672 protein-coding genes, 6 tRNA genes, 2 pseudogenes and 1 CRISPR repeat array (1 of these 681 only partly in view) are annotated in these 922,746 nt (G+C 57.5%); of the genes and pseudogenes, 299 read left to right on the top strand and 381 right to left on the bottom strand.

Annotated elements, in window-relative coordinates; all coding sequences use genetic code 11:
• On the top strand, positions 1-765 hold the 3' portion of the coding sequence (locus L1A08_RS11990; protein ID WP_238756642.1) for a DUF1559 domain-containing protein. Its footprint begins 174 nt before the window's first position; 765 of the gene's 939 nt are visible here — the last part of the coding sequence; its start codon lies off the left edge, out of view; it ends in the stop codon at positions 763-765.
• 61 nt (positions 766-826) lie between these two features.
• Here L1A08_RS11990 and L1A08_RS11985 read toward each other — a convergent pair whose 3' ends face one another.
• Positions 827-1,099 (bottom strand): ferredoxin family protein, encoded by a 273-nt coding sequence (locus tag L1A08_RS11985; RefSeq protein WP_238756641.1) that lies wholly within the window; start codon positions 1,097-1,099, stop codon positions 827-829.
• Between the two features lie 103 nt (positions 1,100-1,202).
• Between L1A08_RS11985 and L1A08_RS11980 the strand changes: the two genes are divergently transcribed.
• Together L1A08_RS11980 and L1A08_RS11975 are read left to right on the top strand one after the other, a co-directional pair.
• Positions 1,203-2,672: a protein kinase domain-containing protein gene (locus tag L1A08_RS11980; protein ID WP_238756640.1), complete on the top strand. Its 1,470-nt coding sequence runs from the start codon at positions 1,203-1,205 to the stop codon at positions 2,670-2,672.
• A 244-nt stretch (positions 2,673-2,916) separates the two neighbouring features.
• Complete coding sequence (locus tag L1A08_RS11975) at positions 2,917-3,885, top strand: DUF1559 domain-containing protein (protein ID WP_238756639.1); 969 nt, start codon at positions 2,917-2,919, stop codon at positions 3,883-3,885.
• A gap of 66 nt (positions 3,886-3,951) precedes the next feature.
• Here L1A08_RS11975 and L1A08_RS11970 read toward each other — a convergent pair whose 3' ends face one another.
• From L1A08_RS11970 to L1A08_RS22980, 4 genes are all read right to left on the bottom strand, one after another.
• Complete coding sequence (locus L1A08_RS11970) at positions 3,952-5,847, bottom strand: glycosyltransferase family 39 protein (protein ID WP_238756638.1); 1,896 nt, start codon at positions 5,845-5,847, stop codon at positions 3,952-3,954.
• A gap of 85 nt (positions 5,848-5,932) precedes the next feature.
• On the bottom strand, positions 5,933-7,282 hold the full coding sequence (locus L1A08_RS11965; RefSeq protein WP_238756637.1) for an SLC13 family permease: 1,350 nt from the start codon (positions 7,280-7,282) through the stop codon (positions 5,933-5,935).
• A gap of 138 nt (positions 7,283-7,420) precedes the next feature.
• Positions 7,421-8,173 carry a hypothetical protein gene (locus L1A08_RS11960; RefSeq protein ID WP_238756636.1) on the bottom strand — a complete coding sequence of 251 codons (753 nt, stop codon included), beginning with the start codon at positions 8,171-8,173 and terminating at the stop codon, positions 7,421-7,423.
• A gap of 156 nt (positions 8,174-8,329) precedes the next feature.
• The gene (locus L1A08_RS22980) at positions 8,330-8,452 is read right to left on the bottom strand and encodes an Hsp20 family protein (protein ID WP_390896877.1); all 123 of its coding nucleotides are present in this window, start codon (positions 8,450-8,452) and stop codon (positions 8,330-8,332) included.
• Positions 8,453-8,774: 322 nt separating this feature from the next.
• Here L1A08_RS22980 and L1A08_RS11955 point away from each other — a divergent pair, with 322 nt between their 5' ends.
• The 6 genes from L1A08_RS11955 to L1A08_RS11930 all read left to right on the top strand — a co-directional run bounded on the left by L1A08_RS11955 (position 8,775) and on the right by L1A08_RS11930 (position 14,108).
• Positions 8,775-10,664, top strand: coding sequence for a PAS domain-containing sensor histidine kinase (locus tag L1A08_RS11955; RefSeq protein ID WP_238756635.1), 1,890 nt, complete (start codon positions 8,775-8,777; stop codon positions 10,662-10,664).
• An 18-nt stretch (positions 10,665-10,682) separates the two neighbouring features.
• Entirely contained in the window at positions 10,683-11,339 is a 657-nt protein-coding gene (locus L1A08_RS11950; protein WP_238756634.1) for a response regulator transcription factor, read from the top strand.
• A 231-nt stretch (positions 11,340-11,570) separates the two neighbouring features.
• Entirely contained in the window at positions 11,571-11,993 is a 423-nt protein-coding gene (locus L1A08_RS11945; RefSeq protein ID WP_238756633.1) for a hypothetical protein, read from the top strand.
• 58 nt (positions 11,994-12,051) lie between these two features.
• Positions 12,052-12,528 carry a hypothetical protein gene (locus tag L1A08_RS11940; RefSeq protein WP_238756632.1) on the top strand — a complete coding sequence of 159 codons (477 nt, stop codon included), beginning with the start codon at positions 12,052-12,054 and terminating at the stop codon, positions 12,526-12,528.
• A gap of 137 nt (positions 12,529-12,665) precedes the next feature.
• Entirely contained in the window at positions 12,666-13,544 is an 879-nt protein-coding gene (locus L1A08_RS11935; RefSeq protein WP_238756631.1) for a universal stress protein, read from the top strand.
• A gap of 183 nt (positions 13,545-13,727) precedes the next feature.
• Positions 13,728-14,108 carry a hypothetical protein gene (locus L1A08_RS11930; protein WP_238756630.1) on the top strand — a complete coding sequence of 127 codons (381 nt, stop codon included), beginning with the start codon at positions 13,728-13,730 and terminating at the stop codon, positions 14,106-14,108.
• Between the two features lie 26 nt (positions 14,109-14,134).
• Here L1A08_RS11930 and L1A08_RS11925 read toward each other — a convergent pair whose 3' ends face one another.
• A complete protein-coding gene (locus tag L1A08_RS11925) occupies positions 14,135-14,401 on the bottom strand; it encodes a hypothetical protein (RefSeq protein WP_238756629.1) in 267 nt (88 codons plus the stop codon).
• A 177-nt stretch (positions 14,402-14,578) separates the two neighbouring features.
• Here L1A08_RS11925 and L1A08_RS11920 point away from each other — a divergent pair, with 177 nt between their 5' ends.
• The 5 genes from L1A08_RS11920 (at position 14,579) to L1A08_RS11900 (ending at position 22,363) form a co-directional block, all read left to right on the top strand.
• The gene (locus tag L1A08_RS11920; protein ID WP_238756628.1) at positions 14,579-15,343 is read left to right on the top strand and encodes an ImuA family protein; all 765 of its coding nucleotides are present in this window, start codon (positions 14,579-14,581) and stop codon (positions 15,341-15,343) included.
• Positions 15,267-16,784 carry a Y-family DNA polymerase gene (locus L1A08_RS11915; protein WP_238756627.1) on the top strand — a complete coding sequence of 506 codons (1,518 nt, stop codon included), beginning with the start codon at positions 15,267-15,269 and terminating at the stop codon, positions 16,782-16,784. Before L1A08_RS11920 ends, L1A08_RS11915 begins: the two co-directional genes overlap by 77 nt.
• A 411-nt stretch (positions 16,785-17,195) precedes the next feature.
• Complete coding sequence (locus tag L1A08_RS11910; protein ID WP_238756626.1) at positions 17,196-20,375, top strand: error-prone DNA polymerase; 3,180 nt, start codon at positions 17,196-17,198, stop codon at positions 20,373-20,375.
• 36 nt (positions 20,376-20,411) lie between these two features.
• Complete coding sequence (locus L1A08_RS11905) at positions 20,412-21,044, top strand: SOS response-associated peptidase (protein WP_238756625.1); 633 nt, start codon at positions 20,412-20,414, stop codon at positions 21,042-21,044.
• Positions 21,045-21,091: 47 nt separating this feature from the next.
• Positions 21,092-22,363, top strand: a complete 1,272-nt coding sequence (locus L1A08_RS11900) for a sialidase family protein (protein WP_238756624.1) — start codon at positions 21,092-21,094, stop codon at positions 22,361-22,363.
• Positions 22,364-22,397: 34 nt separating this feature from the next.
• Here L1A08_RS11900 and L1A08_RS11895 read toward each other — a convergent pair whose 3' ends face one another.
• The 10 genes from L1A08_RS11895 to L1A08_RS11850 all read right to left on the bottom strand — a co-directional run bounded on the left by L1A08_RS11895 (position 22,398) and on the right by L1A08_RS11850 (position 34,535).
• The gene (locus tag L1A08_RS11895; RefSeq protein ID WP_238756623.1) at positions 22,398-23,267 is read right to left on the bottom strand and encodes a hypothetical protein; all 870 of its coding nucleotides are present in this window, start codon (positions 23,265-23,267) and stop codon (positions 22,398-22,400) included.
• A gap of 64 nt (positions 23,268-23,331) precedes the next feature.
• On the bottom strand, positions 23,332-24,006 hold the full coding sequence (locus tag L1A08_RS11890; RefSeq protein ID WP_238756622.1) for an FMN-binding negative transcriptional regulator: 675 nt from the start codon (positions 24,004-24,006) through the stop codon (positions 23,332-23,334).
• A 70-nt stretch (positions 24,007-24,076) separates the two neighbouring features.
• The gene (locus L1A08_RS11885; RefSeq protein WP_238756621.1) at positions 24,077-24,961 is read right to left on the bottom strand and encodes a sugar phosphate isomerase/epimerase family protein; all 885 of its coding nucleotides are present in this window, start codon (positions 24,959-24,961) and stop codon (positions 24,077-24,079) included.
• An 11-nt stretch (positions 24,962-24,972) separates the two neighbouring features.
• Positions 24,973-25,998 (bottom strand): zinc-binding dehydrogenase, encoded by a 1,026-nt coding sequence (locus L1A08_RS11880; protein WP_238756620.1) that lies wholly within the window; start codon positions 25,996-25,998, stop codon positions 24,973-24,975.
• Positions 25,995-26,708 (bottom strand): orotidine 5'-phosphate decarboxylase / HUMPS family protein, encoded by a 714-nt coding sequence (locus L1A08_RS11875; protein ID WP_238756619.1) that lies wholly within the window; start codon positions 26,706-26,708, stop codon positions 25,995-25,997. The genes L1A08_RS11880 and L1A08_RS11875 overlap by 4 nt, the downstream gene beginning before the upstream one ends.
• A 128-nt stretch (positions 26,709-26,836) precedes the next feature.
• Positions 26,837-28,903, bottom strand: a complete 2,067-nt coding sequence (locus L1A08_RS11870) for an FAD-dependent oxidoreductase (protein ID WP_238756618.1) — start codon at positions 28,901-28,903, stop codon at positions 26,837-26,839.
• Between the two features lie 13 nt (positions 28,904-28,916).
• Positions 28,917-31,178, bottom strand: coding sequence for an exo-alpha-sialidase (locus tag L1A08_RS11865; RefSeq protein WP_238756617.1), 2,262 nt, complete (start codon positions 31,176-31,178; stop codon positions 28,917-28,919).
• A gap of 123 nt (positions 31,179-31,301) precedes the next feature.
• Positions 31,302-32,294 (bottom strand): DUF1559 domain-containing protein, encoded by a 993-nt coding sequence (locus L1A08_RS11860; protein WP_238756616.1) that lies wholly within the window; start codon positions 32,292-32,294, stop codon positions 31,302-31,304.
• A 203-nt stretch (positions 32,295-32,497) separates the two neighbouring features.
• Positions 32,498-33,154, bottom strand: coding sequence for a potassium channel family protein (locus tag L1A08_RS11855; RefSeq protein WP_238756615.1), 657 nt, complete (start codon positions 33,152-33,154; stop codon positions 32,498-32,500).
• Positions 33,155-33,188: 34 nt separating this feature from the next.
• Complete coding sequence (locus L1A08_RS11850) at positions 33,189-34,535, bottom strand: TrkH family potassium uptake protein (RefSeq protein ID WP_238756614.1); 1,347 nt, start codon at positions 34,533-34,535, stop codon at positions 33,189-33,191.
• 531 nt (positions 34,536-35,066) lie between these two features.
• Between L1A08_RS11850 and L1A08_RS11845 the strand changes: the two genes are divergently transcribed.
• The 19 genes from L1A08_RS11845 (at position 35,067) to L1A08_RS11755 (ending at position 57,690) form a co-directional block, all read left to right on the top strand.
• Positions 35,067-35,321 (top strand): acyl carrier protein, encoded by a 255-nt coding sequence (locus tag L1A08_RS11845; protein ID WP_238756613.1) that lies wholly within the window; start codon positions 35,067-35,069, stop codon positions 35,319-35,321.
• A 2-nt stretch (positions 35,322-35,323) separates the two neighbouring features.
• On the top strand, positions 35,324-36,511 hold the full coding sequence (locus L1A08_RS11840; protein WP_238756612.1) for an FAD-dependent oxidoreductase: 1,188 nt from the start codon (positions 35,324-35,326) through the stop codon (positions 36,509-36,511).
• Positions 36,498-37,940, top strand: a complete 1,443-nt coding sequence (locus L1A08_RS11835; RefSeq protein WP_238756611.1) for a class I adenylate-forming enzyme family protein — start codon at positions 36,498-36,500, stop codon at positions 37,938-37,940. Before L1A08_RS11840 ends, L1A08_RS11835 begins: the two co-directional genes overlap by 14 nt.
• Positions 37,941-38,045: 105 nt before the next feature.
• Positions 38,046-39,356: a condensation domain-containing protein gene (locus tag L1A08_RS11830; protein ID WP_238756610.1), complete on the top strand. Its 1,311-nt coding sequence runs from the start codon at positions 38,046-38,048 to the stop codon at positions 39,354-39,356.
• A gap of 117 nt (positions 39,357-39,473) precedes the next feature.
• Positions 39,474-41,144, top strand: a complete 1,671-nt coding sequence (locus L1A08_RS11825) for an HTTM domain-containing protein (RefSeq protein WP_238756609.1) — start codon at positions 39,474-39,476, stop codon at positions 41,142-41,144.
• A 121-nt stretch (positions 41,145-41,265) separates the two neighbouring features.
• Positions 41,266-42,771, top strand: a complete 1,506-nt coding sequence (locus L1A08_RS11820; protein WP_238756608.1) for a hypothetical protein — start codon at positions 41,266-41,268, stop codon at positions 42,769-42,771.
• Positions 42,772-42,898: 127 nt separating this feature from the next.
• Positions 42,899-44,239 carry a hypothetical protein gene (locus L1A08_RS11815; protein WP_238756607.1) on the top strand — a complete coding sequence of 447 codons (1,341 nt, stop codon included), beginning with the start codon at positions 42,899-42,901 and terminating at the stop codon, positions 44,237-44,239.
• Between the two features lie 13 nt (positions 44,240-44,252).
• The gene (locus L1A08_RS11810) at positions 44,253-45,221 is read left to right on the top strand and encodes an amidohydrolase family protein (protein ID WP_238756606.1); all 969 of its coding nucleotides are present in this window, start codon (positions 44,253-44,255) and stop codon (positions 45,219-45,221) included.
• A 40-nt stretch (positions 45,222-45,261) separates the two neighbouring features.
• Positions 45,262-46,455, top strand: a complete 1,194-nt coding sequence (gene dinB / locus L1A08_RS11805) for a DNA polymerase IV (RefSeq protein ID WP_238756605.1) — start codon at positions 45,262-45,264, stop codon at positions 46,453-46,455.
• Positions 46,456-46,541: 86 nt separating this feature from the next.
• Positions 46,542-48,200 (top strand): alpha/beta hydrolase fold domain-containing protein, encoded by a 1,659-nt coding sequence (locus L1A08_RS11800; protein WP_238756604.1) that lies wholly within the window; start codon positions 46,542-46,544, stop codon positions 48,198-48,200.
• Between the two features lie 41 nt (positions 48,201-48,241).
• Positions 48,242-49,630, top strand: a complete 1,389-nt coding sequence (locus L1A08_RS11795; protein WP_238756603.1) for a sulfatase-like hydrolase/transferase — start codon at positions 48,242-48,244, stop codon at positions 49,628-49,630.
• Positions 49,631-49,658: 28 nt separating this feature from the next.
• Positions 49,659-50,552 carry an aldo/keto reductase gene (locus tag L1A08_RS11790; protein WP_238756602.1) on the top strand — a complete coding sequence of 298 codons (894 nt, stop codon included), beginning with the start codon at positions 49,659-49,661 and terminating at the stop codon, positions 50,550-50,552.
• A gap of 244 nt (positions 50,553-50,796) precedes the next feature.
• Positions 50,797-51,480 carry a (2Fe-2S)-binding protein gene (locus L1A08_RS11785; RefSeq protein ID WP_238756601.1) on the top strand — a complete coding sequence of 228 codons (684 nt, stop codon included), beginning with the start codon at positions 50,797-50,799 and terminating at the stop codon, positions 51,478-51,480.
• A gap of 29 nt (positions 51,481-51,509) precedes the next feature.
• The gene (locus L1A08_RS11780; protein ID WP_238756600.1) at positions 51,510-52,571 is read left to right on the top strand and encodes an FAD binding domain-containing protein; all 1,062 of its coding nucleotides are present in this window, start codon (positions 51,510-51,512) and stop codon (positions 52,569-52,571) included.
• Positions 52,572-52,598: 27 nt separating this feature from the next.
• Positions 52,599-54,842: a xanthine dehydrogenase family protein molybdopterin-binding subunit gene (locus L1A08_RS11775; RefSeq protein ID WP_238756599.1), complete on the top strand. Its 2,244-nt coding sequence runs from the start codon at positions 52,599-52,601 to the stop codon at positions 54,840-54,842.
• Between the two features lie 16 nt (positions 54,843-54,858).
• Positions 54,859-56,046 carry an XdhC family protein gene (locus L1A08_RS11770; protein ID WP_238756598.1) on the top strand — a complete coding sequence of 396 codons (1,188 nt, stop codon included), beginning with the start codon at positions 54,859-54,861 and terminating at the stop codon, positions 56,044-56,046.
• On the top strand, positions 56,043-56,669 hold the full coding sequence (locus tag L1A08_RS11765; RefSeq protein WP_238756597.1) for a nucleotidyltransferase family protein: 627 nt from the start codon (positions 56,043-56,045) through the stop codon (positions 56,667-56,669). The genes L1A08_RS11770 and L1A08_RS11765 overlap by 4 nt, the downstream gene beginning before the upstream one ends.
• A gap of 4 nt (positions 56,670-56,673) precedes the next feature.
• Positions 56,674-57,123 carry a YaiI/YqxD family protein gene (locus tag L1A08_RS11760; protein ID WP_238756596.1) on the top strand — a complete coding sequence of 150 codons (450 nt, stop codon included), beginning with the start codon at positions 56,674-56,676 and terminating at the stop codon, positions 57,121-57,123.
• A gap of 87 nt (positions 57,124-57,210) precedes the next feature.
• Positions 57,211-57,690 (top strand): MgtC/SapB family protein, encoded by a 480-nt coding sequence (locus L1A08_RS11755; RefSeq protein ID WP_238756595.1) that lies wholly within the window; start codon positions 57,211-57,213, stop codon positions 57,688-57,690.
• Positions 57,691-57,695: 5 nt separating this feature from the next.
• Here the strand turns inward: L1A08_RS11755 and ggt are convergent, their stop codons facing one another.
• Complete coding sequence (gene ggt / locus L1A08_RS11750) at positions 57,696-59,462, bottom strand: gamma-glutamyltransferase (RefSeq protein WP_238756594.1); 1,767 nt, start codon at positions 59,460-59,462, stop codon at positions 57,696-57,698.
• Between the two features lie 309 nt (positions 59,463-59,771).
• Between ggt and L1A08_RS11745 the strand changes: the two genes are divergently transcribed.
• Positions 59,772-63,314 carry a PVC-type heme-binding CxxCH protein gene (locus L1A08_RS11745; protein ID WP_238756593.1) on the top strand — a complete coding sequence of 1,181 codons (3,543 nt, stop codon included), beginning with the start codon at positions 59,772-59,774 and terminating at the stop codon, positions 63,312-63,314.
• A gap of 112 nt (positions 63,315-63,426) precedes the next feature.
• On the opposite strand, the gene L1A08_RS11740 is transcribed toward L1A08_RS11745, so the two are convergent.
• On the bottom strand, positions 63,427-67,191 hold the full coding sequence (locus tag L1A08_RS11740) for an ATP-binding protein (RefSeq protein WP_238756592.1): 3,765 nt from the start codon (positions 67,189-67,191) through the stop codon (positions 63,427-63,429).
• Complete coding sequence (locus L1A08_RS11735) at positions 67,191-71,531, bottom strand: PAS domain S-box protein (protein ID WP_238756591.1); 4,341 nt, start codon at positions 71,529-71,531, stop codon at positions 67,191-67,193. Before L1A08_RS11735 ends, L1A08_RS11740 begins: the two co-directional genes overlap by 1 nt.
• 323 nt (positions 71,532-71,854) lie before the next feature.
• Between L1A08_RS11735 and L1A08_RS11730 the strand changes: the two genes are divergently transcribed.
• The 7 genes from L1A08_RS11730 to L1A08_RS11700 all read left to right on the top strand — a co-directional run bounded on the left by L1A08_RS11730 (position 71,855) and on the right by L1A08_RS11700 (position 81,028).
• Positions 71,855-72,907 (top strand): BPSS1187 family protein, encoded by a 1,053-nt coding sequence (locus L1A08_RS11730; protein ID WP_238756590.1) that lies wholly within the window; start codon positions 71,855-71,857, stop codon positions 72,905-72,907.
• The gene (locus L1A08_RS11725) at positions 72,904-73,803 is read left to right on the top strand and encodes a hypothetical protein (RefSeq protein WP_238756589.1); all 900 of its coding nucleotides are present in this window, start codon (positions 72,904-72,906) and stop codon (positions 73,801-73,803) included. The genes L1A08_RS11730 and L1A08_RS11725 overlap by 4 nt, the downstream gene beginning before the upstream one ends.
• Before the next feature lie 26 nt (positions 73,804-73,829).
• Entirely contained in the window at positions 73,830-75,062 is a 1,233-nt protein-coding gene (locus L1A08_RS11720; RefSeq protein ID WP_238756588.1) for an alpha/beta hydrolase family protein, read from the top strand.
• 115 nt (positions 75,063-75,177) lie between these two features.
• A complete protein-coding gene (locus tag L1A08_RS11715; protein WP_238756587.1) occupies positions 75,178-77,016 on the top strand; it encodes a family 16 glycoside hydrolase in 1,839 nt (612 codons plus the stop codon).
• A 110-nt stretch (positions 77,017-77,126) separates the two neighbouring features.
• Positions 77,127-78,518: a hypothetical protein gene (locus tag L1A08_RS11710; RefSeq protein ID WP_238756586.1), complete on the top strand. Its 1,392-nt coding sequence runs from the start codon at positions 77,127-77,129 to the stop codon at positions 78,516-78,518.
• Positions 78,519-78,666: 148 nt separating this feature from the next.
• Positions 78,667-79,797 (top strand): M20 family metallopeptidase, encoded by a 1,131-nt coding sequence (locus L1A08_RS11705; protein WP_238756585.1) that lies wholly within the window; start codon positions 78,667-78,669, stop codon positions 79,795-79,797.
• A gap of 28 nt (positions 79,798-79,825) precedes the next feature.
• Positions 79,826-81,028 carry a Gfo/Idh/MocA family protein gene (locus L1A08_RS11700; RefSeq protein WP_238756584.1) on the top strand — a complete coding sequence of 401 codons (1,203 nt, stop codon included), beginning with the start codon at positions 79,826-79,828 and terminating at the stop codon, positions 81,026-81,028.
• Between the two features lie 113 nt (positions 81,029-81,141).
• On the opposite strand, the gene L1A08_RS11695 is transcribed toward L1A08_RS11700, so the two are convergent.
• The 4 genes from L1A08_RS11695 to L1A08_RS11680 are packed head-to-tail and all read right to left on the bottom strand — an operon-like array spanning position 81,142 to position 88,840.
• The gene (locus tag L1A08_RS11695; protein WP_238756583.1) at positions 81,142-82,821 is read right to left on the bottom strand and encodes a SulP family inorganic anion transporter; all 1,680 of its coding nucleotides are present in this window, start codon (positions 82,819-82,821) and stop codon (positions 81,142-81,144) included.
• A gap of 42 nt (positions 82,822-82,863) precedes the next feature.
• Positions 82,864-84,321 (bottom strand): proton-conducting transporter transmembrane domain-containing protein, encoded by a 1,458-nt coding sequence (locus L1A08_RS11690; RefSeq protein WP_238756582.1) that lies wholly within the window; start codon positions 84,319-84,321, stop codon positions 82,864-82,866.
• On the bottom strand, positions 84,321-85,712 hold the full coding sequence (locus tag L1A08_RS11685) for a proton-conducting transporter transmembrane domain-containing protein (RefSeq protein ID WP_238756581.1): 1,392 nt from the start codon (positions 85,710-85,712) through the stop codon (positions 84,321-84,323). The genes L1A08_RS11690 and L1A08_RS11685 overlap by 1 nt, the downstream gene beginning before the upstream one ends.
• Positions 85,709-88,840: a DUF2309 domain-containing protein gene (locus L1A08_RS11680; RefSeq protein WP_238756580.1), complete on the bottom strand. Its 3,132-nt coding sequence runs from the start codon at positions 88,838-88,840 to the stop codon at positions 85,709-85,711. The genes L1A08_RS11685 and L1A08_RS11680 overlap by 4 nt, the downstream gene beginning before the upstream one ends.
• 399 nt (positions 88,841-89,239) lie before the next feature.
• On the opposite strand from L1A08_RS11680, the gene L1A08_RS11675 reads away from it, so the two are divergent.
• Complete coding sequence (locus tag L1A08_RS11675; protein ID WP_238756579.1) at positions 89,240-90,613, top strand: two-component system sensor histidine kinase NtrB; 1,374 nt, start codon at positions 89,240-89,242, stop codon at positions 90,611-90,613.
• Entirely contained in the window at positions 90,610-91,968 is a 1,359-nt protein-coding gene (locus L1A08_RS11670) for a sigma-54-dependent transcriptional regulator (protein WP_238756578.1), read from the top strand. Before L1A08_RS11675 ends, L1A08_RS11670 begins: the two co-directional genes overlap by 4 nt.
• A gap of 33 nt (positions 91,969-92,001) precedes the next feature.
• On the opposite strand, the gene L1A08_RS11665 is transcribed toward L1A08_RS11670, so the two are convergent.
• Positions 92,002-93,657 carry a sodium:solute symporter family protein gene (locus tag L1A08_RS11665; protein ID WP_238756577.1) on the bottom strand — a complete coding sequence of 552 codons (1,656 nt, stop codon included), beginning with the start codon at positions 93,655-93,657 and terminating at the stop codon, positions 92,002-92,004.
• Complete coding sequence (locus L1A08_RS11660; protein WP_238756576.1) at positions 93,658-94,017, bottom strand: hypothetical protein; 360 nt, start codon at positions 94,015-94,017, stop codon at positions 93,658-93,660.
• 202 nt (positions 94,018-94,219) lie between these two features.
• On the opposite strand from L1A08_RS11660, the gene L1A08_RS11655 reads away from it, so the two are divergent.
• The 5 genes from L1A08_RS11655 to L1A08_RS11635 all read left to right on the top strand — a co-directional run bounded on the left by L1A08_RS11655 (position 94,220) and on the right by L1A08_RS11635 (position 99,692).
• On the top strand, positions 94,220-95,299 hold the full coding sequence (locus tag L1A08_RS11655; protein WP_238756575.1) for a glycosyltransferase: 1,080 nt from the start codon (positions 94,220-94,222) through the stop codon (positions 95,297-95,299).
• 194 nt (positions 95,300-95,493) lie between these two features.
• Positions 95,494-96,285 carry an SDR family oxidoreductase gene (locus tag L1A08_RS11650; protein ID WP_238756574.1) on the top strand — a complete coding sequence of 264 codons (792 nt, stop codon included), beginning with the start codon at positions 95,494-95,496 and terminating at the stop codon, positions 96,283-96,285.
• A 60-nt stretch (positions 96,286-96,345) separates the two neighbouring features.
• The gene (locus L1A08_RS11645) at positions 96,346-97,869 is read left to right on the top strand and encodes an FAD-dependent oxidoreductase (RefSeq protein WP_238756573.1); all 1,524 of its coding nucleotides are present in this window, start codon (positions 96,346-96,348) and stop codon (positions 97,867-97,869) included.
• Between the two features lie 333 nt (positions 97,870-98,202).
• Complete coding sequence (locus L1A08_RS11640; protein WP_238756572.1) at positions 98,203-98,691, top strand: YciE/YciF ferroxidase family protein; 489 nt, start codon at positions 98,203-98,205, stop codon at positions 98,689-98,691.
• Positions 98,692-98,801: 110 nt separating this feature from the next.
• Positions 98,802-99,692: an SDR family oxidoreductase gene (locus L1A08_RS11635; protein WP_238756571.1), complete on the top strand. Its 891-nt coding sequence runs from the start codon at positions 98,802-98,804 to the stop codon at positions 99,690-99,692.
• Between the two features lie 13 nt (positions 99,693-99,705).
• Here the strand turns inward: L1A08_RS11635 and L1A08_RS11630 are convergent, their stop codons facing one another.
• Entirely contained in the window at positions 99,706-100,605 is a 900-nt protein-coding gene (locus L1A08_RS11630) for a CHAD domain-containing protein (RefSeq protein ID WP_238756570.1), read from the bottom strand.
• 98 nt (positions 100,606-100,703) lie between these two features.
• The gene (locus L1A08_RS11625; protein ID WP_238756569.1) at positions 100,704-102,191 is read right to left on the bottom strand and encodes an arylsulfatase; all 1,488 of its coding nucleotides are present in this window, start codon (positions 102,189-102,191) and stop codon (positions 100,704-100,706) included.
• 274 nt (positions 102,192-102,465) lie between these two features.
• Between L1A08_RS11625 and L1A08_RS11620 the strand changes: the two genes are divergently transcribed.
• Positions 102,466-103,104, top strand: coding sequence for an ANTAR domain-containing response regulator (locus L1A08_RS11620; RefSeq protein ID WP_238756568.1), 639 nt, complete (start codon positions 102,466-102,468; stop codon positions 103,102-103,104).
• An 11-nt stretch (positions 103,105-103,115) separates the two neighbouring features.
• On the opposite strand, the gene L1A08_RS11615 is transcribed toward L1A08_RS11620, so the two are convergent.
• The 4 genes from L1A08_RS11615 to L1A08_RS11600 are packed head-to-tail and all read right to left on the bottom strand — an operon-like array spanning position 103,116 to position 108,030.
• A complete protein-coding gene (locus L1A08_RS11615; RefSeq protein WP_238756567.1) occupies positions 103,116-104,732 on the bottom strand; it encodes a hybrid sensor histidine kinase/response regulator in 1,617 nt (538 codons plus the stop codon).
• Positions 104,725-105,168, bottom strand: coding sequence for a response regulator (locus L1A08_RS11610; protein ID WP_238756566.1), 444 nt, complete (start codon positions 105,166-105,168; stop codon positions 104,725-104,727). Before L1A08_RS11610 ends, L1A08_RS11615 begins: the two co-directional genes overlap by 8 nt.
• Entirely contained in the window at positions 105,165-107,405 is a 2,241-nt protein-coding gene (locus L1A08_RS11605) for an ATP-binding protein (protein ID WP_238756565.1), read from the bottom strand. Before L1A08_RS11605 ends, L1A08_RS11610 begins: the two co-directional genes overlap by 4 nt.
• A complete protein-coding gene (locus tag L1A08_RS11600; RefSeq protein ID WP_238756564.1) occupies positions 107,398-108,030 on the bottom strand; it encodes a biliverdin-producing heme oxygenase in 633 nt (210 codons plus the stop codon). The genes L1A08_RS11605 and L1A08_RS11600 overlap by 8 nt, the downstream gene beginning before the upstream one ends.
• Positions 108,031-108,437: 407 nt before the next feature.
• Between L1A08_RS11600 and L1A08_RS11595 the strand changes: the two genes are divergently transcribed.
• Together L1A08_RS11595 and L1A08_RS11590 are read left to right on the top strand one after the other, a co-directional pair.
• Positions 108,438-112,085 (top strand): family 16 glycoside hydrolase, encoded by a 3,648-nt coding sequence (locus L1A08_RS11595; RefSeq protein WP_238756563.1) that lies wholly within the window; start codon positions 108,438-108,440, stop codon positions 112,083-112,085.
• A gap of 44 nt (positions 112,086-112,129) precedes the next feature.
• Complete coding sequence (locus L1A08_RS11590) at positions 112,130-113,611, top strand: DUF7133 domain-containing protein (protein ID WP_238756562.1); 1,482 nt, start codon at positions 112,130-112,132, stop codon at positions 113,609-113,611.
• A gap of 11 nt (positions 113,612-113,622) precedes the next feature.
• Here the strand turns inward: L1A08_RS11590 and L1A08_RS11585 are convergent, their stop codons facing one another.
• The 7 genes from L1A08_RS11585 to L1A08_RS11555 all read right to left on the bottom strand — a co-directional run bounded on the left by L1A08_RS11585 (position 113,623) and on the right by L1A08_RS11555 (position 118,636).
• Positions 113,623-114,813: an AI-2E family transporter gene (locus L1A08_RS11585; protein WP_238756561.1), complete on the bottom strand. Its 1,191-nt coding sequence runs from the start codon at positions 114,811-114,813 to the stop codon at positions 113,623-113,625.
• A gap of 32 nt (positions 114,814-114,845) precedes the next feature.
• Complete coding sequence (locus L1A08_RS11580; protein WP_238756560.1) at positions 114,846-115,040, bottom strand: hypothetical protein; 195 nt, start codon at positions 115,038-115,040, stop codon at positions 114,846-114,848.
• The gene (locus L1A08_RS11575; RefSeq protein WP_238756559.1) at positions 115,037-115,525 is read right to left on the bottom strand and encodes a phage holin family protein; all 489 of its coding nucleotides are present in this window, start codon (positions 115,523-115,525) and stop codon (positions 115,037-115,039) included. Before L1A08_RS11575 ends, L1A08_RS11580 begins: the two co-directional genes overlap by 4 nt.
• A gap of 199 nt (positions 115,526-115,724) precedes the next feature.
• Entirely contained in the window at positions 115,725-116,168 is a 444-nt protein-coding gene (locus tag L1A08_RS11570; protein ID WP_238756558.1) for a hypothetical protein, read from the bottom strand.
• A 76-nt stretch (positions 116,169-116,244) separates the two neighbouring features.
• Positions 116,245-116,541, bottom strand: a complete 297-nt coding sequence (locus L1A08_RS11565; RefSeq protein ID WP_238756557.1) for a hypothetical protein — start codon at positions 116,539-116,541, stop codon at positions 116,245-116,247.
• A 51-nt stretch (positions 116,542-116,592) separates the two neighbouring features.
• Positions 116,593-117,048 (bottom strand): CsbD family protein, encoded by a 456-nt coding sequence (locus L1A08_RS11560; protein WP_238756556.1) that lies wholly within the window; start codon positions 117,046-117,048, stop codon positions 116,593-116,595.
• Between the two features lie 169 nt (positions 117,049-117,217).
• Positions 117,218-118,636 carry a mechanosensitive ion channel family protein gene (locus L1A08_RS11555; protein ID WP_238756555.1) on the bottom strand — a complete coding sequence of 473 codons (1,419 nt, stop codon included), beginning with the start codon at positions 118,634-118,636 and terminating at the stop codon, positions 117,218-117,220.
• Between the two features lie 240 nt (positions 118,637-118,876).
• On the opposite strand from L1A08_RS11555, the gene L1A08_RS11550 reads away from it, so the two are divergent.
• The 7 genes from L1A08_RS11550 (at position 118,877) to pgi (ending at position 128,660) form a co-directional block, all read left to right on the top strand.
• Positions 118,877-119,353 (top strand): MarR family winged helix-turn-helix transcriptional regulator, encoded by a 477-nt coding sequence (locus L1A08_RS11550; RefSeq protein ID WP_238756554.1) that lies wholly within the window; start codon positions 118,877-118,879, stop codon positions 119,351-119,353.
• A gap of 67 nt (positions 119,354-119,420) precedes the next feature.
• Complete coding sequence (locus tag L1A08_RS11545) at positions 119,421-120,167, top strand: SDR family oxidoreductase (protein ID WP_238756553.1); 747 nt, start codon at positions 119,421-119,423, stop codon at positions 120,165-120,167.
• A gap of 31 nt (positions 120,168-120,198) precedes the next feature.
• Positions 120,199-120,897, top strand: coding sequence for a pirin family protein (locus L1A08_RS11540; RefSeq protein WP_238756552.1), 699 nt, complete (start codon positions 120,199-120,201; stop codon positions 120,895-120,897).
• Positions 120,898-120,968: 71 nt separating this feature from the next.
• On the top strand, positions 120,969-122,072 hold the full coding sequence (locus L1A08_RS11535) for an alkene reductase (RefSeq protein WP_238756551.1): 1,104 nt from the start codon (positions 120,969-120,971) through the stop codon (positions 122,070-122,072).
• Positions 122,073-122,318: 246 nt separating this feature from the next.
• Positions 122,319-123,527 (top strand): efflux RND transporter periplasmic adaptor subunit, encoded by a 1,209-nt coding sequence (locus tag L1A08_RS11530; RefSeq protein ID WP_238756550.1) that lies wholly within the window; start codon positions 122,319-122,321, stop codon positions 123,525-123,527.
• 87 nt (positions 123,528-123,614) lie between these two features.
• Positions 123,615-126,854: an efflux RND transporter permease subunit gene (locus tag L1A08_RS11525; protein WP_238756549.1), complete on the top strand. Its 3,240-nt coding sequence runs from the start codon at positions 123,615-123,617 to the stop codon at positions 126,852-126,854.
• A 162-nt stretch (positions 126,855-127,016) separates the two neighbouring features.
• Positions 127,017-128,660 (top strand): glucose-6-phosphate isomerase, encoded by a 1,644-nt coding sequence (pgi, locus tag L1A08_RS11520; RefSeq protein WP_238756548.1) that lies wholly within the window; start codon positions 127,017-127,019, stop codon positions 128,658-128,660.
• Between the two features lie 57 nt (positions 128,661-128,717).
• On the opposite strand, the gene hisD is transcribed toward pgi, so the two are convergent.
• On the bottom strand, positions 128,718-130,094 hold the full coding sequence (gene hisD, locus L1A08_RS11515; protein ID WP_238756547.1) for a histidinol dehydrogenase: 1,377 nt from the start codon (positions 130,092-130,094) through the stop codon (positions 128,718-128,720).
• Positions 130,095-130,298: 204 nt separating this feature from the next.
• Between hisD and L1A08_RS11510 the strand changes: the two genes are divergently transcribed.
• Positions 130,299-131,363: a threonine aldolase family protein gene (locus L1A08_RS11510; RefSeq protein ID WP_238756546.1), complete on the top strand. Its 1,065-nt coding sequence runs from the start codon at positions 130,299-130,301 to the stop codon at positions 131,361-131,363.
• Here the strand turns inward: L1A08_RS11510 and L1A08_RS11505 are convergent.
• The 3 genes from L1A08_RS11505 to L1A08_RS11495 form a co-directional block, all read right to left on the bottom strand.
• Positions 131,332-131,844 (bottom strand): CinA family protein, encoded by a 513-nt coding sequence (locus tag L1A08_RS11505; protein WP_238756545.1) that lies wholly within the window; start codon positions 131,842-131,844, stop codon positions 131,332-131,334. The genes L1A08_RS11510 and L1A08_RS11505 overlap by 32 nt on opposite strands.
• A gap of 81 nt (positions 131,845-131,925) precedes the next feature.
• Positions 131,926-133,113, bottom strand: a complete 1,188-nt coding sequence (locus L1A08_RS11500; RefSeq protein WP_238756544.1) for an aldose 1-epimerase family protein — start codon at positions 133,111-133,113, stop codon at positions 131,926-131,928.
• A gap of 127 nt (positions 133,114-133,240) precedes the next feature.
• Complete coding sequence (locus L1A08_RS11495; protein WP_238756543.1) at positions 133,241-134,788, bottom strand: efflux RND transporter periplasmic adaptor subunit; 1,548 nt, start codon at positions 134,786-134,788, stop codon at positions 133,241-133,243.
• A gap of 344 nt (positions 134,789-135,132) precedes the next feature.
• Here L1A08_RS11495 and mutS point away from each other — a divergent pair, with 344 nt between their 5' ends.
• The 6 genes from mutS to L1A08_RS11470 all read left to right on the top strand — a co-directional run bounded on the left by mutS (position 135,133) and on the right by L1A08_RS11470 (position 142,576).
• Complete coding sequence (gene mutS / locus L1A08_RS11490; RefSeq protein WP_238756542.1) at positions 135,133-137,874, top strand: DNA mismatch repair protein MutS; 2,742 nt, start codon at positions 135,133-135,135, stop codon at positions 137,872-137,874.
• Positions 137,875-138,603: 729 nt separating this feature from the next.
• Positions 138,604-140,085, top strand: a complete 1,482-nt coding sequence (locus L1A08_RS11485; RefSeq protein ID WP_238756541.1) for a DEAD/DEAH box helicase — start codon at positions 138,604-138,606, stop codon at positions 140,083-140,085.
• A 192-nt stretch (positions 140,086-140,277) separates the two neighbouring features.
• Positions 140,278-140,403 (top strand): hypothetical protein, encoded by a 126-nt coding sequence (locus tag L1A08_RS22730; protein WP_261362823.1) that lies wholly within the window; start codon positions 140,278-140,280, stop codon positions 140,401-140,403.
• A 117-nt stretch (positions 140,404-140,520) separates the two neighbouring features.
• Positions 140,521-140,718: a cold-shock protein gene (locus L1A08_RS11480; protein ID WP_238756540.1), complete on the top strand. Its 198-nt coding sequence runs from the start codon at positions 140,521-140,523 to the stop codon at positions 140,716-140,718.
• A gap of 169 nt (positions 140,719-140,887) precedes the next feature.
• A complete protein-coding gene (locus L1A08_RS11475) occupies positions 140,888-141,391 on the top strand; it encodes a MarR family winged helix-turn-helix transcriptional regulator (protein WP_238756539.1) in 504 nt (167 codons plus the stop codon).
• A gap of 132 nt (positions 141,392-141,523) precedes the next feature.
• On the top strand, positions 141,524-142,576 hold the full coding sequence (locus tag L1A08_RS11470) for a sulfite exporter TauE/SafE family protein (protein WP_238756538.1): 1,053 nt from the start codon (positions 141,524-141,526) through the stop codon (positions 142,574-142,576).
• A gap of 115 nt (positions 142,577-142,691) precedes the next feature.
• Here L1A08_RS11470 and L1A08_RS11465 read toward each other — a convergent pair whose 3' ends face one another.
• From L1A08_RS11465 to L1A08_RS11455, 3 genes are all read right to left on the bottom strand, one after another.
• Positions 142,692-142,910 carry a hypothetical protein gene (locus L1A08_RS11465; RefSeq protein ID WP_238756537.1) on the bottom strand — a complete coding sequence of 73 codons (219 nt, stop codon included), beginning with the start codon at positions 142,908-142,910 and terminating at the stop codon, positions 142,692-142,694.
• Positions 142,911-143,024: 114 nt separating this feature from the next.
• Positions 143,025-143,216, bottom strand: a complete 192-nt coding sequence (locus L1A08_RS11460) for a YqaE/Pmp3 family membrane protein (protein WP_238756536.1) — start codon at positions 143,214-143,216, stop codon at positions 143,025-143,027.
• Between the two features lie 82 nt (positions 143,217-143,298).
• The gene (locus L1A08_RS11455; protein WP_238756535.1) at positions 143,299-143,463 is read right to left on the bottom strand and encodes a DUF1328 domain-containing protein; all 165 of its coding nucleotides are present in this window, start codon (positions 143,461-143,463) and stop codon (positions 143,299-143,301) included.
• A 467-nt stretch (positions 143,464-143,930) separates the two neighbouring features.
• Between L1A08_RS11455 and L1A08_RS11450 the strand changes: the two genes are divergently transcribed.
• Positions 143,931-146,084, top strand: a complete 2,154-nt coding sequence (locus L1A08_RS11450; RefSeq protein ID WP_238756534.1) for an FG-GAP-like repeat-containing protein — start codon at positions 143,931-143,933, stop codon at positions 146,082-146,084.
• A 39-nt stretch (positions 146,085-146,123) separates the two neighbouring features.
• Positions 146,124-146,435 carry a SelT/SelW/SelH family protein gene (locus L1A08_RS11445; RefSeq protein ID WP_238756533.1) on the top strand — a complete coding sequence of 104 codons (312 nt, stop codon included), beginning with the start codon at positions 146,124-146,126 and terminating at the stop codon, positions 146,433-146,435.
• A 97-nt stretch (positions 146,436-146,532) separates the two neighbouring features.
• Here the strand turns inward: L1A08_RS11445 and gatA are convergent, their stop codons facing one another.
• Positions 146,533-147,975, bottom strand: coding sequence for an Asp-tRNA(Asn)/Glu-tRNA(Gln) amidotransferase subunit GatA (gene gatA / locus L1A08_RS11440; RefSeq protein WP_238756532.1), 1,443 nt, complete (start codon positions 147,973-147,975; stop codon positions 146,533-146,535).
• 235 nt (positions 147,976-148,210) lie between these two features.
• The gene (locus L1A08_RS11435; protein WP_238756531.1) at positions 148,211-148,732 is read right to left on the bottom strand and encodes a hypothetical protein; all 522 of its coding nucleotides are present in this window, start codon (positions 148,730-148,732) and stop codon (positions 148,211-148,213) included.
• 403 nt (positions 148,733-149,135) lie between these two features.
• Between L1A08_RS11435 and L1A08_RS11430 the strand changes: the two genes are divergently transcribed.
• The 4 genes from L1A08_RS11430 (at position 149,136) to wrbA (ending at position 153,343) form a co-directional block, all read left to right on the top strand.
• Positions 149,136-149,441, top strand: coding sequence for a hypothetical protein (locus tag L1A08_RS11430; protein WP_238756530.1), 306 nt, complete (start codon positions 149,136-149,138; stop codon positions 149,439-149,441).
• A 368-nt stretch (positions 149,442-149,809) separates the two neighbouring features.
• Positions 149,810-152,137, top strand: coding sequence for an alkaline phosphatase D family protein (locus tag L1A08_RS11425; protein ID WP_238756529.1), 2,328 nt, complete (start codon positions 149,810-149,812; stop codon positions 152,135-152,137).
• A 180-nt stretch (positions 152,138-152,317) separates the two neighbouring features.
• Positions 152,318-152,653, top strand: coding sequence for a carboxypeptidase-like regulatory domain-containing protein (locus L1A08_RS11420; RefSeq protein WP_238756528.1), 336 nt, complete (start codon positions 152,318-152,320; stop codon positions 152,651-152,653).
• A 78-nt stretch (positions 152,654-152,731) separates the two neighbouring features.
• A complete protein-coding gene (gene wrbA, locus L1A08_RS11415) occupies positions 152,732-153,343 on the top strand; it encodes an NAD(P)H:quinone oxidoreductase (RefSeq protein WP_238756527.1) in 612 nt (203 codons plus the stop codon).
• On the opposite strand, the gene L1A08_RS11410 is transcribed toward wrbA, so the two are convergent.
• Positions 153,336-153,662, bottom strand: coding sequence for a PGPGW domain-containing protein (locus L1A08_RS11410; RefSeq protein ID WP_238756526.1), 327 nt, complete (start codon positions 153,660-153,662; stop codon positions 153,336-153,338). The genes wrbA and L1A08_RS11410 overlap by 8 nt on opposite strands.
• 194 nt (positions 153,663-153,856) lie before the next feature.
• On the bottom strand, positions 153,857-154,324 hold the full coding sequence (locus tag L1A08_RS11405; protein ID WP_238756525.1) for a PA2169 family four-helix-bundle protein: 468 nt from the start codon (positions 154,322-154,324) through the stop codon (positions 153,857-153,859).
• Between the two features lie 538 nt (positions 154,325-154,862).
• Here L1A08_RS11405 and L1A08_RS11400 point away from each other — a divergent pair.
• The 3 genes from L1A08_RS11400 (at position 154,863) to L1A08_RS11390 (ending at position 160,431) form a co-directional block, all read left to right on the top strand.
• Complete coding sequence (locus L1A08_RS11400) at positions 154,863-155,444, top strand: exopolysaccharide biosynthesis protein (protein ID WP_238756524.1); 582 nt, start codon at positions 154,863-154,865, stop codon at positions 155,442-155,444.
• A gap of 262 nt (positions 155,445-155,706) precedes the next feature.
• Positions 155,707-157,179, top strand: coding sequence for a sigma-54-dependent transcriptional regulator (locus L1A08_RS11395; RefSeq protein ID WP_238756523.1), 1,473 nt, complete (start codon positions 155,707-155,709; stop codon positions 157,177-157,179).
• A 393-nt stretch (positions 157,180-157,572) separates the two neighbouring features.
• A complete protein-coding gene (locus L1A08_RS11390) occupies positions 157,573-160,431 on the top strand; it encodes a response regulator (protein WP_261362822.1) in 2,859 nt (952 codons plus the stop codon).
• Between the two features lie 22 nt (positions 160,432-160,453).
• Here L1A08_RS11390 and L1A08_RS11385 read toward each other — a convergent pair whose 3' ends face one another.
• Positions 160,454-161,059, bottom strand: a complete 606-nt coding sequence (locus L1A08_RS11385) for an RNA polymerase sigma factor (RefSeq protein ID WP_238756521.1) — start codon at positions 161,057-161,059, stop codon at positions 160,454-160,456.
• A gap of 329 nt (positions 161,060-161,388) precedes the next feature.
• Here L1A08_RS11385 and L1A08_RS11380 point away from each other — a divergent pair, with 329 nt between their 5' ends.
• Positions 161,389-161,736 carry a hypothetical protein gene (locus tag L1A08_RS11380; RefSeq protein ID WP_238756520.1) on the top strand — a complete coding sequence of 116 codons (348 nt, stop codon included), beginning with the start codon at positions 161,389-161,391 and terminating at the stop codon, positions 161,734-161,736.
• Between the two features lie 176 nt (positions 161,737-161,912).
• Here the strand turns inward: L1A08_RS11380 and L1A08_RS11375 are convergent, their stop codons facing one another.
• The 10 genes from L1A08_RS11375 to L1A08_RS11330 all read right to left on the bottom strand — a co-directional run bounded on the left by L1A08_RS11375 (position 161,913) and on the right by L1A08_RS11330 (position 178,853).
• On the bottom strand, positions 161,913-164,720 hold the full coding sequence (locus L1A08_RS11375) for a TlpA family protein disulfide reductase (protein ID WP_238756519.1): 2,808 nt from the start codon (positions 164,718-164,720) through the stop codon (positions 161,913-161,915).
• Between the two features lie 5 nt (positions 164,721-164,725).
• Entirely contained in the window at positions 164,726-165,787 is a 1,062-nt protein-coding gene (locus L1A08_RS11370; protein WP_238756518.1) for a squalene--hopene cyclase, read from the bottom strand.
• 11 nt (positions 165,788-165,798) lie between these two features.
• On the bottom strand, positions 165,799-166,587 hold the full coding sequence (locus tag L1A08_RS11365) for a hypothetical protein (protein WP_238756517.1): 789 nt from the start codon (positions 166,585-166,587) through the stop codon (positions 165,799-165,801).
• Complete coding sequence (locus tag L1A08_RS11360; protein ID WP_238756516.1) at positions 166,584-167,366, bottom strand: hypothetical protein; 783 nt, start codon at positions 167,364-167,366, stop codon at positions 166,584-166,586. Before L1A08_RS11360 ends, L1A08_RS11365 begins: the two co-directional genes overlap by 4 nt.
• A gap of 32 nt (positions 167,367-167,398) precedes the next feature.
• Positions 167,399-170,650, bottom strand: coding sequence for a hypothetical protein (locus tag L1A08_RS11355; RefSeq protein WP_238756515.1), 3,252 nt, complete (start codon positions 170,648-170,650; stop codon positions 167,399-167,401).
• Positions 170,651-170,696: 46 nt separating this feature from the next.
• On the bottom strand, positions 170,697-172,892 hold the full coding sequence (locus L1A08_RS11350; RefSeq protein WP_238756514.1) for a hypothetical protein: 2,196 nt from the start codon (positions 172,890-172,892) through the stop codon (positions 170,697-170,699).
• Entirely contained in the window at positions 172,889-174,895 is a 2,007-nt protein-coding gene (locus L1A08_RS11345; protein ID WP_238756513.1) for a BatA domain-containing protein, read from the bottom strand. Before L1A08_RS11345 ends, L1A08_RS11350 begins: the two co-directional genes overlap by 4 nt.
• The gene (locus L1A08_RS11340; protein ID WP_238756512.1) at positions 174,892-175,803 is read right to left on the bottom strand and encodes a DUF58 domain-containing protein; all 912 of its coding nucleotides are present in this window, start codon (positions 175,801-175,803) and stop codon (positions 174,892-174,894) included. The genes L1A08_RS11345 and L1A08_RS11340 overlap by 4 nt, the downstream gene beginning before the upstream one ends.
• Before the next feature lie 46 nt (positions 175,804-175,849).
• A complete protein-coding gene (locus tag L1A08_RS11335) occupies positions 175,850-177,607 on the bottom strand; it encodes a hypothetical protein (protein ID WP_238756511.1) in 1,758 nt (585 codons plus the stop codon).
• Positions 177,608-177,839: 232 nt separating this feature from the next.
• On the bottom strand, positions 177,840-178,853 hold the full coding sequence (locus L1A08_RS11330) for an AAA family ATPase (RefSeq protein WP_238756510.1): 1,014 nt from the start codon (positions 178,851-178,853) through the stop codon (positions 177,840-177,842).
• A gap of 305 nt (positions 178,854-179,158) precedes the next feature.
• On the opposite strand from L1A08_RS11330, the gene L1A08_RS11325 reads away from it, so the two are divergent.
• Positions 179,159-179,734 carry a sugar O-acetyltransferase gene (locus L1A08_RS11325; protein ID WP_390896864.1) on the top strand — a complete coding sequence of 192 codons (576 nt, stop codon included), beginning with the start codon at positions 179,159-179,161 and terminating at the stop codon, positions 179,732-179,734.
• Between the two features lies 1 nt (position 179,735).
• Here L1A08_RS11325 and L1A08_RS11320 read toward each other — a convergent pair whose 3' ends face one another.
• On the bottom strand, positions 179,736-181,241 hold the full coding sequence (locus L1A08_RS11320; protein ID WP_238756508.1) for a sulfatase: 1,506 nt from the start codon (positions 181,239-181,241) through the stop codon (positions 179,736-179,738).
• A 302-nt stretch (positions 181,242-181,543) separates the two neighbouring features.
• Between L1A08_RS11320 and modA the strand changes: the two genes are divergently transcribed.
• The 4 genes from modA (at position 181,544) to L1A08_RS11300 (ending at position 184,260) form a co-directional block, all read left to right on the top strand.
• Complete coding sequence (gene modA, locus L1A08_RS11315) at positions 181,544-182,266, top strand: molybdate ABC transporter substrate-binding protein (RefSeq protein WP_238756507.1); 723 nt, start codon at positions 181,544-181,546, stop codon at positions 182,264-182,266.
• Positions 182,267-182,304: 38 nt separating this feature from the next.
• Positions 182,305-183,000, top strand: a complete 696-nt coding sequence (modB, locus tag L1A08_RS11310) for a molybdate ABC transporter permease subunit (protein WP_238756506.1) — start codon at positions 182,305-182,307, stop codon at positions 182,998-183,000.
• Positions 182,997-183,650 (top strand): ATP-binding cassette domain-containing protein, encoded by a 654-nt coding sequence (locus L1A08_RS11305; protein ID WP_238756505.1) that lies wholly within the window; start codon positions 182,997-182,999, stop codon positions 183,648-183,650. Before modB ends, L1A08_RS11305 begins: the two co-directional genes overlap by 4 nt.
• A gap of 61 nt (positions 183,651-183,711) precedes the next feature.
• On the top strand, positions 183,712-184,260 hold the full coding sequence (locus tag L1A08_RS11300) for a DinB family protein (protein WP_238756504.1): 549 nt from the start codon (positions 183,712-183,714) through the stop codon (positions 184,258-184,260).
• A gap of 63 nt (positions 184,261-184,323) precedes the next feature.
• On the opposite strand, the gene L1A08_RS11295 is transcribed toward L1A08_RS11300, so the two are convergent.
• A complete protein-coding gene (locus tag L1A08_RS11295; protein ID WP_238756503.1) occupies positions 184,324-185,787 on the bottom strand; it encodes a hypothetical protein in 1,464 nt (487 codons plus the stop codon).
• A 282-nt stretch (positions 185,788-186,069) separates the two neighbouring features.
• Here L1A08_RS11295 and L1A08_RS11290 point away from each other — a divergent pair, with 282 nt between their 5' ends.
• Complete coding sequence (locus tag L1A08_RS11290) at positions 186,070-186,708, top strand: LysE family translocator (RefSeq protein ID WP_238756502.1); 639 nt, start codon at positions 186,070-186,072, stop codon at positions 186,706-186,708.
• A 105-nt stretch (positions 186,709-186,813) separates the two neighbouring features.
• On the opposite strand, the gene L1A08_RS11285 is transcribed toward L1A08_RS11290, so the two are convergent.
• Positions 186,814-187,584 (bottom strand): hypothetical protein, encoded by a 771-nt coding sequence (locus L1A08_RS11285; protein ID WP_390896876.1) that lies wholly within the window; start codon positions 187,582-187,584, stop codon positions 186,814-186,816.
• A 61-nt stretch (positions 187,585-187,645) separates the two neighbouring features.
• Positions 187,646-189,043, bottom strand: coding sequence for an alkaline phosphatase D family protein (locus tag L1A08_RS11280; protein WP_238756500.1), 1,398 nt, complete (start codon positions 189,041-189,043; stop codon positions 187,646-187,648).
• Between the two features lie 408 nt (positions 189,044-189,451).
• On the opposite strand from L1A08_RS11280, the gene L1A08_RS11275 reads away from it, so the two are divergent.
• Complete coding sequence (locus L1A08_RS11275; RefSeq protein ID WP_238756499.1) at positions 189,452-190,042, top strand: hypothetical protein; 591 nt, start codon at positions 189,452-189,454, stop codon at positions 190,040-190,042.
• Between the two features lie 5 nt (positions 190,043-190,047).
• Here L1A08_RS11275 and L1A08_RS11270 read toward each other — a convergent pair whose 3' ends face one another.
• Positions 190,048-193,023, bottom strand: coding sequence for a PVC-type heme-binding CxxCH protein (locus tag L1A08_RS11270; protein ID WP_238756498.1), 2,976 nt, complete (start codon positions 193,021-193,023; stop codon positions 190,048-190,050).
• 501 nt (positions 193,024-193,524) lie between these two features.
• Between L1A08_RS11270 and L1A08_RS11265 the strand changes: the two genes are divergently transcribed.
• Both L1A08_RS11265 and L1A08_RS11260 read left to right on the top strand, forming a co-directional pair.
• Positions 193,525-196,293 (top strand): PSD1 and planctomycete cytochrome C domain-containing protein, encoded by a 2,769-nt coding sequence (locus L1A08_RS11265; protein WP_238756497.1) that lies wholly within the window; start codon positions 193,525-193,527, stop codon positions 196,291-196,293.
• Between the two features lie 26 nt (positions 196,294-196,319).
• On the top strand, positions 196,320-197,729 hold the full coding sequence (locus tag L1A08_RS11260; protein ID WP_238756496.1) for a DUF1501 domain-containing protein: 1,410 nt from the start codon (positions 196,320-196,322) through the stop codon (positions 197,727-197,729).
• A 12-nt stretch (positions 197,730-197,741) separates the two neighbouring features.
• Here L1A08_RS11260 and L1A08_RS11255 read toward each other — a convergent pair whose 3' ends face one another.
• The 4 genes from L1A08_RS11255 to L1A08_RS11240 all read right to left on the bottom strand — a co-directional run bounded on the left by L1A08_RS11255 (position 197,742) and on the right by L1A08_RS11240 (position 204,650).
• A complete protein-coding gene (locus L1A08_RS11255) occupies positions 197,742-199,925 on the bottom strand; it encodes a sulfatase-like hydrolase/transferase (RefSeq protein WP_238756495.1) in 2,184 nt (727 codons plus the stop codon).
• A 66-nt stretch (positions 199,926-199,991) separates the two neighbouring features.
• Complete coding sequence (locus L1A08_RS11250; protein ID WP_238756494.1) at positions 199,992-201,479, bottom strand: sulfatase family protein; 1,488 nt, start codon at positions 201,477-201,479, stop codon at positions 199,992-199,994.
• A 74-nt stretch (positions 201,480-201,553) separates the two neighbouring features.
• Positions 201,554-203,347 carry an arylsulfatase gene (locus L1A08_RS11245; protein WP_238756493.1) on the bottom strand — a complete coding sequence of 598 codons (1,794 nt, stop codon included), beginning with the start codon at positions 203,345-203,347 and terminating at the stop codon, positions 201,554-201,556.
• 139 nt (positions 203,348-203,486) lie between these two features.
• Positions 203,487-204,650, bottom strand: a complete 1,164-nt coding sequence (locus tag L1A08_RS11240) for an aspartyl protease family protein (RefSeq protein WP_238756492.1) — start codon at positions 204,648-204,650, stop codon at positions 203,487-203,489.
• Positions 204,651-204,960: 310 nt separating this feature from the next.
• Here L1A08_RS11240 and L1A08_RS11235 point away from each other — a divergent pair, with 310 nt between their 5' ends.
• The 3 genes from L1A08_RS11235 (at position 204,961) to L1A08_RS11225 (ending at position 208,501) form a co-directional block, all read left to right on the top strand.
• On the top strand, positions 204,961-205,884 hold the full coding sequence (locus tag L1A08_RS11235; RefSeq protein ID WP_238756491.1) for a YybH family protein: 924 nt from the start codon (positions 204,961-204,963) through the stop codon (positions 205,882-205,884).
• A gap of 368 nt (positions 205,885-206,252) precedes the next feature.
• Entirely contained in the window at positions 206,253-207,485 is a 1,233-nt protein-coding gene (locus L1A08_RS11230) for a proline-rich domain-containing protein (RefSeq protein ID WP_238756490.1), read from the top strand.
• Positions 207,482-208,501, top strand: a complete 1,020-nt coding sequence (locus tag L1A08_RS11225; protein ID WP_238756489.1) for an HAD family hydrolase — start codon at positions 207,482-207,484, stop codon at positions 208,499-208,501. The genes L1A08_RS11230 and L1A08_RS11225 overlap by 4 nt, the downstream gene beginning before the upstream one ends.
• Positions 208,502-208,513: 12 nt before the next feature.
• Here L1A08_RS11225 and L1A08_RS11220 read toward each other — a convergent pair whose 3' ends face one another.
• Positions 208,514-209,821: a carbohydrate porin gene (locus L1A08_RS11220; RefSeq protein ID WP_238756488.1), complete on the bottom strand. Its 1,308-nt coding sequence runs from the start codon at positions 209,819-209,821 to the stop codon at positions 208,514-208,516.
• 177 nt (positions 209,822-209,998) lie between these two features.
• Positions 209,999-211,627, bottom strand: a complete 1,629-nt coding sequence (locus L1A08_RS11215) for a DUF1254 domain-containing protein (RefSeq protein WP_238756487.1) — start codon at positions 211,625-211,627, stop codon at positions 209,999-210,001.
• A 322-nt stretch (positions 211,628-211,949) separates the two neighbouring features.
• On the opposite strand from L1A08_RS11215, the gene L1A08_RS11210 reads away from it, so the two are divergent.
• A complete protein-coding gene (locus tag L1A08_RS11210; protein WP_238756486.1) occupies positions 211,950-213,275 on the top strand; it encodes a right-handed parallel beta-helix repeat-containing protein in 1,326 nt (441 codons plus the stop codon).
• Between the two features lie 69 nt (positions 213,276-213,344).
• Here L1A08_RS11210 and L1A08_RS11205 read toward each other — a convergent pair whose 3' ends face one another.
• The 3 genes from L1A08_RS11205 to L1A08_RS11195 form a co-directional block, all read right to left on the bottom strand.
• Positions 213,345-214,913, bottom strand: a complete 1,569-nt coding sequence (locus L1A08_RS11205; protein WP_238756485.1) for a BPL-N domain-containing protein — start codon at positions 214,911-214,913, stop codon at positions 213,345-213,347.
• A gap of 11 nt (positions 214,914-214,924) precedes the next feature.
• Complete coding sequence (locus L1A08_RS11200) at positions 214,925-215,353, bottom strand: VOC family protein (protein WP_238756484.1); 429 nt, start codon at positions 215,351-215,353, stop codon at positions 214,925-214,927.
• A 343-nt stretch (positions 215,354-215,696) separates the two neighbouring features.
• Positions 215,697-215,903 carry a hypothetical protein gene (locus tag L1A08_RS11195; RefSeq protein ID WP_238756483.1) on the bottom strand — a complete coding sequence of 69 codons (207 nt, stop codon included), beginning with the start codon at positions 215,901-215,903 and terminating at the stop codon, positions 215,697-215,699.
• Positions 215,904-216,293: 390 nt separating this feature from the next.
• On the opposite strand from L1A08_RS11195, the gene L1A08_RS11190 reads away from it, so the two are divergent.
• The 4 genes from L1A08_RS11190 (at position 216,294) to L1A08_RS11175 (ending at position 223,399) form a co-directional block, all read left to right on the top strand.
• Positions 216,294-217,703, top strand: coding sequence for an efflux RND transporter periplasmic adaptor subunit (locus L1A08_RS11190; protein ID WP_238756482.1), 1,410 nt, complete (start codon positions 216,294-216,296; stop codon positions 217,701-217,703).
• A 10-nt stretch (positions 217,704-217,713) separates the two neighbouring features.
• A complete protein-coding gene (locus tag L1A08_RS11185) occupies positions 217,714-221,157 on the top strand; it encodes an efflux RND transporter permease subunit (RefSeq protein WP_390896875.1) in 3,444 nt (1,147 codons plus the stop codon).
• A gap of 85 nt (positions 221,158-221,242) precedes the next feature.
• The gene (locus L1A08_RS11180) at positions 221,243-222,130 is read left to right on the top strand and encodes a hypothetical protein (protein WP_238756480.1); all 888 of its coding nucleotides are present in this window, start codon (positions 221,243-221,245) and stop codon (positions 222,128-222,130) included.
• 642 nt (positions 222,131-222,772) lie between these two features.
• On the top strand, positions 222,773-223,399 hold the full coding sequence (locus L1A08_RS11175) for a hypothetical protein (RefSeq protein WP_238756479.1): 627 nt from the start codon (positions 222,773-222,775) through the stop codon (positions 223,397-223,399).
• 51 nt (positions 223,400-223,450) lie between these two features.
• Here L1A08_RS11175 and L1A08_RS11170 read toward each other — a convergent pair whose 3' ends face one another.
• Positions 223,451-223,645, bottom strand: coding sequence for a hypothetical protein (locus L1A08_RS11170; protein WP_238756478.1), 195 nt, complete (start codon positions 223,643-223,645; stop codon positions 223,451-223,453).
• 416 nt (positions 223,646-224,061) lie between these two features.
• Here L1A08_RS11170 and L1A08_RS11165 point away from each other — a divergent pair, with 416 nt between their 5' ends.
• Entirely contained in the window at positions 224,062-225,588 is a 1,527-nt protein-coding gene (locus L1A08_RS11165) for a tyrosine-type recombinase/integrase (protein WP_238756477.1), read from the top strand.
• A gap of 438 nt (positions 225,589-226,026) precedes the next feature.
• Here the strand turns inward: L1A08_RS11165 and L1A08_RS11160 are convergent, their stop codons facing one another.
• The 12 genes from L1A08_RS11160 to L1A08_RS11105 form a co-directional block, all read right to left on the bottom strand.
• Positions 226,027-227,445, bottom strand: a complete 1,419-nt coding sequence (locus tag L1A08_RS11160) for a Gfo/Idh/MocA family protein (RefSeq protein WP_238756476.1) — start codon at positions 227,443-227,445, stop codon at positions 226,027-226,029.
• Positions 227,442-228,527, bottom strand: coding sequence for a sugar phosphate isomerase/epimerase family protein (locus L1A08_RS11155; RefSeq protein ID WP_238756475.1), 1,086 nt, complete (start codon positions 228,525-228,527; stop codon positions 227,442-227,444). The genes L1A08_RS11160 and L1A08_RS11155 overlap by 4 nt, the downstream gene beginning before the upstream one ends.
• Positions 228,528-228,581: 54 nt before the next feature.
• A complete protein-coding gene (locus tag L1A08_RS11150) occupies positions 228,582-229,361 on the bottom strand; it encodes an SDR family NAD(P)-dependent oxidoreductase (RefSeq protein ID WP_238756474.1) in 780 nt (259 codons plus the stop codon).
• 84 nt (positions 229,362-229,445) lie between these two features.
• On the bottom strand, positions 229,446-230,783 hold the full coding sequence (locus L1A08_RS11145) for a hypothetical protein (protein ID WP_238756473.1): 1,338 nt from the start codon (positions 230,781-230,783) through the stop codon (positions 229,446-229,448).
• A 103-nt stretch (positions 230,784-230,886) separates the two neighbouring features.
• Positions 230,887-232,302 (bottom strand): right-handed parallel beta-helix repeat-containing protein, encoded by a 1,416-nt coding sequence (locus L1A08_RS11140; RefSeq protein ID WP_238756472.1) that lies wholly within the window; start codon positions 232,300-232,302, stop codon positions 230,887-230,889.
• Positions 232,299-233,597 carry a DUF1552 domain-containing protein gene (locus tag L1A08_RS11135; RefSeq protein ID WP_238756471.1) on the bottom strand — a complete coding sequence of 433 codons (1,299 nt, stop codon included), beginning with the start codon at positions 233,595-233,597 and terminating at the stop codon, positions 232,299-232,301. The genes L1A08_RS11140 and L1A08_RS11135 overlap by 4 nt, the downstream gene beginning before the upstream one ends.
• 71 nt (positions 233,598-233,668) lie before the next feature.
• The gene (locus L1A08_RS11130) at positions 233,669-236,221 is read right to left on the bottom strand and encodes a DUF1592 domain-containing protein (protein ID WP_238756470.1); all 2,553 of its coding nucleotides are present in this window, start codon (positions 236,219-236,221) and stop codon (positions 233,669-233,671) included.
• Positions 236,222-236,307: 86 nt separating this feature from the next.
• Positions 236,308-237,597 carry a DUF1552 domain-containing protein gene (locus tag L1A08_RS11125; protein ID WP_238756469.1) on the bottom strand — a complete coding sequence of 430 codons (1,290 nt, stop codon included), beginning with the start codon at positions 237,595-237,597 and terminating at the stop codon, positions 236,308-236,310.
• 103 nt (positions 237,598-237,700) lie between these two features.
• Positions 237,701-240,262: a DUF1588 domain-containing protein gene (locus L1A08_RS11120; protein WP_238756468.1), complete on the bottom strand. Its 2,562-nt coding sequence runs from the start codon at positions 240,260-240,262 to the stop codon at positions 237,701-237,703.
• A gap of 164 nt (positions 240,263-240,426) precedes the next feature.
• Entirely contained in the window at positions 240,427-241,545 is a 1,119-nt protein-coding gene (locus L1A08_RS11115; RefSeq protein ID WP_238756467.1) for an SMP-30/gluconolactonase/LRE family protein, read from the bottom strand.
• Complete coding sequence (locus L1A08_RS11110; RefSeq protein WP_238756466.1) at positions 241,542-242,807, bottom strand: FecR family protein; 1,266 nt, start codon at positions 242,805-242,807, stop codon at positions 241,542-241,544. Before L1A08_RS11110 ends, L1A08_RS11115 begins: the two co-directional genes overlap by 4 nt.
• Before the next feature lie 455 nt (positions 242,808-243,262).
• Positions 243,263-243,814 (bottom strand): RNA polymerase sigma factor, encoded by a 552-nt coding sequence (locus L1A08_RS11105; RefSeq protein WP_238756465.1) that lies wholly within the window; start codon positions 243,812-243,814, stop codon positions 243,263-243,265.
• Between the two features lie 834 nt (positions 243,815-244,648).
• On the opposite strand from L1A08_RS11105, the gene L1A08_RS11100 reads away from it, so the two are divergent.
• Positions 244,649-248,842, top strand: coding sequence for a trypsin-like serine protease (locus L1A08_RS11100; RefSeq protein WP_238756464.1), 4,194 nt, complete (start codon positions 244,649-244,651; stop codon positions 248,840-248,842).
• A 236-nt stretch (positions 248,843-249,078) separates the two neighbouring features.
• Here L1A08_RS11100 and L1A08_RS11095 read toward each other — a convergent pair whose 3' ends face one another.
• The 3 genes from L1A08_RS11095 to L1A08_RS11085 all read right to left on the bottom strand — a co-directional run bounded on the left by L1A08_RS11095 (position 249,079) and on the right by L1A08_RS11085 (position 251,263).
• Complete coding sequence (locus L1A08_RS11095) at positions 249,079-249,648, bottom strand: hypothetical protein (protein ID WP_238756463.1); 570 nt, start codon at positions 249,646-249,648, stop codon at positions 249,079-249,081.
• A gap of 466 nt (positions 249,649-250,114) precedes the next feature.
• On the bottom strand, positions 250,115-250,621 hold the full coding sequence (locus L1A08_RS11090; RefSeq protein ID WP_238756462.1) for a hypothetical protein: 507 nt from the start codon (positions 250,619-250,621) through the stop codon (positions 250,115-250,117).
• 174 nt (positions 250,622-250,795) lie between these two features.
• Positions 250,796-251,263 (bottom strand): hypothetical protein, encoded by a 468-nt coding sequence (locus tag L1A08_RS11085; protein ID WP_238756461.1) that lies wholly within the window; start codon positions 251,261-251,263, stop codon positions 250,796-250,798.
• Between the two features lie 274 nt (positions 251,264-251,537).
• Between L1A08_RS11085 and L1A08_RS11080 the strand changes: the two genes are divergently transcribed.
• A complete protein-coding gene (locus tag L1A08_RS11080; protein ID WP_238756460.1) occupies positions 251,538-252,179 on the top strand; it encodes a terminase gpA endonuclease subunit in 642 nt (213 codons plus the stop codon).
• A 473-nt stretch (positions 252,180-252,652) separates the two neighbouring features.
• Complete coding sequence (locus L1A08_RS11075; protein WP_238756459.1) at positions 252,653-253,117, top strand: hypothetical protein; 465 nt, start codon at positions 252,653-252,655, stop codon at positions 253,115-253,117.
• A gap of 51 nt (positions 253,118-253,168) precedes the next feature.
• On the opposite strand, the gene L1A08_RS11070 is transcribed toward L1A08_RS11075, so the two are convergent.
• The 6 genes from L1A08_RS11070 to L1A08_RS11045 all read right to left on the bottom strand — a co-directional run bounded on the left by L1A08_RS11070 (position 253,169) and on the right by L1A08_RS11045 (position 262,225).
• On the bottom strand, positions 253,169-256,042 hold the full coding sequence (locus tag L1A08_RS11070; protein ID WP_238756458.1) for a PSD1 and planctomycete cytochrome C domain-containing protein: 2,874 nt from the start codon (positions 256,040-256,042) through the stop codon (positions 253,169-253,171).
• A gap of 25 nt (positions 256,043-256,067) precedes the next feature.
• The gene (locus L1A08_RS11065) at positions 256,068-257,501 is read right to left on the bottom strand and encodes a DUF1501 domain-containing protein (RefSeq protein WP_238756457.1); all 1,434 of its coding nucleotides are present in this window, start codon (positions 257,499-257,501) and stop codon (positions 256,068-256,070) included.
• On the bottom strand, positions 257,498-258,886 hold the full coding sequence (locus L1A08_RS11060) for a Spy/CpxP family protein refolding chaperone (protein ID WP_238756456.1): 1,389 nt from the start codon (positions 258,884-258,886) through the stop codon (positions 257,498-257,500). Before L1A08_RS11060 ends, L1A08_RS11065 begins: the two co-directional genes overlap by 4 nt.
• A 332-nt stretch (positions 258,887-259,218) precedes the next feature.
• On the bottom strand, positions 259,219-260,217 hold the full coding sequence (locus tag L1A08_RS11055) for an esterase/lipase family protein (RefSeq protein WP_261362820.1): 999 nt from the start codon (positions 260,215-260,217) through the stop codon (positions 259,219-259,221).
• 180 nt (positions 260,218-260,397) lie between these two features.
• A complete protein-coding gene (locus L1A08_RS11050) occupies positions 260,398-261,144 on the bottom strand; it encodes a DUF6268 family outer membrane beta-barrel protein (protein ID WP_238756454.1) in 747 nt (248 codons plus the stop codon).
• Between the two features lie 202 nt (positions 261,145-261,346).
• Positions 261,347-262,225 (bottom strand): cytochrome P450, encoded by an 879-nt coding sequence (locus L1A08_RS11045; protein ID WP_261362850.1) that lies wholly within the window; start codon positions 262,223-262,225, stop codon positions 261,347-261,349.
• Between L1A08_RS11045 and L1A08_RS11040 the strand changes: the two genes are divergently transcribed.
• Entirely contained in the window at positions 262,175-262,375 is a 201-nt protein-coding gene (locus L1A08_RS11040) for a hypothetical protein (protein WP_238756452.1), read from the top strand. The genes L1A08_RS11045 and L1A08_RS11040 overlap by 51 nt on opposite strands.
• A 261-nt stretch (positions 262,376-262,636) precedes the next feature.
• On the opposite strand, the gene L1A08_RS11035 is transcribed toward L1A08_RS11040, so the two are convergent.
• From L1A08_RS11035 to L1A08_RS11010, 7 genes are all read right to left on the bottom strand, one after another.
• Entirely contained in the window at positions 262,637-262,936 is a 300-nt protein-coding gene (locus L1A08_RS11035) for a hypothetical protein (RefSeq protein WP_238756451.1), read from the bottom strand.
• A 201-nt stretch (positions 262,937-263,137) separates the two neighbouring features.
• The gene (locus L1A08_RS11030) at positions 263,138-263,530 is read right to left on the bottom strand and encodes a SpoIIAA family protein (protein ID WP_238756450.1); all 393 of its coding nucleotides are present in this window, start codon (positions 263,528-263,530) and stop codon (positions 263,138-263,140) included.
• Positions 263,531-263,661: 131 nt separating this feature from the next.
• Entirely contained in the window at positions 263,662-263,856 is a 195-nt protein-coding gene (locus tag L1A08_RS22975; protein WP_390896862.1) for a carbon storage regulator, read from the bottom strand.
• 24 nt (positions 263,857-263,880) lie between these two features.
• Positions 263,881-267,108, bottom strand: coding sequence for an efflux RND transporter permease subunit (locus L1A08_RS11025; RefSeq protein WP_238756449.1), 3,228 nt, complete (start codon positions 267,106-267,108; stop codon positions 263,881-263,883).
• The gene (locus tag L1A08_RS11020; protein ID WP_238756448.1) at positions 267,105-268,259 is read right to left on the bottom strand and encodes an efflux RND transporter periplasmic adaptor subunit; all 1,155 of its coding nucleotides are present in this window, start codon (positions 268,257-268,259) and stop codon (positions 267,105-267,107) included. The genes L1A08_RS11025 and L1A08_RS11020 overlap by 4 nt, the downstream gene beginning before the upstream one ends.
• Positions 268,260-268,626: 367 nt before the next feature.
• Positions 268,627-269,262 carry a TetR/AcrR family transcriptional regulator gene (locus tag L1A08_RS11015; RefSeq protein WP_238756447.1) on the bottom strand — a complete coding sequence of 212 codons (636 nt, stop codon included), beginning with the start codon at positions 269,260-269,262 and terminating at the stop codon, positions 268,627-268,629.
• Between the two features lie 568 nt (positions 269,263-269,830).
• Positions 269,831-271,537 (bottom strand): efflux transporter outer membrane subunit, encoded by a 1,707-nt coding sequence (locus tag L1A08_RS11010; protein WP_238756446.1) that lies wholly within the window; start codon positions 271,535-271,537, stop codon positions 269,831-269,833.
• A gap of 382 nt (positions 271,538-271,919) precedes the next feature.
• Between L1A08_RS11010 and L1A08_RS11005 the strand changes: the two genes are divergently transcribed.
• Both L1A08_RS11005 and L1A08_RS11000 read left to right on the top strand, forming a co-directional pair.
• Positions 271,920-273,167, top strand: coding sequence for an efflux RND transporter periplasmic adaptor subunit (locus L1A08_RS11005; protein WP_238756445.1), 1,248 nt, complete (start codon positions 271,920-271,922; stop codon positions 273,165-273,167).
• A gap of 32 nt (positions 273,168-273,199) precedes the next feature.
• Positions 273,200-274,432, top strand: a complete 1,233-nt coding sequence (locus tag L1A08_RS11000) for an ABC transporter permease (protein WP_238756444.1) — start codon at positions 273,200-273,202, stop codon at positions 274,430-274,432.
• On the opposite strand, the gene L1A08_RS10995 is transcribed toward L1A08_RS11000, so the two are convergent.
• From L1A08_RS10995 to L1A08_RS10935, 13 genes are all read right to left on the bottom strand, one after another.
• Positions 274,418-276,397, bottom strand: a complete 1,980-nt coding sequence (locus tag L1A08_RS10995; RefSeq protein ID WP_238756443.1) for a TolC family protein — start codon at positions 276,395-276,397, stop codon at positions 274,418-274,420. The two genes, L1A08_RS11000 and L1A08_RS10995, sit on opposite strands and share 15 nt — an antisense overlap.
• Before the next feature lie 53 nt (positions 276,398-276,450).
• Positions 276,451-277,197 carry an ABC transporter ATP-binding protein gene (locus L1A08_RS10990; RefSeq protein WP_238756442.1) on the bottom strand — a complete coding sequence of 249 codons (747 nt, stop codon included), beginning with the start codon at positions 277,195-277,197 and terminating at the stop codon, positions 276,451-276,453.
• A 589-nt stretch (positions 277,198-277,786) separates the two neighbouring features.
• A complete protein-coding gene (locus L1A08_RS10985) occupies positions 277,787-278,485 on the bottom strand; it encodes a ThiF family adenylyltransferase (RefSeq protein ID WP_238756441.1) in 699 nt (232 codons plus the stop codon).
• Positions 278,472-279,128, bottom strand: a complete 657-nt coding sequence (locus tag L1A08_RS10980; protein WP_238756440.1) for a hypothetical protein — start codon at positions 279,126-279,128, stop codon at positions 278,472-278,474. The genes L1A08_RS10985 and L1A08_RS10980 overlap by 14 nt, the downstream gene beginning before the upstream one ends.
• Positions 279,082-280,095: a hypothetical protein gene (locus L1A08_RS10975; RefSeq protein WP_238756439.1), complete on the bottom strand. Its 1,014-nt coding sequence runs from the start codon at positions 280,093-280,095 to the stop codon at positions 279,082-279,084. Before L1A08_RS10975 ends, L1A08_RS10980 begins: the two co-directional genes overlap by 47 nt.
• Positions 280,096-280,170: 75 nt before the next feature.
• Entirely contained in the window at positions 280,171-280,404 is a 234-nt protein-coding gene (locus L1A08_RS10970) for a MoaD/ThiS family protein (RefSeq protein ID WP_238756438.1), read from the bottom strand.
• A 168-nt stretch (positions 280,405-280,572) separates the two neighbouring features.
• Positions 280,573-280,782: a hypothetical protein gene (locus L1A08_RS10965; protein WP_238756437.1), complete on the bottom strand. Its 210-nt coding sequence runs from the start codon at positions 280,780-280,782 to the stop codon at positions 280,573-280,575.
• A gap of 96 nt (positions 280,783-280,878) precedes the next feature.
• Positions 280,879-281,763: a hypothetical protein gene (locus L1A08_RS10960; RefSeq protein ID WP_238756436.1), complete on the bottom strand. Its 885-nt coding sequence runs from the start codon at positions 281,761-281,763 to the stop codon at positions 280,879-280,881.
• Positions 281,760-282,068 carry a hypothetical protein gene (locus tag L1A08_RS10955; RefSeq protein WP_238756435.1) on the bottom strand — a complete coding sequence of 103 codons (309 nt, stop codon included), beginning with the start codon at positions 282,066-282,068 and terminating at the stop codon, positions 281,760-281,762. Before L1A08_RS10955 ends, L1A08_RS10960 begins: the two co-directional genes overlap by 4 nt.
• A 10-nt stretch (positions 282,069-282,078) precedes the next feature.
• Positions 282,079-283,551, bottom strand: a complete 1,473-nt coding sequence (locus L1A08_RS10950) for an AAA family ATPase (protein ID WP_238756434.1) — start codon at positions 283,549-283,551, stop codon at positions 282,079-282,081.
• Positions 283,552-283,641: 90 nt separating this feature from the next.
• The gene (locus tag L1A08_RS10945) at positions 283,642-283,821 is read right to left on the bottom strand and encodes a hypothetical protein (protein ID WP_238756433.1); all 180 of its coding nucleotides are present in this window, start codon (positions 283,819-283,821) and stop codon (positions 283,642-283,644) included.
• Positions 283,822-283,905: 84 nt separating this feature from the next.
• Positions 283,906-285,849, bottom strand: coding sequence for a recombinase family protein (locus L1A08_RS10940; RefSeq protein WP_238756432.1), 1,944 nt, complete (start codon positions 285,847-285,849; stop codon positions 283,906-283,908).
• Between the two features lie 267 nt (positions 285,850-286,116).
• Positions 286,117-287,118, bottom strand: a complete 1,002-nt coding sequence (locus tag L1A08_RS10935; RefSeq protein WP_238756431.1) for a hypothetical protein — start codon at positions 287,116-287,118, stop codon at positions 286,117-286,119.
• A 396-nt stretch (positions 287,119-287,514) separates the two neighbouring features.
• On the opposite strand from L1A08_RS10935, the pseudogene L1A08_RS23125 reads away from it, so the two are divergent.
• The 7 genes and pseudogenes from L1A08_RS23125 to cas2 form a co-directional block, all read left to right on the top strand.
• Positions 287,515-287,968: pseudogene (locus L1A08_RS23125) on the top strand (transposase); the annotation flags it as partial.
• A 264-nt stretch (positions 287,969-288,232) separates the two neighbouring features.
• On the top strand, positions 288,233-290,776 hold the full coding sequence (gene cas3g / locus L1A08_RS10930; RefSeq protein ID WP_238756430.1) for a type I-G CRISPR-associated helicase/endonuclease Cas3g: 2,544 nt from the start codon (positions 288,233-288,235) through the stop codon (positions 290,774-290,776).
• Complete coding sequence (gene cas8g1, locus L1A08_RS10925) at positions 290,773-292,965, top strand: type I-G CRISPR-associated protein Cas8g1/Csx17 (RefSeq protein WP_238756429.1); 2,193 nt, start codon at positions 290,773-290,775, stop codon at positions 292,963-292,965. The genes cas3g and cas8g1 overlap by 4 nt, the downstream gene beginning before the upstream one ends.
• Positions 292,966-293,003: 38 nt before the next feature.
• Positions 293,004-293,963, top strand: a complete 960-nt coding sequence (gene cas7g, locus L1A08_RS10920; RefSeq protein WP_238756428.1) for a type I-G CRISPR-associated RAMP protein Csb1/Cas7g — start codon at positions 293,004-293,006, stop codon at positions 293,961-293,963.
• Between the two features lie 2 nt (positions 293,964-293,965).
• Positions 293,966-295,633 carry a type I-G CRISPR-associated protein Csb2 gene (gene csb2 / locus L1A08_RS10915; RefSeq protein ID WP_238756427.1) on the top strand — a complete coding sequence of 556 codons (1,668 nt, stop codon included), beginning with the start codon at positions 293,966-293,968 and terminating at the stop codon, positions 295,631-295,633.
• 160 nt (positions 295,634-295,793) lie between these two features.
• Positions 295,794-297,593: a CRISPR-associated endonuclease Cas4g/Cas1g gene (gene cas4g/cas1g / locus L1A08_RS10910; protein ID WP_238756426.1), complete on the top strand. Its 1,800-nt coding sequence runs from the start codon at positions 295,794-295,796 to the stop codon at positions 297,591-297,593.
• A 26-nt stretch (positions 297,594-297,619) separates the two neighbouring features.
• Complete coding sequence (gene cas2, locus L1A08_RS10905; protein ID WP_238756425.1) at positions 297,620-297,913, top strand: CRISPR-associated endonuclease Cas2; 294 nt, start codon at positions 297,620-297,622, stop codon at positions 297,911-297,913.
• A gap of 237 nt (positions 297,914-298,150) precedes the next feature.
• A CRISPR array of direct repeats spans positions 298,151-302,179; the repeat unit is 36 nt; unit sequence GTCATCCGGTCTAACCATGACCGGCCCCATTGAAGC.
• A 230-nt stretch (positions 302,180-302,409) separates the two neighbouring features.
• Here the strand turns inward: cas2 and L1A08_RS10900 are convergent.
• The 4 genes from L1A08_RS10900 to L1A08_RS10885 all read right to left on the bottom strand — a co-directional run bounded on the left by L1A08_RS10900 (position 302,410) and on the right by L1A08_RS10885 (position 305,221).
• Positions 302,410-302,483, bottom strand: a tRNA-Pro gene (locus tag L1A08_RS10900).
• A 115-nt stretch (positions 302,484-302,598) separates the two neighbouring features.
• Positions 302,599-303,495, bottom strand: coding sequence for an ABC transporter six-transmembrane domain-containing protein (locus tag L1A08_RS10895; protein WP_238756424.1), 897 nt, complete (start codon positions 303,493-303,495; stop codon positions 302,599-302,601).
• 13 nt (positions 303,496-303,508) lie between these two features.
• Positions 303,509-304,315: a hypothetical protein gene (locus tag L1A08_RS10890; protein ID WP_238756423.1), complete on the bottom strand. Its 807-nt coding sequence runs from the start codon at positions 304,313-304,315 to the stop codon at positions 303,509-303,511.
• A 63-nt stretch (positions 304,316-304,378) separates the two neighbouring features.
• A complete protein-coding gene (locus L1A08_RS10885; RefSeq protein ID WP_238756422.1) occupies positions 304,379-305,221 on the bottom strand; it encodes a multinuclear nonheme iron-dependent oxidase in 843 nt (280 codons plus the stop codon).
• A gap of 657 nt (positions 305,222-305,878) precedes the next feature.
• Here L1A08_RS10885 and egtB point away from each other — a divergent pair.
• From egtB to L1A08_RS10850, 7 genes are all read left to right on the top strand, one after another.
• Positions 305,879-307,267, top strand: a complete 1,389-nt coding sequence (gene egtB, locus L1A08_RS10880) for an ergothioneine biosynthesis protein EgtB (protein ID WP_238756421.1) — start codon at positions 305,879-305,881, stop codon at positions 307,265-307,267.
• A 45-nt stretch (positions 307,268-307,312) separates the two neighbouring features.
• Positions 307,313-308,275: an L-histidine N(alpha)-methyltransferase gene (gene egtD / locus L1A08_RS10875; RefSeq protein WP_238756420.1), complete on the top strand. Its 963-nt coding sequence runs from the start codon at positions 307,313-307,315 to the stop codon at positions 308,273-308,275.
• On the top strand, positions 308,272-309,327 hold the full coding sequence (locus L1A08_RS10870) for a ligase-associated DNA damage response exonuclease (RefSeq protein WP_238756419.1): 1,056 nt from the start codon (positions 308,272-308,274) through the stop codon (positions 309,325-309,327). The genes egtD and L1A08_RS10870 overlap by 4 nt, the downstream gene beginning before the upstream one ends.
• 79 nt (positions 309,328-309,406) lie before the next feature.
• On the top strand, positions 309,407-311,032 hold the full coding sequence (locus L1A08_RS10865; RefSeq protein WP_238756418.1) for an ATP-dependent DNA ligase: 1,626 nt from the start codon (positions 309,407-309,409) through the stop codon (positions 311,030-311,032).
• Positions 311,032-313,536, top strand: coding sequence for a ligase-associated DNA damage response DEXH box helicase (locus L1A08_RS10860; RefSeq protein ID WP_238756417.1), 2,505 nt, complete (start codon positions 311,032-311,034; stop codon positions 313,534-313,536). Before L1A08_RS10865 ends, L1A08_RS10860 begins: the two co-directional genes overlap by 1 nt.
• 21 nt (positions 313,537-313,557) lie before the next feature.
• A complete protein-coding gene (pdeM, locus tag L1A08_RS10855) occupies positions 313,558-314,226 on the top strand; it encodes a ligase-associated DNA damage response endonuclease PdeM (protein ID WP_238756416.1) in 669 nt (222 codons plus the stop codon).
• Positions 314,227-314,249: 23 nt separating this feature from the next.
• Complete coding sequence (locus L1A08_RS10850; RefSeq protein ID WP_238756415.1) at positions 314,250-315,233, top strand: alpha/beta hydrolase family protein; 984 nt, start codon at positions 314,250-314,252, stop codon at positions 315,231-315,233.
• Positions 315,234-315,299: 66 nt separating this feature from the next.
• Here the strand turns inward: L1A08_RS10850 and uvrB are convergent, their stop codons facing one another.
• From uvrB to L1A08_RS10795, 11 genes are all read right to left on the bottom strand, one after another.
• Entirely contained in the window at positions 315,300-317,381 is a 2,082-nt protein-coding gene (gene uvrB / locus L1A08_RS10845; protein WP_238756414.1) for an excinuclease ABC subunit UvrB, read from the bottom strand.
• Between the two features lie 181 nt (positions 317,382-317,562).
• Positions 317,563-318,594, bottom strand: coding sequence for a S1C family serine protease (locus L1A08_RS10840; protein ID WP_238756413.1), 1,032 nt, complete (start codon positions 318,592-318,594; stop codon positions 317,563-317,565).
• A 31-nt stretch (positions 318,595-318,625) separates the two neighbouring features.
• Positions 318,626-320,404, bottom strand: a complete 1,779-nt coding sequence (locus L1A08_RS10835; protein WP_238756412.1) for a S1C family serine protease — start codon at positions 320,402-320,404, stop codon at positions 318,626-318,628.
• Positions 320,385-321,590, bottom strand: coding sequence for an NPCBM/NEW2 domain-containing protein (locus L1A08_RS10830; RefSeq protein ID WP_238756411.1), 1,206 nt, complete (start codon positions 321,588-321,590; stop codon positions 320,385-320,387). The genes L1A08_RS10835 and L1A08_RS10830 overlap by 20 nt, the downstream gene beginning before the upstream one ends.
• 17 nt (positions 321,591-321,607) lie before the next feature.
• The gene (locus tag L1A08_RS10825; protein ID WP_238756410.1) at positions 321,608-322,669 is read right to left on the bottom strand and encodes a hypothetical protein; all 1,062 of its coding nucleotides are present in this window, start codon (positions 322,667-322,669) and stop codon (positions 321,608-321,610) included.
• Entirely contained in the window at positions 322,666-324,453 is a 1,788-nt protein-coding gene (locus L1A08_RS10820; protein ID WP_238756409.1) for a hypothetical protein, read from the bottom strand. The genes L1A08_RS10825 and L1A08_RS10820 overlap by 4 nt, the downstream gene beginning before the upstream one ends.
• Positions 324,454-324,510: 57 nt before the next feature.
• Positions 324,511-326,901 carry a hypothetical protein gene (locus L1A08_RS10815; protein WP_238756408.1) on the bottom strand — a complete coding sequence of 797 codons (2,391 nt, stop codon included), beginning with the start codon at positions 326,899-326,901 and terminating at the stop codon, positions 324,511-324,513.
• A 5-nt stretch (positions 326,902-326,906) separates the two neighbouring features.
• Entirely contained in the window at positions 326,907-329,312 is a 2,406-nt protein-coding gene (locus L1A08_RS10810) for a hypothetical protein (protein ID WP_238756407.1), read from the bottom strand.
• Positions 329,309-331,735 carry a BatA domain-containing protein gene (locus L1A08_RS10805; RefSeq protein ID WP_238756406.1) on the bottom strand — a complete coding sequence of 809 codons (2,427 nt, stop codon included), beginning with the start codon at positions 331,733-331,735 and terminating at the stop codon, positions 329,309-329,311. The genes L1A08_RS10810 and L1A08_RS10805 overlap by 4 nt, the downstream gene beginning before the upstream one ends.
• A 71-nt stretch (positions 331,736-331,806) precedes the next feature.
• Positions 331,807-332,712: a DUF58 domain-containing protein gene (locus L1A08_RS10800; protein WP_238756405.1), complete on the bottom strand. Its 906-nt coding sequence runs from the start codon at positions 332,710-332,712 to the stop codon at positions 331,807-331,809.
• On the bottom strand, positions 332,678-333,724 hold the full coding sequence (locus L1A08_RS10795) for an AAA family ATPase (RefSeq protein WP_238756404.1): 1,047 nt from the start codon (positions 333,722-333,724) through the stop codon (positions 332,678-332,680). The genes L1A08_RS10800 and L1A08_RS10795 overlap by 35 nt, the downstream gene beginning before the upstream one ends.
• Positions 333,725-334,048: 324 nt before the next feature.
• Here L1A08_RS10795 and L1A08_RS10790 point away from each other — a divergent pair, with 324 nt between their 5' ends.
• The 4 genes from L1A08_RS10790 (at position 334,049) to L1A08_RS10775 (ending at position 336,814) form a co-directional block, all read left to right on the top strand.
• On the top strand, positions 334,049-334,777 hold the full coding sequence (locus L1A08_RS10790) for a DUF480 domain-containing protein (RefSeq protein ID WP_238756403.1): 729 nt from the start codon (positions 334,049-334,051) through the stop codon (positions 334,775-334,777).
• Between the two features lie 230 nt (positions 334,778-335,007).
• Positions 335,008-335,382, top strand: coding sequence for a ribosome hibernation-promoting factor, HPF/YfiA family (gene hpf / locus L1A08_RS10785; protein WP_238756402.1), 375 nt, complete (start codon positions 335,008-335,010; stop codon positions 335,380-335,382).
• A 216-nt stretch (positions 335,383-335,598) separates the two neighbouring features.
• The gene (locus tag L1A08_RS10780; RefSeq protein ID WP_238756401.1) at positions 335,599-336,069 is read left to right on the top strand and encodes a PTS sugar transporter subunit IIA; all 471 of its coding nucleotides are present in this window, start codon (positions 335,599-335,601) and stop codon (positions 336,067-336,069) included.
• A gap of 424 nt (positions 336,070-336,493) precedes the next feature.
• Entirely contained in the window at positions 336,494-336,814 is a 321-nt protein-coding gene (locus tag L1A08_RS10775; RefSeq protein ID WP_315860580.1) for an HPr family phosphocarrier protein, read from the top strand.
• 94 nt (positions 336,815-336,908) lie between these two features.
• On the opposite strand, the gene L1A08_RS10770 is transcribed toward L1A08_RS10775, so the two are convergent.
• Positions 336,909-338,309, bottom strand: a complete 1,401-nt coding sequence (locus L1A08_RS10770; RefSeq protein WP_238756399.1) for an FAD-binding oxidoreductase — start codon at positions 338,307-338,309, stop codon at positions 336,909-336,911.
• Between the two features lie 458 nt (positions 338,310-338,767).
• Between L1A08_RS10770 and L1A08_RS10765 the strand changes: the two genes are divergently transcribed.
• The 3 genes from L1A08_RS10765 to L1A08_RS10755 are packed head-to-tail and all read left to right on the top strand — an operon-like array spanning position 338,768 to position 340,929.
• A complete protein-coding gene (locus L1A08_RS10765) occupies positions 338,768-339,544 on the top strand; it encodes an enoyl-CoA hydratase (protein ID WP_238756398.1) in 777 nt (258 codons plus the stop codon).
• 19 nt (positions 339,545-339,563) lie between these two features.
• Positions 339,564-340,469 carry a phosphate acyltransferase gene (locus tag L1A08_RS10760; protein WP_238756397.1) on the top strand — a complete coding sequence of 302 codons (906 nt, stop codon included), beginning with the start codon at positions 339,564-339,566 and terminating at the stop codon, positions 340,467-340,469.
• Positions 340,470-340,500: 31 nt separating this feature from the next.
• A complete protein-coding gene (locus tag L1A08_RS10755; RefSeq protein ID WP_238756396.1) occupies positions 340,501-340,929 on the top strand; it encodes an HIT domain-containing protein in 429 nt (142 codons plus the stop codon).
• On the opposite strand, the gene L1A08_RS10750 is transcribed toward L1A08_RS10755, so the two are convergent.
• The 4 genes from L1A08_RS10750 to L1A08_RS10735 form a co-directional block, all read right to left on the bottom strand.
• Positions 340,926-343,424, bottom strand: a complete 2,499-nt coding sequence (locus L1A08_RS10750; protein ID WP_238756395.1) for a hypothetical protein — start codon at positions 343,422-343,424, stop codon at positions 340,926-340,928. The two genes, L1A08_RS10755 and L1A08_RS10750, sit on opposite strands and share 4 nt — an antisense overlap.
• Positions 343,414-346,947, bottom strand: a complete 3,534-nt coding sequence (locus tag L1A08_RS10745; RefSeq protein ID WP_238756394.1) for an outer membrane protein assembly factor BamB family protein — start codon at positions 346,945-346,947, stop codon at positions 343,414-343,416. The genes L1A08_RS10750 and L1A08_RS10745 overlap by 11 nt, the downstream gene beginning before the upstream one ends.
• 76 nt (positions 346,948-347,023) lie before the next feature.
• Positions 347,024-347,740 (bottom strand): biopolymer transporter ExbD, encoded by a 717-nt coding sequence (locus L1A08_RS10740; protein WP_238756393.1) that lies wholly within the window; start codon positions 347,738-347,740, stop codon positions 347,024-347,026.
• A 45-nt stretch (positions 347,741-347,785) separates the two neighbouring features.
• Positions 347,786-348,244, bottom strand: a complete 459-nt coding sequence (locus L1A08_RS10735; protein ID WP_261362818.1) for an ExbD/TolR family protein — start codon at positions 348,242-348,244, stop codon at positions 347,786-347,788.
• Between the two features lie 197 nt (positions 348,245-348,441).
• On the opposite strand from L1A08_RS10735, the gene L1A08_RS10730 reads away from it, so the two are divergent.
• Positions 348,442-349,050, top strand: a complete 609-nt coding sequence (locus tag L1A08_RS10730; protein ID WP_238756391.1) for a superoxide dismutase — start codon at positions 348,442-348,444, stop codon at positions 349,048-349,050.
• 263 nt (positions 349,051-349,313) lie between these two features.
• Here the strand turns inward: L1A08_RS10730 and L1A08_RS10725 are convergent, their stop codons facing one another.
• From L1A08_RS10725 to L1A08_RS10700, 6 genes are all read right to left on the bottom strand, one after another.
• Positions 349,314-350,318: a ribose-phosphate diphosphokinase gene (locus L1A08_RS10725; protein WP_238756390.1), complete on the bottom strand. Its 1,005-nt coding sequence runs from the start codon at positions 350,316-350,318 to the stop codon at positions 349,314-349,316.
• 204 nt (positions 350,319-350,522) lie between these two features.
• Positions 350,523-352,331: an ArnT family glycosyltransferase gene (locus L1A08_RS10720; RefSeq protein WP_238756389.1), complete on the bottom strand. Its 1,809-nt coding sequence runs from the start codon at positions 352,329-352,331 to the stop codon at positions 350,523-350,525.
• A 117-nt stretch (positions 352,332-352,448) separates the two neighbouring features.
• Positions 352,449-353,972 carry a signal peptidase II gene (lspA, locus tag L1A08_RS10715; protein WP_238756388.1) on the bottom strand — a complete coding sequence of 508 codons (1,524 nt, stop codon included), beginning with the start codon at positions 353,970-353,972 and terminating at the stop codon, positions 352,449-352,451.
• Complete coding sequence (locus L1A08_RS10710; protein ID WP_238756387.1) at positions 353,972-354,898, bottom strand: vWA domain-containing protein; 927 nt, start codon at positions 354,896-354,898, stop codon at positions 353,972-353,974. Before L1A08_RS10710 ends, lspA begins: the two co-directional genes overlap by 1 nt.
• A gap of 641 nt (positions 354,899-355,539) precedes the next feature.
• Positions 355,540-356,094, bottom strand: a complete 555-nt coding sequence (locus tag L1A08_RS10705) for a peptidylprolyl isomerase (RefSeq protein WP_238756386.1) — start codon at positions 356,092-356,094, stop codon at positions 355,540-355,542.
• A 233-nt stretch (positions 356,095-356,327) separates the two neighbouring features.
• Positions 356,328-357,512, bottom strand: a complete 1,185-nt coding sequence (locus L1A08_RS10700) for a GNAT family N-acetyltransferase (protein WP_238756385.1) — start codon at positions 357,510-357,512, stop codon at positions 356,328-356,330.
• A 273-nt stretch (positions 357,513-357,785) separates the two neighbouring features.
• On the opposite strand from L1A08_RS10700, the gene L1A08_RS10695 reads away from it, so the two are divergent.
• The 4 genes from L1A08_RS10695 (at position 357,786) to mraY (ending at position 362,552) form a co-directional block, all read left to right on the top strand.
• Positions 357,786-358,619, top strand: coding sequence for a formylmethanofuran dehydrogenase subunit C (locus tag L1A08_RS10695; protein ID WP_238756384.1), 834 nt, complete (start codon positions 357,786-357,788; stop codon positions 358,617-358,619).
• A gap of 26 nt (positions 358,620-358,645) precedes the next feature.
• Positions 358,646-360,343 carry a fatty acid CoA ligase family protein gene (locus L1A08_RS10690; protein ID WP_238756383.1) on the top strand — a complete coding sequence of 566 codons (1,698 nt, stop codon included), beginning with the start codon at positions 358,646-358,648 and terminating at the stop codon, positions 360,341-360,343.
• The gene (locus tag L1A08_RS10685) at positions 360,340-361,350 is read left to right on the top strand and encodes an NAD-dependent epimerase/dehydratase family protein (protein WP_238756382.1); all 1,011 of its coding nucleotides are present in this window, start codon (positions 360,340-360,342) and stop codon (positions 361,348-361,350) included. Before L1A08_RS10690 ends, L1A08_RS10685 begins: the two co-directional genes overlap by 4 nt.
• Positions 361,351-361,448: 98 nt before the next feature.
• On the top strand, positions 361,449-362,552 hold the full coding sequence (mraY, locus tag L1A08_RS10680) for a phospho-N-acetylmuramoyl-pentapeptide-transferase (RefSeq protein ID WP_238756381.1): 1,104 nt from the start codon (positions 361,449-361,451) through the stop codon (positions 362,550-362,552).
• A 73-nt stretch (positions 362,553-362,625) separates the two neighbouring features.
• Here mraY and L1A08_RS10675 read toward each other — a convergent pair whose 3' ends face one another.
• From L1A08_RS10675 to L1A08_RS10665, 3 genes are all read right to left on the bottom strand, one after another.
• Positions 362,626-363,087: a hypothetical protein gene (locus L1A08_RS10675; RefSeq protein ID WP_238756380.1), complete on the bottom strand. Its 462-nt coding sequence runs from the start codon at positions 363,085-363,087 to the stop codon at positions 362,626-362,628.
• A gap of 44 nt (positions 363,088-363,131) precedes the next feature.
• Positions 363,132-364,994, bottom strand: a complete 1,863-nt coding sequence (locus L1A08_RS10670) for a polyprenyl synthetase family protein (protein WP_238756379.1) — start codon at positions 364,992-364,994, stop codon at positions 363,132-363,134.
• 357 nt (positions 364,995-365,351) lie between these two features.
• Complete coding sequence (locus tag L1A08_RS10665; RefSeq protein ID WP_238756378.1) at positions 365,352-365,546, bottom strand: hypothetical protein; 195 nt, start codon at positions 365,544-365,546, stop codon at positions 365,352-365,354.
• On the opposite strand from L1A08_RS10665, the gene L1A08_RS10660 reads away from it, so the two are divergent.
• Positions 365,532-366,074, top strand: coding sequence for a response regulator transcription factor (locus L1A08_RS10660; RefSeq protein ID WP_238756377.1), 543 nt, complete (start codon positions 365,532-365,534; stop codon positions 366,072-366,074). The genes L1A08_RS10665 and L1A08_RS10660 overlap by 15 nt on opposite strands.
• Before the next feature lie 26 nt (positions 366,075-366,100).
• Positions 366,101-367,462, top strand: coding sequence for a c-type cytochrome (locus L1A08_RS10655; protein WP_238756376.1), 1,362 nt, complete (start codon positions 366,101-366,103; stop codon positions 367,460-367,462).
• A gap of 22 nt (positions 367,463-367,484) precedes the next feature.
• Here L1A08_RS10655 and L1A08_RS10650 read toward each other — a convergent pair whose 3' ends face one another.
• Positions 367,485-367,913: a hypothetical protein gene (locus L1A08_RS10650; protein WP_238756375.1), complete on the bottom strand. Its 429-nt coding sequence runs from the start codon at positions 367,911-367,913 to the stop codon at positions 367,485-367,487.
• Between the two features lie 163 nt (positions 367,914-368,076).
• Between L1A08_RS10650 and L1A08_RS10645 the strand changes: the two genes are divergently transcribed.
• The 7 genes from L1A08_RS10645 to L1A08_RS10615 all read left to right on the top strand — a co-directional run bounded on the left by L1A08_RS10645 (position 368,077) and on the right by L1A08_RS10615 (position 379,025).
• Positions 368,077-368,150 (top strand) — tRNA-Arg (locus L1A08_RS10645).
• 265 nt (positions 368,151-368,415) lie between these two features.
• Positions 368,416-369,834 (top strand): efflux RND transporter periplasmic adaptor subunit, encoded by a 1,419-nt coding sequence (locus L1A08_RS10640; protein WP_238756374.1) that lies wholly within the window; start codon positions 368,416-368,418, stop codon positions 369,832-369,834.
• Positions 369,834-372,992, top strand: coding sequence for an efflux RND transporter permease subunit (locus tag L1A08_RS10635; RefSeq protein ID WP_238756373.1), 3,159 nt, complete (start codon positions 369,834-369,836; stop codon positions 372,990-372,992). The genes L1A08_RS10640 and L1A08_RS10635 overlap by 1 nt, the downstream gene beginning before the upstream one ends.
• A gap of 81 nt (positions 372,993-373,073) precedes the next feature.
• Complete coding sequence (locus L1A08_RS10630) at positions 373,074-376,208, top strand: WD40 repeat domain-containing serine/threonine-protein kinase (RefSeq protein WP_238756372.1); 3,135 nt, start codon at positions 373,074-373,076, stop codon at positions 376,206-376,208.
• Between the two features lie 249 nt (positions 376,209-376,457).
• A complete protein-coding gene (locus tag L1A08_RS10625) occupies positions 376,458-376,964 on the top strand; it encodes a hypothetical protein (protein ID WP_238756371.1) in 507 nt (168 codons plus the stop codon).
• Positions 376,965-376,990: 26 nt separating this feature from the next.
• Positions 376,991-377,170, top strand: a complete 180-nt coding sequence (locus L1A08_RS10620; protein ID WP_238756370.1) for a twin-arginine translocation signal domain-containing protein — start codon at positions 376,991-376,993, stop codon at positions 377,168-377,170.
• Between the two features lie 61 nt (positions 377,171-377,231).
• Positions 377,232-379,025 carry a glycosyltransferase family protein gene (locus L1A08_RS10615; protein WP_238756369.1) on the top strand — a complete coding sequence of 598 codons (1,794 nt, stop codon included), beginning with the start codon at positions 377,232-377,234 and terminating at the stop codon, positions 379,023-379,025.
• Between the two features lie 9 nt (positions 379,026-379,034).
• Here the strand turns inward: L1A08_RS10615 and L1A08_RS10610 are convergent, their stop codons facing one another.
• Entirely contained in the window at positions 379,035-380,894 is a 1,860-nt protein-coding gene (locus L1A08_RS10610; protein WP_238756368.1) for a TolC family protein, read from the bottom strand.
• A gap of 250 nt (positions 380,895-381,144) precedes the next feature.
• On the opposite strand from L1A08_RS10610, the gene L1A08_RS10605 reads away from it, so the two are divergent.
• Together L1A08_RS10605 and L1A08_RS10600 are read left to right on the top strand one after the other, a co-directional pair.
• Positions 381,145-382,479, top strand: a complete 1,335-nt coding sequence (locus tag L1A08_RS10605) for an efflux RND transporter periplasmic adaptor subunit (RefSeq protein ID WP_238756367.1) — start codon at positions 381,145-381,147, stop codon at positions 382,477-382,479.
• A gap of 72 nt (positions 382,480-382,551) precedes the next feature.
• Positions 382,552-385,692 carry an efflux RND transporter permease subunit gene (locus tag L1A08_RS10600; protein ID WP_238756366.1) on the top strand — a complete coding sequence of 1,047 codons (3,141 nt, stop codon included), beginning with the start codon at positions 382,552-382,554 and terminating at the stop codon, positions 385,690-385,692.
• 53 nt (positions 385,693-385,745) lie between these two features.
• Here L1A08_RS10600 and L1A08_RS10595 read toward each other — a convergent pair whose 3' ends face one another.
• The 8 genes from L1A08_RS10595 to L1A08_RS10560 all read right to left on the bottom strand — a co-directional run bounded on the left by L1A08_RS10595 (position 385,746) and on the right by L1A08_RS10560 (position 398,680).
• Positions 385,746-386,774, bottom strand: a complete 1,029-nt coding sequence (locus L1A08_RS10595; protein WP_238756365.1) for an NAD-dependent epimerase/dehydratase family protein — start codon at positions 386,772-386,774, stop codon at positions 385,746-385,748.
• Positions 386,775-386,798: 24 nt separating this feature from the next.
• The gene (locus tag L1A08_RS10590) at positions 386,799-387,902 is read right to left on the bottom strand and encodes a dihydrodipicolinate synthase family protein (protein WP_238756364.1); all 1,104 of its coding nucleotides are present in this window, start codon (positions 387,900-387,902) and stop codon (positions 386,799-386,801) included.
• Between the two features lie 137 nt (positions 387,903-388,039).
• A complete protein-coding gene (locus L1A08_RS10585) occupies positions 388,040-389,302 on the bottom strand; it encodes a hybrid sensor histidine kinase/response regulator (RefSeq protein ID WP_238756363.1) in 1,263 nt (420 codons plus the stop codon).
• On the bottom strand, positions 389,295-389,876 hold the full coding sequence (locus L1A08_RS10580; protein WP_238756362.1) for a chemotaxis protein CheB: 582 nt from the start codon (positions 389,874-389,876) through the stop codon (positions 389,295-389,297). The genes L1A08_RS10585 and L1A08_RS10580 overlap by 8 nt, the downstream gene beginning before the upstream one ends.
• Positions 389,873-390,700, bottom strand: coding sequence for a CheR family methyltransferase (locus L1A08_RS10575; protein WP_238756361.1), 828 nt, complete (start codon positions 390,698-390,700; stop codon positions 389,873-389,875). Before L1A08_RS10575 ends, L1A08_RS10580 begins: the two co-directional genes overlap by 4 nt.
• Positions 390,697-393,669, bottom strand: coding sequence for a response regulator (locus tag L1A08_RS10570; protein WP_390896874.1), 2,973 nt, complete (start codon positions 393,667-393,669; stop codon positions 390,697-390,699). The genes L1A08_RS10575 and L1A08_RS10570 overlap by 4 nt, the downstream gene beginning before the upstream one ends.
• 514 nt (positions 393,670-394,183) lie before the next feature.
• On the bottom strand, positions 394,184-397,168 hold the full coding sequence (locus L1A08_RS10565) for a PVC-type heme-binding CxxCH protein (protein WP_238756359.1): 2,985 nt from the start codon (positions 397,166-397,168) through the stop codon (positions 394,184-394,186).
• 333 nt (positions 397,169-397,501) lie between these two features.
• A complete protein-coding gene (locus L1A08_RS10560; protein WP_238756358.1) occupies positions 397,502-398,680 on the bottom strand; it encodes an AraC family transcriptional regulator in 1,179 nt (392 codons plus the stop codon).
• A 162-nt stretch (positions 398,681-398,842) separates the two neighbouring features.
• On the opposite strand from L1A08_RS10560, the gene L1A08_RS10555 reads away from it, so the two are divergent.
• The 3 genes from L1A08_RS10555 to L1A08_RS10545 all read left to right on the top strand — a co-directional run bounded on the left by L1A08_RS10555 (position 398,843) and on the right by L1A08_RS10545 (position 407,003).
• Complete coding sequence (locus L1A08_RS10555; protein ID WP_238756357.1) at positions 398,843-399,961, top strand: Gfo/Idh/MocA family protein; 1,119 nt, start codon at positions 398,843-398,845, stop codon at positions 399,959-399,961.
• Positions 399,962-400,145: 184 nt separating this feature from the next.
• Positions 400,146-404,534 carry a PVC-type heme-binding CxxCH protein gene (locus L1A08_RS10550; RefSeq protein ID WP_238756356.1) on the top strand — a complete coding sequence of 1,463 codons (4,389 nt, stop codon included), beginning with the start codon at positions 400,146-400,148 and terminating at the stop codon, positions 404,532-404,534.
• Positions 404,535-404,645: 111 nt separating this feature from the next.
• Complete coding sequence (locus L1A08_RS10545) at positions 404,646-407,003, top strand: glycoside hydrolase family 2 protein (protein ID WP_238756355.1); 2,358 nt, start codon at positions 404,646-404,648, stop codon at positions 407,001-407,003.
• Positions 407,004-407,007: 4 nt separating this feature from the next.
• Here L1A08_RS10545 and L1A08_RS10540 read toward each other — a convergent pair whose 3' ends face one another.
• The 4 genes from L1A08_RS10540 to L1A08_RS10525 all read right to left on the bottom strand — a co-directional run bounded on the left by L1A08_RS10540 (position 407,008) and on the right by L1A08_RS10525 (position 413,507).
• Positions 407,008-408,144 carry a hypothetical protein gene (locus tag L1A08_RS10540; RefSeq protein WP_238756354.1) on the bottom strand — a complete coding sequence of 379 codons (1,137 nt, stop codon included), beginning with the start codon at positions 408,142-408,144 and terminating at the stop codon, positions 407,008-407,010.
• Positions 408,145-408,158: 14 nt separating this feature from the next.
• The gene (locus L1A08_RS10535; RefSeq protein ID WP_238756353.1) at positions 408,159-410,033 is read right to left on the bottom strand and encodes a hypothetical protein; all 1,875 of its coding nucleotides are present in this window, start codon (positions 410,031-410,033) and stop codon (positions 408,159-408,161) included.
• Positions 410,034-410,096: 63 nt separating this feature from the next.
• Positions 410,097-411,422 carry a MotA/TolQ/ExbB proton channel family protein gene (locus tag L1A08_RS10530; RefSeq protein WP_238756352.1) on the bottom strand — a complete coding sequence of 442 codons (1,326 nt, stop codon included), beginning with the start codon at positions 411,420-411,422 and terminating at the stop codon, positions 410,097-410,099.
• 210 nt (positions 411,423-411,632) lie between these two features.
• Positions 411,633-413,507 (bottom strand): alkaline phosphatase D family protein, encoded by a 1,875-nt coding sequence (locus L1A08_RS10525; protein WP_238756351.1) that lies wholly within the window; start codon positions 413,505-413,507, stop codon positions 411,633-411,635.
• 245 nt (positions 413,508-413,752) lie between these two features.
• Here L1A08_RS10525 and L1A08_RS10520 point away from each other — a divergent pair, with 245 nt between their 5' ends.
• A complete protein-coding gene (locus L1A08_RS10520) occupies positions 413,753-417,787 on the top strand; it encodes a serine/threonine-protein kinase (RefSeq protein WP_238756350.1) in 4,035 nt (1,344 codons plus the stop codon).
• A gap of 155 nt (positions 417,788-417,942) precedes the next feature.
• Here L1A08_RS10520 and L1A08_RS10515 read toward each other — a convergent pair whose 3' ends face one another.
• From L1A08_RS10515 to L1A08_RS10495, 5 genes are all read right to left on the bottom strand, one after another.
• Positions 417,943-418,494: a TlpA family protein disulfide reductase gene (locus L1A08_RS10515; protein WP_238756349.1), complete on the bottom strand. Its 552-nt coding sequence runs from the start codon at positions 418,492-418,494 to the stop codon at positions 417,943-417,945.
• Positions 418,487-419,248 (bottom strand): class I SAM-dependent methyltransferase, encoded by a 762-nt coding sequence (locus L1A08_RS10510; RefSeq protein WP_238756348.1) that lies wholly within the window; start codon positions 419,246-419,248, stop codon positions 418,487-418,489. Before L1A08_RS10510 ends, L1A08_RS10515 begins: the two co-directional genes overlap by 8 nt.
• A 23-nt stretch (positions 419,249-419,271) precedes the next feature.
• Positions 419,272-421,113 carry a tRNA uridine-5-carboxymethylaminomethyl(34) synthesis enzyme MnmG gene (gene mnmG / locus L1A08_RS10505; protein ID WP_238756347.1) on the bottom strand — a complete coding sequence of 614 codons (1,842 nt, stop codon included), beginning with the start codon at positions 421,111-421,113 and terminating at the stop codon, positions 419,272-419,274.
• A 93-nt stretch (positions 421,114-421,206) separates the two neighbouring features.
• Positions 421,207-422,214, bottom strand: coding sequence for a ThuA domain-containing protein (locus tag L1A08_RS10500; RefSeq protein WP_238756346.1), 1,008 nt, complete (start codon positions 422,212-422,214; stop codon positions 421,207-421,209).
• A 107-nt stretch (positions 422,215-422,321) separates the two neighbouring features.
• Complete coding sequence (locus tag L1A08_RS10495; protein ID WP_238756345.1) at positions 422,322-422,612, bottom strand: hypothetical protein; 291 nt, start codon at positions 422,610-422,612, stop codon at positions 422,322-422,324.
• Between the two features lie 203 nt (positions 422,613-422,815).
• Between L1A08_RS10495 and L1A08_RS10490 the strand changes: the two genes are divergently transcribed.
• The 4 genes from L1A08_RS10490 to L1A08_RS10475 all read left to right on the top strand — a co-directional run bounded on the left by L1A08_RS10490 (position 422,816) and on the right by L1A08_RS10475 (position 428,012).
• The gene (locus L1A08_RS10490; protein ID WP_238756344.1) at positions 422,816-423,991 is read left to right on the top strand and encodes an LLM class flavin-dependent oxidoreductase; all 1,176 of its coding nucleotides are present in this window, start codon (positions 422,816-422,818) and stop codon (positions 423,989-423,991) included.
• A gap of 72 nt (positions 423,992-424,063) precedes the next feature.
• On the top strand, positions 424,064-424,849 hold the full coding sequence (locus tag L1A08_RS10485; RefSeq protein WP_238756343.1) for an alpha/beta fold hydrolase: 786 nt from the start codon (positions 424,064-424,066) through the stop codon (positions 424,847-424,849).
• Between the two features lie 230 nt (positions 424,850-425,079).
• The gene (locus L1A08_RS10480) at positions 425,080-426,594 is read left to right on the top strand and encodes a UDP-N-acetylmuramoyl-L-alanyl-D-glutamate--2,6-diaminopimelate ligase (protein WP_238756342.1); all 1,515 of its coding nucleotides are present in this window, start codon (positions 425,080-425,082) and stop codon (positions 426,592-426,594) included.
• Positions 426,595-426,617: 23 nt separating this feature from the next.
• Complete coding sequence (locus L1A08_RS10475; protein WP_238756341.1) at positions 426,618-428,012, top strand: UDP-N-acetylmuramoyl-tripeptide--D-alanyl-D-alanine ligase; 1,395 nt, start codon at positions 426,618-426,620, stop codon at positions 428,010-428,012.
• Positions 428,013-428,018: 6 nt separating this feature from the next.
• On the opposite strand, the gene L1A08_RS10470 is transcribed toward L1A08_RS10475, so the two are convergent.
• Positions 428,019-428,339: a hypothetical protein gene (locus L1A08_RS10470; RefSeq protein WP_238756340.1), complete on the bottom strand. Its 321-nt coding sequence runs from the start codon at positions 428,337-428,339 to the stop codon at positions 428,019-428,021.
• 128 nt (positions 428,340-428,467) lie between these two features.
• A complete protein-coding gene (locus L1A08_RS10465) occupies positions 428,468-429,418 on the bottom strand; it encodes a 6-phosphogluconolactonase (RefSeq protein WP_390896859.1) in 951 nt (316 codons plus the stop codon).
• Positions 429,419-429,690: 272 nt separating this feature from the next.
• Between L1A08_RS10465 and L1A08_RS10460 the strand changes: the two genes are divergently transcribed.
• A complete protein-coding gene (locus L1A08_RS10460) occupies positions 429,691-430,662 on the top strand; it encodes a hypothetical protein (protein WP_238756338.1) in 972 nt (323 codons plus the stop codon).
• Positions 430,663-430,868: 206 nt separating this feature from the next.
• Here the strand turns inward: L1A08_RS10460 and L1A08_RS10455 are convergent, their stop codons facing one another.
• Entirely contained in the window at positions 430,869-433,418 is a 2,550-nt protein-coding gene (locus L1A08_RS10455) for an ATP-dependent Clp protease ATP-binding subunit (protein WP_238756337.1), read from the bottom strand.
• Positions 433,419-433,799: 381 nt separating this feature from the next.
• Here L1A08_RS10455 and L1A08_RS10450 point away from each other — a divergent pair, with 381 nt between their 5' ends.
• On the top strand, positions 433,800-434,543 hold the full coding sequence (locus L1A08_RS10450; RefSeq protein WP_238756336.1) for a sulfite exporter TauE/SafE family protein: 744 nt from the start codon (positions 433,800-433,802) through the stop codon (positions 434,541-434,543).
• 62 nt (positions 434,544-434,605) lie between these two features.
• On the opposite strand, the gene L1A08_RS10445 is transcribed toward L1A08_RS10450, so the two are convergent.
• Positions 434,606-435,973 (bottom strand): trypsin-like serine peptidase, encoded by a 1,368-nt coding sequence (locus tag L1A08_RS10445; RefSeq protein ID WP_238756335.1) that lies wholly within the window; start codon positions 435,971-435,973, stop codon positions 434,606-434,608.
• Positions 435,974-436,564: 591 nt separating this feature from the next.
• On the opposite strand from L1A08_RS10445, the gene L1A08_RS10440 reads away from it, so the two are divergent.
• The 5 genes from L1A08_RS10440 to L1A08_RS10420 all read left to right on the top strand — a co-directional run bounded on the left by L1A08_RS10440 (position 436,565) and on the right by L1A08_RS10420 (position 443,371).
• Positions 436,565-437,260: a PDZ domain-containing protein gene (locus L1A08_RS10440; RefSeq protein ID WP_238756334.1), complete on the top strand. Its 696-nt coding sequence runs from the start codon at positions 436,565-436,567 to the stop codon at positions 437,258-437,260.
• Positions 437,261-437,505: 245 nt separating this feature from the next.
• Entirely contained in the window at positions 437,506-437,994 is a 489-nt protein-coding gene (gene rpiB, locus L1A08_RS10435; RefSeq protein ID WP_261362817.1) for a ribose 5-phosphate isomerase B, read from the top strand.
• Positions 437,995-438,026: 32 nt separating this feature from the next.
• Positions 438,027-439,016 carry an aldo/keto reductase gene (locus L1A08_RS10430; RefSeq protein WP_238756332.1) on the top strand — a complete coding sequence of 330 codons (990 nt, stop codon included), beginning with the start codon at positions 438,027-438,029 and terminating at the stop codon, positions 439,014-439,016.
• 186 nt (positions 439,017-439,202) lie between these two features.
• A complete protein-coding gene (locus tag L1A08_RS10425) occupies positions 439,203-441,179 on the top strand; it encodes an HlyD family efflux transporter periplasmic adaptor subunit (RefSeq protein WP_238756331.1) in 1,977 nt (658 codons plus the stop codon).
• A 329-nt stretch (positions 441,180-441,508) separates the two neighbouring features.
• Positions 441,509-443,371, top strand: coding sequence for a HEAT repeat domain-containing protein (locus tag L1A08_RS10420; RefSeq protein WP_238756330.1), 1,863 nt, complete (start codon positions 441,509-441,511; stop codon positions 443,369-443,371).
• 140 nt (positions 443,372-443,511) lie between these two features.
• Here the strand turns inward: L1A08_RS10420 and L1A08_RS10415 are convergent, their stop codons facing one another.
• From L1A08_RS10415 to L1A08_RS10375, 9 genes are all read right to left on the bottom strand, one after another.
• The gene (locus L1A08_RS10415; protein ID WP_238756329.1) at positions 443,512-444,306 is read right to left on the bottom strand and encodes a ferritin-like domain-containing protein; all 795 of its coding nucleotides are present in this window, start codon (positions 444,304-444,306) and stop codon (positions 443,512-443,514) included.
• A 31-nt stretch (positions 444,307-444,337) separates the two neighbouring features.
• Positions 444,338-445,507, bottom strand: coding sequence for an ABC transporter permease (locus L1A08_RS10410; RefSeq protein WP_238756328.1), 1,170 nt, complete (start codon positions 445,505-445,507; stop codon positions 444,338-444,340).
• A 34-nt stretch (positions 445,508-445,541) separates the two neighbouring features.
• Positions 445,542-446,906 carry a DUF1552 domain-containing protein gene (locus L1A08_RS10405; RefSeq protein ID WP_238756327.1) on the bottom strand — a complete coding sequence of 455 codons (1,365 nt, stop codon included), beginning with the start codon at positions 446,904-446,906 and terminating at the stop codon, positions 445,542-445,544.
• An 11-nt stretch (positions 446,907-446,917) separates the two neighbouring features.
• The gene (locus L1A08_RS10400) at positions 446,918-449,368 is read right to left on the bottom strand and encodes a DUF1592 domain-containing protein (RefSeq protein ID WP_238756326.1); all 2,451 of its coding nucleotides are present in this window, start codon (positions 449,366-449,368) and stop codon (positions 446,918-446,920) included.
• A gap of 551 nt (positions 449,369-449,919) precedes the next feature.
• The gene (locus L1A08_RS10395; protein ID WP_238756325.1) at positions 449,920-451,767 is read right to left on the bottom strand and encodes a hypothetical protein; all 1,848 of its coding nucleotides are present in this window, start codon (positions 451,765-451,767) and stop codon (positions 449,920-449,922) included.
• Between the two features lie 218 nt (positions 451,768-451,985).
• Positions 451,986-452,474 carry a CBS domain-containing protein gene (locus L1A08_RS10390; RefSeq protein WP_238756324.1) on the bottom strand — a complete coding sequence of 163 codons (489 nt, stop codon included), beginning with the start codon at positions 452,472-452,474 and terminating at the stop codon, positions 451,986-451,988.
• Between the two features lie 226 nt (positions 452,475-452,700).
• Positions 452,701-453,987 (bottom strand): lactate racemase domain-containing protein, encoded by a 1,287-nt coding sequence (locus L1A08_RS10385; protein ID WP_238756323.1) that lies wholly within the window; start codon positions 453,985-453,987, stop codon positions 452,701-452,703.
• A gap of 120 nt (positions 453,988-454,107) precedes the next feature.
• Positions 454,108-455,190 carry a GTPase gene (locus L1A08_RS10380; RefSeq protein WP_238756322.1) on the bottom strand — a complete coding sequence of 361 codons (1,083 nt, stop codon included), beginning with the start codon at positions 455,188-455,190 and terminating at the stop codon, positions 454,108-454,110.
• Positions 455,191-455,207: 17 nt separating this feature from the next.
• Positions 455,208-456,824, bottom strand: a complete 1,617-nt coding sequence (locus L1A08_RS10375; RefSeq protein ID WP_238756321.1) for a formylglycine-generating enzyme family protein — start codon at positions 456,822-456,824, stop codon at positions 455,208-455,210.
• 663 nt (positions 456,825-457,487) lie between these two features.
• Between L1A08_RS10375 and carB the strand changes: the two genes are divergently transcribed.
• A complete protein-coding gene (gene carB, locus L1A08_RS10370; protein ID WP_238756320.1) occupies positions 457,488-460,748 on the top strand; it encodes a carbamoyl-phosphate synthase large subunit in 3,261 nt (1,086 codons plus the stop codon).
• 34 nt (positions 460,749-460,782) lie between these two features.
• On the opposite strand, the gene L1A08_RS10365 is transcribed toward carB, so the two are convergent.
• The 4 genes from L1A08_RS10365 to L1A08_RS10350 all read right to left on the bottom strand — a co-directional run bounded on the left by L1A08_RS10365 (position 460,783) and on the right by L1A08_RS10350 (position 466,283).
• On the bottom strand, positions 460,783-461,748 hold the full coding sequence (locus tag L1A08_RS10365; RefSeq protein WP_238756319.1) for an ATP-binding response regulator: 966 nt from the start codon (positions 461,746-461,748) through the stop codon (positions 460,783-460,785).
• A gap of 285 nt (positions 461,749-462,033) precedes the next feature.
• The gene (locus L1A08_RS10360; protein ID WP_238756318.1) at positions 462,034-463,524 is read right to left on the bottom strand and encodes a Gfo/Idh/MocA family protein; all 1,491 of its coding nucleotides are present in this window, start codon (positions 463,522-463,524) and stop codon (positions 462,034-462,036) included.
• Between the two features lie 337 nt (positions 463,525-463,861).
• Positions 463,862-464,950 (bottom strand): DUF1559 domain-containing protein, encoded by a 1,089-nt coding sequence (locus tag L1A08_RS10355; protein ID WP_238756317.1) that lies wholly within the window; start codon positions 464,948-464,950, stop codon positions 463,862-463,864.
• Between the two features lie 313 nt (positions 464,951-465,263).
• A complete protein-coding gene (locus L1A08_RS10350) occupies positions 465,264-466,283 on the bottom strand; it encodes a DUF1559 domain-containing protein (protein ID WP_238756316.1) in 1,020 nt (339 codons plus the stop codon).
• A gap of 308 nt (positions 466,284-466,591) precedes the next feature.
• Here L1A08_RS10350 and L1A08_RS10345 point away from each other — a divergent pair, with 308 nt between their 5' ends.
• Positions 466,592-468,082, top strand: a complete 1,491-nt coding sequence (locus tag L1A08_RS10345; RefSeq protein WP_238756315.1) for a hypothetical protein — start codon at positions 466,592-466,594, stop codon at positions 468,080-468,082.
• A 64-nt stretch (positions 468,083-468,146) separates the two neighbouring features.
• Here the strand turns inward: L1A08_RS10345 and dapB are convergent, their stop codons facing one another.
• From dapB to L1A08_RS10330, 3 genes are all read right to left on the bottom strand, one after another.
• The gene (gene dapB, locus L1A08_RS10340) at positions 468,147-468,953 is read right to left on the bottom strand and encodes a 4-hydroxy-tetrahydrodipicolinate reductase (protein ID WP_238756314.1); all 807 of its coding nucleotides are present in this window, start codon (positions 468,951-468,953) and stop codon (positions 468,147-468,149) included.
• 117 nt (positions 468,954-469,070) lie between these two features.
• Positions 469,071-470,261: a M24 family metallopeptidase gene (locus tag L1A08_RS10335; protein WP_238756313.1), complete on the bottom strand. Its 1,191-nt coding sequence runs from the start codon at positions 470,259-470,261 to the stop codon at positions 469,071-469,073.
• 203 nt (positions 470,262-470,464) lie between these two features.
• On the bottom strand, positions 470,465-471,757 hold the full coding sequence (locus L1A08_RS10330) for a hypothetical protein (protein WP_238756310.1): 1,293 nt from the start codon (positions 471,755-471,757) through the stop codon (positions 470,465-470,467).
• Between the two features lie 229 nt (positions 471,758-471,986).
• Here L1A08_RS10330 and L1A08_RS10325 point away from each other — a divergent pair.
• A tRNA-Phe gene (locus tag L1A08_RS10325) sits at positions 471,987-472,059 on the top strand.
• Between the two features lie 115 nt (positions 472,060-472,174).
• On the opposite strand, the gene L1A08_RS10320 is transcribed toward L1A08_RS10325, so the two are convergent.
• The 6 genes from L1A08_RS10320 to queG all read right to left on the bottom strand — a co-directional run bounded on the left by L1A08_RS10320 (position 472,175) and on the right by queG (position 478,716).
• Positions 472,175-472,342 carry a hypothetical protein gene (locus L1A08_RS10320; RefSeq protein ID WP_238756309.1) on the bottom strand — a complete coding sequence of 56 codons (168 nt, stop codon included), beginning with the start codon at positions 472,340-472,342 and terminating at the stop codon, positions 472,175-472,177.
• Positions 472,343-472,443: 101 nt separating this feature from the next.
• Positions 472,444-472,998, bottom strand: coding sequence for a hypothetical protein (locus L1A08_RS10315; protein WP_238756308.1), 555 nt, complete (start codon positions 472,996-472,998; stop codon positions 472,444-472,446).
• A gap of 41 nt (positions 472,999-473,039) precedes the next feature.
• Complete coding sequence (locus L1A08_RS10310) at positions 473,040-474,887, bottom strand: M20/M25/M40 family metallo-hydrolase (RefSeq protein ID WP_238756307.1); 1,848 nt, start codon at positions 474,885-474,887, stop codon at positions 473,040-473,042.
• Positions 474,888-474,937: 50 nt separating this feature from the next.
• Positions 474,938-476,611, bottom strand: coding sequence for a hypothetical protein (locus L1A08_RS10305; RefSeq protein WP_238756305.1), 1,674 nt, complete (start codon positions 476,609-476,611; stop codon positions 474,938-474,940).
• Positions 476,612-476,664: 53 nt separating this feature from the next.
• A complete protein-coding gene (locus tag L1A08_RS10300; RefSeq protein WP_238756303.1) occupies positions 476,665-477,423 on the bottom strand; it encodes a glycosyltransferase family 2 protein in 759 nt (252 codons plus the stop codon).
• Positions 477,424-477,546: 123 nt separating this feature from the next.
• Positions 477,547-478,716 (bottom strand): tRNA epoxyqueuosine(34) reductase QueG, encoded by a 1,170-nt coding sequence (gene queG / locus L1A08_RS10295; protein ID WP_238756301.1) that lies wholly within the window; start codon positions 478,714-478,716, stop codon positions 477,547-477,549.
• A gap of 194 nt (positions 478,717-478,910) precedes the next feature.
• Between queG and L1A08_RS10290 the strand changes: the two genes are divergently transcribed.
• The 5 genes from L1A08_RS10290 (at position 478,911) to L1A08_RS10270 (ending at position 483,999) form a co-directional block, all read left to right on the top strand.
• Positions 478,911-479,756: a menaquinone biosynthesis family protein gene (locus L1A08_RS10290; protein WP_238756299.1), complete on the top strand. Its 846-nt coding sequence runs from the start codon at positions 478,911-478,913 to the stop codon at positions 479,754-479,756.
• 152 nt (positions 479,757-479,908) lie between these two features.
• On the top strand, positions 479,909-480,703 hold the full coding sequence (locus L1A08_RS10285; protein WP_238756298.1) for an SDR family oxidoreductase: 795 nt from the start codon (positions 479,909-479,911) through the stop codon (positions 480,701-480,703).
• 52 nt (positions 480,704-480,755) lie between these two features.
• Complete coding sequence (gene nadB / locus L1A08_RS10280; protein WP_238756296.1) at positions 480,756-482,411, top strand: L-aspartate oxidase; 1,656 nt, start codon at positions 480,756-480,758, stop codon at positions 482,409-482,411.
• 15 nt (positions 482,412-482,426) lie between these two features.
• On the top strand, positions 482,427-483,206 hold the full coding sequence (locus tag L1A08_RS10275) for an SDR family NAD(P)-dependent oxidoreductase (RefSeq protein WP_238756295.1): 780 nt from the start codon (positions 482,427-482,429) through the stop codon (positions 483,204-483,206).
• 361 nt (positions 483,207-483,567) lie between these two features.
• On the top strand, positions 483,568-483,999 hold the full coding sequence (locus tag L1A08_RS10270; RefSeq protein WP_238756294.1) for a hypothetical protein: 432 nt from the start codon (positions 483,568-483,570) through the stop codon (positions 483,997-483,999).
• Positions 484,000-484,020: 21 nt separating this feature from the next.
• Here the strand turns inward: L1A08_RS10270 and L1A08_RS10265 are convergent, their stop codons facing one another.
• From L1A08_RS10265 to L1A08_RS10190, 16 genes are all read right to left on the bottom strand, one after another.
• On the bottom strand, positions 484,021-485,397 hold the full coding sequence (locus L1A08_RS10265) for a TIGR01777 family oxidoreductase (protein ID WP_238756293.1): 1,377 nt from the start codon (positions 485,395-485,397) through the stop codon (positions 484,021-484,023).
• Between the two features lie 26 nt (positions 485,398-485,423).
• Positions 485,424-486,191, bottom strand: a complete 768-nt coding sequence (locus L1A08_RS10260; RefSeq protein ID WP_238756291.1) for an SGNH/GDSL hydrolase family protein — start codon at positions 486,189-486,191, stop codon at positions 485,424-485,426.
• A gap of 254 nt (positions 486,192-486,445) precedes the next feature.
• On the bottom strand, positions 486,446-487,582 hold the full coding sequence (locus tag L1A08_RS10255) for a serine hydrolase domain-containing protein (protein ID WP_238756290.1): 1,137 nt from the start codon (positions 487,580-487,582) through the stop codon (positions 486,446-486,448).
• 42 nt (positions 487,583-487,624) lie between these two features.
• A complete protein-coding gene (locus L1A08_RS10250) occupies positions 487,625-487,957 on the bottom strand; it encodes an STAS domain-containing protein (RefSeq protein ID WP_238756288.1) in 333 nt (110 codons plus the stop codon).
• Positions 487,958-488,120: 163 nt separating this feature from the next.
• A complete protein-coding gene (locus L1A08_RS10245) occupies positions 488,121-491,108 on the bottom strand; it encodes a valine--tRNA ligase (protein ID WP_238756287.1) in 2,988 nt (995 codons plus the stop codon).
• A 156-nt stretch (positions 491,109-491,264) separates the two neighbouring features.
• A complete protein-coding gene (gene cimA / locus L1A08_RS10240; RefSeq protein ID WP_238756283.1) occupies positions 491,265-492,842 on the bottom strand; it encodes a citramalate synthase in 1,578 nt (525 codons plus the stop codon).
• Between the two features lie 233 nt (positions 492,843-493,075).
• Entirely contained in the window at positions 493,076-494,806 is a 1,731-nt protein-coding gene (locus L1A08_RS10235; RefSeq protein ID WP_238756281.1) for a DUF4340 domain-containing protein, read from the bottom strand.
• Positions 494,807-494,880: 74 nt separating this feature from the next.
• A complete protein-coding gene (locus tag L1A08_RS10230) occupies positions 494,881-497,625 on the bottom strand; it encodes a Gldg family protein (protein ID WP_238756280.1) in 2,745 nt (914 codons plus the stop codon).
• Between the two features lie 77 nt (positions 497,626-497,702).
• Positions 497,703-498,407, bottom strand: a complete 705-nt coding sequence (locus L1A08_RS10225; RefSeq protein ID WP_238756279.1) for an ABC transporter ATP-binding protein — start codon at positions 498,405-498,407, stop codon at positions 497,703-497,705.
• Between the two features lie 392 nt (positions 498,408-498,799).
• Positions 498,800-500,215: a cytochrome c gene (locus tag L1A08_RS10220; protein WP_238756277.1), complete on the bottom strand. Its 1,416-nt coding sequence runs from the start codon at positions 500,213-500,215 to the stop codon at positions 498,800-498,802.
• Between the two features lie 114 nt (positions 500,216-500,329).
• Positions 500,330-501,607, bottom strand: a complete 1,278-nt coding sequence (locus tag L1A08_RS10215; RefSeq protein ID WP_238756276.1) for a dihydroorotase — start codon at positions 501,605-501,607, stop codon at positions 500,330-500,332.
• A gap of 135 nt (positions 501,608-501,742) precedes the next feature.
• Complete coding sequence (locus tag L1A08_RS10210; RefSeq protein ID WP_238756275.1) at positions 501,743-502,744, bottom strand: aspartate carbamoyltransferase catalytic subunit; 1,002 nt, start codon at positions 502,742-502,744, stop codon at positions 501,743-501,745.
• Between the two features lie 107 nt (positions 502,745-502,851).
• The gene (locus L1A08_RS10205; protein WP_238756274.1) at positions 502,852-503,574 is read right to left on the bottom strand and encodes an alpha/beta hydrolase; all 723 of its coding nucleotides are present in this window, start codon (positions 503,572-503,574) and stop codon (positions 502,852-502,854) included.
• A gap of 81 nt (positions 503,575-503,655) precedes the next feature.
• Positions 503,656-505,323: an ABC1 kinase family protein gene (locus L1A08_RS10200; protein ID WP_238756273.1), complete on the bottom strand. Its 1,668-nt coding sequence runs from the start codon at positions 505,321-505,323 to the stop codon at positions 503,656-503,658.
• Positions 505,324-505,373: 50 nt separating this feature from the next.
• On the bottom strand, positions 505,374-506,309 hold the full coding sequence (gene ribF, locus L1A08_RS10195; RefSeq protein ID WP_238756272.1) for a riboflavin biosynthesis protein RibF: 936 nt from the start codon (positions 506,307-506,309) through the stop codon (positions 505,374-505,376).
• Between the two features lie 234 nt (positions 506,310-506,543).
• Positions 506,544-507,638 carry a CPBP family intramembrane glutamic endopeptidase gene (locus L1A08_RS10190; protein WP_238756271.1) on the bottom strand — a complete coding sequence of 365 codons (1,095 nt, stop codon included), beginning with the start codon at positions 507,636-507,638 and terminating at the stop codon, positions 506,544-506,546.
• A 285-nt stretch (positions 507,639-507,923) separates the two neighbouring features.
• Between L1A08_RS10190 and L1A08_RS10185 the strand changes: the two genes are divergently transcribed.
• The gene (locus tag L1A08_RS10185) at positions 507,924-508,652 is read left to right on the top strand and encodes an endonuclease/exonuclease/phosphatase family protein (protein WP_238756269.1); all 729 of its coding nucleotides are present in this window, start codon (positions 507,924-507,926) and stop codon (positions 508,650-508,652) included.
• Between the two features lie 538 nt (positions 508,653-509,190).
• Here the strand turns inward: L1A08_RS10185 and L1A08_RS10180 are convergent.
• Complete coding sequence (locus L1A08_RS10180; protein WP_238756268.1) at positions 509,191-510,447, bottom strand: sulfate adenylyltransferase; 1,257 nt, start codon at positions 510,445-510,447, stop codon at positions 509,191-509,193.
• Positions 510,448-510,592: 145 nt separating this feature from the next.
• A complete protein-coding gene (locus L1A08_RS10175) occupies positions 510,593-511,642 on the bottom strand; it encodes an Ldh family oxidoreductase (RefSeq protein WP_238756267.1) in 1,050 nt (349 codons plus the stop codon).
• 410 nt (positions 511,643-512,052) lie between these two features.
• Between L1A08_RS10175 and L1A08_RS10170 the strand changes: the two genes are divergently transcribed.
• The 4 genes from L1A08_RS10170 (at position 512,053) to L1A08_RS10155 (ending at position 517,099) form a co-directional block, all read left to right on the top strand.
• Positions 512,053-513,174 (top strand): glycosyltransferase family 4 protein, encoded by a 1,122-nt coding sequence (locus L1A08_RS10170; protein WP_238756266.1) that lies wholly within the window; start codon positions 512,053-512,055, stop codon positions 513,172-513,174.
• 49 nt (positions 513,175-513,223) lie between these two features.
• On the top strand, positions 513,224-515,389 hold the full coding sequence (locus tag L1A08_RS10165; protein WP_238756265.1) for an amylo-alpha-1,6-glucosidase: 2,166 nt from the start codon (positions 513,224-513,226) through the stop codon (positions 515,387-515,389).
• 271 nt (positions 515,390-515,660) lie between these two features.
• Complete coding sequence (locus L1A08_RS10160) at positions 515,661-515,861, top strand: hypothetical protein (RefSeq protein WP_238756263.1); 201 nt, start codon at positions 515,661-515,663, stop codon at positions 515,859-515,861.
• Between the two features lie 437 nt (positions 515,862-516,298).
• A complete protein-coding gene (locus L1A08_RS10155; RefSeq protein ID WP_238756262.1) occupies positions 516,299-517,099 on the top strand; it encodes a sialate O-acetylesterase in 801 nt (266 codons plus the stop codon).
• 114 nt (positions 517,100-517,213) lie between these two features.
• Here the strand turns inward: L1A08_RS10155 and L1A08_RS10150 are convergent, their stop codons facing one another.
• Both L1A08_RS10150 and L1A08_RS10145 read right to left on the bottom strand, forming a co-directional pair.
• Positions 517,214-518,773 carry a DUF4332 domain-containing protein gene (locus tag L1A08_RS10150; RefSeq protein WP_238756261.1) on the bottom strand — a complete coding sequence of 520 codons (1,560 nt, stop codon included), beginning with the start codon at positions 518,771-518,773 and terminating at the stop codon, positions 517,214-517,216.
• A gap of 140 nt (positions 518,774-518,913) precedes the next feature.
• Positions 518,914-518,984, bottom strand: a tRNA-Gly gene (locus L1A08_RS10145).
• Positions 518,985-519,153: 169 nt separating this feature from the next.
• Between L1A08_RS10145 and L1A08_RS10140 the strand changes: the two genes are divergently transcribed.
• A complete protein-coding gene (locus tag L1A08_RS10140) occupies positions 519,154-519,834 on the top strand; it encodes a hypothetical protein (RefSeq protein ID WP_238756259.1) in 681 nt (226 codons plus the stop codon).
• Between the two features lie 85 nt (positions 519,835-519,919).
• On the opposite strand, the gene L1A08_RS10135 is transcribed toward L1A08_RS10140, so the two are convergent.
• Complete coding sequence (locus tag L1A08_RS10135; RefSeq protein WP_238756258.1) at positions 519,920-520,462, bottom strand: peroxiredoxin; 543 nt, start codon at positions 520,460-520,462, stop codon at positions 519,920-519,922.
• Positions 520,463-520,889: 427 nt separating this feature from the next.
• Here L1A08_RS10135 and L1A08_RS10130 point away from each other — a divergent pair, with 427 nt between their 5' ends.
• Together L1A08_RS10130 and L1A08_RS10125 are read left to right on the top strand one after the other, a co-directional pair.
• Positions 520,890-521,780, top strand: a complete 891-nt coding sequence (locus L1A08_RS10130) for a patatin-like phospholipase family protein (RefSeq protein ID WP_238756257.1) — start codon at positions 520,890-520,892, stop codon at positions 521,778-521,780.
• A gap of 85 nt (positions 521,781-521,865) precedes the next feature.
• Positions 521,866-523,233 (top strand): sulfatase family protein, encoded by a 1,368-nt coding sequence (locus L1A08_RS10125; RefSeq protein ID WP_238756256.1) that lies wholly within the window; start codon positions 521,866-521,868, stop codon positions 523,231-523,233.
• Positions 523,234-523,283: 50 nt separating this feature from the next.
• Here L1A08_RS10125 and L1A08_RS10120 read toward each other — a convergent pair whose 3' ends face one another.
• The 4 genes from L1A08_RS10120 to L1A08_RS10105 all read right to left on the bottom strand — a co-directional run bounded on the left by L1A08_RS10120 (position 523,284) and on the right by L1A08_RS10105 (position 527,985).
• A complete protein-coding gene (locus L1A08_RS10120; protein WP_238756255.1) occupies positions 523,284-525,287 on the bottom strand; it encodes a hypothetical protein in 2,004 nt (667 codons plus the stop codon).
• Between the two features lie 49 nt (positions 525,288-525,336).
• Complete coding sequence (fhcD, locus tag L1A08_RS10115) at positions 525,337-526,266, bottom strand: formylmethanofuran--tetrahydromethanopterin N-formyltransferase (protein WP_238756253.1); 930 nt, start codon at positions 526,264-526,266, stop codon at positions 525,337-525,339.
• A gap of 29 nt (positions 526,267-526,295) precedes the next feature.
• The gene (locus L1A08_RS10110; RefSeq protein WP_238756252.1) at positions 526,296-526,967 is read right to left on the bottom strand and encodes a response regulator transcription factor; all 672 of its coding nucleotides are present in this window, start codon (positions 526,965-526,967) and stop codon (positions 526,296-526,298) included.
• Positions 526,968-527,523: 556 nt separating this feature from the next.
• Positions 527,524-527,985, bottom strand: coding sequence for a RidA family protein (locus L1A08_RS10105; protein WP_238756250.1), 462 nt, complete (start codon positions 527,983-527,985; stop codon positions 527,524-527,526).
• Positions 527,986-528,203: 218 nt separating this feature from the next.
• Between L1A08_RS10105 and L1A08_RS10100 the strand changes: the two genes are divergently transcribed.
• On the top strand, positions 528,204-529,730 hold the full coding sequence (locus L1A08_RS10100) for a PQQ-binding-like beta-propeller repeat protein (protein ID WP_238756248.1): 1,527 nt from the start codon (positions 528,204-528,206) through the stop codon (positions 529,728-529,730).
• 101 nt (positions 529,731-529,831) lie between these two features.
• Here the strand turns inward: L1A08_RS10100 and rnr are convergent, their stop codons facing one another.
• Together rnr and L1A08_RS10090 are read right to left on the bottom strand one after the other, a co-directional pair.
• Complete coding sequence (gene rnr, locus L1A08_RS10095; RefSeq protein ID WP_238756247.1) at positions 529,832-532,084, bottom strand: ribonuclease R; 2,253 nt, start codon at positions 532,082-532,084, stop codon at positions 529,832-529,834.
• A gap of 80 nt (positions 532,085-532,164) precedes the next feature.
• Entirely contained in the window at positions 532,165-533,136 is a 972-nt protein-coding gene (locus tag L1A08_RS10090; protein WP_238756245.1) for a 3'-5' exoribonuclease YhaM family protein, read from the bottom strand.
• Positions 533,137-533,389: 253 nt separating this feature from the next.
• Between L1A08_RS10090 and L1A08_RS10085 the strand changes: the two genes are divergently transcribed.
• The 6 genes from L1A08_RS10085 (at position 533,390) to L1A08_RS10060 (ending at position 540,948) form a co-directional block, all read left to right on the top strand.
• Positions 533,390-535,126, top strand: coding sequence for a proline--tRNA ligase (locus tag L1A08_RS10085; protein WP_238756243.1), 1,737 nt, complete (start codon positions 533,390-533,392; stop codon positions 535,124-535,126).
• 32 nt (positions 535,127-535,158) lie between these two features.
• The gene (locus tag L1A08_RS10080; RefSeq protein ID WP_238756242.1) at positions 535,159-535,974 is read left to right on the top strand and encodes a hypothetical protein; all 816 of its coding nucleotides are present in this window, start codon (positions 535,159-535,161) and stop codon (positions 535,972-535,974) included.
• Positions 535,967-537,661 carry a J domain-containing protein gene (locus tag L1A08_RS10075; RefSeq protein WP_238756240.1) on the top strand — a complete coding sequence of 565 codons (1,695 nt, stop codon included), beginning with the start codon at positions 535,967-535,969 and terminating at the stop codon, positions 537,659-537,661. The genes L1A08_RS10080 and L1A08_RS10075 overlap by 8 nt, the downstream gene beginning before the upstream one ends.
• 204 nt (positions 537,662-537,865) lie before the next feature.
• A complete protein-coding gene (locus L1A08_RS10070; protein ID WP_238756239.1) occupies positions 537,866-538,891 on the top strand; it encodes a sugar phosphate isomerase/epimerase family protein in 1,026 nt (341 codons plus the stop codon).
• 220 nt (positions 538,892-539,111) lie between these two features.
• Positions 539,112-540,251: a Gfo/Idh/MocA family protein gene (locus L1A08_RS10065; RefSeq protein ID WP_238756238.1), complete on the top strand. Its 1,140-nt coding sequence runs from the start codon at positions 539,112-539,114 to the stop codon at positions 540,249-540,251.
• A 208-nt stretch (positions 540,252-540,459) separates the two neighbouring features.
• Positions 540,460-540,948: a GreA/GreB family elongation factor gene (locus L1A08_RS10060; protein WP_238756237.1), complete on the top strand. Its 489-nt coding sequence runs from the start codon at positions 540,460-540,462 to the stop codon at positions 540,946-540,948.
• A 148-nt stretch (positions 540,949-541,096) separates the two neighbouring features.
• Here L1A08_RS10060 and L1A08_RS10055 read toward each other — a convergent pair whose 3' ends face one another.
• From L1A08_RS10055 to L1A08_RS10030, 6 genes are all read right to left on the bottom strand, one after another.
• Entirely contained in the window at positions 541,097-541,408 is a 312-nt protein-coding gene (locus L1A08_RS10055; RefSeq protein WP_238756235.1) for a hypothetical protein, read from the bottom strand.
• Positions 541,409-541,918: 510 nt separating this feature from the next.
• A complete protein-coding gene (locus L1A08_RS10050) occupies positions 541,919-543,940 on the bottom strand; it encodes a sigma 54-interacting transcriptional regulator (RefSeq protein ID WP_238756233.1) in 2,022 nt (673 codons plus the stop codon).
• Between the two features lie 263 nt (positions 543,941-544,203).
• Complete coding sequence (locus L1A08_RS10045) at positions 544,204-544,767, bottom strand: cyclic nucleotide-binding domain-containing protein (protein WP_238756231.1); 564 nt, start codon at positions 544,765-544,767, stop codon at positions 544,204-544,206.
• Between the two features lie 136 nt (positions 544,768-544,903).
• Positions 544,904-546,133 carry a Glu/Leu/Phe/Val family dehydrogenase gene (locus L1A08_RS10040; protein ID WP_238756230.1) on the bottom strand — a complete coding sequence of 410 codons (1,230 nt, stop codon included), beginning with the start codon at positions 546,131-546,133 and terminating at the stop codon, positions 544,904-544,906.
• A gap of 174 nt (positions 546,134-546,307) precedes the next feature.
• On the bottom strand, positions 546,308-547,420 hold the full coding sequence (locus L1A08_RS10035; RefSeq protein ID WP_238756228.1) for a hypothetical protein: 1,113 nt from the start codon (positions 547,418-547,420) through the stop codon (positions 546,308-546,310).
• A 150-nt stretch (positions 547,421-547,570) separates the two neighbouring features.
• Positions 547,571-548,740 carry a XylR family transcriptional regulator gene (locus L1A08_RS10030; RefSeq protein ID WP_238756226.1) on the bottom strand — a complete coding sequence of 390 codons (1,170 nt, stop codon included), beginning with the start codon at positions 548,738-548,740 and terminating at the stop codon, positions 547,571-547,573.
• A gap of 202 nt (positions 548,741-548,942) precedes the next feature.
• Here L1A08_RS10030 and L1A08_RS10025 point away from each other — a divergent pair, with 202 nt between their 5' ends.
• From L1A08_RS10025 to L1A08_RS09995, 7 genes are all read left to right on the top strand, one after another.
• Positions 548,943-549,452, top strand: coding sequence for a TIGR03546 family protein (locus L1A08_RS10025; protein WP_238756225.1), 510 nt, complete (start codon positions 548,943-548,945; stop codon positions 549,450-549,452).
• A 40-nt stretch (positions 549,453-549,492) separates the two neighbouring features.
• Positions 549,493-551,448, top strand: coding sequence for a hypothetical protein (locus tag L1A08_RS10020; protein WP_238756224.1), 1,956 nt, complete (start codon positions 549,493-549,495; stop codon positions 551,446-551,448).
• A 15-nt stretch (positions 551,449-551,463) separates the two neighbouring features.
• On the top strand, positions 551,464-552,234 hold the full coding sequence (locus L1A08_RS10015) for a LamG domain-containing protein (protein WP_238756223.1): 771 nt from the start codon (positions 551,464-551,466) through the stop codon (positions 552,232-552,234).
• Positions 552,235-552,274: 40 nt separating this feature from the next.
• On the top strand, positions 552,275-553,324 hold the full coding sequence (rfbB, locus tag L1A08_RS10010; protein ID WP_238756221.1) for a dTDP-glucose 4,6-dehydratase: 1,050 nt from the start codon (positions 552,275-552,277) through the stop codon (positions 553,322-553,324).
• Positions 553,325-553,533: 209 nt separating this feature from the next.
• Entirely contained in the window at positions 553,534-554,853 is a 1,320-nt protein-coding gene (locus L1A08_RS10005) for a UDP-glucose dehydrogenase family protein (RefSeq protein WP_238756220.1), read from the top strand.
• Positions 554,854-554,983: 130 nt separating this feature from the next.
• Positions 554,984-556,106 (top strand): peptide chain release factor 2 gene (gene prfB, locus L1A08_RS10000; protein ID WP_238756218.1). Its coding sequence is split into 2 segments (ribosomal slippage): positions 554,984-555,052 and positions 555,054-556,106, totalling 1,122 coding nucleotides; the frame shifts between segments, so codons are not numbered across the junction.
• A 42-nt stretch (positions 556,107-556,148) separates the two neighbouring features.
• The gene (locus L1A08_RS09995) at positions 556,149-557,438 is read left to right on the top strand and encodes a 3-keto-disaccharide hydrolase (protein ID WP_238756216.1); all 1,290 of its coding nucleotides are present in this window, start codon (positions 556,149-556,151) and stop codon (positions 557,436-557,438) included.
• 39 nt (positions 557,439-557,477) lie between these two features.
• Here L1A08_RS09995 and L1A08_RS09990 read toward each other — a convergent pair whose 3' ends face one another.
• The 3 genes from L1A08_RS09990 to L1A08_RS09980 form a co-directional block, all read right to left on the bottom strand.
• Positions 557,478-558,647: a M20/M25/M40 family metallo-hydrolase gene (locus L1A08_RS09990; RefSeq protein WP_238756215.1), complete on the bottom strand. Its 1,170-nt coding sequence runs from the start codon at positions 558,645-558,647 to the stop codon at positions 557,478-557,480.
• Positions 558,648-558,777: 130 nt separating this feature from the next.
• Positions 558,778-559,158 (bottom strand): MerR family DNA-binding protein, encoded by a 381-nt coding sequence (locus L1A08_RS09985; protein WP_238756214.1) that lies wholly within the window; start codon positions 559,156-559,158, stop codon positions 558,778-558,780.
• A gap of 342 nt (positions 559,159-559,500) precedes the next feature.
• Positions 559,501-560,637, bottom strand: a complete 1,137-nt coding sequence (locus L1A08_RS09980; RefSeq protein WP_238756213.1) for a UDP-N-acetylglucosamine--N-acetylmuramyl-(pentapeptide) pyrophosphoryl-undecaprenol N-acetylglucosamine transferase — start codon at positions 560,635-560,637, stop codon at positions 559,501-559,503.
• A 217-nt stretch (positions 560,638-560,854) separates the two neighbouring features.
• Here L1A08_RS09980 and tyrS point away from each other — a divergent pair, with 217 nt between their 5' ends.
• The 7 genes from tyrS (at position 560,855) to L1A08_RS09945 (ending at position 568,009) form a co-directional block, all read left to right on the top strand.
• On the top strand, positions 560,855-562,072 hold the full coding sequence (tyrS, locus tag L1A08_RS09975; RefSeq protein WP_238756211.1) for a tyrosine--tRNA ligase: 1,218 nt from the start codon (positions 560,855-560,857) through the stop codon (positions 562,070-562,072).
• A gap of 63 nt (positions 562,073-562,135) precedes the next feature.
• On the top strand, positions 562,136-563,209 hold the full coding sequence (locus L1A08_RS09970; RefSeq protein ID WP_238756209.1) for a Gfo/Idh/MocA family protein: 1,074 nt from the start codon (positions 562,136-562,138) through the stop codon (positions 563,207-563,209).
• Positions 563,210-563,313: 104 nt separating this feature from the next.
• The gene (locus L1A08_RS09965; RefSeq protein WP_238756207.1) at positions 563,314-564,273 is read left to right on the top strand and encodes a lysophospholipid acyltransferase family protein; all 960 of its coding nucleotides are present in this window, start codon (positions 563,314-563,316) and stop codon (positions 564,271-564,273) included.
• 39 nt (positions 564,274-564,312) lie between these two features.
• Positions 564,313-564,624, top strand: a complete 312-nt coding sequence (locus tag L1A08_RS09960; protein WP_238756206.1) for a Rieske (2Fe-2S) protein — start codon at positions 564,313-564,315, stop codon at positions 564,622-564,624.
• Positions 564,625-565,086: 462 nt separating this feature from the next.
• Complete coding sequence (locus L1A08_RS09955; protein ID WP_238756205.1) at positions 565,087-565,668, top strand: hypothetical protein; 582 nt, start codon at positions 565,087-565,089, stop codon at positions 565,666-565,668.
• 202 nt (positions 565,669-565,870) lie between these two features.
• Positions 565,871-566,881 carry a tetratricopeptide repeat protein gene (locus L1A08_RS09950; protein ID WP_238756203.1) on the top strand — a complete coding sequence of 337 codons (1,011 nt, stop codon included), beginning with the start codon at positions 565,871-565,873 and terminating at the stop codon, positions 566,879-566,881.
• Positions 566,882-567,031: 150 nt separating this feature from the next.
• Positions 567,032-568,009 (top strand): L-threonylcarbamoyladenylate synthase, encoded by a 978-nt coding sequence (locus L1A08_RS09945; protein ID WP_238756202.1) that lies wholly within the window; start codon positions 567,032-567,034, stop codon positions 568,007-568,009.
• 10 nt (positions 568,010-568,019) lie between these two features.
• On the opposite strand, the gene L1A08_RS09940 is transcribed toward L1A08_RS09945, so the two are convergent.
• Positions 568,020-569,639, bottom strand: coding sequence for a hypothetical protein (locus L1A08_RS09940; protein ID WP_238756200.1), 1,620 nt, complete (start codon positions 569,637-569,639; stop codon positions 568,020-568,022).
• A gap of 179 nt (positions 569,640-569,818) precedes the next feature.
• On the opposite strand from L1A08_RS09940, the gene L1A08_RS09935 reads away from it, so the two are divergent.
• Positions 569,819-570,706, top strand: a complete 888-nt coding sequence (locus L1A08_RS09935) for a prephenate dehydrogenase (RefSeq protein WP_238756198.1) — start codon at positions 569,819-569,821, stop codon at positions 570,704-570,706.
• 16 nt (positions 570,707-570,722) lie between these two features.
• On the opposite strand, the gene L1A08_RS09930 is transcribed toward L1A08_RS09935, so the two are convergent.
• On the bottom strand, positions 570,723-570,884 hold the full coding sequence (locus L1A08_RS09930; RefSeq protein WP_238756197.1) for a hypothetical protein: 162 nt from the start codon (positions 570,882-570,884) through the stop codon (positions 570,723-570,725).
• A 57-nt stretch (positions 570,885-570,941) separates the two neighbouring features.
• Positions 570,942-572,534 (bottom strand): sodium-dependent transporter, encoded by a 1,593-nt coding sequence (locus L1A08_RS09925; RefSeq protein ID WP_238756195.1) that lies wholly within the window; start codon positions 572,532-572,534, stop codon positions 570,942-570,944.
• Between the two features lie 241 nt (positions 572,535-572,775).
• On the opposite strand from L1A08_RS09925, the gene L1A08_RS09920 reads away from it, so the two are divergent.
• The 9 genes from L1A08_RS09920 (at position 572,776) to L1A08_RS09880 (ending at position 588,658) form a co-directional block, all read left to right on the top strand.
• Positions 572,776-573,414, top strand: coding sequence for a helix-turn-helix transcriptional regulator (locus tag L1A08_RS09920; RefSeq protein WP_238756193.1), 639 nt, complete (start codon positions 572,776-572,778; stop codon positions 573,412-573,414).
• A 60-nt stretch (positions 573,415-573,474) separates the two neighbouring features.
• Complete coding sequence (gene sufC / locus L1A08_RS09915) at positions 573,475-574,287, top strand: Fe-S cluster assembly ATPase SufC (RefSeq protein ID WP_238756191.1); 813 nt, start codon at positions 573,475-573,477, stop codon at positions 574,285-574,287.
• Between the two features lie 107 nt (positions 574,288-574,394).
• Positions 574,395-575,810, top strand: coding sequence for a Fe-S cluster assembly protein SufB (gene sufB / locus L1A08_RS09910; protein WP_315860576.1), 1,416 nt, complete (start codon positions 574,395-574,397; stop codon positions 575,808-575,810).
• A gap of 266 nt (positions 575,811-576,076) precedes the next feature.
• Positions 576,077-577,408, top strand: a complete 1,332-nt coding sequence (gene sufD, locus L1A08_RS09905; protein WP_238756189.1) for a Fe-S cluster assembly protein SufD — start codon at positions 576,077-576,079, stop codon at positions 577,406-577,408.
• 93 nt (positions 577,409-577,501) lie between these two features.
• Positions 577,502-578,248 (top strand): iron-sulfur cluster assembly protein, encoded by a 747-nt coding sequence (locus L1A08_RS09900; protein WP_238756188.1) that lies wholly within the window; start codon positions 577,502-577,504, stop codon positions 578,246-578,248.
• A gap of 190 nt (positions 578,249-578,438) precedes the next feature.
• The gene (locus L1A08_RS09895; protein ID WP_238756185.1) at positions 578,439-580,928 is read left to right on the top strand and encodes a BatA domain-containing protein; all 2,490 of its coding nucleotides are present in this window, start codon (positions 578,439-578,441) and stop codon (positions 580,926-580,928) included.
• 15 nt (positions 580,929-580,943) lie between these two features.
• Positions 580,944-583,253, top strand: a complete 2,310-nt coding sequence (locus L1A08_RS09890) for a glutamine amidotransferase (RefSeq protein ID WP_238756184.1) — start codon at positions 580,944-580,946, stop codon at positions 583,251-583,253.
• Positions 583,254-583,510: 257 nt separating this feature from the next.
• Positions 583,511-587,329, top strand: coding sequence for a hypothetical protein (locus L1A08_RS09885; RefSeq protein ID WP_238756183.1), 3,819 nt, complete (start codon positions 583,511-583,513; stop codon positions 587,327-587,329).
• Between the two features lie 114 nt (positions 587,330-587,443).
• Entirely contained in the window at positions 587,444-588,658 is a 1,215-nt protein-coding gene (locus L1A08_RS09880) for a DUF6268 family outer membrane beta-barrel protein (protein WP_238756182.1), read from the top strand.
• Positions 588,659-588,662: 4 nt separating this feature from the next.
• Here the strand turns inward: L1A08_RS09880 and L1A08_RS09875 are convergent, their stop codons facing one another.
• Positions 588,663-589,943 (bottom strand): CCA tRNA nucleotidyltransferase, encoded by a 1,281-nt coding sequence (locus L1A08_RS09875; protein ID WP_238756181.1) that lies wholly within the window; start codon positions 589,941-589,943, stop codon positions 588,663-588,665.
• A 37-nt stretch (positions 589,944-589,980) separates the two neighbouring features.
• Between L1A08_RS09875 and L1A08_RS09870 the strand changes: the two genes are divergently transcribed.
• Positions 589,981-591,054, top strand: a complete 1,074-nt coding sequence (locus L1A08_RS09870; RefSeq protein ID WP_261362814.1) for a serine hydrolase domain-containing protein — start codon at positions 589,981-589,983, stop codon at positions 591,052-591,054.
• On the opposite strand, the gene L1A08_RS09865 is transcribed toward L1A08_RS09870, so the two are convergent.
• A complete protein-coding gene (locus L1A08_RS09865; RefSeq protein WP_238756179.1) occupies positions 591,051-593,825 on the bottom strand; it encodes a serine/threonine-protein kinase in 2,775 nt (924 codons plus the stop codon). The two genes, L1A08_RS09870 and L1A08_RS09865, sit on opposite strands and share 4 nt — an antisense overlap.
• Positions 593,826-594,323: 498 nt before the next feature.
• On the opposite strand from L1A08_RS09865, the gene L1A08_RS09860 reads away from it, so the two are divergent.
• The 10 genes from L1A08_RS09860 (at position 594,324) to L1A08_RS09815 (ending at position 609,770) form a co-directional block, all read left to right on the top strand.
• Positions 594,324-595,031: a TIGR04282 family arsenosugar biosynthesis glycosyltransferase gene (locus L1A08_RS09860; RefSeq protein WP_238756178.1), complete on the top strand. Its 708-nt coding sequence runs from the start codon at positions 594,324-594,326 to the stop codon at positions 595,029-595,031.
• 88 nt (positions 595,032-595,119) lie between these two features.
• Positions 595,120-595,566: a response regulator gene (locus L1A08_RS09855; RefSeq protein ID WP_390896873.1), complete on the top strand. Its 447-nt coding sequence runs from the start codon at positions 595,120-595,122 to the stop codon at positions 595,564-595,566.
• 91 nt (positions 595,567-595,657) lie between these two features.
• A complete protein-coding gene (dtd, locus tag L1A08_RS09850; RefSeq protein ID WP_238756174.1) occupies positions 595,658-596,107 on the top strand; it encodes a D-aminoacyl-tRNA deacylase in 450 nt (149 codons plus the stop codon).
• Positions 596,107-597,210 (top strand): methyltransferase, encoded by a 1,104-nt coding sequence (locus L1A08_RS09845; protein WP_238756173.1) that lies wholly within the window; start codon positions 596,107-596,109, stop codon positions 597,208-597,210. Before dtd ends, L1A08_RS09845 begins: the two co-directional genes overlap by 1 nt.
• A 358-nt stretch (positions 597,211-597,568) precedes the next feature.
• The gene (locus L1A08_RS09840) at positions 597,569-598,906 is read left to right on the top strand and encodes a DUF1501 domain-containing protein (RefSeq protein ID WP_390896856.1); all 1,338 of its coding nucleotides are present in this window, start codon (positions 597,569-597,571) and stop codon (positions 598,904-598,906) included.
• Positions 598,907-599,116: 210 nt separating this feature from the next.
• A complete protein-coding gene (locus L1A08_RS09835; protein WP_238756171.1) occupies positions 599,117-601,549 on the top strand; it encodes a peptidase in 2,433 nt (810 codons plus the stop codon).
• Between the two features lie 72 nt (positions 601,550-601,621).
• Positions 601,622-604,072: a DUF1549 and DUF1553 domain-containing protein gene (locus L1A08_RS09830; RefSeq protein ID WP_238756170.1), complete on the top strand. Its 2,451-nt coding sequence runs from the start codon at positions 601,622-601,624 to the stop codon at positions 604,070-604,072.
• 269 nt (positions 604,073-604,341) lie between these two features.
• Positions 604,342-606,615: a c-type cytochrome domain-containing protein gene (locus tag L1A08_RS09825; protein WP_238756169.1), complete on the top strand. Its 2,274-nt coding sequence runs from the start codon at positions 604,342-604,344 to the stop codon at positions 606,613-606,615.
• A 136-nt stretch (positions 606,616-606,751) separates the two neighbouring features.
• A complete protein-coding gene (locus L1A08_RS09820; protein WP_238756167.1) occupies positions 606,752-607,315 on the top strand; it encodes a glutathione peroxidase in 564 nt (187 codons plus the stop codon).
• 139 nt (positions 607,316-607,454) lie between these two features.
• The gene (locus L1A08_RS09815; protein WP_238756166.1) at positions 607,455-609,770 is read left to right on the top strand and encodes a transglutaminase family protein; all 2,316 of its coding nucleotides are present in this window, start codon (positions 607,455-607,457) and stop codon (positions 609,768-609,770) included.
• A 130-nt stretch (positions 609,771-609,900) separates the two neighbouring features.
• On the opposite strand, the gene L1A08_RS22970 is transcribed toward L1A08_RS09815, so the two are convergent.
• From L1A08_RS22970 to L1A08_RS09805, 3 genes are all read right to left on the bottom strand, one after another.
• Complete coding sequence (locus L1A08_RS22970; RefSeq protein ID WP_390896855.1) at positions 609,901-610,011, bottom strand: FmdB family zinc ribbon protein; 111 nt, start codon at positions 610,009-610,011, stop codon at positions 609,901-609,903.
• A 126-nt stretch (positions 610,012-610,137) separates the two neighbouring features.
• Positions 610,138-610,755 carry a hypothetical protein gene (locus tag L1A08_RS09810; RefSeq protein WP_238756165.1) on the bottom strand — a complete coding sequence of 206 codons (618 nt, stop codon included), beginning with the start codon at positions 610,753-610,755 and terminating at the stop codon, positions 610,138-610,140.
• A 44-nt stretch (positions 610,756-610,799) separates the two neighbouring features.
• Entirely contained in the window at positions 610,800-611,441 is a 642-nt protein-coding gene (locus L1A08_RS09805; RefSeq protein ID WP_238756164.1) for an RNA polymerase sigma factor, read from the bottom strand.
• 183 nt (positions 611,442-611,624) lie between these two features.
• Here L1A08_RS09805 and L1A08_RS09800 point away from each other — a divergent pair.
• The 3 genes from L1A08_RS09800 (at position 611,625) to L1A08_RS09790 (ending at position 614,789) form a co-directional block, all read left to right on the top strand.
• A tRNA-Leu gene (locus L1A08_RS09800) sits at positions 611,625-611,710 on the top strand.
• Between the two features lie 181 nt (positions 611,711-611,891).
• The gene (locus L1A08_RS09795; protein ID WP_238756163.1) at positions 611,892-613,349 is read left to right on the top strand and encodes a sulfatase; all 1,458 of its coding nucleotides are present in this window, start codon (positions 611,892-611,894) and stop codon (positions 613,347-613,349) included.
• A gap of 24 nt (positions 613,350-613,373) precedes the next feature.
• The gene (locus L1A08_RS09790) at positions 613,374-614,789 is read left to right on the top strand and encodes a sulfatase-like hydrolase/transferase (RefSeq protein WP_238756162.1); all 1,416 of its coding nucleotides are present in this window, start codon (positions 613,374-613,376) and stop codon (positions 614,787-614,789) included.
• On the opposite strand, the gene L1A08_RS09785 is transcribed toward L1A08_RS09790, so the two are convergent.
• Positions 614,790-615,560: a hypothetical protein gene (locus L1A08_RS09785; RefSeq protein WP_238756160.1), complete on the bottom strand. Its 771-nt coding sequence runs from the start codon at positions 615,558-615,560 to the stop codon at positions 614,790-614,792.
• A 617-nt stretch (positions 615,561-616,177) separates the two neighbouring features.
• Here L1A08_RS09785 and L1A08_RS09780 point away from each other — a divergent pair.
• Complete coding sequence (locus L1A08_RS09780) at positions 616,178-617,020, top strand: hypothetical protein (RefSeq protein WP_238756159.1); 843 nt, start codon at positions 616,178-616,180, stop codon at positions 617,018-617,020.
• Between the two features lie 89 nt (positions 617,021-617,109).
• On the opposite strand, the gene L1A08_RS09775 is transcribed toward L1A08_RS09780, so the two are convergent.
• Entirely contained in the window at positions 617,110-618,081 is a 972-nt protein-coding gene (locus L1A08_RS09775; RefSeq protein ID WP_238756157.1) for an alpha/beta hydrolase fold domain-containing protein, read from the bottom strand.
• Between the two features lie 243 nt (positions 618,082-618,324).
• A complete protein-coding gene (recA, locus tag L1A08_RS09770) occupies positions 618,325-619,419 on the bottom strand; it encodes a recombinase RecA (protein ID WP_238756155.1) in 1,095 nt (364 codons plus the stop codon).
• A 288-nt stretch (positions 619,420-619,707) separates the two neighbouring features.
• On the opposite strand from recA, the gene L1A08_RS09765 reads away from it, so the two are divergent.
• The 3 genes from L1A08_RS09765 to L1A08_RS09755 all read left to right on the top strand — a co-directional run bounded on the left by L1A08_RS09765 (position 619,708) and on the right by L1A08_RS09755 (position 621,780).
• Complete coding sequence (locus tag L1A08_RS09765; RefSeq protein ID WP_238756154.1) at positions 619,708-620,088, top strand: GlsB/YeaQ/YmgE family stress response membrane protein; 381 nt, start codon at positions 619,708-619,710, stop codon at positions 620,086-620,088.
• Positions 620,089-620,361: 273 nt separating this feature from the next.
• Positions 620,362-621,219, top strand: a complete 858-nt coding sequence (locus tag L1A08_RS09760; RefSeq protein WP_238756153.1) for a PRC-barrel domain-containing protein — start codon at positions 620,362-620,364, stop codon at positions 621,217-621,219.
• A 24-nt stretch (positions 621,220-621,243) separates the two neighbouring features.
• The gene (locus L1A08_RS09755) at positions 621,244-621,780 is read left to right on the top strand and encodes an acyltransferase family protein (protein WP_238756152.1); all 537 of its coding nucleotides are present in this window, start codon (positions 621,244-621,246) and stop codon (positions 621,778-621,780) included.
• Positions 621,781-621,796: 16 nt separating this feature from the next.
• Here L1A08_RS09755 and L1A08_RS09750 read toward each other — a convergent pair whose 3' ends face one another.
• From L1A08_RS09750 to L1A08_RS09740, 3 genes are all read right to left on the bottom strand, one after another.
• Complete coding sequence (locus L1A08_RS09750; protein WP_238756151.1) at positions 621,797-624,514, bottom strand: MGH1-like glycoside hydrolase domain-containing protein; 2,718 nt, start codon at positions 624,512-624,514, stop codon at positions 621,797-621,799.
• Between the two features lie 184 nt (positions 624,515-624,698).
• The gene (locus L1A08_RS09745; protein WP_238756150.1) at positions 624,699-626,579 is read right to left on the bottom strand and encodes a pyrroloquinoline quinone-dependent dehydrogenase; all 1,881 of its coding nucleotides are present in this window, start codon (positions 626,577-626,579) and stop codon (positions 624,699-624,701) included.
• Between the two features lies 1 nt (position 626,580).
• Positions 626,581-628,011 (bottom strand): sulfatase family protein, encoded by a 1,431-nt coding sequence (locus tag L1A08_RS09740; protein ID WP_238756149.1) that lies wholly within the window; start codon positions 628,009-628,011, stop codon positions 626,581-626,583.
• Between the two features lie 116 nt (positions 628,012-628,127).
• Between L1A08_RS09740 and L1A08_RS09735 the strand changes: the two genes are divergently transcribed.
• From L1A08_RS09735 to L1A08_RS09715, 5 genes are all read left to right on the top strand, one after another.
• Positions 628,128-628,454: a hypothetical protein gene (locus L1A08_RS09735; RefSeq protein WP_238756148.1), complete on the top strand. Its 327-nt coding sequence runs from the start codon at positions 628,128-628,130 to the stop codon at positions 628,452-628,454.
• The gene (locus tag L1A08_RS09730; RefSeq protein ID WP_238756147.1) at positions 628,451-629,812 is read left to right on the top strand and encodes an outer membrane protein assembly factor BamB family protein; all 1,362 of its coding nucleotides are present in this window, start codon (positions 628,451-628,453) and stop codon (positions 629,810-629,812) included. Before L1A08_RS09735 ends, L1A08_RS09730 begins: the two co-directional genes overlap by 4 nt.
• Positions 629,809-630,096 (top strand): putative signal transducing protein, encoded by a 288-nt coding sequence (locus tag L1A08_RS09725; protein WP_238756146.1) that lies wholly within the window; start codon positions 629,809-629,811, stop codon positions 630,094-630,096. Before L1A08_RS09730 ends, L1A08_RS09725 begins: the two co-directional genes overlap by 4 nt.
• Before the next feature lie 91 nt (positions 630,097-630,187).
• On the top strand, positions 630,188-630,799 hold the full coding sequence (locus L1A08_RS09720) for a thioredoxin family protein (RefSeq protein WP_238756145.1): 612 nt from the start codon (positions 630,188-630,190) through the stop codon (positions 630,797-630,799).
• A gap of 28 nt (positions 630,800-630,827) precedes the next feature.
• Positions 630,828-631,148 (top strand): hypothetical protein, encoded by a 321-nt coding sequence (locus L1A08_RS09715; protein ID WP_238756144.1) that lies wholly within the window; start codon positions 630,828-630,830, stop codon positions 631,146-631,148.
• Between the two features lie 86 nt (positions 631,149-631,234).
• Here L1A08_RS09715 and L1A08_RS09710 read toward each other — a convergent pair whose 3' ends face one another.
• The 3 genes from L1A08_RS09710 to L1A08_RS09700 all read right to left on the bottom strand — a co-directional run bounded on the left by L1A08_RS09710 (position 631,235) and on the right by L1A08_RS09700 (position 637,301).
• Positions 631,235-632,611 carry a Gfo/Idh/MocA family protein gene (locus L1A08_RS09710; RefSeq protein ID WP_238756143.1) on the bottom strand — a complete coding sequence of 459 codons (1,377 nt, stop codon included), beginning with the start codon at positions 632,609-632,611 and terminating at the stop codon, positions 631,235-631,237.
• A 158-nt stretch (positions 632,612-632,769) separates the two neighbouring features.
• A complete protein-coding gene (locus L1A08_RS09705) occupies positions 632,770-634,194 on the bottom strand; it encodes a DUF1501 domain-containing protein (RefSeq protein ID WP_238756142.1) in 1,425 nt (474 codons plus the stop codon).
• Positions 634,195-634,235: 41 nt separating this feature from the next.
• Positions 634,236-637,301, bottom strand: coding sequence for a PSD1 and planctomycete cytochrome C domain-containing protein (locus L1A08_RS09700; protein ID WP_238756141.1), 3,066 nt, complete (start codon positions 637,299-637,301; stop codon positions 634,236-634,238).
• A 275-nt stretch (positions 637,302-637,576) separates the two neighbouring features.
• On the opposite strand from L1A08_RS09700, the gene L1A08_RS09695 reads away from it, so the two are divergent.
• Positions 637,577-638,056 carry a hypothetical protein gene (locus L1A08_RS09695; RefSeq protein ID WP_238756140.1) on the top strand — a complete coding sequence of 160 codons (480 nt, stop codon included), beginning with the start codon at positions 637,577-637,579 and terminating at the stop codon, positions 638,054-638,056.
• 4 nt (positions 638,057-638,060) lie between these two features.
• On the opposite strand, the gene L1A08_RS09690 is transcribed toward L1A08_RS09695, so the two are convergent.
• Positions 638,061-638,456, bottom strand: coding sequence for a hypothetical protein (locus L1A08_RS09690; RefSeq protein ID WP_238756139.1), 396 nt, complete (start codon positions 638,454-638,456; stop codon positions 638,061-638,063).
• 332 nt (positions 638,457-638,788) lie between these two features.
• On the opposite strand from L1A08_RS09690, the gene L1A08_RS09685 reads away from it, so the two are divergent.
• The 8 genes from L1A08_RS09685 to L1A08_RS09650 all read left to right on the top strand — a co-directional run bounded on the left by L1A08_RS09685 (position 638,789) and on the right by L1A08_RS09650 (position 652,982).
• Entirely contained in the window at positions 638,789-640,183 is a 1,395-nt protein-coding gene (locus tag L1A08_RS09685) for a bifunctional folylpolyglutamate synthase/dihydrofolate synthase (RefSeq protein WP_238756138.1), read from the top strand.
• A gap of 3 nt (positions 640,184-640,186) precedes the next feature.
• Entirely contained in the window at positions 640,187-641,101 is a 915-nt protein-coding gene (gene truB, locus L1A08_RS09680) for a tRNA pseudouridine(55) synthase TruB (RefSeq protein ID WP_238756137.1), read from the top strand.
• A 162-nt stretch (positions 641,102-641,263) separates the two neighbouring features.
• The gene (locus L1A08_RS09675; RefSeq protein WP_238756136.1) at positions 641,264-642,697 is read left to right on the top strand and encodes a circularly permuted type 2 ATP-grasp protein; all 1,434 of its coding nucleotides are present in this window, start codon (positions 641,264-641,266) and stop codon (positions 642,695-642,697) included.
• A 36-nt stretch (positions 642,698-642,733) separates the two neighbouring features.
• Complete coding sequence (locus L1A08_RS09670; RefSeq protein WP_238756135.1) at positions 642,734-643,723, top strand: alpha-E domain-containing protein; 990 nt, start codon at positions 642,734-642,736, stop codon at positions 643,721-643,723.
• Between the two features lie 85 nt (positions 643,724-643,808).
• The gene (locus L1A08_RS09665; protein ID WP_261362839.1) at positions 643,809-647,171 is read left to right on the top strand and encodes a transglutaminase family protein; all 3,363 of its coding nucleotides are present in this window, start codon (positions 643,809-643,811) and stop codon (positions 647,169-647,171) included.
• Positions 647,172-647,290: 119 nt separating this feature from the next.
• Entirely contained in the window at positions 647,291-649,813 is a 2,523-nt protein-coding gene (locus L1A08_RS09660; RefSeq protein WP_238756133.1) for a circularly permuted type 2 ATP-grasp protein, read from the top strand.
• Between the two features lie 23 nt (positions 649,814-649,836).
• The gene (locus L1A08_RS09655) at positions 649,837-650,745 is read left to right on the top strand and encodes a transglutaminase family protein (RefSeq protein WP_238756132.1); all 909 of its coding nucleotides are present in this window, start codon (positions 649,837-649,839) and stop codon (positions 650,743-650,745) included.
• 89 nt (positions 650,746-650,834) lie between these two features.
• Complete coding sequence (locus L1A08_RS09650) at positions 650,835-652,982, top strand: SGNH/GDSL hydrolase family protein (RefSeq protein ID WP_238756131.1); 2,148 nt, start codon at positions 650,835-650,837, stop codon at positions 652,980-652,982.
• Positions 652,983-653,033: 51 nt separating this feature from the next.
• Here L1A08_RS09650 and L1A08_RS09645 read toward each other — a convergent pair whose 3' ends face one another.
• The 7 genes from L1A08_RS09645 to L1A08_RS09615 all read right to left on the bottom strand — a co-directional run bounded on the left by L1A08_RS09645 (position 653,034) and on the right by L1A08_RS09615 (position 660,777).
• Positions 653,034-653,966, bottom strand: coding sequence for an alpha/beta hydrolase (locus L1A08_RS09645; RefSeq protein ID WP_238756130.1), 933 nt, complete (start codon positions 653,964-653,966; stop codon positions 653,034-653,036).
• Between the two features lie 30 nt (positions 653,967-653,996).
• Positions 653,997-655,331 (bottom strand): ArnT family glycosyltransferase, encoded by a 1,335-nt coding sequence (locus L1A08_RS09640; protein ID WP_238756129.1) that lies wholly within the window; start codon positions 655,329-655,331, stop codon positions 653,997-653,999.
• 25 nt (positions 655,332-655,356) lie between these two features.
• Positions 655,357-656,562 carry a cofactor-independent phosphoglycerate mutase gene (locus L1A08_RS09635; RefSeq protein ID WP_238756128.1) on the bottom strand — a complete coding sequence of 402 codons (1,206 nt, stop codon included), beginning with the start codon at positions 656,560-656,562 and terminating at the stop codon, positions 655,357-655,359.
• Between the two features lie 155 nt (positions 656,563-656,717).
• Positions 656,718-658,937: a pilus assembly protein TadG-related protein gene (locus L1A08_RS09630; protein ID WP_238756127.1), complete on the bottom strand. Its 2,220-nt coding sequence runs from the start codon at positions 658,935-658,937 to the stop codon at positions 656,718-656,720.
• A 44-nt stretch (positions 658,938-658,981) separates the two neighbouring features.
• Positions 658,982-659,482 carry a TadE/TadG family type IV pilus assembly protein gene (locus tag L1A08_RS09625; protein ID WP_238756126.1) on the bottom strand — a complete coding sequence of 167 codons (501 nt, stop codon included), beginning with the start codon at positions 659,480-659,482 and terminating at the stop codon, positions 658,982-658,984.
• 40 nt (positions 659,483-659,522) lie between these two features.
• The gene (locus tag L1A08_RS09620; protein ID WP_238756125.1) at positions 659,523-660,002 is read right to left on the bottom strand and encodes a TadE/TadG family type IV pilus assembly protein; all 480 of its coding nucleotides are present in this window, start codon (positions 660,000-660,002) and stop codon (positions 659,523-659,525) included.
• Between the two features lie 253 nt (positions 660,003-660,255).
• Positions 660,256-660,777, bottom strand: coding sequence for a methylated-DNA--[protein]-cysteine S-methyltransferase (locus L1A08_RS09615; protein ID WP_238756124.1), 522 nt, complete (start codon positions 660,775-660,777; stop codon positions 660,256-660,258).
• Between the two features lie 180 nt (positions 660,778-660,957).
• Between L1A08_RS09615 and L1A08_RS09610 the strand changes: the two genes are divergently transcribed.
• Complete coding sequence (locus L1A08_RS09610; RefSeq protein ID WP_238756123.1) at positions 660,958-661,704, top strand: hypothetical protein; 747 nt, start codon at positions 660,958-660,960, stop codon at positions 661,702-661,704.
• Between the two features lie 16 nt (positions 661,705-661,720).
• Here L1A08_RS09610 and L1A08_RS09605 read toward each other — a convergent pair whose 3' ends face one another.
• Entirely contained in the window at positions 661,721-662,314 is a 594-nt protein-coding gene (locus L1A08_RS09605; RefSeq protein ID WP_238756122.1) for a LutC/YkgG family protein, read from the bottom strand.
• Between the two features lie 211 nt (positions 662,315-662,525).
• Between L1A08_RS09605 and L1A08_RS09600 the strand changes: the two genes are divergently transcribed.
• A complete protein-coding gene (locus L1A08_RS09600) occupies positions 662,526-663,245 on the top strand; it encodes an RraA family protein (protein WP_238756121.1) in 720 nt (239 codons plus the stop codon).
• 71 nt (positions 663,246-663,316) lie between these two features.
• Here L1A08_RS09600 and L1A08_RS09595 read toward each other — a convergent pair whose 3' ends face one another.
• Both L1A08_RS09595 and L1A08_RS09590 read right to left on the bottom strand, forming a co-directional pair.
• Entirely contained in the window at positions 663,317-664,258 is a 942-nt protein-coding gene (locus tag L1A08_RS09595; protein WP_238756120.1) for a hypothetical protein, read from the bottom strand.
• A complete protein-coding gene (locus tag L1A08_RS09590; RefSeq protein ID WP_238756119.1) occupies positions 664,255-664,812 on the bottom strand; it encodes an RNA polymerase sigma factor in 558 nt (185 codons plus the stop codon). Before L1A08_RS09590 ends, L1A08_RS09595 begins: the two co-directional genes overlap by 4 nt.
• A 482-nt stretch (positions 664,813-665,294) precedes the next feature.
• On the opposite strand from L1A08_RS09590, the gene L1A08_RS09585 reads away from it, so the two are divergent.
• Positions 665,295-667,280 carry a hypothetical protein gene (locus tag L1A08_RS09585; protein WP_238756118.1) on the top strand — a complete coding sequence of 662 codons (1,986 nt, stop codon included), beginning with the start codon at positions 665,295-665,297 and terminating at the stop codon, positions 667,278-667,280.
• A gap of 402 nt (positions 667,281-667,682) precedes the next feature.
• Here the strand turns inward: L1A08_RS09585 and L1A08_RS09580 are convergent, their stop codons facing one another.
• Positions 667,683-668,147 carry a hypothetical protein gene (locus L1A08_RS09580; protein WP_238756117.1) on the bottom strand — a complete coding sequence of 155 codons (465 nt, stop codon included), beginning with the start codon at positions 668,145-668,147 and terminating at the stop codon, positions 667,683-667,685.
• Between the two features lie 447 nt (positions 668,148-668,594).
• Between L1A08_RS09580 and L1A08_RS09575 the strand changes: the two genes are divergently transcribed.
• From L1A08_RS09575 to L1A08_RS09565, 3 genes are all read left to right on the top strand, one after another.
• On the top strand, positions 668,595-670,394 hold the full coding sequence (locus L1A08_RS09575; RefSeq protein WP_238756116.1) for a c-type cytochrome domain-containing protein: 1,800 nt from the start codon (positions 668,595-668,597) through the stop codon (positions 670,392-670,394).
• A 58-nt stretch (positions 670,395-670,452) separates the two neighbouring features.
• Positions 670,453-671,679 carry a hypothetical protein gene (locus L1A08_RS09570; RefSeq protein WP_238756115.1) on the top strand — a complete coding sequence of 409 codons (1,227 nt, stop codon included), beginning with the start codon at positions 670,453-670,455 and terminating at the stop codon, positions 671,677-671,679.
• Positions 671,680-671,782: 103 nt separating this feature from the next.
• Positions 671,783-673,030: a hypothetical protein gene (locus L1A08_RS09565; RefSeq protein WP_238756114.1), complete on the top strand. Its 1,248-nt coding sequence runs from the start codon at positions 671,783-671,785 to the stop codon at positions 673,028-673,030.
• 30 nt (positions 673,031-673,060) lie between these two features.
• Here the strand turns inward: L1A08_RS09565 and L1A08_RS09560 are convergent, their stop codons facing one another.
• Together L1A08_RS09560 and L1A08_RS09555 are read right to left on the bottom strand one after the other, a co-directional pair.
• Positions 673,061-676,591 (bottom strand): caspase family protein, encoded by a 3,531-nt coding sequence (locus tag L1A08_RS09560; RefSeq protein ID WP_238756113.1) that lies wholly within the window; start codon positions 676,589-676,591, stop codon positions 673,061-673,063.
• Positions 676,592-676,714: 123 nt separating this feature from the next.
• Complete coding sequence (locus L1A08_RS09555; protein ID WP_238756112.1) at positions 676,715-678,181, bottom strand: hypothetical protein; 1,467 nt, start codon at positions 678,179-678,181, stop codon at positions 676,715-676,717.
• Between the two features lie 346 nt (positions 678,182-678,527).
• Between L1A08_RS09555 and L1A08_RS09550 the strand changes: the two genes are divergently transcribed.
• Positions 678,528-681,317 (top strand): AAA family ATPase, encoded by a 2,790-nt coding sequence (locus L1A08_RS09550; protein ID WP_238756111.1) that lies wholly within the window; start codon positions 678,528-678,530, stop codon positions 681,315-681,317.
• A gap of 365 nt (positions 681,318-681,682) precedes the next feature.
• Here L1A08_RS09550 and L1A08_RS09545 read toward each other — a convergent pair whose 3' ends face one another.
• The 14 genes from L1A08_RS09545 to L1A08_RS09480 all read right to left on the bottom strand — a co-directional run bounded on the left by L1A08_RS09545 (position 681,683) and on the right by L1A08_RS09480 (position 698,952).
• Positions 681,683-682,027, bottom strand: coding sequence for a hypothetical protein (locus L1A08_RS09545; RefSeq protein ID WP_238756110.1), 345 nt, complete (start codon positions 682,025-682,027; stop codon positions 681,683-681,685).
• Entirely contained in the window at positions 682,000-682,284 is a 285-nt protein-coding gene (locus L1A08_RS09540; RefSeq protein WP_390896872.1) for a hypothetical protein, read from the bottom strand. The genes L1A08_RS09545 and L1A08_RS09540 overlap by 28 nt, the downstream gene beginning before the upstream one ends.
• Before the next feature lie 164 nt (positions 682,285-682,448).
• Positions 682,449-683,429, bottom strand: a complete 981-nt coding sequence (locus tag L1A08_RS09535) for an acetyl-CoA carboxylase carboxyltransferase subunit alpha (RefSeq protein ID WP_238756109.1) — start codon at positions 683,427-683,429, stop codon at positions 682,449-682,451.
• 64 nt (positions 683,430-683,493) lie between these two features.
• Entirely contained in the window at positions 683,494-684,843 is a 1,350-nt protein-coding gene (locus L1A08_RS09530) for a serine/threonine protein kinase (protein WP_238756108.1), read from the bottom strand.
• A 362-nt stretch (positions 684,844-685,205) separates the two neighbouring features.
• Complete coding sequence (locus L1A08_RS09525) at positions 685,206-686,024, bottom strand: SDR family NAD(P)-dependent oxidoreductase (protein WP_238756107.1); 819 nt, start codon at positions 686,022-686,024, stop codon at positions 685,206-685,208.
• Positions 686,025-686,165: 141 nt separating this feature from the next.
• A complete protein-coding gene (gene gcvT, locus L1A08_RS09520; RefSeq protein ID WP_238756106.1) occupies positions 686,166-687,269 on the bottom strand; it encodes a glycine cleavage system aminomethyltransferase GcvT in 1,104 nt (367 codons plus the stop codon).
• Positions 687,270-687,459: 190 nt separating this feature from the next.
• A complete protein-coding gene (locus L1A08_RS09515) occupies positions 687,460-688,209 on the bottom strand; it encodes a succinate dehydrogenase/fumarate reductase iron-sulfur subunit (RefSeq protein ID WP_238756105.1) in 750 nt (249 codons plus the stop codon).
• Between the two features lie 74 nt (positions 688,210-688,283).
• A complete protein-coding gene (locus tag L1A08_RS09510; protein ID WP_238756104.1) occupies positions 688,284-690,203 on the bottom strand; it encodes a fumarate reductase/succinate dehydrogenase flavoprotein subunit in 1,920 nt (639 codons plus the stop codon).
• A gap of 72 nt (positions 690,204-690,275) precedes the next feature.
• A complete protein-coding gene (locus L1A08_RS09505; RefSeq protein ID WP_238756103.1) occupies positions 690,276-691,067 on the bottom strand; it encodes a succinate dehydrogenase cytochrome b subunit in 792 nt (263 codons plus the stop codon).
• A gap of 182 nt (positions 691,068-691,249) precedes the next feature.
• Positions 691,250-691,996, bottom strand: coding sequence for a 3-keto-disaccharide hydrolase (locus L1A08_RS09500; RefSeq protein WP_238756102.1), 747 nt, complete (start codon positions 691,994-691,996; stop codon positions 691,250-691,252).
• Between the two features lie 50 nt (positions 691,997-692,046).
• Positions 692,047-692,949: a succinate--CoA ligase subunit alpha gene (sucD, locus tag L1A08_RS09495; protein WP_238756101.1), complete on the bottom strand. Its 903-nt coding sequence runs from the start codon at positions 692,947-692,949 to the stop codon at positions 692,047-692,049.
• A 47-nt stretch (positions 692,950-692,996) separates the two neighbouring features.
• Positions 692,997-694,607, bottom strand: coding sequence for a sulfatase family protein (locus tag L1A08_RS09490; protein WP_238756100.1), 1,611 nt, complete (start codon positions 694,605-694,607; stop codon positions 692,997-692,999).
• A 49-nt stretch (positions 694,608-694,656) separates the two neighbouring features.
• The gene (gene sucC / locus L1A08_RS09485; RefSeq protein WP_238756099.1) at positions 694,657-695,841 is read right to left on the bottom strand and encodes an ADP-forming succinate--CoA ligase subunit beta; all 1,185 of its coding nucleotides are present in this window, start codon (positions 695,839-695,841) and stop codon (positions 694,657-694,659) included.
• A gap of 237 nt (positions 695,842-696,078) precedes the next feature.
• Positions 696,079-698,952: an inverse autotransporter beta domain-containing protein gene (locus tag L1A08_RS09480; RefSeq protein WP_238756098.1), complete on the bottom strand. Its 2,874-nt coding sequence runs from the start codon at positions 698,950-698,952 to the stop codon at positions 696,079-696,081.
• Between the two features lie 666 nt (positions 698,953-699,618).
• Between L1A08_RS09480 and L1A08_RS09475 the strand changes: the two genes are divergently transcribed.
• Both L1A08_RS09475 and L1A08_RS09470 read left to right on the top strand, forming a co-directional pair.
• A complete protein-coding gene (locus tag L1A08_RS09475) occupies positions 699,619-701,496 on the top strand; it encodes a 2-oxoacid:acceptor oxidoreductase subunit alpha (protein WP_238756097.1) in 1,878 nt (625 codons plus the stop codon).
• 64 nt (positions 701,497-701,560) lie between these two features.
• Positions 701,561-702,586 carry a 2-oxoacid:ferredoxin oxidoreductase subunit beta gene (locus L1A08_RS09470; RefSeq protein WP_238756096.1) on the top strand — a complete coding sequence of 342 codons (1,026 nt, stop codon included), beginning with the start codon at positions 701,561-701,563 and terminating at the stop codon, positions 702,584-702,586.
• Positions 702,587-702,667: 81 nt separating this feature from the next.
• Here L1A08_RS09470 and L1A08_RS09465 read toward each other — a convergent pair whose 3' ends face one another.
• The 4 genes from L1A08_RS09465 to L1A08_RS09450 all read right to left on the bottom strand — a co-directional run bounded on the left by L1A08_RS09465 (position 702,668) and on the right by L1A08_RS09450 (position 705,375).
• Entirely contained in the window at positions 702,668-703,165 is a 498-nt protein-coding gene (locus L1A08_RS09465) for a HEAT repeat domain-containing protein (RefSeq protein ID WP_261362813.1), read from the bottom strand.
• A 157-nt stretch (positions 703,166-703,322) separates the two neighbouring features.
• Positions 703,323-703,613, bottom strand: a complete 291-nt coding sequence (locus L1A08_RS09460; RefSeq protein ID WP_238756095.1) for a YbeD family protein — start codon at positions 703,611-703,613, stop codon at positions 703,323-703,325.
• Between the two features lie 445 nt (positions 703,614-704,058).
• Positions 704,059-704,550, bottom strand: coding sequence for a hypothetical protein (locus L1A08_RS09455; protein ID WP_238756094.1), 492 nt, complete (start codon positions 704,548-704,550; stop codon positions 704,059-704,061).
• Between the two features lie 108 nt (positions 704,551-704,658).
• On the bottom strand, positions 704,659-705,375 hold the full coding sequence (locus L1A08_RS09450) for a YiiX/YebB-like N1pC/P60 family cysteine hydrolase (protein WP_238756093.1): 717 nt from the start codon (positions 705,373-705,375) through the stop codon (positions 704,659-704,661).
• 208 nt (positions 705,376-705,583) lie between these two features.
• On the opposite strand from L1A08_RS09450, the gene L1A08_RS09445 reads away from it, so the two are divergent.
• A complete protein-coding gene (locus L1A08_RS09445; protein WP_238756092.1) occupies positions 705,584-705,988 on the top strand; it encodes a bifunctional nuclease family protein in 405 nt (134 codons plus the stop codon).
• Here the strand turns inward: L1A08_RS09445 and L1A08_RS09440 are convergent, their stop codons facing one another.
• Together L1A08_RS09440 and ubiE are read right to left on the bottom strand one after the other, a co-directional pair.
• Positions 705,989-706,609, bottom strand: coding sequence for a UbiX family flavin prenyltransferase (locus L1A08_RS09440; RefSeq protein WP_238756091.1), 621 nt, complete (start codon positions 706,607-706,609; stop codon positions 705,989-705,991).
• A 14-nt stretch (positions 706,610-706,623) separates the two neighbouring features.
• A complete protein-coding gene (gene ubiE / locus L1A08_RS09435) occupies positions 706,624-707,421 on the bottom strand; it encodes a bifunctional demethylmenaquinone methyltransferase/2-methoxy-6-polyprenyl-1,4-benzoquinol methylase UbiE (RefSeq protein WP_238756090.1) in 798 nt (265 codons plus the stop codon).
• A gap of 72 nt (positions 707,422-707,493) precedes the next feature.
• On the opposite strand from ubiE, the gene L1A08_RS09430 reads away from it, so the two are divergent.
• Positions 707,494-708,471: a bile acid:sodium symporter family protein gene (locus L1A08_RS09430; RefSeq protein WP_238756089.1), complete on the top strand. Its 978-nt coding sequence runs from the start codon at positions 707,494-707,496 to the stop codon at positions 708,469-708,471.
• Here the strand turns inward: L1A08_RS09430 and cmk are convergent.
• Positions 708,461-709,132, bottom strand: coding sequence for a (d)CMP kinase (gene cmk, locus L1A08_RS09425; RefSeq protein ID WP_238756088.1), 672 nt, complete (start codon positions 709,130-709,132; stop codon positions 708,461-708,463). The two genes, L1A08_RS09430 and cmk, sit on opposite strands and share 11 nt — an antisense overlap.
• Positions 709,133-709,140: 8 nt before the next feature.
• Positions 709,141-712,023, bottom strand: coding sequence for a glycoside hydrolase family 38 N-terminal domain-containing protein (locus L1A08_RS09420; protein ID WP_238756087.1), 2,883 nt, complete (start codon positions 712,021-712,023; stop codon positions 709,141-709,143).
• Between the two features lie 552 nt (positions 712,024-712,575).
• Between L1A08_RS09420 and L1A08_RS09415 the strand changes: the two genes are divergently transcribed.
• Positions 712,576-713,385 carry a uroporphyrinogen-III synthase gene (locus tag L1A08_RS09415; protein WP_238756086.1) on the top strand — a complete coding sequence of 270 codons (810 nt, stop codon included), beginning with the start codon at positions 712,576-712,578 and terminating at the stop codon, positions 713,383-713,385.
• A gap of 24 nt (positions 713,386-713,409) precedes the next feature.
• On the opposite strand, the gene L1A08_RS09410 is transcribed toward L1A08_RS09415, so the two are convergent.
• The 5 genes from L1A08_RS09410 to tsaE form a co-directional block, all read right to left on the bottom strand.
• Entirely contained in the window at positions 713,410-713,919 is a 510-nt protein-coding gene (locus L1A08_RS09410; RefSeq protein ID WP_238756085.1) for a SixA phosphatase family protein, read from the bottom strand.
• Between the two features lie 24 nt (positions 713,920-713,943).
• Positions 713,944-714,921 carry an aldo/keto reductase gene (locus L1A08_RS09405; RefSeq protein ID WP_238756084.1) on the bottom strand — a complete coding sequence of 326 codons (978 nt, stop codon included), beginning with the start codon at positions 714,919-714,921 and terminating at the stop codon, positions 713,944-713,946.
• 36 nt (positions 714,922-714,957) lie between these two features.
• The gene (asnB, locus tag L1A08_RS09400) at positions 714,958-716,895 is read right to left on the bottom strand and encodes an asparagine synthase (glutamine-hydrolyzing) (RefSeq protein ID WP_238756083.1); all 1,938 of its coding nucleotides are present in this window, start codon (positions 716,893-716,895) and stop codon (positions 714,958-714,960) included.
• A 98-nt stretch (positions 716,896-716,993) separates the two neighbouring features.
• Complete coding sequence (locus tag L1A08_RS09395) at positions 716,994-718,283, bottom strand: beta-ketoacyl-[acyl-carrier-protein] synthase family protein (RefSeq protein ID WP_238756082.1); 1,290 nt, start codon at positions 718,281-718,283, stop codon at positions 716,994-716,996.
• A 605-nt stretch (positions 718,284-718,888) separates the two neighbouring features.
• Positions 718,889-719,380, bottom strand: coding sequence for a tRNA (adenosine(37)-N6)-threonylcarbamoyltransferase complex ATPase subunit type 1 TsaE (gene tsaE, locus L1A08_RS09390; RefSeq protein ID WP_238756081.1), 492 nt, complete (start codon positions 719,378-719,380; stop codon positions 718,889-718,891).
• A gap of 222 nt (positions 719,381-719,602) precedes the next feature.
• Between tsaE and L1A08_RS09385 the strand changes: the two genes are divergently transcribed.
• Together L1A08_RS09385 and L1A08_RS09380 are read left to right on the top strand one after the other, a co-directional pair.
• Entirely contained in the window at positions 719,603-719,854 is a 252-nt protein-coding gene (locus L1A08_RS09385) for a DUF485 domain-containing protein (RefSeq protein ID WP_238756080.1), read from the top strand.
• Complete coding sequence (locus L1A08_RS09380; RefSeq protein ID WP_238756079.1) at positions 719,851-721,794, top strand: sodium/solute symporter; 1,944 nt, start codon at positions 719,851-719,853, stop codon at positions 721,792-721,794. The genes L1A08_RS09385 and L1A08_RS09380 overlap by 4 nt, the downstream gene beginning before the upstream one ends.
• A 114-nt stretch (positions 721,795-721,908) precedes the next feature.
• On the opposite strand, the gene L1A08_RS09375 is transcribed toward L1A08_RS09380, so the two are convergent.
• Both L1A08_RS09375 and L1A08_RS09370 read right to left on the bottom strand, forming a co-directional pair.
• Positions 721,909-722,265 (bottom strand): hypothetical protein, encoded by a 357-nt coding sequence (locus L1A08_RS09375; protein ID WP_238756078.1) that lies wholly within the window; start codon positions 722,263-722,265, stop codon positions 721,909-721,911.
• Positions 722,262-722,471: a hypothetical protein gene (locus L1A08_RS09370; RefSeq protein ID WP_238756077.1), complete on the bottom strand. Its 210-nt coding sequence runs from the start codon at positions 722,469-722,471 to the stop codon at positions 722,262-722,264. The genes L1A08_RS09375 and L1A08_RS09370 overlap by 4 nt, the downstream gene beginning before the upstream one ends.
• Before the next feature lie 368 nt (positions 722,472-722,839).
• On the opposite strand from L1A08_RS09370, the gene L1A08_RS09365 reads away from it, so the two are divergent.
• Complete coding sequence (locus tag L1A08_RS09365) at positions 722,840-723,325, top strand: hypothetical protein (RefSeq protein ID WP_238756076.1); 486 nt, start codon at positions 722,840-722,842, stop codon at positions 723,323-723,325.
• A gap of 167 nt (positions 723,326-723,492) precedes the next feature.
• Here the strand turns inward: L1A08_RS09365 and L1A08_RS09360 are convergent, their stop codons facing one another.
• Positions 723,493-725,127, bottom strand: a complete 1,635-nt coding sequence (locus L1A08_RS09360) for a formylmethanofuran dehydrogenase subunit A (RefSeq protein ID WP_238756075.1) — start codon at positions 725,125-725,127, stop codon at positions 723,493-723,495.
• A 43-nt stretch (positions 725,128-725,170) separates the two neighbouring features.
• Positions 725,171-725,956, bottom strand: coding sequence for a hypothetical protein (locus L1A08_RS09355; protein ID WP_238756074.1), 786 nt, complete (start codon positions 725,954-725,956; stop codon positions 725,171-725,173).
• Between the two features lie 160 nt (positions 725,957-726,116).
• Here L1A08_RS09355 and L1A08_RS09350 point away from each other — a divergent pair, with 160 nt between their 5' ends.
• Positions 726,117-727,337, top strand: a complete 1,221-nt coding sequence (locus L1A08_RS09350; protein ID WP_238756073.1) for a protein-L-isoaspartate(D-aspartate) O-methyltransferase — start codon at positions 726,117-726,119, stop codon at positions 727,335-727,337.
• 10 nt (positions 727,338-727,347) lie between these two features.
• Here L1A08_RS09350 and L1A08_RS09345 read toward each other — a convergent pair whose 3' ends face one another.
• The 3 genes from L1A08_RS09345 to L1A08_RS09335 form a co-directional block, all read right to left on the bottom strand.
• The gene (locus L1A08_RS09345; protein WP_238756072.1) at positions 727,348-728,232 is read right to left on the bottom strand and encodes a hypothetical protein; all 885 of its coding nucleotides are present in this window, start codon (positions 728,230-728,232) and stop codon (positions 727,348-727,350) included.
• Positions 728,205-728,912, bottom strand: coding sequence for a DUF3299 domain-containing protein (locus L1A08_RS09340; protein WP_238756071.1), 708 nt, complete (start codon positions 728,910-728,912; stop codon positions 728,205-728,207). Before L1A08_RS09340 ends, L1A08_RS09345 begins: the two co-directional genes overlap by 28 nt.
• 308 nt (positions 728,913-729,220) lie before the next feature.
• On the bottom strand, positions 729,221-729,934 hold the full coding sequence (locus L1A08_RS09335; protein ID WP_238756070.1) for a metallophosphoesterase family protein: 714 nt from the start codon (positions 729,932-729,934) through the stop codon (positions 729,221-729,223).
• 127 nt (positions 729,935-730,061) lie between these two features.
• On the opposite strand from L1A08_RS09335, the gene L1A08_RS09330 reads away from it, so the two are divergent.
• Positions 730,062-731,525 carry a sulfatase gene (locus tag L1A08_RS09330; RefSeq protein ID WP_238756069.1) on the top strand — a complete coding sequence of 488 codons (1,464 nt, stop codon included), beginning with the start codon at positions 730,062-730,064 and terminating at the stop codon, positions 731,523-731,525.
• Between the two features lie 22 nt (positions 731,526-731,547).
• A complete protein-coding gene (locus tag L1A08_RS09325) occupies positions 731,548-732,105 on the top strand; it encodes an RNA 2'-phosphotransferase (protein WP_238756068.1) in 558 nt (185 codons plus the stop codon).
• 25 nt (positions 732,106-732,130) lie between these two features.
• Here L1A08_RS09325 and L1A08_RS09320 read toward each other — a convergent pair whose 3' ends face one another.
• From L1A08_RS09320 to L1A08_RS09305, 4 genes are all read right to left on the bottom strand, one after another.
• Positions 732,131-732,751, bottom strand: coding sequence for a phosphopantothenoylcysteine decarboxylase (locus L1A08_RS09320; RefSeq protein ID WP_238756067.1), 621 nt, complete (start codon positions 732,749-732,751; stop codon positions 732,131-732,133).
• Positions 732,751-733,266: an FxsA family protein gene (locus L1A08_RS09315; RefSeq protein WP_238756066.1), complete on the bottom strand. Its 516-nt coding sequence runs from the start codon at positions 733,264-733,266 to the stop codon at positions 732,751-732,753. The genes L1A08_RS09320 and L1A08_RS09315 overlap by 1 nt, the downstream gene beginning before the upstream one ends.
• A 39-nt stretch (positions 733,267-733,305) precedes the next feature.
• Positions 733,306-734,298 carry a CAF17-like 4Fe-4S cluster assembly/insertion protein YgfZ gene (gene ygfZ / locus L1A08_RS09310; RefSeq protein ID WP_238756065.1) on the bottom strand — a complete coding sequence of 331 codons (993 nt, stop codon included), beginning with the start codon at positions 734,296-734,298 and terminating at the stop codon, positions 733,306-733,308.
• 99 nt (positions 734,299-734,397) lie between these two features.
• Positions 734,398-736,902: an ATP-binding cassette domain-containing protein gene (locus L1A08_RS09305; protein WP_238756064.1), complete on the bottom strand. Its 2,505-nt coding sequence runs from the start codon at positions 736,900-736,902 to the stop codon at positions 734,398-734,400.
• 362 nt (positions 736,903-737,264) lie between these two features.
• Here L1A08_RS09305 and L1A08_RS09300 point away from each other — a divergent pair, with 362 nt between their 5' ends.
• The 4 genes from L1A08_RS09300 to L1A08_RS09285 are packed head-to-tail and all read left to right on the top strand — an operon-like array spanning position 737,265 to position 742,550.
• On the top strand, positions 737,265-739,397 hold the full coding sequence (locus tag L1A08_RS09300; RefSeq protein ID WP_238756063.1) for a tetratricopeptide repeat protein: 2,133 nt from the start codon (positions 737,265-737,267) through the stop codon (positions 739,395-739,397).
• Between the two features lie 5 nt (positions 739,398-739,402).
• Positions 739,403-740,524, top strand: a complete 1,122-nt coding sequence (gene ribD / locus L1A08_RS09295) for a bifunctional diaminohydroxyphosphoribosylaminopyrimidine deaminase/5-amino-6-(5-phosphoribosylamino)uracil reductase RibD (RefSeq protein ID WP_238756062.1) — start codon at positions 739,403-739,405, stop codon at positions 740,522-740,524.
• Positions 740,517-740,918, top strand: coding sequence for a DUF1294 domain-containing protein (locus L1A08_RS09290; protein WP_238756061.1), 402 nt, complete (start codon positions 740,517-740,519; stop codon positions 740,916-740,918). The genes ribD and L1A08_RS09290 overlap by 8 nt, the downstream gene beginning before the upstream one ends.
• 45 nt (positions 740,919-740,963) lie before the next feature.
• Positions 740,964-742,550, top strand: coding sequence for a sulfatase family protein (locus tag L1A08_RS09285; protein WP_238756060.1), 1,587 nt, complete (start codon positions 740,964-740,966; stop codon positions 742,548-742,550).
• A gap of 58 nt (positions 742,551-742,608) precedes the next feature.
• On the opposite strand, the gene L1A08_RS09280 is transcribed toward L1A08_RS09285, so the two are convergent.
• From L1A08_RS09280 to L1A08_RS09265, 4 genes are all read right to left on the bottom strand, one after another.
• The gene (locus L1A08_RS09280) at positions 742,609-742,890 is read right to left on the bottom strand and encodes a hypothetical protein (RefSeq protein ID WP_238756059.1); all 282 of its coding nucleotides are present in this window, start codon (positions 742,888-742,890) and stop codon (positions 742,609-742,611) included.
• A complete protein-coding gene (locus L1A08_RS09275; RefSeq protein ID WP_238756058.1) occupies positions 742,862-744,298 on the bottom strand; it encodes a YeiH family protein in 1,437 nt (478 codons plus the stop codon). Before L1A08_RS09275 ends, L1A08_RS09280 begins: the two co-directional genes overlap by 29 nt.
• 131 nt (positions 744,299-744,429) lie before the next feature.
• Positions 744,430-745,317, bottom strand: a complete 888-nt coding sequence (locus L1A08_RS09270; RefSeq protein ID WP_238756057.1) for an RAD55 family ATPase — start codon at positions 745,315-745,317, stop codon at positions 744,430-744,432.
• 136 nt (positions 745,318-745,453) lie between these two features.
• Positions 745,454-746,923 (bottom strand): FHA domain-containing serine/threonine-protein kinase, encoded by a 1,470-nt coding sequence (locus tag L1A08_RS09265; protein WP_238756056.1) that lies wholly within the window; start codon positions 746,921-746,923, stop codon positions 745,454-745,456.
• 675 nt (positions 746,924-747,598) lie between these two features.
• Here L1A08_RS09265 and L1A08_RS09260 point away from each other — a divergent pair.
• The 3 genes from L1A08_RS09260 (at position 747,599) to L1A08_RS09250 (ending at position 751,203) form a co-directional block, all read left to right on the top strand.
• Positions 747,599-749,131 (top strand): hypothetical protein, encoded by a 1,533-nt coding sequence (locus L1A08_RS09260; RefSeq protein ID WP_238756055.1) that lies wholly within the window; start codon positions 747,599-747,601, stop codon positions 749,129-749,131.
• 301 nt (positions 749,132-749,432) lie between these two features.
• Positions 749,433-750,026, top strand: coding sequence for a lysophospholipid acyltransferase family protein (locus tag L1A08_RS09255; RefSeq protein WP_238756054.1), 594 nt, complete (start codon positions 749,433-749,435; stop codon positions 750,024-750,026).
• Positions 750,027-750,078: 52 nt separating this feature from the next.
• Positions 750,079-751,203, top strand: a complete 1,125-nt coding sequence (locus L1A08_RS09250; RefSeq protein WP_238756053.1) for an aminotransferase class V-fold PLP-dependent enzyme — start codon at positions 750,079-750,081, stop codon at positions 751,201-751,203.
• A 77-nt stretch (positions 751,204-751,280) separates the two neighbouring features.
• On the opposite strand, the gene L1A08_RS09245 is transcribed toward L1A08_RS09250, so the two are convergent.
• Entirely contained in the window at positions 751,281-751,904 is a 624-nt protein-coding gene (locus L1A08_RS09245; protein ID WP_238756052.1) for a Maf family protein, read from the bottom strand.
• Positions 751,904-752,950 (bottom strand): sigma-54 interaction domain-containing protein, encoded by a 1,047-nt coding sequence (locus L1A08_RS09240; protein ID WP_238756051.1) that lies wholly within the window; start codon positions 752,948-752,950, stop codon positions 751,904-751,906. The genes L1A08_RS09245 and L1A08_RS09240 overlap by 1 nt, the downstream gene beginning before the upstream one ends.
• A gap of 433 nt (positions 752,951-753,383) precedes the next feature.
• On the opposite strand from L1A08_RS09240, the gene purD reads away from it, so the two are divergent.
• Both purD and L1A08_RS09230 read left to right on the top strand, forming a co-directional pair.
• Positions 753,384-754,763, top strand: coding sequence for a phosphoribosylamine--glycine ligase (purD, locus tag L1A08_RS09235; protein ID WP_238756050.1), 1,380 nt, complete (start codon positions 753,384-753,386; stop codon positions 754,761-754,763).
• Positions 754,764-754,831: 68 nt separating this feature from the next.
• Entirely contained in the window at positions 754,832-756,148 is a 1,317-nt protein-coding gene (locus L1A08_RS09230; protein ID WP_238756049.1) for a glycosyltransferase family 4 protein, read from the top strand.
• A 13-nt stretch (positions 756,149-756,161) separates the two neighbouring features.
• Here L1A08_RS09230 and L1A08_RS09225 read toward each other — a convergent pair whose 3' ends face one another.
• Both L1A08_RS09225 and L1A08_RS09220 read right to left on the bottom strand, forming a co-directional pair.
• The gene (locus tag L1A08_RS09225; RefSeq protein ID WP_238756048.1) at positions 756,162-757,499 is read right to left on the bottom strand and encodes a hypothetical protein; all 1,338 of its coding nucleotides are present in this window, start codon (positions 757,497-757,499) and stop codon (positions 756,162-756,164) included.
• A gap of 64 nt (positions 757,500-757,563) precedes the next feature.
• Positions 757,564-760,320, bottom strand: a complete 2,757-nt coding sequence (locus tag L1A08_RS09220; RefSeq protein WP_238756047.1) for a serine/threonine protein kinase — start codon at positions 760,318-760,320, stop codon at positions 757,564-757,566.
• A 443-nt stretch (positions 760,321-760,763) separates the two neighbouring features.
• Between L1A08_RS09220 and L1A08_RS09215 the strand changes: the two genes are divergently transcribed.
• Positions 760,764-761,150: a hypothetical protein gene (locus L1A08_RS09215; RefSeq protein ID WP_238756046.1), complete on the top strand. Its 387-nt coding sequence runs from the start codon at positions 760,764-760,766 to the stop codon at positions 761,148-761,150.
• Positions 761,151-761,228: 78 nt separating this feature from the next.
• Here L1A08_RS09215 and L1A08_RS09210 read toward each other — a convergent pair whose 3' ends face one another.
• Complete coding sequence (locus L1A08_RS09210) at positions 761,229-762,569, bottom strand: outer membrane protein assembly factor BamB family protein (protein WP_238756045.1); 1,341 nt, start codon at positions 762,567-762,569, stop codon at positions 761,229-761,231.
• Between the two features lie 195 nt (positions 762,570-762,764).
• On the opposite strand from L1A08_RS09210, the gene L1A08_RS09205 reads away from it, so the two are divergent.
• Positions 762,765-763,874, top strand: coding sequence for a twin-arginine translocation signal domain-containing protein (locus tag L1A08_RS09205; RefSeq protein WP_238756044.1), 1,110 nt, complete (start codon positions 762,765-762,767; stop codon positions 763,872-763,874).
• A 124-nt stretch (positions 763,875-763,998) separates the two neighbouring features.
• On the opposite strand, the gene L1A08_RS09200 is transcribed toward L1A08_RS09205, so the two are convergent.
• Both L1A08_RS09200 and L1A08_RS09195 read right to left on the bottom strand, forming a co-directional pair.
• Entirely contained in the window at positions 763,999-764,769 is a 771-nt protein-coding gene (locus L1A08_RS09200; protein ID WP_238756043.1) for a hypothetical protein, read from the bottom strand.
• A gap of 335 nt (positions 764,770-765,104) precedes the next feature.
• Complete coding sequence (locus tag L1A08_RS09195) at positions 765,105-766,535, bottom strand: serine/threonine protein kinase (RefSeq protein ID WP_238756042.1); 1,431 nt, start codon at positions 766,533-766,535, stop codon at positions 765,105-765,107.
• A 181-nt stretch (positions 766,536-766,716) separates the two neighbouring features.
• On the opposite strand from L1A08_RS09195, the gene L1A08_RS09190 reads away from it, so the two are divergent.
• Positions 766,717-767,604, top strand: a complete 888-nt coding sequence (locus tag L1A08_RS09190; protein WP_238756041.1) for a CPBP family intramembrane glutamic endopeptidase — start codon at positions 766,717-766,719, stop codon at positions 767,602-767,604.
• Positions 767,605-767,750: 146 nt separating this feature from the next.
• On the opposite strand, the gene clpX is transcribed toward L1A08_RS09190, so the two are convergent.
• A complete protein-coding gene (gene clpX / locus L1A08_RS09185) occupies positions 767,751-769,028 on the bottom strand; it encodes an ATP-dependent Clp protease ATP-binding subunit ClpX (protein ID WP_238756040.1) in 1,278 nt (425 codons plus the stop codon).
• Positions 769,029-769,308: 280 nt separating this feature from the next.
• A complete protein-coding gene (locus tag L1A08_RS09180; RefSeq protein WP_238756039.1) occupies positions 769,309-769,626 on the bottom strand; it encodes a hypothetical protein in 318 nt (105 codons plus the stop codon).
• A 304-nt stretch (positions 769,627-769,930) separates the two neighbouring features.
• Here L1A08_RS09180 and L1A08_RS09175 point away from each other — a divergent pair, with 304 nt between their 5' ends.
• The 7 genes from L1A08_RS09175 to L1A08_RS09145 all read left to right on the top strand — a co-directional run bounded on the left by L1A08_RS09175 (position 769,931) and on the right by L1A08_RS09145 (position 776,265).
• On the top strand, positions 769,931-770,413 hold the full coding sequence (locus L1A08_RS09175; RefSeq protein WP_238756038.1) for a hypothetical protein: 483 nt from the start codon (positions 769,931-769,933) through the stop codon (positions 770,411-770,413).
• A gap of 80 nt (positions 770,414-770,493) precedes the next feature.
• Positions 770,494-771,648, top strand: a complete 1,155-nt coding sequence (locus L1A08_RS09170; protein ID WP_238756037.1) for a glycosyltransferase — start codon at positions 770,494-770,496, stop codon at positions 771,646-771,648.
• Positions 771,649-771,732: 84 nt separating this feature from the next.
• Positions 771,733-773,601, top strand: a complete 1,869-nt coding sequence (locus L1A08_RS09165; RefSeq protein WP_238756036.1) for a sulfatase-like hydrolase/transferase — start codon at positions 771,733-771,735, stop codon at positions 773,599-773,601.
• A gap of 163 nt (positions 773,602-773,764) precedes the next feature.
• The gene (locus L1A08_RS09160) at positions 773,765-774,754 is read left to right on the top strand and encodes a malate dehydrogenase (protein ID WP_238756035.1); all 990 of its coding nucleotides are present in this window, start codon (positions 773,765-773,767) and stop codon (positions 774,752-774,754) included.
• 237 nt (positions 774,755-774,991) lie between these two features.
• Positions 774,992-775,264: a hypothetical protein gene (locus L1A08_RS09155; protein WP_238756034.1), complete on the top strand. Its 273-nt coding sequence runs from the start codon at positions 774,992-774,994 to the stop codon at positions 775,262-775,264.
• Positions 775,265-775,276: 12 nt separating this feature from the next.
• The gene (locus tag L1A08_RS09150; RefSeq protein ID WP_238756033.1) at positions 775,277-775,594 is read left to right on the top strand and encodes a VOC family protein; all 318 of its coding nucleotides are present in this window, start codon (positions 775,277-775,279) and stop codon (positions 775,592-775,594) included.
• Between the two features lie 53 nt (positions 775,595-775,647).
• A complete protein-coding gene (locus L1A08_RS09145; RefSeq protein ID WP_238756032.1) occupies positions 775,648-776,265 on the top strand; it encodes a hypothetical protein in 618 nt (205 codons plus the stop codon).
• 27 nt (positions 776,266-776,292) lie between these two features.
• Here the strand turns inward: L1A08_RS09145 and L1A08_RS09140 are convergent, their stop codons facing one another.
• The 4 genes from L1A08_RS09140 to kdsB all read right to left on the bottom strand — a co-directional run bounded on the left by L1A08_RS09140 (position 776,293) and on the right by kdsB (position 782,705).
• A complete protein-coding gene (locus tag L1A08_RS09140; RefSeq protein WP_238756031.1) occupies positions 776,293-777,621 on the bottom strand; it encodes an HD domain-containing protein in 1,329 nt (442 codons plus the stop codon).
• A 3-nt stretch (positions 777,622-777,624) separates the two neighbouring features.
• Positions 777,625-779,991, bottom strand: a complete 2,367-nt coding sequence (locus L1A08_RS09135; protein WP_238756030.1) for a DEAD/DEAH box helicase — start codon at positions 779,989-779,991, stop codon at positions 777,625-777,627.
• Between the two features lie 156 nt (positions 779,992-780,147).
• The gene (locus L1A08_RS09130) at positions 780,148-781,770 is read right to left on the bottom strand and encodes a CTP synthase (protein ID WP_238756029.1); all 1,623 of its coding nucleotides are present in this window, start codon (positions 781,768-781,770) and stop codon (positions 780,148-780,150) included.
• 167 nt (positions 781,771-781,937) lie between these two features.
• Positions 781,938-782,705 (bottom strand): 3-deoxy-manno-octulosonate cytidylyltransferase, encoded by a 768-nt coding sequence (gene kdsB / locus L1A08_RS09125; protein WP_238756028.1) that lies wholly within the window; start codon positions 782,703-782,705, stop codon positions 781,938-781,940.
• Between the two features lie 323 nt (positions 782,706-783,028).
• On the opposite strand from kdsB, the gene L1A08_RS09120 reads away from it, so the two are divergent.
• Positions 783,029-784,957: a family 16 glycoside hydrolase gene (locus L1A08_RS09120; protein WP_238756027.1), complete on the top strand. Its 1,929-nt coding sequence runs from the start codon at positions 783,029-783,031 to the stop codon at positions 784,955-784,957.
• Positions 784,958-785,077: 120 nt separating this feature from the next.
• On the opposite strand, the gene L1A08_RS09115 is transcribed toward L1A08_RS09120, so the two are convergent.
• Positions 785,078-785,161, bottom strand: a tRNA-Leu gene (locus tag L1A08_RS09115).
• A gap of 252 nt (positions 785,162-785,413) precedes the next feature.
• Here L1A08_RS09115 and L1A08_RS09110 point away from each other — a divergent pair.
• Together L1A08_RS09110 and L1A08_RS09105 are read left to right on the top strand one after the other, a co-directional pair.
• Positions 785,414-786,769: a Gfo/Idh/MocA family protein gene (locus tag L1A08_RS09110; protein WP_238756026.1), complete on the top strand. Its 1,356-nt coding sequence runs from the start codon at positions 785,414-785,416 to the stop codon at positions 786,767-786,769.
• Positions 786,770-786,875: 106 nt separating this feature from the next.
• Positions 786,876-787,238, top strand: a complete 363-nt coding sequence (locus L1A08_RS09105; protein ID WP_238756025.1) for a 4a-hydroxytetrahydrobiopterin dehydratase — start codon at positions 786,876-786,878, stop codon at positions 787,236-787,238.
• 109 nt (positions 787,239-787,347) lie between these two features.
• Here the strand turns inward: L1A08_RS09105 and L1A08_RS09100 are convergent, their stop codons facing one another.
• From L1A08_RS09100 to L1A08_RS09070, 7 genes are all read right to left on the bottom strand, one after another.
• Positions 787,348-788,070 (bottom strand): FHA domain-containing protein, encoded by a 723-nt coding sequence (locus L1A08_RS09100; RefSeq protein WP_238756024.1) that lies wholly within the window; start codon positions 788,068-788,070, stop codon positions 787,348-787,350.
• Positions 788,071-788,360: 290 nt separating this feature from the next.
• On the bottom strand, positions 788,361-789,377 hold the full coding sequence (locus tag L1A08_RS09095; protein WP_238756023.1) for an alpha/beta hydrolase: 1,017 nt from the start codon (positions 789,375-789,377) through the stop codon (positions 788,361-788,363).
• Positions 789,378-789,586: 209 nt separating this feature from the next.
• Positions 789,587-790,870: a beta-ketoacyl-ACP synthase II gene (fabF, locus tag L1A08_RS09090; RefSeq protein WP_238756022.1), complete on the bottom strand. Its 1,284-nt coding sequence runs from the start codon at positions 790,868-790,870 to the stop codon at positions 789,587-789,589.
• 146 nt (positions 790,871-791,016) lie between these two features.
• Positions 791,017-791,511, bottom strand: coding sequence for a 3-hydroxyacyl-ACP dehydratase FabZ family protein (locus L1A08_RS09085; protein ID WP_238756021.1), 495 nt, complete (start codon positions 791,509-791,511; stop codon positions 791,017-791,019).
• A gap of 230 nt (positions 791,512-791,741) precedes the next feature.
• The gene (locus L1A08_RS09080) at positions 791,742-792,131 is read right to left on the bottom strand and encodes an acyl carrier protein (protein WP_238756020.1); all 390 of its coding nucleotides are present in this window, start codon (positions 792,129-792,131) and stop codon (positions 791,742-791,744) included.
• A gap of 326 nt (positions 792,132-792,457) precedes the next feature.
• Positions 792,458-793,213: a 3-oxoacyl-[acyl-carrier-protein] reductase gene (gene fabG / locus L1A08_RS09075; RefSeq protein ID WP_238756019.1), complete on the bottom strand. Its 756-nt coding sequence runs from the start codon at positions 793,211-793,213 to the stop codon at positions 792,458-792,460.
• A gap of 222 nt (positions 793,214-793,435) precedes the next feature.
• Positions 793,436-793,936, bottom strand: coding sequence for a 3-hydroxyacyl-ACP dehydratase FabZ family protein (locus L1A08_RS09070; protein WP_238756018.1), 501 nt, complete (start codon positions 793,934-793,936; stop codon positions 793,436-793,438).
• Positions 793,937-794,174: 238 nt separating this feature from the next.
• On the opposite strand from L1A08_RS09070, the gene L1A08_RS09065 reads away from it, so the two are divergent.
• Entirely contained in the window at positions 794,175-795,395 is a 1,221-nt protein-coding gene (locus L1A08_RS09065; RefSeq protein WP_238756017.1) for a formylglycine-generating enzyme family protein, read from the top strand.
• 106 nt (positions 795,396-795,501) lie between these two features.
• On the opposite strand, the gene L1A08_RS09060 is transcribed toward L1A08_RS09065, so the two are convergent.
• The 4 genes from L1A08_RS09060 to sppA form a co-directional block, all read right to left on the bottom strand.
• Positions 795,502-796,344: an ABC transporter permease gene (locus L1A08_RS09060; protein WP_238756016.1), complete on the bottom strand. Its 843-nt coding sequence runs from the start codon at positions 796,342-796,344 to the stop codon at positions 795,502-795,504.
• An 8-nt stretch (positions 796,345-796,352) separates the two neighbouring features.
• The gene (purM, locus tag L1A08_RS09055; protein WP_238756015.1) at positions 796,353-797,402 is read right to left on the bottom strand and encodes a phosphoribosylformylglycinamidine cyclo-ligase; all 1,050 of its coding nucleotides are present in this window, start codon (positions 797,400-797,402) and stop codon (positions 796,353-796,355) included.
• Positions 797,403-797,665: 263 nt separating this feature from the next.
• Positions 797,666-798,589 carry a hydroxypyruvate isomerase family protein gene (locus L1A08_RS09050; RefSeq protein WP_238756014.1) on the bottom strand — a complete coding sequence of 308 codons (924 nt, stop codon included), beginning with the start codon at positions 798,587-798,589 and terminating at the stop codon, positions 797,666-797,668.
• Between the two features lie 34 nt (positions 798,590-798,623).
• Positions 798,624-799,667, bottom strand: a complete 1,044-nt coding sequence (sppA, locus tag L1A08_RS09045) for a signal peptide peptidase SppA (RefSeq protein WP_238756013.1) — start codon at positions 799,665-799,667, stop codon at positions 798,624-798,626.
• A gap of 284 nt (positions 799,668-799,951) precedes the next feature.
• Here sppA and L1A08_RS09040 point away from each other — a divergent pair, with 284 nt between their 5' ends.
• The 4 genes from L1A08_RS09040 to L1A08_RS09025 all read left to right on the top strand — a co-directional run bounded on the left by L1A08_RS09040 (position 799,952) and on the right by L1A08_RS09025 (position 802,868).
• Positions 799,952-800,278, top strand: coding sequence for a hypothetical protein (locus L1A08_RS09040; protein WP_238756012.1), 327 nt, complete (start codon positions 799,952-799,954; stop codon positions 800,276-800,278).
• Positions 800,279-800,544: 266 nt separating this feature from the next.
• A complete protein-coding gene (locus tag L1A08_RS09035) occupies positions 800,545-800,904 on the top strand; it encodes a hypothetical protein (protein ID WP_238756011.1) in 360 nt (119 codons plus the stop codon).
• A gap of 173 nt (positions 800,905-801,077) precedes the next feature.
• Positions 801,078-801,713, top strand: a complete 636-nt coding sequence (locus tag L1A08_RS09030) for an ECF-type sigma factor (RefSeq protein WP_238756010.1) — start codon at positions 801,078-801,080, stop codon at positions 801,711-801,713.
• Between the two features lie 117 nt (positions 801,714-801,830).
• Positions 801,831-802,868 carry a potassium channel family protein gene (locus L1A08_RS09025; protein WP_238756009.1) on the top strand — a complete coding sequence of 346 codons (1,038 nt, stop codon included), beginning with the start codon at positions 801,831-801,833 and terminating at the stop codon, positions 802,866-802,868.
• Positions 802,869-802,915: 47 nt separating this feature from the next.
• Here the strand turns inward: L1A08_RS09025 and L1A08_RS09020 are convergent, their stop codons facing one another.
• Entirely contained in the window at positions 802,916-803,335 is a 420-nt protein-coding gene (locus L1A08_RS09020) for a contact-dependent growth inhibition system immunity protein (RefSeq protein ID WP_238756008.1), read from the bottom strand.
• A 3-nt stretch (positions 803,336-803,338) separates the two neighbouring features.
• Positions 803,339-803,610: pseudogene (locus L1A08_RS09015) on the bottom strand (YjbQ family protein); the annotation flags it as partial.
• A 23-nt stretch (positions 803,611-803,633) separates the two neighbouring features.
• Here L1A08_RS09015 and L1A08_RS22965 point away from each other — a divergent pair.
• Complete coding sequence (locus L1A08_RS22965; RefSeq protein WP_390896853.1) at positions 803,634-803,942, top strand: recombinase family protein; 309 nt, start codon at positions 803,634-803,636, stop codon at positions 803,940-803,942.
• Here L1A08_RS22965 and L1A08_RS09010 read toward each other — a convergent pair.
• The 10 genes from L1A08_RS09010 to nadA form a co-directional block, all read right to left on the bottom strand.
• On the bottom strand, positions 803,865-804,554 hold the full coding sequence (locus L1A08_RS09010) for a hypothetical protein (RefSeq protein ID WP_238756006.1): 690 nt from the start codon (positions 804,552-804,554) through the stop codon (positions 803,865-803,867). The genes L1A08_RS22965 and L1A08_RS09010 overlap by 78 nt on opposite strands.
• Positions 804,555-804,707: 153 nt before the next feature.
• A complete protein-coding gene (locus tag L1A08_RS09005) occupies positions 804,708-805,142 on the bottom strand; it encodes a secondary thiamine-phosphate synthase enzyme YjbQ (RefSeq protein WP_238756005.1) in 435 nt (144 codons plus the stop codon).
• Positions 805,143-805,170: 28 nt separating this feature from the next.
• Positions 805,171-806,586 carry a tetratricopeptide repeat protein gene (locus L1A08_RS09000; protein WP_238756004.1) on the bottom strand — a complete coding sequence of 472 codons (1,416 nt, stop codon included), beginning with the start codon at positions 806,584-806,586 and terminating at the stop codon, positions 805,171-805,173.
• Positions 806,587-806,690: 104 nt separating this feature from the next.
• Complete coding sequence (locus L1A08_RS08995; protein WP_238756003.1) at positions 806,691-808,034, bottom strand: ATP-binding protein; 1,344 nt, start codon at positions 808,032-808,034, stop codon at positions 806,691-806,693.
• 360 nt (positions 808,035-808,394) lie between these two features.
• Entirely contained in the window at positions 808,395-808,859 is a 465-nt protein-coding gene (locus L1A08_RS08990) for an SMI1/KNR4 family protein (RefSeq protein ID WP_238756002.1), read from the bottom strand.
• A 41-nt stretch (positions 808,860-808,900) separates the two neighbouring features.
• Positions 808,901-809,242 (bottom strand): DMT family protein, encoded by a 342-nt coding sequence (locus L1A08_RS08985; protein WP_238756001.1) that lies wholly within the window; start codon positions 809,240-809,242, stop codon positions 808,901-808,903.
• A 185-nt stretch (positions 809,243-809,427) separates the two neighbouring features.
• Positions 809,428-810,699, bottom strand: a complete 1,272-nt coding sequence (gene lysA / locus L1A08_RS08980) for a diaminopimelate decarboxylase (RefSeq protein ID WP_390896871.1) — start codon at positions 810,697-810,699, stop codon at positions 809,428-809,430.
• A gap of 136 nt (positions 810,700-810,835) precedes the next feature.
• On the bottom strand, positions 810,836-811,597 hold the full coding sequence (locus L1A08_RS08975; protein WP_238755999.1) for an NIPSNAP family protein: 762 nt from the start codon (positions 811,595-811,597) through the stop codon (positions 810,836-810,838).
• A gap of 27 nt (positions 811,598-811,624) precedes the next feature.
• Positions 811,625-814,183: an MMPL family transporter gene (locus L1A08_RS08970; RefSeq protein ID WP_238755998.1), complete on the bottom strand. Its 2,559-nt coding sequence runs from the start codon at positions 814,181-814,183 to the stop codon at positions 811,625-811,627.
• Positions 814,184-814,392: 209 nt separating this feature from the next.
• A complete protein-coding gene (gene nadA / locus L1A08_RS08965) occupies positions 814,393-815,382 on the bottom strand; it encodes a quinolinate synthase NadA (protein ID WP_238755997.1) in 990 nt (329 codons plus the stop codon).
• Positions 815,383-815,550: 168 nt separating this feature from the next.
• On the opposite strand from nadA, the gene L1A08_RS08960 reads away from it, so the two are divergent.
• From L1A08_RS08960 to L1A08_RS08945, 4 genes are all read left to right on the top strand, one after another.
• The gene (locus tag L1A08_RS08960; RefSeq protein WP_238755996.1) at positions 815,551-816,915 is read left to right on the top strand and encodes a sulfatase-like hydrolase/transferase; all 1,365 of its coding nucleotides are present in this window, start codon (positions 815,551-815,553) and stop codon (positions 816,913-816,915) included.
• Positions 816,916-817,005: 90 nt separating this feature from the next.
• Positions 817,006-817,182, top strand: coding sequence for a hypothetical protein (locus tag L1A08_RS08955; protein WP_238755995.1), 177 nt, complete (start codon positions 817,006-817,008; stop codon positions 817,180-817,182).
• A gap of 412 nt (positions 817,183-817,594) precedes the next feature.
• The gene (locus L1A08_RS08950) at positions 817,595-817,798 is read left to right on the top strand and encodes a CsbD family protein (RefSeq protein WP_238755994.1); all 204 of its coding nucleotides are present in this window, start codon (positions 817,595-817,597) and stop codon (positions 817,796-817,798) included.
• An 86-nt stretch (positions 817,799-817,884) separates the two neighbouring features.
• Entirely contained in the window at positions 817,885-818,184 is a 300-nt protein-coding gene (locus L1A08_RS08945) for a Rho termination factor N-terminal domain-containing protein (protein WP_238755993.1), read from the top strand.
• Positions 818,185-818,310: 126 nt separating this feature from the next.
• Here L1A08_RS08945 and L1A08_RS08940 read toward each other — a convergent pair whose 3' ends face one another.
• Positions 818,311-819,252: an NAD(P)-dependent alcohol dehydrogenase gene (locus L1A08_RS08940; RefSeq protein ID WP_238755992.1), complete on the bottom strand. Its 942-nt coding sequence runs from the start codon at positions 819,250-819,252 to the stop codon at positions 818,311-818,313.
• Between the two features lie 334 nt (positions 819,253-819,586).
• Here L1A08_RS08940 and L1A08_RS08935 point away from each other — a divergent pair, with 334 nt between their 5' ends.
• The 3 genes from L1A08_RS08935 to L1A08_RS08925 all read left to right on the top strand — a co-directional run bounded on the left by L1A08_RS08935 (position 819,587) and on the right by L1A08_RS08925 (position 825,194).
• Positions 819,587-822,694, top strand: coding sequence for a beta strand repeat-containing protein (locus tag L1A08_RS08935; RefSeq protein ID WP_238755991.1), 3,108 nt, complete (start codon positions 819,587-819,589; stop codon positions 822,692-822,694).
• A 172-nt stretch (positions 822,695-822,866) separates the two neighbouring features.
• Positions 822,867-823,619: a TVP38/TMEM64 family protein gene (locus L1A08_RS08930; protein WP_238755990.1), complete on the top strand. Its 753-nt coding sequence runs from the start codon at positions 822,867-822,869 to the stop codon at positions 823,617-823,619.
• 27 nt (positions 823,620-823,646) lie between these two features.
• On the top strand, positions 823,647-825,194 hold the full coding sequence (locus tag L1A08_RS08925; RefSeq protein ID WP_238755989.1) for a mercuric reductase: 1,548 nt from the start codon (positions 823,647-823,649) through the stop codon (positions 825,192-825,194).
• A gap of 97 nt (positions 825,195-825,291) precedes the next feature.
• Here the strand turns inward: L1A08_RS08925 and L1A08_RS08920 are convergent, their stop codons facing one another.
• The 14 genes from L1A08_RS08920 to L1A08_RS08855 form a co-directional block, all read right to left on the bottom strand.
• Complete coding sequence (locus L1A08_RS08920; protein ID WP_238755988.1) at positions 825,292-826,878, bottom strand: sulfatase-like hydrolase/transferase; 1,587 nt, start codon at positions 826,876-826,878, stop codon at positions 825,292-825,294.
• A 121-nt stretch (positions 826,879-826,999) separates the two neighbouring features.
• A complete protein-coding gene (locus tag L1A08_RS08915) occupies positions 827,000-827,191 on the bottom strand; it encodes a hypothetical protein (RefSeq protein WP_238755987.1) in 192 nt (63 codons plus the stop codon).
• Positions 827,192-827,321: 130 nt separating this feature from the next.
• Positions 827,322-832,088: a carboxypeptidase-like regulatory domain-containing protein gene (locus L1A08_RS08910; protein WP_238755986.1), complete on the bottom strand. Its 4,767-nt coding sequence runs from the start codon at positions 832,086-832,088 to the stop codon at positions 827,322-827,324.
• A 45-nt stretch (positions 832,089-832,133) separates the two neighbouring features.
• The gene (locus tag L1A08_RS08905; protein ID WP_238755985.1) at positions 832,134-835,172 is read right to left on the bottom strand and encodes a DUF1583 domain-containing protein; all 3,039 of its coding nucleotides are present in this window, start codon (positions 835,170-835,172) and stop codon (positions 832,134-832,136) included.
• Between the two features lie 41 nt (positions 835,173-835,213).
• The gene (locus tag L1A08_RS08900) at positions 835,214-836,401 is read right to left on the bottom strand and encodes a prenyltransferase/squalene oxidase repeat-containing protein (protein WP_238755984.1); all 1,188 of its coding nucleotides are present in this window, start codon (positions 836,399-836,401) and stop codon (positions 835,214-835,216) included.
• Positions 836,398-840,798 carry a hypothetical protein gene (locus L1A08_RS08895; RefSeq protein ID WP_238755983.1) on the bottom strand — a complete coding sequence of 1,467 codons (4,401 nt, stop codon included), beginning with the start codon at positions 840,796-840,798 and terminating at the stop codon, positions 836,398-836,400. The genes L1A08_RS08900 and L1A08_RS08895 overlap by 4 nt, the downstream gene beginning before the upstream one ends.
• Before the next feature lie 33 nt (positions 840,799-840,831).
• Positions 840,832-843,600: a hypothetical protein gene (locus L1A08_RS08890; protein ID WP_238755982.1), complete on the bottom strand. Its 2,769-nt coding sequence runs from the start codon at positions 843,598-843,600 to the stop codon at positions 840,832-840,834.
• A gap of 14 nt (positions 843,601-843,614) precedes the next feature.
• Positions 843,615-845,939: a BatA domain-containing protein gene (locus tag L1A08_RS08885; protein WP_238755981.1), complete on the bottom strand. Its 2,325-nt coding sequence runs from the start codon at positions 845,937-845,939 to the stop codon at positions 843,615-843,617.
• A gap of 9 nt (positions 845,940-845,948) precedes the next feature.
• Positions 845,949-846,911: a DUF58 domain-containing protein gene (locus L1A08_RS08880; RefSeq protein ID WP_238755980.1), complete on the bottom strand. Its 963-nt coding sequence runs from the start codon at positions 846,909-846,911 to the stop codon at positions 845,949-845,951.
• Positions 846,912-847,041: 130 nt separating this feature from the next.
• Positions 847,042-848,130, bottom strand: a complete 1,089-nt coding sequence (locus tag L1A08_RS08875; RefSeq protein WP_315860575.1) for an AAA family ATPase — start codon at positions 848,128-848,130, stop codon at positions 847,042-847,044.
• A gap of 34 nt (positions 848,131-848,164) precedes the next feature.
• Complete coding sequence (locus L1A08_RS08870; protein ID WP_238755979.1) at positions 848,165-849,712, bottom strand: hypothetical protein; 1,548 nt, start codon at positions 849,710-849,712, stop codon at positions 848,165-848,167.
• On the bottom strand, positions 849,709-851,046 hold the full coding sequence (locus L1A08_RS08865) for a DUF1501 domain-containing protein (RefSeq protein WP_238755978.1): 1,338 nt from the start codon (positions 851,044-851,046) through the stop codon (positions 849,709-849,711). Before L1A08_RS08865 ends, L1A08_RS08870 begins: the two co-directional genes overlap by 4 nt.
• 48 nt (positions 851,047-851,094) lie before the next feature.
• Entirely contained in the window at positions 851,095-853,725 is a 2,631-nt protein-coding gene (locus L1A08_RS08860; protein WP_238755977.1) for a DUF1549 and DUF1553 domain-containing protein, read from the bottom strand.
• A gap of 100 nt (positions 853,726-853,825) precedes the next feature.
• Positions 853,826-854,521 carry an RNA polymerase sigma factor gene (locus L1A08_RS08855; protein ID WP_238755976.1) on the bottom strand — a complete coding sequence of 232 codons (696 nt, stop codon included), beginning with the start codon at positions 854,519-854,521 and terminating at the stop codon, positions 853,826-853,828.
• A gap of 296 nt (positions 854,522-854,817) precedes the next feature.
• On the opposite strand from L1A08_RS08855, the gene L1A08_RS08850 reads away from it, so the two are divergent.
• Together L1A08_RS08850 and L1A08_RS08845 are read left to right on the top strand one after the other, a co-directional pair.
• Entirely contained in the window at positions 854,818-860,319 is a 5,502-nt protein-coding gene (locus L1A08_RS08850) for a DUF1583 domain-containing protein (protein ID WP_238755975.1), read from the top strand.
• Positions 860,320-860,456: 137 nt separating this feature from the next.
• Complete coding sequence (locus L1A08_RS08845; protein ID WP_238755974.1) at positions 860,457-861,692, top strand: bile acid:sodium symporter family protein; 1,236 nt, start codon at positions 860,457-860,459, stop codon at positions 861,690-861,692.
• Positions 861,693-861,800: 108 nt separating this feature from the next.
• On the opposite strand, the gene L1A08_RS08840 is transcribed toward L1A08_RS08845, so the two are convergent.
• From L1A08_RS08840 to L1A08_RS08830, 3 genes are all read right to left on the bottom strand, one after another.
• Positions 861,801-862,334, bottom strand: a complete 534-nt coding sequence (locus tag L1A08_RS08840) for a CDC27 family protein (RefSeq protein WP_238755973.1) — start codon at positions 862,332-862,334, stop codon at positions 861,801-861,803.
• Positions 862,335-862,507: 173 nt separating this feature from the next.
• The gene (locus tag L1A08_RS08835; RefSeq protein ID WP_238755972.1) at positions 862,508-862,873 is read right to left on the bottom strand and encodes a hypothetical protein; all 366 of its coding nucleotides are present in this window, start codon (positions 862,871-862,873) and stop codon (positions 862,508-862,510) included.
• 128 nt (positions 862,874-863,001) lie between these two features.
• On the bottom strand, positions 863,002-863,892 hold the full coding sequence (locus tag L1A08_RS08830; RefSeq protein ID WP_238755971.1) for a helix-turn-helix transcriptional regulator: 891 nt from the start codon (positions 863,890-863,892) through the stop codon (positions 863,002-863,004).
• 168 nt (positions 863,893-864,060) lie between these two features.
• Between L1A08_RS08830 and L1A08_RS08825 the strand changes: the two genes are divergently transcribed.
• The 5 genes from L1A08_RS08825 (at position 864,061) to L1A08_RS08805 (ending at position 870,144) form a co-directional block, all read left to right on the top strand.
• Positions 864,061-865,044: an aldo/keto reductase gene (locus L1A08_RS08825; protein ID WP_238755970.1), complete on the top strand. Its 984-nt coding sequence runs from the start codon at positions 864,061-864,063 to the stop codon at positions 865,042-865,044.
• Positions 865,041-866,066: a zinc-binding alcohol dehydrogenase family protein gene (locus tag L1A08_RS08820; RefSeq protein WP_238755969.1), complete on the top strand. Its 1,026-nt coding sequence runs from the start codon at positions 865,041-865,043 to the stop codon at positions 866,064-866,066. The genes L1A08_RS08825 and L1A08_RS08820 overlap by 4 nt, the downstream gene beginning before the upstream one ends.
• Positions 866,067-866,127: 61 nt before the next feature.
• On the top strand, positions 866,128-867,039 hold the full coding sequence (locus tag L1A08_RS08815; protein WP_238755968.1) for a family 16 glycosylhydrolase: 912 nt from the start codon (positions 866,128-866,130) through the stop codon (positions 867,037-867,039).
• A gap of 98 nt (positions 867,040-867,137) precedes the next feature.
• A complete protein-coding gene (locus tag L1A08_RS08810) occupies positions 867,138-868,412 on the top strand; it encodes a tagaturonate epimerase family protein (protein WP_238755967.1) in 1,275 nt (424 codons plus the stop codon).
• 58 nt (positions 868,413-868,470) lie between these two features.
• A complete protein-coding gene (locus L1A08_RS08805) occupies positions 868,471-870,144 on the top strand; it encodes a sulfatase family protein (RefSeq protein WP_238755966.1) in 1,674 nt (557 codons plus the stop codon).
• Between the two features lie 218 nt (positions 870,145-870,362).
• Here the strand turns inward: L1A08_RS08805 and L1A08_RS08800 are convergent, their stop codons facing one another.
• The 4 genes from L1A08_RS08800 to L1A08_RS08785 all read right to left on the bottom strand — a co-directional run bounded on the left by L1A08_RS08800 (position 870,363) and on the right by L1A08_RS08785 (position 877,006).
• A complete protein-coding gene (locus L1A08_RS08800; RefSeq protein ID WP_238755965.1) occupies positions 870,363-871,760 on the bottom strand; it encodes a DUF1501 domain-containing protein in 1,398 nt (465 codons plus the stop codon).
• Between the two features lie 126 nt (positions 871,761-871,886).
• The gene (locus L1A08_RS08795) at positions 871,887-874,757 is read right to left on the bottom strand and encodes a PSD1 and planctomycete cytochrome C domain-containing protein (RefSeq protein ID WP_238755964.1); all 2,871 of its coding nucleotides are present in this window, start codon (positions 874,755-874,757) and stop codon (positions 871,887-871,889) included.
• A gap of 90 nt (positions 874,758-874,847) precedes the next feature.
• Positions 874,848-876,473: a LamG-like jellyroll fold domain-containing protein gene (locus L1A08_RS08790; RefSeq protein WP_238755963.1), complete on the bottom strand. Its 1,626-nt coding sequence runs from the start codon at positions 876,471-876,473 to the stop codon at positions 874,848-874,850.
• The gene (locus L1A08_RS08785; RefSeq protein WP_238755962.1) at positions 876,473-877,006 is read right to left on the bottom strand and encodes a sigma-70 family RNA polymerase sigma factor; all 534 of its coding nucleotides are present in this window, start codon (positions 877,004-877,006) and stop codon (positions 876,473-876,475) included. The genes L1A08_RS08790 and L1A08_RS08785 overlap by 1 nt, the downstream gene beginning before the upstream one ends.
• A 469-nt stretch (positions 877,007-877,475) precedes the next feature.
• Here L1A08_RS08785 and L1A08_RS08780 point away from each other — a divergent pair, with 469 nt between their 5' ends.
• From L1A08_RS08780 to L1A08_RS08770, 3 genes are read left to right on the top strand one after another with little or no spacing between them, the layout of a single operon-like run.
• Complete coding sequence (locus L1A08_RS08780) at positions 877,476-878,432, top strand: response regulator (protein ID WP_238755961.1); 957 nt, start codon at positions 877,476-877,478, stop codon at positions 878,430-878,432.
• A gap of 47 nt (positions 878,433-878,479) precedes the next feature.
• Positions 878,480-879,769 (top strand): ABC transporter substrate-binding protein, encoded by a 1,290-nt coding sequence (locus L1A08_RS08775; RefSeq protein ID WP_238755960.1) that lies wholly within the window; start codon positions 878,480-878,482, stop codon positions 879,767-879,769.
• Between the two features lie 16 nt (positions 879,770-879,785).
• Positions 879,786-882,158: an ATP-binding protein gene (locus L1A08_RS08770; protein WP_238755959.1), complete on the top strand. Its 2,373-nt coding sequence runs from the start codon at positions 879,786-879,788 to the stop codon at positions 882,156-882,158.
• 204 nt (positions 882,159-882,362) lie between these two features.
• Here the strand turns inward: L1A08_RS08770 and L1A08_RS08765 are convergent, their stop codons facing one another.
• The 17 genes from L1A08_RS08765 to L1A08_RS08685 all read right to left on the bottom strand — a co-directional run bounded on the left by L1A08_RS08765 (position 882,363) and on the right by L1A08_RS08685 (position 905,198).
• Complete coding sequence (locus L1A08_RS08765) at positions 882,363-883,727, bottom strand: arylsulfatase (protein ID WP_238755958.1); 1,365 nt, start codon at positions 883,725-883,727, stop codon at positions 882,363-882,365.
• A gap of 40 nt (positions 883,728-883,767) precedes the next feature.
• Positions 883,768-885,216 carry a hypothetical protein gene (locus tag L1A08_RS08760; RefSeq protein ID WP_390896870.1) on the bottom strand — a complete coding sequence of 483 codons (1,449 nt, stop codon included), beginning with the start codon at positions 885,214-885,216 and terminating at the stop codon, positions 883,768-883,770.
• A 195-nt stretch (positions 885,217-885,411) separates the two neighbouring features.
• Entirely contained in the window at positions 885,412-886,047 is a 636-nt protein-coding gene (locus tag L1A08_RS08755) for a peroxiredoxin-like family protein (RefSeq protein WP_238756715.1), read from the bottom strand.
• Between the two features lie 189 nt (positions 886,048-886,236).
• On the bottom strand, positions 886,237-887,145 hold the full coding sequence (locus L1A08_RS08750) for a hypothetical protein (protein WP_238755956.1): 909 nt from the start codon (positions 887,143-887,145) through the stop codon (positions 886,237-886,239).
• A 13-nt stretch (positions 887,146-887,158) separates the two neighbouring features.
• Complete coding sequence (locus L1A08_RS08745; protein ID WP_238755955.1) at positions 887,159-887,980, bottom strand: hypothetical protein; 822 nt, start codon at positions 887,978-887,980, stop codon at positions 887,159-887,161.
• Entirely contained in the window at positions 887,980-888,822 is an 843-nt protein-coding gene (locus L1A08_RS08740) for a MotA/TolQ/ExbB proton channel family protein (RefSeq protein ID WP_238755954.1), read from the bottom strand. The genes L1A08_RS08745 and L1A08_RS08740 overlap by 1 nt, the downstream gene beginning before the upstream one ends.
• Before the next feature lie 45 nt (positions 888,823-888,867).
• Positions 888,868-890,241, bottom strand: coding sequence for a GYF domain-containing protein (locus L1A08_RS08735; RefSeq protein WP_238755953.1), 1,374 nt, complete (start codon positions 890,239-890,241; stop codon positions 888,868-888,870).
• 137 nt (positions 890,242-890,378) lie between these two features.
• Complete coding sequence (locus L1A08_RS08730) at positions 890,379-893,360, bottom strand: hypothetical protein (RefSeq protein WP_238755952.1); 2,982 nt, start codon at positions 893,358-893,360, stop codon at positions 890,379-890,381.
• 32 nt (positions 893,361-893,392) lie between these two features.
• Positions 893,393-895,984, bottom strand: a complete 2,592-nt coding sequence (locus L1A08_RS08725; RefSeq protein WP_238755951.1) for a GAP1-N2 domain-containing protein — start codon at positions 895,982-895,984, stop codon at positions 893,393-893,395.
• A gap of 31 nt (positions 895,985-896,015) precedes the next feature.
• Positions 896,016-897,314: a hypothetical protein gene (locus L1A08_RS08720; RefSeq protein WP_238755950.1), complete on the bottom strand. Its 1,299-nt coding sequence runs from the start codon at positions 897,312-897,314 to the stop codon at positions 896,016-896,018.
• A gap of 19 nt (positions 897,315-897,333) precedes the next feature.
• Positions 897,334-897,567, bottom strand: a complete 234-nt coding sequence (locus L1A08_RS08715) for a hypothetical protein (RefSeq protein ID WP_238755949.1) — start codon at positions 897,565-897,567, stop codon at positions 897,334-897,336.
• 356 nt (positions 897,568-897,923) lie between these two features.
• Complete coding sequence (locus tag L1A08_RS08710) at positions 897,924-898,517, bottom strand: hypothetical protein (protein ID WP_238755948.1); 594 nt, start codon at positions 898,515-898,517, stop codon at positions 897,924-897,926.
• A 60-nt stretch (positions 898,518-898,577) separates the two neighbouring features.
• A complete protein-coding gene (locus tag L1A08_RS08705; RefSeq protein WP_238755947.1) occupies positions 898,578-900,776 on the bottom strand; it encodes a tetratricopeptide repeat protein in 2,199 nt (732 codons plus the stop codon).
• 256 nt (positions 900,777-901,032) lie between these two features.
• Positions 901,033-902,628 (bottom strand): bifunctional metallophosphatase/5'-nucleotidase, encoded by a 1,596-nt coding sequence (locus L1A08_RS08700; RefSeq protein ID WP_238755946.1) that lies wholly within the window; start codon positions 902,626-902,628, stop codon positions 901,033-901,035.
• 9 nt (positions 902,629-902,637) lie between these two features.
• The gene (locus L1A08_RS08695) at positions 902,638-903,207 is read right to left on the bottom strand and encodes a DsrE family protein (protein ID WP_238755945.1); all 570 of its coding nucleotides are present in this window, start codon (positions 903,205-903,207) and stop codon (positions 902,638-902,640) included.
• 53 nt (positions 903,208-903,260) lie between these two features.
• A complete protein-coding gene (locus L1A08_RS08690) occupies positions 903,261-903,776 on the bottom strand; it encodes a DUF2243 domain-containing protein (RefSeq protein WP_238755944.1) in 516 nt (171 codons plus the stop codon).
• Between the two features lie 756 nt (positions 903,777-904,532).
• Positions 904,533-905,198: an ArsR/SmtB family transcription factor gene (locus L1A08_RS08685; RefSeq protein WP_238755943.1), complete on the bottom strand. Its 666-nt coding sequence runs from the start codon at positions 905,196-905,198 to the stop codon at positions 904,533-904,535.
• Between the two features lie 264 nt (positions 905,199-905,462).
• On the opposite strand from L1A08_RS08685, the gene L1A08_RS08680 reads away from it, so the two are divergent.
• From L1A08_RS08680 to L1A08_RS08660, 5 genes are all read left to right on the top strand, one after another.
• Positions 905,463-907,025, top strand: coding sequence for an MBL fold metallo-hydrolase (locus L1A08_RS08680; protein WP_238755942.1), 1,563 nt, complete (start codon positions 905,463-905,465; stop codon positions 907,023-907,025).
• 56 nt (positions 907,026-907,081) lie between these two features.
• Positions 907,082-908,800: a bifunctional metallophosphatase/5'-nucleotidase gene (locus L1A08_RS08675; RefSeq protein WP_238755941.1), complete on the top strand. Its 1,719-nt coding sequence runs from the start codon at positions 907,082-907,084 to the stop codon at positions 908,798-908,800.
• Entirely contained in the window at positions 908,793-909,341 is a 549-nt protein-coding gene (locus L1A08_RS08670; RefSeq protein WP_238755940.1) for a DsrE family protein, read from the top strand. Before L1A08_RS08675 ends, L1A08_RS08670 begins: the two co-directional genes overlap by 8 nt.
• Before the next feature lie 55 nt (positions 909,342-909,396).
• Positions 909,397-909,975, top strand: a complete 579-nt coding sequence (locus L1A08_RS08665; protein ID WP_238755939.1) for a thioredoxin family protein — start codon at positions 909,397-909,399, stop codon at positions 909,973-909,975.
• Between the two features lie 223 nt (positions 909,976-910,198).
• A complete protein-coding gene (locus L1A08_RS08660; protein WP_238755938.1) occupies positions 910,199-911,551 on the top strand; it encodes a dihydrolipoyl dehydrogenase family protein in 1,353 nt (450 codons plus the stop codon).
• Positions 911,552-912,014: 463 nt separating this feature from the next.
• On the opposite strand, the gene L1A08_RS08655 is transcribed toward L1A08_RS08660, so the two are convergent.
• From L1A08_RS08655 to L1A08_RS08630, 6 genes are all read right to left on the bottom strand, one after another.
• Positions 912,015-915,368, bottom strand: coding sequence for a DUF1592 domain-containing protein (locus tag L1A08_RS08655; RefSeq protein ID WP_238755937.1), 3,354 nt, complete (start codon positions 915,366-915,368; stop codon positions 912,015-912,017).
• A gap of 18 nt (positions 915,369-915,386) precedes the next feature.
• On the bottom strand, positions 915,387-917,687 hold the full coding sequence (locus L1A08_RS08650) for a DUF1592 domain-containing protein (RefSeq protein ID WP_238755936.1): 2,301 nt from the start codon (positions 917,685-917,687) through the stop codon (positions 915,387-915,389).
• The gene (locus L1A08_RS08645) at positions 917,684-918,907 is read right to left on the bottom strand and encodes a DUF1552 domain-containing protein (RefSeq protein ID WP_238755935.1); all 1,224 of its coding nucleotides are present in this window, start codon (positions 918,905-918,907) and stop codon (positions 917,684-917,686) included. The genes L1A08_RS08650 and L1A08_RS08645 overlap by 4 nt, the downstream gene beginning before the upstream one ends.
• A gap of 84 nt (positions 918,908-918,991) precedes the next feature.
• Entirely contained in the window at positions 918,992-920,278 is a 1,287-nt protein-coding gene (locus L1A08_RS08640) for a DUF1552 domain-containing protein (RefSeq protein ID WP_238755934.1), read from the bottom strand.
• Positions 920,279-920,313: 35 nt separating this feature from the next.
• Entirely contained in the window at positions 920,314-921,294 is a 981-nt protein-coding gene (locus L1A08_RS08635; RefSeq protein ID WP_238755933.1) for a hypothetical protein, read from the bottom strand.
• Positions 921,294-921,815, bottom strand: coding sequence for a sigma-70 family RNA polymerase sigma factor (locus tag L1A08_RS08630; protein ID WP_238755932.1), 522 nt, complete (start codon positions 921,813-921,815; stop codon positions 921,294-921,296). Before L1A08_RS08630 ends, L1A08_RS08635 begins: the two co-directional genes overlap by 1 nt.
• Positions 921,816-922,451: 636 nt before the next feature.
• On the opposite strand from L1A08_RS08630, the gene L1A08_RS08625 reads away from it, so the two are divergent.
• Positions 922,452-922,670, top strand: coding sequence for a hypothetical protein (locus tag L1A08_RS08625; protein WP_238755931.1), 219 nt, complete (start codon positions 922,452-922,454; stop codon positions 922,668-922,670).
• Positions 922,671-922,746 lie beyond the last annotated feature (76 nt).

The raw sequence follows: 922,746 nt of genomic DNA, 5'->3' as shown, positions 1-922,746 counted from the left end.
ACACACGGAGTCTTCCCAATCCTGTTTGGGCGATCAGGACTGACCGCACCGAACAGCTGTCCGAACCAGTGCGGCCTCTGGGGCTGGGGGGCGATGATTCTGCCTCAGCTCGAACAGCCGGCCGTCTACGACCAGTTGAAGGTCGGAGATGTCAAACTTCAGGACGCCGTCGCCGATGCGACCAGTCTTCAGACGATGCAGAACGGTTTCGCCGCGTATCGTTGTCCTTCCGATATCGCTCCGGCTGTCAACAGCGAGCGGGAAGTTCCTGATTCCAGTGGAGCCGGCGGCGGCTTCCAGCCGGTCGCGACTTCGAATTACGTCGCATCCAATAACAGTTACGATCTGGAACGGGACAACCCGAACGGATTGTTTGTTCCGGGACAGCTTTCCGCCAAGAGTTTCCGAGACATGCTCGATGGCACGAGTAATACGATCGCGATTGGCGAACGGGCCTGGAGACTGGAGCAGACCGATCTGAAGGCAGCCGTCGTGTTCGGCACGATGGACGATTCCGAAGCCAGCAGCGCCAATGGTCTGGTCTACATTTCCGCATGCGGACGCTATGGGATCAACACCACGACCACGAGCAGCGATCGTGGCTTCAGCAGCCAGCACCAGGGCGGTGCTCAGTTCCTTCTGGCCGATGGGGCCGTCCGCTTTATCAGCGAGAACATCGATCTGAACGCCACGACCTCGGCTACTGACAGCACCTTCGAACAACTGATCGACATCCAGGACAACCAGGTGATCGGCGAGTTCTAACAGCGAATGTTCGTGAAAGAAAGACAGCCCGAGGAGCCAGGCTCTTCGGGCTGATTTCGTTTCACTCGCAGAGCGGCTCTTTCTTTTCCGTGATCTGCGGAAGGTGCTGAGACATGGTTCGATTCAACTCGATGTAGTGTTCCCATTCGGCCGGGACATTCTGGTCGAGGTAAATGGCTTCAACGGGACATTCCGGGATGCAGGCATCACATTCGACGCATTCCTCGCCGATATAGAGCATGGTTTCCCCCTCATGAAACGCGTCGACCGGGCAGGCGACGACGCAGTCAGTGTACTTGCAGCCAGAACACGGTTTCGTAACAACCATCACCATCCTGAGTTCTCCTGAACTGGAAATGAAATCGGGTTGTCAGGTGAATGCAGGACTGGTTTACTGACCGGACACCGAAACCTGAGATATTCTCGAAATACGACGAATGCCCGATTTCGCCCTCGAATCCCTTTCAAATCGTGATCTGCTCGACGCATGGAAGTCCGGAAATGAGGCCGCGGCTGGGGTACTCGTCCGCCGGTATCACATTCGGCTGACCGCCCTGGTTCAGGCACGTCTGGGCAAGAGATTGGGACGTCGTCTCGACGCGGAAGATGTCGTCCTTTCGGCTTGGCGAAGTGCGTTCCTGGGATTTGATCGCGGAATGATTGCAGTTCCGCCGGATGACGATTTATGGCCGTTCCTGGCGACGGTCACGATGCGGAAACTTGCTCGACAGGCCAGTCGGCATTCGGCGGGCCGCAGAGATATGCGTAACGAGTCCGCTTTTGAACCGGGAAGGTTCGTGGAGGATGTGGCCTCGAAAGAGCCCGAGCCGCCGGCGTTGATAATGGCGACCGACCTGATGGCGTCGGCCCTGAGCGAATTTTCTTCCCAGGAACAACGCATTATCGAAGGGCTCTTCCAGGGAGAGAAGCAATCCGAACTGGCTCGGACGTTCGGTTATTCGGAACGAACGATTCGTCGATTGCTGACGCGGTTCCGGAAGAGTCTCGCAGGAAAGGATGCCGACGCTATTGTCGGAGTACCGGGACAACAGCCGGCAGTTCCGCCGAATGCCAGTAGCCCCGGTGAGTCGTGGCCATCTGAGCTCGTGGCCGTCGATTATACCGATCTGAAGCTTCATCAGCTGACGGGCCAGGGAAATTTTGGGAAGGTGTATATGGCAACCTGGCTGACGCAGGGCACTCCTGTCGCGGTCAAGTTCCTGCGGAAGAAGTTCTGGCGTAATCAGCAGTGCGTCGAAAGCCTGAAGAACGAAGTCACCCGCGTTCATTCGCTGCGGCATCCCGGATTCGTCCGGGTACACGGTTTCGGAGTTACGCCCCATGGAGGCACACTGATCGTTACCGATTGGATCGATGGTGAGAATCTTTTTCAGTGGAAAGCCAGTTCGCAGCCGTCACTCGGGGAGGTGGGGCGATGCGGCCTGAGAATCGCCGAAGCTCTCCGCGAAGTCCACGAAGCCGGTCTCATTCACGGCGATATCACACCCGGCAACGTGCTGATGCGGAAGGATGGTTCGCCGGTCCTTGTCGATTTTGGATTCGCAAGGGCAATTAGCGACGTGTCGGACCTGCGGCTGGGAGGGACACCCGGCTTTCTGGCGCCAGAGCAGGTCTCTTCGGCTTTTGGTCCGATCAGCCCGAAAACCGACGTTTACGGTTTCGGGAGTCTACTCTACTACCTTCTGACCGGCGGGCCTCCCAGCCAGGGTGGGTCGATCCCTGAGACTTTGCGGGAGGTCGTTTCCGATGCTTCGCCCGAGCTTTCAGCGATCCCTTCACCTCTTCAGGACCTGATTGGCCGATGCCTCCTGAAACCACAAACTGCACGTCCGGCCAGTATTCCTGAGGTGGCTGCCGAGCTTCAATCGAGGGGGCGACTGGGCTGAAGCGATGCCACGGCGTCCGCTCTTGCCTCTTCTTACGCGACGGATCACGGGCCTATGCGGCTGGAATTTCGCCGAGACGTATAAATATTTCCACACGCTCTATTTAAATCGCCGGCGAATTTCATAAAATTTGCAACCACCCCCGCCCTGATTTCCTTCCTGAGGTGTTTATTCGTCATTGCAGTACGTTCAGGGGAACGTATGCGCTGACGATTTCATCGTTTTCTTTCCCGGAGAGACTTTAATGTCGCATAGGAACCCGTCCCACTTTCGCCGAGCGTTCACGCTGATTGAATTGCTCGTCGTCATCGCGATCATTGCGATCCTTGTGGCGTTGCTGCTGCCCGCCGTGCAGCAGGCCCGAGAAGCTGCCCGCCGTTCGAGCTGTAAGAACAACCTGAAGCAGATTGGGCTGGCCATGCACAACTACCACGATACCCACACCGTGTTTCCTCCGGGCTGGGTCATTCCCAAGTGTCCGGGTGTTACAGACAGTGATCACCGCTTCATTCGGCACAGCCCGAGCTGGGGCTTCTATCTGCTGCCCCAACTGGAGCAGGCCGCCATCTACGACCTGGAAGACTTCCAGATGAACGGGGCATGCTCCGGAACTCCCGGACAGATCGGACTGCTGGATACGCCGACCGCGACGAATCGTTACAACTCCACTTTGCCGGCTTTCTCCTGTCCCAGTGACATCAAGCCGCGGACCGGAGCCAACAGCCTGGGAACGGCCAGCTACGTGGGCGTTCGCGGCAATGACGGCAACGACGGGCAAGACACGACCTTCGCTCGCATGAACGGCATGTTCTGGGCGAATTCGGACTGTCGGATGCGAGACATCACCGACGGAACCTCGAATACGTTGATGGTCGGCGAAGTCAGCTGGGAGCAGTATTATTCCTACGGCACCGGTAGCCAGGTGAAGCAGGGAGCCTGGTGGCCCGGCATTCATGAGCATAAGACGGATGATCTGGTTGCCAAATCGGTGAACGCGAACTTCAAGTTCAACGGCAGCAGCCCGAACATCAATAACAGCAACGACGGCTTCGGCAGCCTTCACGATGGCGGAGCGCAGTTCGTAATGGCCGATGGCTCGGTTCGCTTCATCAGCGAAAACATCGACAATGTCAACGCCGTCGGTACAACGCCGATGGGAACTTTCCAGCGTCTGGGCGTCCGCGATGACGGTCTTGTCGTCGGTGAGTTCTAAACTCGGTTACGGAATACGAAGTCTAAGAAAGAGCCGGCGGCAATCGTCGGCTCTTTCTTTTTGGTGTCACGGGATGCCATTCTCGCTGAGGGCGCCAGCGCACAAAGCCAGCCCCTGACGACACGTCTGGTGATGAGCGTCGAGTTCCAACCCCGTCACATAGGCCGATCGGGCAGCTTCAAGCAATTCTGTCCGCCGCGTATGGTCCAGAGTTCCCGCGAGCGCCTGATGAAATCGGGCATTCCCTAGATTCGCCCAGAGATCAGGATCGTCTGGAGTCAGGTTCAGAGCCTGCTGAAATGCATCCGCCGCGACCTCGAACCGTCCGGTCTTCCCGCGAATCACGCCAAGATACTGCCAGGCCATCACATTCCCCGCATCGAGTTCCAGAGCACGCTCGAGCCACTCGGCTGCGCGGAACCGCTGGCTGGCAGCCAGCCAGGCCTGACCGATGGCGAGAGCCTCTTCAGAGTCGGTTCCATCGAACGAGCGTGCTTCGAGGAGTCGTGCCTGCTGCTGCAACTCGGCTCGACGATTGAGTTCGCCGACAAACTGCTCTTCGATCGGGATGAAGCCTGCTTCGGAAAAGCCGGGCGGAGGCAAAAAACTGATTAGCGATATCGCAGCCGCCACAAATCCTCCGAACGCCCTCACGGGAACGCCGGCGGTCTCCTCGAACTCCTCCTTTCTTCCGGTCAAGATCCATGTCAGAGCTGAACCCGAGAGAAGGCAAAGAATGGGAATCATTCCGAGTCGGAAGCGGGCAAAGTTATACGTGAGCACGACCGACAAGACATGGACGGCGAGAATCCCCAGAATGATGAGCCACCTGGTGTCTCGCCAGGGAAGGAGAAACAGTCCGACAAAAGCGAGTCCTGCAATCCAGCCGAGCGTCGGCAGGAACTGAAAAGGGGGGACAACGGTGCGAGCCGCCGTGAAGAAATCGCTGTCGGGGACTTCGAAGTCGTTGAACAGGATCAGCACCTTGCGACTGACCAGAGACACGCTGCGCCCCGGATTCGTGAGGGCTTCTTTAATCGCGGTTCGCATCCAGTAGTCAGAGGACTGCAGGTGATCGACCGATTCACCGAACCGTCGCGACGCTTCCAGCCGGAAATCTTCATGCTCCAGAAAGGGATCCGGCCGCACGAAAGGCGGGTTCTGATAGTATCCGGTCGCGTGAGGGCCCCAACCCATATAGAACACCTCGCCACCACCGGAGGTGATCCAGACCAGTCGACCGCTCACGGCCAGATTATGCACTGTCGCGGGGAGCGTGGTGACAAGGCAGGCCGCGAGCATCACAGTCGCCGGGATCATTCGTTGCCACCGTGAACACGCCGAACAGGCAACCGCACCCGCGATCCCTGCCGGGAGGAGCAGCAGCACGTGATTCTCCCGGACCAAGCAGAGCAGGCCGATCAGACAGCCGACGACGGCAGGGGAGATTAGCGGTTTCCATCCCTTTGCAGGTTCTCGGACTTGATCAAGCTGTCGCAACACGATCAGACAGATCGAGACTGTCAGCCACGGAGAGATCCAGGACTTCATAACGAGCAACTCAAAGTAAATCAGCGGACCATACAGACCCGTGATCAATCCCGCCCCGATCCCCGTGGCTTCGCTTCGGAGTCGCCGGCCGATCCAGTACACGAGACAACTCGTGTGGACCCCGGCTGCCAGCTGGACAAACAGCACTGGCCAGTCCAGGTCGCCAAATATCGCGTAGATGGCTCCCAGCCAGTATGCATACAGCGGACCCTGTTCAAAGACACGTCCGAGAGAGAAGGCCCCGCCTGCGATGGCGAGTCCCCAGTCTTTATAGAACGCGTGATCGGCCCGGTAATACTCCCAGTACGGGGAGTCAAACCATTGCCAGAGCATCACCATGCGGACCAGCGTGGCCACAGACAGGACAAGCAGAAGTCCAGGGGAAAACTTACGGCGAGTCAATCGTATCATGCGGAAGTTTCGGGTGTCGGTCCGGTTCACTGTCTTGAAACGGGCTTGGCCGGGGTAGGGGCGAAGACAATATTTGTGCAAGCACTTAAAACAACCCCCAGAGTTTCCACCACCACCAGCCCGTGGTAAAGGCCAGAGTACAGCCTGCGATTGTAATGAGGGAACCGGCTTTCTGCAGATCGCTCAATCGGAGTTCTCCGCTGCTGAAGACCAAAGCATTCGGCGGCGTCGAAACGGGGAGCGGCATCGCCAGAGTGCAGGCGAACGCGATTCCGATCAGGATCGGACGCATCGGCTCCAGCGAGAGGGACGCGGCGACCGGAAGGATTAGATTCGCCGTGGCGGTATTGCTCATGACCGACGAGAGCAGACAGGCGGTGCAGCCGAAAAACACCATGGTTCCATAAACGGACAACTCCTCTGTTGGCAACCAGCTGACGAGAGTTCCCGCGAAGCCGCTTGTCGCCAGCACTTCACCGAGACACAGACCGCCTCCCATCAGGAGCAGGACGTCCCACGACAGATTCCTCAATTCAGCGACGCCAAGCAGGCCTGATCCAAAGAACAGCAGGACAGGAATCAGAGCAACAACACCGGACCGATACCCATGCCAGTCGGTTGTGAGCCATAAGAGAATTGTGGATGCGGTCACGGCGAGTACGAGAAGTGTCGGTCGATTCCATTTTATCTCGATCGGGTTGTGATTCGTTGGTTCGACCTGTCCTTTGACCTGGAACATCGTTGTCAGCACGCCCCAGCTGAATCCGATCATTCCGATGACGCCCGGGAAACCGATGAGCACCCAGACCCCGAAACTGGGGGCGGCGTTGATATCGCGAAGATACTGCAGTGCGATCGCATTCGGAGGGCTGCCAATGGGTGTCCCGAGTCCGCCGATGTTGGCCGAAAACGGAATGCCCAGAAGCAATGCGGTGCGGGCCGAGGCGCCCGTCGGCAACTGATGGACCAGCGGCAGCATCAACGTCAGCATCATCGCGGTGGCCGCAGTATTGCTCAACCACATCGAGAGAAACGCGGTCGTGGCCATCGAGACCAGCAGCAGTTTCCTTAGCGAGGAACCGCTCATTCTCATCAGGATCGCGGCGGCATAGAGATCGAGCGATTGCCGCTTGAGCCCAGCAGCGAGCACAAACCCGCCAAGGAACAACAGGATGACATCCGAGAAGAATGGTCCGGTAAAGACAGACGGCGGAACGGATCTTCCGACTGCATCGAGAGCGGGCTGCAGCCACGCGAGGCTCAGAAAGAGGACCAGCAGACTCGTCACGAAGAGCGGGACGGCTTCGGTCATCCACATCAGAGCCGCCATTAGCGTGATCGTAAAACCGATCTGCTGTTCCACGGGAAGCCCCAGCGGGCCAAATCCCCCGGCCGCCCCCCAGCCGAACACGGCGGCGGCGCAGATTCGCCCCACCAATCTCACACGTCCGACGGGCGATCTCTCGTGGTTCATTGTTGAAAGAATGCTCTGCTGGAGTCTGTTCCGTACGCGAGCAACGATAGCAGATTGCTTCGACGAGAGAAGCGCCGGCTCATCAGGGATCCCGCACCGCTAGAAGCTCGCCGTAGTAGACGTTTCCCGCGCGTGCGGATGGAGGATGCGTTTGTTCGCGTCGGGAGTCAGCCACACCCTGACCGGAAGAGGGTTTAAAGCGTTCTGGTCAGAAAGAATGCCCCAGGGCGTTCCACGCAGAATCGCGAGTATGAAAAGGAGATTGATCAGGCATTCATCATCATCCTGCCGGCTCGGGTGAACCTTCGAGGCATCATGGTTCTCCCCGTACGTCCCCCACATCTCGCGATCAGGCACAAAGCCGAGAAGCTCGACGCGATCGTTATGAATCGCGCTGAAGATACGATCCATCTCTGTGCATGGGAGGAAGTTGTGCATTCGGTCCATCCTGGACTCAAGATCGGCGTCATTGGGCATTTCGATGAACGGCATCAGCGGGGTCAAATGAAGATGCGGACCAATATAGATCAGTTCATGCCCGAGAGTCGGTATTCGGACCTGGCTCATTCCACGCGAGGTCAAAAAGCAAGCCAGCGTCGAGCTTCCGAGGTCGTCGAGAGTCGTCCCGTTCAGCAATTCCCGCGCGGGGGCAAGCAACTGCTTCGCACGGACGGCATCGGTCCACCACATTCTTACGGTACGCTCTGACTGGTCGAGCAGTTCCCGGAACCGCGAACGTGTCTGCGAGCGGTTCCCCAAACGCCCGGGACCGGGCAGATACACAGTGATCGCCGGGAGTTCGCAGACGGCGGCCAGGCGGCGGATGTCGGACAAACTGATTTCAGTAGACATGAGAGTGGCCTCTTCTGATATGTCCCGCTGAACGACTCAGGTAAACGACCAGGAAGAAAAGCAAAGGGCCCGGCCAGACCGAACTCGAGGATCTGAACCCGCAGGACAGACTCGGAACGGATTCCCCGCACGGAGCCGGGCCCTTTGTTTCCGATGTTACACCGACTCTCTTATGGAGAACTTGTAGGCCTTCGCCTCTTCGCATTTCGGAAGAATGACATGCAGCACCCCGTTCTTAAGCTCTGCGGCGATGGCATCCTGTTCGACATCCCAGGGAATATCGGAAGGAGCTTCGCCTGCAGCGTTCGAGCCGGTGATACAGCTCTTCCATATCCTCGTTCAGTGATCGGAACGGTGGTTTCAGAAACCCTCCGGCTTCCCCCAGAGTCTCTTGTGAGAGCAGCGTTGGACAGGATCACGCTCCTTAAGTTCGATGAAAACGGACACCGGCGAAGATCGCCCCGGCACGACCTGGAAGCTTTGGGGGCACTGCACAAATCAACGCCATCAGTCTCCATAACTCGATCGCCTGACAACATCCAGGATCCCAGATCCTTCCTGTAGCGAGTTTTACTACAGCCGGTTTTGGTAAGGCAGTATGATGCCTGACGCCTATAATCTGAGCGGACTTATTCTGCGCCCTGCTAATTTCGACTGGATCGCGATGACCGACCCCGCGGCGAATGCTGAGACTCTTCTTCAGCTGCTTTGCAGACTGATCGACGAAACGATCTCGACTCCCGAAGATCTCCTGAGGACTCTGGATGCAATCGAATTTGCTCTACTTGTGACGACGCCGCGTGGGGAGGAATGTCCGGTCATCTTTGCCAATCAGGCGGCTGCTGAACTAACAGGATATTCGGTCGAAGAGCTGCTGGACCGTGATCCACGATTTCTGCAAACGGACGACGGCAATCAGGGATCTCTGACGACGCTGCGAGCCGCAGTCGCAAGAGGAATTGACTGTCGCGTTGTTGTGCGGAACTATCGAAAAGATGGTAGTCTGTTCTGGAACGAGATCACTCTGATCCCGATTCGAGCGACGGATGGATCACTGAAGTACTTTGTCCAACTGCTCAAAGATGTTTCGAACTACGAGAAAGTTGAGACCGAAAAGCAGACCGTGGAGAACACGCTGCGATCGATTCTCAGTTCGTCGGCCGACGCCATCATTACAATTGATCAACGAGGCATCATTCAGGACGCCAACGCCGCGACGGAGGACATTTTCGGCTACTCCCTGCAGGAGTTACTTGGCCAGAACGTAAGCATCCTTATGCCCTCGCCCGACCGGGAGCAACACGACTCATATCTCAGACGTTACCTGGAAACGGGGGAAGCCCGGGTGATCGGAATCGGTCGTGAAGTAACGGCGCGTCATAAGACCGGAAGAACATTCCCGGCTGAGATTGCCATCGGCCAGGTCCCCGGCAAGAAACTCTTTACAGGCATCGTTCGAAACCTGACGGAGCGAAAGCAGAATGAAGAGGCCCTGCGTCGCGAGCATCAGTTGAATGAGAACATCATCGCAACGAGCCGGGGCGTGATCCTCATTCTGTCTCCGGACGGGACGATCGTGCAGTACAACTCATTTCTGGAAGAGCTCTCCGGATGGCCGCTGGAAGAGACGCGAGGAGAAGAGTGGGCCGATATTTTCCTGCCGGAGGCGGATCGCGAGCCTTTCCGGCGGCGGTTTTACGCAGCCATCAACGGCCAAACGGTTCAGTCATTCAGTCCTGTGCTTCTTACCCGTTCCGGAGAGCGACGGCTGGTTGAGTGGGAAGCCGTCCCCATGACATCTCGGACGGGCCAGATCGTTGCCCTGCTTTGCACTGGCCAGGATACGACCGAGCGGCAACGTCTTGAGCGAGAAGTTCTCGAAATTGCAGCCGAGGAACAACGACGGATTGGACAAGACCTGCACGATGTCGTCGGACAGGAACTGACCGGAATGGCGATGCTGGCCGAAACGTTGACGCTTGCTCTGCGCAAAGATGAAAATCGCCATATCAGAATTGCCGAGAAGATATCACGAGGCGTGAGCGAAGCCTTGACCAAAATCCGGCTTCTGAGCCGCGGCCTAAACCCGGTTGATATCGATACCCAGGGGCTCATGGCGGCGCTGGGGGCGACCGCTCGCCGGATCCGGGAGTTTCACGGGATTGACTGCGAATTTCAATGTCCGGAGACAGTTCCGATTCCGGACAACATCGTTGCGAATCAGCTGTACCGGATCGTCGAAGAGGCCACGACCAATGCCATTAAACATTCCGCGGCGTCCCGAATCATCATTCGACTCGAGCAATCGGACGATGCGATCGAACTGGCGGTCATCGACAATGGAGTTGGGATCCAGAACCCAAGGGACGGTGGGCTTGGGTTGCGAATCATGAACTATCGTGCCAATCGCATCGGTGGGATTCTGACAGTGGAGTCGGCTCCGGAGCAGGGAACATCAGTCACATGTCGGATCGCTTCAGGAAATCTTTAGAAGACGGGCGGGCACTTAATGTCGGGACATCCCCAAAAGATCGCGATCATTGATGACCATCCTGCCGTGCGGGACGGGTTGGCGACGAGGATCTCGCTGGAAGACGATCTGACTGTTTGCGGTGAAGCTGAAGATGTCGCCGATGGACTCGAGTTGATCCGTCGTACGGGACCGCAGGTGGCGGTGGTGGACATCTCTCTCAAATCGGGGAACGGTCTCGACCTGATTCGCCAGGCCCGCGCAGAGAACGAGTTCGTCCGCTTTCTGGTGTGGTCGATGTACGACGAGGATCTTTATGCCGACCGCGCTCTTCGGGCGGGGGCTATGGGGTACATCAACAAGCAGGCCGCTACGGACAGTATCGTGACCGCGATCCGGAGTGTACTTGACAACAAGATCTATCTTTCTTCTGAGATGTCGTCGACCCTGCTTCACCGGCTGGTCATGGGACAGTCCGGTCTTCAGAACCAGCCGGAGGACGCTCTGTCCGATCGCGAGCTTCAGGTCTATGAACAGATCGGCCTGGGACGGACGACTGTAGAAATCGCCGAGGCGCTGACTCTCAGCTCAAGCACAATTGAGACCTATCGAGCCCGTATTAAGCAGAAGCTCGATTGCCATTCGATGGCCGACCTGGCCCGCCGCGCTTCCCAGTGGGTGCTCGAACGCGGCTGAACCTGCCGACACCTGCTGACAAGCCGGACCAGGCTTCCCTTCCACGTGTGGCGAATTTCTCGACACGCCATCAGCAAGTTTCCAGACAGACTCCTCGGAGATTTATATTTACGATCGCTCCAGTCAGGAAACGGGTTTCCATCCTCTGTGCCCTCGCGAGCCTGCCCGCACAGTTCTCGCTATCTCATCCTGCTAGTGAGGCACGGCCGTACCACCTGAAAGGAGATACCGATGAAACCAAAGTCCCTTCAATCCGTACCGAATGACGTCTTCGATACAACCAGAATCGAGTCGGCGATTAAGGATCTTTCGACGTTCTGGAATGAAGTTCACGAGCTCGGCCGAGGACCGATGTTTGAGGAGTTCGGTCGACGCATCGACGAGTTGAGGCAGAGGCTGGTAGAACACTTCGTCTACACCGAACAGCGACTGGAGTCCCTGAGAGAACTCGGCGAGCCGATCGCCACCTCCGAATTTGATCAAATTCTACGGCAGCACGCGGAGTTCCTTGACCGTCTCGCGGTTGATGTCGAGCGACTCAGAGCCCAGGAAACGCCTTTCATGAACTGGGTGGATGTCGGGCGGGAGTTCGACCTCCTCGTGGAACGGCTCGATCAGATTGAACGCAACGACGAGACCGTGGTTGATCGATAAGTCATCGTTCTACTCTTCCTGAACACATTGCGTCCTTTTCAAGAAAGCGAACCCCTCGATGAAACAGACACGATTCGTGACACTGGTCGGGTGCACGGCCGCGGCCCTGTTCTTTTCTGCGTTTATCAGTCCCAGTTTGCGGGGAGAATCTGACGAGTCTAAACCCAAGTCGAATAAGGCTGAGACGAAACGACCCGTTGCAGATGCTCCCGGGGATCAACTTCTCCAGCACTTCATGCGGGAGAAACTCAAGGCCTCTACAGATATTCTGGAGGGACTGACAACCGAAGACTTCCGTCTCATCGGGAATGGAGCCAGTCGGCTTTATAAAATGAGCACAGTCGAGAAATGGAACTATTCCAACGATGCGATGTACCGTCAATTCAGTAGCGAATTTCAACGCGTGACCCACGACCTGATTAAGGCCTCCGATGATCGCTCTCTGGACCGGTCTGCTTTAAAATGGATCGACGTGACGATGAAGTGCATCGAATGCCACCGGTACGTTCGAGACACGCTCATTGTCGAAGATTAGAGCGGATCGATCTACCTGTCTCCGTGCATGAGCGAGTTTTCGCCTGATTGCATTTTATGCGAACGGAACCGTTGGTCCTTCAGGTACACTGATTCCATCAACTTCCAAGTCGCCGGCACCATGAAAGCAGGACACGTATGAAACTTCTGATTGGCATCGACGGTTCCGAGCATTCCCGGGCGAACGAAGACTTTCTGTTGGAAACACTCCGTGGCGAGGAGATGACGACCGAACTTGTCTCGGTTGTTCCCGTCCCCTCCGTGGCCGCTTATGGCTACGAAAACATGGATCTGCAGCAGAAGCTGACGGAATCGGCTCGGTATCAGGCTCGTGTCGACCTGGAGCAGGCGGTCGGGCGGTTCAAAGGTTCCGGCTGGCAGCCCTGGGAAGTTCTGTTAGAGGGGAATCCGGCGCACGAGATCGTCGCTCGAGCCAGTAAGGACAACGCGGATCTGATCGCGCTGGGAGCCCGCGGCTTCTCGGGATTCAAGAAGTTTCTTCTGGGAAGTGTTTCCTCGACCGTTGTTCGTCATTCTTCCTGTCCCGTGTTGCTCCATCGCCCCGCTGAATACACAACCCGCAGTCCGGAAACACTGCGGGTGATGCTGGCCTGCGATGGCTCCGAACCCTCGGATCGAGCGATTCAGTTTTTGAAAGAGATTCCCTGGCGTTGCAGGATTGAACTGCTCATCGTGCGTGTCATCCATCTGGTGGAAGCGTTCAATGTCGATGCTTTGCAGCACTCCAGCGCCGAGTGGAAACGGGAAGTGGAGCTTTGCCAGCAGTTTCTCGATGGAACGAAGGAAGTGCTCTCCGACGTTTCCGATTCGATTGAGACACAACTCCACCAGAGTGGAAACATCTCCGAAGAGATCCTGCAGGTCGCCGATCGCTGGAAACCGGAACTGATCGTCGTCGGCCATCAGGGACACGGGGCGATCAAACAGTTCCTGCTCGGTAGTGTCGCCTATCGAGTCGCCGGGCACGCCCCCTGCTCAGTACTTGTGGTCCGCTGATTATGAAGGAATCGTGATGCATCGGCTCGTCCCGGTCGATCGCTTCAGCACGTAGCTCCACGACGGGTCCCGTTCGCAGGGAGGAACCAACGTCCCGGGCTCAGCCGATCGGGGCCCGTGTAAGATTCCCGGCGTTGTGGCCGATTATCCGAACAGTCACAGTGGAGCAGAGGAGTCCGTCAGGTGAAATCATTCCAGCTTGATCCCGATTCCTTGGACGAGGTCGTCAAAGGATGGCCCGTTCTGGTTGTCGCGCTGCTTCTTGGTTCGGTCATCGCGTCGTTCACGCAGTTTCATCCGTGGGCTCGAATTCTGATTCCATCCGCTCTGGGGCTGGTTCTTGGAATCCGAATGATCCCACAACTCTGGCGGAACCATCCGACGGCTCGTCATATCTGGTTGCTCGCCATTGGCATGATTGCCTGTTTGGTCGAAGCCGTCCTCAACATCGCCTTTCCGCGTGGTCTCGACGGCGATTTCCACTTCGTGTGGTTGGTCATCGCGTTTGTTTCCCTTCTCGCTTTCGCAGTGGTGAATCGAAAGAACAGGGACGTCGTTCAATAGACGAAGATCATCACTCGGCCTTTCCGTTATACACGCCCATTTTTCCCGTCTCCGGCAAGTGCTTTTTCAACCGGAACTCCGGCGGACCTCACCGGTTTACAGGCCGATCTGAGCGAGTTGCCGACATACTCCCGGGAGAGAGGATGCTCGCTGGTGCGGTTGACGATCTCCCGCCCGAGTTCAACCACTCGGCCCAGCTTGCCCGGCGGCAGCGGCTTCTCACTCTTTTCAGAAGAGAAAACACTGCTGATCGGCAGCAACATGAACAGGGGAAGCAGAATGCCAATTCGCATGAGATCTCACTGTTTTTCAGGGCATTTTCGGGATGACGGAACTGTTTCAGTATCTCGCGAAACGTGCCGGAAGGCTGTGATCCGGGTCACATTTCCTCCAGAAAGTGCCGTTGACAACCGATGGATTGATGGACAAACTCAAATTATATCCGTTTGTCCATATTGGTATATTTCACGATGTCTGCCTCCACGTCCCGATCCTTGGTTCTCGAACAGTTGCGAGCGCAGCTGCACAAAACAGCCGGGCGAGATTTCGGCGGGCGATCGGAAGAAGAGGGAGCCCTTTCCCGGCTGCTGCCGGGGGGACGTTTCCCCGTTTGCGGGCTGGTCGAATGGCTGGCTGAACCGGGTTCTCTGGCCGGATCACTGGCCTTTGCGGCGAGTTCTGAAACTCTGCGGAGCGGCTGCCCGATTGTGGTGATCGATCCCGGAAACCGGTTCCATCCGCCGGCCATTCTCCGCCTTGGCTGGACGCTCGATCGGCTCCTGATTATCCGGCCGCGATCGACGCAGGAAGCTCTTTGGGCCGCCGAGCAGGCGTTGCGTTGTCCGGGAATCGGGGCGGTCTTCTGTTTGGGGCTCGATGTCTCCCGCTATCAGGCGAACACGGTTTATCGCCGGTTTCTACTGGCCGCCGAAACCGGGAAGACACTCGGCTTCCTGGTGCAGAACACGGCTCATGCAGCCGGATCACGCTGGGCCGACCTCCGATTGCGGATCGAGCCGTTGCCGACATCGGGACTGATGGAGAGACGACCGTTACGAATTCAACTTGAAGGAGGACGAGCACAGGGACGCGTGCAGAGCCTGGAAGGAAACCGGGAAATACGAGTGCACTTTGACGAACTGACAGGACGCCTGACCGATGACAAGACGCATCGCCTGCCTGTGGCTCCCCCGCTGGTCCATTCAATGTTACCGCCAGGACAAGCCCGAGCATAAACGAACTCCGCTGCTGTTCTTCGAGAAGCTGGCCCGCGTTGGCGAGGTGGTCGTTCAGACTTCCGCCGATCTTGCCCGGGAAGGCATCCGCACGGGCATGCCGCTCACCGATGCCAAACTTCGCTGGTCGCAGCCGGTGCAGATTCTCGAAGCCAGTCCGGCTCGCGATTACCACGCGCTCCGCCGACTGGCGATCGCCTGCCAGTGCTTCAGCCCCATTGTCGGCATTGAAGAAACACCTCCGCTCGACAGCCTGCTGTTCGATCTGACCGGCTGCATTCATCTGTATGGCAGCGAGCGAGAGTTCTGTCGCCAGCTAATCACGTTCCTCAACGATCGTGGACTCGCAGGCCGCATCGCCATTGCTGATACGGTTGGCATGGCGTGGGGCGTGGCTCATTACGGCGTCCATCGCTCGAACAGTTTTCAGATCGTCGATTCCCAGAAGTCCTCACCACGACTGCCGGTGGAAGCGCTGCGCCTTTCGGACGCTCTGTCCGCTCGACTGCGGGAGTTTGATCTGAAAGAGATCGACCAGATTCTCCGGCTGCCGCGAGAATCGTTGAAGCCCCGGTTTGGCGAGGAACTTCCTGCGCGACTCGAACAGTTCCAGGGTCACCGAACCGAAGTCCTCGTTCCGGAAGTGTTGCCCGAACCGGTCTGGACCGATGAAGTTCTCGAGTATCCGATCACCGAGAAGTATCTCATCGAGATTGTGCTGAAACGGGTGCTTCAGGATTTGCTGGCTCAACTGGAGAAGCAGCAGCACGGCCTGTTACGACTGCAGGTTCAGCTGTTTAACGGGAAGGAACCTGTACTCGAGTTGACTCTCGGCACAATCCGCCCCACACTGGCCGAGCAGGAGCTGTGGAACCTGATCGCTCTCAAGCTGGAGACCATGCAGCTGCGTGTCGAGATTGACCGCGTTGTGCTGCGAGCCGCGGAAACTGCATCGCTCCGCTTTCGTCGCCGCACGTTGTTCGAAGACGATTCGACGATCGAAACCCGCGAGTACGAAACACTCATCAACCGACTCACCACGCGTCTCGGCGATCAGGCGGTCTTGAAAGCGGAACTGGTCGAAGACGTCCAGCCCGAACGGAGCGTGAGTTTCACCCCGGCTCTGGAACCTCCGATGGCGGTGCGAAAGAACGAATCCCTCTTCTCCCGCCCGCTACGGCCGCTGTCACTGTTCTCCGAGCCGATCGCCATCCGGGTGAATTCCGTGATCCCGAACGGTCCGCCGTTGCGGTTCTGGTGGGATCAACAGGAACACATCGCCGAGATCACCTGGGGCCCCGAACGACTTGAAACCGGCTGGTGGCGGGACGATGCCATCCGCCGCGATTACTACCGCGTCGAAACCACGACCCACCAGCGATTCTGGCTCTTTCGAAGAAGGGAACAACGCGACTGGTACTTACACGGCTGCTTTGATTAATCCCCGCAGGACACGAAGGGATGGCACAGAGATTCATCTCTGTGTTGCGCAGCAACAGGAGGCTTGTCTTCACCGCTCTTCGTGAATTCACATTATGAATCATGCCAAAGGGGTAGCCCCGGTTGATTCAACCGGGGTGGCGAAGCCACAAGAGGTCCATCAACACGCCTTCAATTTGAATTGATCGTTGGAACCTCTTGCCGACTGCGTCGGCCCCGGTAGCGGAGCAACCGGGGCTACCCGGCAAAACTCTCGTTGCTGTAAGTCCCGCGCCCGCAACAAAGGCCGGCAATCACGTACCTGGACTGACTGAAAACAGATCGAAGACAAACCGCTTGTGACTTCGTCACTCAGAGATGAATCTCTGGGCCATCCTTATAAATACCTGACCTGCACCACTGATTGCCCCGAATGCCCGAACTCGCCTTTGAGAAAGCTCGACAGGTTCACCCCGAGATTCATGCTCAGCGGGCCGGATCGCGGGAAGACCGCGCGCTGCCGTTTGCCGAACTGCAGTGCAAGTCGAACTTCTCGTTTCTGGAGGGAGCCTCGCATCCGGATGAGCTGGTCGAACGAGCGGCCGAACTTGGCTACCGGGCGATGGCAATCACCGATCGCAACACGCTCGCCGGGGTTGTTCGGGCTCATGTGGCCGCGAAACAGGCCAGCCTCAAGCTGCTGATTGGAGCCGAGATTACTCCGGTCGATGCTCCGCCTGTTGTTCTGCTCTGCATGAACCGGAATGGTTACAGTCAGTTATGTCGGCTCATCACCCGCGGCCGCACCCGGGCAGAGAAGGGGAGTTGTGAACTTCGATTCCGGGACCTGACCGAGTTCTCCGCCGATCTGATTGCCTGTGTCCCGCTGCTGGCCCGGCCGACGGAGTCGACCGTCAACTGCAGTGTCGACGATCTGATCCGTTACCGGGAACTCTATGGGGATCGCTGTTACGGACTGGCCCATCGCCATCTGACCGATCGGGATGACTATCTGCTGGCCGAGCAGCTGCAGACCGCGAAAGCCGCCGGCGTTCTCCCCGCCGCTTCCAACGATGTTTACTATCACGTGCCCGGCCGTCGCGTCCTGCAGGATGTGCTGACCGCCACCCGCCATCGTTGTGCCGTCGCCGACCTCGGACTGCGGATGTTTCCCAACGCGGAACGATACCTCAAATCGCCACAGCAGATGCAGTCTCACTTCGGAAGTCATCCCGAGTTGATTCGTCGCACGGCTGCCATTGCCGATTGCTGCCAGTTCTCGCTCGATGAACTCCGTTACGAATATCCCGAAGAACTCTGCCCGCCCGGCCTCACGGTCTCGCAGTATCTGAACGAACTCACCTGGCAGGGAGCTGCGGAACGTTACCCGGACGGCATCCCGGACAACGTCCGACAACTCGTCGAGCATGAACTCGAATTGATCTCCGAGCTCCATTACGAAGCCTACTTCCTGACGGTGTACGATCTCGTCCGCTTCGCCCGCAGCCGAGACATTCTCTGTCAGGGGCGCGGGTCAGCCGCCAACTCCGCCGTCTGTTATTGCCTCGGCGTCACTTCGGTCGACCCGGCTCGCATCGATGTGCTGTTCGAACGCTTCATATCCAAAGAACGCGATGAAGCTCCCGATATCGACATCGACTTCGAGCACGAACGCCGCGAAGAAGTGCTGCAGTACATCTACGAGAAATACGGCCGCGAACGAGCCGGGATGACAGCCACGCTCATTACCTACCGTCTCAAATCGGCGATGCGGGATGTCGGCAAAGCGCTCGGACTCTCACTCGACAGCATCGATCGGCTCGCGAAGAACTTCGAACGGTACAACGAAGTGAATAAGGTCGGCCGGCGAATGGAGGAAGCGGGGCTGTCTCCGGACTCCGGTCTCGGCCAGCTGATACACCGGCTTGTCATCGACATCCTCGGCTTCCCCCGGCATCTGTCGCAGCACACGGGCGGCATGGTGATGACCAACAGTCCCCTCTGCGAGATCGTGCCAATCGAGAATGCTTCGATGCCTGGACGGACGGTCGTGGAATGGGACAAGGATGATCTCGACGCTCTCGGCATCCTCAAAGTCGACTGTCTGGCACTCGGCATGCTCACCGCCGTGCGAAAGTGCTTCGATCTTCTGGAACGGCATTATCAACGTCCGTTGACTCTGGCGACAGTGCCGGCGGAAGATCCGGCGACTTATGAAATGATGCAAAGAGCCGACACGATCGGCGTCTTTCAGATTGAAAGCCGGGCTCAGATGAGCATGCTTCCCCGGCTCAAGCCGAAAGAGTTCTACGATCTCGTCATCGAAGTTTCGCTGGTCCGCCCCGGGCCGATTCAGGGAGACATGGTCCATCCCTATTTACGACGACGGGATGGACTGGAAGCGGTCGAGTATCCCAGTGAAGAAGTGCGGCAGGTGCTGCATCGCACACTCGGCGTACCGATCTTTCAGGAACAGGCGATGAAACTCGCCGTGGTGGCGGCCGGCTTCACGCCGGGCGAAGCCGACCAATTGCGACGGGCCATGGGGGCCTGGCGAAAGTCGGGAGTGATGGATGCTTTTCATCAGAAGCTGAGTCAGGGAATGCAGGCTCGCGGTTACAGCGAAGAGTTTGCCGAGCGGCTCTTCAACCAGATTCGCGGCTTTGGCGAATACGGTTTCCCAGAATCGCATGCGGCCAGCTTCGCGCTGCTGGTTTATGTTTCTTCCTGGCTGAAGTGTCACTATCCCGATGTCTTTCTGGCAGCGATGCTCAACAGCCAGCCGCTCGGGTTCTATCAGCCGGCCACGCTTGTCCGGGATGCTCGCGAGCATGGCGTTGAAATTCGGCGAGTTGATGTCAACTCCAGCGACTGGGACTGCACACTGGAGCAGAAACCCAGCGCCAGACATCGATCGGTCCGGCTCGGTTTCCGCATGGTGAGTGGTCTGAAACAGAGCGAAGCCGAGAAGATTGTCGCGGCTCGGGGAGATCGGCCTTACCTCAGTATCGATGATGTCGCCAACCGGGCCGGCGTTTCTAACAGCGTGCTCTCCCGACTGGCCCGAGCCGACGCGTTTGGATCGCTCAAGTTGAGCCGCCGCGAAGCGCTGTGGGAATCGTTGCCGGAACGTTTCACGCAAACCCTGCTCGAATCGCAATCGAATGACGCTCTTCCGAAAGCATTGCCGGGAATGGCTCCGCTGGCGGAAGTGGTGCACGACTATCGTCACACCGGACTGACGCTCAAACGCCATCCGGTTTCATTCATTCGTTCGCGTTTGAAACAGATGAAAGCTCTTCCGGCCGCCGCTCTGGAAACGTACCCCGCTGATCGCAAAGTGAAAGTCGCCGGGTTGATCCTGTTGCGACAGCGACCGGGAACCGCCAAAGGGATTACCTTCATGACGCTGGAAGACGAAACCGGCATCACCAATCTCGTCGTGCATCCCAACACCTGGGAACGCTTCCGCGTCACGGCTCGCACGGCGACCGCGATGATGGTCCGTGGAATTCTCCAGCGGGAGTCGTCGGTCGTGCACGTGGTCGTCGATCGCATGTGGGATTTGTCGGAAGAATTCTCCCGCATCGGCAAGTCGCGAGACTTCAGCTGAATTGCGAAGACCGCGTCAATCGAGTTCAATAGTGGGATGTGCCATCGATACAACGTCAATGTCAGCCCGGCCATGCTCGCCGAGATCTTCGATGTCGTCCGCAATGAATGCCACGACGACTTCGATCAGGATCTCTACCCGCTCTCGATGGGACCGGTCGTTCGTCTCGATGCCGATGGCGAACGCGAACTTGTGCCGATGCAATGGGGCCTGCTTCCTCCATGGTGGAAGCCTTCCGCGAAGTCAAAGTCCCGCAAATCGTTCCAGCGGCAGTGCTTCAACGCCCGCTCCGAAACGGTGCACGAAAAGCCGACGTATCGAGCCGCTTTCAAGTCCCGCCGTTGTCTAATCCCCGTTCTTCGCTTCGATGAGAAAGAGCACTGGTTCGCCCAGCCGAGTGGAGAGCCATTCGCGTTCGCCGGACTGTGGGAACGCTGGCGTAACGACGAAGAAACGGTGGAGTCGTACACGTTCCTCACCACCGAACCAAACCCGCTGATCGCCAGTGTCGGGCACCACCGCATGCCGATCGTTCTAACCAGCTTTGAAGACCAGACCCGCTGGTTGAGTCCCGATGTCATCGACAGGGAACCGCTGGCAGGCCTGCTCCATCCGGCCGGACCGGACGTGCTTGTGGAATTCAACCAGAAGCGACGGACGCTGTTTTAAAGTCGATACACTTCATTCCCTTTCATGAATACGAGGAGAAGACGCCGATGCAGAATCGCTCTGAAACTTCTTTTGGTCGCGTCACTCGCCGCACATTCCTCGGCACATCGGTCGCCGGCACGGTTTCGCTCATCAATCCGCTCCCCAGCCGGGCAGGCGAACCATGCAGCCCCCGGGACATCAAAACGATTACCACTGGCCCGAAGGGCTATTGTGGCTGGCCGACTGTTACACGCCGAACCAATGGGGAGCTGATCGTTGTCTGGTCGGGAGACCGGGGCGGGCACGTCTGTCCGTTCGGGGCTGTGCAGATGATGCGATCAAACGACAATGGCGAAACCTGGACCTGGCCCCGAACAATTCTCGACGGAGCCATCGACGACCGGGATGCGGGCATTCTCGAAACGTCGCGCGGAACATTGCTTGTGACGACGTTCACTTCACTGGCTTACGAACCGCTGCTCAACGCGGAGCTGGAACGAATCTCCGAGAAGAAAAACAAAAAGAAGAACAAGACAAACGCTGAAGAGCAGGAACTGGAACAGGATGACGACGAGAAGGAGAAGAAAAAGGTCAAACCCTGGCCGAAAAAACGCCTGAAGCAGTGGATGGCCGCCCACAACCGCCTCTCGGATGAACAGCGACAGCAGGAACTGGGAGAATGGATGATCCGGTCGACCGATGGTGGGCTAACCTGGTCAGAGCGATATCCGACCATCGTCAACAGCCCGCACGGGCCCATCGAACTCTCGGACGGCCGATTGCTTTATGCAGGGAAAGAACTGTGGAACGGATCGAAAAGAATCGGCGTCTGCGTCTCTGAGGACGATGGCCTCTCCTGGTCCTGGCTGGCGGAGATTCCGACGCGCAGCGGCGATGATCCCGGAGCCTATCACGAATTGCATGCCGTCGAAGCGACTGATGGTCGAATCATTGTCCATATCCGCAACCACAACAAAGTCGACGCCAGTGCGACGCTTCAAAGCGAGTCCAGCGATGGTGGTCAAACCTGGTCGGAACCCAAAGCGATCGGCGTCTGGGGCTTCCCCTCGTTTCTCACGCGACTCCGAGACGGACGACTGCTCATGAGCTACGGCTATCGTCGAAAGCCGTACGGAAATCTCGCTCGCGTCAGCACCGATTGCGGTCATAGCTGGTGCGAACCGATCACGATTTCCGATGACGGACCAGGCGGCGATCTGGGATACCCCAGCACGGTCGAACTCGATGACGGCACACTGTTGACGGTCTGGTACGAAGGCATCGGCAACGGGCATCACGCCGTTTTGCGTCAGGCCCGCTGGACTCTCGACGCCTAAGTCGTCACCGTCTCAAACCGTTGAACGCAGGTGGTTATCGTGGCACCAGTCGCATGCCGAAGCCACGGTACAGCAGCTTGAGATCATCCTGCGCCCAAGCCTCTTCGCCGACGTCGGGGTCGACCATCAAGACATAGCCATCCTCTTTGAATTCTCGGAGGATGACGCTGTGCAGATCGCCCCGACGCCAGCCATAGTCGTCTTCGTAGACACTGGGGATCTCACCGAACTGCGGCAGACCGACGCTGAGAATGATCCAGCCGGGGGTGAGTGACTTGAGATCTTCGTAATCGCCGTGGAAGACTTCGACCCGCCAGGGAGTCCCTTCCGTTTTGAGTGCCAACCCCCGATAAAGCCCCTGCCATGCCGTTCCTTTTCTCGTCAGACACAGCTGAATCATCTCGGCTTCGGTTGCCGGGATCTCGTGCTGCAACAAAACCGTTGCGGCACAGGCCGGGGAACAGGTGACGTCGCTGGTCTGGAAACAGATCCCGTTGGTCACAGGGACATTTCGCGAGACAGGAACATCACCCCATAGCGGATGGAGCAGGCTGACGATCCCGAGCAGAAAGAAGACACCCGCGTTCACACTCCGCCGAGCAAGGGAACCAGGAATCGAGCGAAACGCGGTCCCCGCTCCCAGTCCGGCAAACAGGCTGAGCCAGTTCCCGTATAGAATCACGTTTCTGGTTTGCAGTACCTCGATTAACCACGGGGCGTCCTGGATCCAAAGAAACCAGATTGCCCCCATGATCAGCACCAGACTCAGGAAGAGGGGGCGTCCGCGACGCGTCAGTCGCCCGGCGATGAAGTAGCCAAGGCCGAAACAGACCAGCGACGCTACCAGCATGACCGCGAACGCGATCAGCAAGTCCGGCTGGCGAAGTGATTCAAGCCCCTGCATTGTGGTGTCCCGCGGGAAAAATGAGCGCGAAGTTTTCAGCCGAGAAGACAGACCGCACAGGGCGTCAATCGTCCGGATTGGCGTCGAGATGTTCTCTCGCGAACGTGGCCATCTCAGTAAGACCGGCCTGATCCAGTCCGGCAATCACACCGAGCTGATCCTCATCCGAGCGATTCTGGCCGAGTTTGAACTTCCCTTCAAGTCGAGTAACGGTCATTTCAAATCCGACGATCGCCTGCTTCAGCTGGTCGTCGAGATCCGGGGGGAGATCGTTCTGCCACGGCTGGTCGGCGTCGGCTTCGTATTTGATCGCCATTCGCCTCAGAAAGTCATCGAGCCACGCCGGCTCGGTTTGCAATGTGACCGTGCCGTAGGCATGGACGACGGCGTAGTTCCAGGTCGGCACAGCTGGCTTCGCCCCTGAATACCATCGCGGCGAAACATAGGTGTGCGGCCCGTGAAAAATCGCCAGCGATTCGCCGGACTGCTCGAGGCTTCTCCAGTGCGGATTCGCCTTCGCAAAATGCCCATGGAGTGTGCCGAACGGGCCTGCGGTCCGGTCAAGAAGCAGCGGAAGGTGAGTGGCAAAGGGCACACTGTCGACCGTCGTGATCAACGTCGCAAAACTGTACCGCTCAATGAACTCATGCAGCGTTTCAGAATCGTCGACCTCAAACGAGGAGGGGATATACACGTTGTCATCCAATTGAGCAGGAGGTTTGATGGGCCATACGTCCACACAAGGACACCGATTCCAGCCGCCCCGTTCGGACGGTTCGGCTGCGTGCCGACTGTTGCCCGCGGTGCGGTTATCCCCAGTGCTCGACTATCTTCTTCCGTAGAAACGAAACGCTCCGTTTCAGCTGGTCGATGCCGTCCACGCCGTCTTCGATGCTGATCCAGCCGTTGAAGCCCTTTCCGCGGAGTTCGTCGAAGATGGCATCGTAGTCATTGAGGCCCTGGCCGATTTCGCCGTGGCGGAGGCGTTTGGCGTAGCCGGCTGAGCCTCCTTCTTCGCGACGCAAATCTTCGATCGTGCCTTCAATCAGGTATCGATCGCTGGCGTGCATCGTCAGAACCCGATGTGAGACCCGCTTCAGCAGTTCGAGTGGATCTTCGCCCGCCAGGTAGGTGTTGCTGGGATCGTAGTTCACGCCGAAGTTCGGATGCTGAATCGCATCGACGAGCAGGCAGAAGACGTCCATCTTCTGGGCGAACTCGGGGTACTCCCAGAAATCGTCCTTGTAATGATTCTCGAGAATCAACGTCACGTTTCTCTCTTCGGCGTAGGGGAGGCAGGCCTCGATCGATGCCGCGGCTAGTGCGACGCCTTCGTTGATCGAAAGTTCCGGGCGTCGTTGTCCGCTGAGGACGCGGCAGTAGCTGCCGCCGAGGACGTGCGTCATATCGATCCATCGCTTCTGCTTCTCGATCTCCCGCTCACGAAATGAAGCGTCGGGATGAGTGAAGTCAGGCGAGCAGCACATCATGGGAATGGTCTTGCCGATCGCTTCAACCTGTTCGCGAAACTTCGGCCAGTTCGACTCGTCCTCCATTTCGAGGAAGCCGGCGTACCATTCGAGGCCATCGACATCAAGATCGGCGGCAAGGTCAATCCACTCCGAGACGGTCATCGTGCCCTCTTTACAGAGGGCCTGCATGTAGGCTTTGGGGAAGGCGGCAAGCTTGGGCATAAGGCAGGCAATCAGACAGGTTTGAGGACGGCTTTGACGACTTCGCCGTGATGCATTTTCTCGAAGGCTTCGTGCCATTCGGTAATCGGCCAGACGCCGCCGATAATCGGACGGACATCGAGCTGGCCGCTGGCGAGCAGGGCGATAACCCGTTCCCAGATCGGCCAGTTGTGACTGAAGCTCCCCTGCAGGGTGACATTTTTCTGCACCATGGGATCGAGATTGAAGTTCAACGGCTGTGGACCCCATCCGACTTTGCTGATCCACCCGGCCGGCCGCACGATGTCGATGGCGATCTTCAAGGTGGCACTGGCTCCGGCGGCATCGATCACCCCATCACAGCCCAGACCATCCCGTTCGCGGGCCCATTCGGTTGCATCGCCAATGATGACATCGCAACCGTACTGTCGGGCGATCTCTAGACGTTGGGCATCCTGTGGCAGTCCAACGACAGCCACCTGAGCACCGCACAACCGGGCCATCGCGGCACAGAGAATCCCGATTGTTCCTGGTCCGAGCACAACAACACGATCGCCAGGCTCGATGCTGGCGTTCTTCACCACGGCGTTGTAGGCCACACAACACGGCTCGGTGAGACAGGCCTGCTCGAACTGCAGATCGTCGGGCACGTGATGAAGAATTCGAGAGGGAACGCGGACGTACTTCGTCATGGCGCCGTTCACGCCGTACCCGAAGCCCTTTCGTGTCGGATCCAAGTTATACAGTCCGCGGCGGGTCATCGGATTGTCGGCACTGATAATGGCGGCTGTTTCGGAGACAACCCGGTCGCCCTCTTTCCAGCCGGCGACATTCGCTCCCGTCCTGACGATATGCCCGCCGAATTCGTGACCAAGCACGACGGGATAGTTGACTGGCCAGGAATGATCGGCGGTCCATTGGTGCAGATCGCTGCCGCAGACACCGACATTGGCGACCTCAAGAAGAACGTCTTCTGCACCGATCTCGGGGACATCGATCTCACGGATCTCGACGGAGCCCTTTTTGGGGGCATAATTCACAACGGCTGCTGATTTCATGAACGCGTCCTGACTTCCTGTTGATGAACCGCATCACAGATCAACTTGAGTGACTCTTCGAGATTCCCGTCTGCCGTCTTGAAGGCATCGGCATCGATGGTCAGCGGAGCTCCCAGAACCACAAGCGGAGCTCCGTACTCCGGGCAGGCAATCGCCTGTTCAAGGGAAAGCCCACCGACTGCCTGCACGGGAACAGACACCGCTTCAACAACCTTTTTCAGTTGATCGAGCGGACTGGGCATGCGATGTCCCGCTGCGGCGATGCCGCGTCTCTCATCGTAGCCGATGTGATGAATCACGTAATCGCAGCCGAGATCTTCGAGTTCCTTCGCCCCGGCAACCATGTCGGGACAGCCGAGGTTGTCGCCCATGACCTTTGCTCCAAAATCTCGGCCCGCCTGAACGACACACTTGATCGTTTCGGGGTGAGCCCGGGCCATCACGACGACATGCGTTGCGCCGGCTTTGGCCATCATTTCGGCTTCGAGATAACCACCGTCCATTGTTTTCAGGTCGGCGACGATGGGAACATCGGGAAACTCCTGCCGTAGAGCGCGAACTCCGTGCAGGCCTTCCGCGAGAATGAGAGGCGTACCCGCTTCGAGCCAGTCGACCCCGGCTCGCATGGCGAGATGAGCAGTCTCGATCGCTTCCTTGATATTCGTCAGGTCGAGTGAAATCTGAACGATCGGTCGGGTGATGTCTGTCATGAAAGATTGAGCCTGTGAAGCTTCAGGGAGGGCAAAATGCTCGAGGAATCAGTATACCTGACTGACTCGCGTTGTCGTGGATCGATGCGGCATAATCTGAACGCATACCCGGCGGGCAACACAAGCGATTACTTCCTGATCAGTTGAAACGCGTCCAGGATCACGAAGCCATCGGTCTGCGTGTTTGAAAGCGTGAGCGTCGTTTCCGACCCCGCCTCCAGAGTCACCGTCCCGATGGGGCGAAAGTGCTTACCGTCCGGCAGAGCCTGCGTCTGATCAACATTGAACTCAGTGGTGTTCGAACCACTCGTCACCGAAACCGGCACGGCAGTCGCCCGGGTCGGATGAGCGGAGTAAGCCATTCTCAGTTCGTATTCGCCCGCTTCTTCAGCGGTGAACTTGAACAAGGCAACCGACTGTCCATCAGCACGCTGGTCGTCGTGCACATACCCGCTGCCGATGTGCGGCTTGAAGTTGGTCGACCGCGCCCAACTCCCCTTCAGCGTGGCGTCCGCATCATCGAGAATGATGCCCGGAAGGGATTTCGGATCGATCGAAACAACCACTTCAGGCTCGGGCGGAAGCTCTGGGAGTTCGGGGAGTTCAAGCACCTGTCCCTGAGCAACCAGTCGGCTTCGCAGTTTGGGATACTCCAGCGACTGCACGGCTGAATCGAGTTTGGCTGCCATGGCTGCGGCGATTCCCGCGCTCTGGCCGAGAATCATCCAGGTTGGTTCAACACGCACAGAAGAAATCGCGACGTGCGTGCAGGACAACGCGACCGGCACGAGCAGGTTGTCGCATTCGTTCTGCCGGGGGAGAATCGAACGATACGGGATGTGATACGGATACCCGTTCCGTCGGCGGGGCATCCGCACCGGAAAGATCGTACCCTCATTGACGACGTAGCCGTCCTTCGTAGCAACGCGCTGGACATCGTGGGAATCGATCGGGAACGAAGAGACGACAATCGGATCATCCTTCTCGGGATTCCGGAGGATGTCGTTCTCAGTGAGCACGTACATGCCCTGCATCCGTCGTCCTTCACGGACATACAACTGCGGAGACCAGTGGTCGTACTCAGGAAACTCATCTTTGCAGAGGCCGAGCTCCGCCATCGCGTTTCGCAAATGCTCGGGAACAGCCGGGTCCGTAGTCAGGAAGTGATACATCTCCAGTGTGTACTGTTTGTGTTCTCCCCACATCTGCTGGCGTTCTTCCGCACTCGCTTCGCTCCAGCCGTTACAGCCTCCCACGAGCCCCATTGAAAACTGCTTTCCGATGCCGTTGTTGGCATCGAACTTGTTGCCGGGGAGCGGATAAAGATCCCACAACAGATGCGGTCGTTCTTCCCAGGCGAAGTAGCGGCGGACGACTTCGAAGCGAGCCGGGTCATAATTCTCCGGAGCAGGGAAGGGGACGCGATTCGCGGGATCCTTCGTCAGACAGAGCCGAAAGCTGTAGACCATCACACGATCATCACCCGCCTCAACCGGGCCGGCTTCCGTGGCGGTAATCAACGGGAGTGGATTCCCCTCGTCATCGAACCCATCGATCTGCATGCGGCCTTTGGGGAACTGACGCCCGGCCAGCGATTCGCCGTATTTCTCGCGGCCTTCACGTCCGATTGTCCAGCTGACTCCAGCCGCGGCCATCAGGTCGCCTTCGTAAGTCGCATCGATAAAGGTTTTTCCGCCGAAATGCCCCCGTTTGGTTTTCAGGGCCGTAATCGTGGCCCCGTCCTTCTCAACGGAATTCAAAACGCTCCCGGTCAGAACCTTCACGCCGGCTTCGTCGAGCATCTCCTTCGTGATCTTCGCCGCCACATGAGGCTCGTAGGTCCATTTCGAAGCATCTTTCACGCTGACATCGTAGGGCAGCTTGACCCCGCGCTGCCTGTAATCGGCTTCGATGCGGCGATGCCACTCGTCAAAGAGTCCCATGACCGTGCTGCGAACGGTCTGGTTGGAATCGCTGAAGCTCAGTCCGCCGGTATTCACGCCGCCGACATGGTCCGTCGGTTCGAGCAGGATGACCGAAGCTCCCTCACGGGCTGCGGCGATAGCTGCACAGAAACCACCAGGCGTCGAGCCATAGACGATCACATCGGCAGATTGAGCCGCCTGACCGGCTGCCTGCACGGCCGGTACGGACAACAAGGAAATCAACAGAAGAGTAACAATTCGGGTGAGCACGTTGAGGCCTTTCTTAATCGGCGATCATCATATCGAGGTCGTCCAGATCAACCTGAAGCACTTCCATTGTCTGCTTGGCTCCGGAGAAGGCGATCAGGAGTTGGCCATCGTGTTCGATCACGTGCGGATAGTCAATGTGCCGCTCTCCAACCAGGTAGAACAGGTCCGTGAAAACAACCCCGTCCCGACTGACGGCGAGCGTCAATGGATCACGCCGTTTCGGATTGGAGTTCGAGACGAGCACATAGTAATCGCGTGATGTGCGGAGTACGAAGAACTTGCTGGTCGCGTCGGGAAAGTTTGTTTTGACAATCGGCGACCACGTTCTGCCATTGTCTTCTGAGACCGTGCGCAACAGCCGTCCCGATCGACCATTATCCCGAATCAGCCCGACTATTGTTTGGCCGTCGGGTAACGTGTACCAGTACGGTTCTTCAGGCCGGCCTTTCGCGTTGTAGCTGGCCAGGGGGAAAATCTCCCACTGATTGAACGCCTCGTCTCCGCCAATCATCACCGAAACCTGCCGGACGTGGTCGCGCCGAGTCATCATAAATGGACCGGACGGGAGCCGCTTGGGCGGAAAATTGTTAAGCGTATCGTCGAGCACGGTGCCGTGTGGCTCCCAGGAACGGGAACGTTCATTCCAACGGAATGCTTCGAGGCTAAGTCCCTTCCCCGCGTATCCTGGAGCATCGAAATGACTCGCCAGAGCCAGCAGCTCGCCGTCTCGCACCCAGAATCCTCGGGCGATCCAGCCGAAGCCCTCAATCCGCGGAGGCCCGGACAGAGGAGCCGGTTCACTCCAGTTGATCCCATCCTGGCTCGTCGCAAACGAAACCCGATTATCAGCGAGGTCGTGCCCGGGGACGACATTCCGATGCTGCTCGGCGGTCAGTTTCTCGTTCCGTTTGCCGGGACCGTCGCTCCACATTGCCCAGTATCGACCGTTATGGTGCGTCAGATAAGCGTGTTGGTGCACCCAGTCGCCACCCCGATCGCGAACGTCACTGATCATCGCATGCTTCGACGGAACTTTTGGCAGCAATCGGTAATCGATCTTGTCGGGACCCGCTCCCGTTGTCTTCAGCTCCAGCATCTGTGAAGACCGAGGATCTGCCGAAGCAGTCTGTTGGACCTGCGGAAGTTTTGCCCCGTAATAGACACCCAGGTGCCGATTGTCGTCGAACGCAAAGTGCAGATACTCACCATCTTCGCTGACAAATCCATCCGGGTAATTCAATCGGCCTCGCGGTCCGTCGACAGATTCAGGCACGAGAACTCGCTGATAGGGCCAGGACTTCATGCCATCGAACGAAACCCACAACGCCAGTGGACTTCGATGTTTCGGGTTGGGATTGTGCAGCATCGCCACCGCGTCGCCTCCGAGGCCGTAGAGCGTCGCCTTCGATCCCGGGTTGGGGATGTCGGTCTTTGTGGCAAACTCCGGCCAGGTGCGGCCGCCATCGGTCGATTCCGCGTAGTAAAGCACTCCGCCGAGTTTGTCGGCCCGAATGATCATGGCAATCCGATTATTGCTGAGCTCAACGATGTTGTTCTCCGCCCAGCCGTGATAGTTCTCGTTGTCGGTCAACCGGATATCGCCATGTTCAGACCACGTCTTGCCGCCATCTTCACTGATGAGCACACCGTTACGGGGATCGGTCGGGGCGGAGAAACGCCGCTTTCCGGAGATCGATCGGGTCTCGGCGACCCGCAGGTAATGCTGAAACGGCAGCAGAATGCGACCATCGCTGGTGATGATGTGATTCCGGACAAACGTCCGATCATGCAGTCGGCCGGGGACTGGTTCGAGCTTACTCCAGGTGCGGCACGAGTCATCGCTGTGGGTCATCCACTCCTTCCAGTTGCCGAACGTTCCGTCGTGAGTCGCCACGAACATCGTGCAGCGTCCGTCCAGAACCATCAGTTCGGTCGGGATAAGGGCGGCGTTTTCATCTTTGCTCTTCACACCGAGATCAATCGGCTTCATCGCAGACCACGTTTCCCCTTCATCCTGACTGCGTGAGATAAAGATCCGATTCTGCGGCAGAGGCTCGGTGTTTCCTCCGCCGAGCATCACCATCACCCAAGAGCCATCGGGGACTTTGCGGAGCGTTGTATCGCAGGCGAGTTTATCGGGATGTTGTCCGTTAAAGATGATTGTCCGGCGGTCGTGCCTTGCATCTTTTTCGGGAGTCAATGGACCGGCCTCAACGGGGGAGAAGAGGACCTGTTGAGAGAGAAGAATAACCGTGGTGAACAGCAGCAATCGCATTGCAGACTTTCTCAGAGGGGACATCGAAGCAGAGCAGGTGAGGGCGATTGTAGCAGATGGGACTGCGCATAGAAAAAGGCCGGGAGGCGTGTCTTCTCCCGACCTTTTCCAACTCATTACCGATTAGAATTCGCCGAGGACCTCTTTGTCATTGCGATGGCGCAGACGACGGTAGGTTTCGAGAGCGATGTTCTCGGAGAGGAAACGAACCGCTCCATCCGCGAGGACCATCTGCAGACCGCCCTGATGGCAGCCCCAGGTTCCCCAGTCATCTCCCCACGGCTGGTTCGAGGTTCCGATGGCGTACGTGGCATTTCCGCCGCCATACGACTCAACATCGAACGGACGCAGCCCCGGATGCCAGCCAGCTGCCCCTGCGATATCTCGGGGCCCGATCCAGATTCCTCCCTGATAGTTACAGGTCTGGGTGCCACACGAGTTGGCGGTTGTCACATCGTTGTTGGTTCGTTCGAGACACATAATCGTGTTACTCGTTCCGTCTTTCACGCTGGCCATCCGCACACTCGAGTTCATGCAGAACATTGCTCCGGCGCGATCGATAGCCGCACGCGTTCCGGCATTGGCCAGGTAGTTATTGGTTCCGAAGTTCCCTTTCTCCGGATTCCGTCCCGTGCCGGCTTCCGTCGGACAGTTGTAGACCGACACAATCTGATTGGCCTCGGGAATCGGATCGTTCGCATTGCCGTCGTTGTTGGCATCCTGCCAGTGATGAGCGAAGTTATTCGTCGCCCCGCCGATGGCGTCGTAAAGAGCAGGCTCTTCGACATAAGGAAGGATGAGCGTACTCCATGCCAGACCATTCCGGTCTTCGCGGATCGTCGTCGGGCTGGAGCTGCCATCGTAGGTCAGGCCCGATGTGAAACCGCTGTTGTCGATGAAGCTGGGAGGGAAGACGAAGAAGGTATCGTGATAGTTGTGAAGGGCCAGTCCGATCTGCTTGAGATTGTTTTTGCAGGAACTGCGGCGAGCGGCTTCCCGGGCCTGTTGCACGGCTGGGAGAAGCAGAGCAACCAGAATGGCGATGATCGCGATCACCACCAGAAGCTCAATGAGTGTGAAACCGTCTTTTTGTCGTCGGAAGTGCAATGCAGGCATTGAGAAGCTCCTTGATCATCAGAACGAGACGAAAGCGAATGAAACATCAGCCGTTTGGAGAAGAGGTACGGCCCTGAGACATGCCTGAGTCTAGATATAAGCAGCCGGTGATGCAATGTTGCCTTTAGAGATTTGGCGGGGCACTGTGCGTCTGTTTCGGCATGAAAATCCGTTTCGGGAACCAGGTCACTCCAGTAGAGCCGCTATCGGGCTTTCGCCGCTCGCTCCAGAGATTCATCGTCTCCCGCGACCAGCAGGGTGTCCGAATCCTTGAGTTTTCGATCCGGGTCGGGAGACGGAACGATGTGATCTTCGAGAATGTCATGCAAAGCGACGACGGTGATATTGTAGTTCTGCCGCAGCTTCAACTCCCGAATCGTGCGGCCAAACCAGCTGTCTGGAACGCCCATTTCCTGGATACTGAATCCCGAGCCGAGACGGACATAGTTGAGCAGGGCGGAGCCGCTGATTCGCGTGGAAAGCGACAGCGCGGTGTCTTTCTCTGGAAAGATGGTATCCGTGACGCCGATTCGCTTCATGACGCGAGCATGTTCGTCGGAAATGACTTTGACATAGATGTCCTTGATCTTGAGATCAATCAGGGCCATCGTCGTTAACACGCTGGAGGCGATATCGTCGCCCGTGGAAACGATCGCCACATCGGCCTCGGACGCGCCGAGTCTTCGCAGCAGTTCGAGATCCGTCGAATCCCCCACGATCGCCTGCGAGATGTACGATGCGAGCCGGTCGACCACATCGCCATCCATATCCAGTCCAATCACGTCGTGACCGCTGTCTGTCAGCGTACGAGCCAGCGTGAATCCGAAGTTGCCCAGCCCCAGGATCACAAATCGTTTCATATTCCAGTTTCCTCAGACTCGTTCGATGTCTCGATCAACCAACGACCACATCTTCGTAGGCCATGCGGTATCTTCCCTGGCGGGACAGACGAACGATCAATGCCGCTGCGATCGCCAATGGTCCAGTTCGTCCCGCGAACATCAGCAGAATAATGACCCATTTGGAGGGAACAGAGAGATGGGGAGTGACGCCCATCGACAGTCCCACGGTATTGAACGCGCTGACGACTTCGAACAACCTCGCCAGAAAGTGTTGCTCCACGTGCAGCATGTCGCCGACCACCGACAACGCGAACGCACCTGCAATGATGACTGCCGTCCCGATAATGAACAGCCCGGTCGCGCGATGAATGGTTTCGTTAGGAATGGACCGATTGACGAAGGTCGCGGTTGGCTGCGACCGCAATCGCGACCAGGCCATGAGCCCGAGCAGGGCGAAGGTCGTCGTTTTCATTCCACCGGCTGTTGAACCTGGCGAGCCGCCGATCATCATCAGGATCATTGTCAGCAGATTGCTGCTGTCGGTGACGTCCGCGTAGTCAATCGTGTTAAATCCGGCAGTCCGAGGCGTTACGCTCATGAACAATGCGTTGAAGATTCTGTCGATCCTCCCCATGGAGCCGAGTACGCCTCGCCACTCAAACGCCATGAACAGAATCCAGCCGCCAAGGAGCAGAACAGACGAAGTCGCGAGCACAAGCCTGGTGTGTGTCGACAGCCGTTTTCTCCGGCCATCCCGCCTGAAGTAGATCTGGAGTTCCTCCATGGCGATAAACCCAAGACCACCGGCGATGATCAGCACGGAGATGATCAGGATCGTCAGCGGCGAGTTCTGATACTCCGTCAGCGAACTGGTGTTTGTCGAGAAGCCCGCATTACAGAACGCACTGACGGAATGGAAGATGGCCGGCCAGAAGGCCTTGATCAGTCCCATCCGAGGGGCCCACACCAGATAAAGCAGCAGAGCACCGAAAGCTTCGATATAGAATGTGAATCGAACGATATTCAGAATCAGCGTTCGCGCAGGAAGCTGGGGCATCATGTGCCGCTGTCCAATGGTGACCGATTCGGTCCGCAACGACGGCCGACCTCCCAGAGCGGTGATGATGACACTCGTCAGCACCAGCATGCCGAGTCCGCCAAGCTGGACCAGGGCGAGAAGAACCGCCTGGCCGGCAAAGGTGAAATGCGTCGCCGTATCGACCACGATCAGTCCGGTTACGCAGACCGCACTGGTCGATGTAAAGAGGGCATCGATCCAGTTCAGCGGCGTACCTCGATAGATTCCCGGGAGAAACCTCAGCGCGAGCGTACCAAGGAGAATGAGCGCCAGAAAACTGCCGACGAAGAGTTCAGCCGGCGTGAAGCCCCGACGTTGCATCCGTCGATGCAGTCTCGGGGTGTCCCACCTCACTTCCGCGGTTCTGGCCTGATTGGCGTCTCTCGCCCCGTTCTTCACGAATGACTCTGCTTCTGGTCGAATATCTGAGTGAACCGGCAGCAACCCAGCCGGCCCGGGCAATGGTCGCGGATCATAACTGCCTGACAGGCTCGGTGCACCGATGACCGTTCGCTCATCGCGTTAAAATCGGCCGCGACTCCGCCGAGGCTGCGGGACAAAACATGCACGCCAGTTCACACAGCCATTTCCCTCCGCCCCACGGCTGCCGGCTGTGTCGCATCTCGCGCTGGCGATGCAAGTTAGGAGTGCATCGCTGAAAAACGGCGGATTCGCAGCCTTCCGTTTGACTTCGGAGAAATTCCCGGTCAAAAAGTCGTGATTCTGGTCGCTCAGGGGTCGATACTGAATAGGAAGTGGGTCGTCCCTGCATTCTTTCCGTTCCATTCGGCATCACCAGTTTTCCTCAGCATCTCTATTGTGTTCCCGGTGATTGATGCTGGGATTGAATCTATGAGCATTGAATCCATTCAGCAACAGATTCGAGACTACATCGTCTCGACAGCCATCGACGACGGACAGGCCGATTCGTTGGAAAATGACGATGATCTGCTTCAGATTCTCGACTCCTTGCAGATCCTCCGGATGGTCATTGAATTCGAATCGATGTTCGGGGTGACGATCGACAACAGTGATCTGTCTCCCGAAACCATCGGCACGATTAACCGAATCGCCACCTTCATTCACGAGAAGAAAACGGGTCGCTAGACATGTCTTCACGTTCCGTATCCGTCGTTGTCTGCGGAGCAGGAGCCGCCGGCATGGCGGCTGCGATCGCCGCGGCTCGCGCCGGTGCCACCACCACCCTGGTGGAGTCGCAGAGATGCGTCGGCGGAACCGTGGCTCACGCGCTCATTCATACGCTGGGCGGCCTGTTTGATCCGGAAGGAAATCTGGTCAACCCCGGACTTCCCGCCGAGTTGATCAATCGCCTGGAATCTGCGGACAGTCGAGTACGCCGGCGACGAATCGGCCGATTGTGGGTCCTCAGCGTCGCCCCGGAGACCTACCAGCGTGTCGCCGAAGAATGGCTCAGGGAAACACCTCGACTGACGGTGCTGACCGGTTCCCGCCTCACCGATTCATCCTGGCAGGAACGCCGCGTTGAGCAAGTCGCGATCGTCACCCCGGAAGGGCAGCAGACGATTGATGCGGCAGCCCTCATCGACGCCACCGGTGGAGCCCACGTTGTCCGGAGCATCGCCCCTGACTCCCTCGACTGTAATCATCAGGCGGCAGCAGGGCTCGTCGTCCGGTTGGCGGGCGTGAAAGCCGGCGCTCTCGATTTCCCGAAAGGCGTGGGACTAGTTCGTTCCATCCGCACAGCGGCGGACGCCGGGGAGCTTCCGCCGCATTTTGCTCATACCTGGCTCGACTGCGGGGCTGATCCCGATGAAGTCTATATCAAGCTGTTCCTTCCGCAGCTCAAGGAGCGGCAGCCGTGCGATACCAGCCAGCTGGTGAAAACTATTTTCGAGTTCCTGCGTTCATTTCCCGGTTTCGAGAATGCCGTGATCGATCGCGTCGGCGTCCCCGGAATCCGGGATGGCGGACGGATTCGTGGAGACCATCAGCTGACCATCGAGTCCCTGGAGCAGGGCGAGACTTCGGCGGAAAGTTCAGAAATCGCCTGCTTCGGAAGCTGGCCGATTGAGTATTGGGATCCAGAGAACGGCGTGCAGATGCGAACGCTGTCGCCTCCTGTCTATCCGATCCCGCTCAGCGCGTTGCAGGTTCAGGGATGGGACAACCTCTGGGCCGTCGGCAAGTGCCTGTCAGCCGATCCGCTGGCCCAGTCCTCAGCCCGAGTCGTCGGCACCTGCTGGGCGATGGGAGAAGCGGTTGGCAACGCAGCTGCCAGAATCACCGCGGAGGAGGGCACCTGTGAACCTCGATGACCTCTTTCGCCAGACCGCCGCGGAACAGCCCGATTGTCCCGCTGTTCTGGGGCCTAAGGACGATCAGGCAATGACCTACGCCCAGCTCGATGCCGTGATCGACCGTCGAGCAGAAGAGCTTCGCCGTTCCGGTCTCGCGCCGGGAGAGTGCATCGGCCTGCATTGTCCGAGTGGACTCGATTATATCGTCTTGAACTATGCGATCTGGCGCTGTCGCGGCAGCGTCGTTTCAATTCCCATCGAGCTGGCCGATGTCGAAAAACAACGGATTGTTCGCGAGATCCATCTCGACGCTGTTCTCTCACAAACTCGTTCACACGGATTCTGTGAAGCCTTTGAGAATGGCCCCCTGCATTCTCTGAAAAACGGAGCCACGCTGATTCCGGTGGAAAGTCCCACCGAAGAGCCCGCAGGCTTTCGCACGATCAATGCCGCCTTCGTTCGCTTCACGTCCGGCACAACGGGAACGTCAAAAGGGGTCGTCCTCTCGCACGAAACGATCCGGGATCGGATCGCAGCCGCCAACGAGACGCTGCAGTTGGCTCCCGGCGATCGCGTCGTCTGGCTGCTCTCGATGTCGTACCACTTTGCCGTGTCCATCGTCAGCTATCTGACACACGGTGCGACCATCGTTCTCCCGGCGAACCTGTTTGCCGGTGCAATCTTTGAGAGCGTCCAGCGCCATCAGGGAACTTTCATTTACGGTTCTCCACTGCAGTATGCGTGGATGGTGGATAGCAGGGAGTCCGCCGATCTCAGTTCAATCCGGCTGGCCATCTGCACGACCAGCGCCCTCAAGGCGGAGTTAGGGCATCGCTTTCTCGATCGATTCGGGATCCCTCTCACGCAAGCCCTCGGCATTATTGAAGTGGGCCTCCCGTGCATCAATCTCGAGAACGCCCGCGAGTCCCCGGCTGCAGTCGGGAATGTCCTCTCCGCTTATCAACTTCAGTTGACGGACTCGGAGTTCGGAGAAGGTCTGTTCGAGATCCGCCTCAAGGGGCCCGGCTTTCTCGATGCCTATTATCATCCCTGGCGGACGCGGGATCAGATTCTCGACGACGGCTGGTTCGCTACTGGAGATATCTGCAGCGTCGATGATCAGGGTTGTCTCACGATCCATGGCCGCTCGAAGGATGTGATTAACATCTCCGGCATGAAGTTCTTTCCGCAGGAAGCCGAAGCTGTTCTATGTGAACATCCCGGAATCCGAGCCGCTCGCGTCTTTTCCCTTCAGGATGAACGCTGGGGCGAACGGGCTCAAGCCGAGGTCATCGCGGCAACCCCCGATGAGCCTCCCGAGATCAGGGAACTGATCGACTGGTGCCGATCCCGGCTCGCTCCCTTCAAGATCCCCAGTCAGATACAGTATGTGGCCTCCTTCCCGCGAACAGCCAGCGGAAAGATTCTGCATCGGAATGAAACCTGATTCCCCGATATCGATAATGACGTCCAAGTAGATTCCTCAAAACATCAGATGACGAGCCAGCAGCCCCGTCCCTTCCGACGAAGACTCAATGCGTTCGACCAGTGCATGTACAGCGCGCAGGACAACCTGCAGGCGCTGGGAAACCCTGGATTCGAGACCATTGCTCTGGTCTGGCTTGAGCGGCGACTCGATCCAACGCAGCTCCGCGAACAGGTCGCAGTGCTCACGACCCGTCATCCCGTGCTCAAATCACGACTCGTCCGCGACTGGAAGGGAACGATCTCCTGGCAGGACGATCCTGAACTTCAGGTCACCGTTCGTGAAGAGACACTGACCGAGGCGAGTGAAGAGGCGATCCAGCGGGCCGGTGAAACAATCCTCTCCCGACCGCGAGATCTGTTCCGGGAGCCCGGTTTATCCTTTCATCTGCTGCATCTTCCGGACGGCAGCGATGTCCTGATGATGCTGTTGAACCATTCGCTCGTCGACGAACGCTCCGCACGTCTGATATTGCAGGAGCTCAATCATCTGCTGACGGGCGATCCGCTTCCCGAGCCGGGGGAGCCACACGATCTGATCGAGTCGCATCGCCAGCGATTCTCCAGACGCATCCGCTGGACAGCCTTTAAGAAAGCACTGCCTGACTATATCCAGGACCGCTGGGCTAAACGGGCCAGGTGGCCTCGACAGATGCCGCGAACGCCTCAACGTCAGAAACTGCAGAACGTACAACTGCGATTGCTCAGCCGACGCCTGAACGAAGAGGAGTCGGCACTGCTTCTCGCCTACTCTCGGAAGGTGACGCGGTTCCCGTCGACGTCGATGACATTGCTCGGCGGCGTCTTCCAGGCGTTTGCCGATACGCTGCATTATCCTCACGCGGATGATCTGTTCCGCACTGGAGTTGGTGTCGAAGTCGGCCGTCAGACCGCAGACAACTTTCATCCTCAGAACGGCAGCTCTGTTCTGCGAGTTCATCTGAGCCGGAACGAAGTTCACAACCGCAAACGGCGTGTCGAACTGCTCGTCGAGCGTCTGCATGGAGTTCTCCGCGAGAAGCGGGATCTGGGGATCCTCGAATCGAATTCGATCTTCTACTGGTGTTATCCTCTCGTTCGACGGGTGACCAGTCAGATGATTCGCTGGGCGTTCTCGTTCTGGTACGCCTATTTCGCCGTGCCTCGGGACTACAGCGAAACGTTTGGCGGCGTTCCGGTGCGTATGGCCACTTATTACTGTGCGGCCTGGTCTCCGTCTGGACTAACGATGTTGATCACGCAGTTCCGCGACCAGTTGCAATTCCTCGTGACATATGTCGAGAACGTCGTCCCCGCAGCCGACGCCCAGGCATTTCTGGACCGAACGGTCGAAGAACTTCTCGCCGCGGCTCGTGAAGAGGCCGACGGCCCCGACTAACGCGATGCACGACAAAGTCAGGATTGCGTCGTGACCGAAGATGTCGGTAAATTTCGGCCCCGGTCGATTGGATTTTGACCGGCTTTTCCCGGCCCCCGCAGCGAGAGACCGAGCTCCTTGACCAGCAATCCAACGACACATCCGACTGATTCGAGCGCGTATTCGCCGCTGACCGTCTTCGCCGTTCTCTGGGCAACCGCGACGTTCCTGCATCTCATGTCGTTCCACTTCTGGGCCCGTACATGGCAGGGATGGGTGCTCGTCCTCTGCACGTCGCTCGTACTGCTCCGCCCGCGTTCACCGCAACGCTTCGGCTTTCTCATCGCGGCCTCTTTGCTGAACTTGTTCCGCAGTCTGCCGTTTGTTCCGAATCACATTCTGTTCGAGGGTATGATCAACCTGACGATCCTGACCGGCTTCCTCTGGGCGGCTGCGACGGCCGATCGGGAAACGCGAATGAAGATCTTTCACCTCGGGCGCCCTCGTCGAATCGCAGTCAACGTTCTCGCGTTGTGTGTTTATCTGGCTCTGGTGATCAGTGTTCGCCAGGAAGACTTCTGTGGATTCCTGACCGTCCTCATGATGCTGCTGTTCAGTCGTCCCGAACGATCACCGAAGCTTCCGTCTCAACTCTCCGAAGATGAGGCAACGCGGTTGTATCGCGGATTCGTCGGTGTGCTCCGCTGGGAGCTTGCTGTGATGTATTTCTGGGCTGTGATCCAGAAGCTGAACTCGGACTATGCGAATCCAGCCGTGAGTTGTGCGGTCCAGATGCAGCGGGAACTCGAACAACGACTCTGGCTCCCGGCGACCCCCGAAGTAATCGAGCCGTTGTTCATCTGGGGTTCACTCGCTCTGGAGTTAACAATCCCGCTCCTGCTTCTGGTGAGAAGGACGCGGCATGTCGGGTTCGTCGTCGCCTGCATCTTTCACATCTGGCTGTCGCTGCACCCATTCGCCGGAATCTACAGTTACAGCGCGCTCGTGCTGGCGATGCTCGTTACCTTTCTGTCGCCGCAGCAACTCCGAGCCGTGCAGACTTGCTGGCGGGCTCAACAGGAGTGGATTCGCGAACGTTTCCCGATTCCGCGCGATCCGGAATTCTTCGGAGGTTGTGTGATCACGGTGTTCTACATTCTCGGAATCACCTCGTCACTTCTCTACGCGAATCTGGGGGAAGACCGCTCGACGTTCGAGAAGGTCAATACACTCGGCCTGATTGCGTTTCTGGGATGGGCAGGCTGGCTTTGCCGTTCATACATCGCGGCCTGGGCGATTAACACGGAAGACGATCGACAGTCGGTTCGAGGACTCCGCTGGACTCCGGCGTGGATCGGAATCTGCCTGGTTCTGTTTAACGGCCTGAGTCCGTGGATCGGTTTGAAGACTCAGAACTCGTTCGCCATGTTCAGCAATCTGCGAACGGAGTTCGCTCCGAACCATCTGTTTCTGCAGCGAGCCCCATTGTTTGGCTACCAGAACGATATGGTTGAAGTGGTCGCATCCGAACCCGACATCCTCGCTCCGCCCGAACATCCGACAGGGATCGAACAGTTCGCCAACCCCGGTCGCATCCTCCCGTTCTTTGAAGTGCGACGATTGCTGAGCCGTATCGATGGCGATGTGACCGTAACAATTCGACGCCCCGATGAACTTGTGACGCTCTGGCGAAAGGGCGGCGAAGTGAGTGACGAATCGGCTTTCACACCGCCCTCGTTGCTGGAGCAGAAACTGCTCTGGTTCCGGCGTCACGATGAATGGTCCGGTCCGATGCCCTGCACGCACTGAGACGCGGCCTGCGGTCTCATGGTTCTTCGACAATTCCGAAGAATCTTTTTCAGGAACGGCTGGCGATGAGTAGAATGAACCATTCGCCTATTCTGCTCGCGCCGCTGTCAGGAGACGACCGATGACGACCCGACGTTCTTTTCTTCAGACCGCACTCGCCGCTGGAACCCTCGGAGATCTCGCGTTTCTATCCGGTCTCGCTCCCGTAAAAGCCGACGACTTGAAGCCACGGAAAGAGATGGTCCATCTGGCACCGGAGATCGAACCGGTCGTTCGGTTAATCGAAACGACGCCTCGGGAACGCCTGCTTGAAGTGATGGCCGAACGCATTCGAGGTGGACTCAGCTATCAGGAAGTCCTGGCCGCTCTGCAACTGGCGGGCGTGCGGAATGTCGAACCGCGTCCCTCGGTCGGGTTCAAGTTTCACACCGTGCTCGTCGTGAATTCAGCTCATCTGGCAAGCGTTGCCGGTCCGCCGGAGCATCGCTGGCTCCCGATCTTCTGGGCACTCGACTACTTCAAATCGGCGGCGGCCCGCGATGTGAGAGAGCGCGATGACTGGGTCATGCCTCCAATCGACGAAAACGCAATCCCGGCTGCTCATAAATCGCGTAGCGTCTTTACCGAAGCAATGGAGAACTGGGACGAATCGGCAGCCGATGCCGCAGTCGCCGGCCTGGCTCGAACGGCTGGTCTCAACGAGATCTACGAGATGCTCTTTCGGATTGGTGCCCGTGATTTCCGTTCGATCGGCCACAAAGCCATCTTCGTGGCCAACAGCTACCGCGCTCTGCAGGCGATCGGACATCGCCATGCCGAGCCGATTCTGCGTTCGCTGGCGTACGCGCTGCTGATGCATGACGGCGGCAATCCGCGTGATCGCGATGACGAAGCCGACCGCCCGTATCGCCGCAATGTCGAACTGGCTGAAAACATTCGCCCCCATTGGCGCGATGGTCAACTCGATCGTAAAGCGACTGAAGAGTTCATGCAGGCCCTGCGAACTGACGACAATAACACCACGTGCGATCTCGTTGTCGAGCAACTCAACGCCGGGGTCTCACCGCAGTCGATCTGGGATGCCATGCTTGTCGGTTCCGGCGAACTGTTGATGCGGCAGCCCGGAATCGTCGCTCTTCACGCGGCGACGACGTCGAATGCTCTTTACTACGCCTGGCAGACAAGTGCCGACGACCGCACTCAGCGGCTGATGCTGCTTCAGAATGCCGCCTTCCTGCCGATGTTCCGCGACGCGATGAATTCTCGCGGCCGCGTTGCCGATCTGACCATCGATTCATTGAACGACGAACGTTCCGAAGAAGAACGTTCTGTAGAGCAGCTGTTTCAGGATGTCGGACGCAATTCGACGCGGGCCGCAGCCGATACGTTCGCCTATCTGCAGCAGGAAGGCTCGCCACGCACTCTGATCGACACCGCGCGGCTGCTTGTGTTCCTCAAGGGGAACGATGCACACGACTACAAATTCAGCTCGGCGGTGCTGGAAGATTTTTACCATGTCTCTCCGGAATGGCGAAATCAGTATCTGGCCGCCAGCATGGTGAAACTGCAGAGTTCGACTGCTCCCGACAACGATCTGGTCCAGCGGACACGCGAAGCCTTCGCCTGAAACAGCTGGCCAACCTCCGCAACGCTTTCGCCCGACTCCGGCTCCGAATAGGATGTGAGTACGCTGGCAGATCGCCAGCGACCTGTCCGACTTCACCCCACCTGTCCCGAGCCGGAGCCGTTCCTGAATGCATCATTCTTCCTCAAGCACTCTCTCCAGGCGTTTCGTGCTGCAGATCGGCATGATCTTCTGCGCAACGCTTTTCTTCTTCGTTGATCACTCATCCGCCGAAACTCCAAAGGCGTTCGTCCTGCAGGAGCAGGGGGACCTTAAGTGGTACCGCGGCAATCTGCACACCCACTCTCACTGGAGTGATGGCGACGATTATCTCGGCAACATCGCTCTCTGGTACCGGGACAACGGCTATCACTTCCTGTCGTTCACCGATCACAACGTCCTGGCGCAGGGCGTTCGCTGGGTCGATGTTGAGAAGACCAAAGGCGGTCAGACGGCGTTCGACAAACTACTGAAGAACTTCCCTGACCAGATTGAAACCCGCGAGGAAGAGGGTGTCCTTCAGGTTCGGCTGCGAACGTTTGGAGAAGTTGAACGTCGTTTCAACAAGCCCGGTGAGTTCCTGCTAATCCAGGGGGAAGAGATCAGCGACAAGTACGATCGGTATCCGATTCACATGAACGCCAGCAATGTTGGCGAGCTGATCACACCTCGAGGCGGGGCGAGTGTTGCGGAAACCATTCAGAACAACGTCAATGCTGTAATGACTCAACGGGAGCGGACCGGGCAGTCGACGCTGATTCATCTGAACCATCCCAACTTTGGCTTCGCGGTCACGGCCGAAGACCTGATGCGGGTCGTCGGGGAGAAGTTCTTCGAGGTCTACAACGGACACCCCTCGGTTTACAACGCGGGGAACGACACGCATTCCTCGACCGAGCGAATGTGGGACATCATTCTCACTCGCCGCATCGACGAGTTCGAATTGCCGCTGATGTACGGCATCGCCGTCGATGACGGCCATAATTATCATCGCATCCCCAGTCGACAGGCTGAACCAGGACGCGGCTGGGTCGTCGTCCTGGCCGACGAACTCTCCGCAGAAACACTGGTCCAGGCCCTTGAAGCAGGAAAGTTCTACGCCTCAAGCGGCGTCGCTCTGAAACGAATCGCCGTCGACGGGAAACAAATGAACGTCGAAGTCGAACCCGTCGAAGGTGAAACCTATACGATCGAGTTCATTGGCACCCGACAGGGGTACGATCCGCGAAGCGAGCCGGTTGTTGACGAGAACGGCGAGCCGGTCCGCGCGACACGGCGTTACAGCGATGATATTGGACAGATCCTGCAGTCGTCGGAAGGTACCTCCGCCGCATACACCTTTCAGGGGGACGAAATCTACGTGCGGGCCCGGATCACCTCCAGCGCGGTTCATCCGAATCCTTCCGAAGTCGGTGACAAAAAGCAGGCATGGATCCAACCAGTTGTCGTCAATGGTTCAGACTCTGAGTAAAGGGAGAGACGGGATGAGTGAACTGCAGTGGACACGCCGGCACTGGATGATCGCCAGCGGACTCGGCATGGCAATGAGACCATGGACCCTCTCTGCGGGAGCGGAAGGAGCGTCTGGACTCGATATCATTGATTGTCACACACACTTCTACGACCCGTCGCGTCCGGAAGGGGTTCCCTGGCCCAGGAAGGACTCGTCACTCTACCGGACTGTGCTCCCCAAACATCTGCGCGCCCTGAAGATGCATCGCCCGGTCACCGGGACGGTCATCGTCGAAGCCAGTCCGCTGGTGGAAGACAACGCCTGGCTGCTCGACCTTGCGAAGAAAGAGCCATTTATCGTCGGAATTGTGGGGAATCTCGACCCGCTGTCTGAGGATTATGCAGCAAACGTCCAACGCTTCGCGGCCAATCCGCTGTTTCGGGGCATCCGGATCTCCGTGAAGACGCTGGGCACGTTGCTGGACACCGGGAATCTGACTCCATTGAAGCTGCTCGCCGATCACGATCTTTCGCTCGATGTCAACGGCGGACCCGATACCCCGGGAGCGATCGCTAAGCTGGCTCCGCTGATTCCTGAGCTGCGGATCGTCTTGAACCACATAGGCAACGTGAGAATCAATACGGATCCGCCGCCAGCGGAATGGAGCGACGCCATTCAGGCGGCAGCGCAGCATCCAAACGTCTTCACGAAGATTTCCGGTCTCGTCGAGGGAGCCGCCCGAGGAGGACAACCGGTTCCTCACGAGCTGAATTTCTATCGTCCCTATTTGGATATCGTCTGGGGTCGATTCGGAAACGATCGCGTCATCTTTGGCAGCAACTGGCCGGTCTCGGAACGCGCAGCGGATTACGAGACCCTGCAGCGGATCGTGATGGAGTACGCCACTGAGCAGGGACCGGAGGTCGTACAGAAGTTCTGTTCCAGGAACGCTGCCCGCGCTTACAAATGGGTGGAACGTCCGGGACGGCGGCCTTCATGACCAGCAAGAGCCATTCGGACCTGAATTCGACGGGGAATCGATGATTCTTCATGTCGACATGGACGCGTTCTACGCCTCCGTCGAGATCCGCGACAACCCGGAACTGGAGGGCAAACCGGTCGTCGTCGGTGGAACTCCGCAGGGTCGTGGGGTTGTCGCGGCGGCCAGCTACGCCGCTCGAGAGTACGGCGTCCACAGCGCGATGTCAGCCGCACGGGCAATCCGCCTCTGCCCGCAAGCGGTCTTCCTCAAGCCTCGGATCAGCTATTACGCCGAGATCTCGCATCAGATTCGTACAATTTTCTTCCGCTATACGCCAGTCGTGGAACCACTATCGCTCGATGAAGCCTTTCTGGATGTCTCCGGGAGTGAGCGTCTCTTTGGATCGGCCGTTGAGATCGCCCAGTCCATCAGGCAGGAGATTGCCGGGAGCCTGAATCTCGTGGCGTCCGTTGGTGTCGCTCCGAACAAGTTTCTCGCCAAGCTTGCCAGCGATCTTGAGAAGCCGAACGGCCTCGTAGTTGTTCCGAGTGATGCCGTGCAGGGGTTTCTCGATCCGCTTCCGGTCAAACGCATCTGGGGAGTTGGACGAGTCACCGAAAAAGTCTTTGATCGGATCGGCGTCAAAACAGTAGGTGACCTGAGACGTCTCGACAAAGATGTTCTCGAACGATACTTCGGCGACCACGGCCGGCATCTGTGGGAACTCGCTCGCGGAATCGATGATCGGAAGGTAGTACCGGATCGCGAAGCCAAATCGGTCTCTCATGAGACGACCTTTTCTGAGGATGTCCACGACCTCTCGCAACTGCGGGCCAGGGCGGCGGAACTGACTGATCAGGTCGCCCGGCGATTACGACGTGCCGACCGGAAAGGGCACACCGTAACAGTCAAGGTCCGCTTCTTTGATTTCCGCACCATCACCCGCAGCATCACGATGCCACAATCGACCAACCAGACTGCGGTTCTCTGGGACGCCGTGGGCGAAATCCTCTCGAGTCGGCTCCCCGAAAATCGACCTCCCGTGCGTCTGCTCGGAATCGGTGTCAGTGGATTCAACGACGCTAAGGCTGCTCAACTCCAGTTGTTCGCGTCCGAGCCCTCCACCTCTGAACTCGATCGGGCAGCCGATCAGATCCGGGCCCGCTTTGGCGGCGAGTCTCTGGGACGGGGCAGCAGTTTGCTGCATCGAAAGTACGATGATCATCGCCCCGGCCAGCTTCCTCCGGAGTGAATACCGGTCTCGTGGTGGGCAACGGCAACAGAATTCACTACGCTCGTTTCCACTGCTGATTCCGGTTCTGAGATGAAAGAGGTTCCATGTCGCCCGTTCCCATGATTCGCCTTCTCACCATCACATTCTTCTTGCTTCCCGCATTCGCCGGACCAAGTTCTTTGCTGGCCATCGAGTCCACTCCAGCACCGTTCGCCGGCACGATGGGAGAATGGCACGGCTTCACAAGTCATGAGTTCGAGATCGCCGGGAAACCAGTCCTCGTCGTCACGCCGGACAATCCGATCGAGGGTCGTCCCTGGGTTTGGCATGGCGAGTTCTTCGGGCACAAACCGGCTCCGGATGTCGAGCTGCTGAAACTCGGCTTCCACTGTGTCTACATGAAAATTCCTGACATGCTCGGCTCGCCCGAAGCCGTTGAGTACTGGAATCAGTGTTATCAGGAGTTGACCGACACCTACGGACTGGCCAGGAAGGTTGCGCTCGTTGGTCTGAGCCGAGGCGGGCTTTACTGCTACAACTGGGCCGCCGCAAACCCCGAGAAGGTTTCCTGTATTTACGGCGATGCTCCCGTTTGTGACTTTAAGAGCTGGCCGGGTGGACGCGGGAAAGGGCCCGGCAGCGAACGCGACTGGAAGCTCGTGCTGCAACGATACCGCTTCGCAAATGAAGCCGAAGCCCTCGCCTACCGCGGCAATCCGGTGGATCGCCTCAAACCACTGGCGGAGGCAGGCGTTCCGCTGCTGCACGTCTATGGCGATGCCGACGAGGTCGTCCCCTGGGACGAGAATACGGGACTTCTGGCCGAACGGTATCGGGAACTCGGCGGAGACATTCAGCTCATCACCAAACCAGGTGTGAAGCATCACCCCCACGGGCTTCACGATCCGACGCCGATCGTCGAATTCATCGCCTCGGCTGCTGGCATTGCGTATGGCACTCCGCGTAAGCCTCGCAAGGATCCCGTCGATCAGCGGGTCGCTCAGATCGAACCAACGAGCCGCGTTGTTTATAAGACTGTCGACGATCGCGAACTCTATCTGCACGTTCTCAATCCCGACGATCTTCAGGACGGCGAACAGCGGCCATGTTTCATTGTGATTCATGGGGGCGGCTGGACCGGGGGAGAACCGCGACGAATGTATCCATTCGCCGACCATTACCGCGATCAGGGACTCGTCGGAATCAGCGTTCAATATCGTCTGTTGAATGCGAAGAAAGGAGTGAACGTATTCGACTGCATCTCGGATACGAACGACGCGGTCCGCTTCGTTCGGTCTCATGCGGAGATGTTCAATATCGATCCGAACAAGATCATTGTGAGCGGAGGATCTGCCGGAGGGCACCTCGCCGCCGAGACCGCTCTCTACTCCGACTCATCTGATTCAGACATATCGACTGTTCCAGCTGCTCTCGTTCTATTGTTTCCGGTGATCGATACCTCCGAAGCGGGCTATGGCAATGCCAGGATCGGTTCTCGATGGCGGGAAGTCTCACCGGCGCACCAAGTCGATGGCAAAGTTCCACCGACGATCCTCTTCCACGGAACTGGAGACACGGTGACGCCATTCGCCGGAGCTGTCGCGTTCACGGAAGCTATGAAAAAGCAGGGCAATCGCTGCGAGCTTGTCGTCCATGAAGGGGGCCGCCATGGCTATCTCATGTTCGACGAAGCTCTGCTGAATGAAACCCTCCGTCAGAGCGACGAGTTCCTTTCTTCGCTGAATCTGTTGAACAATCAATAAGAGCTTCGCGGCTTCTGTCGCCCCAGATAAAGGATCGAATCATGCCGGCACTGAGAACAGTCGCCTTTTCTCTTCTTCTCGTCGTCTCCGGAACATTCGCTATTGCGGGGGAGCGGCCTAATGTGGTGATGCTGCTGTCCGATGATCTTGGGTTCCGCGACATCGGCTGCTACGACGGTCCTGTTGATACGCCGACACTTGATAGTCTGGCGGCTCGTGGCGTTCGCTTCACCGACTTCTACTCGGGGTGCGCCGTCTGTTCGCCATCTCGAGCAACGCTGCTGACAGGGCGACATCACATTCGAGCCGGGGTGTACAGCTGGATTCACGATCCGAGTCAGCAGTCGCATCTGCTCGAACGGGAGATCACTCTGGCAGAGATTCTGAAAGAACAGGGTTACGCCACCGCTCATGTTGGCAAATGGCACCTTGGTTTGCCGGGCCACGGGAAAGACAAACCGACACCAGATGCTCACGGCTTCGACTACTGGTTCGCCACCTGGAATAACGCGGAGCCGAGCCACCATAATCCGGTCAACTTCATTCGCAATGGCGAAGCCGTGGGCCCGCTTGAAGGCTATTCCTGCCAGCTTGTCGTCGACGAGGCGATCGATTGGCTCGACAGCCGATCTGATGATGAAGAGCCGTTCTTTCTGAACGTCTGGTTCCACGAACCCCACGCTCCCATCGCCGCGCCAGATGAAATCGTCGAACAGTACGGAAAGGTCAACGACAAGGCCGCGATCTATTCAGGAACCATCGAGAACACCGACCGCGCGGTCGCTCGACTGCTGAAGAAGCTCGCCGCCGTCGATTCACCGGAGAACACGCTCATCATCTACGCATCGGATAACGGCACCTATCGTCAGGACCGCACGGGCAATCTGAAAGGTCGCAAAGGGCAGAACTGGGAAGGCGGAATTCGCGTGCCCGGGATCTTCAGCTGGCCTGGCACCATTCGGCAGGATCGGGTTTCCCATGTCCCGGCCGGGATTGTCGATATTCTTCCGACGGTCTGCGGCTTGCTGGAAATCGATGCTCCCGGTGATCGCGCGATCGACGGCTCGGATCTGGCACCCGTCCTGAAAGGGAACGAAAAAGCGTTTACTCGACATCAGCCCCTGTTCTGGCATCTGCAGAAGTCCCGGCCGATTGTCGCCATGCGAGACGGCAACTATTCGCTTGTCGCTGATCCCAACTATGAGCTTTCGACCAGCAATATGTTTGAGGAAGCCTGGATCCCTCAGATCAAAAGCGGCAGCTACACCAACTTTCGACTGTACGATCTCGTGAAGGATCCTCAGCAGAAGCAGGACCTGGCGGCCAGTCGACCAGAGTTGACTGAGAAGCTCAGGAAGAAACTCCTGGAGATTAACGCAAGCATTATGGCCGACGGCCCCGATTGGCATCTGGAGAATCAGAGCGAGTAGACCATACTGAAGCCAGGAGATCAGAACAATGCGTAAACGCACACTGGGGCGAACCGGACTGCAGGTGACGCAGCTTGGCTACGGGAGCATGGGACTCCGCGGGCCACGAACGTGGGGCGTCCGTGTCGTCAGCGATGCGGAAGCCGATCGGTTTCTGAATGAAGTGCTCGACTCCGGGATCAATTTCATCGATACCGCTCCCGACTATGGGGTCGCTGAGGAGCGGATCGGACGGGCACTAAGCAAACGTCGCGACGAATTCTACCTGGCGACCAAATGTGGCTGCGATCCCGTTCAGCACGACGACCAACTTGAGATCCGTCACACGTGGACGGCTGAGGTGATCAAGAACAACCTTGAGCAGAGCCTGCGTAACCTGCAGACGGACCATATCGATCTCATGCAGTTTCACGGCGGCGACGCCCACACGCTGGTCGAGGCAGGGCTGGTCGATCTGCTCAGAGACTTCCAGCAACAGGGGAGAATCCGCTTCTTCGGCGTCTCGACTTCTCTCCCGGAGCTGCCGGCGCTGATCGAACTCGACGTCTTCGACACATTCCAGATTCCCTACTCGTGTCTGAACCGGGCTCATCACGATCTGATTACCCAGGCTGCCGCGACCGGGGCGGGGATCATTATTCGAGGAGGCATTGCCCACGGAGGCCCCGACGCCGAGATCCAGCGAGACAAGCTCAATGCGATTTGGAATACAGCTGGACTCGACGAACTCCTGACGGAGGGAATGAATCGAGCCGAACTGATTCTGCGCTATACCATTTCGCATCCGCATTGCGATACGACCATTGTCGGAACCTGCAACCCGGCACACCTCGCTGAGAATCAGCAGGCCGTCGAAAAAGGCCCGCTTCCGGAGTCGTTGTACAACGAGATCACGTCACGCGTGAAGCAGACGGGACAATAACGGCCTCACCAGTTCGCAGCTCCCGCTCGCGCACCAACTGGTCGTCTTCGCGGAATTCTCGCCAAACTGGTCTTTCCTGTCTCAATTGCTCGCTTAATATCGAGAGAGCCGCTCTTCTCTTCGAGCAGCTCGCTCGGAAGTGCAATCGTTGCGTCCGTCTCAGCGCAAAGCATTTCGGGCGGACAGTCCGTCATGTGACGACACATGGTTAAGCGGTCCACTCCAGCAGACAGCGAGGTCTCGGATGAATCATCACGCAGACAGCAACAATTCCGCCGGGCTTGGTCGTCGTCAATTTCTCAAAGGTGTAGGGACGCTCGCCGGTGCATCCTGCCTGCCCACAAATGCGACCGCCGCCGACGAGAACACTCCGCAGGAGAGAAACGTGCTCGAACATCCTCTCACGCTGACTCTGCGAATCAACGGCAGGGAACTCACTCGGGAAATCGATGCCCGCACAACACTGCTCGATCTCCTGCGGGAGAATCTTCAGCTGACCGGGACGAAAAAGGGGTGCGACCATGGTGCCTGTGGAGCCTGTACCGTTCACGTGAACGGAGACCGGGTGCTCTCCTGTCTGACGCTCGCCGCCACTCTTCAGGAAGCCGAGATTACCACGATCGAGGGCGTCTCGCAGAACGATCAATTGCATCCCCTTCAGGAAGCCTTTCTCCGCTGCGACGCCTACCAGTGCGGATATTGCACGCCTGGGCAGATCATGTCGGGCATTGCCTGCATCGGAGAAGGACATGCCGACAAGTCGGCCGAAGAGGCGCGGGAATGGATGAGTGGAAATCTCTGCCGCTGTTCAGCCTATCCCAACATCCTTGCGGCTGTCCGACAGACCGCCGGAGCGGAGCCTGAGTCCGATCCAGCGGCCACGGTCAAAGCACTCTCACTGGCCGAAGCCTCCTCACAGGGACGCTGATATCACTCACGCATTCAGGGGAGAGTTTTATGATCCCGTTCGAGTTCGCCAGTCCGAAAACGTTGTCTGAGGCGAGCAGAGAAGTCGATCACAAGTCGAACATGGCGCTTGCGGGAGGCACGACACTTCTCGACCTGATGAAGCTGAATGTTCTCACGCCCAACCGGGTTGTTTCGATCGCTCCAGTCCTTGGGAAAGAGGTCCGCCTGGAGCGGGACACCCTGACGATCGAAGCGGGCTGCACGATGGCGAAGCTCGCCGATCATGAAGCGATTCGGGACGCCTTTCCAGTGATCCGTCAGTCGTTAATTACCGCTGCCTCTCCGCAGATTCGCAACATGGCGACCATCGGCGGAAACCTGCTGCAGCGCACAAGATCAACCTACTTTCGACATCCCGATATGGCCCCGCCGGAGCAATCGTTCGAAGCGGAAACCGAAGAAAAGTTCTGGCACCGAGTCGATCTTTCGTCGGCAGCGGTCCTCGGCAACAACGGGCGTGTCGTCGGAACCTATCCCGGCGACTTTGCCAACACCGTGGTCGCCTTCGATGGCACGGTGCATTTGCAGGGACCGGACAACACTCGCACCGTGAAGGCCCGCGACTTCTACCGGAAGCCCAGCGAGAAAGAGATCCAGTACAGCGTCGACCTGAAGCCGGGCGAACTGATTGCGGCCATCTCCCTTCCGGTTACCCCGGCGCTGAAGCAGAGTTTGTACTTCAAGGTCCGCGAGCGCAGCAGTTATGCGTTTGCTCTGGCAAGCGTCGCCGCCGGGCTCGAGTTGGAAGGGGAGGGTGCGTCTGCCACGATCCGACATGCGCATGTCGCCTTCGGCGGATTGGGGTCGATTCCCTGGTACAGCAGCGCCGCTGTGCTGGCGCTTGAAGGCGAGCCGGCAACTGACGAGAACTTTGAAAAGGCCGCTCAGACGGCTCTGGCAGAAGCGGCCCCTCCACCGGGCAATGAATACCGCGTTCGTCTCGCTGAACGGAGCCTCGTCCGCAGCCTGCGGCGTCTGCGTGATGTCGGCCCCTATACCGATGCCGAGATCTGGGCCATGCAACACGGACGGGCAGTCAACCAGTCCTGAACTCGCCACTAGGAAACAGGATCAATCATGGCAACGACCACCTATTCAAAGCTCCCTCTTGAAGGAGCAGTGGGCAAGCCGATCGTACGGCGGAGCGGGCGAGCGAAAGTCACTGGTACCGCCCCCTTTACTGCGGAGAGAAATCTCCCCGGTCTGCTGCACGCCGTCGCGGTACCGAGCACGATCGCCCGCGGAAAGATTCGTTCGATCGATACGAGTTCAGCGGAGAAGATGACGGGCGTTCGGGTGGTCATCACGCCCGACAATGTTCCGGAGTTCAAACGCATCCCCACGTTCAACGAAGCGATGAAGGAATCGTGTCTGGCATCGCATGTCTATCCTGCAGCCGAACGGGAAGTCTTCTATGCGGGGCAGTTTGTCGCTGCTGTTGTGGCCGATACGTTCGAAGCCGCACGCGATGCCGCTCTGGCGGTGAAGATCGAATACGAACCAATGGAGCACGTTACCTCGATCGAGGAAGCTCCCGCCGATGAACGACCGAAATCGCTCTTCGGTGCTCCGCCTGTCATCGAGATTGGCGATGCGGTCTCGGCTTTCGATCTGGCGGAGGTGAAGGTTGATGTCAATTTCGATCTGGCGATGAACCACCACAATCCGATCGAACCTCACGCCGCACTGGCTCACTGGAGTCACGAAGGCGGGAAAGAACATCTCACGGTCTTCGAAACAACGCAGTCACTGTCGGTTAGCCAGAAGACTTACGAGAAGCTGTTCAGTCTGCAACCCGAGCAGGTGCGCGTAATCTGCGAGATGGTCGGCGGGGCATTCGGCTCGAAAGGTTCGATGTGGCCCCATTCCGTGCTCGCCTGCTTTTGTGCAAGAGTTGCCGGGGCGCCGGTCAAACTCGTCGTGACCCGCCAGCAACTGTTCGGCGGCACCGGACATCGGACGCCGATGAAACAGCGAGTCGCTCTCGGGGCGAATCGCGATGGAACGATCAAGGCGATTATTCATGAAGGAGTAGCGACCACGTCGGAGAAGGATTCCTATGCCGAAGCCTTCACGATGGCGACTCGCATGATGTATCAGACCGAATCGCTGCGGCTCGCACAGACTCAGTCGCGAATTCATACGCAGTCGCCGACATTCATGCGGGCTCCGGCGGAAACGCCCGGCATGTTCGCGCTGGAAGCGGCGATCGATGAACTCGCCTCAGAACTTGGCATCGATCCGATTGTACTTCGCGTTCGAAATGAACCGGAGAAAAGTCTCTATGAAGACAAGCCATTCAGTGGGCGGCATCTGGTGGAATGTCTCCAGAAGGGAGCCGAAGCATTTGGCTGGAACGAGCGTCCGAGGGAGCCGCGTAGTCAGCGGGACGGAGACTGGCTGATCGGGACGGGCGTCGCCTCGGCAACCTATCCGGCGATGTTCTTTCCGACTCAGGCGCGCGTCACACTTCGAGCTGGTGGGACCGCTCACATCGACTGCTGCTCCCAGGAACTCGGCACGGGAACGGTCACTACTCAATGCCAGCTGCTGGCGTCACAGCTGAGGATCTCGGCCAGCCGCGTCAGCATGAATCTTGGCGACACGTCTCTTCCGCCCGGCGGGATTTCTGGCGGCAGCGCCACCGCCGCCAGTGTGGGGGGAGCAGTCCGAGCCGCAGTCGATGCCTTAAGGAAGAAGCTGATCGAACTGGCACCGTCCGACAGCTCGCTGGCACAGGCTCGCGTTGAGGACGTCTCCTTCAAAGAGGGAATGGTCTCTGTCGCGTCCCAGTCGTGGCCACTCGAGGAGTTACTGTCCGGCAAGTTCAAAGACGAAATCGCCGCTGTCGGGCAGTTCAAAGCTGCAAAGGATTCCAAAACGTCGAACCATTCCTACGGAGCCCAGTTCGTGGAAGTCGCTGTTGATGAAGAGCTGGGGCTCGTCCGCGTTCGGCGGATGCTCGGCTGTTTCGCCTGTGGCACCATTCTGAATGCCAAAACAGGGCGGAGTCAGTTTCTGGGCGGAATGATCATGGGCGTTGGGCATGCACTTCATGAAAAGACGGTCTGGGACCATCGGCTCGGGAGAATCGCGAACGACAATATCGCCGAGTATCACGTTCCTGTGAACGCCGACATCCCCGATATGGAGATCATGTGGATCGACGAACCCGACTTCAACGCCTCGCCGGTCGGAGCGAAGGGGATTGGTGAGATTGGAATCACTGGTGTCGCAGCCGCGATCGCCAATGCGATTTATCATGCGACCGGCCGTCGGTACCGGGACCTGCCGATCACCCCCGAGAAAATCATCATCTGAACCGGATCCATCGACGATGCAGGAACTGTTACGAACAGCCCGCGAGGCTCTTGAGTTCGACGAAGAGTGCGTCCTCTGCACTGTCGTCCGCCTGGTCGGCAGTGGTTACGGACGACCGGGAGCCCGCCTGTTGCTCACGCAGTCTGGAGAACGCGTTGGCTATATCAGCGGAGGATGTCTGGAGAAAGATCTTTGTCGCCAGGCGTGGAGCCTCACCGAACGAGGGCCGCGGCTGATTGCCTACGACACCCGTTCGGGAACGATCCACCCGTCCCGATTCAACACTGGCTGCGAAGGAATTGTCTCCATTCTCTGCCAGAGGATTCGCAGTCTCGTCGATCCCGCGATTCGCATTCCCGCACTGCTGGATCACCACGACACTCCGGTTAAGCTGGCGACGATCTACCGCAGCAGTTCACCATATTTCCAGGCTGGTGACACGATCGCCGTTCTTCCGGATTCAGACATCATCACGGATCTCTCTTCCGTTCACTCGCCCGTGTTCCAGCAGGTATTGATCGAGCGGATTCTCGAAGCCGGGCAAACGCACTCCGTCGAGCTTCAAGATCAGGAGGGGAACGCAATTGAAGTCTTCATCGAGCTGTTGACGCCGCCACCTCATCTGGTGATTTGCGGAGCAGGGGATGATGTCATTCCCGTGGTCGAGTTTGCCCGTCGACTCGACTGGAAAGTGACAGTCCTCGGCCACCGCCCTGAACTGACGACGCCGGCCCGTTTCGAACGGGCACACGTACGGTGTGGACAAATCGCCGAGATGCTGGAAGAGATGACACTCGGTCCACGATGCTATCCACTACTAATGACTCACGACTTTGCCTGCGACGTTCAGCTGCTGCCAACGCTTCTGGAATCCGCGGCTCCATCCATTGGCATCCTTGGTCCGAAACGGCGTCTTGCCAGACTCGTGCAGGAACTTGCCGACAGTGGTCGAACAGTATCTCCGGAAGAAGCCGATCGTATCCGGGCTCCACTGGGGCTCGATCTGGGGGCGATCACGCCGGCCGAGATAGCCTGTTCAATTGTCGCAGAAATTATCGCACTCGAACGCGGACGGTCGGGAAGACCGCTGCACGACTCGCGCCATCCCATTCACGATGCTGCGCCTCATCAGAGCGAGACACAACCACCTTCCCGCTCGATGAGAACCGCATCGGTCTGTGCGCTCACTGGAATAGATTCGTGAATGCGGCGATCGTACTGGCCGCCGGCGGCTCAACCCGGATGGGACAACCGAAGCAACTGCTCGACTGGAACGGCCGCCCGTTACTTCGGCACACTATTAACGAATTGATTTCCGCCGGACTCGATCATGTGATTGTGGTTCTGGGAGCCCAGGCCGATGTGATTGAGAGCCAGGCCCTTGCCGACGCTCCGGCGATGGTTGAGATCGTGTACAATCCCGACTGGGAGACGGGGCAGGCTTCGAGTCTTTCGACGGGGATGCGAGCTGCGAATGCACGCGGGGAAGAGGTCCGACTGCTCCTGGTTGCTCTCTGTGACCAGCCTTTCGTGATCGCTTCCGACTACCGCAAATTGATCGATGCACTTTCTGCCGATGGTGCGTCCGCGGCGGCAACACGCTACGATTCAGGCGCTGGTGTCCCCGCGGCATTCACCCGACAGGCCTGCCTGGAACTGCTTCACGTTCAAGGGGACGTTGGAGCCCGTGGCTGGCTGCGAGCGCAGCCGTTTGAGCGTGTCGCTCTGGTCGATATTCCGACGGCCCTGCGTGACCTCGACAGTCCGCGGCAATACCAGCATGCCCTGGCAGATCTCTCACAGACTTCCAACGAACGGAACCGATGATTTCATGCGTATCTGGGTCGACGCCGACGCCTGTCCCCGCGACATCCGGGAGCTGCTGTTTCGCGCAGCCGTCCGCCGGAAGGTGCAGATCACACTCGTCGCCAACCAGCCGGTGCGAGTTCCGAAGTCGGAATTTATCGACACCGTTCAGGTCGGAGCAGGGGCCAACGTGGCCGATCAGCGCATCGTAGAACTGATGGCCCCGGAAGATCTCGTCGTGACCGCTGACATTCCGCTAGCCGCCGGGGTGGTCAAACAGGGCGGACAGGCTCTCGATCCCCGTGGGCAGATGTTCTCCGAGGCAAACATCGGAGAACGACTCGCGATGCGCGATCTGCTCGACGGGCTTCGCGGCAGCGGCGAGATCATGGGCGGCCCGGCTACTTTTTCCGACAAGGATCGGCAGACATTCGCCAACCAACTCGATCGGTGGCTGACTTCCCGCCAAAAGTAGGAATCGTCCCTGTTGATTGTGACGCAATCTCTGCTCGAATAGAGGGATCGGGAGCAGTGATCCCCTGACGATTCGGAGCAATTGACAATGGAACTGATCTGGAGTGATATCCTCATTCGACTGGGGGCGGCAATCTTCTGTGGAGGAATCGTCGGCTGGGAACGCGGGCGGCAGGAGAAAGCTGCTGGCTTGCGGACCCATATTCTCGTCTCTCTCGGTGCAGCTGCGTTCACGCTGATTGCGATTGAACTTCCTCGGTCGTACGCCGAAACGGAAAAGATCGAGATGGATCCGACCCGCATCGTTCAGGGAATCATCGGCGGAATCGGGTTCCTTGGAGCAGGAGCAATCTTCCGCACCCGTTCGACAATCCACGGACTGACGACGGCTTCCGGAATCTGGGTCATCGCCGCCGCTGGCGTCGCCAGTGGATTCGGCTTCTTCATGCTCGCGATCCCACTGGCCGTCATGATCGCGCTCATCAATGGATTCTTCGTTCTGTTCGATCCCAAGAAAGACTCGCCGGAAGAATCCGTCCCTCCACCAGAGTCACAACTGGATGGCTGACAGGTCTACGGGACTGTCTGCACCGTTTCCGCGCGGCGAGCCGCTCCCCCCCGTCGCCAGTCAGCGACGCCAGTCGCCATGTCCGTTTCGACATCGACTGAGATCGAATGCGCGGAGCCCTGCCTGTAATCGGCTGAGAGCCGCACATTGTGGCCGCGGCTTTCGAGTTCCTCGGCGATGTGTTTTACGTCGGCTTCGTCCAGTGATTCCAGCCGAATCACATCCGGATACCACTGGTGATGGAACCGCCAGCCATCCACCGCTTCCGGCAATGGGCGTTCGAAAGCCAGCGTCTGCACCAGAATCTCATAAACGGTATTGATGATCGTCCTGCCGCCCGGACTCCCGGTCACGAGTCGGACCTTCTCTCCCTGCTTGACAATCGTCGGCGACTGCGAGGAGAGCATCCTCTTCCCAGGAGCCATCTCATTCGGTTCCGTGCCGATCGTTCCTTCGGTGTTGGTGTATCCCGGATACCAGTTGAAGTCACCCATCTCGTTGTTGAGTAGAAAACCCGCTCCCGCGACCACGATGCGGGAGCCATACGATTCTTCCAACGTGTAGGTGTTGCTGACCGCCATGCCGTTCGCGTCGATGACCGAGAAGTGGGTCGTCTGCGGGCTTTCGTAAGGTCCCTCTGTGATGGCGATCTTGTCGGCGATCGATTTGCTCGACGTGGCGGTCTCTCGATCGATCGTCGAAGCCAGCTCGTGTGCACGTGCTCGCGAAAACTTGTTGTGGAGTTCCCTCGTCATGGGCAGATCTCCGAGATGGGCAGCCCGCTCGCGAAAGGCTCGCCGCATGACCTCACTGAGAAGATGGACTTGATCGGCGGTCCAGAACTCTTCTGACGTTGGAGTCAACTTGAGCGTTTCGACCATCTGCATTTCCAGTATGACGGTCAGGCCGCCGGAACTCGGAGGCGGGGCTCCGTAGATGGTGTAGCCCCTAAATCGACCACTGACTGCCGGTTTAATAAGAGCCTCGTAGGACTTGAGGTCTTCACGACTGATGAGCCCTTCGCTTCGTTTCATCTCCTGCAGCAATCGACTGGCGATGGCTCCTTCATAGAACGCGGATGCTCCCTGTTCGGCGATCAGTTCGAGTGTCGAAGCCAGATCCGGTTGCACGAGTCGGTCTCCGACGCGCCAGTGACGACCGTCCGGGTGACCGTAGACGCGGCGGAACTCGGCGAACTGAGGATCTGTTCGCACTCGTGCGCGGGTCAGGTACGAGTTGAGCGACCAGGCCAGAAACTCATCGACTTCAACCCCATCTCGCGCCAGCTGCACGGCAGGAATCACAAGCTGCTTCCACGGCAGTGTCCCATACCGTTCGTGAGCGGTGGCAAGTCCGGCGACCGTTCCGGGAACTCCCGCCATTCGAGCATGGTGGCGGTCGGTCCAGTTTACGAAGCTATTGGCGCTGACCGAGGCTGGGGCCGTTTCCCGATAGTCCACACAGACGACATCGTCCCCGGGCGGAGCGATCATCATGAAGCCTCCGCCTCCGAGATTACCGGCCTCTGGCCAGGTGACCGCGAGGACAAACGCCGTCGTCACCGCTGCATCGACTGCGTTTCCGCCTTGCGTCAGAATCTTGCACGCCGCGGCAGAGGCTTCGTCGGTTTCCGACACGACGATGCCGCTCCTACTTTCAACGACTTCAACCGACTGACGCGGCGGACGTGTGACTGGCTCTGCGGCTCCACTCCAGTGATTGCTTATTAGAATCGTGCAAGTAATCAGCTGGACGACGTATCTGAGCTTCATGGAAGTCGATCTCCTCATCAGGGATTCGCTGGAGAGAGGTATTCGTTCAGCATAACAGGTTTCTTTCGCGTGAGAGGGCGAGCCGTCGAGTTTATGAACTTGGTTCACTCCGCCCGGCTTTTTGGTTACTCTGAATGCGGAGTCAGTCCGCCTGCTGGCGCATCGAGCGACGGTGGCTCCGCCATGCAGTGAGACGATCTGAAGTCGACCCTCCGATCGTCCATTACTTCCCGCCGCGTCTGGTTCCAACACCAACGTGCCGCCTCCACAGAAAAGCCTTCAGCAACTTCCCTCAGGAGTGCATCGTCGATGATGAAGCGACTGTCTCTGTTCGCCAGCCTGCTCTTGTTCCTTGCAACCTCAACCAGCGCGGCTGACAAGCCAGATTCCTGGCGGATCCTCCAGGTCCCCGGAGCCTGGGAATCTCAGGATGAAGACCTCGAGTCCCATGATGGCTTCGCGTGGTACCGCTGCTATGTGAAGGTGCCGGAAAAATGGACACGATATTCTGAAGACATCGAAGATTTCAGCGGCTCGAAGAATCTGTACGCTCAGTCAGTCTCACTGCTTGTTCGCCATGTTGCCGATGTCCATGAGGTATTCGTTAACGGACAGTCGATCGGAACGACCGGCAGCTTTCCTCCCGACTACCGGAGTGGATACGAGGACTTCCAGCGCTGGAAGGTTCCGCCCGGAGTACTCAAGAACAATGCTTACAACGTCATCGCGTTTCGCGTTTACAATCATTCCGGAGAAGGGGGCTTTCGCGAAGAGGCTCCAGTTCTGATGGGCTACTTCACCGAGTGTACGCTGACGGGCGACTGGGAATTCCAACGTGGAGACGATCCGAGCTGGGCGATCGCTGCAGTGGACCAGAAGCCCGATGAAGCAGTCTACGAAGAATTTGTCATCTCCCGCTCTCAGTTGAATCGTCCCGAGAAACTGATTCGCGGTCGCAAGCTCACCCCCGCCGAATCAATGCAGAAAATGACGGTCTCTGAAGATCTCAAGCTCGATCAGGTGCTGACCGAACCAGAGATTGCTCAGCCCGTCGGAATGACTTTCGACGAACGGGGACGCCTCTGGGTGACGGAGTATCGGCAGTATCCGTTTCCAGCCGGCATCAAGATCATCAGCCGCGATCAGTACTACCGGGCCGTCTACGACAAACTCTCTCCTCCGCCACCGAATCACTTCAAGGGAATGGATCGAATTTCGGTTCACGAAGACACCGATGGCGACGGGACGTTTGACAGTCACAAAGCCGTCCTCGATGACCTTAATATCGCGGTTTCCGTTGCGCACGGCCGTGGAGGCTTCTGGGTCATGAACCCGCCTTACCTGATGTTCTATCCCGATGCCGATCTCGATGATGTCCCCGACGGCGATCCTGTTGTTCACGTCGAAGGCTTCGGTATGCAGGACACGCATTCCGTGCCGAATGCTCTGCGGTGGGGACCGGACGGCTGGCTCTATTTCGTACAGGGCAGTACTGTCTCGTCGAACCTCCGCACACCGGAAATGAAGCCGAACGAAGCGATCTACTGCGAAGCGAAAACCACGATTCGCTACCATCCCGAGACGAGACGCATTGAGCTCTTCACTGAGGGAGGCTACAACGCCTTCGGTTTCGATTTTGATGCGAAAGGGCGGCTCTTCTGCGGACAGAACGTCGGCAACGCCCGTGCCGTCCACAATGTGCAGGGAGCCTATTATCCCAAGGGGGGAGCGAAGTACGGTCCCGCTTCCAATCCCTATACCTTCGGCACGCTCGAGAAGATGGAGCATTCGCCAGAGACGCCCCGATTCAATCACACCGTGGTCCGCTATGAAGAAACCGGCATGCCGGATCGCTTTCTGGACAAACTGGTCTCAGTCGATCCGCTGCATCAGAACGCTTATCTGACCGAAATGACTTCTCACGGTTCGACGTTCCGCACGCGCGACGTCGAGGAGCCACTTCGCAGTACCGATCTTGGATTTCGACCGGTTGTGCTGCGAACCGGGCCTGATGGAGCGGTCTATATCGGCGACTTCTACGAGGAGTTCATCGCCCACGGTCAGCACTACCAGGGACAGGTCGATCCCGACACCGGCCGTGTTTATCGACTCCGCGCCGAAGAGGGCTATCAGTATCCCGTCTTCAACTTGAACGAGAAAACGACCGATGAGCTCGTTGACCTTCTGTCGCATCCCGCCAAGTGGTATCGGCAGACCGCATTGAGAATGATCGGAGACCGCAAGGATCCCAGTATCGTCCCACGACTCAAGAAGCTTATTCAGACCGGCGATTCGCAACTTGCCCTTGAAGCTCTCTGGGCTCTGAATCTGACTCAGGGGCTGAATGAAGCTGTTGCCCGGGACACGCTGGAACATCCCGATCCGTATGTGCGACTCTGGACGGTTCGACTACTCGGCGACGAAGGCAATCTGACAACCGAGCTCGCAAGCCGCCTGATCGATCTGGCGGAGAAAGAACCGAATGTCGAAGTGCGCAGTCAGCTCGCCTCCACAGCCAAGCGGCTGACGGGAGAACAGGCGATTCCAATTCTCGAAGCGCTTTATACGCACGACGAGGATGTCGACGACCCGCATGTCCCACTGTTGATCTGGTGGGGAATCGAACGATTCGCGGAGAGCCATCGGGCCGAGATCCTGCAAATGTTCGATGATCCACAGTTCGCACAGCAGCCGCTCGTAACCAGCTCGTTGCTTTCTCGATTGATGAAACGCTACGCTCTCGCCGGAGAACGAGCCGATCTGCAGGCATGTGTCACGTTGTTAAAGAAAACCGATGCCGAAGCTCCTCGTCAACAGTTGTTGAGCGGCTTTGAAGAAGCTTATCGCGGGCGTTCGCTGAGTAACATCCCGCGAGAACTCGCCGAAGAGCTGACGGCCTCTGGAGGCGGTTCGATCGTTCTGAGGATGCGGATGGGTGACGAGAAAGCCATGAACCAGGCGCTGTCCAGTCTGGCAGACCCAAGCTCCAAAGCCGACGAACTGAAAGACATTGTCGCAGTGATGGGAGAGTTGAGAGACCCCCGCGCTCTCGCCAGTCTGCTCTCGCTGATGCAGTCGACGTCCGATGAGAGTTTGCAGATTGGTCTGCTCTCGGCTCTGCGTAATTATGCAGACGATCGCATCGGTGAGATTGTACTTGCCCGCCTTTCTTCACTGGAACGCGAGCCGCGTCAGGTTGCGGAAACTCTGCTGGTCAGCCGAGCCGAGTGGAGCAGAGATCTTCTCGCGGCTGTTGATGCAGGAAAGATCGCCCCGGCGGATCTGCCGACTGATACTGTCCGTAAGATGCTGATTCACCAGGACTCCGAGATCGACCGGATCATCGGCAAGTACTGGCAACAGTTGCAGGATGCCTCCAGCGAACAGATCCAGCAGCAGATTGCTCATGTCGAACAGGTCTTGAGTGGTGAGCCAGGAGACCTCTATCGCGGGCGCGACGTGTACATGGAAACGTGTGCGAAGTGTCACGTTCTCTTCACCGACGGCAAACGAGTGGGGCCGGAACTGACCCAGTACAAGCGGGATGACCGCCTGCGAATGGTCATCAACGTCGTCAACCCCAGTGCCGAGATTCGGGAGGGGTACGAAAACTATCTGGTGCTCGACATCGATGGACGAGTCACGACCGGCTTCCTCGTCGATCAGGATGAACATGTCGTGGTTCTGCGGGGAGCCGATGGTCAGGACGTGACGATCGCGCGGGAAGACATCGAAGAGATGATTCGTCAGCCGAAATCACTGATGCCCGAAGGATTGCTCGACAAGCTGTCCGAGCAGCAGATTCGGGATCTGTTCGCCTATCTGCAGACCGGTCAGCCGCTGCCCAGGTGAAGCCGACTTCTAGAGCGAATCGCTCGACCGTACGTCCGCATAGAATCGAGTTCTCGCCTTAAACGACGGCAACTTATGCGGACGGAACGGCTACACCATTAAGTGAACTGCTCTAGTCTGATTCACGCTGCAGTTTGGCGTGATTCAGAATCATTTTCATCTGATCGAGAGAAGGGGGTTTGACGAGATGCTCGTCGAACCCCGCAGACTCTGATTTGCGCCGGTCCTCTTCCAGGCCGTAGCCAGTGAGGGCGACGAGGAGAATATGGTCGTTGGCCGGGTCTTCACGCAGTTTCCGGGCGACATCGTACCCATTCATTCCGGGAAGCCCGATGTCGAGCAGGATGATGTCGGGTTTGAATTCCGGCACTTTCTCCAGCACGGACGGACCGTCGTGAGCCGTCTCCACCTCATGGTCTCCGAGCTTGCCGAGCAGCTTGGATAACAGCCACGCGGCTCCGACATTATCGTCGACAGCCAAAATTCGTCTTGCTTCGCTCGTGTTGCCAGTATCGGGCATGTCGCTCTTCTGTTCCGGGCTGTCGATTCTGGGAAACTGCACCGTGAACGTGCTTCCCTGATTCGAACCTGCGCTTTCGACGGTGATGGTTCCTTCGTGCATTTCGACGAGCCGCTTTACAAGAGTCAGACCAATTCCCAGTCCTCCCTGCGAGCGGTCCAGAGAACGCGAAGACTGGGTGAATGCTTCAAAGATAGTCGGCATCAGTTCGGGATCAATACCAACGCCATTGTCTTTCACCGAGATGTAGACTTCTGCGTCAGTCGACCAGACGGAAACGCCGATTTGCCCCTCGGACTGAGTGTATTTACAGGCATTGTTGAGCAGATTCTCCAGAATCTGCACAATGCGGACGGGATCGGCATTCAGCCAGAGGGGTTCGTCCGAAATCTTCGTTGTCAGCTGCTGATTCTCACGATCAATCAACTGGCGAACCGCATCAATCGATTTTCTGACAACCTCCTGAATGCGGACCGGTTCCCGTCGCAGCTCGATCTTGTTCCGCATGATCCGGGAAACGTCGAGCAAATCGTCCACGAGCCGCACGAGGTGCTCCATCTGCTCCTGCATCAGCTGGATCATCTGCTCATTGCGGGGATCCCCTTCCACCGCGAGAAAGTCGAGCCCCGTGCGGATCGGCGCGAGAGGATTACGGAGTTCGTGGCCCAGCATCGCCAGAAAATCATCCTTACGACGCGCCGATTCGCGGAGTTCGGACTCAACTGCTTTCAAATCCGTAATGTCGATGATCGATCCGACGTAACCGAGAAATTTGCCTTCTGAGTTGAACCGCGGTGAAGCGGCATCAATCACCCAGCGATGCTCGCCATCATGTCGTTTGAGGCGATACTCAAGCCGGATCGGGTCACGCTCTTCCAGAGCGGCGGTGAACGAATGACGATTCGACTGACGATCCTCAGGATGAATGAGGGCGGTCCAGTCAACGGGGAGACCCTCTTCGGGAGACGATCCCGTGAACTCATACCAGAGTCGATTCAGATAGGTGCAATGTCCCTCATCGTCCCGAACCCAGATCATGACCGGCGCATGGTCGGCCATATTGCGAAAGCGGGCTTCGCTTTCGCGGATTGACTCGGCGGCTTCGCGTCGAATGTCGGCCAATGTCAGATGAGTCGAGATGCTGGCCAGCAGTTCGCGCGAGGCGAACGGTTTGGTCAGATAGTCATCTGCTCCCGCGCGAATCCCGGCAACACGGGCTTCTTCACCGGCTCGCGCTGACAGCAGCAGAATCGGAAGAACTTTCGTGCGCGGATCGTCCCGCAACGCCCGCAGAAGTTTGAATCCATCCATCTCCGGCAGCATGATGTCGGCGAGAATCAGATCGGGCGACTCCGAGACCGCCTTTTCCAGCGCTTCGCGACCATCATCGGCTATGATCAGCTCGTAGTCAGCCTGCAGCAACCGCGAGAGGTAACGTCGCATATCGACATTATCGTCGACGATCAGAATCCGAGGCAGCGTCCCCCTGTTGAGGTAAGGATCTTCCTCGGCTGGATCCTCGATCTCGTCTTCCGCGATCCAGCGAAGCGCCTCTTCGGCGAAGTGGTCCGATGATACCGACAGGGTCGCATCTTCGCCGCCTCCCTGAAGCCGGTCGGCTGGAAGATGCTCTTTACCGACCGGGAGGCGGACCGTAAACGTCGTCCCCTTTTCAGGCTCACTTTCGACTTCGATTGTCCCCTGATGCATGAGCACGAGTTCGTGCACCAGCGCCAGGCCGATCCCCGAACCTTCCTGAACTCGCCCGCGTGTCTCGTCGATGCGATGGAACCGCTGGAACAGGTGCGGAATTTCGTGCTCAGCGATGCCGCACCCGGTATCGCGAACAGCAAGCACGACGCTCTCCCGGTCTGCTTCGAGCACAACGTTGATTTCCCCGCGGGTTGTGAACTTGAACGCATTGGAGAGAAGATTGAGAACGATGGACTCCCACATCTTACGGTCGACATAGACCAGCTCGGCAAGGGGGGCGGTGTCCACGTTCAAATCAAGCCCGACCCGTTCGCAGGCTGATCGAAAGTTGCTCGCCAGATCGGACGTGAATTTGGCCAGGTCGGTCGGTTGGAATGTCGCCTGAACTCGACCTGCTTCCAGCCGAGAAAAGTCGAGTAAGGTATTGACGAGCTTGAGCATCCTCAAGGCATTGCGATGAGCCGTATCGAGTAACTGCGACTGCTCGGAGGTGAGTTGTTCTGACTGCATCTTCAGCACATCCTCCAGCGGACTGAGGAGCAGGGCGAGAGGCGTGCGGAACTCGTGGCTGATGTTGGAGAAGAATCGCGACTTCGCGATATCGAGATCGGCCAGTGACTTTGCTCGCTGTTTCTCCTCTTCATGAGCCTCCGCATTGGCAATCGCCATGCCGACATGCCGGCCGGTAAGCTGCAGAAATGTCTGATAGTTTCGATCAAACTCCAGATACGGACTGATTCCGGTCACAAGGAAACCCATCAGCCGGTTGTTGGACAACGGCATCACATACGCATTTTCTGGAGACTCCGGCCAGACGCCACAGCGGAGCGGACCGAATCGTTCGGAAAGATTTCCGACTTCGACAGGCTGCTCCGTTTCGAGCACTTCGACAAAAGGCCACGGAGTCTGATCGTGCTCCAGGTCGATGATCTGCGGACAGACCGCATCGTTTGGTAGAAGACCACAAGAGCCCGCAAGTCGCGCCCGCTTCTGATCATCCAGCAGGTAAAGCAGCACGAAGGGAAGATCGTGCGGATTGCGAGCCAGCGCTGTCGCGGCAAACCGGCTGGCGTCCTCCTGGGACTGGTTCTCAGTCCCGGTTCGTTCGGCCAGATGTCGCAGCGTCTGCAGCCGCCGGCCGGCCAGAACCCGCTGCGTGTCCTCCGTGCAGGCACAGAAGATCCCGCCGACATTCCCTTCGTCATCAATCAGTGGACTGTATGAGAACGTGAAGTAGGTTTCCTCACGAAACTGGTTCCGCTGCATCACGAGCAGCAGCTCTTCGTTCCATGTGGACCGGCGTTCGCTCATTACGAAGTCGGCCTGCGGACCGATAATCGACCAGATATCCGACCAGATATCGGGTGCAATGCCTCCCAGAGCGGCAGGGTGCCGTTCCCCGAGAATAGGAGCATAAGCATCGTTATACAAATTGAGCAGACGGTCTCCCCACCAGACGAACATCGGAAACCGGGAGGTCAGCATCAATTGCACAGCGTTCTTCAGACAGATCGGCCAGTCAGGAATCGGTCCCAGCGAGGTGGTCGCCCAATCCAGGCCGTTGATCCGTTCAGCCATCTCGCCGTCACCAGCGAAGTAGCAATCACTTTCAGGTTGTGTTCGATACGCAGACTGATCCGACATCACTTCGTCTCCGGCCTTCCTTCTGCAAGCACCTTCAACAAATCCGCGGGTTCGGCGGGTTTGACGAGATGATGGTCGAAGCCCGCATCCTGCGTTCTCCGTCGATCTTCATCCTGTCCCCATCCGGTGAGAGCGACGAGATGGATGTCATCCCCCCACTCCTGATTGCGGATCAAACGGGCTGCTTCATACCCGTTCATTCTTGGCATCCCGATATCCATCAGTATTACGTCGGGACGAAATTCACGTGCCGCATCGACACCCTCCCGGCCATCATTCGCGATACGGACTTCGTGCCCCAGCATCCTCACGATCATCGCCAGCAGGTCCGCGGCGGCTTTGTTGTCGTCGACCACGAGAATCTTCTGAAGAGTCGGACTGGGTGGCTCTTTTTCCTCCTCGGAAGATTGCTCCCCATTATAGTCAGGTCGCGGTGTTCCCAAGGGGAGACGGACACGAAATTGACTGCCCTGATTGAGGCCATCGCTCTGGACCTCGATCGTCCCGTCATGCATCTCCACAAGGGATTTCACGAGCGTCAGACCGATTCCGAGCCCCGTATAACCCTTTTCCATCGGACGGTCGATCTGGGCGAACATCTCGAAGATCTGATGCGTCATCTCGGAGGGAATCCCGATTCCGTTGTCGGCCACCGAAATCAGCACGTGCTCTTCGAGCTTCTCAATACTGAGGCGAATCGTGCCACCGTCAATTGTGTACTTCGCGGCGTTATTGAGCAGATTGGAAACGACCTGGGCCAACCGATGCGGATCGGCTTCGATTGTGATCGGCTCATCAGGAAGGATCACCTCCAGTTGATGCAGGTTGTCATCGATCAGCGGGCTTGATGCTTCAACGGCACTATTCACAACCTCATTCAGATTGACGCGACATTTCCGCAGCTCGAGTTTCCCCCGAGTAATCCGCGAGATATCCAGCAGATCATCGACTAGTACAATCAACTGGTGCGTCTGTCGCTCCATGACACTGCGAACCTCTTCGAGCGTCTCCGCATCGCCCTGGGTGTGCTTCATCACCTCGAGGCCCGTCCGAATCGGAGCCAGCGGATTCCGCAGTTCGTGAGCCAGTGTCGCCAGGAAATCGTCCTTTCGTCGATCGGCTTCCGACAACTTGGCGGCGATGCTGCGGAGCTCATCCTGAAGTTCCATCTGAGTCGTGACATCGGTATTGGTGCCCACCCAGCGAATGATCTGACCGTCCTCGTTTTTGATCGGCATGGCTCGGGAGAGAAACCAGCGGAACTTCCCGTCGCGGCCTTTCAACGGGAACGTATCTTCCCAGGGAGTTCCTGACTGACACGCGGCCTGAAACCGTTCGGTCACCTCTTCGACGAAGTCGGGATGATGAACCTTGTCCCATCCCCAGCCCTCCATCTCTTCCAGAGTCGTGCCGGTATACTCGAACCATCGTTGATTGTACCAATGGATGTAGCCGGTCTCATCGGCCATCCAGGCGAACTGCGAAATGCTGTCGGCCAGGTTGCGGAACCGCTCCATGCTGAGCTTGAGATCGTCCTCGGCTTTCTTCCGTTCGGTCGTGTCGAGCACGGTTCCAATCAGTCGACAGGCGACGCGACGGGAACCTTCCTCAGTAAAGAAAGCCTGTCCCTGGGCATCGATCCAGCGAATCGTTCCATCGGGCCAGACCGAACGATACTCCGCGGCGTACCGGCCATCTCCGTTGGGGTCCAGAGCCTCCTGGAGCTTTCGCTCTACCTGTTCCCGGTCGTCTGGATGCAGACGTTCGAAGAAGATGTCGATATTCACGTCCTCATCGATCGGCACTCCCAATGCACTCTTGCAGCGGTCGGACCATTCCAGTTCGCCGGTCAAAGGGCTGTAATCAAAGGTGCCAATATGTGTCGATTCAACAGCCAAACGGAGGCGTTCTTCGCTTTCCCGTAACCGATTCTCGGCTTCCTGCCGATCAGTCAGGTCGACCATGGAGCCGACCATTCGTAAGCCCTCGCCATCCCCGTTGCGGAGCACCTTGCCTCGATCGATGATGTATGCGTAGGTTCCATCGGATCGCTGGAAGCGATATTCGTCGACCCACTTTTCCTCATTGGATTGGATCACACTTTCCAGTCCGTCGACGACGCGGTCGCGGTCATCGGGATGAACCCGTTCGGCCCACCAGTCCAACGATGACTCCACGGTTTCATATCCGAAACGATTTTTAACGCTGTCATTCCACGTAATCTGGTGCTTCTTGAGATCCCAGTCCCAAATCACATCGTGGGAAGCGTCGCTGATCATACGATAGCGCCAGTCGCGATTAGCAATCTGCCGTTCGGCCTCCCGTCGATCGGTCATGTCCCGAAAAATCAACACGACGCCGATGATCGCTCCACTGTTGTCGCGAATTGGAGCGGCTCCATCATCAATCGGGAACTCCGAGCCCGATCTTGTGACGAGAATCGTGTGGTTCGATAAACCGACGATCTCTCCATTCCGTAAGACTTTCTCGACAGGGTTTTCAACGGGTTCCCGCGTTCCCTCGTGCAGAATGTTGAACACGTCCCGCAACGGTCGCCCCAGGGCCTCCTCCTTCGACCATTCTGTCAGACGAGCGGCAACCCGATTTAGAAAGGTGATTGCTCCGTTTTCATCGGTGGCAATGACGGCGTCGCCGATACTGGACAAAGTCACCTCGAACCATTCCTGCTGCTGTCTGAACTTCTCAGCAGCAATCCTGGACTCGGTAATATCGCGTGCGGCCAGATACACGCGAACGTCTTCGCTTTTCGCGTCCCGCTCCGCTCGGCCAAAGTATTCGACGTGCCGCGTGTTGCCCTCGCGAGTGATGATGCTGGTTTCGCTTCGGTGAACACCATGCTCGAGCCACTGCCCGATGCTCACCTCGACCGATTTGAGTTGGTCTTCGGGAACCAGAATCTGCCAGCCCCCCGCCGCATTCAGCTCATCAAGCGTGTAGCCGGTGACCCGTTGGAACCCGCTGGTCACCCATTCAATTTCGACCTGCCCATCGGGATGAATTCGTCCGATGCAGCCGTAGTCTGAGGCCAGTTCAGCCAGGGTCCGGTGCAGTTTCTCGTTGTTCCGTAAAGCTTCTTCCTGACGTTTTCGTTCCAGAAATTGTGAAAGACTCTCCGTTAACGGCGGAATGTTTTCCTTCACGGTGTGCGAAAGTGGGCGATTTGTGGACAGCGTCAGAACGCCGAGCCCCCGATCTTCGATGAACAGGGGATACCCGAGAAACGCAGCCGCATCCTGAGCGACCTGGTCGCCTGTTTCGGAAGAGGAGTCCGGAGCGTGCGAGAGAAACCGTGGGCTTCGTGATCGAGCAATCTTACCGATCAGTGACTCGCCGGGTGACAGTCGAAGCGACTCCGATCCCGAATCGCTTCCGAGACCAGCCCTGGCTGTCAGTTCCAGAAGCCCGGTCGCGAAATCAAAGCACCAGATGTCGACCTGCTGCACTTCCAGATGATCGACGATCAGCTGCGCACACTTCTGCAGCGCCTCCGGCAGTAACAACTCCTGAGCGAGCACGGCCCCGAGGCCACTTCGCAACTTGAGCAGACGCGCCTGCTCGGCGGCCGCTCGCTCGGCCTCTCTCTTCATCGTGATATCACGAAACACAAAGACCAGACCGATTTCGGAGTTCGTCCGATCCTTAATCGGCGCCACGGTATGCTGAATGGGCCGAGTCGTCTCATCGCGGGCGATCAACAACGTTCGCGCATGCAGCCCGGCGAACGAGTCGGTACTCTGGCCTTGCTCGGAAGAGGGGAGGGAACCTTCGCCGGTTGACTCATCGATGATCCGGAAAACTTCATCCAGCGGCTTTCCGGCTGCCTCTTCGAGTGTCCAACCGGTCAGTTCTTCAGCGTTCCGGTTCAGGAACGAAACCGCTCCCCTGGCGTCGGTCGCAATTACCGCGTCGGCGATACTGGCCAGAGTCACTGAAAGCCGTTCCTTATCCAGTGCCGCCAGATAGAAACGGAACCGCGTCCAGCAGATGATCGCGGTCGTCATCAGACTCAGCAGGATAAAGATCGTCAGTCGTCCCTGTTCCGCGGATGAAACCGAGAACAGCGGCCCTTCGGGCGTCAGAATGAACTGGAGTGCCGAAAAAGATCCGAGCACAATCGCCAGCAGACCCGGGCCAAACCCGCCGTAACATGCGGAGAGGACCACAGACAGGAAGAAGGTCGAGAAAACAACCTGAGTCGTCAGATAGCGATGTATCAGAACGCCGAGAATCGCGGCCAGAATACTGCTGACGAATGCAATGCCGTATCCAAATACTCGCGGACGACCACGTAGTTGGTTCCAAATCGCGACTGGGGACACGGCATATAACCTTAAGGAATCTTTCAGGGCCCTGGATTGTAGTCAGATCAAATCGATCGGGCCATTCAATTCGCCGGAATGTCAGGGCCTTCAACGATTTCGGGAAGAGCTTCCCTTTGTCGTCAAACTGATTATTTATCAGAACTGTGCGCCAACGGTTGTCAAGATGTTCTGCTGTCACTTCAATCAGCGAGGACTCCAGTCCACGCGCGTTCGATCCGTTTTCTGTCCCTCCCTTCTCAAGACTGGACAAACTCGAAACAATAAGCGAACACCGATTTGAGCGTTCCTTCAGTTGATCCCATAAACATAAGTTCCGAAGCATGCAAAAGTCAGTCCAATTCTTCTCATTCATTTTGTTCACGTTCCTGCTGGGGCCAGCGTTCCAGCTTATCGCCGAGGAGACAGCTCGCGATCCCCGCCCGCAGAAGTACAACCTCACGGCCCGCGCCAGCGAGATCGACTCTCGAGCCCGCGAGTACCCGAAACTGCGGTTCGTCTTCGATAATCAGGGGAAGCCTGCGGATCTCCAGCATGCAGCCGTCGATACCTCCGTCGCGTCTCGACGACAGCTTGTTATCTGGCTGATGGGCCACAACCAGGGACTGTTCGACCGGCTCAGCAGCTACGGCCTGCACGCCATTCAGGTGCATTACGCCAACGGCTGGTTCGGAACCATCCCGGCCGATGAACGGGACAGCGGAAAGGCTCTGGGAGATATTCGACTCGAAGCAGCAACGGGACAGGATCACAGTCCGCTGGTGGATATTGCTCAGCCGGACGGAATGATGGAGCGATCACTCCAGTTCGTGAAATGGCTGGCTCGCGAGAATCCTCAAGGGCAATGGAACCAGTTTCTGACGGATGATGAAGCGTCCCTCAAATGGGACCAGGTTATCATGTGCGGAATTTCTCACGGTTCCACCACCGCGGCCCGCTTCGCCAAACATCAAAGTGTGGCCCGTGTCGTGATGTTCTCAGGCCCCCGGGACCAATTCGAAAGCTGGCAGGCGTTTCCTTCGGCGACACCCGCCAATCGCTATTTTGGCTTTACCCATGTTCTCGATGGTGGATGGACCGGAGACCACTACTGCCGCTCCTGGGAACTGCTCGAACTTCATGAATTCGGCCCTCTCGTGGTCGTTGAGGATTCGAAGCCTCCCTACGGCCACTCACGCCGGCTGCTCTCAACCGTGGACGTCAACAACGATTCCCGACGGGCCCATTCGATGGTTGTACCGGGACGAAGTGCCGCGAAAACGGCCAGCGGCGACATGCTCCACGAGCCTGTCTGGCGATACCTGTTTACTTCTCCTGTCGATGAGACCGGCCCCGCCGTCCCGACGGATCCGGACTGCGAGAAAGATTTGAAGTGAGTGTTCGAGGGCTGATTCTCCTGCTGCTTGGATTCGCGACATCAGCCGCGACAGGGGACGAGTTGCGCCTTCCCCAAACGCAATCAGGGCCTCCGGCGGCCGGCAGACGAGTTGCCGTAGCGCTGGACGAGTATGACGACACAACCGTCCATCACATGCTCTATCTGCCGAACGACTGGACTGACGATGCTAATCGCAGCTGGCCCGTGATCGTGGAGTACACCGGGAATCACTTTCCTGCTGCTGGTTCGACCGGAGAGATGGAAGACGCCGCACTCGGCTTCGGGCTGACGAAGGGGCGATTCCTCTGGGTCACACTGCCGTTCGTCTCTCCCGACCGTCAGGCAAACGCACGCACGTGGTGGGGCGATATCGAGGCCACTGTTGACTACGCGAAACAGGTTGTACCGTCTGTCTGTGCAGAGTATCACGGGGATCCTGAGGCCGTATTCCTTTGCGGCTTCTCCCGGGGGGCAATCGCGGTGAACTTCATCGGATTGCACGATGAGGAGATCGCTCAACTCTGGACCGGCTTCATCACGCACGATCATTATGACGGTGTCCGTGGCTGGAAGAGCACCGATTGGGGCTGGCCGGTGGAACAGTATCAGGCAGCCGCAACGAAGCGCCTACAACGAATCGGCGATCGCCCGGTCCTGATTTGCCAGAATGGAGGCACCAGCCGGATTGCCAGCTTTCTGAACGGACGAATTCCGCTCACGAAGATCACCTTTCTCGATATCGATATGCGGTCAATCTTCCCAGAGATCCCCAACGATCTCGTGTGTCACCCACACAATGATCGCTGGCCGCTCGTCGAAAGTCCCTATCGGGACCAGGTCTCCAACTGGTTTGAAGAAACTCTTCGTCTTAGAGTCGACGCGACTTCCAATTGATTTCTCACTTTGTCGGCGGTTCAACAATGACTAAACCTCTCTTGTTCGTGCTATCTATCTTCGCGACCTGCCTGGCTGCTTCGTTAACAGCCTCAGCAGGAGACTTCGCCGAGCAACGACAGCGGGTGCTTGAACTGGGAGAGATCGGTGCCGTTCCGCAGGTTCATCCAGCAGAGGGCTTCGAAGGAACGGAACGTGTCCGAGCGATTTTCTATGACGCTCTTCCGTGGCAGGGGAAAGAAACCCGGGTCTTCGCCTGGCTCGGAATGCCTGAAGACACCTCGAAGAAAGTCCCGGGAATCGTCCTGGTCCACGGAGGTGGAGGGACCGCGTACCGGGAATGGGTTGAGAAATGGAACGCCCATGGCTTTGCGGCGATCAGCATTGACGTCGAAGGCCAGACGGATGTCCCCATGAATCCGGGACGCCGAGGTTCTCGCTGGGAACAGCACGAATGGCCGGGACCTCAGCGGCTCGGAATTTTCTCGGATGCCGACCAGCCGCTCGCCGATCAGTGGATCTATCACGCCGTCGCCGATGCTGTTCTCGCTCGGAATCTGCTGCAGTCCCTGCCGGAAGTCAATGGCGATCAAATTGGCCTGGCCGGCATTTCCTGGGGAGGAGTTGTGACGAGCACTGTAATCGGAATCGACTCCCGGTTCGCCTTCGCCATCCCCATCTACGGTTGCGGCCGTCTGTTTAACGCCGGAAACCACTGGGGAGCTGCACTGGGGCCCAATCAGCAGTACCGTCAGGTCTGGGATCCGATGGTTCGCATGGACCGCGTGAAGATGCCCGTTCTCTGGCTCTCCTGGCCGCTCGATAACCATTTCCCGCTCGACGCACAGGCTGCGTGCTATCGCTCAGCTCCCGGACCGCGGATGGTCTCGCTCATTCCAGGAATGGGCCACTCGCATCCGGCCGGATGGAATCCGCCGGACAGCTACGCGTTCGCGAAGGCCGTCGTGAAGGATGAAGCTCCGTGGATCCGGCAAACGGAGACCGCTCAGAATGGCAATCGCGTGACCGTCGGTTTTCAGACCTCCCGATCTCTGTCATCTGCCGTTCTCGTTTCCACGACAGACACCGGCTTCACCGGGAACCGGGAGTGGAAGCAGACACCGGCTCAGCTGAAGCAGTCTGGCCAGAACTGGACTGCGTCGGCTGAACTGCCTGACGGAACTTCGGGCTGGTTCATTAATGTAAAATCCGACGATCTCACCGCCAGCTCCGATTATGTAGAACCCACCTCGAACTGAATTCGCCTCAAGATTGTAAGACACCATGATGCGCTACCTCACTCTCTTTGCTTCTCTCGTATTTCTGACGTCCGAAATTTGTACAGCTGCGGAACCAGACCGGTCCGTAGAAGAGATGCGACGAATCGCGGACTACGCTCTGGAAACACCGGAGTTGAACACCTCGCCGTTGCCCGAGTACGACTACGATCAACTCGACTACGGCATGACGATCGGGATCGATCGCACTCCCGGAGGGCGTTTGTGGGCCTGTTGGGTTGCGGGCGGCGACAGCCCGGAAGCTTTCTTCGTCCTCGCCACGAGCGATGACAATGGCGAGACCTGGTCGAAGCCTCGGCTCGTGATTGATACTCATTCCGACAAACTGCCGATGGATCGCAGCACGCTGGTCGGCAATCTCTGGACCGATCCGCTCGGCCGCCTCTGGCTGATCTTCGATCAATCCATCGGCATGTTCGACGGACGAGCCGGCGTCTGGGCCACGATCTGTGAGAATCCCGATGCCGAAACGCCGGAATGGTCGGAACCGCGACGCATCTGGCACGGCGTCACGCTCAATAAGCCAACCGTGCTCTCCAACGGCGAATGGATGCTGCCAATCTCTCTCGATCAGCGGAACGGCTTCGGTCCCTTCAAAGACTGCTTCCGCGAACTTGATCCATTTCGCGGAGCCAATGTCTTCGTATCAAGCGATAAGGGAGAGACTTGGGAACGTCGCGGCTGCGTTCGTTTTCCGAACCCCGACTGGCACGAACACATGATCGTTGAACGGGAAGACGGCTCTCTCTGGATGCTGGCCCGAACCGCCAAAGGAATTATGCAGAGCGAATCGACAGATCTTGGCGCGACCTGGTCGGAGCCCACCGTGCCCTCCGGCATCGCTCAGCCGAACGCCCGTTTTCATGTCCGCCGTCTGGCTTCCGGACGTCTGCTCCTGATCAAACACGGGGACAAGATTGATTCCCATCAGGGTCGCGTCCAGCTCTCCGCCTGGCTTTCCGAAGACGATGGGCGCTCATGGGATGGGGGCCTCGTCATCGACGAGCGACGAGGCATCTCTTATCCCGACGGCTTCCAGGCTCCTGACGGAACCATCTACATCTCCTACGATCGTAACCGCGCCAAAGATGGAGAGATCCTGCTCGCTCGTTTCACGGAACAAGATATCCTCGCCGGAAAACTGACGTCGGAGGACTCAAAGCTGAAAATGCTGATCAGTCGGCCGCTGGCCGGGAAAAAGGCCGAAGCAACGACCTCAGCGCATTCGCTCTCCGACGAAGAGAAGAAGCTGGGGTTTGCCTATCTTTTCGATGGGAAGTCCTTCGATGGCTGGAGGCACGAGGGCAACTGGAAGATCGAAGACGGGGCGTTCTACCGTTATCGCAATGGCGGCTCTCTTTATTACGAAACCGCCACGGTCCCCGATGACTTCGAACTGCGTTTTGACTGGAAGGTCTCGAAGGGCTGCAACAGCGGCGTCTATTACCGCCCGGCTCAGGTTGAGTATCAGGTCCTCGATAATGTTCATAGTCCTTATGGAGAGAACCCACGACAGGCGGCGGCTTCGCTGTTCTTCTGCATGGCTCCTTCGAAGGATGCCACCCGTCCTTTCGGTGAGTGGAACACCGCCCGAATCGTTTGCAAAGGCTCTGTCATTCAGCACTGGCTCAACGGAGAGAAGGTTCTCGACTTCGACTACAACGATCCCCGCTGGGCCAAGTATGTGGAGCTTCTGCGAATTCGCGGCGGCGATTTGTCCGCTCGCGATGGGCAACTCTGGCTGCAGGACCACGGCCAGGATGTCTGGTTTCGGAACTTGAGATGGCGAACAGTTCCTCCGCAGGAGAAGGTCGCCGCTTCACCCGATTTCGAACCGATGCCCGTCCCGCCCGCTGCACTTGCTCAGGAACAGGACCGCGTCCGCAGAATGCTGGAGCAGGCAAGGCAGAAATGATCCGATGCGGAACTCAGCTTGCATGGTGCGAGAAGTCGCTAAACTGAAATGACTTGGCGGGACGGCGGAAGCCGTCCCCATGCATCGAAGTTCGAGGAGTGACCGCAGCCGTGACGAAAGACGCTGAAGAAGTCGGATTCATTGACACTTATGGCGAGCTCCCGCCGCTGTGGAATCGCCGGGTCGCATTCTTTGCCAATCTGCTCGGACTCTTCTACGGGAACGAGGCTCAGACAGATTCGCTGAGGAAAGAAGTCGGCGAGATCGATTCCTACAGTGGGCGGCTGGTATCGATTCTGAATCTCCTGTTTCAGCATCCGGACAACCTCCTGGTTCTCGAACGAGAAGCCGATCCGGTCCACTGCCGTTACCTCCGCGATGACCTCGGGCTCAAGCTGCCGCAGCTTCATGTTTTACGGCACAAAGACTACGTGGCGCTCGGAAAACAAATCGCGTCCGGCGAGAAGGGACCGCTTCCCTCGTTCCTGAAGCGAATCGGCGAGGGCGACAATCTCTGGATCGATGGTTACGTTACCGACGATACCCTGACGCACATCGCGAGGCATCTGAATTCCCCGACGATCTCCTCGACGGAGGCGAGTCGGGACGGAAACAACAAGCTGCTGCTCCATCAGTTTCTCATCCGCGAGGGACTTCCGGCGTTTGACACCGAACTGGCTGCCAGCGCGGCAGAAATTCCAGAGTGCACCCGCAAGCTGGCCAAACGGGGCTATCGGGCGGTCGTTCTTCGCTCCCAGATTGGAGCCTCCGGAATCGGCATGTTGCGGCTCCGCTCTCTGGATCAACCCGAGTTGTTTCCGGAAGTGCCGGACTACTTCTTTTATGAAGGCCCCTGTCTGGTCCAGGGCTGGCTCGAACCGGAAGTCCTCGGTGTCACTTCGGTTCACAGTCCGAGCACTCAGCTCTTCGTCAACGACACCGACGTTTACGCATACGATATGACGGAGCAGATTCTGAGCAATGACAGCATTCATCAGGGCAACGAATCGCCGCCGCAGTATTTCGATGAATTCCCGGGACTGAGGGAAGAGACAATGCGACAGGCCAGAGCCGCCGGCGGCTGGCTGCACAGCACGGGCTATCGAGGGACAGCGAGTATCGACTGGCTGGTCATTGAACGGGAAGGGCAGAAGGAGCCCGATGTTTATGTCTGCGAAATCAACGCGAGAGTCACCGGAGCGACTTACCCGTCTCTCCTCGCTCGGCACTTTCACCCTCAGGGAGCGTGGCTGCTGCGGAACCTGCGACTGAGGATTCCCATCTCATCGACCGAACTCCTGCAGATGTTTGAACGCCCCGGGCATCTGTTTCACCCCGGAAGAAAAGCGGGCATCATCCCACTCAATCTGAACTATGGCACTGATGATCTGGTCCACAAAGGACAGTTCCTCTGCATCGGACAGACAACCGAGGAATGCCATCGATTCCTGGAGTTGGCCGAGCAGGATCTGCCGGTCGAATGGACCGCCGACCGAGACTAGAATCGTGGACGTCACGACGGGAACCATCCCTTTCAAGAGATGCAGCGTTCCAGGTAGAGACTCATTTCCAAGCGGAGACACCGAGGAGCGATCCGCTCCCGTCGAGAGAGCCACAACACGACGAGCAACGACACAGAAGGCCCAGCTGATGATCGACGACGATGAATTGAAATCGAGGCTCACCGCGCTGACCCGAGACCTGATTCTGATCCCCTCCACGGAAAGCCGTCCGGAAGAGCGGGGACGTTGCTTCGACCTGCTGGCCCATCATCTCGACAGCCTGCCCAATGTCCGCATCGATTACTACGAGATCAACGACCATCGCTCGATGGTCGTCCGTCCCGACGGGATTCAATTTCCCGACATCCTCCTCTGCGGCCATCTCGATGTGATCGAACATTCCCAGCACAACTGTTACCGATCGAAGATCGAGAACGGTCGCATCTATGGGCCCGGCAGCGGCGACATGAAAGGTCAGATCGCCATTCTGACTGAATTACAGCGGTCCCTTCAGACCCGCCATCCCGGGATCTCGGTTGGACTGGCGATCACCTCCGATGAAGAGCGCGGCGGACTCGACGGGGTGCGGTATCTCTGCAAAACCGTTGGGCTCCGATGCGGCCAGGCAATAATTCCCGATGGGGGTTCGCTGAATGACATCACCATTGAAGAGAAAGGGGTCATTCATGGACGCGTGCGGCAATCCGGACACGAAGCTCATGGCGCCCGCCCCTGGCTCGGCGAGAATGCGGTTGAGAAACTGATGGTGCGACTCACACGGCTCAAGCTTCACTTTGCCCAATACTGGCCGACTGAGTCGATCGAAGAACAGGTCAACCACTGGTTCCCGACATGCTGCGTCACGATTATCGGCACTGAGAATACTACTCCGAACCGGATCCCCGATCAGGCTGAAGCGACAATCGATGTGCGATTCCCTCCGCCGCATTCGCTCGAAAGCATGACCGCCACAATTCGGGAACTACTCGGAGAGGATGTCGAGTTCGAACCACTGATGACGGCCGAACCGACGCATCTCGATCCAGACCCGCTCTTTTCGGAGATCACAACCGAACTGACCGGCAATCCCGTCCGGCACGTCAAAGCCTCCGGAGGGAGCGACAGCCGTTTCTTCAGAGACCATAATATTCCCGTCAATCTGTCCCGCCCGCTGGTCGGCAATCTGCATGCAATCGACGAATGGATTGATATCCAGTCGATGGTCACTTATTACCGCATCTGTGAACGCTACATCGAACGCAAACTCAATCCGACCTGACCTGACTTCGCACACAAGAGGACGCTCCATGTATCGACGTGAATTCTCGCTCTGTTCCCTCGGACTGCTGGCCGCAAATCCTCTCTGGGCTCAAGAGGCCGACACTCCGGAGCGGCAGAAGACGTGGACCGTCGGAGTCATTGGACATACAGGTCGGGGCAACTTCGGCCACGGGCTCGACGTCGTCTGGAAGGGGCTCCCCCAGGCCCGAATCATCGCCGTGGCTGATGGCGACCAGGCAGGGCTGGAGAAAGAACTCGGTCGCTTGAAGCTCGAAGCTTCCGCGGGTTACACCGACTACCGGGAAATGTTGCAGAACGCGAAGCCAGAGATCGTCGCCATCTGTCCCCGCCATGTCGATCAGCGGAAGGACATGATTCTCGCGGCCATTGAAGCCGGAGTTCGTGGACTTTACGTCGAGAAGCCATTCGTACGCACTCCTGCTGAGGCGGATGAAATTGTGCGGGCCTGTGAGGCGCGGAACGTGAAGCTCGCGGTCGCTCATCGAAACCGGTATCACCCGGTCCTGCAGGAGGTCGAACGCCTCATCGCGGATGGCCGGATCGGGCGACTGCTTGAAATCCGTGGTCGCGGCAAGGGCGATCGCCGAGGCGGAGCGGAGGACCTGTGGGTACTCGGCTCGCACGTGTTGAATCTGGCAACATACTTCGGCGGCTCCCCCGAGACCTGCTCAGCGGTGGTTCTTCAGGATGGTCGACGCGTGACCCGAGAAGATGTGCACGAGGGCGCGGAAGGAATCGGACCGCTGGCCGGAAACGAGATTCATGCGCGGTATCTGTTGAAGAATGGAGTCGTGGCCTACTTCGATTCCATCGCCAACGATCAGACGCGCAGCCAGGGATTCGGAATCCGATTGATCGGCAGTGATGGCGTAATCAGCCTGCAGTGCGACGCCTTGCCGCTGGCCCATTACATCGCCGGGAACCCATTCCAGCCCAGCGACTCTCCGGAACCATGGCGTCCGATCTCAACTGCGGGGGTAGACACCGAAGAACCGATTCCCGGTCTGCATAAACAGATCTACGATCACACGCTGGCTGCTCAGGATCTGATCAAAGCGATTGAAGAGGACCGTCAGCCACTCTGTAACTTTCAGGAAGCCGCCCTCACGATTGAGATGATCTGTGCCGTTTTCGAATCGCATGTGCAGGGCAGTCGAGCCGTTCCGTTTCCGCTTCAGGAAAGAGACCACCCTCTGCTCAAGCTGTAGTTCCACATAGCCGAGACATTCCCTCCCGCTGACAGGCCCGCCTTGTCAGCAGTCGAAATCCGATTACGCACTGCCGGTGCACAACGCACCGGACGCGCGAATGCTGGGGTTCCTCAGACCTTGTCGGCGTAGATCCGTTTGCGTGCCGCGTGGGCGTGCTGAGTGAACGGCCGATGGGACTCAAGCCCAAGCACGGTGAAGGTCAGTCCATACTGCTCGAAGTCATTCTCCAGGCCGTGCAACTTGTCCATCACGCTGTGATCCACCAGCCGGGTTTCCGAGAGATCGAGTTCGACATTCTTGCCGACGAGAAGTCCTTCGCGTTCGATCCGAATCTTCATCTGAATCCAGTTGCTGAACACGGCCGACTTACGGGCAACGATCCGCACCGTAGTGCCATCGTCTTCGACGACTTCGATCTCCGGTTTGAAGAACGATCGCAGTGGAACGCCATTCGCCATGTGAATGATGAACTTGGTGACGATGCCGATCGCGATGCCAATCAGCAGATCGGTCGCGAGTACGGCGACGAGCGTCGTCACGAAGATCACGAACTGCTCACGCCCGATCCGCATCACGTTCATGAACTCACGGGGATGAGCCAGGCGAAAGCCGGTGTAGATCAGCATGGCCGCCAGTGCCGCCATCGGAATCCGATGCAGCACCATCGGGATCAGCGCGACACAGACAAGCAGAAACATTCCGTGCCAGAAGTTGGCGAAGCGTGTCCGGGCTCCGTTATCAATATTCGCCCGGCTGCGGACAATCTCCGAAATCATCGGCAGTCCGCCCACCAGCGAAGCACACAGGTTTCCAGCTCCGACGGCGATCATATCCCGATCCATGTTCGACCGGCGTCTCCAGGGATCGATCAGATCGACCGCTTTGGCACTCAGCAGCGATTCCAGGCTGCCGATGATGAAGAACATCATGATCCACGACCAGGCCGTCGGCTGCGACAGCACGCTGAAGTCCGGTGTCGTGATCTGATCGAACATTCCGAAGACCCGATCCGGCATGGCCACCAGATACTGTTCGCCCAACTGGTATTGATGGTTCTGCAACGTGTAGGAATGCTCGTGCAGCAGATCGAATCCCATTCCCATCGGAATGGCTGCCAGCAGTACGATCAACGGAGCGGGGAGCATCTTGGCAAATGCGAAGCGACTTCCCGCCAGCGGCCAGATGAACATGATGAGTACGCTGACCAGACCAATCGCGGCGATCGCCGGGTTCGCCTCGCTCACGTACTTCGGCACCTCAAGCAACATCTCCAATGGCTCGCCTGAAGCGCTCACCCCGAGAGCGACCGGGATCTGCTTCGCAATGATGATCACACCAATCGCGGCCAGCATGCCGTGCACGGCTGAAATCGGGAAGAACTCGCCCAGAATACCAGCTCGCAAAAAGCCGAAAAGAATCTGCAGCACAGCGGCGACGACTCCAACCGCAAGCGCGGCCCGGAAGGCGGCCTGATCGGCTGCCGACCATCCGCCAATCATGCCGTCACCACCGAATGCCTCAATGCATCCGACCGCGATGACAATCAGCCCGGCAGCAGGACCTTTGATCGTCAGTTCGGAATCGCTGATAAAAATCGCAACCACCGATCCCACGATCGCGGTAAAGATCCCGGCAATGGGAGGAAAGCCACTCGCGACGGAAATTCCGAGGCACAACGGCAGAGCAATCAAGAAGACAAGAAACCCGGACAGAAAATCCTGCTTGAAGTAAGTAATGAAGCCGCTGGCGTTCCCTCGCGGAACTTCACGATTGATTGAAGAGTTGGACATGGAGATCTCGTGGAGTAGAAAGTGAGGTCGTGAGAATACGGGTTAACGATGCGAGTTCTGGTTTCGAGACTGTTGCTCGGCCTCGGAACCAGCGGATGTGTCTGGATCCGAGAGATTGCGGCGGTTCCGTTGCTGGGTCAGCTCTCGAGCTGCGTGATAACGCAAGGCGACTCCCGGATGCGGATACAGTCCCCCACCAAGAATCAGCAGCGTGAGAAGAAGGACAGCGACACGCTCGGCAGGGCGGGCATGCATGGGGATGTTGGTCGGCTGCTGGCGTCCTGTGAAGATTCGAAAGTAGGCCATCAGAACGACGATTCCGTTCAGAGCAGCCGCGAGGACGACCATGGTGCCGATCAGCGGATAAACATCGACCGCGCCTTCAATCAGCAGTTCCATTCCGACGAATCCGACCGTCGCTGGAAAGCCGATGGACGCCAGGCCGGTCAACAGAAAGAAGCCCGCGAGTGTCGGCATCTGACGATAGAGTCCATGGAACTCATCCAGGGAAACCCGACCGATTCTCGCTTCGATACATCGCAGCGTGATTCCAAATCCGGTGAGAGAAAGTCCGACCGAGAGCCATACACACAGCGCTCCGGTCAGCCCGATGGGCGTAACCAGTTCGAGCCCGGCCAGCACAAGCGACGACTGGCAGAGACACAGATAGCAGAACATCCGCCGCGCTTCCTGCTGAACCAGAGCCATTCCCGCAGCGTAAACGGCGGTCACAATCGAGAGGATGGCGATGCATTGCAAGGCCCATTCCGGAGCAATGGGAAGAACGAGCCGCATCATGGCGTACGCCCCAACCAATGGTGCGCAGAAGAGGATCGCGGTTCCAAATGCAGCTTTCTCATACAGGTCCGTCATCCACAAATGGAGCGGCACGATGCCAGCTCGTAACAGAGCAGACGCGGAAAGCAGGGCCCCGGGGACAAGCGCGAGCGGAGTTCCGGCTGGAGTCGCACTCAAGAGGATCCATCCCGTAAGCAGAAGTCCTGCAAACAAACTCATGTGGACAACATAAATGCGGGTGCATCGACCGCGCTGGTGCAACTCGAAGAATGGAGGGATGACCGACGCAACCAGCAAGACAACCAGCGTCCAGGACGCCCGGCAGCTGAAGATTGCCAGCAGCAGCGATTCGGCGACCAGACTCCACCCGAGAGAAAAGCGGGGAGCTTTGGTCTTCAAGGTCGACATCACAACCACCAGATGAATCAAAGCTCCGAGCGGTAGTAGAATCGCGCTCAGTTCATCGATGACGAATACTTCTCGCGGAAACAGGATGTTGAACAGGACGTGATCGTGAGCTTCGAACGACCCCAGTGTGAGAAAGTCGATAAACTCGCCACAGGCCAGAGCGAAGGTGATCGTACAGATGGCGACCGCAATCTTCAGGGCCGCCTCGACACGACGAACCCGGCTCAGACAGACCGCGCCAATCAACGGCACAACGATCGAAAGTTCCAGCCAGGGTAAATGCAGTTCTGACATCAGGCAGCTCTCCCCGCAGATTCCGCATGCCTGTCCGCATCATCCACTTCCGGGCCTGGTTCACTCGACATCCAGCCGGAAATCCGACGTTCCAGATGATCGAAGCCCAGAAAGACCGCTCGAAAAGGCCGGACAACCCATTCATCGAGAGCCACGTCCATGAACCCGCGGTCGAAACCGCAGCGATAACACCAGTGCTGGAACCTCTTGGGAAGCATCTGCACGACCGACAGGGTGTCCTGAACCGGCCGGGTGCCCACGGCGTTCTCAACCGAATCGTAATCACGCAGCAAACTGGGAGCCCGCAGCAACTGCAGCGTCCGCAGGCAGGCATGCCCGATAATGTGAATCAGAGCGAGATACTCAAGGCCGAGACCGATCTCGATGAAGATGATCCCGACTTGCGTCACAGAAGCACACGCGAGGGAGCCTTTAATATCACTCTGAACCCGTGACATGATTCCGCCAAAGCAGGCCGAGACCGCCCCCAGCGAGATGACCAGAATCTGCAGCACCAGCGATGCAGCGAGCAGCGGGCTTACCCGCAGCAGCAGGTATGCGCCAAGATGAACGGAGAGCGCCCCGTAGAAAATGGCGCTGGAAGGTGTTGGTCCTTCCATGGCTCTCGGCAGCCAGCCGGAAAACGGGAAGAGAGCTGACTTGCCGGCTGCGGCTATCAACAGAAGTGACCCCACCAGCAACGCCTGAGAGGGCGTGACCGCAGCGGTTCCCGCCGGCCAGATCCCGGAACTCATCAAACCGCCGAAGTCACCCTCTTCGGTCAAGTGATGCATGGTAATCGCGGCGATGAGAAAAGCGGCATCCGAGAGCCGGTAAATCGACCAGATTCGCTGCCCATTCCTGACGGGATTTTCTCGCTCCAGAAAGTACGCCACGAGAAGAGCCGAAGACAGCCCCACCATCTCCCAGCCAACAAACAACGTCTCAATGGTGGCGGCAAGCGATGAGATCACCATTCCGGCAAAGAAGATCGCATAGAACAGGAAGAATCGCGAGTAGCCTTCCTCCCGGTGCAGATACCGGCGGGTGAATGTTCCCACCACGCCACAAAGCACGCAGGAGAGGAGCAGAAAAGGAACGCTCAATCGATCGAACACGAACTTCAGATGAAAATGGAAGTCCTGTTCGGGAATCGTCACCCAGTTGCCGATCTCAACCGGTACATATCGTGTTCCCACGATGAGCATGAGAACCAGAATCGTCATGGCGGGAACAAGCGTCACCAGCACCGACAGCTGTGTCGTGCGGGAGATGAAACCTTCGTTCAGTCTGATACCCAGCAGAGCAGAAAGCCCCAGCAGAAAGAGCAACAGGACCGGACCGGCAACCGTCACGATTCCCAGGCCCTGGAAGACAGAATCGATCGTCATGCGTCACCTCCGGCGGTCACTGAGTAGGTACTGAGATGAGGCCGCACACTCGGAGTGGACTCCGTCACTGAAGCGAAGCCGAGGTGATCACGACGATTGAAATACCAGTCAATCGAGGACGCCACTTCAGGCAGTTCTTTCTCCTGGGGGAGGTAAGGTTCGAACCGTCCCTTCTCATACTTCTGAATTTCCGAAGTCTCCGCATCAAGAACCGCCAGATGCACCCACTCACCTTTGACGAGTCGAGCGATGACCGGATTGTTCTCAATGATCGAGAGCATCGATTGAGGAGTTGTCTCGATGACGAACAGAATCCGCATCGGCTCGTGAATCTCAACCATCTGTTGAGAGAGCCCTGGCCGGAGATCGCTGGCCGCTCCGGTCATAACACCGAGCATGGAGGCGACGTTATGTGGAAGCTTCGAGCCGCAGCCGTAACGTTCGACATCGACTGTGGAGAAGTAATATTCCAGACTGATTCCGGCACAGACCGGAATCGCCGCCGCGAGGATACGACTCAGGATCGATGCCTGTTCATCATCAATGCTCGGATCGTAGGACGTGAGAAAGGCCCGGCGATCAAGAAACAGTCCACGACTCCACTCGCGTCGCCCGACGATCACTAGAGCATTGGTGGCATGGTTGTACTCCGGTCTTGCCTGAGACAAATCTTCCGCCCTCTGCTCGACATGTTCGAGCGCTTCGCGGGGCGTCAGATCCGCGGGAGCCGATTCGAACCGTCTCGCGCGTTCGTGGGCATTTCTCGCACGAGCCTCATTGAGACTCGTCTCCATTCGACGGAAGAGAGCGCGGTGAGAGCGGGGCAGACGATCGAGGTCGTAATACTCGACACGATCATTGCAGGTATTGTGGTATCCGCCGAGGAAATAAACGTCGTCGGGAATAGCAATCCCCCGTTCAGCGACCAGTCGCCGGGCTCGTGGATCGTTCGCCATCATTGCGAAGGCCCGCGCGTTCGGCCCGCCGCGCCCGCCGCTGCAGGCTCCGCAGTTGTAAGCCGATTCGTGCGGATTATTAAGGCTGCTCGAACCATGGCCACAGAAGAAAACAATCTGCGACAGATTCTCGACCATTCCGAGATCTTCGAGCACCCGAACAACAATGGAAGCCATCTCATTCAGGGAATAGCCCAGTGCTTCGGGTGATTTGCCGGGCTCGCCGTCTGTCCGCTCAAGGTGAAGCTCCGTCGCAGGAGTCTTCACCCAGGTGTTCATCGATTCGCGGATCTGCGAGGTCAACAGCGGCGCCATGATGCGGGCGACCATCGGGACTGCGTGGACAGCTCCGAGGATGCCCGTAATCCATCCACCGACCAGAGTCCGAGATCCGGAGTTGACGTGATGTGCCAGCATGCCCAGGGTTCGACGCCGACCGGCGCGCCTTCTACTGGCATCGATCGTCGAAAACAGAGGCTCTTCACGAACATAGTGTTGCGGTTGAATCACGTTCGGGCAAAGAGGCCGGTAGTGAGCCTGTTCGGCTCCTCGATAATACATCGCGACGGCGAAGAACCCCGCCGCCGACGACGTCCTGCATTCCGGATCCACTTCTTCCAGATGACGCCGAAACGACTCCTCACGATCGTCTATGCAGAACACGGCGTGAAAGGCGGGGCTGCGATCGGTCGGGTGATTGAGCTCTCTTCGACGACGCGAATGCACGGCGATCGCATCGAGTGCCCTGTGTGCATATCGTCGCTCGTATCCCAACTGGAGAATTCGACGACGTTCAAGACTACTGAACTCGTCCAGCTCTTCAATCAAACACTTCCATTGCCGCTGCGACATTTGCAGCAGTTGGTCGAACGTCCAACCGCAAACCTGGGCAAGCTGAAAGACTGCATAGGCCCGCTGATCGATGCGGTGAGTCTGAGATCGCGAACCGTTCCGATGAACATGGGCGGCGAGATCGGCCAGATCACCGACTCCCGAACGCCCCCGCAACGCACAGGCGATGGAGTGACGTTCCAGCAGCAGTCGAACCGCAAGAAACTCCAGCAGCGTCCCAGGTGGAGGCGACTGGGACGACCACGGGGCATGCGACTCCAGTTGCCAGATCATTCCGGCCCATCCTCGCATCGAGAGTAGCGTCTGCAAGATAAACCGTTCGGTCTCCTCCAGCTCGACTCCGAGCGCGGACAGTGACGTGGCGATCGATTCGAGGGGATCGAAATCTCCTTTAAGAAGCGGCTCGAGATCCTCGCGAAGCATTCGCGTCCAGGAACGCCGAATCGGGACGCGTCGAGAAAGGAGTTGAGCGAATGCGAAGGCAAAGCCTTTTTGCCGATCAGGCAGCGACCACGACGCCAGGCCCCGGTCCAGATAGACCGAACAGAAGCGAATCAACAGATCGTTGACTCGCGATTCAGCAGCCTGACCAGCCACGCTGAAAATCTTCTCACGATAACTGCATGACTGCCGATCCCGCTTCGTAGGATCAGCGGCATGAACGCCCTGATGACAAACCCGCCACAACAGCTTCAACGCAAACGCCTCCTGCTCCGTGGAGTGCCACGAACCAGGATCATTCGAGCGATACTCACTCAACAACGTTCGCACGACAGCGGGAAGTTCGCTGATGTCACGCTGACTGATCCAATCGCAGGTGAGGGCGACAATCTGTTCGCGCCGCTGGGGCGAAACTTCTTCGTGGAATGATTTCAGCAGGTCTGATTCGGCCAGCAGCCAGCGAAGCTCGGCATCTGTCGCGGAATGCAGCGTCATCCGCAGCATGGCGAACCGAACCATGTAGCGGGTTCCGAACGAGGCGACCAAATCGTCGGCTCGATCGCCGAGGTCATCCATCAGAATCTGCCGCAGATCGTCGAGCAGAATGCGGCCTGATCGCAATTCGTCGCGGTAACGATGTTCCGAAAGATAAGGCTCTCCTCCGTAGACTTCATATCCTTTCCGAACGGCCTCGGCGAACGGCAGATCTTCCAGCGGATGGAGCGTATTGTGGTGGACAAAGACTGAGATCGGTCCCTGTGTCGGCAGGTAATGAACAGCGTGCTCGAATGCCTGCCGCAATTGCTCATGCGTCTCCTGACGACTGTCGGAGGATCTCTCGTCTTTCAACGGAAAGACCTGAGCATGAGTTTCGGACATCGGGAGCTTTCGGGAGGCGGACAGGTGGGAACGGTCGAGGCAGTGGCCTTAACAGGCAAGAGACATGCCAAAGCTTGCAGTGACCGGAAAACATCGTCGAGAATCGTCAATAGCCGCATGAAAGCCCGAGAAACGCCCTCATCTCTGCTCGATTTCCTCCAGCGACTGCCCGAAGCGATCAGTCTCGTTGTGCATTCCCCTGCAGACAGTCTGCAAGAACTTGCACGATGTGGACTTGTTGAAAGTTCCCGGTTCCGACTGTCGACGTGAATTGCCCGGAATTTCTCCGTCAGTACGGTTCCCCTGCAGCGATCCAATTGATGACAATGAAGTTGCCCGGCCGCTGCTCGATCGCCGGGGCATACTGTGCCTACGATCTCATTGCGGATTTCAGATTAGATGTTCGACGTTAAGGACGGTTCTCTTACCAACAACGCCCGGCTCTTCGCTCTCGGGCTCGTGCTGCTGAGCGTGTCTGCACTGGGGCTGACCGCCTGGATTCTCTGGGACGTGCAACAGGAACAGGAGATCGTCAGCCGGATCATTCAGCACCTGCCGGAAAGCGACCTCGAAGCCGCACGGGAGCTTTCCGGCGATCTCAAACTTCAAAGCCGCCTCTCGATCCTGCTCGTGCTCAACATTACCGGCACAGCAATTGCCTTTGCTCTGATGCTTCGCGGCTACCTAAGCAGCGAACGTTCTCTCCGTGACGTGAAGGTCCTGGCAACGGACATCCTGGCCAGTATGGATGCTGGAGTCATTACCACCGACTCGGCGGGCCGGATCACCAGCATTAATCCTCGCGGACGAGAATTGATCGGGATGGAGAATGGCACCTTGGGGCAGGCTCTCTCAGAGATCGCACCCGATCATGGGCTGTTGCATCTGATTTGTACGGAGGTGAATCAGGAACACAACTGTGTACGCGATCGCGATTACAACGTGAATAACCACGGTCATCGGAAGACGCTGCGAGCCGGTTGTACCCTGCTGAGGAACCAGCGAGACGAGGAGATCGGCACCGTGCTTCATGTTCGGGACGTGACTCAGAAAGCACTTCTTGAAGAACGATTGCGGCGTATGGAACGCTTCATCGGTCTCGGCTCGCTGGCTGCCGGTTTACATCATGAAATCAAAAACCCGCTCAGCGCACTTTCGCTGCACATTCAGCTTCTCAGCGAGCAACTCGCCACGCAGCAGACCGACCCCGAGATTCAGGAGTCCCTGGACGTTCTGCATACTGAAGTAAAGCGGATCAATGAAGTTCTCGACGGATTCAGAAACTATGCCGCGATGACCGCACTGGGACGGGCGCCGGTGGAAATCTGGGCGCTCATCGTGAAGCTGGTCCGACTCCTCCGTCCCCAGGCAAATTCTCAGGATGTGCAGATTGAACTCGATCTGGCGGTCGTCGATCCCCCCACGGTGCAGGCTGATTCCGTCCAGCTCGAACAGGTCCTGTTGAACCTTGCGCTCAACGGACTGGCGGCCATGCCGGAGGGAGGAACGCTGACATTCCGTCTGTCGCTGCAGGAGGACTTCGTGCGGATCGATGTGTCCGATACCGGCCACGGCGTTCCGACCGAGATCGCCCACGAGATCTTCGACCCGTATTTCACAACCCGACGAGAAGGAACCGGCATGGGGCTCGCCCTTTGTGATAAAATCGTTCGCCAGCACGGGGGGACGATCGAGTTTCATTCCCGCAATCTCAGTCCCGGACAGCCGGGCACCGAGTTCACAGTTCTGATTCCTCTGGATGGGAAGCTATGAAAGCCACCGATTTCGGCGTTCTGATCGTCGATGACGAACCGAATATCCGTTCCGGACTGGCCAAGGGGCTCGCCACGGAAGCGGATCTGCTCGATACGGCCGGTGATGCCGACGAAGCGCTCAGCAAGTTCGAACGTCAAAAGTTCGATCTCGTAATCGCCGACGTCCGACTCAACTCCAGTATGGACGGCATCCAGCTCGTCCGGAAGATTCTCTACTCTCGCCCTCAAACAGCCGTCATTGTCATCACCGCTCATGGAACCGTCGAAACCGCCGTCGAGGCGATGCGGGCGGGAGCCTTTGACTTCATCGGCAAACCTCTCGACCTGAATCTGGTTCGACAGCAGGTGCGCAAAGCGCGAGACCATTATCTGTTGCGGCTGGAAAATCAGCGACTGAGAAACCAACTGGCCAATGCGGGGGAGATCTCAAAGATCATCGGCAGTTGTGCGGCGATGCAGGACGTGTTCCGCCAGGTCCGACAGGTCGCCGCCACAGAAGCCACGGTAATGATCCAGGGGGAGAGCGGCACCGGCAAGGAACTCATCGCCCGCGCCCTTCACGATCTCAGCGATCGCAGCGACGGCCCGTTCATCGCCGTCAACCTCGGAGCCATGCCGGAAAGTTTGCTTGAGAGTGAGTTGTTCGGACACGAGAAAGGAGCCTTCACCGGCGCGATCCGGCAGAAGCCCGGTTGCTTTGAGCAGGCCCAGGGGGGCACGCTGTTTCTCGATGAAGTGACCGAGATGTCGTCGAAGAGTCAGGTTGATCTGTTGCGGGTGCTGGAATCGCGACTCTATTCACGAGTCGGCGGAGAAGGGATGCAGGAAACGGACGTTCGTATCATCTCGGCGACCAACAAGTCGGTTCAGGATCTGATCGACGATGGAACATTTCGCGAGGATCTCTATTATCGACTCAACGTGATTCCGATTCAGATTCCTTCCTTGCGACAGCGAAGAGAGGACATCCCGCTGCTGGTGGAGCACTTCCTCCGGCATTTCTGCGAGCGACACAATCGCCCCTCAAAACAGGTCGCCTCGGAAGCGATGCAATCACTTGCCGCCGCCCACTGGCCCGGAAACGTGCGACAGCTTCGCAATGTCATGGAGCGACTCGTGGTCACATTAACCGACGATGTTATCCACGCGAAGGATCTGCCGCAGGAGCTGTTCCCGCGAAACTCTCGAGCAGCGCCGCTGGTGACACTGGCGGAGTCCGTCGAGGAGTGCGAGCGAAACGCGATCATCAATGCGCTCGAAGCCTGCGAGTATCATCGGGAGAAGACGGCCAGGCGGCTCGGGGTCAGTGTACGGACACTCCATTACAAAATGGGTCGCTACAGCCTCCACTAGAGTGGAGTACCCCGCGGGATAACCGCGAATGCTTCACGCATTCATGTCGGTCGCGAACTCCAGCTTCCGCTCGGCAGGAACCGGCTTCGTGAACAGGCTCATGAGCACGAAGACGAGAAGATTGGGGATCAGCCCCCACGCCGAGGCATCCACGGGCAGCAGGGATTTCGCTGCCGCAATCGCGTTCAAGAGCGACTGGCTGCCGGGCACCCCCAGCGCGTTGACGAGGGGAGGAAACAGGCTCGTGAACGCCATTGCCCACAGCAGGCCGATGATCAAGCCGACGCACGCACCGGTCCTGGTCCCCCGGCGAATAAACAGGACATCGATCGTCATCGGAAGCAACTGGACGCTGAATGCGACCGCAAACAGCGCCAGTCCGACAATCATTTCCATGAAGCCGCTCAGAGAGCTTTCGGGTCGAGACCCGCCGATCACGACAACGAGGGCGAGGAATGTGGCCGCCAGAATGACCAGCCGTCCGACCCAGACGCGTTCCCGCTCCGTCGCCCGCGGACGTAGAAACTGATCGTAAACATCACGAGTAATCAGCGCGCTCAACGCGTGCAGATTGCTGTCTGCGGTGCTCATCGCCGCGGCCATAATTGCCACGATCAGAATTGAAGCGAGAAGATAGCCGAACTGATCGCCCAGCAGTTGGGGAAGCTGATCTCTCATCACCACCACCAGGATTTGATCGTAATTGCCGATCTCGGGGTGGGGACGGACTCCGGCTTCGTCGATCTGCAGCGGATAGAGCACTTGCCCGCCCAGTCCGACAAGCATAATGCCAAGTAGAAAGCAGCCCGTGAGCAGAACAATGAAGATCAACGCGCTCCGCATCAGCGTCTTGCGGTCTTTCGCGGAATAGAATCGCATCCACTGTGCCGGCTGGATTATCCCGCCGATGGGCATCAACAGGCAGACACTCATCAGTCTCGGCAAGGTCCAGAAGCCGGTGTTGCCCGGCAGTGTCAGCGACGAATCCGGCAACTGCGTCAGGGATCTGGCAAAACTGGTCCAGCCTCCCAGCACGGAAACCATCGCGATACCAGCCAGCATCATTCCGGACGTCAACAGCAGACACTGCAAGGCGTCGGTCCACGCCACACTCCGCATGCCTCCAACCATGATATAGACGGCCGTAATGCATGAAAGGACGATCGCTCCGATCTCAAAAGAATGCGCGGTCGTTGGAAAGAGGACGGCTGTCAACTCGCCGCCGGCTTTCAGCTGCATCATCACGTAAGGCATCGTGAACATAATGCCGACAAGCACGATCAGGAGTCTGAGCAGGACAGGAGAGCCATAATATCGGCAGAGCATGTCGGCCTGAGTGACATATCCGCGAGCCTGCCCCGCGGCGTGAATCCGCGTTCCGAGCAGATAGATGCAGAAGCCGGCCACCGGGACATTCAAACTGACCAGCGCGAAAACGACGCCTTCCCGATAAACCATGCCGGGCGCGCCGAGCAGAGCGAACGAACTGAAGAACGTCGCCATGATCGTGAGCGAAGAAATCAGCCACCCCTGTCCGCGTCCGGCGAGATAGTAATCCTCTTCACCGGACTTGCTTGTCCTGTAGCCAATCCAGCCGATGAGCAGCAGAACGAACAGATAACCGATGAGAACGACAACCGGAATCATTCCCATTTCCGACGATACGGTCGTCTGAAATGCAAGCGTCATTCAGTCCCCCTGCGATCCCCCGGCGGCGTCCTGCCAGATAAAGAGATAGGCCGCTAACGCAATCACCGCCATGACCAGATACCAGAAGATGCCCCAGGCGTAGAGCAGGGGAAGACCAAGGAACGTGGCGGGACGGTTAACAAGGAGCACCCCGGGGCCGATGCCCATCAAAATCGAGACGACGAATCCGATCGTGAGCGCGACAGATAACCTCGACGGCCTCCGGGAGCGCGGGTCGGTCATGGTGCCTGCCTGAATACGGTGCCTGTCTGAATACAAGATCACGAACGGAAAGTCATCGTACTTGGGGGGCCGTTCACCAGCAATCGACCGCCGGTCAAGGAAAAGCAGAGAACGCACGGCCTGATCGTTGGGCGAGCTTGCTGTTCGGTTCTCGGTCGGTCGCGACCTGCGAAGACACGCTCCAAGCGTCCTGCGGAGTATGGCATGGCGATTGCTCGACAATATGGATAGAAGGCATCTGCCAGATCGGCGCGGTTCAAGTGAAGCGTGCCTGGGCCTTGAAGCCCGGCGGAAAGTACGAAATCGTCTCGAGTTGGTCATGAATATCGGAGTGAACGGGCCCGTGGAACCCCTGGAAGGTTCAGAAGAGGTCGAGCATCTTGCCAGAGCGTACGCGATCGAGTTGAGCCATCGCGGACATCACGTTCTCTTCTTCGGCAACGAAGACATCTATGAAGTGGGGGGCGACCGCTTCGAACCGGTTGCAGCAACGACTTCAGAACAGGAAAGAGCGCTCGAAGAACTCCACATCGATCTGCTTCATACATTCGACACCGACTCCCGCGTGTTCTATCGGCAGGACGTCGCGGATTGTCCTGTCATCGTCACACTTGCTGAACCACCGGCTGACGTTACCTCTCTCGACGAATTGCGGCACAACCACGAAACCCGCTTCGTCGCAATCTCCGACCACTACGCTGATCTCTGGCATAACAAAGTAGGCGACGCTCGTGTCATCCATCCCGGCGTCGAAACAGATTTCTGGAAAAAAGACTTCCGCGCCCCCAGTCGACGAGCGTTTTGGAGCGGGGACATCACGCCGGAGAACAATCTCCATTATGCCATCGATGCCGCGTACGAAGCGGGAATGCCGATTGACATCGTAGGACCGATCGTCGACCAGGAATATTTCGACCATCACATCGCCCCTCGCCTCAAGACGCAGGATCAGTACCTGGGTGAATTGCTTGAGGATGAAGAGCGAGCTGTCCTGTCGCAGGCCCGGGTCTGCATTGTGACCACGCCGGAAGACCTGGCTGCGGAACTGGCCGTGGGGCGAGCGCTCGGTTGCGGAATTCCGGTCGCCGCTTATGACATGAACGGTCTTGGCGAGTTGGTGACCCGCGACGTTGGTCGCCTCGCCCGGGCCGACAGCACGAGAGACTTGGTTCGCGCGCTACGTGAATGCTTTCTCATCGACCGCGCCCGTTGCCGAAGCGCCGCTCTCACCCGTCTCTCACTGGCCCATATGGCCGTTGAATACGAGGAGATTTACGAAGAGATGCTCGGAGCTTCTCGAGACACGGAAAACTACCGCCGCTCGGAGTATTCCATTGCCGTGAACGGCAAAGGGAGCTCGAGTCGCTGGAAGCCGGAAACCGTCAAGATCGACGCCTGATCTGACAAACTACCAGAGAGCCCGTGGTCGCTGCCACGGGCTCTCTTTATGCGCAGACCACAATCTTTCCCAGCCCTGGGCCGTTAACGAAACACAGGCCGTCCAGGTCAGCAACAGTGGATTCTTCGCCCCGGCGCAGAAGTTGCTTCATCCTGAGCGAGAGGAAATTATTCTGCTTTCGTATGGGAGGGAAGATGCACGTTGAGCTTAATGATGAGGTCATGTGGGTCACCGGAGGTGGGGCGGGGATCGGACGCGCCATCGCTCTGGAAGCAGCTCGCTCAGGGGCCAGGGTCGCAGTCACTGATCTCGACGCGGATGCTCTCAGCGAGGTGGTTTACTCGATCCAGGAAGCAGGCGGGGAAGGGTTCGCAGTCGTGGGAGATGTGACCGTCCCGGAGCAGATGAAGGCGGCTGTCGACCAGATCGTCGAGAAGTGGGGCAAGCTCACTGCTGTCTGTGTGAATGCCGGCATCAATGGAACGTGGGCGCCAGTCGACGAGATCTGCGTCGAGGAATGGAAGAAAACAATCGACATCAATCTGACCGGCTCTTTCCTCACCGTTCATTACGCCGTCCCTCATCTCCGCAATGCGGGCGGAGGGAGCATTGCGATTCTCTCTTCGGTCAACGGAACGCGGGTCTTCAGCAACGAGGGGGCCTCGGCGTATGCATCCAGCAAGGCGGGACAACTTGCGCTGGGACAAATGCTGGCTCTGGAACTCGCCCCGTCCAGAATTCGTGTCAACGTGATCTGTCCCGGAGCATTCGACACCGGCATTCACGCGAAGACGGAGAAGCGTGATCTCGATGAAATCGAAACGCCGGTCGAATTTCCCGAAGGGAAGATCCCGCTGACGCACGGGGAGATGGGAAAACCGGAGCAGGTCGGCCAACTGGTCGTATTCCTGGCCAGTAAAGCAGCGGGCCACATCACAGGGTCTCCCGTTTGGATTGATGGAGCTGAATCGCTCCTTCAGGGATAAATTAATGGAAGGGGAGGAACAGCAAAAGCCGTTTTCGCTGCCTCCGTCAAATGGTCATTCATGTCTCTCCCGAGTCATCACTCATTCTGGGTCCGCGATCCCACGACCGGCTCTGCCGGGCTTACCCAGCGGTTCGATCGGCTGGCGGACGATCTTTATACCGAAGTGGCGATCGTGGGTGCGGGGATCACAGGCCTCTCCACGGCCATCGAACTTCTTGATCGCGGGTTTCAGGTTTCTGTCTTTGAAGCGTCTTTGATTGGCGCAGGAACGACCGGAGCAAGTACGGGACATCTTGATGCTCACCCGGAATACGGGCCGTCGAACCTTCTGAAAACGTTGAAACTTTCCGTGGCCCGGGAAGTGGTTCAGCTTCGGCTCCGCGCGATCGATCAGATTGAACAGAGAGCCGGATCGGGCTGCGACTTTCAGCGCGTGCCTGGCTGGCATTACGGCGAAACGATTCGAGACCGCGAACAGTTGCAGACCGATTGCGAGCTCTGCGGACAACTCGGGCTCGAAACCAGTTGGGAAGAGAACCTGCCGATTCGCCACGGAGCCTGCGGTTACCGCATCAAAGGCATGGCGAGAATTGACAGCTATGCCTATCTGCAGGATCTCGCCGAGAGGGTCGTGAAAGCGGGCGGACGAATTTTCGAGAACACTCACGTGACGATCGGGGGTGAGTTCGATCGTATCGCGCTCCGGGCAGGTCCCCATGCGATCTTCAGCGACGCCATCGTCTGTGCGGTACACAGCAACTACACCAACGTGCTGCGACTGGACCTCCAGCTTCCGGCGTATCAGTCCTACGCCCTGGTCGTTCGCGTGAAGGAGGATCAGCCGGACGGGCTGTTCTGGGATAACCGCTCCCCGTACTACTACATCAGAAGGGTCAACAGCAGCGACCCCCGACTGTTGATGGTCGGTGGTGCCGATCACCGCACTGGGACGAATCATCCGGAAGAAAGCAAAAACACGCTTAGAAAATATGTCTCCGATCGCTTTCGTGTCGAGGAGATTCTCGCGGAGTGGAGTGGCGAGTACTTTGATCCCGCCGACGGATTGCCATTCATCGGGCCGATTCCGCACCGGGATAAGATCTGGCTCGCAGCCGGATTTCGGGGAGCCGGCCTGACCTGGGGGACGGCGGCGGCCACTTTAATTGCTGCTCAAATCGCCGGAGAGAAATCTGACCTCGACAGCCATCTTATGCCGGGGCGGTCTGTTCTTGCTGGTCTTCCTCGCGTGGCATCCGAGCTGCTTCCGGCCCTCGCCAGTTACGCCCAGCGCATTCTTCCCGCTCCCCCTATCGATCGCTCATCGCTCGCTCCCGGCGAGGGAGCGGTCGGCCTTGTCGACGGACACCGTATGGCCATCTGTCGCGATCTCGATGGTTGCGAACACCGCCTCAGTCCCATCTGTTCGCATCTGGGAGGCGTAGTCCGCTGGAATCAGGCGGCTCAGACCTGGGACTGTCCCGTGCATGGAGGACGATACGCCGCCGACGGAACGAGGCTCTATGGCCCGCCGCCGCGCGATCTGACTTCGTTATCCCCGAAGACCACACCGCCGCCTGGATGACACCATCGGCTGTGAACGTCATCGTCGCCGGACGACAGCACGCCTTGCCGCTATCTATTCCATGCATTGATCGCAGCGAGCGCAGAACGATCGTTACCTGATCGTCCCGACGAGAATCTTGTCGCCGCCACGAACCGCCGATCGGTCCTCCTCACGGGCCCCAGAGGAGTTCTTTGGCCTGCAGAACTGTTCGAAAGGCTCTGGTATCCGCAGGGCGGTGGGAGAAGTCCTGTAACCGCGATCGGCGGAACCCCTTCGGCATAACTCTTGCAACATTCGGAACGAGTCGGGCAAGACCGCCCGCATTCCGACGAATCCTCAGGAGATACCGAGATGGCGATGAAGACACTGGAAGATGCATTCTATGATGAACTCCGAGATGTGCTCAGCGCAGAGAAACAGCTGACCAAAGCACTCTCCAAGATGGCGAAGAAGGCTTCCTCACAGGAATTGAAAAAAGCTTTTCAGGACCATTTGCAGCAGACCGAGAAACAGGTCGAGCGCGTCGAGAAAGCGTTCGAAGACACCGGGAAGTCTGCTCGGGCCAAGAAATGTGAAGCCATGGCCGGACTTCTGGAAGAGGCCGAGGATCTGATGAGCCACGACGCGGATCCCGAAGTCATGGATGCTCTGCTGATTGCAGCTGCCCAGAAGGTCGAACACTACGAAATCGCCACCTACGGAACGCTCTGTACCTGGGCGGAACTCCTCGGCTATCGCACAGCCAAGTCCGAGCTCGGGCAGAATCTCGATGAAGAGGAAACGACTGACAAGAATCTGACGCAGTTGAGCAAGAAGATTAATACCGCCGCCAACGCTTAACGGCGTCTCCCTGGACCAGCCTCTCTCGGATCCGACACATGGTCGTTCCCTGAGAGGCTGCTGTCTGCGCATTTCCAGCTTACGCTTGTCGAATCGGAAGGAGTAAAAGGATGGCGAACAAATCCAAATCACGAGGTGCTTCGGAAGGCGAACAGCGACCGGCTCAGTCACAGGCGCGACAGCCAGGACGTCAGCACAAGATGGAGCCGGAACCTGTCGTGGTCCGAGAGGATTACCAGGGTTCGAGCAAACTGAAAGGCAAGGTGGCGCTCATAACCGGAGGCGACAGCGGGATCGGCCGGAGTGCCGCAGTCATGTTCGCCCGGGAAGGAGCCGATGTCGCCATTGTCTATCTTGAAGAACAGCAGGACGCCGAGAAGACGGCGAAGATGATCGAACAGGAAGGCCAAAGCAGCTTACTGATCAAAGGTGATATCGGGGAAAAAGCCTTTTGCCAGAAAGCCGTTGAGGAGACCATCTCCAAATTCGGGCAACTGGACGTTCTCGTTAATAACGCCGCCGAACAGCACGAAGCCAAAGAAATCGACGCCATCAGTGAAGAGCAGCTCGTTCAGACGTTTCGCACCAACATCTTTTCGATGTTCTTCCTCACTCAGGCGGCACTACCTCATCTGCGAAAGCAGAAGGGGAGTACGATTATCAATACGACGTCCGTTACCGCGTACCGCGGCAGCCCCGGCTTGCTCGACTACTCCTCGACAAAAGGGGCGATCGTGGCGTTCACGCGATCTCTTTCCCAGAAGCTGGCAGCCGAAGGAATTCGCGTTAATGCGGTCGCACCGGGTCCAATCTGGACACCGCTCATTCCGGCTTCATTCGATGCGGAAAAGGTGAGCAAGTTCGGCGGCGATTCCCCTCTCGGTCGAGCCGGCCAACCTTCGGAAGTTGGAACCTGTTACGTCTTCCTGGCCTCTGACGACTCCTCGTACATGACCGGTCAGGTGTTGCATCCCAACGGCGGAGAAGTGATCAACGGCTGATGCGGGGAGAGAATCAGAGTTGCCAGACGTCCCAGTACCTGGACATACGATTGCAGAGTGCGCCGGGCTTCTCGGCAAAGAGCCGCCGCCCAACAAGAAAGCTCTTCTGCTGCAGCAGTTCACGCTGTTGATCCATCAATCCAAGAAACGCCTGGATGTCCCGTTCCTGTCCAAATGCCTCCGGACTCTCCACGACCTGAGCTCGTAAAACGGCCAGGTCGTGGTCGTCTCCGAGGTAGTCGCCGAGTCGATCGGCTTCGCCCGCTCTTGCTCGCAGTTCGGCCGGCCAGAGCGGAGTCAGGATCTGACAGTGGTAGCGATGATATTTCACGCGCTTCCGCCAGTTGTGAAAGTTTTCGTCGGCAGGCTCTTCCGCGACACCATCCATTTCTTTGCAGGCTCGGGAATAGGTCTTCTTCAAGCCGCCGCGAATTGCCGAGAAGCCTTCTTCTGACAGTCGCCACGACGGAATGCGATCGCGAGCCGCTTCGAGTCGAGCGGCCACTTCCTGGAAGCGAGCGTTTAGATCCACTCGCTCATCGAGCAGGGCCTTCCTCCGGTTGGTCAGCTCACGTCGGATCGAGCCAAACGCTTTCCGCTGGACCTGATCTTCAAACGTCTCCATGACCGCATCGTACGTGTCGAGCGCGGTTTTCGCATCACGGGCCTGCGACAACATGCGGGCCGCATCTCGAAACTCCCTGTTCTCCCGGCCATAGGCATCGCCGAGAGCAGGACGAACGAGCCTGATCACAGCCCGCAGCTTCTTACACCGCTTGCGGATCTGATGGACTTTTCGGGAGGTTTTCACCTCGGAATCGCTGAGGTCCCGGAGTGATTTCTCGATCTGTTCCCGCGCAATCCGCCGGAGGCCGGCTTCGACGCCTTCGTTCCGTTTCAGTCTGTACCCCACGAGTTCACCTCGGCACGTGTCAACACATGGATGTCGGCCGCATTTCATCTTCTGCCTGACGTTCCCGAGAGAACGCAGACAAATTCCAGTCGTTTCGATCAGTCGATCGGCTTGAGTGGGAATACTTCCGATGGGGTATGTTGTTCCTGCATCAGTTTCTTGAGCCGTTCAACAACCTTGGGATGCTGTTCGGCGACATTGTTCTGCTCGCCCGGGTCGCGAGCGAGGTGGTACAGTTCAATCTCGAGATTGCCTTTTCGCATGTTCTGGCGAACGGCTTTCCAGTCTCCCGCCCGAACCGACTGTTGGCCGCCGTAACTGGAGAACTCTCGATAAAGAAATGGCCGCGGCTCCTGGTCCTCGCCCAGCAACGTTGGAGCGAAACTGATTCCGTCAATCTCCTGCGGAGAATTCTCCGCGTGCCCTACGAGGTCGAGAATGGTCGGCATGATGTCTTCGAATCCGGCGACGCGGTTACTGACGGAACCGGCCTTGACGCGACCTGGCCAGCGAACGATGCACGGCACGCGAATTCCTCCCTCGTACAGCGAACCTTTCAGCCCTCGCAGTTCTCCGACACTATTGAAGAAATCGTAGTCGACCTCTTCTTTGAGATGCGTCGTCCCGTTGTCGGAAGAGAATATGACAACGGTGTCTTCGGTCAGTCCGAGTTCGTCCAGGGTCTTCAGCACGTTGCCGATGCTGCGATCCATGTATGTGATCATCGCAGCGTAGGCCGCCCGTGGTGTGAAGTGAGGCGTATAGCCGTAGCCGTTAGCGCGGGTGAAGGGGGGATCGTCCCAGTTGAGTTCCAGATACGACTCCAGTTCCTTATCCGGAACATGCAGTGCCACATGCGGAATGACGGTCGGGTAATAAAGAAAGAACGGCTCATCCTTGTTGTCGCGGACGAACTGGACAGCCTGTTCGTTGATTCGTTCCGGGGCGTAGTCATTCCCTTTGAAGACATCGTAGCTGCGGGGATCGGCTGGATCGGCTCCCTTGGGCAGACTGGCGTGCCCAGGAACAGGGGGATCGTTCTTCAGTGCGACATGCTGCTCATCGTTCCAGAGATACGACGGATAATAACTGTGAGCGTGCGACTGACAGTTGTACCCGAAGAAGCGATCGAACCCCTGAACCATTGGTCGTCCGGTCGACTCGGGCCCGCCCAATCCCCACTTGCCAAATGCTCCTGAAACGTAGCCCAGCTCTTCGAGAAGCTCGGCGATCGTGATCTCGGAGTCTGGAATCGGCCATTGCCCCTCCGGCGGAGTCGATCGGTTGTCCCGCACTGCGGCATGTCCCGGATGCTTACCCGTCATCAACACGCAGCGTGAGGGCGCACAGACTGCATTGCCCGAGTAAAACTGCGTGAATCGCATCCCATCAGCGGCCAGCTGATCGAGTTGAGGCGTACGGATGTGCTCTTGGCCGTAACTTCCAAGCTCCCGGTAACCGAGATCATCGGCCACGATGAGCACGATATTCGGAAGCCGCCCGTCTCTCGCAGTCGCCTGGCTCGAAATGAGCAGAGGAGAGAGGAACAGTAGAGCGGAAAGCATAAAGCCTGGGTGAAATCTCATACGTCAACAGCCCCTGTCACTGGATCAAAGTCGTCGAAGTTTACGTCGACCAGCTTACCATAAGCGCCGGCAGATCCGTAAGGGTGGGGAATGATTTCCGTCTGGAGACCTGCATCAGGCAGAATTGTTTGGATTCGCGTCTCAGTTGTGTTTCTTCATCACGAAATTCGTGGCATCCCACGGATAGCGCGGTTATAGTCATACGGTTATTTCCGCACATCGTCCGAATGTTTGATCGTACGTCTACAATCCTCAATCGAGTCCGTTTCCGTTCATGACTGACCTGGCTACCGACAGCGTGAGGATTTATTTCGCTCACGGCAATGAGATTGTCCGCCCCATTATCGAGCAAATGTTGCTTGCGCTGAACCATCGGGTCCCGGTGGTCACGGACTCCGGGCACGAGCTAATCGACTCTGTGAAGCGGAAACCGCCCGAGCTCCTGATCGCCAGCACGCATCTGTCCGATATGGACGGAATTGACGCGCTCATCGCCTGCGGAAAGAAGCATCCGATTCCGTCGATCATCATCTCTCCGACGGCAGAACTCGAGAAGGTTGAGCATGCGTTGCAGGATCATGTGATGGCCTACCTGACCGAGCCGGTCGAGCTGAACGACTTACGCCCCTCGATCTACCTGGTCCTGACCCGTTTTCGAGAGTTCGAAGAGCTGATGAAGGAGAATCGAGAACTCCGGGCCGCTCTCGATGCCCGCAAATGGATCGAGCGCGCCAAAGGCCAGTTGATGAAGCAACGGGAGATCGACGAAGACACGGCTTATCGCACGCTGCAACGGATGGCGAACGATTCGCGGAAAAAGCTTGTTGAAGTGGCCCGCATTATCGTCGAGGCTCAGGATCTGCTCAGTATCGACGGCGAGCAGAAGAACGGCAAATCCTTCGCCGAAGGATGACTCGCCGCTGGCTACTCATACTCCAGCGAAAGTCGACGGTTCTCGCTGAGCGTTGAAATCGTTTCGAGCAGAGTCGAGCGATCGATCGGCTTGGTAACAACCTCTCGAGCACCGGCCTCCAGCGCGATCTTACGGGTCCGGGACGAAGCATCCGCGGTCAGAACGATAACCGGAATCTGATCGTCCACAGCCAGAATCTCCTGCGTGGCCTGCAGGCCATTCACCCCCGGCATCTGGATGTCTGTGACGACCACAGAAACGGACTCGGCGTTTTTCTGAACGAAGTCCACGAGCTCTCTGCCGTTCTCGATGATCGTAATCCGCCCGCCCGCTGCTTCGATGATCCGCTTCATCAGAACCTGCGTTGATCGGACGTCTTCAGCAAGGACCACGTGACAGTTCTCAAGCGATGCCGGGGAGTTCCCCGCCAGGGAGATCACGTGTTCGGCCGATGAATCGTCCACGGAAGAAGCAACGACTAGAGGAACCGCAAGGGTGAACGTGCTGCCCTGGCCAACCTTGCTCTTCGCCGACACGGTTCCGCCCATCGCCTTGGCAAGTCGGCGGCTGATCGAAAGCCCCAGCCCGGTCCCGTTGCTTCGCTGTTTCTGGTCGCCGCCCGATTGTGCGAACGGCTCGAAAATCAAGTCGAGATCGTCCTCCGCGATTCCACAACCCGTGTCGACCACGCTGTAGACCAGGAATTCCTGATCATCGTGAACCTTGCGTTTAACTTCAAGAACCACTTCGCCGCCGGGACTGAACTTGATGGCGTTGCCGAGAAGATTCAGCAGAATCTGTCGCAAACGAATCGGATCGACCAGAATACGTTCCGGCAGTTCGGAGGCGGCATCCAGACGCAGCCGAACCTGGTTCTCGTTGGCACGAACACGCATCAGGTTGAACAGCTCGTTTAACAGCCCGGGGAGTTCGGTTGGAGAACGCTCGATCTGCAGCACACCGGCTTCCATCTTGGAGAGATCGAGTAGATCGTTGACGATCTCGACCAGATATTTCCCGTTGTCCCGAATCATCGTCAGCATGTTCCGCTGGTCATCGGTCGTTTCCGTATCCAGCAGCAGTTCGCACAAACCCAGGACAGCCGTCATCGGGGTGCGAATCTCGTGACTGATGTTGCCGATAAAAGCCGACTTCGCACGGCTGGCCGAAGCCGCTTTCCGCTCGCTGGCATGCAGCCGCTTGACCATCGCGTGTCGTTCAATCGCATTGTCGACGACCCGGAACAGCACCGATGGATAGATGGCACTCTTGGTCACGTAGTCCTGAGCCCCGGATCTCAACGCCACGCTGGCATCGTTGCTGCCATCGCTGCCCGTTAACACAATCACCGGATAGCGGGTCACGTGATCGCTTTTCCGCATTCTCAGCTGATTGAGAAGCTCGATGCCGTTCACTTTGGGCATGTGGATATCGACGATCACGCAGTCGATCGGCCAGTCCGTGCTCTCATGACATAACTTGAGTCCCTCTTCACCATTGCAGGCTTCGCGGAATTCATAACGTCGGTCAGATCCTCCCTGGATAAGCGCAGCACGGATACGGGCCCGATCCTCTGGAGAATCATCGATCAGCAGAATTCGCTGGACGTGGGGCTGCCCGTTACTCATGACGAGACCTCCGTGTCATCGGGCAGTGAATGACATCACTCAGCCAGTACGTCAGCACGGAAACCAGCATTCGTATCATCGTCTCCGTTTCGATGACCTTGGCATGAAAGGCATTCGCGCTGGCATCGTAACATTGGATGATCTCAGACGGACTCGAACTGGTTGTGAATACAACGGCTGGGACCGAGGCGTAGTGAGGCGACTTCTTCAGTCGCTCGAGTACGGAAAGGCCACTCGCTCCAGGCAACCGAAGATCGAGCATCGCCAGAGCAGGGGGGGCCAGCGTCTTCCGCTCGATCAGTTCCAGGAGCGGCTCTGCCCTGCGAAAGCGCAGCGTGCGTACTGGCTTGCCGTACCGCTGGCAGGCAAGACTCAGCACTTCAAAGTCTTCATCATTGTCCTCGAGAACGAGGAGTGATGCGATACCCTCGCTCATGACTTCTGTCCCAGTGTGAAGTAGAACGTTGTTCCCAGTTCGGTTGATTCGGCGACGATCGAGCCCCCGTGCCGCTCGACCATTCGGCGGACTATTGTCAATCCGGCTCCTGCCCCTCCACCATAGGCATCACGGTCGTGCAGCCGGCGAAAAATCTCGAAAATCTGTGTAGAAAACGCAGGATCGATTCCGATGCCGTTATCGTTCACATAAATCACGCTGGACGCAGGCTCGCAAACCGTGGCCAGCGGCGTTTCCGAGGCCGGAACCATTCCGATCTCGACCCGCTTGATTTCGCTCTCGTTGTACTTAATCGCATTGCTGGCAAGGTTTCCGAGAATCTCCCGCACACAGGCGAAATCTCCCGTCACAGGACCATCAGACTCCACACTGATTTCAACGTCTTCAGGCGGAAGTCCACCGAAGAGTACATCTTGCATCTGCTCGACCGTTTCGGCAAGCGCGAACTTTTCGATTCGGAGTTCCGCTCGGCCCGCCCGGGAAAATCGCAGCAGTCCGTTCAGGAGTTCTTCCATGCGGGAAGTCAGCCTTTTGACTCCCTGCAGGCCGCGAACGTAGTTCTCGTCGGTCAGGTTCTGAGCCTGTTCAAGCAGATATGCGAAATGATTGATGCCCCGCAGCGGTTCTTTCAAATCATGGGAAGCCGCATAGGCGAAGGCATCCAGATCGGCATTGAGCGCTCGCAATTCGTCGATCGCTTTTCGCAGCTGTTCGGCCTGTTCGACGAAGATCGTCTTCATGCCCGCCGCAAGGGTGGCCGCAACTTCCCGATCGGCCTGCGTCCACGGACGACTTTTGCCTTCAACCTTCTCTTGAAATGCTCCGAAGGATTTTCGGGGGGTCAGCCGACCGTCTTCTCGGGTTGCTGACTTGCTCGGATCGCCTCCCCAGGTGATGGTGGCGCTGTATGGAGGACGAAAGAACAGAAACACGCCCCCTTCACGCCGCCCGAGGCGAATCGCCAGCATCCCCGCACACCGATCCGCATAAGAAGCCGCAGCTGGCAGCCAGGCCGAAATCTGGTCGGTAAACGCGATCGCCTGATCGGGTCTCACGGCAAGCGCCTGATGCAGTTCCCGGATCGCTTCCTGGTTGGGGAGCTCTCCCCAGAAAAAGTTGTGGCTTCCCGATTGCCAGACCATGCCACAGGCGTCGAACAGACTGCACAGCCAGCCGGCCGATCGTTCCAGACCGCCCGTCACGTCGTTCGACTGTCCCATTGAAGACAGGTTCTCGGTGATGGCTCGATTCACTTCCACTTTCCGCTGCAACTGCTCCTGCTGCATCCGGCTCACAAGAAATGTCGACAGCAGAGCCCCTGCCAGCTCACACGCATCCCGCATCCCGGGGCTGACAGGTTTCGCCTGATTGTGATGGCAGGCGATCAGCCCCCAGAGTTTCTCTCCCTGCATCACCGAGATCGACATGCTCGCCCGCACGCCCATGTTCTTCAGGTACTCGACATGAATTGGCGAGATAGCTCGCAGTGTCGCGAACGACATATCGACCGGTTCGATCCCGCCTGCGGAAACCATGTCGACCGTGGGCGCTTCGACATCGGCGATCAATCGGATTCGATTCAGTTCGTACAGCCGTCGGGCTGGAGCTGGAATATCGCTCGCTGGATAATGCAGACCAAGAAACGCCTCCTGCTCGTCCTGTTTCGCTTCGGCGATGACACAACCGTGACCGTCTTCCAGAAACTGGTAGAGCATCACTCGATCAAAGCCGGTGAATTCCTGGATCGTCTGGACGACGCAGTCGTAGATCTCTTCCAGCGACTGACGCTCCATTTTCACAAACAGGCGACCGACCAGATCGGACGCTTGAACGTCCGATTCCGTTTCAGCTGTCAGCACTTCGACCAGACAGCGACCGCCGTAATGATGAGCCAGAACCGTCCGCGTCCCCGCAGGCAGTTCAACCGTCCTGCGATCTGCGTGCTTCCCCTCAGGCATCTCACGGGCCTGGGTGACGATATCTCCCAGGACGGGAAGCGTCTCGCGAAACGGATTCTCCAAAAGGTCGGCGACCGACAGCCCTGTCACGTCCTCACAGTTCGCACTCGCAGCGACAACACGTCCGCTTGAGATTTCGATCGCAATCAAGGCTCCCCGATTCTGAACGGCTCCGGGAGTATGAATCGGCTCCCGATCGCAATTGGTCAAATCGACCGACCGGTTAAGAGGGGATGACGGAAGGGAGGAATCACTCATCGGTGCCTGCACTTTCCAGGGTTTCGAGAGAATCGGAGAAGCCCGATTCGAAGGACCGGAACATCCCGACAGCGGCATGCACCGCGACCGCATCGTCAATCTGCAAGCCCTCGATCCAGCGGCGGAAAGCCTTCCAGTACTCCGCGGTCTGCTCACCGTAACCGACAAAAAAGCGACATCCGCTCGACGTTCCCAGACCGAGGCGTTCTTCCACCAATCCGGCCATTCGCGTCGCCCCCAGGGTCATCCCTTCAAGGGCGTAGGATTTTCCGGCGATCACCGCCAGAGCTTGTTCGGAGTTCTGAACCTCTTGATCCCCGCCCTCCGGAACGAAATCAGCAACGGCAACGTCTCGCGGAGCGACCTTGAGACAATGGAGGTCCTCCAGGAGCCAGGACGTTTTCTGCAGTCGGCGCGTCCACGACGGAGGAAGCTGATCGGCTCGCAGAACACGCTCTGAAAGCTGCGTGAGATGTTTCTCGACGGGGCCGACGACGCTCAGATAGCGCTGTAATCCATCGACGTACTCCTCAAGTCCACTGGTCAGTCGATCGGGATTGATCAGTTGATGGAGTCGCTGATGGGAGGAGTGAGTTTCGCCGCGAAATTGTTCCAGAAGCTGCATGCACGATCCTGATCTGACAGTGTTCCAAAGTCCAATTACATTCGCAGCTTCAAGAGAAGGCGAACATAATACACAATTAGCAGGGCCCGAGATTCCCAAGTGCCCTGAAACTGTTTCGACTAAGAGAACGAGCTGCCATAGGTCGCACTCACGTAGAAGGAAGCGGATCGTCGAGGTGACGGAGCACCTACGTCCGATTTGATTATTGTAGGTCCTGCAAAAGGTGACGCAAGGACCTGATTCCAGATTTGACCATCAGTAAACATGCCTTCGAACAATCGCCCCGGACACCCATCGGCCACGCCCGATCGATTGTGTTGTCTCATTTCCCCGATCCTGCTACCGTTCGCACAAGCAACGCCAGATTCGTTTTCGCCACTGAACCCCACACCAGTTCGAGTTGCCTTATGATGACTCCTCGTCTTTCCTTCCTACTGCTCCTGTCGATCGCCATCCTCAGCCAAGCCACCGGGTTGACCACCTCGACGACCTTCGCTGCTCCGGCGGATAAAGCGGCAACGACCTCCCTGAAAGAAGCTGGCGAGCAGCCCGACTTCCAGACGCAGGGCGAGTACGTGACCGAGGGACGAGGCGTACAGGTCATCGCTCTGGGAGATGGCGAATTCGAATGTGTTATCTACCCCGGCGGACTTCCCGGGGCCGGCTGGGACCGTTCCGAACCGACTCGTCTCGAAGCCAATTCCGACGATGTTCTCGATCTCGTCGATGGATACGAGAGGGTCGACCGTCAAAGTCCGACATTGAAGGCTGCTGCTCCCGAGAACGCCACGATTCTGTTTGATGGTCAAGCCGAGACACTGCAGAACCATTGGAAAGACTCAGCCAAAATGACCGAGGCCGGCCTGCTGCGGGAAGGGGCCTCGGGGACGACATCCTTCGAAGACTTCACGCTGCATCTTGAGTTTTTTCTCCCGTACACGCCGGAGGCACGCGGACAGGGCCGCGCCAACAGCGGCGTCTATCTGCAGGGCCGTTACGAAGTTCAAGTTCTCGATTCCTTCGGGCTGAAGGGCCGCAATAACGAATGCGGCGGCCTGTATTCACTCAAAGATCCCGATGTGAACATGTGCCTGCCGCCACTCAGCTGGCAGACGTACGACATCGATTTTATGGCCGCCCGCTACGGTGAAGATGGTCAGAAGACCGCCAACGCCCGGGTGACCGTTCGTCATAACGGCGTCGTGATCCACAACGATGTCGAACTGCCCGAACCATCCCCGGGAGCACCGAACAAGGAATCCGCGGAACCGGGCCCGCTGTTCTTGCAGAATCATGGAAACCCTGTTCGGTATCGCAATATCTGGGCGATCCCCCGTGATTTCTCCAGACTGGCGGCTCGTCCAATCATTCCGGGTTTTGAACGCTTCCATACCGGCCCGTCGGCTGACCTGGCAGCGGGTGGCCGACTGCTTCTGGGAGAACTCAATTGCGCCTCCTGCCACAAGCTTGAAAGCGATCTGCAGAAGTTTGTTTCGACGAAAGAAGCTCCGCGTCTCTCGACGGTGGGGCAACGTATTCAACCTGAGTATCTGCTCGACTTCCTCTCCGCTCCCCATGAGGTGAAGCCGGGGACGACTATGCCAGACCTGTTTGCCGGTCAGTCCGACGAACAACGCCGGAAGTCGGTCGAGCCGATCGTTCATTTTCTCGCTTCAACCGGAACACCACTGCATCAGCCTCCCAGCGTGAAGAATGCGGCCAAGGGAGCCAGACTGTTCCGCGAAATCGGCTGCGTCGCCTGTCATGCTCCTCATTCCAAAGACGTCAAAACACCAGCCGGCACAACTGTCCCGCTCGTCGGTCTGGAACGGAAATATTCCGTTCGGTCGCTGGCAGAGTTTCTGAAGGATCCTCATGCAGTTCGCCCCTCGGGACGAATGCCGAACTTCAAGCTCGCCGAGGACGAGCCGATTGAACTGGCCGAGTATCTCCTGCGGGATCGTGATCCGAACCTCTCCCGGCCTCACTGGAACTACAAGCTCTTCGCGGGCCGCTACAGCCAGCTCGCCGACATTCCGGTCAACTCTCCAACAGGGAACGGGGTTTCCGTCGGCCTGGACCTCTCCGTCGCCGGCACCAAGGATCGCTTCGCGATTCACTTCAGCGGATTTCTCAACATCGAGCAGGCCGGCGACTATCGCTTCTTCCTGGGGTCCGACGATGGAAGTCGACTGACGATTAATGATCGTGAGCTGATCACGTTCGACGGAATTCACGCCCATCAGCTGAAGTCCGCTTCGATGAGACTGGAACCGGGACTGCACCCGATTCTGGTCGAGTATTTCGAAGCTTCTGGTTTCGAGTCGCTGGAGTTGCTGATCGAAGGTCCGGGCATCGTTCGTGGCGATATTTCTGGCCTGGTGTCTCTCACAGACTCGCCCGAGCCGGAGAAGTCCGAAACGGACGAGAAAGGCTTCGTCTTTGATCCCGACCAGGTGGAAGAAGGAAAGCGCCTTTTCGCGTCCATCGGTTGTGCCTCATGTCATGAGATGAAGCTCGGAGACGATCGCATCGCCTCCACGCTCAAAGCCCCGGAACTGACCGCCGTTTCCATTCAGCAGGACACGTCCTGCCTCGCTCCGGAATCTGCTCCTCAGGTGCCGGATTACAATCTAAGTGACAAGCAGCGGACTGCTCTCCGCACTGCTCTCTCAACTGAAGTTGACCGCAGCGAAAGTGGTGACGCCGCACGACTGCATGCGTCGATGGTACGGTTCAACTGCTACGCCTGCCATTCGCGCAATGAAATTGGAGGTCCAGAGCAGAGTCGGAACCCGCTGTTCGTGTCGACAATTCCGGAAATGGGTGACGAAGGGCGCGTGCCACCTCCGCTCGATGGAGTGGCCGATAAGCTGAGCGAATCCTGGCTCAAGCACGTACTCAGCAATGGCGCCAAAGATCGCCCTTACATGAAAACACGCATGCCACAGTTTGGAGGCGAGGTCGCTGAACTCACGCCAGCATTCGTCAGGCTCGACGAGCAGACCTCGGCGACGATTCCTGAGTTGGAAGAATCGCTTCACCGTGCGAAAGCGACCGGCCGCGAACTTGTTGGCGGGAACTCTCTGTCGTGCATCAAATGTCACACGTTCGGGGACATCGAAGCCACAGGCATTCAGGCCATCGATCTCCTGACGATGACACGCCGGCTCCGCGAAGACTGGTTTTATCGCTATCTGCAGGATCCGGTCCGCTATCGACCGGGGACACGAATGCCGAATGTCTTCCCGGAAGGCGTCAGTGCCGACCGCAAGATTTACGACGGCGATCCCGGTCAGCAGATTGCCGCGATGTGGCATTATCTCCGCGATGGAAACACTGCGGCTGTTCCCTATGGACTGCTGCCGGATCCGATTGAACTGGTTGCGGAGCAGGAACCAGTCATTTACCGCAACTTCATTGAGCATGTCAGCCCCCGAGGTATCGCGGTTGGCTATCCGGAGAAGGCGAATGTCGCCTTTGATGCCAGCGATATGTCACTGCGGTTGATCTGGCATGGCCCGTTCATCGATGCCGGTAAGCATTGGCGCGGGCGAGGGCAGGGGAAACAACGTCCTCTCGGAGACCATGTTATTCGCCTGGAATCAACGACACCCCTGGCTCTGCTCGACAGCCGCGACTCCGTCTGGCCGACCGGCGATTCGAATGACGTCAACTTCCTTGGCTATTCACTGGATGAGAAACGGCGGCCGCGATTCCGTTACCGCATGGGTGAAACCCTGGTTGAAGATGCGATCGAACCGATTGTCCACGAGAAGCGAGAACCTGATCTCCGCCGCACGCTCACTGTTCAACGCGGCGAAGATCCGTCCGGCGATCTCTACTTCCGGGCCGGTCGCGGCCAGAAAATTGAAGCGATCGATGGCGGAGCCTATCGCGTCTGGTACTCCTCCGACAGCAACTATCGCGTCAAACTCAGTGCCGGAGCCGACGCTCACGTTTTCGTTCGCGGCAGCGAAGGACAGCAGGAACTGCTCCTTGTCCTGCCCACCGGTTCCAGCCAGCAACAGATTACCCAGACGATCGAATGGTAATTCGTCACTCGCATTGGATTACTCGATCCCTGAAAGCTCTCCCTATGATTCGATCTTTACTCGCCATCGTTGTCGCCACCGCCTCTATGTCTGGAGTGCTCTCTGCTCAGGAGCCTGCAACACCCACTGAAGCGGACTACTACGCGATCACCCGCTTTGAGGTTCCCGAAGGAGTCGTGCTCGAACCCGGCGCCTTTCAGCTGCTGCCAGACGGAAAGCTCGCCGTCTCATCGCGCCGGGGAGAGATCTGGATGGTCAGCGATCCATTCGCCGAACAGGTAAAAGCGGACCAGTTCACCCGCTACGCTCATGGATTGCATGAAGTGCTCGGCCTGGCTGAGAAGGACGGCTGGCTCTACGCGACACAACGTTGCGAACTGACGCGAATGAAAGACCAGAACAGAGACGGGCGGGCGGATGTTTTTGAGACCGTCAACGATGACTGGGGCATCAGCGGCGACTATCACGAGTACGCGTTCGGCTCGAAGTTCGACGCGGATGGAAACATCTGGATCACGCTCTGTCTGACCGGATCGTTCGGAAGCAACGTTGACTACCGCGGCTGGTGCGTTCGCATCACTCCCGAAGGGGATCTCGTTCCAACGTGCAGTGGAATTCGCTCGCCGGGTGGCATGGCGACTGATTCTCAAGGCAATATGTTCTACACGGATAATCAGGGACCGTGGAATGGGACCTGTTCGTTGAAGCATCTGATCCCCGGAAAGTTTATGGGGCATCCCGGGGGCAACAAGTGGTACGAACTCGCGGAGAACGCGATGGGAGCGGCACCTCAGGAGCCGGAATCAGGCAGCCGCTTCATGACCGAAGCCGGGAAGATCCCGGAGTATGAGCCTCCTGTTATTCTCTTCCCTTACAAGAAGATGGGCCAGTCGGCCAGCGGGATCACCTGTGACACCACGGACGGCAGGTTCGGACCATTCGCCGGTCAGTTGTTTGTAGCCGATCAGACGTTGAGCACCGTCATGCGATGCTACCTGGAAGAAGTGGATGGTCATCTGCAGGGGGCCTGCTTCAACTTCCGGTCAGGGTTCGGCTCGGGAAATGTTCCGATCGAGATGATGCCGAATGGATCGATGATGGTCGGCGGCACCAATCGCGGCTGGGGTTCTCGAGGGACGGCTCCGTTCGCTGTTGAACGACTCGACTGGACCGGCAAAGTTCCGTTCGAAATCCTCGAGATGAAGGCCACGCCCACCGGGTTCGAGCTGGTGTTCACCGAGCCGGTCGACACGAAGACCGCAGCCGATCCGTCCAGCTACGAGATGATTACCTACACCTATATCTACCAGGCCTCTTACGGCAGCCCGGAAGTTGACCACACGAAGCCGGTGATCGAATCGGCTGACGTTTCCGAGGATGGCCGGCGCGTCACGCTCAAGGTTGATGGTTTGCAGAAAGGCCACGTCCACGAACTTCTGCTTCCCGGGCTCCGCTCGGCGAAGGATCTTCCCCTGTTGCACCAGGAAGCCTATTACACTCTGAATCGGATCCCGTCCGTCGAGTAGTTGTCGTTGAGTCAATCTGTTCGGATCGCTCGTTCCATGTAGCGAAGCATGGGGACATACTCTGCGACGATATTGAGAATCGCCAGCAGCGGCACGGCCAGAAACACGCCGCCGATTCCCCAGATCCAGCCCCAGATCGCAATGAACAGAAAGACGATAAGCGGATTGAGGCTCATCGTCCGGCCCAGGATATACGGGGTGATGAATTGCCCCTCGATGGACGTCAGCATGAAGTAGGTGATCGGGATTAGGGCCGCGTATCCCAATGAATCGAACGTGATCACGGCGACGATGCCCACGATCGCGGTCCCCGCCCAGGCTCCCAGAAACGGGATGTAATTGAAGAAAGCCGCCATCACGCCGATCAGCAGCGGCTCCGGCATTCCCATCACCCACATCGCAGTGCCCGTTGCGACACCCAGGCCGAGGTTGATTACCGTGACCGACCACAGGTAGTTCGAAATCCCATGTTGTAAATCATCGATAATGCGAGTAAATCGATCTCGCGTTCGTTGCGAAGAGATCCCGAGAAGGGCATTTCGGATAATCAGGTCGCCGTGCGTCAACATGAAGAACAACGTCCCAAAGCAGATGATTAAACCGGCGGCAAGCCCTCCCGTGCTGTTGAGCACGGCCAGACCGGGGGCGAAACGCGGTTGTTGAATCTCGACGGGGACCGGCTCCTCCTCGGCTTCCTTTTCCCCGTCGCCCAGCTCTTCAAGTTGTTCCGAAGCGGTTTCGACGTTCTCAATCTGTTCAGTTAATCCCTGCATCTTCTGCTGAATGACCACCATGTGCGCGGGGAGATCCACGATGAACTCCCTCACCGGCGTCGCCAGATGAAACACGATGAGAATCGCAATTGCCGTGGGGAGGACCAGGCAGATCGCCGCGCTGATCGCAGCGGGGATCTGCATCCGGCGAAGCCGCAGCATTGCAGGGCGTAGCACCAGATAGAGAACAAGTGCGAGCGTGAGGGGCAGCGAGACTGCCTGGGTGTAGGAGAGAGTCCCCAGCACGAGAATAATTGTAATCAGGAACAGGCACACCGTGACCGCAGACGGCAGGCGCACGATTGAAGCCGGTACGATCGACTTTTCGTCGGTCGTACCGGCTTCAGTTGTTGGCGGAGAACTCTTAATCAGCGCGCCCTCGACGCTGTCCCATGTAGCCGTGGGCGCGACCTGATCGTACTGGTCCATCGAACACTCACTGACTAAGGGAGGGGAGCACCCTACCAGGGTTTAATTTTCCAGCCGACGAAGAACCCGATCCCAAAGCACCACAGGGCGGCCGCTTCCGGTTTCTCCCGGGCATACTCCTTCAGATAATTGACAATATCTTCAGCAGGCCGCAATCCCTCCGCCTGGTTCGAACTGGAACCGGTAGAGACATTTCCATACTGAGAGGAACTCACCTTGGTATTCATCGAGACGACCTTTCATATTGAAAACGGGACACCGACTCAGCAGTTTTGCTCGGAGTCACGGACCCGTCAGAAACCAGTGTTTTCTTGATCCAGTGCAGATTAGCTGTGAGTTCGTCCCGGGACCGGTGCAGAAGTCCGAGGGCTTTACGTGCGGACCGATAGCCGGTGAAGGCCATTACGGCTGCGACGACAGCTCCCAACAGCGCGACGACACACAGGCTCGCAGCGATGCTCCACTCCAGGGCACTCGCCAGGAACAGTGCCAGCCCGCCCATCAGAACAGGAGCTGTTCCCAGAAACAGACAGGCTCCGCCAATGATAAGTATCACGGGAACCCGGGATTCTTTTGCCCCTTCGGAGACGTCTACGCCAACCAGGCGAAGCTGAAGCTCCACCAGCTCGATGACATCGTGCACCAGCCACGCCATGTTTCGCTGAAGCCGGCCGCCGGGGTCCGAGGTAGTACGGCGATGTTGTGTTTTCATCTTCGTTTCACCAGGTATCCGATCAGCGCTCCCAGACCAGCAGAGGCTCCCAGAGCGACATAAGGATATGAAAGTACAATCTCCCGCAGACGCCGCTCCCAATTCTCTGAGGCACCGTCGGACTCCGTGATCCCTGCCGGATCGTAGGAGAAACCGGATCCCCAGGGGGATCGATTACGAGAGGACGATTTCGAACTGATCATGATCGAACTTCCCTTCTCGGATTAGGGGTTGAGGAAGTCGAGTCTTGAGGATTGTTCTCAAAAACCTTGGCCAGCTGCTGACCCGCGTAAACGACCCCCGCACGCATCAAAGCGCTTACTCCAAACAGAAGTGCCGACTTGATTGGACCGTTGGAGCTCGACTCTTCCTGCGGAGCAACAACCAGCCGTTCATGTCGCGCCATCTTTCGCAACGTCTTCTCATCCGGCCGAATGACCTCCCGCTTTTGCGGAACCAGGATATAACCGGCAACGCAAGCGGCAGCCATCATTCCCCAAGGGTAGTTCTGGAGGTAATACTTCCAGTCCATTAACGTCTGGGCGTCTTCGACAATTCGATTCACCTCGGGCTGGAGACGATTTCTCGCCATCGCCATTTGGGCTCGAATCGCATCCGCTGTTTGCGTTTGCGTGCTCGACATCATTGACCCTCATACTCTAAAGGCATCGCGCCCTGGGAGAACGACGCCCGGCCCCAACAGGACCGGGTGCGGCGCCCTAACGTCGCGACTTTGCGAAATACTTGCTGACGGCGTCCGGAACGGCAGCCTGCAGGGATTCGGACAGGTGATCGAACTGGTCGGAGAATTGATCGTACCGACTGCGATGACGCCGCCCCCCCGACATGGCCGCTCCAATCACAACTCCGCTGATAATTCCCAGCGTGAATGTGGCTAATGTCGCAGTCATGGGATTGTTAGAGATCACCTCATCGACGTTCTGAATCGCGCCGTGAAACTGCTCTTCAATTTGCCCGGTCGTCTGCTGCAGTCGATTCTTGTGTGCGGCAGTCATGGCTAATCCTTTTCTCAATCTGAGAAGACGTGAATGTTTCGGTCCAGTCGCTTACGAGCGACGGCCGCAGGTCAGTCCGACGATCACACCAGCCACAAGCCCCACACCGAAGGTGGTCAGCACCGATTCGAAGGGACGTTGACGGACGGTCTCTTCCACCTGGTGGTACCCGTCCTGCATGGCGTGCGATGCCTGCTCGTACTGCTGATTGAAATTCTCACTCGCCTGATTGGCGTACTCGCGTGCTCGATCCTGAACCTGGCCAGCGAGCTTCGATGCTTTCTGCTTCGTCTGCTCGTACTGACTGGAACTTTCAGCAACGCTTTCTTCAATGAAGTTCTCGATCTCGCTGCGAGACTGTCCAGTCTTCTGCTGGATCACGCCCACGAGCTGCTCAGCGTCTCCGTAGGCCTCGTTGAGCTCATCGTCGGTGAGTTGACCCCACCGTTCACGCAGACGACCTCGAATCTCATTCCAATGTCCTTCGAGTTCTTGTCGCGTCATCATCTTTGCTCTCCTGGATAGGGGTATGTACGAACTTCGTGGTAGGGGAAATCGCAAATGGCATGCCAAGACGTTTTGGAGCGATTTGAGCGGCGAATTCCGGTTTTCATGCGACTTTCTGAGCGGCTTTCAACCATCTCGCCGTCTGAGTGATCGGTCACAGGCCAACTGGTCAGATCAGCGTCGCCCCTCCTTCCGGCTTGTCGGCTTCGGCATGCTGACGGTCCAGATCGGCCTTCTCCTGCGCGAGATCATCTTCCGCGACTGAAACATCAACGTCGTCTTCCACGTGAAGGGCTTTCTCGCGATCCGATTCTTCGATCGCAGTCGTCGCCTGATCAGGCTCCCGGCGATGCAGCCGCATATCGATGCCCCGAGGGAAGATCACTTCCCGGGCTTCGTCCGGCATACTGATGCCTGCTTCGGTCAGTTCCGCGACGATCTGACGAAGCAGGGCCGAACGAACTTTCAGCAGACTGAACTCTCGGGTATCGATCCAGACATAGATCCGCAGATTCACCGTCGACGGTCCGAGAGAATCAACGAGGACCAGCGGAGCAGGATCGTCCTGCACAGCCGGGTGCCGCTTCAGTTGAGCCAGAATCGTATCCTGGGCTTTGACGATCGCATCGTCGTACCCGATGCCAATTACGAACTCATCACGCGTTTTGGGATTCGATGTGAAGTTGGTCAGCCGGCTCTTGTAGATCGTGGAGTTCGAGATGTAGACATGGTTTCCGTTGAACGTCTGCAGAACCGTACCACGGGTGGTTACGTTCCGGACGAAGCCAGTCACGTTGTCGACTTCAATCAGATCATCGATTCGAAACGGCCGCTGCAGACTGATGAGGATGCTGGCCAGAAAGTTCTCAGCGATGTCCCGAAACGCGAAGCCGAAGATAATACCGACCAGTCCGGTCCCGCCCAGAATCGTGGCGGCCAGTCGGGTGAGGCCGGAAATTCGCAGAACGAAATAAACGCCGATCACAAGAATCAGCCCCGCAGTGGCTCTGGCGGCGACGTCGCTCAACAGGCGACTGCGGAAGTTCCGCTCATATCGTGGTTTCGAGAACCGGTAGGCAAAGCCGACGGTGAAAACCGTCACCAGCAACAGGACCAGCGCGACGAGAATCAGCGGGAGGTTGATGATCGCTGTGCGCACCATCTCATACAATTCCGCACGAGCAGGCGAGAGATCCCAGAGCGGGTGAGCTTCCAGCTCCATGTGATTCACAACCGCGACGACATCCTCCGTCCGCCGGGCCAGTTGCGTTGCCCATTCCCGACGGGCCTCCGACTCCGCCAGCCCTTCGAAGAACACGACTCCGTCCTCAACGGTGACCTCGGCCTCCGTGAACCAGCCGGTCGCTTCGAGGATTCGCAGGAGCCGCTCAGAGATCGCCTCATCGGGCGCGGTATCGGCACTGTCGACCGTCACCTTCTCGGGTAACTCCTGCTCATCGGGGGTCTCTTCCGTCGGAACGGGCGTTGTGACCGGCTCGGCTTCCTGGGCGAGCAGCGGCGGAAGACCGTGGAAAGCCACAGCTGTAAGAATCAGGCACGCCGCGACACGACAGAGCAGGGCGGGCATAACGGGATATCCTTTCTGGGCAACCAGTTGCGAACGGGCCGGTAAGCGGGATTCCGATCAGAAACAGCAGTTTTCGAGCAGACCGTTGCATGCATTTCGTTAATATTTCCCTTATGATGTCCGCATTCTCTCGAAGTCCCAGAGAAAAAATCCCCGATTCCCAGCCAAAACCGATTGACGACTATTTAGTTTACACGTAAACTAAATGAGACTTAAGTATTTTGAGGTAGCAGACCGACCATGAATCCCAAGGGACTACAACAGGAATTGAAAAAGCGGCATCCGTTTAAGTCACGTGAACAGGAAGCCGTTCTAGGAATCATGCGGACCAGTGATCTGATCCAGAATCGGTTCGGACGCCTTTTCCGGGAATATGGTCTCACGGCTTCTCAATACAACGTGTTGCGAATCCTGCGGGGGGAAGGCGCTCCGCTGCCGTGTCTGGAAATTGCCTCTCGGATGATTCAGGTCGTTCCGGCCATTACCGGTTTGATCGATCGGCTCGAAAAGCACGGACTGGTCGAACGCAAGCGGTGCGACAAGGATCGACGGGTGATCTACATCGCCCTGACCGAAAAGGCTGAGTCGCTCCTTAAAGAGATGGATGATCCGGTCATGGACATGCATCGCGATGTCCTCGGTCATCTGTCGAAGTCGGAACTGACTGAGATCACTCGGCTGCTCGACAAGGCTCGTGCCGGACTGAAGGAGTTGTAAAGTCTCTCTTTTTTGCCCATTTAGTCGTCACATAAACTGTTCACGTTAATTGTTTCAGGAGAGCCCAATGCGGTTCGCGAATAAGGTCGTCGTTGTCACCGGTGCGACATCGGGAATTGGACGAGAAACAGCTCTCCGTTTCGCCGCCGAAGGGGCCAGGGTCGTCCTTGCCGGGCGCCGGGAGAAAGAGGGGCAAGAAGCGGTCACAGAGATTCAGGCAGCAGGAGGAACGGCATTGTTTGTACAGACTGATGTCGCCAGGGAGGGCGATGTCAGAGGACTCATCGAGCGGACGGTCTCCGAATACGGCCGGCTCGACATCGCCTTCAACAACGCCGGCGTCGAACACGCCGGACCTGTGACTGACGTGACTGTTGAGGACTATGAACGAGTCTTTGGCATCAATGTTCTCGGCGTTCTCCTCTGTCAGAAGTACGAAATCCCCGCCATGCTGCGATCGGGAGGAGGAGCAATCATTAACACGTCCAGTGTTCTCGGCCACATCGCCATGCCGGGAGCCGCACTCTATAACGCCAGCAAACATGCGGTCGAAGGGATCACCCGAACGACCGCTCTGGAGTACGCGGAGCAGGGGATCCGGGTCAACTCCGTCGCTCCCGCCGTAATTGGGACTGACATGATTGAGCGGTTCGCCGGCCCAAATGGTCGAGAAGAGATGAAGGGGCTGCATCCGATCGGACGCATTGGTCGCCCGGAAGAAGTGGCCGAAGCGGTACTCTATCTCGCCTCCGATTCCGCTTCGTTCACAACCGGAATCTCTCTGCCCGTCGATGGTGGATTTCTCGCTCGCTGACCCGATTCTGACCAGAACCAAGGAGACTTCGATGATCACTGTTCGCAAAGCCGCAGATCGTGGCCATGCCGATCATGGCTGGCTCGATACCTGGCACACATTTTCATTCTCGACTTATCAGGATCCGAAGCACATTCATTTTCGTTCGCTTCGCGTGATGAATGAAGACCGCGTCCAGCCGGGCAAAGGATTCGGAACCCATCCTCACGACAACATGGAGATTGTGACCTACGTGCTGGAAGGCGCGCTGGAACACCGTGACTCCATGGGAAACGGCGAGGTCCTGCGCCCCGGCGAGTTTCAACGCATGAGCGCCGGGACAGGGATCACTCACAGCGAGTTCAATCCTTCAGAGACGGAGCCGGTCCACCTGTATCAGATCTGGTTATTTCCCAAAGAGAAGAACATCGAACCAGGTTACGAACAGAAGCTGTATCCCGAAGATGAAATGACGGGTCAACTGCGCCTCGTCGCCGCCCCCGACGCTCGGGATGGTGCCCTCCGGATTGCGACTGATGCGCAGGTTTACCTGTCACGTCTTCAGTCTGGAACCACGGTGGATCATGCACTCGAGACGGGACGCCATGCTTGGCTGCAGGTTCTGCGTGGTGCCGTTGAACTCAACGAGACGCCACTATCGACGTCCGATGGAGCTGCCGTCAGCGACGAAACCCGACTGCAGATCCGAGCGACCGAAGACGCGGAGATCATGCTGTTTGATCTGGCGTAGCCCATCCCCATTTTTTTGAACAGAGTTCCTTTAACGCATCTGTTTTCACGAGAGACCCCCGGAGTAACGACATGTCAACATCACAGCTTTTCAGTCCTTTCGAACTCGGACAGCTCACCCTGGCCAATCGCGTCGTGATGGCTCCGCTCACACGCGGTCGAGCCGGCAAGGCACGAATCCCGAATAAACTGATGGCCGAGTACTACGCTCAACGAAGTTCAGCGGGTCTGATCATCTCGGAAGCGACGACGATTTCTGAGCAGGCTAATGGCTGGAACGAGTCGCCCGGCATCTACACCGATGAGATGACCAAAGCCTGGAAGACGATCACGACCGCCGTTCACAAGAATGGCGGACGAATCTTTCTCCAGCTCTGGCATATGGGACGGGCTTCGCACAGCAGCTTCCACAACGGGGAACTGCCTGTGGCTCCCTCGGCCATCAAAATTGAAGGCGACGGGCTCTACACGCCGAACGGAAAGCAGGATTACGAAGTCCCCCGTGCTCTGGAGACGAGCGAGATTCCCGGAATTGTCGAGGACTATCGGCGAGCGGCCGAACGCGCCCGGGAAGCCGGGTTTGACGGCGTCGAGATTCACGGTGCGAACGGCTATCTGATCGATCAGTTTCTGCAGTCAAAGACGAATCAGCGAACCGATCGTTACGGCGGCAGTGTCGAGAATCGCTACCGACTGCTCGGCGAAGTGGTGCACGCTGTGACGGGTGTCTGGCCGGCCGATCAGGTCGGTGTTCGACTTTCGCCGAACGGAGTCTTCAACGACATGGGATCGAACGACTACCGCGAGCAGTTCACATACGCCGCCCAGCAACTCGATCGTTACAGTTTAGCCTATCTGCATGTGCTCGACGGGCTGGCGTTCGGCTTTCACGAACTCGGCAATCCCATGACATTGTCCGAGTTTCGACGGGTCTTCCATGGAGCCCTTATTGGCAACTGCGGATATTCGCGGGAAGAAGCCGAGGAACGTCTACAGTCCGGAGAAGCTGATCTGATTGCCTTCGGGCGACCTTTCATCAGCAATCCAGATCTCGTTGAGCGATTCCAGAACGACTGGCCACTCGCGGAAGCGGCCGACATGTCCGTCTGGTATTCCCCAACCGGGGCAGCAGGATATACCGATTTCCCGACCTACCACGAGACAGTCGCCACGTAATCCTGAGTCCAACTCAGGACCGTGTTCAACGGACGCAGAGGCCGCCTCCGAAGTGATTCGGGGCGGCCTTTCAGCATATCTACTGAGCGACGCCGTGGGGCTTTCGGTCAGCCACGCAGTCGACGTGATAAACACTTCAAAACCGCAGTTCATTTAATAGACATCCGTCTCGGGGGTGGCTATTCTGATTTGATGCGACCCTACCTCCCCCCCTCCCGCCCATGCGGAACTCCTGCCGGCCGATTGATGGTCACCGCTCTCTTCTGTGTCACTGTTGCCGGTTGTGCGCAGTCCACTCCAGAGGACACGACGCAGCAGGTTCCTCCTCCCGCAATCATCGACGCCGAAACCCTCGTTGTCGAACAGGTCAACTGGCCGCGAATCATACGCAGTCAGGGCAGTCTGTATCCGGATGAAGAAGCCACCCTGGGTCTGAAGATTGAAGGTCGCGTCGTCGAAGTCCACGCCGATCTTGGTGATGTGGTCGAGGCGGGAACTTCACTCGTTACAGTTTATCAGGACGATTTCCAACTTCGTGTCGAGCAGGCCGAAGCGCAGCTGCGTCAAGCCCGTTCTGCGGTCGGGCTCTCTCCCGAAGCATCGCTGGATCAACTGGAACCATTGAATGCTCCGCCCGTCAAAGAACAGCGGGCACTCTGGGACGAAGCGACCGCGAATCTGCGGCGGGCCAAAGATCTCCTCGAACAGAACGCGCTCACCCGGGCGGAGTTTGATCAAATCGCTTCGGCGGAACGCGTGGCCGCTGCCCGTTACGACTCTGCTCTGAACAGTGTCCGGGAAAAGATCGCTTTCATCAGCGTGCAGCAGTCGACACTCGATCTGGCTCGCGAGAACCTTGCCAACACGGTTCTGAAAGCCCCGTTCACAGCCGTTGTTCAAAGAAGGCTCGTGGCTCCGGGAAGTTACGTGAAAGTCGGCGATCCGCTGCTGGTTCTCGTTCGCGTCGACAAACTCCGATATCGGGGCACGGTGCCCGAACGACTCTCGCAGATGGTTCAGATTCGTCAGCCGATCGAGCTTCAAATCGAATCGATTTCGGAGCCGCGAACAACCACGGTCAGTCGCATCAGTCCCTTGCTCGATCAGGCAAGCCGGGCGCTCACGTTCGAAGCAGTAATCGAGAACGATGACCGAGTTCTTCGCGCAGGCTTGTTCGCCGAGGCTGAACTGACGGTCGACTCCGACGCCGAAGCACTCGCGATCCCGGAAGCCTCTGTCGTCCAGTTCGCGGGAACGCAGAAAGTCTGGAAAGTCGTCAATGGTGAAGTCCGCGAACAGGAAATTCTCCTGGGTGATCGTCGCGAGGGGTACGTTCGCGTGCTGAGCGGCCTCAATCCGGGCGACGTGATTCTCAATAAAGCCACACAGGGACGAGTCGGTGTGCTCGCCTCAACGGATGATTCTTCCGAGGAGAGTCCCGCCCCTTCCTCCTGACCTGCTGAATCGAGTCACGCGGCGTGTCTCCAGCGTTCACGCGCCGCATCCCTCCCGGGCTGACTCTCCCACCTGAAGGACAACACTGTGTACTGGCTAGCCGAAGTCTGTGTGAAGCGGCCCGTCTTCGCTCTGATGCTGATCCTGGCATTGGTCGTGGCTGGCGTTGTGGCTTTTCCCCAGCTCGGGGTCGATCGCTTTCCGAACATGGATATGCCATCGATCTACGTGCGAACCAACTACGCCGGAGCCGCCGCCCAGGAGGTGGAATCGGAAGTCAGTTCGGTGATTGAAGACGCCGTCGCCACAGTCGCCGGAATCGACGAACTGCGGTCGATCTCGCGCGATGGCCGCTCCTTCGTGATTATCACCTTCTCACTCGACCGCGATGTCGACGCCGCGACTCAGGACGTCCGCGATGCCGTCTCTGGCGTCCTCAATCTGTTGCCGCCCAATATCGATCCGCCCGTCGTCCAGAAGCGCGATCTCGAATCATCCCCGATTATGACGCTGGCCGTTTCGGGACCTCGAACGGCCCGCGAACTGTTTTTGTTTGCGGATCGGTACGTGAAGAACGTGATCGAATCGTCCCAGGGTGTCGGGGAAGTCACCATTGCCGGGGCCGCAGACCGAGCGGTGCAGGTCAGTGTCGAAGCCGATCGTCTGGCCGCTTACAACCTGTCGATCCTGCAGGTGCGAGATGCCCTGGTTCGACAGAATACCGAAGTTCCCGGGGGCCGGCTCGATCAGGGGCATAAAGAGCGGGCCCTCCGCACCATGGGCCGCGTGGCCGACTCGGGCGACTTTCCTGATCTGGTGGTCGATACCGTTAATGGTTCTCCGATCCGCCTCAGCGATCTCGGCAGCGTGGTCGACGGAACCAAGGAAGTACGAACCGTGGCCCGTCTGAATGAAGAACCGGCGGTTGTGCTGCAGATTCAGCGACAGTCGGGAGAAAACACAGTCGCGGTGATCGAGGGAATCCAGAAAATGCTCCCCCGATGTCAGGCCCTTCTGCCAGACGATGTCCGCGTGAGCGTGATTCAGGATCAATCCCGCTACATCAAAGCAGCCCTGCACGAGATCGAGCAACATCTCATTTCCGGCAGTATTCTCGCCTGTATCACCGTGCTCATCTTCATGCGTTCGTGGCGTTCGACCATCATCGCCTCGGTGGCGATTCCAGCTTCGATCATCGCCTCGTTTGCATTCATGAAGTGGTTCGGCTTCACGTTGAACAATGTCACCATGCTGGCTCTGGTGCTAATGGTCGGTGTTGTGATCGATGATGCGATCGTCGTTCTGGAGAACGTCTTTCACTGCATCGAAGAGAAGGGGATGGACGCTCATCAGGCAGCGATTGTCGGAACCAAAGAGATTGGCCTGGCCGTGCTGGCAACGACGATTTCGCTCGTCATCGTCTTCCTTCCCGTCTCGTTTCTCTCCAGTGTCACCGGACGCCTGCTCTATCAGTTCGGCCTCACGGCGACGGTCGCCATTCTGATCTCGATGCTGGTCAGCTTCTCGCTCACTCCGATGATGTGCAGCAAGCTGCTCAAGCCGGGCATGACCAATCCCGACTCGCCCGCTGCTTCGCGAACCGGCCCCTATCGGTTTATTGAAGCGGGTTATCTCTGGCTGCTGCGACACGCGATGCGGTTTCGCTGGCTGGTTCTGCTCATCAGCGTCGGCGTAATCTACAGCAACGTGCCGCTCTACGGTCTGGTCAAGCAGGATTACATCCCGCTCAATGTCGATGAGTCCGAGTTTGAAGTGCGACTCGAAGCCGCTCAGGGGGCGACACTGACATCGATGAATGAGGTCGTCGAACGCAGCGAGAACGAACTGATGCAGATTGACGGAATCGAAACGATTCTCGTCACGGCCGGGTCTTCCGGTTTCGGAGAAGTGAACAGAGCCGAAATCTTCGTCCGGCTTGTCGACAGCGAGGAAAGGACCTTTTCGTTCGGACGATTCTTCAGTGGACTGTTTGCCGGGGATCCGGGAGCCGCTTTCCGAGGGAACTTTACCCAGCGTGACAAGATGTCCGAAGTCCGCGCTCGACTGAAGACCATTCCGGAGAGCCGGATTTCGGTACGAAACCTGACTTCACTCCGACAGGGCGCTCCGGTTGATATTGACTTCTCGATCACCGGCCCGGACATGGATCGGCTGCTCGAATTCAGCGAGAAACTGAAAGCAAAAGCACAGACAATCCCAGGTATTGTTGATGTCTACTCCACGCTGCAGATCGACAATCCGGAGCTGCTCGTACAAATCGATCGAGAACGGGCGGCGGCTCTCGGAATCGATGTGATGGAGATCGCCGATACGCTGCGGGTCGCGGTAGGCGGGGATGATCGCGTCTCCCGCTATCGAGACCGAACAGTCGACGATGCCTACGATGTCGAACTCCGACTCGTCGGCATCGATCGCGATGATGTCCAATCTGTTTCGCAGCTCTATGTGCGAGCCGATCCGGCTGCGGTCTCCGGCGGAACATCCGGCACGGCGGGCCCCGGGTCCCTGACGCGGATCGACAACGTCGTCGACTTCGAATTCAGCGAGGCTGCATCGCGAATCGACCGCCTGAACCGTCAACGCATGGTTGCCGTCCGGGCCAACATCGACAGCGGATACGCGTTAGGGGACCGCATCGACGCCATGAACGCAGCCGCTGAAGAGATCGGGATTCCCGACGGATTCGACACCATGGTCCTGGGAGGCGGACGCGAGCTTGAACGCACCCTCGAAGACTTCGGCTGGACGATGGTGCTTTCGATTGTCTTCATGTACATCGTGCTGGCGGCTCAGTATGAGAACCTGGTCCACCCGCTGGTCATTCTGCTTTCCCTCCCGCTCGCGGTCCCGTTCGGGCTGCTCAGTCTCCACTGGGGTGGAGAGACGTTGAACCTTTATTCGGCTCTGGGCATCCTCGTCCTCTTCGGCGTGGTGAAGAAAGCGGCCATTCTGCAGATCGACCATACCAATGCGCTTCGTTCACAGGGGCTGCCACGTCACGAAGCCATCATGCAGGCCAATCGCGATCGACTGCGACCGATTCTTATGACGACGATTTCGTTCGTCGCCGGTTTGATTCCGTTACTCATCGCGACCGGTCCCGGAGCCGAAGAACGCCGTTCGATCGCAGTCCTGGCCGTCGGCGGACAGACTCTGTCTCTGCTGCTGACCCTGCTCGCCATCCCCGTGCTCTATTCTTTCTTTGATGATCTCTCGGCGTTGTTTACCCGCCGCAAGGATCCCGTCCCGGCGACTCCGGTTCCGGAGCCTCAAACGCCCCCCGTTCGAGAACTCGAACCGGTTTAATACGTGGCGTCCCACGGTTCCGCAAGAAGGCTTCACGAACTCGGGCGAGAGTGTCGCAATTCCGGCTGGCGATCCGATATAGTTGGCTCTGACAGCGGGGCACGTGCTCGATTCCGCTGCTCATCGTGAACTGCATCAAGCCGTGAAAGAAAGACACCTGCTATGACAGCCTCGCCCCATCCCCAAGGTCTGACCGGACGCCCAGAATGGAAGGCTTTGGGCGACCACTACAACGCGATGAAATCGATGCATCTCCGCGACCTGTTCGCCGGCGATCCGAATCGAGCGAAGACGTTCAGCCTCTCCGCCTGCGACCTGTTTCTCGACTATTCGAAGAATCGGATCGTCGCTGAAACGATGCATCTGCTCTTCAGCCTCGCCAAAGCCGCCGACCTGAAGGCTCACACGGAAGCCATGTTCACCGGCGGGCGGATCAACATCACCGAAGACCGGGCCGTGCTGCACACCGCTCTCCGTTCTCCTCGTGGAACGGTCCTGGAAGTCGACGGGCACAACGTCATTCAGGATGTGCACGAAGTCCTCGACAAGATGGCGCGCTTCTGCGACCGCATCCACAGCGGAGACTGGAAAGGGCACACCGGCAAGCCGATCAAGAATGTCGTCAATATCGGTATCGGCGGCTCCGATCTTGGCCCGGTTATGGCCTACGAAGCGCTGAAGCATTACAGCAATCGAGGCATGACGTTCCGATTCGTTTCCAACGTCGATGCCACCGATTTCGCGGAAGCGACGTTCGATCTCAACCCGGAAGAAACCCTGTTCATCGTTGCGTCCAAGACATTCACGACGCAGGAGACGATGACCAACGCTCTTACCGCTCGGCAGTGGTTACTTGCGACACTGAATGATGAGGCGGCCGTCGCGAAGCACTTTGTTGCCGTTTCGACAAACGCCGAGAAGGTGCAGGAATTCGGCATCGACACGGCCAATATGTTCGGCTTCTGGGACTGGGTCGGCGGACGCTATTCGATGGATTCCGCGATCGGGCTATCTACCATGCTGGCGCTCGGCCCGGATCAGTTCCGCGACATGCTCAGCGGATTTCATGACATGGACGTGCACTTCCGGCACGCTCCGCTTGAAGAAAACATGCCAGTCATCATGGCTCTGCTCGGCATCTGGTACTCGAATTTCTTCAATGCTTCGACCATCGCGGTGTTGCCGTACGATCAGTATCTGAAGCGGTTCCCCGCCTATCTCCAGCAGTTGACGATGGAGAGCAACGGGAAGTCGGTCACGCTGACTGGAGCATCGGTCGATTACGACACGAGCCCGGTCTACTGGGGGGAACCGGGAACGAACGGGCAGCATTCGTTCTATCAGCTCATTCATCAGGGAACGCATCTCATTCCCTGCGATTTCATCGCCTTCTGCCGGTCGCTCAACCCGATCAACGACCATCACGACAAGCTGATGGCCAATGTCTTCGCCCAGAGCGAAGCCCTGGCATTCGGCAAGACATCCGAGGAAGTGGCCGCCGAAGGAACTCAGGCCAACCTGGTGCCGCATCGGACATTCCCCGGCAACCGGCCGTCGAATACGATTCTGGCCGAGAAGCTCACGCCGCGATTGCTCGGCACGCTGGTTTCCCTCTACGAACACATCGTCTTCGTGCAGGGCATCATCTACGAGATCAACTCCTTCGATCAGTGGGGCGTCGAACTCGGCAAGGTGCTAGCGAAGAGAATCGTTCCCGAACTGCAGTCGGGTTCGGAAGAGTTGAGCCACGACAGCTCGACCAACCAGTTGATCGAGCACTATCGAAAGTCTCACGGACGCAGTTAACCGCGTTCGCCTGAGCGATCTCAAAGGCCCGGCTGCGGAATCAGCGCCGGGCCTTTTTTAGTCCTGCAGCCGAATATCGACACTGTTTCGGTGAGCGGTCAGGCTTTCCTTGTCCGCCAGCAGACGGACATCATCTGCGTCGTGCTGCAGAGCGGCCTGATCGTAGGAAATGATCGACGACCGTTTCAGGAAATCGTTCGCACACAGTCCGTTGGCGAAGCGAGCCGTCCCCCCGGTGGGCAGCACGTGCGATGGCCCCGCGACATAATCGCCGAGCGCGACCGGGGTGTAATGCCCCAGGAAGATGGCCCCGGCGTTCTGCACCTGAGCCAGCATCTGCTCAGGATCGGCAGTCGAGATGTGCAGATGCTCCGTCGCCAGCCGATCGGTTGTTACCGCGGCCTGTTCGGCGGAGTCGGCCAGAATGAGAGCGCTGTAATCCTCGAGCGACTGCCGGGCGAGATCCCCGCGAGACAGAGTCGCCAGTTGCCGGGCAAGTTCCTGCTGCACCTGCTCGATAAGCGGCTGATGCCAGGTGATGAGGACGGCCGATCCCGGGCTGTGTTCGGCCTGCGAGATGAGATCGCTCGCGACAAAGCGGGGATCCGCAGTTTCGTCGGCCAGCACGATCACTTCACTCGGTCCGGCGATGCTGTCGATATCGACCTCGCCGAACACGAGCCGCTTGGCCAGTGCCACAAAGAGATTCCCGGGGCCGACAATCTTGTCGACCTGTTTCAGCCTGTCGACGCCATACGCCATCGCCGCAACCGCCTGTGCACCGCCCGCCCGGTAGACTTCCTTCACGCCCAGTTCATGGCAGGCTGCCAGCAGGTCGGTGTTATAACTGCCGAAATCAGTCGGCGGAGCAACGACGGCAATCTCTTCGACGCCAGCTGTTTGAGCCGGGACAGCTGTCATCAGCAAAGTCGAAGGATAAGCAGCCGCACCGCCGGGAACGCAGATTCCGACCCGCTTCATCGGCAGATAGCGCTGCCGCAACTCAACCCGCCCTTTATCAAACTCGCGGACAAGCTGAACATCCCGGCTAAGGATCGCCGACTGAAACTCACGAATATTATCCCGCACCCGCCGAACGGTTTTCAGATAAGTCGGGTCGGCTGCCTGATGGGCCTGCTCCAGTTCATCGGCTGAAACGCGAAACTCGTCCGGAGAAATCTCCTTGCGATCAAGTCGGGCGGTGTAGTTCAGAACGGCTTCGAGTCCCTGTTCCCGCACATCGGCACAGATTCGTTCGACCACCTGTTGCGGCGTAAGCGGTTCCCCGAACAGTTCAATGGTCCGCTGACGTCCAGCTGCTGAGACGACATTCCCCTGTGGGCTGAGCTTCTGCCGCAATTCCTCGAACAGCGTTTCAGCTTCAGGATCGGACAGGCGAATAACGGGAATCTGAACAGGGGTCTCGGCAGACACAGCAACACCTTTATGTGATGGGGAGGTCGATCCTCCACCGTTTCGGTTTCAGTTCTCAACCGGTCAGCAGACCGTTATGGTATCCTAACCAAAGCCCGCGTTTGAGCAATTCGACCGCGTCAATTTGCACATTCCCTCCGACAATCCAGACGCCGCGCCGGTTCGTCTGCAATTCTTCTTCAGGCCATCCTGAAAGGTGTGACCGTGTCCGCCAGTGGTTCGACCGATTCCGACTTCGTTGATCTTCGCAGCGATACCTACACCAAACCCTCCCTCGCCATGCGGCAGGCGATGTTCGAAGCCGAAGTAGGTGACGACATGGTCGGCGAAGACCCGACCGTCAATCGCCTCGAAGCGATGTGCTGCGAGCTGTTCGGCAAACCGGCAGCCGTCTTCTGCTGCTCGGCGACGCAGTCGAATCAGGCTGCTCTGTGGGCTCAGTGCCGATCGGGGGATGAGATCCTGATCGAGCAGTACGGGCATCTCGCCAACTACGAAGCCGGAGCCCCCGCGGTTCTGTCGGGCGTGAGCATTCAGCTGATCCCCGGCGACCAGGGAATGCTCGATGTGTCTCACCTTGAAGGTCGGGTTCGTCCTCGCGAGCAGCACTTCCCGCAAACGAAGGTCCTCTGCCTGGAGAACACGACCAATATCGGCGGCGGCCGGGCCTATCCGCTGGAACAGTTGCAGCGGGTAACAGACTGGGGTCGAGACCACGGATTGAGATGTCATCTCGACGGAGCCCGCATCTTTAATGCCTGCACGGCTCGTGGATATTCTCCGGCCGAGACCGCCTCGATGTTCGACACGATCAGCGTCTGTTTCTCCAAAGGGCTGGGCTGTCCGATGGGCTCGATTCTGGTCGGCGATGAAGAAACGATCGCCATGGCCCGTCGTGCGCGGAAGATCTTCGGCGGAGCTTTGCGGCAGGCGGGGATCGTTGCAGCAGCGGCCATTTACGCGCTCGATAACCACATCGACCAGTTGGCTGAAGATCATCGCAACGCTTATCGACTGGCCGAACGGCTCGAGCAGATTCCGGGCCTGCACATCAACCTTGCAGACGTGGAGACGAATATCGTTTTCTTCCGGGTCGATTCAACACTCGGCTCGGCCAAAGACTTTGCGGGACGTCTGCGTGAGCGGGGAGTTCGCATGTACGACATCGGCCCGGGGCGAATGCGAGCGGTGACCCATCGCGACGTCACCGTTGAAATGATCGACCGGGCCGCCGACGTTATTGAGCAAGTCGCTCGCGAATCATGTTAAAGATCATGCAGACCAGATCTTCAATGCGGCAGATGCGGAGCGGCATTTCCGTCGTGCAGTGAGGGTATTCGTTCGGCAGGACGATTCGATCCACGACGACAGGTTCGTTGCGGAGCCCGATCCCGATATAGACGACGCCGTCAAGTTCTTCTTCTGCGTTCGGTCCGAGATGTCCCGTCACTGAAGCGGCCAGATCGGCCTGCGGGGTCGATCGGAGAACGCCATCGACCATTTGCCGCGCTACGACCTCGCTGACAGGTCCCGGGGCAACCAGTACGTCCCGTTCCACTTCCAGCCAGCGCGCTTTGGTCTCGTTCTGATAGGTGACCGCCGAGCCGCAGAGATAGAGAGAAATCCCCGGAACGCGGCCAAGGGTAGAAGCAAGTAGCCCGCAGGTGCAGCTCTCCGCGAAAACGATCTTCTGTCCGGTCTTCTGCAAAGTCTCGGCGAGCGCGAAGGCCGCCTGCTGATGTTCATTCATAGATGGCTGACTCTCGATCCTCGAACAATCCCTTGAAGCTGCCGCTCCCGTTGCAGAGAAGCCGCAGGTCCTCGATCGATTTTACTGATCGCCGGAGATTCCTGGAACCAGTTCGGAGTCGAGTTGAAGGCGATTATCCCCTTGAAGGGTTTCGATTCGTGACAGGCGGTCAGCGACTTCTTCGTCCGAGGTCAGAATGGACAGCTTCATACTGGTCTTCCAGTCGCGTCCGGGAGGAAGTTTCACCACCCGGCCTTCACGTCGTTCCTGCGCCTTGAAATTCGGATAGTTCGTTCCTGGTTCAAGCCCTGTGCAGTAGCCGTCTGCCAGAGCCTGAGTGTTCTTCCAGATGGCCAGACAGGGCAGGGTGTCTGTTTCAAACTGCAGCGCGATCCCCCGTGACTTACGGGCGTCGGTCAGCGCGACCAGCGTCTTTCCGGAATCGTCGGCAATTGGGTCGCAGAAGTAGACCTGCTCGGCATATCCCGTTGTTGGTCCCAGGTACGTGGCGTACTTCTGAATTTCTTCCGTGGCCCGCGGGTCGCGCGGCGAGAGTCGCTTTAAGGGGGCATACCAGCGACTGCCGGCTTCGAGGATTGGAGTGCCAATATTGATGTGATAAAGCAGCTGCAACTCGGCATCGCGAGCAGCCCGATTGGTAACCTGATCGGTGATCGTGAGCGATTTCGAGCCGATGCCGATCCGGTACTCGACCGTCAATTCGAGATTCTGTCCGAAGAGCGTCGATTCGGTGACAACGCCCCGGATGACCAGCTCGGCTTTCCCGCCCTCGTTCACGTATTGTCCGGTTACGGTTCGGGCGGGAATGTTCGCAATGCGTCCGTGGAGAGTCAGGTCAGATTCGATGGGACTGGCGGCTTCCGGATCGATTCCCGGAGGGCCGTTCGACGTCAGCCCGCAGCGGCAAATCAGTTCGTTAAACCCTTCGAGCCACCCCAGCTTATTGCGGCTGTGCAGATTGACGAACGCCGGATGGACCGGCTGCCGGGCGGGGGCATCCCAGCCGACTCGCAGATCTTTGGCCTGAATCTTCCAGATCCCCATGCCGCGAGTCGGCAGAATCGAAACGACCATCGCGCCGTTGTCGACTTCGATCACTTCGACCCCCGAAGAAACGCCAGAACTCAGCGTCTTCTTGGTGATCGTCCACTTGGCATCCCCGGCCGCTTCCGCGACGTCTTTCTGAGAGATGACGCATTCACTGGGAGAACTGTTGCCACTCAGGGAAATCTTATCGGCTGCGGACATGGGCTCGCATTCAACTGCAAGAAAGGCAATAAAACACAGAACGAACAATCGCGACCTTGGAACCACGGAAAGCTCCTGCAGACAGTCGGCGGATACGGAGAACAGCGACAGCGCCGCTAGCGACAGTCTATTTGCCGGGAGCCTTCTTCAGAATCTCATCTCCAGGCTCGAGGCCGGAAGTCACTTCCCGCTTTCCATCCCGCTCCAAACCAAGTTCAACCGGCTGCTTTTGCGGTTCGTCGCCAGCCAGCCAGACGTAGGGCCCGCTGTTCTCAGAAAACTCATCCTGATGAACAAGGGCCGTTGGAATCAGAATCGCATCGGAAGCCTGCTTGATGCGGATTTTGACATCACACGTCATACCCGGCAGCAGCTGATCGGTCGAAACATCCCGCTGCAGTTCCAGTGTTGCCTTGATCTTGCCATCGCTGGCGGCCACCGGATCAATCTGATTTACTCGTGCATAACGAGGCTTGCCGACTTCCGCGTGGGCATTCACGATCGCCAGCTGCCCATTCTCTACTTCCGCAAGTTGCTTCTCCGTCAGATCAGCCAGTACGGACAGGGATTTGGGATCGACGATTGTCATCAGCACCGAGTTCGCACTGACGGTGCCGCCGGGGATCAGCTGTTTTTCTCGGGCAGCGACTTCCGAGAACTTCCCGTGGGCAGCTCGACCGTAATAGACGATGCCCGACTGCGGCGCCTGGATCGTCATTCCCCCCCGATCGGCTTCCATCTCCGCCAGTTGTTCTTTCTTTTCGGTCAAATCCTGCTGCAGCTTCTCGATCTCCAGTTCTTTCTGCTGCAGCATCAGCGGGAGCAGGGTGACAGCCTTGGCTTTGCTGATCGCCGACCGAGCCTGCGCGTCCTGCATCTGCTGCTTTTCACGAGGGATCAGCGTTTCCACCAGGCGATCACGTCGGAGCTCGGACTGTTCGACCGAGCGTTCGGCCTGTTCGACATCGCGCTGAGCTCGCTTCAGAACGATTTCCTCGGTCTGCTCGGTCAGATCGTCCGCTTCATACATCTGCTGCAGCTGGTCGAGTTCTTCCTGAGCGTATTCGAGCCGATACTGAGCGAACTTAAGAGCCAGCTCCGCTGACTTCAGATCTTCCTGCTCCTGCACCGTCAGGTAATACTCAAGATCGTCAGCTGCTTCTTTGGCGGAACGGGTCGACTGCTCCAGATCCATTGCCGTTGTCTCTTTGAGAAACCGCAACTCGTCAGCCGCCATTCGCAGAGCCAGGGTTGTTGTGACGATCGCTTTTCGAGCCTTCACGATCGCTTCGTCCAGATCTTCGGTTTCAAGAACGAGGACCGGGTCCCCTTCCATCACCGACGAACCATGCGGAGCCGCCGAAACAACCTTGAGTGTCGTCCAGGCTTTCGGCTGCAGAAGGATCTCTTCGTAGGAGGGACTGACAAACACGCCCGTTGTTGAAATGGTCGCCAGAAACTCCTCGGCCTCGACAGTGTGAGTCGGCGGCTCTGCTTTCTCAACGGCTTCCACCTCGATATCAACCGCTTCGTCGGCGACCACCTCTTCCTCGACAGGCTGAGCAAACACCGAAACGGGAGTAAACACCGGCAAGAGCAGGGCAGACAGTGCGATCAGTCCGACCGCCAGCGGGCGGTTCACGGCTGCAGCGAAGAGTTGAGGTGTCGTATACAAAGCGAGCTCCTTCGTGCGCTAGTTCGGCCTCGGTATGAGAAACGAGCCCTGTGGGATGAACTCTCTGGATCACGACAGAAACAATCAAGACGGATGTCTTCTGCCGTGCAGGCCTCGAAAGGCTGTACACCGCGAACGCAGCGAACAGCCCCTCGCACTTTAACGAACGCCGGGGGATCGTTCCAGAGACTGACAATGTCCTCGGGGACCTGATAAACTCTCGACCATATCGTGTCGGTCGGCGGTCCGATTGTCCTCAAAGACAATGTCCACACAGTCAGTCACCGAAGTCCCGGACCGTGCCGCCCCCGCTTTCGCGTTCTCTCCCTCCCTACGCAGGTTCTATGTCGGAATCAACCTCATCCACGACCAGTCAGAAATCGTCTGATCCCCAGGCAACTCCCAAGAGCTGGAAGAGCAAGACCCCTCCGCCCGGCGCCAAACTGACGCCGATGATGGAGCGTTACATCGAGGTGAAACACCAGTACCCCGACAGCCTGCTCCTGTTTCGCATGGGAGACTTCTACGAACTCTTTTACGAAGACGCCGAAATCGCCGCACGAGTACTGGGACTGACGTTGACCAGTCGCGACAAAGGCTCGGCTTCTCCGATCGCGATGGCGGGCTTTCCTTTCCATGCGCTCGACAATTATCTGCAGAAGCTGATTCGCGCAGGGCATCGTGCCGCCATCTGCGAACAGATGGAAGATCCGAAGCAGGCCAAAGGCCTTGTGAAACGCGAAGTCACACGAGTCGTCACACCCGGTACGCTCACCGAAGATGCACTGCTCGACCCTCGAACCGAAAACTTTCTGGCGGCGGTCCATGTCGACAAAAAACAGGTCGGGCTCGCCTGGATGGAACTCTCAACCGGCCGCTTCCAGGTCACTTCCTGCCCATTCGAACAACTCAGTGATGAACTCGCTCGATTGCGGCCTGCGGAACTGCTGCTTCAACAGGGGCTGGAAGAGAGCCCGGCCTTTGCCGATCTGGCCCGACTCTTCGACGATGCCGTGGTAACCGAGCGGGCCCCCTGGAGCTATGTGGCGGATACCTGCCTCGATCGGCTGAAACAGCACTTCGGCACCAACTCTCTGGAAGGGTTCGATGTTGAGGACGCCTCACCGGGCGTCACCGCGGCCGGAGTCTTGCTCGACTATGTGCAGGAAACGCAGAAGACACCGCTCGGACATATCAGCAGCCTGGAGAATTATCGCTCCACTCATACTGTTCACATCGATGAAGCGACGCGGCGCAGTCTCGAACTGACACAAACACTCCGCGGCGGCCACCGAGAAGGCTCCCTGCTGCATATCCTGGATGACACCGTCACGGCGATGGGCGCCCGCCTTCTGGGCGAATGGATTGCCAATCCGCTTCGCGACCTCGACACGATTACACAGCGGGGCGACGCCGTTCAGGAGCTGGTTGAAGACAGCACGCTTCTTCGCGAACTCCGGGAAGAACTTGACGGCACTTACGACCTGCAACGTCTGGCCGCCCGCGTGGCCACCGGGCGCTGCAATCCGCGCGATCTGGTCTGCCTGTCCCGCACACTAAAGCTTTTGCCGAGAACGAAAGCATTACTTACCGGGCGAAGTTCGGATCGGCTTCGTGATCTCGAAAGCCGGATTGATCTCTGTGAAGATATCCGAACGCTCATTGAACCATGTCTGGTCGACGATCCGCCGCTCAACCTGACTGATGGCGACCTGATTCGTCCCGGCTTTAACACACGGCTCGACGAACTCCGCGATCTTTCCCGAGGGGGTAAGGAGTGGATCGCCGCTTATCAGGCGAAAGAGATAGAACGCACCGGCATCAGCAATCTGAAGGTCGGATTCAACAAAGTCTTCGGCTACTACCTTGAAGTCACCGCCGCTCATCTGCAGAAAGTCCCGGACGACTACCATCGGAAGCAGACGCTGAAGAACCAGGAACGGTATATCACGCCGGAGCTGAAGGAACACGAGGAGAAAGTTCTCACCGCCGACCAGCAGTCACTGGCGCTGGAGACAGAGCTGTTTCATGAACTGCGGACCGAGGTCTGCCAGCATGTTTCGCGACTGCAGAAGATTGCCCAGATTCTGGCCGAGCTCGATGTCCTTGCCTGTTACGCTCACACGGCGGTTGAACACCGCTATTGCCGCCCGGAACTTTGCGAAGGAGCCACCCTCGATATACGGGACGGGCGACATCCGGTGCTCGACCAGCTGCTGCCCAGCGGTCAGTTCGTTCCGAACGATGTTCTGCTCGGTGACTCCGGCGAACAGCAGGAATGCGAGGAGGGCGACGAATCCGAGGAACGATCGCCCGATCGTGGCCACGTGCAGATCATCACCGGGCCAAACATGGCGGGGAAGAGCACGTATATCCGTCAGGCCGCTCTGTTGACGCTGATGGCTCAAACCGGCTCCTTCGTGCCCGCGGCGTCCGCTCGCATCGGGCTCGTGGATCGCATCTTTGCACGCGTCGGGGCCAGCGATGAACTCAGCAAGGGGCAGAGTACGTTCATGGTCGAGATGACGGAGACCGCTCGCATTCTGAATGCGGCCACGGATCAGTCACTGGTCATTCTGGACGAGATCGGTCGCGGAACGAGCACTTACGACGGCTTGTCCCTGGCCTGGGCGATCACAGAATATCTGCACGACATTACGAAAGCCCGAACTCTGTTCGCCACGCATTACCACGAGCTGACCGACCTGGTCGAAACGCTTCGCGGGGTGCGGAACTGGACCGTCGCGGTCCATGAATCGGAAGGGGACGTGATTTTCCTGCACAAGATCGTGCAGGGAGCCGCGGACAAGAGTTACGGCATCCATGTCGCCCGTCTCGCGGGTGTTCCGGGTGATGTGATTGTGCGTGCCAATCAGATTCTCGAAACACTCGAGTCCGATCGCCGTGATGATCAGGGGAAAGCAAATATCCCGCAGCGAAAAACCGATCGAGCAACGCAGCGTCAGTTAAATCTGTTCGAGCCGCCGCCACACCCGATTCTGGAGAAACTGAAATCGATGGACCTCGACAGCCTTACCCCCAAAGCGGCCCTCGATCGACTGTACGAGTTGCGTGGAGAACTCTGATATCTTCCACGGAGAGAGCGAAACCCATCGAAAAGCAGGAATTGCGAACGCTTCCCGGCAATTTATTGACACGTTTTATGGGGTTTCATCGGGGAGCGCGCTCGACCGGGGCGGGCACTTTTTCCCCATTTGCCTCAATCTCGGGAATTTTCCCGAAACAGACGTGGCTATTCTGGCCGCTGCCCGGTATAGTTCGTCGACGTCCGCACATCAGAAGTGATCGAGCGGACGAAATGGTCGGAAATAAGCGAGTAGCGTTTCCCGAATTGGAAGTGCTGTCCGACTCAACGGGTCTTTTTGCAGAGGTGGAGCCTCCTGTCGCCCGTTCCCCGTGTAGTCTTCTACTACACCCCACTGCTGCCAACCAACGGTTATTTGGACCGCTCTGGAAAGCCGCCCGCGTCTCCCGGAGACGCATCGAATTCTGCGACTTTCTTGTTTATCCAGAATTCTCATCGTGACGGATCTACGGATCGAGTGCGTTTTGGCGCAGTCGCAGTCCCGATCCTGATGAGCTGGAGTAGTCCAATCTGCCCCTGCTTCCAACCGTGCGTTCGCGTCGATACTGCGGGAACTAATCATCCCGTCTGTCCGCGTTGAAGCACTTCCCAAATCAACAGGGATGTATCCCTCGCCTGTCAGGCTCGATGCATTTTTTCGCGCTCACATTGCGCACCGTGCATTCAGCTGGCGGGGAAATTGTCCCCTCGCTTCCTCGAAGGAACACCATTGAATACTTTTGCTGAAATTGAGCTCATCGCCCCGGTCCAACGTGCACTGGCCAGCGAAAACTACGAAGTTCCCACTCCCATTCAGGCTCAGACAATCCCGCCCGCTCTCGCAGGTCACGACATTCTCGGCTGCGCACAGACGGGCACTGGAAAGACGGCCGCTTTTGCCCTTCCTATCCTGCACAAGCTGGGAAAGAAGGGACGCAAGCCGCTGCAGAATCGCCCGAACGTCCTGATCCTGGCTCCCACACGGGAGCTGGCCATTCAGATCGGCGAAAGCTGCTCGACGTACGGCAAGCACCTGCAGGTGCGGCACGCCTTGATTTATGGCGGCGTCAGTCAGTTCCACCAGGTCAAAGCCCTCAATCGGGGTGTCCACATCGTTGTGGCGACTCCTGGCCGTCTGCTCGACCTGATGAACCAGGGGCATATTGAACTGGATCGTCTCGAAATCCTCGTTCTGGACGAAGCCGATCGCATGCTCGATATGGGCTTCCTGCCAGACCTGAAGAAGATCTTCCGCGAATTGCCGGAACAGCGGCAATCGCTGTTCTTCTCGGCAACTCTGCCGCCAAAGATCACCGAACTCGCCGGCAGCCTGCTGCGGGATCCCGTCACCGTCAACGTGACACCCAAGTCGACCAGCGTCGACCGGATCGAGCAGCAGCTTATCTACGTCGACCGGAGCCGGAAGCAGTCGCTTCTCCGTACGATTCTCTCGGAATCGGGAAGCGAACGAGCCATCGTCTTCACCAAGACCAAACGTGGAGCCAACTCTCTGGCCGAGCAGTTGGCCAAGTCGGGTCTCAAGGCGACGGCGATTCACGGCAACAAATCACAGAATGCCCGCCAGCGTGCTCTCGACGCCTTCCGTCGAAAGCAGGTTAACGTTCTCGTCGCTACCGACGTGGCCGCTCGCGGAATCGATATCGACGGAATCACCCACGTCTTCAACTTCGACCTTCCAGTTGAGCCGGAAAGCTACGTTCACCGTATCGGACGGACCGGACGGGCAGGGGCCGACGGGATTGCGATTTCGTTCTGCAGCGGCAACGAGCGTCGTGAACTGCGTGCCATCGAACAGCTGATCGGACAAAAAGTCCCGGTTGCTCGCCACGAATCTCTTGGCGATGCTGCAGAGACTGGCTCCGGTGATCGTGACAACGATCGCTCCAGCAGTCGTCCTCGACGTCGCCCGGAAAACCGCGGTCCTTTCAAAGGACCACGCCGGCGTCCCGATGGAGCGAAGCCCTCTGGAGAGCGTGCCGAAAGAAAACAGGACGGAAAAGAGCGGTTCTCCCGCGACGATGCCGCCCCACGGCGAAGCAGCCGTCCTGCTCAACCGGGTAGCCCGCGTAAGGGTGGCTTTGCCGCTTCAGGCGGAGAAGGTGCTCGTGCCGAAGGCCACGGCCAGGGACAGCCGCGTCACAAGAAAAAGAAGAGCCGTTTCTCGAAGAAGCGGACCCCACAAACCACATAACCGGGAACACAGGGCCGGGCGGGTTGCGTCCAATCTGCCCTGGTTCTATCGTCTCGTAGCTCCGTCCTCCTATGACATCTGCCCGGCAGGGACCGGGCAAGTTGGTCCGCAGGACGGGTACAGTCTGGTTCCTTATTCAGGAGAGTTCTTATCGCAAAGAAACAGAATACGTTTGAAAAACGCCAACGCGAGATGGAAAAGAAGCACAAGGCTCAGGAGAAGCTCAAGCGACGCCTGAGACGTAAAAACTCGCCGTCCGAGATCATTCCGCCCGTCCCCGACGAGGCAGAACTCGACATCACCGACGACGAGACCTAATCACTGTCAATTTCCGCGCCGGCACTTCAGTCCGGGCGGTTGTTTAAGCAGTCCACTTCGCGTGATACGTTTCTAGCGATACAGACCGCACTATTTTTTGAGTTTGGGACCACCACAATGGCCGAAGGTACAATTAAACGCATTACGACAAAGGGATTTGGATTCATCGACAATGGATCCGGAGCCGACCTGTTCTTCCACAGCTCTTCACTGGAAGGCGTGTCCTTCGAGCAGCTGCGCGAAGGTCAGCCGGTCACGTACAATGTCGGACAGGGACCGAAGGGCCCCCGCGCCGAGAACGTTCGCTGCCAGTAATTGCAGCTGAGCCCGAAAGACTTTTGTCTTGCGGGCATTGAGTTTAAAAAGTCGCCTGAAGCCTCTTTCGGGCGACTTATTTTTTTGGATGGCCCGTTTCGCGGATTGAGAAACCCGGGAAGGCCGTCCGAACAACAATTGTCTTGACATTTCTCAGGCTGACGGCAAAATGACGCAACGGAAAACGGATGTGAAGCAGGAACCGGGGATCCCGGCATTCGATTCCACGGAACAGGAAACCTTCCTCAATCTCTGGCGGACGTACGACTGTCTCAAGGCGATTGAAGAACAACTGTTCGGGCAATTCAAGCTGACAGCCCAGCAATACAATGCTTTGCGATTGCTGCAGGCTGCCGCGCCGTCCCCGGTGCCCACCCTGGCGCTGGGACGCAAGCTGATTACCCGAGCGCCTGATATCACGCGGATGTTGGATCGCTTGGAGAAACGAGGCCTGATTCAGAGAACGAGGCGCGTCGAGAATCGTCGTGTGGTTGAAGTGGAGTTGACTGCCGAAGGGGGAGAACTGCTCACAGAGATGGCGGACGCCGTCCGCGAAATGCACGAGCGACAACTCTCTCACCTGACTGCAGCGCAGCAGGAGCAGTTCGTCGAATTGCTCCGACTCGCCCGCAAACCTCACGAAGATGCCAGCTGCGACTGGCTCGAGAACTAGAGCAGTCAACCTGAGTCTCCGTAGACATCGGGGAGAGCCCTCGCCTCAAGCCTCGAACGCGCCCTGCAGATCATCCGCACGACGTCGCCGACGTCTTCCAACGATTTCACTTGTTGAGCAGGGTTGATCGTCATGCGTTCCGCGACTGGCCGTTTTCCGTATCTGTGGCCATTTCTCGTCTGGCTGGGGATCTTCTACACCGCCTGGCTGACGCTTGTGATCGCTGGCGGATCTATCGACACGCTGCGTTCTCACTGGCCGATCGCAGTGGCGATGTCCTTCGGATCGTACATCGCCGGTTCAACTCCCATGGGCGGCGGAACCGTTGGCTTCCCGGTCCTGGTCCTTCTGTTCGACTTTCCTGGAAGCCTGGGACGAAACTTCGGGCTGGCCGTGCAGTCAATCGGCATGGTCTCGGCGAGCATCTACATTTTCTCCGCCGGCATCAAACTGAACTGGGGCATTCTGCGACCCGCCATGGTGGGATCGTTGATCGGAACTCCACTCGGTGCCTTGTTTGTCGCTCCCCATGTGCCGGACCTGTGGGTGAAGCTGCTCTTCGCTATCGTCTGGGCCAGCTTTGGAATCATGCATTTGGTTAAACTTCGCGAGTTGGTCGCCGCCGCAGGAATGAGCAGTCGCTGGCGAAGCTGGGAAAATGCGATTGGTCTGGCCGTCGGATTATCGGGCGGCGTAGTCGCCTCAATTACCGGCGTCGGTATCGACATGATGATCTACGCGATGCTCGTCCTGCTCTTCCGTGCCGATCTGAAGACCGCGATTCCCACCTCTGTCGTTTTGATGGCCTTCACGTCGGTGATCGGCATCGCCAGCAACGTCGGCCTGGCTCGGCTCATGCCGGGTTCTTTCGCGATTGCTCCGGAAGTCTTTGCCAACTGGCTCGCGGCCGCTCCCATCGTCGCCCTGGGAGCTCCCCTGGGCGCAGTCGTGGTCAATCTGATCTCCCGCACACCGACACTGGTACTCGTGTCAGTCCTCTGTATTGGACAGTTCGTCTGGACCATTGTGTCCGAAGAAGTCAGCGGGGGTACTCTCGTTGCGTCCGTTCTCGCCGTGCTCGGAATGAACGGAATCTTTCATCTCTTGTATGTCAGTGGCTCCGAGCAGCAACCCGAACCGGCCGGGGTGGCCCGGCCGACATTGGCGGAGCAGGGCGAAAGTTAAATAAAAAAAGCCGTCGCCTGGAATTTTCATTCCGGACGACGGCTTTCTATCAGGAGCAGGCCACTATCAGGCGAGGATCAGGATTTCAGGCCACAATGCTCCAGTACGCTTCAATTTAGCAATGAGTGTGAGCAGCATCGCAAGGCTCGATCAGGCCGGGTGCGGTCATGTGAGCAATGTCCAACAGGGCTCCGTACCGCTTTTCCATTTGTGTGATCAACCTGTCCCATTCGTGGCGACTGTCGTTCGACGCCTGAGCCGCCTTGGACCGAACGATTTCGAGCTGAGTTTCCAACAGGTGAAGCCTGTACGCGATGTTTGGTGCGGGACTCATTTCTCCCATCCTTTGTTTTGGCGAAGGGCTGCCATCCTCGTCCCTTCGGTTCTCTCAACTTATGTGTTTCCATAGCCCGTTCGGCTCACTCTCCCGATCCGAACGGCTCTCGCCCTACTTCTTGGCGATAATATATACGGCGTGAATGATACCTGGGATGTAACCCAGAATTGTCAGCAGGATGTTCAGCCAAAAGTGAAAGCCAAGGCCCACTTCGAAGAACACGCCGACTGGTGGCAGAAAAATTGCCAGCAGCAGTTTCACAAAATCGCCGGCGACGGAGTCGCGTGGTGTAGCAGTACTCATTGTCGTCTCCCTTCTCTCGTGCTTGATCTGACTTGTCGCTGACGCCCTCATTCCGCGAAGGCGTCAGCATGACTCCCCTGCGTTAAACAGCAGAGCGGCGTCCGATCAGCAGCGAAGCGATAAACATCACCAGAAAGACAACGAACAGAATTTTGGCGATACCAGCCGATGTACCGGCAACACCACCAAATCCCAGAGCAGCTGCAATCAAAGCAATAACCAGAAATGTCAGAGCCCAACTTAACATGACAATCTCCCTTAATCAGAGTTTACTAACGCTTGAGACAACCTCGCGTCTGAATAAGGGTTAATGCATGAGGCGTGCCAAACTCGCTTTTCTCGATTTTCCCGCGTTTTTTGGCGAGGTTCTCTAGAACTCTGATCGCTCATCGACCAGAGGCTGCCAGAAACCCGTTCTTCTCGAACGCTTGGACTCTACGAAACTGTCCTCCCAGGCCTTTTTCTGCAGCAATCGACGAGATGTCGCCTGAAAACACGAGAATGCAGGCTGCTTTAGGCGATAAGAACATTGAGTTCGGACTTGGATTGGGCAAAAATAGGAAAGCATCTCTGCAACCGCTTTGCCGAGTGAGAGCCGGGCCTTGGGCACTCACTGAAGACTGACCTTTTCGCACACTGGCCGATTCCCAATAATCCGGTCACCTCGGGCCGCTTCACTCGATGATTACCCTAATTTATTACGGACTTGCGCTTATGTCGTTCTTATGGACACTGACCGCTACGGTTGAGAATCTCCTTCACAACCAGTTGGCGCCGCGTCGTTCCTTTTCACGCCGCGTTTCGGTTCCGTACCGACAGATTTTCGATCTCCCTCAGGCGGAAACACTCGAAAGTCGCACGCTCTTGTCAGCGGTCGACCTGACCGCCCGTGAACAGCTGCTGCTTGAACTGATCAACCGTGCCCGTATGGATCCAGGCGCGGAAGCGACTCGCCATGGAATCGACCTGAATGCGAGCCTGGATCCGGGAACGATCGCTGATACGCCGAAGCAGCCGCTGGCTCCCCACCAGGCTTTGTTGGATGCAGCTCGCGCCCATTCCGATGACATGCTGGCTCGCGACTACTTCAATCACGAATCTCCTGAGGGCACAACGCCTGGCAGCCGTGCCACAGCCGCAGGGTATACCTCTTACAACATCGTTGGGGAAAACATCTCGTGGGGAGGTTCAACGGGAGCGATCGATGAGGATGCTCACGTCTACGAACGCCACAGGAAGCTGTTCCTGAGCTCGGGCCACCGCAAGAACATGCTAGATGACCGGCATCGGGAAGTTGGAACCGGCGTTCGTTATGGCCTCTATACGAGCCAGGGGACGACTTACAACGCGTCGATGGTGACCGAACTTTTCGGCGGCAAATTTAACACGAACAACTTCATCACCGGCGTCGTCTTCACCGATGCAACCAGCGGCGCCGACGACGACAACTTCTACACGATTGGCGAAGCCTTTGGCGGGGGAACAATTCGCGCCACCAACGTCGCTTCCGGAGCTGAGTTCTCCGACATGGTTGGGGCAGCCGGGGGATACACGCTGCAGGTTCCGGACGGAACTTACGAAGTCACCATGACCGGCCCGAATGGCGACGTCACTTACGTCGTGAGCAACGTGGTGGTGAATTCGGAGAACGTCAAAGTCGACTTCGAAACAACGACCGCGACCGTTCAGGAAGAAACACGTGATCCGACTCAGCTCGGCATCGCTGGTTTTACGAACGGCAACTGGTGGATGGCCGACACTGATGCCAACGGGGAGTACTCCAATCATGTCGCGACGAATGGTCCGGCCAGCTCGTTTCAAAAGGTTGTTCAGGGCGACTTCAATGGTGATAACATCGATGACGTTGCCGTCTGGCTTCACAACGGCGAATGGCAGGTTGGGATCAGCAACGGGCAGGGACAGCTGAACTTCTCCGCCTGGACCACCTGGACTCACGCCGCCATCAAAGAAGTCCATGTCGGCGACTTCAATGAAGACGGACGTGACGATATCGTCGGACTGTTCAAGAACGGAAATCGAGGCCGCTGGTGGGTCGCGACATCGACCGGTCAGCAGTTCCTGAACCGCCATTGGGGCGATTACGGCAACTACGACGGCATCAATACGGTCCTGGCCGGTAACTTTGACGGAGTCAAAGGCGATGACCTCGCCGTGGTCGCCAGCTCCGGCGTCGTCTGGATGGTCAAAACCAGCAACAGTCGGTTCCAGTACCTGAATTCGCATCGCTGGAACGTCTCGAACGGATTTGAGTTTGCTCAGGTCGGGAACTTCAATGGCGATACCCGTGACGACATCCTGGCTGTCTTCGGAACCGGAAGAGACCGCAGTATCTTTGTCGCCAAGTCGCTGGGGCCAGCCAACGGATTCTACAGCAGCAACTGGACGAACCTGACCGTGACGCAGTCGCTCGATGCCGTGGCCGTGGGTGATTTCGACGGCGATGGCCGCGACAACGTCGCGACTCTTTTGAACGGCACCAAGCTCTGGTATGGGCAGTCCGACGGACGCAGCTTCAGCATGCGATTTGGTCTCAACTGGAATCAGGTGGGGCAGGGGATGTCCGACCTTTCTGTCGGCGACAGCAATGGCGATGGTCTGGCCGATCTCATCGCGAGAGCTGACAACGGTTACTGGTATGCCGCTGAGTCGACGGGCTCCGCATTCTCGAATTACTCGATGGTTCGCTGGGCTCCGAATGCGAACTGGGAACACGTGATGATTGGAACATTCCGGTCGCCACCGGCTCCTCCGGCACTTGTTGATCGGACTGCCGCCGATTCCTTTTCGACCGACGACGAGACCGTCTTCGGAGACACAGCATTGCTCGACCTCTTACAGAACGTTTAATGCCATCACCGATCGCCTCGGTCCTCTGAAAGCCTGATCATGCCAGAAACCGGCGGCAACATTGTCACCATCACCTACTGCACGCAGTGTCGCTGGATGCTGCGTGCGGCGTGGATGGCTCAGGAACTGCTGACGACATTCGAGCAGGAACTTGCGGAAGTCGGTCTGCGTCCCGGCACGGGCGGTGTCTTCGAAGTCGTCGCGAACAGGACGACCATCTGGTCCCGGACAGCCGAGGGACGCTTTCCAGATATTAAAGAGCTGAAGCAGCGGGTCCGCGATCAGGTCGCTCCCGGCCGAAATCTTGGCCACACAGATACCCCCGCAGCTTCTGACAGAGACCACAGCTAGAGCATTTTCATGCTTCTCCTGCAGTCGCTTGGGCGCCAATCCCCTGCCAGGCTGAGTTTGCTCCTGCAAACATCCGCAGTCAAACTTTGAATTTGCTCTACAGACTCGGCTGAGCATCGTGCCAGGAGTGTTCCTGCTCGAACATGCGAGCTGCCCGGAGGAGCTTTTCTTCGCCCAGCTTCGGGCCGATCAGCTGCGTACCCAGCGGGAGTCCGTCGCTGGTGAATCCGCACGGGATCGAGAGAGCGGGTATGCCCGACAGATTGGCCCCGATCGTGAACATGTCGGCCATATACATCTGGAGAGGATCGTCGACGAATTCCCCTCGTCGAAAGGCGGGACCGGGAGTCACAGGTCCGATCAGCATGTCGACCTTCTCGAAGGCGTCCTGATAGTCTTTCTGAATAAGCCGCCGCACCTTCAGTGCCTTCAGGTAATAGGCATCGTAATAGCCCGACGAAAGAGCGTAGCAACCAAGCATGATGCGGCGTTTCACTTCGGGCCCGAAGCCTTCCGTTCTCGAGTTCGCATACAACTCCTGGAGGTTGCCGTAGGACTCGGCCCGATGGCCGTAGTGAATTCCGTCGTATCGAGACAGATTGCTTGATGCTTCCGACGGCGCGATGATGTAATAGGTGGCCACGCAGTATTGCGAATGTGGCAGGTGGATCGGGACAATCTCCGCCCCGAGTTTGCGATAGACATCCACGGAAGCGGTCACGGCCTGCTTCACGCTCTCATCGACGCCCTCTCCAAACCAGTCTTCCACGACCCCCAACTTCAGGTTATCCAGCGGTCGATCCAGGGTCGCCAGATAATCAGGGACCGGTTCGTCCAGAGAGGTCGAGTCGAGCGGATCGTAACCGGAAATTACCTGGAGCAGCGCGGCTGCGCCGTAAACATCGCGAGAGAAAGGCCCAATCTGATCGAGCGAACTGGCGAAAGCCACGAGGCCGTATCGCGAGACCCGGCCATAGGTCGGCTTCATTCCGACGACGCCACAAAAAGCGGCTGGCTGACGAATTGAACCGCCGGTATCACTCCCCAATGCGACAGGGGCAAGCCCCGCTGCGACAGCAGCAGCCGATCCCCCGGAGGAACCGCCAGGTACGCACTCGAGATTCCAGGGATTGTTCGTCCGGCCGAGAGCCGAATTCTCCGTCGACGAGCCCATGGCGAACTCGTCCATGTTCGTCTTCCCCAGCAGCACGGCTCCTGCCGCTTTGAGCTTTCGGATTACCGTGGCATCGTACGGCGAGTGATACTGCTGCAACATACGCGATGCACACGACGTGAAAGAATCGACGTCGCAGATATTGTCCTTGATGGCGACCGGAATTCCGGCGAGCGGTGACTCGGTCTCATCGGCTTCTGCGGCGGACTCGCGCACGCGATCCGCATCGAAATGCAGAAAGGCCCCGATACGGGAGTCGTTTGTCGAGATCTGCTCGGCGAAATGAGCCGCCAGATCGGTGCCAGTGAGAGAGTTCGACTGCAACTGTTCGACACACTGCCGGGTGGTACTCGGGACTGCGGACACGAACGTACTTTCCATCCAGTTCTGAAGCGAAATCTGATCAAATGCGTGGATCGTTCCTGGGCGAAATCGGGGAACAACCACGCGCTGCCGGTTGAGAGAAACTGAGTCTAGTTGTTTCACCAGCAATGTCGAGGCACCGCCCCGGCGGGATAATCCCCCTACGAAAAAGACCCGCTGCGAGGCAAAGCCCCGAGCGGGTCCATTGAGGAGGTCCCTCGATGTCTTCAATGACTGCTTACGGCTGCACCACCACGTAACGTTGGGCGTTACCGACCTGAACCGGCAGGTAATAAACGCCCTGAGCGGTCAGATAGCTGATGCCGTTCCGATCTTCGCTGACTGTGCCAGCCGGCAGACTTTCCACGATCGTGCCCGGAATGGGCTTCTGAACGGTGGTCTGGACCGGTTGCGATCCGCTGAACTGCTGTTGCGGAGGAGCGGCCTGCTGCGAGTAACCCAGGCTCGGCGCTGCCGGAGCCGGATGATAAGCCGGTGGTGGCGACATGTAATAGATGTCCCGGTGAACAACCGGCGGATGATCGTAAATGACGACCGGCGGCGGTGCATGATGGTGAATAACGTGGCGGCGTGGTGGCGGTGAGGCCAGCAGCCCGGCGACGGCTCCGACGGCGAAGCCAACGGCAGCGGAAGCACCGCATCCGCCATGGTGGTGACCGTGCCCGGCTTCCGCCGAGGGCACGAACAAAGCGAGCATGAGTCCAGCCGAAGCTACGGCCGAAGTAACACGAGTCTTCATTGGAATTCCTTTTCTCCCCGTTTGACAGACTGACACCCGTCAGTCCCCGCCGGTCAACGCATCCCCCTGATGCGCGGTGAGCCGATGGCTCGAAGCCGGCTTAGCGGGGTTGATACCAGATCCCGAAAAGTGAGGCGAGAGCAATTTCTCGTGACTGAAGTGAATTTCTGCACTGTCGGGGAAATCCCCAAAGAAAATCCACCACCCGGCCAAACCTCCAGAAGAATACGGAATCCCGACGATCCAGAGCGGGGAATAGAGGACTGCGACAGGGTGAAATACCGATGAAAAGAATAAAAATTTGACAATGCGTAGGGAATGCGGCAGAATGCAGAGACCTTTCCGTTGGACAACCCTGACGGAATGCACACCCACTTCTCAATTTCACCAAGGTGGACGTTGAATGAATTCTTACCAGCACGACGCTCCTTCTTCCGAATCCCACCCCGCTTCCTCTCGCCTGGCTGTTCTGTCTGTAACAACTCTCGGAGTGTTCGCCTTGACCTCCGCTCTGCTGATTATGCCGACTCTGGCTCTGAGCACAGCTGGTTTCTATCTCGGACTGGCGAGTCTCGTCGCTTTCATGGCAACGAGCATCTTTGCGGGTCGTATTCTTTCGGAACGTGCTGAACTGGCTCGACAGAAATGTCCGGTTCGGAATCCGGCTCAAGAACTGGCCAACCGTTACCAGGACCGCCACCACGGCTAGAATATCCCACTGAATTCAATTACGGAGTGCCTCTGCTCCGAAGCTACTGGAGCAGGGGGCATCTCTCGAACGGCAAATTGGCTCGACTTGAGTCGACCGCATGCTGAATGGCCCCGCTGGCCGCCCGCAGGATCCGCTTGCTTCCTGCCACACTCATTGCTCCGCTTACTTCCGTGAACCAATTGGACTGTGGCCTCCGCGTTCTCTTTCCGGGCGAAGATCCATCAACGATTGACCATATGCATCCGGATTGTTATCTAAAAGCAGCAGACCATCTCCGAATGAACAGCCTCAACGAAGGAGGCTGGGCCGCGCAAATTCTGTCGGGGCCGCGATCAGATCTTCCAGTCTACGAGCGACAAGAGCCTATGATTACCCACATTCCACGGCGCGTGGCACTGAAACTCATCACCGCTGGCTCCGGCATTCTGGGACTGCAGACGGCCCCTCGACCGGTCGCAGCGAGCGATGCGAAGGACCTCTCGCTGACTTCCGTGGGAAACTGGTCGAAAACTCCGGATCGGGTCTGGCTCGGTGAAGAGTTCTGGGCCAATCCCATGGAAGACTGGCGGATTACTGAGGGAGCAGCCGAGTGCCAGTCAGCCGCTGGGAATCGCAGCGTCCACCTGGTCACTCATCAGCTCACCGATTCCGACGCCTCATTCCGCATGCAGGTCGAAGTCACTCGGGTCGCTGCGGGCCCCAAGGATGGCGGAGCAGGATTCCGTATCGGCGTCAGCAGTGATCTCAACGAATATCGCAGCAACTGCTTCGCACCGGGAGGAATCACCGCCGGACTGACCAACAATGCGCTGGTTCTCGGAGGGAAGAGACAGGAGTTGACTAATCCCTCGGGCGACGGACCGATCACACTTGACGTCGCCGGCTCACCGGAGGGAAATCAATATTCGCTGACCCTGACCGCCCGGGCACACGAGAAAACGCTCGGTACAGTGACTCAGACGTTCCGGCGACAGGCGATTCTGGGAAACGTCGCTCTGGCACACAACTTCAATACCCCTCCGAACAAGCCGAACGGCAGTCGCTTCCGCTTTCGTGACTGGCAGGTCGGCGGCGGCGCATTTACCGTGACCGAAGATCACAAATTTGGACCGATCCTCTGGTCGATGTATTCGCTGAGTGATACCCGCAGCGACGAAGGATACGTTCTCAAGTTGAGCGGACTGACCGGCCCTCTCGGTCAACAGGATAACCAGACGCTGCAGTTGCAGGTTCAGCGGGACGGTCAGTGGGAAACACTCAAGGACGCTTCCCTGGATACCGACGCGTGGGTGGCGACGTTTCGCATTGCGAATTGGGACCAGACGACCGAAACGCCGTTTCGTCTTCTCTATCAACAGAAGTGGACCAACGGCGAGACGAACGACTACGAATGGACCGGTATCATTCAGGCGGAACCGGAGGGGCGTCCGCTCCGCTTCGGAGCACTAACCTGTCAGAATGATTACGCCTTCCCTTACGAGCCTGTTGCCGAGAGCCTGCGAAAGCTCGCTCCGGACATGCTCTACTTTTCAGGCGATCAGATTTACGAGAGCCACGGCGGCTTCGGCGTGGTTCGCGATCCCGCTGACCGGGCGATTCTGAATTACCTTCGCAAGTACTATCAGTTCGGCTGGTCCTTCCGCGAAGCGATGCGCGATCGTCCCACTCTCTGCCTTCCCGACGATCACGACGTTTTCCAGGGCAACCTCTGGGGCGAGGGCGGTAAAGCTATGAAGGATCTCGATGCCGGAACTTCATCCAAGGGCGGATATCGCGAACCAGTGCGAATGGTCAACGCCGTACACCGGACCTGCACCGCTCACCATCCCGACGCATTCGATCCGACTCCCGCCGAGCAGGGCATGAACGTCTATTATGGCGATCTGGTCTATGGCGGCGTGAGCTTCGCGATTATTGCCGATCGACAGTGGAAGAGCGGACCGGAACGGGTCGATACCGGAAGCGGACGAGCTGACCATGTCATGGACAGAGACTTCGATACCTCGAAGCTCGATCAGCCTGATCTCGTCCTCCTGGGAGAACGCCAGGAAGAGTTCCTGAAACAGTGGGCCGATGACTGGCGTGGCCACACCATCAAAGTCTTGTTGAGTCAAACCGTCTTCGCGGGAGTCGCCACTCATCACGGCGGGTACGATGGCTATTTGAAGGCAGACCTCGACTGCGGGGGCTGGCCCCAGACCAAGCGGGACGAAACCGTCGACATCCTTCGCAGATCAATGGCCCTGCATATCAACGGCGACCAGCATCTCACGACTGTCTGCCAGTACGGCGTCGAACGACAGCGGGACAGCAACTGGTCGTTCTGCACTCCGGCGATCGCCGCCGGTTATCCGCGCTGGTGGCGGCCCGATGAAATTGGCATGGACCATGAGAACCGACCGAAACATGGCCTCCCGAATACAGGCGAGTTCGAAGATGGACTCGGCAATCGCGTCTACGTGTATGCGGTCGGGAACCCTGAAGTCGGTACGAAAAAGAATCGATACGAAAAGGCCCACCAGAAAGGAAGCGGTCTGGGACTGGTAACGATCGATCCCGCCGCCAGGACCTACAAGCTGGAGTCGTTTCGCTTCTCGATCGATGTGACGGATGATGATCCATCGAATCAGTTCCCGGGCTGGCCACTGACGATCCAGCAGGCTGAGAATCGTGGAGAAAACAAACTCAGCTAGAGCCTCCTCTCTGAACGAGTAACCGTTCCGCCCGTGTCTTCACTTCCTATGCCCCCTTTCGAAAGTGCTCCCATGATTACGTATTCTCCGCTTCGCACTCGCTCTTCCATTCAACTCGCATTGGCAATGCTATGCAGCATCGTCCTGATCGGCTGTGGAGGGTCATCCTCCGGACCCGATTTGTCGTCAGTCTCAGGAACAGTGACGCTCGATGGCCAGCCGCTCGAAGGAGCAACGGTTACGTTTATCCCAGCCGAAGGTCGCAGCTCCACCGGGGTCACCGATGCCAGCGGCAACTATACGTTGAAGTACAGTGCCGATCGTGACGGAGCCGTACCCGGTCAGCATCAGGTGACTATCACGACGGAACGCGCACTGTCCGGTGGAGAAGGAGATCAGCCACTCGTGGAAGCGAGAGAAGAACTCTTGCCGCCCAAATACCACAGCGAAACCGAGCTGACCGCGGATGTCAGTTCCGGATCGGATACCGAGAACTTCGACCTGAAGACGGAATAGGCGGCTTGAAGCTCACAAGATCAGCGCAAACGAAAATGAACGTCCACTCGCAGAGACTTTGCCGATCGGGGAGTTCCCATGAAGATCTATGTCGTTTTCTATAGCACTTACGGCCATGTCTACCAGATGGCCCAAGCAGTGTCCGACGGGGCGAAGTCTGTCGAGGGATCGGAAGTCAGCCTTTTTCAGGTGGAGGAAACTCTCTCCGACGAAATCCTGGAGAAGATGGGGGCAGCTGAGGCGAAGAAAGCATTCGAGCACATTCCCTTGATTGCGCCCGCCCAGCTTGCCGAAGCAGACGCCATTATCTTCGGCACACCCACCCGATTCGGGAACATGGCGGCGCAGATGAGGGCGCTGCTGGACGCGACAGGTGGGCTGTGGAAGAAAGGGTCGCTCATTGGCAAGATTGGAAGCGTCTTCGCCTCCACGGGATCTCAGCATGGTGGGCAGGAAACGACGATCACCAGCTTCCACACCACGCTGTTGCACCACGGAATGGTCATCGTAGGGGTGCCGTATTCGTGTCCCGGACTCACGGTGATGTCCGAAATCACGGGCGGCACACCTTACGGAGCGACGACCATGGCAGATGCCGACGGCAGTCGGCAGCCTACTGAAAACGAGTTAAGTATTGCCCGTTTTCAGGGTGAGCACGTCGCGAAGCTGACCAGAAAACTGGTCAGCTGACGTTGACCGTATCTCGTTCGATCAAACGCTTTGTCCGTCGGGAGGTCTCTGCCGGGCTTTTGCTTTTCTGCTCAGAATCACGCTTCCGATTTCGGGCATTATCGACTTTCTCGCGTACGTATTTCTGAACGCGATTCCGCAGGTGGCGGGCCCAGACAAACTCGGTCCCCAGAATTGCCAGGCCCACTGCGATCATCACCAGCCCGGGACCGGGTGTGACCAGCATGATCCCGCCGAGCAGGATCACGATCCCGCCGGCGATTCCCACGGCGATTTGCCGGATCAGCTGCCAGCTGCTTGATTTCACTTGATTGGACATCGTTGACAATCCTTGGCGATGAATGACCCGCTGGTCGTGTCCGACGGTTCGTGTTGTCATTGTGTAAAGAAAGCCGCTCCGAGTGAACGAAGCGGCTTCTGCGAGCTCTCGCTCGCCCTTGGTTCTCGTTTATTTCTTCAGCCGTACGCGGACGATGCCGCTTAACTGCCCGGCTGGTTCTGGCAGGCCTGTGATTAGGACTTGAGTGAATCGCGAATGTCACGAACACTGTCGTGGATGCTCTTCACGTCTTCATACTGACGCAGCAGGACATCATTCATAGCCGTGCCCGGCTCGTCCTTCAAAGCATCCTCGTAGGCTTCCTTAATCTTGTCTTCCCCACGCTCAGCTTCCGCCATGATTGCGTAGGTGTCATTCGACGAGAACATCGCCCGAATGTCCATCCAGGTGCGATGCATCGAGGCGGCGTAAGAACCTTCACGTCGAGGCTCTTCGTTGTTTGCACAGACATAGTCCTGCAGTTCAGTCGCCTGACGCTGCCGCTCATTGGCGACCTGGCGGAGTTTCTCGCTGAGGATCGTGTCATCGACATTGTCGGCTGCTTCGTTGAAGCCCTTGGCACTATCGATATTGACCTGGATCAGATCCTGCAGCTTTTCGATGGTCGATTGTTTGAGATTCAGTTTGGTTTCCGTAGCCATTTTGAACACTTCCTTTCGAATAGTTCCGACAAGCCTGACCAACGGTCCGCTTGCCTCTGAGGTTTCGCCAGATGACTCCGATGTCAAACTCGGTTACCTTCTGTGAGTCATCTGCTCCGTGTCCTGCGATCCGTAAATAGTCGCAGTCACTGACCAGATTCCGAATCGTCCGTCGCGGACGGCAGTGAACTCAGCACCATGCTGTTTCACTCCTTCGGTCGATCAAGGCTTTCGTATTTCTCCACCGACCAGGGTCGGTAGTGAAGAGAAGGACACGGAATCGAAAGCCGTAGGCCAGGAATAACTTGAGGATTTCGCAAAGCGCGTGCCAATGTCGGCGGAGCCTTTGTGGGCTGTATATGAGGTCAAGCCCTCCACCATCTTTCGTCAGATTCGAGCCTTTCGAAGTCGGGCTGGTCGCCGAGCGACCACCACCGCATTGATTTGGCAGCCGAACTTCATCTGGCGCAGAATGTGCTCATCTAGTCGGCAGATTTACTGCCTGAGTTGATTACACCTCCAAGATCGGGCCTGCTTGATGTCTGACGTAGAAAACCTGGAAGACCTGCTCGACCGCCTCGTCGAGAAAACAGATGGCGAGACCATAACGCTCAGCGATCTTATGGGCACCGTGGAAAGCCGCTCATTCGGGCCTCTCCTGCTTTTGCCCTCGTTCATCGCGCTTTCGCCCTTGGGAGCGATTCCGGGCATGTCGGTCATTACAGGAACGATGATCATCCTGATCGCCAGTCAACTTCTGTTGAACAGAAAGCACCCCTGGCTCCCCTCACGCTTGATGTCGATCTCGTTCAAGCGCGAGAAGCTCAGCAACGGGACCGACAAGATCCGCCCTTGGGCGAAGTGGGTCGATCAGTGGCTGGCCAAGCGCTGGACCATGTTGACGAAGACCCCTTTCAGTCAAATCGTGGCCGGCCTGGCCATTCTTCTCGCGCTGACGTTTTATCCTCTCGCGCTGATCCCCTGGGGGGTCGCGATTCCCAGCGGAGCGATCGTCCTCTTCTCATTGGGACTGACGTCTCGCGACGGCTTATTCGTGTTCACGGGACTCGTGACCTCCTGCCTTGCGCTTTATGCGACCTATGAGTTCTGGCCATTCTAAGACCGCGTCCGGGATCAACGCCTCCGGCTCGCTGCGATTCCCTCGAAATCGGATGCGTGCTCAGGGTGGAAACTGTAGAATCGACTGGCGACATGAGTGACGAATCGGTTGCCGTTCCCGCCAGCAGCCGATCGCTAACGTTCCTCTCAGCTGGATCGAGAGGGCTGTCGCCGTAGACAGCACAGGCGGGAAATTGGGCCACACGGCTTGCCATCCAGTAAATCCTCACCAGCCGTGAGTTAGAAAGCGAACGAATTTAGCTATGCCTATTGTCTTGATCATCGACGATGACCGCGCAATTCGGCACATGGTTTCTCATTCCCTGCAGCGCATCGATTGCGAAGTGCATGAAGCCGAAGAGAGTCAACAGGGGCTCAATCTGGTTCTGGAGATGAAGCCAGACGTCATTCTCCTGGATATCATGCTTCCCAAGACATCGGGTCTCGAGGTCTTTCAGAGAATCCGCGAGATCGACCGGAAGACGCCCGTCATCTTCATCACGGCAGGAACCGACAGCGCCACGGCAATTCGTGCCATGCAACTCGGTGCCTTCGATTACGTAACCAAGCCTCTGGACCTGACGCAGCTCAATACGCTCGTTCAATCGGCAATTGAGTCGAAGCAGCTGATGAATATCCCCGTCGCGGTCGAAGCCATCTCGACCGCAGAGGTGCAGGGGGATCTGTTCGTCGGGTCGAGCACCCAGATGATGGAGGTCTTCAAGCAGGTCGGCCGGGTTGCGAAGCAGAACGTGACCGTCCTGATTCGCGGCGAAAGCGGATCGGGGAAGGAACTCGTTGCCCGTGCCATCTACCAGTACAGCAACCGATCAGAAGAGCCCTTCATGGCGGTCAACTGTGCCGCGATTCCCGATCAGCTTCTGGAAAGCGAATTGTTCGGACACGAGAAGGGGTCATTCACCGGAGCCGACAAGCGTCGCATCGGCAAGTTCGAGCAATGTAATGGCGGCACGCTGTTCCTGGATGAAATTGGCGACATGACACCGCTCGTGCAGGGCAAGGTGCTGCGATTGCTGCAGGAACAGAAGTTCGAACGAGTCGGGGGTAACGAAACGATTTCGACCGACGTCCGCATCGTCGCCGCGACCAATCGCGATCTGGAGCAAATGGTTAAAAATGGCGAGTACCGCGCCGACCTCTACTACCGCCTCAACGGGATTACGATCAATCTGCCTCCGTTGCAGGAACGGGGCGACGACATCGTCAAACTGATTGAATACTTCTTCTCCAAGGTTCGACTCGAACTGGACAAGCAGGAGGTCGTCGGGATTTCTCCGGACGCGCTGGCGGTTTACCAGGCCTACAACTGGCCGGGCAACGTTCGCGAATTACAGAGCGTGATCCGTCAGTCCCTGATCAATACGACCGGGACAGTCATCGTTCCTGACTCGATCCCGGCGGAAGTTCGACACGGAAGACGTTCCCAGGTATCGCCCCAGAAGAGCAAGGACGATTCCGGGATTGATATCGGCTCGTTCATTAATTCGCGACTGAAAGCCAACAGTACCGATCTGTATGCGGAAACGCTGGAGATCATGGAAAAACTGTTGCTGACACGGGTGCTTCAACATACCGGAGGCAATCAGACGCGAGCCTCGGAGATCCTGGGGATCACTCGGGGAAAAATACGGGACCGGATTCAGACTTTCGGAATCCGCTTCGACAGCAACGTGCTGGTGGAGGGGGAGAAGGATCAGGATGGAGATCAAGAGTAGAGTTCGCGAAATTGATCGCTGAGCGTTCAGCATGACGTGTCAGGAACCAGTGGGCGAGGTGTAACTGCGCCCATAGGTGACTGCCGAACAACCACGTATCTGGTTACCAGAAGACACCTTACAACGACACGATGTTTTTGAAGTCGGGGTGGCTCCCCGGCATGAAAGGTGCAGCTTTTGACCGCGATGGTGACATTCTGCGCGACTGCCTGTTAAGTGAATTCTCCCCCCTGTCTGTGGGCCCCTTATTCCTCTCCAGTGTAAGGTTCTGTGTTGCCGTCGTTCGACTCGCCACCAAATGCTGCGGGCCCCTGAAGTGCACATGACTTACTCCCTTGATGAAGACCGCCAAGATCTTCTGGATCCTCTCATGACTCCGGCATCTGTTGCGAAATGTTGAGCAATGCGAACCCTCCTGACAAGTCTTCAGGGTCGCGGGACTTAATCCGTTCCGCGGCTATCGGGATTTGCGCGGCCATTGTCGCTTTGATCTGCAAATTCTTTCTCGACTACGGCTTCGATCAAACGGAGACGCCCTTTCTGCTCTTCCCGGCTGGGATCATTGCCGCAGCCCGACTGGGGGGGTTGAAAGCCGGTGTAACGGCTCTCGCGACCAGTGCTCTGTTCATCCTTTATTTCTTCATGCCCTTTGAATTGAGCGTGGATCAGTTCTCACTCACTCCCTTCGCCAAGGTCGGGGTCTTCCTGTTCGAAGGCGGGCTGATCTGCAGTCTGATCGGAATGCTTCAGCGCGTTGAGCGGGTCGCGCTGACCAATGAAGCGAAAGCCAAGGTCGCCGAGCGTAATTCCCGCGAATATTACGAGCAGATCCTCTCAACGCAGCGAAAGCTGACCGCCTTGGAAACGACTTATCGCGACCTGATCGATTCCAACGTCATCGGAGTCATGCTGTGCCGGCTGCAGGGGCCGATCCTCGAAGCCAATGATGCCTTGCTCGACATTGTCGGCTACACGCGTGCCGAGCTCGACGAAGGGGCGTTGAACTGGAAAGATCTGACTCCCGAGGAGTACACCGAGCGAGATCGCCAGGCGGTCGATGAAGTCATCGAGAGCCGCCGTGTGACGCCGTATGAGAAGAAGGTGATCACGAAGTCGGGTGAGAAGAAGAACGTTCTTGTTGGAGCCGCAGCGACGACTCATGAAGACGTTGTCATCGCCTTCGTTCTCGATCGCAGCGAGAATGCCCGCTTCCAGGAAGAATTGAGGCACGCTCTCGACCTGGCGGAATCGGGGAACAAATCGAAGACCGAGTTCCTGGCCAATATCAGCCATGAACTACGGACTCCCCTGAATGCCATCATCGGCATGACCGATCTGGCACTCGATGAAGACATTTCGGACGTTATGCGGGACTATGTGCAGACGGCCCGGGAAGCGGCCCAGACGTTGACCTATCTGATCAACGACATCCTCGACTTTTCGCGGATGGAGACCGGGCATTTTGAACTCGACAACGCCGCTTTCAATCTGCCGCATTTGATCGACCAGACTCTGAAAACGCTCTCGCTGCGGGCCCACGAGAAAGGGCTCGAACTGATTTCGCACATCGCGCCCGACGTCCCCAAGTTTGTCATCGGAGACAAGAACCGGCTGCGACAGGTCGTCGTCAACATCGTGTCCAACGCCATCAAGTTCACCGAGCAGGGCGAAGTCTTCATCGATGTCACGGCCGAGATGAACGACGATGACGATGTCGCAGATGTTCTGATCAGTGTTATTGATACCGGAATCGGTATCTCGACCGAGGATCAGGATCGTATCTTCTCGCCCTTCACGCAGGTTGATGCCTCCCCTACTCGAAGTTACGTGGGCACCGGTCTCGGACTGGCCATCTGCAAAGAGATCACGCAGCAGATGCATGGTTCCATCACGGTGAGCAGTGAGTTCGGATCGGGGAGTCAGTTTGATGTTCGGGTCCCGTTGCCGCTCGGAACGGCCACGAGCACGCCACCAACGCGTTCGATCACCATTGACGATTTTCAGGGCGCTCGCGTTCTCATTGTTGATGACAACAAGACCAGTTTGCGGACACTGAAGTCCACGTTGCTCAACTGGCGAATGGAAGTGGATGTCGCTTCCTCAGCTTCTGAAGCCCTCTCGATTCTCAAGGACGCGAAGATCCAGGGACTCATCCCTCAATACCGCGTTCTGCTTGTCGATGGTCTGATGCCGGAAATCGATGGATTCGATCTCGTGGAAGCTGTTCATTCCGCAGGTCTGCAGCCTGACCTCACCCTGTTGATGCTCTCGTCGGCTGATCGGACGATGTTCGAAACCCGCTGCGAATCCCTGCCAATCGACGGATTCGTGGAAAAACCGGTCGGGCAATCGACGCTGATGGACACGCTGATCAAGCTTTTGAGCGGGCGTCCGCGCGACGTCATTCATCAAAAGAAGATCCATCGGACCGACACGCAGCCACTCCGCATCCTGGTGGCCGAAGACACCCCCGCCAACCAGAAGGTCGTGCAACAGATCCTGCTCAAACGAGGACATGAGGTCGTTTTGGCGAACAACGGCCGGGAAGCTCTCGACCTGTATTACACGGAGCAGTTCGACACGATTCTGATGGACATGCAAATGCCCACGATGGACGGTCTGCAGGCCACCAAGGCCATCAGGCAAAGTGAACGGGAATCCGGAGTCGCGAATCCGATTCCAATTGTCGCTCTCACCGCCCATACGATGAAAGGGGATCGCGAACGTTGCCTCGACGCCGGTGCTTCCGATTACCTGTCCAAGCCCGTCGATTCGGTGGCACTACTGCGAATGATTGAGACCCTCTCGCGCCCCCGAGGACGTCAGACTACGAAAGTACCTCACGTGACCGATCAGCCCCATCTGAACAATCAGCCGCAGAAGAAAGAGGAGTTCGCGGTTCCTCAGACATATCGTGAAGCATTGCGGCGCATGGGCGATGATCCCGGTCTGTTTTCTGACATGATCACTATGTTCTGCGAAGACTATCCAGAGCAGCTCGACGGATTGAAAGATGCGATCTCCCAGCAAGACTGGGAAACGGCTGGTCAGCGGGCCCATCGACTCAAGGGGCTGGTTTACAACTTCGGAACGTCCCTTCCACCCTGCGAAACGGTCCTCGCAATCGAAGAGAAGGTCAAAAACCAGGGCGGTCAGCTGCTGGATGCCCTGGTCTCGCGGTATGAAAACGAGCTACTTCTGCTCTGTAACGATTTGAAATCGATCCAGGCCAAGTTGCAGGCTGCTACCTGAGCCTGTCAGACCGCGACCGCCGCTACTTCTCCTCAAGCGATAAGATTGCCTCCCTCACGCGTTTCAGAATGCGAGAGCGAATCAGGTAGACGGTATTGGGCGTGACATCGAATTCCTCCGCGATGCTCCGGGCCGATTGACCATACGCCAGGTACTGCATCAGGATAATGAGATCGCGATCAGAGAACTCCGCTTTAATGAGTTCCATTGTCCTCGAAAAGCGACCGTGCCGGTCGACCTCTTCCTGCTGCCCCGAACAATTCCGATCCTGACGACGCGCCGCCGCAATCTTCAGCTCTTCCTGAAACTTGTTGCTGCTCCGAAAGAGATCCACAACTCGTGAGCGAAGCACGAGCCGCAGCCAGCGCCGAAATGATCCTCGTCGTGCCCGGTTGAACTGATTGATCCTACGGTGCAATGTCAGCAGAACCTCCTGAATGACGTTCTCTGCATCATCTTCAGAAAGCCCGGCTCGCCTGCAGTTTCTCATCAACCATGGTCGGTACTTCAGAATGAATTCCGTCCAGGCGTCATCACAGCCGGCCCCGAGCTCATTCAGAAGGGTCAAAGACGTGACGACACTGTCCCCTTCGGGCGGTAGAAAATCGCCTTGAGCTCGTTTAGTCATTGAGCGAGAACCGCTGAGCGGGAAGCATTACCACGAAGTATAGACCAACTTCACGAGACATCCCTGATACCCGATATCGAGGCGAGAGAGAAAGTGATCGGGCGCCACATTGAACAACCGCTCACGGAAACGGTTGTCCATACAGGTTTCTTGCCAAAGGTCAATAGAAAAAATGGAAATTTATGACAGACGAATTCGTTATTTGGAGAGAGGTACTGTCGCTACGGTCGTCTACAGGTTGATCCTGAAGTTTTTGCAAGAGCTATATACCTATGATCATGAAAACACCCACGATGTCGTCGCTCACTCCTATCCAGGGATATCGGAGCGTGCGATCTGTTAAGTTCCAGTTAAAGAACGAAGTGAATGTTCTTTCCTTTCTTCCGGTTTCTGAACATTCCAGCACCCCGCAGATGGAACTCATCGACTACTTCTCTCGTTTTGCCACCTATGCCGAACGTCCGTTCAGGATCGTCGTCGACCTGCAGCAGATTTCGCAGATGACAAGCCGGGAGATCGATGACCTGATGGCGATGGGACTGGTCTTTGTCGACTACGAAGGAACGGTTGTCTTCAGCGGGGTAGGAAGCGAACTCTCCGATCGTTTCCGCAGCCGAAACCTCTATCCACATTTCCTCTACGCTTCAAATGTGGATCAGGCGTTGAGCCTTTTTTAGAGCAGTCCCCCATTATCACGTCGCCATCGGGAGGAACTGTCGATCGAACAGCTCTATGAAAAGAGACGGGCGTCGACTTTACGCCCGTTCTTAAATGAAGCCTCGGAATAGTTCGATATTCCTGATAAAACCCGCTAGAGGCTCGATCGGCGTGAGCTCGCGAGATCCCGATCTTTTTAAGGAAGCGAGTCAGCCGGCTCTTTTAACAGGTCGCGAACAGCCCTCGCAGCCTCGTCGACAGTAGTTTGTCCACCTCCGATAAAATGACGATGGACAACTCCCTCACGATCGATGACGATCAACTGCGGGATCGATTGAATGCTATACCGGCGGGAAATGGCGCCATCCCGGTCCAAAGCGACAGTCATCGAGAGTTTGTGACGGTCCCGAACCTCGCGAATCTGCTCTGGCCGCTCTTCCAGATTGACCGAGATCAACCGAACCGATTTCCCCTCAAACTCTTTCATGGCTTTCTCGAGCAGCGGCATTGTCAGCATGCAGGGCCCACACCAGGTCGCCCAGAAATCGAGCAGGACGATCTGGTCGCGATTCTCCGAGAGGACAAACTCTCCGCCATCCAGCAGCGGCAGCTGGAAGTCGGGAGCCGGCTTATCGATCAGACTCGACGCCATGCCGGGGGCCGAGGCTCCTTGTCCATCTCCGGTCCCCTGAGTGTAAAGCGGCTCCACGGCCGGTTGAAGTTTCCAGTCGTGATACGGAAGGTCACCAGCAGCATCGACAACCGCCTCTCCCAGAAGGAGCTGATCGATCCGAGAGATCGGAACCCGACATTCGCCGAAAACTGAACTCGTGCCGACGATTTCTCCGTTCTCCACCCTGATGGGCACGAACGTGGAGCGATTATCCTTCGCCATTCGTGCCTGGATCTGGCCAGCGACGACCATTGTCGGCTCCGGGTTCTCTTCGCTGGTCGATTCACCTTCCCGCTCTCCGGTAACCGTCCCAATCGATCGCTCCGGATGCATCCAGATGATGTGCGAGACTCGGTCAGCGGGAATCTCGTGATCACTGAGCTGGATCTCGACAACCAGAGCGTCCTGATCGAGAGCATTGAGCCGACAGCGAAGAAAATCGCCACCTGACGAGCAGAGCAGGTGGGTCGGCGGCGAGGCTTTTTGATTTCGTGGCAGCGTCAGCAATCGCTCCCGGCGAGCCTTCTCAAGTTCGGGAACATCGGCCGTGCGGTCGAAAACAACCGCTCGCAGATGCTCGTGGCCGATCAAGCGTGTGTCGGTCATTTTGCTTGAGAAATGGACGCCTTGCGCACTGATCGATTCGATTTCGCACGGAATGACATCCCCGGTAATCAGATGAATATCGTGCGGCTGGGGATCCTCATTTTTTCGTTCCCGTCGGGCTCGTCCCCGGCCGAGATTCTCGAAAAAGAGCTGCCCAAACTTCTGCAGTGCATTCTGGTTCGGCTGTTCCACAGGAACCGCCTCCACGGTGACTTCGGGCTTGGGAGCGACCGGTTCGCGATAGACGATTCGACCGGAGAGGAGCGGCTTGAGTGCCGAGGAACTCGAACCGAGTTGTGGTTGCCATACAAGACAGCTTTCTTCGTCAGCGCCGGTCGAGTCGACCAGGCGCCCCTTCAGGGTTCCCGAACTGACATACAACGTAGCGACCGAGTCGTCTTTCGACTCGCGTTTCTCTGAAGCATGTCCGCTGGCATTAAACAATGTTCGTATGCCTGCCAGTGAAACACCGATCGGTTCCACAACGTCTGGAGACCGGACCGTGAGCGTCTGGTCAGAAACGGAAACGAGTTCTCCTGAAATCCGCGACTGATCGCTCATCAGGACTACGACCTGCCGCGGTTCTCGGTTTGATTCCCCCGCAAAGACAGCCCGCTTCAGCTCCGTGAGTTCAAAACTCAAGGTCTGATTGTTTTGTGTCTGCGTAACTGTTTCGGCGGAATGCTCGAAGGACTCGGCGGGACCGGCAACTGTCGTCCCATCGTTCAGATGGAACTGCCGAATTGCGCTCAACTGAGCGGCGGGAAGCACTCCATTCCAGTGGGAAACGGAGAGTTGTTCGAGTCTGACGGTTCCTTCGTCATTAAGAATCAGTCCCAGTCCGGTGGCGAGCTTGTCGGTGTGCTCGAGACGAATCGATTCCGGAATCTGCAAGACGGCCAGAGGTTTGCCGGTCCGTTCATAGAGATGAATCGCGCCTCCGGGCTGGTCGAGATAGGCAATCAGTCGCACGGTGTCCGATTGGGAGAGTGTTCCGACGGGTTTGAGTGCGGCGAACTTTTCCTGCTCGTAGATCAGGGCCAGCGAATTCCCAAAGGCCGTACACGACCAGCCGAACGGTGCCGTTCGTTTGTCCCGTGAATCAAACGCGATTACGAAAGAGAATTCTGCTCCTTCCTCCCGCGAGACAGCGAATTCGACCATTACTCGGTCGGGCAGTTCGAATTCGCCAATAATTCTTGATCCCGGTTCGCTGGTGACCAGTCGCATTCCATCGAAGATCCAGGGGCCTTCGACCGTTCGGAAATCGGAGACACCCGTCAGCCCCGAATAGAGCAGTTCCGCCTCGTCATCAATTCGATCGATCCGACGAATCGCGTTCTCAAGCAGGGTGAGAGAGCCAAACCGGGGTGATTCGAGCGTAAGTTGCCCCTGTTCCCACTTCGTGATCTCTCCCGCAATGACATCCCCACTGTGAAACTCGACACTGAAGACGCCCTTCATCTGCTCTCGCCTGGCCGGAGCCGGGAAGACCGCCGAGACGAAATGATCAACGGGGAAGTCGATGGGCGAAACGAATTCGTCGATACTCCAACGAATCGTGCCTGCGGTCTGACTCGGATTCAGTTGCCCATGAATCTGTGAGCCGTCCTGAAGCGTGAGCAACGCGGACTTCGTGGACTCAGCGGGCTCCTCAGCGCTGATCTGCGGAGCACATAAGACTGATCCAACGAGGAGCAGGCCGATAAGGAGGCGTTGCAACATGGTATTCAACGTTCGTAGATGGGAAGAAAGCGATAGTTAACGGCGAGAGCGAGCAGACTCAGTGGCGTCGAGGTTTCCTTGCCGTAGCTTCCCTCAAAGCTGCCATCCGGCTGCTGGACCGTCTGGAGCTGGCGGATCAGGTCACGGTTCCATTTCTGCCAGGCTTCAAAGTCTCCCTGGAACAGAGCCTGGGCCTGATAGTAACGCTGATATTCAACGCCACCGTGACCGGAACTGCCGCCGGCGAGCTTGTTGGTCAGATACTTGAGTGTCGACTCGTACTGCGGCAAATCTTTTCGCCGGGCAACGGCATACACCAGCGTCGCAATCGAGATTCGCGCCATGGATTCATCGAAGCCGCCGATTCCCCCGGAGTAGGCCACCTGCCCGGACGGTGCGGTCATACTCACGAAATAGGCAATCGCCCGGTCGACGGATTCGTCCGGCACTTCGATGCCAGCGTTTCGTGCAGCCAGCAGGCCCACCAGAACCGCCCCGGCCACGGACGTGTCGGCATCGGAGCCGCCGGGAGAATAACGCCAGGCTCCGTAGGAGTTCTTCTTCTGTGAAGTGATGGCGGAACGGACGGCAAGTTCCAGAGCCTGACCGATCGAACGCTGCGACGCACCTTCTCCAGCTGGCCACAAGTCCCTGTCGTCAACTGTTCCGTAAGCTTCAGAGAAAGCCAGCATCGCGAACCCATGGTGATACATGGAGTTGCCCATGTAACCGGTTCCGGAATCCTGTGCCGAAATCATACTTCTGAGCGCTCGACGGATATTCCCGGCATAGATGCCAAAGTTGGGATCTTCGCCGGAAGCCAGAAAACACATCAGCGCCATGCCAGTCGTTCCGGGCCCGGAATAGCCGCCGGACCAGTTTCCAGCTTCGGTTTGCGTCTCGACCAGATACTTCAGTCCCCGGTCATACATCTCCCGGACGTCGCGCGGCAGGGGATCGCCCGATCTCAACTCCGGGAGCTGGGCCATCGCCTGTCGCGAGGCCATCCCAACAGAGAGGGATAAAGCCAGCAGAACCAGATACGCGCGTTTGTTCGTCTTCGTCATGATCTTCTGCCTCAATCGAGGATTACGCCCTGTTGCCGAAGGAAGGGTTCGAGTCCCTTCATCTGATTTCGAATCGCCTCCACGATCTTCCATTCGTTGTCGAGAAAAATCGGGCGCAGCTCTTCATCCGGAATCTGTGACATCCGATAGAGGACCAGATACGCCCGGTACTGAGCGGTGACGCTGTAACCACGGGAGATGTCCTGCGCAAGGAGCACATCGGTGAGCTTTTTCCGTTGTTCGTCCGTCAGCGGCAGTCCGCAATCCAGCTGCGCGAGGACGATTTTGATGTCGGCCTGATACGCCCGGAGCTGCCGCTCAGCCGAGGCTTTCTCCCAGTTGTCGAGCTGATCCCCGAGCGTAAACTCCAGCGATTTGGCGAAGAGGGAATCCTCGCTGTGCAAACCACGGGTGAATTCGTTTCGATAGGGTTGAATCAGCTGCCAGTTCTCCTGCCACTCCTGTTGACTGATCGAGCCCAGCTTGCACGTTCGGAGCATGTTGTTGAATCGATTGAAGAACCGGGAAATATCGCCCTGGCCAGCCAGTTCCAGTTGAGTCCGCTGTTCTTCGGTGAGAGAACAGGCCTGGGCAATTCCACGAATGCGAGCCGCCAGTAACTGCTCGCAATGTTCACGGGCCTTCTCTTTGGAACGCTGGTTCTGAAAGACGTTCGAGATGAGCTGCGCTTCATCCATCTGCATCTGCTGAGCGGCAAAGACCTGCGCCGAAGCGGGAAACGCCAGGAGGACCAGACAGATCTGAGCAACGATCAGATGCGGAATCGACTGGAATGTCATGACTGATCCTCCTTCGATCCGTAGTCGTCAAGTTCTTCCAGTTCAACGCCATTACTGAACTGGTCGAGCCCGAGATCCGATTCCCAGCCGAAGTAGACACGCGGCTGTCGACCCTGTGATTGCCAGACCTTCTTCTGATTCTCGTCGAGGGCGGGAGCGATATCGTCCAGGGAAGGAAGCGGACAGTACTGCCCGTAGAGATAGACCTGCATGTTCTGCAGCCACGAGGGCTGGACTTTCTCTTTGAGGAGCGAGACGACCTGATCGTACTGGTCGCTTTCGAGCGCCACCATCCGGTCGACCTCCAGAGCCATGACTTCGGCCACGGCCTGCTTGCGAAACTCGTCACGGCTCTTCAGCTCTTTCTCGTATCGATCCGCCATCTCTGCAGGAAGAACGGCTCTGGCGGTGGTACGCAAAGGCGTAATCAGGCGATCCTGTATTCGTTTCTCATCCTTTTCAAGATGATGATGCTCATGCTCCTTCAGCCACTTGGCGAGCTCAGGCAGACGGGCTTCGCCGGCCGCACGGATCTTGCCGACATGCTCCAGATCTGGATTGCAGACCTTGCGGAGAAAATGAATCTCGACGGTCAGCACACGACGTAGTGCCAGAAAGAACTGTCGATGTTGAGCGGGAACGTCGTCGGGCAGTTCCTCCACCGCGTCCGCTGCCTGCATAGCAGGCAACGCCACGGCCTCCTGCTGAGCATCGGCAACGGCTGCGTTGACTGTCAGCAGCGTCAACAGCGCCACTGACGTACTCGTATATCGATTCACGTTAAACCTCTTCAAACGTGTTCGGGATTCGTTCAGTTCGACGGGGACGTCTCATCGATTCGCTGGAAATACTCATCCAGCCCCGAGCGGAATTCTTCGGGCAGGACAGGTCCAGCGTTCCCGGTGGCCTGATTCGTTCCCGTGTTCTCGCGAACTTCCTTTTCGTTGACGCCCGACCCGACCAGTGCGAGAGCCGTGTCGGAAGTGGTGCCGGTTCCTCCACCGCCGGGATTCGAGCCGCCGCCTCCGCCGCCGTTCGGATTAAAACGTTTAGACTGCAACAACAGCTCGATCGCCTCGGTCTCAGCCGCGATCGCCGACGACCCTGTATCGGGGCGAGCCAGAATCTGCGTTGCATCAACCATCACGCGGGAGACCGCATCGAGCAGCCGCAACTCTTTGGCGAAATCGCTCTCCGCATCCGGCAATTCGAGAATCCGCAGAACGACATCGTCGATCCGCTTCTGCAGCTCTTTTTGGGCTTTCGACAGCCGGCCGGCTTCTTCTTCATGTTCTTCGACAGAGACAGCTGTGCGAGCCTGTTCGGCGACTCGAGTCTGCTCACGCAGGTCGATTTCCCCCTCCAGGATCTGCAGAACTTCGAGCACGATCGAGGGAGGCAGGCTGCCTTTGGCTTTGCAGCCGGGACAGGCCCCGCATTTCGTCACTTCGACCAGATCCTCGGCCCAGCGATCCAGAGACTCGCTCCAGAATTCCGCCTGAGCAATTGACAGACCGCTCTCTTCGACCAGTTCATCACTCAGGTCGCGAAGTCCTTCCACGACCCTCTCTTCGCGCATCTGGTCAAGCACAACCTTGAACTGGTTGTAGCGGCTCCGCTCAAAATACGCCGCCATGTCGTCCATGATGTAAGAGACGTCTTTACTGCTCTCGACTTCCACCGTCGACAGACTTTTGAACTCTTCAACCTGGTCGACCTTTCGAATCTTCTCCACGCCGAACGCTTCGGACGCATGAGTCGCCAGGCGGCCTGCTACCTGTTCCTGTCGTCGCGAAGCCGCCTTCAGCCGCTTCACCAGCGTGCTGCCCTCGAGGTTGGCGAGGATCTCATTGAGTTCGTCCGCGATCTTCTCAAACTCCGCCAGCAGATCTTTCTGCTCCTGGACGGCTTCCTCCATTTGCTCGCCAGCGGGAGTCTCGGGCTTCTTGCCCTCTCCATTACCGGCCAGCATGGTGTTCGGCAGTGTCAACCGTGGACTCTTCGGCTTGGACTGGCCGGCTTCCCCTTTGCCGAGCTCGTTGCGAGTTGACTCGATATCGGTCAACTGAGGAACGACCGGGGGAGCTTCTCCTTTCTGTTCTTCGGACTTTTTCGAACCGGAACCGGCCATCTTCAACCGGTTTTGACCAGCAGAAGCCGTCGGCCTGGCAGGCTGCATCCCCGCGACCTGCGGTGCCTTGGCCGCATCGTTGAGCAAATCGGCGACCGAAGGCATCCGGTTTCCGGAGATATCCTTAAGCACCTGCATCATCTCGGCCCAGCGATCCAGATGGCCGACACCGATCTCTGGATTCCGCATCGCCTGCCGGAGGAGATCTTCTCCTCCTCCGATCAATTGTCCGAGACGTCGACCATTTGCGCGCTCGGCTGCGGCCTGGGCTTCAATTCGCCGCCGCACTTCGGAATCATCCAGTTGCCCCGGATCGAGACCACGCAGTTCCTTGTTCGTTTCGTGCAACTGCAATTCTCGGTCGCGAATATCGAGCGCCAGACGATGCCAGCGACTCAGCTGATCGGTGACCCAGATGGCATGTTGATCGGGATCCAGAATGAAGTAGATGCACGATGGCGAATAAACGCGTTCCCGGTTAGGTAGATAATCCTCGACGAACAGGCGGACCTCCACCGGCTGCGGAGCAATCCCGAACTGCTTGCCGGAGAAAGTGGCGACCAGTTCCAGCAACTCCGCTTCCGGATTGCCCGCTCCAATCAATTTCTCTCCCTCGGCTCGCTCGTTCAATGTCGGGTCGAGACCTTTCCACTCGATGCCGACTCGCCGCACACCGAAGTCATCGCGGGCTTTGACGTTGAACGTCAAGACCTCACTGTCGAGGAGAATTTTCTTCCGAGGCAGATTCTCACAGACGAGATTGGGGGCTTCGTCTTCCGTCGGCACAATCTCCAGTTGAAACGGCTGCAACCCGCTGAGTCCATACACATCTTTCCAGGCAAACTCGAGCGTCGTCGGATCGTTGACCGCCACACGCTCGGATCGTATCGTGCTTGCCGAATGTTGTGCCGGTCGACTGTTAATCGTCGCTTCCGCAAGATCTCGCGACACTACGGCCGAAAGGCGGGCGGCGCTTCCGCGGACGACGTTGACCGTTCCGCCTCGAATGTTCTTCTCAAGTGCCTTGCTTCGCTGCAGATACTCCGGAAGGATGAACGTCGCCGTCAGATCGACGAGTTCCGGCCGGAGCTTCGGCTCGATCTGCGTTGAGCTGTAGTAGTCTCCGATTGTCACATTCAAAGAGCCCGGAGCAATCTGTGCAGGCAACGGAAACTCGTAGCGCTGATCCTTCAGTGTCGACTTCACGGGATCAACCCCCGCCAGGCGGGCTTCTCCCTCTCCCGGTGACCACTCGGTGTTCTCTCTCAGAACCACAGGGATGGAGAACGGTTCTCCATGCGGCACCACGATCTGATCGGGAAGATCTTCCACAGCAGCGTAAGTGTATCGGGGAGTCGCCGACCAGGGAGCCAGATAACGTTTCCAGGCATTCCCGGCCGCGATTGTTGTCGCAGTCCAGAGACCGATGGCAACCAGCGCGAGCGAGATCGCGGCGACTGCGTGAATCCGGTGGCGGGGACGAGGAACAGCGTTCGAGAAGTCCTTCTGCTCGGCCTGGAGCGTGACCTGTCGGATGGCCGCTTTCACCAGAACGCGAGACCGGTTCTGTTCTTCATCGTCCTCAGCCAGTTCGATCACCCCGAGCAGCTGGTCGCCGATATCGGGATGCTTCTGCATCAGCAACCGGGCCAGCTGATCGAGTCTCCGACGCTGCCAGACCCAACGATTCAGGGTCCAGGGGATCATGGCACAGACCAGCATGGCCGCCGTGAAGATCAGCCCCCGAACCATCGCTGGCGTGTCGATGAATCGATCGAGCGCGAAGGTGAGCAGGTACCCCAGCAGTACGCCTGCGGTTGCTCCCGCGACCGCTTCGATGATCTTGATCGTCCAGACGCGGCGACGGAAGTCGATCAACTTCTCACGGAGCAATCCCGGAATTTCGAGCCGCTGATTGGGTGACGGATCCATGATTCCTCCTTACCGAAGGTATTCCCGTGTACGATAACTGAACATTCTACACCAGCCCGGTGGCCTTTCGCCAGACCCAGAAAATCCCGAGCAGCCCGATTACGAAGCCGGCAATGGCCGGATGACTCCACAGCTGTAGACGCCGAACCGAAAGCGGCGGCTGCGGCAAGGTGGAGAGAGACTGTACGATCCGCTCGACTTCATTCGGCCGAACCATGGCCGCGTCGGTCATTCGGGCGATCTCTTCCAGAACATCGGGACGAGCCGGCTTGCCGACTAACTCGAGCGCCTGCCCCTGGACGTAGATCTCTGTTTTCAAGGTCGTCGAGGTTTGACCGCACGCCAGCGTCACCTGATGTTCGCCCGCTTCAGCTGTCGTAAACTGGCCCCGAAAGACTCCCCACTCGGCTCCTTCGGCCTGCAGTCGTACCGTTTCGAGCTTTCCGGACGGCGCTTTGATTCGCGCGACTACATCGCCTTTCGAAAGTGGCTCGCCGGAATCACTCATCACATGAGCCGTCAGCGAGAGGGTGTTGCGGACTTCGGGCTGTTCCGGCGTGTAGAACAGTCGCATGTTCTCACCCTTGGCCATATTCCGCTGGTACGCCATCCAGCGAATCACCTGACCCCAGAATCGATAGTGGAACTGATCTTCCACTCCTTTCCGCCAGCGCCAGGCTCCGTCGGTTCCCATAAACAGAACCTTGCCCGCTCCGTATGTTCGAGTGACGAGCAATGGCAGACGCCCGTATTCGTTGGACATGTCTCCATGCACGGCCAACGTTTCGGTTCCCGCTTTCGCCCGCACGACTGCGGCGTACCATTGGAAGCCGGGAAGCGTTTCCCAGATCTGCAGATTCTCCTCGGAAGTGTCGGACAGTCGAGTAAGCAGACTGCGGCGGCCGGTCTCGGTCAACTCGAGCAACGATGGCGTCCGCGATCCCCAGCCCCCTTCCTGAACAGGATCGAGTTGGACCGGATAAAGCTCGCCCAGCGGTGAATCCATCAAAGTGGAATGTCTTCCCTGCCAGCCCGGCATGAGAATCAAGCCGCTGGCCTGCTTCTCAATCAGTCCCTTGATCATTTCGCATTGTTCAGTCGTCAACTGGTCGGGATCCACGCCGACATCGCCCAGAAAGACGACATCATAGGGAGCGATCTCCTCGATGCTGGCGGGGAACTGCTTGATATAGTCCGAGGACCCTCCACCCGGTTTGCTCAGTCCGGGATGAAACAACAGGCACGAAACATCGACGCCCGGATCGCGTGAAAGTGCATTTCGCAAATAACGATATTCCCACCGCGGGACGGATTCGACGATCAGAACCTTCAGCTTTTCCTCGCGGATTGAGATCGGAGCCGTGCGTGAGTTGTTATCGAGAATCAGTTCGTCGGTGTGCTGAGGAACTTCCAGCGTGACGGTGAAGTTCCCCTCACTGAGCGGGTTCCAGACGATGGCATCCGAAGTCTTTCCGGCCGGTGCGACACGAACGTCTTTCGTCAGAGTCTCCCCGGAAGACGTGGTCGCTTTGACTGTCGTCAGGTATTCACGCGGCAACGAGCTCTCAATGGTGAACGGAATCCGAACGCTCTTGCCGGCCACTCCGATCGTCGGCAAATCAACCGCCGTCAGCTCGATGTCCGGTAACCGGTTCGCGCTGCCGGTCGCGATTGTGTAAACCGGTATCTTCTGCAGTCGCAAACGAGACGCGGCTTCGATCGGCGGCTTCCCTGTGTTCCAGTCGCCATCGGAGACCAGCACAACTCCAAGCAGATTACGGACGCGGTCGCTCACATTGTGGAGCGGGTCGTACAGATTGGTGCCGCTGTCATCCGCGTTTGGCCCGATCGGCTCCACAACGATGTCGAATCGCTCGGCCAGTTTCTTCCAGGTTTCGGAATCGGTCAGGGGAGCGATCGCCTCGCTGCGCGACACGACACTGCGGGTCGCCTCGTGCATCGGAACATCTCGCGTCTCCATACTTCGTGAATCATCCCAGAGTACGGCAATGGCCGGCTTCGTTTCGGGACGAAACTCTTCCACCCATTCGGGCTGGTTAAAGAGCAGGGCGATCAAAATCACAATGACGACCCGCAATAATTCCTGCAGTCCATGCGTGACGGAATAGCCGCTGCGATGCCATGAATAGGTGCTGATGGCCATCACTGTCAGAACGATGGCCACGGACACGGCGACGCCGGTCGTTGTGGTCATGAATGTCAGCTGTTGAACGGAGTTCATGCCGCGGCCTCCTTGACGAAAGCCGGCGTCACATTCGCCTGAGACGGACGACGTCGCGGAATCGAAAGAGCCGCTTCGGCGATCAGGGCCAGCAGCATGAGGAACAGAAAGGTCGCCCAGATCTCGCGGAGCAGGGCGTTGTCCTCTCCGGTCTGCTCATCGACGCGGTCAAACTGCAGTCCCTGAAACAGCCCGGCGGTACGCTCGGAATCGACAATCAACGGTCGGTCTTCGTCCGAACTGCGATTAACGGCATAGAGGCGTTCGTTCTGCTCGTAGGCCCCCGCATGGAAACGAAAACGGGTCGAAACGGCTGCATCGTCACTCGCCAGTCGCTGCCAGTGCACAGACTGATCCGCATCGACTTCCCCCGCGACAACCTGTCGAGCAGCGGCCAACGACTCGGCTCCGTCTGCCAGTGCCCGTTGAATCATGGCGTACAAAACAATTCCGTTCCGCGCGAGAGTCGAATGATCGTCGGTCGCGCGTGTTCCACAGAAATAGACGTTTCTCCGCGGAGTGATCGCACAGCTGAGCAACGCATCTCCCGAATCCAACGTTGCGAGTTTTGACTGCTCTCCTTCAATGGTCCTGTAGCGAGTGATACTGAGCTCGTTCACCGGCAACGCTTCGCCGCTGCGAACATTCGCCAGCAGATCCTGATCCTGACGCCAGTTGACGGTTTGGAACCCGACCGGTTCCTCGTGCCAGTCGCCCCAGCCCAGTCCGGCGAATTCGTCCGCGCTGTTGCCCTCCGGCGGAAAGAAGATCACCCGGCCTCCTCGATCGACCACCGATTCCACCAGCGGGCGAAGCGAATCGTCCGGCAGTTCAGCCTGCCAGAGCAGAAGAGCGACCTGATCCCAGTCGGCCGTTTGAGCCTGTTGCGGCGTCATCACCCTGGCCGCGGACACGGTTTCGACATCCGGGGCGATCTCGGCTGCCAGCTGTAACGAGCGAACGCCCTTATCGTTCTCGGCGACGATCATCGTTTGTCGCGGCGGAGGTTCGTCGAACACAAAATAAAATTCGTTGTCGGCGCTGTTCGCGTCGGCTGGAATCTTCAATCGTCCCCATCCCCGTTTCTGCGGATCTCCAGCCAGCGGAATCGCGTAGTTGACCAGTTCCGTTTCGGTGCCCGTCAGTTCAACAGGAATCTCGGTGATTCCCCCGGCGACTTCGAGACGGACAGGCAGCGTCGTCTTCTCCGCTTCCGACTGCCGCACTACGAGGGAAATCAGCAGTTCCCGACCGGACATTGTCTCCCGCGTTTCGGCAGCCGTGAGGCGAATCGAGCGATTACCAGCCGCACCGTCGCCGTATGCCAGCAGATGGAAACGGGTGGGCGTCGGTGCTTCCAGAAAAGCCTCCCGCAACACCTTCCAGCGAGCACTTTCTGCGTCCCAGTCGTTTTGTCTCAGGTCCGAGCAGATCCAGATTTCCGTCTGGCTGGGACGATTGTCTCGCAGATACTCGTAGGCGGCTTGTAACATGCCAGGGATATCGGCCGATGCACTTGTGCTTTTCGTGGGTACAAGCGAATCGAGCATTTCCGGCGACTCGATCTCATGAGGCTGCAAAGTCGCACTGTCGATGACGATCCAGTGATTGGAATGGATCAACTTCAGCGACTGCATCAACTGCGTCCGGGCCGCGTCCAGTTTCGTCACGCCCGCCCGGTTTCCCTGCTGCTGCATGCTGGGCGAAGTATCGAGCAGAACAATCGTTGTATCGACGGTCCCGGGCGCGGCGAGCCGAAGCCAGCCACTCGCGAGTGGACGACTGATGGCAAACACCAGACCGGCAATGGCCAGAGTCCGCATGGCCAGAATGAGCCACTGCCGAATCCTGGCGTAGCCACGAGACATGGTGGTCGCGGCCAGCAGAAAGGTCATCGCCGCCCATTCGATCGTGCGGTAGCGACGCTGATTGATGAGATGAATGACGATGGGCAGCGCGATAATCGGCAGGGCCCAGAGCATGGCGGGTTGAAGGAAACTCATCGCGCCCCCTTCGTTCGCGCCCGGGTGGCGAGAAAGTTCTGCAGCACGAGTTCATAATCGCTATCGAGACGAACGCGGTGATAATCGACTTCGGAGCCGAGCACGACCGTCTTCATTTCTTCCAGGTACGCCTGAAGCGCCTTCTGATACCGATCGGCAATCTCATTCGGCTCGGCGAAAATCGACGTCCCGCCTTCCATATCGAGAAACCGCATTGGTCGCTGGAACTCAAAGCTCAGCTCCAGCGGGTCGAGGAGATGAAACACGACGACGTCGTGTTTGCGGAAGCGAAGATGATCAAAGGCCTCCCGGAGCTCCGAGGGCGACACGAAGAGATCGGAAAGAAGCACGACCAGCGCCCGCTGGGGAATCGTTTCGGCCAGTTCGTGCAGTCGTTCAACGAGCCGAGTATCCCCGGCCGCCTCAGCATGTTCGAGGATGTCGAAGATGCCCCGCAGATGCGACGGAGTTCTGCGTGGAGGAATCGTCCGCACGAGTTTATCGGAGATGCAGGTCAGCCCGACGGCGTCTCCCTGCCGAATGGCAATGTGAGCCAGACTTCCCGCGATTCGTCGGGCGTATTCGAGCCGCGTCACTCCGGTGGTACCGAAGTTCATCGAGCCGCTGGTGTCAAGAATGAGGCAGCAGCGAAGGTTCGTATCGGCTTCGAATTCCTTGACGTAATAGCGATCGGACCGTCCATAAGCCCGCCAGTCGAGACGACGCGGGTCGTCGCCAGGGACGTACTTGCGATACTCGGCGAATTCCACACTCGACCCGCGATGCGGGCTGGCGTGGATCCCTGACACGTTGCCCACCATCGCCCGACGCGAAAACAGCGGAATCGACGACAGGCGCGACAGCACCTGAGGATCGAGAAAGCTGCGTTGAGGTCCGCTGATCGACATCGCGTTCTCTGTTTCCGCTGGTGCTGGTAAGGAGGTTTGACCGGGATTACGAGTCCCGTGCCGTACTCATGATGATCCATTTCTGATCCGGAGAAATGGTGACGTTGTTGTATCGCAACGATCGGTCGATTCCGTGCAGGGGCTCGGTCGGTTCTTCACTGCCGAGCTTCCATTTGTAGAGCAGTCGCTGCTTTAGGTCAGGCGTCGCCATGTTCACAAGCACGTGCTCGCCGTCGGGGAACCAGGCCATATCGTTGTCAGGTGAACGGTCGGTCGTCATGTGCACTGTCAACTGATGCTCGCCCGTCATGGAAATGGTCGCGATGTCGACAATCTTCGAGTTCTGTTTGTAGGCCTTGAAGAGCAGTCGACTGCTGTCGGGAGACCACACCATGTTCCAGTAAATAAGCCGATATTCGTGGTCCGCCTTCGGCAGCACTTCGCGACTTTGCCGCGTTTCGACATCGTAAACCCAGATCGAACGGGAAGACTTCGTAAAGCAGATCGACCGACCATCCGGGGACCACTGCGCTCCCCAGCCGTCTCCGATATCGATGTCATCGGAACCGTCCCGGTTCCTGATACGAATGTTGGTGTCCCCATAGGTTGTGCAGGAGAAACGCTGGCCGTCCGGCGACCATGTCGGCATTAGTCCGTCGCAAAGATCTGTCTCATCCTCCCCGTCGATCGTGATACGAATGACCCGAGCATCCCGCAGTCCTGAGGGGGGATAGGCGTCGAACATGATGAACTGCCCGTCCGGCGAGACAGCAGGCGAGCCGCAGAATGGCAACGCTTCGCTTTCGTAAATCTGGCGAAAGTCCTTTCCATCCAGCGTCATCCGGTGGAGCGTCAGCGGGAGCCGGACCTCGTAGGCATACTCATCGGGCTTCAGTTCGAGATCGCCATTCGCATCGAGCCGATTGAAGTAGTAGCGGCAAAGCAACCGGCAGTCCGCCTGTTGCGGCGTATATTCGTCGAACGTGAGACGCTGATCCCGGTTCTTGTCCGTGACCGGACTCTCCCAGACCGCCATATAGTTCCCGATGAATGAGAGCCGAAACTCCCGCAGCGAGAGTTTGCCATCGCCATCGTCGTCAAACGCCGGAATTGCGAACGGGACGAGTTTCTGCCGCCACGACTCGGTAACCTTCTCCAGCTCGGACTCCGACAACAAACCGTCGAAATCGGTATCCCCCCGACGAAAGGTCAGGATTGGATCGTAGAACTCGACCCACTCGGGATGAGAGAACTCGGCCACCGAGATCTGACCGTCGCCATTCCGGTCTCCTTTTTGGAAATCGGGTTCGGCATTACTGCCGGAGCGGTGCTTCCGGAATTCCTCCAGAGTCACTCCGCCATTCTTGTCGGCATCGAAGATTTCAAACCGCGAGTAGACGAGCACTCGCCCGCTCGATTCCCGCAGAAGCGTGCCGTCTTCGGAGCGGATGCCCAGCTGAATCTCTACATAGCGTTTGGCTTCGTCCCATGTCAGCTTGTTGTCGCGATTCGCATCAGCGATCCGCATCTGAGAGGCGGTATCGCTCGAGCTCATTTCAGGAGAAAACGATTTGAGAAACCCAAAAACGAAGCCGTTGTTGAAGATCTCCCGTTCTGGTTCGTCCGCCCATCCTTCAAGAAGTTCATCCAGCGTTTCGAGCGCGACATCGAGCATGTCGTCAAAAGGATCGGGAACTGGCCCCCGTTCGGACGGATGCACCAGTCCCGGCAGGCACGAAAACTCATCCGGAGTCAGGTCGCCGCTTTCGTCGAAATCGAACAGACGAAAGTCGCGACGATGCATCTTCGCTTCGCCTGGTCGTTTTAGAAACTCTTCCTCTGAAACACGCTCGTCACGATTCGTGTCCGTCCTGGCGAATGCTTCTTTCAGCCGCGCGGGAGACTCTTCGCGCGTAACTGGCTGCGCACTCGCAGCGTTCAATAACATAGTCAGCACGCAAACGACTACGAATGCTCGCCCGGCGTCCCGCTGCTTCATCATGACGGTTCCTTACTTACAGCACGCAACCGGACAGTTACGCTTCAGACGATTCGGCCAGCAACCGCTGCACAATCTGACCGGCGTCAATCCCTTCACTTTGAGCAGCGAATGTCGTGATCATTCGGTGGATCAGAACGGGTCCGGCAACTGCGTGAATATCTTCCTGACGAACCATGTACTGGCCATGCAACGCCGCCCGCGTCTTCCCGCCCAGAATCAAATTCTGCACAGCTCGAGGCCCGGCTCCCCAGGCAACCAGCGGCTTGAGCCACTCCGAAGTGGATTCCCCATCGGGACGGGTCTTCCGGACCAGTCGGACGGCGAACTTGTAGATATGATCCGGCACCGGAATCCGCCGCACGAGCTTCTGGAAGTCGATAATGTCTTCGGCATGCAGCACGTGAGAAAGCTCCGGCAGCTCCTCGCCGGTCGTGCTGCTTGCAATACGGATCTCTTCTTCTTCGGAGGGGTAGTCGAGCCGAATCAGGAACATGAAACGGTCGAGCTGCGCCTCGGGCAGGGGATAAGTTCCTTCCTGTTCCACCGGGTTCTGGGTGGCCAGCACGAGAAACGGGCGTTCCAGATCGTAGCTGCGGCCGAGAACCGTCACCCGATACTCCTGCATCGCCTCCAGCATGGCGGCTTGCGTTTTCGGAGGGGCGCGATTGATCTCATCGGCCAGAACGATGTTCGCGAAGACCGGACCATAGACGAACTCAAACTCCCTGCGTCCGGTTTCGGTCTCCTGAAGAATATCGGTGCCGGTGATATCCATCGGCATCAGATCGGGCGTAAACTGAATCCGGTGAAACTTCAACGAGAGTGTCTCAGCAAGCTTACTGACCAGCAGCGTCTTGGCGAGTCCGGGGACCCCCATCAGCAAGCCGTGTCCTCGGGCGAACAGGCAAATCAGCAGCTGGTCGATCACGTCGGACTGACCGACGATCACTCGACCAAGTTCACTTACGAGACGGGTATGAACAGAGCGAAGCTCATCAATCCGTTGCACATCGTCGGCAGAGAGCTGCCCAGCAGAGTTGCCATGCATATGTCGTCACCAGAAAGAGGGGCGTTGGAAGAGCACATCCTACCGAGTGTTGATTTGAACATCAACGTTTACGATCTCCATCTTCGGTCGCGCAGACGGCTCCCTGTTACTCAGGACGCAATCGACCTGGGTGGCGCTCACGTAAATCCGCGATTTCGTATCGATTCTTCAGAAATCTCAACTACACTCCCGACAGGATTCAGTGAGACGCGTCGAGAGCTCCCGACTCGAGGAGAGTTTTCTCCCCGTATGCATCCCGATCTGCAGGCAGCCGATTCAGACGACAACGACAGGAGTCATCTCCAGTGGACTCGCAGCGAGAAAGAATGCTGGCCGGACATTTGTACGATCCGCTAGATCCCGAACTCGTTGAACTGCGGAGCATCGCCCGAGATCTTTTCCAGACCTTCAACAGCAGTCGCGCGAGCGAGACAATCGAACGTCGTGCCATCACGCGGCAGCTCTTCAGAACTGGCGGAGACACCGTCACTCTGGAGCCACCTTTTTACTGTGACTATGGCTGCCACATCCGGCTGGGTGAGCAGGTCTACTTCAACTTCAACTGTGTGATTCTCGACGTCTGTGAAGTTCACATCGGCGACCACACCTTCATCGGTCCGGGCGTGCAGATCTACACGGCGACTCACCCGTTGCAGGCTCATCTTCGGAGGACGCAGGAGTTTGGCAAGCCGATCACGATCGGTTCCGATGTCTGGATCGGCGGCGGCGCGATTGTCTGCCCCGGCGTCAGGATCGGGTCACGGTCCGTAATCGGAGCCGGGAGTGTCGTCACCCGCGACATTGCCGAAGACGTGCTCGCCGTCGGCAATCCCTGTCGCGTCGTCCGGGTTATTGATCAGGACAGCCGCCAGACGGACTGACTCAGTTTCGCGTTTTGCGGGGACCATTGTGATAGGGAGAATCGAGGGGAACCCCGCGATTCGGAGCCGGATTCTCTGGGAGAAACCCGGCCAGCTTCGACTTCACGTCCGACAGCCTGGCATCGTCGGCGCGGTTGTCGAACTCGTTCGGGTCGGAATCAAGGTCATAGAGTTCCTCGTAGCCGTCCGGATAATGAATTAGCCGATACCGTCCGTCGGTCACGGCGTGCGAAGGTTCCGTTTCCCCGTTGAACTGATAGGACGTCATCGCCGGTCGTTCGCGTCTGGCGGTCGGCTTGCGAAGCTGTGGCACCAGCGATAGTCCGTCGCACTGTTCGGGAATCGGAAGTTCGGCAAGTTCGCAAAGCGTCGGGTAAATATCCGTTAACGTCGCGGGGGCAGCCGTCCGTTCGCCGTCTTTACTCACACCAGGAGCGTGAATGAAGAGCGGCACATGCGTCGTCTGATCCCAGAGCGCGAACTTTTCCCAGTTGTCCTTTTCGCCGATATGGAAGCCGTGATCGGTCCAGAGGACGACAATCGTATTCTCGGCCAGCGGCGATTGCTCGAGGGCATCGAGAAGTCGCCCGAGTTGATGATCGACATAGCTGATGCTCGCCAGATAACCCTGCATCAGCGTTTTCCACTGCTCGTTATCCGTCACCCACTTATGCCAGTGAACCCGTTCATGCTCGTGAGCATCCTTGAGATCATCGGCCTGGTACTCGGGAAGCTGGATCTCGTCCAGCGGATGCTGATCGAACCAGCGCTGTGAGACCTCAAAGGGAATGTGCGGACGGAACAGTCCCACCGCCATGAAGAGAGGCTTGTCCTGGGGTTGATGAAGCTGCTCGGCCGCCCAGTCGACAATCAGATGATCGCCGTAACTGTCTTCCGGATCTTCCAGAACAGCTGCACCAAACAAATGGTTATTGAGCGGCCGCTTGCCGACGAATCCGGCATTCTGCGGCTTATCGAACTTCGGGCGCGGCCAGTCCGGTGAGATCGGATCGAGCGGATCGCCCCGATAGGCGTCCCAGGCGGAAGGATCATTCTGGGAGTCACCGGGAGTCCACTGCAGTGTATGGAAAATCTTTCCGCCGCCGATCGCTCGGTATCCGTGATCGCGGAAGTGCTGCGAGAGCACGACAGCGTTCTCCAGTTGCGGAGACTCATGTCGCCATCGCGGCCCATGGGCTCGGAACAGATTGCGATACAGCCCTGATGTCGTCGGGTGAACGCCGGTCATTACCGAGACACGCGACGGATGACACGCCGGGGCAGCGCAGTGAGCATTCTCAAAGGTCACCGACCGAGCCGCCAGTCGCTCGAAGTTCGGGGTCTTCACGCCGGGGTGATTATCAAGTGGCGAGATGTAATCATTGAGATCATCAATCGCAATAAACAGCACGTTCGGTTTCTCAGCAGCCCCCACCGGGGACCGCGAGAACAGGGGGAAGACGGCCAGAAAAACGAGGAAGACCGCGAGGCGAGTGCAAACAGGCATCAGTCGGATCCATTCAGAAAATACAACAGGGAGTGAGGTGATCTTCGACTGCTTACAGCCTAGCGATCCGTACATTGATGTACCAGCGGCCGGAACGGTCAGGCTCAGAGTCATTCTCGTGCGCCACCTGGGCACAGGCTTCAGACCCTGGGACGGAGAACTGACGCGGTGACGCTGGCGACTTACGAATTCTGACATATACTGCGCGAGCCATGACATTATTCAGCCCGAACTTCCGTCTGCTGTTTCTTTGCATCCTCTGTATTGCTGGGTGCGGGCACAGTTCTGCGCAGGAGGAACCCGTGCGGGTTCTTTCGGCTGCGAGCACTGCAGAGGCGATGAAGGCTGTCATTGCCAAATTCGGAGAGCAGTTTCCGAACGTCAGGGTCCGGCTGAGCACGGGACCGTCCAACGGTCTGGCACGTCAGATTCAGGCTGGAGCACCAGCCGGACTTTTTCTTTCCGCCAATACGGATTGGGCCGAAGCTCTGGATGGCAAAGGTCTGCTTCAGCAGCGAACCAACCTGCTGGCCAATCGACTTGTGCTCATCGTTCCGGAAGAGAACCCGGCGAATGTTGAGAGCCCGGCGGATCTCATCGGCCCCAACGTTCAGCGGGTCGCGATTGCCTGCGAGAACGTCCCCGCCGGGCTTTACGCTCGTCAGGCACTTGAGAAGCACGGACTCTACGAGACACTGGAGAGCGAGGATAAGATTGCGCGAGGCAGCGATGTTCGAGTTACGCTTGCGTATGTCGAACGTGGTGAAGCCGACGCGGCCATTGTCTACGCGACCGACGCCCGAATCGCTTCTCACGTCAAGGTCGTCATGATCTTCGCTCCGGAAGACTCCGATCCCATCCTGTATCCGCTGGTCCTGCTCGCGGAAGCGGATGAGAACACGAAGCAGTTCTTCAAGTATCTCCAGAGCCCTGAAGCCGCAGTCGTGTTCGAAGAACATGGATTCACCGCAGTTGCCGCTGCGAAGACAATCGCTTCCGATACTTCGAAACATCCCGGGGAATAGCTTCGGTCGAAGGCGACTCTGGTTAGAAGGACGGTACGGTGTCAGCAGGAGAATGGAATGCCATTCAACTCAGTCTGCTCGTCGCGGCGACAGCGATTCTGCTCAGCCTGCCATTCGGAATCGCCCTGGGCTGGCTGCTTGCAAGGAAACGCTTTCCCGGAAAGCTGTTGCTCGAAACGCTGATCAATCTTCCTCTTGTTCTGCCGCCGGTCATCACCGGCTATCTGCTGCTCGTCACCTTTGGTCGTCGGGGACTGATTGGCTCCCGGCTGGAAGACTGGTTCGGCGTGAGACTCGTCTTCGACTGGAAAGGAGCGGCCCTTGCCGGTGCGATCGTTTCCTTTCCTTTGATGGTGCGAGCGATCCGGATCGCCTTCGCAGCGGTTGACCGTCGGGTAGAACAGGCAGCCCGCACACTGGGAGCCGGATCGTTTGATGTCTTCTGGACAATTTCGCTTCCGCTGGCGTTTCATGGCGTAATCACCGGTTCGATTCTCGCATTCGCCCGCAGTCTGGGGGAGTTTGGGGCCACGATTATGATCGCCGGCAACATTCCGGGGGAAACCCAGACGATCCCGCTGTTCGTTTACAACCGTCTCGAATCGCCGGGCGGGTTTGAGCAGTCGTTTGGCATTATTTGTTTTTCGGTCTTAATCTCGGCAGGAGCGTTAATCGTTGGTGAGTGGCTTGATCGCCGCAGCGGAGATCCGCTGCTGCAGGAGCCACGGTCATGAGTTCGGCCCTTTCATTCAACTGCCGGTACAACTATTCCGGCGGATTCGAACTCGAAGCCGCCTTTGAGATGGGCGGCGGAGTAACGGCGTTGTTTGGTCCTTCGGGAAGCGGAAAGACGACAATTCTGTCTCTGATTGCCGGCTTGCTTCGGCCGACGGCCGGCTCGATTCGGATCGGAGACGAGCTGGTTGTCGATACAACGGCGAAGGTATCCGTCCCGGCGGAGCAGCGTCGCGTCGGTTTTCTTTTCCAGGATCATGCTTTGTTTCCTCATCTGCGGGTGAAGCGAAACATCGAGTACGGAGCCAAACGATGCGCGTCCGCTACGATCCCGCTGAAGAGACTGATTGAGACGCTGGAACTTCAGGACCTGCTTCAACGTTATCCCGGCTCGCTGAGCGGTGGCCAGCAACAGCGGGTCGCATTGGCGCGAGCCCTGGCGTCAGGACCAAGTGTCCTGCTACTCGATGAGCCCCTCACTTCTGTGGAAGCTCCATTAAGGGAGCGAATCTCCGGCTATCTCCAGCGCATCGTGAACGAGCACGAAATTCCGGTCCTGCTTGTCAGCCACAATCGCCCCTTCGTCGATCGGTTGGCCGACAGAGTCATTGAAATCCAGGACGGCCGGCTGATTCCCGCTGCAAACTGAACCGGATCCGTCGATACAATGTCCGCACTGACGAATGACCGTGACTCGGGGAGTCTGTATTTTGAGTTCTGTTCAACTGTTGCGACGACTGCACGAACATCGGATCTGGGTGAACCGCCGACTGCGGGAGGCCGTGCGTCCGCTGTCCAGAGATCAGTTGCGTCGATCGTTTCCGATGGGGCAGGGAACCGTCTGGCTGACGCTGACTCACCTCCTCGCAGCCGAGTACATCTGGCTGGAGGCCCTCGACGGTAACGATTCGCCCGTCATGCCCGGCGATCGGCCAGACCGCCGCCCCGGTAACCAGCAGGGCGAGGACGCTCTCCGTTCGCTGGATGAGCTGATCACAAGGTGGGAACAATTCGACGCACGATGGCTGGCCCTGTTCGAGCGGATGACAGACGGATCGCTGAGTGACACCGTTTCCAAGATCAGCACCAGTTCGGGATCGGGAAAACGACACACCACGTCAGCCGCCGATGTCCTGCTGCATGTCTGCACCCACGCTCAATACACCACCGCCCAGCTGGTTAACATGCTGCGGCAACTGGGGCAGACCGATTTGCCCGATGTGATGCTGATCACCATGGCGCGGGAAGAAAAACGATAATCGTCCAGCGAACATTGCGATCGGCGGTGCATCATGGCAGCGGACTTGCACTGAATCGTCCCGTCAGTTCTGGCCGCGGCGATCATTCAGACGCTCCTGCGTGATCACCTGCTCGACGAGTAAGTCGGGAGCCTTGACGAGAGTTCCGTCCGGAAGTCCGAGGTGGGGTGTCATTACAAGAAACATCGGCTTGCCGCCTTCGCGATTCGTATCCGCTACAAACAGATGGCGATCAGGATCCATTTCCGCGACCCGTTCCTGCTTCCACACGACCGGGCGGATCCCACGTCTCCATCGCAGTCCCCAGTAACCATCGGAGATCTCGATCGCTCCCCAAGGCGCGAGAAACTGCGACATTGTGTGGACGTCCGAAGGAATCTTCTCGGCTTCACCTCCGTTCAGCGGCCTGTACTCAATGGAGTAATCGCGAAACAGAAAGCTGTGCGTCGTCTGCCAGAAGTCGACGATCTGCACCGGTTCGAATTGCGATTCGGAACGATCGAGCATCGCATTGCTGAGGAACACGACTTCCAGTGCCAGCAGGGTGGCAAACAGACCACAGCCAGCCGCGAGGGCGATGCGGTCAATGAGCCCAGACGCCTGAATCTCCGGACGGGAACCGAAAGCCCAGAGTCCTCCGAAGATCAAGCCGCCAATGGCGCCAATAACGGCAGGCACAATAGCGATGGTCCAGTTGCCGCCCACCGGCCAGTAGAACTCGACCACGTAAATGACGCCGAGCAGCAGACCAAACAGCAGCATGATGAACGAGATCACAGCGACGACATGGTACGGTTGCATCCCTCGATTGGGACGTCCGTTCTTCAACGCAAACTCCCGATCGGGATCGAGACCGAGCAAACCGTAGATTCGCAGCGTTTTCTCGAACGGCCCGTCGGGGAGTCCAACAAGCGTAACATAGTCCCCTGGAGCGAAGGTCAACTCCAGTGCATCCTTGACCTCGGGTTGGCCCGCCGCATCAAAGTGCACGGAACTTGTCAGCGGTGGTTCCAGGGGAAGCGTGGCCCGCTGAATCTCCTGCGTCTCTGGATCGCGATATTCAACTTCGACCTGGATGAGGAACACATAGGGAATGTCTCCCCCCGAAATCCGTTCGATCTTCAGAATCCGTCCGGTGACCGGAATTCCATCGCGAACGTAGCGATACAGTCCGCGGCCGAACATGTACTTCAATGTCATGATCCCCGCCACGAGAAGCAATCCGGCTCCAAGCAGATCCAGATAGCCGAGCGGAAGTATGTAGAAGGACAGCTCGTGGATGAAAGACAGGCGTGCCAGCAGAAAGCAGTAGAATGCCGAGACGAGCACGGCGAGCAACGAATTTCGCCGTCGCGATGCATACGATCCCCATTTCAGAAAACGGGGAATCGATCGAGGCGGGCTCTCTTTAAACTCGGGCCCATGGTCGAACCCCTCGGGAGGATCAAAAGGTTGTGACCCCTCCAGCCCATCAACGAGTGACAGCTCGATCGCGTCGGCCGGCGCGACTGGATCTGACGAATCCATCTCGACCTCCAAAGGGGAGTGTTATACAAACGGAGAGGGGATGCCGGCATTGTGGGCTGCAACTGGTCTCGATTGCAAATCTCCGCCCGCTTCTCCTGTGTCTCGATCACCCTGAACGAGTGGGCGAACCCGAGTGAGTTCGGCTTGTCCTGCTACCGAATGTACGCACGAGAACCGGTCACTCGACCGTATGTTCGCGAAAGGACGGCGTCTCGCCGGAACCTCTGCATTGTACGCAAACGAAACCAGGAGCCTCTCCAGCTCCAACGACTGGAACGTCATATGCCGCCGCTCGAACTTTTCCCGTCCTTCCTGTTGGCCGCCCTGGCGTGCAATCTCGCTCCGGGGCCGGACCTGCTCGGGATTCTGAGTTATGGCATGTCCCGAGGCCGCCGGGCAGGGCAGGGGTTCGCCTTTGGCGTCGGGCTGGGGGTTCTGTTTCACACGGCTCTGGCGGTTCTGGGGCTCTCGGCTTTGATCGCCGCCTCCCCCATCGCGTTTCGTATCGTGCTCTATGCGGGAGCGTCCTATCTGATCTATCTGGGAGCTCGAGCGCTCTGCAGCCGAACGACGCTCGAAGAATTGGAGCAGACCCAATGCGACCTGCCGGGCGGTTTCTGGAAGTCCGCCGGACATGGGTTTCTGACCAATGCACTCAATCCGAAAGTCGCGATCTTCTTCCTCGCGTTCCTACCGCAATTCATCAACCCGGGTCGAGAGGTCTCCCAGCAACTGCTGGCACTTGGGCTCGTATTCTGGTCGATGACAAACGTCCTCTACATCACGTTCGGCTACTTCTCCGGAACCATCGGAGAATGGTTGAAGCAGCGGGCTTCAGTCGGTCAGTGGGTCGATCGGATCGCCGGCGCCCTGTTCGTCGGGCTTGGACTTCATCTCTTGCTGGTCGGACAGAAGCCGTAAGAGCAATTCGAGCATTTCCATGCTTCTTCTGCAGTCGCGGGGCGCCAATCCCCTGCATGCTGAGTTTGCTCCTGCGAACGCCTGCCGTCCAATTTTGAATTGGCTCTAGTTTGTTTTCCTCTTCTGCTCAGTTAACCCGTCGGTTTCGTCCGGAACGACAATTTTAACGCTCCCGGAGCAACCCTCGTCCTTGCGGCACTCTCCACCAGCAGAAAGCAGGCGGCCATCTGCAAGGCCTTCAATCCCGAGCGAACAGTTGTAACTGTGCCGCCCGAGCATTCTGAAGTCACCATCCGTAATGAGCAGCGTCGGCGGCGAGCCATAGCATCCAAACCACCATCGATCGTGAGCGAAGGTCGCCGTCTGAATCCCCAGGTGCGTATGACCACTCTCGATGACATGCTTCTTCACGAAGCGAAACTCGCTGTCGTACTCGTAGACGTAGTTGACTTCGACTCCGTCAGGCAATCCGCCGATGACAAAGAAGTGCCCCTCTCGAAAGCCCATGCCGCCGGCTCCGTGAAAGACTTCGGGAACCTCATGACGAGAGAGTTCCTCCAGTGACCTGGCGTCATAGACATACACCCAGGAATCGGCTCGTCCTTTCGGGTTGTTGAAGTCACCCAGATTGACCGCGACGTACAATTTGCCGTCATGATGACAGAGGTCGCCGTGATGGTTGACGACAGGGATCTTGCGCACGACCTTGCCATCGCGGTCCGTCTTCACCAGAGTCGTGGTAAAACTCCAGTAGATCGAATCCTCGTCGACACAGACTCCCTGAAGGTGATGCGGATAGCGGCCATCACAGACGACAGGGCCAGTCAGATCGGCAGCGCAGAGGCGGGTCGCCCCAAACGGAATGAGCGCGATCAGCAATAACTTGAATGCAGACTTCAAAGCGAAACTCCTGGTTCCGTTTTTTGACGAGCGGGGTCTATTCCTGAGCCGAGCGGGAGAATTCGTAAAGGCTTTCCCCCTCGTCGTCGTGAAAGGCGATCGTGAGCGCGGCGGGATCCGAGGCGTTGCCAATCGAGACATGCAGGAAGCCGCCGCTGGGCTTTTCGTAGTGAAACGGCTGACGGATCAGTCCGTCGGGGTCCGTGCTGTTCGCGGTTCCCGGATAGGATCCGGAAATCGCGTTCTCATCGTTGATCGCTCCGCACGAGAACTCATGCATGCCACTCGGGTGAATGCTGTGATACTGCCAATGACGATCGCCGCAGAACGTCATCACATGATCCTGAAGTTTATTCTTCTTGAGCCAGTCGAAGAACTCTCCCGCCTCATGACGAAAGCCGGCGAGGTTGGCGTGGTTGTCCTTCTTGTTTTTCGAGTCGGGACCGACCATCGGAGTCGGCGTGATGATCACCTTCCACGTGGCGTCACTTTCTTTCAGCGTCTTCTGCAGCCACTTCTTCTGTTCTGCTCCCCAGATCGTCTTCTCCGGACCGTCTTCCATTTTGTTGGGAGAGCGGTAATCGCGACCTTCCACAAACCAGAGCTGCAGATGCTTATGCACCCGATGAGTTCGATACGTGGGGGACTTTGAATCGTCAGCGGGATGAATCGGCATCTGTTCGCGGAAGATCTCGATGCCCGTATCCGTCAGCGGCAGGCGGCTGCCGGTGCGGTCCGCATCGTTGAAGCGGAAATCGTGGTCATCTTTCGACCAGTAAGCGGGAGTCCGGGCGAAAAAGGCGACCATTCGTGGAAACCGAAACTGCTCGTGCCATTTCTTCCGTAGTTCCGGCAACGTCTGAGCCGCAGTCTTCGCGAAATGGTCGTAGTAAACAATATCTCCGGTCCCGATAAAGAAGTCGGGCTTCAGGTCCAGCATCGCCTGATAAGCGGGATAACCAAGCCTGCGATCCTCATCGGGGGCGGCTCCACTCTTTCCGTTCTTCCCGTGCATGAAGAAGGCGTAGTTCTGACAACTCCCCATCGCAAACGACAGGTGGCCTTCGGCGTCACCGCCCGGCAATGTTTGAAACTCACGTCGCGGACCGGTTTTTGTATTCGACCGATCAGACCCGTAGATCAAACGGTAGTAGTAACGCGTTCCGGGGAGCAGATCTTGAATCTCGGCCCGCACAATAAAGTCCTGTTCCTGTCTCGCCTGGAGCCAGTCGGTCTTTCGTGCATTCTTGAACCCAGGAGTTGTGCTCCATTCAAAACGGGCGACTCCATCAGCTCCCGGAAGGTCACCTTCTGAATCGAGCTCCGGGCCTGGAAGCGCCGTCAGACGAGACTGCAGCAGGACGCTGGTCGTTGTCGGCTCGCCGACCATTTCGCCCTGGGCATGATAAATCTCGTCTGCAGATGCTGAGTTCATCCAGCAAGTCAGCAACAGGATGATTAACGCACTTCTCATCGAGTCAGACCCTCTCTGGGGAAACGTTACGTACTTCGCATCAAAGCAGTCGCACTGCTCCGCTGCGATCCAGGCAAGTTGTCTCCAGCATAGGTAAGCCGCCTCGATCTCTCCACCGTTCGGCCAGCGACTTCCGAGCGAAGGGCCGACGATTCCGACTCGGAACGGATTCCTTCACAAATCGGATCACTTGGAGAATTGAGACCCGTTCGGCAATGAATCTGCACGCACTCTGAGAGTAGCCGTCTTCCAGGAAGAGCGGTCCATTTTCATCTTTCGAGTAAGCCGAATGACAGGGGAGGAAAGGCGATCGTGTGGCAGTGGATTCAAGAAAATGCTCAATCACTCTCCGCCCTGGGGAGTATTACCATGGTTCTGATCTGGCTGCTCTATCTGCAGCTGTTTTATCTCCAGTTCCGACGACATCGGAAGCCGTGTCTGGTGATTCATCACGCGCAGGGGCACGATCCCTCGGACCTGTGCCTGCTGGTTAATATGAGCAGTGAACCGGTGCATGTGCAATGCGTCCTGGCGAAGATCCGTGACGACGATCGCACCATCACCCGCCCGGTGACCGAACTGGGTGAGGTCTCACCAACCACGAGCCAACTGGAATCCGCTTTACGACAGGGACCGATCCGTCCTGGAGACTACATGGTGCTGGGAACGCTGGAGCAGATTCTCAACCTGCAGCCTCTCATCGAGGAGCGGTTGCAGTCCGCTCATACCGATACTGACAGGCAGGTTCTCCCGACTCATGAAATCGAACTCTGCGTCGTGGCGGTTCATGGCCCGAGTGACCATCTCGTCGGAGCACGGCGACGATTCAAAGTTCATCGAGTCAAAAACGGGTGGGTGCTGCAGGCCTCTGAGGCGCAAACAGACCAGCTGGCATCGCACCGTCACATTCGGATCGTCAAGAACTGGCTGGACGAGTACTCCCAAAACACCATCTCATAAATGCCTCACTTTTCCGTCGCCTGTGGAATGGCAGCGGGTTGACTCTGCAGAAACTCGAACAGATCCCGGGCCTCCTGATCCTGTATCTTCTCGAGCAGACTGTCCGGCATGATTGAAACCGGTGAAATCTTCATCAGCTCGATCTTCTCTCGCGGGATCACCCGTTTGGCTCCCTGAGTGTCGGTGAGTTCGAGGATCTCATCGTTCTGACGCCCGATAATCCCGTTGAGAATCGAACCGTCGTCGAGAACGACAATAGCGTTCTCGAATCCCTCGCGAATCTCTGCCGACGGAGCCAGGATCGCCAGCAGCATCATGGCTCGATTCGACCGTTGATATGACGTCAAATCCGGGCCGAGTTTTCGCCCCTGTCCGTTCAACTGATGACAGGCCGCACAATGCTTCTCGTAGGCGAGCTTTCCGCGGTCAATATCTCCGCGACCGCCGACGGATAGTATACGCGTCCAACGATGCAGGTTTTCTTCCAGCTTCTGCGGATCGACGACCGTTGGCCACAACACGTGAATCCGCTGCAGGATCTCTGGATCGCCGTGCAGCTTCATTCGATTCACCGCCAGCACCGGCACCTGTTTCGACTCGATGCGGCCCGCATCCACGGCTTCCAGCAGCAACTCCGTCCAACTGGCTCGCGACACCAGCAGGTCCACTGCTGCCGACTTCACGCGGGAAGACAGCTCGCCATAACGTTTCAGCACAACTCGTCCAATGCGTGGATCCGCAAAAGCTCCCAGGGTGCTGATCACTTCGGCCTGAACGGAATCCGCGACCCCGTCCGCCGCGATCAGGGAGAGCAGGGGATCGACCATTTCTTCCGCTTTCACTTCCGAGATGACCTTCAACAACTCGGAACGTTCCCGACCCGACAACGTTTTCAATTGGTCGATCGTCTCTTCGGACGCACCTTCGAATCGCAATCGCAATCTCAACGGGAGTGGCACCTCCGCCCCCAGAGCCACGAGCGAGCCCTTAAGATCGCTGCTGACCTTCGGCGAAGCCAGTCCTGAGAACGCTTCGCCAAGAGCATCGAGAATCCCAAGCACTCGCTCTGCGGAATTCGTGTCGAGCAAGGTTGCAATGGCCGACCAGTGGGCAGCCGTCCCTTCACCCGCCCAACAGCGGACCAGTCGCGACTCGACAGTCTTCGTATACAACGTCGAACGATCCGCACCGACAGCCTGGAGATCCGCCTGAACCTGCTGCGGATCCTCCGGTCGGGATTGTTCGAAGGCCCACCAGACGAGCAGAGGGAGAAAAGGATCGTCCGCGAATTCGTCGCGGGTCAGCAGTTGTTGCACCACGGGCCAGGCGTGCTCGTCTGGAAGTCGTCGCACCGAGCAGGCGATCTCGGCGACGACGCGGGCGTCCTGTTCGATCCGCGCCTGCTTCGCAAGCGTTTTCACCACAGCTTCCGGTTGACTGCCTTGTTCGCAGAGAAACCGGACGGCCCAGCGTCGCAGCCAGGGGGAAGTTCGCTGCAGCGTCGCGAAGTCTTCTTCGATTGTCAGGGCCGAAAGTGCATGCAGTGCCCAGTAGGCATCGAGCGCGTACGGACTCTCACTCCCATAGAGTTCCCGCAGCTCGTCGCTCAACTCCAGTGGTTGTCGTTCACGGATCAATCGCAGTGCCGTCTGACGAACCGCTCGATTGGGAGACCTGAGCGCAGCAACCAGATCTTCGAAGCTCTGCGGATCGACGTTGACTGCTCCCTTTGCCTTCAACCGGTAGATCGCCCCGGTTTCCGGCTCGATAAACCCTTCGTGATTGCGGTAATGGTTCACCTGGCTGTCGGCCCAGTCGGCGACGTAGAGATTGCCATCGAACCCGAGTGTCAGATCGACAGGCCGGAACTGCGTCCCTTCCGACCACACGGGACGCGAGAGATCTCGCGTCTGAAAGGTGGAGCCCTGCTGTGTAAACGCCGAGAGCACGAGATTGTTGTGCAGGATATCGATCCCGACTAGTTGGCCACGAAACCGTTCCGGCAACGCTTCCGCTTCGTAGATCAGAAAGTGGTGGGTAAAACGTTCCACGTTGTGGTGTTGCATGCCCGGGAAGAATCCGAATGCCCGGCTATTGCTCAGATCGCCATGCTTCCCGAAGTTTTTCAGATAGTATGCCCCAGGCAAAAAATGGAATCCGCGGGTGTTGCCGCCATTGTGTCCGGAGTAGATATCGCCGTGAGCATCGATCTCGAGCCCAAACGAGTTCCCGCCGCCCTCCGCAAAGATTTCGAAAGCGTGCGTAACGGGATGATATCGCCAGACACATTGCCCGCTTCGTTCAACCGGGGTGGAGGACGTAGTCCAGAATGGCGACGTTATACTCAACGAGCAGGTGCTCCCGTTCACCCCGTACAACCAGCCGTCCGCGCCCCATTCGAGACTGTTGGCAATGGAATGCGTATCTTCCAGACCGAACCCCTGCAGATGAACAATGGGGGAACCGCTCGGCTGCAGTTGCCCTTTTTCGGTGGGATAAAACACCAGATACGGCGGGGTTAACACCCACACGCCGTCCCGATCGAACGCCACCGACGTCGCCAGGTTGAGTCCCTCCAGAAAGATTTCGTGGCGGTCATACTGGCCATTGGCGTTTGTATCGGTATGGACCGTGATGCGATCTGTCCCACGAAACGGGGAATCAGCAGCGTGAGGCGGCGGAGGAATCTGCTTGTCATATTCCACCCGCCAGTATTCGTCGCGATCGGTCACCTCGACGCCAGCGGGATCGGGGTATTGACGATACTCAACAACCCACATCCGGCCCCTTTCGTCGAACTTAACCTCCAGCGGCTGGGCAATCTCGGGATTGACGAGCAGCCGCTCGACATCCAGATCGTCCTCACAGAGGATGGGCTTCGCATCAGCCTGTTGAGTTTGCCGTTCTTCTGAGATCGCGGCACTGATGAGAGCCACAATCGAGACAAACGGAACGATCGTGGTCAGGAGAACTCGGATCATCGAATGCGGACTTTCAACGCGAGTGGACGTACGGGGCAGGAACCTGGGGAGGGCATTGCGAACAACCTGTTCTATGTGTTAGTCCAGAGACTCTCACCGGAAATGTCAATGGCCAGACGCCTCCCGCGGTGGCTGATCCCGCGGCCGGTTCGAATCATTTCCGGAAATTCAATTGTCACGGGACGCCGCTGGAAGGTATGTTACAGGGAGTGCTCACAGACTCGCGTCGCCCTGATCTGGAATCGGGGCGAACATAGAAACTCCTCTTGCTCTGCAGGAACGCGAGATGCCTGTTGCCGGAAACGTTTTATCGAGGACTTCGTTCAACCCCCGTTGTGGGGTGCGAAGAAGAACCCGCCCGGCCCGCTCCACATTCGCTGCTTGTTCCCCACTCGACTCGGCTCACGTGGCGGAACGTCGCTCCCACGCGGCTGGCCGTCCGTTCCAGTCACTCCGCCCGGCTTTCCATTACTGCCCTACCAGAACAGTCCCCCTGTTGCCATGTTACATTACTATCGCTTCCTGACGTCCGTCCTGTTCTTCTTTGCGGTCGCGCCGACGATCCACGCAACCGAACCGATCTCGGCGACCGATCTTGAGTTTTTCGAGAAACGGGTGCGACCGGTCCTGATTGAACACTGCTACGACTGCCACTCCGCCGAAGAGCGCAGCGGTGGACTGAGACTCGATTCCCGACATTCCGTCCTGAAGGGGGGAGACACGGGCCCCTCGATTGTGGCGGGGGAACCGGAGAAGAGCCTGCTCATCGAAGCGATTGAGTACAACAATCGCGATCTGCAGATGCCGCCCGAACAGAAGATGTCCGATTCCCAGATTGCGGACCTCAAAGAGTGGGTAAGACGCGGGGCTCCAGACCCTCGGATCGAAACGCCTGAGGACAGCCATGAACCACTGGCCGGGATGAGCATCGAAGATGGACGCGCGTTCTGGTCCTTTCAGCCGGTCGCGAATCCCTCCTTGCCGGCTGTCGAACATTCGGACTGGGTCGCGACTCCCATCGACCACTTCGTCCTGCGTTCGCTGGAGCGGAACGATCTGACGCCTGCGCCGAAAGCCGATCGAGAAACGCTGTTGCGACGGGTGACGTATGATCTCACCGGACTCCCGCCGACAATCGAAGAACTCGACGCGTTTCTGGCAGATACATCGGACGATGCGTTCGACAAGGTCGTCGAGCGGTTGCTCTCTTCGCCGCAATACGGAGTCCACTGGGGGCGACACTGGCTCGACGTCGCCCGCTACGCCGATTCCAACGGTCTCGACGAAAACCTCGCTTATGGACACGCCTGGCGATACCGCGACTATGTGATCAATTCGTTCAACAACGACAAGCCGTACGACCGGTTTGTTATCGAGCAGCTTGCCGGCGACCTTCTTCCGGACGCCACTGTCGAAACCCGCACAGCGACGGGCTTTCTCTCGCTTGGAGCCAAAGTACTGGCCGAGCCGGATCGCAACAAGCTCGATATGGACATCATCGACGAGCAGATCGACACGACCGGCAAGGCCTTCTGGGGATTGACACTCGGCTGCGTCCGCTGTCACGACCATAAGTTTGACCCGGTTAAACAGAGCGACTACTACGCGCTGGCCGCGATTTTCAAAAGCACCCAGACGCTGGCGGAATCGAAGACCGGAGCCATTCATCACTGGTACGAGCATTCGTTCGCCACCGAAGAAGACGAGAAAAAAGCCCAGGAGATCAGCGCCGAGATCAAGAAGCTGACCTCAGCGGCGAATGCCTATAAGAATGGCCTGGTGACCGAACTGCGGAATCGAACACGGGAACAGGCGGTCGAGTATCTCGCTGCTGCCGTGCTGGTCTCGCCGCAGATGTCGCTCGTCGACATGGCGAAGGTTGCTGAGCCGCGTGGACTCCATCCCCGCATCCTGCACCATTGCCGATTGCATCTGGAGTACCATCAGGATGATCCGTTCTTCCGTCCCTGGCACGATCTGGCGTCGAAGGGCGATTCCTCCGCGGTGCGTCAGCATTACGAGTCGCTGTTCGCTGAAATGCGACAGGCAACCGAGGCCGCAGAGGATAAAAAAGCTCCGCTGACCGAGGAACATCTCGAACAGGCACGGGTCGCCGTGAACGATAACTCGGGCTTCCTCGCACTCCCCGCCAAGCCGGAATACGTACTGACCGAGGATCAGATTGCCGAATACCATCGGCTGCTGGCTGTGGCCCGTGAGTTCGAAAGTCAGGCGTTTGACGAGCCAGCCGCGATGGGAGTCGCCGATGGCGAGGTGGTCCCGACGATCCCGATTCATATTCGGGGAAGCTATAAGAATCTTGGACAGCCGGTGGCCCGCGAAGTCCCGGAAGTCATGCGACTGAGCGACTCCCGCCCGATCTTCCCGGAGACCGGCAGCGGTCGCCTCGAACTGGCCATGTGGGCGACGAGCACCGAACATCCGTTGACAGCTCGCGTGATCGTAAACCGTATCTGGGGCTGGCATTTCGGGCAGCCGCTGGTGAAATCGACGGAAAACTTCGGCGTCCTCGGTGATCAGCCTTCGCATCCCGAACTGCTTGACTGGCTGGCGTGGAACTTCATGGATCGTGGCTGGTCGATCAAAGAGCTGCATCGAATGATCGTCCACTCCAGCGCCTACCAGATGTCCTACCATCATCCGGAGTTCGAGAAGTGCGCCGCTGTTGACCAGGAAAACAGGCTTCTCTGGCGGGCCCATCTCCGCCGGTTACCTGCCGAGTCGCTTCGCGACGCGATCCTGTCGATCTCTGATCGCCTCGACCCTACGCTGGGAGGAAAGACGGTGCCACTGCGGAACCGGCAATTCGTCTTCAACCACACCTCGGAGGATCACACGAAGTACGACAGCCTTAGGCGAGCCGTGTATCTTCCGGTGATCCGCAACAACCTGTACTCGCTCTTCGAGCAGTTCGATTTCCCCGATCCGACGATGCCAACCGGGCATCGCAATGTCACAACGATCGCACCGCAGGCGCTTCTGCTCATGAACTCCGCTCTCGTCCTCGATTCCGCGGAAGCTTTCGCCCAACGAGTCATCGAGAGCGCGACAGATCCCGAAGACCGGATCGAGTTTGCCTACCGCGTTGCCTACGGTCGAGAACCCTCGCCCGAGGAGTCGCGCTATGTCGCGGCGTTTCTCAACGATCAGTCAACTGGTGCAGAAACGTCTCCGGCAGCCGAACTTAAAGCCTGGTCCGTGGTCTGCCACGGGCTGATCGCCGCCAACGAGTTCATCTACCTCAAGTAATTCTCCCACTGCGAAGTACCGATCCCATGCACGACTGCGAACTCCACTCCCGTCGACACCTGATGAAATCGTCAGCCGCCGGCTTTGCATCGCTGGCGATGGCCGGCCTGCTCGCCGGTGAATCCCAGGCAGAATCATCCGGCCCGACCGCAGCAATACCGCCCCAGTTTCCGGCTCGAGCCCGCCGGATCATTTTCCTGTTCATGAAGGGGGGGCCGTCGCATGTCGACACGTTCGATCCCAAGCCGATGCTCGACCGCGATCACGGGAAACCACTGCCGTTCCCGCTGCCCGAAGTGACCTTCGCCAAGCAGGGAAATCTGCTGCGATCACCATGGAAGTTCCGGCAATACGGCGAGAGCGGACTGCCGGTGAGCGATCTGTTCCCGAACGTCGCCAAACGTATCGACGATCTGTGTGTACTACGCTCGCTGCACGGCACCAACCCCGCCCATGGCGGGGCACTGCTCAAGTTGCATACCGGCAGCGACCAGTTTGTCCGGCCGAGCTTTGGTTCATGGATTGTCTACGGCCTCGGCACCGAGAACGAAAACCTGCCGGCGTTTCTGACCATCTGCCCCACACTCGCTCACGGCGGCGTGAACAACTGGGGTTCCGCCTTTCTCCCTGCTCATTGCCAGGGAACCCCGCTCGGCAATGCGAGCCTGAGTTCGTCTCAGGTCGGAGTGAAGCATATCGCCAATCCACAACTGAGCAGCCGAGAACAGCGAAAGCAGCTCGATTTCATTCGTGGACTCAATCAGAATCATCTGGAGCGAACCGAATACGACACGGCTCTGGAAGGACGGTTGCACTCGTTCGAACTGGCCTATCGCATGCAGGCTTCCATGCCGGAGGCGCAGGATCTGTCGCAGGAATCGGATTCCATGCAGAAGCAGTACGGCCTCGACAACCCAGTGACTGCTGATTTCGGCCGGCAGTGTTTGATGGCTCGGCGGTTTCTCGAACGAGGCGTCCGCTTCGTGCAGGTGACACACAGTGACAGCGAAGTTCAGTGGGACCAGCACGGCAATCTGTATCAGGGCCACACCAAGAACGCAGCCGAGGTCGATCTGCCAATTGCCGGTCTGCTGCAAGACCTGAAATCACGCGGACTGCTCGAGGACACGCTCGTCCTCTGGGGCGGCGAGTTCGGTCGCACACCCACCGCTCAAGGGAACGACGGCCGCGATCACAACCCGCACGGCTTCACCATGTGGATGGCCGGCGGAGGAGTGAAGGGGGGCTATGCCTATGGAGCGACCGACGAATACGGCTACTACGCGGCCGAAAAGAAGATGCACATCCACGATCTCCATGCAACGATCCTGCACCTCCTCGGCATCGATCACGAACGCCTCACCTTCCGTTACGCCGGTCGGGACTTCCGCCTGACCGACGTGGAAGGAGTGGTGGCAAAGGATATTTTCGCCTGAAGCCTGGAAGTCTCAGTCATCCTGCCCGTAGACCGGTGGTTTCCAGTTCTTCGGCAGCCGTCCCTGCGGTTTCACACCGAGAGAGCCATCAGGGATCGGGGCATCCTCGGGAGAAAGAAGCGGCAAGTCATCCGGCAGGTGTTTGATGCGGAAGTCTTTAAACTGGATCTTCATCGCCGGACCAACATGCACCTGCACCGCGAGCACACCGTCGAGTGAGCGGCCGTCCTCGTCGAGGTCGACCAGGTCCGCCGTCTGATGCCCATCAATCCAGTGCTGATGGTGGTTCCCCTCGACCAGGACGCGATACTCATGCCATTCGTCGGGAGCGAATTCCTTCACTGGCATCTGCCCGACAATCCAGGAACGTCCTTCGGGATCGATAATCACCTTCTCGCCTGTGTGAGCCAGAATCCGTCGTCCGCGTTCTTCATACAGCATTCCGTTGTACTGCGGCACATTCGCGACAATATCACACTGATATCCGCTGACGATATCGAGATCGATCTCGGGCCGAGGGGCGCCGCGGTACTGCAGTCCGCTGTTTCCACCCGGCGTGACTTTCACCTTCACCCGCAAATCGAAATTGCGAATCGTGGCCTGTTTCCAGGTGATGAACCGGTTCATCTTGAGGGAACCATCTGTCGTGCCGGTCATCAGCCCGTCTTCGACGGACCAGTACTGGGGATCGCCTTCCCAGCCATTCAGGTTCTTTCCGTTGAACAGATTGACGAATCCGTCCTTGCCCGGCCTCACGGTCACGGCGGCTGCGGCGACCGGATGCGGATCGGTCGATTTCTGGAACTCGCCGTTCAGCGGAGACAACGGTCCGCCGAGCTCATCGACGGTTTTCGACGTTCGTTTCCGGAATTCCTCCAGCGTCGCCTGATGGTTGGTATCGCCGGCGAGATTGTGCAGTTCGTCGGGATCGTTCTTCAGGTCATAGAGAAATTCATGACCGTGATCGAAGTAACGGGCGTACTTGTAGCGATCGGTCCGAATTCCTTCCCAGGCGGGAATCCGGTTGCGGACCGCGAAGTGTTCGTGATAGCTCTCCTCCCGCCAGTCGGAAGGCTTCGTTCCTTCGACAACCGGCTTCAGGCTGGCGCCCTGATATTCTTTCGGGACATTCACCCCGGCCCAGTCGAGAAAAGTGCTGGGGAAGTCGAGGTTGAGCGCAATCGCTTCGGTGACCTTGCCGCGCTCTGATTCGGGAACGCGCGGGTCAGCGATGATCAGCGGCACGCGGATCGACTCTTCAAAGTGCGACCACTTGCCGGACAGTCCACGGTTGGCCATGTGGTAGCCGTTGTCGGCGGAGTAGACCACGATCGTATTGTCGGCCAGGCCGGCTTCCTCAAGAGCTTCGAGGAAGCGGCCGATGGCGTTGTCGATTCCGGTGACCATTCTCAGGTAGGCCCGCATGTTGGTCTCATACTTTTCAGGCGAATTCCAGCGCCAGAAGTACCGTTCGCGGGTGATGCTTGTTTGCAGGAAGTCCGGCAGTGCTTCGAACGTCGCCGGATTATCGAGGCGGGGACGGTACATCTCAATATCTTCGTACAGACCGTTTGCCGACTGTGGCCAGGCAAAGTGCAGACCAGGGCGTCGATCACCATCTTCAGCATGGCAGGCGTTAAACCACATGTTGACAGCAAAGGGCTGATCCTTCGGCTGATTCTTGATGAAGTCGATGCCTCGATCGACAATCAGGTCGGTCTCGTGACGCAGCGAGCCATCCGGCTGCCGCTTGTAGAACGGATTGCGGAAGATCGCTTCGTATTCGTCGAAATGTTCTTCCGGGCGATAGCCACGCGGCATCTTGGCGTGCCACTTCCCGAAGAACCCCGTCCGATAGCCATTCTTTCGCAAGAGATCGGAATAGAGCGTCTCGGCAACTTCGGGCTTGGTCGCTTCCGGATTGTCGGGCAGACCGTAAGTGCGTCCCGTGCGACCAGTCAGAATCGTTGTCCGGCTCACCCAACAGATCGGCTGACTGACAAACGAATTCTGAAACCGCGTCCCGCGAGCAGCGAGAGCATCGATATTCGGCGACTGCACGACGCCATTGCCGTAGCAGCCGAGAGTGCTCGTCGTCTGATCATCGGCGAAGAAGAAGACGATGTTCGGGCGCTCGGCTGCCTCAACCGGGGAGACCGAGAGACTTAACAGAACGAGAAAGAGCAGCTTTTTCATAGGATGGATCAATTACTTGAAGATAGTGTCAATGAGATCATTCGGATCGATCGAGGAGAATCCGGGTTAGTTGTCGTAATCGTCGCCGGAAACACTGTTCAGAACCGATGACTGCCAGTCGCGCAGCCTTTTTTGCAGGCGTTTCACGTCATCCGCACGCTTGTCGGCCAGATTGTTCTTCTCGGCTGGATCACTGGTGAGGTTGAAGAGTTCCACACGCGGCTTCCCGCCCTTTTCGTGGACGACCAGTTTCAGATCCCCGTCAATGATGGCTCGCGGCCCTTCGTAGTCGGCATCTGAGACGGGCGGATGTTTGAAGTTCACGAAATCGCGCGTCGGCTTGCCGTTCATGAACTTCACCAGCGGAGTCGTTCCTTCCTGCAGAGCCGGGTCGATCCACGGTTCCGTTTTCGCCTTCCGCACGTGAGACATTTCGAATTCCCAAAAGTAAAGCGGGTTGGTTCGCTCTTCGTTTCCGCCAATGATCGGATTGAGTTCGATCCCATCGAGCGGGCGATCCGGCAGCGACTGTCCGGTGATCGCACCGAGGGTCGGAAGCAGATCGCTTGTGCTGGCCCGAACGCTGGTTGTCTTCGGATCGAGGATTCGAGCCGGCCATTCCACGAGGCCGGGGACAAGAATGCCTCCCTCGTAAACCTGGCCTTTCACTCCCCGGTGCGGCTCGCCCAGCGCAGAGTCGCCGGAAGTTCCGTTGTCGCCGCAGTAGAACAGGACGGTGTTCTCGCGAAGGCCTTCTTCTTCGAGATGATCCCGCAGGAACCCGATCGCCCGGTCCATGGCCGTGATTTCCGCATACCGCTCGCGCAACACTTCGCCCTGCGGCCGGGTCGTTTGCTGTCCCGTCTCGTTGGAGGTCAGCTTCACTTTTTTCGTGTACTTGCCGGGAAGATCGTCGTACAAAGCGAGATCCTCCGCCAGTCCACTGTAGGGCTCATGTGGCGAGCCGAACCAGATCACGGTGAGCGACGGCTTCTTCTCCTTAGCCGATGCATCGATGAATCGAATCGCTTCCTTGATCAGGATGGCCGAGCTTTCGCCCTCGTAGACTGTGGGGGTGGCACCATTACGGGAGAGAGTCGGATTCATCTCGAAGAAGTTGTCATGGGAGACCCATTCATCGAATCCCATCGCTCCGGGATTGGTGGGAGAACCTTCTTTAACGGTGCCCACATGCCACTTGCCGAAGTGACCGCAGCGGTAGCCCGCTTTCTGCAGAAGATGAGCGATCGTGATCTCTTCGGGCCGGAGTGACCAGCCTGGAGCAAACGTTCCCATTCGATTCGGATGACGGCCCGTCAGAAAGCTGGCTCGTGTCGGCGAGCAACTCGGATGAGCGGCGTAAAAGCGGTCGAACTTCAGACCGGAACTGGCCATCTCGTCGAGTACCGGCGTCTTGACATAGGGATGTCCGTTATAGCCGGTTTCTTCCCAGCCGTGATCGTCCCCCATCATGAGAATGATATTGGGAAGCTCGGCGGCTTCGAGCGGCGCCGTGAATACGACAGCGAAGAACAATAGAAGCAGGATTCTCATAATGGCGATCTCTTTATTGCGGAGGGTCCGCGAAACAGTCAGACAGTCACATCGTCGATTCTGGCAGAGGTCATTCAGTCCAGCAGCGTCAGCGTGACACGGCGGACATCCATGACGTAATCGCCCGGGATCTCCAGAGCCCGCAGCACGAGTTCGCCTTCGCCCTTGTCGAGTTTCATCTCTCCCAGATGCAGTGTCCGGAACGGCTTCATCTGCGATTCCGCCGGCGGACGGGGCAGGGTGTCCTGATTCGTGTAGAGCGGCGGATCCCAGCCCGGCTCGACGCGTCCTTTCAGATTGTGATTGCCGCAGGAGAGTTCAATCTGCGAGCCGGCGTCGTCGACCGGACAGGTGTAATCAATTGTCACGTCGTAACGGCCAGCGGTATGCACATCGAGCAACCAGACCATGCGGCCTTCTTCGCTGGTCCAGTTCACGAAATAGGAACAGTTCGGAGCACTGCTGCTGCGTTCAACACCTCCTTCGGGGTCCCCATCCCGAGCCGGCAACATGGTGATTGGGAACTCGCGATAGCCGACGGTCAACGGGCGTGAATCGACTGCGTTCCGCTTCTTCTTTTCCCGATCCGCTCCGTCTCGATCCGCGTTGAGTACATTCATCTTCCAATCTTCGACCTCGGCTTTCAGTCGCTTCGCCGTTTGCTCGTGCTGCTTATTCACCGGCTGCGTCTGACCGGGATCGGCGACCATGTCATACAGGTTGCCTTGATGATCGAGGCGGAACTGCTGAGTGCGGGCACTGGTTCGCCCCGCCCAAGTTGAAAAGATCGTTCGATCTGACCATTTGGTCTGCTTGCCCATGAGCAGCGGACTGAGGTCACGTCCGTCAAGTGGCTTGTCTCCGATCCGTTCGATCCCGGCGAGACTCGTCAGCGTCGGCAGCAGGTCAATCGCCCCGGCGATCTGAGTCACCGTGGTGCCTGCAGGCAGTTTGTTCGACCAGCGGATGTAGCACGTCGAGCGAACACCTCCTTCGTCGGTGCTTCCCTTGCGGCCCTTCATGCCACCATTCCAGCGCCAGCTGTTGGGGCCGTTATCGGAGAAGTAAACCACGATCGTATTCTCAGCGACTCCCAGTTCCTCCAACCGGTTCAGCACGCGGCCAACGTTGTCGTCCTGATTCTTGACCATCGCCAGAGCACACCGGGTATGATCCGGTTCTTCCCGCTGGGGCTCGGTCGCGGTCTGTTCAATCGGCATGTCTTTGTACTCATTCCAGTACTCCTGTGGCACCGCCCAGGGGGAATGCGGCGTGGAGTACGGTACGTAACAGAAGAACGGCTGCGATTGATTTCGATTGATAAATTCGATCGCGCGATCGGTGCAGACGTCGGCAATGTACCCTTCCGTGCGAATCATCTTGCCGTTTTCTTCGAGAGGAGCATCGAAGTATTCGCCCCAGTGCCCGGCGGTATGGCCAAAGTACTCATCGAATCCTCGCCCACAGGGATGGTAGGGATACTGACTGCCGTTGTGCCATTTGCCGAAGGCGCCAGTCGCATAGCCTGCCTTATTAAAGGCATCAGCGACCGTCGCCTCATCGAGATTCAACCGCTCCTGACCAGTCGAGACGCCGCGAACACCACCACGCGGGTGGTATCGTCCGGTGAGAAACTCCGCTCGCGTCGGCGAGCAGACCGGGCAGACGAAATAGCGATCAAGCGTAACCCCCGCCTGGGCGATGGAATCGATATTCGGCGTTCTCGTCTGGTGGTTTCCGTTCTCGCTGTAGTCCCCCCAGCCGGCATCGTCGGCCAGAAAGACGACAACATTCGGCTTCGTCGTTTCGGCTTGAACCTGAGCGGCGAAGTGCAGTGAAAGGGTAACGATCAGAAGAATTCGTAGCATGGCAGGCAGATCTTGCTCGAGGATTGGTGTCAGAGATTCTCGATGAAGGTACGCGATCCCATCGGAACGCATCAGCGAATTCTAAAGTATGACGCGATCGGTTGCGACTGATCGATCCACTTCCGCTCACTCGGATGTCTCAGCGGAGCAGATCTTCCAGCTGCACCTGAACGTCGAGCAGTTCCCCGTCGCGTCTCACGGCAATAGCGAGCCGTGTTCCCGCCGGTCCAGAGAAGAACGTCGAAGGATTTCGTGGACCGGACTCATCTCGTCCACTGAAGTTAAAATCGTCGATCGACGCCAGAACATCGCCATTTCTCAGTCCGGCTTTCGCGGCGGGCGAACCGTCCAGTACGCGGCAACGTAATACCGATTCGTCATCCGGGTCGGGAATGAAAACCGCTCCCAGGCGATTGTGGTCGGGAATCGACGCGATGGGCTGTGTGAGCAGCATCTTCTCCTCCCGGCTGATGATGATCCGCAGATTCCGGAGTGCCCGAATTCCGATCATGGCGATGAACTCTTTCCCGGCCGCGTCGATCGCCATGTCTTCTTCGGATTCCGGGATCACACTGAGATCGACGTCGCGAAAGGTCAGATCTCCCAGCGAGAACTCTTCCGCCCATGAAAGCTCATAGGATTCGACATCGCCAACGAAATACTGAAACGTCTCCAGCGTTACACCAGCTTCAGGATGTTCTTCCCGCCATTGTCTCCACAGCTGTGGAGACAGCCTCAGCCCACAGCTGGTCCCCGTATCGACGAACACGCGACCCATCTCCTTGCCCTCATGGGTGACGGCAAAGAAGAGCTGCGAGTTCTCGGCTTCGAGTTGCCATCGCTGCCAACCTCGCTCGGGCAGGCGATTAAGCGTCAGCACACGGCGGTCGTAGCCATCAATCAGCACGTGAGCCGAGTTAACGTTTCGCCAGCTCAGAACGCCATCGAACGGAGCCTTTCGGGGACTCACCACCACACGAAGCGGGGTCGTCATCGTTTGGCCGAACATCGCAAACTCCACAGGAGCGGTCCGGCCGATCGGCACCCGGTAGTTCCCGAGCTGCTGCTCGCGTTGGGCGTCGATCTCAATCTTCAGTCGTTCGGCCGCACTGCTCAAGATTGCCGAGAACGAAGCACCGGTATCGTAGAGCAGGCGAACGGGCTGCTCGTTGATCCGGGCATTCACAAGGATGCGATCTCCTTCAAAGTAAGGAGCCGCTTCCTGGGCGTGAATCTCCATGGCGCTTAATTCCAGGCCCATCATGAGCAGCACGATCGAGAACCGTTGGCAGGAGCGCATCATATAACTCGGGTCCATAAAGCGAGGCCGGAAGAACGGCAGATCAATGTCGACTGACGCAGAGAATAATGAAGAACGAATGTCTTTCCTATGGGACTCCGATGAAGGCGTTGAACATTATCTCCATGGTGTCGAATCACAGATCTATTGTTGCGGAGCGAATTAAATCTTGGCAGGATGTCGAGACTTGCCGGTACGGAAGCACAGTGTCGGATGCGTTATGGGCCACTCGCATGAGGAATCGACAGGCAAGAAAGCAATGACTGATTCCCAGTTCTGCTCACCCCTCCTGTTCTGACGAGAAGGAACGACCATGCGAGTGCTCCGAGCTCTCTTTGCGTTTTGTCTACTCTCCTGTTTTACCACAATGGCGATCGCCGAGGAGAATGCGTCCGGCAGCCAGGACGTAATCCGGAAGCAGATCCAGTCCTATGTCGAGTACTTCAACCAGGGCGATACAGACAAGATCGCTCAACTCTGGGCGGAAGACGGAGTCTTCGCGAATCTCACGCTCGGCGGCTCGACGCAGGGCAGGACGCAGATTGTGGCCGAGCTAAGCAGCTTTCTTAGCACACAACCCGGAGCCCGACTGACCGGCTCGGTGGATGAGATCAAGCTTCTGGGAGAGACAGCGGCGAAAGTAACTGGAAGCACTCAGCTTGTGCTCGAAGACGGCACAGCCGAGACGAGCTCGTTCATTATTCTTTTCGTGCAAATTGATGATGAGTGGCTGATCGAATCGATCACCGAGACGAGTCAGCCGATCAAGTCCGCCCGCGAAGAGCTCGCCGAACTCGAATGGCTCATCGGGGATTGGAAGGATCAGACCGAGGGGGCGGATGTGGCGACGTCGTGTCGCTGGTCTCGCGGGGAGGTCTACCTGATCAGGACGTTTTCCGTCAGCCTGGGTGAGACAGTTTCAGAAGGGACCGAGATCATTGGCTGGGATCCCCAGGTTCGCCAGATCCGGTCCTGGTCGTTCTTCTCCGATGGATCGTTTGGTTCCGGCTTCTGGACGAAGAATGGCGATAAGTGGGTCGTGCAGTCAGTACACACTCTGGCCGAAGGAGATGTCGCCGACAGCCTGCGAGTGATCAGCGATATTGCTGAAGACTCAATGCGCGTTCAACTGGCGAGCCATTCCATCAACGGCGAACTTCAGCCGGCTCGCGAACCTGTCACGGTGACGCGCATCGCCAGTGAGACTGCAGCGGCGAATGAAGGAGGCCAGGAATGAAATGCATTGATTCAATGGCCCGACTGAGAACACTTTTCACAATCCTGTGTTGTGCGGCACTCGCGATCCCGCTTTACGCGGGATTTGGGGGACGTGGCGGCGGCGTGTCTCGCGGCGGGGGAGGGCGTCCCGGTGGTGGAGGCGGTGCATCGCGACCAACCTCCCGTCCGAATATCAGCGCCCCGAATATCTCACGACCTTCGTCACGTCCATCAGCACCGTCCCGTCCCACGGCGAGGCCCTCGACGCCATCACGCCCGAACATCAGTCCGCCCAGTGGCGGGTTCAAACCGTCCCTGCCGAACAGACCAGGTGGACAACGACCGAGTCTGCCCAGTGGGAATCGGCCGGATATCAGCATTCCGAATATGCCGTCATTCCCAAGCGGTGGCTCCCGTCCGCAAACTCGGCCGGGCAACGTGGGTCCCGGTGGCGGAGAGCGCCCCTCTCTTCCCGACGCAGGCAATCGCCCCTCACGTCCGGGGGGAGACAACCGTCCGTCGTTGCCCGGCGGCGGAAATCGTCCCGGCGGCACCCCCTCGTTCCCCGGGGGAGGGCGTCCTCAACCAGGCGATCTGGGTGACTTTCTCGGGATCGACAAACCGTTGCGGCCAGAAACTCAACCCGGCTTCCGTCCAGATAACCGACCGGTTAACCGCCCCGACAGCAGACCAGGCTCTCGGCCCGAGAACCGTCCCGCCGGCAATCGTCCCGGCTGGATCGACGGCTCCGGTTCGCACAATAACATCATCAATAACAAGCCGGGCTGGATCAACATCGATAACAGCACCAACATCAATATTCACAACCGCTGGACGAACGCGATCAACAATCAGGGGAATCGCGTGACGACGCTCCCGGCTGAACGCCGGCGCTACTGGGACAACTGGGGTGGAGGGGTCCGTCATCACTGGGATTACGGACGATACCACAACTGCTTCAATGATCGCTGGTGGTCCAACCATTATCACGGCGTCGCCGGCTGGCATTACTGCTCCCACTACAACAGATACCACTGGAGTTACTGGTGGCGTCGGCCGGCCTGGGGCAGCTTCGGAACCTGGTTTGTCTGGTGGAATGCAAATTCCAGTTCCTGGCAGCAGCCGGTCTACTATGACTACGGCAGTGGCGGGAACGTCTATTACGAAGGTGACACCGTTTATCTTGCCGGAGAGCCGATTTCTTCGGCGGATGACTTTGCCATGTCCGCCGGCGAACTGGCGACCGTCGCTCCCCCCGCGTCGGAACAGGAAGCCGATTCGGCGGAATGGATGCCGCTGGGAACGTTCGCGCTCTCCACAGGAGAGAACGACATCGATCCCAGTCGCGTGGTGCAATTGGCGGTCGATCGTCAGGGCATCATCAGCGGCACGCTTTACAACACCCAGTCCGACCAGACTCAAACCATTCAGGGTCAGGTCGATAAACAGACACAGCGCGTCGCGTTCCGTATGGGTGACAGCGACACCCTTGTCGCGGAAACCGGCCTCTATAACCTGACGCAGGATGAAGTTCCATTGCTCGTGCACTTCGGAACCGAACAGACGCAGACGTACCTGCTCGTCCGGTTGGATGAGCCCGCCGAAGGAGACGAACAATGAACAGAGACCACAATCGATTCTCCGAGGGGCGCAGCCTGAAGCTGCGGCTGGCTCTGTTACTGACCGTGTTCGCGGTCGGCCTGCAGAACTCTTCATTCGCAGAAGACCCGTTGCCATCGTGGAATGATGGTCCGGCGAAGACCTCGATTATCGACTTCGTGGAATGTGCCAAAAGTGACGGCTGCGAGAAGTACATAGCTCCGGAAGATCGAATTGCCGTTTTCGACAATGATGGCACTCTCTGGTCGGAACAGCCGGCCTACTTTCAGCTGCTCTTCGCGCTCGACCGAGTGCGGGAAATGGCGGCCGATCATCCCGAATGGAAGAACGAGGCGCCGTTCAAGGCAGTTCTGGACGGTGATCTCAAAGCGGTTGTCGAATCCGGCAAAGAAGGTCTGTTAAAGATCATCGCGACGACTCATGCGGGGATGACCACGGAGGAATTCGCCGCGACCGTTCACCAATGGATCGAGAACGCGAAACACCCCACGAAGAAGGTGCCTTACACAGAACTTATTTTCCAGCCAATGCTGGAGGTCCTCAATTATCTGCGAGCCAATGGCTTCAAGACCTACATCGTTTCCGGTGGCGGGGTCGAATTCATGCGGGTCTTCGCCGAGCGGGTTTACGGCGTCCCGCCGGAGCAGGTCATCGGCAGCAGCATCGTCACCGAGTTCCGGATTCGAGAGGGGATCCCGGTCATCGAGCGGAAAGCCGAGATCGACTTCATCGACGACAAAGAGGGCAAGCCGGTCGCCATTAACAAATTCATCGGTCGCCGCCCGGTCGCTGCCTTCGGGAACAGCGATGGCGATCTGCAGATGTTGCAATGGACAGCCGGTCGAACCGGTCCGTCGTTATGCGTTCTGGTTCACCATACCGACGCCACTCGCGAGTGGGCCTACGATAAGGATTCCCACATCGGACGACTCGACAAAGCGCTGACAGTCGCTCGAGACACCAAATGGAGCATTGTCGATATGAAACAGGACTGGAGGATCATCTACCCCGAGTGACCTGCACGTCATTCAGAAGGCGAGCAGGGCCCGCAGTCCGAACAGGTAGGCGGTATCGATCCCGTTTCGGGCCGGGTCGAGGATCTGCACATCCGGTGTGATCTGCAGGTAGTCGGTCGCCTGGATGCGGTAGTACATTTCGATCCCCTGGCCCTGCAGTCCGATGTTCAGAGCGTTCGCTGTGATCGGATTGAGCGCGTCACTGCTGCCAACCTGATACCAGCCAATCCCGAAGTAATCCTGTTCGCGTCCGTGAATCATCGCGTTCCCGCCGACGCCGAAACTCAGGAAGTATTCGACGAGGTTCGTGTCCTCATCGGCAATCCCCGCACGACCAAACACGCCCCAGCCACGGGCCTCTTCGGTGCAGCAGTCATCCTCATAAATCAGATACTGATCCGCATTCCAGTAGACCGACCACGAACCTGTCTGCTGAGGAATGCCGACTCGGGTGACACTCAAGCGGGGGTCGCCACCAAGATCGGTGTACTGGCGACTGCTCCAGGTGGCTCCCAGAACCTGATGTCCCGGCTTACCGCCGAAGTCTGTTGGCAGACGTGTTTCAGCAGCCAGCGTCGCGCCCTGATCGAACAGCTGCCCGAATCCGTCGGTCGAAGCCGTGTCGATGGTATTGAGCACACTGAAGTTGAAGATCGGCTCCTTGTCCTTCAAGTAGCTGAACGTGACTCCGAGAGTTGAATACGGCACCGTCCGGAACGCCACCGGGTTGACCACCATCGCCACGTTTGAGAACTGAGAGAGACCTCGGCCTGAAGCGAACGCGTTCTGGTCGGAGTCGAATGTATCCAGTTTGCCAAACGAAACCGCAAACTCTTCGCTCAGAAACTGAGTAAAGAGAACGTTGGTCAGTAGAAGATCGTCGGTGTCGCCGGGAAGGGAGGTTGAGATCGCCGAAGGCAGAATGACGCCATCAGGCGGTCCACCCCGCATCCCGAAGCGATGCTCGGCTCGCAACTTCAGGAACAGACCTTCCTGGCCTGCCAACTTGCCCAGGTCGAGATTGGCGATGTAATCGCCATGGCCGCCGTAGTCGAATTCCTGCCGCACGCCACCGGCCGCCGTGCCCTGATACATCTGATACAGATTGGCGTTGAACGTGATCCCCGATTCCGCCATCCGTTCCAGCAGACTCAGTTCCGAACAGCAGTCCTCGTCGATACAGGAATCACAGCAAAGTTCTTCCGCTGAACACAGGACGACTTCCGCATCGGCGTTCGTCAGCCAGGGCGAAAACTCACAGCTCGCCGCATGAGTTGCTACGGGGATGCCCAAACTGAGCAGGCAAGTGAATGACTTCAAGAGTCGTCTTCGCACCATGTTTCACGTCCTGTCGACTCGGGGCTGAACACACAATCCGTCTGTTCAGTCATATCGGAGCCATCCGCACGCTCAATGCGATCGATCTTCGAAGTTCCGCTTCGCGCGGATGTATCGGTTAGTTCGATCAAGAACTATGCGGCTAAGACGCAGACTTTCTTACCGTGTCTGCTCCACCGGTTCGATCTCGCTCGGTTGCCACGATTTGTCGAAGAACGCCGGTTTCGGGCTGTAGAAACGCAGAATCGTAAACCAGCCCCGCTTCGGATCCGTCTGAATCCAGTTGCCACGCTCGACCCCTTCAGGCTGTTCCGGACTGAAATAGACCGTGGTGCTGCCGTCTTCCGCGGCGACTGCGGCTGGCGAAGGAAAGCTCTGACTGCCAGCCCGCGGATATTTCTGGGGAGTCTGCAGCATCGAGCGGGTCTGATTATCGTAGAGCGTAAGTGACCAGAACGCCGCAGCCGGGATCCCTTTCGGAAGGGTGACCTGATACGTCTTTGCCCCATCAAAAGCTTTTCCGTCCCCATCGAGAAAGCTCATCAGATACTGAGATCCCACGCCGGGAATCCTCATGATCATTCCGGGAGAATCGAGCGTGTAGGCATAGTAGAACGCGGTCCGCGAATCGAGCGTTGTCGCTCCGGTGTTCGGGTAGGGTTTGAACATCCCGTTCTCATAAGCGGGCGGCGGAGTCTCAAAGAATGCTCCCCCCTCAAACAGCATATTGCCCCAATACGAGCCTTCGTAGTACGCCCACTCCGGCTTCAACGTCGGGAAATACCATTGCAGCGTGCGGCCGTAGGCCTGTCCCGCCGCGGCGGCGTCGGTCAGAATCTTCTTCATCCGGTCGTCCGGCTTGAATTCCGTGCCATGCTGGATTCCGATCGCCGACAGCTGCCCGGCGAGTTCTCTGTCGTAACTGGTTGCCGGTTCGTTCTGGACATTCTCGTTGATCATCTCGAAGAAACCGAAGTCGCTCGGCGGGATGGTATTGAAGGAACGTCCGGTGCCGTTGATGAACTTCGTTTCAGGAATCTTCGGTTCCCCGGCAAGTCGAACTTTCCCTTCAAGCGCCTCCGCGATCGGTGTGCCATAGCTTCCGGGAGCGTAGCGATAGATCTTCAGGTTGGCCTTGATGTTTTCGACGGCGGGCTTTGGATCGTTGCCGTTGTCGATGAAGGCCCGCAACGCATAAAGCACCGTATTCGTTCGCGAATGTGCGACGAAGTAGCCGCCCTGTGGGAGGGGACCGTCGTATTCAGGACCGACAATCAGATACTTGCCGCCGAGACCGCGATCAGGCCCGGGGCGGCCGATATCGATCACCCACTGGAACCACATATCATTGATCGCTCCCAATCCCCCCGAGGGCTGATTAATAACAACCGGTCCATTTGAAAGGTCGATCCATCCGAGATAGTAAATCGTGTCGGCGTTCGCAGTGAGGAAGAGCGAATTCGAATCCATCAGCTCTTCGAAGAGGATGATGTCGCCGCTTTCGGCTCCGACCTCTTGAAAGCCCTTCACGAGAGCGAGGGCAGAAGCTCCGCGAAAGCTGTTGTTGTAAACATCGAGCGCCCGCCCGAAATCAACAGCGTCGCGAACTGTCTGAGCCGTCTTCTCGCTCGGAACCCCTTTATCAAACTCGAGCTCCCCAATCCGGGTCTTGAGTTGTTCAGGAGCGGCAAGCGAGTCGACCGTCTCCTGAGAGACCTGCGCGAAAGCGACTGGTGACAGTGTCACGAACAACATATAAAAACAGGTCGCACGGGCAGCACATCTCATTCTGAACTCCTCTGACAATTCAGCCGTGGGTTGACGAAAGTATTTCTCAAAAGCGAGGGGCGAGCCCAGACATCAGAACGGAACCATGTTCGCCTGTCTACAATCATGCAGCGAGTCGCCGCAAGTTTTCATCATTCCTTCATATTGACCGATTGCGCGTTCTGGTGGCCAAAGTCGATTCCGGACAATGCCGATCTCCAATTGACGTCCTTTGCAGGAACGGAACAAACTGTGGGTTGAATGCGCACCAGCAGACGAACCAGTGAGGGGCCTTGCGGTAGCATCACACGAACGAACTTCACAGCTGGAAAGCCGTTGCTTAATGAAATCCACAACCGCTCTGATGCTTACACTCGTCGCCATCATCGCGCTGACAGGTCCGACATTCCCTTCAATGGCCCGTGCTGACGACAACGTCAATCAGTTCGCCGACCACACAGCGGCTCTGACGGCGGCACTGCAGAGCGGAAACCCAATCCGGCTCGACGGACTTCATCTCCGAGTCACACAGCCGATTGTTCTGGACTGGTCGCAGGTCGCGCTGGTCGACGTCGACGGGGGGCACCCGTCTCGCTCGTCAATCACCTTCGAAGGGGTCGCAGCGACGCACCTGCAGATGACCGGCATGCCCGTTTCGTTCAAGAACATCACCATTCATTGTTCAGGAACTGTTGAGGGTCCGTTCGCCGCCGTCCACCTGCGGCATTGCCACAACGCCCGACTTGAAAACGTCGTTATTCAGAATCCGGACAATTTCGGCATCTTGCTTTATGAATGCGACGGGGTCGAACTGAACCGGTGCCGGGTCGACAACTCAGAAGATCGTTATCAGGCGGACCAGGTGGGAACTGCCATTCAGTTGTCCGGTTGTTCTTCCACACGCGTGGTCGGCTGCCGGGCGCGGTTCTCCAATTTCACCTACAGCGTGATTGCCAAGGAATTCACCGACAACGCGGAGTCCTCTCCCGGCGAGCTGGTCATGCGGGACGTGAGCGAAACGGTCGGGAACGTCTTCCGTGACTGCACCGTCGACCGGTTCCGCGGCACGGCATTCAACGTCAACGGAGCGAACTTCACAGTGTTCGAGGGCTGCGTCGCCACGAATCAGCATCCCGGTTCGCCATTCGCGGCCTTTCAGGTCAAGCACCCGAACAATGGCCCGAGAACGAGCCACAACCGGTTTGAAAGTTGTTCGGCTCAGGATGTCTTCAGCGGCTTCTACGCCCAGGGCGGTTCGCGGAATTCGTTCAGTAGTTGCAGCACTCTCCGCACGCAGCGGTTCGGATTCAGGTTGAACTTTGCCGAAAACTGCCTCATCACAAATTGCATTGCCGACGAGTTCGCCATTCGCGACGAAGAAACGGTGAACGGCGGCTTTGTCATCCGCCAGTCGAACGGATGCATCATCGACAACTGCACCGCCACACCCCACACGGGCTGTCCCCCGACCACCGCACTCATTTCAATTGAACGCGACTCAAGCAACAATCTTATCGGCAACTTCTCAGCCTCTGGAAAGAGCCCCACGGGAATTCGCATCGACGCAAAGGCGCCGCGAAACCGCGTGTCGGAAGTGAGCCGCATCGGATTGGACACAGCCGCACAACCCGTCGTGGATGAATCCAAATCCACCATCTGGAGCCAATGAGGATCCGCCGCGACACGGCGTTCAGTCTCGATAATCCGACGGCTGAACCCTGCTTGAGAGCCGAGCGATCTAACGCGAATGCGGGAGCGAGAGCGATTGCTCAACACTCGTTCTGGCGACCGCTTTCACTGCAGTCGAGGCCATGGATTCAAGCCCTTCCGTGGCTTCCGGATGCGGACTGATGGAGATGACTTGCCCCTGACCGAAAGGGCCGCTCACGATTGCGGGGGTGTTAATCATCGTCCCCTCCTGTGGCGGATAAAGCACCTTCTCGGACCGAAAGAATGCCAGCACAGTGTACGGCTCCAGATCGGCAGAGTGCTTTGGCGAGACGATCGGCCCGTTGTGATACCGGACCTCGAGATGCTCGGGAAGATCCGAGAACAATCTCTGGCCTTCCTGGGTCAGCTGCATCTTCTGGGTGGTGGTTTGACCGCGGTACCACATCGATTTCGGGCCCCCCCCTTCGATAGTCCGTGTTCCGGTAAAGACCTGGGTGTCGATCAGATTGAGTGACCAGGAATAATGAGCCGAGCACAAGAATCCTCCCGCGCAGATCCCCACATAGCCACCGCCATCTCGCACGAACGATTGCACTGAGTCTGCGCCGTTGGGACCGATGGTCGCCGCCTGTCTGGACCCGCTGCCGCCGCCGAAAACGACGGCATCAATCTGAGACAACACATCCGGTCGGATCTCGTCGGCGCCCAGATGGACGACCGTGATCTCAGACGCTGCGTCGAATACATGCGTGAGATTGTCGACGCCTCGATCGGAAGCGCCGTCATCGTCGTAAAGAGCGACAAAGACGTGCCCGTCTCGCTCCGACGCCGGGGGAGTCAGGACATCAAAGCAGTCCTCGGTGATCATTCCCAACTGAGACAACGCGACGTTCATCATGACTCGATGTTGACGCGTTCTGACCGGCAACCGCTGATATTGATAAGTCGTCTCGAGAATCATGGCGTTTCGGCCGAGCACATCGATCACTGCACTCGCCAGTGACGTTTTCTTAGGGCCGCGATTTCGCAGTGTGAATCTCCGGTCAGGATCGACCACCGTGGAATTCGCGGCCATCTGCATTCGTTCAACCAGCGGACCAAAGCCCTGGGCTGGATCATAGATGATGCTTGAGCCGACCGATTTCGTCTTCCCGGGCCCTGGCTCGTGAGAGATATTGAACTCGTAACCTTCGTGCAGGTCGAAAAGCCAGTCCGGATTCTGCTCGACCACATAATCCCAGAGGACCTCGGCAATTTCACCGCGAGGTTCGTCAGCGATTTTCGGGCTCGGGAAATTGCGGTTTAAATCCTTCTGCTCGGGAGGCGCCTCGGGAAGATATCGAGTCTCCTGATCGAGTCCGAATCGATTGACACGCGGTATGACAATCAGCTTGCCGCAAACAATTGGCCAGTGGCGAATCTGCTCCGCTGCGCGAGCTCCGGCAGGTTCATTGCCGTGAACCCCGCCCGTGACAATCACAACCGGCCCCTCGACGCCCGTATCATGCACATAGACTGGCGTCTGCCACGGTTTGCCTTCTCCGAGGAGGAGCTGCAGTTTCTCCTGAGCAAAACAGCCGGTCGACACGCAGCACGACCAGGCGATGAAGACCAGCAGGGACATCGCATTCTTCATGATGGGCCGGTTCATTTCGCGAACAATTGTGCTTCGACATCGACGAACGCCTTGAATTCCCATGCGTTTCCACTCGGGTCTTCAAAGAACATCGTGTGCTGTTCGCCAGCCTGTCCCTCAAAGCGGACGTACGGTTCGATGATGAAATCGTCAACGAAGGTGCGAACACGGTCGGCCAGCTCCTTCCAATTGTCGACGTCGAGAATCACTCCGTAGTGAGGCACGGGCACGGCGTGCGAATCAACGGGATTGCAGTGGGTGACAACTTTTCCCTTCGACCCCAAAGCCGGGTTCAAGTGAGTGACTACCTGATGGCCGAACAGATCCCAGTCAATCCAGTGCGTATCGCTTCGCCCCTCCGCCAGTCCCATCTTGACGCCATAGAACTCGCGTGCCTCAGCAATGTCGCGAACGGGAATCGCGATGTGAAAGGGAGTCATCGTGTAAGCCTTTCGAGATCGGACGAACCGTTAGCCGTGGGACATCCACGATAACGGTATCCTATCGCATCGCCGGCAAGTGAACAAAGAGCAGGGCCCCTGGAGCTTCGAAGAACTTCTCACTTCCGCTTTCCTCCTCGGATCGCGTGGGCGCAGGTCACGAGCTTCAATTCGGTCTCCGTGATCAGCAGCGTTCCCCGTCTGAGGATGCGCGGGCTATTAGCGAAGATCAGGCCCAGAACAGGAAGTCCCATCTTGACCAGCGATCAGGCCGGCGCTATTCTTCCTAGCTGATGTGCTCACTGTTGTCGTCCGTTGAGAATTCATGCAAAGCTTCCTCTCACTATTCCTGATCCCTCTCCTGCTGGCGGCCCAGATCGTCGTGCCGGTTGAGCATTCCCATGCCGGAACAGGGGAGATCGAGCCGGGAAGTCACTCTCTGCGGCCGCATCGCCATTTGCATAATCACGGTCACGGCAGCCATTCTCATCATCACCACGAATCGCACGACTGTGATGAATGCCCGTCGGAAGAACCCAATTCGGATCATGATTCCGATGCGGTCTACTGCGATGATGTTCAGTTGGTAAGAGATTCGGCCGGAATCGATCTCGTCGGTTCAGTATTGATTCTCTGGACTCATTCTCCCGTCATGCTCGAAGCAGCTGCAACCGGCCGCTCGCATGTTTGCGGATTGCATTCTGCTCCGCCTCCGCGTGTGCTCTATCTGGAACTGCGCGCGATTCGCTGTTAATTCAGCTCGATCGGAGCCTGCTTAATCGCTCCGATTGTCTTTCCTGCTTTTACGGCCCCTGCATCATTTTCGTCTCGCGAAGTGCCACCCTGCGCGCTGATTCGTTCGAGCCGAAAGCAATTGCGGCCCGCCAATGAAATCCGCTGGTATCTGTATCTCCTATTACGCGCCCATAGAGGCTTTCCTATGAAATCATCTCGATTCACCGGCTCGATAGTCGGATTCCTCCTGATTGGTGCGGTTGCCGCAGGTGCTTTTTTTACCCGGGAGCAGTGGCTACCGCTGGTCCAGTCAGAAGCCGCTCCCATCGAAAGCGAAGTCGAGCCTTCTCCGGTCGAGGAACCAAAAGTCTTGAAGCTTTCCGCACAGGCCAGAAAGAACCTGAGCCTGATCGCAAAGCCGGTCGTCCCTCAGACATACTGGCGGAAGATTCAAGTCCCGGGAGAAGTTGTTGACCGCCCCGGACGGTCGGATCGCGGAGTGACGTCACCGGCGGTGGGAGTGATCTCGCAAGTCCACGCGTTTCCAGGAGAAACCGTTCGGCCCGGCGACAAATTGTTCACCGTTCAACTTTTCAGCGAGTACCTGCAGAACACTCAGAAAGAGCTGTTCAGCGCGTCCAAAGAAATTCAGCTTATCCAGGAGCAGCTCGATCGGCTGGGACCGTTGGCGGAATCTGGGGGAATCGCTGGAACGAAGATCATCGACCTCAACAACCAGCTCCGTCGACAGGAAGCGTTGATTCAATCGCATCGGCAGGATCTGCTGACGAGAGGATTGAGTCCCAGCCAGATCCAGAGCATCACCGAAGGAAAGTTCATTTCCACCGTTGAAGTGGTCGCGCCGCCGCCGTTCCAGGCATCGAAAGCGAGTTCGGAGATCCAGCAGACCGCTTTTCAGAGTGATTCCGGGAATCTATCGGGGATCGCCTACGAAGTGCAGGACCTGCGGGCCGAACTGGGGCAGCAGGTCCAGGCGGGTCAACTGCTGTCGACTCTTTCCGACCACAGTTCGCTTTATGTAGAAGGGCATGCGTTCAAGCGCGAAGCTCCCTATCTGGAGAACGCCGCTCAACTCGGCTGGAGCATCCACGTGGAGTTCGCGGAAGACGTGAAAGAACACTGGCCTCCGCTGCAGCAGGAATTTCAGATTCGCTACATCTCCAACGCGATTGATACCGAAAGTCGCACGTTTGATTTCTTCATCCCGCTCCAGAACCAGGCTCGGGCTTACCAGAAAGATGATGAAACCTTCGTGGTCTGGCGGTTTCGTCCCGGGCAGCGGGTCCGCCTGCATGTGCCGGTTGAAGAGTTAACGAACGTGATCGTTCTGCCCAGTGGAGCCGTCGTCCGGGAAGGTCCGGAAGCGTTTGTCTTTCAGCAGAATGGGAGTCTCTTCAATCGCATTCCGGTTCATGTCCTGCACGAGGACCGCGTGAACACGGTGATTGCCAACGACGGCAGCATCACGCCGGGACTGTTCTTCGCCCAGAGCAGTGCGGCTTCTCTCAATCGTATCCTGAAGTCTCAGGCCGCCAGTGGCATGCGTGCCGATGTCCACGTCCACGCCGATGGAACCGTTCACGCCGCTCACTGAGGAAACACACATGCTCAATGCGATTATTCGATTCTCACTGCACTATCGCATGCTGATTCTCGTCATCAGCATGGCCGTTCTCGTCTACGGCTCCTATCTGGCGACCCAGATGCCGATCGATGTCTTCCCCGACCTCGACAGGCCGCGAGTGATCATCATCACCGAATGTCCGGGACTCGCCACGGAAGAAGTTGAAACGCTGGTCACTCAGCCGATCGAGATCGCGCTGCTCGGTGCCAGCGGTGTTCAGGCCGTTCGCAGTCAGTCCACCGCAGGGCTGAATGTCATCTACATTGAGTTCGACTGGGAGACCAACATCCGAACCGCTCGGCAAACCGTACAGGAGCGGCTCGCCACCCTTGATGGAATCCTGCCCGAGGGAATCCTGCCTCAGATGACGCCACCGGCTTCGATCATGGGGCAGATTGTCGTCGCCGGGATCTATCGGCAGCAGGGTCCGAACGGCGGGGAACTTTACCCGATCACGGATTCCGATCTCATGGCGGAACGCGTTGATCCCGACCAGGAGATTAAACTCTGGCGGCCGAAGGTGAGAGAGGACGTTCAGACCTGGGAAGAGGTCGCAGTGGATTCAATCAGTTGGGACGTCGGAGTTCCCACGGATTCTGCAGCGGGTATCAACGACGTTGAACAGGCAACCGTTGTTGTCGACGGCAAGTCGCATCAGATCGACTTTCCCTCCGCAGAAGCTCGTCGTCTCTCGCTACGCACAATTTCCGACTGGGTCATTCGACCCCGAATTCTCAAAGTGACCGGGGTTGCCGAAGCGTTTATCCTCGGCGGCGACCGCAAACAGTATCAAGTCCGAATTGACCCAGCGGCGCTTCTGGAATACGGCATCACGCTGCAGGATGTCGAGCAGGCCCTGAAAGACAGCAACATTAACACCAGTGGCGGCTATGCCGTGACCGGGGAAACCGAACGCCCGATCCGTATTCTAGGACGCCTTGGACCTGAGCCATCTCGAGTTGTCGATGACCTGAGGCAGATTCCAATCAAGGTCAGTGACAAGCGAGCCATTCTGCTCAGTCAGGTCGCGAATGTGACCGAAGGAGCGGAGTTCAAGCGGGGCGATGGCAGCGTCAACGGGCGCCCCGGCGTTGTCTTTACGATCGTCAAACAGCCCCATGTCGATACACGCGGGTTGACCGATCGGCTCGAAGAAGCGTTCCAGCAGTCTGAAGATTCTCTCACGGCCGATATCGTCATCAATCCGGAACTGTTCCAGCTGCGCAATTTTATCGATCGCGGTATTTTCAACGTGGCGGAGGCGCTCGTCATCGGAGCGACGCTCGTCATTATCATTCTGTTTCTGTTCCTGCTGAACTTCCGGACGACCTTCATCACGCTGACGGCCATTCCTTTATCGCTGGTGATTACTACGCTCGTATTTCGAGCCATTGGATATCTATCCGGAACCGAGCTGTCGATCAACGTAATGACGCTCGGCGGGCTCGCCGTGGCGATGGGGGAACTCGTCGACGACGCCATTGTCGATGTCGAGAACATTTTCCGTCGACTGAAAGAGAACAACGCGCTGACTCAGCCTCGACCGGCGATTCAGGTCGTCTATGAAGCCAGTAAGGAAATTCGCAGCGCGATCGTTTTCGGCACCGCGGTGGTGATTCTCGTCTTCCTGCCGCTGTTCGCCCTCACCGGGGTGGAGGGTCGCCTTTTCACTCCGCTTGGGGTGGCCTACATCATCTCGATCCTGGCTTCATTGCTCGTTTCGCTGACGGTCACGCCCGTCCTGTCGTATTATCTGCTCCCTAAGTCTCCAGCCACTCATGCCGAAAAGGAGGGGATACTCCTGCGAGCCCTGAAATGGGCGGCGAGCTATCTGATTCGTTTGAGCATGGCGATCCCCGGCCCGCTGTTGCTCGCGACTTGGATTGTCGTTGCGATTGCCGGTTGGCAGATGTCACAACTGGGACGCAACTTCCTTCCCGACTTCGACGAGGGGAGCGTGCAGATCAATGTCACTCTTCCTCCCGGATCCTCGCTGGATGCATCGAACGCGTCCTCCGCACTGATCGATCAGAAACTGCGCGAGATGCAGAAGTCAGACAAGAATCCGGACGGTGCCATTTTGCACTTCGTGCGGAGAACGGGGCGAGCCGAGATGGATGAGCACGCCTCTCCCGTCAACGCGGGGGAGTACATCCTGAGCATGAATCCGGCCGCTCAACACGAGCGCGACGAGATCATCAAGGACCTCCTGGACGAACTGGGCGAAGAAGTACCAGGCGTCTCGATCGAAGTAGAGCAGCCGCTGGCTCACCTGATCAGCCACATGGTCTCGGGGGTCTACGCTCAAATTGCGATCAAGATTTTCGGTGACGACATCGATGTGCTGCAGCAACTGTCGGAAGAGGTGAGAGCGACCGTCCAGTCGATCGACGGGATTACTCCTCCTGTGATCGAGCCCATTCAGCAGACCGAAGAACTGCACATCCAGCTGAGAACCGACGATCTGGCATTCTACGGCGTGACACGAGCCTACGTGGCCAATGTATTGCAAACGGCCTTGCAGGGCGAAGTGGTTTCCCAGGTACTGGAAGGGCAACGGCGCTTCGACCTGCTGATCCGTCTGGAGGAAGATTATCGTACAGACTACGCCAATCTCGGCCGGCTGCGGATTGACTTGCCGGAGGAACGTGGTCAGATCGAATTGAGAGAAGTCGCCGAGATTGGGCCCGGGGCAGGTCCCAATGCCGTGAATCGAGAGAACGCCCGCCGACGTATGGTGATCCGCTGTAACACCCAGGATCGAGACCTGGCCAGTGCGGTTGCGGAGATCCAGCGACGTGTCGATCAGCGTGTTGAACTGCCTGAAGGTTACTTCATCGAATACGGCGGACAGTTTGAGAGTCAGCAGCGCGCGACGCGAACGATTGTCATTCTGGCCGGCGTTTCGGTCGTGGGAATGTTCGTGATTCTCCTGCTGCTCTTTCCTTCTGTTCGTGTCGTGCTACAGATCCTCAATGCTTTGCCGACAGCTTTCATTGGAGGCGTGCTGGCGCTGGTCATTACTCAACAGTCGTTGACCGTCGCCAGCCTCGTCGGATTTATTTCCCTTGGCGGAATCGCAGTGCGAAACGGCATCCTGCTGGTCACCCACTACTTCCATCTCATGAAAGAAGAAGGGGAGGACTTCACAAAAGACATGATCCTTCGCGGCAGCCTGGAGCGTCTGGCTCCAGTGCTGATGACCGCGCTCACTGCCGGAATTGGATTGCTGCCGCTGGTACTCGGCGGCAGAGAGCCAGGGCGGGAAATTCTTTATCCCGTCGCCACCGTGATTCTCGGCGGTCTGGTGACGTCCACCTTCTGCGAGTTCCTGATCCATCCCGGGTTGTTCTGGAAATTCAGCGGTCGGGATGCTCTGGCGCTCTCACAACGAGACGAAGAGGAAGAGGCCATCATCCACTAACTCAAAACGCTCATCGACCTCGACTCGAACCCATCGTCCGGTTCGTGAGAGGCGGGGTATCTTACCTTCAGAAAAGGTACTGAAAATGAAACTGATCACCTACACAACATCGTTGACATTGCTGCTCGGCACAATATGTTTCGTAGGCTGTGAAAAGCCGGCCACGAATCCCACGACCTCAAGCTCTGAAGAAGATCACGGCCATCCGCACGAGGAGGCAGAAGGCGGGCACAGTCACGGGGAAGGACCGCACGGCGGAACAGTCGCGGACTGGGGCGGGGGAACCTATCACGTGGAATTCACCGTCGATCATGACGAGAAGTCGGCTACGGTCTATGTGCTTGGGGAAGACCAGAAAACGCCGGTGCCGGTTGCCGCTGAGAGCGTTCTACTAAACATCAAGGATCCAGCGTTCCAGGTTACACTCGAACCGGCTCCATTGAATGGTGAGACGGACGGTAAAGCGTCTCGCTTCACGGGCAAACACGAGAGCCTCGGCATTGTGCGGGAATTTGCTGGCACGATCAGCGCCGAGGTCGAAGGAACTCCCTACGCCGGAAACTTCGCAGAAGAAGCCCACGGTCATGGGCACGGCCACTCCCACGGGGTCGACGACGCCCTTGTCTGGGAAGGTGAGCCTGAGACTCATGCCGGGATGACAATTCTGCTCGGTCATCACGGGCAACATCTGCACGCCGGTGAAGAAGTCGAACCCGCGGTCGCCATCACCCGTGACGGCCAGCCGGTTGCCGATGCGAAAGTCTTCAACGCCCTGATTAATGGGGAAGACAAGTCCGTGATCGCCGCTGAAGTCCCGACCGTTTACGAACCGGAGACCCCGGAAGAACCCGCCCACTACGCTCAAGGGGGACTGATGATTCCTGCTGGTGCCAAGAACGTCATGATTCGCTTTCGAATCGTCCCCGCCGGAGCGGAGCCGGTGACGTACGATGTTCCCATTGCCGTGGAATAGGACCGCCAGCACTAGATGCCAGGTCCCGCCACGAGACACTGACTACAGCTAACGCAGACTGTCTCCATTGTTCTACACGCACGTCCTGAACCGAGGTTGCGCGGTATCCGCAGTCCGGCCGACGGATTGAACCGTCAACCTGAGTAGCGCCAGGCAGGGACGGCCTATCACGCCGGAAAACGAGTGCCCCCGTGCCAACAGATTGATACGATGGAACTTACAGCATTTTGCTTCTGCAGGTTAAGAAATAGGTTTTCTGCCTACAGGTAATAGGTAAATACTCCCTGCGATGAACCCAGACCATGGCTTGTCGTTGAGAAATGACGTGAGGATCGCGTCGACGCGTTTTGCATGGCTGTGTTTCTCGAAACAATGCCTATTGTCGCAAGCATTCAGGCTCGATCGGCGAACTTGCTTAAGGGCCGTGGGGCGCGACATTCTGGCCGTGAAGATCGACGGGGCTATCATGGAGTGGCTCGCCAGATGGAACGTCGATTGTCGATCACGTACAGTCAGCGGACAATGAGGCAGAAACCGTCGGGTAACTGTCCCATGCACCGGAGCGGCGAAGGCTGACGGAATTGAAATGGACAATCTTGCGTCTCCGTCCGGCTCCGGCGGTCGTTATTTAGAAAAGACAAGATGGATCCTATGTCCATAAAACTCCAACTAGCATTCTCCTTCGTCCTGCTGTTGACTGCGGGAACTGTCCGTTGCGACGTCATCGCCGACGATGGACGATCTCTCAATCGTAGCGATGGGTTGCCCACCGGAGCCGATTCGCCGGAAGGCGCCGCTTGCGACATGATTCGTGCGCTGGTTCAGCGTGACTTTGAAATGTTTTCGGAATCACGCCCCGAAGGCGGTGGTGGCGGAGATACATCGAATGATATCGTCAACCATTACGTCTCATTCGTTAGAGACACCACGTTTCGCTATGATGGCAGCGTGGTGACTGCTCACGAGCTACTACAACATACACGTGTGACCATCCAGCAGGTTTCTTCAGCTGTCAAGATCGATTCTGATTTAATCAGGCCGTACTGGAACAAGGCGTTCGGTGCCCATAAACAACACAGCTATGTTGATGTCACCGTGTCCGACCAAGATGGCACTGAGTTTACGACACGCATGATTGTCGTCCGAACTCGAAAACAGAACCTCTGGAAAGCTTATCCAATCATACGCGCAATCGCGCCTCTTTATCAGAAGCTGGACAAACTTGTAACGGCGCATGATCGCCATACGGAGAGTCGGCCAGTCCGGTGAACTGGCGGTTCGGAACGCCGTAGACGGTGGCATCGTCGCAAATCATACTGCTCAGTCGGAATCACTTGCTCCCGTATCGTCTTTGGCACCAGCGGCCAGCTTGTTCGCTATCGCCACCAGTGCAAATGCAAGTACCAACGCAAGTGGGACGCTGAAATAGATCTGCAGACCCGATTTAGAGATCAGATAAGACGACAGCAGTCCAATGATTGCAAAAGCCGTAATGTTGTACTTGTGGAGCTTCATTGCCTGTTCCCTCGGTGTTGCATACCGGTGCTTCGGTCAGCTTAGTAGACCGAAGCTCAGATTTCAGCCGTGACAGACGATTTGAACCGAGCGAAGCTGAGTGCAGACAGTGTGACTTGCAGCAACGTTGGTCCGTCACCCTCTGGTAACTGGACGCCGGTTGAACTCTGTTTGACAGGCAACAAACGCTGTCATTCCAAGCAAAAAGCCCACCGCCGAAAACGGCGGTGGGCTTTGTCTAAAAGAGAGTCGGGATGACAGGATTTGAACCTGCGACTTCTTGACCCCCAGAACCCGCCCCGAATTCCTAAGTTACTATTTTTAATTGACTTACGTAGGCGCCGAGATACCATTTTCGTACCAAATGTCGACAAAAAGGTATCACCGAAGGTATCTCCGAATTGGGGGGAAATGGCATGCCGCGAAAATTCCAACTCACTTGGCAAGCCGGCTCAAACGGTCGAGATGGCCGTTGGAGGAAGAAATACAAAGGAAGGATCTACTATTTCAACAGCGGCCGCGGTAAGTACGATCAGGAGGCTTACAAGGCGGCAATCAAAGAATGGGAAGAGATCAAGTTTCGCGTTGACCGAGAGCAACCACGAAAGCACCTGCAAGATTTTGAACGGGCGATCGATGAGTGGGAGCAGGTTTTGGCCTGGTCCAATCGTCACGGCGATCAGCAGATGGCCGCTCGTGCGTACGAGAAACTTGATTCGCTTAAGACTCGCATCGCGGCTCCGGTCTTAAAGCCGCTCAAAAACGACGACTGGTTCGCTGATCAGTTCACGTTGCCGACAATTGAGATTGCAGACGATCAGTTACAACGGGCGAAGGACGACTTGGCTGCCGGGAACTTAAAATTCAAGTTCTCATCGCCGTTTCCATCTCAAGAACCAATCGACGTCGTTAACAGCTGGTACACCGATCCCTTACAAGTGAGCAAGGAAGTTTGGAGCGATCGACTCAAACAACAGCACAGGCGAACTGCCCTGGGCGACGACTCGCTTGAGTGTCAAAGTAATGCCTACTCCCGCCAAAAACAACAGCAGGCGGATTCAGGGCAACTGAGCGTTGGCCGTGCTTACTCAGTGCGTCTGCATCTTACTTACTTCCAGGACTGGGCCGGAAAAGATACTTCCGTGTCAGAAATTGACGGAAGTTTGCTGCTGAAGTACCAGAGCCATCTGCTCGACAACGTTTCCCAGAAAGGCTGGACGCGGACAACAGCGAATCATTATTTGAAAACCTTGAAGGCGTTCATGCGCTGGCTCTGGCAAACCGAGATAATCTCGACTCTACCGCGTGTGCTTGACGGTAAAGCTGGCCCATTGCGGATCAACGTCAATCCTCCAGCGGTCGTCGTATTCACTCTTGAAGAGATCTCAACTCTGCTCAACACTGCTACCGATCGGACGAAACTCTACATCCTTCTGATGCTCAATTGTGGGATGACACAGAAAGATATCTCGGATCTGCAGACGACTGAAGTGGACTGGATTGAAGGGCGGATTATTCGAAAGCGATCGAAGACTTCACAATTCGACAATGTCCCGAAAGTGAGTTATCTCCTGTGGAACGCAACGTTTCGGCTGCTGCAACAGGAACGATCGAAGAACGAAGAAGGGCGGGTACTCGTCAACGTGAATGGCGCACCGCTGTTGACCGAGACGCTGGAAGAGAACGGTAAACTCAAGAAGACCGACAACATCAAGAATGCGTTCGACCGACTCCGGAATCGCCTGGAGATTACCAAGCCCCTCAAGTCGTTTAAGAAAACCTCAGCAAGCCTGCTTCGGGACAGCGAACGGTTTCAAAGCTTGGAGGACTTGTTCCTTGGACACGCTCCCGAGAAACTTTCTGACAAGCATTACACGAAAGTCCCGACCAATCTGCTCGATACGGCCGTCTCATGGCTGGAAGAACAGTACGGACTTGTATGAACGACATTCTTCGCTTGTCGCCGCAAAAATCCCACTAGAAAAGGTACGAGCAGACCTTCGATGAAACGAATCCGCGCCGGCGACTCATGGCACTCCTGGCGATTGCACAATCAGCGGTAGATACCAGTCGTAGACGGACACAGGTCATCACACCAGCACGAGAAGGGTCGCAGATCGGAGTCTGAAAATGTGTATTCAAAGACACGATGCCCCGAGTCGCCAACGCATCCATGCGCGGCATCTTCGCATTCGGATGCCCGCTCATGAAATCCACGAGCTGAAATCATCCACCGCCATAAATAAACACATCCGGTTCGTCATCAGCCACAGCAGCGTCACCGTCAGACCAGGGCGATTGCCCGTGCCTGTGTGCGTCATGGTGACTACATGGTTTCATAGGTTTGCAAGAGAGCGTCCGGCACACGTCTTGCAAGAGTCTCAAGTGGGCAACTCGTATCCCTTGCAACGTGGGCGATCGAGCAGTTTGTTCGCTTCGTCATCGCCCGCGAAATGTTCATCTGCTGGATTCCACTGTAGCGGACGATTGAGTTCTCGGACGATGTTCGCAAGATGACACACGGTGGCACTGCGGTGGCCGACTTCCACTGGTGCATTAGGCGTCTTGCGAGATTTAATGCAGTCGGTCCAGTTTTGAAGATGTGGACGAGCTACGAAACCGCTACCGTTCCATCTTTCCGCTATTGCCGCATCGGGACCATCAGTAGTTAAGTCGGCGGGGTCGGTGACGAACTTGTTACGACTGATCTTCATTGTCCCGCGTTCACCGTAGAAAGTGGCCGTTGAAACGCCTGGCACGAAGTTCAACACAGTACCGCCGGAATACTTCATGGTAACGGGACGAAAACGACCAGCATCGCTGAATCTGCCTTGCGGTCGCGGTGTCTTATTACGCCACTTGTCTTTCCAGTCCCGTTCCAAAGCAGTTTCATCAATGGAGAGTACCTGTTCACCAATCGTGTCCGAGTTAAGCGGTGCGACCTCGGTCGGTCCGCTCTCATCCATCCCTAACGCGTACTGGATCATATCAATATTATGGGCGCCCCAGTTGGTCATCAGATGGCCCGAGTAATCTCGGAACAGATCCCAGCCACGCCATAACAAGTCACCGACCTTGAATTCATCCTTGACCCACAACTTGCGATTGTGGGAACGCGCGGGACAAGGGCCTAGAAACAGTCGCCAATCGAGACCATCGGAGACTGGTTCGGAGGGGAAGGCAGATACCGCGATCGGGCCTGGATAATTAGGACTGTCAACACGTTTGATTGTTCCGAGTCCGCCGTCACGAATAAATTCGCAGGCGAAGCGATTCATTTCCATCGTTCGCTGTTGGCTACCAACCTGTAGAACGCGCCCGGTCTTCTTCACCATGTCGGTCAACAAACGGCCTTCGCGAATCGTCAACGAAAGCGGCTTTTCCAGATAGACGTCCAGTCCTGCCTGCAGTGCGAGCATGGCAGCCTGCACGTGGTGGTGATCGGGGGTCGCAATAATGACGGCATCGAGGTGCTCCTGATCGAGCATGCGTCTGTAATCCCGATACGTCCTGCAATGTGTCGCGTCATTGTCGCGAAAGCCGCTGAGGACTTCGGCGAAGTCGTTCTTCGGTTGGAGTGTGTCAGCAATTCTTGAGTTCGCGCAGTCGCAGATGGCAGTGACACGTACCGACTGGGGAAGATTGCCGATTAAGTATTTCCCTCGAACTCCTGTCCCAATCACTCCAATGCGGATGCGATCCACCGGGCTGTCGCCTCGAATTAACGATGACCAACCCGATGCTGTCAGCGAGGCTGTTGTGCCGAGAAATGTACGTCGAGAGATTGCCGATTGATTCACAGCTGTAACTCCTCGCCCGCATACCGAATGCTGGCCTTCACGTTGGCATCTTCAAGGTCCACCTGCTTATTCAATGGCAACGTGCTGACCTGTTGAAGATGCCCGGATGAATGGTCTCGCACAAACCGCATCGTGCGGGCCAGATCGATGGCTTGCGAAGCGGGCATCGTCGAATAGTAGCCATCCGTCAGGCAGGGAACTTTGAGCGGGTCACGTGTAATCAATTCCAATGCGAAGCGAACACCGGGCTTCATCTCCCTGATTGTTGCCACCATTCTCTTCAGGTCGAAGCTGCCCTGACCGAGAGGGATGTCGCCCAGCAGAAACCCATCTGAGTAGGACCTGAGTGCCTGATCTTTCAGATGCACGGTGAAGGTGTATGGGGCGAGAGCTTCGATCGGTTCATAGGCTCCTTCGAGCAGTGCAAAGCTGTTCCCGGTATCAACACAGGCTCCGATGAATTCACTATCCAGATGCTTGAACAAAGCAATCCGCTCGTCGATCCGCTGATCTTTGTGGTTCTCGACCGCGAACGGGACCCGATGCTTCTCGACGACCGGCGCAGCCCGTTCGAGCATCTCTCGGCCACGTTTTTCAAACTCACGAAACTCCTCAAGTGTCTTGAATCGTTCGTATCGCCTGCCTGGAATAATGGTCGTTCTTGCCGCCTGAACCCCAACTTCTCGAGCCGTCCTTATTTCCGCCTCGAATCGTCCAAGGTCAGCCTCATCCTTCGGTGGCTTTACAATGGCATCGATGAATAGCCCATGCTGTCCAGCGAACTTCCTGAGTTCATCGACATCGCCAGGCTTCAGCACTCCAAGGTCCGCCTGCATGCCTCCCGCACCGAGCGAGTGACAATGCTTCAGAAAGTTCAGCGGGTTGAACAGATCGAAGTCCGGCTCTTGCTGACGCATCCAACTGCGACGGAGAGTGCAGTCGTAAATGACCAGCCCCATGCCGGTCCGCATGGCCGACTCGGCCGAAGCTCCTGCGTACGCCGACGTGACTGTTGCGCACGCGGCGATGGCTCCGAGTTGGCGGAGTGCTGCACGACGATTGATAAACAATTGATCGTTCATGGAGGAGGTCCGAGTGTGGTTCAATTTGTGACAGTGAGCTTGCGATTTATTCGCTCAGCGTGCGGTCCAGCCTCCGTCAACTGTCAACATGCTGCCGGTTACATAACTTGATGCCGGACTGGCGAGGAATATCGCGGCTCCTTGAATCTCATTGAGTTCACCCCATCGCTGCATTGCTGTTGCACCGACGATGAACTGTCTGGCTTCTTCGCTTTCGGAAATCGGCACATTCATGGAAGTCAGGAATGGTCCGGGGCAGATGGCGTTGACCGTGATTCTGTCCAGGGCGAGTTCCAGACCGAGTGCCCGGGTGAGGTTGACGACAGCGCCCTTGCTGGTCGCATAGGGTGTGCGATTTGCCAAGCCGACCAATCCCAATGTGCTGGCCATGTTAATGATGCGGCCGTAGTGACGCTTTTTCATGACGGGAATAACATGTTTCGCACACAGCCACATCGCATCCACGTTCACCTGCTGGACGTGTCGAAACTCGTCCAGAGACAACTCATCGATCGGCCCACGAATATTGATCCCGGCGCTATTAATCAACGTGTCGATCCGCCCGAACTCGGACTGAGCGTGCTGCACCATGCGTTTGACTTCGTCTTCCGATGTCACGTCGGCAGCAATCCCCAACGCTTTCACGGGATACTCCCCCGCGATCGTGCTGGCTGCCGCTTGAGCTTCTGCTTCATTGCGACTGACCAACAAGACGCTCGCGCCGGCAGACGCCAGTCCGGCGGCCATCGCTTGACCAAGCCCCTTCGAACCGCCTGTGACTATCGCCACATTGTCAGTTAATTCAAATTGCGAGAGGCCGGGCCAGCGTGCCATTAAATGCTCCGTATATGGTTACGTTGTTGTCAGTCAGATCAGGAATGTTCTTGCATGCAGGAATTTTGAGAGAGCCTCAACCGGTCACTTTCCTTGGTATTCGATCTTTATCCATTCGTTCCAACGCTGGACCACGTGTAGTCGATCCCGCAGCGGCTCACCGGTGGCGACATCGACCAAACCGGCGCGTCCGCCGGGATGCGGCGTTTCATAGAATCCGCACCAACCGAATCCGATGATCTGTGGATGCTCGACGCCCATCTGCATCATGCCGGCGTAGACCTTTTCAAACTCTGCCAGGTCACGAGCCTGATAAGTCGATTTCGGCACGCCGCCGCTGTAGATGCCCGCTCCCGTATCCGCCAGATGGATCGGGCCGTCCCAGACACGCGTCGCATCCTCCAGAACTTCATATGCGATCTGTGGTGGCCCCATGACATTGACCGACAAGACGTCAACGTAAGGCTTCATGACTCGGATCGCGTACTCTGGCAGCGGTTGAAGATGCAGTGTATTGCGGTCACCAAGGATCAGGTGACTGGGGTCGTAGCGGCGGATGGCGTCGCGATGGACTTTATACCAGCGCTCGCAGATACGCTGCATAAACGCTTCTCGATCCGCCAGGTGCTTTCGCTCGTTGACGTAGCCACGAAGAGGGTTTTCCAACGTTTCAATCTCGCTCCAAGAGTCGATTGGAATGCCGTAAACTGCGGACCAACGGTCGGTTGATCCATAGATTTGACGCATCAATGCAATCCAAGCCGTTCGACCAGCCATACCCGACTTTGTGATGTCATCGATCCACAAATCAAAGCTTTTCGCCTGCGGATGCCACGGCGGGTTCTGCGTGTAGTGGTAGCCGATCAGATTCCGATTGTTTTTTAAAGGCTTACAAACCGCGCGACAACGTTCCTCAATGCCCTGTTCAAACTCCTTCGAAAACACATCCGGCAGATTGCTTCCCGACATATATTGACGCGGGTACTCCAGGAAAATCGTGAAAGGGAAATCCAATTCGGCATATTGTTCAGCCGACCATTCGGGAGTTCGCTTGATGAGATTATGGTGTCCATGAGGCTTCGCAACGGTCGCCGGATCAATGGCCGTCGGACCAATCGATGGAGGCAGGTAGTTGAATCCCCAAAGGATATTTCGGTCTCTCAGGGACTTCCGCCAGTTCTCCACAGATCCATGCGTCTCGATCAGGTTCCAGGGCATTCCCGAACCATCACCATAATGATTGACGCCCCGCATATAGAACGGCTCGCCGCTCGGATTAAGCAGCTTCCACTCGCCATCGATTTGCTCGACACGAAAGAACTCCGCAGGCTCTTCCGCATCCAATTCAGAATGGTTCGTGATCATTACGAACAAGAGCAACGAAAGAAAAGGGACCATTTTTCTATCTGGCAATTGCGTCATGGAAACTTCGTATATATCTGGTGTCGTGATGCCTGCTTCTCTGAGGTGTTCTCATCGTCCGAACTTCGGTTGTCGCGTCTTACAATGGCTCTCGTTGTCGAGGTCATTCTTGCTCGACATCTTGCACAGTTCTGCCGGTCTCCCAACCGTTGACTGTCAGTTCTTCATGGACACCACACTGAAAGAAAAGGGGCGTTTCCAATCCGATCTGAGCATCGGTGGGAAGATTTTCGTAGCGATCTGTGTCTGAGACATTTTCCAGGCGATTATTCTGGATTGTGGCGCCGTAGCTTTCGTCGTTTCGCATGAGTGGTCGGGGCTGTCCTTTGCACTCAATGAAATTGTTTCGAATCGCAATGGTGGAGAAGTCGCAGTCAGGACTGAATCCGAACAGTCCTTCTTTGCGAGGTGTTGCGGTGGTTCGTGTCACAATGTGATTGTTTCGGACCACGAGCCTGTTGTAAGGCTCATTGATCCAGATCACACCACGTCCGGGGTTGCTGACGAGATTATTATGAAAGGAAGCCGGCCCCTTAGCCGGAGCCTTGCCGAAACCTGAGATGAGATTGCCAACATCCTGCTTCGTATCGAAGTCAAAGAGGTTGTGGTCAATCTCCACGCCGTTGCGGACAAACTCGATCGAATAGCTGTGCCGCATGTAGTTGTGATGGATATGAAACGTCCGGTTACTTTCGGGAACTGGTCCGCCGGCATGCTTCGGGATCGAGATTGTTCCATGGCAGATATTGTGATCGATCTCGACATCCTCATCGTTTTCGAACGGCATTTCGATCGAAAAGTTGACCTCGATTGTGTTGTGATGAATTCGAGACTGCTTCCCCTGCCGACACTTGATGCCGTAGAACTCGTTCTCCTTCTCCATTTGTGTGCGACGGAAACGGTTGTGGGCGATTTCGCTCTCCTTCATCCAAATCGCAAAGATTGCGCCGCCAGTGATCCCACCCTTTACACCTGGAGTACCGCCACGCTGCCAACGTCCACCGGCGTCGACGAAATCGCAGTCGTGAATCTTCGCTCTCTTCATTGCGAACGTTCGAATTCCGGACCAGAGGAAGTCTCGAATTCTCAAGTCGTGCAGATGCAAGTCTTCGTTCTCGAATCCGAACACAGCACCGTGCAATTGGGGTCCCTTTAGCGTCAGGTCAGAAATAGTCACCCCCGATGCCCTGTTGGCCAATCGAATCAGGTAGGCGTAGGTGTCCATTCCTTTGGTCGTCATCTCTGGATCAGGCAGCGTCTTTGTGGACGGCTTCCAGTCGTCCGCATGCGTGATGACTGTCTTGTCGGCTCCCGCCCCGCGTAGAGTCATGCCACTCTTTAGTTCCAACGGTTCCTGTAGCCGATAAATTCCAGCGGTGACCTCGACCGTATCGCCCTCTTGCCCATCGCGGATTGCCGCGACAAGTTCCTTGAGCGTTGCGACTTCCGCAGCGAACACATCAGAGGTCGCGAAAGCGACAAACAGGCCGGCAGCGATGAGGAATTTGAAACTGATCACGCGAACTCCAATCCACTCATGGTTCCGGTACTGCTCGCGAAGCGATCCGTCTCGATACCCAGCCGTTGCAGCATACTGACGAACAGGTTCGGCAACGGCTTATTGTGCTGACGATCGAAGCTCAAGTGTTGACCATGCCGGAAACCGCCGCCGGCCAGAATCATGGGCATGTTTTTGTTGTCGTGGCTGTTGGCGTTACCAAGATTGCTGCCGTAAAGCACCATTGTTCGATCCAGCAGTGTTTCATCTCCTTCTTGAACACTTTTGAGGACCTTCAGGAATTCGCCGAAGGTCTGCATCTGCGCCGCTTCAATGATTTTCAGCTGTTCAACTGAGTTTTTCCGTTGGCCGTGATGGGTCAGGCTGTGGTGTCCTTCGTTAACGCCCGGTAGGTTTACCTTGGGATTGGCGTTCTGATCGATGACCAACGTCACAATCCGAGTGGAATCCGTCTCCAGTGCCAGCTTGACCATTTGATGCATGAGTTCAGTTCTGACAATCAGCTCTGCTCGATCATCGACATCAACAGGGGGGGCGGAGTTGACCACCGGCTTGGGACGATACTCCCATTGCTCCTCTTTCACGAATCGCTGCTCCAATTCGCGAACACTTTGGAAGTACTGTTGAACTTTCTGGCGATCGTAGGCAGGCAACCCTTTCTCCAAACGTTTGGCTCTATCTGTCAAAACGTCGAGAACGCTGCGACCATCGCGCAGTCGCTGGACCTGGGCGTCAATCTCGGACTTACTGCCTTGAACAAACAGCCGTTTGAAGACTTCAGAAGGGCTCTGCTCGGCTGGAATTCGAACGCCGGAAGCAGTCCACGACAAGGTTGCGTTTTCCGCCCCCACATTTAATGCGAGGAACGGAAATCGGGTACGAATACCAACTCGCTCTGCAGCGTATTGGTCCAAAGAAATTGTATTTTTAAAGCCCCCGGCTGACGGGTGAGGGGCAGCCGTAAGATAGCTGACTTCCGCGTGATGCCCACCATCGACATCCGGATGGGAGACGCCGGAAAAGATGGTGAAGTCATTTCGGTAGTCGTCAATTAGGGACAAGTACTCGCTGGGCTGATAATTTTTCCCCGTCCCTTCAGGCCAGAAGTAATCGGGGATCATGCCCATGTTGGTGCAAATACAAACCATCCGTCGCGGCGTCTCCTTTTCCGGACTTCCGGCCGCCCGTACGGAGCGTGGCTGAAACGACTCCAGCAACGGTAAAGCGAGCGAAACGCCGGAAGCGCGGAGAAAACGTCGGCGAGAAAACTTCCAGTTGGGAGATTGGTGGCTCATATTGTTTGTTCCAATTTACTTGGGCGTGGACGACCGAACTGAAGCACGTGATCGCTCGAATCCCTGGCTCTCTATTTCATTTGGAAAGTATCGCTTTGCACGACATTGTGAACCAAGGTTCGCAAGCCGTAGTGCGAAGAGTGACTCTTCTTGACTATTTCTGCGATGACCGGGCGGTCGGCGAATTCGATCTCCGCCCCTGTGGCATAGACAAGCAGTCGACTGGCAAGATTGTGAGCAAGTTTGTTCTGCTGAAGCAGCAGGATTTCTCGCAAACCATGGATGTCATCAAACTGTCTTCCATTCGGGGCGACGCCATGAGATTCAACCAGTGGTCCCCAGCGATACCGGACAGGTTGGTCATCTTTAATCTTTCGCTTGACCGGGTCCCCTTCGCCGAGCGAACGGTAGCGACCGCGCCATCCGCCGATGACATCAAAGCTTTCCAGGGCAAATCCAGGAGGGTCAATGCTCCGATGGCAACCTGCACAGGCGGTGTCGCTGCGATGCTTCTCCAACTGGTCGCGGATTGTCGTCGCTCCCCGCAGATCAGGTTCAATCGCAGGGACATTTGCAGGGGGGAGCGGGACAGGCTCTCCATAGATTCGGTCCAGCACCCACGCTCCTCGGGTCACGGGTGATGTGGTCGTTCCGTTGGCCGTGACTTTCAGAATGCTGGCTTGCGTCCATAAACCACCACGAGGACTGTCTGTCGGGAGCGCAATCTGGCGAATCTGCACGCCTTCGACATTGGGAATGTCGTACAGTTCTGCCAGCCGACTGTTGATCATTGCGAAGTCGGAATCGATCAGATGCTGAACGCCGAGGTCGTCACGCAACATGGTCCGAAAGTAGGCATGGGTCTCTCTGACCATCGAGTCCAGTAAGAATTGATCAAATTCGGGATAGAGCACTTCATCCGGTTGGGTCGTGGTAATTTCGCGTAGGTCGAGCCACTGGCCGCAGAAATCTTCAACAAATCGCGATGACTTCGGATCGTCCAGCATCCGCTCGACCTGTTTTCGGAGAACATCCGATTGGTTGAGACGGCCCGATTCAGCCAATTGCAATAGTTCCTGATCAGGCATCGACTTCCAGAGGAAGTAGGAGAGGCGATCTGCGAGTGCGTAGTCATCGAGCCGACCGGGGTGTTCCTGAAAATAAAGAAAGTCGGGTGAGCACAACACCGATTGAAATCCGATCCGCATCGCCTCCTGGAAACTTTCCTTGTTGTCCAACTTGCTCTTCACGAGTCGGTAAACATCGTCGAGTTCCTCTTCTTGAACGGGACGGCGAAAGGCACGTCGAGCGAAATCGACAAGAAGCTTGCGTGCATCTGCGGCGGGCTCGTCTGGGATTACATGCAACAAGTCGACGTTGTTGAGCTTGGCCGGCTCATATTGGGCACGTTTGCCGACCCCATTGACGATGATGGGAACTGGTGGACGCTCAACTCCCGATTCCGGAGTCCACGGCTCCAGAGGGAAGTCGCCGAACATCCGTCGATGACTTTCCGGTGGCCATTGTGACTGCAACGGCCCTTCTACCTCCAGCCATTCGACAGCGACGCCCGGTGCCGTGTATTCGTCCAACTCACGCTGGCCCTTGTTGCGATCATCGAGTGTCTCGAACCAGATTTGGATTTGATCCCCCTGGCGCAGATAGGCTGTGAAGTCGTGAATGCTCGCTTCGTCCGAAGTGGAGCCGACATCAAACGTTCCCAATGGCCGTTTGGTGGTCCCCAAAACAGCGTGAAAGGTCACGGCATGTTTTCGATCCGCTGGCAACACCTTGCCGCGATCCCACAGAAAGCCGAACGTCTTCATGCGAAGACGGTAGTATCCGTCGATTGGAGGAGCAAACTTCGACCACCACCACGGAGCCTGAGCCGTGTTCGGCTGGCGCAGCAACCCCACCGCATTACCGATCGGCACTGCTTCCTTCCTTTTGTTCAAGACCTGGGAAAACCGGCCGTTGGTTTTGGCCTCGAGGAAAGTCCGCGTCGCCTCTGGGGGAGGCAACTTAACCATGGCCTCGTCGATTGCCGCATTCGAGGCTTGGAGATAGCGAGCAATTTGTACGTACGACAATTCGAGCGCGGATCCGACCGTGTCGAACCCGCTCGCCTCCCCGTCTGGAGGAAGCATTTCACGGACCTCTAATTCCGGCAGCGACAGAAGATCGCGCAGCGTGTGTTCATATTCGACTCGATTCATCCGTCGAAATTGTGTTCGACCGTGATTCTGCTGCGATGCTCGACTCGCCGCGACTAATGTTTGATCAAGCACTTGAACGAAAGATTCCCGCTGATCCGCACTTGGCTGTTCAGCATCCTCGGGCGGCATTTCACCCTTGACAATACGGTCGTAGATCAATTCCCAGTCTCGAAACCGATGCCGTTCGTCGAGTTCCACTTTCAGTTCATCGATACGGAAGTTCGCCTCGGCGAACTCCCCTTGATGACAATCCAGGCACGTCTCTGTAAGGAAGTCGTAAATGAGCGCACGCTGGACTGGATTGACTTCAAATACATCGGCTCTGCTCGTGGAATGAAGGCAGATCCATGAGAAGGATACGATTAAGCATTTCGCGTAAGTCGTAGCGTGACGCTTTAACTTCATCATTGGAGACTTCCATAGCAGCTGATCATGGGGTTCAGTGTCGAGAATCCCATAAGGGAATGACAAATCAAAAGTACTGAAGTCTTGAATCAAATAAACTCCAGTCCTCGCGCTGTTCCGGTGCTGCTGGCGAACTGTTCCGCTTCAATGTCCATTCGCTGCAGCATGCTGACGAACACGTTGGCCAGCGGCTCATTGTTCTTTCGATCGAAGGTCAGATGGGATCCATGCTTGAACCCGCCGCCAGCCAGCAACATCGGCAGGTTGGCGCCATCATGCCGGGCGGCATCGCCGATGTTGCTGCCATGAAGGACCATCGTGCTGTCCAGCAGCGTGCGACCATGCTCTTCGACGCCACGCAGTTCGGTTAGCAAGTCGGCCAGACACTTCATTTGAGCGCGTTCGATAATCGCCAGCTCATCGCCTTTCTGCGAAGCCTGGTGGGTTAAGCCGTGGTGAGGCGAGTCAACTCCGGGGAGATCGACTGTCGGGTTATGGGCTTCATTCACCAAAATGGTGATCACGCGAGTGGAATCGGTTTCGAGCGCCAGCCGAGCCATGTCGTAGAGCAATCGAGTCTTCGGAACCAAACCGCCCGGCGACGTATTGTCTTTGGGGACGGGAACATCGACCCTGGGCTTCGGAGTGTTCGTCCATGCCTCCTGAGCTTCGAGACGAGTTTCCAACTCCCTGAGCGACGAGAAGTATTGATCCAGACGCTGCCGATCCGCATTCCCGACGCCCCTCTTCAAACGGCTGATTTCGCCGGCGAATTCATCCATCAAGCTCTGACCGTTGCGCAAGCGCTGAACTTGCTGACGCACCTGTTCAGAGCTGCCTTGCACGAACAACGCTTTGTAAACCTCACTGGGGCGTTCAATGGCGGGAACTCGGACACCATCGGCTGTGTAAGACAACGATTCTGACCCCGGGCCGACTCGCAACGCCAGCGAGGGCCAACGGGTCTGAAACCCGATCTCATCGGCCATGTGCTGGTCCAGTGAAATCGTATTCTTGAATCCTGGCCGAGCGGGGTGGGTCGCGGCGGTCAGGAAACAGCGATCAGCAACGTGCTGCCCGCCGGTTCCCGGATGATGCAGCCCTGAAAAGACGGTAAAGTCATCCCGGAGTTCAGCAAGTTCGTTCAGGTATTCGCTGAGTTCATAATCGCGACCCGGCTGCTTGGGAAAAAATCGGTCGGACATAAACCCAAGGTCGACATTGATGGCGATCATTCGCCGCGGGAGTGATTTCGATTCCTGCCTGGCAAATGCAGGGCTCATGGCATCGAGCCACGGCAGCGCCAATGCCGCGCCCGCAGCCTTCAGAATCGTGCGGCGTGGGATGTGTTTGCCGGAAGCAAAGTAGACGGTCTTCATATTTTTTATCTCGTAATCAAGCAGTAGGGCTGTCGTGGCTCTTGTGAAAGAGCCCCTTTCTGATTCGATCAGGAGCTTTAAACGAGCTCCACTGCGGTGCGGGCTACTTGCTCATGAACAACGGGCTTTGAATCAATCCATGAATCATTGATCGCAATCCAAAGCCATCCGCTGCCGTCTGGTCAAGGATGGCTTCGATCTCTTCCCGGTCAGAGACGCCGATCGGAGCACCGGTGGCGTAGACCGTCAGGCGTTCTAAAAGATTGCGAGCAATCGCCCGTTCATCCTTCAAGACCAGGCGTCGAAAATCTTCGATGTTCGCAAATGGTTGACCTGTCAACTCACCGGCGCTGTCAACTGGCAACCCAAGCTTGTACTGAAGTGGCTTCGCCCGGCGATTAAGCCCCGCTACCAATTCGCCTTTATCCAGCGAATGGTAACGCTCGCGATAACGCCCCATCACGTCGAATGACTCGAGTGCAAAACCGGGTGGATCAATCTTCCGATGACATGCAGCGCACGACGCATCCTCACGGTGAGCGGCCATTAACTCGCGGATCGTGGTCGCGCCACTCAAGTCCGGCTCGACTGCCGCAACGGCTTCCGGAGGTGGCGGGGGAGGATCGCCCAACAGACGATCCATGACGTAGACACCTCGCACTACGGGCGATGTCGTTGTGCCATTCGCGCTGACCTTCAACAAGCTCGCCTGGGTAACAAGTCCACCACGCAAGGATTGGCTGGGGAGCCTGACCCGCTGAATCTCGCCCCCTTTCACCCCTTCAATTTCATAAAGTTCCGCGAGTGCACCGTTTGTGAAGACAATCTCAGAATCAAATACGCTGCGAGCCGGGAGATTGTCACGCAGCATCGCCAGGACAAAGGCGCGTGTTTCCTTAATCATCGACTCCATCAGCCAGGTCGAGAATCCGCTGTAAAGATTCTCATCAGGTTCCGTCGTCCCGATATTTCGCAGGTCAAGCCAATGATCGGTGAAGTGATGGACGAATTGCTCGGCACGGGAATCATCGATCATCCCGTCGACGATCTCATGAAATTCCTTCGCGGACGCTGCAGCGACGTTATTTCTTAACTCCGCGTCCGATGGTGAATTCCACAAGAACAGGGCCAGGCGATCCGCCAACCGATGGGGAGGCAAGGGCCCCGGTTCCATCGGCACCAAAACGAAATGCGGTGAACTCAGCACGGCAGCATAAGCAGAGAGGATCGCTTCTTGGAACGATGCCCCTTCTGATAATCGATGTCGAAACATCTGCAGGGGAATCGTGAGATCGGTTGGTGTGATCTCACGACGATAGGCGTCCGCCATGAATGAAGTAAGCAATCGATTGGCATCGGCTTCGGGAGCCTTTGAAATAACCTCATAGTCGCGGCCGGAATCATCCCGTTTCTCCAACGGTTGCATTTCTAGATCGCCAAACAAACGTCGATGACTCGCCGGCGGCCATAGATCAACGAATGGGCCTTCCATTTCGAATCCCTGAAAAGCTACAGCCGGAACATTGACCACGGGATACCGCAAGTTTGTTTTTTTGTCCTTAGGTTCAATCCTCCACAAGGGCAGCGACGCAGCACTCACACTGACGGTCTCACCAGCGTTCAACCAGACTTCGATCTCATGCACATCCGCTTGCGGGGTGACGTCCACATGCCCCAGCAATCGAGTATCGCTGTAAAACGCCACGACCTCCGTCCGGTCGTTTGTCTCCACTCTCCCGTGATTCGCCTGAAACGAAAATGCACCGACACGGATGCGATACCGCCCGTCTTGAGTGGCCTTGAAGTCGCCACCGATAGCGTTGGTGTCATGTCCCAAGACGCCGACCGCGTCGATGAACGGAGCCTCATCGAGAACGTAGCCAGGAGTCCTCGTCGAGAAGTCGCCGGGCCAGCTATCGAACGTGTCGTCAACCATGCGGCCCCGAATGGGCATCCCGCTGCCGCTCTTGAGGCTTCCGTAAAGGAACGGAGACTGTTTGCTGAGGATCAGTGTGGGCTGGCCGTTTGCATTGCCGTAACTCTGTTTGACGGTTTCACCTCTGATCTCTGATATCCAAACCTGCGATTTCTTCGTGGCTGGCTGGTTCCGCTGAGAGGCCATTGCAGCGCGAACGGCTTCGTCGGCAACTTCCAGGTAACGGTCGATCTGGATGTGCGAGAATGGCAAGTCAAAGGACGACTTGCCGAATCCATCTGACAGCCCATCGGGAGGCAGTTTCTCGCCCGCACTCAATCCAGGCAGATGGAGCAATTGCCTTAGCGCATTAATGTGCTCATCACGACTGAGACGCCGAACAGTGGCTCTTCCTTCGGCGGCGTATCGCTTCCGTTCCGCCTCGACCAATAGAGACCGGAGCACATCGACGAACAATTTGATTTCATCGGCTTCCGGCCGATCGTAATCTTCCGGTGGCATTTCTCCACGGCGAACACGATCCAAAGCTTTGGCCCACTCTCTGTGGAGACGGGCGTCGTCGAGTCGAAATCCCAGCGAATCCAGATTGAATCCGGATTCGGACTCTGGGCCGCTGTGGCAATCAAGGCAATGATTCTCAACGAATCTCGTAACGTTTGAGGGGACTTCGCCGCGCAACGGCGCTGCAGGAAGTCCTCCTGCGAGCAAAAGAGCAATCAAATATCTCACAAGTCAATCTCCTGTGCCGTACAGCCACTCCCTCTGCACGAATGAATCGTTGTACTTCCTACTTCACGGAATAGCAGTTCTGCTCGATTGGTTACCCCAAAAAGTGTCGATTCGTTCAACAGAGCGTGATCAATCCACCGCATGGCAACTCACCGACCGGAAATTCACCTGTCATTCGCAAATGCCTCCGTGTCTCCTCGTTGCTCAAGAAATCGGATCACCGGATATTCGGTCGCACCAACGTGTCCGCAAAACCCGGTAACCCCGAGGTTCGTGATCACAACCTGGCAGTTATTGTGCTTCGGAGCCCCCGCCGTCACGAACAGGTCAGAGTTATTCGGGCCACCGAATGTCAGATTCGTTGCCGGTACAACGCCCACGGGGATTTCCGCGATCAGTTTCCTCTCTTCGGGATCAATGACGCGAATCGTGCCCGTGCGAAAGTGAATGGAGTACAAATTGCCCCACGCGTCGAAGGTACAACCGTCGCCGCCGCCGTGCCCCCTGGGAAACTCAAAGACCGTCTCTGGCTTGCCGAGTGATCGGCTTTTGATGTCGATGCGGTATCGTTGAACATTGCTCCGAACCACATAAACAAACTTGCCAACCGGATCGACCTCCAATCCATTGCAGCCCTGTTCCGTGACCTGTTCGAGACACCCGCTATCTCCGGCTGTCAGTCGAAAGATGCCCGCTTTCGGAACGCTGAAGTAGACCTCGCCGTGAATTCCAACACTGAGATCGTTGCCAGCACCGATTTTCTTCCCGTCAGCCAGCAATGCGACACGACCATCCGGAAACATTCGCCGCAACCCAACGTGACCGACGATGAGGACAGAGCCGTCCGGAAGAAAGTGCGTGCCACCGCCACCGGGTTGACCGAGAACTTCGTGCAGTCGTCCCTCGTTATCAACTCGTGTTAGGGCCTGATTGCCCGAGAAGAAATAGCTGTCATCCGCCGGCCGATAGCTCGGCCCTTCGGGGAACCAGTCGAACTCAGCCATCGAGTGAAAATCGACGTGTTTCAACTTTTCAGCCGGGAAGTTCTCCGACGTTCGTGGCAGACTCACATTGTCCAATGAGAAACTACGTGCAGTGAAAATCTTCCGCAGTGACTTCTCGGCGTTCACGATCAAGGCCGATTCACCACTGGAAGTGATCGGCCGGACTTTGCGATTGAAGTCGCTTGATTTATCAGCAATAGGCAACTGCGAACCGAGACACAGGGCAAGTAAGAAGATCGTTGAGACAACTTCAGTCGATACGGAAATGAGGTTGCTCATTCCTGTTCCTCCCGCATCGGAGCGACACTGCGCCATGTCGGGCCGATCCGCAGTTCGTCGACGATGCGACCGAATTGCCCTGTCGAAGACAGCAGGACTCGATCGAGTCTGGCATCGGAGTCCACGTTTCGAGTGACAACGTGCCATGTCGCCGGCTCCGCATAATCTAGCGTCTCGTCTTCACCGTAAATGCGAAAGTACACTTCGTCCTCGCCTTTAACGCGCGACACGACTTTGCCAATCCACAGCGTGGTCTGTTCGGCGGGGAACTCCAGCGGACTATTGAACAGGTTGCTGCCGCTGGCCTGGATTCGAGGCCGGTACCCGGGACCGTGTCCGAAGCTCAAAGCGTCGCCAAAATAATCGACTGAAGAACGAAAGGTCAGACGCAAATGCTCAAAAGGTCGCTCACCTTTGGGACGTCGCTCGATCTCCCGAACCATCAGACTGAAATACGTCATACCATCGCGACTCAAGTCAATCGCCTGTTGTAACGGGCGCACATAGAAGACGTCTCCCGGTGGAAGCTTGAGCATTCCGAGACGCCCGCCTGGTACTGGCCAGGTAACGTTCATCTGACCATGGACAATTTCCAGTTCCGCGGGTGATGTGTCTCGATCTGGCGCTCGTCGCTCCTCAGGCAATCGTCGGCGCCACGGACCGTTCCATCCAATCCCGACGGTGCTCTGTTTGAGCGGCAACACTCCTGGTGAATAGTTGAATCCTTCATAGCCAGTCAACAAGTCCGCTCGCGACTTTGGATTGATTCGCGTGACGAAATCTTTAAATCGCGGCGAGTTCATCGGGATGGCTCTGGGACGATCGTGCCTGTCAATCGCGATCCCTTCGCCAGCTCGAAGTATCTTGGCCAGTTCTTCTTCAGCATTGATCCGACGATAGCTCACTTCACCTTCGAGCACATGAACTTGTGTTTCGCCGCCACGACCTACTTTGACAGCGAACTCGGTTCCCAGATCCACAACCTCACTCGTCGGCGTCATGAGGACAAATCCTTCCGCCCCCGACTCCGCTCGTATCACGACGTCGCCTTGCAGCAACTCAGCGCTGCCAGCCGAGCGAAGTACGAGTGACGTCTCTCCCGTCATCACCAGTTCCGCACCACCGTCAAAGCGAATCACGGCCACCCCTGACTGCAATTCGAGGGCTTCTGCTGCGAGTCGCTGACCTTCGACCGGCGAGTTCTCCGCCTTCCAGTCGCAATTGTCCTCGAGCAACACGGTTGCGATGTAGCGAATCGGCATCGCGGGGTCTCCGATCGACTCAGTGATCAGACCACCACCCGCAGGCTCGTCACCTCGTTTTGCAAAGAACCAAGTCATTCCACCAAGCAAAAGAAAAACAGCCACGGCGAGCGAAAAAATGGATCGCGATGAGGCAAAAACACTAGCCGCACGTACGTATGAGTTGCGTCCGGCCCCCGTGGCTAGCGCTGCGGGCTCACGTCGAATCTCCGAAATGACCCCGCCAACGAATTGCTGCCCATCGATCTCAACGCGTGATATCGCATCTTCGACGAATCGCCGGTCGTCAAAAGGCTGTAAGGCAAAACCGAGTAACCGGTGCTCTTCGTAAAGATCCGCCGCACTATGAAGCAATGCAGGATCAGCGGCCAGCATTTCCTGAAGGGAATCCAGTTCGTGCTCGGACGATTCACCTTCTAAGAATTGCGTCCACAGTACTTCAAACTTCTGAGACATCAGACGATCTCCTCAGCGAGTCGCTGCTTGATGCAGTCGTGCAACTTCTGTCGCAGAACGAACAGGTGCTTTTTGATCGCTCCGACGCTTCGCTTTGACCGCTGTGCGATTTCCGCGAGCGGAAGCTCGCTGGCGTATCGCCAGTCGAGAATCTCCCTTGATTTACCTTCAATCTGCTTCAGGCACTCACGCAGGTGCGTCAGCCGAGCAGGTTCCTCCGCAACCTCCTCCGCACGCCGCATCAATTCCTGATTCAGCGCGTGGGGAACGAAACGACTGTGGTAGTCCGCCTTGCGCTTCAACCGAGTGCATTCCGCCACCAGCTGATATCGCGCGATCGTGAACACCCAGGCACGGAAGTCCGTTCCGGATTCATATTCGTCAATGCGATTGAATGCGGCGACAAACGTCTTTTGAGCGACATCATCCGCATCACCGCCGGGCGGACACCGGGACACAATCCACGCGCGGACCGGTCGCTGACAAACGCGAATAATCTCTGCGAAAGCGTCCAGGTCTCCGTCCACAACGCGCTGAATATGCTTGTCCAAGCTGGATGATGATTCCATTTGCGGTCAAACCACTGAAATACCTGTAAAAACGGCAGTATGTCCCAGAGATAGCAGTTCGTCGCGATCGGTTACCTGCGGTTAAAAGAAAATACGTGGGACTCGACCGCCCTAACGTGAAGCAGGAAGGGATTATTGACATTCCGTTCCTACCGAATGACAAATCCGATTACCCATGTTAGCTTCCGCCCGTTTGGGCAGTCCCATCGCTCTTGCATTCTCTCTACTATGCAGTCTTTCCAGCACCTGCGTCACCGGGCCCGCCTTACATTTTAGCGGATATGTCACCACCAGATTGCGATCACGTCACGCAATGTCCACGTCCTTTACGACTTCAATGAGCCGGCCGACAGGCTCTTTCTCCGCTTCGATCTGCTCTCGTCCCGTGTGTTCCTGTCTGGCAGCGAATGCGTGGCGGTCGACGAACAAGAATCCGCTGACTACCGATCCACGCGGCAGCGGATTCGATCGGATTATCACCCGGGTGGACATCGGCGTCTTCAAGGGCCTTCTCGATCCAATGACCTCGTCCTTCGGCTTCTTCAACTTCAACGGCAACTGGTGGTTTATTGCTCCTGATCAAGTCTGTCTGTCTGTACTCACGGAAAACACGCGCCGTGTTAAGTTTGAACGTGATGCAGACGCAGGTTCAGGCGGATCGAAAACATTCTACTCGCGCTCGCTTTTCAACTGATCTTCTTGCCGGAAGGCATTCAAGACCGTCGCACCGATCGGTCAATTTGATTGTGATCTTGTTTGCGGTGTGCTAATGTCACCTTCAACTTGTGTGCAGTCTCGATCGGTAAAGGGCCTATCATGTCGATCAAGCGGCTTGTGTGCGGGGTATGGCTTCATAGTCGTCGACAGAACAGTCTGTCACGCCGCATCAGGCGATTGCATAAGACGACTTCGTGTCAACTGCTGGAACAACGCGTTCTCTTGTCCAGCATTTCTACTGAATTCGGCAGCATCGCGCCGATCGTGAATTTGGGCAATACGGCAAGCTATGTCGCCAATTTCTATCCTGCTGTAGGCCTCCTGAGAAACAGCAACGTGGAAGGCAGCCCAGGACATTGTACGGGTACACTGATTACCCCTCAGCACGTCCTTACGGCCGCACACTGCATTGATGCGGACAAAAATGGAAGAGTCTCCGCCGCGGAGATCGATCTGGCCGTATCTCGGCTTTATTTCACGACCTCCTACACGGCGAATGTCGTGGGGCCTTCTGCCCAGAACTTCAAAGTTTCCGCTGTGTTTGTGCATTCCGGGTATCTGACTCGCCGGGACAATGCCGGCCGCTTCATCGATATCGTTAACGATCTGGCGATTCTGAAGCTGGAACGTGTCGTGACTAACATCGTCCCGATCGAGCTCTACCGAAGTGCAGTTCCCGTAGACAGTGTCGCCCGCGTGATCGGCTTTGGCCAGACGGGGAATACGGCTCAGGGAGTTGCCGTCCCGAATGGAACAACCCGTCACCATGGAGCGGCGCGGATCGACACGGTGACATCTTACCATCCGACTCGCCCTCACTCAGCGACGTACTCTCATGCACTCGATGAACCGAACGAGAGCCAGACTCGGCCGGGGGATTCGGGATCCCCGCTACTGGTCTACACCAATGCGAGTGATGCGCCGCTTCTTGCTGGGGTTACTTCTTACGGCCAGTCAAAAAACCAGAACGAAGAATTCGTTGTGCAGAAAGGCCAACGGGGATGGGACGTGCGGGTCGATCTTTACCTCAATTGGATCGACGGAATTTTGGCTCAGAATCCTCCTCAGTCCAATGTCGAGATTCTCAGTCAGTCCAACATTACTGAGCCCCGGGGAACGAACACCCAGATTCGAATTCGGTACACCTCCCCGAATGGGCAGTTCACGAGCAACTTTCCAACGCCCATGATAGCGGCATTCGGGCCAAATAATTATCTCAACAGCAATCCGAATATCGGACTTGTCATTCGCTCTGCTGACGGCCGGACGCTGACGGTCGACTATGGATTTAATGGTCCGGGAAGCGTCTGGAATGCCAATAACAACGGCACTTACCGATTCGCTGTACTCAATAGCCAGCTACCAAGCGACTTCAGCAATCGGAGCGGGTACACGCAGTTGGGCACGTTCACTGTCAATGTTCCGCAGGATACCGCCGGGCCCACGGTTTCCGGCGGCCAATTTGATATCACCCGGGGAGGCAGTCCTGAAGAGAGTTTCATCCTCACCTACAGGGACAATTTCGCGATTGATGCCACGAGTCTCGGAAACAACGACGTTGTCATCGAACGCGTCGGCGGAGCAACATTCTCGGTCGCCGGTCGCCTGGCGGGAGATAATACTCGAACCGATTCGCCCACCGTCCGCGCGATTTACCATTTCACGCCACCGGGTGGGACCTGGGACTCATCCGATAACGGAACCTACCGCGTTGTGGTGCGAGGGAACTCCGTATTCGATACCTCTGGCCGTGCAGTAAGTCAGACGACCGTGGATACGTTCACCGTCAATATTCCGGCTGGCAGCCAGCACCCCTATGCCCGATTGGTAACCAGTCAAGTTACCGTTTCGACGCGTCCCATCGAATTCGACGTTGTCTATACCGGATACTCCAATATCGATATCGCGACGATCGCGGCCAATGGGCCTCCATTTGGCGCGATTCTCGTCGAGCCTCCGAATCTACTTTCCGAAGTTGCGGAATGGGTCTCGACGACGCCAAATACCAATGTCAGCAGCGTTACGGTCAGATATCGCGTCGATCTCCGGAAGACATGGACTGCTGCTGACAACGGGGCAGCTCTGAATTTGATGCTTTTCTCGGGGGCGATTCGGGATGTCAACGGTCGCGATGTTCCCGGGACACAATTAGGGACGATCAAGATCAATATCGGTGGAGGCAACGATACTGCACGCCCTACTGCTGCCGCTTCTGTGGCTGACGTGCGGTTGGCGGGTGGCGAACGTCATCTCTTTCATGTTGCTTATGAGGACAATGAAGCGATCGAATCGACGACGATTGGCTCCGAGAACCTAGTGATTGTTGGTCCCGGCAGAGAGACCTATTCGGTGACTCAGTCGGGGGTTAATTTCGGCCAGAATTTCGCTACAAAAGTCGCCGCGTATGGATTGGAAGCACCGGGCGGTACTTGGGGCGTCGAAGACAATGGAATGTATCAGCTGTTCCTGCTGGATGGGACCGTCAGTGACGTCAACGGCAATTTCGCGCAGGGGGCGACACTCGACCTAACTCCACAGGAAGCCTTGGCGACGTTTATGGTCGAGATCGATGAAACGCCGTTCACCAGCCCTCTCACGGCTACCGTTATTGCGCCAGATCTAATTTTTTCCGACCAGACGTTTTATCAGTTCCAAGTCCGCTATCGGTCCAGTGCGGGGATTAGCCCAGGCGTCTTCGGCGATGATGACATTATCGTCACGAACAACAATGGCTATCTTGAGTTTGCGAAGATGATTGCCGTGGCCGATGGAGGCTCCATCGCAACAACGAAGACGGTCACGTATCGTCTTCCCGCACCGGTGGAATTCTGGACTGCTGATCTGAATGGCAACTACGAAATTTTTATCGCGGGAGCAGAAGTTGCGACCGTACGAGATCTGGCTGGCAATTCTCTTCCTCCAGGAAGCGCTGGTGAGTTCCTGGTTCAGATTGATGGCGCGCCACTTGTCCCGGCATTAGTTTCGTTCACCGGCCTATACAACGGCAACTGGTGGATGTCATTTCCGACTGCTCCGCACGTGTTTCCGGACGCGGAATCGTCTAGAAGTCCCGCTGCTTCAGTTAAACTCAGCAAGGTGGGCGATTTCAATGGAGACGGGTTCGATGACCTCGCGGTGTGGCTCAACAATGGCCATTGGTATGTCGGCGTTTCGGACCGACGGGGACACTTCGATTTTGCTCTGTGGACCCACTGGCGACCCAACGATGTTAAAGAAATTCACGTCGGCGACTTCAACAACGATGGTAAGGATGATCTGATCGGTCTGTTCAAGAACGGCACCAGGGGACGCTGGTGGGCGGCACTTTCCGACGGTGGGCGTTTCAGCGCCGTCCATTGGGGCGACTATGGCAACTACGATGGAATTCATTCTGTACTGGTTTCCAACTTCGATGGCGTGAAGGGGGAAGACCTCGTGGTGGTGGCAACGTCTGGAACAGTCTGGATGGTCAAAACCAGCAACTTCCGATTTCAGTATCTCAATTCACACCGTTGGAGCGTTAATAGCGGATTCGAGTTCTTTCAATCTGGCGATTTCAACGGCGACGGACGAGCCGACATCCTTGCAGTCTTCGGAACCGGGAGCAGTCGATCGGTATTCGTGGCGAAGTCACTCGGCCCGGCAGTCGGCTTTACAAGTAGTCGCTGGTCAGATTGGACGGTTAACCAGACGCTGGATGGAGTCGTCGTCGGAGATTTCGATGGTGACGGCCGGGACGATGTTGGGGGAATATTCAATCGGACGAAGGTGTGGCAAGGGACATCCGATGGTCGCCGTTTTGCGATGAGTTTCTGGCTCAACTGGACGTTCGCAGCTAATGGTTTGCTCACGCTGGCAGTTGGCGAAAGCAACGGTGACAACCGGGCTGATTTGGTGGCGCGAGATCAGAATCACATATGGCACTCTGCTGAGTCAAGCGGTTCAAGTTTCGTGGATCGCGAACTGATCCAGTGGGGATCGGTGGAGTGGCAGGACGTGCATGTCGGTAAATTCGCCGGCCCACTCGCCGCTGCTCCGATCGTGGCGGGATCTGACGTTCAGAGCATGTTACCAGGGAGGGTCGAACAACATTCAGAGCGGCAGGTCAATCTGTCTCGGTGGACTAACGATTCAGAATCGACACGGTTTGGCTCGGTATCGATCGATCAATCTCACGGGGGCTCGGCAGCTGATATTCTCGATTCGCTCAAGGGGAATCAGCAAGTCTATGATTCCACCTCGTTTGAGGAGTTGATATCGGACGAGACCTTGGAAGCGTTGTTTGCGTTGTGACGGTCTGCCTCGCGTTTCCACTTCCGCGAGCAAGCCACGAAGGACTCAGGGAAAATCATGCTCCAACCATTCGAGAGGTTGTCAGGCATGTGACTCGGATGCACTAAGCTGCCCTCCGGCAATAGCTTCTCAACAACCCACCAAGCCGCGTCTGACAAAGCACATCGGACGCATCTCCGACCGGCATTTCTCGCTGATCCCCCGTCGGCAGACAGTTCTTCTCCGAATGCGGACGCTCATAGTTGTACCACGTCTGGAACTCCCGCCCGATCACGTTGAGCTGCCGCTCGTTGATCACCACAAACTGGTCGAGGCACTCGTGCTGGTAGATCTGGATCACCCGCTCGGCCGAACGCATTCAGATTCGGTGAGCGCGGAACGATTCGGTGCACGTGTTTGCCGGCATCCTTCAGTACCTCGTTGAACCCCTTCTGAAACTTCCGGTCGTTGTCCCGCATGATGATCCGCGTCTTCAATTCGACGTCCCTGGTGTGCAACAGGAAATCGTTGGCCTGCTTACTCATCCACGCCGCGTCGGGCTTCGCGGTGCAGGGCGAGAGCCAGATCCTTCTGGTTCCGACGTGGATAAACATCAACTGGAACAGATCCCGCATGCCCTTTAATGTCCAGCGTTGTTTCGTCACGAAGTCGCACTGCCAGAGCACGTCCGCGTGCCGCTGCAGGAACGCGTCCCACGAATCGGCATCCCGCCAGGGCTGGGGATCGTGACCGGCGCTCTTGATGATGTTCCTGATCGTGCTGCGGGAGATCTTGTAGTCGAGCCGTTTGAGGCGTCCTTCGAGCATCGTGTAGCCATCGCCCGGTCTCTTCGTAGATGCGGAGAACCAGCTGGCGGATGTCGGTTTCGGTTCTGGGGCGGCCGACGCTCCTCGCCGTCGACTTCCTGGTCCGGTTCTTCTCGGCCTCGCGCACCCAGTGCATGAAGGTCTCGTATCTGACGATTGAGATCAGCTTTTTGAGTTTGGGCCCGATGCGGCGACCCGCTCGCAGCAACTGCAGACGCTCGGACTTCGTCGTCCGGATGTGCTTCGGCAGGCGAGCCCCGAGGATCCTCTTTCTTCAGGTACTGGTCGAAGCGAATATGCGGCTGACGCAAGTAGGCCAAACGGCAAAGCTCCGATTAACATGGCACGTTGAAGACCTGTCATAGCCTCTGTATCGTGAAATGCCTAACGACCACGCTGACCGGGCGGCCACCAATCACGTTCCACTTGCTATCCACCGGATCAGCCGCACCGGTCCAGTGTCTGGTTATTTGGCGATTCGGTCTAGGCGCCGATTTACGTATTGGCCTGCAACGATACCGGACACAATGGCGTTGGGGTACGCCATGAAGCTGAGGAACAGGTGTTCCATGTACATGAACCCTTGAGGGGCTGAAAAGTGAATGAAGGAAATGATCACGAATGCGAATCCGCCACCTGTTAGGATCGCACCCAGAACGACGCCACGCCATCCCCTAGCGTTAAGAGTGTCGCGAATCTGACTGACGGTGTTGCTCATCACCGTGGATACAGCTAGACCGGCTGTAACAGATACGGTCGATGGAAGGAAGTAGTTGGCGCCGAAGTACGCGAGCTGGTCAACCAGCGTCACATTCTCGACCCATGCAGGAATCAGCTGTAGTGCAGCCGCGATTGCTACTGGAACGATGAGCGACACCGACAGTCCGATGGCCGCGCCTGTGACTAGCAATCGCTTGATGGACGGACCACCTGGATCGTGAACTACATCGCGACATGAAGATTGCGGCGACACGTGTGGATTCAGGCTCTTGGTCTCAGAACGGTCCAGCGACTTGCCTCACCAAATAACGTCAAAGGTAACCGGGTTGGCGGACCAACGGAGGTGACGTTGACACACCAAGAATTGTAAACGAAGGAGACGACGTTGAAAAACCGAAAGGCGAGCCAACTCCGGTTCACCGATTAGTTAGGCGTCCGGGATCAATTCGACAACGCACACATAGCCGTTGTCGCCGTCCGAGAAAGCAGTATGGATGCGAATTTCACCGGTCTCCTTGTCAACGCGGTAGTCGAGCACGTACGACTCGGTAGTTCCGTGCAGGCGTACTGTCCGAGGGCCGTCAACGCTGACAATTGTCTCAGCTAGATTCGACTTGATCTTCTCCGCAAGCGTCAAGAGGAACAATTGAGTCGTCTCTTCATCCGCATTGACCGAGAACGTTACTTTGTCCGAATCGGTCTCGATTGTTCCCCACGTCGCTTTTGGAACGTTCATTTGTTTGAGTGCGGCCTCTACTTCGAGACTTTCGGCAAGCGTTTTTGGAGGTCGCGGCGGGATCGCTGGTGGTGAAACGTTCTGTTGCAAATCGCAGCCCACGAGACTCAAGAGGACTACTGCGCCTGCAGTCGCGAATTGCCTGCGATATGGGATCATTGGAAACGCCTAACTTGTTTATAGGATGATCAGCGTATCACATGTAGGCTGCAATTTTGTCAGCCTAACGCGCGGAACGCCAATTGCCGTAACGCTCATGCTACTTTGTGGTTGCTACTTGTTCAACACTTTCGCTGCGAGCCGAATCCTGCTGGGCTGTCGTTATTGTCACGAATGGGGTGGCGTGGAACGTCAGCATCTGAGAAGCTGGCAGGAAGCGCTCTCGCAGGCCGAAGCCTGACGCAAGGGGGCTTATGCGTGTTCGAACTGCGGCATGCTCTGGACCGAGAACGATTGCCGCCAGGCTAACGTGGACAGTCAGTTGGTGCACGAGGGGCAGAGATCACGGCAGAGGGATCTGTCACCGGCGCCCCCAAAGAAACTGAAACACTCGGCTTCCGCTGGTCGCGGCGCCACGCAGATCTCGAGCCGTTGGGAGCAGTCGTCAAGCTCGCGCCGCTCCCGGTTGCGAGGCGTCGGCGAAGGCTATAGCGGCAACGACCTGCTCGACCACGGCGTCACGCTGCTGGAGGTCAACGCGGACCACTGGAAGAGCTGGGTGCATCAGCGATTAACGACGCCCTTGTCGCAACCCGGCGCCATGCGGTTGTTCCAGGCCGCGCCGCACGAACACCTGAGTCTGACCAAGCACCTGACCGCCGAGCGGAAGATCGAGGAGTTTGTGGCGGGGAAGGGGATGGTGACCCGCGGGGAGCGGATCCGCAAGAACAACCACTGGTTCGATGCGCTGTACAACGCATGTGCGGCCGGTCATGCCGTCGGCGTACGATTGTTCGAAGCCGAGCGGCTCAGGCCGCAGCCCCGGCGGAAGCTGAGCGAGGTCGGCGAGGAGAAGCGACGGAACCGCCAGTTTGTGGATCCGGAACGCTGGCAGGGGATTCGGAAGAGCAGGTGATGTTCAGCGAAGAAGTCAGTTGCTTTGCCGGGCAGGAAAGCGACGGGAGACGGGGGAGGAGATGCGGCGGCGGTAGACTTGCGGGGTGGACGGCTCGCACTCCGTAACGATAAGTAACAAAGCCGGTCGGTCTAATGTGATTTCCGGATTGAAAGTGGCCGTTTTCACCGCGTAGGGTTGAAATGCCGTACTTATCGGATGTCAGCGGAATTCCGTTGAATTAAGTGGGGTTAACTACATTCCGCTACACGTCAAATGTTACTCTTCATCGTCCTTGACCTGCATGCCCCTCGCTGACTTCTGTCAGGTCGCCTGCCTGCCACTATTCTCACGCAGGTGCGAAACGGCCTCAAGAAGGTCATTGAAAAGTATGCGGAATGCGACCGATCGAGGGATGTAAGAGTGGCAGCGTACGAGGCACATCCTGTAGCTCGATTCAAATAGGGGCGACTCGGAACAATGAGGATTCAGTAATGACTGCAGAGACGTCTCCTCCCACTTATTGTCACGTGCAGAAAGCCCCGTTGTGTTTGCCGATTTATGCCTTTGGTGTGGGGTTTCTTTGGGTGAGTTGGTTCGGCCCTGACGTCCCCCCAATTCCATGGTTGTTTCCGCCGATTGGCCTGATGGTATTGTTACTTGCCGGCTCATTCCACCATTTGACTGTCGTGGGTCAGGGCGACGAAATGCAGATTCGGTTTGGCCCCATCCCGATCTTTCACAGAACCGTGCAATACTCTGAAATCGCGAGCGTTGTCGTCGGTCGCACCACGTTGCTGGAGGGCTGGGGAATTCACAAGAATATCCGGGGCGCGTGGGTTTGGAATCTCTGGGGCCGGGACTGCGTCGTCGTTCATTTCAAGAGCGAGGGGGCTCTGAAGATCGGAACGGATGATGCCGGGAATCTGGCTGAATTCCTGAATGCAAAAATCCATTGATGGAGCCGAGGAACGAAACTTGACGAAGGCGTGCGGCCTCGTCCGAAGGAGCTAATCCACAAACATCAGTTCGTTGGACATCATCAGAACATGAACGAGACGCTCCCAGGGACGAAGCGGCCGCAAGCTCCTGTGGCTAACGGCGACAGACGCGGGATGTTCTGTTCCTTGTTGAGCCGCCAATTCTTCAGCGGCGAGGAATCGCGTCGCCAGTTCCATTTCCGCATCTGCAGGATCGCGTTGGAAGAGTTGCTGATAGACATATTGGATTCGCTGCTCCGTGTTTTCGAGCAGTTGAAAATCGGCTCGAGCCGCCAGACTGCACGCTTGCTGCATGACAAACGGATCATTGAAAAAGAACAATGCTTGTTGCGGAACGGTGGTTATATCGCGCTGGGATGTGGAAAGATCCGGTGTGGCGAAATCGAAGTTCTGATACAAGGGCATCAAATCGTTACGATCGATCACGCCGTAAACGGTACGCCGACGGGAATAGGAGGTCTTGTTCGCTGGTCCCTCATTCATCAGGGCAACGGGGCGACCGCCGAGAGTTCGGTCGAGTTTACCTGTCACCGCAATGAGTGTGTCTCGCATCGCTTCAAAGTCGAGCCGACGGCGATTCATTCTGGAAAGCAAACGATTCTCAGAGTCCTCCGGTGCGGAGTGATGGCGTTCATCACTTTGCTGCTGGTAGACGTTCGACAGCATTATCAATCGGTGCAGAGCCTTAACGGACCAGCCCTCCTCCGTAAAACGCCAGGCAAGATAATCCAGCAGTTCGGGATGACTTGGCAAGTCAGATCTTAAGCCGAAGTCATCGGGTGTGGTGACGAGTCCCCTCCCAAAATGATGGAGCCATATGCGGTTGACCATCACCCGAGCCGTGAGCGGATTTTCCCGACTTGCGATCGCTTGCGCCAATTCAAGTCGTCCACTCCCCTGGGTAAATGGCTTGGGATCGTCTTGCGATAGAATTGTCAGAAACTGTCGAGGAGCTTCGGCCCCCAATCGACTCGAATCCCCTCGAATAAAGATCCGGCTGTTCTGCGGATGCGGACGATCTACGAGCACCATCGCTCGCAAGGGAGCGCCCGGATGAGTGGCATCCAGCTGATCAACTTGCGCCTTAAGAGGTCCCAGCTGCATCAGTGATGAGGTCGTAAACAACCGGGTCATCATGTCAGCTGGCATGTTGCCGGGGCTGTCCTTGCCGTAGAACAGCTGGCGGAGCGCTTCCTGTTCGCGATCCGGCAGCGCAACGGAAGAATTGGAACTTGGATTGGTCCGGTCCTTGAGATCCTGCCATTGTTTGTCCGCATCCTGGAGCAGGTTGGCGTAACGACTGGCGACTTCTTCCAAGGACGTGGGCGGTTCATCGGCAAAGGCTTTGACGACGAACGAATTCAACGGAGCGGAAGCTGAATTACGGGCGATTTTCGCGGACAGTATCTCCGCCTGATCCGCGAACTCGGAAGCGGGCAAAGCCGCGAAGGCAAACCACGGGGCGAAGATCGGATCAGTTTTCGAGTCCATTGTTTCGAGCGCAGCCGCCCAGCGCTTCGCACCAGTCTGAAGGATTTTTCGATCGCTCAATCCGAATTCTCCTTCGATGAGCTCGGCGATCTTCTGTGGTTCCCGACTCAGCAGGAGGTACTGTGCAGTTAGATCACGGTGTTGTTTGAGAACTTCCGCCTGCTGCTTTTGAATAAACTCTTCCAGTTTGGCTTTGCGAGCCTGATGTTCCATCGAATACTTTGCAAACTCCGTCGGATCAGGATCGATGCCCAGCAGAGGTAACTCCCCAGGTACTGAAGTGCTGGCAAAGACACCATGCAGTCCATAGTAATCACGTGTCGGAATCGGGTCGTACTTATGATCGTGGCACCGAGCACAACTGACTGACAAGCCCATGGTACCACGCGTGACGACATCGATTCGGTCGTCGATCGTATCGTGATTGTCCATGAACTGACGACCACCGGTCAGAAATCCGAGGGCAGCGAGAGGTCGTTTGTCGTCGCCCAAATCGAGTTGGTCAGCCGCGATTTGCTGAATCAGAAATTCGTTGTAGGGCAAATCTTCGTTGAAGGCGCGGATTACATAATCGCGATAGGTAAACGCAAACGGGCTATCGCTCGTGGCGAACCTCGCGACGTCCAGCCAGTGCCTCCCCCACCGTTCCCCGTAATGTTCAGAACGGAGCAGGCGATCGACAACCGTTGCAAAAGCATCTGCCGATTCGTCGGCCTCGAATGCCGCGACTTCTTCAGGTGTCGGTGGCAGCCCAATCAAATCGTACGTTGCCCGTCGAATCAACGTTCGTTTGTCGGCAGGTGGCGCCGGTTCATGTCCGGCTTGCTCCAGCGTGGCAAGGACGAATGCGTCGACGGGCGTTTGCACCCAGCGACGTTGCCGTACCGTGGGCACGGCCTGCTCCTTCACCGGTTGAAAGGCCCAGTGGGTACGCGAACTTGTGGCAATCGGGTCTTCCTGAATGACTGTTTCAGGCAAAGGGGCTCCCATCGTTAGCCACGCTTCGATGTCCGCAATCTGAGTGTTCGTCAGTCTGTCGCCGTCTGGCGGCATACGCACACCTGCTTCATCGGAACGCACGACTTCCACGAGCAGGCTCTGATCCGGTGCTCCGGGCACGATGATCGCGCCTGAATCACTTCCGTTGCGAAGTCCCCCGACACTATCGAGCAGAAGCCCTCCGTTCGCTTTCTTGCTTTCCGAACTATGGCACTGATAGCATCGCTCTGCCATCAGCGGACGAATTCGGCGTTCAAAGAACTCGACGCCCTGAGCATCACTGTCAACCGGCGGATCGGCATAAACCATCGCCTGAGCAAACAGGTTCAGGCACAGAATTGTCGATAACGAGAACCCGCGCACGATTGGACCACTCAGCATGGACTGTTGCACCGAAGTTTCCTCATAGTATGCCTCATCAGGCAAGCAATTCGTTGACCACTTCGCCATACACATCAGTGAGGCGGAAATCACGGCTGGCATGGCGATAGGTTAACCGCGTGTGATCGAAGCCGAGCAAGTGAAGAATCGTGGCGTGAAGGTCGTGGACGTGCACTTTTTGATCAACAGCCTGGAAGCCGAACTCGTCGGTCGCCCCGTGGACATATCCGCCTTTAACGCCGCCGCCGGCCAACCAGGTTGTAAAACCATGGTGATTGTGATCGCGGCCGTTTCCATACAGATTATTGGGCAGTCCCATCGGGACCTCGACTGTGGGCGTGCGTCCGAATTCACCGCCCCAGATCACGAGCGTATCTTGCAGCATACCGCGCTGCTTGAGATCCTTCAGCAACGCACCAATGGCCTGATCACATTTCTTGGCCATCGCGCGATGACTTTGTTCCAGATTCTGGTGATGGTCCCAATCGCTGCCGACCCACGCCTGCACGAAGCGAACGCCCCGTTCCACAAGTCGCCGGGCGATCAGAATCTGTCGCGCCTCGCTGCCATCTCCGTACATGCGGTGGATCGATTCGGGTTCCTGGCTGATATCAAACGCGTCCGTGGCTTCCAATTGCATCCGCGACGCTAATTCAAAGGACTGAATGCGTGCGTCGATCTGCGGGTCCGCGTTTCGATCGCCGCGGTGAAATTCATTGAGTTCGCGCAGCAGCCCGAGTTGACGATTTTGCTCCAGGCTCGAAATCCGTTGATTGACCGTATTCTCGATCAGTTTCTCGATCTGAGTGTGCCGAGTATCAATGTACGTTCCTTGAAAGGCCCCCGGAAGGAACCCGGCACGCCAGTTCTGAGTTCCCCCGTTGCCTGGATATCCTCCCGGACGCATCGCGACAAACCCAGGAAGGTTTTGATTCTCACTTCCCAGACCGTAAGTTACCCATGATCCAAGACTCGGCCGAATGAGTCGCGAGTCTCCACAATTCATCAGCAGGATCGACGGGATATGGTTCGGGACGTCAGCCTGCATCGAACGGATCACGGCGACGTCGTCAATGCTTTCGCCGATGTGAGGGAAAATCTCACTGACTTCAATTCCACTCTGACCATAGCGTTGAAACTTGTAAGGTGACCGCATCACGGTCCCGGTCCGTCGTTCCGTGATGAGGTGGATACTCTCGGGAAGTGGCTGACCATGATACTTGTCGAGTGCTGGTTTAGGATCAAAGGTGTCGACATGCGACGGTCCGCCACTGAGGAACAGATGAATGACTCGTTTGGCCCTCCCGGGAAAGTGAGGTTGCCGTGGGGTCAAAGGGGAAACGGCATCGATCACAGCTGATTCGCTTCCACTGGCATCCTGAATCACACCGGACAGGGCCAGTGCACCGATGCCCATCCCGCTGCGACAGAGCAAATCCCGGCGGGTTATGAATCGATTCAATCCAGTCATTTTGAATCCTTATTGATGAGTTCTAGCACTCGATCGAGCTCTGCTTCGGCTTCAAAGACTCGTCCTGAATCCAGGAGCGGTCGGACGTTTTGTTCCATCGCCTCCGCAATGGATGAGGGATCGCGACCGCCTCGTGCCCACATCTGGGCTCCCGCCTGGACACGTTCCACCTTCGCGGAGATACGGTTTTTAAATTCCTGCTCAAGCTTAGTGACCGCAACGGGATTCTTCATCATTTCACGCAGCATGGCACGCTGTTCCGCTGTCAATAAGTTTTGGATCATGATTCCCTGAGCGACCTGAAGCAGCTTGGCCTCACGTTCAACATCCAACTGCCGATCAAACTGGGCGAGTACCGCCTTTTCGTCCAGGCGATCCTGTGAAGTCAAAGCCAAAAGTGCCGTCGACTCGCGTTCCCTCGCGGCCGTGAGTTCTTCCAGTCTCGCTCGAGTCGAATCGAGCTGAGCGAACAGAACTTCACGCTGTTTCGGTGTCAGCGAGATGCGATCACTGGCAAGCAAAACAAGCTTCTGGGGAATGAATGTCGAAAACGGGTCGTCCGACTGCTTTGGTTCCCCTGCAGTCGCAGGCCGTTCAGCTTGTGCGACAGGAGCGATACTCACGCCCAACATTGCCAGGATTTTATCTGCCGTCTTCTCGGCTTCGACGAAATTCATATCCGCCAGTTGCTCCCTCAATATCTGCATCATTGCATCCGACTCTTCCTTTCTGCCGGTTTTCTCACCCCAGCCTGGAAGAGCCTTCTGAATCGCATGAACTCTTGTCAGCGTTCGCTCTTCCGCAGATGCTTCATCGGCTGGCGTCGCAGCGGATGTGCTTTCGTCCATGCCCAACTGTTTGAGTAGATTATCCAACACCGCCTCTGCCTCGATGATCCTGCCTGATTGCATCAGAGGTTGAAACTTCTCATGCATGGTCTTGGCGATTTCCGCGGGATCGCGGCCATTGGCTGCCCATTTCTGAGTTCCGGCCTTTATGCGTTCGACTTTCGCGGTCAGGCGTTCGGTCGTTTCTTCCGATGAACTGGCTGCGGGCGACGTCGCTGATTTGTTTGCACCGTTCGGGCCGGCGGGTGGCGCGTTCACACCCATAATCTTCAGAATGGAATCCGCCGTCTTCTCAGCTTCTTCAAACTTCTTCGCTTTCATCTGCTCGCCCAGCTTTTGCATGAGTCCTGCCGCCTCTTTGTTGTCGGTTTTCTGAAGCCAGGCGGGGAACTCCTTTTGAATCTGTTGAATCTTGGGAGGCAAACTCTCAGCGAGCGTCGCGGAACTGGACTGCCCGCTGTTCTCTTGTCCGGCGGCAATTGAAGGACCCATCCAGAGAAGTGTGACCAGAAGCAGCAACCCAAAAAAACGAGTCATGACGGCAATTCTTTTTGGCTTAGTGGGAACGTGATCGAGAGCGATCTTACATAAGACACAACCTTCACCAGTGGATTTACTGGCGATTCATGCCTCTGGTTTCATGTTTCGCAGCGATTCCGTACGTTCCCCATACAAAGATCGCTCAGGTGATCCGTTCCCTACCGGTCTCGGCGAGCGAGAAGAATCAGAATTGTCTGTTCGGTGGGCAGGAATTGGCCGGCTGACTGGGACGACCGGAGAAGTGCTCCGACTCAGTTCGGTCGGGATGCGGTCACAATTGCGGCCAAACTGCGCTGTTGGGACTCTCCAGCACGCTGCTCCGATTGCTCTCAACGGGCGTTCGTCAAATCCGTCTGATGCAAATGCTGATGCAGAATCATGCGAACCTCTGCGGACGCCTGCGGCGTCTTGTGGATTTTGGTGTGACCTGCGGCGATGAACAGTTCGGAAGTGGTGCCTTCGATGCGGGCGCTCGTTAATTCGACCGTTCCATCCCCGTCGTGTCCGTTGGTACTATGGCCTATCCCGATAATGGAATGCGCTGCCACATCTGGGGAAGTCGTTATTCCCTGCAGAGCGATCATGATGGGATCATTCGGCTTGAGATGATCGAGGCTGGTGGGAATCGTCTGCGAACTCTGTCTGAGCAATCCGGAGTTGTTGCTCATCAACTTCTGATAGCGACTATGAACGGAATCTGGGAAGGCAATCAGGCTTCGTGCGAAACGTCCCATTGAGCGGTCAGCCCAGGTGGACCCACGATGCGGAGTCGCGAGGTAGACAGCGCGGCGAACAAACGGCAACGGTTCAAAGAACATCACGGCTTCGATCTCGCTTTTGGTTTCCTCATCCGCTGAGACATACTCAAACGGTTCTGCCGAAATCGCATCCCACAAACAGTTGTCACTGGACGAGACGAGCAATTTCGTCAGCAGTCCGCCCATGCTATGTCCGACCAGGACCATTTGCTGTAAAGCGGGATCGTGGCCATCGGGATCGAGCTTGCTGACAACTTCTCGGAGTTCCTGGCGAAGATCATTCGCCGATTCCAGAAACGAAGTGCCGGTCGAGTATTGAAAGACCCAGAATTGATAGCCTTCGGCGATCCGTTGATCAGAATACAGGGCGGTCGTCATTTCTTCCCACGTGCCAGGCGTAGACAGCAGACCGTGGATAAAGACGACTGGAATCTTTCCGGGCTCGTACGGCCGCAGGGGTACGAGACCATGCCCCGAACTCTCGGCTGGTCGACGAAATCCTGTCCACCCCCACGAAGCGTAGGCTGCGAGAGGATTTTCCAGTCGCGGTACACTCGCGGAATGCCGCATGGACTGGCATCCCGGTGCCAGGAATACCAGACTCAGTGCGATCAGCATGCTCAGGCGCTGCTGAGGAACCCCAAAGGGAATCCATGTGATGATCCAATGCAACATGAGACGTCAGTATTCGGGTCTGTTCACGAATTCGAGCGCGAAAGGCAAAATTGGTCGGGATCGTGGCGTTGAATGTTAGAAGGTAATCCCGGTCCGAAGCATCAAGCTATCGCCCGGTGAAAAGTCATAGTCATCAGACTCATACTCGATTTTGCGTCCGAAGACATACCCCATTTCAAATCGGGGATTCAAAGTTTCCTTCCCTTTACGTTCCCAGCCCAGCACGAGCCGAAAGTCACGAATCGTCAACTCGTCCTCCACCCCACCTCGATCAACGGCCCAGGTGCCGCCGCCAAACTCACCCGCTGCGTAGATCCAGTCGTCACCTTGTGTCCCGCGAGCCGCGATTCGACGAGCGACTCGTGGCCGAGGCGCGCCGATGTCAATCTGCCAATCCGGAGTTGGAGTCCAGATGACGCCCGCGGCTGGCAGGATCGGAATATCTTCCCGCCCCGTGGCTGCGACTCCCAATGTCCATTTTGTGGTCTCGGTGGTTTGCCAGATCAAACTTCCGAAGGCCACGAGCCGGAACGCGTCGGAGCCGCCGGCGTTCAGGTCACTCGCGTAACCAGGTGAGACACCCGCGACAAAAGTCATTCTCTCATTGATCGGTTTCATCCAGGAGAAGGTCAGCGAGGCATTGAATACTTCTGAGGGAAGAGGAACCCCCTCTGGTCCATCGAGGTATTGCACGTTCAAGCCCGGCGAAATACTGATGAAAGATTTCATATCCGGGCCAGGCATGGAAAAGCTCGTCGACAGACTGAGATCTGTCACGCCGAGTCCATCTTCTCCGCTTGCCCCGATCCAGGTTCCTCTCATGGAAATCTGCTGCGGTTTGAAGAGTGATTGCCAGCCGATTGCGGGAAGCTGCGCCGCCGGAGGGGCTTGTGCTTCGAAGTCGAGAGAATGTCCCGTCTGCGGACGCTGTTGGATTTCTTCTGAGCAGGCGACTTCACAACATGAAACCACAAGGCAAGTCTGAATAACCAACTGAGGGAATCTCTTGAACAACTCCAATAATTCAGGCCACATGAACTTGCTCCTTGATCAAAGGGTGGGCCACCTGATTCAGTCGGATCGGCATCTCCTTCATCGCCCGAGCTCCCGGCCGCTCGTACCATTGAAGGTGCTTCTCAGGGATCGCCAACTCCAGGTTGGGATATGTTGTTAATAGTTGTTCAAATGCAATTTCCGCTTCCACTCGGGCAAGCTTCAATCCCAGGCATACATGTGGTCCGGAACCAAAAGCGACATGCTTACGGGAATCTCGATCAATACGGAACTCTTCCGGCTCGGAAAACGCTTTCGGGTCAGAATTGGCAGCAGCGAGAAGAGGGACGATGACATCTCCCCGAAAGAATGGATGCCCACAGATTTCGATGTCGCGGGCCACGTACCGAGGTTTGGTCATCTGGATTGGAGTCGCTTGACGGAGGATTTCATCGACAGCGGGCCGAGATTTTGACCAGTCGGCCATGAGAGCGGTCTTCTGCTCAGGATGCTGTAACAGTGTCAGTAACCCCAAGCTCAGCAGATGCACTGTGGTTTCATGACCAGCGATGAGTAAAAGAAACACAGTCGCCAGCAGTTCGTCCTCACTCAACCGCTCGCCTTCCTGTTCGGCAGCTACGAGTGCCGAGATCATGTCCGGCTCCGGATGCTGACGACAGATCTCAAACCGTTCTTTCAGATATCCAGTGAGCTTGCGAACCCCGGGAAGGATCTTCAGAAGACCGAAGGTTCCTTCGATTGACGTAAAGCTGGAAGCCCAACGAGCAAACTTCTCTCGATCTTCCTCGGGTAGACCGAGCAATTCAGTGATCACGGCCAGTGGGAGAGGCCTCGCAAAATGCCTCAGAAAATCAATCTCCCCGGTCCGCTTGTCCGTCGCACTCGCCATGATCTCCAGCTGACGATGTGTCAGTTCTTCGATGCGAGGACGCAGGGCATCGATGCTTTGCCGCAGAAACGCGGACTCGACAAGCTTTCGCAGTCGACGGTGGTCAGGTTCATCCTTCGCCAGCATCGTGTTGGTCAGGCGTCTGAATGATCGAGGCATCCACCAGCTCATCCCCGCAAATTTCTTGCGGCCAGCGTTGCGAGGGTTAACAACGAAATACTCCTGGTCTCTCAGAACTGCCACCGTTGATTCATAATCGGTGGAAACCCAGACTCGGCCAACCATTGGTAGGCGGGCATAAACGAAGGGGCCGATCTTCCTTGCACGTTTTAACTCCGGATACGGATTTCGTTTGAAGGATTCAGAGCACAGGTCAAGGGGTGCTGTGGGCATTGGAGCTTCCTTTCTCTCTTAGGCGGAAAGGCGATCGGCCATGAGGGGATCGCAACTTACGGACGCGCGGGTCGCCGTAACGACCACATTCTCTGGGAGCTTGTTCCGCAGAGGTGAAATACTCAATGATTTCACCTGATGCATCGGAATGACGATCAACTCGTCGTCAACAATCAGAGCGATGCTTTGCTGGAATAGAAATTTCTCGATCTTGCTCGCGATCGAATAGTGTCGTTCGTTTTCGACAGGTGCCGGCAGATGAAAATTCTGCTCACGCCCATCGATGGTTTCAATACAGAGTGTCGTCTTTTGCTTCATCATGGCCTCCTTGCCTGATTGACTCGGTCATCGGATTTGGTCGTAACTGTTCACAGATTCTCTTGAGGTCCTTCGCTACCAGCTGAACGTGAAGTTCTTGACACTTGAAGAAACCGAATCGGAAGCCAGGACACGGCTGGCTCCGATTCGGCAAGTCGATGGGGACCAAACCGACTTGGATTCTGTTCGAGTGGATCGCATCTATTCGGCGGATGCTTGAGCATTTGTGTCTGCTGTCGCAAGCCACTCTCGGGCCTCGTCGATGTCCGAATTGGGGAAGCACTTCATCTTCATCTTAAACAGTGGATTCATCATGCTGGTCATTGTCGCGGCCCCTCTATGATCGGTGACGACGGCTGCGTGAGTGATTTGGCCAAGATGTTGATAGCTGAACTTGACGTCATCCCAGATCTTCGACATTGGAAATTTCGGAAGTTTGTCCGCCTGGATTCTCTTCAGAAGTCGGACCGATCCGTGCTCTTCGATACTCTTTCGGAGAAGATCCATGGCCGCTGCGAGTTCTTCAGCGGTCACTTCTCCGGCGATATCCATTTCGATGATATTTGTACTTGGAGAGGTCGTCGTCGTAATCATGTTTTTTCTACCTGATAAGAGAGCAGCGAGAGTGAAACCCTGACGCTCAGATATTCCGGAGATCTGAGCCAGGAAGAAACAACCAAGAACGGACTGGTCCGTCCGAGGGGCACGTCGAAGATTGCGAATGGCTAGCCTGGAGATCGGACAGGGAGAATCTCCAACCCGGCATCATTCCGAGAGCGAACTTCCATGCGTTCGACTCCGATCCTCCGCGGCGCCTCGATTCCAATCTCAATTCGGTTCCCGGCGGTTCTCGTCAGAGTCAGACGGATGTCGTCAGAAATCATGATCGAATCTCCTGGTTTCGTTGTCAGTACGAGCATGGCAAATTCCATTTCCTGGACGGACTAGATGGCTGAGATCTGTCCTGGCTCTTTGCGAGTCAACAGAATGAACAAAGGAGGAATGATCGCCAGCGATAGAACCGTTGAAGCCATCAAACCGTAAATCACAGCGCTACACAGCGGCTCCCACATCGGGTCACTCAGCATGAGCGGAATGAGGCCAATGATCGTTGTGATACTTGTGCTGAGAATGGGCCGCAGACGATCAGCGCCACCACGGGCGGCGGATTCTTTCACGCTCATTCCCTTTCGCAGGTGCTCGTTCATGGTCTCGACCATCACGATGGAATCGTTGACCACGATTCCAATCAGAGAAATGATTCCAATCATCGCGGTGAAGGAGAACGCCATGTCAGCAACATAGAAACCGGTAAAGGTTCCAATCAACGCCATCGGGATCGTCATCATGATGATAAACGGCTGCGTGAAGCTGCCGAACAGCAGCACGAGGAGACCGAAAACCATGAAGAGGGAGATAAACATCATCTGTCCAGCAGAGCCGAACGCCTCCGCAGCTTCCTCGGCCTCTCCTCCCATATGGTACCCGTACCCAGCCGGCCAGGTTTCAGAAAGCTTGTCGAGTTTCGGTGTGAGTTCATCCGTAACTTCCGAAGCAACCCTGCCTTGCACTTTGCTTGAAACGGTGATCGATCGCTGACCATCTTCCCTCGTTATAGAGAGCGGAGCCGGCTGGAGCACTGGTTCAACGACAGCCATCAGCGGAACAGTTTCCCCCGTCGGGCGATAAACTCGCATCGAAACGAGTTCATCCATGCGGGTCGGTCCACCCAGGTGACCGTTCCTGCTGGGCCAACTGGTTCCCATGCGGATATCGAGATCTTCATCGACACCATCGACGGCAAATCGACCGACCTCCTGAGAATCCATCGCATAACGAACCTGGCTCGCCAGCTGGTCATGCGTGATATCGTAGAAATCAAGCGCTTCGCGGCGTGGTAGTAATCGAATATCAAGGCGTTTGTTGCCAAGATTATCTCGTGCATCGATTGTACCTGGAATCTCCGAAATCTCCGACTGAACCTGTAACGACAGTTCCCGAAGCTTGTCCATGTCGTCGCCGACGATCTGCAGTTGAACAGGATCGCCAGATGTTGGTTGTCCGGTATCGGCAGCGAGACTCACGCTGGAACCGGGGAAATGACTCTCCACGGCCTCTTCGACTTCGGCGCGAAGATCATCTGTGTAACCGTACGCGGGTAAGTCCCTGAGTTCCCGAGCAACGAACGTGCAGGAAAAGCCCACAAAATAACTTCCGGAACTCGGCTGCAAAGCATCACCCAATGATGTTCTAGCCATCGGGCTCTTATTGCCCACCAGCTTGACGACGCTTTCGAGATAAGGCTTCTCACGCAGAATTTCACCAATCAGATCGGCACACTCCTGAGAACGATCGAGTGTAGTTCCGGCCGGAAGTTCCACAGTGACGCCCATGCTCAACCCATCTCTCGCTGAGTACATCAGCGTGGGCAATTGCAGGAACAGCATCGACGCACCTGCGAACAGAATAAGTGTGCCTAAGACCCATCCGAAAGCGATCCAGCGATTACATACCGTCGTCGCCAGGCTCCAACGGTAGAGCCGACGTGAGAGAGCCGAACTGATGCGGTCGACGAACGTCTTACGATCATCCTTCGCCTTTAGTCCGCCTAACAGGTATCGCGAGACTGGAATATCGATCAGGATTGCCACAATGAAGCTGATGACCAGGCAACTGATCATCGTCACTGGAAGAATACGGATGAATTTCCCCGATGTGCCTGTGATTGCTATCAGCGGGACCAGTGCCAGGATTGTCGTTCCCTGTCCCGCCAGAGCAGGAACCGCGAACCGTTTCACAGTATTGAGCGCGGCCTGACCGAAGGTCATATTCTCGACAAAGATTCCATCGTGCAGCCCTTCCATCATCAGAATAAAGACATCGACCAGCAGCCCGAGCGCAAGCACCATTCCGATCAAAACCATCTCGTTGAGCGTGTAACCCAGGAACCAGATCGTCCCCATCGCTCCCAGAAATGTCAGCGGAATCGACAAGCCGGCAATTAGCGCCTCGCGCCACGTTAGCATGAAAAACAACACCACAAAGACGCAAAGCATTGCCTGCCAGGCATTGTCAAAAACGCGCATCAGAGATTCCCAGATTTTCTCTGACTGGTCCGTCGTGATCCGATACTGTAACCCGTGCGGCCAGTCCGAGTCGCTCTGAAGTCGTTCCAGTTCGGCCCGGGCATTGGCAATGGCTTCGACAGTATCGGAACCGGGCGCTTTCGTCAGGGACATTTCAATGGAGCGCTGGTATGGTTCTCCACCCCAGCTCAAGAATGCTCGAGACGATTCGCGTTCCAGGTCGCGGCGGACATCGGCCAGTTCTTCCAGCCGGATGACCCGTCCGCCATCGATCCGCGTGATCGGAAGATGCTTCAGGTCTTCGAGATCACGAAATCGACCGAACAGCCGAAGTGTCGCGCCGAGTGCATCGCTTTCGATCTCGCCCCAGGGCATGTCCTTATTGGCGGCCTGAATCTGATCGCGAATCACCGTGGGCGGTATACCGAGAGCCGCCAGCCGATCTGAATAGAGTTGGATTCGAATGATCTCTTCGCGGAGTCCTCCGATGCGAACTTCATTCACGCCTTCCACACGTTGCATCGATTTTTCAAGATTAACTGCGGTGCGGCTCAGAACGGCTGCGTCGACATCTCCATAAAGCACGACACTCAAAATCGGCGCGTCATCAACAGATACCTGAGTGACCTGTGGCTTCTCAATTTCCCGTGGCAATTCCCCGAAGGCGTCGTCGACTTCCACGCGGAGCAGCTGCATGGATTCCGATAAATCGGCTTCGGCCTGAAACTCGACAGCGATAATCGAATAAGAATCGAAGGAGGAACTGCGGACGCGCTTCACACCCCGCATGGACATCACGGAGGTTTCAATTTTCTCGGTGACTTCCTGCTCAATCGATTCGGGATCTGCGCCCGGCCAGACTGTAGTAATCGTTGCCTGAGGAATTTCCAGATCAGGCATCGATTCTTTGACCAGAGAATCGTAGGCCATCAACCCCCAGGCAATGAACAGAACCAGCAGGAGCAGGCCGAACACGGGACGAAGAATAAAGAACTTCGCCAATGTGGAAGCATTTGCTTCGTCCGGCACATCGTGCTGTGCATGTTCGTTCGCAGAGAACTCATCGTCTATCTGTCTTTCACTCACCGGGTAATTCTCCCGATTGAGACAGCATGCTGGACGCGTTCCCGGGTTTCGATGACCCGGACGGGACTGCCATCAACGAGCCGGTGTCGGCCATCGATGGCCAGTCGTTCGCCTTCCTCGACCCCGGAGACGATCTCCAGACCGGCAAGCCCCTGGATGCCGGGAACAACTGCGCGACGGCGCGCGATGTTTCGTTCATCAATCACGAAGACATACGGACGATTCTCTTCATACAGAAACGCGTTGAACGGCGCGACGATTGCATCCGGCTTGTTTTGAATTTCGATCCAGCTCGTTACGAACATTCCGTCTCGCAACTGATCGGCTCCAAGCACCGTACGGATCTGCACCTGCACGGAACGTCCACCCGGGTTGACAGCCGGGTTGACCGAGAAGATTTCTCCCTGTGCTGTCCATAACAATTCCGTACGAGTCCCATCTGAGGGAGGAGTTCCCGAGACCGTTTGAATCATATCGGCTTCGGAACTTCCGCCGGTCATGATCAGCACGCGGAGTCCGGTTTCCAGGAGTCCCGAATCGAACGCCGGAATGTTGACGGTGATTTCAAATTCCGTGGGATCGATGACCACAATGGGCACTGTCTGCAAGGCTTCCGCTTCGCTTGTCGTCTTCACGTTGCTTTGCATGAAATAGTAACCCTCCTCAACGTTGAGGTAGGCAATGATTCCGTCAATCGGTGAGGTGATCTCAATCTCTTCCAGCGCCAGCGTCGCCTGTCGCAGGCGAGCTTCTGCTGCCGCAACGCTCGACTCGAGCGAGAGCAGCCTGGTCTGAGCGGCATCTCGCGCCGCTTCGGAATTCTTGACATTCGCCTCGGCTTCATCGTATTCCGCTCTTGATGTTGCCTTCTGGTCGAACAGTCGTTGAGTTCGCGCGAATTGAGACTGGGCAAGCTGGTACTGGGTCACCGACTGCTGAATTTCTGCTCGTGCGGCTTTAAGTTGCGCATTCGCTTCGGCGACTGCCGCTTTGGCGGAGTCGATCTCACTTTGAGATTGACGGTCATCAAGCCGAGCCAGGCTTTCACCCTTCTTGACGGTTGCTCCTTCGCGAAGATCCTTGCCGTCATCTCCAGGCCGGACATATGTGACGCGGCCGGCACGATCGAACGTCAGATATTCGCGTCTCACCGAACGAGCCGTTCCTTCCGCAAAAAGCCATGCTTGCATCGGCCGTTGAACAGCCGGTGTCACACTTACCGATTGGGGTGGGCGCTCTGGAATTTCAATGGCCTCAGCGGCAGTTTTCGCAGCCTGTCGTTCCTCGATAACTCGATAGAGACCCCAGCCAATACCAGCCAGAACCGTCAGGACCAGGATCGGTTTGACGACTCGACTCCAGAACACACTTGGCTTCGCAGTCATAAGTCAACTTCTGTTGAATTAATCGCTTCGCGGAAAGAGGCCGAAGCGCCTTTTGGATGGGATCTCAGCATCGGAACACGATGAGCACTAGCCGAACAATTCAAGAAAGATCGCGCTCGTAACCATCGCGAAGTCAGCGGACTTCGACACCTTTCAGAAAGATGTCCATGGCGTGTTCCATGCGCTCGAGCAGGCCGGTCGTATCACCTTCCAGGCAGCCGTTCACTACGGTTCCGAACATCAGGTCACCATAGGTATTCGTCAGCGCGTGAGCGTCCATGACTCGAAAGATGCGACCGTCAGCCACGGAGCCGAGAAACTCATCCATGCCGGCCCGCGTTTGCTGCTTATGAATGAGATGGGAAGGAAATACCGACGCCCGAAAAACGGCTCGTTCCTGCAGCATGATTTCGACAGCATCCGGGTTCTGTGCATAGAAGCCGGCAAACGCGAGTGCAATTTGACGGAGCAGTTGCCCCACGCCCTGGGTCTCAGCGAACTTCAGTGCAGTCTCATCATCGCCGATTGCCTCGCGAATGAACTGGCTCATCAATCGTTGGCAATAGCGAGCGGTTTCCAAGAACAATTCGTTCTTGGTATTGAAGTGCCGGTAAACTGTTCCCTTGCCAACACCAGCAGCGTCCGCAACGTGCTGAACGTCCGTTTCATGAAATCCATCGGAAGCGAACTTCTTGAATGCAGCCCGCAGGATTGCCTCCCGCTTTTGCTCCACATTCGTCGCTGTTTTCGATGTATTCTGTGCCGTCATCTGAGATTCCCTTTTATGAAACGGACTGGTCCGTCATTTTTCGGGAGAATAGGACGGACTCGTCGGTCCGTCAACGGCAATTCCCACAGAGATGTCTAAGCAATTTCCAAAGGACAACAGTTAAGTGGCGTATTCTGTGTCAGGGTACCAGGTTAGGGAGAAACTGAATGGGCAGGCTGGCCGATGATCTTCCTTGCGTCAATGACCTGACCGGGACGACATCGAAGCGGTCGGAATTCCAGGTTCCAGAAATCCGGCAGCGGTTTGGACTGGAAGCAACCTCCATCGGTCGCAAAGCAATGGCCGGTAATCCAGGGCCCTGGTTTACGGCAATAATCGTCACAGCCATGGAGCTTGACCGGACATTCTGGGTGCGGGGACGGTTTGCGACAGTAATTGTCGGGATGGGTTGGGACAATTACTTTGTAACAGTGATCGGAACATGCTGGGTTTTGTGCAGCGGAAATGTCGCAGGACATCGATATTCCGACGACACAATACGCGATCAAAGCAATGGAGAATTGTCTTAGGAACGTTCGCATGTGATCCACTTTTGGTTGGCTTGGGCTCAGTTCGTGTCGGTATCGACGGCAGGCACTGATTCGACCGGAAAAGGCTGAGGTTCCTCTGGCACGACAAGAGCGGGTGGAGCGAGCTCAACACCTGAATTCCAGTCGCGATCGATTTCGAGATCGATACGAGTCGGCTGATCGGGAAGTGAGAATTCAGGAAGTTGTGTGTTCCCGGGCGGACAGCTGCCGCGCGGGTCAGCCCGAAGACGAAGTTCCCAACCCCCACCCAGAGCGCGGTACAGCTGAATCAGACTGCGGCACACATTTCCTTGAACAACAGCCAACTGGTCCTGCAGAGAGACCAGGAATTGCTGAAGGGTAAACAGACGGTTGAAGTCGAACTCCCCTTCGTCGTAGTTCACTGTCGCAACCCGTACGGCTTCCGAAGCTTCTCGAACACTTTCTTCGAGCAAGACAGCTTCGTTCTGAAACCGTAGAAACGCGACGATAGCATTCTCGGCTTCTTCATTTGCCAGAAGAACGGTTTGCTGATACCGCGTGACCAGCTGTTGAAACCGGACGTCCTGTTGATAGATATTGTTGCGGAGTCGTCCATAGTTCAGAACATCCCAGCGAAATGCCGGACCGATCGAGCCGGCCCAGGCGTCGCCGCCAAACAACCCTCCAAACGAAGGCGCTTCCAATGACAAAGAGCCATTGATGCTGATGTGCGGATACAAGGAGCTTTCCGCAATTCCGATTTCCGCGTTCTGGGCGGCGGCTTCGCGTTCGGCGCGGCGGACATCGGGACGCCGTAAGAGAAGGGCTGCTGGAACATCGATCACGACTTCACGTGGAGCCCGGGGAATGACATTCACTCCAGACGTAACATTCTGGTTCATGATGCATTCAAGATCGTGGGGAGGCATCCCTAAAAGCACGCAAAGGCGGTTGCGCGACTGTCGCAGAGAGATTTCCAGTTCTTCCATGATCGCACGAGTTTGCGCCAGATTGGCAGCAGCTTGCGGGGCGTCAATTTCTCCCCCTTTGGCACCGGCGTCAAGTTTCCTCGCCGCAATCCGAGCGCTCTCCGTCTGCAATTCCACGTTCTGACGGGCGAATTGCAATCGTTGTTCTGTCGTGCGGAAGTCGACATAGGTTGTCGCGGTTTCCGCCAGCAACAAGACCAGGACGTCGTCATAGTTTTCAATGGACGAATCGAGTTGAGCGTCGGCCCGTTCGATGGCTCGGCGAAAGCGGCCCCAGAAATCGAGTTCCCAAGCCAGACGGCTGCCAAATCTCCAGGTACTGGTTGATCGTGGGCCTGGACCGAATGCACCACTTCGAAGATTTCGTGTGTAATCTCCGAACAGTTCCTGTTGTTGGGGAAAGATGTTCCCTGCCACAACATTCCGTTGATATTCGAATTCCATCACACGCAGCCCGGCTTCTCTCAACGTGAGATTCTGGCTGAATGCGCTTGTGATGAGATGATTGAGGGTCGGGTCATTGAATGTTGTCCACCAGGCCGAATAGTCAGCATCGGCGACATTCACACGGGGATCGGCATAGTCGATCCAGTCATTTGCAACAGGGGCGACGGGGCGACGATAGTTGGGCCCCACCTTGAATCCGTTCTTGATATACTGCCGAAAGCCTGTTTGACATCCGCAGAGTGAAACAACCATGAGAATGGTTGCGGCAATGGCGAGTTTGTCCAGAGGTGGACATCTCTCGGGCAGTCCTCCAGGCTGTGCAGACATTCGTAACCTCCCTGATACGATGTAAGGACGGAAGAACCGCCTATCAGCGAGTTATCGGGAAAACTGCGGCTGCAATCGATCCTCCAATGGCTTCTGCTGCTATAAATATGCAGATTCTTTCGATTATGCCGATTGGGGTGGAAACGCCGTCTGCCATCCGAGGGATATCCTTGGAGCAGTCAGGGTGAATCATGGATACGAGGCGTAACTCTGTTTGAATCTGACCGCGCAGCGTCCGAAGTGATTTTTGAAACCGCGTTGCGGTTCTCGGAGTAATCAAACACGTTGCCGATTGCGCACCCCGACTCCGAGGATAGATTCACGGAGGTCAAGATCATCACATTTGCGCTCCGCGTTTCGGCTCAATCGCTCTACAATCATTATGCGACTTCTCATCAAGCTGACGATCGTTCTCCTTCTCCTGGGAGGCTTGGCCGCTGCTGCTTACCAGCCGGCGTTGGAGTACTGGGCGGAACGAAACCGTCCCCAATTTCGGACTTCGAAGACCGAACAAGGGGAGATCATTGAGACCATCAACTCAACGGGTAGCATCGAACCAGTGCTCTCCGTGCATGTCGGCTCCTTCGTTTCCGGGCCGATTGAAGCTCTGCACGTCGACTTCAACGATGAAGTCAATGAGGGAGATCTGCTGGCTGAGATCGATCCACGAATCTACAAGGCCAGCGTGGAACGCGATCGCGCTGCATTGGCGACGCGGCAGGCCGACTTACAGCGAATCCGAGCCCGCTTGCAGAATGCAAGTAATGATGAGCAGCGGGCGCTGGGACTAAAGTCCGACAATCCCGAGTACATTTCCGACACGGAACTTGATCAGTATAAGTTCGCCCGAATCGGACTTGAGGCGGAAGTGCTACTGGCTCAGGCTTCGATCGATCAGGCAAAGGCCAATCTGGAGAACTCACTCGCGAATCTGGAATACACCAGAATCACTTCGCCGGTCAGTGGCATCGTCATCGATAAGAAGATCGAACCCGGTCAAACGCTGGCGTCACAATTTCAAACGCCAGAACTGTTCATCATCGCACCCGACATGCGGGAAGAGATGCACATTTTCGCCTCGGTCGATGAAGCGGACATTGGGGAGATTCGGAAAGCGAAAGAAGCAGGTCAGATCGTTCAGTTCACCGTCGATGCTTACCGCGGCGAGCTTTTCGAAGGCCAAATATGGCAAATTCGATTGAGCCCAACGACCAATCAGAATGTCGTCACCTATCCGGTGGTCATTTCTGCCTCGAATGCCTCTCTAAAACTGCTACCCGGCATGACGGCGGATATTTCCTTTCAGATAGAACAAAAGAGTGACGTTCTTAAAGTGCCCAATGCCGCCTTGCGGTTTTACCCCGCAAGGGAACACGTCCGCGCCGAAGACCATGCCATCATCGATGGAACTGCAAACAGCAATGATGCCGACGATCGAGATGTGGCGCCAGCCAGTCAAAAGGCCTCGGCCGACGAGAATCGAAAGAAGCGGCATGTCTGGGTCAAGGACGGTCATCTCCTCAAGGCGATTCCTATCGTGACCGGAATCAGCGACTATAAGTTTAGCGAAGTTGTTTCCGGCGAACTGAAACCTGATCAGGAACTCGTCGTGGGACTGGAAACGAAATAGTGCCGTCGGGATCTGGATCGAGCGTTTGAAATATGATCACATTCAGGATCGCAATTCGGGCATTGCTGAAAAACAAGCTTCGGGCGAGTCTCACCGTTCTTGGAGTGGTGATTGGCATCGCAGCCGTAACGACGATGGTCTCCGTTGGCCAAAGCGCGAGTGCGCTGATCAAAGGACAATTCGAGACCCTGGGGACCAATCTGATTATGGTCATGCCCGGTTCAAGTCAGCGTGGTGGGGTGCGTCAGGGAACCGTTCCCAGTCTCACCTCGGATGACGCCATTGCAATTGCTGAAAACTGCGCCGATGTCCTGGCGACCTCCCCCATTGTCGGCACGAGTGGCCAGGTGATTTACGGGAACAACAACTGGAAACCAAAAGAACTGTTTGGAGTCGGTCCAGACTATCTGCTGGTCCGCAATTGGGATTTGCGACTCGGGGGATTCTTTACCGAGCGAGAAGTTGGAAACTCCGACAAAGTCTGTGTCATTGGACAAACGATTGTTGAGCGCTTGTTTCAGACCACAAGTCCCTTGGGAGAAACGATTCGGATACGCAATATCCCATTTCGTGTCATCGGAATACTGGGTACAAAGGGGGCGAACATCGTTGGCGACGATCAAGATGACGTCGTGCTCATGCCTTACACCACTGTTCGTAAGCGATTGAACGGTTCAGGTTTCAATGAAGTGCATCTGATCATGGCTTCGGCTCGCACTGTCAGTAACATGAAGTCCGCGGAGAATGAAATCCGCAATCTCCTGGCCGATCGTCATCGAATCGCGCCGGGGCAGCCAAATGATTTTCAAGTGCAGAACACAACTGAGATTGCGAACATTCTGGGAGTCATTACCGGATCGATGACAGCCATGCTGGCGGCTATCGCCGGAATTTCCCTGCTCGTCGGCGGCGTGGGCATCATGAACATCATGCTGGTTTCCGTGACGGAGCGAACACGCGAGATTGGAATACGCATGGCGGTTGGTGCGCGCAGTCGCGATATTCTACTTCAGTTTCTGGTGGAGTCGGTTCTGCTCTCCTGCATTGGCGGGATTATAGGCTTTGCACTGGGAATTGCTGGTTCAACTGGAATTACGATGCTGATCAATGCATATTCCACTGGAGTCGATTGGCCTGTCATCGTTTCGATCCCGGCCGCGATTACCGCAATTCTTTTTGCCGCCGGTGTTGGGGTTTTCTTTGGCTTCTATCCGGCCCGACGCGCCAGCCAACTCGACCCCATTGATGCGTTACGGTACGAATAGTGGATCGGTCGACGGAAATGGCGCGGTCTCTGCCGGTTTGGGATCAGATTCGATTGATTCATTCGGTCGGTCTTTCTCGAATACGGGCGGCTCGAATAACGGCAAGGGATTCCGATCGTCGTTCGTCTTCGACGGCAGATCGATTCGTCGATTTCCCAAGCCATCTTCGATTGGATTTTGTAGATCGAACGACTGTTCAGCAGGTTCATCACCTGCGGGGTAACGCGGACTATTTTCCGTGGGAGGAATGGCTGCGGGATAGCAAGCCTCGGAAAAGATGCCGCATGGAGCGATGAAGCACTTTCGTTCCTGATTGAACCGCACTCCGTGTGCCTCAAGAATCGTGCCTGTTTCCAGTTCCAGATTGGCGAGTTCCGTGTTGTACTGGCTCAATGACTGCGCTTCAGCACTGACGGAGTTTCCCCAGTCGGTAATCGCCTGTAGAACATTCAGAAAGATCGTACGACCATTCACGAACTCCGCCTGCTGCACTAGCAAATTCTCCTGAGCAGCGGCCCGAGCCTCTAAGAACGCCTGATACTGTTCGTAAAATTGATCCTGATTGCGAATCGTCAGGGCGATCTGATGCGTCGCACTGTGCAGTCCCTGGTCAAGATTAGCTCGATCCCGCGCGACGACCAGTTCTTGTTGCCTCAATTCAGCCCGCCCTTGCCGTAGCCCCAATGGGACCGAAAAATTCACGCCGAGCGTCCAGTCGGTGTACTCACCACCGTCTGTCGAAATTGTTGATCCGGACGGGGTGCGTCCCTGCAGACCATCCCAGCGATAGGAAGCGATTGCATCAAGGCGTGGTTTGGCGCTGTTCTCTGCAAGGATGACTCGTTGATAGTCGGCTTCGATGATGAGTTTCAGCTGGACGATGTCGGGACGATACCGTTCGGCCAGCGAAATCAGCTCCGCCCACTCGAAAGAAAGCCTCTGTGAGTGTGGGGGAGTCAACGGAATCACTTCCCCAACATCGACCGGAGAGAGCCCCATTATATTCAGCAAGGCAGCTTCCCGCTGCAGCACATTCGCTTTCGCTGCAATGAGATTGGCGCGAAAATTCGCGAGCGCAACCCGGGCCTGAGAGACATCGCCCAGATCGGCTAACTGACGCCGTTTACGGGCCAGTTCACGGTCATAGGCCTTTGTGGCCTGTTCGACCTGCTGTTCTCTTGCCCAGCGATCGGTTCTGGCAAACACCAGCGACCAATACCCTTCGATAACGCCTCTCACCAGATCCTGGACGCTCCCTTTCAACTGAAAAAATGATCGCTCAGTTTCGATACTGGCGATCAACACTGGAGCGAGGTTTGCCTCGACACCGCCGCCCTTCAACAGGGGTTGGACATAACTCAGCTCGGTGAAGCTATTCGTCTGCGGATTGAGAGGAAACAGTCCAGGATCGATATCGGATTGACTGACACCGACCCGAAGTCCTGTCGTACCGCCGAGAGCATTCAGATCCGTCAGGCTGCCGTCCAACACGTAGGAATCAGTGTCGGTCCCCACGATACGAGCTCCCGGATCAACGGGAATAAATATGCCGTTGGCCTGCTCATTCTGTGAGAATGTATTATTGATGGAAAGATTCGGATCGAAGCGACCACGGGTCTGGTCAATTGCGGTATTGGCGATACCGGGATCGTAGATTGTCTGTCCTGAGGAAGCCGCCCTGTTGCCAGCAAGCACCCGAATGACTTTTGAATTGCTCAGGGCGATCCGAATGGCTTCGTCCAGCGACAGCTTCAAGTCTTCCTGCGTGTTGTCCAGAAATGAGACAGTACGCGGGTCTGCATAGGACGGCAGCGGAGTGAGAGGAAGTGATTCGGGCGAACGATAAGTGAGATGTCTAGACTCGGGAATGACCACAGCTCGAGCCTGACGGGCATTTCGGCAGCCTGTACAGACGAGTCCCGAAATCAGCAGAATGAGAACAGCGATGGCTTTGAAGGAAGACATACTTCAGTCATCGCATTATATGCCGTCTGGTTTGCATGTTTTCATTGCAACGGTCAATCGTTTTCTGACATCTCGATGTCTTCGCGCGATTGTAGGGATTCCATGGCCTGATCGAAGTCGCGAGTGTCGGCGACAATTTCCCCGTCGAGTAACACAATCGTTCGATCCGCATTGCGAGCAACGTTCTGATCATGGGTAACGATTATAACGGTTAGGCCGTTATTGCGATTCAGTTCGCGAAAGAGATGGATGACTTCCCGGCTTGTCTTCGAGTCGAGATTCCCCGTTGGTTCGTCACCCATCAGAATCGACGGCTCGTTGATCAATGCCCGCGCGATCGCGACTCGTTGCTGCTGTCCCCCGGACAGTTGACTGGGATGGTGATCCATCCGGTCACCCAGCCCCACGCTCTCCAGCACGGCTTTGGCACGTTCGTGCCGTTCGCGGGCTTTTATCCCTCTGGTATACATCAAGGGTAGTTCCACATTCTCTAACGCCGTGGTCCGCGACAACAGATTGAAATTCTGAAAGACGAAGCCCAGGTGCTGATTGCGAATTCTCGCCCGCTGGTCTTTGGTCATTGTGACGATCTCTTCGCCATCCAGCTTGAAGCTTCCGCTCGTGGGGCGATCCAGGCATCCCAGCGTGTTCATCAGCGTCGACTTGCCAGAACCGGATGGACCGATCAGAGCGATGTACTCGCCGCGTTCAATTTTGAATGTCGCACCATTTAGGGCGACGACCTGGATTTCGCCCAGATCGTATACCTTGCGAACATCTTTTAATTCGATAAGAGCCATCAATACCTGCAGCAGATCGAGCCGCGGAAACATCCATACAAGGAAAAAGCAGAACACCGGACGCCTCAAAGGACAATAACATTACCCGCTTCCGGTTGGATTCAGTTTCAGAGATCCCCCAGGGCGCGATCGAAACTGCCAGACCGACTGGTCATCACCGCGATGACTGTATGCCTGCGCCAGACATTGATCGCCCTCCGGCCCGCTGCCAGATCCGTGAACGCCCCGCACGCCAAACACTCGCAGCGAAACTGGCTGTTGAACATTTCGATCTGGCCACTCTGCCACAGATCGCATGGCGAACCACAGCAATGTACTTTCTCGGTCAGCTCCAGCCTGAAGTGTATCCTGGTTCGCTTCCGTTGCGCTGTGGTTCGCAGGGAAGCGCTGCTTGGATAGCTAAGAAAAAGTTCAACGGACCGCCCACAGACGGCCCATTGAACTTCAGAAACGTTGATAGTCCGGGGTGACTGAATCGGGAACTGCTGCTGGAGCAGAATCCTGGTCAGCTCTCGTCTCGTTACCCCTCCTGATACCAGCACAGAATCACAATCAGAATTACCAAGGTGCAAAGTTATTCCGTTGGTACTTATCTACCTTGAGTTTCCATTGAATGGCATCGTTCGGTGGGTGCCCATTCGGTTGCAAGAAGGTTGAGGGTTGCATCCCAATCAGAGGGAATACTTCGGAGCCAGCGAGTGAATTGATGAGTCATCATCCCAGCGCCGATACTGGCTGCGTAGATCGTGCTCTTCGACGTGCACGTTCCCCTTTGAACCTCCGCCTGGCCAAAGAGTGTATCGCCGTAGTAGCGTCGACTATCTCCATCGGACGAGGTCAAGACGCGAACAACTTCGCCCAGCATGCGACCATCGGCCCAAAAGGAGCAGAGTTCGGCAACCGATCGCCAAATCGCCCCTCGGGCGGAGATTGAATCCACGCAGCAAAACACCGCTTCCCCGACTGCTTGCGTGGGCCGAAAGCGGTCTTGAACTACGTCCAGTTCGATCGAGGGATCGATTCGGGAGATCGCATCTGCAGTCGCATCAACTTTTAATTGACCGATGTCCCCGTAGAGATAACCCTGTGTCGTGACGTTCGTCAGATCGACGATATCAAAATCGATCAACTGCAATTTCCGAGCTCCAATCGACGCCAGCTGTAGAGCAACTTGCCGCCCGATCGCGCCGACTCCGATCACCGTCACCGTGGTCTCAGCAAGACATTCCATGGGGACAAGATCCCGCTGCCGACTGAATCGATCCGGTACATTTTCAGAAGATGTCATCACATTCCTCCTCGCTTCGATGGGCAAAACTGAACTCGGACATCCATTCGTCTTCCCAGTCGACTGAGCACGCCAGTTCCTGGGGCTGATCTCGGACGTCTCCTGACGACTTGTTCGTCACGGCAGGACGTTTCGCAATCTTCTGAACAACTTCGACGTCCACGCTCTGCAGGTATTCAATCTCCCAACTATCAAAGTCACTGCCGTTGAACTCTCGACCATAGTCGAGCTCGACTGACAGTTCAGTTTCACCGCCGGGACCGCTATTGAATCGCAGGCGGGCGTAGCAGTCACCTCCACGAGCGAGGATGAACATCACGGCCCAATCTGCGTTCCCGAACACTCGCTCAAACGTTTCTTCGTCGACTCCGCTTGGCTGCGGGCAATCTCCCGGATGTGTGTGAATCCATACCCGGGCAAACTGTTCTGGTTTCCGCCCCGCATCGACCTGCTCGTCGAATAACTCGGCGACGGCGTCATCCTCAAAGGCGACATGAGCCCAGGAGCAGGTCTGCCGCACCAGCTGGATATCCTCGATCAGCAGCAGGTCATCAGCGGCGGAGATCCCGAAGCCGCCGACTTCGGTGTCACCGTAGTCACGCAGAAACAGCAGCTTCGCCCAGGCCGTCGGACTGAATCGCAACGATGGGAGTTGTGGACTCCGTCTCTTCTTCGTTTTGTTGTTCATCGCAGTATTCGCACCTTTCATTGGTCAGGCAGGAGGAACAGAAATCAGCGTCGCAGTCGACGCAGGTACTCAGACAGCCATGGCAGAAGCGCTCGGAGCAGCCTTCGCATTCGCTGGTGCAGCCACAGCAGTAGCTGCGAAGGCAGTTGGGACAGATCACGGAACAGTCTTCGCAGACGGGCGTATCGCACTTCTCGCAGTCCGAGCCTTCATCGGCATCCATGGCGTGGCCGCAGTCCATACAGTTGACGGCCTGCCATGCCGAGAGGGCGACATAGGGACTGCTGTCGTTGTAGGTCCGCAGCAGATTGGCCACGATCGTGAAGAAGTCATACAGTCGCCCCTGCCGCAGCGCCATATCGATCGTCGCGTGACCTTCGCCTTCGCACAGGTCTTCATCCTGGACGTGAGGATGTGTGACACTATCGTTGGAACAGGCCGGGTTGGGTTCCAGCGCGATCACGCGGTAATGCCCGGCGTCGTCGCTGTAGTTGGCGTAATTCAGTCGGATCTCGAAGCGTCCGAGGTCGATGTTCTGCAGACAGATCGCCTCCGTCTTGACGGAGATCTCTTTCTGCTTGCGATCAATGGTGACCTCCTCGAGCTCGTCTCGCAGAGCCCGCAGGTCGGCCAGGATCTCGCGGGCTGACGCGGTGACCACTCGCGGCGTCACTTCCATCGCTGCATTCAACTGCAGAAGATCCTGCTGCAGCGACTTCAACACGGACTGGAGCTGGTTGAAGGTTAGATTAGCGGCGTGATGCCACTTTCTTTGCCGGGCCACGTCATACCGCCACCGGAGCCGTACAAGCTGCAGCCAGCGTTGTTCCGGCAGCCAGATGGCTCCGCGATCGGTCTCCATGTTCAAGTGACTGCTGATTTCAATCGCCACCCGCAGGAGTGATTGGTCCATCGGAGTCATGGTCTTTCCTTTCAAGGCAAAAGGCCGCCCAGCGTGGTGGCTGAGCGGCCATGGAATTAACGAGCGGAACTGGGATCACGACTGTGGCACGGCCGCTCCCTCGATCTTCGTCGGTGTGAACGACACCCGGTCACCTTCCTGCAGCACCTGGTCGGCCGAGCAAGGTTGGCGGTTGACCCGAATCAGATAGTTGTGAGCTTTGCTGGACCCCGTGTGCCGCTCGAAGAGCTGCATCACCGTCATGCCTTCGGAAACTTCGACGTAGTCTGCAAAACCGCCTCCATCGTTGTTGATAAAGAGGACCTTCATGAGAGTTTCCTTCGTGCGAGTCAGTGAAAAACAGGAAAGGACCGCCGCTGCGGACGGGGCTTCCGACGAGGTTGTCGCCGCCCCTTGTGCCGTTTGCTGCGGTGACAGATTCGGGCCGCCGCGATCCAGGTTCGACGTGGCTGGCGTTTGGTCGTGCTGGTCATGGCCTCACGCCACCAGGGATTCTGGAGCGATGTCGGCCAGGACGTCGTCATCGGCGATGAGACAGTCATCCCAGTCCAACATCGCAGGTTCGCAATCCCTCTCAGGTCTTGATGCCGTATCAGGATCAGAGAGCAGAAAGCCGAGCCGCTTGATCGTGGCGATTGATTCACCAGTAGCCGAAGCCACGGCTCGATTGAGTTCAGATTGACGCATGAGTTGTTCCTTCAAATAGGGCCACAAAAAAGCCCCGGCTGAGCAGCGACAAGGCTGCTCAACCGGGGCGAGTGAGAATCGGATTGTTAGGTTCGGTCAGCTCTCCGAACGCGAGGTGCGGATGATCCGTCGTCGGGGACGATCGACGAGCAGGCCGTCGAGAATCGACTGCACGCCAGAAAGCTGACTGCTCACCTGCTGCCGCAGACTGCTGTCGTTTCGCAGGGCCTGAGGCTGGACGCCGTCGACGATCTGGCGACACTCGTTGACTAGGGCATCCAGCTGTTCATTGGAGCGGACGTTGAGTAACTGAAATCGCTGGAAGAACTCGTGCAGGTTTACGACAGCCGTGTCGCGGAAGACCTTGGGACGACCGTCGTCATGTCCGCTCAGCCGCTCGGTCAGATGCGAGACCAACTGGCAAAGCTCATCCATAAAGGCCTGTTCGGCCAGTTGCAGAGCTTCATCGAAGCGGGCCTGCACCCGTTTTACTTCCTGCTCGTAGACCTCCGGATTGAGCTGCCGCAGATAGTCGGGCGGCTCGACCGACGGGTAGTCGTGCTCGATCTGAAACGCATCGAGCAGTGAAGGCGGGTAATCGCTCGGATCGAACAGATCACCAAGCCGCTCCCGCGCAGCCGATCTGAGCTCGTCGTAATGATCATTAAGCTCGATCACCGCTTCAGCCAGCTCAGCCTTGAACAGCTCGATCTGCTCATCGAACGGCTTGATGTGATCCCGGCGAATCAGTCGCAGGCCCGGTTCTGGATAGGGCAGAGAAACTCCCTTCCAGTAGCTGATGGCCCGCCCTTTGATGCTGGTCACATTCTTGAAGGCGGGGTGCGACGTATTGAGCAGCTTCTTGCCGGCCGACAGGAACTTGCCTTCGGCTCCGAACGAGTCTGCTGCCTGATCGCGCTGTTCAACACTGAGAGACTTGCGGACACCGAGCCAGATAAAGCTGAGCCGGGCGGCGATCATCGCTGCTTGTAGCCGGTGGCGAGAACCAGCTGTGCCTGTGATCTCATTCTGTGCTTCAGTCGTAATTGCCATAGGAAGCTCTCCAATAAGAAAAGGCCGGAGGTGACGATGTCACCCCTCGGCCTAAGTGCTGTGGAAGGTATCTGAGCGGTACTGATCAGTGCTGAACTGCCCGTCCGAATTGAAATCGACCGATCCAGATACGGCTGCCAGGCCGACGGCCCATGCGGCTCCAGCTCTTCGCTCCAGAATTGCAGGGCCGCTCGCAGCAGAACCAGATCATCGTCGGTCAGCACATCGTTCATGGAATCTCCCTCAGTTACTGGAGGGATCGCTGGACTTCCGACGCTGGCGGCCCGGCGTTAACTGATAGATCCCGCCCTTCTCAGCATCGAGGCAGCGGCCACTGGCCCAGCGACGCAGCGAATCAACCGACTCGGCGGCGGTCACTGCAACCGGGACAACATTGTTCGCCGCCTGCACGAGCGGCACATCCAATAACGCCGACAAACGACAGCAGGCCCGGATTTCCGCACCGGTCCACTGGTCATCATTCGGCACCCGCTGGTTGTCCTCCAGCTCGAACAGATGCAGGTACTGATTCCAGATCCGATCCTTCTGCGGACGCCCCGGCAGATCCAGAAAGACAATGCCGTCGAACCGCTCGGCCCGGGTCAACTCCGGCGGCATTTTCGAGATGTCGTTGCAGGTGGCGACAACGTAGACGTTCGAGGTATGGTCGTTCATCCAGGTGAGCAGCGTTCCCAGCATCCGAGTGGAGACGCCGGAGTCGGACTGGCCGGAGCCGGTCGATCCGCTCAGGGCTTTTTCGAGTTCGTCCACGAACAGGATGCAGGGAGCCATGGCATCCGCCAGTTGAAGCGCCCGGCGGATGTTCTGCTCGGTCGAACCGACCAGACTGCCCATCAAGGAACCGAGATCGAGCACCAGCGTCGGCCGACCGGTCTCTGCACCAAGGGCTTTGGCGAACGCCGACTTCCCGGTGCCGGGAACTCCGAGCAGCAAGACCCCTCGCGGCTGACGTCGCGCATCAGAGCTGACCTGGTAGAGTGACCGTAGACAGAACGCCTTGAGACTCTCCAGACCTCCAAGGTAATCAAAGTTTTCCTGGCTGCGATACAACTGCAGCAGACCGGACTTCCTGAGCGTACTCGCCTTGAGATCCCAGATCGAATCCGGGGTGAGGCGGCCGCTGCGAACGAGACTGAGGCTGAAGGCGTTCTCGGCTTCCAGGCGGGTCAGACCGGCCGAGGCATCCAGCAGCAGGTCCAGGTCGGCCCCTGAGGGAATTTCTCCGGCTTCCGTGGCGACTCCCGAGGCAATCTCCGACAGTTGCTGCCGATCAGGAAGCTCATGCTCGACCACAACAAACAGCTTGTCGAGCTCGATCGGGATCTGGACCACCGGGGCCAGCACGACGATCACGACCCGGCTTTGTTTGCCGGCAATGATCTGTCGAGCCAGCGCCTGCTGGACGTCCGCGGCTCCCAGGAAGCGATGAAAGTTCGTCAGCACCAGCAGCGTGGGAACCTCACTGTCCGCCAACTGCTCAGCGGCCCGGATCGCCGCCAGCGGCGAAGTGCCGGCCACATCACCGACTCCACTGGTGTGCAGGCCCGTCTCCACATCCCAGCTGGCCAGCTTCCAGCCTTCATCATGACAGATCCGGGCGATCTCCTGGAGTGCGTCGTCGTGCTCAAAACTCTGGAGCCAGATCCCGGAGAAACAGGCTCGCACAAGTTCCGAAAGATCATTCTGCAGGTTCATAGGTTCTCCTTGAAAGAGGACGTAAACAAACGGGTCGGGGCATCAGGGGCCTCAATCGCCGAAGGCGCCCAGCCCGTTCCAAGAGCTAAATCAGTCCTTCACGTTTACCTGCCGCGTATTTGGTGCTGATTTAGCTCGACTGCGTTTCTGGGACGAGTTTTCATTTCCGCGATCTTTATTCTCGTTCAAAATCCGAATCCGCTGCGCCACATCCCTGATCCAGATGTCGAGGATCTTGTCGACCAGCGGAGGAGCTTCTTTGAGTGCCATAAGAGGTCTCCATCAACGAAGAAAGCCCCCGGCGTTGAGACGCCGGGGGCTTTCGAAAAAATGGTATTAATCAGTCATCGCCCGCTACGGCGACATCTCCCAGTGCGGCGGAACGAATCCCGGCACCGGACAAAAGGAAAATCGCGGGTTTGTAAGACGCTTGAAGTAGTCTCCTGTGTCCTCAGCCGATGTCACCCGTTGCCAGGGATCGGTCAGGGACAGGCTTTCCATCAGACGATGGAGGGCCATGGCCTGCTGGGCAGCCGTGTCAGTAATCCGCAGCTGCGCGGCAATCTCATCAAAGAGTTTCCCAGCAGCACGCAGTTCTACGACTCGCTTGCGGTGGCCAACGCGCAGTGGAGCAGTTGTCAGGTCAACTTCGCAGCGCGTGGCGATCAGGCTCTCAGGGAGTTCCACGTCCGCCGCGCGACCAAAGTCGAACTGGAAAACGACGCGCGGCTGAATATGTCCCCCGTCAACGAGCCGGAACGGCAGGATGAAGAAGTCATGGACCACCGAACGCATCCACTCACCGAACTCCTGCGAGTTCAATGCCAGAGACTCGAAGGACTCCAGGGCGATCCGGCGCACATGATCCGCCGAGGGGATAACCGCCGACGTCGCGGGGCGTTGCTCCAGAGAGAAGATTGCATCATTGATGCCGGCCAGTTCCACTTCGAATTCATTGAGCAGGGCCAGCAGTGACGAGCTGGCGTTACCGTTGGCGATCTCAAGGGTAAGGTTGCGGATCTGCTGCGTCTTTTTCGTCTGCTGACGGCGGAGACACTGCAACTCTTCGCCAAGCCGCTCGCGATCCTGCTGGAGCTCGGCCTGCAGACGCTGGGTCCACTCGTGGTCAAACTCCGGCAGGTTCGTGATCGCCAGACGGGCCTGTTCGGCAACGCCCTGAGCCAGTGCCGGGCGATCCACGGTCATCGAATTCCAGCAGCGGTACTGCCGGGCTCCGTCGCACATCATGCGATCCTTGACCCCATGTCCGCCCAGCACGTACTTGCGTCCGCAGACGCCGCAAAGAACATGCTGAGCTGGCCAGCGGGTATCGCGGCGGGCGCGCCCCGGGCTGGTATTCACGGCGTTCTGAATCCCGTTCCGGTACTTGGCGTTCCGCCGGTTAACAATGCTCAGGACACGGTCGTAACGCTCCGGATCAATGAACGCGAGATGCGGAACGTCCCGGGAGAGCCGCTCGTGCTCAGGGGCACGCACGGACTTCCGTCGGCCGGTCTTGTTGATGCGTTTCATCTTGCGGACGTTGTGAACGCGAACCCCCTTGAGCAGAGGGTTTCGCGTGACCTGTCCGACGAGTGTGCCAGTCCACTGGGTCTTGTTCCTGTAAGGCCCCAACGGAAAGCGGATCTCGTTCAACCAGTCGGCAATCCGGGCAAACGTCTCTCCACGTTCCAAACGGGTGAACCATTCGTCGTAGACCGGTTCAGCGGAAGGGACTTTGCGCACTTCCGAGTCCAAGGCCGAGTTCGTGTCGGCTTCGTACCCCGGGATCAGCCGCATCGGCAACTGTCCGTTGGAAAAGCGATTTCGGACGCTGCGGCGAATCCGGTTCGACGTGTCCGTATTGGAGCTCTCGTGACGCATGGATGCGAAGAACGCATTCTGACGCCAGCCCTCTCGGAAGGTATCAACCTGATCGTTGATCGCGATCAGCCGGGTATCGCTGTCTTCGCACCGCTCGCACAACAGGATCGCTTCGACACGACGCATAATCCGTCCGAGATCTTCGGCAATGATGAAGTCAACGCCTCCGAGTTCGATCTTGTCCTCAATCTCACGGAGCTCTACCCGATCGACGCGTTCCCCGCTCCCTTGGCTCGCGATTTTCTCGAGCCGGACTTCGCCGGGATATTCCTGCTTCACCCAGTCCCCATACAGGGCGAACTGGTCGTCGAGACTCTTCTCGTCCTGATGGATCGTACTGATCCGGCAGACACCCAAGCCGACGTAATGGAGGCCGTTCTTTGGAGGCGGCAGCGCGTTGTTTGAAAAGCTCATGATTCCTTCCCTCATCACGCGTGTCGCGTGTTCTTCGAAGCCAATGGAAAAAGGCGCGAGCAAGTCACTCGGGCCTAAGAAGTTCGAATGAGCCATCCCTGCAGCGTCCCCATGACCTCGATCGGATGACTCTTCGCCGGTCGATGGGTGTGGCTGCGTGGACGATTCGAGAGGGAGTTCAATCGATTTCTGAAAATGGAAATACCGCATATGAGTCGACTCATATGCGGTATCAAGGAGAGGTCCGTATTAGCGAACGGATTTTGCTCAGAACAGCGCACTCAAGGGGCGTTTCAGGACGAAGGACAATTCGCTGACGTCGCGTTGGATCGTCGCTTTACTGACCGAGAACTCGACAGCGAAGATCTCGTTGAGCAGATCCTGTTTCCGCCGCAGCTGCTCGGGATAGCGATTCTTCAGTACGCGGAGAAAGTGCTGCAGCTGAAACTGACGAGCAAGGGTTTTCACCTCTCGTTTGAGCCGCGAATTCGTGGCGATGATTTCGCTCCATTCCCGGAGATGAGATTGAATGCTGCTGCGGCGGATTTCCTCCAGAGCCTGCGGCGTCTCCCCGCTCCCCTCGATCGGATAAATATCCGGGATGAAGGGAGCGATCGCCCCAGGCGGCGTGCGGCTGTAAGGATTCGCGGCGGTGAGCTGAGGCGCAAGCGGCAACGGGAGATCGAAGCTCTCCAGCCGCTGCAGTCTCCACTTTTCACACAACGACCGCTCCCGACCGATGCGTGGCGGAGGAGCCGACATCGCCTCTCCTCCACTCACTCGTGAGAACACTGGTGTCACCCGTTCGTAGCCTGACGAACTTGCTTTCGCCTCGCGGAGGTGATCCAGATCGGTCCAGAATTCCCGCTGACGAATCAGCCAGCCCAGGTATCCCTGGACATATCGCCGAGCATGGCTCAGTTTCTTTTCCAGGTCCCTGGCCACCCCTTCAGGATCGGTCTTGGCGAACTTCTCTGTCATGGCAGAGGAAATCTCGACCTCGCTCGGGCCGAGGTACGGATAGTGAACTGGCTGCATGCACCGGAAAGCGCCCGCGCTCTGTTCTTCGGCAAACTGCGACAGCTGTCCTTCGGCCCGTAGCGCGGCGTCATCCAGCAGCAGGGGAGGCATCCGCTGCAGATGGCCGATCAGGCTCTGAGGCAGCACATAGACCAGCTTCGACTCCAGCTGAAAACGCTCGACGAGATCGTCCGGAAACTGCGTGTACGGGACCGTCCCGGGTAACAAAGACACGTGGTGAATCTTCATTGATGCTTCCTTCTCCCGGGAGGTTCAAGGGCGTCACAGAGCCATGCGATCGGATGCCTTCCCGATCAACCGGTGCCGGGAATGCTAAGCGGATCCTCTCACCTCTACATGCCGCATTTTCGGGCCGGATTTAGCCGCAAGGGGGCCGTTCGACGGAAAATCGCGGCGTTTGGCGACCTACTGAACAGGGCTTTCGCCCCTGAAAAACAGGCAACCACGCAATCAACATCTGGTTCACGCCCGCATCTGCGAGCGTGAACGACTTGTTAATTGCGTTGTCAGTCCCTCGGCAGATCATGGGATAACGTCTGTCATGGTGTCCGCTCTTATTCTGCGGTGCCAGAACATTGGAATTGTGGAGCCACCACGAATTCCAGTCAATCCCGTAGGAGCCTTGAGTATGAAGAGTGGCGCAAGTGGAATCTCTCGGAATAGCAGTACGTCCACATTCGGGCTGACGGCATTCACGTGAAGGTCCGGCTCGAAGATAACGCCAATAGAATGCGATGGATGCTGGTGATCGCAGGGGCTACGGCCGATGCCAATAGGCAACTGCTGGCTCTCCAGGATGGCTATTGAGAAAGCGAATAGAGCTGGAATGAACTGCTGCTGGATCTGAAGCATCGCGGGCTGGAGATCTCGCTGGCCCTGACCATCGCCGACGGAGCCCTTGGCTTCCGGGCGGCTCTGAGAAACCTCTACCCGGAAACCAAATAGCAGCGGTGCACCGTTCGCAAGACCGCCAACGTACTGGGCAAGCTAGAAAGACCGCGACGAATTGCTGACATTCGTCGATTTCCCGGCCGAACACTCAGTCCATTCGCGAACGAGCGACCCGATCGAATCGACTTCGAGACGATCCGGTTTCGTGTTGTCCACGTCTGCAGGCTGAAAAGCATATTGATCAACCGTGCTCTCATTTTGTCCCATTGATCAGCAAGTGCGGAGCGAATAAGCCGTAAGCAGACAAAAGGGTGAGCACTGAGGATTGCCAATCTGCCTTCTGTCGGCAACCAGAGCGAGCGACCTTCTGTCCACCATGGCTGGCATTTCCAACCATCTCTAACTATCCTCATGATCACCTTGAAAATGCACCTGAGAAAGAACAGCAGCGATGTTCGATGGATTCTTCGAGAAAGCCACTGGGAATCGTCCTTATCCGTTTCAGCGACGGTTGGCACTTGGAGAGCGCTGGCCGGAAGTCCTGCATATTCCGACAGGATTGGGAAAGACGGCGGCGGTGATTCTGAGTTGGATCTATCGGCGACGTTATTCCGAGACTGTGCGTTCCAGCACACCCCGGCGGCTTGTGTACTGCCTGCCGATGCGGACTCTCGTTGAACAGACTGAGTCTGCAGCCAGGCAATGGTTGGAAGCTCATGAATTGTCTGACGCTTCGAAGGGTGGAATCGGCCTGCACGTGCTGATGGGCGGAAGTGACGACGGCGATTGGTACAAGCATCCCGAGCGAGACGCCATCCTGATCGGCACCCAGGACATGCTGCTGTCGCGGGCGTTGAATCGCGGCTATGGAATGAGTCGTTACCAGTGGCCGGTGCAGTATGCCTTGCTGAATAACGATTGTCTGTGGGTCCTCGATGAAACCCAACTGATGGGTGCGGGGCTGACGACGTCCGCCCAATTGCAGGGATTGCGAGATCGCCTGCAGACTTACGGTTCATGTCAAACATTGTGGATGTCGGCAACCCTCCGTCCCGAATCGCTGACCACCGTCGACCATCCTCTGCCTGCGGGTGGTCAATGGCGGACGGAAACTCTGGAAGAGGACGATTTCAGCAGCAAGTACGTCCAGAAACTGATGACCGCTGCCAAGCCGCTCGAACAGGCAACTGTGACGCTGTTGGGAGATGCGAAGTCGCAAAAGAAGTATCCCGGAGAACTGGCGGAGTTGATTACGGCTAGGCATCAGCCGCAAACGCTGACGCTTGTCGTCCTAAATCGAGTTTCGCGGGCACAGGATGTATTTTCCGCGATCAAGAAGCGACTCGGACAGCAGGCCGAGACCGATGTCCGATTGATTCATTCACGGTTTCGCCCCGAGGATCGCGCAGAGACACAACGGATCGCCCTCAACGAAAAAGAGATGCCGAAAGGAGGTCGCATCCTTGTGGCAACCCAAGCCATCGAAGCAGGGGTTGATCTTTCGGGGACGACATTGTTTACGGAACTCGCCCCCTGGTCGTCCCTGGTACAGCGGTTCGGTCGCTGCAATCGTCGCGGGGATTGCGGGATCGCAAAAATGCCAGCTGCTCAGATTGACTGGATCGACATTGAAACAGCCCGGACGAAACCCAATGAACTTCTCCCGTACACCGCTGAAGAACTCGATCTGGCCCGTCAGTCACTCAAGCAGATTTCAGATGCCGGTCCGCAATCGCTGGCCGAGATCGATGTCGAAGAAATCACACCGCTGGTGCATGTCATTCGTCGCAAGGATGTATTGGAACTGTTCGATACCACACCCGATTTGAGCGGCAACGATCTTGATGTGTCTCGGTACATTCGGGAGACCGAAGACAAGGATCTGCAGGTCTACTGGCGTGATTGGGATCTGACCAAGTCCAATCCCAAACGTATCCCAGAGGTGGCAGGAAAGGAACTCAGTCCCGAGGCTGCTCGCGAGGAGCTTTGCTCCGTTCCCATTGCTGGTTTCGCGACGTTTCTGAGCTTGCTCAACAAGGAGGAGAAAACCAAGCACCTTGCCTGGATTTGGAATCCACTGGAAGGGATTTGGGAAGAATGTCGATCTCCCCGTCCGGGCCAGACTGTATTGCTGCACCGATCCGCAGGTGGATACGACAGCGAACTTGGCTGGACGGGAGATCTGAAACATCGCCTGCCGGCAAGCGAATTGTCGGAGGACCAGCAAGCTGGCGTAGAAGCACAGGCAACAATGGTCGCTATGGATCAGGAAGAGACTGGAGCCTGCGTGTCACTACAGCGGCACGTGCTGGACGTGAAGGAAGAAGCACAGGGACTGCGAGACGCTAAGGAAGCCGACTGGGACGAGACCATTCCCTGGAGCAGGATCATTTCCGCGGCTCATTGGCACGATGTTGGCAAAGCTCACGCGGCGTTTCAGGCTGCGTTGCGGGGAATATATCCAGAACTAGAGGATAATGAATTCTGGGCCAAGTCAGGAATGCCCTCGGGACGCATACGATATGCGGTTACCGAAGACAATCAGACATTCAGTCGCCGAGGATTCCGGCACGAGTTAGTCAGCTCGCTGGCTTATCTTCAGCAGCATCGCTCGTCAGATGAGACGAACCTGATCGCATATCTGATCGCAGCTCATCATGGAAAAGTGCGGCTGAGCATTCGCAGCATGCCGAACGAAACAAAGCCGCCCCAGTCTGAAGAAAAGCCCGAGCGATTGTTTGCCCGTGGAATCTGGGATGGCGACGCGCTTCCCGCGATAGATCTCGGTGATGGGGAAGTCTCTGAACCATTAAGCATCGATCTATCGCTGATGCAACTGGGCGATCACGTCGACAAAGACGAAGAAGTTCATCCAAGTTGGCTGTCGCGAACGCTGCAGCTCCGAGACGATTATGGCCCGTTTCGGCTGGCATTTCTCGAAACGCTGGTCCGTGTGGCCGACTGGCGAGCGAGCGCACGAGGAGATCAACGATGACAGAAACGTTTCACGAGCTCGAACTGGCCGGCTGCGCTCCTACACCACTGGCTCACTACCTGAAAGCGTTGGGAATCTTACGGCTCGTCTCGGAACAGATTCCGGGGAGTCGTGCACAGGGCTGGTGGGAAAACGATACCTTTCGGCTGCGTTCAAGTTTGGATCGGGACGGATTAATACGGTTCTTTCTTGATCAGTATTCCCCCACACCGCTGATCGCACCTTGGAATGGTGGAAGCGGTTTTTATCCGAAGGACAACCGAACGGCTTTGGAATCGATCCTCGCCACTGACACCGCCCAATTTGCTCGCCTCCAAACCGCAATCAGGAACTGCCAGACACTTCTGGAGCGTCAAGGGTTGGCTGAGAAGCCTCGCGATGAAGAGAAACCTCGACTGCTGCAAATCTGCCGAAACACGATGACGGATGAGTTACTCCCGTGGTTGGATGCTGCCTATCTGCTCACAGCCGAAGGCCCCAAGTATCCCCCACTGTTGGGTACCGGTGGGAACGATGGCCGCTTGGAATTTACCAACAACTACATGCAGCATCTACTGGCCATCCTTCCGGGATCAGCACATTCCAATAACATGCCTCTACTGTCTGAAGCATTGTTCAATGACACTGCATCCGTTCGGCACACCGGCACGATAGGACAATTCGACCCCGGAAATCTTGGTGGTCCAAACAACGGGACCGGCTTTGATGGATCGAGCACGGTCAATTCCTGGGATTACGTGTTGATGCTGGAAGGGGCTCTCGCATTTGCGGCCGCGTCGGTCAAGAAGCTCGAAGAATCGCAAATGGGAACACTCGCTTATCCATTTTGCGTACGGCCAGCAGGCGTGGGTTACGAAAGTGCATCTCTTTCTGATGAAGGAGCGGCCCGCTCAGAAATGTGGTTACCGCTCTGGCAGACTCCGGCTTCATTCTCCACCATCTCTGTATTGCTAGCCGAAGGACGTGTCGAGACAAACCGTCGACGCGCGAAGAACGGAGTCGATTTCGCTCGGGCCATTTCCACCTTGGGCGTTGACCGAGGCATCAGTCAATTTCAGCGTTACGGCTTTCATCAGCGAAACGGCCTGGCCTTTCTCGCCGTACCGCTGGGTCGTTTTGATGTTCGTGCGCAGCCATTAGTCGAGGAACTCCTCGCGCCTCTCGATAACTGGATGGGACGATTCCGCCGAGCAGCCAGCAACAAGAACGCCCCGGCAGCCGCTGGCCGCGCTCTGCGAACGGTCGAAGCGGCGATCTTCAAACTTTGCCAGCGACCTGAGCCAACCATTGTTCAACAACTTCTGATGGCGTTAGGGGCCGCTGAGGCGACAATCGCTCAGTCCTCCAAACTTCGTGTTGGAGAGAAGGGCAGTGGATTAACGCCCGTTCCTCTCCTGGGCCCAGAGTGGGTTCTCCATGCTCGCGATGACAGCTCAGAATTTCGGCTCGCGGCGGCACTCGCGAGTGTCTGGCACGAAACCATCGGGCCGATCCGGAAACATCTGGAACCCGTCAATCTTGAACAATACGGTCGCGGTTACGCACGCTGGCAAGAGAATGCCGATTCACCGAGTCTCGTCTGGACCGGCGGCGATCTGGTCCGCAACCTCAATGCGGTATTGCGGCGACGACTTATCGAGATTACACAGCACGGTAAAGCACAAGGTGATGTCGACTTCGTTGCCCCGCTCAGCGGGAAGTTCCAAGCTCGGCTGGAAGATATCGCGGCCTTTATCAACGGTAAGACCGACGATCGTCGCATTCAGGACCTCTTTCGTGGACTGATCCTGATCAACTGGAAGACTTTCGATCCGCGTTCACTTCCGCGAAATAACTCACCTGCTGGTCCGCCCCCCGAGGCAGCCTATTCCTTATTCAAACTCTGCCACCTGGATCGAAAACTCGAAGACCGGACGATCCGGCTCCAGCCGCAGATCATCCATCGAGCACTGGCCGGCGACAGCGCCGGAGCGACGCAAATGGCGGCTCGACGCCTCTTCGTATCAGGATTTCCCACGGCAGTTTCAACCATCTTCGTTCCAGCGAATCGCTTGAGTCGCATCACGGCTGCATTGATGTTTCCGATCTCCGACCGGGATGAAAACGAACTTGCCAGATCAATCTTCGCTCGGCACAAGCGAGAACAAGATCGGGACGAATTGGAAGTAACAGCGACGTCGCAAGCCTGAAACGTATCCTCTTTTGTATCACCACCAAGGAGTCTTTCATGTCACTTGATCTTTCCGCCCTTGAAAAGCAGCCCCGATTGCTCATGGAAGTTCCGCTTCAACCGGTTCAGGGATCGCGTTTTCAACCGACGGGATTTCCTGACTTGGGAGCAGCCACGTTCCGGGGATTTGATAACGATGGAAGCGAGATTCCCTGTCTACTGGTGGAATCCGCTCAGTCGATGGCCAATCGACTGGAAGCTGTTTGCTGGGATGAAGGTGCTGATTCTCTGATTGAGCCGCTGCAGGGGCTGCCCTACATTCAGGTATCTGAAGCGGGGAAAATGATCACGAACTCAATTCTTGAGGCCCACCGAATCAATAGTCCCTATTTTCTGGAAAGCAAAGACCGAGCATTCTTTGATCAGCTCAAGAGTGACCTCGGAGGGCTCGAAACTGGGCGAGTCAACATCCGACAGCTCGCAGCCGTCGTCGCGAAATACGATCCCAACTCGCTGATCCACGGGCTGTTTCTTGCGAAGAAGGAATTGGCCGGTGGTCGATTGCGATTACCCCGAGTCCTATCGTCATTCATTGAAGCTCAGCGAGTCGAGGTTGTTGCCTCTGGAGGCGTAAAGAACGACAGTCATGATCCTCAAGGTGACGCGAAGAAAGGCTTCGGCAATGTTCCGTTCCATCGAGAAGAGTTCGCCTCTCCGGAAATCAAGGCCTATTTTAATCTCGATTTGGCACAACTGCGGGGATACGGCCTCGGTGAAGCGATCGAACAGTTACTCATCACATTGTCGCTCTTCAAAATTCAGCGATTCCTCTTTGAAGGGCTTCGTCTCAGAACGGCTTGCGATCTAGAGCCAAAAGGGGAAATCATCGTCAAGCGTCCGGCTGATTTCCAGGTTCCTCAACTTTCGGATCTGGAAGCGGCATTGCCCGGCCTGATCGAAGCGGCCGCGGATTCGTTTGCTGAACCTCGTGTCACTCAAGTCACCTATAAGAAGTAACCATGCTGACAATCGAGTTCCGATTTCCGACCGGCAAGTGGCATGCGACTCCATGGGGACGGCAAGTCAACGAAGGCGCTGTGGAATGGCCGCCCGCTCCCTGGCGGATTCTGAGGGCGCTCATCGCGGTCTGGCACCAAAAGCATCATGACGTCCCCGAAGAAGCCATGCGGGAGCTGATCTCAACCCTCGGAATGGCTTTACCTGTCTATCGATTGCCCCTGACATCAGAGGGGCACACGCGTCACTACATGCCGATTGCCAGCCACAATAGGACCAAGATCTTCGATACCTTCATCGCCCTATCGCCGGAGAGCCCGGTCCTCGTTCACTGGCCTGATGTGACGCTGCCCGATTCACTCCGCCAGCTTCTCACTTGTCTCCTTGAATCGATGTCCTATTTGGGGCGGGCCGAATCCTGGGTCTTCGCTACACTTGCTGACTGGAGCGAAACGGCAGACGCCAAGCCGCTTGCTGAAGCCAGCGTCGGCCCGAATCAGGAACTCGTGCGATTGCTCGCTCCCGCCGGACTCGATGGGTACCAACAGTGGAGATCCCAGTACATATCGGACCTGAAGTCTCGCAAGCTGGCGGAAAAACAAGCTCATGCCATCTCCAAAGGCAAATCCTCGGAGACCGCCAAGCTCACCAGGAAGGACATTGAACAGCTTGAGAGTTCGGTTCCTGTGGACCTTTTCGATTCGCTGCAAAGGGACACCAGCGATCTCCGCAAGGCGGGGTGGAATCGACCGCCAGGAAGCGAATGGATTCCATACGTCCGGAACAAGAAGACTGAGCCACCACGAATCACTTTTCGGTCAAGTCAGTTGAAGCCAATGACTGCCGCCCGTTTTGCCGTCGCTGGCGCGGTCCGGCCCAGACTCACTGAAGCATTGTTTCTGGCTGAGCGCGTTCGTCAGGCTTTGATCAAGATTTCCGATGGAGCAGAGGTGTTTATCGGGCGAGATACAGATTCCGGACATAGCGCAATCGCTCAAGGACATCAACATGCTCATATCTTCTGTGAATCCAATGATGATCCGCAGGGCAGAGTCACGCAGGTCAGTCTCTATGCAGACATTCCATTCGATGCTCGGGCGGAAAGAGCCCTTCGTGCGTTGCGGAGGACCTGGGGCCGCGATGGGCACGATCTGCAATACGTCCTCATCGGTCTCGGAAATCCCGAAGATTTCGGTGGGGTCGACGAGCGAAAGGGCGAGTCACCCATTTTTGCTCAAGCAGCGACTTGGACTTCTCTCACTCCCTTCGTTCCCGCTGATCGACTCCGGCGCCAATATCGACTTGATGATCCCGGCGAGGTCATACGTTGCGAAAAAGATTTGTTCCGAATTATTCGCAAAGAGTTGAGTCGCAGAAGCTGGCTGCAGAATCACGCCTCAAAGCTGACCGCGGTCGGACTGTTACCGAGAAGTTCGCGACTGGGCAACTCCCGTGCTCCCGTCCTCAAGTTTCGCCGAGAGCGGAGATCCGGTGGAGGACGCAGAGGCAATGCCAGTGCATTCGGCCTCACACTTCGATTCTCCGAACTCGTTTCCGGTCCAATCTCGCTGGGATACGCCTCCCACTTCGGTCTCGGTCTCTTCATTCCAGAAATCGCTGTGAATTCTCACTCGGAGGAAGAATCCTCTTCTGTTCACTCGGATTCATAGGTATACTCCTCAATAAGCAGCCGTGCTAGCGAACCGGCTGTATTCCAATCCTCAGGGAGGCTAATCGACCACGGATTATCGGGGCGGGTGAGGCCAACTCGCCGTGGTCTAGCTGAGGCAGTCGTGAGGCTGAGCCCCGGACTGAATCCTATGGTTTCCGATGATCTCCCCGTCCGATCCGCAGTCGTCCTCGACGGCTCATTCCACGGCGGCGACCCCTGGCGCCGCTCGCCAATCTTCAACTTCCAGTGGCTCCGAGGATGCGAATCAGCTGATCCCGGTTCGGATGCTCAACGAGTTCACTTACTGCCCGCGGCTCGGTTATCTCGAATGGGTTCAAGGTGAATGGGCCGAGAATATCGAGACCATGGAGGGCACCTTCGGGCATCGCAATGTCGACAAGCCGGATCGGAAATCGATTCCTGCTCGTAAGAAGTCGAACGACAATGGTGACCGAGACGAAGTCCAAAGTGACTCTGCCAATGGCGATTCAATTCACGCGAGGTCGATCACGCTGTCTTCCGACGCGGACGGAATCGTCGCCAAACTCGATCTGCTGGAACTCGATGGCGGCGTTGCCACTCCAGTGGACTACAAACGCGGGCAGGTTCCCGACAATCCGGAACAGTCCTGGGAGCCGGAGCGGGTGCAACTGTGTGCCCAGGGACTGGTGCTTCGCGCCAACGGATTCGAGTCGTCACAGGGCGTTCTCTATTACATTGCCTCCAAGCGGAGAGTCGTCATTCCCTTTGATGACGCACTGGTCGCTCGCACTCGTGAACTGATCGTGCAGTTCAAACAGGCCGCGGCGGAGGAGCAGATTCCGCCTCCTCTGGAGGATAGCCCCAAATGTCCGCGCTGCTCGTTGGTCGGCATTTGTCTTCCCGATGAAACGAACCTCCTCCGTGCCCCTGAAGAATCAGTTCCCGATGGCAACCGCATTCGCAAACTTCTTCCGGCGAAATCTAAGGCCCTGCCGCTCTATATCCAGCATCAGGGAGCGTTCGTCGGCAAGTCGGGTGACCGTGTGACGATCAAGCTGAAGGGAGAGGAACTGGCGAGCGTGCGTCTGCTCGACGTCTCGCAGGTCTGCGCATACGGCAACGTCATGTTCTCGGGAGCGGTGATCGCTGAACTCAACCGCCGCTCCATCCCGATCGTTCACAAGAGTTATGGCGGGTGGTTTCACGGCATCACGACGGGTTTGTCGCACAAGAACGTGGAACTGAGAATCCGCCAGTTTCGCACGGCCGACGACCCCGAAGCCGCTCTGACCATCTCCAGGCAATTCATCGCAGGAAAGATCAAGAACTGCCGGACATTACTGCGACGTCAACTCGGCTCGACGGATGATCCGGTTATCGCCAATCTGGCGGAGTACCGAAAGCGAGCACTGCGGGCCGACTCAGCCGAGACGCTCCTGGGGCTCGAAGGGATGGCCGCAAAATGCTATTTCGAGAAATTCTTTCCGATGATCTCAGGTATCGAACACTACGATGTCGACGGTCGCAATCGTCGCCCGCCGCGAGATCCCGTGAACGCGGTGCTCTCCTTCGTTTACAGCCTGCTCACCAAGGAACTGACAGTCACGTTGAATTCCGTCGGCTTCGACCCGATGCTGGGCTTTCTACACCGCCCCCGCTATGGCCGGCCTTCGCTCGCTCTCGACTTGGCCGAAGAGTTCCGTCCGCTGATCGCCGACTCGGTGACCTTGATGGCCTTCAACAACGGAGAGATTAATCAGGATTCGTTCATCGCACGAGCAGGTGCGGTTGCCCTGACGGACGCCGGTCGCAAAAGTGTGATCGCTGCGTTTGAACGCAGGATGGACACCGAGATCACGCATCCCATCTTCGGCTACAAAGTGAGCTATCGCCGAGTTCTGGAAGTCCAGGCCCGGCTGCTCGCCCGCTATTTGCTGGGAGAGATCGAGGAATATCCCGGCTTCGTCACACGATAGAAATTCGACTTTCTGCGAGGTTCCCCATGCGCAGCGTCTACCTGATTGCCTATGATATTGTCTGCCCAAAACGTTATCGCAAAATCTATAAAGCGATGTGCGGACATGGAGACGCGGTGCAGTACTCCGTCTTTCGATGCGAACTGTCCGACATGGAACTTCAGAGCCTGAAGGACCAGCTTTGGCCAGTGATGAACCTTCATCAGGACCGAGTCATGATCGTCGACTTGGGTCCGACCGAAGGCCGTGGCGACGAATGCATTGAATTCTGGGGAGAGCCACGAAGCTTGATCCCCGACCGAGCCGCAACGATTGTCTGAATCTGACAGAAGATCATTCACGATAGTCGCGAACCGTGGTAAAATGCGGCTCAGAATGCCGGGCGAGAGCTGCGGTGCCTCAAAAATCCCTGTCAGTCCTCGCAGCTCTAATGTGTTCTTTGGCAATCAGTAACGAAAAGGGCAATACGATGAGTAACCCTCTGAGAGCACTCATCTCCGGACCCCTCGCAAACCGCCTTGTAAGTCCTTTGTTTTTAGGAACAAAGGACGCGGGCGGTCATCCGGTCTAACCATGACCGGCCCCATTGAAGCCGGTCGTCAGCGTCATACTTGAGGTGTCGTTTCGCCTCGTCATCCGGTCTAACCATGACCGGCCCCATTGAAGCGATGGGGTCATTGAGGGGAGCCGGCTGGTCGGCTACTCGTCATCCGGTCTAACCATGACCGGCCCCATTGAAGCGTGCCGTAGCGCGGCCAGAGGTATTGCCAGCCGAGCGTCATCCGGTCTAACCATGACCGGCCCCATTGAAGCCCCAGCTCAATTTGCGGGTGCGGTCCGGCGACTCTCTGGTCATCCGGTCTAACCATGACCGGCCCCATTGAAGCAACGGCACTGATCATACTTCCTCCCGTTGACATCGAGTCATCCGGTCTAACCATGACCGGCCCCATTGAAGCATGCTTGGGCCTCACGGGCTACAGTAGGTTGGGTGGCCAGACAGGTCATCCGGTCTAACCATGACCGGCCCCATTGAAGCAGGCCGTGAATGAGTTTGGGCAGCCGATCAATCCCTGTCATCCGGTCTAACCATGACCGGCCCCATTGAAGCCCGAAATCGGAGCGGGCAACTTCCACAAGATCGAGGTGTCATCCGGTCTAACCATGACCGGCCCCATTGAAGCTCAATGATCATTGCCTGTATGGACTGGTCGGCAATCGTCATCCGGTCTAACCATGACCGGCCCCATTGAAGCATGATGTCCTGTCTTATCTCGCTCGGCGCCTGGGTGGTCATCCGGTCTAACCATGACCGGCCCCATTGAAGCTGTTGAGAGCGTGAGCACGGAGCGAGGATTACGCTTGTCATCCGGTCTAACCATGACCGGCCCCATTGAAGCTTCCAATATCATCGCGTCGATCGCTGAAGTCCGCTTCGTCATCCGGTCTAACCATGACCGGCCCCATTGAAGCCGGCGTCATTCGCAAGAAAATGCACGCTCCTCCGAAGCCCGGGGTCATCCGGTCTAACCATGACCGGCCCCATTGAAGCCCACAGCCACTCACGAGACCGTTCAATCCGCTTCTTGTCATCCGGTCTAACCATGACCGGCCCCATTGAAGCGTGATCTGCTACGCCGTGGCCTACGAATCGTCGGCATGTCATCCGGTCTAACCATGACCGGCCCCATTGAAGCGCCACCCCCTTCGCCGGCACCAACTGCTCGAACAATGTCATCCGGTCTAACCATGACCGGCCCCATTGAAGCCCGGAATACCTGTTTGTCGGAGCTTCGCGGCTCCCAGTCATCCGGTCTAACCATGACCGGCCCCATTGAAGCAAGGGGATGTCGCTTCGTGAGTCCGTCCTGAAAATCGTCATCCGGTCTAACCATGACCGGCCCCATTGAAGCCGATCGCGAGCCGGGCTTCAGCCTCCTTGTCTCCCTGTCATCCGGTCTAACCATGACCGGCCCCATTGAAGCGCATCAAGGGGCTCGCGAAGGTGCTTTCGCATTTGCTCGTCATCCGGTCTAACCATGACCGGCCCCATTGAAGCAAGAGGCAATCGCATGAAAATCCAGATCACCACAAAGTCATCCGGTCTAACCATGACCGGCCCCATTGAAGCTGGCTTTTCCCCCATGGGGGACACTTCTTGCCTATCGTCATCCGGTCTAACCATGACCGGCCCCATTGAAGCATAACCATCATTATCCTGATGCTTGTTTAGTTGATGTCATCCGGTCTAACCATGACCGGCCCCATTGAAGCGTAGCAGCGGGCTACGGTTGCGAAACGTCAGATAATGTCATCCGGTCTAACCATGACCGGCCCCATTGAAGCGCGTGCGGCTTTGCGTCTCCGGTTTATGCTCAACAATGTCATCCGGTCTAACCATGACCGGCCCCATTGAAGCCAGGCTCAGCAACAGCTGGCCGTGCTCGGACTGCAGCGTCATCCGGTCTAACCATGACCGGCCCCATTGAAGCCAGGTCGATAGCCTTCAGTTTCCCGGATGCGATCCAGGTCATCCGGTCTAACCATGACCGGCCCCATTGAAGCAAAAATCAGCGAGTCGTCATAGCCGCCGAGGTGCTGGTCATCCGGTCTAACCATGACCGGCCCCATTGAAGCCACTGGTGTGCAAGATCGCCCTTGTGATTCAGTTATTGTCATCCGGTCTAACCATGACCGGCCCCATTGAAGCCATTCGACATATCCAACCGGTCTCCATCCAAGTAAGTGTCATCCGGTCTAACCATGACCGGCCCCATTGAAGCCCACCCCTTCCGCTCGTCGTATGTCCGCTCGAACCGGGTCATCCGGTCTAACCATGACCGGCCCCATTGAAGCGGGTAGGAATACATCGCGCACTCCGCCAGCCCCCGCCGTCATCCGGTCTAACCATGACCGGCCCCATTGAAGCAGCACGCTCCAGCAATGGATGCTCGTGACCAGTCGGTCATCCGGTCTAACCATGACCGGCCCCATTGAAGCGTGGAATCCGTCGCCCGTTGTAGCGATTGATCCCCGTCATCCGGTCTAACCATGACCGGCCCCATTGAAGCGAGCAGATCATCGGCGTCAGTTGGTTGCGGGAGATCGTCATCCGGTCTAACCATGACCGGCCCCATTGAAGCGGGGTACGTGTCGACCACCCGAAACGTGCCCGTCGTGGTCATCCGGTCTAACCATGACCGGCCCCATTGAAGCACGAAATTATGGAAGATAGCTGACCAACGCCGGGTTGTCATCCGGTCTAACCATGACCGGCCCCATTGAAGCAAACGGTCAATTGACGATGCAAAACGCCAGACGCGTCATCCGGTCTAACCATGACCGGCCCCATTGAAGCCGCGTCGGTGTAGACCACGATGTCGCCGATGGGCACGTCATCCGGTCTAACCATGACCGGCCCCATTGAAGCCGAGTGAGCCGTGAGCCGTGAGCCGTGAGCCGTGAATCATCCGGTCTAACCATGACCGGCCCCATTGAAGCACTCACTGTGCAGATGGCTGAAGCTCACCGCCTGCGGTCATCCGGTCTAACCATGACCGGCCCCATTGAAGCCCGACCACATTGTCGACGCGACCATCAATCGCCGATGCGTCATCCGGTCTAACCATGACCGGCCCCATTGAAGCAGCTCGCCGGCTGCTCTTCCACGCGGGTCATCTGGTCATCCGGTCTAACCATGACCGGCCCCATTGAAGCTCGCACTCTACCTCGCACACAGCATTATCAGGACTAGTCATCCGGTCTAACCATGACCGGCCCCATTGAAGCTTCTGAACGTGTGGCCGAAATGGCGTGAAATTCTCGTCATCCGGTCTAACCATGACCGGCCCCATTGAAGCTGCCAGTCGAACAACTTACCCGGCAGGTCAGAGACCGGGTCATCCGGTCTAACCATGACCGGCCCCATTGAAGCATGGACTGAATCACCGCGTCGACTGCTCGTTCGATCGGTCATCCGGTCTAACCATGACCGGCCCCATTGAAGCCTTGTCCACGAAGATGGCGATTTCTTCCTCAAGGGCTTGTCATCCGGTCTAACCATGACCGGCCCCATTGAAGCGAATAGTCGAACCGAGGAAAGAGACGTTTCGAGCGAGTCATCCGGTCTAACCATGACCGGCCCCATTGAAGCATTCCCTGAAGGTCGCCGGTTCGAATCCGGTCCCCGCGTCATCCGGTCTAACCATGACCGGCCCCATTGAAGCGATCATTCCCGCGCTCACGACTCCACCCCCGCGCCGTCATCCGGTCTAACCATGACCGGCCCCATTGAAGCGTGTAACTCTATCACTTGAGGCACGACTTGAGAGCCACGTCATCCGGTCTAACCATGACCGGCCCCATTGAAGCGACTGGCAGCGGTACGAGTACGTCGACCGGGTCCTGGTCATCCGGTCTAACCATGACCGGCCCCATTGAAGCGAGTAGACCGGCGCCTGGTACACGGGCGGGCTGTAGTCATCCGGTCTAACCATGACCGGCCCCATTGAAGCGCCTCCGTGGCCAGTCCGGCCCGGATGGTATCCACCGTCATCCGGTCTAACCATGACCGGCCCCATTGAAGCCAGCTCCTTTGGAGCCCGGGCTAGTCTTCGGCAGCAGCGTACTGACGGGACGGTTCTGGAAGCAGGGAAGGCTATGGCGAACTGTCGCTCCGGCTGCGACGGGTGCAACTGATCTTGTCCCACAGAACGACAAAAAGGTATCACCAAAGGTATCTCCGAGGGCAAATCCAGCCATCCCGCAGAGGCCAAAGAAAAACGCAACCTGTTTCCATGAAACAGGTTGCGTTATGTCGGGATGACAGGATTTGAACCTGCGACTTCTTGACCCCCAGTCAAGCGCGCTACCAGGCTGCGCTACATCCCGTGTGTGGGCTGAATCATAGTCATCCGGGCGGGGGGCTGCAAGTCGTTTGGTGGTTTGGGAAACGACCTCGCAGAAGCCCTGTTTTTCAGGTTTTCTCTCGCGTTTCCGCACAGATTTACAGGCGTCGGACGATGTCTTTCAGGCGGGCGAATTGTTCGACGAGGCGGGGGACCGTATCGATGCCCTGGACGAACATCATCAGATATCGGAAAACCGCGAAGATATCTCCCGCCAGAATGTTCGGAATTCGGCAGACGACGAGAAGCGCGAAGGCCATCAGCCCCATGACGAACAGCTCGGTCAGTCCTGTCGTGCGGGCTTCCAGATCCGACATGCGGACCCAGCAGCGGGTCATGGAGTTGTAGTGTGTGGCGACCTTTTCATCGGTCGCCTGACCGATGACATCGACTTCGTCCTCCCAGCGATCATGCAGATCCCGGCTGACCTTTTTGACACTCCGACTGTAGATCGCGTTCAGGACAAAAACCGGAAATGCGATGCAGAGGCAGGCGAGCACGATTCGCCAGTCGTAATAGAACAGCATTGCGATGGCCCCGATCACGGAGAAGAGAGCCGTGACCATGCGGGGAACCTGCTGTTCAACGAACGTGATGAACTGCCGCGAAAGCGAGGCGCGAGCCGCGACGCGGGACGTCGGAATGTCGGCCTTCCGTTGCGTGCAGACGAGCCGCGTGACCCGCTGCGCGTACATGTGCGAATAGACGCGGGTGTCGTACATCTGCCGGGAGAACTGCGTCGCCATATGAGCGGCATGTCCGAGCAGGAACCACCACAAGCCGCGATAGGAATCGCTGAGCAGATCGTTCACGGCCAGGCCGAGCAGAAATGGCTGCAAAAGCCTCAACAGATTCTCGACGATCAGCAGAACGTAGGCCAGAATGACGGGCCCGCGATTCTGCTGAAGCAGCGTCCAGAGTTCGCCCGTTACGGTGGAGGGGGGAGTGAGCGGAGAATCGGCGTCTGGAAGTGCAGCCGCGGCGGGGGCGTCCATCACGAAGCTCGATTCAACTGAAGGCGATCAAACGGAGAGAGACCAGTCCCTTGACGAATTCGCGAAGTTGGGCGGCATCGGCGTCGTCGGAAATCGTTCTCCAGGTTGAAAACGGGCAGGGCTGGATGTTCGCGAGCCGCTCGAGAATCATCTGGCCTTCCGGCTCGAACATCGCCGTCCGGACTTCCTCTTCATCGGCATAATAAAGGACCGAAACGGGAGGTTGCTCGCCTTCGTCCAAGAACTTCTGCGACTTGAGACAGGACCAGCTGATGATCGGATTGAGATGAACCGTGAGATCATCCCCCCGGTCGAGTTGCGGCAGCAGCGTCGGGGCGATGGTGACCAGTTCCTGAAACCGGACGTGCGCTCCGCGATTTTCTCGTGCGAGCCGTTCGACTTCATAGCGGGCTCGCTGACAGGAAATCGTGTCTTCCTGTTCGGGAGTCAGGTCCTGAGTCTCTTCCAGCCACTTCAGCATGGCGTCGCACTCTTCGGAACTGCCTTCGTAGGCGGCGACCGGTTGTGAGTCGGCGAACTCGACGGCCAGTTCTTCGAAGTTCGGGAAGTCCTCATCCTCCGAAACGAACGGCATCAGCCGAATCAGAACATCGATCCGCTTATCGAAGTTCCCGTCGATAAACATCTCGACGTGCTTCGCCTCGTATTGCTTGCCGAGGTAGGGAAGGACATCGTCGGTCCGGTTGCCGGCAATGGCCCGGGCCACTTTCTGAATCATGTCCCGATACTGCAGCTCGGCTGCTTCGGGAGACAACTCCTGTGGACTTGTCGAATCGGTTTGCTTTTCGGTGGAAGCCATCGTTGCACCCGCGGAAGATCTGGGGAAACATCAATCAGTCTATGCAAGGTCCTGGGACTGAACTCAGCTGTTCACGGTCGCCTGACTGGACGACGTTCCTTCGGCGAGGTCGTACATCTTGTGAAGCTCGCGGCGCCATTCTTCTTCGCCGGGGAACTCAGCATCGCGTTCAATGAAGACCGCATCGACTTTTCCCTGCCCAAGTTTCAGGGAGTATTCGTAAAGGTCCCAGACGTCATCGGGAATGGGCTGGGAGTGCGTATCGAAGTAGAGGCCCTGTTCTTCGTCGAAGAAGCCGCCGGCCAGGTGCATCTGCACCCGCGGTGCGTACGGCATCACTTCTTCCACGAACTCTTTGGGGTCGAACCCGAAGTTCCGCCCGTTGGCGTAGACATTCGTGACATCGAGCAGCCAGCCGACGCCGGTTCGCTGGAACATCTTCTTCAGAAACTCCGGCTCGCTCATTGTGCCTTCGAGCTGGAACAGGTAGGCGATTGTTTCGATGTAAAACGGGAATGGATCGACGTACTTCTGAACATAGTCGAGATTGCGACAAACCACGTCGAGCGCGGGTTGAGTCAGCGGAACCGGAGCGAAGTGTCCCATCTCGACTCCGCCTTCGCCATCGCGGGTGAACCCGAGATGATCGCTGATCGCCGTCGCATTGTTTTCGATGGCCACGCCCTTGAGCGCATCGAGATAGGCCTTGCCGGGAGGATCAGGACTGCCGACTGAAAGCTTGAGCGCATGGATGGCGACATAGTCGATGTCATCGCCATTGATGAAGCTCTTGGTCCACAGCGGTAGATCGGCATGTTCGAAGGTAATCTCGGCTGCGTTGAGCTTGGGATCCGAGAGAATAAACCGGTTTTCGCGGCGGACGGCGTAGCCAATTGCGGGCATCATCGCTTCGATCCCTTCCGTAGGGTTGGATCTGAGGGCAGAGGTAGAAAAATAGCTACCGCCCGCATTATGGAAGCGGTAGCTACAGAATTGCAAACCCTCTTTCGGCTTTAAGGACATTCCCGGTCTCCGCAGAGAACACGGCCCAATGTCGAGCAGTCCGAGGGATGGCGTTCAAGGTTTTCGGCAACAGCCGAGTCAGCGCCTTATCGGCAGCCGCAACCACGGCAACTGCGACAACTGCGGCAGGACCGGCAGGAGTTACAGCTTCGGCAGCGGCGACAGGAACGACAGCAACGACCGGCGGTCATCTGGCCAGATCGCAGCTTGGAAACTTCACGAACCAGTGCCGTTCCCGTGGATTTCGAAGTGACAGAATTCATTGCAGCGTCTCCCTTACGAAGGTGTCGTACCGAAGGCCCGCCCAGTGCTGACCCTCGAGAAGTTCAACGACGTCTGAAAGTGTCGTTTCCCCTCCGTACTTCCAAGCGGGAAGTCATCGCCACAGGGGACGCGATTTCCGAAAACTTTATGGCTTTCGTGCCGAAACGAGCGGAATTCGCAATATTTCCGGCAGTTAGAGAGCTTTCCCGAGAGGGGGTCGCATTCCAGCGGAGGGCGTCTACTATGGATGGTGTCGACTTTCCCTGAGGAGCAGGCATGAAAAATGCGACACGAAGCATGCGACTGGAACTGCACGTGCCGCTCCGATCAGTCATTTCGCGTCCCGTTTTCACATCAAGGAACGTTGCCATTTCCTCGCCAGTGATTTCCCACGCTGAGTCCGTCGACATCTCGAAACTGGTCCGCCGCTATCAGACGGTCCGCCATCAGACCGAAGCACTCTGTGAACCGCTTTGCGCGGAAGATCAGGTGATTCAATCGATGCCGGATGCCAGTCCCGCCCGCTGGCATCGTGCTCACACGACCTGGTTCTTCGAGACGTTCATTCTCAAGAAGTTTCGGCCTGATTACCGGCCGGTGAATCCCGCTTTCGAAGTGCTGTTCAACTCGTACTACAACAGTGTCGGCGAACAGTTTCCGCGGCATCAACGAGGACTCTTATCGCGTCCGACCGTCGAGGACGTGGGGCACTATCGACGAGCTGTCGATGAGCAGATGCTCGAACTGCTCGAACAGAATGGGGACGATGCGGAACTGCGGTCGTTGCTTGAAGTCGGATTGAATCACGAACAGCAGCATCAGGAGCTGATTCTCACCGACATCAAACACATGCTTTCGTGTAATCCTTTGCATCCGGTCTACCGGGAGGACGCCGCGAAGAGCGCAACAGGCGAACCGCCTCCTCAGCACTGGGTCAGTTGTGAAGGAGGAATCGTGGAAATCGGAGCCAGCCCGGAAGGATTTCGCTTCGATAACGAGCTTCCTCGTCATCGGCTGCTGCTCGAACCTTTCCAGCTTTCGAGCCGACTGGTGACCAGTTCCGAGTATCTCGAGTTCATGCGGGATGGCGGTTACGAGCGGCCGGAGTTCTGGCTTTCGCTCGGTTGGAACGTCTGTCAGCAGGAAGGGTGGAGGGCGCCCCTCTACTGGCATTCGACCGGAGATGGCTGGTCACAGTTCACGCTGTCCGGTTTGCGACCGATCGCCCCACACGAGCCGGTCTGCCATGTCAGCTTCTTTGAAGCGGATGCCTTTGCCCGCTGGGCCGGTTATCGCCTGCCGCTGGAAGGGGAATGGGAGACCGCAGTGGCGGCCCTTGTCGGGGATTGTCCTGCGACGCGTTCCGGCAATTTCGTGGAGTCGGAAACATTCCACCCGCAGCCGGCGAAACGCGATTCGCAATTCCACCTGCAGCAAACGTACGGCGATGTCTGGGAGTGGACGGCTTCTCCTTACGTCGCCTATCCGGGATACGTCACGCCGCCGGGGGCGATCGGCGAGTACAACGGCAAGTTTATGTGCAATCAGTACGTCCTTCGAGGCGGCTCCTGCGTCACGCCGGGAAGCCATATTCGCGGGACCTATCGGAATTTCTTCCCGCCGGAAGCCCGCTGGCAGTTTTCTGGCATACGCCTTGCGAAGTGATCGGACCAGTTCACACATATTCCAAGCTCGCAGAGAAGGGCCTTTATGAACCAGCACAGTCTGACAACGGCAACCGAAGCTCAGGCCATTGAGGAATTTCGTTCCGACGTCCTCCGGGGACTCTCCCAGCGTCGAAAGCGACTCTCCAGCAAGTATTTCTACGATGAAGAAGGCAGTCGCATCTTCGATCAGATTTGTGAACTTGACGAATATTATGTGACGCGAACTGAAATGCAGATCATGGAGCGTCACGTCGAAGAGATGGCCGATGCAATTGGCCCGAACAGCATGATCATCGAACCGGGAGCCGGGAGCAGTTTGAAAACGCGGCTCTTGCTGGAGCACGCGGCCCCGGGAACGAGTTACGTGCCGATCGATATTTCCCGCGAGCACCTGTTTCGTTGTGCGGAACAGATCGCGTTCGATTTCCCGCAGATCAACGTGACGCCGCTGCATGCCGATTTCTGTCAATCCATCGACCTGCCGCCCGAAGCCGATAACGGGCAGCGTCGGGTCGTCTATTTCCCCGGCTCCACAATCGGTAACTTCGAAGTCCCGGTCGCACAACGACTGCTGGAGCAGATCGCCCATCTCGTTCAACCGGATGGCGGTCTCCTGATCGGCTTTGATCTTCGCAAAGACGTGAATGTTCTGGAACGCGCTTACGACGACCGTCGCGGGGTGACTGCGGCGTTCAATCTGAACCTGCTGCATCGCATCAACAACGAACTCGGCGGAACATTCGATATTGAGAACTTCCGGCACCGAGCCATCTTCAATGAGAATGCGAGTCGAATCGAGATGCACCTCGTCAGTGAATGCGAACAGACCGCTCGGGTCGGCGATCATCAGTTCCACTTTGAAAAGGGGGAATCGATCTGCACCGAGTATTCGCACAAGTACTCAATTGAGGACTTCAGCGACATGCTCGAACGGGCTGGCTTCCAGGAACAGCAGCTCTGGATTGATCCCCGAAAGTACTTTGCGATCGGATACTACAATCTGTGATCGACGCGCTCCCTCCATCAGCATCGGAACTGTTCACGCTCACCGATCGAGGGCTCTACTGCGAAGCAGGAGACTTCTACATCGATCCCTGGCGGGGTGTGCCGAAGGCGCTCATCACGCACGCGCACGGCGACCACGCCCGCTGGGGGAGCGAACAGTATCTGGCTTCGGAACAGTCCAAACCCGTACTCGAACGAAGATTGGGTGCAAACAGTGAGATCTCGTCGTTGCCCTACGGCGAGACACTGCAGATCAATGGGGTGAAAGTCTCTTTTCATCCCGCCGGTCACGTGCTTGGCTCCTCGCAGATTCGCATCGAGAAGCAGGGGCAGGTCTGCGTCGTTTCTGGCGACTACAAACTTGATTCTGATCGCACCTGCGAGAACTTCGAAGTCGTTCGCTGCCATACGTTCGTCAGTGAGTCGACGTTCGGATTGCCGATCTATCACTGGCCCGATCAGCAGGACGTCTTCGACAGTATGAATCGCTGGTGGCAGGAGAATGCCGCAGAAGAACGCCCTTCCGTGATCTTTGCCTACGGATTCGGAAAAGCCCAGCGGGTGTTAAGTGGGCTCAATCCGGAAATCGGGCCCATCTATTGTCATGGGGCGGTGGAGAAGATCAACGCGGCTTATCGCGAATGTGAGATCGATCTTCCGCCAACCGAATACGCCGGCCGGGCAGACGATAAGAAAGACTGGAGCAGGGCGATGATCATCGCGCCTCCTTCCGCTCAGACGACAACCTGGCTGCGCAAGTTCGGCAACTATGCGTCCGCGTTCGCCTCGGGGTGGATGACCGTTCGCGGGCAACGGCGGAGACGCAACATCGAACGAGGCTTCGTCCTCTCTGATCACGCCGACTGGCCGGGGTTGCTGGATGCCATTGAGCAGACACGAGCCGAACGGGTCTACGTCACGCACGGTTACAAACGCCCGCTCGTTCACTGGTTGAACAACCACGGCTACCAGGCGGCAGAACTCGACACCATGTACGAAGGAGAACAGGACGACGACCGCTCTGGCGACGACGAGGAGACAACAGCCCCGTAACAGCGGCAAATCACTGCTACGAACTGCCACTTCGGATTTCGTCCGCCTGTCTACAATCTCACTCTGTCTATAATCTCACATGGAACAGTTCTGCCAACTCTTTCGACGCCTCGACGAGACAACTCGCACCAGTCAGAAACTGGAGGCGATGCGGGATTACTTTCTCGAAGCCCCCGCCCCCGATGCGGCCTGGGCGGTTTACGTCCTCAGTGGACGCCGGCTGAAGCGGCTGGTCAAACATGGCGACCTCCGCCGCTGGAGTGCCGAACTGGCGGAGCTGCCCGACTGGCTCTTCGAAGAATGCTATCACACGGTCGGCGATCTGGCGGAAACGATCGCCCTTGTGTTGGGCTCAGGCGAAAAAGAGACCGTCTCCGGCACATTGACCGAGTGGTTCGAAGAACGCATCCTCCCGCTCGGATCGATGAAGGAAGAAGGGCAGCGACTCCTCCTTCAACAGGCGTGGAGTGAACTCGGAAGCTGGTCTCGATTCGTCTACAACAAGCTGATCACCGGCGGACTTCGCATCGGCGTCTCTCAACGGTCGGTCATCAAGGCCCTCTCGATGGCCTTCGAACTGGAACCGAACCTCATCTCTCATCGCATGATGGGAACATGGGAACCGACGCCTCAGTTCTTCAATCAGCTCATCTCGCCCGATGCCGGCGAAACCGCACTCAGTCAGCCCTATCCATTCTGTCTGGCGCACGCTTTGAACGATCCGCCCGAGTCACTCGGCTCCCTCGACGACTGGCATGCCGAGTGGAAGTGGGATGGCATCCGGGCTCAGATTCTCCGGCGCGGCGAAGAGTTCTTCCTCTGGTCGCGTGGCGAAGAACTTCTCAATGAGCGTTTCCCGGAACTCGACGATGACATCTTCGCACTCCCGGAAGGAACGGTGATCGACGGCGAAGTGCTCGGCTGGAAGGACGGTCGCGTACTTCCGTTCGGCGATCTCCAGAAGCGAATCAATCGCAAGAAGGTCGGCCCGAAGATCATGAAGGATGTGCCGATCCGGTTCATTGCGTTTGATCTTCTCGAATTCAAAGGCGAAGACATCCGCCAGCAGCCGTTCGCAGAGCGTCGTCGGCAATTGGAGACGATCCTGACAGCCGATGAAGAGAGTCGGCTCATGCTTTCTCCGCAAGTTACCGGTAACGCTTGGGAAGAGCTCGCTGAAGAACGGACTCGATCGCGGGATCTCGCGGTCGAAGGACTGATGCTCAAAAAGAAGTCGGCTCCTTACGAAGTCGGCCGCGTGACCGGTACCTGGTGGAAGTGGAAGATCGAGCCTTACACCATCGATGCGGTTCTGATCTATGCGCAGGCTGGCCACGGACGCCGGGCCAGTCTCTACACCGATTACACATTCGCTCTCTGGCAGGGCGATACACTGGTGCCGTTCGCCAAAGCCTATTCCGGTCTGACCGATGCCGAGATTCGCCGAGTCGACCGCTTCATTCGCAACAACACCCTGGAGCGGTTCGGTCCGGTGCGGAGCGTGAAAGCCGAGCTCGTCTTTGAACTCGGTTTCGAGAACATTCAGCGATCGACACGGCACAAGTCCGGAGTCGCCGTCCGTTTTCCGCGGATTCACCGCTGGCGGGAAGACAAGAAACCCGAAGACGCCGATCAACTCGAGACACTTCTTGCAATGATGCCCGGTGAAGTCGAGACGATCTCCTCTGCTGCGGAGCAGGGCTGATGGCATCAACCGCTCGCCGCAAATCGGCTCGCTCCCTCGCGATGGATGAACTGACTAGCTGGTTCACCGGGCAGGAGTGGGCTCCATTCCCCTTCCAGAAGAAAGTCTGGCGCGCCTGGCTGGCCGGCGACTCGGGGCTGGTCCATGCGACAACCGGCACGGGGAAAACCTACGCCGCCCTCGGTGGTCCACTGCTCGAAGCCCTGAAAACACGGCGACAGAAACCGGCCACTGGAAAGCCGAAACGATCGCGCAGCCGAAAGTGCCGACTACTCTGGTTGACTCCACTGCGGGCCCTCGCTTCGGACTTGAGCACGGCTATTCAGCGGCCGCTCGATGATCTCGAACTCGACTGGCTCGTCGAAACGCGCACCGGGGATACCACCAGTTCCATTCGGCAGAAGCAGTCGACCCGTCTGCCAGAAGTCCTCGTCACAACTCCTGAAAGTCTGTCGCTGCTGCTGGCTCGGAAGAACGCTCGCGATCTGCTTTCCGAGGTCGACACCGTTATCGTCGACGAATGGCACGAACTGCTTTCAACCAAGCGCGGCACACAAACCGAACTCGCACTCGCCCGTCTCCGTAACTGGAACGAAGACCTGCGAGTCTGGGGACTCTCCGCGACCATCGGCAACCTGACTGAAGCAGCCGACGTGCTTGTCGGGGCCAATCCGTTGCGACCGCCGCAGATGATCAAGGGGAACGCCCATAAGAAGTATCGCATCCGCTCCATCATCCCGGAGACAATGGAACGGTTCCCCTGGTCGGGCCATCTCGGACTCAAACAGTTACCCCAGCTGCTCACCGAGGTTGAGAAAGGCGGCACCTCCCTCGTCTTCACGAACACCCGATCGCAGGCGGAGCTCTGGTATCAGGCGATTCTCAAGCAACGTCCCGAATGGGCCGGAACCATTGCTCTGCATCACGGATCGATCGATCAGGACACACGCCGGTGGGTTGAAGACGCGGTCAAAACGGGGCGTCTTCGATGCGTCGTCTGCACGTCAAGTCTCGACCTCGGCGTCGACTTTACTCCCGTGGAACGTGTCTTCCAGATCGGCAGTCCCAAGGGAGTGGCCCGGCTCATGCAGAGGGCAGGGCGGAGCGGCCACCGTCCCGGCGAAACGAGTGAAGTCGTCTGCGTGCCGACCAACGCCCTCGAACTGGTCGAAGTCGCGGCGGCTCGCCGAGCGGTCCTCAGCGGAAACGTCGAATCCCGTTCCCCGCAGGACAAACCGCTCGATGTGCTCATTCAACACCTGTGTACCATCGCCCTCGGCGGCGGCTTCAGGAAGAAGGACCTGCTGCACGAAGTCCGGCAGGCTTGGGCCTACCGCAATCTTACCCAGCAGGAGTTCGACTGGGCCCTCGACTTCGCCACCACCGGCGGAGAATCTTTGCGGGCCTACCCCGAATACTCGCGACTCGAAACACCCGATGGTCAGCACTTCGAACTGACCGACCGCAAACGGGCCCGGCAGCATCGACTGTCGATCGGCACCATCTGCGGCGATGGCACGCTGACCGTCAAATACATGAAGGGAGCCCGCATCGGTTCGGTCGAGGAATCGTTCGTCGCCAAACTGAAACGGGGCGACCTGTTTCACTTCGCCGGCAAGTCGCTGGAGTTTGTCAGCATCGACAACATGATCGTCCACGTCCGCAGGGCGAAGAAAGCCGCGACAACCGTTCCCCGCTGGATGGGTGGACGGATGCCACTGTCGACCGAACTGGCCGATGCCTTCCTGCAGGAACTGCGTGAGTACCACGAAGGCGACCGCAAATCGCCGGAACTCAAAGCGGTCAGCGAGATTCTCGATCTGCAGGAAGACTGGTCGGCTCTGCCTTCGCGAGATTCACTGCTGATCGAGCGGGTCAAATCGCGAGAAGGGCACCATCTCTTCTTCTATCCGTTCGCGGGCCGCCTCGTGCATGAGGGACTCTCCGCACTGGTCGCTCATCGACTCGCCCAGCGGGAGCCGATCTCGTTCACGATGTCGGTCAACGATTACGGCTTCGAACTTCTCTCGCCGCAGAAGGTCGATCTGCCGGACGATCCCCGCGAGCTTCTGTTCCGTCTCGACACCATGGCAGACGACATCATCCACAGCATGAACGCGGCGGAGATGGCCCGACGACAGTTCCGCGACATCGCCCGCATTTCCGGCCTCGTCTTCAATGGCTACCCCGGCCAGCAGCGGACCACCCGCCAGCTGCAGGCCTCAACCGGGCTCCTGTTCGATGTCTTCTCAAACTACGATCCCGAGAACCTGCTGCTGCATCAGTCGCGACGTGAAGTTCTCGAACAGCAGCTCGACCAGTCCCGCATGCGTCGCACAATGCAGCGACTGCTGTCGAACGACGTCCGCATCGTCTACCCACCCCGGTTGACTCCGTTCGCATTTCCGCTGTTTGTTGACCGCCTCCGACAGAAGCTGAGCACGGAACAGCTGAAGGATCGCATCGCCCGCATGTCACTCGTCCTTGAGAAGGCCGCCTCGTAACACAGCGAACAGGGAAACGGGATGCCCTCATCAGTTTCAATCACGATCAAAGACGTCACTCTTGAACTCCTCGCCGACCGTGCGATCTTCTGGCCCGATCAACAAACGCTCTTCGCTGCCGATCTGCACTGGGGCAAGGCCGGCACGTTCCGCCATTTCGGCATCCCGGTTCCGGAAACCGCCACCCCTGACCTGATCCGTCTTTCTTCTCTCATTAATGAGCATTCCGCCCGCCATCTCGTCGTTCTGGGTGACCTGACGCATCACCACACCGGAGTCGACCCGCAGCTCGTCGACATTATCACCGGATGGCGGCATACTCATCCCGAACTGCGAATCACGCTCGTTCGCGGCAATCACGATCGTCACCTGAAGAATCTTCCCGCCGAATGGGATATCGAATCGCTGCCCGCTCCGGTGGCGTTGAAGAACGTCATCTGCCAGCACGAACCGGCGGACTTCTCGGACGATTCTCCACTCGTTCTGGCCGGACATCTGCATCCGCGTGTTGAACTGCAGGAAGGGTATACGCATCGGGTGAAATGTCACGGATTCTGGTATTCACGGGGCTGCCTTGTGCTGCCTGCGTTTTCTTCGTTCGTCGATGGTGGTATCGTCAAACCGTCCGCTAACGACCGCGTCTGGGTCACCTTCGAAGATCAGATTCTCGAAGTCCCCACCCGGCGCTGACTCCTGACAAAGAGACTTCGACGATGCCCACCTGCCGCCTCCTGATTTGCCTGATTGCACTCTGCCTGTTCTACTCAACTCCGGTTGAAGCAGCCGATCTGCCGGCTCTCACGGAGTTCAAGTTCCGCAGCACGCTCGACGATTCCGAGCAGCCCGCTCTCGTCTGGATGCCCGAACAGGCGAAGACGGAAGCGACGCCGCTCCTTGTCTTCCTTCATTCGTGGAGCGGGAACTATCTGCAGAACAACAGCAAATGGCAGAAGGAAGCGGTCGAACGGAACTGGGTCTATCTGCATCCCAATTTCCGTGGCCGGAACGATCATCCCGAAGCGTGCGGCTCGGAACTCGCCCGGCAGGACATCCTCGACAGCATTGAGCATGTGCTCGAAGACGCGAACATCGACCGCTCCCGCATTTATCTGGCTGGCACTTCCGGCGGCGGGCACATGGCGATGCTGATGGCCGGCTATCATCCCGATAAGTTCTCAGCCGTTACCGCCTGGGTCGGCATCAGCGATCTGGCCGAATGGCACCGCTTCCATGCCCGCACCACGCCGATCGGCAACTACGCCCGCATGATCGAACGCAGCCTCGGCGGCCCACCGGGACAGAGCAAAGAAATCAACGCGAGATATCGCAATCGCTCACCCATTTTCCATCTCGGCAACACCGGCGACCTCCCCATTGATCTGAACGCCGGCATCCACGACGGCCACACCGGCTCGGTGCCGATCACGCACACCCTCAACGCCTTCAACCGCATCGCCCGTGCGCAGGAAAGCCCAGAGGTGACTGAGGACGAGATCAAGCAACTCAGCAATGAACAGCCGCTCGTCGCGCCACAGCCCTCGGACAACGTCTCGAAAACCGAATACAACGTCGACATCCACCTCCGCCGCCACGCCGGCCCGGCTCGAGTCACCATCTTCGAAGGCGGCCACGAGGGTCTGCCGCACCCCGCGATGGAGTGGCTGGAAGATCAGCTGCGGGAGACGAGTTGGGAGTAGTTGCTCAACGAACGATGTCACTGATCGCGAGGCAACTCCACGAAACGGCATCTCAGACAGAAGCATTCATCCCGGCCGTTTCCTCGATGTTCCCTTCCTCCCCGTCTTCTTCCGTCGCTGACGATTCCCCTTCGGTGCGAACCCCGGCGTGTCTTTGTCGCCCACCGGGATCTCCTGGCCGACTTTTTCTCGGAGTTTCTCGATGCGGTCCCGGAGTTCGGCGGCTCGCTCGAATTCGAGGTTCTCGGCAGCCGTGAGCATTTCGCCTTCCATCGCCTTCAGGTATTCCTGCGTCACGAATTCCGTCTCTGAAGAAACGCCGGCGGCTTTCTGAACGATCTGACGGGCTTCGATTTCGTCTTCGATGCCGCGACGGATCGCCTTCTTGATCGTCTCCGGCGTAATACCATGTTTACGGTTGTATTCGAGCTGCAGCTCGCGGCGGCGGTTCGTTTCGTCCATCGCGAGTTGCATACTCGGCGTGACGGTGTCGGCGTAGAGAATCACCTCGGCATTCACGTTCCGGGCAGAGCGGCCGATGGTCTGAATCAGACTTGTGTCGTTTCGCAGAAAGCCTTCCTTGTCGGCATCGAGAATCGCGACCAGAGACACTTCCGGCAGGTCGAGACCTTCTCTCAGCAGGTTCACACCAATAACCGTGTCGTGCACACCTTCGCGGAGTTCCCGCAGGATCTCGACCCGTTCAATCGCATCGAGCTCCGAATGCAGCCAGGCGCACTTGAGCCCCTCGTCCTGCAGATAGCCCGTAAGATCCTCGGCGAGCCGCTTGGTGAGCGTGGTGACCAGGGTTCGTTCGTTCCTTTCGATTCGCAGCTTGATCTGTTCGACCAGATGGGGCACCTGTCGACGAGCCGGGAGAACGTGCACGACCGGATCAACGAGGCCGGTCGGACGAATGATCTGTTCGACGATCTCGCCTTCGGACTGATCGAGTTCCCAGTCGGCGGGAGTGGCAGAAACGAAAACCACCTGATTCCGCCGGGCGTTCCATTCGTCGAACGTGAGCGGGCGGTTGTCGAGCGCCATCGGCAGTCGGAAACCGTGATCGACGAGTGCCTGCTTGCGCGACCGGTCGCCGGCATACATGGCCCGCACCTGGGGCAGGGTGACGTGCGACTCATCGATGAACATCAGGAAGTCGTCGGGGAAGAAGTCGTAGAGCGTATAAGGCGGCTGGCCCGGTTTGCGGCCCGCCAGCGCCCGTGAATAATTCTCGATCCCCGGGCAGAATCCGGTCTCTTTCAACAGCTCCATGTCGTAGCGGGTTCGGGCACTGAGCCGCTGCATTTCGAGCAGCTTGCCTTCCCGACGGAACTCCTCGAGCCGCGTGTTGAGTTCCTCTTCAATCTCGACCATCGCGCTGTCGATGCGGCTCTGCGGCAGCACGAAATGCTTGGCCGGGTAGATGTAAATGTCGTTGTGAATCTTATGCACATCGCCGGAAACCGGATCGATAATCGACAGCGACTCGACTTCATCGCCCCAGAGCTCGATGCGATACGCGAACTCCTCATACGCCGGCCAGAGCTCGATCACATCACCCCGCACCCGGAATTTGCCGCGAGCCCGCTGATAGTCGTTGCGGTCGTAGTGAATGTCGATCAACTGCAGCAGAAGTTCGTCTCGATTCACCTGCTGGCCGATCCGCAGGGGGATCATCATGTCGAGATAATCCTTCGGCGAACCGAGGCCATAGATGCAACTGACGCTGGCCACGACAATCACATCCCGCCGGCTGACGAGCGCACTGGTGGCGAGCAGCCGCAGCCGGTCGATCTCATCGTTGATCGAGGCATCTTTCTCAATGTAGATGTCGCGTTGCGGAATGTAGGCTTCGGGCTGATAGTAGTCGTAGTAGCTCACGAAATACGTGACCGCGTTGTTCGGAAAGAAGTCGCGGAATTCGGCGTACAGCTGGGCGGCCAGCGTTTTGTTATGCGACAGCACGAGCGTCGGGCGGTTCAGTTTCTGGATGACGTTCGCCATCGTGAACGTCTTCCCGGAACCGGTCACGCCGAGGAGTACCTGATTGCGTTTGCCTTCCTCGAGACCGCGAACGAGCGAATCAATCGCCTTCGGCTGGTCCCCGCCGGGGGCAAACTCACTGACAAGTTCAAATCCAGACATGAAAACTCCACAGCCAGGCGGCTGGTTTCGATGTTTCTACGGTGACCAGACTGGCCTTGAGATCTCTGCAGGTCGCCCCGGCTGTTTCAACCGGAGTGGTGCAGCCACAAGACGTCCGCACGTGCGCATCAGGCTGCCCGATGACCGCTTGATGGCCCACCAAACGAACCATTATAGCAGGCTAGTTCAGCTCAGGAACGATGAGCTCAGCATTGATCAGTTCCCGGCCCCGGCGGACGGTCACCCGGAGGACGTCGCCTTTCTGCAGCTGATGCAGCCGTTCGTAGAACTCTCTGCACGACTGCACGAGGTCGTCGTTGGCAAGGACGATCAGATCGTCCTGCAGCAGTCCCGACTCGGCGGCTGGGGAACCGGGCTGAACGACATCGATGTAAGCGGGAGTTCGGGCGACGACATCGGGAACGAGCCGAAAGCCCATCGGCATCGTATCGACCGGACGAATGACAGGCGGCAACTCGACACGGTCTCCGGTCACAACTTCTCCGCGGACAAGCTGCCCGATCGTCTCGCGGAAGTCGTACAGCGGAATGGCGTAGTTGATCCACAGGTTGGAGCGGCTGTCGCGAATCTCTTTCCCGATGATCCCGAGCAGTTCCCCCGTCGAAGTCGTCAGTGCCCCGCCGGCCGCGCCCGGATTGTTCATCACGGCATCGACCACGATCACATCGCCCTTATATGTCATGTCGAACCGGCCTCGTCGAGCGGGCAGGGGACCGACCATGGCGATGACGCCGTGAATGACGGAAACCGGCTCATCGCCGGCTGCGACATTGAACATATTGCTGAAGCCAAGCACCGGCGTTCCCGGCCCTCGCTGTGCGAGCTTACTCAAATCGAAGTGGGGAGCATTGCGAACCTCGATCTTGAGCACCGCCAGGCCGGCTTCCCCGGCGCCGGCGACAAATGTCGCGGGCAGACGTCGCCCATTATCGAGCACCGCGACGACCGAATCGGTATCGAGCAGATGGTTCCAGACCGTGAGAATGTGGCCATCGGCTGAGATCAGAATTCCGGTGCCGTAGCTCGCCAGATTGGCCAGCCCGCCGGCTCCGTAAAGCTTCACCGTCTTCGGCAACACCTCGCTCAGCGTCTCCTGCTGGTCGCCGCGAACGGGTGCGGACACGAGCAGAACGAGAAGCGCACACCAGAGCGGAGTCAGTCGGAGATCACGCTGAATATTATTCCAGAACATGCGGTCTATTTCAGATATGCGTCGCGGCGGCTCAGGGAGCCGGTTTCTCCACGTCGCCAGTTTCCATGGACTTAACTTCAAAGATAGTCGCCGGCTTTCCGTCGACAACGACCGAGAACTGCACCGGCGTGGAGTGTGGCTGATCCGGCTTCCACGTTGGAATACGGATGCCGCATTCGGGCATATCAGGCCGCAGTCGCACATCCCAGCCGACCAGCTGCCCGGCTCCCTGATCGAAGTACCAGCGGATTTCGCGTTCTGAATCGAGAGTAAACAGAACATCGACCCGCTGCCCAACGCCGTCGAGCGGTTCGCTGCCGACGTAGTACATCTCGGTGAAGGCATCCTTCCCCTTCGTCATAAACTGCTGCCACTCGTAAAGAGCCATCAGCATGCCTTCCGAGTTCAGACCTGCGACAAACGTTTCCGGTCGGCCAAGGTCCATCAGAAAGGCACGCTGTTCCTGCGGCAGTTCGAGCAGACAGGCAAACTCGGCAAGCACGAGCCTGAACTCGGCTCCGCCGGCAATCTGCCCGGTGAATGTCCATTTGCGGTCCGGGCCTCCGAAATCGCCGAGCGACTTCATGCCGTTGAGCAGTTTGTCCTGGCGAGTCCGGTTGAAGTGGTAGTTGACGAAACCGAGCCGCCCCTCGTAGAGATGCTTGTGCTCTTCCGGAATTACGATCGGCTTCTTGCCGTGCGGCAACGGAATGGGGATCGGCATCTCTTCCTTCGGCTCGTCGTCCGGATTGGCCGGCATGGGAGGTTCACCAGCAAACTCAAGCAGTTCACCCGTCGAATGCAGGGCTTCCAGACGGGGGAAGATCTCGAACCGTTCGCCCTCGCGGCGGTAGACCAGCGGGATCTTCCAGCCTTTCGGATAGATCCCGAGCACATTCTTCAGCTGATTGACGCTCCCGATCGGACGCCCCCCGAAGGAGATAATCTCGTCCCCGCGACGGAGTCCACAGAAGTAGGCGCTGCTCGTTTCCAGAATCGTATCGACGATCACGGTCGAGAACTCGTCGGACCTTACGGTCGCTCCAAGCGTGGCATGATCGACAACGCGTCCACTCTGAAGATGGTCGCGGAAGTTCTTGATCTGATTGATCGAAATCGCATACCCGGCTCCGGCATTCACGCGACCGCGCTTCTCTACGGAAATCCGGCCATTGATCCCGACGACCTCGCCCTGTTCGTTGAACAGCGGCCCGCCGGAATTCCCGGGATTGATCGAAGTATCGACCTGAATGCAGTCGGTGTATTCAAGAAACGTCCCGGCCGGATACTGATACCGCTGCACCCCACTGACCATGCCGAACGTCAACGTCGGCTGAAAGTCTTCAGCCAGCAGAAACGGATTGCCCATCGCCAGCGCCCAGTCGCCAACCTGAACGGTATCGCTGTCGCCCAGACGGGCAAACGGAAAATCGTCCCGCCCGAGCAGCTGAATCATGGCGACATCACCCGTCGGATCGATTCCCATCAGCACGGCATCGTAAATTTTGCCGTCGTTGAGACCACACTTGAGGAATGGCCCGGCTCCATCGACGACGTGGAAGTTCGTCAGCGTGAGTCCATTCGGCGAAATCAACACGCCAGAGCCGCCTCCCTGGCCATCGGGCGGGAAGATCGCCACGACAGTCGGGCTGATCCGGTCGATGACTTCGATCCGCTGCTGTTCAGCGGCGATCACTTCGGGCGGAAGTTCGATCTGCGCAGCGAGTCTGGTTGCTCCCCCCAGGCAGAGCAGAGCGGCAACAATCGAAGCGACTGCAGCGGTCAGATATCTATTTAAGTAGTCGTGCATCCACAAGATCCAGGTGGTCGCCAATATCAAGTCCCTTGCCAAAGTCGACCGTAATGTAAAGGAAGCGTTTGCCGCTCAGGGGAAGATCGAGCGGGATGGGATCCATGCGGGCATTCACATTGCCTTGATACAACACTTCGTCATCGCCGCGAATGATCACGTCGACATCACCATGCCCGGCGGCAGCCACTCCATGGTCAATTCCCATCACCGCATGCAGTCGCGTGTACTCCCCGGCGAGGCGATAAGTCAGCTCCGTCCTGGAATGAATCCAGAGCCCCCGCGAGAACTTCTCCCGGCCCAACTGCAGTTGCTTTCCATCCGCAGTACGGTCCCGCTGGTATTCCCAGATCGTATCGAAGAACGGAGTGTACTCGGTGCCTTCAGGTGTCAGGTCGGAAAGATAAACGACTCGCCCGAGGCTGAAATCGAGGCGGGAAATGTTCTCAGTCGAACATCGAATCTGCTGCTGCGGCCCGGTGCTGGCGATTAACTCCTGCCCCTGCAGAGCGACACTCTGGACGAGCAGACGCTCCCCGGTCACGGTCTCAACAGCACACCGAGCCTGAGTCCCGGGTTGCATCGCCACGGCGTGGATGATGCCGAATACTTTGGCAATGGGGACGTCGATCTCGCTGCCATCATAAAGGAAGGAGATCTCGGACTCATTGTACTCGGTGACTACGCCGGGAAGGAAATCGAGAACGTCCCCCTTACGGATCACGAGCCGATCATCGGCTGCTGTTTTCGAAAGCAACTCCTGCCACGGTTCACGGGTGACATCATCCAACGGCTTCAGGAGCAGCGATTTCACATTCCGGAAAGGAACGCTGATGGTTCCGAATGCACTGGAGGCGAACGAAACGGTCAACCCGTCTCCTGTTGCCTGACTGCCGCGAAGCTGCGAGCCATCTGTCAGGCGAATCTGCTGAGAGGCGCTGCCGCCGGCTGCGGGTTTCGCCTTGTTCTCCGGCCAGCTGACAGTCATGACGCGGTCAAGTGAAATCGCATTCACGTTTCCGCCAGACTCCAGGACGAGCTGCTCGCTGGCGAGATCGCTGAGTTCGCCAGTAATTGTCTTCCCGTCCATCGTCGCGACATCGACCGCGAACGCAGAGGAGACGAACAGACACAGAGCCGCGCAGCTCCCGGCGATGAAACGGACAAGATCGAATCCAAAGGGCATAGGACTTCCGTTTCCTTCTAAGGGTTCTGATTATCCCGCTGAGCGGCTTTGCGGTTATACGCTTCGATCGCACGCTGATAGTGCGGCGGGAACATGGTTCCCAAAATCTGCTTGGCTTTGGCCTGATCCTTCGGAGGAAGATTTCCCCAGCCGGCCTGTTTGCCGAGATCTTTCTCATCGACTTCACCAGGAGCGGTCTGCCCTTTGACACGACTGTCCTGAGAGGGCGAACTCGGATTGTTCTGCGAGCTGTTTCCCGCTCCGCCCCCACCGCTCGCCTGCTGTTCGAGTTTGGCGATCAGTTCGTCGAGTGTTTCGATGATCTCTTCCTCGACTTTCTGAACCTTCTGCCCACTGCGGCCGATATCGAGCCGTCGCTCGACATCTTTCATCTTCCGGGAGATCTCATCGAGACTCTTGTCTTCCCAGCGGGCCATGTCCTGTTGCATCAGTTCGCCGAGCATGCGGTAGCGCGTCGGCAGCGATTCGCAGTCGGTCAGCAACGTCTTCAGCGACTCGCTCGCGATCTCCTTCTGCAGTAGCTGATGGGCACATACCGACTTCTGGAAGAAGTACCCCGCAGGCTCCGCCAGCAGCGAAGGGTCGAGACCGGTCAGTTGTTCCAGTGCCTCTTCATACATCTGGCGTTGAGTCAACTGATCGACAAACCAGCAGCGGAAGTTCACTTCAATCCACGGATCGTTCACAGCCGGCAGGCCGGATTCGTGGGCTTCCAACAGTTCCCGATAAGAAGCGTTGCGAACGCGGTCGACGAAATCTCCAAGTTCCGGCCCCGAAAGACGAACGGCAGCAGCGATCAGTTCTGTTGCCGGCAGACTGGAGTGAGCCTCAGCGAACTGCTTCCACGGCTCCACATTCTCCGCCGACTGTTCGGCGATCCAGGCTTCACATCGGGCAGCGATTTCGTCGTGCGACATCGCCTGATAGTTCTGGTCAGCGTCTGACTGATTCTGAGCAGCAACTCGATTCGGCGTCATCGCCTGACCGACGAGAGCGATGGCAACGGCCCAACAGCCGATGCCAAACCACTGTAAGATTGACTGGAACGGTCTGGTCATTCGTTGCGTCCTGTCGAAAGGTCGTAGGTCGCCCGCTGGATTCGGGCCTGTCGGATCGACAGCTGGTCGAGAAGATCGAGCAGCTCCTGATCGGCGGCCTGTTCGCCATCAATCTGACGTCCATACTGACGCGTTCGTCGATTCACCCGATACTGCAGCGACCGCAACAGCTTCAGTTCTGCAATCAGATCGATCAGCGCCGGATCGCCCTGTTCTCCCTGTTGCTGATCGCCCTGCTCGTCTTTCTCTTCGAGCTTTTCCATTTCGCGTCGAAGAGCTTCGACCATTTCTTCGAGCGCCTCGATAATGTCGTCCTCGATCGCAATGGTGATGTCGTCGATCTGGAATTTGTTCAGACGCTCGGCCACTGTCCGCATATCCTCGCGGAGTTCGAGCACCGCTTCGGGGAAGGCCACCGAGGTTCCCTCTTCACGGAAGAGCACGAGTGCCTTGTCGGCTTCGACGACAATATCCTGCTCGTCTCGAGCCAACTGAGTCGAGCGGGCCCGATGTCGGGGCACACGCTGTTCCGCCGGAATGTCGTGAATCTGTCCGCTGGCTTTTCGAACCGCCATCTGCAACTGCAGCATCTTGCGGAACCGCGCCTCGAGGGCAGCCAGCATGATCTTCTGTTCTTCTTCACGAAGCTGACGCAGAATCTCTTCGAGCTGAGCCTTCGCTTTTTCCAACTCGGCAATCGCCCGATCCTGCTCGCGTGAGGCGTTGTCTTTCTGCTCCTTCTTCAGCTCGTCGATCGCCTTCTGCATCCGTTCGATGGCCGACTCGACTTCTTCGCGGCCAGCGGTCTGCTGCTGATCCTGAGGTTTCTGTTGTTGCTGCTGTTCGGAATTCTGCTGATCCTGCTCGGAACCTTCCGAAGGCTGCTGATCCTGAGGCTGTCCCTGCTGCTTTTGTTGCTGCTGAGACGGGGACTGCTTCGAGTCCTGCGGTTCGGAAGGCTTGCTTTCCGAGTCGGACGATTCGCCCTGCGAAGGACTCTGCTCGCCCTCTTTGGGCATCGACTCCGTATTCTTCGGATCGCTCTCTTTCGGCTTCTGTTCGCCATTCTGCTCCGAAGGCTTCTTCTCCCCGTTCTGTTCGCTTTTCTCGCTGTCTTTGCTTTCGGAGCCTTCCTGCGATTTCTGGTCACCGCCGGCTTTCTCGGCTTCTTCGCGACGCTGCTCGTCCTGCTTGTCGATTTTTTCGGCCAGCTTCTGCGTATTCTCGGTCACGTCCTGCTGATCCTGCTGAAGGCTCTGCCCGGGGCGGCCGCGTTCGGTCCCCGCCCGGACTTCCTTCTGCTGGATGACGAGCTTGTTCAAATCGCCAATCAAAGCCTGCAACCGCTCGATTTCGCTGCCGAGACGCTCAAGCTCATCTTCACTCTGGAGAACATCGAGCAATGTGAGCAGCGACTCGATGAGATCTTCCTGCCGCTCCACGACACCAGCGTACTGCGGCGTCTCTGCTGTCAGAAGTTCAAGCAGGACGTCCATCTGGCCATCAATCCTGGCCTCGTTGCTCTTGCCGATGACGCGCATCAGGAGTTCCGCACGAGCTGGATCGGTCTCCTTCATATAGCCATGCAGCTGAGCGAGGGTCTTTGAAAACCGCTGATACCGAGCCGCGATCGACTGCTGGGTTTCCTTGAGACTCGCATCTTCCACCGCAGGCGTTTCGACAGTCTCTTCCTGTGCGGAAGCGGGGCGGGCCAGCAGGACCGCCAGACAGACCGAGAGCAGAGGAACGGTCCAGATCACTGGCAGGCGTCCGAGGATCAACACGGTGAACACTCCTCTTTCGGTTCGAAACGGTCGCTGATGGCGAAAATCCATTTTAGATCAGTTGAGCAGATCGATCAGCTTCTTTTTTCGCTCTTCTTCGGTCTTCTCCCGCAGGGCCTTCTGGTCGTCAATAATGCCCTTGAGAAGCTCGATCACTTCCTGAAAGCTTTCCAGCTTCCGCATTTCTACAAGAATCTGCCGCAATCCGGTCAGCAGTCGATCCATGTCGGCCAGACAAACGGCAGGGGTCACGTCGGTCGATGTATTCTGTTGCAGGCTGAAGTCAAGCAGCCGGAAGTTGTTCTCGGCCTGAGCAAACTCCTGCTCCAGCAGACCCGACAGCGGTGCGATAATCTTCTCCTGAAGTCGAGACCGCATCTGGGGCGTCTCGACACGGTTATTAATTAGTTCCCGCAGGATGTTGTCAAACGCGAGGCGAATCGCATCGGCTTCGATTGAGTCCTTCCGCAACGTATTCAGAGTCCGCTGCACGGCGTCTGGCAAGGGGAGCGGTTCGGAGCTCCCCTCGGCGTCCGAGGGCGGAATCGCAGCGCCCGCAAAGTCATCTCGGGACCGCGTCAACTCATCGATCAGCTGTTCGAATCGCCGTCTGAGATTCAGTTCGTCCTGATGCAGCAGGGACAGCAATTCCTCGTCGCTGACGATCTTCAATCGATAGGTTTCACTTCGGGAAAGATGCGGCCCATTAATCGTGTCGACATCGGCTGCCAGCAGATTAAGAAACAGCACCTGCCCGACGTTCAGTTCGAGCGGGAGAACATCGAACTTTTCCGCCGGCTGTTCGGCGGTGCCCCGCATCGCAAACTCGAGAGCATTCGCCGGCTGTCGGACAGTTGGTCTTGTCTCGGTCTCTTCCGCCTGATCGATCCGATATTCGAACTGTGTCGAAGCGAGTCCATAGTCATCGCTCAGTTCCCCCTGAAACGGGATCAGGGCCTTGCGGGTGATCGCCTTACCAATACCGACCAGACGGGTCGTCACCTGGGGCGATTCATCACGTCGTCCGCGAATCACCAGACGGATCGGCTCCAGATTGACGATATCGCTTTCGTCCTGCAGCAGAATTCTCAGTGTCTCCTCTCGCAGAATCACTGCACCCTGCACGGGACCGCCACTGGCCTGCTCGACGTTTTCAGGAGTCGGTGCGAGTGTTTCACGTTGAGTCACAAGCATGCCGACTGAGACGTTCAATCCATCCTGAGAAATGAACGGGGCTGACGTTTCCGCAATCGGCCGGGTCAGAAACGGAATTCCCCGGTCATCGAGATAACTGCACACCGCGGTCGAACGCCCTTCCACGGAACGATCGAGCTTAACCTCGAAGCCTCGGCCGGTAATGCGAACCATCTTCAGCGGTTTGGTCGAAGTGGCCTTCAGCTCGAGCTCGGTTTCCATCGGCACCGTAATCTCGGTGGCGTCGATTTGTCGCTCGCGCTCGTCGCCCACACCCGACTGATTCCAGCCTGTGTATTCCGGGTACGTGCACACCGTTTTCATCGAAGAAATGGCAGGCTCGGGAACGGCGATCACCTTGTAAGGTTGAGGCGTCGTGAAGTCTCCGCCGGTCACGGTAAACTCAAGGTCATCGACCAGGTCGCCAATAGTGTGACGGAACTCGCCTTTCCCTGCGGGAGCCATCAGGGCGCGACCGCGAGCTCCCGTTGAGGTTCGATAAGAGACGACGACTTGCTCCGGCGGAAGCTTGTCGGGCAGCACGCGGGCCATGATCGTCAGGTCCGCCCCGGTGGCATGTCTGAGAGTGTGGTCTTCGAAGTTACGAATACGGTCTCCCGGCTGCGCGACGACGAAAAGTTCCAATCCGTTTCGACGGACCCAGTACTCATCCTCCAGACCGAGATAGGCGTCGGACCAGCGTGAGACTGTCGAGGGGCTGGCGACGGAGACGGTAATCAGCGAGACCAGTCCGATGGTGGCCGCAACGACCGCGATTCGGAGCGGCCGAAAATTAAAGACGCTGTCGATCTCCAGCGAGTTTACCAGACGGGACGCATCGGCTACGGTTCGCTGCATCATCGACTGCGTCAGCGCCGAAGGCTTTCGGGCGTCGTTTGACTCCGACATTTCGACCACGGTAATCAGTCGATCCCGCAGTTCAGGAAAGCGACGTTCCAGCAGCATCGCCAGAGCGCGGCGTTTCAGTTTGATGAGCATCTGCCAGATCAACGCCTGATACGCGATGCCGATCACGAGGGCCAGACTGGCGATCACAATCAGCAGGCGAACCGGGCGAGGAATCTCCAGTCGCGTCGCACTGAACCAGAGTGTGTCGAAGCTGAGTGTCAGCCAGAACAGCACAGCCAGAGTCGCGAGAACCAGGGCGAGTCCGCGGATGAAAACGTACCGACGGATCGAAGATCGCAGCCGCGACAGGATCTGGTCAATTTGTATTGGGAGAAGCGGGTCCATAGTCGTCAGGCGAGTTGTAACAGTTTACGGATCAGCCATTCCAGACCAAACAGGCCCACAATGAGGTACATCAGCCAGCCGCGATCCCAGAGCGTGCGAATCTGTTCGCCCAGCAGAAACTGTTCGCTGGCCTGAGGAAGAAGGCTCAACACGCTGTTGGCTTCACTCAACGGGAAGTAGCCGCCCCCTGTCCCGGCAGTCAACATCTGCAACTGCCGCACGTCCTGCCGCAGGTCGCGATTCTCCAGGTCGGGGAGTTCGGCGACCACCGATTCGCGGATCGCGTCTTCGGTGCCGGGAATTCTCAACCGCACCTGATAACGACCCGCGGTCTGGGCACGAATCTCACCCACATAACTTCCCGCATAGGAAGCATCGGGCCGCAGCTTCGGGGCAGGGGAGATGAGCCGTCCATCCGGCCGTTCGACTTCGATATCGACTCCGTCAACTTTGAGTGGCTCGAAGCTGGCATCGAGCAAACGGGCCCGTACCTTGATCATTTCACCAAGTCGAACCGTCTGCTGGTCGACCAGCAGAGTTCCCCGGGGGTTGCTGCGTCGCAGACGATTCTGAGCCGCTTCCCGTCCGATCCGTGTCCAGAAACGTTCAAAGAACTCGGGATCTTCCGCCCGCAGTCGATAGAACTCCGGCGATCCGATATAGAAGGTTCGTCCCTGTCCATAAAACTGGCTGGCCAGGAAAATCGGGGGCTCCGATTCCGTCAGATCCCCCACGCCGCCTGCCGTGGCATAGACCGTGGCTCCGGTCTTCGCGCCGGCGGTTGGATAAAAGCGGTAGAACCCAGCAAATTCGTCCCAGAAGTTCGCGGCATTGCCGGCGTCTTCGTCGAGGTTGAGAAGCGGAACGGAGCGACCTTCTTCGGTCAAATTCAACGGCCGGACCTGAGTGGATGCCGAGATGAGATCTATGCCGGGCAGGATCGTGTCCAGAAACACCGGATGCAGATCCATGATCATTCCCAGCTGATCGCGGGAACTGGCCAGCAGTGGGGTATTGATGTCTCCAGCGATGAAGACGACGCCGCCTCCTTCGTTGCTCACCCATTGTTCGAACAGTCGACGGGATTCGTCGGGCACGTCCATCCAATTGGGGTCGAAGCAGATCACGACATCGTATTCGAACAATTCGGCTCGTTCGGTCGGGAAACGGTACAACAGACTGTCGACATCCTGGCTGATGCCGTCCGTGCCCGACTGCAGATAGGCATCGACCGTGAAACCCGGATGCCGTTTGAGGACGCCGGTCAGAAACCGGTAATCCCACGTCGGGCCGCCTGCGAAAACGAGCACTTTGACTGGACGCTCAAATGCGTTGACGGCCGTCACACGGATATTGTCGGCCTCCTTCACTTCGCGGACCTGCCGGACTGGCGTCGCTTTTACCTGATATTCCCATTCGCCTTCCAGTGTCGGCGTGACCGGAAAGGTCACCTGCACTGGTGTGACATCTTCGAGCAGGGTCGCCGTCTGTTCTGCGAGCGGGTAGAACGCGGTCTCCGTCCCCGGCTCGCGTGTCAGCAGCTGCACATTCACCTGCTCGCCGGCCAGACCTTCTGCACGGACATAAGCTTCGATATCAAACGGATCGCCCAGTTGAACATCGCTCGGCGAAACAACTTTCACCAATTCCAGATTGATCGGAGCCTTCGTGCCGCCAGTTCCAAGTGCAACGACTCTCACCTGCAGCGTTCTCGCGACATCATTGGCACTGGCGACATCGATCCCCGCGTTGTTGCCTCCGTCGCTGACGACAATGACTCCGGCCAACGTCCGTCCGTTGAGTTCCCGGGCAATCTGCGCCGTGACTTCCCCCAGACGGGTTTCGTTACCCTTAGGTTGCAGGGCTTCTTCCCAGACCACGGGCTCCGATGCCGGCTCGTCGGTTTGTGTCTCGCCCGCCGGCAACGGCGGAAGTGTGGTCAACCGATTCGAGACTGCCCCATCAAACGAATAGATCGAGACTTCGTGCTTCTGCCGCAGTTCATCGATCCACGTCGATTCCTCGATCAGCTCGACCACCCTCTGAAACCGGGACGGAACATTGTCCACGGACGCCGAATCGTCTGGCGGATCTTCGGCCGGATTGAGCATTGAGGAGGAAACGTCGACCAGCACGGCCACGCGGGACGGGCGGTCGGCCCAAGTCTGCGTCCGTGTGCGAGGATTCAGAAAGACAATCAACAACCCAACGATAGCCAGCAGGCGAAGCGCAGGTAGAAGTATCCGGAGTGGCATCGACAACTCGACGCTGTCGCGACGATAGAGTTCGATGCTCCAGGCAATCAGACCGCCGATGATCAGTGTCAGGACGGTCCATTCAACCGCTCCGGTTGGCCAGCTCCATTCTGTGAAGCGAATCGACTCCTGTGCGAGAATCAGGAAACCGTTCATGATCTCCCTCCCGTCGTGGAGCGTCCCGTTTGAGTTCGTGGCCCAAGATCGCGTCCCCGGCCGTATCGAGAACGCAGAATGGATCGCAACCCGGCTGGCTTCGCGCTCGGATTGCGGGCGTGATATCCCAGACGATAAGCCAGCCACTGTTCGCCAATCAACAGGGCAACGAGGAGGGCCAGCAGGAACATCCGCAGTTCGCGTCCCGGATCGTCCTGCGTCAGTCCTTCAAGTCCGCCGACATCCTGGACGACAATTCCGTCCACGCCGGCCAGTTCGCGCCGCATCGCTTCAGGCGTCGAGAGAGCCAACTCGGATTCTTCAGCCGGAACATTAAACGCGACCAGTTCGGTGGTCGCCACGCGGGACAGGTCCTCTTTACTGATCCGATAGATGCCCGGCGTCTGTGTCTGATCAAACTGCGCCAGCAGCTGGACCGTTCCATTCTCCGGACTCACCTGTTGCGCTTCGCCATTATTCTCGACTTCCGCCGTGGCCGTCATGGTGACAGGACTGCGCCCCGTTTCTTCCGGCGGATAGAAAGTGACATCGGGATAGGCGACCGCCGGATCGATCTCCACCAGCAGGTCTTCGCCAACCAGCCGCGTGGAGGACGCTCCCTGTCGACTGGCGATGTACTTGACGAGTTCGAGGTGAAAGACCGTGAAACCGGGGGCATTGATATCGAACGGCCAGTTATGCCATCGTTGCTCGAGCACAGGACTCATCGGACCGGCCGATGTCAGCGAGACAAACACCCGCCCCCGGCCAAAGCGGGTTTCGAAGAAGAGTGGAGCCTGATTTCGCAACCGCCCCAACACGCGGACTGACTGCGGCACCGTGCCATCAGCCAGCGGCACATAGCGATAGATATTCAGATAGTAAGCCAGAAGTCCCTCTTCGGCATTTAAAATCTCGAACAGAGGGCGATCAGCCAGTTGCAGATCTGCGCCGGGATTCGTCGGGTCTGCTCGCGGCAGCTCGATGGGCGAAGCGGCGATGTCCAGTGGAAAGATGGAGGATGCCATCAGAGCCGCCTGATCATCGGAAGCTTCGGATTCTTCGTCCTCGTCGGATTCGTCACTCAGCCCGTTGTAGAACGAAGCATCGACGCGATCTCCCATGAACCAGGCAAGTCCTCCGCCAGCTTCGACGTAGGCCGTCACGGATCGCAGAATGTCCGGAGAGAGACGATCCACGTTCAACAGATAGAGCGCCGTAAATTCATTGAGATTCAGGTCTCGCAAGGCGTCTGGCCGAACGATGACAACCTCGAAGCCGGTAATGGACGAGTCGGCTGCAAGAGCATCGGCGACGTACTCTGCTTCGCGTGTCTGTTCCGATCCATCCGCAATAAGCACCCGCTGACGTTCTGGAACGTTGATCGTCACGTACCGCGTGTTATCCGCCTCCAGGGCGTCGGCCGGTAACTGCACGGAGATGGCATGTTCGCCCGCCGAGGTCAACGTGACCTCGAACGATTCGTTGACGGAATCTCCCGCCTCGATGCTTGGAATGCTGATCGATTGCGGCAACGGTTCCCCATTCACAAGCACCCGGACAGGCACGTTCTCGACGACCGTGTCTCCTCCATTCGATACCTCGGCAGTCAGTTCGACTGGCACGCCGACAGCCGCCGTGTGGAGACTGCCTTCAAAGTTTACGACGGACAGATTCCCATGCAGCGAAGGCACGGTCGGCACGAGATGCACGCGAATCCGCTCATCGGTCAGCGTTTCGAGATCGGTTTTCAACGTCGGCGATGCTCCCCATTCCTGTTGCCGGAAGTCGGAGAGAACGTGCACAATCTGAAAAGCCCCCTTGTTAGCCGTCAGCTGTCGCTCAACAGCCGGGAAGACCTCTCGCCATTCGGCTGATCCATATCCGCAATTCCGCTGCATCGTTTCCAGCTGATCTTCCAGTTCTCCAACGAGCGAGGTATCCGCACGCCGGCTGGTGAAGCTCGCCGCGGTCCGATCCGGATTCGAGGTCTGCATCAGCGTCACGGAGTGGTTGCCGCCGTGAGACGCCAGATCCGAGACGAGCCGCTTCAGGGTTTGCAATGCCTCGCCGTAAGCGGTCGTCTCGCCCCAGCGATCCCGCATCGAACCACTGTCGTCGAGCACAATCAGGTGATGCGTTTCATTCTTCTCCAACAACGATAACTGCGAAGGATCGAGCAGAAGGCGAGCGAACAGAGCCACGATCGCCAGCACGATCAGAATTCGGAGAAGCAGGAGCAACAGCTGTTCGAACAGCAGCCTGCGACGGTTCTGTTCCTGACTCTGAAGCAGGAATTCCATCGCCGCGAAACGAACGGTCCGGTAGCGCAGGCGATTCATCAAATGAATGATGATCGGAATTGACACCAGTGCGACACCGCCTGCCGCCAGCCAGGGATTAATAAAAAACTGAGACAACATTCAGTGAGCTTTTCTCCAGTTCGCTCCGCAGATCCACTGCTGTTCCTGATCCACTCCGGTTGAATCCAGATCTAGTTCTTTCGCATACCGACACGGTGCTTGAGATAATGAGCCAAAATCGCATCGAGGTGCTCGGTGGTCACAATCGAACGATAGTCGACAACATGGCCGGCACAGAACCGCCGAATCTCGGCCAGAAACTCTTCCATCGCCTTGAGATAATCGGCTCGCAAACCGCGGGGATCGCAGATCAGTTCTCCCGCGTTCTCCATCCCCTCGAACTTTGTCGTGCCGTTGAAATCGAAATCGACTTCCTGCGGATCGAGAATGTGAAAGAGCATTACATCGTGCCCCCGCAGTCGCAGCAGCTTGAGTCCTTTAAACAGTTCCTGGCGATCACAGAACAGATCGGAAATCAAAACCACCAGTCCGCGACGCACCCGCTGTTCGGCGGTCCGTCGGAGCATCGGATAGATGCCGGTCTTCTGCGACTGTGGTTCGGCCATGACCAGCGTGCGAATCACGTCGTGCAGATGATTCTTTTTGCTACGAAACGGAAGCATGTCCCGGATGCCGTCATCGAATGTCGTCAGACCGACCGCGTCCTGTTGTTTGATCAGGAGATAAGTGAGCGCGGAAGCTAACTGACAGGCGTAATCAAGCTTGGAAACCCCATGCGACGAGTACGTCATCGACTCACTGACATCGACCAGCAGAGTTGTCCGCTGGTTGGTCTCTTCTTCGAACTGCTTGATGTAGAACTTGTCGGTCTTGGACCAGACCTTCCAGTCGATTTTGCGGATGTCGTCCCCGGTCACGTACTCGCGGTGCTGGACGAATTCGATCGACTGGCCGAAATAGGGACTTCGGTGCAATCCATTGAGGAATCCTTCCACCACATTGCGTGCCTGAATCTCAAGTCGCGAGATCCGACTGACCGCCTCAGGCGGCAAATATCTTTTTGAGTCTTGGATCACGACTCAGTTCCCCTTCCTTCGAAGGCGTTTCCTGAAGCAGGCGATCGATCACATCGTCGGTCGTGATGCCTTCACTTTCGGCGGTGAAGTTGGTCACGATGCGATGCCGCAGTACCGGGCGAGCGAGAGCGGCGATGTCTTCGGTCGACACGTGGGCACGCCCATAAAGCAGGGCCCGCGTTTTGGCTCCCAGGATCAGGTATTGCACCGCGCGAGGACCTGCTCCCCAGCTGAGCCATTCCTTCACGAAGTCCGGAGCGATGTCTCCACGAATACGAGTCTGACGCACCAGGGCCAGAGCGTATTCCACGACATGATCGGAAATCGGAACCTGCTTGACGACCCGCTGCAGTTCGATGATCTCATCGGCGTCGAGCACCTGCTTAAGCATCGACTCCTGAATCCCGGTCGTTGCCTTTGCGATCGCCTTTTCTTCAGCGAACGTCGGATAGTCGACAAAGACCTTGAACATGAACCGGTCCTGCTGCGCTTCGGGCAGGGGATAGGTTCCTTCCTGTTCGATCGGGTTCTGCGTGGCCATTACGAAGAAAGGATCGGCCAGCAGATGCTGGTTCTGCCCGACAGACACGTGCCGTTCCTGCATGGCTTCGAGCAGAGCGGCCTGGGTTTTGGGAGGAGTCCGGTTGATTTCGTCGGCCAGCACCATGTTGTGGAACAGGGGGCCGTGAAGGAAGCGGAACTCGCGTTTTCCGGTTTCGCGATTCTCCTGCAACACTTCGGTTCCGGTGATATCGGCTGGCATCAGGTCGGGTGTAAATTGAATCCGACTGAAGCCCAGCGACAGACAGCGGGCCAGGGTGCTGATCATCAGCGTTTTCGCCAGTCCCGGAACGCCTTCGAGCAAGACGTGGCCTCGGCTGAACAGAGCAATGACGAGCTGTTCAATGACCTCCTGCTGACCCACGATCACGAGCTCCATCTGCTCCTTGATACTTTGGTAGGCCTCGCTCAGACGTTCGATCGATCCCTCGGGCAGTTCGCTTTCACTCATTCTCTGCATTTCTCACTCAAGAGGCTGAAGCCGATCCCTGCAGTCGCAGTGACTGTTCCGACGATTCTGGCTCACGCCCGTTTCGTCCAGTCGTTTCAATCACTGCTCGCGGATAATCCTAGTCTTCTTACCCAGCTTCCGGAAAGAGTCAGCCCCGATTTTTCTGAGGGCGGGGCTCCAGGGAGTTACCGATCCCGCTTCTTTTCGGGACTCGGCAGCGACCCATTTCACGGTTCCTGTTTTTCCCACCATGGGTTACAAACGACACCAACGTGTGCCGACAAGCACCACGGACCAGACACCAACGCAACGGAGGAGCAGGTCATGCAGATTCAGGACGACGAACGAGAGATCGAGTTCCTTGGCTCTCTGAATAAAAAGGAACGCCGCGTACTCGGTGTTCTTATTGAAAAATCATTAACGACACCAGAGTATTACCCACTCACGTTGAAGGCGCTTGCCAGTGGATGCAACCAGAAGAGCAATCGCGAGCCTGTCACGAACTACGATGAATTCGAGCTCGAAGAAGTCCTGGATGGACTGCGGCAGCGCGGCCTGATCGCCGCCGTCCAGACCGCTGGCGGACGCACCGAGCGGTTCCGGCATCTGCTCCGCGAAGCGACCACATGGAATGCTGGCCAGCTGGCCATCATGGCGGAACTTCTGCTTCGCGGGCGTCAGCAACTTGGTGAACTCCGCAGTCGAGCCAGCCGGATGACCGCCATCGAATCGCTCGACGAACTCCGTGAAGAGCTGGGCCTGCTGATGCAGGACGGATACGTCGCTTCCTCCGGCGATCTGGGTCGAAGAGGCGTCGAGGTCAACCATGCCCTGTACACAGATGGAGAAAAACAGCGGGGCGAGATGCAGTTCAGCGATCTCCCTGAAGAGTCCGCATCGGCCTCTTCGAAACCTGCCCGTCCCCAGAGCAGTCCCGCGCAGCCGCAGACGTCCGGCGGGCAGGAACTCCGAGAAGAACTCGCCGAACTCAAGGAGATCATCTCTCGTCTTGAGGATCGGATCACGGCCATCGAGACGCAACTGGGCATCTGAATCGGCCCTCGTTTCAGGCGGAACAACAGGAGTTCATCCTGAAGCGATTCTGTAGATTGCCAACATTCATCGTTTGACGGATGGGAGTCCCGGCTTACAATCGGAGCCAGCGGGACGCACGAAATTTGAATGACAATCCGGCTTCGACCGGAGGATCCTGAGTGGTCGGACGTGACATTCCTTCCGGGCGTTCAGCGAGATTTGAATTATTCACCTTTGGAGTAGTTGCAGTGCAAATTGAAATCGCGTGTCGACACGGCAGTATCGGAGAACCGGTTCGGGACTACATTCACGAGAAAGCTGAAAAGCTCCTGACCTTCTTTGAGCGTGTCACGCAGATTCAGGTAACGTTCGACTTCAATGGGAACCGTGTCAAAGTCGAAATCCTCGTCGACGCCGAACACAAGCACGACTTTGTCGCTCACTACGAAGGCGAAGATGCGCAGATCTCGTTCGATCAGGCGCTGCACAAGATCGAACACCAGATCAAGCGATACAAAGAGCAGGTTCAGGACCATCGCCGCGACAAGTCGCTCGGCGAGCTGGCAGAAGCCATTTCGCTCGAAGCTGAAAACAAAGAGGGCGAGCCAGAACAGCCCGAATAGTTAAGTCCTGCGGTCGAGACGACTCGATCCCGCCAGGATAAATGCCCTTGCTGGCAAAGCCGACTTCGGTCCCAGCCGGCGAGACGAACCAGGTGAAACCGGAAGAAGGTGGAGACCAATTGGCGGAGTTGCTCTGCATCCGTTTCCACCTGTTGATTTTTACTACATTGAACATACCATCCTTCCATGCCTTACCCTTCCGCGGAGCATAAAGAAATGAAGTTCTCAGAGATTGTTGTCAAAGATTCGGTCATCACGGATCTGCAGGTCAATTCCAAAGAGGATGCGATCCGTAAACTGGTGGGCGGGCTCCGCGCAACCGGTCAGATCTCCAGCGACAACGAAGAGAGCATCGTCGGCGCGATCCTGAAGCGTGAAGAGCTGGGATCGACCGGTATCGGCAAAGGAATTGCTGTTCCTCATACGAAACACCCGTCCGTTGATGAACTTGTGGCCACGATCGCCATCGCGCCAGAAGGTGTCGATTTTGCCAGCCTCGATGGCGAAGATGTCTACATTCTGTTCATGCTGATTTCGCCACCAGACCGTCCGGGCGACCATTTGCGGGCCCTGGAAACAATTTCTCGCCATCTGCGAAACGAGAATTTCTGCAGCTTTCTTCGTCAATCCAAGACTCAGGAGCAAGTTCTCGAGCTGCTTCGAGAAGCCGACGAGAACGAACTTTAATTTCCCAGCGAGCCGGACGCATAATCGGCACGCCACTTGCAATAGGCAGTTGAGGGAAATTTCTGAAGAATCAGACGAATTGACGACGATTCGTATCGCCGATCTCATAAGCACATGCTTATAATTTGGTTTCATCGATGGGTTCCCATCGAACCAGCACAGGTTGCAGCCTCGTAGGAAGCACAAAGGCTGGCACGTAAACCATCTCTTGACCAGCGGTTGTATTCTCTTCGTTTCCCAACTGTATTTAGCAATCCGCCCGCGCTGCACACTCTCCAGGCATTTTTGCGAAGCGAGTGTGTTATTCCCGAACCTGTACACACGGATGGAAATTCCAGGTTGTCTGACGTTCTGAATAGAAACAGCGTTACCTTTTGGTCTACGGTGTGTCCTCTCAGAGCCAGACTCTCTTCAAGCAGGAGTTATGAAATTGGTGGAGCCAAAGCAAATTACCATGGGAGAAAGTCCCCTCTGCAGGGCAGAAGTTACTGTCAATCTTGAACATGGACTGCATCTGGTCCCGTGTTCCAAGATTGCCGAACTCGCACGCAGATACGACTGTGAGATCCGAATTCTCAAGCATGAGCAAGTAGTTGACGCCAAGGCTGTATTCGACCTGATGACACTTCGTGCCGATCAGGGAACCTCGCTTGTCGTCGAGGCGGAAGGTTACTCCGCAGACGAAGCGATCGAACAGCTCGTCGAGCTCTTTGAGAATGACTTCTACGTCGACCGCTCTCGCTAAGTCGATCTTTGTCGCCTGACGTATTGCGAGACACGAAGTCTCTTGTACGCTCGCGGTAGCGACTCTTCGATATCGATTCTCCGGCTGCCGTCATTCAGGATGATCGCTCGGCAGCCAGGACGGGAATCAGCTTTCCTCGACCGGTGATCGATCCAGCGTTGAATACGCTGCGGATTTCTCGGAAGACTTCCAGATCGGTGCTCGAAAACATCCGATCCATGAAGTCGATTTTCTCAATTCCGATTCCGTGTTCTCCCGTCACTGTCCCGCCGAAGTCGAGACATCTCTGCAGGATCTCTTCACTCGCATCCAGAACTCGTTGTACCTGCTCAGGATAACGTTCATCGAACAGGATGATCGGGTGGATGTTTCCGTCCCCGGCGTGGAAGACGTTGAAGATCGTTAAGTTGTACTTCGCTGCCACGTCGAGCACGTAGTTAAGCAGTTCCGGCAGCCGCGTTCTTGGAACTACGCCGTCCTGCGTGCAGAAGCTCGTACTTAACAGTCCGATCGCTCCGAACGCCTGCTTGCGACATTTCCAGAGCGCAAGACGTTCTTCCGATGTTTCCGCCCTGCGGATCTCCCGGCACGCTCCCGCGGCACAGATCGCATCAATTCGGGCAATCTCTTCGATCGTCGCGGAATCGGGTCCATCCACTTCAATGATCAGAACTGCTCCGGCATCCGTCGGCAACCCGTGTTTGTACCGATCCTCGATCGCCCGCAGCATGCCCTGATCCATCAGTTCAAGGGCGGCCGGAATGACACCCGCTCCGATAATCTCGCTTACGACAGTGACCGCATCTTCCAGCTGGTCGAAGATCGCCAGTCGGGTCTGCCAGGACTGCGGATTGCGTTCCAGTCGAACGGTCGCTCGGGTGCAGAAGCCAAACGTCCCCTCGCTTCCTGTGAACAGGCCCGAAAGATCCCAGCCGGTGTCGAAGCCTTGCGGTCCGCCGAATTCAACGATTCGGCCGTCAGGCAGGACAACTTCAATTCCAAGCACATGATTGGACGTCACGCCGTACTTAAGCGTATGTGGTCCGCCGGCATTGGTCGCGATATTCCCGCCGATCGTCGATGCACCCGCGCTCGAGGGATCGGGGGCAAAATGCAATCCGGTTCCGACCAGATCTTGGTTGAGACGCCCATTCACGACTCCTGCATCGACAACGGCATAGCGGTCCAGCAGATTGACTTCGTGGATCTGGTGCATTCGCGACAGACAGACGGTCACGCCCCCATCGATGGGCAGACATCCGCCCGCCAGACTTGTCCCCGCCCCTCGCGGTACCACGGGAATACGCTGTTCGTGAGCCAGCCGCATGATGGTGGAGAGTTCGGCCGTTGACTGCGGAAAGACCACCAGATCGGGGATTCGCTTCTCGACCAGATATCCGTCTGACTCGTAGACGAGCCTCTCGACCGGATCGTTGAGGATCTGGTCGGGTCGCAAGGTCTCGGCCAGCGCGGCTGAAAAGGCATCAAGGTTCATGGCGTTTCCGGGCAGAGCATCGATTCGTTCTCAATCGATAGCCTAACCGGTCGGCAGCGACTTCGCATCCATTGGAGAAGACGAGAAACCCTACGGGTGAGCAACACCCGAGTTCAGGGCACGCGAGTAGGTGCTACTATACCCTCCGGGCAGTTCGTAGCTGGGTGTCGCGCAGCCGGCAATGGAACCTGAAATCAGGAACAAAAGGGCAAGCAGCGACAGATGACGAAGGTTCATCAGCAGACTTGAGGACGAAGAGACTTAAAAAGCAGGCACACAGACTCTGCTTCAATCATCGGCGGAACATTCGTGCGACGTCCGGGTAAAATCTGCAAGAGCGCCCAAATCGGCTCAACTGCCCTCCGAGGTCTCGTCGCTTTCGCTCTTCGCGCAGCGAACTGGCCAGGCGTCGGCAGGCCAATTAGAATCGGGATTCCACGCCAGAATGAGGACACAAAATGACTGAACCGCTGCTGCTCAGGCAGGACGTTGACCAGACTGCCAAGCTTACTTTAAACCGGCCTGAACGCAGGAACGCACTTTCGCTGTCTCTGCTGCAGGAGCTGCTGACCGCGCTGACGGAACTCGAAAACGACTCGAAGATCCGCACGATCGTTATCGGAGCGAATGGTCCGGCATTCTGCGCCGGCCATGATCTGGGCGAGATGGTGGACCGGCCTGAAGACGAGTATCGGGACCTGTTTGAAACCTGCTCGCGGGTCATGCAGAAAATCCGTCAGGTCCCCCAACCTGTCATCGCCAAAGTTCGCGGCATGGCGACTGCGGCGGGATGCCAGCTCGTTGCCGCGTGCGACCTTGCAGTGGCGACGCAAGATGCCCGCTTCGCGACGCCCGGGGTGAAGATCGGCCTGTTCTGCACCACGCCCATGGTGCCGCTTGTCAGAGCAATTCCCGCTAAGGCGGCTATGGAAATGCTGCTGACTGGCGTTCCGATTTCAGCGGAGCGGGCCGTGGAACTCGGTCTGATCAATCGCGTCGTCGCCGAGAATGAACTCGATGAAACCGTTCAACAGTATTGCAACGCCATTGCCGCGACCAGTGCCATGACAGTTCGCGTCGGCAAGGAAGCGTTCTATCGTCAGCTGTCGATGCCGGAATCCGATGCATACAAGGACGCCGTCGACGTGATGACGACCAACGTGGTCGAAGCCGATGCCCAGGAGGGAATCTCGGCCTTCCTCGGAAAACGGGCGCCCCAGTGGACTCAGAAGTAGCAGACGAAAGCCAGAAAGAATGTCAGACCTTCCGTCCTTCGACACGCTCTATGAACAGGCCGAACAAAACTCAGCCCCCGTCGCGGTCGCCGCTGCCGGAGGGGCCGATGAGACCGTACTCGAAGCCATGAGCCAGGCAACCGAGCGAGGCTGGATTCACCCCATCCTCTGCGGCTCCGAAGTAGAGATCCGCCGTCTCGCCGACGCCAGAGAAATCTCGCTCGATTCGTTCACCCTGGTGGACTCTGAGGAGCCGGCCGTGGATGCGGTGCGCTGCGTCCAATCCGGGCAGGCTGCTCTGTTGATGAAAGGGCAGGTCGCCACACCAGATCTCATGCGGGCCGTTCTGAATCGTGAGACCGGCCTGCGAACCGAGAGAATCATCTGCCAGATGGTCCTGATGGAAATCCCCCGCGACGATAAGCGATTTCTGATGACCGATACAGGGATTACGATTCGCCCGTCGCTCGGGCAGAAACAGGATCTGCTCCGGCACATCGTGGAGACGGCTACCAGACTCGGGAGCGAGTCACCTCGCATCGCTCTCATGGCGGCAACCGAGAAACCCAACGAAGCGATGCCCGACACGCTCGATGCTGAACCGCTCATGACCTACGCCCGGCAGACCTGGGACGACCGCTGTGCCGTCTCCGGACCGCTTTCTTTCGATCTGGCGTATGCCACTCGGGCAGGAGCGAGAAAGAACATCGACGACCCGGTCGCAGGTCATGCCGATGGAATGCTGTTTCCCGATCTCCTCTCGGCTAACCTGACGGTGAAGGCGATCATGTACACAGCCGACTGTCGCTTCGGAGGGATTCTTTGCGGCACCAGTGCCCCCGTGGTCTTCATGTCCCGCGCGGACGACACCGTGACGCGGCTGAACTCACTGGCCTATGCGTTGCAGATTGTCCGTAACCACTGAAGCCGTTGAACTCTCGCGCACCAAGTGAATCATGCATATTCATCCTCAACTTCTGCAGGACTGCCACGCTCTGGGCCACTTTCAGGCGTGCCACCTGCTCCTGCATCGCAACGCGATCGTCCCCTGGTTCATTCTGGTCCCGGCAACGGACGCGATCGACCTTCTGGATCTTTCCGTCGATTTGCGGACGACTGTCCTTCAGGAATGCGAGTGCATTTCCCGCTATCTAAAGGATCAACTTGAGTACCCCAAGGTCAATTTCGCGGCCTTGGGGAACGTCGTTCCTCAGCTTCATATTCACGTGATCGGTCGCAAACCCGCGGACGCCTGCTGGCCGGCTCCGGTCTGGGGAAACCTGAAAGAAGCTGCGGAATACAAGCAGTCCGAACTTGATACGATGAGGCGTGTTCTCCAGCAGGAATTTGCCCTGCAGGTCAACTCGACCGCCGCTGACGATTAATACTCCGGAACAATCGGCTCAACGATCCATCGATCAAGCGTCTGAAACGTCTCCATCAGCGTGGAGGGAACCTGACGGACTTCGCGGCGAACGGTCATGAACCGACGCGACTCGTAGAGCGGCATGTACCAGGCATTGATCAACATCTGATCCTGTAACTGTCGAAGCATTGTGTTGACGGCGTTCCAGTTCCTGGCATTCTCAAGTCGAAGTAACGTCGTTCGCACATAAGACGGCAGGCTGGCCAGATGATCGACCGAGATGTGAGAGCGGGACGTCGCCAGCCTGGGCAGTTCGTGATCAGGAGCAGCCATGCAGAACTGCACCAGATCCACATCAACCGTGCCTTCCGGCAACCCGGTCAACCCCAGCGCCTCGGCTCCCGACGTCGAATCGACAACGATCTCCGTCTCGACTCCCAGCCGTTTCCATCGCTCCGCGATCTTCGCGGCCAGCTTCCGCATATCAGCCGAGGACGGGCACCCGAGTCGGATCTGCAAGGGCAGATTCGGATTTCGTCGCAGTAGAATCATCAACGCCCGCGCGGAGGTTTCATCAAAGGCCGGAATCAGCTGCGAAGGACTCCACGCATGCGAGCTGGATGGACAGATCGAATTTGAAATCTTCGTCAGCGACTGACCAGGACTGCCTTCCGGAACAACTTCCGCTAACAGGTCCTCGCGATTGAGCATCAGCATCAACGCCAGCCTGTACTCATGAAATCCATCCAGCCGTCCTCCGATACGGAATCGCAGCCCCACACTCTGAGGAACCTGATACTCCAGGACGCCGAAGCGCTGATCCTGCCCGATGCGGTCGACATACTCCAGCGGAGTTTCCGGCAACAGATGGACTTCGTCCCGCAACAGGGCTCGCAGCAATTCCTGTCGGTCGGGATAAATGTGGCGGTGAACCTCGGCGACATTCCGCAGCTGATTGCGCCGCGGCGGTTCGAACGCACGTTGATAGCACGATTCAAAATCTTCGAACGGCAGCGGCTGGTCGATCACGGAGTACCGGAAGTGACTGTCGAGCAACACGGGTGGCTTTTCGTCAGGTTGCCCATCCAGAATCGCAGCCAGCCGGGCGAGGGGGTGAGGCATTTGCGAAGCGAACTGAATCTCGATCTCGCTGGGAGACGCAACATGCACTTCGGTCAGGTTATTGGCGAACAATCCCCGCTGTTCGCTGCGGCGTTCCAGTGTGCTCCCGAGAAGCGACCTGGCGAAGTGATGACTATCGACGATCGGACGCGACTCGGACGGCTGTCGGTTCAGCATGAAGTGCAGGGTAATGCGTCGTCCCAGGTCATCCGGCTGCCAGGTCTCGATGAACCGTGACTGGTACAACGGATAACCTTCGGAGAGACGCTCGATTCCGATCCATTTGTGGGTCTGCAAACCGTCGAGCGCACGCTCTCCACCCGGCTCGTTCTCAACGACTCCAAAATCGAGGGTCTGATACTGCTCCTGAAGGATCTGAACGCGTCGGTTGATCTGAGCGGAGAACGGCCAGATTCGAGCCGCCTGCTGGGCCCGCAACGATGACTCCCGTCGCCTACCGGCTTTGGCATCCTCCTCCGCCGTCGCCAGGAGCGTCTCGGCATCCGCCGTCAGACGCTGCTTCCATTCGCCCGCCTGACGCTGTGCCGGAAACATCTTCACGGCCGCCGCGATGAAATAGCGCAATCGTCGATAGTCCCGTCGTGGATACGCTTCATTCCCGATGCCGTTCAAGACATCTCCGGTCAAAATCGGCAGTTGCGGATCGTCCGGGTCGGTTACGTAGCGGCGTTTGATCAATGAGAATGCCCGCTCCCACTGGGAGGTATTCAACTCACGTTGAACTTCAGCTCGGAGCAGAGCACGTTCGCGATCGATCAGTCCGGGCCAACGAATCCGTTTCAAACGCTCCTCTTCCCGTTGATCATTGACCACCTTCTCCCAGCGTCCCACGGCGCTGATCAGCCGGCGTGCATTCTCGATATCTCCGGCGAGCAGCAGCTTGTCGACCTTGAGCAGACAGAGATCTTCGTGGTACAGAATGCGATCCACATAGCGGACATGCAGCCGATAGTCGTCTTCGACGCCTTCTTCAGACACCGCCAGGTAGATGTAGAAATATCGCTTGTAGTCTTCGAGCCAGTCTGCGAGTTCGGGGTCGGCCGGCGGACGGTCGTCGAGAAGATCTTTTTGTTCCCGTTCCAGCCACTCGAGGTGGTCGGGACGAGGCCAGAGACCGGGTACACGAAGTACGCGTCCGCCAATCAACAGAATCCAGTCCTGTTTGGCTCCTTCGAGCAAGCTCTCCAGTTCCGGCAGCGGCAATTCAGAGAACAGAGGAAGTTCGTCTGCGTCTTCTGCTTCGACCTTCTCGGTCGACTCGACCGGTTCCGGTTCTTCGGCTCCCGGCTGAGCTGCGACAGGGGTCGAGAGGAACACGCTCGACAAAAGCAGAGCGAGAACAATGCACGGCTGGTATCGCTCAATTTGCACTGGCGGCCTCCTCTGTTGCTACAGCCCCTCCAGCGAACTGCGACAAAGGAAGCGACAACACGCTGCCAGACTCCAATCCCAGGGTCAACACGTCACTTCGCCGAACCGGTTCGCAGCAGACGGCGGACTGCAACTGAATGCGACCGAGTTCCTCGCCAGTCGCTGCGCTCACGATCAGAAGCGTTCCGTCGTGTTGCGACAGAAGCAATCGGTCCTGATCGAGAGAAAAGACGGGAATGGAGAGGGGAGAGGTTCCCAGCGAGAGTGACCAGGACGGCTGTCCGCCTCCGCCGCGGGGGTAAGCATCAATTCGCTTTCCTTCAATCTCGACCAGTGCGTAAGCTCCGGCAAGATGCGGCTTCGTCGTCGGCAACGCCCCCAGATCTGTTGTTCCAGATAGCGACAGTGAACCGATATCGATCCTCAGCAACTGGTGATCGGAGGTCGTCGCCAGCAGTTGTTCGCCATCCGGGGACCAGCCGACAACGGCATCGTCGAAACTGTAGTCGGACGTTTCCGCCAGATGCCGACGTGGTTCTTCTCGAACAGTCAGCTTGATCAGCCGCCGCCGGTCCTCGAGCACGAGAAACTCGTCGGCTGTGGCCGCGACCATTTCATAATCGGATCGTTGCTCCTGTTCGGCGACTTGAGGGAACCGCCAGGGATCGATCGCCACGCCGGCTTCGTTCAACGGCGTGGAATGAACCCCACTGGTGCCAGTCCAGAGCATTCGATCGCCTGCCAGAAGCGGCTCACGCTCGCAGGGTTCCGGGAGTGTGATACTCCGTGTCACCTGTCCTGTATGTCCGAGAAGCTTGCAGGCATTCCCACGAACAAACACCACATGCGGCTCGGATGAATCTCGTAAAGCATAGATCTGTCGACTTGAACCGTTCTGGGGGCCGCTCGAACCGGCGAAGATTGATTCCGTCGGCGTGACCATTGAGTATGGACCATTTGATGCACGGCCAACATCGAAGAGTCTTCCATTGAAATCAATGCAGAACGGAGCCTGCGAGGGATCTGGCCGAGGGACAACGGCTACGGGATCCATCGAGGTCGACAGCACCCAGTACGTTTCGTCCTGCAGGAAGTTGTAATGCAACAGAGTGGAGCCGATCCTGGGATCTTTGCGGCCCGCCGCGAATGAATTCCCCGCGAACGTCTGCAGACTCTGCGTACTTCGTCCCAGATCGACTGTCGACTTGGACTGATCGAAGGCACTGGTCAGCAGAGTCAGCGTCCGCAGGTCCTCACCGGCGACCAGCAGACGGTCCCCTTCGAAGGGCTTCAGGTACAGCCGCACATCAGCAGAGTAGGGGACGGAGGCATTGGTGATTCGCCGCAGAAACGGATCGGCCGGATTGTCCGAAAGCTGCCAGGCAGCAATCTGCGGCCCGTTCATTTCCACGAACAGCCGGTCTCCCCAAAGCACCGGATGACCGAGCGCGATCCCCGGCAGTCTCTGAGACTGGACGATCTCGAAGTTCCACTGCTTCTCACTCCACCGCAGAACACGAATTCGACTGGAGCGCAATTGGTCCTTCTCCGTGGTCAGCAGCACATCGGCGACGGTGAGCGGCCGAAGCGTCACCGTGCCCGGAGCATGACCGAGATACCGAACTTCGGAGCACTCCCACGTCTGTCGGTCGATGAAATACAGAACATCCTGAGTCCCCACGCAACAAAGAGACCGGCTGTCGAGAACGGTCACTGGAGCCGAAATCTGCTGCGGAAATTCCAGCGACCTGACGGTTTCTCCCGTCTCCAGCTGGATCGCGGTCATCCGCCGGTCATCGGTCGTCACGAAGACCGTATTCTCGGTGACCGTCGGCTCGGTCAGAACCCCGGCGGGGAATCGCCGCCGCCATTGCACTTCTCCGTCGGCTCGACGCACCAGAGCCACACCAAATCCGTCATCAACCGGAAGAAGCCAACAGGCGAAGCGAGTCTCGACTCCGATTGGTTCAAAAGCCAACGGTTCACCCGTCTCAATCCGCCATCTCGGTTGTCCCGTCATCCGGTCCACTGCGGTGCAGCCGCCGTCCGCCAGATACCAGACCGGAGTCTCGTCGGAAGTGACATCCGGTCTGTTTCGCTGGAGGTCGATCAGAAACACCTGCTGACCGGGTGTCGACGACTGATCGTCGACGACGGCAGGCTCCGAGGGCGCCTCGACCGTTTTCACATTCGTCTGCTCGATGCCGAGTGCCGAACGGACCCGCGTCACCAACTCGTTGCGTTCGGCGAACGAAGGATAACGGGCCACCGCTTCCCGGAAGACCTGGAATGTCGCGGGAGCATCCTTCTTCTTTAGTGCGGAATCGAGTCTGGCGAGACTCTCCTGAAGCACGTCGTACTCCAGTAAATCGGCCAGAGCGGTGCGACGAGCGGTCTCAATCTCGGCTTCATTATTGTCATTGGAGCCATCGGTCGCTTTGAACCGCACGAACAGCTGTCTGCCCTGATCCCCCAGTTCCAGAAACTGAGGATCATGCGTACGGCTCGCCTGACGATATCCATCCTGGGCAATCCGCATCGCATACGTCGACAACAGGGGATACCAGTCGCGGAAGTTTTCGTTATTGCGAAATTGATCGATGAAACTATTCGTGGCGGCAATCGCCCCTTCGAGACTTGCTCCCGCTCCGGAAAGCTGCCGGTCGATTCGAGAAAACGCAAGTTCAACCCGGGCCTCTTTCGCCAACTTGTGAGACGGGTAGTCCGAGAGAAACTGTTCGTACTTGGCAATCGCCTGGGCGTACTTCCGTTGCTCGCGATCATCTTTCGCGTCCTGATACGCCAGTTGAGCCGTCTGCCGTCCGATGAGCAGATAGAAACCTCCGGCTGCGATCACCAGAATGAAGCCGACGATCGTCAGTGTCGTGGTGAGCGGAGAGCGTACAGCGTCCCGTTCGCCAGGCCGCCGCGAGCGGGTCAGCCAGGCTTTCACCGACTCGTCTTCCATCTGCCGATCAGGACGGGCGAGCTTTACGGCTGCGAGCGACTTTGCCGAGGTTTTTCTGGCGACCTTCTCTGGTTTGACATCCGGAGTTCCTTCAGCCGCTTCCGGTTCCATGCCCGGAGCATCGGAGGGCTGCGTTTCCTCGCCTTCTGAAGCAGACGGAGTCCCCTCCGGTCCGACAGTCTCCTCCTGCACAACCGCAGAAGTCTTATCGATCTCATCGAGATCATCCTCAGCCTCGTCCATCGGAACGATGTCGACACTCTCATCAACATCAAAGTAGACGGCTTTGAAACGACCGTACGTGATTTCGTCTTTGTCCTTGAGAATCTTGGATCGGATAGCCTTGCCGCCGATCAGAAGATCCTCTTCCGACGCAGCGGAGACTTCAAAGCGTCGAGCTTTCTTGTTCCACAACACGCGAGCCAGCAAGAGCGGCACGCTTTCGTCGTCCACCACGACTGTGTTGGAAGTATGTCGCCCGATCGTCACCGGCTCTTTGCGGGCCAGCTTCTGTTGACGGGTCGTGTCATCGAGATGAATTTCCAGATAAGCCATCGCGTCCGCATCTACTCCGGTTGGTTCCACTCATCTGGCGTCGTTCGTCCCGTTCCTGCAGTCGTCCAGGCCAGGGTCATTGTTCCGGCATGACTCCCCAGCGGATTCGCTGCATTCCGACTTCCTGAGCGGCGTCGATTGCCGCAACGATCGCTTCATGATGCGATCGCTCGTCGACTTTGATAATGACTTCGCTCTTGGAATCCCGTGTTCTCACTTCGGCCAGAAGCTGCGGCAAATCTCGGGGATCCTCAACAACTTCTGACTCGATAAAGTAACGGTTTGCGGCGTCGATTTCGACAAGGATCGACTGATCCTCGAGCTCTTCGAGCGGCATGACCGTCTGCGAGGCTCCTTGTTGATCGGGATCGGGAACGGGCACTTCGATCGATTTCTCGATCGAGAATGAAGCCGTCACCATGAAGAAAATGAGCAGCAGGAACGTCACATCGACCATCGGCGTGAGGTCCATCTCATCCAGATCGCTCTGAATTCTGCGAAGCACGAAACCAGGTTCGTCATCTTCATTGTCATCCGCTTCAACGACCCGGCGCTCGGCTTGTGCTTCAGGAGACGATGTCCTTTTCTGAGTCGGTTCCGGCGCGGGTTCGAGTCCAATCCCGGACGGTTCTTCATCGACGAATACCGCGGGCGGATCCTTGCGCTTCGCACTCTGCAATTCCGGAACGTGGGTTTCCTCGCCGCATTTCGGGCATTGTGTGAGCTGCCCGGCTTTTTTCCGGGTGATGCTCATCAACTGCTGACAATGTTCGCAGCGGAAACGAATCGGCATAAATAAACCGGCGTCAAACGAGGTGGATGCGACAGGGGTCAATTCTCAGGGAGATGGCGACGAAGGATTCTGTTCACTGACGGCATAGTGAAAACGCACTTCGCCAAGCGCCTGCAGCCGTTGCGTAAGTTGTTTGATATATCCTGACGGAATCGTTCCCGACGCCTTCACGATAATACCTGACTTACCCAGGTCGACCTGTTGCCGCACGTGCTGAGTGATCTCATCCAGGGTCATCTCGGGCGCAGGGGGCTCCCCAGCCATCAGGAGAGGAATACCGTCCTGATCAATAACGGAAACAATCACGTTTTCGGAACGACTGACGCCAACTCCGTGATGCGCAACCGGCAAATCGATCGCCGGCGTCGACTGCATCGTGGAGGTGACCATGAAGAAAATCAACAGAAGAAAGGTGACGTCGATCATGGGAGTGATGTCGAGGTCTGCTTCCTGCGAAGAGCGTCGCTTCGCGGAAGTTGTACCACTCAGAAAGCCGCCCTTCATGTGCTCACGTTCCGGTAATGGACTTTGTGACAGGGAACAGGCTCATCGCCCTTGTGCGGTTAAACCAGAAACCTACAATCGAAGAGAGGTCGACGGAATTGTCGGCCGGAAGAGAAGAACGATCGCAACAAAGATGGTCTGCCGCTGAGCAAGTCATTCTATATTGCCACCAGGAACCTGTCGAGAAAGGACAACACATGGCTTACTCCCTCCCGGATCTCCCGTACGCATACGATGCCCTCGAACCGCATATCGATGCCCGCACGATGGAGATCCATCACACCAAACACCACCAGGCCTATATCAACAAAGTCAACGACGCCCTCGAAGGACATCCCGAGCTGGCATCGAAGTCGATCGAAGAACTGATGCGGGACCTGAATTCGGTTCCGGAGAACATTCGCACCGTGGTCCGTAACAACGGTGGCGGGCACGCCAACCACTCGCTGTTCTGGACCATCATGAGTCCGAACGGCGGCGGCTCGCCTTCTGGCGAACTGGCATCGGCCATCGACAGCAAGTTCGGCTCGTTCGATAACTTCAAGACTGAATTCGCCAACGCAGCCGCGACCCGCTTCGGAAGTGGCTGGGCCTGGCTCTGTGTCAAAGGCAGCGATATTCACATCGAAAGCACGCCGAATCAGGACACGCCGCTGTCCGAAGGACATACGCCGGTCCTCGGTCTCGACGTCTGGGAACATGCCTACTATCTGAACTACCAGAACAAGCGCCCGGACTACATCTCTGCATTCTGGAACGTTGTCGACTGGGATGCCGTCGCCAAGCGCTTCGAAGCTGCGAAGTAGTCATCACTCCACGCAAGTGGAATGAGAAATCGGAAAAGGCTGGGACGGCGAAATGCTGTGTCAGCCTTTTTTGCTGCTTCAGACATAATTATGAAGGCCGTCCCTAACGGACGGTCCGCCCACGCTCGTATCCAGAGGCGTCTCAGAGTTGATTCCGTCGCCTAGAGCGGATCGCTCTACCGTATGTCCGCGAATGAGCGTTGAATCGCCTGAAACGCTGCATCTTTCGCGGACCGAACGGTCACACCAAAAAGTAAACTGCTCTAGGTCTTCGGACCTTCCGGGAACAGCATGCTCACACTGGTCCGATCGTGTACCGACCGGATCGCCGCGGCAAAGACGTCAGCGACGGTCACCACGTGCAGCTTCGGGCAGGCATCAACCGGCAGCGGTTCAATCGTGTCGGTCGAGAACAGCTTCGTGATCGGGCTGGCCATAATCTTCGGCACGGCTGCCAGGGTCAGGGCAGCGTGAGAGACAGCCGCGTAGATCTCGTTAGCGCCCCGATCTTTCAGCAGTTCGGCCATCGAAATCAGTGTGCCGCCGGAGATTGTGAAGTCATCGACGATGACGACGTTTTTGTCTTTGACGTCTCCGATAATTTCCAGGACTTCCGCGTTCTCCGTATGGTCCGCGCGTTCCTTGTTGCCGATGACGACCGGCACACCAAGCAACCGGGCGAACGCCGAAGCTCCTTTCGCGAAGCCGACGTCGGGACTGCAGATCACGAGATTGGGAATTCCCAGCGAGCCAATGTGATTGGCCAGCACGTATCGACCGTAAAGATGGTCGACCGGGATGTGGAAGAATCCCTGAATCTGTGGACTGTGCAGATCCATCATGAGACAACGATCGGCTCCGGCCTGTTCGATCGCATCGGCACAGACGCGGGCTCGAATCGAAACCCGTGGCTCGTCCTTCTTATCTCCCTTGGCATAACTGAAGTACGGAACGACAGCCGTCACATTCTGCGCACTGGCGCGTTTCAGAGCATCGATCCAGAACAACAACTCCATGAAGTTGTCGTTCACCGGATGATGCACCCCCTGAATGATGTAGCAGTCACGCCCCCGAACGTTCTCCAGCGCACGGACGAAAACATTCCCATCGCTGAACATGTGGGTTTCAGCCGGTGTGAGTGAGATCCCCAGCCGGGAAGCAATGGATCGTGCCAGCTGCTGATTCGCTGAACCGGCGAGTACGGCCAGATCCCCCTGAGGCGCCTGAAATGGCATGGCCCGGGGCCCGGTGAACTCGTGATATGACATCACGCCTGATTCCTATCAACTCAAAGAAGTAACTTCGTCCCCACAGGACGTCTGGCGGCCATGATACATGGGATGGAGCGAACCACAAGGACATCGGCAGAATGGCTCCGCCGGTCGGCAGACAGTCCGCAACCGCGACGCTTTGGCACACTGAACAGGTGGCAAACCGACTGGAGAGTCGCCGACTTTCCCGCAGAATTGGCGTTAGCGAATCACGGACTCAAGCGAGCGAACCGGCGCAGCGGCCGTGCGGAATCGATCCCCGTTCTTAGCCAGAAGCAGCACCGAACCTGGCCGCAGAAAACGATCCGCTTCATCGAGCACAACCGTCGACTTGGGCAGAACGTCGTGCAGTTCGGCCAGATCCGCTTTCTGAATGCAGAGAACGCCCTCGGGATTCGTCTCCCAGAACGACTGGATCTCCTCGACGGAATGATACCGAAGCACAGGTCGCTGAGCATAGAAGGGAAGATTGGGTGCAAAATATCGGTACGTCGCCATTGGCACGGCTCGGTCTGTCTTTTCGTTTACGGCCAGTCCCAGCAAACTGCTGTCCTGTGCCTGACTGATCCATGGGGCTGCGCCTGAAAAGGCTGCGAGTACGAGTCCCACCGCACAGATGCCAAGTCCGTTGAGCACGGGTGTGCGGTCATCACTCGGGTCGTGACGAATCATCCAGAGGCCAGCCAGAATTGGCAGCACGCCGACAAGTCCCACGGCCCAGTATCCCGGCAACAGCAGCCAGGCCACAATCGGGAACGCGACAATCAGCACGGCTCCGGCGATCATCAGCGAACGTGCACCCCATACGTAAGCCCACTCCGGCAATTCGATCTCCCCTTCCTGCCAGCGAACCAACATCCAGGCAGTCAGCAGAGCCAGTGGCGGATAAGCGGGGAGAACGTAGTTTGGCAGTTTGGTCTGAGCGATTGAGAAGAACACGACATAAACGCCGGCCCAGCAGAGCAGAAACAGCAGCCCCTGATGATCCTGCGGCCACTTCCAGCGTTTCATAACGGCCAGATACAGCGTGATCGGCAAAAAGACCGACCAGGGAAAAAACCCAGCCATGATTGCGACGACATAGTAGAAGATCGGTCCGCTGTGTCCCTCCATCGCTGAAGAAAAGCGACCAACGTTGTGGCCTCCCAGAAAGCCCTCCAGCCAGGCCCCGTCGGTCACGATGCCGACAGTGATGTACCATGGCAGAGCGACCAGCGCGAGAACGGCGACCAGCGTTAAGGGCCGCATCGCCCACAGAGCCGGGAAGAATCGCGATGGAGCGAAGAATGAAACCAGATAATGCAGGAGTTCATCAGCCAAATCGAACGGCTTCCGCCAGTCCAGCCCCACCGGCAGATAGGGGGCACCTGCGCGACACATTAGATACAGACCAATTACGGCGCAGGGGAGCAAAAATCCGACAGGTCCTTTGGTGAGAACCGCCAGCCCCATCACCGCATAAAGGGCCAGAAAGCCCCAATACCGCTGTGGCATGAACGCACGAGGCCCCTGCGTTTCATCGGGAGTCGCCCAACCCTTTTCTGTCCGAACCTGCGAGCGGACAAACAGGAAGATCGACAGCGTGATGAACGAGATGAGCGTGGCATCGGGCGTCGAAATCCGGCTGCTCGTCACAAACATCAATCCGGACGCCAGGATCAGTCCGCCCCAGAGTCCCACGGCATGACCAAACATCATCCGACCGATGTGATACACCAGCAGCACGGTGCCGGTCGCCATGATTGCCGACGGCAAACGAGCCGAGAATTCGCTGACGTCAAACACCTCAAATGAGGTCAACATCAGCCAGTAGAGCATGATCGGCTTGTCCGTCCGCAGCTCGTAATTGTAAGTCGGAACGATCCAGTCGCCCCGTTCATGCATTTCGCGACCGCATTCCGCGTTCTTCGGTTCGTCTTCATCGAAGAGTCGGGCTCCGCCCAGATTGAAGAAGAACACGCAGCCGCACGTCAGCAGCAGAATCAGCTGGTGGCGAAAAACGTTCGTCATGGCACATCCATTTGCCGGTGAGCGATCTCGTAAGACCGCCATATTCAGTGGTTTTCATCAAGAAGTTGTGGTGTGACAGATATTAGTCCACAGCCGATGGTCGCATCCAGACCAGATTTACTCGACAACGACCGGGAATCGGGAAGCGGCTTCCTGCCGCAACTGCTCGGCTCGTTCCAGTTGCCCCAGCGATTCCAACAGATCAGCGGTGCGGAGTGTGGCCGTCCGGGTTAGTGGGACGTTTCGCGCATCAATCATCGTCAACCACAGATATCGGGCAGACGCCAGTTCCTTCTGCACAATTCGCTCATAGCCTCGGCCGAGCACGAACATCGGACCGCTGCGGTACGACTCCGACAGATCGATAAGTTGCCGCTCCCAGCGTTCCAGATCGCCATCGACCAGATCCCGTTCCAGAAGCTCCCGCCGCCAGAGCTGACAACGGGCCAGACTGCGAATCTCAGGGACTGGACTGTATAGCAGCTCCCGGATCATCTTTTCAGCCTTCGATCCCTGATCTGGCGACACGAGCAGCCAGCTGCAGGCGATCAGGCGATCATACGAATTCCGCAGCCAGAGCGACGTGGTCAGTCGATCAATCGATTCCTCGGCCGCCAGGGTTTCCAGAGCCCAGGATCGCTCCGAGGCTGTGAGCTGCTCATCGTGCCAGTGCAGGGGAATCAGATCGAGACTTCGGGATTCCGTATCGCGTTTCAGCAAATTGTCGTATCTCAAACGGGCCTGAAGCCATTCGCCTCGATTCACGGCGACTTCAATCTGACTGGCCAGGATTTCCCGCTGCATCCACATTCGCGGCTCCGCAGCCAGCGCATCGCCCAGCAGACGATCGGCCTCGGCAAAGCTTCCGTCTCGGAGAGCTTCCAGGGCTTTCTGATGGGGCTCTTTCCGATCGGCGAGATAAGCGACGACATCCTCGGTGGGAATTTCCTTGATCGTGTCGGGCGACTTCACACGGAAGGACATTTGTCGCTGGTTGAAGTCGAGAATCTGCCCATTCAGGGCGATCCGTCCTCCCAGCGAGCCCGACCGATAGACGACGGTGTCAGCCTGGGCATGTGCGCCACCCCCAATCGACAGGACGAGCAGCAGAGCGGAAAGCTTCACCGGAATCACGTTCTTCTTATTGTCCGTGTGTTGCTCGGAAGCGGGAGTCTCTCGAGCCGTGCCGGACCACCAGCAGATCGCGAGCTGCACAACGCCCCAGGTAATCAACACATCGGCAATGTTGAAGATCCCTGTGCGAACCGGACCGACCCCGAGGTTCATAAAGTCGATCACAATCCCCTGACGAAACAATCGGTCGATCATATTCCCCAGCCCTCCGGCGAGTACGATGGCCAGCCCCCAGCGTTCGCCGGTTTTGAGGTTCTTCTTCCGTAACAGGACAGTCACAATCCCGCCCAGCAATATGGCGTTGACGATTACGGTCAGCGTAAATCGGACCATGAGCGGAGCATTTGCCCCGAGCCCGAGAAATGTGCCCATGTTCTCGGCGTAGACAAGACGAAATGTATCTGCAAAGAATGATTCCGCAGGACGGCCGATCAGGGTTTTCTGTGCCCAGATTTTGGAAAGCTGGTCGACCAGCAGACTGGCGATGACAAACAGAGTCACTCTCATCAGCGGCCGAACTCGTTGGTATCTCGATAGCGGTATGTGCCGCCATTCTGTGCGGCCAGTTTCTGCAGGAAGTTGGGCAGCTTCAGATCGGTCGGCTGGATGCCAAATTCGATGCAATGGATCGCCGCCCGCCCGTTGTTCTTCCGACGAACCTCATCGAGTTCTTTCGCCGACATCGCGGGCTCAGCCGCGTCGGTCAGGAAGAAAATCACTTCCGGGGAATACGAGAGCGCCTTCGTCAGGGCAGGGAAGTGGGCGGTCCCGCCGCTGTTATCCATTTCACTGATGAAGCTCTGTGCTCGCGACATATTCGCAGCGGTCGCCCAATGAACCTCGGGCTGGCCGCGATTATCGCGGAATTCGAACATGCCGTCGTTGTAGAAGATGATCTGAAACTTATGGCTGCCATCCAGCCGCTGCAGACTGGCCATCAGTTCCGACTTGGCCTGCCGGAAGGAGTTATTCCTGCTCATGCTGCCTGAGCAGTCAATCACGTACAGCAGCACTCGGCCCTGGGTGGCGATATCGAAGAACTTTGTCGTACTCGGAATCCCTGCCGTCGCTTCTGGAGCGGGGGCTGGAATCGCGTCTGCAATCGCCTGGGAAGTCTCGGTCCTTGGCATCGCGCTCTGCGATGGCCCTGGACCGATCAAAGTTTGCGGACTTAGATCGGGGAGTTCCGTCAGCGGTGCATCCGCCATCGACTCAGGAAGATCCGGTAACGCGGGAAGATCGGGAGCAGTCACTTCGGTTTCGGGTGTCGGCTCGTCCTGAGGAGTCTCCGGCTGCGGCGTTTCGTAACGAATCCCGACTTCCCGGTAAACTTCAGCAGAACCGAAGTCGCCCTTCTTTCCACAGCTGTTGAGGTTCGTAATGATCAGCCACGCCAGCAGAGCATGCACGCACAACGATCCCACAAACGCCACCGGCGACGTCCAGAATCGATCGTGATGAAGCTGATGGGAATACATGCGAATAAGAAGAGCGGAAGATCACCACAATCCCCTCGCCCGCCTGAGGGAAAGGGTGGGGGTGAGGGGGAAACTCGCGTTCCTGTCCCAGGGCGATCCAGAGATCACCCGAACAACAACCTCACCGTCTGAGGGAAGTCTATTCCTGTCCCATAACCGAGGTCAACGTGACTCCGGAAACGGGGTTACAACGAGCGCATAAAAAAAGCCTCGTACACCGAAGTGTTAACGAGGCGAATAACCGTAACCTCCCGATTTGCGACGGTGGAGTCGCTGCGAGAAGGGTGCGAATCGAGTAGTGTCCAGCACTCACTCGTAATTGATTCGGACCCTCGCTAAAGGGTTGGCACCTCCGACGGAATCTGGGGAGCGATACGGGAATTCTTCAAAGTGAAGCTGAGGATATTGATCGGCAATTGTCCTCGGCGAGATCGGAAAATCTCAGAATTTTGCGTTCGCTGCAAGAGGAAATTCCGGCTGCAGCGGACGATTTCCATCGGTCACGCTCACCAAGTCGAAATGCTGCTTCAGGTTAAGAAAAAACGGGAGAATATCTCGAAGACGTTCTCCCGTTGCAGTGTTGCACTCAAGTCGGCTTAGCGTTCGACGATCGAAGCCTTCTTGATGTAGTCGAGCTTCGGGAAGTACTCGTTGAGGTACCGGTTACCGAGCTGTTCGATGTAATCCTGACGCGGCTTTTCGCCGTACTCAGCGTTGATCTTGTCGACATTCTCCATGCCGGACACGACACGTCCGAATGGCGAGAAGCCCTGTCCATCCAGGAACGTGTTTTCGCCCAGATTGATGAACAGCTGAGTGGTGCGGGTGTTCGGACCGGCGGTTGCGTAGGTCAGAGTGCCGCGAACGTTCTTCTGCGTGACGGGATCGTCCTTCAGGACTTCCTGATCCCACTTGGCCTGAGTTTCCGGATCGCCATTAATTCCGAACTGGACGATGAATTCCGGCACGACGCGGAAAAAGCGGACGTCGTTGTAAAAACCTTCCTTCACACCTTTGTAAAAATGGTCAGCTCCAATAGGTGCCCAGGCACGATTGACCTCGATGACAACATCACCAACGGAGGTTTCGAGCTTCACGAAAAACTGTTCGGGAGCCTGGGGATCGGCAGCCTGGCCGACGGCGGGAGCCACGCAAAATGCTGCTGCACAAGCAAAAACCGCAAAAGCTCTCATAGCGAAAGATTTAATCATACCTGATAACTCCTGACCTGACTTTTCCTTATTCGGGTTCCTCTGCGAGCGGATCGTCTACGGTGGATCCACCCTCGCAGCAGGAAGGATAGCAATCCCGATACCAGCCGTCAGGTGAATCTCGCGAAATTCACGAGATTGCACCAAGTCCGCGAACTGCAGCGAAATGGAGATCAGCGGTAGATTCGCAGCCCAGGCCCCGCCGAAACCGGGGCCTTCTCAGATGCGGGAGGTGCACTTTTCAGCTTCGGTCGAGAAGCGACCGTCGCCCTGCGTTGCGGCGTGAACTTCAACCGCGGTGCGCGGACCGCGTGATAGTTCACCAGCAGCGCCGCTCGCACATGCGAAAGAGGGCAGGTCGTATAGCGGTAGCTTCGCAGCTGATGATTCGACCACAATTTCGCGGCCTGCTCGACATCGCGATCGACCATGCGAATCTCGACGGCGCTGTCTCCCAGCCCGCACGACGCCTTCAGCAGATGCTGCATCAAAACCGAGAGCAGCGAGTGCCGGGGGATGCCCGCAATGTCTTCCGCAAACAGGCTGACCACTTCGAGTCCGTCCCGATGCATCAGGCTGACTGCCCCCGCGACCGGCTGGCCATCGAGCGTCAGGACTCCAACATCCAGACAGTCCCGCTCAGCAGCCTGCAGCGACGTCGAATGCAGGACGTCTCGGGAATCCTCATCGGCCAGCTTCAGACAGCGCTGCAGAAGACGTTCGGTGTTTTCCTGCGAGGTGGGATCGTCAGCATCGGATCGGGCGTGCTCGAATCGCAGCAATCCCCGATCTCGACAATCGGCGTCGGCTGCATCAACCGCCTCCCGAACCTCGGAGCGTTTGCGGCCAAGGAATTCCTCCCAGGTTCCCTCGAACTCGATCCCTGCGACCTGGTTCCAGGCCCGTTCAACAGGTTTCCAGCCGATGTTCCGCATCGAAGTCGCGGTCCGTGCCAGGTCGACTCGATCGCGGTCGATGTACGGAAGATCGAGCAGGTCCCAGCCCTGCCTGTTGCCGGAAAGATACCGCAGACAGGCCGCGAGCGTGGCAGCCGAATTGGGACCGATCGGTCCGTACCAGTTGCCGAGATTATCCAGCGGGTACGTCAACACTCGAACCGGCCCGAGTCGTGTCGCAGATTGCTTAACGACCAGCGGGAGAATGCCGATGACCTTGTTACCCAGAACAGCGAAAAGCACTTTCAGTTCACGATCGTCGGAACGGGCCTGCCAGTAGGCTTCGAGCCAGTCGAGCGTCATCTGAAAACGCTGCTGGCGTCCTCTCATCCATAATTCCTGCCACACCAGACGATACGGCTGCAGTTCGGCGATGGAGTTGATTTCGAAGACTTGAAACATCTGCACCTCGGAAAGGTAGGAACTTCGGTTCGATCTTGTCACAATCCGAAGCAGGTTTCACGCCGACAATCCGCGAAAGAGTTCGCACCCGGAAAAACCTCGCCGGTAGAGTCGTAACTCTTTTCCCAGACTACGTTTCCACCCCGGTCAACGCAGACCTCCAGAAGTTGTCGAGCCATCAGCGATGTGGTATTCCGGCAACATCAGCGAAGCCGTGTCGAGGTTTGTCCCCATCGGCTGTTCAGAACTCGTTGTCATTCGTAAACACGATCCATGCCCCGATCATTCCAGCTATCCCGGCGAGCCGATTTCTCTCACGCCTGTGAGTTGCCCGCAGAGCTGAGCTCGATGCTGGTCGAAGGTCAGCTCGACGACATCCGCGCCTGCGGAATTCGCAGTGGCAGAAAGACGTTGTCGCTCGATCAGATTTTTGAGATCTCCTCGGGATCTGACGAAGCCGAGTCCGTTCAAGTCACCTTCCATGGCGACCTGAGTAACATTCATGGACTCGGCCGCAACTGGCAACGTGGGGAATTGCATCTGGCTGGTTCAGCGGGCGACTGCGTCGGCGAAGCGATGACTGGTGGGGCGATCCGGGTAACAGGCAACGTCGCCGACGCATTGGGACGCGGCATGAGCGGCGGACGGATTCTCGTGGAAGGAAACGCCGGGGATTATCTCGGAGCGGAATTGCCCGGAGAGACTCGCGGCATGACCGGTGGCGAGATTTGTGTTCAAGGGAACGCTGGGCGCTACTGCGGCTCCCGCATGCGACGAGGCACGGTCGTCATCGGTGGCGGAGCAGGGGAGCATCTCGCCGATTTGATGCTGGCTGGCACCATTGTCTGTTGCGGCGACGTCACAGGACCGGTCGGTATCGGCATGAAGCGGGGCACCCTTCTGCTGCTCAAGGAACCGGTGGCTGAAACGCTGGTCGCCTTCGACCAGGCCGTAACCTACCAGCCGGTCTTCACACGTGTGCTTTTCCGGCATCTGCGTGCGATTGGTTTTCTTCCGAATCCTGCTGAGATTGATCCCGCTTCGTTCGTCCGCTATCTGGGCGATGCGACAGCCGGTCAGCGGGCAGAGATCCTCGTCGCTTCCTGATCCTTCCAGCTTTCGACACACACCCGATGACCGACCGACTCTGCAACATTGCCGATCGCCTCCGCACAGCCGCCGGGAAGTGGCCGCATCAGCGCTGCGTCGTCTTTCCCGAGAGTCGTGACCGTCGCGGCCGCGTCGCTTACACGCATCTCACGTTCGCTCAGCTCGACCAGGAAACATCCGATCTGGCAGCCGGACTGCAGCAGCTCGGCGTCTCGCAGGAGCATAAACTGGTGCTCATGGTCCGGCCCGGGATCGAGTTTATCGCGTTGACCTTCGCCGTCTTCAAAACGGGAGCGACTGTTGTTCTGATCGATCCGGGTATGGGCCGGAAGCGAATTTTCGACTGCCTCGATGAGATCGAACCGGACGGCTTCATCGCGCTGCCGATCATTCACGCGATCCGCAGACTTCGCCGGGGGCGCTATCCCAGGGCTCGCTTTAATGTCTCGGTGGGCACAAAACGGGAATGGGGCGGCATCCCGTATCTGGAGTTGCTGGAGCAAGGGCGAAATCGATTCCGGCCCGTCGAAACCAAAGCGACTGACCGGGCAGCCATTATCTTCACCAGTGGCAGCACCGGCCCGCCGAAAGGGGTCGTCTACGAGCATGGCATGTTCGATGCCCAGGTTGATCTCCTGCAGCAGCAGTATCGGATTCAGCCGGGCGAAATCGATCTGCCGGGGTTTCCTCTGTTTGCACTGTTCAATCTTGCGATGGGTGTCACGACGGTCATTCCGGATATGGATCCGACTCGCCCGGCCGATGTGAACCCGCTGCGGATCATCGAAGCGATCGAGAATCAGGGCATCACGCAGACCTACGGCTCGCCCGCTCTCTGGAATCGGGTCGGTCGATACTGCGTGGAGAAGAACATTCAGCTGCCCAGTCTAAAGAGGATGCTCTCCGCCGGCGCGCCGGTTCCTGTGCACGTTCTCCAGAAGATGACGCAGTCGTGTGCGGAATCCGACGCGGAGATGTTCACGCCGTACGGAGCGACCGAAGCGCTGCCGGTCTGTTCGATCTCGGCCAGTCAGGTGCTCAACGAAACGGCCGCTCTCACCGCACAGGGGCGCGGCACCTGCGTGGGGACTCCGTTCCCTCACGTCGACGTCGCCGTGATTGAGCCGCAACCCGGACCGATCGCCAACTTTGCTGATGCCGTCGGCTGTGCCCCCGGCACGATCGGTGAGATCGTCGTCTCCAGTCCCTCCGCGACTCGTGAATACTACGAACGTCCGGAGGCAACCGCGCAGGCCAAGATCCCGGATGGGGATCGCTTCTGGCATCGCATGGGCGACATGGGCTACTTCGATGATGAAGGCCGCCTCTGGTTCTGCGGACGCAAGGCACATATCGTCACCCCCGCAACCGGCCCGATGTACCCGGTCTGCTGCGAACCGATTTTCAATCAACACGACCGAATCTACCGCACAGCTCTCGTTGGTATCGGACCGGCTGGCCAGCAGGAACCGGTGCTGATCGCCGAACCGGAAGCGGGTCAGTTTCCGAACAACGCAACCAGCCGACAGCGTCTCCTGCAGGAACTCCGCGAACTCGGCCGAGCGAATCCATTGACTGAGTCGATTACGAAGTTTCTGTTCCATCGCTCGCTCCCCGTGGACCGAAGACACAACGTGAAGATCCATCGGGAAGAACTCGCTGTCTGGGCGACTTCACAGAAACTGCTCAGTGCCGGCGAGCCCAGAGGAGTGGACCGATGAGCGTACTCGTGACGGGAGGCGGCGGATTCCTCGGGCGGTATCTGGTCGAACAGCTGATCGAACGGGGCGAGACAGTTCGCGTGCTCGCGCGGGGCGAGTATCCCGAGTTGACTCAGCTCGGAGTCGATCTGCACCGGGGCGATGTCCGCGATGCCGAGGCGGTTAGCAAAGCCAGTGAAGGCTGTTCGACGGTCTATCATGTCGCCGCGATCCCCGGCGTCTGGGGACCGTGGGAAAGGTATTACTCGATCAACACGCAGGGGACTCGAAACGTCATTCACGCCTGCCAGAACCACGGCGTCTCAAAGCTGATTTATACCAGTTCCCCCAGCGTGATCTTCGACGGGCAGCCGCATCTCGATGCCGATGAATCGTTGCCGTATCCCGAATACTATCTCTGCCATTACCCACATTCGAAGGCTCTCGCCGAACGGGAAGTTCTTCTGGCAAACGGTGAAGCCGGCGTGGCAACCTGTTCGCTGCGGCCGCATCTGGTGTGGGGACCGCGTGATCAGCATCTCGTCCCGCGACTCCTGCAGCGGGCCCAATCGGGCCGGCTCCGCCGGGTGGGCGATGGCTCAAACATGATCTCGATGACTTTCGTGGAGAACGCAGCCGCCGCTCACTGGCAGGCGGCCGAAAGGCTCTCTCTCGACTCGCCAGTCGCCGGGCAGGCGTACTTCATCAACGATCCAGAACCGGTCAATCTCTGGAGCTGGGTGAACGAAACACTCAAACTGGCTGGAATCGAGCCGATTACAAAGGGAATTTCCGCAAGTGCCGCCTATCGGCTCGGAGCGACTCTGGAAACGGTCTATCGACTGCTCCGCAAGAAATCCGAGCCGCCGATGACGCGATTCGTCGCTCTGCAACTGAGCCAGTCGCACACGTATTCGATCGAAAAGGCCAAACGGGACTTCGGCTTCACACCGCCGGTCGATGCCGAAACCGCGATGGCGAAGCTGATCGAGGATCTGCCGCGGATGAAGCAGCAACGTCCCCACTAATACCGCGTGAAAGTAGAGCTTGGCGACCGGGTCGCCGTTTCGCTATTCTTCGACGGGGGCATCGCAGTACGTGATGCACATCGGCTCAGGGAAGAGATATGGTCGTCTGGTTATTGCAGCACGTGCTGCCATTTTTTCAGCAGGTGGAAAGTCACACCACCGGAACGTCGCGCATCTACACGACCTTCCGCATCGCGCTGGCTGCTCTCACGTCATTCCTGCTCGCCGTGCTGCTGGGCCCCGTTGCCATCCGCTGGCTCAAGAGCCGCTTCCGTGAACGGGTTTCGAGTGCTTCCAGCGAACTCGATCGGCTGCACGCCGGGAAGAACGAAACCCCGACGATGGGCGGGCTGTTCGTGGTCGCCGCGACGCTGTTCTCGGTGGCCATCTGGGGCAATCTGACCAATCATTACGTGCAGCTCAGCATCTTTGTGATTCTCAGCTTCGCGATGCTGGGAGCCTTCGACGACTGGACAAAACTCAGCACAAAGAAGCACGGGCTCTCGGCTCGCACAAAGTTCGTCTTTCAATGGATTCTGGCTCTCATGGCCGGGGCGACGCTGTATCATCATCAGTCTCAACTGCCGCTTGGCACGCCGATCATTTCGCCGATCGGACAGTGGATGATCCCAATCGGAATCGGATTTATCGTCTGGACGGCTCTGGTTCTCGTCAGCACATCGAACAGCGTGAACCTGACCGACGGTCTCGACGGTCTGGCCGGTGGCTGTACGATTTTCGCCGGCGCAGCGATGATTGCCTTCTGCTATCTGGCCGGACATAAGGTTCTGGCGGAATACCTGGCGATCCCCTACATGCCCCGAGCAGGGGAGATGGCGGTGGTCGTCGGAGCTCTGGTCGGGGCGATGCTCGGCTTTCTCTGGTACAACTCCTACCCGGCTGCGGTCTTCATGGGGGATACCGGCTCCTTGCCGACAGGAGCACTGCTCGGCCTTTCAGCCGTCGTGGCCCGACAGGAGATCCTCTTCATCCTCGTGGCCGGCGTCTTCGTGCTGGAAACGCTCTCGGTCATGATTCAAATCTCGACCTACCGGCTGAGCGGGCGACGAATCCTCCGTTGCAGTCCCTTGCACAATCACTTCGTGCTTACGGGGCATCATGAGGTGAAAGTCGTGCTGCGGTTCTGGATCTGTGCCGCACTCGCTGCCGTAGCCGCGCTGGCCAGCCTGAAGATTCTGTAGATGTCCGTCGTGCCAGCTCCAACTCGAAACGAGGACGACGTAACTCGCTGACGCCTCACTATAGAACGAGTACTTACGGCTTCCCATTGGTGCGGGAGCTTCCGTCCAGCCACGCCTGCTTATGCTCCTGGTGCTTCGCGAGTTCTTCTTCGAGCATCCGCCGCTTCAGTTCGGTCTCGGCTCGCTTGAGATTGAGGTCGGATCGCAGGAAGCGATTCGACATCATGTCCCCGATCGCCAGCAACCCGATGGCGGTGACGAGGACCAGAAGAGTGAGCAGCAGGAACGTGAAGAGCACCACGTTGCGGAGCGGATCCATCGCGTAATAAAGCGCTGGAATCAATAGCCCGGTGGCGATCAACAAACTCGACGTAAGCAGACGCCGCCGATGCTGGGCAACCAGAAACTCTCGCTGCCTGACGTCGAAATCAGGATCCTGGCCGAACGACGAGATCGCCCGGCGGTGACGGATGACGTAAACAGCACCGAACAGAACGATGAAAGCTCCGAGAGCGAGCGTCGCGTACCATTCCACAGCTAAACGGCCTTCCCGTTGTTCACAACGCCCGCAAGGTCATCTCAGGATTCGCTCGAAACCGACAGATCGACCAGCATCCTCTGCTGTTCGAGCGGCGTCGGCTCATCTTCCGGAGCCAGGACAGTATCGACGAGGAAGTAGAGGAATCGGCGCAGCGACTCCGGCTCGACATCATCGGCGAGAGCTTCGGCGCGTTCTCGAGATTTCTCAACAAGAGCTTCGGCCTGCGTAAAAACGTCGGTCTGTTCGAAGACCTGCTTAAGGAGCTCCATCCGCCGCAGCGGAGAATCGTCGTTCCCTCGCATGATCGATTCCAGAGTCGCACGCTGTTCGGCATTGGCGCCACGAATCGCCAGAGCAAGGAGCAGCGTTGGCCGGAGAGCCATCGCATCCTGCCCCGTGATAACCTTGTTTCGCACGTCACCACGCCAGTCCTTGAGATCGTTCAAGATCTGGAATCCGACCCCGACGTGTCGGCAGAACGCCGAAACCATGGCATCGTAATCCTGCGCGTTCCCCGCCAGACGGAGCCCGGAATACAGGGCCGCCTCAAAAGCGGGCGAGGTCTTCAGAGCATAGATCTGCATTGCATCGAGCGGACTGAGATCGAGCGACGGCTCGGCCGTCCAACTCATCTCCGCACCCTGACCTTCGCAAAGCTTGATGTGGGCAAAGGACATTTTCTGCACAAGATCCGGCACGGCGGTTGGATCATCGGGAACCGCACACTGAGCCAACAGACGGTATCCGTCCCCGATCAGGTAGTCACCAAAGTTGATCGCCTGACCGATGCCGTGGCGCAGATGCAGAGTTTCTTCGCCGTAGCGATACTGGTCGTCGTCCTGAATATCATCGTGGACCAGGGACGCCTTGTGAAACGCTTCAATAGCGATGGCCGCCTTCTTCACGGCTGCGGGAATCTCGAGTGGCTCGCTCGAACCGGTATCGGCCAGAGTGAGATCTCCGCCTCTGGCCGCATCCCAGGCAGCCAGAGTGATGAACGGACGGAATCGCTTGCCCCCATTGGCCAGCCAGTCCCGCGAGACCTTCTCGGTCTTCGCGAGGAAACTGTCTTCCTGCCCGGGATCTCCTGTACGAGTCGGAGGAACGAGCTGATCGAAATTTGGCTGATCAAAGAGCAGCTTCGCCTGACGCATCAGCGGGACATAACTGGCCGTCCGCTGCTCGGGCAGGGGCTCGTACCGATCGAGAACATCCCAGACCCAGCTCTCATCCAGCGACGTGTTCTTGCAGTCACCAGAGTGGAGCGGGATCGCGTAAGAGGGAACGCCAGCCAGCAGGATCTTGTCGATGGCTTTTTCGAGCACGTTAAGGCAGGCGACGCCAACGATGCCGTCGACATATCCCTCGACAATGATCTTCAGCACAATCGGCGAACCTTCAGCGACGAGCACTTTGTACCCGAGCTGTTCGGCTTTCACCTTGTAATCTGCGATCGAGCAGGCTCCACAGGTTTCGCAGTCGAGTCCGAACTCGTCGTAATCGGCCGGGCATCCTTCGGCGTGCTTCAGGCAGTGGGGCAGCAGAAGCATTCGTCGCTCGAACGGAATTGCGAGCAGCTGTTGCTTCCAGAAGAAGTTGCCGAGGAGCACCATGGCAAAGCCGAGGTACTTTTCGGGCCATTCGTGCCGCTCCAGGAAATCTCGCCCCAGCTTCTCCAGCTCGTCTTTGCTGAACGGGCGATCTTTGGCCACATTCCGCACGAAATCTTCGGCGGCGGCTTTGATTTCTTCCCGCAGTTCGAGGGTTTCCGGCACAATCTTGAGGTGACTGGTGCTCTTCCGTCTTCGTTTTCTCGGACGTCCACCAGCACGTTCGGCCGGAGAATCCTGCGACTCTGACGGCTGCTTTCCCAGATCGATGTTCTGAGGAATAGTGCTCAACTGAAACTCCTCCGGGTCCAAATTCCCACGTTCGAGGAACACGGGAGTCATTCATAATTGCAGTTTTTCCGGACTCAGCAGCTGATGAAACCATCGTTTCTGCCGAGCGGCCCGTCAAACATTCGGAAGTGTCAGTCCTGCGCTGGACCGCGGGGACGATCCTCCCTCTCGGGTGGCTTCGTCGGCCCTGCTCACTTCTCGCGATTTTTCTCGCCCCATCATATCGCCGAGGTCGGGCAAAAACGACCGATTCCCCAATGTTCTGTGAATCCATGATCAATTTCGACCACTCAACCGTATTCACTGCAGGGTGACAGTCTGCAACGCCATGACTATCATGAATTCACACCCTTGATATCACACAATCTTTTCCAGTCGGGGAGATGGTTCCCGGGCGGCTGCGACAATAATGTCATGGACCGTAACGGCTGCGGCAAGTCGCCCGTCGGCACGTGGCACGCCGTTATCAACTCGGCGGATGCTCTCCCGCCCGGAAAGGATGACTGAGAAGACAGCCTTGAAACCGGAGAACCAGCAGTGAATGAAGGACATGGGGAACTGTTTCTCATCGTCGATGACGACGAGATGCTGAGATCGCGGATTTCCCGCGCCATCCAGACGCGTGGATATCGAGCCGTCGGAGCGTCCGATTATGATGAGGCAATCCTCTCCCTGAACCGGGAGACTCCCAGCTACGCCCTCATCGATTTGAACATGCCGGGGCGTTCTGGCCTCGAACTGCTGGAAACGATGGCGAGGCTGTCTCCGGAAACGAAATGCGTGATGCTCACCGGTTACGGCAGCATTACGACGGCTGTTGAAGCAATGCGGGCAGGGGCATGGAATTACGTCACCAAGCCAGCTGATGTCGATCAGATCCTTTCGGCATTTCACACCGTGCCCGATCGCCGTAACCGGTCGGTGGAGATTCAATACAAGCCGCAGACGCTGGCCGAAACAGAGTGGGAACACATCCAGCGGGTTCTGGCCGATTGCGGAGAAAACATTTCCGAAGCGGCTCGACAGTTGGGGATTCCTCGTCGGACGCTTCAGCGGAAACTCAAAAAACGGGCCCCTTAAAGACACCGGTCCCGGAGACGGAAGCGATGAAGACATCAGGCATACTGCTGGTTCTGTTCGGACTCTTCGCGTCCACGATCCATGCCGGGGAACCACCGGCTGGTTTAACGGCCGCTGAACGCGGGTACTGGTTCATCCTCAATAAGCCCTATCTCATTCCCGATTGCGACGAACAGACGTTCTCCGATCTCTGGAAGAGCTGGCCGGAAGAACATCGCGAACGTGCCGCTCCACTCGAGCCTGCCGCCCGCCGTTCGATGATCTTCGACTACTATGGTCTCACGCCTCGCCCCGATGATGATTCCGGAAAGCCGCTTCAATACGCGGTGACGGCGGATGGCAACTTCTTCATGAACTGCTTTGCCTGTCACGGCGGGTCGGTCGCCGGTCAGACGATTCCCGGCCTGCCGAACTCGTCCTATGCACTACAGACACTCACCGACGATATCCGGACGACCAAACTCCGACGCTCCGTGCCGCTCTCCCCGCGGGATTTGAGCGCGATGTTCTTTCCGATGGGGGGAACTGTCGGCACGACGAACGCCGTGATGTTCGGTGTCGCGCTTGAACATTACCGCGACCTCGACATGAATGTCGCCGCTTTTCGCGCCCCGCCGCAACTCGTGCATCACGACATGGATGCTCCACCCTGGTGGCATTTCAGCAAGCGGAGTCACCTGTATGTCGATGGCTTCGTCGAAAAGGACCATCGCGCCCTCATGCCGTTCGTCCTCATCCGCGAGAACGGCCGACCCCAGCTCGACGAGTGGGAGAATGATTTCAAGGATATCTTCGCTTACCTGGAATCGATCGAGCCGCCACGGTATCCGTACGAAATCAATCAGGAACTGGCCGGGCAGGGGAGACTTGTCTTCGAGAAAAACTGCAGCGACTGCCATGGAACGTATGGAGCCAGAGAGACCTACCCGCAAAAGATTGTGCCACTGGCAGAAATCGGTACCGATCCGGTCCGCTATCACGCGCTGACGCCTGCTCATCGGGAAGATTACGGCAAGAGCTGGCTGTCTCACTATGGAGAACGGGAGATTCTCCGCGAGCCGGGCGGTTACGTCGCTCCGCCGCTGGATGGGATCTGGGCGACAGCTCCTTACTTCCACAATGGCAGCGTGCCGACGCTGGCCGGGGTGCTGAATCTTGAAGAGCGTCCATCAATCTGGAAGCGGGCCTCGTCCGACTACAATAAAGCCGCTATTGGACTGGATTTCACGGCACACAGCCAGATTCCGGTGACCGCGAAACATCCGGCGGAACGACGCCGGTACTTCGATACTGCTCTAACAGGCAAGAGCAACGCCGGGCACGATTATCCGGATGCTCTTTCAACAAAAGAGAAACGGGCCGTGCTTGAGTATCTGAAGACGCTTTAGTCACCTGCGGAGACATCAACGCTTACCGGCTCTCTTCCGCTGGCTCGGTCTCCTGAAGGGCGAAATCTCCGACGTATCCGTTGGTACCCGTATATCGGCCGAGCAGCTGCGGCCCTTTGAGAGCGCCTTTCCACTGATAGATATGGCCACTGACGGTCGCTTCTCCCGCCAGATCAACCTGACTCCGTCCCGGTTTCGCCTGAAATTCGACATCGTAGGAGAACGGGTCGCCCATAAAGAGCCCGGAGAAGGTCGCATTCACCCGGCCGTTCTCTCCCGGACGCGCCACACACTTCAGCGGGCCGGAAGAATTGTATTTCTGGTTTCTCCACGTACCTTCAAAAGTCTTCTGCTCCGGCTGCTTATCGTCATCCTCAGCGAACCCGGCCGCCGGGATGCTGAAGAGGACCAGAGTCAGAGACCAGACCGCGAGAGCCGACCATGCGTTCATTTTCGTACTCCTCGAATGGACCCGTACCGCGATTTCCATAACGCGGATTTTCGGAACATTCTACCAGACCCGATCGACCACGACTGTGGCGATCCCATCCTGCGGAATCAGAGTATAACCAGACTGGCAATCCGTTCTCGAGAAGCCTACAATTCCCGCTCAGGCACCCATAGCTCAATTGGATAGAGCATCGGTCTTCGGAACCGAAGGTTGTAGGTTCGAATCCTACTGGGTGTAAATAAACGGCCGTTCTCCCTTCGGTGGACGGCCGTTTTTCTTTTTTGCGCCCGGGTCGGAATAATCGGACAAGTCCGCCGATCTTTTGGTTTCTGCGCGAACCCCCGTTGCGAATTGCTCGTCGCAAACATAGACTTCACAAAGATAGTTGCCATGTGAAGTAATAAACTGCTACCCACCCCCTGTTCCCGCCTCACCGACACATGGCTCGGCTTCGGCTGCCGAAGCGACGAGTCCTGCTATCCGTACTGAGGGAGAAGCTGCCTTGAAGTTCTCTTACGTTGATTCCCATTTTCGCCTCTGCACGCTCTTTATCGTAGCCGGCGCGACCTTATTTCTCGCAGTCGGCTGTGGGGGAACTCAGGGTGCGCCACCGCAACAGCCGCCTCCGGAAGTGACAGTCGCCGCTCCGATTCGCAAGCAGATCGTCGAGTGGGATGAGTACACCGGGCGTCTGGAGGCGATCGACTATGTCGAGATTCGTTCCCGGGTCAGCGGTTATCTGCAGTCGATCCACTTCGACGAAGGGCAGATGGTGGAGAAGAACGATCTCCTGTTCGTCATCGATCCTCGACCGTTCCAGGCCGAACTGAATGGCGCTCGTTCCGATGTCACCCAGGCGGAATCTCAGCTGGCCCAGGCACGTGCTACGCTGGAAGACGCCAAAGCCCGCCTCAAGCAGTCCGAAGCTCAACGACAACTCGTGGAAACTCAGGTGCAGCGGGTTCGTAAGCTTCGCGATCAGAATGCTGCGACTCAGGACGAACTGGATCAGTTTGAAGCCGAGTACCTGACCGCTGAAGCGGATGTGAGCGCATCGAATGCCGGGATCAGTTCCGCGGAAGCGACCATTGAAACAGCGAAGGCGGGGATTGAGTCGGCCAAGGCTCGGGTGGAAACGGCCGAACTGAATCTGGAATACACCAGAATCTACGCTCCGGTTGCAGGCCGAATCAGTCGTCAGATGGTGACCGAAGGCAACCTCGTCAGCGGCGGAAGCGCTTCATCAACTCTGTTGACCACGATTACGTCGGTCGCCCCGATCTACTGCTACTTTGATGCGACCGAACAGGAGGTGCTGAAGTACACCCGACTGGCGCAATCGGGGGCTCGGGAGAGTTCGCGTGTCGCCAAGAACCCGGTCTTTCTGGCCCTGGTTGATGAAAAGGGTTTTCCGCATCTCGGGCACATGGACTTTGTGGACAACCGCTTCGATGCCAACACCGCCAGCATGCGGGCCCGCTGCGTCTTTCCCAACGACGATCAGGTGTTGATTCCCGGGATGTTTGCCCGCATTCGGATTCCCGGAAGTGCACCTTATCAGGCCATTCTCATCCCTGACTCGGCAATCGGAACGGATCAATCGACGCAGTTTGTCTACCTCGTGAATGACGGAATCGTCGAACAGCGAACCATTGAGGTTGGCCCTCTTGTCGATGGTCTGCGGGTTGTTCGCAATGGATTGGCGGGAAGCGAAAAAATCATCACGCAGGGCCTGCTGCAGGCACGGCCGGAAATGCAGGTCGTGACCCGGGATGGCACAATCGAATCGCTGGAAGATGGCCTGCCCGATAACTACGAGCCGCTGCCGCCCGAGCAGTGGATTTCTCCCAAGCCGGACCCACTTCCCGAATTCACGAGAACCGGGCGCAATCTGACTGCCGACAAGGAAGGGGACAAATAATGAAGTTTCCCCATTTCTTTATCGAACGCCCGATCTTCGCCTCCGTCCTCTCGTTCATCGTCGTGCTGGTCGGAGGCATCACGTATTTCCTGCTGCCGGTTTCGCAGTATCCGAGCGTGGCTCCGCCAACAGTCGTTGTGCGGGCCAGCTATCCCGGCGCGACACCGCAGGTGATTGCCGATACCGTCGCCACGCCGATCGAACAGGAGATGAACGGCGTCGACGACATGCTCTACATGGAGTCGTCGTCGAGCAGCGATGGGACGATGCAACTTACCGTCACGTTCAAACTGGGGACGGATCTGGATGACGCCCAGGTGCTGGTGCAAAACCGGGTGGCGATTGCCGAAGCCCGGCTGCCCGATGTTGTTCGGCAGATTGGCGTGACAACCCAGAAACAGATCCCCGACATGCTCATGGTGGTCCACCTGACATCACCGGATAACAGTCGGGACCAGCTTTACATCAGCAACTTCGCCTTCCTTCGAATTCGCGATGCTCTCATGCGGCTCGATGGAGTCGGGGACATCCGCATTGCCGGCGGAAACGAGTACGCGATGCGGGTCTGGCTCGACATCGAAAAGATGACGCACATCGATCTCACCGTCGGTGATATTGTCGAAGCCATTCGCAGCCAGAACGTTCAGGTCGCAGCCGGCGTGATCGGCCAGCCACCGATCGACGAGACGGGCGCGTTCCAGTTGAACGTGAAGACAAGAGGCCGACTGCAGGGAACAGACGAGTTCGAGAAGATCATCGTCAAACGCGGGGAAGATGGCCGTGTGACGCGTCTCAGCGATGTCGCCAGACTCGAACTCGGTGCTCAGGACTATTCGCGACTCAGCTATCTCGACGGCAAGCCAGCCGTCGCCGTCCTGATCTATCAGCGTCCCGGCACCAACGCCGTGGATACGGCTGCCGAAGTGAAGAGCACGATGGCGGCACTCAATTCTGACTTTCCGAAAGGAGTGGAATATGCGATCGCCTACAACCCGACCGACTACGTCGAAGAGTCGATCGCCGAAGTGTTCGACACACTTTATATCACCACCGCACTGGTCGTGCTTACGGTGTTCGTCTTCCTGCATGGCTGGCGTCCAACGATTATTCCTGTGATCGCGATTCCGATCTCGCTGATCGGAACGTTCGCCGTGATGCAGGTTCTGGGAGTCTCCCTCAATACTCTCTCCCTGTTCGGACTGGTACTCGCGATCGGAATCGTCGTCGATGACGCGATCGTGGTCGTCGAGAATGTTGAACGACTCATCGCCCAGGGTCTTTCTCCGCGGGAAGCCACCCATAAAGCCATGGACGAGGTCGGTTCCGCCCTGATTGCCACGACACTCGTGCTGATCGCAGTCTTCGTGCCGACAATGTTTGTGCCGAGTATCAGCGGGCAGTTCTATCGTCAGTTCGCAATGACGATCTCCATCTCCACGGCGCTTTCGACATTTGTCTCATTGACACTCAGCCCCGCTCTCTGTGCGCTGTTGCTGCGGCCGAAGAACGCAGAACGGAATGCACTGGGGAAATTTGTCGATGCCGTGTTCGGCTGGTTCTTCCGGCTGTTCAATCGTACGTTTGATATTACAAGCAACATCTACGCGGGGATTATCTCGCGGCTCGTGCGAATGTCCGCGCTCGCATTGCTCCTTTATGTCGGGCTGCTGGGCGCGACGTGGTACAGCTTCGGCCTTGTTCCTTCCGGATTTATTCCGCCGCAGGATCAGGGTTATCTCATCGTCAGTATTCGACTGCCCGATGGCGCGTCTCTCGCGCGAACGGACGTCGTAACAAGACAGGTAGCCGAGTTAGGCGGAAAGATTGACGGCGTCGCCCACTCGGTCGGGATCGCGGGCCTGTCGGGTTCAACGTTCACGATTGCCCCGAACGCGGCGGTGACATTCCTCCCACTTGAGGACGCCAAGGAGAGAGCCAAACGTGGACGGAATCTTGACGCGATCGTGGGAGAACTCCGCGGCAAGGTCGCTTCAATTAATGAAGCTCAGATTTTCATTATTCCCCCACCACCGGTTCGCGGGATTGGTCGCGGCGGTGGATATAAGCTCTACATTCAGGACCAGAGCGGGGCAGGGACCGACGCGCTCAGTCAGGTCACCGAGTTGATGATTACGAAAGCGAATCAGCAGCCGGGCCTGGCACAGGTCTTTTCGAACTTCCGCGTGAATGTCCCGCAGATCTTTGTCGATGTCGACCGAACCAAAGCGGAAATGCTTGATATCCCTGTCAGTAACGTCTTTCAGGCTCTGCAGGTTTATCTCGGTTCCGTCTACGTCAATGACTTCAACATTCTCGGACGGACTTACCGGGTCACCGCCCAGGCCGAACCCGAATTTCGAGATGAACCTGCCGATATCCTGAGACTGCGGACCCGCAGCGCTCGCGGCACGAGCATCGCACTCGGTTCGGTTGTGGAGATTGAACGGACGATCGGACCGGACCGGCTGGTGCGGTTCAATCTGTATCCTGCAGCCGATATCAATGGAGATACCGTCCCCGGCTACAGTACAGGGGAATCTCTGAATACGATCGAACAGCTCGCAGCCGAAAATCTTCCTCCCGGATTCGGCTACGCGTGGACTGACATCGCTTACCAGGAACGTCAGGCAGGAAATACGATCATGTTCCTGTTTCCACTCGCGGTGTTGTTCGTGTTCCTGACACTCGCTGCACAATACGAAAGCTGGCTGCTGCCGCTCGCCATTATTCTCATCGTGCCGCTGTGTCTGTTGTTTGCCATTATCGGGATCTGGTTTCGGGGAATGGACAATAACATTCTGACGCAGATCGGTTTCATCGTGCTCGTCGGGCTGGCCTGCAAAAACGCCATTCTGATCGTCGAATTCGCGAAAGCCGAAGAAGACGCCGGAAAGAACCGGTTCGAAGCCGCCGTCGCCGCCTGCCGACTTCGACTGCGACCGATCTTAATGACGGCCTTCTCGTTCATTCTTGGCGTCATTCCACTGTTAATCGCAACGGGAGCCGGTTTCGAAATGCGACGGGTTCTCGGCACCGCGGTCTTCAGCGGAATGCTTGGCGTGACACTGTTTGGGCTGTTCCTCACACCGGTGTTCTACGTGGTCTTGCGTCGCTTCGCACGCAAACCGAAAGCCGAAACACCTCCCGCGACCCCATAACAATTCTGAGTGTACAAAAGACGATTGCGACTCGAATCGCCGTGGACTTGTCGTTAGAATCAGGAATCTCATCATGAGAGGATGACGCAACCTGTAACCCCGCTTCGCGGGATGATGGTGTCCATGGAGATCAGTTGCCCCCGTTGCCATCAGCCAATCGCATTACTTGATCAAGCGTCTCTCCAGGTCTCATTCGGCCCCGAAGGAAAGACGGTCAGAGCGGATGGAGTCAACTGCAGCGACTGTGGATGGATCCCGTTCAATCTGCTCGATCAGCCCGAGCCATCAAAGGAAAAGCAGGACTTTCTCCCGGTCCAGCCGATGGTGGCGCACTTCCGATTGAACAAGATCCTGGGCAAAGGCGGGTTCGGATCGGTCTGGCTGGCGGAAGATGTCAACCTCGGCCGCGAGGTGGCGCTCAAGGTGCCCGTCGCATCGCGCGAATCGGTTTCGATGCTGTTGCACGAAGCTCAGAGTGCGGCCAAGCTGCGACATCGCAACATTGTCGCCGTCTACGAAACCGGGACCACGGCCGACGGTCAGGCCTTCATCGCCAGTGAATATATCGACGGCCTCAACCTCCGCGATGTCCTCAGTGCGGGAAAGCCGACCCACAAGACAACTGTCGATCTGCTGATCACGTTGACTGACGCTCTCTATCACGCCCACCAGGCCGGCGTTATTCATCGCGACATCAAACCGGCCAATATCATGATCGACGGGAAAGGAATTCCCTACATCGCCGACTTCGGGCTCGCGAAGCAGGTTTCGGCGGAGCAGAGCATCTCATCGGAAGGCCAGATTCTCGGCACGGCAAGTTACATGTCGCCCGAGCAGGCGACCGGCCAGTCACGATGGACCGATCATCGGACCGATATTTATTCCATCGGCGTCGTTCTGTTCGAGATGCTCACGGCACATCTTCCGTTTCGCGGCAACGTCCGGGCTGTGATCCATCAGAAGATGATGCAGGATGCTCCTTCTCCACGGGCTCTTGATCTCTCGGTTCCGAAAGATCTGGAGACGATCTGCCTGAAGTGCCTCGAACGGGACCCGGACAAGCGTTTTGCGTCGGCCCTGTTGTTGAAAGAGGAGCTTGAACGGGTCCGTCGTGGTGAGCCCATTCTGTCCCGGCCGGTCAGCTCTGTAGAGAAGATGGTCCGCTGGGCCCGACGGTATCCGCTGATCACTGGACTCAGCGGAGGCTTCGCGACAACTTTGATTGTCGGGCTGATCGTCCTGACGGTCCTCTGGAAGGCGGCTTCCTTCAACGCCGATCGAGCCAGGAATTCGCTCTACCGTTCCATGATGACCCTCGCCTCTCAGCAATTCGGCCAGGGCGATATTCGCAGCATCCGCACGACGCTTCAGCGGGTCTCGAACGATCCGGAGCTTGATCAGCTAAAGGACTTCGCCTGGCATTACTACGCCGCACTCATGGACAGCTTCCCAGTCAATGTGATTCACGGCGATGAAGTCACCGCGATCTGCCTGTCGAGGGAAGGACAGTTTCTCGCGACTGTGGGGCGGGAAGGCGAGATGGCGGTCTGGAACGGACAGAAGGGCAAGTTGATCGAGCGTGTCCGGCCGCCAAAAGGACGGTACACCAGCATCTCCTTTTCTCCCACACGACTGCATCTGGCAGCGGGAGCGAGTAATGGCTTTATCAGCTTCTGGAATCCGAGCGAGATGGAGCTGCCTTTCAAGCAGATCAAACATGGCCCTCCTGTAACTGGACTCAGTTATTCGCCGGACGGGCGGTATGTCCTGAGTTTCGGGGCGCAGGGTGCCGTCCGCGTCTGGGAAGTCGACAGCGAAGAGTTAGTCGTCGAACTTCCGTCTGGTCCGCTGGGCGCGAATGCGGCTGCATTCTCCCACGACAGCCAACGCGTCGCGGTCGGAGGAGATGAGGGGATCGTACGACTCTGGTCGATTCAGGATCGCATTAAACATCTGGAGATTCTGAACGGTCCCAACGGAATGGATTCGATCACCGGGATTCACTTTTCCGATGACGGTTCCCGTCTCCTCGTCGCCAGCGAGAACGGTCACTACCGAATTTTTTCAACAACCGACGGTGAGAGACTCGTTGAGAACTACACGTATCAGGGAAAGCTCGGCGGAGCCCTGTTCCTGCCTGGAAACGAACTCGTGGTTTCGACCGGAACGGTGCAGTCGATGGATTTGTTCGATGCGGAAAAGTCCCATCGAATCGCGACGTATCCAACCCACCGTCTCGGCACAGGAGTGCTTTCGCTCTCGCCGGATGGGCGATATCTGGCTGTGGGGAGTGGAGATGGCACGGCCAATGTCGTCCGCGTCTCTCGCATTCAACAGCAGCAGATGTACTGGCACAGCAGCCCGGTCCGCTGTCTGGCATTCAGTGACGATGGAATGTCGGTTTATTCGCTGGGACAGGGAGGGGAGATTTTGCGTCATCATCTCAAGACGGCGGAAACCACCGTGGTCCTGGAGAAGGGGGAGCATGAATCGCGCAACTTCCTCCTCACGCCTGATCGGAAGAAGATCATCCGTGCGGTCCCTCAACCAGAGATTACGTTGTGTCCCATTCAAAACTTGATCGACGGCGGACTAAAGCACGAGACGCTGACCGTCCCTCAGAACGCGATTCATGCCGTCCATGTTCCACCGGAGAGTCGTTTTCTTGTCGTCGTCAGTCGGACTGGAACTCTGTTTCGATACGAGCTCAGCTCTCCCCCTCGAATGGTGGAAGAACGGAATCTCGACGGATCGGAAGTGGTCGCAACTGCCGAGGAGGACGGACGGCTGGCAGTCAGCTTCACGTCCGGACAGACTTTTATTATTCAGATGGAAACACTGCAGATTGAACGGGAGTTGACCTTGGATGACGCTCCGTCCGCGCTCGGTTTCTGCGGCGATCATCTGATCGTCGGGACCAGCTCCGGTGCGATTGAAGCAATCGACTTTGAAGCCAGCGAGCCGGACCGTCGTCAGATGGAGGGTCACGGGGCACGAATCACCGCGATTGCCTCGTTTCCCGATCGCAAGAGTTTCGTAACCGCCAGTCGGGACCGGCTTCTTAAAATTTGGGACCTGAAGTCGGGCGAAGCAATCACCTCCCTGCAGGGTCATCGTCGTCAGATCTTTTCCCTGGCCGTCTCGGCGGATGGGCGAACCATCGCCTCCGGGGGACTCGAAGGGGACATTCTGATCTGGCGCTCACGAGCGGACTGAAAGGCCACCTCAACTTTGTACAGATTGATTCTTGACCTTGCCTGGCCGCACAGCTAGGCTCATCCCCAGTGGAACCCAAGTCTCTCTTCGTTCCACCCGCGAAAGTCTACGGCTTCACGTCACTTTTCATCCCGTCCAGCGACAAGACCTGAGGGCCAAAGTATGTCTATTCGAAGTGGAAGGTTCAGCTTTAAGAAATCCGACGCGGCCACGGGCCATCGGATTGTTCTCGGCGCCAGGAGTGAGGCGATGTACCGGATCTTCAACTCCGGCATTCATCCTTTTGAAGTCGTCGTGAACAACGACACGATCACCACGGTGCATCCACGCTATGCCCTCGATATCTCCTGCCAGGGTGTCGTCAAGATCAAGGCGCCCGCTGGCGCTGCTGATACCGATGAATTCGCGGGGATCTACGATCAGCTTTCCGATTCCCGCGAGGTTCGCTCCGGCCGCTTCAATACCGAACGTCCCGGCCCCACTGGGGAGTTTCTCATTATCGATCTGAGGAACAACGAGAGCAAGAACATCTACCGCATCTTCAATTCCGGCAAAAAGCCCTTTGACCTGAAAGCCAAACGGAGCGCCGATGGAGCTGCTGCACCGGTCGAGCTGGTGACCGTTAAGGAAGGACAGTCGATCGACCTGATCGCCAGAAAGTCAGGAGCGGCCCAGGATATCGATCAGATCTGGATCTATCGCCAGAACAACGGCGACAGCATCGAAGGCATCTACGATTACCTTGGCTCTGAATAGGTATTGATTTCGCAGGAGACCTCAGAATGTCAGAAGAGTCGGATAACCACCTGTCACGCCGAGAGTTTCTGGTCTATTCCACAGCAGTAACCGTTGCCGCCAGTGGGCTGGTCGCCAGAACTGATGCCATGGCCAATCAGGATCCGCATGCTCCGGGAGCCACGTTCATCAACGACGGCAGTCACACAATCTACGGCTACTCATGATCTGTGAGGATTCAACTGGCGACAGGCTTATAATGAATTCTGCTGTCGGAAGGACGTAGCATTGATCAGAAAGGTGCTGCTGGTCTCGGGGTCCGCAAATTTTTCGACCCGCGATGTCTGGGACGGTTACCGCACCGGCCTGCAGGTCGCCGGTATTAACGTCGTTCCTTACCCCACCTTTTCCATGCTCAAAGTACTGAGCATTGAGACGGTGTGTGCCGAGATCATCGGCACCGCGCTCGATGTGAATCTCGGCATCGACTGTGTGATCTTCATCGACGGACTCTACTTCCGTGGCGAGCGAGGACGGGTCCCGCTCTCCATTCGAAAAGCCGGAATCCCCACGGTCCTCGTCGCGACCGACGATCCCTATGAAGAGATGGGAGCATCCGACTCGCTCTATCAGTATCGTTTCAGCAATGAACGACGCTCGGCCGAAGAACTACGGTTTTATCTGCCGACCGCAACGCTTCCCCCGCCACCGTTGCCTCCGTCGCCATCTCCCACATATGACCTGAGCTTTCTTGGAACCGTCTTTGAGGATCGTCTGCCATTTCTGAAACAGATGGCCCACTTCTGTCACGAGCAAAATCTCCGCATGGTCATTGCCGGAAAGTTCACGACGGACATGGCGGAGTTCAAGCAGTTCAACAATGTCGAACTGCGATCGCGGACGATTGAGGCGGCCGAGAAGTGGGAGCTCTATGCGGAATCGCGCGTCACTCTCAATCTGTTTCGCGAGTCACAACACGCAGCAGTCTCGCCGTCCCCTCGCGTCTTTGAAGTCACCGGATACGGACACTGCGCGCTGCTGTCGGGCCCGCATCGCAAAGACGTTGACCGGCTCTTCGGCGATTCGGTCTATCAATTCCAGAACTTCGAACAGGCGACCGAACGCCTGCAGGAAGCGCTCGGCGATTCCACGGGCAGAACCGAAAAGGTTCGACGGGCACGGGACGTGACCCTTCAGGGACACCTGTACCATCATCGAGCCAGTCGACTCTGTGAAGTTCTTAAGGATCTAACCGAAGCGGACAACATGGTCTCGCAGCGAGAAGACCGGCTCGCATGGGTGATCGGCTATGGACGAAGTGGTTCGACCTGGCTGGCGGAGATGCTGGGAGACCTGCCGAAGATCAGACGCTGGCACGAACCCTACTTCGGTCGCATCTTTCGCTATCTGGCCGATCGTCCTGAGGAACTCGACCGCCCGGCTTCTTTCTACTCCCGCCGGTACCAGAAGACATGGATCAGCGGAGTCCGGGACCTCTTCTTCAATATGGTCCAGGAACGATATCCGACATTCGGTAGGCAGGCACTGGTGATCAAGGAGGTCAATACGCCGGAACTTTACCCGTGGATCCGAACGCTGTTTCCGGCCGGCAAGCTCATCTTTCTGGCCCGCGATCCCTTCGATACCCTCGACTCTTACCTGGACCTCCAGGCCCCCGGAAGCTGGAACGAACAGTTCGGTCAGAACGATGAATGGCTTTCCGAACGATCGGTTCGCCGAACCTGCGAGCATATCAGAAGCTCGGCTCTGGCTGCGGCCGAAGCGTACGAATCCTTTCCTGAACTGCAACGACTTCGACTCAATTACGAAGACCTGCTGACAGAAGCCGCCCCCAACCTGATTCGCTGCGGTCAGCTGGTTGGAATCGAAGTCGACCCCGAAGCGGCCAGCCAGGTTGCCGATGCGCATCGCTTCGACCGTCAGGTGGAAACTGGACCTGGGAAGTTCCGTCGCAAAGGGAAGGCCGGCGTCTGGCGGGAGTCCGAATACTTCACGCCCGAGGTTCTGAGTATTGCCGAAGAAGTGCTCGGGCCAATTCGAACCCGACTCGGCTATTCCTGAACAGGCGACCTATCGGTTGAGAAACTCAGGTTCCAAGACCGGCGGACAACTCGGCATCGAGGCCATGGCCACATCGACCGGCCAGCCGAGCGCCCATTGCAGTCGGAACTGAGCTTCGTTGTATTCAATGATCGAAACCAGATAGGCCCGGCGGGCATCTTCGAGAGCCCGGACCGACTGGAGCACCTCAAGCGGCAATCCCTGACCATCGCGGATGCGGCTGAGGTTCAGGCGATAAGAGTCTTCGGCACTTCGGACGGCCTGCTCGGTGATGCCAATCCGAGCCGAACGATGAATGACCTGAGAGTGAGCTTCCGAGACCTCCCGGGCGATCTGGTCAAGCACGCGAACCTTCTCGAATTTTGCCTGTTGAATCTGAGCTTCCGACTGCCGACGAGCCGCCCCTTCGCCAAATCCCAGGTTTCGCACTTCCCAGGTCAGCATGGCATCGAAGTCATAACGGTCGTCGACATTTCCCAGCGTATTGCCGAGTCCCCCGCCGAATCCGCCGGTGCTGAGTCCCAGCAGCACGCTCGGAATGAATGGCGAATACTTCTGCCGACGGTATTCTTCCCAAGCCGCTGAAACCAGCGCCTGAGCCTCTTTCAACTCGGGCCGATTCGACAATCCGGTTCCAATCAGGCATCCCTTGTCGAGCTCGCAGGAGACAAGCTCAATCGGAATTACGGTTGGATCGAGCGGGACGATCCGCTGACATCCATCGATGCTGAGTGCCTGCGCGAGTCGTGCGGACGCCACATCGGCCCGTTCACGCGCGGACGCCAGCCGGTTCTCAACCAGTCGCATTTCTGTCTGCAGGCGATCGGCGTCCGCCTGCAATCCCTGACCGGTCACGGCGTAGTCGCCAGTCAGCTTGGACAACGTCGCGGTCCTTGCCAGCGACTCTTCAACAATCCGCAGATCCTGCTCGGCATCGAGCAGTTCGAGGTAAGCGAGCGAAACGATCAACAACTGCTCGTTCATCACTCCATTGGCCGCATGACCACGAGCCCAGGCCGTTTTCCGGGCGACATCAGGCTGGAAGATCGCATCGGCGAGTTCAAACTGAGCCACGATACCGGGTCGCGGCGTCGTTCCCGCACCAGTGGCTCCGGCTCCCAAACCGTACTGAAACGAATTGCGATTCACGTCAACAATCGTTCCGTCGCTGGCTTGATAGTTGCCATCGTGCTTGTGAAAACTCAACCCCGGTTGAATCGACGGCAGCCAGAGGACATTGGCCTGTTCGAGTCTTGCATAGGCTTCCTGAACTCGCCACTGCGCGAATCCGACGGCCGGGTGCTGACCGCCGACCATCGACAGGGCGGTCGGCAGGTTCATCGTGATGACATCGTCTCGATGGTGAGGCAGCGGGCAGGGCTGCGGCGTCCTCTCAAGTGGACGGCTTCCCTCGGCAATCGGACCGGGCAGGGGAGCGAGCTCCTCGATCGGTCGCAGATCGGCTCCGCCAGCCAATGTGACGGCTCCCTCATTCTTCGTTCCCTCTTCGATCAGCTGAACGCGGTAGGTCTTCCCATTAATCGTCAGCTGCCCTTCCTGCAGAGCTGCGGCGGAAGTCTCCAACTCATGCCCCACGGGCTGTATCGGTGAAGTCTCAGGCGAGTTTGCTTCAACGACGCTTTGAGGAGCGTGGACCGACAGGCGAGTCCGATTCCGTTTCGGAGACGCGATCATCGAACTCCGCTGATTCAGTGCAAGGTTCGACTTCCACGGGGACTCGATCGCCACGTCCAGATTCGCCCGTCCCGGAGCTCCCACAGGAGCTGGACCAGCATTTTCCACCAGGCCGCGATTGCCGGCACATCCGAGGGCGCAGCAGACCGCAAGAGAATACATTTTCAAACGCATTGAGCTAAATCCTCTCCCTGGATCGATCACTCCTGTGATTCCGAATTTGTCGACGGAATCATCTGTAAGGATTTATTCGGCCGTCCCGCCTCGCATCAGCAACGAAGGAGCCTTTGAATTCGTAAGTTTCGATCGCTATCCAATCGCTCCACGCAGACTTGCGGACTATACTGGCTGGCGAGACTGGTTAAGCCGGGAAGCCCGCGGAGCCCCTGCGGGTTGCCCGCCGTAGAAAGCAAGAGAAGACCGCATGAGACCCAGAATTGCTCAATTCCTCACGCTCAGCCTGCTGTGCGTTCCTCCCGTCCTGCTGACCTCGGGCTGCTCGCAGGTTCAGTCGCAGACAACGAAGAAAATCGAACAGAAACTGATCGCAGTTCAACCGGTGACTCTCGTTCAGGAGGAGATTCAGCGGACGTCGACTCAACCGGCAACCGTCCATCCGTTTTACGAAGCGGAGATCCGCGCCCGGACGACTGGCTACGTCAAAGAAGTCACAGCCGACATCGGCGACTTCGTCGAATCCGGATCGACTCTGATAATCATTGACGTGCCGGAACTCGAGAAGCAGCGCGAAGTGCTCGAAGCCGGTATCGTCCGGCGGCGTTCTGAAGAGAAACGAGCCGAAGCCGGTATCGAACTGGCCCGAGCCAACATCCAGGCCGCCGAAGCCGGGGCGCAACAGGCTCGCTCGGAAATGAGCAGTGTCGAGGCTTCTCTGGCCGCAGCGGAGTCGGAGTTCAGCCGGACCCAGGATCTCGTTCAGCGTCAGTCGCTCGAAAGTCGCGTGCTCGATGAAGTTCGCCAGCGACGGGATGCTGAACTCGCCCGGCTCGACGCGGTCAACTCAGCCATTCAATCGGCTCAGGCGGAAGTCACTGTCGCAAATGCAAAACTCGCTTCGGCTCAGGCTGATCTGGAAGCCGCCAAAGCGGAAACCTCCGTAGCGGAACGGGAACTCGAACAACTCGAGGTCCTGGTTGGTTATGCCACCATCAAAGCACCGTTCTCCGGCATTGTGACCCGACGCTCGGTCGATCCGGGAGATCTCGTTCGTGAGGCCAGCGAAGTCGGAAAGGGTGAGCCGTTCTTCGTCATCAGCCAAATCGACAAAGTTCGCGTTCAGATTCCAGTTCCCGAGATCGATGCCGCTCTCGTCAGCCGGGGAGACTCAGTCGAATTGTCACTTCCTTCATTCCCCGCAGAAACACCAATCACGGCGGAAGTCACGCGGCTGACTGGAAGTCTTGATCCCAGTACCCGCACGATGCTCGTCGAAGCGGAACTCGATAACTCAGAGGGAAAGCTCCTCCCGGGCATGTTCGGACAGGCGACGATCTCGCTTAACAAGAAGGTGGCGGCGAATATGCTGCCCGCCCGGGCTGTTCGCTTCAGCGACACAGGCGACGCCTTTGTCTACGCTATCTCTGCCGACGACACCGTTTCCGTGGTGGCCGTAACAACCGGACTTGATAACGGCTCGGCGATCGAAGTTCGATCTGGCCTCGAACCGGGCCAGCGCGTTATCGACGCTCATCTGAAGCGATTCACCGACGGACAGAAAGTGACCGTCCTCTCGAACTGATGACGCCCGACAGCGTCCCGTCATTAAAGTTCACCTCCTCTCCACACGCGCACCTACCCCACTGAGAGTTCCATGGGCCTGATTAACTTCTCACTCCGAAACCGCTTTGCGGTTCTCGCCGCCTCGATCGCCCTCTGTCTGCTCGGTGCGGCGGTGATTCCCGGCATCACGGTCGATATTCTGCCGGACTTCAAAAAGCCAGTCGTTGTCAGCTTCTTTTCGTACCCGGGATTGCCGACCCTCGACATGGAGAAGTCTGTCACATCCCGTGTAGAACGAGCCCTGACGCTCGCCGGGAAGATTGAACATCAGGAATCGCGCACCGTTCCCGGAGCCGCGGTCATCAAGGTGTTCTTCCAGCCTGGAGCCGATGCGAGTTCGGCGATGAACGACATCGTGAACCTCGAAGCCAGCGACATGTTTCACCTGCCGCCAGGCATCGAGTGGCCGTTCACTCTCCGCAGTGAACCTTCAAACCTGCCGGTGGTGCTGGCTGCAATTTCCGGTGAAGGGCTGAGCGAATCGGAACTGTACAGCATTGGTTACTACGCCGTGCGAAACAAAATGGGGGGGCTCAAGGGCGTCCAGATTCCGCATCCCTTTGGCGGCAAATTCCGCCAGATGATGGTCTATGTCGATCCCGCAAAACTTCAGGCACATCACGTCAGTGCGACCGACGTGGTCGATGCCCTTACCAGGTCGAACCTCGTTCTTGCAGCCGGGACGGCTCGGCTCGGAGGGACCGATTACCAGATTCATCCCAAGAACACGCTGCCCACTCCAGCAGAGATTGAAGCGATCCCCATAACGGTTCGCGAAGGGCGGCCGATCTTCATCCGCGACGTCGGGCAGGTTCTGGACGACGCGGCTCTTCAGTACAACATTGTGCGAGTAAATGGAAAGCGAAGCGTCTACTGCCCGCTGCTGCGTGAACCAGGCGAGAATACGATCGCCGTCGTTGATCGGATCCACGAAGGAATCGCGGCTGAGATTCCTAAGATGAAAGAGCGGGGCGACATTCCGGAAGCGACCGAGGTCACACTCGTTTCCGATCAGTCCCATTACATTCGCAACGCCATGTCGAATCTCTACAGCCAGGTCGGGCTGGGAGCATTGCTCGTGACCGTTGTGGTCCTGGTCTTCCTGCGTCGATTCCTGCCAACATTGATCATCGTCTCGATCATCGTGCTTGCGATTCTAATCGGCGGCCTCGGCTTCGCGTTTACCGGCCAGACAATCAATGTGATGACTCTCGGCGGAATCGCCCTGGCAATCGGCACAGTGGTCGATGCCGGGATCGTCGTCGTGGAGAATGTGATCCGCCATCAACGGATGGGCAAGTCACCCTTCGACGCGGCTCGCGAGGGGACGCAGGAAGTTTCGGGAGCGATTCTCGCCGGAACCGTGACCACGCTCGCCGTGTTCCTTCCGGCCGTCTTCCTGACCGGCATGATCAAATATCTGTTCGAACCGCTTTCCCTCGCGGCAACGTTCACAATCGGTGCCTCCTACATCCTCGCTCTGACAGTCGTGCCGGCGTTCTGCGCCACATTCGTTCGGGAACGCGTGCAGAACTCTAAGGTAGTTGACCAGAACACTCTGGCTGACGAAGCGCGCCCGCGCGGAGCATACGGACACTTCCTCAATGTCGCCCTCAGGGTTCCGATGCTCAGCACACTGGTTATTGTGGTCGTCGTGGGAGCTTCATTTCTGCTCTGGCCGATGATCGGCACCGAGTTGTTTCCGACCGTCGATGCAGGTTCATTCGAGATCCGCATCAAGACTCTCCCCGGAACAGAACTGAATGAAACCGAGAATCTGGTTGAACGGATTGAATCGACGATCAAGGATGTCATTCCCGAAGAACAGATCGAGACGCTTATCGCCAATATTGGACTGCCAGTCGGCAAAGGCGCCGGATTCTCGACGGTACTCAGTTCGAACTCCGGCCCGGACACCGCCTATCTGATCGTCAATCTCAAGCAGTCCAACCGCACGACGAGCACCAAGGAATATGTGGAGCAACTTCGCGAACGCTTCGCGGACGACTTCCCGATGGAAGAGTTTCTCTTCGTCTCAGGAGGTATCGTGAACATGGCTCTCAACGAAGGAATCCCGACTCCCATCAGCGTGCAACTCTCGGCCGGGACGCTGGAACAGTGTCGTGTAGCCGCCGAGAAAGTGGTTGAGGTTGTCCGTCAGATTCCGGGCACGGCTGATGTGCAGATCGCTCAGTCACTCGATTACCCACAGTTCGACGTCCAGGTCGATCGCACCCGGGCCAAATATCTCGGCGTCGACCAGGAAGACGTAGCCCAGACGGTGCTTACCGCTCTCGGCTCCAGTGTCGGCTATTCCCCGACGATCTGGATCGATCCCAAGTCGGGAACTGACTTCTTCATGGGAGTGCAGTACGCCGACAACGAATTCCAGTCGCTCGACGAGATTCACAACATCCCACTGGCGCTCGATACCCCCAATGGGCCGATTACCGTTCCGCTGTCGAACATTGCGACCGTGAAGCGAGTGACCATCCCGGGGGAGATCTCGCACTACAACATCGCTCGCGTGAATGATGTCCATGTGAACGTTACCGGTCGCGATGTCGGATCGGTTGCCCGGGACGTCGAGCGGGCCCTCTCCGAAATCGAGTTCGCTCCCGGCGTCACGACTTCAATTCGTGGACCAGTGGAAACGATGAAGTCCGGAATGAGCCTGCTGGGAACCGGGCTTGTCGTGGCGGGAATCCTGGTGTACCTGGTGCTGATGGCCCAGTTCAAATCGTTCCTGGATCCCCTGATTATCATGCTCGCTGTTCCACTTGGACTCGGCGGAGTGCTTGCCGTGCTGTACCTGACGAACACATACCTCAACATCCAGTCGCTGATGGGTACGCTGATGATGATCGGCGTGGTGGTCAACAATTCGATCCTGCTGGTCGAGTTCGCCAACCGGCGGCGTGAGGAAGGGCTCTCTGGACGGGATGCCGCGATGTCGGCCGCTCAGATCCGCCTGCGGCCCATCCTGATGACCTCGCTGACCCTGGTCGCATCGATGCTTCCGTTGTCGTTCCAACTCGCCCCTGGCAATGAAGCGATGATTCCGCTGGCGCGGGCTCTCCTCGGCGGCATGATTGTGTCCACCGTGCTGACGCTGGTCCTCGTTCCCTGCGTCTACTCGCTGATCCATCGACGAACTGTCGCGACAACCTGACCAATGCCCGCCGGGCGGTTCACCGGGCCGTGGAATCTACTTGGGTGGTCGGATCAGAAGGCCCCCGAGCGGGTTTCGAAGTGCGTCGGCTTGTTGAGCAGTTCCTGGTCCGCTTCGATCCACGCAGCCGTCCAGTCGACGATGTCATTGACACGCACCCGCGGTGAACCGAAGAGCTCGTGCGACCGGCTGGCGTTGCTCAATAGAGCGTTCTCGGCTTCTGCTCCCGAAAATTGTGGCGTGACGTTGAAGCGTCTGGCGAACTGCTCGGCGAGCCAGCGCACGCTGATCGTCTCCCGTCCGGTGATATTCAGAATCTGTGCCGGCGAAGTCGCATGGCTCAGGGACTGCAGGATGTGATCGACCGCGTCTCCCTGCCAGATGAGGTTGACGTACCCCATCTCCAGGTCCACCGGTTGTCCTGTTCGAATCTTTACGCCGATATCAGTTGGCACACCGTATCGCAGCGCCACCGAGTAGTTGAGCCTGAGAATACAGCAGGGCGTTCCAAACTTCTGCGAAGCATTGACGAACGCCTGCTCGCGACCGAGACAGGACTTGCCATACTCGCCGACCGGTTCCGCTGGATCTTTCTCCGTAGCGCCGCCGGATTCGTTGTGAACGTAGGAGTAAACATTCCCGGTGGAGAGCGCCGTGATCCGTGACGCGCGGAAGCGTTCGGCGACCAGCGCCGGCATCAGAATGTTGAATCGTTGAAGCAGATCAGGATCGTTGCTGGTCCCGAACTTGATCCCGGCGAGAAAAATCACATTTCCCGCGTCGGGCAGACCGTCGACTTCGGATCGTTCGGTGAGATCGGCACTGATGGTCTCAACGCCAGATTCTTCGAAACGCTGGCGAGCTGCTTCATCGCCGAATCGCGAGACCGCATAGATTCGATCGCTACGCCCGGCGGCCTGTAAGGCTCGGCTCAACATCCGAGTCACGTGATAACCCATCTTGCCACCCGCCCCGAGAACAGCGAAATGTTCGGGAGCAGTCGAGAGTGTGTCGATCACTCGTGGCGTGGGACGAGTGATGAACTCGTCCAGTTCTTCAGCATCGTGGAAAGGATTCACCATGGTCGTTGCCTGTACGTGTGGAGCTCAAACGAGCCAGTCGTCGAGTCGACCGCGAACGAAGTTATCGTCCGACAGATGAGCATACCCATGACAGATCCGTTCGATCTCTCCGGCCTGCCCCGGACTCAACCCGGCATCCGGGTCAAGCAGCCAGTTTCCTTCGAGCAATCCCTGCCGGACGAGTACATAGTGAATGCCGGGTACGCATCCCTGAAAGCCATGAGTGGCGTCGAAAATGGCCTGATTGGCATCGGTGAGTTCCGCGCCCAGGCGCAGCAAATCGCGAGGTATCGGCATCCCCGACTCCCGGATCACTCGGCAGCGATTCAACAACTCGACTGCCCGCCGTGTCCAGACCGCCCATTGACCGAGCAGTCCTCCGGTAATCTGCAGTTCGACCAGCCGCCCGTCGATCTCGAAGCGATAAGGGGTCAGCAGATCAGCGACGATATTATCATCGTTCCCGGTATAGAGAGCGATATCGTCCCGGCCCGAAGCTGCGACCGCTCGAAGCACATCGAGTGTCTGATAGCGATTGAAGCAGGCAATCTTGATCCCCACGAGTTCAGGAAGTTCGCAGAGCCCTTTCCAGAATTCGAAGGGCAGGGGACGTCCGCCACATGCTTCCTGCAGGTAGAACCCGAAGATCGGAATTGTGCTGGCGATGGTCCGACAATGGTTCAACAGTTCTTCGACACTCTGCCCCTTCAGTCCACCCAGGTTGAGCAGGGCGGCATCGTAACCGAGGTCCGCAGCGGACTGTGCCTCAGCCAGAGCCTGAGAAGTGAGGCCGCACACCCCGGCGACGCGGTAAAAGGAGCGTCCGGAAGTCGCTTCGAGTTGATTCAGTTCATCGGCGACGACTTCAAGGAGCGGCTGATACAGTCCGATGGCAGGATCGCGCACTTCGAACTGGGTGGTATGAACACAGATCGCCAGCCCGCCTGCCCCCGCCTCCGCGTAATAGCGAATGAGCGCCCGTTGACGCTGCTCGTTGAGTTGCCGCTCGGCTGTCAACGCAAGTGGACACGCGGGAATCACCAGTCCACGCAGCAGGGAATCATGTTTCGACGGAGAAGTTGCTGTGGTCTCAGAAACTTCACATCGTTCGACGGCGAGGTTGTTCATCTGCCGGTCCCGAAAGAATTAAGCATTTCAGAGGAGTCGAGCGAGCACGGTCTGTCTATTGCTTCGTCACTTTATCCACGTTCGGTCCCACGTGGCAAACCCATCGGAAAAATAAAGCCCGGGACATCGTCATGCGCTCAGGTCGAGCTATTCATTGGCGAAGACTGACCGCGTGTCTCACCGACGCTGATCTGCTCCTGGTCTGCCGACTCCGAAGAAGCCAGCGGAAGGAACACGATGAACTCCGTCCCTTCACCTTCTCCCTCGCTGCGGGCCTCGATTCGGCCGTTGTGCATCTCAACCAGTCGCTTAACAAGCGTCAGACCGATTCCCAGGCCCCCTTGAGATCGAGGAAGATGCTGGCTGACCTGGGTGAACATCCCGAACACATCGACCAGCATTTCAGCGGGGATGCCCACGCCGTTGTCGCGAACGGATACGGTCGCCATGTGCCCTGTCGAACTGACGAGCAAATCGATTTGTCCGCCTTCCGGTGTGTACTTCGCAGCGTTGTTCAAGAGATTGGAGATGACCTGGGCAAGACGCACGGCGTCACCCTCCACGAACAGGGGCTGCGGTGGCAGATCGACTGTGAGTTGATGCTTGTTGGACTCCACAAGTGGCGAGCTGGTCTCGACAGCATTCCGTGCGACATCCTGAAGGGGGACGACTTCACGACGCAGTTCGATCTTGTCGCGCGTAATCCGGCTGAGATCAAGGAGATCGTCGATGAGCCGCACCATATGCTGGACCTGACGCTCAACGATCTCGTGAACCTCGACGTATTCGGACGGTTCCAGATTTCCCCATCGAACGAGGTGCACCGCATTGAGAATGGGCGCCAGCGGATTGCGAAGTTCATGAGCTAGTGTCGCCAGGAACTCATCTTTCCTGCGGTCGGCCTTTTTCAGGGCGTCGGTGTATTGTCGGGTCTGATCGAGCAGCCGGGAGTTCTCTTCGAGCAGCGTCTTGAGTTCATCGCGTTGCCGGGAAACTTCCTCCCGCTGCCGATACAGTTCGAAGAACACTTCGGCTTTGCTCTTGAGGATGTCGGGTTCAATTGGCTTGTGCAGAAAGTCGACCGCTCCGGTTTCGTAGCCTTGAAACCGTCGCTGTTTGTCGTCACCAGCCGCAGTCAGAAAGATAATCGGGATTCGCTTCGTTCGCTCTGTCCCGCGCATCAGTTCGGCGAGCTCAAAACCATTCATTTCAGGCATCTGAACATCAATCAGCGCCAATGCGAAATCGTATTCGAGCATCGCCTCCAGTGCTTCGGCTCCCGATCGGGCGCGAATCAGCTTCAGTTCTTCACGACGGAGCACCGCTTCGAGAGCAATCAGGTTCTCTTCCCGGTCGTCGACCATCAGATAATGAACGGGTGGAACAGAGGGGTCAGTCATTGCTCCCTCCTTCATCGATCAGGAAACTGGCAATCTGGTTCAACGTCATCACTCGGGCTGCAGGGCAGTGTGCCAAGGCGGATTCGGGCATGAGCGGAGCCTGCGCCTCGGCAGGAGACTGCACGATGGGCGTTCCTCCCGTTTTCCAGATCTCGCGCAGTCCACTTGCGCCGTCGCTATTCGCGCCTGTCAATACAATACCAATCAATGCCGCTTGATATGCATCGGCGGCTGTCTCAAATAATACGTCAATCGATGGGCGAGAATACTGTACCGGCTCTTCGCTGGAAAGCGAGATTCTCCCATCCGCTTCCACGAGCACGTGATAATCGGGCGGTGCGATGTAAATCATTCCCGGCTGGATGGATTCGGTGTCCTCGGCCTCTTTGACCGGCAAGACGCAACGCGTCTGAAAAAGCTCCGGCAAAGTACTGAGATGGTCAGGGGGAAGATGAACAACAATCAACACGGGCAGCCGGAAAACTTCCGGGAGTCGGGGAAGGATCGTATTGATCGCTTCGATCGCGCCACTCGATGCGCCAATGACTACAGCCTCGTAAGACCGTCTGTTCATTGATCTCCCCGCTTCTGATAGATTCGTACGTCCTTTGCAAAATCCGTGAATGCCTCGGCGTGCTCGGTGAACCTCAAGGTTTCCCGAGATCCCAGCCCCAAAAATCCTCTGCGAATCAGCGATTCTTTCATCAGCTCCACGGCTCGATTCTGAAGCTGCCTGTCGAAATAGATCAGAACATTCCGACACGAAATCAGATGCATCTCCGCGAAGACGGCATCGGAGACCAGGCTGTGGTCCGAGAAGACAACGTTTCGGGTCAGGCTCTTGTCAAAGGCAGCTCCCCCGTAGGCAGCAGTATAGTAATCGGAAAGTGAAGACTTTCCTCCGGCCAGCTGGTGATTCCTCGTGAAAAGCGGAATTCGATCGACCGCATAAACGCCCGCTTCTGCTTTCCTCAGCGCTTTCGGATTGACATCGGTGCCATAGATGAGCGTTCGATCTTCCAGTCCCTCTTCACGAAGCATGATCGCCAGCGAGTAGACTTCTTCACCGTCACCGCAGCCAGCGACCCAGATCTTCAACGAGGGATAGGTCCGCAGATGCGGCAGCACCTGTTCGCGCAACGCTTTGAAGTACGTCGGATCCCGGAAGAGTTCGCTGACCTGAACGGTGAGATAGGAAAGCAGCTGCGGGAATGCATCGGCTTCGTGAAGCACTCGGCCCTGAAGCTGGGAAACGGTCTCGCAACGAAAGTGCGTCAGCGCCTGACGCAATCTTCGCTTGATCGATGCCATCGAGTAACCACGAAAGTCGTAGTGAAACTGCTCGAAGACCGCTTCCAGCAGAAGCTTGATCTCAAGATCGATGATGCGATCGGTCACAGTCCCGCTCCCTGCCGCGGCATCCAGACACGAATCAGCGACAGCAGCTTCTCGACATCGAGCGGCTTGGCGAGATAGTCGTTGGCACCGGCATCGAGGCAGGTCTGCTGATCGTCCTTCATCGCCTTCGCCGTCAGCATGATGATCGGCAACCGCTTACATTCGGGACGTTCTCGAATGGCCTTCGTGGCGGCAATCCCGTCCATCTCCGGCATCATTACATCCATCAGAACCAACTCGATACGAGCCGAGGGATCGGCGATGCATTTATCGATCGCTTCCACTGCTTCGCGACCGTTGCGGGCGATCTGCAACTTTGCTCCAGAAGGTTCGAGGATGCTTGTCAGTGCGAAAATATTGCGAACGTCGTCTTCGACAACCAAAATATGACGATTCTCAAGAGCGGAATCACGGCGGCGGGCCTGCTCGATCATTCGCTGCTGTTCGACCGGCAGTTCGGAGACAACCTGATGGAGAAAGAGCGTGACTTCGTCGAGCAGACGCTCTGGAGATTTCGCGCCCTTGATGATGATCGACTTCGAGTATCGTCTGAGCTGCTGCTCCTGTTCGACGGAGAGATCACGCCCCGTGTAGACGATCACGGGCGGGAATGAATAATCGTCTTCCTGGCTCAGGGTTTCGAGCAGGGAGTACCCCGATGCATCGGGCAGGGTCAGATCGAGCACCATGCAGTCAAAGGTTTCGGCTTTCAGTTTCTCAAGGCATTCGGAGGCACTCTGCGCCCCGATCGTCTCGACCACTTCCGACCGCAGCAGGGCATGAAGGCTTTCCAGCTGAACCGGATCGTCTTCCACAACCAGGACCCGACGCATGCGCTGGGACAATCGCGTCTCAAAGTTCTGCAATACGGAAACCAGCTCGTCCCGGGGAACCGGCTTGAGCATGAAGCCGACCGCTCCCATCGACATCGCCGATTCCATGTAATCGTTGCCGGAAATCACATGCACAGGAATGTGCCGCGTGCGGGCGTCATTCTTCAGACGATCGAGAACCGAGAGCCCGGAATGATCCGGGAGGCCAACATCGAGAACGACAGCGCTGGGCTGGTATTGCTGAGCCATGGCGACCGCGTCCTCAGCCGTGTGGGCAATCAGACACTGGAATTCGCTTTCATGCGCGAGATCGTACAGAATACGAGAAAACTTCTGGTCATCTTCGACAACCAGCAGAATGCGATCCCCGACGGAGAGCCGTTCCCGATCGTCATCGGCTCGCCGAGGCCGATCGGTCTGCGTCTTCCGGTCCTTTTGCGAATTGACTGTTGCCACCACAGCCGGCTGACGTCCGGAGACTTGAGCCGGCCGCTCTGTTTTCCGTGGTGACCGCTCGTCCGGTTGCCCAGGCTGATACGCGAGCGGAATTGTCAATGTGAATGTGCTGCCCTTGCCGAGCTCACTGTCGAGTTCAATATCGCCTCCCAAAAGTTGAGCCAGCTCGCGAGAGATCGACAGCCCCAGCCCCGTGCCACCATGCTTGCGGTGTGAAGTGCTGTCCGCCTGCCGGAAAGCTTCGAAGATGACGGCCTGCTGTTCGTCGGAAATTCCCATGCCGGTGTCCGTCACGGCGAAGGCGAGCTTGTCCTGGCCAGCCGGGGAAACCTTGAGTTTTACACTTCCAGTCTCCGTGAACTTGATGGCGTTCGACATCAGGTTCTTGAGAATCTGTTCGAGTCGCTGACCATCCGTTTCGATCTCCGAGGGACAAGCTTCATCAATGATCAGCTCGAATTCCAGACTCTTCTCATCCGCCAGAGGCTGCAGCCCGCGCCCGACATCCTCCAGGAGTGGTCGCAGCCTGAGTTCTTCGGGCCGCACCTGCATCTGTCCGGCTTCGATCTTTGAGAGATCGAGAATATCGCTGATCAGATTGAGCAGATCGTTTCCAGAGGAGAGAATTGTCCTGGCGAATTTGACCTGTTCCTCGGTCAGATTGCCATCGGTGTTATCGGCCAGCAGTTTGGCCAGAATCAGCGAGGAGTTCAGGGGCGTCCGCAGCTCGTGGGACATGTTCGCCAGGAACTCCGACTTGTACTGACTGGACTGTTCGAGCTCGCGAGTCTGCTGTTCAAGCGACTTCTGGGCCCGTTCCAGATCATCCTTCTGTGCTTCAAGAAGTTGCGTCTGTTCTTCGAGCTGTGTATTGGACTGCTCAAGTTCGGCCTGCTGCAGCTCGAGTCGAGTGGCTGTTTCCTTCAGTGCGTTGCCTTGTTCTTCAAGTTCTTCATTCGCGACCCGCAGTTCCTCGCTTTGCGTCTGCAGCTCTTCGCTTTGCCGTTGTGTTTCTTCCAGCAGAGTTTGCAGATGAGCCCGATAATTCGCCGATCGAAATGCCAACGCGATCGACTCAGAAACTCGCTTCAGAAGAAGTTCAGAAGACTCATCGGGAGTCTCCAGGAAGCCGACTTCCAGCACAGCCACCACAACATTGTCAGCAATTGCCGGGCAGATCATCAGATGACGCGGCTTCGATTCCCCCATGGCCGATCCGAAAGTGAGATAACCATCGGGGACTTCGTTCAGAAGAAAGATTCGCTCATCACGAACCGCCTGGCCCAAGAGACCGTCTTTCAGACCGAAACGAGTCGGAACGGAATTGTTCGCGGGAATGCCATATGTGGCGACCCGATCGAATCCGTCTCCTTCCCGGGCGAAGCACGCGCCGACAGTCATTCCGCCGTAATCCGCCAGATGGCGGAGAATACTTTCTCCCAGCTGAGTCAGCCGCTGGTCACCGCTCATTGCTTTGCTTAACCGGGTTTGCCCGAGTTGCAGCCACCGCTCGAGATCGATTGCACGCTTGTTCTTAATGAAGAGCCACGAGACCGTCGCCATGGCCCAGATCGTGATCATGCCGAAGCCACGATTGATCTGCGCGACAACCCGATCGACGCCAGGAGCATCCGTGAACAGCGTGCAAACCATGAAGGCCGTCGTCGCGAGGGCGACCATCAATGGGAGCTGAGGTCTCCAGGAAAGAAGCGTGAGTCCGACGGGGACCAGATAGAACACCCAGACGGTCAGTCCGAGAGGTGTAAACAGGTCCGCCAGAAGCACGGCGGCGGAAGACGAAGCAATCGCCAGGTAGAGCAGAGAAGGCGTCGTTTTACGCAAGGGATCGTCGCAATCGGCAGAGGGATACGAAGTATACCAGGTCGGCACACGGCAAACACAAACAGGAAGGCAAACAGGAGCCCGAGGAGAAGGTCATTGAACCTTCATGCTTCGAGTGTATCGCTGATCCAGAGGTCCGACTACCCCCCAAACCGAGGGTTCTCAGCAGGCTCTCATGGATTCCGGATCTTTGATATCAGCAACGTTCGATCACTCTCCCACCGAGAGGCGCTGCGCGATCATTAGCACGAGCAGCGAGGCTGCAGGAAGGAAGCACCTGCAGCACGGAGACGGACGCGATCCATCGAGCCAGGATGGTGATCTGTGGGTCGACCGGACGGGAACGCCAGGTCTACTCCAGCGTGACCTGTTCATCGCCCGTCGCGGGAAGCGGGACCTGCCGGGGATGCATGAGGTAGGCAATCAGATCCCGCGTCTGTTCTTCGCTGAGGTTCTGGAGCAGACCATCGGGCATGGCTGAGAGCGGAGTCTGCTGCTGGTCCTCGATGTCGTCCCGATTCACCGTGACTTCTTCGGTCGCCGTTCGAAGCGTCAGTGCCTGCTCGTTCTCAGTGAGAACCAGACCATTGAGAACCCGCCCGTCGACGGTCACGATGATCGTCATCTGATAGTCCTTACTGACGACGGCACTGGGGTCCAGAATATTCTCCAGCAGGTAATCCAGATTCGCGCGCTGGGAGCCGGTCAGATCGGGACCAACCTTGTTTCCTTCTCCGTAAAGGAGATGGCACTGTGAACAGGTTTTATTGAACAGTGTTCGCCCGGCGGAAAGATCGGCCGCGTGCAATGTCTGTTCGGTCAGCTGGCCCTTGAGCGTTTCAATCATCTTCCGACGCTCTCCGGATGACTCTCGCAGCTCTCCCCAGACTTCGCTCAGCCGCTGCGTCAGTGATTCATTTCCCAAACTCTGAATCTGCCGGGCGTGCACCGCGGTCACATCGGTTCGTGGAATCGTTCCCTGTTCGTCGGCGATGGCTTCCAGCAAGGCCCCCGCGAAACTGGCCCGAGAGGCCAGCGTTTCAATGATGGACGGGCGATGATGCGGCGCGAAATGCATGTAGCTGCTGGCCAGCTTCACGCCAATCTCAGGATCATCGAACAAGCCGAGCCCTCGTGCAGCCGTCACATTCAGCGTCTGATCATTCATCAGTGACTCGCAGATTTCCCGCAGATCGTGGGGACGCATCTCGATCAGAATTCCCAGCGCCTTTTGCCGAGCCTCTAATTGAGCCTCAGTATCGACCGCGATCCGCCTGACCGCGGCCAGCGCACGCTCGTCGCCGAACATGATGCTGAGATCACGCGTCGTATCGTCGAGTGCCTTCGGTCCCTGCAGTTCGGTGAAAGTCGGCCAGCTGGCGGGCATTGGCGCCGAACGACGACCTCGGAGAGCATCGTCGATTCCCCGCACAATCTGCTCCTGGGAAGACTTCGAGAATCTCCCGGCGATGGAGAGTAAACGATCCAGCAACTCCGGCTCATCATCAATTTGCGTAGTGACATGGCGGGCGATTGAATAGTGCAGGGAAGGCCATTGACACTGGCCAGCAACCTCAATGATATCTTCCGGCCGTTGCTGGGCGACAGGAATCAGTCCGTACCATGTCAGCAGCGCCAGTTGATGCTCATCGGCGTACTCCTCGCGTTTGACCAGTTCGATGGCGAGTGCCGTGCGGTTCTCGACCGGCATTCGCTGCAGTGTCGACGCGAGGATTCGATGCACAAGTCCCGAAGGATCATCACGGCCCATGCGGATCAACAATTTGATTGTCTTTGGATCATCAGGATACTCGAAAGAATCCAACGGCCCGAACAACGTATCGAGCGGCCAGAAATCGGTCAGCAGCCGAATCGCCCAGACACGAACATGTTCATCGGAATGACGGGCCAGTTTCCGTAACGATCCGTAGGACATACGGCCGTATTGATAGTCGGTCCACAGCTGTTGAAGATCACCCTCGCCCTGAAGGCAGGCCGGCTTGAAGACTTCGCCGGGCTCTGGCGGCTCCTGATAGCTGATCTTGAAGATCCGTCCGCTCTCCCGATGCACGCCGGTGTGATCGTGGCATTCGCCGGTGTCACTCCAGTCAATCACGAACAGACTGCCGTCCGGTCCCTGAGAAAGATCGATTCCGCGGAAAAACGGATCCTGAGACTGAAGAAAATCGGGTTCGTGACGACCGACATACCCAGTTTGAGTGCGTTCCAGCCGTTCGACGTTGGCCCGACGACCGTGAAAGTTCAGCGTCATCAGACGACCACGATACTTCGCCGGCCAATGCTCGGATTGATGAATCAGCATTCCGGAATGGGCATGACCTCCGCCGAGATCATCGGCCGCTCCATCGCGACTCTCGGTCCAGCTGCCGCTTGTATCGAAATGATAATGATCGGCGATCATGTCCATCCGCTCATAAACGGCCCGGTTCTGACTTTCGCCGATTGGCTCTTTGAAATGAGAACCGGGTAGCATGTGCCAGAGATGCCCAATGACCGTGTTGATGAAGAACAGTTCGCCATTCTCATCCCAGTCGTGTCCCCAAGGATTGGTCGTGCCATGACAGAGGACTTCGACAATTTTTCGTTCCGGATGAAATCGCCAGATGCCGCCATCAATGGGAACTCGCTCTTCCTCCGGAGTGCCCGGGGTTCCAAGCAGACCGGGGCAGGAATGTCCGCAGCGTCCGTAAAGCCAGCCATCGGGGCCCCAGCGAAGCCCGTTAGCGAAGTTGTGGTAGTTGTTCCTGGCGACGTCGAAGCCATCGAGCATGACGACGGGCGGACCATCGGGAACGTCATCGCCATTGGCGTCAGGAATGAAGAGCAGAGCCGGCGGACACATCAGCCAGACGCCGCCCCGGCCAACCTCGACACTTGTCAGCATTTGAACGTCGTCGGTAAAGACGGTGCGACTGTCGGCGTGGCCATCGTTGTCGCTGTCGGCAAAAATCAGCACGCGATCGCGCAGCGAGAGATCGAACCGCTGGCTCCGTTCCGCGTAGGTATAGTTCTCGGCCACCCACAAGCGACCGCTGTCGTCCCAGGCCATGGCGATGGGATTGGAAACATCGGGCTCCGCCGCAAAGACGGTTGCTTTGAATCCGTCTGGGAGCTCCATCGAATCAGCGGCCCGCTCAGCCGGCATCGGTGACAGGTGACGTTCCGAAGGACTGGTTCGCGGCTGCGGGAAATCATCGACTTCCGCCGCAGATTCGACGACTGCCTCTTCCGCTGTGTCTTCGGCCAGTTGCAACTGCGGCAAAAGCACCGTTCCCAGCGCAACGAGGGCGAGCAAGAGGAGGTATTGCAGCCTCATTCGTACAGAAACTCCGCTGAATGGAACAATTTGGAAGAGCCGAGGCCGCTGCCTCGGGCGTCTGCAAGCGGGTCCGATGCGGCGTTTAACGTGAAAAGGTGGTGAACCTCAGGGCAACGCATCGGCAAGTGGGGATATTTAACGATATCCTGACCTAACCAACGAGTCAACCCCGACTTCCGCAACTGCCCCCTCTGTTCCCGCTCGACTGGACCGGCGGAATCAACAGACGTCGTAAGAAATCTATCGGTGCTTTTCGCTCCGAAAATCCTGCTTCCTCGGTCAAAACCGGCTGCACCACCTTTAGAAAGGGCCATCCACGCCAGAACCTCACTAAGGATCCTCGGGCCACCGAATCGAGTTCCCCACGCGGCGGCGGAAGGCGCGTGGCGTTTCACCCGTCTCTCGTTTGAAAGCGACCGAGAGATACTCAGGATGTTCGTATCCAGTCTGAATCGCGATCTGGGAGAGCGTCATCGTTGTCTGCCCCAGGAGCTCCTTCACTTTGATCACCCGTTGCCGCTGAATCTCCTGATGGGGCGTCCGGCCGAGATATTTTAGAAAGCGATGCTCGAGAGCCCGGCGTGAGAGCGGCACTTTCTCCAGGACATCCCGCACACGGATGTTCTGAGTGGCCGACTCCCGGATAAATCGAAACGCTCGCGCCACATCGGGATCATCAATCGCCAGCAGATCGGTCGACTGTCGGGTCTGCACGCCGAGGGGTTCTATCAGCAAAGCATCATTCGGCACGAGGTCGCCACTCATGATGCGATCGAGCAGGGCCGCAGCCTGAAAACCCGCCTGATGAGCGTTCGGAATAATGCTCGACAACGGCGGATTACAGAGTTCGCACAGCAGGGCATCATTATCCACGCCGAGCACTGCAACCTGTTCGGGCACCACGATGTCGAGTTCATGGCAGACATCGAGCAGCTGCTGAGCCTTGATGTCGTAGCAGGCGAAGATGGCCACGGGCTTCGGCAGCTGTTGCACCCACCGCGCGAGGCGTCGCTTCTCCCGATTCCACGAGTATCGGCCATCATACCGCGGGATTGACTGATGCACGTGACACGCCTGGCCCGCCTGTTCGATGCCTCGGACAAATTCCTCACAGCGTAGAACCGACCACTGAAAACCGGGATCTCCGCAATAGGCGAGATGTTGAAAGCCACGCGTCAGGAAGTGATCAACGGCCAGCCGGGCGATGGAGCGGTCGTCTGTTTCCACCCATGGGATGTCCTTCAGATATCGGGCCGCACTGAGGTCGACGACCGGCCGCTTCGTCCGTTTCACGGCTCGGGCGATCTCATCGGTCTCGATGCGCGCGAGCAGCCCGTCTCCTTTCCAGTTGGCCAGCCAGCGCGGCGGCGTCGCCCCCCGCTCCTGTTCCGGCAGATAAATCGACCAGTCCGCGAACTGCCGGATGTAGGCGATGACCCCCGAGAGTAACCCCCGCGCATAGGCGTTCGACGACTCGATCAATAGTGCAACGCTGCGACTCTCCGCCATGTCGACTCCGACGCCCATGTAATTTATCTCAAGAGTTTTGCGTAATATCTCATAGACACTGGCTTATGCAAAGTCAAAATAGGCTCAACTTCAAAGAACACCTCTTGTCATCACGCCGTTTGCGGACGGCTCTCAGTTTGAATATCAGCGAAGGACACCTCCATGTCGAAGCCGTTCAATGTTGCGGTCATCGGACTCGGATTCGGTACCGAGTTCCTTTCGATCTACCGCGCTCACCCCGATGCTAACCCGTACGCCATCTGCCGTCGCAATGTCGAGGAACTCAACAAGGTCGGCGACCAGTTCGAAATCGAAAAGCGATACACAAGTTACGAAGAGGTCCTCGCTGACCCCAATGTAGACTTCGTGCATATCAACAGCCCGATTGCCGATCACGCGTGGATGTCGCTGGCCGCCCTTGATGCCGGCAAACATGTGATGTGCACCGTCCCGATGGCGACCACCATCGACGAGTGCCGGCAGGTCGTCGAGAAAGTCAAACAGACCGGTCTGAAATACATGATGGCCGAGACCGTGGTCTACAGCCGCGAGTTCCTGTTCATTAAAGATCTGTATGAGAAAGGGGAACTTGGCAAGATCCAGCATCTGGCAGCCTCACATCCTCAGGACATGGACGGCTGGCCGAGTTATTGGGAGAAAATGATCCCGATGCATTACGCCACGCACGTCGTCAGCCCGTGTCTTGGTCTGATGGACTCACGAGCCGAGTATGTCAGCTGTTTCGGTTCGGGTGCCGTTCGCGACGATATCGCCGAGAAGTCGGGCAACCGATTCGCGGTCGAGAGCTGTCACATCAAGCTGCAGAATAGCGATGTCGTCGCCCATATCTGGCGTTTCCTGTACGACGTCGCCCGGCAGTATCGGGAGAGCTTCGATGTTTACGGCACGAAGAAGAGTTTTGAGTGGACGCTCATCGAGAACGAACCACACGTACTTCACACAGCCAAGAAACCGGAGAACGAGATCCCGAGCAAGATCGAAGTCCCCGACTTCGCCCATCTGCTTCCGGAACCGATTCGACGCTTTACTCAGCCGGCCGAGATTCACGACGCCGGTCATCTTTCCTTTGTGCAGGGGGGCGGACATGGAGGTTCGCACCCACACATGGTTCACGAGTTCCTCTCCGCGCTTCGGGAGGATCGCGACCCTCGTCCCAATGCCGTGACAAGTGCCAACTGGACATGCGTCGGACTCTGCGCTCATGAGTCAGCGGTCAAGGGAGGAGAGAAGGTCTTACTGCCGGACTTCACACTCGAGTGATCGCGGGACATCGCTGATCATACTGGCTTCAACGTAATCTGGTCGTCGTTCGCAGGCGGTCCAGCGAGCTTCGTCGTCCGTAAGGGCGGACGAACAGGGCCGTTCGCGCCCGCATCTTCTTGGCATCGCAGTGTTCGTCCCCGGCCGAGCACACCGTTCTCATACTCTTTCATTGTGAGTTCCAATGAACCGACTCATTCGCCTCGTCGTACTTCCGGCACTGCTGCTCTCGCTCGCGGACTTCCGCGAAGCCGAGGCCGAGTCGCTCAAGATTCTCTTTCTGGGCGACAGTGGCCATCATCAGCCACGTGCTCGTTACAACGATGTGGCCGACGTCTTCAAAGAGCGTGGAATCGTTCTCGAGTATGGAGATGATCCGAACATGCTCCAGGCGGAGATTCTCGATCAATACGACGGTCTCCTCCTCTACGCCAACATCGACTCGATCGGCAAAGATCAGGCCAATGCGTTGCTCGATTACGTCGCTTCAGGCCATGGTTTCATCCCGCTGCATTGCGCGACCTACTGTTTCCGCAACGACGATCGAATCGTGAATCTGATCGGGGCGCAATTCAAGCACCATGGAGCGGGGACGATTCGCACCAGTCTGGCCGATTCCAAGCATTCCATCCTCGCGGGTTTTACTCCGTTCGCCAGTTGGGACGAGAGCTATGTTCATCATCGCCATCACGAGGAAGGTCGGACCGTTCTCGAATACCGCACAGGCGAGCCGCAGGCCGAAGGGAACGAGCGGGAACCCTGGACCTGGGTCCGAAAACATGGGGAAGGCCGCGTGTTCTACACCGCCTGGGGACATGATCAACGCACGTGGACTCACCCCGGGTTTCAGAATCTGGTGGAGCGCGGCATCCGCTGGTCCTGCGGCGGCGACCCGGCCGTTGCGGGAAGCTACCGGAGCGCCGAAGAACGCGAACCGTTCACTCTCCCGAAGATGACTGAGATTTCCGAAGAGGCTCCTGAGTTTGACTACGTTGATGTTGGCCCGAAGATTCCTGACTACCGGGCCGGAAGCGGGGAAACCCAGCGACTCATGCAAAAGCCGCTGCCGACCGACAAGTCGCAGCAACATCTTTCGACGCCGGTCGGTCTCAAGCCGGAACTGTTCGTCGATGAGACAGACCTGGGCGGAAAACCGATCGCGATGAACTGGGACGAACGGGGCCGACTCTGGGTTTGCGAAACGGTCGACTACCCTCATGATCTGGCGCCGAACAACCAGGGCCGCGATCATATCCGTATCTGCGAAGACAGTGATGGCGATGGCCGGGCCGACAAGTTCACGCTTTTCGCCGACGGATTGAACATTCCCACGGCGATCACCTTCCATCGGGGTGGAGCCGTGGTCCAGTCGGGCCGGGAAACGCTCTTTCTCAAAGACACAAGTGGAGACGACAAGGCCGATCAGAAACTCGTGCTGATCTCCGGCTGGGAGATGGGCGACACGCACGGCGGCGTGAGCAATTTTCGCTACGGTCTCGACAACTGGATTTGGGCGATGCAGGGTTACAACAACTCCGCCCCGGTTATTAACGGAGAGAAACAGCAATCATTCCGAATGGGCTTCTTCCGATTCAAACTCTCTCAAACCGATCCTCCCCGCGTCGAACAGCTGGAGTTCGTGCGCTCGACGAACAACAACACGTGGGGGCTGGGCATTACTGAGGAAGGACTTATTTTCGGTTCGACCGCCAATCGCAATCCGAGCGTATTCATGCCGATCGCCAATCGTTACTACGAACGCGTTCTCGGCTGGGCTCCACGAACGCTCGAAATGATCTCCGATACGCACATGTTCCGGCCAATCACCGACAAGGTGCGGCAGGTCGACCATCACGGCGGTTACACCGCCGGAGCAGGGCATGCAATCTACACCGCCCGAGCTTACCCTCAACAGTGGTGGAATCGCACGGCGTTCGTCTGTGGTCCCACCGGCCATCTGGTCGGGGCGTTCGTTCTGGAACCCAATGGAGCCGGCTTCACTTCGCATAATCCAGGCAACCTTCTTGCCAGCGACGATGAATGGACCGCGCCTATCCTCGCCGAGGTCGGTCCGGATGGAAACGTCTGGGTCCTCGACTGGTACAACTACATTGTCCAGCACAACCCCACGCCGCACGGCTTCGAAACCGGACCGGGAAACGCTTATCTCACTGATCTTCGCGACAAGAAGTTCGGTCGCATCTATCGGGTCGCAGCCGATGAGACGAAGCCGACCGTGTTGAGCAGCCGAAGCACAATCGCGGACCTCGTCGCCGGCCTGACCGATCCCACAATGCTGGTCCGTCTGCAGGCGCAGCGGTTACTCATTGAGCGAAATGCCACAGATGCCACGCCCGAACTCATCCGCCTGCTTGAAGACGAATCAACGGACGCCATCGGACTCAACGCAGCAGCGATTCATGCCCTGCACGTCCTGTCGGGACTTGAGTTGATCAATACGGACGACTCTAAGGTTCTCGCGGCAGTGCAGAAGGCCTTGTCTCATCCATCGGCTGGTGTCCGGCTCAATGCTCTTCGGGTTCTGCCGGTCTCGTCCGAAGGCTCAGCCGCGATTCTGGCTTCTTCCTGTCTTCGTGATCCCGAACCCCAGGTTCGGCTGGCAGCTCTCCTCGCACTTTCCGATAACCCGACCGCCCAAGCGGGTCCAGTTCTCGCCCGACTCTGCGCCGACACGAGTATTCTGCAGGACCGCTGGCTGAAGGATGCACTCACCAGTGCGGCCGCGATGCATTCAGACAACTTTCTCGACGCCGCTCTGGAGACCTGGAAAGATTCGGAAGCCGCGGCCCAGGTGCTGGCGACCGTCGCCGAGCACTTCGCCCGCAGTCGGCCGGAACAATCGCAGGTCGCTCCGCTCCTCGCCGCGCTCAGCAAATCGAATCCTCAACTGGCGGCCACCAGCATTCAAGGGCTCGTGTCAGGCTGGCCAAAGGACTACACGCTGGAGTTGACTCCCGACGAGTCCAGAAAGCTTTCGGCTCTGTTCGATCATGTTGATTCCCAGCATCAGTTCGCGGTCATTCAACTGGCCCGCCGCTGGGGCAGCAACGTTCTCGATGCCCGAGTCGCCGATCTGGTGAAGAACAGCCTGAAAGCACTGGAGAACGATCGACTCCCGGTGCCGGCCCGCCTTCAGGCGGCCGACCGAGTTCTCGCCTTCGACGCAAGCAACGACCAATCTCTGCAGCGGATGCTCGACGTCATCTCTCCGTTCGAGCCTCAGGAACTGTCCGAAGGGCTGATTCAGAAACTGGGCACGGTCGAGAACTCCGGTCTCGGCGACCTGATGCTCGCCAAGTTGGAAACAGTCACGCCGTCACAGCGATCCGCCATCCTCCGAGCAATGCTCGCCCGCGCCCCAACCACGAATCGGCTGCTCGCCGCGATCGAAGAGGGAATATTGCAGGCCACGGACCTCTCTGTGCTGCAGCGACAGGCCTTATCGGAGCATCCGAACCGCCGGATTCGTGAACGAGCTGAGGCCGTCTTCATGTCAGCCGGACAGTCGATTCAGAGCGATCGCATGGAACTCGTAAAGACGAAGCTGCCTCTGACCGAGAAACAGGGCGATCATGAACTTGGACGTGAGATCTATCGGAAGAATTGCGCGATCTGCCATTCCTTCCAGGGAGAAGGCAAGAACGTCGGCCCCGATCTCAGCGGCCTGGTCATTCACCCGAAAGCGGAACTGCTCACACACATTCTCGATCCAAACCGCAGCGTCGAGTCCAACTTCCGCATGTATACGGTGGTCACGGCTGACGGTCTCGTTTTGAACGGTCTGCTGGCCGCTGAGTCTCAGACGTCGCTCGAGATTGTCGACGTTGAAGGAAAGCGGCACTCAATCCTCCGCGAAGACATCGAGCAGCTGCGAGCTTCGACGAAATCGCTGATGCCCGAAGGACTCGAAAAGTCGATCGACGACGATGGCTTTGTGGACCTGTTGACTTATCTGACAACGCCCGGCAAGTATGTTCCGCTGACACTCGACAAAGTGGCAACAACGCTCAGCACGCAAGGAATGTTCTATAACCGTGACAACGCCGCCGAGACAATCGACTTCGGTGACTGGTCGCCAAAAGAGTTCAATCAGATTCCGTTCCAGCTGGTCGATCCTCGAGAGGGCTCTCGAAACAATGTGGTCATGCTGCATGGCCCGGTCGGTCCGTTTGCTCCGCAGCTGCCGAAATCGGTTTCACTTCCGTGTCAGACCACGGCTGAGGCGATTCACCTCCTCGGCGGAATCGGAGGCTGGGCATCCCGCTCACCGGGAGAGCAGGGTCATTCCATGACCGTCCGACTGCATTATAAGGACGGAGCCACCGAGGATCATGAACTGATCAACGGCCTCCACATCGCCGACTACAACGGACTGTTCGAGGTGCCAAAGTCCAGACTCGCCTTTAAGGTGGGACGGGGACAGGTCCGGTATATCGAGATCACGCCGAAACGTCGGGCCATGATCGAGAAGATCGAACTGGTGAAGGGGAGCGATCATACAGCACCACTCATCTTCGCTGTTACGGTTGAAACGCAAAGCAGCGGCCATTGAGAGACCAGGCCGCCTGACAATGATTCTCAAGACGGTGCCGCCCATGTTCATTGCAGTTTGTTGATATGACGACGATCATAGTAAGCTCCCGGCGTTAGGCCGGAGCTTACTATGTCTACTCGCAAAGATCCGGAGACACCTCGGATGGTCGTTCGCCCCGTTCTCGCACTCGTTGTGCTTACGCTTCTGATCTGCAGCGTTTTTCCCAAGTCGTCGTTCGCGGCTGACGAGAAGGCGACCATCGCCGATCCGCACTGGAAGTACAACTTCAATCAGCCCCCTCCACGCCGGTGGATGCAGCCCGACTTCAACGATCGTGGCTGGGCCGTCGGTCCGGGTGGCTTCGGCACGCCAGACACACCAGGGGCACGCATTGGAACGGAGTGGAACTCGCCCGACATCTGGCTGCGACGCGAGATTGAACTCGAGAAGATTCCGGATTCGCCGGCCCTCCTGATCCATCACGACGAGAACGCCGAAGTCTTTCTGAACGGTCAACGTGTCGCTCAGGTGAAAGGATATGTGACCGAATACAAGGTCATTCCGCTCAAGGATAAAGCGGCGGAGGCGTTAAAGCAGGGGACGAACCTGCTGGCCGTTCATTGTCATCAGACGGGGGGCGGACAGTTCATCGATGTCCATGTCATCGACGCTAATCACGTTCCCACACTTCCAGAGCCGGAGAAGATTACCCGGCCGAAGTTGACCGAGCTGATTACGAAGTGGGGAAGCGAAGTCACGGCGGACAACGCCTGGACAGAATACCCGCGACCGCAGTTGGCGCGAAACAACTGGACCAATCTCAACGGCCACTGGGATTACGCGATTACCGATGAAAAGCAGCAGGACGTGCCCGGGGAATGGGACGGAAAAATCCTCGTTCCGTATGCCCTCGAATCTCGTCTTTCCGGTGTCCAGCGGTTGCTCGATCCTGAAGAGGCCCTCTGGTATCACCGCACGTTCGAATGGTCGGAAAGGATCGACTCGCAGAGTCTGCTCCTCAACTTTGAAGCGGTCGACTACGAGTGTGACGTCTGGGTGAACGACAACCTGGTCGGCTCTCACAAGGGCGGCAACGATCCCTTCAGTTTTGATATCAGCTCGGCTGTGAGACAAGGGAACAATACGCTACTGGTCCGGGTTAAAGACGATACCGAAGCGGCTCAACTGCGAGGCAAACAGGTTCTGAGTTCCCGGGGCATCTGGTACACCCGTGTCTCCGGGATCTGGCAGACCGTCTGGCTCGAAGCCGTGCCGAAACTTCATGTGCAAGACCTGAAGATCGACACCGATGTGGCTTCCGGAACAATCCGCGTAAAGGCCGATCTCTCACGTCCCCTCCACCAGGGTGAGCAATTACAGGTGACCGTGCACGACGGGGATAAACCCGTCGAAAAAAAGGAGAGTCGTTCCAACACGGTCGAATTCAAACTCGATTCCCCCCGGCTGTGGTCGCCTTCCAGCCCTCATCTCTATCAGCTGGAGATTGCGATTCTTAATGGGGACGGCACTCCGGTTGACCGTGTCGAATCGTATGCCGGTATCCGCAGCGTGGGCAAGAAGAAAGATGCCGCCGGCCACTGGCGATTCACGCTGAATGGCGAGTTCATCTTCCACTGGGGCACGCTCGATCAGGGCTGGTGGCCCGACGGACTGCTGACGCCGCCCTCGGATGAAGCGATGCTCTTCGACATCGAGTATCTGCAAGCGGCTGGCTTCAACATGATTCGCAAGCACATCAAAGTCGAACCACGGCGATACTACTATCACTGTGATCGACTGGGCATGCTGGTCTGGCAGGACCAGGTCAGCGGCGGAGAACAACCCAAGTGGACTCGCCTCGAACCAAATCCTGAAGATGCCGAATGGGCGAAAGCCGATCACGAGCAGTTCATGGAAGAGTTCGAGCGGATGATCGACAATCTTGAGAATCACCCGTCAATCGTAGTCTGGACGCCTTTTAACGAGCGTTGGGGACAGCATCAGACGATGGAAGTGGGGCAGTGGACCGTCGAGCGCGATCCCTCCCGTCATGTCAACATTGCCAGCGGCGGCAACTTCTGGCCGATCGGCGATATCGTGGACGATCACAATTACCCACATCCCGATTTCCACTTCCAGAACGGTCGCTTCGATCCCTTTATTAAAGTGATCGGAGAGTTTGGTGGACATGGCTATCCGGTCGAAGGACATCTCTGGGATCCGAACAACCAGAACTGGGGCTACGGCGGTCTTCCACAGAACCGGGAAGAATACCGTCAACGATATCTACAGTCGCTCGAAATGCTGAACGACTTCCGGCGGCGCGGCATTGCGGGTGGTGTCTACACGCAAACGACCGATGTCGAAGGGGAGATCAACGGTCTCATCACCTACGACCGCAAGGTGATCAAGATTCCGGCGGGAGAACTCCAGGAACTCCACGGTCGGCTGTTCGAACCGCTGCCGGAAACCACGAAAGAGCAGTAGAACCTTACTGACTCAGCGACTTGGAACCCTGCGGGCTTCCGGTAATCAGCTTCCCCTGTGGCAACGGGCGGGCTGCGACGTGATAGCCGCGAGCCTGAGCCTGTCGGCTCAGTTCCTGGTAGAGTTCGAAACTGTCGGGGTACACCCAGAAGGTGATGGTGTCGGCCCGGGAAATTCGCTGCAATTCCATCTGAAAGAGTGAGTTTTCGCGACTTGCTTCCTTCAGTGTTTCCCGGGTCGCATCACCAACTGGCACCAGTTCCCACTGCTGGAGCACGATCCGAACCTGGCCGTTGGTCGTGATCTCATCGACCAGCGATTTGGATTCCCGGTCAGCGATAAATCGCATACTGAAGCCGGCGGTCGGCCCGATGACACTCTCGTAAGTACCGTACTTGGCGATCCACCCCAACCGCTGTTGAACCTTCGCACGCACCTGATCAATCAGTTCAGACAACGGAATGTAGGCGACCTTGCCTTCCCGCAGTTCGAAGTGCCATTCCTGCCCCGTAGAGACACGACTCACCGGCACCACCTGATGCTCGATCGTTCGCCTGGTTTTCGTCGTGCTTTCCATCAGAGTCAACTGCTGCACGATTGCGGCTCGCTGCACAGCCAACTGCTGCTCCCGCTGATTCAGATCGTGCATCTGCTGATCGTACGCAGCCGATGCCGCCGTCTTCGCTGCGATGAGTGTCTTCAAACGATCCCGCTCCGCAGCCAGTTTCGCGAGCTCCGCTGACCGCGCCAGATTGCTCTGAGACCTCGACTGATTCCGCAGACGCAATGGATCGAGGGTCGAAAGATCTGCGATTGGCGGAGTCCCTGCGACCGAGACCGGATTCAATACAGCCGTGCTGCCCAGGACCGGAGCGTCGATTTGTTCCAGCCTCGACGCGGCCGTCGTCGCTTGCTCCGGCCGGAAGCGATGTGACAAGGCAGCCGGCAACGGGGGAAGAATCACTTCCACTGGCACCGGAGTCGATTCGACAATCAACTCGCGGATCGTTGGTGCCTGAGACATTCTCACACCGGCGATCACGATCAGAATGATCAGAATCCCGACGATGTTGGCGACGATGTCCAGGAAGGAATCGGAGCCTGCTTCGAGCGTGTCAGCGTTTCGTCTTGATCTTGCCATTGTCGCCTGACGCCTTATCTCAAAGGAGCTTCTTCATCGAGCCCGCTCACACGATCACTGAAGATCGGACGCGTGGTCGAATGAACTCCGGTCTGGTCGGTCAGCCGCTCCAGTGAAACCGCCATCAGGTTTCCGCCTGGCAACACGCGATACTCGAGCACGGGGCTCCAGTGCATTCCATCGGGAGCGGCTCCCCAACTTGACATCTCCTGGGCAATCGCGCCGTACATCTCGCGTCGCACCCGTTCCTGATCAAGCCGATCGGGGATCTCGATCCGTCGGCCTGAACCGACTTGGAATCCGGTCGCATCGACATTGACCACCAGCGGCTGTTCAATACCGATCGTCGTAAACGTCGGGGCGGCTCCAGAACGTCCGGCACTTCCCGACTGCGGGGAACCGGCTCCACCGTTATGGCCTGTCGCGAACGGATTCAGCAACTTCGCCAATGGATCCTCCTGGCTTTTACGACCGCTTGCCTGACTCTGAGCCATCGACGATTCCGCATTCTGTCCCTCTGCCGCAGACCATGTCCCGGGTTCCGGCAACTCGATCGCAGGATGTCCACCCGAGTGAGCCGGCTGGCCTGATTCCGCCCCCGCCACGCTGGAGGACGGGGGCATTCCGGCTGGCCAGTCTGGATCCGATGCGTCCCCTGAACCACGCTGCGAGCCGCCCGCTGCGGGATTTTGTGGCCGCCCTTGAGCATGGGCCGCGGAACCGCTCGGGAAGCCTTGCCCGTTGCGATCGCGCACTTCAACATCCGGAGGCACGTATCCGGTTCGCCCCGGTCGTCCCACCATCTGAGACGGAATCGCTTCCGGTTCAACAGTCGGCTGCAGGCACGATTTCTCGAACGCTGCGGCGAACGTCGCCGCCAGACGTTCATCGGGCTTCCCAAAATAGAACTCCTGCGTTTTCCCGACAAGTTCATACCCGAACTCGATGCCATTGGCCCTCAATAGCTGTCCCATCACATAGAACTCGTCCACTCCATCCGGGCTGACGACCAGCAGGATATACGGCTCTTCGTTCCTGTTCCCCAGTTCAACCTGTTTCGAAGCATAGGCGAGCAGAGCCTCCGCCATCGGATTTCCGCTCGGGGAGTAGTTTTTCAACTTTCCGGTCGGAACGGCGATCCCTTCCGGATGAAGCGTGATTGTATCACGACGACATTCCACGAAGATCGGCTGTCGCTTCTGGCCCGTCTGTCCGTCAAAGGCCACGATTTGCAGATTGTTCTTCTGGTCCTGCTTCTCCTGCTCGGCTGCCTTCAACATCTGTTGATGAAACTGAATCTCGGCCTGCAGCGTGTCGACAGCGAGTGCTTTCTTCTCCACGTCTGCCTGGAGCCCTCGATCCTGCGACTCCATCTGGTTCAACTGCTGTTGAAGCTGCGACATCGCCTTCTTTGTCTGCTCGATCTCTCCAGCCAGCTGTATCAATTCGGCTTCGAGTTCCTCACCGTGGCGTTCGAGCTGAGCCCTTTCTTCGGTCAACCGACGTTCGGCTTCACGTTTCGCCTCCAGGCGATCCCGAACGGGCTGGGCCGCATGCAGCAGCGGATTGAACTCGGGTGCACCGGCCAGGCTTTCCATAGGCAGCGGAGCCGCCTGGAGCTTCCGGAATCGTGCAGAGCCGATCTCGCTTTGCGCCACTATTGGGGAGACGCTCGTCTCAAGGGATTCGCGGAGCGATTCACTGAATCGAACTGGCGAAGTCTCCTCCAACGGTTCCACTTCAGCTGATTCCTGACGCTGGAAGCTTGGATGCACGTTCCGCGTAATGATCAGCAGCAGGAGAATCAGACTTCCCATCGCGCAGACGAGCACTGCGAGAAACGGGAAGAGAGAAACTTCCAGACCAGATTGTCCACGGCGACGTGACATGGATCGATCGATTCAAACTCAGCCAGACTCTGGAACGGACACCGCCTTTACTCCGCAGGCCTGCTACGCCGCCCGCGTCGCCGAGTGCACCCGGCCATTGAGGAGCTGAATTGCAGCCGTCAGACTGATCAACGTCTGATCGAGTGTCTCCACAATCTGCTGCGAATTCAGGGAAGCGTCGAGCTTCTCCTGCAACAGTGCCAGTTGACGTTGTTTGTCGACGACCTTTTCCAGCAGCAGCGTCTGTGTCTGCTGCTCGGCTGCCTGATCACGCAATCCGCTTCCGACAGACTTCATCGATTCGGTCCAGCCTTCCAGTGTCGCCTGCAACTGCAACAGGACGGCTTCATGATGAGCAACATCTCGGACACGCTGCTCCTGCAATTCGCTCTGCTGTGCGGCGACATGGGACGTAATCCCCTCGGTCATCTGCAGCAGAAACTCGCTTTGTTGATCCTGCAGCGAGGCAAGCACCTGATCCTGCATCGTGGACAGGGTCGAACGCCAGGCCGCGGTCGCTTCTTCGACCACCATCTGCGAGGCTTCCACAAGCTGTCGAGAGACGGATGTCTGATCCTCCGCGAATCCTCCCGCCGGACCGAGCGAATGAAAGCGGCGCGCCAGCTGACGGTCGATGTCTTCCTCGACCCGATTCAGTAAATCGTCCTGCCGACTCCGAACCAGATAGCTGCTGAAGACCATCACAAGCGACAGCGTGAGGGAAAGAGCCGTGGTATCGAAGGCCACGCCCAGCCCGCTGGTCACTTCGCCCAGAGACTGATCGAGCTGATCCGGCGTCACGTTGGCGATCGCAATCGTGATCCCCATCACAGTCCCCAGAAAGCCGACGATCGGAATCGCCCAGCTGATTGTGTTCACAAGACCGAGCTTCTGCTGAGCTCGGTCGAGTTCCAGTTCCGCGGCATGCCGCATTTGGGAGTCAAGCTGCTCGTGGGATCCCGTTTCCTGAACCAAAGCCGCTGCTTCCCACAACCGACGTCCGGCGATCGAGTTGACGATCTCCTTTTTCACGGTTGTGAGGGAATCCAGAATCGACTCGGCGAGCATCGAACCGGAATTGCGAATGGTCCGTCGGGCCGCCAGTAGTTCGCGGCACTCTGAGAGAGCGTGTGATTCCGCCTTCAAATCGAGGGCCCGGAACACCAGCGTCGCCATGCCAATAAAGAACATCGCAACCGTCACATACTCCAGCGGATGGCTGCAGCAGTACCGAATCAGCAGAGCCTGCTGAACCGGAAGTACAGGCAGGGCCACATAGAACAGCACACAGGCCACGGTCCCCCAGAGCAGGGGACTGCGGCCGATCTTCTGTACGAGCAGTGGTTTGGATTCCGGATTGCGAAGGTGGGCTTCTTGGTGGGAGGTCATTGTTCGCCTCTTGCAGACTGGATAACCGCCGCCGAAGCCTGCATCCCCATCAACAGGACGATCTTCGGCGCGCTATCTCTACAATCGGCGTTTCACCCGTCACAACCTGAAAAGGACATCCACAGAACGCATCTTGCCTATTTAGCCACTCCCCACCAATGGGTGGCCCAGCCGAAGCTCGGCCGGGAGAGACAACCGCATAGTTCCGCATCAGTCGGTTGTCTTCGCACTCTTCTTCCGAGGCAGTGTAATCGCCTCAGCGTACGCCAGCTTCCCGGTTCGGCCTTCGTAGTACTGAAAGATCACTTGAGGATGTGGGTAAGTCACAAGCCGCTTGCCGCCGAGTTTCTGCGGCATGTTGAAGACGTTGTTCACCTGGATCACGCAATAGTATGGATACAGACGTTCGAGCCGTGGCAGGTCGGCCAGCACGTAGCTGGACCAGCGAATGTCGATTTCCCGCGGCCCTGACTGAAACAGTCCGGTCGCGGGCCGGTCGGCTTCATCGAGTTCGGGCACATGATTCACCGAGTTGTGCGGACCGACGCAGAACTCCCAGACCTGATCGGTGATCTGAATCGCAAAGCTGTTGTGCAGATCCCCCGTCATCACGAAAACGGGTTTGTTGAGCGTGTCCCATTCGTCGATCAGCATCTCCCGCTCGTCGAGGAACGCGACCCAGGCTTCCTCCTTGTTCTGCTCATCAAACTCGATGCCACCGGCTCCGCTGTGAGGGATCGTGAAAGGGACGCTCGAAACGACGAAGAAAAACTCGGCGTCACTTTCCTTCATCGTTTGCAACAGCCATTCCCGTTGCGGCAGGCCCAGCATCGTCAGCCCTTTTTTCGCCGGTTCGCGGATATCGTGCATTTCACGATGACTTCGGGTATCGAGCAGGAAGAAGTGGCAGTTGGCAATCTTGAAGTCGCCGTAGTTTCGACGTCCGATCGAATAAGCCGCCTGACCGTCAGCCGCTGCTTTGTGCGAGAGTTGCAGCGTGTGCCTGTCGAGGACCTTAACGATGTCGTATACCCGCGAATTGGGATCGCCTGCCTCGTCTTTATCAAGTTCGATGTCATTCACACCCGCGGTCGGGGTTCCCCAGTGGACGTGCAGGTTCGACATCTCATTGAGCGGCAGAGCTGTGAAGTCCGCCTTGGGATCGTGCAGCCGATCGCTCCCCGCTTCAAAACGAGCCGTTCCGAAATGAATGGGATGATTGAACTCTTTGGGGTTCGCCCAGCCGAGATAGTCGTACCAGGCCTCGGTGCCGATATCCCGAAACACACTCCTTCGATGCCGCCGTCCTGCTGAACCCGCGCCCCAGATATCATTGATCAGCTCGTGGTCATCGAACGTAAACATGCCTGGCACCTGGCGATACCACTGAGCCATCGGCTCGCCCCGTTCCAGATACAGCCGATAGTTCTCCCAGACGCCGACAATCGTCGGCATGATATCGACCACGTTCGGGATCTCCTCGTCCTTCACACGCTGAGCAGTTGCCCAAACATCAACCGGCGTGTCCCGCAGCTCTTCATAGAGCCAGTCGCCATTCATAATCGAGAAGTCGACATCGTCGGCCAGGGTACGGAGCATCGTTTTGTAAAGCGGCAGCGAGTGTCCAATCCCGTGCTGCGGATTCTGGTTCGCACAGGAGCCAAACTCGAACTTGAAGTTGAACAGTCCATCCGGGTTATGCTCCGGATGCCGTGACGAATCGGCCGATGGCAGCGTGCGAAACGAATTCACGCCTCCCTGCGGGAAGTCTTCAATAAAGACCTGATAGTAATAGCGGGTTTCCGACTGCAGTCCGGTCAGCTTCACGACCCCGGTATTGTCGTCAGACAATTCTGTCTCCGAGGCTTCGACCGACTGATCCATCTTCAGTGGATCGAGACCATAACGCACGGAGAACGAAGTCGGTTGCGACGTTCGAGCCCAAACCTGCATGGAATCGCCCGAAGGATGACCCAACATCGGTCCATGGGTCATTGTCGGAGGATCTGCCGCGTGGACAGAGCCAGACAACAGGGCGATGCAGAGCAGCAGGAGAATGCGAGCCGGGACACCTGACAGTCTCATCAGCGATTCCTTTACAGAAACAGAGCAGTCGATCTTGATGGGTTCGGGAACTGGCAACGTATCGGCTTTCCGGAGACCTGTCCACGATTCCGGGAAAAACTACGGTCAAAAGGGTACTCCACAGAAACTGATGCGGCCCCGAAACATGACATTCCTCGCTCAGTCACATGGCATGGTTCCCTGAAAGTCCACTACAATCAGCCTGTCCAGTCACCCCGCCGATTCTCTCTGTTATGTGCACAGGCATGACGAATCGATCCGAAAACCCGATCCTCCTACTGGAGTTGAACCAGCTGATCGACCGCGTGTGCGATCAGTTTGAGAATTGCTGGTTGGAGGGCGGAAAACCTCGAATCGAAGACTATCTCCAGCAAATCGATGTCGCCCACCATTCGGCCGTCCTCTGGGAACTTCTCGCCCTGGAAGTCGAACTCCGGCAGAAGAACGGAGAAGTGCCGGGGCACACCGAGTATCTGGATCGTTTCCGCGATCTCAGTCATGTCGTCGACGAAGTCTTCCGGGTTCAGGAGACCGCCATCGCCCCAACAGCCAGCAGCCTCGCACCGTCTGCTCCGATTGAGACCAAGACGACCGAGTTCGCCGGCACCGAACGCTTTCGTGTCCTTCAGAAACTGGGGCAGGGTGGCTTCGGACAGGTCTTTAAAGTCTTCGACGAGCTCTATCAGGAGGAGTGTGCCCTCAAAGTGCTTACGGTGCCGGAAGGGGGATCGCTTTACCGCTTCAAACGCGAGTTCCGCACACTGGCGAGCCTGCATCATCCGAATCTCATGCGGCTCAAGGAACTGATTGCCGAGCGGGATGTCTGGTTCTTCACCATGGAACTGATCGACGGTGTGCCGATGACGCGCGCCCTCCCGCAGCCAGGCGGCGGTGCCTTTCAGGAGCGGCTGAACCTGCTGATCGCCAAATACTTTGGACAACTTCTCGATGGTCTCGAAGTCCTGCACTCGGCCGGCTTCATCCATCGGGATCTAAAACCCGCCAACGTTCTGGTGACCCGCGAAGGACGGGTCGTCATTCTCGATCTCGGCCTTGTCTCTACGGTTCAAACTGCGTTTCCGGAATGGCAGCAGAGTATCGAATGCGGCATCGCCGGAACCATTGCTTACATGGCGCCCGAACAGTTCCAGGAACAGTTCAGTCCAGCCAGTGACATGTACGCGGTCGGGACGATGCTCTTCGAATGCGTGGCCGGACGACGCCCGTTCGATGGCTCGGCACTCGCGATGATCGAAGCGAAACAGCGAATGGATCCGCCGCTGCCGAGCGATGTCCTCCCGACAGTCTCCGGAGCACTCAACAGGTTGTGCGGCGAACTGCTGCAGCGTGATCCTGATCTGCGACCGGACATCGCCGGCATGCGTGACCAGTTGAAGGTCCAGTCCTCGAATCTCACACCGACTGTTCGGAGTTCATCGCCGGCTCGCCCACTGTTGATCGGACGTGAGGGCGAACTTCAGGTCCTGGAAGACGTCTCCCAGCGACTCGATCGAGGTCAGCCGGGGATCGCGTTCGTGCACGGACTCTCCGGCGTCGGCAAGACGGCACTTGTCGATGAGTTTCTGCACCGCTTCGCGAACGGGCACGAGAATCCACTCGTCCTCAGCAGCCGCTGCTACGAGCGGGAATCAGTTCCACACAAGGCGTTCGACGGCATCATCGATTCGATCAGCCGTCATCTCAATCGTCTGAAGCCAGCGGATGCCTCGATGCTTCTTCCGCGGCACACCGGCGATCTCGCTCGTCTCTTTCCGGTTCTTCAACGGGTCGAGGCGGTCGAAGAGGAGGTCAAACGTTATCGAATGCCGTCCGATTTCCAGGAATCCCGACGTCGGGCCATCCACGCCCTGCGGGAACTGCTTGCGTCACTGGCGGACCGCTATCAGCTCGTGTTGACGATTGATGACCTGCAATGGGGCGATCGCGACAGTGCCCGTCTGCTGCAGGACATTTTCTTTGGCAAAGACGCTCCTCCCCTGATGCTGATCGCGACGTACCGTAGCGACGAACGGGAATGGAGCGAATGCCTGAAGGTCATCTTCGGACCTTCAGCGGGTTCCGATTCGACCACCATCCAGCAACAGTGCGTTCAAATTCCGCTCGGCGAACTCACACCCGATGACGCGGAAGCGCTGGCACAGTCAATTCTCGGAACTGGTTCGGGCAATATCAGTGAAGCCGAACGCATCGCCCGGGAAGCCGGAGGAAGTCCGTATTTCATACGCGAATTAATTCGCCACAAGCAGTGCGCCGGCGATAACTTTAACACACTCGACGAAGCAATTATCTCACGGGTTCAGAACCTGGAGCCCTGTTCCCGACAGCTACTCGAGTTGATCGCCTTGAACGGTCAACCGCTGCCGATTTCAGAAGCTGTCGAAGCAGCTCGAACCAGACGATCGCACCTGGATGTCCTGCGGGATGAAAACTTCGTTCGCACGAGTGGGTCCACCGGAGAAGACTACGTCGAATGTTACCACGACCGGATTCGGGAATCCGTCTCGACGATCGTCGATGAATTGCGGCGTCGAGAGATTCACCAGTCACTGGCCGCGACTCTGATTAAAACCTCCCGCGTCGATGCCCAGACTCTCGGCCGCCATTACGAAGCGGCCGGCCTTCGCGAGCAGGCCGTAGACCATTATCAACAGGCCGCCGAAGCGGCGACGGGCCGGCTCGCCTTCGATCAGGCGGCCCGGTTGTATCAGCGGATCCTCGAGCTCACCGAAACAGCCGAACCGCAGGAGCGTTCCCTGGCTCATGAACGCGTCGCGGAAGCCTACGCACGAGACGGGCAGGGCGAAAAAGCGGCCGAGCACTACGAGCTCGCCGCAGGTCTGGCTCCGGATTCTGATCGCCAGTTCGAACTCAACCGACTCGCAATGATGCGACTCTTTCAGGTCGGCAAGCTGGCCAAGGCACATCGACTGCTCGAATCTTTGTTAAGCGACGTCAGCCTCTCGTATCCGCGAACGATGAGTCAGGTCGTGCGCGGCATTCTGCAGGAGCGTTTGCTGCAGTCTCGACAGATCAGGCCGGTCGCCCGGTTGTTCCGCCGACGCACCGAGAAGGTAGCCGTGCAAAGAATGAAAACGTGCTGGGCGGCCGCGCAAAGCCTGAGTATTCTTGATCCGATTCGCGGCTGCTATTTCCAGCACGTGGGCGAGCGGGAGAACGAGGCGGCTCCGCATCTGGTCGAAGCTCATCAACTGCAGGCGTACGGTGCCTGTCTCGTCGCCGCGACGGGCAAGCCATCGGATATCGCCCGCTCCCGGCAGATTCTCCAGGAACTTCGGACCTCGCCCCATTACTCGGGGGCCGTCTATGTCGAGACGTTCGTTGAAATGTGCGAAGGAGCGATCGACTATCTGACCTCCGATTTCGATCGAGCTATTGAACGTTGCACACATGCGATGTCGAGCTATCTGGAACACTGCCCCGAAGCCTGGTGGGAAGCTGACCTGAGCCGTATGTTTGCGCTGTTCTCAGCGAACTTCTCCGGGAATGTCGTGCGAATTCACCAACTGACGAGCATCGATCCGCAAACTCAATCGAAACGGGATACGACCTACTACGACCTGATGATTCGTGGCGTTTCCGAAATCGTCCGTGACATGGCCAGCGACGACTTCCGCCAGACCGATCGCCGGACGCAGGATCTCGCTCGACTGCTCGACTTCAACGAATTCAACAATCTCCATTTCAATTACTACCTGCGGCACCTGTGGGAGTTGCGGTACCAGCAGGAACATCGGTTGTGCTGGGAAACCACTGTGCGGATCGAGAAGCCATTTCGGTCCGCTTTGCTGCAATCGCATCACTGGTCCCGGCATGCGTACAGTCTGCATCGAGCCGGGGCAGCGATCGGAACGCTGGCAGCAACTCAACAGAGTCGTGAAGGTTCACAGGAGTTGACCGCCCGGCTCCACGAGGACGCACAGAAACATATTCGCAAGCTGCGTCGAGAAGCCAGCCGATGTTGCGCCGCCGAAGCTGACCTCCTGGAAGCGGGCCTTCTGACGTTCCAACAGAAGCCAGAGCGAACAGAGATTATTTCCCGACTCAAACGGGCTCTGGCCGGTTTTCGTGAGGTGAAACTGGCGATGTACGAAGCGATCTGTCACGACCGACTCGCGCGGCTCGGACAGACCGAGTCAGCAAGAACAGGCACGGACGAAGCCCGGAACTATGTTCGCGACCATGGCATCGTCAATTCCGATCGTTTCTTCGCTGTCTTTTCACCGGGCCGCTGGACATAGACCCGCCTCAAGTGCATCGATCCATTTCTTCCCACGCCGAAGAATGAGCGAGGGACCGGATAGACATCGAGCGGTGATCCGTCTGACTGCAATTCGAGCCTGCAATGATTAGCTGACGCGTCAGGCGTTGGGTTGGACCAACAGCAGACAGCGGTCTACTCCAGTGCCGCCCGAATCGCATCGGACATCTCTCCTCTGGAGTCGTAATTCCAGACGACCCGGCCTTCGCGACTGATGACCCAGGCGCGAGGAATGTATTCCGCCTTGAAAGCCATGAGAGTTTCCATGGCTCCGAAGCCGTTGGGCCAGGTAATGCCGGTCTCTTCGAGGAACTTCTCGATGGCAGGAAGCGAGTCGGGGCTTTCGCTTGTCAGTCCAATAAAGACCACATCGTCGCGATCCTTGAACTCGTTGTACGTTTGCACGAGATGAGGCGCTTCCTTCCGGCAGGGGAGGCACCACGTGGCCCACTCATCGACAACCACGACCTTGCCCCGCAGATCCTCAGGCGGCTTTCCGTTCACCCAGCCCTGAGCGGAAATCTCGGGAGCTTCTTCCCCAACGGCCAGCCCTCCGACCCGCGGTCCGACACCACGCTGCATCGACCAGACGAAGAACGCCCCGGCGGCTACAACGGCCAGGATTGCCAGTGAGAGTCCCATGGCACCGGACTTGGGGTTGCCGGCGGAGGCGGATGGATCATTCATCGTCAGTTGTTTTCTTCCGTGTGAAAATCAACAGATGCTGTCGCGGCAAGTCGTCAATCGTCCGCGTGTGTTCCAGACCAAACTCGGGCCGCGTCATTTCTTTAATGGCCTGTTCTTCGGTCATCTTATGAACAAGCTTAATCGGAACCTTCGGATCTTCCAGTCGGTATTCCACCAAAGCGATGCGGCCATTCGGCTTCAAAGCGGCTGCCATGTTCTCGACCATCGCGTGCGGAAATTCGAACTCATGATAGACATCGACCATCAGAATCAGATCGACCGATTCCGGTTTCAGCTCCGGACTTTTCGGAGCCCCCAGATGCAGATCAACATTGGTGATCTCGGCTTCTCCCATCCGATTCTGCAAACGCAGGAGCATCTCCCGCTGAATGTCCACGGCAACGACTTTGCCACCGGGAGCGACCTGCGGAGCCATTCGAAGCGTCAACACGCCGCTGCCCGCCCCGATATCCGCCACCACCATGCCCGGCTTCAGGTCGAGCAACTTGACGAGTAGAGAGAGATTCTCTTCTTCCTCGCGTTCCGGCCGCTCCAGCCAGAGCGCCCCCTGATGTCCCATCACGCGGGCGATCTCACGCCCCATGTAGAACTTACCGATGCCATTCGGATCGTGTTCCTGCTTCATTTCATAGAGCCCGGACTCGTCAGCTTCCGGCTCAGCGGCGAACACCGGGCTGGAAATGAGCCCCGACAGCAGGACGACAAACAGGCTCAGCCAGTGACATCGTTTCATGTTCCGTCCTCTCAAAAGTTCTCTCAAGTCGCGGATTCCGCCTTCTCACCTCGGGGCTTCGCCAGGTACATCATCAGCACGGTCAGGTCAGCAGGAGTGATGCCGCTGATCCGCTCCGCCTGTCCCACGGTGACTGGTCGAATCCGGTTCAGCTTCTCGCGGGCTTCAACTCGCAACTGGGTCAGCCCGGAGTAATCGAAACTGTTGGGAATCTTCACCGCATGGATCTTGGAGTACCGGTCGATTTCCTTCTGCTGCTTGCGGAGGTAACCGGAGTACATGGCATCAATCTCGATCTGCCGCGTGACATCGCGAGACAACTCCAGTGCAGATGTCTCCGGCACCATCTCGCAGAGCGTCTCCCAGTTCACTTCCGGACGACGCAACCAGTCTTCAAGCGTCTGTCCCTGATGCCGCTTTCCGCGAATGAACTCAAAACCGCGATCGATCTCGGCGACACGGCGATCAAACAGCTCCAGACGTTCCGCAGAAGCCGTTCCGAGCGCCCGTGCCAGCGGGGTCAGCCGACGATCGGCGTTGTCCTGTCGGAGAATCAATCGATACTCGGCTCGTGAGGTAAACATCCGGTAGGGTTCGTCGACCCCCTTCGTCACGAGATCGTCAATCAACACGCCCAGATAGGCCTGATTGCGATCGAGTATAAACTCCGGCCGCCCGGCCACCTTCAGAGCGGCGTTCACACCGGCGATCAACCCCTGACCAGCCGCTTCTTCGTAACCGGTTGTCCCATTCAGTTGTCCGGCGAAATACAGCCCGGGAACCGCCTTTGTTTCGAGCGTCGGACGCAGTTGCGTCGGTGGTGCGAAATCGTATTCGACGGCGTATCCGTACCGCATGATCTCTGCCCGCTCAAGGCCCGGAATCGAACGGATCATCTGATCCTGCACGTCGCGGGGCAGGGAGGTCGAGATTCCATTGCAGTAGACTTCGTGCGTCTGACGACCTTCGGGCTCCAGGAAAATCTGATGCGAAGTCTTATCGGCGAAGCGGACCACTTTATCTTCGATCGACGGGCAGTACCGCGGGCCGGTCGAATTGATCTGCCCGGAATACATCGGCGCGCGATGCAGGTTGGCGCGAATCAACTCATGAATCTCATGAGTTGTTTCGGTGAGATAGCAGTCCATCTGTGGTTGCGAGATGCGCTCGGTCATGAACGAAAACGGTTCCGGATCTTCATCGCCCGGCTGCCGCTCCAGTTGATCGAAGTCGATCGTACGTCCATTCAGTCGGGCAGGTGTTCCCGTCTTGAATCGTTCCAGCGCGAAGCCAAGACGCGCGAGCGAATCAGAGATCGTTCCGGTTGTTCCCTCTCCTGCACGACCTCCCTGAGTCTTGGCCTCGCCAGTGTGCATGATCGCCTGCAGAAAGGTTCCGGTCGTAAGAATGAGAGCCGGACAACGATACTCGGCTCCACCGCGAACACGAATTCCGGTAATGCGGCCGTCTTCAGTCAGCAGGTCCTCGACCATTTCCTGGCGAAGCGTCAGATTCTCCTGCGACTCAACTCGCCATTTCATCGAGAACTGATAGGCCTTCTTGTCGGCCTGGGCGCGGGGCGAGTGCATCGCCGGACCCTTGGAGCGGTTGAGCATGCGGAACTGGATTCCGGTCTCGTCGATCACGCGGCCCATTTCGCCGCCAAGAGCATCGATCTCCCGTACAATCTGACCTTTGGCCACGCCACCAATCGCGGGATTACAGCTCATCTGGCCGACGGTATCGCAGTTCATGGTCAGCAGAGCCGTACGGGCTCCGATCCGCGCAGCAGCCAGAGCCGCCTCGGTACCGGCATGTCCGGCTCCGACAACAATCACATCGTAATCGTACTCGCGACGACTCATTCTCATTCTTCACAAAAAACAAAGACTCGCTGAATGCAGGCAACCAGCGAGTATTCTAGAACCGTATGCCAGCGGGGGAATCCCCGGTCGGTCTTACCAGGCGAAATCCGACGGTTTGAGTCCCTTCCTGAAGCTTCCGAAGCCGTAGAACGAGGGATCGTATTCGCCCAGGATCTCGACATTGGCGCGCTCAGGAACTTTCTTCTCCATCCCCAGGCACCAGAAAGATGCGTTCACCAGCATCCGACGGAGATCTTCATCTTCCAGATCAATCGACGAACAGAGTGTGGTACAGAAGATTCGAGACGTTTTGCCGGTCGACGTCTCATACTTCCGCGTCCAGGCAATCGGCATCATTGGGTCGTTCTTCTCGCCTTCAACCGGCGGATCGTCCGGCTTCATCCCCGTTAAAACCTGTCCACGGACAAGCACTTCCGCATCAGCCGGAAGTTCCCGAACGCCGTAGACATCCGTCGGTCCCCACAGATTCTCAACTCCGTTGAGAATCGGATGATCGGCGTGATCTTCCTCGATAATACCCCGGGTGCTCTCGGACTTATGCTTGCCATGGTGCGTGTACCACGTCTCGCCAAAGACCTCCTTTCCGAAACCGCCCGGCCATGCCGTGTTGGAATTGTTCCAGCCATAGTGGGCGTAAGAGGTCTCGAAGTCTTTGGGAAAGTTGAACGCGTGCGTCGAGGTTCGCAGTCCGATGATTGGCTTGCCTGACTTCAGGTAGTCATCGAAGTATTTCATGTCCTCGTCGGGCAGGGCACGGAATCGGGTAAATAGAATGACAAGATCCGCCGTCTGCAGGTTCTCCATTCCGGGGATGTTCTTCTGGTAGGTCGGCTCGATCTCCCCCGTTTCCGGATTGACCGCGAAGAGCACGGTGCACTTGAAACCATGGTGCCGGGCAAGAATCTGCCCCAGCATCGGCATGGCTTCTTCCGACCGATACTCATCGTCACCGGAAATCAGCACGATGTGCTTGCCGACGCCCGGACCTTTTTCCCCTTCGTAAACCACGTACTGCTGATCGGCCGCCGCCGCAAAGGACGGAATCGAGACCAGCAGGGTCAGAAATACAAGTAGGCGCATAAAAATGTTCCTTTGATCGATCCCGGGAATCTCGGAAAGGAGTGATATCTGTCGGCGAGGTGTTGAATTCGCTCCGCTGGACGAACCCGTCACAATACCTCTACCGGTTACTTCTTCGAGCTTTTAGGCTTGATGAGCCCTTTTTGCAGTTCATCGACCACAGCGGCGAGGATCGCAGGATCCTTCTTCTCCATGATATGCTCGACCCGCGTATCCGGGATCTCGAGGCGCTCCAGCAGCTTCCGGGCGGTTTCCCACTTCTTCTCGGCCTGCTTGGGACTGGCGAGGTAAAGACTGGTCACCAGTTCGCTCAGCTTCTGCTCGTCGATCTGATCGCGGTTATCGTAGTACCGCTTGATGATGTTCTGCTGGTAGCGCGAGTAATCCCGCTCCGCCATCGGACTTCCTCCCTGAATATCTGTTCGTCTTTATAGCAAATCTGCCAATTGTACCGGTTGGGCGATGCGAAATCGCCTCCGGAAAGTTTCTGTGACAGTCTGCCGCATTGCGATCAGCCTACAAAAACTGCAAGATAAATTCACGTCAGTTGATGCCGAGCTGACGCCAGTTCTAACGCCATTCCACGACGGGGACCGTTGCGATGAAGTTTTTCGCATTTCACCTGATGCCCTTTGACAAGCTTCCGGACGACTTCGAAGAGAAATACGAAACCGCCTGGACCTGGGTCCCCAACTCGCTGTACGACCCCATCCACGGCCACTCGTTGTACAATCGGTACCTGGATGAGCTGATCTACGCGGAAGAAGTCGGCTTCGACGGCGTCTGCATTAACGAGCATCATCAGTCGGCTTACGGGCACATGCCAAGCCCCAATCTCATGGCCTCGATTCTGGCCCGGCAGACAAAGCGGGTGAAAATCGCCGTCATCGGCAACGCGCTGCCGTTCTACGATCCTCCGACCCGCGTGGCGGAAGAATTCGCCATGATCGACGTGATCTCTGGCGGACGCCTGATCGCCGGAATGGTGGTCGGCGGGGGACCGGAATACAACTCCTTCAGCATGAACCCGACTTATGCCCGCAGCAAGTATCAGGAAGCACTCGACCTGATCGTTCGCGCCTGGACCGAGCCGGGACCGTTCGAGCATTACGGCGAGCACTGGAAGCTGAAGTACGTGAATCCCTGGCCCACTCCGTACCAGCAGCCGCATCCGCCGATCTGGATCCCCGGAGCAGGCAGCAAGGAGACGATCGATTTCGTCGCCGAACGCCGCTACAGCTACATGGGGATCCCGTATTTTCACAAGTCGTTCTTCAAGAAGAACTTCGATATGTTCCGTGACGCCTGCGACAAGAACGGTTACACGGCCGATCCCGAGCAGACCGGCTGGCTCGTGCCGATTTACGTCGCGGAGACCGACGAACAGGCGTGGGCCGAATACGAAAAGCATCTGTTCTTCTTCATTAACAAGCTGCTGAAGGGCCTGGTCGTTTTCCCACCGGGATATACGTCGGCCAAGTCGATCGCCCGGATCGGTTCCGCTCTGAAACAGTTCCTCGGCAATGTGAAAAACCGTGAGCAGGTCGAAGAAGGGGGTTATGCCATGGTCGGCAGCCCAGAAACCGTTCGCCAGAAGATGAAGGATTACATCCAGGATCTGGGCGTCGGCAATGTACTGGGACTGTTCCAGATCGGAACACTTCCCGCAGATCTGACGAAGAAGAACATGACTCTGTTCGGAGAGCAGGTTCTGCCTTATCTCCGAAAGGAGCTCGGAGCCGATGTCGTCGATGCCAGTGCAGCGACATCGACCTGAGGCGACCTGCTGAAGGCTCCCCTCACGACTTGATTGACACCATCTGTTTTTCTCCCAACTCTGAGCCCGTCCATGACTGTCCCTCACGAAACGTCCTTCGTCAAACTCGGAAACAAGAGCATCCAGCTGACCGTGGGAGGCGAAGGCCCACCACTGCTCTATCTGCACAGCGCCGGCGGGGAAACGGAGTGGACTCGCTTCCATGACCTGCTCGCGCAGTCGTTCACAGTGTATCTGCCGGCTCACCCGGGCTTCGACAATTCCGACGGACTGAACGAAATTCATTCCGCAGCCGACTATGCCTGGCATTACGTCGATCTGATGAGAGAGCTCAAACTGGAGAACGTTCCGGTGGTCGGTTTCTCCCTTGGGGGCTGGATCGGCATGGAACTGGCGGTGCTTCGGCCGGGACTCGTCTCCAAACTGGTTCTCGTGAACTCAGCCGGAATCCGCGTCGAAGGCGTCCCGATGGCGGAATTGTTCATCGACGAGCTCGACAAACTCCGTGCGTTACTCTTCTTCGATCCGAATTCGCCCTACGTCGAAGAGGCGATGCCGCTTTCCTTCGAGGACTCCCGCATTCTACTCTGGCTGAAGGCCCGCGAAGCCACGGCTCGTGTCGGCTGGAACCCGTACCTCCACAATCCAAACCTGCCGAAACATCTGTTCCGCATTGAGTGTCCGGTGAAGCTGCTCTGGGGCCGCAACGATCAGCTGCTTCCTCTCGGCATTGGCGAGTTCCTCGAAAAGGAACTCCCGAACGCCTCGTTGCAGATCTTCGAAGAGACAGGGCATATGCTTCCGTTCGAACGAGCTGAAGACTTCGTGGCGGCTACGAAAGCGTTCATCGTCGAGTAGAGCAGGCGAGCGAAGAGAGTGACCACGCCGTTCGCGTACAATGCACTTCGGGGGTTTGATGTGCTCTCCCAGGCCCAGGTTCCCCGACCATTCGCTCAAGGGAACAAGGACTGATCTTGACGGAACCGGCCCGGCATCGGCAAACTGCTCCCATCAGGCTGCCTGGTTCACAGATTCTCTCACAATGATGTGAGACTGATTACGTGCTCGGTCAGGGACGACGCGTCACAATGTGCTCTGCTTCTTCGCAGCGACCCATTTCGCAATACAGTATTCGCCAACTGCTGCCTTCGGCCAGTTTCGTCGGCTGTGGCGACATCCAGTTTCGAGACGTCTGCACACACTCCGCCCGCTGCAAGCCGGGCGATCTGTTCGTGGCGATGTCGGGCACCATCCACCACGGCTGCGATTTCGTAGAGGACGCTATCGCTCGCGGAGCCCGCGGCGTGCTGACTGATACGCCGCTTTCCTGTGTCGATGCCCCCCAGTGCATCGTCAGCGATGTCCGCAGAACATACGGGTGGCTTTGCCAGTATCTACAGGGACAACCCGGCAACCATCTGAACTTGATCGGAGTTACCGGAACCAACGGCAAGACCTCGATCACATGGCTGCTGCGATCAATTCTGCGAGCGGCCGGGAAGCAGCCGGGGCTGCTCGGTACCGTTGAGAACGACGATTCGCGAAATCCGCCGCAGCCTTCGTCGATGACGACTCACGAGCCGGCTCATCTCGCCGCATGGCTGAGAAAGATTGCCGAAGCAGGCGGAACTGATGTCATGCTCGAAGTTTCCAGTCATGCGCTCACGCAAAAGCGACTGGCCGGGCTTCAACTGCAGACCGCCATTATTTCCAACATCACCCAGGATCACCTCGACTACCACGGTTCGCTCGAAGCCTACTGCTCAGCCAAAGGGCTGATCGCTGATTACTGCAAGTTCGATGGTGCCCTGATTATCAATGGAGACGATCCCCGCATCCGCACGTCGCTCGATTGTCGACGCACTCCGATCATCCCCACCACCGTTGGCTTCGCAGCGGGGAACCACTACCAGATCGAGGTTCTCAACGAAGACCGCCACGGAAGCCGGTTTGTTCTCCAGGGACTGGATTGCCGGCTGGAGATCGCCATCAAGGTCCCCGGACGGTTCAACATTCTGAACGCAGCTCTGGCGGGCGTCGCCGCTCTGAAGCAGGAGGGCTGCTCTCCTCAGCACGTTGAACAGGGCCTCGCGAACGCAACCTGGCCGCCAGGACGGCTCCAGCGAATCGAAACCGATCACCCGTTTTCATGTTTCGTCGACTACGCCCATACACCAGACGCAATCGAGAATATTGTCGAAACGATGAGACCTCACGTCTCTGGTCGTCTGATCTGCGTTTTCGGAGCAGGGGGGAACCGCGATCGAACCAAACGACCGCTGATGACAAGGGCCGCACTCGCAGCCGATGTCATCGTGCTCACCTCAGATAACCCCCGTCACGAGCCGCAGCTTCAGATCTTTCACGATCTCCTCAGTGGCTTTCCCGACGAATGTACGGCGGATCTCATCGAAGCCGACCGGCGAGCCGCGATTGCCTGGGCGATTGGCCACGCCGAGCCTGGCGACTGTGTTCTCATTCTGGGCAAAGGTCATGAGAAAACGCAGCAGACTGGCGACGACCTGCAGATCTTCGATGATGTTGTCGAAGTCCAGACCGCTGCCCGCTCCGTCTCCATCAACGTCCTGCAACACACCGCCTGAGACACAGACGCGATTGGCCGCTGATGAATCCACTGAGCCTGTCCGAACTCGCCGACATCCTCGACGGCCGACTCGTCGCCGCTGCTGCCATGGACGACGCGTGCATCGAACGATCCGTGAGCATCGATTCCCGCACCCTTCAGGCCGGGGAAATTTTCGTCGCTCTGGCCGGCAGGCAGCAACACGGATGCAACTTCGTGAGGCATGCCCTCGAACAGGGGGCATCCGCAGCGGTGGTTGAACGGCCTGTCGATGTTCCTCTGCCGCAGATTGTCGTTGCGGATTCCAGGACGGCTCTCTGGCGAATGGCCTGCTGGCAGAAGGAAGCCACCGACGCGCTCATCATCGCCATCACGGGCTCGGTGGGAAAAACCAGCACCAGAAACATGCTGCACGGAGTCCTGGCCCAACAGTATCGAGGACGACAGAGCCCGCAGAATTACAACAATGAACTCGGCGTTCCGCTGAGCCTGCTGCAGATCACACCCGCCGATGAATTCGCGGTGATCGAGATCGCGGCGAACGGCCCGGGCGAGATTGCTCGGCTTTCGGCGCTCGCCGCTCCCGAGATTGGCATTCTCACTTCAGTGGGTCCGGCTCACCTTGAAGGATTCGGTTCTCTGTCCGGCGTCATTCAGGAGAAAAGCCAACTCCTGGCCGCACTACCGGAATCGGGTCTCACTGTGATTCCAGGACATCTCGCGCACCTGCCCGATATTCGCAAGGCGATTCGCACCCCCGTGGTCACAGTTGGTTCCACCCCCGATAACAACATTGTCGCTACGGAGATCGCCTGTACGGCGCCCGGCCTGGAGTTCAATGTCGACGGGCGGAACTTCCGACTCGCGGTGCAGGGGACTCATCTGCTGAACTCCGCTCTGATGTGCCTGGCGGTCGGCCGCGAGCTGGGAATGGATGACGATCAGATCCAGTCAGGTTTTGATCGATTTCAGAGCGTTCCGGGCCGAGGGGAGATCAAGCAGACCTCCTTTGGCTGCCTCATTGACGACTCGTACAACGCCAATCCACTTTCGATGGCTGCCGGCCTCGACCTGCTGCGACATCAACAGGGGGTCCAGCGACGCATTGCGGTCCTTGGCGACATGGCGGAACTCGGTGCCGAATCGGTCGCGCTGCATCGCAAAGTCGGGCACCGCGTCGCCCATGGCGATTGCGATTATCTCATCACCTACGGCTCGCGGGCACGAGACATGGCCCGAGGTGCTCACGCAGCCGGGATGTCCTCGAACTGCATTGCCTGCTTCGACACCATTCACGAGTTGTTACCCATTCTGAGTCTCTGGCTCGCCCCGGGCACAGCCGTGCTTGTCAAAGGTTCCCGCTCCATGCACATGGAGGCCATCGTTTCCGCCCTGGAAGCCAGCGATCAGCGGCAATGGCAGGCAGCAGCTGCCTGAGCAACACTACTTCAGTGGATAATCCGTAATCGGAATCCCCTGGCCGACGACTTCACGCAGCCGTTCATAGCCGCGTGTCACCCGCTCCACGCGAGCCTGATCGTCCGCGGGGTCAACGAGTTCCACTTCCTCTGGCTGCACAAATTTCTCATGGCGAATGAAACGGCAGAGGTCGTGATCGCAATGGAGATGACGCTCTGGAGCCCCGAAGAGCTCGTGCAGCTGAACTTCGCCGAGCACATAACGCAAATAGAGCGCACTCTCGATGATGTTCTTCACCGGCTCGCCGCAGATCTCGCACTTGTAACCCTGATCACACTTCGCCACGGTTCTAATCCTTCAGCCGTCCGTCACCGACAAAAAACTGGGATCGCCCTGACGACGATCCCAGCGTACCTCATTCAAAGCAAATAACATTCAGAGCAGGCGGCCGGTTGGAAGCCGGCCCTGCCGTGTTAATTGCACTCTGCGACCAGCGGGCCGGCCAGTTCGTTCAGGAAGAACAGTTTTCCCTTCTGCAGGGGCATGTAGGTCGAGGGAATCCAGGTCGTTGGCTTGTGATGCAACGTCATCCACAAACTGAGTCCCTGCCACTGCATGCCGCGGCCGAGAATCCCATCTGCTCCACCGATGGCGTAATCGGCTTTCGCGAACAGAGCCGGGCCGATCGTGTTGGCCCGAGCCGGGACAAGCGGAGTGCGGCTCTTGAAACTCGTGATCGCATTCTGCTCGATCGTCAGCGGATGCAGTTTGGCGGCGATGCGATGCGTCTGGCCGAGCCATTCTTCTTCCGAATCGTATTCGCCCGCAAAGTGCGGTTCCCAGAACGCGATGTGACAGACGCGACCGATGCCGTAAACGACTACCAGATCCGCTCCGGCGGCTCGCAGTTCGCCAATGCGATCGCCGTAAGTTGGCAGGACATTCTTGACCGCGAAGTGACGCTGATTCTCGGGAACGGTCAGCTTGCCGAGCGGACCGTAGAAGGCATGCTCCATCGCGTACTGGAAAGCAGCCGGGTTGCTGGCGGGGAGCGTATTGCCTTCGGCGTCACTCCACTCGTCCATGTTGAAGCCATAGACGTGCTTGCAGTCGACATTCCATTCTTTCAGGAAGTAGACGGCCCAGCGGTACATTCCCATCGGACCAACCGGCAGAATGAAGGCGATCTTGCGACCTTCGTCCTTAGCCCTGCGGATCGTCATGGCGATCTCGTGGCCCATGTAGGTGTCAAAATCGCCGACTGAGGCGCAATTGATGGTCTGGAACGAATCGTTCCACCAGTCTTCTCGGCTGTCGATCGTGCTTGGATCACTGCTGACGCAGTCATTGATGACACTCAGATCCCAGCCTGCTGGAAAGAAATTTTCCATCAATGAATCTTTGAGGGTATCTGTGAGGTCCATCAGGCGGCTCCTTTTCGGAATACATAAATCGGTGGGACAAACTCTGCGGGGGAGCAAGCGACTTTGATGGAAAACAGTCTATACCATCCGTGAGATGCCGCCAAACGACTCGCGACTTCACAGCCGCACCGTTCGCATTTCGTCGATGTCAGGTCTCACAGGTTCTTGAGGATCGCCGAAGACAATTGCCGAAGAATGCTTAACCCATTTCCGCAAAAACGCTACATTTGCAGCCCATATCATCGTTTCGGTTCTCACTCAGGTCGGCCACCATGGAACTTCAGGAAGAATTTCACGAAACCGGTTTCCTCCGCTGGCGGCGGATGTTTCCCTGGCTGCATCTGCTGCGCGTGCCGGGGATCACGGCTCGAATGCCGATTCTGCTCGTGGGATTAGTCACGAGTCTGCTGCTCGTGGCCGGGTTCCAGTTGACGGGGGAATCCAGTGGTTCTTTGACGCTGCCCCTGTGGTCAACGACTCCCGCCGACTACTACGCCTTCGCGCTGGAGGCATCGTCGCCGATTGTGATGGCTTATCAACTCTGGGCGAGCTGTGCGGAGTTCCAGTCAATCCGAGAGATTTCTGGACCTCTGGCAATACTCCTCATCCACATCATCTCCGGCCTCATCATTTGCCGCGCGGCCGGATCGGCGTTCACGACAGGCAGCTGCACACGCGTCCGGAGTTCTGTCGCCGATGGCCTCCGAAATCTTCCCGCAGCGGGACTGAGCCTGCTACTCCCCGTGATGATGCTCGGCCTGCTGGGTGCCCTGATCTGGGGCACGCTTGCGGCCAATCAGATTCCCATCCTCGGCGAGATCCTTTACGGTCCCGGGCTGCTACTGTCTTTGATCGCTATCGTCTTTTCACTTGGCCTCGTTTTCGGATGGCCGCTCCTGATACCAGCGATCGCGATCGAAGGCGGCGACGGATTCGACGCATGGAGCCGCTGCTTCGACTACGTTCGGTCGCGCTCAGTCTCAATCGTCATCTCCTTCGTTCTCGCAATGTTTCTCGGAATCCTGCTCTTCCAGCTCCTCGGAGAACTGCAGCGTTTGACGTTTGCGTGGATGGACGGCATGAGAGACGCGAACGGTCGCTACCTCGTTTCCCTGTGGCAACTGATCTGGTTAGCCGCGTTCGATGGCTTCCGGCGAGCCTACTTCTGGGTCACCGTAACGGCAGTGTATGTGCTGACGCGGTATAGCGTGGATCGAATTCCGATGTCCGAGTTTCGGGAGTAGGAGCAGCCCGGTTTCTCACCGAGTTCCTTACGACGTCGCAGCGTGTGCCAGTGGATTTCGATCAGGTTCCTCGGTAAGCCCACTGGCTTAGCCAATGGGCTTACCGTAATTCGGCATCGAATTCGGCCAATTACTAACCACTTCTATAAAAAAACGCCCCGTGTTTGCACACGGGGCGTTCTCGTTTTCGAGCTCAGATCAAAGCGTTACGCTTCGCCTTCATTGCTTTCGCCTTCCTCACCGGAGCCGACGGCGGCCAGTGCGGGTTCAGGGTCTTCGCTCGTGTAGGCGTCGAAGTTGAGTTGCTTGGCGTCGCCCACTTCTTTGATGTCGACCTTGATCGTGTTCTTACCCTCGAAGGCGTTCCGCAGCAGCTCTTCAGCCAGCGGGTCTTCGATGTACATCTCGACCGAGCGACGCAACGGACGGGCACCATATTCCAGGTTCTCGCCTTCGCGACCCTTCTCGATGAGGAAGTCGCGAGCTTCGTCGGAAAGTTCGAGCCGCAGACCCCGTTCGCCCAGACGCTGACGCACCTTGCGAAGTTCGATGTCCACGATCAGACGCAGGTTTTCGTGAGTCAGCTTGCGGAAGATCACGACTTCGTCCAGACGTCCGAGGAATTCCGGCTTGAAGACCCGCTGCATGACGTGCTGGACTTCGCGTTTCATGCCGTCGTAAGAAGCTTCTTCGTCCTTGCTGGAGTGGAAGCCGAACGGCGAAGCGTTCGAAATCACTTCGGCACCGGCGTTGGTCGTCATGATCATGATCACGTTCTTGAAATCGACCTTGCGACCGAAGCTGTCGGTCAGATGGCCTTCTTCCATGATCTGCAACAGCATGTTGTAGACGTCCGGGTGAGCCTTTTCGATTTCGTCGAGCAGCACGACGGCGTAAGGCCGACGGCGAATCTGCTCGGTGAGCTGACCACCTTCTTCGTAACCGACGTATCCCGGAGGGGCACCGATCAGACGGCTGATGTTGTGCTTCTCCTGGTACTCACTCATGTCGATCTGAATGAGGGCTTCCTCATCGCCGAACATGAACTCGGCCAGTGTCTTGGCGAGCAACGTTTTACCAACCCCGGTCGGACCTGCGAACAGGAAGACCCCGGTCGGTCGCTTCGGATCCTTCAGTCCACTGCGGCTACGACGCACAGCCTTGGAGACCTGTTTGATGGCCTCGTCCTGGCTGATGACCCGCTTGTGCAGTTCTTTCTCCATCTCGAGCAGACGGACGGCGTCTTCGCTCGAAAGACGAGTCAGCGGCACGCCGGTCATCTTGGCGACAACAGTCGCGGCGATCTCGGCATCGACCAGGCCATCCTTCTGCTTGGACTTTTCTTTCCACTCAGCGGTGATCTTTTCCTTACGCAGTTTGACCTTATCGGCCTGATCACGCAGGGAAGCAGCCTTTTCGAAGTCCTGATTGGCGACCGCATCTTCCTTCTGCTGGTTGAGGCGCTCGATCTCTTCTTCGAGTTCCTTCAGGTCCGGCGGACGAACCATTGTCTTCAGACGAACGTACGCGCCCGCTTCGTCAATAACGTCGATCGCCTTATCCGGCAGGCACCGTCCGGTGATGTATCGCGACGACAACTCGACAGCCTTCTGAATGGCGTCGTCGGTAATCTGGACCTTATGGTGAGATTCGTAACGATCCCGCAGACCTTTGAGGATCTGCACCGTCTGCGACTGCGACGGGGGATCGACCATCACACTCTGAAAGCGGCGTTCGAGAGCGGCGTCTTTTTCGATGTACTTGCGGTATTCGTCGAGGGTGGTTGCTCCGATACACTGCAGTTCGCCACGGCTCAGTGCAGGCTTCAGAACGTTGGAAGCATCGATGGCTCCCTCAGCTCCCCCGGCTCCGACCAGCGTGTGGAGTTCGTCGATGAAGAGAATCGTGTTCTTGGCGCGACGAACTTCGTTCATCACCGCCTTGATACGCTCTTCGAACTGCCCGCGATACTTCGTACCGGCGACCATCATCGCGAGGTCGAGAACGACGATCCGTTTTTCCGCCAGAATTTCCGGCACGTTCCCGTCGACGCACATCTGTGCGAAGCCTTCAACGATGGCGGTCTTACCAACGCCAGCTTCACCCAACAGCACCGGGTTATTCTTCTGACGACGGCAGAGAATCTGAATCACGCGTTCGATTTCGGTTTCGCGACCGATGACGGGATCGAGCTTGCCCTGACGAGCCAGTTCGGTCAGATCGCGGCCGAAGCTATCCAGAGCAGGGGTCTTGCTGCTCTTGGCCGACTTGGCTCCGCCGGCTGCTCCGCCGCGTTCGCCGGTTTCAGAAGCTTCGAGCCCATGGCCAAGCAGATTGAGGACTTCTTCGCGGACATCTTCCAGCTTCATGCCGAGATTCATCAGAACCTGAGCGGCGACCCCTTCCTGTTCGCGGAGGAGTCCGAGCAGAAGGTGTTCGGTGCCGACGTAATTGTGATTGAGGTTCCGCGCTTCCTCCATCGCGTATTCAATCACCTTCTTCGCCCGTGGCGTCTGGGGCAGTTTGCCCATCGTCACCATGTCCGGTCCAGTCTGGACAATCTTTTCGACTTCCAGACGAATCTTCCGCAGGTCGACTTCGAGGTTCTTCAGAACGTTGGCGGCGACGCCCGAACCTTCCTTGACCAGACCCAGCAGAATGTGCTCGGTGCCGATGTACTCGTGATTGAAGCGCTGGGCCTCCTGATTGGCCAGCTGCATGACTTTGCGGGCTCGATCCGTGAAACGTTCGTACATAGAGTTCAGCTCCCTGATGCGGTCGAGTCGAGAATGACGAGCGTCATCTCCACAGGCCCTGTTTCGACATCCGCAGTTGCCTGCGTCCGTCAAATCCATTGAATTTGTATGGGATGCGTATCAATACACGCCTGATTATCTGTCAAGAATAGTATGCCGGTCCGAGCTTCAGGCCAACTGGAACAGCGACGGGAAAAGACACGTCGGTGAATAATCGCTAAGATCCCTCCGACCCGGTCTGATCCCGGAACGAGTACGCCCCCGCTGCAATGTCATCCGTTTGAACGAACCGACCAACTTCTCATTCTAGTTGGCGATATCCCGGGCGGCAAGATTACTCGACGTCCCAATTCCCCGCATACCCCATACCAACGAATCCTCATGGAGTTCGAAACCTGGCACTGGATTCTCTTTACCGGCGTCGTTGTCGTCTCCGGATTTGTCCAGAGTGCTTTGGGTTTCGGGTACGCTCTGGTCGCAATGTCGGTTCTTCCAGCGCTCACCGGCGTGAAGGATGCCAACCTGATTGTCTCGTTCTCGGCGTTCGCACCGCTTGCAATCGCCGCCTGGTCCTACCGTCGACACCTCGTCCCTGAGTCGCTGCTGCTGGCGATCGGCGCGTCGCTGGCGGCCCTCCCGATCGGCCTGGCGGTCCTCGTGCTTTCCATCGACGACATCCTCGTGAGACTCACGGGAATTGTCATTCTACTGATGGCCATTGATGGACTCACCCGCAGATCGACGACCCAGGAGCAGGGGCCCGCGTCGAAACTCTGGACCTGCATCGCGGGAGCGGTCAGCGGATTTCTCGCGGGAGCGGTCACAATCGGCGGCCCTCCCATTGCGATTTACGCCGCCCGACGTCCCTGGCCTCCCAATCAGATGAAGGCCTTCCTGACGACATTCCTGCTCATCACCTCTGTGGTGAAGCTGTGCGCGCTGGCGACGACCGGACTCGTTAACAAACAGGTGCTCCTGCTCTCGGCCGTTGCAATTCCGATCGCCTATGTCGGAGGCGAACTCGGAGTACGCGGAACAAAGCACATCAACGCGAAACTGTTCCGCATCCTCACGCTGATCGTGCTGTCGATCATCGCCACGTTGATGATTACGCGTGGAGCGTGAACACACCGGGTGGCCCGCCCGCTGAGGCGGACGGACCACCCGGAACATGTTCGGGGGCACTTTTACCTGCTTGCGGTCGCTTCAAGCACCTCTTCGCTGTAAAACCGGGCGTCGCCCCAGAGGTCGATGATATACTTCTGAAATTCGTCGGCGCTGCGGTCTTCGCCTTTGTCTTCTTTGACGATCGTTTCAGCCGCTTCTTTCAGCGACAGGTACGCCGTCCGCGCTTTTTCGAGGGACGTTTTCACTTCTTCCGAGACCGATTCGTCCGCCTGGATCAGCTCGTATTCCTTCTCAAACTGGCCGGCTCGCAGTTTTGGCGAAACCCGCTCGCGGACCCGTTCGGCGATCTCGGGGGCAACGTCGGCGAGATACTCCTTGTGAAACTTCCGCATCAGAATGCGACGCTGAGACGGAGACGCAGCCGGAAAACTGGCTGCTTTGCCGATCATGTACCGCGTGTAATCTTCCAGCAGTGACATACAGATCACCGTGTAGACCGCCGAATCTCCGTAGTAAGCGCCAGCCGTGTTATGAGCCAGATCGCGTCCGAACTCGCGCGTGTAACGATCTTCGACGCGGGTGATGGCCCGCTCCTGCAGATCGCTGTTGAGACCATTCCATTGCGTGTAAGCGTCGGCGGCAATATCGCCGGAGCGGGCAAAGGAATAACCGATCTCGTTGTAACTTGAAGAGCGAATGATCTTGTAGGAAACGATGCCGAGCACGGCGCTCGTTCCTTCCAGCACCACCGGTCCACCGCTGTAGCCTGGATAGATTTCGACATCGAGGCGAAGTTCATCGGGACGCACTTCGGCAATCTTACAGGTGCGGGCATACATGGGATCATATTCGCCATTGCGGCCCGGGTTCCCCATTACCAGCACTTCACTCCCAGACTTCGCCGGTTCGGTTGACCAGAGCCAGAAGTGGTCGTCCGGAACAGGTTCCGGCAGGCGGAGCAGGGCGACGTCCTGCTTGCGGTCGTAGAAAAACAGGCGAGCTCCATTGAACGTCACTTCACGATCTTCGTCGGGGAAGAACGTGTAGCTGAGGTCCGCGATGTTCTTGGCGGCGACACAGTGTGCAGCCGTCACAATCGTTTGACGGTCTCCATAGAGGAAGCCAGAGCCGAAGCCGCCGTCCGGCATCTTGACCAGACAGGTCGCCGACTTGATCAGCTCTCGAAATTCCCCGGCGGCCAGCAGACCAAGATCGACGGTCAGTTCCGCATTCGCCCGAATCGCCTGAGGCTCACTCCGTTGCGTGATGCCATATCCATTAACTTCGACGATCACCGGCTTGGCGTGGGTGACATCAAAAACAGCCGTCAGTTCTCCCTGAGACAGCGGCACCGTCTCGAGCACTTCTTCGCTCGCCGCATCGAGCAGTCGGACAGTCGAACCGAGCGTGTCTGTTTTGATGGTCAACTGCCGCTTCACTGCAGGAGTGTTCAGAGTTGCGGGGGTCGCGGAATCCCCGGCCGACGCCGAATCATTAGCGGAAGACGGCATGGGATTCGGTGAGGTCGCTGAATTTGTCCCCGGCAGAACGGTGACTGCCGGCAAGTCTCCTGAGTCCTGTTCACATCCGATCCCGCTGACCAACAGCAGACCGACCAACACCGCCACTTGAAAACGCTTCACCCGTCCGCACCTTGTTTCAACACACTTATTTGATTTCTAATGACACGCAGATCATCACGCACACCTGTTTATCAGCAAGAATACGTCAACCTCGTTTCACCGAACAAGGGTGCACCACAGATTCGCGAAAAAATATCGGATAGATCGTCCCTACAGGTCTCACCAGCAGACACACCGATTTTCTCGCTCGCCTTCGAAATCGGAAAAGTCGACCAAATCAGTGCAATCGCACCCGCGAAACCGTGTCGGCAACTCGTGAGAATAAATTTCGCAGAATTGCTGTCCCCGGCGAGGCGCGATTTACGCGAAGCGGAGAGTCGCGTGGAGCGGATTCAGTAACCCGCGACTTCAAGCTAAGCCCTAAAGGACAACACCATGAACAACTTCCTCTTCAATACTCTCGGAATGACTGGTTTGATCCTGGCAGCCGCAGGCAGCGTTCAGGCTCAGGACTACTTTTACCAGCCTGGTCCGCGGCTCGTGCAGCCGGGTTCGAATCCGACACCTTCTCGCCAGATTCAAGTCGAAGAGAACTACGGCTCCAGCGAATACGTTCGTCCAAACAGACAATGGCAGCCGGAACCTTCAGTCTTCGTGCCGCCGCAGAACGATCATGAATTCGTGAATGTCCGGGAACTCGGATTCGCTGGTGAGATCTGCAACGGGCAGATCATCATCACCCGGGTCACACATCGTTCAGAAGCCTGCCGCATCGGACTCGAAGAAGGCGACACCATTCTGAGCATGAACCGTCGGAAGGTCTTCTGCGAGCACGACATTGAAGACATTCTTTCGGGCTGTCAAAGCACGGTCTGCATGCTCGTCCGCCACGGAGACTGCGGACGAATTACGGAAGTCGACGCCCAATTGCCGAGATATGGTTGCGGACACCGCCGGCAGTCGGTTTACGTCGAACCGATTTACGAACGGCCGACGATTAGCGACTACGACTACCGTCGCCCCATGCCGTACAGCTCGCCGCGATACGAATACCGGGGTGGCCCGCGTGAGCAGTACGATTTCCAGATGCGGACCGGAAAGGTTCAATTCGGAGTCTCACTCGGACGGTAATTAACCCCACATCGAAGTCTTCCGCTGAATGAACGCGCGGGATCGGACACTCGAAGCTCGTGAAAACAGCGAAAGAATGAGGGAAGAGGCCCTCGTGGAATTTTCCACGAGGGCTTTGTCCATTTCCGAGGCGCGCTACACGATCACTCGCGGTTTGCCGCGGACTTCCTTGGTTTCCCTCGATGCTCCCGGTACACTCGCCCTCGTCCCAAACACCTCCTAATTACACGAAAGATGCAGTCGTCATGGGTTCCTTCGCCTGTCGGCGGATCGCCATTGGTGGAGATCACGCTGGATTTGTCATGAAAACCGAGCTGCTCGCGACGCTTTCCGCCCTGGACGTCGAATTGATTGACTGCGGCGCTTTTGACCAGAATCCCTCCGATTTCCCGATGTTCGCCGAGCAGGTAGCCGAGAAAATCCTCTCTGGCGAAGTCGAACGAGGACTGCTCGTTTGTGGCAGCGGTGTCGGCGTCAGCGTCGCCGCGAACAAGATTCCAGGCATCCGAGCCAGCCTCTGCCACGATTCTTACTCCGCTCATCAGGGCGTCGAGCACGATGACATGAACGTCCTTTGCCTCGGTGCGCGGGTCATTGGACCATCACTGGCTACGGAAATTGTCCATTCTTTCCTCTCGGCCACGTACGCCCCCCAGCCCCGTCATCAGGCTCGAGTCGATATGATCAACGCCATCGAAAAGCGGGCACTCGACGGGCACTACACGAAGAAATAGTTGCTTACCCGTCCGGAACAGGAATGAGAACGATGATCACTCGCCCGTTGGGACGCACCGGACTGCAGGTCTCGCGAATCGGCCTCGGCCTGGCGGCGCTGGGGCGGCCCGGTTACATCAATCTCGGTCACGCAGACGATCTGAATCACCAGTACGATGTCGCAGCGATGCAGGCTAGGGCGGCTCAGGTCCTGCAGGCCGCCTATGACGCCGGCATTCGTTATTTCGACGCAGCTCGCTCCTACGGAAAAGCCGAACAATTTCTCGGCGAATGGCTGAGGTCCTCACAGGTCGAAGAGATCGTGATCGGCTCCAAATGGGGCTACGAATACACAGCCGGCTGGCAGGTTGAGGCGGAGGTGCATGAGGAAAAGCAGCACACCGTCGAACGACTTAATCAGCAATGGGAAGAGACCGGCGAAACGCTCGGCTCACGGCTGAATCTCTATCAGATCCATTCCGCAACGCTCGAAAGCGGTGTGCTTGAGAAAACGGACGTGCTGCATCGACTCGTCGAACTCAAGCAGAATAGCATCGCCATCGGTCTCAGCGTGAGCGGTCCCCGGCAGAAGGAAACCATCGAGAAAGCGATCGAAGTCCACTGCGATGGCGTGCGTGTCTTCGACACCGTTCAGGCGACATGGAATCTCCTTGAGACGTCCGCGGGTGCCGCATTGGCCGCCGCGCATCAGGCGGGACTCGGGGTCATCATCAAAGAAGCCCTCGCAAACGGGCGGCTAACCTCCCGAAACAACGATCCGGCATTCGCTCAGTCTCGCGAACAACTCTCGCATCTGGCAGGAGAGGGGGGCGTCTCGATTGACGCCATCGCAATTGCAGCTGTCCTGGAACAGCCCTGGGTCGACGTCGTACTCAGCGGAGCGGCGACCAGCGAACACCTGGAGTCCAACGTTCGTGCTCTCGATGTTCCGCCTGGGACCAACCTCTCCGGGAAACTTGCTGGATTGAACGAAGCCCCGGCTGATTACTGGAGTCGACGAAGCCGGCTCGACTGGAACTGAGACGACGGACTGCGTTTTCGGCCTCACTTCCGGCCTTTTCCCGGGGTTGCGGCGGTTCGTTCATCAAATGTTCAAATTCGATGTCACCCTGTAGAGCGGTTCCCGTCGGGAAGGCAAAGCCGAGAAGAGAATACTGGTCGTCCCGCTGGAATCGCTGTAAGATCGAACACCGGACATCAACTGTTCTTGCCCCCAACGTCGGAAACTCCAGCAGCCGTGCTTGCTCATCGAATCTCTGCCTTCGTACTTTTCCTTTCCGCCTTCTGCGGGAACCATTCGATCGTCGCGCAGGAAGCCGGTCGTAAGCCGCTGCCCGAATATGACCGGACCGTAGAAGCTCCGCTGTTTCAGCTTCGCCCCGCTCGAATTCGTTCTCTTTCCGCTCCGGGTAACGGCAAGATCACTCATCTGACCGTCAATCTCGGCGATCATGTCCGCCGGGGAGATATCATCGCCCGGGTTCAGGTCGACCGTCTCGATGCATCTGTCCGTCGCGCCATTGGCGACATTTACGCTCTGCGGCAACAGCAGACCGCGGCTCGGACCGCAGACGAAACCGAGAAGCTGGATTCTCTGAGCCGCCAGTTGGATGCCTCGAAGGTCCGGCTCCGGGAAGTCGCCGAACAGTTGCGGAATCTCGCGATCGTTTCCCCTTGTTCGGGGATTGTCGATCGTCTACAGGTCCTTCCCGGGGAACAGACGCGACAGGGGCAGCCGCTCCTCAGAATTGTTGAAACCACTCGACTGCAGTTGAGAGTTCCCATTGATGCCACCAATCTGAAGCCCGGTCAGGAAGTTCCGGTTCTGCTCGGCCGGGGACGGACAGTCGGCACAATCGCCGACGTTGTCGCCAATGACGGCTCTGCGGATCTGTATGCTCCACTGCTCCGGCAGGCGGCCATCGCGATCGTCGTTCTTGGCAACGACAATCAGGCTCTCAACGATGGAGAATTTGCCTATCTGCCGATCGCTCCGCTGGCGCTTCTCCCCGAGACATTTGCCCGGACCCTCGATAAGCTCAGTCCTCAGGTCAAAACCATCTCCGAAGCCGGGGAACTGTCAACGATTCCGATATCAGTCATCGGCCCCGCCGGAAATGGGAAATTGCTCGTCGCGGGGGGATTCGCCGAGGACGAACGCATTGTTCGGCCGGCTCCTCCGGAAGAAGGCAGTCCAACAGAGCAGTGGGAACCGGTTCCTGAAACTTTGATTTTCACCAAGCAGGAATCAATCTACTCCCCACGGCAGTTCGCATCCGCACTCCCGGCTCTGGCGGAGACGCTGCCCGAAATCGCCGCCGTCTCCCACGAACAAGGCGAGAGCACCTTCAAGTTCTCTGGTCCCTTCGAACGCCCGGACATCCTTCAGCACCTCCTGATGCCGGACGAGTATCCGCTCTGCCTGACCAGCGAGAAGAAGGCGGCCGAACTGCTCGGGATTTCCGCCGCCGATATGGCATACTTCCGGGAAGTTCACAGCTACTTTCAACAGGAAGCCATTCGCCGTCGTCTCGCAATCAAACAGATTGACGACCTGAAAGGAGCCACACCGTCCGGCACGTTACCCGACTACGTGGAGGCGGTCGGGCAACTCAACGACGACTACGTCGCTGCCGCGTCGATTGTCAGTGATTATCGCAATGAGGAAGCCAGGCTGGCGGCCTGGATTTCAGGGTTTGGAAATCAGGTCCTCTTTACGAAGACCGGCCAATCGCTGCTGGAACTGGAAGACTCGCAGATTCGTCAGATGCGGCAGATGCGGCAAATCCTCGACGAACAGCGGCAGGACATGCTGGCGAGTTATCTCAACGGTCGAACGGACCGTGATAAACTGATGGAAGATTCCCGCCAGATGCTTCAGGCCTGGTCTTCTGACCTTGAACTGGCGATCTCACCGAATCAGGCCGAAACGTTGAAACTGCTGCGAATCGAAGCTCCTGCCGACCCCTCTCCCGCAAAGGCGACCCCGGCAACTGCATCGTCGGTTGAGCAGTCCGAGGACGATGACGAGCCGGCCCCACGAGTCGCGCTCCCGGCGGCTCTCCAGCAGCCTGCGGAATCTCCCCTTGTCCCTTACCTGATCTTCGGCGGGGGCGCCCTTCTCCTGATCGTCGTAGCGATCACCGGCTTTGTCCTCTTCCGTCGCCGCGGACGAAACTCCTAGAGCAATCCGCTCCTGCTTACCAGCGCCGCGCATGGCAAACTGATCAGTCATACCCGGCGACGCCGTGCCTGGTGGCATCCGCCGTCCACGCAGCCCCCCCATCTGCATTCACAATAGAGAAGCTGCGCAAGAGCAATCGGTCCGTCTTCCGATTCTGAATTTGCCGCGCATTTCGGTTCGATAAATGAAAGGGTTCGTACCGGTCAATGCGCCGGCTGTACACGACGATCAGAGCAAAGCGTGCCAACCGCTTTCGTCCAGACGTCACATTCAGGGAAGGGAGTTGTCGTCATCCGCAGGATGTGACTTCAACGGGGGGAATCAGAGCGATGCCAAGTATTAGAACATGTCTTACTTACGGCCTGCTTGCCGCTTCGGTGACTGGCTGCCAGTCCGTCCGCTCCCTGAAAGACGGAATCGCCGAGAAGATTCCCACAGGGCGTTCGCGGGAAACCGCCGTCGAATCAGCCGCCGTCGCCGCTGCTGCCGAGCAGGCTGAAACAGACGAGGAAGCTGTTGAGCAACCTTCCGAGAAACCTTCCAATGACGGTCTCGAGGTCAACACGGCCAGTTTGAGAAAAGAGACGCCCGCAAGCGGATCCACTGCAGAAGTGACTCCGTCCACAGAGACCGCTCCGGCTGTGAAGACCGACACGGCGGAGACGGCTGGTCAGGATCCAGTCGCCGAGCCGGCAATCGAGCAGAAGATTGTTGCTCAGCCGGAAGCAGAGCCGCAGAAGTCAGAAGGTCGGATCTCCCGCTTCTTCGGAATCTTCCGCGGGGATCGCGACAAAGCGAAAAGCGAGAGCTCTCAGCTCACAGCGAGCACTACAGCCCAAACTGAGCAGCCCCAATCGGAAACAGAGCCGACCGAGCCGACAGAAGTTGCGCTTGGCTCAACAAGCGACACCGATCTGCTCAGCCAGCAACTCAGCGAGCTGAACGCCGCTTCCGGACTGACACAGGAAGTTGCGGACGCGACCGCTCCCGGGAAATCCGCTGATGAAATTCAGCAGGCGAACCTGGCTCTCAGCGGACACGATGATGCGGCCTTCGATCTGATGTCGTACGGCGATGCCTCGATTCCCACAGCGGAACTCGAATCGGCCGTGCTGAACGTGAAACAGACCGCCGATGCCACCGTGCCATCCAGCGACGATCTCGCCCCGTGGGCCAAACCAGAAACGGCAAAGACCACGGTTAAGAAAGCTGCTGCTGATGCTGTCGAAGAGTTCCCCTGGGTGAAGGAAGCTCAGGAAGCCGCCGATGTTCCGGTCGCCACAAAACTGATCAGGGACGCTGTCGAGACGGCCGCTGCTCCTGTGGAGAAAAAAGGCGCCGAAGAGGTCGCTGAAGCCAAAAGCAAAGAAACTCAGCCCAGTCCGACGAAAACGGTCATCTCTCCAGAGATTCTGACTCTTCTGGATGAGGCTCTGGGAGATCGGGAATGGCGGAACGCCGGCTCCTATCATAACCCGGCCGACAGCCGCGAGCTGTCGGCAGAAGTTCAGCAGATTCGCCAGCTGCTTCTCAGCGAAGACGCCAACCTGCGGATTCAGGGCCTGCGGCGAGCCTACGAACGGGGTGGCGATTCCGTGGCCGTCTCGCCGGAAATCGTCGAACTGATGAGCGACAGCGATCAGAACGTCCGGGCGCATGCCGCCTGCACGCTGTATCACTGGAATCAGCAGATCGATGCCGTGACCTCGACGCTGGGCGAAGTGGTGACTTCCCAGGATCAGAAGGCCGTTCAACTGGCCGCGATGTACCTCGGGGATATGTCCCGCCAGAGTGAGACCATTGTTCCGCTCCTGGAAACAGCTCTGCTGAGCTCAGATGGACTTTCGGCTCTGTACGTGTCCGAAGCTCTTCTGAAGCACAAACCCGATCATGTCGACGCCATGCTGCGTCTGACTCATCTCATGCGTCATCAGGACACTCAGGTCCGCTGGCTGACGGCTCACGCTCTCGGCTCGGTCCGGGGCGACCTCAAGCCGTACGCCGTCGAAGCCCTGCGGTCTGGACTCCGCGATGTCGATGATCAGGTCCGCTGTGCCTCGGCTCTCTCACTGGGTGGCCTGGGCGATGCTCCTCAGGTTGTCGTGGCCGAGCTGACTTTCATCTCGAATCACGGGTCACCTGAAGTTCGCGATGCCGCCAACATCGCTCTGGACTGCCTGCAGAATCACTGATCCAATTGATCAGCCATCGAATTCGAACGCCGCGGAGCCACCCTCCGCGGCGTTCTTTCGTTGAACGAACCGGTAAGACCTGAAACAAACTCAGGCAAGGATTGGTGCCCGTGCGACTGCAGGAGAAGCATGAAAATGCTCTAAGACTGCCGGTCATTCCACATTTCGAGCTTCTCCACGAATTCAGGCGGCATTCCGGCAGCCAGTCGCGCATCTCGTACGAACTTCTCGCCGCGAGCCTTGGAGGGACGCACCGGCCAGTGCAGATGCTGAGCCCAGAATTCCCACAGGTCCTCGTTCTCGCCCGCCGAGGCACAAAGCCATTCCCAGCCGAAGCGTACGTGCTCGATTTCGTCGCGATGAATGATTCGCATCAACGCCGCGCTTCGCAGATCCCCAACGGCGTCGAACGCTTCGGCAAACTCGAGCGAGTGATCCAGATTCGCTCCTTCGAAGACGAGCGGAAGTCCCGCCACATAATCGACGACCGACTCAAAGTGCTGCACCTTCTTCCAGATGTAGCAATTGACGGGCAGGGAACCAAAGGGCACCCCCAGACGCGAAGCTCGTTCGGCATGCATCCGCGTATGCTTCTGCTCATCGCGAATCACGTTGGCAAGGCCCAGCCGGAACTCGCTCGGAGCCTCGGGAAAGGCGAGCAGCACCCAGGCCATCGCCTCAACGGCCTGCAATTCATGATTGGCCATGATGTGATGGGCGATGCCGCGTTTGACCGGATCGTGAAAGCTGCCGAACTTCGGCATCCCGGGAGCCGTTCGCGGCGAAGCGAAGATCAGTTCAGGACTGCGTGCTGGCACTTCAACCCGAATGGCGGCTCCGGGCTCGTTATCCGTCCATTCGCCATCCCCGATCGAAAGCTTTCGCTCCAGCTCTTCCGAAAGCAAAATGGTTTCGGCAAATTCACGGAGTTCCATCGTTATCTCACCAGGCCGCACAGGTCGTCCATCAAAACAGAATCCGCTCAATCCACGGATGCCCGGCATAGTACAGTCCGACGGTCAACAGCGCCGTGAAGGGCGGGGTCAGCAGGAGAATAAGCAGCAGATCGCAAAGGATCAATTGAGCAGTCAACCAGCGACTTGCCCCCAACGCCTGAAATGTCTGCATCTCATCCCTTCGAAGCTGCAGCGAGAAGATAACGACAACGGTGAACAGCACGCCGACAATCACGCCGAGAGCCAGCACGATCCCGTCAACCACTCGCTGCACATTCACAAGAACGTTGACCAGCTGTTCGACCACATCGACAGGGCGGACCGTGAGCAGATCGGGATCGGCCTGTTGACGTCCTTCCCAGATCAGTCCACTCCGGTTGTCCGACGGGAAGACCAGGGCCGCTGTCAGCGGGAACTGGTCCGGCTCGCCGTGAAAGTGGAACGAGTTCTGATTCTCCTCGTTGACCTCGAGGAACTGAACACCGGCAGCAGCCAGCTGAGCGTGAGCGGCTCCAGCAGTCCCACCGTCTTCGGTCGTATGCAGAGCCGCATCGTGACCGTGTCCGATGCCTTCCAGCAGCCAGGCCGTCCGCACGTGAACGAACACCGCCCGATCGTCGCTGGTGCCCGTCGGCGCGAGAACACCTTGAATTCGCATTCTCAGAGGCAGTGCCCCGACCGGTTTCAGAAAGGACTCGCTGTCGCTGATCAGAAAATCGCCGACGCCGAGTTCCAGCTTTTTCGCGACCTCGGCTCCCAGCATGCAGTCGCCGAGCCGTTCCCACTCCGAACCGTGATGAAGAAGCAACCGACGCCGCCGGAAGTATTCGAGCGTGGTCCCGACAATCGGGTACTCACGCGTGGAGTACTTCACATGCAGCGGAACGGCGGTGACGAGTTCGTCTTCGGTCAGAGACTCAGCCTGCCCGTAGGTAAACGGGGGAAGATCGATCTCTTCGAAATAGAGACTGTTGACGGTGAGATCCGCCGCACTGCCTGGCGATCCGACAACAAATGGAGAGCCCTGCGCTCGACGGAGCAGGGCCTCCTGAATGGTGCCGGTCAGCAGGTGAACGGTAACCGGAATCGCGATCGTCAGACAGAGGCTGAAGGTGAGCAGCACCGTCCGCAGCCTGTGATACAGGGCGTATCTCCAGGCCAGAAACAACAGGCGACGCATGCTCGGTCTCGATTCCTCCTGTCCGGTATCGGACTCAGGACAGGTTGCTTAGTCGTCCCGTGCTGTCGCCAAACTTCTCGATTGGACAGCCAACGCGATCGAGCATCGAAAGATAAAGGTTGGCCATCGGGGTCTCTTTTTCGTACTCCAGATGACGCCCCGACTTGATTGTCCCCGATCCGTTACCGGCGACAACGATCGGCAAGTCGTGATGCTGATGGCGGTTGGCATCGCTGATTCCACTGCCGTAGAGGATCATGCAGTTGTCGAGCAGCGTCCCTTCGCCTTCGGGAATCGTCTTGAGCTTCTGCACAAAGCGCGAGAACTCGGTCACCAGATACTGATCGATCTTCTGCAGCGAAGCGACCTTATCTTCATCGTCACGGTGATGCGACAACTGATGATGTGCGCCCTTCACTCCGATGTTCGAGTACGTCCGATTGGAACCGCCATCAGCCAGCATGTATGTGGCAACGCGGGTCGTGTCGGTCTGGAAGGCCAGCAACAGAATGTCGTACATCAGCTGAATGTGCGAGCTCATCTCCGCCGGAACACCTTCCGGAACGTCGAAATCAGGGGGCACGACGTTCTTTTTGGGGGTTTCACGGCCGATTCGCTGTTCGATCTCGCGAACACTGGTGAAATACTCATCCAGCTTCTGGCGGTCGGTCGTACCAAGCTTGCCTTTCAGGCGATTGGCATCCTCGGAAACGAGATCCAGAATGCTCGTGCGATAGAAGTCCCGTTCCTGCCGCTTTTTGACGTCCGTCACCGAAGTTCCAAAGAGGCGTTCGAAGGCCAGCTTCGGACGAATTTCTTTCGCCATCGGCTGGTTGGGAGACTTCCAGGAAATATTCGACTGATAGGCACAACTGTAACCGGAATCGCAGACGCCAGCTTTTCGTCCGGCTTCGATTCCGATCTCCAGCGATGGAAGGTGAGTCTGCGCCCCGAGCTTCGCGGCTGCGACCTGATCGACGGAAGTCCCGACGAAGATATCCGCTCCCCCCGTCTTTCGAGGCTGAGAAGCTGTCAGGAAGGACGCCGAGTTGCGAGCGTGATCGCCGCCTCCATCGCCGTTGGCGCGGGCTTTGTCATGCGTCAGACCGGAAAGAAACAGGCAGTCATCCTTCACAGGTGCGAGCGGCTGCAACGTCTTCGAAAGCTCAAAATCGGAACCGGTGCCTTTCGGCCGCCAGTCCGGCATGATCGCTCCATTCGCGAAAAAGATGAACGCCATGCGGGTCGGCGTCGCCGGTGCCGCGACTGCGGGAGCGGCCAGAGCGGTTGAGGTCATCGCTTCCAGCCAGGGCAGCCCCATCACGGCTCCTGCTCCACGAAGGAAGTTACGTCGATCCACGGCTACGTTGGCAACACTGCGGCGGGCTTTTGAGGTCATCGCGATCTTTCTCAGAGAGAGGTCGTGTGGCGTTCCCGGAAGGCGGGGCTCTTCACTATCTCGACGATCAGGCGGGAAATCCGGTAATGGTCGGCGCGGGTGGCCGCAATAATATCGTCAATCGTGCAGCGGTCGTACCATTCTAACCCTCGGCCTACGGCGTACGTCAACATCTTTTCAGCCATGCACCGTGTAAAGTCGTCCGGCTTTCGGCTGAGAATGTCGATTAGTTCGCTTGGGCCATTGAACGAAGTTCCATCAGGTAAATCGCCCTGGGCATCGATGGCGTGCTCACCGTCCTTTTCGCGCCATCGACCAATGGCATCGAAGTTCTGCAGGCCGAAACCAATCCCGTCCATTAATTTGTGACAGGAACTGCAGATCGGATCCTTTTGGTGAAGTACGAGCTGTTCGCGGAAGGAAAGATTCGGATTGGCCGCCTGGGTTTCCTCGAGTCCTGGCACGCTTGCCGGAGCAGGCGGGGGAGCCTGAGCCAGGATGTTTTCCAGGACCCATTCACCCCGTTTCACCGGTGATGTCCGATTCGGGAAGGACGTCAGCGTCAACACGCCAGCGTGTGCGATCAAGCCACGGCGAGGTGTCTCTTTCAGGCTCACCTTCTGGAAATCGTTTCCCTTGATGTTTTCCAGCCCGTAGAGCCGGGCCAGCGATTCATTCACGAAGGTGTAATCAGCCGTGATCAGCTCCGTCAGACTCAGATCCTGTTCCAGAACGTGAGCAAACAGCAGCTCGGTCTCCCGCTGCATGTCCGTGGCCAGCTTGGTGTTGAACATTGGGAACAGATCTTTATCCGGCGTTGTCTCCGGCAGACGTCTCAAGCCGAGCCACTGGCCGATGAAATTCTCGGTCAACGCCTGCGACTTCTCATCCTTCAACATCCGTCGAACCTGCTGTTCAAGCACGGCCTCGTCGGAAAGCTTCCCGGACCGAGCCAGCGCGAACAGTTCATCATCCGGCATACTGCTCCACAGGAAGTAGGAGAGCCGGGATGCCAGAGCGAAATCATCGAGCGTCACGTTTTTACTGCCGCTCGAATCTTCTTCGCCTTCAATACGGAACAAGAACTCGGGAGAAACCAGAACGCCCTGAATTGCAACCTGCATCGAGCGTTCATAGGACTCCCCGCGAGACTGAGCAATCTCGAAGATCTTCAGATAACGGTCGAGTTCGCCGGGGCGGGTCGGACGCCGGAACGCCCGTTCCACCAGCGGAGCCAGAACCTTGCGGGCCGCTTCTTTCGGTGGGAGATCCTTGCCGGGCTGAGCCACCATCAGACGACGATGAGCAGCCGGGAAGCTGTCGAGCGAAAGCTTCTCCGGCCCCTCGATTGCCGCCGATGACAGATACAGATTCCGATCCCGACGCTGTGGATCTTCCGCATCGGGATCGTAATGGTCGTTGGCGAAGCGGATCTCCAGCTGATGGTCACCGACCTTCAGATGTTTGTTCCATTTCACGGTTCGATCCACCCGATGCCCTGGAACGTCGTGCGTTCCGACAGGCTTGCCATCGAGTTCTATTTGAACCTGAGCGACTCCGTCACCGGCCTGCGAAGCCGAGACGACCACTTCGAACTGATACTCTCCTTCGGCTTTGATACGGAATCGTGCTGTCGCGAATCCGTTGGAAGCGAACGTCACCGATCGTCCCGAAGCTCGCCCTGATCCCCCAAGCTTGAACCGTTCCCCGGCCCATTGTTCCTTGAGCCGCAACGATTCCGGCAGAGTGATGGCCACATCCACGGCTTTCTCCGAAGCTTCGATATATCGCTCCATCAACAGCGGAGATATCGTGAGCACATCGCCAATATTATCGAAGCCGTAGCCGACATCATCAGCCGGGAACGTCGAAGCGAGGTCGACGTTGATGCCCAGAAGATCACGAACGGTATTATTGTACTCGATCCGATTCAGCCGACGGACCGTAACCCGACCCGGATTGTCGACGCCCCGGCAATCAAAATGATTGAGCTGACGATCGAGCCAGTCGGCGACTGCGGTTCGTTCCTCCATCGAAGGAAGTTCCATATCGGATGGCGGCATCGAACCGACGGCGATCTGCTGATGCACCTTGTGCCAGAAGTCGTGCCTCTCGAGCAAATCGGGCTGGCCGGAGATATTGTCGAAACGAATCCCTTCCTCCTGCAGATCGGCTCCATGGCAGTCGGCACAATATTTCGAGAGAAACGGAGCGATCTTTGTGGCGAATTCGTTCTTCGGCTCAGCCTGAATGCGGGCACTCTCCTCCGACAGGTTACCCGTGGAGGCGGAGGGAAGCATGTAACTGCCGCCGATCAGCAAACCGACGATCGCGATCGTTCCCAGAATCAACTGGTAAGGTGCTCGACGTTTCGTCGAACGAACCGCTTCCTGACGCCTTTGTTCTCCCCGCTTCAACGGAGCAGGGGGGAGTTCAGCAACCTTTTTCCGACGCTTCGCCATGGCTGGCTTGCGGGATTCCGACTTCTTCGATTCAACTGCAGAGGATCGCGTGAGGCCCCTCTTCGTGTTCGGCTTCTCTCCATTCTTCGTTGGAGCTTGAGCCGCAGCTTGAGCCGCCGCGAGAATCCGTTCACGGGAGGGGAGATCGATTTTTGCTCCGCACTGCGAACCGGGACAACGGACTTGTTGGCCGGCACGATCGATCCGAATGCGGAGTGCCTTCCGACAACTCGGACAACGATATCGAAACTCTTGCATGGCAGAATCTGAACGGCAAAGGAAGGACGTATGAGGACATGCCGCTGGCGCAGCAGCTGTTCAGGAGGGATGCTGAACATATATCAGCACTATTTGATTTTATAGAATGAATGAACTTTCGAGTAGGGAAAACTGAGGAGATTGCGGCGAAAGCGTCAATTCTCGAAGGTGAACATCATGCGACAGTTCGAACGGGTCGCTCTCCCACATCGTCCCTATTTGGGCGACTCCTGGTCTGAAAAGCGGCATTCTTACTCACGCGGTACGGATCCCACTTCAACGTGTACACGGTTCTAAAAGCGGCGGACGGAGGTTTTAACGGGCGACTGGTCGACATTCTGTAAATCAATCCTTGTCATTTCCCATTTCCAGTCCGACTCTTCACGCCGGGGCGAGAGCTGAATCCGGGCGGTGTAGCTGTTGGCCCGTTCGTGGATGTGCCCCCAATGTTCAAGTCGTCCGGGCACGGTCCACTGGCACAGGTACGAGAACTTCAGGTGATCGAGATCTTCGACATTCGCGTCAACCAGTTCGCAGGCTCCAACGTCGACACGTCCAGCCTTCCCTGCCGATCCTCCCTGGCTCTCAATCGTGAGGGACTCTCTGATCTCAAGGTATAGCTCCCGCAGCAATTCTTCATCGGCGACCTTCGAGAGTTGATCGAAGACGGCTCCTTCGTCGCGGAGATTCACCGCCTGATAGATCTGCCCCAGCAAATCTGCCACGACATCCGGTCCGTCTCCGGTTAAATCGGCAACCTCGCGTCTGGCCTCCAGCATCTGCTGACGAAGCCCGACACCGATTGCAATGTCAGCAGCGACAATCAACACCAGTAGACCTGTAAAGGCAGCGACCGGAAGTTTGCGACGGATGAGCAGCAGAACAATCAGCAGAACGAGCGACAGTCCTGCTCCCCCCCACAGCCAGCGGAGATCCTGGAGCGATTCGGCCCGCAGCTCATCAAGCCGCTCGGTCAGTTCGGTGTTCTCCGCTTCCAACGTCGAGGACGATCGCCCCGCAAGAGACTCGCTCGACAGGTTGACCGCGATCACGTTCTGCCCGTCAAAGGGACGGATCATGTCGGCTGTTGTCTCTTCCCCTTGAACGATGGCCAGATTGACCTCGTAGAGATGCTCGTTGAAGACGTCCCAGGTCAGCTGGCCCGAGGAGATGCTCTCGCTCACCGGAGCGCTGAGAATAATCCCAACGCGGGCGTTCGCAATGCTGACAACTTCCGGCTCGCGCTGCTGCGAAAAGTCACGGAGAGCCACGCCGAAGAACTCGATGCGGTCCGTCATCAAGTCCTGCTCACGGCCTTCGAACTGCAACGACACGTTCTTCTGAAAGAACGCCTCGACATCGCTCTTGAGCTGCGTCTGGTCGTCGAGATCCAGTTTCCCATCCGGTTCCAGTTCAACATCCAGAGACCCCAGGAGTGTTGCCAGTGGTACGAGAGCTTCCAGTCGAATCTCATTCGGCTCAATGTAAAGAAAGGCGTATGTCGCTCCGTACGACTGAATCCCCAGCGTCTCGGTCTGACGCTGTTCCAGGATCTCCTGAGGAGACATGTCGGCATCAGCCGCTCCGCGTTCCTCGATAGCGGCGAGATGAATCGTCCAGGGCTGATCGGGAAGCAGAATCTTCTGTTCCCGACGTCCCTGCAGCGGCTTGACCTTGACCTGTACTTCGGCCGGAAGAACAACCTTCTCTCCGGTGAAGCGATGTAGAAAAGTCAGATATTCCGGGCGGTCTTGAAACGTGAATTCGAACTCGTAGAAGACCTTGAAGTACATCAGCTGTTCAAAAGGAATCGGCTCATTCGGCAGATCCTGTGTATCAGCCCGCAGGAATTTCGGTTCGAGACGATCGCCATTCCTGTTGAGGATCAGAAACCGTTCGGCCAGAAACGTCTGATGCAATTTCACGCCTTCCTGAACCGTCTGGACGGAAAGTGCGTTGTCGTCCCCGAGCGGCAGGTTGTGGAACAGATAAAGGTCTTCGGTAAAGACTTCGATCCGAACCAGTAATCGCTCCTGTTGACATTCGACGTAGACATCCGAAACGGAGATCGGATGAGCTCGGCAGTCGGTGCGACTTACGAGAATCAGCAGAAGAATCACGAGAGCTTTAAAACCGTTCACTTGCCGTTCGACCTGTTCGCCAGAGGAGTCGTCCGGATACGAAGATCCCAATGGACGACATGCAGCGCATAAAAAACACACGAGCAGACATGGTAGCAGTCTGCTCGTGTGCGTGTCGAATTCGACGTCTCCTTCTGAGCGGCACGCAGGGCGTACTCAGCCAGGATTCCGCGGAGCCGAAAAGCTCTGCGGGAGACGAGTGTCGTCGGGCATCGGTCCTACGGGATAATGGTCGACTCTTCCCGGACCGACACACTGCTGAAGTACAGAATGCCAGAATCGCTGGTATCCTTCTGATGGCGTTTGATGCCGGAGTAAAACGCCCGCAGCACATCGCGTCGGCAAACCAGTCCCGCGAGTTCATTTTCGTTGCGTAGAACCGGCAGGCGGCGATAGGGCTCGTTCAGAAAGATGTCGACGATGCTGAGCATGTCGGTATCTTCGTAAATGAATCGTGCATTCGCATCGACATGCGAGCCGATTTCTGTCGTGGGATTGCTGTCGTATTCCATCCCCAAGAGCAGACTCAGACAGCTTTTTTCGGAGAGCACCCCCAGATAGCGACCGTCGTTATCGACGACCGGCGCACCGGCGATCTTGTACTTCGTCAGGATTCGAATGGCTTCCATCACATCCATGTGCGGTCGGAGCGTAATGATCTTGCGGACCATAATATCCCGGGCGGTCAGGTGACGATAAGAGTTCATCTGCTGTTCTCCTTCTCCCATATAGATGTGACGAGGGATGCAACCCCGCGACTGGGGGTGCCGTACGAAAGATTGCAGCTGACACAGCGGGGACTAAGAATTCCGATCCGTGTTGCCGCGAAGGCCGCGCTTTTCAGAAGTGACTCGGGACGGGATGCTGCGGACCATCTGTTTATGATACTGGCGAACATTCGCCACGCACAAACAAATTCCGATGTATCCGGAGTCAGTCTGAAAACTTTCCAGAATCTTCTTGACAGAGATTCTCGAAGAGCGATCCGCCGGCGAATACGCACTCGTAGTAATCGGGTCGAATCGAAACGCCGCACTTAAACTCACTTTGTCGGGCATCGCCCAGACAGGCCTCGCTGAGGTAAACGCGCTCCAGGCTTCCCGTGTTACGAATATGAACAATGCGCGGCTCCCGGCTGCACATACCGAGGGCGGCTTCGAACACCTCCCGGTCATTCTCAAAGACAACCGGACACATGGCCGACGTCGGATGGCGAGCCGTCATCGCGTTCACGGTGGTCTTTGACCAGTCGATCCGTTCCAGAGCTGCTCTGCGAGTGAACTCCGCCACTCCGATCCCGTTGGCGTTCCCCTGTGTCCCATCCGTCAGACCGCGGACGTAAATCAGCGACGTCTGGCACCAGTCGTCCGGGCCGGAAACATGATCGTTGTACTTCCGCCCAATGACGTTGGTGTCCATTCCCGTCCCACTGATTTCCTTGCCGATCTCATCGACCACCAGCAGGTCCACCGCAGTGACTGGAAGCCGAGCCACCAGCTCCGACGCCCGCTGCAGGAGGACCGGCTCCCGGCTGATGAATTCTCCGGCGGACAAACCGTGGATCTCGGCCAGTTGCTTTCGCTGATTCTCAATCAACGCCAGTCCTCCGAGACAGGGCACCCCCGCTAATACGATCTCCACAGCTTCTCTGATGAGTTCCGCAAACGGAACGGCAACCGCTGCTTCGTGATACGTGGCCGCTCCGACGTGCTTGCCCAGTCCAATCGTCAGCATCTTCAGCAGCCCCGACTGCACCTCCCCCGTGAAACGCGTATGAGGCTTGATCCGGTTGCAAAGAATCAGACCATCCACTTCGGAGACTGCGGCAGAAACGTGGACAGGCACGCCTGTGCTCGTCTCACCCAAAACGACTGTCTTGATCGTCGCAGAGCAAGGGACGCCCAATGCGCCAGGGCCGATGCCGAGCGTATCCAGCACGCCCATCTGGCCTTCAGCGGTGGCTCCACCATGACTGCCCATCGCAGGAATCAGAACCGGCTCGAAGGATCTCTCCCTCAGTTCAGCCACGGCGGCTGTGATCACTCGGGATTGCTCCGAGATTCCGCGGCTGCCGACGGCGAGTCCAATTCTCGCTCCCGCGTTCAACGAAGCCGTTTCACAGAACCGCCCCACGATCTGCCGGACATCGACGTCGATGTCCGGCAGATCCGCGTGAGGAAACGTTCGTGCAACCAGATACATCGATGGAAAGACCGGCATCGGCAATAAACTCGTCTAATCGGAGGAAACCAGGAACACGACGCCGCGTTCCCCGCACCTCAACGATACCACCGGGCGAGCAAGCGTTCCATGGCGGCTTCGCAGGCGAGCGAATCAGATTCAATCCAGGCCGCGACGATTGAACTCCGCGTTCAGCGATTCTTCCTGTCGAAGTGTGACGGGATAGACAACGTGTTCTGAAGGCAGCTCCGGGACGAGTCTTGCCGAGATAGCGTTGATCAGTTCTCGAACGCCTTCATCGGTTTTACTCGACACGGAAAGAGCATCTTCAATAGCGGTGCTGGACCAGCTTTCGTGCCGAGGGAGATCTGCTTTGTGCAGCACGAGCAATGCAGCGGGAAAGCGCTGAATGAGTTCGTGAGTGAATTCGTCACAGGGCTGACTCTGGTCGATCGCCACGATCTTCAGATCAGCCCGCTGCAGTGCCTTAACCGCCTGTTCAATGCCGCGGGCTTCAAGCTCATCAGCCGTACCTCGCTGACCGGCAGTATCGGACAAGCTGACAGGCCAGCCATCGATCGCTGTCTCGACAGACACGACATCCCGCGTGGTGCCCGGCTGATTAAACACGATCGCGCGCTCATAGCCCACAAGCCGATTAATCAGCGACGACTTCCCCACATTCGGCGGCCCCCCGACGACAACATCCCAGGGCTGCGTCAGACGGCTTCCAAATTTCTGCCAGCAACGGCATTCCGCCAGGTTGTCGACATCGAGCTGTTGCAACTGCTCCGCTCGCCAGAAGTTCTCGCCGAGTGACAGCTGGTGAAGCAAAAAGCCAGCCGCCCGTTCGGTTACAGATCGGGACAGGGCATCGAGATAGTCAGCTCGGAAATCCGGGGACGCTTCCGTCCAGCGAACTTCCGTCGCCCCCGCCGCCTTCGCGTCCGCCAGGATTCGGGCAACCGCGAAGCGGCCCCCGTGGCATTGAACTTCAACACGCTGCTCATCCGTCCGGCAAACGACAAGCTCTTCATCGCCCCAGCATCCGAAGACAATGCGGTTCAGCGACTGATCTGCCAGCGACCGACCATTTCGTGCTTCGAACCAAACAAGTCCTTCTGCGCGAGCCGCCTGTTCAAGTCGATCCAGATTCCCGTACAACTCGATAACCGCAACCGCTCCCCGCCCGCGTGGTGTCAGGACTGAAACATGCGGGAGATCGGGTGCGGTCAGGTTCATCGGTTTCGACGTCGTGATCAGTCAGCAGCGACCACAAAACGGAAACCGGTCTTGCGGGACGCTTCTTCTGGGTTGAGGGGATTTCGGGCCGCCGAGCGTAGCAGGCTCGCATCATCCTGCCAACTTCCCCCGCGAAGGACCTTCTGACCGCCCTCGGCGGGACCACGGGGATTCGTCCCGCCAGAGAGCCCCCTCGAATACCAATTCGAGCACCATTCGCTTACGTTGCCGTGCATGTCATAAAGCCCCCAGGCATTCGGCTCCCGTTTTCCAACATGAATCACATGGCTCACAGGCCCGAAGACACCGGCACGGGTCGCTGCGTAGCTGTGTATGTTGCGGAGGCGCGGGTCGTGACCATAGTAAAACTCGGTCTGAGTTCCGGCGCGGCAGCAGTACTCCCACTCGGCTTCCGTGGGCAGTCGAATCTCGACGTTCTGGGGAATCTGATCAGCCGATCGGGCGAACATCGTCAGGTTCTTGCAGAAGCGATTGGCGGCATTCCAGGAAATGTGGACAGCCGGGGCCTGCGGGTCAGTTGGCTCGCCGTAATCCAGCCAGGGCTGCGTATCAGTTACTTTGCGGAACACTTCCTGAGTCACTTCGGTCGTCCCAACCCAAAAGCCCGGGCCGAGCACCACTTCGACCTGAGTTTCATCATCGTTGCGGCCGGCTTCAGAATCGGGGCTTCCAATCATGGCCACCCCCGGCGGACACCAGACACAGGGAATCTCGAACGCTGTGAACTTTCGCACTTCGCCCGCCTGATTCCCTGTCAGCCCTTCGGGCATCTCCGGGACCAGGGACGACTCCGGAGCCATCGCAAGCTCAGCAGTTTGAGGATTTTCGAAGACAAACACCGGGCGGAATCCGATCTGTGCGCTGCGGGCCCGTTGCGTTTTCATTTCACGGGCAGCCGATCGTATTTCGACATGTTCGCTACTGAAGTCACCGCCACGAAGAACACGGTCGGAACCGTCGTTCTCGAAGACGGGGTCTTCTCCGTCCGTCAATGAAGACTGATAGTTGTCCCGACACCACTCGGCCACATTGCCGTGCATATCGAAGATGCCCCAGGGATTGGCTTTGATCCGTCCCACGGGTTCCGGAATTCGCCGCGAGCGACGATCAGCCGCCGCTTTGTACTCGGCATGTTCCGCCGCGAGTGACGCATCGATGTCGTCGCCGAAGCTGAAACGTGTCGAGGTTCCCGCACGACAGGCGTATTCCCACTGAGCTTCCGTCGGTAATCGAAATTCGCCATCGCTCGGGTAATCTCCCCGTTCACGGGCGATTTCCGTCAGTCGGCGACAGAACTCGGCAGCATCTTCCCAGGTAATTCCGATCGCCGGCAAGGCGGGATCGGCCTTCATTCCGGCCCGATCATTCCAGGGGCTGGTATCCATCACCGCACTCCACACCTCCTGGCTGACCTCGGTTTCACCGATCCAGTAGCCATTCGTCAGGGCGACTTCCACCGTGGTTTCATCGCTGTCGCGACCGGCTTCGGTCTCTGGACTTCCCATCTGAAAGACGCCGGGAGGGCACCAGCGGAATTTGATCTTGTATCGAGTGAGTTCCCTCAGATCTCCCGCGGCTGTTCCCATCATCTGGTGCGCAGGCGTCTGCGGCATGTCCATTCCCGCCGCTTCTGACGACGAAGACGTTTCGGGTGTTCCTTCCGGATCATCCGCGGAAGCCATCACTGGAGCGGTCGGATTCGCAACCGAGTTCGCAGGGCGAGACCCGGACGTTGTCGAATCCTGAGGTGTGACACTGTTCGGCCTCGTAACCGGGCCGAGCGCTGGGCGCGTAGCTGGAACAGCCGGCGCGGCTGCAGGAGCGTTCGGACGAGCAGGCAACAGCGGAACCGATTGTGTCGGCTGCTCGGGTTCACATCCCGTCAGCAGTAACATGGCAGCGAATATCAGCCCGCATCTCACGAGACAACTCCTACTTCATTTTGTACACTCTGAACAGCATCAATTGTCTTTGAATTTGACGTTTGAAATCAACGTCGGGCTCAGAGAAAATTGCCTCATCGACAAATTTTGAGCGAATTCCCCAGACCGATCCATTGATGTCGATTTCACGACCGTTTCGAAGGCCCTTCAATCCGATCTGAACGTGCCTCATACGGTTGCATCTCAGCAGAGGCCTGTTAATCTGGCTCAAATTTTGTGCGCCATCGGGCGCTCTCGCAGATCCTCCGTCTCCCGGTTCGCCGGTCGAGTTGCGGAACGCCGCCCTGCGACTTCTTTTCAGGTGCTGATGAATTAACGGAAGGTGAAGAAGACGTGCCGCGTCGCGACGACCTGCATAAAATCCTGATCATTGGATCAGGCCCCATTGTTATCGGTCAGGCTTGTGAGTTCGATTATTCGGGAACTCAGGCCTGTAAGTCCCTTCGCGAGCTGGGATACGAGGTCGTTCTCGTCAATTCGAACCCCGCGACGATTATGACCGACCCCGGCACTGCGGACCGAACTTATATCGAGCCGATCACCTGGCAATACGTCGAAGAGATTATCAAGCAGGAAAAGCCAGATGCGCTGCTGCCCACCCTGGGCGGACAGACGGGTCTGAATACTGCGATGGATCTCTTCAAACGGGGCATTCTCGAGAAGTACAACGTCGAGATGATTGGTGCCCGAGCCGACGTCATTGCCAAAGCCGAGGAACGCGAGCAGTTCAAAAAGGCCATGGTGTCCATCGGCATGGACGTCCCGCGCTCGGCGGTTGTCCATTCCATGGACGAAGCCCGCGCCATTCTCGACGAGATCGGCCTGCCGCTCATCATTCGAGCCAGCTACACGCTGGGTGGTGCAGGCGGCGGAATCGCTTACAACCGTGAGGAGTTCGAACAGAAGGTTCGCAACGGCCTCCAGCTCTCTCCGGTCAACGAGGTTCTGATTGAGGAATCCGTACTCGGCTGGAAAGAGTACGAGATGGAAGTGATGCGGGATAAGAATGACAACTGTGTCATTATCTGCGCGATCGAGAACCTCGATCCGATGGGCGTCCACACCGGCGACTCCATTACCGTCGCCCCCGCTCAGACGCTGACCGACAAAGAATACCAGCGGATGCGGGACGCCACGATTGCCTGTATGCGGGAGATCGGCGTCGAAACCGGCGGCTCGAACGTGCAGTTCGCCATTCACCCCGAAACCGGCCGCATGGTCATCATCGAGATGAACCCCCGCGTCAGCCGCTCCAGCGCGCTGGCTTCCAAAGCAACCGGTTTCCCGATCGCCAAGATCGCCGCCAAACTGGCTGTCGGATTCACCCTCGACGAAATCCCGAACGACATCACTCGAGAAACGCTCGCGTGTTTCGAGCCGACGATCGACTACGTCGTCACCAAGTTTCCGCGCTGGACTTTCGAAAAGTTCCCGGATGCCGACCCGGTCCTGACCGTGCAAATGAAATCGGTCGGTGAAACAATGGCCATCGGGCGAACCTTCAAGGAATCTTTCCAGAAGGCCCTGCGTGGTCTGGAGATTGGCCACTTTGGACTCGGTGGCGGCAAGAAGGACCTCTGCGGTCGTGGCGAGACACTTTCACACGACGAGATCCGCAGCAAACTTGCCATTCCAAATACGGAGCGAGTTTTCTTCATCCGCTACGCGTTACTGAATGGCTTCGATCTCGACGAGATTCATCGACTCACCAGCATCGATTTCTGGTTCCTGCGGCACATCGAAGAACTGGTGCAGCTTGAACTGGAACTCAAAACACACCCTGAGGTTCAGGACTGCCCCGACGAATTGCTCTACCGGGCGAAGCGCGCGGGCTTTTCCGATCAACAGCTGGCCGGATGGTGGAACAGCTCCGAACTGCAGATTCGGGAATATCGTAAACAGAAGGGCATTGAACCGGTCTTCAAGCAGGTCGATACCTGTGCGGCTGAGTTCGAAGCTTACACCCCATACTACTATTCCACCTACGAACAGGAAGATGAGTCGCCGGCACGCAATCCTGAGAAGCCCCGCCGTATCATGATTCTGGGTGGGGGTCCGAACCGAATCGGACAGGGAATTGAGTTCGACTACTGCTGTTGCCAGGCTGCTTTCGCGCTCCACGATCTGGGCATCGAAAGCATCATGGTCAACTCGAACCCGGAAACGGTTTCGACCGACTACGACACGTCCGACATTCTCTTTTTCGAACCTTTGACGCTCGAAGACGTGCTGAATATTTGCGATCGCATCCAGCCGGACGGAGTGATCGTTCAGTTCGGCGGACAGACGCCATTGAACCTGGCCAAAGGTTTGGAAGCTGCCGGAGTTCCCATCATCGGAACCTCTCCGGACAGCATCGATGATGCGGAAGACCGCGAACGATTCCAGAAGATCCTGCAGAGAATCGACCTCAAGCAGCCTCCCAACGGAACGGCCATCGATGTCGAAGGTGCGGTCGCTCAGGCTCAGCAGATCGGCTACCCGGTGCTCGTTCGCCCCAGCTACGTGCTCGGGGGCCGGGCCATGCAGATCTGCTACCAGGAATCCCAGCTCTTCAAGTACATGACCGAAGCGGTCAACGCGTCGCCGGACCATCCGGTTCTGATCGACAAGTTCCTGCAGGACGCTATCGAAGTCGACGTCGATGCCATTTCCGATGGCGAGACGACGATCGTGGGCGGCATCATGGAACACATCGAAGAAGCCGGCATCCATTCGGGTGACTCGGCTTGTGCGATCCCACCGCATTCGCTGTCTCAGGACACGATCGAAGAGATCCGTCAGGCGACCTACGCCCTTGCACGCGAACTCAAGGTTCGCGGCCTGATGAATATCCAGTACGCCGTGAAGCAGAATGAGGGTCAGAACGAGGTCTACGTTCTCGAGGTCAACCCTCGCGCCAGCCGCACGTCGCCATTCGTCTCCAAAGCCACCGGAGTCTCTCTCGCGCGGATCGCCGCCAAAGTGATGGCGGGGGTCTCGCTCAAAGAGCAGGGCGTTACCGAAGAAGTCGTGCCTCGGCACACCTCGGTGAAAGAATCGGTCTTCCCGTTCTCGCGATTCCCGGGCGTCGATATCGTCCTGGGCCCCGAAATGCTTTCCACCGGGGAAGTCATGGGAATCGACGGAACGTTCGCCGAAGCCTTCGCCAAGAGCCAGCTTGCAGCTGGATCGACAATTCCGTCGAGCGGAAAAGTCTTCATCAGCATGGCGGGCAACTACAAGCAGCGAATGGTCGAGCCGGCTCGACGGCTCAGCCAGCTCGGCTTCGAGCTTGTTGCCACGTCCGGCACGGCTGCCGTCCTCCAGGAAGCCGGAGTTCCGGTTGAGGTCGTCAAGAAGGTTCAGGAAGGACGTCCGAACCTGCTTGACTATATGACCAATGGAGAAATCGCCTATATCTTCAACACGCCGAGTAAGCGCGGTCCGAACACCGATGAAGGTCGAATTCGTGCCGCGTCGGTTTCCAATCGGGTCCCCTGCGTTACGACGCTGCCGGGATGCCTGGCCGTGATTGAAGCTCTCGAAGCGTTCGCGAAAGATCCGTCTCCGAAGGTTCGAGCTCTTCAGGACTGGGCGGACGTCGTGCAGTAAAACTCCCAACGCGACTGGGCCTGGGGCGTTTGCTTCAGGCCCACACGACGGGGCGTGCATTCTTCTGACCAACTCGGGTCGAGTCGACGGATTGCGGCACCATCCGGGTCAAACGCACGCAGCGACCGCGGTCGGTATATTCGACCGAATCCATGAAGGTTCGCATCAGGAGCAGTCCACGACCGCAGGGTCGCAGGAGAAACTCCGGTTGACGCGGATCGGCGACCGCTGCAATGTCGAAACCAGCTCCCTCATCCTGAATGACAACCTGCACCTGGCTCCGATCAATCACGACATCAATCCGTATGTGCCGATCGCAATAGGGAGCCTCGCTTGAGCGAGCCGCCACAAGGGCTTCGTATTCACTATAGGACTCGTCTCGAAGGCTTGAGTCCACTTCCAGGTTGCCGTGAACGATCGAGTTCACCAGGGCCTCTTCGGTCGCCACGAGCATCTGCGACGTCGCATGACTGCTGAACGGAGAATGCTCCAGAAGATTGGACTTGAGTCCCTCGATGAACGGAGAAACCAGCTGGCAATCGGTGGTCAGTTCGTATGCCATTTCCAGACGGGTCACGGAACTCTGTAACTGAGATCTCAGATGCCGTTTTGCGACGGTCTTCGAAACCGACTCTACGATGCTGAACAGTTCGTTCTTGACGCTGGCCTTTGGAAGGTAATTGACAGCTCCTCGCCTGAGTGCTTCGACCACTTTCCCTTCGTCGCCATAAGCCGTGACGGCGATCACCGGAATCTCGAGTCCCTCCTGACGCAACATCGTGATGATGTCGAGTCCGTTGCTTTCGCTCCGGTCCTCTGCGACCAGATGCAGATCCGTCATCACAATGTCGAAAGATTCCACCCGCAGGCTGTTGAGCGCCGTCTCAAGATCGGCAACGGTGCGGACTTCGTAGCGCCCTCGGCTGGACAGCACGACCTGCATGTATTTCCGCCAGGCGGGATCATCGTCGATGATCAATATGCGAGCGGGACGGTTCATCGGACACTCCGAAAGGAAGAGAAGGGCAGCAGCGTGGACAAATATAGCTCTGGCTGACCGGTCGGAACCGGCCCAAAGATGAGAATCCCTGCCGCTGATCTCATCACGAATCGACCAGTCCGCTTTTTGCGACCGCTCCGCGTTTGCCGAACATGTCAGATACGCCGGTTGTTCGGCTTGACCGACTCCACTGACCGGCCTCGGGTTCCCCTCTCGCTCTATGAAAAAAAGAAGCCGCACGCTCGAACGCGTGCGGCTTCGGGTCTCGTTGGAGACAAATCCAGCCTAGCTGTTTTCCGGAGGGTTGCCGTTTACCCAGGGTCCGGCCAGCTTCATGTAGTCCGGCTCACGCAGCGTGGAACCGTAATCGCCAGCGGTCCAACCGGGCACGTGGCTCGCGGAACCACGATCTTCGGAGTTCTTTTCCCACTTCTTCGCCCAGCTGCCGTCTCCGTCGGAGATCGTTCCGGTCGAGGCATCGAAGTGGAACACACGACCTTCGCGGTAGCTGCGAGCTCCCAGAATTACGGTCGTGATGGCAGCTGCACCGAGATCCGGCGGGTTGTTACAGGCCTTCGGGTCGTTGGCGTTAATGGCATCGACCCAGTTCTTGAAGTGCAGATAGGTCGTCGATTCCTTCGGCGTTTCGACGGCAATATCTTCTTCCTTCAGGCTGCTGTCATGAGTGACCTGCGGCCGTTCAGGCACGAACTTGAAGCTTTCGAACTGCTCACCATTTCCGAACACGAAGGATCCAAAGTGACCACGGATCAGCTGATTGATCCGGGTCTCCTGATTACACATCGTGGCATTGATAAGTCCCTGAACTCCTTCGTTGAAGTCAGCAACCACGGTGGCAACATCCGGAACGTCCCGGCCATCGTACTCCAGATAGATTCCGCCGGCTCCGACCACGCGGCCCGGGTACATCAGGCCCGTTGCTTTGAGCATCGAAGTCGTGCGGTGGACGAACAGGTCGGTAAACATGCCCGAACCAAACGGCCAGAACCGACGCCACTGTTTGTAGACAGCGCGGTCGAATGGCATGTCTTCGGCGAGACCTTCTTCGACTCCCAGCCAGCGTTTCCAGTCGATGGTTTTCGGCGTCATCTGCTTTTCAAGAGCGTAGTATCGCCATTGTCCCATATCGGAGTTGCGGAAGTACTCGGTCTGGAACTGCAGGACTTTCCCGAGCTTACCGTCGTTGATCAGTTCGCGAACCTGATTCCACACCGGCAGCGAAGTCGACTGCACACCGACCTGCATCACTTTGCCGCTGCTTCGCCAGGCGTCGACAACTTTCAACGCTTCTTCGACGAACTTCGTCATTGGCTTTTCACAGTAGACATGCAGCCCCGCTTCGAGCGAATCGACGATCTGCTTGGCATGCCAGTGATCCGGCGTTCCGATACAAACCGCGTCGAGATTCTCCTTCTCGATCATGTCGCGGTAGTCGACATACTTCGCCGGCGTATTTCCATTCTCTTTCTGGATGTAATCGCAGACCTTGTCGACCTGTTCGCTGTAAACGTCGGCGACAGCCACCAGATCGATGTTGGAGCCTTCGTTCTTCTGCTGGCAGAGGGTCTTGACGTGAGCGCCGAATCCGCGGCCCCCGGGACCGATGAACCCAATGCGGATTCGCTCGTTACTGCCGGCTGCACTGGCAGCGGTCGTGGCGAAAGTGCTCAGGCCGGCCGCCATAGCAGCAGCCGTACCAGTTGTTTTCATGAAATCACGACGATCAACGCCGGTGGATTCACCCGATTGACTCATGGAGTTCTCCTGTCACGTGTGTCCGGCAGTAGGTAATACACTGCCACTGGTTGTTCGCAGAGCCCCCGCGCATTCGCCGACGGGAACCCGGTCACAATAATTTGTGTCTGCTGAAGTTGCCAGCAAAGATCAAAAAATGATTATACGCCGGACAATCAGATTTTTCCCCTCTGACGTCCTCCGCTCCCCCGTTTATCGGGCGATCCCCCCTCGAAACATGGAGCCGATTTTCGCGTCTTCCAGGTTCGATTCGGAAATTTTTTCTTGAACAAAATCCATCAAAAAAGGCGACCTGAACCGCTTCAGGTCGCCTTCAAGGATCAATTGAGAGGGTTGATTAGAACTCGCCGATGACTTCATTGCCCTGGACGGTATGGACTGCGGCCCATGTTCCAGCGTCGATATTCTCACTCACGAACCGAACGCCACCATCACCCATGCAGACCTGAACACCACCCGTGTGGCGACTGCGGGCGGCCTGCCACTGGTCCTGATTCGTAGTGTCATTGCACTCGAACATCCGGCGCAGATCCATATTCGGATTACTGGCGATTCCATTGTCGCAATGCGCGGTCCGTTCGCGAATCACGGTCGCATCCTGGTTGGGACGAAGCACCTGGTTCGGAATGTTCAAATTTCCTGAACCGCCACTGCCGGCACTGTAAGTCGCACCACTTGACAAGGCCCACGCGCCCCAGGAGTTATCGTTCTTGCTTCCGTCCGGCCGGACGATCAGTTCGCTGATGATCGCGGTATTCGACTGACCGTCGACGAAGTCACGGAATCGGGCACCATACATCATTGCAACATGAAACGGTCCCTTGCGGCTACCGCGATTGAAGTGATCGTTGTGCATCCCGCTTCCGGCGCCCATCGAAATGGCGTAGTTGCCGCGTGAAAAGGTCCCTCGGCCACCGTTGGAATTGTCCATCGTGCCGCGCTGCCCCGGATCGCTCGGACATTTGTACGTATCGATCTTGGCAGACTCGACGCCATTGTTGATATCGGTCGACCGTCCCACATTGAAGTTGAACTGGTCATACAGAGCCGGCTCTTCAACATAAGGCAGAATCAAAACCGCCCAGGTTGCTGACCAGTCCCCATGGCGAGAATTCTCATTCGGATCATTCGTAGAGCTGGAACCACCGCACAAGCCGCCGCCGCTGCAGATCGCTCCGGGAGGCAGCTGCTTGAATGTGTCGTGATAATTGTGCATGGCCAGACCAAGCTGCTTCAGGTTGTTCTTACAGCTCGAGCGACGAGCGGCCTCGCGGGCCTGCTGAACCGCTGGAAGAAGCAGGGCGACCAAGATCGCGATGATCGCGATCACAACGAGTAGTTCGATCAACGTAAACGCCGAACGTCGAGTGTGACCTGTCGCCGAGCGAGTGACAGCGACGCGCATAAAACGAGGGGTGCGCAGCATAAGTAGAGTCCTTTGATGAAGAGAAGTGACGAACTCGGGGCGAATGCCCACAATCAGAATTTTTGAGAAAAGGCTCTAAGGAATCCATTAGTAACCGTTTATACCTCATCGTCAATCCGAACTTGCGTACTTTTACCGATAAGCACCAGAATCCCCGCCCCGTCATGACTTAATGTCCACCACATCGCCTGGCATTTCATACGCCTTCGCCTCAAATCGGACAGGAACCAATGACTCAACTGGCGTAAAGCCCAACAAAAAAGGGCGATCTGAACATTGTCAGATCGCCCTGTGAGCCAGCGAGGTTTCGCGATTAGAATTCGCCAACGACCTGGTTGTCCTGGATCGCCAGCAATCTCGTCCACGTATCCTGGTCGATGTTTTCGGAGATGAATCGAACCGTACCATCGCCCAGTGTGGCCTGCACACCGCCCTGATGATAAGAACGAGCCGCCACACCGGAGTTCGCCCCCGCATCGGGATTATTCCGACGATTGAACTCCGGATCGCTGTTGTTGTTGGACGCATAGTGCGAAGCGTCCGTCACGCGGGTCGTGTTCGGCGTCAGAATGGTGTCTCCCCCATTCCCGCGGCGTCCAGAAAACGTCGGTCCCGAGCACCATCCCCAGGCCCCTTTGTCGTCACCACCGCCGATTCCAGTGACGATTTCACTCATCAGAATTACGTTGCTGGTACCGTCGGTAATGTCGCGGAACTTGGCCCCGTACATTCCCACAACACTAAACGGCCCCTTGAAGGTCGAGTTGTTGAAGTGGCTACGCTGGAGCAGGTATCCAGCGCCGACGTTCGCTCCATAGGTGATCTTCTCAAACCCGTTGAAGTCCTGAGTCAGCATGCTCCAGTTCGTGGGCGCACTGGGGCACATCAGGGTCGAAACACGTCGCCGTGTCACCTGATTGTTTCCAGTCGTCGCATTCCCGTCGCGAGCCCGCGTTTCGAAGTCGTAAAGATCGTACAGGGCTCCCTGTTCCATATACGGGAACAGCATCAGCACCCAGGTGGCGCCCCAGTTCGCGTCCCGACAGCTTTCCGGAGCGGTGCTGGCGGTCATATGAATCGCAGCCGGCGGAAACTGCTTGTGGGCATCGTGGTAGTTGTGAAGTGCAAGACCGACCTGCTTGAGATTGTTCTTACAGCTTGATCGGCGGGCGGCTTCACGGGCCTGCTGGACAGCTGGGAGCAATAATGCCACCAGAATGGCGATGATTGCAATCACGACTAACAGTTCGATCAGCGTAAACGCGGATCGACTTGAAAAGTTTCGCGCTTGAGTGGGTGAATCGGTGCGCGAAGAGACCAAGGTGCGCAGCATATTAGGAGTCCTTACCATGAAGAGGAAAACAGAAGGGCGAATGCCCAAATCATGAACGCATCGAGAGAGTTCGTGAACATCTATTACAATCCCTTAATATCCACCAGTCAACCTTGACCCGAAGTCTTTTCACTTTCCTGGCGAGACCCTGGGGCACGACATGCACGCATGGCCACACAACATCTTGTTCGCCGTACTTCCTCTCACACAATGGCTGGTAATAAAAACCGGTCTTGTGTTCGACCGCTGGTAGAAATTACATTCCCCGCACAGATCTTGACTTTCCATCTGCCGAAAGGAGTCGCGCAGTGCATTCGATGCCCTATCCGCCGGACTGGTCGCGGGAAGAATCTCCAGAAACGTTCGATTACTGGAACCGCTACAGTCGTCGCTGGGCTGTTTACGGCTACGCACTGCTGCAGGCTGAGGAAGAGGAAGGTCCCTGGCGGATCACGGCGATCGCCGGGTACCTCGCGCTGTTCCTCGTCTTTATCCTGTTCCTCGGCTCGATGGAGCAGCCCACCGTCGCCCGGCCGCAACCGCAGACGATCCAACGCGTCGCAGCTGTTCAAGCGGAGTTGCAACCCGCGGAACCCGAAGAGATCGTGCTCGATACAGTGACGCCTCTTTCTCCCCGCGTGATTGAAACCTCGTACCCGGTGGAAATCGCACAGGTCGCCTGGGAGAAGCCGGTAGAATCTGCCCCCGTGGAACCAGAAGTATTCGATGATCCCTTCGCGATGTTCGGGGCACCCCCAGAGAAACCGACTCCGCCTCCCACTGTCACCGGCAAGCCAGTGCTGGCGGGAGATGTCGCGACGACTGCGTTCACACCCGACTTTGATTTCGCCGAAGTCACTTCAACGCGATTCGGACAAAGCTCGTACGCAGCCGCTCCGCTGGCCGATCTGTACGCCGGCAACCGCTGGCATACGCCGACGGGCCCTGCTGCAGACGACTTCTTCCCGGTGACTCAATCGCGCTGGCAAGATCAGGCGATTCGCAAAGCTCGGAGCGAAATCGTTCCTTCCGGTTCCCGCGATACGGTCTTGACCACCACCCGGCCCAGCCAGAGATCGAGTCAACAGGTCAAACTAATGAAGAAGGTTCCCGCTCACACCACGGCCGGGCAGCCGCTCATTTACGTGCTTGAGCTCGTTAACGATGGCTCGCGTCACATCGATCAGTTACTGATTACCGAGCATCTGGCCGACCTCTCCTGCGTTCTGGAAACGCAGCCGCCAGCGACAATGGTCGACGATCAACTGACGTGGACCATTGAAGATCTCGCTCCTCATGAAACGCGCGTCCTGACAATCACCTGCGATGCCACGAGCGGGGGCGCCACATTCACGTCGCAATCTTCGCTGGAGGTCGTCGAAACTCTGGCTGCGGCGACGCGTGTTTTCGTGCCCGATGTGACGGTCGAGATTACCGTTCCTGTCCGGGTCGAACAGGGACAGGAGTTTGAAGCTCAATTCTCGGTGCGGAACAACAGCGACAAAACTTTCCGCCCCTCCGACATGAGTATTGAACTGGTCCGGGGTCTCGAAGTGAAACAGGGCAGGCAGCTGACTCGCCGGATCCAGGTCCCCGCTCCCGGGAAGTCGATTGAATTTCCCCTGACGCTGACGACAACCGACATTGGCGAAGCAGTGATGGAAGCAAAGCTGAATCTGGACAACAGCCTGACCGTCCCCGTACGGGCGCATACGACAATTTCGGAGGCGGCTCCGACGAAACCGGGCAGCAATAAGGTGCGTCGCCCGACTCAGGATTTCGCAAGCCTGTCGCAGTAGAGCATTTTCATGTCTCTCCTGCAGTCGCATTTTTAATCTGCTCGAGACACGAATCCGGATTCGATCAGAAGCCGAGGACGTCGTCCATCGAATACAGCCCGGCTTTCTGCTTTGCGAGGAAACGGGCCGCATTCACAGCTCCGAATGCGTAGCTGTCGCGGGTATGACCGCGCACGTAGATCTCCAGCGTCTCGCCGAGCATGCCAAAGACAATTGTGTGCTCGCCAACGTTGTCTCCAGTCCGCAGAGCGTGGTAACCAATCTCGGACTGCTTCCGCTGACCGGTTCGCCCTTCGCGACCGTGGACATGATCATCCTGGCCCATCTCTTCGGACACAATCTGGCCGAACTTCAGAGCGGTCCCGCTGGGAGCATCTTCTTTGTAGCGGTGGTGCCGCTCGATGATCTCGACATCGACTCCGTCCGAAATGTTCTTCGCGGCACGAGACGCATCTCGAACCAGCTTCATCGCCAGATTCACAGCTGTGCTCGTACTCGGAGCGATCAGAACGGGAGCCGTTTGAGAGCAACCAAGCACGGTCTCCTTCTGCTCGTCGGTCAGACCGGTCGTCGCTACCAGAAGTGGAATTCGACGCTCCTCGCAAATGTGTGCGATATGCAGGCAGGCGTCCGGAACGGAAAAATCGATCATCACATCGGGGGCTTCGAATGGATCGGAGGAACTCGTCACCGGCACACCAATCGGACCGATGGCCGCCAGCTCTCCAGCGTCCTGTCCAATGCAGGTCGAACCAGCCGAGTCGAGGGCCACGGCCAGTTTCATGTCTTTCTGACTCGAAACAGCGGCCACAATTCGCCGTCCCATTCGGCCGGCTGCTCCATTGATTCCAATCGTGATGTGATCGTTCATTGATTCGGTTCCGCTTGATATCCCGCGCCGCGGGAGCTGAGTGAAGAGTCCAGTGCGCGTTTGCGTACGCGGCATCGGCACGATAGCGACTCGCCTCTGCGATGTCCAAGTCGCCCGTCAGACGATCGGCTGAATCGCCGTCTGGACCGGCCCGCCTGTCACGTGCACCTGACAATTCTCGTCAATGAACACGTTGATCTCGCTGCGAAGCCCGAATGTATCCTGGTAGATTCCGGGCTCGATCGTGAACAGAGAACCGGGCAGCAGTAGACGCTCTTCCCGCATCTCAAAGTCATCGAGATGGGCACCATTGCCATGCACTTCGCGGCCGAGGCTGTGGCCGGTTCGATGCAGGAAGTACGTGCCATAGCCCGAAGACGTAATCACTTCCCGCACGGCTGCGTCCACTTCCCACCCAGCCAGCAGATCTCCGGTAGCGCAGCGATTTTTCACGAGTTCCACACCCGTGTCGCGAGCCCGCGTGACGATCTCGAAGACGGAAGCATATTGATCGGGAACCTCAGCGCCGACATACCCCATTCGGGTCAGATCGCTGTAAATACTGCCCGCTTCCTCCGATTTGCACCACATGTCGATCATGACCAGATCCCCCTGGCGGATCTCGGTATCGTCTCCGGTTCCGGTCTCGTAGTGAGGCAATCGATTCCCGGGCTGACGGGCGACTAGGGGCGGCGAGTAGGTGGTCATCTTCCGCGTTTCGAAATGCTCCAGGATGCGCTCACGAACATCGAGTTCGGCCACCCGACCGCCATTAGCGGTCTTCTCGGCGATGAACTTCCAGCACATCTCAAAGGCCGACGTCGTGACTTCTGTGGCCTGCAAATGCGACTGCCACTGTGCTGCGGTCAGTCGGGCTTCGAACTGCTGAATGAGATTGCCCGACGAGACGATCTGCGGTCCCATCGTGCGAATCAATTCCAGAGTGCCGCCATCAATGCGGGAGACATAAGGGTTGTTCCCATAAGGGGCATACTCCATCGCCACCGATTGCAGAGGAGAAAGAGCGTTCTTGAGAATCTCGTGCAGTTCGCGCCAGTTGCGATAGATCCTGAGTTCGCCGGGAAGGGTACTGAGGGCATCGGTTTCGATCCCGTGCACGATTCGCAGTGGCTCGCCTTCGGCAGGAATGAGATAGAACCAGCGACGAGAGCCCGGATGCCGCTCGGTCAGATCGAGCACACTCCTTGCGAGCGGATTGGTCCCGCGAAAATCATAGAGCAACCATCCTCCGAGTTCGGCCTCTGCGATCGCCTGCTGCCAGGCCTCGACTCTGGAATCTGATGGCATCTCACCTCTTTCAAAATCAATTGCGAGTCATGGTTTATCGTGAGAGATTGGCGATCCCGGAAGCGGATCGCTCGACCGCGGAAGAGTGCGATTCACCACCTGGAACATCGCATTTGCCGCAGTCGGAACGGCTACGCCGTCGTGTCGACTCAACGACTCTAGAGCATCCTTATGCTTCTCCTGCAGCCGATTTTGAAATTGCTCTAGCGAAATAGGAGACGAGCCGTCTTCACGGTTTTGGGATCTGTCTCTTCGAGTTCCGCCAGAAATGCCTCGGCTTCCGAGACGAAGGCGGGAACTTCGGCAGCCGGATCTTCTGGCTTCTGTTTTGTGCAGGCAATCAGGTAGCCGACAATCGCCCGCTTGATAGCCGGCACATCGTACGGCTCGGCCCCATACATCACTTTGACGTCATCGAGCAGTGTCCAGTCTTCCCAGCGAGCCAGGTCGATAATCACCAGGTCGGCCAGATCCGGATGCTTCAGCAGAATCCGCATCGAAGCCTGCAGTCGTTCAGGAGAGATGGTCGGCTGTCCGTACTCCCACATGAATTTGATGGCCTGCAGCGTCGCGAACGTTTCACTGAACGGAACCGGGCTCGGAGTTTGCAGCGACGGCTTCAGTTTGGCATCTTCCAAAGCAGTCAGCCCGGCGTCTCCGGAGAGAAGCAGGTAACCGGCCATGACGCCGTCGATCCCCAGTCGAAAATCTTCATCGTTACGAACGACCTTCTCGCGGAGCAGTTCTTGATCTTCAGCGGTTCCGCACAGGCCGATCATCAGCCCGTACAACCCGAGTCGAGTGACCGGAGTCGTTTCACTGAAGACCCAGTTGCGAACCTTTTCACGCGGAAAAGCGTCCTTAACAGCGACAATGGTTTCATAAGGAGCATTGGCGAACTCGGCGTAGGCATCATCTGCCACCAGGGGATCGCTCGCTTCCAGATACTTCACGTAATATCGTAGACGCTCTTTGGGATCGTTTTCCGGTCCCGGCGCATTAGCGACATACTCAAATCCCTGAGGAGAAATATCGAGCGGCGACAGCCAGTTCAGTTCGACAGCCATGGCGGCTGGAACCTGGCGGGAAACGAGCGACTGAAACGTCTCGATCAACCGTGAAACCCCAAGATCCTGATTACCGATTAACAGTGCAAACTGCTTCTGCTCGCCGGGGAAGTATTCCTTCACGGTAATCGTCTGGTCGACGGCCAATTCGGCTGCAGAGGACTTGATGATTTTTTCGATACGATAAGTCGTGGAACCGGGCGTGCCGGCATCGAAGTCGGGAGCGACTCCGGACTGCCACTCGCCAATCACCGCCGCATCCGACTGAGCAATCTGTTCAGCCAGCGTCAGCTGAGGTGCGGAACAGAAAGGACAGGCCTGAGCAGAAGCCGCGAAGAGAGCAAACCCAACCAGTGCCACAAAGCTCGCGAGAAAATGTCGCCAGGGCAGAAGTGCAGGGGGGTGGGGGAATCGGCCGGAAGCTCGCATGTCTGGTCCTCAATTTCGCGAAAATCGTTTCACCATACCATGTTGGCAGAATCGACTGGTGCGGACAAGAGCAGGGCAATGGAATCCCTTTTAAGCCGGGACAACAGTAATTCGTACAAAGCCCGTCACTTCAGCAGACCGGTTCGAAAAGTTGCCAACATTCGATTGCAAGCCCCGGAATGATTCCTTATAACGTTCTTTCCATTGGCCGCCCGTGAGGCGGACAGCCGGACAGGTAGCTCAGTTGGTAGAGCACAGGACTGAAAATCCTGGTGTCGCGGGTTCGATTCCCGCCCTGTCCACTTCGGTGCTTGTTCACCGGCAAAACAGAAAAGCGGAGCAGAGGAATGACGTTCCTCGGCTCCGCTTTTTTCATTGCCCCAAGCGATCGGCGTTCCGAAAGATCCGTATTCGCACTTACCGGTTGCGAACGAGTTCTCCGACGATCTGCGATTGCTGCGAGGGGCGTAGCCGATACTTCACCGTGAAACCGTCGTCAAAGCCTGCCCAGTAGGCGACGTTGACCGCCGCGACAAAGGTTGAGAGAACACAAGCTGCGAGAAAGAGTTTCTGATGAATCTTCATGTTGGCCTCCGTCACACATGACGGATGTCACCAGATGAACACCTCGCGCAATTTTCGCCGGTTCGAGAAAAACTTCGAAAATTTCCCCGGGTGGCACTCTCTCAGGTTTCCGACGCTCGCAGGATTTCCATCGGCTCGCCGTTAATGGGATGCAGTCGGGTGATGTCGACGATTCTCCATTCCCCGTTCTCCTGCTGCCACGTGACTTCCCACCGCGTCGTGGCGTGACCGGTCATGGAGATCCCTCCAGCAGAGATCGTCCCATTCGCACGGAAGTGACTGATCGCCCGCGAGTCTTCCGCCGTCATCCGCACATTCAGGTCGGTGATCCGCATGTCCTCGTGAATGTCAGCCATCGCGAGTCCGGCAGCGGCGACGGCTTTCATTCCCGGCTGCCCCTCGGAGATCATTCCCAGCACCGAGTTCACGTTTCCCTCGATGCAGTATGCGATCGCCTCGTGAACGCGACGTTCAACTTCTTCGGCTGGGGTAACGATCGACTGTTCGGCCAGATAGGTTCCCACAGCCAGCAGCACCCCCAGACCGGCCAGCAGCCAGTTTCGTCCCAGCCCGGTCTGAATCGCACGGGCGGCGAAGATCGCGGTCACAATCAGACAGATCACCACCACCGGCCAGGGATTTTCAGTGAACCACATGCCTGCCTGCTTTCAATTACCGTTCAGAAGGGAAAACGCAATCACCGCGGACTGCCGAGCTTGATCTCAACAGACATCCGCGTGCCTTCGCGCTGGAATTCGAGGGGAATCGTCTCTTTCGGAGAATGGCGATCAATCAGGTTCCAGAAATCCGCTCGTGTCCGAATGGGCTGGCCTCCGGCCGCGACGATGACATCGCCCCGCTGCAGCCCGGCCGTTTCCGTGGGACTGTCTTCAGCAACGTCCTGAACGACGAGTCCGTCGACGGAGGCGTAGAGATCGGGAATGATTCCCACGAACGGCCGCCCGCCGGCATGGCGTCCGACCTGAATCCATTTCTTGTTCTCAATGTAATTGGGTCGCTTCCGGGCATTGGCCAGATTCAGAGTCAACTCTTCGAGCACGTCGACAACTCGCCGCATTCCCTGCGTATTGATCTCCTCCACATCATCAGTCGGGCGATGGTAATCGCCATGCAGGCCTGTGAACAGATGCAGCACCGGAATCTGTTTCTCATAAAACGGAGCGTGATCGCTGGGGCCCAGAGCCTTCTTCTCGCGGAAGAAATTCAGTTCGGTCTCCTGTTCGATCTTATCCAACCATGGATTCCACACATCGGACGACCCGACGCCGAAGACAGTCAGTTTCTCATCGCACATCCGACCGACCATATCGAGATTGATCATCGCAATCGTGTCGCTCAGCGGATACAGCGGGGCATCGACGTAGTGCTTGGATCCGAGCAGGCCCCGTTCCTCCGCAGCGAACCAGATCAGCACAATCCGTCGGTCGAGTCTGCCCGACTTCTCCGCCAGCCGACGGGCCAGCGACAGCAGCGCGACGGAACCCGAAGCATTATCGTCCGCTCCGTTGTGAATTGCCCGAGTGCCGGGCGCCAGGGAACCGTATTTCCCCCAGCCGACATGGTCGTAATGAGCGCCAACCACGATTGTCTCTCGAAGATCGGCATCTCGCGGTTCGAGCACAGCAACCACATTGCCAGTTCTCGTGCTGGAGAAATCGAGATCAGCCGTCCCTTCGATCCGCACACCTTTCAGATCCTGGCTGAGCGGCTGCATCGTCCGATCGATGGCCGATTCGATATCTTCCAGGGAATGTCCCATGGTCGCTTTCAGCAGCAGATCCGCAGCGGCCACGGTGATCTGGAAGATCGGAATTTCCTCCGGCTTGCCGCCTCCTCCATAACCGAACTCGAACAGTTCGTCCTTCTCATCTTTCTTGACGGAGTGGGGATCGTTCACGAACAGCACAGCCACGGCTCCCCGTTCGCGGGCGTTTGTAAATTTCGTCCGGAGTCCAGCTCGGTTCACGTCAATTGTGCCGTTCTTACCCACATACAGACTGCCGTGCTCGGTCTGCCGCGGTACCCGCCGCATGATGACGGCGACTTTTCCCTTCAGGTCGACGTTGGCGAACTCGTCGAAGTTGTTCTCGGCATCGTCAATCCCGTAGCCGCAAAAAACCAGCGGACCGGCAAAGGCACCGCTTCCTCCGAATGCGCAGACGCGATAATCCCGGTCATTCATCCACTCGAGTTGATCAGCCCCGCTGACTTTAAGTTGATTCGCCGGTCCCTGTTCGGGCGGAGCGGAGATCGAGAATTCCTGATATCCATCATCTTCGTTCGCGGGGAAGGCATAGCCGAGTTTCTGAAGCTCCGAGCGCAGATAATTCGCACATTCCACCAGCTGCTCGCTTCCTGTATCCCGTCCTTCCATGGCGTCGGCGGCAAAGTAGGACAGCTCTTCGAGGATCCGCTGTTCTTCCAGTCGATGGGCTTCCATCGCATCAGCAGCCGTCGCAGTGAACGGAGTCAGGAGTACGGAAAGACAGACGATGCAGACGGCTGGCAGGAAGCGGTTGAACATAAGTGGAATCAGTTCTCTAAGCCTTGGGGAAGGGCATTGGATCGGCTCAATCAGGCAGTGCCCCGTCCGGTGAGGGCGTGCTGCAACTCCTGCAGCTTCGACAGAGGATACAGACAGAAAGGATATTCGCGATCAGCCGAGACAGTTCGCTGCGACTGAAGCTCCCTGGCGGTCGCGATTTGCTCCCGAAGTTCCTGGAGCGGCTGCTCGGCCAGAGCAGCCAGTTCAGATCGAATCTGCTTCAGACGTTCGTGCCGTTCCTGATTACGTGGACGGAGTTCGCGACGTTGGCGCTTAGTCAGCCCTTCGGTTCGCGATTCTTCCCGTTGGCGAATCAACGTCTGCTTCTCTTCAAGGCGATCGGCAATCTGTTCCCGCTGTTCCACTGTGAGAAGCAGTTCCGGGTTTTCCTCTGCGTGCCGCAGGCGGGCCTGCAGTTCGACGGGGTCCGCTTCATCGGGATCAATCCGACGTTTCAGTGGCAGGTACGCCGTCCCTGACGCAACCTGATAATCGGGCGGCGGAAAGCGGAAGTACCGGCAGATCAGATCATCGGTAATTTCATCGTACTTGGCGCCCCCGATGCCGTGAATGAACCAGTCCGCCACGAACAATCGCAAATACAATGTTGTAAGCAAAGCCCGGGAACGAATCTTGATGCCCTGGCTGGCGATCTCGCGCAAAAACTCAACCCGATTCAGCCCCGAGTCGGTCGTATCCGCGGGAAGTTGAACGCTCCAGCCATTCCGATCGGTCAGTTCCAGCACGTTCCCGGTCGTTCGCAGAAACAGCCCTTTCCGCCTGGGGTTCTCACTGCTCCAGACCCAGAACGGAAGTTCGGTCAGATCCTGGGTGATGACCAGATCGGGCATGGGGTGAGAGTCGGACTTCAGATCGTAACAGGCCCGGTAGTCGAACAGCGCCTGGTTGTAATCGCGGCAGAACTTCCCGGCGTCCCCAATAATTCCGGCCAGAAAGCAAAGGAAGGTCTCAGACTGGGCGATTCGACTCAGCCGGGTCTCACGATTCTGCAGTCCGAGACGATGCTCGATGTATTGACGCCCGGCGATGAGGCCATCAACCAGATCGTTCCGTTCCGCGGTTCGCGAAACGACTTCGTCCCAGAAGGGGGGCAGAAGCGAAGACTGAGACAGCGGAGCGACGTTCCGCGAAACTCGTTCGGGGAGCGACTCGAACAGCTCCTGATTGACGATGCCGGTCTCTTCCCACGGCGAGCCGAACGTCCACTCGTCGATAACCAGCGAACTTTTTTCCAGCTGGTCATCGGTCAGTGTCGGCAGTGTCATCCGACGGGACTTCACGACATCGGAATCGACAGTCACGTTCGCCGCACAGCCATCCACGGCCTCGGCGAGGAATCCAGCGAGCATGTTCTTCAGCAGCACACCGGGATGATACAACTCGGGTTGATGTCCGGTGAGAATCAGCGGGGCATGTTCGCAGATTCCCTGCGGAAGGGCCCCGCCGGCAGCCTGCTGAAGAAACTCCTGACGGGCCAGTCGCCGCCAGTCGCCAAGTGGGCGGCCCCAGATTACGAGGTCGGACTGCTGGAACTGCTGCCGATTGGCCAGAATCCGCTCCACGGTCTGAGCAAGGGGCGGCTGCAGGAAAATCTCCAAGTCACCACGCGGCGCACGATACTGTGACGCCGTCAGTCGTTGGGCGCAATCTGTCGTTTCCTGAATCGCCGAATCTGTATTCACCAAGCCGCTGCCCCGCGAGATCTTCAATCTGTTACCTGTCGACGCCCTGAAGTTCAGGAGTCCGTCGACGAGGCCTGAAGCACTGGAATCTGACCACACCGCGGGGCCAGACGTTTCAGCTCCCGGGAAATCACATCCTGATAGTGTGCCATCCGGCGGCGGGCATCATCAAGCGAACCCCCGAAGGATCGCTCTTCTTCCAGATAAATCCGTGGGACGGGGTACTCTTCGATCTTCAATCCGGCACAGGCGGCCTGGATCCAGAACTGAAGCGGCATCGCGTAACCTGTCTCGGTAATCTCCAGCTTCTCCAGAGCCGATGTGCGGTACGCCTTAAAGCCACAGAAGGTATCGGTCAGATTGAACCCGAGTTGTTCATTCAGCTGAGCGGTGATCTCGAAATTGATTCGTCGACGGTCCTCGGGAGCAGAGTTATCTCCGGTGAATTCCTTCAGATAGCGACTTCCGGAAACAATGTCGATTGGCTCGAACTCATTGCGCAGCAGCCGTTCCATGAGCACCGGGATCAGTTTCGGCTGATGCTGCCCGTCGCAATCGATGGTGACAATCCCGTCCAGGCCGTTCTTGACTGCGAAATCGAAAGCGGTGATCAGAGCGGCTCCATAGCCTCGATTCTCGGGATGACTGATGAGCGTGATATCCGATCGCTGTTCGAGCAGTTCCCGGGAGCCATCACTGGAGCCATCATCGACAACGAGAATATTGTCGGCATAGCGACCGACTTCGTCCAAAATCGCCGGAATGTGAGACTTTTCATTGTAAACGGGAAGCGCGACAAACCAGTCAGCCATCATCAGATCCGTTCATGTCTACGCGATAACCCGGTTTGAAGATCGGACAGAAGCCTGATCACTCAACGCCAACTGGGCTCGCTTGTATCAATTCAGGCCATTCTAGGCGGCCCTCTATCGGAGTCAAACAGGGTCGACGGCAGCCGCCTCGCCCTCCTGCAGCTGTTGCAGAGAAGTCTCCAGCCGTTCGAGAACCAGCGAATCCTGTTCCGACTCCCGCAGTTCGCGGAGAAAACCAGCGACTTCCACTCCCTTGAGCTTCGTCAGCGCCCAGATGGACGCCTCTCGAACCAGCGGAGACTCGTCGCCAGCCGCCCGCCGCAAAGCGTCCGACCATTCGCTCGCCCCGGAATTCCCGAGCACCACAGCGGCATTGCGAGCTAGCGTATCGCGTCCTGTCCGCTCCAGTGGCGTCCCTCTGAACCGGGATTTGAAAGCGGCCGGAGTCATCGCCAGAAACTCCGCCGCCTTCGGCTGGTCCGGCAGACTTTCGAACTCACCGGTCTGAGGAGCCGGTGCTTTCCGATTCCATGGGCAGACTTCCTGGCAGACATCGCAACCGAACAGCCAGTCCTCGATCCCGGATCGAAGTTCCTCAGGGATCGGCTTGTCTCGCAGTTCGATGGTCAGATAGGCGATGCAGCGACGAGCGTCGAGAAGTCCCGGTTCGACAAACGCTTCCGTGGGACAGGCCTCCAGACAGCGGGTGCAGGTCCCACAATGAGCAGTCTCATGCGGCTCATCAGGCACGAGTTCAGCGTCCGTCAGCAGGGCTGCGAGGAACAGGTAACTGCCGAGAGATTTATTGAGGAGCAACGTGTTCTTGCCGAACCATCCCAACCCCGCCTGCCGGGCAAAATCCCGCTCCAGCAAGGGAGCGGTGTCGACAACCGCTCGTGTACGGCTGCCGGGGACAAGTTCATGCAGTCGAGCCGCCAACTGTTTCAGCGAGTCCCGAATGACATCGTGATAATCGCGACTTCCGCGGGCATAGCGGGCAATTTGACCAGGACTGCCGGAGCCCGCAGCCTGCTCGTTGTCGGTGCGTCCCGGGTCATAGCACATGCCGAGCATGACCACACTCTCCACAACGGGCAGGACGTGCCTGGGATGCGAATAGGCACCCCGTCGGCGTTCGATGTAATGCATTTCGCCGGCGTAACCAGCTTCAACCCAATCCTCAAACCGGGGTAATGTCACCGGCGTCAGAGCCGGGGCGATTCCGACGAGATCGAAGCCAAGGTCTCGTGACGCCTGTTTCAGTGCTGCAGTGGTTTCGGACGGGGTACTCATAGCGGTGAATTCTAACGGATTCTCGGCTGAGTGCGGCAATTCGGCTCATTTGCTTTCTGCAGAGCGAAGTTGTACCGTTCCCCAAGGAGGCGCAATGCCTGTTTGCAGCGGTAATTCAGCTCCGCTGCAGGGTTTCTCTGCGGGGAAACCGGACTCATCTGTGAACTATTACTCGAGAATGCGACACCTTTTCCATGGCGGATGACAAAATCCTGATTCAGGTCGGCCACAGTCCCGATCCCGACGATGCGTTCATGTTCCACGCGCTGGCCAACGACAAAATCGACACCGGCCGGTACCGCTTTACGCATGTTCTGCAGGACATCGAAACACTGAATCAGCGAGCCTTCCGCAGCGAGCTCGAACTGACCGCAGTCAGTCTTCACGGATACGCCTACCTGACTGACAAATACGCTCTGTGTGCCTGCGGAGCCAGCATGGGTGACAAATACGGCCCGATGGTCGTCGCCCGCGAACCGATGGCGATTGAAGATCTCAAAGGCAAGACGATCGCGATCCCCGGAAAGCTGACCACAGCCTATCTCGCTCTCCAGTTGCTCATCGGGCAGGATGCGAACTTTGTCGAACATCCCTTCGATGAAATCCTGAATCTCGTCGAGCAGGGTAAGGTCGACGCCGGTCTGATCATTCACGAAGGTCAGCTGACTTACGGAACGCAGGGCCTCTCACTGGTCGTCGATCTTGGCGTCTGGTGGTACGAAGATACCGGACTTCCTCTTCCCCTCGGTGGCAATGCCATTCGTCGCGACCTGGGACAGGAAGTGATGGAAGAAGTCACGGCCTATCTGAAGCAGAGCATCGAATACGGCCTGGCTCATCGCAAAGATGCTCTCGCACATGCGATGAAATACGGTCGCGATCTCGACACGGAACTGACCGATAAATTCGTCGGCATGTACGTGAACGACTGGACGCTCGACTTCGGCGAAACCGGCCGCAAAGCCGTCGCCACGCTGCTGAAGCGAGGTTACGACCAGGGCATTATCGATCATCCAGTCGATCTCGAGTTCATCGGCTGATACGATAGAGCCTCGAAAATCGATGGCGAATCATAGTGATCGGCAGGCTGGGATCGGCGAAGCGTATCCCGGCAATGTTCCCTTTCGATGCCGAGGTTGCCCGACCTCGTTCTCTGCCCGCAATCTGCTCTTCCGAAAGTGTAAGACATCTTATGAGCGACAAGTCTGCTTCTTATCTGCAACAGCTGTTCGGTCTCGATGGAAAAACTGCGGTCGTCATTGGCGGCACCGGAGTTCTCGGCGGAGCGATCTGCGATTGTCTGGCAGCAGCCGGGGCCTATGTGATTGTCGCTGGTCGTTCTGAGGAATCAGGGAACGCCCGCGTCGAAGCCCTGAAAGAGGCAGGCGGAGCAGGAGAATTCGCAGCCGTCGATGTCAGCTCGCGCGAATCGGTGCAGGCTCTGCTCGATCAGTGTGTCTCTTCCGGCCACGCTCCCGACATCCTCGTGAATGGTGCCGGCGTCAACGCGGCCACTCCATTCCTCGATATCCCCGATGAAGAATGGGATCGAATTTTCAACATCAATCTCGGCTCCGTTCGCGTCGCCAGTCAGACGTTCGCCAAGCACTGGCTGGACGAAGATCGACAGGGCTCGATCATCAATATTGCTTCGATGTCAGCTCTGATTCCGCTGTCTCGTGTCTTCACCTACTCGGCTTCCAAAGCAGCCGTGCTGAATTTGACGAAGAACCTCGCCCGCGAATGGGCCGAGCAGGGGATCCGCGTGAATGCGATCTCGCCGGGCTTCTTTCCAGCCGAGCAGAACAAGAAGGTGCTCACTCCCGATCGTGTCTCTTCGATCATGAAGCACACCCCGGCCAATCGCTTCGGCGAACCGCAGGAACTGGCCGGAGCCGTGTTGCTGCTGGCGTCCGATCATGCCGGCAGCTTCATCACCGGTGAGAATCTCGTGGTCGATGGCGGCTTCTCGTCGATGACAATCTGATCCCGATCCGGTACGCTGGTAGGAACCCAGTCCACCGTAGCGGAACCGACGATTGAATACTGAGCTTACTCTCCCTCTGTCTCGACGATATCTCGTCCACTTTAATCCGAAACGCATCCCTCATGCGTTTACGGACGTGCTCGTCATCGGCGGCGGCATCGCAGGCATGCGAGCCGCACTCAGCGTCGATCGAAAGCTCGAGACCACCATCCTCACCAAAGGACGGGTCGAAGTCTCCAATAGCTGGAAGGCCCAGGGAGGTATCGCCGGCGTTTTCGACCCGAGCGATCACGTGTCCAATCATGCCCGGGACACCATCGCGGCCGGGAAAGGGCTTTGCGATGTTAAAACCGTCGAAGAGATCACCGAGGCGGCTCCTGACGTCGTTCGCGAGTTGATCGCCCTCGGGGCGAACTTCGATGAAGTCGGCGGGACTCTGGCACTCACTCAGGAAGGCGGGCACAGTCACCGCCGGATCATTCATGCCCTCGGCGATGCCACCGGCCGGGAGATCATGCGGGCCATGATCGAACGCGTGAAAACCCACACCGACTGTCAGATCTGGGAAGAAACTTTCACCATCGATCTGCTCACCCTCAACGGCGCCTGCGTCGGCGCCCTGGTGTGGAATCCCCATCACGGCAAGACGTTCATCTGGGCCAAGCAAACCATTCTGGCAACGGGCGGAGCAGGGCGGCTGTACCGGGAAACGACAAATCCGGAAATCGCCACCGGGGATGGACACTCAATCGCCTTCCGGGCGGGAGCCGTCCTTCGGGATATGGAAATGATGCAGTTCCATCCGACCGTTCTCTACATCGCCGGGGGATCGCGACATCTGATCTCCGAAGCCGTGCGCGGTGAAGGAGCCCATCTGGTCGATGCGAACGGCTACCGGTTTATGCAGGATTACGACTCCGCCGGCGAACTTGCTCCCCGTGATGTTGTCAGCCGAGCCATCACCGCTCAAATGGACAAGACGCGGCACTCGTCTGTCTATCTCGACCTGAGACATCTCGATCGGTCGCTGGTTGCCGATCGCTTCCCCAATATTGCGGAAGTCTGCCGAAAGTTCGGTCTCGATCTGGCTGTCGATTTGATCCCGGTACGCCCAGGCGCTCATTACATGATCGGCGGCGTCGTCATCGATCATGAAGGGCGGACCTCTCTGCCTGGCCTGTGGGCCGCCGGCGAAGTCACCTCCAGTGGACTCCACGGAGCCAATCGCCTCGCTTCGAACAGTCTGCTCGAAGGTCTATATCATGGGCGAGCCGCTGGAGCCGCGGCTTCACACGAGGCACACAACATTGCCGATCATTTCTGCGCGATGCCCATCCGCGACGACGGGATGGACAAGTCGGACGAACAGACCGATCTCGACCTGACCGACGTGCGAAACTCGCTGATGAGTCTGATGTGGCGACAGGCGGGCATTCGCCGCGATCGGGAAGGGCTGACCGATGCCCTGAAACAGGTCGAGTTCTGGGACCGCTATGTCTCCGGCCAGGAATTCGACAACGTCGACGGCTGGTCGCTACAGAATATGCTGCTGGTCGCCCGACTGATGCTGACGTCGGCTCTGGAACGGGAAGAATCACGCGGCGTCCATTACCGCACCGACTTTCCCGACGCCATAGATCAACACGCACGACACATCAATGTGAATATTGATCGCGAGTATCCCATACGACCTGATAACACCCCGTAGTAACAGGAGTTCCTCATGCCTCGCTGGCCTGGTATCGATCAGTTCCAACTCAAAGGGAAAGTCGCGATCGTCACGGGGGGCTCCAAAGGCCTGGGGGAAGCGATGGCGGCTGGCCTGGCTTCGGCGGGAGCCAATCTGCTGCTGATCAGCCGGAACGCCGAGGAAATTCGGCAGGCGGCTGACCGCATTGCAGACGAGTATCCAATCAAAGCCATCGGCATGGCCGTCGATGTGACGAAGTCCCACGAAGTTTCTGAGATCGTCCCCCGCTGCCTCAAAGAATTCGGACGGATCGACATTCTGGTCAACAACGCCGGCATCAACATTCGCGGCGCGATCGACGAACTCACATTCGAGGAATTCCGGAAAGTGCAGGACGTCAATGTCGACAGTCTCTGGCGCTGCGCCCGCGAAGTGATTCCCGTTATGAAGGAGCAGAACTCCGGGCGGATTATCAATCTGGCCAGCACGCTGGGACTGGTGGGTCTCGCCAACCGAACGCCCTACGCAACGAGTAAAGGAGCCGTGGTTCAGTTCACCCGCTCGCTGGCTCTTGAGGTTGCCCCGCACCAAATCACCGTCAACGCGATCTGCCCCGGCCCTTTTCTGACGCCGATGAATGAGCCCATCGCCGATACCGAAGAAGCCAAGAAATACATCATCGGAGCCGTCGCGCTCGATCGCTGGGGCCAGATGCACGAGATTCAGGGAGCGGCGATCTTTCTAGCCAGCCCGGCGTCGAGTTATGTTACAGGAAGTATGCTGACGGTCGATGGGGGCTGGACGGCTCGCTAGGTTCGATGGCTGATCGGAACCGGAAAGAGCAGTCGTCCGCGAAACTCTCGATTCTGATTGCCGCTCCCATGTCGCACCGAAGAGCAGGCGTCCGGACGATTTCGGGCCATCTGACGCATTAACGGAATGAACCTGAACTCTCGCGAAAGTCCGCGATCGGAACAGAGTGAATCCAAACCAGGACAGTTCAGTTCCGATTCGGTTCCGATCGCCGTTCTTCGTTCCCTCTCTCGGTTTACACTGCTTCTGACGAACTGCATAAACGACGACTCCTCCACAGAGGATCATCATCCGTTCGTCTCCTGTCCCTGTCAGCGAAGGCATGGGGCGGAAGGACAGTGAATCGTGATGGAATCAATCTATGATCATGCCGTCGAGCCCGTTCGATGAGAACGCCGCCTGGGGCGACATTCGCGTCAAACTTCATGCACGTTTGAAAAGAAAGGATGGTGCGACAATCCACGTCCTGAAGTTGTGTCAGACTGATGTGCCGAACACGCCCCGTTTCATCGAACACCTGTCGATGATCGTCTCAGAGATTCCCACCCAGCCGCGATTCGTCTTCGACTTTCAGAACGTAAACTCACTTTCGGAGTACGCGCTGGAGGAAGTTGTTGCCGTCAGTCTGCTCCTGATGGACCTGCGAGGATCAGTCGTGTTTTCGTCGACCAATTCGACGGTCCGCGAACAGTTGACGGATCGGTCCTTTGATTGTGGCGTCCGCTACACACCCCGTCTGCGTAGTGCTCTGGAATTGCTGAAGGACAATACTGGACTTCGAGAGATCGACTGACAACAGCGTTCGGGTCGCCGTCTACAATCGTCCCAGGACTTGTCGCAGAGTTTCTTCCAGCGTTCCGGTCTGAAACTCGTAACCGTGTCCCAGCAGTTTGACCGGACGGACGCGGGCACTGTCGATCAGCAGCGTGTCCCCCAGTTCGCCCATGGCAAGCTTGACCCCAAAGGAGGGGACCGGGCAAATGGTCGGACGGTTGAGGACCCGTCCGAGCGTCTTCGTGAAGTGCCGATTGGTGATCTCTTCTGGCATCACGAGATTGACCGGCCCCTGGAGTCTCTCTTGCATCATCGCGTAATGAATTGCTCCCACGACGTCGTGGATTGAAATCGAACTCCAGAATTGCCTGCCGGAACCGACGACGCCGCCGAGCCCCATCTTGAACGGAGTCAGCATCTTCTGCAGCGCACCGCCGGTGGGCGTGATGACAAGCCCGAGACGGGGATGAACCACTCGTATGCCAGCCGTCCGAGCGGGATCAGCCGCCGATTCCCATGCTCGGGCCACCTCCGGCAGAAACCCGATTCCGGACTGCGAATCCTCGGTGAGAACCTCGTCGCCCCGGTCTCCGTAGAAGCCGGTGGCAGATATGGAGATCAAGACTTTCGGCTTCTGATTCAACGTCGAGAGCATCGCAGCGAGCAACTTTGTCGATTTGACACGGCTCTCTTTGATCGTGTCTTTGTAGGCCGTGGTCCAGCGATGATCAGCGATCCCCGCTCCAGCCAGATGCACGACCGCATCGAAGCCTTCCAGTTCGAGCCGATCGATCTCGCCTTCCTTGATGTCCCAGAAGATGGCATGCGGGTTGTCCTCGGCTGCGTCGCGGTCCCGAACCAGTCGGACAACCTCGTGCCCGCCAGACCGCAGGAAGGAAACCAGCGTCGTGCCAATCAGTCCGGTGGAGCCGGAAACCAGCACTCTCATTCGAGGTTTGTCTCGCCACCGATAGTGCGTTTCAATCTCCGCCGCAGTCCTGGCGTGCCGGTACTCGAACATCTGTTCCAGCTGCCTGCGGGCGAAAGACGCTCCCGTTTTTCCCAGCGGCCCCAGCGGCAGCTCGTAGTCGATCTCGTCGACCAGCTCACAGCAACTGTCGTCGATCGGCTGGAAGAGATGCCGATGTCGCCACGACTTGAAGGGGCCCGAAATCTGGATGTCGGTAAACTCTCGCCCCTCCTGATAGCCTGTATGTTCGGCGACCCATCGCTTCCGAAATGGCCCCACCGGCACCGACATGACTACGCGAGCACCGTCACGGATTCCCTCGGCAGCCGAGTGAATCGTAATCTTCTCCCATGGCGGAAGCAGACGGCGCAGCGTTCCTGGCTGGGCGTGCCAGTCGAAGGCAAACTGAGCGGGAACGGCCAGACGGAGTGTCTTCGTGAAGCGCACAGGGCACGACTTTCCGGATCTCGGATTCAGGCGTTCTGAACGGCCCGCAGCCATGACGAAGCCATGAGCGAAGCGCCGAAGGAACTGGGATGCACTCCGTCTCCCGCCCAATGTTCCGGCGGAGCATACTGAACCGCTTCGTCAAACACCGACTGGAACGGAACCCAGACGGTCTCGAACTCTTTGGCCAGTTTCGCGGCCGAGGCCCGGAACTTGTCGAATTCCGGGAACCACTTGTCGTTCACCGCGCCACATCGCAGTACAAACGGTTCGCAGATAACCAGCGTGACGTCCGGCAACGCTTCTTTCGTCCGCTGCAGCAATGCCCGATAGTCGTCCTCGTACGTCTTCACCGTGCCGTCGTACTTACCGTTGAGACGGTGCCAGATATCGTTCACGCCGATCAGAATGCTCAACACGTTCGGCTTGAGATCCAGGCAATCCTCATCCCACCGTTCGGCCAGCTGATGGACCTTATTCCCGCTGATCCCGCGATTGTAGATCGTCAACGAACTTCCCTGGGGACCGGTCAGCATGGAAGCTGCCGCCATCCAGGCATAACCGTTGCCCAGGCCCGGCTGCTTGTTCGGAGTGTCCGCCTGGTCCCGTTTGCGACCAGCGTCGGTAATCGAATCTCCCTGAAAGAGAATTGTCGTTCCCGGCTGGATGGCCGGGTTCTTCGACGATTTCTCGGCAGCCGTGCTCTCGCGCCCCGTCAGAAACAGACCGGCTGCTCCAGCTGCTACTGTTGACTGAAGAAACGACCGTCGCTGCACATTCGCTGAAGATCCCATCCGGGCTCGCCTTTCATCAGGAGAAGTTGTCAGTTCTTAGAACGATGATCGTCTTCAAACGAGGCGGACTTGTCAACGACGGTCGCGTCCGCTGACCGTTCTGGCGGCTAGCTAGAGCAAATTCAAAGTTCGACTGCAGACGTTTGCAGGAGCAAACTCGGCATGGCAGAGGATTGGCGCCCATGCGACTGCAGGAAAAGCATGAAAATGCTCTATTCTCACATCTGAGAGCGGGAAAAGCAGGGCACCGGGTCTCAGGTCGTTAGTTGTCGGTGAGCCTGAGACTGCTGAACCGCCGTGTGCACGAGGTTGGAAAGCCGGACCAGTTGAGAACGGGACTCGCTACTCGGAACAGTCGTGCAAATGACCGCGGCCGATTCCGCCTGCATGTCGATCCACATCAGGCAGCCGGTTGCCCCCCAGTGACCAACCACCAGGGGCGGGAGGCAATCGCCGAACGTCTCGGCATGCGACTTCCAGTTGTGGCGCCAGCCGAGCCCCCAGCTGCGAAATCGGCGTTCGCGTTTCGGCATCTCTTCGAAGAACTCGAGTTGCGGGGCACACATTTCCCGAACCGATGCCGAACTCAAAAGCTTGCCTGTCCCGTGATAACAGGCCAGCATTTCCCGGCAAAACGTCAGTACATCCGACGGCGTTGAAAGCATTCCTCCCCAAGGCGCACCGAGACTTCGCCAGTAGTCGGAGTTCCAGTGACCGGAACAATCTGCCTGTTCGCGTGGGAGCTGAACGTCGATGACACGCCGCAGAACAGCTGATCGCTGCGGCCCCTCAGCCGCCCCCAGAAATGTGTTGTGCATCTGCAGGGGTTCGAAGATCGTCCGTCGGACGAACTCAGGAAGAGGTTCTCCGGACAGCTGCTCAATCAGCCTTCCGAGCACGAGATAGCCCATGCTCTGATAGCGGGACCCTTTCCCCGGCGGATAGTCGAGCGGGACCTCGGTCGTGAGCCGATAGAACTCATCGAGCGGCGCTCTCTGATTTCTCAACTCCACGTTGCTGGGAAGCTGATCCGGCAATCCCGATGCGTGACACAAGAGTTGCCGAATCGTGATTCGTCGACGTTCGCCTCGGTTCCACTCGGGTAGAATCTCGCTGACTCGCTGATTCAGCGAAATGACGCCGGCTTCAACAAGCGACATTGTCGCGGCTGCAACCACGGGCTTCGTCAACGAGGCGACGAGAAACAGGCTTTGCTCGGTGACGGGTTCATCAGGCCGGGCGTTCCCTCGAAGAATCACCGGGGAATGCACGCGATTGAGGGCTTGAATTCCTACCGCGCCAAAGCAATCGTTATCGACAAGACTGGCGACGCGTTCAACGAGACTGCGCCACGCACGACGATTAGTCCAATCCTCTTCGGCGTGCGACATAGTTCATTCCGCGGACATCCAGAAACCGATCGTTGCAGGGGATCAGCCGGTGATGTCGACTTCGTGGACCTCGATCAGGGTGTCGAGTTTAGTAATCTCCAGCACGTCGCGAACATCGTCGGACGGATTGTAGATATGCACTTCAACGTCCAGTTTCCGCATCGCGGCAATCAATCCGAGCGTGCCACTGGGAATGAGCCGCACGCCGGTCAGATCGAACGCGAGAGTCTTGCAGTGATTTTCCTTGATCAGTTTAACCAGATCGTCCCGGCACTCCGCCAGGTTCAGATTGGCCAGCGCATCCTGGCCGCCGAAGCCGACAACCGTCAGAACTCCGGCCTGGTAAACCGTCAGACAACCTTCCTGGAATGCCATGGGGACGCCTCACTACGGGATGGAAAATGCCACAACTGTGACCGGTTAAGTTACCGTCCGAGACTACACTATACCAGATGATGAAACGGCGATTCCATCACAATCCCGCGCGGAATTCTCGTAATCCCCCCGGGCGACGCACATCCGCACAGGGCACGGCTGGTCAGATCATCCGCCTCAACTGCTCAATCACTTCCTGCACGCTGGCCAGTTGGCTCTTCTGATTCGCGAGCGTTTCCCGCACGTTGTTCACCACGTCGGCCGGGGCCTGACTGACGAACTTTTCGTTCTGAAGCTTCTTCTCATGACCGGCGACGAAACCGATGAGTTTCTTTTCCTCGGCTTCTTGTCGTTTCAGTTCGGCATGGAGATCCACCACACCTTCGAGCGGGATGTATCCGTCGATATCGCCAATTGTGAAGCTGGCCGAGCCTTCCGGCCGTTCGACTTCGGCACCGGCGGCTTCGAGCACCGTCTTCGCGAGATTGTCGAATTGACCGGCGACTGAATTCATTTCGCTGGCAATCTCAGCTGAAGCCCGCATCCTCAACTTGAGTGGAGTGGCCGGCGAAATACTGTAGACCGCCCGAACGTTGCGAACGGCAACAACAGTTTCCTGCAGACGTTCGAAACGCGATTCGACATCGGCGTTGATCCAGCTCTCGGGAAGCTGTGGCCAGGCCGCAATGATGGCGGCATCTTCTGCGGCGACCGGCTCGGGCAATCCGCGTTCGGGAGCCAATTCGCCCAGCCGCTGCCAGAGTTCTTCCGTCACGAAAGGAACAAATGGGCAGAGAAGTCGCAGCAGATTATCGAGCACGGCCACGAGCACACGCTGTGCTTCCGGCTTCGCTTCCTCGTCTCGTAGTCGCGGCTTGATCATCTCCAGATACCAGTCGCAGAACTCATTCCAGGTAAAGTCCCGCAATGTCCGGGTCGCCATGTCGAACTGGTACCGTTCAAGGCAGGTCGTCACTTCACCAGCGACCTTGGACAACCGGCTCAGAATCCATTTGTCTTCCAGCGGAAGCGAGCTGACATCGACCGGGCCCGGCTTATAACCCTCGAGGTTCAACATCGCGAAGCGAGCGGCGTTCCAGAACTTGTTACAGAAGTTGCGGCCGTATTCGAATCGCTCCGAAACCATTCTCGCGACCGATTCCCCTTCGTCCGGCTCGAAGTTCGGGCTCGAGTACTGCAACTCGTGTTTACTACGAGGGAACTTGATACGAGGCTTCACGCCATCAACCGGTTTGGCTTCCGTATGTTCCTGCAACTGCGGAACCACTTCGCCCGTCTCAGGATCCTCGTAGCCGACTGGCAGCTTGACGTCCTGTGTTTCCCCGGCCAGTGAAGCCAAAGTGAAACGGACCGCATCGGTGCCGTACTTGTCGATCAGATCCATCGGATCGACACCGTTGCCCTTCGACTTCGACATCGTGCGGCCGAATCCATCGAGGATTTTTGGATGGATGCAGACATGGGAGAAGGGGATATCGCCCATGTTGTACAGGCCGGTCAGCACCATGCGGGCGACCCAGAGCGTGATGATATCGCGGCTTGTGACGAGGACGGAACCCGGATAGAAGAAGTCAAGAACGTCGTTATTCCCAATGGAGGGAGCGGCTTCGCCGTTCAACGGAGGATTCTGTTCCTGATTCGGCCAGCCAAGAGTCGCATGGGGCCAGAGAGCCGAGCTGAACCACGTATCAAGAACGTCGTCATCCTGACGGAGCTCATGATCCGGTCCCAGAGCGTTGGGATCGAGGTCAGTTTCCGCACAAATCAGCCAGCAGCGGTCCTCATCGTCGCGACGGTAAGAGACATCCTCGCGAGCTGCGAACGCCTGCTTGAGGTCGTTTTCAGAACATGTCTCACAATACCAGATCGGAATCCGGTGACCCCACCAAAGTTGACGACTGATACACCAGTCCCGCTTCTCGCCCAGCCAGTCGAGATAGGTCTTTGTGTATCGCGAAGGAAAGAACCGGACGCGATTGTCTTCGACGGCATCAATCGCCTTCTGCGCCAGTTCGTCCATCTGAACGAACCATTGGTCCGACAGATACGGCTCAATGGGCGTCTTCGAACGATCGCTGTGTTTCAACGGAATCGGACGCTCTTCGACCTTCTCGAAGTACCCCTGTCGCTCCATCTCGGCGACGATCTGTTTACGGGCATCGAGACGATCCTGTCCCTGAAAATCGCCACCATTCTCGTTGAGCGTACCATCCGAGTTGAGGATGTTGATCATCTCGAGTTGATTGCGCAGTCCACAGGCGTAGTCATTGGGATCGTGCGCCGGAGTCACTTTCACGCACCCGGTCCCCAGTTCTTTGTCCGCCAGCAGAGCATCGGCGATAATCGGAATCAGCCGGCCATTGAGCGGAATCTTCACCTTCTTCCCGACAAGATCGGTATAGCGTTCGTCACTCGGGTGAACGCACATCGCGGTATCGCCCAGCATCGTCTCCGGTCGCGTCGTCGAGAAAAACAACTTTTCGCCCGTCGGAGCGCCTGAGTCATCGACGACCGGATAGTGGAATGTCCAGAAGTGCCCGGCGACTTCCTCGGTGAAGACTTCATCGTCGGCAACAGCGGTCTGGAGGAACGTATCCCAGTTGACAAGACGCTTGCCGCGATAGATCAGTCCGTCGCGGAACAGCTTGAGGAACGTCCGGCGAACCGCAGCCGAACAGACATCGTCGAGCGTGAACCGCGTTCGTCGCCAGTCGCAACTGCTGCCGAGCTGCTTGAGCTGGTTGAGAATCCGTTTCTCGTACGAGTCTTTCCACTTCCAGATGCGATTGACCAGTGCTTCGCGGCCGATGTTGTGCCGCGTGAGCCCTTCCTGCTCGAACATCCGCCGTTCGACCACTGCCTGGGTGGCGATCCCGGCGTGATCGGTCCCCGGCATCCATAAGGCTTCGAAGCCCTGCATCCTTCGCCAACGGGTCAGCAGGTCCTGAATCGTCCCGTTGAGGGCATGCCCCATGTGCAACGCTCCGGTGACGTTGGGGAGCGGTATCATGATCACGTGCGGCTTCTTGTCGGGATTCGGCTCCGCATTGAAGTAACCCCGCTCTTCCCAGAACGGATACCACTTCGCCTGACTGTCTTTCGGTTCGTACTGCTTGGGAATTTCAGCCATCGGGATCACTATTATTGGACCGGAGAGAGCTCGCCGGAAGTGTTGAAAATGTATCAGAAGCCGATCAGTCGCCGCATTGTAGAAGGTCGCGGAGCAGGGCAAAAGGGCGGGGCGGCCCGGGTTTGCTTCCCCGAAAGCCGCCTCGTTCTCCGTTCGTCAATTGGTCGGCTCGAACTGACCTTCGTCTTTGTAGAGCTTGTACTCCACGCTATCGACAAGAGCGAGCCAGCTGGCTTCGATGATGTTGGTGCTTACGCCAATCGTACTCCAGACATCCTTTTCATCCTTGCTTTCGATGACAACTCGCACGCTCGCCGCGGTTCCGCCAGCCGAATTGATGACGCGAACCTTGTAATCGACCAGTTGCATCGAACTGAGCCCCGGATAAGCCGGAATCAGAGCTTTGCGAAGGGCGTTGTCCAGAGCGTTGACCGGACCGTCTCCCTCGGCAACGACATGCTCGACCTGGTCGTTGACCTCGAGCTTGACGGTCGCTTCCGTTTCCGGCAGCCGCGCCTTGTCGGTCTCGACGTTTACACGGTAGTGGATCCGCGTGAATTTTGGTGTATAAGTCTTAGCGACCTTCTTCACGAGCAGATCGAACGACGCCTCCGCCGCTTCGAACTGGTAGCCGGCGTACTCCATCTCTTCGACCCGGGCGAGAATCTCTTTCATCAGCGGGCCGTTCTGATCGATCTTGTACTTTGTCGTCTTGGCGGCAATATTCGAGCGTCCCGACAATTCGCTGACGAGAATCTTCCGCGAATTGCCAACGATTTCCGGCTGAATATGTTCATAGCTCGAAGCGAGCCGATTCACCGCATGCACGTGCATGCCCCCTTTATGGGCGAAGGCACTGCTGCCAACGAATGCCTGCCCCGAGCGGAAGTTCATGTTCGCCAGTTCATAGACGTAGCGTGACAACTCCGTGAGATGCTCCAGGGCTCCGTCATCGAGCGCCTGGTAGCCTTTCTTGATCACCAGATTCGCGATCGTACTGATCAGGTCAACGTTCCCACAGCGTTCCCCGATTCCGTTAATCGTCCCCTGAACCTGAACCGCTCCGGCATCGACGGCACGGATCGTATTGGCGACGGCGACATCGGAATCGTTGTGGCAGTGAATTCCCAGCGGGGCGCTAATCACCTGTCGGGCAGCCGTGACCGCTTCTTCAATTCCCTCCGGAAGTGTTCCGCCGTTGGTATCGCAGAGGCAGACGGTTTCCGCACCGGCTTCAGCGGCGGCCTGAATGGTTTTCAGCGCGAACTCCGGATTGTTGCGGTAACCATCGAAATAATGCTCGGCGTCGTAGATGACCTTTCGTCCTTCGGCGACGAGAAAGGCCACCGAATCGCGAATCATGGCCAGGTTCTCTTCTTCAGAAACACGCAGAACCTCGGTGACATGCAGGTCCCAGGTTTTCCCCACGACCGTGCAGGTCGACGTGCGAGCATCGCGGAGAGCCAGCAGTCCGGTGTCTTTCTCGGCGGCGATCTCCTTCTTGCGGGTCATGCCGAAGGCCGTGATGCGAGCATGCTTCAGGTCCATATCCGCGACGCGCTGGAAGTATTCCGCGTCCTTCTGATTCGCCTGAGCGAACCCGCCTTCAATAATGTCGACACCCAGTTCATCGAGTTTGCTGGTAATCAGCAGCTTGTCCTGCAGAGAGAAGTTGACGCCTTCTCCCTGGCTGCCGTCTCGAAGCGTGGTGTCGTAAATCTGAATGCGGGCCATGAAATTCTCCGAAGCCGTGAGGCCAGAAACAAAAAAATCCTCTCAGGTGGTGACCTGAGAGGATTAAGTTATGCATGAACAATCCCAGCGTCACCCTACAGGGCTGAGCGAATAATCACACCAATAATGATGCCGCTGGAAGTTACGATCGGACTGTCTCCGTTGGGGGTTGTTGTTGGGAATACTCTATTGAGTGACCCGACCAACGTCAACGGGTTCGGCCAAATTGAACGCTACTCCGACGTTCCGGCCGGGGATGATGTCGTTGTACCAGCCGGAGCCGGTGTTGAAGTGCCACTCGGCGGCGTCGGCGAGGTGGCCGGCTCTGGAGTGGAGGTCATTTCCGGAGCAGCGCCCGTCGTCGCCGGAGCCGGCTTCGTCGACGTTCCTGCCGGCTTGGACGTCCCTTCCGGTGTGCTTACCGCCGGTGGAGTAGTTGTGCCTGCGGGCGTTGAAGTCGCTTCCGGCGTGCTGATGACGGGAGGCGTCATCGCCGGCGGTTGCGTGGTCGCGTCCGCTTCGCCAGGCGTTTTCGGCTCCACCAGATCTTCACGGCTCTTGTCGAGCTTGTCGAAACTGGCGGCGTCGATCACATAGTACCAGTCGGCGAATCGCTGATTGAGTTCCTGAACCCGCTTCTGACCGGCTTCCAGTTTCTCGTTGTAAGCCGCGAGGTCCTCTTCATACTGCTTCAGTTCCGCTTCGTACTTCTGCTGCGGAGTCTGTTCACCTTCAGCGGCAGCTTCTGCATCCTCGGGCGGGGCAGTCGGTTTCTCGGGAGCGGCCCCAAGAACAGTCGGATCAAACTGGACCGTGATGAACAGATAACGGCTCTTCTTCAGATCGTCGCTCTCTGCGTCGCTCCCGGCAGCTTCAGCATCTGCGGAAGCTGCTTCGCCCTGACTGGCCGATCCAACTTCGATATCGAACTCGTCGCCGGTGAACACCTCGCCGAAGCGAAGGACATAGACAACACCCTCCTCAGTCACGGCTGCCAAATCGCCTTCGTTGGAGAAGAGCTCGGCCCCGCCGTCCTGCGTCGGAACAATGTAGTAACCTTTGCTCTGCAGATCGATCATGGTGCGGGTGTCGCCGGAAACGGAACCCGAGATCTTCAGGTCGGAACTCAGCCCCTGAGGTTTCGGCCGCACACCGACGATCTTCAGGTCATCCAGAGTGGAGACAACCGTGTTGACCGTCGCAGTCTTGACCTGCTCGGTCTCCTCATTGAGCTCCGCCAGTTTCCAGGGATCGGAACTGTCGCTCCGTGTCAGCTCGAGAATGTCGTTGAAGACAATCCGCTGACTCGTCTCATCGACCGAGTAGTCCTTGATAAGGATCTCCCGCAATTTATTCCGTTCAATCTGAAGGAGATCGGGCTCGATCCACTCCCCGAATTGCGTCGACAGATCAATATCCAGTTTGGTGATGTAGGTGATCTTTTCGTCGGGCTTTCGCACGTAGTAAGAACCACTCTGACCTTCCACCTCGTTGCCGATAATCAGGTCGACCAGCGTCTTGTCACCTTTGGTCAATGTGAGTCGATCGCCGCGGCCTTTCAGCGAGTCCGCTCCGTCTGCCAACGGATCGACCACGCCGAGGCGGGCAAAGTCGAGTTCCGACTCCCCGGCCACCGCGCCTCGTTCTACGCCAGCCAGCGAACCGGCCGTCTTCACGAGCTGATCTTTTCCATCGGCGGGATAGTTGTAATGAGACGGAATCCGCCATTCGTTATTGGCGAACTTCACCTCGAATGGCTTAATCTCAGCCGTGTCGTTGTTATAGGTGATAACCCGAATGCCAGTGGCTTCCGTCGGATCGTTGAAGTCGGCGAAGAAGGGTTCGCCAATCTTCGCCGCATCCTGGCGGTTCATCTCCTGCGTCTGCATGCCGTCCCAGACGGCCAGCCCGAGGCAGACCACGGCTGCAACCACGTAAATTCCAGTGCGAGTTTTGTTATCCATCAGTCGTATCAACCTCGTTCAGGAAGTTGTTAAATCAGCAAGGTGTCCAGAGCAATTACACGAGGGCGAAACGGCTACCCCCGGTGCACGCGACGTTCATCGATGATCGAACGACGTTCGCTCTGCAGTCGCGACATGCCGATGAGGAGTCCGAGAATCAGAGCCGGCAGCGGCGGTAACACGATCGCCCAGAAGCGGAACTGACCTTTCACGGCAGAAATCTCACGTTCCGAGCTGGATTTGATCGCTTCGATCTGTGCTTCGGCTTCGCGTTCGATGTCGACCGTGTCGACTTCCAACTTTCGTGTCTGAGCGGTCTCAAGCATGCGAATCTGACGCTGCTTGGAGCGTTGATCCAGGTTCGGATCGTTCTCGATTCTCTCGATCTTCTCCTGAAGTTCCGATCGGGCCGCTTCGAGCCGTTCCGCTTCCTGCTCGCGAGCTTTCTCTTCCGCTTCACTTCGCTTTTCCACAGCCTGCGAAGTCAGCGATTCGACCCAGTCGAGCGTCCTCGCTTCGTCCTGACGGCTGCGGAGAGCCAGAAACTCGTCTTCTCCCGCCAGCGAATCGACACAATTCAGAACGAACTTGATGTTGTCGAGCTTGAGCTCGACGTTCAGGGCCTGAATGCTCTGCCGTTGAGCGAGATCAAAGATGCCGTCGGAAATGAGGTCGATATCGGCCACGAAAATCGCATCGATTTTCGGGCCACCCGAGTTCTCGCTATCTGCCTTCGACTTCACACGGGCGGAGACCACGTGAGCAAACTCATCGTCGGATCGCGGTGGGTTATCGTTCAGTGTCATCCCGAAGATCGGATTCTGAACCACGAGATTATCAAACTGCACGATTCCGGAGTTTGCGGCGCCGGTCCGGAGCAGGGGCGTGAACTCCACGCCCGCGTTCTCGCGGCGGACGACCGTTCCGGAGTAGTAGACCAGCAACTGCTGAAGTCCAGCCGTGACCTGATCGTCATTGGCGAAGGCTTCGCGGGCGTTGCGTTTGCTGTAAATGAAGACGGCTTCCGGGCCTAGCAGCTCTTCAATTCGAGGCAGCGGCGATTCGCGATCGTACACGATCTCGCCGTTCTGCCAGGCGATCTGCATGGTATTCATCAGCGAGGTCAGCTGTCCGCCATCGGCCTTGGGCTCCGACGGCTGCTGCTGCCCAAACATCCCGCCGCCCTGAGCCGGCTTGTCCATCCGGGGAGCCAGATTGATATTGAACATCGGCATCGGGTCGTCGAAGATCAGCGTCGGGTTGCCGTTCTCGACATAAGCCACGAAGTTATCCATCTGGGGCTGTGTCAGAGATGAGGGTAGAATCGCGATAAGCACGTCGTACTTACCCTCTTCAACGGGCTCATCTGGAGAGACTTCTTCGACTTCGTACTGTTTCTTCAGCTCCGTCACAATCCGCCATTCCTGCTGAGAACGGAAGGTGTTGGAGTCGAAGCCGCCCGTCACACTCGCGTCGGTCTTCAGAATCCCGACGGTCAGACGCTCTTCCTGAGAGACCGTCTGCAAAGAGCTTGTCAGTTCATATTCGACCGAGTTGCCCAGATCGAAGAACGGAATAATAACTTCGTCGTAACCGCTGCTGACGCGAGCCCCGAGGAAGATGTCTTCGATCTTGATCTCGCCATTCCGTTCGGTCTGCACCGAGCGTGATTCGATCCCCAGGTAGCGGGCCTGTTCGGCTTCGGCGCTGTAAGGCTCCACGTTGGTGATCCGCACGTTCAATTTCGAGCCACCACGGTGAGCCAGTTCCCGTAGCGTACCGATCAGGTTCTGATGAACGGCGACATACTCTTCAGGAACAGACGGGCTGACAAACGCCTGAATCGTGACCGGGCGAGAGGCGTCGAGCTTCTTGATGACGTTATTGGTAACGTTCGACAGCGTGTAGAGGTTGTGTTCGGTGAAGTCGAACCGGCCGATCGATCCGATTGAGATCGAGGTCACGCTGGCGACAATCACGAGCAGAGAAATCGAGCGGACGGCGAACTGCCAGCTCATCGAATTCGAGGCTTCTCCCGTGTGCCAGTGACGGCGGGAAATGATGATGTAGTTCAGATAAAGGAAGAACACGGTCATCAGCACGAAGTAAACCGTGCCGGCCAGTGGCAGGATGCCAAGAGCAAAGTCACTGAGGTGATGCCCGACCGTCAGAGCATCCATGGCCCCCGGCTGGGGCACCAGACGGGCGACTTCTGCCGGAGCCATACCGAACGTCCGCAGAAAAGCGGCCAGGCCGGAAGCGACGACGTTCGCGACGTAGGAAATGAAGACGGGAATGCTGCAGAAGATCGCTCCCAGCACGAACGCGACGGCCGAGTGACTGGTCAGCGATGAGGCGAGCATGCCCGCGCTGATGAGCGCCCCACCAGCCAGCCAGTAACCGAGATAGGTCGTGAACTGCACGCCCAGATCGGGATTGCCGATCAGGCTCAGCATGATCAGATTCGTACAGGAAAACAGCAGTCCGACCGTATACACGGCAAAGATCGACAGGAACTTTCCGAGCAAAATCTCGAAGTCTGTCGCCGGGAGCGTGAACAGCAATTCGTCGGTTCCCAGCTTCCGCTCATCCGCCCAGCAGGTCATCGTGAGAGCAGGAATGAGAAACACGAGCAGGGCAGGGAAGTTCTCGGTCAGTTGATCGAGAGTCGCGTGATTGCTGGCAAAGAAGTCTGACGAGAACGCCAGAGCCGCAGCGATCACCACAAACGCCACGATGACGACATAGCCCAGCAGGCCAGAGAAAAATGACGCGAGATTTCTCGCAAAAACCGCTCGTACAACATGTCCGCGTACCATACGGCAACAACTCCTCTATTGATATCTCAGCAGGTGCAACGGGATTCAGCAGCAACACAGCGCTTGCCGTGGCCTTCTCAGGCCGTCAGTTCCCGAAATCGTTCTTCCATGGCCGTTACCCCTTCCGCGAGGGAATCGATCGGACCATCAAGAACAACGCGACCGTTATTAATCAGAATCACACGACTGCACATCGCCTGGACTTCGGCCAGAATATGCGTCGAGAGCAGAATGGTTTTGGACTCGGCGAGACTGAGAATCAGCTCGCGGGCCTGGTGAGTCTGGTTCGGATCCAGACCGCTCGTCGGCTCATCGAGAATGAGCACACTCGGGTCGTGCAGAATGGCCTGCGCCATCCCGACACGCTGACGAAACCCCTTTGAAAGCTTGCCGACCGGCTTCTCCCAAACCGTTCCCAGCGAACAGCGATCAACGACGTAATCGATCCGCGCTTTGAGGTCACCCTCCGACATCCCGCGTATCCGTCCGCAGTATTTCATGATCGCCTTGGGCGTCATCTCCGCGTAAAGCGGACCGTTCTCCGGCAGATAGCCAAGGACGCTGGCCGCTTCGAGTCGCTCATCGAAGACATCATGGCCTCCGATGCTCGCCCGACCGCGCGTCGGAGCCAGGAAGCCGGTCAACATCTTCATCGTTGTCGACTTGCCCGCTCCGTTGGGCCCGAGAAATGCAACCACCTGTCCCCGGGGGACGGTGAAGGTCACATCAGAAGCGGCGATGAATTCGCCGTAATGTTTGGTCAAACCGTCCGCGGAAATCATCGCTTGATGACCCGCGTCGCTCCTGGCACTGTTCGGTTCCGGAATGGTAGCCGTGTTCATCAGGAATGAGCTCTCCCGTGTCTGGTGTCCATCAACGACTGGTTTCTACCGTGAAACGCCCCTTCGACACTTGGGAGGCTCTGCCATAGTGGCAGCGAAGCTCCGCGCGGGCAGACGTCGGCTGCCCGGTCGATGGTCGTCGTAATCGGCATAACTGTAGCAGGTTGCGTCGAAGCCTGTCGCCTCCGCAGACTGCCTGTTCCTGTCAATACGACAAGAAGTCAGTTGTCGTGGGAGAGAAACGCAAGAAGCGTGCCGGGCGGAAGTTGCAGCTTAGGAATCCGCTCGGACGGAGCGAACCCTGTTATCTCGCACTGAGAGGAACGTCGACCTCAGTTCGACGACAACGTCAGATCGTCCTCAGAAATCTGCGGATAATCCCCGGCCAGATAAAGCAGATAGTTGACGAGATCCCAGATCTCCGCTTCCGAAAGCCCCGACATACCATAAGCCGGCATCGGGGTTCCCTTCACACCTGCATACACACGACGGTAGATATCGACCGGATCGCGGCCTCCGTGGAAGACGCCGTACGTGAGATCCCGCGGCTTAACCGGATGGCCCCAGGCATCGTGCAGCCCCGGTCTGTCGTAGGAAGAACCATCCCGCCGCTTGTGAAACTGTTGCGTCTGCGAGCCGTCGCCGCGACCGGTCTCGCCGTGGCAGCTCGCACACTGCCCGGACTTGGACAAATAAATCCGCCGACCATTCGCGAGCGAGGTCACATTCGCATCGGCCTGCGATGGCTCCAGCGGATCGGGCCGAGCCAAAGTCGGCTTCACGACATTCGACTTGGCGTCCCCCTGTTCCCACTGCCGACAAATGCGGGCGATCTCATCAAGGAAGATCTCAGGCAGATCGTCAGCGACATAGTCGGCCAGATCTTTCGAGACCTCCGACATCTTCCGGTCTGCGACGGCCGTTCTGGAGAAATCGATCGAGGCATCAGTTGCGACTGAACGTTCGACTTCTCCGCGAATCGCCAGGTACTTCGCATAGTCAATGATCTGATCAATCTCCTGATTAGCGAGAGCTTTGAACGCCGGCATTCCGGTCCCGGCGATCCCCTCTTTGATCGTTCGCCGCAAGTCCTTCGTACTCGCCTTGTGGCCGATCGAGGTGGAGGTGTACTTCAGCAGGCCATATCGAAAATCTCGCGGCTTCGGATTCAGAATCTGCGATTGCGGACCATCTCCAGCTCCACTGACTCCATGGCAAGCCGCGCAGTGGCGCGTATACAGCGTCTGTCCGGTCACCAGCTGATGCGTCGGCCGGGCCACGATCTTGACCGGCTCTGTCGCTTCGTTCGGCAGTTCCTCCTTCACCTGCACTAAGCCCTGTGAGCTGGTATAGGACTCAACCGTTAGTACGGCGGGAAACTCAAGAGAAACATCGCCGGACGAGACGACACGCAGTTTCTCACCGGACTGGAGCTGCGAACCCCCTGCGAGCGCGGCTCGCCATTGAGAACCCGACTCGCCGGTGGCTGATTCACGTTCCAGCGTTCCATTGACACCACCCCAGTTGAGCGGGGCCTCGAGGGGAACGTGCAGGTTCTTCAACGTGCCGAAATTCTGCTCCATCTCTCCGCTCACGGCCTTCTGAGCTTCGGGCAGCAACGTCTTGGTGAGCGGATCAGCTGTGAACTCAGGTTCGGCGCGACGACCACAGCCGGAAAGCAGGGACACAGTCAGCGCAGCCAGAACGAGCCTATCGATAAGCGAGCGAGATTTCTTCGAGCAGGTCATTGGTTCAGCACCTGGATGAGCGGCATTACAGTTCATCCAGGAATTGTAGGTGAATGACGGCCTGCGTCAGCCGTTCTCCCGCGATGTGCGACAAGTTGTCAGCGAAGCTGATTGTCAGACGTCGGAAAATCGCAGTTCGCCGCCTACCAGAACGTGAGCAATTTTCCCCGACAGTTCCATATCAGCAAACGGCGTTCGTCGTCCCTTGCTGCGGAAGGTGTGCGGATCAATCCTGGTAGTCGGACGCGGATCGATGATGGTGATATCCGCCACGCGATCGACATCGAGCACACCGGCATCCAGCTCGAGAATACGCGCGGGATGAACAGTGAGCTTTGCCAGCAGTTCGGCCCACGAGAGAATCCCGGTACTGATGAGCCGCGTAATGCAGGCTGGCACCAGCGTCTCCAGGCCAACGACGCCGAACGGTGTCTGGTCGAGCTCGCAGGTGATCTTCTCTTCGGCATAAGGCTGATGATCACTCGTGATGACATCGATCGTGCCATCCTTGAGTCCCTCAATCAGACATTCGATATCGGCCTCAGTCCGGAACGGAGGATTCACCTTGTACTTGGAGTGAAAGGTCTGCAGATGCTCGTCGCGGAAGAAGAGATGATGCGGCGTGACATCGGCCGTCACACGAACCCCTCGCTCCCGGGCTCGACGAATTTGCTCGACGCCTTCCCCGGTCGAAACGCCCATAAGGTGCAAACGACCGGCCGTCATTTCCGCCAGCGTGAGATCACGATGAATCATGATCGTCTCGGCTGCGGCTGGCATGGGCGGCATGCCCATCAGCGTCGAATAGAAGCCTTCGTGCATCAATCCGCCGGCCACCAGTTCGGGAACCTGAGGATGATGGAAAATCGGCCGATTCATCATCGCGGTATATTCGAGAGCGCGACGCATCACCTCGGCACTGGCGATTGGCTGCTTGGCGTCGCTGAATGCTCGGGCTCCGCCATCAACGAGTTGCCCAATCTCCGCCAGTTCCTGACCTTCCAGTTGTTTCGTGACAGCTCCGATCGGCACGACGCGACAGTTCCCAGCTCGGCCTGCCTGCAAAATCACAAACTCCGCGGCGGCCCGACTGTCGACAGGCGGATCGGTATCGGGCATACAGGCGATCGTGCTGAACCCCCCCGCCAGAGCAGCCGCCGTTCCCGATTCGATCGTCTCGTCTTCTTCGTTTCCCGGCTCCCGCAGGGAAACCCGCATGTCAATCAGACCCGGTGCGACGATCATGTGGGAAGCATCGATCACCTGATCGACCTGGGCTTCACTGGAACCAATCGCGGCCACGTGGCCATCGCGAATCAGCACCGACGTGACCTCATCGCGACCGCTGGCCGGATCGATGACGCGTCCGTTCTTAATCAGAATACTCTTCATGGGGAGGGCCTGTGTTGTCTCCGCTTAGGGCCGAAGACCGCCAGTTTCGTCCGGATTCCGCAGATGCGCAATCACGCACCATTAACGGCGTAGAAGTATGAGAAATTCCGGTGCGTCGGAAACGCACCCTGCAGATCAAATCAGAGTCATATCGACCGGAGCCGGACTCGATGACAGTTCCTGCTGTCGACGGTGCAGCAGATACAGCGCGGCCATTCGCACAGCCAGTCCATTGCTGACCTGATCCAGAATCACGGAGTGACTTCCATCAGCCACGAACGGCGTGATTTCCACACCACGATTGATCGGTCCGGGAGCCAGAATGACGACGTCTTCACGCGCCCGGCTCAATCGGCTCGCGTTCATTCCGAACAGATGGGCATACTCGTGAATCGAAGGGAAGAAAGCTCCCCGTTGCCGCTCGAACTGAATTCGCAACAGATTGACGCAGTCAACCCTCGGAATCACATCATCAAGTGAGTAGGACACTTCGACGCCCAGCTCTTCAATTCGCGGAGGAATCAGTGTCGCCGGACCGCAGACGATGACATGGGCTCCGAGCTTGGTCAGACCCCAGATGTTTGATCGAGCCACTCGGGAATGGCGAATATCTCCAACGAGCGCGACGGTTCTTCCCGCCAGATCGCCACATTGTTCGCGCATGGTCATCAGGTCGAGCAATCCCTGAGTCGGATGCTCATGAGTTCCGTCGCCCGCATTCAGGACGGCCGAGTCGAGCCGCTGAGAGAGGAACATCGGAGCCCCCGGCGTCTTGTGTCGAACCACCATCAACGAGACGCCCATCGCTTCGATATTACGAGCCGTATCGAGGAACGATTCCCCCTTGGAAAGGCTGCTGCCAGAAGGTGAGAAGTCGACGGTATCGGCGGAGAGTCGCTTTGCGGCCAGTCCAAAACTTGTGCGAGTGCGCGTCGAAGGCTCGAAGAACAGGTTACCGACCACAACGCCATTCAGCAGCTTCAGCTTGGTGTGGCCTTCGTTGGCGAGTCGTTTGAACTCGGCCGCCTGATCGAGAATCAGCGTGATCTCATCGGCGGAAAGATGTTCCAGTCCCAGGAGATGACGCTGGGTCCAGCGGACCGGGCCGCTTTGAAAGTAGTCTTTGAACGAAACCATGCTGCAGTGTCTGTCCTCGATCCGTTAAGGTCTCTTCATCATCGATTCTAATCGGCCCGAGGAACAGCGTCGAGTAACTGAGGCAGACTTCGTTCCTTCCCCGCAATTCAGCTGCTTGCCAGCCCCTTCAGGAGGGCTGCAGTCTGGTTGAGTGCTTCGTAAGGAATGGTGTGCGGCCCGTTGAAGGGGAGGAACTCGACTTCCTGCCCCGACGCGTTTAGTAGATCTCGCAGAATCAAAGCCGCTTCAAATGGCAGAATCTGGTCCTGGCGTCCATGTGACTGAAAGATTGGAAGACCCGGCTTCCCGACAACCAGCTCCCGCCATTCGTTGAGACAGATCGTTGTACCGGAAAAGAGACAGAGACCGGCGGGCGTGGCCGAATGCCGCATGAACAGATCAGTCGACAGCATCGCCCCCTGCGAGAAGCCGCCCAGAACCAGTTGATGAAACTCTTTATTCGCCTCGCGACACAGAGCCCCCAGAAAATCGAGGTAAAGCTCGCGAGCTTCGCGCAGTCCCGGAGGCTCGGTATTGACGAGTTCCTCGATCCGATTCGTCTCCAACATCTGCTGGAGTCTCATCATATTGATCTCCCACCACGCACGGCCGCCAGGCATTCCCATGTGTTCCAACGAGAGCGGAGCGGCGGGAAAAACGAACGCCACCTGCCCGACGAGCTCATCGTCGATCTGAAACAGTTCTTCACCAAGTGCCACCAGATCGGTTCCCGGTGCTCCGAAGCCGTGAGCAAACACCGCCAGAATTTTCGCCGTTTCCGGATCCCCCTGAACCCAACAGTTCAGCGGGCCAATCTTCGTTTCGTGCATCGTTCGCATATTCCTTGAGTCGGGTGACACCAGCTCGGCCGGTGTCTAATCACGCAGTCATACCCCGTCACCGTCGCAGAGTCACAGCCGTCCGCTGCGGAAGATCCCATAGATCAGCCAGATCCCCAGGCAGCTCGAAATCAGATACATCGGCACGCTGAACCAGTCGTTCGTCACGCCGCTGCGAATCAGAAGGCTCGATGCCAGGATTGAAGCGGCCACGATCATACTGACCACGATGCGGTTACTCGATCGATCGAGTTCGGTAATCATGTATTCGAGTCCGGTCAGACGAAGCTTGATCTGCGAGTCTTCGCGATTGAACTTCTTGAGAGCGACGGCCAGTTCGGTCGGAATGTCGTGGGCGGCTCGCCCCAGAATGCGGGCCTCTTCGCAGAAACGCTCCCACATTTGATCAGGACGATACCGGTCGCGGATCAGTTTCTTGAACCGGGGGACAGCATGCTCGATGATATTGAACTCCGGATCGATCTTCCGCCCCACGCTGTCGAGATGCACGATCGCACGAATCAGCAGCATCAGGTCGCCGGGACAGCGAATCCGGTGTGTCGACAGAATCCCGACAAAGTCGCGGAGTAGAGCCGCGATATCCAGACGCTCCAGCGGCAGCCCATAATACTTGTCGATGAACTCCCGGTAGTCAGCATTGAACAGCCGTTCGTCGATCTCATGATCGCAGTCGCCAATGCTCAGCATGATCCCCATGCTGCGCCGTGTATCTTTCTGAGCGGTGGCCACGAACAGATCGACCAGGTTTGCCCGCATCGTCTCGTCGAGCAGACCCACCATTCCAAAGTCGAGCAGGCAGATCGCACCATCACTGAGAATTCGAAAGTTGCCCGGATGGGGATCGCCGTGAAACAGACCAAACTCGAAGGTCTGCTTGAGAAAAATCCGGGCGCCGTTCGCCGCGATCATCTGCCGCTTTTCCCACAAACAGGGGACCAAAGCGATATCCGAAATCTTATGCCCGCGGATCCGTTCCATGACAAGGATCTCTTCCGTGCACAGCTCCGGATATACCTGGGGAACATAGAGCGAGGCATCGTCCTCAAACATCTTGGCGAACTCTTCAATCGTTCGCGCTTCTCGAAGATAATTCAATTCACGCCGAATCGTTCGTTCGAAGTTCCGAACCAGTCCGATCGGATCGAAGACTTCCGACTCCGGGACCCGTTTGTTCAACAGAGCCGCCAGTTCGTGCATCAGAGCCAGATCGCGTTCGACCTCGTGAACCGCCCGGGGACGGCGAATCTTCACGACCACTTCCCGGCCGTCCCGTAATTTGGCTGTATGAACCTGTCCGAGTGAACCTGTCGCCAGCGGCGCTTCTTCAAAAGCCGCGAAGCATTCTTCGATCGGTCTTCCGAGTGATTTCTCGATCGCTCGAATCGCAACCTGCGAATCGAACGGCGGCACCTGCTCCTGCAACAGGGAAAGTTCGTCGACGACATCCCGGGGCACCAGATCGGGGCGGGTACTCAGGACCTGACCGAACTTGATGAATGTCGGTCCCAGTGACTCGATGGCACGACGAACCCGCTCGGCTCGCGTCAGCGAACGGGTGTCTTCTTCGGTATGCTTGAGAAGCTTGCGACGCCCCCAGTTCAGATACTTGTTGAGCCCGATCGTCTCCACAAGATCCCCGAAGCCGTGATTGATCAGAATCGCGGCGATCTCGCCTGTTCGGCGAAGATTTTTCAGGAATTTCAGGGGATGGGTTTCCACGTAACTATCTGACTCTCAGTCGGAGACTTCGATTCTGTCGCGAATCGATTTCAATGCTTCTCGGCGACAGATTCCGCCAGGCGGCGAATCTGTGAGACGTCCTGCTGCAGCCGATCGCGGAGCTCGTCCGCATCGGCAAATTTACGCGTTTCGCGAACAAAGGCCAGCAGATCGACGCTCAATTGCCGGTCGTACAGATCACCTTCGTATCCGATCAGATGAACTTCCAGCTTGAAATTGCCGTCAGCGAACGTCGGATTGGTCCCGATATTCAATGCAGCCGGATAACCGATGCCATCCACCCAGGCCAACCCGCCGTAGACACCTTCCCGGGGCAGCAACGTCTCGACTCCCTCCAGGTTGGCCGTCGGAAATCCCAGCACACGGCCCCGGGCGGCTCCTGTACGAACCTGTCCGGAGATGCGATACGGATGTCCCAGCCAGTCTGCGGCTCGATCGACTTCTCCTGCTGCGATCATCCGTCGAATGGCCGAACTCGACACGACGGTTCCTTCCCGCTCTACCGCAGGAGCGACGGCAAACTCCATCGCATGCCCGGCTGCCATCTCGGCCATCAGTTCAACATCGCCCTGACGATCGCGACCGAAAAAGAAGTTCGGGCCTTCCACCAGCCCGCGAGCAGCCAGACTTTGTCGCACGATCGTCTCAAAGAAATCCTGAGGCGACAGACGGAGAAACTCGCGATTCGTCGGGTAAACCAACAGGCAATCGATCCCCAGAGACGCGATCAGCTCAGCTTTCCGTTCCACGGTACTGAGCCGCGGCGGCACCCGTTCCGGAGCAATCAACGCCACCGGAGGAGGATCGAACGTCATCGCCGTCGCGGGGACATTCAGTTTGCGAGCCAGGGAAACGAGCGTCTGCAGCATTGATCGATGTCCCAGATGCACGCCATCGAAGTTTCCGATGGACACAACTCCACCGCGAAAGGGTTCGAAATCATCGAGGTCACGGATCAGACGCATGAGAGTTTCAGAGAAGCCGAACTGAGGAGGGAAACGTCGCTGGATTTCAAGTCCTGACCGCCATGAAAGACTTCAGGAGTTGTACCAGTTGATTGTATCGGCTCCCGGAAAAAGTGCGACCGGCTTCCCGGAATCAGGCCGAAACGAATTCCACGTTGTCATCCCGTCCAACGCATTTCGCGGGACGATGCTAGCGCGACCATGGGACTGCAGCCGAGAAAGGAGTCTCAACGCTCAAATCTGGGCTGCGCGAGCCGCCAGAAAACCGAGGAGTGGGACGAGTCCGCCAAGTGACAGCCGCCAGGGAAGACTGGAGAACGTCAACGTCAGTGGGACCTCCACGGGAAGCTCAAGGGAAGGTCGCGGCGGCGTCCATTCGATGCCGTCGTGTCGGACGCAGCGGACCCGTGTGACCCAGAGGAAGGACAGAAACAGCACGAGGCTCAGTGTTACCGTCAGCCAGGCCGAGAAATGAATCTCGTGGGGCCCGGCGACGGGATCGGTTGCCTGGAGCACCGCGTAGGCATTGTTGCAGAAGTGCAAATACAACGGCGCCCAGAAGCTGCGTGTCGTGACGTAAACGTAATGCAGTACGATTCCCATCGGCAGCACCGCGAGAGCGTGCACAGGATGCAGGTGCGCCACAGCAAAGAGAATCGACGTCACCAGTATTCCCAGCGGCATCCCCCAGCGATGAATCAATCCGCGACCAATCACGCCGCGAAACACGATCTCTTCGCCCAGCGCGGGAGCCACGGCAAAAACCAGCAACAGAGCCCACATTGGCGTGTCCGCTGACATCGACTGCAGCACATGCATCGCCTGGGTAGTATCGAACTGCTGCAGAGCCGGCACGTGGTCGATCAATGAATTCCAGGCCGACATCCCCCAGCTGTGAAAGGCGGTGCAAATCGTCGAGAGCGGAATGACCAGACAGGTGAGCAGGAAGAGATGCTGAAAGGGAAGGGGCCGACTGCTGAGACGATGTCCCAGATTTCCCCCCAGACGCCACCACGCAAGAATCAATACGCCGGTCACGAAAACAAACTGTTCGCCCGCCAGCAGAGAGAGTTCCTGCGATTCCAGAAACTCCAGAACCGCCAGATCGTTAAATGGTATTCCCCGCACGACGAATACCGACGTCAGCAGGCCGGCGATCGCGAGCACACCAAGCAGATGGAGCAGACCCGTTCCAAACAGCCAGAAGAGACTTTCCACCATTCCGGGTCCGCGGCGCGCGAAGGGCGAGGGCGAAACAGCCGTCTTAATGTCTTCTTCGGAGTAGGAACGGAAACTCGAAGCAGCGAGGGCATCACGTGGAGTCGTCATAGAACGTCCGCTCATTCAGAATCGCAGGGAAGATCGTATTGCTGTCGAGGAAGGAGACAGACGGTCTTCCTTTGGACGACAACTTCTCTGAAGAGGCCCGGATCACGATCAAGGGAATCGGCGCAGACGGCAAGCCGCCGGTCACATTGCAATATTCTCCTGATCGAGTACGTTCATTGTAGACGGCAGTCCGTACGATTTTCCATCCGAATTCCGCGGATTCAGGATCGGTTTTTGCTACCGTCTGTTTTCCATACCGAGAGCAGTCAGCGAGAGACTCCGACAATGCGACTGATGAGTTACAACATTCAGAAAGGGTATGGAGGCCGCGACCAGCGGTACAATTTGCAGCGGACGATCGACGTCATCGAGCACGAGAACCCTGACCTGATCTGCCTGCAGGAAGTCGATCACAACATGAACCGGACCCGGTTTCATCATCAGCCGGAGATGCTCGCCAGGCACTTCGGCTACCCCGGTTTCGACTTCCAGTGGAACCATCGCATCCGCGAAGGAGGGTACGGGAATCTGATCCTCTCCCGCTTTCCGATCCGTGAAGTGCATCACATCGACCTGAAGCTGCGGCATCGCAAACGCCGCGGTGCACAGATGGCCGTGGTGGTGACTCCGGAAGGCCCGCTCGTCGTCGTCGGCTGGCATCTGGGACTGGCCGAGAAACAACGCCACGGTCAGGTCGCTCATTTTCTTCAGCAGGAAGAGTATTGCACTCTGTGCGAACTGCCGATGATCATCGTCGGCGACTTCAACGACTGGCGGGACACGCTCGAAGCGGCGCATTTCCGAGAACACGGGTTCCAGCAGATCACGAAACCTCTCAAACGGTTTCGTTCATTCCCGGCGTACCTGCCAATGGGCTCGCTCGACAAAGCCTTCTGCAAAGGCAACATCTATATCCACGAAGCCCGAGTCATCCGCCGCAAGCTGACCCGCGCGGCCTCAGACCACCTGCCACTGGTGATTGATTTTCATCTGAAGAAGCTGGATGACGTGTAGGGCACGTCTGCTTACTTTTTACCGAGCGTTCGCTCCCATTCCCGGCGAAGCAGTCTGTTATTTCGCATATCCCGTGAATGAGCCCCTCGGCGGATTTGTCCGGAAGTACGATCGGCGTGACGTTTCGACTGTGCGTTGAACCGATTCCATGCCGCGCCCCTCTCGATAAACAACGCGACGCGTTACTGTCATCCTCCGACGGTGGTACAGACATTCTTCAGGAGTTGCCAGTTCAGGAAGTCTATGCAAACAACGCCCTTAAGGGTGGCCCTGATAGCTGTGCTATCAGGGCGGCGCAGCCGTAGGAGAATGCAGCTGTCGCGCGGCTCAACTTACAGCATTCCACTGTTTTTCAGCTGAAGGCACCAATTCTCTTAATTGGACGTCAAATAGCACTTCGCCCACGGCGGCGCCGCTCCGAAAGAATCTCTTGGGGCCACCGCTGGTGCGGGGCACAAGGGCATTTGTGGGAGCCTCTAAAACAAAAAAACGCCGGTCGTTGCTGACCGGCGTTTTCTGATTTCGTTCGCGGATTCGTTTACTGCTTCATGGCAGCAGCCAGAATCTGCGAGGTGCTTTCTCGCATGATGCGCGGGTCAACCAGTTCCCCCTTCTGCAGGGTGGCACGGACGTCTTTACCGGAGATGAAGACCGGCTTTTCGTCTTTATGGTTTTCCATCAGGTCGACGCGGCCCATCGATTCATAGTAAGCAGCGAAGCCGACGTTGACCGGCTTGATCTGCAGGTCGCCGTTCAGGTTGTTGAAGATTTCCTGAGCGTCGAAGTCGCCCCAGATCGCGGTGCCGTCTTTGTAAGGAGCATCAGCGTGCTTACGGCCGATCACGATGTGCGTGTAGCCGAAGTTCTGACGGTAGATGGCGTGCATCACGGCTTCTTTGGGACCGCCGTAGAACATCTTCAGATCGAGACCGAGCAGGATGACGCGATCAGGCACGGCTTCGCCACGAGAGCTCCAGAGTTCCGGATCGCTGTCGCCTTCGCCCAGAGCGCGGTCCGAAATCAGCTTTTCGTAAGTCTGCATGCGGATGACGGCGTTGACGTCGTCGCCCTTGGTTTCGCCGATCAGCGGATTCAGCACGGCTCCGGCGTTCTTGCCTTCGCGGATCAGAACTTCGAGTGCATAGACCAGAGCGTACTCGTGAGCACGGTGCAGGGGGTTACGAGTCTGGAACGCAACGACGGCATCCCAGCCCTTTTCGGCGACCAGCTTGCGGGTTTCACGCGGACTGAGGACATACTGTCCGAAAGCCGGGTTCTTCGGCTGCGGCAGAGCCTGCAGCTTACCACCGAGCAGGTGAGTCTTCTCGGCATCGCCCACGAGAACCATATCGGCTCCCGGATGATCAGTCCGTTCGGTGCCGTAAACCGACTTGATGTATCGCGGTTTGTCCCACTCGAAGATGTCGCTGATTTCGAGGGTTCCGACGATTTCGCCTTCCGGGCTCGTCAGGGCAACAGTTTCCCCGCTCTTCAGCTTGCCGGCCAGATCGCTGGTGACCGGGAAGGAGATCGGAATGGTCCAGGCGTAATCCTTGCCGTTGCTTTCGATGACCGCTTCGTCGAGGACACGATTGTACGTTTTGCTGTCCATCGGACCTTCAAGCGGGCTCAGTGTTCCGTCTGCGATGCGGTAAACACTGGACAGGTCTGCAGCGGACATCGGGACTTTGGTCAACGACGCTGCGGAAGACTTGAAGGATTCCACCTCGCCGGCGGGTACAGTTCTGCAGACAGGTTCTGAAAGGCCACCGTGGACAGGGATGAGATCGCTCATAGTTTAAATCGTGACTCGCATTCTAAATAGATACAGGAAGCAGACGATCTGCGTCAGCAGAGTGGCCCCGTTGAGCTCACTCGAGCCGGAAGATAGATCATCTGCCGAGGAACCGTCAACCGGGAGTCCCGGAAAGGCGGGGCGATCAGCTGACACTGGGCAGTGAGACATCCAACGAACCGGCCAGTTCCGTGATCTGTCGCCACGTTTCGTCCGGAATCGCAATTCCCGATTCCTCGCGGCGAGCCTGCATGGTTCGCTCCATCTCGCCCGGGAACAGAATCGCCTCGACTTCCGGCCGCTTTTTCGCGGATTTAATGTGCTCTTCGTAGGTCTTCATCCACCGGTCATAGTCTTCCCGGCCGACAATCTGCTCGATGTCCATCAGTTGCATCCAGACGCCGTTCGCTCCCCGCGGAAGATCGGTCCGGCCAACCCCGCTTCCAGAGAGAATCCCGCTGAAGATGTCGACCATGACAGAAAGGCCGAATCCTTTGTGTGCCAGCGCTCCGCCGAGCGGCAGGATGCATCCGTTCGGCGTCGCATAGTAATCGCCCGGATTGATGCTCGGATTTCCGGCTCCGTCAATGATCCAGCCTTCCGGAACCATGACGCCCGACTGGTGAGCGACCCGCAGTTTGCCTTCAGCAGTGGCACTGGTCGTCATGTCGAGCACGATGGCCCCGTTGTTGCCGGGTGCGGCCAGGGAAATCGGGTTGGTCCCCATCCGGCGTTCCATCGAGCCGAACGGAGCCACCTGTCCGGGGCCGGGAGCGTTGACGGACATCAGAGCCGCGAAGCCCTCGTCGGCAGCTTTCTCGGTGTAAGAGCCGAGCCGTCCCACATGATTGCAATTGCGGATGAAAGCGTCGGCTGCTCCGCAGTCCCGGGCTTTCCGTCGCAGTCGATCCAATGTCCAGGTAGCCGCGACCTGACCAAACGAGAAATGTGCGTCGACGACCAGGAAGGCCGCCCCCTCCCGAATCACCTCGGGCTGGCGCCCCGGCATAATATGACCGTTTTGAATGAATTCGACGTACTGCATCAATCGCATCACGCCGTGGCTGTCATGCCCCACCAGATTAGCCGAGGCGAGTTCTTCGGCCACCACGGACGCTTCACCCGGGGTCGCGCCGGCTGCAGTAAGGACGTCCGTCCCCAGACGACGAAGTTGATCAACTGTAAAGACCGGCATATCAAAGCTTCCATTCGGAGGTGAGCAAAACAGCGTGTTGTGGCCGCAAGTTTGGCGACTTCCGTAAAAGCCCGCAAGCATCCTGATCTGAGGGGAGAGCGATCACTCTGAATTGTACGAAGACACCACCCGTCTGGGGGAAACTCTGAATGTGCACTACTCCTCGTCTCCGGACTCAGCCTTTTTCAAGCCAGTCTGGCATGGTTCCGCGAGAACGGTCAACTCCTGCTGACTTCCAGGCCCCGCCGTGGCGCGATTTTTGCTTCGCACGCTCCCTGGCTTCACGGTTACATTTTTGTCTGGTTCTTCGCACTGCCCACCGACCATCTTCTGCCTTGACCGACATGAGACGACAGGTTGCGAACCGAGCCGCAACTCGCCCGAAGAGCCATTTTCGCACAAGGAAGAATATGAGAATCGCTCAAGTCGCTCCCCTGATCGAAAGTGTCCCGCCTCGGAAGTACGGTGGGACCGAACGGATCGTTTCCTACCTGACCGAAGCCCTCGTCGCGAAAGGGCATGAGGTCACACTGTTTGCTTCCGGAGATTCCCGGACTTCGGCAAACTTGTGTCCGGTGACGGCCGAGGCACTACGGCTGGCATCGGTCCCCAGGAATCCCTTCATTCAGCACATGATCGAGTTCGAGGAGGTCGTCCGTCGGCAGGATTACTTCGACGTGATCCACTTCCATACGGATTACTTCCATTTTCCGCTCGCGCGGCACCTGAGAACCCCTCACGTGACGACGCTTCACAACCGGCTCGATCTCCCGGATCTTCAGGACGTTTTCAATGAATTCCGCGAGATTCCGGTCGTTTCCATCTCCAATTCTCACCGGCGCCCGCTGCCCCAGGCCAACTGGGTTTCCACGGTTTATAACGGAATCCCGCTGAATAACCATTTCCAGGATCACCCCGGGGAATACCTGGCGTTTCTGGGACGATTCACCCCGGACAAGGGGCCGGAAGCGGCGATCGAGATTGCCCTGCGAACGAACATGCCGCTGAAAATGGCCGCCAAGATCGACGCGAGCGATCAGGACTATTTTGATCAGCGGATCAGGCCTCACCTGCAACATCCGCTGATCGAGTATATCGGGGAGGTCGATGAGCAGGGGAAATACGAGTTGCTTCGAGACGCCTACGCGCTGCTGTTCCCCATCTGCTGGCCCGAACCGTTCGGCATGGTAATGACCGAGGCGATGTCCTGTGGAACACCCGTCGTGGCCTTTGAAGCGGGTTCGGTCCCCGAAGTGATGCGGAACGGCGTCAGTGGGTTCATTGTGCACTCGATTGAGGAAGCGGTCGCGGCGATCCCGCAGATCTCTCATCTGGGCCGGAGACGGTGTCGACAATACTTTGAGGAACGTTTCACGGCCGAGCAGATGGCTCAGGGATATCTTCAAGCGTACCGACAGGTTCAACAGGAGTGGACGCGACGGCGGTATTCGTCCTCCGGGGATTACGCCCTGGACGACATTCTGGACTGGAGATCCCGGACCAACGTTCCGCCTGATGTGGCGCTGCAGTAAAAGGAGCCGGCTCGCCTCAAGTCGATCAATCGTGTGAAAGGAGCAGAGGGTGGACGACGTTATCCAGATTGACGATGAGTGGTATTACGCGGCTTCATCGCAGCGAGCCGACTCACGGAGCCAGGTCCTGAAGCATGGCGACACCTTCGTGGTGCTCGATCTTCTGGGCGACATTGCTCGTACAGGACTCGGAGAGCAGGGGCTCTATCACAACGGAACCCGCCACCTGTCGCACTGGGAGGTCCTGATTGATGACCGCCGACCGATGCTGTTGAATTCGACCATGAAGGAGGACAACAGCGTCCTCGTGGTTGAATTGACCACGCCCGATGTGCATCACGGTGAAGAGCTGGTCCTTCCCAAAGGACACCTGAGTGCATCCCGCTCGATGGTCGTCGATGGATCTTCGCTCTATGAGCACCTCCAGTTGACGAACTACTCGATGCAGGAACTCGAACTCGACATTGTCTATCAGTTTGGTGCCGACTATCGCGACATCTTCGAAGTGCGGGGCGTCAAACGAAGCAAACGCGGCGAACTCCTGCCGTGTCAGGTCGATACGAACGCGATCACCCTGAAGTACCGCGGACTTGATGACGTGATTCGGCAGACCGATATCCAGTTCGACGGGAATATCCAGGAACTCGTCGATTCTCACTGCCGTATGAAAGTGAAACTCGCGCCCGGTGAGCAGAAGGTGCTTCACGCGACCATCAGCTGTCAGACAGGAGAGGCTCGCTATCCGGTACGAAGTCACTCCCAGGTCGTGCAGGGGATCGACGACTACTTCGTCCGTTCGCAGCAGACACGAGCCCAAATCGTGACTTCCAACGAGGAGTTCAACGAATGGATTCAGCGATCGACAGCCGACCTGATGATGCTGACCAGCGAGACCGAGTACGGCAACTATCCCTACGCCGGCGTCCCCTGGTTCTCGACACCGTTCGGACGGGACGGACTCATAACGGCCCTCCAGACACTTTGGATGGAGCCTTCGCTTTCCCGCGGCGTGCTGGCATTTGTGGCGGCCACGCAAGCCACGGAAGTGGACTCGTTCTGCGAATCGGAGCCGGGAAAGATCTTTCACGAGGTCCGTCGCGGAGAAATGGCGGAGCTCGGTGAGATTCCGTTTCGTCGCTATTACGGGACCGTCGATGCGACGCCGCTATTTATCATTCTCGCCGCCTATTACTACCGGCGAACGGGCGAGCTCTCGTTCATCGAACAGCTTTGGCCGAATATCGAGAGGGGGCTGGAGTGGATCGACACTTATGGCGATCCCGATGGGGACGGCTTTCTCGAGTATATGCGGCAGAACGACAAGGGGTTGAAGCAACAGGGCTGGAAGGACTCGGACGATTCGATCTTTCACGCCGACGGACGGGACGCTGAAGGCCCCATTACGCTCAGTGAAGTGCAGGGCTACGTCTATGAAGCGAAGATTCTGGCCTCCGAACTCGCCGGGATGCTTGGACGCACCGGGCGGAGCCAGGAACTGACCCGTCAGGCCGAGGAGTTGAAGAAGAAGTTTAACGAACGCTTCTGGGTCGAGCGGCTCGGTACGTTCGCGATCGCTCTGGACGGGGACAAGCGACCGTGTGAAGTACGAAACTCAAACGTCGGTCATCTGCTGTGGAGTGGGATCGTCGATTCCCGCCTGGCTCCGCGGGTGGCCGCGACACTGCTCGATGAGCGAAGCTTTAACGGCTGGGGCATCCGCACAATTGCCAAAGGAGAAGCCCGCTACAACCCGATGTCGTACCACAACGGATCGATCTGGCCGCACGATACCGCGATTTGCGCAGCCGGACTGGCCCGATACGGCTTCCGCGAAGAATGCCTTCGCATTGTGGGCGGTTTGTTCGACGCGGCTTCGTATCTCGAGTGGAGTCGTCTCCCGGAACTCTTCTGTGGATTCGATCGTCTCAGCGGGCACGGCCCCACACGATATCCGGTCGCATGCTCGCCGCAGGCCTGGGCTGCCGGTTCGCTGTTCATGCTGCTGCAGTCCTGCCTTGGACTGCAGTTTTCTCCAGCCGGTCCACAGATTCGAGTCGACCATCCCAGTTTGCCCCCCTTTCTGCAGTGGGTTTCGATCAACAATCTGCGAGTCGGTGATGCTGTCGTTGATCTGACACTCAGGCGTCACCCGCGTGATGTCGGTTTGAATGTCGATCATAAGGAAGGTGAAATTGAAATCGTGGTGATCGCCTGATTTTTTTCAATTTCTGCTCTGGATGAATTGTTAATCTGCCGTTAACCTCAAAATATCCATTCATGAAAGTCCTTTGATCTAAGCAGGGCTTTCTCGGTCTGCCGGCATCATCTCGGCAGTCGTTCAAAATCTATTCATCCAGCTTTTCTTCAGCGGTTCTGCTGCGACCTTCTTGAAGAAGCTCCTTTTCTGAGTAAGAAAGTCCAGACAGAGCACCGCGTTATATTCTGAGAGATTCATTAATTCTGTCGAACTTTTCTAAGGGTCGAACATGAATCGGAAAGCTCTGCAGTTCTCGCGTTTCGCTCTCACTCTGACAGTAATTCTCTACGGTGGATTTCACGTCTACCTCCTCGGGTGGGAGGATGGTCGGTCCGAAACCGCTGAGTATTACGACCAGGCGATCAATCAGTTGATCTCCAACCAGGTTCAGGCTGAGATGCCGCTGGAACTGGCAGGCGATACTTACTAAGTCCATTGCAAAAGTGCAGTGACGACCAGACGCTGCGGGTCGCGCTGAATTTCCCTGTCACGGAGTGGCCTTCGCCACACAACGGGTCGTAATTCATCTTCCTGCAGACATCCGTCTGATCGCTCAAGGACTCTACTACAGACGCGCTGCTCGGGCCACTTCGTCTGACCGATACCGGTCTATCCATTCCGGGAGCGGGACGATCTCTGACCCTCGCCAGATGCGTTGCGGACACGTTCCACGTACTTCCCGGCGAGAGCGTTTCTCGCGAGAGACGCTGGAAGATCGCTCAGAGTTCACACAGTTTCCGGCCCTGGATTCCACCCGTTGTGTTTCTCACGGCGGGAAGATCGCATATCATCGAGATCCCCGTGGCAGCCGCTCACCGCGCGGCTCCTTACGTTGCCGAAACTGATTCACGACCAGGGATCTCGTTGATGAAATACATCCTCGCCGTTGCACTGATCTTCTCCTGGGCCGCTCCCGCCTTCGCCGATGAGCCGGCCCCGCTTCAACTTCCCGTAAAAGAGAACTTCCACCTCTTTCTACTGATCGGTCAGTCGAACATGGCCGGCCGAGGCAAGGTCGAACCGACCGATCAGGAACCGCATCCTCGCGTGCTCGCTTTCACGAAGGACAACGAATGGGATTTCGCTCGCGATCCACTGCACTTCGACAAGTCGGCCGCTGGTGTCGGACTGGGACGAACATTCGGCATCAAACTGGCTGAGGCTCAACCTGAGATCGTTATTGGCTTGATTCCCTGTGCCGTCGGCGGATCATCGATCACCGCCTGGGAGCCGGGTGGCTACCACGATCAGACCAAGTCCCACCCATACGACGACATGCTGAAGCGATGCCAGATCGCGCTGAAAGCGGGCACACTGAAAGGCATCCTCTGGCATCAGGGAGAGGCGGATTCAAATGCTGAACGCGCTCCTGATTACGAACAGAAGCTCGCCGCGCTGATTAAGCGGCTTCGTAAAGAATTCGAAGCTGAGAATGTTCCGTTTCTCATCGGTCAGCTCGGCCAGTTCGAAGAACGCCCCTGGTCCCAGTACAAACTGCACGTCGACAACGTGCATCAGAAACTCGCCCGCGAACAGTCGCGGACATTCTTCATTTCTTCGGACGGCCTGGAGCACAAAGGCGACGAAGTTCACTTCGATGCCGCCTCATACCGGGAGTTCGGCCGCCGCTACGCGGAACAGTACCTGAAGATCACGGCTGAGAAATAGGCTATCCCGCGTCTCAATTAATCGTCGTTGAGCATCATCTGCATCGCGCTCGGAGGCGAAGGCTCATAGGTCTTGAAGGCTTCGAACCGACGAATAATCTCTTCGAAGATCGCGTCAGGCGGCGTCGCTTTGCTGGCCCCACTGCGCACTCTGAATCCACTCCGAGACTTCCGTGTGATCGGGGACCTTGCCGCTGCGGATCACTCGCTGTCCTTCGGGAGAGACTGCATATTCCTGCACCAGTGGCAGCAGGTCGTCCACGGTTGTGGAGCAGAGGTCGTAAACTGATTCGACGCCCACCCCGGTCAGCAGTTGCACATCGTGTGCTCTGAGCCCCGGCACCTGACACATCAGCTGGGCCTGCTGCTGCCAGGAGATCACGAGCTCAAGGTTGATCCACCGCGTATTGAGCCGGTTGACGATCGTCTCCGGCTCGGTATTCAGCAGATCATCGACAGTATTGATCGAGATCTTGCGAAATCGGGAAGCCGTCTTCGGGCCGATGGAGGGTGCGTCAACAATTGGCGAGTCCGGGGCCAGATACGTCACTTCATCCTGGCGTTCGTCGGGAACCTCGGATGAGTCGTCATCCACTTGAATATTCATAGCCGGCTTGGCACCGAAGGCTGCAGCGTCTTCCTCAAATGGATCAGCAACCGGTTCGGGCTCCGTCTCAGAAACTTGCGTTTTAGTCTTCTGCTTTTTCGGAGCCGCGACTTTTACGCGCGGTTTGGCTGAGCTCTCAACAGGCTCGGATTCTTCTTCGCCATTGCGATACGTTTCTACGAGTTCGGCGACGATACGATTCTCTTCCGGCAGCGAATGAACGACTTCGCCGGTCCGCTTCAACTCCTGATAAATTTTCTCGACGACGGCTCTTTCCGCACTGTCCTCCATGTTCTTTGTGATCCAGAAGACAGGGATCGAGGCCTGACCGAGGGCGGCATGGAGCGACAGCATTACGGAAGGAGGAGACTGTCGGCACTCCTGAAAACATCGGTCAAGCGTCGCAGCGAGTGCGGAGGCGGCACGTCCCAGAATCACGGCAAACTGCTTGCCGAGTTCTTCGTTCAATCCCGCCGGGGGATCTTTCACGCCTTTATCAAAGTCATATTCGGCCACGATTTTGTGGTAAACCTGATGAGACTCCTTTGCCCCCTGCAGTACGAGATCTGCCAGCCAGCTGTCGTTGTCGGCCAGCGTGACTGTCGGGAAACCATCCAGTTCATCTTCGAGCAGATCGACAAGCGAGTCGTAGCTGCAGCTTACGCTCCATTCGCAGGCACGGTGAATCCGGTTTTCTTCCACCGTCTGGCCGGTGTGCAGCGGACAAAAGACATCGGTCAGGTAGTGACTCATCACTCCGGCGGAGTAAACCCCGGCTGACCATTGCCGGTCGGCGAAGTGCTGGCGAGCTTTCGAGTACCACTCCTGAGTCGCGGCGATGGCGCCACCCCAGTTGTTGTCTTCGACGTGCAGAACGTGATTTCGAAAATCACGGAACTTCTTGTCCGGATCCTTTGATCCGGTCAGGTACCCTTCCACGTTCTTGAGAAACAGATCCCGCCACTGCTCGGACTGACCGTGGGTGAGCAGCCGCAAGGCTTCCATGGCCAGCTTGTGGTGCGTGCCTTTGCACTTCCAGGCGTAAATTGTCCGGTAATAAAGCGACATGGTGTGATCACGCAGGACAGAGAGCGGGGCGAGGGAAAGAAGGGGCCGGGATCGTGGCAAAATCCGGCCGGGGGAGCAACGGGAGATGAGGCGTTGTAATCTCTACCAGCAGCCGGGAAGAAGCGCCCAGCGAAAAGCAAAGCGGCTGAAGGGAATCGAACCCTCATTTAAAGCTTGGGAAGCTTTCGTGTTACCACTACACCACAGCCGCACTTATGGACAAGCCTACGACGCAGGTGCGAATCTGTCCAGAATCTTCTCCCGGCCTCATCGCAATCTCGTCGGAATCCTGCGGAAGTTTCGCATTTTTCCGCTAAGATAGACGGCACTGCTACGAATACCCCTGCAGATTAAACACTACCCGGAGTGGAGGAAGATCGATGAAGCTCGCCCTGTTGTCGTTTGTCATGCTCAGTTCATTCGCGGTCGCGTTGGAAGCAACATCGGCACAGGAGGAAGCCCCAACGCCGGCTCCAGTCACGACGACGGCCGAACCGGAAGGAACCAGCGATTCGGAAATGCTCGACGACGCGGCTGATACCACCAAAGAAGTCGCCGACAAGGTGCAGGAAACCACTAAAGAAGCGATCGATTTTGCGAACAAGAAATCGGAAGAGATCGCCAGGCAGATCGACGAGTCTCCCCAGGCCAAAGAGTACAGCGCAGGCATCCTCCAGCCGATTTACGCAATGGCCGAATATCTGTCCTTCTCGTGGTTCCACTGGCTGGCGTTCACCTTCATGGTCAGCGGCGTGGTGAGCTTTGCGCTCCAGCTCGTTCTGGCCAAACTGGCCGTGCTGGCCCACGGCGGCTTCAGTATCGCTCAGCTGTTAACCGACGCCCAGGGCTTGATCATCAGCCTCGTCGGTCTGTTCCTGACAACCCAGGCCGCAACGGAGAACTCGGCCTTCACCAGCAGTCCGGCCGCGGTTCTGTCCGCATCAGCAGTCGGCATCGTTGCGGGCTTCCTGTTCTACCTGTGGGGACAGTCGGAAGAACTGCAGGCACTGCGTGGTCGCAAGGCGGAAGCTCGCGTCGAACGAGCCAAGAAGAAGTCCTGAGCGACCGCTCAACGGTGTCCATCCAATAAAAAACGGCAGCCAATCTGGCTGCCGTTTCTGTTTCTGTTATGAGCGAACAATCAAACTAGTTGATCGTTTCTTCGCCCTTCTTCCAGTTGCAGGGGCAGAGCTTGTCGGTCTGCAGAGCGTCGAGCACTCGCAGGATTTCTTCGACATTGCGGCCCACGCTCAGATCGTGGATGGCGACGTAGCGGAGCACGCCGTGCGGATCGATCAGGAAGATCCCGCGGTAAGCGATGCCCTTTTCCGGGTGCAGAACACCGTAGGCGCGGGACAGGTTGTGATTCGTGTCAGCCAGCATCGGATACTTCAATTTGGCCAGATCGCCGTGACTGTCGCACCAGCCCTTGTGGCTGTAAGCGCTGTCGGTGCTGCCGGTCAGCACGACGCAGTCGCGGTCTTCGAATTCGCCGAGAGCATCGTTGAAGGCCACGATTTCAGTCGGGCAGACAAAGGTGAAGTCGAGCGGGTAGAAGAAGAGGCAGACCCACTTGCCGCTGAAGTCGGACAGTTTAATCGTGCTGAACTGACCATCGGTGTTGTCCTTGTCCCGGTGATACGCCTGGACTTCGAACTCCGGTGCCGGTTGACCAATTTGAGCCGTCATTCACATTCTCCTGAGTTGAACGTTTCAGTGTTTGGATTGCGAACTCCACCGCACGGGCGGGGAGAGAGTCTTCTTCCTGTCCCACTTCTGGCGCGTTGATTTGACGACCAAACGGGTCGTCTCTGCTCTGCCGACTGATTCATCCTGAACAGCCGCTGAATTCCGGACCGCGATCAACTGACATCGTTGTCGAACCGGCCGATCAGCCGGGGTCCCTTCGCGAGCGTACAGCAACTCACCGGAAGCGTCTCGACCAGAGAAAGTGCTGCAGCGAAGCAACAGCAGTTCGGTGAGATTCACAAAAAGTATAGTCACGGCGATGCCGCGATCAACCCTGCCGCTTTCCCGATCCCAATTTCCCATCGTGGGATCTCAGTCTATAATCAGCGAATCCACACCTGTCGATTCCTGCAGCAGAGATGGCACCATGACTGAGAGCCGCAAGATCACACTGGCGTTGGGCGGAGGCGGAGCCCGCGGACTGGCCCACATTGGCGTTGTCCAGGCACTTACCGATGCCGGATACACCGTCCAGCGAATTGTCGGTGTGAGTATGGGCAGTCTGGTGGGAGCCCTGTTCGCCAGTGGTCTCGATTACAGTCGCGTCCGACAGCGAGCGGTCCACTATCTTCTTTCCGAACGATTCCAGATCCATCAGCGAAGTCTGTTCGGACTGCAGGGAGATCCTGCGGAGCGAGAAATGCTGGGGTATTTCTCCTGGTACGTGCGAATCGAGCAGTTCTTGAAGGCCCACAGCCTCTTTCGGCGCGTGCTGATGCAACCGGGCATGCTGCCGGGCGTTCTCCTGGACGATGTCGTCGAGAATCTGGTCGACGACGTGAATATCGAACAGTTGCCGATCCCGCTCTCAATCGTAGCCGTCGATCTGGTCAGCGGGCATCAGGTTGTCATCGAGAGTGGCTCGCTGCGCGATGCAGTGAAGGGCTCGTCCTCGCTGCCGGGGATTTTTCCGCCAGTGCCGTTCGGCGATTTGCTGCTTTGCGATACCGGAACTTTCTGCGCTCTTCCCGCCCGGATTGCTCAGTCTTACGCCGAAGCCCCGGTCATTGCCGTCGAGGTGAATACCGAAATCGTCCCCGGAGCGCGGCCAAAGACGGCACTCGAAGTCTTGATTCGCGTCGATGAAATTGGGGAAAACTACTGGCGAAAGCACGTTCGTCACCAGGCCGATGTGCTCATCCGTCCGAATGTCGCTCACGTCCCGTGGTACGATTTTTCTTCTGCGGTGCGGCTGATCGAACTTGGCTATCAGGCGACGATCCTGCAGATGGAAGAGATCCACCGCGTCTTCCGTTGAGTCGCCGCGTCGGTTGCACAATCCCTCCGGGCTCGAAACACTGAAAGCCTCATCGACAGCACTACCGTTGAAAGGAACAGTCTCAATGAGGATTCGGACCGCGCTCGCCGTTGGACTTCTGCTCGTCTCGTGTGTGAGCACGACGCGAGCGGCGGAACGCCCCAATCTGCTGGTTATCCTCTGCGATGATCTCGGCTACGGAGATCTCTCCAGTTACGGAGCGCCAGACCTTGAGTCACCGCGAATCGACCAGCTGATTTCGGAAGGAATGAAGTTCACGAACTTCTATGCGAACTGCCCGGTCTGTTCGCCCACCCGAGCCGCTCTCCTTACCGGCCAGTATCAGGATCGCGTCGGAGTGCAGGGCGTCATTCGTACTCATAGCGACAACAACTGGGGCTACCTAGCTCCCGAAGCCCGAACGATCGCCGATGTCCTGAAAGGGGCCGGCTACCATACCGCCATCGTCGGCAAGTGGCATCTGGGTTATGAAGAGCCGAACCGCCCCAACGATCGCGGTTTCGACCATTTTCACGGCTTCCTCGGCGACATGATGGACGACTACTACCATCACCGGCGTCATGACATCAATTACATGCGGCTCAACGAGGAGACGATCACTCCCGAAGGACACGCCACCGATTTGTTCACGGACTGGTCCTGCGACTATCTCGAAGAACGAGCCGAACACCCCGATAAGCCGTTCTTTCTGTATCTGGCCTACAATGCTCCTCATACGCCGATTCAACCGCCGGAAGACTGGCTGAAGAAGGTTCGCGAACGCGAGCCGGAGATGACCGAGACACGAGCCAAACTCGTGGCGCTCATCGAGCACCTCGACCACGGAATTGGCCGGGTTATGGACTGTCTCGACAAAACGGGGCTTAAGGACAACACCTTGGTCGTCTTTACGTCCGACAACGGCGGACAGCTCAACGTCGGAGCGAACAATGGCCCGCTTCGGGATGGTAAACAAAGCGTTTACGAGGGGGGGTTGAAAGTCCCTGGCGCGGTCGTCTGGCCGGGGAAAATTCAGCCAGGCTCGACCACCGATTCCCGAGTGCTCTCAATGGATCTCTTCCCAACTCTTTTAGCCACGGCGAACGTCGACGTTCCAGCGGGACTCGACTCCCGCTCCTTCCTGCCGACTCTGCGGGGAGAGTCTCAGCCAGAACTGCGGAATCACTGGTTCTTCCGCCGCAGGGAAGGGGGGCAACGATATGGTGGCAAGACCATCGAGGCCGTCATTCGTGGCGAATGGAAACTGCTCCAGAACAGCCCGTTTGAACCACTCGAACTTTATAACCTGAAGCAGGATCCGCAGGAGCAGAACAATCTCGCGACAAAGGCCCCGCGGATCTTCAACGAGCTCTCGGCTGCACTTCGCCGACAGATTCAGTACTACGGCGAAGTCCCCTGGCAGAAACCAGATTCGATTGAACCGGTCGAATAAAGGATGACCTGACGCGGGTGCCGACTTCGCATCGGCCCCGCATAAGTTCGTCATTCCTTCGTTGCCGGGATCAGCTTGCCGACCTGCACGACCCGCCATGTTTCCCGGGCAAACATGAGATTGCTCGCTCGTTCGGATCGGGACAACTGCAGTTGAGCCATGCCAAATGGAATCTCGGCAGAGGTCCACAGATCGACACGGTGCTGAAGATAGTTTTTATCTTCCTCCGGCCCGATTGGCACCCAGACCTTTGCCGCCGTCCGCACACATTGAAAGGCATCCTCACGGATGGGCAGGAACAAAAAGCGATCGAGACTCCGACTGAACGTTTGCGGCCGGGGCATTCCCCGCAGCAGCCGAACCTGGTCTTCCCGAGTCGCTTCCTCGTTCGAATCTTCCCATGTAAGCAGATACTCATCAGGATCGGATCCGGCGCGGACACCTTCGAGGCTGACAGTCAACGTGCGGGAACGTTCGATGTTCTCGCCGTCCCGCTCCTGGAACGAGATCTGCCGAGCCGGTTGCCCTTCCGCTTCCGCAGGGCCGAGATCCGCGAGTCGAATGTTGATTCCCGTCCCGGTGTAGAATTCCACCCAATAGTCGCTGTCGACTTCCGCCTGATCAGGCAATGTTGTCAACCAGCTTCCAATCGGAGTTTCGAGCTTCGGGGACGGGTCGGAGTAATCAATCCACCCCTGTTGAGTCATCAGCGTGAACAGCCAGGGCTGCTGCCACGGCGTATTCCACGGAGCCCAGGCGGAAAACATTGAAGGAATCGTGAGAACCGTCAGAACGAGGGCCACCCTCCGGTGCTCCCAGCTGGTTCGCAGGAACTCCGCGATTAACAGCAGCCAGAACGGGACGAGCCAGAGAGTCCACCGGAGCGCCACACTGACTCCACCGTAGTTGTAGTTCTCGGTCCGCTTCCAGTAAAAGAGCAGGATCGCCACGGTTAACGCCACGCCAATGGCGTGCCAGTTTTTCTGCCAGCGAATCTTCGCTCGGGTTCCTCTCAGGATCCCCGGCAGGAACAACAGGAACAGCGGAGTCAGCGAGAAGATGCCGTGATGTCCGACCAGACAATGGAAGACATATTCCGGCACACTGTCGCGTGCTTTATCAACGCCCTTGGGATCGGACCAGTAACTCGGGATGCCGCGATGCACGTACTCGTATTTCTCGGTCCCGTAGTACATGTAGATCGGCTTCCAGCCTCCGGTCGCGGCGTAATTAGTCACGAAGAAACCGATGAGTGGAATCAAAGCCGCCGGAACGAACCAGATCAACGTTCGACGCCAGTCGATCAGACACAAAGCCGCAAAGATCGCGATGCCGAACAGGGCGGCTGGCAGTTCGTTACAGCAGGTGAATGCCGCCCAGAAACCGGCTCCCATGTACCAGATTGCCAGTCGCCGCGAGCCCGGGTCCGCTCCCATCCGCTTCGCTTCCTGAATACGGGTCGCGCAGTAAAGCGAGTAAATCAGTGTGACCACCGCAATCGAGTGATTGTTGAGCACCGTGAGATATGGCAACACCGGAACCGCGAACGCCAGCATCGCCAGCACGGCGACGCGAACAGGTGGCGGAAACTGGAACGTGCACAGCATTCTCCAGAACAGATACAGCGCGATCCAGAAGGGAATGAGATTCACGAGGAGCAGAATCACCTGGGCAACGAGATCGGTTTCAGTAATCAGGCTCCACCCGGTGACGCGGTGAATACTCCAGTAGAGTCCGGCCAGCATCGTCGGATAGAGCGGCGGTTTGGTGGAATAGAAGTTCCCCTCGTGCCGCACTTTGTCGATCGTGTCCCAGCCGGGAAACAGTATCACTTCGTCGATGGTGTAGGTCCCACGAGCCGCCAGCGACCAGACGGTGCACCAGCGCGAGCGGTCGTTCGCACTCCCGAGCGCATCGGCCGAACTGAGACGGGCCAGCATCAAACCGATATTGATCAGGATTAACAGGAGAACAGCAAGTTTCTCCCAGCGTGTAACGGCAGCGGTCCCCGGAACAGCAAGAGGGGGAGATACGTCGGCGGTGGCGTCGTTCATACGATGGAGCTTCGGAAGTTACTGTCAGTCATGGGCGAAAGAAGCCATCTTATCGACTCGCCGTGGCAGTTTCCTCCGTCAGAGCTCGCAGGTGGAAGTGATGCTTCCCCAGTTTCCCCCCGTAATTTCCGGCAGAAACCTCTGTAACGCCGTCGCACTCAGAGAGCGCATCCAGTCCCGCCCGCATCGCCGCACCCACATGATCGGCGGACCGCCCATCAATGACGATCTCGTAGACCGCAGAAGTTTCCGGCAGCAGACAGGTCTCGGTTCGCGCTTTCAGAGTCGGACAGTAAGCATCATAAGTACTGGCTCTCAGGGCTTTGTACCGCGAGCCAACCTTGCTTCCACTCCGCACGATGCCGCCGGGGAAGGGGAGAATTACCTGCGGACATTCCCGCATGGCATCCGTCGCGGATTCAGCCGCCCGCAGTGCAGCAGCTTGTGTCTCACCGCCGATCAGAACATTCCCGCCAGCGACGCCGCGAAAGCTCTCGATGCGATCTTCACAGAGAAACTCTCCATCCATAACCGGGATCCGCCAGTAACGACGATCGCCGATAACTTTGGACGCCTGGAAGCCGTCGCCGAAGTACCGGAGTTGATTTCCCAGATCGATGAACTTCGGTTCTTCGTCTGAAAGATCGACCCCGTTGAACACGGCTGTGGTCGGGCAGGTGAGCAGACATTGCCCGACGCGGCTGATCATCGCTTTGGCCAGAGCATCGCGGTTGAAGGTAAAGAACATCAACGCGGCTCCCGGACGGCCGTCGGGAGTCTCCTCGGGACAGAGCATCTGATCGAGCCCCGCTTCGGCATCGCAGGAGATCACGCTCGTCCCGTAACCGGTCACTTCCCGGGCGGCGATCTCAACCCAGCGTTCGGTCTCCGCCGTGACCAGGATTCGCGTACCTGTCACGGAAAACGCTTCCGCGAAAGTCTCCGTGAGCAGAAGATTACGCCAGCGGAAGCGATTCATCGAGTCGATCGTCGGGTCCGGTGAGACGGTTACTGGTCAGAGGTTCTGGAGTCCTGGCGAACCATAACAACTTTACGGATTAACTCCGCTACATTGCTGACCTTGAGTTTCTTCATCACGTTGGCGCGATGGGTATCGACCGTTTTCTGAGAAATCCCCAGAGTTGCGGCGATCTCCCGACTCGTCTGGCCCGTGATCACATGCTCGGTCACTTCGGCTTCACGCGGAGAAAGTCCCGCCATGAGCTTACGGACTTCAAGCTCGTTATGGACATTGGTATGCAGCGCGTGGCTTTCCTGCAGAGCGTGCAGCACGCAATCCATCAGTTCCTGCTCACTGCAACTCTTCTGCAGAAAGTCGAAGGCACCCAGTCGCATCGACTCAACCGCGACTGGCACGTCGGCGTGTGCGGTCAGCATGATGATGGGAAACAGAACTTTCCGTTTGAGCAATTCCCGCAGCAACTCGGTCCCGCTCATTTCCGGCATGAGAATGTCGACAATCGCACAGCCATCGGAGTGCGGGTCGACATATTCCAGAAATTCTTTCGCCGAAGCGAACGTTTTCACGTTCAGATGGACCGATTGAAGAAGGTAAGAGAGTGAAAGCCGGACACTCTCATTATCGTCGACGATGAAGACCGTTTGTCCAAGGCGTGGGTTCGTCCCCGCCGCACTGGCTGAAGATGTGAGCACTGTCATACCGCTCCCGCTCCCCGAAATAGGGATCAAATCACTTTAACTTAAATTTTGACGCTTCGTGAGATGTCAGCACGCCGGCCCAGCTATGTGCGAATCGTCACGGTTAATAGTATACGAGATTGAACTGGCCGCAAGCCTGTTTCAACAAGTCAGAGATTCTGGTTCGAGGGAAACATTTTCGACGGACCGGGCTGAGTTTGCATAACTATCAAGGATCTGATAGCTTCTCTCCCTGTCGATCGTCGATCAGCAATTCACCAGTAGACAAAGAAAGAGGAAATTTCCTGCATGGGTACGAAGAAGACAGGTAAAGGACGTCGAAAGATCGGGCGCAAGAAAAGACGTATGCGAGCAAAGATCCGCCATAAGAAGTAATCACTTCTGGCGAAGTCTGCGCTTCGCATCCTCGCCTCGTCCCCAACAGGAGACGGCATCAACCGGCGCGTCGTTGGCATTAACGACGTGCCGATTTCGCTTGAGATCCGTCGAATCCCCGTTGTTGGACACTTTCAGAATACACACCCTCGGAATACAAACTTCGTGGGACTGAAGCGCTTTAGACTTCGGCCCACAGAGCCAGCTCAACCGCAGCGTTGAGCGGCAGGGTATTACACCCGATCGCGAAACGCGTGTGCTTGCCGGCATCGCCAAACAACTTGAGCAGCAGCTCCGAAGCTCCGTTCATCACGTAAGGCTGGTCATAAAAGCCGGCTGCTGACTGCACGAATCCTTCGAGCCGGACCACCCGCTTCACGTTCTCCAGACCACCGACCTCTTTGGCGATCTGCGCCAGAGCGTTCAGGCAGGCGACCTCCGCGGCATTCCGACCATCTTCGCGCGTCAGGTCGTGCCCCACCTGGCCCTGGAAGGCGACTTCCTTGCCGATCGTCGGCAACTGGCCGCTTGTCATCACCAGATGCCCCGACCGCAGGACCGGCACGTAGGCACCGACAGCGTCCGGTGCGGACGGCAATTGCAGTCCCAGGCTTGCCAGGGTTTCAGAGATGCTCTGCGTCATTGTGTCGAGTCCTCAGCAGGACAAATTTGAACGCTCGAAATGCACGATTTCGTGCATCGGAGCTTTCAGATTGATGTTGCAATTTGAAATTTCTTTCGGCATAGTGACCGGCGTGCGGCAAGGCGATTTCCCGATTCTCGCGTACGCGGCACAATTTCCCTATATGCCACTCGGCATCATAGATTTGGACCGGCTTCCCCCGCAAGGACTCTCGTGATATGGCACTCCGTTGGATCGCTTTGCAGCTCGCTTTTGTCCTCGTTGTCGCCCAGAACGTCAGTGGGGCAACTTTCACTGGTCGGATTACAAAGATCTCGCCGGATCAGAGTTCGATCACGGTCGCGTCGACGCTTCAGGACGACGAAAAAGTCTTTGCAGTCAACGGCCGCGATCTGAAGGTGATCATCAATAAGCGATCGGCCAAGGTCGCGCAGCTCGCGGTTGGCGATCTCATCTCGGTGTTTACAACGTCCACAGGACAGCCGACGCGGATTTATCGGAATGATCCAAATCCTTCGAGCACTCCCACCGGGACCACCGTGGCAAGCAATGAACCCGGGACGGAGGGATCCACAGACAACGCTCCCTGGTCGCAGTTCCTGGGACCGGACCGGAAAAATCGTTCCCCTGAGACCGGACTGCTGAAGCAATGGCCTGAATCGGGCCCCGAACTGCTCTGGACCGCCCGCGGCCTGGGAGAAGGTTATTCGTCAGTCAGTATCGCTGATGGCAAAGTCTTCACGATGGGAACGCGGGCCGACCAGGAAGCGATTATTGCTCTCGACCTGAAGACCGGTTCCGAACTCTGGGCAATTCGTAACGGCAGTGTTTTTCAGGACGGGCAGGGTAATGGCCCCCGCAGTACGCCCACGTGGGATAACGGAACGCTTTATACACTCGGAGCAGCCGGTGACCTCACCTGTGCGTCCGACGACGGCCAGCTGATCTGGACCATTAATATCCTGGAGCGGTTCTCCGCTTCGAATATCGTCTGGGGAATCTCTGAGTCTCCCCTGATCGATGGCGACAAGCTCATCTGCACGCCCGGTGGGACTGCGGCTACGATGGTGGCTCTGAAGAAGTCTGACGGGTCTCCAATCTGGCAGTGCAGGGTGCCGCAGAATCCGAAGGCGGGATACGCCTCGGCCATCGTTGCCGATCTTCGCGGACGGAAGCAGTACGTAAACTTCTGCCACAGTGGGCTGTTTGCCGTTGATGCTTCGAGCGGCCAGGCTCTCTGGGGCGATGACAACGCGGCCAATGATACGGCCAACTGCAGTTCCCCAATCGAGCTGGACGAGTCGATCTTCTACGCCTCCGGTTACGGCACGGGGGGCGCATTGCTTGATTTCAGCGGAAACATCACGAAGCCCAAGCTGGCTTACAAAACAGAGAAAATGAAGAACCATCACGGCGGGATGGTCGAACTCGACGGCTACATTTACGGAGCGAACGACAATATTCTGACCTGCCTCAACGCACAGACCGGAACACCAACGTGGCAGGAGCGGCTTTCCGGAAATGGGAAGGGAGCCATCACCTATGCTGATGGCTGCCTATACTTCCGCAGCGAGCGCGGCCCGATGTACCTGATCAGTGCGAACCCCAACGCGTTTGAACAGCTTGGCCAATTCGACCAGCCGGAACGAAGCGGGAAAAACGCCTGGGCTCGTCCTGTTGTCGCCGATGGAAAACTCTTCCTCCGCGATCAGGATCTCCTGCTCTGCTACAAGATCGCTGAGTAGTTCCAACCTCCGTCGTCTAAACCAACAACAAAGCCCCGGCTGGAATTGCCGGGGCTTTGTTGTTGATGAACCGGAGTGGACGCCTGGCTCTCTCTGCCGAATTACTGTTTGCGTTTCCGCGGCGGCTGCTTCTTCGTTTGCTGCTGCTGCGGTTTGGACGACTTGCGTTTGATCCGCTTTTTCTTCAGGCCGGGCTTCTTTGCCGACGCTGGCTTCCCGGTGTCGTTGAGCATCCGGATCAGCTTCATGTCGAGTTCGCGCCGGTCGACATCGACATGGGCGATCTTCACCCGTACCGACATTCCCAGCCGGATACGCAAGTTCGTCCGCTTGCCAATCAAGCTGTGCGACTCCCGCTCGAAGTAGAACTGGTCGATGTCCGAAAGCACGCTGATGTGGATCATTCCTTCGGCAGGCACTTCGAGGCACTGACAGAACAGACCAAATCGCTCGACACCGGTAACGACCGCATCGAATTCGTGCCCGACGAACTGCTCCATATACTGCAGCAGTTTGAGCTTGGTCAGTTCGCGCTCGGCCTTCTCGGCTCGACGTGCCATTTCGCTGCAATGCAGGCCGACCTTTTCGACCTTCTCGTAGCTCTCTCCTTTGTACTTCTCGCCGCGAATAAGCAACCGATCGACAATCCGGTGCACGGTGAGGTCAGGGTAGCGACGGATCGGGCTGGTGAAGTGGCAGTAGTGCTCAGCCGCCAGGGCATAGTGTCCTTCGTCGGCAGGTGAATACTCGGCGGCTTGCAGGCTTCGCAGGAACGAATAGTGGACCGCCCGCTGCAACGGCGTTCCCGCTGTTTCTTCCAGCAGGTCCTGCAGGGCGGCCCGGGTCTGCTTCCGTGGTAGAGTCAACCCGAGTGAGTCGACAAACTCGCTGAACAACTTCAGCTTCTCCGGCGACGGATCGCCATGCACTCGCCGCAGGAACGAGATTCCCTTTTCGGTGAGAGCGGTGGCGACAGCCACGTTGGCCGCAAGCATGAACTCTTCGATGATCCGGTGACTCTCGTCATGCGAGGCCTCGATGGCTCCGGAGACAAAACCGTCCGCGTTGAATGAAAGCTGGATCTCCGGCATGCTCAACTCGAGCGAACCGCGTTCGAATCGACGCGTCCGCAGAATTCGGGCGAGTTGCTGCATCCGTAACAACAGGTCGGATACCGTGTCGCCGTACTGTCCGCGATACTTCTCCGGATCCTGCAGGAAGTCCATCACCTGCTCGTAGGCGAACCGCTTGCGAACCTTGATCACAGAATTCGCGAACCGCGTATCAACCGGAACACCCTCGGGTGTGAACTCGATAAACGCTGACTTCACAAAGCGAATGCGATCCTGCTGCAAACTGGCCAGGCCGTTGGAAAGCACCTCCGGCAACATCGGGATAACCTGCGTCGGCAGATAAATACTCGTGGCCCGCTTGTAGGCTTCGTCGTCGAGCGGGGTGTTTGGCTGTACAAAATGCGACACATCGGCGATGTGCACGCCGAGATGGTAGTGCCCATTCTCGGTCTGCGTCAGCGAGATTGCATCATCGAAGTCGCGGGCGGTCGCGGGATCGATGGTGATGATCGGATCGAGTGTCAGATCGAGTCGTCCACCGAAGTCTTTCTCGTTAAAGTCCTCGGCCTGTTTCGTGGCCTGTTCCAGGACGGCCTGGGGAAACTCGGTCGGAAGTCCGTGCTCGTGGATGATCGTGAGCGTATCGATTCCCGGCTTACCTCGTTCACCAAGAACCTCAACCACGACCGCTTCACCGACGGCGTATTGCGTCGGGAAACGAAGCATTTCGATGACGACCTTGTCTTCGGGCCGGGCTCCCTTCGCCCCCGGGTCACCGACCCAGATCGCTTCTTCGTAGTTACGTCCATCGATGAAGACGTATCCCTGGCCATCCTCTTCGAAGTACAGCCCCACAAAGCGGTTTGTCGCCCGTTGAAGGACTTCCACAATCCGCCCGCAACGCTGACTGCCCGACTTCCGGCGGTTCGTCAACGCGACCGCGACTTCATCGCCGGTCTGGGCATCGCCGAGATCCCGCTGTTCGATGAAAATATCTTCGGTGATATCAGCTGGCTTCGGTTCATGCAGGATGACGTAACCATTTCCGGTCGACACCTTCCGCAGGATCCCGTGCAACGACGTCGCTTTGTCGAGGACATGCAACAATCCGGTTTCGTCACGCTGAACGCGTCCGGCATCCACGAGTCGCTGAACCGTTTCGTTCAGCTTGTCCAGAGCCTTCTTCTTGAAGCCGAGCTTCTTTCCCAGCGATTTCAGCGTCATCGGCTCGTAGTTGCCGCGTGACATGTAGTCGATGATCTGCTGCTTGAGAGATGCCATATTGTCCTTTCACACTCTCGTGCCGCGGTCGTTCCGTAGACGGCTCCTGCGATCGAATTGGCAGATCGATCCCGGCCCGTTTACTCGGTTCCGACCAGCCCTTTGAACAGCTTCCGGTCGATTCGCGGACTGAATGCCGTCCAGTTCGAGTTCCGGTTCGGATCGGCATCGATCATCGAAGCAAATTCGTTCACTTTTGCGTCGATGTTATCCAGATGATGCAGCACGATCGCTTCCGGCGTCATCGGCAGTTTCGGACTGCCAAACTCGTAAGCTCCATGATGGCTGGCAATCATGTGCTTGAGCCGCAGAACATACTCTTCCTTCACCGGAGAGCCCTTGTCCGCGACTTCACTGAGCTTCTCATTCAGAATCTCGACGCCAATAATCAGATGGCCAATCAACTGGCCTTCGTCGGTGTAGATGAATGTGCCGTCGTAGCCCAGTTCCCGGATTTTTCCGAGGTCGTGCAGAAAAACTCCCACCAGCAACAGATCGCGATTGACGCTCGGATAGAGATCGACCATGCGGTCGGCTGCACTCATCAGAGTCACGATGTGTTCGAGCAGTCCGCCGAGGTAAGCATGATGCGCTTTCACGCCAGCGGGAGCCGTCTTCAGCTGGTTGACGATCGATTCGTCGGCCAGGAAGCACTGCATCAGCTGCCGCATGCCGGGGTCGGAGAGGCTCTCCATGAAGTCCGAAAGACGAACGAAAAGTTCTTCAACGTTCTGGTTCGTTCCCGCCTGGAAGTCCCTGGCGTCGACACCGTCCGCCGGCGACACATCGACCCGTGAGAGGATCATCTGTAGATTGCCGTTATACAGCTGAGCCTTGCCCCGAACACGCACGTAGTCGCCGGTCTGCATGTGTGCGACCTGCTCCTCATTGATATTCCAGAGCAGGCCATGGATCGACCCGGTTTTATCCCGCAAGTCGGCCAGCAAATAGGTATCGCCGTTGCGATTTGCCCGAAGCTGTTTATCGGCCAGAACGTAAACCTCGTCGATCGTCTCGCCGTCAGAAATCTCATTAACGAATCGGCGTGCCATGCCTGAAGTCTCTCTTCCTGCAGAACTTTTTGTGCGAATTGCGAATCTGGAGTGTACGGGGAGCAGATGACGTCCACAAGTTCGCGCTCAGACTTCCCGTATGCGGTAGAACAGTTAAACTTCCCCCTGAACGGATTCCGACCTGAGGAGAATCCGATCTCAACACGACCCCGACACCGTTTGATTGTCGACCGGGGTCAGCGGCAGACTCAGCCGGCAGCCGGCTCACTGGACAGGAAAGAAAGCAGCACGCATGCGGTGGTCCAAAACTCTCATCCCGACCATGAAGGAAGTCCCCTCCGATGCAGAGATTCCCAGCCACCAGCTGATGATCCGGGCTGGCCTGATCCGCCAGCTTATGGCGGGAGCCTACACCTATCTGCCGCTCGGCTGGAGAGCGGTTCAGAAAGCGGCTCAGATCATTCGGGAAGAGATGAACTCCGCGGATGCCGTCGAGATTCATATGCCGGCATTGCAGCCGATCGAACTCTTCGACCGCACCGGCCGCAACGAAGCCTTCGGCTCGGTCCTGATTCGTCTCGATGTGAAGCGGGGCGATCGTGAAGTCCACATGGCCCTCGGGCCGACTCACGAAGAAGTCATCACCGACCTCATCTCGAAGCAGATCAAGAGTTACCGCCAGCTGCCGCTGACGCTCTATCAGATTCAGACGAAATTCCGCAACGAAGAGCGGCCGCGTTTCGGCGTGCTCCGAACCAGCGAATTCCTGATGAAGGACGCCTACAGCTTCGGTACGTCGCTCGAACAGCTCAACGAAGCGTACGACGCGATGTACGCCGCGTATTGCCGCATCTTCAAACGCTGCGGACTGACCTACATTCCGGTTGAAGCGGAGAGTGGTCCGATCGGCGGCGACGCTTCTCATGAATTCATGATTCCCGCTGAGAACGGCGAAGACCACATCGTTTACTGCGAATCGAGCGGATACGCAGCCAATCTCGAACGCGCGGAAACGGGGCGCAAGACGCCCGATCTCAGCGGTTCCGGCAGCGGGGCGGCCCTGGAGAAGGTCCACACGCCGAACGCCGGCAGCATCGAAGCCGTCTGCAAGTTTCTGAAGTGCAAGCCTGAGCAGATGATCAAGACGTTGATCTATCTGGCGGACGACCAGCCGGTCGCCGTGCTGCTTCGTGGAGACCATGAAGCCAACGAAGGCAAGATCCGCCGGGCTCTGGATGCCAGTTCCGTCGAACTGGCCGATGAGACGACGATCAAGACGATCACCGGAGCGGGGATTGGCTTCGCAGGCCCGGTCGGGCTCGAATGTCGCGTTATTGCCGATCATGATGTGCCGCTCATCGGCGACGCCATCACCGGTGCCAACGAAACCGATCAGCACTACGTCAACGTGAATCTCGGCCGCGATTATCAGCTCGAAACGACTTATGATCTGCGAAACGCCTGCGAAGGCGACCCGTGCCCGAAGAGCGGCGAGCCGCTGAAGTTCGTCCATGGCATCGAAGTCGGTCACGTCTTCAAGCTGGGGACCAAGTACTCCAAGAGCCTCAATGCTGTCTTCCTCGACGAGCACGAAAATCGCGAGCCAATTATCATGGGCTGCTACGGTATCGGCGTGAATCGCATCGTCGCCGGACTGGCCGAGACGAAGCACGACGACAAGGGGCTGATCTGGCCAATTACCGTCGCTCCGTTTGAAGTTCTCCTCATTCCGTTGAATACTGAAGACGCCGAACTCATGCAGGTCGCCGAAAAGATGTACGCCGACTTGCAGAAGCAGGGGATTGACGTCCTGTTCGACGATCGAGCGGCCCGCCCGGGGGTGAAGTTCAACGATGCCGATCTCATCGGCATCCCGTTCCGCGTCGTCATTGGCGGCAAGGGACTCAAAGAAGGCGTGGTCGAGTTCAAAGGCCGCACGGCTGAGAATCCGGAAAAGGTGCCGGTCGATAACGCCGTCCAGTATGTCGTGGATCAGGTCGCAGCCGCGAAAGCGGAGTTGTCCGCCTGAAGCATCCCCAGTGATGACGAGCGAATGAACGTATGATCGAGCGGTCTGCGGAAGAAAAACGGGACTACGTCACGTCGATTCTCACGGCGGACCGCATCGACTGCCGCAAGGTGGTGAAGCAGCGTCAGGTGTTTCTGAATGAAGGAACTCCCGCCTCCACGCCTGTCGTTCCGGCTCAGTTCTCGGTTCAGCGGGCACGACAGGCCGAAGCGACCCTCTCCACTGTCCGCCGCTCGATGACCGAGACCGAGCAGGAGGAAACACAGGAAAGCAATCGACAGGAACGAAACACGCGCTGGGTGCTCTTCTTCGTCATCATTCCGGCCTTCAGCCTCTTGCGGTACGCATTGTCGGATCGAAATTCTCCGGAACCAGTCCAGCCAGCGGTCTCCTATCGCAATTCGCAGTTCATGCCTAACGAACTCGACCTGCAGGAATTCTCGCCGAACGTCAGCTCGAGAATGAGACGGTCGGCTCTGGAAGTTAATCCCGACGGGAAGCCGGCGATTCCCGTCCGAGCAGTGACGCGACAGATCCTTTCGCAAGCTTTACCGACCCCGTCCCCTACGGATAAGAGATACGCCGCTGTTCGGCACGTGCGAAATGACCCCGCTGCCGCAGGTGCTCTTGCAGAGATTGATTCCGAATTTCGCGAATACCAGAAGAGCCTGGAATGGGAGGCGGACCACGGCTTTCTCCGGGAGGACGATTTGAAGGAGTATCACGCCAGAGTGATGCTCTATCTGGAGACGGTCTATCAGCTGGCGATCCAGCATGGACACGCCCCAGCTGACGCGGCGGAAGCACTCCCCGTACCCGTCCCGAGCAGTGAGGACAGCGATGAGTGAGACCCCCGAGCCTGACTGGCACCTGCTGCCTCATTCGCCGGTGAGCTTCTTCGGGCTCTCCGAACAGTATGAGATGCGGGATCTGAAGCGGGCTTACGGCCGGCTCATTAAGAAGTATCGGCCTGACTTCCATCCCGACGAGTTTCAGAAGATTCGAGCAGCTTACGAAGCACTCAAGTCGAATGAAGCGATCGATCGGGCCTTTCTCACTCCCGATATCAACATGGAGTTGTCGAGTCCGATCGAAGAACTTCCCGGTTCGCTCACGGGCACGATTTCCTACAACGAATCCCGGCCTCCTCTGATCTCATTGAGAGAGCGGCTCGACTCGCAAGCGGATCTGCAGCAGGTTTACTCCGATCTTCGGCAGCAGACCATCCTCTCGGAACAGGACTATGTCGGCCTGGCCGTTCTCGCCGACGCCGTTGAGACAGACGAAGAAGAATCGTTCCTCAACTGGATCATTACCGGTCTGGAGACTCGTCCTGCCTCGGCGGTCCTGATTTCGTTGACTCAACAGTACTGCCAGCAGTCGGTTCCCGACGAGCAGATCGAATCCGTTATCAGTCAACTCGCCGACCGCCTGCCGCAGTTGACCTTCGCCCAGGTTACACTGCCACTCTGGTTGCGACTCATCCGCATCGACAGCCAGGTCGCCAACAAGATCCATGGCGAACCTCGCTTTCCACGCGTATGGGCGAGCATCGGCGGCAATCCTGAGTTCGCCGGGAGCTACGCCCAGTTTCAACTCTCGCTCGAACTGCTCCCCGCTTTGGCTGTCACCGACGACGAAGCCCGCTTCGAAGAACTGGCGCTCGCCATCGATATGGAACACCAGTTCTTCTACCCGCAGGATGATTTCCGCAGAGAATTCGCGGATACGATGCGGTATTTCATCGTGAAGTCGCAATTCGAAACCGTCATGCAGCACAAGCACCAGCTGTTGCGCGAACTGATTGTCGACTACTGCACACAGTTCGACAAACTCGCCGTGCTGGAGAAGTATCGGGAGAGGTATCGGCTTGCATTGCCTGGTCTATGCGATCTCTATTCCACCGCACCGACGCCGTATGAGACGACGCTGACTCGGATCGCTCGCTGGTTGTCCGCTGACGCACGTCGCTATCTCGAAGTGCAGGAGCAGTCAGAAGTTGATCCTCTGAGCGACATTACCACGGAGGATCGAAACAAATTGACGTCCCGTTTCTGGTGGAAGAACCTGTTCGCCATCTGCCTCACACACTGCTTGATCCCAGCTACTCTCATAATCTGGTGGCTCCTCGGCGATTCTCTGGCGGGGATCTCCGCCGGATCTGCCCCCCCGGTTATCGCGGCTGGTATCCAATGGTCTTTGATTTTCGTGATCGCGTTCACACTGGCTCTGGTTTTGGGAGGGCTCATCTACGTTCGAAGCGGAACTGTGGTGCGAATGCAGATGTTGCTCAAACAATTTCGGCGAGAGTGGCGACGAAAGATCTCAGCGTCGATACTCAATAGACGTATTGGCGAGGAAGAGTTGGCTCAAGGGCTATCGGCCCCTCTTGCGGATCAGTCCGATCAACTGGAACAGGGATTACAGCGGCTGGTCGCCCAGGATCCTCTGTTGAAACTCCTGACCACACTCTTCCCCAACTGGACCGATCCCTGGAATGAGCATCCGTTCGTCGATGACTCTCCGCATGCCTGAATCGGCAGGGAAGGGGACGAACTCATCAATTGAGTGTCCTGACTGGCTCTCACCGACGCCGCGGTCGCTTTTTGCCCCTCCCACAGTTGAAATCTTTCGCTGATTCCATCACTCTCCGTTGATCTATTGCTGTTCTCCAAATCGCGGGATCTCCGCCGATTCTGATCGTTATTGACTCGATTCACCCTGGAATGGAACTTCACGATGTCTCACGCAAAACCCAAACTGCATAACGCGATGTGGCCGGGACTGGTTGGTAAGGAAGAAGGAACCGACCATCCGCCGATCAGCCTGGATCGTATGCTCGAACTGACCGCTGCCGCCGAGGTGAACGGCCAGAAATTCGAGGGAATTGACTACTTCCTGTTCCATCCGCACACCGATCCCGATGCGTCCGACGACGAACTCAAGGCCATTGCCGACAAGATCGCCGGTTACAACCTGAAGGTCGGTTCTCTGGTTGCCCCGATCTGGCCGGGAACGGTTGGCGATTCGGCCATGGGCGACGACGAAGCTCAGAAGAAGTTCCTGCTGGCCGTCGAAAAGGCCTGCCGTATCGCTAAAGTCTTCAACGAGCATGGCGTCCGCAGCTACGGCTGCATTCGCATCGACTCGGCCTCCGGCGTCCACGACTGGGCTGCCGATCCGGAAACGAATACGAAACGAATTGCCGAAACGTTCCGCAAAGCCGCTGATATTGCCGCTGACAATGGCGAACGCCTGGCAGCCGAAGGGGAGATCTGCTGGGGAGCCATGCATTCCTGGAAGGACATGGTCAACCTCCTCGAAACGGTCGATCGCCCTGAGACACTCGGCTTCCAGGCTGATTTGGCTCACACCTATCTGTATCTGATGGGCTACAACTCGGAAGAAAGCGCTCTGCTCAAGCCGGGCTACTCCGACGAGGAATTCTGGGCGGCTTACGAAAAGATGACCGATGCACTGCGTCCCTGGACGATCGATTTCCATGTCGCTCAGAACGACGGAGAAGTGCACGGCACCGGTTCGCACGACAAGACCGGCAAGCACTGCCCAGCCGACGATCCCAACGGCAAGCTCGACATCGTGAAATGCTCGGGCTACTGGCTGAAAGACGCCCAGAGCCGTGGCATCGAGCACATCTGCTGGGACGGCTGCATGTTCCCGAACGAAATGCTGGAAACGGCTTCAACCTGGAACACGATTCTGGCCGCCATGGTCAACGTCCGCGACGCCCACGGCTGGAGTTAAGCGGTAAGTTCACCCAAGGGTAGCCCCAGTTGCTCCGCTACCGGGGCCGACGAAGTCGGCACGAGGTGCAAACAGAGGCGTTGAACAAAATACTCGATGCCCATTTGCGACCTCTTGTGGCTGCGCCACCCCGGTTGAATCAACCGGGGCTACCCAGAACACCTTGTACACTGAAATGATCGCCAATCGGCGAGACACAACTATCAACAGGAGACACCACGTGGCTAAGAAAGAACTTCGCATCGGTCTGGTCGGTTACGGCTTCATGGGCCGTACGCACACCAACGGTTACAAACGAGTCGGGGACTTCTTCGGCGAACTCGAATACAAACCCGTGCTGCAGGCTGTTTGTGGCCGGACGGAAGACAAGGCGAAAGCCTTCGCCGAGCAGTGGGGCTATGCGTCCTACGAAACCGACTGGAAGAAGCTGATTGAACGCGACGATATCGATGCCATCGATATCTGCACCCCGAACGATCAGCACGCTCCCGTGGCCATCGCGGCCGCCGAAGCCGGCAAAATGGTCCTCTGCGAAAAGCCGCTGGCTCGCACGACCGAAGAATCTCAGCCGATGGTCGATGCAGTCGAGAAGGCCGGCGTGCCGAACACTGTCTGGTACAACTACCGCCGCGTTCCGGCCGTGACACTGGCCAAGCAGATCATCGATTCCGGCAAGCTCGGAAAGATCTTCCACTACCGCGCCAACTTCCTGCAGGACTGGACCATCAATGCGGAACTCCCCCAGGGAGGAGCCGGCTTGTGGCGTCTGGACGCAGCGGCTGCCGGCTCCGGTGTGACCGGCGACTTGCTCGCCCATTGTATCGATACCGCTCTGTGGCTGAACGGATCCATCAAAGACGTCTCAGCCGTGACCGAGACCTTCATTAAAGAGCGAATGCACAACCTGACGGGCAAGAAGGAAAAGGTCGAGATCGACGACGCCTGTACCTTCCACTGCCACTTCGAAAACGGCTCGCTCGGCCTGTTTGAGTCGACCCGCTACGCTCGCGGTCATAAGGCGCTTTACACGTTCGAAATCAACGGGGAGCACGCCTCGATCCGCTGGGATCTGCACGATCTCAACCGACTTGAGTACTTCGACCACAATGACGAATCCCAGGTCCGAGGCTGGCGAACGATCCACATCACCGATGGAGACCATCCGTACATGGATCACTATTGGGTTCCCGGGTTGTGCATCGGCTACGAGCACACCTTTATCAATCAGGTGGCCGACTTCCTTCGCAGCCTGCAGGACGGCACGCCCTGTCCGCCAACCTTCCGGGATGCGCTCGAAACGGCCAGGGTTTGCGACGCCGTGCTGAAGAGTGCCCGCGAACGCAGCTGGCAGGACGTCTAATCGGCCGCGAGCCGATCGAACCTGCCCGCGAGAGCAGGTGTCCTCTCACGAAGATCGGTCCCGGGTTTCCGGGACCGCTTTGTGTACGGACCGCAATGTTTTCCGTTCTCGCTTTCTGTCATTTCGCAAACGTGCTACATTCAAAAAGATCAACGGGGCGCAGTCAATTGCTGCGACCCGTCTTTGTTTTAAGGGGAGTAGGAACACCATGGAACGTCATCCAATCACACGCGAAGGACACGATAAACTTAAGGCAGAGATCAAGCACCTTGAGACCGTCGTCCTACCCGAAATCGTTGAACGACTCGCCGAGGCGCGCGCCGAAGGCGATCTCAAGGAGAATGCCGAATACCACGGGCAGCGTGAGCAGCAGGGGATGGTCCAGGCCAAAGTCAACATGCTCAAAACGAAGCTGTCGAGCTGCTACATCGTCGATAAGGCCGATATGCCCAAGGGCGTCGTGACGTTCGGTTCCACAGTCACTGTGAAGGACCTGAAGTGGGACGATGAAGAATCTTATGAGTTCGTCGGCCCCGGAGAAGAGGATTACGACTGCGAACCGATGAAGGTCCTGACGTCCAGCCCGCTTGCCAAAGCGATGGAAGGGAAGAAGGTCGGTGATAAGGTCTCCGTTGAAACGCCGCAGGGAATCCGCGAGCTGGAGATTGTAAAGATCGTCGATTTCGACGAGGAGTAGCCCCTTCCCGCCGGCGTTGGAACGGATACCCCGGCGGGCGGAAGCCTCGAAGAGCCTCTTTTGCAACGACGATCAAAATCCGATGGGCGCAAAAATAAAAACGGAGCCAATTGGCTCCGTTTTTGCTTAAACCGTTCGCAAGAGCGAGCTAGACGATTTCTTCTTCGCCCGCCTCTTCGTCGTATTCTGTTTCGCCGCCTTCGAGCAGATCGGCATCGAGCACGGGTGCGTGATCGTAGCAGTCGGAATCGTGCCACAGGGGCATTCCGGCGGCATAACGAGCGGCGAGCATCATCACCTTGTCTTCCGAGCCCGGCTTGGCGTCGGTCGGAGCCATTGGATCAATGCCCAGATTCTCAAATTCATCCATGTCAAACGCATCGGAGAAATCTGCGACGTAAGCTCCCTGGTCGTCGAACATCACTTCGTAGTCAGGTTCGACATTCTTCGATTTTCGCATTCTCTACTCCATACCTAAACTTAAAACACCTGAACGTGAACAAACAGCGAGCGCAAGATTTCCGTCGCTGGAAAGCAGGAACTTTTCTCACCCCTCTGCGAAATGCAGTTCAACCTACGAAAGATGTGCTCAGAAAACCGTTGCTGAAAACACAGGTAGGGAAAGCTGCATCCGAGGTCTCAAATCGCGTCGCGCCAAAGAGCGAGCAGTAGGCGGACCGTCGATTAGAGATTCCATGTGAGTAAAAGTGGAAGGAAATCGTGTGTGCCTCTCTGGCTGATTCTCTGCCGCATCCGGCATGATGTCAATAAAATTTCGCGTAAAATCAGCAGAATCTAATAACTCGTTCTATTGACAGACTCGGAGCAACTCGAACAGCCCCGACAGACTGAACACACGACGAGATCTCCACTCGCGTGACCTGTTGACAACATCGGCTCGACAGTCGACCGCACGTGAAGAAAAGCCGCCAGCTGGCGGCAAAACAACCAGAGGTTGGGCAGGAATCGATCAGCGGTTCTTTAAACCGTACTTCTTGAGCTTTCGGTCCAGCGTGGATCGCTCGATTCCGAGGATCTGGGCGGCTCGCGATTTGTTCCCCTGAGTCGATTCGAGCGTCCGGAGAATATGATTCCGTTCGAGCTCTTCGATTGAGAGCTCGACGTAGTCGAGCCCTTCGGAAGCCGGCTCAACAGATGGAGTCGGCTGGCCGTCGAGCTTGGAGAGCATGATCACATCCGGGGTCACAGTTTCCCCGTTGCAGAGGACAACGGCCCGCTCGACCGTATTCTGCAGTTCCCGCACATTCCCGGGCCAGTCGTAATTCGTCAGCTTGTCCATCGCCGGGGGGGCAAACTCCGAAACCGGGCGCCCTGATTTGTTCGCGAACCGTTGCGCGAAGAACTCCGCGAGAATCGGGACATCACCCATCCGTTTTCTCAACGGCGGAACTGCGATCTCAAGGACCTGCAGTCGGAAGTAAAGGTCCTTACGAAACTGTTGCTCGCGAACTGCCTGTTCAAGATCACGGTTGGTCGCCGCGACGAGCCGAACATCGACCTTGATCGGAACTGCTCCGCCCACCCGTTCGAAGGCATGGCCTTCCAGAACGCGGAGAAATTTCGCCTGAATTGCCGGGCTCATCTCTCCGACTTCGTCCAGAAAGAGCGTCCCCTTGTGAGCCTGCTCGAACTTTCCATGCTTGAGGCCGGTCGCTCCCGTAAATGCGCCTCGCTCGTGGCCGAACAGTTCGCTCTCAAGGAGACTTTCGCTGAGGGCCGCACAGTTCATGCAGACAAATGGTCCGTCGCGACGCTTGCTGTTGAAGTGAATCGCCCGGGCGACCAGCTCCTTGCCGACGCCACTCTCGCCCCGAATCAGAGCGACAGTATCGATCGGCGCGACGAGGCCGATGGTCTCTCGAAGCTGTCGCATCGCTTCGCTGGATCCGACCAGTTCACTCTCGATTGCCAGCTGCTCGCGCAGTTGACGATTCTCGTTGGTAGCTTTCTGAAGTCCGTCCTGCAGTTCCAGCTGCTTCTGCAGATTTCGCAACGCCACAGCCAATTGATCAGCCACGGCGAGGGTGTAATCGAGACCATCGGCATCGAGTGGATTGTCGACATTGGTGGAATACAGATGGATGAGACCGAAGAACTCCTGCTCATCATGAATCGGAGCAATGACCAGACTCTGCACCTGCATTTCGTCCAGACTGTCCCGACTGGAGAGATCGGCTCGCGTGTTGATGTCTCGGGCCAGAATCGCTTCTTCCGATTCCATAACCTGTTGCGTCAGCGAACTCGACAGTTTGTGATAGGTGTGTTCGCCCAGGCTGCGGTAGCTCGTCACGACCAGATCGTTCGGCGTGGTTACTCGCTTCCGTCTGCGGATCGAACTGGCTGGCTGAATCAGTACCGCTCCAATATCCGCACCGGTCACTCCCACCAGGCCGTCGAGCACGATATCGGCCAGATCCTGAGAGCTTGTCGCTTCGCCCATCTTCAGGGCCATCTGGTAAAGCCGTGACAACTTCGCGCCGGCACGCTGATCTCCATTGGGACCGAGCGTGTCATCGGGGGAATCGCGAAGTGTGGAACGCTTCTGGCGATGGATGATCTCGGGCAGGGGAGCCGGTTCGTCGATGACACGAATATCCGTCGCGGTATCGCCATCGAGATGGGACGGGCCCCGCTTGAGAGAAGCCGTCTCGTCGTCCGTGAACAGGATCATCGTCGAACCGATGCGAATGATATCGCCATCAACGAGTCGCCGATCCTGGTCCACCGGGATTTCGTTAAGGAAAGTCCCGTTCCGGCTGCTCCGGTCTCGCAACATCCAGCCCGTGCTCAGGTGAAAGACCTCGCAGTGGTTTCGGCTGCAGATCTCGTCTCGCAGGACGATGCGGTTTGTACTTGCTCGACCGATATCGGTCACCTGGTCAGGGTGGAGAGAATGCCGTTCTTCGGCTCCCGTGGGATCGCTGACGACCAGATATACGGTCTCATGATTGTCAGAACTACGAGCAACCAACGTTTATTCTTTCAAAAGCAGATCCACGAGCCGCTCGCGCTGCGGCCACGTAAAGCTGAGGATCAGTGCAAAGACTGTCGCGCCCGAAATAACAACTGGTATTCTAGCCAATCCCTCGGGAGGTACAGGCGTTACCAGATCAGTCCCATCGTTTTCTTCAAACTTGATGGTCGGGGTCGGGCTGGAGCAATTGCCGAATCCTGAACTTCCCGGAATGCAGTCAAACACCTTCCGAGGCAAGCCTTCAGCATAGAACAAACGTTCTAGAAATCCCACTCTCGGTACAACTTGGCGCGAAATTCGTGCCACTCTTCAAAGCGTGCATCGCCGCCGCCACTGGAAGAGGGGACCTCGTTCGATTCCAGCAACCGGCAGACCCAGTTATCCATCAGATGCAGTCGTTCGGCGGCAACCGTCACGATGTTGGTCAGCAACACAAGAGCGATGTCGCCGGCATCCTGTCTCAGGTCTTCCAATGCCGACCAGGAGAGCTTATGGACCGTCGACTGTCGCACGCTGCGAACGTTGGCGGTATGCGGGGTCTTTCGGAAGAACGACATCTCGCCGAACACCGATCCCGGCCCGAGAACGGCGAGGACACGTTCGGGTTGTCCGCCGATTCCGTCTCGGACAACTTCCGCACATCCGGCACTCAGCAACCAGATCCCGGGATTCGCCTCACCCTGCGTCAGGATCAGAGCATCAGATTCGTAGCAGAGGTGTTCCATTCGGTTGAACACTTCTTCGACCTGGGCCTCATTGAGCCCACGCATCAATGGAGTGCTGTCGAATTCGAGATCTTCAATTGTTGCAGTCGTCGTAGACACGAGAGATTCCTTTGCACTGGAGCGAAATGCTCGACCATATGTCCTCGCAGGAACGAATTCTTCGCCTGAATCGCTGCATTGTACGCGGACGGAACGTTAACTTCTTTAAGAGCCTAAGTGAACTGCTCTAACGCGATCAGTATCCTCCCAGAGCGGTTGCCCGCCCCACGCGGCCGATCCCCACCAGGTAAGCCGCGAGACGAAGGGGAACTTTCTTTTCCGTGGCCAGAGACCACGTGGTCTCGAAGGCATCAATCATCTTGCGATCCAACTCGTGCCGGACGCGTTCCAGATCCCAGCGGAAGTGCTGACGATTCTGAACCCATTCGAAATAGCTGACCGTCACCCCGCCGGCATTCGCGAGAATGTCGGGGAGAAGGATGATTCCTCGCTTCGCGAGCGCCCGGTCAGCCGAAGGCACGGTCGGATTGTTCGCTGCTTCCACGATGTATTTCGCCCGGATGTGAGGCACAATCGAATCGACAATCACACCACCGATCGCAGCCGGGATGAGAACGTCACAGTCAGCCGTCAGCAACTCTTCGTTCGAGATGGCTTCCGATTCGGGAAAGTTCAGAACTTTCTTATGGGTGGCGACATAGTCCGTCAAAAGCGGCACATTGATTCCCTGAGGATTATAGATTCCGCCGTAAGCATCGGAGATGGCCACGAGCTTTGCTCCCCGTTCATGCAGGTATTGAGCGGCAAACTTGCCCACGTTTCCGAAACCCTGCAGGGCGATCCGGGCCCCTTCGATGTTCTTTTCTTCCTTTTCGAGCAGGGCGATCGTCAACAGGCCGACACCGCGTCCGGTGGCTTCTTCGCGCCCCGCTGCTCCGTGTAATTCGACCGGTTTCCCGGTCACGCACGCCGGATTGAAGCCGTGGTACTTCTCGTACTGATTCATAATCCAGGCCATCACCTGGGCGTTGGTTCCCATATCTGGGGCGGGGATATCCTTGTCGGGGCCGATGACATCATGGATTTCGTCCACAAATCGCCGGGTCAGCCGCTCCAGTTCGCCGGGACTGAGTGACCGGGCGTCGATCTGGATGCCGCCCTTGGCTCCACCGTAAGGAATATCGACGACGGCCGTTTTCCAGGTCATCAAGGTCGCCAGAGACAGCACTTCATCGGCATCGACTTCCGGATGGTACCGCAGTCCGCCCTTCATGGGCCCCCGAGATCGATTGTGCTGGACACGGTAGCCGATATAGGTGGCCAGCTCGCCGTTGTCCATTTCCATCGCCACCTGAACTTTGACCTCACGCTCGGGCGTCAGCAGAAGTTTCTGCATATTCCCCGACAATCCCATGATGCCGGCGGCTTCGCGGAAATACTGATCAGTTGACTCGCTGGCTGTCATCGGACTTCCTCTTTCCAGACGTGTTGTCAGACGTCCTTCTCTCAAGAACCTAGCGTTGCAGATGCGATGGAAGGGACGACCTTTGTGGCACCCTCAGAAAATACATCGACACCTGCTTATGTATTTGTAGATCGAGTTTTCGGGTCCGACAAGAACTTCCTGAACCTGCCGGCCTTATTGCACAACGTTCGCGTCGGGTCGTGAGGCGAGACGTGGGGTAAAGGCCTCGTTGAGGACCTCAGCGACCAGTTGATGACCGGCTGCGGTCAGTCGTCGACCATCCTCGCGAAACAGGGGGCCTTGCGCCCCTTTGTCGAGGAGGTGATCGGTGAGATCGAGGAACTCGAGTTGCTGTTCGGCGACGAATTCCTCCGTAATCCTCCGACAGTTCTCGGCGAGCGAATCACGTTCCAACTGAGAACGCCCCGTCCGCCTCGCGATTTCATTCGCGGTTGGGAGATAAACGATCGTCATTTTCATTCCGCTTGCAGCACTCCGGCGGGACAGATCCGCGAGCGGCTCCAGGGCCTGCCTGATTAGTTCACTGGTGACCGGGACCTCGGTCGCAAGCTGCACGCCGGACTCGAACGGATCGCTCGCTGGCTCTCTTCCGAAGAAGAGATTCCCCAGCAGTGGCAATCCGACCTGAATCAGACGGTATTGGTCAATCAGCTTGCGAGTTGAGTCCGTTCCGGGCGTTCCAGACTGCCCCGGATGACACCCGAGCTGCGGCCGCCCGGAGGCGTCGAACTCCATTGACCGCCGAACCACGAAATCATTCTCGCAGCTCTCGATGCCAACGACGCAGATCAGCCTGTCGGCTGATGCCTGTGCAATTCGCGAGTCGAACTGCAGTTGCCAGAGCAGGGGACAACCACGAGGCATGCCGCCATTGAGGACAACTGGTGGTGAAGGGGACACTGCCATCGTTGATTCCCAGCGTCCCGCAAATGTACGCTCAACTGGAAGATCGGGCGCCAGCACGCGGCGACTGCCCAGACAGACTGTTCGCTGACCGTTCCCGTCAACGTCTTCCGCAGTGACACGAAATCCCTGCGAGTCGTATCTCAGATCGATCGCCGTCCCGGGCTGTACGGGATATCGAACCGTGCAATCCAGAGGAGCCTGTAGAAATCCAGTTTCGCAGGGGATCCAGCCGGCATCTCCGCCATTGAGCCCCAACTGGACACAGGCGTCTTCGTAATTGTGTCGCAACGCCAGTTCAGCAGCGATCACCGCACCGCTGACCAGCAACAGACCAAGAATGAGAAACCGGATTCTTGGCACGGGAGTGCACCAGATCTTGTCGAGTTTTGGGATCGGAAACTTGCAGCAGAAAGAACTGCGTGGACGGGTCTGTCGCACTCTAGTACGAATTCCCGATTATGGCTATGGGAGAATTTCCACGGAAATTTTGGCACGATCTCCGATTCCCGTTCAGACCTCGCCGTGACCGGAAGCATGCAGTGTTCGATACTGTCCCGGCGTCAACGTATAGGCTCGTTTGAAGACGACGCTGAAATACTCGGGATGCACAAACCCACACCTCTTGGCAATCTCCGGGAGTGTCATATCGGTCTCGACAAGCAGGTCACAGGCATGCTGCAGTTGCACACGTCGAATCTCTGACTGTGGTGACCGGCGCAGATACTTGCGAACGCCACGTTCGAGCGTGCTGCGAGATACCGGCACTTCGGCCAGAATATCCTCGACTCGCAATCCGAAAAGAGCCCGTTCACGGATGATCCGAACTGCGGCGGCGATGTCGGGATCATCAATGGCGAGAATGTCCGTCGACTTGCGGGTCGTTATTCCAAGAGGTTCGACAATCTCGCGCTCCGCCGGCGAAGGGCTTCCGGTCATCAACTGCTGCAGCAGTTCGGCGGATCGATAACCAATTCGTTCCGCGTTGGGGATCACGCTACTCAGGGGAGGATCGCACAGTTCGCATCGAATGGCGTCGTTGTCGCATCCGATCACCGCGGCCTGTTCGGGCACCGCCAGTCCTGCTTCGCAGCAGGCATCGAGAATCTGCTGGCCCCGCACATCATTGGCGGCCATGATGCCAACAGGTTTGGGAAGACGTTGAATCCAGGCCACCAACGCCGCGAACTCATCGTCCCAACTTCTGCCGGCGACCGGATCCCAGGGAGAATCGTAGACCTGAGCGGTGAAGCCCGACTTCTCCAGGCAGGACGAGAATCCCTCCTTCCTCAGATCCGACCACGACTCCCGCTCGAATCCGGCAAAGGCAAAGTGCCGAAACTGCCGTTCAATCAGATGATCGGCTGCCATGCGACCGATCCCGGCATGATCGGCCCAGATTTGAGGGACGCCGAGAGCTCCCCATCGATCTGTCAGATCGACCATCGGCAGCCCCGATTTGCGAATCAACTCGGCAAACTTGGGACTCGTCGAACGACTGATGATCCCGTTGCCGCGCCAGCCATCGAGCCAGGCCGGCAGCCTCGTATTCAGATCTCGCTGCTGCAGATAAATCGACCAGGCGGCATGCGCGTGGAGATACCGACGGATCCCACGAAGGATCATCCGTCCGAATTCGCTGGACGATTCAACGAACAGGGCCACACGGGGACGCTCGGTCATACAGGTTCCCATCGAGTCAAAAGGCCAGCCATCGATGATGGCAATTTTACAAACTGCCAGCGTGGATCAAACGCGCGGTCGGCATTGGGTCTGGGAATACCGATATTTCTGGATGGGGGACTGTTAATCATTACGGAGAAGGTACGGATTGTTCGCTCTCTGCGCTGAGAGCCTTCGATCACGGCAGGGGGGGACGCGCTTCATGTTCTTAATCCAGTGCCTGAGACTGTTTCTGCGCTCGCTGACGGCTGAGTGCTCGTATCGGGAAATCGCAGCTGGACTCGCCGGTGGCGTGCTGCTCGGACTCGTCCCGAAAGGGAATCTGCTCGCGGTCATGCTGATGATCGGTGTCTCTTCCGTCAGGCTGAGTCTGCCCGCTCTGTTCTTCAGCACCTTCCTGTTCTCCTGGATAGCCATTTCGCTGGATGGAGTCTGTTCATCGATTGGAGAGTTTCTGCTCACCAACCAGGAACTGCAACCTCTCTGGATCTGGCTCTACAACCAGCCCGTCATTCCCTGGACGGATTTCAACAACACGATCGTGCTCGGTTCGTTCGTACTTGGAAGCGTTCTCATTGTTCCCAGCTATTGCGCGGCCTTGCCACTCACGGAGCGATATACCCCGATTGTCATCGGTCGGATGAAGAAGTATCGACTCGCCACCTGGTTGTGGGGCGCCGAATGGGCTGAGCGTGTTCGCTCAGCGATCTGATCGGTGGTCCTCCGAATCATTCTCTTGATCGAGTGCAGTGATGAATCCGCAACAGCACAACCAGCTTCAGGTTCCTTCAGCACGGCCGTTTCCGCACAGTGATGCCACGGCTGAGTTGGCACGGAAGAACCAGCAGCTCCGAACCTTACGTGGACCTGCCCATTCCAGTGGGCCCGACACGTCTGAGAAATCGCGACGGAAAGCGTTCGCCCTTCGCTGGGGATATCTCGTCCCGCGACTCACGGCGGCCTGTCTCTGCTGGGCTCTGATCGCATTCGGGTTCGAGCCGTTGCTGCACTGGTCGATCACGTCCAGCACGGGAGCGGCTCTGGGCACTACTGTCGGAATCGACCGGCTCGAATCGGGCTTCTTCAACACACACCTCAACCTCGAGCGGGTTCAAATCGCCAGTAAAGACGAACCGGGCGTGAACGCCGTCGAAATCGCCGCGATCAACGTCGAACTGAATCGAGATGCCCTCCTGCGGAAGAAGTTCGTCATCGATTACGCCACGATCAATGACGTCCGCGTCAACACGGCGTCCTCTCTCGATTTCAGTTCCACCTCCGTCGATGGTGAAGAATGGTCCTTTCCGTTTCGGACACAGGTTGGTGTCCTCTCGGAGTTTGCCCGGGGAGCAGCCGACTCGTTCTTCGATACCCTGCTTTCGAAAGTTATCGATGCCTACAACCCAAACCAGCTGGAAACAGTGCAGCTGGCCGAGCAGAAGAAGCACTTCTGGCAGGACCGTTTCAATGCCTACCGCCAGCAGTCGGAGTCTCTGAAACGGAACATAGAATCTCTGAAAACCGAGTTCGAAACGATCAAGAAGTCGAACAACCCCCTTGAGCAGCTCGAACGCTCCGCTCGACTGGCCCGACAGGTGGATGCTTTGATCGCCGAGAGCAAGCGACTCAAAGAAGAGTTCATGATGCTCCCGCAACAGGCGCGGGTCGATCTGCAGGAACTGGAAGCGGCGAAAGAGCGGGACGTCGCGTCCATTCGCAGCCAGATCGATGCCATCCCGCTGAACGCCGATGAGTTGACGGCCGCCATCGTCGGCCCCCAGGCCAAACAACAGTTCGAAGAACTCGCCTCATGGCTTGGGTTCGTGCAGCGATGCGTCGCCGTGGCAACGGAAGATTATGAGCCGGAGCGGCAAACCGGCCGCACGATCGACTTCGACACCGCAGGCGACATTCCCAGGTTCCTGCTGCGTCGTCTCGACATCAACGGCATGGCGAATCTGAATGAACGAGAAGCGATCTTCTCCGGACAACTCTGCAACGTGACTTCGGCAGCCCGACACTATCCACAGCCGTTGACTTACCATTTCGAACTCAGTCACGAAGGCCATTACATGATCGACGGGCAATGCGATTTCAGCCAGAGCCCGCCGGTTTTCGATCTCGTCGGTCATATGACGACTGACCACGTCCCGGTGCACACGATCGCCAGTCATGAGAAACTGAAACTCAATGCTCATACCGGACATTTGATCGCCGACCTCCGTTTTCGACTCGCTGGGGATGAGATTCAGTCGACCGTCAACTGGCGGCAGCAGGATGTGCGTTTCGATGTCGACAGCTCGCTGAAGGTGCAGCCCACCCTTCTCGCAGAACGAGGCATCAAACCGTTCGCTCCGGTCGAGCTGCTGACGACCGCACTCGATGCGGTCAATCATGTCGAAGGCGAGATTCGACTGTCCGGCTCGATCCGATCGCCCCGAATCGAAATGCAATCCGATGTTGGCCGTCATATCGTCGCCGGCCTTCAGCAGGGCTTCCAACGGGAACTGCAGCTGCGAAAGATCGAGTTCACTCAACTCGCCCAGAGCGAAATTGAGCGACAGACACAGTCATTGACCAACGAAATCGATGGCAAGTACCAGCAATTGCTGAGCGAACTGCGCGTCAATGAAACACTTGCCAGCGGACTTCTGGACCGAGTCGCCGTGCGTCCCGCCGGTGGCGTTCTCAAGAGCATCTTTCGATGATCGATTGAGCTGACGATGGCGGTCGGATACCTTGATCGATACCAGTTCGCTTATCGCCAGCCACTTCATCGACAGGTGCATTTCATGACACGCGTGCTCTGCCTTTTCGTTTTCTCCTCTTTCTCTCTCACCGCGGTCCACGCTGATGATTCGGCTCCAAAGAAACTGAAAGGACTGCCGCTGCAGTTTACGGAAGACTTTTCCAGGGGAGCAGACTCCTGGAAGACGACCGACAGTTCCGCCTGGGAATTGCAGCAGGATGGCGATGATCAGGTCTTCGCCCTGACGAAGAAGAAGAGCAACTACGAGCCACCTCACCGATCACCTTATAACCGGGCGATCCTCAAGGACCAGGAATTCAGCGACGTCATTCTGGATGTTCAACTGCAGTCGACTTCACCGGACTACGATCATCGATCGCTTTGCCTGTTCTTCAACTATGTCGATGAGTCTCATTTCTACTATGTGCATTTTGGAAAGAAGACCGACGCGCACGCGAATCAGATTTTCATCGTCAACGACGCCCCGCGTGTCGCGATCTCCACAAAGACCACCCCAGGCACGAACTGGGACGATCAATGGCATCACGCCCGGGTTGTCCGCAAAGTCAGTTCAGGAACTATTGAGATTTACTTCGACGACATGAACCAACCCGTGATGACCGCGAACGATGAGACCTTCAAATCCGGTCGAGTTGGCATCGGCTCCTTCGATGATCCCGGACGGTTTGACGACATTCGAATCTATGGAAAGAAAGTGAAGGGCGAAGCAACCAGCGGCGAGTAATCGCCGAAGGCCTTCGCCTGACACGGGTGGACCAGACTGCATGAATGCAACGCCCTTCGTTCCCGAAGCACTGCTCGTCACCGGCGGATGTGGCTTCATCGGTTCTAACTTCATCCGGATGCTGCTCACCGATCCGCAGTTCGCTGACGATCGATTCCGAATCATCAATCTCGACAAGCTGACTTATGCCGGCAATCTCGAGAACTTGACCGATGTCGAAGGGCACTCGCGATATCAGTTCGTGCATGGTGACATCGCCGATGCGGATTTTGTGAATCATTGCTTGAATGACCACGGCATTGACGCCGTGGTCAACTTCGCGGCTGAGTCGCACGTCGATCGCAGCATCCTCGATTCGGGTCCTTTCGTTCAGACCAATATCGTCGGGACTCAGGTCCTGTTAGATGCCTCCCGACAGAACGAGATCAAGCGTTACCTCCAGGTGTCCACCGACGAGGTTTATGGCAGCCTGGGATCGAGCGGCTTCTTCACGGAAACGACACCGCTGGCTCCGAACAGCCCGTATTCGGCGTCTAAAGCTGCAGCCGACCTGCTCGTGCGAAGCTACTGCCACACGTTCGGCTTTCCCGGGATCATCACCCGTTGCTCCAACAACTATGGACCGTATCAGTTTCCGGAAAAGCTGCTACCGCTGTTTATCGCCAATGCCCTGGAGGATCGACAACTGCCCGTTTATGGCGACGGCCGACAGGTCCGCGACTGGATTCACGTGAGCGATCATTGCCGGGGAATCGCCGCCGCTCTCCACCAGAGCAGCCCCGGCGAGGTCTATAATTTCGGAGGCGAGTGCGAACTGGAGAACCTGCGGCTGACGGAAACCCTGCTTGAACTGCTCAACAAGCCAGATTCCTTGATCAATTTCGTGAAAGATCGACCAGGGCACGACCGCCGGTATGCCATCGACTGCGCGAAGGCGAAACAGGAACTCGGCTGGCAGCCGCGAATTCCGTTCGAAACCGGCCTGAAAGAAACCATCGAATGGTATCTGGAGCATCAGCAGTGGACAGACCGCATCCGGTCGGGGGAGTATCGCATCTACTACGATCAGCAGTATCGCGACAGATCCTAAAAACGGTCCGACCTGCATGGGTCTCGCGTCGGTTTTGGCGATTGTCTATGATTCCGCGACCGACTTGTGCCGAGATTTTCAGGAGAAGGTAGGCTGATTCCGTCCCATATCTCTGCGGTCTCCCGACCAACCATCGATCGGCCACGCTCACAAAGTCACATCAAGGATTGACCCGACACCGCAGGCAGACGGTTCTGAACGAGGTTTTCATGAAGATTGTCGTCATTGGCACTGGATACGTTGGGCTGGTCACCGGGACCTGCTTCGCCGAAAGCGGAAACGATGTCACCTGCGTGGACATCAATACCGGCAAGATCGAACGGCTCAATCAGGGAATCATCCCGATCTACGAACCCGGCCTGACAGAACTGGTCAAACGCAACCAGTCCGCCGGTCGGCTTCAGTTCACAACCGATGTGGCCAGTTGCGTCCCAGAGGCCGCCGGTGTCTTCCTCGCCGTGGGAACACCGATGGGAGACGACGGAGCAGCCGACCTGTCGGGGATCTGGGCCGCCTGCGATTCGATCGCGCCGCATCTTTCGGAAGAGGCTGTCGTGATTTGCAAAAGCACGGTTCCAGTCGGAACAAATCGGCGCGTCTACGATCGCCTCAAGGAAAAACTGGGACGGGAAGTCCACGTCGCATCGAATCCGGAGTTCCTCAAGGAAGGCTGCGCGATCGATGATTTTACCAAACCGGACCGCGTCGTCGTCGGCGTGATGACGAAACTCGCCGCCGATGTGCTCGAAGAACTCTACAAACCGTTTCTGCGAACGGAGCATCCGTTTCTGGTCATGGGACTTGAGAGTGCCGAGATGACCAAGTACGTCGCTAACTGCATGCTGGCCACAAAAATCAGCTTCATCAACGAGATGGCCAACCTTTGCGAAGCAGTTGGAGCCGACGTGAACGAAGTCCGTAAAGGGATCGGGCACGATCAGCGAATCGGCTTTCAGTTCCTGTTCCCGGGTGTCGGCTATGGGGGATCCTGTTTCCCCAAAGACGTTCGGGCGCTCATCGCGACCGCTCGAGATCATGAGATCGAAACGCGAATGCTCAACGCGGTCGATACCGTTAACCGCGCGCAGAAAACGATCCTCTTCAACAAGATTAGCCGCTATTTCGATCACAAGATCGAAGGAAAAACGATTGCTCTCTGGGGCCTGGCCTTCAAGCCGAAAACCGACGACATCCGCGAAGCTCCCGCCCTGACATTGATCGACGAACTGCTGAAAGCAGGAGCCAAAGTGCAGGCTCACGATCCGGTGGCTATGGAGAATGTCCAGGCGGCCTACGGCGATCGAGTTGTACTCTGTGACCAGCAGTACAAAGCGGTTGAGGGAGCCGATGCGCTGGCGATCTGCACGGAATGGAATGAGTATCGGACACCGGACTTCAACCTGATCAAACGGCGTCTCAAGAACCCGGTCATCTTCGACGGTCGCAATCTGTTCGATCCTCAGAAGATGTTCGCCCGAGGTTTCTACTACTCAGGAATCGGCCTGAAACAGCCCGCATCGAATCCGTAAACTTCCACGGTTCACTCAGCTTGAGATGCGGTCGGCTTCCTTTGTCTTCGGGCGTTGGACCGCTACAATTGCATCTCCGCAGTGATACCCCGCAGCCGAAGCTGCTTCTTTAGAAAAGACCATTCGCACGATGGACAGCGAGCTCCGCGACGCCTGCCAGAACCTGACCGAGCGCATCCTCTATTTAAAGGACTCTCTTTGACTACGACGTCAAACAGGAAGAGTTGAAGTCGATCAACGCGAAGATGGCCGCGCCGGGATTCTGGGATAACCAGGAGAAAGCCCAGAAGCAGGTGACTGAACTCAGTCGCTTGAAAGCACTGCTCAATCCACTCGATGAGCTGATTGCGGGGGCTGAAGACCTGGAAGTCCTGCTTGAGTTTGCCGAAGACGAAGAAACTCCGGAAACCGTCACCGAGATCCAGCAGACCGTTGAACGGCTGACCGCGACTCTAAGCACCGTCGAATTGCAGACGATGCTCGGCAAACCCGAAGACGCGCTCAACGCCTACGTTACGATTCAGGCGGGGGAAGGCGGCACCGATGCAGCCGACTGGGCGGAGATGCTGCTCCGCATGTATATGCGATGGGCCGAGAATCGCGGCTTCGGACTGGAGTTGTACGAACGAACCGACGGGGAAGAAGCGGGGATCCGGCACGCCACGCTCCTGATCAAGGGCGACTACGCCTATGGCTACCTTAAAGGGGAGTCCGGAAATCACCGTCTCGTTCGCATGAGTCCGTTCAACTCCGCGGGAAAACGGCAGACAGCCTTTGCGGCGGTCGATGTCACCCCCGAAATCGACGATGAACTCGACATCGAAATCGACTGGGACAAGGACGTCAATGAAGACACGATGCGCGCTGGCGGTGCAGGGGGGCAGCATGTCAATAAGACAGAATCGGCCGTTCGTCTGACGCATCTCGCCACTGGTGTTGTTGTGCGTTGCCAGAATGAGCGAAGTCAACATCAGAACCGGGCCGCGGCTCGCAAGATGTTGCTCGCCAAGCTGTATCAACTGGAGATTGAAAAACGCGAAGCGGAAGTCGCTTCCCGCCGTGGCGAGAAATCCAAGATCGGCTTCGGCGGCGAAACGATTCGGAACTATGTCCTCCAGCCGGAGCAGTTCGTCAAGGACACGCGTTCCGAACTGAAGACGGCGAACCCACTGACGGTTCTCGAAGGAGAGCTCGATCCGTTTCTCGAAGCCTATTTAAAATGGGCCCTCGAGCATTCTGATCAAGGGCAGTAGGTAACACTCTCAACTCAGCACGATCTCGACGGGATGATCTGTATGAACACCACCATCACTGATTCTCGATTTCCTTTTCTCGCAGGCTTGCTCTGTCTGACACTCGTGGTGACCGCAGGGTGTCAGCGACCGCAGGAGCCCGAAGGCGGGAGTCCCCAGCCGGAAGCGACTTCAACGGCAGCGCCGGCGGCTGACGCAGAGCCTGCCGAGATCACCTACGTCAATCCGCTTACGGACGAAGAAATCGAAGCCGGGCAGATCCTGCTCTTCGACAACGAGACTCTCTTCGGCTGGCATCGAGTGAACGACGTCAACTGGGCGGTCCAGAACCAGACCATCACTGCCGACAGCGGCCCGATTGGCCTGCTGATGACCGATGTCCCCTTCGACGATTTCCGACTCACGCTCGATTTCAAGATGACCGGCGAAACGAACAGTGGCGTCTTTATCCGCTGTGCTCCTCAGCCGGGTCAACCCAGTGAAGACTGTTACGAGATCAACCTGGCGGACACGCATCCCGAAGGATTCGTTTCCGGCAGTCTGGTCGGACTTTCTGAATTCGATCCCGGTGCGAAGTTCGGCGATGGGGACTGGCACCGAATGACGGTGACTGCCGTTGGACGAAAGATCGATATCCAGATCGACGATGGCCCAACTCATTCCTACGAAGACACTCGCGACAACTGGCTTCAGTCAGGCCATATCGGGCTGCAAAAGAACAGCGGAGCGGTCGCCTTTCGCGATGTCCGTCTGCAGCCGATGAATCAGGAACCACTGTTCAACGGAACGGACCTCGCCGGCTGGCGAGAAGTCCCCGGATCGGAGAGTGTTATCGACGTCGTCACAGGAACGATTCACGTCGTCAACGGTCCCGGCTTTCTCGAAACCCAGGAGACCTTCGAGGACTTCGTCCTGCAGTTTGAAGCAAAAACGAACGCGAAAGAACTCAACAGTGGCCTCTTCTTCAGAGCGATGCCGGGAACAAAGGAGAACCCTTCCAACGGCTATGAAGTTCAAATTCACAACGGCATGACGGACGATGATCCGAACAAGCCGAACAACGCCGGGACGGGTGCAATTTTCAGACGCGTCGAGGCTCGCCGGGTTGTTTCGTCCGACAACGAATGGTGCACAATTACACTCGTCGCCGCGGGACCGCAGATCGCCACCTGGGTCGATGGCTACCCGGTCGTCAGCTGGAAAGATACGCGTGAACCAGATGAGAACCCTCGCAAGGGACAACGACTCGAAGCCGGCCACCTGAGTCTGCAGGGACACGATCCGACCACCGACCTCAACTTCCGCAATATCCGGATCAACACACTGCCGTAACGGTTCGCCAATCGAATCCACCCCAGTGGACTATAGAGATCAGGCGTTGTCCAATGCCAGCCGCCAGGCGATCTCGCAGGCGTTCTCAAAACTCGGCAGGTGGAGTCGTTCGCTCACGGTGTGAATGAACTCCTGCCCGCAGCCGATCGTGACGGTCGGCAGTCCATGCGACGAGATCCAGTTGGCATCCAGACCACCGTTCGAGATTCGGGTTTCGGGCGTCAAACCGGCTCCTCGGGCTGCCTCCTTCGCAGCGGTTACGACGGCCGAATCTTCCTCGAGAGCGAAAGCCTCGTATTTCGAGCGAGACTTGAACTCGACCGTGCCATGTGCCCCGGCGGCGTTAGCCAGTGTTTCGGCCGCGGTCACAAATGCTCGCTGGATGGTATCAACGATCTCCTGGCGGAACTGCGGATCGTGGCTGCGGGCTTCCGCTCGAATCGTGATCAGATCGGTCACCACATTGGTTGCGGCTCCCCCGGAAATGTAGCCGATATTGCTTGTCCCACGACCATGAGACTTCTCGATCAATCCGAGCCAGCCATCCCGCTGCAACTCAGCGATCGCCATCGACGCGATCACAATCGCGGAGATCCCCTGTTCGGGATGAGCACCGGCATGACTGGCCAGTCCCCGCACGATGATGTCCATATGAGAATCACCAGTCGCTCCGCGGATTACACTGTGCGGAGGCCCCCCATCGAAATTGAAACAGAGTTCTGGGTGATTCAATTCCTCAGGATCGACGTAGCGGGCTCCGACCAATCCAATCTCTTCCTGAATGGTCCACAGAAATGTCAGTGGAGGATGTTCGGGACGCTCGTTGAGAATCCGTAAGAGAGTCGTAAGAACAACAGCGGCTCCAGAACGGTCGTCTCCTCCCAGCGCTGTCTCAGCTGATTCAGAGACAATGTATTCGCCGTCAATCAGCGGCACCGCTCCCAGGCAAAGAGGGACTGTATCGACATGAGCCATGAGCAGTCGACGGGGAGCTGATATCGTCCCCGGAAGGGTGACGATAAGATTACCAACCTCACCGAAGCCGGCTCGCGTGTTGGCTTCGTCGTAACGCATCTGAGTCGGATCGAGCCCTGCATCGAGCAACTTCCTTTCGATGGCGGCAAGGACCTGGGTTTCCTGCCCGCTTCCGCCCGCAATGCGGAGAAGGTCCATGACAACTTGACGAGAATCAACAGTATCATTCGACATCGAATTGCATCCCTGTACGTGAAGGTCGGTGACGTGGGTGCGTGAAAAAACCCCCGCATGGTAATTCAGGCGGGGGCGTCTGTCACGGTTGCTGTTGGCAACCAGCCAACTGTTCGAGCTCAATCAGCGATCAGGCGAGAACATAGCGACCGGACTTTTCGTCGCGAGTCACGGCTTCGGACTTATAGACATTCTGGTAGACGACGTTCTTGAAGTTAGAGCTGCTCGAACGATAACCCGTCTTGAGAATGGCATCGGTCAGTTCTGCCAGTCCAAGCCCCTTCTTGTTCTTTCCGAGAACATCGATGATCACTTCTTCCAGGGACTTCTCATTCCTGAATCGTGTGCCACCACCGTCTTCACCCGTCAATTCTGCAATCTGTTGTTCGACATCAGCCAGTTGTTCAGCCAGCTTTTCGCGCCGCTTCTGAAGAGCACTGACTTTGGACTGCTGTTGTCGCAGAAGTTGATGAATCTCGGCAACACTCAATTGCTCAGTTGCTTCCGCCATGTCTTGTTCCTTCTTCTGTTGAGCCTGCGGACTTGTATGCAGCCGCCATTGCCTCCCTGACCAAAGAATAGAAAGCGGCAGGTGTAATAGCAATAACGTTTTGGCTTAAAGATGTAGCGACTCTAGCAATCGTTGACAGACTATCAAGTGAACGATGCTTGTTTAGAGTTCTTGACAAACGATTTTCTCAGTCAGCCCTAACAACTCGAAAAGCCCGACTTCGTCGGGAAGCCAAAAAGAACGACACCTCGGAAACAATAGAACTGTCTATCGCTCGAAAGATACCGCGTTGCCGCGACGCTGCCCATCCATCCACCACCTCCGATTAGTCAGGAACTTTACCTAGACATCAACTAGTATTCGGGAGATCACCTTGACTACCTCGGACGTGGCATCGAATGTTAAGGAAATCTCCGATTGAACTTTTCCTCGACTATGAGACTCAGCCTCTTCGAGCCACCGAAGAAGAGAACTATTGAACACCTTCTTCAGATCCCGTTGATCTTCTTCAATCACCTGTGAACATGAGCACCTTGCGTGGGATTGCGCGTTGTACAGTTGATGACTATTTACCGAGTTGGCAATGGGGACAATGAGAGCCGGAATTCGCAGCCAGGCGAGTTCGGCCAGGGTCGTCGCCCCGGCACGTGAGACGGCCATTGTCACGTTCTCATAGAGTTCATCCGGCGTATCGAAGTACGCCCGAACCTCAGCCGAGACTTGGGCGGCCTCATATTGAACTCGAATTCGTGCTGCTTCGTCATCGGAACCGGCCTGATGTCGGAAGTGCCAGTTTTTCAATGCTGAGCCGCACTGGGCAGCGAATCCGATCAATAGCTCGTTGAGGAGACGGGCTCCCTGGCTCCCTCCAGTGATGAGCAGGACCTGTTGTTCTGGCGGGTGAGTTTTGTCCACACGGAGCTTCGTGACCGCGGCTCTCAGGGGATTGCCGGTAACTGACACCGGCGTTTTCCGGGGTAGATAAGCAGCGGACTCCGGATAGGTCAGACAGAGATGATCAGCGAAGCGAGCCAGGAATCGGTTCGCCCGCCCGGGAACCGAGTTCTGTTCCAGCAGCACCAGAGGGATCCGCGATCGTCTCGCAATGAGCCCGGCGGGAACGCTGGAGTAGTTCCCCAGGCCAATCATGATGTCGGGCTGAATGGCACGGAACAGCTCCCGGACGATCCGATTCGACTCTCGAAGCTTCTGGAAATACTTCCACGGCGATCCCAGGACACGAGCGGGCGGCTCGAACGGAATGGAGACATGCTCCAGGCTATTCGCCTGGACGATCCGCCGTTCGACGGGCCGATCGGTGCCGATGAAGACGATTCTGGAATCCGGAAACTGCTCCTTCCAGCGTTCCGCAACCGCGATGCCCGGATAGAGATGACCACCGGTCCCTCCGCCGGCAAACACCAGTGCGGGACTCTTCGGAGAAGCTGATTGTTCGTCTTCGATCGACAGAGGATCCATCCGGTTCCGTGCGGGGTAAGACTGGTTTATTAAGGAGGGGATTGTTACGTTACGAATCCAAGTCCTGAAGACCGGAAAACCAGACAGTTTGCTTCTGGGAACCAGTCCGATGGTGGCTCAGTCTGCCGGACTGACAGGCGGGCATCCGATCTCGGCTGCTCATCGTAGTATGGAACAGTGTAATCAAGAAAGCGGGACTGCTTCCGCTCAAGTGACTATGACATTTCCCCCTGTTGATGACCAACTGGAAATTATTCGCCGCGGCGTCGAAAAGATCGTCCCGGAAGACGAACTTCGCAAGATGCTGGAGAAGAGCTTCGCCACCGGCAAGCCGCTTCGCATCAAGTATGGCATCGACCCCACTGGAGTCGACCTGCACCTCGGACATACCGTCCCGATGCGAAAGATGCGGCAGTTCCAGCAACTTGGTCATCAGGCTGTGATCATCATCGGCAATTATACGGCTCTCGTCGGAGATCCGAGTGGCCGGGACGAAACCCGGGCCCGTCTGACCGCCGAGCAGGTTGAAGCCAACGCTCAGGATTACCTGAAACAGGTCGGTAAAGTCGTCGACTTATCCAAGGCCGAGGTCCATCGCAACGGAGACTGGTTCGCGGGCATGGACTTCGCCCGAATCCTCGAGCTCTGCAGCAAAGTGACGGTTGCCCAATTACTGACGCGGGATGATTTCTCCCGCCGCTTCAAAGATGAGCACGCGATTTATCTGCACGAATGCCTCTACCCGCTGATGCAGGGCTGGGACTCGGTCGAAATCCGTGCCGATATCGAACTCGGCGGAACCGAACAGCTTTACACGTTCATGCTGGCTCGCGATCTTCAGCGGGACGCCGGCCTGCCATTGCAGTGCAGCGTCATGTCTCCGATTCTCGTGGGAACCGATGGCATCCGTCGGATGGGAAAGAGCCTGGGCAATTATATTGGGATCGCCGAGTCGCCCTACGAGATGACTAAAAAGCTCATGCAGTTGCCGGACGACGTGATGCGTTCCTACTTCGAATTACTCACCGATATGCCCTTCGAAGAAGTCGACAGGATTCTCGCCGGACACCCAAAAACGGCCAAGCAGATTCTGGCCCGGACCATCGCCGGCGAGTACAACAGCGTTGAGGAAGCCGAAGAGGCCGTGGCTCGCTGGGAACGAGAAATCGGAGCAGGGGGGCTGCCGAGCGATATTCCAGAAACAACGCTCTCGCGATCCGAATGCACAGACGGCAAAGTCGCAGCGGTGGACCTGCTGTTCCTCTTGAAACTCGTGAATACCAAGAGCGATGGCCGTCGTCTTATTCAGCAGGGCGGCGCCAAGCTCGGCGAAGACAAATCACCGATCGGAGACATCAACGAGATGATCGCCATCGAAGATGGACTGATCGTCTGGGCCGGCAAAAAGAAGTTCTGCCGCGTCAAACTCGTCTGACAGAACGACATCAGGCGCAGTGAATCACACGAACAACTCTGGACTTAACTTCCGGGAGATATCATGGCAGTAGGATTCGGAATCGTCGGCTGCGGAATGATTGCCAACTTTCATTCCGAAGCGATCGCTCACATTCGTGGAGCCAAACTTGTTGGCTGCTACAGCAAAACGCTGGCTTCAGCCGAAAAATTCGCTTCCGAGAAGGGCTGTCAGGCCTACGACAAACTCGACGAGATGCTCGCGAACCCTGAGATCGACATTATCACCATCTGCACGCCCAGTGGTGCGCACATGGAACCGGCCATCGCAGCAGCGAAGGCGGGCAAACACGTTCTTGTCGAGAAGCCACTCGAAATCACCCTGAAGCGGTGCGATGCGATCATCGAGGCCTGCGAGAAATACAATGTGAAACTCGGAGCCATTCTGCCTTCGCGTTTCAGCGGAGCCAACCTGGCGCTCAAAGCAGCCATCGATGCGGGTCGCTTCGGCACGCTCACACTCGGTGACACGTACGTCAAGTGGTGGCGCAGCCAGGAGTACTACGACAGCGGCGGATGGCGCGGCACCTGGGCGCTGGATGGCGGGGGAGCGTACATGAACCAGGCGATTCACAATGTGGATCTGATCTACTGGTTCATGGGCGAAATCGCAGCCGTTTCGGCGATCACAGGGACGCTGGCTCACGAGCGAATCGAAGTGGAAGACACCGGCGTAGCCGCACTTCAGTTCGCCAACGGCGCGATCGGGACCATTACCGCGACCACGAGTGCTTATCCGGGCTTCCTCAAGAAGACCGAAATCTGCGGCACGAAGGGATCAGCGATCATCGAGCAGGATGATATTCTGCATTGGGAGTTCGAGAAGACTCTGGCCCGAGACGCCAAAACGATCGAGAAGTTCTCGCGAAAATCGGGCAACACTGGCGGAGCGAGTGATCCCAAGGCGATCTCTTTCACCGGTCACATGGAGCAATTCAAGGACTTCATTTCGGCCATTCAGAAGAATACCGATCCGCGGGTCGATGGACATCAAGGCCGCAAAAGCGTCGAGATTATTCTCGCGATCTACAAATCCGCCTGGACCGGCAAGCGCGTCGAGCTTCCGCTGAAGTCCGATCCAAAGCGGCCCCGGACCTAATCAAATCGGGATTCGTCTTGACGCAGTTCCTTTCGGCGACAAGACTTTACGTCGATTTCCCCGAGGGAGCCCGTACAGCCTGACATGACGTCTGGGAGTTTGCGATGACATGGAAGTCCATTCGATACCGCGCTGAGTTCTTCGTCTTCAAGGCGGTGCTCGCAACGGTTCGCTGTCTGTCCTATCGGCAGAGCGTATTACTGGCCGAATCGATTGCCAGGTTTGCGTTCCATTGTCTCCCCCGGAAGCTGACTCGGTATCAGGTCTGTCGCCAGAACCTCGAGATCGCTTTCGGCGATGAGCTCACCGATGAAAGAGCCGATGAGATCATTCTCGGAATGTGGATTCACCTGCTTCGGCTGATCGTGGAGATGATTCAGCTCCCGCGCAAACTGCGACGGGAAAACTTCCGCGAATGCGTCACCTTCAGGGACCGCTATCGAGCTGTGGAGTCGCTGACCACCGATCGTCCCGTGATTCTGCTCAGCGGACATTTCGGCAATTGGGAGATGTCTCTGGTCAGTTTCGGGCTGTTTGGCTTTCGAGCCGGAGCCGTCGCTCGTGCCCTGGACAATCCCTATCTTCACGATTGGTTTCGAGAGTTTCGGGAACAGACCGGCCACTATATGATTCTGAAGTCGGGGGCTTCCGACGAAGTCTCGCAGGAGATGGAGGCCGGCGGCCGCGTCGCCATGCTCGGGGACCAGGATGCCGGACCGCGAGGTCTGTTCGTCGATTTCTTCGGCAAACCGGCCAGTACCTTCAAATCAATTGGACTGCTGGCGCTTCAGTACGACGCTTTGATCTGTGTCGGCTATGCCCGTCGGCTGCCCGATGATTTCGTGAACAGCCGCTGGACTCGATACGAAATTGGGGTCGAGGAGGTCATCGATCCGCAGGAGGAAGAACTGCAGGGGAACGTTCAGGCGATTACCCAGCGTTACTCCGACGCTCTGGAGCGTGTTGTTCGCAACAACCCGGAGCAATATTTCTGGGTCCACCGCCGCTGGAAAAGCGAGCCCCGCAAACGGACCAGAGCAGCGAGAACCGCCAAAGCAGCGTGACTCGCTCTCGAATGAACATTGTTCTACCGGACTTCGAAGATGGCAGAAAAGACCCGCGTCTGTAGCGTTGATGAACTGACCGATGGAGCGGGGAAGGAATTCGCCGTCGCCGGACGAGTCATCGCAATCTTCCGTATCGGCGACGAAGTCCACGCGATCGATGGTCTCTGCCCTCATGCCGGGGGGCCGATTGGAACGGGAACGCTTCGCAGAGGTGTCGTTACTTGCCCGTGGCATGGGTGGCAGTTCGACGTCCGCACTGGTCAGCACTGCCTCTCCTCGTCGATTCAAACCACGGTCTACGACGCGAGCGTGGAAAACGGGGATGTCTACATCACTCTGCCTGAGTGATGCGACCGTCAGATCGCTCGCTTTCCCCAAATGCGTGATTTTCGTCATGCTGCGAATGTCCTTGCGTCGATAATTCGAGGGGACAGGGACCGGCACGACTGTGCTGCGCCATTGGTCGAAGCGTTGACGCCTGTCAATCGACCAAGGGAGTAAACGCCAGACAAGACAGGTCCGCAGTGACGGACGGAAATCTTTCGGGGAACAGCTTCATACCTCAACCGGTATCGAGCCACCCGGCGACTGCATGATGCAGGAGCTCGAAAGCGATCCGCCCGGCAACCGACGCTCTCAAAACGACGTCACGATTGAATGCGTTCTAACCTGAGTAGGAAACTCAGAGGAGACGGCAGGATGCGACTCGGACTACCACAAATCTTACTTTTCGCCTTTTTCTCCGGCCTGGTTCTCACGCCTGATTCAGCGCGTGCAGGATGGCCCTGGGAGAAGAAAGAAGAAGCCGGGATGGAGAAATACTCCCCGGAATGGTGGTCGTACACCGGTTCGCTTCCCGTGGGATCCCGCCAGAAGTATCGCTACGGCAAGGTCTGGCCGAATCGGCCGCGTCCGACCGAGCAGCAACAGACATTCATGCAGCAGTTCCATTCAGCGCATTTCTGGCCGACGCCCTACAACCACATCGACCGCAGCATTGTCGACGTCATTCAGGAAGCCCAGATTGCCGAAGGCTGGAAGAATGCGACGACACTGTATGAGTACCACTTCAACCCGGAAACGCATCAGCTGACAAAATCGGGTCGCGAGCATTGTCTGTGGATCATGCAGAATGCTCCTTCTCAGCGACGCATGGCTTTCGTCCAGGCTTCGACCGAGAAGTACATCAATGAGCTGCGACTGGCGAGTGTGAACAACTATGTGACCGAGCTCGCCGGTCCGGAAACATCGATGGCTGTGATGCTCAACATGACGGCCCCGATCGGTCGTCCGGCTGTCGAGGTCGAGAACTACCAGCGAATCTGGCTGGAGAATCTCGAATCACCTCACATTCCGTACAGCGTGGATGGCAGTGGCGGAAGCGGGGATTAGGCTGCAGTCGCGGCCGGCCTACGGATTCTGCGACTTGTGCGGAATCCGTCGCACGTTGTCTTCAGATTGCCCGCAATCCAGCCGATACGAAATAGTGACGACCATTCCCGGGGGAATGCGCGCGTTGACTATGGCACAGGGACTGTGCACGCTGAAGACCTGCTGATGTCTTCATCGAACGCAAAGGATTGCGAAGATGAGCATGCCGATTCAAACACATCATGTACTCCTGCTGGCACTCCTGTGCTCTGCAACGGGGTGCGCCCAGTCACGGAATCCACTGACATGGTTCCGTTCGACCACTTCTCAGGATGCCGCCATTCAGGCGATGGTCGCTGACCAGCAGTCCGCTGCGCGTCAGGTGAACTCCGGTAAGGAATCGAGCCTCTATCCGCCGGAAATCGTACAGCAGGAGCCGTTGCCACGTACTGAGAAGGACCTGAAGAATCCACTTCACCTTCACCTCAGTTACGCCCGGCTTCAGGAACAGATCGGCAACCTGACGGAAGCCCGTTCGTCTTATGAGAAGGTCATCGATGGCATCCCGGAATCGGTCGAAGCCAATCTTGGACTCGCTCGACTGGATGCTCTGGCCGGAAAGCATGTCGAAGCCGAAGCCCGCTACCGCAGCCTGACGAGCACAGCTCCGAATTCTCATGAGGCACACTACACGTTCGGTCAGTACCTGGCCGAGCAGAAGCGACATACCGAAGCGATCGTCGAGATTCAGAAGGCGGTGAAAATGCAGCCGCAGAATACGAAATATCGCTACTCGCTCGGAATCGAGATGGCCCGCATCGAACAGTATCCCGAAGCGGTGCAGACGCTGTCCCAGTCGGTCAGCCGGGCTGAAGCCGCCTACAATGTCGGCTATGTCGCCCTCGTTGAGAATGGTGATCGATACACCGCCGAGCGATACCTTTCCGAAGCGCTTGAGCACGACGCCAATCTGACAGCCGCCCGCTACTGGCTGACAGAGATCAAGAAGGAAGAGCCAGCCGGCCGCACTCAGATTCTCACGGCTTCCGCCACACATCAGGTCGAGAAACAGTCGGCAGAGAAGCAACCTGTCATCAACGCCGTTGCCAACCGTCGGGCTGAGCAATCAGAGTCGCAGTTCCTGATGCCGGCAACAAGTCCGCCGGGCGTCCGTCCTGAAGATCTGACTCCGGAGCAGTGGGAGCAGTGGCAGAACCAGACTCGGCTGCGATAGTCTTGCCGCCGCAGAAGACGGCTCCTAGACTGTCTTCTGCCTTACCGAGCGGTTGGGTTCGAAATGGGTTTCTCGTTGAAATCGTCGCATCAGCATACAGAGATTGTGAGCTGACGAGCCGCTCGCCCCGCTCATTGATTCGCACCGTTCATGTCAGCTTCGTCTCCGATTGGTCAGGATGTTGATCGCGCCGCTTCCATCCTCCGTTGCGGGGGCCTGGTTGCCATGCCGACAGAAACGGTCTACGGCCTGGCGGCGAACGCATTCGACCCCACGGCAGTCGCGAAGATCTTCGAGGCCAAGCAGCGGCCGACATTCGATCCTCTCATCGTGCACATCGCCGATCAGGATCAGCTCGCGATGCTTGTCCAGGGCATTCCCGCCCGCTACCAGATTCTGATGGAAACCTTCTGGCCGGGGCCGCTGACGCTGCTCTTCGAGAAGACGGCCGAGGTCGCCGACCTGGTGACGTCCGGACTCCCGACGGTGGCTGTCCGGATGCCGGATCATTCGATGGCACTCGAACTGATCCACAAAGCCGGTACTCCGCTGGCCGCTCCCAGTGCCAACCCCTTTGGACGAACCAGCCCGACAACAGCCGACCATGTGGCCCGGCAACTCGGTGGCAAGGTCGACTACATCCTCGACGCCGGCCCCAGCAGGGTGGGCGTCGAGTCGACGATTCTGCGAGAGAGCGGGGGACGATTCGAAATTCTTCGCCCCGGAGGAATTACCCGAGAGCGACTCGAAGAGGTCCTTGGCCAGGAGGTTGTTCTCATCTCATCCGACGAGAGCGGAACAGCCATTGAGGCCCCCGGGCAACTCAAAGAACATTATGCTCCTCGGACTCCCCTCGTCGTCGCGGGAGAAGAGGACGAGAGTGGGGCTTCGCAACGCCGTGCGTTAATGACCGTCGGACTGGAGCAACAGCAGGACCGAAAAGGATTCACCCACATCGTGAATCTCTCTCCGGCCGGAGATCTCGTTGAGGCTGCCGCTGGATTCTTCGCTGCACTTCACGAACTTGACCGGATGGGACTGGACCTTATCGTCGTCGATCGCTTTCCGGAGGAAGGTCTCGGCATAGCCTTGAACGACCGGCTCGGACGGGCAGTCCACCGGGATTGACTTCGCCGGTTCATTCGCCCGACGAATCCACCGGAGCAGGGGAGGTCTCTGTCGGGGGAATCTTGCGAGCGGTGACGGTTGTCATCTCATGGGAACTTCCCGAGCCGGTGCCAAGACTCATTCCTTCCATCGCTCTCAACTGCGTGTACCGTTGCTGGATCTCTTCCGAAGCGACGAGCGGCAGATTCGCGGTCAGAGCCAGTGATTCAAGAAGATAAAGTAACCGCTCACAGCGAGCCTGCTCCTTTTTCTTCTGCAGCTTTTGTGCGTCGAGTTCCTCAACGGCCTGCACTCGCTGTTGCCACTGGGCGAATTCCGAATGGGTTTCGATGACGTTCAGCAAAGCGTCTCGATCGTTCTCCACAATTGATGCAATCTCAGGATGCCAACTCTGGTTGAGTTCTGGCCAGCGGGTCAGCACGGTTCGCTGGATCAAAGTTCGACTGCTCGAAACCTGGCCACGAGCCCGCCCCAGTTGCCGATCGATTTCCTTGAGCTCTCCATCCAGACGCCGCTTCAACTCCGTCGCTTTCGACTTGAGATCCTCATCAGCAATCTCCAACTGAGTCGTCAACGAGTCGAGGACGTACTTTTGAGCAGGTGTCGCGAGGGCTTCCAGTTCCGTCCGCGGAGCACTGTCCGTCACCAAGGTTACCTCTTCGCCCCCGGCGTCGGTCTGGGAACTGTACTGCCGCAGAAACACGTCCGATGTGCAAATCGGTAGATCGATACTCGGAAGAGTCGCGACTGCGAACGCGTGGGCTTCAGAGAGCGAAACGCGGCCATTCTGATCAAAGTCAGCGGCCGGAACACTATCCCCTGTTCGAGTCTGACCACCGATTGCTGCCCAGAAAGAGCTGCTGTACTCGTGGTAGTTTTCTTCGTTGATATCTGCCGTGCAGCCGGCAGCTGGACGCGACTCGATTGTGGCGCAGAACACAGCCACATCTCGGTCGGCGATTCCGCGACTGCGATCGCCGCTTTCGAAGAGCAGATTCGTGAACCCGCCCGAGTAACACTGAACCATCACCAGAGCCACAGGAACCTCTGCGGGTAGTTCTTTCAGAGAGCGAGCGAACTCCGCAACATCCAACCGTTCTTTGTTCCACAGATAAATACAAGTGTTTCCCGACTGGCCTTTGGTTGTCGATTTCCCCCCATGGGCCGTGACGTAGATCACGAGACGATCATCGGGCGTCAGAGTCGCCCCAGTCTCTTTGATCCAGCTCTTGAATTGAGTCAGGGATGAACTTCCCCGTACGTCATTCAGCTCGTGATCGCGATAGAAATTCTTCTGTCCCTTACCAGCATCGAAGAGTTGTCCGAGGAGTTCGTACTCACGTGGCAGCGGAGCGACCCTGCGAAACTGCAAATCGCGACCGGGATCGTTACCGTCGCTGAAGAGGACATCGTGGTGCACTGGATCTCGATAGAGACGTCCCAGAACGTCCTGAAAGAAGATCACGTTTCGTTCCAGCGAGATCTGATTACTCGACGGCGCGTAGCCGCCGCCGATCGTCAGAAAGTAGTCGCCGGCGTGAATCACGGACTGGCCTGTCTCATGATTCAGAAAGAATCCGGTCAGCAGGATTCCGCAACACACCCACCGCTTCGAACGCCACCCGTCCATAACTCGCTCCATCAGAACCTTTGAATACGTTAGATCACGGTATCCGGGTCCGAGCGGAACCTCAAGAAGATCCATCGATGAAATCGACTTTCGACAAAGTGCCGCGAAATCTACCGTTCGGGCAATCTGGGGCGGCAACAAAGTTCGCTTCGGTCCATTTGATACGTTAAGATTGAAGGATGAACCCTGCTGACCATCAAAATGAATCCATCGGCTGCCTGGCCATCTGCGGCGTCGGACTGATCGGGGGCTCCATTGCGCGAGCGGCCCGCAGTCGAGGCGTCGTTTCGGAGGTCATCGGCATCGGCAAAAACCAGGCGCGGCTGCAGAAAGCGGTCGAGCAGGGAGTAATTGACCGGGGCTCAACGGAGCCGGAGTCCGCAGCTGCTCAGGCAGATCTCATTATCATCTGCACGCCGGTCGATCTCATCGCCTCCCAGGTGGCCCAAATGCTGCCCCACATGCGGGACAGCGCGACCATTACCGATGCCGGCAGCGTGAAAGGGGAGATCGTCCGGGAATTGCAGGCGGAAGGAATCGATGCGTCTCAGTACGTTCCCGGACATCCGCTTGCGGGCTCCGACAAGACGGGGTTCGAGTTTGCCGACCCGGACCTGTTCGAGAAAGCGACGATTGTCCTGACACCGACTGCGGAAACTGCGGACATTCACACGCGGCGAGTCAGAACCTTCTGGCAGGCACTCGGTGGAAATGTCCTGACCATGCAGCCGGAAGAGCATGACTCAGTTCTGGCGATGACCAGTCATCTGCCGCATCTGGTCGCTGCGGCTCTCGCGGCCGCCGTTCAGGAAGATCACTTGAGACTCGCTTCCTCCGGATTCCGCGACAGCACTCGGATCGCGGCAGGCGATCCCGAGTTGTGGACGTCGATCTTCCGCCAGAATGCCGCGGCGACGCTGGCTGCCGCCCGCGAGTTTCAGGAGAAGCTCACGCATCTCATCACGGCCATCGAGCAGGACAACGCTGACGAATTAAAGGCACTGCTGGCCGAAGGCAAATGCCGCCGCGATGCCTGGCGGGAACAGCGTCTCCGCCTCGAGTCGTAGTCGTCGCGCCGCCGATTCAGTCAGCGTCTTCCGTGTCGCCGGTATCGATTTCCAGCGGCCCCTTCACCTCTTCCATGTCCACTGCAGGCAGACTGAGAACTTTCGTCAGGCAGAAGCTGACGAGACAAAGTACGGTGGTGACCGAAACGGTCATCATTAACCAGCCGAGTGACGTCATGATCGGACTCCTGGAAGCAGCAATTGTGCGAGGAAAAACTGTGGTTACGGAGGCGGCCTAAACGGCAGGAGAGTCGCTCTCGGTCTGCTCGCTTTCCGCCTCCTCGAGCAGGAAGTTCAATTTCCCTTCCCGCATCCAGCGAATCCCGGCGATGTGCACCATCACGAGCAGAAATGCTCCAACGATGGAAATAAACATGATCGAAGCCAGAGCCACTTCGCTCTTCCCGATTGCCGAGAAATAGTCTGGCACATTGAAGATGCAGAAGGCCACGAAGATCAGCAGCAGGTAGACCGGTGTGACGAACTTCAGAAGATACTGCAGAGCAATCGGAACTCGAATGTGCGACCCCTCGTGCAGGGCCGCATGCCCTGACTGCACCGAGAATGCAATGCTGTAAACCGTCGCCTGGAACATTGCCAGAATAAAGATGCACATGGTCCCGACCCAGAAATCCATGGTGTCGAGAGCTTTCAGGTCCTTGGAGAAGTAGACGACGAAGCCGGAACCGATCGCTGAGATCAGTCCCAGAATCGCGGCAGCCGCATGTCGCTTAAGCCCGAGACCTTCTTCAAAGAACGCAATCACGGGCTGCAGCATGGACAGGCTACTCGTGATTGCTGCGATAAACAGCATGATGAACCAGAGGAAGCCGAAAAGCTGGCCCGCGGGCATCACGGCAAATACGCTCGGCAGGGCTGTGAAGCCGAGTCCAAATGTTCCCATATCCTGGGCAGCGACTCCCAGAAAGATAAAGGCGGCCGGCAGAGTAATCAGCCCACCCAGACAGACCTCAAAAAATTCGTTCATACTCGTGGCTGTCAGGCCGCTCAGTGCGACGTCATCGTTCTTCCGCATGTAGCTGGCATAGTTAATAATGACGCCGAAGCCGACCGAAAGGCTGAAGAAGATCTGCCCGGAGGCCGCCAGCCAGGTGCTTGGATTGCTGAGCTTGGAGAAATTGGGATTCCACATGCTGCCGAGCCCATTCACGACGTTCCGCTCCGGGCTTCCCGGATCGGGCGTTCCCAGGGTAAGGACGCGGACGAGGACGACGAGGGCCAGAATGACCATGATCGGCATCGCCACCCGACAGAACGCTTCGATGCCTTTGGTAATCCCTCGGTAGATGAAAAAGAAGTTCATCGCGAACGTGAAGATCAGGATTCCGAGAAAATCGCGGTGTCCGGGACGAAACAGGGCCCCGTCCTGGCCCATCCCGACCAGGGAACCAAAGTATTCATCGTAGGCCCCCGGATTGCTGGCGGGCATCAGACTGCCGTCGAGATAGCTGATGGCGTAGCTGAGACACCAGGCTTCGATCACGACATAATACATATAGATGACGAGAGGAACGAGCAGGGCCAGCGTGCCGAAGTAGCGAGCAAACGTGTTCCGGCAGAGGACGATGAAAATCCCGGGAGCGGAGTGAAACCCCCGTGTGCCGGCAAACCGGCCCATCGTCCACTCGGCCCAGCAGAGGGGGATTCCCAGCAGCAGGAGCGAGATAAAATAGGGAATCATGAAGGCACCGCCGCCGTTCTGAGCGGCCTGGCCGGGAAATCTCAGAAAATTCCCGAGGCCGACCGCCGAACCGGCGACCGCCAGAATCACCCCGATCCGAGTTCCCCACTGCTCTTTCTGTGCCATTGCTGATCTTCCCGTCCAAGGTTTATTTCAAGCTGTCGAAGTCAAGACCCGACCAAGCTGAGCGGTCGGACCACCATAACTCATCTGGACTTAGGGCAAAACGGGAACTGAGCCCGACAGTCACGGATTTATTTGAAACAATTTCCATTGTTTTTATTATTGATATCCCTACAATCCCCGTGGCGGCTCCCTTGAAAGCGTCGGATTTTTCCACCAGGGGACAACGCCCACCAAAATCGATATGCTTGATTCCATCAAACAATCAGATCGGGAATTTCTCAGTCATCTCAATGAACTGGGCGAAGCAACGATTGCCCAAATCTGTGATGCTGAACAGGTTACAACCAATGCTGTCCGTCAGCGGCTCAGCCGGCTGCAGGCAGCAGGTCTGATTGAACGAACTGCCGTCCGTCACGGCAGGGGACGACCTCAGCATAAATATTCGGTCACCGGAGACGGACGCCGCCTGCTCGGAGATAACTACTACGAGCTGGCAACAGTCCTCTGGCGGCAACTGACCAGTATCCCCGACGAACAGCTGCGTTCCCGAATCGCCGATGAATTGCGGCGAACTCTGGTGAACCGGTACGGGGAGAATGTGAACGCGGCTGATCCAGCCGAGCGGATCCAGCAGCTTCAGCAGGCTCTGTTGAAGCATGGTTTCGATATTCAGGTCGAACAGGAGGACGATTCGGTCTGCCTGACCGAGAAAGCCTGTCCTTACCACGATTTGGCCGTCGACGACCGTTCCATCTGCGATCTGGAGCAATCGGTGTTCGAACAGATTCTCGGCATGCCGCTCCAACTGACGCAGCGTTGTGTCGATGGACACAGCTGTTGCCGATTCGAACCCGTACTACTGTCGACAGATTCTGAGTAACAAAGTGAGAACCGGCCGGGCAGCCGGAGATGTTTAACAGCAGGAAGTAATATCACGATCATGAATGCTCTTTTGAAAATCGAAGATCTGCACGTCAACGTTGGCGATACGGAAATCCTGAAGGGGGTCAATCTTGAGATCCGTCAGGGCGAAATCCACGCACTGATGGGCCCGAACGGCTCCGGAAAAAGTACACTCGCCTACACGTTGATCGGCCACCCGAAGTATGAAGTGACTAAGGGACGGATCGAAATCGACGGCGTTGAGCTGAACGAGATGGATCCCTCCGATCGGGCTCGTCTGGGACTGTTTCTGGCGTTTCAGTACCCGGTGACAATTCCGGGGGTGAAGGTCGCCGACTTCCTGCGACTGGCACTGTCCAATGTGCGGAACCCGGATCGCAAAGAAGGGGAAGGCCTGATTTCGATGCGGGAGTTCCGCACCGAGCTTCGCGAAACCATGCAGCAGCTCAATATGGATTCCGCCTTCGCCACCCGTTACCTCAACGAAGGGTTCTCGGGGGGAGAGAAGAAGCGGATGGAGATTCTTCAGCTGGCGATGCTCAAGCCGAAGTTCGCTTTGCTCGATGAGACCGACAGTGGTCTCGACAGCGATGCCGTACGAGTCGTCAGCGAAGGGCTGTCGAAACTGGCTGGGCCGGAAATGGGCGTGCTTATCATCACGCACCACGAGCGACTGCTGGAATATAACGAGCCGCAATTCACCCACGTGATGCTTGCGGGCAAAATCGTCGAAACCGGCGACGCCGCACTGGCACATGATCTGCACGCCAATGGATACGATGAAGTCCGCAAACGTCATCCAGAGGAAGCCGCCTGGGAAGAGCAGCAGCAGGAAACCCTGACGAAATAAGCAATCTCGACACCGCTCGGGGTTTCTTCGGGCGGTCGAACAGATTGATCAAGGAATACGTCCCCGTCTCGCTTGCCGAAACGGTTTGAAATCGAGAGGAGTTTGTTGTGTCTACAGACGCTGTTGAAAAGAACAAGGTCGACATCGGCGAATACCGTTTTGGGTTCCACGACCCTACGGATACTTACGCATTCACCAGCCGTAAGGGTCTCGATCCTCAGATCGTGGCTCAAATCTCGGAAATGAAGAAAGAGCCGGAGTGGATGCGGGATTTCCGCCTGAAGTCCCTCGAGCTCTTTTTCCAGAAGCCTATGCCGTACTGGGGTGGAAATCTCTCCGATCTCGACTTCCAGGATATTTACTATTACGTCAAGGCTTCCCAGGGTCAGGAAAAATCCTGGGACGACGTTCCGGAAGACATTCGGAAGACGTACGACCGGCTCGGGATTCCCGAAGCGGAGAAAAAATATCTGGCAGGCGTGAAGGCTCAGTACGAGTCGGAAGTGGTCTACGGATCTCTTCAGGAAGATCTGTCCAAGCAGGGCGTGATCTTCACCGACACCGATTCCGCTCTCCGGGATCATCCGGAGTTGTTCCGCGAACACTTCGGCACGGTCATTCCGCCGGCAGACAATAAATTCGCCGCGTTGAACTCGGCCGTGTGGTCGGGCGGATCGTTCATTTATGTCCCACCGGGCGTAAAGATCGACTTCCCGCTGCAGGCTTACTTCCGCATCAACACCCAGAACATGGGCCAGTTCGAGCGGACGCTGATCATCGTCGACGAAGGAGCTTCGGTTCACTACGTCGAAGGCTGTACGGCTCCGACCTACAGCAGCGACAGTCTGCACTCGGCTGTTGTCGAGATCATCGTGAAGCGTGGCGGACGCTGTCGTTACACGACGATCCAGAACTGGTCGAACAACGTGTATAACCTGGTGACCAAGCGGGCGATGGCTTACGGCGACTCCCTCATGGAGTGGGTCGACGGAAACCTGGGTTCCAAGCTGACCATGAAGTATCCGGCCATCTATCTGATGGAACCGGGTGCTCGCGGAGAAACACTGTCGATCGCCTTCGCCTCGAACGGTCAGCATCAGGACGCCGGTGCGAAGATGGTGCACTGTGCTCCGAACACTTCGAGTCGAATCATTTCGAAGAGTATCTCGAAAGACGGCGGACGCTCCAGCTACCGCGGACTGGTCAAGGTTCAGGACGGAGCTGAAAACTGTAAGTCGAACGTCGTTTGCGATGCTCTCATTCTCGATCCGGAAAGTAAGAGCGACACGTATCCGTATATCGAAATCGACGAGAGCAACGTCGCCATCGAGCACGAAGCATCGGTGTCGAAAATCGCCGAAGAGCAGTTGCTGTACTTGACCAGCCGCGGTCTCACCGAGGCGGAAGCCTCGGCCATGATCGTGACCGGCTTCATCGAGCCGCTCGTCAAGGAACTGCCAATGGAATATGCAGTGGAAATGAACCGCCTGATCGAACTGCAAATGGAAGGTTCGGTCGGTTAGGGTTCGGTCGAATTAACGTGTGCCGCTGGCTACGCCACCGGGATCCGAAAAGAAGGTTGGACGAGCACTGGCCAGGCCAGCGCCGTCCTTTCTTCACACGTTCTAATTCTCGGGAAGTGCCAATGCCGGCTCGTCCGGCAGTGCATTCGCCCAGACCGATTCGAAACATTCACAACGCGTTCTGCCGAAAACAGGAGACGCGTTCAGGATCCACTGCTGTGGATCTCTTTGATGACGCATAGATAGCAAGAACAAGAGCAGCAGACATGGAGATTAGTGAAGCAGAATTCGCCATCACGACGGCCGACGGATTCGAGGCATTCCTCGACAGCCGGAACGAGCCCGAATGGTTGCAGCAGAAGCGACGCGACGCGTTCGCTCTTTACCAGCAATATTGCGAGCAGGAACTCGATCCCGAGGAATTCCGCCGACTCGATTTGCGGCTCTTCCGTCCGGGTGATTACCGCATTCGCACCACTGGAGATAACTCCAGCGCCACAGGGCAATTCAACAACCTGATGACGGAGCGGGGCGAGTTCGCCGGTCAGGTGGAGCATATCGATGGCACGCCTGTACAGAGCCAGCTTCAGAACGAGCTCGCCGAAAAGGGCGTGATCTTCTGCAGCCTGGCGGAAGCCGTGGAGAAGCACCCGGAATTGCTGCAGAAGCATCTGCTGACGCATGCGGTGCAAACCGACACGGACCGTTTTTCGGCCTGGCATTCCGCATTCTGGACCGGCGGAGCGTTCCTGTACGTTCCGCGAAATGTTGAGCTGACACAGCCGTTGCACAGCCTGATTGGGCTGTCTCGTTCCGGCACGGCCGATTTCTCGCACACCCTCGTCGTTCTCGAAGATGGTGCCCGCGCTACGCTGCTGGAAGAAACCTCTTCGGCCGATTCCAATGCAGCCGGCATGCATATGGGTGCGATCGAATTGATCGTCGGAGCGGGAGCTCACCTGGCTTATGTCCAGCTGCAAACCTGGAACGAACGAGTGTTCCACTTCGCTCACCAGTGCGGACGAGTGGCACGAGACGGGTCGCTGCAGTGGACTGTTTCGGCTCTGGGGAGCAAGTTCTCCCACGTGCACCAGGATGTCATGCTCGACGGCAAAGGAGCCACGGCTCAGGTCAACGGAGTCGCCTTCGCGACCGAACGACAGAAGATTTCTTACTACACCCGTCAGGCTCATAAGGCTCCGAATACCACTTCGGACCTCCTCTACAAAGAGGTTGTGCGGGATCGGGCCCGGATGATCTGGCGCGGGATGATCGAAGTTGACGAAGTCGCTCAGCTGACGGATGGATATCAGCGGAATGACTCGCTGATCCTCAGTCGGGACGCCCGAGTCGACGCCATTCCGGGACTTGAGATCAACGCCGATGATGTGCGGTGTACTCACGCTGCCACGGCTGGCCAGGTCGATGACGAGCAGATTCTGTACTGCTTGAGCCGCGGTATCTCGCGGCAGGAAGCCATGCACATCATCGTCGAAGGCTTCTTCTCCCAGGTATTCGACAGGATTCCGGTCGAACTCGTCCGACATACGTTGAGTCAGACCGTGCAGGAGAAGCTCGGCTTCGGTATCGAAGACTAACCACCGGACGGACAGTTACAGGCCGCCTGATGCGGCGTATAATTGAGAACAACAGACAACAACACCCTTCGATTGAAGAGATTAGAGCGAACGATGAGTGAAACGGCTTGGGAACAGGTTGCCAATGTGGATGATTTCGCGGGAACGGATCGAGTCTCCGTAATCATTGACGATCTTCCTGCACTGATTGTCCAGCTCGAAGGCGAGTACTTCGCTATCGAGGACGTCTGTACTCACGATGGTCAGCCGCTGACAGACGGTGCCATCATCGAGAACTCGATCGAATGTCCCCGGCACGGCGCCCGCTTTGATCTGAAATCGGGAGCTCCGTTGTGCATGCCGGCCACGCAGCCGGTTCAGACCTTCGAAGTCGATATCCGTGAGGGCGTCATCTTCGCCCGACCTTCCACCGGCGAATCGAACTCGGCCGCTCCGGCAAGTTCGACCGCTTCGGCTTCGGCCACTACAGAAGCGGCTGCGGCTGGAACTTCCGAGCAGTCCGGGGAGGATACCGGCGTGCCGTCCACGGGTCCTCAGGAAGCACCGCGTGTCGGCGATATGCTTGACTCGCTCAAGAAAGTGGTCGATCCCGAACTGTTCGTCAACATTGTTGACCTTGGTCTCGTCTACGATATCACTGAAGACAACAATCAGGTCACGGTCACGATGACGCTGACCAGTCCCAGTTGCCCGGCTGGTCCGCAGATCGTCGCTCAGGCGCGCGAAGCGATTGAATCGATGCCGGGGGTCGATGGAGCCGAGATCAAGCTGACGATGTCTCCGCCGTGGACTCCGGAAATGATGACGGAAGACGCCCGCGACCAGCTCGGAATTTTCTAAGCCGCGGTGCCATCGACCGGTTCGCCAACGGATGTTCTCCATCGGCGATGCTTCTCTCCGATTCCATCAAGACCGGTTTCCCCTCCTTCGTCTGAAGGTGTATGATGACCGATAGCGTGCCGACGTTTGCGAACTGAGGCACTCTGATCGCATCTGCAGTCCCCTCAGGAAGTTGGGTCCAGCCGCGTCCATGTCTGTTCTTCATCCGGCGTTACTCTTCGGCCTTGCTCTAGCCGCGATTCCGATCGTGCTCCATCTGTTGATGCGCGCGCGGCCTCGGAAGCTCGACTTCCCAGCGTTGCGCCTGCTCAACAATATCCGGAAGCAGAGCGTGCAGCGCATGCGTCTGCGGCATCTCGGCCTGCTCCTGCTGCGAATCCTCGTTCTTGTTCTCATCGTGCTGGCGGTCGCCCGACCGACGTTGCCGGCCGCGAACTACGCCCTGACGAGCAGCGAACTCTTCAGACTGATTGGCGTCGGTGTGCTCTGCGCCGGTGCCTGGTGGGCCGGCCGACGCTACTGGGTTTCTGAAGCCAAGCAGAAACATGCTCAGCGCTACCGAGAAACCTGGCTCAACGCCGGAACAATCGCGGCAATTCTGTTGCTGGCCCTGCTCCTTGTCGGATGGCCCTATCAACGCAGAGTGGCGGCGGAACTGACCAGCCCGGAAGGTCCACGACAGTTGAACGTCCCGGTGGCCGGCGTCCTGCTGTTCGATCTCAGTGCCAGCATGAGCTATCAGCACGAGAACCAGAATCGCCTCGAAGTCGCCCGTCGCCTGGCGTTGCAACAGATCGAAGCTCTGCCGGGCGGTTCCAAGGTTACCCTGGCCGATAACGGCGAATTGCGTCCCCTGAAGTTCCTCAATGAAATCCGAGCCGCAGAAACCCGACTGCAGAAGGCAAATGGCCTTACATTGCGGGATCGGGCTCTGTCGCTGAACGACGTCGTCCTCTCCGCCATTCAGCTTCAGGCGGAGGATCGCGCACAGATCCTGGAAGAGAACAGCGCGACCGACGCCAGTGACAGATACGTCCGTGAGATCTACATTTACACCGACCGGTTCAGTTCCGCCTGGAATCTTGATGAAGCCGAGCGGCTCAAGGCCGAAATGGAGCGGCTTCCGTGGTTGCGACTCTACATCATCGACGTAGGCGTCGAAGGCGGCACGAACTATGGACTAAGCAACGTCTCGCTGTCTCGCGAACGGGTCGTTGAAGGAAGCCTCGTCCGCGTCAGCGCTGAGATCATCAACCAGAGCCGCACCGCTGAGAATTGCCTGATCGAACTCTATCTCGATGACGGTACGGGCTCCCTCATCAAGCGGGATCAGAAAATCGTCGAGGTCGAGCCAGATCAGGTGGGACAGATCACGATGTCCTTCCCCGCTCAGGGGCGGGGCGTGTTTCAGGGAGAGCTACGACTTGCGAAGAGCGACCCGCTCTCCGTCGACAACGCGGTCGCATTCTCCGCCTTCGTTGAACCGAGGGAAGTTATCTGGATTGTTTCGGACCGCCCAGACGAAGCCTTCGTCTGGCAACAGGCTCTGGCTCCTCGCCCGCTGGTCGAGAGAAACGCTCATCAGTACGAAGTGAGCGTGCTTCCATCGTCCCAATTGAACCGCTCGCTGGAACAGACGAACGGCCCACGCCCCGGTGTCATCTATCTGTTGAACGTTGCTCGCCTTTCCGAAGGAACCTGGGAACGACTGGAACAGTTCGCACGAACTGGCGGCGGACTCGGCGTAATCCTGGGATCCACGCGCGTAGATCAGGTCAACTATCAGGATTACGCTCAGCCCCGATGGCTTCCAGGTCAGTTGAAGGTCCACTCCCGGGCTACGCCATCCGCCCGCCTTGAAGTCTCCCGGCCCGACCATCCGGTCTTCAGGTATCTGGATCAGCTCAACGCCCTGGCTCTGTTCACGTCAGCTGAGGTGCATCGCTACTGGAAAATCGAGCCCGCCGTGGAATCGTCGGTTCTGGCTCGCTTTACAGATGATGAACGTACTCCGGCCGTCATCGCTCGTGGCGTCGGACGCGGACAGTCGATGATCATCTCCACGGCTGTGGACCTGGCTGACGCGGCTCAGTTAAAGAACTGGAGTGAACTGGCTCGAATGGGCTGGATCTACGCCGCCTGGGCCGATCAAACCACTCGCTTCCTCGCCGGTGATCTGGAGAGTCCGCTCAACCGAACCGTTGGTGCTCCCGTTTTCCTGGACATCCCGCCAGAAACCGCTCAACAGAAAGCCCTGCTGCGGATGCCCGGTTTACGGCAGGAACAAATAGCCGTTCCTCTTCGTTCGAAGGGCCTGGTGATTTCGACCTCCCAACCGGAAGAGCAGGGAGGATCAACCGCGGAGACGAACCAGAACCTGGTCGGGATGGTTGGCAACTATCGCCTGCTGTTTCCCGGCACCGACATCCCAGGCTATGGATTTTCATTACAGTTGCCCGATCAGGAGACAAGCCTGAGCCGGTTAAGTGTCAGCGAGCTTGACGAGCTGTTCGGTGAAGGACGATGGCAGTTGTCCCGAAGCTTCAGCGAACTGGAACGATCGGTCCTGTTGGGGCGGATCGGCATCGAAGCCTATCCCATGTTGATGACTCTGCTTCTCGTCTTCTTTATCTCCGAACATCTGGTCGCCAATCTGTTCTACCGGATGGACCGAGCCTGACCCACCCAGGATCCCATGGACGCCGTATTCTCGATGCCGCAAATTCGCCTTCAGTTTGATCCGATCTGGTCGCTCCCGACCGTGATCGTCGTCACATTGATTGCGATCGCGACTGTCTGGACCGGCTACCGCTTTTCACGAGGGCTCAGCTCGCAACGGCGGATGATGCTGGCTGGCGTGCGGATGCTCACGGTGTTTGTCCTGCTCATCGGCATGCTCCGCCCACAAATCCAGTGGGTCGCAGCCGAAGGCGAGCGAGCCAGTATCTGGATCCTGACCGATCAAAGTCGCAGTATGTCGGTCCCCGATGGTCCGGGCGGAATTACGCGTCGCGTCGCTCTCCAGCAGACTCTGGCAAGTGTCGACGACGAACTGAAAGCTCTGTCCGAGGAAGTCTCGATTACGCTGCAGGACTTCGCGAATACACTGGAGATCATCCAGGATGTTGATGAGACAGCCGAAGGTCCACAGACGGCTATTGGATCGGTTCTCGAAGAAGCCGTGAAGCGCAACGGGCAGAATCCGCTGACCTCGATCTTTCTGTTGACCGACGGAGCACAGCGATCGGTTCCCCCGTACGACCAGGACCCTCGTTTGCCTGCCCGTGAGTTGGGGGAACTCGGTGTCTCACTTTATCCAGTTCCGATCGGAAAGGCTTCATCCATCGATGCCGCGGCTGATGTCGCTGTCGAAGAGATCCAGATCGATCCGGTCGTCTTCGTAAAAAAACGTGTGCCGGTCCAGGTTGCTTTGCGATGGGCCGGAGCTGGCGGTCAACAGCTGCGAGTGCGACTCTTTATTGAAGATCGAGCCGGACTGCAGCCTGGAGAGTCGGGGAAAATGGTGCCGATCCCTCCGAGTGAGTTCTCCCGGACCGATGTCACCATCGACACAAGGCTCCCGGCGGGTTCAGAAATGGTCGAGCTTTCTTTCACACCCGAGCTCGCGGGGGAGTACAAGATTGCAGCCGTCGTGGAGCCGGTTACGGGAGAAGTTCAAACGCGGAACAATACCCGGTCGACGCTGGTCACGGTCCGCAAGGGGGGATTGCGAGTCGCTTACTTCGACATCTTCCGCACCGAAGTCAAATCGATCCGGCAACTGAATGCCTCGGAAAAAGTGCAGGTCGACTTCCAGATGATGCGCTCCGGCGAGTTCGCCCGGGACACTGCGGTCGACGCCCGCTGGTTCGAACCGGGCCGGTACGACGTCTTCATCATCGGAGACGTTGCCGCCGAGCAATTCGGCGAGAAGAACTTGCAGGCACTGGCGGCTCGCGTCCGGGAAGGAGCGGGACTGCTCATGCTCGGAGGCTACCACACGTACGGAGCAGGGGGGTACGCCGGAACTCCGCTGGAGACGTTTATTCCCGTGGCCATGCGGCCGGAAGAGGAGCAGCCCGCGGACGTTTTCAGTGATCAGTTACAGATTCGAGACGAAATTCAGTTGCAGCCCAGCACAGCCGGGAACCGGCATTACGTGACGCGAATCGACATCCCGGCTCGAAACGAACAGGCGTGGCTTGACCTGCCGCCGTTACTCGGCGCGACGAGAATTCAGGCGAAATCCAATTTCGTGGAAATACTCGCAACGAGTACGACGGGAGACCATCTGATTGTCGCCGCGGAAACTGGCCGCAGTCGCGTGATGTGTTTCGCCTTCGACCAGACTTATCTCTGGTCTCAGGCCGGTTTCGAGACGCTTCACCGGCGCTTCTGGCGGCAGTCCGTCCTCTGGCTCGCTCATAAGGAGCTCGAAAGCGATCAGCCCGTCTGGGTTCGCCTCACTCCCAAAGCAATCGACCCCGGCGGGCGCGTGACTGTCGAGTACGGGGCACGAACTGACGAAGGGCAGCCTCGCCAGGATGCGGTACTCCGAGCCACGATTACAGGTCCGGATGGCACAAAGAAAACTCTGAACGGGAGCGTCGTCGAAGAAGGCCTTTACGCCGAGTTCGACGAAACGATTGTCCCGGGCGATTATTTCGTCGAAGTCGTCGAGATCAACAGCCAGGGGCAGTCGTCGCTGCCCACGACGGCTCGATTTCTTGTGCACGATCGCGATCTGGAGCTCGACCATCCGATTGTCGATCGCGTCCTCCTTGACGAAATCGCGTCATTAGCGGGGTTGTCGACAGACTCGCAGGTCATCGCCCCGGAAAATCTCGAAGAGTTTCTGACCGACTTCCTGAAGCGAAAACCCTGGAAAAACGACGCCGAGATCACATCGAGCATTAGCCTCTGGGACGGTTGGCCTATTCTGCTCATCTTTGCGGGCCTGATGACCATCGAATGGGTTCTGCGGAAGAAAAGCGGACTGGTTTAGAGCATTTTCATGCTTCGCCTGCAGTCGAATTTTGAATTTGCTCTAGAAACCGCGACTTTTACGCGGACACATGTGTCCGGGGCCTGGGAGCGAGCCATCACCAGTTCCAGCTCTCATTTTCCGGATTGCGACGGCAGCCGACGGAAAGACGGAACATTTTCTGACTCTGGTCCGTCGAAAAGATATAATGACGGGACGGATTGTCTCCGCCAATGTGAGCCAGATTTGCTCAAGAAATCCAAGTGGAACAGGTGACCATGGCTGGCACGGAAGAATTGACACCGCCGAAGTATGTCGATTTCGCCGACTACATCGTCTTTCAGATTCGCCGCACGCAATCGTTGATCCGTCAGATCGATGTGATGATGCTGCTGTCGACCGCTGCCGCTGCGCTCCTGCTCACGTCGCTGCTGTTCGTTCTGCTCGATCACTGGGGGTTTGCCCAAGGGCTGCCGTTGGCCCTGCGCTGGCTCGGCTGCATGGCCATTCTGGCCTGTCTGGTCGTTCCCGCAGTTTATTTCTTCCGAGGCGTCTCGGGCCGAAACATCAGTTCGCTGTTCGCTGCTCGAACGCTCGAACGTGCCGATACGGGCTTCGCCAATAACCTGATGACTCTGGTTGATCTCGATTATCATTCTCGACCTGCATCCGCAGCCATTCGAGGAAGTCTCGAAAAGCGGGCCGCTCTTACGCTCAACGAACTGGATGTCGAACACGCCATCGATCGAACGACGCTGCTCCACCGGTTGTACGTTCTCCTGGCCGCGACGATCATCTTCTTCGGCTACTCGTTTCTCTCGCCGAAGAGTTCGCTGGCCTCGCTGCAGCGGATTCTCTTTCCATGGACGACTGCCGTCGCTCCGACGCAAACGCGAATTCTCGATGTGCAACCCGGCAGCGGACAGGTCACGGCTGGCAGCCATGTTGAAGTTTCGGCTTACATCGACGGCAAAGCTCCGGAGAAGGTCTGGCTGATCTACTCGACCGAGGACCGCCGTATCGTCGATGAACGGATCGAACTTCATCAAACCGACGAGGGACTGGGGCGATACATCGGCGTGATCACCGGCGAAAACGGCCGGGGCGTGGATCAGACGACGACCTATCATCTTCAGGCCGGCGATGGACGCAGTCCGACTTACATGTTAAGCGTGAAACCTGCTCCCCGAGCCGCGATTGAATCGATCATGATCGAGCCGCCGACCTACACCGGGCGGCAACCGTATCGTCAGCCTGGCGGAGCAATCGATGGACTGGAGGGCTCGAAAGTCCGCCTGAAAGCCCAGACGAACATTGCGGTCACCAAGGCCTGGATTCAGCTCTACAGCTCCGAGGATCCCGGGGACCGCTCGGGTCAACTTCCGCTGACTCTGAGCACTCCGACCCGGTTGCAGGGAGAATGGGCCCTCAAGATTCAGGACGACGGAACCTACCCGCGATTCTACAGCATTCAATGCGAAAGCGAGGACGGGGCCAACGATCCCGCTCCGCCGCTGCATGCAATTCTCATTCGTCCCGATGAGCGGCCGGAAGTCCGGCTCCTTTCTCCAGTCTCAGATCTCAGTCGACCGATCAATGTCGCGCTGCCGTTGTTGATCGAAGCCTTCGATCCCGACTTCGAACTTTCCGGGCTTTCCGTACAGGTCGAGAAGCAGGGACAGATTGTCTCCAGCGAACTGATTGATGCCGCCGGAAAGCAGGCGATTCGCACCACGCATACTCTGGATCTGGAACGGCTGCCGGTCTCTCCAGGTGAAACGGTTTCCTTCTGGGTCGAAGCCCGCGACAACCGGCTGCCGCATCCCAACCGGCGTTCAACACCGAAGTTGCGTCTGCAGATTCTGGATCCAGTCGATCCCGCAGAAGCGGAGAAGCAGGCGGAAGAAGAGAAAAAGAAGGTCGCAGAAGCTTCGGAGAACAACGCCGATCCGGCTGCATCGGAAGAAATGACGCCCGACGAGCCATCGACCACGGAAGACATGCCCAGGGAAAACCAGACGGAAGACGAACAGAACCAGAGCGAAGGCGCCGACGGCGATCAGAGTACGGAAAGTCAACAGCCGGCCGAAGACTCCCGGAAAGGAAAAGGTCAGCAGTCGAAGAAATCGGAGAAGGGCAAACAGGACGAGTCCGGACAGCAGAAGAACGGTGAGAAATCGGAAGACGGCCAGAAGTCCGACGAGCCGACGTTCAGTCCGGAAGGCGAGGACGATGACCTCGTGCTTGAGAAGCTGATCGAACGGATGAAGGAAAAGCAGAACCAGCCGCAGGATCCGATTCAACCCAACGAGCCGGGCGATAATCCCTCGGAGTCTCCGGAATCGAAGAATGATCCCAATGGGCAGAACATGCCGGAAAAGAATGGCCAGCCGGATCAGGAAGCCGAACCGAATCAGCCTGGGGAGCCCCCCTCCGATTCGCAGCCAAAGTCGGACAAACCGTCCTCGGAGCAGCCATCCAATCAAAAAGGCGACTCGCCTTCCCCATCCGAGAACGAGCCTGGAGACGATCCTTCCGACTCGATGCCGAAGGAAGGCCAGAAGCCGGGCGAGACGACTGAGGAGGGCATGAAACCAGGGGAGGAATCCTCGGAAGAGAATGCTCCCGGGGAAACAATGGCTCCCGCCGACGATCCCAGCCAGAATCCGACGGGAACGCAGCAGAAGCCGAACTCGGATGCGATGAACAAGCAGCCGGGTAATGAAGAAGGCGAGAAACGGCCCGCGACTCCGGAAGAAGAAATGAACGGCGAGAAAGAGCCGTCAAAAGAGCCGGGGCAGGGTGAATCAAAACCGGGCGAGGGGACTGAAGAAGGTGCGATGGAACGGGACCCGAACGGCGACCCGAAGTCGCCGCCGGCACAGAAACCACCGGGGAACGTCGACGCTCCGCAAGACCAGATGCAGCCTCCGTCCGGCGATCCGAACCAGCCAACTCCTCCAGAGAATCAGCCGCCATCGGATCAGCCCTCCCAACCAGGGCAGACTCAGCCTTCAAAGTCGCAGGACGGCACGTCACAGCCCAGCCAGGATTCGCAGAACCCGGACGCCGGGCAGCCAGGCGATTCCCCTTCCGATGCGCCCATGAAACCGGCCGAGGAGCAGAAGGGAACACCACAGCAGTCGCCGAACAATCAGCAAACCGAACCTGGTAAACCTGCTCCCGCCGATGGGAAGCCGGGAGATCAGATGCCACCGAATCCGAATGACTCGAAACAACCGGGAAACAGTCCGACCGATCAGAATCCGAATGGAAAACCCTCCGATGGCAAACCTTCGGAGGGAACGCCGTCGGACGAAATGCCCTCCAACGAACAACCCGATAACGGCAAGCAGCCTGACAATCAACAGCCAGGCGATCAAAAATCAGATGGACAGAAGTCGGACGGTCAAAAGTCAGACGGCAACAAGTCCGATGGTCAGAAGTCGCAGGACGGCCAGGGACAGAACGGAAACGGCAACAAGCCGAGCCCAGGCGACGGTCAGCCCGGTAAGGCAAGTCCGCCGATGGAAGATGGTCCGCGCGGAAAGGGTTCGCCTCAACCTGGCGGTGAGAGCAACGGTCGAACAGCGGCTCCCGATCCCGAAGGGGGACCTGGTCCCGGTGGTGTCGGCGAGGGAGACGCACAGAATCCCGCCGCGCCCGCGGACAATGGCGGAGGAGAAGGCACCGGGCCCTCGACTCCCTCTAGTGCGGAGTCGCTGGAAGATCGTCGAAAAGCCGCCGAGCTGGTCCTGAAAGAGATCGAAGAGGATCTGAAACGAGGTGATGTTGATCCGGAACTGCTTGAGGATCTGAACTGGACCGAGGACAACCTGAAACAATTCCAGCAGCGGATGGCCGATTACCTTCGCCAGCAAAACGATGAGGGCACGCCAGATCTCAAGCAGCAGCAGTTCAACGAGATGCTCCGCAATCTGCGACTCGATGGCGAGCGAAGCACCCGCGAGGGAGCGGCGACCGATCGGGAATCGAGAGACGAGTTCGCTCCCACCATCATGCCTGCTCCGCCGGAATATCGGGAACTTGAAGAAGCATTTCGTCGGAGTTTAAGCGGGGCGGATCAGAAGAACTGAAGATTGAGGTCCATTGTAAGACTGACACTCTGGCGGTCGAGGTTGACAGTACGGAACGGGAAGGCATATGAAATGCCCCCCTCACCCCTCGTCTCCCTTCCCGCCGGACTGTCCATGAATCCCCCTCGCGCGTTCTGGCTGGTTGTCGTACTGCCGGCTCTGTTTGCCAGCACGGTTGCGGCGCAGCCCGCAGGAACTGTCCGCAGTTTCCATGTGCTGGAACCGGTTACGCAGGACTCGACCCAGCTTCCGGTCACAATTCTTACCGATGACTTCCGGCAGAAGCTCTCCGCACCTTCACCGCTTGCCGCAGAGCAGGCCCCGAGTGCTATCCCGCCCGGCCATAGTGAAGCCTTCGAGATCGAATCGGAGACTCGCTCTCTGGGCTATGAGGAACCAGACTACACCGGAGTTCCAGAACCTCCCCAGGAAACCGTCCTTGCGTCTTATACCGATGATTTCGCGGTGCTCGGGAATTCGCTCGACGAAGCTTACGACGCAGCCGACGGGACCACGTCGCCAGAGCTGCTTCCTGCCGAACCGGGCTGTCTGGAGAAGAACGAGGCACCCTGGATCAAATTGAAGTCGACTTCGTTGACTGCGACTACGATCCCCGGGTCAGGTGACGATTTCGGCATCACCGACTTCAGTATCGGAATGAAAATTGGCAGCCCGCGGCTCCCGTTTCTGAGCATGTCTCCCCGCTATCAGATGACCTTTCTGAATGGACCACTGACGACCGACGTTCCCGAGACGCTGCATCGGGCTTCACTCAGCATCATGGGGATGATGCCGTTCTCGCCAACCTGGATCGGGCAGGTCGTCGTCACGCCTGGAGTTGCCAGCGACTTTCGGAACACGTCTTCCGACAGTATCCGGGTTACTGGACACGCTCTGGCGATCTTTATGCCTTCCAAAGAAACACAATGGATGTTCGGCGTTGTCTATCTCGATCGGGAAGATGTCTCAATCCTGCCGGCCGTCGGCGTGATCTACTCGCCAGACTCCGACCTGCGATTTGAAGTGTCCTTTCCGCGGCCCCGAGTCCTCAAGCGTCTCTCCTGTGAAGGGGAGAATGAACGCTGGGTCTATATTGCCGGCGAATTCGGGGGGGGAAGCTGGGCGGTCGAACGGGCCAATCAGACCGACGATATCCTGACGATCCGCGACTACCGGTTACTCGGCGGGATGGAATTCAAACGCCCTGAGAACCGGGAACTCTTCTGGGAAGCTGGCCTCGTCTTCGGGCGGACGATTGAATACGACTCCGGTATGGGCGACTTCGACCAGGACCCGGCCTTCATGTTCCGCGGTGGAGTCACGTTTTGAGAGATCAGTCGTTCTGCAGGCCGAGCAGCTCCAGCCCTTCTTCTCGAGTGCGGATCTGCTCATCCAGCTGAGCGCGGCGGACACGGGCGAGCATCTCGGAGAATTCAGGCCCGGGGCGAAGACCCGCGGAGATCAGATCGGCTCCCGTTACGCAGGGTGGGGGATCGAGTCGTTCCGGCGGAGTCGACTGCAGATAGTGCTCGCAAAAGTCGAAGCCTGATGATTCCTGTCCAACGCCGACGGCACGAACGCGAGTCCACTCCAGCAACAGATCGCGGCTGCGATGATGCAGCAGGGTCTTCAGAAGGTGGAGCGGCAGATTCGCGGCATCGTCGAGATCCTGTTGATGCTCAACGAGCCAGCTGATTTCGTCACACTCTCGATTCGATAACCGCAGGCGCCGACAGATCGACTCGACCATCGTGTCCGGCGACCGTGCCGAGGAGTCGGGATCGACTTTCCCGTGAAGCCCACGCAGCAGAATCGCCAGCGCAAGTTCAAAGCTATCGATCTTCTGAAGCCTCCAGAGTGTGATCGTCTCCGCCCAATACTCAGATCCCGCGATTGGCGCGAGTTCCGGCAGGATGACCGGCATCAGTCCCAGCGATATCAACAATTCGCAGGCACGTGCCCGATTCGGATGCGCCAGTGTGGCTCTCAGTTCCTGAGCGATTCGCTCCGGGCTCACGGCTTTCAGTTCGGCAGCCTGATGGCAAATCGCAGCAGCAGTCGCTGAATCGAGTTCAAAGTCGAAACGAGCCGTAAACCGTACGGCGCGCAGCATTCGCAACTTATCTTCGGCGATCCGGGCCGCTGGATCCCCAATGGAACGGATCACGCGACGCTTGAGATCTTCCTGGCCGCCGACATAATCGAGGACACCTTTGCGAATCGGATCGTAGAACATTCCGTTGATCGTGTAATCGCGACGAAGGGCGTCTTCCCGGGGCGAAGAGAAGGTGACCGTATCCGGTCGTCGTCCGTCGGAATACGAGCCATCGGTTCGGAAGGTCGCCACCTCCACTTTGAGATGCTCGCCTGATTCGTCTCTGGGGCCAATAACCACAATTACGCCGAAACTCTCTCCGATCGCCAGTGTGCTGCGTTTGCCGAACAGAGTGCGAACCTGTTCGGGTGTGGCACTGGTGGCGACATCGTAGTCTTTGGGCGGGATATTCATCAGCAGATCGCGGACACATCCTCCTGCCCAGTAGGCTTCAAAGCCGGCATCGGCAAGACGATCGACAATGCGAAGCGCAAACTGGCGTTGAGAATCACTCAGCATACTTGAACTCGTAACGACCACTGACAGGACCAGAGAGATGGATTTTCCGCGTTTCCGAGAAGTCGCAGAACAAGGGATCGACAAGAACCTCCATCGGGGAGTTCAGGTGAGTGTATCAATCGGAGAAGCCGAGTTCGACGACGCTGTCGGATTCACCGATGAGACCCGCCAACTGAAGCCCGCCGATCCGATGTTCTGGCTTTCTTCCGCGAAGCCGATCACCGCCGCAGCCATCCTCCAGCTTCAGGAACGGAGTGATCTGCAGGTCTCCGATCCGCTCCAGCGATTCTTTCCCGGTTTCCCGGAGTGGCTCGGGACTGCCACTCTCGCTCAACTGCTGTCGCACTTCTCTCGGCTACCGGAAGTTCATTCCGGCTGGCCTCCCGCCGACCTTCAGGAAGCCGCGAAGACGATTCAGAAGAAAACGGCGGAAGGCGATCCGGCGTCTCTCCGAGCCGCTTATCTTCCTTCGACAAGCTGGTTCCTGCTGGGTGCGATCATCGAACAGCTCAGCGGTACGACCTTCCCCGACTACATTGATCAGAACATTCTGCAGCCTTGCGCGATGAACGAAACTCGCAGCATCGCCGAGCCCGAAAACATTGAAGAACACCTTACGCTTTTCGATCGCGCGAAGGGAGCGTTGAAGCCGAGCCTGCTGTTGGAGCGAAAGCACGCAACGACCCCGTCTCCGGGTTCAAGCTTTCGCGGACCGGCTGGCGATCTCCGGCGATTCTACGACATGCTCCGGAACAACGGAGCAGGGCGTGCGGGGCATGTTCTGAAATCCGCTTCCCTGGAGCAGATGACTCAGCCACACCGGAAAGGGGAGTTCGACCAGACATTGCAGCACACTGTGGATTATGGGCTCGGCCTGATTCTCGATTCCAAGAGATACGGTGCCGAGACGGTTCCTTATGGATTCGGCGATGCCGCTTCGCCGCGAGCGTACGGTCACGGCGGCTCTCAGTGTGCGATCGGTTTCGCCGATCCAGAACGCGACTGCAGCGTCGTGATCATCGCCAACGGGCGTCCCGGGGAGGGGCAGCACCAGCGCCGGTTCCGCCAGCTGCTTGAAGCTCTGGAGCAGGATCTGGGTTGGAATCGCTAAGGCGAGACCGCTCCGACGTAGGGCTTGTATCCCTGGGCTCCGGGGATTCGCCCCTTGCCGTTGGCGGGCTTCAGGTATTCCCACTTCTCGGCATCGGTCGACCTGAATTCGATGTCTTTCACATCGAACTTCGAGTTCTCACCGAAGGCGATCGCAGCCGCGGTTCCCTCGGCCGGCTTTGCTTTCGTCGTCCAGTTCCAGGCGGTCCCGGGAGGATTGGCCTGGATGACTCCGGTCAGCTGATCCAGATTTCCATCCTGTCGGACAGTGAAGTCGGCCTGCCTGGAGTCCACAAAGAGATTACGGCTCAACACCAGGGCGTTGCTGTTGTCAGCCGGCACCGACTGGAACTCAATCGCTGTTCCACAGGAAGCAAAGGTATTGTTACTGAGGACGACCGACTCGAGCGTCGGCTGAGGTGTGTCGACCTGAATTCCGGTCACCAGATCACGGAATGTCGATTCCTGAATGTTCAGCCACCGAACCAGATCGGTGCGGCAGATGAAGCCGGCCTGCGCCGGACCGACAAATCGGCAATTCGTGACGTCGATACTCTCACAGGTAGCTTCACCACTGCGAAGGACGACTCCCACGGAGGATTCGACATCCGAGCGGATCGTGCAGCGGTCGAGGCGGCAGGGCGTACTATAGAGCCCGGCAACTCCCGCCATGTCGACGCCGACCTGCGTGTATCCTTCGATTCGGCAGTTTCGCAGTACGAGTCCCGGACAGCGTTCCGCGATGTAAATCGCTTCGTTACTGTTCTGTGCCTGAAAATGAATGTTCTCGAGGATGAGACCTTCCACATTCTGCAACCGCAGAATGGTTGATCCCTCCGCTCCCTTCCAGACAATCGGCTTTTCCGACTCGGGGAGGATGCGCATGCGACTTGGGAATCCGATCGGCGGATCGATCAGTTCGACCGATTCATTCAGCTCGGTGCCCGCTTTGATGATCATCCGACGCTCATCCGAGTAGAACTGATTGTCCTGCGTCTTGAGATACTCGAATGCTTTGGTGATTGTCGGGAACGTTCCTCCCTCACCGATCGTCATCTGCACGCCCACAATCGGTGCGTCTTCGGGCATCTCCGGCGGCGTATTAGGAACCGCAGCAGCCGAAGAGCCGCCCCCCTGTTGATTGCTGCCATTTGGCGTATCGGGAGTATCACCGCCCGAGAAAAAGAGCGGAGCAAGTACCAGGGCCAGAACCGCGACACCAATGCCCGTCGCCATTTTAGGATTTGCCTGAAGCCAGTTCTTCGCCTTATCCAGCGGAGAGACGGCCGCAGCTCGCCGCTTTCGCGAAGCCGGCTGTGAGGGAACAGGTTCCGGCTCGGCTTCGACCACATTCGAACCGGCGGGGATCGCTGAGTCCGACGGAATCGCAGATAGCCCGCCACTTGATTTCGCGGCCCGCCGCCCCGACTCTTTCTCATCGAGGGAAATGTCGGCTGGATTCAGGCTGGAGCCGGAATCTGACTTCGGCTGCCTGCTGATGCCCGAGAGCTTCTTCCCGGACTTTCCTCCCGATCGCGGACCGCCGAGCAGTCCGCGATCGGAATCAGTCGTGTCGTTGCCGATCATCGTCAGGAAGTCACCAAACTCATCGGTGGCCGGAGCCACTTCCATCGACTCGGAGATCTTCGGCGGAGCAGCGGAGGAGATCGTTCTTCGTCCCGTCGACTCCCATTGTTTTTCGTGCTCTTCAAGCCATTCCTGATCGGCGTTGGCCGAGATCCAGTCTTTCAAAGCCGACGAGATCTCTTCAGCCGTCTGAAAACGGTCGTCGGCTTTTTTCGCCATCATCTTTTCGATGATCTGCGTCAGTGACTCCGGAACGTCGGTCCGATACGTCGAGATCGCCGGCGGCTCCTGCGTCTGATGAGCCATCAATCGTTGAGCGAGACTTCCCTGTTCGAACGGAGCGTGTCGCGTCAGAAGGAAGTAGAAGGTGCATCCCAGGCTGTAGATATCCGCTCGGGAATCAACATTGTGACTGTTGATCGCCTGTTCGGGCGCCAGAAAGTCGGCGGTTCCCAGAACGCGTTCGTCATGCTGGATGGTGAGAGACTTGTCATCACTCTCGTTGAAGAACCGCGCCAGTCCCATATCGAGGATTTTGACAACGCCTTTCTGATCGAGCAGCAGGTTCCCCGGTTTGATATCGCGGTGAACCAGGCCCTCTTCGTGGGCGTGCTGAAGCCCCTTCGCCGCCTGGCGGATATGCTCCGCGGCATCCACCGGATCAAGGGGACCATCCTGCATGATCACTTCATGGAGATTGCGTCCCTCCACGTATTCCATGACGAGAAAATGGACATCTGCTTTGCCGTCGCTGAAATGATCGACGTCGTAGGCTCGCACGATGTGCGGATCGTCCAGGGAGGCTGCCGCCTGGGCTTCGAGATGGAACCGCCCCAAATATGACGTGTCATTCACCCGACTGGAAGGGAGCACCTTGATCGCGCAATGACGTTTCATCACGGAGTGCTCGGCCAGATAAACGGCACTCATGCCGCCACGGCCGAGGAGTTTCAGGAGTTTGTACTTTCCGAGAAAGAACCCCTTATGCTTGCCGGCGAGCAGTTTTTCCGCCTGCCAGGTCGTGATGTCGCCGGAGTCGATGAACGCGCGAGCCGTTTGCCGGGCATCTCCCAGATTGACATTGGATGCCTCCAGGTCCGCCATGCGAGCCTGATATCGGTCCTCCGAAATCAATCCGCTCTTTTTTAGAGCTTCTGCAAACGCGTTCATGGTTGTCGGGCTCATAAGATCGCATCCCTCTCCGTTGGCCCTCGACGACGTTTCTCATGAGAGTAGCCGCTACACGAATGGCCGGGCTCGCGGACGTCTCAGAAGGACGGACGGACGAGTTGCCTGTACAACAGAGTCTGGATGTCGAAAATCTCTGTGACCGCGATACGACGGCGATCACATCAGTAACTCATTCCGGACCGCAGGTACGACAACTCGGATCGATTTGTCTGAAAGGAAACAGTACCTGTTAGGAACGTGGTAATGTCAGTTCGTAACTTCAATGGTATCGGCGAACGTACTGAGAACAATTCGCTAACGCGAATCCGCCGGAGAAAACCTCCGCAAATCCCGCAGTCGTACTTCTCGCGATTCCAATAAGAATACGTTGATGCCGGAGGGCGTTGCAATTGATTCGCTCTCTTTTTCCCCAACTTTACCGGTCTCGTAGACAGACCTTCACAGACCTGTTCCCAACCTCTCGCGACAGAAGCTCGCCCAGAGAAAGACCGCATGAATCCCGATATCCCTTACTCGTCGCTCGGCATCTTTCTGAAACGTCCTACCCCGGGGAAAGTGAAATCCCGTCTGGGGGCTGCTGTCGGCAACGAGCGGGCAGCGGAACTCTACGCCTGTTTCGTCGCCGACATCCTGGACCGCTTCGGTTCGCTCGCCTCAAAAACAATCCTAGCTCACAGTCCGGCAGGAGACCGCGTCAACGACTGGCTTCATTCTACGAATCTCGAATCGGCCGAACTCTGGTCGCAACCCGAAACAAACCTCGGCCAACGTCTGGCCTCGTTCTTCGAGCACGCGTTCTCCGATGGAATCACCAGGCGAACTGTCGTAATCGGGACCGACAGCCCCACGCTTCCCAGGGAATATCTGACCGAAGCCTTTGACCTGCTCACGTCGACAGATTGCGTGGTTGGTCCCTCCGCGGACGGCGGATACTATCTGCTTGGGCTCAGACGTCCTCATTCTCCGCTGTTCGAGGGAGTCAACTGGAGCAGCCCCGACGTGCTCCAGCAGACTACAGCGAGAATTTTCGAGTCCGGGCTGACGATGAAAACGCTGCCACTCTGGTATGATGTCGACGAGTCCGATAATTTACGAATGCTGCGGGGGCATCTGTCTGCACTGGCACTGTCTGGACAGACCGATCTCCCGCAACGTACCCGGGCATGGATTGCGGCGTGTGACTGGTTCGGAACCCAGTAGCCGAGTCCCCAGAATGCTGGATGCGTTTTTCGCCCCGACACCGTCTCTGTACGGCTATTCTCCTGCTTCCCGATGGGATTCACCGGATATGACCGATAAGAAGCTGCCGAACCGAATTCTGATCGCCGACGATAACCCTCAGAATCGCGAGTTGATCGACGCCTACCTCGGCGAAGAAGACTACGAAATTGCCATGGCCGAAGATGGTCAGGCAACTCTGGAACAAGTGGCCGCGTTTCAGCCGGATCTGATTCTGCTCGACATCATGATGCCCAAAATGAGTGGGTTCGAAGTCTGCCATCAACTCAAACGGGACGAGAAAACCAAATCGATCCCGGTTCTGATCGTGACGGCTCTGCGGGATTCCGCAGATATCGAAAAAGCCGTCGAAGCCGGCGCAGACGACTTTCTTTCGAAACCGATTCATCGCCTGGAACTGCTGACTCGCGTTCGTTCACTGCTGCGTGTGCGGCATCTGACTAATGAACGTGATCGTCTGCTGGAGTATCTTCGCCAGATGGAAAATGTCGGCTGAACATTCCCGGCAGCGACCTGCAAATCCGTTTCCACCCCCTCCGCCAAGCTCAATTGTGGCCTGCGCGAACTGAATTTTCGAATCTGTCTTCATGCGTGCCGTCGTCCAACGTGTTTCGTCCTCGTCCGTAGAAGTGGACGAGAATATCGTCGGACAGATCGGCCCGGGGCTCATGGTTTTGCTCGGAGTTGGGCAGGACGACACGGCGAAAGATGCCATCTGGATGGCGGAGAAGGTCGCGACGCTGCGAATCTTCCACGACGAGGCAGGGAAGATGAATCGATCCCTGATCGACGTCGGAGGAGCAGCCCTGGTGATCAGTCAGTTCACGCTCTTCGGCGACTGCCGCAAAGGCCGGCGGCCCAGCTTTATCGAAGCGGCCCCTCCAACGCAGGCTAACCAGTTCTACCAGGAGTTCGTCGCCGAGCTTCGAGGGCAGGGGGTTAAGGTCGAAACAGGACAGTTTCAGGCGGAGATGCGTGTTTCACTCGTTAACGAAGGCCCGGTCACGTTGATGATCGACAGCAGGAAGACATTTTAATGGCGCAGAAGCGACGACGTCGCAAGCAGCAGGCTCCCCAGTTCGAGGATGAGATTCCCTACATTCCCCCGCGAACCGAGGAGCAGTTGCTCATCGAGCATCTCGTCTCGCTCAAAGCCGGGCGGATCCTCTGCACCAGCCATGGACGCGGTCAGCTGGCCGGGTTTCTTGCCAGCGAGAACGCCGGGGCGGATGTCTGCTGTCATTACCTCGACTCTCATTATGCCTCTCTCTGCGAGGAGTACTGGGCTGAAGCAGACCATGCTCCCCTCGTCATCTGCGCTCCCGATCTGCCGGACCGGGAGTTTGATGTCGCCTGCATCCCTGTCCACAATCAGGGAGACGCCGAGCTGACCCGGGACCTGATGCAGCAGGCTTACCAGCGGCTGAAGCATCAGGGCACTCTGTACTGTGCCGTCAACTCTCCGAACGACACGTGGCTGCACGAGCAGATGCAGGCTCTGCACAAGAAAGTCACCCGCACCCCCAAACGCCGCGGCGTCATTTACTCGATCGTCAAAACGTCTCCACTGAAGAAAGAGCGAGACTTCACGGCTCAGTTCCCCGTCGTCTTCAATGAACGGGAGTTGACCCTGACAACCCGACCGGGTGTCTTCAGTCATCGTCGACTTGACGCCGGGGCCTGGGCACTGATGAAAGCCATGACAATTAAGGACGGCATGCAGGTTCTGGATATCGGTTGCGGCTGTGGTGCAGTCGGCATCGCCGCGGTGATGTCGATGAAACGGGGCCGGGTCACCGCGATCGATTCCAATGCCCGAGCCGTGCAGAGCACGATGCGAAACATCGAATCCAATCTGACCGACGAGGAGCAACAGAGAATTCAGGTCCTGCAGACGCATACAGGCAAACTCAAAGCCGAGGGAGAATTCGACCTCGTGCTTGCCAACCCGCCCTATTTTTCCAACTTCGCGATTGCAAAGCTCTTCATCGACACGGCTCGCCGCTCCCTCCGGCACCGCGGACGATTGATGATCGTCACGAAAATGCCCGACTGGTACGAGGAATACCTACCCGACATCTTCCGCCGCGTTAAAATCGACAAAACCGGTCCCTACGCGATTATCACGGCAACTCAGTAAGTTCACGGAAAATTTTCCGATTGAAACTTGACGAAAAATCCATGCGCCCGCAAAAATTTCTCAATTACACTTGTTTTGCGACAATTGGCTCATTGACATGCAATTCAATTGATATGTAAACTCAATTGGTGTGTGTGGCTTGATTCAATTGCCGATGTAACAAGTGTCGAACTTGAAACGTCGACAACCTACCTGAAACCTCCTCAAGCCTGCCTCAATTGGTGATTCGTCGGTCGGGGGACCCACGAGTTGCTACTTACCTTTACGGGGACGAACGAAGGGACTTGCGCATTCCCTGCGATCTTCTTCATGCCTGAACTGGACTCGAGCCTTCCAATTTAACCAAGGAGATACACGCATGGGTCACGTAGAAGCTTCACGTAGCTGTAATCCTACACATTTCCAACGACTTTCTCGGCGTGGATTTCTTTCGGTCGGTGCGCTCGCAGGCGCAGGACTGACATTGCCGGACCTGTTCCGCCTTCAGTCCGCTCAGGCCGATCTGAAAGATTATTCGAACTTTGAAGGCACGGCCAAGTCCGTCATTCACATCTTTCTGCCCGGGGGGATGGCTCAGCAGGAATCGTTCGACCCGAAGCCGTATGCTCCAATCGAGTATCGCGGCGAGATGAAGCAGATCAAAACCAAAATCGACGGTCACCTGTTCGGCGAATCGCTGCCGAAAACCGCGGCCATCGCCGACAAGCTGACGATCATCAACTCGATGACGCACGGTGAAGCCGCCCACGAACGTGGCACGCACAACATGTTCACTGGATATCGGCCGAGCCCGGCGCTTCAGTATCCGAGCATCGGCTCGATCATCAGTTACGAATACGGTCCTCGCAATAACCTCCCGCCGTACGTCTGCATTCCAAACCAGCCGAACGAATATGCGGGGACAGGTTACCTGAGCTCCTCCTACGCCGCCTTCAGCCTCGGTAGCGATCCGGCTTCCAATGGGTTCAAGGTTCGCGATCTGGATATGTATGCCGGCATCGACGAATCGCGATTCGCGACCCGTCGCTCGGCTCTGGACGCTGTCAACGAGCATTTCCGCTCCATTGAGAAGTCTGATAAGCTGGCCGCCATGGATTCGTTCTACGAGCGGGCCTACTCGATGATCAGCTCTCCGAAAGCTCGCGAAGCCTTCGATCTCGAAAAGGAAGACGGCAAGCTGCGGGATTCGTACGGCCGTAATCAGGCCGGTGCCCGCATGCTGATGGCCCGTCGTCTGGTCGAGGCTGGTGTCCGCATGGTCAACCTGACTTACGGCGGCTGGGACATGCACAGCGGAATCGTGGCGGGATTCAAGCGGCAGATGCCGGAATTCGACCAGGCTTTCTCGGCGCTGATCAACGATCTCGACTCCCGTGGACTGCTTGACGAGACACTCGTCATGGTTTCCTCGGAATTCGGTCGTACGCCGAAGATCAACAAAGACGCCGGCCGCGATCACTGGCCAAAGGTCTTCAGTGTTGCTCTCGCCGGTGGTGGTGTGAAGCGCGGCTTCGTGTACGGAACTTCGGATTCCACGGCGACCGAGCCGGAAACCGATCCAGTTGGTCCGGAAGACCTGTTCACGACGGTTTACCACACGATGGGAATCGTTGCCGACAAGGAAATCATGGCACCTGGCGATCGCCCGATCGAAATCGTCGATGGCGGCAAGGTCGTTAAAGAAATCCTTGCGTAAATCTGAATCTCAATCCCCCGCAGCCGTTGCGCGTTCAACTGGACTGCGGGGGACATTTTCCATTTCCAGCTGCATCTGACGCTGGGAAGGAGGGTCGCTCGTCGACCAAAAACTTACATACGCTGCAAATGTCCGTGAGCAAGGGGGGAATCGCTCATGATGGGACGGAATACGCCTTTCTGTCGACCTGCTGTTACTGGTCTGTTAATCGTGGCTGCACTGTTTGTCAGCCAATCTGCGACAGCGACTGCTGCCGATCCCGATTTGACTCGGCTCTCACCATACGGTGCTCAGCGGGGCCAGGAGGTGGAAGTCACCTTTTCAGGCGACCGGCTGGATGACGCTGTCGAAGTCATCTCCTACGAGCCGGGACTGGAGATCACTGGAGTGGTCGCCCCGGAAGACAAGAAGGGGAAGACCGTCACTGCTAAGGTGAAGGTCAAGGAAGATTCCCCGCTCGGAGCACATCGGCTGCGAATTCGCACGAAGACCGGTCTGACAAAGATCGCCAACTTCTTCGTCGGCAACTATCCGGTCGTCAATGAGAAAGAACCAAATACCGACTTCACGACTCCCAACACGATCGAGATGAATCAGACCGTGCACGGTCAGATCGACAATGAAGATGTCGATTATTTCGTCGTGCCTGCTAAGAAGGGACAGCGCCTCACCGCGGAAGTCGAAGGACTCCGCATGGGAACCTACTTCCTGGGTGCGAACTTCTTCGACCCCTACGTGGCCATCCTGAACGAAGCACGCTTTGAACTGGCGGCCTGCGACGATCACGCCTTGACCTACCAGGATGGTTTCGCTTCGATCATCGTTCCTGAAGACGGCAACTACATCGTTGAAGTTCGAGACGCCTCCTACGGTGGTCACAGTGCTTCGCTCTACCGGCTCCATGTCGGTGACTACATCCGCCCGACCGCCACGGTTCCTGCCGGTGGACAGCCGGGAGAAACGGTCAACGTCACTTTCTATGGCGATGTCACCGGCCCGTTCCAGCAGCAGGTCACCTTGCCGTCCAAGAAGGAGATCGACTTCGGAATTTTCGCGGGTCAGGGGGCAGCGGCTTCGCCCACTCCGAATCGCTTCTGGCTCTCCGCGTTGCCGAATGTGATCGAAACGGAACCGAACGAAGATCGTGCTCAGGCAACCGAGATCAGCATCCCCGCCGCTGCGAACGGCATCGTGCTGTCCGAGACTGACACCGACTACTTCAAGATGGCCATGAAAAAGGACCAGGAAGTCGATATCGACGTCATCGCCCGCCGGGTCCGCTCTGCCATCGATTCCGTAATCGACGTATATGACGAAAATGGCCGACGACTCGCCGGCGACGATGACCGTAAACGTCCTGACAGCTGGGTGCGTTTCAAAGCTCCAGCAGACGGGAACTTCTATTTCCGCGTCCGAGATCAGCTCAACAACGGGGGTGCCGATTTTCACTACCGCGTGGAAGTGACTCCGGTGAGCCCGGCGATGGAAATTACAACGAACGAAGAACAGCGTTACGTCCAACCGGATGTCGAGATTCCGCAGGGAAGTCGCACCGCGATGCTGCTGAGCGTGAAACGGGAGAACTTCGGCGGAGCCGTTCAGTTTATCTCCGAGAACCTGCCGGCTGGCGTGCGGATGGAATCGCCTGAAAACTGGGCCTCTGACGGTGTCGTTCCACTGATGTTCCATGCCGAGGAGAATGTCGAACTGGGTAGTCAGTTCGCCCGCGTTATCGGTCAGTGGACACATCCCAGCAACAAGGATCTCGTCGTCACCGCACCTGTCGAGCAGCATCACATGAAGGTCCGCGGACGTAACCAGAACGATTACGTCTGGCTCGAACGGCTTGACCAGATTCCGATCGTGACCACTGAGAAAGTCCCGTTCGATATCCAGATCGTTCAGCCCAAGGTTCCTCTTGTTCGCGGCGGGCAGATGCAACTGAAAGTTGTGGCCACCCGTGCCGAAGGATTCGATGAAGAAATCCGGGTGCAGGTCCTTCAGAACCCGCCCGGAGTCAACTCGAGTCGGTCGGTGAAGATTGAGAAGGGCCAGACTGAAGCCCTGATTCCGATCAACGCTTCGGGCAATGCTCCGATTCAGGAATCGGCTATCACTGTGACGGGAACTGCTCGTGTCGGAAATGGGAATATCTCCATCAATACGCCCTTCGCGACGCTGAGAGTTGCCGAGAAGTATTTGAACCTCGAATTCGTCTCAGCTGCGACAGAGCAGGGCGCTCCGGTTGATCTCCAGGTGAAAGTCACCAATCTCACTCCATTTGAAGGCAAGGCAACGGTGAAGCTCGTTGGACTGCCGGCCAAGACTTCGACAGTGGATAAAGAGATTACGAAGGACGATGCCGAGATCGTTTTCCCGATCACGACTGACCCGGCTTCACCGGTCGGCGAAACCAAGAATCTCTTCTGCCAGATTACGGTGACGGAGAACGGCGAACCGATCATTCACAGCATCGGTTCGGGTCGTCTCCGGATCAACAAACCGGCTCCGGTCGTAGTCGCCAAGCCGAAGGTTGAAGAGAAGCCAACCGAGAAAAAGCCGGCTCCGCCGAAGCCCAAGGTTCTGTCGCGCCTCGAGCAGCTCCGGCTGCAGCAGGAACAGCTTCGTAACCAGGCCAATTAATCCCTAAGTCGTTTCATGCATCCCACCCCATCTGCCCTGCCTGATATCGTGAGATCAAAAAGGATCACACCGATGAACGTTAAAGCCCGCATCACGACGATTGCCGCACTGTTCGCAGTGTGCCTGGCTTCGTTTGCCGCAACCCAGGCGGCCGAAGACCGGTCGCTCGTTAAAATTGGACTCTATCCTCCCCAGGTGAACCTGAAGACCGCGAAGGACAAGCAGTCCATCGTCGTCCAGGCGGTTTACGCCGACGGGGTGACCGAAGATGTCACAGCCAAGGCCGAGTTGAAACTGGTCGGCGCAGCCTGTGCGCGGATCGATGGAGCGATGCTCTATCCGGTTGCGGATGGCTCCGCGACACTCGAATGTACCTTCAACGGCGAGAAAGCTTCCGCACCGGTCAAGGTTGTGGAAGCGACGGCGCCGCGTCCGGTCAGCTTCAAGCTCGATGTCATGCCTGTCTTTATGAAGGCGAACTGTAATACCGGGAGTTGCCATGGCGCCGCCCGCGGTAAAGACGGTTTCATGCTGTCGCTGTTTGGTTACGATCCGGATGGCGACCACCATCGCATTACCCGGGAGCAGTTGGGCCGCCGCATCAATCTCGGTGTCCCCGAAGCCAGCCTGCTGGTTCAGAAGGGGACCGGTTCGGTTCCGCACACAGGTGGCAAGTGCTTCGAAACAGATTCGCCCTACGCGAAAGACATGATCGAATGGATCGCGAACCAGTGCCCGAAAGATCCGGCTGACATTCCTTACTGCGATTCGATCTCGCTCTACCCGGAACAGGCGGTTCTGGATGGAGCAGGCGCTCTACAGCAGTTGACCGTCCTCGCTCACTACTCGGACGGGACCGAACGGGATGTGACCAGCCTGGCATTGTTCCAGTCGAGCAATGACAACTCCGCGACCGTTGACAAACTCTCCGGCTTGATCACCGCCGGCAAGCGGGGCGAAGCGTTCGTAATGGCCCGTTTCGCAACGCACACCGTCGGCTCGCAGGTAATCGTGCTCCCGAAGGGGCTCGTCTACGAAGCCTCAAAAGAGCAGCCCTCGAACTACGTCGACGAGTTCGTGCTCGAGAAACTCAAGAAGCTGCGTATGAATCAGTCGCCGGTCTGCAGCGACGAAGTTTTCATTCGCCGTGCCTACATCGACCTTGTTGGTCAGGTCCCTTCCCCGGAAGAGTTCAACGCGTTCGTCGCTGATACCGCCCCGGACAAGCGGGCCAAGCTGATCGATGAATTGATTGAACGCAAAGAATTCACCGAACTGTGGGTCTCCAAGTGGGCCGAATGGCTCATGATGCGGTCCAACAATCAGGTGAGCTACAAATCGATCGTTCTGTACTACAACTGGCTGGCCGAGCAGATCGCGAAGAACGTGCCGCTCGATCAGATGACCAGAGAACTGCTGACCTGCAACGGCGGAACATTCACCGATCCGGCGACCAACTTCTACGAACTCGAACGCGACAACCTCAAGGTCGCCGAGAATGTCGCCCAGGTCTTCATGGGAATGCGGATTCAGTGTGCCCAGTGCCACAACCACCCATTCGACCGCTGGACACAGAACGACTACTACAGTTTCGCCGCATTCTTCTCGCAGATCGGCCGTAAACCGGCTGAAGATTACCGTGAGAGCATCATTTACAACCGTGGTGGTGGCGAAGTTAAACATCCGGTCACAAACCAGAATGCCGTCCCGGTCTTCCTGGGTGGTGGTCAACCGGAAATCAAAGGCGGTGCGGATCGTCGGGAAGTGATGGCCGAATGGCTGGCTTCGCCAGACAATCCGTTCTTTGCGGAAAACTTCTCCAACCGCATCTGGCATCATTTCTTCGGCATCGGGATCATCGATCCGGTTGATGACATCCGTGTCAGCAATCCGCCTTCGAATCCGGAACTGCTTAAGGAACTGGCCCGACGGTTCACGGAATCGGGTTACGACTACCGTCAGTTGATTCGTGAGATCTGCAACTCGAAGACTTATCAGCGATCAACGGAACGTAACGAGTCCAATGCGACCGATGAGAAGAACTTCGCCCACCAGAACACCCGACGCATCAAAGCCGAGTCTGCTCTGGATATCATCAGTCAGGTGACGAATACCAAGGACAAGTTCCGCGGTCTGCCGCTTGGTTCCAAGGCGACCCAGATTGCTGATGGCTCAACCTCCACCTACTTCCTGACGACATTCGGTCGCGCCACTCGCGAAACCGTCTGCTCCTGTGAAGTGAAGATGGAACCATCGTTGTCGCAGGCTCTGCACCTGCTCAATGGAGATACGGTCAACAGCAAGATCAAGAGCGGCGACGTCATCAAGACGTTTGTGCAGAACAAGACCCCGGCGGACGAGGTCATCACCGAACTCTATATCCGGTGTCTGTCGCGTAAGCCGCTGGAATCGGAACTGACGAAACTTCGTCCGTTGTTCGCGGATGAGAAGGGTTATCAGCAGGCCTGTGAAGATGTCTTCTGGGCACTTCTGAACAGCCGAGAGTTCCTGTTTAATCACTGATTCTGATCCGGTCGGTCGTGTCGTCTTACGGCACGACCGACTGATTTTGAAACCATACAACGACAAGCCGCTCTAATCGGTCCCTGAAGTCTGACTCGCCATTTTTGTTCTGATGAGCGGGACGCTCGTCGGCTCCCGCCTGCAGCAGAGTTCGATTTCTCGCCGATGCCAACGTGGTCTGAATCTCTCCAATAATCGCTCCGCGTCGAGCACATCCTCGGAACGTCCTCATGAAATTTCTCGCCTCCCCACAAGGCCTTGATCGTCCGATGAAGCCTCTCCTTCTCCTTGTGACCATTTTTGGTCTGGGATTCGGCTTTTCCGAAGTCCGTGCTGCGGACGAAGAAGAAAAACCGGCCAAGAAGATCACCTTTGATGACGACATCCTTCCGATCTTTCGCCAGCGTTGTGGTTCCTGTCACAACGGCAACGATCAGAAAGGTGGCCTCGTTCTCGACACCTATGTCGGCATGATGCAGGGGGGGGGATCCGGCGATGTGATCGAGCAGGGCGATGCCTCCTCGTCGTATCTCTACATGGTGATCGCGCATGAGTCCGAGCCTTTCATGCCGCCGAACCAGCCGAAGATGCCCGAAGCTGAACTCGCTCTGATCCGCGACTGGATCGACATGGGCGCTCTGGAAAACCAGGGCAGCAAAGTTGTCAAGAAGAAGAACGAGCTGGCGAAGATCGAGATCTCCACCGAACGTCCGGCAGACGCACCCGTCATGCCACCCGAATCGCTGACACTCGATCCGGTTCATGTTTACGGACACGCGAACAGCATCACCGCACTGGCGACCAGCCCGTGGGCTCCGCTGGCGGCGGTCTCCGGATTCGAACAGATCGTTCTGTATAACACGAGCACGGGCCTGCTGGCCGGCGTGTTGCCGTTCCCCGAAGGCGTGCCACAGATCCTGAAGTTCAGCCGCAACGGTCAGTTGCTGATGGCTGGCGGCGGTCGCGGCGGTGCATCGGGCAAAGTGATTGTCTTCGATATCAAGACCGGCAACCGCGTTGCAGAGATCGGCAATGAATACGACAGCGTTCTGGCCGCGGATATCAGTTCCGACCATGCTCTGGTCGCACTCTCGGGGCCAAAGCGTCTGATTCGTGTTCACTCCGTGCAGACCGGTGAGCTGCTTTACGAGAAGAAGAAGCATACCGACTGGGTTCTGGCCGTCGAGTTCTCTCCGGACGGTGTGCTGCTGGCGACTGCGGATCGCAGTAACGGCATGCAGCTTTGGGAATCGCTCACTGGAAACGAGTACCTGAGCCTGAAGGGGCACTCCGGGCCGATCACGGATGTCTCCTGGCGTCCAGACTCGAACATGCTCGGCAGCTGCAGCGAAGACGGAACGATTCGCCTTTGGGAGCTTAACAACGGAAACGAAGTAAAACGCTGGAACGCCCACGGCGGTGGGGTCTCGGCCATGGACTTTACCCGGGATGGCAACATCATTTCGATCGGTCGCGATCGTAAAGTGAAGCTGTGGCAACTTGACGGGAAAGAAATCAAGTCCTTCGGCGACTTCCGGGATCTGGGTCTTGAAGTGGCCTACGACGCTGAGAACAAGCGTGCTCTGGGCGGCGACTGGACGGGAGAGGTCCGCGTCTGGGATACAACCACCGGAACTCAGCTCTTCACTCTGGCTCCCAATCCGGCTGACCTGCCCCAGCAGTTGTCGCAGGTAACAGGCAATCTGGCTGAACAGAGCAAGAAACAGGAAGCTGCGACGAAGGAACTTGCCGCACTCAATGCCAAGATCGCCGCCCGCTCCCAGAGCGTAGAGGCAAAGAAGAAAGAAATCGCCGGCCAGGAAGTGGCCTTGAAGACTGCTAACGAGCAGAAAGCGGCTGCCCAGAAGAAAGTGGACACAGCGAAGGCCGCGCTGACGAAAGCCAATGCCGATGTGGCCAAGCTTTCCGGCAATCGCGATCAACTCGCTAAAACTCTGGCTGCCGAACAGAAGGATGTCGCGGCGAAGAAAGATGCGATCGACAAGGCAACAGTTGCCAAGCAGGCGGCCGATAAGAAAGTGACCGACACTACCGCCCAGATCCAGGAGCTGGAAAAGCAGGGCGAGTCCGCTCAGGATGCACTGGCTCAGGCGAAAGCCGCTCTGGCGGAAGCCCAGAAAGCAGCCGAAGCCGCGAATCAGACGCTCGCAGCTGCCAATCAGGCTCATCAGGCCGCTGTGGCGAAAGTCCAGGCCACTCAGAAGAGCCAGCAGGAAAACGCACCGGCACTGGCCGCTGCTCAAAAGTCCGCTGGCGAACAAACAGCGGCCGTCAAGACTGCAGAGCAGGAGGTCAACACGGCTAACGCCAGTATCGCCAAGCTGAATCAGAGCGTTCCCGCGCTGAAGAAGCAACTGGCCGAGATGGAGAAGGCCGCCCCGGTAACGGAGGACGAGAAGAAGAAGCAGGCCGAACTGGCTGCAGCAGCCAAACAGGCTGAGCAATTGGTGGCAGTCCTCAAGGCTCACCACCAGCGCGTCGAAAAGCAGATGGCGGGAGCTCAGCAGGCCTCAGCCAACTAATCTGCTGGTTGTCCTGTTGAGTCACACGACTAGAATCAATCGTCGAAATGGCAGCCGTCTGTTCTCAAGGCAGGTCGCTGCTCCGCGAAGGTCCCCATTCATTCGCCCGGCTCTGGTCCGGAAGGAAAAGCTACCGATGAAGTACAGTCTGCTGATGCTCGCCGCCGTTGCGACGGTTTTTTCTGCGTCGCCTGTTTCCGCGAAAGCTCCCGAAAGCCCACTCAGTTATGAAGTCACGTCGCTGAGCGGCGAAAAGGTCGACCTTTCCAAGTACAAAGGGAAGGTCGTGATGATCGTCAACGTCGCAAGCCGCTGCGGAGCCACTCCGCAGTACGAAACGCTTCAGCAGCTCCACGAAATGTACAGCGATAAAGGTCTGGTCATTCTCGGCTTCCCGTGCAATCAGTTCGGAAAGCAGGAGCCAGGCACGGCTGCTCAGATTCAGGAGTTCTGCACGTCGAACTACGGCGTGACGTTCGATATGTTCTCCAAGATCGACGTGAATGGCGACGATGCTTCGCCGCTCTACAAGCATCTGACTTCGGAAGAAGCCAGCCCGGAACACGCGGGTGATATCCGCTGGAACTTTGAGAAGTTCCTGATCGGGAAAGACGGCAAAGTGGTGGCTCGATTCCGGACAGGCGTGCAGCCAAACTCGGATCAGGTGATCGCCACCATCGAACGAGAACTGAAGAAGTAAGCCGGAGAATCGCCTCCGCTCACTCAAGCCAGCCGATCCCCCGGGCTGGCTTTTTTCATGGCGGCGATTGAAAATGGGAAGCGCGCGTTCCGCCCTTTTCGCAAAGACTGTTCCTGTTTAACAGGGGTCTGGACTGATTATGTCACAGTATCGTTATTACGGCCAATCTCTGCTTTTGCTTCTCGCTCTCTGCCTGACGCTGCCCCCAGGCCTACTTCAGGCGGAAGACAACACCGAAGCGCAGCCGGTCGAGGCAGCCGAGCAACGGTCGTTCAAAGCGATTGCCGAAGAGTATCGCGGGTCGATCGTGACAATCACCCATCTCGATCGCAACGGCGAACAACTCGGCATGGGAACCGGATTCGTGATCGACGAGCAGGGTTTGATCGCGACCAATCGGCACGTGCTTGGAGAGGCTCGCCCCATCGAGATCGAGTTCGCTGACGGCTCAAGCTATGACATCGAATCAATCTACGCCAGCGATGAACTGGCCGACCTCGCCATTCTCAAAGTCGCTCCGGAATCACTGAAGGGCCAGAAGCTGAAACCGTTACGACTTGGCAAGACAGTCGAGCAGGGCGACGACGTCGCGGCGATTGGACATCCCCGCGGCTACCGGAATTCACTGGTCACGGGAATTGTTTCCGGAACCGAAGAGATTAACGGACGCGAACTGATTCAGGTCTCGATGCCAATCGACCACGGAAACAGCGGGGGCCCGTTATTGAATCAACAGGGGGAGGTCATCGGCGTGATCACCTACAAGAGCGCCTCCTCGAACAGCATCGGCTTCGCGATGCCGATCTCGGAATTGCAGTCGATTCTGGAGAAGCCGAATCCTGTCACACTCGCTCGCTGGACGACGATTGGCCGCCTCAATCCGAAACACTGGCAGGAACACATGGGGGCCAGCTGGACACAACGGGCAGGACGGATTCTCGTCTCAGGCACGGGCTCCGGATTTGGGGGACGTTCGGTCTGTCTGTCGCAAACAGAACCGCCTTCGGTGACGAAGTATGAGGTCCGCGTCCTGGTGAAACTCGGCGACGAATCCGGAGCAGCCGGGTTGATCTTCGACGCTGAGGACCGCGACCACCAGTTCGGGTTCTACCCAAGTGGAGGGAACCTGCGTCTGACGAGGTTTGCCGGCCCCTCGGTTTACAACTGGCAGATTCTGGAAGAGATCTCGACGCCGGCTTATCGTCCCGGCGAGTGGAACGAGCTACTTGTCTCGATCGATGACTATCACGTCCGCTGTTTCTGCAATGAGCAACTGGTTGCCGAAATGCGGAATCGGACACCTGCTGAGAATATCCACGTTGGGCTGGCCAAGTTTCGCGACACCTCCGCCGAGTTCCGCGGCTTCGAGGTTGGAGAATCCCTTCAGGAATCGGGGCTTGAACCTGAAGTGCGGGCAGAGCTTCTCAGCCTGGTTGAGAAGACGACCACAGGCGAGCTGACTGCTCCGAAAACGCTGCGGCGGATCCGGGAAATGCCTGTTGGTGTGCAGAGCGAACTCGACCAGTTGGCCGAAGAGCTCGAGCAGCGAGCGAGGGAACTTCGTAAGCTTCGCCGGCGAAATCATGAGATGCAGGTCTCGGAACAGATTCTCTCCGAGCTGGAGGAAGCTGACGCCGATGTGGTCACCCTCGGTTTGCTGCTGGCCCGTTACGACAATGCGGAAATCGATGTCGACAGCTATCTTCAGTCCGTTGAGTCGATGGTGAACGACGTTCGCGAACTGGCGGAAGATTCCGATGGGGATGAGGTCGCGAAACGGCAACTGCTCGATCGATACCTGTTCGAGGAAAGCGGATTCCACGGCAGCCGGACCAATTATTATCACAAGTCCAACAGCTACCTCAGCGAGGTGATTGATGATCGTGAAGGACTTCCGATCACCCTTTCCTCACTCTACATCGGCATGGCGGAACGGTTGGGGCTCGACGTTCGCGGCATCGGTCTGCCGGGGCATTTTGTCGTCAGACAGTTCGTCGATGGCGAGCCGGGGGACCTGCTCGATGTCTTCGACCGAGGTCAGAAACTGGGGCTGATCGATGCCATCTCCCGAGTCGAAGGAGAACATCAGCTTCCGTGGAACGAGAAGTATCTTGAACCTCAGTCCGAACGACAGATCCTGGTTCGGATGATCCGCAACCTTCAGGGAATCTCCGAACAGGAGCAGGACTATTCGGGGGTCTTGCGCTACCTGAATCTGCTCGTCGCGGTCGATACGGACAACGAGCTCGAACACCGTTATCTCCGGTGCCTGATCGCCATACGAGAACGGGAATCGGCGACCGCCGGTGACGATCTGGCATGGCTAAAGACCAATGGGAGCGAGACCATTCCCGCCGCTCGGCTGGAAGAACTGGAAGCATTCTCGGCTCGCTGGCTCGGTGGAAACGAAGAATCGCCAGCAGGAGAACCAGCTGGCGATTCGAATTCGAAATAATTGCAGACCGTGAGCGAGCTATTGCGGCAGACGGCTACAATGCGGATTGCAGGGCGGGGCGTCCGAAGGGGGACAGCCACCGGCCATGGGCAACTGGTTCACACGAGCCGTGGGAACGCTCAGCAGCTTTTCAAGTGTCCTGGTTCCACAGGTGGGTGGGACACTCCGCATCGCCGGAAGTCCGCACCAGGAGTTCGAACTCTGAATCGCAATCCGAACAGCGATACTCAAACAGTGGCATTTTGATTATTCCGTAGATGTCTCTATCAAACCGGGAACGAATCGCTCGACCGTATGTCCGCGAGTTAATCCTCCCCAAAACACAGGGGGGGACACAAAGGACAGCTACGCCATCAGGGGAACAGCTCTACGGACGCAGCGATTTGTAGTGCTCGCGAAATCGAAGCAGATCTTCGCTCATCTTATCAAGAAATACTTCCCGCTCCAGTTCCTCGGCTCTGTTGAAGGGGGAAGAATTCTCCTCCCAGGACGGGGTGGCCAATGGCGAGGACATCATCGCACCATCGATCAGAGAAACTCCGCCGTCGAAGCCTGAATGGGCGGACTGCTGGACTGGCATCAATGGCAATGTCATCCCCTGCGTGCCGCGGGCACTGGTGGTCTGGTAGATTCGATTGCCCGTCGGCCGACTGTCGAGAAAGACGACCGCCAGCACCAGGCAGGCCGCAGTCATGGAGAAGACCGGAACCAGTTGACGTTTCAAGTCCTGCATCGCATTCGAGCGAACCCGCTTCTCGGGCAGCCGCTTCGACAGCGAATTCCACAGAGAACACCGGAGATGAGGGACTTCCTCCTCATGAACATGATTGATCGCCGCCATCGACTGGCAGAGACCGCGAAAATACTCGCGACACTGCGGACAGCTGGACACGCTGCGGCGAAGATGTTCCGGCAGATCCCCCACCGCATCTCGGCCGACCAGCAAAGCCAGCTGCTGCCGGTTTTCAACGCAATGACAACTCATAATCGCACCTGATACTTTACTGTTTCCTGAATCGTCTCTCGAACCTATTCGGAGTCCGACTCATCCTGAGTTTCCATTTCGGATCCGTTTGCCGGATCCCCCATCCGCTTGATCCAGGCCACCTTGAATCGGTTGCGAGCCTCGGCCAGTCGCCAGCGGATTGTGGCTTCCTTACGACCAATAATGGCCGCAATTTCTGCCGTCGAAAAATTTTCCAGATCGCGAAGCACAAGCACCGAGCGGTATTTCTCAGGTAACTCCTGCATGACGCGACTGACCTCTTCATTGATATCGAGATTATCCCGGGGGTCGCTTGTGCCGGGATTCAGTGGCTGGTCGGGATTCACCTCACTGAACAGGGACGTCCAGCCACGGCGTTTGCGTTTCCGCAGATAATCCAGCGTGAGATTCACGCCAATTCGGAATAACCACGGACCGAACCGCCGAGAAAGATCAAACTGATCCAGATTCTCATAAGCCCGGATGAACGCTTCCTGAGCCAGATCCTCGGCCAGACTGTCATCGCGAACGAATCGATAGATCACCCGGTAGAGGCGACTTTCATAGCGTTCGACAAGAAGACGGAACGAATCCTGATCGCCGCGGCGGACGTCTTCGACGAGCCTCGCGTCGCTGACCGAAGAAGTTCGGTCTTCGAGCAGAATTTCCGTGTCAGATTGAGACATACCGCTGAACATTTCCTGTGGTTTGGTGTCACTTAATCATACGTATTTGAGGGCGTTCTGTTGGGAGTTTCTTGCAGGATCGATAAAATCCTGCGTCGAAAAGTCGTGGTCGCGTTGAACTTTGGCCGTCGAGAGTTGATTCGATGCCCAGTCCGCGATAAAGTTCGCCTGTCCAAAGTGCCTGCCCAGATGGCGGAATTGGCAGACGCGCCAGGTTGAGGGCCTGGTGGGGTTAATACCCCGTGGAGGTTCGAATCCTCTTCTGGGCACTTTGACTTTCTTTCGTGGACCCCAGACGTTCAGCGTCTGACTGCTTTGGGTCCACCGGCGTACGATCTCGGCCGCCACTTGTTTTCCCATCAGCAATCACTTATACCTGCGTTCATCGCAGGAGCTGATGCCGGCTTCCCCCCCGCAGGCCATGTCAACAAGAGAGCTGAGGAGTCCCGGATGATTCGCCGTCTGATCGCGCTGGCGCTGTTATTCATTGTTGCCCAAACGCCTTCCGCCAGGGCGGAGGACTCGCGCCCGAACGTTCTATTCATCATCTGTGACGACCTGAACTGCGACCTGGGCTGCTACGGAGACGATCGCGTCGAATCGCCGAATATTGACCGACTGGCGGAGCAGGGGGTGCGTTTCGATCGGGCTTATTGTCAGTTCGCTCTGTGTGGACCGAGCCGCGCTTCGTTCATGACGGGCCTGTACCCCGACCAGACGCTGGTGAAGCGGAACGCGATTTACATCCGGGAGCATCTTCCGAATGTGAAGACGATGTCTCAGATGTTTCGTGACGCCGGGTATCTGGCGACTCGAATCGGCAAAATCTACCACTACAACGTGCCGCTGCACATCGGAACCAGCGGACATGATGATCCGTATTCCTGGGACATTACGGTCAATCCGCGCGGGAGGGACGTGATCGAACAGGACAGGATCTTCAGCCTGGTCCCCGGCAGTTACGGAGGCACCCTGAGCTGGTTGTCCGCCGATGGGACCGATCAGGAACAGACGGATGGAATCGCCGCTGATGAAGCGATCGAGCGGCTGAAGGGATACAGGAAGTCGAAGCAGAGCTTCTTCATGGCTGTAGGGCTTTATCGTCCGCACACGCCGTACGTGGCGCCTCACGACTATTTCCGGAAGTATCCGGCGGACAAAATCGAAGTTCCCAAAGTCCCGGCCGGCTATCTGGACACGATCCCGCAACCGGCAGTGAAATCGATTCGAGCCAAGAAACATCAGGTTGATCTCGACGATGACCTCGCACGGCAGGCGATTCAGGCCTATCACGCGACCATCACGTTTGCGGATGCTCAGGTGGGGCGCATTCTGGATGCCTTGAAGATAACGGGGCTGGACCAGAATACGGTCGTCGTGTTCACCTCGGATCACGGATATCACATGGGCGAGCATGGCCATTGGCAGAAATCGACACTGTTCGAAAATGCGACCCGCGTTCCACTGATTATCGCCGGGCCCGGGGTCGAGGACCGTGGCGGCGTGGCGAGAGAACCGGTCGAAATGGTCGACTTCTACCCCACGCTGGCCGACCTGTGTGGCCTCAAGGCTCCCGGAACCGTTCAGGGAGACAGCCTCGCGGGAATTCTGAACGATGCCGCCAGCGAACAGCCCTCCTCAGCACTTAGTCACTTCGGCAACGGCTACAGCATCCGCACGGCCCGCTATCGATACACGGAGTGGGGAGAAAACGGAGCCGACGGCAAAGAGCTGTACGACCATGAGTCCGATCCCGAAGAAATGAAGAACCTGGCCAACAATGAAGCCTCACGTGACATTATGAGCCGGCTCGCGGAACAGCTGCACGAACGAATTCATGCCGCCCAGGAGCAGCCGAAGGGGTTGACGCAGATCCCGTTCGAAAATCGTCGACGGGTCAAGAAATAGGTTCTCCGAAACCAGGGAAGCTTCATGCGTGCCATCGCGATACTCTGCTGTCTGTCAGCCCTCTGTCCCGACTCGGCTCTTCGGGCAACGGAACAGCGGCCCAACGTTATCGTCTTTCTGGCGGATGATCTGGGTTACGCGGAGTCCGCCTGGCGAAGCGAGTTCGATTTTCCGACACCCGCCATTGAATCCATCCGACGAAACGGTGTCTGCTTGACATCCGGCTATGTCACCGCGTCTTATTGCAGCCCCTCCCGGGCAGCGTTGATGACCGGTCGTTACCAGTCGCGATTCGGTTACGAGAAGAACCCGGTCGGTGCGGCGAATGAAGATCCTGACGTCGGTCTTCCGGTGAGTGAAAAGACGCTCGCCCAGTACTTCAAGGATGCCGGCTACAAGACGGCTCTGGTCGGGAAATGGCATCTCGGAGGAACGGCTCGATTCCATCCCCAGCGGCGAGGCTTCGACGAGTTCTTCGGTTTCCTCCACGAGGGACACTATTATGTGCCACCCCCGTTCGAAGGCGTCTCGACCATGTTGCGAGTGAAGCGACTGCCAGATGGCTCGGAGGGACGCGTCACAATCGGATCAACGACCTTCTCGACACATATGGGGAACGCTGAACCGGCCTACGATGCCAACAACCCGATCCTCAGAAGCAGCCAGCCGGTCGAAGAAGCCGCGTACTTCACCGATGCGATCACCCGGGAAGCCTGCGGTTTTATCGAACGTTCCCGGGATCAACCGTTCTTCCTGTATGTGGCTTACAATGCCGTCCACAGTCCACTCCAGGGGGCTGAGTCTTACATGCGGAAGTTCCGCCACATCGAAGACATCCAGCGTCGCATCTTTGCCGCGATGCTGGCCAACATGGATGACAGCATGGCCGAGGTCCTGAAGGTTCTCCAGAAGAATGGCCTCAATGACAACACGCTGATTGTATTCCTCAGTGATAACGGGGGTCCGACACGGGAGTTGACTTCGAGCAATGCCCCGCTGCGGGGAGAGAAGGGGGATCTGTACGAGGGCGGTATCCGTGTGCCATTCCTCATGCAGTGGAACGGCCGTCTCCCGGCTGGTTCTCAGTTCGATGAACCTGTCTGTGCAACGGATATCCTTCCGACGACTCTGGCCGCAGCCGGGATCGTTGCTCCAGCCGGTCGATCCGATGGCGTGAATCTGCTGCCGTTTCTCACTGATGAGGAATCGAATCCGCCGCACGACGAACTGTTCTGGCGACAGAATCAGAAAGCCGCATTGAGGAAGGGCGATTGGAAGCTCGTTAATAACAGCCGGAAACGGAACGAGCCGCAGTGGGAGCTGTTCAATCTGAGCAACGATACCTCAGAAACGCACGATCTGGCCCGCCGGGAACCAGAACGTTTGCAGATGTTGATCGAGCGGTGGGAAGAGATTGCGGCGGAGATGCCACCGCAGTGATCAGGACTTCGATCGGCTTGTCACAGGTCGATCGAGTGCTTCAGCAGTCCGGCCATTTTTCGACAGTAGAGTGTCGGGTGCTTTTCGACCGAACGCTGACAGTCGCCCCTCGTTGTAAACTTGAAGCATGAGTTCCTCGAGACGCGGCTCGTTCGTCCAGCGTTTCGACACTCGGTCGTTGTCGATCTCGACGCGCACGAGAGCTTCACCGCGTGGCCGTTCCTGCTTCTGGAAGAACCCTCGATGGGACAGTTCCGCCAGCAGAATATCAATCTCTTCCTTAGGCAGATCGAGCTCCCAGATCTCTTCACCATGAGAAACTGGCGGCGTTCGACTTTCTCCAAAACCAAGCAGGCGCCCCGGCGTATCTCGGGCGGAGGCGAGGAGTCCGGCGACATGCCGTTGCAACGGGAACGCCGAATCGTCGTCATTCGAAGCCATGGGCGAGTGCCGGGTGATGATAAGCCGGGCGAGCCCCTTTTCCGCATTGCCACTGGGGTGCGGATAGATCAATTGAAACCGGGCCCGGGACCAGCGTTCCTCAGCGAAGCGCTCGTCGCTGGCTGGCTTCCCGTCAATCAGAGAGCCGGACACCGTGCGAATTGGACCGGGAATCAGTGATTTGGATCGCGGGGCGGTATCTGTCTCATAGCTGAGCGAGAAGTCTTCGTACTCCGCCAGCGACGTGCCCGGCGTCTCGTCGATTTGACCAATCGTCATCCTGGAGTGCTGGCAGCCCACGGCCTGGACCAGTCCCCCAAGGACAATCATCGAAGCAATGCTTCGGTAGAAACGATCAGTTGCAGGAAACCTGAAAAACATTTGGCCCAACTTCATCCCGTATCGTAACTTGAGGCAGCTGGAAGAGATCCACTGCGCGGACTCCCGGCGACAAGCTCGACACGGAAGTCGGTTTCGGAGCCACGAATCCGTCAATTCGGCTCCTGTTTTGTTCATCGGGTGCCGTCCCCCCAGCTGAAACAGACGGTACCGTCGCAGCATTCGGTATCGTCCAGAAACACAGACGAATCAAGGAAATCGCTGCATTCCGACCAATCGGACTGGATCGCGGTCCGGTCAGGTAAACCTCGTTACCAGCTTCGGGAAAGAAGTGCTCATCCGTCCGGTAACGCAAGGGGATCGCGCCGAGTCCGGTAATCGACAACTGGTTCGGGTTTCTGCTGTTACATTCCGCAGCGACGCTCAAAAGTTTCCCGCAAAACCAGATTCGGGAAAAACTTTTCATTGTATGCACTGAAGAATGCACGATAGCATTAGGGAAGGGTCGCGCAAAACTTCCCGCTGTACGTCTGCCTTCAATCTCTGCGGACGTGGTCATCGCGACGATGTCAGTCCCGCTGGTTCTCGATCACCGCGAGGTTTTTCTCATGATGTTGCTGAATTCAATGAAATCCCGATTCTCACTGGCAGCCGCGCTCTGCGTCGCGTTCGGGGCCATGTCCCTGGCGCAGGCTGGCAAGCTGAGTCAGCAGCCAATCCGGAAGCTTTCCTACGATCCAGACGCCGAAAAGGTCGAGCTGTTTGCTGGTATCGAAGAGGAAACCATCGCTTACACGATGATCATGAAAGACTCGAAGGACGGCACGCTGTTCCTCGAGAACAAGACCGACCAGCCGGTTTCGGTTCAGATGCCAGCGGCACTGGTCGGCGTTCAGATCCTTCCGCAGTTCGATGACGGACTCGGCGGAGGACTCGGTGACGGCGGTGGCGGTGGTGGCGGACAGCAGGCGGTCGGCGGTGGGGGACAGACTGGCTTTGGCGGTGGTTTCGACGCGGGCGGCGGGGGAGGGGGAGGATTCTTTTCCATTCCGGCCCAGAAGATGATCGCCATTCCGCTGAATACGGTTTGCCTCGAACATGGCAAGAAGGAACCGACTCCTCGAGCCGATTACAAACTCGTCCGCCCGGAAGAATTCTCCGACGACGAATCACTGCATCAGCTGCTCGCTCTGATCGGCACCGGTCGGGTGAATAAAGACGTCGCTCAGGCAGCCGCCTGGAATATCAGCAGCGGCATGAGCTGGCGCGACCTGGCCACCAAGACAGAAAACAACTACGGACCGGCTGGTCCCCGTCGCGTCTTCAGCAACGGACACCTGCTGGCTGCACAGAACCTCGTGGCCCTGGCCACTGCGAAGGCTCGGGAAAACGAGTCTGCGACCCCAGCCGCTGAAACGACGGCTCCGTCTCGCGTCAATCGCGAGCGGTAGGCGGAAACGCACTGCTGAAAACCGAAAACTCCGCGGAAGACTCACTCTTCCACGGAGTTTTTTTCTTTTGGGACGAGCAATCCCCTCAGCTATTTTGCTTTGAGAATCCTGTCGAAGAACTTCAGAACGTTCTCCTGGATCTCTGGCGTGTGAAATGGTCCATGGCCACCACCGGCAACGACGATCAATTCGACCGGGACGCCTGTCTCTTCGAGCCGCCTTTCGAGAACCTGACTCTGCCCCAGGGGCACCACCGGATCCTTGTCTCCGTGATAGATGAGGAAAGGAGGATCCTCGGCAGAGATATAAGTCAGAGGAGAGGCGGCCCGAGCCTGATCCAGAGTTTGAGTCGGAACGCCTCCCAGCAGTTTCGCTTCCGGAGAGCCTGGCGCATTGTGCCGGAGGCGTGATTTTACGTTGCTTTCATCCATCGTCAGGAAATCCGTGGGGCCGTAGAAGTCACAGACAGCCTGCACGGCTCCGTTTCCAAAAGTCACACCGAGATCGCCTTCGGTCTTCGGGGCATCTCCGGTCGTTCCGAGCAGGGCCACGAGATGGCCACCAGCCGAGGATCCCCATACACCGATCCGATCGGCATCGATGTGATACTTGTCTGCATTCGCCTTCAGAAAGCGAATGGCCGCTTTGCAGTCATGCAACTGGGCAGGGAAGATCGCGTGGCCGCTCAGCCGATAGTTGATGCTGGCGACGACATAGCCATGATCGAGGAGATACTGAATCGGGCAACGATCTTTGCTTCCATTCTGCCATCCGCCTCCGTGAATCCAGACCACGACCGGATTCTTGCCTTCGATTCCCTCAGGCACATAGACATCGAGCGTCTGTCGTTCGTGGCCGCCTTTCACGTAAGCGACATTCCGAAATTCTTCGACCGCCCGTTCGGACTGTCTCTGACGACTCTGCGGGCCCGGCTGGCGAGCCGCCTGAATCTCCTCTCGGGTCACTACCCCATCCTTATTGGCATCGGCTCGCTGGAAAAAGGGTCGCATCTGCTCGGGGATCTCATCGAGCTGCAGTTTTCCGTCCCGATTTCTGTCCATTTCCCGCAACGTCGGCCGGTTGCCGCTGGCGTTATCTGGTTGAGCGGACAGAGTCGTCGCACTGAGGGTCAGAAAAAAAGTGGTGACAAATCGTCTTACATATGGGGACTGCGGCAAAACCATGAATACTCCTGGTGCGTAAAAAACGGCAAAGCGGGGTCGTTCGTTCTTCGCATTAAACACCAGGAGCGGCGGATTTGCCTCGCTGAGAATCGGCAAATCCGGCTGGCAACTCGGGGATTGCTATTCTTCTGCCTCGACGGTCGCTTCCTCTTCCACCTCCGCTCCGGTGATTGCAGCCGCTTCAAAGCCCTTCTTGTCCAGGATCTTCTGCCGCAATTCAGTGGTGATGTCCGGATTCTCGACGAGGAATAAGCGCGCTTTCTCCCGTCCCTGTCCAAGTCGGGTCGAACCATAACTGAACCAGCTGCCCGATCGCTCGATGACTCGCTCACCCACCGCGAGATCAAGAATATCCGCTTCGTAGCTAATGCCACAGGTGTTGAGCATGTCGAACTCGGCCACTCGGAAGGGAGGGGCGACCTTGTTCTTCACGATCTTCGCTTTCATGCGAATTCCGGTCGTTTCTTCTCCCTCTTTCAACGTGCTGATCTTGCGAACGTCGATGCGGCAGGAGCAGTAGAACTTGAGGGCACGTCCGCCGGGAGTCGTTTCCGGACTACCGAACATCACGCCAATCTTCTCGCGGATCTGGTTGATGAAGACGACCGTGGTCTTCGCTTTGGCGATTGCACCGGTCAGTTTCCGCATCGCCTGGCTCATCATGCGAGCCTGCAGGCCGACGTGCGTATCGCCAATCTCGCCATCCAGTTCGGCCTTCGGAACCAGGGCTGCGACCGAGTCGACAACAATGATATCGACCGCATTCGACTTGATGAGCATCTCGGCGATCTGCAGACCTTCTTCCCCATAGGAGGGCTGGCTGACCAGCAGGTCTTCCAGATTCACGCCGAGACGTTTCGCCCAGGAAGGATCCAGAGCGTGCTCGGCGTCAACGAAGGCGGCTACGCCCCCCTGTTTCTGGGCACTGGCGATCGCGTGCAGTGCGAGCGTCGTTTTCCCGCTCGATTCCGGACCGAACAGTTCGATGATTCGGCCACGCGGATAGCCTTTTCCGCCGAGCGCCAGGTCCAGTGAAAGGGCTCCCGAGGGAATTCCTTTCACATCATCCACGGCATTCTCGGAAAGGCGCATGATCGAGCCTTTTCCAAATGCCTTTTCGATCTGTCCCAGAGCATTATCGAGAACTTTACCGGGACTGCCATTGTCCGAGGACGACGACGAAGACGAGTTATTCCGTGAGCGTGCTTTGGCCATTAACCAATCCTTTGTGTATGGATTAAGGAAAAATCCCGATATATACACGCGTATAATACGCGGCAGCAGTCAGATTTTCAACAAAGTTCAGATCGAAACGAACCGATCTTAACCACAGGTCCGCAGCCTCGCGGCTCCTTCGATACAGCTGCGCGACGCAAACTTGTGCTGGCTTATTGAGAATGCCAGGTTCACGCATTTTATCCGCGTGAGCTGATGGACTCCATGTCCAGAGAGAAAGAATCCACGGGCGGGACGCGTTCAACGACGCCGATCAGGGGTGCCAAGATGACACAAGACCAGATCATGACCATCGCTGAACAGGCCGCCAACGAGATGCTGCTCTGGGTCGGCTTCGGGACCCTGGTGGGACTGGCAGCCAAGGCAGTGATGCCGGGTCGCGATCCTGGTGGAGCCGTTTCGACGATGATCATGGGAATTGGCGGAAGCGTCATCGGCTGCGGTGTGCTCGCCTTTTTCTGGGAAGGCCTGGTGATCTCCCCGGTTTCCATTGTTGGGTCGGTCGTGTCGACTGCCGGTGCCTTTACCTTGCTCTTCTTCTACAAACTTCTATCCGGCAGCTTCTTCGCGGAAGCCGAGGATGGCGATTACTTCCTTCATCGCTATCGCCGCAATCGCCGTCGTCGCAGAATGGTCCGCGGCACCTGAGGCAATTGCCGCTCGCTGAAACCGAGATCGGTCTCGCTCATCGTCGGTCGACATCAAGTTGATCGATTTGAAGTCGCGCTGCTTCCCGATAGGACAGTTCGCGGACACTTTCGTGCTTGCGTTCGAGGCTCTCTGCCATCCTTGCCACCCTCATTCCCTCTGGAACAGGAGGGAGGGGCGTCGATCCTGTCGATTGTCCTGCTTGGCATGCTAAGTGCACCTTCGTCTCCAACAGCGTTCGTACACACTCGACCCGGACAGAAGGAGACTATGATGAAGAGACTACAAAGTGTTACAGCGGGCATTGCGATGATGGCGGTTTTCGGACTGATGACCTCCGCCCATGCCGAACAGCCCGCACGCGCCGCCGCTGAAGGTCAAGGAGCCCAGCAGTACGTTCCGACTTCCCAGATTATTGGTGCTGGAATTCGGGACGCAAACAACGAGCAGATCGCCAATGTCGACGATCTGGTCATGAATCGCCAGGGCAAAGTGCAGTATGTGATTGCCGGAGTTGGTGGGCTGGCCGGACTGGGCGAAAGCCAGGTCGCAATTCCTGTCGAATCGCTTCAGTGTCAGTGCACGACTGAAGACGGCGAACGGGAATGCTACATGACGATCTCGATGACTCAGGAGAAACTGTCGGAAGCCCCGAAACTTGAGAAAGAAAACCATGCCGAACTCTTCGACACTGCATGGATTTCACAGAACCGCAGCTACTTCAGTGCGAAGTCGGCTGAAAACGCTCAGGCACGGCGTGCTGGTAGCCTCGTGCTGCACTCGAACCTGAATGACGTTTATCTGAACACACCAAACGAAGAAGAAGATCAGGGACAGATTGATGATCTCGTCGTTGATACTGCGGAACACAAAGTGAAATTCGCAATCATCGGCCTTGGCGGTACTCTGGGAGTCGGTGAGAACTATGTCGCCGTTCCTTTTGAAGCTCTGCAGCTTCGCCTGAACGAAGACAACGCCTTTGAAGTTTCGACCAACATGACCGTTGAGCAGTTGAAAGCGGCTCCGAAAGTAACGAGTCCGGACTATGTTGAACTGCAGGGAGACGAATTCCGCAATCAGATCAAGAATCTGAAAAGCGACCGTCCTGCCCGCACTCCGCGAAACCCGTAATCGGTTAAGCTGAAACGCAGCTCAGTGCAGGACTGTAAAGCAGAGGCGATCTTTCGTCTCTGCTTTTTTTATGCGCGGATTCCCTTTCTAGAACTCGCGATTCCCTTCCGAAACGGCTGCTCAAAACCATTACATTGTGGGGGGCTGGCTCCCGTCCTTACATTCGCCCTTCTGGTCGGCGTGCACGCGTTGCCGGAGACCTTTCATTACAGCGTCGGATTCACGATCGAATCACTGCTCATGGGCCTGCTGATGATTCAGCTCGTCATGCTCTCCAATCGCGGCTGTTGGAAATGGCTGGACTGGAAACCGATCCGATTTCTCGGCGTTCTGTCCTATTCCATGTACCTGTATCATGCCTGGGGGCTGGCTGCGGGGCGTAGGATCGGAACCGGCTCGCTCCCGCTGGAGGTCTTTGCCGGAGTCGGCTTTACCATTCTACTGGCGTGCGGATCCTACTACTGCGTCGAAGTGCCATTTCAGAAGCTCCGCGATCAATGGGAACCGTGGATCGCCGCCGACCGACGGCATCAACCTGCCGCCGTCGCATCAACGACTTAGTGCCTGTCCAGATTCGCTACGTTGAAGCCGACATTTCGACCGATTCCTTCTGCGCTCGATTCAGGCTCAGCATGTCGAGACAGGTCGTGATCAGAGCCGTCCAACCCGTCTGATGTGAGGCTCCGAGTCCCTCGCCGGTATCTCCATGGAAGTATTCGTGGAAGAGCACATACTGCTGCCAGAGAGCCGGGTCGATATCCTTCTTGGACTCCACCATCGAAGGCCGTTGTCCGTCTGAAGCGCGTGGAAGAAACAGCCTGGACAGACGACACATCAACTCATCGGCCGCTTCGTCGAGTGTGATCCAGTTCCCGGAACCGGTCGGGCATTCGACCGTCAGTTCTTTGTCGTAGAACTCATGATAATGCCGGAGAGCTTCGATGAGCATGAAGTTGATCGGAAACCAGATCGGCCCCCGCCAGTTGGAATTCCCGCCGAACATCCAACTGTCCGATTCACCAGGGACATAAGCAACCTGATGTGTGACTCCCTGAACGGTCAGTTCGAACGGCTCTTTCTCGTGCTTCCTCGACAACGATCGGATGCCGTAATCCGAGAGAAACTCGGTTTCATCGAGCAGGACAGCCGCGACCCGCTTCAAACGCTTCTTTGAAGGAATCGACAGTAGCATCCGATTACTGTTTGAATCGGGCTCGGCGAACGTGATGTGTTTGACGAGGTCGTGGCGGAACTTGATGAACCAGTCGAGCTTGCGGCGGAAAGAGGGGAGCCGGTCGATCAATTCTTCATCGAGAATGACCACGGCAATCAGCGGCAGCAACCCGACGAGCGAACGCACTTTCAGCGGGACCGACTTACCGTCCATTCTCAGGTGATCAAAGTAGAACGCATCGTCTTCATCCCAGAGCCCGTCTCCATCCAGGCAGTTGATGGCGTCGGTGATGCGTACAAAGTGATCGAGAAACTTCGATGCCATCTCCGCATACGCTTCATCGTTGCGTGCGAGTTCCAGCGCGATGGTGAGCATCGTGCCGCAATAGAACGCCATCCAGGCTGTGCCGTCGGCCTGTTCCAACTGGGCTCCGGCTGGCAATCCCTTCGTGCGGTCGAAGACTCCGATGTTATCCAGCCCAAGAAACCCGCCCGCAAAAACGTTGTCGCCGTTCGCGTCAATCTGGTTGACCCACCAGGTGAAGTTCAACAACAGGCGTTGAAATGCCTTGGCCAGGAAGTGGTGATCGTTGCCACCGGTAATCTGGAAGACACGAAGACAGGCCCAGGCGTGAACGGGCGGATTCACATCGTAAAAGGCAAACTCGTAAGCCGGAAGCTGACCGTTGGGATGCATATACCATTCGCGGAGCAGCAGGATGAGCTGCTTCTTGGCGAACACGGGATCGACCTTGGCCATGGGGAGCATGTGAAACGCCAGATCCCACGCTGCAAACCACGGGTACTCCCATTTGTCCGGCATCGAGATGATGTCTCGGGCATAGAGATGCCGCCAGCGATAGTTGCGCCCATGCTTCCGCTGCTCGGGGGGCGGAGCCACATCCCGGTCGCCGTTGAGCCAGTCGTCGACGATGTAATGGTAGAACTGCTTCGACCACAGGAGCCCTGCGTACGCCTGCCTGCTCACGTTCCGCTCTTCCTCGCTGAGTTGGGGCGGAATGACTGTGGCATAGAACTCATCGGCTTCGCGGATTCGGTTCGCAAAAGTCTGTTCATATGGCTTGCCGAGTGGATCTTCGACCAGTCGAGTCGCATCGGACAGACGAACGCGGATTTCGACCTCGCCGCCGGGAGGAATTGTGTTGTGATAGAGTCCCGCGACTTTCGTGCCGAGCTTCTTGGGATGGACGGCATCCTTTTCATCGTTGATCACATAACGATGAAACGCGTCCTTCACATACGGTGAGTCATTGGGAGTTCCGAACAACTGCTCCGAGTTCGTTTCGTTCTCGGTGAAGAGCAGGGGTCTCGCCTCGCCCGATGCGGAAGGGCTGAACGTACACCGAAACGGCTGCAGCGATTCGTGTCGTGTCTCAACGGAATTCTCATCCACCGAGAGGATCCGCGGCTTCATCCAGCAGCCTTCGTGATGACACCCCCAGACCCACGTATTGCGGAACCAGAACGTCGGCAACATCCACAGGTCGTGAGCTTCCGGCCCCTGATTCTTGGCGGTAATCCGCATCAGGATGTCGTTATCGCTCTCTTTGGCGTACTCGATTGTGATGTCGAAGAAGCGGTTCTCTCGAAAAACGCCCGTGTCGATCAGTTCGTACTCGCGATCGTGCAGCCCCCGCTTTCCGTTCTCGGCCACGAGTTCCGCATATGGAAACTCGGCGTGAGGATAGCGATACAGAGCTTTCATATAAGAGTGTGTCGGGGTCGAGTCGAGGTAGTAGTAACACTCCTTCACGTCTTCGCCGTGATTCCCTTCGGGCCCAGTCAGGCCGAAGAGCCGCTCTTTGAGGATCGGGTCCCGTCCATTCCAGAGCGACACCGCGAAACACAGCCGACACTGGCGATCGGTGAGACCGAGCAGGCCATCTTCGCCCCAGCGGTAAACGCGGCTGCGTGCGTGATCGTGACGGAAATAGCCCCAGGCGTCGCCGTTCTCGGAGTAATCCTCGCGGACCGTTCCCCATTGCCGTTCGGAAAGGTAGGGACCCCACCGCTTCCAGTTCTCCGCCCGTTTAACACTCTCTTCGAGTCGCAAATGTTCAGCCGTCTTCTGTCCGTTCGTATGCGATTGCGGCTGTGTCATAGATTTCTTCCCGCCCTGGAATTCCGTCGTTGCTGATTTGATAGTCGTCGACGCACATTATATCGACAAGGCAGGATCAACCGATCCCGTAAATTGCGGTATTCCGCTGATGGAATCTCCGAAGCGAAATCTGTGCCAGCGTCATATCAGCAACTGAGTGCCTGTTGATCGGTCGCAGGGCAACCTAATTCGGCAATGCGAAGGCGACAAACGCGTCTCCAGCGCGTGTCCTTAATTTGCCTGCTCCGCCTGCAGCGATGACCACGTACTGCTTCCCGTTCACTGCGTAGGTCGCCGGCGTGGCATAGCCTCCGGCATCGAGCTGATGTTCCCAGAGCAATTTGCCGGACTGTTTATCGAACGCATGAAACTTCTCGTCCTTGGTCCCGCCAATGAAAACCAGCCCGCCAGCCGTCACGATTGTTCCGCCAAACGTTTCCGTTCCGGTCTGCGGAATCCCTCGAGCCGTCAGTTCCGCATACTCGCCGAGCGGCACCTGCCAGCGAATTGTTCCGGCATTCAGATCGATCGCACTCAGCTGGCCCCATGGCGGTTCAATCGCCGGATAGCCTTCCTGATCGAGAAATTGAATATAGCCCCGATGCTGATAGTCGTAGGGTGCCTTCTCATCCGCCCTGGCCAGTGTGAGAATGTTCGGCACATTGTTCGAGTTCACGTACAGCAGGCCGGTCTCGGGATCGTAGGAGGCTCCCGACCAGTTCGCCCCGCCATGATATCCGGGAATTACGACCGTACCTTCCAGGCTCGGCGGGTTATAAGCCGGCCCCCGTCTGAGTGATTGCATCTTTTCCAGTACGAAGTCGCGATTCTCTTTTCCAATATTCGTTACGTTCGTTTCATCGAAGTGCTGCACGCTGAACGCGGGAGGTTTGACGGGGATCGGCTGGGTCGGCCAGGCCTGTTCTCCCGGAACATCCGACGCAGGCACCGGCTTCTCGACCACTTCAAAGAGCGGCTTACCGGTCTCCCGATTGAACAGGAAGACGTGACCGGTTTTCGTCACCTGCGCGACGGCTTCGATCTTCCTGCCGTCGTGATCGACAGTGATAAGGTTGGGATAGACTGGCAGATCGTGATCCCACAGGTCATGGTGCAAGGTCTGAAAGTGCCAGACTCGCTCACCGGTTCGGGCGTCTATCGCAATGGTGCAGTTCGCGAACAGGTTCTGCCCCTTGCGATCGCCTCCATAAAAATCGAACGCCGCCGAACCGAGACCGCAAAAAACGAGTTGCCGCTGTTCATCGACACTTACGCCGCCCCAGGCATTGGCCCCTCCGCGGTTCTTCCATGAATCGCCGTCCCAGGTTTCGTTGCCAAACTCGCCCGGTTCCGGAACTGTGCGGAAGGCCCAGACTTGTTTGCCTGTATGAACATCGAAGGCGCGAACGTCGCCCGGAGCGGCATCTCCGGGACCTTCGCCGCAGGAGAAACCAAGGATCACGCGATCGCCACAGACCGCCGGGGCAGAGGTCGGTCCGTAAGGAAGCCGGGTCAGATCGCGATCGATATCCTCTCTCAGATCCTTGACTCCGTCAGTCCCAAAGTCCGGATCGAGTTCGCCGGTCTCGGGAATGAAAGAAAATAGTCGTCCGTCGGAGATGCCGTGAAAGATCCGTTCCTTGCCGCTCTCCGCATCCTTCCAGTACGCGAGTCCACGATTCACGCCGCCCGAAGCCAGAGGGTAGGGATGCTCAAGCTCCATGGGATCAAACTCCCACAACACGTCGCCGGTGTCGGCTTTCAAAGCGACCACACGTCGGTGTCCGGTCGTCACGTACATCACGCCATCGATGATCAGCGGCGTGCATTCGATGATCTTCTGTGGCACGCGATCGAGTTCGCCGGTGTGATAGGTCCACGCTACCTCGAGCTGGCCGACGTTCTCGCGAGTGATCTGAGTCATCTCGGAATAGCGCTGGCAGCCGCGATCCCCCCCGACGGTGATCCAGTCGATCGACTCTCCGGGCTGTTGACCAGCAACTTCGACTGACGACTGGCATACGACAACGGCCAGAAGCAGAGCGGATCTCCAAATTTGAGACATGCTACTTTTTCTTTCTCTGTTCAAACTTCCCGATGCGTTTCATTCCGTCCTCCGTCAGCAGCGGATCCTCTGTGGTCTTCCGCCAGTCGACCAGAGCCTGTTTCATCTGGCGGAGCACGGCCTGATGGTCCTTGTCTTCGGCCAGATTATCGAACTCCCACGGATCATTCTGCAGATCGTAGAGTTCGAATTCCGGCGGGTTCACCGCCCGTTCGAAGGCGGCGCGGGTGGCGTCGGAAACACCGTCCGACTCCATGGCCAGCTGGTAGGCGGCATCGCCATCGACTCTCTCAGTCGCTGACTTCTTTGCAGCGAGTAAATTGTGGATCAGCTTGAACCGCTCATTGCGGATTGTCCGTCGTGGGAAGAACGGCGAGCTGCCATGATAGTGGAATTCCGTGGCGAGCGTCTTCCGCCAGTTCGCATCGCCAGCCGTCTTCGTCAGGGAGTCCCCGTGGAGGCTCCGCGAGTTCTCGATCCCGGCTGCTTCAAGAAAGGTCGGCAGGATATCGACAGTCGACACCAGTGCCTCTGTCCTGTCTCCCGAATCAAAGACGCCGGGCCAGTGCAGGAGCATCGGCACTTTCACGCCTCCTTCGTAGCACGAGGTCTTGCCCCGAAAGAACGGAGGACCATGATCCGATACGAATAACACGACCGTATTCTCCGCGTGTCCCGCTTTCGCCAGCTGATCCAGCAGCAGGCCGACGCCTTCATCGAAGCGAGAAACGGCATTGTAATACTGAGTGATGCGTTCGATCTCTTCGGGATGATCGAGCCGCTGAAATGGGAAGGGGGGCACTTGCCCGACCTTCAGCGGTTCCCGGGGAATGCCTTTATACTGTGTCGGAAACGCTTCCTTCGGGGGCCGGGGGCTTCGGCCGTGGACGTGAGGATCGGAAAAGTTCGCCATGAAGAAGTACGGCTGCTGCGTCTTTCGAAAGAAGTCGCCGGCTTTCTCCGTGGTGGCGACCACGTCTCGCGTGTCGCTTCGAATCCGCACATCGAACGGGAACACGTTTTCCGGCCCGACATGCAACTTGCCCAGAATGCCGGTTGAATAACCGGCCTGCTTCAGCAGGGCAGGGAGGGTCTGCGAATGCAGCGATTCGTGCAGCTGAAACCCGACCCCCGCGTTGAGCAGTCCGTACTGGCCGTTCGCATGCGGGTAGAGTCCGGTGAACATGGCACTTCGCGAAGGACTGCACGAAGCCTGCGCGACATAGGCGTTCTCAAACAGTCGACTGCGTTTGGCGAGCTTGTCCAGATGCGGTGTGCGAGCGGCGTTGTCTCCGTAACACCCGAGTTGCAGACCGAGATCGTCAGCCGTGATCAGGAGCAGATTGGGCCGTTCAGAACCTGCCGCGGAAAAGGACGTCGAAAGACCGAGCAGAAACGCGACTGCAATCGACAGCAACAGAGGTAGATTCATCGGAACAGATCTCCTGAAAAAGCAGAACAACGGTTCGCCACGAAGAAACTCATGGATAGAATACGATAACTGGATCCGCCCCCGATTTGAATTCGCCCTCCGCAATGAGGCCGCCCATGCTGACGATGCCCCGTCATAAAAAATACGGACATTGTGTCTGCTGCAACCGTGAGACGCTGCTCACATTTCATCATCTCATTCCCCGCAAGATGCATCGCCGGCCGTACTTCCAGAAGAATTACACCAAAGAGGAGCTGAATCGCGGCATCTGCATCTGTCGACTGTGCCATAACGGGATCCACGATCGGCACGACGAAATGACACTCGCCAAAGAGTTTCCGACCTTCGAGCAATTGATTGCGGATGGTGAACTGCAGCGACACTTCGCCTGGGTGGCGAAGCAGAAGATCAAACCAGCCGTTCCGTCGAAAGGGGCGCGATGAGTTCTCACTGCCGACTCAGTCTCTCAGCTTGCCTGCTCATCCTGCTCGCCGGATGCGGAAAGCGGACGCCGGTCGAGACTGTTTCTCCGGAAACGTCGGGCGTCGAGTTTGCAGAGCGATCGCTTGCTCATCTCGACGGCGAATGGCCGGGCTGGCGGGGACTTGATCACAACGGTGTCGCCGTGAATTGCAGTGTTCCCACGAGCTGGGGAGAGGACCAGGCGATCCGCTGGCGTGTGCCCGTGCCGGGACGCGGACACAGTTCACCGACAGTCGTCGAAGATCGTATCTACCTCGCGACCGCCACTGATCAACCTGATCAGCAATCGATTCTGGCTTACGACCGCGAGAGTGGGGAGCAACTCTGGAAGACAATCATCAGCGAAGGGGGTTTCCCTCCGGCCGGGCAGATGCATTCCAAGAGCACCCACGCCAACGGCACGGTCGCCTGCGATGGCGAGCGTGTTTTCGGAGCATTTCTGCATCACGACAAGGTTCTTGCCTACGGACTCGATGCGGCCACAGGAGACCTCGACTGGACGCAGGAACTCGGAGCATTCAACTCGAAGTTCGGCTACGCCCCTTCGCCGGTGCTTTATCATTCGCTTGTCATCTTCGCCGCAGACAATCAGGGGGGAGGCTACCTGGCTGCTCTTGATCACGAAACTGGCGGGATCGCCTGGCGGATTGAACGCGCCGCGGTGAGTTCTTATTCATCTCCCACCGTGGCCTCCGTTGGAGGAAGGGATCAGCTTTTGATTCCGGGAACGGGCTACGTGACCAGTTACGATCCGAGATCGGGTGAACAGCTGTGGCAGACCCTGGGGACGGCCGAAGCGACGTGCGGCACGGTCGTCACTTCAGCGGATGCCATCTTCGCCAGCGGCGGATTCCCTCAGAAGCAGACCGTGGCGTTTTCGCCAGCGGGTCAACTACTGTGGTCTTCCCGAACGAGTTTGTACGAGCCGTCGCTAATCGCACTCGATGGTTATCTCTACGGCGTAACAGACAACGGGATCGCCTGCTGCTGGAACCAGACCGATGGTCAGGAGCTCTGGAAAGAGCGACTGCAGGGCGGATTCTCGGCGTCGCCGGTCGCCTGCGGAGATCATATTCTCGTCTCCAATTTGCAGGGAGACACCTACGTTTTTAAAGCCGATCCGAGCAGCTACCAGGAAGTGGCTGTCAACAAACTCGGAACCGATTGCTATGCCAGTCCGGCGATCGTCGGCAATCAGCTGTTTCTCCGAGTTGGAATCGGTTCCGGGAATGCCCGCCGGGAAGAGCTGATCTGTATTGAAGTCCCTTCCCCTTCTCCCACGGAGGCGGATGCCCCTATTTCTCAGGTGATTCCATGACCGAACCGTTTTCCGACAACGACCTTCATCGCCTCGACCAGCGAATTGTCGAGGCCTATCGAGCCACCGACGCCTCGGAAGCTCAACTGATCATCAATGCCCTGGAGGCGCAGGGGATCCGGGCTCACATGGCTGGTTCGAACACCGCTGGAGGCTACGCTGAAGTCGTCGGCTGGCACGCCTCGCCGCAAGTGCTCGTCTTCGAAAATGATGTGGAAGCGGCTCGTAAAATCATCGCCGATGCCACTCGAGATTTCGAAGGCCGCACGGCTGACGAAGAATGACACATCCGAGCCGCTTCTGAAAATGGAGTTTTGAGCTGCCTTGATGGTGCTCAGTCAGCAACTGTGTGATGCCGCTTTTATTGAGGTGATTATGTCGATTCGGCTTTCATTCGCTCTGATTCTGCTCTGCTGTGCTTTTCCGCTCCAGAGCGAAGCGGGCAAGTACAATCCGGACCGGAGTATCGGAGATCAGTTCGCGGGCTTCGAGTCCCTCCCGGCTACGGACGGGAAGACCTATTCCTCCTCTGACTTTGAAGACGCGAGGGCACTGGTCATCGTCTTCACCTGCAATAGTTGCCCCTACGCGCTCGACTACGAAGAGCGGCTCAAAGCATTCGAAGAAAAGTGGGGCAGCGACCAGCGCGTACAGCTCGTGGCGATCAACTGTAATCTCGTTCCGTCCGATTCGCTGGAGAAGATAAAGGAGCGTGACGAAGAACAGGGCTTCAACTTCATTTATCTGTTCGATGAATCGCAACAGACCGGCAAAGCATTGGGAGCGCTGCGAACGCCCGAGTGCTTTGTTCTCGATCAGGACCGAAAGATCGTCTACATGGGGGCGTTCGACGACAGCACGAACGCCGCTGAGGTAGAGACTCGTTACGTCGAGAATGCGGTCGAAGCGGTGCTGCGGGGAAACAGCCCTGTGCCTGCCGAGACTCCGCCAATCGGCTGTCTGATTCGGTACAAACGTCGTCGATGAGCGATCCCGACAACGAAGGAGAAAGCCTTTGATCAAAAAATCGCGGACGAGACCGTTTCTCATTGGAACTCTATTCGCGGCAATCGCGATCGCGTTCTCGCTCCTTCTGTTCGCACGTCATGACGTCGCCGACGTGTACGCGGCGAGGAGATACCCCGAGCGACCTCAGTTCAACTGCATCGAATTGCACCCGCAGGATCCGCTCGGAAAAAGCCTCTGGCGTGTGACGTTGAATTTTTCCCTGTCGCAAGGCGGGGCACCGGTGCAGTGGCATCTCTGGCCGTTTCGTGAGATTCACGAAGAAGAACTCTGGTACGGTCGAAAGCGGTACTGTTTCCCGCCACAGTAGATGCAGGCAAACCATCGCCGGACACTAAAAAAAGCCGTGCGGCGATTTCCATCGACACACGGCTAGTTTAATCATCGGGGAACGGCTCAGACTTTGATCTCGTAGCCCTTCCGCTGTTCGCGCGACTGCCAGTTGTTGGCCTGTTCGTCGCCGACGATCTGTTCGTTCTCGGCATCCCAGTTCAGGGAGCGATCGAGACGGATCGCGATATTCGCCAGGTGACAGGTCGTCATGGCTCGATGATGCGAATAGACATCGGAGATCGGAAGCTCGCGAGACTTCACGCAGTTGAAGAAGTTCTCCATGTGTGAAGTGGGCTTGCTGCCGTAGATCTTTTCGATGGCATCTTCAGGTAGTGGATTGCTCGACAGCTCCTCGACTGGAGCCCCGGCGAGTTTGCCGCGATTCACGAACAGCCGGCCTTCGGTTCCTTCGAACATGATGCCGTTGTCGAACCCAAGGTCTTCAGCCTTTTCACGGATATTGAGAATCACGCCGTTGTTGAAGCGGGTTTTCACCGTGAACTGGAGCGCAACGTTGTAGCGGTCATCCTGAACTGGCATTCCGTCTTTGAGTTCAACATCGTGCACAGCCTCGATTGGCTCGATGGCTGCCAGGCGGGCTTTCGGATCCTGTTGCTCGATGGCCCACTGAGCGATGTCGATATGATGGGCCCCCCAGTCGGTCATTTTGCCGCCAGAGTATTCGTACCACCAGCGGAATTCGTAATGACAGTTCGAGGCGTTCCAGCGTCCACTCGTTTCTTTGAATCGATAATCGACGAGCGGAGCCTGTCCGAGCCACATTTCCCAGTTGAGTCCCTTCGGCACCTCGGCCACAGGAATCGGTCCGCTGGCACCGACTCCTCCGATCGCGCAGGTCACCTCTTTCAACTGACCGATGCGACCTTCCTTGATGATCGCTACGGCTTTGAGGAACCGCTGTCCCATTTCCGTTCGCTGCTGGGTTCCAACCTGAAAGACGGCTTTGGTCTGATCGAGCGCCTTGATGATCTGACGACCTTCTTCAATCGTCAGTGTGAGCGGCTTTTCGCAGTAGACGTCTTTGCCGGCCTGCATGGCTTCGATGGCGATCTTGGTATGCCAGTGGTCCGGCGTAACGATGGTGACGATGTCGATATCGTCCCGCTCGATGATCTTGCGATAGTCTTCGTAGACATCGACCATGCGATCGCTGCCCTGTTCCTTCTGCACACGTTCTTTTCCGGCTCCGGCATGATTTGCGTCCACATCACAGACGGCGGCACAGTCGCTGAACTTCATGGCCTGCGGACCGACTGCGCCCCAGCGGGAACCAGTGCCGATACACCCCAGAACAGGGCGTTCGTTGGCAGCCACGTAGTTCGAGCGGGCTGCGCTGGTGAACCAGTAGGGCATTGTTGCGCCGGCAGCGGCGGCGGTCGTCATTTTGAGAAAGTCGCGACGGGAATTCTGCGAACTCATCAAAAGCTCCTCTGCGAATGGATGTTGGTGCAAGTCGTGATTCAATACGGAGCGCGGGCCCAGAACATAAGGCCATGATTATATGTTGACCTCGTAGCCGATGAAAGCCTCAGCTCCTCTCTTCGGCCGTTAGAAGCCCCGCACTCCACCTGATCGGGTCAGGCGAGGATCTCTTTCACCACATTCCCGTGCACATCGGTCAATCGGAAATCGCGGCCCTGCAGCCGGAATGTGAGCCGCTTGTGGTCAAACCCCAGCAGCTGCAGAATCGTGGCGTGCAGGTCGTGGACATGCACCGGATTCTCACCCACATTAAAGCCCAGCTCATCTGTGGCCCCGTACGTCATTCCGGGCTTGATCCCGCCTCCGGCGAGCCACATGCTGAACGAGTTCGGGTGATGGTCGCGACCATCGTTGCCGCCCTGAACCATGGGAGTCCGGCCGAATTCGCCTCCCCAGATGACGAGAGTTTCATCGAGCAGGCCCTGCTGCTTCAAATCGGCGACAAGTGCCGCGGCGGCCTGATCGGTGTCTTTGCAGTTATCAGCGATTCCTTTTGTCAGTCCGCCGTGCTGATCCCAGGATTCGTGAAACAACTGGACGAAACGGACTCCGCGCTGGACGAGACGTCGCGCGAGCAGACAGTTGTTGGCGAACGAGGCCTTATTCGGTTCGGCTCCGTACATATCGAGCACATGTTTCGGCTCACTCGCCAGATTCATAGCTTCCGGAGCAGTCGCCTGCATGCGAAATGCCATCTCGTAGGAGCTGACGCGAGTCGCGATTTCAGGATCGCCCACAACATCAAGTTGCCGGCGGTTCAACGTATTGACCGCATCCAGAGTCGCCCGCTGCATCGTATCGTCGACGCCGGGGGGGTTGGAAAGATAGAGCACGGGATCGCCGCTGGTTCGAAACTCGACCCCGGTGTGAACGGTTGGCAGAAAGCCGCTACTCCAGTTCCCGGCTCCGGCACTGGGACCTTTCTTCCCGCTGTTGAACACAATGTAGGCGGGCAGATTCCGCGATTCGCTCCCCAGACCATAAGTGACCCAGGACCCCATACTGGGACGACCGAACTGCTGCGAGCCGGTGCTCATCAGGAGTTGACCGGGAGCATGGTTGAAGGCATCGGTCTTCATCGAGCGGATAATGCAGATGTCATCGGCAACCTTCGCCAGATGCGGCAGCTGATCAGAGAGCTCCGCCCCCGACTCGCCGTGCTTTGAGAACGGATACTTTGGCCCGAGCAGTTTGGAGTTCGGGTTGATGAAGGCCGCTCGATAGCCTTTGAGCAGGTCAGCAGGGGGCAACGTCCCATCCAGCTTTTCGAGCGTCGGCTTGTAGTCGAACATCTCGAACTGACTCGGCCCGCCTCCCATAAACAGCAGGATGACGTTCTTCGCCTTCGCGGGGTAATGCGGCTTCTTCGGAGCCAGCGGATCAGCCGAGGCATTCGCGGCCTGTGCGGAATCAGCCAGCAGATCGGACAGAGCGATTCCGCCCAGACCGATGCCACACTGCTGGAGAAACCAGCGGCGGGCAATACTGTTCCGTTGAGAGATCGATTCGTAATTTTGCATGATGACACCTGATGGCTTCAGGAACGGCTTTGATTCGTGTCTTACTGACGGGTAATGGTTTCGTCGAGGTTCAGCAGCGTCCGGGCGACAATCAGCCAGGCAGCGAACTCAGACCGTTGCACTTCGGTCCGACAGAATTCGTCGTCAACGAGCAGATCGAGTTTGAGTTCGTCAGCAGCAATCCGCTCCCGCTGGGCGTTAAGCAGCTCCGTCAGGATCTCCACTTCTTCCGGAGATGCCTCGCGGCTCAACGCAAGTCGATAACCATATTGAATACGATCGGCATCGGTCCCATTGCTTTCGTCGAGGAGCCGTTTCGTCAGCGCCTGGGCAAACGAGACGAACTGAGGTTCATTCAGCAGCACGAGAGCCTGCAGCGGCGTATTGCTGCGCGTTCTGCGAACACAGGCGGCGTCCCCCTTGGGGATGTCGAACACCTGCAGCGGCGGGTAGGGGACGGAACGGTATTTATGCACATAGAGACTTCGGCGACGCTGTTGCTCAACCGGGGAGAGCGGCCAGTTCTTGGGGCCATAGCTGGCGGGAGGCTGAAAGAGAAACTCCGGAGCAGGGGGATAGATGCTTTCGCCTCCCAGTTCCGGATTGAGCAGCCCACTGGCGGTCAGAGCGATATCGCGGACAATCTCGGCATCGACACGGAAGCGGGCTCCACGCGAGAGCAGTGTATTGACGGGGTCTTTCTGACGACGCTGCTCAGATGCGGATGAGGTCTGACGATACGTATTCGATGTGACGATCAGTCGATGAAGATGCTTGAGATCCCATCCACTTTCCATGAACTCGACCGCGAGCCAGTCGATGAGCAGCGGATGCGAAGGTGGCGGCGACTGCGACCCGAGATCTTCCGGTGTCGAGACGATTCCGTTCTCAAAATAAGCCTGCCAGATTCGGTTCACGAGCGCGCGAGCGGTCGTCGGCGAATCGCGGGAGACAAGCCAGCGGGCAAAGTCGAGCCGATCCGGAGCTTCGGTATCCTGGAATGGATTCAGGAACGACGGAGCACCGGGAGTGACTTGGTCCCCGGGGCTGAGAAAGTCGCCCCGTTCCATGACAAAGGTCTCGCGTCCCTCGCCCATTTCCTGAGCGGTCAGCTGAGAATGACCCGCTGGGTAGGATTTCCAGAGTTCCTCGAACTCGGCGTTCACCCCGGCCAGTTCGGGTCGGGTCTTACGCCAATGGTGAAGGAGTGTGGTCCACTGCTGAGGAGTCCGTTCTTCTACGGGGACGGCCAGCACCGCTTCCACCGGTGACGGAATTGTCTGCTCGCCAGGAATGTCTTGATCCGACACCGAGAAGCGATAGCGTCCCATGATGTAGGAATCGTTGTCGTCGGAGTTGGAACCGCCGTGAGTCTGCACCAGTCGCCAGCTGAGCTCGAACTCCTGATCGAAGTTCAGCGGCTCCTCGGGAACGAAGATCGCGTGCATGTCCTGATTGCGTCGGCCGGGATCGATGTCGGTCGTCCAGGCTGTTTTCTTCTCGCCATCGATCGCATATTCAATCGGTCCGGTAACCCGGTGATCGTTCTCGGCGTCGTTCTCGCGGAAGGCGTCCGGCAAGTGGGATTCTGCCGGGTTGAAATCGGCCATCGCTCGAACGAACTTGACCTTCCGAACCTTTTCGCCTTTCGGCGTCACGTTCACTTCAAACTCGGTCAGTGCTCCCGTGCCATATAGGGAACGGCCAGGTCCGTTGTGCGGCAACTGGGGATGAGTCAGCAGATCGAGCCTTACTGCTTTGATCTCCTGAGCGGGCAACGTCGTGCCCAGAACAACGGTCGACTTCGCCGGCGCGAAACTCTCGCTCAATACCGATCCATCATCGAGGATGCGGAACTTCTGTCCCTCAAAGGGAATCTCGGTCGGCACAACGGTCTGCCAGTCGACCTGCTGTTCAGCAAGGTGCTTCTCCCATTCCTTGAGTTCCTGCTTCCACTCGGGATAGCGGTTCTTGACCTGTTCCTCGAGCGAAGCCATGCGAGCGTGAATCTGTTTACGCTCTTCCTGCTGCTCGGGCGTGTAGACGGTCGTAATCGCTTCATGAAACCCGTTAATGGCCGCGAACATTTGATAGTATTCGCTCTGCTGCAACGGGTCGTATTTATGCGTGTGACACTGAGCGCACTGGGTCGTGAGGCCGAGGATCGACTTGCCGATTGCGTCCATCCGGTCGAACATGCCTTCAACGCGGAACTGCTCCGGATCGGCTCCGCCTTCTTCGTTAATCATTGAGTTCCGCAGGAAGCCGGTCGCGATCCGGCTCTGCTGATCGGCTCCCGGAATGAGATCACCAGCGATCTGCTCGATGACAAACTCGTTGTAGGGCTTATTACTGTTGAGGGCATCAATCACCCAGTCGCGGTAGAACCAGACGCTCCGCTGTTTGTCCTTTTCGTAACCATCGGAATCGGCATAGCGGGCCGCATCGAGCCACCAGCGGGCCCAGTGCTCTCCATAATGAGGAGAGGCGAGCAAGTGCTCGACAAGTTTTGCGTCCCAGTCAGCGGCTGGTTCGTTCTGCCAGCGATGCTGCGCGGCGAGCGTGGGAGGTAGTCCAGTCAGGTCGAGATACAATCGGCGAATCATCGTCGAGCGGTCGGCTTGGGAGCTGAAGGACATTCCTTCCTTCTCGAGCCGCGCAAGGACGAACCGGTCAATCGGGCTGTGAACGAGAGCTTCGTTTTCGACCTCAGGGAGTTCGGGCCGTTCGGGAGGCACGAATGCCCAGTGCTGGTCGTACTCAGCCCCCTGTTCGATCCACTGCCGCATCTTTGCGACCTCGGCAGGTGTCATCGTCTTGTCCGTCGAGGGCGGAGGCATAACGAGATCGGGATCGGTCGATGTAATCCGTTCGATGATCGCACTGGCGGCGGCATCCCCTGGAACAAGCGCCCCATACTCCACAGCATTCTCGCGGACATCCAGACGCAAACCGACTTCCCGGGTCGTCTCATCGGGCCCATGACAAAGAAAGCATTTGTCGGACAGAACCGGTCGAATATCACGGTTAAAATCGATGTCAGCAGCTCGAGCCGTGGAAACGGAGACGAGCATCAGACCGAGGGTTGCGTAGCGAAGAAGATCCATCGTTCAGGGAGATCCTGCTGGAAATCGTGGGGCAAAGGACGAAGGCGGGACCTGAAATTGTAACGCATCGACGACCGCGAATACAAGAACCGGGAATGCCTTGTGGTCATCCGGCAGCTGCCAGACAGGCTTCACCAGGGTGTGCAACGGCGTCCTGCGTTTTCTGAAGTTCGCCGAAATGTCGCTGGAGAGATGTCTCGACAGTTCTATCGTCTATAATCAGACCGAAGCGTGAAATGTCATTCCCATAACCGCCGTCGAGGAAGTCCGGACCATTGCCTGCTGAGAACCCGATCCTGAAACAGACGCCGCAGGGCGACTTTCGCAATAAGGTCATCCTCACGATCTGCCTCGTCCTGGCAGTGGGGTTGAGCCTGTTCGCTGCCCGATATCGCTGGAATAACGGAGTCGATGTCCAAAACCAGGCGGTGCGGCGGATGTTCTACGTGGTCGGGGAATACCTGAAAGTTCATGAGGGACGCTGGCCACAGAGCTGGGAGGACCTGGAACAGTTTCCTGCTCAGGGAGAATGGGATCATCCGCCTGATTACGAACTGATCCGCAAGAACGTGATTATTGATTTCGATCCGGATCTGGATGAGATTGCTGAACAGTCGCCGGCGGAGTTTCAGGCTATCCGTCCGGTGAATCCGGTCTTCGACTTCGGCAAAGATCCCCGGCTCGTTAATCTCCTGAACACAGTCCAGAAAACCAGAGCGGCCGGGGATCCAACCGGAGGGACGCGCAAAGAGTGAGTGCTCAGCTGATGCCGATGACGCGACCGCCGCTCAGGTAACGGTCCGCCCCCAGGGCCCGGCACCACCGCAGCTTGACGATCGCATTGTGATGAACATCGTTCACCACCCAATCCAGCCGAACGTAGGGCTCGACGATCAGGTCGGCATGTTCGAGACAGAGGCCGCCCTGCGAGAAATTGAGAATGGTCCCCTCGATCGGGGAGCTCTGGGCCACGAGGAGTTCATTGACGGGAGTCACCTCGACGTCGAAGGCAGCCGGGCTGCGGGCGACGTTTCGGCGATCCAACAGGACAGAACGTCTGATCCAGGCCCCGGTTCGCGGCGATTCAGACGAGCGAGCTTCGGAATTCGCGGGGAACGTTTCGAGTGGGAACTCAATAGCTCGAAGTGTGGACATGTCGTCCCTCTCTTTTCTGAATTGAAGTCAGAAGCGACCTGGCCGTCGTGAATGAAGAAGCTGCATCGCGGAACTGCGGGAGGGGTGACGGATGCAATTCGGCCATCGCCGCAAACGTAGGTCGAAATCCTGGCTGTATTCGCCCGCGCACTCCGTATTTTTAAGGATTACCGAGCGTGTACTCGCCAGCGTTTCGATTTGTGCTAATATCAACGTGACGGCAACAGAGAGGTCGCGTTTGGGAGACGTCACCTGGTGAGAGATTGCATCAATGGCAGTCGATCACAGTGGAAATTGCCGGCCCCCTCGCTGCTGAGGTTCAGGACTGAGAGATGATCAATACGTATGAGGATGCCGTCGCCTGGCTGTATGGTCGGGTCAACTACGAGCGGCTGGGTTCGAACCAGTACGGGGCATCCGACTTCAAACTCGAACGGATGCGGCGTCTTCTCGAAGCATTGGGCAATCCGCAGGATCGAATTCCGGCTGTGCACATCGCTGGCACCAAAGGGAAGGGGACCACGGCGGCCCTCGTCGCCGCGATCGCACAGGAAGCCGGCTATAAAGTCGGGTTGTTTACGTCCCCTCACATGAACAACATCGAGGAGCGGTTCGTCGTTAATGGGCAGATGGTTTCCACGCTTCGATTCATCGGGCTCGTCCAGCGAATGGCGGACTATGTCGACAGCCTGCCAGAATCCGCCAGCGGAATGATGCCCACGTTCTTTGAATTCATCACTGCGATCGCGTGGCAGCATTTCACGGAAGAACAGGTCGACCTGGTTGTACTGGAAGTCGGTCTCGGCGGGCGGCTCGATTCGACGAACCTGTGTTCTCCACTCGTCTCGGCAATTTCCAGCATTTCGCTCGATCATACGCGTCTGCTCGGCTCGACTGTCGAGCAGATCGCCGCTGAGAAAGCCGGCATCATCAAACGTGGAGTTCCTGTCGTGACTTCTGCAGAGACACCGGCGGTCCGAGAGCTGTTTCGGAACAAAGCCCGTGATCTCGACTGCCCCTATACGGAACTCCACACCGACTTCGCGTTCGACGTGGAAAGCCCGTGGACGGAAGCCGAACGGCAACAGAAGCTCGTCTTCTATCCGCTTTCCGAGGCTGGTCGAGAGGGAGCCGAGGAACGGCTGGAAGTCGTGTTCCGGAAGCCCGGACGTGTTTACGGTAACAATATCGCTCTGGCGCTCGGCTGCATTCGCGAGCTGCGCAAACGGGGATACACGTTCAATACTGAAGCGACTCAAAAAGCTGTCCGTGACATTGCACTGCCGTTGCGATTCGAGATTCTCCAGGATCGACCGCTGCTGATTGCTGATGCCGCCCACAATCCGTCGTCGTTCGAAAACCTGATCACGACTGTCCACGCCGTCTTTCCCGGACGACCGGTTACATTCCTGGTAGCGGTCTCTAAAGATAAAGATTACGCGACAATGTGCCGATCGATTCCGGACACCGATCGTGTCATCGTGACCCAGTACGGGGGGAACGAACGCGGACTCCCGGCTGCTCAACTGCTTGGCTGCCTCCGTGAATCCCATCGTGGCGAATCGTTGACGTTCGCTGATCCTCGCACGGCTCTGGCGGAAGCGCTGCAGTCGACTCCCGCGGAAGGAGTGGTCGTCGCCACGGGTTCTCTCTTCCTGGCTGCTGAAATTCGTACTCTCGTCTGCCCGGAACAGGTCTGCCGGCAGCTCTCAACTCAGGTTGCTTAAGCGATGAATGCTCCCGGACTACTTGTCATCAATAAACCGACCGGTCCCACGTCGCGAGATGTGGTCGATCGCGTTCGCCGCGTGACTGGAATTCGTCGCTGTGGTCACGCCGGCACGCTTGATCCGCTGGCCACGGGCGTCCTGGTTATCTGCCTGAACAATGCCACTCGACTGGTTCCTTATATTCAGCGAATGGCCAAAACCTACCGGGCCTCATTTCGGTTTGGTGTCCGCAGTAATACCGATGATGTCGAAGGCGAACTCGAACAGGTCCCGGACGCCGTTCCACCCACACCGGACGAACTTCGCTCTCTACTCGCTCAGTTTCGCGGCGAGATCACACAAGTTCCGCCGAAATTCTCCGCCGTCATGGTGCAGGGGAAGCGAGCCTATGACCTGGCCCGGCAGGGAGAAGATTTCGAGCTGACAGCCAAGACCGTCCGGATCGATCGCTTCGACCTGCTCAATTGCCGGGGCCGGGAATGGCAGGCGTTAATTCAATGTGGTTCAGGGACCTATGTCCGATCGCTGGGACGCGATGTGGGTGAACTGGCCGGTTGCGGAGCCGTGATGACCGATCTTTCCCGCGAGGCCATCGGACGTTTCACATTGGCTGAGGCGGTTCGGCTGGAAGACCTGGAACGGGACACCTGGGAAGACTATCTGCTTCACCCGATTGAAGCTGTTCGCGAGCTTCCCGCTTACACCTGTTCGTCGCGAGAGGCGATCTGGGCGGCCAATGGTCGGAAGATCCCTGTCCCCTCCGAGAAACTTCCGGACGGATTGGAGATGGCGCTGCTTACCGAAGAGGCTAAACTGATAGGCATCGCCAATTACCAGAAACGATCGTCCGTCCTGTCCCCGCGAATTGTGATCCGTCCCACGGAACAGACCGCGGCCAACGCTGCAAACAAATAAAGCAGTACTGCGTAAAAGACCTACAACCACGTTGTTACAGAGGAGTCACGCCCCCTAAGAACGCCGCCTGAAAGCGAACGGTCTCAGATTTGCTGCTGCAGATGAACTGGACTTGAGGAACGACGCACGCCCGTCCCTACACCAACGAAGAGCGGTTGCCGAATGTTTTCTGACTACCCTGTACCACCTTGCTTTGATGAACTTCTCACCAAGGCTCATGAGTCTCGCTTTCCCACGGTTTCGCTCGCTTTGACGAACCTCGGCTACGATGAAATCATCGAACGCCAGCTCGTCACTGACGAAAGGCTTCGCGACCTCGGAATCACGTTCGCCGTTTACGGACATCAGGACGGCAACGAAAAAGTCTGGCCGTTCGATCTCCTCCCTCGGGTCGTTGGGCATGAAGAATGGCAGCACATCGATCGTGGCCTGCGTCAGCGAATCTTCGCTCTCAATCTGTTTGTCGACGATATCTATAACGAACAGAAGATCCTGAACGACGGAATCATCCCCCGCGAGATGATTCAAACCGCGGCCACGTTCCGGAAGGAATGCGTCGGGCATCGGCCTCCCAAGGGAGTCTGGACGCACATCACCGGCACCGATCTGATCCGTCATGAGGATGGCGAGATCTATGTGCTTGAAGACAACCTTCGCTGCCCCTCAGGCGTGTCTTACGTGCTTGAGAACCGTGAGGTCATGAAACGGGTGCTTCCCGAAGTCTTCAACGGACAGTCCGTGGCATCCGTGGAAGATTATCCCGAACGACTGCTCGATACGCTTCTCGCCACCGCTCCTGATGGCGTCGACATGCCGGTCGCCGTGCTGCTCACGCCTGGCATCTTCAACTCGGCGTATTTTGAGCATTCCTTCCTTGCTCAACAGATGGGAATCGAACTGGTTCAGGGACCAGACCTGGTTGTCATCGACACTTACGTCTACACCAAAACGATTCGGGGCCTCCGCAAAGTCGATGTCATCTATCGGCGAATCGACGACACGTTTCTGGATCCTCTTACATTCCGGGACGATTCGGTGATTGGTGTGGCGGGGCTGATGGAAGCTCATCGTCTCGGGCACGTGACACTGGCCAACGCTCCAGGAACAGGCGTTGCCGATGACAAAGCCATCTACGCTTACGTACCGGAAATCATCAAGTATTACACAGGTGAAGATCCCATTCTTCAGAACGTCCCGACGTATGTCTGCTCCGATCCCAAGCAGCGGGAGCACGTGCTGAAGAACCTCGAAAGCCTGGTGGTCAAGCCAACCAACGAAGCGGGCGGCTATGGCATCGTTCTGGGGCCGCGGGCCTCAAAGAAGGAACTCGAAGAATGCCGGGCGCAGATCAAGGCTGATCCGCGCAATTATATTGCCCAACCGATGCTGCAGCTCTCGACAGTACCGACAATGTGCCCGGACGGTGTTGAGCCGCGACACGTCGACCTGAGACCGTTTGTCCTTCTGGGGGGACTCGACGCAGCCGATATGTACGTCCTTCCCGGCGGACTGACGCGAGTCGCGCTGGTAAAGAACTCCATGATCGTCAATTCCTCGCAGGGCGGCGGAAGCAAAGATACCTGGGTCCTTGGCTGATCCTGAAACAAGCGAAAGACAGAGAGAACAACAGACATGCTCAGTCGCGTTGCTGACTCGATCTTCTGGATGAGCCGCTACATTGAACGGGCCGACAACGTCGCCCGATTCATTGACGTCAACCAGAAGCTTACCCTCGGCTTTCAACGTTCGATATCCACTCAGTGGGAACCACTCATCCTGACGACGGGTGACAATGACCGCTTCAAGGAGCTGTACGGCAAAAAGTACACTCAGGAGAACGTGGTCCAGTTTCTCACCCTCGACAGCAGGAATCCGAACTCGATCATCTCCTGCCTCGATGCCGCCCGAGAGAATGCCCGCTGCATTCGCGACAATCTCTCGATTCCCATCTGGCAGGCGATCAACAAGTTCTATTTGATGATCCACGCCTATCCCCGGGATGCCTGCACGTATGCCAATCCCCAGAAGCTGCTGGATATCGTCAAAGATCGTTCTCAGCTCATCGAGGGAGCTGCCGAGCTGACGCTCTCCCACGGGGAAGCCTACAACATCAGCCGACTCGGACGACTGATCGAACGAGCCGACAAAACATCGCGAATCCTTGACGTCAAATATTATATCCTGCTTCCTCGCGTGCAGGATGTCGGCGGCAATCTCGACATCGTCCAGTGGGCCGCCCTACTGAATTCTACTTCGGCACTGCAGATGTATCGGCGAACGCATGGTCGGATCGAGCCAAAGAAAGTCGTTGCGTTTCTTGTCCTCGACCGGTTCTTCCCGCGAGCTTTGCACTACTGCCTGGTAAATGCCGATATGGCGCTGCGCTTCCTTTCCGGGGCACCGCCGTATGTCTTCTCCAATCCGGCCGAACAGTTGCTCGGTCGCATGAAGACGAATATGGATTACATCTCCGTCGATGACATCGTCAACAATGGTCTGCACGAATACATCGATTCGTTCCAGTGCCAGCTGAACGAACTGGGAGTTGCCATCCATCAGGCGTTTTACGGCAACACGACGCGACCGTCGATGCATCAGTCGCAATCCCAATACGTCGTCTGAATGAAACAACCTTCGCGTGAAGAGACCGGCTTCCAGCGAAGCCGGCGTATTCCGCTATGATCCGCCTACTCTCGAGACGACCTCAATGAGCATTCGCGTGGCGCTCCACCATCAGACCCGGTATACCTACGATCGTCGGGTCGTTCTCGGTCCTCAAACCGTCCGATTGCGGCCTGCTCCTCATTGTCGCACGCCCGTGAAATCCTATTCACTGGTCGTCGAACCAGAGGATCACTTCGTCAACTGGCTGCAGGATCCACACAGCAACTTTCTGGCCCGTTACAACTTTCACAGTGCAACAGACCATCTCAGTGTCACCGTGGACCTTACGGTTGAGATGTCGGTCATCAATCCGTTCGACTTCTTCATTGAAGAGTCTGCAGCCGACTTCCCGTTCGAGTATGACGAACATCTGAAAGCCGATCTGGCACCGTTCCTGGCGATTCGCGAACGAGGCTCGGCGTTAGTGGACTACCTCGAGGCGATTGACTACACGCCCCGTCGAACAATCGATTTTCTCGTCGCTGTCAATCAGCAGCTGCAGCAGGACATCAAGTACCTGATTCGAATGGAGCCCGGCGTCCAGACGTGCGAAGAAACGCTGACGAATCGCTCGGGCTCCTGCCGCGATTCCGCCTGGCTGCTGATGCAGATTCTCCGTCATTGCGGCTTCGCCACCCGGTTTGTTTCGGGTTACCTGATTCAGCTGGCTCCTGATGTCCGATCACTCGATGGACCGAGTGGGCCGGAGAAGGATTTCACCGACTTGCATGCGTGGACCGAAGTCTTTCTGCCTGGAGCAGGGTGGGTCGGGCTCGATCCGACATCCGGGCTGCTCGTCTCGGAAGGTCATATCCCACTGGCGTGCACGCCACTTCCAACGACCGCCGCCCCGATTGAAGGTGCGATTGGCAAGTGTGAAGTCGAATTCGATTTCGAGATGCGGATCGAACGGGTTCACGAAGATCCCCGCGTCACCAAACCGTACACCGACACGCAGTGGGAACAGATTCTCCGCGTCGGTGATCAAGTCGAAGAGACCCTGCAGAAGAATGAGGTCAATCTCACGATGGGGGGCGAGCCGACGTTCGTCTCCATCGATGACATGGAAGGCGATGAATGGACAATCGCCGCCGTCGGTCCCGACAAGTACCGTCTTTCCGAAGAGTTGCTCCTCCGCCTGCGCGATCGCTTCGGAGCAGGGGGAATGCTGCACTTCGGTCAGGGGAAATGGTACCCGGGAGAACCGCTCCCCCGCTGGGCACTGACGTGCATGTGGCGCACGGATGGAGAACCGGTCTGTGAGGATCCGGAACTGTTCGCCACTTCCAAGACGAGCACGAAAGCAGATGTAGGCGTTGCCGCGGAGTTTATCGAAACATTGTGCGAGCATATCGGCGTCGAATCCCGCTATGTTCGTCCGGCTTATGAAGATGTCTGGAACGTGATTCATGAGGAGCAGAAGCTCCCAGTCAATGTCGACCCGCGGAAGTTTGATCTGGATAAAGCCGAGGAACGCTTCAAACTTGCGCGGGCCCTCGATCGGGGCGTGACGCAACCTGTCGGATTCGTTCTCCCCCTGAAACGAGCCTGGTGGCAGGCAAACGCGAAGTGGCAAAGCGGGCCCTGGCCGTTCCGGGGTCCCAAGCTGTTTCTGATCCCCGGTGATTCTCCCATGGGATTGCGACTCCCAATCGCTTCCCTGCCGGTCAGCAGCAAACCGGACGATCCGCGACCGAGCGTCTACGAAATTGATCCCTTCGCCCCTCGGGATCGACTTCCGAGCTACGTTGAACTGCGAAACGCCGTGCAGCAAACCCATCTGGAAATGGAAGAAGTCCAGACGCAGTTTCAGCGGCGTGGCCGCGGAGGCAGTCCCGAGGAAACTCTGGAGCAGATCATCGCCCGGGAAGCGACGTCTCAGGCCGCAACCGGAAACGAGGTGCGAACGGCTCTCTGCCTGGAACCGCGAGACGGACGGATTCATATCTTCATGCCGCCGGTGGGCACCCTGGAAGACTATCTCGATTTGACCACGGCGGTCGAAGCCACGGCTCAGACACTCGACGTGCCGGTCGTTTTTGAAGGCTATCTTCCGCCAAACGACCCTCGAATCGAGACCATCAAGGTGACCCCGGATCCCGGCGTCATCGAAGTGAACGTGCAGCCGGCGAGCGACTGGCGGGAACTGGTCGACATTACAACCGCCATCTATGAGGAAGCTCACCTCTGTCGGCTGGGGACCGAAAAATTCCAGCTCGATGGCCGTCACGCCGGAACCGGCGGCGGGAATCACGTTGTCATGGGAGGGCCGACGCCCGATCAGAGTCCGTTTCTGCGGAGGCCGGATCTGCTCGGCAGCATGATCCGATACTGGAACAATCATCCTTCGCTGTCGTACCTGTTTTCCGGAATGTTCATTGGGCCCACCAGTCAGGCACCGCGAATGGACGAGAGCCGACGGGACGCGATCTATGAAATGCAGATCGCACTCGACACGCTCGAAGCTGAACAGAACCGTCCGGCCTGGCTGGTCGATCGCATTTTCCGTCACTTGCTGACCGACCTGACCGGCAATACGCACCGGGCGGAATTCTGTATCGATAAGCTTTATTCGCCCGACTCATCGACTGGTCGTCTCGGTCTGCTGGAATTTCGGGCCTTCGAGATGCCCCCTCATTCTCAGATGAGCCTGACCCAGCAACTGCTGCTGCGGGCCTTCGTCGCCGCGTTCTGGGACAAGCCATACAAGGAAGAGCTGATCGACTGGGGAACCCGCCTTCACGATCAGTTCATGTTGCCCTATTACCTGATGTCCGACTTCCGCATGGTGATTGACGATCTTCGGGAGGCCGGAATTCCGATGGAATATGAATGGTTCATCCCGCACATCGAATTTCGCTGCCCGCTTGTGGGCGACGTCACCTATGACGGGTATCACCTGGAAATCCGTCAGGCAATTGAACCGTGGTATGTCCTCGGCGAACAGGCCAGCGGCAGCGGAACGACCCGATATGTCGACTCTTCGCTGGAACGGTTGCAGATCAAGGTGAGCGGAGCGTTTTCAGACCATTACGTCGTCACGTGCAACGGTCGAACGCTTCCGATGCATCCGACTGAGATCGCGGGCGAATACGTGGCTGGAGTTCGTTATCGAGCCTGGCAGCCGCCGAACTGTCTGCATCCCACGATCCCGGTGCACGTTCCGCTGGTCTTCGACATCGTGGACCGTGCCCGGATGCGATCGATTGGCGGGTGCCGGTACCACATCGAAAACGCCGGCGGCCTGAATCCTTCAAGCTTCCCGGTCAATGCGCTGGAAGCCGAGAGCCGACGGGCCTGTCGTTTCTTCCGTTTCGGTCATACGCCGGGACGCGTGCAGCTGGTCGAAACTTCTCGGAATCCCCATTATCCATTCACGCTCGATCTCCGGCAGAAGGCAACATAGAATCCCGTTACCACGCCGGCGGGACGCGGCTGGATTTCCCCATTCGGCATGAGATCTCATGCATTCGCGTCCCGATGGTACAGGGAAGCTTCCGTCGAAATTCGCCAAGGCGCTCGTGAATGATCTCGCATGTTGCAACAGGCTCCACCATGGAACGGCTGCTCTCGTATGTTGGCCCTCCGGATGCCTTTGATGAATTCCGGACAGCCGACGGAACGATTCAGCCGCAATGGCACCGGTTAATTGATTCTCTGAACGAACTGAGCAATGACGAGTTAGCAACGCGTCAGCTGTCCGCGAATCAGTTCCTGCTTGAGAACGGTGTCAATATCACCGGCTTCGATCAGGACCGTCGTTCCCTTCGTCCCTGGGAAATCGATCTGCTTCCAGCGATGTTCGCAGCGGAAGACTGGGATCGAGTGCATGCCGGGATTTCTCAGCGAGCCAGACTCATCGATCTGGCGGTTCGCGACCTGTACGGCGCCCAGACGATTCTCTCCGAAGGACTACTGCCGACGGATCTGATCTTCAAGAATCCCGAGTTCCAGCGGGCATTCCACAATCTGCCTCCCGTCAGCTCGCGTCTGCTTCTCTATGGCAGCGAAATTGCCCGATCCCCCAGTGGAGACTGGTGGGTGATGGCCGATCGAGCCAATGCTCCGGCTGGAATCAGCTACACGCTCGAGAACCGCATCGTCCTATCGAAGACGCTGCCTCAGTTTTTGCGGCAGTGTCAGGTACATCGGCTCGCACCGTTCTTCATGCAGTTTCACGAGTCGATCAAGAAACTCGCGCGGCACCGCCGCCAGAATCCGGCCGTCGTCATTCTGAGTGGGGGCCCGACGCAGGCGTTCTACTTCGAGGACGTCTTCCTGGCCCGCTATCTCGGCTATACGCTTGTCGAAGCGGACGACCTGACCGTGCGGAAGAACCATGTCTGGCTGAAAACCTTGACGGGTCTTGTGCCGGTCGATGTGATTATCCGCCGATATGTCGACCAGAACATCGACCCGCTCGAAGTGGGTGGATATTCCCCTAACGGAATCGCCGGACTGCTCAGCGCGATGCGACACCGAAACGTGGTGATGCTGAACGGTCCGGAATTCGGACTGCTCGATTCTCCGGTCTTCATGCCGTTCCTGCCGGCCCTTTGTCGACACTTGCTCGGCGAAGAGTTACTCATGCCCTCGATCGCCACCTGGTGGTGCGGCCAGAAAGACGCCTTCGAACATGTTCTCTCCCAATTCGACTCGCTTGTCGTGAAGCCGGCCTTTTCGCATTCCGGAGGACAGGAATACGTTATCAGTGATTTGAAGGAGCAGCAGCGAGACCAGCTGCTGCAGACACTGAAAGCCCGCCCGTGGCAATATGTTGCACAGGAGAAGATTGTCCGGTCGGCGGCTCCGTGCTGGATCGGCAAGCACTTTCGTCCGGGGTATCTCGCCCTCAGGACGTTCGCCGTCCGCAAAGATGAGACCTTTGATGTGATGAACGGTGGCCTGATTCGCGTCGAGACATCTCCCGAACCGATGCCGCTTTCCATTTCAGCCGGTCAGTGCAGTAAAGATGTCTGGATTTGCTCCAATAAGCCTGTTCCCGCCGTCTCGCTTCTGGCACGTATCCAGGAACCGCCCAAGCTTCAGCGCGCCAACAATCGCCTCCCGAGCCGTGCCGCCGATAACCTGTACTGGCTGGGACGCTATCTGGAACGACTCGAATTCGCAGGTCGCCTGATTCGCAAAACAACCGAGCGGATGCTCAGCGAGTCGGGACAGCAGGCCATGTTCGATGTCTTTCCCATGATCTCCTGTCTGGCGGAGCAGGGCGTGGTTGAAGAGTCGCTCTGTCTCGATGATTTCTTCCCGGCGCGCGAACATATCGAATCGTTGTGGCCGAAGATTGTTTGCGGTCAGGAAGCGCCAGGCAATTTCAGAGACCTCTGCGAACAGGTGATCCGGATCGCCTCCCTCGTTCGTGACCGAATGACGGACGACTTCTGGCGAGCGATTCAACAGATGCGGCAAACGATCCGGCCCTCTCAGGACATGACTCTGAGCGACGTTCAGAATCTGATGAATTCATTGATGCTCCAGATTTCCGCGCTGTCCGGTCAGATCTCCGATGGACTCGTTCACGGGCCGACCCGGCACTTCCTGCTGATCGGACGGACGCTGGAACGATCTCGTCAACTTGGGTTGACCCTTCGTCACTTTCTGAAGGATCTCGACGAACGCGATGTCCTTCCGCTGGTCACGCTGCTCGATGTCTGCAACAGCATCATGACGTATCGATCCCGATATCGAGCGAACTTCGCGGTCCTCCCGGCTTTCGATCTGCTCGTGACCGATTCAAGCAACCCACATGCACTCGTATTCCAGTTCAACGAACTGCGGCGTCTACTGGCCGAACTGCCTTATAAGGACAAACGACGGCCTCTTGTTCCACCGGAGTGGGGCAGCGTGCGCGAATTGCGGTTTAAGGTACAATCGCTGTTGCCGACATCAGACCGGCAGCCGAACTGGTCCGACTATCGTCCGCCTCTCGAAGAACTCCTCAATTCACTGGATGAACGGATTAATGTCATCTCCAACCAGCTGACATCGACCTTCTTTGTCCTGGCCGAATTCCACCAGCAGGTTTGAGTTTTCCGAACTCGAAAGAGCGCATGAGATACCGCGTCACACATATCACCCGTTTCGATACGGAAGATCGCGTTTCGATCGGCATGAATCAGGTCTATCTGACGCCTCGACAAACGCCGAACCAGACGTGCGAACACACTCGTCTGACGACCGACCCGCCGACCACGACGTTTGATCGGCGCAGTGATTACTATGGGAACACCGTTCACTTCCTGTCGTTCGAACGTGGCTATGAACATCTTGAGATTCATGCATCGAGCCGCGTCGACGTCAGGAAACCGGTCCTGCCGGCTCCGGAGGCATCCCCCCCCTGGGATCAGATTGTCGCTTCGGTCTGTCAGGAACCATGCCCATATGATTTCCATACCCGGGAGATGCAGGCCGCTTCTCCTCGCGTCGACGATCTCGCCGAACTGATTCAACCTGCGGCTCGCCAGTTGTTTCCCGATGGCGAGCCCGTTCTGATCGGCCTGAAAAGACTTCTGGCGTACTTCGCCAGCGAATACAAGTTCGACTCCGAAGCGACCACGGTGAGTACGCCTACCAGCGACATCTTCAAGAAGAAGCGAGGTGTCTGCCAGGATTTTTCGCATCTGGCCATTGCGCTGTGCCGGGCGGTTGATTTGCCGGCGCGCTACGTTAGCGGTTACATCCGTACGCGTCCGCCAGAGGGGCGTCCGCGACTTCGTGGAGCCGATGCCTCCCACGCCTGGATCAGCGTCTTCTGCGGTCCACTCGGGTGGATTGACTGCGATCCGACCAACAACTGTTTTCTTGGTGAGGAACACATTACCGTCGCCTGGGGCCGAGACTATGCCGACGTCGCTCCCGTAAAGGGGGTCGTGATCGGTTCAGGCTCTCACAATCTGAAGGTCTCGGTCGATGTCGAGCCGATTGGCGAATCGACGTCCGATCTTCCGGTCGCCAGCTGACAGCATCGGCCGGGCCGCTTTCGTCCCCAGATCGATTGCATTATCCTCGCAGAGTGCGACCGCCACTCTAACGCTTTGCGAGGATCCCTATGAAGACGCTCCGCCTGTTGCTGATGCTCTGCGTTTCAACGTCCGCTTCATCTGCGCGGGCAGAAGCCCCGCCCGCATTTCCTCTCGACGCCGAGAGAATCCTGTTCCTCGGAGATTCGATTACTCACGCCGGCGGTTACATCGCATACGTCGAAGCAGAACTTCGACTGCAGGGGCTGTCGCCGCGACCGGAGTTGATCAACCTGGGATTAAGCTCTGAGACCTGTACCGGGCTGAGCGAACCGGATCATCCGTTTCCGCGGCCGGACGTTCATGAACGGATTGACCGGGCTCTGAAGAAGCTGAAGCCGGATGTGGTCGTCGCCTGCTACGGCATGAACGACGGGATCTACTACCCATTCGCCGAAGACCGCTTCAAGGAGTATCAGGCCGGGATCAGGAGCATTGTCGAGAAGGCCCACGCAGCCGGAGCGAAAGCGATTATTCTCACGCCGCCTCCGTTTGATTCCCATCCCGTGAAAGAGAAGACACGACCGGCTGGTGCGGAGGAATACGCCTACTACGCGCCTTTCGAGGGCTACGACAACGTCCTGTCCCGGTATAGCGACTGGCTCCAGCAGTCGAAAATCGGGGCTGAGATGGTGATCGATCTGCACACGCCGCTGAATGCCTACACTCAGGCTGAGCGAAAGAAAGACTCCGATTTCACACTGGCTCCGGATGGAGTCCACTGCAATCGTGTCGGACATCGAATGATCGCTGATCAGATCCTTTCCGCGTGGAATATCTCTTCACGATCAGAAATCCCGGATCAGCTGTTCGATCTGATCCACCACAAACAACGGATCTTGCACGATGCTTACCTCTCGGATGTCGGACACAAGCGGCCGAGCGTCAAACCGGGGCTCCCGGTCGAAGAGGCAAAAAACAAAGCCGCCGAACTCGACGAGCAGATCAGAACCCTGGTCGAGCAGGAACGCCAAACGAAAACTTCGCAGCGGAAGTCTCATCAGGGGACGATCTATCAGGCACATTATCCGGCTGATCTTACGCCGGGAGCCCTGCGGATTTCCGTCGACTACTATCTGTGGATTCCGGATGGCGTCGAAACGGTCCGGGGTGTCATCGTGCATCAACACGGTTGTGGAGTCGGGGCCTCTGTGGGCGGACAGACTGCAGCCGATGATCTGCAGTGGCAGGCCCTGGCCGCGAAGTGGGACTGCGCACTCCTGGGAAGCTCCTATGAACCTCGAGAGGGTATTAACTGCCGCCTCTGGTGTGATCCCCGGAACGGCTCGGGCGCGCGATTCCTTCAGGCTCTCGGAGATTTCTCAGACCTGGCCGGACACCGCGAACTTGAAACCGCTCCCTGGTGCCTCTGGGGGCATTCGGGCGGGGGCTTCTGGTCGTCGCTTATGCAGGTCGAACATCCCGAGCGAATCGTGGCAATCTGGTTTCGATCCGGAACCGCCTTTGGCTACTGGACCAAAGGCGATATTGAAGTCCCCAACATTCCGGATGCCGCTTACCGGATCCCCATGATGGCCAATCCGGGAGTCAAAGAGAGAGACCATGAACGCTTTCAGGCGGCGTGGACAGGACTATTGGCGATGCAGAAGGCGTATCAGGAACAGGGAGCCACATTTTTCGAGTTTGCGGCTGATCCGAATACGAGCCATGAGTGCGGCGGTTCGCGTTTTCTGGCGATTCCGTTTTTCGACTTCTGGCTCGAACATCGGCTGCCGACCGACCCAGCCGATCAATTGCGTCCAGCGGTTGCTGCGCTGGATCAATGGCACGGAGAAATGTCTCGTCGCCTGGAAGGATACCTCCACGCGGGCCTCGCCGACGATCGGACTCCACCACCGCCGCCTGCCAATGTCCGGGGTCAACGGAACGATGATCAGTCACTGACGTTGACCTGGACCGCCACAGCTGACCTGGAGAGTGGACTCAAGGGCTTCGTCATCGAACACGATGGCGAGCCGATCGCGGCGCTGCCGGAAACGCCGCAGGCCACGTTCGGACACTACCTGTTTCAGGGCATCTCTTATCACGACACCCCGAACGCCCCGCTTGCCGAGATGACGGTCACGATCCCCGATGCTGATGCAGCGGAAAGCTATTCCGTTCGAGCGGTCAACACCTGCGACCTGAAATCCGAAGCCAGTGTCTGCACTCCCTAAGGCAGGACGACATCGTCTGAACTTCAGATTCAAGGCTCGCAAGTCTGCCGGTTATTGCTCCGACTGCTTCGCTTTTGAGTTCGTTTCGACTTCCGCTTTCAGCCAGCCGTTTCGCTTCATCCAGTCAGCACAGCGATTCGGCCAGCTTGTCACCGGTTGATCGGGAACTGGACGCAGTCCGTAGCCGTGCCCGCCGGTGTCGTAAACATGCAGGTCGAAGGCGACGCCGGCCTGCTTCAGTTCGAGAGCCAGCGCAAGACTTCCGGTGACCGAAATGCGATCGTCGAACGCATGGACTATGAACATCTGCGGGCTCGAAGCATTCACGACCAAACCGTCGGCCAGTGTCGCTCCGTCGCCTTCATCCAGATAGGCCGGGTAAATCAGCATGGCCATGTTGGGACGACAATCCCATTTGTCGATATCGTCCTGCGTTTCGTAGTAGCGTTTTTCACCAGCAAGAGCCGCACGAGCGGCCGTATGCCCGCCCGCTGAGAAGCCGAGAACGCCGACTCGATCGGGATTCAGCATCCATTCTTCCGACCGAGAGCGAACCAGGCTGATCGCACGTTGAGCGTCCTGGGCAGCCGCTTCCCATTTGACGTCGCGATTTCGTGTCGGAACCCGATATTTCAGCACAACCGCAGTTACCCCAAGGTTGTTGAGCCATTCCGCAGCTTCAGTTCCTTCCAGATCCCAGGCCAGAATACTAAAGCCGCCGCCCGGACAGATGACGACGGACGTCCCGTTCCGTTTCTCTTGAGGCGGGAGATAGACATGCACTTCTGGTTCGGCCACGTTGGCCAGTTTGATAATCCGTTTGCCGGCGATCAGTCGATCGTTGGGCTTGGTAATATCCTCTTCCGGTCCGACTTCGAGAGGTTCCCCGGGCGGATTGTCCGGCCAGAGTTTGATCACTTCCTGGGCGTGGAGCAGGGCGGGAGAGCAGAACACGAAGCAGAGAATCCAAAGGAATGATCTCATGAGCGACCTTTCGAATCGGGAGTTCTTACATCAGACGGGAGTGGACTTCGCCTTCGCACGGCGATTCAGGCGACAAACAACCAGATCAACAGTGACTCCCGCGAGAAGTGCCAGAGCGGGAATCAACGGAGCCCTCATCCGGGCGTTCGACCAGTAAAACGTGTGCACCACAGCGAGCGTGATGATCATTGCGAGAAGCCAGATCAGGGGCCATGGCTCGCGTTTCAATCGTAAAGAGATCGTAATCCCGGCGATGGCCAGAACGTAGAGGGTGCCATAGAACATCCATAGCCCGAAGAAGACGACTCCCGGCAGAGCGTTCGCTTCTTCCCCTTGAGGAACGGGAGACCAGAGCCGCAATTGCCGAAGCAGACAGGACTGCAGAAACACGCCGGGGTTTTCCGAGATCTCCTGAAAAGCCAGATCGTATTGAGCCTTGTCCCGCTCGAATTCGCCTGTCAGCCCCTGATCGTTCAATTCTTGAGTGAGCCGCCCGTACCACTGCGTCTGGCTGCGAGGATCTTCAACCGGGTAATCGCCCCAGGTCGTCCCGAGCGGCTTCTGCACGACAGCCTCGTAGAAGGTGCTGTTGTTTCCGAGCAGGAGGGTGTACCCGCCGTGAGTGGTCGTCATCTTGAACTGTCCGAGCACCAGCTGATTGCGGAGCCCCCAGGGGAGTACGACCAGAAAAGCGGTCAGTCCGACTACGAACAGATGCCCCAGCAGAAACTTCCAGCTGGCGAACTCCAGATCTTCCTGGCGTCCCGCCTTCCAGAGCAGTCGACCGAGCGCCGCTAGAACAGGAATCACCAGCAGCATCGGCCAGATCGTCGGGCGGCAGAGTGCTGAGACACCAAAACTGAGTCCGGTCAATACAGTGAGCCCAAAGCTTCGGCGACTGTAGAACCAGCAGAGCATTGTCAAACTGAGCAATGCCGTGAAGACGACTTCTGTCATCGCCAGAGAGCTGTAACGAATCAACAGGGGATCGAGAGCGACAATCGTCCCGGCAGCGATGGCTCCCCAGCGGAGTGACATCTCAAATCCGCAGCGGCAGGTCGCCCAGACCGTTACCATGCCGGCCGCTCCGTGGAGAAGGGCAAGGCCCCAGTCGCCCGCGATGCCGCGAAACAGAGCGACCAGAAAGACGTACATCGGCGGACGAAACGCGGTCGGCTCGTCTGTGAACGGGTTGAGAAATCCGGCTCCCTGCCAGATCTTCTCCGCCAGCCCCAGATACAGGTCGCGATCCTGCTGGAGTTCGTCGAACCGCAAAAGAATCATCGCCATGCGCAACGCAAAGGCGATCAACAACAGTAGATAAACCGACCGTTGCAGGAACAAAGACTGTTGCGGAGACGGCACGACGATTTCACCTCACGCCGAAGATTTACTGATGCAGGAAACGATCCATCAGCAGATGACCTTCTTTGAAGGTTTCTCCGTACTCCGCGGCGACTTCGTCATAGGTCGTATTGTCATCCGGCGTGATTCCCTGACCGGTGATTGCGAACGGCACATAGCCGTGGCTGTGTGTCTTGGTTCGCAGGAAGGTCGGGTGGTCGGGCGAGATCAGCAGTCGATAGTCTCCCTGCGACCGCAGGTATTCGTGCAACGGAGCGACAATCTTGTCGTCGATCTCATACAGGGCTTCCAGCTTGGCGTGGCAGTCGCCTTCATGCGAGGCTTCGTCGGTCGCTTCGACATGGACAACGACGAAGTCGGCTCCCCCCTTGAGTGTTTCGATTGCGGCTCGCCCCTTGGCGGCGTAATCAGTGTCGAGATATCCGGTTGCTCCTTCGACTTCGATCACATCCCACCCAATCAGCCGGCCGATTCCGCGAAGCAGATCGACAGCTGTGATAACGGCTCCTGCAACGCCGTATCGTTCGCGGAACGGAACCAGAGCAGGGCGGCTGCCCTGACCCCATAGCCAGACCTGCGTCGCCGGGTATTCGCCTTCGCCCGCACGCCGCTGGTTCCACTCATCTTTGAGGAAGGCGTCTTTGCTCAGATCCATCAATGATCGAAGCAGATCGCTGCCCGGACCGGCGGGCAGAAAATCGACGATTGAACCATCCGTCAGATCGTGCGGAGGATAAGTCATTGTCTCGGCATCAAACGGAGCGGTTCCGTCGGGGCTCCGATAGAGCAGGAGATTCCGGTAGCTGACGCCCGCCCGGAAATCCCAGCGGGGATCCTGTTCGACCAGTTGCCGCATGAGATCAACCAGGTGAGCTCCAAGATCGCTTGGAATTTGCCCGGCGGTGAAACTGGTCATGATCTGGTCAATAATCGTGACCAGATTGCAACGAATCGCCCAGTCGTTGGAGCCCAGTTCAATTCCCTGAGCAGCCGCCTCAAGAGGTGCTCGGCCGGTGTGATATTTCAAGGGATCGTAGCCGAACAGAGACATCGTGCCGACGTCACTGCCGGAGGGCATTGATTCGGGCACATTGTCGGAACGACCGACGATGCCGGACTTCACGACAGCGTCCATGTGAGGCGTGACAGCAGCCTGGAGCGGCGTCTGGCCGTCCAGTGATTCCTGAGGTTCGTCGGCTGCACCATCCGGAATGACGAGTGCGTACTTCATGAAAAATCCTGACAGACTCTTGGGGTCGATTCGTTACGTTCAATGTAACGATCGCTTCGAAGCTCGTCTATCAGGGGCGGCCGTCGTTTCGGGTCTCAAACAAAGCGATCCGCGACAATTGCAGTCGTGGATCGCTGGTCGGATGCGAAATCGGTTTAGGGGTCCGACCGGAGCAGCTTGGCGGGAGGCACGTTGGCGGCAATCTTTGCGAAGGCCTCCAGCATCTGGCTTTCGACCTCGGTGATCGTGGCTCCGCCCGGCACGTTGATCCACTGTCCGTTCCCGGCAAATGCCATGGCTTTCATCAGATCGCGGTCGGCTCCTTTTCCGACACTCATCGTGTGCACGGTATAGTCGTTGTCGATCGCGACCTTCACCTGGTAGAACGCGTACTGCTTATGGCGGTCATAAGTCTTGTAATCGGCGGTCCCGTCTCCGTCGTAATCGGTGAGCGAGTCCCAGTCCCAGTCATTCGGGAGCGACCAGCCAGACGGGCTGCGGTTGGCCTGTCCGTCTGTCATCACCAGCAGCGTCGGCCGGGAGCCTGGTCGCGAGTGATTTTTCAACAGAGCGGTCCCTTCCTCAATGCCGTATCCCAATCCCGTGTAGACGTTGTAGTGCCCGGCCTGCTTCCGCCGCTGGATCACATCGATGCCGGCGTAGTCGTCAGAGATCTCGTCTTGCAGATCGACGAGTGTCGTACCGTTCTCGTCCGTGACGCTCGTCTCGGCTCGTGCGGTCGAATCGTAGGTCACGAGTCCCACATGGTCCCCGAACTCCAGATCGTCCAGAAAATCGAGGAACAGCGACATTCCGTTCTTCATCGCATGAAACGGATAGTGCGGCGTCTTCCACAGATCGGCGGTCTGACTGGATCGCGGTTTCTGAGACAGAAGATAATCGACGAACGTCAGCCCGCCGTATTTCTTCCGATAGCCGGCATCTCTGACCTCGGAATTGGTGCGGACGTAATTGATAAAGGAATCCCAATTACCTGACTGATACGGATAGCTGGTGCTGTCGAGTCCGAAACAGATCTTCACGTTCGTATTGGTATCCGCGAAGTACTGGGGCGGGGTCGAGCCGCCCGGGTTCTCGAAGAGTTCTCCGTAACCGGGACCATCGCCGCTGTGATTGCGCCCCGATTTCACCCAGACGTTGACAATGGCTTTGCCCTCGTTCGATCCTGTTCCAGCAAAGGTCCCGGTGTGACCACTCAACCCGTCGAACTTCTGATGAACACCATCAGTGAACTCCAGCACGACGTTGGAGAGATCTTTCGTCGATTCGACGTACACCGAATTCTCCATGAAGGTCACATCGATATGCGGAATCTTATTCCCTTCAGCGGGTTGTCCTTCGACTGTGACTTCGGACTGCCCGGCAAACACCCACACCGCATAAATCGGTTCGCCGTAGTTCCAGCCCGTGCCGCGCCAGGTACCGGTCATTCCGGAACAGTCCTCGAACGTCTGTTCCCCGTCGTCCTCGAAAATCAACTGAACCTTCTGGATCTCTTTATCAGAGACGATCTCCACCTCGTCATGCTTGAAGGTCACGAAGATCTTGGCTTCGTTGGAGGTCGTCGGATCCGGCCCTTCAACCACCAGCCAGGCGGGCTCGAAAACCATGTCGCCCAGATCAACTGGTTGCAGAGCATCGTAGATCGCTTCCATATTCGACTCGAGAGCGTCGCGGCCGAAGGAATCGAGAGAGCGAAGCTGGCTGTCGTAGTTCATGCTCCCCGAGTAGTCGAGGATCGTGACGATGTCGCGGGCTTCCACGAAAGCAACCGCTGACGCGGAGACAGACGCCGTCTCGGTTCCTCCAACCGGGGCGAAGAACAACTGCAGCATACCGTCCGGCTGATTGACGTCCGGGTTATCGCGACGACATGAAACACCGACAACGTTGTAGGTTGCTCCGTCGGTGTAGGGGGCTTCTCCCCAGGCCACTTCAAACTTCTGCGTGTCCTCGTTAAAGAAACGACGGCCAAACGACACGTCTTTATCCGGATCGATGTAGACACCGTTGAGTGAGGCCACTTTCTCCGCCATCGCCTTGGCTGCCGCAATCGAAACCGAATTGATATCGGAGGCAGCAGATCCACCGCCCACCTGTTCGGTCTCTTCGCCGGCATCATCGATACTGGCGATGATCTCCTGAGCCGCTGCAAGTGCGGCAGCGTCAGCTGCTTTCTGCAGATTGGTTTTGGTCAAGGCAATCACACCGAGATCGACGCTCAGCGCAACGAAGCCAATCGCTCCGACCAGGCAGACGGCCGCGACGACCATAAATGCGCCCCGACGATCCCTGATCAGATCAGGGAGCGGGGACGTGATGGGGACCGGGGAAACGAACTGGGGGATCTTCATGGCCGAACCTCAGAAAGGATGGATTGTTGTCTCAGAGTTGAAATTCAGTCCATTAACGAAATGCGGCCCGCCCGCATCACAATTCGTCCCGATATATTGTGACCGTTCATGAATCCGTGAGGGAACGCGGAGATGGTTTCAAAGGGGATCGTGGCTGCGATCTGGAAGAGCCGCATTTCGTTGTCGGGATCGGCCAGATCGAACGTGGAGCCGTAGTCGTTGTCTTCGGCCGATGTGATCGTGATGGCCATGTCATCGCCGGGATAGCCGCCGGCCTTCAGGAAGTTGCGAATGTCGCGAATCACTTTCTCATTCGGCGTTTCGCCGTCCGCGACGATGTCGACCCAGTCCATCCCCGCCAGACGCCCCGCTTCCCGAAGTGCGGCGTTGATCTGAGAGGAGGCCTCAAGGGCGTTGCCGATCTCTACGGTGCCCAGGATGAGCGTAAGAAAGAGTGGCGCAACGATTGCGAACTCGACTAACGCCGCTCCCCGTCGGTTTTCACCGGGATTTCGAACAGATTTTCGCTTGGAAATGACCTGCATGACCGACTCACATGGCCCGAAGAACGGGACGAAGATGGGATTACTCGTGACGCATCACCGATTGACTGTGCAAGGTCAGATTGTTGACCCAGAACGGGGGAAACAGCGCCACTTCGTCGTAAGGGAGTTCGAGCCGTACGATAAACAGGTGCCGGGTCTCAGCATCCTGCAGCGCAATATCTGGCAGGTTCGTGATATTGAGATTCTCAGTGGGAGCATCCGACGTATCGAAGATGTTCGCGTCTTTAATGAGCACGGTGAGATTGTCCGTTCTCACGGCAGAGGAGACGATCTTCATGGCTTCGCTTGAGACTTCGTCCGTTGTCACTCCGTTCGCGACTCCCATACGAGCGGCTTTCTTTGCGGCCGCCCGAAGAGTCGTCTGCACCATGTAGGCATGTCCGAACTCGATCAGCGCGACCAGAAACAGAGCGAACACCGGAATCGTCACGGCGAACTCAACAGTCGCCGCACCGCGTCGGGTGTTCTTTTCAACAGGTTTTCGGAAGAATCGAGTCATAACATCGCAGGGAAGAGTGGGAACGGAATCAACCTCATCACACTGAAAAAATTAGACTACGAACTTCTGCTGAGTGACGGATTTCCCTGAGAAACTTTGCCGAATCGGAAAATGGTGAGCAGCCGAATTAACCCGCGTTGCCGGACGGAAACGGACGCGAAAGCAATGATGCCCCAAGTCAACACGTTGCGTTTTGGCAACAGTCGTCATGCGGATTTCGAGCCTCAGAAAGACCGCATCTGAGGCAGCCGGTTCAATGACCGGAGAACAGTGTCCGCTGCTCCAGGTCAAGCAGCTGCTGTTTCAGGTCGAGGCCCCGGGGAGCACTGAAACCGGTCAGTCGACCGCTGGATCCGATGACGCGATGGCAGGGGATAATGAGCGGGATGGGATTGCGGGACATAGCGCCGCCGACGGCTCGAGCCGCACCGGGGCGGCCACACCGTGTCGCAATTTGACCATAGCTGGCCGTGCGACCGTAGGCCACCTGCCGAACTCGTTTCAGCACCTGCGTCTGAAACGGCGTGAACGGGGTCAGATCGATCTCGAATCCGGAGAAATCGACGAACTCGCCAGCGGCGTACCGCTGAATCGACTCGCGGCATTCGGCGAACCAGTCCTCGCTCGACGTTGTCGTATCTGAGGCTTTGAGCAGGATCTCATCGCGATCACGCCCGCCGATCAAGACTCGGCGCAGGCAGCGATCCCGGCCGATGATCCCGCACCATCCGAATGTTGTCGGAAAGGCGGAGAGATAGAGTTCCTGATCACTCATCGCATCAGTTCCGGAAGAGAGCGAAGTGTTGCTGGAGAAGGTCTTTGACCGGCCTGTACCGGCCCGATATCATTTTAGGTTGAACGGGCGGCGATTTCACACGGAAGAGACCGCCGCGGCTTTTCCTCCTGATGCGTTCGCAACTTCTGACAACTCCTAACGGCAGCAAGGAATGGCTTCATGACGTCGATGTACGGAAATCTCTGTGATGACTTCTTCATCAACATGAACCTCAACACGGAAATGTCGCTGCCGACGGAGCGGGAAACAGTTCTCCATTTCTTCGAACGCATTCAGAAGGCTTATCCTTCCATGCGGAATTTCTATACGCGGGACAATGGCGATTTCGTGCTCGAAGAGGACAAGGATCAGGAACAGCACCGCTGGATCTCGATCGAACCTCGTCGAATTTGTAGCGGTTGCATGAACCCGCTGACTCCGCAGGCCGCAATGGAACAGCATCAGTTGGTTCTGCAGCTGATTCCGTACATGTTGTCCGTGAGCCCGCTGGATTGCGAGGCGCTCGATTATCTCGTTGGCTTTGATTTCAATTACCAGGGAAATCACAACGCATTGGTCGCTGAAGTGTTTGGCGGCGGTCTTGTCTGTTCATCGCTGAAAGACATTGCCGGGGCAGAGACGCTGAGCTTCGAACCATCGATCACGATTGCTCTGGATGAATCGTGCCGCCGTCAGGCACGGCTCGCCATCGAGACTCGAACGAGTGCCTATCATGTTCGACGGCAGGACTACCCCGAGGAGCCGATCAGCGTTTATTTCACGGTCCGCCAGTACGGCAGCCTTCCGCCGGAAACGTCCTACGAGCAGGTCCTCGCCGAGTTGCAGCAGGAAAGCGACGGGATTCTCCAGGACAACGTGCTCGACAACATTGTGCGTCCACTCGCTCAGGCGATCAGCACGCACTGAACCGGAAGCCTCACGCTCACTCGGTAATGAAGACCGTCATCGAGCGGGCTCCATGAGCACCGATAACGAGTGACTGTTCGATATCGGCCGTCTTCGACGGACCAGAGACAAACACTCCAAACTGGCGAACATCCCACGTCAACCGGTCGTAGGCTTCGTGCATATTGTTGACGATGTCGTCGCGGCGGACCGTCAGCAGAACGTGTTGGGCGATGAACAGCACGACCCGGTCACGCAGGGCCGCTTCATCCAGCCAGACCGCCGCATTCTCGGCGACTCCGATTTGTCCGTGGAAGAGAGCCAGATCGACATCTTCGAACTCGTGTGGCCCCTTGATCGCTGAAACATCGAAGTTCGAAGCCTGCAGATCGGGCACCTGGGAGTAGATCTTGCGAGCGCTGATTTCGTCAATCAGCTTCTGCAACTCCTGCTGAGCGTCCTCCGGACCAGCAACTTCGAACGCTTTCCCACCCACGGTTTCCAAAACCGCGGAGAAATGTTTCACGCGATCTTCGTACTGAATCCAGTCCTTATTCAGGTCGGGCAGGGGAGCCGCGTCGGGCTTGTTCTTCTTCAAAGCTGCGAGGATTTCATCGCGGCTGCTTGTCATAGCTTGGATCTCGTCGTCAGTGCAGAAATGCGTCAATCCGGGGAATTCATTCTCTGTAGCCTAATCCGCTATGCGACTCCGGTAAACCGAGGCCGGTCCAATCAGGCGACGGTAAAAATTCCCGGGGCGGTCGTTACGCAAACCGGCATGCCATTCCTTATGATAGTGGCACCGCTAAATTTCACCGACACCTTTGCCCGGAAAAGCCGCCATGCTCGATGCCAGTCTGCTGCAACGCCTGAAGCAATACGACAGTCCCACAGTCTGCAATGCCGTCGAACTCTGGGATATGCGTCCCCGAACCGCCGGATACATGAATGAAACCATTCAGGCCTGTTTTCCGGGCATGCCGCCCATGGTGGGACTGGCGTTGACCTCAACCTTCCGTTCGGCATTCGCACCCGCTTCCGGCAGTGCCTATTCAAGTCTCTCGGCTCAAGTGGAACTTCTGGAGAAGGCGGAACTTCCTTCGGTTATTGTCTTCCAGGATCTGGACAGTCCCACCGCTGCCGCGACGTTTGGCGAAGTGATGTGTACCACCTACAAAGCGTTCGGAGCAGCCGGGCTGATCACCTCTGGCACCGGCCGCGATCTGGAGCAGGTCGAAGATCTCGAATTTCCGGTCTTCACCTCGGGAGCTCAGGCGGCTCACGGCTACTGCCACATTATCGATCTCAACATCCCGGTCACCGTGGGCGGGATCACGGTTCGTCCCGATGAGCTGATTCACGCCGACTGCAATGGCGTCTCGACGATTCCCCTCGAGATCGCGAGCGAAGTCCCTGAAGTTTGTGCCGAAATTATGCGGGCCGAGCAGATTGTTCTGGACTACGTGAAATCGCCGAATCCGACGGCAAAAGGCTTTGACGACGCGCGAGTCGCCTGTGGGGCGGAGATTGCCAAGCTCGCCAAACGCCTGAAGGGCAAATAAATTCCCGCGGAAACGAGAACGGGCTGGACCAGTCGAAAGACTGTCCCAGCCCGTTTTGCATTCGCGAACGATCAGGCGACTTCCGTCGCTTTCATTCGCAGGGCGTTGATCAGTCGATTGATCGTCTCATCGGCTTCCTCACGCACGGCGAGCACGTTATCAGATTCGACAGCGGCATGATGCGTCTCGATTTTCTCCGCCCACGTCCGGCAGCGTTCCCGCAGCCATTCGCGATCTTCAGGAGCCAATGCGACATGCGGAGCTTCGAGCAGAGTCTCGCAGCCGTGACGGAACTGAGCCAGTCGCACCTTCAAATCCTCAGCCGATTCCGGTCGCTTGTTGAACCACGCCGACGCCATTTCAGCCAGCTGATTCAGATACTGCGACGGCGTCTGTGAATCATCAAAACCGGCGGGATTATCAAATCCCCAGGTTGAGGCGATCATCGTCGAGTCGGCTTCCGCAGTCTGCTTCGGCGGATCCTCTTCGACGACCTGATTCACCGGCGGCAAATCTGGTGCTCGATACCAGACACCTGCCGAGACCACGATGACCAGCGTCGCCACGGCGACAATCCAGCTGGCATAGTTCCGCGAAGAGGATGCGGATTTGACCGGCTCGAGGAGAACGGGGGCCGACTTCGGTTCGGATTTCCGGCTCGCTTTCTCAACCTGCTGTGGGGCGGGTGCGTCCGACTCCAGCAGACGTTGCCAGTAACGTCCTCCATGGATGAGCACGAGTTCCTGCAATTCGAGCAGCAGGGCCGGGCAGGTCAGCAGGGCGGCGCATTGTTCGTAATCGAGGACTCGCAAACCCGATTCGAGCACGGCATCACGTCGACCGCTTAGTATCTCATCGAGCGAATCGACATCGAAATCGGGCGGATTGAGATCTTCGGCCACATAATCGAGTTCGGCCACGAGTTGAGCGAGATGCAGATCGACCAGTTGGCGATCCAGCCAGGTCGCGAGCTCCTGCCGCGTATCCGGAATGTTCAGAATCTGAATGGTCATGAGGCACCTCGATCGAGTTTTCTGCGAACACAGTCCCGCAACTTGCGAATTGCAAAGTGCCGCAACTTATAAATCCGCGGCTTGCTGACGGATTCAAGCTCCGGGGCTTCTTCATCCCCATCGAGCACCGCGACCTCCTTATCGAGAAGGCGCTTCTTACAATCCGACAGAGCCCGCATTTCCTCCGCTGCAACCAGATGGCTGAGGGGATTGGAACCACGGTGGCAGCTCGTTTCCATCGGCTGACTGTCCAGGCTGGACGCGTTCTCGCCTCGCCGTCGATGTAGATCGACCGCCAGGTTTCGCGCTGTCTGGCAGAGCAGGGCCATGACGTGCTGTCCGTTGTATTTCCCCTCACGGAGCTTGGGCAGAATCTTCAGCCAGACCTGTTGCGCCAGGTCGAGCCCTCGAGATGCATCACTTCGTGCACAGCAATAGGCCATTAATGGCCGCTGGTAGCGTCGCACGAGTTCCGACTCACTGGTGGAGTCTCCCTTCGCGATCGCGACCACGATGTCGTCGTCGGAAATCTGATCCAAGGCACGAATGTTCATAACGCCTATTTTTGTAGGTTTTCGGCGATTTTTCAACTCCCGTGCCCAGAGCCGGCCCGCATCGGATTTCGAAAAGACTTGTGACATCATCAAAGCTCAACTTAAGAATCTGCCCGAGGTTGCGAGAGATTGGCCACTCCGCAACATTCGGCCCCACGGGAGAAACGAACACGCGGGCGATTTCTTCCCCCGGTTTCTAGGTAGATTTCCAGAGTCGATTAGCCTGCCCGATCGGCTGCCAATCCAGGCAAGATAGGCAGACCCTGCCATTCCTGACGACCGCGTCGGTTATACGCATTGAGATCAGGATGATTGCCATAGAGATTGTGCCGGAACTTGCCGAAATAACGATTGACGGAGTTACAGACGGTAACTTCGCGTCCGGAGAGAATCTGGAAGCACGGAATAGCGGACAACCAGGGCAGGGAACACCGCTGGTCACCGAGTGATTCAGCAGTGAGACGGGGCGGGAGAGTCAGTTCATGAGTGTCAACGTGCGTATCATAGCGATCCTCTTGCTCGCGCTCGTCTGCGATTCCGCTCGGGGTCAATACGGGCCTTCCATGACGCCGCCCCCACCGGGCTATCCTACGCCCACTGCTCCGGGGGGCGGATACCCGATGTTCTACGATCCCGGCTACGGTCAGCCCGGCATGGCACCGCCGGCACCATTTCCACCCGGACCGTATGCGCCGGAATACTGGCCGGATGCGAACACGCCGGGCTATCTCTACCGATCCTCGCCAAATCTGCAGTCGAGTCCGCAGACGCAGCCCCGGTCGCCACAATCGCAAACACCGCGAAGCGACGATCAGCGTTCGACCACCGACGATCGCGACGAAGACGACGATGATGACGAAACAGGGACTGCGAACATCAACGATCTGCAGGACCAGAACAGTCAGTTCAACGGCCAGAACAACAACAATACCAATAATAACAATTCGAACCTGCAGACCGCTCAGGGACCTTCGGCTCAGTCGACAGCTCGTCCCAACATGATCGGGGACTACCGCGAGTCGCCGTTCTTCTACACGAACGGTTTTAATGACGTCACGCTGCCGCAGCAGGGGATCGTCCGACTCGACTTCAGTCAGAACACCAACCCCGTTCCGCAGGATCGCGTTTACCTCAACTACCATCACTATCGCAACGCGTTCGGTGCCCAGGCCGGGGTGATTGGCAACGATCGACTCTTCTTCGGGACAATCGAACCGGCGGGCGGCGTGGCGGACTCGATTCTGATCGACAGCATCAGCCGGGATGAGTACAACGAAATTCTCGACTTCGTGATGGGGGACGAGTCAGCTCTGGCTCAGGAACTCTCTTTGATCTTCGGCTTCGATGTCTTCGATCCCAATGCCTTTCTCGACTCCGATTCGCTGGTCGCTGACGGATTCGATTCGGCCAACCTCGACATCTTCTATCTCGGTTTCGAAAAGACCTTCGCCAATGAACGAGCGTCTTTCGAAATCCGCTTGCCGGTTCTTTCCGCTCCGAACCAGGATCTCGATGCTCGCGAAGGCAACCTGCAGAGCCTGAACGGATACAACATCGAGATGGGCAACATGTCGCTGTTGCTCAAGACACTGCTCATGCAGGACTATACGGGAACCTTCACCGTCTCCGGCGGTTTCGGTCTGACAATTCCGACCGGACCCGACTTCCGGATTCGCGACTCAAACGTCCTGATTCCCGACCAGAACAACGTCGGCGATGCAACCGCTCTCGCGAACCTCGGAGCGACACCGCCAAACTTCATTTTCGCCCCGAGCGACTACATCGTTGCCGGCGGCCCGACCGGTCGACTGATCAGCCTCCCTGGTAACGACATCACCGTTCGCAACGAAGCCGTCCTTCTGACACCGTTTCTGGCATTCTCCCAGCAGTTGAATCGCAAGCTGTTCACTCAGCTTTACTTTCAGGGTGACTTCGTTGTCAGTGAGAACACGCTGAGTCAGCCGGATGGCACGACGGCGAAGATCAAGCAGCAGGACACGCTCAAGATCGACTACCAGATGATGTACTGGTTCTTCCGCAAGCCGGATCTGGTGGGATCGCAAGCGTACTACATGAACGGAATGCGGACCGAGCGGGTTGAAGGGTGTCACTTTAAAGGGCTGGCTGGTCTGCTCGAATTCCACGGCACGACGGCCCTGATTGACCCTGATACCGCTGGATCAGAAGAACTGCTCAACGACCCGCGATTCATTTCCGGATCCTACGATCTGGAATTGGAGGGTCAGAACTACACAGGCCAGGATGTTGATCTCAAAACCGATCGCTTCTTCTCCAGCAGCAACAACAATCGCCGCCTCCGTTCGCTGAACATCACGAGTGGTTTCCAGGCCGATTTTGCTGATGGCGGAACGCTGACGCTGGCCGTTGCCGTGCCGCTCGTTCAGCAGACCAAGGGAGTCAATCTGTTCGATCACGAACTGATCATGCAATACAACTTCTACTATTAATAAAAGTCACCCGCCGAGCTCTTTTCCAGAGCTCAGTCTGTCCTCGACTGAACGAAACCAGGTGCCATGGCCACGCGACTTCGCGTGGCCATGTTGCGTTTGAGAGAGTCAGGCTCGGGCATTCGACATCTGCGATCGTCACTGCTCCTGCGCGCAGCCGCTCCCGGAATGTCCGCAGTCTTTGCCATTATCGGATGACGAAGTCGTACCAGGCCGTTTCATGGCGATGCTTCACGACCGCCCCATGCGTCGCCGGGCGGACGACGCGGTGATCGGACGCTGTCTTACCCTTTTCCGGCAGTAGGGCTTTCCTCCCCGATTCGTCGAACTGCACAGGGCGCATGCAAAAAGGCCATCGAACCGAGTCGATGGCCTTTGCGAGAATCAAAGTTTGATTCGCGATTACTTCTCTTCGCCCTTCGGGATGTCGTTGGGGAGAGGCTCGATCGAGATGTCGTCTTCGGCTTCAGGAATCTGTGGCATCTTGCTCGGTTCCGGGAAGGCGTCTTCAGGAATGTCTTCCAGGTTTTCCTTGCGATCATCGTCCTTCAGCAGGGAGTAATGAGCGCCTTCTTTGCCTTCCAGATCGAAGCGACCCCAGTACTTGCGCTGATACGGGTTGTAGTAGTACACGTATCGCGGACGGCTCGGATAGTGGATGCAGTAGTGGTAGCGGTAGCCGGTGTAGGTCGGCTGCGGCTTGTAGTAGTACGAGCGGACGTAGTAACGCTGTTGCGGCTTGTAGGACCAGCCGCCGTAGTACTGACGGTAGCCGTCGAAGGCACTGGCTTCGTTCACAGAGGCCCCGGCTGCCGCCACAACGGCGATTCCAAGAGCCAACACAAGATGTTTCGTTGCACGTGTCATGATTCTGATCCTTTACCTGTTTCGACTGAGTTATTGAGAGGCTTCTACACCAGGTCGGTGCCGAGGACACCATCAGAACGGCTCTCGCGGAGGCATCTTCCAGTGAGTTTCGCAAAATTCCGGAGAATTCTCCGATTCGCGAACGCGGCCGTCCCCGATCGAATCTGGAACCCGCTTTCTCATGTGTATCGTGTGCGAACGGAATAATCAATCTTTTACTGAACGGGAGACAGGGCTTTTTAAATGTCGTTCTGCCCGGCGGCGATAGAGGGAGAAATCCATTTCAATGAAATGTCCACAAACTCCCGGAAATGAACGGAAGAATTCGGGAAGTCTCCCGTTCCTCAAGAAAATGCATATTGACAATTGGGTTCCACCCCAAAGGTCTGTTAAATTGAAGCATAAGACTTCGATGGACGGTGATTCACCTTGACGAGGACGGAAATAATGAGCGGATTTACGCGAAAACCATATTACCGGCTCGTTCTGCTGGGACTGGCCTGCCTGGCAGCTTCTCCTGTCATGGCCGATGATGACGAGGATCTCGCCAAAGAAGCCTTCGCGGTCTTCAAGGCCAAATGCTATGTCTGCCACGGCGGTGAAGAGACTTATTCCGGCCTGCGAATTCTGGACGGCGAAGTCCTCTTCGCCAATCGAACTGGCAAGCCGTTTGTCGCCAGGGGAGATCTCTCCAGTTCCAAAATCTGGGAGGTCGTTCAGGACGACAACATGCCGGTCTCTCCTGATGACTATGTCACGCCGGTGCCATTGAGCGAAGCCGAGAAAGCCACGATCAAAAAGTGGATCGAAGGCGGAGCCCCGCTGCCGCAATCCGGGAGTCAGCGGGAATTTATTTCCCGAATCCAAGTGCTCGAATGGATTGACGACGATACCCGTCGGCTCGACCGGCGCGATAAACCGAATCGCAAATATCTGTCACTGGTCAATCTCCACAATAACCCGAATGTCACCGACTATAACCTTCGGCTTTACCGAGCCGCCCTGTCGAAAGCTCTCAACAGTTTGAGCCTGTCCGATCAGATTGAGGTTCCGGAAGCCATCGACGAATACGGAACCGTTTTCCGTATCGATCTGGACGACTACGGCTGGACCATCGAAAAGTGGTCGACCATGCTCGACAACTACCCGTACGGTTTCTCACCGGACTCCCGCCAGGACGATGAACTCGAACTCTTCCGCCTGCTCGAACAGAATCTGGGAGCGAATTTCGATCGCTTCCCGACGATTCGTGCCGACTGGTTCATCGCTCGAGCCACCCGTCCAGAAATCTATCACATGTTCTTGGACATTCCCGACACCGTCACCGAACTGGAACGACGACTCGGCGTCGACCGAGAAGATGATCTGGAGGACGGAGATTTCGTCCGGGGCGGTGTCCTCGTGAGTGGTATTTCCAGCCAGAATCGAATTCTCGATCGACACAGTTCGAACTTCGGATCCTATTGGATCAGCTACGATTTCTCTGTCGAAGCAGGGCGGGGGAACATCTCTCGATTCCCACTCGGCCCCGAGCATAATGATGAAACCCTGAACCGCTTCGCCTTCAAGCACGATGGAGGAGAGATCGTGTTTCGACTGCCCAACGGCCTGCAGGGATACATGTTGACCGACGGAGAAGGGAACCGCATCGACAAAGGACCGACGAACATCGTCGCCGATAACTCCCGAGTCTCGGGAACCACCGAGATCATCAATGGCCTGTCCTGCATTACCTGTCACAAACACGGGATGAAGCCGTTCGACGATGTCGTCAGCTTTACCCATGGCGTGCGGGACCCAGAGGTGGTCGAGATGATCGAAACCGTTTACGACGTCGACGAGATTCAGAAGCATCTCCGTCGCGACCAGGCCGAACATCTCGTGCTGTTGAAACGGACGATCGGTCCTTTCCTGCAGATCGAGGAAGACAAGGACACGCCGATCGAGAAGTTCCCTGAACCGATTTCGCTGGTCGCCCGCGAGTATGATCAGAATATGACGGCTACGGAAATGGCCTGCGAACTGGGATTGAAATCGACGGACGAACTTCGCCTGAACGATCCGGATATGATCGATCTGGGACTGGGCCTGCTTCGCGACGAGTTTAAAGACCGTCCCGCGGACCTGGTCTACAAGCGAGCCATGTTCGATACGCTCGTGGATGGACAGTCAGTCTTCCATGAAGTCATCCGCGAACTCGGAATCGGCGTCCCGATCCGCCGCAGCGGAGGACTGACGTCCGAGTAATTCCATACGGAACACATCAAACTTTCAGAGATCAATTCCAAAAGAAAAGGGCTAAGTCATGTTCTCATCGAGTATTCAAAAAATCTGGCATCTGCCCTGGCAGTTCGCTCTTGCAGCAGCCGTTCTCGTTGTGATCCCCCAGGCTTCTCAGGCGCAGCGAACAACTAAGGAAGCCTGTGAAGAGATCGCCGGCCAGGTCGCCAAGGCACTCGAGAATCGCAAAATCAGCTCTCTGAATGTGATGGCTTTCGATGGCATCGCCGCCGGACCACAGATTCAAACGACGATCCGTCAGGTGATTTCCGAGAAGCATGCCATCGACACAAAAGACGACACGGGCTACGCCCTCAGAGGCTTGTGCCGGGCCTTCGCTGATGACTCACTGAAGTACAACATCACCGCGACGTTGCTGGATCAGAACTTTAATCCGGTCGATGAGTTCTACATTGGCAACGCCAAGGGCGATGAGAAATCGAGCTCGATTAACGTTACGGTCGACGCCCGGTCCGATGTCGTCAAAGCGACCGGGACCAACGTCGACAATACCCGGGAACTCAAGTCCGGCGGCGCCCGGGGTGACACGGAATCGAAGATCGACAAGAAGATCGTTGATTCCTACGAAGAGCAGAACTCGGGCGGAGCGAAATCAACGGACGTCCATATCGACAGCAAATATGGCGTGTCGCCGTCACGCGACAGCTTTTACTCCGTCAAGCTCCTGGTGAAGAAGCAGGGGAAGCTCCTGGAGAAGGAGGCCTACGAGCATAAAGGTAAGCCATTCGTCGATTTCGACTTTGGCGACGTAATGGGCATCCGGATCTACAACAACTCCAAGGATATCGTGGTTGTCGATGCCTCCATCGACGGCATCTCCGTGTTCGAGTTTTCGGAGATCCCGGCCTTTCGTCAACTGCAGCTATTCTCCATCTCGCCAGGACGACACCTCGATATTGTCGGCTGGCACAAAACCAACCGGGAAGTCTATGAGTTCCTGGTCTCGGATGTCGAAAACAGTCAGGCCGCCAAGCTGAAACGGGATCGTAATAGCGTGGGTGTTGTCAGCGTGCTCTTCTACCCCGCCTGGGACAGCCCCGGTAACGAACCGGACTACCTGCTGACCAAGAAGGGCGGCGGTCAGAATGCCGGGGTCGACAAAGGGGACCTCGCCGATGATAACAAGAAGGAACGAGCCCTCTACTTCGACAAGAATTCGCTGCTGGCTTCGGTTGCGATTCGTTACGACGTGATCGTAGATCACAAAGATGCCGAATTGCCGGTAAAATAGCATCGACATTTTTGATCGCTCACTCTGAAGGCTTCCCGTAGTTATGCGGGAAGCCTTTTTAAACGCCCCGCTTGTCACTCGTCCCATCTGAAAGGGACCACCGATGTCGACTTTTCGAGCCGCTGCGGGTAGCCGGTTCCCGCGACTTTCGACGTTACCATTCACGACATTTCTCTTGATCTCAGCGATCTTTTACACAGACCAGACCGCTCAAGGTACAGAGAAAGAATTAACAACGACCAGAGAAGCGTGCCAGCAAATCGCAGCCGAGGTCGCTGTGGCCTTGAACCGAATGGGAGTCGACTCTCTTCAGGTGATGGCATTCGAAGGCGTGGCTGCCGGCCCTCGCATTCAACAGACCATCCGCGAGATGCTTGCGGAACGAAACATTGATACCAAGGTTGAAACCGGCTTCTCCCTCCGTGGAGAATGCACTCCGTTTCGAGATAACGTTCTGAAATACAACATCGTCGCGACGCTCCGTCGGCCCGGTCCAAACGGGCAGCCGATTCCGGTCGATGAATTTCAGGTCCGGAATGCTCTGGGAGAGGAAACGACGTCGAGTTCGTTGAGTGTGGTGGTCGACTCACGCGCCGACGTCATCAAGGCCACCGGAACGAATACGGACAACACCGAAGAATTGGGCCGGGGGTCGACCAGGGCCGCAATCGATGCTGAACTCGTCGAATCTTTTGACGAGCAGAACACCAACGAGGGTATCGAAAGCGGTGTAAAAATCGATCCGAAACACGGTGTCTTTCCCGAGAAGGACAGCAGGTTCTCCGTTCAACTGCTGTTGAAGCAACGTGGCAGTTTTATCGAGAAGGAGGCGTACCTGCATCGAGGGAAGCCTTTCGTGAATTTCGACTTCGGCGACGTAATCGGGATTCGCATCCACAATCGCTCGAAAGAAATTGTCGTGATTGACGTAGCCGTCGATGGTTTTTCGACCTTCGAATTCTCAAAGCGTGAACCTCAACTCTATGCCGTTCGTCCAGGAAAACATCTCGACATCAAAGGCTGGTACAGGACCAACAGAAAGGTCAGTGAATTTCTGATCGCCGATGTGGAAAGCAGCTCGGCTGCGAAAACGAACAGAAATCTGAGCAATATCGGCGTCATCTCGGTTCTGGTCTATCCCGCCTGGGAGGATCCCGCGCGACAGCCAGAATATCTGATCACGAAGAGAGGAGATGATGGCAAACAGAACGCGGCGATGAAGGAGGGCGAAATTGCCGACGACAATAAGACGGACGTCGAGCTCTACTACGACCTCGAAACGCTGCTGGCTTCCATCGCTATTCGCTACGACGTTCTCGTCGATCAGAAGGGGACCAGGCTCCCCCGGTAATCAGGCAGCCCTACGGACAACAGGCTGAACTCAGTTCTCCCGGCTCCCAGCCGTTTCGGAATCCAGGGCGTCTGGACGGAACAGCGGAAACGCGAACCGCTGGTTCTCAAGCGTACGGCTGCTGGCGAAGTTGGGGATCTGCTCGTTCGCGGAGAATTTTGGGAGACCATCCATGATGTAAGGAATCATTTCCGGCCACTCGACATCCCCTTTGTGGAGGTCCCGGTTCGGATCAAATCCATCCGACTTTCGGGCGGCTTCAAGAATGAAGTACGTCAGAAACCCGTGCCCCAGCGCCTGCTGTTCGTTGGCCAGTTCCTGCTCGTCACTTGTCGCCGAGAGAACGAAGTACTCCTTCATCGAAGCATCGTTCGCAAACTCCCTCACGCTCGACCGTGTGATCGTTCGATGGCTGTGGCAGGTATCAAGCAGGAAGATCACCGGTGCCTGCAAATCCCCGAACTTTTCGAAATCCCGCCAGTGAATTCCCAGTTCGACCAGTTCCTGTGTCCGGTTAGTCACGTTCTCGGTAACGAACACAAAGTGTTCTCCGTTCTTGTCACCATGACCGCCCAGGAAGACGAAAATGAGATCGCGGGCACTGTTGTCCCTTGAACGGTTCCGACGGATCTCCGATCTAAGTTCGTCAATCACCTTCTGGACGCTTCTGCTCGTCGCCGACTTGTTGAACAACCGGGTAACGATCCCAAGTTCGTAATGCGGCGAGGGCTGACGGAACAACTGTTCGATGCTGGTGGCGTCCGTGATTGGAAATCGCAGCGGCGGGTAATAGCCATCGGCGTCGTACTCCTGACATGCCAGCAGCACAAGATGAATCCGATACTTCGGATTGTGTTCCACATCGGGAGCGAACACGACGTTCCCGGTCGCATGGACCCGGTTATCAATCGCCCCCGTCTCATCACGAATCAACCCTTTGAGCCGAAAACGCGAAATCTGACTGCAGTCTTCTGGCGGAAGATTATTCCAGATGATTCGCCGTCCATAAGCAGTCCGCACGGACTGATCGGGCTCGACCACCGGAACTCCATCCAGATCGGCTCTCCACTCGTTGATCTCATAGCCCCCTCGTCCAGGTTCGTAGATGTCGGCGACCACCCGGAGAGGCTCATCGAAATCGATCTGTTCGCCGAGATAGGGCTGACGAAGGCGAACTTCAGGAAGCCGGGCGATCTCGTCGAGTAACTGACTGCTTCCATTCTCGACGCGAGGTTCGCCAATGACATCGAATGCGCCATTCGTGCTTCGCTCCCGCAGGAGTTCGTCGAAGAACTCGCCCTCGCTTTTATCGAAATTCATTCGCAGCTGAGCCGCCTTCACGATCTTCGGCGGACGCCCCGGACCCCGATTCACGAGGAAGTGAATCAGTTCATCTCCCTCGAACGGAGAGGACTTGAAGAAGCCCTCCGGCGTGTAGGACACCCAGTGCAGATTCTGGTCGACGAACAGGGTCGCGATCGGTTCCCAGGCCGGCGTAATGCGGCGTTCAAGCACTTCCTGTCCGCGCTGCCAGCGCACGTACAAATCTTCCCAGGGCTCGTGACGTCGGAGCAGAGAAATCATTCTGCGGGCTTCCACCTCTTCCCGACCGACCGATGCCGAACTCAGCATCGTAATCTCATCGCCGGCTTGCAGATCCCGGCCAGCAGCGATCCCTCCATCTGTAACTTCACCCACCTGCAGCCGATTACCGACGAGTTCGAACTCTCCCCCCCAAACGAGATCCTGCTCGGGCTGCCCCGAACCGATGTTGGCCAGAGACCAGAACTTCAATGTCTGATCCCGACTGGACGAAGCGAGCAGGCGGCCATCCTTCGAGCAGGCAACCGCAAGGACATCGTCCTGATGGTCCCGGAAGTAGCGGACAATCGTCGCATCTTCATTAGGGCGTTGCGGCAACCGATAAACATACACGCCGTGGCTTTCGCGACATCCCAGAGCGATGGCGACTGGTTCATTCGACTCGGCCTCGGGTGGGGCAGGGATCCAGCAATAATCCTCAACCAGTCCCTGGTCACGACGATCGAGAACAATTCGCGTCTTCAGGCTCCGCCGGCGATTCACCAAATCGATTGTCGAAACGCCGGTCGCGTCCTCGGCATCCTGAATCGTGTATTCCCAACCGCCGCTGTCTTTTGTGGCCTCCGTTTCGGCGAGATCCCGTTCTTCGGGATCGCCAGGACTCAGTTTCCCAAACGGCGTGAGCGCCAACTGAAGTAAGCGACCGTCATCATTGGAGAGCAAAATCGAATAGTTCTTCCGGTCGATATCGAATTCTCGCATCTGCGAAAAGACAATGTCCGTAAACAGCTGATCCCGCTTGTCGACATCCACCCGGTATAACTCGTTCTCGAGCAGATCGTCCGCCCCGGCTTCCCGGGCCGCCTCCAGATCGAACAGGTGAAAAATGCCGGGGAGACCGTGTTGGGACACCAGAAACCGCCCGTCTGGAGAGAGTCGACAACGAGGGATATCGGCCTGCTCGCTGCCATCGAACTGCCCCACTCTTCGTGGCTCCTCGCGGCCGACATCCCAGAGTTCCAGGGCAGGGCCCTCGCTCAGATTCGCGATCGCCAGCCACTGGCCGTCACTCGAAAGACTCAGGTCGGACGCGATCCAGTCATCACGAACGACTCCAAGAGAGTAGACTTCCTCCGCCCCCTGAAAGAGCTCAACATCGCCATCAGCGAAGGCAACGCACCAGAGGCCTTCCGTGGACGGGTTGGAGATCGCAGCCACGTCTGCCGGACGCGACTCCTTCAGGTCAAACTTCACTTGTGCGGGGGTGTCTCTGGCCCGGATCTCAAAAACGTCCTCATCGCCGATCACGAAATAGTCATCGGTGATAAATCGCACAGGAGCGAGACGACTGCGAAAATTCGGGACGGCATCACGGACAATTGTCGAGTCCCAGCGTGGGGCTTCCCAGAGCCGAATCTCGCCATCTTCGCTGACACTCAGTAAAGCGCTGCCGTCGGGTGAGAACGACATGCCGATGAGCCGCTGACGATGACCATTCGAAGCATCGGCGACACGCTCGGGAGGGAGAGACTGTTCCACTTCGCCCAGCCGTCTGTCGATGAGAATGACATCACCGCCCTGGCGGGCACTGTATCCGCCAATCGCAATGTGCTCGGCCGATCCATCCAGAGCATAGATTGCTCCGCGATGCCCGCGAGAGATCTCCCAGGGAATCGAACGAATCTGGAACAACCGCAGCCGGCCTGGTTCGTCGTCGTCTTGAACAGGATCTCGCTTCAACGACCAGGCTTCGACCGATTTATCGACGCCGGCGGTATAAAGAACGTTGCCATCGGGCGAGAACGCGAAGCCGTGCGTCAGTCCCGACGGTCCTCGTTTATCGAGCACGAATCGAGGCGGCCCTCCCGGCATCTCCGGTTGTGGAACAAGAGCTCCGCGCTCAGCTGGCGGCTCATCGCCGTAAGCACCGGCGATGAGAAAAGAATAGAGAAGCGTACTGGTCAGCACTCCCAGAACAAGGCTGGGGCTGAACTGGAAATATCGTCGTGCGCGGTTCATCGGAGACTCTCCCCAGCTGCAATTCACTTGCGAAGGTAGGAGTCTTGATCGTACAGGCCAGCAGCCGAAAAGGCTATCAGAATCTGAAAGCGGTGTCCCAGGACGATTCATTGACCATATCGCCTACTGGGGAACGTTTGTCGGATTCTGGTTTCCCGGGGGAAGAGAACCTGGTGGGGATAGGTCTCCCTGCGGCGGCAGCCCACCCGGCGGTCCCCCGGACTGCGGTGGACCATCCGATGGGGGCGGCCCGTTTGGCGGTGGTCCGGGGCGGCCTTGCAAATCGCTTGCGGGGGGAACGGATTCAGGAACAGGTCCGCCAGCACGCGGAGAAGTAGAGTCCTCATTGATGACTGACAAAACGTAGTCCTGATCAAACTGCGAAAGCTGATTGAGTGGAACTTGAAAATAGAGCAGGCGATTGTTGGAGACCTGAGCATATCCGCGCATCGATTCGATCGCATCGAGATAGAGCTGATCCTCTTCACAGAATGCATTCCGAGGGATATCGATCCAGGAGAGATCGTGTCCCGGGATGCTGGCTTCGCCGACACGAACCATAACGACGCCAGGCTGCTGCGGACTGGCGGGAGCTTCTTCGTAGAAGACCCAGAACTTCCCCCGGAAGGGAGCGATCTGCCGACCATCAACCGGTTCGACAACGTTCCAGTCCCGAGCGATCAATCCGATCACCACTCGATTACCCGGCTTCACGCCACCAATCTCTCCGCGAATCAGTGGTTCATCGTCCGGCCCCATCCAATCGCGCACTGCGGGAAATCCGGGTGGAGCATTCACGGGCACAGTCGGAGCTTCTTCTGGCGGAACCGGCATCGCGCCCGGCGAAACCGGAGGACTGTCCGCACTCGCCACGGCTTGAGGGGACGTTGCGGTTCCCGACGGAGCAGGGGAACCCGGGAAGTCGTTCCGATCGGCTCGCGGCTGATCGAGAACAAACTTCTGATCCTCCTGCCGCAATTCGTCGATACGAACCGTAATCTTCTGGCCGTCCGTCGCCTGAACCACGACTGTCTCGCCATCGAAACTTGAGACGATCCCGTTAGCAACCACACGTCCGGTTGAACTAAGGAATCGATGAGACTTACTCGCCTGCGCAGAAGCAACGTCATCAGTCGAAACCTTGGCCAGTCGATCGACAGCATCGGCTTTGGTCGCCGGCTTTTCAGCAGCGGTGGCCGAATTCGTCGCCGGGGCAGGGGAGTCAACTGGAGCAGAGGAGTCTGCCTGTGCCGTTTCCGCTTCGGCTTTTGCTTTCTCGTTCGCTGTTTCCGCCGCATCGGCAACGTCTTCAGCAGGCGAGTCCTCTCGATCGTTTAAGACCGTGACCGCATAGCCGAACAGTCCACCGGCCATCAGCAGCAAAAGCGCTCCCACAATAAGACTCGTCGTTCCGATTGAAGACGACTGCGCAACCGGCTGCGCCGCAACGACCCGGGCAGCTTTGGGCATCTTTACGAGCATCTGCCGACCACACGCTCCGCATTGCAGCCGCATGTTCGGCTCAAGACCGGGCGGGCGTTTCAACTCAGCCCCGCAATTCTTGCAGATAATCGATTTCGGATGGCTCACAACGATCTTCTCCTTCCGCTCCGGCAGCTAATTCTGGGCAAGACAGGGACGACGGCTGAGTCTTCCATACGCACGGATCAATCCCGACGGTCTCCCGCGTGAGGAACGATGTTCCGAGAGAGATCTTCCCCTCAGTTTACGACTTTTCCGCTTCAGTACCACAATCTGCACGTCGTTGCGGGGTCTGCAATCCAGAAAAGAACTTTCGAGCAACTTCAGTGCAGGGGAGGGAAATCGCTGCTGAACAAATTGAATTCACTGGGGCGAGAGAACAATAATGAAAACTCCCTGCGAGGCTCCGTCGCCTCCGACTGCTTTCTCGACTCCCGTCCGCGTGTCGAATTCCATGAGCTCTTCTCTGAACCGCGACGATCGCGATTTCCTTCAGTCGCTCGGTACCATCCTCACAGATCCCGACACGCTGGCGAAACTTCCACGCGCCTGGCATCGGGAAGAACTCGTGCTCGACCTGGCCGACATGGTCCTCGGTGAGGGCGCACGTTGTGCCGTGCTCACAGGTGATTCGGGCACAGGAAAAACCGCGATCATCTACGAACTGGCTCACTATCTCACCGAACGGGAGAGCGGCTGGACGATGGTCCAGATTACGCCAACCGAGTTCCTGAAAGGAACAAGGTACCTGGGAGAATGGGAGACTCAACTCTCGCGCCTCGTCAATACAATCGCCAGCCCGCAGAAGGTCGTGCTCTATATCCCGGCTTTGCACGAGATCACATCGATCGGCAAGTCCTCGTCCTCCGACAACAATGTCGCTTCGGCGTTGATCCCGCATATCGAACAGGGCCGAATCGTCATCATCGGCGAGAGCAGCGAAGAAGCTCTCGCGGAAGGTTTTGCCAGCAACCCTGCCCTCAAGCGACTCTTTCAACAGGTCACACTGAAGCCGACCGACGACGCAACGACACGCAGTATTGCCCGACGCGTGATTGATGATTGTCAGCTGGACGGCTCGGAAGCCTTTCTCGATCGGCTCGTGGAACTCTCGGAGTTCTCGCAGGCCGGACTCGAAAACCCCGGCCGGATCGTCGGGCTGCTGCGACAGGTCCTCAAGAATCGCGAGGATGAAACAAAGCTCCCCGGAGACGATGAAGTTCTCTCCGTGATTGAGAAGTCCACCGGAGTGTCGAGTCATCTGCTGGACGATCAGGTCTCGCTTAATCTCAAAGAGGTGCGAGACTTCTTTGACCGTCGCGTTATTGGCCAGCCGGAAGCCGTGAATGCGGCCGTTGACCTGATCACGATGATCAAAGCCCGACTCTCCGACCCCGGGAAGCCTTACGGAGTGATGTTGTTCGTCGGGCCCACTGGAGTCGGCAAAACGGAGATGGCCCGTTCGCTGGCTGAATACTGTTTCGGCGATGCCCGCCGGCTTTCGCGAATCGATATGAGTGAGTTCGCGCACTACGATGCCTTCGAACGACTCAACGGCGGTCGAGGCCGTCCCGGCGTGCTGACGTCCATCGTCCGCAAACAGCCCTTCTCCATCATTCTGCTCGATGAAATCGAGAAGGCGCACATCAACGTCTACGATCTGTGCCTGCAGATCTTCGACGCCGGTCGGCTGACCGATGGCCAGGGAAAAACGGCCGACTTCCGTCGCTCGATCATTATCATGACGTCGAATGTCGGTTCGCAGTTGTCCGACAATCCCGCTTTCGGGTTTCAGAAACCTGATCAATCCGAATCGCTTTCGACCGACATCCATCGCGAACTCGGACACACCTTTCGTCCGGAGTTTCTCAACCGCATCGATCGTGTTGTCGTCTTCCGTCCGCTCACGCGAGACACAGCCGAGCGGATCGCACGACTGGAAGTCGAACGTGTATTGAAACGCAACGGCGTTACCGGACGCAATCTGACAGTCGATATCAATCCCGATGTCTTTCCCCTGCTCCTTCGAGAAGGTTACTCGCGAACCTTCGGGGCGCGGCCTCTGAAACGCGTGATCGAGCGATTGCTGCTTCTGCCACTGGCTCGGAAACTGGTTACGGGCCGCGTGCCGCCTGAGTCGGTGATCCATCTCTCGGCACGGCAACGGCAAATCAGCATCGAGATCGAGTCGCCGTTGCATGACGAGCCACCCGAGAGCCCGTTTCAGATTTCGGAACTCAACGCTCTGGACGAAATTCGGCAACGGGTCGAAGATCTTCAGGAGCGTTCGAGTCACTGGTCGACCCGAAAAACGAATTTGCTGGCACGAACCGCCATTCCCGGATTCTGGGACAATCGGGAAGAAGCCGCGTTCATCTCCGACCAGATCTTTCGGCTCGAAACGGCAACGCGGCAACTCGGCGTGTTGCGACGAACGATCAACCGCAAAGCGACGCGAAAGCTCAACGTCGATGACCTTCATTTCTTCGAGTTGCGAACGCGACTGCTCGAACTGATCGACCAGGACAGCGAATCGCCGCTGTTCGGAGATGCGTTTCTTACAATCACGCGGCTGAGCAGGAAAGGGGAGTCCCAGAACGGACTTGTGCGTATAGCGAACATGTACCGCCACTGGGCGCGACGTTACCGTCTGCAGTTCGAACCGCTGGCTGATCAGATTACCGAATCGCCGGCGAACGACAGCGTGACGTTTCTCGTCCGCGGTCTGGGAGCCGCCGCCTATCTGAATGAAGAAACCGGGATCCACGAACTGACTCGCAAGGATGGCGCGATTGGCGACAAGTATCGCGACCGTGTGAAAGTCGATGTGCTGCCGGTCGATGAAGTTGATGGAGAGTTCCAGCGAGAGGACATCTCCGTTGAGGTGCAGCCATTGAAGAATGTCCGCGGTCGCTTCATCGATCGTCCGGTCTGGGACGTGCGTCTGGTCCACACGCCAAGCATGCTTTCACTTCGCCTTCACACCGACGGGGTTTCGCAGTCGATTGAAGAACGGCTCGTCTCGCTTCTCGCCGCTCACGTGAATGCATTCCGGAGCAGGGGGGCGGGAACGGCCGACGACGGTCGCATCATTCGCATTTATGAAAGCGGCCCCTCCGCCGTTGTCCGTGATCGCCGTTCGGGCGTGCGTTCCGGTCGCGTCGAGAAAGTCTTCCGCGGACATCTCGATCGCTTCCTGAAATTGCCTTCGCTGAACGGCGACGCTAGAGTCGAAAACGAATAACGGATACGCATCGACCGACGACCGCATATCGACGAACGCATTGTGACCGTGCCGTCGTCGATTGCATCGAGTCCGCAGTACCGCGTTCGCGGACACGACGACGCTTAACGAGAACCGCTGAACGGTGAGCGAAGACGGGCGTCTTGCTCGATCAATCCGATTCACAGCCGTGCGTCGAAACGACGCGAGACGAAGCATCGTCGATCGAGATCGGCGAACCGCAACGACTGGACGCGTCAGGTCGCTCTCAACAGCACACCTCTGAAACACTCCGTTTCCCGTTTTCTGAATGTATAGGCGATTTTTAATCGCGAATGATACATAACGGACATTATCGGACGTTGGATACCGCTTGGTTTTCGGGTTCAGCGCCCATTGAATGGAATGGCTTCATCCTGCGATTCCGTGAAAGCTCCGATGCGGCGGTACCGCTGATAGCGATGTTCGGTCAACTGCTGCGGCTCGATCGATTCGACGATTCGCAGACCGCGCAGCAGTTCACGTTTGAGCGTGGCCGCCATCCGTCGAGGCTCACGGTGTGCCCCGCCGATCGGCTCCGGAACGATGGCATCCACGATGCCGAGATCGGAGAGATCGGAAGCGGTCAGCCGCAATGCGAGAGCGGCTTGGTCGGCGTGCTTCACATGCTTCCAGAGAATCCCCGCACAGCCTTCCGGAGTCATCACCGAGTAATACGCGAACTGAAGCATGCAGAGATCATCGGCGACGCCGATCGCGAGTGCCCCGTCGGATCCGCCTTCGCCCCCACGACCATCACCTTGCGTCCATCAATCCGCGCAAACCCGGTCGCGATCGTGGGGTCGTCGGCGTAGCAGCGATCACCGTGCAGTTCGATGAACTCGTCGAAAATGAGATCGAGATAGTCGAGCGTCTGAGGGCGATGCTCATGTCGCGCAACCTGGACGATCTGCCAGGCGTCGAGTTGATCAAAGCGTTCGGAACGAATTGCGTTCAGTCGAACTCAGAGAGCGCGAATCGAGTCGTGTAACTCGACGGTGGCGAACGAATGCTGTTCGATCACACGAAGTTGATCTTCGAGTTCAGCGAGATCTCGTTCGAAAGGAAGGGGCCTGATACTCATCGCAATGACCACTTCCTGTCGACTCAGGATCAGCCGACCGCTTCCGCTCCGCCGGCCGCTTCTTCAAACATCCCGATCTTGCGGAACCGATCATAACGCTGATCGATCAACTGCTGTGGAGTTTGACCACTCATCTGGCGAAGCGCCTGAACCAGTTCGACCTTCAGATTGGTCGCCGCCTGACGGTGATTGCGGTGGGCTCCGCCGAATGGCTCAGGAACAACTTTATCGACGACGTTGAACTTCAGCAGATCCTCCGCGGTAAAGCGGAGCGCGCGGGCCGCCTTATCAGCGTGCTTGACGTGCTTCCACAGAATTCCCGCACAGCCTTCCGGACTGATCACCGAATAGTACGAGTACTGCAGCATGCAGACGTAGTTGCCAACTCCGATCCCGAGTGCACCGCCGGACCCACCTTCGCCGATCACGGTACTGATGATCGGCGTACCGAGCCGCGACATCTCGCGAAGGTTGTAAGCAATCTGGTAGGCCTGACCCCGTTCTTCGGCTTCGATCCCCGGATAGGCTCCGGCAGTGTCGATGAACGTGATGATCGGCAGATGATACTTGGCGGCCAGCTCCATCTTCTGCAGAGCCTTGCGGTAACCTTCCGGATGAGCCATGCCGTAGTTGTGCGTATTGCGCTCTTTGAGATTGCGGCCCTTATGCTGACCGACGAACAGAACCTTACGCCCATCGATCCGGGCAAAGCCCGTCAGAATGGCGCGGTCATCGCCATAGGCCCGGTCGCCGTGCAGTTCAATGAACTCGTCGAAAATCAGATTGAGGTAATCGAGCGTCTGCGGTCGATTCTCGTGACGAGCGACCTGAACCGTCTGCCAGGCATCGAGATTATCAAAGACCTGGCGTCGCAGGCGGACGATCTCCGCCCGCATGTTCTTGATCGCTTCCGACGTCTCCGGCGATTGATTCTGCTGGGATTCGAGGGACTCGAGGCGTTCTTCGAGATCGTGGATATCGCGTTCAAACGAAAGGGGCCGGACAGTCATTGGCGGCGGTCTTGTCTTGAAATATTGGGACGGCAGAAACAGTTCTGATCAGGACAGTATCGTTTCAGAGAATATCTGGCAATTCATCGGCAAAAGGCAGATCCTCTGGATTGTCCTGCGGCTTGGGAGCCGGCTTCGGTGCTGGCTTCGCAGCAGGCGGCGGAGCTTGAGCCGGCTTTTGTTGGGGCGGCGCGGGCTGCGAAGGTCGCGGCTGCTGGGGTCGCTGTTGTTGAGGCTGCTGTTGCGTTGGATACTGCGGCATTGGCTGCCCCGGCATCCCCGGATATTGCATGGGATAAGGCTGCCCCGGCTGCTGCCAGCCCGGCGGGGGCTGCATCGGCATCTGCTGGGGCGGACGCTGAGGTTGCTGTTGCGGTGCGGGCGGCTTCTTTTGAGCAGCCGGCTTCGCGGCTGGAGGAGCGGGTTTCGGGACCGGTTTGGGTTCTGGCGCCACCTCGAGGCCATCACGAATGCGCTGCTGTCGTTCGGCGTCAGAACGACTGTCGAGCTTGGATGCGACCGACGTCTCCAGATCTTCCTTTTCCTTCTCCGTTTTCACCTTGTGATGCTCTTCAGGATCCTCCTTGAAGATCTTCACCGCGCGGAATTCCGAAAGCAGATCCCCAGCCGATTCCGGACGATTCTCCGGCTTCTTGGCGAGGAGCCGGAAAATGAACTTGTCCATCTCCGTGGTAATATTGGGATGGAAGGCTGACGGCGGTGGCGGTGGCTCCTGAATATGTTTCATGAGCAGGTCGTTTGGCGTGCTGCCCATGAATGGCGGTCGACCGGTCAGGCACTCAAACAGCATCACACCGAAGCTGTAAAGATCGGATTGAACCGTCGGCAGTTTCCGGCGGACGATCTCGGGCGCGATGTAGGTTCGCGTCCCCTGAATGTGCTTCGATTTGCCGCTCAGCAGCTTGGCCACAGCCGAAGGTGCTTTCGACGAGAGCGAGAAGTCAATCAGCCGCACATCGGTGGCCTTGGACATCATCACGTTGTCGGGTTTCACATCGCGATGCAGCCAACCCTGCTCATGAACATGCCCAAGGGCCATCAGCAGGCATTCGACCAGCTTACGAAATCGCACATGAATGACGAGCAGATCGCCACGGATAATTTGCTTGAGATTCGGCCCGCCGAAGTGCTCCATCGTGAAGTACGCCTGTTTGCGCGTCTGCCGATGGTCGAAGACCTGGATGATGTTCGGATGGTCGAACGCCGAGGCGATTTTGAATTCGCGCTTCAGCGTCGCCTTGGCCTCTGCCGTCTTGAATGCCTCCTCGAGGAGGAGCTTCATGGCAAATCGCTCGTTGGTTTCCTCATCGTAGACCTCCCAGATCTGGCTGGAAGATCCACTGGCGACAAGATTGGCCAGGCGATAATTATCGATTGTCAGTTCTTCGGACACGTTGATCACCTCGTCCGCAGCGCGACCGATGCTCTTCTTCGACTCCGGTTCCTGCTACCTGAGGAACGGTTTCGACGTCGCGGCAAGCCAGTGAGAACTCACGAGCTGATGCAGAGACCAACCTCGGGAAACGAACACCCGGGGAGCCTGGAGCCAGAAGAATGGATCGGCCTGGAACTTTTTGTTTATCCTAGGGACTCGTCACATTATATGAGATCGGGCAAGGTTGCCGAAAGTGACGATCCCGGGAAATGACTCGCGCAGCGGGAATCCAGGGGGCAGAATCGGAACGACGGGACCGCTTTTCGGCCCCGTGCCCGGCGGGGCGAGCAAAACGTTCCGCGAAGAAAGCGAGCGCGAGGCTACTGCGATGAGAGCAGCGAAACGACTCCACGACTCGTGGGGGTCCCGGCTGCATTATTCGGGACTGGCAATCCGAAGGACGGGATCCAGCCGACGGGGATCGAAATTCCAGAAATCCAGCGCGCTTCATGCGAGGCGAGAAACGCCACCACATCGGCGACATCCTGCGGGTTTCCGATTCCGAGCGGATGGGCCGCTTCGAGCTTCTGCCAGGTCTCAGGATCTAGCTGCGAACTGTGCTTGAACGCCATCGGCGTATGCACCAGAGCCGGAGAAACGCAGACGGCCCGTTGTCCATAGCGGGCAATTTCGAGAGCGAGCGACTGCGTCATTCCGATCAACCCGGCCTTCGAAGCCGCGTACGCGTGATAGCCCGGGCAACCCGAGATTCCCAGCACAGAAGCGATATTGACGATCACGCCCCCCTGCTCCGTCAGGCACGCCAGCGCGGCCCGCGTCATCTTCATGGCGCCCGTCAGATTCACGTCGATCAGGTGATCCCATTCGGAATCTTCGATCTCTTCGAACGGTTTGGAGAACTCCACGCCCGCGTTGTTGACCAGAACATCCACGTGGCCGACGTCCTCGACGACCTGATCCATGAAGGCCTTAATTTGCTCGGTCTTGGTAACGTCCACTTCAAACCAGTGGACGGTAACGCCGCGGCGCTGGAGCCGTTTCAGCAGTCTGCGGGGTTTCGAAATCCCCACCAGAATCAGTTCCGCCCCTTCTTCGCCCAGTCGTTCTGCAATCGCTCCCCCGATTCCCCGATCACTCGGGCCGGTAACGATAGCAACACTGTCGACGAATCGTTTCATAGTGAACAGAGAGGAAACGGGGTGTGAACAGCGGGCAGGAACCATCGGGCACCTGCCGGGACCATCGCTGAGAGTTGCATCAATGAGTATACAGGGGTGTCGATTATCTCCAACCTATCCCCTGATAACAAGAACTTCGTTTTAACCTTTTCCTTTTCGGTAGAAAGGGATCTCGCTAACGCAAGCAGGGCAGCCTTTGCCGCGAATGTCGATTGTGACGGACGTGCCGGGAGCGGCCAGTTCAACCGGAACGTAGCCCATGGCAATCGACCTCTCCAGCGTCGGTGAAAACGTCCCCGACGTCACTTCACCCACTGGCTTACCGTCGTTGTTCAGAATCGTGGCGCCTTCGCGGGCGATCCTGCGGCCCTCAAGTTCCAGGCCTACTCGTTGCTGGCGTGGCCCGGCTGTCCGGATGCGATTGAGCTCCTCGCGGCCTTCGAAATCCGACTTGCCCAGATCGACAGCAAAGGCCAGCCCGGCCGCAAGAGGATCAATCTCTTCAGAGAGTTCGTGTCCGTAGAGCGGCATCCCCGCTTCCAGCCGCAATGTGTCCCGGCATCCTAACCCGCAGGGTCGTAACGCTTTCTGATGGTGACTGAACAATCGCTGCCAGCACGCCGAGACAAAGTCGTGCGAGCCGATGATTTCAAATCCATCTTCACCGGTATAGCCCGTTCGACTGACGACGATCTCACTCCCCTGCTCGATCATCGACTGGCAGCGGTAGTATTTCAGCTGTTCCACACCGGGAAACTCAGTCCTCATGATCCCTGCGGCTTCAGGCCCCTGTACGGCGATCATCGACGTTTGCAGCGTCCGATCCTCAAGCACGGCCTCAGGAAACCGGCTCAGCCGAGACGACCAGAATTCGACAATCTTCTCTCGATTGGATGCGTTCACGACAACGAGGAACGCATCGGCCTGGCGATAGACCAGAATGTCGTCGCGAATCCCCCCCTGCGAGTTGGTCGCCAGTGCGTAGCGGATGCGATGATCGGACAGTCGGGAGACGTCGATCGTGACGAGACTGTTCAGGAACTCGGCCGCCTGACGACCGCGAACTTCCAACCGGCCCATGTGCGAGATGTCGAACAGACCACACTGCCGTCGAACAGCGTGGTGCTCCTCGGTGATGGTCGAATACTGGATCGGCATTTCCCAGCCGGCGAATTCCACCATGCGGCCGCCGTGCTGGCGATGCCAATCGTTGAGCGAAGTCTTGTGAAGAGTGGAATTGGTCACAGCAAGACGCTCCTTGAAGCATTCCGTTCAGCACGATTTCGAGTGTCCCGGTTGCTCGCAGCCGGCGGGACACGCTGATGTTCGGTCCAGCGAATCATTCTAACGACGACGGCAGCGAACCAACATCGACCAGCAAGGCGCAGGTGTCCGGCACGACGAATGGATTTTTCGCCACCATCTGGCGGACGCGTCAGTCGCGCGACGTCAATACTGCGGAGACATACTGCCGGTTGAGACGGGCGATGTTCTCGACGCTGATCCCGGCCGGACAAGCCGCTTCACACTCATTGGTGTTTGTGCAGTTGCCGAAGCCTTCTTCGTCCATCTGCTTGAGCATGTTGATGGCGCGTGTCTTGCGTTCCGGCTGTCCCTGCGGCAACAGCGCCAGCTGCGAAACCTTCGCGGAAAGGAACAGCATGGCCGAGGCGTTCTTGCAGGCCGCCACACAGGCTCCGCAACCGATGCAGGTCGCTGCGTCGAAGGCGAGATCGGCATTCTGCTTGGGGACGATGGTCGAGTTCGCATCGGGAGCGTTTCCGGTGTTTACTGAAACATATCCCCCGGCCTGAATGATCCGATCGAGCGCCGTGCGATTCACGACCAGATCCTTGATGACTGGAAACGCCTTGGCTCGCCAGGGCTCAATCCAGATCTCATCGCCATCCTTGAATCGCCGCATATGCAGCTGGCAGGCAGTCGTTTCTCGATCCGGACCGTGAGCCTGACCGTTAATCATCAGGCTGCAGGTGCCGCAGATGCCTTCGCGGCAATCGTGATCGAAAGCCACAGGTTCCTGCCCCTCGGCGATCAACTTCTCGTTGAGCACATCGAGCATTTCGAGGAACGACATGTGTTCTGAAACGTCGGAAAGTTCATAGGTCTTGAACTCTCCTGCAGCTTCGGTATTGGGCTGCCGCCAGATATGAAGGGTCAATTTCATGACAGTTGCCTATTGCCCTGTCCGGGCTCTGAACTTGAACGTGAATTGCTGCAACAGGATGGAACTTTGACGGCCTACTTATAGCTTCGCTGGGTGAGTTTGACGTTCTCGAACTTGAGCTCTTCCTTGTGACGGACCGGCTCGACGTCGTCGCCCTGATATTCCCAGGCGGCCACGTGTGCGAAGTTTTCATCGTCGCGACGGGCTTCGTTCTCCGCGGTCTGGTGTTCTTCGCGGAAGTGCCCCCCACACGATTCTTCGCGGGCCAGTGCGTCGCGGGCCAGCAGTTCGCCGAACTCCAGGAAATCGGCGACACGCCCGGCTTTCTCGAGTTCCTGGTTCAGTTCCTGCCCGACCCCAGTGACATGGACATTCTCCCAGAACTCGCGACGGATGCTCGTGATCCTCTCGATAGCCGTCCGCAGTCCATCCGCATTGCGGGCCATGCCGCAATAGTCCCACATCGCCAGACCGAGTTCGCGATGGAAGCTGTCGACCGAACGTCGCCCCTTGATGGAGAGCAGCGTGTCAATTCTGCCCCGAACGTCCTGTTCCACAGCGTCGAAGGCCGGGTTCTTCGTATCGACTTTCTTCCGCTCGATATCGTTGACCGCCAGATGGTTGCCGACCGTGTAAGGAGCGACGAAGTAACCGTCGGCCAGTCCCTGCATCAGAGCCGAAGCCCCGAGGCGGTTTGCTCCGTGATCGGAGAAGTTGGCTTCCCCCAGAACGAACAGACCTTTCAACGTACTTTCCAGATTGTAGTCGACCCACAGCCCACCCATCGTGTAGTGCACGGCCGGATAAATCTTCATCGGGGTTTCGTACGGGTTCTCGTTCGTAATCTTCTTGTACATGTGGAACAGGTTGCCGTACTTGGCTTCGATCGCCTTTTCGCCCTGCTCCGCGATCGCTCGCTTGAAATCGAGATAGACCGCCTTGCCCTCGCCGACACCGTAGCCGGCGTCGCAGCGTTCTTTGGCGGCACGAGAGGCGACGTCACGAGGGACCATGTTTCCGAACGCGGGGTAACGACGTTCCAGATAGTAGTCGCGATCTTCTTCGGGAATTTGTGACGGCGGCCGATTGTCATCCGGCTTTTTGGGAACCCAGACCCGACCGTCGTTCCGCAACGATTCGCTCATCAGCGTCAGCTTGGACTGGTAATCGCCCGAAACCGGAATACAGGTCGGATGGATCTGTGTGAAACAGGGGTTGGCGTAGTAAGCTCCCCGTTTGTAGCAACGCCAGGTGGCGGTCACATTGCAGCCCATCGCGTTCGTCGACAGGTAATAAACGTTGCCGTATCCGCCGGTACATAGCAGAACAGCATCGCCGGCGTGGCGTTCGATTTCCCCGGTCACCATATTGCGGGTGATGATGCCCCGAGCCATTCCGTCGACCATGACCAGGTCGAGCATTTCCTGACGGGAATAAATCTGAGCTTTGCCTTTGGCGACCTGTCTCATAAGAGCGGAGTACGCACCCAGCAACAGCTGTTGCCCCGTCTGTCCACGGGCGTAAAACGTTCGGGAAACCTGAGCTCCCCCGAAAGTCCGGTTCGCCAGCAGACCACCGTACTCGCGGGCGAAAGGAACGCCCTGAGCGACACATTGATCGATGATGTTCGCCGAAACTTCCGCGAGCCGATACACGTTGGCTTCGCGGGCCCGGTAATCGCCCCCTTTTATGGTGTCGTAGAACAGACGCCAGACCGAGTCACCGTCGTTGGGATAGTTCTTGGCGGCGTTAATCCCCCCCTGCGCAGCGATGCTGTGTGCCCGGCGAGCCGAGTCCTGGTAACAGAACGCTTTGACGTTGTAGCCCATCTCCGCCAGAGATGCGGCTGCGGCACCGCCAGCCAGCCCGGTTCCGACAACGATGATGTTGTACTTGCGCTTATTGTTGGGCGCAATCAGCTTCATGTTGTTCTTGTGCCGAGTCCACTTTTCACTCAGAGGACCGTCGGGAACATTCGATTGCAACACGGACATAACTTGATTTCGTCCAGGTATTAGGTGATGACACGTCAGAGAATCAGTCGCTGGTTTCGAACGTTATTCTGTTCAACCGGGCACTCTCTTCTCGACCGAGAATGGCTGCCAGGCGGGCGATGTCTGCATCGAGTGCAAATCCGGTTCGCCATGAGCTTCCGGAGCATTCGGCGAAGGTGCGGGGGGATCGTAAGGAATGAGCCAGGCGTAGACGGGGAACGTCGCGAAACCGAAGCCGATGATCACAGCGAACACCGGACCAAAGTTCTGGGTCAGCCCGTCGTACTTGGGATGACGCAGCCCCAGAGTCTGAAACATACTCGTCGCACCATGCCACAGGTGCCACATCAACAGCAGCGACCCGATCACATAAGCAACTGCGGAGACCGGCGATCGCATGATGACGATTGCTTTGTCGTAAGGTTCCAGTCCGGCAATCTTCTCCGGCATCGTGAGATTGAACGTGAAATCGCCCAGGTGAATGCAGAGAAAGATTAACACGATGATTCCGGAGACGAGCATGTAATTCTCGGGAGTGATCGCGAAGGGGATCTTTCGATCCGGAAGCTTCGATTTCTTCACCGCGTAACGGGTCTCACGGGCGGCTCGGTTGCGGCTACTGGCTTCAATCGCCAGCCACAGATGTGCGATGAAGAGCAGCAGCAGCCCGACCTCGGCAATCTTGATCAGGAACTCCTGCGAGTGCAACGTATGGGCGTAGTTGTTGTAGACTTCCGGGCCGACGTACATCAGCAGGTTGCCGATGAGATGTGCGACCAGAAAGCCGCAAAGCAGCAGCCCCGTACAGGCCACCAGGAACTTTCGGCCGATGGAGGATTTAATGGCGTTGGTAACCCAGGACATGGTCGATTTGGCGATTCAGTTGAAGGTGAAAGTCAGGCAGTCAGAACAACAAACGCGGGTCGGAGCAACAACCGGACAAGTTACCGTATCGAAAGGTGACGCTGGCAGTATAGGTCCTGCGTTGCAGCCTGCAAACGAGGCAAAAATGTCGCAGGTTCCCCGTCCGAACACGGATATCGCTGTTAGGGCAGCTCGCGAATCTTGAGGTTGCGGAACTCGATTGGAGCCCCTTCCGATTCCAGGCAGAGATAGCCTTCGGCGGGTTGGCAATTGTCTCCGCCGGAGACTTCGCCACCGTTCACCCACAAACGAACTTCGCCGTCAACAGCCCGGATATAATAGTGATTCCACTCATCGACCCCTTTGCTGCGATTCTCCGAGGGGAAGCTGCGGGAGCCGTTGGGCGACGTCGGAGCGAACACGTTCATCGTCGTCACTCCCACGGGAAACACATCGCCATGCGAAGTGAACCAGTCACCCTTCTTTCCCGTCCGTTCTTCATACTGGCGTCCATAATCGAGATCGAGAACCTGCACTTCGACACCGTGCGGCAAGCCGGGCTTCCCTTCGCGCGCCAGCCTCTCGATCGATTCGTCGGTCGCCCAGAGGAAGATGCCCGAGTTGCCCGCCGGCTTGCGATGGCACCATTCAGCGACCATCTCGAAGTTCTTGAACTTCTTCTTCGTTCGCATCACTCCGACCGGCTTCCCGGTGCAGTAGAGCTTCCCGTCTTCCCACCGCCAGGTGTCTTCATGACAGTTGACGTTGGTGAAGTCGTCCTCGGTCAGCTTGCGGAAACCGGCTTCATCTCCGGTCTTAGCGGGAAGCTTCTCTTCTGCGGCGACTGGCTGCACAAGAACCGCGACAAGGACCAGACCAACTGCTGCCAGACGTCGGCGTGCAGTTCCTGAGTATCGGGGATCAATCATGTTGCTCATCCTTAGGTTCGGAACTGCGGGTCAAACATGCGAGGCGGCACTTAAGATTTCCGTTTGTCAATCGCTCGCTTCACGGCCAATCCCATGTCGGCCGGGCTTTCAGCAACAACGACGCCAGCGGCTTCCAGGGCTGCCATTTTTTCAGCAGCGGTCCCCTGCCCTCCGGAGATAATCGCGCCAGCGTGCCCCATCCGTTTACCCGGAGGAGCCGTCTTTCCGGCGATGAACGCCCCGACTGGCTTGGTGATGTGCTCACTGATGTACTCAGCAGCTTCGATCTCCGCCGTTCCCCCGATCTCACCGATCAGCAGAATCGCTTCGGTGTCCGGATCATCTTCGAACATGTCGAGCAGATCGATGAACGACGTTCCGATGATCGGGTCGCCACCAATTCCCACTGCCGTTGACTGGCCGAGACCGAGGTTTCCCAACTGCCAGGTCGCTTCGTAGGTCAGCGTTCCCGACTTGCTGATCAGGCCGACTGAACCCGGCTTATGAATATAGCCAGGCATGATGCCGATCTTGGCGACGCCGGGAGTGATAATCCCCGGGCAGTTCGGACCGATCAGCGTGCAGGGGTAATCCTGCAGCTTGTAGCTGACACGGGACATATCGAGAACCGGCACGCCTTCGGTGATGGCGACGATCAGTTCGATGCCGGCGTCGGCCGCTTCGAGAATCGCATCGGCACAGAACGGGGGTGGCACGAAGATAAGCGAAGTGTTTGCCCCGGTCTCGCCGACCGCCTCACGCACGGTGTTGAAGACCGGGAAGCCGTCGACTTCTTCGCCCCCTTTACCCGGCGTTACTCCGCCGACGAGGATGTTCTCGTTCGGCCGGAATTCCGCAGCATACGCCCGGCACTGCTGCGAGTGGAACAGACCCGCCTTCCCGGTGATCCCCTGCGTAATGATGCGTGTGTCTTCGTCGACAAGAATACTCATTCTGTAATCCCGTGAAGTACTAGATTCTATCAGTCGGTCTGGGTTGGTCAGTTTCTGGAAACAGGTCCAGTGAACGGCGGATTCTCGAAGGTCTCTCCGCTATCCACAACCCGTGGGTCGCTGGTTCGCCGGAGTTCCTTCATCAGCCGATCGTGAAGTTGCTTGCGGACGTCCTCGTACTGTGGCTGATCGGCCACGTTGCGGATTTGATGAGGATCATCGGCGAGCACATAAAGCTCTTCGCGCGGGCGTTTGGCGAAGGCAAAATCGTAAAGGAGCTTCACCCCCTCCTTATTCCGATTGTTCACAAGCCAGGCTTTCGTCGGGCTGGCGTCCATGTCGGGGAAGGCGATGAATGTATTGTTCGTCAGCGCATCGGTCGAAGGCGTCTTGTTCGGCCCCACTTCGCGGGGATCGCCCATCGGCCAACGATCTGGTTTGAAGTTGATAATGTAGAGAAACTCATCGGTGCGGATTGCCCGCTGCGGATAGGTCTTCTGCCCTTCCCGAGCTTCCGCGACGTGCCGCTCGCGACCGGTAATCGCCGAATCCCGCTCTTCATCGACGCGGCCCGACTTGTTGCTCATCATCACCGGCAACAGGCTGCGGCCTGTCATGACGTCAGGAACTTCGGTTCCGCCCGCCTCAAGGAATGTCGGGGCCAGGTCCATCAGCGTGGTAAAGTCGGTGACGACGCGTCCAGCTGGAATCTTCCCGGGCCAACTGGCGACCAGCGGCACATTGGTGCCGAAGTCGTACAGGTTGCACTTGCCATACGGAAAACCAGGAGCCCCATGATCGCCGCTGATCACGATGAGCGTGTTTTCGGTTTGTCCCCGTTTCTGCAGCGATTCCAGAATGACGCCGACAGCCGCATCGAAAGCGGCGACTTCGCCGAAGTAGTCGGCCAGATCTTCACGCACGACGGGAACATCGGGCAGGAAGGGCGGCACCTTCCCTTTCAGTGTATCGGGATCGATCCGCCAGAGCTTCTTGCCGGAGCCGGCGATCCATTTGCGATGAACATTGGTCGGCCCGAACCAGTAACAGAACGACTGCCCTTCGTCTCCCTTCTCGAGAAACGATTCGAAGTTCTTGCGAACTTCATCGAGCAGAACCTGTTTAGCTTCTTCGATCGACTTTCCGGAGTCGACCATTCTCGTCGCCTGCTGACTGAACCCGTTGAATTTTCCGCCAGCCGGCGTCGAGGCATTCTGCCTTCCGCCATAGCCGGCGTTCACGGGTTGCCCCGGGCTCCACACTTTGTAGGTGAATCCGATGTGATAGCCGTTGTCCTGAAGCAGAAGCGGGTAGGTCGGGATCTCGGAATCCCAGATTGCTCCCTGCAGAATGGCCCCCTGCCCTGTTCGGTAGAAGTATTGCCCGGACAGCAGCGAACTGCGGCACGGCGTACAACTCGGGGCATTCACGTAGGCGTTGGTGAACGTCACGCCTTCACCGGCCACTCGATCGATGTTCGGAGTCTTAACCACATCGTTGAGCGTTCCGGGGCCATCGATCTCGGCATACTTGCCGGCGTAGCGGCCCCAGTCGTCGGCAAACAGAAACAGGATGTTCGGCCGCTCGGCGGCGTCAACGCGAGTTGACGTCACGACGAACGCGATCAGCAGCAACGCGAGGCGGATTCCGGTCTGCATGCGATTGACTCCGAACTGGTGAATCTGGAATTGCGGACTCGAAACGATCTCAGGAAATCGATCCGACCACCTTCTTGGCGGCATCGGTCAGGTCAGCCGCAGTGATGATGTCCTTGCCGGATTCTTCCAGCATTTTGCGGGCTTTCTCGACGTTCGTTCCTTCGAGTCGCACGACCAGCGGCACCTCGAACCCGACTTTGTCGTAAGCAGTCATCAGGGCTTCGACGATCACATCACATTTCATGATGCCCCCGAAGATATTGACCAGCACAGCCTTCACATTCTTGTCATCGAGAATGATGCGGAAGGCTTCAGTCACAGCTTCGACACTGGCTCCGCCGCCGACGTCGAGGAAGTTGGCCGGCTCGCCGCCGTGCAGTTTGATCAGGTCCATCGTGCTCATGGCCAGACCCGCTCCGTTAACGAGGCAACCGATATTGCCTTCGAGCTTCACATAGCTGAGTCCCGCCTTCTGTGCTTTCACTTCCGCCGGCTCTTCTTCAGAGAGATCGCGGAGCATCTCGAAGTCTTTGTGACGGAACAGAGCGTTCTCGTCGAAAGTCACCTTGGCATCGAGAGCGACCAACTGGCCATCACCAGTGACGATCAGTGGGTTGATCTCGCACATGCTGCAGTCGTTGTCGACAAAGAACTTGCAGATCTTCGTCAGGAATTTTTCCGCAGCTCGAACGGTCGGGCCTTCCATTCCCAGAGCAAACGCCAGATTGCGAGCCTGGAACGGCAGCAGTCCCATGTCGGCATCGAAGTGCTCACGAAGAATCTTCTCCGGCGACTTCTCAGCGACGACTTCGATCTCCATCCCCCCTTCGGAGGACATGATCAGGACCGGGCAGTGTGTTTCGCGATCAACGACAATGCCCAGGTAGAGTTCGCGGGCGATATCGAGCCCTTCTTCGACAAACAGCGTGTTGACCTGCTTGCCCTCTTCACCGGTCTGGATGGTCACCAGCGTTTTGCCGAGCATGCGTTCGGCGTTCTCGCGAGCTTCCTCAGCGGAACGAACCAGGACGACACCACGTTGATCGGCGTTGTCTTTGAATGTTCCCTTTCCTCGGCCCCCAGCGTGAATCTGTGATTTCACCACAGCGAGCGATCCGCCAAGTTCGGTGTACGCGGTGGCTGCTTCTTCAGGCGAAGTGACAACGATTCCGCGAGGGACCGGGACACCAGCTTCGCGAAACAGTTTTTTTCCCTGATACTCATGAATTTTCATCGCTGGGCTTTTCCTGCTCGATTCCAGAGAACGGAGTGCATCAAGTTGTGCTCGGAAGGATAATAGTTGGTCCCGTTCCGGGTTTCCAGAGACTGCGATGCGAATCGACCATCTCGCACAAGAGGGCTTCAATAAGCAGATTTAATGCAGCATCTGGACGCCAAAAGAAGAACCCCTCGCCGATTTTTCGGCAAGGGGTTCATTTCATTCCCGTGGTCCCAGCGGAAGCAACTCCGCTTACTGAGCCACCTGGCCGTTGATCAGGATGCGGCCGGTCGTCGTTCCATTCGGCAGTGAGTAGGTCGTTGTGGCTCCGTCGATCTGGTTGGTCAGTGTCGAGCTGAAGGTCACGAACGGTTCGTCGGTTCCGGTCACGTTGCTCAGAATAATCCCGCGGTCGACAAAGGTGTTGAATCGGTTGAGGGTAATCTGGTTCGAGTTCAGAGTGACTGTTGAACCGTCGTGCAGCGACGGGAACAGAATTCCGGTTGCTCCACCCGCGTAGTCGTCGATCGTGTTCTGGGCAATCAGGATGTAGGACGCCCGGCTGCCCGAGACTCGCATTCCGACGCCATCGAGTCCCCGGAATTCAACCAGGTTGTTGCCGATCAGCAAGTCGACCGGCGAACCGGCCAGCAGTTCGATGCCCGTACTCCCGCGGCCGGTGAAGCCCATGATATTGTCCGTGAAGGCAAACGTGCCTTTGTCAGCCGCATCGCCGGTGGTAAAGGCGAAGGCTTTCTGATTGCTGGCATCGCCCGTGATGAGGTTCTGAATGACTTCCGCCGAAACCGGTCCGGTCCAGTCCAGCTTGGCGGCTACGCCGTAAGCCTCGGCCAGATCGATATCGTTCCCGCTGAAGGTGTAGTCGAGCGACGCATCGGTCACTCCCGCTGTCGTCCGAGCCTGGAAGAAGGTTCGAGGCGAGTCGACGATTTCGTTTCGCACCAGACGCGTCACGTAGCCGCCCGACTTGGTGACGGCATAGTCGATGCCCACGGCGTTCGTGATCGAGTTGTTCTCGAACATGTTGTTCGTCATGCCGAACAGTTTGACATCCGTGGCTTCAATGAAGGAGATGTTCGTTCCGGTGATGTAGGAGGAGTTCAGGTCGAGAACGTCGGAATTTCTGACGATCGCGACATGGTCGTTGTTCACGAACTTCGCATCCCGCATTCCGACCGAGCCAGCGTTGAGAGCGTAGATCGCCGTGTCAGTATTCATGATCGTTCCGCCGGAATGGTCGTCCACATTTCCGTAGGAAAGAATCGTCCCGGTCGTGTCGACCATGCGAATTCCATACTGGCCCCCGTCGGCCGAAATCGATTCGATCTGAATATTGACGTTGGAGTCCTGTGCATCGACAGCAGCCGCGTTCTCCGAGGAGACGATCCCGTCCCGCATGCGGAACAAGCTCGTGTCGCGGACCAGCAACGCAGAGGCATCAGTTGTCTCGATCTCACCATCGTAAATATCGATCAGACCTTCATTGTCATCCAGATCGACCCCGGTCGATCCGGACATCCCGTTGATCAGGAGGTTTTCGATCGCCACAAAACCATAGATGTCTTCTTCGACATCATCGTCGGTGGTCGCGGTCCCCTGATCGTCCACGGTGGTGATCAGTTCCAGACCCTGAATCTTCAGAGCCGAGTTTGTGTTGTTGTTCAATTCCAGATCGCCGGCCACCACGGTCTCGCCGCGGCCACCGTTGATCAGCATTCCATGTCGTCCGGAGTTACTGACGGAGATATCGGCGAACTGCAGATAGCCATCGTGATCACGGATCTCGATGCCGTTATCTTCAGCTCCGTTGACAGAAACGTTCGTGATGAGTCCGTTTGTCGACTCGGCAATGTCGATGCCGTTGCCGTTCACGCCGTCGATTCGTACGTTGTGAATCTGGAAGTCGGCCAGGCCGTTGGCCACGATTCCGTTATTAACGGCTCCTGCGGTAACGGCTCCGGGCATTGAGGGAGCGGTTCCGTTGTCGCCAACGATTCGCACCCCAGCGACGGCCGAGCTGTCCGCCAGGATGATGGCCGGAAGTCCGAGAGGATCGCCGCCAGTTCCCGTGAAGATGACGTCGGACAATTCACCTTCCGGCCTCGTGCCAGCCATCTCGACCGATCCGAAGTTGTTACTGTCAAAGACGAAGTCCGTTCCTTCCCCGATCAGCATCTGCCCTTCAGCCAGTGTGACCGAGTCGGTGAAGACCGACCCCGACTTCAGGAAGATGATGTCGGCTCCGTCGTCCTGGGCGGCTGCAATGCTCTGGAATGGATTGTCCGCGCTTCCATCAGCTGCGTCTGTCCCCGTGTTACTGACGTGACGAACCTCATATGCGGCTCCGGTCTGCGGATTGACCAGAGCAATGCCGTTGCCGAGTTCGGTCCGCTGACTGACAATCACGTTGTAGTTGGTATCGATGAACTTCCGCAGCTGACGCTCGAGCCTGCGTTCGGGAACGTCGTTGGTCCCAAAGCGGAACGACATGCCGACCGTCACATTTGTGCCGAAGGTATCGTCGTTGCTGACCGCGACCTGCCCTTTCAAAAAGGGGACAAACTCCCCTTCAACAGCCAACTTGACCCCGTTGATGTCATCGACGTTGGAGCCGGTGAAATGATAGTAGGTGGCGATCGTTTCGATATTATGCGCTTCCGCGAACTCACCGGGCATGAAGACGCCGAGATTCACATCGGCTCCCTGCATCGCCTGACCGATCGTGTTAATACGGTCGATCACAACCTGCGTCCCCTGCATCCGGACATTGCCGGTCGTTGATTCGAGAATCTTCTGATCGTTGCCAATCGGGAAGTAGAAGTTTGAGGTCACGCTGCCGAACCGGGTCATTCCCTCAAGGCCCAGAGTCATCTGCTGATAGGCTTCCTCGAGCGACTGATCGATCCCATAAGTCGCGTTCACGCCGAGCAACAGAACCTCGTTAGGCTCCAGAAACCGGAAGCCTGCCCCGACGTTTCCGCCGACGTTTCCTTCGTTGGTCAGGAAACCTCGGAGATCGCTGAAGAAGATGCGTTCGTCCTCTTCGAGAATGTAGGGCATCACTTCGACATACGTCAGACCCGTGTCCCGGCCAAAGGCCGGCATGGCGATATGTCCGATCTGAGAATCGAACTGTATCTGAGCCTGTGCCGATTGTGCCCCCTGAAGCAGGAGTGTCACGATCGTAAGCGCAGCAAGAACACGTCCAGCGCGGAGTATCTTTGTCATGGTGGGGAGAGTCGAAGAAAGAAAGGAGGGAGACGCAGCCCTGTGGGGTCGAGAAAACTCGACGGACCGCCGTCTCCGAAATTGGGAGGGAGCGAACAAATACCCGCTCCCACCAGATCGGGTCAATCACAACCCTCCCGTGGCAGCAATTACAACAGCTCAGGAACGACTGGTGCGTCGCGTGCCAAACGGCGTTATCGGCAGGGCCGGAGCATGTCTTACAGCCCGCATTCCGATCGAATCTTGCCTGAAAGGCCTAATCCGCACTTTCCAATTGGATTGGCAATTGCAAGAATGACGATAATCAGGGAAAACTCAGACGGAAATCCGTCGTGAGTCGGATTCCGGACACAATTCCTCAAGGGAACGCCAGACCGCGCTCCTGGGAGCAGCGGGTGAGCCGAAAGCGCGGCTTGTGTGTCATTCCTGAAGAGAATCAAGCCAGATGGCTTTTTCAGCCGCCAGCAGGTCCCCCCTTTCCGATTCGCTCAATCGGACAGCAGCCCCCAAAATCAGGCGTATTCAACGGAGTAATAACAGGTTATGTCGGCAGTTGACGCAGAAACGAATGGAAATTTCCGTACGACCGAACAGGTAGATGCTGTCGTCATCCGCTTCTGCGGTGACAGCGGCGACGGAATGCAGCTGGTCGGCACACAGTTCACGAACGTCTCGGCCGTATTCGGCAACGACGTGAGCACCCTGCCCGACTTCCCGGCTGAAATCCGCGCTCCCGCCGGAACGCTTGGCGGCGTCTCCGGGTATCAGCTCTGCTTCTCCAGCACGGACATTTACACGCCGGGCGACGAAGTCGATACCCTCGTGGCGATGAATCCGGCTGCCTTGAAGACCAACCTCGCTGATCTGAAGCGTGGCGGGACTCTGATCGTCAATGCGGATGCCTTCGGTAAGTCTGATCTCAGCAAAGCGGGCTACGAATCCAATCCGCTCGATGACGACGATGCCCTGGCTGGCTACCGGGTCCATAAGATCGACATGACGCGCCTCACCCGAGATGCCGTGGCTGATCTCGGCTTGTCGCTCAAGGAAGCGGATCGGTGTAAGAACTTCTTCGCTCTGGGTCTGGTTTACTGGCTGTACGATCGCGATCCTTCGACGACTCAGGAATGGGTCAAATCGAAGTTCGCCAAACGTCCCGAGCTCGCTCAGGCCAACCTGGCGGCTCTGAAAGCCGGTTCCGATATCGGTTACTCGACACAGGCCTTCACCGTTCACTACAAGGTTCCGCCAGCCAAGCTGCCTCCCGGAAAGTATCGCAAGATCACCGGAAACGAAGCTGTCGCCTTCGGACTGGTTACCGCCGCTCACGTTTCCGGGAAAGAACTGTTCTACGCCGGTTATCCGATTACCCCGGCCAGTGACATTCTCCATGAACTCTCGAAACTGAAGAACTTCGGCGTTCGCACCGCTCAGGTCGAGGACGAGATCGCGGCCATCACGGCTGCTGTCGGAGCCTCGTTCGGCGGAGCGTTCGCGGTCACCGCCAGCAGTGGGCCGGGGATCGCCCTGAAGTCGGAAGGAATTGGACTGGGTGTCATCACCGAGTTGCCGATGGTCATCGTTAACGTTCAGCGTGGGGGACCGAGTACCGGTCTGCCGACGAAGACCGAACAGGCTGACCTGCTGATGTCGATGTTCGGCCGTAACGGCGAATGTCCGATGCCGATCGTTTCCTGCTCCACACCGGGAGACGCCTTCGACGCAGCTCGCGAAGCCATGCGACTGGCGGTCGAATTCATGACACCGGTCTTCCTGCTCAGCGATGGTTACATTGCCAACGGAGCGGAACCCTGGAAGATCCCGAACCTTTCGGATCTGAAGCCAATCGATTTCAAGCACACTCGCGAACCCAACGGCAAAGACGGAGAATATCTGCCGTATCTGCGGAACGACCGACTTGTTCGCCCTTGGGCGGTGCCCGGAACTCCTGGACTGGAACACCGCGTCGGTGGTCTGGAAAAATGGGATGTCACCGGAAACGTCAGCTACGATGCCGACAACCACCAGCACATGATCGACACGCGTGCCAAAAAGGTTGCGGGAATCGCCGATCATATTCCGGAACAGCCAGTGGAAGGTCCGGACTCGGGCGAACTGCTGGTTGTCAGCTGGGGTGGCACTTATGGGTCGATCCGCACCGCCGTGCAACGGGCCCAGCGGGCTGGTCACAGCGTGTCGTTGGCGCATATCCGTTACCTGAGTCCATTCCCCCGGAATCTGGGCGACCTGCTGAAGCGGTTCGACAAGGTCCTCGTTCCGGAACTGAACAACGGTCAGCTGCGATTCCTGTTGCGTGCCAAGTACCTGGTCGACGCTCAGGGACTGAACAAGATGAAGGGGAAACCGTTCCTCGTCAGTGAAGTTTACGATGCCATCCTGCAACATCTTGGCAAAGCCTGATCGTTCCCTTTAACGTACAATTGAATAAGACAATTAGAGTTCTGTTCTGATAGGACTTCTCCCTATGTCAACCAGTATTGACCTGCCTGTTCTGACACCCAAAGACTTCGCCAGTGACCAGGAAGTCCGGTGGTGTCCTCGCTGTGGCGATTACTCGATTCTCGCCCAGGTGAAAAAGGTGCTGCCGACCCTCGGCATCCCCAAGGAAAATTTCGTGTTCGTGTCCGGGATTGGCTGCTCAAGCCGCTTCCCGTATTACATGAACACCTACGGGATGCACAGTATTCATGGCCGTGCTCCAGCGATCGCGACTGGCCTGAAAGTGGTCCGCCCGGACCTGCAGGTCTGGGTCATCACCGGCGACGGCGATGCCCTTTCGATCGGCGGCAATCACTTCATGCACATGATTCGCCGCAACGTGAATCTGAAAGTGATTCTGTTCAACAACCAGATCTACGGCCTGACCAAAGGCCAGTACTCGCCGACGAGCCCTCAGGGCAAACGGACCAAGAGTACGCCGTACGGTTCGGTCGATGCCCCTCTGACACCGGTTTCGGTTGCGTTGGGGGCTCGGGCCTCTTTTGTCGCCCGATCCGTCGACGTCGACATTCAGCACTTGTGCATGGTGCTCGAAAGAGCCGCCCATCATAAGGGAACGGCTGTCGTCGAGGTTTACCAGGACTGCAACGTGTTCAACAGCGGAGCCTTCGACTTCGCCTCCAAGAAGGGCGAGAAAGAAGAGAACTGCATCTACCTGGAACATGGCAAGCCGCTGATCTTCGGCAAGGCTCGCGACAAGGGCGTGCGGCTCAATTCGCAGAATCAGCCGGAAATCGTTGAACTTGGCAAAGGGATCAGCGAAGACGACCTGCTCTTCCACGATGAAAAGGCGGACGATCCGACGCTTGCTTTCCTGCTCTCGCAGATGCGATACCCCGACAGCCCGGAACCAATGGGCGTCTTTCGTGCCATCGATCGTCCGACCTACGACGATGAGCTCAACGATCAGGTTCGCGACGTCACAGAGAAGCTCGGCCCGGCCAGCCTCGAAGCAATGCTCAATTCCGGGGATACCTGGACGGTCGCCTGAAAACTGGCGGCTCTGAGAGAATAAGTACAACAGGCGAGCTTTCGGGCTCGCCTGTTGTCGTTTCCTTCACTCGCCTGACAACTACAGTCGGCTCTGCATTCGTGTGGCCGTGCTGCTCACGATTTCATCGTCGTCCTGAGCCAACTCTTCAAGGAGACGCCGCAGTTCCGCTCGATCGCCTTCCCCGGCCACGACAACGGCGGTCTTACAGGCCTGAGAACGGACCTGTGTCGGATGCGCACCGTCACAGAACGAGACAGCACTCGGAAAGAATTCGGCTGCCTGCTCTTTGCTGCGTCCCAGCAGTTTCAGACCGAGAATCAACTGAGTTGGCGAGGTGGTATGGTGCAGATGCTCGACCAGAATCGGGAGCAGACCGCTCGTCACCGGGCCGCAGTTTTCGATGGCTTCAACGGCCCATTCGCGGACCGTTTCGTCGGGATCGTCTGTCGCTGTCAGCACGACGACCGCCCCGAGCCGCGTTGTTTCGGCGTCCATGGCCAGCATTCGTGCGGCCTGCTGACGAACCGTGACGTCAGGCGATCGCAATCGGCTGAGTAAGATATCTCCGTCGCTCATAGTCCGGCCCTGTAGATGCGTGAAAGGAACGCCGCTCCAGTTTAGAGCATTTCACACTTCTCCTGCAGTCGAATTTGAATGTGCTCAAAGAACATCGGAGACACGTTGGAAAACCAATCTCGGAGATGGAGAAACTCCCTGGATCAGCCTCGTTCTCTCAGAGCAGCAGAATGACGCCTTCGGTTTGCTGAATTGCCGCATAAACCGCCAGGACTTGCTCGGGAGACTCCGTGAGTGGCTCAAATGTCAACGCGACATGGCGGCCTCCAGACGACTCGCGACTCCCGTAGGGAGGATCGAACTCCAGATCCATTCCGTTGCGAACCGCAGCAACGACGTCATCGACGAATCGCTCATTGCATTCGCCGATCACTTTGAAGGTGTAGTGACAGGGGAATTCGTGGGTCGCTTCGAGGAGGTCTCTCGGAGGAAGATGTGATTCTAGCAAAGGGGAACCTTCCTGGTTGAAGATGAGGGACATCGTAACCATTGTACTCGGTATGGCCCTTGTCTGACAGAAAAAAGTCGCTCGTCCCCACATGGGAACGAGCGACCAATCGTCAATCAGGAAGTGCGGTCAAACCGCACCCATTCAACAACTACTTCTTGCAGCAGTTGCAGGGCGCGCATTCGCAGGCCCCCGGAGCGCAATCCACGCATTCGCAATTTTCGCACTCACAGGCTTCACCGCAGCAGCAAAGCCCCGGCCCGCCATTACCAGCCGCGTTAGAAACTTGATAGTTCCAACCGAGACCACCGGCAAGCAGACCGACACTTAAGATTCCCAGAAATTTCGACATGATCATCTCCTGAATTCGCGCAAGGTCGCGCAAAGAAAAAGCAAAAGAATGCAGCTGCAACCTGCAGCCACAAAAGCGGAAGATGACCGGCTCTTAAATGATGAAGCGGCAATCAAGCAGAAACAGCGGACGAACGGTATGCGGCTTCGTCCGGTTCACCGCCCTGTCCTGAACGGAATCAGTAACTATTCCAGGCAGCAGTGATCCGGTCGACTGGAAGCCAGCCGGAAGCTCTGTGAACTGTTCAGGAACCGGAGTGACTATCGCTGGAGCCGCGACGAACGCGGGCACGGCTGGGATGTGAGAACAGACACAGGGGGTATCCGAAGTCGAACAGAACGAGGCCTGGTCAACCGGAGTCGACTCCTGCTCACAGCAGTTCGGCTTGCAGCAGTCGGCCTGGCTGTTCGAGTCCGTTGCCTTCAACGGGACAGTCTTCATGCCGACACTGCGATCTGCCGTGCTGCAGCACGACGAACCGGGCGAGATAGACTCGGCCAGCAGGCAGGTCGTGCAGACTGTCCGCGGAGCAACGACATGCGTCACCAGGGACAGGCTCATCAGAATGGCAAGCAAGGTATTCAAAGCAGGCGACCGCAGGTTCTCGAAAAAGAAACGGAGCTCCCTCACAGGGGTAGAGAATCATACGCCTCGACTCCGGCGTCGATCAATCCCTCTTTTTTATCACGAACATCACTCGCAGCAGAAGATCGTGCGATTCCATGATTTACAGCAATCGGACGTACACGTTTTCGTGTCGATCCAAAGCTGTTTGAACCAGCTTTCCGCTGGCGGAGCCGGAATGACATCGGGCACCACGGTCGTGACGACCGCCTCGCGGTACAGATCAGATTCGAGCAGTCCCTGACGCAAACTGGCCGGAGAAACCCGCGATGGCCGCTCCGCCGTGATCACGCTGGCCTGAATAAGAGCGGTCGTGACATATTCCGAGCAATGGACGCCCTCAGCCTGATTGCCCGTAAGGTGATGCCGAATCCCATAAGGGCGGCCGATCTGTTCCTCCAGCGCCAGGCGCAAGGTATCCAGTTCTTCTTCCGTGTATGGTTCAGACGGACACAGCAGCGTGATTCCGTTGGGGGCACATTCTTCGAGATAGGCACACAGCTCCGTTTTCCGCACGCCTTCGCCATTGGCCGAGTCGTACGTCTGCCAGTTGCCGCTTTCGTCCTTCAGAACGATGCCCACATGCGTGTACGGACTGCGAGTGAACATTTTCACGGCCAGGCAGTCCCCTTCGTGCATCAGCAGGCAACCTTCGGTAAGCTGGTCCTGCATCAGATCGACGACTTGTGGAGCGGTCTTTTCTGTGCGAGCTTCTTCGGCGATTGCCGCCGCTGATCCGGTCAATGTGAAGACCGCAGTCATCACGGTGCATAGAATCTGTTTCATGAATTTCCTCCCTGCCGTCGAAACGTTAGCAAACGGTCCGGGTTCAGATACAATCAGGCTGAATTCTGATTTTTTCTGAATCAGCTTATGATTCAGGAATTCCGATCGGGCCGTGAGATACATTGTACTTCACTCTGATCAGCCGACAATTCCCCCGAAGAATCAGCCCCGCATCAGAGACGACCCGCGTTAGGAATGGAGAGAGACGATGGCCGCCTTGGTCGAAATGGAACTTTCGAGAATCATTATCAGCGAGATCAACGACCAGCAGGTCATTTACCTGCACGAGGTGGATGGTGAGCGCGAGTTCCCCATTCTGGTCGGGATGTTCGAAGCAGCCAGCATCGACCGGCGGGTTCGCGGCGATGTTCCTCCCCGCCCCCTCACTCACGATCTCATCAAAAGTGTCATTGAACACTTCGGGGGCGAACCGCACGATATCATCATCAACAGCCTGCACGAGCACACGTACTATGCGATGATCCGCATTATGCACGAAGGCGATCTGATGGAGATCGACAGCCGCCCGAGTGACGCGATTGCTCTGGCGATGCACTACGATCCTCCGCTGCCGATTTTCGTCGAAGGGGATGTGCTCGAAGCCGTCAGTTGATTATGCCTCGCTGCCCCAGCGTTTCATCAGCTTCGTGTCGACGCCGAGGTGATCGCAGATGCGGACGACGATAAAGTTCACAAGATCGTCAATCGATTTCGGATCGTGGTAGAACCCCGGCATCGCGGGCAGCATGACCGCCCCCGCATCAGCGAGCCGTTTCATGTTCTCGAGCTGAATACTGCTCAGCGGCGTCTCGCGTGGAACCAGGACCAGTTTACGATGTTCCTTCAAATGGACATCCGCCGCCCGGTGCGTCAGGTTGGCCGAGAGCCCATTGGCCAGACTTCCCAACGTCCCCATCGAACAGGGGCAGATCGCCATTCCGTCGGTCTTGAACGACCCGCTCGCGATCCCGGCACTGAATTCGAACTGCCGATGATACTTCAACTGATCGACGCGAGCCGAATCGAATTCGTCTTCGAGAAAGCTCTCGGGGCTGAATTCGTTGAGATTGATCGTGGTCTTCAGTTCCTGGGCAAAGACCTGAACCGCAGCCGCACTCATCGTCAGGTGAACTTCGCAGTCGGCCTGCAGCAGAACCCGAACCAGTCGACGCGCATAGGCAGCTCCGCTGCCTCCGGTCACTGCGACCACGATCCGCTTCCGTTCTTCCGACATGCCGCACCTGCCTCTCAGGACTTGACGTCCCCTTTCGGTTTGTAGCCGATGTAGAGCGTCGCGACGCCGAATGTGAGCGGTGTATAACTGATCCGTTCCAGTCCGGCTTCACGCAGAACGTCCGCGAGCTTCTCGCCGTACGGAAACTGGCCGACCGTTTCGGGCAGATAGTTGTAGGCCGACTGGGAATTGCGGGCGAAGAACTGTCCGATTCGCGGGAGCACGTTGCGGAAATACCAGCCGTAAGCGCCGCGAAGGACTCGGTTGCCCGGCATCGAGAATTCGAGAATAACAATGCGACCACCCGGCTGACAGACCCGCTTCATCTCGCGGAGCCCTTTGAGCGTATCGGCGACATTCCTCAGTCCAAATGCCACGGAGACGATCTGAAAGCGATTGTCTTCAAACGGCAACTCCTGGGTATCGGCCTGATAGAACTCGATCGAGGCATCCCGTTCGGTTCGGGAGAGTGATTCCACTTTGTCCCGGGCGATATCGAGCATCTCTTCGGTGAAGTCGCTGCCGACCACCGGGATCTGTCTCTTACCGGCCTTCCAGTAAGCGATCGCAAGATCCCCCGTGCCGGTGCAGACGTCGAGAATCGGGGCATCCCCCTGTGGGGGGGCTTTGCGAATGGTGTACCGACGCCAGTAATAGTCGGTCCCGCCCGACAGCACATGGTTCATCGCGTCGTAGCGGGGCGCGATCTCGCCGAACATCTGGCGGACCCGCTGATTGGACTTGTCGATCGTGCCGGTCGAAGCTGTGGAAGGCGACGCGGCGGAGTCGGAAGTGGGAGCTGTTTTTTCCAAGACGACGGAACTCGTTACAGTATGAGGGTTCACGGTTTTCATCCGATTATATCAACCTGACGAAGTCTCACCATGCACCGATTTCGCGGAATCCTCGAACGGTATCTGATCCTCTGGCTCTGTTGCTCGTCAGGAGCCTTCCTGATCTGGGGCCAGTCGGATCCGAACGCCGCTACGACGCTGAATCTCCTGAAGGAATACACGATGCAGCCGGCCATCATGCTGGCCATGTTCTGCGTCGGCATTCTGATTCCTGTCGAGGAGCTCAAGCATGTCCTCAGCGACTGGTACAACGTTCTCTTCGGCACGCTGACTCAATACGCGACAATGCCTCTGCTAGCCTATACCGTTGCTGAGCTCATGGGGTTTCAGGACACCACACGGGCGGGCATCATTCTCGTCGGCTGCGTCCCCGGAGCGATGGCCTCCAATATTCTGACGCTGACCGCTCGCGGCAATGTCAGTTATTCGATCTGCGTGACGACCCTGTCGACGATTCTTTCTCCGATTGCCGTCCCGCTGTTGCTCAGCCTGTTGCTGAAAATTGAACGAGGGCCCGAACCACTGGCGGTCTTCACCGACCTGCTGCGAACCGTCGCCCTTCCCGTGCTGGCGGGCTTTGGACTGAAAGTGCGACTGAAACTGACCAGCGAGCGGCTTACGGAAGTTGCCGCCATTCTCGCCAACCTGATGATTCTGTGGGTCATCGCGGTCGCCATTGGTTTGAACGCCGATCGGCTCCGAGCGGTCACGGGGCCTCTGCTGACCGGACTGCTCGCGCTGAATCTCGCCGGCTACGCCGCAGGGTGGCTCTCAGGTCGGCTGCAGCGACTCGACATTGCCCGGCAGAAAGCGTTGATCCTGGAAGTCGGCATGCAGAACGCCGGTGTGGGCACGATGCTCGCCCTCACGTTCTTTGAAGACACGACGACGGCGATTCCGCCAGCGGTCTACACATTCGGCTGTATGCTGACCGGCACCCTGCTGGCCAGCATCTGGCACTGGCTGGCGACATCACGGAAGGATGCGGACGAGAACGTCAGTTCTTGAGCGACTCCTGAACCATTCGCGCCAGGACGTCGACGACCTGTTCGACGTCGAGATCAGAACTGTCGACGATCTCAGCGTCTTCCGCCGGCTTGAGAGGAGCGACGCTGCGGGTGGAGTCGCGCAAATCGCGTTCCTGTTGCTCGCGGAGAATATCTTCGTAACTCGCGCCGGATGTCGCGCCGACCTCTTCGAACCTCCGACGAGCCCGAACTTCCGAACTGGCGGTCAGAAAGAATTTGCGGCTCGCGTCCGGAAAAACAACCGTTCCCTGGTCTCTCCCTTCGGTCACGATCGGCTGACGACGGGCAATGTCTCGCTGATGTTCGACGAGAATCTCCCGGACGCGCGGATAGGCCGCGACAAGCGAAGCCGAACGTCCGACTGAGTGTGCTGTCAGTTGTTCCGATAGATCCTGGCCATCGACCTGGAGCCGATGTTCGCGGATGCAGAATCGAAGTTCCCGGGCAGCGGCGACCACAGATTCTTCGTCCTCGAAGCTGATGCCCTTTTCCAGACACCGCATCGCCACAGCTCGATACATCGCCCCGGTGTTCAGAAACTGAAAACCGAGCCGTTCCGCCAGACGGAGCGCGACGGTCGATTTTCCTGTACCGGCCGGGCCGTCGATAGTGATGACTGGAGAAGAAACTGCTGCGGTCATGACGGCTTTCAGAACTGCACCCGGATGCTGAGATAATCACACGGCAGACACTCAAAGCGCACAGTGTCGTCCTCAATGGTCAACTCGGATTGAGTCTTGCCGAGGAAGTCGACTTCCCAGGCTTTCTTCGGTTTCCGGAACAGCGAGAAGCGGGCGTTGGCGTGGCGTCCTTCGGTCTCGAGGAAATCGAACCGGAAGAACCTCCCCTGCTCCGAATCCTCGACGTCCTCTTCGACAGCATGCACCAGTCGAACGTTCGGCAGATTGACGTGATACAACCAGGCCGACTGGCCCGCCGCAACCGACTCGGCTGGAACCAGAACCGGTGGAACCGTCACTTCTTCGGCAAAGGCGGCCGACTGCGGGACATCGAGCCCGACATCGAACTGGAAGTCGCGCGTCGATTCTCCGTGGACAATCAACAGGCTTTCAAGCATCCGCATACCGGAACGCTGGTGGAACGGTCGGTGATGCGGCACGAATGTCAGGCGATGGTCTTCGTCTTCGACCTCAATCGGGCCCGTGCTTTCGAGCCGACGCTCTCCGGCGTGAAACTCACTCTGCTGCAGACTGCCTTTGACGGACGCGCCCGCCGCACCCCAGGCGAAGCGGAGCGCGTAATAAGAGCGGTCAGGAAGCATCGCCGGCAACTGCTGAGGATCGATTGAGACCGAGATCTCCAGGTTTCGCCGACCCCGATAAACGCGATATCGCTTGGTGAAGTTTGCCAGCACCCGTTCACGACTCGGATCGACCAGTCGCCCCCGCACTTCGATTTCTCCGACGACAGGACCGGTCCGAGTGGTGGTGATCGAATCGGCAATCATCTGAGAGAAGCGTGGCTCTCCCGCGGAAGCCGAGCGAGCTACACCGCCGCCATCACCGTCCAGGCGATAAACGAGCCGCTCGCTCAATAGATTCTCTGTTGAGCCATGGGCACGGAACCGCTGCACGCCGCCCGTCTCCGGGTCGATCTGGACATGGAAGAACTCCGACTGCAGGAAGAACTCTCCAGCCATCGGCACCTTCGACTTGCTTGTCGTGGCCTGACGCGCCGGTTGTGAGGCAATCGTCACGAAGCCACAGGCAGGCAGTTCGACAGCGGCATAGGCGGCGTCGCTTTCGATCTGGAGGAACTTCACCGGTCCTCCGACGACCGGCACCGGGGAAGTCGTGTCTGTCACCGGGAACGTCAGCACTCGCGTGTGGGCATGGGCGAGCGGATTGAAGACCACAAACCCAGACGGTCCCGATTGCCGCGAAGCAATCTGGCGACTAAGTGTGCCGGCCGCTTTGCTGGCGGCGACGTTCACGTCTTCTGAAAGCGTCTTGAGCTCAGGCTTTCTCAGTTTCGGGGCCAGCGACTGCAGTCGATCCTCCAGCTCGGTCAGCGGGTTATCTTCTTCCGACTTCTTAAACAGCTGTTGTGTCGCCGTCAGCCACGACAGGACGGAAAGCTGATTCTGGATCTGCCAGAACGTACTGAACCGCGTGATCGCGTCGGGTTCATTCCGGCCAGTCATGTGATCCAGAGAGGGCGACAGATAAAATCGCTGTTCGTAGCCGGAGGTATGACCGGAGTCGTCGGTTTCTTCCAGAAACTGCGACATGCCGATGAACTTTCCAAGGATCGGCGCATACGCCTGAACGCCAAGAATGTCCCCAAACCACGGATTTTTAACCTTCGGCCAGCGAGCCAGAATCGCGCAGGCGAGATGATCATGGTTCATGGCTTCAGCCAGGCGTTCCGGAATCTTCAGAACGCTGCTTGCCTTCTCGATGGAAAGCGGGATCCGGGAAACCGCGTGGACCGTGCTGCCACTCCGACCTTCCCACAAGAAATGGCTCTGCTCTTCGTCGGGATAAATTCCGTCGTCGAGGACGAGATGAAACGCGTGCTTGATGCCAAACTTTCTCAGCAGAAGAGGCATCTGGGTCGACAACCCGTAGGTCGTTCGTCCCCAGACCTGCGGATGTGTTTCGAGCGACGCTTCCAGATCGTGCATCCCCCGTTCAAGCTGTCGGCGAAGTGTCTGAATCGGCAGCAGCGGAGTCGGGGTGTCGTTCCGTTCTCCCCCGATCACCGCCAGTTTCCCCTCGTGCACACTCTGACGCAGACTCGACAGAACTTCGGGCTGCTTCTCAGTGGCTCGTTCGAGAGCTTCGCTGGAACAGAGCAGATTCACCGTATGATCGACCGAGGCCAGCGATTCGGCGTCTTCCGGCGAAAGCGTATCGGTCAGCAGGCAGAGATCGATCAGATGGGCATCGACCGGGTAGAACTTTTCGCGGCTTTCGAGAAGCTGCTCGCACGCCTGCTGCAGGAAGTGCCGGGCGCGCTCGGCATCGCCGCGGACTGCTTCTTCGGCCGCGTCGATCAGCAGTTCGTCGAAGCGTGTTTCCTGAATATTGTCGTAATGGTACATCGCCTGGGACAACAGCGACGTTAACAGGTAGACGACGCCGAGAGCCATGAAATCTTCAGCGAGCAGGATCGTGTCGAGCGACTCCGGGAGCTGCCCACCTTCTGCGGCGTGGGGTCGATTCTCCAATTGCTCCCGCAGTCGGGGATTCTTGAGCAGTTCTCGCAGACAGGCCGTTCGGTCTGGCGTCGTGTTCACGACCAGCGTGCCGGCTTCCTCGGCTTTACTGAGCCAGTCGGCTGCGACCTTTCCACGACTCGCCTCAGGAAGCAATACGACCTGGTCAGCGATCGGGGATTCCAGGGCCCCGGCTGCTTTCCACGCCGGCACGCGTCGACCGGCGGCGAGAACGGCCGGATGAAACCCCAATGCATAGGCATTCAGAACTGAGGCTGCGTTATTTTCGGAAGTCTCCCGGGCGACATCTTCCAGATGCCACGAAGGCAGCACGATCGTCGGTTGCCACATAACAGTCTCAAGCGGAGTGAAGGTCTGCAGAGTCAAAGTCAAACTCCATGATTTGACCCGTTCGCAATGATCTGTCAACCCACTCCGATCTTTTGCCTTCCCCCGCCTCCCCCTTCTCTTTTATGCGCAGCAGGTGCCTACATCCTTGGCAGTTCTGAGGCTGAAGTACTCACTTCAACGAAGCCTCCGAACAATTTTCAAAATCGCTCCCGGACGAGAAACTCCTGTTATTAAGGGCCGAGACGCCGTAGCCACATCGCTGAATGTCTCGATTCTTTAGTCCGGCACACCCTTTGCTCTTCGTCCTATTCAGTTGAGATGCACAACTCTCACACAGCCTCCCCGAGCATTCGGGACCGCTGTGGAGGCCACATAGAAGACTCTGGAAAGTGGTCGGAGGTATGGCCGAGGTGTCCTGCGTAGGGTAATCTCGGGCGAGCGCCCATACCTTCGACCCTTTTTTTATGCGCTGCCGTGGGATTCGATCCCTGCTCCAACTATCATCTCAGGTGTCCCGTTTCTTTTCTCTCCACACCTGATGACCAGCCTGCCATGCGTGTCTGCAGTTTTGAGAGCCGCCGTCGTGATGAGATGGCCACGCTGATCCGCAAGTTCGGCGGCGATCCCACCGTTGTTCCGTCCATGCGGGAAGTGCCGTTGGAGGCTCACACAGACGCTTTCGAATTCGCCCGCCGGATTGAGCAGGGCGAGATTGAGATCGTCGTGTTCATGACCGGTGTCGGGGCTCGCACGCTGTTCGATGCAATCAGAACAACTGGTTACTGGGACTCATTTCAAAGTGAACTCGATCAACGGACGATCATCGTCCGCGGACCGAAGCCCGTTCCTGTGCTCAAGGACGCGAAGGTCCATATCGATTTCCGCGCTCCCGAGCCGAATACCTGGCGGGAATTGCTGGAACTAATTGATGGCACTCCGGTTGACGTAAGCGGGAAGACAATCGGCGTTCAGGAGTACGGCAAGCCGAACCAGGAATTTTACGAGCAACTGAAGCAGCGTGGAGCCGAGGTTTATCCCGTCACGGTCTACGCCTGGGATTTTCCGGAAGACGTTGAACCGCTGTATGCAGCCATTCAGGCGGCGTGCGACCAGCCGTTTGACGTCGTGATGTTCACCAGCGCCCAGCAGGTCGACAACGTCCTCGAAGCTGCGGATCGACTCGGGAAAAAGGACGATTGGCGGGCCAGCTTGAAACGAAGCTCGGTCGCCTCCATTGGACCGACCTGTAGCGACCGGCTGCGCGAACACGGCATTTCCATCGCCATGGAGCCGAGTCATCCCAAGATGGCTCATCTGGTTCGCGAAGCCATCGCCTTTGCTCAGCAGTCCTCCGCCTCCTGAGTCCGGTGACTTAGCGACCGCCGATCATTCCACTTCGGACGGAAGTTCTTTCGGGACCTGGAACGCGAGTTGCTTCACGTCCGAATGCCGGGTCAGTTCCCGCCAGCGTTCCAGCTGAGGAAACTCGAAGATCGCCGTCGCTGCTGTGGGAAAACGTCGGTCCTGTCCGGAGAACTGGGCGGTAAGCGACTCCATTCCCGGGTTATGGGCGATGACCATTACGGTACGACCGGCGCCGGCAACGTCTTTCACGCAATCGAGGATGAGACCGGGCGGTGCGTGATACAGATCCTCGATGTACTCAACAGTCGGAGTCTGGTGACTCCCTTGCTGCCAGAGATCGAACGTCTCGCGTGTTCGCGTCGCCGTGGAACAGAGACACCGATCGACTTCGATCTCCCGGGCGGTGACCCAGCGGCCCATTCGAGGGGCATCCCGTCTTCCGCGCTTGTTCAACGGACGATCGAAGTCCTGCAGATTGCCATCATCCCAGCTCGACTTGGCGTGCCGCATCAGGATCAGACGGAGTGCCACGGTGACGCCTTTCCGCGAGGATGACTATTCGTAGATTGGGCAGAACGTGTTGAAGGCCGCTTCGCAAAAATCTCCCGGATCGTTGAAGCGTCGGTTGCGATTGAGCCCCGAAATTGCCTGCATCTCGTCGTTGGTCAACTCGAAGTCGAACAGACTAAGATTCTCAGTCAGACGTTCCGGCTTTTCCGTTTTCGGGATGACGGCTGTCCCTCGCTGCACGCCCCAACGAAGCACGACCTGTGCGGGGCTCTTGCCCGTCCGCTCAGCAGCCGCTTTGACGACCGACTGTTCGAGGACGGATTCCTCCCGATCGGCCATATCGAGCGAGAGATACGACAAAGCCCCGAGCGGAGAGAAGCCGGTGACGGCGATCTGTTCCTTCTCGCAGTATTTGACGAGTTTCTCCTGGGTGAGATAGGGATGCAGTTCGACCTGGAGCACAGACGGACGAATGCGGGCGGCACTGAGCAGATCGCGAATCAACGATGTTCCGAAGTTCGAGATGCCGATGTGCTTGACCAGTCCATCATCGACCAGCTTCTCCATCGCCTTCCAGGTTTCCGCGATCGGTACCGGGTTCATTTCCATCTGCGGATTTGCGGCGTCTGGATCAGAAAACCAGCCCGGCGGATAGCGTTCGTCGAAGGGCACGAACTTCTGCGAGATCGGAAAGTGAATCAGATACAGGTCGAGGTAATCGAGCTGCAGATCGCTCAGCGACTTCCGGCAGGCGGCTTCGACATGCTCGGGAGCATGATACGTGTTCCAGAGCTTGGAGGTGACCCACAGGTCGTCGCGGCTGCAGTCACCGGCCTTGAGAGTCGACTGAATACCCTGCCCGACCTGCTCTTCGTTGCCGTAGTCGCAGGCACAGTCGAGATGCCGGTAGCCTCGTTGCACCGCCTCCTGAACAAGGCCGGCCGTTCGATCCGGATCGACTTTCCAGAATCCGTAACCAACCTTCGGGAGCTTATCGCCATTCTGCAGTGTCAGAAATTCCATCGTTGTCCCTCATCGTGCCGAAGGTGAAAATCAAAGTCAGTTTCCGATGCCCTTCCAGTCCGGAAGGTCGGCCATAGTCGGATCAATATACAGATGGTGCCAGAGCTGCGTGGAAATGACACCGATCATTCCCATATCCAGAGCATACCGCCCCAGCGATCGGGACTTTTGCTTCTTCAGGACCTGCAACGCTCGAGCAACTCCCGCAGGATCGAAATACCCGGCTTTCTGAAGAGCTTCAGGACTCAACAACTGTTGAACCCAGGAAGGTGCTCCGGGCCGCAGGAAGTTATTCGTGAGATGAGCACGGAACATCGTCTTGGGCCGCCCGGCAATCTGTGCCGGCAGCGTACGGGCGGCGACCTGCCGCAACAGCCACTTGTTCTCCTTACCGCGAAGCTTCATATCGATTGGCAGCTGCGCACAGAAATCGACAACGTCTTCGTCGAGGAACGGATAGCGTCCCTCGATAGAACTGTTCATCGTGATCCGGTCGCTCTTTCCGGCGAGCAGCAGACCGGGCAGCATGATCTTGAACCCCGCGTAGAGCGATTGATTCAAGGTCGACCAGCGTTGAATCCGGTCCTCGCACGCACCGGGGACGTCTTCGTACGGCGAGTAATCCTCGACATCCCGCCACATCTGCTCGGAATACAGGACTTCTCGGGCCTGGCCGATCAGTTCGTAGGAGGTCTGCTGGGCAATCCGTGTTCCGTAGAAGGCTTTCAGCGGAGCCTGATGTCGTCGACCACCCCCAACGACCCGCGGCAGGATGCGGCGAAACAGCCGGGCAACCGGATCGCCGGGCATGCGGTACTTTTGAGCCAGTCGAAACCAGATATAGCCGGCGAGCAATTCGTCAGCTCCTTCCCCCGTCAATGCAACTTTGAACCCGCGTTCGTGCACCCGTTTGGCAAGCAGCATCAGACAGGCTGTCGAGGTATCAAACACCGGCCCTTCGGTCGCCACAATCTGCTCGGGAAACGCCTGGGCGATCTCATGTTGAGAGATGGAAAGGACATCGATCGGACAATTAAGCACCCTGGCCGACTCTTCAGCCTGAAGACGCTCGTCGACTGGACCGGAATCCTGCAGCGAAAGCGAGAACGCCTGAATCGGCTTCTCGCGTGTTCGTGAAACCAGTCCGAGAACACTCGTGGAATCGAGGCCTCCACTGATGTAGCAGCAGACCGGAACTTCACTGAAGAGCCGCCGCTCAACCGACCTGGTCAGCAGCTGTTCGAATTCCTGAACCGCGACATCAGAATTAACAAATCGGCGTTCCTCACCGGCATCCGGGAAATCGAGGTCCCAATAGCAACGGACATTCACACGACCGTCCTGCACGGTCAGCTGGTGTCCCGGCGGGAGCATGTGAATGCCCTCGAAACAGGTTCGCTGATTGGGCATGCAGAAAAAGTTGAAGAAGTAGTCGAGCCCCTTGCGATCAGGTTTGGCTTCAACCATTCCGCTGGCGAGCAGTCCGCGAACTTCCGAAGACCAGAGCAACCACTTCCCGACGATTGTGTAATACAGCGGGGAAATACCAGCTCGATCTCGTCCGAGCAGCAGTCGTCTCTTGTTGCGGTCCCAGATGCTGGTCGCGAACTGACCGCGCGCCTTCAGAAAGACGTCGTCGCCATGTTCCTCGTAGAGATGCGCCCACACTTCGGTGTCGCAATGGGTCTGAAAGCGATGACCACGGGCCTGCAATTCCTCGCGAAGCCGAGGGTAATCGTACAGTTCCCCGTTGAAGGCGACCTGAATCTGGCCATCTTCGTTACCAATCGGCTGACGCCCATGGGCCACATCGATAATTGCGAGCCGTCGGGCTCCCAGAGCAACGCCCGCCTCCTGGTAATGATGCTCGTCATCCGGGCCACGATGCCGGATGGCCTGACACATCTGGGAGAGAGCTTGAGGAGGGAACTCTGGATGACCGTCGAGCGCAATCGCTCCGACAATACCACACACTTACTTGAATCCTTCCGCGAAGACGTAGTCGCGGAGACCCTGCAACGAGTGAGCGCCCCGCGAGAAGCAGCCTGCAAGGCGACAGGGTAACGAATCGACTAAACGGCGCGAAGCAGACAGGCCGTGCTTTGGCCCATTGACGTGCGATTTACACTCATGGCGATCGAGTTGTGCAGCGGAATCGTCTGGTCACGAATCACATTCAGCCGACAGCCCGGGTCCGGCGTTTCGTAGTTCAGAGTGACTGGCAGTTCGCGATGGTGCAGGGCCAGGATTGAACCAGCGAGCTCAACAGCCCCTGTCCCGGCATCGAACTGGCCGAAATAGCTTCCCAACGCCATGACTGGAACGCGGGACACATTGTCGCCCAGAGCCCGATGGTAGGACCGGGCTTCAACGAGATCGTCCCGCTGCGTGCTCTTGCCGTGAGCGTTGATGTGACCAACCTCAGCGGTATCGATCCCGGTCCGTCGCATCACCGAACGGATCGAAGCGACCAGCCCTGCTCCATGATTCTTCGGATCGGAACTGCGGCCGTCGCAGCCGGAGCCGACAGCCATGATTTCAGCGTAGATATTGGCCCCGCGGCGGACGGCGTGCTCGTAGCTTTCGAGAACGAACACGGCCGAACCTTCTCCGACCACGCTGCCGTCACGATCGCGGTCGAACGGACGACAGGCCCGTTCCGGATCGTCTTCGCGACGGGTCAGGCTCTCGAAGGAATTGAAGCGCGCCACATCGAACGGATCGGTCGCCGAGCTGCTGGCGCCCACGATCATGCAGTCGGCTGCTCCACGCTGAATCGTGCCCATCGCTTCGGCGAAAGCGAGCAGAGCCGAGGATTCGCGGCTCGTAATGGTATTGTTGTGCCCGCGGGCGTCGTGTTCGATGGCGACGTGACAGGCCGGCATGTTGGGGAGCTGACGCAGCAGCCAGAGCGGCGGAATCTTCCCCATTCGCTCCGAACCCCAACGATCGAACTGATCTTTCTGACTTCCTCCGCCATCGACACGGGCGGCTGCCACGAGTTCCTCAGGCGTCGAGGAAATGTGGCCCGAACCGAAGACCACGCCGAGTCGGTCGGGATCGACCTGTCCGCGGGACAGCCCGGCATCACGAAAACTCATGCTCGCGGCGGCGACACCCAGCTGGACGTCGCGGCTCATCACCTTGAGGAATTTTCGGTTGTAGATGTGCTGAACCGGATCGAAATCGTGGATCTCGGCTCCCACTTTGGAGGGGAGACGCGAGGAAGGGACGGACTTCAGAAAGCCAATTCCCGAGCGGGCGTCTTTCAGACTCCGCCAGAAGGCCTCTTTCCCGATCCCAATCGGTGAAACGACGCCGATGCCCGTAATGACTACGGGGCACACGTGTTGCGAATTCATTGTCCAGCCTGACCCTAGCGGCATGCGTCTGCATACCTCTGCGAAACGTCTGTGTGTTTCCTGACGGATCGGAGTTCCGCCTGTTTCGTGTTGAAGGCTACCGACTCAGCCAGCAGCCGTAACGGTCGCAATCGCACAGACCTGTCTGTATGGTCCCAATCAGGTCAGAGGACTGCAGATGGAGCGTTAATCACTGGAAAGAAAGGCGTTGCATGCTGCGCAGCCAAACCAACAGCGACCAACTGATTCAGGGTGGCTCGAACGTCCTGGAAGACATCCGAGTCGGGGGGGAAAGTGAGAGGGCTTCCGTGAACTCCCAGCCAAGGTTTGAATTCTTAACCGACGATTGGTCCGTTCCACCGGTTAGGAATGTTTGGTCGCGTCAAGCTGATCCATCTTCCACGATTCGGACCCCTCCGAACCGTTAGATCTGCGATGCATCAGCAGACATTGACCAATTAGATATTTCACCTCAGGTTCTCCAGTCTGTCAAGTCCAAACTTACTGCAACCAGTGGTCTTACCACCGATTCACACTGCCGTGGACGGTACAGATCCCCAGTTCCGCAGAACAGAAAATCGAGACCTCAAGGGCGATCGGATCATTCAGGAATGGAGTTCGGCGATCTCGGCGACGATCGACCGGGCGACCGCGCCCTCAGCGGAAAGATTATAGACTCGTTCCGTCGGGCCGGTGACATCAATCGAAATCGAAAGCCCGTCTCTGGGGAGAAACTCTGCAAATCGACTCGCCCACTCGACGAGACTGATCCCCTTCCCTTCGAGCAACTCATCCGCTCCCATCTCATAGAGCTCGTCTTCATCGACCACGCGATAGAGATCGAAATGGTGCAGCAGATAGTCGCCGAGATAGTGCTGAACGATCACGTATGTCGGGCTGTTGACCCCCTGACTGTCGACGCCGAGAGCTTCCGCGAAGTTCCGTACGAAGCAGGTTTTCCCCGCTCCGAGTTCTCCGTCGAGGCGGATGATGAGCCCGGGTTCGGCTTTCAGTGCAATCTGCGCGGCGAGGCGAGCGGTTTCCGCCTCGCTGTGACAGACCACCTGGATCGAACGTTCGGGATTGTCGTCATTCATCGTCGGACCTCGTCGCGTTTTAAAGGGCAGCGTGACCTTGGCAAAGAGTTGCGGCGGAGGGAGCACCACCACTTCGAGGCAATTCTTTACTCGATTCGTCTGGTCGCCCGATTTGTAACATTCTGAGTTTCGCCCGGAAAGTGCCGTCGCTATGCTGTGAAACTCTTATCAACATTCCGTGATGAGTCCCGACCCCTCCAGACTTCAGACCAAGAGGACTTCATGTTCGATTCCCCGAATGGTCGCATTGCGATGATTCTCTTCGCGGTGTACCTCGTGCTGTACTCCGGCTTCATGCTGATCAATGTGTTCGCCCCCGCCCTGATGGACAAGACTCCTCTGGCCGGTGTAAATCTTGCCATCTGGTATGGTTTTCTGCTGATTGCGGCGGCAATCTTTCTTGCGTTCCTGTACGGAGCACTCTGTCGCCCGAACGAAGAGGATCCCAACCGCACGAAAGGGGGTCAGCAGTGATTTACGAACCCTCTGCTCTTGCGACTATCGTCTTCTTTGCGTTTGTCGGGATCACCCTGGGACTCAGCTTCTGGCTGGGACGGCAGGCGAAATCCTCTCAGGGCTACTTCGCCGCTCACGGTCAGATTCCCTGGTTTGTGAACGGAGTCGCCTTTGCCGGCGACTACCTGTCAGCCGCATCGTTCCTCGGTATCTGCGGGATGATCGCCTTCTATGGCTACGATGGGTTTCTCTATTCCATCGGCTATCTGGCTGGCTGGATTGTCGCGTTGTTTATCGTGGCCGAGCCGATGAAGCGACTCGGGAAGTTCACCTTCGCCGATGCTCTCAACTCCCAATTCGATTCCCCCGGCATTCAGATCGCGGCTGGAATCAGCACTCTGGTGGTCAGTATTTTCTATCTGATCCCTCAGATGGTCGGCGCCGGTGCCCTGGTGACTCCTCTGCTCGGTTTCGATCACTGGGTGGGCGTCGTGATCGTCGGTGCCACAGTGATGCTGATTGTCGTAACGGCCGGGATGGTTTCGACCACCTGGGTGCAGTTTCTGAAAGGCTCGCTGCTGGTCTTCTTCTCCGCGTTGATGACCATCATGCTGCTGGCGCGAGGCTTCGCAGTCGACGACGGTGGGCAGGACGGACACAAGTTCCGTACCCTCGGGCCATACAGCCCCGGTCAGCTGGCAGCCGGTGAGATTGTCGAAACCGACGGCCAGACCTGGACCGTTGTCGATTCCTCGAAAGCCTGGCAGGACACAGACTTCGTTCAGCTCGAGCAGGATGGCGTGGTCACAGTCTGGCATGAAGTTGCGGCCGAAGATGGTCAGGTTCGGCTGACGGAAGCTCAGTCCGTCGCCGAGACCGAAGCGGGACAAATTCTGATCAACGGGCTGCCGAAGGGCAAAGGCGAAGGCGAAGCCGTTCTGCATCCGACCGGCTATCTTTCGGACCTTCCTGGCGACCAGGAAGAAACTGGTCCGGTGGGTCCGCTGGGATTCTTCAGCACGCTCCAGGAGAGTACGGTCATTCGCTGGCCGAAGGAGATCGTCTTCGAGGAAGATACGAAGACGACGGTCTTTTATCAGAAGCCGACTCCCGGCAGTCAGGTTCTGCGACCGGGCGAATACCCCGGTTTTCAGGGCATTCGAAGCGACCGCCTGATCGACAAACTGAACTTTCTTTCGCTGATGCTGGCTTTATTCTGCGGAACCGCGTCGCTGCCGCATATTCTGATTCGCTACTACACGGTCAAAGATGAGACTGCAGCTCGGAAGAGTACCATCGTCGGCATCTCAGCGATCGGATTCTTCTACATTCTATCGCTCTATATCGGACTGGGAGCGATGACGAGCGGGGCTCTGGACGTGACCAACAGCAATATGGCCGCCCCTCTGCTGGCCCGCAGTATGGCGGAATGGCTGTTTGCCGCAATCTCAGCCATTGCCTTCACCACGGTTCTCGGTACCGTCAGCGGCCTGATTCTCGCTTCTGCGGGAGCAGTGACTCACGACCTAGTCGGCCGCCTGTCGGCACACAAGCTCAACGATAAAGAGCAGGTCCGGCTGGCGAAGTTCTCGTCGGTGGGCGTGGGCATCATCGCGATCGTACTGGGTATCGTCTTCGAAAAAATGAACGTGAGCTATCTGGTCGGCTGGGCATTCAGCGTCGCTGCGTCCGCGAACTTGCCGTCGCTCGTGATGCTGTTGTTCTGGAAAGGCACGACCAAGGAAGGGATCATTACGGCGTTGCTCGTCGGTATGACCAGTTCTCTGGCGTGGATTCTACTTTCGGCTGACACGTTTACGCAGGTCTATGGAATGAGTGCCGAAAACGCGCTGGTACCGTTCAGTCAACCGGGGATCGTTACGATTCCGCTCGGCTTCCTGACACTCATCGTCGTGTCGCTGATGACTCAACCGAAACGGGAAGAAACGGTCGCATAATCGAGGCCGTGTCTCTATAAAAAAGCCCCGGCTCGCAAACAACTGCGGGCCGGGGTTTCTTCATAAGGCGGATCAAAACGTATCGCTCACGCCTCATTCAGTATTCGGAAGTAATCAATCGTTCGTCGCGGAACTGATATTGGCCGGCTTGGCCGGTTCCATTCCTTCTTCGTGTGGGAAGTTCGTTCCCCAGCGAACGATCTCGTCGTATTTGTGCTGAAGCCGTTTTGTGATTCCTGAGAGTTCGCTGCCGCGATGCAGCACATTGTCCTCACAGCAATCCAGAACTCGCTCCTGAAGTTCGGTCTGCAAAGTTTTCTCGGACGTTCGGGCAAACCCGCTCATGACCAGTGACTTCAAAAGCTTGTCGCTTCGCTCTTCGAGTTCGCTGTAATCTCCCTGCAGGGAGGCACAACAAAGCTCAGTCAGCGAATCCAGAACAGCTTCACACTGCGAATTTGTGTCGCTCATTTGTCACCTTCAATCGGAGTATCGATGTCGATATCGTCGTCGGTCGTGGGATCGAGGTCGATATCTTCATCGCCTCGTTCCACCTTGGGACCTTCGAGTTCGATTCGACTGGAATCGTCGGTCGTGTCGACGCGTGCCTCACAACCGGCCATACACAGCATGCCAAGCGCCAGGATCATGCTCGCCAGAAAGTATTGCGTCATCATCTCCACCTCACTCTTTCTTGCCGACGGTCTGAATTCGGTTCAGTGAGTGTCCAATTACGCAAACGTCGTGCCGCCTGATCAACGGCATTCTTTTTCCACAGTTCGAGACGCAGCCCCCGCAGCCGGGAATCTCGTAACCTCCTTATCCATCGAGACTTAAATACCTTCTCTCGCAGAGAAAACCGACGGAATTGCTCTCGCATTTTTGCTCCGAATGGATGATCATCCATCAGCCTGGTGCGAGATCGCACTGATTCGCCACTGTCTGGCAGTCTGAATACACGCGGTCGACCTGGCTGGAACTTCTGAAGCGGTTTACCCACAATACTTTACGACTTGTCCCTGATCTCCGATGAAAGGCCCACCGGATGGCGGAAGAAACTCGAGCGATTTTTGTGTCCGATGAAGAGCGAGCTGTGGAGCTGATCGCCAAATTCCTCCAGGAAAAAGGGATCGCGGTCGAGGTCGTGCATCACATGCCCGAATCAGACGGCGTGGGACTGACCCCATTCTCAACGTCGCAATCGACCAACCACCTCGAAGTACTGGTGAAAGACGCGTCCCAGTTGCAGGATGCCCGTCAATTGCTCACCCGCCACAGCAGCGAGATTCTGGAACAGGCGCAGGTGGTCGACCTTCAACCTGCCGAGGTCATTGTCGAATGCGAGGACTGCGAGAAGACCAATGTTTACCCGGGACAGCTCCAGGGAACCGTTCAGGAATGCGAACATTGCGGCTCTTATCTCGACGTGCCCGGCGGAGACGATCAGTTCGACTGGTCCGTGGTCGACGAGACAGTTGCCGAGGATGAGATGGACCAGGAAGAGGACCCCGACGCCGACGCCTGGGGATAGAGCATTTTCTTGCTTCCTGCAGTCGCATTTTAAATTTCCTCTGGAGTGAATCGCTCTCAAAACTCGAAGCGAGTTGTCCCGTGGAAAATCGGACAACTCGCCCGATCCAGTCCGGAACTCAACCAGGGAGAGAGTGGAGATCACCCGCTCCAGCTGAACCCGTCTGTTCAATCGGTCGGAAAGCAGGGTGACTCTTCGCGGTCGATGGCGTAGTTACCGTACCGGATCGAATAGTTCTCGTTGAACCAGTCCTTCCGCTGCCGCCCAAATTCGTCGTCGTAGGTCAACTCGGGTGTCAGCAGGCTTCCGGTTCCGGGCGTGGCCAGTTCGCCTTCCCTCGAGACAATGCTTCCCTCTTTGAACACGAGCCGAGGCCGCTGAAACATTTCGGTCAGATTCGACTGCGGTCGATAGATTGTGACATCCGCGGCGGCTCCTGACCCGAGATGCCCTTTATCGGTGAGCCCCAGCATCTTCGCCGGCGCTGCCCGGGTAATAATGGCGATCTCCGAAAGGCTGTATTCGCGCTCGAGATCACGCAACGGCGAACGGTCAGCCAGCTGTTCGGGCATGCGGCCGATCATCTCTTCCCGAAAACTGCGATCCATGAGCAGATGAATCACTTCGGGATACTTCACAAAGGCTCCGCCATTGGGGTGATCACTACTCATTGCGATCCGCCAGGGATCCGGCATCCGCAGATACCACTCCAGGCCGATCGCCCATTGCGTGGCATGGACCAGATTTCGGTACGGTTTGAATCGGCCCGGAATAATTCCGCAGCTCGCTTCCTGCTCGGTGTCAGCCGTGAACCAGCGGCTGCCCGTCAGTCGAGCCAGCCGTTCCGCGAACGGGGCGTCGCCCGTAATCGTCATCGCCTCCCCCGGCAGGATATGGCCGACATCGACCGTGATCTCCGGATGAGCGGCGACGTAGTCGACCAGTTGCTCCACAGCCGATGAGAACGACGCAGGATCATCGGCATCTCCGCCGTAACTGTGGAACTGAATATGGGCGAAGTGCCCTCGATGCCCTTCGAGAGCCTGCATCGTTTTCAGTGTTGTTTCCCAGTTGCCGGGATAGCCGAGATTGTTGCAGTGAATGTGGACCGGATGCGGAACGCCGAGTTCATCGACCGCTCGCGCCAGCCCCTGAACGATCTGTCTGGGGGAGACGCCAAACTCACCGACCGCCTCATCGAGTTCGTGCAGCGACTTCCGACTGATCTGCTTCCAGTTTTCCACTCCACCGGGGTTGACGATCTTCACCCCTTGTGCATGCACCGAGGAGAGCATCCAGCCGACATAGGAACGAACCGCGTCATGCTGTCCCTCCCGGAGGTGATCGAGAACGTAGTGGTTGTTGCCGAAGAGCGTCAGAAACGCTTTGTCGATGTAAGGTGTCTGAGCGAACTCGTGATGAGCCAGGCGGGACGATAAACCGGGGATGGCCGCGTCAACGGCGGTGGTGTATCCCATGGCCGCGAAGAGCTGCCCGGTGGCGATACAGCTGGGAACGACGGGAGCAGATCTGCCGTTCGGCGTTCTCATTCGGGAACCGCCACGCATCCCGGCCAGAAATTTCCGGGCATGATTGACCTTCGAGCCGGCGATGTGACAGTGCATGTCGACGCCACCCGGCATGACAATATCACCCTGCAGATCGTGCTCGACGAGTTCCTCGGGTCGAGTCTCCGGAGCGACGACGATGCGGCCCTTGTGAATCCACACATCCCGCACTTCGCCATTACAGTTGTTGGCGGGATCGTAGACAGTTCCGTTCTTCAGGCAGTACCAGGTCATCAGGATCAATCGTCTGAGGCGGCGAGGAAAAGCTCTTGAGCGACTATTTCCGGGGAGGAACCGCCGGACGAGTCTGCGGCTCGTTCTCCTGGCGGAATTCGTGGTCGCTGTTGAGCACCATAATCTTCTGCCAGATTTTCCGCGACAGTCCCGTTGTGAGTGATTCCAATTCGTTCACTGCCCCGACGGCCTGTGCATCCGGGAAGTTCTCAACATAAAGTGCGCCGATCTTCCCGGTCAGCGACAGGAGTTCAGTGCAGTAATCGAGGTAACGCCCCAGCTCGAAACGTGTGTACTGACGCTTGGGAGACGACGCCGTGTCCGGCCCCTCGCGGGAGTTTAGCACACGCTCCGGATCCTTGGTCAGCTGGTGCATATCGATGATATGAGCGATCGACCGCAGCCGATGGATCGCCGTCAGCGTGCGACGCCGCTTCACACGGACTTCGACGGTCATCAGAAATAGCACGGCGGCTCCGATCAAAATCAGATCGTTGAACGCCGCCTCCATCACCGTGATGAACTCAACGGCATCGGGCAGGCCCTGCTTCAAGTCCAGAAAGCTGAAGCCGTAGATCGCGACGCAGATGATGCTGGCGATGACGGTATAGGTGAAGAGTCGCAGTCCCCACATCGGCCGAGCGATGTCGACGGCTGTCTTGCGGGTATCTCCGGCGATCCGCAGCAGCTCGCCACAGACACGGGCCAGTCCGGCCTCAGGAAACCGCTCTTCGACACGCCGCTGCAATTGGGATAGCGTTTCCAGAATCCGGTCTGGATTCAGATTGTCGTACCCGGCGTCGATCAGCTGCGGCTTTTGCTGTGTCATCAAAGGTGAGAATTGATTAAAAGAGTTGCCAAACTGGCTGGACGGCCAGACATTTCACGATTTGAAAGGCTTGATCCGGCTGGGGTTCCCCGATGTTGGCCGGATATTCACTGTATCAGAAGTCTCTTCTCGAGTTAACGCAAGCGGCGGAGCCTGGCTCATGAAAAACTACGCTCGGCAATTGTTTCTGTCAGGGTTCCTGTCCCTGCTCTTCTGCCTGATCCTTGTTCAGACCTCGGCAGCCGACCCGTTTGAGCGGCGTCGGGAATATCTGGTTTCCGAGTACGTTGAGAAGGAAGGAATTACCAATCCGCGTGTTCTGGAATCGATGCGAAAGACGGAACGTCATTTGTTTGTGCCGCTTTCCGCACGAGATAAGGCCTACACCGATCAGGCGCTCTCCATCGGCCATGAACAGACCATCTCGCCGCCGTTCATCGTCGCTTACATGACTGAGATACTCGAGCCTCAGGAAACTGACCGCGTCCTCGAGATCGGAACCGGGAGCGGCTATCAGGCGGCCGTCCTGTCCCCGCTGGTGAAAGATGTCTACACGATCGAAATCGTGGAGCCACTCGGACGACGGGCCGCCTCGACATTGAAACGACTCCGTTACGAGAACGTGCACACGCGGATCGGCGATGGTTTCAAAGGTTGGCCGGAAGCGGCTCCGTTCGACAAGATCATCGTCACCTGTTCGCCGGAAAGCATTCCGCAGCCGCTGATCGATCAGCTTAAAGACGGAGGAAAGATGATTATCCCGCTTGGAGAGCGGTATCAGCAGGTCTTCTATCTCCTGGAGAAGAAAGATGGAAAGATGATTTCCAGGCCGCTTCAGCCGACTTTGTTTGTGCCGATGACTGGACTCTCCGAAGAGCAGCGGCGGGTCCTTCCGGATCCCTCCAACCCCCAGTTGATCAATGGCAGCTTCGAGACCGACGATAACGGCGACGGTTATGTCGATGGGTTTCACTATCAACGGCAGATGACCCGCATCGAGGGAGATGCCCCGGATGGCGAATATTACGTGCTGTTCGATAACCCCCAGCCCGGCCAGCTGGCTCAGATGCTGCAGGGCTTCGCGATCGACGGACGATCGGTGTCAGAACTCCGCATTTCCGTCGAAATTCTGATGGAAGAATGGCGGATCGGTCTGAACGCGCAGCAGCGTCCCGGAATGGTGATTCACTATTACGATGAAGACCGCCGCCCGCTCGGCTCCGATGCGATCGGCCTCTGGCACTCGGATTCGGACTGGCAGCAACTCGAATATCGCGTCGCAGTGCCCTACAAAGCCCGGGAAGCGATTGTACAGATCGGCCTGAACGGAGCAGCCGGAAAACTGGCGATCGACAATGTCGTGTTGAGACGATCGAAGTAGAGCCAGCCGTTCAATCGACGACTTTGGCGTCTTCAAGCACGTAAAGCTGCAGCCATTCTCCGTCTTCGTAAATGGGATCGAACCGCATCGTTCCAATCACATCGTACGGACGTCCCTGGATGTAGTTAGTAGTTTCTCCCGGCGCGAGGATCGTTGAAATTCGATCGTAGACTTTCGGCGTGCGGCCAAAGCAGCAGATTTCGTTGTCGCGCACGTGTTGAAAGTAGGTGATACCCGACTGGGTCAGCGTGGGGAACATGAAACCCCGAATGACGACCCGTTTCCCATCGAGGCCGGCCAGCCAGTCCGGGAACATCGTGGGAGCTTCCTCGGGAACGGGCTCCATGTTGAGCACCTTGAGCAGATCGATGTCGTCGAACGTGACCCGGAGTGCGTTTCCGTCTTTCGAGAAGCTTTTTTCCGGGATCAGCAGCTTCGGTTCACGAGGTTCCATCACCACATCGCCGGGAAGCATGCCAGCTTGAGCTGACGAGGTTCCGGCCGGCGTCGGCGAGGACGAAGTCGCAGTTGGCGGAGGCGTTGATGTCGACTGCGGCGGTGTCAAACTGGTTGTTGTCCCCGTCGGCATTGGCGGTGTGGTCCCGGCAGGAGCGGGGATTGCGGAGGTGGTTCCCGTGGGAGACTGCATCGACGTGGACGCGGGAAGCGGTTCGCTGTTCGTCGGCGACCCCGGTGGAATCGGACTTCGCTTCGTGGAGCCAGACGGCCCCGGAATTTCGCTGGTCGACTCGGGCGGCGACGAATCAGCGGCAGCGTCGAATTCCCGGTACTCGGGCTGCGTCTCCGGTCCACAGCCACAGACCATGAACGTGAGCGAAAAGAGTCCCAGCGAGATCGCGGTGTGGCCTAGAATGCTGAGCGGGAACGCTCGCACTTGATCGCTTCGAGAGCGTAGACCGGCTGCAGCCCTTCGGGTGTGGTATCGGTCGTCAGCCGCAGCGTGCCGGCGACAGCGACCCGTCCCTGAGAATAGTTGGCCCCGTCGGGTGTCTTCATTTTGACGAGAATCATGTCGGTCGGCTTCGGTTGTCCTCCGAAGCAGCACTCGCCGGTATCTTTGAGAAGTAGAAATTCGCTCAATCCTTCGGTCTGACGCTGGGGATACATATATCCCTTGAGGAAGACCTGCTGATCCATCAGTCGGGCGACATCGGGATGCAGCGCCATCTGACCTTCGTGCACCGCGAAGCCCTTCGCCGAGATTTCCTGCGAGAAGCTGGTGCGTCGATAGCCTTCGGGGACTTCCGTCGAATAAGCATAAATCTGCGACCCAACCCCGGCAATGCCAAAGCCAAATGACAGAACCAGCGCAATCATAGCAGGCCATTTGCCGCTGTAGGCTCCGTCGCTGCCAACGACGGTCCGGACCGCAAACAGACTCACGATCATTCCCAGCCCGGCGATAATGATCCCGACGATGCCGAGCAGAGACGACGCGGATACCAGGGCCAGAACGATTGCGATCGGCACCACGACAGGCGTCGGGCGATAATCGAATTCGTTACTCGCAAGATCCTGGTACTGAAGTGTATTGTCGCCTGCGATAGAAGACATTGGCGGTGATCCATCCAATAACAGCGTAAAAGCAATCGTCCGGAAAAACAGTTTTCGACCAGACATTGAGCGGGGTAAGCGGCACCAACCTGAAGCCGCCACTCATTTTATGCATCGACAGCGGCGGCATGCAACGACTTTCAGGCCCTCAACAGAATCCTACGTGGAATCCCGGGAGATGTTGGAAAAATTGGCACATCTCCTTCAATTTTCCGCCTTTCCGCCGTCTCGAAGAGCGAGATCTCCGTTCGATTCGATCGGCAGCGTCCGGGGAGACACCTTGGGGAGTTCAGTTTGGCGCAATCGTCTCAGGATTCCGGATTAAAAAAGCCAGCTGAGTACACTTCGCGGGCGATCTCGCAGGTTTCCTCATCAATCCCGGCCCGCTCGTACTCCGCCAGCATCTCGCTGAGGTCGTAGTCGACTCGCTTCAGCTGGAGATGACCGGAGTCGATCACTGCGTAGCTGGCCGAAAGCTGGCCGTCCCGAGATTGCCCCGCACTTCCCGGGTTCACCAGCTGGATCGTCCCCACCTTGAGTAGCAGCGGACGATGCGTATGGCCCACACAAAGCAGATCGGTGTCGAGATCGCCCGTTCTCTTCTGCCAGATCGCAGAGTGATCGGGGAGATACTCGTGCAGAGGATCGCGAGGGGAAGCGTGAATCAGATGAAATCTTTTCCCGTCGAGTCGGCACGAGACCCGCAGAGGTAGCTGAGCCAGCCACGACATTTCTTCGGGCTCAATGACTCCCCAGTGATGATCCCGCATCCGATTCCTTAATCGATGCCAGGGAATCTGCTCCCGCCGGGAGTGAATGAACTGAGCCACGGCATGGTCGTGATTGCCTCGTATGACATGGGTGGCGTGCCGCCGCACCCAGTCAATCACTTCCCGGGGTTGCGGCCCGAACTCGACCAGATCGCCAAGTACGAGGCAGGCGTCGAATTCCGGCTCCTGCCGATGGATAGCCTGAAGCGCGGTCCAGTTCGAGTGGATATCGGAAAGGATGAGAATCCGCATGGATGAGAGACATCTGCTGAGGCTGGACATAAGCGCGAAAGACCTAGAGGATACTCAGGGACCCGGTCAGAGCAATGCCCTGCCCCCGTCGATTCTCTGAAGAAACTATGGAAAGGTCGCTCGATCCATGATGCGCTCCCGCGGACTGACAGCCTCACTCGCCACCCTGCTCTGCTTCGGCTTTCTCGCCGCGATAATTGAAGCGGCGGAACCAGAAAACCGATACAACGTGCTCTTCATCGCCGTCGATGACCTTCGCCCCGAACTCGGCTGCTATGGTGTTGAACAGGCACAGTCGCCGCATCTCGATCAGTTTGCGGACTCCGCAGTGCTGTTCCGTCGGCACTATGTGCAGGTCGCGACCTGCGGAGCCTCGCGGTATGCGTTGCTCACCGGTCGCAGCCCCGCGAAATCGGGCGTCACCCGCTCGAATGCCGCCGCTTACTCGGGTAAGACCGCGTTCTCGCACGACCAGCAGCCGGGCGCCCAGACAATGCCCGAACTGTTCCGCCGGTCCGGTTATCACACCTGTCTCATCGGCAAGATCTCTCATACAGCCGATGGAAAGGTCTACGCCTACAACGGAACCGGCGACGGGCGTGATGAACTTCCGCACGCCTGGGACGACCTGGCCACGCCGCTCGGAGACTGGGAACGCGGCTGGGGCATCTTTTTCGCCTACGCCAACGGCCGACATCGCGAAAGCGGACAAGGCGATAAGGATCTGATGGAATTCGTCGTCGAGAACGACAACGATCTGCCCGATGGCCTGATGGCCGAGACCGCCATTGAGAAGTTGCAGAACTACGCGGAGACCGAACGGCGATTCTTCATGGGCCTCGGCTTCTTCAAGCCGCATCTCCCCTGGGTCGCTCCAGAACAGGACTGGAACGCCTTCGCCGATGCATCGGTTACCGCTCCTCAGACCGACAAAATCGACTCTCCGTTCTGGCATAAGAGTGGCGAGTTTTACAAGTACGATATGCCGTTCGAGAGAACTCACCCGCTCAGTGAAGACGCCGCCGCTCAGGCGTATCGGGCCTATCTCGCCTGCGTTCGCTACACCGACCGCCAGATCGGACGGGTCCTCAGCACGCTCGAGAAAACCGGCCTGGCTGAAAATACGATTGTTGTGGTCTGGGGCGATCATGGATGGCATCTCGGTGAGCAGCAGATCTGGGGAAAGCACTCGCCGTTCGAGGAAGCCAACCGCAGCGTGCTGATGATGCGGGTGCCGAATCAAAGCCGCCAGGGCATTCAAACCGATGCGCTCGCTGAAACGCTGGACCTTTACCCCACTCTGGTGGACTACTGCCAGCCCCGTTTTCGAAAAACTGAATTCCCTCTCGATGGCCTCTCGCTGCGACCGGTGCTCGACAGTTCCGACTCCAACATTCGCGAGACGGCGTTGAGCTACTGGGGCAAAGCAGTCTCTGCCCGTTCCGATCGCTATCGCCTCATCGTCGCCGATCCTTCGAAGAAAGACTCTCGCGTCGAACTGTACGATCTTGAGAACGATCCCCACGGCTTGAACAATATCGCGGACAGTCACCCTGACATCGTCAAACAACTGCGGTTGACTCTGAAGTAGGATGTCTTCGCCTCAATCTCTCATGAACCATAACATCATCGACCTGAAAGCCGTCAGCCGGACGTCCTCCCACGCGCTCCGGCACGAACCCTGGTTGTACGAACTCGAACTGGATGACGAAGGCTGGACGCCGATCGAGGCTCTCCTTTCGGCTCTGAAGAAAGATCGCCCTGAGTGGAATGAGCTGAATGCGGATCACCTGGCGGAGATGATCGCCACCTCCGCCAAACGACGGCATGAAATTGACGGGGATCGCATTCGGGCTCTCTATGGGCACTCGCTGGAAGGGAAGCTGAAAAAGATCCCGGCGACTCCTCCCGAAGTTCTGTTCCACGGCACGAACCCGGCCGTATTGCCCCAGATCGAAACCACCGGCCTGCTGCCGATGGCGAGGCAGTATGTGCATCTTTCAGTCGATGAAGAAACCGCTCGCGAAGTCGGCCGACGGAAGTGCAGGAAGCCAACCATTCTGCGGATTCGTACCCGGGATGCCGAGGCGGCCGGGGTGCACTTCTACGAAGGAAACGGCAAAGTCTGGCTGGCCGATGCCGTGCCGCCGGAGTTTATTGAGGCCAACTGACAGGCAGCCTCAAACAGCGCTGACTCTAGTCAACCTGGTCCACGATCCACGTCACCAGGTCACCGGCGATCTGGGATTTCGGACCTTCCCAATGGGCGACCGTGTGGCCGGTTTCGTCGAGGAGTTCGACCGAATTGTTCTCCGCGGCGATGGCTTCCGGACGGTTGAGGACGATCCAGTTGCAGTTCTTGCGGCGGAGTTTCTGCAGGGCGTTTTCCCGTTCGTTCTGTGCTTCGAGAGCGAAGCCGACAATCCAGCGATGCTCTTTGCACTGGCCGAGAGCGGCGAGCACGTCGTCGGTCTCGATCATCTCCAGAAAGATGCCGTCGCCCGTTTTCGAGATCTTGCCCTTCACCCGAGACTTCGGCTGGTAATCGCAGACCGCGGCTGCGGCGATGACGCCGTCGCAGGCGGGGAACAACTCCCGGCAGGTCTGCATCATCTGCTCAGTCGACTCGACCGCGTGAAACTCGCAGTCCAGTGGCGCGGGCAGCGAGACCGGACCGCTCACGAGCACGGCTTCATGTCCGGCCTGCACAATCGCCGAAACGATTGCATAACCCATTCGCCCGCTGCTCGCGTTGGAGATGTAGCGGACGTCGTCAATGTATTCCCGGGTTGGGCCGGCTGTGACCAGAATCCGCATCAGTCCGTTTCCAGTTTCTCGTCAGAAGATTTTTTGGTGTATTCCACATCGATGATCTCATTCCCCTGGGCATCACGCCGGGGTTGAGGCTGCTGGAACGGATTCGCCGTTTCGTGAAACTGGCCGCCCGGCCCGCTGGTGAAGACGCGAAAGGAACCGGACCGCAGCAGGTACGCCTTCCCGACTGCCCGCATGCGGGCCCGAAACGCCGGCCAGAGCAGGAGAAAGCCGGTGATGTCGGTCAGAACGCCCGGGGTAATCAGCAGTACGCTGGCGATGAGAATCATCAGGCCATCCATCAGCGAATCGGTCGGCGGCTTGCCGGAACTCAATTCGCTGCGAATTCTCTGAATGACTTCAAAGCCCTGCTGCCGAGCCAGAATGGTTCCGATGATGCCGGTGGCAATAATCAGCCCCAGCGTTTCGAGCCAGCCCATCTCGTCGCCGAGTTTGAGCAGGATCGCCAGTTCGACGAAGGGAACGATGGTGAAGAGTAACAGTAATCTCAAAAACACGTGATCGCCTCCTTTGGGCGAATTCTATTCGATCTCAATTCAGGATTTGCCGAGTACAGTTGCGGGAAGCGATTTCCCATCGACGACAACGTGCACCGGCGTGTCTGGATCGGAAAATTCACGGCGGATGATCGACATTCCGCGAAGTTCCCGATGGCCGTCGTCACCGGTGTGAATCTCGACAGCAGAGGTGATGGTTCCCAGCGATTTGTCAGTAGACGGGTCCTGAATGCTCGCACCGACAAGCTGGTCCGGGGTCGCATCCAGGTCGATCACCTGAATGGAACGCAGGATCCGATTCACGTGCCCGAGAGCATCGATCCGGGCAATCGGTTCCTGACCGAGGTAACAGCCCTTCGTAAAACTGATCGCTTGCGGAGTCCGGTCAATCTCCTGGGCGAGATTCTCTTCCGAGAAGTCGGTGCCGTGCAGAGGAAACGTACCGTCAATTCGCAAGGCTTCAAACTCCCGGTGTGTTCCCGCAGCGATTCCCTGGGCATCCCGCCACTCTTCAAAGCTCCCACGAGCCTCGGCCCGGATGCTAATTTGATACGCGGGAACGGACAACCAGTCGACCCGCCGGAGGCGGCCTGTCGTTGAAGCCAGATCAAACTCACAACAGCCGTTGACATCGAGTTTACTGGACGTCGGACAAAGCAGAGACAGCTTCTCGACGATTCCTTCTCCTGCGACCAGAAACAGTGCCCGCGACTGACTCGTCACCTCCAGTTCGACGTCTTCGGTAATGATGTACCGATCGAGGTGCGGGACGAGCGTTTCCGCGGCTCCCGGCACGGTGTCGAGAACGAGCCGATCTTCATCTGCGAAGACAAAAACATGCCCGGCCGCCCGCCCTTTGATCGACGTGATGAAGGCCTCGCAACCCTGTCCCGGCTGCAGCTTCCGGATATCGTTGGAACAGAATCCGTGCAGAAATGTGCTTCGATCGTTGCCACGAAGCGTGATTTCATCGCGATCGCTGAGATCAAAGGCCGACATCTGCTGCTGAAGTTGTTCGATCGTGACAGGCATGGGTTCTTTCAAGAGCTGAGTAATCTGATGGGGCGCTGCTCGACGAACCGGCAATCGTCCCCGCGTTGTTACTGAATCGTTACCGATTCCAGAGGGTTGTCAATTTGCCGCGTCCGACAGTTCCGGCAATCCGCAGTGGAGAACCGTTCCTCCTTCCGCCCCGGCTCCCGGTCCGAGTTCGATGTGCCAGTCGGCTGCGGCCTGAATCAACGGATGATGTTCGACGACGATGATGGTATTGCCCCGTTCCTGCAATGTTCGCAGGGTTGCGATGAACAGCGACACATCGGCCCAGTGCAGTCCGCTGGTCGGTTCGTCCATGATGTAGACGCCATCCTTGAGCTCTTCAGACAGTGCCCGGGCCAGTTTCGTCCGTTGGGCTTCTCCGCCCGAAAGGGTGCTGGTCGGTTGCCCCATCTTCAGATAGTCGATGCCGATATCGCGGTACGGCCGAAGACATCGCTGGATCGACTCGACTTCGGACCAGAAATCGAGAGCATCTGCTACGGTCATGTCCAGAAGATCGTACGCCGAATGTCCGCGGTATTTCACGGCCAGCGTCTGGGCGTTGAAACGTCGCCCGTGACACTCCGGACATTTCACCTGCTCCTGATGGACCAGATGATGCCGAGTCCGTATCTGCCCTGCTCCACCGCAGAACGAGCAGGTTCCTTCCGTCGTGTTGAAACTGAACCGTTTGTCATCGAAGCCTCGAAGCTTCGCCAGGCGGGTGCGGGCCAGCATCCTGCGAATCTGATCCCAGGCCCCCGAGAACGTCGCCGGACAGGATCGCAGATTTCCTCCGGGGGGTGACTGATCGACAATCGCAGCCCGCTGCAGTTTGCCGTCAAATCGCAGTGAACCGAGTCGTTCCTCGTCAGCTTCGGTCTTCTCGTCTCGCAGGGCTTTTTTCAGCAGAACAGCCAGGGAATCGAGGATGAGCGAACTCTTTCCGGAACCGCTCACGCCCGTCACGGCTGTCAGACTGCCCAGCGGAATCTCAATCGAGACATCATCGAGATTATGCAGCTGAACGTGTTTCAGCTGGAGGTGGCCACGATCGGATCCGGAGAAAGGTCCCGAGGTCTGCGGATCAAACTCGCCATTCAGAGCGCGAGACGTCGGAGTCTGCCCAGCAGACAACTCGGAGAGTGACCCACTGAAGACAACCTGTCCTCCCCGTGTTCCGCCGCCGGGACCAAATTCGAGCAAATGGTCGGCTGCGCGAATGGCATCGAGTGAGTGCTCCACGCAGATGACCGTGTTTCCGCTCGCGGTGAGCTGCCGCAATTGGTCCAGTAGACGCTGAGCATCCCGGGCATGCAGGCCGGCAGTTGGTTCGTCGAGTATGAAGCAGCTGCCGTGGAGCTGCGTACCAAGACAACGAGCCAGCCTCACCCGCTGAACTTCACCGCCGGCCAGAGTTTCCGCGCTTCGATCGAGCGTGAGGTAACCGACGCCAAGGTCGATCAGCGACTGCAGACGGAACGCGAGTGGACCCGCGAGTTTGTCGATGATGCTCTGCCCTCGCTGATCAGCGGCTGCCGCCCGCAAGTCCTTGACCCAACCTGCGGCTGCAGAGATACGCAAACCGAGAAGAGTGGGCAACGTGGTTTCCGCAACGCGTACGTTCCGGGACACCGGGCCGAGCCGCGTCCCGTTACAGGCGGAGCAAGAAGCCGCATCACCGTGTTCGACCTCATCTTCGTCCCCCTCGGCCGGGCCAGATTCTCGCCCGGTTCCCTCGCAAACCGGGCAGGCTCCGTGAGCCGAATGCCAGCTGAACGAACGGGGCTCCAGCGGTGCAAACGCCTGCCCGCAGGAGGGGCAGTTGAGATCACGGTGAAAGACGTGATCCACGAATTCCTCATCAGCATGGACCAAGGCAATGCAGCCGCCATCGCCGAGCTTCAGAGCCTGCTCCACGGAATCGGCCAGCCGCTGACGGATCTCAGGCTTGAGAATCAGTCTGTCGACCACGACATCGATATCGTGCGGCTTCGTTTTCGCCAGCGGAGGCTCTTCGGCAAACTCGACGATCTGACCGTCCACCCGGGCTCGGACGAACCCCTCGCGACTGATTCGCTGGAACAATTCCTCGTGGGTCCCCTTCTTTCCCCGGACAACCGGCGCGAGCAGCTGGACTTTGGAACGTTCAGGAAGTTCCAGAATACGACTGATAATCTGATCACGCGTCTGGGATCGAACCGGGACCAGGCATTCAGGACAGAAGACAGTTCCGACCTGACTGTAAAGCAGGCGGAGATAGTCGAGCAGTTCGGTCATCGTGGCGACTGTGCTGCGGGACGAGACATGTGGCCGCTGCTGGGGAACCGAAATAACGGGCGAGAGCCCTGTGATCTCATCGACTTCGCCGCGGGGGAGTGACGTCAGCAAACCGGCCGAATGCCCGGAGAGCGTGCCGAGAAATCTCCGCTGCCCTTCCGCGAACAGAGTCTGGAAAACCAGAGAACTCTTGCCGGATCCGCTGACGCCGGTCACGACCGTCAGCCGGCCATGCGGAATCTCGACGTCGACGCCCTGCAGATTGTGCGTGCGGGCGTTTCGAATCCATATCGAGTGCGACGTGCTGGTGATGATCACTCCTTTTCTGGTGGGACTCCCAGACTGATCTTAGCAGCCGATTTCGGCCTCGTTAATCGTTCCTGAAGCGATTTCGATTCACCGCGAGGGAATCGTTCCGGCCTCGTTTTTAGATGAACAATCTGCTATCCTTCGGCGAGATTGGCAGGCTTTCTGACCGGCGATCGACACTCTCGTCGGCTGGATCTGGCTTGCACGTCCGTCACGATCGAACTATTGATTCACCACAAAATATCAGCAGGGTCAGGCAGCCGCCCGGAATCCCATTTCTCCCGCAACGGTCTGCGGCATCTTCTCGGGATCGGCACACCTTCGCTTTCAGATCCAATCACGCATTTGTTGACAACCAGGAAATCCGAAGTATGTCTCTCGATCCCTATTCACTCTGTCCGTGCGAGAGCGGTAAGAAACTGAAGTTCTGCTGTGCCGACATCGCCAGCGATATGATGAAAGCGCTGCAGCTTCACGAGAGTGGACAGTCTCGTGCCGCTCTGAAGATTCTTGAGAAGCTGCACGCGGCTCAGCCCGCCCGGGCCTGGGTGGCCACATCGCTGGCCGGCGTCCATCTGTTTCTCGAAAATCCGGATGCTGCCCGTCACGTCCTGCGCGAACTGCTGCAGGAATCTCCTGATCACCCGCTGGCCCGTATTCTCGATGCGACGGCTGCCCTCGATGTCGACGGCTATGAAGACGCCCGACCGACCATTCATCGTGCATTCACCAAGGGTGTGAAATATCATCCCGAGATGATCGGCAGTCTGGCCGCCGGCATCTCTTCGGCTCTCTATGAAGACGACAAGTTCGTCGCTGCCCGGCAGCACCTGGCGTTCGCCATGCGGTTCGTGCGGGACGAAGACCGACAACAGGTCTTCATGCGGCTGCTCGATTTTGATGGGGAGCAGAGCGTTCCTTATCCGCTACGTGGCGTCCACAATCTGCGTCCGCTCAACCTCAGCGCAGAGGAGGACAAGCTCTTCCGGAAATCGATCGGCTTGAATGCCCTGGGCTGCTGGCACGAATCGGCTGCGGTCGCCCGCCAACTGCTCGAATCTCACCCTGATAACGCCGAGCTCTGGTACGACATCGGCCTGCTGCATGCCTGGGACGGTGAACAGGCCGTGGCTGCGGAAGCTCTTCACAAAGCGGCTGACCTGGCCAGGGACAAGGAATTCGCGATCTCCTGCGAAACACTGGCCCAGCTGTTCGATCTGGAAGCATCGCAGACCGAAGAGATTCTCCGGCATTTCGAAGTCGAATCATTGTCCAAGCTGTTGTCCAGCCTCGATGAGATCCCTCGACTGGTCCGAGACAACCGCGGCGACGACCCGGATACGGAAGCCGTCACCTACAGCGTCCTCGATCGGGAACCTTCTGCAATCGCGGCGAACGAAACGCCAAGCCTCGACAGCATGCCAGTCGTGATTGGTTTCCTCGTTTGCACCGACCGCGACGAACTCGGCCAGGAACAGCCGCTCTGTCATCTGGCTGTCGAAAGCGAATCGGCTGATGAAGTCCTCTCACTGCTCGATAACGTTCTCGGCAAACCGATCGAGAAGTATCGCGGCGAACAGTTCGACAGCGTCACCTACTCGCAGTGGGCCGATTACCGCGGACTGTATCGACAGTACTATTTCCCGCCGGAAACGCCCGCCCGAACGCGTGCCCAGATTGGCAAGCAGAACTGGGAATCGATTCTTGAAGAGAAGTGGCCCAGCCGTCCGCTCCAGGCTCTGGAAGGCAAGACGCCTGCTCAAGTCAACGGGGATTCGAATTTCACGGTTCGCCTCGCGGCCGCTGTGAATGTGCTCGACGCGTTCGCCGACCGATACAACTATCAGATCGATCTGCCGAAGATGCGGCAGAAGTTCGGACTCCCGGAGATCGAGTCGTACGCCATCCGTGACGATCAGGAGTTGAGCTCGTGCGAAGTTCTGCAGATGCTCCGCATTCCTGTCGAAACGCTGACGGACAGTCAGGCGGTTATGCTGCTAAATCGTTCCCAGCTGATTCAGCACGCTGGCTTCATGGAGAAGGTCCTCGCTGACGTCCTGCAGCGGGAGAACGTCGTCGACCTGCAACGGATGCCGCAAATCTGGCACGCGTATATCGACCTGGCTCGCGACAAATACGACCGCGATGAAGCTCTGGCCCGCATCGAACAGGCCAAACAATGGTCGCAGCGTTCCGGGCAGAAGTTCGAAGACTCGCTGCAATGGGAAATGCGTCAGCTGCAGTTCCTGGTGATCGATCCGAAGGACGAAAGCCTGCAGCCGTTCCTGAAAGACATGCATCAGAAGTATCTTCGCAAGCTGCCGGAACTCGAAGAAGCCATTATCGCTTACCTGAACGAGCATGACATTGAGCCACCGTGGAATACCACGGGAGGAATTGTGGTGGCGGGTTCGGTTTCGCAGTCAATTTCCAAAGATCCCTGGTCACCAGAGAGTGCCCAGCCGACCGGTGGTGGAAAACTCTGGCTGCCGGGACAGGATTAGGTCTCATGAGATTTACCACCCCGGCCGAGGTGATGAAGTATGCCTTGGCACTGGCTGAACGGGGACGGGGATCCGTCGAACCGAATCCCATGGTCGGGGCCGTGATCGTCGATCGCGAGCTGCGGCGTGTTTCAGAGGGGTATCACGCTCGTTTCGGAGGACCGCACGCCGAAGCGATGGCGATCTCCGCCACCAATGAGATTCCACCAGGCTCCACGATCTATGTGACGTTGGAGCCGTGTGCTCATCACGGGAAAACGCCTCCTTGCGCGGAAGCGATTGTCCAGGCGGGAATCCGGAATGTGATGATCGGTTCACGCGATCCGGCCCGTCACGGAACGATCTCGGGCGTGAACGTCCTGCGTTCCGCCGGAATCAGCGTTGAGACCGGGCTGCTGGCCGACGAGTGCAAGCTGCTGATTCGCCCGTTCCGCAAACTGAAAAGGACCGGTCTGCCATACATCCATGCCAAATGGGCGATGACTCTCGACGGTCGCATCGCGACACGGACGGGTTCGTCCCAATGGATTTCCAACGAGCAGTCGCGGGAGTACGTCCATCAGCTGCGCGGCATTGTCGACGCCGTTGTCATCGGCAAGGGTACCGCAGAAGCCGATAACCCTCGACTCACCGCCCGTCCGGCTGGACCGCGAAACGCGATGCGGATTATCTTCGACACTCGCGCGACTCTCCGCCCCGACAGCAAACTGTTTCAAGCAGCCGAAGAACACCCGGTGTTGATTGTCTGCGGAGAGAACGCTTCCGTTGATAACACCGCTCGGCTGGAAAAGGCCGGAGCAGAGATTTTTCGGTGTCCGCTCGATGATGAAGGGCGGCCCGACGTAGTGCCGGTGCTCGAACATCTCGGAGAGCGCGAGTTGACCAATCTCCTTGTCGAAGGAGGAGCCGGCCTGCTCGGCTCGATGCTCGATCGGAATGCCATCGACGAAGTACACGTCTTCATCGCTCCCAAACTGGTGGGCGGCCGCAACGCCCTGCCTTCGATCGGCGGATCCGGGATCGCTGAAATGCCTGATGCGATTCAACTCGAACAACTCCGCACGGATCGCTTCGGTGATGATCTGTTTGTCGGCGGACTGATTGGCAACAAGAGCTACGATGAGTAAGAGTATGACCATCTGGATCAATCGTCTCTGCATCTTCTGGCTTACCGCCATCGTCGGAATCTACGCCGCCTACTGGACGGACTGGATTCCCTACTGGGAAGCGGGCGCGTATGCGGGCACTGTGTTGATCGCCAGCGGACTCGCCTTTCTCGCTCAGGGGTTGGACAAACTGCAGGCACGCGGGTTCCGCCGCCGGATCCCGGAAATCTGGCTGCATCTGCTCGAACTCATCGGCGGCTGGCCCGGCGCGAACTTCGGGCAACAGCTGTTTCGCCACAAGACGTTCAAGCCGGCCTATCGACGAATGTTTGTGGGAGCCATCATCATTCACATTACGCTGTTGTGTCTCTGCCTGTTCTACTTTGGAACGACGACCCCCGAGACCGCTCCCTAGTCCCGACCGAAGCGTCTTTCCGCGATACATTCAAGGACTTACCTGATGCGCACTGCCGCCCTTCGTCCTCTTGTTTTCCTGCTGTTGGTCATTCCGCCGCTGACTCTCTTCGCAGAGGACCAGAAAACGGACCGACCGAACATTCTGTTCTGTATCGCCGATGATGCCTCCTATCCTCACATGGGAGCTTACGGAACCGACTGGGTCGAAACGCCCGGGTTTGATCGAGTCGCCCGAGAAGGGCTGCTGTTTAATCGTTGCTACACGCCGAACGCGAAATGTGCTCCTTCGCGGGCCTGCATTCTGACGGGCCGGAACTCGTGGCAGCTCGAAGAGGCCTGCAATCACTGGTGCTTCTTTCCGCCGAAGTTCGGCACCTATGCGGAGGCCCTGGAGCGGCACGGCTATCACGTCGGCAAAACTGGAAAAGGTTGGGCTCCCGGAATCGCCAAAGATGAGAAGGGCCGCTCCCGGAACATGACCGGCATAGGCTACGATCGACTGAAGAAGCAGCCGCCCGCCCAACAGATTTCGAACAACGACTACGCCGGGAACTTCGCCGCGTTCCTGAACGACCGGCCCGATAAAACTCCGTTCTGCTTCTGGTACGGTTCCACCGAACCTCATCGCGGCTACGAATATGGCGCGGGCATCAAGTACGGCGGAAAGTCGCTGGACCAGATTGACGAGGTCCCCGACTTCTGGCCCGACAGCACCGTCACCCGGACGGATATGCTCGACTACGCCTTTGAAATTGAGCACTTCGATCGCCATCTGGCAGCGATGCTGGACGAGTTGGACCGACAGGGTCTGCTGGAAAACACAATCGTCGTTGTTACGGCTGATAACGGAATGCCCTTCCCCAGAATCAAGGGGCAGGGATATGAACTCTCCAATCATCTGCCACTGGCGATCATGTGGCCGGCTGGAATCCGGAACCCGGGACGGACGATCGAAGATTTCGTGAGCTTCATTGATTTTGCCCCAACGTTTCTGGAGGTCGCTGGAGTAGACCGCGAAGAAACGGACATGCAGCCTGTGACCGGCGAATCGCTGGTGCCAGTTTTCGAATCGAAGAAGTCGGGCCAGGTCATCCCGGCTCGCGATTCAGTGCTCATTGGCAAGGAGCGGCACGACATCGGCCGCCCCGAAGATCAGGGCTATCCGATTCGAGGTATTGTCAAAGGCGACTTCCTGTATCTCAAGAACTTCAAGCCGGATCGCTGGCCGGCCGGAAACCCGGAAACCGGTTATCTCAACACCGACGGAAGCCCGACCAAGACGGAGATTCTCAGTCTCCGCACCCAGCCCGACCTCAAGCACTATTGGGAACTCTCCTTCGGGAAACGCCCCGCCGAGGAGCTGTTCAACATCAAAACGGATCCCGCCTGCATGGTCAATCTGGCCAACAACGCAGACTATGAAGAGCAGAAATCGGAGCTGCAAAAAGAGATGATCGCTCAACTCAAGAAGCAGGGCGATCCTCGCGTCAATGGAAACGGCGACGTGTTCGACGACTATCCCTACGCCAATCCGGGCGAGCAGAATTTCTATGAACGCTACATGGGCGGCGAGAAACTGAAAGCCGGCTGGGTCAACCCGAGTGACTTCGAAGCGGAACCGCTGGATTGACGAATCAGACAAGGCTGACCAGCCGGACTTCGGCTGCCCACTCTGACTGATGATCGGCTCACGGAGACCAGAACAGGTCGGGGTCTTCCGTTTCGAGTTTCTGGAGCCGATCCTGAGCTTGATCGACGGCCGGAAGATCGGAATAGAACATCGCCGCAGCGTCGATACCCTGCTCTTCCCGTTGTCGCATCCGTGTCTGCAGTCCCGGATCCTTCGCCAGTCGCGGCAACCAGAGCAGCCAGATCGCCGTCAACAAAGCGAACACAGCGGCCAGGAAGAAGCCACCGCGGTTCGCTTTCTGCTGCGGCGGATTATTGCTGGAGCAATTGCTGGGCGGCATCGGTGAAGACGACCTCGAACATGAGCCAGGACATGAATAATGTCAGCAGCAGGTTAAACGACTGGCCCACCACGTAGAGCACGAGGGGCTTGCTGCCGGTCAGGAACTTGGCCAGATCCCGGAAGTTCGACTCGAGCCCGATGCTCACGAACGCCAGACAGAAGAACCAGCCTCGCAGGACTTTCGTGCAATCGCCCTTCATCGCATCCACGACAGCCTGCTGACTCTCACCCATTCCGTAGATCCAGGAAAAAATCAGCGAAGCCGCCATGAACCCCAGGACGAACTTGGGGAAACGATGCCAGATCTCGGAGACCTGCGGCCTGGTCGACGTGGTATCCTTCTCCACACAGCTGACCCAGTAAACGGCGACGCCGAAGGCGGTCACGCCGATGAGAATGTTCTGGATCATCTTGATCGTCACGGCGACATCACGGGCCGCATCGCCGAGCATCGTTCCGGCAACTGCAACCGCACCGGTGGAATCGATCGTTCCACCAATCCAGGCTCCGCCGACAATCGGACTCAGGCCGAGGGCCTTAATCAGAGCCGGCAGCACGATCATCATGATCACCGTAAACGAGAGCGAGAGACCGATGGCGAAAGAGAGTTCTTCCTTCTTCGCTCGACAGGCCGCCGCCGTCGCAATTGCCGCCGAGACTCCGCAAACGGACATATCCGCTGAGATCACCATGTTCAGGGACTTCGATTCGAGCTTAAGCACCTTCTGACCGAAGATGTACGTCGAAATGAGCACAATCGGAGTGACTACCCAGGCGATGCAGATCCCGGGAACCCCGAGAGCGATCAGCTTGCTCACAAGCACTTCCGCTCCAAGCAGAACCAGCCCGGTTTTGATAAAGAACTCCGTCATCAGGGCTGGCTTCACAAAGCCAGGCGTTCCGACGGTATTGCTGATCAGAAGACCGATTCCAAGCGCCCACAGGGCGTACTCAAGATTGTATTGCTGCACGACCAGCTGGCCGGTTGCCACATACGCGATGATCGCCAGCAGAAAGACAAACCAGTAGCCCCCCGCGAACCGCGCGAATGATCGCCCCATCACCCGGGCTCCAAGCCCGAACAGGCAGAGAGTGAGCACGAAGATCGTGACAATCCCCTGCACGGAGTTCTTGCCGGCAGAGAGCGAAATTGATTCCAGCGGATTGTTTGTCCAACTGCCCGGCTTGCTGAACCAGCCTTTAAGCGGGCTGACCAGTCCAGCTTCGCCACTGACCAGTCCGAGTCCGGACTGCGTTATCAGCCACGCCGCTCCAAGGATGATGACGCCAAGATAGATCGCCCACCAGTCTTCCGATTTTCGGAACTGCTCGGTCCAGGGGCGTTCTGTGGATGTGACGATAGAATTTTCGCTGTCAGAAGCCGGCGAACGTTGCGAATCGTTCATCTTGGATGGTGTCTCATCTCTGCTGGAGGAAGGAATGGCGGGATTAAGAGCGGATCGCGGATGAGCGAATGTCGCCCGAAAACGCTGCAGTTTGCGGGGAGAGTGTGGTTTACACCGTTAAGAAAACTGCTCTAGAGAAGTGTAATGCCTTTCTCCCCGATCGTGTAAGGGATAATCGATTCATCACACGGGCTGCCACGGTGCTTGGCCACATGCAGAGCGCGGCCCATCTTCATTCCTTCGCGGATCTTTCCCATCAGAATGATGGTGTTGGCGTTCGAAAGAATGTCGCCGGAATCGAGCGGGCGACTGAGCAGATCTTCGAGCATCACCTCTTTGGTCGTGCAGAGAATCAGCCCGGTCAGCGATTTGTTCGAGTAGGCGTGCTCATGAACCGCCTCGGCGTTCTCGCGGTAGTGGACCCGCAACAGATCCCGGGCAACCCATTCCGAATCTTTCCTGAGAATCTGGTTGTGAATGTACTCGAAGATCTCGAACTGGAACGACTCGCTGGGCCGGTCGGTCGGTTCAATGCCATCGACGACGCAACGTCGGACGCCGTGAACGAAGTTGCCGTAGAAGAAGCGGATGGTCACATCAAGCTTCCGCGTCAGGTCGGCCTGCCACTCGCGATACTCGTCCGGGTCGAGATCGTCCCGCGTGACTCGTCGCCCCATATTGAAGAAGGGATGGGCAGTGTCAAACCGCGACTTATCGCGATCCCAGAGGTCACTCGGATCGGCGAGACGTTCCAAAGGCATCTCGCGCAGATCCCAGTCGGCGATCCGCTGTGCGTAATCGGCGTGATTCTGCGAGTCACCCCGGGCGGTCATGTCGAAGAAGATGCCCCGCTCGCCTTCCTGCTCCGTTCCGGCATTCGCGAATTGGATCCCCAGTTGCGATTTCCCAATGCCAGTGGCCCCCAGCACAACGTTCAGCGTTCCAGGCAGAAGACCTCCGCCGAGCAGGTGGTCAAGTTCGGGACAACCGGTGGAAACGCGCGAGGATGCATCGGCCATGAGGGAGGGAACTTTCGGAATCCATGTGCGGGAAGCGGTCACTGAAAGGCAGGTTGTCTGCCGTACTCAGCGTAAAGCAATCCGCTGTCCGGTCAATCGAAGAGACCGATTGACCGGACACGAGCCAGGCCATGCCTTAATGCAGATCCCGCGCAGCCGAGGTGTCCCCGGGAATTCCAGTCGCGGTTCCAGAAGCCTGCGGCGGTTCGAGCACCGTGTGCTCATCGCCCAGCCGATCGTTGCTCGCCATTGCCTGGAGCGAGGAGGCCACATTCGCCGGGATCCGTTGCAGATAGTGCTTCTTCTTTGGATCGGCCAGACGAAAGCTGGCGTGGTTGGTCCGCTTCTTGATCAGATGTTCGAAGTCAAACTCAACACTGATCTCGCCCGATGTGTGAGGACGCAGGGCGTCGGCCAGTTCTCTCCCCGAGGCGAACCGATCTTCCGGAGCCTTGGCCATGCAACGTTCGACGATTGCTGCAATCGCCTCGGGTACTTCAGGATTCAATTTCGCAATCGAGCGACAGGGCAATGAACGATGGGCATTGATCTTCTCCCGGGTCGAAGCTCCCGCAAAAGGGACATCCGCCGTGAGCGCGAAGAACAGGGAGCAGCCAAGGCTGTACAGGTCGGCTCGATGATCGATTTTGTAGCTGTCGTAGGACTGCTCCGGCGAGATGTAGTCCGCCGTGCCGAGACAATCGTTGCCCATCTGAGCGGCGAGGCTCAGTTCCTGCGGATCATCCCCCACGAAGACGAGTCCGAAATCGCAGATTTTTGTATGCCCATCGGCTGCAACCAGAATATTGGCCGGTTTCACATCGCGGTGGATGAGCTTGTTCTGGTGGATATGGTCCAGCGCGACCGCGGCCTGGAGCCCGATATGACAGACCAGCCCCGGATCCAGCGGACCGTCCCGCTGGACCAGTTCCTGCAGGTTGATCGATTCGAACAGTTCCATGAGCAGATATTCGACATCCGGCCGATGCTGATAGTCGAGAACTTCCACGATATGCGGATTGCGCAGCCGATTGCCCGCCTTGCCTTCAAACAGGAAACGCGTTCGCAGCTCATCCTGTTCAACACGGGCTGTGGATGTCCGACGGGTCAGCACCTTCAAGGCATGTCGTCTCTGAGTACGGCCATCTTCGACCACGTACAGCCAGCCCATCCCCCCTGTTCCGAGGATGCCGAGAACACGGTATTCATCAATGAAAAATCCTTGCCGGGTTTCATCGACAAGGGTGGTCTCGAGCGTGAAAACGAAGCTGCCAATGCGAATCTCATCGCCGTCCTTCAAGCGGGCCGACTTGACCTTCAGCCCATTGACGACGGTTCCGATTTTGGAGCGCAGATCCCAGATACGAAAGCCGCGACCGTCGAGCGTCAGGACGCAATGAGACGGCTCGATATTGCTCGCTTTCAGCTGCAGATTGCAGCTGTCGTCCGAGCCAATCAGTGTCGTCGTTCGCAGAATGTTCTTGCGAACCGGCTTTCCCTGCGTGCAGCGATAGATCAGTTCCGCCCGATGATGCTGGGACCCCGACGGCGTGCCGGACGTCGGAGGAACAACGTCGACCTGATCATCCGAATGTGAAGTGTCCAATCCCTGGTACCGCCCTTCAGAAAGGTGGAACATGCGACAGGAGTGTTCTCTCTTAGACCGGAAGCGCTCCCACCGAAATGCGAAGACCTCGCACATGAAAACGCCTTCATATTTACCTGTCCCGGTGCGTCGAGCAAGTTCAAAACTCCGAAAACACGTGGTTTCCCGTGCTTTCACGATCCCGCGAAACGGTCTGATCGGCCGAGACAGTCCGTGTCCGAACAGCTTGGCGAACTTTGATGAAACTTGAATTTAACTGTGGAAATTCCGAACCTGCGGGAATATGCTTTAAACGACCGACGCTCGGGACCTGTCGGATCAACTCTGCGGGTTATTCAACCCTTGCCGAAGGCGCCAACTGAATCGTGAATGCGTGTCGCGCGCTTTGCGGGATTCCAATTCGCAATTGCCTGCTGGTGAAACTGGGCAGCCTCTACTGTTTACTCCATTCGGCAAGATAAACTCAGATAGCTGGGCCCTCTGCTCCGAAGTTTAGACTATTTCGGCATGTCTGACGGCCCCTGGCTGGTCGAAGATAATAAGAGTGATACGGCCCGAGTGTTTCCGGCTGCGGATTCGTACGACAAAACGTCATCAGCTCGACGGCGAATCGGTATCCCGGCGTGACCACCCATGCTCGTCACGGAGCACAAGAAATCTCAACGGAAGGTTGCAATGGCAGCTTCAGCAGGAAAAGTCACCGGAGCACATATCTGGGCGTTCTTTTTTGGCGTCGCATTCTTTGTCTTTCTCGGACTGTGGTATATGCAGCTCCGCGAACGGGAAGAACTCGTCGCCGCCAAGAAGGCCGCGGAATCACAGGCGTCCAACGCCGATACCGCGCTGCGCAGCCGGATTGAAGAAATCGAAGCGCTGATCCGAACGATCGGCCATGAATTCGACATCGATCAGATCGGTGTCGGCGAGACCGGAAACAAAACCAAAGTTCTGGGTGCCATGATGGATGACATCCAGACTTACGGTGGCGATCTGGCTCAGGAAACCTACTACGCCACGATCATGAAACTTCGCAGCGAGCTGGACAGCATTCGTCAGAAGTACGAACAGGTCCAGGACGAGCTCGAGCAGCAGCGGACCCAGTACCTGGCTCTGCAGGAGCAGTACAATACCAAGGTTGGCGAGTTCCAGACTCAGACCAATACGGCCAAGAGCGACCTGCAGGACTATGTTGCAACGTACGACGAAATGATCGGCAACAAGGACACCGAGATCTCCAACCTGCGTACCCAGCTGGCCGATGCCCTGCTCGAAGCAGAAACGGTTAAAGAAGCCTACGCTCAGCAGTTGAAGGTTAAGGAAGACGACCTGAACAAGCTGACTCTGCTCAATCAGCGGCTGACCGAGCGGATCGATCAGATCGAACAGATCAGCTTCGAACGGCCCGATGGAACCGTGACCAACGTCGATAACGCGACTCGTCTGGTCTGGTTGAATATCGGCTCCATCGACAACCTGCAGCCTCAGATCACGTTCAGTGTCTACGACAAGAATAACAAAGGTGTCGGCCGCACGAAGGAAGACATCAAGGCTCAGATCGAAGTGACCCGCGTCTGGGAAAATCGTGCTGAAGCGCGTATTCTCAAAGCCGACCTGTACCGTCCGATTTCCCCCGGTGATGAAGTTTACTCTCCACTCTGGGAAGCGGGACGAACCTTCTACTTCTCGTTCGTCGGGTTCATGGATCTCGATGGCGACGGCATCTACGATCGCGAACTGCTCCACGACATCGTGGCTTCGAACGGAGCCGAGATCGATAACGAAGTCGGCGACGATGGCGAATGGATCGTTCACCGCGGAGTCTCGGCCAATACGAAATTCGTCGTGATCGGCGAGATTCCTGATCCGTCGAAGACCGAGCGGGAAGACGAGAAAGAGATGTACGAACGGATCGTAGCCAAGCGAACCGAACTGATCGCGGAAGCTCGCCTCCAGGGAACGCGTGTGATCTCCCTGAACGACTTCCTCGCCTACATCGGCTTCAAACCACAGCGACGACTCTATGTGCCCGGCCTGGCTGATAAGAACTATCAGCTGAAAGCGGGATCTCAGAGTGCTGGAGTCAACGAGTCGATCGGCGACCGCAGGTCAACCGGCCGAGTCTCGGACATCTTCAACACCGACGGCAACCCCGAACAGAAAGAGTCCAGCGGCCGCACAAGCGGTGCATTCCGGTCTGGCTCCTACTAGACGGAATTCACGGAACATGGGAACGAGAGTGTCATCGCGGCACTCTCGTTTTCTTTTGCGCCCTGCAGAACTGCGCCGTGCAGAAACTTCTCATCCGGTCCCCGCAGGCGACAGTTGACGGCAGCGATGACCACCGGCCAGAATGTCCGCCTGAACGTCGTCCGGAGACAGCCGTTCTGCTGTCAGTCCGCCCGCCACGGAAGAACACCGAGTGATTGCTGTTGAGCCGCCCGAATCTGCCTCCCCTGCCCCGTTACCGGGAATCCGTCGCAATTTCCTGTACAGACTCATCCAGACAGTGATGCAGGTTTTTCTGGTTATCTGGCTGCAGTACCGAGCTCGCGGAATCGAAAACCTGCCTGATGACAGCGGAGCCCTGCTTGTTGTCAATCATCAGAGTTCGCTCGACCCCCTGCTCGTAGGCCTTCCCCTCAAAAGACCGGTCAGCTGGATGGCCCGGAACACGCTGTTCCGCCGCCCGCTCATTGGCTGGATCCTGCGCAATACCTATGTGATGCCGATCAATCGTAAAGCAGCGGGAACCGAGAGTTTTCGACTTTCACTCGATCGCATGAAAGCCGGCTATCTCGTGGGCCTGTTTCCGGAAGGAACTCGCGGACACGATGGTGAAGTCGGCCTGCTGAAACCGGGGTTTATCGCGCTGGCTCGCCGGGGCAACGTGCCGATCATTCCCGTTGGAATCGCCGGAGCACATCGAGCCCTGCCGAAGAATGCTTTCTTTGTTCGCCCCGCTCGAGTACGGGTCTATTTCGGCGAACCGATTCCCGTTGAGACGGTCACTGAACTGGCAGAGAAGAACCGGGAAGAAGAGTTTATCGCCTTCGTCCGCGAACGCATCATTCATTGCAGCCAGATGGCCGCCGCTATTCGTTAATATTCACCGCAGGATCAGCTCGGCTGGCACGAAGGCATCAGGAGTGAGAGTCATGAGTAATCTGTTACGCGAAGCCATGGCCATTAACGACGGCGTCGCCTATTTCGACAACGCAGCCGTCGCCCCTCTGACCCGCGCCGCACGCGAGACGATCGTCCGCTGGGCCAGCGATATCGCCGGAAGTGGGGATGCCCTGTGGCCGCGGTGGCGAACCGAGATCGAGAAAACCCGGCGGACGGCGGCTGCGTTGATCAATGCCGAGCGCGAAGAACTGGCCCTCACCCACAGTACCACCGAAGGGATTAACTTCGTCGCGGAGGGCTACCCCTGGAAAGCGGGCGACAACGTCGTCATTCCCGTCGGAGAGTTTCCGACAAACGTCTTCCCCTGGATGTTGCTGAAAGCCCAGGGGGTCGAGCTTCGCAAAGTCGAGATGCCGTCCAATGAAGTTGATCTCGAGCGGCTGGCCGACGCCTGCGATGACCGGACACGAATCGTTTCCTGCAGTTGGGTCGGCTATTCCCACGGCTATCGAATCGACGTCAAAGCACTCGCCGATCTAGTCCACCAGCGTGGAGCGTTGCTACTCCTCGATGCCATTCAGGGTCTCGGCGTCTTCCCGCTGGACGTCAAGGAGAGCGACATCGATTTCCTCTCCGCTGACGGACACAAATGGATGCTCGGACCTGAAGGAGCCGGTGTCTTCTACCTGAAACGGGAGCATCTCGATCTGCTTCGTCCCCGGGGGATCGGCTGGAACAGTGTCGCCACGGCTGGCGAGTTCGGTCAGGACTGTATGGACCTGCGGAATACGGCCGGACGTTATGAAGGCGGGACCTACAACATGTGCGGCCTCGCCGGTTTTGGGGCCAGCCTGCAAGTCTTTACTGACATCGGCGTTGATCAGATCTCACGAGACCTGAAAACCGCGACGGATGCCGTCGTCGCCCCACTTCGCGACTTGGGAGCGATCGTCCATTCGGTTCGCGACGACGACCACTGGTCGGGGATTCTCTCGTTCGATCTGCCCGGCAAAGACCCGCTGATGGTCAAAGAAGCCGCCTGCAAGAAGGACGTCTACTTCAACTCGCGTGGCGGCCACATTCGTGTGAGTCCGCATGCGTTCAATACGCCCAACGATATCGACAAGCTGATCGAAGTTTTGAAAGACGCATAAAGCCCCATCACGCTCAGATACCGCAGATGGCTATTCTCGCCTGCAGAACGTCGCTCGCGATGCGATGATCAGGCAGATTATCCCGGAACGCGAATTCCGAAGCCCTCAAGAACGGGAGTCAACTCCTCAAGGGGAAGCCCGATGATTGCCGTGGGATCACTCGTTTCAACGGACTCGAACAGACGTTCGCCCGCTGATTCCCAGCGATAGCCACCGACACAATCGAACGCCTGGTCCTGATCGACATAGGCCTCGATCGCCGCTTGACTGAGCGGCTTCATCGCCATTCTGGCTTCCACACAGAACTGGCGTTCTTCTCGCCCCTGCTTGACGCAGACGGCTGCGAGCAGGAAATGAGTTCGCCCGGACAACTCCCTGATCTGGGTGATGGTCCGTTCGCGGGTCTCCGGTTTCTGCAGGATGCGACCATCGATGGTGGCGACCTGATCGCTGCCAATGACCACCGCGTCCGGAAACTGTTCCGACACCGCCGCCGCTTTCCAATAAGCAAGCTGCTCAGCGACTTGCTGCGGACTCAGGTCGGTTCGTTCCTGGATGGCCGATTCATCGACACGCGGCGAGACAGTTTGAAAGGCCACTCCAAGCTGTTCCAGCAACTCCCGACGATATCGGGAACCGCTTGCCAGAATCAGCTGCGGCTCAGCATACGCTTCTTTTCCGGCATCGGAGTCGGACGACATCACGAATCCTCGCTCAGGCCGTATTCTTCGATCTTCTTGTGGAGTGTATTCCGATTGATTCCCAACCGGGTCGCGGTTTTGGTCTGCACGCCGTGACAGCTTTTGAGCGTCTGCTCGATCAGCTGCTTTTCCACGAGAGAGACGATCTGTTGATAAAGATCGGTTTCGTCGCCGTTCTGCTGCGCGATTCCAAGATTGACGAGTTCTTCGCAGATCGAGTCGAGCGTACGCGACTTGCTGATCCCGAGTCGAATCGGCGAAAGGCCGCGAACATGAGGAGGCAGGAGATCAGCGGTGAATTCCGGGCCGAGCGCCATCACGACGGCGCGTTCGACGTAGTTCTCCAGCTCCCGGACATTCCCCGGCCAGGCATAGGTCTTCATCGCATCGAGCGCCTCATCGGTCAACTTGAGTGGCTCGCAATGGTTCTCGGCGGCGTATTTGACGATGAAGTGATCGATCAGCTCGGGCAGATCTTCGGTTCGCTCCCGCAGGGGCGGCAGAAAAATCGGCAGGACATTGAGGCGATAGTAAAGGTCTTCGCGAAAACGCCCCTCTTCCACCTCAACGAGCAATTCGCGGTTCGTGGCAGCGACGATCCGGGTATCGACGGTAATCGTCCGGGTATCGCCGACGCGTTCGAACTCCTGTTCCTGAAGAACCCGCAACAGTTTGACCTGCAGCGGGAAACTCATGGAGTTGATTTCATCCAGGAACAGCGTGCCCCCGTGGGCCGCCTCGAACCGTCCGGTGCGGTTCTCGTGAGCGCTGGTGAATGCGCCTTTGACGTGGCCGAACAGTTCGCTCTCCAGCAGACTCTCACTGAGAGCGCCGCAGTTGACGCGAATGTAGGGGCCGGACCCTCGCGGGCTCAACTCGTGGATGGCCCGGGCGACCAGTTCTTTTCCAGTGCCGGTTTCCCCCAGTAACAGTACTGTCGCTGAAGAACGTGCCACACGCTCGGTCGTGCGGAAGACGTTCAACATAGCCTCGCCGGCTCCAATGATCCCAGCGAGAGCAGGCGGACGATCGATGACGGCGTTCATTCCATCCTTTTCGAAAAACCGTAAATCACAAGTGCCTAAACGTGTTCGAAAGAGGCCCGAGCGGTTCGCCTCGTCGACTCGCATAGTATCCTCTCGGCATGCATGCTTTGTAGGCTATCTCAGTAGTTTATTGGTGAATTTTCTCAAATCGATCAACTCCTACGTACTGCAACCGGATTACAACTGACCACGAATGCCCTCACCGGGTGCATGGTGCACAACATTTAGGCACATCCAGGGCAAGTTCAGAGGGAGTGATGTAGCAACTCGGCAATCTCGCGGATCGCCCCGAAAGCCTGTTTCGGCTGTCCGCCGGCAGCAATTTTCCGATGACGTTGCGAATCTGCCGTTGGTCGGTATAACGAGGCTTTGCTCATTCCAGTTCCCCGCTTCGGCTGGGAGCCCAGCTGTGGTTCTAAAGGTTCGGAAGTTCATGAAAGTCTTAGTCATCGGACAGGGCGGGCGGGAACATGCGCTCGTCTGGAAACTGAGTCAGTCGCCGAAAGTGACGAAGGTCTACTGCGCACCGGGAAATGCCGGGACTGGCGAAGACGCCGAGAACGTGGACATCAGCGAAACCGATGTCGATGCCCTCGTGGCCTTTGCCCGCCGGGAGAAGATTGATCTCACAGTTCCAGGCCCGGAAGCATCGCTCGTCATCGGTGTGGTCGACGCTTTCCGGAAAGCCGGCCTGACGATCTTCGGCCCCACCAAAGCCGCCGCCGCTCTCGAAGGGAGCAAGACCTTCGCTAAGCAGATCATGCGAAACGCGAAAGTCCCCACCGCCGATTACGTGACCTTTGAGGATCTGCGAGCCGCCAACGATTATATCCGGGAACGATGTGGCGGCGGCCGATTCGCTTCGGCCGACAGACCGCTGCAAATCGGTGGGGCTCAGGAAGGAACAATCCGTAAGACGAACCCGACCTGGGAACAGCCGATCGTCATCAAGGCGGACGGACTGGCCGCGGGCAAGGGCGTCCGCGTTTGCCATACTGAAGAAGAAGCCCTGGAGTTCACCAGAGCCTGCCTGGTCGGCAATTCCTTCGGAAAGGCCGGCAGTCGCATTATCATCGAAGAATGCCTCGTCGGCGAAGAAGCCAGTATTCTGGCCATTGTGGATGGCAAGACCATCATCCCGCTGGAAGCCAGTCAGGATCACAAAGCCGCCTACGATGACGATCGCGGTCCGAACACCGGCGGAATGGGGGCCTACTGCCCCACCCCGGTAATCGACGAAGCGATGATGGACGAAATCACGCAGAGTGTGTTAATTCCCACCGTCCACGAGATGAAGCGGAAAGGGGCAACGTTCAGTGGCGTGCTTTACGCCGGTCTGATGATCACCCGGCAGGGCCCCAAAGTGCTCGAATTCAATGTCCGCTTTGGGGATCCGGAAACGCAGCCCGTCCTCATGCGTTTGAAGACGGACCTGTTTGACGTCCTGTATTCCGCAGCGATCGGAAAGCTCCGCGAACTCCCCGATCTGGAATGGGATCCGCGACCAGCCGTCTGTGTCGTCATGGCTTCCCGCGGCTATCCGGGCGAGTACGAGAAGGGTTTCCCCATCCGCGGTCTCGAAAAGTCGAACGACAGCGAGAGCACGAAGGTCTTCCACGCGGGCACGAAACGCAAGGATGACCAGGTCATCAACTCAGGGGGACGTGTTCTGGGTGTGACGGCTCTGGGACAGAATCTCGACCAGGCCAAACTCTCCGCTTACGAACGGGTGAAAAAGATTCGCTGGGAAGGCGCCTGGTGTCGGAAGGATATTTCCGACAAGGCTCGAACCCGGGTGAAGACAGAAGAATAACACGGTCCGCCTGTGAAATCTGACGTGCGCGGACGACGTGTCGTTCCCCGGCTGTCTACAATAGCAGCATGCATATTGCCTTCGTTACTGCCGGTGGAGCCGGGATGTTCTGCGGGTCCTGCATGCAGGACAATGCACTCGCGCGTGCGCTGATGCAGCTTGGCTGCGAAGTTTCGCTGATTCCGACGTACACGCCGATCCGCCTCGATCAGGAGGATGTTTCCGACCAGCATGTTTTTCTCGGCGGCATCAACCTCTATCTCGACAATTTGATTCCGTTCTGGCGGTACCTGCCCCGCCCGCTGGTTTCATGGCTCGATCATCCCCGGATCCTCAAATGGGCCAGTTCTCGAGGCGTGGGAAATGACGCGAGCACGCTCGGCCCGATGACGGTGGCGATGCTGAACGGTGCCCGAGGTCCGATGCGTCGTGAATACCAGGATCTGGTTGATCACCTCCTCGATCGCCTCAAACCTGATGTAATCGTCTTCAGTAATGCTCTGCTGAGCGGCATCATGCCCTTGCTCCGCGAGCGATTCTCCGGACCGATTCTCTGTCTGTTGCAGGGAGACGATCTGTTCCTGAATCAGCTGCCGGGCAAGTACCGCGATCGCGCGATCGCGGCGATTGGCGAGAACAGTCGATCCTTCGCGGCATTTATTACGCACACACGTTTCTATGCCGACCTGATGTCGCAGTTTCTGAATCTCGACCGCGACCGGTTCCGGCAGATTCCGCTCTCGATCAATGCCCGATTTACCGATCCTCCCGACAGCAGCCGCGGCGCAGAGAGTTCGCTGCCACGGATTGGCTACTTTGCGAGAATCGCTCCCGAGAAAGGGCTTCATAATCTGATCCTCGCCGCCCGGGAACTTTACGCTGAAGGGATCTCATTTGAACTCCACGCCGGAGGATATCTGGGCGAAGCACACCAGGACTATTTCGAACGGATCCAGAAGGATGCGGAGTTCCTCGGCGACCGTTTTCGCTATGTGGGAAGCCCCGACCACGAGGACGCGAAGTTCGAGTTCCTTCGTCAGCTTACGGTCTTCAGCGTCCCAGCCAGCTACGAAGAACCAAAGGGGCTTTACATTCTCGAAGCGATGGCCGCCGGCGTGCCCGTGGTGCAACCGAGTCGCGGCAGCTTCCCCGAACTGATCGAATCGACTCAGGGCGGGCTTCTTTATCCGGCTGACGATCCCAAAGCTCATGCGGCGATGCTGAAGCGCTTGATTCAGCCCGGCGAGGAGCGCGATCGGATCGTTTCCAAGGCTGCCAGAAACGTCCGTGAACTACACAGTTCAACGCAGGCCGCCCGCTGTCTGATGGACGCTTGCGAAGAGCTGTGCGTTCGACTGTCCACCCGGGAGTCGCTGGCCGGTTGAGCGGACGATGAACTTAACCCAGCGTCCTCTGCCGCCGGGTCAGACAGCCCGTCTGCAGCACCTTGGCGAGCGTAATCAGTCCATCGCACACCGGGTGGGGATCGAGAAACCAGAAGCGACTGCCAGCGTCGAGTCCGGCGACCGAACGAGACGTTCGCATCCCCTGGGCAAAGTGCTCTCGCAATGACTGACGGAACCGAAGCGGGTTTTGTGGAAACGACGTTCGCAGGCTCGCTTCCTTCTCCAACTCTTCGCCGAACACGAGGCTTTGCCGATTCGAATCACGGAAGGAGCTCAACCACCGCTCCAGAACCTGCCAGGGAGGAATTTGATGTCCACTTCCATCATAAAAACCGACGCCCTGCCCATCGGGATGGATGACGCAGAGGAAATCGGCACGAGTCTCATCGAACATCGAGAGCAACTCGTCCGCCGTCCAGTCGGCGAAGGCGACCGAAATCAGCGAACAGGAGTCGTCGATCTGGCGACTCAGGTGATTCAGATACTCAGCGACGATCGAATTGCTGGAAGCAACGAGTACGGTCTGAGGCTGGAGGCCAGTGAATTGCGAACGGAGTAGCTCGAGATATCTCTTCCGTCCCGGAAATCGGACCAGCCCGCCATCGCTGCGGGCCCGGCGAGGCAGTTTTCCTGAACCTCGTTCAAGAATCGTGTGAAGACTTTCGGCTGAGAGCGGCAGACCGCCGAACCGGAAAAGATCCATCCCTCCAATCGAAGCTGAGTCAGATTCGGCAGTGATGTAGATCCCGGCATCCGCCCGAAGGTGCTCGACGAGCGTTGAGGTTCCCGCCGTGGTCGAACTGCCGACATCGATCACCCGGCACCCCTGCTCTCTCAGAGCTTCGGTGGTCAGCGCGGTCATCTCGAATGAATAGCCGTGCAGGTCGTGGCTGACGACCACGCTGGGACGCGGTGATTCGTGTGAGGTTTCCGCTCTGGAATGAAACTCCCAAAGCGTTTCCGTAAGCCCGGAGACGACCTGACGGACCATCGAGCGGTTGAACTCGTTGTGCATCTGTCCGCGCAAACCATCTGCGGGGAGAGTTCGAGGGCGTTCCCGGCGATTCCACCAGCCGTCCAGTTCCGACTGTGCTTCGGCGGAAAATGTTTCCACTTCCTGTCGATGCGGACACAGCTGACACTTGGCGAAATGGGCCCGCAATCGAGCCAGATGCACCGAGCGTGTGATGGGCTCTGACTCGCCGGGACAGCAATAGTTGGCGTCATCAGCGGTCCAGGCCTGAAGCAGGCCATATTGATCCGATTCCGACGCACCGGGAGCGACAATACAGGCTTCTGTGTCGCTCAACCGCTGTTTCTGCTGCGTCATCCCTGACCTCCTGTCCAAGAAGAGGTCGATTCTAGTCGACGAGAGAATCGGCGGAAATGGGAATTCAGCGGGTCGCCGACGGCGTTGAGGGGGGCGTCATCGGAATCTGCGGCAGACCAGCCGGTTCCGGGCCGTAAGCGTTGAGGTCGACGGTGGAAGACTGCTGAGCCAGAGCATTCTTCAGCTGTTCATAGAACCGTTCCACGGTCCATTGATCGGCGGAAATCTGGGGAATCTGTCGCACAATCGCCAGCGGTAGCTCGCGGGAACTGATCGTGCGAATCTGCCCGCCATTCTGGGACCAGTCCGAGAAGCTGAGGGACGACATTTCCTGATCGATCGATCCCAGACCGCTGATCGCCAGAAGTGAACTCCACCCGCCGTACAGGTTGTTCTCGCCATCCCACCACAGGAGTTGCGTGAGAGTTCGGTTGTCGAGACCGCCGGTGAGCTGGATCATCGGCTGTTCCATCAGACTCATCAGCATGCTGTCTTCCACACGGAAATGCAGATCTATCGGCTGACGCGGCATTGTCATACTCAGGTCTGCCCGAATCAGACCGTAATTCAGCAGTCCTGTGACCCGGGAAAGCTGGACGGTCAGTTCGTCCCGGCTGGTTCGGGTATTCTTGTCGCCGGTGTAACGCACCAGAGCCCCCTGGAGCGTCATCAGACAGCGACTGATTTCCAGCAGAGAGTCGTCCGAGGCATCGGTCGCAATCAGATCAGCTGCTCCCCGGATGAAGCAGTCGTCGAACTGCACACGCCGCTCCGGTTCGCCTGAGGCCGAATCCTGATTCATGGCATCGATGGCCTGCATCGCCGATCGAGTCATTCGCACGACGGACGTTTCAGCCTGATTCCTCGAGTCGATTGTAATCGTTGACTGTCGACATCGAAGCTTGGCAGCGCCTTCAACCACAAACAGCGACCAGGGCTGCGACTGCGGTTCAGGACACTCGACCTGCAGATGAACGTTGTTCAACGTCAGCGAACCACCGTTGACGGCGATGAAATCTCGCGTGCGTCCGCTGGCGGAAAATCCAGACGTATTGAACTTGAGCACGAGACTCGAATCGGCTGCTCCTCGAATCGTAATCGCTTTGTCGAGAACGCGAATCTGACGCAGTTCCTGCACCATGATGGAACCGCGCACGCCGAGGAATTCGACCACGCCCCCATCTGGAACCTTTTCCAATGCCGACTCCAAATCGGCAGCCGAACTGAGGATGTCTCCCTGATTGCCAATCACGCGGTAGACCGCTTCAGTTGCGGGAGCCGAGGAAACCGTAGTTTCAGTCGCAGGGGGAGGATTGGCCACGGGCGTTGACGCGGCCTGATCGCTGATATCGGCCCGCATCACGCCCAATTGCTCTTCCGGCAGTTCGAACTGATCCCAGTCAATCCCGCTGTTCGAGTGGCTCCAGAGTCCCTCGAATCCCGGGCTGGCGGCGGCAATCTGATCGGTAATGGGAACGGGAAAATCGGGAGAGATCTTCCGGACGTCGTCAGCGGTCAGCCCTTCGATCGGGGACTGCAGATCCAGAGCGTTGGCATCAGCCGGCGACATGATCGGACTCGCTCCCCCGGCCAGGGATCGCGGAGCCATAACTTCGGCGGGAGGCAACCCGTTCGGGAAGAAGGGAGCAATGTCTTCATTCGCCCCCAGAAGACCCTGGCTTGCCAGTTCCGGTGTGTTGATCTCGCTTCGCTCCAGAGCCCAGCGGTCGAAGACGATCGCCAGCATACACGCCGCAGCGAAGGTGCCGAGCCACCACCAGAAGACTCGCTGCGGGATAAACCCGTTTCGAGCCTCTGTTGCCGCGTGCCAGGTGAGTCCATCTGGATGGACAGCGCGCAGCCCGGACTGAGCCGCCATCGCCAGCAAATCTTCGATGAGTGCCTGCGGCGACCAGTACCGGTCATCCGGATCGCTGGCCATCATTTTCTTCACGATCCGCGACAGTTCTCGCGGAACGTTCGGATTCTTGTCACGCGGGTCCGGAGACGGTTTCCCCTGGTGATCGAGCAGCTTCTGCAGCACGGTTCCTTCCGCGTAGGGCGGAGTCCCGGTCAGCATGTGGTAAGCCGTGCAGCCCAGCGAGTAGATATCACTGCGGACGTCAACACTGCGGGGATCCCGTGCCTGTTCCGGTGAGATATAGTCGAACGTTCCGAGCGTGGTGCCGGAAACCGTGAGATCGAGTGACTGTTCGTCGAGCCGCTCTTTACGAGCAAGCCCCCAGTCGACCAGCTTCGCCCGACCTGCCGAGGTCATAATCAGGTTAGAGGGCTTGATATCCCGGTGCACGACGCCGGCTGCGGCGGTGTGTTTGAGAGCGATGGAAATCTGCAGCAGGAGATTGATCGTCTCGAACGGGTCGATTGTCCCGCGACGCCGAATCATTTCGCGAATCGTCTGACCTTCGACATACTCGAAGGCGATGTAATGCAGCCCGTGATCTTCGCCAATCGAATAGATGCGGGCGATATTGTCGTGGTCGAGTCGCGCCGCGGCTTTCGCTTCGTTCTGAAAGCGACGAATCGAAGATTGGTCGGTTACTTGTGTCGGGGAGAGAACCTTGAGGGCGACGGTGCGGTCCAGACGTTCATCTTTCGCCTTGAAGACAGCTCCCATTCCTCCCTGACCGATCCGACAATCGATCACATACGGCCCAAGATGCAGACCTTCGGGCAGTGTTCCTTTGTCTTCCCGTCCCGCCACTTCAGGGAACAGAATACCGAGCGTGGACAACTTCGACGGACTGTCGTGGACTTCCGGAGCCGGGGCGGTGGAATCGTCTTTATTCGTACGGATCACCGTCACAGGGTCCAGACCCTGACCGCGGTAAGCTGTACTCGGGATGTCATGGGCTGATGACGCCATGCGGAAAAGACGATCTAACAGCGAATCGAAACTGAGAAAAACACCGTCAGCAGGTTGCTCAATACTATAAGACGGCAAACCGCCTCGCGATGTTCAGTCAATCTTCCGGTGAACAGGAACCTGATGCCGGAAATCGGTACGCTTCAGAGAGTTGTGATGTATGGCGCACCTTCAGATTGAGAATGGACCGATGGTATTATACCAGCGCCTGAGGGGAGAAAAATACGATTCCGCCCAATTTTGTGAAATGCCTTACCATTCACGCTGCGTAGAATCAGTAATAACCTACGTCCTCTTAAACGTACCCGCTCTGCGGAAACTGCCCCAGTCCGTATGGCCTTCGAAATAATCGCTCTTAAAGCGAAGGAGAAACTTTGATGCTGTCGCGACTCATGCTTCTCGGAAGCCTTGTTTGCCTGACGGGATGCGTCGAACAGGCCCCGCCTGCTCCCGTTTCCGAAGCTACCCCCGCTCAGGAAACGACCGCCCCAGTTATGATCCCGGCTTCCTACTCCGCTGGGGAAACACTGACGGTAAGCGTACCGGACATGCACTGTCCGTTCGTCTGTTATCCAAGAGTGAAGGACACGCTGGCTGAACAACAGGGTGTCGAAAGTGTCGAACTGGTCGAACAGAAGGACGAAGCTGCCATCGACGATCCACGGCTCATTGTGAAGCTTAACGGCGATTTCGATGCCCAGTCGGCTGTCGAAGCCCTGGGGACCGTCGGATTTGACAAGGGAGTCGAAATCTCCGCCAACTGATTCCCTGCCGACTTCCCTGAATGCAAAAGGAGCCGTCCAAGCGGCTCCTTTTTTCGTGCACACTCGCTTTCGCTCGCCTTACTCAGCGATGCAGTACAAATGAGACATCGTTCGCACGTAAAGCCGATTTCCGAGAATGGCTGGCGTGGCCATGCAGCCTTCGTCCAGCGGGTTCTCCGAGATTCGCTCAAAGCTATCGCCGGGTTTGTAGACCGTGCTGATCCCTTCCTGGTTGAACACGTAGATCGCCCCGTTGGCGTACAGCGGCGAGGCCGAATACTGCCCGGGGAAGCGTTCCTGCCAGACTTCTTCGCCGGTCTCGGCACGCAACGTCGAGGCAATTCCGCTATCGCTGACGAAATACAGATTGTCGCCGACGAGAAGGATCCCCGGCTTTTTCGGGATCTGCCGATCAGCGGTCCAGGCCACGTGCGTTTCACTCACATCGCCGGATGCTCCGCCGGTCTTCACGGCGACGAGCCGTGATTGCAGGAAGCTCGTGCAGACGAATGCCATGCCCTTGCCAAAGATGGGCTGCGGCACGGTCGAGAAGCCGAGTTGTCCGTAGCTGGCCTTCCAGAGTTCTTTCCCAGTAGCCGGATCGTAGCCGTACAACCAGTTCGCTCCCGGGGAAACCAGCTGGTCTCTGCCATCGATTTCGTGAATGGAAGGCGTGCAGTAAGCCTTTTGAAATTCCGGCTTCGGATCGAGTTCTCCCGAGCGCGGCGTCTTCCAGGCCAGGGTTCCATCGGCGGCATTGAGGGCGGCGATGTATTGAGCATCGATGCCGTCGTAATGCATGATCACCAGGTCGTTCCAGACGACGGGCGAACTTCCCGGTCCGTTCTGATGATCAACGTGCAACTCCTGATTCGTCCAGACAAGCTTGCCACTGCCGATATCCACACAGCAGGTGCCGTAGTCTCCGAAATGACAGAAAAGCCGATTTCCGGAGATCACGGGGGTCGGTGAGGCGTAGCTGTTGGTGGCATGTTTCGGGTTGGCGGAGGGGAACTTGAAACAGATCACCTCGTGCAGCAACTTGCCGCTGTCGACGTCGAAAGCGAGAGCCTTGAGGGTGAGCGGTCCGCCGAACTTGATGCCGCGGGGATTGGTCTTCAATTCGGCCAGCTTGGCTTCCTCCTCTTCCGGAGAGAGAGCTTCAACCAGAGCGGTCGTGAGCCAGATTTTCTCCTCGGAAATGACGGGGGAAGAGAATCCTTCCCCTGCGACCGGCACCTTCCAGCGGATGTTGGTTTGCTCATCCCAGGTGGTCGGGATCCTGGCGTTGGGTGCGTGTCCGTCGCCGTTCGGCCCACGCCATTGCGGCCAGTCTTCAGCGGACTGGAGTGTCGACGAAAGGGTGAGAAAGCAGGCGATCGCGAAGCAGCTGAAGACAGACGTTGAACGAAGCGACATGGATAGTCCGTTCTATGAGACAGCGGAAGGTTGTTCGAAGTGAACTGGCGGGGCCGTTCGGGATTCAGGCGGAGCGGGTGCAAATTGCTCGGCCCGATAGACAATCAAAATAGCTTTATCTATTGTTGACATCAATCAATTCTGATGAAAACGGCTTCTCTCCCCGGTCCGTGTTTCCGTTGAAAGGCTTTCCCAATGACTGCTCCTCAGTCTTCGCGTTCCGCTTCTGATGTCTCCCGCCGTCAGTTTCTCAAATCAACTGCCGTTGTCGCTGGGACGCTCGCAGCAGGTTCCGTCGTCCAGGCCGCTCCCTTCTTCGTTCGTACGGCCAGGAAATCGAAGGATGGAGAAGTCATCATCGGCTCGGGCGAGCACACATATCGCTGTCTGCATCATTGGGGGAACGACGCCCTTCCGGCCGATCACGTTTACGGCAATGCGTCTCATGGCACCGCGGTCGATTCGCAGGGACTGATCTATATCACCCATTATGGCAATCCGGGATCGGTCTTTGTCTTCGAGCCGAGCGGACGGTTCGTCAAATCACTGGGCGACATTCACGCCGGTCACGGACACGGCATCGATATCCGCAAAGAAGGCAATGAAGAGTTCATTTATCTGTCGCCCAGCGAAAGCACACTCGCCTTCGCTAAGCTGACACTCGATGGTGAAACAGTCTGGCAGCGCGGTCAACAGGAGTTGAACAAAGACAGTGGCGTTTACGACAAGCCGGGTACGCGTTATCGGCCGACGAACGTCAGCTTCCGGCCCGACGGGGGCTATTATCTGGGCGATGGTTACGGCAGCAACTACCTGTTCGAATACGACAGGAACGACAAGTTCGTGCGCGCTATCGGCGGCTCAGGCAACCAGAACGGGCAGTTCGCCACACCCCATGGACAATGGCTCGACGAACGGGACGGGGCTCCGAAGCTGGTTGTCGCCGACCGGGCCAACAAACGTCTGCAGTGGTTCGACCTGTCAGGAAAACACGTTCGCACTCTGGATGGCTTTCTCTTCCCGGCCGATATCGATGTACGTGGCGATCTGATGCTCGTTCCCGATCTGCATGCCCGGATCACAATCCTTAATGCCGACAACGAACCGGTCGCCCAACTTGGTGATGACGAAGCCTGGCGGACCCAGGTGCTCGACAAGAACACGAAGATGCGCGCCACGCCAAAACTGTGGCAGGCCGGCAAGTTCGTTCATCCGCACGACGCGTGCTTTGACGATGCGGGCGATATCTACATCGCGGAATGGGTGGTCGGCGGCCGCGTGACTAAACTGGAAAAGGTCAGCTGAAACCGTGCCCAGAACTGACGAGAAGTTGCGAAACGTTCAGGTTACGGACCGACTCTGAAAATCGAAAAGGCCATGCGATTCCGGAATCGCATGGCCTTTCTTCGCTCGTTTATTCTCGAGGGATCTATTCGTCGCTCGTTGTCACGTCATCAGGCCGGTAGACCCAGGTCGGTTCTTCATCGAAGCGGAACTCAAGGGAATTCGGATCAAACTCGTCGCCCGGACGCCAGAATTTCTGCTGGATGGTTTTGCGTTCGAGCTGGAGCTGGCCATCCGGTCCGGGAACTGCGCGGTAGCCGTTCGAGAAGCCGCCCATGTAGAGTGTGTAACGGTCGACTCCCGGATCAATGCCAGAGAAGATTGCGACACCGAACAGAGCATTACTGTTGTTGGGGGCTTCCTCTGTGGCTTCGGGAACCGGTTGAACGATCGTTACCGAGTTCTTGTAGGTCCGTCGTTCCTTGGCATTAATGGCGGCCTGAACTTCCGGCAGGATCTGATCGTGCAGAATCTGTCGTTCGTCGGTATCAGTCGCCACCAGCGTAAATTCTGGAATGAAGTATGGTGGATTCGGCTCCGGATCAATCCGGTTCTGCGGTTCGGTTTCGCGAACCGTCGGGGCAGGAACCGGCCGGTTCATCGCCCGGTAGCAGAGATAGAGATACAGCTGCCGTTCCATCTGGCCGGTTTGCGGATTGGGCTGATCAACCCAGATCACCCGCAGCGGCTTCATGTCGACTTCCATCACCCACAGTGATTTCTGTCGGCTGCGTTCGTTCCCCTGCGTCGACGGGGCCACGTTCTGAACAAACCCTTCGTTGCTCTGTGCCTGCACACCCGAAGGCATCGCGAGCGACAAAACAAAAAGAACTGGAAACAGTCTGAACAGCTTCATGAAGAACCTCACAGGAGGAGCGTCCGGCAGCGGTGAGGCTGCCCGATAAGAGTGGAGATCAGAACAATGTCATGCCGTGTCGTGGTTTATCGACGGTTTGTCCCGCCGGACGAGCATGCGATCTGGCGACTCAGCCCTCTGTATCGGGTTCATCGTCAACTCGCCAGAACAACCGACAGAAACTGAACTTCGGGCCATCGGCCTGACTATTAAACTTATCATTCGAGGAACTGTCTGGTCAATATGCGGCCGGAAACAGAGCCTCTTCCAAAGCGGATTCGGCACAGACAGGTGCGGTTATTCCGCCTTCGCGACCGGTCCCAGGAACTCGAAATTCAATTCGTATCAGTATCTGTGAGACGTCGTTCTACGGAATCAGCGGTCTGAGCGACCGCCTGAATACTCTTCCGCAGCTCCTCGGCGTCGACTGTCCCCCGGGGATAAGTATCGAGCATGACGAAGTGCGCCAGCCCATCGATCTCGCGAATGGCGAGCCCTCCGTGTGAAAGCTCGGAATTGAGCCGGAGTGCCGATTCGTAAAACGTGGGAGTCGCCGGACAGCAGGTGCTGTAGATGAGCAGCAGCTGCCGATCGGAACGATGAGAGCTGCTTTCGACAAAGACTTTCTGCTGGCGGCCATCCGGCAATTGGACGGTCAGACGATACTTCTCTCCGCAGCGAATCCAGGAGATTTCGGGATCGTGCCCGAGGGCCTCGCGAAGCAGCGAATCGACGTCGCGGAGTTGCCCGAGAATCGATGAGAGCAGATGCCAGGCCGCGGTCCCATCCTGAGGTCGGGAGAATGGATCCCGCGACATCATCATCGAGACGCACTCGGCGATGTTCAATGGAATCTCTGGTCTCAGCTCCCGCAGCGACGGAGCCTGGCCGGAAAGGACGCGATGAACCACCTCGTCGGCTGTCTGACCGCCATACGGCAGTCGTCCGCTCAGCAATTGATAAAGCGAAACTCCCAGTGAGTAGACGTCGCTGGCCGGGGAATGTTCGCCATACTGCATGACCTCGGGAGCCAGGTAAGGCAATGTTCCCACCACCTGGCCGTCGAGGGGAAGCACCGGCAGATCGAGCCGCCGGGCCAGGCCAAAATCAGCCAGTTTCACCGTCCCCCGGTCCGAAAGCAGAATATTATCGGGCTTGATGTCCCGGTGCAGAATTCCATGACGATGAGCATAGTCGAGTCCACTGCCGATCGAAGTCACCCATTCCAGCGCTTTTAGGGGTGGAACCGCCCCCTCCATCCGCAATCGATTCTTCAGCGATCCTCCGGAAACCAGCTCCATTTCAATGTAGAAGCGTTCCCGTTCCGAGCCGACCGCATGAATGGTGACGATGTGTGGATGAATCAACTTGGCGGCGATTCGTCCCTCCTGCTGGACGAACTGAGAAAGGTGATGCGAACCGCGAGCCTGCGTTGGCGCACTCACCTTCAGAGCACAGGCCCTTCCCAGTTGCGAATGCCTGGCGAGATAAACCCGCCCCATGCCGCCTCGTCCCAGCAGGGCGTCGCAACGGTAAATGGAAAAGCGGCGGCCGATGATCTCGTCGAGATCTTCATCGTGGTGATGCAGCTCCGCGTCCGGGAGTTTTTCATGCTCGGAATCGCTGAACGAATCGAAGATTCCCTCGATTATCTCCTGCCCGCGAATGACGGTCTGCTCGAGAAGTTCGTTCCGTTCCCGCAGTCCTTCGACAACGTCGGACGCCTTAACAGGATTGAGTTCGGGCGATGATGAGTCGCTCTTCACGGCGGATCCCCGCTGACGGCGGATTGGTGCAAATCCCGAAGTGATCGGGCCTTCTGACATCGTCCCGGCTGGCCCCGACCTGCGGACTGGTCTATCATCCTACCAGAATCCAACACCCAATACCGCACAAAAAAACACGATTCGCGAGAGTCCGGCAGAAGCTGCGACGATCGCTTTTGAGTTGACCTCTTCTGATTGTCCCGCTGTGTTCCCGATCCTGCAGACTCTCGTTTCGACCGCCTTCCTGGCCGTGGTCCTCGCCGGATTATTCCGCTGGGGAAGCTGGGCCGGTCGTCTCGCCATGAGGAAACCGATCGGGACGCCGCAGTGTTTTCAGAACACTGGAACGACTGCTCCGCACATCCCCCCTGCTCCGATTGCCTTAGGGGTGATCTGGCTGACTCTGCAACTGATCCAGCAATACGCAACTCCTGCCGCCGCCGCTCAAGGTCCCGTGGAAACGACGACACCTCGACCGGAAGCACTCATACTGGTGACGATTGTCATCCCCGCTGCGGTCAGCGTTCTTCTCCTCGCTCTCTGGAACTTTTCGAGCCGGGGCACGCCGCTGGCTGAAGCTCTTCGACTCCGTTCAGCATCCCAGGCCCTTCGAAACGGAGTCGAGGTGTTTGTACTGGCTCTGCCGCCGACGCTTCTCCTTGGCATCGTTTCCCTGCTGTGGAAGACCGAGGAGAATCAGCATCTGCTGCTGCAGATCATCCAGGAGAATCCCGATCCGGTCCTGCTGTCGATCATCGTTCTCGCGGCGGTTGTTGTGGCCCCGATGTTTGAAGAATTGCTGTTTCGTGTGTTGCTGCTGAATGGCTTTGTACGGTTCTTTCAGCGAGCCAGACTGTCGACAAAAGCCACCGAACATCTGAGCGCGATACTTGTTTCGGTACTCTTCTGCGTCGGTCACGGAGTTCACGATGCTCTGCAACTCATGCCGCTCTCACTTTGCCTGGCCTGGTGCATGCTGAGGACACAGAGTTACTGGTCGGTCGTCGCGGCTCATGGGCTCTTCAACGGCAGTATGCTATTGATGTCGATCTTCATCCCGGCGGGGTAAGCGCTGGAGCTTCGACGTCCAGGGCCGGTGAGCCCTTCCGGCAAATTCGGGCCGCTCAGAGACCGGTTCGACGCGATTGAGCCACAAAAAAAGGACTCGCAGGCAAACCCGCGAGTCCTTTTCATCGTTTTCAAAACCGTGGTCGATCAGGCGGCAGCCGAATCATCCAGCGGGACAATGGCCTTGTCGCCGCGAACCATTTCGGCCGTGAGGACGTACTTCTTGCCGTGGCCGGCTTCCGGCAGATCGAACAGCACGTCGAAGATCACACCTTCGAGAACCGATCGCAGGCTTCGGGCACCGGTTTCCCGCTGAGCGGCGATCTTGGCGATCTCGTGCAGAGCTTCCGGAGTGAAGTCGAGCGTGGCGTTTTCCATGCCGAAGAGCTGCTGGAACTGACGCACGATCGAGTTCTTCGGCTCGACGAGAATCTTCACCAGATCTTCTTCAGCCAGCGGCGAGAGCGTGCTCAGCAGGGGCAAACGTCCCAGCAGTTCCGGAATGAGCCCGAACTCGAGGATGTCGTCGACTTCCGCCTGAGCGAGCAGTTCGCTTCTCTGACGCTCCGTGTTCGCCTGGCTCCCGGAGTTAAAGCCGATCATCTTGCGGCCCATCCGCTTGGCGATGATATCTTCCAGACCGACGAATGTTCCTCCGCAGATGAACAGGATGTTCGTGGTGTCGACCTGAATGTACTGCTGCTCCGGATGCTTGCGACCACCCTGTGGCGGGACGTTGGCCACGGTGCCTTCGAGCATCTTCAGCAGCGACTGCTGAACGCCTTCGCCGGAGACGTCGCGGGTGATCGAGACGTTCTGGCTCGTCTTCCCGATCTTGTCGATCTCATCGATGAAGATAATCCCCCGCTGAGCGGCTTCGATATCGAAGTCGGCGGCGTGGAGCAACTTCAGCAACAGGTTTTCGACATCTTCACCGACATAGCCGGCTTCGGTCAGCGTGGTCGCATCGCCAATAGCGAACGGCACCTGCAGATGGCGGGCGAGCGTTTTGGCGAGCAGAGTCTTACCACAACCGGTCGGTCCGACGAACAGGATGTTCGACTTTTCGATTTCGATTTCCGACTCGTCGTTCTCCATGTTCATCAGTCGCTTGTAGTGGTTGTGCACAGCGACAGAGAGCACTTTCTTGGCACGGTGCTGACCAATCACGTACTGATCGAGGTGCGACACCAGTTCTCGAGGGGTCGGCACCCGCTTGAACAGAGACTGAGAACCGCCTCGACGCTTGCGTTCCTGGCTGAGAATGGACTGACAGAGGTCAATGCAGTTCTCACAGATGAAAACGTCTTCCGGGCCTTCCACGAGCGGTCCGACTTCGCGGTAGCTCTTGCCGCAGAAGGAGCAGTTGGCGTGCTTCTTGGTCCCCTGTCGTTTTCCTGCAGTAAAATCTGTTCCGGAGGTCATTCGCAATCCTTCAAGGCTGTCGATCGTGACATATGTCTCAGATCGTGAGTCGGTTCTATCCTGGAGTGGAACTGAGTCTGCTGCCTCCGATTCAGAGTCCTCAGTTCGCGTGATTGACCATCGACCATTCTAGTCGGGCGTTCGTTTTCTCTATCCCTTGAGAAGGAAAGCTGGTTGGCTACCGCTTTCCGAGAAGTCTGTTCCGCAACGCGTATACCAAACCGTTTCCGTGCGGCCCGGATTGTAAAAAGGTGAATCCGGGAGTCGCGGTGGAGAGGAATCAGGAAGTCTTATCGTCCGGCGATTCAGGAGTGACGGCCGGAACTTCCAGCGGCAGTTCCTGACGGTGGATGCGCGTTGTGAGCTGACCTTTGATGGATCGGAATTCCTCAGGCGACAATTCGCCTCTTCGTTTCAATTCCAGTATCTGAGAGAGCATCTGATGATCAGCGTTCGCAGTATCGTCATCATCAGTCAGGATGGATTTAATCCACAAACTCAATCCAATCAGCAGAGCTACGACGACGGCCAGAATGACCCACTGCGTCATCGTGGCCTCGAGCAAATCAGTAAAGTTGGGGGCGGCGAGCAAGTGCATAAGCTGTCGTGGCACTTTTCGACCCAGCGGTCGAAAGCGACTTCGCCTTGACGAAAAGGTTTCAAATTTTTTGGCGAAGATTCACGTAGAAATTACCAATCCGACCCGGTTCGTAATTATTGCGGAGCTCGACGGGAATGCAATCCCGAAATCTCCGGAGGCCTTCGCCGGCACCATTGGCATCGAGCCGGCGAATCGCGCCGTGGCATTGCCGATTTCGCAGATTCCGATAGATTAGGAACTGCACGACAGGACCACGTGAGACAGATCGTTCCGCTCGCGGAACCGCAAGATTGGCAGAAATATGGATTTTGAACAGCGGCTGCAGAAGGCCATCGATCGCGGACAGAAACAACGACAGGACGCTCAGGAATCCCAGCAGGCAAAGCTGTCGACCGAGGAGGAACGTAAGTCCCTGCATTCCTCGGCCCGGCTCGAACTGACCGAACACATCGACGTTTGTCTGCACAAACTGGTTGACCACTTCCCCGGCTTCGAATACGAAACCGTCATGAGTGAGAAAGGCTGGGGAGCCCGCATCCGCCGCGATGATATCGAAATGAACCGCGGCTCGGCCGATCGGCTTTACAGCCACCTCGAAATGGTCGTCCGGCCCTACTCGAAAGCGGCCCTTATTGACCTCACCGCCAAGGGTACGATCCGCAATAAGGAGATCTTCGCCCGCAGCCATTTCCAGCGGCTGACCGAGCTCGACCTCGATTCGTTCATGAATCTGATCGATCTGTGGGTCCTGGAGTTCGCCGAAGCCTATTCGGCACAGGGCTGACTGGCATAGCCAATACAGAACGGATGTCCACAACAGATTCCTCTCCAAACTGGCCGAAGTGCTGATCCATGACAGAACGAATGAAAGTTCTCTTCACGATCGGATCACTGGCAGGCGGAGGAGCCGAGCGGCAGGTCATTCAATACCTGCGATATCTCGATCGCGCAAAGTTCGAGCCGATTCTGTACCTCCAGCAGCGCGAAGGACCGTTTCTCGCGGACATCCCGGACGATGTCGCGGTTTATGTGTTCGAAGAGCGGGTGAACGTCCCGCGGTGGAAGTTGCCGGGCTATGTGCACCGCCTGCAGAGCAAGGATCTCGCCGATCTTGTGCAGTCCGAACGGATCGACTGTGTTTTCGCCCTGACGATTTATTCCATACTCATCGCGGGAGACGTGCTTCCGGATTTGAAGTGCCGCTGGATCGCGAGTAATACCGCTGATCCCCGCCGTGACCTGAAGAACGAGATCAAACGCTTCCGCACGGTCAAACGCTGGCTGCTCAAAAAAGCTTTTCACAGCGCCACTCGTGTGCTCGCGGTTTCCAATGGGGATCGCGAAGGAGTTTCGGTCTGTCACGAGGTTCCGCTGGACCAGATCCATGTTCTGCATAACTCGGTCGACCTCAACGAACTCGACCGCATGTCGGCAGAGAACCTTCCGGATTACTCCGAAGACCAGTTCCATGTGATTACAGCCGGGCGGCTCAATCATCAGAAAGGCCACCGGTACCTGATTGAAGCGACACGACGGGCGATTGATGAACACGGGCTCTCCCGGATCAAAGTCCATATCTATGGCGACGGCGAACTTCGGTCCGAACTGGAATCGCAGATTGAGAGACTCGATCTCACCGAGCACGTCGAATTGCCGGGCTTCACTTCGAATCCGTTCTCCGCGATGAAAGCAGCTGACCTGTTTTGCCTTCCTTCGCTCTATGAAGGCTTTCCTCTGATTCTTCTGGAAGCTCTCGCCTGTCGCGTCCCGATTGTCGCTTCCGACTGTCCCAGTGGTCCGAAAGAAGTGCTTCAGGGCGGAGAATACGGCGACCTGGTCGAACCGACCGACATCGACGATCTGACACAGGCCATTGTCGCCGTGGCGCATGATCCGCAACGACTCCGGGAACGCACCGAAGCCGGCCGAAGGTTCGTTGAGTCCAACTTCGACGCTCCCCAGATCGTGCGCCAGCTTGAGCAGCATCTGATCGAAGTCAGCGAACAGGAACTTCACTGAACGTCGATGGCGATCCTCGGATCGATCCGATACCCTTGAACTCGCATTCTGTTCACGTGATCCGAATAGGGAGGGGCCGGATTCATGACGATTCATCGTGGAATCGCCAGTTGCACGCACGAGCTGTCGCTGATCGTCGCCGTATTTTGCAGCCTGTTGACTCAAACGTTGTCCGCGGCACCTGACGCTCCGGCGTCCCGTCCGAATCTGCTGATCATCCAAACCGATGAACATCACTACGGAACGCTCGGCTGCTACGGCAGCACGATGTACGGTGGTGAAGGCTCGCTGACGCCGAATCTCGATCGGCTGGCGGCAGAAGGAGCCCTGGCGACAAGTTTCTATGCGACAACCCCGGTCTGTTCGCCTTCTCGCGCCAGCCTGATGTCCGGCAAGTATCCGCAGGCGACGCCCGTCGTGCAGAACGACATCGAAATGAGCGGGCAGATCACCAGTTTTGCCGATGTTCTCAAGTCGGCCGGATATTCGACCGGCTACTGCGGCAAATGGCATCTCGATGGCGACGGCAAACCGGAATGGGCCCCGCAGCGAAACTTCGGTTGGAGCGATAACCGGTACATGTTCAATCGCGGCCATTGGAAAAAGCTCGTCAGCACTGAGAACGGTCCGGCCGTTGGCGGCACCGACAATCGTGGCCGCCCTAATTACAACCTCGACAACGCCGACGAAAAGACCTTCACGACGGACTGGCTGACTGATCGGACGATCGAGTTTATCGAAGAGAACGCCGACCAGCCGTTCTGTTATATGCTCAGCCTGCCGGACCCTCATGGTCCAAATACCGTTCGTGCTCCGTATGACACGATGTACTCCTCCGCTGACGTAGTGATTCCTGAATCGCTGACAAAACGTCCGCGGCAGATTCCGATCTGGGGTTATCCGGATCGGGGCGTCTCTGCAAACAGCCTCCGACAGTTCATGCCCAAATATTTTGGGATGGTGAAATGCATTGACGACAACGTTGGCCGACTGATCCGGCTGCTGGAAGAAAAACAGATTCTCGATGAGACGATCATCGTTTTTACCTCCGATCACGGCGACCTGTGCGGAGAACATGGCAAGATCAACAAGGGGAATCCTTACGAAGGCTCCGCTCGGATCCCGTTTGTGATTCGCTATCCGAAGAAAATCCCGGCCGGAACCCAGGTCGACGAAGCACTCTCGTGCATCGATTTCTTCCCCACGATCCTGAACCTGATGGAGGAAGAGTCGTCGGTGACACCGGATGGCCGTAATGCTGCAGCACTCTTTACCGGCCAGAACGCAGAGGACTGGAACGACATCGCGATCCTTCGCAGCACGCAGTCCAATCAGTTATGGCTCTGCGCCGTTTCCGATGAATTCAAACTCGTTCTCTCCTCGCACGACAAGCCCTGGTTCTTCGACCTGAAGGAAGATCCACAGGAGTTGACCAACCGCGTGGGAGATCCAAAGTATGCGACTGCCGTAAGCCGGCTGGCTGTGGCGATTCGCGATTACGCGAAGGAACACAACGATCCTTACGCCCGCAATTCACGCATCCGCTATTATTTGTCGCAACTCGCTCAGGAGCCGGAGCTTGTCGAAGTCGAGTTCTTCATTGCTGAAGCGAACGCTGCCGAAGGCCTCACGCCGAAGGTGCTGCAGGACGCGACGCGCGAACAGATCTATCTTCATGCCGAGCCCTGTCTGAGCAATGCTCATATCGCCAGGGCCGTAAACGCTCCCGAAGAACGCGGCATCGCCATGACCTTCACCAAAGAGGGGGCGAAGATCATGCGAACTGTTTCCGGAGACAATATCGGAAAACGATTGGCGATTCTCGTCGACGGGAAACTCATTATGGCTCCGTACATTCGCAGCGAGATTTCGGAGCAGGCCGTGCTCACCGGGAATTTCACGCCCGAGGAGATCACACGGATCCTTGCCTCATTGAATGCTCCGGCCAACTGACCACACATCAGTCGACGCCGATCGGTGGGCCGTGAAAGATCAGAGACAATCGTCCCCGCTGGATTGAGACACGCGTCCTGACTCGATAAAACTTCTGAAGACCACCGCACCATCGAACAGACACCACTAGCCTCATCCCGCGTGGATGACACAGGAGACGATAATGAAAGCCCCGATTCGCGTCGCAGTCACCGGAGCAGCCGGTCAGATCGGCTATGCCATGATCTTCCGCATTGCCAGCGGGGAAGTCTTTGGTGCGGATCAGCCGGTCATTCTGCATCTGATCGAACTGCCACAGGCCCTCGCGGCTCTGGATGGCGTCGAAATGGAACTCGACGACTGTGCATTCCCGACTCTCGCTGGCGTGGTCAAGCAGTCGAGCGATGATCTGGAAGCCGGCTTCGCCGACTGCAACTGGGTCCTCTGCGTCGGCAGCGTGCCGCGAAAAGCCGGCATGGAGCGGGGCGATCTGGTTCGCATCAACGGCCCGATCTTCACCAGCACCGGCAAAGCCATTCAGGCCGCAGCCGCGAAGGACGTGCGGGTTCTGGTCGTCGGAAACCCCTGTAATACCAACTGTCTGATCACGATGGCCAACGCTCCGGACATTCCCCGCGATCGTTTCTTCGCCATGACTCGACTCGATCAGAACCGGGCCGCCACACAGCTGGCTCAGAAAGCGGGCGTGCCCGTCGCCGACGTCTCGAATGTCGCGATCTGGGGGAATCACTCCGCCACCCAGTATCCGGACTTCTATCACGCCAAAATCAACGGCAAAGCCGCGACCGACGTGATTACCGACGAAGCCTGGCTGCAGGGAACGTTCATCGAAACCGTTCAGAAGCGTGGAGCCGCTGTGATTAGCGCTCGGGGAGCATCGAGTGCGGCCTCGGCTGCCAACGCCGCCCTCGACACCGTGAAGAGCGTGATCCGCCCGACCGCCAGCGGCGACTGCTTCAGTGCAGCCGTCTGCAGCGACGGAAGTTACGGCATCGATGAAGGCCTGATCTTCGGTTATCCGCTGACCGGCGACGGCAACAGCTGGAAGATCGAAACCGGCTGGGAACACAACGATTTCGCCAAGGGCAAGATCGAAGCCACGCTGCAGGAACTCCGCGACGAACGCGATGCCGTGAAAGACCTGCTGCCGTAAAATCAGTGCAGTCTTTCGTAAAGCCGACCTCAGCTTCGGGCAGTTGCAAACCTCACGTTTCCTCTGCCCAAAAACTGAACACCCGCATAGATCCCCGTGCGATCAAGATTGCGATAACTGGTCGGTCCGTTACTATTTTTCGGAGATGACACTTCCGGCTGCCGCTGATCGCGGCTGCCTCCCGTCAGCGGTCAATCCTCTGAATCAAATTCCAGCGTGATGGAAAATGAAATAGCCATGCCGGCGAAAAAAACAAAACTGGCGTCCGGGACGAAGATTCGCCTGAAGCCGGGCAGTGTCATTCCTGAAGTCCCTCCCGTCGACGCCGATCAATGGACCGGCACCGTGGTGGAAGCCAAAGGACGTGGTGAATCGCTGCAATACATTGTGGAATGGGACGACGAAACCGAAGCTCGAATGCCTCAGGAATTTATTCAGGAATGTGAGAAGACCGGCCTGTTCTATAAAATGGCATGTCTTCCCCACCAGGACGTTGAAAGCATTCAGTAAGGTCGAATTCCTATGAACACCACCACTTCCCTCGATTCGGTCCATCACATCGCCATCTCGGTCGAAGATATCGCCGAGGCCGTCAACTGGTACCGTGAAACCTTCCGCTGCGATGTTGTCTATCAGGACGATACCTGGGCGATGCTCCAGTTCGCCAATCTGCAGATGGCTCTGGTCGTTCCCGGTCAGCATCCGCCCCACATCGGCTTCGCCATTCCCGACGCCGAAAAGTTCGGCGAACTGAAACCCCACCGGGACGGCACTCGCTCGGTTTACACGGCTGATCCGTTTGGCAACGTCGTCGAAATGATGGACGATCAGTCGATCTGAATCCTGCTGTCAGGCTCCGCTCTGCAGACGCGGAATCATCGTCGGAAACTCGTGTGTCTTTTATCAATAAAATTCTGGAGATTGCAGAGCCGATCTGGCCGGACGATGCCGAACTTCCTCGGTCGTTCCAGTCTCTGGCACCGATCTACGACTCACATAATGGAGCCTTCGTATTCGAAAGCAGCCTGTTGATCCTTCCAACTGTAGGGACCTTCGAATTGCCGGGGCTTGTCGAATGGAATGCGCCCGACGGATGGCGTCAATCCTATCCTGTCCCAGATGACCTGGCTTTCTTCGCCATGGATGTGTTCGGGGTTCAGTTTGGTGTCTGCGATCGGGGAGTCTTCCGCCTCGAGCCGGAATCAGGTGAACTCACCGCTCATGCGGGTGATCTTGAAGAATGGGCTTCAAAGATTTTGGACGACTACGAAGTCGAAACTGGCTTCCCGATTGCTCACGAGTGGCAGGAACTCCACGGAAGTCTTCCGGTGGGCGTCCGATTACTTCCGCAGCAACCGTTTATTCTCGGCGGGGAGTACGCTGTCGAGAATCTGGTTCCCTGGCCCATGAGCGGAATGATGGAGCAATTCATCAATCTGTACAAACAGATTGCGGAGCTGCCTGACGGTCAAACCGTTCAAATTACTGGCTGGCTGGAACACGAAGGATAGAAGCTTTTCGATTTGCCCGAAAAGCCTTTAGTCGTCGAGCCGCTCGATTGCCTTGAGCACCATAGCTTCGGTGATCTGCCCTGCTCTTTCGGGAGCGACGAACAGGCGGACCTTCTTCACGTAGTCGTCGAACTGGCGATGAGCCAATGCTTCGACGACTGGCGAGACCGAAGCCAGCGGGCGATAGCGCTGTTCTTTCGTGAACAGCACGTCGATCTTGAACTCGACCTCCCGGCGCGGCGGCGGAGCATCGATGAGGAGTTGCAGCGGTTCCATGGGAGTCGCGAGTTGTTCGCTCAGCAGCGATTGCAGGCGGTCCATTCGCTGGACCAGTTCCTGATACGGACGATAGGCCAGCTTTTCGAAAATGGGACTGTGGTCCACGGCCGAGTACTCGGCGATTCGTTTGTAGATCTGCCGACGGGTCCCGAAGAGCCCTTCGATGAGCGGTTCGCAATCGGTGTCGCGTGCGGCGGTCCGCATCTGATCGACCGATTCCGATTCCCGCTGGCGGAAGAACGCCTGCAAATCGATCCGCTCCCGTAGTTCGTAGAAGCAGCGGGCGAACATAGTGGTTGAACTGCGGACCGCGTGATGCCAGTAGACTTCGCTGAACATCACGTAGCGGGCAAAGACCATCAGTTCGGCTGCCGTCTTGCCCTTGGACGTAATCGCCAGCCCGTCTCCGTGCTCGTTGACGGTGAGTGAGTTGATCAGTCGATTGCGGTCGAAGTTGCGACCATAGGGCACGCCGGCGTGCAGGCTGTCGCGATCGAGATAGTCGAGCTTATCGATGTCGATCGGCCCGGAGAGAATCGACCGCAACAGTTTCCTCGTCGGTGAACTCTTTCTGGCGACGAGGATATCGAGGACGTCAGCCGGGTCGATGTTCCAGACTTCCTTCAGGACGCGATTGAGTTCGGTCTCTTCGAGCAGAAAGCTGCGAGCGAACTCTTCGTGATCCGGAATCTCGGCCAGAGCCATGTCTTCAATGGGATGGCAGAACGGCCAGTGCCCCAGATCATGGAGCAACGAGGAAACGAGCAGCAGTTCGGCGTCCCGGGTCGTACACAGTTCCGTGAACCGCGAGTTTCTGCTCAGGTGCCGAAGGTAACGGACCGCGTTGTGATACACGCCGAGCGCGTGTTCAAACCGCGTATGGGTCGCCCCGGGATAAACGCGGGACACCAACCCGAGTTGACTGATATACTGCAGCCGTTGAAACTGGGGAGTATCGACAATCGCCCGAACCCGATCGGTGAACGGGACATCCTGTTCGCAGGGAATGCGGATGATACCCCGGCCCGATTGTGACGCGGTGATTTCCGGCAGCTGTCCGATCGTCAGGCTCGACATCGGCTAGTCCCCCATCATCTCAAGCATCTTGTCGGTCGTTTCGGGATCGACCTCGCGGCAGGCTTTGCTGATAGTCTCGTCCCAGTACATTAATCGTGACTGCCAGACTTCTTCGTTCATCCCTTCCGGACAGAGATGCTCGAACTCTTTCACGAGCAGCACAAAGCGGAGCAAATGGCGGAAGACGACGCCTTCCTGCTTGGTCAGATCGCGGCCGGTGACGTAGTTCTGAAAGTCGCCGCCAAATTTGAGCACGTCGCCCACGATCCAGACCGGCATGATCTTTACGCCGTGAACGCCGGGAAATTCCGACTGAAACAACATGTGAACTTTGTCGCCGATCGGTGGTGGGTAGTCTTCATACAGAATATCGCGAGGATCATCGGGCGGCTGCTGCCAGATGCGATGACTCGGCAGTTGCCCCTGCTCGACGAGCTCGTGATCAACGACGCTTCGCGCCAGTTCGCCGGAGACCAGCAAGTCAACTGGCACGCGAACATCCCGCAGCATCGAGCCGGGAACTTCGAGCACGCTTTCGAGAATCTGAATCTGTTCGAACTCGTCAGCCTTGCCGAGCAGTTTCAGCAGATAGCAGCCGTAAACGGGATTGATGCTGCGGAACTGCAGGAGTTCGTCGAGTCGCCCCAGTGGAACCGCGCGCCGCGGGATCCATTGGTCTTCAACAGGCCCCGCTGACGCCTTGCCCGGAACTTTCTTCGGCGTCTCCTTCTTCTCCGGCTGGATGGCTTCCTGCAGCAGTTGACCGAACAGTCCGATGCCTTCACCAAAGCCGTCGTCATCCGTTCCCTGCTTCTGCTCTTCTGCTTTCTCTTTGACGACTTTTGGTTCCGGAGGGGGAGGATCGAGTTCGATGAAGTCGCCGGCCCAGAGCGTCTTCAGCATGCGGAACAGCTGCTTCTCGGCCTGTTCTCGAGCTTTGCCTTCGAGCATCCGGCGCGACACGAAGTCCCGCAGCCTCTTCACCTCGGGAGAATCCTTGATCAGCCAGGCCAGCATTCGCCAGGGGAGATGTCCTCGACTGCTGAGATTAGCCGGCGGCGCATTGCGGAGTTTCTCGAACTGGTCTTCGTTCCAATACTGCCGATTGCTGTTTCGCGTCGGCATCTTTTTCTTCATCCGCTTCTTGGCTTTGATCAGATTCGGGTCTTTGGTGTCCTCGGGAATCTGGTCGTACTTTTCTTTGAAGCGGAGAATCTTCACGTCGTCTTCGTCGGGGATCGCGAAGACGTAACCGACTTTGTCGTACTGCGGCCGCCCTGCCCGACCGAACATCTGATGAGCCGAGCTGGCATCGATCAGTTTCATTCTGCCTGGTGGCCCCTTGATCAAGGAAATCAACAGAACCGAACGAGCGGGAAGATTGATCCCGGCAGCGAGTGTTTCGGTGCACATGCAGACCGAGAGCAGCTTTTCCTGGAACAGCTCCTCGACGATGCGACGGTACTTGGGCAACACGCCAGCATGGTGGACACCAACGCCCCGCATAAGAATGGGCTTCAGTTTCGGGCCTGCGCCCTGCGACCAGTCGTACTGTTCGAGCCGTTTGGCGAGCTCGGCCTGCCGTTCTTTCGTGACGAGCCGTTTCCCTTTCAACTGCTCGGCGATGGACCAGCATTGCGAGCGGTTGAAACAGAACACGAGGGCCGGGACGTAGTTGGTCGCCTCATCGCCGGCGGCCATGATTTCGAGTTGCTCGTCGAGCATCTGATCGGGCACCCAACGGAAGTTGAGTGGCACCTTGCGATCTTCCGACTGAATCAGCCGCAGTTTTCGGCCGTGCTGATTGCGGAGCCACATCAGAAACTCAACGGCGTTCCCGACGGTCGCGGACAGCAGCATCAGCTTCACATGAGGCGGCAGAAGACCGAGCGTCAATTCCCAGACGGCGCCGCGTTCGGGATCGTTGAAGCTGTGGAACTCGTCCATCACGACCGCGAACGTTTCGCGAAAGTCATCCGCTTCGGCTTCGAGCAGTCGGTTGAGCAGAATCTCCGCCACGACGACGAGCACTTTGGCCCCCGGGTTGACCTTGCGATTGCCGGTCACCAGTCCGACGTCCTCGGCTGCGAACCCCCAGCGGAGAGCGGCTTCCTGGATCTCCTGGAACTTCTGCTCCGTTAACGCGATCAGGGGCGTGGTGTAGTAAGCGACTTTGCCGGTCTGCAATGCCTCGAAGAGGGCGGCTTCAGCGATCAGTGTCTTTCCGGTCCCGGTCGGCGCACAGACGAGGATTCCTTCTTCCGAAGTGAACCACGTCAGCAGTGCTTCCTCCTGAACCGGATACGGCTCGTACGGAAGCTGTTCGAGATACGCGGTCGCCAGTTCGTCGCGATCAACTGCCTTGCTCATGGGACGACCGTACTTCCTGTCTCGTGGTCACTGCGGTGAGCGTGAGGAATGGACGTCTTCTTCCTGATACTCACGCATGGCGCGGCTTCTTGGACTTCGTCACCCAGCCGACGTGACGGCCGGGCCCCTCTGCTTCGCTTCCGTTCCCAGCTTGAACTAGACCGGAACCGCGACCTGGTCCTGGCGACGATCAAGAGCAGCTTTGATGAAGCCCTGGAACAACGGGTGGGGAGCGAGAGGCTTGGAATGAAATTCTGGATGGAATTGCACGGCGACGAACCAGGGGTGATTCTCGACTTCGACGATCTCAACCAGTCCGCTGTCGGGATTGGCCCCGGCGATTCGCATTCCGGCCTGCTCAATCGCTTCCCGGTATTCCGGATTGAATTCATAGCGATGACGATGCCGCTCTGAGACTTCGGCCTGACCATAATGCTGTGCGGAAAGGCTGCCTTCCATCAATGTGCAGGGCTGAGCCCCGAGTCGCATGGTGCCGCCCTTGTAGACGATCTTCTTCTGCTCTTCGAGCAGGCAGATCACCGGATTGTTTGTCTCCGAATTGAATTCGGTGCTGTTCGCATCGTCCAGACCGACAGCATGGCGGGCGAACTCGATCACGGCGCACTGCATCCCCAGACAGATCCCGAAGTACGGAATCTGGCGCTCGCGGGCGTAACGGGCGGCGCGAATCTTGCCTTCAATGCCCCGCATGCCGAAGCCACCCGGGACAAGAATGCCATCAACACCACGGAGCAGGAGTTCCGGATCTTCTTCCTCAAGCTCGTCGGCGGAAACCCGCTTCACGATGACCCGAGCCTTGCTGGAGAAGCCGGCGTGATCGATCGATTCGTAGATCGATTTGTAGGCGTCGCGATGCTCGATGTATTTTCCGACAACCGCGATTGTGACTTCGTGCTCCGGATGCCGAATGTTGTTCATCAGCTCCTTCCAGTCATCCAGCTGACAGGACGCGGGGGGCAACTGGAGTTTATCGCAGATGAGACGATCGATTTTGTTCTCGGCCAGACCGAGCGGCACTTCGTAAATCGAGAGGGTCTTGTCGACTTCTTCGATAACGGCGTTCTTCTCGACATTACAAAACAGTGCGATCTTTTCCGCGTTGTCTCGTCCCAGTGGCCGTTCCGTGCGAATGACGAGTACGTCGGGCTGGATCCCGATCTGCCGCAACTGCCCGACACTATGCTGCGTCGGCTTGGTTTTCAGTTCGCGAGCCGCCTTGAGATACGGCACCAGCGTGAGATGAATGAACAGACAGTTTTCCTTACCGACTTCGAGCGGCACCTGCCGAATGGCTTCGAGGAACGGCAGTCCTTCGATATCGCCCACTGTGCCGCCAAGCTCGGTGATGACGACGTCGATATCGGGCCCCGCCTGCGAGAAGATCGCTTCCTTGATCTCGTCGGTGATGTGCGGAATAACCTGAACGGTGGCCCCGAGGTACTCACCACGACGTTCCTTGTCGAGAACCGCCTGATAAATCTGACCGGTGGTATAGTTCGACGATCGAGACAGCGGGCTGCTGGTGAAGCGTTCGTAATGGCCGAGGTCGAGGTCGGTCTCGGATCCATCATCGAGCACGTAGACTTCGCCGTGCTGGTAAGGGCTCATGGTTCCCGGATCGACGTTCAGATACGGGTCGAGTTTCTGCATCCGAACCTTAAGGCCGCGACGTTCCAGGAGTAGGCCGACCGATGCTGAAGTGAGACCTTTTCCGAGAGAACTGACCACACCTCCGGTCACGAAAATAAACTTTGTCATCGCCTGCTTGCTCTGGGGAGGAAGGAAGAAAACCTGATGGGAGGGCGCAGCCGGACGCGGTCCGACCGAGATTCCTGCGCACTCATTCGACGAGCGGCATCACTCAGCGTTTAGTGTATCTGTTTGCCGCCGCTCAGACCAGCGGTTGAAACCGCCGAATCGAAAAGTCAGTTTCTCGCCTGAAAACGAGCCACAAATGACTCGTAATCGGCGGGGGTATCAATGCCGCGTGATGCGTCCGACACAACCGTGACGTGAATCTGGGCTCCCGCCTGCAGGGCCCGCAACTGCTCCAGCTGTTCAATCGTTTCCAGCGAAGCGGCCGGCATCTTCACGAATGCCTGGACGAATTCGGCTCGATAGGCGTAGAGCCCGATATGCTGCAGCCAGGGTGTCGGCTGATGAGGGCTGGCTTCTTCAAACCATTCGACCGGATCGCGATCGCGGGAATGCGGAATTGGCGATCGGCTGAAATACAGAGCCGCTCCGTTCGAAGCACAGACGACCTTTACACAGGCCGGATCGAACAGCTGATCGACACTTTGGATCGGGTTCGCCAGCGTTGCCATTTCGTATTGTTCGTTCTTCTCCAGCGCTTCGACCACCCTGTCGATGTGCCGGGGATCGATCTCGGGTTCGTCTCCCTGAATATTGACGGCGATGCGGCAGGAGTCCTCGAGATTCTGCAGTGCGACCGCGATTCGCTCGGTGCCGTTGGCGCATTCGCCCGTCATGGAGACTTCTGCTCCGAAGCGTTCGCATTCCTCCGCGATTTCGGCGCTGTCGGTGGCGATGATGAGACGATCGAGCCGCTTCGCTTTCTGAGCCGCCTGCCACGTGTGTTCGAGCATCGAACGCCCGGTCTCCCTCAGCAACAGCTTTCCGGGGAGACGCGATGACTTCAAACGAGCCGGGATGATTCCCACAACATCCATTTGTGATTGTTCCTGTGATCGATCTCTGATTCGAGCGAGCAATGATGGGGTGCCATGTTTCCGTCTGAACGGCCGCTGACGGAGAAGTGATTGACAAGGACACTCAGGACAAGCCCCCTGTTGCTTCGCAGCACAGAAATGACTCTCTGTGTCACCCTTCCGGAGTCGGTTCGATTCAACGGGGAAAGCGGCAACCGGCGGCGATTGTAGCAATCGCACGGGCGGCCCGATATGATCTTACAGCAACGAAGGAGAATGCGTCGATCCGATGACGCTCGCAGGACCCGATGTCGATTCGATACCAAGACTGACGAGGAACACCGATGAAGCTTTGCTTTTCACTGCTCGGCTCGCTTTTGCTGGGCTCACTCCTGGCCATGCCGGTTCAGGCGGAACAGAACACACTGACCGAAGCCGAGAAACTGGCCGGCTGGGAATTGCTGTTCGACGGCAAATCAGCCGATCAATTTCGGAATTACCAGGCCGATGGCCTTAGCGACGGCTGGGTTGTTGAGAACGGCGTCCTGACCCGCAAGGACAAAGGCGCGGGCGACATCATCACGAAGAAGCAGTACGACTCGTTCGAGCTGTCGATTCAGTACCGCATCTCGGAAGAGGGCAACAGCGGGTTGATGTTCCACGTTCAGGAAACGGAAAAACGTCCCTGGCAGACCGGGCCGGAAATTCAGATTCAGGACAATGTCGACGGACACGATCCTCAAAAAGCTGGCTGGCTGTATCAGCTGTACAAGCCCGCCCGTGCTCCGTGGCAGAAGAAAGCCGAAGACGACGCCGGTTTGGACACCGAGCAGATTCTCGATGCCACCCGCCCCGCCGGCGAGTGGAACGAAATCTATCTTCGCGTCACTCCGAATCAGTCGGAAGTGATGATGAATGGCGTCAGCTACTATCGCTTCCAGAAAGGAAGCGACGAATGGAACAAGCGGGTGGCTGAGAGCAAATTCTCCGCTTACGAAAATTTTGGCAAGCCGACGACCGGTCACATCTGCCTGCAGGACCACAACGACCTGGTCTCGTTCCGGAACATCAAGATTCGCGAACTTCCCGCCGAGAACGAAGTTCCCGATCCGAGCCACGGCGAGTTGAGCGTCAAGCCGGTCAACGCTTTCCCGGAGCTCACCTGGGAGAACTGGGACGCTGTCGATGAAAAGGGCAAAGTTCGCCCGCTGCGTCCGATCGTAATCACCCACGCCAACGATGGCTCGGGCCGCATGTTCGTGGCGACTCAGCACGGGACCATTCACGTCTTCCCGGAAGGTGGCAAGACGAAGCAGACGATCGAGTTCCTCGATATTGAAGAACAGGTCGCTCCTTACACCGCCCGGGGAGCCAACGAAGAAGGCTTCCTTGGACTGGCGTTCCACCCGAAGTACAAAGACAACGGCAAGTTCTACGTCTACTACACGTCGGCCGAAAAGGCTCACACGTCGGTCGTTTCGGAATTCAGCGTCTCCAAGACCGATCCCAACAAGGCCGATCCGAAGTCGGAACGCGTCCTCTGGACGCTGGAGCAGCCGTTCGCCAACCACAACGGCGGAACGATCGAGTTCGGTCACGATGGATACCTTTACATCGGCCTGGGTGACGGCGGCAGCGCGAACGATCCGTTCGATAATGGCCAGGACAAGAGCACCCTGCTCGGCTCCCTGCTCCGGATTGATGTCGATTCCAAGTCGGACGATCTGGCCTATGGCATTCCCAAGGACAATCCGTTCGCCAGTAAAGATGGCCAGAAGGAAATCTACGCTTACGGATTCCGCAATATCTGGCGATTCAGCTTCGACCGTGAAACCGGCGATCTGTGGCTGGGCGATGTGGGCCAGAATCTGTGGGAAGAGATTGACGTCGTCGAGAAGGGCAAGAACTACGGCTGGAATCGTTACGAAGGAACCCATCCGTTCGGCAACCGCTCGATGGAAGATGCGGACAATGCCGAGATGCCGGTCTGGGAATACGATCACCAGGTTGGTAAGTCGATCACGAGCGGCTACGTCTACCGTGGCCCAAGCGTGAAAGATCTGACCGGCAAGTTCGTCTACGCCGATTACGTGACGGGCAAACTGTGGGCACTCGATTACGATGTCGCCAACAAGAAGCTGAACGGCAACTACAGCATCGAATCGGACAAGATGCCGGTCCTGACATTCGGCGAAGACGAAGACGGGGAGTTGTACTTCTCGATCGAAACCGCCAACGGTCGCGGCATCTACAAGTTCGCCAGCAGCAAGTAACTCGGTAAAAATCTGATCACGAGAACGCTGGGATCCGCCTTGGGTGATCCCAGCTTACTTTTCAGAAAGCGCAACAAAAAAAGCATCGCCAGAAAACCTGACGATGCTTTTTTAATGGAGTGCGGACGAGAGGAGTCGAACCTCCACTCCCGTAAAGGAACACGGACCTGAACCGTGCGCGTCTGCCAATTCCGCCACGTCCGCAGAGCAAGGTGGGGCAAGTCGCCCAACACCAATTTATGAGCGATATCGCTCAAAGGCAAGGGAAGTATACCGAGATCTTTTACTGAGACAAGTATCGGCGAGATCTGTTCGGGCCTGCGGAGAAAATTCGTTGTTTTTCACGCTCGGCGACAGGGAAACGGCATCTTCCAACTGAATCCGCTCATTCGGCGGAAAACCTGAAATTCAATCAAAGTCCACACCACTTCGGCGCGGACCGGAAGGATCAACTCGATGAAACGTCGTCAGGCACTCTCCACAATCCTCGCCGCCGGATCGACCTCACTGTTTCCCGCTCGATCAACCAGGGCGGCGAAGGTCTCCGCCAATGACCGGATCCAGGTCGGCGTCATCGGACTCGGCTCGCGAGGCTTCAACCTGCTGGACGATCTGCTGGCGCAGCAGGACGTCCAGATCAGCATGATCAGTGATCTCTACAACGAACATTATCGGGATCGCCAATGGGGAAAGGGCCCACGATATGGTTATCAGCCGGCTCGAGAGAAGATCCAGCAGCATGCGGATAAACACCGGAAGAGCGGGCGCGCTCAACTGCCGGCCACATTGACTACAACGCAGGCGGCCTGGGATCCAGCGTCGATCGAGAATCTGGATGCGGTCGTCATCGCCACTCCCGATCACTGGCACGCCCTTCTTACCCTGTTTGCTCTGAAGAATGGCAAGGCGGTTTATTGCGAGAAACCGGTCACGCATACTTTCGCTGAGGGCCAGGCCGTGTACCGGGAAGTTGCGAGTCAGAAGGCCGTCTTCCAGACCGGATCTCAGCAGCGCTCCGAAGACGTTTTCCAGCGAGCGGTGAATTTGATCCGGAATGGACATCTCGGAAAAGTCACGCGGTTCGAGGTCGGTCTGCCGCCCGGTTATGACCAGGCTCAGGATGATCCGACTGTGAGCGAACCGCCGGAAGGGGGATCGTACAACGTCTGGTGTGGACCGGCAGTTCCCCTGCCCTACATGCGGGCCCGGCATCACCGATGGTGGCGCGGGCACCGCAATTTCGGCGGCGGAGTATTGATGGACTGGATTGGCCATCACAACGACATCGCTCACTGGGCACTCGGCTACGAGACTTCCGGCCCGGTGCGTGTCGAAGCGAAGAACTGGGTCATCGCTGAAACACCGGTCTACAACACCCCGTTTCATTACGAAATCGAAAGCACGTACGAAGACGGCACCGTGGGGCTCATCTCCGATCGCTTTCCCGTCGGAACCCGATTCGAGGGCGAGAATGGATGGCTGTTTGTCACGCGAGGCAAGATCGATGCTTCAGACAAGAGATGGCTCGCCAAAGATTTCCAGTCCGGCGAGAAAGATGTCCTCGCCTCGCCCGGACACATGCGAAACTTCGTCGACGCCGTGAGGTTCGGCAAACCGACGATTGCTCCGGCCGAACAGGCGCATCGTTCCATCACGCCGGGCCATCTGGGTTATGTCTCGCATGCCCTTCAGAAGCCGCTTCAATGGGATCCGGCTCGAGAAGTGATCGTCAATGATCCAGCCGCCGACGAACTGCTCAAAGCGTCCGCGGACCGGGAACGGTCTGCCTGGGATTTTCTGCTGAAGCGTTGAGGAATTGATCACGGGCTCCGTCTCGAATTTTGGCCGCTCGCCTGTAGAATACACTCAGCGACGCCCGACATTCCGGACACGAGCCCTTGCGATCAAGGAGAATGCTATGGCCCACACTTCCGAACAACTGACCTCCAAAAAGTGCGTTCCCTGTGAAGGAGGCGTGCCGAAACTCACCCCGGAAGAAGCGGACGCTCAGGTTCGACAGCTGGAGGGCTGGTCGATCTGTCACGAGGGCGAACGAATTCGCAAGGAATGGAAGGTCCGCAACTTCATGGCCGGAATGAACTTCTTCAACGAAGTGGGCGAGGTTGCCGAAACTGAAGGCCATCATCCTGATCTGCGGATCTGGGGCTATCGCAACGTCGAAATCGAGATCTGGACGCACGCGATCGGCGGACTTTCCGAGAACGATTTCATCCTCGCCGCGAAGATCGACCAACTGCCCGTCGAGCTGCAGGGGAAATAGTCACCGGCGAGAGCGGAACGTTTTGGCGAGCCTTCGCGTCGAAGCGAACTCTTCGAGCCAAACGCGGGATGCGACGCGAACAAAGCGGTTACACGATCAGGACGCGGCTCTACTCGCCGTCGGGATCACCCAGTTCGCGGAGATACTGCGAGAGTTCTGTTTCCAGTTCCAGCAACTTATGCCAGCTGGGCCAGGGAACCTGAGCGGCCGCTTCGTCCGACTTCTGCTCGCCTTCGTCGACATTCTTCCCCCGCGACTGCAGAACCTGCAGGATCCTGTTGTGGACGTAGGCCAGCAGATCAGAGAGTTCACTGCGAGAATGAAGCGTGGTGAGATCCGGCAGCGGGGGACGGCCTCCGGGAAACGGTGCGGCCGGGTGGCCGTGATCATCGAACAGCCCCATGGTATCCAGGCTGGCCGCCCCATGTTCGTCCTGCGCGACGTCGGCATTCACGCCCGGCAAGGTGTTGCCGGTATCGATCAGACGATGCTGTTCGAGCGATTTGCGATGGAGTTCGTCGCAATGTTCAGTAATCTCTTCCGGGGAGCCGTAGAGAAGGACACATCGGCCGATCGTAATCAAATCGCCTGGACGAAGCACCGTCATCTGCACAGGCAATCCGTTGACCCGAGTGCCGTTCGTGCTTTGGAGATCGGTCAGAATGATCCGGTCCCCATCCAGCTGGACCTTCACGTGACAGCGACTGATTCGCTCATCGTTGAGCTGGATCGCGTTTTCTTCTTCGCGGCCGATCGTAAAAGGAACCCGCAACCGCGGGTAACATTGTCCGCGTTCGAGCCCCTGGATGATCTGTAACGAAATTGTTTTCATCGGGTTGGCCTTCACGCGTTCTCAAAAAGCGCCTGCACGCCCAACCTGGCTTCCTTGATCAGCGACGAATTCGGCACGCATACCGAATGCTGGACGGGCGTCCCAGAGAACCCGATTGAAGCGACAATCGGCAGATTGCAGACATTAACGCTGAGAGTGATGGTCGGATCATTGGCCGAACTCGACTCTGCCCTCTGGACTGCAACAGAGTAACCCAGAAAGCAGCGATCGGCTACTCCGCATCCGGGTTTTTCCGCAGCGAGACGGTCCCGGAGAAGCTTCCAGCCAACTCAGTTCGAGATCAACGACTGCGAACGAACCAGCGGCTCCTTCGGGACGACGACCGTTTCGACGGCCGGCGTGGCCGTTTCGACCATCTGATCGAAAAAGGCCGTCAGACGCTGATCATACTGCTCCGGATTCCGTGAGCGTGCCCCGTTGTGAGCCGCTCGCGGCACCAGCCAGAGATCTTCGCACTGCGTACCGAGCATGCTCTGAATCCGCTGCGAAATCGTGGTCGGCACATAGCTGTCATTCATGCCGGCAACCAGCAGGACCCGCTTCCCGCGCACCTTCGTGAAGGGGTCGGACGAGTTCAGGTAGCGACAGCCTTTCCGAAATTGCTGAGCCCAGAACGCGGCTTTGAGCGTAATATAGATGTGCCACATCGAGCCCCGCATATTGACAATCCAACCGGGAACAATCAGTCGGACCCAGCGGTGAATATAGTGAGCGATCAGCAGATCGTTGGTGTAGGCACTGTCCGCGGCGATGAAGGTGATATCCCGCAGAGAGGAGGCAGCCATCAAAGCGACCGAACCTCCTCGACTGACGCCGAACACACCAATCGGCAAGTCGCTGAACGCCGCCTGATCACGGACCCAGTCGAGAACCGTCTTCAGGTCTTCAACTTCGTATTCGGTGACCCAGTGCAGCGAATCGTACTTTTCGAGACGATCGCTCTCGCCCTGATTCCGGAAGTCGAATGAAACGACGATATAGCCGGCGTCAATCAGCCCCTGGCAATATCGCACGGCTGACCAGTGGCTGGCGATCGTTTCCGGACAGAAGACCACAACACCCCGGGGATCTTCCCCTTCCGGATGGTAGATACTGCCTCGAAGCGTCAGCCCGTCGCGGGTCGTTGCTTCGAACGGAGTCGCCTGCTTCTGAGGCTCCGCGGGTTCAACACGGAATGGCGGCATGCGATCGAGCAGTTCCATCCCTTTGCGACCGTAATACAGGCGGGAAGCCAGGTCAGCAACGACGAACAGCACAAGAGCGCCGATGAGGATCTCAAAAAACATATGCCTGTCCTAAGGCCGATCCCCGACAGAGCCTCTCAGCTCCGTGGGTTCTGCTCACGTCAAATGGCCACTGGAATCCAGTATGGCCGGGAAATTCCAGGTTCCCGCTCCCTGTTCAGATTCGAGGCACGCTCGGTCCGAATCAAGGGCCGGCTCGTAGCGAACGGTCCCGCTCATCCCAGCTTAACACACCCGTCCGTCAGTTCATTCTAACCGCTGAACTTGCGGAGGATAAGTGAGACGTTCTGACCACCGAATCCAAAGCTGTTCGACAGAGCGAAATTGACTTCGGCTTCCCGGGCGGCATTGGGCACATAATCCAGATCGCAATCGGGATCAGGTGTCTCGTAGTTCATTGTTGGTGGCAGCATATTATCGCGGATGGCCATGAGGCAGGTAATTGCTTCGACACTTCCGGCGGCAGCGATCAGATGGCCCATCATACTCTTGATACTGGAGACCGGCGTCTTCGGAGCTGCGGCTCCCAATGCTCCCTTAATCGCCATGGTTTCGACCTTGTCGTTAACGGAAGTGCTCGTCCCGTGCGCATTGACATAATCGATCTGGTCGTTGTTCAAGCCCGCGTCCCGCAGAGCCATCGTAATGCATCCGATCGCTCCCCGCCCCGAAGGATGAATGTCGGTAATGCGATACGCATCGGCCGTGCTTCCGTACCCGGCCACTTCGCCGTAGATTTTCGCACCGCGCTTTTTCGCGTGCTCAAGCTCTTCCAGGATCAGCATGCCGGCCCCTTCTCCGAGGACGAAGCCATCACGATTCTTGTCGAACGGACGAGACGCATGCTGGGGATCGTCGTTACGGGTAGAGAGAGCCGTCAGCAGGTTGAAACCGGTCACACCAAACGGGTGAATCATGCTGTGAGCACCGCCGGAAAGCATCACGTCGGCTTCACCACGTCGGATCAGTTCGGCGGCTTCGCCAATCGCCTGGCTCGAAGCGGCACAGGCGGTCAGACAGTTCAGATTGGGTCCCTGAGCGTTGAACAAAGCCGCCAGATGGCCGGCTGGCATGTTCGGTTCCTGCTCGACTTCGAAATACGGATTGAGCTCCTGCAATCCGATTTCGGTGAAGCGTTCCAGGTCGATTTCGCCATCTTTTTCAGAGCTGGAGATCAACTTCATGAACAGCGGGAAATCCTGCTGTCCTTCCCCTGCTCCAAGGTAGATGCCGAACATCGTCGGATCGAGATCCAGCTCCATGATGCCGGAATCTTTGACGGCCTGACTGGCCGCCCCAATGGCGAACTTGGTGTTGCTCGTGGACCATTTGTAGGTTGCGGGATCACTGACATAGTCGCCCAGGTTGAAGTCTTTGACTTCAGCGGCGAACTGTGTCGGGAACGACGAGGCATCGAAATGGGTGATCGGCCCGATTCCGGACTTCCCCTGCAACATCGCAGACCAGACCGTTTCGACGTCCTTGCCCAGCGGCGTCACACACCCAATTCCCGTGACAACGACACGTCTTTTCATCGGATTGCCAGCAATCACTTTTGCCCCTTCAGTTTGGCAGTTCGCGGAGTCGACCAGTCCCTGGGTCGAATTACTTCCGCCATTTTAAGTAGCCGACTGCAGCCGGCAACCACTATTCACTCCGCAGAGTCTAACAAGACCGCCATTCAGGCGTCTGCATTAATCGCTTCGCTGACGCCGTCGACGTCCAGAATGCTCATCAATCCCATCGAGAATACGAAGTTCTTCTGATCGACCGCCTGGGCCATCGAAGAATCCATCGTGTCGAGATGGGCAAAAATGATCTCACCTTCGGCCACCAGCCGATCGCCCACGTGCGCTGTGCAGTTCACGCGGCCACCTTCGGCGTTAGCTTCAAGCAGATCAACATGATACCGCAACTGGTCGCCCGGACAGGCATAGCTGGCGAACTTGATCTTCGGGACTTTCGCCAGAATCACGATGTGATCGAACTTGAACTTCTCGCCCAGCAGGATTCCTCCAGTCTGAGCCAGCCCCTCGACGATTAATGACGCCGGCATGACGGCGAAGCCGGGAAAGTGATCGTGCAGGTGTTCCTCGGCAAGAGAAACGTTCTTGATCGCCGTGGCAGACGCACCCGACTCAAACTCCACGAATCGATCGACCCAGAACCAGCGCATGTTTCAGTTTCCGCAGCAGCAAAGTTAGAGATAAAAAAGGGGCGAAGCCGCCCCAGCGGCCGTCGCCTTCTCAGGCGACAAAACGCGGTCGGATGAAGGCACGCGACGAACCTGGCGGCTGATTCGACTCAGCGCCAGGTCAGTTTCGACGTGTCGTCCATTCTGTCCAGGTTCGCGCAACCTGCATTATTCCCGCGTTGCTGCTGCACGCGACCATGCAGGTCCGCCAGTCAGGCGCTGAGCTTCCGTTCGATGAAGTTGCAGATCATCTGAACGGTGAACAGATTCTGAATGTTTTCGACCTTGGGATCTTCGGCGAGCTGATCGACGTCGGCGTGCGGCATCTTGGCACGCAGTTCGTTCAGACCGGCTTCAGTGACTTTTCCGTCCTGAACGAATCCCGAATCAGCAGCGGCGAGATTCTCGGGGAAGAGTTCTCCGCGAGGGATCTTGATGTCGAACGCCTTTTCAAGGCGGAACACGATGTCGAGAAAGTCGATCGATTCAGCACCGAGGTCGCCGACCAGCGTCGCTTCCGGCGTGACTTCATCGTCATCGACTCCGAGAGCGTCAATCAGCGTTTCCTGTACTTTTTCGTAGATTTCTTCGTTAGAGGGCATTCGTAAACTCTCCCGAGGACTGCCAGATGATTCAGTTGGACTTTCACGGATCGTCAGCGCAGACCGATAGTCCTTGTCTGCGTCGCGGCTACACGCCGTACCAGAACCATTACGACCACTGAAGGCAGTCGTCTTCTTCGCTCACTCCAGTAACCAGCCAGGGACACGATTTCAGCGGTGAGCGAACTGAAGACCGTGAACAACCCACATTTTCGCCGCGGCTTCCAGCCAGACGGCATTTCTTCGCCCCCAGCCTCCGCATTGGTCCTCGCGGAGTCTGGCTGCGAATCCAGATTGTAACAGTCGGGAAAACGAAAAACGAGTTTTCAGATCCCGCCGAGCGTCAAACCTCCGTCGACCGTGAGGATTTGCCCGGTTATATAAGATGCCTCGTCGCTTGCCAGGAACAGAGTCGCATTGGCAATGTCTTCCGGTTTACCCAGTCGACGCAGAGGAATCGCTTTTTTAATCTCGGCTTCGGCCGCATTGCGGACCGCAACAGTCATGTCCGTTTCAATAAACCCGGGGGCGACCGCATTTACGGTGATGCCGCGGCGTCCCAGTTCGGTCGCCATGCAGCGTGTCAGCCCCTGAACGCCGCCCTTGCTGGCGGCGTAGTTGGCCTGTCCCTGATTCGGGAACTCAGCGGCCACGCTGGACATGTTGACGATTCGGCCGGCCCGCTGAGACATCATCGGTCGCGTGACGGCACGGCAGAAGTAGAACACGCTGTTCAGATTTGTATTGATCACGGCGAGCCAATTTGCCGGATCCATCGTTGCCAGCAGACCATCTTTCACGATTCCCGCGTTATTCACGAGAATATCGAGGCGGTCCCACTGGTCGATCAGTTTTTCGACCAGGGCATCGACCTGAGCCTGATCGGAGACATCACACTGATGGGCAGTCACGGCCTTGTGGCCTTCGCCGGCCAGCGTCGAGACAACGTCTTCGGCGGCCTCTTTGTTGGAGTTGTAGATAAAGGCGACTTCAGCACCTTCACGAGCGAATCCTTCCACAACCGCCCGGCCAATTCCCCGACTGCCTCCGGTCACCAGAACTTTTTTGCCTTCAAAACGCATCCTGTACTCTCCAATTTCAATATCTGTTCGCCTGCCCGTCTCTCGGCAGGTCTCCTTGGATTTCACAAACTATTCTGACCGGGGGAACGGTGAGGGCCTTCGAGGCGTTGATCCACTGGTAGGATCTCTACGATCAGTCGACCATTCCCGCCCCTCGCTCCAGTGAAAGCGATCCTGCCCGACGGACCGACGGGACCGCGGAAAACTGGGGCGACTCTGCGGCTAGTTCTGCGACTGCAACAGGTAAGGCTCGGAAACCCGCTCAAGTTCCGACCAGGTCGCCTTCATATGTTCAACCAGACGGCGGTCGTTCTCCGCGAACCGCTCATCCCGCTCTCCCAGATTAAACTGCTTGAGCACCAGTCGGGCGCTGACCACTTCCGTGTCGCGAACCTTCCCCTGGGCCTTAAAGGTCCACAGCGGACCATCTTCCTTATGCTTTGATACCGTGACCTGGAGCTGGTCGCCGGGAGCGACGAAACTCTTGAATCGCAGGGCTTTGGCTTCGTCGAGCAGAATCGTGCTGTAGGCGAAGTCCGTTCCCAGTCGCATCACCCAGGCACTGGTCTGGACGAGCGTTTCCAGCATCATCACGCCGGGCATGACAGGGAATCCGGGGAAGTGATCGGCCAGATACTCTTCGGCTCGCGTCAGGTTCTTGACGATCGTCATTCCGGAGCCCGGTTTGAGTTCTGTCACGACGTCGATTAATGAAAATCTCACCAGGTTCTCCGCGGGATGACCCTACACATGTCGAGGGAATCGAGTTACATTTGATTTGCGACACAATAGCCCTGCTGACCAAGTTATTTCAATCGATATCCCATGAGCTGTCGGAAATTACACCCGATCACAGCGGTGAAACCGATCTGCCCCTGGCCTTTACCTAAACACCTGCACACCAGCAATGCCGCTGAGTCAGGATCTCCCCAAGATTGAAGCTGCGATCGCTGGTAATGCCATGAGACAGACGTTCCCCTGTTGTTTCCGCACACCTTGCCTTCTGGCCTCCATTCTGGTCCTCTGCCTGGGACTCTCAGGGTGCGGCGGAGAGGACACGTCCAGTGTTCCGCCCCCTGCTCCACCGAAGCCGGCGGCAGTCGCACCGCCTCCCGTGCCCGTTGGTGGAAAAGAAGGCGGTGGTCGAGAAGGCGGCAATCGGAACGTTCCCAAAGCGCCTCCCAAGCCCGCAGTTGTGGAGGTCGACGATGCCGATCGGGAGAACCTGTTCATCGAGCAGCCCGAAGGTGGCAACTACCTGGCGATGGCCGACGTCCCGGAGAATCGGGGGCTCAATCCGAACTACATGCAGGCAATTCCGCGTCCGACCGACGTTCTTCCCAACGAATTCCGAATTGAGGAATCCCCTCAGGATGCGAGCTCGGGCCGTAAAGGTCGCTTCACGCTTCCCCAGCGGTTCGTGGAACTCCCCGAATTCGGATACGACGCCTCCGGCTGGCCGAGACGGATTCGCTGCGAAGCCGATCAGTCTGTGATGGCCTACATTCCGGAGGGCGTTTTCATTCAGGGCAAGAACAACGCCGATGCGAATGTCAGCCCGGAGATTTCCGCCTATCTATCCTCTTACTATATCGATATCCACGAAGTCACGAATGAGAACTTCCGCAAGTATCGTGAGTTCATCTCTCAGACGAGCGACCGGGGCCCTCAACCTCCGTTGAGCGAGAACGCGCCGCCGGAGCACCCCGTCGCCGGCGTACTCTGGCGGGATGCAGTGGCATACCTGGAAGCCATTGGAAAGACACTGCCCACCGAAGCGGAGTGGGAAAAAGCCGCTCGTGGAGCCGGCGGGTTCGATCATCCCTGGGGATTCGGTCGAGCCGCCTGGCATGAACCACGGCAATTGATGCAGAAATCCCCGGTGATGAGTTACCCGGCGGACCTCAGTCCGTATGGCGTCTTCGACATGGCCGGAAACGTCAAGGAATGGTGTGCTGACTGGTATCACGCTGAAGCTTATAAAATGGCCGTTGACGACTCCGGCCAGGTTCCCCGGGACTGGCAGGGTCCGCAAAGTTCGGAACCGAAGTTCACGCGGGTCGTAAAAGGGAATGGCCCCGACTGGACCGTGTGGCATCGCGAAGGGCTCGGCATGAGCGACCGCGATCCGCAGGTCGGCTTCCGTGGTGTACTCCGAATTCCAGCTCCAGCCGCCCCGTAGGGCGTCCGTGGCGACGACGCTCTGGCCAATCGTCAATCAATACAGTCCGCTACCGTGACGCACCAGCGGCCTCTCGACAGGAGCGTGTCGAGCGATCCCCTCCCCCTCAGCTGCTCGCGCTGCGATAGCGGCCGATCGACCAGAGGAAGATCCGGCGTGAGATGAAGAAGAAGATGATCGTCGAGACCACCGACCAGATGGCCAGCCAGGAGGGTTCCAGAGTCATCGAGAGCAGAATCCGTGCAGGAACTGTGACGACGAGCAGGATCGGCAAGGCGAAGCTGAACAACATCCGCAGTGCCTCGGCGAGCGCCCCTCCCGTATAGATCTGCTGCGGATAACGGGCGAAGACCGTGACGTAGAACCAGAAGTCGTAAAGCCCCTGATTCCTTCCGAACCAGACACTCGTGCTGGCCAGAATGATCATCAGACAATAGAAGAACAACACCCCGGTCCCGATCAGCAGAACATACATGATCGCATTGACGGCGCTGACGGGACGTCCGAGCGTGATAATGGAATAGGCCAGGAGCACACCGGCCAGCAGAATCTGGTTCATCATTGCCAGATTCAGTTTCTCAACCGAGATCAGAAACTGGGTATCGATCGGCTTAAGCAGAACGAAGTCGAGATTACCCGTCCGGATCAACTCGCTGAAGTTCGCGCAGTTCGGCATGAACAGGCTTTCGATGATCGCATTGATCAGCATGCCCGTCGCCATGAACCCGAAGTACTCGGCTCGGTTCCAGTCGGCTATGGAGTCGACGTTCCGGTAGATGATCTCAAAGAGAATCAGCTGGGCGGCAAACCAGAAGCCGCGTGTGATGACCGTGATCAGAAAGTTGCTGCGAAACGACAGTTCGCGGACGACCGAATTCTTCGCGCAGCGGAGCCACACTCCGAGATAGTCGGGACGAAATCGTTCCGGGCTCGACTCAGCCGATGGCATGACTTCACTCAGGAAAGATGGACCTGACCGTCTCCGGCGACCACTTCACCGAGACGGAAACATTCGATGGACTGACCCGAAAGAGTCTGCTCGACCTGATCGGCGGCTGCCGGATCGATCACGAGAACGAGTCCGATCCCCATATTGAAGACGCGGAACATCTCGTCGGTGGCGACGCCCCCCAGTTTCTGCAACCACGACATGGCCGCCGGAACCGACCAGCTGTTCCGCTGCAGGCGGGCATCGACCGAATCGGGGAGCACCCGAGCCAGATTCTCCTGCAGCCCTCCGCCAGTGATGTGAGCGATGGCGTGCACGTGAGGGCGCATGTCCGGCACGTCGAAGACCGACTGCACCGACTTAACGTAAATCTGCGTCGGTTTCAGCAGCGTTTCGCCAACGGTGGACTTCAACTCGGGAACATCGTCGTTCACGGTCAACCCGGCGTGCTCAAAGACAACTTTGCGGATCAACGAGTAACCGTTGGAATGGAAGCCTGTTGACGCCAGTCCGAAGACGACATCGCCCGGCTTCACCTTCTCGCCGGTGAGGACTTCGTCCCGTTCGACAACGCCGACACTAAAACCGGCCAGGTCAAAATCGCCCCGGCTGTAAAGATCGGCCATGATGGCGGTCTCGCCGCCAATGAGCGCCATCCCGGCCTGCTTGCAGCCATCGGCGATGCCGGTGACGAGAGCTTCGGTCAGCTGAGGATCGTCGTGACTCATCGCGACGTAATCGAGGAAGAAGAGTGGCAACGCTCCGGTGCAGAGGCAGTCGTTGACGCACATCGCGACCAGGTCGATGCCGATCGTATCGAAGCGATTCGCCAGTTGAGCGACCTTGATCTTGGTGCCCACACCATCGGTGCCCGAGACCAGCACGGGGTCCCGATACTGTCGGCCTTCCGAGAACAGGCGAAACAGACCGGCAAAGCCCCCCGGGAGCGGCATCACGCCGGGTGTTGTGGTCCCCTGCACCAGTTTGCCGACACGACGCATCGACTCTTCGTAAACGTCGAGGTCCACTCCCGCGGATTTGTAATCGAGTCCGGACACGTTGATCTATTTCCTGTAACTGTGCCGTAGTACTTCGCGGGTTGCTAAATACCCAGCGGGCTACGACGTTGAAGTTCCCTCGCCCCCTTTGGGGAAGAGGGTTAGGGTGAGGGGGAATACGGGTTCCATGATCCCCAGGCCGTTGAAGTCAACTGAACCGCACGTCGCCGGTTGTTCGCCCCCTCATCCGCCCTTCGGGCACCTTCTCCCCCGGAAGAGGGCGAAGGGACATTAACTGATAGACGCACCCTGCTTGAGTGAACCTACACCTCGAAGCTGTCGGCATCGACGTAGGCATCGATGACGGCTCGTTCGCCTTCCTTGCCTTTCTTCGAGTTGCCGTGCTCCATGCCGACAATCCCGTCGAAACCTTTGCTGTGAATGTGCTTGAAGACGTTGCGGTAATTGATTTCGCCCGTTCCCGGCTCCTTGCGGCCCGGGTTGTCGCCGACCTGGAAGTAGGCGACTTCTTCCCACGCATGGTCGATGTTCGGGATCAGATTGCCTTCGGTGATCTGCTGATGATACAGGTCGAAGAGAATCTTGCAGCTGGGGCTGTCGACCGCTTTGCAGATCTGGTAGGCCTGCGGAATCTTGTGCAGGAAGAGTTCGGGATGATTCGCAAAGTGATTGAGCGGCTCCAGAACCATGATCAGCCCGGACGGCTCGCAGATCTCCGCACAACGCTTCAGGCCTTCCACGACGTTGGCCGTCTGATAGCCCATCGGCAGCTTGTGATCAAAGATCCCCGGAACAACGGTGACCCACTTGGCGCGAACCCGTTTAGCCAACTCGACCGACTTTCGAAGGTCTTCGAGGTAGACGTCCTGAAATTCCTTCTTGCCGGAAGCGAATGTCGCATCCTGGAAGCTGCCGGTCGCGACGAAGACGCCCATCTCCATATCAAGGCGTTCCAGCGTCTTCGCGATCAGATCCTGCTCTTCTTTCGGACGGGACAGCATCCGGTTGTCTTCGAGAGCCCGGAAGCCTTCCTCGTGCATGAACTCGAGTTGAGCGACCAGATCGTCGCCGGCACTCTGGCGGAACATGCCGAAGTGGGGAGCATACTTCAACTTGAAGCGGCTGTCCGATGACTTCGACGAGTCTTCGAACGCTCCAAAGGTTGATCTGGCGGCCAGCGTTCCACAGGCCATGATTCCAGCAGCGAGCACTTCCCGGCGTTGCATCTCAGTTCTCCTTGTCTTCAACTTTTAAACCGCTCTACTGTCCCAGGCCCATCAAATAAAACGCTCTGGGAGCAGGAGACTGCAGCAGTTCCTGCAGAATGGATCCATCGGACCGCATCTTCGCCGTCCCCATGAGGACGTCGACAATATTGGGAGGATAGTCGTATTCGATGACGCGGATGTTTTCGTTGCCCAGTTCGCTGGCGAGCGTGGCAATCGTTTCGTCCAGAAAGCTGATCTGATCAATCATGCCGCTGGCCATTGCCTGATCGGCGGTAAAGACGCGGCCGGTTGCCAGAGCCTCGATTTCCTCCCGGCTCAGGGCCGGACGTCCTTTCTCGATTACGCCGAGGAATTTCTGGAACGCGTCGTCCATAATTCCGTCCCAGACTTCGCGGTCCCGTTCCGAGAGCGGGCGAAACATACTGAGAGAATCTTTGAACTCCCCGGTTTTGAGCGGTTCCGATTTGACGCCGATGTTGTCGGCCAGTTCCGTCAGATTGTAATGCGGAATGATCACGCCGATCGAGCCAGTCCAGGTTGTTGGCTCGGCGAAGATTTTGCCTTTCTCGCCCGATCCCATGGCGATGTAATATCCGCCAGACGCCGCAATTCGCCCCATCTGCACGTAGATCGGTTTCGTCTCAGCGAAAATACTGAGCTTGTGATAAATCTGATGACTGTCGGCGACCAGCCCGCCGGGACTGTCAACGACCAGAACCATCCCTTTGACGTCGTCGTCCTCGGTCGCGTGGTCGATCTGTTCGATGATCTGCTCGGTGAACGGGGGCATGATCGTAGTGTCCACCCGGATCACCGCGAGCTTGTCCGTGGCTGTTTTATCCCCAGAATAATAGCGTTCGAGCGGCCCTTCCATGTCCCCGAAGTAGTTTTCGCTCGACGAGAGCAGCGTAAAATTCATCAGAACGGAAAACAGAAGCAGGAACACGAGGAGACGCATTCCCCAGCGAGACCGCGTCGTCGACTGAGCCTCGATCACGAGACGGACGACTTGTTCTCCATTCCGCGCGGTGACTTCCGACGCTTTGCTGCCGGAATCTGGTTTCTCATCAGCCATGGTCTCTCCGTAGGAATCAGAAGCCTCCGTTGAGCGGGCTTCGGACTGCGTTATAGGCATTCTGCAGGTCGACTGCAATCATCGCATTTTACGCAGAATTCAGTAACCGGGCCCCCGCTTGAGGAAATTCGAAGGTTTTTCTGAAAAATCTCAAAAACGGCGTCCCGCTTGCGACATCACTCCCGCTATGCGACTTGGGGAACAGGAGAGCGGGCGTTAAGCGTGGAATTCTCCGTCGTTTCCTGAGAACGATCGACTGAACACGTAAGAAGGAAGGCGAAGCAATGAACATAAAATCAACACTCGCAGTGGTTGCGGTGCTTGGACTCGGACTGGCGTTGACCCCCAGTTCCGCACAGGCCGGCGGCGTGACCTTCAGTTTCGGTTATGGCAATCATGGCCATGATCATCATCACCATCACGGGTATGGAAGCCGGTACGGACATCGGGGGTTCTACTCCCCTTATTCGCGTGGGTACGACTACGGACGTGACTACTACCGTCCCAGTTATCGATACCGCGTCCCGCACTACGATTATCATCCGGGACGACTCGAACACCACGGGGATCATCTGCACTACTACCCCGGCCACTATCACCTGCACCGGTAAACGTTGACGCGTGATTCGGTGATCCAACGCATTCGGGCACCCGCCTGGATGCGTTTTTTTTTTGCGCGGCCGCCCTTGTGTCGCATCCGCTCGACCGACGAGCGGTGTCAGATCAGCCTCTTTGAACAGTTTTGAAGAAAAGCGGGAAAGTCATGTCCCCACACCAGACCCGATTCCGCTTTGCGACCAGAGGCGGATCGAAACATCGAATCTCTCCTCTTAACAAAATTGCGAATTGAATTGGGCCATACGAAAGAAGGCGAATGATGACTATTAAAACTCTGATCGCAGCCGTTGCCGTTCTGGGACTCGGACTTGCGTTTTCTCCCTCCGCCCATGCAGGTGGTGTGAGCGTCAGCTTCGGATACGGGAACTACGGCGGCAATTACGGGAACTTCTCGTACAACAACCGGAACTACAACCGCAGCTACGATCGGCATGGACACCATGACCACCACGATCATGGCAACCGCAGCTTCTACGGCAATAACCGAAGCTATCAGAACTATGGAGGGTACAACTCGTACGATTACTCGCGTCGCAGTTCTTACGGACGGAGTAATGCGGGTTGCCAGTTTCAGCCGCGGGTCGATCATCACGATGGTCACCACGGTCGTCGCTGGTAAGCATTAAGAGTCCACGGTCCCCCAAATCCAGCCAACGCCCTCGAATTTTTCGGGGGCGTTTGCTTTTGTGTTTTTTGCCCTCTGCACTTGCTCCCGCCGCACGAAGCGGTTGTGATAAGGAGAGCCAGTCTGCTCATCCGCTCGCGAACCGCTAACCACTCAGGACCTTCCCTATGGATTCTTCCTCGCCGGGTTCAATCAGCCTGATGATCGATCAATTGCAGCAGGGAGAAACGGCTGCTCAGGCGGAACTCTGGAATCGCTATTTCGAAAGACTTGTTCCCCTGGCCCGGAAACGGCTCGGCGGAGCATCGCGGCGGGTCAGCGACGAGGAAGATGTCGCGCTGAGCGTGATGAACAACTTTCTGAATGGAGCGGCTCGCGGGCAGTTTCCGCATCTGAAAGATCGCGAGAATCTCTGGGCTCTGCTCATTGTGATGACCCAGCGCAAGGTCACCGATCAGGTTCGGCATCAGCACGCAAAGAAACGAGGCGGCCGCAATGTTCGCGGCGAGTCGATCTTCATGAAGGCGGGCGATGCGGGAGCGAACGCCGGCTGGGACGTTTTTCTGGGTGAAGACCCGACGCCCGAGGTCATGCTCGCTCTCGACGAACAGCATGCCGCTCTCATGGAAGAACTGGGCGACGACACCCTGCGCGAAATCGCCCGGCTCAAGCTTGAGTCGTACACGACAGACGAGATCGCGGAGAAACTGGGCGTGACGTCGCGAACGGTGAAGCGGAAAGTCGCGCTCATTCGCGAGAAATGGCTCGCTTACGGCGATGCGGCGTTCGGCCCCGCCGAATGATCAGATCGTGGGAATGACGACGCCACGATTCCTTCCACTGTCTGGTTCCAGTATTCTGCAGAAGTACCGGGGAACGCCGTTCCCTGCTGAGTGGCCTCTGTCTGAATCCTGCTGCTGATGAACTTGCGGACTCTGTTAATCCCCGGGGAAGCTGATCGTCTGGCCGTCGTTCGCCGGCCCGTCATCGTCGTCATGCTGCTCAGTCTGCTTATCGGAGCCGGGACACTTGGATTTCGCTATTTCCGGGACTCGAGCTGGTTGGAGTCGGTCTATCTCGCGGTGGTCACGCTGACCACTCTCGGCTGCCGCGACCCAGCCAACAACCCCACGACCATGGCGTTCGTGGTCGTGTATCTCGGCATGGGTCTGGGACTGTTCAGTTACAGTCTTTTCACGCTCGGGCAAAGCCTGCTCGATCCGCAGTTTCGTCAGTTCTGGAAGCAACGACGTATGTTGAACCGCATCAACGCTCTGAGTGACCATCACATTGTCTGCGGATTCGGCCGGATGGGCTCGACGATCTGTCAGTACCTCGACCGGAAGAACAAGCCGTTTGTTGTCATCGACACGAATGTCGATGCGCTGGAGGCCCGCTGTGCTCCCAACAACTGGCTCTACATCGTCGGCGACGCCACGGATGACGTCCATCTGCACCAGGCCGGAATTGCCCGCGCCACCGCACTGGCCTCCGTGCTTCCGTCTGACTCCGACAACACCTACGTCGTTCTCTCGGCTCGCATGCTCAACAACGATTTGCAGATTGTCGCGCGAGCGAGTGATGACAAAGCGATCGAAAAGATTCAACGAGCCGGAGCCACGCGGGTGATCAGCCCATTCAGCAGTGGCGGCATGAGGATGGCCCGCTTCATGCTTAACCCGTCCGTCGAAAGCTTTGTCGAAGTCACCGACGAACACGACTCCGATCTCGAACTGGTCGATATTCAGGTCAGCGAAGGGAGTCCGCTCATCGGTCAGCGTCTGGCAGAAACCCGCCTCGCCGAACGCGGCGTCATGGTCCTCGCCATCCGCCGCAGCACCGGAGAACGCCTGATGCCTCCCCCCGGCCCCACAGAAATCCAGGCCGGCGATAACCTGTTCGCCTTCGGCCACTCCGACAAAGTGGCCACGGTGATCGCGGAGTGTGAGGGGACGTAGGCTCACGATTCTTCCTCGTTCGTGAGTCCATGTACGGACGCCAGCGATCAAATTGAGGCGGGAACCTTTGCCAGAATTTCCTGGATAGGACGAGCATCGCTTTCCTCGAGAGAAACAATTAACTGCTTCGTCGTGGTGACCACCTGAAGAAGGACATCTCGCATATCGGCGTGGACACTCCAGAACGATTCCGGAACGTCGAGCACGGCTTTCAGTAAATCACCGGGATAATAATTGGAATCAACCAGCGGGTCGTCCAGCAGTTTCTCCAGTGCAAGCGGAATCAGAATCTGCAAACTGATCTTCTGGCCAATCATGATTCGCAAGTCTCCGGCGGTGAACTCCGCAAGCGGAACACCCCGTAACCGGTGGCAGGTCTGCACAAGTTGGGTGGGGGAATCGGGCTTATCCCAATCAAAGCGTTCCAGTTCTTCCAAACTCTTCCGACGGTCAAACGTGATCTTCAATCATCACTCCCCAATAATTCTCCCCAGCACCCGCTTCCGCCGCTTCCAATCAAAGTCGTAGTAGGAAATGTGTTCCCCAGGGGCCGACGTGGAGTTGGCCGTTGGTGGTGCGCGTCGGCGTTGTCTTCGCCGGTGCGGTTGTGGAGGTAGCCCCCGTTTGCCGGATCACTGCCGGGGTTGAACGGGACGAGTTCTTCGAGCCAGCGTTCGTAGTCGGCGTGCAGGCCCGATTCGTTGCCGTTGATGAAGACCGAAGCCGTGATGTGCATGGCGTTGCCCATCCCCGATTGGGATACTCTTGATCTCCACCCGGAAACCGACCCCGCCGACCCCAAAACCACGGCGACCGAAGAACATCATACCCGCAGAACTTCGAGATGTTTATGCCGAAGTCGTCGCCAAGGCCGCTGAACTACGAGATCAGGGGAAGACGCACATGGAAGTCTGCGAAGCCCTGAACGACCTTGGATTCAGGACTCGCACCGGCAAGCCGTGGCGACATCCCCAGCAGATCGTGAAGTTGCTGCGGTCATTCGTCGTCAAGCCCGACGAGCTTCAACGACATGCTGACCGCATCTCCTTTGTAACCCCATTTCACCAGAACTGAGGCAATCATCTTTGAGAAGCGAGATAGCCCATCTTCGGCAGTAGAGACCGCGTGACCGAGTTCATCCGGCTTCACTGCCCATCGCTCAACAGGATCGTTGGATTCATGAAGTTCGCTGAGCAGTAACCATGGTTGCCGAAACTTCATTGACAACCACGGATGCCCGATCCACAGCGTCTCCCAATGTTCGCCCTCAAAAGCCACTGCTGCTTTCCAATTTGCAATGTCACCGAGATCGCTACAACAAGTCGGCTCGACAATCACGCCGCTGTCCTTTGAGCATAGAGTAAGGCCACCGTTCAACACCGGCCTTGAGTCTGGATCATCCAAGCTCGATAAGCCACCCCATTCATCGAAAACGACACCAAGATACTTTTCGAGTTGCGACGCCGAAAACTCAGCCGTTGCAATGTGCCAGGAACCGGGAAGGATTGGGTTGATCTCTGTGATCCCCGAGTCAGCCAGAGATGCTCTCCAGTAGTGATCCCACGCATCGGGCATATCTCTGAATGATCCCTGGGGAGAAGTGCGATTCTCCGTGGAGAAAGAAGAGGGTTCTAATTCAACGACAGGCTTGAGTTCGATCCCGTGCAGTTCAACGATACTGGACATTGCTATTCCCCGATCACTTTCACTAGCACCCGTTTGGGCCTGCGACCGTCGAACTCGCCGTAGACGATTTGCTCCCAATGACAGCCCCTTCGCGGCCGTTTGGAGAGCGGCCCTGCCTCCTGTTCGCAAGGGGCTTCACCCATCCGTTCAAGTTCACTCCCCAATAATCTTCACCAGCACCCGTTTGCGGCGTCGTCCATCGAACTCGTAGTAAAAAATGTGTTCCCAGGGGCCGAGGTGGAGTTGGCCGTTGGTGATGGCGACGACGACTTCGCGGCCCATGATCTGGCGTTTGTGGTGGGCGTCGGCGTTGTCTTCGCCGGTGCGGTTGTGGAGGTAGCCCCCGTTTGCCGGATCACTGCCGGGGTTGAACGGGACGAGTTCTTCGAGCCAGCGTTCGTAGTCGGCGTGCAGGCCCGATTCGTTGTCGTTGATGAAGACTGAAGCCGTGATGTGCATGGCATTAACGAGGCACAGCCCATCCTGCACGCCACTTTCGGCCACCAGCTGTTCGACATCACGATGCAGCGAAACAATCGCCCGCCGCTGCGGGATATCGAGCCAGAGTTCTTTGGTGAGAGTTTTCATGATGCGGGAGATTCCTTCTGGGGCGGTGTCAGTTCAGTTTGACGTCGACTTCGTTGCGGTCGTTCTCCGAAGGGAGAAGCGCCGGGACGAAACAAGCCGCCAGAATCCCGAACTGGACAAAGCGGAACAAGCGGTTCGCCAGCGAGATCGAGCCTTGCAGAGACGTGAGCACCGGAACGGTAAACTCGTCCTCAAGCAACTGGGCCTGCCCTGCGCGATCAGCCTGTTCAAACTTCGCGGCGTTCGCCAGACGGTGAGCATTGATCCGTTCCAGTTGCGGATCAATTACTGCCATGTAGAGATAAACGTGAGTCAACAGAGCGGCTCCGAGAGCAATCGTTGCCAGAGTCATTGCCTGCCGCGGCCGCCCTTTACGAACCTCGTAGATATTGGTCGCCGGGATCGCCAGCAGAGCCGACCAGAGCGCACCGACGAGAAGGCTCTCGTCCGACATGACAAAGTACGAAATGAGAAATGCAGTCGCGGCCACCAGGCAGGCAGCGAGAACATTTGCCTGTCGGTTCTGACGCCGATCGAGCGCGAGGCGGCCATAAGGATCGAGCCGCAGGACCAGATTGAAAAAGGAGTCGGACAGCCAGGACAGCAGGACGAAAGCCAGATACAGATAGAGCATCGGCGTGACAAGCACTTCGGCTGGGCCGAGCGATTCGCGGACGCGGGACAGGAAATTGACGACGAACCAGGCGCCGAAGATGATCAGCATCTGCGTTCGCGGCGAGAAGTTCGACATCCAGAAGAAGTACTTCAGCACCTGCCGGTAAACGATGTGCCGCGATTTCAGCGACTCGATAATGCCGGTCCGCGCTCCGTCCATATTCGGATCAAGCCGGAGGGCTTCACGGAAATGCTCCAGAGCCTGCTTGCTTTCCCCCTTCTCCAGGAGTTCCCAACCACGATTCGTGTGCGTAAAGGGATCTTCAGGATTACGATTGAGTGCCGCCTCCAACGCTGCGCTCGATTCCCGGCGACGCCCCATCCGCCGCAGAGCCAGCGACTGCAGATTGAGCGCTTCCTCGCTTTCAGGATTGAGCTCCAGCGCCGTCTCGGCAGACGTCAGACTTTTCGCCCAGTCCGACATCTGCAGGTAGATCAGAGCCTGTGTGCAGTAGAAGTCGGGTTCGTCCGGATTGATGCGGATCGCTTCGTGGATAGCTGACAGAGCCAGCTTCTTCTGCTCGAACTTCAGGAGTATTCGAGCATGAGCGAAGTGAGCGTAACCCAGTTCCGGATCGTAGGTCAGCGCTTCCCGAACCGACGCGAGCGCTTCTTCTTTCTGATCCAGAGCGGCGAGGAGTTGACCACGGAATGCTAAAGCGATCGCGTCGTGCGGTTCTTCCCCCAGATGCCGCCCGATTTCCGTGAGCGCTTCATCAGGACGACTTTGAGACCACAGCAGTTGAGCCCTCTGAAAATATTGAGACATGAAAAGTTGCCGTTGAAAAAAACAGGACGAACAGAGATGTGAAGCAGTTCCGCATTCCGGGTGGAGCCCCGTCGATACGAGATTCGATGGCGGCGCGATTCGCTCTAACGAAGGTACTCGACAATGTCGTCGTACATGCCGCCTTCGTTGGCGTATAACGCATGGTTGCGTGCGGTCGCGAACCATTCCTTGACGGTCGGTTTATGACGTTGAATGGCCTTTTGCAGATCGGCCGTCTGCAGCGGTTCGGGAATGCCGGTTTTCAGAGCCGCCTGCAGTTTTTCTTCCACAGCCAGATCGACAACCGCTTTGAGATCGGCTCCTGAAAAGCCCGCTGACTTTTTAGCAAGTCCATTGAAGTCGAGATTCTTCTGAGGCTTTCCCTCACAGAGCAGCTTCAGGATTTCGGCTCGGGCCTCCGGATCGGGTGGCGGAACGAAGATGATCCGATCGAACCGCCCGGGTCGACGAAACGCCGGATCCATATGCCAGGGAGCGTTGGTCGCGGCGAGGATCAGCAGGCCGTCGTTGTTGGCTTTCACGCCATCGAGTTCTGAGAGGAATTGGTTGATCAGCTGCCGGCCCGCACTCTGACGCATGTCTGACCGCCGGGCCCCCAGTGCATCGACTTCGTCAAAAAACAGAACGCAGGGCGTGTTTCTGCGGCCGGTTTCAAAGAGTTCATGCAGATTGCGTTCGCTGTTCCCGATCCACATATCGAGCACATCGTTCAGACCGATCGAGAAGAAAGCGGCATCGATCTCCCCTGCAGTGGCCCGCGCCAGGTGGGTCTTCCCGCAGCCCGGTGGTCCATAAAGGAGAATGCCTCCGCCGACCTTCTTTCCGTAGGCCTTGTAGAGCTCGTGATTGGTCAGCGGGTAGATGATCTTGAGCCGGATCTGCTCCTTGACCTCGTCCATACCGCCGACGTCGGAGAATGTTTGCTGAGGCCGTTCCATCTCCGGGACGATGTCGGATGGAGACTCGGACATCATTCGCTGCCGCCCCTCAACGACTTCGTCGTAAGTCGACTCCCTGAACGAGGAAATTCCGAGCCGTTCTTCCATCGCTTCATCGCATGCGTCCGGATCGGCTTCCACGGCCAGTTTGTACTGCGCGACCGCATCGGCAACCTGGCCATTGCGTTCCAGTGCCCGAGCATACATGAGGATGGCTTCGGGCGGCACATCCGGCTGCTTCACGAGTTGCTCGAGAACGACGAAGGCTTCACTGTGCTTTGCCTGTCGGGAAAAGGCTCGAGCCAGTCCGAGCTGGAGTTCCACGCTCTTCGGAAATCGCCCGAGTGCTTCTCGATAGGCCTGCTCCGCGCCGGGACCGTCTCCATTCTGCAACAGAAGATCGGCCAGCGTTCGCCGGAGAGGGAGGTTGTCGGGGGAAAGTCGAATTGCTTCGCGCAACGATTCAAAAGGATCGGACGAGCCGGCCATAGATGTAATCACCAAATGGGAGAAAAAATCGAACAGGCGTTATGATGCCTGAACGCGTGTAGGGAGACAAGGATTGGAGAGTGGATCGCAGGAGAGTTGCAATTTGACAGCCCCCCTTTACGAGAGTTGCCGGGCCACGTGGCGGTTCGACATCACGATGCCTGTGAACTGTGGCGTGGCGAAGGGGAGGAAGAACGATTGACCGATAACCTCATGATGTCGGATGCGAGAATTCCGAGCAAGGTTCTCATTAGCGGAATGGGCACAGTTTTTCACAAGCATGCCCACGCAAGCGTGGGTATGGCACCCGGTTTGAAGAGCTTGCGATTTGTAAGCATGGGAGAACCTCTCACAAATCTTTCACCATGGGTCGCAGGCGACATCAATCAGAAACTCCGTGAAATGATCGGACTTCCTGATAAATTCGCTACTTTGCTCCATGTAATAGTACACAGGCGGATCGTCTCCTTCACTGCTGCGGATGAAGCAGAACTGGTATCCCTGATGCATGATGATTGCGATGGCATCATCCGGGAGTTGAAGTCGGCTTTCTTCCTCCGCCACAAGCTCGCGGGCGGCCAGGGTGAGTCCGAGAACAGCGGGAAAGAAGATGTCGGTTCCATAATAGAATCTCAACGCACCCCGTCCCATTCTGGCCAGAAACTCCCGGTAAGCGAGCGGAAGAGGAGATCCCGCGTCTTGCTCGACTCGTTCGATCTCTTCAGAAGTACAGCCACGAATCGTGTTCTCGGTGGCGACGCCCCGACCGATTAGCAGATCGGTCGCCCGCTCAATTCGAGCTTTGACAGCAGCAGACGATTCCATTTTCTATCGATCCAGTTTCCGTCGAAGGGGAGATCGGACAACTATCTCCGAAACACAAAAAACACCGCTCCCGCCAGACAGAACGCCGCCCACAGGTAATCGAGCTTGATCGGCTGCTTCATATAGAAGACTGCGAACGGGATGAAGACGCTGAGGGTGATGACTTCCTGCAGGATCTTCAACTGCCCGAGGGTGAGGGTCGTGTAGCCGAGGCGGTTGGCGGGGACCTGGATCAGGTATTCGAAGAAGGCAATGCCCCAGCTGACGAACACAGCGATCAGCCACGGCTTGTGGTTCAGGTTCTTCAGGTGGGCGTACCACGCGAAGGTCATGAAGACGTTGGACAGGATTAGTAGGACGATGACGCGAAGCAGGACCGACACGTCTGGACTTTCGAGAGGGGGATCAGAAACTTCTCAGACCAGGCACTGGCGGAGCCAATGGCATACGGGCGTGGAATCGTATGGAAAGGCACTGCTGGGCGAGCCAGCAGTGGCACCCGCCTTCAAAGCCAGAATAAGACCATGCCCACGCGAGCGGGGGCATGGCACCCGTTAATTGGCGGTTCCTACATTTCGTGGGCGATGAGGTCGTCGTAGGTTTCGCGGCGGCGGATGACTTTGACGTCGCTGCCGTTGACCAGGACTTCGGCTGCTCGCGGGCGGGAGTTGTAGTTGCTGCTCATGCAGGTGCCGTAGGCGCCGGCGCTGTAGGTGGCGAGCAGATCGTCCCGTTCGAGCGGTGGCAGCTGGCGGTCCTTGGCGAAGTAGTCGCTCGATTCGCAAACCGGGCCGACGACATCGGTCTTCTCGCAGCCGGGGATCGAATCGGCTTCGCAATCGGTCGGCAGCGGGACGTCGGTGCTGACGGGCCAGACGCGGTGAAAGGCGTCGTACATGGCCGGTCGCATCAGGTCGTTCATGGCTCCGTCCTGAATGACGAACAGCTTGCCCCCTTCCCGCTTGGTGTAAATCACGCGGCTGACGAGCACGCAGGCATTTCCGATGATCGAACGCCCCGGCTCCAGAGCCAGACGGCAGCCAGCTGCCTTGATGTGCGGCACGATGACTTTGGCGTACGTCGAATAAGCGGGAGCTTCGTCGTTGCGGTAGCTGAGACCGAATCCTCCACCGAGGTTGACCCAGCTGATTTCGTGCCCCTTGGACCGCAGTTCGGCAATGACTTCGCCCGCCCGCCTGGCGGCGGCTTCGTACGGATCGGTGGTGAGAATCGGCGAGCCAAGGTGCATGTGGATACCGCGAAGTTCCAGGTGCGGATCGGCCAGCACTTTGGCGGCGAGTTCGTTATGGCGTTCGATATCCATCCCGAACTTGTTGCCCTTCTTGCCGGTGGTCGTCTTGGCGTGCGTCTTGGCATCGATATCGGGATTGAGACGCAGAGCGACAGGACCAGTCACACCCATTTCGCCGGCGATACGGGAGATCGCATCGAGCTCGGCTTCGCTTTCGACGTTGAACATGAGAATGTTCTTCTCGAGCGCGGAACGAATTTCGTCATCGGTTTTACCGACGCCGGCGAAGACGACGCGGGTCGTGTCGGCTCCGGCTTTGTCGACTCGGTAGAGTTCGCCGCCTGAAACGACGTCGAAGCTGCTGCCGGCTGCGTTAAGCGACTTCAGGATCTGCAGGGTTGAATTCGCTTTGACCGAGTAGCAGATGACCGGATCGCATTCAGCGAAGGCATCGCGGAGAGCGCGGAATTCGTCCAGGAATTTGTTCTCGGAGTAGACCCAGAGTGGCGTGCCGTGCTCTTCGGCGAGCTGGGAGAGAGAGACATCTTCGCAATAAAGGTGTCCGTTTCGGTACTCGAAAGCGTTCATCGTCATCGTCAAAACTGATTCTGTGGAAGGTTGGCGAGCCCTGCGCGGAGGGCTTGTGGATGGAGAAGGAAAAGACACGGATCGGCTCGACCCGTGTCTGACAGTGGTTCTGGTCACTCGCTTCGGGAGCGGAAAATTACTTCAGCGGCGAGAAGTCGGTCGGTTCGAGAAAGAGGTTTTTCACGCCCCCCTTCTCTGTCAGCGAGCCGCCAGCGTTCTCTTCGGAATCAAGGCGGGCTTTCATCCACGCCGGATCCTGAGCGAAGTTTTTGAATGCCTCGTCGCGGGTCAGCTGATCGTCGTGCGCAATCAGGTAGATCAAATGATTCTCTGCTCCTGCCTGATCGGGCATCAGGTGAAAGTAGATGACGTTCGTGATGCCGTGCTTCTCGAAGAGACGGATGGTGTGATCACGGAAGCGGGCGTCGAGGTTCGAGAGATTTCCCGGGCTGGCTTTGTAGGTTCGCAATTCGAACAACCGCGGTTTCTTCGCCGAGGCAGGGATCTCCGGGGAGTAGTCCGTCGGAACGAGGAACTTTGAGTCGACGGTCTTCACGAGCGGTCCATCGCTGCGTGACTTCTTGTAGGCGGCTTTCCAGTCGGCATCATTCAGAAAGGCGGCCCAGCTGACATCGCGGGCATCCCGTGATGGATACGACAGGAAGTAGACGAGCTGATTGTTGTTCTCCGCTGCCGGTACGAAGTACGCGACATTGGTCATGCCGTGCTTCTCAAAAAGCTTACAGGTGTGATCGCGAAAACGGGCGAGCAGGCTGTCCAGCTTCCCCTCGTGAGCGGTGTAGGTCCGCATTTCGTAGACAGTATCGGCTTGAACCGGCTGAGCAGCCGCTCCCAGAACGAGGCAGCCCAACAGGCCAAGAACGAGCAGGCTCTTCATGTTTCGCACTCCAGAAAGGAATCGGCTTCAAGATACTTTCGTTGCGGCGGGAACTTCGGGGATTCTGTTCGGCGTCGCGCCGAGCAACACTGAATATTTGCCGAAGTAATACCGTTCGAGCAGCACCAGGTAACAGGGAACGAGTATCGGTCTGACGATAAACGTATCGAGTAGCACGCCGAAAGCCAACGCAAAGCCAAGTTGCTGCATTCCGAGTAGTGAGCCGGCCATCAGCGCGGAAAAGGTGCCGGCCATGATGAAGCCGCAACTGGAGATAATGCTTCCGGTTTTCCGCAGGGCCCGCAGGATGCTGCGCACGGGGGTGGTTCGTTTGGCTTCTTCATCGATTCGGGTGACCAGGAAGATGTTGTAGTCCTCTCCCACCGCAATCAGGATGGTGAACAGGAACATGCGGACCTTCCAGTCGAGCCCGGAAAACCCACTCGGATCGAGAGCCCAGAAGACCGCCATGGTCACGCCCATTGTCACCAGATAGGAGAAGAACACGGTCAGAATGAGGTAAAGCGAGATCGCCGGCTTTCGCAGAAGGAGAACGAGAATCGCATACACACCAAACAGAACGAGAATGTTGATCAGCAACTGATCTCTGTCGGTGACGATCTTCATGTCACGGATGCTGGCGGTGGGGCCGAGCGCATAGATCTCGCTCTCCCCCGTGAGGATCTCAGGCAGAGTCTTCTGCAGTTCAACCAGGGCGGCATCAAGCTGGGCGATGCTGCCTTCCGTGAAGGGATCCTGATTAAACACCAGATCGATGCGGGTGACATGCTCGGCGTAAGGCTGCTTTCTGCCGACGTATTGATTCATCACGCGAGCCCGGATCGCGGCTCGCCGAGCGGCGGCAAAGGCCGCGCGACTGGTGCCCGGCTCTTCAAGGATCTCCTGCTTCTTCAGGCCTTCGGGGGTCATTCCCAGGGGATAGGCGGAACTGAACACATCGATCAGTCCCAGTCGCTCCCGGTGCCGGTAGAGCCTGTCGCTGACTTCACCGATCAGATCGACCTGCTCTTCGCGCAGAAAGTTGAGGCTTTCGTTGTAGATGAGAATGTTTGTCGGCCCGAGCCGTCCGGGTGGGAAGTGCTCCTGAACCGCTCGCGTCCCGACCACGCTGCGAGACTCGTCCGGGAGTTCCGAGAGCAGTCCATAGCTGAGGTTGTTAAAATTCAGGACGGCGATGACCGCGAACGGCAGCATCACAAGTACGAAATTTCGCCAGAGTCGGCCCGGCCAGCGGGAGATTACCGCCGCCAGATAAACCCAAAACCGCTCCATCAGGCCACTTTCCATCACACGACCGAGCAGCGAGGAACGGGCGACCCAACCGTGCGAGTCCCCGGGGTTCTCCTGAGGAATGTTCGGCCAGAAGGCCCAGCGACCGGTGAGCCTTAAAAGGGCGGGCGTGAACGTGACGCTCGCCAGCAGGGCAATCGTGAGACCGACGGAGATGCCGATTCCAGCCTGCTGGAACTTCTTATGCGAGGCGAAGATCATCATTCCGATGCCAACGATGGAAGTCCCGGCGCTTCCTGCGAGAGGAGCAGCCGTGTAGGCCAGCGCTCCGTTTACGGCATCGCGATAGTTAATCCCCTTCTCCAGTTCCTCACGGTAACGGGCGATCAGAAAAAGGCAGTAATCAATCCCCGCCCCGTATGTCACCACCGTGACGTAGATATCGAGTGAATCAAACAGTCCGATGACATTCGCAGCCGCGAGAGTACTGAGAACGCCAAGCGTAATTTTGATGACAACGAAAACGGTCACGAGGGGGAGCAGGGCCAGGATCGGAGACCGGTAGATGGCCAGCAGCATCAAAACGACGAGCACCATGGTGGCCCATTCGGTGGCTTTGGCGCTGTTCTCGGCTTCGACATTCATGTCCCGTCCGACCGTCGCCGTGCCGCTGACCGACAGTTCGAGTCCGGGGGGAATCTGACTGCGGAACTCGGAATCGCCGTATACCAGATGCTCGATGTCGGCGATGATGTTGCCGTTGCGGGCGTCGAGAAAATCGTTGGGCAGTTCGACCAGTACCATGGAGGCCTGGCGATCGTCGCTGATCAGCAACTGTCCGAGCAGCCGGTCGGAATAGGTCACGACGTCGCCTGCGGATTCCTCGACTTCGAGTTCTTCTTCCTTCTCTTCGGCGGCTGGATCGGACGACTCTTCAGGGCCTTCGGCAGCACTGTCCTGAGCGAGGAGATCAGCCGAGTGGCGTTTGAGGATTTCCTCAAGCCGTTTGCGGAGATCGTTTTCGATGAATTCAAGATCGCTCTTCTGATCTCGGTCTTCTTCAGCGAACTCTTCTTTGGAGGTGAGCCCATCGGGTCGCGATGTCCGTCGGACCGACACGACGACGAGACTTCTTAACAGATCTTTGTCGAAGGTCTGCCGAAAGAACTGCTCGGCTACGAGCGACTGGGAGCCAGCCGGGAGAAAGTCGAATTCGCCGGGCGTGACTTCCTCTTCGAAGGGAGGAGCGACCGCGATGGCGAGAAACATGGCGGCGAACCAGAGAATAATCCAGCCGGGCCAATAGTCCGCCACAATCTCGAAGAGCCGGTTCATCGCCTCAACTGTTCCGATCCGAATGCACGAAGGGGTGTTCAAGTCCTGGGCGAACTTTCTCACAACGGTAATTCCGTCTGCTCTCAGCGACTCTTAAGGAGCCGGAGCGCAGACGGGTCCATCATCCCCTTCAGAATGGATCGTAGTTTCAACGACGACCGAGCCGTGGTCAAGGAAGAGAGCCTGAACAGAACAGTGCGTTTGGGCAACTATTTGAGCAGACTGCGCTGAAGCACATCGCGAGCCTGATCGAAATACGACTGCCAGACGATCTCCGGCTCGCCATGTTTCAGGCAATCCCGCACCTTCTGCAGTGTGTTACGGGCCATGTGCGGACAACGGTTGCAGGCACAGGTTTCGCCCGTGCTTTCCATGATGCCCGGCACAGGGATGAATTCGTGCTGCGGAGCAATTTTCTGCAGCGGGTGAATCATCGCGGATTCCGTGGCGACGAGAAACTTCGTCGGTTCACTGATCGAGGCGACGTATTGTCGCATCTTTTCGGTCCCGCCGATGAAGTCGGAAACTTCGAGAATATTCTGCGGACATTCCGGATGCGCGATGATGATAGAGCCCGGATTGTTCTTCTTGGCACGGATCAGATCCTGCAGGCTGAAAATCTCGTGCACCATACAGGAGCCCGGCCAGAGGAACATCTTTCGACCAGTCACTTCCATGAGATACCGGCCGAGGTGCTGATCGGGAACGAACAGAATTTCCTGGTCCTCGGGAACCCGTTCAATGATTTCGCGGGCGTTGCCGCTGGTCACGATCCAGTCGCAGAGGGATTTCACCGCCGCCGAGGTGTTGATGTAAGCGACGGTCTGAAACTGATGCCCTTCTGCCCGCAGTTTGTCCTGATAGGCCTTCAGGTCGGGAGCCTGGCAACTCTCCGCCAGAGAGCATCCCGCCTGCAGATCGGGCATGAGGACGGTTTTTTCGGGGCTGAGAATCTTGGCCGATTCGCCCATGAAGTGGACGCCGCAGAATACGATGGTCGGGGTGTCGATCGACGCCGCATCGCGAGCCAGTTTGAGACTGTCTCCGGTGTAATCGGCAATGTCCTGAATCTCACCGTCCACATAGAAATGGGCCAGGATACTGGCGTTCTTTTCTGTCTTCAGTCGTTCGATCTCGTCCATCAGATCGAGCGGGTCTTCGTAGATTTCAGGCGTCTGGTCGACAATCGGCAGGGGCATGGCACTTTCTCGGATAGCGTTTCGGCAAAAGGGTTTGCACAGAGATTATATTCATCGGACGTTCCGCTGGCTACAGGCCAGCGGCCGGCTGACAAGGAGCAAGTGATCCGTTACTGTTTATGCGTCTTTTCACTGGTCGACACTTTGCTACTTCGACAGGTTCAACACATGCTTCACAATCCGCTCCTCCGCCGCATCCTGGCGGTTGCTTTCGTCTTCACTCTCAACGTCGCTCCTTCCACGTCGGTTCATGCCGAGGAGGGAAAAACAGCTTCGAAGAAGGCGGATCGTCCGAATATCGTCTTCATTCTGGCCGACGACGTCGGCCGCGAAGTTCTCGGCTGCTATGGCGGGGTCGATTACCCGACCCCGAACCTGGATGCTCTCGCCGACAGCGGGGCCCGGTTCACCCATGCCTATTCGATGCCGGTTTGCCACCCAAGTCGGACGACGCTTTTAACCGGTTGCTATCCGCGGACGATCGGGAATCCGAAATGGGGCAGCTTTCCGGCCGAACTCGAAGGCAAGACCGTCGCCCAGGCTCTGAAGCAGACGGGTTATCGGACAGCCGTCGCCGGGAAATGGCAACTGTGTCTGCTGAAGAAAGACCCGAGCCACCCTCAGCGGCTCGGCTTCGAACAATCGTCGTTGTTCGGCTGGCACGAAGGAGCCCGCTATTACGATCCGCTGATTCACGAGAATGGTTCGATTCTCGAGAACACGGATGGAATGTACGGACCGGATCACTACGTCGATTTCCTGCTCGACTTCATGAAGGACCATCGTGAAGAGCCCTTCTTTGCGTTTTACTCGATGGCTCTCTGTCACGACGTGACGGACGACATCGAAGAAGCGGTGCCCTACGCGCCCGGCCGCGACCGTTACGACAGCTTTTCCGAAATGGCCGCTCAGATGGATCGAAAGATCGGCGACCTGATGACCGGGATGGAGAAACTCGGCCTGCGTGAAAATACTCTGGTTCTATTTACCACCGATAATGGCACCCCGTTTCGGACAATCGCCCGCTACGAAGACGGCAAGTACATTCGCGAGCCGGTGTCGTCTCAGTATGAGGGCATGGACGTTCCCGGAGGAAAAGGATCGTTAAACGACTGGGGGACGCGCGTGCCGACGATCGCCAGCTGGCCAGGCGTCATTGAACCCGGTCAGGTCTGGGATGATCTGGTCGACTTTAGTGACATCCTTCCCACGTTCATCGAGCTCGCGGACGCAGAACTTCCCGACGGCACGCTGGACGGCCAGAGCTTTGCCAGCCGACTCACCGAGAATCAGCCCGGGCCCAGACAGTGGGCCTACGCTGAGAGTCGCGGGAATCGATACTTCGCGAAATCACGAACTCGCAAGCTTTATAACAACGGCCGCTATTACAACACCGAGAAAGATCCCTTTGAAAAGACGCCGCTCGACGTGACCAGTCTTCAAGGGCCAGCTCTTGAGGAGTACGAAATGCTTCGCCGTACGGTGGAAATGCTGGCCAGCGAGACCGACACCGAAGAGCCGGCGAGCGAGTAGCCGTGTCGACCGGCATGGGACTTGCATAGATTCCCTGTGGAGCGGCGGAAGTTCCGCCGAGAGATGTTTCACTCAAACTGGGAGTCACCTGTGAATAGCCTGAAGAGATTCTGTAGCCTGATCCTTGCCCCTGTCCTGCTGGCTGGCGTCTGCCTCGGCCCGATGGGATGTGAAGTTGAAGAAGAAGTCCTGGACGTTGAGACTCCGGGCACGGAACTGGAAGTCGACCAGGAGCCTGATGGCGCACTGGATGTTGATGCTGACTAAGACGAACCCGTCTTGCAGGGGCGAAGCAAATGCTTCGCCCTTTTTTCGTGCGCGTTGAGTCAAATCTTGAAGTCTCACCTGCCGCGACTTAATCCAGTCTGACCGAACAACGACCGCGCGGGCTGAGATTCCACAAGACGTTCACCATCTCCGCCCGCGCCCCGGGAACACCGGTGTATCAGCGGTCGGGGACAGCGCCGGTGGAACTCTCTGAAACTCCGTTCGTTACGTGTCGCGAAGTCGTTGGCATCGGTCGCCCTCTCTTCACCCGTCTAATCGGCACGGAGTTTGCACATCTATTGCGATTACTAAGTTTCCCGAGATTGGACGGCCTTCGCAGGCATGTGTGCCTCGCGTCCCGGCCGTGCGAAACGGGCTCATGCAAGCGGGTATCAACGAGGAGTAAGTCACAATGAACTGGGATCAAATCAAAGGGAACTGGAAGCAATTCAAGGGACAGGCGCAGCAGAAATGGGGCGATCTGACGGGCGATGACCTTGATCGCGTCGATGGCAAGCGAGAAGAGCTTGTTGGCGTCGTGCAGGAGCGATACGGCATCGCAAAAGACGAAGCCGAGAAAGAAGTGAAAGACTTCGAAAGTAACTGCCGCTGTTAGTCAGGTACTGACGGTATATCGGCGGGCACGTAGTCTTCTACGTGCCCGTCCTTTTTTTGGGAGTCAACTCGAGAGGAGGTGGAGCGATGCCGTCGCAATGGTCGAAAAAAGATGAGCGCCAATACGAACATGTGAAAGACAGTGCGGAAGACCGCGGGCGTTCCGAAGGACGGGCCAAAGAGATTGCAGCACGAACCGTTAACAAGCAACGTCGTAAAGAAGGACGTACGCCGAATAAAACGACAAGCGGTAAGGGAAATCCCCGCACCGACCTGGAAGACCGTACGGTTGATGAGCTTCACAACATCGCGTCTGATATGAAGATCGAGGGCCGCAGCAAAATGCGGAAGCAGGAACTGATTGAAGCGATCCGCGACAAACGGTAGCCGAAGACGTAAAATACGATGAGTTCGTAGCCGGACTCTGTCTGTTGTCCTGAGCGCACACTCCCGGCAGCAGCAGGTCCGGCTGCATTTTTTGGAGTTGAGCCTCGTTTCCCCGATAATACCGGACTATTGAGAGACGTTCAAAACAATCTTCCCGCAGAAGCCTCCTTTCTCAATTTTCGCGTGAGCGTCGCTTGCCTGGCTAAGCGGGATGGAATCAGCGACGTGAATTTTTAAGTGTCCCTCGACCGACAGCCGAACGAGTTCCGACAGATCCTCTTTTCGGGATCGGGCCAGCATCACCCTCCCCTGCTTTTCCAACGGCAATGTGGTCAACGAGACCACCAGCCCCCGCAGAGATGGTTCGGTTGAGACATAAGTTCCGTCTTTGGCCAAAACCGGACGGCTCGCCTTGAAACTGCTCTTTCCGGCGGCGTCAAACACAAGGTCCCAGCTTTGCTTCAGGCTGGTGAACTCGTGGCGACGGTAGTCGATGAACTCCGCAGCCCCGAGGGAACGCACAAAGTCTTCGTGGTCGCTGCTGGCCACGCCGGTTACGACCGCTCCATCCGCAACCGCAATCTGCACCGCCAGCGATCCGACTCCGCCACTGGCCCCATTCACGAGAACAGTCATCCCGCTCTTGAGATGTCCGTACTCACGCAGAGATTGGAGAGCCGTGGACCCTGCTAACGGCAAAGCAGCTGCCTCATCGAAAGTCATCGAGTCGGGAATTTCAACCACACTCGAATGAGTGCAGACCGCGTATTCGGCATATCCACCACCGTAGACATGATCGAGAAACGCAAGAACCCGTTGCCCGACCTGGAAGTTCGCCTGTGAACCGACCTGTTCGATCACTCCGGCGACATCGTACCCCGGGATCCGCGGGAACCCGCCGGGCAGCAGCCACTTCATCTCCCCGCTCCGCAGCCGCGCATCGACGGGATTGATTCCTGCCGCTGCGACACGAATCAAGACCTCATCACGGGCCGGCTGGGGACGTTCTCTTTCAACCAGCTCGAGAACCTCAGGGCCTCCGTAATCTTTGTAGACGACTGCTCTCATGATCCCGTTCCTCCGTGTCGCTGCAGTGAACTTCTACTCTTCCAATTCTCACTGAAACAGCTTCCTCCGCAAGGCGACTTCGTGTGCAGACCGCCTAAATACAAATAGACATCAGGCGGATAAACGGGGCTCATATCAGGAAATTTCCTAGCGCCCACCTATAAGGACTTCTTTTCCCAACTTCTGGAATTTAGGGGATTGTGCGGCTTCGCGCAATCATTACAACCAAAGTGGACTCCGATCATTTCAGCATGTGATTCGAAGTTCCGAGGAGAGTTCTCTGGTCGCGTTCAGGGGAACGAGATCTTCGTCACAAATTTGCAGGAGAGCGGTAATGAATCTATTTAGCCGAATCGCAGGACGTCGCATCGATCGAATTGTTCGCCGTCGACGAGCTCATAAATCGTGTCAGTATTCCAGCGAAGCCCTCGAGTGTCGCACGATGCTGACTGCCTACGTCGTCGACACACCTCTGGATGTTGTCGCTGCCGACGGGATGATCAGTCTGAGAGAAGCCATTCTCGCTGCAAACAGTAATGTCGCGGTCTTCGATGCCCCGGCGGGTACGGCGGTTGGGGATTCGATCTCCTTTGACTCCGGACTGGCTGGATCGACTATCTCCCTGACGGGAGAGATCGACATCTCCGAAGACCTGACGATCACGGGTACAACCCCTTCGATCACGCTTGATGCCGGCGGCATCTCGCGCGTCTTCGATATTTCGACCGCCGATAATGTCTCTCTCAGCAACCTCACTTTGACTCAGGGGTCGGCCGATACCGGGGGCGCGATTCGCGTGACGGGCGGCGGGATGCTTTCCCTGAACAACCTTGTGTTCCAGGCGAATACCGCGACTGGAGCCGGGGGGGGAGCCATTCACAATATCGGCAGTGACGTTGTCATTACTGGCGGTAGTTTCACCGGCAATATTGCCTCCGGAGCGAGCGGCAGCGGGGGGGCCATCAACAATGACTCGGGAGGCACGCTGGACATCACAGGGACGAGTTTCAGCTCGAACCTGGCCGTTCGTGCCGGAGGCGCCATTGAGGATAACTCAGGCGGTGGCATTACTATCGATCAGTCCTCCTTTACGTCGAACGACGCCGCTGTGACTCTGGTGGGTGGTCCGGGTAACGGGGGCGCCATTCACATGACCGGCAGCGGAAATGTCACGATCACGGATAGCACCTTCATGATGAATGAAGCCGCCAACGAAGGGGGCGCGCTGTGGAACGGCACCGGTCGCATGATCGTCGTCGATTCGACGATCGGTCAGAACGAAGCCCACGGCACGGGCCCGCTGAATGGCGGGGGCGGGATCTTCAACCTCGGTGGTCGACTCGCGTTGACTCGCACCGATGTCTCGATGAACGTCGCTGACGGAACAACCGCCAGCGGGGGCGGGATTCTCAGCCTCAATGGCTTCACGAGCATCGCCGATGGAGCGGTCACCGGTAACGTTTCCAACCGCACCGGCGGCGGTATTCAGGTGGAAGCTGGCCGTTTGACGCTGGATGGTGTCAATCTGGACAACAACATCGCTGGTCCTCTCGATCTCTCGACTCCCGGCACCGGGGGTGGACTGTTTGTCGGCGGAGCGACCACGGTTCGTATCGATGGCGGAACGGTGACGGGCAACGCTGCGGTCACTGAAGGAGCCGGCCTCTGGTTCCACGCGCTCGCCTCGTCCACGATCAACGGAACAGTCATTTCCAGCAATACCGCTTCGGGTGATCTGTTGAACGATGGCGGTGGCGGGATCTACACCAATGGTGGCACGCTGAACGTGCTGAACGCCACGATCAGCGGCAACACCTCCGATGGCCTCAGCGGCAGCGGCGGCGGAATCTTCTCGGCAGCGGGCCGAGTGAATATTTCCAATACGTCGATCGTCGGCAACCAGGCCAACCGCGCCGGTGGTGGTATCGAGGTTGTTGACGGCACCGTTCGCCTGACCAACGTCAATCTCGACGGGAACTCAGCTGGCCTGCCGGGTGTCCCGAATCCAGGCAACGGCGGCGGGCTGCACATCACCGGAAGCAGCAATACCGTTGTCCGGCTTGATGGCGGAACTGTGATGAACAATACCGCCAGCCTCGAAGGAGGCGGACTCTGGAACCAGATGGGAAGCACGCTCACAGTGAACGGCTCGACTGTGTCGGGCAACGTAGCTCTTGGAGCAGGTGCTGATGACGGTGGTGGAGCGATCTTCAACAATGGAGGAACCGTCAATGTGCTCAACGCGCTCGTTTCGGCTAATCTCGCGACGGGTGCTTCAGGCAGTGGCGGGGCAATTCTATCGACCGCTGGTCGTGTGAACGTTTCCAACACCTCGATCGTCGACAACCAGGCGAACCGAGCTGGCGGTGGAATTGAAGTGATTGACGGTCGCATTACCCTGACCAATGTCAATCTCGACAGCAATGACGCCGGCCTGCCCGGTGTGGCCGCTCCTGGAAACGGCGGTGGTCTCCATGTGACGGGGACGGCCGGAACTCTGGTTCGTGTCAACGGCGGGACCGTCAGCAATAATACGGCCGTCAGCGAAGGGGGCGGACTCTGGAATCAGAGCGGCAGTATCCTCCGCGTCAACGGAACGGTTCTGGCCAACAACACCGCCTCGGGCAATGGAGCTGACGATGGCGGGGGGGCCATCTTCAACAATGGCGGCCTGACCGTCGTCACCGGAGCCACTCTGACCGGAAACGTTGCGAACGGAACTTCCGGCAGTGGGGGAGCCGCCTTCTCGACCGACGGAACGTTGACCTTCAATGGCAACACGATGATCAACAGCAATGTCGCGAACCGTGCCGGGGGCGGCGTTGAGGTCGTCGATGGCCGGTTGAATATTCTCGGCAGCACGCTGTCGAACAATATCGCCGGCCCCATCGGATTCGCCTCTCCGGGCAACGGCGGTGGAGTTCACATTAGTGGAGTCGCAGGCACCGAAGTCCTGATCGACAATTCTAACATCCTGAACAACACCGCGGCCAACGAAGGTGGAGGAATCTGGAACCAGACAAACGCCGTGATGGACATCTTCAACACCAATGTCCATGACAACAACGCGTTTGGCGAACTGACGATCAACGGTGGTGGCGGCCTGTTCAACAACAACGGCGGCATCATCGATATCGTCAACAGCAGCTTCCGTCGGAATGATGCCTTCAACGGTAGCCGCGGTGGCGGACTGTCGCTGAGCACCGGTGGGGTCGTCAGTATCGATGGCGGTGAAGCGGTTGACAACATCACCAACGGACTCGGTGGGGGCTTCTACAACGATGGCTACCTCCGGATCTTCGGGAACATGGACGTGATTGACAACATTGCCCTCAACGGCGGTGGAATCTACACCGATGGCAATGGCCTTACCGATCTGGCCAACGCCAACATCTTCTCGAACGACCCGAACAACCTCGCTGGTCCGGGAACGGTCGATTAAGTTTCGTCTAATTTAAACGCTGAGTGAGCAACATCGCGGTCAGTCATGGCCGCGATGTTTTTTTGTTGGTCGCCGGGACTTTCTCTTCGTCCGGCGATCCGGCGATTGCCATTCGGCTCAATTGGGCTACATTGAGGCGCAACAACTGACAAATCGATTTACCGCAGGAACGATGAGCTTGGAAAAACAGAACCGTTCGAAAGGAATGCTCATCCGGGTCGTTGTCTTTGCGGTCTTTCTGGCGGCCGCTCTGGCGGGCTACTGGTTCTTTGGTGACGACCTTTCGCTGAAGTCTCTGGCTGACCGCGAAGCTGAGTTCCGGCGGTTTCAACAAGAGCAGCCGGTTCTGATCTATGCCTCCGCATTTGTAATCTACGTAGTCATTACAGGGCTCTCCATCCCCGGAGCAGCGGTTCTCACGCTGGCATATGGCTGGTTCTTCGGGCTCCTCCCCGGCGTTCTGCTTGTCAGTTTCGCTTCGACCGCAGGAGCCACGCTCGCGTTCCTGTTAAGTCGTTTTCTCTTTCACGATGCGTTTCAGCGCCGCTTCGGAGATCGACTCGCGAAATTCAATGACGCCTGGGACCGAGACGGCCCCTTCTTTCTGTTCACGCTCCGGCTGATCCCGACGGTTCCGTTCTTTGTCATCAACGCCGTGATGGGACTGACATCGATCACCACGTTGACATTCTGGTGGGTCAGTCAGGTCGGCATGTTACCGGCGACGTTCATTTACGTTTACGCCGGGTCCAGTGTGCCTTCACTGGATGTCCTGGCTGAAGAAGGCGTTCAGGCGATCTTCTCTCCGACGCAACTGACGCAGATTGTGATTGCGTTCGTACTGCTCGGCGCTTTCCCCCTGGTCGTTCGCTATCTGTTTCGTTTTCTGACCCACAAAAAGCCAGAGCGGCTCACGGATGTCTGATCGTCTCCACACGGAAGTCTTTGAGTTATGAATGAGTTCGAGCCTCTCCTGCCCGACGATGAGCACAATCGCAAACTCGTCGGTCACGTTCATCCTTCCGACTGGACAAACCCGCAGCCGGACCGCCCGTATCATCTGGTTGTGATTGGAGCGGGCACTGCGGGACTCGTGACCGCAGCTGCGGCTGCCGGACTGGGAGCCCGTGTCGCGTTGATCGAACGCCAGCTGATGGGAGGAGATTGCCTCAACGTTGGCTGTGTTCCCTCGAAGGCGATCATCCGTTCTGCTCGCCTTGCCGCCGATCTTCGCTCGGCCTCGGACTTTGGAATCACGCTGACGCAACTGCCTTTCGTGGATTTCCCAGCCGTGATGGAGAGAATGCGTCGCTTGAGAGCCGAGATCAGTCCACATGATTCCGCAGCCCGCTTTCAGGAACTCGGGGTCGACGTCTTCTTCGGCTCGGCCAGCTTTGCTGACGGCGATCGCGTTTCTGTCGATAGCCCACATGGGTCCCGCACGCTGGAATATCGCAAGGCGGTCGTCGCGACCGGCGCTCGGGCAGCCGCTCCGCCGATCCCCGGACTCGATTCAGTCCACTATCTGACGAATGAAACAGTCTTCTCGTTAACCGGGCTGCCCCGACGGCTCGGGGTGATCGGCAGCGGTCCGGTGGGCTGCGAGATGGCTCAGGCGTTGAGTCAGCTGGGAAGTGAAGTCGTGCTTTTCGATCGCGGCGACCGGATTCTTTCCAAAGAAGATCCCGAGGCGGCTCAAGTTGTGGCCGAGCAATTCAGCCGGGATGGGATTCAACTTGTGTTGAACAGCAAGCTGCTGAAGATTAGCGAGACTAGTGAAGGATTCTCGATCACGTATTCTCAAGGTAATGAGGAGCACGAGCTGCTCGTCGATCAGCTTCTGGTCGCCGCCGGACGGGCTCCGAACGTCGACGAATTGAATCTCGAATCGGTCGGAGTCGATTACGATTCAAACGGCATCTCGGTGAATGATCACCTGCAGACGTCAAATCCGCGAATCTTCGCCGCAGGGGATGTCTGTTCGCGGTACAAGTTTACTCATCTCGCCGATTTCCAGGCCCGGATCGTCCTTCAGAATGCGCTGTTCTCGATCGGTCCCTTCGGTCGGAAGAAGATGAGCCAGCTGGTGATCCCCTGGTGCACGTACACATCGCCAGAGGTCGCTCACGTCGGGCTTTTCGAGCACGAAGCGGCTCGACGGGGGATCCAGGTCGATGTCTACAAGCAGGATCTGGCGGGCGTGGATCGTGCGATCCTCGAAGGAGAAACACAGGGCTTCGTGAAGATCCTCACCAAACGGGACAGCGACCGCATTGTCGGCGCGACGATCGTCGCTGCGCACGCCGGTGAGATGATTTCGGAAATTACGGTCGCCATGAACGGGGGAATCGGGCTCTCGAAAATTGCCGGTGCGATTCACCCCTACCCCACTCAGGCCGAAGCGATCCGCAAGATTGGCGATCAATACAATCGCACTCGATTGACGCCGTTCAGTCAGAGGCTTCTGAATCTGCTGAGACGAATCAATGTCGGCCGTTAAAGTGGATCGCTCGACCGTATGTCTGCGTCAGAGTGCCATTTCGTCGAAACGCCGCATCTGACGCGGACAGGACGGTTACACCTTGATGGAAACTGCTCTACGGGCCGACAAACTCCTCGCGGGTCAGCTCGCCGTTTCCATCTTTATCAAAGTTGCGGAAGCGGGTCGGAGCGCTGTCTTTCTTCGACAACCCGTTCGTGTACTCTTCAAGTGTGAGCAGATCGTCGCCGTTCTTGTCCCAGCGTTTGAAGGCCCCTGCCCGGTTGGGAGTTTTCTGCTTCGACGTTGCCCGCGGGCCTTTTGTGGCGTTCTGGCTGATCGTTTCGAGGGACGGTTCTTTCGGCAGAGTCGACCGCCAGGCATCGAGGGCAGACCGCATCTGCTCAACGCGATCTTTCTGCGATGCGGCCCGATTGTCCTGTTGCTCGCGATCCTCCAGCACGTGGTAGAGTTCCACGCGTTCGCCAGTCTCGTCGATCAGGAGTGACCATGGTCCGTCCCGCATTCCCCAGGCGGGCCAGTTCGCGTCCTGCGTGTGATTCCCCTGCCATTCCCAGAAGAGCGGCTTCGTTCGGCCCCACTCATTCCCCTGGAGAGCCGGCAGAACATTCTCGCCGTCAGACTCATAGCCCTGGGGCGGTTTGATGCCCGCTGCGGCCAGCAGAGTGGGAAAGAAATCGACTGCGGTAAGAGCGGTTGATTCATCGACCAGACCAGCCGGAACATGCCCGGGCCAGCGAATCAGAAACGGCGTTCCGACTCCACCCTGGTAGAGGCTCCGTTTTCGTCCCCTCAGTCCGCCGGTGGAACCAACACTGTAATAGAACTTCTGGCCGGGTTGCTCATGGCTGACTTCGGGACCGTTATCACTGGAGAAGATCACGATCGTGTTATCGGTCCGTCCCATTTCATCGAGTAGAGACAGCAGCCTGCCGATTTGCCGGTCGGCTCGGGTGACGGCGGAATAATACGTTCGCTCTGGTTCCGGTGTCTCGGGATAAGCCTGTTTGTCTTCTTCGGTGGCCGAAACGAGATGATGCGTTTCGTGCAGCCAGACGTTCACGAAGAACGGCTCGTCTTTACTCTCCCGGATGAAACGAAGGGCGTTCTCGACCGCGGCCGTGGTCAGAAAGGACGCGGCGACGTCATCGTGGGCGGCCGCCTCCTGAACTATCTTCTGAGCGGAGGTTCCTTCGAACACGTGCCGCCCGGGACCGACATAAACGGCAGAGTCATCGTAGCCATATTCGCTCGGATGCGGAGCGTCCGCGATACCACCGCCGGTGAGATGCCATTTGCCATAGTGAGCCGTTCGGTAGCCGGCCTGCTGGAACATGCGAGGTAACGAAGGTGCTTTCACATCAAGCCAGTCGGGCATGTTGCGTTCGCGATTGGATTCATAGGTCGCGAAGTGCTGATGGACACTGTAACGAGCCGGGAAATGTCCGGTCATCAGAGCCGCTCGACTGGGCGAGCAAACCGGACTGTTGACCATGAACTGATGAAAATCAGCCCCTTCCCGAGCGAGTTGATCCAGGTTCGGCGTTTTCAACTCCGGATGACCGTGACAGGACAGGTCGCCCCACCCCCAGTCGTCGGCGTACAGAATGAGAACACTGGGTCGGTCGGCAGCGGAAACGAGCGTCGGAGTTGTGAGAAGCAGAACGATGAGAACTCTGAGCATGACAGACATCCACGGAAGAGACAGGAAGCAGGACGTTGGCTGATGCGGCTCGAATATCGAGCGCACTGAGTATACCGACCCGTGTCTCGATCGTCCTGCCGAACTGCTGTTCTCTACGTTGCTACTCCTTGCGTTCTTCTTCGGTTGCCTGAAGATTCAGCAAGGCATCGTAGGCTGCGTCGAACGAGGGAAACGGTCCCGGGTCGACGACGATGCCTCCCTGCGTGCGGGCTGCTTCTTCAGCCGATTGATTGGGATGCACATTGGCGACGGTCAGACCATTCTCAACTTCGATGATGGCGAAGGTTTCCATGGCTAGTCTCCTCAACTGAAAATCGATGTCGAATGAGGTTCCCTGGGAACGTCCTCCCTACCTCTATTATCTTCGAGTTTCGACCTTCGACAAGACGTTTGCCGAGAGAGATCGCGTTCCGTCGCCGCGTTCAGTTTTCTAGAGATTCCTCGGGTTGTCTCTCGTCGAATAACTGTTCAACAATCCGATTCTCCCCATCGACCTGGAACGCTCTGGCTTCCGGAAACAGCAGCCAAAAGGAATTATTGTCGAGGCTTGAAGAATCCAGCATCGAAACGGTCCCGGAACCTGCGAGACGTTGAGCCCATTCGTCGATGACGGAAGCCGAGCGATCCGTGCTGAGAACTTCGAGATCGAGCCCCTGCTCGGCAGCACTCTGCCTGGCGCGATCGAGCATCTGCTGTGTGTCGAGTCGCCAGAGTTCTCCGATGACGACGATCCGCGGTCGGGCATCGCGGGGCCAGGCGATCTCCTCCCCGTCGGACTTGGTGACGGTGATCATCGGCAGCATCCGTCCGGCTGCTTCCGTCGAGGGGACAGCTTGATTCGGTGTCTGGCCGATGACGATCTCAACAACATCCCCCGCCGCCGGACTGTCAACGGACGTTGATCCGTACCGCTGGTCGTGCCAGGCCCACATCTCGCTGACCCCGTCAGCTCGAACGTTCGGCATTCTCACCTGGCCATCCGCGTCGGTCCGCGATTCGACTCCCTGCGGACCGGTCACGTACGCACCTTCCGCGGGTGTGCCGTCGTCCAGACTGACCTTCACGACAACATCCACCGCCGGGACCGCAGTCAACCGCTGTGGTTCAGCGGCTCCCCCGTCCGGAACGGCGACCGAGAGCGCTCCTTCAGAAATCACCACATTGTCGAGAGGAACGAACAAGATGTAGTACGAGCCCGGGTAGCACGGAATCTCAAACCGCCCCTCGGCATCGACCTGAGCGTCTGTGGCGAGAGGAATCTGGCTCTGCGTCGACCACCCATACAATCGAATTCGCATCCCTTCAATCGATTGTGAGACATCGGACGTATCGATGGTTCCCTTGATTCGGCTGGGAGCAGAGACTCGAAATGTCATTTCGTTCTCAGCAGCAATCGTCGACAGTTCCTGCGTCTGCCGTTCAATGCCCGGAGCGGCGAGCGTCACTCGCACTTTTGCCACAGCGATGTTCAAAAAGACCCAGTCAATCTGCCGGGTTTCCCCGGTCATGTGATACTCAGCCAGGTCGACCATCTTTCCCTCCCCATCCACGGCCTGGAAGGACAATTCAGCGGCGATGGGCCCCATCTGTCCGGCCGGCGGTTCAATCGTGACCGTCAGACGTGCGGTGGAAGGCGATTCAGCCTCTTCGACTGGCGTAGCGAACGAAGCGACGTCGATGCTGGTCAGAGGAACAATCTCTGTCGCCAGCTTTCCGTCTCGTCCGACGATGAGCGCGTTGTTATTCCCAAGCGGCAAATGCGACAGCACGGGATGGCTTCTGATGTCGTCGCTAAAGACCACTCGTCCCGCGAGATCGATTTCAGATTCGCTGCTCGCGATTTCGAAGTCGCTTTGCGTCCCGGAATAAAGTGTGAGCAGTTTGACATCTGGAACGTTCGCGAAAGACTCGAGCTTCCCCAGGACTTCGGTGGAGTTGAACGTCCAGCGAGAGGCCGAGCAGATGACGACGATCGATCCCCAATGGTCGCTGAGCCGGAATGCTTCAGCCGTGTCCGCAGCTGGAAGGTTGACGGCGTGTGGCAACGTACCCGTCAACGACTTGTTGGTGACCCTTTGTTTCGACCCGCTGACGCTGATCGGTTTCATATCGATCACAATCGGATCCTCGGCCCGACCAGACTCGAGGTCGGCCACTGCGATTCCAGTGTAGTCGGCTTTCATCGAACTGCCGGGTGCGTAATGCGTGGCATTAAACCGATACCGACCGGCCGCCAGGTGCGGAATCTCGAAGTGTCCGTTCCCGTCGGAGTTAGCCATCTCGATTGTGATGTAACGATCGTTGACGCCTGAGACCGAGATCAGGCTGTGGTCGAGAGGATCGCCATCCGTTGTCAGCGTGCGACCACGAACTGTGATGCCGGGCGGGCGGTTGAGCGTAATCTGCGCCTTCTGCCCGGCTGTCAGCTCCACGTGAGTGGATTCGAGATACTGTGATGTCGAATACCGTCCGATGTGGTGACTGAATACCCGCTGGACCGCATAGCGCCCGACGCCGAGAGCGGGAAAACTGAACCGTCCTTCGCCGTCGGTTTTCACCTGGCCACCGACGCCGAACATCTCGCGCAGTTCGGGAGGGAACGAAGCGGGATACTCCCAGTGCACTTTCACCTGACCACCGATCAGAGGTTCATTTCCGATCAAAATCTGTCCGTCGAGGGACGCCGGTTCCGGCATCGGAATGACCAGGCGTTGATCGCCCTGCTCATGAGCGGCGATCAGGGCCTTGAGTCGGGGCACGAAGTGGAAGGCCCCATCCTGACGAGTAACCAGCAAGGCAGTTTCCGGATGCTCGGGCGGTGTCAGATGGAACTCGCCGCGATTGTCGCTTGTCTGTACGACGCCGGAGTATTGCCCGTTATCGAGGTACTCCCAGGCGCTCCGGTAACTCACATAATAATCGGTTCGAAACTTGTCCGACGGTGTCACCAGGCAGATTCTGGCCCCGACAATCGGATGATCAGACTCGGCTTCCACAATACGTCCCGCAAAGAGTTCCGCCTTCTCGAGTTCGATGTCGATCTTCCGAGATTCTTTATGCTCACTCGGCAGCTGAAATACTTTATCCTGATAGCCCGGTGCGCGAAACCGGTAAGCCACCTCAGCCTGCTCGGGTTCATCGATGGTGACGGTGAACGTTCCGGTGCCGGCGTTGTAGTTCCGGGAAGTCTCCCATTCGCTGCTGCTCCAGTGATACTCCGGGTTTCCGGACCAGAGCCTTCCGATCGAGATGTTGAGCCCCGCGATGACGCCGTCGTTGGAAGCATCTCTGATGTTGATCGTGTAAACGACCTCGGGCTTCAATTCGATCGTAGCGGTGTCCCCGCCCCGGAAAACGTGATTGCGGACGCTGATATAGCCCTGCTTGAGAATGTCGGTCTCTGCCGGACTGTCCGGCATGTGCGGCAGCGTGAAATTGCCGTCGGCGTCGGTTCGGGCCTGGCGATTGAAGACGCGATAGCTGCTCCAGGTATCAGTGACAATCCAGACATTGGAGAGCGGCTTGCCAGCGATGTCGACGACTCGGCCGGTGACCGGTTTGCCTTCGATCAACTGGAAGTCGAGCGAGGCTGCTTCCCCCTGCTTCGCCACCGTCGTCTTGACCTCCGGGGCATGTTCCGGACTGACCGCGTGAACAACGCAACTTCCCGTGGGAACGCCGTAAAGCGTGTATCGTCCCTGAGCATCGGTGGTCGCCTCGATTGAACGGTTCGATCCAAAACGATCCTCACCGACAGCCAAATGCACGTTCGCGAGCGGTTGTCCGGTCTTCTGGTGTGTAACGACGCCTTTGATCGTCGCCCCCGGATTCAGAATTGCATCGTACGTAGTTTCCGCTTCGGTGAGATCCACCTGAGTGTAGGGGAACGGAATGTACCCTTGTGCCTCGAAACCGGGGCGGATAGAGGTCAACGACTGTGGAAGACCGAACAGTTCGTACTCGCCCCGTTCGTTAGTCACGACTGTGGGCGAATAGCCCTCGGAGGTATTGGAGGTCACCTTCACTCCGGCGACCGGTTCGCCAGACGGCTCAAGTGCCCGGCCTTTCAGCGACTTCCCTCCCGGTTGCAATTCGACCCGCTGGATTGTCCGGGGCCATTTCAATCCCACGCGCTCCACAGCGTAGCCCCGGGCCACGACCCAGCACTGGTGATCGATCGGATCGAGCTTCGGCAGGGCGATTTTTCCGGAAGCATCGCTGGCCGGCTCAAGCAGTTTGTCTCTCATCCAGACCTGGGCGTTCTGCAGCGGTTCCCCGGACTTACGATCGACAACGACAAGTTCGAGCGGACGGTCGGACATCATCCGCAGTCGCGTCTCTTTGTTACGAGCCTGTTCCCAGGAAACAGTCTGGGGCGTCGGTGCATACCCCTCTTCTTCGACCACGTAGCGCACGAAGGCCGGCGGTGGTGTTGGTTCTTTCGCGTACAACGGATAGTAGGCATCCTGTCCGGAAGCTCGTGATCCCGGGCGACCGCCGCTGGTGTAATGCACAGCCCGGACGCGTTGCTGACGGTCGAGGAGTTCGACCCGGATCGGCGGCAACTTGGCGGGGTTCGGAGAATTCTCGGCGCGGATCACAAGCAGCGGCTTCTTCAGGTCGGGCGGCAGGAGTCGAGCCATAATCTCCCATCCCCTGACATTCTGCCCGACCTTGATCAGCAGAGAGTTCGTCCCTTTGCGGAGGGTGACTTCGTGGAGGCTCTGGTCGATCAGGGCAGCCGTGTTCTCTTCGCCGCTGCCGACGACTTCACCGTTCAGCCACGCCTTGAAATGATCGTCGTATCCAACCGAGAGAACGGCCTTCTGTTCGCTCGAAGAATTGAACTGTGTCCAGGCATAGGCAACCGCGTTATAACCTTTATCCCCGAACGTGTGGAATGCATTTCGAAGCGGAATGGCGTGATAGTCGGTCTTCTTCCAGACGTACAGTTTCGAGTTGTAGAAGAACGCATCTCCCGCCTTGAGTTCGGCTTCGTTCTCGACAAAGTCAACCTCGAGTCCTGATGCGGTCTGGTCGGGTTTTGCAATTGGACCGAGAACCTGCCAGTTCTTCAGATAGACATTCCACTGCAGCTCCTGAACGTCGGACGATGTCTCCGCCCCCTGGCAGGACGCCGAAGCCGCGAGGAAGATCAGTACCAGGAAAGGACGAGAGAGCCGGTTCATAGTGAATCGATTCTGTTGGAGACTTGTCAAACTTCGTCGATGGAACTATTCGAGCCGTTGTGGCGTGCGAATCGTATAAGCCGTCCAGCGTCCGGCTCTCTCCCCAGCGGAATTCCAAAGATCGAGCCGATCGGTCTGATGGTCTTCAATCCGCGTTTGTCCCAGGATCTGATAATAGCCAAGCTGTGTGAAGGCGACGAATAGCGTGTTCTGAACGCGAATCAGCCGCAGTCCGCGCGGCATCGCGGAAAGATCCGCAATTGCCAGAGTGTCCGAACCCTCTTGTGTCTCGCGAAGCAGGCTCAGTCTGTAACCCTGTGGATCTTTCGCTTCGAACCGAATCTGCAGAGCATCCGCCTCGGGACCGAACTGGATCAATAGAGGGGAATCCAATCTCACTTCGCCTGAGGTCAGTTTGAACTCAGCGTCAAACTCGCCATGGAATGACGGGACGGCACGCCAGCCGTTTGCGTTCCCCTCGGAGATCGCGGAGAACACACGATCAGCCGGGGCTCCGAATTTTCCGATTGACGAAAACAGATAGCTGGCCGCGTAGCCGGTGAGCGCAGAAAACCGAGGATCCAACTGCTGCCGAATGGCCTCGGAGTTGGATCGGATTCGAACATCGCTGACGATGACGCTTACCTGTCCATTTTTCATGTTGGGAGTTCGCCATTGAACCCGAACGCCCGAGAAATCGTTGGGAAGTTCCTGACTTCCGATATGCGTGAACCATTCGGAGCCGTCCGCGGCTATGAGGCTGTGCACGGTCGAACCTCTGCGAACCATCTTCAGCGTTCCGGCCGCACATTCATCGGTGATGTTCGTTCCGCCGTAATGCGTATTTCCTTCCGGCAGCGGAATCGCGATTCCCGCCGACGAAATAATTTCATCGACACCGCGATCGAGTCGAGAGCAGGAAATGCGAGTGCCCGATTCATCGAGAACCCAGAGTTCAATCCCCAGTCCTCCTCTGCCGACATGCACAGTCTCCAGCTCTTCATAGTCGAGCTCAATGTCGAAGTCGCCGTAGAGCAGCGTTTTGGTCTCCAGATAGTTGTTGGTCCATCCCTCCTGGATCTTCGGCGTCATTCGGACACCACGTCCGGGTACGAACGCAAAGCCATCGTACCCTGAAGGACGCCCGACTTTGAGGCGTTCATCGAAGGCACCCGCACTGCGAAACTCGAAGCGAATCTCTTCCTGGAACTCGTCGAGATTTTCGAGCGACTCGTGCGGCTTCCAGGCCAGTGTCTGCTGCTTCACTTCTGGTAACTCGCGAGGCCAGTTGCCCGTCCAGGTGAGATTTCGCACACGAAGGGTCGTCTGATCCGCATAATGGAACAGACCGAAAAACTCCCTGGGCCCGACCTCGACTCCACACTGATAGACTGGGATTTCGTTGAGAACCAGCGTGAGCTGCCGATTCTCGATGCGCAACTCGAGTTGATTCCAGTCGTTCGCTCTGAACGGCAGCGCTGTCTCCAACTGCGACTCGTCGACAACTTCCGCGTTCTGCGGATCTTGAGTCTCCTCGGACGACATTCCCGTGAGGATGTGTTCAACGACACCCGCCGGTGTGAGCAACCAGGACCTTGAGCCGAGCGAAGGATGCACGTTGTGCTCTTCCGGGGAATAGAAGAACTCGTAGCGGATCGTCCCGTCTTCCAGAACCGGGCGATGATAACGAAGCAGGCTCTCATGCCACGTTCCGAATTCATCCGTTCTGCGGGGCGCGAGAATCTCAGTCCCTTCCTCGTTCGTTCTCGGCAGTTGCCAGTCGCCGTGCGTACCGACAGTCTGGTCATAGACGGCGAACCAGCATCCAGAATTGAGATCGGAATGCAGCGTAATTGTGGCCGGAATCTCGGGATCCCCGGTAATCCGAACATTGCGAACTCCCCCGAGAATGCCATTATAGGTGCGGACCGCCACCCAGGGATCGGTGTGCTCGTTCGCCGGGCGTTCCGCAAGATTGCGTTCGTTCCAGTACGTGGTCGCGATACCGTTCTCCACCCGCACTCGAAACCGCATCCAGTCATTCAGCTTGGGGAGAATGGGATCGAGTGTCGTCGTGTTGATGAGTCGCGTGGGGTCGCCATATCGAAAACTGTGCCGACTGGCACTGCTCCAGAACCCGGCGACCAGCCCCGCGGTGTCACGATAGTTCGGCGCGACAACTTCACACTGCACCTGGTAATTGCCGGTGAGTGGCGACTGAAAATAAAGCAGATCCATCCGCCGGCCGCGTTCGATGTGGACTTCGCTCCCATCGAAATGCCACCGGGGCGCCGGAAGTTCTTCGTCTCTCATTTCTCGGGTCTCATGTCGCACTGGAGTCCACTCCGGCATCTGCTGCAACAGCGTTCCCGCTTCCAGCTCCCGAGCCTCTCCGGCAATCGAATCGAAGAAGGAACGAAAGCGGATTCCATCAGGACGAAGACTCCAGTTGAGATTCTTGGTGTTGCTCAGCTGCAGAATGTTGCCGAGATGTCCCATGACGTCGGTCCGAGCTTCGTCCTCATGAATGGCCCGGGCCAGAAGAGTCAGTTCCGACCACGGGATGTCGTCGGTGGTCAGTTCGGCTCGAAGCGTATCGATTGCCGTCAGCGACGACATCAGGTCATCAAATCGTTGCTCCTCGACCGCGATTAATCCGCGAAAGGCGTGGGCATCGAGCGCGAGCCGAGGCTCGGTGGGTTCAATGCGTTCCAATCGCTGGCGAAGCTCTCCGAGACGATTCGTTGCGGCTGCCGACTGAACGAGCAACAGGGCCGGCGAATGCAGGCGATCGAGAAACGAATCCGCAGCAGCAGATTCTTCCGACCCGTCTTCCTTAGCCAGTAACGGTCCCCGAAAGGCCTCCATCCGAACCACGTCAGGGAACGCCTCCGGCAGAACCCACGTCTGCAGAAACTCGAATCGGTCTTCACCGTCCAATGCTTCGGCGCGATGGAAAACAATTTCAACATCGTCGGCAAGGATCTCGTTCCCGATCAGCAGCGTGTTGACAACCGGGGACGCTGCGTCAGCGGCCAGCAGCGTGCCTCCCGGTCGCTCCGTTCCCAGGAACAGCAGCGGCATCAACCCCAGGATCCATGTCACTCGCGAGCTATGATACATCGTCATCGCTGATAAATTGGAAGCAATTGATAGGCGGGTGTGAGTGCCAGAACGGCCAGTGACGTCGAATAACATTCTCCGAACAGTTCCTCCTTGCCGATCCCCGGCCGCCAGTGTCCTTCCGAGTTCTGGACCTCCAAAAGATTGCTGGCGATCTGTGGAAAGAGTTGATTCCAGGTATCTCCGCCAACCTGAGCCACGGCTTGCGAAGTGTAGTACGTGGCCAGATAAAAGTAGCCGTTCTCAAAGAATCGAGGATATTCCCGGCTTCGCAGCCAGCGAATCGAATCGACCACGCCCGGATGATCCTGACGTCCGCCGAGAATGAGCGTTAATGTGGCCGAGGATGTGTTCGCGAGCGTGATCTGCGGGTTTCCGTTCGGATCGGACTGACGCGGCCGATACCGGAATACTCCGCTTTCGTGCTGAGAGACGTCGTCTTCGTAACAGCGCTGAACAAAGTCGAGTCCCTCATCGAAGTAGAGCTTGGGAATATTGAACTCGGCATTCCGAGCCGAGCGAAGAAACATCAATGCCCAGCCCGTCACCGACATATCGGCACTGGCGTTTGGACCTTCTGGATAACCGTATCGCCAGCCTCCGTGGTCGGAAGCCGCCCCCTTCTGCCAGGTCTGAACTTCCCGATGATAAAGCAGTGCCCGGGCCAGAGCAGCTTCGACGCGTCGGGACTGCTCGCCGGTCGTCATTCCGTAGACTTCGCCCAGCATCAGCCCGGTAATGGCGTGGTTGTAGTGCACGGTTTGAGCGGGATTCAGATGATGGCTCGGCGGAACGACCGGCAGCATCGAAAAGTAGCCTCGGCGGGACTGCGTCGACAGCGTGAAGTCGATCGCTTTGGAAATTTGCCGCCCGTAAGGTCCCTGGTCCGGGATATGCCCCCGCGAGAGAAACGCCATGACAGCCATTGCCGTGACCGCCGGCTGTGCGTTCTCCGAACTCGGAAATCGTCCATCTTCGGCCTGTTGACTCGCCAGCCATTCCAGGCCGGAGTCAACCGCGGACTCAATGCGAGACCATTCCTGCGGCGGCAACGCGTCGCTGAGTTGCGTGGTCGCCGTCATATAAGGATTCGACTTCTCCTGTCCGTTCGACTCGCTGACAGGAAAGCCGGAAAGCACAACGAAGACTCCGCAGAACGCATTGAAAACGGTCTTCTTCAAGGAATTCATTCGGTTTCCTCCTGCATCGTTCGCGAAAGCTGTTGCAGGACCTGCTGGTACTGTTCAATCGATTTGCGGTACTCCTCCGGGGGCTGATCGCCCTTCATCTGCCACAGGCCTTCGCCAAGTGTCGACAGGACCCGGTTCCACTGTTCGTCAGGAACCATCTCGCCGCGAGCCATCGCCCGGATCGATTCCTGAACCTGATCCGCTTCCGCGAACTGCTGCCAGCGGGCGGCTTCATTCACATTCTGACGGGTCTCTTCCTGAATGCGGGCGAGCTCCTGTTTGAGACGTTGCAGTCGCTCGCGCTGCTGGGAATTTAAAGTTTCATCCTTGAGCTGCTCGTCAAGATTCTGCATCGACTCGCGAAGCATCTCCTGCATTCGTTGCTGAGCCTGCTGCATGTCTTCATCGACTTCAGACGGATCCTGATTTCGATTCTCTCGCCGGTTCCTCGGCTGTTGCGGCGGTGGCATAGACTTCGTTTTCTCGGCTCGAGCCATTGCTTCCTCGTTGGCGTCTGCCAGGTCTCTGGTGGCGGCTCCTCGATTCGAGTACAGATCGGCCAGTTCTCGCAGGTTCTGCGGACGATCGGGAATGCCCAGCAGAGCATCGATCCCCGGTTCCCGTTCCAGTTGAGCGAGAAAGCGATCGAGCGTCGGATCTTCCAGATCTGCGATATTCGGATCACGAACGTCCTGCTCGTCCAGGATTTCAACAACCTTGCGGCGGATGTCATCGAAGGTTTTCTCGGCGTCTTCGAAAGCATCGAGGACATTGATTAGTCGAGCTTCCGCCTCCGGAAGTTGATCACTCTGAAAACTGAAGGTACTGGACTGCTGATGAACAGTAATCGTTTCCATCTGACGTTGCAGTTTGTTGATCAGATCGACAATCTCCTGCGGAAGCTCGATCTCTTCTTCTCGTTGAAACTCGGCTCGGAGATCGTCTTCAATTCCGAGCAGACCGGCTCTCAATTCTTCCGTCGCGATTGTGAGACGAATTTGGTCCCGGTTGACGAGATCCCCATAGTGCCGTTTCCCGATCGCCTGCATCATCTGCGCCCAGTTGACGATCAGATCTTCGACAGCCTGCAGTTCAACGCGGCGGTTGCCGACATAGTCGCTCACTTCCTCTGATGACGCGTACTCGAAACCGAGCCGGTCGAGGCCGACTTCGATCTGTTCGGCGACCATTGCCATCCGCTGGGACTGCTGACGTAACGTCGTTGCGAGCCCATCATCGCCCGAGGCCAGCCAGGTCTGTAGATTCTTCTCGACCTCTCGCGAGAGCGTTTCCAGTTCCTCAATGCGGGCAATCAGAGCGGCCTCCATGCCGTGGGATTTCTCGAGGATGAGCGGCAGCTGACTCTTGGATCGCTCCGTGAAGTGGGAAATCTCCTTGGTCAGCGTATCGATGGCGTACAGCCTGAGTTCCAGAATGACCGTCCACAGATCGTTTCTCTGCTCGGGCTCGATCCCGTTCCAGCCGCTCAACTCGCTGTAGATTTCTTCCTGTCGTTCGTGCAGCTCACTCAACTGATTTCGCAGGGACGCCCGGCGTCTCTGAATGGAACCGAGAAATCGAGACAACAGTCGCGGGTCATCGGCCAGCAACTGCGAGAACTCCCGGAACATCTCCCGACGCAAGCGTCGTACTTCGGCATAGCGCTCCAGATAGGCCTGATCGACTTCAATCACGGCCATCTTCCGCTCCAGGGGATTGCGGTTCTGAGTCGCTTCCCGCATCAAATGATGGGCCTTCTCCACGTAAACTTCGTAGAGCGTCACTCCCTCTTCCAGCGCTTTCGCCGTTTTCCGTTCCCGCTCCGCCTTGTCGTACCGCTTCAGCAACGCCTGCAGCAGCTCCCGAGCACGCGTGACGTGATGCGCCGATCGCTGCAACATCGAATCGGTCGATTCCGGTTGACGTCCTGCTCGAAAGAGAAAATCGCGTGCGGGTGTCACATGCATGCGTGAGATTTCCATCATTTGCAGGCCGACGAAGGCGAAGCGATTGTCGCGCGTGTCCTCCCGCAGTTGGGCGACATCGGTTTCAATCGAGGCAAAGTCTTCATCCAGTCTTCGCATCTGCTCAGGACGATCAGCATCTCGCAACTGATGTTCGACCAGTTGCTGCATTCCCGCTTCAATTGTTCGGAGTCGCTCTTCCAGCCGGACGATCCATTCCCGAAGACTCAGGTCTTCGCCAGCCGTCTCGTCGGAGCGAACGACTTCGGCCAGTCGCTCTGCAATCCGCAACTTCCGCCGACCGGACTCGGTCTGCTGGGCCAGCTGGTTGTTGAAGTTGACATCGACCGGCGGGCGTCCCGAATCGGCTTCCCCTGAACCGGACTGCTTCGACTTCTGACGGGCTTCTCCCGATTGAGATTCCCGTGTGTCATCGGTCGACGAACCCTTTGAACGCCCTTCACCGTCTCGTTCCCTGGGATCGGTCGTTTCAGCCTCGTTCGGACTGACTTCCCGATCCGTCATCTCGGCGTCAGGAGTCTGTTCCTTCCCCGCCGAGGAAGAACCGTCCGGACTCTCAACCCCCGCAACAGGCGGTGATCCTGGCTTCTGGTTGTTGTCCTGCTTTCCCTCACGCGGGGAATCGTCCGATTGCGGCAACGGCGGTCGGGGCAAAACCGCCGGCTGCTCCCGGCCGGAATTCGATTGAGCAGAAGCCAGCATATCTGCAGCCAGAGCATCGTCCGTCACTTGTCCGGTCTCGTTCGTGTCCGGTTTCTTTCGGCTGTGCGAGTCCCCGGATGGCGAATCGGCCCTGGCCATGGATTCTGCTGAGGGTTCAACCGTGGGTCCATTCGGGTCGACCAGTGGCTCGAAGCCGGAATCACTCCGCTTGACGCGGTCCGAATCGAGTTCGACCTCGCGGTTGTCCGAGACCCGGACGGCGTAGCTGATGTTCTCGCCAATCTCGAGATCAAGCGATTTGAGATCGAACATCACATCAACCGAAGCAGTCTTGCTCCCTTTTTGGTCTCCCAAGTCAATCTGCTGGCGGGCCAGGACCTTCGGGTTTCCGTTCTCATCCTTCTCGGTCTCCGAATAGATGACCAGTTCGGCCTCTTCGACACTGAAGTCGTCGTGAGCTTCGAAGCGAAACTCGAGCATGTCGTCTTTGGCCACAGCCTGTTCTTCAGTTTTGCCGACAACGCGAGCGACCGGCAGTTTGTCGATAAGCACGTGCAGATGACAGGAACGGGTCAACTCGTTGGTCAGGCCGTCTCGACTCGTCATGACGGGAGTCAGCTTCAGGTCTTCGATGAGCTGGGTTTCAAAGGAATACCAGCCAAGCTCGTCCGGCTCCATAAAGAGAGTCTTGCCGAGCCCATCGGGACGATCGGGAGAAAGAGTCAGACCCAGCTCAAAGGATCTCAGCGGCATACTGGGACGCATTCGGAGTTTAACGCGACTTCCCTGCAGAACAGAAAGATGCCGGGGCAGGATCGACTTGGTCGAGGGCTCCTGCTTCGCGTACTCCGGAGCGATAATCGTCAGTTCCACTTCTGAAAATTCGGGAGCGTCGATAACGGCAATCCTTTGCCAGGAGGTCGCGGCATCGCCGGCTTCGAGTCGATAACGAAACGGCTCCGAAGCCCGCAGTTCGTGCACGAACAACGCTTCATTGTCCGCAGTCGCATGCAGGCGAAGCTGATCGGTCTTCCCCGATTCGAACTCCACGAAAAGCATCCCGTGCGTTCTCAGCAAGCCAGACTGCACAAAACGCAGCTCAGTGATCTCTCCTCGCGGAAGTGGCGAGAACACACGGTCAAACGTCAGCTGCGTGGCGGTCACCTGAGTGGTCGGAAACAGGAATCGCTGCAGCAGCACCGACGTCTGCCCCCAGTTCAGCGCCAGGAACCCGAGCAGAACAATGAACATGGCAGCCACGGCAAGTAACGCCCACTTCAGTGTCCGGGAACGACTGATCTGCCGAGGATCGACCAGTCCGGCGAGCGCCACGGCTTCGTTAATGACCTGCGTGAACATTTCCCACTGAAGGGACGCGGAACGATATCCATTGGCCGACTGCATCTCCACCACTGTGGACCAGCGTTCTTCGAGCTGCGGCACATGGCGATCAACCCGGGTCGCCACTGCTCTCTGACGGAGGGCCTGTTGCAGACGTGGAATAAGATGATAACAGAACGCACCCACGCCACCTCCGAAAGACAGAGCCGTGAGGGCGACCCGCAGTCGCGTATCGGACAACGTGAACGCCCAGTCGAGAGTCATCGAGACGATCGCCGCGAAGACGAGCACTGCGATCCCGATCGCGGTCGATTCAACCAGCGCGATCGCCACCGAACGCCAGCGGATCGCGTTCAGCGATCGCTCAATCACAGTCGGCAATGCACGAGGTTCAACGATATGGGACATGGGTTACGTCCAGTTCACAGAGTCAAATTGCATTCAGGAAAGGCCGAACCATTTGCGGCAGCTCCATTCGACGCCCAGACAACAGACAATCAACCACAGATAACTCCAGCGCTGCCACAGCGGAACTCGCTGCGTCTGCTCAGTGACGATCGGTTCCAGATCAAGCAACTGCAGGATGGTGCCGATGGCGGTCGGCGGAATGACCAGTCCGTGGGAGACCTCCGCCAGCTGAGTCGCCAGTCCGCGATTACTGCGGGTGTCGGCGAGCTCCAGAGGACGATTGGCCAGAACGGTAAAACTGGATCGCGATTCCGTCTCTCCCATCGCCAGCAGCGGCTCGATTTCGGGCCCCTGCGGCTCAATCTGGTACACGCCGGTTGGCAACGGCAGGATCTCAGCCTGATACTCCCCCGGAATCCCGTCGACCGGCCGCAGAGGCACGGTCCGTTCCAGCGTCCGAGACGTCAACTGCAGCGACATTTCTTCAGAAAGAACCGGACGGCCTTCCGCATCCTGCAGTTTGACAGTGGCATAGACGGTTTCTTCCGGCGTATAGCGCGACTTCTCGGTTGCAATACGAATGAATTCAGAGCCGACGGTCATTTCCGACGCGATCGCCCACCGCATGAGCTGGCCCCAGAACCGGTAATGCAGCTGATCGCCCCGGAGAAAACGGAGGCGATAGGTTTCCGGTCCTGCCAGATAGACAATGCGTCCTCGTCCGAACGGCTGCCAGGCGAGAAACACATCGGAAACCGTGTCGGTTGGCTGCTCGTGCCCGCGTTGGACCGCGGCGATCAGCGTATGAGCCGAAGGCTTGGGGATACACCATGACGACAGATCGTGCAGCGGCGCGAACTGATTGACGAACTCCCAGGCGAGCTTCGTCTGCTGGGTCGATTCCCCAATCATCAGTGCCGCGTGATCCTCCCCTTCCCGGGTCAGCTGAAAAGCGAGATCGAGTTCGGAAGGAGGGCGGGCCGGGCCTTCGGTGACCGGAAGCCAGTCGACCAGAGGCTGCCGGCGATACTGATCAGGCATCGCATTCTGACCGGCAATGATGATGACCGTCCCGCCCCGCTGCACAGCGTACTCCTGGAGCGATTGCTGCGCACTCGCTGGAAAATGTTCCGGAGCGAGATCCCCCAGGATGACCACATCGTACTGATCCCATTGCTCCGCGGTTGTTGGAAGCGACTGAGTCTCCGCCCGGCGTCCCGTCGCAATCACCCGGGGATGAAACAGCAATTCATCGCATTCGATCTTCGCATCCCGACGGAACAACTGCGTCAGATAACGGTACTCCCAGCGGGGCATTTCGTCGGCGAGGAGCACTTTGAGATCGTTGCGGGTCACGTTCACATCGAACTCGGAGTAGTTGTTCTCTTCCGTCGCCTCTGCTTCGAGCGGCGTCACGGCAATCTGGAAGGTCTGATTGCCAATCTCAGAAAGCTGACGTTCGAACCGGACAATTCTGCTCACGAAGTCGCTCTCAAGGGCAATCTCCCGAAAATCGAGCGAGGTTCCTTCCTGCAGCAGTTCAACAAGACACTTCTCGCCGGCCAGCTCGTAACCTTCCAGCGTCACTTCGATCACAACGTCGTCGTTTCGCATGGCGACTTTGGGGGCACTCACATTCTGAACGGCCAGGTCGCGAACACGATTCGTGTTGCCAATCGGCACGACATAAATGGGCATCGAATGCGTCCGCTGCACGACGTCGCCGGGCGGATCTGTGCCGGGATGATTGTGAGCCACATCACTGAGCAGAAACATGGCCGCCGAGGCGCGTTCTGCAGGCGTTCGCATCAGCTCTTCCAGAGCGAGCGTCAGATTCGTACTCGTGCCATTGATGCGGGACTCCGATCGAGAATCGGCCTCAACCGTGCGATCGATCTGTTCGCTCCGCAACGGTGAAACCGTATCGTCAAACATGGCAAACTGAATGTCGACAGTCTCATCAACCTGAGCCAGCAGACGTTCGCGGACCTGCCGCAGACACGCCATCGCGTACTGATAACGGGATTGGGGGCCGATAACATCAGCGGTCGCTTCCGCAGAAGCCTGCTCAGAAACCGCTGCCGCCAGATGCTGCAGTTGAGCGTGCCGCTGGACGAGCTCGAACTGCAGATCGGTCAGGCTCTCCCGCCAGCTTTGCTCTTTCGGCGTTCGGCCTTTGCGAATCGCCACGAGGAGTTCTTCGAAACCGGAGAACTGGCCGGAAGAGATTGCGGTCCGTTCCTTCAGGACGCGGCTGCGAAGGTCCTCCGGAAGTGGCTCTTCACTGAGGACATCCAGCTGCGTAGTGGTCATGGCGAGGGAGTCGCCAACGCGTTGCAGGATTCGATGAACGTCCGATTCGGACCGATGAGATCGCAGTGCGATGACCGCCTCGTCGAGTTCAAGAGAAGCCTGCCCCGTGGCGGCGACCGCGGCATCGACTGCTTCCAGTGCCCTCGACGATTCGGCCTCTCGCGACGCCAGTTGCCAGCGAGCCTGATCGGCTCTTCCCGGCAGATCGACTAACGACATACTCTGACTGGCATCGATCGCAAGCGTGACCTGTTTCGGTGTCGTTTGAGTTGTAATCTGCACGCTGGTTGGAGCCAGCAACATCCAGACGACTGTCGCCAGAACAACCATCCTCAAGGCAAAGAACAGAGATGTCAGCTTTACGCCAAGAACGTACCGCTCCCGCCAGAGCGACCAGGCGAACAGCCCGATCAGCAGCAGGACCATCAGCACGGTCAGTCCGAGACTGAACGGTCCTTCCAGCGACAGGTATTCCACGTTCCGATTCATATTCGCCAGGACTTTCAAGTCGACTTGTTACTCACGAGTTCACGATCCGGACTCACAGCTTCTTCTCTCGGAGATTGCGGGTTGACCGACGTTCGAGGAGCCTCTGGCGGATCAAACATTCCCGCCGGTGCCCGGCTGGCTGGTTCGGCGGACTTGGTGCCAAACCGTTCACGGGACATCATGCCCGACAGAATCAGCTCACCGCTGAGCAGCGCAATCATGGCCAGAAAAAGGACCGACCAGACGGGAGTCTGCTGCCCCGGCTGAACCGCTTCCGATTCGATAATCTGCTGAGGCAATGTATTCAGTTCCTGCAGTCGTGCGATCTGCTCCGGACCGACCGACTGAAGATTTGACTCCGAGGGATGCCGGTTTACCAGAAAGGGAATCGGACCGCCCGGCAGTCCGGTCTGCAGCAGATACTCACCCGGCAGTGCGGTTCTGCTGCTGCGAAACTGAACGCCTTCGCCCCATGGTTCGGCGGAAAGCGAAACTTCATCGCCCAGCGGGGTTTCGAGAGTCGCGTTCAACACTTCGGCATCGGGCAGCTTGTAGGCGATTGGTTCGCCGGGCTGAAGATTGAACCGGCTCGTCTTTGGTTCCGAAAGGTACCCCAGCATGTCCTGAACGAGGACGACAAACGATTGGGAACGCGCCAGGGAACTCCACTGCAGATGCAGCGGAACGCTCTGCACGACGACGCGGCCCTGACCATAGAACCGCTCCACCATCAGCGGCTGTCCACTGTTGAGTGCAAAGAGCACCGACGAGGTGTCGGTGATCGCCGTCGATTCGAACTGGAAGTACTGATCGATCAGGATATCGCTGAGATCGAGGTCCTGTCTGACAAACGTCCGCGTCGCCGGATGGTCATCGGAATCGAGCCGAATTCGCAGAGCTGCTGCCCGATCGGAGTCATCCGGAACGGCAATGTCGGCCAGTTTGAGTTGCTGAATCGGCAGCGGAGCCAGTCCGTAGCCATCCGCATGCAGATAGTTGTTGAACTGATCGATCTCCGTCCGCGGCCCGAGTCCGATCCATAATCCGCCGCCAGCCGCGACAAACGATTCGAGCTGACGAACTGTCTGGACATCCAGCTTGTGAAAACTCGGAATGACGACCGCATGAAAGTCGTTCAGATTGAGCTGGGGCAGTTCTTCAGTCGCAACCACACGAGGCGTATAGACGGTGTGCTGTTGCAGTGGCTCCCCGTATTTCCAGCCAAGCGCCGCCTGGACGAAGTAGGCCTCCTGTTGCAGTTCGGCAAACTCCTGCTGCTCGTCCACCACGAGAATCGGAACTTCACGGATCACCTGAATCACGGCCGAGTTCTCGTCATCGGCGGCGAGCGAATCGCTGCCCGAGATGCGACACGTCACCACATACTGCCCGACTTCGGAGAAGGTGTGACGAAACAGTGCGTCATGAGAAACTTCGCCGACCAGTGAGGGCACTTCTTCTTCGTAGACCGTTTCTCCGTTAATGAGCCAACGGAGCTGGGTCGACTCCGTACTCGACTCGCCGTAGTTATGCAGCTGCGCGACCATAGGAACGGTATCGTTCTCACCAACCACGAACCGCTGTGTCTGCAGCCGATCGATGGCGACATTCGAGCTCTGCAGCGAGCCGGCATCCATGTCGATCTGTTCAAACTCAAGCGGGATCGTCGTCTGCTGCCAGGCGGCCTGAAGATCGCCCCAGGAGTCGTCCGTCACGCTTTCCCAATCTGCGGACTGAGCATCGGAATAAAGCAAAATGCGACGACTCTGCTGTCCCTGTTCAATCGGAGCCTGAACGGCGGAAAACAGAGCCGCGAGATGATCGCTCTGCCCGGCGGAGGGAAGCTGCTCGGCCAGAAGATCGGACAACATCTTCCGGGAAGACTGGTCGAGTCGGATGGGCTCGGTGGTTAGCCAGACCGGATACGGCGAGGTCAGCATGACGCGAATGTAATCACCGTCGTCCTGGGCGGCGATCTCTTCTTCCGCCTGTTGCACGGCCTGCTGAAACAGCGACTCTTCCTCGGCAGCCCGCGACATCGACAGCGAATTGTCCAGCAGGACAATCAGTTCTCCCTGAACAGACTGGCCAAACCACTGCCCGGGGAGCATCGGTCGGGCCAACGCGAGAATGAGCATGATTAACGTGAGAGCACGCAACAGCACCAGCAGCCATTGCTTCAGCTTCCGGGCCGAGGTTTTCTCCGCAGCCGCCTCCTGCAGGAACTGCATCGCTCCCCATTCGATGACAACATTGCGTCGTCGATCGAACAGGTGCAGGACCACCGGCAGAGCCGCCAGTGGCAGTGCGAACAGAAATGCCAATCCCAGAAAACTCACGGTAATTCCTCAGGAGCGTCGTTTGTTGCGCGCCATTCGCATCCGCAGGAACCAGCCGAGCACATCGGCCAGATTTTGATCGGTTGTCATTCGCAGATAATCGCCCCCCAGCCCGACGACGCGTTCCTCCAGGTCGGCCAGAAACGATTCGAACCGCTTCAGATAAGCACTTCGAATCGCGGCCGGATCGAGATGCATTGTCTGCCCCGATGATTCCAGCGAGCGGAAGGACGACCAGTGCCGAAACTCAAAGTGAACTTCTTCCGGAGCCAGGATCTGCAGCACGACCACATCGTGCCCCCGAGACCGGACCACGCGCAGGGCCCCGGAAAGCTCATCCAGATTGGTGAAGCAGTCCGAACAGAGGATGAAGAGCCCTCGCCGTTTGAACCGAGGCAGACATCCACGAATCTGCAAACCGAGATCGCCAGCGTTTGAGGCCTCGGCCGCCTGCAGCGCGCTCAGTAACGCCTGAAGATGAGCGGCGTGCTGACGCGGCGGCACGAAGTACGGGTTCTGGTCGTTGAGAATGGCCGCGCCGACTGCATCGCGCTGTTTGAGCAGCAGTCGTCCCAGGCAGGCGGCAAGCTGTTTAGCGTAATCGAGCTTCGCGGGCGTGGAGAGTCCGAACCGCATCGACCCACTTGTATCGAGGGCGAGGATGCCGTGCAGGTTCGTTTCTTCCTCGAACTGACGAATGAAGTAGCGGTCATTCCGGGCATACACCTGCCAGTCGATCTGCCGGATCTCATCGCCGGGGGCGTACTGACGATGCTCGGCGAACTCGCAGCAACCGCCCCGTGTCGAAGAGCGATGCTTCCCCGCCAGCAGGCCGTCGACAACGGTTCGTGAGAGCAGTTCCAGATGCCCGATCTGGTTCATGACCTCGGCGTCGAGCAATGCCCGTGGCGCCTCGTTCGCCGTCTGGGACGGCTGAGGTTTTCGAAATGTCGATTTCAGAAAGGAAATCATGAAGTGAGCAATTGATAAGAGAATATGTTCTGAAGCGGATCGCTCGATCGGATGACCGCGTAGCAACGCCCATTCGCGTGAAACGCTCCGTGCTACGCCTCCGGAACGGTAACCCCTGTGAGTAAACGGCTTAGATTTTCACCTGCAGCGATGCTGTGGCGTCAATCAGTTGATCGAGAATTCGATCCGCATCGACGCCGGCGGCTTCGGCGTTGAAGCTGAGAATGATCCGATGCCGCAGGACTGGAAGAGCGACCGCTTTCAGATCGGCGATCGTGGCGTGAAAACGTCGATTGAGCAGGGCTCGGGCCTTGGCGGCCATCAACAGAGCGATCGTCGCCCGCGGACCGGCTCCCCACTGGACCATCGTTTTGAGTTCGGCCGGCATCGCGTCTTCTTCCGGGCGTGTGCTGCGGACAAGGTCCAGAGCAGCTTCATAGACATGGTCGGCGACGACGACACCCCGCACGAGCGACTGCATCTCGAGCAACTGCTCGGCATCGAGCACGGTTTCGGTCTTGAAGAAGTAGTCGGTCGTCTGTCGCCTGGCGATCTCGAGCTCCTGCGCCCGATCCGGATAATGAACGTGAATCTTGAGAAGAAACCGGTCGAGCTGGGCTTCTGGAAGGGGATACGTCCCTTCCGTTTCAACCGGGTTCTGAGTGGCGAGAACGAAGAACGGCGAGGGCAACTCGTACGTTTTCCCGCAGACCGTCAACTGCCGTTCCTGCATCGCTTCGAGCAGTGCGCTCTGTGTTTTCGGCGGCGTCCGGTTGATTTCATCGGCGAGAATGACGTTCGCAAACAGCGGCCCCTCGACGAATCGGAAGATGCGTTTCCCGGTCGTGTGATCCTCTTCCAGAATCTCCGTCCCGGTGATGTCCCCCGGCATCAGGTCGGGCGTGAACTGGATCCGGCGGAAAGACATCTGGATCAACGACGACAGCGTGGAAACGAGCATCGTCTTCGCCAGCCCCGGCATCCCCTGAAGTATGCAGTGACCGCGGCAAAGCAGACTGATCAACAGCTGTTCGGAGACGTCTTCCTGCCCGACGATGACGCCGGCCAGTTGCCGTTTGAGCTCCTGCATCTGCTCGTGCAAACGGTCGACGGTCACGGCGACATCCTCTGAGACGGGTGCCTGCACCTGTCCGTGATGGTTGTTGCGAATGTCGTGTTCCTCTGCAGGTTCGGTGGTCATTTCGATTCGATTCATCATTACGTGTTCCGTAGTTAACGGGCCGTGTTCACACTCAGTTCTGCACTTCTTCGGGCTGTGCCTCGTCTGCCGATGGTTCCTTCGGCTGCGTTGTGTCCGCCTGCGGAGGCTGGCTCGCTTCGGCAGCACTCATCAGTCCGTCGCCGTCGGTATCGAGCCGTGAAAATTGCTCCTGTGTTCCCGGGAACTCCCCTCGTGTCAGATCGCCGTCCTGATTCCGATCCATCCGCGCGAACCAGGCCGGAGCCGGCGTGACCGGGCTCCCAGATACCGAAGCTGGACGACGAACGGTTGCCAGTTCTCCATGGGCGATCGGCCCGAGTCCGAAACAGAGCCGCACGGTGGGTCTGAGTTCTGTAAACGCAATCTGGCCGTCCTGGTTCACGTCATAATGGGAGAGACGACTTTTCAGGTCCCGAAGTTCCCGGATTGTAAAGCGACGGTCGGCATTCGCATCAAGTTCCGGCAACAGCGGATAGCCATCGACGACGGCAGCCAGCGAGATCTGATCCCGCCAGCCCGATTGAACCGCCTGGCATTCCAGCCAGGTGCGATCCGTGACGACCTTCAAAACCTCCTCGGCATCCTCGGCCGCAGGCTTCCAGTTCCCGGCGTCTATCGCCATGCGAATTTCGGCCTTGTCCGGCTGCGTCGTCTGGAATGCAATCGTCAACCGCAGTTGACTCTCGGAAGAGAGTGTATTGGGGTCAATCTGCGGGACGATCTGTCGGATCGTCTCGAGGAAGTCCTCGCGGCTCACATCGGCCGGCCATTCGACGAGCAACGGATGATCGTTAAACTCTGATCTCTTTGCGGCGACAAGGGCTCGTGCCCGTGTGACGATCTCTTCAAACGAGACCACGTCATCCCGATTGAGATCACAGCGGTTGATCGAATCGACGCAGTTCTCAAGCTCGTTGCCATCGATCACGTCGTTCTGATTGAGATCGAGAACGTTCCAGAGGGGTCTCTGTTGCTGACGGAACACTTGAAAGCTGGAGTTGACCAGCAGGACTTCGGGCCCATCGCACCAGGTGCTGACCAGCCAGCGAAGTTCCTCCGCATTCGGAGCCGCTCCGGTCGCCTGCTGGTATTGCCTCACTCGTTGGATGGTGCTTGTGACGTAACTGAACGGTTGAGGAGACTCCTGTTCCTCGCCGTCACCGGCCGGGGCGGCCTGGTTATCGAGAGCCAGCCGATATTTCTGCAAAGTCTCTTCCCGAGCGGCCGGAAACGGTTTCCCGTCGATGGTCGCCGTGGCTTCGATCAGCAGAAGTTCGCCCGGTGCCAGCAGCACAAAGCGGATTGTATCGCGACCCGCGTTCTGTTCGAGAAACTGTTGCGATCGGCGGAGATCGTACTGTGGCATTTTACTGGCGGGCAGTAACGGGGCATCGGTAGGAGCAACTTCCATCATCGCCGGCTGTTCCATGACCATTGCCGGCGAAGATCTCGCGGTACTCGGAGTCTTGATCTTCGCTGTGCGGATCTTCGCGGACTCGACGGTTTCCTGCGCAATGCCAGCGTCCGCCATCGTCAGTACGACGCTCATTGTGACAAGAGTTGGCCAGCCCCACTTCATGCGAGCACCTCTGAAATCGGAATGCCTTCTGCGATGGGCACGGGACGTCCATTGGGAGCGAGATTCGTTGCACTACCGCCGATCCCGATAGCTTCGCAGACAGTCGCGAGCATATCCTGCACGGAAACCTGCCCGTCGGTGACCGACATGCCGTCGGCTGTGGTCTGGCCGTAGGCTTGTCCTCCGGCAATTCCACCACCTGCGAGGACCGTTGTCCAGGCGCGGGGAAAATGATCACGACCGCCCGTGTTGTTAATCTTCGGAGTGCGGCCGAATTCTCCCATCCAGATAATTGTGGTCGATTCGAGCAGCCCTCGTTCTTCAAGATCTTCCATCAGACTGGCCCAGCCGGCGTCGAGTTCGCCGGAAAGACTGCGGACATCTTCAAAGATGTTGCTGTGCGTGTCCCAACCGACTCCACCGCTGTTGGTTCCGAGTGACACTTCTATAAAAGGAACACCCCGTTCGACCAGGCGACGAGCTAGCAGACAGCCTTGACCAAAGACCGAACGACCATATCGTTCACGAACCTCGAGCGGTTCTTCGGTCAGATCGAAGGCCTGAGCGTCGCGGCTGTTCATCAGATTGACGGCGGCTTCGTAGATGGTGTTGTGCGATGCGGGAGCGCCTGTGTCACGGGACTTCAGGAATTGAGTCTGCAGTTGCGACCACATCTTCAGACGCTTCTCCATGCGGGCGTCAGTAATCCGTTGCGGTCGCTCCAGAGATTCGACTTTCAGTTCCGCAAATCCCTGCTGCCCGCCGAGTAAGCTCCCGGGGACATCGGCTGCTCCCACGATCAGCGGATTGAATTTCGCTCCCAGGTAACCCGGCCCGAACGCTTCCTGGTTGAAGGACCGGTATGCTCCAATGCAGACGTTGGTCGGCAACGACATCTCTCCGGAACCGAGTTGATTGGCGATCGAACAGCCGATGCTCGGATAGTTCAATGGTCCCATCGGACGGTAACCGGTTCGCATGAGATACGTTCCCCGGCCATGGTCCCCTTCTTTGGTACTCATCCCTCGCAGGATGGCAAGTTTGTCAGCCTGCTCGGCCAGACGGGGCAGATGCTCGCTGAACCGAACGCCGGGGACGTTCGTCTGAATCTCCTTGAACTCGCCTCCGTTCTCATGATCGGGCTTCAGGTCGAAGGTATCGGTTTGAGACGGACCACCGCTCATCCACAGCAGGATACAATGCCGCTTCCGTTCCTTTGCCGCCGCGAGCTCCTGAGCGAATGCAGGAAACCATCCGCTGACGCTCGCTCCGCCAATTCCGGCGGAGAGCAGGGACAGCATGCTTCGTCGTGAAACTGCCGAGGTGTTGCTCATGACTCGCTTCCCAAAGTAAGTGACAACGTTTTCCGCGACCGGTTATTCTCAGTGATTCATCGTGAATTCCGCACTGTTGAGCAGAGCCCACAACAGGTCGGCGAAGTTCTCGCGTTTCTCCTCGTCCGACAACTCCGGACGAATGTATTCGCCGAAGACGAGCCGTTCATCATCTCGCGGCAGCCGCGACAACGTCGCCAGAAACAGAATCTCCAGACGTTCCTGATCGCTGAAAAACGGAGCTTCCAGAGAACTGAGCAAACCACTGCGGGCCAGCCCGGTGGCCCCGTCAATCAAGCCGCCGTTCATCAGAGTCAACGCCTGCGGAATCCCGGCGTGATAGTCGGTCTGCTGACCGGCGGGCGTGTGGAATTCCTGAATGAACTGATCCCGTTCGTTATTACCGATGCGGTTGGTCGTCAACACCCGGGCACTGCCGGGAACGTTGTTCTCCAGCATGGTCGCCACACTGATGCAGTCGTACATCTGGGCGGCTGTCAGCGTTTTCACGGTCATCTGAGCAAACCACTGCTGCCGCGTCTCGTTCACCTCGTCGGCTCCACTCGTCAGCCGATAGGGACGCGAGAGGACAATCGTTCGCACGAGATCTCGCAAATCGAAGTTCGTCGCGACGAACCGTTCCGCCAGCTGCTCGAGAAGTTCCGGCGAAAGGGGTTTATGCTGCGTACCGAAATCGTCGATCGGATCGACAATTCCCCGGCCGAACAGATGCCCCCACACGCGATTCACAGTTGCCCGGGCGAAATATGGGTTCTCGGCGTTGGCCAGCCAGTCAACCAGCAGCTGGCGACGCGACTTCGTTCCTTCTGAAGTAGCCGGAGTTCGCTCGCCGAGGTAGTGAGGCTTTACGACCAGATCGAACTCGGGAATCATCACTTCCCCCCGATCGATATCGCTGACCCGCATGACGGTCGAGACTGCTTCGAGCTCTCCCTTGGGACGGGAAATCTGAGCGAAGAAGGCCGCCATGCCCCAGAAGTCTTTCTGCGTCCATGGCTCGAACGGATGATCGTGGCATTGAGCACATTCGAGACGCATACCCAGGAACACTCGCGATGTTCGTGCGGCGAGTTCTTCGGGATTCAGCTTTACAGCGGAGTAAAACAGCAGTGGACCAGAGCGCGACAACCGCCCTTCAGCCAGCAGGAGATCGCTGACGACTTCGTTATACGGCTTGTTCGCTTCGAACTCTTCGGCCAGCCAGCGATCGAACGCAGCCACCCCGCCGAAGACCGACAGGTCGACGCCTTCTGGAATCAGAAACGATCGCCATACAGCTGCCAGATGCGATGCATGATCGGGACTGTCGAGCAGTCGATTGATGAGCCGCTCGTAGCGATTCGGACTCTGATCATTGAGGAAGTCACGAACTTCGGCCACGGTCGGAATTCGGCCTGCGAGGTCGAGATAGGTACGTCGCAGCATCTCGTCATCGGTCGCTGCTCTCACCGGAGCGACATTGTTCGTTCTCCAGAGCTCGGCCATCAATCGGTTCAGCTTCTCGACTTCCACTGAAATCGGGGCAGCGGGAACTTTCCGGACGGCTGGCCACTGAGCCGGGGGATCGCTGACAAGCGCCCGGGCGGCGACCAGCGTGCCGGGAGCATTGCGAATTCCATCGGGCACAGCTGCAATCTGAAGTCCGTTCTTCATCCCTGGGACGGCATCGTGTTGAGCGACGGTCGAATTCTCACCGGGGTCCGATGTCGCCACAGGAGCTTCGTTCTGAAGTGCGGTTCGGATCTCTTCGTGTTCCGTCGTCCCCTGCTCCACCAGTCGTCTGAGAACAGACTTCGATTCGGAGGCATAGGACAACAGAGCCGATTCTGGCGTACTTCTCGTGTTGTCGATCAACTCGCTCGCAAGTGGCAATGCGGACGGCTCGGGCATGGTCAGATTCAGCTTCAACGCGTGGGAGCGTTCGCCGGCAAACTGCACCGAGAGCTGACCGCCCCCCCCCTCGGCTCGGGCGATCCACTGCTCTTCAACGGCCCGCAGATTCTGATTCTCGGCTGCAAACTGTCGCCAGTCCTCGGCGCCGGAAAGAAAACCGACCAGCAAAGCTTCACGACTCAGGCCAGATCCGGGGAGTGAGTCCTGTCGGATCACGCTGTGGCCGACACCAGTCTGCCAGACGGTCACGACTTTCCGATCGACATCCACCAGCGTGGAGAGCCCCGGCTCTTCCTGCCCCACAATGCCGGCCTGCAGATTGAGCCAGCGGACGGATTCAGCAGATCGCAGTTCCACGATTCCCTGGGACATCATGCGGGAAACGAGCCCGGCCCAGGCGCGGCATTGCGGATTCTCCATCAACATCGAGAACCCGATCATGACCAGCAGAGCCGCCACGCTCACCGACATCACCGAGACGCGACGCAGACGGGACATCGCCCGACCGGCCAGTCCCTGATTTCGCGTCACGAGTTCAGGAGAAACACCCCATTCGGCTGCAATCTCTCTATCGAGCCGCTTGAGCAGAGTTCGCGGTACCGGCGGAACAGTCAGAGCTCCGGAGAGTAGTTGTTCGAACTCGCGTTCTTCGGCTTCAGACGCCGGAAGAACCGCCACCTTCCCGTTCGCGTCAGGCCGGACGTTCATCGTCAGCGACTTCGCGTCGTCTTCGGGAATCTCGGGATGTTCAAATTCGCTGGCCATAATTAGCTGAAAACCATCTCCGAAACGTGACCTTCGAGCTGCCTGGCCCACCGATCACTGGCGACATCATGTTCCGATTTTCGATCCACGACCCTTTGATTCATTTCCCTGGCCCGACTTCCGCTTCCTCACAAGACGGTCTCTCGCGATAAGATTCCCCTGCATGTTCCTCATCGAGCATGCAGGGGGACTCTCCAGGCGATTCCCCATCCTCTCCCGCGACCTTACGTCGGACGACTTCCTGTTCCTGCTGCTTCTCCAGCCCCTGCACGGCATCTCTTAAATCCCTGCGGGCCCGGAACAGAATCGATTCCACACTCTTTCTGGACGATCCCAACCGCTCAGCGATCTCGTCGAGGCTTTTGTGGTCGATGTACTTCCACTCCAGAGCAAGCTGGTAGTGCTCCGGCAATCTGCTCATTGCCTGCCTCACTTCGGACTGTCGTTCGAGCTGCAACTGCATCTGCTCTCCCTCCGGCTCCGAAACACATGGGGACTCGTGCTGAACCTTGTCCATCAGATGCCGCACTCTCTTGGCGGCTCTCATGTGATCGGCCACCTTGTTGCGAACGACCGTTCGCATCCAGGCAACCGGGTTTTCGATTTCGGTCCCTCCTTCGACCGCTTTCACCAGCTCCATCACCGCATCGCTGGCGACGTCCTCGGCCAGATGAGAATTCCCGTTCGACTGCAGATACGCCAGACGCCAGACCGCCGGCAGGAAGCTGTCACTCAAGTAGTGAACGGCTTCCTGCTCTCGATTCTTGAGTGCCTGGATGAAGTCGGAATTGTTCAAGACGGGCCTCGATTCGTGCCGGGGATCAAGCCGGCGATGAACGTCTGGTGATGACTTATTGTCGGTCCATCAATGGATATCATGCTCGGTTCCTGTCCAAAGTGAAAATTTTCTTTGAAAAAACAAAACGTGAACCGGAATCCGGGAACTTTTCGAAATTCCAGGGAATCTCCGCACCCGGCAGAGATTTGCCGCATGAATGTTCCGGTGAATTCGACAAACAGGTATCGGTCTGGGATGATCGTACGCGCCCAGGCTCCTCTCCCCATCCTGTCTTACCACTGCCGGAGATATTCATGCGATCTGCTCGAGACGGTCTTTTCTTGCAGAACTCCTTCAAACGTACGTTGACCTGCCTGGGTCTTTCGCTGGCCTTCGCTTTGACGGCTGCTGAAGCAACCCGGGCCGCAGAACCGTCCGCAGTTTGGGCTCATGTTTACGCCGATCAGTGGGAAGACGCCTGGTCGGGGTTCGGCTCGCTGGTCGATGCCGATCCCCTGCTTCATGTTCAAATTGCTGATGGCCGCTCGGCCTTAACCGGAGCCTTCTATCGCGAACTGCAGCAACTCGATGCCGTCGAGCAGGTTGAAGTTCTGCGAAAGTGGACCCTGTCCAACGCTGAAGAAGGTGGCGTCCGTCATTGGGCCATTTTTGTGCCTCATGTTCGTCCGCCGCGAGAGTTTGCCCGCACATTGGGGGAACGGCCGCGTGACAGTTCCTTTCCTCTTGCTGCCGCGGGAGGAATCCCCGGTCTCTTCTCTTCCGGCTGGGAACTGGCTCGTCAGGCACGCGATGAAGGACTGTTGCGGTCACTGACATTCGACCTGGCCGAACTCGAAAAGAAGAAAATCGCCAACGCGCGAGCTCTCCGGCTTGTCTGCGACATCGCCAGTGGACGATTCGATGCCGCAGCCGTACTTTCTGAGCTGCGGGAAGAGACGGACCTCCGTCTGGCGACTCACCAGAAGCCCGTGGAGGAACCGCTGGCTCTGGATCCGATGCTCTTCACCTTCGTCGCAGCCGCCATGGAGCAGGAATCTCTCCGTGCATTCGCCGTCGATCTGAGTCGTCGGATGGCCGAGGCAACTCATGGCCGCGACGGACGCATGCTGCGTCAATGGACGCGTCTGGCTTATGCCACCTCTCTTGAAGCTCAACAGGGAAACGAATCTTCAGCCGCCAACACGGGGCTGCCTCCCCACTGGATCAGCGTCACTGGTCTCGATCATGTCAGCAGCGCATCCGGTCTTCCCGCTGCGGACTGGCGGGGCGCAGAGCGGCATCTGCTGCATCTCCACGGCGGCACGAACGATGTCCTGATGCTGAAGTATCCCGTCGCCGGCAACTTTGAGCTGAGTTGCGAGACCCTTTTCGGCGGCTCCGAAGCGACCGATGGCGGACTGTTCTATGGCGGACTGCATTATTTCGGCGAAGGAGGAGCTTTCGAGGCGATTGTCTATGGAAGCAATGATCAGTTCCGGCTGAAGCGAAGCTGTCCGTTTCGCGTCTCCTCCTCGAACGCCACTTTCTCCCGCGTCGGAATTCGAAGTAACGGAGGGCTCACCCAGTACGTGTTCAATGGTCATCCCGTCTGGGCCGACAACGCAGCCGGTCAGAGTCCGTGGCTCGGATTATGGAGCCTTGGTCCACGGCGTCCTGTCTTCAAAAATCTGAAGTTCGATGGCGAGCTGACCATTCCCCGTGAAGTGACTCTGTTCGATTCAGAGTCCGCTCAGCTTCGCGGCTGGGAAGCCTATTTCTATCACGAACATCTACCGCCCGCTCAAATCTCGCTGGCTCCCGAACTGCCTCCCCAACAGCCGGAGCAGGAAGCCGCTCCTGCCGACTGGTCTATTGAAAACGGCGAATTGACCGCTCGTGTCGATGAGGGGACGCCAGTCCGACAGAGTTTGCTGCACCATATGCGGCCGTTGCTCGAAGGAGAGCGGGTTCGCTATCAGTTTTTCCATGACAAAGAAGACGTCGACAAAGAAGACGTCGACAAAGAAGACGTCTCAGTTCACCCGGCACTCGGACGACTCGCGCTGCTGATTGAACCCACCGGCGTTCGCATCCATTGGATTACCGATGGTGCATTCGACTGGACCGGTCTCACCCCTGATAACGCGACGATGGAACCACTCAACCGCCGTGGGCCCCGTCCATTGCCACTGAAAGAAAACGACTGGAACGATGTTTCGCTCGCAGTGGTGAAGGAGAAACTGGAGCTCGAACTCAACGGCACTCTGATTTATACCCGTCCGATCGATTTCACCGGCATGAAGCACTTCGGGCTGTATCGTACGTCCCACTCATCAGCGCCTCGGATCAAAGACATTGTCCTGAGCGGCGACTGGCCGGAACAGATTCCCGCTGAATGCTTCACGCTCTCGCCCCAGGAACCGACCGCGGTATCGGACCTCAGACAGCAGACCTCTACCGATCTGGTGAGCGAGAACGGGCCTGCCGTGCGGCGCCGCGTGATGGATCTGGATGAATCGGAACGATTCGACGCCCTGACCAGCTGGGTGATCCCCGAGACCCCTGGCGATGTGATTCGACTGGGAACCTGGCTTTCGCCGACCGATCCATCTCCTCTGGCTCTCGAGGTCTCCCCGGAGTATTTCGACGACCCGGCTGGAGGTGAATTCCAAAGCGTCGCCGCGGATCTGCTTGATCTGGCAACGGAACAGAATCGACTCGAAGACCTCGAGAAACTCTTGCAGCAGCTTAAGAACCAGACGACCGGCGTCGCAGCTCGCGATCTCCTGGCGCTGGAGTCGCTCGTTGTCTGGAAACAGGGGGATGCCAGTCGAGCCGCGGCACTGATCGATGAATTCTATCAGACGACCATGAAAGCCGAACCGCAAACTCCACAGGAGATGGCTTCGGAACTTCTGCTTATTCACTATTGGCTGAATGACCCGAAACTGGCACCGACACCAGAGAATGCCGAACAGCGTCCCCAAAATCATTTGCGGGACCTGCTGATGCTTGTCTACGAGCAGAGGACAAATCGGCGACAGCCGGCGGGACACGACGAAGTCCTCGCCCAGATCTACAACTGGCGGCACGACTATCAGCGGATGACACATCCAGCGGTCACGGAGACGGTCGCCTCAACGGCTCTGGAACACTGGGTTCCGGTCGTGAGAGCCCGATCGGGAACACGAGGAGCGGGGACGCCGCACGCGAAGTGGCAGATTGATCCTGAGGATCCGAATACGCTGCAGCATGTCGGTGGCCATCAGGAGGACTATCTGTTCCATGCAATCCCCCTGCAGAGGAATTTCACAGTAACCGGCGAACTTCGCGCGTATGGCACCACGGACCTGTTCGCTTCGACTCAGACCATCGCTCCCAGCGGAGATATCCACAAGCTCATCACCGGCAGCTTTCGAGGTGGATCGACGACAACGATTCTGGATCCCCCTTTCTCCAAGTTCAATTCGCCTTGGAATCGCTTCCGAATGACAGTCGAAGACGGACGAAGCACGATTTCATTCAACGAACGGGTCGTCGATGTCAGGCAGCTGGAGCAGCCTCATGATCCGTGGATCGGCTTTCGCAGCTGGTGGCGGAACGCCGGCGAGTTTCGCAACGTTCTCATCACAACGTCTGGCTCCGTCCCCTCGTCGGTGCCGATGATTACCGACAGTGCCCTGTCAGGCTGGTTGCACTACTACGAGGAAGATATCGCCTGGAGACATGAAGACTGGTCGTATGTTCTTAACCCGGAAGATGGACTTCAGGAACTACATGCTCGCAGGAAGAACCATCTCGTCGGCATGCAGGACGAAAGCCTGCTGCGATATCATCGGCCACTCGAACGAGGCTTTTCTGTCGAGTACGAATTCTGGTATGAAGCGGGAGCGTTCCACGTTCATCCGGTCCTTGACCGAATGTGCCTGTTGACCGCCCCCGAAGGCACCCACCTGCACTGGCTGACCGATGCCCGTTACGACCCGACAGCTGTTCGGCCGGACAATCGACGGACGATCTCCGAGACTCCAGTCCCGCTACAGAGCGGCACGTGGAATCACGCCCGTCTTACGCTGACAGACGACGCAGCCGTCCTCACGATCAATGGAAGCGAAGTGGCCACGGCTCCACTGCCGGAAGCAAAGTTCTTTCCGTTCGGACTGTTCCATTTCGGCGACGAAACCGCCGTTCGAGTACGCAACGTGGAAATGCACGGCGACTGGCCGCAAGAGGTTCCGGAGCCGAAAGACCAGCGAATGGCCGACGCCGAAGTCCAGGAACTGGATGAACAGTTCGAGCAGTTCGAAGACGTCTTCGTTTACGAATTCATCCAGCAGGGGCTGGGCGAGGATTACGTGAAGCTGTTCACTCCGACTCAACCGACCAACCTTCGCATGAACGCCGATGGCCTGATCCTCACGCAGACGTCGGATGGGAGCTGGCAGTCGCCCTGTTTGCGTTTTTCGTTCGGGCTCGAAGGGGATTTCGATCTGATCGCCGACTTCTCCGGCCTGGAAATGAGCGGGGACAAGCAGACATTTATTTACGCATCGCTGCAGGCCGACGATCCGATCCAGCATCTGGTGCGCGTCGTTCGCATTCTCAATGATCAGGGCCATCATCAGGTGCGAGCATCCGTTTCCACATGGCCCGAAGAATCCCCAAAGCGACTTTTCCGAGAGAACCATTGGCCGAGCGAAGGGACGTCCGGTCGGCTGCGAATCGCCCGGCGAGGCAAGAACGTCTACTTCCTGATAGCGGCCAAAGACTCGGAAGATTTTCAGCTGCTTGAAGTTCGTGAAGCCACGGATGCGCCGATCAAGGCTCAGGGGATCGAGCTGCGTAGTATCGCCAGCGGCGTGAGCAGTTGTGAAGTCTGCTGGGAACGCCTGGAACTGCGAGGCGAGGCGTTGAAAAGTCTCCCGTTCGACACGGCTCCACAACGGATCATGATGGCCATGAACCCGGAAACCGGTGAGACGCGAACGATCACGTCCACCCCTGAAGGGTTCACGCATATGGGTTCGGCAGAGTTTACCGCGGACGGTCAATCCATCGCTTTTGACGCCTCGGGCGGTTCCGTGAGTAACTCCCATCTGTTTCTGGTCAATCTCGATGGTACCGGCCTCAGGGACCTCGGTCCGGGCAGCATGCCGAGTTTGTCTCCCGATCGCAAACAGCTCGTCTGCAGCGTTTCCGGCAGCGGAATTGTGCTCATCGACATCGAAAGTGGACGGAGAGAAACGCTCGACAGAAGCGGCTGGGGAGCCCAGTGGTCGCCCGACGGAAAAACAATTTCCTACGGCAGCTCGGGGAACATTACTCTCCGGGACGTGTCGACCGGGAAAACCCGGGAACTGCTGTCGGGAGCCGATGCGCAGCGATACAGTTACATCTACTGGAATCACGGCTGGTCGCACGATAATCAGACGATTGCTTTCAAAGCCCGAACCTCAGCAAACCGGCTGTACGAAGTTGCCGCCTGCGATATCACACCGGGGAGCCGCCTTGAGGTGCTGCATTCCGATGAGAAAGAAACAAACGCCGACTTCACATTCTCCCGCGACAGCCGACGGGTACTATTCAGTATGCACATCCCGGCGCTGCGAAAGTCGCGAATCGTTTGGGCCAGCCGCGATGCTCCCGGTGAGCTGGAGCTGCTCGAAACGCTGCCGGAGGAATTTCGCACGCTCGATGTCGACTGGTCGCCGACAGAGACACTGGTCGCGTTCTCAGCGGACCTCGAACCTCGTCCTGTCGACTGGGAAACGCCTCCACCACCGACTCGCCGCCGCGGCCGCCCGGTCCAAAGGTAAGCCCCTCTTCAAGGCGGGCTCGCGACTCAGTCTGTAAACCGCATGGTCACTTGAAACGGGTTCCCTGCTCGGCAGCGTTCGCGGTCGTTAGAATCAGTCTTCCCTGATTACTGATCCTTCATCGAAAGCATGTCGCTGTGAGTGTTTTGCCCACTGCCCTGGGGCTCTGCGTGGCGTTTGCCGTGCTGTGTACGATCCTGCGCCGCCTCAGGCCACTGGCGTTCGGACTCTGGATCGCCGTCGCGTGTCTGGCTGCTCTTGTCTTTCCCGAGGCGTTCCTCCATTGGGGACGCTTCGACCTGGCGAAGCTGATTGTCCCGCTGCTGCAGGTGATTATGTTCGGCATGGGAACCACGCTGACCGCACACGACTTCGGACGGGCTCTGCGTCGTCCGTTGCCGGTTCTGATTGGCATCGGTTCGCAGTTTCTAATCATGCCGCTCATCGGCTGGATGCTGGCAACTTCGCTGGACTTGCCGCCGGAGATTGCCGTCGGAGTGATTCTCGTTGGTTCGGTCTCCGGGGGAGTCGCATCGAATCTCATGGTCTTTCTGGCCCGTGGCGATGTGGCCCTCTCGGTAACGATGACCGCCTGCTCGACGCTGATGTCGCCGCTGGTCACTCCGCTGCTCACCAAATGGCTCGCCGGAGCCCTCGTGCCAATCTCCATCGTGGCGATGATGCTGTCGATTCTGAACATGATCATCGTCCCGGTGATCGCCGGACTGCTCGCTCACGAGTTGCTCTACTCCTCGCGGAAGTTCACGAAGAAGGTCAGCGTCATGTCGATCCTTCTGGTCATCTTCTCGGCGCTCGCCGGGTTGCTGACTCTTTCTGAGAACTTCTTCGCATTCGCCGGTTCGCTCCGGTCTGGAATCACCGTCGGACTCGGCTTACTGGCCCTGGTTTCGCTGGTGAAGATTGTGGCGATCGTCAGCGGACGTGGCGGGGATTTCATCGCCCGCATTCTTCCGTTCGTCTCCATGGCTGGAATCTGGCTGATCATCGCTATCATCACGGCTCGATCACGAGCAACGGTCCTCGAAGCCGGCGGACTGCTGATGCTCGTCGCGGCGATTCACAACTCGGCCGGTTATCTGCTCGGCTACTGGAGTGGACGGCTGACCGGACAGAGCGAGGAGATCTCACGGACGATCGCCTTCGAAGTCGGTATGCAGAACAGCGGCATGGCAGCCGGACTGGCGATGGATGCCCTCAAGAGTGCCCCGGCTGCTCTGGCGCCAGCGATCTTCGGACCATGGATGAACATCACCGGCTCTCTGCTGGCCAGCTGGTGGGGCCGCGAGGCGCACGAAAGCTCCGCAGAGTGCCTCGCTGAAGAACGAGAGATCTCTGCGGAGACGATGACCTAAAGCAGTTTACTTTTGGTGTAACCGTTCGGTCCGCGAAAGATGCAGCGTTTCAGGCGATTCAACGCTCATTCGCGGACATACGGTAGAGCGATCCGCTCTAAACGACGGTTACTCGAGTTCGCCAGGCGGAATGCCCAGGTCGATGACTCGCTGCGGCGGCAGTCCGAAGAACCACTGGACTCGCTGCCAGAGATTCAGTCGACTGCGCCATGACTCCACGGCGGACCGCACGGTTTTCACGTATGGATGATCGTCGTCTTTCAACCCCGCCATGGTTTTCTGATAGCCTGGAACATTCTCGTTCATCAACAGCGCGAGTGCGAAGTTTACCTTGAACAGAGCTGGAGCGTCTTCCAGGAAATAGATGTCGCCAGTGACAAGCAACGATCTGTAAATTCGGATCGCCGTGTGGGGGTTGCCCAGCCGAAGCTGGCAGACGGCCATCGCATTGCGAGCCGAGGGTGAAGTCAACTTCGAGCGGGTAATCAGTTCGAGAGCTCTGGCCGGCTGATTGTCTCTCAGGAGAACTCCGACCTGGATCAAGAGATCCGAAACATCCCGAGGACGACGGGGAAGCTCAAGCGGGGTATTGGTTTGAACCAGCGGCTTCTCTTCGGGGGCAGCTATAAGTTGAGGTGACATACGATCTCTCCAGATCATGCAGATGATTGATAGCGACCGGATCGACCGAGCAGAGCCGCGGATACGTGTAGCAACAGCCGCCCACGGAATTCCGCGTCGTGTCGGCCGGAAAACAAGCAGAGATCCGGTCGGATGATTCAGGACTTACGAAAAAGCTGCGCGTAAGCGATCAATCAAATCAGCCATCTGCAGTAGAGCACCTGCAGGGACGAGCACACAGGCACGGCGAGGGTGGCTGGTTCGCGACTCGATTCGCGGAACGCCAGTTCGCCGGGAAACGTGGCATCGATTCGAGTTGCCCCTCCGAAACTGACATCTCGCAGTTGCGGAACGCTCGATCGACCTTCTTCCTGTCGCAGCGCCGCCGGCAAACCGCCATCGAGGCGGGCTTGCCATTCCGAGGGAGTCTCCGCAACTCGGCCGGGAATACAATCAACATGCCTTTGCGAGTCGAGACAGCCAACAGGCAGCGCTCCCAGAGAGACCGCAGCAACGGTCGGGGCTACCAGCAACAGAATGGCCAGCACGAATCGGAGCACACAACGCCTTTAGCGACGAACCCCGTGAAGGGCAACTGATCTACACTATTCTATCGAGCGTGGCCAGCCGGAGGGAATAGATCTCTCCTCGGAATTTGATCGCCGGAGGCAAAGATTGCGGCTTCCGATCATCGAACCTGATTCACCAGCCTGGTGGGAGGAACTCCGTAAACCCGTTTGAAGGAGCGGGAAAACTGGAACGGATCGGGAAACTCCATCTTCTCGGCCACTTCTTTCACGAGCATGCCTTCATTCATCAGCAGGCCGGCGGCGTAGTTCATTTTTCTTCGCAGCAGGTACTGATAGACGCCGCAGTCGGAGAATCGCCCGAACAGACGCGAGAGATAAACCGGGGTCAGTTCACACGCTTCGGCAACATCCTGCGCGGTTTGTAACTCCAGATACTTCTCGTCGATCAGATTCCGAATCCGTTCGTAAGTCGCATAGGCTTTGGGCCGCACACTGCCAGCCGAGAGCCTCAATTGCTGGATCTTGAGAAACAGCAGCCGCGTCAGCGAGACGCAAAGCTCGGAGCCATGCGGCCCCCCTTCACTGGCGTCGCGAATCAGCATGTCGAACAGTTCGGCGACTTCGTGCAGTCGCCCCACGGCGATCGGAACATGCTCGCCGGTCTCAGAAAGCATCCCGGCCTGCCGCAGCAGATCGACCGCATCGGTCCCGACGAAGTCGAGATAATACTTCCGCATCCCAACTTCTCCCTGGTTACGAATCGTATGGGAGACATCGGGACCGTAAGCGAACATCGACCCGGCGGAAAGGCTGTGCTCTTCTCCGTTGATCGTAACGAGCCCTTCCCCTTCCGCGACCAGTTCAATCGCCCGGTAGGGAAACGTGCGGCGATCGATCAGGTAATCGGTATGCAGCCGTTCGACTCCGCCGCAGACAACTTCCACAGCGGCGGTGCCATGCGGATCGAGATTCAAAAAGAATCGGCGTGCTTCGAGAACCTGCCTCGAAACGAACGCGGGAAGAGACGAGCTGGTGAAATCTTCGACCATACACCTAGGATAAATATTGACATGTAAATGTAAAGACCTGCCATTCCGATTTGCATCGGGCGACCGAATAATGCGAACATGAAGAAATCGGCCATCCCGTTCGGGACATCAATACGCCCGAGGGATGCAAAGCATAAAATCGCAATCTTAGCGCAGGATCAACGAGCCTTGGAAAAGCGACCTCTCGGCAACACCGGTCTGGAACTGACCAGCCTCTCCTTCGGAGCGTCTTCTCTCGGAAGCGAATTCCGCAGCATCGATCTGAACGAGGCCTTCCGCAGCGTTCATGTCGCCATCGAACGCGGAATGAATTTCATCGACACGTCCCCCTTCTACGGCCGCGGCATGAGCGAAATGCTGCTCGGTCGCGTCCTGCCGGATATCCCGCGGGACAGCTATTACCTCGGCACTAAGCTCGGCCGATACGCCGGGGAGCACTTCGACTTCAGTGCCCGCCGTGTCGCGGAAAGCGTCGATATCTCGCTGGAGCGGATGAAGGTCGATCATCTCGACATCGTGCTCTGTCACGACCTTGAGTTCGTCGAGATGTCGCAGATTGTCGAAGAGACCCTCCCTGCTCTCCGCAAGCAGGTTGAGAAAGGGAAGGTCCGATTCATCGGCGTGAGCGGCTATCCGATGAAGATGTTCAAGTACATTCTGGCCAACGCCGACATCGATGTGCTGCTGACTTACAACCATTACACCCTGCAGAACGACATGGCCCTGGAGCTGGTGCCGATCTGCAAGGAAAAGGGTGTCGGCCTGATGAATGCCGCTCCCTTCTCGGCTCGGCTGCTCACCAATGCTCCGCTGCCCGCCTGGCACAAAGCGACTCCAAAGGTGCGAGAAATCGCCGAAAAGGCGGCGAAACATTGCGAGAGCAAGGGCGTCGACATCGCTCAGCTGGCGATGCAGTATTCCCTCGCCAATCCGGACTTCACCACCTGTGTGACCGGCTCCGCCAATCCGAATCGGGTTTCGCAATGGGCCGACTGGGCCGAGCAACCGCTGGACGAACAGCTTCTGGCTGAGGTCCTCGAGATCCTCAAGCCAATTCATAACTGGTTCTACATCGAAGGTCGCCCGGAAAACAACGACAACCCGGCCGACTATGGCTACGACGCGGCCGACGTGCCGGGAGCAACGAAATGAAAGCGATCCAACTTCACGAACCCCGCAATTTTCAGCACATCGACATCGACGAACCCGGCTCCCCCGGTCCGGGCCAGGTCCTCGTGCGAACCCATCGCATGGGCATCTGCGGCACCGATTACGGCGGCTACCTCGGCAAAATGCCGTTCTTCCGCTACCCCCGCATTCCCGGTCATGAACTGGGCGTGGAAGTGCTGGAAGTCGGCCCGGATGTCGAGAATGTTTCCGTCGGCGACCGCTGCAGCGTTGAACCCTACATGAACTGCGGCACCTGTTATGCCTGTCGCAAAGGGAATGGCAACTGCTGCGAGAATCTGAACGTAATCGGCGTGATGGTCGATGGCGGCCTTTGCGAGAAGTTCCTCATTCGAGCCGAGAAGCTGCATCCGTCGAAGAAGCTGTCCTATGAGCAGCTCGCTCTGGTTGAAACGCTGGCGATCGGCTGCCATGCCTGCGATCGCGGCGATTCGCAGGAAGGTGATCACGTGCTGATCATCGGAGCCGGTCCGATCGGCCTGGCTGCTCTCGAATTCGTCCGCCTCACCGGTGCAACGATTACCGTCATGGACATGGTCGAATCGCGACTCGACTTCTGCCGGGAAACGTACGGCGTTCCCCACACCATCGCGTTCCGTGACGACGGCAGTGAGGACGAAGAGATCGCAAAGATCACTGGCGGCGACAAGTACGCGGTCGTGATCGACGCCACCGGACACAACGGCTCGATGTCGAAAGCCCTGACCTACTGTGCTCACACCGGCACGCTGGTTTACGTCGGCATCACTACTGGTGAGATCAGCTTCACTCACCCGGTCATGCACCGTCCGGAACTGACTCTCAAAGGGAGCCGAAACGCGATGCCGGGCGATTTCACCCGCATCATCAATCTGATCGAAGATGGCACCATCGACACCGATCCGTGGATCACGCACCGAACGACATTCGACACCGTGATCGACGAGTTCGAGCAATTCACGCGGCCCGAAACCGGCGTCATCAAGGCGATCATCGAAGTCACGTAACCGATTCGAGAGGTCCGCACCACAACGCTCCTCTCACTATTCACGCTGGAAGAGTTCAAGCATGTCCCTGGTCAAAGCGCTCTTGCTCCAGGCAACAACAACGGCGTTTCTCTGTCTCATCTGCTCCCCAACAGAAGCAGCGGACTGGGATGCGATCGAAGTGCCTGTCTCCGCTGGCGATGGATACACCTGGAAGCTGCACCCCGTCTCGGATGACTTCAACTACGAAGCTCCTCCGACAGACAAACCAGCCGAGTTCACGCGACGATGGAAAGACTCGTTCATCAATCCGTGGCTCGGCCCGGGAAAGACCGAGTTCAATCCGGGGCATTCCTACGTCAAAGACGGGCATCTTGGGATTCATGCGAGTCGCAAGCCGGGGACGGACAAGGTCTACACCGGCGCGATTTCCTCGAAAGAGACGTTCGTCTATCCGCTGTTTGTGGAAGCGAAGGTGAAGCTGAACGGACTCGTTCTCGCGTCCGCCGTCTGGATGCTCAGCGGCGATTCGACACAGGAGATCGACATCGTCGAAGCCTATGGCAGTCAACGACCGACTGAGGGCTGGGCGGCGAAGCGGCTGCACCTGAGTCATCACGTTTTCATTCGCAAGCCATTTCAGGATTACCAGCCGACCGATCCGGGTAGCTGGTACAACGACGGCACGAACTGGCAGCAGGACTTCCACCGCGTTGGAGTCTACTGGCGCGCCCCGTGGCATCTTGAGTACTACGTCGATGGCAAACTCGTACGAACCGTCTCCGGCGAATCCAGGATCGATCCGTTGGGATACACGGACGGAACGGGTCTGAGCAAACCGATGCACCTGATCATCGACAGTGAAGATCAGGACTGGCGATCGGACGAAGGCATCACCCCGACCGACGAAGAGCTTGCCGACACCACCAAGTCCATCATGTGGGTCGATTGGATCCGCGTTTATCAGCTCGTGAAGCAGGACGCCGCCGATTGATCCTGGCCGTGCCGCCGGACCGAAAGACTTCGCTTCCGCTGGCACACGTCTTCCGAATCATCACCAGAACTTTATCGACTAGAGAAAGATAACGATCAATGAGTAACGAAACACAATGCGTAACCCTGGGACTGTCGCCGAGTTTTGGTTTCGGAGACCGGATCGGCCTGGCCACGCCGGGGCATGTCGCCGCCATGCAGCGTTCTGGGTCCGGCATCGAGCCGATCTTCCCGCAGCAGTCGATTCGCGAAATGACGCGAACCAAACGGACCGCCGATGAAGTGATGAGCGACGCCCTCAACGGCGCTCGCGAAGCGGGCTGGACCGGACGCATCGGAGCCGATGCCGACCACCTGAAGACTCCGGCCGATGTCGACCTGACCTTTGCCGCCGGCTTCACGTTCTTCACCATCGATCCGTCTGACGATGTCGACCAGAAGGCGGACGACTATTCCGAAGCGGAACTGCGTGAGAAGTTCGAGACCGCCAAAGCATCCGCCCCCTGGTACGACGGTTACCTCGGCAAGTCGATCAAACTCTCGACCGGCACGGAGATCTCACTGACCGAAGAAGCCTGCATGCGGGCAGCCGTGAAGTATGGAGCGGCTATTCAGCGGGCCATCAATCTTGGCAATCACATCCGCTCGGTCCACGAAGCCGCCGGCCGGGATTACGAAATCGAACTCTCGGTCGACGAAACCGATCAGCCGACCACGCTGGCCGAACATTACATCATCGCCGATCAGTGCCTCAAAGCGGGCATGAAGCTCGTCAGCCTCGCCCCCCGTTTCCCGGGGGAACTGGAGAAAGGCGTCGACTACAAAGGCAGCCTGTCCGATCTGGAAACGGCTCTGAACGATCATGCCGCGATCGCGGAAATGATCGGACCGTACAAGCTGAGTCTTCACTCCGGCTCCGACAAGATCTCGATGTACCCCGCCCTGGCCCGCGCGACCAAAGGGCAGTTCCATGTGAAGACCGCCGGAACGAGCTACCTCGAAGCGTTGCGTGTCGTGGCCCGTCACGATGAAGCTCTCTTCCGCAAACTGATTCGCTTCGGCCGCGAGCGGTACGATGTCGACAAGGCGACGTATCACGTCTCGGCGACCCTGAACGGCGTTCCGGCTGATGACGGTCTGGACGGAACGCGACTCGAACAGGTTTACCTCGAACGCTGGGCCGATGTGCCGGAAGGCAAAGGCTTCACCGAGCCGGGCCGACAGATTCTGCACTGCACCTTCGGCTCCACTCTGACGGACCCCGAACTGGGACCGGCTATTCGATCCGTGCTGGAAGCTCATCCGGACACCTACACCGAGGTTCTGGCCGACCACTTCAGCCGTCATCTCGAAGCACTCAAACAGGGTCTGTAAGAGGTCAAGTGTGGCCCCTGCTCGTGAGTGAATCGTTTTCAATCGGGAGAAGTGTTTGATGAGATTTCTGGTCCTCCTCTTTATGCTGACCCTGCCGTCGATTCTGACGGCTGCGGATCGGCCCAATATTCTTTACATCATGTCCGACGACCATGCCGCCCATGCGATCTCCGCATACGGCGGACGGCTCGCGGAAATCGCGCCCACGCCGAATCTGGATCGGCTGGCCAACGAAGGTGCCCTGTTCACCAACGCCTTCTGCACCAACTCGATCTGCTCTCCGTCCCGCGCCTGTGTACTGACCGGTCAGTACAACCACATCAACGGTGCGTTCGACTTGAGTGGAGAAGTCGTGCCCGGCAAGCAGATGCTCGCGCTGCAGATGCGCAAAGCCGGCTATCAGACGGCGATGATCGGCAAATGGCATCTGAAAGCCGAACCGGCTGATTTCGATCACTACTGCGTTCTGCCCGGACAGGGGGAATATCACAATCCGAAGTTCCTCGTTCGTGGCGACAAGCCGTGGGGCAAGAACTCGATTCACTTCGATGACAAGCATGTGACCGATGCCATCACCGATCTTTCCCTCGAGTGGCTGAAAGAAGGCTGGGATCAGGAGAAGCCCTTCTTCCTGATGCATCACTTCAAGGCTCCCCACGATTACTTCGACAACGCCGCCCGCTACGAAAGCTATCTGGCCGGCGTCGACATCCCCGCTCCGGAAACGCTCTGGCATCGCGATCCGAAGTTCGGCTCGCTCGCCACTCGCGGGGCGGATGATGAGCTCATTCCGCATATCGGCACGTCCATCGGCTCCCGTAATCCTCGCCGTTCGTATCTGCTCGATCTGCCAGAAATGTACCCCGATGAGTTCCCCGAAAACTACGATCCAGCCGACTACAGCGAAGAAGAGAACACCCGGATGGCGTACAACGCTTATCTGCGGAAGTTTCTTCGCTGTGTGAAAGGGATTGATGACAATCTCGGCCGCCTGTTCGCGCATCTTGAGGAAACCGGACAGCTCGATAACACGCTGATCGTTTACACGGCCGACCAGGGTTTCATGCTCGGCGAGCACGACTACCAGGACAAACGCTGGATGTACGAAGAGTCGCAGCGGATGCCGTTTCTGGTTCGCTATTCCAAAACGATTCCCGCAGGGCAGAAGATCGACGCCATCGTCGAGAACGTCGACTACGCTCCGACACTGCTCGAGTTTGCCGGCGGATCGATTCCGCAGTCGGTCCAGGGCCGTTCCTTCAAGTCGATGCTCGAAACGGGCAAAGAGCCGAAAGACTGGAAGCAGGAAGCGTATTATCGCTACTGGATGCACATGGCTCATCACGACAACCCGGCTCACGTCGGCCTGCGAACGAAGACTCACAAGCTGATCTTCTACTACGGCTGCAACTACGATGGCGGCTATCGGACTCCGCCCGGCTGGGAACTGTATGACCTCGTCAACGATCCGCACGAAACCCGGAATCTTTACGACGATCCCGAGCAGGCCGAGCTGGTCGCCGAACTCAAGCGACGTCTGGCCGAAACGCGAAGCCGAGTCGGCGACGACGGCCGCCATTACCCGGCCTGCGAGGAAGTCATCCAGGAATTCTGGGAATACGACGAAGCCGCCAAAGAGAAGGCCCGTGAAATCTCTCACGAGTACCTCAAGCGACGTCAGCAGGAACTCAAAGAAGGGAAACGAAACATCGTAACCCACAAAGGGAAATAAGCCCCGGCGACATCGCCCAGAAAACCAAAGCGTCAGCACGAGCAGTTCGCCCGGCTGACGCTTTTTCCATGCGCCCGTTGAGAATCCAATCCCAACCCAAAGCGTCAGTGAGGGCGATTTCACATGCGGCCCTCGCTCACGCTTCGGGTTGGGAAATTCTCCGGACAGGCGCATAAAAAAGGCGTCCCGTGGGGGACGCCTTTCGTCTCATGCTTCGGTCAGGCGAGCATCTCGGGGATGATTTCGCCGCCGAACTGGCTGAGTTGCTTGAAGCGGCCGGCGTGGAAGTAGGTGAGCTTGTTGTCATCCAGTCCGAGCAGGTGCAGCAATGTCACGTGCAGGTCGCGGATGGGATGGACACATTCCACGGCTGTGGACCCGAGTTCGTCGGTCGCCCCGACGATTCCCGGTTTCACGCCGCCCCCGGCGAGCATCATGGTCATGGCCTGATTGTTGTGACCACGGCCCAGAGAGTAGACGCCGCCTCGCTTGTTGTTGTCGGGCGTGCGGCCGAATTCGCCGGTCCAGATGACGAGCGTATCTTCGAGCATGCCCCGCAGCTTCAGGTCGCGAATCAGAGCCGCCATCGGCTTGTCGACGCTCTTGATCCGGGACGAGTGGCCCCGTTCGAGATAGTCGTGGCTGTCCCAGCCACCGCTGAAGATCTGCACAAAACGGACACCGCTCTCAACGAGCCGGCGGGCCATGAGACACTGGCGGCCGAAGGTCGAGGTCTCCGCATCGTTGAGACCGTACATGTCGATCGTCGAAGCGGTTTCCTGAGAGAGGTCGATCACATCAGGCACTTCGGTCTGCATGCGGAAGGCAAGCTCGTAGCTGTCCATCCGGGCGTTCAGTTTCTGATCTTCAATGCCGAGCGAACTTTGATAGTTCGCGTTCATTCGCGAAAGTTCATCAAGGGCACGACGCTGATGTGCCCGCGATTTGTACTGCGGAGGAACCAGATCGAGAATCGGCGAACCTTCCGGTCGCAGCCGCGTTCCCTGATAGTGAGGCGGCAGGAAACCGTTGCTCCAGTTGGTCGGCCCGCCCTGCGGCAACGCCAGTTCGGTCATGACGACATACCCGGGCAGGTTCTGGTTCTCGGTTCCGAGACCATACGTCGCCCAGGCTCCCACGGCCGGGTCGCCACCGAGGCGGCTGCCGGTATTCATGTGGAACAGAGCTTCCGGATGGTTGAGCGATTCGGCCTGGCAGCCGCGGAAGTTGCAGAACTCGTTGGCGATGAACGGATCGGCGAGATACTTCCACTGATCACACATTTCGATACCGGCATCGCCCACCTTGCGGAAGCCGAACGGGCTGCCGACGAAGAACTTGAAGCCCTTCTCCTGGCCGGCACTCAGCTTCGACTCCGACTTGTGGAGACGTCGCAGTTCGGGCTTCGGATCAAACGTATCCATCTGTCCGGGGCCGCCCTCCATGAAGAGCATGATGACATTCTTGGCCCGTCCCGGCTGTCCCGGCGATTTCGGAGCCAGCGGCGATTCGGAAGCCGCCTTTGCCTCCGAGCTGAGCAGGCTGGAGAGGGCCACACTTCCCAGCGAGGCCCCGAGACCGTACAGCGCCTCACGGCGAGAAATTTTATCGAACATGACATAGTCCTTTCTGGTCCTGGAGCGAATCGCTCTACCATATGTCCGCAATTGTGCGGCTTGTTTCCCAGAACAGCCCAGGTGACGCGGATGGAACCGCGTCCCTGAGTCAACTGCTCCAGGCTTCTATTCGACGTACATGAATTCGTTCGTGTTCAACAGCAGTAGACAGAAATCGGTCAGCGCCCGGGTTTCTGGAGAAACATCAGCCGCCTTGGGATCGGCTTCGTAGCGTTCGAAGACCGGGAGAATCTCGGTGTACTTGAACGGCTCCCCGGAGAATTCCTCGACCAGCGATCGAGTAATCTCTGTCGGATACTCCACCGGTTCCGGCGAGATCCCTTCGTGATACTTCTGCATGTCGGTCACATAGGAAGTCATCCAGTCCTTCTCCTGAGTGGAAGCGTGCCGCCCGAAGACGAGCCGGAAAGCTCGATCGATCTGTTCAGCAATCGTCTCTTCTTCCCGCTGCAGTCGCAGAGCCAGAGCAATCGCCCGGTCGTTAATCATGTCGCTGTTGAGCAGCGTGAAGACCTGCGGCGTGACCGCAGCCGTTTCACGCAGTTCGCACGACTCGTTCGGATTCGGCTGGTTGAACAGCTCCATGAACGGGTCCGATTGACCGCGAACGTGATAGGCGTAAACAGTCCGTCGGTTGCGCAGTTCCGGAGTCGGCGACGGCTGGTAAGCCGGGGCGAGTGAGAACTGAATCATCCGAGGCTGCAGAGCCACTTCCATATTGATCTCCGGTTTGACCGGCAGTCCGCCATCGCAGTGTTCGAGTTCTCCGGTGATCGCCAGAATGCCATCGCGGAGTTCTTCGGCTGACAGTCGGCGGCGCGGGAAGTAGGACAACAACCGATTGTTCGGATCGGCTTCGGCCACCTTCTCGGCATCGACGGGAACGGTTCCACGGCGGTAGACATCGGAAAGCATGATCTCCCGATGCAGCCGCTTGAACGTCCAGCCATGATCGACAAAGTCGTCGGCCAGGAAATCGAGTAATTCCGGATGCGAGGGACGTGCGCCCTTCGCTCCAAAGTTATTGGAGTTGGCGGCAAGTCCGGTTCCGAAGTGGTTCTGCCAGATTCGGTTTACGATGGAACGCGTTGTGAGTGCGTTCTCCGGATTGGCAATCCAGCGGGCCAGATCGAGACGGCGTCCGTCTGCGGAACTGGTCGTCAGATACGGATCGGGTGCGGACACATTCACCGGAAGCCCCAGCACACTGAGTACGCCGGGAAGAACTTCATCGCCTGTGGCGGTGAGTGCGCCACCAGTCAGGATGTAGTTCACGAGCTTTTCTTTCGGCTGCGTCTTTCGGTCAATCCGCAGCTTCCGGGCTCCATTCCAGGCCATCGTCGCAGCTTCGGCGTTGTACACGCTCTGAGCCATCGGCTCGTAGCGTTCGAGACGCCGCGTCCAGATCCAGACATCCTGTTCGCGGACCTTAAGCTGCCCCTGCTCGACGTGGTCGAGACCGACGTGACGCGGCGGCTTCTCTTCATCCGGCAGGTCTTTCCGGGCATTTTCGTCCTTGTATGGCAGACCCCGCTCTTCAAACCAGACGCGAGCAGCGGCTTCCTGTTTGTCGATCAGCTTGTCGCGTTCCGACTTCGCGAAGTCGAGCATCCGCTGCACGTGAGCACGGCCTGCCTCGAACTCATCGGTATTCTCTTCCGGAAGCAACGGGACGGGACGCTCGGCCATATGCGTCGTCGAAAAGGCCGAGTACATCCGGTAGTAATCCCGGGTCGGAATCGGGTCAAACTTATGATCGTGACATTTGCAGCAACGGAGCGTTTGAGCGAGGAACGTCTGCCCGGTGATGTTGACGACGTCGTCGAGATAGATCTGACGAGCTTCGTCAGCCTCGATCATGGCGTTGTCCCACGGACCAAGGCGAAGGAACCCGGTCGCGACAATCATCTCCGCTTCTTCTGGCGTGTAGTCGCCATTGAGCTGCGTCTGATGAATCTCTTTGATCGATCCCCCCGTGCGTTCCCGCACCGATTGATCGGCCAGTTCATCTCCAGCCAGCTGCTCCACGATGAACTCGTTATACGGCTTGTCTTCATTGAACGCACGAATGACGTAATCACGATAGCGCCACATGTTGGAACGTTCGTAATCGTTCGACATTCCGCCGGTGTCGGCGTAGCGGGTCACATCGAGCCAGTGCCGGCCCCATCGTTCTCCGTACCGCGGACTGGCCAGCAGTCGATCGATCAGATCGGACCAGGCCTGCTCGGCATCCATATTCCAGGCGGTTTCGAACGCATCGACTTCTTCCGGCGTGGGAGGAAGACCGTGCAGATCGAACGTCGCGCGGCGAATCAATGCTCGCGGCGAAGCTTCTTCGGTCGGTTTGAGGTCAGCTTCGCTCAGCGACCGTTCGATGAAGATATCGATAGATTCGGCCAGATTATGGTCACCCGGCAGAAGGTCTTCGCGGTCCCGAACCGGCTCAAAAGCCCACAGGTCGTTCGGCTCGTAGCGACGGTTGGTCCATTCTTCCGATGTCCCGCCACTGGTGCGAACCATGCGGCCGTCTTCGTTCGACTCGACGTTCCATTCCGCTTCGCTGATCTTCTGACGCGTCGCTTCATCGGGCCACGGAGCGCCGGCTTTGATCCAGCGTTCAATGACGGCGATCTCTTCGTCAGTCAGACGATCATTCTCCTTCGGAGGCATCTCCCAGGATTCCCAGCGGAGAGCCGGCAGGAGCGTTCCCTCTTCCGGCTGACCGGGAATCACGGCTGCTTCGCCCGATTCCCCGCCCGAAAGCAGATGCTCGCGATCGAGCACGCTGAACTCCCCTTTGATGTCCGACGCATCGCCGCCGTGGCAGCCCTGACACTTCTGCTTGAGAAGCGGCAGGACCTTGAGCGTGAATTCACGTTCGGCAGCGGTATGCTCTTCGGCCACCGCTGTCGAGCAGATCAGTCCCGCCATGAGTGCGAGGCAGGACGCGAGTTTGAAGGATGATTTCGACATAAAACGAGTCTCCGGGAGTTTGGTGTCGTGTCCGGGGATCAGTTGATCGGTTCTGATTGTGCCTGGAATGTGTGCCAGAATTCTGCGACGTCAGGGTTTGCCGACGTCGTAGAGTTGCTGGATGTCCTGTTCGGAAAGTGGCTCGCTGAACAACATGAATTCGTCGAGCGAACCGTTCAGGTTCCGAATCGCAAATCGCGGTTGATTTCGGCTCGGCAGGCCCCAGTTACACAACGAGGCGTCGCCAATGTGAATCTTGTCGACCAGGTACTCTTCAGGAATCTCTTCACGGTTCAGGATCGAACCGTTCAGATAATGCGTGACCTGCTTCTGAGTTCCGTCGTAAACGGTGGCCAGCATCAGCCAGCGACCACTCAACGACGTGTCCCAGAATTTCGGTGAGTAGAAGATGTGTTTATCTTGCATGCCTTTTTCAAAAGGCGGCTCGTATTTTTTGACGGAAAAGAACAGGCGACCGTCGTCCATAATCTGCCAGTGTGGCTCGCCGAGTTCATGACCATCGGTCAGGAACAGCGAGTTGTACCAGCGGTCGAGGCTGTTGATCTTCACCCAGCAGATCATGGTCAGATTCTGATATTCGCCGGGAACATGAACCCGCACGCGGCTGCCAGCCGGACTGAAATCGAGGGCCTGGGCAGGACGTCCCCAACGATCCGCTGCCGGAGCAGCCGCCACGACCGCCCCTTCACTGGCCGGTTCCCGCGTCGCTTCAGCCAGATTCTCCAGCCGTCGGCGAGACGAGGACATCTGATAATGGGCGATCAGCTCGGGATCTTCAGCCAGTTCGCGAGTCGTTGCTTCCCACTGGGAAATACGCGTCTCGGCTCGATTCTTCAGCCGTTGTTGCAGCTCTTCGGGACCGACGAATCGGGAGGAATTCGCTGCGATCGGCACTTCGACACCGCCTGCCAGGCGAGTCGCATCCCCCTGCTCCAGACGTTGAGCCGGAAGACCGCGCGGATGCCAGTCAATTTCGCCATCGAGAACGTGGACTTCGGAGCCTTCGGCTGTCACATCGACGGCGAATTCAGTTCCGAGATCGACGACTTCGCCGGCGTCGGTCAGAACGCGGAAACCCTGAGCAGGCTCCGGAACTCGTGCCCGCACTTTGCCCTGTGTCACCAGGACTTCCATGGGAGACAGAATTGAGAAGCGGGCTTCGCCTTCGACAACCAGCGTGACGCCGCTGAACAGTTCGAACTGAGCCACCCCGCTCTGAAGATGCAGTTCGCCCGGCGGCACCATGCTTCCGTGAGCCAGAGTTGTCTCATCGGCCCAGATCGGATCGACCTGACCGGAGACAATCGCATATCCGGATGATTCCTGTTCTCGCTGCTCACCGGTTTCGCCCTGTGCCTCAGCGACTCGTGGCTGCCCGATAATCACGGGAGCATCCGGTCGCTGGGCAATCATGACAGCCAGGAGAGCGGCGCAAACCGAAGCCATTCCCGCAAAGGCCCACCGCCAGTGACGGACGGCGACTCGGGCCCGTGTTGTCGGAGTCGGAGCCTGCTGTTCGCCATTCTGTTCGCCGGCTTCTGCGGCGAGGAGCTGCGTCAGCAGAATGCGATCGTAGTATTCCTGCCGAGCTTCCGGATCGACGCTCAGTTCGGCTTCGAGACGGAGAAAGTCCGCTTCCGAAATCTGGCCTTCGAGAGCCGCGTCGATCAGTTGTCGGAGTTCTGTGTTCTTCATCAGGCAGTCCCCCACTTGCTGAGGCGACGTTTCATACATTCCAGAAGCGCGGTCCGCAGCCGATGCAGCGTCACTTTGAGTCCGCCGACACTCCGGCCGACGACTTCCGCGTATTCCGCCAACGTCGCAGAGCTGGCGTAACGACTCACGAGCAGTTCGCGATCTCGCGGACGCAATTCCTGCAGGCAGAGCCGCAGAGCTTCCTGACGTTCTTCAAGATCGTCTGTATCTTCGATCTCCGACGCGATGGTCTGTTCCAGCTCCTGGCTGAAGACGAACCGGGCGTCGCGAGCCTGTTGTTTGCGGTAGTTCAGGACTTCGTAGCGAGCGATGGCGAAGGCCCAGGCCTTGAAATTGGTGCCCGGCTCGAATTCGTCCCGCTTCTCCCAGATCTTGGCATTGGTTTGCTGAGCCACATCGCCCGCACCCGAATCGCCGGGAAGCAGCGACCGTATGTAAAGCGTCAGCGGCAACTGACACGCGGTCAGCTCGGCGACGAATTGGGCTTCAGGCTGGGAAGTGGGCTCGCTCATATGTGCATATTCCAGGATTAAGGCGGGGGTTAACAGAAATCCCATCAAAAGTCAGGAATACGTCGGGATCCTGACTTCCCGGCCCAAAGTCGCCAACTTGTGAATTGTTCACACAATGTTCAGGTCGGATTGATCCACTTGAAAGAATTCGTTCAATTCGCTCAGTAAATATCCGTAGCCAGGCAGGCTTTCGACGGATTGGCCCGACATTATATCGCGAAATGACGACATATTGATTACGCGACCAGCTTTCTTCGACTTCTCTCAACTGTGATTCTTCACCCTGCTGGGACGCGTATTGGCGAGTGTCTGCTGGTGGGCCCTGACACTCTACGCTGTTTCCTTTCTCCCTGTGCCCTGCCTCGTTTTCTCGGCCTCTGGCAGTGAAGCGGGAGGGGTCACTTTGCGGCTGCGATATGCATGAGCCGCTGATTCTATTCTACGAAGTCTACGAACGAGGTACTCCACCATGAAAACTCCCTTTCGCGTTCTCGTGATTGATGATGACACGTCCTGGCTCAAGGTGATGCAGTTGATGCTGCAGAAGCGGGGCAATGTTGAAATCACGACGGCAACGACTCTCGAAGAAGCTGTCCGCCTGATCGGCGAGAAGAATTTCGACTATGCGCTGACTGATGTGGAGCTGATTGGTGAAAGTCGCCGCCTGGAAAACGGATTGGAACTCATTTCCGCCATCGAACAGGCGGATCTGCATATTCCGGTCATCGCCGTAACAGGAAAAGGAGACGAGCAGTCCGCCATCGATGCCTTGCGCCGAGGTGCGACCAGTTACGTCTCGAAGATCAACATCCGCGTGCATCTGGGCGAAGCTCTCGACGCCGTCGAACACTCGATCTTCCGCAAGCAGAAGCAGGAAGTGCTGAAGACTCATCTGGAACACTGCGAATTCCGTTATCGGTTGCCGAGCGATACAAGCGTCGTCCCTTCTCTCATCGAAGAACTGAAGGCTTCTCTCATTCGTGGCTCTCAGATCGATCGCCGCACTCGCGGTCGCATTTTGATCGCCGTCGAAGAAGCAGTCCTGAACAGCATCATTCACGGAAACCTGGAGATCAGCTCCGACATCCGCAATGATTCGCTCGATGACTACTACGCGCTCATCGCCGAACGGTCGCGATCTACCGAGTATGGAGACCGCCACGTCCAGATCGAGTTCAAAATTACCGGCAGCCGGTTCGAAGCGGAACTGATTGACGAGGGTCCCGGCTTCGACTTTACCGCGGTCGCTGATCCTCGCGAGGAAGAGAATCTGTCGATCCCAAGCGGCCGAGGTTTGTTATTGATCCGCGAGTTCATGGACATGTGCGTCTTCTCCGACGGCGGACGGCGGCTTTCTCTCTGCAAGATGACGTCGCCCGACGCCAGCCGGATGAAGCGGTCTCCCAGCGAGGCTGTCCACAGCTGACTCGAACTCGCTCAGGTCAGTCCTAACATTGCTGCAGGAGAGTTCCCATGGACGAATACGGTCCCCTCGCAAATTCGTCAACAAGTTCGCGACGTGAGTTTCTGCGTGGAAGTTCTGCCGCTGTGGCCTCCTGGTTGATTTCTCCGCCGGCGGTGCATGCCTCGAAGAACGATTTTGTTCTCCGCGTGCTCGGAACGGACGTCACACTGCGCGAAGATATACGGCGTCAAGCGGAGAAGGATCTCGGCTTCAGGATTCGCTTCGAGCCGGGCGGCAGCGCGACGGTTCTGCAGAAAGCCTCGATGCGTCCCGAGACATTCGACGTCTACGAACAATGGTCGAACAGCATCAATATTCTCTGGCAGGCCAATGCCATCCAGCCGATCTCCAAAGACCGCATTGCTCGCTGGAACGAGATTAACTCGCTGACCAAATCAGGCAAACTCACACCCGACATGCCAATCGGAGCCGGGGATGCTCCTCACAAACTCCTTCATGTTCAGGCGGACGATTCTCTCGGAGCAGACGACTCCCCGCAGATCAGCTTCGTTCCTTATGTTCATAACGTCGACTCATTCGGATACAACACTTCGATCGTGCCTCAGGGCATTCCTTACGAAACCGAAAGTTGGGGCTGGCTACTCGACAATCGGTTCCATGGGCGTGTCGGTGTCGTCAACGAGCCAGCCATTGGAATCTTCGATCTGGCTCTTGCTGCTCAGTCGCGACGTCTGATTGAGTTTGCCGACATTGGCAATCTCACCCGCATCGAAGTCGACCAGCTGTTCGAAATCCTGATGGATTACAAACTGCGGGGTCACTTCAGTGGACTCTGGAACTCGGTGCCTCAGTCGGTCAGCTTCATGAAGAGCGGCCGGGTGGTCATTGAGAGCATGTTCTCCCCAGCGGCATCGACGCTGAATGGCCTTGGCATCCCGGTTACGTACGCGGCTCCGCGGGAAGGATATCGAGGCTGGCATGGTGTGCTCTGCCTGTCTTCCAAGACAAGCGGGCGAGCCAAAGATGCCGCCTACGCCTACATGAACTGGTGGCTCGAAGGCTGGGCCGGTGCTTACATGGCTCGGCAGGGCTATTACATCGCCATCCCCGAACGGGCCCGGGATTACCTTTCGCCCGGAGAATGGTCTTACTGGTACGAGGGAAAACCAGCACCTCATCATTTGACCGATGCCGATGGCCGCATTGCCGTGCGGGCGGGCGCAGCTCGCACGGGTGGATCTTATCTGAACCGATTCAGCCGGGTCGCGGTCTGGAATACGGTCATGGATTCCTACGAGTACAGCCTCGTTCGCTGGTACGAACTCCTGACGACCTGATAAGGAACGCGGACTGATGTCGATTGCTGATTACTGCCGCATTCCGGACTGGAGTGTCCGTTCGAAGATTACCTTCGGATTCTCCGTCGTCCTCGTTCTCCACATTTCCATCGCCTGCCTGAGCCATTACGGGATGTGCCGAGCTCAGCAGGACTGGACGGAACATGAAACAATTCGCCGGGAAGGAGAGATGTTCAACGACATCGACCTCCTCCTGCGTTCCCTCCAGCGGGAAGTCCTGCTGTTCGCCTTCACCGGTTACGAAGGCCCGGAACACCGCGCCATCGACATTCAGAATGAGATCGAGAGCAAGCTGACTCAGGCGATGGAGACGAACTCGCACAGTGACTCCGAAGCACTCGCTCAGATGATGATCCATCTCTCGACACATCAGGAACTGTTCAATTCCGTCATCGTCGATCGCGCCCGCCGCAAGCATCTGCTGCTTACGCGGCTGCCGGAATGCGAAGAACGGATTCGGCAGAAACTCGACACACTTCGCGTCGCCACCACCCAGCAGACAATGATCTCTCGCATCGACACGGCGTTCGCGAACGCTCAGCTGCAAACAATGCGGTATATTCACTCGCCCGATTCGTCCATGGTCCGAGCCACAACGGCTCAACTCGAAGAATCACGAGACATGCTCAATGGCATGATTATCAGCTCAGCGGTAAGCGAAACGGCTGTCGAAGAGGCCCGGCAGGCATTGGATGAGTACGAATCGGTCATGCTGCAAATGGTGCAGGCGACACGTGGGTACCTGCATCTGGTCAATGTTGTTCTCGCCGGAGAACTGGTCGAGTTTGGACGATTCACCAACGAAGTCCGCAGCGAGCAGGCCGCTCAGATCGGCGTACTCGCGGCGGAAATGGCCAACGCAACGGAGAAGTTCAAGTGGTCGAGCAACCTGTTCTCAGTCATCACAATCGTGATGGGCCTGGCGGCTTCGTGGCTCATCACCCGCGATATCGTTCCGCCCCTGAATAATCTGACGAGCACGTTTTCCGCGCTGGCCCGCGGGGAATCCCGTGCGCTCATTCCCGCCGGCGGTCGCAACGATGAACTGGGCAGCCTGTCGAAAGCCGCTCTGGTCTTTAATCAGAAAGCCGCCGAGACCCGGGCCCTGCTTCAGGAATCGCAGGAGGCTCGAGACAAACTGGACGATTTGAATCGGCAGCTCAATGCCAAGTCGGAAGATGCCGAACGCCTCGCTCAGCAAGCGACCGCGGCTACACAGGCTAAGAGCGATTTCCTGGCGAATATGAGCCATGAAATCCGCACGCCAATGACCGCGATCATTGGATACTCTGAGATTCTTGCCGAACAGTCGGCTGATCAAAGCCAGACATCGGCTCTGACGGCAATTCGCCGCAACGCCATGCATTTGCTCACGGTCATCAACGACATTCTCGATCTCTCCAAGGTCGAAGCAGGTAAACTCGATCTGGATATCGGAAAGCACAACCCCAGTCTGTTCATCCAGGATGCAGTCGAACTGATCCGCGGACAGGCGGAAGCCAAGAATCTCGCGGTGATCGTCGAGTTTGACGGAACGTTTCCTGAATCGATTGAGACCGATCCGACTCGTCTGCGACAGATCCTTATCAATCTGTTGAGCAATGCCATCAAGTTCACGGCATCGGGTTCAATTCGAATCCGCGCCACATTGAGCCGTCAGCCGGAGTCCAACTGGCTTTGCGTCGATGTCGCCGACACGGGCATCGGAATGTCGCTAGCTGAAGTCGGCGAGCTCTTCCAGCCTTTTTCCCAAGCCGACTCCTCCACAACTCGACGGTTCGGCGGTACGGGGCTGGGACTGACGGTCAGCAGAAAACTGGCGGAGATCCTCGGCGGATCACTGGAACTGGTGGAAACTCAGAAGGGCGTCGGTTCACGCTTTCAGCTCAAAATCCCGGTCGGGGATCTCTCCCGAGTCCCCCTGAATGTCGTCTCGAACACGCATCTCTCGGAGAATTCCGAACAAAAGAAAGAAGACCTGAGAGGCTATCGAGTGCTTCTCGTCGAAGATGGACCAGACAATCAACAACTGATCTCCTTCATCCTGCGGAAGGTCGAAGCCGAGGTCGAGATCGTCTCCGACGGGCTGGCCGCTATTCGCAGCGTGATGTCGGCCCCCAAACCGTTTGACTGCATCCTCATGGACATGCAGATGCCCGTGATGAGCGGCTATGAGGCAGTCCGTCTGTTGCGGGAGAAGTCCTACGACGGTCGGATCATCGCCCTGACCGCCAATGCGATGGCCGGCGAGGAACAAAAGTGCCGCGAAGCGGGTTGCGATGAGTTCGCCACCAAGCCGATCGACCGCAAAGTGCTGGTCCAAATGATTCGACGACTCGTTGCCAAAGCGGCTGTCGACTGGAACTGAGCGTACAACTCACGAAGTTCCCTCAGATCCCAATGCGAAGCTGCAGCTTCACGGCCCTTTCAACAACCCTCACTCAGGACCTAACGTCTCATCAATCGCGATACGGTCAAGCGACGACACCAACTCACTCCCGCGATGATGCCCCTTCCCCACCAGCGATGAACTCCACAGCAGCGCTCAAACTGCGGCGGCCAACAGTCTGTCTTACGGCGTTGTCTTCTTCCGGGAGCCTTTCCTCGAAGTCCCGTCCTCTGCCAGCGGCCAGAACGGACTGGGGACATGAGACTCGGCCATGATCTCCGCCATTCTGCGGACCACGTCCGGATGACCAGCCGACACATCGTTCGTTTCGCCGGGATCGGTTTGGAGATCGTACAACGCGATCGGCATCTCCGTTCCTTTTCGCAGTCCCTTCCAGTGCCCCATGCGGACCGCCTGCTGGGATTCTCTCGAAAACTCCCAGTAAAGATGCTCGCGGGGTTTCTGCTCCTTTCCGAGAAGCGTTGGCAGAACCGAGATGCCATCGAGATGAGCGGGCTGCGGGGCATCGGCAAGATCACACAGAGTCGGAAACACGTCCCGCATGTCCCAGACGAAATCGCTCGTCACGCCGGCTGGCGTGTGTCCCGGCCAGCGGACCGCCATCGCTGCGCGAATCCCGCCCTCGTCCAGCGTTCGCTTAATTCCCTGGAACGGTCCATTCGAGTTCAGATCTTTGAGGAACGGCGTGTTCGGACCATTGTCGGAGGTAAAGAAGACAATCGTGTCGTCGTCGAGTTGGAGTTCGTCCAGCAGATCCAGAATCCTGCCGACGGTCATATCGGCCCGGGTAATCATCGCGGCGTAATTGCGGACCGTTTCTTTCCACGGTTTGTCCCGGTACGGATCCAACGCGGGATCGTCGTCAGGAATTGTGTACGCCCCATGCGGCAGGCAATACGGGAGATACAGGAAGAAAGGTTGATCCCTGTTCTCGCGAATGAAGCGAAGCGTGTCCTCCTCGAAGATGTAATGGGAATAGCGTTCGCCCGTCGGCATCCGTTCGCCATCGTTCCAGAGCCAGTCGGTGTAATGATCGTGAGCGTGAACCTGATCGAGATAGCCGAGGAAATGATCGAAACCCTGCTTATCTGGGGATCCCGGGAAGCCCGGATTCCCCAGCCCCCATTTTCCGATTCCGCCGGTGACATAGCCGGCCTCCTGCAGCACTTCGGCGACAGTCAGGTCTTCATCCTTCAGAAAGACGAGGCCGTTCAGATCGGTCTGATCGAGAGCCGCACTTGCCCGATTGTTCCGACGGCGGCAATGCCCGGTATGCAGGCCGGTCATCAACACACAACGGGTCGGAGCACAGACAGCCGAGCCCGAGTAGTGGTCGGTGAAACGCATCCCTTCCCGACACATTCGATCAAACGTCGGCGTCTGGACATGTTCTGAGCCCATCGCCCCGAAGTCGCCGTAGCCGGCATCATCGATCATCACATAAATGATGTTCGGCCGCCGCTCTTCCGCCGGGCAGATCGCAGTCAGCACAAACAAAGCCAGAACAGCGTGAACGCAATGCGGCATAACAGCTTCCCCCCCAAACGACACGGCACGAATCCAGACGTTACTCGAAGGTCAACACGACGCGATCCATCATCGGACGCGACTTATTTTCGGTCGTATCGGTGAGGCGGAATTCAAACTGAAACGCGTGCCCGGGCGGCAACTTCTCAAGGTCGATCGAGGCGGCGGTCTTATCGATCTGCTTGGCGAAGCCTTCTCGCTGCCGATAGGTCTCACGCACTTCGGTCCAGTCGGTCCATTGGTCGATCGCCCCATCGTTATCGGTGTCGACCCCGACGCGAGCCTCGACCGATTCCACCCAGGGGCCGGGGCTGACATAGTCGGTCTTCATTTGTGTGGCGAGGTAGAACTGACCTTCCGCGAAGCAGATATCGGGATCGGGATGTCCCTGGCCGATGTGGTCGCAGAACGTGAAGGGCTGATTGATGTCCGATGACGTGAACCAGCAGGCGCTCATGTGCCCATCAACCGGATCGTAGTCGCCGAACAGGTAGTACTGCCCGCCAATCGAGATCGCGGCCCAGTCTCCGAAGGCTTCCTGTTCCGGCTCGTGGATCTCGTACTCGGCTACGTTCGTCTTGAAACGCTCCGGATGTTCTTTCACCCAGTGTGGATGCTTGTAGGTTCCCGTCTCGCCCGTCGGCTTCGTTCGCAGATCGACGGCCGGGTCAAGAATTTTGAAGCTGTCGATTCCGTTCGGACTGACGGCATGAGTCGCCAGCGGAGAATCCCACGAATGTCGCTGAGCGTTGATCGGATCCCAGTTCTCGACAATCAGATGGAACTTCCCGTCCAGATCGCGGATGACGCCGCAGTCGGAGCCATGCGAAGGATCGTCGAACGCCATGCCGTGGTTGACGCCGGGACGGCCATCCGTCAGGTCCTCATCGACATAGACATGAGGATCCTGGTCGTTCGGAAAGTCGTAGTAAATGTAGGCCTTGCCGTCCGCATACTCAGCAGTGGTTGACCATGCCGAGAACTTCTCAGTCACCGGCCCGTGATGAACCCAGTGAACCATGTCCCGACTCTGCCAGGCATGATACCCGCCGAGCCGCGGCTGCAGTCCGCCCGGAGCATCGAACTGATTCGGAAACGGTGTCGTGACCAGCGGAACATTGAAGCCTTCGAGCGTCGCCGGTTCCCCTTTGAAGTTCTTCGGTTTCTTGCCGCCGTAGCGGCCGAACATCCAGTAGTTGTCCGGGCCGATGCTCAGCAGGATCGGTGCATCACCGAGATTACTCGGTCCCAGATTCTCGATCGGCTCCCAGTTCTGCCACAACGGCGACTGAGCGAAGACAATCGACTTCGCGGAACGTTTCTCCGAAAACTGCTTGAGCACGCTTGAGAACGTAGCCTTCTTCTCGCTGGAGGAAGCAACCCCGCTTTCAATCGTCAGCTGTTGTTTCTTCCCGGTGGCCGCTTCCCATTCGGCCTGAGAATCGATCGCCCATTCCTCCGCGCCGACTGACGCGATCGCCCCCAACATCAACGTCACGACAACACAGACTCGCACCGACATGGAATGGATCTCCTCAAAGCGCTTCGCAACCCACAGGCATTCTGAACGACAAGGTTCAAGTAGCTTGCGCGACCTTGCGGCGGGAAACAACCCTGAGCAGACCCGCGGCGGCGGGGCCGAACCGCCGCCGGTTGCGGAATCTGAAGCTTTCCACCCCTCCTCTTACTGGAGTTCCTTTAGTTCCGCGACGATCTTTTTTCCTTCCAGTCGCTGCCGATAATCGGGATCACTGTGGGCGAAACGAATCGTTCCGGAGTCACCGACGATGAACACAGCAGGGACGGGCAGCGCGTGATGACTTCGACCAGAGGCCTTCTCCAAATCGATGCCGAACTTCTCGTATCGTGTGAGGGTGGCATCGTCGACCTGAAACGCCAGGCCGAATGCCGAAGCGGCCTTCACGTCGGAGTCCGAGTAGAGTTCAAACGGGATGCCCAGATTCTCTTCATTCTCAGAGGAAAGCTCAGCGGTATCGGGACTGATCGCGATGACTTTGCCCCCCTGTTCGACGATCTCGGGATGAATCTTGATGAGATCAGCGAAGTGACGGGTGCAGATGGGACACCAGCTGCCGCGGAAGAACACGATGACGGTTGGACCGTCGTCAACGAGCGAACGCAGCGAGACACTTTCTCCCGATCCATTCTGAACAGTGACATCGGGCACCTTTTCGCCCGCCTTCAGCGGTTTGGTCGCCTCGGCATCCCCCGCGATTGTAATCTGCTCGGCCCACCCCACACTGGCGAATCCACAGACTGCCGCAAACAGAGCGATCACCATCAACTGACATCGAATCATCACAATACTCTCCCGGGTCAACGTGCTGGAGAACAGGGAGGACGAACTTCCCCGCGAGCCTTCCGCGAAGAATCCCCCCACGTTCCTGCATTTTAGCCGCCCACTCACGAAAGCCACGGTCTCGAACAGGATACGCTACGATAGCTCGTTGCCTCGCCTGCAGCGACACTCGTTGTTTTGCAGAGTTCGTCACTGAAAAAGGCGGTCTTCTCCGCCCCGATCGAAAACGGGGGTGTCGGGTGTGATGGCCGTCAGGCTGTAACCCAACTCCGTCAAAATCTCCCGAAGCGTCCTGAACGAGCCGAACGACTCTGGCCAGAGGGTCAGCGAGATCGTCCAGCTGGAAGACGGAAATCGGCGCAACTGGCTCTGCAGGAGCGCCCTGGCCCGAGCGCGGTCGGCGAGATCGATTCCAGCCGTGGGACGAACCTGAACTTCGTAATACTGGTCTTCGTCTTCGGTGATTACGTAGTCTCTGAGATTAGGAACGCTGTTCCCCCGTGTAAGTTGATCGGGATCGTGCCGGAAAAATACACGGTTAAACCGGATCGAGAGCTGCAAAGATCGCCGCGCGTACTCTCTCTGAGCACGCGGGAGCGATACCGATTGTTCCTCCACCGCGGCAGAGAGTTCTTTCTCCATCTCCCGCACGTCGACCTTCAACTCGTCAAGTAACTCGGCTGATGTCCTGAGCGACTTCTCGGTCTCGTCAATTGCGATCACCGTCTCCGCGTTCTTCTCACGTAATTCCTGAGACCGATTTTCCAGATCAAAGTTCTGTTCCGACAAGTCCTCCAGATCTTCCAGTCGCTGTTGCAGGTCATCGGGAACATACCTGGACAGGAACTCCAGTTGTTGAAGTCGAGCCAGCTGCAATCGATCGAGTTCGGTTCTGGCGAGGCGCAGGTCTTCTTGCAGCAGTTCGATCTCCCGGGGATCAATCTCGACTTCTCTACTCGCGGATACGTCTTCGCTGTTCTGCAGTAAAAGCACAACGAGCAAAGAGATGAAAACGATACCGCCGAACATGTTGCAGATCGTATCGAGCAGGAGATCGAGACCATCGCCCTCACGTGCTTTGCGTCTTCTGGACGTCATCATCTCTCCTCGGCTATCTGAGAATCACGTGCTCTTCTGCGACGTATTCGACTCCGAATTCGATGTCCAGTTGATCGCCCTTCGTCAACAACGGTTCGTTAAATTCCCGGCCAGCAGGTCGAATGATGAACAGGACATAACGCACACGCGGGGTAATCTCGGCGAGGCGTTGTCGGAATCCCGAGAATGTCGCCTCACTCTCACTCACCCAATCGTCGACCGAGATCTCAATCGTCGGCTCAGGTGAGTTCATCGGAGTTAAGTGGAGCCCTTGCCCGTGGACATCGCAGAGCCACGCCTGGGCGGGATTGATGCCGCGAGGCACCAGATACTTCGCCGAATTGCCGCTCGCCAGCTGGTTCATTTGACGCTCGATCGCTGCCTGCTGCTGTCTGAGCAGGGCCACTTCTCGTTCTCGCTCATCGAGAATCTTTCGTGCTTCCGACTGTCCCTCCTGCTGTTCCGTCAGCTGTTCTCCAACCTGTTCCAAAGTGTGGATCTGCGCGTCCAGTGAGTTGAGTCGAGTACGTTCGGAACTCAGCTGATCATTCAACACCGATTCCGGGTTCCTGATGGCGCGGTCAATTGCCTCGCTATCGTGAGACAGGTCCTGCTCAATACGTTCCAGTTGTGTTGAAAGCGACTCCATCTCAGTATCCAGTTCCATCTTCAGTGTTTCAAAAGTCTGCTGAAGCTGGCTCGTTGACTTCTGATTAACAAGTTCCAGAACCAGCAGCAGGACGATCAGAATCAGAATACCGGTAACGGACATAATGATGTCCTGGAACGCGAACAGCGAGATCCCGAGTTCGTTTCCGCGTCTTCCTCGGGCCATTACTGTTGCTCATCGAACGGTAAGAGTCGTAAACGAGAGACAATGTGTCTGGTGCAGTATTCATTGCAATCGTCGAGAAAATCCTGCTCCTTCTTTTTGTTCCAGACAATCATCAGCTGCACGACCAGAGCGGCGAGCAGCCCCTGAAGCGTCGTCTCAAAGGCTGTCGCCAGACCAGAGGTCACCCCCTGCAGCTTCTCTTTAATGACGCTCAAATCGCTGGCCGCCTGCAGCACACTTCCGAATTCGCCGATTGCGGCCGAGAGACCGAGAACCGTTCCAATAAATCCGAGCACGGGGATCGCCCAGACAAATGCCGAGACGATCAGATAAGACGATTCCATCGACGCCTCATCATGCTCGGCCTGTGTCTTGAAGATCTCCGCGACATCTCCGACCCGTCCAAGATTCTGCAGGTTCGACAACGCATACGAGATGCGATTGAAGAGCATGAAATAACGGGGATCATCAACCGCATGGGAAACCTGGTCCTGCACGTGAGCAGCCGAGTGCGGAGACAGGACGAAATCACTGTCGTCGGGGACAATTGGAATCGCGAGAGTCTTTCGCTGCAGCCGAAGCTTCGCGGACTTGAACGCGAGAATGACCGTAGCCCATGCCGTGAAGAAAACAATCGCGACGGAAACAGGCAGACTGCCGCTGCGGAAAAACGACTGCCCGAAGGGATAGTCCCGGAATGGATAGAGGCTGGCATAGACGGCTGCCGTGAGCAGTCCGGCCAGCAGTCCGGACAACAGGTAGTTCACCTGAGTGTATCGCCCGCCGGAAAAGCCGATCCGCTGCTCCGGGTCTGAGAGCGACCACGCGATCATCTCCGTCATAAGTAACTTTCTTCCAGGGAGGTCAAATCGTTGAGTCGACGGAGTCTATCGCCACGTCAGTTTGCCCGGTCCGATCACCCGATCGAGCTCATCGCGCATCTGGGCCACCGAGAACGCGATGAATACGGGGGCGTCGTGAATCAGCAGCAGAGTATTGATGCCGATGACCGTTCCGGCAGACGGACCAGATCGGAAGACAAGCGGTCCACCCGAGTTGCCCTGCCGAATGGCGGCTGTATGCTGAATGTTGTAAATCTCTCCTGCCTCCTTCTGCACAACGCTGACTTCCCCTGGAGTCTGGACGTAGTCGAACGCGCTCGATTTGAAGACGGTTCGGTGATCGTCGTTCCCAAACAGCTTCTCGGGGAGAGACGATCTGGTGGCCCGGCTGGCGAGCAGAGCGGCTTCATCGGCGGTCACAGCGTATCGAGACGTACCGGGGAATCCCAAAGCGATCACCTGTGTACTTTTCGGCGGAACAGATTCCGCAGAGAGTGCGAAGTACGCCTGATTCGTCGGCGGATCCTCGATCTTCAGGATCGCCATGTCGTACTTGCGACTGATATGCTCGATCGTCGCAGATCGCGAAACCTCTCCGAAATACACGTTGATCTTCGGGACGATGCTTCCGATCGTTTGCGCAGTTACCTCCCGGATCAGTCCTCGGAACTCGTCCTGCTCGTCAGAAGAATCCGTCGTCACACTTGCTTCATCGAAAATCGTGTCGGCCAGTCTGAGCACCCGTCCTTCCTCGGAGGCATCCACCCATTCCTTGTGATCTTCGACCACATGTCGATTGGTAATCGCGTATCCGTCGCGAGTGACCATGAAACAGGTGCCGGTGCTGAAGGGCCGCTCATGTCGCTCGCCCGTTTTCTGAAGAATCTCCGCATAGCAGACCACCATCCCCGTGGCGGCACGCACCTGCTGTTGAGTCGTATCGTTCGCCAGATCCATGGAACGAATCTCGCCCGCAGGACTCATCAGCCTGGCCAGATCGGGCGCCCCCTGACTTTGGGAGTACCAGACACCAAAGCCGGTCGCGCCGGCTGCAGCCGCCACGAATAGAGCGATCAAGGCAGCAGGAAGAGCCAGGGATCGTTTCTCCGAAACCTCTTCCGGAAACACTTCTCGAGCTTCGATCCAATCCGGCAGCCCTTTGTGCCAGACCAGTGCGGTCGCGGCTATTCGTCCGCTCCGCAGGTGCTCACGCAGCTCCAGTTCCTTCACTGGCCCCAGTCGCTGCTGGTCGAGAACGTAGTGCCACTCCACGGACTCGGTCGTCGCCTTCTCCGGTTCTGGCTGCGGTGCGGCTTGCTTTCGCTCACCGAAGATCGCTGTCAGTTCAGCAGCCGACTGCCAGCTCGTGCCATCCTCCGACACCTGATGCAGCTTGCTGAACTGGCCGCGCGAACTCATCTGCCGCAACTGGGAAAGACTAAACGGCCCCCGAGTGCGCCCTCGTAGTCGAATCAGATAGCTTTTGTCGGCAGAACTCATGGAATGTCTCAACTGTGCTTAGGTAACCGAAAGGACGGGATCCACAGCGTTTCAACTCAGGGACTGGGATAGGCGAAGACGAGACGACATGGACAGAACTCGTATTTCAAACTGTCATCAGGTACGACCGCTTCACCATTTCGAGCATGGCCAATCTGCCGAAGAACGGCTTCCGCTCCATCGGTCTCGCCAAGTCGGCAGATTGCCAGATTCCACGTTCCGGCCGGAGGAACATCGATGTCCAGCACGGGTTCTCCGTCGTCATCCCGCGTCATCCAGCCAATCGCTCGATAGGGACGGTTCAGGATCTCCGCAAGAGACGTGAAACGATCTTCCGATGACTTCCAGACGTCTTTCAGGGCTTCTGTGACGCGTAACTTATCGACGTACTCTTCAGCTTTCTTGCGGCGTTGCAGCACATCGGCGTCTTCCGGATCGGGCCACTGAGTCAACAGATTGACCTGTTGCGATACGCCTGTCTGTTCGCTCGTGTATGCGACGAATGGCTGATGCGTGGGCAATGTCAGGCTTCCTTCTTTGGCCTGCATTTGAAGGATCATCAGCAGTCGCAAGCGGAGGATCGGATCGACCGTCTTCGCCTCCAGGACCGCTTGCGTCATGTCCCGGAACGTTGTTTCCCAGTTGTTAAATTCGAGTTGATCCAGCTGAGACGACAGTGTCTCGGCGAGCTCCTGCTGAGGCGCCGGCTCCGCATCTCGATTCACGAGCTGGCTGGCGCTGAACCGGACCAGTTGAGGCTGGCGATCCTGCCGGTACCCGCTGATCTCCACAATCTGCTTCTCGGTGAACGTCCGAGAGTCGGTGATGTAATACGGCCAATCCAGATTCTTGACTCGGACCGCGTACAGATTCTTCATCGCGAAGTCATCGATGGCCGCCAGTCGCACTCTCTCCACCAGGCTTCCCGAGTTCCCATGTCGCTTCTCGAGGATTGCGAGCACCGCGGCATAATCCTTCACCGGCCCCAGCAATGGGGACTGAGGATAGCTCTTCAGATAGTCCGCAACGTCCTGACTGCGTTCCGCAATTTGATCAGCAGAAGTCGGAAACAGTTTCTCGGCCGGTTCGGAAAAACGCCGGCGGTATTCTTCGATCGCTGCCCAGGCCGACTTCTCCTGAACGACTCGCTCCAGTTCTTTCAGGGCGTTCTCTTCCTTCGTCACCATCTGAAGCTGGCCGAGAAGTTCCCCGTAGAGGTCCGTCATGAGTCGCGTGCCCGCGAAGCTTTCGCGCGAGGCGTCCGCCATCTCCGCAAGCAGTTTTTTCCGGCGGATCTGACGATAAACCTCGCCTGTCAGTTCGTTGGCCTGTGTCATCAGCAGCTGGGACTGATCGCGGATCTGCGGATTCATTCCCGCAGCTTCCTGCTCAATAATCCTGAGTGCATCCTTGAGTCGCTGAATCTGAGTCTCAAACGTTCGTTCTTCCAGTTCGGCGACCCGGGCGTTGAGCTGATCCAACTGATTGCTTTGAGCTTCCAGACGCTGAAACAGAGCGGCTTCTCGCTCCTTCAGACGCAATCCCCGCTCGCTGCTCAAATTGCGAAACGACAGCTCCATCCGGTCGACCAGCTGCTGAATGACCGGCTGCTCTTCGATAATCGTTTGAGCGCGACCGCGAATCTCTCGAAAGGTCTTCTCGTCGTTGTCGGGAACGGCACTGGCTTCCTGCAGTGTGGTGTCGAGTCGGCGGCTTCGCTCGTCGATTGTCGACTGCAATTCATTGACAGCATTGACCGCGTCCAACCATTCCGGCGAGCCCTCCCATCGGCCGGTGAATTTCGTCAGCAACGCGGTGGCAGGTTCAACTTCCCCCTGTGTCACAAACCGATCGATTCGCGCGAGCACGTCGCCGCGAAAACTGCGTTCATTCGCCTGCAGCACGACGACGGTGACCAGGCTGACCACAGCGATCGTCGCCAGACTCGAGCCGGTAATAACCAGGAGACGATGACGGCGTCGGCGCAGATTCAGACTGGCAATGCGGCTCTGCAGCCGATTATCGATCGTCTTCGGCACCGGACGCTCGAATCGGTCGAGTTCGTCGCTCATCCGTTCCAGGGCGAGCAGATCGGCGTCGTTACGTTCCAACAACGATTCCGCTTTAGCCAGAGTCCGGTTCCAGTCTGCCTCTTCGGCTTCGCGTGCCGCTGACTGCTCGCACCACGAGAGAGCCGGGATGGCTGCAATCGCGAGCGGATCGTCATCGGCCAACTCAGCGGCCGGCCAGTTCTCCTGCCATTGGGCATAGGCCGATCGCGCCCTGGCGAAATTCATTTCCGCAAACGCGACCTGCAAGATGGTCTCGGCTTCCTGAAGCGCCTGCCGCGCCTCATCCCGACGGGCGGTCTGCTGCAGTTCTCGAACCAGGACCTGCACTTTTCTCGGAACCGGAGTTTGCCACTGCGCTCCGTCGATCTCGTCCCGCAATTCCGAGAGTGCAGCAGCGGAAGGCGATCTCTTGAGCTTTCGCAGTTCCTCGAACATCTGCACGTGCCGAGCTTTCTCGTACTCCAGAATGTCCTCTTCCCAGAATTCGGTCGTCGGGTCGTCCACGGCGAGATTCCGGAGAATGGCCAGTCGCTTCGACAAGGGGGCCCGTTGCAGGGCCAGCCGTCGGTGCAGCCGCAGCAGTTTCTCAAGCGGGCCATGCTCTTCATAGGCGGAGTCGAGCATCAGAGCGGCATCATTCAGCATCGGCTCCGGACGCGGCAGTTCCAGGAACTCGCAGACGTCGCTCCAAGCCTTCTGCTCCTCTTCTGACAGACTGTCGACGACGCCCACGGCTTCCAGCAGCCGAGGCTCGGACTCCGCTTCGCGAATCGCCTCGCTCCGCAATCCCTGCCGCAGAAACTCGCCACACTGCCGCAGCCGATGATTCAACTGCCGCGACAGCTCCGCATACTCCCGCGCCAGCGTCTTCGTTTCCGGCGTCGCATCAAACTGCTCGCTCATGATCGTCAACCGGACCTGATCAACGAGCATCTGAATTTGTTGGAGGGTGTGTGTTTGTGCCATCGCGATTCCCCGTTGCACTTATCGCTGATTGATTACTCGGAAACGTTAAGAATAGGAACCATCAACAATCGATCCTGATATTCTGCCGGAAGTTCATACACAGTTGCGATAGAAAACCCGCCAAGCGTCGCATCGTTAATTTCTTTCTTTCTTACATCCGCCTCTTTGAACATGCTCATCAGGTCTATTCGGTCCTTCAGATATTTTTCGACATCATCCTTAGTCACCTGATTGCCTGCTTCATCCTTCCCGAAGACGGTCTCCTCGCTCTGACCGGACTTCAACCTCGCAGATGCGAGCGATCGTACTTTTCCCGAGACAATCCTGAGGGCAGAAAAATCGTCTCGGAAAGCAGGAGCATTTTCGGGATCCAGCAATTTCCGATCATTATGAGAAATATCGGACGCATTGGTTAACTGTAGCGCGTGCTGAATCCGCAACCATTGCTCCTGTAGTTCATCAGAAGCACGCTTTGCTATCTGATTCTTCTCCAACACCTTTTCAAGAAGTGGCTTCGCGTCAAACGACAGCGCCCTAACCGCAAAACTTTCGTCGGTGTAGTTCCCGTCTGTTTGAGAATCGTTTAATACAAAGGAAAGTACCCCTGGATTGAATGGTCCATTGACGAACTTCAGAGTTCGAGAATTCGTAAATTCAAATTCAAACAGATCGTTGCCGACGGCGAGCTTTGGGTTACCGACCACGACTACGGACAAGGCTTTGGTTAACCGTTCAAATTGGGCGCTCCCCTCGGCTGTGCGAGGAATCTTTATCCGCACCGCCATTAATGACTCTTCCGAGGGGACAAGGTCTCCTCGTTGGGCCTCAATCGGGCGATGGAACGGTACCGCGAACGCCTTGGCCGTATACTTTGCTAAGAATATTGCCCCGTATATTGCCCCTGCATGTTCCTGCGAATACGGATTTACAACTATTTGCCGAAGATGGTTATCGGTCACGAGTGCCGAAACAGTTGCTATTGATGTCCCGTCGAATAAGACCTCCGTTCCAAGGCTATCGAACGTAGTCATTTTCGTAGTCGCGCGATCTTCAACGAGCTTCTTTGTAAGCGGTAGTTCTTCGAGAAGAAAGGGATGGAATAAGCTCGTTTCAGCCTCTGTGGGCACAGTGGACTGGTGTTTGGGAATGAGAAGTCTGACCGACGAAAGTTGTCCTCCATTCGCATCCCACTGATCGAGCAGGACCAGCTTGTTCTCTTGTGCCTGCAGCATCGCAATCGACGCAGGTGGGTATTCAATCGTCGGAACAGGACGACGTTCCTGTTTATTCTTCTTATCTTTTCGCTTGTTAACTTCTCCAACTGATGTCAACACGGGCTCGGGAGTTGTAGTCTCAGATGATTTAACAGTATGAGGCACTTCCTGTTTAGCCGGCCGCGTTGGCGGTCCCGTCGACTCCGACGCAGCATCAGGCTTGGGATCTTTATGTAGAGCCGCCTGCTTGGTTGGACGGTCAATGGTGCTGTTGTCAGCAACCGCCTTCTTCTCCGATTCTGCAAGTATCGTGGCAGACGACGTAGAAGCTGGGCTTTCACTCTTCAGAAAATACACCAGCGAAGCCGCCGTACCCCCGCCGAACAGCAGGCAACATGCGACCACGATCAACACCAGTCGTCCGAAACCTGCATCGGACTTTTTCGCGCGGCGTCTGACCGGGGGTGGCATTGCAGAGATGCTGTCGGCTGGCGAACGTTGCGGGGATTTCAGAGACGTCCGGCCTTCGGCGAGATCGTCTTCGGAGAGGGACATCGTCACCGGCGTATCGGCGGCAGCAGCCGCTGCGGTCGGGGCTGCGGCGGGAGCCTTTTTGCCCGTCCGAGCGAGCGTGACGAGATCCCCCATCTCCGGAGCCGCTCCCAACGCTTTCGTCAGATCAATTCTTAACGCGTGGACGAAACGCTTACTGAGGTGCTCTTCCTGCGATCCGGCGATGACGCCCGTCCAGAGACACTCGACGGTGGCCGGCAACGCGGCTCCGTAAGTACTGAACGTGACATCCCACCGCTGCGAAACCGGCAACAGAGCCAGAGCTTCTTCAAACAGTACGAGGACATCGGTTCCCGGTTGATAGATCAGAAAGACCTTGCGCTGCGGATCGGCCAGGAAGGACTCGGCCAGCACGCCGGCCCAGCCGGCATCGCCCACTGTTCTTCGCCATGCTTCACATTTGCCGGCTGCTCGCGGCGTCGACGGCGCCGAACGGACCGTGTTCAGAACGGTGACCTTGCCGTCCCATTGGTCCGTCATCCAGCCCGGTTGCTGAAGCAGCCAGGCGGGACCAGCAGAAATCGAATCTGGCGTATCAATGACCATGTGATGGCCAAGTTTATTCGAACGTCCCGTGTGATCGAGCGGGCAATCGGAGACGCGGGACAACACATGTTCTGGTCGCCCCTGCACCCTCAAAAGGTAATGCCCGTAGTTCACGGGATTGTTAGCGGCTTCCGGCGTTCCGGCCGTGAAGATGTGCCGATAACCGCTCAGCGACTCAAGCAGATCCACAGTCGGTGCGGGAATGCCTCGACTGCTCTGGACCGTGCAGTAACCGCTGCTGCCGGGACGCAACCCCGCGGGAGCCGATGTGTAGACCAGTTCGTAGATCATCGTTCAGAGTTCTCCGTGCCGAACAAATCAGTTACCGGGATACTTTGGGAATCATTCCGGCCGAACTGATGGCCAGCGAATAGATGAAGGGAACTTCTGCCCAGAACGACTGCAGATCGCCCGGCCGCACAGCCTGGAGCCCCGACCGCGGATTGACGTGCGTCTTGGCGCCGGTGGCACTGACAGGGATATAGCAGGCGTGATCGGTGAAGCTTTCCACTGCCGAAACAATCTCCGGTGTCGTACTGGCGAGGAGATTGCGAACCTTTGCCGAAACAGATTTCACCAACCCGGTATCAAGCGCATTCAACCTGGCGATAGAACCATCGCTCAGCTTCTTGTTCGCCTCGACCACAGCCGACTGGTTCATCAGGTCTCCATCGATCAGCTTCGCCCAGCGATCGCACTTTGTGACGACGACAATGACCGGCCGGGGATACTTCTCGCGTGAGGCGAGACCGGAATAGCGGCGAATTCGATTCGCGGCTTCCTGAAAAACCGCCTCCTGCGATCCCAGATGTGATTTGTCGATCAGCCCTTCGCCGAGGTCGGACTCAAGACAACGGAATCGGCTGTCCTGCAACGGGTCATACACAAAGAACAGCACCCGCGATTCTGCCAAATGGCGAGTGACCGGAGAGGCGGACTTGTCCATGCCCGGCAGGAACGATTCGCCGGCGTTATCGTACAGACAGATAACGCGGCCCGTGCCACGCCGTTCGGGATTGGGATGATTCTGCTGGACCTGCATGGTGAAGGCATACGGACGCAGATAGTTCACCGACTGCGATCCAAAGTTCACCGCGGCGTAGCCGTATTCGTCGCCGACTTCCTGAGTCTTCCGGATGAGTTCCCCCAGTTCCTGAATCTCGTACGGATTACTGTTGGCATACATCTGCCGTTCGCTGTCCTTCAACCGTACATTCAGGCTGGCATCTGCGTCCGTAAATGAGGCGAAGAACTGCATCGGCAGCACGTGACGGAGCCGGCTCGCCATCGCTGCCAGAAAATAGCTCTTACCGCTGCCGGGGCTGCCGAGAACCGAGAGAACAAGAGACTGCAGTTCCAGCATCGGCCGCGGGATCTCGAGGTGGCAGTTCGGACATGCGAGACGGTGACATGGAAAGCCGCGAGGATCGATCGCTTCGGCCTGAGGGGAGAATCGGCTGGGCAGGAACCTCATTTGCGCGTTAGGAACGCGATTGTCTGCTCCGAACAGGTCCTGGTGCTCGCTCACCCAGAGGATGTCTTCGGGGTGGAACTTGTGCCAGCACTGCGGACAGATGACGCGGTGCAACATTGAGGGGGCAGATGCCTGAGTCGTTGACATGGCGGCTACACTCTATGAACTAAGGGATTTCTACGATTGTCTTTTCAGGAAGCGATCCGTTCGGCGGAACGTTGACCGAGGCGGCCGCCTGAGCTTCGAGCGCCTGGATTCGTCCGAGTGCAGCATCTGCGATTCGCAGACAGTTCGTGTCGCCCGGGAACTGGCGGGCGCAGTGCAATGCGAACGAAGCATTGCGATACGCAGCCGAGAGATCCGAACTGCCTTCACTCAACGATAGATGCTCTTCCGCCATCCGGGCGGCTTCTGCGGGTGTGGCCGGATTGAGATCGGACGCGGTTCCCTCCTGCTCCCTTCCCGATCGGCTTCTTTCGGAAGACGCCGGTCCAACAGGCGGCCCCGAAGAAGACGTGTCTTCCGGTTCGTCAGAGACATCATTCGGCCTTTGCGGAGAGTTCGGAGGGTCTGCGGAACTCGATTCGTCCGAGCTCGTAACATCCGATTCCCCCGCTGCGGAACCTGTCTCTGAACCTTCCTCCGAAGCGTCCGAAGTCGGCGGCCTCTCCGGCGGCTTCGAACATCCACCGAGAAACATCGCGCTGAACGCGAGAAGCAGAGAGAGCAGCAGGCGTCTACCTTTCACGGAACTACTCATTCACTCGCCTCCCGGCGCGATCGTGTGTTCTCCTCGATGTCGATGATGACCTGCATGAACTCGATCCCCGCCATGAACATCACGTAGAACAGGTAGGCAACCGCCACGGAAATTGTCGTGACCAGCACGAGGACAATCGTTGCTCCCAATGTTTCATTGGAGGACGATGAAAGTCGGGACACCTCGATCACATCATGCAGGAAATTGAAACCGATTCCGATATAGGTGAGGACGATAAGAACAATGGCGACGACCCTTGCCCACCTGATGTACTTCATCAGATTGGGATAGCGTGATTCGCTCAAGTCATCTTCATTGACAGAACCATTTCCCAGGTCATCAAAAAATGACTGACCTCGTTCATTCTGACGCTCCTCTTCCCGCTTCCGTTCATCCATTGCCTGCTGCCAGTCCGGGGGCATATCGGAGAACATGGGAGGATCGTCGACCTGGACGGCGGGACTGGCAGGTTCCAGCTGAGCCACAAAGGTCTGTTTGCAGGTCTCGTTCTTACAGCGAAGTTTCTTGCCCATCAGCGAGTCAGGCACTCGCAGGGCGGCACGGCAATGAGGACATTTCAGATCGGGCATCGGCGGGCTCTCTCAGGGGGAAATCAGCGGCTACGGGGGACATTGCTCTGCTTGCGTCGATCATTCGAGCAGCAAAGAGCCTCGTTCGGGCTCCGTACCATCCCGGCAATTCGGACAATCCAATGTGGCGTGACCATCGCATCGCGTGCAGCGTTCAACGGCGACTTTCAGTCCGTAGATCGGCTCGCCTTTCTGGGTGTAGGAGACGATTCCCTTGTAGCGGCGGGACGTCTGCCCTTTGACGCACCCTTTGCGATCACAATTCACTCGACTGCGACCGTCACAGACCAGGCAACTCCGGTCCGTCAGGTAGTGCGAAGCGTTGAACTTTGACCGCTGCGCAAGATCGAGCGAGAGGCATTCTTCCGGATAACAGAGTTCGAGCCGAACCAGGTGATTGGTCAGGAAATGCTGCCGGGTTTCCCACGTGCCGTTCCCCTGCTCGGCAGTCACTGGAATGACGACTCCGGCCGCCGTGAGAAATTCCGTAATTGTCGAAGCAGACCAGACAAACTGGATTGGAGATCCCGTCGCGGACGACGACAGCGGTGCGATGAGGCCGCCCAGCTTTCCGTTTGCATCAAAGACGGGAGCCCCTGTCGGCAGAGGTTCGATCTCGTCCATTTTCAAGCCAAAGGCATAGGCAACATTCGTCGGCAACGAAACGCTGTTCGTGGAATGGAACGTCATCGACTGGTCCGGGACAGAGAGTCCCACGTGGATGGGAGCCCCGGGCTCCACGATATCACGGGCCACCTCCAGTACGGGAGCAGCCAGAGCCTGACAACGAAGCAGGGTAAGCCCCAGTTCTTCATTCGTTGCGATAAACTCCGCGACCCCAATGGAAGACATAACCTGCAGGTCGGGGCTGAGAACCCGGATGTAGTCCGACATACCCAGATACGGAATACTCAGATCGTCTGTGGAGACCAGCAACCATTCTCCACCGACGGCGAGAGCACTGATTCGTTTCAGAGGCCGAATGTGCTGCGGCGGAATCGCGTTCGCGTCGTGGTACCCTCTTACGGCCGTCACATGTTCGGCCTTTGCGATCCAGGGACTGAATCTCCAATATGGCCCACGAGCCCTGGGCTGACCAGATACGAGAGGCCCGGCATCGGCCAGAAGTCGCAAGGCAGCATCTGAAAAGGATGCGGGCGCCTTGATCTTTTCCGACTGAGCGATTTCAGCCGCGTAGGCGATGTTGTGGGCAATGAACGTTCGGTCGGACAGATTCTGCGAACTCGTGACAGCCTTTCGCCAGCTTCCGAGCGCACGCGAGAAGTCCCCCGACTTCATCTCACAGATCGCCTGATTATTCCAGGCTCCAGCATGTTCCGGCATCTCCCTGGTAATCCGGCGGAAATCCCCCAACGCGTCCCGACTGTCGTTCAGCCAGACAGCTTTAATCAATCCGGAATGGTAAAACGCGACGATTGAATCAGAGTTCTCCCGACTCGCCTTCTCCAGAGTCTCAAGCACCGACTCAATCGATTGGCGCGACTGACAAAGTTGGATGACCGACGCGAGATACCGAATCAGCACGAGTTGGTCTTCTTCAAGCTCACTCCGGGGAACGAAGTGTTCGTCGATGCGTATCAGTTTTTCCAGACCTCGAGCCGCCCACGTCTGCCGTTCAGCTGCGAACTGCTGCTCTTGCGCTGCAGAGAGTCGATAGAAAGCCAGAAAGGAATCGAGGCGACTCAAAGCTGCTTCTGGTTCGCTCTCTGCTTCAAGATCCCGATGCAGCCGTTCGATCGCTTCCAGAGACGCGACTTCCTCTGTGGAGACGGAGGCCGCTTTCACCACTCGCTGGGGTGTCGAACTGGAGGCGGGGCTCTCCATCCCGGCATCGCTGACCATTTCGGGAACCCCCGAAAGCAGGATGTTCGTCTGGACGGATGCTCCCGGAACTGCCATCGCGGTGGCATCGGGCTGACGACTCTCGCTCGAGGATTCCTCGGTCCTTGGCGGACCCGGTTCCGTCGAATCGCCGGCCACCTCAGCGTCTCTAGAAGATCCCTCGGGTGGCGAGACGAACTCGGGTTCGATTGGATTGCTTTGGTCGACAGGAGGAGGTGTCGTTGAAGATTCCGGGCCAGAGGACGAATCGGAACTGATGAACTCTTCCGCTTGCGTATCAGGATTCGCTGCGACTTCCTCGGTGACGTGGGAAACCGTCGGAAGCTGGTCGAGTTCACTGTTTGAACATGCCGCCCCCCACGTCAACGCTGTCAGCAGCGCAGCGTGAACGCCCATTCTCATCCGCATAGTGGCCCGCCGTCTTCAATTCACTTCAGAGCTGTACTGACTGTCCAGAGATACCTCCGCACAGTACCTGTTCGGAGGACCATTTTCAATGACATTCCCGAACTGATCAGACAGGCACCACAATCTGATGACTATTGCGGCGGACACATTTGTTTAATCCCCCCCTTTTGTTCCTCGGGCCACTAATGACTTCTGGCACGTCTCATTGAGAGGTCAATGAAGGCGCATTTCCCCGTTGGCTTCCTTAATCTTCGGAGTTGATCACCGTGACATGCTGTTCGGTGGGCGGTGATACTGCCGGTGCGTTTCGAAAATGGTCTTCCACGATATCGACCACCCGTTTATTGGTGATCTGAACGTCTTTGCCTCTGGTGAGCTCGGCATATTGATGGATGCCCTGCAGCATTCCACTGTGGGTTGCTACGTTGTAAACCCGGGCATCGTCCAGAGAGACCCCATCGACTTTCACGTCTCGAATCCTTTGTCTGCCTGGACTATCCAGCACCACTGTCCATGTCATACCGGCAGTTTGAATGAGCCCCCCGACCCGGTTCCGGGGATCGGTGGCCGTAAGATTTGTGGCCGACTGTTCCAGAGTGTCTCGTATCTGTTTTCCTGTAAGCCGTAGCGTAACGAGCTTGGCCGGGTGAGGCAGCAACGTATAGAGAGCTTCCCGGCTCACCTTCCCCTTCCGTAATGTGATGCCATATCCCACGCCGGGCAAGAAGGCCACATCCGCTCCGCTCTGTTGCCGCAGGAGTTCAGCGACAAGCCCATCGAATTGACTTTCCTGCTTATACTGACGAGCAATGGGAGCAGCCGCGGTTCCAATGCTTTGCTCCAGTTGATCCCGATGAGGCTTTCGCAAAGAGTCGATCAATGTGGCGGTCGCCTGATCCGGTGGGAAATCTTCAGACCAGAGCATGTGAAGTTCGTCTTCAATACTCTCGATCCGTCCGTTGGCAATCCGAATGCGTACCTCTCCGAGAGCGGCTGTGTCCGACATCGCCTGAACGATTTTTGTACCGCTCACCTCCAGAGCCGGATGGATTCGATCGTGCGAGTGCCCGCCGATTATCAGATCGATCCCTTCGACCCTCTGAGCCAGCAGACTGTCGACCGCTGTTCCCTGATGGGAGAGGACCACTACGACATCCGCCTGGCGACGAAGTTCAGGAACGTAGTGAGCTGCGACTTCGCTACCGTCTGTGAATTCAAGTCCTCGGATATTCTTCGGAGCAGTGGTCTGGTCCGTATTGTGGTAGCCCAGTGCCAACACGGCGACCTTCGCTTTCCCTGCTGAGAAAACCTTGAATGGCTCTCCAAACAGAGGCTTGCCAGTTTCCCGTTCGATGACATTGGCCCCCCGCATCGGAAATTTGGCGAGCTCCTGCAGGCGGCGAGTCCGGCTCAATCCGTAGTCGAAGTCGTGATTGCCCAGAGCCATATAATCGAATTCGACTGCGTTCATCAGCCGGATAATCGCCTCTCCCTGAGTGAGATTGCCCAGCAGGTCATCGCTAAACGTATCTCCCGCATGCAGAAGAAGCACATTCTGTTCGCCTCGCTCTCGACGGATCTCCTTCACGGCGGCTGCGAGCGCCTCGAAGCCGCCGATTGATCCTTCACGCTCGAAGTGATTGTCCGGCTGTCGAGGATTGCCGGTCTGAGACGTCGCGTTTCCCGGCCCCACGACGAATGGCATGTGTCGCCCGTGGAAATCGCAGGTATGAAGGATGGTGATGACTGCGGACGGAGACTCTGTGTCTTCGCCGCCGAGAGCGACTGAGCATCCTCCACCGAGGATCAAAGCGAACAGAATCATGCTGCCTCGATTCATAAAACGCTCCTATTTAAAAGGGATGTAAGCGTAGCCCTTCATCTGCAAATTGATATTCACCGTCGCCGCAGAGACGACGACCTTCACCTCGGAAGCGACCTCGCTCGTGGAATAGCCGTGGTGAGCCAGCGCCTGACCACAGACGAAAACCTCGACCCCCGCTTCCTTGAGCTTTGCGATTAGATCAAGGTCGGGATTCCTGGTCTTACCTTTGTCGGTCAGATAGGAATTGGTGTGTTTGGCATAGCCTTCGTGAGACAAGGCGGCTTTCGTGGCGGGACCATGCAGAATGATTGCCATCTTGAACCCGCTATCCATCCCCGCTCCGGCTTCGGTGTATTGGTTGAGAATGAGCGCCGCCCGGTCAAAGCCTTTGATGACGCTCCCCGATTTGTCATCCGAAGTGATGTCGATGATCACCTTGGAGTTTTTTCCGGGCTGATGAGCGGCGTCCGGCAGCACGACGATCCCGCCATGTTTCTCGATCACGGGGTGCTTGTACTCAGGATCGCCTGTAGGGTCGGCGAAGGCGGGGGACATAACGAGCATGGCGAGGGTGAAAGCGATCAGCGACTTCATAGCGATTCTCCTTTTCGAATTTCGTTCGGGTCATCAAACTTCCTACGTGTTTGTCAGGGACTCGCGGTCCGGTGGCCTTCCGGTGACGCCGGACGATCGGAGCGGATCAGCCACGACCCGAATACGATCAGCACGACCCCGGCTCCAAGGAACGTCAGGTCCCAGACAAGGTGATTGCTGGTCTCCACAACGTGATGGATGTGAAGAATATGATGGTCGATGATTCCTTCGACCAGATTGAACAGTCCCCACCCCAGGCTGAGCGACCCCACAAATGTTCTGGTCGTCAAAGGGACCTTTTTCTCGTGAACAGCGTGCCACAGAAGCGCAATTCCAATAGAAGTCATGACCCACGTAAAAACATGGAAGAGCCCGTCCCAGAACATGTTGATCTCGAGGTTCACCGCGAGCGTTCGAGCATCGACTCCCCGCACGGGATACTTCGCCGAAAGCATGTTGTGGAGTTGGAGAAGCTGATGAAAGAGGATTCCGTCGACGAAACCTCCCATACCAACCCCCAGGAGTGTCCCGGCCGAGATGAGTGGGCGACGATTGTGGCTTTCGGTCATGTTCTGCTCCTGGAGGCATTGTCAGAGACTCGTAAGGGATCAGGCTGAATCTCTGTTTCTCCATTCGCGGATTGCCTGGGGAGTGGAAAGCCGAAATGCATCACAGCGACAACAAGTAGCAGAACGGGAATGGGCAAAAGAGTGAGCGAAGCGTTGAGAGCAAAATCCTCATTAAAGATCCCTGCCGCGACCTCTCTGCCGATGTCGGACTCACAATACGGACACCCCCAGACCGGGGAGACGGATAACGTGAATGCAATTACAGAGACCGGGAAAAACGTTCTCCGCATCGGAGCTCTCCAGGAAGATGTCGCATTGGTGAGGAGGTTCTCGATCCACGGCTCGCTATGATGTTTCTGTCAATGACCTGTTCCCATACCTTCGCCAGGAAATTCTCCTGATCGAATTCCAACCATGTCGATCGCTGATGACGCTGGCGTCGGGTGTGAACCATCAAAAACCGGTGTGGGTAAGCTGAGTCATCACTCGACAGCGAGCATTGCAAATGAGAGACCGGAAACCCATTGAATTGCTGGGTTCTGAAATGGTCTGACAGACTTGCCCTTCGAGCTGTCTTCGTTGAGAGTAAAACGGAGCGAACTGCGACATGGCGAATCCCCACAAGAGCCGGGGCAAGCAACGCAAAGGGAGGTCAACGCGAGTGGGTCGCGCGACGTTAATCTGGAATCGAAGGCGAGCGTACCGGGACAACGCGCCGATCTACAGATACAGCAACTAAAAACGCGGATCTCTCGATTAATTCTCTTCCACGGGAAGCCCGGCCGCTCTCCACTCGGGTACGCTGAATCTAAGCCGGAGCGAATTAAACGACTGATCGCGAAGGCGCTGGTTTCCTTCCATGGCCGCCGCACAGAAAGGCCCCCGGCAATAGACCAGCAGAGGCGTCTTGCGAGGCAGGTGCTCGCAGGCAGTCTCGAGAGTGTCGAATGGAATATTCCGGGCCCGGGGCAGATGTCCTTTCTCAAACTCGGCGCCGGGCCGGAGGTCGAGAAGGATAAATCGCCCTCTTTTCAGCCTGGTGTTCAGATCATTCGGCGTCAGCGGCGAAAGTCCCGTGTCGGCATCAAAGTCCTCTCTCATGATTTCCCTGATCTCGGGAACAATGATTTCCCCCAGATCCCTGAGCCGCAGCCACAACTCGAGCACGCGAGCGTCACTTAAGTAGCAGAAGGTGCTTCTCCCTCGTTTCTCCGTGCTGACCAGGTGACTCGCCTTGAGGGATTTCACATGAGCGCTCGTGGCGGCTAACGACTGCTCGGTCAATTGACCGAGTTCGTCGATTGTCCTCTCTCCATGGGTGAGCAATTGCAGCATTTTCAGACGATGGGGGTTAGCAAGCGCTCCGCCGATCCCCGACAACTGCTCGTAAATCTGAGCCTGCTTCTTCGTTTCCACTGGCATGTCTGCTGAATTCCCTTTGGGCCGGGCCCTGATATTGGAGTCCACGATCTCTTCATCTTACCCAGAGCCACCTAATGATCAATAACTCCATAGACTATTTGATTCCATCCGCGCTTTCCCTTTATCATTACTCAAAAGATCTCTTGACCTTTTTCGTGTTGGTGTGAGAATCTCCGTATCGGTCAGACCCGAACTCGCAACTGCAACGGTTCTGCCGCCCGCGACTAAAAACCTCTTACTGATTGAACTGAAAAGGAAGCCACCATGACCTCGCTGAATCGACGAGAACTCTTGCAGCATTCCGCGACTGTGGGCCTGGGAACGGTCTTTCTCCCTGGCCTGGGCACTCTTCTTCGGGCCGAAGAAAGCTCGCAGGCCACCCAGCCCCCTTCTGGTGTGGTACTGGAAACCATCAAAGCGGGCGGGCTTTCCCATTACTCTTATTTTGTCGGAGACACAGAGGCCGGGGTCGCCGTCGTGATCGATCCACGCCGCGATGTTGACGTCTACATCGAGCTGGCGAAACAGCACGGTATGACGATTCTCTATGCTCTTGAGACGCATGTTCACGCCGACTTTGTATCGGGAGCCCGCGAACTGGCGGCACGAACCGGGACAGCCCAGATCTGTGCCAGCGTCGAAGGCGGCGCCCGATATGGATTCCAGATCGACCGACGACTGAAAGACGGTGACGAGGTGTCCGCGGGGAGTATTGGGCTCCGGGTTATTCATACGCCAGGACATACGCCGGAGCATGTTTCGTTTCTGGCCACATCCCATGGAACGCACAAGCCATGGGCTCTGTTTACGGGAGACTTCCTGTTTGTGGGATCGGTCGGCCGACCAGATCTGATGGGCGTCCAGAATACCGATGCCCTCGCCAGAGCTCTTCATCATTCAGTGCAGAACGCCTTCACAGATCTCCCCGGCGAATTGACCATCTATCCCGCTCACGGTCCCGGTTCTCCCTGTGGAGCAGGCATTAAAGCTCCGGAAGGGGATCCTACTCTGGCGAACGAGCGCCGCGGTAACCCGTACTGGCGGATGAACGATCGGGAGATCTTCACGGAAGCCCTGCTCAACGCTCAACCACCGGTCCCGTATTACTGGCCACGCATGAAGGAAATCAATGCGGCTGGCCCCAAAGTGCTGGGAGGAACGCCCTATCCCGAGATGTTGAAACCGAAAGACTTCAGCAAACGACTGAAGTCCGGGGAGATGCAACTTCTCGACACTCGCTTGATGCAGGCGTATGCGGGCGGTCACATTTCTGGTGCCCTCAACATTGGGTACAACGAGGTGATGTCGATGTGGGGTGGCTGGGTGCTTGATCCCGATCGGCCAATCGCACTGGTCAAACCTGCCCAGGGCAATGTCGAAGGGCCGGTCGACTGGCTCTCGCGAGTTGGCTTTCTCAATGTCGAGGTCGCCCTCGAGGGTGACATGTCCGCGTGGGTCAACTCCGGAGAAGCATTCGATTCATTCCAGACGATGTCGGTCCACGCCGTGAATAGGATTTTCCCCACCTCGGCAATGACGTTACTCGATGTCCGCCAGCCGTCGGAATGGGACATGGGGCATCTCCCCGGTGCGAAATACATGTTTCTTCCCGAGATCCCGGCACGACTCCAGGAGTTGGACAAGAGCAAGCCGGTCATCGTGTATTGCGGAAACGGTTATCGGGCCAGTATCGGTGTCAGCCTCCTTCGCCGTGCGGGATTCGACGCCCGTACCGTGCCGGGTTCCTGGAATGCCTGGGTGGCCGCAGGCTATCCGGTCGTCAAACCGGAATCCCCGGGTAAACCTTCTGAGACACATCGTGCCTGACGGGTCACGGCCTGAAAGATCATCAATCCCACCAGCTTTCTGATTGGACTGAAGCCATGCGAATTCCACTTCTCGCCATCGCTACAATTGCAATGTTATTCCTCCCTTTAACTGGTTCCGCGGTCGCGAGCGAACGGCCGTCGCCTGATTCCAGGACGAGCAACACTCGCAGCGACGACAGCGTCCGACAACTGTCGATCGCGTACATCAACGACATCCACGCCCAGCTCGAACCGCATCCGGAACTGTTCTGGAACGATCATCGAGAAGACCGCGTTCGTGATGCCGGAGGGCTCGCTCGAATCGCGACCGCGTTCAGGCGCCTCGAAGCCGAGCGGCCGCATGGAATCTTGAGAATCGACGGCGGCGATACCTTTCAGGGCTCTGGTCCCGGGGCCTGGACCAGAGGGGAGATCATGGTGCGGCCCATGAACGCGCTGGATCTGGACGTCGCGATCCCCGGAAACTGGGGCGTGGCTTACGGAGCGGAGCAGTTGCAGAACCTCAGCCGGCAGCTCAACTACCCACTTGTCGCCGCAAATATCTTTGATTCTCGCACCGGCGACGCGATCTTCGAGCCGTATCTCATCCGAGAGATTAATGGAGTCCGCGTGGGGATTCTCGGGTTTACCGATCCAGATGTTCCCACCCGTCAGCCGCCGTACATGAGCGAAGGTCTGAATTTCAGAGCTCAAGCGGTTCTCCGCCCGTTGATCCATGAACTGCGAGAGGTGAAGAAGGTCGATGTCGTCGTCCTGGCGACGCACATTGGACTGCACAAAGCGGTTCCACTGGCGCGACAGTTACCCGGCGTGGATGTGATGCTTTCGTCAGACACGCACGAACGCACTTACGAGCCAATTCTCGTCGATGACACAATCATTGTCGAAGCCGGCGCGTTCGGATCACTTGTGGGCATCCTTGACCTCACCTGGAGTGAAGGGAAGATCACCGACCATCAGTGGAAACTCATCGAGCTCCGGGCAGAAGGCTTTCCTGAGGACGAACAGGTCAAGGAAATTGTCGACGCGGAACTGAAGCCGCATCGCGAGCGAATGAACCGGGTCATTGGCCATACGGACATCTGGCTTGAACGCTACAACGTCATGAGCACGTCGATGGACAGCCTGATCGCAGATGCAATACGAAAAACTGCCGGAACTGAGGTCGCTCTCAGCAACGGGTTCCGGTTCGCACCTCCCACCGCTCCCGGACCAATCACCGAGAACGATCTCTGGAACTGGTTGCCCCTGCAGCTCGAGCTTAAGGTCGGCCTGGCCGATGGCAAACAGTTGATCGACTACTGGGAGAACGAGTTCGAGAACGTGTTTTCGCACTCGCCCGATCGACTGTATGGCGGATGGCTCGCGCGCCCGTCAACCAACATGCGGGTGGAATTCGACTCCACTGCGTCTGCGGGGCAACGATTGAAGAGTCTGACGATTGATGGAGAGCCAATCGACCCGGAGAAATCCTATCTCATTGCCGCCGGGGCTCGTACCGGGCAACCGGAAGATCAGATTCATCGGGTCAAGCAGTGTCGCAGCACCCGCCTTCTCAATGTCACTACTCACGATGCTGTACGGCAATACCTGGCCGGCCAGTCGATCAACGAGACCGGTGAGCCACCAGTTCGGTGTACGGTTCGTCCCCCTGTGATGCGGTCCCAGTTTCTTGAACTTATTCGCAAGCGGAACCTGACCCGCACGCCGGACGAGTCCGCTCAATTCCCTGCCACCTCATCCCCAACGAAAAAGGAAAGTACCGATGGTTAACATCGCGCCACCTTGTCTACTCCGGGTTTCGATCATTGCCGGACTTCTGCTGATGGCCAACCTGGCCTCTGCAGAGACTCCGCCCAGTTCGAGGACCGAGACTGATCCTTCCAACCGTCCTGTCATCGGCCTTGAGCACGATGGTCCGATTAAAGTGGTCTACCAGATCTCCGAAGACAAATGGAAAGAGGGGGTCTCCAAAGGCCTGCTCTATCTGAAAAAGCTTCGGGGCTTCTACGCCAAACAGGGTATTCCAGCAGATCAGCTTGAGATCCGAGCGGTCTTTCACGGAGACGCCTCGACTCATCTCCTGACCGATGACGCGTGGAATCGTGTGAAGAAGACGGACACCGGGAATCCCAATACGAAACTGATCTCGGAATTGACCCGGCTCGGCATTCATCTGGAACTGTGCGATGCCCGTCGCCGGGAGGAAGGCTGGGAGAAAATCGACGTTCATCCGGACGTTCTCCTCGCCGCAGCTGCCTATGCACGGATTATCGATTTGCAGATGCAGGGTTACGCCTACATCAAGTTTTAACACGCAAGGATGAAAGACAATCGTCATCCTCCAATTGAACGATAAAGGAAACACTATGGCTACTCCACAAACTCCCATCACACGGAAATCTACATCGTCGCCGGCCTGCTCGACCGCCGGTTGTCCTATTCCACTGTGGTTGACATTGCTCCTCGTCGCATTCGCGGTGATTCTCGGGGCTTCGCTCTGGGCGGGCGAAGAACAGCGGACAGAAAATCTCTCATTGAATTCCGGTTTGTCCCCATCGCCAGTCGCTCTGGAAACGCAGGAAGAATCGGCTGCGCAGGATCCGGTCGTCTGGTCCACCAACCTCGATGGGGCACTGACTAGAGCGAAGGAGACTGGAAAGCCGGTACTCATCGACTTTGCCGCGCCCTGGTGTCCTCCCTGCGTCATGATGGATCGACACGTCTGGCCGGACTCATCGGTCCAGACCATGCTGAAAGATCAGGTGATTCCCGTTCGCGTCGAGATCGATTCAACCAGCACACCCGACGCGGCTTTAAAGTATTCAGTCAAGTATCTGCCGACGGTACTGCTGGTCGATCCGCAAGGCCAGGAGATCGAACGCGTTGGTTACGTGGGAGCTGAAGAATTGATCGCGCTGGTGGACCGCCATAAGGCCACGAAGTGATTCTCCCCAGTATCCGCCATCCCTTCAATTGAGGATCACGGTGCTTTCACACTCCGAAAAATGGGCTATGGGGAACAGAATGTGCTGTCACCTTAATTAAGACTCCATTTGTGCCCTGGTCAGGACTGGCAATCGATTACATGAGGCCGCCTCGCTGATGGCGGCTTCTTTCCTTTCCGGGCGAAACTCCTGCAACCACTCGTTAAGACGAGGAGAAGCAACAATGGCGGATCGATTCGACCTGGTCATTCTCGGAAGCGGCCCCGCGGCGACACGCGTCGCGACGCGCTGTGCAAAGGCAAACTGGCAGCTGGCGGTCATTGATATTCGACCAATCGGCGGAACGTGCGCTTTACGGGGTTGCGTCCCTAAAAAGGTGCTTGTTCGCGCCGCCGAACTGGTGGACCGAGCGCAGAGGATGTCCGGTTACGGGACGAACCTGAAAAACACGCAAATCGAGTGGAACGACCTGATTGAATTCAAACGGACGTTCACCGATCCCGTCACGCCGAATAAGCGGGAATCGTTCGACGAACTGGGAATCGAAGTCATTCAGGGTCGGCCGCACTTCACCTCGCGAACGACGCTCGAGGTGGACGGGCGAACGATCGAGGCGGAAAAAATCCTCCTCGCCACAGGCGCTGCGCCGGTTTCATTGCCATTCGACGGGGCCGAATTGATGATAACCAGTGACGACTTCCTGGAACTGGACCAGTTGCCTGAACGAATCGTGTTTGTGGGAGGAGGATATGTGTCGTTCGAATTCGCTCATGTCGCCGCCCGAGCGGGAGCCAAAGTCACCATTCTCGAGCGGAGTCAGCCCCTGGAAAAGTTCGATTCGGAACTCGTCGATGTTCTCATCGAACGTTCACGTCAAGTCGGTATTGAGGTCAGGAAGCAGACTGAAGTCGAATCGATCAACCGCAAGTCGAACGGCGGCTTGATCGTTACGTCGTCATCCGATGGCGGAACGAGCAGTATCGACGCTGATCTGGTCGTCCATGGAGCAGGTCGAGCTCCGCAGGTCGAAGGGCTGGGTCTGGAGAACGCGGGAGTTCGATTCAGCAAGAAAGGCGTCGAAGTTAACGAGTTTCTGCAAAGCACCTCGAATGAGGCTGTCTATGCGGCTGGAGACGTCGTGGCAACCTCGCTACCTCCCCTGACTCCCGTCGCCAACTACCACGGAAAAACCGTTGCGAAGAACCTTCTTGAAGGAAACGTAGCTCGGACAACCGACCTCAGCGTTCCCTCAGCCGTTTACACGATTCCAGCTCTGGCGGCCGTGGGTATTACATCAGCCGAAGCAAATCAACAGGGCCTCGATTTTGAAGTGCGAAAAGGCGACTGGTCCCAGTTCAGCTCCATGAAAAAGATCAGGGCGGGCCATGCGATGTACAAGATCCTCGTCGACAAAAACACAGACCTGATTCTGGGCGCCCATCTGCTGGGTCCGGAGGCATTCGAAGTCATCAATATTTTCACGGTCGCGATGGCAGCCGGGATGACAACAAAGGAATTGAAATCAGTCCTTTTCGCGTTTCCGTCGTTAACCGCCGATGTCAGCTCAATGGTTTAGAGCATTTCATGCTTCTCCGGCAGTCGCATGGGCGTCGATCCCCTGCCATGCTGAGTTTGCACCTGCAAACGCCTGCAGTCGAACTTCGAATTTGCTCTTGAGAACCTTCTCAGCATCCCGTTCTACGCGCTGTGTCAGTGCTCACGTCGAACGTGCACCTGTTGTGGAAACCGGTGGCCCCAGATTCCGGTCTGCGGCTCATGCCAAGGCTACAAGCATCGCCGTCCTCACAGCAGTCTAGGTGGCAAGATCCCGGCCGATTTGTCGTCGCAGTGGTCGTGCTTGCGTTCGGGCTAAGCCCTCACTCCAGCAGCCCACTGCGATCCCTGTAACCTGACCTGCTCCCCGAATCTTGATCCACGGGAATGCTAGATTGAGATTCTCCTCGGGAATGGGAAGCGTGACCCAGAGCTGATTGCAGCTGGTCATGCAATTGAATTCCTGTGATGGTTTGGGCTGGAGACTACTTCGATTGAAACCGCTTGCTTTGGACGAGGGCGTGGATGAATTCACCAACAGGGAACTCTTTGCTCTGCGCGGCGCCAACGATTTCATTCGCCAAGTCTTCATCCGTGAAGCCGAAGGGGCGGCCTAACGCATACTCGATCAGGTGTTCGGTGAAGCCGCGGGCGAAGTCTTCTTCGCGTTCGGCGATGAGGTGGCGTAATTCCTGGTAGTCGCCAAAGGCTGGGCCGTTGTGGAATGCTCCGGAAGCGTCGATCGTCCAGGTCTTCCCGTTCTTCCCTTTGCCTCCGGCATGATCCGTGGTGCGCCACTTTCCAGCGGCGTTGAAGTTCTCCAGTCCGAAGCCGATCGGATCAATCTTGCGGTGGCAACTGGCGCACTGGGCTTCTTCCTGGTGGGCGAGCAGGCGCTGGCGTGTGGTGAGCACCTGCTCATTCAGACGCGAGAGTTGCGGGACGTTCGGCGGGGCCGGCGGTGGGGGATCGTTCAAGAGGTAACGCAATACCCAGGCCCCCCGTTCAACCGGGCTGCTGACGACACCATCGCTGCCCATGGCGTGGATGGCAGCCATGCCGAGTAATCCGCCCCGAGGCGAATCGGCGGGCAGTTTGACTTTGCGGAACTCGTCGCCCGTGACGCCCTCGATGCCGTAGTAGGTAGCGAGCAGGCCGTTTACGAAAACGTAGTCGCTTTTCAGGAGCTTGCCGATGCGACCGTCTTTGGAATCGCGAAGCAGGTATGCAAAAGACTGATAGACCTCTTCGCGCGTGGCTGCCCTGGTGCTTTCATCAAAATCACGGTAGAGGTTGACGTCGAACTGAAAGAAATCGAGACGCTCCATGTCCAGCCATTGATGGACGAAACCGGCTACGAATTCATCCGAACGCGGATCGGCAATCAGCCGATCAACCTGTTGCCGCAGCGTTTCTGGAAGATGCAGTCTGTTTTCTTCCGCGAGCTGGAGCAGTTCTGCATCCGGCGGTCCACTCCAGAGGAAGTAGGAAAGCCGCACGGCGAGTTCGCGATCATCAAGCTGTCGTCGTTCGGCTTCGTCACCAGGTTCGTAGAGATAGAGGGAGCCAGGCGAAGCAAGAATGACGCTTAACGGCGTCCGAATTGCCACATCGAAGGACTCTCCTGCTTTGCGACGTCTTTCGTAGATCGCAACGAGCTGATCAATGAACTCGGATTCTGGCGACACATCTCGAAACGCGCGTTGAGCAAACTGCTCGAGTACTCTCCGGGCACGGGGCGCGTCATCGAGATCCGCATCGTTGCGGGCCAGCGTGTCGGCGAGCGCAGATTGAGCTGACGCCCTTTCGAACGGACCTTCCCATTCGACCCAGTCAATCCAGAGAGCGGGAGCCGGGCCAAGTCCGGTTTCTTTCAAGGCAGCTTTGTAGCGATGCTGATCAGTCTGCGGGTCGCGCTTCTCGCGCAGAGCGAACTTGCGTGGGCCGTCATTGGAAAGCTGAACCGGCATTTCGATGATCTGAGGCTTGTCCGTTGACCCCGTGATCTGAAAAGTCGCCAGGTGATTGAACTGGTCCTTTCCAGGAACGGCACCGAGATCGACAAAGTGACGTTCACCTGGAGTGCCTTCGACGGCACCGATGCGGAATCGCAACTTATAGTCACCCGGAGGCAGGCTCTCCACAACGTGCTTTGTTTCTCGCCAGCCCGAGGGATGCTCCGGAGGCAATGCGATGAACTCTTCTTTGTTGACGGGGGTTATTGTCAGGAATGAACCGTTCTTCGTAAGCGGGTCATCGAGGTATCGACGGAAAGTTGGGCCATGTTCTTCAAACTGACGTATGCGGAAGTTTGCCTCCTGTTCATCAGCGATGCCTTTCTGTGGCGAGCCGGATTCCAGAAAAGCATTGGCGTTGTCATGACCGCCCTTGAACCAGCCGTTGTACGTGCCACCGACCTTTGCATTGGCATGCAGTTCAACTTCGCGGCGTTGCTTTAATCGTTTTCCGGGGGGACTGAGTGGACCTTCCAGCTCCACCCAGTCGATCCAGATCGCCGGGGGGTGGCCGTAGCCGTTTTTAGTTTTCCATTTGTCGTGCGAATTCCAAAGCGCTTTGAGGTTTCCGTTGTTGGGCTGTTTCTCCTGCACTGCGAACTCGCAAATCGTACTGGAGGTGACCTCAAGAGGAATTTCGATCATTTCCGGATTCTCGATGGTCCCGGAGACTTGATGCGTGCTGATGGCGGGGCCTTCGAGTCCCCAGTTTCTGCTCTCGATCTGGCGCTGAGGATGCCCCACCTGGATGAAACGTCGCTCGGCCGGAGTGCCTTCTACGACACCGACACGCACGCGCAGGACATAGCTGCCGGGAGCCAGATTCTTCTTCTTCGGAGGAACAATGATGCGACCGGTGCCGTGAGCAAGCTTCAGGTAAGTGCCGCGATCGCGATGTGGCAGGCTGACGTAGTGTTTGTGAAGAGCCAGACTTCGGCTTCGTGAAGGATCAGAAGCGGCAGCTTTTTGCGCGTCGCTAAACCCGAAGTCCCTTGGATCGGGAGTGCCCTGCAACCGGTCAGCAAAAGTATAGAATCGGTTGGGGTGATCGATCAGGCGATTCGTCTTTCGAATCTCGGCAATGATTGCTTGATTCTCAGGAGTCCTGGCTGCTTCATCGACTCCTTTCTTCCACCGCGCAAAACGTTCCTGTCGTTCTTCGATCTCCGCGATTTCTTTTTCGTTCGCCGGGTTGATCGTCTTCTCTGGCTCGACTCGGATGACCGTGGATTCAGTCGCCGCTCCTTTCCGAGCCGCCTGACGCTCGAAGGCTTCATCGATCGCCTGGCGTCCCAGCTTGAGATACTGCTCGAACTGATCGCTGGAGATGAACTGCGATGCGCCCACGGTATCGAACGTTCCCGAGCCGCCATCGGTGGGCAGTGAACCGACATCGACTTTCACGCCGGTCAACTGTTCGATGGTGTTGCGATACTCACGCCGGTTGAGCCGTCGCATTGTGATCTTGCCCCCTGAATCCGAGAGCGCCTGCCGCGCGGCGACCATCGTTTGAGCCAGATCATCCAGGAAATTCGCCTTCTCGGTATTGCCTGGCTGTTCAGAATCTTCCGGCGGCATTTCGCCGGAGTTCAGCGCGTTGAGTACCTTTTGCCAGAGTTCCGCCTGCTCAAGAGTGGTGATCCGGAATGGCAGCTTTTCCAGATCGACTTTGCCTTCGCGTGTCTCGGAATCGTGACAGTCGAGGCAGTGTGCCTTGAAGAAGGCTTTGTGTCTCTCCGGAAGGCTTGCTTCGGGCGGGGCGGCTTGCGCGGGAGAACAAAGCGAGAAAGATGCAATGCAGATTGTGAATACGAAACGGGTCATTTGTGTATCCGTAGATCGTTATTTCCGACCGAATGCAGGGTGGGCGACGATGACGTGGATGGCGGCGCGAAGTGAGAAGTCCTCTTGCGCAATCGACTCGAAGACTGCGTCGACATGCGGACGGTCGGCCCGGGTGACTTCGCGGCCATGGGCATAGCTGATGAGTTTCCCAACGATGCCTTTCAGGATGCGTTCCCTGTCAGCCATCAGAGCGGCCTTGAGCGTGGGGAGGTCACGCACCTCGCGGCCGTTTGGTAGTTTCATAGCGGCATCAATCGGCACCGTGGTAATTTTGAGTTTCTTCGTGAACGTCGTTCCCTCCAGCTCGGCAGGGAGTACTTCCACATGGCGATACTCGCTCCGCTTACGCCCAACCGGGTCGTAGTGTTCCAGGGCGAACCCCAGGGGATCGATCCTTGAATGGCAGCGGGAGCAGCTTTCAAGCTGTTGATGCTTGAGAATGGCTTCGCGGACGGTGGTGGTCCCCCGGATGTCCGGCTCATTGATCAACACGTCAGCGGGCGGTTCGATGCGTTCGTTGTAGAGATTCTTGAGAATCCACGAGCCCCGATGGATCGGTGATGTGGCGAAATCGGTGGAGGTGAGCTTGAGGAAACCGGCCTGAGCCACGAGCCCACCACGTTCGCTTTCCTCAGGAAGTTTGACCGGCACGAAGTCATCACCCTCGACGGCGGGCAAGCCGTAGAAGCGAGCCAGGCGGTCATTGACCATGACGAAATCCGAGTCGATGAAGTGTTCCATGCTCAGGTCGTTCTCGAGCAGGTAGCGGAAAAGCTCGCGGCCTTCGCGGCTCATGGAATCGACCGTCATGCGGCGCACATTCTTGAACACACGGACGTCCGGCCCGAAGTCGTCCACCTTGTCGAGCTGCAGCCACTGGCGGGTAAAGTCGTCAATGAATCGTCCCGCCCTGGCGTCCTTGAGCATCCGCTCCACCTGGGCGGATGGATCCGTGCGCAGGGCTCCGGACTTGGCAGCGCTGAGAAGTTCGGCATCAGGGGCAGAGTTCCAGAGGAAGTACGACAGACGGTGAGCCCGTTCCACGTCGGTTAATTCAGACGACTCGGACTTGTAGATGAAGTGTGGAGAGGTCAACAGCGCGATCAGCACGCTGCGGGCGGTGGCGGTCATCGATGCGCCCGACTTCTCCTGGGTTCGCGCGATCTCGACGAAAGCTTTCCGCTCCTCCTCCACCAGCGGCCGCTGCGTGAGAAACAACGCAATATGATCGACCAGCTCCGCCGGCTTCATGTTCGGCTTTGGGAGAATGGCCTTCATCGCGGCGGTTGGCCATTGCTCAGTCAACGGGCCGGTCACCTTCATATGGGAGAACCGCATGGCGGGACCATCGTGCGGTTTCTTTGCAAGGCTCCTGCCCGGCACGCGGGCGCTATCGAAGGTGAAGGCCAGCATGTCGCCCGCTTTGAGGGTGAGCTCGGTCGTAAAACCTTTTGAGCCACGCGGCATGGGGATCCGGCGGATCATCTGAAAGCTGGTCGGGTGACGCCCGTCACCAAGATTGATCCCGATGACCTCGCCTTCCTTCGATTTCTCCGAATGCGCCTTCACTTCGAGCCGGTACACCCCAAAAGCGGGAATCACGAATTGATCGTGCGCCTCCGGATCGATGGAGAAATGCAGATTGCTTCGGTAAGGACGAAAGCCCGTAAGAACATAGTCATCCCCGTCGCGGTAATCCCCACCCCCGCCGGTTGCAAAGTTTTTGCTGCCGTGGAAATGTCGCACATCGAATTCCCACGTCCTCGTCTTGGGTTTGGCGTCCGGCAACACCCGCTCGGCGATGAAGCGTGCGGTCTTGAGGTAGGCCATGACCTGATGCGGTGACATCAGGTGGGCTTCGCCAAACTTGTCGAAGCCGCGTTCCACGTGATCGGGCGGCAGTAAACCGGTGAAATCAAAGTCCACGCCGAAGAGATCACGTATCGTGTTGGTGTACTCAGCGTGAGTGAGTCGCTTCAGTGGATTGGTCGGGCGCTGAGCGAGAATACGCTTTTGCAGCAAATCCATGATCTCAGCGACTGCTTCGGGTTTAGGTTGCGGCGACTCTTCCGGCGGCATTTCGTCCGCCTCAAGCACAGCAGCAATTCTCTCCAGCAACTCTTCATTGGCGAACAGCGTCTCCACCGGGATGTCCAGACGGACCTGGCCATTTTGTTCTTCAGGTCCATGGCACTTGACGCAGTTCTGGGCAAAGAACTGCTCTGGTTTTGTCTTTGCGAAAAGAGTCCCCGGCAAGAGAAAACTCACGAACAGCATGGTCGGGAGCAGCCGCATCATGACAGCACCTCGAAGGCTCCAGTGCTTTCACCGAAACGGTCGTGTTCGCCTCCGAACAGTTGGAGCAGCCCGAGGTACAGGTTGCTCATCGGGGCGTCCTTTTTCTGCCAATGGCCGGCGGTCTTCATCCGGCTGTCAAACACTAAGGCCGGCAGGTCGTCGAAATTGTGAGAGTTGGCACTGCCCATGGAGGCGGTGATGAGCGTGGTCGTCTGATCGAACAGTGAACTGTTCCCGACAGTGCGTTCCTTCATCGTGCTGAGCGAGGCATTGATCCGCTTGAGGATTGCGTGCTCCAACATAAGCAGCTTCTCGATCTTCTCCGGCTTCTGGCCGTGGTGGGAAAGGTCGTGGTAGTTACCGGTGAGGTCCGGCTCCTTGAAGCCTTCCCAGAACGGAATCTGAACCGTGACCGCATGCGTCGAATCGGTTTCCAATGCCAGGACGGCCAGATCCAGCAAGGTGCCGACGTAGTCGTCGACCGACTTGCGGTTGAAGTCCTCGAGTTCGTAGTCGGTTTGCGGCTTGGAGCGGTCGGCCCAGTAGGCGCGACGCTTCACGGTCTGCTCCACTTCGCGGACGGAGGTGAGATACTCGTCCATCTTCGCCCGGTCGGTGGCATTGAGACGCTTCTCCATGGACCGGGCCTGGACGAGGACCGCATCGAGAATGCTGCGGTCTTCAGCGAGAACTTGCTGCTGCGTCTTCTCGTTTTCGTCGACCTGGAAGAGCAGGTTGAAAATCTTGTGAGGCGAATCGATCTGTTTAACCGGCAATCCGTGCTTGTCCCAGGAGATCTGGGAAAAGTTCAGATTCTCACCTGCCTGAAAGACCAGCGACTTGAAACGCGTGTCGGCCCCAATCAGATCGGCGACTGCCTGGTCAATCGATAGCCGGTTCTTGCGGTGCAGCTTGTTGAAGTAACCGGAGAGAATGCCCACGCAAGGCGTGTGCCCGAACCCGTTTTGCACGGCTGGGTTGTTCAGCCCGCTGAAAACCTTCAGATGATCAAAGTGTTCGGATAACTCGTCCAGCAAGGACGGCGTTTTCTCGAATGTGCCGTTCGTCTGCGGGATCAACTCGGGCTGATAGAAGCTGAGGTGATTAACAATCGTGAGCAGGCGTCGCGGCGAATCCCTCTCGCTGACTTGCCCCAGACTCTCCATGCAGGGAAGAAGCAAGGCAACGCCAGCTCCTTGAAGCAAGGTACGTCTTTTCATAATTCCGCCTGTCGCCCTGGAGTTAATGAGGATTCATCTTTCTACGGCACAACGACCTGCGTATCCGCAGAGGACGCAAAAATCTTAAGCCTGCAGTTCCTTCACAACGCCCGTGCTGTCGCCGTGTCGTTCAGCGTCGATGCCGAGTCCCTGCAGCATGGTCAGCCACACGTTGCACAGCGGTGTGTCCTTCGGCAGGACGAGATGCTGCCCCAGTTTCAGATTGGCTCCGCCGCCGGTGAGGATGGTCGGGCAATTGGTCAGGTAGTGGATGGAGCTGATGTTCGATCCCCAGGCCACGGCGGTATGGTCGAAGAGGCTCGATCCATCGGCTTCCTTCGTCGCCTTGAGCTTGTCGATCAGCCGGGCCAGCAATTCGCTGTGGGCCTTGTCGCGGACCTTCGAGGCTTCCATGCGGTCGCCGGGTGAGTAATGGCTCACGTTGTGAGCGCTCGGTTTGAGATCGAGACTTTGCAGGAGGCTTTGACCGGGCATGCGATAGCTCAGTGTGCGGGTGCTGTCCGTCTGCAACGCGGCCACGATCAGATCCTGCATGATCTCGATCTCGGCCTTCCCCTTCAGACCGGGTTCGGGCTCGTCGAGGGGAGGCTTCGCCTTGGGGATGTCCAGCCAGGCTTCGTCCTTTTTAAGACGCGTCTCAATGTCGCGGATGCCCTGAAAGTATTCGTCGAGCTTGTCCGTGTCGGTTCTGGAGAGGCCGCGCTGCACGCGTCTGGCCTGGGTCAGGACAGCGTCCAGGACGCTGCGGTTCTCGGCAATGGCGGCCTGTCGTTGTTCCAGCGGCATGTCATCCGGCGAGAAGAGCTTGTGGAAAACCTGAACCGGGTCGTTCTGGCCGGCGACGGGCTTGCCCCGCTGATCCCAAGCCAGCGAGAGGCCGGGTCCGTGCCCCTCAAGACTGGCGGCGTTGAGCTGGATCGACGAAAAGCGGGTGTCCTGCCCCAGATGCTGCGCGACGACCTGATCGGCTGAGATACTGTTCGCCATATTCTGGCCGGGCACGGAATAGCGATTGGCTCCAGTGAGCCAGAAGGTGCTGCCCCAGTGAGCTTCGTTGGTGTATTGATTCGCGCAACCTTGCACGACAGTGATATCGGTCTGGTGACGGGCCAGCGGAGCGAGGCCTTCGGAAAGCTCATAGTCGGCTCCCGTTTGAGTGACGTCAGGAAACCAGGTCTCTTTGGTCACGCCGAAGCCGAGGCTGAGAAACACGCAGCGTTTGGACGGCTTCGCGGGCGTTCTGTCTGCAGCCGAAGCAAAGCGGCGGAAGCCGATCGATTCCAGCGCAGGCAAAGCGATCAGAGCTCCCACTCCGCGAAGAACGTGACGGCGGTCCAGGTTGGTTTTCATCATTTTGAACTTTGGTAATTGGTCAGGGAAATGAGTTACTTCACAAAGTGGACTGGCAGAGTCGGCTGCCTGATCGCCGTGAGCTTAACATCATCGACGAAATAGCCCCCCAGTTCGATGGGAGCCGCATGAGAGCGGGTGCCTGCTGCAACGACAATGAGTGCAACAGTCGCGTCCGAATCCAGAAGGCAGGATGCGGTAATCGTTGCTGGCTCTTCTCCCGGCGCGAGCTCGATCACCTTCTTGCCATATCCGACTCCGTCCTCGCTAACGATACGAGGCCATCCTTGACTGATCGCCTCGGGCTCAGCTTCGAACAGGTAGATGCGGCAACTTCCCACGAGTTTCGGCAACTCGGCATCGGTCGGAGCGGGCTTTCGGCGGAAGCGGGCTGAGAGGTTGAGAGTGACCTGCATCTCAGGAACTGTCGCTTCCCACTGCTGCCGGAGGGACGACAGATCGATTAACTGAAAAACCGAACAGTTCGAGGCGAAGTCGTCGGGATCACCATTGACATTTCCCGTTTTCAGAAAACGCAACACTCGGTTTCCATCGGGGTCTTCAATCACCTCGGCTGGATTCCCTCCCCACCTGCCGAATTGAGACGGAAAACCGATTTCAACCGGACCGGAAAACGCCTCAAAATCGCCGTTCGCAACGTGAAGTGCTCTTGCTTGTGATTGCGGCGAGTTCACGGCCCGGACTACCCCGACTCCCAGCAGACCAACAAACGCTCCCGCAACCAGAGCAATAGCGATCTGCTGCGGCCAGGTCCAAAGACGCGTCGCAGGCCTCGCTGGCGGCCCGCTTTTGGCGACTTCTCCCTCCGCATCGAGAATGGAAACGATTGACTCATCGCGCAGGTGACCGACCAGGGCCTGTTCATCGACCAGTGTCCGGGCCATGATCGTTCGAGCTTCTGGAACATTCCGGAGCAGTTCGTTGAGTTCGGTTCGCGCAGCTTCGTCGGCCTCATCGCGGACTTTCTGAAGCAAGTTAAGAAGTTGTTCTTCCATCACGGATTGGTCCTCATCTCGCGTTCAATACACGCACTGAGTTGCTGACGAATTCGCAGCAAGGTCATTTTCACCGCACTCAGGCTCCGCCCCGAGGCTTCGGCGATCTCCCGCAAACTCTGACTGACGGTGTAGTGGTCATGGAGCAAAGCCCTCTGCCTTTGATCGAGTTTCTTCATGCACTTCGCGAGCGCCTCGCGCCGCTTATCAAATGCGGTTGCGACCTGCTCGATTTCGCCCGCCATTGCCTGGATCACATCTTCATCGAAAACCAAGCGATCGCGTTTCTGGTCCCGGTAATGCGAAAGGAGCGTGAATCGCGCCACGGTGAACGCCCACGGCAAGAATTCCGTATCCGGATCCCAGTCCGCCGCCTTTTGCCACAACTTCACGCAAGTCGACTGCAGCACCTCGCGCGCATCCTCTCGATTGGCAAGATTCGCGTGGCAGAACGCCTCCAGTGCGGGCTGGTGGCGCGTCAACGCTTCAATGAAGCGGGTGTCGTCCTGTGGTGGCGGCATGAAGAATGTGAGTTCAAGTCAAATGGTGGAGCCAGATTCCTGGGGCATACAACCGGCCCGGGGAGACGTTTTCCGTCTCTGCTCTTTTGTCTATTCCGCGAGAACCCCCGGCGGTCACAATTTCTTGCGAGAACTCTTACTTCGCCGTCGTCCCCGGAGTGAATACCACCTTAACCACCCACCCGGACTCAACCAATCATGCTTCTTATGCAAGCGGCAACGACAAAACCCTCAGCCACAAAAGCGTGACTGAGGGTTTCGGCGTGTACAGACTGTCAAAAGCTCCCCTTTCAAGACGGAGTTACGAACCCTACGCGCCGTCCCAAAAGTTTGTACTAAAGTACTGGCAACGACTTACGGCAAACGCGTCTCGAATGGTCCCCCAAAAACCGAACCTGACGGATACGAACTCACAACTGGCTGGTTAACAGAAATCAAGGGCTGCGCGTATTTTCGAGACTCTCAGAATGACGCGCGCGTATTTCTAAGAGCGCAATCCGGCCTGGCAGGAACCCCGATCCCGGTCCCCTGCTCCACTCGATAAACTCGTCGTGCACCGGCTGACGTCCGGGGTGCAAATATTCTTCGCTACCTGCAGGGAAGCTCCTTTGACACTGAACTCAAAGGACAATCGCCATGCGACGCACGCTGCATCCGCTGTTGGTGATGCTGGCCTCCCTCACCCAGCAGGAACAGGTCCGACACGTCGCCTATCTGAAGAAGGAGAACGAGATCCTCCGGGCTCGGCTACCGAAGAATATCCGGACGACGAAGTCCGAGCGGCTCCAACTTCTCCGCCCAGCCGGAAGTGGGTTGCTAAGAATCCGAACCCAACAATTCCAGACGTTCTTCTAACAGCCAGGGTGGTCGCACGCGGTGTTGCACCGGCTCCGTGCGGTGCTGTTCTTTATCGCACGGCGAATCGCTCACG

The sequence above is a fragment of the Rubinisphaera margarita genome (assembly GCF_022267515.1).
Taxonomy (GTDB): Bacteria; Planctomycetota; Planctomycetia; order Planctomycetales; family Planctomycetaceae; genus Rubinisphaera; species Rubinisphaera margarita.
The sequence above is the reverse complement of the archived record's forward strand: the minus strand, read 5'-3'. Positions and strand labels throughout refer to the sequence as shown.

Bases quoted from the DNA above. Each gene is read 5' to 3' on its own strand.
- L1A08_RS08715 (WP_238755949.1), bottom strand. From the start codon at position 897,567: ATGGCGGAAGAGCATCTATCGTTGAGTGAAGGCAGTTCGGATCTCTCG.
- L1A08_RS11595 (WP_238756563.1), top strand. From the start codon at position 108,438: ATGATGACTCCTCGTCTTTCCTTCCTACTGCTCCTGTCGATCGCCATC.
- L1A08_RS10170 (WP_238756266.1), top strand. From the start codon at position 512,053: ATGAGAATCGCTCAAGTCGCTCCCCTGATCGAAAGTGTCCCGCCTCGG.
- L1A08_RS09965 (WP_238756207.1), top strand. From the start codon at position 563,314: ATGACATGGAAGTCCATTCGATACCGCGCTGAGTTCTTCGTCTTCAAG.
- L1A08_RS10130 (WP_238756257.1), top strand. From the start codon at position 520,890: ATGACTGAGAGCCGCAAGATCACACTGGCGTTGGGCGGAGGCGGAGCC.
- L1A08_RS09500 (WP_238756102.1), bottom strand. From the start codon at position 691,996: ATGATTGATCCCCGATACTCAGGAACTGCACGCCGACGTCTGGCAGCA.
- L1A08_RS11720 (WP_238756588.1), top strand. From the start codon at position 73,830: ATGACTAAACCTCTCTTGTTCGTGCTATCTATCTTCGCGACCTGCCTG.
- L1A08_RS09385 (WP_238756080.1), top strand. From the start codon at position 719,603: ATGTTCGATTCCCCGAATGGTCGCATTGCGATGATTCTCTTCGCGGTG.
- L1A08_RS10665 (WP_238756378.1), bottom strand. From the start codon at position 365,546: ATGTCCTTCATTCACTGCTGGTTCTCCGGTTTCAAGGCTGTCTTCTCA.
- uvrB (WP_238756414.1), bottom strand. From the start codon at position 317,381: ATGTCTGGATTTGAACTTGTCAGTGAGTTTGCCCCCGGCGGGGACCAG.
- L1A08_RS10690 (WP_238756383.1), top strand. From the start codon at position 358,646: ATGACCGACCGACTCTGCAACATTGCCGATCGCCTCCGCACAGCCGCC.
- L1A08_RS10755 (WP_238756396.1), top strand. From the start codon at position 340,501: ATGCATATTCATCCTCAACTTCTGCAGGACTGCCACGCTCTGGGCCAC.
- sucC (WP_238756099.1), bottom strand. From the start codon at position 695,841: ATGAAAATTCATGAGTATCAGGGAAAAAAACTGTTTCGCGAAGCTGGT.
- L1A08_RS22730 (WP_261362823.1), top strand. From the start codon at position 140,278: ATGGAAAAGAAGCACAAGGCTCAGGAGAAGCTCAAGCGACGCCTGAGA.
- L1A08_RS09830 (WP_238756170.1), top strand. From the start codon at position 601,622: ATGAACGTTAAAGCCCGCATCACGACGATTGCCGCACTGTTCGCAGTG.
- L1A08_RS11625 (WP_238756569.1), bottom strand. From the start codon at position 102,191: ATGAGATTTCACCCAGGCTTTATGCTTTCCGCTCTACTGTTCCTCTCT.
- pgi (WP_238756548.1), top strand. From the start codon at position 127,017: ATGACAGCCTCGCCCCATCCCCAAGGTCTGACCGGACGCCCAGAATGG.
- L1A08_RS08705 (WP_238755947.1), bottom strand. From the start codon at position 900,776: ATGGGCGTTCACGCTGCGCTGCTGACAGCGTTGACGTGGGGGGCGGCA.
- L1A08_RS09230 (WP_238756049.1), top strand. From the start codon at position 754,832: ATGCATATTGCCTTCGTTACTGCCGGTGGAGCCGGGATGTTCTGCGGG.
- L1A08_RS11385 (WP_238756521.1), bottom strand. From the start codon at position 161,059: ATGACTAAACGAGCTCAAGGCGATTTTCTACCGCCCGAAGGGGACAGT.
- L1A08_RS09570 (WP_238756115.1), top strand. From the start codon at position 670,453: ATGTTCTCATCGAGTATTCAAAAAATCTGGCATCTGCCCTGGCAGTTC.
- L1A08_RS10300 (WP_238756303.1), bottom strand. From the start codon at position 477,423: ATGGCTGACTGGTTTGTCGCGCTTCCCGTTTACAATGAAAAGTCTCAC.
- L1A08_RS11785 (WP_238756601.1), top strand. From the start codon at position 50,797: ATGAATCATCACGCAGACAGCAACAATTCCGCCGGGCTTGGTCGTCGT.
- L1A08_RS10440 (WP_238756334.1), top strand. From the start codon at position 436,565: ATGAACAACTTCCTCTTCAATACTCTCGGAATGACTGGTTTGATCCTG.
- L1A08_RS09325 (WP_238756068.1), top strand. From the start codon at position 731,548: ATGAACCATAACATCATCGACCTGAAAGCCGTCAGCCGGACGTCCTCC.
- L1A08_RS11130 (WP_238756470.1), bottom strand. From the start codon at position 236,221: ATGATGAAGTTAAAGCGTCACGCTACGACTTACGCGAAATGCTTAATC.
- L1A08_RS11900 (WP_238756624.1), top strand. From the start codon at position 21,092: ATGCAGAATCGCTCTGAAACTTCTTTTGGTCGCGTCACTCGCCGCACA.
- L1A08_RS11700 (WP_238756584.1), top strand. From the start codon at position 79,826: ATGTATCGACGTGAATTCTCGCTCTGTTCCCTCGGACTGCTGGCCGCA.
- L1A08_RS08760 (WP_390896870.1), bottom strand. From the start codon at position 885,216: ATGTTGGGGGCGATCGCGTCAGTCGGCGCGGAGGAATGGGCGATCGAT.
- cas4g/cas1g (WP_238756426.1), top strand. From the start codon at position 295,794: ATGATCTCCCCGTCCGATCCGCAGTCGTCCTCGACGGCTCATTCCACG.
- L1A08_RS10605 (WP_238756367.1), top strand. From the start codon at position 381,145: ATGAGACCCAGAATTGCTCAATTCCTCACGCTCAGCCTGCTGTGCGTT.
- L1A08_RS11855 (WP_238756615.1), bottom strand. From the start codon at position 33,154: ATGAAACGATTTGTGATCCTGGGGCTGGGCAACTTCGGATTCACGCTG.
- L1A08_RS10725 (WP_238756390.1), bottom strand. From the start codon at position 350,318: ATGTCATATCACGAGTTCACCGGGCCCCGGGCCATGCCATTTCAGGCG.
- L1A08_RS09725 (WP_238756146.1), top strand. From the start codon at position 629,809: ATGACCGAACCGTTTTCCGACAACGACCTTCATCGCCTCGACCAGCGA.
- L1A08_RS11235 (WP_238756491.1), top strand. From the start codon at position 204,961: ATGCGAGTGCTCCGAGCTCTCTTTGCGTTTTGTCTACTCTCCTGTTTT.
- L1A08_RS08905 (WP_238755985.1), bottom strand. From the start codon at position 835,172: ATGCCGCTGCTGTTCCTGGGAACGGAGCGACCGGGAGGCACGCTGCTG.
- L1A08_RS08880 (WP_238755980.1), bottom strand. From the start codon at position 846,911: ATGATTTCCTTTCTGAAATCGACATTTCGAAAACCTCAGCCGTCCCAG.
- L1A08_RS09450 (WP_238756093.1), bottom strand. From the start codon at position 705,375: ATGAAACAGATTCTATGCACCGTGATGACTGCGGTCTTCACATTGACC.
- L1A08_RS11820 (WP_238756608.1), top strand. From the start codon at position 41,266: ATGACGACCCGACGTTCTTTTCTTCAGACCGCACTCGCCGCTGGAACC.
- L1A08_RS09475 (WP_238756097.1), top strand. From the start codon at position 699,619: ATGTCGGCAGTTGACGCAGAAACGAATGGAAATTTCCGTACGACCGAA.
- L1A08_RS11535 (WP_238756551.1), top strand. From the start codon at position 120,969: ATGTCAACATCACAGCTTTTCAGTCCTTTCGAACTCGGACAGCTCACC.
- L1A08_RS08795 (WP_238755964.1), bottom strand. From the start codon at position 874,757: ATGTCGAAATCATCCTTCAAACTCGCGTCCTGCCTCGCACTCATGGCG.
- L1A08_RS11280 (WP_238756500.1), bottom strand. From the start codon at position 189,043: ATGAACTCAGCATCTGCAGACGAGATTTATCATGCCCAGGGCGAAATG.
- L1A08_RS10595 (WP_238756365.1), bottom strand. From the start codon at position 386,774: ATGGTGAATCCTTTCCACGATGCTGAAGAACTGGACGAGTTCATCACT.
- L1A08_RS09650 (WP_238756131.1), top strand. From the start codon at position 650,835: ATGAAGACGCTCCGCCTGTTGCTGATGCTCTGCGTTTCAACGTCCGCT.
- L1A08_RS08840 (WP_238755973.1), bottom strand. From the start codon at position 862,334: ATGTCACCTCAACTTATAGCTGCCCCCGAAGAGAAGCCGCTGGTTCAA.
- kdsB (WP_238756028.1), bottom strand. From the start codon at position 782,705: ATGGATGTTGTGGGAATCATCCCGGCTCGTTTGAAGTCATCGCGTCTC.
- L1A08_RS11290 (WP_238756502.1), top strand. From the start codon at position 186,070: ATGCCGCCGCTCGAACTTTTCCCGTCCTTCCTGTTGGCCGCCCTGGCG.
- L1A08_RS11980 (WP_238756640.1), top strand. From the start codon at position 1,203: ATGCCCGATTTCGCCCTCGAATCCCTTTCAAATCGTGATCTGCTCGAC.
- L1A08_RS10025 (WP_238756225.1), top strand. From the start codon at position 548,943: ATGTTCTTAATCCAGTGCCTGAGACTGTTTCTGCGCTCGCTGACGGCT.
- L1A08_RS09930 (WP_238756197.1), bottom strand. From the start codon at position 570,884: ATGACGTCACTCGGCTGGTTAATGATGACCGTTTCGGTCACCACCGTA.
- truB (WP_238756137.1), top strand. From the start codon at position 640,187: ATGAATGCTCCCGGACTACTTGTCATCAATAAACCGACCGGTCCCACG.
- L1A08_RS09685 (WP_238756138.1), top strand. From the start codon at position 638,789: ATGATCAATACGTATGAGGATGCCGTCGCCTGGCTGTATGGTCGGGTC.
- L1A08_RS09980 (WP_238756213.1), bottom strand. From the start codon at position 560,637: ATGGATCCTCTGTCGATCGAAGACGAACAATCAGCTTCTCCGAAGAGT.
- L1A08_RS09010 (WP_238756006.1), bottom strand. From the start codon at position 804,554: ATGTCCAGTATCGTTGAACTGCACGGGATCGAACTCAAGCCTGTCGTT.
- L1A08_RS11245 (WP_238756493.1), bottom strand. From the start codon at position 203,347: ATGCTACGAATTCTTCTGATCGTTACCCTTTCACTGCACTTCGCCGCT.
- L1A08_RS10560 (WP_238756358.1), bottom strand. From the start codon at position 398,680: ATGGCGGAGAGTCGCAGCGTTGCACTATTGATCGAGTCGTCGAACGCC.
- L1A08_RS10510 (WP_238756348.1), bottom strand. From the start codon at position 419,248: ATGAAACGATGTCACTGGCTGAGCCTGTTTGTCGTCCTGCTGTCGGGG.
- L1A08_RS09525 (WP_238756107.1), bottom strand. From the start codon at position 686,024: ATGAAACGATTCGTCGACAGTGTTGCTATCGTTACCGGCCCGAGTGAT.
- L1A08_RS10155 (WP_238756262.1), top strand. From the start codon at position 516,299: ATGAAATACATCCTCGCCGTTGCACTGATCTTCTCCTGGGCCGCTCCC.
- L1A08_RS11675 (WP_238756579.1), top strand. From the start codon at position 89,240: ATGTTCGACGTTAAGGACGGTTCTCTTACCAACAACGCCCGGCTCTTC.
- L1A08_RS11590 (WP_238756562.1), top strand. From the start codon at position 112,130: ATGATTCGATCTTTACTCGCCATCGTTGTCGCCACCGCCTCTATGTCT.
- L1A08_RS08745 (WP_238755955.1), bottom strand. From the start codon at position 887,980: ATGGCCCGAGGAAGACGCGGAAACGAACTCGGGATCTCGCTGTTCGCG.
- L1A08_RS10790 (WP_238756403.1), top strand. From the start codon at position 334,049: ATGCAGATTCAGGACGACGAACGAGAGATCGAGTTCCTTGGCTCTCTG.
- L1A08_RS08830 (WP_238755971.1), bottom strand. From the start codon at position 863,892: ATGGTCGAAGATTTCACCAGCTCGTCTCTTCCCGCGTTCGTTTCGAGG.
- cimA (WP_238756283.1), bottom strand. From the start codon at position 492,842: ATGGCCCGCATTCAGATTTACGACACCACGCTTCGAGACGGCAGCCAG.
- L1A08_RS10475 (WP_238756341.1), top strand. From the start codon at position 426,618: ATGAATCCACTGAGCCTGTCCGAACTCGCCGACATCCTCGACGGCCGA.
- L1A08_RS09955 (WP_238756205.1), top strand. From the start codon at position 565,087: ATGGAGAAATACTCCCCGGAATGGTGGTCGTACACCGGTTCGCTTCCC.
- L1A08_RS11365 (WP_238756517.1), bottom strand. From the start codon at position 166,587: ATGACATTCCAGTCGATTCCGCATCTGATCGTTGCTCAGATCTGTCTG.
- L1A08_RS11620 (WP_238756568.1), top strand. From the start codon at position 102,466: ATGACTGACCTGGCTACCGACAGCGTGAGGATTTATTTCGCTCACGGC.
- L1A08_RS10495 (WP_238756345.1), bottom strand. From the start codon at position 422,612: ATGGCGGAGCGGGATTACTCGCGCTACCAGCAGAACATCATCAAGCGG.
- L1A08_RS11320 (WP_238756508.1), bottom strand. From the start codon at position 181,241: ATGCCTGTTTGCACTCGCCTCGCGGTCTTCCTCGTTTTTCTGGCCGTC.
- L1A08_RS08685 (WP_238755943.1), bottom strand. From the start codon at position 905,198: ATGCCAGTGGAAACGAAGAAGCAGGCTCAGATTTACGAGCAGTTGTCG.
- L1A08_RS11370 (WP_238756518.1), bottom strand. From the start codon at position 165,787: ATGACGAAGACGAACAAACGCGCGTATCTGGTTCTGCTGGCTTTATCC.
- L1A08_RS09550 (WP_238756111.1), top strand. From the start codon at position 678,528: ATGAGCTCTTCTCTGAACCGCGACGATCGCGATTTCCTTCAGTCGCTC.
- L1A08_RS11350 (WP_238756514.1), bottom strand. From the start codon at position 172,892: ATGAACTCCGTTCAACAGCTGACATTCATGACCACAACGACCGGCGTC.
- L1A08_RS11730 (WP_238756590.1), top strand. From the start codon at position 71,855: ATGCAAAAGTCAGTCCAATTCTTCTCATTCATTTTGTTCACGTTCCTG.
- pdeM (WP_238756416.1), top strand. From the start codon at position 313,558: ATGCCCTCATCAGTTTCAATCACGATCAAAGACGTCACTCTTGAACTC.
- L1A08_RS09110 (WP_238756026.1), top strand. From the start codon at position 785,414: ATGAAACGTCGTCAGGCACTCTCCACAATCCTCGCCGCCGGATCGACC.
- L1A08_RS10015 (WP_238756223.1), top strand. From the start codon at position 551,464: ATGGCGGTCGGATACCTTGATCGATACCAGTTCGCTTATCGCCAGCCA.
- L1A08_RS11155 (WP_238756475.1), bottom strand. From the start codon at position 228,527: ATGAACGATCAATTGTTTATCAATCGTCGTGCAGCACTCCGCCAACTC.
- egtD (WP_238756420.1), top strand. From the start codon at position 307,313: ATGAACCAGCACAGTCTGACAACGGCAACCGAAGCTCAGGCCATTGAG.
- L1A08_RS10685 (WP_238756382.1), top strand. From the start codon at position 360,340: ATGAGCGTACTCGTGACGGGAGGCGGCGGATTCCTCGGGCGGTATCTG.
- L1A08_RS10525 (WP_238756351.1), bottom strand. From the start codon at position 413,507: ATGAGACTGTCAGGTGTCCCGGCTCGCATTCTCCTGCTGCTCTGCATC.
- L1A08_RS09120 (WP_238756027.1), top strand. From the start codon at position 783,029: ATGAAGCTTTGCTTTTCACTGCTCGGCTCGCTTTTGCTGGGCTCACTC.
- L1A08_RS11545 (WP_238756553.1), top strand. From the start codon at position 119,421: ATGCGGTTCGCGAATAAGGTCGTCGTTGTCACCGGTGCGACATCGGGA.
- L1A08_RS10275 (WP_238756295.1), top strand. From the start codon at position 482,427: ATGCCTCGCTGGCCTGGTATCGATCAGTTCCAACTCAAAGGGAAAGTC.
- L1A08_RS11470 (WP_238756538.1), top strand. From the start codon at position 141,524: ATGCGTTCCGCGACTGGCCGTTTTCCGTATCTGTGGCCATTTCTCGTC.
- L1A08_RS09845 (WP_238756173.1), top strand. From the start codon at position 596,107: ATGGCGCAGAAGCGACGACGTCGCAAGCAGCAGGCTCCCCAGTTCGAG.
- L1A08_RS11615 (WP_238756567.1), bottom strand. From the start codon at position 104,732: ATGAGTAACGGGCAGCCCCACGTCCAGCGAATTCTGCTGATCGATGAT.
- L1A08_RS09600 (WP_238756121.1), top strand. From the start codon at position 662,526: ATGCTCGATGCCAGTCTGCTGCAACGCCTGAAGCAATACGACAGTCCC.
- L1A08_RS11695 (WP_238756583.1), bottom strand. From the start codon at position 82,821: ATGTCCAACTCTTCAATCAATCGTGAAGTTCCGCGAGGGAACGCCAGC.
- L1A08_RS10310 (WP_238756307.1), bottom strand. From the start codon at position 474,887: ATGTTCAACCGCTTCCTGCCAGCCGTCTGCATCGTCTGTCTTTCCGTA.
- cmk (WP_238756088.1), bottom strand. From the start codon at position 709,132: ATGACCGCAGCAGTTTCTTCTCCAGTCATCACTATCGACGGCCCGGCC.
- L1A08_RS09320 (WP_238756067.1), bottom strand. From the start codon at position 732,751: ATGCGGATTCTGGTCACAGCCGGCCCAACCCGGGAATACATTGACGAC.
- L1A08_RS11655 (WP_238756575.1), top strand. From the start codon at position 94,220: ATGAATATCGGAGTGAACGGGCCCGTGGAACCCCTGGAAGGTTCAGAA.
- L1A08_RS10590 (WP_238756364.1), bottom strand. From the start codon at position 387,902: ATGAACAACCTCGCCGTCGAACGATGTGAAGTTTCTGAGACCACAGCA.
- L1A08_RS09515 (WP_238756105.1), bottom strand. From the start codon at position 688,209: ATGAAATTGACCCTTCATATCTGGCGGCAGCCCAATACCGAAGCTGCA.
- L1A08_RS08990 (WP_238756002.1), bottom strand. From the start codon at position 808,859: ATGGAATCGTCTGCTGCTGTCAAAGCTCGAATTGAGCGGGCGACCGAT.
- L1A08_RS10005 (WP_238756220.1), top strand. From the start codon at position 553,534: ATGAAGATTGTCGTCATTGGCACTGGATACGTTGGGCTGGTCACCGGG.
- L1A08_RS09285 (WP_238756060.1), top strand. From the start codon at position 740,964: ATGCGCACTGCCGCCCTTCGTCCTCTTGTTTTCCTGCTGTTGGTCATT.
- L1A08_RS09805 (WP_238756164.1), bottom strand. From the start codon at position 611,441: ATGTCTCAATCTGACACGGAAATTCTGCTCGAAGACCGAACTTCTTCG.
- L1A08_RS11925 (WP_238756629.1), bottom strand. From the start codon at position 14,401: ATGCGAATTGGCATTCTGCTTCCCCTGTTCATGTTGCTGCCGATCAGC.
- L1A08_RS08930 (WP_238755990.1), top strand. From the start codon at position 822,867: ATGAGCTTGGAAAAACAGAACCGTTCGAAAGGAATGCTCATCCGGGTC.
- L1A08_RS10210 (WP_238756275.1), bottom strand. From the start codon at position 502,744: ATGGTTTCGTTCAAAGACTACTTTCAAAGCGGCCCGGTCCGCTGGACC.
- L1A08_RS08820 (WP_238755969.1), top strand. From the start codon at position 865,041: ATGAAAGCGATCCAACTTCACGAACCCCGCAATTTTCAGCACATCGAC.
- cas2 (WP_238756425.1), top strand. From the start codon at position 297,620: ATGCGCAGCGTCTACCTGATTGCCTATGATATTGTCTGCCCAAAACGT.
- L1A08_RS11800 (WP_238756604.1), top strand. From the start codon at position 46,542: ATGTCGCCCGTTCCCATGATTCGCCTTCTCACCATCACATTCTTCTTG.
- L1A08_RS08710 (WP_238755948.1), bottom strand. From the start codon at position 898,517: ATGCCCGATCTGAAATGTCCTCATTGCCGTGCCGCCCTGCGAGTGCCT.
- L1A08_RS11230 (WP_238756490.1), top strand. From the start codon at position 206,253: ATGCCGTCATTCCCAAGCGGTGGCTCCCGTCCGCAAACTCGGCCGGGC.
- L1A08_RS11755 (WP_238756595.1), top strand. From the start codon at position 57,211: ATGGAACTGATCTGGAGTGATATCCTCATTCGACTGGGGGCGGCAATC.
- L1A08_RS09940 (WP_238756200.1), bottom strand. From the start codon at position 569,639: ATGGACGGGTGGCGTTCGAAGCGGTGGGTGTGTTGCGGAATCCTGCTG.
- L1A08_RS08775 (WP_238755960.1), top strand. From the start codon at position 878,480: ATGGACGAATACGGTCCCCTCGCAAATTCGTCAACAAGTTCGCGACGT.
- L1A08_RS08675 (WP_238755941.1), top strand. From the start codon at position 907,082: ATGCGAATTCCACTTCTCGCCATCGCTACAATTGCAATGTTATTCCTC.
- L1A08_RS10770 (WP_238756399.1), bottom strand. From the start codon at position 338,309: ATGAACCTTGATGCCTTTTCAGCCGCGCTGGCCGAGACCTTGCGACCC.
- L1A08_RS08725 (WP_238755951.1), bottom strand. From the start codon at position 895,984: ATGATCTACGAACTGGTCTACACATCGGCTCCCGCGGGGTTGCGTCCC.
- L1A08_RS10480 (WP_238756342.1), top strand. From the start codon at position 425,080: ATGTGCTCTGCTTCTTCGCAGCGACCCATTTCGCAATACAGTATTCGC.
- L1A08_RS10410 (WP_238756328.1), bottom strand. From the start codon at position 445,507: ATGCGTCGCCTGTTGTTTCTGGCCTGGAGATACGCCCTGTATCACAGG.
- L1A08_RS10520 (WP_238756350.1), top strand. From the start codon at position 413,753: ATGACGAATCGATCCGAAAACCCGATCCTCCTACTGGAGTTGAACCAG.
- L1A08_RS09720 (WP_238756145.1), top strand. From the start codon at position 630,188: ATGTCGATTCGGCTTTCATTCGCTCTGATTCTGCTCTGCTGTGCTTTT.
- L1A08_RS08755 (WP_238756715.1), bottom strand. From the start codon at position 886,047: ATGATTCGATGTCAGTTGATGGTGATCGCTCTGTTTGCGGCAGTCTGT.
- L1A08_RS10830 (WP_238756411.1), bottom strand. From the start codon at position 321,590: ATGCCCTTTGGATTCGATCTTGTCCGTTTCATCGCCGGGAGCTGCGCG.
- tsaE (WP_238756081.1), bottom strand. From the start codon at position 719,380: ATGAATGACGACAATCCCGAACGTTCGATCCAGGTGGTCTGTCACAGC.
- L1A08_RS08770 (WP_238755959.1), top strand. From the start codon at position 879,786: ATGTCGATTGCTGATTACTGCCGCATTCCGGACTGGAGTGTCCGTTCG.
- L1A08_RS09130 (WP_238756029.1), bottom strand. From the start codon at position 781,770: ATGACAAAGTTTATTTTCGTGACCGGAGGTGTGGTCAGTTCTCTCGGA.
- L1A08_RS10815 (WP_238756408.1), bottom strand. From the start codon at position 326,901: ATGGACCCGCTTCTCCCAATACAAATTGACCAGATCCTGTCGCGGCTG.
- L1A08_RS10190 (WP_238756271.1), bottom strand. From the start codon at position 507,638: ATGACGACTCCACGTGATGCCCTCGCTGCTTCGAGTTTCCGTTCCTAC.
- L1A08_RS11110 (WP_238756466.1), bottom strand. From the start codon at position 242,807: ATGCCGATTCGCTACATCGCAACCGTGTTGCTCGAGGACAATTGCGAC.
- L1A08_RS11005 (WP_238756445.1), top strand. From the start codon at position 271,920: ATGCGACTTCTCATCAAGCTGACGATCGTTCTCCTTCTCCTGGGAGGC.
- L1A08_RS08890 (WP_238755982.1), bottom strand. From the start codon at position 843,600: ATGAATCGGAACGTGGAATACCTGTCGCTGGAAGGACCGTTCAGTCTC.
- L1A08_RS11905 (WP_238756625.1), top strand. From the start codon at position 20,412: ATGTGCCATCGATACAACGTCAATGTCAGCCCGGCCATGCTCGCCGAG.
- L1A08_RS10610 (WP_238756368.1), bottom strand. From the start codon at position 380,894: ATGCGTTTGAAAATGTATTCTCTTGCGGTCTGCTGCGCCCTCGGATGT.
- L1A08_RS08925 (WP_238755989.1), top strand. From the start codon at position 823,647: ATGAATGAGTTCGAGCCTCTCCTGCCCGACGATGAGCACAATCGCAAA.
- sufC (WP_238756191.1), top strand. From the start codon at position 573,475: ATGAATGCTCTTTTGAAAATCGAAGATCTGCACGTCAACGTTGGCGAT.
- L1A08_RS10040 (WP_238756230.1), bottom strand. From the start codon at position 546,133: ATGACAGCCAGCGAGTCAACTGATCAGTATTTCCGCGAAGCCGCCGGC.
- L1A08_RS10375 (WP_238756321.1), bottom strand. From the start codon at position 456,824: ATGCCGCAGACGCCTGCGCACCAGATGATGGGAACAGCCGCGGGAGAT.
- L1A08_RS10390 (WP_238756324.1), bottom strand. From the start codon at position 452,474: ATGAACTCTTATCGTCACCTGACCGCCCGGGATATTATGGTCCGCAAG.
- L1A08_RS11035 (WP_238756451.1), bottom strand. From the start codon at position 262,936: ATGAAGCAAAAGACGACACTCTGTATTGAAACCATCGATGGGCGTGAG.
- L1A08_RS08740 (WP_238755954.1), bottom strand. From the start codon at position 888,822: ATGACGGAGATGATCGCGTGGTCGCTCTCAGACCCGGAGCAGCGGATC.
- L1A08_RS08690 (WP_238755944.1), bottom strand. From the start codon at position 903,776: ATGACCGAAAGCCACAATCGTCGCCCACTCATCTCGGCCGGGACACTC.
- L1A08_RS11170 (WP_238756478.1), bottom strand. From the start codon at position 223,645: ATGAAGCTCCACAAGTACAACATTACGGCTTTTGCAATCATTGGACTG.
- L1A08_RS09840 (WP_390896856.1), top strand. From the start codon at position 597,569: ATGGGTCACGTAGAAGCTTCACGTAGCTGTAATCCTACACATTTCCAA.
- L1A08_RS10365 (WP_238756319.1), bottom strand. From the start codon at position 461,748: ATGAACCGTCCCGCTCGCATATTGATCATCGACGATGATCCCGCCTGG.
- L1A08_RS09060 (WP_238756016.1), bottom strand. From the start codon at position 796,344: ATGCCATCGGCTGAGTCGAGCCCGGAACGATTTCGTCCCGACTATCTC.
- L1A08_RS08915 (WP_238755987.1), bottom strand. From the start codon at position 827,191: ATGGAAACCTTCGCCATCATCGAAGTTGAGAATGGTCTGACCGTCGCC.
- L1A08_RS10455 (WP_238756337.1), bottom strand. From the start codon at position 433,418: ATGTACGAACGTTTCACGGATCGAGCCCGCAAAGTCATGCAGCTGGCC.
- L1A08_RS09490 (WP_238756100.1), bottom strand. From the start codon at position 694,607: ATGCAGACCGGAATCCGCCTCGCGTTGCTGCTGATCGCGTTCGTCGTG.
- L1A08_RS10990 (WP_238756442.1), bottom strand. From the start codon at position 277,197: ATGGCTCTTATCGAATTAAAAGATGTTCGCAAGGTATACGATCTGGGC.
- L1A08_RS11575 (WP_238756559.1), bottom strand. From the start codon at position 115,525: ATGAAAACACAACATCGCCGTACTACCTCGGACCCCGGCGGCCGGCTT.
- L1A08_RS11210 (WP_238756486.1), top strand. From the start codon at position 211,950: ATGAAATCCACAACCGCTCTGATGCTTACACTCGTCGCCATCATCGCG.
- L1A08_RS11585 (WP_238756561.1), bottom strand. From the start codon at position 114,813: ATGGACCAGTACGATCAGGTCGCGCCCACGGCTACATGGGACAGCGTC.
- L1A08_RS09535 (WP_238756109.1), bottom strand. From the start codon at position 683,429: ATGACTGTCCGGCCCCTTTCGTTTGAACGCGATATCCACGATCTCGAA.
- L1A08_RS09140 (WP_238756031.1), bottom strand. From the start codon at position 777,621: ATGTCGAGCCTGACGATCGGACAGCTGCCGGAAATCACCGCGTCACAA.
- L1A08_RS10945 (WP_238756433.1), bottom strand. From the start codon at position 283,821: ATGGCACTCAAAGAAGCTCCTCCGCTGGTCGACAAGATCCTCGACATC.
- L1A08_RS11335 (WP_238756511.1), bottom strand. From the start codon at position 177,607: ATGCATCGTCGCGACTTTCGTCTGTTCGATTTCGACGAAAGCGGCGAC.
- L1A08_RS11015 (WP_238756447.1), bottom strand. From the start codon at position 269,262: ATGACGGCACAGAATACATCGAAAACAGCGACGAATGTGGAGCAAAAG.
- L1A08_RS11705 (WP_238756585.1), top strand. From the start codon at position 78,667: ATGATCGACGACGATGAATTGAAATCGAGGCTCACCGCGCTGACCCGA.
- L1A08_RS11670 (WP_238756578.1), top strand. From the start codon at position 90,610: ATGAAAGCCACCGATTTCGGCGTTCTGATCGTCGATGACGAACCGAAT.
- L1A08_RS08995 (WP_238756003.1), bottom strand. From the start codon at position 808,034: ATGGCCGGCTCGTCCGATCCTTTTGAATCGTTGCGCGAAGCAATTCGA.
- L1A08_RS09355 (WP_238756074.1), bottom strand. From the start codon at position 725,956: ATGACACAGCAAAAGCCGCAGCTGATCGACGCCGGGTACGACAATCTG.
- L1A08_RS11640 (WP_238756572.1), top strand. From the start codon at position 98,203: ATGGCGATGAAGACACTGGAAGATGCATTCTATGATGAACTCCGAGAT.
- L1A08_RS09970 (WP_238756209.1), top strand. From the start codon at position 562,136: ATGGCAGTAGGATTCGGAATCGTCGGCTGCGGAATGATTGCCAACTTT.
- L1A08_RS10940 (WP_238756432.1), bottom strand. From the start codon at position 285,849: ATGAGCTTTTCAAACAACGCGCTGCCGCCTCCAAAGAACGGCCTCCAT.
- L1A08_RS10485 (WP_238756343.1), top strand. From the start codon at position 424,064: ATGACTGTCCCTCACGAAACGTCCTTCGTCAAACTCGGAAACAAGAGC.
- L1A08_RS09065 (WP_238756017.1), top strand. From the start codon at position 794,175: ATGAGACAGACGTTCCCCTGTTGTTTCCGCACACCTTGCCTTCTGGCC.
- L1A08_RS10745 (WP_238756394.1), bottom strand. From the start codon at position 346,947: ATGGCTTATCTGGAAATTCATCTCGATGACACGACCCGTCAACAGAAG.
- L1A08_RS09370 (WP_238756077.1), bottom strand. From the start codon at position 722,471: ATGATGACGCAATACTTTCTGGCGAGCATGATCCTGGCGCTTGGCATG.
- L1A08_RS11920 (WP_238756628.1), top strand. From the start codon at position 14,579: ATGTCTGCCTCCACGTCCCGATCCTTGGTTCTCGAACAGTTGCGAGCG.
- L1A08_RS10055 (WP_238756235.1), bottom strand. From the start codon at position 541,408: ATGCGAAAATCGAAGAATGTCGAACCTGACTACGAAGTGATGTTCGAC.
- L1A08_RS10650 (WP_238756375.1), bottom strand. From the start codon at position 367,913: ATGAACGCATGGTCGGCTCTCGCGGTCTGGTCTCTGACTCTGGTCCTC.
- L1A08_RS10030 (WP_238756226.1), bottom strand. From the start codon at position 548,740: ATGACCGAGCGTCCCCGTGTGGCCCTGTTCGTTGAATCGTCCAGCGAA.
- L1A08_RS09710 (WP_238756143.1), bottom strand. From the start codon at position 632,611: ATGAGTTCGCAGAATTCCCGTCGCGACTTTCTCAAAATGACGACCGCC.
- L1A08_RS11810 (WP_238756606.1), top strand. From the start codon at position 44,253: ATGAGTGAACTGCAGTGGACACGCCGGCACTGGATGATCGCCAGCGGA.
- L1A08_RS09105 (WP_238756025.1), top strand. From the start codon at position 786,876: ATGGCCCACACTTCCGAACAACTGACCTCCAAAAAGTGCGTTCCCTGT.
- L1A08_RS10080 (WP_238756242.1), top strand. From the start codon at position 535,159: ATGATCGAGCGGTCTGCGGAAGAAAAACGGGACTACGTCACGTCGATT.
- L1A08_RS10515 (WP_238756349.1), bottom strand. From the start codon at position 418,494: ATGAATGATCCATCCGCCTCCGCCGGCAACCCCAAGTCCGGTGCCATG.
- L1A08_RS11580 (WP_238756560.1), bottom strand. From the start codon at position 115,040: ATGAATACCAAGGTGAGTTCCTCTCAGTATGGAAATGTCTCTACCGGT.
- L1A08_RS09250 (WP_238756053.1), top strand. From the start codon at position 750,079: ATGAGTAATCTGTTACGCGAAGCCATGGCCATTAACGACGGCGTCGCC.
- L1A08_RS11260 (WP_238756496.1), top strand. From the start codon at position 196,320: ATGCACGACTGCGAACTCCACTCCCGTCGACACCTGATGAAATCGTCA.
- L1A08_RS09465 (WP_261362813.1), bottom strand. From the start codon at position 703,165: ATGAGCGACGGAGATATCTTACTCAGCCGATTGCGATCGCCTGACGTC.
- L1A08_RS09415 (WP_238756086.1), top strand. From the start codon at position 712,576: ATGCGTGTCTGCAGTTTTGAGAGCCGCCGTCGTGATGAGATGGCCACG.
- L1A08_RS09480 (WP_238756098.1), bottom strand. From the start codon at position 698,952: ATGCCGGCCTTTGGCCGGGACACGGGTCTGACGTATGTCGAAGTGATG.
- L1A08_RS11880 (WP_238756620.1), bottom strand. From the start codon at position 25,998: ATGAAATCAGCAGCCGTTGTGAATTATGCCCCCAAAAAGGGCTCCGTC.
- L1A08_RS10500 (WP_238756346.1), bottom strand. From the start codon at position 422,214: ATGCGCCTACTTGTATTTCTGACCCTGCTGGTCTCGATTCCGTCCTTT.
- L1A08_RS09175 (WP_238756038.1), top strand. From the start codon at position 769,931: ATGGATTTTGAACAGCGGCTGCAGAAGGCCATCGATCGCGGACAGAAA.
- L1A08_RS09245 (WP_238756052.1), bottom strand. From the start codon at position 751,904: ATGTCGTCCGACTCCGATGCCGGAAAAGAAGCGTATGCTGAGCCGCAG.
- L1A08_RS09085 (WP_238756021.1), bottom strand. From the start codon at position 791,511: ATGCGCTGGTTCTGGGTCGATCGATTCGTGGAGTTTGAGTCGGGTGCG.
- L1A08_RS11960 (WP_238756636.1), bottom strand. From the start codon at position 8,173: ATGTCTACTGAAATCAGTTTGTCCGACATCCGCCGCCTGGCCGCCGTC.
- L1A08_RS10825 (WP_238756410.1), bottom strand. From the start codon at position 322,669: ATGACCAGACCGTTCCAGTCAATCTTACAGTGGTTTGGCATCGGCTGT.
- L1A08_RS11610 (WP_238756566.1), bottom strand. From the start codon at position 105,168: ATGAGCGAGGGTATCGCATCACTCCTCGTTCTCGAGGACAATGATGAA.
- L1A08_RS11390 (WP_261362822.1), top strand. From the start codon at position 157,573: ATGTTGAGCAATGCGAACCCTCCTGACAAGTCTTCAGGGTCGCGGGAC.
- L1A08_RS10995 (WP_238756443.1), bottom strand. From the start codon at position 276,397: ATGTCTTCCTTCAAAGCCATCGCTGTTCTCATTCTGCTGATTTCGGGA.
- L1A08_RS09335 (WP_238756070.1), bottom strand. From the start codon at position 729,934: ATGCGGATTCTCATCCTTTCCGATATCCACTCGAACTGGACCGCGCTT.
- L1A08_RS10780 (WP_238756401.1), top strand. From the start codon at position 335,599: ATGAAGTTCTCAGAGATTGTTGTCAAAGATTCGGTCATCACGGATCTG.
- L1A08_RS11950 (WP_238756634.1), top strand. From the start codon at position 10,683: ATGTCGGGACATCCCCAAAAGATCGCGATCATTGATGACCATCCTGCC.
- L1A08_RS08750 (WP_238755956.1), bottom strand. From the start codon at position 887,145: ATGACGTCCAGAAGACGCAAAGCACGTGAGGGCGATGGTCTCGATCTC.
- L1A08_RS09365 (WP_238756076.1), top strand. From the start codon at position 722,840: ATGGCGGAAGAAACTCGAGCGATTTTTGTGTCCGATGAAGAGCGAGCT.
- L1A08_RS11000 (WP_238756444.1), top strand. From the start codon at position 273,200: ATGATCACATTCAGGATCGCAATTCGGGCATTGCTGAAAAACAAGCTT.
- L1A08_RS11560 (WP_238756556.1), bottom strand. From the start codon at position 117,048: ATGATGACGCGACAAGAACTCGAAGGACATTGGAATGAGATTCGAGGT.
- L1A08_RS10020 (WP_238756224.1), top strand. From the start codon at position 549,493: ATGAATCCGCAACAGCACAACCAGCTTCAGGTTCCTTCAGCACGGCCG.
- L1A08_RS10180 (WP_238756268.1), bottom strand. From the start codon at position 510,447: ATGAGCGATCTCATCCCTGTCCACGGTGGCCTTTCAGAACCTGTCTGC.
- L1A08_RS08630 (WP_238755932.1), bottom strand. From the start codon at position 921,815: ATGCCGCCACCACAGGACGACACCCGCTTCATTGAAGCGTTGACGCGC.
- L1A08_RS09200 (WP_238756043.1), bottom strand. From the start codon at position 764,769: ATGAAGCTGTTCAGACTGTTTCCAGTTCTTTTTGTTTTGTCGCTCGCG.
- L1A08_RS08945 (WP_238755993.1), top strand. From the start codon at position 817,885: ATGCCGTCGCAATGGTCGAAAAAAGATGAGCGCCAATACGAACATGTG.
- sucD (WP_238756101.1), bottom strand. From the start codon at position 692,949: ATGAGTATTCTTGTCGACGAAGACACACGCATCATTACGCAGGGGATC.
- L1A08_RS11190 (WP_238756482.1), top strand. From the start codon at position 216,294: ATGAAATCATCTCGATTCACCGGCTCGATAGTCGGATTCCTCCTGATT.
- L1A08_RS09580 (WP_238756117.1), bottom strand. From the start codon at position 668,147: ATGACACGTGCAACGAAACATCTTGTGTTGGCTCTTGGAATCGCCGTT.
- L1A08_RS11460 (WP_238756536.1), bottom strand. From the start codon at position 143,216: ATGAGTACTGCTACACCACGCGACTCCGTCGCCGGCGATTTTGTGAAA.
- L1A08_RS10890 (WP_238756423.1), bottom strand. From the start codon at position 304,315: ATGGCTTCCACCGAAAAGCAAACCGATTCGACAAGTCCACAGGAGTTG.
- L1A08_RS11435 (WP_238756531.1), bottom strand. From the start codon at position 148,732: ATGAAGACTCGTGTTACTTCGGCCGTAGCTTCGGCTGGACTCATGCTC.
- L1A08_RS10545 (WP_238756355.1), top strand. From the start codon at position 404,646: ATGTCTACTCGCAAAGATCCGGAGACACCTCGGATGGTCGTTCGCCCC.
- L1A08_RS08805 (WP_238755966.1), top strand. From the start codon at position 868,471: ATGAGATTTCTGGTCCTCCTCTTTATGCTGACCCTGCCGTCGATTCTG.
- recA (WP_238756155.1), bottom strand. From the start codon at position 619,419: ATGGCCAAAGCACGCTCACGGAATAACTCGTCTTCGTCGTCGTCCTCG.
- L1A08_RS09620 (WP_238756125.1), bottom strand. From the start codon at position 660,002: ATGACTCGATTCTTCCGAAAACCTGTTGAAAAGAACACCCGACGCGGT.
- L1A08_RS11255 (WP_238756495.1), bottom strand. From the start codon at position 199,925: ATGAAAAAGCTGCTCTTTCTCGTTCTGTTAAGTCTCTCGGTCTCCCCG.
- L1A08_RS11445 (WP_238756533.1), top strand. From the start codon at position 146,124: ATGCCAGAAACCGGCGGCAACATTGTCACCATCACCTACTGCACGCAG.
- L1A08_RS09350 (WP_238756073.1), top strand. From the start codon at position 726,117: ATGAAAAACTACGCTCGGCAATTGTTTCTGTCAGGGTTCCTGTCCCTG.
- L1A08_RS09590 (WP_238756119.1), bottom strand. From the start codon at position 664,812: ATGAACATTCGTGCCTTGGATCAGATTTCCGACGACGACATCGTGGTC.
- L1A08_RS11600 (WP_238756564.1), bottom strand. From the start codon at position 108,030: ATGCAGCTTCTGGAACAATTTCGCGGCGAAACTCACTCCTCCCATCAG.
- L1A08_RS09575 (WP_238756116.1), top strand. From the start codon at position 668,595: ATGAGCGGATTTACGCGAAAACCATATTACCGGCTCGTTCTGCTGGGA.
- L1A08_RS09605 (WP_238756122.1), bottom strand. From the start codon at position 662,314: ATGACAAGCAGCCGCGATGAAATCCTCGCAGCTTTGAAGAAGAACAAG.
- L1A08_RS09165 (WP_238756036.1), top strand. From the start codon at position 771,733: ATGACGATTCATCGTGGAATCGCCAGTTGCACGCACGAGCTGTCGCTG.
- L1A08_RS10100 (WP_238756248.1), top strand. From the start codon at position 528,204: ATGGCACTCCGTTGGATCGCTTTGCAGCTCGCTTTTGTCCTCGTTGTC.
- L1A08_RS10740 (WP_238756393.1), bottom strand. From the start codon at position 347,740: ATGCCGATTCGTTTCCGCTGCGAACATTGTCAGCAGTTGATGAGCATC.
- L1A08_RS09875 (WP_238756181.1), bottom strand. From the start codon at position 589,943: ATGCTGAGTGATTCTCAACGCCAGTTTGCGCTTCGCATTGTCGATCGT.
- L1A08_RS11850 (WP_238756614.1), bottom strand. From the start codon at position 34,535: ATGCAACGTCGGGGCTTCACGCCGGCTGAACTCTTCGTCGGCAGTTTT.
- L1A08_RS08660 (WP_238755938.1), top strand. From the start codon at position 910,199: ATGGCGGATCGATTCGACCTGGTCATTCTCGGAAGCGGCCCCGCGGCG.
- L1A08_RS09040 (WP_238756012.1), top strand. From the start codon at position 799,952: ATGAACATAAAATCAACACTCGCAGTGGTTGCGGTGCTTGGACTCGGA.
- fhcD (WP_238756253.1), bottom strand. From the start codon at position 526,266: ATGAATCGCTTCCGCTGGCGTAATCTTCTGCTCACGGAGACTTTCGCG.
- L1A08_RS11185 (WP_390896875.1), top strand. From the start codon at position 217,714: ATGCTCAATGCGATTATTCGATTCTCACTGCACTATCGCATGCTGATT.
- nadA (WP_238755997.1), bottom strand. From the start codon at position 815,382: ATGCCCCTGCCGATTGTCGACCAGACGCCTGAAATCTACGAAGACCCG.
- lspA (WP_238756388.1), bottom strand. From the start codon at position 353,972: ATGAGAGTGACTCTGTTTGTCATCGCCAGTCTGCTGGTCGACCAGCTT.
- L1A08_RS11065 (WP_238756457.1), bottom strand. From the start codon at position 257,501: ATGACTGGATTGAATCGATTCATAACCCGCCGGGATTTGCTCTGTCGC.
- L1A08_RS09765 (WP_238756154.1), top strand. From the start codon at position 619,708: ATGACACAAGACCAGATCATGACCATCGCTGAACAGGCCGCCAACGAG.
- L1A08_RS10235 (WP_238756281.1), bottom strand. From the start codon at position 494,806: ATGGATAACAAAACTCGCACTGGAATTTACGTGGTTGCAGCCGTGGTC.
- L1A08_RS09880 (WP_238756182.1), top strand. From the start codon at position 587,444: ATGAATCCCCCTCGCGCGTTCTGGCTGGTTGTCGTACTGCCGGCTCTG.
- mnmG (WP_238756347.1), bottom strand. From the start codon at position 421,113: ATGAGTCGTCGCGAGTACGATTACGATGTGATTGTTGTCGGAGCCGGA.
- L1A08_RS08910 (WP_238755986.1), bottom strand. From the start codon at position 832,088: ATGAACCGGCTCTCTCGTCCTTTCCTGGTACTGATCTTCCTCGCGGCT.
- L1A08_RS11180 (WP_238756480.1), top strand. From the start codon at position 221,243: ATGAAACTGATCACCTACACAACATCGTTGACATTGCTGCTCGGCACA.
- L1A08_RS11605 (WP_238756565.1), bottom strand. From the start codon at position 107,405: ATGAGTGATTCCTCCCTTCCGTCATCCCCTCTTAACCGGTCGGTCGAT.
- L1A08_RS11030 (WP_238756450.1), bottom strand. From the start codon at position 263,530: ATGATTACGACGACGACCTCTCCAAGTACAAATATCATCGAAATGGAT.
- L1A08_RS11205 (WP_238756485.1), bottom strand. From the start codon at position 214,913: ATGAAGAATGCGATGTCCCTGCTGGTCTTCATCGCCTGGTCGTGCTGC.
- L1A08_RS10620 (WP_238756370.1), top strand. From the start codon at position 376,991: ATGTCAGAAGAGTCGGATAACCACCTGTCACGCCGAGAGTTTCTGGTC.
- L1A08_RS09180 (WP_238756039.1), bottom strand. From the start codon at position 769,626: ATGCACTTGCTCGCCGCCCCCAACTTTACTGATTTGCTCGAGGCCACG.
- L1A08_RS09780 (WP_238756159.1), top strand. From the start codon at position 616,178: ATGATGTTGCTGAATTCAATGAAATCCCGATTCTCACTGGCAGCCGCG.
- L1A08_RS10420 (WP_238756330.1), top strand. From the start codon at position 441,509: ATGCCAAGTATTAGAACATGTCTTACTTACGGCCTGCTTGCCGCTTCG.
- L1A08_RS08935 (WP_238755991.1), top strand. From the start codon at position 819,587: ATGAATCTATTTAGCCGAATCGCAGGACGTCGCATCGATCGAATTGTT.
- dtd (WP_238756174.1), top strand. From the start codon at position 595,658: ATGCGTGCCGTCGTCCAACGTGTTTCGTCCTCGTCCGTAGAAGTGGAC.
- L1A08_RS09935 (WP_238756198.1), top strand. From the start codon at position 569,819: ATGAACCCTGCTGACCATCAAAATGAATCCATCGGCTGCCTGGCCATC.
- L1A08_RS10255 (WP_238756290.1), bottom strand. From the start codon at position 487,582: ATGTCGCACGCCGAAGAGGATTGGACTAATCGTCGTGCGTGGCGCAGT.
- L1A08_RS10380 (WP_238756322.1), bottom strand. From the start codon at position 455,190: ATGAACCTGACCGCACCCGATCTCCCGCATGTTTCAGTCCTGACACCA.
- L1A08_RS08975 (WP_238755999.1), bottom strand. From the start codon at position 811,597: ATGAAGAGCCTGCTCGTTCTTGGCCTGTTGGGCTGCCTCGTTCTGGGA.
- L1A08_RS11345 (WP_238756513.1), bottom strand. From the start codon at position 174,895: ATGAGTTTCCTTCAACCCGCCATGCTCTGGGCCCTGCCGATTATCGCG.
- L1A08_RS11125 (WP_238756469.1), bottom strand. From the start codon at position 237,597: ATGAAGACCGTCTACTTTGCTTCCGGCAAACACATCCCACGCCGCACG.
- L1A08_RS11780 (WP_238756600.1), top strand. From the start codon at position 51,510: ATGATCCCGTTCGAGTTCGCCAGTCCGAAAACGTTGTCTGAGGCGAGC.
- L1A08_RS08865 (WP_238755978.1), bottom strand. From the start codon at position 851,046: ATGAGCAACACCTCGGCAGTTTCACGACGAAGCATGCTGTCCCTGCTC.
- L1A08_RS11910 (WP_238756626.1), top strand. From the start codon at position 17,196: ATGCCCGAACTCGCCTTTGAGAAAGCTCGACAGGTTCACCCCGAGATT.
- L1A08_RS10270 (WP_238756294.1), top strand. From the start codon at position 483,568: ATGATCATGCCGTCGAGCCCGTTCGATGAGAACGCCGCCTGGGGCGAC.
- L1A08_RS09510 (WP_238756104.1), bottom strand. From the start codon at position 690,203: ATGTCCGTGTTGCAATCGAATGTTCCCGACGGTCCTCTGAGTGAAAAG.
- L1A08_RS09210 (WP_238756045.1), bottom strand. From the start codon at position 762,569: ATGTCGCTTCGTTCAACGTCTGTCTTCAGCTGCTTCGCGATCGCCTGC.
- L1A08_RS11555 (WP_238756555.1), bottom strand. From the start codon at position 118,636: ATGCCCGCCCTGCTCTGTCGTGTCGCGGCGTGCCTGATTCTTACAGCT.
- L1A08_RS09900 (WP_238756188.1), top strand. From the start codon at position 577,502: ATGAGTGAAACGGCTTGGGAACAGGTTGCCAATGTGGATGATTTCGCG.
- L1A08_RS08815 (WP_238755968.1), top strand. From the start codon at position 866,128: ATGTCCCTGGTCAAAGCGCTCTTGCTCCAGGCAACAACAACGGCGTTT.
- L1A08_RS09960 (WP_238756206.1), top strand. From the start codon at position 564,313: ATGGCAGAAAAGACCCGCGTCTGTAGCGTTGATGAACTGACCGATGGA.
- L1A08_RS11715 (WP_238756587.1), top strand. From the start codon at position 75,178: ATGCGACGAATCGCGGACTACGCTCTGGAAACACCGGAGTTGAACACC.
- L1A08_RS09895 (WP_238756185.1), top strand. From the start codon at position 578,439: ATGTCTGTTCTTCATCCGGCGTTACTCTTCGGCCTTGCTCTAGCCGCG.
- L1A08_RS22975 (WP_390896862.1), bottom strand. From the start codon at position 263,856: ATGCTCGTACTGACAACGAAACCAGGAGATTCGATCATGATTTCTGAC.
- L1A08_RS09790 (WP_238756162.1), top strand. From the start codon at position 613,374: ATGCGTGCCATCGCGATACTCTGCTGTCTGTCAGCCCTCTGTCCCGAC.
- L1A08_RS11540 (WP_238756552.1), top strand. From the start codon at position 120,199: ATGATCACTGTTCGCAAAGCCGCAGATCGTGGCCATGCCGATCATGGC.
- L1A08_RS10320 (WP_238756309.1), bottom strand. From the start codon at position 472,342: ATGAAGATTCATCAGAAACTCTTTCTCGCAGCTTGTGTTCTCTCAACC.
- L1A08_RS11100 (WP_238756464.1), top strand. From the start codon at position 244,649: ATGTCGATCAAGCGGCTTGTGTGCGGGGTATGGCTTCATAGTCGTCGA.
- L1A08_RS11665 (WP_238756577.1), bottom strand. From the start codon at position 93,657: ATGACGCTTGCATTTCAGACGACCGTATCGTCGGAAATGGGAATGATT.
- L1A08_RS08920 (WP_238755988.1), bottom strand. From the start codon at position 826,878: ATGCTCAGAGTTCTCATCGTTCTGCTTCTCACAACTCCGACGCTCGTT.
- L1A08_RS10720 (WP_238756389.1), bottom strand. From the start codon at position 352,331: ATGACGAACGTTTTTCGCCACCAGCTGATTCTGCTGCTGACGTGCGGC.
- egtB (WP_238756421.1), top strand. From the start codon at position 305,879: ATGAAAAATGCGACACGAAGCATGCGACTGGAACTGCACGTGCCGCTC.
- L1A08_RS10555 (WP_238756357.1), top strand. From the start codon at position 398,843: ATGTCGAAGCCGTTCAATGTTGCGGTCATCGGACTCGGATTCGGTACC.
- L1A08_RS09635 (WP_238756128.1), bottom strand. From the start codon at position 656,562: ATGAAGTACGCACTCGTCATTCCGGATGGTGCAGCCGACGAACCTCAG.
- L1A08_RS10215 (WP_238756276.1), bottom strand. From the start codon at position 501,607: ATGAAGAGTATTCTGATTAAGAACGGACGCGTCATCGATCCGGCCAGC.
- L1A08_RS09775 (WP_238756157.1), bottom strand. From the start codon at position 618,081: ATGGACAGAAATCGGGACGGAAAACTGCAGCTCGATGAGATCCCCGAG.
- L1A08_RS10700 (WP_238756385.1), bottom strand. From the start codon at position 357,512: ATGTTTCAAGTCTTCGAAATCAACTCCATCGCCGAACTGCAGCCGTAT.
- dinB (WP_238756605.1), top strand. From the start codon at position 45,262: ATGATTCTTCATGTCGACATGGACGCGTTCTACGCCTCCGTCGAGATC.
- L1A08_RS08650 (WP_238755936.1), bottom strand. From the start codon at position 917,687: ATGATGCGGCTGCTCCCGACCATGCTGTTCGTGAGTTTTCTCTTGCCG.
- L1A08_RS11775 (WP_238756599.1), top strand. From the start codon at position 52,599: ATGGCAACGACCACCTATTCAAAGCTCCCTCTTGAAGGAGCAGTGGGC.
- L1A08_RS11410 (WP_238756526.1), bottom strand. From the start codon at position 153,662: ATGTCCAATCAAGTGAAATCAAGCAGCTGGCAGCTGATCCGGCAAATC.
- L1A08_RS09135 (WP_238756030.1), bottom strand. From the start codon at position 779,991: ATGAGCAAGGCAGTTGATCGCGACGAACTGGCGACCGCGTATCTCGAA.
- L1A08_RS11165 (WP_238756477.1), top strand. From the start codon at position 224,062: ATGCCGCGAAAATTCCAACTCACTTGGCAAGCCGGCTCAAACGGTCGA.
- L1A08_RS10150 (WP_238756261.1), bottom strand. From the start codon at position 518,773: ATGTCGCTTTATTACCGGACAATTTACGCCTGGAAGTGCAAAGGCACG.
- L1A08_RS10955 (WP_238756435.1), bottom strand. From the start codon at position 282,068: ATGAACGATGTGCTGACCGACGATGATCTGGTTCTGCTGCGAGCGGCC.
- L1A08_RS11305 (WP_238756505.1), top strand. From the start codon at position 182,997: ATGAGTTCGGCCCTTTCATTCAACTGCCGGTACAACTATTCCGGCGGA.
- L1A08_RS08695 (WP_238755945.1), bottom strand. From the start codon at position 903,207: ATGAAGTCGCTGATCGCTTTCACCCTCGCCATGCTCGTTATGTCCCCC.
- rpiB (WP_261362817.1), top strand. From the start codon at position 437,506: ATGGGTTCCTTCGCCTGTCGGCGGATCGCCATTGGTGGAGATCACGCT.
- L1A08_RS10540 (WP_238756354.1), bottom strand. From the start codon at position 408,144: ATGGCAAGATCAAGACGAAACGCTGACACGCTCGAAGCAGGCTCCGAT.
- L1A08_RS10160 (WP_238756263.1), top strand. From the start codon at position 515,661: ATGAATCGGAAAGCTCTGCAGTTCTCGCGTTTCGCTCTCACTCTGACA.
- L1A08_RS09395 (WP_238756082.1), bottom strand. From the start codon at position 718,283: ATGAATTCGCAACACGTGTGCCCCGTAGTCATTACGGGCATCGGCGTC.
- L1A08_RS10885 (WP_238756422.1), bottom strand. From the start codon at position 305,221: ATGATGCCCGCAATTGGCTACGCCGTCCGCCGCGAAAACCGGTTTATT.
- L1A08_RS09005 (WP_238756005.1), bottom strand. From the start codon at position 805,142: ATGAAAACTCTCACCAAAGAACTCTGGCTCGATATCCCGCAGCGGCGG.
- L1A08_RS11265 (WP_238756497.1), top strand. From the start codon at position 193,525: ATGTTACATTACTATCGCTTCCTGACGTCCGTCCTGTTCTTCTTTGCG.
- sppA (WP_238756013.1), bottom strand. From the start codon at position 799,667: ATGGCTGATGAGAAACCAGATTCCGGCAGCAAAGCGTCGGAAGTCACC.
- L1A08_RS09545 (WP_238756110.1), bottom strand. From the start codon at position 682,027: ATGCTTCAGTTCGCGTATTACTCGGTGATGACTCCGGAAGGCTGTGCG.
- L1A08_RS09825 (WP_238756169.1), top strand. From the start codon at position 604,342: ATGAAGCCTCTCCTTCTCCTTGTGACCATTTTTGGTCTGGGATTCGGC.
- L1A08_RS11945 (WP_238756633.1), top strand. From the start codon at position 11,571: ATGAAACCAAAGTCCCTTCAATCCGTACCGAATGACGTCTTCGATACA.
- L1A08_RS09440 (WP_238756091.1), bottom strand. From the start codon at position 706,609: ATGTCGGAAGAACGGAAGCGGATCGTGGTCGCAGTGACCGGAGGCAGC.
- L1A08_RS11115 (WP_238756467.1), bottom strand. From the start codon at position 241,545: ATGAGCAACCTCATTTCCGTATCGACTGAAGTTGTCTCAACGATCTTC.
- L1A08_RS10205 (WP_238756274.1), bottom strand. From the start codon at position 503,574: ATGCACGAAACGAAGATTGGCCCGCTGAACTGTTGGGTTCAGGGGGAT.
- L1A08_RS09035 (WP_238756011.1), top strand. From the start codon at position 800,545: ATGACTATTAAAACTCTGATCGCAGCCGTTGCCGTTCTGGGACTCGGA.
- L1A08_RS09095 (WP_238756023.1), bottom strand. From the start codon at position 789,377: ATGTTTTTTGAGATCCTCATCGGCGCTCTTGTGCTGTTCGTCGTTGCT.
- L1A08_RS11080 (WP_238756460.1), top strand. From the start codon at position 251,538: ATGCTCTGGACCGAGAACGATTGCCGCCAGGCTAACGTGGACAGTCAG.
- clpX (WP_238756040.1), bottom strand. From the start codon at position 769,028: ATGACCTCCGGAACAGATTTTACTGCAGGAAAACGACAGGGGACCAAG.
- L1A08_RS11050 (WP_238756454.1), bottom strand. From the start codon at position 261,144: ATGAGAGGAACCTGGATCGGGGCAAGCGGAGAAGATGGACTCGGCGTG.
- L1A08_RS11885 (WP_238756621.1), bottom strand. From the start codon at position 24,961: ATGCCCAAGCTTGCCGCCTTCCCCAAAGCCTACATGCAGGCCCTCTGT.
- L1A08_RS10795 (WP_238756404.1), bottom strand. From the start codon at position 333,724: ATGAGTGAAAGCGAACTGCCCGAGGGATCGATCGAACGTCTGAGCGAG.
- L1A08_RS08785 (WP_238755962.1), bottom strand. From the start codon at position 877,006: ATGAGCGAGCCCACTTCCCAGCCTGAAGCCCAATTCGTCGCCGAGCTG.
- L1A08_RS10565 (WP_238756359.1), bottom strand. From the start codon at position 397,168: ATGAGGCTGCAATACCTCCTCTTGCTCGCCCTCGTTGCGCTGGGAACG.
- L1A08_RS09375 (WP_238756078.1), bottom strand. From the start codon at position 722,265: ATGAGCGACACAAATTCGCAGTGTGAAGCTGTTCTGGATTCGCTGACT.
- L1A08_RS09340 (WP_238756071.1), bottom strand. From the start codon at position 728,912: ATGTCTTCTATCGCAGGCGACAATACACTTCAGTACCAGGATCTTGCG.
- ggt (WP_238756594.1), bottom strand. From the start codon at position 59,462: ATGAAGCTCAGATACGTCGTCCAGCTGATTACTTGCACGATTCTAATA.
- L1A08_RS10960 (WP_238756436.1), bottom strand. From the start codon at position 281,763: ATGATCGCCGCCCGGCTCAGCTTTATCTGGCTCGGTGTCCGCAAGTCT.
- L1A08_RS10765 (WP_238756398.1), top strand. From the start codon at position 338,768: ATGACTGAACCGCTGCTGCTCAGGCAGGACGTTGACCAGACTGCCAAG.
- L1A08_RS11770 (WP_238756598.1), top strand. From the start codon at position 54,859: ATGCAGGAACTGTTACGAACAGCCCGCGAGGCTCTTGAGTTCGACGAA.
- L1A08_RS09950 (WP_238756203.1), top strand. From the start codon at position 565,871: ATGCCGATTCAAACACATCATGTACTCCTGCTGGCACTCCTGTGCTCT.
- L1A08_RS09205 (WP_238756044.1), top strand. From the start codon at position 762,765: ATGACTGCTCCTCAGTCTTCGCGTTCCGCTTCTGATGTCTCCCGCCGT.
- L1A08_RS11055 (WP_261362820.1), bottom strand. From the start codon at position 260,217: ATGCGGCATTCCGCGAGTGTACCGCGACTGGAAAATCCTCTCGCAGCC.
- L1A08_RS11955 (WP_238756635.1), top strand. From the start codon at position 8,775: ATGCCTGACGCCTATAATCTGAGCGGACTTATTCTGCGCCCTGCTAAT.
- L1A08_RS10600 (WP_238756366.1), top strand. From the start codon at position 382,552: ATGGGCCTGATTAACTTCTCACTCCGAAACCGCTTTGCGGTTCTCGCC.
- L1A08_RS10835 (WP_238756412.1), bottom strand. From the start codon at position 320,404: ATGCACGACTACTTAAATAGATATCTGACCGCTGCAGTCGCTTCGATT.
- L1A08_RS08735 (WP_238755953.1), bottom strand. From the start codon at position 890,241: ATGAGTTCGCGCGGCCAGTTCAGCAAGCTGCATCAGGTGTCGGAGGAT.
- L1A08_RS09170 (WP_238756037.1), top strand. From the start codon at position 770,494: ATGAAAGTTCTCTTCACGATCGGATCACTGGCAGGCGGAGGAGCCGAG.
- L1A08_RS09890 (WP_238756184.1), top strand. From the start codon at position 580,944: ATGGACGCCGTATTCTCGATGCCGCAAATTCGCCTTCAGTTTGATCCG.
- L1A08_RS11645 (WP_238756573.1), top strand. From the start codon at position 96,346: ATGTCTCTCCCGAGTCATCACTCATTCTGGGTCCGCGATCCCACGACC.
- L1A08_RS08655 (WP_238755937.1), bottom strand. From the start codon at position 915,368: ATGACCCGTTTCGTATTCACAATCTGCATTGCATCTTTCTCGCTTTGT.
- ygfZ (WP_238756065.1), bottom strand. From the start codon at position 734,298: ATGCCTGTCACGATCGAACAACTTCAGCAGCAGATGTCGGCCTTTGAT.
- L1A08_RS10850 (WP_238756415.1), top strand. From the start codon at position 314,250: ATGCCCACCTGCCGCCTCCTGATTTGCCTGATTGCACTCTGCCTGTTC.
- L1A08_RS08860 (WP_238755977.1), bottom strand. From the start codon at position 853,725: ATGGCCAGCGAATTTGAACATCCCGAGATTCCCGAAGACGACGCGAAG.
- lysA (WP_390896871.1), bottom strand. From the start codon at position 810,699: ATGAACGCTTTCGAGTACCGAAACGGACACCTTTATTGCGAAGATGTC.
- L1A08_RS09270 (WP_238756057.1), bottom strand. From the start codon at position 745,317: ATGGCCGATGCATCCTCGCGCGTTTCCACCGGTTGTCCCGAACTTGAC.
- L1A08_RS09240 (WP_238756051.1), bottom strand. From the start codon at position 752,950: ATGAACGCCGTCATCGATCGTCCGCCTGCTCTCGCTGGGATCATTGGA.
- L1A08_RS11150 (WP_238756474.1), bottom strand. From the start codon at position 229,361: ATGGCACGCTGGCCCGGCCTCTCGCAATTTGAATTAACTGACAATGTG.
- L1A08_RS11860 (WP_238756616.1), bottom strand. From the start codon at position 32,294: ATGCCTGCATTGCACTTCCGACGACAAAAAGACGGTTTCACACTCATT.
- L1A08_RS11215 (WP_238756487.1), bottom strand. From the start codon at position 211,627: ATGAGATGTGCTGCCCGTGCGACCTGTTTTTATATGTTGTTCGTGACA.
- L1A08_RS09700 (WP_238756141.1), bottom strand. From the start codon at position 637,301: ATGGATCTTCTTCGCTACGCAACCCTCGGTCTGATGCTCGTCTCCGTT.
- L1A08_RS09645 (WP_238756130.1), bottom strand. From the start codon at position 653,966: ATGAGATCATTCCTTTGGATTCTCTGCTTCGTGTTCTGCTCTCCCGCC.
- mraY (WP_238756381.1), top strand. From the start codon at position 361,449: ATGGTCGTCTGGTTATTGCAGCACGTGCTGCCATTTTTTCAGCAGGTG.
- L1A08_RS09160 (WP_238756035.1), top strand. From the start codon at position 773,765: ATGAAAGCCCCGATTCGCGTCGCAGTCACCGGAGCAGCCGGTCAGATC.
- L1A08_RS09985 (WP_238756214.1), bottom strand. From the start codon at position 559,158: ATGGCGGAAGCAACTGAGCAATTGAGTGTTGCCGAGATTCATCAACTT.
- L1A08_RS09615 (WP_238756124.1), bottom strand. From the start codon at position 660,777: ATGAGTGATCAGGAACTCTATCTCTCCGCCTTTCCGACAACATTCGGA.
- L1A08_RS09275 (WP_238756058.1), bottom strand. From the start codon at position 744,298: ATGAACGATTCGCAACGTTCGCCGGCTTCTGACAGCGAAAATTCTATC.
- L1A08_RS09430 (WP_238756089.1), top strand. From the start codon at position 707,494: ATGCACCGATTTCGCGGAATCCTCGAACGGTATCTGATCCTCTGGCTC.
- L1A08_RS11480 (WP_238756540.1), top strand. From the start codon at position 140,521: ATGGCCGAAGGTACAATTAAACGCATTACGACAAAGGGATTTGGATTC.
- L1A08_RS11740 (WP_238756592.1), bottom strand. From the start codon at position 67,191: ATGTCGGATCAGTCTGCGTATCGAACACAACCTGAAAGTGATTGCTAC.
- L1A08_RS08875 (WP_315860575.1), bottom strand. From the start codon at position 848,130: ATGATGAATCGAATCGAAATGACCACCGAACCTGCAGAGGAACACGAC.
- L1A08_RS09445 (WP_238756092.1), top strand. From the start codon at position 705,584: ATGGCCGCCTTGGTCGAAATGGAACTTTCGAGAATCATTATCAGCGAG.
- L1A08_RS10355 (WP_238756317.1), bottom strand. From the start codon at position 464,950: ATGCTGCGCACCCCTCGTTTTATGCGCGTCGCTGTCACTCGCTCGGCG.
- L1A08_RS10385 (WP_238756323.1), bottom strand. From the start codon at position 453,987: ATGCCGGTCTTTCCATCGATGTATCTGGTTGCACGAACGTTTCCTCAC.
- rnr (WP_238756247.1), bottom strand. From the start codon at position 532,084: ATGGCATCTCTCAAGCAGCAGATCATCGACTACATGTCACGCGGCAAC.
- L1A08_RS09420 (WP_238756087.1), bottom strand. From the start codon at position 712,023: ATGTGGCAACCGACGATCGTGCTGCCTTCGTGGCATCTGGAAGATGTC.
- L1A08_RS09750 (WP_238756151.1), bottom strand. From the start codon at position 624,514: ATGACACAGCCGCAATCGCATACGAACGGACAGAAGACGGCTGAACAT.
- tyrS (WP_238756211.1), top strand. From the start codon at position 560,855: ATGACATTTCCCCCTGTTGATGACCAACTGGAAATTATTCGCCGCGGC.
- L1A08_RS10490 (WP_238756344.1), top strand. From the start codon at position 422,816: ATGAAGTTTTTCGCATTTCACCTGATGCCCTTTGACAAGCTTCCGGAC.
- L1A08_RS08670 (WP_238755940.1), top strand. From the start codon at position 908,793: ATGGTTAACATCGCGCCACCTTGTCTACTCCGGGTTTCGATCATTGCC.
- L1A08_RS09155 (WP_238756034.1), top strand. From the start codon at position 774,992: ATGCCGGCGAAAAAAACAAAACTGGCGTCCGGGACGAAGATTCGCCTG.
- L1A08_RS11060 (WP_238756456.1), bottom strand. From the start codon at position 258,886: ATGACTCGTTTTTTTGGGTTGCTGCTTCTGGTCACACTTCTCTGGATG.
- L1A08_RS11830 (WP_238756610.1), top strand. From the start codon at position 38,046: ATGTACAGCGCGCAGGACAACCTGCAGGCGCTGGGAAACCCTGGATTC.
- L1A08_RS11570 (WP_238756558.1), bottom strand. From the start codon at position 116,168: ATGTCGAGCACGCAAACGCAAACAGCGGATGCGATTCGAGCCCAAATG.
- L1A08_RS09080 (WP_238756020.1), bottom strand. From the start codon at position 792,131: ATGCCCTCTAACGAAGAAATCTACGAAAAAGTACAGGAAACGCTGATT.
- L1A08_RS09290 (WP_238756061.1), top strand. From the start codon at position 740,517: ATGAGTAAGAGTATGACCATCTGGATCAATCGTCTCTGCATCTTCTGG.
- L1A08_RS11970 (WP_238756638.1), bottom strand. From the start codon at position 5,847: ATGATACGATTGACTCGCCGTAAGTTTTCCCCTGGACTTCTGCTTGTC.
- L1A08_RS11940 (WP_238756632.1), top strand. From the start codon at position 12,052: ATGAAACAGACACGATTCGTGACACTGGTCGGGTGCACGGCCGCGGCC.
- L1A08_RS09795 (WP_238756163.1), top strand. From the start codon at position 611,892: ATGATTCGCCGTCTGATCGCGCTGGCGCTGTTATTCATTGTTGCCCAA.
- L1A08_RS09360 (WP_238756075.1), bottom strand. From the start codon at position 725,127: ATGACCTGGTACTGCCTGAAGAACGGAACTGTCTACGATCCCGCCAAC.
- L1A08_RS11430 (WP_238756530.1), top strand. From the start codon at position 149,136: ATGAATTCTTACCAGCACGACGCTCCTTCTTCCGAATCCCACCCCGCT.
- L1A08_RS09000 (WP_238756004.1), bottom strand. From the start codon at position 806,586: ATGTCTCAATATTTTCAGAGGGCTCAACTGCTGTGGTCTCAAAGTCGT.
- L1A08_RS10120 (WP_238756255.1), bottom strand. From the start codon at position 525,287: ATGAACGACGCCACCGCCGACGTATCTCCCCCTCTTGCTGTTCCGGGG.
- L1A08_RS08730 (WP_238755952.1), bottom strand. From the start codon at position 893,360: ATGGCACAAACACACACCCTCCAACAAATTCAGATGCTCGTTGATCAG.
- L1A08_RS10550 (WP_238756356.1), top strand. From the start codon at position 400,146: ATGAACCGACTCATTCGCCTCGTCGTACTTCCGGCACTGCTGCTCTCG.
- L1A08_RS09815 (WP_238756166.1), top strand. From the start codon at position 607,455: ATGTCACAGTATCGTTATTACGGCCAATCTCTGCTTTTGCTTCTCGCT.
- L1A08_RS10655 (WP_238756376.1), top strand. From the start codon at position 366,101: ATGAAGACATCAGGCATACTGCTGGTTCTGTTCGGACTCTTCGCGTCC.
- L1A08_RS09675 (WP_238756136.1), top strand. From the start codon at position 641,264: ATGTTTTCTGACTACCCTGTACCACCTTGCTTTGATGAACTTCTCACC.
- ribD (WP_238756062.1), top strand. From the start codon at position 739,403: ATGAGATTTACCACCCCGGCCGAGGTGATGAAGTATGCCTTGGCACTG.
- L1A08_RS11135 (WP_238756471.1), bottom strand. From the start codon at position 233,597: ATGAGCCACCAATCTCCCAACTGGAAGTTTTCTCGCCGACGTTTTCTC.
- L1A08_RS11465 (WP_238756537.1), bottom strand. From the start codon at position 142,910: ATGAGTCCCGCACCAAACATCGCGTACAGGCTTCACCTGTTGGAAACT.
- L1A08_RS08810 (WP_238755967.1), top strand. From the start codon at position 867,138: ATGAGTAACGAAACACAATGCGTAACCCTGGGACTGTCGCCGAGTTTT.
- L1A08_RS11530 (WP_238756550.1), top strand. From the start codon at position 122,319: ATGGTCACCGCTCTCTTCTGTGTCACTGTTGCCGGTTGTGCGCAGTCC.
- L1A08_RS10330 (WP_238756310.1), bottom strand. From the start codon at position 471,757: ATGCGAGCTTCCGGCCGATTCCCCCACCCCCCTGCACTTCTGCCCTGG.
- L1A08_RS10350 (WP_238756316.1), bottom strand. From the start codon at position 466,283: ATGCTGCGCACCTTGGTCTCTTCGCGCACCGATTCACCCACTCAAGCG.
- L1A08_RS10075 (WP_238756240.1), top strand. From the start codon at position 535,967: ATGAGTGAGACCCCCGAGCCTGACTGGCACCTGCTGCCTCATTCGCCG.
- L1A08_RS09670 (WP_238756135.1), top strand. From the start codon at position 642,734: ATGCTCAGTCGCGTTGCTGACTCGATCTTCTGGATGAGCCGCTACATT.
- L1A08_RS09560 (WP_238756113.1), bottom strand. From the start codon at position 676,591: ATGAACCGCGCACGACGATATTTCCAGTTCAGCCCCAGCCTTGTTCTG.
- L1A08_RS11475 (WP_238756539.1), top strand. From the start codon at position 140,888: ATGACGCAACGGAAAACGGATGTGAAGCAGGAACCGGGGATCCCGGCA.
- L1A08_RS09610 (WP_238756123.1), top strand. From the start codon at position 660,958: ATGACGTCGATGTACGGAAATCTCTGTGATGACTTCTTCATCAACATG.
- L1A08_RS10090 (WP_238756245.1), bottom strand. From the start codon at position 533,136: ATGGCACGCCGATTCGTTAATGAGATTTCTGACGGCGAGACGATCGAC.
- L1A08_RS09030 (WP_238756010.1), top strand. From the start codon at position 801,078: ATGGATTCTTCCTCGCCGGGTTCAATCAGCCTGATGATCGATCAATTG.
- L1A08_RS10335 (WP_238756313.1), bottom strand. From the start codon at position 470,261: ATGCCATCAGATTCCAGAGTCGAGGCCTGGCAGCAGGCGATCGCAGAG.
- L1A08_RS10185 (WP_238756269.1), top strand. From the start codon at position 507,924: ATGCGACTGATGAGTTACAACATTCAGAAAGGGTATGGAGGCCGCGAC.
- L1A08_RS10840 (WP_238756413.1), bottom strand. From the start codon at position 318,594: ATGTTCTGGAATAATATTCAGCGTGATCTCCGACTGACTCCGCTCTGG.
- L1A08_RS08645 (WP_238755935.1), bottom strand. From the start codon at position 918,907: ATGAAAAGACGTACCTTGCTTCAAGGAGCTGGCGTTGCCTTGCTTCTT.
- L1A08_RS09920 (WP_238756193.1), top strand. From the start codon at position 572,776: ATGCTTGATTCCATCAAACAATCAGATCGGGAATTTCTCAGTCATCTC.
- L1A08_RS10285 (WP_238756298.1), top strand. From the start codon at position 479,909: ATGAGCGACAAGTCTGCTTCTTATCTGCAACAGCTGTTCGGTCTCGAT.
- L1A08_RS08790 (WP_238755963.1), bottom strand. From the start codon at position 876,473: ATGAAGAACACAGAACTCCGACAACTGATCGACGCGGCTCTCGAAGGC.
- L1A08_RS09785 (WP_238756160.1), bottom strand. From the start codon at position 615,560: ATGATTGTCCTTGGGGGACTGGTCCAGGCCGTGGGCTGCCAGCACTCC.
- L1A08_RS09595 (WP_238756120.1), bottom strand. From the start codon at position 664,258: ATGACCATTCAGATTCTGAACATTCCGGATACGCGGCAGGAGCTCGCG.
- L1A08_RS11400 (WP_238756524.1), top strand. From the start codon at position 154,863: ATGTCTGACGTAGAAAACCTGGAAGACCTGCTCGACCGCCTCGTCGAG.
- L1A08_RS09735 (WP_238756148.1), top strand. From the start codon at position 628,128: ATGCTGACGATGCCCCGTCATAAAAAATACGGACATTGTGTCTGCTGC.
- L1A08_RS11500 (WP_238756544.1), bottom strand. From the start codon at position 133,113: ATGTCCGCAGCCGATAAGATTTCCCTGAGTGGCAACAGTTCTCCCAGT.
- L1A08_RS10070 (WP_238756239.1), top strand. From the start codon at position 537,866: ATGTCTCACGCAAAACCCAAACTGCATAACGCGATGTGGCCGGGACTG.
- L1A08_RS10970 (WP_238756438.1), bottom strand. From the start codon at position 280,404: ATGAAGGTCCTCTTTATCAACAACGATGGAGGCGGTTTTGCAGACTAC.
- L1A08_RS08950 (WP_238755994.1), top strand. From the start codon at position 817,595: ATGAACTGGGATCAAATCAAAGGGAACTGGAAGCAATTCAAGGGACAG.
- L1A08_RS09860 (WP_238756178.1), top strand. From the start codon at position 594,324: ATGAATCCCGATATCCCTTACTCGTCGCTCGGCATCTTTCTGAAACGT.
- L1A08_RS11565 (WP_238756557.1), bottom strand. From the start codon at position 116,541: ATGACTGCCGCACACAAGAATCGACTGCAGCAGACGACCGGGCAAATT.
- L1A08_RS10125 (WP_238756256.1), top strand. From the start codon at position 521,866: ATGAGGATTCGGACCGCGCTCGCCGTTGGACTTCTGCTCGTCTCGTGT.
- L1A08_RS09050 (WP_238756014.1), bottom strand. From the start codon at position 798,589: ATGCAACGCCGGGAAGTGCTCGCTGCTGGAATCATGGCCTGTGGAACG.
- L1A08_RS11875 (WP_238756619.1), bottom strand. From the start codon at position 26,708: ATGACAGACATCACCCGACCGATCGTTCAGATTTCACTCGACCTGACG.
- L1A08_RS09740 (WP_238756149.1), bottom strand. From the start codon at position 628,011: ATGAATCTACCTCTGTTGCTGTCGATTGCAGTCGCGTTTCTGCTCGGT.
- L1A08_RS08800 (WP_238755965.1), bottom strand. From the start codon at position 871,760: ATGTTCGATAAAATTTCTCGCCGTGAGGCGCTGTACGGTCTCGGGGCC.
- L1A08_RS11085 (WP_238756461.1), bottom strand. From the start codon at position 251,263: ATGATCCCATATCGCAGGCAATTCGCGACTGCAGGCGCAGTAGTCCTC.
- L1A08_RS09405 (WP_238756084.1), bottom strand. From the start codon at position 714,921: ATGGAATTTCTGACACTGCAGAATGGCGATAAGCTCCCGAAGGTTGGT.
- L1A08_RS10935 (WP_238756431.1), bottom strand. From the start codon at position 287,118: ATGAAGATTCACCACGTGTCTTTGTTACCCGGGACGGTCCCGTACACG.
- L1A08_RS11845 (WP_238756613.1), top strand. From the start codon at position 35,067: ATGAGCATTGAATCCATTCAGCAACAGATTCGAGACTACATCGTCTCG.
- wrbA (WP_238756527.1), top strand. From the start codon at position 152,732: ATGAAGATCTATGTCGTTTTCTATAGCACTTACGGCCATGTCTACCAG.
- cas8g1 (WP_238756429.1), top strand. From the start codon at position 290,773: ATGACAGAAACGTTTCACGAGCTCGAACTGGCCGGCTGCGCTCCTACA.
- cas7g (WP_238756428.1), top strand. From the start codon at position 293,004: ATGTCACTTGATCTTTCCGCCCTTGAAAAGCAGCCCCGATTGCTCATG.
- L1A08_RS09330 (WP_238756069.1), top strand. From the start codon at position 730,062: ATGATGCGCTCCCGCGGACTGACAGCCTCACTCGCCACCCTGCTCTGC.
- L1A08_RS09215 (WP_238756046.1), top strand. From the start codon at position 760,764: ATGCTGTCGCGACTCATGCTTCTCGGAAGCCTTGTTTGCCTGACGGGA.
- L1A08_RS10140 (WP_238756259.1), top strand. From the start codon at position 519,154: ATGAAGCTCGCCCTGTTGTCGTTTGTCATGCTCAGTTCATTCGCGGTC.
- L1A08_RS10760 (WP_238756397.1), top strand. From the start codon at position 339,564: ATGTCAGACCTTCCGTCCTTCGACACGCTCTATGAACAGGCCGAACAA.
- L1A08_RS08665 (WP_238755939.1), top strand. From the start codon at position 909,397: ATGGCTACTCCACAAACTCCCATCACACGGAAATCTACATCGTCGCCG.
- L1A08_RS10985 (WP_238756441.1), bottom strand. From the start codon at position 278,485: ATGACATCTTCTGAAAATGTACCGGATCGATTCAGTCGGCAGCGGGAT.
- L1A08_RS10110 (WP_238756252.1), bottom strand. From the start codon at position 526,967: ATGACAGTGCTCACATCTTCAGCCAGTGCGGCGGGGACGAACCCACGC.
- rfbB (WP_238756221.1), top strand. From the start codon at position 552,275: ATGAATGCAACGCCCTTCGTTCCCGAAGCACTGCTCGTCACCGGCGGA.
- L1A08_RS11240 (WP_238756492.1), bottom strand. From the start codon at position 204,650: ATGATGCGCTCCTGCCAACGGTTCTCGATCGTGCTGCTCATGATGGGC.
- L1A08_RS10220 (WP_238756277.1), bottom strand. From the start codon at position 500,215: ATGACCTGCTCGAAGAAATCTCGCTCGCTTATCGATAGGCTCGTTCTG.
- L1A08_RS09705 (WP_238756142.1), bottom strand. From the start codon at position 634,194: ATGCAAAATTACGAATCGATCTCTCAACGGAACAGTATTGCCCGCCGC.
- cas3g (WP_238756430.1), top strand. From the start codon at position 288,233: ATGTTCGATGGATTCTTCGAGAAAGCCACTGGGAATCGTCCTTATCCG.
- L1A08_RS09300 (WP_238756063.1), top strand. From the start codon at position 737,265: ATGTCTCTCGATCCCTATTCACTCTGTCCGTGCGAGAGCGGTAAGAAA.
- L1A08_RS11760 (WP_238756596.1), top strand. From the start codon at position 56,674: ATGCGTATCTGGGTCGACGCCGACGCCTGTCCCCGCGACATCCGGGAG.
- L1A08_RS10580 (WP_238756362.1), bottom strand. From the start codon at position 389,876: ATGAACAGACGGTCTTACGAGGCTGTAGTCATTGGCGCATCGAGTGGC.
- L1A08_RS08870 (WP_238755979.1), bottom strand. From the start codon at position 849,712: ATGAAGTGGGGCTGGCCAACTCTTGTCACAATGAGCGTCGTACTGACG.
- L1A08_RS09820 (WP_238756167.1), top strand. From the start codon at position 606,752: ATGAAGTACAGTCTGCTGATGCTCGCCGCCGTTGCGACGGTTTTTTCT.
- L1A08_RS09225 (WP_238756048.1), bottom strand. From the start codon at position 757,499: ATGACGCAGCAGAAACAGCGGTTGAGCGACACAGAAGCCTGTATTGTC.
- purD (WP_238756050.1), top strand. From the start codon at position 753,384: ATGAAAGTCTTAGTCATCGGACAGGGCGGGCGGGAACATGCGCTCGTC.
- L1A08_RS11045 (WP_261362850.1), bottom strand. From the start codon at position 262,225: ATGGCGAGTGCGACGGACAAGCGGACCGGGGAGATTGATTTTCTGAGG.
- L1A08_RS11935 (WP_238756631.1), top strand. From the start codon at position 12,666: ATGAAACTTCTGATTGGCATCGACGGTTCCGAGCATTCCCGGGCGAAC.
- L1A08_RS22970 (WP_390896855.1), bottom strand. From the start codon at position 610,011: ATGCCACTGTTTGAGTATCGCTGTTCGGATTGCGATTCAGAGTTCGAA.
- L1A08_RS10315 (WP_238756308.1), bottom strand. From the start codon at position 472,998: ATGTGGTTCACTGAAAATCCCTGGCCGGTGGTGGTGATCTGTCTGATT.
- L1A08_RS08635 (WP_238755933.1), bottom strand. From the start codon at position 921,294: ATGGAAGAACAACTTCTTAACTTGCTTCAGAAAGTCCGCGATGAGGCC.
- L1A08_RS09565 (WP_238756114.1), top strand. From the start codon at position 671,783: ATGTCGACTTTTCGAGCCGCTGCGGGTAGCCGGTTCCCGCGACTTTCG.
- L1A08_RS10460 (WP_238756338.1), top strand. From the start codon at position 429,691: ATGGAACTTCAGGAAGAATTTCACGAAACCGGTTTCCTCCGCTGGCGG.
- L1A08_RS11175 (WP_238756479.1), top strand. From the start codon at position 222,773: ATGGATCCTATGTCCATAAAACTCCAACTAGCATTCTCCTTCGTCCTG.
- L1A08_RS11340 (WP_238756512.1), bottom strand. From the start codon at position 175,803: ATGTCGATCAGCGGACCTCAACGCAGCTTTCTCGATCCTCAGGTGCTG.
- sufD (WP_238756189.1), top strand. From the start codon at position 576,077: ATGGAGATTAGTGAAGCAGAATTCGCCATCACGACGGCCGACGGATTC.
- L1A08_RS10360 (WP_238756318.1), bottom strand. From the start codon at position 463,524: ATGAGTCAATCGGGTGAATCCACCGGCGTTGATCGTCGTGATTTCATG.
- L1A08_RS09745 (WP_238756150.1), bottom strand. From the start codon at position 626,579: ATGTCTCAAATTTGGAGATCCGCTCTGCTTCTGGCCGTTGTCGTATGC.
- L1A08_RS09865 (WP_238756179.1), bottom strand. From the start codon at position 593,825: ATGAGCCCGACAACCATGAACGCGTTTGCAGAAGCTCTAAAAAAGAGC.
- L1A08_RS09025 (WP_238756009.1), top strand. From the start codon at position 801,831: ATGAACTTGCGGACTCTGTTAATCCCCGGGGAAGCTGATCGTCTGGCC.
- L1A08_RS10405 (WP_238756327.1), bottom strand. From the start codon at position 446,906: ATGACCTCAAAAGCCCGCCGCAGTGTTGCCAACGTAGCCGTGGATCGA.
- queG (WP_238756301.1), bottom strand. From the start codon at position 478,716: ATGAGTACCCCGTCCGAAACCACTGCAGCACTGAAACAGGCGTCACGA.
- L1A08_RS09505 (WP_238756103.1), bottom strand. From the start codon at position 691,067: ATGTCCTGGGTTACCAACGCCATTAAATCCTCCATCGGCCGAAAGTTC.
- L1A08_RS10060 (WP_238756237.1), top strand. From the start codon at position 540,460: ATGGAACGTCATCCAATCACACGCGAAGGACACGATAAACTTAAGGCA.
- L1A08_RS11915 (WP_238756627.1), top strand. From the start codon at position 15,267: ATGACAAGACGCATCGCCTGCCTGTGGCTCCCCCGCTGGTCCATTCAA.
- L1A08_RS10625 (WP_238756371.1), top strand. From the start codon at position 376,458: ATGTACCGGATCTTCAACTCCGGCATTCATCCTTTTGAAGTCGTCGTG.
- L1A08_RS11250 (WP_238756494.1), bottom strand. From the start codon at position 201,479: ATGAGAATCCTGCTTCTATTGTTCTTCGCTGTCGTATTCACGGCGCCG.
- L1A08_RS09855 (WP_390896873.1), top strand. From the start codon at position 595,120: ATGACCGATAAGAAGCTGCCGAACCGAATTCTGATCGCCGACGATAAC.
- L1A08_RS09280 (WP_238756059.1), bottom strand. From the start codon at position 742,890: ATGCCGCCCAGCAATTGCTCCAGCAATAATCCGCCGCAGCAGAAAGCG.
- L1A08_RS09150 (WP_238756033.1), top strand. From the start codon at position 775,277: ATGAACACCACCACTTCCCTCGATTCGGTCCATCACATCGCCATCTCG.
- L1A08_RS08680 (WP_238755942.1), top strand. From the start codon at position 905,463: ATGACCTCGCTGAATCGACGAGAACTCTTGCAGCATTCCGCGACTGTG.
- L1A08_RS11455 (WP_238756535.1), bottom strand. From the start codon at position 143,463: ATGTTAAGTTGGGCTCTGACATTTCTGGTTATTGCTTTGATTGCAGCT.
- L1A08_RS10400 (WP_238756326.1), bottom strand. From the start codon at position 449,368: ATGGCGAAGCGTCGGAAAAAGGTTGCTGAACTCCCCCCTGCTCCGTTG.
- L1A08_RS10135 (WP_238756258.1), bottom strand. From the start codon at position 520,462: ATGACGGCTCAAATTGGTCAACCGGCACCGGAGTTCGAAGTCCAGGCG.
- L1A08_RS11685 (WP_238756581.1), bottom strand. From the start codon at position 85,712: ATGACGATCGATTCTGTCTTCCAGGGCCTGGGAATCGTGACGGTTGCC.
- L1A08_RS11270 (WP_238756498.1), bottom strand. From the start codon at position 193,023: ATGATCCGAGTTCTCCTGACCACGATCGTTCCGTTTGTCTCGATTGTG.
- L1A08_RS09810 (WP_238756165.1), bottom strand. From the start codon at position 610,755: ATGAGTTGTCATTGCGTTGAAAACCGGCAGCAGCTGGCTTTGCTGGTC.
- L1A08_RS11075 (WP_238756459.1), top strand. From the start codon at position 252,653: ATGACTGCAGAGACGTCTCCTCCCACTTATTGTCACGTGCAGAAAGCC.
- L1A08_RS08960 (WP_238755996.1), top strand. From the start codon at position 815,551: ATGCTTCACAATCCGCTCCTCCGCCGCATCCTGGCGGTTGCTTTCGTC.
- L1A08_RS10250 (WP_238756288.1), bottom strand. From the start codon at position 487,957: ATGGCATTCCAGGAAGGTTGTCTGACGGTTTACCAGGCCGGAGTTCTG.
- L1A08_RS10085 (WP_238756243.1), top strand. From the start codon at position 533,390: ATGCGGTGGTCCAAAACTCTCATCCCGACCATGAAGGAAGTCCCCTCC.
- L1A08_RS11405 (WP_238756525.1), bottom strand. From the start codon at position 154,324: ATGGCTACGGAAACCAAACTGAATCTCAAACAATCGACCATCGAAAAG.
- L1A08_RS11225 (WP_238756489.1), top strand. From the start codon at position 207,482: ATGAACAGAGACCACAATCGATTCTCCGAGGGGCGCAGCCTGAAGCTG.
- L1A08_RS11425 (WP_238756529.1), top strand. From the start codon at position 149,810: ATGATTACCCACATTCCACGGCGCGTGGCACTGAAACTCATCACCGCT.
- L1A08_RS10535 (WP_238756353.1), bottom strand. From the start codon at position 410,033: ATGTCACGTCGCCGTGGACAATCTGGTCTGGAAGTTTCTCTCTTCCCG.
- L1A08_RS10895 (WP_238756424.1), bottom strand. From the start codon at position 303,495: ATGGACGCCCCCGCCGCGGCTGCACTTCCAGACGCCGATTCTCCGCTC.
- L1A08_RS09260 (WP_238756055.1), top strand. From the start codon at position 747,599: ATGGCAGCTTCAGCAGGAAAAGTCACCGGAGCACATATCTGGGCGTTC.
- L1A08_RS08900 (WP_238755984.1), bottom strand. From the start codon at position 836,401: ATGAATTCCTTGAAGAAGACCGTTTTCAATGCGTTCTGCGGAGTCTTC.
- mutS (WP_238756542.1), top strand. From the start codon at position 135,133: ATGTCGGAATCAACCTCATCCACGACCAGTCAGAAATCGTCTGATCCC.
- L1A08_RS09585 (WP_238756118.1), top strand. From the start codon at position 665,295: ATGAGTGTCAACGTGCGTATCATAGCGATCCTCTTGCTCGCGCTCGTC.
- L1A08_RS11505 (WP_238756545.1), bottom strand. From the start codon at position 131,844: ATGAATGAACATCAGCAGGCGGCCTTCGCGCTCGCCGAGACTTTGCAG.
- L1A08_RS09690 (WP_238756139.1), bottom strand. From the start codon at position 638,456: ATGTCCACACTTCGAGCTATTGAGTTCCCACTCGAAACGTTCCCCGCG.
- L1A08_RS11815 (WP_238756607.1), top strand. From the start codon at position 42,899: ATGCATCATTCTTCCTCAAGCACTCTCTCCAGGCGTTTCGTGCTGCAG.
- L1A08_RS11795 (WP_238756603.1), top strand. From the start codon at position 48,242: ATGCCGGCACTGAGAACAGTCGCCTTTTCTCTTCTTCTCGTCGTCTCC.
- L1A08_RS09885 (WP_238756183.1), top strand. From the start codon at position 583,511: ATGGCTGGCACGGAAGAATTGACACCGCCGAAGTATGTCGATTTCGCC.
- L1A08_RS10430 (WP_238756332.1), top strand. From the start codon at position 438,027: ATGATCACTCGCCCGTTGGGACGCACCGGACTGCAGGTCTCGCGAATC.
- L1A08_RS11295 (WP_238756503.1), bottom strand. From the start codon at position 185,787: ATGGATTCGTCAGATCCAGTCGCGCCGGCCGACGCGATCGAGCTGTCA.
- L1A08_RS09100 (WP_238756024.1), bottom strand. From the start codon at position 788,070: ATGAAAACAATTTCGTTACAGATCATCCAGGGGCTCGAACGCGGACAA.
- L1A08_RS11375 (WP_238756519.1), bottom strand. From the start codon at position 164,720: ATGTTGCAACGCCTCCTTATCGGCCTGCTCCTCGTTGGATCAGTCTTA.
- L1A08_RS09630 (WP_238756127.1), bottom strand. From the start codon at position 658,937: ATGAAGATCCCCCAGTTCGTTTCCCCGGTCCCCATCACGTCCCCGCTC.
- L1A08_RS09995 (WP_238756216.1), top strand. From the start codon at position 556,149: ATGAACACCACCATCACTGATTCTCGATTTCCTTTTCTCGCAGGCTTG.
- L1A08_RS10570 (WP_390896874.1), bottom strand. From the start codon at position 393,669: ATGGTCGCCCTCGCGACGACGGCCTTCATGGTTTGCACGCTGTTCACG.
- L1A08_RS11635 (WP_238756571.1), top strand. From the start codon at position 98,802: ATGGCGAACAAATCCAAATCACGAGGTGCTTCGGAAGGCGAACAGCGA.
- L1A08_RS10775 (WP_315860580.1), top strand. From the start codon at position 336,494: ATGAAATTGGTGGAGCCAAAGCAAATTACCATGGGAGAAAGTCCCCTC.
- L1A08_RS10865 (WP_238756418.1), top strand. From the start codon at position 309,407: ATGGAACAGTTCTGCCAACTCTTTCGACGCCTCGACGAGACAACTCGC.
- fabF (WP_238756022.1), bottom strand. From the start codon at position 790,870: ATGAAAAGACGTGTCGTTGTCACGGGAATTGGGTGTGTGACGCCGCTG.
- L1A08_RS11040 (WP_238756452.1), top strand. From the start codon at position 262,175: ATGCCTCAGAAAATCAATCTCCCCGGTCCGCTTGTCCGTCGCACTCGC.
- L1A08_RS10635 (WP_238756373.1), top strand. From the start codon at position 369,834: ATGAAGTTTCCCCATTTCTTTATCGAACGCCCGATCTTCGCCTCCGTC.
- L1A08_RS09655 (WP_238756132.1), top strand. From the start codon at position 649,837: ATGAGATACCGCGTCACACATATCACCCGTTTCGATACGGAAGATCGC.
- L1A08_RS09990 (WP_238756215.1), bottom strand. From the start codon at position 558,647: ATGTCGAATGATACTGTTGATTCTCGTCAAGTTGTCATGGACCTTCTC.
- L1A08_RS09665 (WP_261362839.1), top strand. From the start codon at position 643,809: ATGAGCATTCGCGTGGCGCTCCACCATCAGACCCGGTATACCTACGAT.
- L1A08_RS10950 (WP_238756434.1), bottom strand. From the start codon at position 283,551: ATGAACCTGCAGAATGATCTTTCGGAACTTGTGCGAGCCTGTTTCTCC.
- L1A08_RS09660 (WP_238756133.1), top strand. From the start codon at position 647,291: ATGATCTCGCATGTTGCAACAGGCTCCACCATGGAACGGCTGCTCTCG.
- L1A08_RS11985 (WP_238756641.1), bottom strand. From the start codon at position 1,099: ATGGTGATGGTTGTTACGAAACCGTGTTCTGGCTGCAAGTACACTGAC.
- L1A08_RS10695 (WP_238756384.1), top strand. From the start codon at position 357,786: ATGCCCCGATCATTCCAGCTATCCCGGCGAGCCGATTTCTCTCACGCC.
- L1A08_RS08625 (WP_238755931.1), top strand. From the start codon at position 922,452: ATGCGACGCACGCTGCATCCGCTGTTGGTGATGCTGGCCTCCCTCACC.
- L1A08_RS10585 (WP_238756363.1), bottom strand. From the start codon at position 389,302: ATGACTGACCCCTCTGTTCCACCCGTTCATTATCTGATGGTCGACGAC.
- L1A08_RS11865 (WP_238756617.1), bottom strand. From the start codon at position 31,178: ATGCGATTGCTGCTGTTCACCACGGTTATTCTTCTCTCTCAACAGGTC.
- L1A08_RS10965 (WP_238756437.1), bottom strand. From the start codon at position 280,782: ATGCGTCAATCTGAACTCAATCGAGCCGTGGCTTCGGCTACTGGTGAA.
- L1A08_RS10260 (WP_238756291.1), bottom strand. From the start codon at position 486,191: ATGGGATCTTCAGCGAATGTGCAGCGACGGTCGTTTCTTCAGTCAACA.
- L1A08_RS11550 (WP_238756554.1), top strand. From the start codon at position 118,877: ATGAATCCCAAGGGACTACAACAGGAATTGAAAAAGCGGCATCCGTTT.
- L1A08_RS10730 (WP_238756391.1), top strand. From the start codon at position 348,442: ATGGCTTACTCCCTCCCGGATCTCCCGTACGCATACGATGCCCTCGAA.
- L1A08_RS08700 (WP_238755946.1), bottom strand. From the start codon at position 902,628: ATGAATCGAGGCAGCATGATTCTGTTCGCTTTGATCCTCGGTGGAGGA.
- L1A08_RS09760 (WP_238756153.1), top strand. From the start codon at position 620,362: ATGAAGAGACTACAAAGTGTTACAGCGGGCATTGCGATGATGGCGGTT.
- L1A08_RS11975 (WP_238756639.1), top strand. From the start codon at position 2,917: ATGTCGCATAGGAACCCGTCCCACTTTCGCCGAGCGTTCACGCTGATT.
- ribF (WP_238756272.1), bottom strand. From the start codon at position 506,309: ATGCGTCTGATCCGTGACCTCGATGATTTCGAACCCTTTCGCGGTGGA.
- L1A08_RS10415 (WP_238756329.1), bottom strand. From the start codon at position 444,306: ATGGAACTCCGTGAATTTGCCGAAACCATTTTGCTTTCGGAAGAGCTG.
- L1A08_RS11095 (WP_238756463.1), bottom strand. From the start codon at position 249,648: ATGCTCGAAGGACGCCTCAAACGGCTCGACTACAAGATCTCCCGCAGC.
- L1A08_RS11690 (WP_238756582.1), bottom strand. From the start codon at position 84,321: ATGTCAGAACTGCATTTACCCTGGCTGGAACTTTCGATCGTTGTGCCG.
- L1A08_RS11650 (WP_238756574.1), top strand. From the start codon at position 95,494: ATGCACGTTGAGCTTAATGATGAGGTCATGTGGGTCACCGGAGGTGGG.
- L1A08_RS11840 (WP_238756612.1), top strand. From the start codon at position 35,324: ATGTCTTCACGTTCCGTATCCGTCGTTGTCTGCGGAGCAGGAGCCGCC.
- L1A08_RS10290 (WP_238756299.1), top strand. From the start codon at position 478,911: ATGGCGGATGACAAAATCCTGATTCAGGTCGGCCACAGTCCCGATCCC.
- L1A08_RS10975 (WP_238756439.1), bottom strand. From the start codon at position 280,095: ATGACTCCGATGGACCAATCACTCCTGCGGGTGGCGATTGAAATCAGC.
- fabG (WP_238756019.1), bottom strand. From the start codon at position 793,213: ATGCGTTTTGAAGGCAAAAAAGTTCTGGTGACCGGAGGCAGTCGGGGA.
- L1A08_RS10805 (WP_238756406.1), bottom strand. From the start codon at position 331,735: ATGTTGTCTCAGTTTTTTATTAATCCCTGGCTGGCGGCAGGCGGTGTC.
- L1A08_RS09730 (WP_238756147.1), top strand. From the start codon at position 628,451: ATGAGTTCTCACTGCCGACTCAGTCTCTCAGCTTGCCTGCTCATCCTG.
- L1A08_RS11200 (WP_238756484.1), bottom strand. From the start codon at position 215,353: ATGACTCCCTTTCACATCGCGATTCCCGTTCGCGACATTGCTGAGGCA.
- L1A08_RS11355 (WP_238756515.1), bottom strand. From the start codon at position 170,650: ATGGATCCGTCACCCAATCAGCGGCTCGAAATTCCGGGATTGCTCCGT.
- L1A08_RS08720 (WP_238755950.1), bottom strand. From the start codon at position 897,314: ATGTCAACGACTCAGGCATCTGCCCCCTCAATGTTGCACCGCGTCATC.
- L1A08_RS10225 (WP_238756279.1), bottom strand. From the start codon at position 498,407: ATGATTTCCGCGGACGGTTTGACCAAACATTACGGCGAATTCATCGCC.
- L1A08_RS10105 (WP_238756250.1), bottom strand. From the start codon at position 527,985: ATGACGCAGAGCATCTCTGAAACCCTGGCAAGCCTGGGACTGCAATTG.
- L1A08_RS08940 (WP_238755992.1), bottom strand. From the start codon at position 819,252: ATGAGAGCAGTCGTCTACAAAGATTACGGAGGCCCTGAGGTTCTCGAG.
- L1A08_RS09945 (WP_238756202.1), top strand. From the start codon at position 567,032: ATGTCAGCTTCGTCTCCGATTGGTCAGGATGTTGATCGCGCCGCTTCC.
- L1A08_RS09870 (WP_261362814.1), top strand. From the start codon at position 589,981: ATGGATTTTCCGCGTTTCCGAGAAGTCGCAGAACAAGGGATCGACAAG.
- L1A08_RS10860 (WP_238756417.1), top strand. From the start codon at position 311,032: ATGGCATCAACCGCTCGCCGCAAATCGGCTCGCTCCCTCGCGATGGAT.
- L1A08_RS10630 (WP_238756372.1), top strand. From the start codon at position 373,074: ATGACGCAACCTGTAACCCCGCTTCGCGGGATGATGGTGTCCATGGAG.
- L1A08_RS10530 (WP_238756352.1), bottom strand. From the start codon at position 411,422: ATGACCTCCCACCAAGAAGCCCACCTTCGCAATCCGGAATCCAAACCA.
- L1A08_RS11195 (WP_238756483.1), bottom strand. From the start codon at position 215,903: ATGATCCGAATTGGGTTCTTCCGACGGGCATTCATCACAGTCGTGCGA.
- L1A08_RS09255 (WP_238756054.1), top strand. From the start codon at position 749,433: ATGCAGGTTTTTCTGGTTATCTGGCTGCAGTACCGAGCTCGCGGAATC.
- L1A08_RS08765 (WP_238755958.1), bottom strand. From the start codon at position 883,727: ATGCCGCATTGCGTTCACGCTGTTCTGGCTTTGTTTGTGCTGACTGCG.
- L1A08_RS11745 (WP_238756593.1), top strand. From the start codon at position 59,772: ATGATGAAGCGACTGTCTCTGTTCGCCAGCCTGCTCTTGTTCCTTGCA.
- L1A08_RS08780 (WP_238755961.1), top strand. From the start codon at position 877,476: ATGAAAACTCCCTTTCGCGTTCTCGTGATTGATGATGACACGTCCTGG.
- dapB (WP_238756314.1), bottom strand. From the start codon at position 468,953: ATGAACGATCACATCACGATTGGAATCAATGGAGCAGCCGGCCGAATG.
- csb2 (WP_238756427.1), top strand. From the start codon at position 293,966: ATGCTGACAATCGAGTTCCGATTTCCGACCGGCAAGTGGCATGCGACT.
- L1A08_RS11680 (WP_238756580.1), bottom strand. From the start codon at position 88,840: ATGTCCGAAACTCATGCTCAGGTCTTTCCGTTGAAAGACGAGAGATCC.
- L1A08_RS11895 (WP_238756623.1), bottom strand. From the start codon at position 23,267: ATGCAGGGGCTTGAATCACTTCGCCAGCCGGACTTGCTGATCGCGTTC.
- L1A08_RS09625 (WP_238756126.1), bottom strand. From the start codon at position 659,482: ATGCAGGTCATTTCCAAGCGAAAATCTGTTCGAAATCCCGGTGAAAAC.
- L1A08_RS11330 (WP_238756510.1), bottom strand. From the start codon at position 178,853: ATGCATGGCAACTCTGCTGGGCAGCTCTCTGCCGACGATGTGCAACGG.
- L1A08_RS11010 (WP_238756446.1), bottom strand. From the start codon at position 271,537: ATGTCTGCACAGCCTGGAGGACTGCCCGAGAGATGTCCACCTCTGGAC.
- L1A08_RS10735 (WP_261362818.1), bottom strand. From the start codon at position 348,244: ATGAAGGGCGGCTTTCTGAGTGGTACAACTTCCGCGAAGCGACGCTCT.
- L1A08_RS11790 (WP_238756602.1), top strand. From the start codon at position 49,659: ATGCGTAAACGCACACTGGGGCGAACCGGACTGCAGGTGACGCAGCTT.
- L1A08_RS11275 (WP_238756499.1), top strand. From the start codon at position 189,452: ATGGTTCTGATCTGGCTGCTCTATCTGCAGCTGTTTTATCTCCAGTTC.
- L1A08_RS11145 (WP_238756473.1), bottom strand. From the start codon at position 230,783: ATGACGCAATTGCCAGATAGAAAAATGGTCCCTTTTCTTTCGTTGCTC.
- L1A08_RS10230 (WP_238756280.1), bottom strand. From the start codon at position 497,625: ATGGTACGCGGACATGTTGTACGAGCGGTTTTTGCGAGAAATCTCGCG.
- L1A08_RS08895 (WP_238755983.1), bottom strand. From the start codon at position 840,798: ATGTCCCATATCGTTGAACCTCGTGCATTGCCGACTGTGATTGAGCGA.
- L1A08_RS11395 (WP_238756523.1), top strand. From the start codon at position 155,707: ATGCCTATTGTCTTGATCATCGACGATGACCGCGCAATTCGGCACATG.
- L1A08_RS08640 (WP_238755934.1), bottom strand. From the start codon at position 920,278: ATGAAAACCAACCTGGACCGCCGTCACGTTCTTCGCGGAGTGGGAGCT.
- L1A08_RS10245 (WP_238756287.1), bottom strand. From the start codon at position 491,108: ATGGCTGAAATTCCCAAGCAGTACGAACCGAAAGACAGTCAGGCGAAG.
- L1A08_RS08970 (WP_238755998.1), bottom strand. From the start codon at position 814,183: ATGAACCGGCTCTTCGAGATTGTGGCGGACTATTGGCCCGGCTGGATT.
- L1A08_RS08850 (WP_238755975.1), top strand. From the start codon at position 854,818: ATGCGATCTGCTCGAGACGGTCTTTTCTTGCAGAACTCCTTCAAACGT.
- L1A08_RS09925 (WP_238756195.1), bottom strand. From the start codon at position 572,534: ATGGCACAGAAAGAGCAGTGGGGAACTCGGATCGGGGTGATTCTGGCG.
- L1A08_RS10810 (WP_238756407.1), bottom strand. From the start codon at position 329,312: ATGAACGGTTTCCTGATTCTCGCACAGGAGTCGATTCGCTTCACAGAA.
- L1A08_RS10465 (WP_390896859.1), bottom strand. From the start codon at position 429,418: ATGGACCTCACAGATACCCTCAAAGATTCATTGATGGAAAATTTCTTT.
- L1A08_RS11450 (WP_238756534.1), top strand. From the start codon at position 143,931: ATGTCGTTCTTATGGACACTGACCGCTACGGTTGAGAATCTCCTTCAC.
- L1A08_RS10175 (WP_238756267.1), bottom strand. From the start codon at position 511,642: ATGCCGGTCTTTACAGTTGATCAACTTCGTCGTCTGGGGACGGACGTC.
- L1A08_RS09470 (WP_238756096.1), top strand. From the start codon at position 701,561: ATGTCAACCAGTATTGACCTGCCTGTTCTGACACCCAAAGACTTCGCC.
- L1A08_RS10450 (WP_238756336.1), top strand. From the start codon at position 433,800: ATGGAGTTCGAAACCTGGCACTGGATTCTCTTTACCGGCGTCGTTGTC.